814 protein-coding genes, 15 tRNA genes, 3 rRNA genes, 1 other RNA gene, 4 pseudogenes, 8 riboswitches and 3 other annotated features (1 of these 848 running past the window's edge) are annotated in these 922,746 nt (G+C 37.8%); of the genes and pseudogenes, 187 read left to right on the top strand and 650 right to left on the bottom strand.

Going from position 1 to position 922,746, the window contains the following annotated elements:
- Positions 1-76: 76 nt before the first annotated feature.
- From rpsO to MHI10_RS04580, 89 genes are all read right to left on the bottom strand, one after another.
- The gene (gene rpsO, locus MHI10_RS05020) at positions 77-346 is read right to left on the bottom strand and encodes a 30S ribosomal protein S15 (protein ID WP_340783531.1); all 270 of its coding nucleotides are present in this window, start codon (positions 344-346) and stop codon (positions 77-79) included.
- A 135-nt stretch (positions 347-481) separates the two neighbouring features.
- Positions 482-1,432: a riboflavin biosynthesis protein RibF gene (gene ribF / locus MHI10_RS05015; protein WP_340783527.1), complete on the bottom strand. Its 951-nt coding sequence runs from the start codon at positions 1,430-1,432 to the stop codon at positions 482-484.
- A gap of 10 nt (positions 1,433-1,442) precedes the next feature.
- Positions 1,443-2,354, bottom strand: coding sequence for a tRNA pseudouridine(55) synthase TruB (gene truB / locus MHI10_RS05010; protein WP_340783523.1), 912 nt, complete (start codon positions 2,352-2,354; stop codon positions 1,443-1,445).
- 100 nt (positions 2,355-2,454) lie between these two features.
- Complete coding sequence (gene rbfA, locus MHI10_RS05005; protein WP_340783521.1) at positions 2,455-2,799, bottom strand: 30S ribosome-binding factor RbfA; 345 nt, start codon at positions 2,797-2,799, stop codon at positions 2,455-2,457.
- Positions 2,800-2,850: 51 nt separating this feature from the next.
- The gene (locus MHI10_RS05000) at positions 2,851-3,129 is read right to left on the bottom strand and encodes a DUF503 domain-containing protein (protein WP_340783518.1); all 279 of its coding nucleotides are present in this window, start codon (positions 3,127-3,129) and stop codon (positions 2,851-2,853) included.
- Positions 3,129-5,423, bottom strand: a complete 2,295-nt coding sequence (infB, locus tag MHI10_RS04995; RefSeq protein WP_340783515.1) for a translation initiation factor IF-2 — start codon at positions 5,421-5,423, stop codon at positions 3,129-3,131. Before infB ends, MHI10_RS05000 begins: the two co-directional genes overlap by 1 nt.
- A gap of 14 nt (positions 5,424-5,437) precedes the next feature.
- A complete protein-coding gene (locus MHI10_RS04990) occupies positions 5,438-5,746 on the bottom strand; it encodes a YlxQ family RNA-binding protein (RefSeq protein WP_340783512.1) in 309 nt (102 codons plus the stop codon).
- A complete protein-coding gene (gene rnpM / locus MHI10_RS04985; RefSeq protein WP_340783510.1) occupies positions 5,743-6,021 on the bottom strand; it encodes an RNase P modulator RnpM in 279 nt (92 codons plus the stop codon). The genes MHI10_RS04990 and rnpM overlap by 4 nt, the downstream gene beginning before the upstream one ends.
- 39 nt (positions 6,022-6,060) lie before the next feature.
- The gene (gene nusA, locus MHI10_RS04980) at positions 6,061-7,188 is read right to left on the bottom strand and encodes a transcription termination factor NusA (RefSeq protein ID WP_340783508.1); all 1,128 of its coding nucleotides are present in this window, start codon (positions 7,186-7,188) and stop codon (positions 6,061-6,063) included.
- A 13-nt stretch (positions 7,189-7,201) separates the two neighbouring features.
- Positions 7,202-7,687 (bottom strand): ribosome maturation factor RimP, encoded by a 486-nt coding sequence (rimP, locus tag MHI10_RS04975; RefSeq protein WP_340783506.1) that lies wholly within the window; start codon positions 7,685-7,687, stop codon positions 7,202-7,204.
- Between the two features lie 251 nt (positions 7,688-7,938).
- Positions 7,939-12,264 carry a PolC-type DNA polymerase III gene (locus tag MHI10_RS04970; RefSeq protein ID WP_340783505.1) on the bottom strand — a complete coding sequence of 1,442 codons (4,326 nt, stop codon included), beginning with the start codon at positions 12,262-12,264 and terminating at the stop codon, positions 7,939-7,941.
- Positions 12,265-12,441: 177 nt separating this feature from the next.
- On the bottom strand, positions 12,442-14,148 hold the full coding sequence (locus tag MHI10_RS04965; protein ID WP_340783503.1) for a proline--tRNA ligase: 1,707 nt from the start codon (positions 14,146-14,148) through the stop codon (positions 12,442-12,444).
- A gap of 217 nt (positions 14,149-14,365) precedes the next feature.
- Entirely contained in the window at positions 14,366-15,622 is a 1,257-nt protein-coding gene (gene rseP / locus MHI10_RS04960) for an RIP metalloprotease RseP (protein WP_340783502.1), read from the bottom strand.
- A gap of 61 nt (positions 15,623-15,683) precedes the next feature.
- Entirely contained in the window at positions 15,684-16,829 is a 1,146-nt protein-coding gene (gene dxr / locus MHI10_RS04955; protein WP_340783500.1) for a 1-deoxy-D-xylulose-5-phosphate reductoisomerase, read from the bottom strand.
- 22 nt (positions 16,830-16,851) lie between these two features.
- A complete protein-coding gene (locus MHI10_RS04950; RefSeq protein ID WP_340783498.1) occupies positions 16,852-17,649 on the bottom strand; it encodes a phosphatidate cytidylyltransferase in 798 nt (265 codons plus the stop codon).
- Positions 17,646-18,440 carry an isoprenyl transferase gene (locus tag MHI10_RS04945; protein WP_340783496.1) on the bottom strand — a complete coding sequence of 265 codons (795 nt, stop codon included), beginning with the start codon at positions 18,438-18,440 and terminating at the stop codon, positions 17,646-17,648. Before MHI10_RS04945 ends, MHI10_RS04950 begins: the two co-directional genes overlap by 4 nt.
- Before the next feature lie 447 nt (positions 18,441-18,887).
- Positions 18,888-19,445, bottom strand: coding sequence for a ribosome recycling factor (gene frr / locus MHI10_RS04940; RefSeq protein WP_340783495.1), 558 nt, complete (start codon positions 19,443-19,445; stop codon positions 18,888-18,890).
- Positions 19,445-20,170 carry a UMP kinase gene (gene pyrH / locus MHI10_RS04935; protein WP_340783494.1) on the bottom strand — a complete coding sequence of 242 codons (726 nt, stop codon included), beginning with the start codon at positions 20,168-20,170 and terminating at the stop codon, positions 19,445-19,447. The genes frr and pyrH overlap by 1 nt, the downstream gene beginning before the upstream one ends.
- Before the next feature lie 166 nt (positions 20,171-20,336).
- Positions 20,337-21,221, bottom strand: coding sequence for a translation elongation factor Ts (tsf, locus tag MHI10_RS04930; RefSeq protein WP_340783491.1), 885 nt, complete (start codon positions 21,219-21,221; stop codon positions 20,337-20,339).
- Between the two features lie 157 nt (positions 21,222-21,378).
- The gene (gene rpsB, locus MHI10_RS04925; protein ID WP_340783490.1) at positions 21,379-22,095 is read right to left on the bottom strand and encodes a 30S ribosomal protein S2; all 717 of its coding nucleotides are present in this window, start codon (positions 22,093-22,095) and stop codon (positions 21,379-21,381) included.
- Between the two features lie 159 nt (positions 22,096-22,254).
- Positions 22,255-22,878, bottom strand: a complete 624-nt coding sequence (locus MHI10_RS04920) for a DUF6115 domain-containing protein (protein WP_340783487.1) — start codon at positions 22,876-22,878, stop codon at positions 22,255-22,257.
- Between the two features lie 8 nt (positions 22,879-22,886).
- Complete coding sequence (locus MHI10_RS04915) at positions 22,887-23,198, bottom strand: RNA polymerase subunit sigma (protein ID WP_340783486.1); 312 nt, start codon at positions 23,196-23,198, stop codon at positions 22,887-22,889.
- 11 nt (positions 23,199-23,209) lie between these two features.
- Entirely contained in the window at positions 23,210-23,962 is a 753-nt protein-coding gene (locus tag MHI10_RS04910; RefSeq protein ID WP_340789145.1) for a FliA/WhiG family RNA polymerase sigma factor, read from the bottom strand.
- Positions 23,963-24,124: 162 nt separating this feature from the next.
- Positions 24,125-24,499, bottom strand: a complete 375-nt coding sequence (locus MHI10_RS04905; RefSeq protein ID WP_340783485.1) for a multidrug transporter — start codon at positions 24,497-24,499, stop codon at positions 24,125-24,127.
- The gene (locus MHI10_RS04900) at positions 24,496-24,999 is read right to left on the bottom strand and encodes a chemotaxis protein CheD (protein ID WP_340783483.1); all 504 of its coding nucleotides are present in this window, start codon (positions 24,997-24,999) and stop codon (positions 24,496-24,498) included. Before MHI10_RS04900 ends, MHI10_RS04905 begins: the two co-directional genes overlap by 4 nt.
- On the bottom strand, positions 24,996-25,634 hold the full coding sequence (locus MHI10_RS04895; protein ID WP_340783482.1) for a chemotaxis protein CheC: 639 nt from the start codon (positions 25,632-25,634) through the stop codon (positions 24,996-24,998). The genes MHI10_RS04900 and MHI10_RS04895 overlap by 4 nt, the downstream gene beginning before the upstream one ends.
- Positions 25,635-25,849: 215 nt before the next feature.
- A complete protein-coding gene (locus MHI10_RS04890) occupies positions 25,850-26,296 on the bottom strand; it encodes a chemotaxis protein CheW (RefSeq protein WP_340783480.1) in 447 nt (148 codons plus the stop codon).
- A 21-nt stretch (positions 26,297-26,317) separates the two neighbouring features.
- The gene (locus MHI10_RS04885) at positions 26,318-28,408 is read right to left on the bottom strand and encodes a chemotaxis protein CheA (protein ID WP_340783478.1); all 2,091 of its coding nucleotides are present in this window, start codon (positions 28,406-28,408) and stop codon (positions 26,318-26,320) included.
- 18 nt (positions 28,409-28,426) lie between these two features.
- Positions 28,427-29,575 carry a protein-glutamate methylesterase/protein-glutamine glutaminase gene (locus tag MHI10_RS04880; protein ID WP_340783477.1) on the bottom strand — a complete coding sequence of 383 codons (1,149 nt, stop codon included), beginning with the start codon at positions 29,573-29,575 and terminating at the stop codon, positions 28,427-28,429.
- Positions 29,576-30,448 carry a MinD/ParA family protein gene (locus tag MHI10_RS04875; RefSeq protein WP_340783476.1) on the bottom strand — a complete coding sequence of 291 codons (873 nt, stop codon included), beginning with the start codon at positions 30,446-30,448 and terminating at the stop codon, positions 29,576-29,578.
- Entirely contained in the window at positions 30,449-31,633 is a 1,185-nt protein-coding gene (flhF, locus tag MHI10_RS04870; RefSeq protein ID WP_340783474.1) for a flagellar biosynthesis protein FlhF, read from the bottom strand. It lies immediately after the preceding gene.
- Entirely contained in the window at positions 31,630-33,663 is a 2,034-nt protein-coding gene (gene flhA, locus MHI10_RS04865; protein ID WP_340783473.1) for a flagellar biosynthesis protein FlhA, read from the bottom strand. The genes flhF and flhA overlap by 4 nt, the downstream gene beginning before the upstream one ends.
- A gap of 23 nt (positions 33,664-33,686) precedes the next feature.
- On the bottom strand, positions 33,687-34,775 hold the full coding sequence (gene flhB / locus MHI10_RS04860) for a flagellar biosynthesis protein FlhB (RefSeq protein ID WP_340783472.1): 1,089 nt from the start codon (positions 34,773-34,775) through the stop codon (positions 33,687-33,689).
- Position 34,776: 1 nt separating this feature from the next.
- Positions 34,777-35,553, bottom strand: a complete 777-nt coding sequence (gene fliR, locus MHI10_RS04855) for a flagellar biosynthetic protein FliR (RefSeq protein ID WP_340783470.1) — start codon at positions 35,551-35,553, stop codon at positions 34,777-34,779.
- A gap of 4 nt (positions 35,554-35,557) precedes the next feature.
- Positions 35,558-35,827 (bottom strand): flagellar biosynthesis protein FliQ, encoded by a 270-nt coding sequence (fliQ, locus tag MHI10_RS04850; RefSeq protein WP_099422793.1) that lies wholly within the window; start codon positions 35,825-35,827, stop codon positions 35,558-35,560.
- A 13-nt stretch (positions 35,828-35,840) separates the two neighbouring features.
- Entirely contained in the window at positions 35,841-36,506 is a 666-nt protein-coding gene (fliP, locus tag MHI10_RS04845; RefSeq protein ID WP_340783467.1) for a flagellar type III secretion system pore protein FliP, read from the bottom strand.
- Positions 36,503-37,168, bottom strand: coding sequence for a flagellar biosynthetic protein FliO (locus MHI10_RS04840; RefSeq protein ID WP_340783465.1), 666 nt, complete (start codon positions 37,166-37,168; stop codon positions 36,503-36,505). Before MHI10_RS04840 ends, fliP begins: the two co-directional genes overlap by 4 nt.
- A 4-nt stretch (positions 37,169-37,172) precedes the next feature.
- Complete coding sequence (locus tag MHI10_RS04835; protein ID WP_340783463.1) at positions 37,173-37,535, bottom strand: response regulator; 363 nt, start codon at positions 37,533-37,535, stop codon at positions 37,173-37,175.
- A 23-nt stretch (positions 37,536-37,558) separates the two neighbouring features.
- Positions 37,559-38,800, bottom strand: a complete 1,242-nt coding sequence (fliY, locus tag MHI10_RS04830; protein ID WP_340783461.1) for a flagellar motor switch phosphatase FliY — start codon at positions 38,798-38,800, stop codon at positions 37,559-37,561.
- Positions 38,793-39,788 carry a flagellar motor switch protein FliM gene (gene fliM, locus MHI10_RS04825; RefSeq protein ID WP_340783459.1) on the bottom strand — a complete coding sequence of 332 codons (996 nt, stop codon included), beginning with the start codon at positions 39,786-39,788 and terminating at the stop codon, positions 38,793-38,795. Before fliM ends, fliY begins: the two co-directional genes overlap by 8 nt.
- Before the next feature lie 53 nt (positions 39,789-39,841).
- Entirely contained in the window at positions 39,842-40,270 is a 429-nt protein-coding gene (gene fliL / locus MHI10_RS04820) for a flagellar basal body-associated protein FliL (protein ID WP_340783458.1), read from the bottom strand.
- Complete coding sequence (locus tag MHI10_RS04815) at positions 40,260-40,481, bottom strand: flagellar FlbD family protein (protein WP_340783457.1); 222 nt, start codon at positions 40,479-40,481, stop codon at positions 40,260-40,262. Before MHI10_RS04815 ends, fliL begins: the two co-directional genes overlap by 11 nt.
- 75 nt (positions 40,482-40,556) lie before the next feature.
- The gene (locus MHI10_RS04810; protein WP_340783455.1) at positions 40,557-41,528 is read right to left on the bottom strand and encodes a flagellar hook-basal body complex protein; all 972 of its coding nucleotides are present in this window, start codon (positions 41,526-41,528) and stop codon (positions 40,557-40,559) included.
- Positions 41,529-41,626: 98 nt separating this feature from the next.
- The gene (locus MHI10_RS04805) at positions 41,627-42,001 is read right to left on the bottom strand and encodes a TIGR02530 family flagellar biosynthesis protein (protein ID WP_340783453.1); all 375 of its coding nucleotides are present in this window, start codon (positions 41,999-42,001) and stop codon (positions 41,627-41,629) included.
- Between the two features lie 12 nt (positions 42,002-42,013).
- Positions 42,014-42,763, bottom strand: coding sequence for a flagellar hook assembly protein FlgD (flgD, locus tag MHI10_RS04800; protein WP_340783452.1), 750 nt, complete (start codon positions 42,761-42,763; stop codon positions 42,014-42,016).
- 1 nt (position 42,764) lies between these two features.
- The gene (locus MHI10_RS04795; RefSeq protein WP_340783450.1) at positions 42,765-44,006 is read right to left on the bottom strand and encodes a flagellar hook-length control protein FliK; all 1,242 of its coding nucleotides are present in this window, start codon (positions 44,004-44,006) and stop codon (positions 42,765-42,767) included.
- A 27-nt stretch (positions 44,007-44,033) separates the two neighbouring features.
- On the bottom strand, positions 44,034-44,696 hold the full coding sequence (locus tag MHI10_RS04790; protein ID WP_340783449.1) for a MotE family protein: 663 nt from the start codon (positions 44,694-44,696) through the stop codon (positions 44,034-44,036).
- A complete protein-coding gene (gene fliJ / locus MHI10_RS04785) occupies positions 44,653-45,102 on the bottom strand; it encodes a flagellar export protein FliJ (protein WP_340783447.1) in 450 nt (149 codons plus the stop codon). Before fliJ ends, MHI10_RS04790 begins: the two co-directional genes overlap by 44 nt.
- Positions 45,102-46,427, bottom strand: coding sequence for a flagellar protein export ATPase FliI (gene fliI / locus MHI10_RS04780; protein WP_340783444.1), 1,326 nt, complete (start codon positions 46,425-46,427; stop codon positions 45,102-45,104). Before fliI ends, fliJ begins: the two co-directional genes overlap by 1 nt.
- Positions 46,428-46,432: 5 nt before the next feature.
- Positions 46,433-47,224, bottom strand: a complete 792-nt coding sequence (gene fliH / locus MHI10_RS04775) for a flagellar assembly protein FliH (RefSeq protein WP_340783443.1) — start codon at positions 47,222-47,224, stop codon at positions 46,433-46,435.
- Positions 47,217-48,230 (bottom strand): flagellar motor switch protein FliG, encoded by a 1,014-nt coding sequence (gene fliG / locus MHI10_RS04770; RefSeq protein WP_340783442.1) that lies wholly within the window; start codon positions 48,228-48,230, stop codon positions 47,217-47,219. The genes fliH and fliG overlap by 8 nt, the downstream gene beginning before the upstream one ends.
- A gap of 14 nt (positions 48,231-48,244) precedes the next feature.
- Positions 48,245-49,840 carry a flagellar basal-body MS-ring/collar protein FliF gene (fliF, locus tag MHI10_RS04765; protein WP_340783441.1) on the bottom strand — a complete coding sequence of 532 codons (1,596 nt, stop codon included), beginning with the start codon at positions 49,838-49,840 and terminating at the stop codon, positions 48,245-48,247.
- A 58-nt stretch (positions 49,841-49,898) separates the two neighbouring features.
- On the bottom strand, positions 49,899-50,186 hold the full coding sequence (gene fliE / locus MHI10_RS04760) for a flagellar hook-basal body complex protein FliE (RefSeq protein WP_445683210.1): 288 nt from the start codon (positions 50,184-50,186) through the stop codon (positions 49,899-49,901).
- Positions 50,187-50,216: 30 nt separating this feature from the next.
- Positions 50,217-50,681, bottom strand: coding sequence for a flagellar basal body rod protein FlgC (gene flgC, locus MHI10_RS04755; RefSeq protein WP_340783435.1), 465 nt, complete (start codon positions 50,679-50,681; stop codon positions 50,217-50,219).
- 2 nt (positions 50,682-50,683) lie between these two features.
- The gene (gene flgB, locus MHI10_RS04750) at positions 50,684-51,076 is read right to left on the bottom strand and encodes a flagellar basal body rod protein FlgB (protein WP_340789144.1); all 393 of its coding nucleotides are present in this window, start codon (positions 51,074-51,076) and stop codon (positions 50,684-50,686) included.
- 533 nt (positions 51,077-51,609) lie between these two features.
- Positions 51,610-52,389 (bottom strand): GTP-sensing pleiotropic transcriptional regulator CodY, encoded by a 780-nt coding sequence (codY, locus tag MHI10_RS04745; RefSeq protein WP_340783432.1) that lies wholly within the window; start codon positions 52,387-52,389, stop codon positions 51,610-51,612.
- Positions 52,390-52,471: 82 nt separating this feature from the next.
- Positions 52,472-53,860 carry an ATP-dependent protease ATPase subunit HslU gene (hslU, locus tag MHI10_RS04740; protein WP_340783430.1) on the bottom strand — a complete coding sequence of 463 codons (1,389 nt, stop codon included), beginning with the start codon at positions 53,858-53,860 and terminating at the stop codon, positions 52,472-52,474.
- Entirely contained in the window at positions 53,860-54,402 is a 543-nt protein-coding gene (gene hslV / locus MHI10_RS04735) for an ATP-dependent protease subunit HslV (protein WP_340783428.1), read from the bottom strand. Before hslV ends, hslU begins: the two co-directional genes overlap by 1 nt.
- 17 nt (positions 54,403-54,419) lie before the next feature.
- Complete coding sequence (xerC, locus tag MHI10_RS04730) at positions 54,420-55,319, bottom strand: tyrosine recombinase XerC (RefSeq protein ID WP_340783425.1); 900 nt, start codon at positions 55,317-55,319, stop codon at positions 54,420-54,422.
- Positions 55,320-55,861: 542 nt separating this feature from the next.
- Complete coding sequence (gene topA, locus MHI10_RS04725; protein ID WP_340783423.1) at positions 55,862-57,946, bottom strand: type I DNA topoisomerase; 2,085 nt, start codon at positions 57,944-57,946, stop codon at positions 55,862-55,864.
- A 125-nt stretch (positions 57,947-58,071) separates the two neighbouring features.
- Positions 58,072-58,965 carry a DNA-processing protein DprA gene (dprA, locus tag MHI10_RS04720; protein WP_340783421.1) on the bottom strand — a complete coding sequence of 298 codons (894 nt, stop codon included), beginning with the start codon at positions 58,963-58,965 and terminating at the stop codon, positions 58,072-58,074.
- Positions 58,966-59,346: 381 nt separating this feature from the next.
- Complete coding sequence (gene sucD / locus MHI10_RS04715; RefSeq protein WP_340783420.1) at positions 59,347-60,249, bottom strand: succinate--CoA ligase subunit alpha; 903 nt, start codon at positions 60,247-60,249, stop codon at positions 59,347-59,349.
- Positions 60,246-61,427: an ADP-forming succinate--CoA ligase subunit beta gene (sucC, locus tag MHI10_RS04710; RefSeq protein WP_340783418.1), complete on the bottom strand. Its 1,182-nt coding sequence runs from the start codon at positions 61,425-61,427 to the stop codon at positions 60,246-60,248. The genes sucD and sucC overlap by 4 nt, the downstream gene beginning before the upstream one ends.
- A gap of 166 nt (positions 61,428-61,593) precedes the next feature.
- Complete coding sequence (locus MHI10_RS04705; RefSeq protein WP_340783416.1) at positions 61,594-61,893, bottom strand: EscU/YscU/HrcU family type III secretion system export apparatus switch protein; 300 nt, start codon at positions 61,891-61,893, stop codon at positions 61,594-61,596.
- Positions 61,890-63,800, bottom strand: coding sequence for a hypothetical protein (locus tag MHI10_RS04700; protein ID WP_340783414.1), 1,911 nt, complete (start codon positions 63,798-63,800; stop codon positions 61,890-61,892). Before MHI10_RS04700 ends, MHI10_RS04705 begins: the two co-directional genes overlap by 4 nt.
- A 5-nt stretch (positions 63,801-63,805) precedes the next feature.
- Positions 63,806-64,579 (bottom strand): ribonuclease HII, encoded by a 774-nt coding sequence (locus MHI10_RS04695; protein WP_340783413.1) that lies wholly within the window; start codon positions 64,577-64,579, stop codon positions 63,806-63,808.
- Positions 64,580-64,717: 138 nt separating this feature from the next.
- Complete coding sequence (gene ylqF / locus MHI10_RS04690) at positions 64,718-65,602, bottom strand: ribosome biogenesis GTPase YlqF (protein ID WP_340783412.1); 885 nt, start codon at positions 65,600-65,602, stop codon at positions 64,718-64,720.
- A 96-nt stretch (positions 65,603-65,698) separates the two neighbouring features.
- Positions 65,699-66,265, bottom strand: coding sequence for a signal peptidase I (lepB, locus tag MHI10_RS04685; protein ID WP_340783411.1), 567 nt, complete (start codon positions 66,263-66,265; stop codon positions 65,699-65,701).
- Between the two features lie 152 nt (positions 66,266-66,417).
- Positions 66,418-66,762 carry a 50S ribosomal protein L19 gene (rplS, locus tag MHI10_RS04680; RefSeq protein WP_340783409.1) on the bottom strand — a complete coding sequence of 115 codons (345 nt, stop codon included), beginning with the start codon at positions 66,760-66,762 and terminating at the stop codon, positions 66,418-66,420.
- Between the two features lie 134 nt (positions 66,763-66,896).
- Complete coding sequence (trmD, locus tag MHI10_RS04675) at positions 66,897-67,625, bottom strand: tRNA (guanosine(37)-N1)-methyltransferase TrmD (protein WP_340783407.1); 729 nt, start codon at positions 67,623-67,625, stop codon at positions 66,897-66,899.
- Positions 67,625-68,143: a ribosome maturation factor RimM gene (gene rimM, locus MHI10_RS04670; protein WP_340783406.1), complete on the bottom strand. Its 519-nt coding sequence runs from the start codon at positions 68,141-68,143 to the stop codon at positions 67,625-67,627. The genes trmD and rimM overlap by 1 nt, the downstream gene beginning before the upstream one ends.
- 71 nt (positions 68,144-68,214) lie before the next feature.
- On the bottom strand, positions 68,215-68,448 hold the full coding sequence (locus MHI10_RS04665; RefSeq protein ID WP_340783403.1) for a KH domain-containing protein: 234 nt from the start codon (positions 68,446-68,448) through the stop codon (positions 68,215-68,217).
- Positions 68,449-68,475: 27 nt separating this feature from the next.
- Positions 68,476-68,748 carry a 30S ribosomal protein S16 gene (rpsP, locus tag MHI10_RS04660; protein ID WP_340783401.1) on the bottom strand — a complete coding sequence of 91 codons (273 nt, stop codon included), beginning with the start codon at positions 68,746-68,748 and terminating at the stop codon, positions 68,476-68,478.
- A gap of 92 nt (positions 68,749-68,840) precedes the next feature.
- The gene (ffh, locus tag MHI10_RS04655; RefSeq protein WP_340783400.1) at positions 68,841-70,199 is read right to left on the bottom strand and encodes a signal recognition particle protein; all 1,359 of its coding nucleotides are present in this window, start codon (positions 70,197-70,199) and stop codon (positions 68,841-68,843) included.
- Positions 70,200-70,211: 12 nt separating this feature from the next.
- Complete coding sequence (locus MHI10_RS04650; protein ID WP_340789142.1) at positions 70,212-70,547, bottom strand: putative DNA-binding protein; 336 nt, start codon at positions 70,545-70,547, stop codon at positions 70,212-70,214.
- Between the two features lie 170 nt (positions 70,548-70,717).
- The gene (gene ftsY / locus MHI10_RS04645; protein WP_340783399.1) at positions 70,718-71,971 is read right to left on the bottom strand and encodes a signal recognition particle-docking protein FtsY; all 1,254 of its coding nucleotides are present in this window, start codon (positions 71,969-71,971) and stop codon (positions 70,718-70,720) included.
- On the bottom strand, positions 71,968-75,549 hold the full coding sequence (smc, locus tag MHI10_RS04640; RefSeq protein WP_340783398.1) for a chromosome segregation protein SMC: 3,582 nt from the start codon (positions 75,547-75,549) through the stop codon (positions 71,968-71,970). The genes ftsY and smc overlap by 4 nt, the downstream gene beginning before the upstream one ends.
- Before the next feature lies 1 nt (position 75,550).
- The gene (gene rnc, locus MHI10_RS04635) at positions 75,551-76,312 is read right to left on the bottom strand and encodes a ribonuclease III (protein WP_340783396.1); all 762 of its coding nucleotides are present in this window, start codon (positions 76,310-76,312) and stop codon (positions 75,551-75,553) included.
- Positions 76,313-76,558: 246 nt separating this feature from the next.
- A complete protein-coding gene (locus MHI10_RS04630) occupies positions 76,559-76,795 on the bottom strand; it encodes an acyl carrier protein (RefSeq protein WP_057987098.1) in 237 nt (78 codons plus the stop codon).
- Between the two features lie 42 nt (positions 76,796-76,837).
- Positions 76,838-77,584, bottom strand: a complete 747-nt coding sequence (gene fabG, locus MHI10_RS04625; RefSeq protein ID WP_340783392.1) for a 3-oxoacyl-[acyl-carrier-protein] reductase — start codon at positions 77,582-77,584, stop codon at positions 76,838-76,840.
- Positions 77,575-78,528, bottom strand: a complete 954-nt coding sequence (gene fabD, locus MHI10_RS04620; RefSeq protein WP_340783390.1) for an ACP S-malonyltransferase — start codon at positions 78,526-78,528, stop codon at positions 77,575-77,577. The genes fabG and fabD overlap by 10 nt, the downstream gene beginning before the upstream one ends.
- Before the next feature lie 26 nt (positions 78,529-78,554).
- Entirely contained in the window at positions 78,555-79,550 is a 996-nt protein-coding gene (gene plsX, locus MHI10_RS04615) for a phosphate acyltransferase PlsX (RefSeq protein WP_340789140.1), read from the bottom strand.
- Entirely contained in the window at positions 79,550-80,119 is a 570-nt protein-coding gene (fapR, locus tag MHI10_RS04610) for a transcription factor FapR (RefSeq protein ID WP_340783388.1), read from the bottom strand. The genes plsX and fapR overlap by 1 nt, the downstream gene beginning before the upstream one ends.
- A 118-nt stretch (positions 80,120-80,237) precedes the next feature.
- Positions 80,238-80,660 carry a VOC family protein gene (locus MHI10_RS04605; RefSeq protein WP_340783387.1) on the bottom strand — a complete coding sequence of 141 codons (423 nt, stop codon included), beginning with the start codon at positions 80,658-80,660 and terminating at the stop codon, positions 80,238-80,240.
- Positions 80,661-80,751: 91 nt separating this feature from the next.
- Complete coding sequence (gene recG, locus MHI10_RS04600) at positions 80,752-82,791, bottom strand: ATP-dependent DNA helicase RecG (protein WP_340783385.1); 2,040 nt, start codon at positions 82,789-82,791, stop codon at positions 80,752-80,754.
- A 140-nt stretch (positions 82,792-82,931) separates the two neighbouring features.
- A complete protein-coding gene (gene sdaAA / locus MHI10_RS04595; protein ID WP_340783382.1) occupies positions 82,932-83,852 on the bottom strand; it encodes an L-serine ammonia-lyase, iron-sulfur-dependent, subunit alpha in 921 nt (306 codons plus the stop codon).
- 13 nt (positions 83,853-83,865) lie between these two features.
- A complete protein-coding gene (gene sdaAB, locus MHI10_RS04590) occupies positions 83,866-84,528 on the bottom strand; it encodes an L-serine ammonia-lyase, iron-sulfur-dependent subunit beta (protein ID WP_340783380.1) in 663 nt (220 codons plus the stop codon).
- 185 nt (positions 84,529-84,713) lie between these two features.
- On the bottom strand, positions 84,714-86,360 hold the full coding sequence (locus MHI10_RS04585; protein ID WP_340783377.1) for a DAK2 domain-containing protein: 1,647 nt from the start codon (positions 86,358-86,360) through the stop codon (positions 84,714-84,716).
- Between the two features lie 18 nt (positions 86,361-86,378).
- The gene (locus MHI10_RS04580; RefSeq protein ID WP_057985890.1) at positions 86,379-86,741 is read right to left on the bottom strand and encodes an Asp23/Gls24 family envelope stress response protein; all 363 of its coding nucleotides are present in this window, start codon (positions 86,739-86,741) and stop codon (positions 86,379-86,381) included.
- Positions 86,742-87,602: 861 nt separating this feature from the next.
- On the opposite strand from MHI10_RS04580, the gene rpmB reads away from it, so the two are divergent.
- Positions 87,603-87,791 carry a 50S ribosomal protein L28 gene (rpmB, locus tag MHI10_RS04575; RefSeq protein ID WP_004227417.1) on the top strand — a complete coding sequence of 63 codons (189 nt, stop codon included), beginning with the start codon at positions 87,603-87,605 and terminating at the stop codon, positions 87,789-87,791.
- A gap of 212 nt (positions 87,792-88,003) precedes the next feature.
- Here rpmB and MHI10_RS04570 read toward each other — a convergent pair whose 3' ends face one another.
- The 14 genes and pseudogenes from MHI10_RS04570 to MHI10_RS04505 form a co-directional block, all read right to left on the bottom strand.
- Complete coding sequence (locus MHI10_RS04570; RefSeq protein ID WP_340783374.1) at positions 88,004-88,633, bottom strand: thiamine diphosphokinase; 630 nt, start codon at positions 88,631-88,633, stop codon at positions 88,004-88,006.
- A complete protein-coding gene (gene rpe / locus MHI10_RS04565) occupies positions 88,630-89,295 on the bottom strand; it encodes a ribulose-phosphate 3-epimerase (protein WP_340783372.1) in 666 nt (221 codons plus the stop codon). The genes MHI10_RS04570 and rpe overlap by 4 nt, the downstream gene beginning before the upstream one ends.
- A 3-nt stretch (positions 89,296-89,298) precedes the next feature.
- Entirely contained in the window at positions 89,299-90,180 is an 882-nt protein-coding gene (rsgA, locus tag MHI10_RS04560) for a ribosome small subunit-dependent GTPase A (protein ID WP_340783370.1), read from the bottom strand.
- A gap of 11 nt (positions 90,181-90,191) precedes the next feature.
- Entirely contained in the window at positions 90,192-92,165 is a 1,974-nt protein-coding gene (gene pknB / locus MHI10_RS04555; protein ID WP_340783367.1) for a Stk1 family PASTA domain-containing Ser/Thr kinase, read from the bottom strand.
- A gap of 2 nt (positions 92,166-92,167) precedes the next feature.
- Entirely contained in the window at positions 92,168-92,914 is a 747-nt protein-coding gene (locus tag MHI10_RS04550; RefSeq protein ID WP_340783365.1) for a Stp1/IreP family PP2C-type Ser/Thr phosphatase, read from the bottom strand.
- A 9-nt stretch (positions 92,915-92,923) separates the two neighbouring features.
- The gene (gene rlmN / locus MHI10_RS04545) at positions 92,924-94,072 is read right to left on the bottom strand and encodes a 23S rRNA (adenine(2503)-C(2))-methyltransferase RlmN (protein ID WP_340783364.1); all 1,149 of its coding nucleotides are present in this window, start codon (positions 94,070-94,072) and stop codon (positions 92,924-92,926) included.
- Between the two features lie 3 nt (positions 94,073-94,075).
- Positions 94,076-95,437, bottom strand: coding sequence for a 16S rRNA (cytosine(967)-C(5))-methyltransferase RsmB (gene rsmB, locus MHI10_RS04540; RefSeq protein WP_340783362.1), 1,362 nt, complete (start codon positions 95,435-95,437; stop codon positions 94,076-94,078).
- On the bottom strand, positions 95,434-96,375 hold the full coding sequence (gene fmt / locus MHI10_RS04535; RefSeq protein WP_340783360.1) for a methionyl-tRNA formyltransferase: 942 nt from the start codon (positions 96,373-96,375) through the stop codon (positions 95,434-95,436). The genes rsmB and fmt overlap by 4 nt, the downstream gene beginning before the upstream one ends.
- Before the next feature lie 3 nt (positions 96,376-96,378).
- Positions 96,379-96,870, bottom strand: coding sequence for a peptide deformylase (gene def / locus MHI10_RS04530; protein WP_340783359.1), 492 nt, complete (start codon positions 96,868-96,870; stop codon positions 96,379-96,381).
- Between the two features lie 59 nt (positions 96,871-96,929).
- On the bottom strand, positions 96,930-99,338 hold the full coding sequence (priA, locus tag MHI10_RS04525; RefSeq protein ID WP_340783358.1) for a primosomal protein N': 2,409 nt from the start codon (positions 99,336-99,338) through the stop codon (positions 96,930-96,932).
- A 26-nt stretch (positions 99,339-99,364) separates the two neighbouring features.
- A pseudogene (gene coaBC / locus MHI10_RS04520) lies at positions 99,365-99,904 on the bottom strand (bifunctional phosphopantothenoylcysteine decarboxylase/phosphopantothenate--cysteine ligase CoaBC); the annotation flags it as partial.
- Positions 99,905-100,052: 148 nt separating this feature from the next.
- Positions 100,053-100,277, bottom strand: coding sequence for a DNA-directed RNA polymerase subunit omega (gene rpoZ / locus MHI10_RS04515; RefSeq protein ID WP_057985867.1), 225 nt, complete (start codon positions 100,275-100,277; stop codon positions 100,053-100,055).
- Positions 100,278-100,280: 3 nt separating this feature from the next.
- The gene (gmk, locus tag MHI10_RS04510) at positions 100,281-100,898 is read right to left on the bottom strand and encodes a guanylate kinase (protein WP_340783355.1); all 618 of its coding nucleotides are present in this window, start codon (positions 100,896-100,898) and stop codon (positions 100,281-100,283) included.
- Positions 100,899-100,915: 17 nt separating this feature from the next.
- Complete coding sequence (locus MHI10_RS04505; RefSeq protein ID WP_340783354.1) at positions 100,916-101,791, bottom strand: YicC/YloC family endoribonuclease; 876 nt, start codon at positions 101,789-101,791, stop codon at positions 100,916-100,918.
- Positions 101,792-102,965: 1,174 nt separating this feature from the next.
- Between MHI10_RS04505 and MHI10_RS04500 the strand changes: the two genes are divergently transcribed.
- Positions 102,966-104,648, top strand: a complete 1,683-nt coding sequence (locus MHI10_RS04500; RefSeq protein WP_340783351.1) for an Rqc2 family fibronectin-binding protein — start codon at positions 102,966-102,968, stop codon at positions 104,646-104,648.
- 78 nt (positions 104,649-104,726) lie between these two features.
- Here MHI10_RS04500 and MHI10_RS04495 read toward each other — a convergent pair whose 3' ends face one another.
- The 55 genes from MHI10_RS04495 to MHI10_RS04225 all read right to left on the bottom strand — a co-directional run bounded on the left by MHI10_RS04495 (position 104,727) and on the right by MHI10_RS04225 (position 162,279).
- Positions 104,727-106,229: an acetyl-CoA hydrolase/transferase family protein gene (locus MHI10_RS04495; protein ID WP_340783349.1), complete on the bottom strand. Its 1,503-nt coding sequence runs from the start codon at positions 106,227-106,229 to the stop codon at positions 104,727-104,729.
- Positions 106,230-106,591: 362 nt separating this feature from the next.
- Entirely contained in the window at positions 106,592-108,421 is a 1,830-nt protein-coding gene (locus MHI10_RS04490) for an oligopeptide ABC transporter substrate-binding protein (RefSeq protein ID WP_340783347.1), read from the bottom strand.
- A gap of 15 nt (positions 108,422-108,436) precedes the next feature.
- Entirely contained in the window at positions 108,437-109,351 is a 915-nt protein-coding gene (locus MHI10_RS04485; protein ID WP_340783346.1) for an ABC transporter permease, read from the bottom strand.
- A gap of 35 nt (positions 109,352-109,386) precedes the next feature.
- Positions 109,387-110,349 carry an oligopeptide ABC transporter permease gene (gene opp4B / locus MHI10_RS04480; protein ID WP_340783344.1) on the bottom strand — a complete coding sequence of 321 codons (963 nt, stop codon included), beginning with the start codon at positions 110,347-110,349 and terminating at the stop codon, positions 109,387-109,389.
- Between the two features lies 1 nt (position 110,350).
- Positions 110,351-111,298, bottom strand: a complete 948-nt coding sequence (locus MHI10_RS04475; protein ID WP_340783342.1) for an ATP-binding cassette domain-containing protein — start codon at positions 111,296-111,298, stop codon at positions 110,351-110,353.
- On the bottom strand, positions 111,295-112,305 hold the full coding sequence (locus tag MHI10_RS04470) for an ABC transporter ATP-binding protein (RefSeq protein WP_340783340.1): 1,011 nt from the start codon (positions 112,303-112,305) through the stop codon (positions 111,295-111,297). The genes MHI10_RS04475 and MHI10_RS04470 overlap by 4 nt, the downstream gene beginning before the upstream one ends.
- Positions 112,306-112,785: 480 nt before the next feature.
- On the bottom strand, positions 112,786-113,415 hold the full coding sequence (gene pyrE / locus MHI10_RS04465) for an orotate phosphoribosyltransferase (RefSeq protein WP_340783338.1): 630 nt from the start codon (positions 113,413-113,415) through the stop codon (positions 112,786-112,788).
- Positions 113,416-114,123: an orotidine-5'-phosphate decarboxylase gene (gene pyrF, locus MHI10_RS04460; RefSeq protein WP_340789138.1), complete on the bottom strand. Its 708-nt coding sequence runs from the start codon at positions 114,121-114,123 to the stop codon at positions 113,416-113,418. It lies immediately after the preceding gene.
- Between the two features lie 2 nt (positions 114,124-114,125).
- Positions 114,126-115,037 (bottom strand): dihydroorotate dehydrogenase, encoded by a 912-nt coding sequence (locus MHI10_RS04455; protein ID WP_340783337.1) that lies wholly within the window; start codon positions 115,035-115,037, stop codon positions 114,126-114,128.
- Positions 115,034-115,807 carry a dihydroorotate dehydrogenase electron transfer subunit gene (locus MHI10_RS04450; protein WP_340783336.1) on the bottom strand — a complete coding sequence of 258 codons (774 nt, stop codon included), beginning with the start codon at positions 115,805-115,807 and terminating at the stop codon, positions 115,034-115,036. Before MHI10_RS04450 ends, MHI10_RS04455 begins: the two co-directional genes overlap by 4 nt.
- Position 115,808: 1 nt before the next feature.
- Positions 115,809-119,006, bottom strand: coding sequence for a carbamoyl-phosphate synthase large subunit (carB, locus tag MHI10_RS04445; RefSeq protein ID WP_340783335.1), 3,198 nt, complete (start codon positions 119,004-119,006; stop codon positions 115,809-115,811).
- Complete coding sequence (gene carA / locus MHI10_RS04440) at positions 118,999-120,099, bottom strand: glutamine-hydrolyzing carbamoyl-phosphate synthase small subunit (RefSeq protein WP_340783333.1); 1,101 nt, start codon at positions 120,097-120,099, stop codon at positions 118,999-119,001. The genes carB and carA overlap by 8 nt, the downstream gene beginning before the upstream one ends.
- Entirely contained in the window at positions 120,099-121,373 is a 1,275-nt protein-coding gene (locus MHI10_RS04435) for a dihydroorotase (protein ID WP_340783332.1), read from the bottom strand. The genes carA and MHI10_RS04435 overlap by 1 nt, the downstream gene beginning before the upstream one ends.
- 2 nt (positions 121,374-121,375) lie before the next feature.
- Complete coding sequence (locus MHI10_RS04430; protein ID WP_340783330.1) at positions 121,376-122,254, bottom strand: aspartate carbamoyltransferase catalytic subunit; 879 nt, start codon at positions 122,252-122,254, stop codon at positions 121,376-121,378.
- Positions 122,255-122,417: 163 nt separating this feature from the next.
- Entirely contained in the window at positions 122,418-123,713 is a 1,296-nt protein-coding gene (locus tag MHI10_RS04425; RefSeq protein WP_340783329.1) for a solute carrier family 23 protein, read from the bottom strand.
- 12 nt (positions 123,714-123,725) lie between these two features.
- On the bottom strand, positions 123,726-124,271 hold the full coding sequence (gene pyrR, locus MHI10_RS04420; RefSeq protein ID WP_340783328.1) for a bifunctional pyr operon transcriptional regulator/uracil phosphoribosyltransferase PyrR: 546 nt from the start codon (positions 124,269-124,271) through the stop codon (positions 123,726-123,728).
- Between the two features lie 507 nt (positions 124,272-124,778).
- Positions 124,779-125,711 carry an RluA family pseudouridine synthase gene (locus MHI10_RS04415; RefSeq protein ID WP_340783326.1) on the bottom strand — a complete coding sequence of 311 codons (933 nt, stop codon included), beginning with the start codon at positions 125,709-125,711 and terminating at the stop codon, positions 124,779-124,781.
- A complete protein-coding gene (lspA, locus tag MHI10_RS04410; RefSeq protein WP_340783324.1) occupies positions 125,708-126,187 on the bottom strand; it encodes a signal peptidase II in 480 nt (159 codons plus the stop codon). The genes MHI10_RS04415 and lspA overlap by 4 nt, the downstream gene beginning before the upstream one ends.
- Before the next feature lie 157 nt (positions 126,188-126,344).
- Entirely contained in the window at positions 126,345-126,962 is a 618-nt protein-coding gene (locus MHI10_RS21390; RefSeq protein WP_445683209.1) for a methyl-accepting chemotaxis protein, read from the bottom strand.
- A gap of 368 nt (positions 126,963-127,330) precedes the next feature.
- Positions 127,331-128,473, bottom strand: a complete 1,143-nt coding sequence (locus MHI10_RS04400) for an FIST signal transduction protein (protein ID WP_340783318.1) — start codon at positions 128,471-128,473, stop codon at positions 127,331-127,333.
- Between the two features lie 226 nt (positions 128,474-128,699).
- Positions 128,700-129,026 (bottom strand): AzlD domain-containing protein, encoded by a 327-nt coding sequence (locus MHI10_RS04395; RefSeq protein ID WP_340783316.1) that lies wholly within the window; start codon positions 129,024-129,026, stop codon positions 128,700-128,702.
- A complete protein-coding gene (locus MHI10_RS04390; RefSeq protein WP_340783315.1) occupies positions 129,023-129,745 on the bottom strand; it encodes an AzlC family ABC transporter permease in 723 nt (240 codons plus the stop codon). The genes MHI10_RS04395 and MHI10_RS04390 overlap by 4 nt, the downstream gene beginning before the upstream one ends.
- A 139-nt stretch (positions 129,746-129,884) precedes the next feature.
- The gene (ileS, locus tag MHI10_RS04385; protein ID WP_340783313.1) at positions 129,885-132,650 is read right to left on the bottom strand and encodes an isoleucine--tRNA ligase; all 2,766 of its coding nucleotides are present in this window, start codon (positions 132,648-132,650) and stop codon (positions 129,885-129,887) included.
- A gap of 73 nt (positions 132,651-132,723) precedes the next feature.
- Positions 132,724-132,949: a binding site (T-box leader), on the bottom strand.
- Between the two features lie 70 nt (positions 132,950-133,019).
- Complete coding sequence (locus tag MHI10_RS04380; RefSeq protein WP_340783311.1) at positions 133,020-133,565, bottom strand: DivIVA domain-containing protein; 546 nt, start codon at positions 133,563-133,565, stop codon at positions 133,020-133,022.
- Positions 133,566-133,773: 208 nt separating this feature from the next.
- On the bottom strand, positions 133,774-134,562 hold the full coding sequence (locus tag MHI10_RS04375; protein WP_340783309.1) for a YlmH family RNA-binding protein: 789 nt from the start codon (positions 134,560-134,562) through the stop codon (positions 133,774-133,776).
- Between the two features lie 72 nt (positions 134,563-134,634).
- The gene (locus MHI10_RS04370) at positions 134,635-134,892 is read right to left on the bottom strand and encodes a YggT family protein (protein ID WP_340783308.1); all 258 of its coding nucleotides are present in this window, start codon (positions 134,890-134,892) and stop codon (positions 134,635-134,637) included.
- 31 nt (positions 134,893-134,923) lie between these two features.
- The gene (locus tag MHI10_RS04365; protein WP_340783305.1) at positions 134,924-135,433 is read right to left on the bottom strand and encodes a cell division protein SepF; all 510 of its coding nucleotides are present in this window, start codon (positions 135,431-135,433) and stop codon (positions 134,924-134,926) included.
- A 12-nt stretch (positions 135,434-135,445) separates the two neighbouring features.
- Positions 135,446-136,114: a YggS family pyridoxal phosphate-dependent enzyme gene (locus MHI10_RS04360; RefSeq protein WP_340783302.1), complete on the bottom strand. Its 669-nt coding sequence runs from the start codon at positions 136,112-136,114 to the stop codon at positions 135,446-135,448.
- Positions 136,115-136,189: 75 nt separating this feature from the next.
- Complete coding sequence (locus MHI10_RS04355; RefSeq protein WP_340783301.1) at positions 136,190-136,429, bottom strand: PRC-barrel domain-containing protein; 240 nt, start codon at positions 136,427-136,429, stop codon at positions 136,190-136,192.
- 136 nt (positions 136,430-136,565) lie between these two features.
- Positions 136,566-137,336, bottom strand: a complete 771-nt coding sequence (gene sigG / locus MHI10_RS04350) for an RNA polymerase sporulation sigma factor SigG (protein WP_340783299.1) — start codon at positions 137,334-137,336, stop codon at positions 136,566-136,568.
- Between the two features lie 82 nt (positions 137,337-137,418).
- On the bottom strand, positions 137,419-138,126 hold the full coding sequence (gene sigE, locus MHI10_RS04345; RefSeq protein WP_340783298.1) for an RNA polymerase sporulation sigma factor SigE: 708 nt from the start codon (positions 138,124-138,126) through the stop codon (positions 137,419-137,421).
- 13 nt (positions 138,127-138,139) lie between these two features.
- Complete coding sequence (locus MHI10_RS04340; RefSeq protein ID WP_340783297.1) at positions 138,140-138,961, bottom strand: sigma-E processing peptidase SpoIIGA; 822 nt, start codon at positions 138,959-138,961, stop codon at positions 138,140-138,142.
- Between the two features lie 481 nt (positions 138,962-139,442).
- Positions 139,443-140,615 (bottom strand): cell division protein FtsZ, encoded by a 1,173-nt coding sequence (gene ftsZ / locus MHI10_RS04335; RefSeq protein WP_340783296.1) that lies wholly within the window; start codon positions 140,613-140,615, stop codon positions 139,443-139,445.
- 39 nt (positions 140,616-140,654) lie between these two features.
- Entirely contained in the window at positions 140,655-141,947 is a 1,293-nt protein-coding gene (gene ftsA / locus MHI10_RS04330) for a cell division protein FtsA (protein WP_340783294.1), read from the bottom strand.
- A gap of 102 nt (positions 141,948-142,049) precedes the next feature.
- A complete protein-coding gene (locus MHI10_RS04325; protein WP_340783293.1) occupies positions 142,050-142,415 on the bottom strand; it encodes a small basic family protein in 366 nt (121 codons plus the stop codon).
- 14 nt (positions 142,416-142,429) lie between these two features.
- Positions 142,430-143,137 (bottom strand): DUF881 domain-containing protein, encoded by a 708-nt coding sequence (locus MHI10_RS04320; RefSeq protein ID WP_340783292.1) that lies wholly within the window; start codon positions 143,135-143,137, stop codon positions 142,430-142,432.
- A 23-nt stretch (positions 143,138-143,160) separates the two neighbouring features.
- Positions 143,161-143,886 (bottom strand): DUF881 domain-containing protein, encoded by a 726-nt coding sequence (locus MHI10_RS04315; RefSeq protein ID WP_340789136.1) that lies wholly within the window; start codon positions 143,884-143,886, stop codon positions 143,161-143,163.
- Positions 143,864-144,691, bottom strand: coding sequence for a cell division protein FtsQ/DivIB (locus MHI10_RS04310; protein WP_340783290.1), 828 nt, complete (start codon positions 144,689-144,691; stop codon positions 143,864-143,866). The genes MHI10_RS04315 and MHI10_RS04310 overlap by 23 nt, the downstream gene beginning before the upstream one ends.
- A gap of 23 nt (positions 144,692-144,714) precedes the next feature.
- Positions 144,715-145,797, bottom strand: a complete 1,083-nt coding sequence (locus MHI10_RS04305; protein ID WP_340789133.1) for an FtsW/RodA/SpoVE family cell cycle protein — start codon at positions 145,795-145,797, stop codon at positions 144,715-144,717.
- Positions 145,798-145,804: 7 nt separating this feature from the next.
- The gene (murD, locus tag MHI10_RS04300) at positions 145,805-147,157 is read right to left on the bottom strand and encodes a UDP-N-acetylmuramoyl-L-alanine--D-glutamate ligase (RefSeq protein WP_340783288.1); all 1,353 of its coding nucleotides are present in this window, start codon (positions 147,155-147,157) and stop codon (positions 145,805-145,807) included.
- Positions 147,154-148,128 (bottom strand): phospho-N-acetylmuramoyl-pentapeptide-transferase, encoded by a 975-nt coding sequence (mraY, locus tag MHI10_RS04295; protein ID WP_340783287.1) that lies wholly within the window; start codon positions 148,126-148,128, stop codon positions 147,154-147,156. The genes murD and mraY overlap by 4 nt, the downstream gene beginning before the upstream one ends.
- A 393-nt stretch (positions 148,129-148,521) precedes the next feature.
- Entirely contained in the window at positions 148,522-150,438 is a 1,917-nt protein-coding gene (locus MHI10_RS04290) for a peptidoglycan D,D-transpeptidase FtsI family protein (protein ID WP_340783282.1), read from the bottom strand.
- Between the two features lie 85 nt (positions 150,439-150,523).
- Positions 150,524-152,704: a penicillin-binding protein gene (locus tag MHI10_RS04285; RefSeq protein ID WP_340783280.1), complete on the bottom strand. Its 2,181-nt coding sequence runs from the start codon at positions 152,702-152,704 to the stop codon at positions 150,524-150,526.
- A 38-nt stretch (positions 152,705-152,742) separates the two neighbouring features.
- Positions 152,743-153,114, bottom strand: coding sequence for a cell division protein FtsL (gene ftsL, locus MHI10_RS04280; protein WP_340783277.1), 372 nt, complete (start codon positions 153,112-153,114; stop codon positions 152,743-152,745).
- A 3-nt stretch (positions 153,115-153,117) separates the two neighbouring features.
- A complete protein-coding gene (rsmH, locus tag MHI10_RS04275; protein WP_340783275.1) occupies positions 153,118-154,068 on the bottom strand; it encodes a 16S rRNA (cytosine(1402)-N(4))-methyltransferase RsmH in 951 nt (316 codons plus the stop codon).
- 32 nt (positions 154,069-154,100) lie between these two features.
- A complete protein-coding gene (gene mraZ, locus MHI10_RS04270) occupies positions 154,101-154,532 on the bottom strand; it encodes a division/cell wall cluster transcriptional repressor MraZ (RefSeq protein WP_340783273.1) in 432 nt (143 codons plus the stop codon).
- Positions 154,533-154,803: 271 nt separating this feature from the next.
- Complete coding sequence (gene bshC / locus MHI10_RS04265) at positions 154,804-156,420, bottom strand: bacillithiol biosynthesis cysteine-adding enzyme BshC (RefSeq protein ID WP_340783272.1); 1,617 nt, start codon at positions 156,418-156,420, stop codon at positions 154,804-154,806.
- Positions 156,421-156,701: 281 nt separating this feature from the next.
- Positions 156,702-157,085 (bottom strand): DUF3397 domain-containing protein, encoded by a 384-nt coding sequence (locus MHI10_RS04260; RefSeq protein WP_340783271.1) that lies wholly within the window; start codon positions 157,083-157,085, stop codon positions 156,702-156,704.
- An 8-nt stretch (positions 157,086-157,093) separates the two neighbouring features.
- A complete protein-coding gene (locus MHI10_RS04255) occupies positions 157,094-157,990 on the bottom strand; it encodes a ketopantoate reductase family protein (protein WP_340783268.1) in 897 nt (298 codons plus the stop codon).
- A 70-nt stretch (positions 157,991-158,060) separates the two neighbouring features.
- Entirely contained in the window at positions 158,061-159,599 is a 1,539-nt protein-coding gene (locus MHI10_RS04250; protein ID WP_340783265.1) for an acyl-CoA carboxylase subunit beta, read from the bottom strand.
- Between the two features lie 19 nt (positions 159,600-159,618).
- Complete coding sequence (locus MHI10_RS04245) at positions 159,619-159,831, bottom strand: biotin/lipoyl-binding carrier protein (RefSeq protein ID WP_340783263.1); 213 nt, start codon at positions 159,829-159,831, stop codon at positions 159,619-159,621.
- A 232-nt stretch (positions 159,832-160,063) separates the two neighbouring features.
- Positions 160,064-160,447, bottom strand: a complete 384-nt coding sequence (locus MHI10_RS04240; protein WP_340783261.1) for a transcriptional regulator — start codon at positions 160,445-160,447, stop codon at positions 160,064-160,066.
- Between the two features lie 107 nt (positions 160,448-160,554).
- Positions 160,555-161,325 (bottom strand): enoyl-CoA hydratase/isomerase family protein, encoded by a 771-nt coding sequence (locus MHI10_RS04235; protein WP_340783259.1) that lies wholly within the window; start codon positions 161,323-161,325, stop codon positions 160,555-160,557.
- 222 nt (positions 161,326-161,547) lie between these two features.
- Positions 161,548-161,721: a 50S ribosomal protein L32 gene (rpmF, locus tag MHI10_RS04230; protein WP_057985760.1), complete on the bottom strand. Its 174-nt coding sequence runs from the start codon at positions 161,719-161,721 to the stop codon at positions 161,548-161,550.
- A gap of 24 nt (positions 161,722-161,745) precedes the next feature.
- Positions 161,746-162,279 carry a YceD family protein gene (locus MHI10_RS04225; protein ID WP_340783256.1) on the bottom strand — a complete coding sequence of 178 codons (534 nt, stop codon included), beginning with the start codon at positions 162,277-162,279 and terminating at the stop codon, positions 161,746-161,748.
- A 189-nt stretch (positions 162,280-162,468) separates the two neighbouring features.
- Here MHI10_RS04225 and MHI10_RS04220 point away from each other — a divergent pair, with 189 nt between their 5' ends.
- Positions 162,469-163,677, top strand: a complete 1,209-nt coding sequence (locus MHI10_RS04220; RefSeq protein ID WP_340783254.1) for a nucleotidyltransferase — start codon at positions 162,469-162,471, stop codon at positions 163,675-163,677.
- Here MHI10_RS04220 and MHI10_RS04215 read toward each other — a convergent pair.
- Positions 163,674-164,723 carry a SepM family pheromone-processing serine protease gene (locus tag MHI10_RS04215; protein ID WP_340783251.1) on the bottom strand — a complete coding sequence of 350 codons (1,050 nt, stop codon included), beginning with the start codon at positions 164,721-164,723 and terminating at the stop codon, positions 163,674-163,676. The genes MHI10_RS04220 and MHI10_RS04215 overlap by 4 nt on opposite strands.
- Positions 164,724-164,824: 101 nt before the next feature.
- Here MHI10_RS04215 and MHI10_RS04210 point away from each other — a divergent pair, with 101 nt between their 5' ends.
- Positions 164,825-165,709, top strand: a complete 885-nt coding sequence (locus MHI10_RS04210; RefSeq protein ID WP_340783249.1) for a hypothetical protein — start codon at positions 164,825-164,827, stop codon at positions 165,707-165,709.
- Between the two features lie 64 nt (positions 165,710-165,773).
- Here MHI10_RS04210 and coaD read toward each other — a convergent pair whose 3' ends face one another.
- From coaD to MHI10_RS04195, 3 genes are read right to left on the bottom strand one after another with little or no spacing between them, the layout of a single operon-like run.
- Positions 165,774-166,256: a pantetheine-phosphate adenylyltransferase gene (coaD, locus tag MHI10_RS04205; protein ID WP_340783248.1), complete on the bottom strand. Its 483-nt coding sequence runs from the start codon at positions 166,254-166,256 to the stop codon at positions 165,774-165,776.
- Between the two features lie 44 nt (positions 166,257-166,300).
- Complete coding sequence (gene rsmD / locus MHI10_RS04200) at positions 166,301-166,861, bottom strand: 16S rRNA (guanine(966)-N(2))-methyltransferase RsmD (RefSeq protein WP_340783247.1); 561 nt, start codon at positions 166,859-166,861, stop codon at positions 166,301-166,303.
- Positions 166,862-166,888: 27 nt separating this feature from the next.
- Positions 166,889-168,307, bottom strand: a complete 1,419-nt coding sequence (locus tag MHI10_RS04195) for an RNA polymerase II (protein WP_340783246.1) — start codon at positions 168,305-168,307, stop codon at positions 166,889-166,891.
- A 51-nt stretch (positions 168,308-168,358) separates the two neighbouring features.
- On the opposite strand from MHI10_RS04195, the gene MHI10_RS04190 reads away from it, so the two are divergent.
- Positions 168,359-168,748 carry a DUF7147 family protein gene (locus MHI10_RS04190; protein ID WP_340783245.1) on the top strand — a complete coding sequence of 130 codons (390 nt, stop codon included), beginning with the start codon at positions 168,359-168,361 and terminating at the stop codon, positions 168,746-168,748.
- A gap of 155 nt (positions 168,749-168,903) precedes the next feature.
- Here the strand turns inward: MHI10_RS04190 and MHI10_RS04185 are convergent, their stop codons facing one another.
- Positions 168,904-169,176, bottom strand: a complete 273-nt coding sequence (locus MHI10_RS04185) for a YlbG family protein (protein WP_099422663.1) — start codon at positions 169,174-169,176, stop codon at positions 168,904-168,906.
- A 243-nt stretch (positions 169,177-169,419) separates the two neighbouring features.
- Here MHI10_RS04185 and MHI10_RS04180 point away from each other — a divergent pair, with 243 nt between their 5' ends.
- On the top strand, positions 169,420-170,328 hold the full coding sequence (locus MHI10_RS04180; protein WP_340783239.1) for a glycerophosphodiester phosphodiesterase family protein: 909 nt from the start codon (positions 169,420-169,422) through the stop codon (positions 170,326-170,328).
- 207 nt (positions 170,329-170,535) lie between these two features.
- On the opposite strand, the gene MHI10_RS04175 is transcribed toward MHI10_RS04180, so the two are convergent.
- The 3 genes from MHI10_RS04175 to MHI10_RS04165 all read right to left on the bottom strand — a co-directional run bounded on the left by MHI10_RS04175 (position 170,536) and on the right by MHI10_RS04165 (position 173,747).
- A complete protein-coding gene (locus MHI10_RS04175; RefSeq protein ID WP_340783237.1) occupies positions 170,536-170,985 on the bottom strand; it encodes a YlbF family regulator in 450 nt (149 codons plus the stop codon).
- Positions 170,986-171,158: 173 nt separating this feature from the next.
- Positions 171,159-172,625, bottom strand: a complete 1,467-nt coding sequence (locus MHI10_RS04170) for a UDP-N-acetylmuramoyl-L-alanyl-D-glutamate--2,6-diaminopimelate ligase (protein ID WP_340783235.1) — start codon at positions 172,623-172,625, stop codon at positions 171,159-171,161.
- Between the two features lie 75 nt (positions 172,626-172,700).
- A complete protein-coding gene (locus tag MHI10_RS04165; RefSeq protein WP_340783232.1) occupies positions 172,701-173,747 on the bottom strand; it encodes a CAP domain-containing protein in 1,047 nt (348 codons plus the stop codon).
- A 150-nt stretch (positions 173,748-173,897) separates the two neighbouring features.
- Here MHI10_RS04165 and MHI10_RS04160 point away from each other — a divergent pair, with 150 nt between their 5' ends.
- Positions 173,898-174,254 (top strand): YugN family protein, encoded by a 357-nt coding sequence (locus tag MHI10_RS04160; protein ID WP_340783228.1) that lies wholly within the window; start codon positions 173,898-173,900, stop codon positions 174,252-174,254.
- 113 nt (positions 174,255-174,367) lie between these two features.
- Here the strand turns inward: MHI10_RS04160 and MHI10_RS04155 are convergent, their stop codons facing one another.
- From MHI10_RS04155 to coxB, 6 genes are all read right to left on the bottom strand, one after another.
- Positions 174,368-174,829, bottom strand: coding sequence for a DUF420 domain-containing protein (locus MHI10_RS04155; protein WP_340783226.1), 462 nt, complete (start codon positions 174,827-174,829; stop codon positions 174,368-174,370).
- Between the two features lie 47 nt (positions 174,830-174,876).
- Complete coding sequence (gene ctaG, locus MHI10_RS04150; protein ID WP_340783223.1) at positions 174,877-175,791, bottom strand: cytochrome c oxidase assembly factor CtaG; 915 nt, start codon at positions 175,789-175,791, stop codon at positions 174,877-174,879.
- 475 nt (positions 175,792-176,266) lie between these two features.
- Positions 176,267-176,611, bottom strand: a complete 345-nt coding sequence (locus MHI10_RS04145; RefSeq protein WP_340783221.1) for a cytochrome C oxidase subunit IV family protein — start codon at positions 176,609-176,611, stop codon at positions 176,267-176,269.
- A gap of 1 nt (position 176,612) precedes the next feature.
- The gene (locus MHI10_RS04140) at positions 176,613-177,239 is read right to left on the bottom strand and encodes a cytochrome (ubi)quinol oxidase subunit III (protein WP_340783220.1); all 627 of its coding nucleotides are present in this window, start codon (positions 177,237-177,239) and stop codon (positions 176,613-176,615) included.
- Positions 177,239-179,179, bottom strand: coding sequence for a cytochrome c oxidase subunit I (locus MHI10_RS04135; protein ID WP_340783219.1), 1,941 nt, complete (start codon positions 179,177-179,179; stop codon positions 177,239-177,241). The genes MHI10_RS04140 and MHI10_RS04135 overlap by 1 nt, the downstream gene beginning before the upstream one ends.
- A gap of 39 nt (positions 179,180-179,218) precedes the next feature.
- Positions 179,219-180,289, bottom strand: coding sequence for a cytochrome c oxidase subunit II (gene coxB / locus MHI10_RS04130; RefSeq protein WP_340783217.1), 1,071 nt, complete (start codon positions 180,287-180,289; stop codon positions 179,219-179,221).
- A gap of 990 nt (positions 180,290-181,279) precedes the next feature.
- On the opposite strand from coxB, the gene MHI10_RS04125 reads away from it, so the two are divergent.
- A complete protein-coding gene (locus tag MHI10_RS04125; RefSeq protein WP_340783216.1) occupies positions 181,280-182,191 on the top strand; it encodes a COX15/CtaA family protein in 912 nt (303 codons plus the stop codon).
- A gap of 54 nt (positions 182,192-182,245) precedes the next feature.
- Here MHI10_RS04125 and pyc read toward each other — a convergent pair whose 3' ends face one another.
- The 3 genes from pyc to MHI10_RS04110 are packed head-to-tail and all read right to left on the bottom strand — an operon-like array spanning position 182,246 to position 187,218.
- Positions 182,246-185,680, bottom strand: a complete 3,435-nt coding sequence (pyc, locus tag MHI10_RS04120) for a pyruvate carboxylase (protein ID WP_340783214.1) — start codon at positions 185,678-185,680, stop codon at positions 182,246-182,248.
- A 17-nt stretch (positions 185,681-185,697) separates the two neighbouring features.
- Positions 185,698-186,876 carry an FtsW/RodA/SpoVE family cell cycle protein gene (locus tag MHI10_RS04115; protein ID WP_340783212.1) on the bottom strand — a complete coding sequence of 393 codons (1,179 nt, stop codon included), beginning with the start codon at positions 186,874-186,876 and terminating at the stop codon, positions 185,698-185,700.
- Positions 186,877-186,936: 60 nt separating this feature from the next.
- Positions 186,937-187,218 (bottom strand): YlaN family protein, encoded by a 282-nt coding sequence (locus MHI10_RS04110; RefSeq protein ID WP_340783211.1) that lies wholly within the window; start codon positions 187,216-187,218, stop codon positions 186,937-186,939.
- A gap of 168 nt (positions 187,219-187,386) precedes the next feature.
- Between MHI10_RS04110 and MHI10_RS04105 the strand changes: the two genes are divergently transcribed.
- Positions 187,387-187,887: a peptidyl-prolyl cis-trans isomerase gene (locus MHI10_RS04105; RefSeq protein ID WP_340783209.1), complete on the top strand. Its 501-nt coding sequence runs from the start codon at positions 187,387-187,389 to the stop codon at positions 187,885-187,887.
- An 11-nt stretch (positions 187,888-187,898) separates the two neighbouring features.
- Complete coding sequence (locus tag MHI10_RS04100; protein WP_057985705.1) at positions 187,899-188,102, top strand: DUF2197 domain-containing protein; 204 nt, start codon at positions 187,899-187,901, stop codon at positions 188,100-188,102.
- A gap of 163 nt (positions 188,103-188,265) precedes the next feature.
- On the opposite strand, the gene MHI10_RS04095 is transcribed toward MHI10_RS04100, so the two are convergent.
- The 3 genes from MHI10_RS04095 to typA form a co-directional block, all read right to left on the bottom strand.
- Positions 188,266-188,898: a fucose permease gene (locus tag MHI10_RS04095; protein WP_340783208.1), complete on the bottom strand. Its 633-nt coding sequence runs from the start codon at positions 188,896-188,898 to the stop codon at positions 188,266-188,268.
- Positions 188,899-189,585: 687 nt separating this feature from the next.
- The gene (locus MHI10_RS04090) at positions 189,586-190,017 is read right to left on the bottom strand and encodes a YlaH-like family protein (RefSeq protein ID WP_340783206.1); all 432 of its coding nucleotides are present in this window, start codon (positions 190,015-190,017) and stop codon (positions 189,586-189,588) included.
- 24 nt (positions 190,018-190,041) lie between these two features.
- A complete protein-coding gene (gene typA / locus MHI10_RS04085; RefSeq protein ID WP_340783204.1) occupies positions 190,042-191,892 on the bottom strand; it encodes a translational GTPase TypA in 1,851 nt (616 codons plus the stop codon).
- Positions 191,893-192,024: 132 nt separating this feature from the next.
- On the opposite strand from typA, the gene MHI10_RS04080 reads away from it, so the two are divergent.
- On the top strand, positions 192,025-192,240 hold the full coding sequence (locus tag MHI10_RS04080) for a DUF5325 family protein (RefSeq protein ID WP_340783203.1): 216 nt from the start codon (positions 192,025-192,027) through the stop codon (positions 192,238-192,240).
- A gap of 31 nt (positions 192,241-192,271) precedes the next feature.
- Here the strand turns inward: MHI10_RS04080 and MHI10_RS04075 are convergent, their stop codons facing one another.
- Together MHI10_RS04075 and MHI10_RS04070 are read right to left on the bottom strand one after the other, a co-directional pair.
- Positions 192,272-193,063, bottom strand: a complete 792-nt coding sequence (locus tag MHI10_RS04075) for an inositol monophosphatase family protein (RefSeq protein WP_340783202.1) — start codon at positions 193,061-193,063, stop codon at positions 192,272-192,274.
- 150 nt (positions 193,064-193,213) lie between these two features.
- Positions 193,214-193,411 carry a hypothetical protein gene (locus MHI10_RS04070; protein ID WP_340783198.1) on the bottom strand — a complete coding sequence of 66 codons (198 nt, stop codon included), beginning with the start codon at positions 193,409-193,411 and terminating at the stop codon, positions 193,214-193,216.
- Between the two features lie 204 nt (positions 193,412-193,615).
- Between MHI10_RS04070 and MHI10_RS04065 the strand changes: the two genes are divergently transcribed.
- Positions 193,616-194,242: a YktB family protein gene (locus MHI10_RS04065; RefSeq protein WP_340783197.1), complete on the top strand. Its 627-nt coding sequence runs from the start codon at positions 193,616-193,618 to the stop codon at positions 194,240-194,242.
- Between the two features lie 281 nt (positions 194,243-194,523).
- Here MHI10_RS04065 and MHI10_RS04060 read toward each other — a convergent pair whose 3' ends face one another.
- Complete coding sequence (locus tag MHI10_RS04060; protein ID WP_340783195.1) at positions 194,524-194,796, bottom strand: UPF0223 family protein; 273 nt, start codon at positions 194,794-194,796, stop codon at positions 194,524-194,526.
- A gap of 323 nt (positions 194,797-195,119) precedes the next feature.
- Here MHI10_RS04060 and MHI10_RS04055 point away from each other — a divergent pair, with 323 nt between their 5' ends.
- Positions 195,120-196,589 carry an aminotransferase class I/II-fold pyridoxal phosphate-dependent enzyme gene (locus tag MHI10_RS04055; protein WP_340783193.1) on the top strand — a complete coding sequence of 490 codons (1,470 nt, stop codon included), beginning with the start codon at positions 195,120-195,122 and terminating at the stop codon, positions 196,587-196,589.
- A 46-nt stretch (positions 196,590-196,635) separates the two neighbouring features.
- On the opposite strand, the gene MHI10_RS04050 is transcribed toward MHI10_RS04055, so the two are convergent.
- The 7 genes from MHI10_RS04050 to pdhA all read right to left on the bottom strand — a co-directional run bounded on the left by MHI10_RS04050 (position 196,636) and on the right by pdhA (position 203,334).
- Positions 196,636-197,325 carry an LrgB family protein gene (locus MHI10_RS04050; protein WP_340783191.1) on the bottom strand — a complete coding sequence of 230 codons (690 nt, stop codon included), beginning with the start codon at positions 197,323-197,325 and terminating at the stop codon, positions 196,636-196,638.
- On the bottom strand, positions 197,288-197,698 hold the full coding sequence (locus MHI10_RS04045; RefSeq protein WP_340783190.1) for a CidA/LrgA family holin-like protein: 411 nt from the start codon (positions 197,696-197,698) through the stop codon (positions 197,288-197,290). The genes MHI10_RS04050 and MHI10_RS04045 overlap by 38 nt, the downstream gene beginning before the upstream one ends.
- A 193-nt stretch (positions 197,699-197,891) precedes the next feature.
- Complete coding sequence (locus tag MHI10_RS04040) at positions 197,892-198,326, bottom strand: DUF6526 family protein (RefSeq protein ID WP_340783188.1); 435 nt, start codon at positions 198,324-198,326, stop codon at positions 197,892-197,894.
- 155 nt (positions 198,327-198,481) lie between these two features.
- A complete protein-coding gene (gene lpdA, locus MHI10_RS04035; protein ID WP_340783187.1) occupies positions 198,482-199,894 on the bottom strand; it encodes a dihydrolipoyl dehydrogenase in 1,413 nt (470 codons plus the stop codon).
- Between the two features lie 5 nt (positions 199,895-199,899).
- Positions 199,900-201,219, bottom strand: a complete 1,320-nt coding sequence (locus MHI10_RS04030; protein WP_340783184.1) for a dihydrolipoamide acetyltransferase family protein — start codon at positions 201,217-201,219, stop codon at positions 199,900-199,902.
- A gap of 18 nt (positions 201,220-201,237) precedes the next feature.
- Positions 201,238-202,215, bottom strand: coding sequence for an alpha-ketoacid dehydrogenase subunit beta (locus MHI10_RS04025; protein WP_340783183.1), 978 nt, complete (start codon positions 202,213-202,215; stop codon positions 201,238-201,240).
- Positions 202,216-202,218: 3 nt separating this feature from the next.
- Positions 202,219-203,334 carry a pyruvate dehydrogenase (acetyl-transferring) E1 component subunit alpha gene (gene pdhA / locus MHI10_RS04020; protein WP_340783180.1) on the bottom strand — a complete coding sequence of 372 codons (1,116 nt, stop codon included), beginning with the start codon at positions 203,332-203,334 and terminating at the stop codon, positions 202,219-202,221.
- Positions 203,335-203,931: 597 nt separating this feature from the next.
- Here pdhA and def (MHI10_RS04015) point away from each other — a divergent pair.
- On the top strand, positions 203,932-204,489 hold the full coding sequence (gene def, locus MHI10_RS04015; RefSeq protein WP_340783178.1) for a peptide deformylase: 558 nt from the start codon (positions 203,932-203,934) through the stop codon (positions 204,487-204,489).
- Between the two features lie 76 nt (positions 204,490-204,565).
- Here def (MHI10_RS04015) and MHI10_RS04010 read toward each other — a convergent pair whose 3' ends face one another.
- A complete protein-coding gene (locus MHI10_RS04010) occupies positions 204,566-205,336 on the bottom strand; it encodes a Cof-type HAD-IIB family hydrolase (protein WP_340783175.1) in 771 nt (256 codons plus the stop codon).
- A 477-nt stretch (positions 205,337-205,813) separates the two neighbouring features.
- On the opposite strand from MHI10_RS04010, the gene MHI10_RS04005 reads away from it, so the two are divergent.
- Positions 205,814-206,023 (top strand): DNA-dependent RNA polymerase subunit epsilon, encoded by a 210-nt coding sequence (locus tag MHI10_RS04005; RefSeq protein ID WP_340783173.1) that lies wholly within the window; start codon positions 205,814-205,816, stop codon positions 206,021-206,023.
- Between the two features lie 5 nt (positions 206,024-206,028).
- Entirely contained in the window at positions 206,029-207,696 is a 1,668-nt protein-coding gene (gene rnjA, locus MHI10_RS04000; protein ID WP_340783171.1) for a ribonuclease J1, read from the top strand.
- A 111-nt stretch (positions 207,697-207,807) separates the two neighbouring features.
- Here the strand turns inward: rnjA and MHI10_RS03995 are convergent, their stop codons facing one another.
- Together MHI10_RS03995 and MHI10_RS03990 are read right to left on the bottom strand one after the other, a co-directional pair.
- Entirely contained in the window at positions 207,808-208,464 is a 657-nt protein-coding gene (locus MHI10_RS03995) for a potassium channel family protein (protein ID WP_340783168.1), read from the bottom strand.
- A 97-nt stretch (positions 208,465-208,561) separates the two neighbouring features.
- Positions 208,562-208,993, bottom strand: a complete 432-nt coding sequence (locus MHI10_RS03990; protein ID WP_340783167.1) for a TlpA family protein disulfide reductase — start codon at positions 208,991-208,993, stop codon at positions 208,562-208,564.
- 362 nt (positions 208,994-209,355) lie between these two features.
- Between MHI10_RS03990 and MHI10_RS03985 the strand changes: the two genes are divergently transcribed.
- The 7 genes from MHI10_RS03985 to MHI10_RS03955 all read left to right on the top strand — a co-directional run bounded on the left by MHI10_RS03985 (position 209,356) and on the right by MHI10_RS03955 (position 216,121).
- Positions 209,356-209,898 (top strand): helix-turn-helix domain-containing protein, encoded by a 543-nt coding sequence (locus tag MHI10_RS03985; RefSeq protein WP_340783165.1) that lies wholly within the window; start codon positions 209,356-209,358, stop codon positions 209,896-209,898.
- A gap of 17 nt (positions 209,899-209,915) precedes the next feature.
- Positions 209,916-211,016, top strand: a complete 1,101-nt coding sequence (locus MHI10_RS03980) for an ABC transporter ATP-binding protein (RefSeq protein ID WP_340783162.1) — start codon at positions 209,916-209,918, stop codon at positions 211,014-211,016.
- Positions 211,009-211,815, top strand: a complete 807-nt coding sequence (locus MHI10_RS03975) for an ABC transporter permease (RefSeq protein ID WP_340783160.1) — start codon at positions 211,009-211,011, stop codon at positions 211,813-211,815. The genes MHI10_RS03980 and MHI10_RS03975 overlap by 8 nt, the downstream gene beginning before the upstream one ends.
- Positions 211,815-212,615, top strand: coding sequence for an ABC transporter permease (locus tag MHI10_RS03970; RefSeq protein ID WP_340783158.1), 801 nt, complete (start codon positions 211,815-211,817; stop codon positions 212,613-212,615). The genes MHI10_RS03975 and MHI10_RS03970 overlap by 1 nt, the downstream gene beginning before the upstream one ends.
- A complete protein-coding gene (locus tag MHI10_RS03965) occupies positions 212,612-213,688 on the top strand; it encodes an ABC transporter substrate-binding protein (RefSeq protein ID WP_340783155.1) in 1,077 nt (358 codons plus the stop codon). Before MHI10_RS03970 ends, MHI10_RS03965 begins: the two co-directional genes overlap by 4 nt.
- A 216-nt stretch (positions 213,689-213,904) precedes the next feature.
- Positions 213,905-214,693 carry a M15 family metallopeptidase gene (locus tag MHI10_RS03960; protein ID WP_340783154.1) on the top strand — a complete coding sequence of 263 codons (789 nt, stop codon included), beginning with the start codon at positions 213,905-213,907 and terminating at the stop codon, positions 214,691-214,693.
- 243 nt (positions 214,694-214,936) lie between these two features.
- Positions 214,937-216,121: an MFS transporter gene (locus tag MHI10_RS03955; RefSeq protein WP_340783152.1), complete on the top strand. Its 1,185-nt coding sequence runs from the start codon at positions 214,937-214,939 to the stop codon at positions 216,119-216,121.
- A 50-nt stretch (positions 216,122-216,171) separates the two neighbouring features.
- Here the strand turns inward: MHI10_RS03955 and MHI10_RS03950 are convergent, their stop codons facing one another.
- From MHI10_RS03950 to fadH, 7 genes are all read right to left on the bottom strand, one after another.
- Complete coding sequence (locus tag MHI10_RS03950; RefSeq protein WP_340783150.1) at positions 216,172-216,990, bottom strand: ABC transporter permease; 819 nt, start codon at positions 216,988-216,990, stop codon at positions 216,172-216,174.
- On the bottom strand, positions 216,983-217,918 hold the full coding sequence (locus MHI10_RS03945) for an ABC transporter ATP-binding protein (protein ID WP_340783149.1): 936 nt from the start codon (positions 217,916-217,918) through the stop codon (positions 216,983-216,985). Before MHI10_RS03945 ends, MHI10_RS03950 begins: the two co-directional genes overlap by 8 nt.
- Positions 217,911-220,217, bottom strand: coding sequence for a hypothetical protein (locus MHI10_RS03940; protein WP_340783147.1), 2,307 nt, complete (start codon positions 220,215-220,217; stop codon positions 217,911-217,913). The genes MHI10_RS03945 and MHI10_RS03940 overlap by 8 nt, the downstream gene beginning before the upstream one ends.
- 155 nt (positions 220,218-220,372) lie before the next feature.
- Positions 220,373-221,272: a LysR family transcriptional regulator gene (locus tag MHI10_RS03935; protein WP_340783144.1), complete on the bottom strand. Its 900-nt coding sequence runs from the start codon at positions 221,270-221,272 to the stop codon at positions 220,373-220,375.
- A 156-nt stretch (positions 221,273-221,428) separates the two neighbouring features.
- Positions 221,429-221,872, bottom strand: a complete 444-nt coding sequence (gene cbpB, locus MHI10_RS03930; protein WP_340783141.1) for a cyclic-di-AMP-binding protein CbpB — start codon at positions 221,870-221,872, stop codon at positions 221,429-221,431.
- Positions 221,873-222,280: 408 nt separating this feature from the next.
- A complete protein-coding gene (locus tag MHI10_RS03925; protein WP_340783140.1) occupies positions 222,281-222,508 on the bottom strand; it encodes a short-chain dehydrogenase in 228 nt (75 codons plus the stop codon).
- 83 nt (positions 222,509-222,591) lie between these two features.
- The gene (fadH, locus tag MHI10_RS03920) at positions 222,592-223,359 is read right to left on the bottom strand and encodes a 2,4-dienoyl-CoA reductase (protein WP_340783138.1); all 768 of its coding nucleotides are present in this window, start codon (positions 223,357-223,359) and stop codon (positions 222,592-222,594) included.
- Between the two features lie 191 nt (positions 223,360-223,550).
- Between fadH and MHI10_RS03915 the strand changes: the two genes are divergently transcribed.
- Positions 223,551-223,730, top strand: a complete 180-nt coding sequence (locus MHI10_RS03915) for a hypothetical protein (protein WP_340783137.1) — start codon at positions 223,551-223,553, stop codon at positions 223,728-223,730.
- A gap of 63 nt (positions 223,731-223,793) precedes the next feature.
- On the opposite strand, the gene MHI10_RS03910 is transcribed toward MHI10_RS03915, so the two are convergent.
- From MHI10_RS03910 to MHI10_RS03890, 5 genes are all read right to left on the bottom strand, one after another.
- Positions 223,794-225,959 (bottom strand): RNA degradosome polyphosphate kinase, encoded by a 2,166-nt coding sequence (locus tag MHI10_RS03910; protein WP_340783136.1) that lies wholly within the window; start codon positions 225,957-225,959, stop codon positions 223,794-223,796.
- A gap of 1 nt (position 225,960) precedes the next feature.
- A complete protein-coding gene (locus tag MHI10_RS03905) occupies positions 225,961-227,502 on the bottom strand; it encodes a Ppx/GppA phosphatase family protein (RefSeq protein ID WP_340783134.1) in 1,542 nt (513 codons plus the stop codon).
- A 138-nt stretch (positions 227,503-227,640) separates the two neighbouring features.
- Positions 227,641-228,546, bottom strand: a complete 906-nt coding sequence (locus tag MHI10_RS03900; RefSeq protein ID WP_340783131.1) for a chemotaxis protein — start codon at positions 228,544-228,546, stop codon at positions 227,641-227,643.
- Positions 228,547-228,665: 119 nt separating this feature from the next.
- Positions 228,666-229,532, bottom strand: coding sequence for an NAD(P)-dependent oxidoreductase (locus tag MHI10_RS03895; protein ID WP_340783130.1), 867 nt, complete (start codon positions 229,530-229,532; stop codon positions 228,666-228,668).
- Positions 229,533-229,718: 186 nt separating this feature from the next.
- On the bottom strand, positions 229,719-230,477 hold the full coding sequence (locus MHI10_RS03890; protein WP_445683208.1) for a 3D domain-containing protein: 759 nt from the start codon (positions 230,475-230,477) through the stop codon (positions 229,719-229,721).
- Positions 230,478-230,834: 357 nt separating this feature from the next.
- Between MHI10_RS03890 and MHI10_RS03885 the strand changes: the two genes are divergently transcribed.
- Both MHI10_RS03885 and MHI10_RS03880 read left to right on the top strand, forming a co-directional pair.
- Entirely contained in the window at positions 230,835-231,398 is a 564-nt protein-coding gene (locus MHI10_RS03885; protein ID WP_340783126.1) for a sigma-70 family RNA polymerase sigma factor, read from the top strand.
- Positions 231,395-232,417 carry a DUF4179 domain-containing protein gene (locus tag MHI10_RS03880; RefSeq protein WP_340783124.1) on the top strand — a complete coding sequence of 341 codons (1,023 nt, stop codon included), beginning with the start codon at positions 231,395-231,397 and terminating at the stop codon, positions 232,415-232,417. Before MHI10_RS03885 ends, MHI10_RS03880 begins: the two co-directional genes overlap by 4 nt.
- A gap of 364 nt (positions 232,418-232,781) precedes the next feature.
- On the opposite strand, the gene MHI10_RS03875 is transcribed toward MHI10_RS03880, so the two are convergent.
- The 10 genes from MHI10_RS03875 to tenA all read right to left on the bottom strand — a co-directional run bounded on the left by MHI10_RS03875 (position 232,782) and on the right by tenA (position 242,270).
- On the bottom strand, positions 232,782-233,663 hold the full coding sequence (locus MHI10_RS03875) for a PhzF family phenazine biosynthesis protein (protein WP_340783122.1): 882 nt from the start codon (positions 233,661-233,663) through the stop codon (positions 232,782-232,784).
- A gap of 311 nt (positions 233,664-233,974) precedes the next feature.
- The gene (locus MHI10_RS03870) at positions 233,975-234,385 is read right to left on the bottom strand and encodes a hypothetical protein (RefSeq protein ID WP_340783120.1); all 411 of its coding nucleotides are present in this window, start codon (positions 234,383-234,385) and stop codon (positions 233,975-233,977) included.
- Between the two features lie 435 nt (positions 234,386-234,820).
- Positions 234,821-237,286, bottom strand: a complete 2,466-nt coding sequence (locus MHI10_RS03865) for an ABC transporter permease (protein WP_340783116.1) — start codon at positions 237,284-237,286, stop codon at positions 234,821-234,823.
- Positions 237,286-238,011, bottom strand: coding sequence for an ABC transporter ATP-binding protein (locus tag MHI10_RS03860; protein ID WP_445683207.1), 726 nt, complete (start codon positions 238,009-238,011; stop codon positions 237,286-237,288). Before MHI10_RS03860 ends, MHI10_RS03865 begins: the two co-directional genes overlap by 1 nt.
- 52 nt (positions 238,012-238,063) lie before the next feature.
- The gene (locus MHI10_RS03855; RefSeq protein ID WP_340783112.1) at positions 238,064-238,621 is read right to left on the bottom strand and encodes a sigma-70 family RNA polymerase sigma factor; all 558 of its coding nucleotides are present in this window, start codon (positions 238,619-238,621) and stop codon (positions 238,064-238,066) included.
- A 190-nt stretch (positions 238,622-238,811) separates the two neighbouring features.
- Positions 238,812-239,246 carry an aminoglycoside 6'-N-acetyltransferase gene (aac(6'), locus tag MHI10_RS03850; protein WP_340783110.1) on the bottom strand — a complete coding sequence of 145 codons (435 nt, stop codon included), beginning with the start codon at positions 239,244-239,246 and terminating at the stop codon, positions 238,812-238,814.
- A gap of 146 nt (positions 239,247-239,392) precedes the next feature.
- On the bottom strand, positions 239,393-240,037 hold the full coding sequence (gene thiE / locus MHI10_RS03845; protein ID WP_340783107.1) for a thiamine phosphate synthase: 645 nt from the start codon (positions 240,035-240,037) through the stop codon (positions 239,393-239,395).
- The gene (gene thiD, locus MHI10_RS03840) at positions 240,024-240,848 is read right to left on the bottom strand and encodes a bifunctional hydroxymethylpyrimidine kinase/phosphomethylpyrimidine kinase (protein WP_340783105.1); all 825 of its coding nucleotides are present in this window, start codon (positions 240,846-240,848) and stop codon (positions 240,024-240,026) included. Before thiD (MHI10_RS03840) ends, thiE begins: the two co-directional genes overlap by 14 nt.
- Entirely contained in the window at positions 240,845-241,600 is a 756-nt protein-coding gene (gene thiM, locus MHI10_RS03835) for a hydroxyethylthiazole kinase (RefSeq protein WP_340783103.1), read from the bottom strand. Before thiM ends, thiD (MHI10_RS03840) begins: the two co-directional genes overlap by 4 nt.
- Positions 241,587-242,270, bottom strand: coding sequence for a thiaminase II (gene tenA, locus MHI10_RS03830; RefSeq protein WP_340783100.1), 684 nt, complete (start codon positions 242,268-242,270; stop codon positions 241,587-241,589). The genes thiM and tenA overlap by 14 nt, the downstream gene beginning before the upstream one ends.
- Positions 242,271-242,333: 63 nt before the next feature.
- A riboswitch (TPP riboswitch) is annotated at positions 242,334-242,434 on the bottom strand.
- A gap of 202 nt (positions 242,435-242,636) precedes the next feature.
- Positions 242,637-242,737: riboswitch (TPP riboswitch) on the bottom strand.
- A gap of 210 nt (positions 242,738-242,947) precedes the next feature.
- Here tenA and MHI10_RS03825 point away from each other — a divergent pair.
- Entirely contained in the window at positions 242,948-244,072 is a 1,125-nt protein-coding gene (locus MHI10_RS03825; protein ID WP_340789130.1) for an endonuclease Q family protein, read from the top strand.
- A 31-nt stretch (positions 244,073-244,103) separates the two neighbouring features.
- On the opposite strand, the gene MHI10_RS03820 is transcribed toward MHI10_RS03825, so the two are convergent.
- The 3 genes from MHI10_RS03820 to MHI10_RS03810 form a co-directional block, all read right to left on the bottom strand.
- The gene (locus MHI10_RS03820; RefSeq protein WP_340783099.1) at positions 244,104-245,096 is read right to left on the bottom strand and encodes a VanW family protein; all 993 of its coding nucleotides are present in this window, start codon (positions 245,094-245,096) and stop codon (positions 244,104-244,106) included.
- A gap of 346 nt (positions 245,097-245,442) precedes the next feature.
- Positions 245,443-245,628, bottom strand: coding sequence for an aspartyl-phosphate phosphatase Spo0E family protein (locus tag MHI10_RS03815; protein ID WP_340783097.1), 186 nt, complete (start codon positions 245,626-245,628; stop codon positions 245,443-245,445).
- A 94-nt stretch (positions 245,629-245,722) separates the two neighbouring features.
- Positions 245,723-245,911, bottom strand: coding sequence for a hypothetical protein (locus MHI10_RS03810; protein ID WP_340783095.1), 189 nt, complete (start codon positions 245,909-245,911; stop codon positions 245,723-245,725).
- Positions 245,912-246,093: 182 nt separating this feature from the next.
- On the opposite strand from MHI10_RS03810, the gene MHI10_RS03805 reads away from it, so the two are divergent.
- The 3 genes from MHI10_RS03805 to MHI10_RS03795 all read left to right on the top strand — a co-directional run bounded on the left by MHI10_RS03805 (position 246,094) and on the right by MHI10_RS03795 (position 247,708).
- Positions 246,094-246,279: a YkvS family protein gene (locus tag MHI10_RS03805; protein WP_340783093.1), complete on the top strand. Its 186-nt coding sequence runs from the start codon at positions 246,094-246,096 to the stop codon at positions 246,277-246,279.
- 90 nt (positions 246,280-246,369) lie between these two features.
- On the top strand, positions 246,370-246,981 hold the full coding sequence (locus MHI10_RS03800) for a CPBP family intramembrane glutamic endopeptidase (protein WP_340783091.1): 612 nt from the start codon (positions 246,370-246,372) through the stop codon (positions 246,979-246,981).
- A gap of 55 nt (positions 246,982-247,036) precedes the next feature.
- Entirely contained in the window at positions 247,037-247,708 is a 672-nt protein-coding gene (locus MHI10_RS03795; protein ID WP_340783089.1) for a chemotaxis protein, read from the top strand.
- Positions 247,709-247,836: 128 nt separating this feature from the next.
- On the opposite strand, the gene MHI10_RS03790 is transcribed toward MHI10_RS03795, so the two are convergent.
- Together MHI10_RS03790 and MHI10_RS03785 are read right to left on the bottom strand one after the other, a co-directional pair.
- Positions 247,837-248,283, bottom strand: a complete 447-nt coding sequence (locus MHI10_RS03790) for a MarR family winged helix-turn-helix transcriptional regulator (RefSeq protein ID WP_340783087.1) — start codon at positions 248,281-248,283, stop codon at positions 247,837-247,839.
- Between the two features lie 89 nt (positions 248,284-248,372).
- The gene (locus MHI10_RS03785) at positions 248,373-249,827 is read right to left on the bottom strand and encodes an ATP-binding protein (protein ID WP_340783085.1); all 1,455 of its coding nucleotides are present in this window, start codon (positions 249,825-249,827) and stop codon (positions 248,373-248,375) included.
- Positions 249,828-249,993: 166 nt separating this feature from the next.
- Between MHI10_RS03785 and MHI10_RS03780 the strand changes: the two genes are divergently transcribed.
- On the top strand, positions 249,994-251,727 hold the full coding sequence (locus MHI10_RS03780; RefSeq protein WP_340783083.1) for a B12-binding domain-containing radical SAM protein: 1,734 nt from the start codon (positions 249,994-249,996) through the stop codon (positions 251,725-251,727).
- Between the two features lie 222 nt (positions 251,728-251,949).
- Here MHI10_RS03780 and MHI10_RS03775 read toward each other — a convergent pair whose 3' ends face one another.
- From MHI10_RS03775 to MHI10_RS03730, 10 genes and pseudogenes are all read right to left on the bottom strand, one after another.
- Complete coding sequence (locus MHI10_RS03775) at positions 251,950-253,299, bottom strand: TrkH family potassium uptake protein (RefSeq protein WP_340783081.1); 1,350 nt, start codon at positions 253,297-253,299, stop codon at positions 251,950-251,952.
- A gap of 174 nt (positions 253,300-253,473) precedes the next feature.
- The gene (locus MHI10_RS03770; RefSeq protein ID WP_340783080.1) at positions 253,474-254,232 is read right to left on the bottom strand and encodes a TerC family protein; all 759 of its coding nucleotides are present in this window, start codon (positions 254,230-254,232) and stop codon (positions 253,474-253,476) included.
- A 533-nt stretch (positions 254,233-254,765) separates the two neighbouring features.
- The gene (locus MHI10_RS03765) at positions 254,766-255,851 is read right to left on the bottom strand and encodes an SDR family oxidoreductase (RefSeq protein WP_340783078.1); all 1,086 of its coding nucleotides are present in this window, start codon (positions 255,849-255,851) and stop codon (positions 254,766-254,768) included.
- A 29-nt stretch (positions 255,852-255,880) separates the two neighbouring features.
- Entirely contained in the window at positions 255,881-258,922 is a 3,042-nt protein-coding gene (locus tag MHI10_RS03760; protein ID WP_340783075.1) for an efflux RND transporter permease subunit, read from the bottom strand.
- Between the two features lie 1,000 nt (positions 258,923-259,922).
- Positions 259,923-260,203 (bottom strand): annotated as a pseudogene (locus tag MHI10_RS03755) (hypothetical protein).
- A gap of 10 nt (positions 260,204-260,213) precedes the next feature.
- The gene (locus MHI10_RS03750) at positions 260,214-260,603 is read right to left on the bottom strand and encodes an SHOCT-like domain-containing protein (RefSeq protein ID WP_340783074.1); all 390 of its coding nucleotides are present in this window, start codon (positions 260,601-260,603) and stop codon (positions 260,214-260,216) included.
- A 211-nt stretch (positions 260,604-260,814) separates the two neighbouring features.
- Positions 260,815-261,174, bottom strand: a complete 360-nt coding sequence (locus MHI10_RS03745) for a DUF2089 domain-containing protein (RefSeq protein ID WP_340783073.1) — start codon at positions 261,172-261,174, stop codon at positions 260,815-260,817.
- 224 nt (positions 261,175-261,398) lie between these two features.
- Positions 261,399-262,970: a peptide chain release factor 3 gene (locus tag MHI10_RS03740; protein WP_340783071.1), complete on the bottom strand. Its 1,572-nt coding sequence runs from the start codon at positions 262,968-262,970 to the stop codon at positions 261,399-261,401.
- Positions 262,971-263,049: 79 nt separating this feature from the next.
- Entirely contained in the window at positions 263,050-263,598 is a 549-nt protein-coding gene (locus MHI10_RS03735; RefSeq protein WP_340783070.1) for a VanZ family protein, read from the bottom strand.
- 153 nt (positions 263,599-263,751) lie between these two features.
- Positions 263,752-265,221: a UDP-N-acetylmuramoyl-L-alanyl-D-glutamate--2,6-diaminopimelate ligase gene (locus tag MHI10_RS03730; RefSeq protein WP_340783069.1), complete on the bottom strand. Its 1,470-nt coding sequence runs from the start codon at positions 265,219-265,221 to the stop codon at positions 263,752-263,754.
- Positions 265,222-265,491: 270 nt separating this feature from the next.
- Here MHI10_RS03730 and MHI10_RS03725 point away from each other — a divergent pair, with 270 nt between their 5' ends.
- Positions 265,492-267,069 carry a two-component system sensor histidine kinase NtrB gene (locus MHI10_RS03725; RefSeq protein ID WP_340783067.1) on the top strand — a complete coding sequence of 526 codons (1,578 nt, stop codon included), beginning with the start codon at positions 265,492-265,494 and terminating at the stop codon, positions 267,067-267,069.
- A 58-nt stretch (positions 267,070-267,127) separates the two neighbouring features.
- On the opposite strand, the gene MHI10_RS03720 is transcribed toward MHI10_RS03725, so the two are convergent.
- The gene (locus MHI10_RS03720) at positions 267,128-268,516 is read right to left on the bottom strand and encodes an aldehyde dehydrogenase (RefSeq protein ID WP_340783064.1); all 1,389 of its coding nucleotides are present in this window, start codon (positions 268,514-268,516) and stop codon (positions 267,128-267,130) included.
- Positions 268,517-268,726: 210 nt separating this feature from the next.
- On the opposite strand from MHI10_RS03720, the gene MHI10_RS03715 reads away from it, so the two are divergent.
- Together MHI10_RS03715 and MHI10_RS03710 are read left to right on the top strand one after the other, a co-directional pair.
- The gene (locus MHI10_RS03715; protein WP_340783063.1) at positions 268,727-268,879 is read left to right on the top strand and encodes a hypothetical protein; all 153 of its coding nucleotides are present in this window, start codon (positions 268,727-268,729) and stop codon (positions 268,877-268,879) included.
- A 235-nt stretch (positions 268,880-269,114) separates the two neighbouring features.
- A complete protein-coding gene (locus MHI10_RS03710) occupies positions 269,115-269,621 on the top strand; it encodes a hypothetical protein (protein WP_340783061.1) in 507 nt (168 codons plus the stop codon).
- A gap of 154 nt (positions 269,622-269,775) precedes the next feature.
- Here the strand turns inward: MHI10_RS03710 and MHI10_RS03705 are convergent, their stop codons facing one another.
- The 13 genes from MHI10_RS03705 to MHI10_RS03645 form a co-directional block, all read right to left on the bottom strand.
- Positions 269,776-270,300 carry a YceI family protein gene (locus MHI10_RS03705; protein ID WP_340783059.1) on the bottom strand — a complete coding sequence of 175 codons (525 nt, stop codon included), beginning with the start codon at positions 270,298-270,300 and terminating at the stop codon, positions 269,776-269,778.
- A 218-nt stretch (positions 270,301-270,518) separates the two neighbouring features.
- Positions 270,519-271,349, bottom strand: coding sequence for an EfeM/EfeO family lipoprotein (locus MHI10_RS03700; protein ID WP_340783057.1), 831 nt, complete (start codon positions 271,347-271,349; stop codon positions 270,519-270,521).
- A gap of 21 nt (positions 271,350-271,370) precedes the next feature.
- Positions 271,371-272,045 carry a class B sortase gene (srtB, locus tag MHI10_RS03695; RefSeq protein ID WP_340783054.1) on the bottom strand — a complete coding sequence of 225 codons (675 nt, stop codon included), beginning with the start codon at positions 272,043-272,045 and terminating at the stop codon, positions 271,371-271,373.
- A gap of 1 nt (position 272,046) precedes the next feature.
- Positions 272,047-272,817 (bottom strand): ABC transporter ATP-binding protein, encoded by a 771-nt coding sequence (locus MHI10_RS03690; protein WP_340783051.1) that lies wholly within the window; start codon positions 272,815-272,817, stop codon positions 272,047-272,049.
- A gap of 8 nt (positions 272,818-272,825) precedes the next feature.
- Positions 272,826-273,779 (bottom strand): FecCD family ABC transporter permease, encoded by a 954-nt coding sequence (locus tag MHI10_RS03685; protein ID WP_340783050.1) that lies wholly within the window; start codon positions 273,777-273,779, stop codon positions 272,826-272,828.
- 72 nt (positions 273,780-273,851) lie between these two features.
- Positions 273,852-274,751 carry a heme ABC transporter substrate-binding protein IsdE gene (isdE, locus tag MHI10_RS03680; RefSeq protein ID WP_340783048.1) on the bottom strand — a complete coding sequence of 300 codons (900 nt, stop codon included), beginning with the start codon at positions 274,749-274,751 and terminating at the stop codon, positions 273,852-273,854.
- A 158-nt stretch (positions 274,752-274,909) separates the two neighbouring features.
- Entirely contained in the window at positions 274,910-276,742 is a 1,833-nt protein-coding gene (locus MHI10_RS03675; protein WP_340783046.1) for an S-layer homology domain-containing protein, read from the bottom strand.
- Positions 276,743-276,761: 19 nt separating this feature from the next.
- On the bottom strand, positions 276,762-277,562 hold the full coding sequence (locus tag MHI10_RS03670) for an NEAT domain-containing protein (RefSeq protein ID WP_340783045.1): 801 nt from the start codon (positions 277,560-277,562) through the stop codon (positions 276,762-276,764).
- Positions 277,563-278,052: 490 nt separating this feature from the next.
- Positions 278,053-278,244, bottom strand: coding sequence for a hypothetical protein (locus MHI10_RS03665; RefSeq protein WP_340783040.1), 192 nt, complete (start codon positions 278,242-278,244; stop codon positions 278,053-278,055).
- A gap of 288 nt (positions 278,245-278,532) precedes the next feature.
- Positions 278,533-279,876 (bottom strand): transposase, encoded by a 1,344-nt coding sequence (locus MHI10_RS03660; RefSeq protein ID WP_340783037.1) that lies wholly within the window; start codon positions 279,874-279,876, stop codon positions 278,533-278,535.
- Positions 279,877-280,260: 384 nt separating this feature from the next.
- Positions 280,261-280,740 carry an Rrf2 family transcriptional regulator gene (locus MHI10_RS03655; RefSeq protein ID WP_340783035.1) on the bottom strand — a complete coding sequence of 160 codons (480 nt, stop codon included), beginning with the start codon at positions 280,738-280,740 and terminating at the stop codon, positions 280,261-280,263.
- A 319-nt stretch (positions 280,741-281,059) separates the two neighbouring features.
- The gene (locus MHI10_RS03650; protein WP_340783032.1) at positions 281,060-281,707 is read right to left on the bottom strand and encodes a thermonuclease family protein; all 648 of its coding nucleotides are present in this window, start codon (positions 281,705-281,707) and stop codon (positions 281,060-281,062) included.
- A 21-nt stretch (positions 281,708-281,728) separates the two neighbouring features.
- Entirely contained in the window at positions 281,729-282,310 is a 582-nt protein-coding gene (locus tag MHI10_RS03645; protein ID WP_340783030.1) for a phosphatidylglycerophosphatase A family protein, read from the bottom strand.
- 376 nt (positions 282,311-282,686) lie between these two features.
- On the opposite strand from MHI10_RS03645, the gene MHI10_RS03640 reads away from it, so the two are divergent.
- The 3 genes from MHI10_RS03640 to MHI10_RS03630 all read left to right on the top strand — a co-directional run bounded on the left by MHI10_RS03640 (position 282,687) and on the right by MHI10_RS03630 (position 284,438).
- The gene (locus MHI10_RS03640) at positions 282,687-283,412 is read left to right on the top strand and encodes an alpha/beta hydrolase (RefSeq protein WP_340783028.1); all 726 of its coding nucleotides are present in this window, start codon (positions 282,687-282,689) and stop codon (positions 283,410-283,412) included.
- A 78-nt stretch (positions 283,413-283,490) separates the two neighbouring features.
- Positions 283,491-284,006 carry a 2'-5' RNA ligase family protein gene (locus MHI10_RS03635; protein WP_340783026.1) on the top strand — a complete coding sequence of 172 codons (516 nt, stop codon included), beginning with the start codon at positions 283,491-283,493 and terminating at the stop codon, positions 284,004-284,006.
- Positions 284,007-284,009: 3 nt separating this feature from the next.
- Positions 284,010-284,438: a GNAT family N-acetyltransferase gene (locus tag MHI10_RS03630; protein WP_340783025.1), complete on the top strand. Its 429-nt coding sequence runs from the start codon at positions 284,010-284,012 to the stop codon at positions 284,436-284,438.
- 58 nt (positions 284,439-284,496) lie between these two features.
- On the opposite strand, the gene MHI10_RS03625 is transcribed toward MHI10_RS03630, so the two are convergent.
- From MHI10_RS03625 to MHI10_RS03600, 6 genes are all read right to left on the bottom strand, one after another.
- Positions 284,497-284,745 (bottom strand): stage VI sporulation protein F, encoded by a 249-nt coding sequence (locus MHI10_RS03625; RefSeq protein WP_340783023.1) that lies wholly within the window; start codon positions 284,743-284,745, stop codon positions 284,497-284,499.
- 110 nt (positions 284,746-284,855) lie between these two features.
- Positions 284,856-285,005, bottom strand: a complete 150-nt coding sequence (locus tag MHI10_RS03620; RefSeq protein ID WP_445683206.1) for a YjcZ family sporulation protein — start codon at positions 285,003-285,005, stop codon at positions 284,856-284,858.
- Between the two features lie 57 nt (positions 285,006-285,062).
- A complete protein-coding gene (gene spoVAE / locus MHI10_RS03615) occupies positions 285,063-285,428 on the bottom strand; it encodes a stage V sporulation protein AE (RefSeq protein ID WP_340783019.1) in 366 nt (121 codons plus the stop codon).
- Between the two features lie 6 nt (positions 285,429-285,434).
- Positions 285,435-286,430 carry a stage V sporulation protein AD gene (locus tag MHI10_RS03610; protein ID WP_340783017.1) on the bottom strand — a complete coding sequence of 332 codons (996 nt, stop codon included), beginning with the start codon at positions 286,428-286,430 and terminating at the stop codon, positions 285,435-285,437.
- Complete coding sequence (spoVAC, locus tag MHI10_RS03605) at positions 286,424-286,879, bottom strand: stage V sporulation protein AC (RefSeq protein WP_340783015.1); 456 nt, start codon at positions 286,877-286,879, stop codon at positions 286,424-286,426. Before spoVAC ends, MHI10_RS03610 begins: the two co-directional genes overlap by 7 nt.
- 1 nt (position 286,880) lies before the next feature.
- Positions 286,881-287,282: a YhcN/YlaJ family sporulation lipoprotein gene (locus tag MHI10_RS03600; RefSeq protein WP_340783014.1), complete on the bottom strand. Its 402-nt coding sequence runs from the start codon at positions 287,280-287,282 to the stop codon at positions 286,881-286,883.
- A 148-nt stretch (positions 287,283-287,430) separates the two neighbouring features.
- Between MHI10_RS03600 and MHI10_RS03595 the strand changes: the two genes are divergently transcribed.
- Positions 287,431-287,949, top strand: a complete 519-nt coding sequence (locus MHI10_RS03595; RefSeq protein ID WP_340783011.1) for a CotY/CotZ family spore coat protein — start codon at positions 287,431-287,433, stop codon at positions 287,947-287,949.
- Between the two features lie 86 nt (positions 287,950-288,035).
- Here the strand turns inward: MHI10_RS03595 and MHI10_RS03590 are convergent, their stop codons facing one another.
- From MHI10_RS03590 to MHI10_RS03565, 6 genes are all read right to left on the bottom strand, one after another.
- The gene (locus tag MHI10_RS03590; protein ID WP_340783008.1) at positions 288,036-288,353 is read right to left on the bottom strand and encodes a 4-diphosphocytidyl-2C-methyl-D-erythritol kinase; all 318 of its coding nucleotides are present in this window, start codon (positions 288,351-288,353) and stop codon (positions 288,036-288,038) included.
- 50 nt (positions 288,354-288,403) lie between these two features.
- On the bottom strand, positions 288,404-289,780 hold the full coding sequence (mgtE, locus tag MHI10_RS03585) for a magnesium transporter (protein ID WP_340783007.1): 1,377 nt from the start codon (positions 289,778-289,780) through the stop codon (positions 288,404-288,406).
- Positions 289,781-290,298: 518 nt separating this feature from the next.
- A complete protein-coding gene (locus MHI10_RS03580; protein WP_340783005.1) occupies positions 290,299-291,186 on the bottom strand; it encodes an RluA family pseudouridine synthase in 888 nt (295 codons plus the stop codon).
- Between the two features lie 15 nt (positions 291,187-291,201).
- A complete protein-coding gene (locus MHI10_RS03575) occupies positions 291,202-291,996 on the bottom strand; it encodes an NAD kinase (RefSeq protein ID WP_340783003.1) in 795 nt (264 codons plus the stop codon).
- Complete coding sequence (locus MHI10_RS03570) at positions 291,993-292,673, bottom strand: GTP pyrophosphokinase (protein WP_340783001.1); 681 nt, start codon at positions 292,671-292,673, stop codon at positions 291,993-291,995. The genes MHI10_RS03575 and MHI10_RS03570 overlap by 4 nt, the downstream gene beginning before the upstream one ends.
- Before the next feature lie 86 nt (positions 292,674-292,759).
- The gene (locus MHI10_RS03565; RefSeq protein ID WP_340782999.1) at positions 292,760-293,152 is read right to left on the bottom strand and encodes a UPF0738 family protein; all 393 of its coding nucleotides are present in this window, start codon (positions 293,150-293,152) and stop codon (positions 292,760-292,762) included.
- A gap of 115 nt (positions 293,153-293,267) precedes the next feature.
- On the opposite strand from MHI10_RS03565, the gene MHI10_RS03560 reads away from it, so the two are divergent.
- From MHI10_RS03560 to MHI10_RS03545, 4 genes are all read left to right on the top strand, one after another.
- Positions 293,268-293,855, top strand: coding sequence for a CYTH domain-containing protein (locus MHI10_RS03560; protein WP_340782998.1), 588 nt, complete (start codon positions 293,268-293,270; stop codon positions 293,853-293,855).
- Between the two features lie 22 nt (positions 293,856-293,877).
- Positions 293,878-294,636, top strand: coding sequence for a lytic transglycosylase domain-containing protein (locus MHI10_RS03555; RefSeq protein WP_340782997.1), 759 nt, complete (start codon positions 293,878-293,880; stop codon positions 294,634-294,636).
- Between the two features lie 259 nt (positions 294,637-294,895).
- Positions 294,896-295,294: a globin domain-containing protein gene (locus tag MHI10_RS03550; protein ID WP_340782995.1), complete on the top strand. Its 399-nt coding sequence runs from the start codon at positions 294,896-294,898 to the stop codon at positions 295,292-295,294.
- The gene (locus MHI10_RS03545; protein ID WP_340782994.1) at positions 295,291-296,097 is read left to right on the top strand and encodes a DsbA family protein; all 807 of its coding nucleotides are present in this window, start codon (positions 295,291-295,293) and stop codon (positions 296,095-296,097) included. The genes MHI10_RS03550 and MHI10_RS03545 overlap by 4 nt, the downstream gene beginning before the upstream one ends.
- A 582-nt stretch (positions 296,098-296,679) precedes the next feature.
- On the opposite strand, the gene pepF is transcribed toward MHI10_RS03545, so the two are convergent.
- The 4 genes from pepF to spxA form a co-directional block, all read right to left on the bottom strand.
- Positions 296,680-298,488 (bottom strand): oligoendopeptidase F, encoded by a 1,809-nt coding sequence (pepF, locus tag MHI10_RS03540; RefSeq protein ID WP_340782993.1) that lies wholly within the window; start codon positions 298,486-298,488, stop codon positions 296,680-296,682.
- Positions 298,489-298,550: 62 nt separating this feature from the next.
- Positions 298,551-299,681, bottom strand: coding sequence for a competence protein CoiA (locus MHI10_RS03535; RefSeq protein ID WP_340782991.1), 1,131 nt, complete (start codon positions 299,679-299,681; stop codon positions 298,551-298,553).
- A gap of 222 nt (positions 299,682-299,903) precedes the next feature.
- A complete protein-coding gene (mecA, locus tag MHI10_RS03530; protein WP_340782990.1) occupies positions 299,904-300,548 on the bottom strand; it encodes an adaptor protein MecA in 645 nt (214 codons plus the stop codon).
- 413 nt (positions 300,549-300,961) lie between these two features.
- On the bottom strand, positions 300,962-301,360 hold the full coding sequence (gene spxA, locus MHI10_RS03525; protein WP_057984275.1) for a transcriptional regulator SpxA: 399 nt from the start codon (positions 301,358-301,360) through the stop codon (positions 300,962-300,964).
- Between the two features lie 480 nt (positions 301,361-301,840).
- Positions 301,841-302,057: a binding site (T-box leader), on the top strand.
- A gap of 58 nt (positions 302,058-302,115) precedes the next feature.
- On the opposite strand from spxA, the gene trpS reads away from it, so the two are divergent.
- The gene (trpS, locus tag MHI10_RS03520; RefSeq protein ID WP_340782984.1) at positions 302,116-303,105 is read left to right on the top strand and encodes a tryptophan--tRNA ligase; all 990 of its coding nucleotides are present in this window, start codon (positions 302,116-302,118) and stop codon (positions 303,103-303,105) included.
- 265 nt (positions 303,106-303,370) lie between these two features.
- On the opposite strand, the gene fabF is transcribed toward trpS, so the two are convergent.
- Both fabF and MHI10_RS03510 read right to left on the bottom strand, forming a co-directional pair.
- Entirely contained in the window at positions 303,371-304,615 is a 1,245-nt protein-coding gene (gene fabF, locus MHI10_RS03515; RefSeq protein ID WP_340782982.1) for a beta-ketoacyl-ACP synthase II, read from the bottom strand.
- Positions 304,616-304,665: 50 nt separating this feature from the next.
- A complete protein-coding gene (locus MHI10_RS03510) occupies positions 304,666-305,601 on the bottom strand; it encodes a beta-ketoacyl-ACP synthase III (RefSeq protein WP_340782979.1) in 936 nt (311 codons plus the stop codon).
- A gap of 303 nt (positions 305,602-305,904) precedes the next feature.
- On the opposite strand from MHI10_RS03510, the gene MHI10_RS03505 reads away from it, so the two are divergent.
- Complete coding sequence (locus MHI10_RS03505; RefSeq protein ID WP_340782977.1) at positions 305,905-306,102, top strand: YjzD family protein; 198 nt, start codon at positions 305,905-305,907, stop codon at positions 306,100-306,102.
- Between the two features lie 59 nt (positions 306,103-306,161).
- Here MHI10_RS03505 and MHI10_RS03500 read toward each other — a convergent pair whose 3' ends face one another.
- Positions 306,162-308,288, bottom strand: coding sequence for an ATP-dependent Clp protease ATP-binding subunit (locus tag MHI10_RS03500; protein WP_340782975.1), 2,127 nt, complete (start codon positions 308,286-308,288; stop codon positions 306,162-306,164).
- Between the two features lie 324 nt (positions 308,289-308,612).
- Here MHI10_RS03500 and MHI10_RS03495 point away from each other — a divergent pair, with 324 nt between their 5' ends.
- Complete coding sequence (locus MHI10_RS03495; RefSeq protein ID WP_445683205.1) at positions 308,613-309,293, top strand: Crp/Fnr family transcriptional regulator; 681 nt, start codon at positions 308,613-308,615, stop codon at positions 309,291-309,293.
- 85 nt (positions 309,294-309,378) lie between these two features.
- Here the strand turns inward: MHI10_RS03495 and MHI10_RS03490 are convergent, their stop codons facing one another.
- The gene (locus tag MHI10_RS03490) at positions 309,379-309,693 is read right to left on the bottom strand and encodes a metal-sulfur cluster assembly factor (protein ID WP_445683174.1); all 315 of its coding nucleotides are present in this window, start codon (positions 309,691-309,693) and stop codon (positions 309,379-309,381) included.
- A 246-nt stretch (positions 309,694-309,939) separates the two neighbouring features.
- A complete protein-coding gene (locus tag MHI10_RS03485) occupies positions 309,940-310,698 on the bottom strand; it encodes an alpha/beta fold hydrolase (RefSeq protein WP_340782970.1) in 759 nt (252 codons plus the stop codon).
- 126 nt (positions 310,699-310,824) lie between these two features.
- Between MHI10_RS03485 and MHI10_RS03480 the strand changes: the two genes are divergently transcribed.
- Positions 310,825-311,631: a Cof-type HAD-IIB family hydrolase gene (locus MHI10_RS03480; protein ID WP_340782967.1), complete on the top strand. Its 807-nt coding sequence runs from the start codon at positions 310,825-310,827 to the stop codon at positions 311,629-311,631.
- 54 nt (positions 311,632-311,685) lie between these two features.
- Here the strand turns inward: MHI10_RS03480 and MHI10_RS03475 are convergent, their stop codons facing one another.
- From MHI10_RS03475 to MHI10_RS03395, 17 genes are all read right to left on the bottom strand, one after another.
- Complete coding sequence (locus MHI10_RS03475; protein WP_340782966.1) at positions 311,686-313,155, bottom strand: alpha-amylase family glycosyl hydrolase; 1,470 nt, start codon at positions 313,153-313,155, stop codon at positions 311,686-311,688.
- 177 nt (positions 313,156-313,332) lie between these two features.
- Positions 313,333-313,692: a YisL family protein gene (locus MHI10_RS03470; RefSeq protein WP_340782964.1), complete on the bottom strand. Its 360-nt coding sequence runs from the start codon at positions 313,690-313,692 to the stop codon at positions 313,333-313,335.
- Positions 313,693-313,891: 199 nt separating this feature from the next.
- Complete coding sequence (locus MHI10_RS03465) at positions 313,892-314,794, bottom strand: fumarylacetoacetate hydrolase family protein (RefSeq protein ID WP_340782962.1); 903 nt, start codon at positions 314,792-314,794, stop codon at positions 313,892-313,894.
- Between the two features lie 56 nt (positions 314,795-314,850).
- Positions 314,851-316,026 carry a DUF418 domain-containing protein gene (locus tag MHI10_RS03460; protein WP_340782961.1) on the bottom strand — a complete coding sequence of 392 codons (1,176 nt, stop codon included), beginning with the start codon at positions 316,024-316,026 and terminating at the stop codon, positions 314,851-314,853.
- An 11-nt stretch (positions 316,027-316,037) separates the two neighbouring features.
- Entirely contained in the window at positions 316,038-319,757 is a 3,720-nt protein-coding gene (gene addA / locus MHI10_RS03455; RefSeq protein WP_340782960.1) for a helicase-exonuclease AddAB subunit AddA, read from the bottom strand.
- Positions 319,741-323,382, bottom strand: a complete 3,642-nt coding sequence (addB, locus tag MHI10_RS03450; RefSeq protein WP_340782957.1) for a helicase-exonuclease AddAB subunit AddB — start codon at positions 323,380-323,382, stop codon at positions 319,741-319,743. Before addB ends, addA begins: the two co-directional genes overlap by 17 nt.
- A 105-nt stretch (positions 323,383-323,487) precedes the next feature.
- Positions 323,488-324,123 carry a TVP38/TMEM64 family protein gene (locus tag MHI10_RS03445; RefSeq protein WP_340782954.1) on the bottom strand — a complete coding sequence of 212 codons (636 nt, stop codon included), beginning with the start codon at positions 324,121-324,123 and terminating at the stop codon, positions 323,488-323,490.
- A 176-nt stretch (positions 324,124-324,299) separates the two neighbouring features.
- Positions 324,300-325,469, bottom strand: a complete 1,170-nt coding sequence (locus tag MHI10_RS03440) for a PDZ domain-containing protein (RefSeq protein WP_340782952.1) — start codon at positions 325,467-325,469, stop codon at positions 324,300-324,302.
- Positions 325,470-325,578: 109 nt separating this feature from the next.
- The gene (locus MHI10_RS03435; protein ID WP_340782949.1) at positions 325,579-327,009 is read right to left on the bottom strand and encodes a S41 family peptidase; all 1,431 of its coding nucleotides are present in this window, start codon (positions 327,007-327,009) and stop codon (positions 325,579-325,581) included.
- A gap of 82 nt (positions 327,010-327,091) precedes the next feature.
- A complete protein-coding gene (locus tag MHI10_RS03430; protein WP_340782946.1) occupies positions 327,092-327,664 on the bottom strand; it encodes a peroxiredoxin family protein in 573 nt (190 codons plus the stop codon).
- Between the two features lie 114 nt (positions 327,665-327,778).
- The gene (locus MHI10_RS03425; RefSeq protein ID WP_340782944.1) at positions 327,779-329,065 is read right to left on the bottom strand and encodes a murein hydrolase activator EnvC family protein; all 1,287 of its coding nucleotides are present in this window, start codon (positions 329,063-329,065) and stop codon (positions 327,779-327,781) included.
- A 32-nt stretch (positions 329,066-329,097) separates the two neighbouring features.
- Complete coding sequence (gene ftsX, locus MHI10_RS03420) at positions 329,098-329,994, bottom strand: permease-like cell division protein FtsX (RefSeq protein ID WP_340782942.1); 897 nt, start codon at positions 329,992-329,994, stop codon at positions 329,098-329,100.
- Positions 329,984-330,670 carry a cell division ATP-binding protein FtsE gene (gene ftsE, locus MHI10_RS03415; protein WP_340782940.1) on the bottom strand — a complete coding sequence of 229 codons (687 nt, stop codon included), beginning with the start codon at positions 330,668-330,670 and terminating at the stop codon, positions 329,984-329,986. Before ftsE ends, ftsX begins: the two co-directional genes overlap by 11 nt.
- A 283-nt stretch (positions 330,671-330,953) precedes the next feature.
- Positions 330,954-332,168, bottom strand: a complete 1,215-nt coding sequence (locus MHI10_RS03410) for a DUF4097 family beta strand repeat-containing protein (RefSeq protein WP_340782939.1) — start codon at positions 332,166-332,168, stop codon at positions 330,954-330,956.
- Positions 332,169-332,289: 121 nt separating this feature from the next.
- Entirely contained in the window at positions 332,290-335,157 is a 2,868-nt protein-coding gene (gene uvrA, locus MHI10_RS03405) for an excinuclease ABC subunit UvrA (protein WP_340782937.1), read from the bottom strand.
- Between the two features lie 5 nt (positions 335,158-335,162).
- The gene (gene uvrB / locus MHI10_RS03400; protein ID WP_340782936.1) at positions 335,163-337,145 is read right to left on the bottom strand and encodes an excinuclease ABC subunit UvrB; all 1,983 of its coding nucleotides are present in this window, start codon (positions 337,143-337,145) and stop codon (positions 335,163-335,165) included.
- Positions 337,146-337,597: 452 nt separating this feature from the next.
- Positions 337,598-337,840, bottom strand: a complete 243-nt coding sequence (locus MHI10_RS03395; protein WP_340782935.1) for an IDEAL domain-containing protein — start codon at positions 337,838-337,840, stop codon at positions 337,598-337,600.
- Between the two features lie 388 nt (positions 337,841-338,228).
- Between MHI10_RS03395 and MHI10_RS03390 the strand changes: the two genes are divergently transcribed.
- Positions 338,229-338,720 carry a competence protein ComK gene (locus MHI10_RS03390; protein WP_340782934.1) on the top strand — a complete coding sequence of 164 codons (492 nt, stop codon included), beginning with the start codon at positions 338,229-338,231 and terminating at the stop codon, positions 338,718-338,720.
- A gap of 82 nt (positions 338,721-338,802) precedes the next feature.
- Here the strand turns inward: MHI10_RS03390 and prfB are convergent.
- The 9 genes from prfB to MHI10_RS03345 all read right to left on the bottom strand — a co-directional run bounded on the left by prfB (position 338,803) and on the right by MHI10_RS03345 (position 348,613).
- Positions 338,803-339,907 (bottom strand): peptide chain release factor 2 gene (prfB, locus tag MHI10_RS03385; protein ID WP_340789125.1). Its coding sequence is split into 2 segments (ribosomal slippage): positions 338,803-339,834 and positions 339,836-339,907, totalling 1,104 coding nucleotides; the frame shifts between segments, so codons are not numbered across the junction.
- Positions 339,908-340,023: 116 nt separating this feature from the next.
- The gene (gene secA, locus MHI10_RS03380; RefSeq protein WP_340782932.1) at positions 340,024-342,537 is read right to left on the bottom strand and encodes a preprotein translocase subunit SecA; all 2,514 of its coding nucleotides are present in this window, start codon (positions 342,535-342,537) and stop codon (positions 340,024-340,026) included.
- Between the two features lie 289 nt (positions 342,538-342,826).
- Positions 342,827-343,381 carry a ribosome hibernation-promoting factor, HPF/YfiA family gene (gene hpf / locus MHI10_RS03375; RefSeq protein ID WP_340782929.1) on the bottom strand — a complete coding sequence of 185 codons (555 nt, stop codon included), beginning with the start codon at positions 343,379-343,381 and terminating at the stop codon, positions 342,827-342,829.
- A gap of 104 nt (positions 343,382-343,485) precedes the next feature.
- Positions 343,486-343,863, bottom strand: a complete 378-nt coding sequence (locus MHI10_RS03370) for a PilZ domain-containing protein (RefSeq protein ID WP_340782927.1) — start codon at positions 343,861-343,863, stop codon at positions 343,486-343,488.
- A 342-nt stretch (positions 343,864-344,205) separates the two neighbouring features.
- Positions 344,206-344,487, bottom strand: coding sequence for a competence protein ComK (locus MHI10_RS03365; RefSeq protein ID WP_340782924.1), 282 nt, complete (start codon positions 344,485-344,487; stop codon positions 344,206-344,208).
- A gap of 1,366 nt (positions 344,488-345,853) precedes the next feature.
- Positions 345,854-346,261, bottom strand: a complete 408-nt coding sequence (gene fliS / locus MHI10_RS03360; protein ID WP_340782922.1) for a flagellar export chaperone FliS — start codon at positions 346,259-346,261, stop codon at positions 345,854-345,856.
- A 26-nt stretch (positions 346,262-346,287) separates the two neighbouring features.
- Positions 346,288-346,647 carry a flagellar protein FliT gene (locus tag MHI10_RS03355; protein WP_340782919.1) on the bottom strand — a complete coding sequence of 120 codons (360 nt, stop codon included), beginning with the start codon at positions 346,645-346,647 and terminating at the stop codon, positions 346,288-346,290.
- A gap of 17 nt (positions 346,648-346,664) precedes the next feature.
- Positions 346,665-348,197: a flagellar hook-associated protein 2 gene (locus MHI10_RS03350; RefSeq protein ID WP_340782917.1), complete on the bottom strand. Its 1,533-nt coding sequence runs from the start codon at positions 348,195-348,197 to the stop codon at positions 346,665-346,667.
- Positions 348,198-348,223: 26 nt separating this feature from the next.
- On the bottom strand, positions 348,224-348,613 hold the full coding sequence (locus tag MHI10_RS03345) for a flagellar protein FlaG (protein ID WP_340782914.1): 390 nt from the start codon (positions 348,611-348,613) through the stop codon (positions 348,224-348,226).
- A 188-nt stretch (positions 348,614-348,801) separates the two neighbouring features.
- Between MHI10_RS03345 and MHI10_RS03340 the strand changes: the two genes are divergently transcribed.
- Positions 348,802-360,747 (top strand): S-layer homology domain-containing protein, encoded by an 11,946-nt coding sequence (locus MHI10_RS03340; protein ID WP_340782912.1) that lies wholly within the window; start codon positions 348,802-348,804, stop codon positions 360,745-360,747.
- 55 nt (positions 360,748-360,802) lie between these two features.
- Here the strand turns inward: MHI10_RS03340 and MHI10_RS03335 are convergent, their stop codons facing one another.
- From MHI10_RS03335 to MHI10_RS03225, 23 genes are all read right to left on the bottom strand, one after another.
- Complete coding sequence (locus tag MHI10_RS03335) at positions 360,803-361,168, bottom strand: hypothetical protein (RefSeq protein ID WP_340782910.1); 366 nt, start codon at positions 361,166-361,168, stop codon at positions 360,803-360,805.
- Between the two features lie 68 nt (positions 361,169-361,236).
- Positions 361,237-362,289: a pseudaminic acid synthase gene (gene pseI, locus MHI10_RS03330; protein ID WP_340782909.1), complete on the bottom strand. Its 1,053-nt coding sequence runs from the start codon at positions 362,287-362,289 to the stop codon at positions 361,237-361,239.
- Positions 362,286-362,843, bottom strand: coding sequence for a UDP-4-amino-4,6-dideoxy-N-acetyl-beta-L-altrosamine N-acetyltransferase (gene pseH / locus MHI10_RS03325; protein WP_340782907.1), 558 nt, complete (start codon positions 362,841-362,843; stop codon positions 362,286-362,288). The genes pseI and pseH overlap by 4 nt, the downstream gene beginning before the upstream one ends.
- A gap of 113 nt (positions 362,844-362,956) precedes the next feature.
- The gene (gene pseG, locus MHI10_RS03320) at positions 362,957-363,970 is read right to left on the bottom strand and encodes a UDP-2,4-diacetamido-2,4,6-trideoxy-beta-L-altropyranose hydrolase (RefSeq protein WP_340782905.1); all 1,014 of its coding nucleotides are present in this window, start codon (positions 363,968-363,970) and stop codon (positions 362,957-362,959) included.
- A 9-nt stretch (positions 363,971-363,979) separates the two neighbouring features.
- Complete coding sequence (locus tag MHI10_RS03315; RefSeq protein ID WP_340782903.1) at positions 363,980-364,708, bottom strand: glycosyltransferase family protein; 729 nt, start codon at positions 364,706-364,708, stop codon at positions 363,980-363,982.
- The gene (gene pseC, locus MHI10_RS03310; protein ID WP_340782900.1) at positions 364,705-365,862 is read right to left on the bottom strand and encodes a UDP-4-amino-4,6-dideoxy-N-acetyl-beta-L-altrosamine transaminase; all 1,158 of its coding nucleotides are present in this window, start codon (positions 365,860-365,862) and stop codon (positions 364,705-364,707) included. Before pseC ends, MHI10_RS03315 begins: the two co-directional genes overlap by 4 nt.
- A gap of 37 nt (positions 365,863-365,899) precedes the next feature.
- Positions 365,900-366,865, bottom strand: a complete 966-nt coding sequence (gene pseB / locus MHI10_RS03305) for a UDP-N-acetylglucosamine 4,6-dehydratase (inverting) (RefSeq protein ID WP_340782898.1) — start codon at positions 366,863-366,865, stop codon at positions 365,900-365,902.
- Complete coding sequence (locus MHI10_RS03300; RefSeq protein ID WP_340782897.1) at positions 366,865-368,682, bottom strand: motility associated factor glycosyltransferase family protein; 1,818 nt, start codon at positions 368,680-368,682, stop codon at positions 366,865-366,867. Before MHI10_RS03300 ends, pseB begins: the two co-directional genes overlap by 1 nt.
- 550 nt (positions 368,683-369,232) lie before the next feature.
- Positions 369,233-370,474, bottom strand: coding sequence for a flagellin N-terminal helical domain-containing protein (locus MHI10_RS03295; protein WP_340782895.1), 1,242 nt, complete (start codon positions 370,472-370,474; stop codon positions 369,233-369,235).
- Positions 370,475-370,683: 209 nt separating this feature from the next.
- The gene (gene csrA, locus MHI10_RS03290) at positions 370,684-370,905 is read right to left on the bottom strand and encodes a carbon storage regulator CsrA (RefSeq protein WP_340782893.1); all 222 of its coding nucleotides are present in this window, start codon (positions 370,903-370,905) and stop codon (positions 370,684-370,686) included.
- Positions 370,905-371,348, bottom strand: coding sequence for a flagellar assembly protein FliW (gene fliW / locus MHI10_RS03285; protein WP_340782891.1), 444 nt, complete (start codon positions 371,346-371,348; stop codon positions 370,905-370,907). Before fliW ends, csrA begins: the two co-directional genes overlap by 1 nt.
- A gap of 14 nt (positions 371,349-371,362) precedes the next feature.
- Positions 371,363-371,929 (bottom strand): DUF6470 family protein, encoded by a 567-nt coding sequence (locus MHI10_RS03280; protein ID WP_340782889.1) that lies wholly within the window; start codon positions 371,927-371,929, stop codon positions 371,363-371,365.
- Between the two features lie 56 nt (positions 371,930-371,985).
- Positions 371,986-372,915: a flagellar hook-associated protein FlgL gene (flgL, locus tag MHI10_RS03275; RefSeq protein ID WP_340782887.1), complete on the bottom strand. Its 930-nt coding sequence runs from the start codon at positions 372,913-372,915 to the stop codon at positions 371,986-371,988.
- A 43-nt stretch (positions 372,916-372,958) separates the two neighbouring features.
- Positions 372,959-374,509, bottom strand: coding sequence for a flagellar hook-associated protein FlgK (flgK, locus tag MHI10_RS03270; RefSeq protein ID WP_340782885.1), 1,551 nt, complete (start codon positions 374,507-374,509; stop codon positions 372,959-372,961).
- 64 nt (positions 374,510-374,573) lie between these two features.
- Positions 374,574-375,086 carry a flagellar protein FlgN gene (locus tag MHI10_RS03265; RefSeq protein ID WP_340782883.1) on the bottom strand — a complete coding sequence of 171 codons (513 nt, stop codon included), beginning with the start codon at positions 375,084-375,086 and terminating at the stop codon, positions 374,574-374,576.
- 51 nt (positions 375,087-375,137) lie between these two features.
- A complete protein-coding gene (gene flgM, locus MHI10_RS03260; RefSeq protein WP_340782881.1) occupies positions 375,138-375,398 on the bottom strand; it encodes a flagellar biosynthesis anti-sigma factor FlgM in 261 nt (86 codons plus the stop codon).
- Positions 375,399-375,658: 260 nt separating this feature from the next.
- Positions 375,659-376,075 carry a TIGR03826 family flagellar region protein gene (locus tag MHI10_RS03255; protein ID WP_340782880.1) on the bottom strand — a complete coding sequence of 139 codons (417 nt, stop codon included), beginning with the start codon at positions 376,073-376,075 and terminating at the stop codon, positions 375,659-375,661.
- Between the two features lie 75 nt (positions 376,076-376,150).
- Complete coding sequence (locus tag MHI10_RS03250) at positions 376,151-376,756, bottom strand: ComF family protein (RefSeq protein ID WP_340782878.1); 606 nt, start codon at positions 376,754-376,756, stop codon at positions 376,151-376,153.
- A gap of 9 nt (positions 376,757-376,765) precedes the next feature.
- On the bottom strand, positions 376,766-378,157 hold the full coding sequence (locus MHI10_RS03245; protein WP_340782876.1) for a DEAD/DEAH box helicase: 1,392 nt from the start codon (positions 378,155-378,157) through the stop codon (positions 376,766-376,768).
- Between the two features lie 624 nt (positions 378,158-378,781).
- Positions 378,782-379,624 (bottom strand): DegV family protein, encoded by an 843-nt coding sequence (locus tag MHI10_RS03240; RefSeq protein ID WP_340782874.1) that lies wholly within the window; start codon positions 379,622-379,624, stop codon positions 378,782-378,784.
- Positions 379,625-379,779: 155 nt separating this feature from the next.
- The gene (locus MHI10_RS03235; RefSeq protein WP_340782872.1) at positions 379,780-380,295 is read right to left on the bottom strand and encodes a nuclear transport factor 2 family protein; all 516 of its coding nucleotides are present in this window, start codon (positions 380,293-380,295) and stop codon (positions 379,780-379,782) included.
- A 426-nt stretch (positions 380,296-380,721) separates the two neighbouring features.
- Positions 380,722-381,396: a response regulator transcription factor gene (locus MHI10_RS03230; RefSeq protein ID WP_340782870.1), complete on the bottom strand. Its 675-nt coding sequence runs from the start codon at positions 381,394-381,396 to the stop codon at positions 380,722-380,724.
- Positions 381,397-381,452: 56 nt separating this feature from the next.
- Positions 381,453-382,619, bottom strand: a complete 1,167-nt coding sequence (locus tag MHI10_RS03225; protein WP_340782869.1) for a sensor histidine kinase — start codon at positions 382,617-382,619, stop codon at positions 381,453-381,455.
- Between the two features lie 333 nt (positions 382,620-382,952).
- On the opposite strand from MHI10_RS03225, the gene MHI10_RS03220 reads away from it, so the two are divergent.
- Complete coding sequence (locus MHI10_RS03220; protein ID WP_340782868.1) at positions 382,953-383,591, top strand: YigZ family protein; 639 nt, start codon at positions 382,953-382,955, stop codon at positions 383,589-383,591.
- Positions 383,592-383,699: 108 nt separating this feature from the next.
- Positions 383,700-384,761: an LCP family protein gene (locus MHI10_RS03215; RefSeq protein ID WP_340782866.1), complete on the top strand. Its 1,062-nt coding sequence runs from the start codon at positions 383,700-383,702 to the stop codon at positions 384,759-384,761.
- A gap of 275 nt (positions 384,762-385,036) precedes the next feature.
- Here the strand turns inward: MHI10_RS03215 and MHI10_RS03210 are convergent, their stop codons facing one another.
- A complete protein-coding gene (locus MHI10_RS03210) occupies positions 385,037-386,092 on the bottom strand; it encodes a glycosyltransferase family 4 protein (protein ID WP_340782865.1) in 1,056 nt (351 codons plus the stop codon).
- 417 nt (positions 386,093-386,509) lie between these two features.
- Between MHI10_RS03210 and secA2 the strand changes: the two genes are divergently transcribed.
- Positions 386,510-388,870, top strand: coding sequence for an accessory Sec system translocase SecA2 (gene secA2, locus MHI10_RS03205; RefSeq protein WP_340782862.1), 2,361 nt, complete (start codon positions 386,510-386,512; stop codon positions 388,868-388,870).
- 3 nt (positions 388,871-388,873) lie between these two features.
- Complete coding sequence (locus tag MHI10_RS03200) at positions 388,874-389,779, top strand: accessory Sec system S-layer assembly protein (RefSeq protein ID WP_340782860.1); 906 nt, start codon at positions 388,874-388,876, stop codon at positions 389,777-389,779.
- Between the two features lie 274 nt (positions 389,780-390,053).
- Here MHI10_RS03200 and MHI10_RS03195 read toward each other — a convergent pair whose 3' ends face one another.
- Entirely contained in the window at positions 390,054-390,548 is a 495-nt protein-coding gene (locus tag MHI10_RS03195) for a C40 family peptidase (protein ID WP_340782859.1), read from the bottom strand.
- A 384-nt stretch (positions 390,549-390,932) separates the two neighbouring features.
- Positions 390,933-391,856, bottom strand: a complete 924-nt coding sequence (locus MHI10_RS03190; protein WP_340782858.1) for a C40 family peptidase — start codon at positions 391,854-391,856, stop codon at positions 390,933-390,935.
- Positions 391,857-392,343: 487 nt separating this feature from the next.
- Here MHI10_RS03190 and brnQ point away from each other — a divergent pair, with 487 nt between their 5' ends.
- Both brnQ and MHI10_RS03180 read left to right on the top strand, forming a co-directional pair.
- Positions 392,344-393,660 carry a branched-chain amino acid transport system II carrier protein gene (brnQ, locus tag MHI10_RS03185; protein WP_340782857.1) on the top strand — a complete coding sequence of 439 codons (1,317 nt, stop codon included), beginning with the start codon at positions 392,344-392,346 and terminating at the stop codon, positions 393,658-393,660.
- A 166-nt stretch (positions 393,661-393,826) separates the two neighbouring features.
- Positions 393,827-395,197 carry a S41 family peptidase gene (locus tag MHI10_RS03180; protein ID WP_340782855.1) on the top strand — a complete coding sequence of 457 codons (1,371 nt, stop codon included), beginning with the start codon at positions 393,827-393,829 and terminating at the stop codon, positions 395,195-395,197.
- A gap of 46 nt (positions 395,198-395,243) precedes the next feature.
- On the opposite strand, the gene MHI10_RS03175 is transcribed toward MHI10_RS03180, so the two are convergent.
- The gene (locus MHI10_RS03175; RefSeq protein ID WP_340782854.1) at positions 395,244-395,837 is read right to left on the bottom strand and encodes a TetR/AcrR family transcriptional regulator; all 594 of its coding nucleotides are present in this window, start codon (positions 395,835-395,837) and stop codon (positions 395,244-395,246) included.
- 344 nt (positions 395,838-396,181) lie between these two features.
- Here MHI10_RS03175 and MHI10_RS03170 point away from each other — a divergent pair, with 344 nt between their 5' ends.
- Entirely contained in the window at positions 396,182-398,224 is a 2,043-nt protein-coding gene (locus MHI10_RS03170; RefSeq protein WP_340782852.1) for an S-layer homology domain-containing protein, read from the top strand.
- A gap of 331 nt (positions 398,225-398,555) precedes the next feature.
- On the opposite strand, the gene MHI10_RS03165 is transcribed toward MHI10_RS03170, so the two are convergent.
- The 39 genes from MHI10_RS03165 to MHI10_RS02980 all read right to left on the bottom strand — a co-directional run bounded on the left by MHI10_RS03165 (position 398,556) and on the right by MHI10_RS02980 (position 451,068).
- Complete coding sequence (locus tag MHI10_RS03165; protein WP_340782850.1) at positions 398,556-399,470, bottom strand: C40 family peptidase; 915 nt, start codon at positions 399,468-399,470, stop codon at positions 398,556-398,558.
- 439 nt (positions 399,471-399,909) lie between these two features.
- Positions 399,910-403,944, bottom strand: a complete 4,035-nt coding sequence (locus MHI10_RS03160) for a hypothetical protein (RefSeq protein ID WP_340782848.1) — start codon at positions 403,942-403,944, stop codon at positions 399,910-399,912.
- A gap of 206 nt (positions 403,945-404,150) precedes the next feature.
- Positions 404,151-405,962, bottom strand: coding sequence for an N-acetylmuramoyl-L-alanine amidase (locus MHI10_RS03155; RefSeq protein ID WP_340782847.1), 1,812 nt, complete (start codon positions 405,960-405,962; stop codon positions 404,151-404,153).
- Positions 405,963-406,210: 248 nt separating this feature from the next.
- The gene (locus MHI10_RS03150) at positions 406,211-407,293 is read right to left on the bottom strand and encodes a CAP and S-layer homology domain-containing protein (RefSeq protein ID WP_340782845.1); all 1,083 of its coding nucleotides are present in this window, start codon (positions 407,291-407,293) and stop codon (positions 406,211-406,213) included.
- 444 nt (positions 407,294-407,737) lie between these two features.
- The gene (locus MHI10_RS03145; protein WP_340782844.1) at positions 407,738-410,233 is read right to left on the bottom strand and encodes an S-layer homology domain-containing protein; all 2,496 of its coding nucleotides are present in this window, start codon (positions 410,231-410,233) and stop codon (positions 407,738-407,740) included.
- Positions 410,234-410,522: 289 nt separating this feature from the next.
- On the bottom strand, positions 410,523-412,589 hold the full coding sequence (locus MHI10_RS03140) for a stalk domain-containing protein (protein ID WP_340782843.1): 2,067 nt from the start codon (positions 412,587-412,589) through the stop codon (positions 410,523-410,525).
- A 118-nt stretch (positions 412,590-412,707) separates the two neighbouring features.
- Entirely contained in the window at positions 412,708-413,823 is a 1,116-nt protein-coding gene (locus tag MHI10_RS03135; RefSeq protein WP_340782841.1) for a phosphodiester glycosidase family protein, read from the bottom strand.
- A 191-nt stretch (positions 413,824-414,014) separates the two neighbouring features.
- Positions 414,015-416,774, bottom strand: a complete 2,760-nt coding sequence (locus MHI10_RS03130; RefSeq protein ID WP_340782839.1) for an S-layer homology domain-containing protein — start codon at positions 416,772-416,774, stop codon at positions 414,015-414,017.
- 427 nt (positions 416,775-417,201) lie between these two features.
- Positions 417,202-419,040, bottom strand: coding sequence for an SH3 domain-containing protein (locus tag MHI10_RS03125; protein ID WP_340782835.1), 1,839 nt, complete (start codon positions 419,038-419,040; stop codon positions 417,202-417,204).
- A 483-nt stretch (positions 419,041-419,523) separates the two neighbouring features.
- A complete protein-coding gene (locus MHI10_RS03120; RefSeq protein ID WP_340782834.1) occupies positions 419,524-421,218 on the bottom strand; it encodes a phospho-sugar mutase in 1,695 nt (564 codons plus the stop codon).
- A gap of 124 nt (positions 421,219-421,342) precedes the next feature.
- Positions 421,343-421,906: a sugar transferase gene (locus tag MHI10_RS03115; protein WP_340782831.1), complete on the bottom strand. Its 564-nt coding sequence runs from the start codon at positions 421,904-421,906 to the stop codon at positions 421,343-421,345.
- The gene (locus MHI10_RS03110) at positions 421,903-422,769 is read right to left on the bottom strand and encodes an NAD-dependent epimerase/dehydratase family protein (protein ID WP_340782830.1); all 867 of its coding nucleotides are present in this window, start codon (positions 422,767-422,769) and stop codon (positions 421,903-421,905) included. Before MHI10_RS03110 ends, MHI10_RS03115 begins: the two co-directional genes overlap by 4 nt.
- A gap of 67 nt (positions 422,770-422,836) precedes the next feature.
- On the bottom strand, positions 422,837-423,853 hold the full coding sequence (gene galE, locus MHI10_RS03105) for a UDP-glucose 4-epimerase GalE (protein ID WP_340782829.1): 1,017 nt from the start codon (positions 423,851-423,853) through the stop codon (positions 422,837-422,839).
- Between the two features lie 8 nt (positions 423,854-423,861).
- Positions 423,862-424,974: a glycosyltransferase family 4 protein gene (locus MHI10_RS03100; protein WP_340782828.1), complete on the bottom strand. Its 1,113-nt coding sequence runs from the start codon at positions 424,972-424,974 to the stop codon at positions 423,862-423,864.
- Position 424,975: 1 nt separating this feature from the next.
- Complete coding sequence (locus MHI10_RS03095; protein ID WP_340782827.1) at positions 424,976-426,058, bottom strand: glycosyltransferase; 1,083 nt, start codon at positions 426,056-426,058, stop codon at positions 424,976-424,978.
- On the bottom strand, positions 426,055-426,885 hold the full coding sequence (locus MHI10_RS03090; RefSeq protein WP_340782826.1) for a LicD family protein: 831 nt from the start codon (positions 426,883-426,885) through the stop codon (positions 426,055-426,057). The genes MHI10_RS03095 and MHI10_RS03090 overlap by 4 nt, the downstream gene beginning before the upstream one ends.
- Positions 426,886-426,909: 24 nt before the next feature.
- Positions 426,910-427,965 carry a glycosyltransferase family 2 protein gene (locus MHI10_RS03085; RefSeq protein WP_340782825.1) on the bottom strand — a complete coding sequence of 352 codons (1,056 nt, stop codon included), beginning with the start codon at positions 427,963-427,965 and terminating at the stop codon, positions 426,910-426,912.
- A 56-nt stretch (positions 427,966-428,021) separates the two neighbouring features.
- Positions 428,022-428,813 carry a teichoic acids export ABC transporter ATP-binding subunit TagH gene (gene tagH, locus MHI10_RS03080; RefSeq protein WP_340782824.1) on the bottom strand — a complete coding sequence of 264 codons (792 nt, stop codon included), beginning with the start codon at positions 428,811-428,813 and terminating at the stop codon, positions 428,022-428,024.
- A 12-nt stretch (positions 428,814-428,825) separates the two neighbouring features.
- Positions 428,826-429,629 (bottom strand): ABC transporter permease, encoded by an 804-nt coding sequence (locus MHI10_RS03075; protein WP_340782823.1) that lies wholly within the window; start codon positions 429,627-429,629, stop codon positions 428,826-428,828.
- Between the two features lie 128 nt (positions 429,630-429,757).
- Complete coding sequence (locus MHI10_RS21385) at positions 429,758-430,162, bottom strand: GtrA family protein (RefSeq protein WP_445683173.1); 405 nt, start codon at positions 430,160-430,162, stop codon at positions 429,758-429,760.
- Entirely contained in the window at positions 430,137-431,117 is a 981-nt protein-coding gene (locus MHI10_RS03070) for a glycosyltransferase family 2 protein (protein WP_340782822.1), read from the bottom strand. The genes MHI10_RS21385 and MHI10_RS03070 overlap by 26 nt, the downstream gene beginning before the upstream one ends.
- A 12-nt stretch (positions 431,118-431,129) precedes the next feature.
- On the bottom strand, positions 431,130-432,650 hold the full coding sequence (locus MHI10_RS03065) for a glucosyltransferase domain-containing protein (RefSeq protein WP_340782820.1): 1,521 nt from the start codon (positions 432,648-432,650) through the stop codon (positions 431,130-431,132).
- A gap of 158 nt (positions 432,651-432,808) precedes the next feature.
- On the bottom strand, positions 432,809-433,984 hold the full coding sequence (locus MHI10_RS03060) for a CDP-glycerol glycerophosphotransferase family protein (protein ID WP_340782819.1): 1,176 nt from the start codon (positions 433,982-433,984) through the stop codon (positions 432,809-432,811).
- Entirely contained in the window at positions 433,981-436,506 is a 2,526-nt protein-coding gene (locus MHI10_RS03055; protein ID WP_340782817.1) for a glycosyltransferase family 2 protein, read from the bottom strand. The genes MHI10_RS03060 and MHI10_RS03055 overlap by 4 nt, the downstream gene beginning before the upstream one ends.
- Position 436,507: 1 nt before the next feature.
- Positions 436,508-437,533 (bottom strand): ribitol-5-phosphate dehydrogenase, encoded by a 1,026-nt coding sequence (locus tag MHI10_RS03050; protein WP_340782815.1) that lies wholly within the window; start codon positions 437,531-437,533, stop codon positions 436,508-436,510.
- Positions 437,530-438,243, bottom strand: a complete 714-nt coding sequence (locus MHI10_RS03045; protein ID WP_340782813.1) for an IspD/TarI family cytidylyltransferase — start codon at positions 438,241-438,243, stop codon at positions 437,530-437,532. Before MHI10_RS03045 ends, MHI10_RS03050 begins: the two co-directional genes overlap by 4 nt.
- Positions 438,240-440,060 carry a polysaccharide biosynthesis protein gene (locus tag MHI10_RS03040; RefSeq protein ID WP_340782812.1) on the bottom strand — a complete coding sequence of 607 codons (1,821 nt, stop codon included), beginning with the start codon at positions 440,058-440,060 and terminating at the stop codon, positions 438,240-438,242. The genes MHI10_RS03045 and MHI10_RS03040 overlap by 4 nt, the downstream gene beginning before the upstream one ends.
- A gap of 14 nt (positions 440,061-440,074) precedes the next feature.
- Complete coding sequence (locus MHI10_RS03035; RefSeq protein ID WP_340782810.1) at positions 440,075-441,631, bottom strand: O-antigen ligase family protein; 1,557 nt, start codon at positions 441,629-441,631, stop codon at positions 440,075-440,077.
- Positions 441,632-441,651: 20 nt separating this feature from the next.
- Positions 441,652-442,146, bottom strand: coding sequence for a tetratricopeptide repeat protein (locus tag MHI10_RS03030; RefSeq protein ID WP_340782808.1), 495 nt, complete (start codon positions 442,144-442,146; stop codon positions 441,652-441,654).
- Positions 442,147-442,560: 414 nt separating this feature from the next.
- Positions 442,561-442,725, bottom strand: a complete 165-nt coding sequence (locus tag MHI10_RS03025; RefSeq protein WP_340782805.1) for a hypothetical protein — start codon at positions 442,723-442,725, stop codon at positions 442,561-442,563.
- 443 nt (positions 442,726-443,168) lie between these two features.
- Entirely contained in the window at positions 443,169-443,714 is a 546-nt protein-coding gene (locus MHI10_RS03020; RefSeq protein WP_340782804.1) for a competence protein ComK, read from the bottom strand.
- 144 nt (positions 443,715-443,858) lie between these two features.
- Entirely contained in the window at positions 443,859-444,869 is a 1,011-nt protein-coding gene (locus tag MHI10_RS03015) for a DNA sulfur modification protein DndB (RefSeq protein ID WP_340782803.1), read from the bottom strand.
- The gene (locus MHI10_RS03010) at positions 444,866-445,951 is read right to left on the bottom strand and encodes a DNA sulfur modification protein DndB (protein WP_340782802.1); all 1,086 of its coding nucleotides are present in this window, start codon (positions 445,949-445,951) and stop codon (positions 444,866-444,868) included. The genes MHI10_RS03015 and MHI10_RS03010 overlap by 4 nt, the downstream gene beginning before the upstream one ends.
- A 415-nt stretch (positions 445,952-446,366) precedes the next feature.
- On the bottom strand, positions 446,367-446,876 hold the full coding sequence (locus MHI10_RS03005) for a QueT transporter family protein (protein ID WP_340782801.1): 510 nt from the start codon (positions 446,874-446,876) through the stop codon (positions 446,367-446,369).
- Positions 446,877-447,033: 157 nt separating this feature from the next.
- Positions 447,034-447,789 (bottom strand): 3-oxoacyl-ACP reductase, encoded by a 756-nt coding sequence (locus tag MHI10_RS03000; protein ID WP_340782800.1) that lies wholly within the window; start codon positions 447,787-447,789, stop codon positions 447,034-447,036.
- Between the two features lie 54 nt (positions 447,790-447,843).
- Entirely contained in the window at positions 447,844-448,065 is a 222-nt protein-coding gene (locus tag MHI10_RS02995; protein WP_340782799.1) for a DUF2829 domain-containing protein, read from the bottom strand.
- Positions 448,066-448,290: 225 nt separating this feature from the next.
- Positions 448,291-448,431 carry a hypothetical protein gene (locus MHI10_RS02990; protein WP_340782798.1) on the bottom strand — a complete coding sequence of 47 codons (141 nt, stop codon included), beginning with the start codon at positions 448,429-448,431 and terminating at the stop codon, positions 448,291-448,293.
- Positions 448,432-449,225: 794 nt separating this feature from the next.
- Positions 449,226-450,575 (bottom strand): MATE family efflux transporter, encoded by a 1,350-nt coding sequence (locus MHI10_RS02985; RefSeq protein ID WP_340782795.1) that lies wholly within the window; start codon positions 450,573-450,575, stop codon positions 449,226-449,228.
- A gap of 28 nt (positions 450,576-450,603) precedes the next feature.
- On the bottom strand, positions 450,604-451,068 hold the full coding sequence (locus tag MHI10_RS02980; protein ID WP_340782794.1) for a GNAT family N-acetyltransferase: 465 nt from the start codon (positions 451,066-451,068) through the stop codon (positions 450,604-450,606).
- Between the two features lie 119 nt (positions 451,069-451,187).
- Here MHI10_RS02980 and MHI10_RS02975 point away from each other — a divergent pair, with 119 nt between their 5' ends.
- Both MHI10_RS02975 and MHI10_RS02970 read left to right on the top strand, forming a co-directional pair.
- A complete protein-coding gene (locus MHI10_RS02975; RefSeq protein WP_340782793.1) occupies positions 451,188-452,015 on the top strand; it encodes a MerR family transcriptional regulator in 828 nt (275 codons plus the stop codon).
- A 69-nt stretch (positions 452,016-452,084) separates the two neighbouring features.
- A complete protein-coding gene (locus MHI10_RS02970; RefSeq protein WP_445683172.1) occupies positions 452,085-453,689 on the top strand; it encodes a multicopper oxidase family protein in 1,605 nt (534 codons plus the stop codon).
- Positions 453,690-453,780: 91 nt separating this feature from the next.
- Here the strand turns inward: MHI10_RS02970 and MHI10_RS02965 are convergent, their stop codons facing one another.
- On the bottom strand, positions 453,781-459,183 hold the full coding sequence (locus MHI10_RS02965) for a S8 family serine peptidase (protein WP_340782791.1): 5,403 nt from the start codon (positions 459,181-459,183) through the stop codon (positions 453,781-453,783).
- A 55-nt stretch (positions 459,184-459,238) separates the two neighbouring features.
- Positions 459,239-463,738 carry an endonuclease gene (locus MHI10_RS02960; protein ID WP_340782788.1) on the bottom strand — a complete coding sequence of 1,500 codons (4,500 nt, stop codon included), beginning with the start codon at positions 463,736-463,738 and terminating at the stop codon, positions 459,239-459,241.
- A 546-nt stretch (positions 463,739-464,284) separates the two neighbouring features.
- On the opposite strand from MHI10_RS02960, the gene MHI10_RS02955 reads away from it, so the two are divergent.
- Positions 464,285-464,632, top strand: a complete 348-nt coding sequence (locus MHI10_RS02955) for a hypothetical protein (RefSeq protein WP_340782786.1) — start codon at positions 464,285-464,287, stop codon at positions 464,630-464,632.
- Between the two features lie 167 nt (positions 464,633-464,799).
- Here MHI10_RS02955 and MHI10_RS02950 read toward each other — a convergent pair whose 3' ends face one another.
- The 4 genes and pseudogenes from MHI10_RS02950 to MHI10_RS02935 all read right to left on the bottom strand — a co-directional run bounded on the left by MHI10_RS02950 (position 464,800) and on the right by MHI10_RS02935 (position 467,366).
- Complete coding sequence (locus MHI10_RS02950) at positions 464,800-465,537, bottom strand: GGDEF domain-containing protein (RefSeq protein WP_340782784.1); 738 nt, start codon at positions 465,535-465,537, stop codon at positions 464,800-464,802.
- Between the two features lie 120 nt (positions 465,538-465,657).
- Entirely contained in the window at positions 465,658-466,770 is a 1,113-nt protein-coding gene (locus MHI10_RS02945; RefSeq protein ID WP_340782782.1) for a transposase, read from the bottom strand.
- Between the two features lie 11 nt (positions 466,771-466,781).
- Positions 466,782-467,177: pseudogene (gene tnpA, locus MHI10_RS02940) on the bottom strand (IS200/IS605 family transposase); the annotation flags it as partial.
- A gap of 36 nt (positions 467,178-467,213) precedes the next feature.
- Positions 467,214-467,366, bottom strand: coding sequence for an alpha/beta fold hydrolase (locus MHI10_RS02935; protein WP_340782781.1), 153 nt, complete (start codon positions 467,364-467,366; stop codon positions 467,214-467,216).
- A 388-nt stretch (positions 467,367-467,754) separates the two neighbouring features.
- Between MHI10_RS02935 and MHI10_RS02930 the strand changes: the two genes are divergently transcribed.
- Positions 467,755-469,122: a sodium/glutamate symporter gene (locus tag MHI10_RS02930; RefSeq protein WP_340782779.1), complete on the top strand. Its 1,368-nt coding sequence runs from the start codon at positions 467,755-467,757 to the stop codon at positions 469,120-469,122.
- A 91-nt stretch (positions 469,123-469,213) separates the two neighbouring features.
- Positions 469,214-469,933 carry a FadR/GntR family transcriptional regulator gene (locus MHI10_RS02925; protein WP_340782778.1) on the top strand — a complete coding sequence of 240 codons (720 nt, stop codon included), beginning with the start codon at positions 469,214-469,216 and terminating at the stop codon, positions 469,931-469,933.
- Positions 469,934-470,110: 177 nt separating this feature from the next.
- On the opposite strand, the gene MHI10_RS02920 is transcribed toward MHI10_RS02925, so the two are convergent.
- Positions 470,111-471,505 carry an alkaline phosphatase gene (locus tag MHI10_RS02920; protein ID WP_340782776.1) on the bottom strand — a complete coding sequence of 465 codons (1,395 nt, stop codon included), beginning with the start codon at positions 471,503-471,505 and terminating at the stop codon, positions 470,111-470,113.
- 249 nt (positions 471,506-471,754) lie between these two features.
- Positions 471,755-472,597 (bottom strand): stalk domain-containing protein, encoded by an 843-nt coding sequence (locus MHI10_RS02915; protein WP_340782774.1) that lies wholly within the window; start codon positions 472,595-472,597, stop codon positions 471,755-471,757.
- A 649-nt stretch (positions 472,598-473,246) separates the two neighbouring features.
- On the opposite strand from MHI10_RS02915, the gene MHI10_RS21380 reads away from it, so the two are divergent.
- Positions 473,247-473,384: a transposase gene (locus MHI10_RS21380; RefSeq protein WP_445683204.1), complete on the top strand. Its 138-nt coding sequence runs from the start codon at positions 473,247-473,249 to the stop codon at positions 473,382-473,384.
- A 261-nt stretch (positions 473,385-473,645) separates the two neighbouring features.
- Here the strand turns inward: MHI10_RS21380 and MHI10_RS02910 are convergent, their stop codons facing one another.
- Entirely contained in the window at positions 473,646-477,401 is a 3,756-nt protein-coding gene (locus tag MHI10_RS02910; RefSeq protein WP_340782773.1) for an S-layer homology domain-containing protein, read from the bottom strand.
- Positions 477,402-478,342: 941 nt separating this feature from the next.
- Between MHI10_RS02910 and MHI10_RS02905 the strand changes: the two genes are divergently transcribed.
- From MHI10_RS02905 to csaB, 3 genes are read left to right on the top strand one after another with little or no spacing between them, the layout of a single operon-like run.
- Positions 478,343-479,074: a WecB/TagA/CpsF family glycosyltransferase gene (locus MHI10_RS02905; protein ID WP_340782771.1), complete on the top strand. Its 732-nt coding sequence runs from the start codon at positions 478,343-478,345 to the stop codon at positions 479,072-479,074.
- A 5-nt stretch (positions 479,075-479,079) separates the two neighbouring features.
- Entirely contained in the window at positions 479,080-482,577 is a 3,498-nt protein-coding gene (locus tag MHI10_RS02900) for a DUF5693 family protein (RefSeq protein WP_340782769.1), read from the top strand.
- Entirely contained in the window at positions 482,577-483,653 is a 1,077-nt protein-coding gene (gene csaB, locus MHI10_RS02895) for a polysaccharide pyruvyl transferase CsaB (protein ID WP_340782766.1), read from the top strand. Before MHI10_RS02900 ends, csaB begins: the two co-directional genes overlap by 1 nt.
- 321 nt (positions 483,654-483,974) lie before the next feature.
- Here csaB and MHI10_RS02890 read toward each other — a convergent pair whose 3' ends face one another.
- The gene (locus tag MHI10_RS02890) at positions 483,975-484,454 is read right to left on the bottom strand and encodes an IDEAL domain-containing protein (protein WP_340782764.1); all 480 of its coding nucleotides are present in this window, start codon (positions 484,452-484,454) and stop codon (positions 483,975-483,977) included.
- A 365-nt stretch (positions 484,455-484,819) separates the two neighbouring features.
- On the opposite strand from MHI10_RS02890, the gene MHI10_RS02885 reads away from it, so the two are divergent.
- Positions 484,820-486,394: an SWIM zinc finger family protein gene (locus tag MHI10_RS02885; RefSeq protein WP_340782763.1), complete on the top strand. Its 1,575-nt coding sequence runs from the start codon at positions 484,820-484,822 to the stop codon at positions 486,392-486,394.
- A 123-nt stretch (positions 486,395-486,517) separates the two neighbouring features.
- The gene (locus tag MHI10_RS02880; protein WP_340782762.1) at positions 486,518-489,271 is read left to right on the top strand and encodes a DEAD/DEAH box helicase; all 2,754 of its coding nucleotides are present in this window, start codon (positions 486,518-486,520) and stop codon (positions 489,269-489,271) included.
- A 483-nt stretch (positions 489,272-489,754) separates the two neighbouring features.
- Here MHI10_RS02880 and MHI10_RS02875 read toward each other — a convergent pair whose 3' ends face one another.
- A complete protein-coding gene (locus tag MHI10_RS02875) occupies positions 489,755-490,189 on the bottom strand; it encodes a single-stranded DNA-binding protein (protein ID WP_340782761.1) in 435 nt (144 codons plus the stop codon).
- A 256-nt stretch (positions 490,190-490,445) separates the two neighbouring features.
- On the opposite strand from MHI10_RS02875, the gene MHI10_RS02870 reads away from it, so the two are divergent.
- Entirely contained in the window at positions 490,446-490,913 is a 468-nt protein-coding gene (locus MHI10_RS02870; protein WP_340782760.1) for a YwpF family protein, read from the top strand.
- 140 nt (positions 490,914-491,053) lie between these two features.
- Here MHI10_RS02870 and MHI10_RS02865 read toward each other — a convergent pair whose 3' ends face one another.
- The 36 genes from MHI10_RS02865 to rho all read right to left on the bottom strand — a co-directional run bounded on the left by MHI10_RS02865 (position 491,054) and on the right by rho (position 522,473).
- Entirely contained in the window at positions 491,054-491,419 is a 366-nt protein-coding gene (locus MHI10_RS02865; RefSeq protein WP_340782758.1) for a hypothetical protein, read from the bottom strand.
- A gap of 101 nt (positions 491,420-491,520) precedes the next feature.
- Positions 491,521-491,904 carry a hypothetical protein gene (locus MHI10_RS02860; protein ID WP_340782757.1) on the bottom strand — a complete coding sequence of 128 codons (384 nt, stop codon included), beginning with the start codon at positions 491,902-491,904 and terminating at the stop codon, positions 491,521-491,523.
- A 111-nt stretch (positions 491,905-492,015) separates the two neighbouring features.
- Positions 492,016-492,453: a 3-hydroxyacyl-ACP dehydratase FabZ gene (fabZ, locus tag MHI10_RS02855; RefSeq protein WP_340782754.1), complete on the bottom strand. Its 438-nt coding sequence runs from the start codon at positions 492,451-492,453 to the stop codon at positions 492,016-492,018.
- Positions 492,454-492,601: 148 nt separating this feature from the next.
- Positions 492,602-492,889, bottom strand: a complete 288-nt coding sequence (locus MHI10_RS02850; RefSeq protein ID WP_340782753.1) for a DNA-directed RNA polymerase subunit beta — start codon at positions 492,887-492,889, stop codon at positions 492,602-492,604.
- A 26-nt stretch (positions 492,890-492,915) separates the two neighbouring features.
- Complete coding sequence (locus tag MHI10_RS02845) at positions 492,916-493,755, bottom strand: flagellar hook-basal body protein (protein WP_340782752.1); 840 nt, start codon at positions 493,753-493,755, stop codon at positions 492,916-492,918.
- Between the two features lie 387 nt (positions 493,756-494,142).
- Entirely contained in the window at positions 494,143-494,982 is an 840-nt protein-coding gene (locus MHI10_RS02840; RefSeq protein WP_340782751.1) for a flagellar hook-basal body protein, read from the bottom strand.
- 81 nt (positions 494,983-495,063) lie between these two features.
- A complete protein-coding gene (locus MHI10_RS02835) occupies positions 495,064-496,059 on the bottom strand; it encodes a rod shape-determining protein (RefSeq protein ID WP_340782750.1) in 996 nt (331 codons plus the stop codon).
- Between the two features lie 185 nt (positions 496,060-496,244).
- Positions 496,245-496,511 carry a sporulation transcriptional regulator SpoIIID gene (locus MHI10_RS02830; protein ID WP_057986824.1) on the bottom strand — a complete coding sequence of 89 codons (267 nt, stop codon included), beginning with the start codon at positions 496,509-496,511 and terminating at the stop codon, positions 496,245-496,247.
- 414 nt (positions 496,512-496,925) lie between these two features.
- Positions 496,926-497,573, bottom strand: coding sequence for a M23 family metallopeptidase (locus tag MHI10_RS02825; RefSeq protein ID WP_340782748.1), 648 nt, complete (start codon positions 497,571-497,573; stop codon positions 496,926-496,928).
- A gap of 131 nt (positions 497,574-497,704) precedes the next feature.
- On the bottom strand, positions 497,705-498,619 hold the full coding sequence (gene spoIID, locus MHI10_RS02820) for a stage II sporulation protein D (protein ID WP_340782746.1): 915 nt from the start codon (positions 498,617-498,619) through the stop codon (positions 497,705-497,707).
- Between the two features lie 128 nt (positions 498,620-498,747).
- Positions 498,748-500,061, bottom strand: a complete 1,314-nt coding sequence (gene murA, locus MHI10_RS02815; RefSeq protein ID WP_340782745.1) for a UDP-N-acetylglucosamine 1-carboxyvinyltransferase — start codon at positions 500,059-500,061, stop codon at positions 498,748-498,750.
- Positions 500,062-500,580: 519 nt separating this feature from the next.
- Complete coding sequence (locus MHI10_RS02810; RefSeq protein ID WP_340782744.1) at positions 500,581-500,826, bottom strand: DUF1146 family protein; 246 nt, start codon at positions 500,824-500,826, stop codon at positions 500,581-500,583.
- Between the two features lie 288 nt (positions 500,827-501,114).
- A complete protein-coding gene (locus tag MHI10_RS02805; RefSeq protein WP_340782743.1) occupies positions 501,115-501,525 on the bottom strand; it encodes a F0F1 ATP synthase subunit epsilon in 411 nt (136 codons plus the stop codon).
- 24 nt (positions 501,526-501,549) lie between these two features.
- Positions 501,550-502,965 carry a F0F1 ATP synthase subunit beta gene (atpD, locus tag MHI10_RS02800; protein ID WP_340782742.1) on the bottom strand — a complete coding sequence of 472 codons (1,416 nt, stop codon included), beginning with the start codon at positions 502,963-502,965 and terminating at the stop codon, positions 501,550-501,552.
- A 52-nt stretch (positions 502,966-503,017) separates the two neighbouring features.
- The gene (atpG, locus tag MHI10_RS02795; protein ID WP_340782741.1) at positions 503,018-503,875 is read right to left on the bottom strand and encodes an ATP synthase F1 subunit gamma; all 858 of its coding nucleotides are present in this window, start codon (positions 503,873-503,875) and stop codon (positions 503,018-503,020) included.
- 106 nt (positions 503,876-503,981) lie between these two features.
- Positions 503,982-505,490: a F0F1 ATP synthase subunit alpha gene (gene atpA / locus MHI10_RS02790; protein WP_340782739.1), complete on the bottom strand. Its 1,509-nt coding sequence runs from the start codon at positions 505,488-505,490 to the stop codon at positions 503,982-503,984.
- 28 nt (positions 505,491-505,518) lie between these two features.
- Complete coding sequence (locus MHI10_RS02785) at positions 505,519-506,055, bottom strand: F0F1 ATP synthase subunit delta (RefSeq protein WP_340782738.1); 537 nt, start codon at positions 506,053-506,055, stop codon at positions 505,519-505,521.
- Positions 506,052-506,573 carry a F0F1 ATP synthase subunit B gene (gene atpF, locus MHI10_RS02780; RefSeq protein ID WP_340782737.1) on the bottom strand — a complete coding sequence of 174 codons (522 nt, stop codon included), beginning with the start codon at positions 506,571-506,573 and terminating at the stop codon, positions 506,052-506,054. Before atpF ends, MHI10_RS02785 begins: the two co-directional genes overlap by 4 nt.
- 169 nt (positions 506,574-506,742) lie before the next feature.
- Complete coding sequence (gene atpE, locus MHI10_RS02775) at positions 506,743-506,967, bottom strand: F0F1 ATP synthase subunit C (RefSeq protein WP_340782736.1); 225 nt, start codon at positions 506,965-506,967, stop codon at positions 506,743-506,745.
- A gap of 76 nt (positions 506,968-507,043) precedes the next feature.
- A complete protein-coding gene (gene atpB / locus MHI10_RS02770) occupies positions 507,044-507,772 on the bottom strand; it encodes a F0F1 ATP synthase subunit A (RefSeq protein WP_340782734.1) in 729 nt (242 codons plus the stop codon).
- A gap of 30 nt (positions 507,773-507,802) precedes the next feature.
- Positions 507,803-508,174 (bottom strand): ATP synthase subunit I, encoded by a 372-nt coding sequence (locus MHI10_RS02765; RefSeq protein WP_340782732.1) that lies wholly within the window; start codon positions 508,172-508,174, stop codon positions 507,803-507,805.
- 605 nt (positions 508,175-508,779) lie between these two features.
- Positions 508,780-509,892, bottom strand: coding sequence for a non-hydrolyzing UDP-N-acetylglucosamine 2-epimerase (gene wecB, locus MHI10_RS02760; RefSeq protein ID WP_340782729.1), 1,113 nt, complete (start codon positions 509,890-509,892; stop codon positions 508,780-508,782).
- 90 nt (positions 509,893-509,982) lie between these two features.
- Entirely contained in the window at positions 509,983-510,612 is a 630-nt protein-coding gene (upp, locus tag MHI10_RS02755) for a uracil phosphoribosyltransferase (RefSeq protein WP_340782727.1), read from the bottom strand.
- Between the two features lie 325 nt (positions 510,613-510,937).
- Positions 510,938-512,182 carry a serine hydroxymethyltransferase gene (gene glyA / locus MHI10_RS02750; protein ID WP_340782724.1) on the bottom strand — a complete coding sequence of 415 codons (1,245 nt, stop codon included), beginning with the start codon at positions 512,180-512,182 and terminating at the stop codon, positions 510,938-510,940.
- Between the two features lie 57 nt (positions 512,183-512,239).
- Positions 512,240-512,782 (bottom strand): TIGR01440 family protein, encoded by a 543-nt coding sequence (locus MHI10_RS02745; RefSeq protein WP_340782723.1) that lies wholly within the window; start codon positions 512,780-512,782, stop codon positions 512,240-512,242.
- A gap of 6 nt (positions 512,783-512,788) precedes the next feature.
- Positions 512,789-513,226 (bottom strand): ribose 5-phosphate isomerase B, encoded by a 438-nt coding sequence (gene rpiB / locus MHI10_RS02740; RefSeq protein ID WP_099422397.1) that lies wholly within the window; start codon positions 513,224-513,226, stop codon positions 512,789-512,791.
- A 338-nt stretch (positions 513,227-513,564) separates the two neighbouring features.
- The gene (locus tag MHI10_RS02735) at positions 513,565-514,857 is read right to left on the bottom strand and encodes a methyl-accepting chemotaxis protein (protein ID WP_340782719.1); all 1,293 of its coding nucleotides are present in this window, start codon (positions 514,855-514,857) and stop codon (positions 513,565-513,567) included.
- A complete protein-coding gene (locus MHI10_RS02730) occupies positions 514,854-515,306 on the bottom strand; it encodes a low molecular weight protein arginine phosphatase (protein WP_340782718.1) in 453 nt (150 codons plus the stop codon). Before MHI10_RS02730 ends, MHI10_RS02735 begins: the two co-directional genes overlap by 4 nt.
- Before the next feature lie 24 nt (positions 515,307-515,330).
- Complete coding sequence (locus tag MHI10_RS02725; RefSeq protein ID WP_340782716.1) at positions 515,331-515,828, bottom strand: manganese efflux pump; 498 nt, start codon at positions 515,826-515,828, stop codon at positions 515,331-515,333.
- 240 nt (positions 515,829-516,068) lie between these two features.
- Positions 516,069-517,112 carry an L-threonylcarbamoyladenylate synthase gene (locus MHI10_RS02720; RefSeq protein ID WP_340782715.1) on the bottom strand — a complete coding sequence of 348 codons (1,044 nt, stop codon included), beginning with the start codon at positions 517,110-517,112 and terminating at the stop codon, positions 516,069-516,071.
- Positions 517,113-517,210: 98 nt separating this feature from the next.
- Positions 517,211-517,762 (bottom strand): stage II sporulation protein R, encoded by a 552-nt coding sequence (locus MHI10_RS02715; RefSeq protein ID WP_340782713.1) that lies wholly within the window; start codon positions 517,760-517,762, stop codon positions 517,211-517,213.
- A 44-nt stretch (positions 517,763-517,806) separates the two neighbouring features.
- Positions 517,807-518,670, bottom strand: a complete 864-nt coding sequence (prmC, locus tag MHI10_RS02710) for a peptide chain release factor N(5)-glutamine methyltransferase (protein WP_340782711.1) — start codon at positions 518,668-518,670, stop codon at positions 517,807-517,809.
- On the bottom strand, positions 518,657-519,733 hold the full coding sequence (gene prfA / locus MHI10_RS02705) for a peptide chain release factor 1 (protein ID WP_340782709.1): 1,077 nt from the start codon (positions 519,731-519,733) through the stop codon (positions 518,657-518,659). The genes prmC and prfA overlap by 14 nt, the downstream gene beginning before the upstream one ends.
- A 146-nt stretch (positions 519,734-519,879) precedes the next feature.
- Positions 519,880-520,452 (bottom strand): thymidine kinase, encoded by a 573-nt coding sequence (locus tag MHI10_RS02700; protein ID WP_340782707.1) that lies wholly within the window; start codon positions 520,450-520,452, stop codon positions 519,880-519,882.
- Positions 520,453-520,577: 125 nt separating this feature from the next.
- A complete protein-coding gene (rpmE, locus tag MHI10_RS02695; RefSeq protein ID WP_340782706.1) occupies positions 520,578-520,778 on the bottom strand; it encodes a 50S ribosomal protein L31 in 201 nt (66 codons plus the stop codon).
- A 411-nt stretch (positions 520,779-521,189) separates the two neighbouring features.
- Complete coding sequence (rho, locus tag MHI10_RS02690; RefSeq protein WP_340782704.1) at positions 521,190-522,473, bottom strand: transcription termination factor Rho; 1,284 nt, start codon at positions 522,471-522,473, stop codon at positions 521,190-521,192.
- 63 nt (positions 522,474-522,536) lie between these two features.
- Here rho and MHI10_RS02685 point away from each other — a divergent pair, with 63 nt between their 5' ends.
- Positions 522,537-522,713 (top strand): hypothetical protein, encoded by a 177-nt coding sequence (locus MHI10_RS02685; RefSeq protein WP_340782702.1) that lies wholly within the window; start codon positions 522,537-522,539, stop codon positions 522,711-522,713.
- Here the strand turns inward: MHI10_RS02685 and glpX are convergent.
- The 5 genes from glpX to MHI10_RS02660 form a co-directional block, all read right to left on the bottom strand.
- The gene (gene glpX, locus MHI10_RS02680) at positions 522,706-523,671 is read right to left on the bottom strand and encodes a class II fructose-bisphosphatase (protein ID WP_340782701.1); all 966 of its coding nucleotides are present in this window, start codon (positions 523,669-523,671) and stop codon (positions 522,706-522,708) included. The genes MHI10_RS02685 and glpX overlap by 8 nt on opposite strands.
- 143 nt (positions 523,672-523,814) lie before the next feature.
- The gene (locus MHI10_RS02675) at positions 523,815-525,092 is read right to left on the bottom strand and encodes a UDP-N-acetylglucosamine 1-carboxyvinyltransferase (protein ID WP_340782700.1); all 1,278 of its coding nucleotides are present in this window, start codon (positions 525,090-525,092) and stop codon (positions 523,815-523,817) included.
- A gap of 265 nt (positions 525,093-525,357) precedes the next feature.
- Positions 525,358-526,008, bottom strand: a complete 651-nt coding sequence (gene fsa, locus MHI10_RS02670) for a fructose-6-phosphate aldolase (protein ID WP_340782699.1) — start codon at positions 526,006-526,008, stop codon at positions 525,358-525,360.
- A 112-nt stretch (positions 526,009-526,120) separates the two neighbouring features.
- Positions 526,121-526,975: a class II fructose-bisphosphate aldolase gene (locus MHI10_RS02665; RefSeq protein WP_340782698.1), complete on the bottom strand. Its 855-nt coding sequence runs from the start codon at positions 526,973-526,975 to the stop codon at positions 526,121-526,123.
- A 185-nt stretch (positions 526,976-527,160) separates the two neighbouring features.
- Complete coding sequence (locus MHI10_RS02660) at positions 527,161-527,526, bottom strand: response regulator (RefSeq protein ID WP_340782697.1); 366 nt, start codon at positions 527,524-527,526, stop codon at positions 527,161-527,163.
- A 157-nt stretch (positions 527,527-527,683) separates the two neighbouring features.
- Between MHI10_RS02660 and MHI10_RS02655 the strand changes: the two genes are divergently transcribed.
- Entirely contained in the window at positions 527,684-528,223 is a 540-nt protein-coding gene (locus MHI10_RS02655; RefSeq protein ID WP_340782696.1) for a DUF2529 family protein, read from the top strand.
- Between the two features lie 83 nt (positions 528,224-528,306).
- Here MHI10_RS02655 and MHI10_RS02650 read toward each other — a convergent pair whose 3' ends face one another.
- The 14 genes from MHI10_RS02650 to MHI10_RS02585 form a co-directional block, all read right to left on the bottom strand.
- Positions 528,307-529,911: a CTP synthase gene (locus MHI10_RS02650; RefSeq protein WP_340782695.1), complete on the bottom strand. Its 1,605-nt coding sequence runs from the start codon at positions 529,909-529,911 to the stop codon at positions 528,307-528,309.
- A gap of 481 nt (positions 529,912-530,392) precedes the next feature.
- Positions 530,393-530,953, bottom strand: coding sequence for a DNA-directed RNA polymerase subunit delta (rpoE, locus tag MHI10_RS02645; RefSeq protein WP_340789123.1), 561 nt, complete (start codon positions 530,951-530,953; stop codon positions 530,393-530,395).
- A gap of 82 nt (positions 530,954-531,035) precedes the next feature.
- Complete coding sequence (locus MHI10_RS02640) at positions 531,036-531,194, bottom strand: hypothetical protein (RefSeq protein ID WP_340782694.1); 159 nt, start codon at positions 531,192-531,194, stop codon at positions 531,036-531,038.
- Positions 531,195-531,380: 186 nt separating this feature from the next.
- Positions 531,381-534,623: a fused isobutyryl-CoA mutase/GTPase IcmF gene (icmF, locus tag MHI10_RS02635; RefSeq protein ID WP_340782693.1), complete on the bottom strand. Its 3,243-nt coding sequence runs from the start codon at positions 534,621-534,623 to the stop codon at positions 531,381-531,383.
- Positions 534,624-534,712: 89 nt separating this feature from the next.
- Positions 534,713-535,348: a TetR/AcrR family transcriptional regulator gene (locus tag MHI10_RS02630; protein WP_340782690.1), complete on the bottom strand. Its 636-nt coding sequence runs from the start codon at positions 535,346-535,348 to the stop codon at positions 534,713-534,715.
- A gap of 3 nt (positions 535,349-535,351) precedes the next feature.
- Positions 535,352-536,488 (bottom strand): acyl-CoA dehydrogenase, encoded by a 1,137-nt coding sequence (locus MHI10_RS02625; RefSeq protein WP_340782688.1) that lies wholly within the window; start codon positions 536,486-536,488, stop codon positions 535,352-535,354.
- 34 nt (positions 536,489-536,522) lie between these two features.
- Positions 536,523-537,659 (bottom strand): acyl-CoA dehydrogenase, encoded by a 1,137-nt coding sequence (locus tag MHI10_RS02620; protein WP_340782687.1) that lies wholly within the window; start codon positions 537,657-537,659, stop codon positions 536,523-536,525.
- Positions 537,660-537,671: 12 nt separating this feature from the next.
- The gene (locus tag MHI10_RS02615; protein ID WP_340782684.1) at positions 537,672-538,523 is read right to left on the bottom strand and encodes a 3-hydroxybutyryl-CoA dehydrogenase; all 852 of its coding nucleotides are present in this window, start codon (positions 538,521-538,523) and stop codon (positions 537,672-537,674) included.
- A 1-nt stretch (position 538,524) separates the two neighbouring features.
- Complete coding sequence (locus MHI10_RS02610; protein ID WP_340782683.1) at positions 538,525-539,727, bottom strand: acetyl-CoA C-acetyltransferase; 1,203 nt, start codon at positions 539,725-539,727, stop codon at positions 538,525-538,527.
- 382 nt (positions 539,728-540,109) lie between these two features.
- A complete protein-coding gene (locus tag MHI10_RS02605) occupies positions 540,110-542,368 on the bottom strand; it encodes a (Fe-S)-binding protein (protein ID WP_340782682.1) in 2,259 nt (752 codons plus the stop codon).
- 186 nt (positions 542,369-542,554) lie between these two features.
- Positions 542,555-543,115: a cob(I)yrinic acid a,c-diamide adenosyltransferase gene (locus MHI10_RS02600; RefSeq protein ID WP_340782679.1), complete on the bottom strand. Its 561-nt coding sequence runs from the start codon at positions 543,113-543,115 to the stop codon at positions 542,555-542,557.
- Between the two features lie 150 nt (positions 543,116-543,265).
- On the bottom strand, positions 543,266-544,729 hold the full coding sequence (locus MHI10_RS02595) for an adenosylcobinamide amidohydrolase (protein ID WP_340782678.1): 1,464 nt from the start codon (positions 544,727-544,729) through the stop codon (positions 543,266-543,268).
- Positions 544,729-545,727, bottom strand: coding sequence for a FecCD family ABC transporter permease (locus MHI10_RS02590; RefSeq protein ID WP_340782676.1), 999 nt, complete (start codon positions 545,725-545,727; stop codon positions 544,729-544,731). The genes MHI10_RS02595 and MHI10_RS02590 overlap by 1 nt, the downstream gene beginning before the upstream one ends.
- Entirely contained in the window at positions 545,720-546,682 is a 963-nt protein-coding gene (locus tag MHI10_RS02585) for an ABC transporter substrate-binding protein (RefSeq protein ID WP_340782674.1), read from the bottom strand. The genes MHI10_RS02590 and MHI10_RS02585 overlap by 8 nt, the downstream gene beginning before the upstream one ends.
- 147 nt (positions 546,683-546,829) lie before the next feature.
- Positions 546,830-547,031, bottom strand: a riboswitch (cobalamin riboswitch).
- Positions 547,032-547,375: 344 nt separating this feature from the next.
- Here MHI10_RS02585 and MHI10_RS02580 point away from each other — a divergent pair.
- A complete protein-coding gene (locus tag MHI10_RS02580; RefSeq protein ID WP_445683171.1) occupies positions 547,376-548,320 on the top strand; it encodes a polysaccharide deacetylase family protein in 945 nt (314 codons plus the stop codon).
- Positions 548,321-548,437: 117 nt separating this feature from the next.
- Here the strand turns inward: MHI10_RS02580 and MHI10_RS02575 are convergent, their stop codons facing one another.
- From MHI10_RS02575 to MHI10_RS02545, 7 genes are all read right to left on the bottom strand, one after another.
- The gene (locus MHI10_RS02575) at positions 548,438-549,193 is read right to left on the bottom strand and encodes an amino acid ABC transporter ATP-binding protein (RefSeq protein ID WP_340782671.1); all 756 of its coding nucleotides are present in this window, start codon (positions 549,191-549,193) and stop codon (positions 548,438-548,440) included.
- 12 nt (positions 549,194-549,205) lie between these two features.
- On the bottom strand, positions 549,206-549,916 hold the full coding sequence (locus MHI10_RS02570; RefSeq protein ID WP_340782668.1) for an amino acid ABC transporter permease: 711 nt from the start codon (positions 549,914-549,916) through the stop codon (positions 549,206-549,208).
- Between the two features lie 12 nt (positions 549,917-549,928).
- Positions 549,929-550,639: an amino acid ABC transporter permease gene (locus MHI10_RS02565; protein ID WP_340782665.1), complete on the bottom strand. Its 711-nt coding sequence runs from the start codon at positions 550,637-550,639 to the stop codon at positions 549,929-549,931.
- A 74-nt stretch (positions 550,640-550,713) separates the two neighbouring features.
- Positions 550,714-551,583 carry a transporter substrate-binding domain-containing protein gene (locus MHI10_RS02560; RefSeq protein WP_340782662.1) on the bottom strand — a complete coding sequence of 290 codons (870 nt, stop codon included), beginning with the start codon at positions 551,581-551,583 and terminating at the stop codon, positions 550,714-550,716.
- Positions 551,580-552,758, bottom strand: coding sequence for an acyl-CoA dehydrogenase family protein (locus MHI10_RS02555; protein WP_340782660.1), 1,179 nt, complete (start codon positions 552,756-552,758; stop codon positions 551,580-551,582). The genes MHI10_RS02560 and MHI10_RS02555 overlap by 4 nt, the downstream gene beginning before the upstream one ends.
- A gap of 193 nt (positions 552,759-552,951) precedes the next feature.
- The gene (gene argS, locus MHI10_RS02550) at positions 552,952-554,619 is read right to left on the bottom strand and encodes an arginine--tRNA ligase (RefSeq protein ID WP_340782657.1); all 1,668 of its coding nucleotides are present in this window, start codon (positions 554,617-554,619) and stop codon (positions 552,952-552,954) included.
- Between the two features lie 2 nt (positions 554,620-554,621).
- Entirely contained in the window at positions 554,622-555,059 is a 438-nt protein-coding gene (locus MHI10_RS02545; protein WP_340782656.1) for a DUF1934 domain-containing protein, read from the bottom strand.
- A 214-nt stretch (positions 555,060-555,273) separates the two neighbouring features.
- Between MHI10_RS02545 and MHI10_RS02540 the strand changes: the two genes are divergently transcribed.
- Positions 555,274-556,359 (top strand): GGDEF domain-containing protein, encoded by a 1,086-nt coding sequence (locus MHI10_RS02540; RefSeq protein ID WP_340782653.1) that lies wholly within the window; start codon positions 555,274-555,276, stop codon positions 556,357-556,359.
- 111 nt (positions 556,360-556,470) lie between these two features.
- On the opposite strand, the gene speB is transcribed toward MHI10_RS02540, so the two are convergent.
- Positions 556,471-557,343 (bottom strand): agmatinase, encoded by an 873-nt coding sequence (gene speB / locus MHI10_RS02535; protein ID WP_340782652.1) that lies wholly within the window; start codon positions 557,341-557,343, stop codon positions 556,471-556,473.
- A gap of 284 nt (positions 557,344-557,627) precedes the next feature.
- Here speB and MHI10_RS02530 point away from each other — a divergent pair, with 284 nt between their 5' ends.
- Positions 557,628-559,691, top strand: a complete 2,064-nt coding sequence (locus MHI10_RS02530) for a transglycosylase domain-containing protein (RefSeq protein ID WP_340782651.1) — start codon at positions 557,628-557,630, stop codon at positions 559,689-559,691.
- A gap of 370 nt (positions 559,692-560,061) precedes the next feature.
- On the opposite strand, the gene MHI10_RS02525 is transcribed toward MHI10_RS02530, so the two are convergent.
- Positions 560,062-560,574, bottom strand: coding sequence for a YwhD family protein (locus tag MHI10_RS02525; RefSeq protein ID WP_340782650.1), 513 nt, complete (start codon positions 560,572-560,574; stop codon positions 560,062-560,064).
- Between the two features lie 65 nt (positions 560,575-560,639).
- Between MHI10_RS02525 and MHI10_RS02520 the strand changes: the two genes are divergently transcribed.
- Positions 560,640-560,825, top strand: coding sequence for a 2-hydroxymuconate tautomerase (locus tag MHI10_RS02520; protein WP_340782648.1), 186 nt, complete (start codon positions 560,640-560,642; stop codon positions 560,823-560,825).
- Positions 560,826-561,433: 608 nt separating this feature from the next.
- Here MHI10_RS02520 and MHI10_RS02515 read toward each other — a convergent pair.
- Positions 561,434-562,684, bottom strand: coding sequence for an HD domain-containing protein (locus tag MHI10_RS02515; protein ID WP_340782646.1), 1,251 nt, complete (start codon positions 562,682-562,684; stop codon positions 561,434-561,436).
- 104 nt (positions 562,685-562,788) lie between these two features.
- Complete coding sequence (locus MHI10_RS02510; RefSeq protein ID WP_057986651.1) at positions 562,789-563,013, bottom strand: DUF1450 domain-containing protein; 225 nt, start codon at positions 563,011-563,013, stop codon at positions 562,789-562,791.
- Between the two features lie 349 nt (positions 563,014-563,362).
- Between MHI10_RS02510 and MHI10_RS02505 the strand changes: the two genes are divergently transcribed.
- A complete protein-coding gene (locus MHI10_RS02505; protein ID WP_340782643.1) occupies positions 563,363-564,007 on the top strand; it encodes an RsfA family transcriptional regulator in 645 nt (214 codons plus the stop codon).
- Positions 564,008-564,034: 27 nt separating this feature from the next.
- Here MHI10_RS02505 and MHI10_RS02500 read toward each other — a convergent pair whose 3' ends face one another.
- A complete protein-coding gene (locus MHI10_RS02500) occupies positions 564,035-564,859 on the bottom strand; it encodes a lipoate--protein ligase family protein (RefSeq protein WP_340782642.1) in 825 nt (274 codons plus the stop codon).
- Between the two features lie 161 nt (positions 564,860-565,020).
- Between MHI10_RS02500 and hemQ the strand changes: the two genes are divergently transcribed.
- Positions 565,021-565,758: a hydrogen peroxide-dependent heme synthase gene (gene hemQ, locus MHI10_RS02495; RefSeq protein ID WP_340782640.1), complete on the top strand. Its 738-nt coding sequence runs from the start codon at positions 565,021-565,023 to the stop codon at positions 565,756-565,758.
- Between the two features lie 50 nt (positions 565,759-565,808).
- On the opposite strand, the gene MHI10_RS02490 is transcribed toward hemQ, so the two are convergent.
- Positions 565,809-565,979: a hypothetical protein gene (locus tag MHI10_RS02490; RefSeq protein ID WP_340782639.1), complete on the bottom strand. Its 171-nt coding sequence runs from the start codon at positions 565,977-565,979 to the stop codon at positions 565,809-565,811.
- Positions 565,980-566,326: 347 nt separating this feature from the next.
- On the opposite strand from MHI10_RS02490, the gene gerQ reads away from it, so the two are divergent.
- On the top strand, positions 566,327-566,635 hold the full coding sequence (gene gerQ / locus MHI10_RS02485; protein ID WP_340789118.1) for a spore coat protein GerQ: 309 nt from the start codon (positions 566,327-566,329) through the stop codon (positions 566,633-566,635).
- A 65-nt stretch (positions 566,636-566,700) separates the two neighbouring features.
- Here the strand turns inward: gerQ and MHI10_RS02480 are convergent, their stop codons facing one another.
- From MHI10_RS02480 to MHI10_RS02455, 6 genes are all read right to left on the bottom strand, one after another.
- Positions 566,701-568,389: a methyl-accepting chemotaxis protein gene (locus MHI10_RS02480; RefSeq protein ID WP_340782637.1), complete on the bottom strand. Its 1,689-nt coding sequence runs from the start codon at positions 568,387-568,389 to the stop codon at positions 566,701-566,703.
- 33 nt (positions 568,390-568,422) lie between these two features.
- On the bottom strand, positions 568,423-569,613 hold the full coding sequence (locus MHI10_RS02475; protein ID WP_340782636.1) for an amidohydrolase: 1,191 nt from the start codon (positions 569,611-569,613) through the stop codon (positions 568,423-568,425).
- Between the two features lie 333 nt (positions 569,614-569,946).
- Positions 569,947-570,327, bottom strand: coding sequence for a DUF423 domain-containing protein (locus MHI10_RS02470; RefSeq protein ID WP_340782635.1), 381 nt, complete (start codon positions 570,325-570,327; stop codon positions 569,947-569,949).
- A 47-nt stretch (positions 570,328-570,374) separates the two neighbouring features.
- Positions 570,375-570,653: a YwdI family protein gene (locus MHI10_RS02465; RefSeq protein ID WP_340782634.1), complete on the bottom strand. Its 279-nt coding sequence runs from the start codon at positions 570,651-570,653 to the stop codon at positions 570,375-570,377.
- Positions 570,650-570,826, bottom strand: a complete 177-nt coding sequence (locus tag MHI10_RS02460; protein WP_057986640.1) for a hypothetical protein — start codon at positions 570,824-570,826, stop codon at positions 570,650-570,652. The genes MHI10_RS02465 and MHI10_RS02460 overlap by 4 nt, the downstream gene beginning before the upstream one ends.
- A gap of 39 nt (positions 570,827-570,865) precedes the next feature.
- Complete coding sequence (locus MHI10_RS02455) at positions 570,866-571,546, bottom strand: uracil-DNA glycosylase (RefSeq protein WP_340782632.1); 681 nt, start codon at positions 571,544-571,546, stop codon at positions 570,866-570,868.
- Between the two features lie 164 nt (positions 571,547-571,710).
- Between MHI10_RS02455 and thiD (MHI10_RS02450) the strand changes: the two genes are divergently transcribed.
- The 4 genes from thiD (MHI10_RS02450) to MHI10_RS02435 all read left to right on the top strand — a co-directional run bounded on the left by thiD (MHI10_RS02450) (position 571,711) and on the right by MHI10_RS02435 (position 575,467).
- Entirely contained in the window at positions 571,711-572,559 is an 849-nt protein-coding gene (gene thiD, locus MHI10_RS02450; RefSeq protein ID WP_340782631.1) for a bifunctional hydroxymethylpyrimidine kinase/phosphomethylpyrimidine kinase, read from the top strand.
- 248 nt (positions 572,560-572,807) lie between these two features.
- Entirely contained in the window at positions 572,808-573,158 is a 351-nt protein-coding gene (locus tag MHI10_RS02445; RefSeq protein ID WP_340782630.1) for a YojF family protein, read from the top strand.
- Between the two features lie 12 nt (positions 573,159-573,170).
- The gene (gene bshB2, locus MHI10_RS02440; protein WP_340782628.1) at positions 573,171-573,848 is read left to right on the top strand and encodes a bacillithiol biosynthesis deacetylase BshB2; all 678 of its coding nucleotides are present in this window, start codon (positions 573,171-573,173) and stop codon (positions 573,846-573,848) included.
- 266 nt (positions 573,849-574,114) lie between these two features.
- The gene (locus MHI10_RS02435; protein ID WP_445683170.1) at positions 574,115-575,467 is read left to right on the top strand and encodes a YjiH family protein; all 1,353 of its coding nucleotides are present in this window, start codon (positions 574,115-574,117) and stop codon (positions 575,465-575,467) included.
- A 58-nt stretch (positions 575,468-575,525) separates the two neighbouring features.
- Here MHI10_RS02435 and MHI10_RS02430 read toward each other — a convergent pair whose 3' ends face one another.
- A complete protein-coding gene (locus MHI10_RS02430) occupies positions 575,526-576,023 on the bottom strand; it encodes an SRPBCC family protein (protein WP_340782626.1) in 498 nt (165 codons plus the stop codon).
- Positions 576,024-576,245: 222 nt separating this feature from the next.
- On the opposite strand from MHI10_RS02430, the gene ilvA reads away from it, so the two are divergent.
- Positions 576,246-577,508 (top strand): threonine ammonia-lyase IlvA, encoded by a 1,263-nt coding sequence (ilvA, locus tag MHI10_RS02425; protein ID WP_340782623.1) that lies wholly within the window; start codon positions 576,246-576,248, stop codon positions 577,506-577,508.
- A gap of 50 nt (positions 577,509-577,558) precedes the next feature.
- Here the strand turns inward: ilvA and MHI10_RS02420 are convergent, their stop codons facing one another.
- The 3 genes from MHI10_RS02420 to MHI10_RS02410 form a co-directional block, all read right to left on the bottom strand.
- Positions 577,559-578,353 carry an ABC transporter ATP-binding protein gene (locus tag MHI10_RS02420; protein ID WP_340782621.1) on the bottom strand — a complete coding sequence of 265 codons (795 nt, stop codon included), beginning with the start codon at positions 578,351-578,353 and terminating at the stop codon, positions 577,559-577,561.
- On the bottom strand, positions 578,346-579,386 hold the full coding sequence (locus tag MHI10_RS02415) for an ABC transporter permease (RefSeq protein WP_340782619.1): 1,041 nt from the start codon (positions 579,384-579,386) through the stop codon (positions 578,346-578,348). The genes MHI10_RS02420 and MHI10_RS02415 overlap by 8 nt, the downstream gene beginning before the upstream one ends.
- Before the next feature lie 76 nt (positions 579,387-579,462).
- Positions 579,463-580,479, bottom strand: coding sequence for an ABC transporter substrate-binding protein (locus MHI10_RS02410; RefSeq protein WP_340782616.1), 1,017 nt, complete (start codon positions 580,477-580,479; stop codon positions 579,463-579,465).
- 266 nt (positions 580,480-580,745) lie between these two features.
- Positions 580,746-580,790: riboswitch (PreQ1 riboswitch) on the top strand.
- Between the two features lie 6 nt (positions 580,791-580,796).
- Here MHI10_RS02410 and MHI10_RS02405 point away from each other — a divergent pair.
- A complete protein-coding gene (locus MHI10_RS02405) occupies positions 580,797-581,282 on the top strand; it encodes a QueT transporter family protein (RefSeq protein ID WP_340782614.1) in 486 nt (161 codons plus the stop codon).
- Between the two features lie 53 nt (positions 581,283-581,335).
- On the opposite strand, the gene MHI10_RS02400 is transcribed toward MHI10_RS02405, so the two are convergent.
- Entirely contained in the window at positions 581,336-584,233 is a 2,898-nt protein-coding gene (locus tag MHI10_RS02400; protein ID WP_340782611.1) for a hypothetical protein, read from the bottom strand.
- Positions 584,234-584,473: 240 nt separating this feature from the next.
- Positions 584,474-584,682, top strand: a binding site (T-box leader).
- Between the two features lie 66 nt (positions 584,683-584,748).
- Here MHI10_RS02400 and MHI10_RS02395 point away from each other — a divergent pair.
- The 7 genes from MHI10_RS02395 (at position 584,749) to MHI10_RS02365 (ending at position 590,432) form a co-directional block, all read left to right on the top strand.
- Positions 584,749-585,747 (top strand): metal ABC transporter ATP-binding protein, encoded by a 999-nt coding sequence (locus MHI10_RS02395; RefSeq protein ID WP_340782608.1) that lies wholly within the window; start codon positions 584,749-584,751, stop codon positions 585,745-585,747.
- Positions 585,748-585,752: 5 nt separating this feature from the next.
- A complete protein-coding gene (trpD, locus tag MHI10_RS02390) occupies positions 585,753-586,790 on the top strand; it encodes an anthranilate phosphoribosyltransferase (RefSeq protein WP_340782606.1) in 1,038 nt (345 codons plus the stop codon).
- A complete protein-coding gene (gene trpC / locus MHI10_RS02385) occupies positions 586,787-587,578 on the top strand; it encodes an indole-3-glycerol phosphate synthase TrpC (RefSeq protein ID WP_340782604.1) in 792 nt (263 codons plus the stop codon). The genes trpD and trpC overlap by 4 nt, the downstream gene beginning before the upstream one ends.
- Positions 587,578-588,195: a phosphoribosylanthranilate isomerase gene (locus tag MHI10_RS02380; protein ID WP_340782602.1), complete on the top strand. Its 618-nt coding sequence runs from the start codon at positions 587,578-587,580 to the stop codon at positions 588,193-588,195. Before trpC ends, MHI10_RS02380 begins: the two co-directional genes overlap by 1 nt.
- Positions 588,192-589,376 (top strand): tryptophan synthase subunit beta, encoded by a 1,185-nt coding sequence (trpB, locus tag MHI10_RS02375; protein ID WP_340782600.1) that lies wholly within the window; start codon positions 588,192-588,194, stop codon positions 589,374-589,376. Before MHI10_RS02380 ends, trpB begins: the two co-directional genes overlap by 4 nt.
- Positions 589,376-590,155, top strand: a complete 780-nt coding sequence (gene trpA / locus MHI10_RS02370; protein WP_340782599.1) for a tryptophan synthase subunit alpha — start codon at positions 589,376-589,378, stop codon at positions 590,153-590,155. The genes trpB and trpA overlap by 1 nt, the downstream gene beginning before the upstream one ends.
- Before the next feature lie 61 nt (positions 590,156-590,216).
- A complete protein-coding gene (locus MHI10_RS02365) occupies positions 590,217-590,432 on the top strand; it encodes a sulfate permease (protein ID WP_340782597.1) in 216 nt (71 codons plus the stop codon).
- Between the two features lie 311 nt (positions 590,433-590,743).
- Here MHI10_RS02365 and MHI10_RS02360 read toward each other — a convergent pair whose 3' ends face one another.
- The 3 genes from MHI10_RS02360 to MHI10_RS02350 all read right to left on the bottom strand — a co-directional run bounded on the left by MHI10_RS02360 (position 590,744) and on the right by MHI10_RS02350 (position 597,633).
- Positions 590,744-591,694 (bottom strand): L-threonine 3-dehydrogenase, encoded by a 951-nt coding sequence (locus MHI10_RS02360; RefSeq protein ID WP_340782595.1) that lies wholly within the window; start codon positions 591,692-591,694, stop codon positions 590,744-590,746.
- Positions 591,695-592,235: 541 nt separating this feature from the next.
- Positions 592,236-593,027: a carbon-nitrogen family hydrolase gene (locus MHI10_RS02355; RefSeq protein ID WP_340782593.1), complete on the bottom strand. Its 792-nt coding sequence runs from the start codon at positions 593,025-593,027 to the stop codon at positions 592,236-592,238.
- A gap of 127 nt (positions 593,028-593,154) precedes the next feature.
- Positions 593,155-597,633: an InlB B-repeat-containing protein gene (locus tag MHI10_RS02350; RefSeq protein ID WP_340782592.1), complete on the bottom strand. Its 4,479-nt coding sequence runs from the start codon at positions 597,631-597,633 to the stop codon at positions 593,155-593,157.
- 598 nt (positions 597,634-598,231) lie between these two features.
- On the opposite strand from MHI10_RS02350, the gene MHI10_RS02345 reads away from it, so the two are divergent.
- Entirely contained in the window at positions 598,232-599,413 is a 1,182-nt protein-coding gene (locus tag MHI10_RS02345) for a pyridoxal phosphate-dependent aminotransferase (protein WP_340782591.1), read from the top strand.
- A 61-nt stretch (positions 599,414-599,474) separates the two neighbouring features.
- Here MHI10_RS02345 and MHI10_RS02340 read toward each other — a convergent pair whose 3' ends face one another.
- The 4 genes from MHI10_RS02340 to MHI10_RS02325 form a co-directional block, all read right to left on the bottom strand.
- Positions 599,475-600,665: a glycine C-acetyltransferase gene (locus MHI10_RS02340; protein ID WP_340782590.1), complete on the bottom strand. Its 1,191-nt coding sequence runs from the start codon at positions 600,663-600,665 to the stop codon at positions 599,475-599,477.
- A 57-nt stretch (positions 600,666-600,722) separates the two neighbouring features.
- On the bottom strand, positions 600,723-601,340 hold the full coding sequence (locus tag MHI10_RS02335; protein WP_340782589.1) for a YczE/YyaS/YitT family protein: 618 nt from the start codon (positions 601,338-601,340) through the stop codon (positions 600,723-600,725).
- An 88-nt stretch (positions 601,341-601,428) separates the two neighbouring features.
- Positions 601,429-601,920, bottom strand: a complete 492-nt coding sequence (ybaK, locus tag MHI10_RS02330) for a Cys-tRNA(Pro) deacylase (protein WP_340782588.1) — start codon at positions 601,918-601,920, stop codon at positions 601,429-601,431.
- Between the two features lie 149 nt (positions 601,921-602,069).
- On the bottom strand, positions 602,070-602,882 hold the full coding sequence (locus tag MHI10_RS02325) for a putative metalloprotease CJM1_0395 family protein (protein WP_340782586.1): 813 nt from the start codon (positions 602,880-602,882) through the stop codon (positions 602,070-602,072).
- Between the two features lie 287 nt (positions 602,883-603,169).
- Between MHI10_RS02325 and MHI10_RS02320 the strand changes: the two genes are divergently transcribed.
- Complete coding sequence (locus MHI10_RS02320) at positions 603,170-604,030, top strand: EAL domain-containing protein (RefSeq protein WP_340782585.1); 861 nt, start codon at positions 603,170-603,172, stop codon at positions 604,028-604,030.
- Between the two features lie 77 nt (positions 604,031-604,107).
- Here MHI10_RS02320 and MHI10_RS02315 read toward each other — a convergent pair whose 3' ends face one another.
- Entirely contained in the window at positions 604,108-604,704 is a 597-nt protein-coding gene (locus MHI10_RS02315; RefSeq protein ID WP_340782584.1) for a TetR/AcrR family transcriptional regulator, read from the bottom strand.
- A 201-nt stretch (positions 604,705-604,905) separates the two neighbouring features.
- Between MHI10_RS02315 and MHI10_RS02310 the strand changes: the two genes are divergently transcribed.
- The gene (locus MHI10_RS02310; RefSeq protein WP_340782583.1) at positions 604,906-606,015 is read left to right on the top strand and encodes an NAD(P)-dependent alcohol dehydrogenase; all 1,110 of its coding nucleotides are present in this window, start codon (positions 604,906-604,908) and stop codon (positions 606,013-606,015) included.
- A gap of 49 nt (positions 606,016-606,064) precedes the next feature.
- Here the strand turns inward: MHI10_RS02310 and MHI10_RS02305 are convergent, their stop codons facing one another.
- Complete coding sequence (locus tag MHI10_RS02305; protein ID WP_340782581.1) at positions 606,065-606,529, bottom strand: GNAT family N-acetyltransferase; 465 nt, start codon at positions 606,527-606,529, stop codon at positions 606,065-606,067.
- A 228-nt stretch (positions 606,530-606,757) separates the two neighbouring features.
- On the opposite strand from MHI10_RS02305, the gene MHI10_RS02300 reads away from it, so the two are divergent.
- Both MHI10_RS02300 and MHI10_RS02295 read left to right on the top strand, forming a co-directional pair.
- Positions 606,758-608,950: a DNA topoisomerase III gene (locus MHI10_RS02300; RefSeq protein WP_340782579.1), complete on the top strand. Its 2,193-nt coding sequence runs from the start codon at positions 606,758-606,760 to the stop codon at positions 608,948-608,950.
- A 438-nt stretch (positions 608,951-609,388) separates the two neighbouring features.
- Complete coding sequence (locus MHI10_RS02295) at positions 609,389-609,589, top strand: cold-shock protein (RefSeq protein ID WP_108711443.1); 201 nt, start codon at positions 609,389-609,391, stop codon at positions 609,587-609,589.
- Positions 609,590-609,812: 223 nt separating this feature from the next.
- Here the strand turns inward: MHI10_RS02295 and MHI10_RS02290 are convergent, their stop codons facing one another.
- From MHI10_RS02290 to MHI10_RS02260, 8 genes are all read right to left on the bottom strand, one after another.
- Positions 609,813-610,607, bottom strand: coding sequence for a helix-turn-helix domain-containing protein (locus MHI10_RS02290; protein ID WP_340782572.1), 795 nt, complete (start codon positions 610,605-610,607; stop codon positions 609,813-609,815).
- Between the two features lie 109 nt (positions 610,608-610,716).
- Positions 610,717-610,992 carry a YfzA family protein gene (locus MHI10_RS21375; protein WP_445683169.1) on the bottom strand — a complete coding sequence of 92 codons (276 nt, stop codon included), beginning with the start codon at positions 610,990-610,992 and terminating at the stop codon, positions 610,717-610,719.
- A gap of 128 nt (positions 610,993-611,120) precedes the next feature.
- Positions 611,121-611,612: a small multi-drug export protein gene (locus MHI10_RS02285; RefSeq protein ID WP_340782569.1), complete on the bottom strand. Its 492-nt coding sequence runs from the start codon at positions 611,610-611,612 to the stop codon at positions 611,121-611,123.
- A gap of 621 nt (positions 611,613-612,233) precedes the next feature.
- Positions 612,234-612,944 carry an ABC transporter permease gene (locus tag MHI10_RS02280; RefSeq protein WP_340782568.1) on the bottom strand — a complete coding sequence of 237 codons (711 nt, stop codon included), beginning with the start codon at positions 612,942-612,944 and terminating at the stop codon, positions 612,234-612,236.
- Positions 612,944-613,789, bottom strand: a complete 846-nt coding sequence (locus MHI10_RS02275) for an ABC transporter ATP-binding protein (RefSeq protein WP_340782567.1) — start codon at positions 613,787-613,789, stop codon at positions 612,944-612,946. The genes MHI10_RS02280 and MHI10_RS02275 overlap by 1 nt, the downstream gene beginning before the upstream one ends.
- A 147-nt stretch (positions 613,790-613,936) precedes the next feature.
- Positions 613,937-614,872 carry a LytTR family transcriptional regulator DNA-binding domain-containing protein gene (locus MHI10_RS02270; RefSeq protein WP_340782565.1) on the bottom strand — a complete coding sequence of 312 codons (936 nt, stop codon included), beginning with the start codon at positions 614,870-614,872 and terminating at the stop codon, positions 613,937-613,939.
- A gap of 301 nt (positions 614,873-615,173) precedes the next feature.
- The gene (locus tag MHI10_RS02265; RefSeq protein WP_340782563.1) at positions 615,174-616,340 is read right to left on the bottom strand and encodes an aminotransferase-like domain-containing protein; all 1,167 of its coding nucleotides are present in this window, start codon (positions 616,338-616,340) and stop codon (positions 615,174-615,176) included.
- Positions 616,341-616,468: 128 nt separating this feature from the next.
- Complete coding sequence (locus MHI10_RS02260) at positions 616,469-618,664, bottom strand: HelD family protein (protein WP_340782560.1); 2,196 nt, start codon at positions 618,662-618,664, stop codon at positions 616,469-616,471.
- A gap of 593 nt (positions 618,665-619,257) precedes the next feature.
- On the opposite strand from MHI10_RS02260, the gene MHI10_RS02255 reads away from it, so the two are divergent.
- Positions 619,258-620,301 (top strand): Cj0069 family protein, encoded by a 1,044-nt coding sequence (locus MHI10_RS02255; RefSeq protein ID WP_340782558.1) that lies wholly within the window; start codon positions 619,258-619,260, stop codon positions 620,299-620,301.
- Between the two features lie 81 nt (positions 620,302-620,382).
- On the opposite strand, the gene MHI10_RS02250 is transcribed toward MHI10_RS02255, so the two are convergent.
- Both MHI10_RS02250 and MHI10_RS02245 read right to left on the bottom strand, forming a co-directional pair.
- Entirely contained in the window at positions 620,383-620,937 is a 555-nt protein-coding gene (locus MHI10_RS02250) for an NADPH-dependent FMN reductase (RefSeq protein WP_340782555.1), read from the bottom strand.
- 192 nt (positions 620,938-621,129) lie between these two features.
- Positions 621,130-621,942: an NAD(P)H-binding protein gene (locus MHI10_RS02245; RefSeq protein WP_340782552.1), complete on the bottom strand. Its 813-nt coding sequence runs from the start codon at positions 621,940-621,942 to the stop codon at positions 621,130-621,132.
- Between the two features lie 121 nt (positions 621,943-622,063).
- Here MHI10_RS02245 and MHI10_RS02240 point away from each other — a divergent pair, with 121 nt between their 5' ends.
- The 5 genes from MHI10_RS02240 (at position 622,064) to MHI10_RS02220 (ending at position 626,557) form a co-directional block, all read left to right on the top strand.
- Positions 622,064-623,104 (top strand): CMP-N-acetylneuraminic acid synthetase, encoded by a 1,041-nt coding sequence (locus MHI10_RS02240; RefSeq protein ID WP_340782550.1) that lies wholly within the window; start codon positions 622,064-622,066, stop codon positions 623,102-623,104.
- 200 nt (positions 623,105-623,304) lie between these two features.
- Entirely contained in the window at positions 623,305-623,490 is a 186-nt protein-coding gene (locus MHI10_RS02235; RefSeq protein WP_340782549.1) for an SE1832 family protein, read from the top strand.
- Between the two features lie 115 nt (positions 623,491-623,605).
- Entirely contained in the window at positions 623,606-625,177 is a 1,572-nt protein-coding gene (locus MHI10_RS02230) for an ABC-F family ATP-binding cassette domain-containing protein (RefSeq protein ID WP_340782548.1), read from the top strand.
- 527 nt (positions 625,178-625,704) lie between these two features.
- Positions 625,705-626,106, top strand: a complete 402-nt coding sequence (spx, locus tag MHI10_RS02225) for a transcriptional regulator Spx (protein WP_340782547.1) — start codon at positions 625,705-625,707, stop codon at positions 626,104-626,106.
- Positions 626,107-626,131: 25 nt separating this feature from the next.
- Positions 626,132-626,557 (top strand): MarR family winged helix-turn-helix transcriptional regulator, encoded by a 426-nt coding sequence (locus MHI10_RS02220; RefSeq protein ID WP_340782544.1) that lies wholly within the window; start codon positions 626,132-626,134, stop codon positions 626,555-626,557.
- A 463-nt stretch (positions 626,558-627,020) separates the two neighbouring features.
- Here the strand turns inward: MHI10_RS02220 and MHI10_RS02215 are convergent, their stop codons facing one another.
- The 3 genes from MHI10_RS02215 to MHI10_RS02205 form a co-directional block, all read right to left on the bottom strand.
- On the bottom strand, positions 627,021-627,569 hold the full coding sequence (locus MHI10_RS02215) for an RNA polymerase sigma factor (protein WP_340782542.1): 549 nt from the start codon (positions 627,567-627,569) through the stop codon (positions 627,021-627,023).
- Between the two features lie 231 nt (positions 627,570-627,800).
- Complete coding sequence (locus MHI10_RS02210) at positions 627,801-629,327, bottom strand: aminotransferase class V-fold PLP-dependent enzyme (RefSeq protein WP_340782538.1); 1,527 nt, start codon at positions 629,325-629,327, stop codon at positions 627,801-627,803.
- The gene (locus MHI10_RS02205; protein ID WP_340782536.1) at positions 629,314-629,874 is read right to left on the bottom strand and encodes a glycerol-3-phosphate acyltransferase; all 561 of its coding nucleotides are present in this window, start codon (positions 629,872-629,874) and stop codon (positions 629,314-629,316) included. Before MHI10_RS02205 ends, MHI10_RS02210 begins: the two co-directional genes overlap by 14 nt.
- Positions 629,875-630,067: 193 nt before the next feature.
- On the opposite strand from MHI10_RS02205, the gene MHI10_RS02200 reads away from it, so the two are divergent.
- A complete protein-coding gene (locus MHI10_RS02200) occupies positions 630,068-631,450 on the top strand; it encodes a dipeptidase (RefSeq protein WP_340782535.1) in 1,383 nt (460 codons plus the stop codon).
- Between the two features lie 444 nt (positions 631,451-631,894).
- Here the strand turns inward: MHI10_RS02200 and cyoE are convergent, their stop codons facing one another.
- Positions 631,895-632,791, bottom strand: coding sequence for a heme o synthase (gene cyoE, locus MHI10_RS02195; RefSeq protein ID WP_340782533.1), 897 nt, complete (start codon positions 632,789-632,791; stop codon positions 631,895-631,897).
- Between the two features lie 284 nt (positions 632,792-633,075).
- Here cyoE and MHI10_RS02190 point away from each other — a divergent pair, with 284 nt between their 5' ends.
- Positions 633,076-633,693: a homing endonuclease associated repeat-containing protein gene (locus MHI10_RS02190; RefSeq protein ID WP_340782529.1), complete on the top strand. Its 618-nt coding sequence runs from the start codon at positions 633,076-633,078 to the stop codon at positions 633,691-633,693.
- A gap of 1,242 nt (positions 633,694-634,935) precedes the next feature.
- On the opposite strand, the gene MHI10_RS02185 is transcribed toward MHI10_RS02190, so the two are convergent.
- From MHI10_RS02185 to MHI10_RS02175, 3 genes are read right to left on the bottom strand one after another with little or no spacing between them, the layout of a single operon-like run.
- A complete protein-coding gene (locus MHI10_RS02185; RefSeq protein ID WP_340782527.1) occupies positions 634,936-635,709 on the bottom strand; it encodes a hypothetical protein in 774 nt (257 codons plus the stop codon).
- Positions 635,699-636,550: a hypothetical protein gene (locus tag MHI10_RS02180; RefSeq protein ID WP_340782524.1), complete on the bottom strand. Its 852-nt coding sequence runs from the start codon at positions 636,548-636,550 to the stop codon at positions 635,699-635,701. Before MHI10_RS02180 ends, MHI10_RS02185 begins: the two co-directional genes overlap by 11 nt.
- Position 636,551: 1 nt before the next feature.
- Positions 636,552-638,477: a hypothetical protein gene (locus tag MHI10_RS02175; RefSeq protein ID WP_340782521.1), complete on the bottom strand. Its 1,926-nt coding sequence runs from the start codon at positions 638,475-638,477 to the stop codon at positions 636,552-636,554.
- Positions 638,478-638,680: 203 nt separating this feature from the next.
- Here MHI10_RS02175 and MHI10_RS02170 point away from each other — a divergent pair, with 203 nt between their 5' ends.
- Both MHI10_RS02170 and MHI10_RS02165 read left to right on the top strand, forming a co-directional pair.
- Positions 638,681-639,073, top strand: coding sequence for a (deoxy)nucleoside triphosphate pyrophosphohydrolase (locus tag MHI10_RS02170; protein WP_340782519.1), 393 nt, complete (start codon positions 638,681-638,683; stop codon positions 639,071-639,073).
- 18 nt (positions 639,074-639,091) lie between these two features.
- A complete protein-coding gene (locus tag MHI10_RS02165; protein WP_340782516.1) occupies positions 639,092-641,950 on the top strand; it encodes a DEAD/DEAH box helicase in 2,859 nt (952 codons plus the stop codon).
- A gap of 49 nt (positions 641,951-641,999) precedes the next feature.
- Here the strand turns inward: MHI10_RS02165 and MHI10_RS02160 are convergent, their stop codons facing one another.
- Together MHI10_RS02160 and MHI10_RS02155 are read right to left on the bottom strand one after the other, a co-directional pair.
- Positions 642,000-642,377, bottom strand: coding sequence for a hypothetical protein (locus MHI10_RS02160; protein WP_340782513.1), 378 nt, complete (start codon positions 642,375-642,377; stop codon positions 642,000-642,002).
- Entirely contained in the window at positions 642,374-643,300 is a 927-nt protein-coding gene (locus tag MHI10_RS02155; protein ID WP_340782510.1) for an HNH endonuclease, read from the bottom strand. Before MHI10_RS02155 ends, MHI10_RS02160 begins: the two co-directional genes overlap by 4 nt.
- A 210-nt stretch (positions 643,301-643,510) precedes the next feature.
- On the opposite strand from MHI10_RS02155, the gene MHI10_RS02150 reads away from it, so the two are divergent.
- The 4 genes from MHI10_RS02150 to MHI10_RS02135 all read left to right on the top strand — a co-directional run bounded on the left by MHI10_RS02150 (position 643,511) and on the right by MHI10_RS02135 (position 648,068).
- A complete protein-coding gene (locus tag MHI10_RS02150) occupies positions 643,511-645,214 on the top strand; it encodes an ABC transporter ATP-binding protein (RefSeq protein ID WP_340782508.1) in 1,704 nt (567 codons plus the stop codon).
- A 136-nt stretch (positions 645,215-645,350) separates the two neighbouring features.
- Positions 645,351-646,175: a sulfite exporter TauE/SafE family protein gene (locus MHI10_RS02145; protein WP_340782507.1), complete on the top strand. Its 825-nt coding sequence runs from the start codon at positions 645,351-645,353 to the stop codon at positions 646,173-646,175.
- A gap of 88 nt (positions 646,176-646,263) precedes the next feature.
- Positions 646,264-646,470, top strand: a complete 207-nt coding sequence (locus tag MHI10_RS02140; protein ID WP_340782504.1) for a YwbE family protein — start codon at positions 646,264-646,266, stop codon at positions 646,468-646,470.
- A gap of 404 nt (positions 646,471-646,874) precedes the next feature.
- The gene (locus MHI10_RS02135) at positions 646,875-648,068 is read left to right on the top strand and encodes a multidrug effflux MFS transporter (protein ID WP_340782502.1); all 1,194 of its coding nucleotides are present in this window, start codon (positions 646,875-646,877) and stop codon (positions 648,066-648,068) included.
- 106 nt (positions 648,069-648,174) lie between these two features.
- On the opposite strand, the gene MHI10_RS02130 is transcribed toward MHI10_RS02135, so the two are convergent.
- The 3 genes from MHI10_RS02130 to MHI10_RS02120 all read right to left on the bottom strand — a co-directional run bounded on the left by MHI10_RS02130 (position 648,175) and on the right by MHI10_RS02120 (position 650,474).
- A complete protein-coding gene (locus tag MHI10_RS02130) occupies positions 648,175-648,807 on the bottom strand; it encodes a 3-oxoacid CoA-transferase subunit B (RefSeq protein WP_340782500.1) in 633 nt (210 codons plus the stop codon).
- Complete coding sequence (locus MHI10_RS02125) at positions 648,807-649,505, bottom strand: CoA transferase subunit A (protein WP_340782498.1); 699 nt, start codon at positions 649,503-649,505, stop codon at positions 648,807-648,809. The genes MHI10_RS02130 and MHI10_RS02125 overlap by 1 nt, the downstream gene beginning before the upstream one ends.
- A gap of 105 nt (positions 649,506-649,610) precedes the next feature.
- Positions 649,611-650,474 carry a LysR family transcriptional regulator gene (locus MHI10_RS02120; RefSeq protein ID WP_340782497.1) on the bottom strand — a complete coding sequence of 288 codons (864 nt, stop codon included), beginning with the start codon at positions 650,472-650,474 and terminating at the stop codon, positions 649,611-649,613.
- A gap of 271 nt (positions 650,475-650,745) precedes the next feature.
- On the opposite strand from MHI10_RS02120, the gene MHI10_RS02115 reads away from it, so the two are divergent.
- Positions 650,746-652,059, top strand: coding sequence for a short-chain fatty acid transporter (locus tag MHI10_RS02115; protein ID WP_340782495.1), 1,314 nt, complete (start codon positions 650,746-650,748; stop codon positions 652,057-652,059).
- A 94-nt stretch (positions 652,060-652,153) separates the two neighbouring features.
- Here the strand turns inward: MHI10_RS02115 and MHI10_RS02110 are convergent, their stop codons facing one another.
- The 4 genes from MHI10_RS02110 to MHI10_RS02095 form a co-directional block, all read right to left on the bottom strand.
- A complete protein-coding gene (locus MHI10_RS02110) occupies positions 652,154-652,777 on the bottom strand; it encodes a serine/threonine protein kinase (RefSeq protein WP_340782494.1) in 624 nt (207 codons plus the stop codon).
- A 230-nt stretch (positions 652,778-653,007) separates the two neighbouring features.
- A complete protein-coding gene (locus MHI10_RS02105) occupies positions 653,008-654,981 on the bottom strand; it encodes a methyl-accepting chemotaxis protein (RefSeq protein ID WP_340782492.1) in 1,974 nt (657 codons plus the stop codon).
- Between the two features lie 164 nt (positions 654,982-655,145).
- Complete coding sequence (locus tag MHI10_RS02100; RefSeq protein ID WP_340782490.1) at positions 655,146-655,709, bottom strand: nitroreductase family protein; 564 nt, start codon at positions 655,707-655,709, stop codon at positions 655,146-655,148.
- A gap of 63 nt (positions 655,710-655,772) precedes the next feature.
- The gene (locus tag MHI10_RS02095) at positions 655,773-656,279 is read right to left on the bottom strand and encodes an amidase domain-containing protein (protein WP_340789115.1); all 507 of its coding nucleotides are present in this window, start codon (positions 656,277-656,279) and stop codon (positions 655,773-655,775) included.
- 395 nt (positions 656,280-656,674) lie between these two features.
- On the opposite strand from MHI10_RS02095, the gene MHI10_RS02090 reads away from it, so the two are divergent.
- From MHI10_RS02090 to MHI10_RS02065, 6 genes are all read left to right on the top strand, one after another.
- Positions 656,675-657,697 (top strand): DUF2804 domain-containing protein, encoded by a 1,023-nt coding sequence (locus MHI10_RS02090; protein WP_340782489.1) that lies wholly within the window; start codon positions 656,675-656,677, stop codon positions 657,695-657,697.
- A 132-nt stretch (positions 657,698-657,829) separates the two neighbouring features.
- Positions 657,830-660,049, top strand: a complete 2,220-nt coding sequence (gene helD, locus MHI10_RS02085; protein ID WP_340782487.1) for an RNA polymerase recycling motor HelD — start codon at positions 657,830-657,832, stop codon at positions 660,047-660,049.
- Between the two features lie 214 nt (positions 660,050-660,263).
- Entirely contained in the window at positions 660,264-661,070 is an 807-nt protein-coding gene (locus MHI10_RS02080) for a VOC family protein (RefSeq protein ID WP_340782486.1), read from the top strand.
- A gap of 11 nt (positions 661,071-661,081) precedes the next feature.
- Positions 661,082-662,068 (top strand): aliphatic sulfonate ABC transporter substrate-binding protein, encoded by a 987-nt coding sequence (locus MHI10_RS02075; RefSeq protein ID WP_340782484.1) that lies wholly within the window; start codon positions 661,082-661,084, stop codon positions 662,066-662,068.
- Positions 662,069-662,131: 63 nt separating this feature from the next.
- Complete coding sequence (locus MHI10_RS02070) at positions 662,132-662,896, top strand: ABC transporter permease subunit (protein ID WP_340782483.1); 765 nt, start codon at positions 662,132-662,134, stop codon at positions 662,894-662,896.
- Between the two features lie 16 nt (positions 662,897-662,912).
- Positions 662,913-663,701 carry an ATP-binding cassette domain-containing protein gene (locus tag MHI10_RS02065; protein ID WP_340782482.1) on the top strand — a complete coding sequence of 263 codons (789 nt, stop codon included), beginning with the start codon at positions 662,913-662,915 and terminating at the stop codon, positions 663,699-663,701.
- A 397-nt stretch (positions 663,702-664,098) separates the two neighbouring features.
- On the opposite strand, the gene MHI10_RS02060 is transcribed toward MHI10_RS02065, so the two are convergent.
- Positions 664,099-664,968, bottom strand: coding sequence for a GNAT family N-acetyltransferase (locus MHI10_RS02060; RefSeq protein ID WP_340782480.1), 870 nt, complete (start codon positions 664,966-664,968; stop codon positions 664,099-664,101).
- 432 nt (positions 664,969-665,400) lie between these two features.
- Here MHI10_RS02060 and MHI10_RS02055 point away from each other — a divergent pair, with 432 nt between their 5' ends.
- Positions 665,401-667,407, top strand: a complete 2,007-nt coding sequence (locus MHI10_RS02055; protein WP_340782478.1) for an EAL domain-containing protein — start codon at positions 665,401-665,403, stop codon at positions 667,405-667,407.
- A gap of 42 nt (positions 667,408-667,449) precedes the next feature.
- Here the strand turns inward: MHI10_RS02055 and MHI10_RS02050 are convergent, their stop codons facing one another.
- Entirely contained in the window at positions 667,450-667,926 is a 477-nt protein-coding gene (locus MHI10_RS02050; RefSeq protein WP_340782477.1) for a threonine/serine exporter family protein, read from the bottom strand.
- A 72-nt stretch (positions 667,927-667,998) separates the two neighbouring features.
- On the bottom strand, positions 667,999-668,745 hold the full coding sequence (locus tag MHI10_RS02045) for a threonine/serine exporter family protein (protein WP_340782475.1): 747 nt from the start codon (positions 668,743-668,745) through the stop codon (positions 667,999-668,001).
- Between the two features lie 118 nt (positions 668,746-668,863).
- Between MHI10_RS02045 and MHI10_RS02040 the strand changes: the two genes are divergently transcribed.
- Positions 668,864-670,267, top strand: coding sequence for a polysaccharide deacetylase family protein (locus tag MHI10_RS02040; protein ID WP_340782472.1), 1,404 nt, complete (start codon positions 668,864-668,866; stop codon positions 670,265-670,267).
- Positions 670,268-670,348: 81 nt separating this feature from the next.
- On the opposite strand, the gene MHI10_RS02035 is transcribed toward MHI10_RS02040, so the two are convergent.
- From MHI10_RS02035 to MHI10_RS02025, 3 genes are all read right to left on the bottom strand, one after another.
- Positions 670,349-672,478: a beta-propeller domain-containing protein gene (locus MHI10_RS02035; protein WP_340782471.1), complete on the bottom strand. Its 2,130-nt coding sequence runs from the start codon at positions 672,476-672,478 to the stop codon at positions 670,349-670,351.
- A gap of 204 nt (positions 672,479-672,682) precedes the next feature.
- Positions 672,683-673,855: a saccharopine dehydrogenase family protein gene (locus MHI10_RS02030; RefSeq protein ID WP_340782469.1), complete on the bottom strand. Its 1,173-nt coding sequence runs from the start codon at positions 673,853-673,855 to the stop codon at positions 672,683-672,685.
- Positions 673,856-673,938: 83 nt separating this feature from the next.
- Positions 673,939-675,420, bottom strand: a complete 1,482-nt coding sequence (locus MHI10_RS02025) for an aldehyde dehydrogenase family protein (RefSeq protein WP_340782467.1) — start codon at positions 675,418-675,420, stop codon at positions 673,939-673,941.
- 276 nt (positions 675,421-675,696) lie between these two features.
- On the opposite strand from MHI10_RS02025, the gene MHI10_RS02020 reads away from it, so the two are divergent.
- On the top strand, positions 675,697-676,494 hold the full coding sequence (locus tag MHI10_RS02020) for a TIGR00266 family protein (RefSeq protein WP_340782466.1): 798 nt from the start codon (positions 675,697-675,699) through the stop codon (positions 676,492-676,494).
- 133 nt (positions 676,495-676,627) lie between these two features.
- Here the strand turns inward: MHI10_RS02020 and MHI10_RS02015 are convergent, their stop codons facing one another.
- The 9 genes from MHI10_RS02015 to MHI10_RS01975 all read right to left on the bottom strand — a co-directional run bounded on the left by MHI10_RS02015 (position 676,628) and on the right by MHI10_RS01975 (position 686,236).
- Positions 676,628-677,917: a globin-coupled sensor protein gene (locus tag MHI10_RS02015; protein ID WP_340782462.1), complete on the bottom strand. Its 1,290-nt coding sequence runs from the start codon at positions 677,915-677,917 to the stop codon at positions 676,628-676,630.
- Between the two features lie 138 nt (positions 677,918-678,055).
- Entirely contained in the window at positions 678,056-678,880 is an 825-nt protein-coding gene (locus MHI10_RS02010; RefSeq protein WP_340782460.1) for an undecaprenyl-diphosphate phosphatase, read from the bottom strand.
- Positions 678,881-678,905: 25 nt separating this feature from the next.
- Positions 678,906-679,979 carry a metallophosphoesterase gene (locus MHI10_RS02005; RefSeq protein ID WP_340782458.1) on the bottom strand — a complete coding sequence of 358 codons (1,074 nt, stop codon included), beginning with the start codon at positions 679,977-679,979 and terminating at the stop codon, positions 678,906-678,908.
- A gap of 169 nt (positions 679,980-680,148) precedes the next feature.
- Positions 680,149-682,347: a HAMP domain-containing sensor histidine kinase gene (locus MHI10_RS02000; protein ID WP_340782457.1), complete on the bottom strand. Its 2,199-nt coding sequence runs from the start codon at positions 682,345-682,347 to the stop codon at positions 680,149-680,151.
- Positions 682,348-682,359: 12 nt separating this feature from the next.
- On the bottom strand, positions 682,360-682,494 hold the full coding sequence (locus MHI10_RS01995; protein ID WP_340782455.1) for a hypothetical protein: 135 nt from the start codon (positions 682,492-682,494) through the stop codon (positions 682,360-682,362).
- On the bottom strand, positions 682,484-683,170 hold the full coding sequence (locus tag MHI10_RS01990) for a response regulator transcription factor (protein WP_340782454.1): 687 nt from the start codon (positions 683,168-683,170) through the stop codon (positions 682,484-682,486). The genes MHI10_RS01995 and MHI10_RS01990 overlap by 11 nt, the downstream gene beginning before the upstream one ends.
- Before the next feature lie 306 nt (positions 683,171-683,476).
- A complete protein-coding gene (locus tag MHI10_RS01985) occupies positions 683,477-684,415 on the bottom strand; it encodes a ring-cleaving dioxygenase (protein ID WP_340782451.1) in 939 nt (312 codons plus the stop codon).
- A gap of 196 nt (positions 684,416-684,611) precedes the next feature.
- Positions 684,612-685,154 (bottom strand): NADPH-dependent FMN reductase, encoded by a 543-nt coding sequence (locus tag MHI10_RS01980; RefSeq protein ID WP_340782450.1) that lies wholly within the window; start codon positions 685,152-685,154, stop codon positions 684,612-684,614.
- 215 nt (positions 685,155-685,369) lie between these two features.
- Entirely contained in the window at positions 685,370-686,236 is an 867-nt protein-coding gene (locus tag MHI10_RS01975; protein WP_340782447.1) for a DMT family transporter, read from the bottom strand.
- 131 nt (positions 686,237-686,367) lie between these two features.
- Between MHI10_RS01975 and MHI10_RS01970 the strand changes: the two genes are divergently transcribed.
- Positions 686,368-686,598, top strand: a complete 231-nt coding sequence (locus tag MHI10_RS01970; RefSeq protein WP_057988051.1) for a hypothetical protein — start codon at positions 686,368-686,370, stop codon at positions 686,596-686,598.
- Positions 686,599-686,700: 102 nt separating this feature from the next.
- Here MHI10_RS01970 and MHI10_RS01965 read toward each other — a convergent pair whose 3' ends face one another.
- The 3 genes from MHI10_RS01965 to MHI10_RS01955 form a co-directional block, all read right to left on the bottom strand.
- Positions 686,701-687,687 (bottom strand): homoserine dehydrogenase, encoded by a 987-nt coding sequence (locus MHI10_RS01965; protein WP_340782443.1) that lies wholly within the window; start codon positions 687,685-687,687, stop codon positions 686,701-686,703.
- Positions 687,688-687,996: 309 nt separating this feature from the next.
- Positions 687,997-688,395 (bottom strand): hypothetical protein, encoded by a 399-nt coding sequence (locus MHI10_RS01960; RefSeq protein WP_340782441.1) that lies wholly within the window; start codon positions 688,393-688,395, stop codon positions 687,997-687,999.
- Between the two features lie 381 nt (positions 688,396-688,776).
- Positions 688,777-690,081 carry an O-acetylhomoserine aminocarboxypropyltransferase/cysteine synthase family protein gene (locus tag MHI10_RS01955; RefSeq protein ID WP_340782439.1) on the bottom strand — a complete coding sequence of 435 codons (1,305 nt, stop codon included), beginning with the start codon at positions 690,079-690,081 and terminating at the stop codon, positions 688,777-688,779.
- Between the two features lie 122 nt (positions 690,082-690,203).
- Positions 690,204-690,319: riboswitch (SAM riboswitch) on the bottom strand.
- A 279-nt stretch (positions 690,320-690,598) separates the two neighbouring features.
- On the opposite strand from MHI10_RS01955, the gene nfsA reads away from it, so the two are divergent.
- Together nfsA and MHI10_RS01945 are read left to right on the top strand one after the other, a co-directional pair.
- Positions 690,599-691,333 carry an oxygen-insensitive NADPH nitroreductase gene (gene nfsA, locus MHI10_RS01950; RefSeq protein ID WP_340782438.1) on the top strand — a complete coding sequence of 245 codons (735 nt, stop codon included), beginning with the start codon at positions 690,599-690,601 and terminating at the stop codon, positions 691,331-691,333.
- Between the two features lie 212 nt (positions 691,334-691,545).
- The gene (locus tag MHI10_RS01945; RefSeq protein WP_340782436.1) at positions 691,546-691,959 is read left to right on the top strand and encodes a hypothetical protein; all 414 of its coding nucleotides are present in this window, start codon (positions 691,546-691,548) and stop codon (positions 691,957-691,959) included.
- 63 nt (positions 691,960-692,022) lie between these two features.
- Here MHI10_RS01945 and MHI10_RS01940 read toward each other — a convergent pair whose 3' ends face one another.
- The gene (locus MHI10_RS01940; RefSeq protein ID WP_340782435.1) at positions 692,023-693,699 is read right to left on the bottom strand and encodes a hypothetical protein; all 1,677 of its coding nucleotides are present in this window, start codon (positions 693,697-693,699) and stop codon (positions 692,023-692,025) included.
- An 89-nt stretch (positions 693,700-693,788) separates the two neighbouring features.
- Between MHI10_RS01940 and MHI10_RS01935 the strand changes: the two genes are divergently transcribed.
- The 4 genes from MHI10_RS01935 (at position 693,789) to MHI10_RS01920 (ending at position 697,901) form a co-directional block, all read left to right on the top strand.
- Positions 693,789-694,439, top strand: a complete 651-nt coding sequence (locus MHI10_RS01935) for a lysoplasmalogenase (RefSeq protein ID WP_340782433.1) — start codon at positions 693,789-693,791, stop codon at positions 694,437-694,439.
- A 42-nt stretch (positions 694,440-694,481) separates the two neighbouring features.
- Positions 694,482-695,708: a peptidase T gene (gene pepT / locus MHI10_RS01930; RefSeq protein WP_340789114.1), complete on the top strand. Its 1,227-nt coding sequence runs from the start codon at positions 694,482-694,484 to the stop codon at positions 695,706-695,708.
- Positions 695,709-695,791: 83 nt separating this feature from the next.
- Positions 695,792-696,760, top strand: a complete 969-nt coding sequence (locus MHI10_RS01925) for a DMT family transporter (protein WP_340782432.1) — start codon at positions 695,792-695,794, stop codon at positions 696,758-696,760.
- Between the two features lie 433 nt (positions 696,761-697,193).
- Positions 697,194-697,901, top strand: a complete 708-nt coding sequence (locus MHI10_RS01920; RefSeq protein WP_340782431.1) for a Fe-S oxidoreductase — start codon at positions 697,194-697,196, stop codon at positions 697,899-697,901.
- A gap of 44 nt (positions 697,902-697,945) precedes the next feature.
- Here the strand turns inward: MHI10_RS01920 and MHI10_RS01915 are convergent, their stop codons facing one another.
- From MHI10_RS01915 to MHI10_RS01890, 6 genes are all read right to left on the bottom strand, one after another.
- Positions 697,946-699,058 carry an amidohydrolase gene (locus MHI10_RS01915; RefSeq protein ID WP_340782429.1) on the bottom strand — a complete coding sequence of 371 codons (1,113 nt, stop codon included), beginning with the start codon at positions 699,056-699,058 and terminating at the stop codon, positions 697,946-697,948.
- A gap of 139 nt (positions 699,059-699,197) precedes the next feature.
- Positions 699,198-699,335 carry a hypothetical protein gene (locus MHI10_RS01910; protein ID WP_340782428.1) on the bottom strand — a complete coding sequence of 46 codons (138 nt, stop codon included), beginning with the start codon at positions 699,333-699,335 and terminating at the stop codon, positions 699,198-699,200.
- A 206-nt stretch (positions 699,336-699,541) separates the two neighbouring features.
- On the bottom strand, positions 699,542-701,554 hold the full coding sequence (locus MHI10_RS01905) for a TRAP transporter permease (RefSeq protein ID WP_340782427.1): 2,013 nt from the start codon (positions 701,552-701,554) through the stop codon (positions 699,542-699,544).
- Positions 701,538-702,056, bottom strand: a complete 519-nt coding sequence (locus tag MHI10_RS01900) for a DUF1850 domain-containing protein (protein WP_340782425.1) — start codon at positions 702,054-702,056, stop codon at positions 701,538-701,540. The genes MHI10_RS01905 and MHI10_RS01900 overlap by 17 nt, the downstream gene beginning before the upstream one ends.
- Before the next feature lie 62 nt (positions 702,057-702,118).
- The gene (locus tag MHI10_RS01895) at positions 702,119-703,159 is read right to left on the bottom strand and encodes a TAXI family TRAP transporter solute-binding subunit (RefSeq protein WP_340782424.1); all 1,041 of its coding nucleotides are present in this window, start codon (positions 703,157-703,159) and stop codon (positions 702,119-702,121) included.
- A gap of 308 nt (positions 703,160-703,467) precedes the next feature.
- Entirely contained in the window at positions 703,468-704,010 is a 543-nt protein-coding gene (locus tag MHI10_RS01890) for a superoxide dismutase family protein (protein ID WP_340782423.1), read from the bottom strand.
- Between the two features lie 131 nt (positions 704,011-704,141).
- On the opposite strand from MHI10_RS01890, the gene MHI10_RS01885 reads away from it, so the two are divergent.
- From MHI10_RS01885 to ssrS, 3 genes are all read left to right on the top strand, one after another.
- Positions 704,142-704,324, top strand: a complete 183-nt coding sequence (locus tag MHI10_RS01885; RefSeq protein ID WP_340782421.1) for a putative motility protein — start codon at positions 704,142-704,144, stop codon at positions 704,322-704,324.
- 206 nt (positions 704,325-704,530) lie between these two features.
- Entirely contained in the window at positions 704,531-705,175 is a 645-nt protein-coding gene (locus MHI10_RS01880; RefSeq protein ID WP_340782418.1) for a YfbR-like 5'-deoxynucleotidase, read from the top strand.
- Between the two features lie 271 nt (positions 705,176-705,446).
- Positions 705,447-705,636, top strand: a non-coding RNA gene (gene ssrS / locus MHI10_RS01875) — 6S RNA.
- Between the two features lie 303 nt (positions 705,637-705,939).
- On the opposite strand, the gene MHI10_RS01870 is transcribed toward ssrS, so the two are convergent.
- From MHI10_RS01870 to MHI10_RS01840, 7 genes are all read right to left on the bottom strand, one after another.
- Positions 705,940-706,851, bottom strand: a complete 912-nt coding sequence (locus MHI10_RS01870; protein ID WP_340782416.1) for an ABC transporter ATP-binding protein — start codon at positions 706,849-706,851, stop codon at positions 705,940-705,942.
- A gap of 12 nt (positions 706,852-706,863) precedes the next feature.
- Positions 706,864-708,075: an ABC transporter permease gene (locus tag MHI10_RS01865; RefSeq protein ID WP_340782415.1), complete on the bottom strand. Its 1,212-nt coding sequence runs from the start codon at positions 708,073-708,075 to the stop codon at positions 706,864-706,866.
- Positions 708,076-708,087: 12 nt separating this feature from the next.
- Positions 708,088-709,203 carry an ABC transporter gene (locus MHI10_RS01860; RefSeq protein WP_340782414.1) on the bottom strand — a complete coding sequence of 372 codons (1,116 nt, stop codon included), beginning with the start codon at positions 709,201-709,203 and terminating at the stop codon, positions 708,088-708,090.
- Positions 709,204-709,425: 222 nt separating this feature from the next.
- Positions 709,426-709,605, bottom strand: a complete 180-nt coding sequence (locus MHI10_RS01855; protein WP_340782413.1) for an amino acid transporter — start codon at positions 709,603-709,605, stop codon at positions 709,426-709,428.
- A gap of 434 nt (positions 709,606-710,039) precedes the next feature.
- Positions 710,040-710,717 (bottom strand): GNAT family N-acetyltransferase, encoded by a 678-nt coding sequence (locus MHI10_RS01850; RefSeq protein WP_340782412.1) that lies wholly within the window; start codon positions 710,715-710,717, stop codon positions 710,040-710,042.
- Positions 710,718-711,830: a mandelate racemase/muconate lactonizing enzyme family protein gene (locus MHI10_RS01845; protein ID WP_340782411.1), complete on the bottom strand. Its 1,113-nt coding sequence runs from the start codon at positions 711,828-711,830 to the stop codon at positions 710,718-710,720.
- A gap of 13 nt (positions 711,831-711,843) precedes the next feature.
- Positions 711,844-712,455 (bottom strand): flavin reductase family protein, encoded by a 612-nt coding sequence (locus MHI10_RS01840; RefSeq protein ID WP_340782409.1) that lies wholly within the window; start codon positions 712,453-712,455, stop codon positions 711,844-711,846.
- Positions 712,456-713,347: 892 nt separating this feature from the next.
- On the opposite strand from MHI10_RS01840, the gene MHI10_RS01835 reads away from it, so the two are divergent.
- From MHI10_RS01835 to MHI10_RS01820, 4 genes are all read left to right on the top strand, one after another.
- Positions 713,348-714,616, top strand: coding sequence for an L-lactate MFS transporter (locus MHI10_RS01835; protein ID WP_340782408.1), 1,269 nt, complete (start codon positions 713,348-713,350; stop codon positions 714,614-714,616).
- Positions 714,617-714,833: 217 nt separating this feature from the next.
- On the top strand, positions 714,834-715,268 hold the full coding sequence (locus MHI10_RS01830; RefSeq protein ID WP_340782407.1) for a hypothetical protein: 435 nt from the start codon (positions 714,834-714,836) through the stop codon (positions 715,266-715,268).
- A 143-nt stretch (positions 715,269-715,411) separates the two neighbouring features.
- A complete protein-coding gene (locus MHI10_RS01825; RefSeq protein ID WP_340782405.1) occupies positions 715,412-716,593 on the top strand; it encodes a YbfB/YjiJ family MFS transporter in 1,182 nt (393 codons plus the stop codon).
- A 108-nt stretch (positions 716,594-716,701) separates the two neighbouring features.
- The gene (locus MHI10_RS01820) at positions 716,702-717,541 is read left to right on the top strand and encodes a MerR family transcriptional regulator (protein WP_340782404.1); all 840 of its coding nucleotides are present in this window, start codon (positions 716,702-716,704) and stop codon (positions 717,539-717,541) included.
- A gap of 273 nt (positions 717,542-717,814) precedes the next feature.
- On the opposite strand, the gene MHI10_RS01815 is transcribed toward MHI10_RS01820, so the two are convergent.
- Complete coding sequence (locus MHI10_RS01815; RefSeq protein ID WP_340782403.1) at positions 717,815-719,158, bottom strand: RNA-guided endonuclease InsQ/TnpB family protein; 1,344 nt, start codon at positions 719,156-719,158, stop codon at positions 717,815-717,817.
- A gap of 284 nt (positions 719,159-719,442) precedes the next feature.
- Here MHI10_RS01815 and MHI10_RS01810 point away from each other — a divergent pair, with 284 nt between their 5' ends.
- The 4 genes from MHI10_RS01810 to menE all read left to right on the top strand — a co-directional run bounded on the left by MHI10_RS01810 (position 719,443) and on the right by menE (position 725,063).
- Positions 719,443-720,603 carry an MFS transporter gene (locus MHI10_RS01810; protein ID WP_340782402.1) on the top strand — a complete coding sequence of 387 codons (1,161 nt, stop codon included), beginning with the start codon at positions 719,443-719,445 and terminating at the stop codon, positions 720,601-720,603.
- A 60-nt stretch (positions 720,604-720,663) separates the two neighbouring features.
- Positions 720,664-721,860, top strand: a complete 1,197-nt coding sequence (locus tag MHI10_RS01805; protein ID WP_340782401.1) for an ornithine--oxo-acid transaminase — start codon at positions 720,664-720,666, stop codon at positions 721,858-721,860.
- A 148-nt stretch (positions 721,861-722,008) separates the two neighbouring features.
- Positions 722,009-723,574 (top strand): acyl-CoA dehydrogenase family protein, encoded by a 1,566-nt coding sequence (locus MHI10_RS01800; protein ID WP_340782400.1) that lies wholly within the window; start codon positions 722,009-722,011, stop codon positions 723,572-723,574.
- A 16-nt stretch (positions 723,575-723,590) separates the two neighbouring features.
- On the top strand, positions 723,591-725,063 hold the full coding sequence (gene menE / locus MHI10_RS01795; protein WP_340782399.1) for an o-succinylbenzoate--CoA ligase: 1,473 nt from the start codon (positions 723,591-723,593) through the stop codon (positions 725,061-725,063).
- 39 nt (positions 725,064-725,102) lie between these two features.
- On the opposite strand, the gene MHI10_RS01790 is transcribed toward menE, so the two are convergent.
- On the bottom strand, positions 725,103-725,657 hold the full coding sequence (locus MHI10_RS01790; RefSeq protein WP_340782398.1) for a TetR/AcrR family transcriptional regulator: 555 nt from the start codon (positions 725,655-725,657) through the stop codon (positions 725,103-725,105).
- Positions 725,658-725,836: 179 nt separating this feature from the next.
- Between MHI10_RS01790 and MHI10_RS01785 the strand changes: the two genes are divergently transcribed.
- From MHI10_RS01785 to MHI10_RS01770, 4 genes are all read left to right on the top strand, one after another.
- Complete coding sequence (locus tag MHI10_RS01785) at positions 725,837-726,394, top strand: DUF1273 domain-containing protein (RefSeq protein ID WP_340782395.1); 558 nt, start codon at positions 725,837-725,839, stop codon at positions 726,392-726,394.
- Between the two features lie 97 nt (positions 726,395-726,491).
- On the top strand, positions 726,492-726,803 hold the full coding sequence (locus MHI10_RS01780) for a hypothetical protein (RefSeq protein WP_340782394.1): 312 nt from the start codon (positions 726,492-726,494) through the stop codon (positions 726,801-726,803).
- A gap of 348 nt (positions 726,804-727,151) precedes the next feature.
- On the top strand, positions 727,152-728,543 hold the full coding sequence (gene fumC / locus MHI10_RS01775) for a class II fumarate hydratase (protein WP_340782391.1): 1,392 nt from the start codon (positions 727,152-727,154) through the stop codon (positions 728,541-728,543).
- A 133-nt stretch (positions 728,544-728,676) separates the two neighbouring features.
- Positions 728,677-728,901 carry a hypothetical protein gene (locus tag MHI10_RS01770; protein WP_340782389.1) on the top strand — a complete coding sequence of 75 codons (225 nt, stop codon included), beginning with the start codon at positions 728,677-728,679 and terminating at the stop codon, positions 728,899-728,901.
- 84 nt (positions 728,902-728,985) lie between these two features.
- On the opposite strand, the gene MHI10_RS01765 is transcribed toward MHI10_RS01770, so the two are convergent.
- The gene (locus tag MHI10_RS01765) at positions 728,986-729,627 is read right to left on the bottom strand and encodes a TetR/AcrR family transcriptional regulator (protein WP_340782388.1); all 642 of its coding nucleotides are present in this window, start codon (positions 729,625-729,627) and stop codon (positions 728,986-728,988) included.
- Between the two features lie 225 nt (positions 729,628-729,852).
- Here MHI10_RS01765 and MHI10_RS01760 point away from each other — a divergent pair, with 225 nt between their 5' ends.
- From MHI10_RS01760 to MHI10_RS01745, 4 genes are all read left to right on the top strand, one after another.
- The gene (locus MHI10_RS01760; protein ID WP_340782387.1) at positions 729,853-730,746 is read left to right on the top strand and encodes an NAD(P)-dependent oxidoreductase; all 894 of its coding nucleotides are present in this window, start codon (positions 729,853-729,855) and stop codon (positions 730,744-730,746) included.
- Between the two features lie 12 nt (positions 730,747-730,758).
- Positions 730,759-732,279 (top strand): CoA-acylating methylmalonate-semialdehyde dehydrogenase, encoded by a 1,521-nt coding sequence (locus MHI10_RS01755; protein ID WP_340782384.1) that lies wholly within the window; start codon positions 730,759-730,761, stop codon positions 732,277-732,279.
- Between the two features lie 72 nt (positions 732,280-732,351).
- Entirely contained in the window at positions 732,352-733,668 is a 1,317-nt protein-coding gene (locus tag MHI10_RS01750) for a GntP family permease (protein WP_340782382.1), read from the top strand.
- Between the two features lie 18 nt (positions 733,669-733,686).
- Positions 733,687-734,874, top strand: coding sequence for an iron-containing alcohol dehydrogenase (locus MHI10_RS01745; protein WP_340782381.1), 1,188 nt, complete (start codon positions 733,687-733,689; stop codon positions 734,872-734,874).
- 97 nt (positions 734,875-734,971) lie between these two features.
- On the opposite strand, the gene MHI10_RS01740 is transcribed toward MHI10_RS01745, so the two are convergent.
- From MHI10_RS01740 to MHI10_RS01715, 6 genes are all read right to left on the bottom strand, one after another.
- Positions 734,972-735,736, bottom strand: coding sequence for a 3-hydroxybutyrate dehydrogenase (locus tag MHI10_RS01740; protein ID WP_340782380.1), 765 nt, complete (start codon positions 735,734-735,736; stop codon positions 734,972-734,974).
- A gap of 16 nt (positions 735,737-735,752) precedes the next feature.
- A complete protein-coding gene (locus MHI10_RS01735; RefSeq protein ID WP_340782378.1) occupies positions 735,753-736,694 on the bottom strand; it encodes a 3-hydroxyacyl-CoA dehydrogenase family protein in 942 nt (313 codons plus the stop codon).
- Between the two features lie 318 nt (positions 736,695-737,012).
- Positions 737,013-738,323: a nucleobase:cation symporter-2 family protein gene (locus MHI10_RS01730; RefSeq protein WP_340782376.1), complete on the bottom strand. Its 1,311-nt coding sequence runs from the start codon at positions 738,321-738,323 to the stop codon at positions 737,013-737,015.
- Positions 738,324-738,484: 161 nt separating this feature from the next.
- Positions 738,485-739,057 carry a xanthine phosphoribosyltransferase gene (locus MHI10_RS01725; RefSeq protein WP_340782375.1) on the bottom strand — a complete coding sequence of 191 codons (573 nt, stop codon included), beginning with the start codon at positions 739,055-739,057 and terminating at the stop codon, positions 738,485-738,487.
- A gap of 163 nt (positions 739,058-739,220) precedes the next feature.
- A riboswitch (purine riboswitch) is annotated at positions 739,221-739,322 on the bottom strand.
- A gap of 140 nt (positions 739,323-739,462) precedes the next feature.
- Entirely contained in the window at positions 739,463-740,152 is a 690-nt protein-coding gene (locus MHI10_RS01720) for an RNA 2'-phosphotransferase (protein WP_340782374.1), read from the bottom strand.
- A 159-nt stretch (positions 740,153-740,311) separates the two neighbouring features.
- On the bottom strand, positions 740,312-741,772 hold the full coding sequence (locus tag MHI10_RS01715) for an amino acid permease (protein WP_340782373.1): 1,461 nt from the start codon (positions 741,770-741,772) through the stop codon (positions 740,312-740,314).
- 167 nt (positions 741,773-741,939) lie between these two features.
- Positions 741,940-742,119: riboswitch (Lysine riboswitch) on the bottom strand.
- 160 nt (positions 742,120-742,279) lie between these two features.
- Between MHI10_RS01715 and MHI10_RS01710 the strand changes: the two genes are divergently transcribed.
- Together MHI10_RS01710 and MHI10_RS01705 are read left to right on the top strand one after the other, a co-directional pair.
- Entirely contained in the window at positions 742,280-743,479 is a 1,200-nt protein-coding gene (locus MHI10_RS01710) for a CynX/NimT family MFS transporter (RefSeq protein ID WP_340782372.1), read from the top strand.
- A gap of 73 nt (positions 743,480-743,552) precedes the next feature.
- Positions 743,553-744,104: a restriction endonuclease gene (locus MHI10_RS01705; RefSeq protein ID WP_340782370.1), complete on the top strand. Its 552-nt coding sequence runs from the start codon at positions 743,553-743,555 to the stop codon at positions 744,102-744,104.
- A gap of 46 nt (positions 744,105-744,150) precedes the next feature.
- Here MHI10_RS01705 and MHI10_RS01700 read toward each other — a convergent pair whose 3' ends face one another.
- On the bottom strand, positions 744,151-745,194 hold the full coding sequence (locus MHI10_RS01700) for a nitric oxide synthase oxygenase (RefSeq protein ID WP_340782369.1): 1,044 nt from the start codon (positions 745,192-745,194) through the stop codon (positions 744,151-744,153).
- 214 nt (positions 745,195-745,408) lie between these two features.
- Here MHI10_RS01700 and MHI10_RS01695 point away from each other — a divergent pair, with 214 nt between their 5' ends.
- Positions 745,409-746,170 (top strand): glucose 1-dehydrogenase, encoded by a 762-nt coding sequence (locus MHI10_RS01695; protein WP_340782367.1) that lies wholly within the window; start codon positions 745,409-745,411, stop codon positions 746,168-746,170.
- 47 nt (positions 746,171-746,217) lie between these two features.
- Here the strand turns inward: MHI10_RS01695 and MHI10_RS01690 are convergent, their stop codons facing one another.
- A complete protein-coding gene (locus MHI10_RS01690) occupies positions 746,218-747,738 on the bottom strand; it encodes a DUF4179 domain-containing protein (protein WP_340782366.1) in 1,521 nt (506 codons plus the stop codon).
- Positions 747,716-748,276, bottom strand: coding sequence for an RNA polymerase sigma factor (locus tag MHI10_RS01685; RefSeq protein ID WP_340782365.1), 561 nt, complete (start codon positions 748,274-748,276; stop codon positions 747,716-747,718). The genes MHI10_RS01690 and MHI10_RS01685 overlap by 23 nt, the downstream gene beginning before the upstream one ends.
- 203 nt (positions 748,277-748,479) lie before the next feature.
- Between MHI10_RS01685 and MHI10_RS01680 the strand changes: the two genes are divergently transcribed.
- From MHI10_RS01680 to MHI10_RS01665, 4 genes are read left to right on the top strand one after another with little or no spacing between them, the layout of a single operon-like run.
- Positions 748,480-749,067, top strand: a complete 588-nt coding sequence (locus MHI10_RS01680) for an accessory gene regulator ArgB-like protein (protein ID WP_340782363.1) — start codon at positions 748,480-748,482, stop codon at positions 749,065-749,067.
- Positions 749,042-749,212, top strand: a complete 171-nt coding sequence (locus MHI10_RS01675; RefSeq protein ID WP_340782362.1) for a hypothetical protein — start codon at positions 749,042-749,044, stop codon at positions 749,210-749,212. Before MHI10_RS01680 ends, MHI10_RS01675 begins: the two co-directional genes overlap by 26 nt.
- Positions 749,213-749,230: 18 nt before the next feature.
- Positions 749,231-750,502, top strand: coding sequence for a sensor histidine kinase (locus tag MHI10_RS01670; protein ID WP_340782361.1), 1,272 nt, complete (start codon positions 749,231-749,233; stop codon positions 750,500-750,502).
- Between the two features lie 11 nt (positions 750,503-750,513).
- Positions 750,514-750,849 (top strand): DUF4288 domain-containing protein, encoded by a 336-nt coding sequence (locus MHI10_RS01665; protein WP_340782360.1) that lies wholly within the window; start codon positions 750,514-750,516, stop codon positions 750,847-750,849.
- A 251-nt stretch (positions 750,850-751,100) separates the two neighbouring features.
- Here MHI10_RS01665 and MHI10_RS01660 read toward each other — a convergent pair whose 3' ends face one another.
- Genes MHI10_RS01660 through MHI10_RS01645 form a run of 4 tightly spaced genes read right to left on the bottom strand, consistent with a single transcriptional unit; the run spans position 751,101 to position 756,467 of the window.
- The gene (locus MHI10_RS01660; protein ID WP_340782359.1) at positions 751,101-752,483 is read right to left on the bottom strand and encodes an aspartate ammonia-lyase; all 1,383 of its coding nucleotides are present in this window, start codon (positions 752,481-752,483) and stop codon (positions 751,101-751,103) included.
- A 41-nt stretch (positions 752,484-752,524) separates the two neighbouring features.
- Positions 752,525-753,637 carry a Zn-dependent alcohol dehydrogenase gene (locus MHI10_RS01655; protein WP_340782357.1) on the bottom strand — a complete coding sequence of 371 codons (1,113 nt, stop codon included), beginning with the start codon at positions 753,635-753,637 and terminating at the stop codon, positions 752,525-752,527.
- A gap of 32 nt (positions 753,638-753,669) precedes the next feature.
- Positions 753,670-755,178, bottom strand: coding sequence for an aldehyde dehydrogenase family protein (locus tag MHI10_RS01650; protein WP_340782355.1), 1,509 nt, complete (start codon positions 755,176-755,178; stop codon positions 753,670-753,672).
- Positions 755,178-756,467: a lyase family protein gene (locus tag MHI10_RS01645; RefSeq protein ID WP_340782352.1), complete on the bottom strand. Its 1,290-nt coding sequence runs from the start codon at positions 756,465-756,467 to the stop codon at positions 755,178-755,180. Before MHI10_RS01645 ends, MHI10_RS01650 begins: the two co-directional genes overlap by 1 nt.
- 204 nt (positions 756,468-756,671) lie before the next feature.
- Between MHI10_RS01645 and MHI10_RS01640 the strand changes: the two genes are divergently transcribed.
- Positions 756,672-757,469 (top strand): IclR family transcriptional regulator, encoded by a 798-nt coding sequence (locus MHI10_RS01640; protein WP_340782350.1) that lies wholly within the window; start codon positions 756,672-756,674, stop codon positions 757,467-757,469.
- 253 nt (positions 757,470-757,722) lie between these two features.
- Positions 757,723-759,159 (top strand): MFS transporter, encoded by a 1,437-nt coding sequence (locus tag MHI10_RS01635; protein ID WP_340789112.1) that lies wholly within the window; start codon positions 757,723-757,725, stop codon positions 759,157-759,159.
- Positions 759,160-759,330: 171 nt separating this feature from the next.
- Here the strand turns inward: MHI10_RS01635 and MHI10_RS01630 are convergent, their stop codons facing one another.
- The 4 genes from MHI10_RS01630 to MHI10_RS01615 all read right to left on the bottom strand — a co-directional run bounded on the left by MHI10_RS01630 (position 759,331) and on the right by MHI10_RS01615 (position 765,031).
- On the bottom strand, positions 759,331-760,536 hold the full coding sequence (locus MHI10_RS01630; RefSeq protein WP_340782349.1) for an RtcB family protein: 1,206 nt from the start codon (positions 760,534-760,536) through the stop codon (positions 759,331-759,333).
- A gap of 135 nt (positions 760,537-760,671) precedes the next feature.
- Positions 760,672-761,901, bottom strand: coding sequence for an imidazolonepropionase (gene hutI / locus MHI10_RS01625; RefSeq protein ID WP_340789111.1), 1,230 nt, complete (start codon positions 761,899-761,901; stop codon positions 760,672-760,674).
- Positions 761,902-761,946: 45 nt separating this feature from the next.
- Complete coding sequence (gene hutU, locus MHI10_RS01620; protein ID WP_340782348.1) at positions 761,947-763,608, bottom strand: urocanate hydratase; 1,662 nt, start codon at positions 763,606-763,608, stop codon at positions 761,947-761,949.
- 82 nt (positions 763,609-763,690) lie between these two features.
- Positions 763,691-765,031, bottom strand: coding sequence for a YjiH family protein (locus tag MHI10_RS01615; RefSeq protein WP_340782347.1), 1,341 nt, complete (start codon positions 765,029-765,031; stop codon positions 763,691-763,693).
- 156 nt (positions 765,032-765,187) lie between these two features.
- Here MHI10_RS01615 and MHI10_RS01610 point away from each other — a divergent pair, with 156 nt between their 5' ends.
- A complete protein-coding gene (locus MHI10_RS01610) occupies positions 765,188-766,639 on the top strand; it encodes a helix-turn-helix transcriptional regulator (protein WP_340782346.1) in 1,452 nt (483 codons plus the stop codon).
- Between the two features lie 669 nt (positions 766,640-767,308).
- Here MHI10_RS01610 and MHI10_RS01605 read toward each other — a convergent pair.
- Positions 767,309-769,153 (bottom strand): SLC13 family permease, encoded by a 1,845-nt coding sequence (locus MHI10_RS01605; RefSeq protein ID WP_340782345.1) that lies wholly within the window; start codon positions 769,151-769,153, stop codon positions 767,309-767,311.
- A gap of 402 nt (positions 769,154-769,555) precedes the next feature.
- Between MHI10_RS01605 and MHI10_RS01600 the strand changes: the two genes are divergently transcribed.
- Together MHI10_RS01600 and MHI10_RS01595 are read left to right on the top strand one after the other, a co-directional pair.
- Positions 769,556-771,046, top strand: a complete 1,491-nt coding sequence (locus MHI10_RS01600) for a catalase (protein ID WP_340782344.1) — start codon at positions 769,556-769,558, stop codon at positions 771,044-771,046.
- A gap of 189 nt (positions 771,047-771,235) precedes the next feature.
- Positions 771,236-771,865 carry a TetR/AcrR family transcriptional regulator gene (locus MHI10_RS01595; RefSeq protein ID WP_340782342.1) on the top strand — a complete coding sequence of 210 codons (630 nt, stop codon included), beginning with the start codon at positions 771,236-771,238 and terminating at the stop codon, positions 771,863-771,865.
- A 63-nt stretch (positions 771,866-771,928) separates the two neighbouring features.
- Here the strand turns inward: MHI10_RS01595 and MHI10_RS01590 are convergent, their stop codons facing one another.
- The 5 genes from MHI10_RS01590 to abc-f all read right to left on the bottom strand — a co-directional run bounded on the left by MHI10_RS01590 (position 771,929) and on the right by abc-f (position 780,781).
- Positions 771,929-772,384, bottom strand: a complete 456-nt coding sequence (locus tag MHI10_RS01590) for a CoxG family protein (RefSeq protein ID WP_340782341.1) — start codon at positions 772,382-772,384, stop codon at positions 771,929-771,931.
- 4 nt (positions 772,385-772,388) lie between these two features.
- Positions 772,389-774,029 carry an FAD-dependent oxidoreductase gene (locus MHI10_RS01585; RefSeq protein ID WP_340782340.1) on the bottom strand — a complete coding sequence of 547 codons (1,641 nt, stop codon included), beginning with the start codon at positions 774,027-774,029 and terminating at the stop codon, positions 772,389-772,391.
- Between the two features lie 182 nt (positions 774,030-774,211).
- A complete protein-coding gene (locus MHI10_RS01580) occupies positions 774,212-775,147 on the bottom strand; it encodes an AEC family transporter (protein WP_340782338.1) in 936 nt (311 codons plus the stop codon).
- Between the two features lie 127 nt (positions 775,148-775,274).
- The gene (locus MHI10_RS01575) at positions 775,275-778,973 is read right to left on the bottom strand and encodes an S-layer homology domain-containing protein (RefSeq protein WP_340782335.1); all 3,699 of its coding nucleotides are present in this window, start codon (positions 778,971-778,973) and stop codon (positions 775,275-775,277) included.
- A 167-nt stretch (positions 778,974-779,140) separates the two neighbouring features.
- Positions 779,141-780,781, bottom strand: coding sequence for a ribosomal protection-like ABC-F family protein (gene abc-f, locus MHI10_RS01570; RefSeq protein ID WP_340782332.1), 1,641 nt, complete (start codon positions 780,779-780,781; stop codon positions 779,141-779,143).
- A 365-nt stretch (positions 780,782-781,146) separates the two neighbouring features.
- On the opposite strand from abc-f, the gene MHI10_RS01565 reads away from it, so the two are divergent.
- Entirely contained in the window at positions 781,147-782,205 is a 1,059-nt protein-coding gene (locus MHI10_RS01565; protein ID WP_340782330.1) for an S-layer homology domain-containing protein, read from the top strand.
- Positions 782,206-782,474: 269 nt separating this feature from the next.
- Here the strand turns inward: MHI10_RS01565 and MHI10_RS01560 are convergent.
- The 19 genes from MHI10_RS01560 to MHI10_RS01470 all read right to left on the bottom strand — a co-directional run bounded on the left by MHI10_RS01560 (position 782,475) and on the right by MHI10_RS01470 (position 790,152).
- Positions 782,475-782,546, bottom strand: a tRNA-Glu gene (locus MHI10_RS01560).
- A 1-nt stretch (position 782,547) separates the two neighbouring features.
- A tRNA-Asn gene (locus MHI10_RS01555) sits at positions 782,548-782,622 on the bottom strand.
- Between the two features lie 6 nt (positions 782,623-782,628).
- A tRNA-Ile gene (locus tag MHI10_RS01550) sits at positions 782,629-782,705 on the bottom strand.
- A gap of 17 nt (positions 782,706-782,722) precedes the next feature.
- Positions 782,723-782,795 (bottom strand) — tRNA-Phe (locus MHI10_RS01545).
- 9 nt (positions 782,796-782,804) lie between these two features.
- A tRNA-Asp gene (locus tag MHI10_RS01540) sits at positions 782,805-782,880 on the bottom strand.
- A 3-nt stretch (positions 782,881-782,883) separates the two neighbouring features.
- Positions 782,884-782,958: transfer RNA gene (locus MHI10_RS01535), tRNA-Met, on the bottom strand.
- A gap of 44 nt (positions 782,959-783,002) precedes the next feature.
- Positions 783,003-783,095: transfer RNA gene (locus MHI10_RS01530), tRNA-Ser, on the bottom strand.
- 11 nt (positions 783,096-783,106) lie between these two features.
- Positions 783,107-783,182: transfer RNA gene (locus MHI10_RS01525), tRNA-Ala, on the bottom strand.
- 9 nt (positions 783,183-783,191) lie between these two features.
- Positions 783,192-783,268, bottom strand: a tRNA-Pro gene (locus tag MHI10_RS01520).
- 22 nt (positions 783,269-783,290) lie between these two features.
- Positions 783,291-783,367 (bottom strand) — tRNA-Arg (locus tag MHI10_RS01515).
- Between the two features lie 22 nt (positions 783,368-783,389).
- Positions 783,390-783,478 (bottom strand) — tRNA-Leu (locus MHI10_RS01510).
- A 6-nt stretch (positions 783,479-783,484) separates the two neighbouring features.
- Positions 783,485-783,559, bottom strand: a tRNA-Gly gene (locus MHI10_RS01505).
- Positions 783,560-783,601: 42 nt separating this feature from the next.
- Positions 783,602-783,677 (bottom strand) — tRNA-Lys (locus MHI10_RS01500).
- Between the two features lie 6 nt (positions 783,678-783,683).
- Positions 783,684-783,759 (bottom strand) — tRNA-Thr (locus MHI10_RS01495).
- Positions 783,760-783,768: 9 nt separating this feature from the next.
- Positions 783,769-783,844 (bottom strand) — tRNA-Val (locus tag MHI10_RS01490).
- A 7-nt stretch (positions 783,845-783,851) separates the two neighbouring features.
- Positions 783,852-783,967 (bottom strand): 5S ribosomal RNA (rrf, locus tag MHI10_RS01485).
- A 188-nt stretch (positions 783,968-784,155) separates the two neighbouring features.
- A 23S ribosomal RNA gene (locus MHI10_RS01480) occupies positions 784,156-787,082 on the bottom strand.
- Positions 787,083-787,505: 423 nt separating this feature from the next.
- A 16S ribosomal RNA gene (locus MHI10_RS01475) occupies positions 787,506-789,061 on the bottom strand.
- Together the 16S, 23S and 5S rRNA genes with 15 tRNA genes alongside form the textbook arrangement of a ribosomal RNA operon.
- A gap of 704 nt (positions 789,062-789,765) precedes the next feature.
- Entirely contained in the window at positions 789,766-790,152 is a 387-nt protein-coding gene (locus tag MHI10_RS01470) for a hypothetical protein (RefSeq protein ID WP_340782329.1), read from the bottom strand.
- A gap of 195 nt (positions 790,153-790,347) precedes the next feature.
- Between MHI10_RS01470 and MHI10_RS01465 the strand changes: the two genes are divergently transcribed.
- Entirely contained in the window at positions 790,348-791,835 is a 1,488-nt protein-coding gene (locus MHI10_RS01465) for a carboxypeptidase M32 (RefSeq protein ID WP_340782328.1), read from the top strand.
- 866 nt (positions 791,836-792,701) lie between these two features.
- Here MHI10_RS01465 and MHI10_RS01460 read toward each other — a convergent pair.
- On the bottom strand, positions 792,702-794,108 hold the full coding sequence (locus MHI10_RS01460) for a GGDEF domain-containing protein (RefSeq protein ID WP_340789107.1): 1,407 nt from the start codon (positions 794,106-794,108) through the stop codon (positions 792,702-792,704).
- Positions 794,109-794,397: 289 nt separating this feature from the next.
- Positions 794,398-794,826, bottom strand: a complete 429-nt coding sequence (psiE, locus tag MHI10_RS01455) for a phosphate-starvation-inducible protein PsiE (protein ID WP_340782327.1) — start codon at positions 794,824-794,826, stop codon at positions 794,398-794,400.
- Positions 794,827-795,070: 244 nt separating this feature from the next.
- On the opposite strand from psiE, the gene MHI10_RS01450 reads away from it, so the two are divergent.
- Both MHI10_RS01450 and MHI10_RS01445 read left to right on the top strand, forming a co-directional pair.
- Positions 795,071-797,059, top strand: a complete 1,989-nt coding sequence (locus MHI10_RS01450; RefSeq protein WP_340782326.1) for a methyl-accepting chemotaxis protein — start codon at positions 795,071-795,073, stop codon at positions 797,057-797,059.
- Between the two features lie 131 nt (positions 797,060-797,190).
- Positions 797,191-797,424, top strand: coding sequence for a hypothetical protein (locus MHI10_RS01445; protein WP_340782325.1), 234 nt, complete (start codon positions 797,191-797,193; stop codon positions 797,422-797,424).
- A gap of 151 nt (positions 797,425-797,575) precedes the next feature.
- On the opposite strand, the gene MHI10_RS01440 is transcribed toward MHI10_RS01445, so the two are convergent.
- The 3 genes from MHI10_RS01440 to MHI10_RS01430 form a co-directional block, all read right to left on the bottom strand.
- The gene (locus MHI10_RS01440; protein WP_340782324.1) at positions 797,576-798,190 is read right to left on the bottom strand and encodes an NUDIX hydrolase; all 615 of its coding nucleotides are present in this window, start codon (positions 798,188-798,190) and stop codon (positions 797,576-797,578) included.
- A gap of 71 nt (positions 798,191-798,261) precedes the next feature.
- A complete protein-coding gene (locus tag MHI10_RS01435) occupies positions 798,262-798,924 on the bottom strand; it encodes a DedA family protein (protein ID WP_340782320.1) in 663 nt (220 codons plus the stop codon).
- 328 nt (positions 798,925-799,252) lie between these two features.
- Entirely contained in the window at positions 799,253-799,933 is a 681-nt protein-coding gene (locus MHI10_RS01430; protein ID WP_340782318.1) for a DUF2642 domain-containing protein, read from the bottom strand.
- A gap of 732 nt (positions 799,934-800,665) precedes the next feature.
- Here MHI10_RS01430 and MHI10_RS01425 point away from each other — a divergent pair.
- A complete protein-coding gene (locus tag MHI10_RS01425) occupies positions 800,666-801,997 on the top strand; it encodes an arsenic transporter (protein ID WP_445683203.1) in 1,332 nt (443 codons plus the stop codon).
- A gap of 243 nt (positions 801,998-802,240) precedes the next feature.
- Here MHI10_RS01425 and MHI10_RS01420 read toward each other — a convergent pair whose 3' ends face one another.
- Both MHI10_RS01420 and MHI10_RS01415 read right to left on the bottom strand, forming a co-directional pair.
- On the bottom strand, positions 802,241-802,390 hold the full coding sequence (locus MHI10_RS01420) for a hypothetical protein (RefSeq protein WP_340782316.1): 150 nt from the start codon (positions 802,388-802,390) through the stop codon (positions 802,241-802,243).
- Between the two features lie 80 nt (positions 802,391-802,470).
- Positions 802,471-803,154, bottom strand: a complete 684-nt coding sequence (locus MHI10_RS01415; protein ID WP_340782315.1) for a hypothetical protein — start codon at positions 803,152-803,154, stop codon at positions 802,471-802,473.
- Between the two features lie 501 nt (positions 803,155-803,655).
- Here MHI10_RS01415 and MHI10_RS01410 point away from each other — a divergent pair.
- From MHI10_RS01410 to MHI10_RS01400, 3 genes are read left to right on the top strand one after another with little or no spacing between them, the layout of a single operon-like run.
- Entirely contained in the window at positions 803,656-804,636 is a 981-nt protein-coding gene (locus tag MHI10_RS01410; protein WP_340782313.1) for an ABC transporter substrate-binding protein, read from the top strand.
- Positions 804,637-805,392: an ABC transporter ATP-binding protein gene (locus tag MHI10_RS01405; protein ID WP_340782312.1), complete on the top strand. Its 756-nt coding sequence runs from the start codon at positions 804,637-804,639 to the stop codon at positions 805,390-805,392.
- The gene (locus MHI10_RS01400; RefSeq protein WP_340782311.1) at positions 805,370-806,170 is read left to right on the top strand and encodes an ABC transporter permease; all 801 of its coding nucleotides are present in this window, start codon (positions 805,370-805,372) and stop codon (positions 806,168-806,170) included. The genes MHI10_RS01405 and MHI10_RS01400 overlap by 23 nt, the downstream gene beginning before the upstream one ends.
- A 190-nt stretch (positions 806,171-806,360) precedes the next feature.
- Here the strand turns inward: MHI10_RS01400 and MHI10_RS01395 are convergent, their stop codons facing one another.
- The 6 genes from MHI10_RS01395 to nadB all read right to left on the bottom strand — a co-directional run bounded on the left by MHI10_RS01395 (position 806,361) and on the right by nadB (position 811,577).
- Positions 806,361-806,993, bottom strand: a complete 633-nt coding sequence (locus MHI10_RS01395) for a stage II sporulation protein M (protein ID WP_340782310.1) — start codon at positions 806,991-806,993, stop codon at positions 806,361-806,363.
- 46 nt (positions 806,994-807,039) lie between these two features.
- The gene (locus tag MHI10_RS01390) at positions 807,040-807,327 is read right to left on the bottom strand and encodes a hypothetical protein (RefSeq protein ID WP_340782309.1); all 288 of its coding nucleotides are present in this window, start codon (positions 807,325-807,327) and stop codon (positions 807,040-807,042) included.
- The gene (locus MHI10_RS01385; protein ID WP_340782308.1) at positions 807,327-807,626 is read right to left on the bottom strand and encodes a DUF2089 family protein; all 300 of its coding nucleotides are present in this window, start codon (positions 807,624-807,626) and stop codon (positions 807,327-807,329) included. The genes MHI10_RS01390 and MHI10_RS01385 overlap by 1 nt, the downstream gene beginning before the upstream one ends.
- A 457-nt stretch (positions 807,627-808,083) precedes the next feature.
- Positions 808,084-809,172 carry a quinolinate synthase NadA gene (gene nadA, locus MHI10_RS01380; protein WP_340789105.1) on the bottom strand — a complete coding sequence of 363 codons (1,089 nt, stop codon included), beginning with the start codon at positions 809,170-809,172 and terminating at the stop codon, positions 808,084-808,086.
- Positions 809,173-809,176: 4 nt separating this feature from the next.
- Positions 809,177-810,037 carry a carboxylating nicotinate-nucleotide diphosphorylase gene (nadC, locus tag MHI10_RS01375; protein WP_340782307.1) on the bottom strand — a complete coding sequence of 287 codons (861 nt, stop codon included), beginning with the start codon at positions 810,035-810,037 and terminating at the stop codon, positions 809,177-809,179.
- On the bottom strand, positions 809,994-811,577 hold the full coding sequence (nadB, locus tag MHI10_RS01370) for an L-aspartate oxidase (RefSeq protein ID WP_340782306.1): 1,584 nt from the start codon (positions 811,575-811,577) through the stop codon (positions 809,994-809,996). Before nadB ends, nadC begins: the two co-directional genes overlap by 44 nt.
- Positions 811,578-811,674: 97 nt before the next feature.
- Between nadB and MHI10_RS01365 the strand changes: the two genes are divergently transcribed.
- From MHI10_RS01365 to MHI10_RS01350, 4 genes are all read left to right on the top strand, one after another.
- Complete coding sequence (locus tag MHI10_RS01365; RefSeq protein ID WP_340782305.1) at positions 811,675-812,781, top strand: cysteine desulfurase family protein; 1,107 nt, start codon at positions 811,675-811,677, stop codon at positions 812,779-812,781.
- Between the two features lie 314 nt (positions 812,782-813,095).
- Positions 813,096-814,145 (top strand): 2,3-butanediol dehydrogenase, encoded by a 1,050-nt coding sequence (locus MHI10_RS01360; protein WP_340782304.1) that lies wholly within the window; start codon positions 813,096-813,098, stop codon positions 814,143-814,145.
- Between the two features lie 129 nt (positions 814,146-814,274).
- Positions 814,275-814,604, top strand: coding sequence for a PH domain-containing protein (locus MHI10_RS01355; RefSeq protein ID WP_340782303.1), 330 nt, complete (start codon positions 814,275-814,277; stop codon positions 814,602-814,604).
- 384 nt (positions 814,605-814,988) lie between these two features.
- Positions 814,989-815,117, top strand: a complete 129-nt coding sequence (locus MHI10_RS01350) for a PH domain-containing protein (RefSeq protein ID WP_340782300.1) — start codon at positions 814,989-814,991, stop codon at positions 815,115-815,117.
- Positions 815,118-815,166: 49 nt separating this feature from the next.
- Here MHI10_RS01350 and MHI10_RS01345 read toward each other — a convergent pair whose 3' ends face one another.
- Positions 815,167-815,736, bottom strand: a complete 570-nt coding sequence (locus MHI10_RS01345; RefSeq protein WP_340782299.1) for a hypothetical protein — start codon at positions 815,734-815,736, stop codon at positions 815,167-815,169.
- Between the two features lie 134 nt (positions 815,737-815,870).
- Here MHI10_RS01345 and MHI10_RS01340 point away from each other — a divergent pair, with 134 nt between their 5' ends.
- The 3 genes from MHI10_RS01340 (at position 815,871) to MHI10_RS01330 (ending at position 818,792) form a co-directional block, all read left to right on the top strand.
- Positions 815,871-817,043, top strand: a complete 1,173-nt coding sequence (locus MHI10_RS01340) for a M20 metallopeptidase family protein (RefSeq protein ID WP_340782296.1) — start codon at positions 815,871-815,873, stop codon at positions 817,041-817,043.
- A gap of 296 nt (positions 817,044-817,339) precedes the next feature.
- Positions 817,340-817,801, top strand: coding sequence for a RidA family protein (locus tag MHI10_RS01335; RefSeq protein WP_340782295.1), 462 nt, complete (start codon positions 817,340-817,342; stop codon positions 817,799-817,801).
- A gap of 13 nt (positions 817,802-817,814) precedes the next feature.
- Positions 817,815-818,792, top strand: coding sequence for a threonine ammonia-lyase (locus MHI10_RS01330; protein ID WP_340782294.1), 978 nt, complete (start codon positions 817,815-817,817; stop codon positions 818,790-818,792).
- Between the two features lie 71 nt (positions 818,793-818,863).
- Here MHI10_RS01330 and MHI10_RS01325 read toward each other — a convergent pair whose 3' ends face one another.
- Complete coding sequence (locus MHI10_RS01325; RefSeq protein WP_340782291.1) at positions 818,864-819,676, bottom strand: ComEC/Rec2 family competence protein; 813 nt, start codon at positions 819,674-819,676, stop codon at positions 818,864-818,866.
- Between the two features lie 150 nt (positions 819,677-819,826).
- Here MHI10_RS01325 and MHI10_RS01320 point away from each other — a divergent pair, with 150 nt between their 5' ends.
- Positions 819,827-820,465, top strand: coding sequence for a LysE family translocator (locus tag MHI10_RS01320; protein WP_340782289.1), 639 nt, complete (start codon positions 819,827-819,829; stop codon positions 820,463-820,465).
- Positions 820,466-820,586: 121 nt separating this feature from the next.
- Here the strand turns inward: MHI10_RS01320 and MHI10_RS01315 are convergent, their stop codons facing one another.
- The gene (locus MHI10_RS01315; RefSeq protein WP_340782288.1) at positions 820,587-821,306 is read right to left on the bottom strand and encodes a hypothetical protein; all 720 of its coding nucleotides are present in this window, start codon (positions 821,304-821,306) and stop codon (positions 820,587-820,589) included.
- A complete protein-coding gene (locus MHI10_RS01310) occupies positions 821,299-821,901 on the bottom strand; it encodes a hypothetical protein (protein ID WP_340782286.1) in 603 nt (200 codons plus the stop codon). Before MHI10_RS01310 ends, MHI10_RS01315 begins: the two co-directional genes overlap by 8 nt.
- Before the next feature lie 460 nt (positions 821,902-822,361).
- Between MHI10_RS01310 and MHI10_RS01305 the strand changes: the two genes are divergently transcribed.
- Together MHI10_RS01305 and MHI10_RS01300 are read left to right on the top strand one after the other, a co-directional pair.
- Positions 822,362-822,625 carry a Parvovirus coat protein VP1-like protein gene (locus tag MHI10_RS01305; RefSeq protein ID WP_340782284.1) on the top strand — a complete coding sequence of 88 codons (264 nt, stop codon included), beginning with the start codon at positions 822,362-822,364 and terminating at the stop codon, positions 822,623-822,625.
- 289 nt (positions 822,626-822,914) lie between these two features.
- Entirely contained in the window at positions 822,915-824,195 is a 1,281-nt protein-coding gene (locus MHI10_RS01300; protein WP_340782282.1) for a histidine--tRNA ligase, read from the top strand.
- Between the two features lie 90 nt (positions 824,196-824,285).
- Here MHI10_RS01300 and MHI10_RS01295 read toward each other — a convergent pair whose 3' ends face one another.
- The 30 genes from MHI10_RS01295 to MHI10_RS01150 all read right to left on the bottom strand — a co-directional run bounded on the left by MHI10_RS01295 (position 824,286) and on the right by MHI10_RS01150 (position 861,118).
- Positions 824,286-824,921 (bottom strand): AroM family protein, encoded by a 636-nt coding sequence (locus tag MHI10_RS01295; RefSeq protein ID WP_340782281.1) that lies wholly within the window; start codon positions 824,919-824,921, stop codon positions 824,286-824,288.
- A 2-nt stretch (positions 824,922-824,923) separates the two neighbouring features.
- Entirely contained in the window at positions 824,924-826,081 is a 1,158-nt protein-coding gene (locus MHI10_RS01290) for a M20/M25/M40 family metallo-hydrolase (RefSeq protein ID WP_340782280.1), read from the bottom strand.
- A gap of 59 nt (positions 826,082-826,140) precedes the next feature.
- Positions 826,141-826,911 carry an amino acid ABC transporter ATP-binding protein gene (locus MHI10_RS01285; protein ID WP_340782278.1) on the bottom strand — a complete coding sequence of 257 codons (771 nt, stop codon included), beginning with the start codon at positions 826,909-826,911 and terminating at the stop codon, positions 826,141-826,143.
- A gap of 14 nt (positions 826,912-826,925) precedes the next feature.
- The gene (locus tag MHI10_RS01280; protein WP_340782277.1) at positions 826,926-827,582 is read right to left on the bottom strand and encodes an amino acid ABC transporter permease; all 657 of its coding nucleotides are present in this window, start codon (positions 827,580-827,582) and stop codon (positions 826,926-826,928) included.
- Between the two features lie 15 nt (positions 827,583-827,597).
- Complete coding sequence (locus MHI10_RS01275; RefSeq protein ID WP_340782276.1) at positions 827,598-828,419, bottom strand: substrate-binding periplasmic protein; 822 nt, start codon at positions 828,417-828,419, stop codon at positions 827,598-827,600.
- Position 828,420: 1 nt separating this feature from the next.
- Positions 828,421-829,629: a Zn-dependent hydrolase gene (locus tag MHI10_RS01270; protein WP_340782274.1), complete on the bottom strand. Its 1,209-nt coding sequence runs from the start codon at positions 829,627-829,629 to the stop codon at positions 828,421-828,423.
- 19 nt (positions 829,630-829,648) lie between these two features.
- Positions 829,649-831,028, bottom strand: a complete 1,380-nt coding sequence (gene allB, locus MHI10_RS01265) for an allantoinase AllB (protein ID WP_340782272.1) — start codon at positions 831,026-831,028, stop codon at positions 829,649-829,651.
- Positions 831,029-831,039: 11 nt separating this feature from the next.
- Positions 831,040-831,771, bottom strand: coding sequence for an IclR family transcriptional regulator (locus MHI10_RS01260; RefSeq protein ID WP_340782271.1), 732 nt, complete (start codon positions 831,769-831,771; stop codon positions 831,040-831,042).
- A gap of 843 nt (positions 831,772-832,614) precedes the next feature.
- Positions 832,615-833,523 (bottom strand): DMT family transporter, encoded by a 909-nt coding sequence (locus MHI10_RS01255; RefSeq protein WP_340782269.1) that lies wholly within the window; start codon positions 833,521-833,523, stop codon positions 832,615-832,617.
- A gap of 54 nt (positions 833,524-833,577) precedes the next feature.
- Entirely contained in the window at positions 833,578-833,880 is a 303-nt protein-coding gene (locus MHI10_RS01250; protein WP_340782266.1) for a Zn-ribbon domain-containing OB-fold protein, read from the bottom strand.
- A 3-nt stretch (positions 833,881-833,883) separates the two neighbouring features.
- Entirely contained in the window at positions 833,884-835,017 is a 1,134-nt protein-coding gene (locus MHI10_RS01245) for a thiolase C-terminal domain-containing protein (protein WP_340782264.1), read from the bottom strand.
- Positions 835,014-836,495 carry a class I adenylate-forming enzyme family protein gene (locus tag MHI10_RS01240; RefSeq protein ID WP_340782263.1) on the bottom strand — a complete coding sequence of 494 codons (1,482 nt, stop codon included), beginning with the start codon at positions 836,493-836,495 and terminating at the stop codon, positions 835,014-835,016. Before MHI10_RS01240 ends, MHI10_RS01245 begins: the two co-directional genes overlap by 4 nt.
- Positions 836,496-836,498: 3 nt before the next feature.
- Positions 836,499-836,984, bottom strand: a complete 486-nt coding sequence (locus MHI10_RS01235) for a PPC domain-containing DNA-binding protein (protein WP_340782261.1) — start codon at positions 836,982-836,984, stop codon at positions 836,499-836,501.
- A complete protein-coding gene (locus tag MHI10_RS01230; RefSeq protein ID WP_340782259.1) occupies positions 836,977-837,726 on the bottom strand; it encodes an SDR family NAD(P)-dependent oxidoreductase in 750 nt (249 codons plus the stop codon). The genes MHI10_RS01235 and MHI10_RS01230 overlap by 8 nt, the downstream gene beginning before the upstream one ends.
- A 20-nt stretch (positions 837,727-837,746) precedes the next feature.
- Positions 837,747-839,072, bottom strand: a complete 1,326-nt coding sequence (locus MHI10_RS01225) for a TRAP transporter large permease (RefSeq protein WP_340782257.1) — start codon at positions 839,070-839,072, stop codon at positions 837,747-837,749.
- On the bottom strand, positions 839,069-839,590 hold the full coding sequence (locus MHI10_RS01220) for a TRAP transporter small permease (protein WP_340782254.1): 522 nt from the start codon (positions 839,588-839,590) through the stop codon (positions 839,069-839,071). The genes MHI10_RS01225 and MHI10_RS01220 overlap by 4 nt, the downstream gene beginning before the upstream one ends.
- A 15-nt stretch (positions 839,591-839,605) precedes the next feature.
- Positions 839,606-840,619, bottom strand: coding sequence for a DctP family TRAP transporter solute-binding subunit (locus MHI10_RS01215; RefSeq protein ID WP_340782252.1), 1,014 nt, complete (start codon positions 840,617-840,619; stop codon positions 839,606-839,608).
- A 156-nt stretch (positions 840,620-840,775) separates the two neighbouring features.
- Positions 840,776-841,870: a CdaR family transcriptional regulator gene (locus MHI10_RS01210; RefSeq protein WP_340782250.1), complete on the bottom strand. Its 1,095-nt coding sequence runs from the start codon at positions 841,868-841,870 to the stop codon at positions 840,776-840,778.
- Positions 841,871-842,395: 525 nt separating this feature from the next.
- Complete coding sequence (locus MHI10_RS01205) at positions 842,396-843,694, bottom strand: (Fe-S)-binding protein (RefSeq protein ID WP_340782248.1); 1,299 nt, start codon at positions 843,692-843,694, stop codon at positions 842,396-842,398.
- A complete protein-coding gene (locus MHI10_RS01200) occupies positions 843,687-845,096 on the bottom strand; it encodes an FAD-binding oxidoreductase (protein WP_340782243.1) in 1,410 nt (469 codons plus the stop codon). The genes MHI10_RS01205 and MHI10_RS01200 overlap by 8 nt, the downstream gene beginning before the upstream one ends.
- Before the next feature lie 921 nt (positions 845,097-846,017).
- On the bottom strand, positions 846,018-847,082 hold the full coding sequence (locus tag MHI10_RS01195) for an acyl-CoA dehydrogenase family protein (protein WP_340782241.1): 1,065 nt from the start codon (positions 847,080-847,082) through the stop codon (positions 846,018-846,020).
- Positions 847,083-847,101: 19 nt separating this feature from the next.
- A complete protein-coding gene (locus MHI10_RS01190) occupies positions 847,102-847,617 on the bottom strand; it encodes a DUF4242 domain-containing protein (protein WP_340782240.1) in 516 nt (171 codons plus the stop codon).
- Between the two features lie 20 nt (positions 847,618-847,637).
- A complete protein-coding gene (locus MHI10_RS01185) occupies positions 847,638-848,399 on the bottom strand; it encodes an ABC transporter permease (RefSeq protein WP_340782239.1) in 762 nt (253 codons plus the stop codon).
- A gap of 19 nt (positions 848,400-848,418) precedes the next feature.
- Complete coding sequence (locus MHI10_RS01180) at positions 848,419-849,348, bottom strand: ABC transporter substrate-binding protein (protein WP_340782238.1); 930 nt, start codon at positions 849,346-849,348, stop codon at positions 848,419-848,421.
- 10 nt (positions 849,349-849,358) lie between these two features.
- Positions 849,359-850,132: an ABC transporter ATP-binding protein gene (locus MHI10_RS01175; RefSeq protein WP_445683168.1), complete on the bottom strand. Its 774-nt coding sequence runs from the start codon at positions 850,130-850,132 to the stop codon at positions 849,359-849,361.
- Between the two features lie 871 nt (positions 850,133-851,003).
- On the bottom strand, positions 851,004-853,367 hold the full coding sequence (locus MHI10_RS01170) for a bifunctional 2',3'-cyclic-nucleotide 2'-phosphodiesterase/3'-nucleotidase (protein WP_340782237.1): 2,364 nt from the start codon (positions 853,365-853,367) through the stop codon (positions 851,004-851,006).
- 142 nt (positions 853,368-853,509) lie between these two features.
- Complete coding sequence (locus tag MHI10_RS01165) at positions 853,510-854,460, bottom strand: S-layer homology domain-containing protein (RefSeq protein WP_340782236.1); 951 nt, start codon at positions 854,458-854,460, stop codon at positions 853,510-853,512.
- Between the two features lie 229 nt (positions 854,461-854,689).
- The gene (locus tag MHI10_RS01160) at positions 854,690-855,142 is read right to left on the bottom strand and encodes an OsmC family protein (RefSeq protein ID WP_340782233.1); all 453 of its coding nucleotides are present in this window, start codon (positions 855,140-855,142) and stop codon (positions 854,690-854,692) included.
- A 937-nt stretch (positions 855,143-856,079) separates the two neighbouring features.
- Positions 856,080-856,265: a hypothetical protein gene (locus MHI10_RS01155; protein WP_340782232.1), complete on the bottom strand. Its 186-nt coding sequence runs from the start codon at positions 856,263-856,265 to the stop codon at positions 856,080-856,082.
- A 485-nt stretch (positions 856,266-856,750) separates the two neighbouring features.
- Positions 856,751-861,118 (bottom strand): S-layer homology domain-containing protein, encoded by a 4,368-nt coding sequence (locus MHI10_RS01150; protein ID WP_340782231.1) that lies wholly within the window; start codon positions 861,116-861,118, stop codon positions 856,751-856,753.
- Positions 861,119-861,677: 559 nt separating this feature from the next.
- Between MHI10_RS01150 and MHI10_RS01145 the strand changes: the two genes are divergently transcribed.
- Positions 861,678-862,865 carry a CAP-associated domain-containing protein gene (locus MHI10_RS01145; protein ID WP_340782227.1) on the top strand — a complete coding sequence of 396 codons (1,188 nt, stop codon included), beginning with the start codon at positions 861,678-861,680 and terminating at the stop codon, positions 862,863-862,865.
- 57 nt (positions 862,866-862,922) lie between these two features.
- Here MHI10_RS01145 and MHI10_RS01140 read toward each other — a convergent pair whose 3' ends face one another.
- Positions 862,923-863,612 (bottom strand): hypothetical protein, encoded by a 690-nt coding sequence (locus MHI10_RS01140; RefSeq protein WP_340782224.1) that lies wholly within the window; start codon positions 863,610-863,612, stop codon positions 862,923-862,925.
- 211 nt (positions 863,613-863,823) lie between these two features.
- Here MHI10_RS01140 and MHI10_RS01135 point away from each other — a divergent pair, with 211 nt between their 5' ends.
- Positions 863,824-865,008 (top strand): CaiB/BaiF CoA transferase family protein, encoded by a 1,185-nt coding sequence (locus MHI10_RS01135; protein ID WP_340782222.1) that lies wholly within the window; start codon positions 863,824-863,826, stop codon positions 865,006-865,008.
- Positions 865,009-865,255: 247 nt separating this feature from the next.
- Here MHI10_RS01135 and MHI10_RS01130 read toward each other — a convergent pair whose 3' ends face one another.
- From MHI10_RS01130 to MHI10_RS01120, 3 genes are all read right to left on the bottom strand, one after another.
- Complete coding sequence (locus tag MHI10_RS01130; RefSeq protein ID WP_340782220.1) at positions 865,256-866,716, bottom strand: Fe-S-cluster redox enzyme; 1,461 nt, start codon at positions 866,714-866,716, stop codon at positions 865,256-865,258.
- A gap of 209 nt (positions 866,717-866,925) precedes the next feature.
- Positions 866,926-867,441 (bottom strand): hypothetical protein, encoded by a 516-nt coding sequence (locus MHI10_RS01125; protein ID WP_340782217.1) that lies wholly within the window; start codon positions 867,439-867,441, stop codon positions 866,926-866,928.
- 60 nt (positions 867,442-867,501) lie between these two features.
- Positions 867,502-868,830, bottom strand: coding sequence for an acetamidase/formamidase family protein (locus tag MHI10_RS01120; RefSeq protein WP_340789097.1), 1,329 nt, complete (start codon positions 868,828-868,830; stop codon positions 867,502-867,504).
- A gap of 967 nt (positions 868,831-869,797) precedes the next feature.
- On the opposite strand from MHI10_RS01120, the gene MHI10_RS01115 reads away from it, so the two are divergent.
- The gene (locus MHI10_RS01115; protein ID WP_340782214.1) at positions 869,798-870,262 is read left to right on the top strand and encodes a YusW family protein; all 465 of its coding nucleotides are present in this window, start codon (positions 869,798-869,800) and stop codon (positions 870,260-870,262) included.
- Positions 870,263-870,320: 58 nt separating this feature from the next.
- On the opposite strand, the gene MHI10_RS01110 is transcribed toward MHI10_RS01115, so the two are convergent.
- A complete protein-coding gene (locus tag MHI10_RS01110) occupies positions 870,321-871,649 on the bottom strand; it encodes an FAD-dependent oxidoreductase (RefSeq protein ID WP_340782211.1) in 1,329 nt (442 codons plus the stop codon).
- Between the two features lie 225 nt (positions 871,650-871,874).
- Positions 871,875-873,030 (bottom strand): annotated as a pseudogene (gene tnpB, locus MHI10_RS01105) (IS200/IS605 family element RNA-guided endonuclease TnpB).
- A gap of 339 nt (positions 873,031-873,369) precedes the next feature.
- On the opposite strand from tnpB, the gene MHI10_RS01100 reads away from it, so the two are divergent.
- The 3 genes from MHI10_RS01100 (at position 873,370) to MHI10_RS01090 (ending at position 877,895) form a co-directional block, all read left to right on the top strand.
- A complete protein-coding gene (locus MHI10_RS01100) occupies positions 873,370-874,317 on the top strand; it encodes a Gfo/Idh/MocA family protein (protein ID WP_340782209.1) in 948 nt (315 codons plus the stop codon).
- An 89-nt stretch (positions 874,318-874,406) separates the two neighbouring features.
- Entirely contained in the window at positions 874,407-876,008 is a 1,602-nt protein-coding gene (locus MHI10_RS01095; protein ID WP_340782207.1) for a gamma-glutamyltransferase family protein, read from the top strand.
- 552 nt (positions 876,009-876,560) lie between these two features.
- A complete protein-coding gene (locus tag MHI10_RS01090; RefSeq protein WP_340782205.1) occupies positions 876,561-877,895 on the top strand; it encodes a CAP and S-layer homology domain-containing protein in 1,335 nt (444 codons plus the stop codon).
- A 50-nt stretch (positions 877,896-877,945) separates the two neighbouring features.
- On the opposite strand, the gene MHI10_RS01085 is transcribed toward MHI10_RS01090, so the two are convergent.
- Positions 877,946-878,245, bottom strand: a complete 300-nt coding sequence (locus MHI10_RS01085) for a DUF6509 family protein (RefSeq protein WP_340782203.1) — start codon at positions 878,243-878,245, stop codon at positions 877,946-877,948.
- Between the two features lie 23 nt (positions 878,246-878,268).
- Here MHI10_RS01085 and MHI10_RS01080 point away from each other — a divergent pair, with 23 nt between their 5' ends.
- Entirely contained in the window at positions 878,269-879,543 is a 1,275-nt protein-coding gene (locus tag MHI10_RS01080) for an alanyl-tRNA editing protein (RefSeq protein ID WP_340789095.1), read from the top strand.
- 51 nt (positions 879,544-879,594) lie between these two features.
- On the opposite strand, the gene MHI10_RS01075 is transcribed toward MHI10_RS01080, so the two are convergent.
- The 14 genes from MHI10_RS01075 to MHI10_RS01010 form a co-directional block, all read right to left on the bottom strand.
- Positions 879,595-881,592, bottom strand: coding sequence for a methyl-accepting chemotaxis protein (locus tag MHI10_RS01075; protein WP_340782200.1), 1,998 nt, complete (start codon positions 881,590-881,592; stop codon positions 879,595-879,597).
- Positions 881,593-881,950: 358 nt separating this feature from the next.
- A complete protein-coding gene (locus tag MHI10_RS01070) occupies positions 881,951-882,766 on the bottom strand; it encodes a metallophosphoesterase (protein WP_340782198.1) in 816 nt (271 codons plus the stop codon).
- 34 nt (positions 882,767-882,800) lie between these two features.
- A complete protein-coding gene (locus MHI10_RS01065; RefSeq protein WP_340782196.1) occupies positions 882,801-883,484 on the bottom strand; it encodes a hypothetical protein in 684 nt (227 codons plus the stop codon).
- Positions 883,481-884,200 (bottom strand): hypothetical protein, encoded by a 720-nt coding sequence (locus MHI10_RS01060; protein ID WP_340782195.1) that lies wholly within the window; start codon positions 884,198-884,200, stop codon positions 883,481-883,483. Before MHI10_RS01060 ends, MHI10_RS01065 begins: the two co-directional genes overlap by 4 nt.
- The gene (locus MHI10_RS01055) at positions 884,184-885,053 is read right to left on the bottom strand and encodes an ABC transporter ATP-binding protein (RefSeq protein WP_340782192.1); all 870 of its coding nucleotides are present in this window, start codon (positions 885,051-885,053) and stop codon (positions 884,184-884,186) included. Before MHI10_RS01055 ends, MHI10_RS01060 begins: the two co-directional genes overlap by 17 nt.
- Positions 885,054-885,056: 3 nt before the next feature.
- On the bottom strand, positions 885,057-885,428 hold the full coding sequence (locus MHI10_RS01050) for a GntR family transcriptional regulator (RefSeq protein ID WP_340782191.1): 372 nt from the start codon (positions 885,426-885,428) through the stop codon (positions 885,057-885,059).
- Positions 885,429-885,627: 199 nt separating this feature from the next.
- Entirely contained in the window at positions 885,628-886,383 is a 756-nt protein-coding gene (locus MHI10_RS01045; RefSeq protein ID WP_340782188.1) for an SDR family NAD(P)-dependent oxidoreductase, read from the bottom strand.
- A gap of 642 nt (positions 886,384-887,025) precedes the next feature.
- Positions 887,026-887,403 carry a Na+/H+ antiporter subunit G gene (locus MHI10_RS01040; protein WP_340782185.1) on the bottom strand — a complete coding sequence of 126 codons (378 nt, stop codon included), beginning with the start codon at positions 887,401-887,403 and terminating at the stop codon, positions 887,026-887,028.
- Positions 887,381-887,665, bottom strand: a complete 285-nt coding sequence (locus tag MHI10_RS01035; protein WP_340782184.1) for a Na(+)/H(+) antiporter subunit F1 — start codon at positions 887,663-887,665, stop codon at positions 887,381-887,383. The genes MHI10_RS01040 and MHI10_RS01035 overlap by 23 nt, the downstream gene beginning before the upstream one ends.
- Positions 887,662-888,144, bottom strand: coding sequence for a Na+/H+ antiporter subunit E (locus MHI10_RS01030; protein WP_340782183.1), 483 nt, complete (start codon positions 888,142-888,144; stop codon positions 887,662-887,664). The genes MHI10_RS01035 and MHI10_RS01030 overlap by 4 nt, the downstream gene beginning before the upstream one ends.
- A 14-nt stretch (positions 888,145-888,158) precedes the next feature.
- Positions 888,159-889,643 (bottom strand): Na+/H+ antiporter subunit D, encoded by a 1,485-nt coding sequence (locus tag MHI10_RS01025; protein ID WP_340782181.1) that lies wholly within the window; start codon positions 889,641-889,643, stop codon positions 888,159-888,161.
- On the bottom strand, positions 889,636-889,974 hold the full coding sequence (locus MHI10_RS01020; RefSeq protein ID WP_340782179.1) for a Na(+)/H(+) antiporter subunit C: 339 nt from the start codon (positions 889,972-889,974) through the stop codon (positions 889,636-889,638). The genes MHI10_RS01025 and MHI10_RS01020 overlap by 8 nt, the downstream gene beginning before the upstream one ends.
- Before the next feature lies 1 nt (position 889,975).
- Positions 889,976-890,398 carry a Na(+)/H(+) antiporter subunit B gene (locus MHI10_RS01015; protein ID WP_340782177.1) on the bottom strand — a complete coding sequence of 141 codons (423 nt, stop codon included), beginning with the start codon at positions 890,396-890,398 and terminating at the stop codon, positions 889,976-889,978.
- Entirely contained in the window at positions 890,385-892,775 is a 2,391-nt protein-coding gene (locus MHI10_RS01010) for a Na+/H+ antiporter subunit A (protein WP_340789093.1), read from the bottom strand. The genes MHI10_RS01015 and MHI10_RS01010 overlap by 14 nt, the downstream gene beginning before the upstream one ends.
- Before the next feature lie 541 nt (positions 892,776-893,316).
- Between MHI10_RS01010 and MHI10_RS01005 the strand changes: the two genes are divergently transcribed.
- From MHI10_RS01005 to MHI10_RS00985, 5 genes are all read left to right on the top strand, one after another.
- Positions 893,317-894,000 (top strand): universal stress protein, encoded by a 684-nt coding sequence (locus MHI10_RS01005; protein WP_340782175.1) that lies wholly within the window; start codon positions 893,317-893,319, stop codon positions 893,998-894,000.
- Positions 894,001-894,183: 183 nt separating this feature from the next.
- A complete protein-coding gene (locus MHI10_RS01000) occupies positions 894,184-894,885 on the top strand; it encodes a FadR/GntR family transcriptional regulator (protein WP_340782173.1) in 702 nt (233 codons plus the stop codon).
- 179 nt (positions 894,886-895,064) lie between these two features.
- The gene (locus tag MHI10_RS00995) at positions 895,065-895,781 is read left to right on the top strand and encodes a (Fe-S)-binding protein (RefSeq protein WP_340782172.1); all 717 of its coding nucleotides are present in this window, start codon (positions 895,065-895,067) and stop codon (positions 895,779-895,781) included.
- Between the two features lie 13 nt (positions 895,782-895,794).
- Complete coding sequence (locus MHI10_RS00990; protein WP_340782171.1) at positions 895,795-897,222, top strand: LutB/LldF family L-lactate oxidation iron-sulfur protein; 1,428 nt, start codon at positions 895,795-895,797, stop codon at positions 897,220-897,222.
- Complete coding sequence (locus tag MHI10_RS00985; protein WP_340782170.1) at positions 897,219-897,899, top strand: LutC/YkgG family protein; 681 nt, start codon at positions 897,219-897,221, stop codon at positions 897,897-897,899. Before MHI10_RS00990 ends, MHI10_RS00985 begins: the two co-directional genes overlap by 4 nt.
- A gap of 53 nt (positions 897,900-897,952) precedes the next feature.
- Here MHI10_RS00985 and MHI10_RS00980 read toward each other — a convergent pair whose 3' ends face one another.
- Complete coding sequence (locus MHI10_RS00980; protein ID WP_340782168.1) at positions 897,953-899,152, bottom strand: MFS transporter; 1,200 nt, start codon at positions 899,150-899,152, stop codon at positions 897,953-897,955.
- 118 nt (positions 899,153-899,270) lie between these two features.
- Between MHI10_RS00980 and MHI10_RS00975 the strand changes: the two genes are divergently transcribed.
- The gene (locus tag MHI10_RS00975) at positions 899,271-899,972 is read left to right on the top strand and encodes a DUF421 domain-containing protein (protein ID WP_340782167.1); all 702 of its coding nucleotides are present in this window, start codon (positions 899,271-899,273) and stop codon (positions 899,970-899,972) included.
- Here the strand turns inward: MHI10_RS00975 and MHI10_RS00970 are convergent.
- From MHI10_RS00970 to cobJ, 24 genes are all read right to left on the bottom strand, one after another.
- The gene (locus MHI10_RS00970; RefSeq protein ID WP_340782165.1) at positions 899,956-900,654 is read right to left on the bottom strand and encodes a CBS domain-containing protein; all 699 of its coding nucleotides are present in this window, start codon (positions 900,652-900,654) and stop codon (positions 899,956-899,958) included. The two genes, MHI10_RS00975 and MHI10_RS00970, sit on opposite strands and share 17 nt — an antisense overlap.
- Before the next feature lie 137 nt (positions 900,655-900,791).
- Positions 900,792-901,319: a histidine phosphatase family protein gene (locus tag MHI10_RS00965; RefSeq protein WP_340782162.1), complete on the bottom strand. Its 528-nt coding sequence runs from the start codon at positions 901,317-901,319 to the stop codon at positions 900,792-900,794.
- On the bottom strand, positions 901,303-902,370 hold the full coding sequence (locus MHI10_RS00960; RefSeq protein WP_340782159.1) for a pyridoxal phosphate-dependent aminotransferase: 1,068 nt from the start codon (positions 902,368-902,370) through the stop codon (positions 901,303-901,305). The genes MHI10_RS00965 and MHI10_RS00960 overlap by 17 nt, the downstream gene beginning before the upstream one ends.
- A complete protein-coding gene (gene cbiB, locus MHI10_RS00955; protein WP_445683167.1) occupies positions 902,345-903,304 on the bottom strand; it encodes an adenosylcobinamide-phosphate synthase CbiB in 960 nt (319 codons plus the stop codon). The genes MHI10_RS00960 and cbiB overlap by 26 nt, the downstream gene beginning before the upstream one ends.
- A gap of 303 nt (positions 903,305-903,607) precedes the next feature.
- Positions 903,608-904,798: a CbiX/SirB N-terminal domain-containing protein gene (locus MHI10_RS00950; protein ID WP_340782157.1), complete on the bottom strand. Its 1,191-nt coding sequence runs from the start codon at positions 904,796-904,798 to the stop codon at positions 903,608-903,610.
- Positions 904,795-905,487 carry a sulfite reductase gene (locus MHI10_RS00945; RefSeq protein ID WP_340782156.1) on the bottom strand — a complete coding sequence of 231 codons (693 nt, stop codon included), beginning with the start codon at positions 905,485-905,487 and terminating at the stop codon, positions 904,795-904,797. Before MHI10_RS00945 ends, MHI10_RS00950 begins: the two co-directional genes overlap by 4 nt.
- Positions 905,488-905,523: 36 nt before the next feature.
- On the bottom strand, positions 905,524-906,507 hold the full coding sequence (locus MHI10_RS00940; protein WP_340782155.1) for an ABC transporter substrate-binding protein: 984 nt from the start codon (positions 906,505-906,507) through the stop codon (positions 905,524-905,526).
- 27 nt (positions 906,508-906,534) lie between these two features.
- Positions 906,535-907,296 (bottom strand): ABC transporter ATP-binding protein, encoded by a 762-nt coding sequence (locus MHI10_RS00935; RefSeq protein WP_340782154.1) that lies wholly within the window; start codon positions 907,294-907,296, stop codon positions 906,535-906,537.
- Position 907,297: 1 nt separating this feature from the next.
- The gene (locus MHI10_RS00930; RefSeq protein ID WP_340782152.1) at positions 907,298-908,338 is read right to left on the bottom strand and encodes a FecCD family ABC transporter permease; all 1,041 of its coding nucleotides are present in this window, start codon (positions 908,336-908,338) and stop codon (positions 907,298-907,300) included.
- Positions 908,335-909,165, bottom strand: a complete 831-nt coding sequence (locus MHI10_RS00925; protein ID WP_340782149.1) for a class I SAM-dependent methyltransferase — start codon at positions 909,163-909,165, stop codon at positions 908,335-908,337. The genes MHI10_RS00930 and MHI10_RS00925 overlap by 4 nt, the downstream gene beginning before the upstream one ends.
- Before the next feature lie 298 nt (positions 909,166-909,463).
- A riboswitch (cobalamin riboswitch) is annotated at positions 909,464-909,640 on the bottom strand.
- A complete protein-coding gene (locus tag MHI10_RS00920; protein WP_340782146.1) occupies positions 909,616-911,097 on the bottom strand; it encodes a cobyric acid synthase in 1,482 nt (493 codons plus the stop codon). It overlaps the preceding riboswitch by 25 nt.
- The gene (locus MHI10_RS00915) at positions 911,097-911,636 is read right to left on the bottom strand and encodes a cob(I)yrinic acid a,c-diamide adenosyltransferase (RefSeq protein ID WP_340782143.1); all 540 of its coding nucleotides are present in this window, start codon (positions 911,634-911,636) and stop codon (positions 911,097-911,099) included. Before MHI10_RS00915 ends, MHI10_RS00920 begins: the two co-directional genes overlap by 1 nt.
- Positions 911,637-911,657: 21 nt before the next feature.
- Positions 911,658-912,212, bottom strand: coding sequence for a nitroreductase family protein (locus tag MHI10_RS00910; RefSeq protein WP_340782141.1), 555 nt, complete (start codon positions 912,210-912,212; stop codon positions 911,658-911,660).
- On the bottom strand, positions 912,206-912,967 hold the full coding sequence (gene cobA, locus MHI10_RS00905; protein ID WP_340782140.1) for a uroporphyrinogen-III C-methyltransferase: 762 nt from the start codon (positions 912,965-912,967) through the stop codon (positions 912,206-912,208). The genes MHI10_RS00910 and cobA overlap by 7 nt, the downstream gene beginning before the upstream one ends.
- Positions 912,964-913,593, bottom strand: coding sequence for a precorrin-2 dehydrogenase/sirohydrochlorin ferrochelatase family protein (locus MHI10_RS00900; protein ID WP_340782139.1), 630 nt, complete (start codon positions 913,591-913,593; stop codon positions 912,964-912,966). Before MHI10_RS00900 ends, cobA begins: the two co-directional genes overlap by 4 nt.
- Entirely contained in the window at positions 913,590-914,948 is a 1,359-nt protein-coding gene (locus MHI10_RS00895; protein ID WP_340782138.1) for a cobyrinate a,c-diamide synthase, read from the bottom strand. Before MHI10_RS00895 ends, MHI10_RS00900 begins: the two co-directional genes overlap by 4 nt.
- Complete coding sequence (locus tag MHI10_RS00890) at positions 914,945-916,084, bottom strand: cobalt-precorrin 5A hydrolase (RefSeq protein WP_340782136.1); 1,140 nt, start codon at positions 916,082-916,084, stop codon at positions 914,945-914,947. The genes MHI10_RS00895 and MHI10_RS00890 overlap by 4 nt, the downstream gene beginning before the upstream one ends.
- On the bottom strand, positions 916,077-916,859 hold the full coding sequence (gene cobM / locus MHI10_RS00885; RefSeq protein ID WP_340782133.1) for a precorrin-4 C(11)-methyltransferase: 783 nt from the start codon (positions 916,857-916,859) through the stop codon (positions 916,077-916,079). The genes MHI10_RS00890 and cobM overlap by 8 nt, the downstream gene beginning before the upstream one ends.
- Positions 916,859-917,563: a precorrin-2 C(20)-methyltransferase gene (gene cobI, locus MHI10_RS00880; protein WP_340782131.1), complete on the bottom strand. Its 705-nt coding sequence runs from the start codon at positions 917,561-917,563 to the stop codon at positions 916,859-916,861. Before cobI ends, cobM begins: the two co-directional genes overlap by 1 nt.
- Positions 917,560-918,756 carry a precorrin-6y C5,15-methyltransferase (decarboxylating) subunit CbiE gene (gene cbiE / locus MHI10_RS00875; RefSeq protein ID WP_340782128.1) on the bottom strand — a complete coding sequence of 399 codons (1,197 nt, stop codon included), beginning with the start codon at positions 918,754-918,756 and terminating at the stop codon, positions 917,560-917,562. Before cbiE ends, cobI begins: the two co-directional genes overlap by 4 nt.
- Positions 918,731-919,867 (bottom strand): cobalt-precorrin-5B (C(1))-methyltransferase, encoded by a 1,137-nt coding sequence (locus tag MHI10_RS00870; RefSeq protein WP_340789088.1) that lies wholly within the window; start codon positions 919,865-919,867, stop codon positions 918,731-918,733. The genes cbiE and MHI10_RS00870 overlap by 26 nt, the downstream gene beginning before the upstream one ends.
- Complete coding sequence (locus MHI10_RS00865; protein ID WP_340782126.1) at positions 919,842-920,516, bottom strand: precorrin-8X methylmutase; 675 nt, start codon at positions 920,514-920,516, stop codon at positions 919,842-919,844. The genes MHI10_RS00870 and MHI10_RS00865 overlap by 26 nt, the downstream gene beginning before the upstream one ends.
- 1 nt (position 920,517) lies before the next feature.
- A complete protein-coding gene (gene cobK / locus MHI10_RS00860; RefSeq protein WP_340782123.1) occupies positions 920,518-921,273 on the bottom strand; it encodes a precorrin-6A reductase in 756 nt (251 codons plus the stop codon).
- 10 nt (positions 921,274-921,283) lie between these two features.
- A protein-coding gene (gene cobJ, locus MHI10_RS00855; protein ID WP_340782121.1) for a precorrin-3B C(17)-methyltransferase crosses the window boundary here: on the bottom strand, positions 921,284-922,746 show its 3' portion. 256 nt of this gene lie beyond the right edge of the window; the window shows 1,463 of its 1,719 coding nt (coding positions 257-1,719); its start codon lies beyond the right edge, outside the window — the gene reads right to left on this strand; it ends in the stop codon at positions 921,284-921,286.

The following is a 922,746-nucleotide window of genomic DNA, read 5'->3' as shown; positions in this document are numbered from 1 at the left end:
ATGATTACGATTTTGCGTTTAAAATGTAGATAAACACAATAAAAAGCGGGAAAAATCCCGCTTTTTTATTGTCAGATTAACGACGTAATCCAAGTTTAGTGATTAATTCACGGTAACGTTGAACGTCTTTTTCACGTAAGAATTTTAATAAGTGACGACGACGACCTACCATTTTAAGAAGACCACGTTGAGAGTGGAAATCCTTTTTGTGAGTTGATAAGTGAGTGTTTAACGCGTTGATTTCTGCAGTTAATACAGCGATTTGTACTTCTGGAGAACCTGTGTCGCTTTCGTGAGTACGGTACTCAGCGATAATTTCGTTTTTACGTAATTGTGTAATTGCCATTTGAAATGACCTCCTAAATTTTATTGTATCCCCACTAGCACAGCAATCGCTGGAGTTGCGGATAGCCGAGCTAAGGTTCGTACGAGCAATTCGTACTTATGGATAATACCATATATAAGTTGTACAAATCAACTATTATGATAGTTGTTCAAAATATTGGATTGCTTGCCCTTTATCTAGTTCGATTTGTTCGATAAGAGCTTCGATTCCATTAAACTTGCGCTCACTGCGAATACGATTGTACCAGCCAACAACAACTTCTTCACCATAAATATTTTTATCAAAATTTAAAATATGCACTTCGATTGATAAACGCTTTTCATCTGGGTTATTAAATGTTGGCTTATATCCAACATTACAGACGCCATTATACCACTCGTTTTGTACTAATATTTTGACAGCATAAACACCTGTTGCCGGTATGTAGCAGCCTTCCATTGCTTGTACATTAGCTGTTGGGAAGCCCATTGTACGCCCTCTTTTATCACCATGTACAACAATTCCTGGAACTTCAAAAGCGCGACCTAATAAGGCACGAACTTGCTCCATGTCACCATCCTGCAAAGATTTGCGAATGCGCGTTGAACTGATTTTATCTTCAACATCCTCTTGCTTTTCGACCATCGTGACACCAAACTTGCCTTGACTCAGTTGCTCCATCATTTGCATATTCCCTTTGCCAAATGCACCAAAAGAAAAATCAAAGCCCGCCGTCACATGCTGAATATTCAAATCTATTATAAAATGTTGAACAAACTGTTCGGGCGTCAACTTAGCAAAATCCGATGTAAAGTTCACGACAAATACAGTATCTACCCCTAAAGTTGTTAATGTATCTAACTTTTGAGCTAGCGGTGTAATGTAGAACACTTTCTCATTGCGTCCACCAAGTACAATTGACGGATGTGGATCAAATGTCATAAGCGCCGATTTAATACCAAGTTGCTGTGCTTTCTCTTTTGCTTTTTGAATAACTGCCTGATGTCCTTTATGCACACCATCAAAAAAACCAACCGCTAAAGAATATGCTTCAGCATGCTGCTCTCCGTTCAATTGATGTGGATATTTTAAATGTATAACGTTCATACTGTGCCTCCTAATCTAGTTCGGGAAACATTTTATCCGGCTTCATTTGGTCTAATTTTGTCGGATGCGCGATATATACCGCAAATGCTCTTCCTGCTACCCCATATACAATCTTATCATGTTCCTTTAATAATGCATGGATTGGGAGCACTTGTCCATTAAAAATTTGCTTTTCGATATCCGCTGTTATTTCAATATAAGGATAATCGGAAAGTGCATATTCCACTGGTAATAAAAATTGTTGTGACTGCCCCGCTTCCATTAATTCAGCAACTTCAGCAAGCGTCAAACAATTTTCCTTTGTAAACGTACCCGATGCCGTGCGAACAAGTTCATGCATATGAGCAGGGAATCCTAATGCTTCACCGATTTGAACGGCAAGTGTACGAATATACGTCCCTTTTGAACATTTAATTCGAATGGAAAAATGAACTTCTTCGCCTTCAAATTTTTGTGCATCATCTAAAAGTTCAAGCTCGTAAATTGTAATTTTTCGTGTAGGTCGTTCCACTGTTTGACCTGCACGAGCATATTCGTATAATCTTTTACCATTTACTTTTACTGCGGAGAACATCGGTGGCGTCTGTTCAATTTCCCCCGTTAAAGATTCAAGTGCTTGTAAAATCTGTGCACGATTCCATGATTTAAACGTTTCATCTTGTGCTACCGTTTCACCTTCTGCATCCTCAGTTGTTGTTGTACGTCCGATTGAAATAACTGCTTCATATGTTTTCCCTGTATCTGTTAAATATTCTGCAATTCGGGTTGCTTGTCCAATACATATTGGTAAAACGCCTTCTACACCAGGGTCTAACGTACCCGTATGCCCTACTTTTTTTGTCTTTAAAATTTTTCGAAGTTTAAAAACGCAGTCATGACTCGTCATTCCGCGCTCTTTCCATAATGGAAGTATGCCATTCATCGCTGTGAACGTCCCCTTTATCTATTGATTAATGGTCTTACTGGATAAAAAACAAAAAACCTGCCTGCATAAAATATGCAGTGCAGGCTTTTGTTGCATTTTATTGTTTTTCGTGTAAACCACGAAGCAATGCATCGATTTTATTTCCATACTCGATTGCTGTATCGAACTCGAAAAGTAACTCTGGTGTACGGCGCAAACGAATGCGAGAGCCGATTTCTGAACGGATAAATCCAGATGCTTTTTCTAAAGCTTTCAGTGTTTCTGCACGCTCGCGTTCATTGCCTAAAGATGTGATATACACAGTTGCTTGCTGTAGGTCACCCGTAACAGCTACTTCTGTTACAGTCACAAATCCTACGCGCGGATCTTTAATTTTGCGTCCGATAATTTCACCAAGTTCTTTTTTCATTTGTTCACCAACACGGTTAGAACGTAGAGACATAAAAGTCACCTCATTTTACGACTAAGTTGCCATTATGTGAATGGACTTTTGTTATAAATATTCCCGATAAAATTCGAGTTGTTCCCATTGTGGGTTTGACTGTAAAAAAGAGAGGGCATGCATGAGCTCTCGTTCCGCAGCATCTTTTGAAGAAGCGACGGACACGAGTGCTAATCTTGTGCGTTGCCACACATTTTGATGGTCAATTTCAGCAACGGAAACATTAAATTTTTGTTTTGTTCGGGTCACCATTCTTTGGAGAACAGCGCGTTTTTCTTTCAATGAGTGGGCAGCAGGAATCATGAATTCAACTTCTGCATATACAATCATTATTTACGGATAATTTCTTCCATAATGAATGCTTCAATGATGTCGCCTTCTTTAACATCATTGTAGTTTTTAATTGTAATACCACACTCATAGCCTCTTGCTACCTCTTTTGCATCATCTTTGAAGCGTTTTAATGAATCTAAGTCGCCTTCAAAAATAACAACGTTTTCACGGATAACACGAACGCCTGCGTCACGAACGATTTTTCCTTCGATAACGTAAGAACCAGCGATTGTACCAACTTTCGATACTTTAATAACTTGACGAACTTCTGCTTGACCAACGATTTTCTCTTCGTATTCTGGGTCTAACATACCTTTCATCGCTTGTTCGATTTCTTCAATTACTTTATAAATAATACGGTGTTGACGAATATCAACGCCTTCTTCTTCTGCTGCACGCTTCGCATTTGTATCTGGACGTACGTTGAAACCAATTACGATTGCATTTGAAGCTGCCGCAAGAGAGATATCTGATTCAGTAATTGCACCTGCACCCGTGTGGATAATTTTAACGTTTACACCTTCAACTTCAATTTTCATTAATGATGAGGCCATTGCTTCCACAGTACCTTGTACGTCTGCTTTTACGATTAAGTTTAGCTCTTTCATTTCGCCTTGGCTCATTTGTTCGAATAAGTTATCAAGCGTTACACGTTGCTTTTCAGAACGTTGTGCTTGAATCGCTGTCATTGAACGAGACTCACCAACTTGACGAGCTGTTTTTTCATCTTGGAATACAACGAAACGGTCACCCGCTTGTGGTACTTCATTTAAGCCAGTAACTTCAATCGGCATAGATGGACCGGCTGCTTTAATACGGCGACCGATGTCATTTACCATTGCACGTACACGACCATATGCATGACCTACTACGATTGGGTCACCAACACGTAATGTACCATCTTGAACAAGTAATGTTGCTACCGCCCCACGACCTTTATCAAGTTGTGCTTCGATCACTGTACCAATTGCTGTACGAGTTGGATTCGCTTTTAATTCACCTACTTCAGAAACTAATAAAATCATTTCTAAAAGTTGGTCAATTCCTTCGCCTTTTAACGCTGAAATTGGTACGAAGATTGTATCTCCACCCCATGCTTCAGGCACTAAACCGTGCTCTGTTAACTCTTGTTGTACACGATCCGGATTAGCAGTTGGTTTATCCATTTTGTTGATTGCTACGATAATTGGAACTTCCGCTGCTTTCGCGTGGTTAATCGCTTCAACAGTTTGAGGCATAACACCGTCATCCGCTGCTACGACAATAATCGCGATATCCGTAATCGAAGCACCGCGCGCACGCATTGTTGTGAATGCTGCGTGTCCCGGAGTATCTAAGAATGAAATTTTCTTTCCGTTAATTTCAACTTGGTATGCACCGATATGTTGTGTAATACCACCTGCTTCACCCGCTGTTACTTTCGTTTTACGGATTGAGTCAAGTGTTGAAGTTTTACCATGGTCAACGTGCCCCATAATTGTAACAACTGGTGGACGCTCTTCTAAAGCATTTTCGTCCACTTCTACGATTGTTTCATCGAAGTACGTATCAAGGTCTGTTTTGTCGATACGGATTTCTTCTTCAACTTCTACACCATAGTCTGCACAAATTAATTCGATTGCATCCTTATCTAATTCTTGGTTAATTGTTGCCATTACACCAAGCATAAATAATTTTTTGATGATTTCTGATGGTTCACGGTGTAATTTTTTTGCTAATTCAGCTACTGATAAGCTTTCATAGAATGTAATTTTTTCTGGTAATTCTTTTTGTACCATTGGTTGTGGTGCTGGACGATTCGTACGACGTTTACCACCATTAATACCTGGTCTTCTACGTTGTTGGAAACCGCCTTTATTGTTACTGTTGTTATTTGGGTTGCCGCCTTTGCGGTTATTATTTGTATTTTGAGTCATATTTCTGTTTTGGTTACCTTTTGCATTCTTTTGTTTTTCGCCCTGTTGCGATTGTGGTTGCCCTGTGGCAGTGTTTGATTTCTTTGGTTGATCATTCGTTGCATTAGATTGTTGACGTACTTGATTTTCTTTTTTCGGTTGTCCTTGTTGCGCTTTTGGTGTTTCATTGGCAGCTTTGCCAGTTGGTTTCATTGAAGTATTCTTTGTTGGCTCTGCTACTTGCTTAAAGACAGAATCAAGTTTCGAAACAGTTTCAACATCAATGACCGCCATGTGATTTTTCACAGGTTGATCAATTTTTGTCAAATGGTCAATAATTTCCTTACTCGTCTTGTTTACCTTTTTCGCATATTCATGAACTCTTACTTTGCTCATCTGCTCACCCCCGATTAATTTTCGTTGAGTAGACTAGACATTTTTTTAGCAAATCCGCTATCAGTAATAGCAATCGCTACCCGCGCTTCCTTCCCGGTAGCATGTCCAAGATCATAACGATCCCCAAAAATATAATACTCAACGTTGTAAAACGTACATTTATCTTGAATTTTTTTACTAGTATTATTGGAAGCATCCGATGCAAGTAAAACTAACTTTGCTTTTCCACCGCGAATTTCCTTGACCACTAGTTCTTCTCCAGAAATTGTTTTTCGTGCACGTGCCGCTAAACCTAACAGCTGTAATAATGCGGGTTTATTCATATGATAGACTCCCTACGAATAAGGGTCAATAATTCTTCATATATCTCATCCGGCACTTTTGCATCAAGCTGGCGATCTAAAATATTCTTTTTACGTGCAATGTCAACAGCTGCTTCTGCTTTTGAAACATAGGCTCCACGCCCAGCTTTTTTCCCCGTCACATCAACGCTTACTTCGCCTTCCTTTGAACGGACGACACGAATCATTGATTTTTTCGGCAACATTTCACCTGTTGCAACGCATTTTCGTAATGGAACTTTTTTGTTTACAGCCATTTTACTCACCCTCCTTACAAAGCGCCTACGAATGATGGATTATTCTTCGTCATCACCATATAAGTCAAAAACAACTTCTTGTGAATCTTCTTGAGGAATAAATGTGCTCGTTTCTGAAGGATAAATCCCTAATTCACGTGCATCTGTTTCGCTCTTTATATCAATCTTCCACCCCGTTAACTTTGCAGCTAAACGAGCATTTTGACCACGTTTACCAATTGCAAGAGATAATTGATAATCTGGTACTACGACTGTTGTTGACTTTTCTTCTTCATTTACTTGAACGTCTAAAACTTTTGAAGGACTTAGCGCATTTGCTACAAATACGACCGGATCCTCAGACCATTCAACAATGTCAATTTTTTCGCCATTTAATGCATTGACAATCGTTTGTACACGTGCACCTTTTGCACCAACACATGAACCTACTGGATCCACTTCTTCGTTATGTGCATAAACTGAAATTTTAGAGCGGTCTCCAGCTTCACGTGCAATTGATTTCACTTCTACTGTACCATCATAAATTTCCGGTACTTCCATTTCAAATAGGCGACGTAATAAACCTGGATGAGTACGAGATACAATTACTTGTGGACCACGAGTTGTACGTTCTACCTTCGTAATATAAACACGAATACGTGATTGTGGCTTATAAACTTCACCTTGAATTTGCTCATTTACAGGTAATGCAGCCTCTACTTTACCGATGCTAACGTAAATATTACGTGCATCTTGACGTTCAATAACACCTGTAACAATATCATCTTCACGGTCTACATATTCTTCATAAATAAGACCGCGCTCTGCTTCACGAACGCGTTGTGTAACAACTTGTTTCGCAGTTTGTGCGGCAATACGACCAAAATTACGAGGTGTTACTTCTTCTTCTACAACGTCACCAATTTCATAAGCTGCATTAATATATTTCGCATCTTCTAATGCGATTTCTAAACGTTCATCTTCTACATCTTCTACCACGTCTTTGCGTGAATAAACAACCATTGAACCTGTATCAAGATTCAAGTCTACACGCACATTTTGCGCTTGGTTGAAGTTGCGTTTATAAGCTGTAACTAAAGCGGCTTCAATCGCCTCAATTAATACATCTCTTGAAATACCTTTTTGCTCCTCTAGGGCAGTTAGGGCATCTAGTAATTCACTACTCATTTTGTTTTCACTCCTAAATTTGCTTATCTGAAAAATCAATGGCAAGTCGGGCTTGCGCAATTTTTTCTTTGTCAATTTGTACTGTTAATTTACGTGTCTTAATACGGATTTCAATTTCTAAATATGTTTCAGTATATGCACGTAAATAACCAAGGAATTCTTTTAAATCCTTTATTGGTTCATAAGTCTTCACATAAATATATTTGCCAATTGCATTCTCGAAGTCCTCTTGCTTTTTTAACGGGCGTTCTGCACCTGGTGAAGAAACTTCTAAATAATAGTTTTGCTCGATTGGATCATTTTCATCCAGTTTTTCGCTTAAGCGTTCACTTACTTGAGCGCATTGTAAAATGTCAATGCCGCCTGTATGTGTGTCTACATAAACACGAAGGAACCAGTCGCGTCCTTCTTTTATGAACTCGACGTCAACTAATTCTAACTCAAGTTCTTCAACGATTGGTGTCACTAGCTCTTCAATGATCGACGTAATTTTGCTCATCGTATCCTCCTTACGCCACTGTTTAACAAGTTCAAAAAATCTAACATCTTTATAGATTGCGAAGATTTTTGTTCAAACAGGACGAATTTTCATTGAAAAATTTGTGTAAATAGTTGTCTAAACAACAGAAAAGAGCGGGAAATCCCACTCTTTTGCTGGCGAACTATCAACAAATTATTACGTTTAGCATAGCACAAAGCCATTTTGATTGCAAATTTTGCTACTTATCGAAACTTTCACTTGGTTTCCTATTAGAAAAGCGATAATTGGTTCGCATCTGGCATTCCTTCTAAACATCCGAGGTCATCCATATACTCAATCAATGTTTTCGAAACACGACCACGTTGTTGCAAGTCCTCTTTTGACAAGAACTCACCATTTTTACGTGCTTCGACAATCTGTTTCGCCACGTTTGTACCGAGTCCTGGAATCGAATCAAATGGTGGAATGAGTGAATTGCCTTCAATGATAAATTCACTTGCATGAGAACGATATAAATCAATCTTTTTAAAGTTCATTCCACGCTCACACATTTCTAAAGCAATTTCCATTACAGTTAGTAAACTTTTTTCTTTAGGTGCTGCATCCAAACCTTTCATGTTGATTTCATCGACTTTTTTGCGAATCATGACTGAACCTTGTGTCATAGCGATTAAATCAAAATCAGATGCTCGCACTGTAAAGTACGCCGCATAATATAAAATTGGGTGATGTACTTTAAACCAAGCAATACGGACCGCCATTAATACATAGGCAGCAGCGTGGGCTTTCGGGAACATGTATTTGATCTTTTTACATGAGTCGATATACCACTCTGGTACTTTCTTCGCGCGCATTTCGGCTTCCATATCATCGGATAACCCTTTCCCCTTACGCACCGATTCCATAATTTTAAAGGCAAACGATGGTTCAAGGTCTTGGTAAATTAAATACACCATAATATCATCACGGCAACCAATTACTTCGGATAAAACACAGGTACCATCTTTAATCAAATCAGCAGCATTCCCTAACCATACGTCCGTTCCGTGTGACAGCCCTGAGATTTGCACGAGCTCACTAAATGTAGATGGTTTCGTTTCTTCAAGCATTTGGCGAACGAACTTAGTCCCGAATTCTGGAATGCCTAGCGTCCCTGTTTTTGTGCCAATTTGCTTTTCCGTTACACCGAGCGATTTCGTTGAACTAAAAATTTCCATAACAATCGGATCATCGGTCGGGATTGTTTTTGGATCAATGCCCGATAAATCTTGTAGCATACGAATAACCGTTGGATCATCGTGCCCTAGAATATCAAGTTTCAAAATATTATCGTGAATCGAGTGGAAATCAAAATGTGTCGTTTTCCATTCAGCATCCTGTGCATCTGCAGGGAATTGGATTGGTGTAAAATCATAAATATCCATATAGTCTGGTACAACAATAATTCCCCCCGGGTGTTGTCCTGAATTTCGTTTTACCCCGGTACAGCCTTGTACAAGTCGATCCACTTCTGCATTACGATAAGTAATGCCATGATCGTTGCCATAACCTTTCACATAGCCATAAGCCGTTTTTTCAGCAACTGTTCCTATCGTACCGGCACGATATACATAATCTTCCCCGAACAGTACTTTCGTATAGTTATGGGCTTGTGGTTGGTACTCACCTGAGAAGTTCAAATCGATGTCGGGTACCTTATCTCCTTTGAATCCTAGGAATGTTTCGAACGGAATATCATGCCCGTCTTTTTTATATTGCTCACCACATTTTGGACATTCTTTATTCGGTAAGTCATAACCTGATGCGACAGTACCATCTGCAATAAATTCGGAATGCTTACAGTTCGGACATACATAATGTGGAGGCAATGGATTCACTTCGGTAATTTCCATAAAGGTTGCGACAAGTGAAGAACCTACCGAACCACGCGATCCAACTAAGTAGCCATCCGCTAATGATTTTTTCACGAGCTTTGCTGAAATTAAATAAATTACCCCAAAACCGTGACCTAAAATCGATTTTAATTCCTTATCAATACGCGCTTGCACAATTTCCGGTAAAGTCTCTCCGTATATTTCATGTGCCATTTCATACGTTAAGTTCGTTACTTCATCATCAGAACCTTCAATTTTCGGCGTATATAAGTCGTCTTTAATCGGTTTAACATCACCAATCATATCGGCAACAAGGTGTGTATTCGTCACAACGACCTCTTTTGCTAAATCGGGGCCTAAAAAATCAAATTCCTTCAACATATCATCGGTCGTACGGAAATGAACTTTCGGTAAAGGCTGGCGATTTAATGGATTCGCACCACCCATAGAGCCAATTAAAATTTGACGGAACTTGGCATCTGTTTCATGTAAATAATGTACATTACCTGTTGCAACGACCGGCAAATTCAATTTTTTACCGAGCTTGACAATACGACGAATAATGTCTTCTAACGCCCACTCATCATGCACGGTTCCACCATCAACTAGCTGCGAATAAACCGGTTTTGGCATCACTTCTAAATAATCATAAAACTGCGCAATTCGTTCCGCTTCTTCTGGGGTTTTATTCATCATCGTTTCGAATAACTCACCGTTCGAGCAACCCGAGCCGATAATTAAACCTTCACGATACTTTTGCAAGTCCGAACGACGTATCCGTGGTACGCGATAAAATGTTTGGGTATGTGAAATGGTAATAAGCTTAAACATATTTTTCAATCCTGCATCATCTACCGCTAAAACTGTACAGTGGCTTGGACGGGCTTGCTTATACCCTTCTTCCCCTCCGACATGATCATTTAATTCATTTAAATTTCGAATACCTAAATCTGCCGTTTGCTTCAGTAGATGAAGCAATAATTCCCCTGTCGCTTCCGTATCATAAATCGCACGGTGATGTTGCGTTAATTCGATATTATATTTTTTCGTTAACGTTTTTAAACTATGTGACTTTTGTGTAGGGTTGACTAAGCGGGATAACTCCACGGTATCAATACCCGGATGTCGTACATGTCCCAAGCCCGCTTTTTTATAAGCAACATAAAGGAAACCTAAGTCGAATGCTGCATTATGCGCTACAACGACTGAATCACCAATAAAATCATGGAATTCTGTAATAACTTCTTCAATTTCTGGCGCATTCACAAGCATATCATCCGTAATATGCGTCAATTCTATAATTTTTGCCGTTAATTTGCGATGTGGATTCGAAAAGCGCTCAAACGTATCGAGCACTTGGCCATTTTTGATTTTAACAGCAGCTAATTCAATAATGGTGTCATACACATTGGAAAAACCTGTCGTTTCCACGTCAAATACAACATAAGTAGTATCCTCTAGTGGTGAATCAATCGGGTCATAAGCAATTGGTTTTCCATCGTCTACTAAGTTCACCTCTACACCATAAATGACTTTAATGCCGTTTTTCTTTCCGGCAGAATAAGCTTCTGGGAAAGATTGAACGACGGCATGGTCTGTAATGGCAATGGCAGGGTGTCCCCATTTCGCGGCCTGTGCGACTAATTTATCGACAGGTGTCATTGCATCCATTTGGCTCATCGGCGTATGTAGATGCAATTCCACACGTTTCTCACCTTCTGGAGCATGATCTTTACGCGGTTCTTTTTTGATTTCATTAATATCTTTTACCATCATGACTAAATCACGTGCGAATGTATCCATTTGGATAGAGCCGCGTAGTCTTACCCACATTCCTTTACTAATCATGTTCATTTTCGCCACTTCTTCATCGCTATTTGAGAACATTTTGACCATCAAGGAATCTGTATAATCCGATACTTTTATTTCAAGAAGTGAGCGACCACTGCGCAATTCTTTTACATCTACTGCAAAAATAAATCCTTCAATAATAATCGAGCGTTCTTCTTCTAAAATTGTACGAATTTCCGTTGATTCTGCATTTTTGATTAGAGCACCTAATTGGAATGCGACATCGCTCGTTACTGCGCCTGGGTTGTCTGCCTTTTCCTTTTCTCGCATTGCAAAGTCTGCCATCGCCTGTTTCGATAAACGTTCTTCTTCTTCTTGTCGTTGCATATAAAACGCTTCTTGCTGTGCAATAAATTCTTCGGATTCCTCTACAAGCTTGAACTCTAGTGGGATATGTGGGAAACCAAATGCGCGGTATGAATCAGCAATTTTATCGGTATATTTCGCCTTCAATGCTAAAAATTCCACTTCTAGCATTGAAGTGACAACAAGCTTATGACCTGTCCACTTAGGTACTTGCTTCGATAAATTTTCACGTAATAAAGGTGACATATCCGCAATTTGTTCAATCGCAGGGTACCAATAATCTAAAATATGCTGCTCGTTAACAACGGGATTAAATGAGTCAATCGTTAATAAAACAGATGCAATATGAGAAAACTTTTCTGCCATCCTCATTCGTAATAATTGATATACTTCGAAAGGCAAAATATTGTTCACCTTTATTTTAAAGTGCCATAGACGTTTCTTTTTATGAACCGTTACTCGTTCCAGCTCACCTTTTTCAAAGAAGGACATATAGACGTCATCTGTTAGTTCAAGTTGTTGTAACAGAAGTAAGAACTTTTGTTTTGCCTCCTGTTGTGCCAATTCGTTCACCTTCCTAATTTAATTCATTTTATTTAATTTAAGTTTCTCCTAAAAAACAAAACTCACGCCAAAATAGCGCGAGTTGCTGTTTTTTATATAGTTACTAGTAAACATTATCCGAGATAATCAATCAAAATCCATCATTTAGTTTTGATTTGCTATCTTTTCACTAGTAAATTAGTTTTTACGGAAATATTCGTTTAAGCGGTCAAATACTTCTTCTTTTGCCCACTCAGCCGATTCACCAGTTGTACGGAATTTCACTTCTACAATACCTTCTGACGCTTTTTTACCAACAGTAATACGCACTGGTAAGCCAATTAAATCCGCATCTGCAAATTTAACACCTGCACGCTCTGCACGATCATCATAAAGAACATCATAGCGATATGATTTTAATAAACCGTATAATTCATCCGATAACTGAACTTGCGCTTCATCCTTTGTATTTACAGTTACTAAATGAACATCATATGGCGCCAATTGATTCGGCCATGTAAAGCCATTATCATCTTGGAATTGTTCAGCAACTGCTGCAAGTATACGAGAAACCCCGATACCATAGCAGCCCATAATGAATGGTTTTGCCTTGCCTTGCTCATCTAAAAACGTTGCATTCATTTTTTCTGAATACGTCGTACCAAGTTTAAAGATATGGCCTACTTCAATACCTTCAGCAAATTTAATGATACCTTGTCCATCTGGTGAAGGGTCTCCCTCTTGAATAAAGCGAATATCTTCATAAGAAGCAACGGCAAAGTCACGTTCCGGATTGACATTTAATAAGTGGAAGCCGTCTTCATTTGCCCCAGCAACACCGTTACAAATTGATTTAATCGCATTATCTGCAATTACTTTCACATTTAACGGTAATTTAACCGGACCAATTGAACCTGGTGCACAGCCTAGTAATTCTTTAATTGCCGCATCTTCTGCAAGCTCTACTGATGCTGCACCTAATGCATTTTTCAATTTAATATCATTGATTTCGTGATCGCCACGCGCTAATACAATAACTAGCTCTTCATCAATATTAAATACTAGTGTTTTGATCACATTTGAAGCGTCAACATTTAAGAATGAAGATACTTCTTCAATTGTCTTTTGATCTGGTGTTGCCACTTTTTCAATCGCACTTTTCGGCGTATCAGGCGTTGTGTATTCTACGACAACTTCCGCCATTTCGATATTTGCTGCGTAATCTGAAGTGTCTGAGTAAGCGATTGTATCTTCCCCAATTTCAGATAATACCATGAACTCATGTGTCCCTTTACCACCGATTGAACCTGCATCCGCGATTACTGCACGGAAGTTTAAGCCAAGGCGAGTAAAGATGTTCGAATAAGCACGGTACATATCATCATATGTTGCATCTAAAGATTCACGAGATGAATGGAATGAATACGCATCTTTCATAATAAATTCGCGTCCGCGTAATAATCCGAAGCGTGGACGTTTTTCATCGCGGAATTTTGTTTGAATTTGGTATAGTGTTAAAGGTAATTTTTTGTACGATTTAATTTCGTCACGCACTAATGTTGTAATCACTTCTTCATGTGTTGCACCTAATGCGAAATCACGATCATGACGGTCTTTTAAACGCATTAATTCTGGACCGTATGCTTCCCAGCGACCTGATTCTTGCCAAAGTTCAGCTGCTTGCATGGCAGGCATTAATAGTTCGACGGAATGAATCGCTTCCATCTCTTCGCGCACAATTTGTTCAATTTTTGTTAGTACGCGTTTCGCTAATGGTAAATACGAGTAAATACCTGATGCATTTTGACGAATAAAACCTGCGCGTAAAAGAAGACGGTGTGATTTCACATCTGCATCTGATGGGTTTTCACGTAATGTTGGAATAAACGTTAAACTTTGTTTCATAAAAGAGTGCCACCTTTATATTTCATAATTATTTAGTAATAGATCAAAACATCTTACCCAATCTATAATTGAATAAGATAACAAATTCAATTGTTGCTTAAGAAATTCTACCTTCTTATATACTAATAAAATTTAGCTTTGAACGCTAGTACTATTCGTACAAAACGCCCAAAGCTTCCATTTTTAAATTCATATTTATTTCATTTACCATTAACCATTAGAAGAAGAAATGTTGAATATCGTTCCATGTCACGACTACCATTAAAATCATTAATAGAACAATACCTACAAAGTGAATCATACCTTCTTTTTGACGATCCATCGGTTTCCCTCGAACCGCTTCAAATGCGAAGAACAATAAACGACCGCCATCTAAAGCAGGTAGTGGTAATAAGTTCATAATCCCTAAATTGACACTTAACATCGCAGCAAAGTAAAGGATATTATAAAAACCATATGTCACAACCGTTTCAGTCGTCTTATAAATGCCTACTGGTCCTGAAAGTGCTTCAATTGAAAACTGCCCCGTAACGAGCTTACCTACAAGTGAACCAATTAAAACGATCATATCATACGTTTGTTCAGCACCATAAGGAATCGCTTTTAGAGGGTTCGTTTCGATCGGACGCATAACACCAATTTGACCCACGATTTCACCCTCACCTTGTTCGACACCTTGTGGGACTACATTGGCTGTTGCCGTTGTACCACTGCGGTCCACTTCAAACTCTAGGCTTTTACCTGGGTTTTGTTGAATGATTGCCGACAGTTGCTCCCAGCTACTAATCGACTCACCATTAATTTTCGTAACACGGTCACCATCTTGAAGCCCTGCTGCACTCGCAGGACGATCATCCATAACTTCTGAAATAACAGGGTCTTTTGAAGGTATCCCTTGGAATAACCCCATGATGACAAAAATGAAGAATGCTAAAATAAAGTTGAATAATGGGCCTGCAAAAATGGCCATTGCACGCGCACCAACCGATTTAGAGTTAAATTGACGATCTAGCGGCGCAATAATAAGCTCTGTTCCATTTTCAACGATTGTCGCCGTGCGTGAGACGTTATAACGAACGAGCTTGTCCTCTTCATCATAGCCTTCAATCCATAGCTCTTTTTCTAAATCCGCACGTTCCACTTCTAAGAAAATGACATTTTGATATTGCATTTTTTGGTTTAATACGATTTTTTCAACGATATTCTCTTCGTTTGTCACGAGTGCTACACGATACCCTGGCTGTAACTCAACGGAATCTGTGTCCTCACCCGCCATTCGAACATAACCACCGATCGGTAAAAGGCGTAGCGTATAAACCGTTTCACCTTTCGTCATTCCGAAAATTTTCGGACCCATCCCAATGGCAAACTCGCGTACCATAATACCCGCGCGCTTTGCAAATATAAAGTGTCCTAGCTCATGGAAAAATACTAGTGAGCCAAAAATTGCGATAAAGGCAATAACTGTTTGCATAATCTCCCACCTTCGTTTGAGTAAACACGGAAAATATCCTCTAGTTTACCCTCATAGTTCCCTATTCTACCATGCTTGCAACAGATTTTCTCGTCTCACTATCTACATGTAAAATCGTTTGTAAATCTGGCACTAAAATATTATTATGCTTATTCATCACACGTTCAATGCATTCCTCAATTTGTAGAAACGTCATTTTTTCTTGTAAAAATAATGCGACAGCTGCTTCATTTGCTGCATTCATTGCCGTTAAAATTGTACCACCCATTCGTCCTGCATCATAAGCAAGCTTCAACGCACGGAAACGATCAAAATCAACCTCTTTAAAATGAAGTTGACCAATTTGCGCTAAGTTTAAACGTTGCCCATTTTGTAACGGAAGACGATCTGGATAACTCAGTGCATATTGAATCGGCACACGCATATCCGGCGTACCAAGTTGAGCGATCACACTTGTATCTTCAAATTCGACCATTGAATGAATAATACTCTCTCGGTGTAACAACACATCAATATTGTCATAAGGCATATTAAATAACACATGCGCTTCGATTACTTCCAGCCCTTTATTCATCATTGTCGCAGAATCGATTGTAATTTTTGCGCCCATTGACCAGTTCGGATGATTCAGTGCATCCCTTACCGTTACACCGTCTAACTGTTCGCGCGTTTTATCGCGGAATGAACCACCAGAAGCTGTTAAAATAAGACGTTCGATTCGTTTCGGATTTTCACCGTTCATCGATTGAAATAAAGCCGAATGTTCACTATCTACTGGTAAAATCGGCGCATTATACTTCTTCGCTTCCGCCATCACTAAATGGCCTGCCGTTACTAACGTTTCTTTATTCGCAATGGCAATTGTTTTCCCCATGCGAATGGCAGCAAGCGTTGACTCTAAACCGACACTGCCTAAAACAGCGTTCACTAATACCGTCGATTCAGGATGTGTCGCTACATCAACAAGACCTTTTTCACCATATGTAAAAGCAATCGTCGGATAATCCTTTTGCAATAAACGTGCAGCTTCCTCTGTTTGCATCGATACTAATTCAGGTTGAAGCTTTTCAATAATTTGACGTGATTTTTCAATATTTTGTCCAGCAGAAAATGCAACAAGTTTAAATTGGTCAGGATGTGCCAGTAAAATATCAAAAGTTTGCCATCCAATTGAACCTGTTGCACCTAATAAACTAATCTTTTTCACAGCAATACTTCCCCTCTTTTAATTACGCAAAAAAATGTAAAAAATGTAGTAAAGGTACGACAAATAATAAACTGTCAAAGCGATCTAAAATGCCCCCATGACCTGGTAAAATATTTCCTGAATCCTTTACACCGTAATGACGCTTGATGGCTGATTCAACTAAATCACCCATTTGACCGACAATCGAAGCAACAATAGTAACAATAATTAGTTGCAAATAGCTTGCAGTAAACGGATAAATCATTTGCATCGCGATGGCAAATAACACAGCGATGACAATCCCCCCAACAAATCCTTCTATCGTTTTGTTAGGCGAAATTTCTGGCCACAATTTATTTTTCCCTAGTTTACGTCCGACAAAATACGCGCCTGAATCGGTTGTCCAAACAACAAGCAACGCAAAAACGATAAATTCTAAACCAATCATTCGTGCTTCAATAAAGTAATGAAAGCCTAGTCCAACATAAAATATACCTAATAAAATAAAGCCAATTTCATCAAATGTCATTTTATTTTTAACAAGTACAGTATAAATTAATAATAGCGCTGCAATCCCGTAAACAATCATTAATTTCGAGTCATAGCCTAAGGTTTGCACGACCTCAGTTGACCATGTTTCTGGAATGACAAGTATTAACAATGCTAACAAGCCTAAAATTCCCGGAATTGAAACGATAGAAATATTTTTCATTTTTAAAATTTCATAAAATCCGACTATGGCTAGTGCACAAATTACAAGTGCAAACGGAGCGCCTCCATAAATAACAAATGGAATAAATAATGCTGCAGCTATTACTCCGGTAATAATGCGTTGTTTCAATTCGTTCCTTCTCCTTTCAGCCCTCCATAACGGCGGTTACGGTTTTGATACACCGTGATGGCTTCCTTTAAGCATGCCTCATCAAAGTCTGGCCAATGCGTATTGGTAAACCAAAATTCCGTATATGCGAGCTGCCATAACATAAAATTGCTAATTCTCACTTCACCACTCGTTCGAATGAGTAAATCAGGCTCTGGTAAGTGAGCCGTCATGAGATGTTGTGTAATATGTTGTTCATTGATTTCTTCAATTGCAAGCGTACCTGCTTCTACTTCTTTCATCAACTGTTGCATCGCCATCACAATTTCGGCACGACCGCCGTAATTCATTGCAAAGTTTAAAATAAGTCCCGTATTATTTTTCGTCGCATCCATTGCTTTTTGTAGTGCGGCTTGCGTATATTTCGGGAGTGTTTCCATAACACCGATCATCTCAATCCGGATATTACGTTCCATCAACTCCGGTAAAAAGGACGTTAAAAATTGCTCAGGTAATTTCATTAAAAATTCTACTTCTGATTTAGGGCGCTTCCAATTCTCGGTTGAAAATGCATACAGCGTTAATACTTTCACCCCTAAATCACAAGCACAACGCGTAATTTTACGAACGGTTTTCATTCCTTCATGGTGCCCTGCAACACGTGGCATTGAACGTTTTTTTGCCCAACGACCATTACCGTCCATGATGATCGCAATATGGGTAGGAATGTCTTCACCTTTAACTAAGCCCACACTTTCATTCATTGTTGGCGTAATTTTATTCATTTTTTTCATTAAAAGTTTTTTAAACATCATTAATTCCCCCAACTGCACATATCGGACTATTTTCTAGTTTATCATATCAAAAAAGTATTTTCATGTCCTCGTTTACTTCTTAAACCCACTCAACAAGGAAGCCTCTTATTCGCACTTCTCTTACTAATCTATTATGTATTTCATAACGAAATGACTCTTTGCTAAACTTTTTCCATTCTTGCCTTTATAGGTTAACCTATAAATTACCTATTTAACTTGTTACAGCAAGTTAAATTTCCCACCGGATGTCACAGAATTTTAGTGGCATTTTTCGAGCAAGCCCGAAAAAAATCTAGACGCATTTACGACGAGGCGTAATGGATTAAATATTATCCACTTAAAAAAACGTCCTTACTAGCAGGACGTTTTTATCCATTTAAAGTTCACTTACTCGTAAAAAAAATTTGGTCCAATAGAATGTTGGCCATTCGTTAATTCCACAAGTTAAACTGTTAAAATTTCTTTTTCTTTTTCTTTTACAAGCTCGTCTACTTTAACGATCGAGCTATCTGTTAGTTTTTGGATATCTTCACCGAAACCACGTAATTCATCTTCCGTAATTTCTCCATTTTTCTCTAACTTTTTAAGGTCATCATTAGCATCACGACGAACGTTACGAACCGCTACTTTTGCTTCTTCAGCTGTCTTTTTAACTAGTTTTACTAAGTCTTTACGACGCTCTTCCGTTAAAGCTGGTATTGCTAAACGAATTACATTCCCATCGTTTGTCGGTGTAATACCGATATCTGAACGCATAATTGCTTTTTCAATTTCACCTAAAATAGTTTTATCATAAGGTGAGATGACTAATAGACGAGCTTCTGGTACAGAAACACCGCCTAATTGGTTAATCGGTGTTGGTGCACCATAATAATCTACTTGAATACGGTCAAGTAGTGACGCATTGGCCACACCCGCACGAATTGATGCTAGTTCTCGAGAGAAAGCACCAATTGATTTCGTCATTTTATCTTGAGCTTGATCTAATACTTGCTTTGACATTACGCATCTCTCCTAACTACAGTTCCGATTTTTTCGCCCATTACGGCACGTTTAATATTTCCTTGTTCAGACAAATTGAAAACAACAAGCTTAATATCATTATCCATACATAATGTTGATGCTGTTGAATCCATCACTTGTAAACCTTGTTGAATAACGTCTAAATAAGTAAGTGTATCATACTTAACAGCAGTAGGGTCTAATTTTGGGTCAGCGGAGTAAACGCCGTCAACATTATTTTTCGCCATTAAAATTGCATCTGCATTAATTTCTGCTGCACGCAACGCTGCCGTTGTGTCTGTAGAGAAATAAGGATTCCCCGTACCCGCCGCAAAAATAACAACGCGAGACTTTTCTAAATGACGCACTGCTTTACGACGAATATAAGGTTCTGCAACTTGTGTCATAACAATTGACGACTGAACACGTGTTGGAACACCAAGATTTTCCAGAGAATCTTGCAATGCTAATGCATTCATCACTGTTCCTAACATCCCCATATAGTCTGCATTTGCACGCTCCATGCCCATTTCAGCACCGATTTTACCACGCCAAATGTTTCCACCGCCAACTACTAAGGCTACTTCTACACCCAAATCAATGACTTCTTTAATTTCGCCTGCAATTGATTTGATTACTTCTGGTGAGAATCCAAAGCCTAGATCTCCTGCTAATGCTTCACCACTTAGTTTAATTACTACTCGTTTGTATTGAGACACATCCATAGTAGACCTCCGTTACCCATTTATTTAAAAGGAAATAGTCTATACTTACTACTTATGTAAGCTATTTCACTTGCATTAATTATATCTGTTAAAAATAGGGAACACGCAAATGGTGCTCCCTACTCTTTTTACTTCATTTATCGTTAACTAATATAGATATTATAAATTAGTTACCTTTAACTTGGTTCATTACTTCTTCCGCGAAGTTATCTTCACGTTTTTCGATACCTTCACCTACGCCGTAACGAGTGAAGCTTGTCACTGTACCACCTAAAGATTTAACGAAGTCACGTACTTTTTGGTCAGAGTTTTTAACGAAAGCTTGGTCTAATAAACATACGTCTTCGAAATATTTGCTCAGACGACCTTCTACCATTTTCGCAACGATGTTTTCTGGTTTACCTTCGTTTAACGCTTGCTCAGTTAATACTTTGCGTTCACGTTCAACTTCGTCTGCAGAAACTTCATCACGAGATACGTAAGTTGGGTTAATTGCAGCAATGTGCATTGCAACGTCTTTTGCAGCAGCAGCGTCAGTAGAACCTTCAAGAACCACTAATACACCGATACGACCGCCCATGTGTAAGTAAGCACCAAATGCGTCTGCATCTGTTTTTGTTTTAATTTCAAAACGACGTAATGAAATTTTTTCACCGATTGTTGCAGTAGCTGTAGAAATTTGGTCAGCAATTTTCACGCCGTCTTTTTCTAATTCTAAAGCAGCTTCTACTGATTCTGGTTTAGCAGTTAATAATTGCTCAGATAATGAAGAAACTAATTCTTGGAACTGTTCGTTTTTCGCAACGAAGTCTGTTTCAGCGTTTACTTCAATAAGGATTGCTTCATTACCGTTTTCTAAAATATAAGTTGTACCTTCAGCAGCGATACGGTCTGCTTTTTTACCTGCAGCAGCTAAACCTTTTTCACGTAAGAAGTCGATTGCCGCTTCTAAGTTACCTTCAGTTTGAACTAATGCTTTTTTGCAGTCCATCATACCTGCGCCAGTTTTTTCACGTAATTCTTTTACTAATTGTGCAGAAATTGTTGCCATGTTGAGTTTCCTCCTAAAATTTATATTAATTTTTTGAAATCATTCGTACTCCACTATACTAGATAGTTGAGGTTTGAAGCAAACTTCCTCAAGTTAAAGTTGTCTCAAAAAAAGGCGATAAGGGTATCAGCCACTTATCACCTTTTTTGAAGGTGAATTACTCAGCAGATTCTACAGCTGGAGCTTCTTCTTCACCTTGTTTAGCTTCTAATAAAGCGTCAGCCATTTTAGCAGTTAATAATTTAACAGCACGGATAGCATCATCGTTTGCAGGGATTACGTAATCAATTTCATCTGGATCACAGTTAGTGTCTACGATACCAACTAGAGGGATGTTTAATTTGATTGCTTCTGCAACTGCGATACGCTCTTTACGAGGGTCTACGATGAACATTACGTCCGGAATAGCTTTCATATCGCGGATACCGCCTAAGAATTTTACTAAACGTTCGTGTTCTTTTTTAAGTTGGATTACTTCTTTTTTAGGAAGTACGTCAAAGATACCGTCTTCTTCCATTTTTTCGATATCTTTCATACGCTTAACACGTTTTTGAATTGTACCGAAGTTAGTTAAAGTACCACCTAACCAACGTTGGTTAATGTAATAGTTGCCTGAACGTTCAGCTTCATCTTTGATCGCTTCTTGTGCTTGTTTTTTCGTACCAACGAATAAAACTTTACCACCGTCTTGACCAACTTGACGCATGAAGTTGTAAGCTTCCTCTAATTTTTTAACTGTTTTTTGTAAATCGATAATGTAGATACCGTTACGCTCAACGAAGATATATTTCTTCATTTTTGGGTTCCAACGGCGAGTTTGGTGACCGAAATGTACACCAGCTTCAAGTAATTGTTTCATAGAAATTACTGACATGTGTGTTTCCTCCTAAAATGTTTGGTTTTTTCCCTCCGTATTTTTCATCTGCAACAAGCTACTAGAATATGTCTAGCACCACTTACTACATCAAAATACGTGTGTAATGTTTAACACCGTTTGTTAATATAACATAACGATCTGGCAAGTGCAACTACTTTACGCATGAAACTTGATCAGAAGCTCTATTTCTGTTTTGCCTCTTTGCATCGTTTTTGCTATATTTTCGACGCTCATTCCTGCTTTATGATAGGATATCACTTGCTCCTCGTAAGTTTGCTTTTTGGGAATTGTATCTTCTACTACTTCCTCTGCTATCGACAGTTGTTTATTTTGCTCTGATTCCGCTTGTGGCACTTCTTCGGGAGATTGAGCTTTTTGTTTACTGTAAGCATTCGTGACCATTGCTTTCGGAATATATTGACGCACTTCAAGTCCCGTTACTTCTTCTGTTGTAAGTGAAACTTGTCCATTTTGACTTATAGTTGTTGCTTGCTCAGGTTGGACTGTAATTGGTGCCTTTTTTTCAACAGAGGGCAAAGGTTTTGTCACCTGAGAAACAATTCCTTTTTCCTTCGTTTGTTGAAGCTCCTTAATAAGACGATCATTTTCTTCTTTCATTTCGACTAAATAAAGACCTATTGCATCATCCATTTCACGAATCAATTGGTTTTGGCGAATTTCCAAATCTTTAAACTTCGAAATTTTACTATTCAGAAGAATGATGATAAATATCGTTATTAACTGGATGATAAACAATGCGATTATTAATCCTGTAACCATTATTTCTCCTAACCGCTAAAATCGAACAGATTCCCTTTAAAAGGATGATGCACGTCCTGTTCTTGCTGTTGCTTTTTTTTCTTATTCTTTCCATTCGATGTTTGCCCATTATTTGAAGCATCATTTTCATCTTCCTCGTCAATGGCATCCATACCTTCTGATGTATTCACAGCTAATTGCTTCCGTTCAATTTCACGTTTTAACGCTTCATTTGCATCAAGCTGTTGATTGATCGTTCTTTGATGGTGTTGATCGGCCATTTTCCCAGCATCAAACGTTTTTGGAATGGCAATTTGTAACTCTACGCCTTTTAAACTCATAACAATACCTCCTAAGCATTCATCATTTCAGAAGTTAATAGTTTACGTAATTTAAATAACGCTTTCGAGTGAATTTGAGAAATACGCGATGTCGATAATTCTAGCATTTCACCAATTTCGGTTAAAGTCATTTCCTCTGTATAAAACAAACTAATGACAAGCTGCTCTTTTTCATTTAGTTTTTGAATATTATGAGCCAAATCTCCTAATAGTTCGGAATGAACAATTTGTTGTTCTGGCGTCTTTGTATGGTCATCTCGAATAACGAAAGATTTCCCTTCATTATCATCTTGATCTAATTGTTCGTTAATGGATAAAACATTTGAATAAAAATGTTCATGGAATGTTTGATACACTTCTTCAACAGGTATTTCCATATGTTCTGCTAGCTCTTCTGGTGTTGCATGGCGCATCAACTTTTGCTCTAAACTTTCGATTTGTCCTTCTAGCTTTTTAGCCTTTTCACGAGCCGATCGTGGAAGCCAATCCTCTTTACGCAACCCATCAATAATTGCACCACGAACGCGAAATGAGGCATATGTATCGAATTTCAAATCACGATTTATATCAAATTTGTTGAGCGCATCAAATAAGCCCATCATCCCTAAACTAGTCAAATCATCTCTTGAAACATTTTTTGGTAAACCTACCGCAATACGTTGTACATGATAGGACACGAGTGGCTTAAATTTTCTTATAAGTAGGTCCCCCGCATCGGGATCTCGGTCAGTTGTCCAACGAATCCATAGTGCTTGCTCTTCCATATGCCTTTGCTGAGTCACCTGAATCCACCCTCCTTGACATTTAAACTTAATTATCTTTTATTATATCAAAAAGTCGACAAATAAACATGTGACAGAAGGATGATACATGGCTATTTCATCATTTTTTCGCCAAAAAAAAAGCCGACTATGTCGACTTTTGATCTATTTTTGTATTGCTTCTTCTTGACCATGTAGCATTGTGCGTACAACATTGGCAATTTCTTCTGTATTATCTTCTTCAAACTCAACCGTTGTTCGTTTATTTTGAGGAACAAATTGTTGCTGCTCTGCATGTAACGGTTCTACATTTGAAGGTGAATCCACTTCTGAATACGCAATATGCTCCGGTGTATAAAACACATAGCCTATAAAAGCACGGATTAAAAACATTGCGATAAAACCAATCAAAGCAACTACTAATGATGCACCAATTGTCGGCAATGGAAAAGCAAATGGATCTTGCACTGCCCATATAAAATACACCGTGAATGAACATAATGCAGCCCAAAAATTATAAAATAACGAACCAAACATCATATATCACTTACACCTCGATTGACCGTACGAATATTCAACATACTCGTCTCTGGATTAAATTCAATTGTTCTTCCACTATTACCGCCTGTATCTTCTGCGATAATTGGAATTCTCAATTTTCGTAATTGCTCTTTGACTGCTTCTACATTTCTAGGTCCTATTCGCATCGAACTTTTATCTGAAGTAAACTGAAACATTTGGGCACCACCAGCAATCTTTGCCTTCAGTTTAAAACTTTGAGCCCCTTGAAGTTTTACTAAGTTCACCAAAGCACTAACACCTGTATCTGCAAATTTCGCTTCATTAATTGATTCCGTTCTACCTAAACTAGAATCAGGTAACATAACATGTACTAACCCAGCAATTTTTTTTGATTCATCATAAATAATAACGCCAACACAAGACCCTAAACCTGATGTACGAATTGTCTTTGGCGTTTTTACTACATCCATTTGAGCGATTCCGACTTTAACGACTTCATTTCCATGCGATAATATCATTCAATCGGTACTCCTAATGCTTTAAATATCGCTTCAAATGATTCTGGATTTGGTAATAAGAAGAAATTCCCTCTTACAGCCTCTTCATCTTTAATGTCTTCTTCAAAAATCGCTGTATTAATAACAATTACGGTGTCGCTCACTTGGGATAGTTCAATTAAACCAATACTAATAATTGCACCAAACATATCTACACTCAATCCAGGTACTGTTGGGTAAATTTTCAATCCAGTAAAATCAGACAACGCGGATAAATAGGAACCCGATAAAATATTCCCCATTTCCTGCATTGCAGATAAGCCTAATTCTGGAACAGATGGCGCATAAAAATCAAACGATTCATCGTGAATTAAACGACGAATAAAGCGATTTGCTTGTTCAATCGGAAGAATAAAAAACATGCTACCTTCCGCATCGCCTTCAATGCGTAAAAAAATACCAACTACTACATTTTCCGAGCCACCAGCTAATTCCATCATGTCATTAAAAGAAACCATTTCTACATTTGGAACACGCATATCAATTTTCTTTTGCAATAAGTCTGATAATGCCGTTGCAGCATGGGCTGCTCCAATATTTCCGATTTCTTTTAATACATCTAGGTGGATCGAATTGATTTTGTCACTAAAATTCATTTACAATCCCTACTTTGATAGATTCTAGGAGAGCTTTCCCCTCCTAGAAAATTATTCAACCAATCACAATTAGCGTTGTCACAGGACATGACAATTTTTTTAGCCTTTGTTCCCCGTCCTAAGCTAGAGTTCTTTCAACTCTGCCTCGACTGAATCCAGTGGAAATTTAGCCTTTATCAACCACTAAAAAAGTGGAGAAGTTTCGTTGAAGGAAATTAATCAAGCGGATTTAACACTTTCTCTAAGTGAAGTAAAATTAATAAACGATTTTCTAATTTCGCTACTCCTGCAATAAACTCTTCTTCCAACGAACCAACAACTTCTGGTTGCTGCTCAATCGATTCAGAATCAATGTCTAATACATCATTAGCAGAATCCACGACAAACCCCACTTCCATTGTTTCAAGCGTAATAATGATAATACGCGTTGTTTCTTCATTTTCCGGAATAGGCAGTTCGAAACGTTCACGTAAATCAATTACTGGCGTTACAACACCGCGCAAATTAATGACACCTTTTACAAAACGCGCTGTTTTCGGTACTCGTGTAATATGCATTAATTTTTCGATCCCTTTAACGTGTGAAACAGGTATGGCATACTCTTTATCTGCTAACTGAAACACTATAACCTTCAGATTCTTTTGCTCTACCGCATTCGTCATCTTCTACACCTCTTATCCTATTTACTTCATCAGTGCGTTACAATCTACAATTAACGCAACTTTACCATTACCTAAAATTGTGGCACCCGATATCGCAAAAATATTCGTTAAATAATCGCCAAGTGATTTGAGAACAATTTCTTGTTGTCCGATGAATGAATCAACAACTAACCCTGCAAGTTTATCGCCTTTACGCACAATAACAATCGAGTGGAACCCATCTTCTTTCATCTCTTTACGCGGCACTTCAAAAATTTCTTCAAGGAATACAAGCGGTACTACTTTGCCACGGAAATCAATTACTTTTTGATTATGAGCATTTAAAATATCTGAGTTGCGGATAATCGACGTCTCAATAATGGATGATAATGGAATTGCGTAAATCTCTTTTTCAATTTCAACTAACATCACTGAAATAATCGATAATGTTAATGGTAATTGAATAGAGAAAACTGAACCTACATTTTGAGTAGAATCAATTGAAATATTTCCACCTAATGATTCGATTGTTGTTTTCACAACATCTAAACCAACACCACGACCCGAAACATCTGAAATCACTTCTGCAGTAGAGAAACCAGAAGCTAAAATAAGTTCATTAATTTGCTTATCTGTCATCGTTAATGATTGTTCATGTGTAACAATCCCTCTCGAAAGTGCCTTCGCTAATACGCGATCACGGTTAATACCTGCCCCATCGTCTTCAATTTCGATAAACACATAGTTTCCACTATGGTAGGCACGCAATTGAACTGTACCTTCTTCAGGCTTTCCTTTTGCACGGCGCTCCTCTGGACTTTCAATCCCATGGTCGACCGAATTACGGATTAAGTGAACAAGTGGATCACCGATTTCATCAATTACTGTACGATCTAGTTCTGTTTCTGCACCGATGACATCTAATGTAATTTTCTTATTCAAATCACGTGATAATTGACGAACCATTTTCGGGAAGCGGTTAAATACTGTTTCTACCGGTACCATACGCATCGTTAAAACAATATTTTGTAAGTCGCCCATTGTACGACTCATACGCTCTACCGTTTCATTTAGCTCACCATGATTTACTTCTGATGCGATCGATAATAAACGCCCGCGATCGATTGCAAGTTCTTCAAATAGATTCATTAAAATATCTAATCGTTCAATATTTACACGAATGGTTTTACTTGAAGCGTGAACCGTTGTCTTGCTATTATTGTTTGTTGCTTGAGGTTTTTGAACAGGTTGGACTGCAGGCTCTGGTACAACAGTAGTAGATACGCTTGTTTCTTGTACTTGCACTTCTACTTGTTCTTCCGCATGCGTATGAGTAGTCGCTGATTGCGTAAATACACCTTGATGGATTTCATTTACTTCAACAGAATCGACTTCCGACACTTTCATTAACATCTTTTGTAAATCTTCAGCATTTTCTTTTGAAATATAAGCAACATAAAATTCATGATCGAATTGTTCTTCTTCTAATCGCTCTACTGTTGGAGATGATTTAATGACATCTCCGTTCTTCTCTAAAATTTCAAAAACCATAAACACACGCGCTGCTTTTAATAGACAGTCTTCGCGTAACGTAATTGAAATTTCGTAAGCTTTGAAATCTTGTTCTGACGATTGAAGTAACACCGTTTTTTCAAAATCATCGTATGTTAATTTTAAGTTAGCTGCGTCCACTTTTGTCTCAAGTTTTTGCGTTGCTTCTACAGGTGCGATTGCGACAGTTGTTGCGGCTGTCTCTCCTGATTCAATTAGCTTTAATTTTTCTACGGTTACTTGAACGTCACGTTTCCCGTCCCCACCATCCGCAATATCATAAACCATTTCTTCTAAGTGATCGACCGATTCAAATACAACATCGAAAATTTCCGGTGTTACTTTAATTTTTTCATTACGAATCGCATCTAGCACATTTTCCATTTTATGCGTTAAATCTGCTAAATCTTCAAACCCCATCGTTGCCGACATCCCTTTAAGCGTATGAGCAGAACGGAATATCTCCCCAACAATTGCTAAATCTTCAGGATTTTTTTCTAATTCTAATAAATGCTCGCCACATGCTTGTAAATGTTCTTTACTTTCTTCGATGAACATCTCTAAATATTGATTTACTTCCATTTAGAATGGCTCCCCTTTTTAAGACATATATTTCATAATCGTTTGTGCAATATCGTCAACATCTGCCACTTCATCAACAAGCTGCGTCTCCACGGCAGCTTTTGGCATTCCATATACAATACAAGTTTCCGCTGACTCAGCAATTGCCATTACATTCCCTGTTTTCTTTAAAGCAACCAAACCTTTTGCACCGTCATACCCCATTCCAGTCATCACTACTGCAATTTTGTCGAAGTCTGAGTATTGACTCACATCTTCAAACATAACATCGACGGATGGGCGATGTCCCGACCGAGGGGGCTCGGTTTGATCTGTAACAATTGCAAATGTGGCGCCTACTTTTCTTAGTTTCAAATGGTAGCCACCTGGTGCAATATAGGCTGTACCTTTTTGTAAAATATCCCCTTGTTCGGCCTCTTTCACATGAATTTGGCTCAATTGATCCAAACGTGTAGCAAGTGATTTTGTAAATCCTGCTGGCATATGTTGAACAACTAAAATCGGGGCATCTATATTCGCTGGTATTTTAGTAATGACCTCTTGCAGCGCTCTCGGGCCTCCTGTTGAAGTACCAATTAAAATGATTTTTTTAGCGTTATTGTTCCAGTCCACCTTTTTACTTGCCGTTACTATAGGTGGTATTGATTTCTTCATAACAGGTGCAGGTGAACTCACCAGCTTTTCAGTCTTAATTGGTTGGCCAACAGGTGGCGCAAACACATAGGGTCTCGAAATTGGTTTTTTTAATTTTGCAATTGGAATTTGAGCTGCCTGGGCCACTTTATACACCAATTCGTTTTGGATTTTATGTAGATCTAATGAAATCGTTCCACTTGGCTTCGTTATAAAATCAACAGCCCCGTATTCCATAGCAGTTAATGTGTTATCTGTTCCTCGTTGTGTTGTACTTGATAGCATGACAACAGGAACTGGACATACTTGCATAATTTCTTGTAACGCTTCGAGTCCGTTCATTTCTGGCATTTCAACATCCATTGTGACAACATCTGGCTTTAGTTGTTGAATTTTTTTGATCGCATCTTTTCCGTTTCGAGCAGTACCAACCACCTCTACTTTAGAATCATTGGCGAAAAAATCACTAATTAGCTTTCGCATAAATGCAGAATCGTCAACAACTAAAAGCTTACTTTTATTTGAGAAGTTCAATTACTCACGCCCTTTCGAAAAGATACTTTTTAGCTTGGATAAAAAATTAGTCGTTTTTATTGTAGAATGCACTTCTTCTGTTTGATGATGAAGAAATCGATTAACAATTTTTTGCATCGTTTTCGATATAGGTGCATCTGGGTACAATAACGTAAACGGTGTTTGCTGCCTTACCGCCTTTCGCACAACGCCATCTTCTGGTAAGGAGCCTAGTACAACAACCTCTTTTGATAAAAAACGTTCCATTACTGTTTTTAATCGATGAATTGTATCTTGTCCCTCTTCTATGTTGAATGCCCGATTACATAATAAGTAAAACGTCTTATGTTCATCTTTCATATGAATATATTTCATCATGGAATACGCGTCCATAATAGAAGTAGGTTCTGCCGTAGATATGACAATAATCTCATCTAAAGACGTGAGTAAATCTAACGACCAATTAGCTACACCCGCTCCCATATCAAACAACACATAATCGTATTCTTTCTGTAACAGTTCAAAACCTTCAATTAGACGTTCAAATGTCTTTTCTGACCATTCCATAATCGTTGCCATTCCTGAGCCACCAGAAATATATCGCAACCCGCCTGGTCCTTCAAACATGACATCTTGTATAGCTAAATTCCCATCTAAATAATCCTTTAAACTATACTTCACCGTTTTCCCTATTAAAATATGGATATTTCCCATTCCAATATCCATATCTAATATAACGACTTTTTTACCAGATTTAGCTAAAAGTGTAGCGAAATTCGTTGTAAAGTTACTCTTCCCTACGCCGCCTTTACCACTAACAACTGCAATAGATCTCCCTAGGGCTCCTTGGCTTTCAAGCATTTTCAATCGAAGTTTTTCAGCTTGATCTCTCATTTACATTCTCCCCTGAAAAAACAGTTCCAATAAACTATCTAAATTCGCTCGCTCTATGTCCTCTGGTACTTCTTGACCATTCGTATAGTAAGCAAGTCCCTTCTTATATTTAATCATTAAATTAAACATAGTGCCAATAGAATTTGTTTCATCAAGCTTTGTAAATATAAATTTTTCAATCGGTAAATTATCGAATTGATCAATAACGGCTTCTAAGTCTTTTTGCTTAGATGTTAAGGCTAGTACTAAAAAAGATTCTACATCTTCATCAAAATTGATCAATACTTTTAAATCGGCTACATATTTAACTTCTTTATAGTTTCGACCGGCTGTATCAATAAATATTAAATCGAGGTGATCCAATTTTTTTATCGCTTCGTTATAATCATTCGCATTGTAAACAATTTCTACTGGGGCTTGTAATAACCCAGCATATGTTTTTAACTGTTCAATTGCAGCGATTCGATACGTATCCGTTGTAATAAAACCTATTTTCTTTTTCTTTTCCAAAACAGCACGGGCTGCCATTTTAGCAATTGTCGTTGTTTTCCCCACGCCTGTTGGGCCTAAAACATTAATGTATTTTTTCTCATACGACAATCCGCCTATCGGTAAGGCTTCCATTCGTTGCTTTAAAAATTGTTGCGTCATCTTTTGCATTTCTAAATTTTGTAATTTAGAATCGCTCGTTTTAGAATGGACAAAAAGCTCATCACTAATTGCTGTGATAAGCTCTTCGCCAAGTTCCTGCTCTTTTAAAAAATCGACAAATGGTAAGAGTTCATCCGGATATTGAGATTTTGTCGACATGCGTTGCATAGATTGCATCATTAATTTTAAATCAGCAATTTCCTTCTTTAAGTCTTCAGGAAGTGTTGATTTTTCCTCTTGTGGAGCCTTTATTGACTCCACAAGAGGTATAATAGGTGTACTCGGAACACTTACTTGTTCTTGTATAGAGGAACTAGAAAATGGTTGAATGTTTTGGAATGATGGCAAAATTGGTTTCTTTTCAATTTGATCGACTCCTGCAACAACTTCAAAGCTTTTATGCTTCACCAATCCTAAAAATTTCTTCGTTACAACAACTTTCGAATTTAAAATAACCGCATCTTCCCCTAAATCAGCACGAATGAGCTTCATCGCTTCAGCAATAGAAGGCGCATTATATTTTTTCATTTTCATTCAACATTCACCACCCCTACACTTTGAATTTCCACTGCGGCATCTAATTCATTATAAGACAATATTGGCACTTGTGGGAAATAGCGCTCTGTTAATTGTCTTAAATACATTCGGACACCTGGTGAGCATAAAATAATCGGAGACTGCTCCATATAAGAGATACGCTCCACTTCTTTTGCAATACCCTCTAATACAAACTGTGAATCTTGAGGGTCCATCGCTAAGTAATTGCCATGATCCGTTTGCTGGATGCTATCTGCAATTAATTTTTCTACTTTCCCAGATACGGTAATAACCTTCAATGCAGGTTGTCCACCGACATACTGTGCAGTAATTTGTCTCGCTAATGCTTGTCTTACGTACTCTGTTAAAATATCTGTATCACTTGTCAGCTTTGCGTAATCTGCAAGCGTTTCAAATATAATCGGTAAATTTCGAACAGAAACATTTTCACGAAGTAACCTGCCCAATACTTTTTGAACTTCTCCAATCGATAAAGGATTTGGAATCAGTTCGTCTATTAAAATAGCATGTGTTTCTCGTAAATGATCGATAAGCTGTTTCGTTTCTTGGCGACCTAACAATTCGTGTGCATTTGCTCGAATAATTTCAGTTAAGTGTGTAGAAACAACGCTTGGTGGGTCTACTACTGTGTACCCATACATCTCCGCATCTTCTTTTACCTGTTCTGTAATCCATTTAGCAGGTAAACCGAATGATGGTTCAATTGTGTCAATTCCTTCGATTGAATCGTCGTCTCCTGGACTCATTGCTAAGTAATGATCAAGCAATAATTCACCACGTGCCATTTCATTACCTTTAATTTTTATGCGGTATTCATTTGGCTGTAACTGAATATTATCGCGAATACGAACAATAGGGATAACAATTCCTAGCTCTAAAGCAAGTTGACGTCGTATCATGACAACTCGGTCAAGTAAATCCCCACCTTGAGCTGCATCCACTAATGGAATCAGTCCGTATCCAAATTCAAATTCGATTGGGTCAACAGTTAATAAATTAATAACGTTTTCTGGACTTTTCATCGTATCGGATGCCACTTCTTCTTCAATTTCCATAATTTCTTCAGGCGTCTCATCCTTCTTATGATCCATTAAATACGCACCTAATATTAATGCAGCTCCAATTGGAATCGTAATCCATAGTGGAATCGGTGTGAAGAAACCGAGTAACAGAATCGTTCCACCCGCAACATATAGTAACTTTGATTGTGCAAATAATTGATTTGTAATATCGGAGCCTAGATTTCCGTTTGATGCCGCACGCGTTACGACGATACCCGTTGCTGTCGAAATTAAAAGTGCTGGAATTTGTGATACTAATCCATCACCGACTGTTAAAATCGAGTATCTTGTTGCTGCCTCACCAAATGCTAAATCCATTTGTACCATACCAATAATCATACCGAATAATAGGTTGATTGCAACCATAATAATCGATGCAATGGCATCCCCTTTTACAAACTTCGTCGCACCGTCCATCGCTCCGTAAAAGTCTGCTTCTCCAGACACTTTTTCCCGGCGCTCGCGTGCTTCTTTTTCCGAAATGACACCTGCGTTTAAATCCGCATCAATACTCATTTGCTTACCAGGCATCGCATCTAATGTAAAACGTGCAGCTACTTCAGCAACACGTTCAGAACCCTTTGTAATAACGATAAACTGAATAATAACAAGCAATAGGAATATTACTAAACCGACTAAAACATTCCCACCTGTTACGAAATTACCAAACGTCTCTACTACATCCCCCGCATCACCTTTTGCTAAAATTGCACGCGTCGTTGACACTGATAAAGCGAGTCGGAAAAGTGTCAGTAATAAAATGATTGTTGGGAAAATCGAGAAGTCTAATGCTTCTTTCATATTCATCGATGTTAAAAGCACTAATAATGCAAGTGTAATATTAATGATAATTAAAAAACTCAGTAACCAAGTTGGAAGAGGGATAATGAGCATGGCTACAATTAAAATAACTGCAGCTAAAACCCCTAGATCGCGTATTTGCATTGTTGTCCCCCTGCTTTCATTTGTTAAATTTTACGTTTAATTCGATAGACATAGGCAAGAATTTCAGCTATGGCTTTGAAAAATTCTTCCGGTACATTTTGACCAACTTCTACTTGATCGTACATCGCACGTGCAAGTGGTCTATTTTCAACCATTACTACATCATGTTCTTTTGCAATTAACTTAATTTTTTGAGCAACAAAATCTGTTCCTTTGGCGACAACTTTTGGCGCCTCCATTTGATCTTCATCATATTTTAAGGCAATTGCAAAGTGAGTCGGGTTCGTGATAACGACATCGGCTGTTGGCACTTCTTGCATCATTCGGCGCATAGCCATCTCTCTTTGACGTTGCTTTATTTTTGATTTAATCAGCGGGTCACCTTCTGAGTTTTTATATTCGTCCTTTAAATCTTGCTTAGACATTTTGAGTTGCTTTTCATATTCAAATTTCTCATATAAATAATCAATTAAAGCAATAAAAATAAGCATTAACGACGCAGCGATCCCCATGATGGCTGATAAATAAGCAACGGTTGACAATATTTGCGCAGGACTATGTAACGCAAGTGATAGTACATCTTCTAAATAAATAACGATAACAAACGTCGTCACTGTGCCTATAAATGTAACTTTTAATAACGATTTGACTAAGTTGACAATGGACCTAACTGAAATGATTTTTTTAATCCCTTTAATAGGGTCCATTTTTTTCAAATCAAATTTTAATGTTTCTGTCGTAAACAGTAAGCCAAACTGGAAATAGTTCGCTCCAATACCTGCAATCATTGCAACGACCATTATTGGTAAGGTCATAATCGCCATTTCCTTTAGTAATTCAACATACATTTTCATTACTGTTTCTGCACTCATTGTTTCGAGCAACATATTCCGTTCAAGTGCCTGTAATAAAACACCTTTCATGCCATTGTACATAAATGGGGCGTAAAATATTAAAAAAGCAAACATGACAAGCAATAGAACAGCTGCAGTAACATCCTGACTTTTTAATACTTGCCCTTTTTTCCTTGCATCTTGACGTTTTTTCGGAGTCGCTTTTTCTGTTTTTTCACCTGCGAAAAATTGAAGATCTAATGATACATGTAATTTCATACTATTCACCACCTAATATAACCATTAAGTCGCGTAAAGATAAAATCATCAATTCGATTAAATCCTTCATTACCCCGACTAATACACCCATCGTCACAATTAAAACAAGAAAACCAACAGCTATTTTAATAGGAAAACCAATAACGAAAATATTCATTTGAGGTACAGTTTTACCTGTAATCCCTAATGCTAATGTAACTAAGAATAGGGTTGCAACTATTGGAGCTGACATTTGAAATGCGATGGCAAATACTGCAGTAAACATTTTAATAATAAACATGACGGTCACTTCTTCCCCAAAGTTCGGGAATAACTGATTCATCGGCATAAATTGATAACTATAAAAAATTCCATCTAAAATTAAATGGTGACCATTGATTGCTAATAACAATAGCAATGCAATGAAATTAAGAAACTGTCCCATTAACGGTGATTGCGCTCCTGTTTGGGGGTCTATAATATTAGCCATCGCAAATCCCATTTGGAAATCAATAAACCCACCTGCAATTTGTACAGCAGACATGACCATAGAAGCAGCAAGACCGAGCATTAAACCAATGATCACTTCTTTTAAAACTAATAATAAATAGTCTCCATTTATTTCAAATGGTTCTATTTGAAATGTGTAATACATCATCCACGACAAGACCAGCGCCAAAGCAATACGAACTTGCGGCGGAATTGTTCGGTAAGAAAGCAAAGGGACTGATACGAAAAAGGCAGAAACACGCGCAAAAATTAATAATAAGATTGAAATATTCGGTAATAATTCCGTCATTTGCTCACCCAATATATCGAACTAAATTATTTAAAATACTATGAAAATAATCTGTCATTCTCGAAATCATAAATGGCCCAAATAATATAATTGAAACTAATACAGCAACAATTTTCGGCACAAACGCTAATGTTTGCTCTTGAATCGATGTTGTTGCTTGGAATATACTCACTGCTAAACCAGTAATTAGTGCAACTAGAAGCAATGGACCTGAAACAATTATCACTGTAAATATTGCGGTTTCTGCAATTGAAATGACCATTTCCTGTGTCATTATGTATCATCCCCTAAAAACTTTGAAGTAAAGATTTCATTACTAAATACCAACCGTCGACTAAAATGAATAATAAAATTTTAAATGGTAGTGAAATCATTACTGGAGGCAGCATCATCATACCCATCGACATAAGCGTACTTGCGACAACCATATCGATTACTAAGAATGGTATGAAAATCATAAAGCCCATTTGAAATGCAGTTTTAATTTCACTTAAAGCAAATGCAGGAACAAGCATTGTCAATGGAATATCTTCAATTGTTTCTGGATATTCTGCTTCATTGTATTCCATAAATAATTGTAAATCTTTTTGTCTTGTATGCTTCGCCATAAATTCTTTAAATGGTAGCGCTGCACGTTCATACGCTTCTTCAAGTCCAATTTCTTCATCAAAAAGCGGTTGTATCGCTTGGTCGTTTACTTGCTGAAACGTAGGAGCCATAATAAAAAACGTTAAAAACAGCGCTAAACCAACAATTACTTGGTTTGGAGGCATTTGATTGGTCGCCAGCGCTGTACGTGTAAATGACAATACGATGACGATCCGTGCAAACGAAGTCATTAATATTAAAATACTCGGTGCTAATGATAGTACCGTTAAAAGTACTAATAATGTAACAGATGTGGAAACATTACTTGGATCGCTTTCAGAAAAGACCGATAAAAAATCTGTCATTGCTTATCATTCTCCTGCTCTTTCCAACGTTCCAACTCTTCACTGCGTTCCTGTTTAATTTTATCAATACGTTCATTAAACATTTCATTAAATTTTGGACTTTCAGTTACATTTGTTGGTTGATTTTTTTTCGAAAACTTTTTAAATAATTCTACGATATATGGTGTAGCAGACCCATTCAACTGATTATCTCCATATTGAGCGAGCAACTGTTCAACATCTTCAGGTGCTGAAATTTCTTTAATTAAATGAATATCTTCACCAATACCTAACACATAAACTTTATTACTAATTTGCACTAATTGAACAGACTTTTGCGGTCCTACCGACAACCCTCCGATATTACGAATAACTGAGTTTTGTTGATAGCTTAAATTACGTTTGTTTAAAAACTTTAAAACAAATAATAACAACCCTAGTACGAATACTAATGCTATTAATATTTTTATGTATTCCCAGAACCCCATACTAACAGATGACGAGTCAGTAGCTTCTGTTTCGTCATCTGAAGTATTGTCTTCTTGGCAACTTTTAGGGTTTTCCATACAATCGTCCAAAAATTTAACCGATGCAAAAGTTCCATCCGAGCTTGGTATGATGCTTAAGGACATCACGATAATTCCAATGACTATCCAATATCGAAATGATAATTTTGCTAACATAAAATCAACCTAAAGCTTTTTGAATCGCTTCAATTACACGGTCTGCTTGGAAAGGCTTTACGATGAAATCCTTTGCTCCTGCTTGAATTGCATCAATAACCATTGCTTGTTGGCCCATGGCAGAACACATAATAACGATCGCACTTGGATCCGTGCCTTTAATCGCTTTTAACGCAGCAATACCATCCATTTCCGGCATTGTAATATCCATCGTTACTAAATCTGGGCGTAACTCATTATATTTTTCGATTGCTTGAACGCCATCCGCTGCTTCACCAACTACCTCGAAACCATTTTTCGTTAAAATATCCTTGATCATCATGCGCATGAACGCGGCATCGTCAACAATTAAAATCTTTTTAGACATACACTGATTCCTCCAATTAAAATCTATCGTAAATTATTCAAGCGATCTGCTTGGCTTAAAATATCTGTGATTCGAACACCAAAGTTCTCATCAATTACTACCACTTCACCTGTTGCAATTAAGCGACTATTCACTAGAATATCTACTGGCTCACCTGCAAGTTTATCCAACTCGATAATGGACCCACTTGATAATTCCAAAATTTCTTTTACAGAACGCTTTGTACGACCAAGTTCAACCGTCACTTGTAAAGGTATATCTAATAGCATGTTTAAATTACGTGCCTCAGATTGTGTAATATTCGCAGACTCAAAACTTGTGAACTGTGCTTGTTGTACATTTACTGGTGGCTGCTGTTGCTGTGTAGGCATGGCATACATCGGTTGTTGGTACATTGGTTGTTGCTGAGCTACCGGTTGTTCATAGTACGGCTGTTGTTGCATAGGTTGTGGCATTGGTGGTGCTGGTTGTTGAACAGGCTGTGGCATTGATGGTGCTGGCCCTGCAACTGGTGCAGGCTTATCCAAAACAGTTGTTGCAGCTGCCTCTGAATCGTCAACCTCTCCCATTAATGACTTTACTATCTTTTTACTAAAATTTAAAGGTAATAGTTGCATTAAGTTCGAATCGATTAATTCACCGATACGTAATCTGAATGAGATTTTAACTAATAGATCATCATCTGGAATATTATCTGTTCCTTCGTTTTGAGAGAAATTCATCAAATCAATTGAAGGGGGTGAAATATCCACCTTTTGATTAAATACTGTCGACATTGATGTCGCAGCAGAACCCATCATTTGGTTCATCGCTTCTTGCACAGCACTTAATTGTATTTCGCTAAGTTCTGGCTTTGGATTTAAACCATCGCCACCTAACATTAAGTCTGCGATAATCGCAGCGTCTGATTGTTTTATGACAAGTAAATTCATACCTGATAAGCCAATTGTATATTCAACTTGTACAGCAACATATGGATGCGGGAACTCCTCCTCCAAACGTTTGCGATTAATCATTGAAATACTAGGCGTTGTGATATCTACCTTTTGTCCTAATAATGCGGATAACGCAGTAGCAGAACTACCAAAGGAGATATTGCCCACCTCACCTAATGCATCTTGTTCCATTGGATCCAGGTGGTCATCTACATTGATTTCACCATCATTTTCATTTTCTTCATCGTTCTTATTGGCAGGAATATCCTCCAATGTCTCGCCCCTTAATAGAGCCTCAATTTCTTCTTGGGAGAGCATTTCATCACTCATCTTCGTCTCCTCCTTTCAAAGGGTCGATAATTTGGATAGCCATTTTTTTATTTAATTTACCTGGCTGAACCGTAAATTTCGGTAAATTCCCTACTTTTAACAAAAGAGGGTCTTTAATTTTTTGATCGAGTTCAATGACATCACCTATCGCCATTGTTAAGAAGTCTTCAATTGTAATATCCGAATTTCCTAACTCCGCAACGACTGGTAGCTTTGCTTGCTTCACTCGTGTTTCAAGCATTTTCGTTTGTTCAGGTGAAATTTCTTTCGTATTCGTTTGCATCCAATAACGCACAGATAAGTTCGGTACGATTGGCTCTAAAACAACATGCGGAATACAAATATTAATCATACCTGTTGTTTCACCGATAATCGTATTTAAAGAAATAACGACAACCGTTTCATTTGGAGAAATCATTTGTAGGAACTGTGGATTTACCTCAAGTTCAACAAGCATTGGATCTATTTCAGCAATATTTTCCCATGCTTCACGTAGATTATCAAATGAACGTTCAAATAAATTCGTCATGATTTTTGTTTCAATTTCAGTCAAGTTATCGACATTACTATGACTCGAACCCGCTCCACCCATTAATCGGTCTAACATTGAGTAGGCGATATTAGGGTTGATTTCCATTAAAATATTTCCATCTAATGGCGGCACTTCAAATACATTAATTAATGTCATATTCGGGATTGACCGAACAAATTCTTCAAACGGAATTTGGTCTACGGATGCAACAGTTATTTGAACATAACTTCTCAATTGTGCTGAAAAGAATGTCGTTAATAAACGTGCAAAATTTTCGTGTATTCGGGTCAAACTTCGGATTTGGTCTTTCGAAAATCGAAGAGCACGCTTAAAATCATACACTTTTACTTTGCGTGTTTCTTCTTCTTTTTTCATATCCGCTGCAGACATCTCACCGGTCGATATTGCAGATAACAACGCATCGATTTCGGATTGAGACATTATATCTCCTGCCATTTGCCCACCTCCATTTCATGATGTTTCAAAATGCCTTCTTTTCGCTTATCCTCTTACGGAATGATGTATGAGGTAAAGTATACTTGCGTTACTTCACCTTCTTGTAGCAGTTCATTAATTTGCGATTTAATCGTATTTTGGAATGCCACTTTTCCTTGCTTACCTTCTAAAGCTACTTTTTCCATTTCAGATAATTCTTGAATGACAATATCCTTCACTTGGAAATCACGTTTTAATAACTCTTCTGCAGACTTTTCACTCGTAGTTTGAATTTTTAACTCTAAACGAACGAAACTACCATCTGCTAAATTCGTCGTAAGTTCAGGTATATCTACTGATGCAACAAGGATGTCATCAATTGTTGGCTCACTTGATTCAGGGCCTTTATTCAGCTGTGTAACAAGTACAACAGCTATGACCCCAACGAGTGTAATTGTTACTAAAATGATTAGCATAATTGTTAACAATTTATTATTCTTCATCTTCTTCACCTCGTATATGCGGGTTTGATAATACTTGTATATGATGATAAAAGGTTTTCACCTTTTGACGTACCTGTTCTACATTTTCTAAAACAATATATTTACTTCCAGTCGTTAGCGTAATCGTTGTATCTGGAAAAGCTTCGACTGTTTCTATGTATAAAGCATTTAACGTAAATGCTTTGCCATTAAGGCGCGTAACTTCGATCATTGAAATGGGGCCGGACCTGATTAGAGAGCCGGCCCGACCCTCCCTTACAATGAATTTTTTTATAAAACTAAGAAATTATCGTTTTAAGTTTACAAGTTCTTGTAAAATTTCATCCGATGTTGTAATGATACGTGAGTTTGATTGGAAACCACGTTGTGCAACGATCATTTCAGTGAATTCTTCTGAAAGGTCAACGTTCGACATTTCTAGGAAACCAGCGTTTACAGAACCGATACCAGCTACTGTTGCAACTTGTGAATAAGGTTCACCAGAGTTTGATGTGACTTGGAAGTAGTTCCCCCCCTCTTTTTGTAAACCTGAAGCATTTGGAAACTTAGAAATGATTAATTGACCCGCATATTGTAAATCACCTTTGTAATCAACATATTCTACTGTACCATCTTTGCCAATTGTCATTGATTGTGCTGTTGTTGGGATTTTTATTGGTGAAAATTCTTCTGCGAAATCTAATCCATCTTCACCTGACATATTTCCTTCATGATCAACTAAACCATTATTCAATTTTTGGTCTTCTGCTTCACTACCATCAATTGTTTCTCCATCTTCTGAAATTGAAAGTTGCTCCGAAGCATGGCCAACTAAATATTTCCCATCACCGTTTACTAAATAACCATTGCGGTCCATGTAGAAATTACCTGCTCTAGTATATAAGATATTTGAGTAGCCAGGGTCTTGAATGATTCCCTCTTCATCAGGCAATCCATTTGCATCTCCAACCATGAAGAAGCCATCTCCTGAAATGGCTAAGTCCAATCCACGAGCTGTCGTTTGCATCGAACCTGGGTTATGAATTGTGTCAATTGCTGCTAATTGAGATCCTAAACCAACTTGAATTGCGTTCACACCACCGCGCGTTGCTGATGGACCTGATGCACCTGATTGTGTTTGTGAAATTAAATCTTTAAAAATTGTGCGTTCCTTTTTGAAACCGTACGTATTCACGTTGGCGATGTTATTACCAATAACGTCTAGCTTTGTTTGGAAGTTTTTAAGACCTGAAATACCTGCATACATTGAACGTAACATAATATGTCGTTCTCCCTTCGATTTTCAAATTCACATCGTTTTTAAGCTGTCTCTATCATTCAACAACTTGTAGACTTCCTTGCTTCTGAAGGTCCAGTCTATAATACAATCGTACCGTCGATATTTGTAAATAATTGTTGTCTTGCTTCTATGCGATCTAGCGCTGTAATAACCGTAGCATTTTTCGCACTAACGATTAATGCTGCTTGCTCCATTAAAACTAACGGTTGATTAACTCCCTTTTCACGCGCTTCAAACACTTTTTCTGTAATCTCTTGCCATTCACTATCTGAAATCGCAATATTACGTTCGTGTATTCGCTCGGACGCATGTTTGCTAATTTTCAATTCCTCTATTGAAGCTTGATTTAAATGATCAATAAACGATTGTTTTGTTGGATTCGTTTTTAAATTTGCAACATTCGATTGTAATGGTGGATGATACGGTATACGTTGAAGATTTATACGATTCATCTGGATCACCTCTTATACTGTTGGGTCATCCGTTTGAGTATCATCGGATGGTTTTTTATCCGTTGTATCATCTTTATCAGTCGTGTTATCTTCTTGCTCAACAAGTGTAAAGTCATCACGCTTCAATCTTGTACCATCATTTAAAATATATTCAACGATGCCATTTTTCACTGTAATCGCCTCAATAATGGCATCAATGAACTGGTCGTCTTTTTTATATTGAATATTTTCGCCGATCAGATTACTTGCTTCTACCATTGGATTCGACGGTGCTGTTACTTCATTACCACTACCTAAGATGGAAGAAATATTACCTGGTGAAATTTCCTTGCCATCAGCTAATATGAACACAACATCGCCATCAACGAATTTTAATTCTTTTATGACACCTGTACCTTCGTTGAAAATTGGCTTTTTATTTTCATCAAGCTTATCTGTTAATTCATGCCATTTCACTTCTTTCCCAATAAATGATGTATAGCTCATCATTTGGGTTTGTTGCTGCGACGCTAATAAACCTTCCATTGCCTTAGTCATGTTTTGCATTTGCTCTAAAGAAGAGAATTGCGCCATTTGAGCAATGAATTCTTTATCATCCATCGGGCTTGTTGGATCTTGGTTTTGTAATTGGGTAATTAAGATTTTTAAAAAGGCATCTTTCCCTAAATCACCATTTGCCGGTTTATCCGTCACTTTAAAGTTCGGATCATTCGCGGGTAAATAGTAGTCATTCTTAATCTCATTTGAAATACCATTTGTCATTTTACTGTACCTCCTCGCTCAATAAATCACTAAACGAAACTTTCTCTTCTTCGTTGTCATCCTCATTTTCTTCTGCCTCTTCCCGCTCTTGATCACGGAAGAAGTTATTGAAGAAGTTTTGATCACGTGCATTACGATCTGGATCCTGTAAAGATTGCGCTACATCAATTCGTTCCATTTGGACATTTTGTGCAACTAATCCAGCTTTCAATTGATTGATATTATTATCAATCAATTCTTTTCCTAACGCTGTCGAAGCTAATAATCGGGCCGTCAACATGCCATCTTTTTGAACTAATTCAATACGAATTTGTCCAAGATTTTCTGGAAATAGCTTTAATAATAATTTCATATTTCCTTGTTGACCTGATAGCTGACTACGATTCATTAAGTTTTGAATTTCTTTTATTAACGCTTCAGATTGAGCAGGTTTTTCAGCAGGTAATGTAATCGTTACAGTTTTCACTTGTGATACTTGTTGTTGTTGCAATCCAACTGGTGTGGATGTTTCTTGTTCAGTCTTTACAACAGTTTGCTGTGTTACTTGCTGAATAATTTGTTGGAATGTCGCTTTCGGTGCTTCTTGTTGATTCACATTTACCACTTGCTGGACTTGTGACAACATCGACTGCATTAAGTCTTTTAGTTGACTGAGCTGTTGTTCTTGCTGATAGGTCATATCTGTTTTATTTCCTAATAGCTGAGCCAATTTTAACAACTGGACGACTGGTTGTAACTCATTCAATTGTACATCTTTTTGCTGAGTCCCTTGGATTGCTGCCAACACTTCACTTAAAATTGCAGGTGCTTGTTCAAGTAACGACCAAACATCTGTAATCGTTTGCTGTTGAGCATCACCTAATAACTGCTCGACAATTTCAATCACTTGCTGTTCTGTCATTCCTAGCAACTCTGATAAATTATCTAACGTTAATAGTTCATCCATAGCGATAGGTGTTTCTGCTTCTCCAACAAAAACGAATAATCCCGCTTCATCCATTTCGATGCCTAATTTTTCAAATAGCTCTTCTAAACTATCCGTAGAAAGAATCGAGCCCATTTCTTCCGCCATAGATTCAGTTGGATTTTGTTCGACTTTTGCAGGTTGATTCGAGCTCGATAAAATCGATTGAAAGACACTTCCAAACTGCTCCTTGTTCGTAGCTAGTGCATCCGATTGCTTTGGACTTGGTGCACCCTGCACTTTAGTTGTTGCCATCGTTTGTAACATAGCGATATTCATTGATTTCACCTCCCCTCGAATGGTCCACTATTGCTGTGATAATAGTTCCGTATAACGGGCTGCATCTGCTGGACTCATTTTCGTAAAAATAGCAGATAACGTATCTGGTTTCATGCTAGACATAATACGTAACGATTCGGTATCACTCATTTGCACTAATATTGGTGCCGCAGTTTTAGCAGACATTTTTTCAAAAGTTGATAAAATTTCTTTGAATTCTTTTTGTGACTCTTCCTGATCACGCTGTAATTTTTCAATTTCGATTTGTAAACGTTCTTGCTCTACTAATAATTCATCTTTCTCCGTTACAGCTGCTTCTATTTGCGTTTGTAATTGAGTAATTTGAACTTCTTTTTCTTGAATTTCTGCTTGTAATGTAACGACTTTTTCTCCACTTAATGAGCTGTTTTCAATTTCTTCAGCTTCATCTTTATTCATAAATGGAATTTTTTCAGTCACATTTCCAGCTAATTTAAATACATTCGTACCCGTAACCGTTGTAACAATTAAAATAATTGCCACCGTAAACATTAACGGAATTAAAAATAAATACACAAACTTTTTAAAGAAGCCTGGTGGTTTTTTTTCTAAGTCCATTTGTTCATCTAGGTTATTTACATTTCCCGTATTCTTTTTTGCCACGAAATCACCTGATTTCCCTCTTGTAATATGCAATCGTTGAAAGTTCATCTAATTGAATCGCTTCAATGCGCTGTTGATCTTCTTTGTAATGCTCGTAATCATTTTCACGCATTTTTTCGTATTTACGTACTTCCAAGTTTTTTTCTAATAATTTTTGTTCATGCCAGTTCATTTTCGCACGTGCTTGTACTACTTTTTGTTGAACATCCGCAATTGTTTTTTCCATGCTGTCTATAAACTTTGAATAATGATTGATTTCATCTATAGAAGAGCCTACAGCTAATCGCTCTTGCTGATATGTCGTTAAATCTTCTTTTTTCTTTAATAAATCGTAAAGCTTCGTTGCGATTTCCTCAAACACTTGTACAGATTCCTTAAAGGCCATTTCGGATTCGTTTTTTTCTTGCTCTCTAACGACAAGTATTTTTTCAAAGCGGTATGTATATTTAGACATTATTTCGCACCGCCATTCGACAACGCTACCATTTCATTTACAGTTTGTTGTATGGAAACTTTATCTTTAAATCCTTGCTTTAAAAAGGCCGTAATTAAAGGCTCATATTGAATCGCTTCATCAATTTCACGTGAAGTTCCTCGTTTATATGCACCAATGTTAATTAAATCCTCTGACTTCGAATAATCGAAATACAATTCCCTTAATCGACTTGCTGCTTTTACATGCTCTGGTTCTGCTATATGGTTCATTAAACGACTGACACTTTTCAATACATTGATGGCTGGATATTGACCTTTATTTGCTAAATTACGGTCTAATACAATATGACCATCTAAAATCCCTCGAACTGCATCCGCAATCGGTTCGTTCATATCGTCCCCATCTACTAAAACGGTATAAAACGCCGTAATTGTCCCATGAATATTTGTCCCTGATCGCTCTAATAATGTTGGTAAAATCGCAAAGACGGAAGGTGTGTAACCTCGTGTTGCTGGTGGTTCTCCGACAGCTAAGCCGATTTCACGCTGCGCCATTGCAACTCGAGTAACGGAGTCCATCATGAGCATCACATTATGACCGCGGTCACGGAAATATTCAGCGATAGCCGTCGCAGTGAATGCTGCTTTTATGCGCATTAATGCCGGTTGGTCACTCGTAGCTGCTACAACAATAGAACGACTTAAACCTTCTGGACCTAAATCACGCTCAATAAATTCACGCACTTCACGACCACGTTCCCCTACTAATGCAATGACATTAATATCGGCTTTTGTATTGCGCGCAATCATTCCGAGCAATGTACTTTTACCGACACCAGAACCGGCGAATATTCCGACGCGCTGACCACTACCAACTGTTAGCATCCCGTCAATTGCTTTTACGCCCACTTCTAACTGCTCCTCGATTGGTGGACGATGAAGTGGATTGGGTGGTTCTTTTTCGGTTTGCACGGATGTTAGCCCTCTTGGTAATGCTTGTCCATCAAATGGATTGCCCATTGCATCTAGCACTTTGCCAATCAGCTCCGGCCCCACCTTTACTTCTAAAGGCTTACCAGTTCCCTCTACTAAACAACCAATTGAAATTTCTTTTAGTGAAGAGAATGGCATAAGGACAACGATTTCATCTTTAAAGCCGACAACTTCTGCTAAAATTGTTTGCTGGCCATTTTTAACCGTTTGAACATGGATTTTGCAAACATCACCAATCGCGCTTTCTGGACCTTGTGACTCAATCATTAAACCGACAACTCTCGTCACCCTACCAAACTTTTTAAATGTATTGAGATTTGGAATATGTTCAATTAATTGAGCCGTTTTCATCCGTATCATTCCTTACTGTCTAATAGTTCATTTAATTGTATACGTAGCTCTTGCAATTGCTCGTCTAATGATACAACGATGCGTCCATGATTCGTTTCGATATAGCTTTCATTATCGAGTAAATCTTCATTAACAAAAATCATAAATGGTACATTTACTGGGAACATTTCCGCTAATTCATCGTGATTTTTCGTAACAATTCCATGATATTTAGGTGCCACATACAACTTGATTTCTTTCATTTCTCTTGCTTCTTTCAATGCACGTTTAATAATCGAAATAAATAATTCTTCTTCCCGATCAAGCGCTACATTTAAAATACGCTCTGCCGAAGTTAATGCCAATTCTAAAATAACTGACTCTTGAGATTCTATATATTTTTGCGCGTTCTCTTCAGCTAGGGTCATCGTTGCATTGGCTGTTTGTAGCGATTGCTCCATATCAGCTTGTACTTTTTGATTCCCTTCTTCATAGCCTTGTGCAAAACCTTCATCATAAGCTTGTTGCTGAAGTACGAGCTTTTCTTCCTCCCAAGTTTGCTTTAATGCTTCAATTGAGGCAAGTTGTTCATTGCGAAATTGTTCGAATTGTTCTCGTTGCTCTACTATTTCTTGCTCAGCTCTTTGCATCATTTGCTGACGCTCTTGCTGTATATCTTCTAAAGTCAGTTGAGGCGCATGATCTGCCTCCTCAACCTCCTCTGTAAAATGAATAGGTTCAAAAAAGTTTTGTAATTTGATTTCTACAATTTGTTCTTCTGCCGGATGTGCATTTGTCGAACGGATAATTCTAGACAATTACATCATCTCCTCCACCGCGTGCGATAATGATTTCTCCCGCATCTTCTAAGCGACGAATAACAGCAACGATACGTGACTGTGCTTCCTCTACATCACGTAAACGTACAGGCCCCATAATTTCCATTTCTTCACGGAATGTATCAGCCATACGCTGTGACATATTGCGGAAAATAATATCCTTTACTTCGTCTGAAGATACCTTCATTGAAAGCAGTAAGTCCTCGTTTTCGCAATCGCGAATAACACGTTGGATAGAACGATTGTCGAGTGTAACGATGTCCTCGAATACAAACATACGCTTTTTGATTTCTTCTGCCAGCTCTGGATCTTGAATCTCCAGTGCATCGAGAATTGTTTTTTCCGTTTGACGGTCGACACCATTTAACACTTCTACAACTGCATCTACGCCACCAGTTTCCGTGTAATCTTGTGTAACTGTCGATGATAGCTTACGTTCCAGTACAGATTCAATCTCACTAATGACTTCTGGTGAAGTGGATTCCATAATCGCAATACGTTTTGCTATATCTGCCTGTACCTCTTGTGGTAATGAAGATAAAATCACACCCGCTTGCCCTGCCTCTAAATAAGAAAGTATAAGAGCAATTGTTTGCGGATGCTCGTTTTGAATAAAGTTAAAAATTTGCGCTGGATCTGCTTTACGTGCAAAATCAAACGGACGCACTTGCAAAGATGAAGTTAGACGATTTAAAATAGCCTGTGCTTGCTCAGCGCCTAATGCTTTTTCAAGTACCGTTTTTGCATATCCAATACCACCTTGCGTGATATAATCTTGCGCTAATGCAATTTGATGGAATTCCTCAATAATATCTTCTTTTACAGTGGATTCAACCTTTTTTACACCTGAAATTTCTAACGTTAGACGTTCAATTTCTTCTTCACTTAAATGTTTATATACAGAAGCCGAAACTTCTGGTCCTAGAGAAATTAACAGTAAAGCCGCTTTTTGCTTTCCTGATAAACCTTTATCTTTCTTGGACACAGCTGAACCTCCTATTAGTCTTCAGCAATCCAACTACGCAATAGCTTCGCAAAATCTTCTGGCTTATCTTTCGCCATTTTTTCTAATTGCTTGCGGCGTACAGTCGCTTCAGTTTCTTTTTCTTCAGAAATATCTTCTACATCTATTAACTCCTGCTGTCTTTCAATAATTCCTTGCTCTTCTTCTTGCTGCTTACGCTTACGAACACGTATTACGTAAACGACTAATAACACAATCGCAACTAATAAGATGCCTCCGATTACCCATACCCACCAAGGGATAACAGATTCCGGTGCTGTTGCATTAGTATCATTGCCATGGAATTGTTGAACAGATACGACAACTCGATTAGCAAGTTCTTCGTCTGTTAAGTCACCCGTAGCCTCTTGATCGATAGAAGTACGTACAATTGTGGATAAAATTTGTTCAATATCTGCACGAACATCCTCAGGTAGTGACGCTACATCAGCTGGATTTGGCGGTTCTACCATTACTTGAATACCTAAATCGCGAATTTTATATGGACTTTCTTGGATTTCACGATGGATACGGTTAACGTCATTATTAATCGTTTCCTCGACGCGCTCATAATCTCCATTTCCAGTTGTTCCTTCAACATAATCTATGAAATTATCTGTTGGATTTTCTGCTTCTGGAGAACCTTCCGCGCCTACACCACCTGAATACGTTTCTGTAATTCGTTGTGTACTAATTTCAATTCCCGACATATTTTCTTCATCAACAGGTTTAACTAAGTCTTCTTTGCGGTTTTCTTTTTTAAAGTCAATATCTGCTGAAACATTTACTACAACCTTGTCCGGTCCTATAAGCGTACCGAGCATTTGTTGTACTTGGCGTTGAAGATCACGTTCGATTGTTTTCTTCACTTCCATTTGCCCCGTCACACTATCCATACCACCGCCACCGTTTTCAGCAGCAGCTAAATCATAATACTCCGAGTATTGATTCATAATCGTAATATTATCTTTTGGTAAATTAGGGATACTCATTGACACTAAGTTGAACAACCCTTTAATTTGGTCATCTGAAAACTTATGTCCAGGAGCAGTTTTTAGCACGATTGCCGCTGTTGACTCTCCTTGTGCATCTTTTAAAAACACACCCGAGTCTGGTAACGTTATCATGACATTGGCATCTTTAACACCGTCAAATTTGCGTATTAGATTGGCTAAATCCGTTTCAATTGCTGCCTTTTTAATGACATCGAATTCATTATCCGTCATACCGAAGCCTGCATTTGTCGTAAAGAATGTATTATCAATTTCACCAGAATCGGGATACCCTTGTGTTGCAAGCGAAACTTTTAAATTATCCACTTGATCTTCTGGAACTAAAATTGTCGTTCCTCCATTTGCAACTTCATACGAAACACCCTGAGCAGTTAAAGCTTCTGTAATTCTTCCCACCTCAGCAGTAGGTAGTTCTGGGAATAATTGCGCCATCGTTGTACGTGTTGATAAATATGTAAGTATACCTGCTAACGCAATAACGGCTATAATCCCTCCAACAATTGCGCCCCTTTGATTTTTCGTTCGACTCTTCCAGAAACTAGTGGAGTCACTTTTAATTTTTGTAAATCGTTCATTCATTATGAATCCTCCGGTTATAGTGAATGCCCAACAATTTATGTTTCGTTAATCCAATCAATTAAACGCTCATTCGCATAATTTCTTGGTAAGCTTCTACTGCTTTGTTACGAATTTCAATTGTTGCACTTAATGTAACACTTGCTTTTTGGGAAGCAATCATTACTTCGTGTAGATCGACATCTCCACCACTAATTAATTTTTGTGTCATCGTATCAGATTGCACTTGCTGAGCGTTTACGTTAGATATTGCCTCTTTTAACGTATTGGCAAACGTTTTTTGTGCTTCTGCAGAGGTTACCTGTTTATTAATCGTGTTTAATTCATTCACAGTTTGCGTAGGAGACATAAAGGATACTGCATTAATCGCCATTAATTATCACCCTTTCCCTATTTCTAATGCTTTTGTTAACATACTTTTATTTGCATTGAATACTGTAATATTCGCTTCGTATGAACGTGTAGCTGAAATCAAGTCAACCATTTCTTTCAATAAATCAACATTTGACATTTGTACATAGCCATCTGCATTCGCATCTGGATGTGTCGGGTCAAAAACAAGTTTAAATGGCGTCTCATTGTCTTCTTTAATAGAAGTAACTTTGACACCATTGCCAGCGCCATTCTTTTCCGTTTTTCCCATGGCTACATTTAGGAAATTTGAAAACTGGCCTTGTTGTTCTTTTAATGTAATAGATTTTTTGCGGTAAGGCTCCCATTCTCCATTTACCTGTTTACCACGTGTTGTATCTACGTTAGCGATATTAGACGAAATGACATCCATACGTAATCGTTGCGCCGTTAATGCAGAGGCGGTAGTATTCATACTATGGAAAATAGACACGATTATTTCCCTCCTTTAATCACTGTATTTAATGTTCCAAACTTCCCGTTAACGCGTTCAATTAGCGCATTGTAGTAAATTGTATTTTCCGCTAACTTCGCTTGTTCAGCATCCATATTTACGGCATTACCATTTGGTCTTGATCGGAAATTATCATTTGAATAAACGCCACTTTTCCCACCTTCAATATGAAAATCATAATGTCGCACATCTGTACGATTTGCAGAAATTGTCGATTTTTTCACATCAGCAAACACCTCTTTAAAACTAACATCTTTGGTTTTGTAATTCGGTGTGTCAACATTCGCTATATTTTGCGCAATGGCTTTGTTTTTTAATGTCGCGTAGGAAAGTCCATTTTCCAAATTATTGATTGTCCCGCCAAAAAGATTCAATTTTTTCACCTCTACTATTCTCCCGTAATACTACAGTCATCTTTATATAATACAATTGTAATAATTATGAATCAAAGTGTCTATCGTCTTTCGACTCTTTTTAGTAGTCTTTAGGGACCATTTTTCGACAGTTTCAGTTTACGCTATTTTCCAAATGTTTGTATTCCTTCACAATTCGACATGCAAATGATTCATTAGAACCTATCTTTACCAGTATAACCTATAGATATAGTCTTAAAGAACTCATTTATTTCGCAGGATTCATTAACTAACCTTTAGACTTTTTATATAAATCCCCTCAAATTGGAAGGTTCAAACCCTACTTTACAACATTTTTTGACAAAATTACTTATGCATGTAACAAATTGTTCAAACTATTTATTTTTAAAACGTCTTTCATCTATTAAATTACATTCGTTTTAAGCACTCATATGAGTATTTACTTATAAGTCCAACACTTTTATATCCATTTATACAAAATAAAAAAGTGCAATGTTGTGTATTATACAAACATTTGCACTTTCATTAATCTATTATTTCATTTTAATTTCAGCTAAAGCTGTTAAGAACTTATCATTTAGTACTTTGATATACGTCCCCTTCATACCTAAAGAACGTGATTCAATTACGCCCGCTGATTCCAACTTGCGTAATGCATTAACGATTACCGAGCGCGTAATTCCAACACGGTCAGCAATTTTAGAAGCAACTAATAGCCCTTCATTTCCATCTAACTCTTCAAAAATATGCTCAATTGCTTCAAGTTCAGAATAAGATAATGAATTGATCGCCATTTGAACTACTGCTTTTGAACGTGCTTCTTCTTCAATCTCTTCTGATTTTTCACGTAAAATTTCCATACCTACTACAGTAGCACCGTATTCCGCTAAAATTAAATCGTCATCTTCAAATTGATCACGAATACGCGCTAATACTAATGTACCTAAACGCTCACCGCCACCAATGATTGGAACGATTGTTGTTAACCCTGTTGCAAATAATTCTTTATTTTCAATTGGGAATGCAGTATGTTCGTTTTCAATATCAAGGTTTGGAGATGTTTCAGTAATATTAAATAAATTTTGAGTATATTGTTCAGGGAATTGACGTTCTTCAATAAATTTTTTAATGCGATCATTTTCAATTTGTTGTTGAATTGAAATCCCTAGTAATTTCCCTTTACGACTTACGATAAATACATTACTTTCAATGATGTTACCTAATGTATCTGCCATTTCTTTAAAGTTTACTGGCTTTCCTGCAGACGCTTGGAGCATTGCATTGATTTTTCTTGTTTTTGCTAATAAATTCATTTCTTTTTCCTCCTACAGGACGTATTAATTCACTTAATATTCTAAAGGTTTTTATAATTTAATGATACTAATTCAACTTACATTATAAGATAAATTGTGACAAATCTTTGTTTTTCACGATATTTTCCAACTTTTGATTTACATAATTCGGCGTTATTTCAATATGTGCTGGAGCGATTTCTGACGCTTCATAGGATAGCTCTTCTAATAAACGCTCTAAAATCGTATGCAAACGGCGCGCACCAATATTATCGGTTTCTTGATTTACTTCTGTAGCAATTTCTGCAATTCTTTCAATAGCTGCCTCTGTGAAATCAATTGTAACGCCTTCTGTTTCAAGCAACGCTTTATATTGTAAAATCAATGATTGATCTGGTTCTTGCAAAATGCGCACGAAATCGGCTTTCGTTAATTTTTCTAACTCAACACGAATTGGGAAGCGCCCTTGCAATTCAGGTATTAAATCGCTCGGCTTCGACATATGGAATGCACCTGCTGCAATAAATAACATGTAGTCTGTTTTAACCGAACCATACTTTGTCGTTACCGAAGACCCTTCAACAATCGGTAAAATATCGCGTTGAACACCTTCTCGAGAAACTTCCGCTGACGAAGAGCCCTTACTTGCAATTTTATCTATCTCATCGATAAAAATAATACCCGCTTGCTCCGCTCTACGAATGGCTTCATTTGCCAATTCGTCCGAATCGATTAATTTATTCGCCTCTTCTTGCGTTAATATGCGGCGTGCATCTTTTACTTGTACTTTACGCTTTTTTGTTTTTTTCGGCATTAAGTTAGCAAGCATATCCTGCATACCACCAGCATTCATGTCCATACCTGGCATCGCATCAAACATAGAAGGGGTTGCTTCAGTCACTTCAATCGTTACCCATTGTTCTTCCAGTTTGCCATTTTTTAAATCTTGCGCAATTTGAACACGACGAGATCGCACTTCCATATCTTCCGCTTGGTTGGTATTTTCTTGTGGACTATCTTTTTGACCAAAAAACATTTCAAATGGATTTTGAACAACTTTATCCTTCAACTTGGATGGCGCTAACAATTTCACAAGCTGCTCATTCGCATTAGACTCTGCTTGTTCTTGAACAGCTTCGACCATCTCTTCCTTCACGAGTCGACGTGAAGCCTCTACTAAGTCACGGACCATCGATTCAACATCACGACCAACATAGCCTACTTCTGTAAACTTTGTCGCCTCAACCTTTATAAATGGTGCGTTTGTTAGTTTTGCCAGTCGGCGCGCAATTTCCGTTTTACCTACTCCCGTTGGACCAATCATTAAAATGTTTTTGGGATTAACTTCATTTTTCAAGTCTTCAGGCAATAACGAACGGCGGTAACGGTTTCGTAACGCAATGGCAACTGCACGCTTCGCTGTTTCTTGCCCGACAATATGTCGATTTAACTGTTCAGTAATTTGTTTTGGCGTTAAATTATTCGCTGTCATTACAATGCCTCCAAGATAATATTATGGTTCGTAAACACACAAATATCAGCTGCAGTTGTTAAGGCCGCCTCTGCAATTTCTTTCGCAGATAAATGATCGCCTGCATGTTTTTTTAATGCACGCCCTGCTGATAACGCATAATTCCCACCTGAACCGATTGCTAAAATACCATCATCCGGTTCAATTACTTCACCTGTACCAGAAACGAGTAACAATGTGGAGTGATCCATCACTAGTAGCATCGCTTCTAATTGGCGTAACATTTTATCTCCACGCCACTGTTTGGCAACTTCAACGGCAGCTCTTTGTAAATTCCCATTGTATTCATTTAATTTTGCTTCAAACATTTCAAAAAGTGTAAATGCGTCCGCAACCGAACCCGCAAATCCAGCCAGTACTTTGCCATTAAACAGACGTCTGACCTTTCTAGCAGTATGCTTCATTACGACCGCATTCCCTAGTGTTACTTGACCATCACCAGCCATTGCACATTCACCTTTATGATGAATCGCAAAGATTGTCGTAGCATGAATTTGACCCATTGCACATCCCCCTAAATTTAAGCTCTCGGATGACTATTCATATACGTCTTCCTTAGCGCTTCTTTTGTTACATGTGTATAAATTTGTGTGGATGATAAATTAGTATGCCCCAATAATTCCTGCACCGTCCGCATATCGGCCCCATTATTGAGCAAATGAGTCGCAAAAGTATGACGCAGCATATGTGGATATATTTTCGTATGCATACTTGTATTCTCAATCATCTCACTTAATATATAACGAACACCGCGCGCCGTAAGTTCACCGCCACGCATATTAACAAAAACTTTTTGGTGATTTTGATTTTTCATCAATTGAGGACGTACTTGTTCAATATAAGAAGTTAAGGCGTCTTGTGCATATTGTCCAAACGGAATAATACGTTCTTTTCGCCCTTTTCCCATTACACGAATAATCCCGTAATGAAAATCGATATCCCCAAGTTCAACGGAAACACATTCACTCACACGTATTCCAGTAGCGTATAGTAGCTCTAATATTGCCATATTACGCACTTGCTTTGGATCAGTACCTTTATTATTCTCAAAAAGTTGATTCAGCTCTTCTTCATAAAAAAAGCTCGGTAATCGCTCTTCCTTTTTCGGATGATAAAGAGAACGAAACGGAGCATCATCTATATTCTGTTCGCGATTTAAAAAGCGAAAAAAAGAACGAATGGATGAAATCTTCCTTGATATTGAAGTTCTTGCTTTTTGTTCATCATAAAGCTTTGTCACGTACAATCTTGCATGGATATAATCGATTTCCGCTATATTGGAAACCCCTTCAGCTTCTAAAAAACGAAAAAAATCAAGTAAATCATATTCATATTCACGCACGGTATGCAGTGAAAAGTTTTTTTCGAGTTGCACATATCGAATAAATTGTTCTAATGCTTCTTTCGATTGACAATCCATCTACTATACCTCCATGAATTTTTCATAAGTGGGTTTCGGAAAAAAGTGATTATTTAACCATCACAATAAACATACATACTGACACTATACCTATCAAGCAAATAATTCAAGTAATAAACTATGATTTATTCATCTTTTTTGTAATTTTATCAATAAATCAAATGTTCTTCTTAATTTTTCATAACTTCGCCAAATTTCATTAACGTTTTATTTTACTGTTGGAACAAAATTAAAAGCCCTTAAAGTATAACAGTCTTTAAGGGCTTTGCGCAATTAAATTTTCTGATAATTAATAAAATTTAGAATAATCGATAATAACAACTTTTCTTTTCCTACACTTACCACTTCCGTAAAGCATTTATGCATGTGTATAATTAGCACCAATTATTCCTACAAATTTATCAGCATGGCGTAGTAGTGTTCGCTTTACTGGATGCATTTCATAAAGCCCGCACTTCGCAAAGCTACTTCCAATTCAGTAAGTCTTGCACCAATACTCTTTATGAAAAGGTGGCATCCTAATTACCTCACCACTATCCATCCTATTGTGATGGTGTTTCCTCATAGTCACATTCACTGTTTGTACATTGAATTTGAACACCTTTTTTCAACTTTTTCTCTACCAACGATGCACTACATTTCGGACAAGGCCTACTAATTGGCTTATCCCATGAAACGAATTCGCATTCTGGATAGCGATTACAACCATAAAACACACGCTTTGTTTTTGATTTTCGTTCAACCACTTCGCCCTCTTTACAAGTTGGGCATTTGACATCAATCAATTTCACGATTGCTTTTGTATTGCGACAGTCTGGGAAGTTTGAACACGCCATAAATTTCCCGTAGCGACCTAATTTATAAACCATAGCCGCACCACATTTTTCACAATCTTCTCCAGCTGGCTCATCTTTAATTTCGATTTTTTCCATTGCCTCATCCGCATATTTTACGCGTGGCTCAAAATCTTTATAAAAGTCATCAATTACTTTTACCCATTTCGTGATGCCTTCTTCAATTCCATCTAAATTTTGCTCCATTTGTGCCGTAAATTCAATATTGATAATTTCCGGGAAAAACTCAAATGTCGCTTGATGAACGATTTCGCCTAACTCAGTTGGAACAAAACGCTTTGCATCAAGCTGTACATAGCCTCGTTTTTGAATGGTATCTAAAGTCGGTGCATATGTCGATGGACGACCGATGCCTAATTCTTCTAACGCTTTTACTAAACGCGCCTCTGAATAGCGTGGTGGTGGCTGTGTAAAGTGTTGTTTTGGTTCAATTTCAAGGGATTTCACTTGATCCCCTATCGCCATTTCCGGTAATAACTTCGTCGTTTCTTCCGCTTGATCATCCGTCCCCTCAATATAAAGCTTCATAAAACCAGGGAATTTCACTTGAGAACCATTTGCTCGGAAAAGGACATCGGCATTTTGTAAGTCTACCGTCACCGTATCAAGTACAGCCGGTGCCATTTGACTTGCGATAAAACGTTCCCAAATTAAACGATACAAACGCAATTGGTCACGGCTTAATATTGCCTTTAACTCTTCTGGTGTTCGCATAGCACTCGTCGGACGAATTGCCTCGTGGGCATCTTGCGCGTTAGTTTTCTTTTTCGGTTGCTTTATTTCTTGCGCAACAAATGCTTCGCCATATTTTCCATCAATATAAGAAATCGCCTCTGCTCTTGCTGTATCGGAAACACGCGTAGAATCTGTACGCATATACGTAATTAAACCTACAGCGCCTTCTTTTTTACTCATTTCAATTCCTTCATAAAGTTGCTGTGCAAGCATCATCGTTTTTTTCGCACGGAAATTCAATTTACGCGCGGCTTCTTGCTGTAAAGAAGAAGTTGTAAACGCAGGAGCTGCATTACGTCTTCGTTCTTTTTTCACAACATTCTTCACTTCAAAAGAATCGCCTTTAATATTTTTTAAGATTGCTTGTACTTGTGCTTCATTCGTTAATTTGATTTTCCCTTCGCCATCACCGTAGTAAAGTGCATCAAATTGCTTTTTACCTTTTTCAAATGAACCTTCAACCGTCCAGTATTCTTCAGGTATGAAATTTTTAATCTCATTTTCGCGATCAATAATTAAACGGAGCGATACGGACTGAACTCGTCCTGCAGAAAGCCCTTTTTTCACTTTTTTCCATAAAATAGGACTAATATTATAGCCTACAAGTCGGTCTAAAATTCGACGCGCTTGCTGTGCATCAACTAAATCCATATTAATCGGACGTGGATGCTTAAAGCTTTCTAAAATCGCATCCTTCGTAATTTCATTGAATACAACGCGGCAATCTGAATCAATATCAACTTTTAATGCATTCGCCAAGTGCCAAGCAATCGCTTCACCTTCGCGATCTGGATCGGCTGCGAGATAGATTTTTTTCACTTTTTTAGCTGCCGTTTTTAACTCTTGCAAAACAGGACCTTTTCCACGAATGGTAATATACTTTGGTTCATACTCATTTTCTGTATCAATCCCCATTTGACTTCGTGGTAAATCACGCACATGTCCTATCGATGCTTTCACCTTGTATTTTTTTCCTAAATATCGTTCAATTGTTTTTGCCTTTGCGGGTGATTCTACAATTACTAAATAATCTGCCATCTATTATTCCTCCTTAGAGAGGTTTTTATTTTATCAAATTCGCTTTTTTGCGATTTGTCAATATTTTTTCAAAGCGTTTCCTGTTGCAAAATGTATAACAGATTGGCGGATAATGCAACTTTTTTTCAACGAAAATTTGAAAACATTTGCAATTCATCTAGTATTTGATGCCCGCTCCATATTGGAATGGCCCCTTCTTTAATCAATTTATTCGTGCCTTTTGATTGTTCAGAAGTGATTAATCCTGGAACAGCAAAAACATCCTTTCCTTGCTCTAGTGCAAGCTCTGTCGTAATGAGCGTTCCACTTTTTAGAGCAGCCTCGGTCACGATTAATGCTTGACTCAATCCACTAATAATTCGATTTCGTGCAGGGAAATGCCATTTTTTTACGCCAACATAGGGCGGGTACTCTGTTAAAAGCAACTGTTCCTTCGCCATTTGCTCGCCTAACTTTTGATTTTCCCTCGGATAAAAATGAAAAAAACCATGCCCTAATACACCCATTGTTTTTCCACCATACCTTATTGTCGCCTCATGCGCGAATCGATCCGCACCTTTTGCTAGTCCACTTACTATGATAAATTGTTCATTTATAAGTGGGGGTAATATTAATTTTAACGCTTCTTCGCTATATTTAGACGCATTTCTTGAACCAATAACAGCAATTTTTTTAGTTTTTCGCAATAGGTTCAGGTCGCCCTTCACATAAAGAACGGCTGGCGGGTCATATATATTTTTTAACGACTCTGGATACAATTCACTCATATATGAAACCGCAGTAATTTGATGCGATAAGTAATATTCCTCTAACGCGATTTTAAGCATTTTTTTATAATGAATTAACAAACGACTGGCATTATCTTCTTTCATATTCAAGATTTTGGCCAGCATGTTACCTGAGCAAGCTGCAAGTTCGTTTAAATCCCCTATATATTGATGCAATCGTTGGAATTTATGCCATGTAAGAGGATACACATAATGTAATGCGAGTAATTGTTTTTGGAAAGAATTCGTCATTTAAACACTCCTTATTTTTTAATAGAAGAAAGTGAAATGACCGCTTAATTTTTTATTTTCGAGTTTGTAGCGAAGTGTAAGCATCGAGTTAGAAAACTTATTCTTTTTTTTGTAAAAAAAGATGTAGCGCATGGCGACGCTACATCCTTCATTATCAATTACGCCGAGGCTAACTCTTGTCCAGATTTTTTTCGAGCTTGCTCGAAAAATTCCTTTAAAAAATCTGTGACATCCGCCGTGGCTTAGGTCAACACGATGTTGATTACAAAGGCGTTGTCACACGACGTGACGGGTTTAGCCTTTGTTCCGCCACTTCAGCTGGTGTTTGAACCCTCACTGAATAGAATTGCCTATTTGGCATTCATCCCCCACTTAATCAAGTTAATGTGTCTTACAAGCTTCGTATAGACCTTTTTCTTTAATTACTTTAATTAATGTTTCTCCAATTACTGAAGGCGTTGGGGCAACTTCAATTCCAGCTGCATTCATTGCTTTAATCTTTTCTGCCGCTGTACCTTTACCACCTGAAATAATGGCACCAGCATGTCCCATACGCTTCCCTGGAGGTGCGGTTTGACCACCAATAAATCCTACGACAGGTTTTGTCATATTCGCTTGAATCCACTCAGCAGCTTCTTCCTCTGCCGTACCACCAATTTCACCAATCATCACAACCGCATACGTTTCTGGATCTTCATTGAATGCTTTTAAGCAATCGATAAAGTTTGTCCCATTTACAGGGTCTCCACCAATTCCGACAGCTGTCGTTTGACCAATTCCTTCTTGTGTTAACTGATGTACCGCTTCATACGTTAGTGTACCTGAACGTGAAACAACACCAACATGGCCTTTTGTATGAATATAACCTGGCATAATACCAATTTTACATTCATCAGCTGTAATAACGCCCGGGCAGTTCGGTCCGACTAAGCGTGTCTCTTTGCCTTCCATATAGCGCTTTACTTTTACCATGTCTAAAACCGGAATATGCTCCGTAATACAAATCGTCATATCAAGCTCAGCATCTACCGCTTCAATAATTGCATCCGCCGCGAAAGGAGCCGGTACATAAATAACCGATACGTTGGCACCTGTTGCATTTACCGCTTCTTGAACGGTATTGAATACAGGTACGCCTTCGATTTCTAAGCCGCCTTTACCTGGTGTAACGCCTGCCACGATTTTTGTACCGTATTCAAGCATTTGCTTTGTATGGAAAAGGGCTGTTTCCCCTGTAATCCCTTGTACAATAACTTTTGTCTCTTTGTTAATGAACACACTCATGCCTTAACCCCACCTTCAGCCTCTACTAGCTTCACAATTTTTTGAGCACCATCTGCCATTGAATCTGCCGCCACAATATTTAAACCTGATTCGTTTAATAGTTTTTTACCAAGATCAACATTCGTTCCTTCTAATCGAACGACTAAAGGTACAGCTAACCCTACTTCTTTTGCAGCAATAATAACACCTTCAGCAATAATGTCACATTTCATAATACCGCCAAAAATATTAACAAAAATCCCTTTAACATGCTGATCCGATAAAATGATTTTAAACGCTTCCGTTACTTTTTCTGCCGTCGCACCGCCCCCAACGTCTAAAAAGTTTGCAGGTGAGCCGCCATAATAACTAATCGTATCCATCGTCGCCATTGCGAGACCCGCACCGTTAACCATACAACCAATGTTACCATTTAATGAAATATAGCTTAAGTCATATTTTGACGCTTCAATTTCTTTTGGATCCTCTTCATCAAAATCGCGTAGTTCTACAATATCTTTTTGGCGATATAGCGCATTTGCATCGAAGTTGAATTTCGCATCTAGTGCTACTACTTGATCATCACCTGTTACAACAAGCGGATTAATTTCAACTGTTGATGCATCTTTATCTATAAATGCTTGATAAATACCTAACATTAATTTAACGGCTTTGTTCACCAAGTTGGTTGGAATATTCATATTAAATGCCATACGTCTTGCTTGGAATGGCATTAAACCCGTTACTGGATCAATCACTTCTTTGAAAATTTTCTCTGGATTTGATTCAGCTACTTCCTCAATATCCATACCGCCCTCTTCAGAACCCATCATCGTTACACAAGAAGTTGCTCGGTCAAGTACTAAACTTAAATAATACTCTTTACGAATGTCAGACCCTTCTTCTATGTAAAGGCGTTTGATTTCCTTACCTTCTGGACCCGTTTGATGTGTCACTAAAATTTTCCCTAATAATTCTTTTGCGTATGAACGCACTTCATCAAGGTTTTTAGCAATCTTTACGCCGCCAGCTTTCCCGCGACCACCTGCATGGATTTGCGCTTTTACTACTGTTACATTTGCCCCTAATTCTTTTGCTACTTTAACTGCTTCTTCCGGTGAAAAGGCTACGCTTCCTTTTGGAACAGCTACACCGTATTTTCTTAAAATTTCTTTCCCTTGATATTCATGGATATTCATGATACATCCTCCCATCGGACAATTGGAAATTATTCTACTAACACATTCATTTTAAACAATAATTCTGAAAATGTCTATGTTTGTCGCAAAAACCTTTTTAGTGCTGCTTTATTCCGAAACATTCTATCCGTTCTGATAAATGGAAAAATGGCAAGCTCAAAAAAGCCTACCATTTCTCATGATTTGTTTGTAATTTATGCTGCTCATCCAATCGATAAATAAAAGCAAACACTTCTGCAACCGCCTGATATAATTCTTCAGGGATAGATGTATTTAAATCCAGCTGTCCCAATAACTCTATAAGGTTAGGGTCTTCATAAATCGGTACATCATTCATAGCTGCCTGCTGTAAAATATTTTCGGCGATTTTCCCTTTTCCTTTTGCCACAACAGTTGGCCCATCACTTTTTGCTGGATTATAAGTTAATGCAATGGCTTCTTTTCGTATAAATTTTTTCTCGGTCATACGCGAATATCTACACCACCTTGCTGTTCTTCTGGCTGTACCTGTTTCTTTGTGGAAACTTTTTGAATCTTATCTTCAAAAGGCTTAATAAAGATACCAGATAATTGGTATTCCTTTTCAGTTAACCCTCTTTTTAATGTTTCCTTTAACGGTGCTGCTAATTGTTCTAAGCTCGGATGATCATTAAACACATTTATCGTCACAACACGGTTTTGCACTTGCATATCGATGACCGTTTGTTGGAGCGATTCCATATTTAAATAAAATAAAATACGCGCGAAATTGGCATCAATTTTGCCGTCATCCTTCATTCGCCCATTCCACTGCAACGTTGCGTCCATTCTTTTCCCGAAAAACTCGAGTGGCACTTGCATGACAATTTGATGTTGATGCCCATTTTCACCTGATAGAAGCTGCATACCATTCATTCGAGCTAAAACAGTATCGGCTGCATCACGCAGTGCAGGTGGTGTTTGTAAATCTTGGACGAGTGCCAGTAATTGTGGTTTTATTTGATTGGCAACTGCTTGAATATCCCCTGCCTTGCTCGATAAAGCCGCTTCATAACTCACGCCTAAACCTTTTAGCACCGTTTTAATCGCCTGCTCCATTGCCTTACTATCTGTCGCTGACTGGACTTGAGCTTCTGCCTGGACGAGTGTACTTTGAATAGCAGGTTGTGGATTATCCGCTGAAACTTTTACTAAATTCCGCAATAAAGCGTCATTCATAGATATGTTTGAATCGGGCTTTATTAGCGCTAGCAACTGGTCTTTAACAGTCACTCCTCGTTCATCTTGTGTGAACAGCCTTGAAGAGCTATTGTCCGTAAAAGCTTTTATGAACTGCTCTTGCAATTGTTTTGTAAATACTTCAACCGTTTGCTTTGACATCGGAATTTGCGAAAATCGTCCGATCAGTTGTTGGATTTGCTCTTTTTGTGATGAATTTAATAAACTTTCATTTGCAACCCAAGCTTTTAATTGTTCGATTACGGGTTTCATTTGCTCTGGTGATGTCCCCGCAAGCTGTTGAAGCATTTGTCCCGCTTGTTGTGGCAAGGCGTTTTGCGAAGACTGTAAAGGTTGTGTCCCCGTTGATTGCTGAATGGTTTGCCAATTTTGTAAAGTTGCATTTCGCGGCAATATTCCAGCTTCTTTCAATACCGCCAACGCTTGCAATTTAGAAGACATAGCAGCTGATGAATCCATTAAAGTTTGCATATTACGAGCAAGTAAAACACCACCCGTTTCTGCATCTAAAGGCTTTGCTAACTGCTGAATTTGTTGCAATAAATTCATTTTTAAAGCATCATTTCCACCTTGTTGTGTCACTAATAATTGTGCTAAATTTGCCAAATTTGCAGACATGCCATCTGTTTTAGCCCCTTGTGTCAATGCTTGAAATACTGTATTGGTAAAGGGCATTTTGAGTTCTACCATACGCTGTAATGCCTGTAATGCATCATTTTTTGATACACCGTCCGGCAAATTTTTCATCCAGTTTTCAGCAGCAACTAACTGCTCCTTCGAAATCGGTAGCTGAGCATTCATAAAATGAGATAGCACTTGTCGCATTTCGGACGTTTTCGGTAAATTCATTGTATCTAGCAGTTGGTTCATTTGTTGTGCGGGTGTCATTGTTTGTGACATGGGGCCAGATACTACCTTTAATTCTGTTTGAGGGTTTGTATTTGTCACTTGGAAAAAGTGAGCATCTCCAGCTTTTAATGGCATCTCAAGTTTTGCCATTATTTTTTGCCCTCCGACTTGAACTTCCGCCATTTGATCAGGGTACAGTTTTTTTATCGTACCGTGAAATACTTGATCTTGCCGAAACGTCAATGGCTGATTCGTTGTCGGTTGCTGTGCATTCACTTGTATCGGATTAAATGATGTAGATGTCATAAAGGTTACCCCCTTTTTACAATCATAGATTTTATAGGTTCAAATGTTTTTCTGTGATGGATTGTCGGACCATATTGCGCTAATGCTTCTAAATGCTGTTTCGTTCCGTAGCCGGCATGCTGCGCAAATCCGTACTGCGGAAATTGCTCATGTAAGTCATCCATGTAATGATCACGAGCCGTTTTCGCCAAAATGGATGCGGCTGCAATCGCCAAACTTTTAGCATCCCCTTTCACGATCGAGGCCTGCGCAATATTAATTGGTAATGTCATGGCATCCGCTAAAATGAAATCAGGCTGAATGGCAAGTCCTTCAATACTCTTTTTCATCGATTGTCGCGTTGCTTCATATATATTTAGGCGGTCAATTTCATCTGCACTTTGGAAATGAATCGAGTACGCTAATGCATGTTCTTTAATTCGTTTTGCAAAATTCTCTCGCAGTTCTTTTGATAGTTGCTTCGAATCATTTATGCCGAGCAGTTCTTCGCAATAATTAGGTAATATAACCGCTGCCGTTACAACAGGACCCGCTAACGGACCACGCCCAGCCTCATCTGTACCAGCGATATATGCCGTTGCATGGGGCAAATGGGATGCATCAAAATCTAGCTTTTCCTGATGCGCCGCTTGCAATTGACGCTGTTTTTCTTGTCGTTTACAAAATTGCTGCCATGCTTTTTGAACACCACTTCTTTCATCTTCTTGTATGGCATCCATCCATGGTTCATAGTGCTGCGCCATTTTTAATGCTTGTGAAATTTCTTTAATCGTTTTCATATTGTTCTCCTTGCCAATCTCTATTCATTGTATCGGTTCTTTTTCAAAAAAATCAATTCTGCCTCAATGGAATTGCCCCAAATTAAGTACTTCCTATAACAAGAAAAAGTCTACACATTATTTGCGTAGACTTCCATTTTATTGTTCAGTTTCTTGAAGTTGCTCTTTTTCAATTTGTTCATCAACAAAATCGAACGTTAATTTCCCTAAGTTTTGACTACGAATGTCTCGCACGATTAATAATGCAACTTGATCATAATCAATTTCGCCACCTTGGGCAAAAACACGTCTAAGCTTGCCAATATGATCAAATGTTACGACTAAATCCTCTTCAATCGCTTCAATTCCGTAACGTTCCTGCATACGGGTTGGATAACGTTTTGATAAAAAGCGCAAGCCATAAACAGCAAGGTCTTCCATATTCATAATCGAATCTTTAATAGCACCTGTTAATGCTAGTTTATAACCTACTTCTTGATCCTCGAATTTTGGCCATAAAATCCCTGGTGTATCAAGTAGCTCAATTTCTCTCCCTACTTTAATCCATTGTTGCGCTTTCGTCACGCCCGGTGTATTTCCTGTTTTCGCTAAGTTTTTCTTCGCTAAGCGATTGATAAGCGTTGACTTCCCTACGTTCGGAATGCCGACTATCATCGCGCGAATTGCACGGGGTTTCATTCCTCTCGCTCTCATACGCGCCCATTTTTCTTCTAATATTTCCTGAGCAGCCTTTGTCACGGCCTGTAACCCTTTACCTTCTAATGAGTTAATCGCAACCGCCTTATGCCCTCGTTCACTAAAATATTGAATCCAGCGACGTGTCTGGTGCTCATCCGCCATATCCTGCTTGTTTAAAATTAATAAACGTGGCTTTTGATGAATCACTTCATCAATCATCGGATTACGAGATGAAATGGGTAAGCGTGCGTCTACAAGCTCAAAAATAATATCGACTAATTTTAAGCTTTCAGACACTTGACGACGCGCTTTCGCCATATGTCCTGGGAACCATTGTATCGTCATGGTGTATAACCTCCAAAATATTTATTACTACTATTTCCGTTGCCTTATCCACGAAAAAATGAGGAGATTACTCACACCTCCTCAATCATTGCCTATTCATTTAACGACTGCAATTTCATTTAAAGGCCAAAAAATGATGCTTGTATTGCCGATAATTTCCTTCTGCTCAACAATACCAATATGACGGCTATCCTTACTGAAACGACGGTTATCACCCATTACGAATACATAACCTTCTGGAATTCCATTTTCAAGTGATGGATTAATATCTTTTAGTGAAAAATCGCCTGTTAAATTACCTTCACTAATTTCTGCCTTATACGCATCTAAATAGGGCTCATCAATCGGCTCACCGTTAATATATAACTGATCGTCTTTATATTCAACATAGTCACCAGGTAACCCGATTACACGCTTAATATAATCCTTTTGTTCAGGTGCATGAAACACAACGATATCAAAGCGCTCTGGCTCACCTATTTTATAGCTGAATTTATTCACAATCATTCGGTCGCCGTTTTCAAGGGTTGGCATCATCGAATCCCCATCCACTACAATTGGTGTAAATAAAAAATAGCGAATAAATGCTGCGATTGCAAATGCAATGAGTAGAGCTTTTGTCCATTCCCAAAGCTCATTTTTTTCTTTTCCCGTACTCTCCATGTAGCGTTCCCCCTTGACCTATCACATTTATTGTAATCGAAATATGTATTTCAAGCAAAAAAAAATACTTTTTATACTTAGCTTATTTTGCCGGACTTTTCAATGATGAAAGAAAAGGGACTTGTAAGTACAAGCCCCTTTCTAAACAGATCTTATCGAATTTCTTTAATACGAGCTGCTTTACCGCGTAGGTTACGTAGGTAATAAAGTTTAGCACGACGTACTTTACCTTTACGAACTACTTCTAATTTAGCGATTTTAGGTGTGTGTACTGGGAAAGCACGCTCAACACCAACGCCGTAAGAAATTTTACGTACTGTGAAAGTTTCGCTAACTCCGCCACCACGACGTTTAATAACTACACCTTCGAATAATTGAATACGCTCACGAGTACCCTCTACGATTTTAACGTGTACCTTAACTGTGTCACCAGGACGGAATGAAGGTAAGTCAGAACGTAGTTGATCTTTAGTGATTTCTGTAATAATGTTTGTCATTGTTTTTCTCTCCTTAGACCGATGCTCATGCACGCTATCATTTAGCCACAGCGGAACACCGTAATTCAGCACTCCACATAGAAGTACAGATTGAATATTATCATAAAAAATACAAGCTTGCAAGTAGTTTTGCTTTACATTTCAGACTTTATTTTCTCGATTATTTTCAATTGCTTCGGCGTTAATTCTAGTGCCTCTAGAAGATCCGGACGCCTTTCAAGTGTTCGCTTAAAAGACTGCTCCTCGCGCCATTCATCAATTTTTGCGTGATTTCCCGATAATAAGGTGTCCGGTACTTTCATCCCTCTAAAATCAGCAGGGCGCGTATAATGAGGGTGTTCAAGTAACCCCGTTGAAAAGGAATCTTGAATATGAGAGTCTGCCTGTCCAAGTACACCTGGAAGCAAACGAACGACCGCATCGATTACAGTCATCGCAGGGAGCTCGCCACCCGTTAAAACAAAATCCCCAATTGATATTTCATCCGTTACTAAATATTGACGAATGCGCTCATCATAGCCCTCATAATGCCCACATAAGAACACTAACTCTTCTTCCTGTGCCAACTCTTCCGCTTTTTTTTGCGTGAAGCGTTCACCTTGAGGACACATTAAAATAACACGCGGCTTACGACCTTCTGTAATTGCTTCTACGGCATTAAACATCGGCTCTGGTTTTAATACCATCCCAGCACCACCACCATATGGATAGTCATCTACTTGCTTATGCTTATTTTCACTGTATTCCCGAATATCTGAAACCGCTAGTTCTACAGCTTGCTTTTCTTGCGCCTTTTTTAAAATAGATGATCCAAAAACACCACTAAACATAGGTGGAAATAAACTAAGTACATGAATTTTCATTATAATAGTCCATCCATTACATGAATAATAATTTTTTTATTGTCAATATCAATTTCTTTTACAATGTCCTCAATATACGGAATATAATGTTTTTTGCCACCTGGTGCTTTAATTTCCCAAACATCATTGGCACCCGTCTCTAATATTTCCGTTATGATTCCAATTTTTTCGCCTTCTTCAGAAAACACTTCACAATCAACTATTTCAAAGTGGTAAAATTCATTTTCTTCTAGTTCATCGTCTGCTAATTGGTCCATCGTTACTTTTAGCATCCCTTCTTTAAAAGGTTCAACTAAATTGATGTTTTCCATTCCTTCAAACGTTACTAGTATAAAGTTTTTATGGCGACGACTTGAACCGATCGTGATCCAAGTTGGCTTGCTATCATCTTTTTTAAATGCTGCTAATTTCGTTCCAACAGCAAAACGTTCTTCTTCAAAATCCGTTGTTGATAAAATGCGTAATTCCCCGCGGATTCCATGGGTATTCACAATACGTCCCACATTAAACCATTCCATACTTATTCACCTCGTAAAATTAATCAGTTATATGAAAAAAAGAAGGGAAAGCAACTGCCCCCTCCTTTTTCTTAATCCAATATATCGACGTAAGTCTTTTTCTTATGGTGACTGCTTGCTGCTGAATACACAATCGTTCGAATTGCTTTCGCAACGCGTCCTTGCTTGCCTATGACTTTTCCTCGATCCTCTGGATGAACAAAAAGCTTATAAACAACTCGATTAGAGCTTTCATCCGTCTCAATACGGACTTCTTCTGGATAATCGACTAATGGTTTAACAATTGCTTCAATCAGCCGCTGCATAATGCCACCTCCGAATTATTTACTGAATTATTTGCTATATTTAGCGTTATGGAATTTTTCCATGATACCTTGTTCTGAGAACAGGTTACGTACAGTATCAGATGGTTTAGCACCGTCAGCTAACCATTTAAGAGCTTTAACTTCATCAATTTGTACTGTAGCTGGTTGAGTAAGTGGGTTGTAAGTACCAACTGTTTCGATTTGACGACCATCACGTGGTGAACGAGCGTCTGCTACTACGATACGATAGAAAGGAGATTTGTTAGCTCCCATACGTTTTAAGCGAATTTTAACTGCCATTTTTTAAGCACCTCCGAATAAGTTTCACACAAGATATTATATTAGCAATGTCTTGGTTGTTTGTAAAGTGTTTTTTCTTAACACCCTATTATTTATTTAAATAATGAGTCAAAGCCTGGCATTTTCATCTTTTTCTTTCCTTTTCCAGATGCCATTCCAGTCATTTGTTTCATCATTTTTTTCATTTCTTCAAATTGCTTTAATAAGCGATTTACTTCTTGTATCGACGTCCCTGAACCTTGTGCAATTCGTTTTTTACGGTTTGCATTCATAATTTCAGGCGTCGTTTTTTCAGCAGGTGTCATTGAATAAATAATCGCTTCAATACGACCCATTTGCTTTTCATCGACTTTGACATTGTCTAAGCCCTTCATTTTCCCTGCGCCTGGTAACATTTTCAAAATTTCATCTAGTGGGCCCATTTTCTTCACAGCTTGCAACTGCTCAACAAAATCATCAAATGTAAAAGATTGCGTCATGAACTTTTCTTCAAGTTCTTTTGCCTTCTCCATGTCTACATTTTCCTGTGCTTTTTCGATTAATGATAAAACGTCACCCATCCCTAAAATACGAGATGCCATACGTTCTGGGTGGAATGGCTCAAGTGCATCCATTTTTTCGCCCATACCAACAAATTTAATCGGTTTTTCTGTAACAGAGCGAATCGAAAGCGCCGCACCACCACGTGTGTCACCATCTAATTTTGTTAAAACGACACCTGTAATACCAACCGCTTCATTAAAGTTTTGCGCAACGTTCACTGCATCTTGACCCGTCATCGCATCCACAACTAAGAACACTTCATCCGGCTCTTTTAATGCACGAATATCCTTTAATTCTTGCATCAGTTCCTCGTCAATATGTAGACGACCTGCTGTATCGATTAATACGACATCATGATGTTCTTCCTTAGCATGTTCAATCGCTTGTCGAGCAATTTCTACAGGAGAAATATCTGTCCCAAGCGAGAATACTGGTAACGATAATTGCTTCCCTAATGTTTGTAATTGCTGAACCGCGGCTGGGCGATAGACATCGGCAGCGACTAAAAGTGGTTTTTTATTATATTTTTTTCTTAAAACACTTGCTAACTTCCCAGTAGTAGTTGTTTTACCAGCACCTTGTAAACCTACCATCATAATAACAGTTGGTGGACGGTTGCTAAATTTAATCGGGCTTTGTTCTCCACCCATCAAATTAGTCAATTCATCTTGTACAATTTTAATGACCTGTTGACCTGGTGTTAACGACTTCATAACATCTACACCAACAGCACGCTCACTAACTTTTTTCACGAATTCTTTGACTACTTTTAAGTTTACGTCCGCTTCGATTAAGGCAAATCGGACTTCACGCATCATTTCTTTAACGTCTTGTTCCGAAACTTTCCCTTTACCTTTAATCTTTTGGATCGTGCCTTGGAGTCGTTCTGCTAAACCTTCAAAAGCCACTTTGTTCGCCTCCTAATCCGATTCCTTCAATTGTTCAACTAATGCGAGTTGCTCTTCTACCGTAGCAGAACCATTCATTATCGCATCCGTCATTTGTTTTAATACTTGCTGACGTTGTTGGAATTTTTCAAATAATCTTAGTTTATCTTCATATTCTTCAAGCATCGCCTCAGTACGGCGGATATTATCATAAACAGCTTGCCTGGAAATGCTATAACTTTCAGCAATTTCACCTAGTGAGTGATCATCTAAATAATAAAGTTCCATGTAACTACGCTGTTTTTCTGTTAATAATGCTTGATAAAAGTCGAAGAGAAAGTTCATGCGTGTTGTTTTTTCAAGCAGCATCTTTATCTCTCCAATCATAATTAGTCCATCTTATCATAATCCCGAAAAGGTTTGCTGTCAAGGTAATTCACTTGTCTTTAAATAATAATTATAGGTAGATAAATTCCTTAAACAGTAAAAACTCACCATTTCAATTCTATGAAAATGGTGAGTTTTTGATTCGCGCTTATTTAGTCGTTTTCTATTTCATTTAGTTCTTTTTCTAATCCTTCTGCAAATAAACCATATACATAGCGCTCTGCATCAAATGGTTGTAAATCGTCCATTTTTTCACCAAGCCCAACAAATTTTACTGGAATGTGTAGCTTATTACGGATTGCTAACACGATACCACCTTTTGCTGTACCATCAAGCTTCGTTAATACAATACCTGTTACATTTGTCACTTCTTTAAATGTTTGAGCTTGCACTAATGCATTTTGACCAGTTGTGGCATCTAACGCTAATAAAACTTCATGTGGCGCGTCCGGAACTTCACGTGAAATCACACGGTGCACTTTTTCCAGCTCATTCATTAAGTTCACTTTATTCTGCAGACGCCCCGCTGTATCACAAATTAAAACGTCGGCGTTACGCGTTTTAGCCGCATGAATGGCATCATACATAACTGCCGCTGGATCAGAACCTTCTGATTGTGCAATTACTTCACAACCGACACGCTCTCCCCATACTTGCAATTGGTCAATCGCCCCAGCACGGAACGTATCACCTGCAGCAAGCATCACTGTTTTACCTTCTGATTTCAAACGATGCGCTAGCTTTCCGATTGTTGTTGTTTTACCAACACCGTTTACCCCGACAAATAAAATAACAGTCAATTCACCTTTAGGTTGCATTGTTAATTCAGTTAAATTTTCATCGCCAGATTCGTAAATTTCTACTAATTTTTCAGAAATTAGCGTTTGAATGCCATTTGTATCTTTAATATTTTTTCGTTGTACTTCAAAACGTAATTTATCCATTAATTCCATGACTGTTTCAAAGCCCACGTCCGCTTGTAATAAAACATCTTCTAACTCTTCAAAGAAATCTTCATCCACTTTACGGTAACGCGCAACTAAATCGTTTACTTTAGATGTAAATGAATGACGTGTTTTTTCAAGGCCTGCTTTAAACTTTTGTGTAATCGACCAAGCAGATGGTTGTTTTTCTTCTTGTTCCACAACTACTTCATTCACTACATTTTCATTTTGCGCTACTTCTACCACTTCAAGCTTTGAACTCTCTTCTTGTTGCTCAGAAAGTTCGGCTTGTACAACTGCTTCCACCTTTTGTTCTTCAACAGGTGTATCTAACTCTTCCTTTTCCGCCAATTGCAGCGGTGAACTATCGATATCTTTTGGCGTTTGATCTAATTGTTCTACGGATTCTTTTTCTTCACTACTACCAATTAATTTCTCTTTCAGTCGTTTAAAAAAACTCATGATTGAACACTCCCTTGACCTACGATATCCACTTCTTCTTCCAGTTTTACTGATACAAGCTTCGAGACACCTGATTCTTGCATCGTAATACCATACAGTACATCGGCGCCTTCCATCGTTCCTTTACGGTGGGTAATAACAATAAATTGCGTCTCTTCACTAAACTTCCGCAAGTAACTACTATAGCGCGCTACATTTGATTCATCTAAAGCGGCTTCTACCTCATCTAAAATACAGAATGGTACTGGGCGGGTATTTAAAATAGCAAATAATAGGGCAATTGCGGTTAACGCACGCTCCCCACCGGATAACAGACTTAAACTTTGTAAATTTTTCCCTGGTGGTTGGGCAATAATTTCGATACCTGTTTCCAGTAAGTTGTCTGGCTCAAGCAACACTAAATCTGCCGTACCTCCACCAAATAATTCGCGGAAGGAAATAGCAAATTGCTTTCGAATCAATTTAAACGTTTCATTAAATCGATCTGTCATTTCGTGATCCATTTCACTAATTGCTTGATGCAATGTTTCTTGCGCAGCTATTAAATCTTCACGCTGTTCGCTTAAGAAAACATAGCGCTCTTGTACACGTTCATATTCATCCATCGCGGATAAATTGACGGGTCCAAGCTCTTCAATCGATTGCTTCAATAGCTTAACTTTTCTACGAATTTGTTCTTCTTCCACAATTTCAATCGCTTCGTCTTGTGCAGAAATACGATCTAAATCGTATTGTTCTAATAATTGATCTTGCAAATTCGATATTTCAAATTCAATACGATTTCGTTTTAATTCTAACGATCGTAACGCATCCACAAAGCTTTTATGTACACGTTGTACTTCTTGCAATTGTGCTTCTGTTTCTGTTACTTGCAGATGAAGCGCTGTTCGAGATTCTCGCTTTTGTTGAATCGTTTCATTGAGCATATTCTTTTTATTCGTCCATTCGACGATCGTGCTTGCCAATTCTTCTGATGAAGGACCATTTAAGCCATCATCCGATTCAATCCACGTGATTTCCTGGGAAATTTTCTCGACCAATGTTTGTGCCTTCGATAAATCCAATTCAATACCCGCTATTGAAACTTGAACTTGCGTTAATTGTTCTTGTGCGACTGCGAGTGCTGAACGTTGCTGTGCCAACTGCTCTCTTAATACGTCTTTTTGTGTTTCACTTTGCGTTTTCGCATGAGTCAATTCATCTACGTTTTGTTGCACCGTTTGTAACTCTACCTTTAACTCAGCAAGGCGTTTTTGTGCACGTTCTTTTTGCTCATATAACGATTCTTTTCGTGATGATAGTGTCGATTGCTCTGATTGCGTAATTGAAAACGTAGATTGTAAACTTTTAACTATCATTTCTGATTCTAATAATTTCGCACGATGCATTTGCTCTTGTTCACGCATTGCATCACCTTGTAACTTCATCTCATCTAAATTATGTCGTAATAGCGCAATCTCTTCTTTTTTCTTGGCAACGGTTTGCTCTGCGATAGAAATCGTTGAATCCATCTCTGCTAATGTTTCTATTAATTTATCCAGCTCGGCTTTTCGTGAAAACAGTGAACTTTGTTGTTTTACTGCCCCACCCGTTAAAGATCCACCAGCATTTACAATATCGCCTTCAAGTGTCACGATACGGTATTTAAAGCCGCATAGACGGGCGATTTGACTCGCACCTTCTAAGTTTTTAGCAACGAGAACATTGCCCAGTAAATTTTCAACAATCGAACGGTTTTCTTCTTCAAAATTCACAAGTTCGTAAGCAAGCGAAATAAATGCGGGATGATCTTGTACCCCTACTAGCTGTTGTGGCATTAGTTTTCGAGAACGCATAACCGTTTTTGGTAAAAATGTTGCACGACCTGCACGTTTTTGCTTTAACCAACCTATCGCTTTTTGCGCATGTTGTTCCGTTTCTGTCACGATATGCTGTGAAGCCGCACCTAATGCCGTTTCAATCGCTTGTGAGTACGAAGCATTTACTTGAATCAGTTCAGCTACCGCACCCTCAATCCCTTGTAATTGTGCACGATCTCGCGCTAATAACACTTCCTTAACACCATGGAAAAAACCTGAGAAATCAGCTTCTAGCTCTGCTAACGTTTCTTTTCGTGCTTTTAACTGCTGATGATGCTGATACGCTTTATATAAAAGTTCTTGCTTTTCATCTAAGTCGGTAGATACCGTTTTAAATTGTATTTGTGCGATATCATAGCGACCGAGCTGTTCTTGTATCGTTACTTCTACTTGCGTTAGCGTTTTTAATGTTGCTTCTCTTAAAGTTAATGCTTTATCTAAATCTTTTTGCATTTCCGTTGAACGACCTGTCATACGTTCGACAGATTCTTGCTCATGTGTAAGCTGTTGTTCAATATTTTTCAATTCATTTTTTACAGTTGCTTCTTCATTTAACCGGTTAATATACGTATTTTTTGCTTCTTCGATTTCTTCTTCAATTTCTGAAGCTGTACGTGTTAACGCTTGTTCAAGTTGCTTTAAGGTAGAACGGATTTGCTGTACATCTTCCTTTTTTTCAGTAAACTGTTGGCGCTTTTCTTGCTCGTTTAGATCCAAATCGGCTACAGCTTGTTTTGCTTCCGTCCAATTCTCACGCAATTGTTGCATTTGCTTTTCAGCATTGGAGCGTTTTTCATTCACTAACGCTTTTCGCCCTTCCCAACGCTCTACTTCCGAGCTTGCCTCGACAAGCTCGGCATGCGATGTATCGAGAATGGCATCAATTGCTTTTAATTCTGTACGCGTTTTGTGTATTACTTCTTCTAATGTCACAATCGTTGTTGCATGCTTTTTTTCCGTCATAGACAATGTTTGATGTTCTTCAATGTAAGCCTTCAATGTCTTTTCGTGCACTAATAAATCATGGACCATGAGCGAAATATCAAAATCTTTTAATTCCGTCGTCATTCGAACATAGTCTTTCGCACTGGAAGCTTGGATTTTTAAAGGTTCCAGACGCACCTCAATTTCATGTAAAATATCGAGCACACGGTTTAAGTTTTCATCCGTTTCAACAAGCTTATGCTCTGCTTTTTTCTTGCGCAATTTATATTTTAAAACACCAGCAGCTTCTTCGAAAATACTTCGTCGATCGTCTGGACGGCTATTTAAAATTTCATCGACACGGCCTTGAGAAATAATTGAAAACGCTTCTTTCCCTAATCCCGAATCCATAAACAAATCCGTAATATCCTTTAGGCGACATTGCTGATTATTCAATAAATATTCGCTATCTCCTGAACGATACACGCGTCTCGTCACACTAATTTCTGTATATGGAACGGCAATTCGTTCATCTGCATTGTCTAAAACTAATGTTACTTCGGCAAAATTTAACGGTTTGCGCGATTCACTCCCTGCAAAAATGACATCTTCCATCTTTGCACCACGTAATGACTTAGCTGACTGCTCTCCTAATACCCAACGTATTGCATCCGTAACATTACTTTTCCCACTACCATTTGGTCCAACTACCGCTGTAACACCTGGTACAAAATCAATTCCTATTCTTTCTGCGAATGATTTGAAGCCGATTACTTCAAGTCGTTTAAGGAACATGTTATTCCCCCTCTTGCTTTGACTGCTTTAGCATTTGCATGGCACTTTGCGCGGCCTGCTGCTCAGCCTCTTTCTTGGACTTCCCTTTTCCAACGCCCAGCTCTTGGTCATTTAATAACACGCGCGATATGAATGTTCGATTATGTGCTGGACCTTTTTCATCCACAATTTCATAGTGTAGTAAACCATTATTCGTTTGTTGGATAATTTCTTGTAATTGACTTTTAAAATCCATCACATGCGAAAAAGCACCGATTTCTACTTTAGGGTAGATGATTCGCTCTAAAAATTCGACAACTACCGTTAAGCCTTGATCTAAATAAAGGGCACCAACGAATGATTCAAAAACATCGGCTAATAACGCTGGACGTTCACGACCTCCCGTTAACTCTTCCCCTTTACCTAAAAGGACAAAATGCCCGAAATTTAATTCATTGGCAAAAATGACTAATGACGGCTCACATACAATCGATGCGCGTAGCTTTGTCAATTCACCTTCACTCATATGCGGGAATTTTTCAAATAAATATTTCGACACAGATAACTCTAAAACCGCGTCTCCTAAAAACTCTAAACGTTCGTTGTCAGTAAATAATTTTCGGCGATGCTCATTCACATAAGATGAATGTGTAAAGGCTTGGTGTAATAAAGATGTGTTCTGGAAATGGATATTCAGTTCCTCTTGTAAAACTTGAAATTGATTTCTTACTTTTTCAGGGAGTACACCTGCTTTTAGACTATTCCCTTTTCTTCTTTGCATCATAGACTATTCTGCCTTCCTTCTAGTTTCTATCGTTTAGTTTACCTTGTTCCATAGCAATGTGCAAAGGTATTCAGTCAAAAAATTGACGATCTATTACGCTTCGGCATAATTGCGTCCACATTTTACATTTTACAACCTATTTGCATGTATTTGATATGTATTATCTTGGAATCTTGCCCTTTTTGACCACCAAAAAGAGGCATCTACCACAAAAGTAAATTTGCGATAGTATGCCTCTATATGGAATTAGCTAATTTTTTTCTCAATGTAAGAAATTGCATCACCAACTGTAGCAATTTTCTCTGCATCTTCATCAGAAATTTCCATATCGAACTCATCTTCAAGTTCCATTACAAGTTCAACAACATCTAATGAATCTGCACCTAAGTCATCACGGAATGATGCTTCAGCTTTTACTTCACTTTCATCAACGCCTAAGCGGTCAATGATTACTTTTGAAACACGTTCAATTACTGTAGACAAATCAGTCACCTCCCCTCAAAGATTGTGTAGGCAATACTATTTTTATACCATGACCATACCGCCATCAATATGTAACGTTTGTCCGGTAATATAGTTCGCATTATTTGAAGCAAAAAACGCCACTGCTTTTGCGATATCTTCAGGTTGTCCTAATTTTGCTAATGGGATTTGCTTGAGCATCGCATCTTTTAAATCCGCTGGCAGCTCATCTGTCATTTCTGTTGTAATAAAGCCTGGAGCAATCGCATTGACTAAAATATTGCGACTCGCTAATTCTTGTGCCGTTGTTTTTGTTAATCCAATAACACCTGCTTTTGCCGCTACATAGTTTGCCTGACCTGGATTACCTGCAACACCTACAATGGATGAAATATTAATAATGCGACCTGCACGTTGTTTCATCATTTGACGCGTTACTGCTTTCGTACATAAAAAGACACCTTTTAAATTGGTATTGATGACATCATCCCACTCGTCATCCTTCATACGCATTAATAAATTATCACGCGTAATGCCTGCGTTGTTAACTAATATATCAATGGAGCCAAATGTGTCCATTGCTGTTTTCATTAATTGTTGAACAGATTCTGTATCCGCAACATTCGCTTGAACGGCAATTGCTTGACCACCAAGTGCTTGAATTTCCTCTACAACTTGTTGAGCTCGTTGTTCACTACCACTATAGTTTACAACAATTTGAGCTCCTTGACCCGCTAGTTCTAGTGCAATTGCACGTCCAATACCGCGTGAGGCACCTGTTACAACCGCACATTTCCCCGTTAAACCCATTGTGTCCACTCCTTTGATGCTTCAACAACTTGCGCTAAGCTCTCTTCGTCATAGACACAATATGTTTGCACACTTCGATCGATTTTTTTCACTAAACCAGATAATACCTTACCTGGACCACATTCGATGAATACCGTCACGCCTTCTGCAATAAGCTTTTCAATATTCTTTTCCCATTGTACAGAATTCGTTACTTGATCAATCATTTCGCGCTTAACCTGTTCTACATTTGTTAAAATTTGTGATGTCACATTACTGACAACCGGAATTTGTGGTTCGTTTAATGAAAGCTCCCCTACAACCGTCGCCAACTTATCCGCTGCAAGTTGCATTAATGATGAATGGAATGGACCACTCACAACTAATGGTAGCGCTCGTTTGGCACCCGCTTCTTTCGCTTTCACACATGCCAAATCGACACCTTGTTTCGTCCCTGAAATCACAATTTGACCAGGACAGTTGAAGTTCGCTACTTGCACAACTTCTCCTGCATCAGACACTTCCTTGCAAACAGCTGCTAACGTTTCACCATCTAACGCTAAAATCGCAGCCATTGCGCCTTGTCCAGCAGGTACCGCCTCATCCATAAATACACCCCGTCTATGAACTGTCGTTACCGCGTCTTCAAACGTTAATACGTTCGAGACAACTAACGCACTATACTCCCCTAGTGAATGCCCCGCTGTAAAATCCGGTGTAATCCCTGCATCTTGTAATTGCCCCGCAATCATTACACCTGTTGTTAATAAAGCAGGCTGAGCATGATACGTTAATGTCAGTTTTTCTTGTGGACCATTTAACATATAGTCCGTTAATGCAAAACCTAACACTTCATCTGCACGCTCATAAAATCCCTTACTTTTTTCATTGTTAGCAACAAAGCTCGCTCCCATCCCTACTGTTTGCGAACCTTGCCCTGGAAAAATAAAAGCAATTTTTGTCATTATAAGTTCCCCTTTGTGAATAGCTCTTACTCTGTTTTCGGCATTTGTGCAATCGTTTCTGCTATCGTTTCACATACATTATGTTCTACCATAATTCGTGCTTGACGAATCGCACTATAAATTGCCTTTGGATTAGATGATCCGTGCGCTTTAATGACCGGTGACTTTAGGCCAAATAATGCTGCACCACCATACTCGGTATAATCCATTTTATCTTTTAATTGTTTTAAGTCATTTTTAACTAATACGGCCGCTAGTTTTGATTTTGTAGAAGACATAAACGAATCTTTCAACATTTTGAAAATCGTTCCTGCTGTCCCTTCAATACTTTTAAGCACCATATTTCCTGTAAAGCCATCCGTTACAACAACATCCGCTACCCCATTTAATAATTCACGTGCTTCTACATTGCCTTCAAAATTAAAATCGGCTTCGTTTAGCAGTGTATACGCGGATTTTGTTAAATCATTACCCTTTTTTTCCTCTGTACCAATATTTAATAACCCAATGCGTGGCGATTGCACTGCACGTACTTTTTTTACATAAATATCGCCCATAATTGCATATTGCAATAAATTTTCTGGCTTCGCTTCTGCATTCGCTCCTAAATCAAGCATTAAAAAGCCATCGCCGTTTATCGTTGGTAATGTTGTGGCAAGTGCTGGACGCGCAACCCCATCAATACGACCTACTTTAAATAATCCGCCTGCCATTAAAGCCCCTGTATTACCCGCAGATAAACATGCATCTGCACGACCTTCTGCCACCGCCTCTAGCATACGCGTCATCGACGAATCCTTTTTGCGACGTACCGCTCGTGCCGGGGCATCCTCCGCTTCAACAACTTCTGTGCAATGAATTACTTGTAAGCGTTCATGTTGCTTTATAAATGGCGCCATCTTTTGCTCATCACCGTACAGTTGGATTTCAACATTCGGGAAATCCGCAAGTGCTAAAAGGACACCTTCGACAATTGCTTGTGGGGCATTATCTCCACCCATACCATCTACTGCTAATTTCATCATTTCTCTTCACCTTTCGTGCGGTACATTTCAAATTCACCTTTGAATACAACTTCATTTTCAACGGTAGAAGTTACTTCAATAAATGTACGATTTTTTTCAGGATGCTTTCCCGTAACAATCGCCTTTGTGATAACACGATCTCCTGCGCGAACAGGTTTCACAAAAGCCACATTGGATTTTGCCGTTAATGCAAGCTCATCATCAATGACCGCAACTGCAAGCGAATTGGCCTGTGCAAATAAATGATGCCCGCGGGCGATTCCATTACGTTGAAAAACATGTTCTGAGCTTACATCAAAAATCGATAATGCACGATTATCTAACTCTATGTCAATTATTTCACCGATTACTTCATCGAGTGGTAGTGACTTTACTTCATCATATTTTTTGGCTGCTACATCTTTAATACGCTCGCGCAATTCTGGTATTGCCAGCTCCATACGGTCTAATCGAATGGTTTGAACACTTACACTAAATTCAGCCGCGAGTTGTTCATCTGTGACGAATGGATTATCGGTAATTTTTTCTGTCAATAACGACTGACGCTCTTTTTTGGAACGCTTCATACGCAATTATTACCTGCCTTCAATTTTCTATTTGATTAGTATTAGCACTTGGTACTAATACCAATATACATGGATAAAAAAAAGAACGCAACAGTTTTTTTGTTACGTTCCACCAAATCTATTCTAATTCATAGCTTAATTGCCACGCGATTCCGAACTTATCCGTTACTTGTCCATAGCATTTACTCCAAAATGTTTCTTGCAATGGCATCGTTACATTTCCTCCATCAGCAAATAATTCAAAAATCGTTCGTATTATTTGCTCATTGTCCGACGTATAGGCAAGTGTGATATTGTCACCTTTCGTTATTTGAGGAGAACCTGGGAATGTATCTGAAAACATCATTTTACTATTTTCTAATTCGATAAACGCATGCATCACTAAATGTTTTGCCTCTTCTGGTACAGGATGCTCTGGATTTGGCGGCATTTCACCAAACGTTGAAACAACGACATTCTTTGCATTGAATGCTTTTGCATACAATTGTACAGCTTCTTTTGTTTCACCATTAAACACTAAATAAGGAGTCATTTTCGACATATTTTTTGCACCTCTTCATTTATTATAAAGACCTTTAATTTATGAGTTGTTCACGTTTAATTTTACCGCAAAATCTCATTTTTAAACATCCTTAATCGATTCGTTCTCCTTCAAGAATACCTGAATCGGCTAATTTTGCTCTTAACACTTCATATTCTGGTTGCTGCCAAAAATCTTCATCATACAGCATCCGAGCCGCATCCTGTCTCGCCGTTTCAAGCGCACGATAATCATGAACGAGATCCGCCAATTTAAATTCGGGTAGGCCACTTTGTCTTTTTCCGAAAAAATCACCTGAACCACGTAATTCCAAGTCCTTTTCAGCTAGTCGGAAACCGTCGTTCGTCTCGGTCATGGACGTCATCCGCTCTTTTCCTTCATCGGTTTTTGGATCTGCTATTAACACACAATACGATTGATGCTCACCACGCCCTACACGCCCCCGAAGTTGATGCAGCTGTGCAAGTCCAAAACGTTCCGCATCATAAATCGTCATAAATGTCGCATTTGGCACGTTCACTCCAACTTCGACAACTGTTGTCGAAACGAGCACATGAATCGATCCGTCACTAAACGCCCGCATGACCGCATCTTTCTCATCCGAATGTAGTTTCCCATGCATTAAACCCACTTTAAAACGCGACCCAAAATAGGCTTGCAAATGTTCATATGCTTCTACTGCATTTTGTACATCCAGCTTGTCAGATTCCTCGATTAGCGGCGTAATGACATACGCTTGTCGTCCCGCTTCCAATTCCTGTGCCATGCGCATTAATACGCTATTCATTTGCTCTTTTTTCATCCAGTGCGTCTCTATTTCTTTTCGACCAGCTGGCAACTCATCAATAATCGAAACATCCATCTCTCCAAACGCTGTAATCGCAAGTGTTCGAGGGATTGGTGTTGCCGTCATAAATAACACATCTGGATTTTCACCCTTTTCACGTAAAACCCGCCGTTGCTCGACGCCAAAGCGGTGCTGCTCATCCGTAATAACAAAGCCTAATTTATGAAAAACAACATCTGGTTGAATTAATGCATGTGTACCGATCAAAATATCAATTTCTCCATTTGCCAATTGCGCTAATAATTCACGGCGCGCTTTTGCTTTTGTCGAGCCTGAAAGCAAAGCAATCTTTACACCGATTGGATCAAACCAAGTATGTAAGTTTTCGGCATGTTGCTCAGCTAAAATTTCAGTTGGTGCCATCAGTGCTCCTTGAAAGCCCGCTGTGACAGCTGCATACAATCCAAGCGCCGCAACAACCGTTTTCCCCGAACCTACATCCCCTTGCAATAGCCGATTCATGCGCTGTGGTTGCTTTAAATCTTTACAAATTTCATTAACGACACGCTTCTGTGCACCCGTTAGTTCATACGGCAATGTCTCAATAAACTCTTTTAACTTGGGCAAATCATAATGAATTACAATTCCTTTTTCGTTTTCCTTATTCACTTTTCGTAACGCTTGAATGCGCAACTGAAATTCTAGCAATTCCTCATACACAAAGCGACGGCGAGCTTGTTTGGAATGTTGTGCATCTGTCGGAAAGTGAATTCCTTCCAACGCCTCTTGAAGACCCACCAATTGGTAATCCTCTCGCAATTTTGACGGTAATGATTCAGGAAGTTCAGCTGCCGCAACATCCAGCGCTTGCCGCATATATTTACGGAAACGTTTTTGTTGAATATTCCCTTTTAAACTATACACTGGCTCAAAATCGACTTGCTCTGTTTTAGGTCCAAAAGATACCGAGGAGCCAACGATCACTTGACGCCCCCGATCCCATTTACCAGTAATCGTAACAACCATCCCTGGCGCTAATTTTTGACGCAAATAATTTTGATTGAAAAATACGACCTTCACTAAATGCCTACCTGCAAGGGCCGTAAATTGTAAACGCGACTTGTTTTTTCCTAAAAATAACGCGGTTGGGACACTTTCCACGCGCGCCTCAATCGTGACACGCTCATTATGAGGCGTCTCCACTAAATCTTTTAAACGAAAATCTTCATGTCGGTATGGAAACATCCATATTAAATCAGCTATCGTATGAATACCAAGATTCTCTAAATTTTCAGCCGTTTCCTTGCCGACTCCTTTTAATTTCGACACGGGTTCATGTATCAATTTCCGACACCTCCTTTACGCACCATCTATTGTAATAGCATAGCACAAAATAAGCGCACACGTTCGTATATTTTTCTCCCAATCAGAATTAATGGCAAAGAAAAAACACGTATTCAATCACACGTGTTTTTAACCTTCATTTAATTACTTGCCGTGCGTGATTTCAATAAACTCTTCAAGTCGCCACCATCAAAAATGGCATGCGTAATCGCTTTACCTGTAGGTGTTGCCGCAAGTCCACCACGAGCTGTTTCTTTTAAATTCGGACTCATCGACTGTCCGATACGATACATTGCACCGATCACTTCATCACATGGAATACGACTCGTCACACCTGCAAGTGCCATATCCGCCGCAACGAGCGAATTGGACGCACCCATTGCATTACGTTTTACACAAGGAACTTCAACAAGTCCCGCAACCGGATCACATACGAGACCGAGCATATTTTTTAATGTAATCGCAAAGCCTTCTGCACATTGCTGCGGTGTACCTCCAGCCATTTCAACAATTGCTGCTGCCGCCATTGCCGAAGCACTTCCTACTTCCGCCTGACAGCCACCTTCTGCACCCGAAATCGACGCATTATTTGCAACGACAAAGCCAAATGCACCCGACGTAAATAAATAACGGACCATTTGCTCGCGCGTTGGATTTAATTTGTTTTTCACTGCAAATAATGTACCCGGTACAACGCCCGCCGAACCAGCAGTTGGTGTCGCACAAATTGTCCCCATCGCTGCATTCACTTCATTCGTTGCGACCGCTTTACTTACAGCATCTAATAATAAATCGCCCGCTAATGATTTGCCACTTGCGATGTAATTTTGAATTAATACCGCATCGCCACCCGTTAATCCTGTCACAGATTGAACACCGCGTAAACCGCGCTCTACCGCTTCTTCCATCACAACTAAATTGCGATCCATTTGCGCAAATATCTCTTCTCGAGTACGTCCGCTTATTAACATTTCTTGCTCAATCATAAGTTCAGAAATGAGCTTCCCTTCTTTTTCTGCACGTTCTACTAAATCACGTACATTATGGAATAATACATCCACTTTCGCTCACCCCTTAGTTGTTAATTTTCGACACTTTCGTAATATGTGGAATATATGAAATTTGATCGATAATTCGTTTATCTATATTTTGATCTACTTCAATGACCATTAATGCCGTTAAACCACGTTCAATGCGCGATACTTCCATGTGCCCAATATTGACACTATGCATCGCTAAGCAGTTCGCAACGTTGGCGATGCAGCCTGCACGATCATCATGCACAACTAAAATGGCTGGCATCCCACCTGTTAAACGTAATTTAAAGCCATTTACTTCACTAATTTCAATTTTTCCCCCACCAATTGAAATACCTTCAACGCTCATTTCATTATCGTCATCACCCATAACAAGTCGGGCTGTATTTGGATGCTCTTTATTAGCTGTCTCAGGAATAAATTCAAATGTTAAATTGGCAGCCTTTGCCTCTTGGAAAGCTGTTTTAATTCTCTCATCATCTGTATCATAATCTAATAAACCGCCAATTAGGGCTACGTCTGTCCCATGGCCGCGATATGTTTCAGCAAAAGATCCATATAAATAAATCTTTACCCATTTCGGTTGACGTCCAAATAAATCCCTTGCGACACGCCCAATACGAGCAGCCCCTGCTGTATGTGAAGAAGAGGGGCCAATCATAACGGGACCAATAATATCAAAAACCGATGTAAATTTCATCGCTTAACCCCCTATATATCATGTAACACATTACTACTATTGTACCTATTTCCGCTACAATAAACAAACTTCCTGTTTACCTACCTAGCATTCAAATTAAAATTCGACTCGCATTTACTAGATGCGAGTCGAACATTTGAAAAAACGAAAGCAGTGCATAAAAAGCATGCACTGCCTCAATTTTATTATTCGACTGAAAGAATAAATGGATAAAGTGATTGTTTCCCTTCAACAATTTCCACTTCTGCATCTTCATAATTTTCTTCGATGAAGCTTTGCAATTGTTCAGCCTGCTCAGCCGTTGCATCTTCACCAAAAATAATTGTTACGATTTCAGAATCTTCGTCCATTAAATTATCAAGTACTTGTTTCGCAGCGTCCATCATTTCAGATGTTGATAAAATGATTTTTCCTTCTGCTAAAGCCATATAGTCATCTTTACGAATTTCGACACCGTCAATCGACGTATCGCGAACCGCAAATGTTACTTGACCTGTTTTTACATGCGCAAATCCTTCTGTCATGTAATTTTTATTATTTGCAACAGATTCCTCTGGGTTGAATGCTAAAATTGCTGCCATCCCTTGTGGAATTGTTTTTGTCGGAACAACCGCTGCTTCGATTTCTAAAAGCTCCGCCGCTTGCTCTGCTGCCATAATAATATTTTTATTGTTCGGTAAAATAAGTACGCGTTCTGCACCAATTTCTTGAACAGCCTTCACAATGTCTTCCGTAGAAGGGTTCATCGTTTGACCGCCTTCAATGACATATGATGCACCAATCGAACGTAATAAATTCGCTACACCTTCACCCATTGCAATTGTTACGATTGCATATGGAATCTTTTGCTGTTGTGCTTTAGCTGGTGTTTTTGGCGCTTCATTTACAATCGCTGAATGTTGTTCACGCATATTATCTACTTTGATTTTAATTAAGCTACCATATTTTTGCCCTGCTTCAAGAACCGCACCTGGTGTTTCAGAGTGAATATGTACTTTTGCCACTTCATCATCTGAAATAACGAGCAATGAATCACCCATTGGATTTAGCTCTTGGCGGAATTGTTCCTCATCGAAAGGCTGTTTGCCCTCTTCAAGACGGACCATAATTTCCGTACAGTAACCAAATTCAATCGCAGAAGTATCCATGAAATCCTGTACGCGGTGATGTTCTGCATTAATCAAATCATCTAATGACGATTCATTTTTTGCTGGTAATGGCTCACCTTTCATCGATGCAAGGAAACCTTCATAGACGAAAAGCAACCCTTGTCCACCACTATCAACTACGCCAACTTCTTTTAAAACAGGCAATAAATCTGGTGTGCGATCAAGTGATGCACGCGCTTCTTCAATAAACGCTTCCATAACAGCAATGAGGTTGTCCTCTGTTTCAGCAACTTCAACACCTTTAGCTGCTGCTTCACGCGCAACTGTCAAAATTGTACCTTCAACTGGTTTCATAACCGCTTTATATGCCGTATCGACACCTGCTTGGAATGCATTCGCTAAGCCTTTTGCATCGATTTCTTCATTTTTTTCAATCGCCTTACCGAAACCACGGAATAATTGAGATAAAATAACGCCTGAATTTCCGCGCGCACCCATAAGTAAGCCCTTTGATAATGCTTGTGCTGTTTTACCAATATGAGCACTTGCATGTAATTTTGTTTCATCCGCACCAGATGTCATCGACAAATTCATATTTGTCCCCGTATCCCCGTCTGGTACAGGGAATACATTTAGTGAATCTACATAACCTGCATTTTGGTAAAGGTGATGTGCACCCATTTGAACCATTTCTGCAAATTTAATTCCGTCTAAGGACTTCATCCGATTCATTTCCTCCTCTTACACATTCGCAACACGAACGCCTTGAACAAAAATATTTACTGATTTAACGCTCATACCTAATGTTTTATTTACTGTATATTTTACTTTCGATTGAACTTGATATGCGATTTCAGAAATTTTCGTACCATAGCTTACGACGATATACATATCAATATGTAAGTCTTCACCCTCTTGGCGAATTAGTACACCTTTTGCAAAGTTCTCTTTACGCAAAATATCTGTTAATCCGTCACGAATTTGGTGTTTAGACGCCATTCCTACAATACCATAACACTCGATTGCCGCTCCACCAGCAATTTGTGCAATCACATCATTTGAAATATCAATATGGCCGAATTCGTTATTCAATTCTACTGACATAATAATGCCCCCTTGGCTCTATTTGACTAATCTCTATTGTACTACACAAAAGCACATTATAAAAGAAAACGTTCACTCCCGTCTAGTTGAATGTTATCATTTTTTCAAAATTCGACATTGGTTCGATTAAAACTTACTTTGCTGATTGCCATTATTATCGTCCAATTTGAGCCATACTATTTCTATTAATTTGTACTATACTCATTTTTTTATCTTTCTCCGACAGAAGACTCCATCTGATTCGTGTTACGGATAAAGCCCAACGATTCAGGTGGAGATGAATGTCGGTTGGCGTTAGCCGAAACGTTTGTTCTGTGTTAAAATAATCCTATACGTTGTTCCTTGATAACTGGATAGAGAGGGTTGTGACAAGAAAAGCTTTGTCACGTAAAATATCCAAGCACCAGTGCAAAACACGTAAAACCGTTGCTTAGGCACGGTCTAGTGGGTGCGTCAACCATCCTTGTGTACTTGACTTGTCGGGGCTTGTACAGCTCTTCTTAGGGTGGTGCAAGTGGTACATTAAGTGCCGACCAAAAACAGTGATTTGACAATCGTCACTCAGAGCGTCACTCGTCTCTCAGACGGAAAGACCTGAACTGGCGTTTTCAAGCCCCTACTGAATTGCTTTACCTCAGTGGGGGTTCGTTGATGTCTACTTTGAAATAATGGCTGAATTCAACACACCTTTTTCCGTCAATTTCTAAACTTTCCAACCGCGAATGGGTGTAAAGGTTTTTTTCTTGAAAGGTTGTGTAAAATGTCTTGCACTCAATCGGGAGGTGTGTTAAATTATTATGGTATGTGAAATATCGAACTGAAAGGTAGCTTTCAGATTCAGCTGTAAGGAGGAATTTTACAATGCCAAAACAATGCGTAATTACTGGCCGTAAAGCTCGTACAGGCAACAACCGTTCACACGCTATGAACGCTAACAAACGTACTTGGGGTGCTAACCTTCAAAAAGTTCGCATTTTAGTAGACGGTAAGCCTAAACGTGTATGGGTTTCTGCCCGTGCTTTAAAATCAGGTAAAATCGAGCGCGTTTAATCGCGTTCTGAGCATCAGCATTTGCTGATGCTCTTTTTTTCATACAAAAAAGCTGATTTAAGCTCACAATAAAGATGAACTTAAACCAGCCTTATTTAAATGAAAAGTCCTAATTCTTCTTGTCTCTCCTAAATAATCTAACGCAACCTCGTGCCATACCACTAATCCATCTCGGTAATTGAAAAGTATAAACTCTCAGTTTAGCTCCCCCTTTAATCTTTGCTTGTTATCATTAAACATATGCCTTCGCTGAAAGATATATACCCGTCTTGTACGATTTCATTGCTTGTGAAACGGGATGTTCCTTGTTCAATCACTTCATTTGTCGTTTCATACTTAACTCCACGTAACGTCACTTCTTTTACGGTTTGCCCATATGCAAAAAAGGATAGGAAAGGATAAGCCGATTTATGTAAAGGATGCTTCCCAGGCAATAAGAAACGCATTTCATTTTGACGGTTTATAATTTTAAATATAATTGTAGGGAATTGTTTTTGAAGCGTATAAATGGAACGTAATGCAGCCTCATAATGATCTAATCGACCACCCGTCACACCCGTAAGCCAAATTTGAGTCGGTTCATATTGCAATGCTCGCTGCAAAGCTAAATCCGTATCGGTCTCATTTTTTTCAGCTTGAAACGTCTCAACATGGTCGACAACTTCTGAAATTCGCGCAAATTCATGTGCTGTCACCGAATCAAAATCACCGACAATAGTATGTGGAATCAAACCTTGCTCAATTAAATGCAAAGCCCCACGATCCACACCAATCCATTTATCAGGCGTTAAAGAAAAGGCGACCTCATTTATAGGGCCGCCTGCACAAATCGCTACAATCACTTAATAGCGTCCAATCCTGCTTGTTTAATTTCTTGTAAAGCTTGCGCGCGATCTTCTTTTCCATAAATAGCTGAACCCGCTACGAAAATAGTAGCACCCGCTTTCGCACATGGAATAATTGTTTCCGCGTTAATTCCACCATCGATTTCAATCTCGATATTTAAACCACGCTCTTTAATTATTTCTGATAAGGCTGCCACTTTTGGTACGACTGAATGGATGAATTTTTGTCCACCAAAACCAGGGTTCACCGTCATAAATAACACCATATCAATATCCTCTAAAACATGTTGGATACTTTCGATTGGCGTATGCGGATTTAATACAACACCCGGTTTCACACCAAATGAACGAATCAACTGAATTGTACGGTGTAAGTGACGGCACGCCTCTACATGGACTGTAATATAATCGGCTCCAGCTTTCGCAAATTGCTCAATGTATTGGTCCGGATTTTCGATCATTAAATGAACGTCCATTGGTAATGTTGATAAAGGACGAATCGCTTCAAGCGCAATTGCACCAAATGAAATATTCGGGACAAAATGACCGTCCATTACGTCGATATGAATTAGCTCAGCACCTGCTGCTTCAACTTCTTTAACTTCTTCACCTAATTTTGCAAAATCTGCTGCTAAAATGGATGGTGCAATTTTAATCATAGTTTAGTACCTCGGCTTTCGATCAATAATTTCTTGTAAAAACTGTTGATAATGTTCATAACGGTAAGTACGAATTTCTCCAGATTCAACCGCTTCTTTCACTGCACATTTTGGCTCTTTTATATGTAAACAACCTCGGAATTTGCAGTTTTCACTAATACGTTGGAATTCTGGTAAACACGCTGATAGTTCTTCCTTTTCAATTGTATCAAAATCAAACGAGCTAAAGCCAGGTGTGTCGGCAAGCAAACCTTCACCAATATCAATTAACTCGACATGTCGTGTCGTATGCTTTCCTCGCCCTAAGCTTTTCGAAATATGCGCTGTTTTAAGTTCTAATGAAGGAATTAACGTATTTAATAATGTCGACTTACCGACACCTGATTGGCCTGCTAATACCGATGTTTTTCCCTTTAAATAATGACCTAACGTCGAGAGTAATGCAGGATCATCTTTAAACGTCAAAATGACTTCATAGCCCATTGCCTCATAATCCGCGACATATTGCCCAAGCGCTTGTTTTTCCTCATTATTCAATAAATCTAATTTTGTCAGCACAATAATCGGCTGAACATGGAAAGATTCTAAAACAACTAAAAAGCGATCTAATAAAATCGTATTAAAGTCAGGTTCTTTTGCTGAAAATACTAAAAGTGCTTGGTCAATATTCGCAATAGGTGGACGTACTAATTCATTTTTACGCGCATGAATTTTATCGACAGATCCATCCGATTCTCCGTCATAAGAATACTCTACAAAGTCTCCTACTAACGGGGATTCTCCGCGATTACGGAAAATCCCACGCGCACGACATTGAATCAAATTTCCATCTTGCTCTATATAATAAAAACCACTTAAAGCTTTTCGAATTTGGCCACGCGCCATCTAATCCCCCCTTAATTATTTGGAATATCTTTATACTCAATCGTTTGATTTTCAATAACGACATTATCGCGTCTAATTTGATAAGCGCCCTTTTCCCCTTCGACAATCGTTAATTCGATCAGATAAGAGGTCGGATCTGTAATTGTGATTGTGTCAAACGGATCTGCCAATGAATGGGTTTTGTCTTGTATATAAATAACAACCGTTTGTTCAATCGCTTGTTCGATCCCTTCCTCAAATACTGGCGGCTCAAATGGGATCGGAATTTGCTTTTTAAATACTTTTTCCGCCTTCGCTTCTGGTCCTTTCGAAACGACGACGTTCACCGTGTCGCCAGCTTTAAGCTTCGTCCCTTCAGAAGGTGTTTGGCTAATCACTTCGCCAGCTAGATATGTCGCATGGAATTCCCTTTTCGTAACATTTATTATAAAGCCCGAGCTTTTTTCATATGCTTTACGATTTGCTTCATTGTAACCGCGTAAATCAGCAAGAGCTACTGGCTCTAGACCTTTACTCACAGTCAACACAACGTCTGTATCTTTTGCGATAATTTCTTCATTTGCTCGTGGGGATTGACCAATAATCGTCCCCTCTAATTCGCGTGAATATTCTTCTTCAATCCTTACACTTCCGAAAATATCCTGTTTATCAAGCAATTCTTTCACTTGTTCGCCTGGTTTACCATTATAATCTTCCATCCGCATTGTTTCTTCACCGATGCTAACAACTAAATTAATTTCTGTCCCTTTTACATGCATTGAATTTGCTGATGGCGCCATTTCTATAACAGAGCCAGATTCAATTTCCTCCGAATTACGCTCTTCCTGTTCGCCAATAACGAAACCTTCACGCTCAAGTGTTTGAATTGCCTCCGAAATCGGCATATTTCGAACATCTGGTACCTCGATTTTATTCGGCGTTAATACAAAGGCTAACACGATGCCAATAATAGCGAGTGCCGCAAAGATACCTACAAAAATCGGCCATTTTTTCTTCTTTTTTTGTTGCGGAAGAATAGGTTCTACTTTTTGTGGTTCTATTTTAACAGTTGGCTCATTCGTTGCTGGAATTGACGGTTGCACTGGTGTTGGATCTTTAATGATTGGAATTAACTTTGTTGCATCATTATCAAGCGGCGTCATAAATTTTGGCTCATCTTTACGTTTCATAGATAAGCATGTATCTAAATCCGCTTCCATTTCTTCTGTAGATGCATAACGATGACGCATATCTTTTGACGTTGCTTTTAATACGATATTTTCAATACTTTGCGGTATCGATGCGTCAAATTCACGAACAGAAGGCGTTTCTGATTGCAAATGCTTTAATGCAATCGACACGGCAGATTCACCGGAAAACGGTAATTCCCCTGTTAATAATTCATACAATACAATGCCAAGCGCATAAATATCCGATTTCATCGAAGCAATACCACCACGCGCTTGCTCTGGCGATAAATAATGCACCGTTCCAATGACAGAATTCGTTTGTGTATACGATGTTGCACCTAAAGAAGTAGCTATTCCGAAATCTGTAATTTTCACATTGCCTTCTTCATCCATTAAAATATTTTGTGGCTTAATATCACGGTGAATGATGCCGTTTTCATGCGCTTGAGACATTGCGGATGTTAATTGCTTCATAATGTGCACGCTACGAGCTGGAGATAATGGTGAAAACTCTTGTATGTATTGCTTTAATGTTTTCCCTTTAATGTACTCCATTACAATGTAGTGCATGTCGCCATCTTCACCAACATCATAAATACTTACAATATTCGGATGTGTAAGACTTGTTGCAGACAATGCCTCGCGCTGAAAACGTCGATGCAATTCTTCTTCATTTGAAAAATCGTAGCGTAAAATTTTAATGGCTACATCGCGATTTAAAATAATATCATGCGCTAAATAAACATTGGACATACCTCCGCCGCCGATTAGTTGCAATATTTTATAGCGACTACTTATGTGCTTACCTACAAGCATTCCTACACCTCCTCCTGTGTTGTAATTAATACGAGGGAAATATTATCTTCTCCACCACTATCATTCGCTAACTGTATAAGTTTTCGCCCTTTTTCAGGAAGCTTAACAGGTAGCGTAATGATGGCAGCCATTTCAAATGTAGATAATTTATTGCTTAAGCCATCTGAACAAATGAGTAAATACCCTTCATCCTGTAAGTCAAGTTCGTAAAAATCGGGTTCAATATGCGATTCTGTGCCAAGCGCTTTCAAAATAAAATTACGCTGTGGATGATGTTGTGCTTCTTCCTCACTAATTTCCCCATTTTCCACTAAAATATTTACGTAAGAATGATCTCGTGTAATTAATTTCACTTCGTCATTTGTAAATAAGTACGTACGACTATCTCCAACATGGCTAATGATGCAATGACTTTGATCAATCAGTACAGCAATGAGCGTCGTCCCCATCCCTTTACAGCCTTCATTTGATAAAGAATATTGATAAATTTTATAATTAATATGGGAAACGGCATCTCGAAGCCATTCCTGTTGAGATTCGAACGTTGCAAATTGTTGTGCATCAATATTCAAAAATAAATGTTGCATTTCATTTATAGCCATTTCACTCGCTACATCACCTGCGTTATGTCCACCCATGCCATCTGCTAAAATCGCAAGCTTATAATGATCGGGGCGTTCAAAAAACGCCGCCCGATCTTCATTTATCGTTCGCTTTAATCCAATATCACTTTTCACTGTAAAGTTCATAAAGTCCACCTACTTTGTTTCTTCTGATCGTTCCTGCGCACGTAATTGGCCACAAGCCGCTGCAATATCTGAGCCTTGCTCACGACGAATCGTTACGTTAATGCCTTTTTCTTTTAATGTTTTTTCAAATGCAAAGATTTTACTACGTGATGTACGAATATAATCGCGTTCAGGCACGTAGTTAATTGGAATTAAGTTCACATGACATTTTATATTTTTAATTAATGCGGCAAGCTCTAATGCTACTTCTTCTGTATCATTTTGCCCTGACATTAAACCATATTCAAACGTTACACGACGTCCCGTTTTCTCGATGTAATATTGAACAGCTTCCATTAATGCTTCTAGCTTGTATGCACGTGCAATCGGCATTAATTTTTGACGCGCTTCTTGGTTTGGTGCATGCAATGAAACAGCAAAGTTAATTTGCATACCTTCATCCGCAAATTGATAAATTTTCGGCACAATACCAGAAGTCGAAACCGTAATATGACGCGCTCCGATGTTTAATCCTTTGTCATCATTCATGATTTTTAGGAAACTCATCATCGCATCATAGTTGTCAAATGGTTCACCAATTCCCATAATAACGATGCTTGAAACGCGCTCATTTGTTTCGTCCAGTTTTTGTTGTACTTTTACAACTTGCTCCACGATTTCACCTGCCATTAAGTGACGTTTTAGACCACCTAATGTTGAGGCACAGAATGTACAGCCAATGCGGCAACCTACTTGTGTTGTCACACAAATGGAATTTCCGTACTCATGGCGCATTAATACCGTTTCAATTGAGTAACCGTCTTGTAATTGGAATAAAAACTTGATTGTACCGTCTTTTGATTCTTGTTTAATAATTGTTGATAATGTCGTTAAACCAAATTGTTGTTCTAATTTTTCACGTAAACCTTTTGATAAATTAGACATTTCTTCATATGTTTTTACACGTTTTTCATAAAGCCATTCAAAAATTTGACCCGCTCTGAATGCCTTTTCACCATTTTCTACTAACCAATCTTTTAATTCATCTAGTCGTAATGAGTAAATCGAAGGCTTTAATTGTGGCTTTTCTTTTTTCTCACGACGTGCTGGTGTTTCTGCTGTTTCTTCTACCAAATCCTGAATACGTTCTTCAAATTGTTTTAATTGTTCTTGCTCCATTATTTAATTGGACGCTCCTTTTTTTACGAATGCAGCGACGAAAAATCCATCACTACCAATATCTTGCGGGAATACTTGTAACATCCCGTCTTGTTGTTTCGCTTCTAATTGTGCTGGTAAATTTTCTAAACGTACCGCTTCCATTTCTGGGTGTGCAGCTAAAAAGGCATTTACCGTACCTTCATTTTCGCGACGGTCCACTGTACAAGTAGAATACACTAATCGACCATCCGTTTTTAATAATTGTACTGCATTTTCTAATATCGCAAGTTGAATTGATTGTAGACTTTCTAAATCTTCCTCACGCTTTGTATATTTAATATCCGGCTTACGACGCATTACACCCAGCCCTGAGCACGGTGCGTCTACAAGAATCGCATCATAGCTTTCCGCTGGAAGGATGCCCGCTGCTTTACGCCCATCGAGTGGTGCTGTTTGAACGATATCAAGCCCTAAGCGCGTTGTATTTTCATCGATTAAATCTAACTTTTTCGGATGTAAGTCCGTTGCTAAAATAAGTCCTTCATTTTGCATTTTTTCTGCTAAATGAGTCGTTTTCCCACCTGGTGCGGCACACATATCCAGCACTTTCATACCAGGCTGTGGATTTAATACCGTTGCAGGAATCATCGAGCTTTCATCTTGAATCGTAATTAATCCATTACGGAAAGCACCTGTGCGTGCTGCTTGACCACTTTCAAGATGGATACATTCTGGCATATATTCACTACGACGCGCTTTCACACCCTCACGTTCTAACGTTGTCAGCACTTGTTCTACTGTTGCCTTTGTCGTATTGACACGAACGGTTTGGAGCGGTGCAATATTGTTTTCCTGTAACATATCACGTGTTACATCAAAGCCGTAGCTCTCTACCCAACGATCGACAAGCCACTGCGGATGACTCGTTTCAATGGCAAGACGCTCATTGTCATTTGCAATTAAATCTGTTGAACGAACACCTTCACGTAAAATCGAACGTAAAATACCATTGACCATTGAGGCAATTCCTTGATGCCCGCGACGTTTTGCAATTTCAACCGCTTCATTTACTGCTGCATGTGCAGGGATACGTGTTAAGTAATGCATTTGATACAGCGACATACGCAGCAACCAACGCACCCATATATCTACTTTTCCACGAATAAATGGCTCTAAGTAATAATCTAACGTTAGCTTATGCTGCAAAGTTCCATAAGTTAGCTCTGTTAACAGCCCACGGTCCTTTGCATCAATTTTATATTTTTCAATTGTTTGGTGTAATAATAAGTTACTATACGCTTGGCTTTTATCGACTGTTAATAAAATCGTTAGTGCCGCGTCACGCACATTACCATCCCAAATTACTGGCTTTTTTTTACTCATTCAAAACGGTCCCCAATCTGTAATTTCGAGCCCGTACCACGTAAAAACTCTTCTGCTGTCATACGTTTTTTCCCAGCTGGCTGCACGTCATAAAGTGCTAATGTTTTACCATCACCTGTTGCCACTTCGAAATGATCCTTGGCAATGTTGACTACTTCACCCGGTGTAGCAGTTGTCTTCGTTTCTCCTAGCTTTGCCCACCATACTTTAAAGTTCGCACCTTCGAAAGTTGTATAGGCAACAGGCCACGGATGTAAACCCCGCACTTGATTATATAATGTGCGAGCTTCTTTATTCCAATCTAACAACTCTTGCTCACGGCTAATATTTCGTGCATAAGTTACATCGTCTTCATTTTGCACGATGCGCTCATTTGTACGTGCGATAATAGCAGGCAATGTTTCTTTTAATAGTTCACGACCGACAACACTTAATTTTTCGAACATGCCACCTGTATGATCTGTCTCTTCAATCGTAATTTCACGTTGAGAAATAATATCGCCAGCATCTAATTTTTCAGCCATATACATAATCGTAATACCTGTTTTTTCTTGACCGTCCATAATCGCTTGGTGGATTGGCGCACCACCACGATATTGCGGCAATAACGAAGCATGTACATTAATGCAACCTAGCTCCGGTGCATCGAGTAATTCTTTCGGTAATATTTGACCGAATGCCGCCGTGACAATTAAATCAGGCTTTAGTGCTAAAATATCTTGTAACTCTTGTGAACCGCGCAATTTTTCCGGCTGAATAACAGGAATCCCAAGTGCCAATGCTTCTTCCTTGACTGGAGGAGGTGTTAATACTTTTTTACGCCCAACTGGACGGTCTGGCTGTGTTACAACGGCAGCCACGTCATAACCTTCTTCATGTAGCATGCGCAAAATTGGCGCAGAAAAAGTTGGAGTTCCCATAAAGATGATTTTTGTCATCGCTTATTCCTCCTCTGCGTCCGCGTATAATTCCTCTAGCTCCTCAGCTGTTAATACACGCGTCATTTTCGAATCAAATAACACACCATCTAAATGGTCAATTTCATGCAATATACAACGTGCCTCAAAATCTTCCGCTTCGAGCTCATAAACTCGGCCTTCACGGTCAGATGCTTCGATTTTCACATACGTAGGGCGCTTTACCATACCAAATAAATCCGGGAAGCTTAAGCAGCCTTCTACATCTTCCTCTTCACCGCGCGTTTCAATGACGATTGGGTTGATCATTTCTAAAATATCTTCCCCAAGTTCAACAATCGCAACACGTAAACCAACATTAATTTGTGGCGCAGCAATTCCTACTCCATCATGTTCAACCATCGTGTCATATAAATCATCTAAAAGTTGGATTAAGTCTTCATTAATGACTTCAACTTCTTTTGTTTTTTGCGATAAAATTTTCGCCGGATTTTCCATTACTTCTTGAATAGCCATATTTGTATACCTCTTTCTATTTGAATCCCATCTGGATGCAGGCATTGCTTGAAATCCACTTAAATCATTGTCGGGTCTAAGTCAACCGTCAACACAATCCCTTTTTTAATCCAGTCAGAGCGATACATTTTAATTAATTGTAAAAGCACGGGAATTAAATTTGGTTCTCTTTTATATTTTATCAAACATTGGTAACGATATCTATTTTGGAGTCGACTAATACTCGCCGTTGTTGGACCAATGACAGACACTTCAAAAGATAAGCTAGAACGTAAATATTCAGCAGCACGTCCTGCATATTCCGCTGCCAACAACACATCCTCATGTGAAACTTGAATGAGCGCAATATAATAATACGGTGGATAACCTGCTGTATGTCGACTATACATTTCGCGTTCATAAAACGGTGTATACAGTTGTTCTTTCGATAATTCAATTGCATAATGCTCCGGTGTATACGTTTGAACGAATACTTCACCTGGTTTGTCATGACGACCAGCTCGTCCACTTACTTGCGTCATTAGTTGAAAGGTTTTTTCAGCCGCACGATAATCCGGTAAATGCAAGGACGTATCTGCACTTAGTACACCAACGAGCGTAATATTCGGGAAATCCAGCCCTTTGGCAATCATTTGCGTGCCTAATAAAATATCCGCTTCACCCGCACCAAAAGCATCGAGTATTTTTTCATGTGCGCCCTTTTGCTTTGTCGTATCGACATCCATTCGTAATACGCGAGCACCTGGAAAGAGCTTATAAATTTCTTCTTCCACTTTTTGTGTACCTGTTCCAAAATAACGAATATGCTCACTTTGACATTGCGGACATTCGCTCGGTACATACTCATCATGTCCACAATAATGGCATTTTAGCTTTTCATTCGAACGATGGTATGTAAGCGAAATATCACAGTTTGGGCATTGTACCGTCGTCCCACAATCACGACATAAAACAAACGAAGAATAACCACGGCGATTTAAAAATAGAACCGATTGTTCCTTCTTTTCTAATCGCGTTCGGATTGCCTCAGCTAATGGCTCCGAGAACATCGAACGATTCCCTCCTTTCAATTGCTCACGCATATCCACAATATGGACAGTCGGCAACGCTTGGTTTTTCGCACGGTTTTCTAACGTTAATAACGTATAAACCCCTTTTTTCGCTCGTGCAAAGGATTCTAATGCGGGTGTTGCACTACCTAAAATGACGGGACAATCGTAATATTGACTACGCCAAATAGCCACATCGCGTGCATGATAACGGGGTGAATCCTCTTGTTTATACGTAGATTCATGCTCTTCATCTAATATAATTAAGCCTAAGTTCGTAAACGGTGCAAAAATAGCCGAGCGCGCTCCGACAACGACTTTTACTTTCCCTTGCTGGATTTTTCGCCACTCATCATATTTTTCACCGACCGAAAGACCACTATGCATGACCGCAACTTGTTCACCGAAACGCGATCTAAAACGTTCAGTCATTTGCGGTGTTAAAGAAATTTCCGGGACGAGCACAATCGCCTCTTTTTCCTCGGCAATCGCCTGTTGAATCGCTTGAAGATATACTTCCGTTTTTCCACTACCTGTAATACCGTGTAGTAAAAACGTTTCTTGCCGCTTTTCTTCTAATGCTTTTTTTATTTGTGCTAAAGCAGTATCTTGTTCATTTGTTAAATGTAAAAAATCCGTTCGGGCAACTTCTTTTGTAAACGGGTCACGGTACACTTCTTGATGAATATAGACGGCCGCCCCTTTGTCAATCACACTCGTTAAAACGGCATTCGTTATATCAACTGCTTTACAAATTTCATCGGCGGTAAAAAGTTGGCCTTCATTTAACTTCATCCATTGCACAAGCTGCTTTTGCTTTGGGGCTCTCGCCGTTATCTGTGCTTCTATAGCTTCCAGTTGCGCAAGCGGAGCAATTTGGACTTTTCGCACTTGCTTAATTTTTCCCTGTTGCTTCACCACATTGTCGATTAGGACATCCCCATTACGGACCGCCTGTTTTAATGGTTTTAGTAACGCATCCTTTTCAATTACTTTAAGATTCACTCTCGCATTTTTCACAAAATACGGTTGAATGACTTCCGGCAACTGTTCAACTTCTGTCACTAATACAGCAAATTTTTCATACTTTGCTCGTAATGCACCGGGAAGCATCACTTGTAGAGCATCAATTTCATAACAGATCGTTTGATTTTTTAACCATTTTGCCATTTTCAACATTTCATCTGTTAACACAGACTCGATATCTAAAATTTCTGCAATGGACTTCATTTTATCTAGCGGTATGTCCGTTTCATCTTTTATGCCGACAACAAATCCTAGAACATTTCTCGGACCAAAAGGCACTTTCACACGACAGCCTTTTTCAATTAACTCTGACCACTCATCTGGAATGACATAATCAAACGGCCGATCGACTGGATAAGCGGATACATCCACAATGACTTCTGCAATAACCATTACGCATTCGCATCACTTTCAGCACTTTGCACAAAATGCTTTACTACCAGCGCCGTAATTTTTTCAGGCTCTTCTAAACGCCCTTTCCCAACATAGCCACATGCTAAAAAACCTTCTGATGGCTCAATAAATCGGATCCCATCTTCTGCTAATTGGGCAATATTTCGTAATACTGCTGGATGCTCATACATATGTACATTCATTGCCGGAGCTACCCACACTGGTGCTGTTGTGGCAAGTAATGTTGTCGTCACCATATCATCCGCCATGCCATGCGCCATTTTCGCAATGATGTTCGCTGTTGCTGGTGCCACAATGATTAAGTCCGCCCAATCCGCTAAATCAATATGGGCAATGACTGCTGAGTTTTTTTCGTCAAACGTATCATAAAACACATCATTTTTTGACATAACTTGAAAGCTTAAAGGTGTGACGAATTGTTGTGCCGAAGCGGTCATGATCACTTTCACATTCATGCCTGCTTGTGATAATTTGCTGACGAGCGCGACTGCTTTATAAACGGCAATTCCCCCTGAAACACACACTAACACATTGCTCTTTTTCATGTTCGAAACCTTCCTTTCAAATGACAAGCTCCCAAAGAAAGATTCTAAGGGAGCTACTTTACAAGTAATATCGAATTAAATCACAAAGAAAGGACAACCTTCTACCAACTAGCAGAAGATGATGTCCTTACTTACTGGAAAACAGTTTTTAGATTTCATCCTCATAAATCGTTGATGCATCTTGTTCCGCTTTTTTAAGCTTTCCTGCTGCTACTTCTTCTAAAGCTCTACCAACTGGCTTATAAGAAACGTATGAGCTTAATTGCTCGCCGCCCTCTTCTTGCATTTGACGAGCACGCTTTGAAGCTAAGCTTACCAAAGAATATTTTGAATCGATTTGCGTTTTTAACTTATCTACTGATGGGTATAACATAGTTTATTCTCCTCTCAACATTGACAAATATCGTTTTTCTACACGTTCACGGCGACAATGCTCTGCCACAATAATGGCATTAATCTTATCACATGCATTTTGAACTTGATCATTTTCTACGACATAATCGTATAAACTCATCATTTCAACTTCTTCACGAGCTGTTGCAATTCGACGAGCAATCACTTCTTCAGTTTCTGTTCCTCGTCCAACTAAGCGTTGCTCTAATTCAGAAATGCTTGGTGGTGCTAAAAAGATGAACAACGCATCTGGTGCTTTTTCTCGAATTTGTGCGGCACCTTGAACTTCTATTTCTAAAAATACGTCACGACCCGCTTCTAACGTTTCCTTTACATAGGCAAGCGGTGTACCGTAATAATTACTAACAAATTCAGCATGCTCAAGCAAGCCACCTTGTTCAATTAATTCTTCAAATTGTTCACGCGTTCTAAAGAAATAGTCTACACCATCTACTTCTCCTTCGCGAGGATTTCGCGTTGTCATCGAAATCGAATATTCATAGTTCGTATCAGGTTGTAAAAATAGCTCTTTACGAACCGTCCCTTTTCCAACACCTGATGGACCCGATAATACTATTAATAAGCCACGTTGTTTGTTCATGTGTAACTCCTTTTAAGCTATTCAATATTTTGAACTTGTTCTCGCATTTTTTCTAAAATCGTTTTTGCTTGCACAACGGCAATGGAGCAGTCTGCCGATTGATTTTTCGAACCGATTGTATTAATTTCACGATGCATCTCTTGCATAATGAAATCTAATTTACGACCAATTGCAACAGACTCATTTAGCGTTTCCGTCAGTTGACCAAAATGGCTTTCTAAACGATCTAACTCCTCTGTTATATCAATTCGTTCCGCAAATAATGCAACTTCAGTTAATAAACGTTCCTCAACCAACTGTCCATCATTTATTTCTTGTAGGCGAGCAATTAAACGTTCACGATACTTGGCAACCGCTTGTGGGGCTGCTTGTTTAATTTTAGCAACTTGCTGCTGCAATTCAACCTTATATTGTAGCATAATATTACGTAATTCATGCCCTTCACGCTCACGCATCATCATTAAACTGTTAATCGCTTGTGCTAATGCATCCTTTACTGCCTGAATAATTTCATCCTGCAAAAACTCTTCTTTCTCGATTTGCAGCACTTGATCCAAGTTTGAAATTTCCTGCATTGTCCATTTCTCTTCCATTATAACGGATTGCGAAAGCTCGCTTTTTACTTTCAAGTAAGCTTCTAGTAATGGCCAATTAATGCGGACAGCTTGTTCTGCATTATGTAGCTCTTTTAGAAAAATAATAACATCTATTTTCCCGCGCGAAACAGCATCGGATAACATTTTTTTCACAATTACTTCTGATTCCATCCATTCTTTTGGAAACTTCGTATTAATTTCTAAAAAACGATGATTCACAGCACGAATTTCAACCGTGAGTTGAAATCTATTCGTCGTTGTGACCCCCCTGCCGAATCCGGTCATACTACGCACCAAGGCTTGTCACATCCTTCTTTGCATATTGCAATAATTATATCATATGTTAAACCAATTCGTGTTAACGTTTTAATAGAAAATTGAACTATATAAGTACAACAAAAGAATCTATCCTTATGATGTAAGTTTTCTAATATAGTTGCTAATAAAGTATGTGCTAGTTTAGGCTGGCTAAGCACATGAGGCGCACAGACAATGTTAGCACAAATTTGTACGACTCATCTTTGTGCTTTGTGCAAAGCCAGCCTTTATAACGTTTTGCCTACTGAAACTTTCTGCATTTATTTCGCCACTACCGTGGGAGGGGGCGTTATACTCAATAGACTTTTATCCCATTAGAAAAAATCTATCCTATTTTTTTGTTATTGAGGAGCAAAAATCATACAGCCTTTGGAGAAAGCTGAATCTTTTAAGTGACAAAAATGTGCTATAAAAGTGGGGGAAACGGCATGTTTTGCAATCTCAACAGTATTATATGAACGAAATTTATTGTCGAGTTGGTATTTCAATAAAGATATTGAATAGCTGAAACTAACTTCATATTCAAAAGATGATTAGGATTTATATTAGGACAAACTTGAATAGAAGGAGTTGATTGGAATGAAGGGGAGGCGACTCCTACGGGAACAGCACGTGCGGAAAATCCACTTATTTCGAGATTCATCTCGAAATAAGTTAGTTGGAGCCGTGCCCGTGGAAAGCGTCCGGACCGGAATGGAAATCACCTCACCCCTTTTTCAGAAAGGATTTTTAATGATAAACTCGTTAATTAATTATATATACCATAACCTACATTTTTTTCAATACCCATCAAACTGACAGTTCTATCCATCACATTTTGATTTCTATCCAACACTTTATCAATTACGCCTCGGCGTAATTGTGTCCAGATTTTTTCGAGCTCGCTCGAAAAACTTCCCTTAAAAATCTGTGGCATCCGCCGGGGCTTAACTTGATTCAGCCGGGGTTTGAACCCCCACTGAATAGAATTGCCTTTTTGGCATTCATCCCCCACTTATAGAAGTAGGGGAATTCTGCTGAATTAAGTTAAATTCTATCCAACACTTTCGCCTTTCTATCCGTATAGCGTGGGGCTATAACTTACTTACGTAGAAAATAATGTTATGATAGATAGACTAGTAAGAAATACAATCTTTACGAAAGAGGTACGAATATGGCATTTGACGGTCTTTTTACACGTTCGATGAGCAAAGAATTAGCAATCCTTTCATCAGGACGAATTACAAAAATATATCAACCGAATGCGTTAGAAGTAGTTTTCCAAGTTCGCGCAGCAGGCAGTAACTATAAACTCTTATTTTCCATTCACCCTTCTTATTCACGCCTACACCTGACAGAGCAGGCCATCGAAAATCCCACGGAGCCACCTATGTTTTGTACATTATTACGGAAACATATTGAGGGTGGATTTATTTCGGCGGTAACACATGATGCATTTGAACGTGTCATTACGTTTGAAATTGACAGTAAAAATGAAATTGGTGACGCGGTTAAACGTGTTTTAATTATGGAAATTATGGGGCGCCACAGCAATCTAATTTTAGTAGATGCAGAAAACGATAAAATTATTGATAGCTTAAAGCATTTACCACCTTCCGTAAACAGCTATCGTACCGTGCTTCCAGGGCAAACTTATATTGCACCACCACAACAGGATAAAGTTTCTTTATCAAGTCTTACAGATGATGAACTGCGTAGCTTTTTTGCACAGGAAGTAACAGCAAATGAAATCGTCGCGCATTTCGCCGGTTTTTCACCGCTACATGCGAATGAGTTATTGCACCGGATGAAAACACAAGATCCTGTTACGGCTTGTCGCCAGTTAATGAATGAAATTGCCACGATTGCAAAACCAACGTATGTTGAGGAAAATGGCAAACTATACTTTTCCCCTACTGAACTTACGCATTTAAATGGCGCAGTGACACATTATGCTACGCTCGGCGAATTATTGGACCGCGTATTTTTCGCCCGCGCACAGCGAGACCGCGTCAAACAACAAGCAGGAGATTTAGAGCGCTGGTTACAAAATGAACTGAATAAATTAAAACTCAAACAAAAAAAGCTCCAAAAAGATTTTGAACGTGCCTCAAACTTAGAGCAATTCCAGCTTTTTGGTGAGTTGTTAATGGCGAACTTATACAATTTCCAAAAGGGTATTGAATTTGTTGATGTGGAAAACTATTACAGTGAAACCGCTGAAAAAGTGCGCATTCCACTTAGCCCACGCAAAACGCCGATCGAAAATGCGCAAAGCTATTATACAAAATATAATAAAGCGAAAACAGCCCTAATTATGATTGAAGAGCAGCAAGCAAAAACAACGGATGATATTACATATTTAGAAATGCTTGCGCAACAAGTACAACAAGCCTCGCCATCCGACATTGAAGAAATTCGCGAAGAGTTAGCCGAACAAGGTTTATTGCGTTTACGCCATGCGAAAAGAAAAAAGAAACCAACGAAACCAGACCCAGAAAAGTTTATTTCTTCGACAGGTACGCTGATTTCGGTTGGAAAAAATAATAAACAAAATGACCATTTAACATTTAAATTAGCGAAACGTCATGAAGTTTGGTTGCACACAAAGGATATCCCAGGTTCACACGTAGTTGTACATGCTGAATCTCCCGATGAAACAACTTTAAAGGAAGCCGCTATTTTAAGTGCCTACTTTAGTAAGGCACGCGAATCTTCTTCTGTACCTGTTGACTATACAGAAATCCGACATGTCAAAAAACCAAATGGCTCTAAGCCCGGATTCGTTATTTATTTCGAACAAAAAACATTGTATGTGACACCTGATGAAGCGATCGTTATGCAAATGAAAAAATAATAATCGAAAAAAACGTCATTTTGACCATTACGAGTCAAAATGACGTTTTTTAATTTTTTGCTAGTTAACTAAATTGCCTTACTTCTTCATCGTTTTCGTCTTTTTATAGTTTACATGCCATGCAAGTGCTTCTTCTAAATTATGCGGTGTATGCGCATTTCCTGTCACTTCGACTGCACGATTATAGTATTCTCGTAGCGCTTCTTTATAGTCAGGGTGCACACAATTTTCAATAATAGCTTCCACACGCTCTTTCGGTGCCATTCCGCGTAAGTCAGCAATCCCTTGTTCAGTAGCAATCACATCGACATCATGTTCCGTATGATCATGGTGCGCAACCATTGGAACAATCGATGAAATATCGCCGCCTTTCGCATATGATTTCGTTACAAAGATCGAAATTCGTGCATTACGTGTAAAGTCGCCTGAACCACCTAATCCGTTCATCATATGTGTGCCTTGTACATGCGTTGAATTGACATTGCCATAAATATCCGCTTCCAATGCCGTATTAATCGCAATAATTCCTAAACGACGAATTACTTCTGGATGATTTGAAATTTCTTGCGGACGCAATACTAAACGGTCCTTATACTTATCAATATTTCCATAAACGCGCGTACCACATTCTTCACTTAAAGTAATGGACGTACCCGATGCAATTTTAACTTTATTCGCATCTAATAAGTGGAATACAGCGTCTTGTAACACTTCTGAAAAAATTTCAAGCTCTTCAAATTCTGAGTTTAAAAAGCCGTTTAATACCGCATTCGCAACAGATCCAACGCCTGATTGTAATGGCAATAAATTTTTAGGTAAACGCCCTTTTTTAATTTCTGCTCTTAAGAAAGCTAGTAAATGTTGTGCGATTTGCTCAGTTTCTTCATCTGGTTCCACAATTAATGATGGCGCATCCTTAATTGTGGAATGGACAATCCCTTTAATTTTATTAATATCGACCGGAATTCCTTTCGTACCAATACGATCACTTGCTGTTAGCATCGGAATTGGGTCACGTTCCCCTTGGTCTTTAGGTATATAAATGTCATGAATGCCTTCTAAATTCGGTTGTTCTGGGTTTAATTCAATAATTACTTCTTTTGCCATTTGAACAAGAATCGGTGAGTTTCCAACAGAAGTTGTAGGAATAATCATGCCATCCTCTGTAATTGCTGTTGCTTCAATAATCGCAAAGTCAATTGGTCCAATAATGCCTTGTCGAATTAATTCTGCGTTATGTGATAAATGCATGTCTGTATATAAAACTTTTCCTGTATTAATGGCTTTTCGAATGGCTGGATCACCTTGATATGGTGCACGTTTACGAATAATACCTGCTTCCGCCATCATTTGGTCTACTTCAGGTCCTAATGAAGCACCTGTGTATACATCCACTTGGAATTTTTCTGTCTTTGCTTTTTCAACTAATGCAAGCGGAATCGTTTTTGCATCACCCGCACGAGTAAAACCACTCATCCCCAGTGACATCCCATCTTTAATCCAAGATGCTGCCGTTTCTGCTGATACAACTTTGTCCTCCAATGCATTGCAACGAATTCTAGCGTTTAATATTGTATCCATAATAAATGCCCTCCCCATTCTTCAGTAAAAGTTTTTTATACTTGCCATGTTTTCAAAACCATTTTAAAAACACAGGTCAAACCATGAATGATGAAATACTTTTTTACGATACTACTTTTGGACAAACTATCCCTTACGTTAGTAACATTCTAGATTAAGTAATAGAAATCCTTCTCAAAACAGAAATATTCCAACTTAACATATCTAATATGAGTTGTTATATAAATCCCACTAAGTATACGGTAGCTAATATCAGCTTAGGCATATATAGAAGTTCGAAGTTCCGAAGCTCTCTGAATAGTATCTCCATTCAAAACAAAAACCTCGAACTTTTTTTAGCGTTCGAGGTTTTTCATTTTAAATTATTTCACTGAATCTTCAGCTACTACTTCTACTTCATGCCATTTAATTTCATTCTCCCAGTCAATGTTATAATATTTTACACGTTTGTTAACTGGAATGATTTCTGTACGGAAATACATTGGCACTGTTGTTGCTTGTGCAAACATATAATCTTCCCACGCGCGGAATGCTTTTGCACGGTAAGCAGCGTCCATTGAATCTTTCGAGTCGATATCTTTAAGTAAAGCTGTTAAATCATCCGAAACGAAGCGGCTATAGTTGAATGCTGCTTCTTTTTCATAAATACCTGCTGGAGATGGGTTTGTACCTGTACCCCATGCAGCCATGAACATATCGATTTCAGGGTCATCTGCTTTTACTTTGTCGTAGAAACTTTGGAACTCGATTAAACGACCTGTCGATAACTGTACATCTAAACCAACATCTTGCCAGTTTTGACGGTAATACTCAACGATTGCTTCGTCTGTATCTGAACCCGCCATTGAAGCTAAGTTAATTGAGAATTTGTTGCCCTCTTTATCTTCACGAATACCATCGCCATCTGTATCTTTATATCCAGCTTCTTCTAATAATGCTTTCGCTTTTTCTGGATCATAGTTGAAGCCTTCTAAAGTGCTGTCATAGAATGATGCGAATGTCGGTGGAATTAATCCCGTTGCACGAGAACGTAAACCTTGGTAGAAACGATCCCCTACTTGCTCAATATCCATTGCATAGGCAATCGCTTCACGTAATTTCACGTCATTCATTTTCGCATTTTCATCTGTAATGCTAATCCCTTGAGCTGTATCATACTTCCCTAATTTAAAGCCAACATAAGAATAAGCTAATTCTGGACGAGCTAACACTGTTAAGTTCGTTAAATCTTTCACACCATCATACTGATTGGCAGGGTATGACATCGCAATGTCGTATTGACCTGTACGTAAACCTTCCCCAATCGATGCAGGTGGCACGATTTGCAATACTACTTTATCTAATTTTGGTTTCCCTCTCCAGTGGTGTTCATTTGCTACGAACTGAACAGATTCACCATCAACTAATTTATCTAATTTGAATGCACCTAAAGTAATTGGTGTTTTACGAACTGCATCTGACGTAATTAAATCAGCTACAGGAATATCTTTTAACTGATGTTTCGGCGCTGCATATTCCCATAAACCATCACCAATAGAGAAGATTGCTGGTGATACTTTCTTAAATGTAATTTCAATTGATTTGTCATCAATCTTTTTAATACCTGAAATCGTATCCGCTTCACCTGCATGGTATTCTTCAGCACCAATGATATTTTGGAAGTCCCCATCATAGCGAATACCCGTGTAATCTGGGTGACCAATAATTTCGTAAGGGTAAATTAAGTCATCTGCAGTTAAAGTCGTACCATCAGACCATTTCACATCATGTTTAATCGTTACAGTAGCTTTATTATTATCTGCGTCAACATCTAATTTCGCAATTCCTTTATCCGTAACCAAAAAGTCCTTACCTGTATCGAAAAGCGAATTCGTCATTAGTTTCATAATTTCAGAATCATAAGCATCTTGATATAATTCCCAACTGAAAACACCTTTGAATGGAGAGCTTGCTACTAAAGCATACTTTAATGTACCGCCCGCAAGTGCATCCCCTTCATTTGTTACATCCGATGGTAATGTTGGTTGCTCAGCAGTTGATCCACCTTCATCTTTTGCACCGTCTTCTGTCTTCGCTGGTTCATTATCTGCTGGTTTTTCTGAACCTGTTTCTGAATCTTTTCCGCTACATGCAGCAAGAACTAACATGATAGCGAAAACCGTTGAAAGAAGTAGCCAATACTTTTTCTTCATCTTTTTTCCTCCCCTTTATCCTAGTCGTTGTTTCGCGTCAGCTGCTCGGCGTAACGCTTGTCCAACGTAATTTATACCAAGCATCAATACTAAAATTAATATTGATGCGGGTAACCATACCCACCATTTACTCGATAAAACAATTGGATTCATCGCATAAGCAACTAATGTCCCTAAACTTGGTGTTGACGGTGGTAAACCGAATCCTAAAAACGATAAACCTGTTTCAATGCCGACGTTACCTGCAAAACTTAGCGTAACTTCCACAATTAACAGTGAACTTAAATTCGGTAATAATCCCTTAAACATGATCGCAAAATCACTCGTCCCCATCGTTTTGGAGGCACTAATATAATCCCGACGCGCTTCAGAAAGCGCTTTGGATCGCACCAACCTTGCCGTACTCATCCACTGGAATGCTGCGATAATATAGATTAACTCCCAAATTCCGTATGTCGGGACAATTGTTATGACTACAATGATGATCATTAACGTTGGTAAAGTGACGAAAAAATCGATAATGCGCATAAAGAAATTATCGATAAAACCTCCGTAATACCCCATAATAATTCCTAAAGTAATCCCTACAATGTTCGCGATTAACGTAATGCCAACCGCAATTGAAATTGAGTTTGTAGCACCAATAATAAGTTGCCCAAACATATCTCTTCCAGCCTCATCTGCCCCTAAAATATAGCCTCTCACTCCAGGTTCCGTAAAACGATCGATTAAGCTAATTTTCATAACTGCAGCTTTATCAATTTCAAAGAAATATAAATATAATATCCCTACCATTAATGCGAAAATCCCTACTATCGAGAACATTGCTAATTTATCTTTTTTAAACTCTCGTAAAACAACTTGAATACCTGTTGGTGGAGAGCTTTCAGATTTAAAGTTTTCTACTGCTTTTTTATTTTTTTTTGCCATCTTGAAATCATCTCTCCTTAGTCATTTTTTGGTGTTTAGTCTATGCGAATTCGCGGGTCGACAATACTTAAAATAATATCGGACAATAGACTACCTAATAATGCTAAGAAGCCAAATAACATAACGAGTGCTGTAATGACACTATAATCACGACTTAAAATGGACTCAACGAATAATTTACCCATCCCTGGATAAGCAAATACCGATTCAATGAAAATCGATCCGCCCAGTAAACCTGTAATCGTAAAGCCTAAAAATGCTGCGATTGGTAATAATGAATTACGGAAAATGTGACGTGAATACACTTTTTTCATCGGAATCCCTTTACTTCTCGCCGTTTTCACATAGTCCATCGTTTTTGCATCAATAATTTCTGAACGTAAATATTGAATAATCCCCGTTGTGCCTAATATTGCATAGGACATACCTGGCAATAGTAAGTGATAAAACTTATTCCAGTAATATTCCCACGTCCCAGGGTCCAAACCGACATCGACGGAGCCACTTGTCGGGAACCACATGAGTCGGTAACCGAATACGAATACGAAAATTAAATACAGGACGAATGCGGGTATCGCAAAGCTAATAAAACTGTACAAGACGATTGTTTTATCGACAAAGGTGTCATGATACCGTCCGGCGATGACCCCTAATGGAATCGCGATTAAGTACACTAAAATGACACTAAATAAAGCAAGTGCAAACGTATTCATTGCACGACCACCAATGAGACTCGCTACTGGTTTTTCATGTGTATAACTTCTTCCAAAATCCCCTTGTGCAGCATTTGTAATCCAGTTATAGTACTGGATGTACCAAGGGTCATAGAAACCTGCTTTAATTCGTAATTCTTCAATTCGGTTTGGATCGGTATCAGGTGTAATTAAACCTGTAAACGGATCTCCCGGCATTTGTTTTGCTAATATGAAAATAAGGAGACTTAAAATAAAAAGTTGCGGAATCATAATTAAAATACGTCGAATAACTGTTTTCCACATACTATAATCCCCCCTTTTCTGTTCCAGCCATCGCTACTTTATGCGAGTCTGAAATGGATTTTAACGGGTAAACTTTCCCATGTTCGTCATAATATTTATGTTGCTCTTGTTGATAAATTGCTTCGACCTTTTGACGCTCAGCTTTACGCTCCAAACGCGTTTCAGGCTCAATATTAGGAATTGCTGATAATAAGCGATTCGTATAAATATGTTGTGGGTTCGTATAAATATCTTCACGCTTCCCTGTTTCCACAAAGCGCCCCTTATACATGATTGAGATGTGATCACACATATGACGAACAACCCCCAAATCATGCGAGATAAATAAATAACTAATGCCATATTGTTCTTGAATTTCCTTCATAAAGTTAAGCACTTGGGCTTGTACAGATAAATCTAGTGCCGATACAGGCTCGTCCGCAATAATCATTTTCGGATTGCAGGCAACAGCGCGAGCAATTCCTAAACGTTGCTTTTGACCACCTGAAAATTCATGCGGATACTTTAGTAACACATCTTCTGACATCCCAACAATGGCAAGCAATTCATTAATACGTTTGCGCTCTTCCTGTGGTGATAATTTCATAAAGTTACGGATTGGTTCGGCTAAAATATCAAGCACGCGTTTTCGCGGATTCATACTTGAGTGCGAATCTTGGAAAATCATTTGAATGTCACGATTATAGGCAGAGTCACGATTACGTCGTTGATTCGTTACCTCTTGACCTTCGTAAATAATTTTGCCAGACGTAATTTTTTCTAATCCAATCATTGCTTTACCTGTTGTTGATTTTCCTGAACCAGATTCACCTACTAGACCGTAAGTTTTCCCACGTTCAAATTCCATCGTCACGCCATCTACGGCAAATACATGATCAACTACTGTATTGAAAAAACCGCCTCGGATAGGATAGTGAACTTTTAAGTCCTCAACTTGCATAAAACTCATCCGTTTACGCTCCCTTCCTTGTCTTCAAAATAGAAATGTTGCCAGCATGTACAACGAACAAGATGTCCCGGACCCACTTCATGAAGTTTTGGATTTTTTTCGTGTACCGATTCATCCAACCACGGAACACGGGAAGAAAAACGGCAACCTTCTCTAGGTAATTTCGTTAATGATGGCACCATACCTTGGATAATTTCTAGCTTTTCGTTTTCACTATGCGTTTGTGGAATCGAATTTAATAATGAACGCGTATACGGGTGCTTCGGATTTCTAAATAATTCGATAACAGGCGCTTCTTCAATAATTTCACCTGCATACATAACAGCGACTCGGTCTGCAATTTCCGCTACTACCCCTAAGTCATGGGTAATTAAAATAATGCCGGACTGAATTTCATCTTGAAGCGATTTTAATAAATCTAAAATTTGTGCTTGGATTGTTACGTCCAATGCTGTTGTTGGCTCATCTGCAACAATAATAGCTGGCTTTCCTGATAATGCAATCGCTATCATGACACGTTGACGCATACCACCAGATAATTGGTGAGGAAATTGATTTGCAACACGAGCCGCATTTGGAATACCCACTTGCTCTAAAAGTTCTAAAACACGCGCTTCACGTTGGCTTTTATTTAACTTTGTATGATAAATTAAGCCTTCTGCAATTTGCTCACCAATCCGCATTAATGGATTTAATGCGGATAAAGGATCTTGGAATATGAATCCAATATCATTTCCTCGTAGTTTGTTAAATTGAGCCTCTGTTAAATTCGCTAAGTTTTGATTGTTGTATAAAATTTCACCTTCAACTTTTGTATTACTTGAATTGTGCAATCCTACAATCGAAGTAGCTAACGTACTTTTACCGCAACCTGATTCACCGACAATTGCTAAAATCTCATTTTTGCGAAGCGTTAATGAAACATCATCTACAGCTGGGTAGAATGTATCTTTAATACGAAAACTCGTCCGTAAATTACGGATTGTTAATAAATCATTAGTAGACACGAACTAACCGCTCCTTTCTAAAATAAACATCCACTACGCTCTGCTATGCTAAAAATTCCTCATTATTTCTGCTCTATGCATCTAGTTATGTATATGCCAATTCACTGAATATTAATATAAATTATCCATAAATTATATTAGATGTCAATTACTAAACTTTCTCACTATTCTAACTTAACATTCAATTTCCGAAAATAGCAAATTAAATGTTAAATCTAAATATTCAGTTAATTTATCGCATTAAATGGGTGAAATACATCAAATTTATACAATATTTTAATCAATGATAGGTCTTAATAATTATGAGTTCCTTTTTAATAGAACAATAAATAAATCAAAGTTCAATTATACGAAAATTTCCAGATAGAGTAGAGTTATTATATAACCATAATAAAAACGTGTAAAGTATAATTTCTATACTTTCACACGTTTCTGAGTAGTTCCAACATTATTCAATCAATTACGCCGATGCGTGATTACTTATAAATTTCCTTCTTTTAAATCTTTATGCCAGTTTTTTAAGAAAGGAATTTGATCCTCTTGAATTGTGCCTGACTCATTTGCTGCTTCAATTAAGTAATCAAAGTTCGTTAACGACACATATTTTACGCCTGCATCCGCAAATGCTTGCTCTGCTTTTGGTAAATTATACGTGTACACACATACAACACCTAGAACTTCACAACCTGCTGCACGTAATGCTTCTACTGCTGTAATAGACGAACCACCTGTAGAAACGATATCTTCTACAACAACTACTTTATCGCCCGCTTTATATTTACCTTCAATTTGATTGCCTCTACCATGTTCTTTTGCTTTTGAACGCACATAAACCATTGGCAAGTCTAAAATATCAGATACCCATGCCGCATGCGGAATGCCCGCAGTCGCTGTTCCTGCAACAATACCGCAATCTGCGAAGTTCTCTTGAATAAGAGATGCTAAACCTTTTGCTAATTGCTTACGGGCAACTGGATCTGAAATCGTTAAACGAGTATCGCAGTAAATTGGTGATTTGATACCTGAAGCCCATGTAAATAAATCTGTTGGGTTTAACTCAACTGCTCCTACTTTTAACATTGCATGTGCGATTTCATTTTGTAATGACATTTATTTTACCTCCCATAATTGACAAACTTCTTGATAAGCTAACACTGGATTTGCCGCGCCTGTAATTGCGCGACCTACTACGATCAGTGATGAACCGTCTTGACGCGCACCGTCTGGAGTGGCAATACGTTTTTGATCATGCGCTTGTCCGCCAAGCATGCGAATACCTGGTGTTACACGTAAAAAGTCTTCCCCGCAAGCCTCTTGAATCGCGCGTGCTTCATGAACCGAACAAACGACACCATTTAATCCAGCTTGCTTCGTTACTTGTGCATAATGCAATACCGATTGTTGCAATGAAAGGATAATTTTCTGCTCTTCTTGCATTTGTTGCTCGGTTGTTGATGTTAATTGTGTTACGGCAATTAATGCGGCACGCTCGTTACCAGCTGCTGTTCCGGCTTCTAATCCTTCTAAAGCGCCTTCCATCATGGCACGGCCTCCCGCTGCATGGACATTTACTAAGTCCACACCGAGACGCGCTAAACCTTTCATTGCTGATTTCACCGTATTTGGAATATCATGTAGTTTTAAATCGAGGAAAATATTATGTCCTTGATCTTTTACTTTTTTAACGATGTCTGGACCTTCTTGCATGTAAAGTTCCATACCAATCTTTACAAACAATGGCTCATCAAAGTGATTTAAAAATTCAAAGACCTCTTTTTCACCTGGAAAATCCAAGGCAATAATCGGTTTATTATTCATGCTCATCGATGGCTCCTTCCGATAATTTCAGAAATATGTTCAACGCCTAGTGCGTCTAATTTTGCTGGTAGTTCGTCAATAATTGTTGGGCATACGAAATGATCGACAAAGTTTGCTGTTCCTACTGCTACTGCTGATGCACCAGCTGACATAAAGTCAATTACGTCTTGTGCGCATGTTATACCACCCATTCCGATAATTGGAATGTTCACCGCTTTATACACTTCATATACCATGCGAATCGCTACTGGTTTTACTGCTGGACCAGATAAACCACCTGTACCATTGGCGATAACTGGCTTACCCGTACGCTCATCTAAACGCATGCCCACAAGTGTATTAATCATTGTAATGCCGTCTGCTCCGCCTTCTTCCACAGCTTTTGCAATATCGACAATACTCGTTACATTTGGTGATAATTTTACATAAACCGGCACACTTGAAACAGCTTTCACCGCTTGTGTTAATTCTTTTGCTGTTTGTGGATCTGTACCAAATTGAATGCCCCCACATTTTACGTTTGGACAAGAAATATTTATTTCTAACGCTTTTACATTTGGTGCTTTTGAAATGCGTTCTGCCACTTCTACATAGTCCGCCACTTCTGTTCCAGCTACGTTGGCAATGATTGGCACATCAAAGCCTTCTAAAAACTTCAACTCTTCCCCCATCACTTTGTCAATCCCTGGGTTTTGTAGGCCAATCGCATTTAACATGCCGGCAGAAGTTTCAGCTACACGCGGTGTTGGATTCCCACGGCGTGGTTCTACTGTTGTCGCCTTGATCATAATCGCGCCAAGCTTTGATAAATCATAAAGCTGTGCATATTCGCGGCCAAATCCGAAACAACCAGAAGCTGGCATAATCGGGTTTTTTAAATCTAATCCTGGTAACTCGATATTTATACGGCTCATAATGCCACAACTCCTTTCGGGAATACAGGTCCGTCTGAGCACACTTTCACATAGTCTTTTTCGTGCTTGTCTGTCGTATCACAAACACATGCAAAACATGCCCCAATTCCGCACCCCATGCGCTCTTCAAATGATAAATAGCCTTCTTTTTCCGGGTAGTACTGCTCTAATGCTCGCAGCATTGGCATTGGACCACATGAATAAAATAAATCGAACTCCGGCTTTACATTATCAAATACCGTTGTGACAAAACCTTTTGTGCCTTTCGATCCGTCAACAGTTGCGTAATACGTATCACCAAATGCTGAAAACTGCTCTTCATAGAAGCAAACATCTTCTGTTTGGAAACCTAAAACGTGAATTGTTTTGACACCGCGCGCATTTAATTGCTTCGAAAGCTCATGCAATGGCGGAACACCGATTCCACCACCTACTAATAATGCTGTTTGACCCGGCTGTGCTGCTTCTACTGGGAAGCCGTTTCCGAGTGGACCTAATATATCCACAATTTGCCCTTCGCGATTTGTTGCAAGGAATTGTGTGCCTCGTCCTTCTGCACGGTAAATCATCGTAAATTCATTTTTTTCTTTGTCTACATTTGCAATACTGATTGGTCGGCGCAACAATGGCTCGAACGTATCGGACACCTTTACATGAACAAACTGGCCAGGAGTCATATCCTGAACCAGTTGCCCTTGCAGTGTCAATTCGAAAATGTTCGTAGCGATTTGTGCTTGTGCAACGACCGTCATTTTCTCTTGACGAATCATCTTATTTTGTTACCTCCGCTTTTGGCATTTCTTCTGCTGTAAATGTCATTGATTCGATTACGCGAACCATTGCTTCCGCTGTATCTAATGAAGTTAAGCATGGTACACCATTTTCTACTGATTCACGACGGATACGGAAACCATCACGCGCTGGTTGTTTACCTTTTGTTAAAGTGTTCACAACAAGCTGTGCTTCACCGTCTTGAATCATGTCGAGTAATGTCTTCCCTTTACCGCCAATTTTCTCTACGATATCTGTTTTTACGCCATTTTGTTCGAATAATTTTGCCGTACCTTCAGTTGCAACGATGCGGTAACCAACTGTTGAGAAACGTTTTGCTAAAACAACCGCTTCATCTTTATCTTTATCCGATACTGTGAATAATACAGTACCGTGTGTTTTAATTTCCATGCCTGCTGCAACTAAGCCTTTGTACAATGCTTTTTCTAATGTTGCATCTTTACCCATTACTTCACCAGTTGATTTCATTTCAGGACCTAATGTAATGTCTACACGACGTAATTTCGCGAATGAGAACACTGGTACTTTTACGAATACTCCTGGTTGCTCTGGTGCTAATCCTGTTGGGTAGCCTTGTTCAACAATTGATTGACCTAGGATCGCTTTTGTTGCGATGTTCGCCATTGGTAGGTTCGTAATTTTCGATAAGAATGGTACTGTACGTGATGAACGTGGGTTTACTTCGATTACGTAAATTTCGCCATCGCTCAGTACATATTGAATATTCATTAAACCGACAATTCCTAAACCAAGTGCTAAACGCGTTGTGTAATCTACTAATGTTTCTTTTTGTGCATCTGTTAATTTTTGCGGTGGATATACACTAATTGAGTCACCTGAGTGAACACCTGCGCGCTCAATATGCTCCATAATACCAGGAATTAATACGTTTTCACCGTCGCAAATTGCGTCTACTTCGATTTCTTGACCTGTTAAGTAACGGTCAACTAATACCGGATGATCTGGTGATGCTTCAACTGCGTGCTCCATGTAGTGCGCTAGTTCTTCTAAGTTGTACACGATTTCCATTGCGCGTCCACCAAGTACGTAAGAAGGACGAACAAGTACTGGGAAGCCTAATTTTTCACCGATTACTAATGCTTCTTCTTTTGAAATAGCCGTTTCCCCTTGTGGTTGTGGGATTTTCAGCTCTCGTAGTGCCGCTTCGAACTTGTTACGGTTTTCTGCACGGTCGATATCTTCTAATGTTGTACCTAAAATTTTCACGCCATTTGCTTCTAATTTATCCGCTAAGTTGATTGCTGTTTGTCCACCGAACTGTACAACAACCCCTTTTGGCTGCTCTAAGTCTACGATGTGCATAACATCTTCAATTGTTAATGGCTCAAAGTATAATTTATCTGAAATCGAGAAGTCTGTTGAAACCGTTTCTGGATTCGAGTTCACAACGATTGCTTCATAACCTGCTTCTTGAATTGCCCATACTGAGTGCACTGTTGCATAGTCAAACTCAACACCTTGTCCGATACGGATTGGACCTGAACCTAGAACGATTACCGATTCTTTTTCAGAACGAATCGATTCATTTTCTTCTTCGTACGTACCGTAGAAATATGGTGTGTTTGATTCAAATTCTGCTGCACATGTATCAACCATTTTGTACACTGGAATGATGCCTGTTTCTTTACGGAATGCATAAACTTCTGCTTCCGTTGTTCCCCAAAGTTCAGCAACCTTTTTATCTGCAAAGCCTAAACGTTTTGCTGTGCGTAATACGTCTTGATCGTTTTTGTTGGCAACAAGTGTCGCTTCCATTTTCACGATTTTTTCTAGCTTGTGTAAGAACCATAAATCAATTGCTGACCATTCGTGAAGTTGTTCGATTGTCACACCGCGACGTAATGCTTCCCCGATAAAGAATAAGCGCTCGTCTCCCGCTTTTTTAATACGTTTTTCAATCCACGCATCTGTTAGCTCTTCCCCGTTTTTCATTTCGATGTGGAAGTGGCTTGTTTCTAAAGAACGAACCGCTTTTAGTAGCGCTTCTTCAAATGTGCGACCAAGTGCCATTACTTCACCCGTTGCTTTCATTTGCGTTCCTAAGTTACGTTTTGCTGATTCGAATTTATCGAAAGGCCAGCGTGGAATTTTCGCTACGATATAGTCAAGTGCAGGTTCGAAACAAGCAAATGTTGAACCTGTCACTGGGTTTTTAATTTCATCTAATGTTAAACCTACTGCGATTTTTGCTGCTAATTTCGCAATTGGGTAACCAGTTGCTTTTGATGCAAGTGCTGACGAACGAGATACACGTGGGTTTACCTCGATTACATAGTACTGGAAGCTATGTGGATCTAGCGCTAACTGTACGTTACAGCCACCTTCAATTTTCAGTGCACGGATAATATCTAATGAAATATTACGTAACATTTGGTTTTCACGGTCAGATAATGTTTGTGTTGGTGCAACTACGATTGAATCCCCTGTATGAATTCCTACTGGGTCGAAGTTTTCCATGTTACATACAACGATTGCGTTATCCGCTGCGTCACGCATTACTTCATATTCAATTTCTTTCATACCTGCAATTGATTTTTCAAGTAAACATTGTGTAACTGGTGAATATTTTAAACCTGAAGTAACGATTTCTTCTAGCTCTTGATCGTTGTTACAAATACCGCCGCCTGTACCACCAAGTGTGAAAGCTGGACGTACAATTACTGGATAGCCAATGCGAGCTACAAAGTTTTTCGCTTCGTCTAAGTTATGAATAATGTCTGATTCTGGTACTGGTGCACCTAGTTCATACATTAAATTACGGAATAAGTCGCGGTCTTCTGCTTTATGAATCGCGTCTAATTTAGTCCCTAGAATTTCGATGTTCAGCTCGTCTAAAATGCCTGACTCATCTAATTCAATTGCCATGTTCAGACCTGTTTGTCCACCGAGTGTTGGTAGGATTGCATCTGGACGCTCTTTACGTAAAATGCGTGATACGAATTCTAATGTAATTGGCTCGATGTATACTTTATCTGCCATTTCTGTATCTGTCATAATTGTTGCTGGGTTTGAGTTGATTAAGATAACACGGTAGCCTTCTTCTTTTAATGAAAGACATGCTTGTGTTCCTGCATAGTCAAATTCTGCTGCTTGACCAATAACGATTGGACCTGATCCGATTACTAAAATTGTTTTTATATCTGTACGTTTAGGCATGTTGGTTCTCCTTCGCTGCTTCGATTTCCATCATTTCAATAAATTCATCAAATAAGTGATTTGAATCTTCTGGACCTGGTGATGCTTCTGGGTGATATTGCACTGTAAAGATTGGGAATTTTTTATGACGAACCCCTTCACATGTACCATCATTTAATGCAACATGTGTTAATTCTAAATCTGTTCCTTTTAATGAATCCATGTCAATTGCATAGCCATGGTTTTGAGATGTAATATCTGTACGACCTGTACGTAAATCTTTTACTGGGTGATTTCCCCCTCGGTGGCCGAATGGTAATTTAAAGCTGCTTGCACCTGCTGCTACTGCGAAAATTTGGTGACCTAAGCAAATACCGAACATTGGCACTTTTCCGATTAGGTTTTTCACTGTTTCGATACCTTCTTCTACGTCCATTGGGTTACCCGGACCGTTTGAAAGCATGATGCCATCTGGATGCATTGCTAAAATTTGCTCTGCTGTTGTGTTGTAAGGTACAACGATTACGTCACAGTCACGTTGATTTAATTCACGTAAAATACCGTGCTTCATACCGAAGTCAATTAATACTACGCGTTTCCCACGACCTGGTGATGGGTAAGCTGTTTTCGCTGATACTTCACGCACATGATGTGTAATGAATGCCGTATCTTGTAATTTTGCTACGACTTCTTCCACATTCACTCTCGCATCCGCTTCAGTTAAAATCGCACGAACCGCCCCTTTTGCACGGATAATGCGCGTTAATTTACGTGTATCAATGCCTTCAATACCAGGAATGTTTTGAGCAGTTAAGTACGCATCTAATGACATATCTGAACGCCAGTTTGATGGTTGTTCTGATAATTCACGTACTACGAAACCACGAATTGCTGGTGTAATCGACTCAAAATCATCACGGTTAATGCCGTAGTTTCCGATTAACGGATATGTTAACGTAATAATTTGTCCGTAAAATGAAGGATCTGATAATGTTTCTTGGTAGCCTGTCATCCCTGTTGTAAAGACTACTTCACCTTGTGATGCCTGGTCACTACCAAATGCCGTACCTGTAAATACTGTGCCATCTTCTAAAATTAATAAACGTGTTTTCATTATTTTGCCTCCTGGTATGCGATTTTACCTTCGCAAATTGTCATAACTGGCCAACCTTTTGCAACCCATCCATTAAATGGTGTGTTACGACCTTTTGATACAAAGCCTTCTGCATCAATTGTTTGCTCTTTATTTAAATCAATTAATACTAAGTCCGCTGAAGCACCGATTTCTAATGTGCCATATGGTAAATCGAAAATTTGTGCTGCCTTAACGCTCATCCAATCAACTAATTGCTTTAACGTCCATTTTCCTGTTTCTACAAAGTTTGTGTACAGTAATGGGAACGCTGTTTCAAAGCCAACGATGCCGAACGGTGCGCCTACCATGCCACAGCATTTTTCTTCTACTGTATGTGGTGCATGGTCTGTCGCGATACAATCAATCGTGCCATCTAATAATGCCGCATGTAATGAATCTTTGTCGTCTAACGCGCGTAACGGTGGGTTCATCTTCCAGTTTGCATCATCTGAAGGGATGTCCATTTCTTCAAGAAGTAAGTGGTGTGGACAAACTTCCGCAGTTACTTTAATGCCTGCTGCTTTTGCATCGCGTACAGCACGAACTGATTCTTTCGTTGACACGTGGCACACATGGTAACGAGCGCCTGCTGCTTCTGCTAATAAAACGTCGCGAGCGATTTGTACTGATTCACAAATTGATGGAATACCTGGTAATCCTAGTTCTTTATTGCGCGTTCCTTCATGCATAACCCCATCGTAAATTAATGAGTTATCTTCACAGTGTGCTACAACGACTACATCTAACTTAGCCGCTTGTTGCATTTGTTCATACATTGTTGAAGCTAATTGAATCCCGACACCATCATCTGAGAATGCAACCGCACCATGCTCTCTAAGCTCTTCCATATTCGTTCGCACTTCACCTGAAATGTCTTTCGTTAACGATCCGTATGGTAATACGCGAATTACTGCACTGTCTTTAATTAAGCCGTTAATTAATTGCATATTTTCTACTGAATCCGGTACTGGTTTCGTATTTGGCATGGCACAAATTGTTGTGAAACCACCTTTTGCTGCAGATGCTGTACCTGTTGCGATTGTTTCTTTATGCTCAAAACCTGGCTCACGTAAATGTGTATGCACATCGACAAATCCTGGTGAAACAAAATGACCTTGTCCATCAATTACATTTGCCCCTGCTGGAATTTCTCCATCGAAACCTACAATTTTCCCATCTTCAATTATAATAGAAGAAACTCGTAATTCGCCTTGCTCGTCTAATCGCTTTACATTTTGAATAACTGTTGTCATGTTTATTCTCTCCCCTTCAGAATTGTTTCGATAATCGCCATTCTTGTATATACACCGTTACGCACTTGTTGGAAAATGCGCGAACGTTCACACTCTACTAATTCATCGGCAATTTCAACATCGCGATTTACTGGTGCTGGATGCATAATGATCGCTGATGGCTTCATCATTTTTTCACGTGTTGGTGTTAAACCATACTGCTCATGGTAGCTTTCTTTTGAAAAGCTTTTACTCACTGAATGACGCTCATGTTGAATACGTAACAACATGATGACATCACTATCTTCAAGCACTTCATCCCAAGAATGATGGGCCTCAAAATCTCCCGCCCATTCTTCCGGACATAAGAAGCGTACATTGGCGCCTAATTTTGTTAACGCTGTTGCATTTGATTTAGCGACACGACTATGCGAAATATCCCCTACAATCGTAATATTTAATCCTTCAAATTTGCCAAACTCTTTTTTAATTGTGTATAAATCCAGTAAACATTGTGATGGATGTTGACCAGCACCATCGCCTGCGTTAATAACCGCAACATTGATTCCTTCGAGCAATTCGTTGTAATATTCATCTTCTTTTGCACGAATTACGACCGCATCAATGCCAATCATTTCTAATGTTTTAACTGTGTCATACATCGTTTCACCCTTTATGGCACTTGAAAAGCCTGCGTCGAATGGGATTACCGTACACCCTACTTTGCGCTCCGCCATTTCAAAGCTCGTTTTCGTACGTGTACTTGGTTCAAAAAATAAGTTTGCTACGTTGTATGAGCGGGCTATTTTTGACTCTTCGCCATTTTCGAATGCCTTTGCTCGATCTAAGATGTGTAAAATCTCTTCATTTGATAAATGTTCCATTGAAAGTAAGTTTTTCATAACGTGCCTCCGTTAATGATGAAATAAGTTTAAAAAAGCCCAACTGATGTCATCAGCTAGGCAAGGGAGGCATGACAAGCTAAAGCTAGGCAATATTTCTCCTATCTTACGCTTTTCAAATTCCCCTTGCTTGCCTCTCTGGACAATTCTTTAAAAGGTACTCTTATTCAGTTTCATAAATATCTTTATCTACTTTTTCACGACCTGGCAGAAGTAAGTTCAGCAGAACACCGATGATCGATGCTAATGCCATTCCTTCTATCGCAAAGCTTTCTGTGAAGCGCATTGCTGCTCCGCCAATTCCTACTACGAGGATAACCGACGCAATGACCATATTCCGGTTATTTCCGAAGTCTATATTGTTTTCTACGAGCATACGCAATCCGCTTGATGCGATAATCCCGAATAATAAGATTGAAATCCCGCCAAGTACTGCTGTTGGAATCGTTTCAATGATCGCCATTAGCTGACCAGAGAATGACACGACAATCGCAACGACTGCTGCACCTAATATGACATAAACTGAGTACACACGTGTAATTGCTAGAACCCCAATATTTTCACCGTATGTTGTTTTTGGTGGACCACCGATAAACGCTGATGCCAATGTCCCTAACCCATCCCCTAAAATGGAGCGGTGTAAACCTGGGTCTTTTACATAATTTCGGTTGACGACTTTCCCTAATACAAGTTGGTGTCCAATATGTTCTGAAATCGTTACGATAACGATTGGCACCATTCCTAAGAAGATTGCCCATGTAAAGTTAAGATCATAATGAACACCTGGAATTAAGAAGTCTGGCACAGCGAAAAACTTTGCTTCTTGAACAGCTGTGAAGTCTACAATTCCGATAATTACCGAGTATATGTAGCCGACGATAATGCCTAGTAAAATCGGCATCGCACTTAAAATGTTTTTAAAGTATACGTTGACGATGATTGCCGTTAATAATGTTACTAATGCTGCTGAGAAGTGTAACCCATTGTACTCACCGTTAACGTTCATCGCCATATCAACTGCGACACCTGATAAACCTAGGCCGATTACGATAATAACTGGCGCGACAACGATTGGCGGTAAAATATTCATTAACCACTCATAGCCTGTTTTCCAAATAATCAAAGCAACGAAGGCGTATACTAAACCGACGAGCATCGCACCCATCATCGCGTTTCCTGGGTTTATTGATACACCTGCCTCCGTTAAGCCTGCTACGATAATAATCGGTGAAATAAAGGCGAATGATGACCCTAAATACGCGGGTACTTTAAACTGTGTTACGAGCAAGAATATAATCGTCGCAATCCCACTTGTTAAAAGGGCGATCGATGGACTTAGCCCTACTAGTTTAGGTACTAAAATGGTTGAGCCAAACATGGCAAACATATGTTGAAAACTGAATGTAATAAGTTGTCCAACACTTGGTTTTTCATTAATATCTAATACTGCATTTGACATGCCCTCAACTCCTTAATCATCTTTATGAATCGTTACTAAATCTTTACCATCTACTTCTACTAAGTTGACAACAATGCGTTCGTGACCAGCTGTCGGAATGTTTTTCCCTACATAATCTGCGCGGATTGGCAACTCACGATGACCCCGGTCTACTAAAACCGCTAGCTGTATTTGTGAGGGTCTTCCTAAATCCATGATGGCATCCAGTGCTGCACGCACCGTTCTTCCTGTATATAAAACATCGTCTACTAGTACAAGTTTTTGATTATTTACTTGATAATCAATATCTACTTGCTGTACTTGTGCTTGTTCATTCACATGCTTCGTTGATAAATCGTCGCGATACAGTGTAATGTCTAACTCACCCGTTCGAATCGCTTTCCCCTCAATCTTGGCAATGCGTTCTGCTAATCGCTTCGCTAAATAGGCACCACGTGTTTTAATGCCAACTAATATCACTTCATCAATACCTTTATTGCGTTCAATAATTTCATGCGCAATTCGTGTAACGGCACGGTTTAATGAAGGTCCATCTAGTAATTCTGTAATTTGTTGCATCTCGTTTCTCCCTTCATATATACTTCCATGTTCACAGTTCACGCACTTTCAATCCAAAATAAAAACCCTCTAGAATTTTACCTAGAGGGTTGAAAAAGTCCATGTTAAAAAACGGCACACGAGTGTTTACAAAAAACTCGATAACGCTTTACATTATTCCTTTTCAGCCTCTCTGGACTGCCATTAAAGGTGAACACTATTTAAATGAGTTCGTGATTACTTACTTGCTCTCGTCAAGTTGTTTCATTCACTGTTGTCAGTATAGGCTTGTTTTATTGTACTGTCAACACATGTTTTAAAGGTCAGACAACAACCGGCAAATGTTGCAATAGCGTGAATTATCTGTGAATAAAAACAAAGCATTTCCTGTTCAAATATTTGAACAGGAAATGCCTTATTCTCTCAAATTGACCGTGAACATTATCGAAGTCCCTTAAAACTAGGCGCTATTTCGTAGTTATGTCCATTTCACAATTTATTATTTACTTTTTATACAGCTATCAAAAATCACTCAGTCTCAGCTTTTTTCGCTGTTGCTTGGGCACGTATTTCCGTTAGCAATTGTTCGAAGTCCGCTGGTAATGGCGTTTCAAATTCAATATATTCCTTCGTTACAGGCTGAACAAAACCAAGTACGCCCGCGTGTAATACTTGCCCACCGAAATCAAGTGTCTTTTTCGGACCATATTTCGGATCTCCTGCTAGAGGATAGCCAATATAATTCATATGCACACGAATTTGATGTGTACGTCCTGTTTCTAAACGGCACTCTACTAAAGTAAAATTACCGAAGCGCTCTAACACCGTGAAATGTGTTACAGCATGCTTGCCTTTATCAACAACCGCTTGTTTTTGACGATCTTTTGAATCGCGTCCAATCGGTGCATCGATTGTTCCTTTATCGTGCGGAATATGTCCGTGCACAAGTGCGGTATATTTACGTGTAACTGACTTATCAACTAATTGATTCACTAAACCTTCATGTGCTACATCATTTTTTGCAACCATTAGTAAACCCGATGTATCTTTGTCAATACGGTGTACAATACCAGGTCGTGCTACACCATTAATGCCTGATAAATCTGTGCAATGATGCATTAAACCATTTACTAAAGTACCGTTTGCATGACCTGGTGCTGGGTGAACAACCATTCCACGTGGCTTATTCACAACTAACACGTCATTGTCTTCATAAATGATTTCTAAATTTAAATCTTCTGCAATGATTTCTAATTCTTCTACTTTTGGCACGTCCACTTCAATAACGTCGCCTTCTTTTACTTTATATTTCGCTTTTACTTTGGCACCATTCACGGTAATACGATCCTGTTCTAACCAAGTTGACACCTGTGAACGTGACCATGCTTCTTCCATTTGTGAAAGTGCTTTATCTAAACGCTCTCCAGCAAATTGTTCGATTGTTAATGTGACTACTGTCATTTTTCCACCTTTTTCTTTTCTGCTTTTTCTTCTAAAATAATCGTAATAAAGAGCATGACTACTGCGATTGTTAATGCAGCATCTGCAATATTAAAAATCGGGAAGTCATAATTGATGATCGGAATGAACACATCGAAAAAGTCCACTACTTCTCCACGGAATAGTCGGTCGATAAAATTCCCTAATGCACCGCCTAATAATAGCATTAAACTAATTTGAAATAGCGGCTTGCCCTTTGCCTCGGTATGGTAAAAATACAAAATCGCAATGATGACGCCAATTGTCACAACTGTAAATAACCACATTTGCCCTTCCAACATGCCCCATGCAGCACCACGGTTACGATGTGATAATAGACCAAACCACGGATCCCATATACTAATTCGTTCGCCTAACTCCATATTTTTCACGACAAGCCATTTTGTCCATTGATCAATAATGACCGCAAATAATGCTAATCCGTAATATTTATACATAGCAAATCCTCCGTTTACGATATATCTTACCTATTTTAACATAACTCATCCGTTCAACCATAAAAAAATCCTCCTAGTAAAGAGGTTTGTTTGATTCGTCCATTACGCTTCTTCTATTTTTGTAAATCGTTCAAACCGGATGTTCTTTTACAGCTGTTTATAATCGGTCATTTTTTAATGCTGTGATTAAATGCTTCACTTGTATAATGAATGTAATCATATCATTTGCATTATACGATTTATTTTCAGAAAATCGATATAAATGTTCGATTTGTTCCATCGACAGTTTGGAAGATTCGACAATTTGCTCTAATAACATTTGGAATGACACAACTTGATTTAATGTCTGGCTCGTCGCTTGTTGAATGGCTAACATATTTTCTGAAAGTAGCGCTTCTGATTGCTCAATCCGTCCAAAATATTGTTTTGTTTCAGCAGTCAGTTGCTGTGTTTTTTGAATCGTTTGTTGTTCTTGTTGAATATTATCCACAACATTTTCCATATTTCGTACAATGTCATTTACTTTTCCATTAATTTGAATCAACGCATTTTTACTTTGCTCTGCTAGCTTTCTTACTTCAGCTGCCACCACTGCAAAACCTTTTCCATGCTCCCCCGCACGCGCTGCTTCAATCGATGCATTTAATGCTAATAAATTCGTTTGATCTGCAATGTCGCTAATTAATTTTGAAAAGTCCATAATTTCTTTCGTTTCTTGTTGTACCATACCTATCGATTGTCCAAACTGATCAAAAATCTCTCGAACATTGCCCATTTGTTCATACAGCGCGTTCATTTGATTGCTACCTTCAATAATAAGCTGACGATTACTTTCAACTTGCGTTTCAACCGTTGTTGTAATCTCATGGATTTCTTCCGTTTCTTGCACAATGGAATGCGCGCGTTCATTTGAAGTTTGTAACAACTGCTGATCATGCTGAATGGATTCCGAAATGACCGTTATCCGTTCCATAAACAGGCTATCACTTTCCGTATTTTTCGTATTCGCTACATTCAATAACTCTAACAGTTCTTCTACGCTCGCAATGACTTGAGTACGTTCTTCAAGTGTTAAAGCATTGACTTCCTGTTGAAGGTCTTCCGCTAATTTATTTTTCATAAATAGTTGCTTGAGCATATTGTTCACTCCATTCTTAATTTCCCAAAACCAATAAGGAGCAATGTTTGGTTTAATTGTGACTTATTTAATTGTTCGCCGTAACTTGAAAAACCGCTTAAATTTGGTAAGATACTTAACTGCGTATTTAACTTTGAAAACAGTTGTTCATTTTGAAATTGAAGTTTACGTAAAATGCAGTTACACCCTAATACACCATGCAACTCTGTAAAACGACTACTAAAATCAACAATCGTTTTTTCCATTTCAAGTACTGGATTTTTCGGCTCTAAAATATCAACAATCGCCCCTTCATACACTTGGCAATAAAACTCAACTTCTCCAGAAGGCTTTACTTCAAATGGAGAAGCAATTAAAAAATCATGATTAAATTTCCGTCCAAGTGGATGTAATGCAAAACACTTGCCTAGCTCGTTTTTTGGAACATCAATCATCTGTGCATAAACTTCTGCTGCTGGTCGATTGTTCATTTCATAAACAATTCGCTTTTCTGCATCTGCCTTTGTTATTTTCACCTGTTTCCCTGAGCTTTTAAATATATTTTCTTTATGAATATAAAAATCAATAACGGGCTTTAAAAAGATTACCGCGCCACCAGTTGATGTTATGTCTCCATTCACACTAACTTTCGTCGTCACAAATTTCGCATCATCACCTGCCGTACCTCCGAAAATTGGAAACCCATCGTAGTGAAAAATTGAATTCACGACAGACAGCATTTTTTCTTCCCCTGCTTTTAAGCCTACCGGGAAAACAAGACCGAGCCCTTCTTTTTCAATCGCCTTGGAGGCAACTTTTATACCGATTGATTGTGCCGCCTGCAGTAAATTTCCTCTATCGAAAATTGGATACTTCACGATGTCCTTCATTAAAACCGCTTGTGCTTTACCGAAACTTTTCGAAAAACTTTGCGCAGACAAACTGGATTCGCTATAACCTTGTGGCCCGATTTCACCTGTTGTTGTCACGCCGACAATTTGGGACTCTGGGTACTTTTGTTTAAATAATTCCGTTAGTTTTTCGAATGAATAAACGGTACTTGCAAAAAACAACACTAAGCCTGGTTCTTTATGTAAATTTCTCGCTATTTCCTCCACTGCTTTTTCCGGCTGACGCGATGTCGTTAAAGTTGAGTAAATAAAATCCATCGAATATCCTCTCCTATAAAACTTTATTCCCCACATTTTTCAAACCTAAAAAGTTTTCAAACCTAAAAAAATTATAACACACTTCCTATTTCAAATTAATTTCACTGAATTAACGGGCACACTCAGCATCCATCTCCCACTTATAAAAATGGGGGCATCTGCCAAAGCAAGTAAAAAAGGACTTCCACTTAGCTATAAAACTAAGCAAGTCCCCAAGTAAAATCATTTAACTAAAGAAAAAACGGAGCGCTGCCATCGCTATCACTCCTGCAATAACTGTTTTTGATAAGCTTTTCGTCACTAGCGCTACAAATAAAGTTGGAATAAGCGCGCATAAATGAAGCCAATTAATTGTCACTAGTTGCGTTTCCTTTACAAATATCCCTTCAACAATAAGTGCTGATAAAATACAAACAGGTATGTAAGCTAGCCATCGTAAAACCACATCGGGCATTTTGACATTTTTCACAAAAACAAACGGTAAAATTCGCGGCAACCAAGTGACAACTGCACAACCTAAAATAACAAGTACCATCCAAACTGTCGTCGTCATTTGTCAGTCACCACCCCAATCGTCGCTACCGCTAACGTCGAAAGCAGTACCGCTAAATGACCCGGCACAAAATACAATAAACCGTACATGCATACAACCATATACACAATTAACTTCAAATAATGCATAAGCTTCGTTTTTGGAATGCTTGCTAATGTTAAAATTAGTAAAGCTACGAACATCGCAACAAGGGCATAATCCAATCCCCATTGTTCTGGGTTTGGCAACCATTGACCAACAACTCCACCAACTGTACAAGCTGCAATCCACGTTGTATAAGCCATCACATTTAAACCATCCATCCACTTGCCGCCGAGACGACCTTCCTTGCCTGCTGCTACAACAGAAACCCCAAATGTTTCATCTGTTAATAATGTGCCAAAGCCGATATTTCGAAGTGTAGAATATTTCGTAAAATACGGCGCAATTGTTAATGACATTAATAGGTGACGTAAATTTACAATAAAAATGGTGACGATGATCGCCGTTACAGGTGCACCGGCTAAATATAAACCACAAAAAATAAATTGAGCCGACCCTGCATATACAAGTACCGACAATAAAAAGATTTCCAGTACAGAAATACCCGATGCAATGCCCACAACCCCAAATGCTATACCAATACTAATATAGCCTAACAATGTGGGAATACAGTCTTTTACACCTTGTAAAAAGGTATCCGGTGTATAAGAATTCGGCTGGATATGTTCATTTCCCATTCAAAATTCCCCCTGACGAATCGTCTTTCTTTTCAGATAACTGAAATTATGTAGAAAGAACGCCATTGCCGAATCGACAATAGCGTTCAAAGTTATGGTCAAACTTGCATCTCCCACTTAAAAATAAGGAGAAATCTAGTTATACGTAATAATTTTCAACTACATCTGCACAACGCTTACATAAAGTAGCGTGCGCATCTACTGCTCCAACTGTTTCAGAAATCGTCCAGCAACGTTCACATTTTTCACCGTCTGCTTTTTCAACGACAAGTGATGTTTTTTCTAAAGGTAGGCTGTTTGCAGGAGCATCTTCTTTGCTACCCGCCACGACAAACCCCGAAACGATTGACAGCTGTGCAAAATTAATTTTTGCATCATTTAATAGTTCAACTGTTTCGTTATCTGCATAAACAGAAATTTTCGCTTCTAATGATTTACCGATTGTTTTCGCATTACGTGCTTCTTCTAATGCTTTTAATACTTCGTTACGAACGGCAATTAATTTCGTCCATTTCGTGCGTAATTCAGTAAAGTTTGCTTTTTCATCCACTTCAGGGAAGTCTAGTAATTGAACTGATTGCACTTTACCTTCTACCTCTACATAACTCCATAACTCTTCCGTCGTGTGAGGAATAATTGGTGTTAATAATTTTAATAATGCCATTAACGTATCATACATAACCGTTTGCATTGCACGACGGTCTTTATTATCCGTACCCTCGATATACACAACGTCTTTTGCAATATCTAAGTAGAATGAAGAAAGCTCGATTGCAACAAAGTTATTCACTGTTGAAGAAACTGTCGAGAAGTCATAACGGTCATATGCGCCGCGAACCGCTTTTACAACATCTTGCAAACGCATATACATATATTGATCCATTTCACGTAAATCTTCGTATGCTACACGGTCTGTTGCAGCATTGAAGTCTGTTACGTTGCCGTGTAAGAAGCGTAGTGTATTACGTACTTTACGGTATGTTTCAGAAACTTGCTTTAACATATCCATTGAGATACGTACGTCCGCTGTATAATCGACTGATGCTACCCACATACGTAAAATATCCGCACCGTATTGATTCATTACTTTTAATGGATCGATTGTATTCCCAAGTGATTTCGACATTTTACGGCCTTCACCATCTAATACGAAACCGTGTGTTAATAAACCTTTGTACGGCGCATAACCATTAATCGCTACTGATGTGATTAATGATGAGTTGAACCAGCCACGGTGTTGGTCTGAACCTTCTAAGTACAGGTCAGCAGGATATTTCATACCACGCTCAACAAGTACACCTTGGTGTGATGAACCTGAATCGAACCATACGTCCATAATGTCATTTTCTTTCGTGAATTTACCGTTCGGGCTACCTGGATGTGTAAAGCCTTCTGGCAATAATTCATTTGCTTCTTTTTGGAACCAAATATTTGAACCGTGCTCACGGAATAATTTTGAAACATGCGCAATTGTTTCTGGTGTGATAATTGGCTCTTCGTTTTCCGCGTAGAAAATTGGAATCGGAACACCCCATGCACGTTGACGAGAAATTACCCAATCCCCGCGGTCACGGATCATGTTGTAAAGACGAGTTTCGCCCCATGCCGGTGTGAATTCAGTCTCTTTTACTGCACCTAATAATTCATCACGGAACATGTCCACCGATGCGAACCATTGTGGTGTTGCACGGTAAATAACTGGCTTTTTCGTACGCCAGTCATGTGGGTATGAGTGCTTAAATTTCGAAACGTTTAGCAATGCGCCTTCTTCTTTTAGCTTTTCAATGACAATCGGGTTTGCTTTTTCATAAAATAACCCTTCAAATCCTGGTGCTTCATCTGTATAGCAGCCACCATTATCTACTGGAGATAACACATCTAAGCCGTAACGATTTCCAATTTGGTAGTCGTCCTCACCGTGTCCAGGTGCTGTATGAACACATCCTGTACCTGCATCAGCTGTAACATGATCGCCTACCATTACTAATGAATCGCGCTTGTAAATTGGGTGTTCCGCAACAAGCATATCTAATTCTTGCCCTTTTACTTCTTGAACAATTTGCACATCTTCCCAACCAAAAGTAGTTGATAAAGTAGCAAGTAAGTCTTTAGCAACGATATATTTTGCACCATTTGCTTCTACAACAACATATGTGAATTCAGGATTTACTGAAATACCTAAATTCGCAGGAAGCGTCCAAGGAGTCGTCGTCCAAATCACAAATTTCGCATCTGCTGGCACGATATTTTTAGTATCTTTAATACCGAATGCTACATAAATTGAATACGATTCAACATCTTTATATTCAATTTCCGCTTCCGCTAAAGCCGATTCAGATGAAGGTGACCAATAAACTGGTTTTAAACCTTTGTAAATATAGCCCTTTTCTGCCATTTTACCGAATACTTCAATTTGACGTGCTTCAAATTCAGGTTTTAATGTAATATATGGGTTTTCGAAGTCACCGCGTACGCCTAAACGTTGGAATTGACCACTTTGGTTTGCAATTTGTTCATATGCATACTTTTCACAAAGCTCACGGAACTCAGCAACTGACATTTCTTTACGCTTAACACCTTTATTTGTTAAAGCTTGCTCGATTGGTAAACCATGTGTATCCCAACCAGGAATATAATCAACAAAATAACCTGTCATCGATTTTTGACGGTTAATCATATCTTTAATGACTTTATTTAATGCGTGACCTACGTGGATATCACCGTTTGCATATGGAGGGCCATCGTGTAATACGAAGTGCGGGCGACCTTCCGTGCGTTCTTTTACTAATTTGTTAATATCCATTTCATCCCACTGTGCTTGGATTTGTGGTTCTTTTGTCGGCAAGCCACCGCGCATCGGGAAATCTGTTTTTGGCATTAATAACGTGTCTTTATACTCTACCATTTCAAAAACCTCCTAAATAAATTAAATGTAAAATTTGAATCATCACCAATAAAAAAAGCCCCTCATCCCTCCGAAAAGGGACGAGGAGCATAACTCTCGTGGTACCACCCTAATTTTGCAATACTTGAATATTGCCTCATTAGACACTGTAACGTCGTGTAAAACGAAATAACCTACTAGAAATTTCGGCTATTTAGCTCGGGAGTGATTTTCCGTTTAACTTGTTTCGTTCGAGCTTTCACCATCCTCGAATCGCTTCCCCACAAATGTAAACATACTGTCTCCGTCTTTGCCTATAGTTGCAATTTGCATCTTACTAATTATTTTTTAGTATATGAAAAGGACTGTCAGAATGTCAAGTACAATTCATTAATACGTTAGTTTTCCTTCTTTTAGCACGTCATCTGAAGCATCTGGACGATTGTGATCTTGGATTTCTGTAAGATCTACATCATACTCCAGTAAATGATCCCAATCATCTGTATTTAATAAGTCGAGCTGCGCCTCAACAAGCATTTTAAAGCGATTGCGGAAAACTTTCGATTGTTTCTTTAATTCATCTATTTCAATTGTAACTTTACGCGCTTTTGTCATCGCATCATTCACAATACGATCTGCATTTTTTTCCGCTTCTCTTACAATTAACTTTGATTCTTTTTGAGAGTTACGACGGACTTCATCAGCAGCCTCTTGAGCTACGACGATTGATTTTTGCAATGTCTCTTCCAACGAACTAAAGTGGCTCATTTGCTCTGACATAGACTTCACTTGATCTTCTAATTCTTTCTTTTCACGTAAAAGAATCTCATAATCTTTAATAATTTGATCTAAAAATTCATTTACCTCGTCTTCTGCATAACCGCGGAATCCGCGAGTAAATTCTTTATTATGTATATCAAGAGGTGATAATGGCATATCGTTCGACTCTCCTTTGCACGAATGTAATCAATTGCGCCTTGGCGTAATTGCGTCTAGATTTTTTTCGAGCTTGCTCGAAAAGCTCCCCTTAAAATCTATGACATCCGCCGGGGGCTTTAACTTGATTCAGCTGAAGCAAGTTAATTCTCATTATAATGGTTTCTTCGTTGAATAACATCAAGTTTTCACAAATAATACTGGGAATTTATAGTTTTTGCTCTAAACGTCCTATTTGTAATCGTATTTTGTCTTTTTTTGTTCGTCCCTCTGTCATAATAATTTTCACTCTTCCAAAGCCCCGAGCAGAAATAATATCCCCTTCTTGTAATTCAAAAGAAGTTGTTTCTCTTACAGTCCAGTTCACTTTCACTTTACCCGAACCGATTAAATTTTGTGATTTTTGGCGTGATACATTGGCGACCGTTGCTAATACAACATCTAAACGCATTGAAGAAACGGTATGCGAACTTTCAATCCATTGCTCGTCATTTTGAAGTAAAGGTACAGTTGGCCCGATTTCCTCAATATGCACTTTCACTTTACCAATGCCCGTTAAACTTGCCCGAGCATAGTCCCCAATTTCTGTGGCCATCGCAAATTGCACCGTATTTTCAGCGAGACGAATATCGCCAAATTTACTCCGGTCTAATCCAATCGATAATAAAGCTCCTAGCACATCGGGATGTTTAATTTGAACAAATTTAGACGGATAATTGATTGTATAGCATGCAATTTGAAAATCTTCCTTCGCCGCTTGAAAATAAGAAGGTGCGATTAGCATTCGCTGTCTTTCGGCGTTGTCAAAAAGACCTTCCGTAAAAACGTGGATGTCTTCTGACTGCTGGATTATTGCCTCGACAATAAAGCGTTGCCTTGGATCAAGGAAATCCGTTAACTTCGGTGCATATCGGTCCTCCACTTCACGTTGCCAACCGATCACTTGCTCGATAAACGGCTGTTCATCTTTCCGAAAATGTTGTATTAAATGCTCCATAAAATCACCTTCCAATCGTAAATTATTTATATCAAAAAGAACCCCCCTACACTATTGCAGAGGGATTACATTTTAAAGTAAATATCCTAGTACGATAAATACACCGTTTTGGATAAACATAAGGGCAAATAATCCAACAATTGGAGAAATATCAATCATACCAATTGGTGGGATAAATTTACGGAAAAAGCCTAAATACGGTTCACACATTGTTTCAAGGAATTTCCCAACAGCTGACTCTTGCAATGCTGGTACCCAAGACATCAGTATGTAACCGATGAGCATAAATCGATACACGAGAAATGCTGTTTCTACAAGTGGATAAATCATAGTTTTTTATACCTCTCTACTTCAAAGATTGCTAATCAAACACTAAATTCGAAATTTCACCAGATACTTCTACATTTTCAGGTGTGCATAAGAAAATATCGGTTCCGATTCGTTGAATATCGCCACCTAAAGCATACACTGTCCCGCTTAAAAAATCGATTATTCGCTTCCCTTGATCACGGTCGATACGCTGTAAATTTACAACCGTTGCGCGTTTATTTTTTAATTGCTCAGCAATATCTTGCGCTTCTGCATAAACTCGCGGCTCTACTAATACGAGCTTCGAATTTTTGGAAGAGGTTGCAGCTTGCAAACTTACAACATTATTTGGTACTGCCACTTCATTATTCCGTATTTGCGGCTGGATTTTACGCTCTTTTTTCATGCGATTTTGGATAACCTGCTGTGGCATCTGTTCTTGCTTTGATGATGCAACAGGCTTAGGAGCAGGTTGTTGCTTTTGTGTCGCTTGACTTGGAGCTTGTTCATCTTCCATATCCTCTAAATAAAAGAATTTGTCGATAATATTTTTTATGCTCATCTTACTTCCTCCTTAGCCAACAAGAGCTGTTCCAATCCTCACAAACGTTGCACCTTCTTCAACTGCAATCTCATAGTCATTTGACATGCCCATCGACAGTTCTGTACACGGTACATTCGGTAAACGTAATTGTACAACTTCCTGTTGCAACTGTTTTAACTCACGGAAAACTTGGCGAATTACATGCTGATCTTCGGTAAAAGGCGCCATTGTCATTAATCCTACGACTTCAATTTTTGTAAACGATTGCATCTGCTTTATAAATTCTAAAGCTTGCTCTTTCGTTAATCCTTGCTTAGATTCCTCACCAGAAACATTCACTTGCACAAAACATTTCACAACATTTGTGGCACGCTTTTCAATTTCCTCAGCCAAGCTTAAGCGATCTAATGAATGCAAATAATCAATTTGTGCAATCACCTGTTTTACTTTACGCGTTTGTAATGAACCGATATAGTGCCACTCAACATCTGAATGAATCGCTTCTAGCTTTCGTGCCAGACCTTCTGGGCGATTTTCACCTAGATGCGTAAGCCCTGCTGCAATCGCTTCTTCTGTACGCGTTACATCCACTTCTTTTGTAACGGCAATAATTTTTACTTCTTGCATTTGATTTGTTCGAAGTTTTGCATTTTCTATTTGCTTTTGAATTAATTCTAATTTTTTCTCTATTTTCGTCACTTTTTTCCCAACTTTACAACAATAGTTTCTTTCATTGTAACAAGGGCTATCATAATTTTCAATGAATAGCGCGACCTATTCCTCGCTTGTTTTTACGAGAATAACATCTTTCCCGACTGTGAGTATATGACTAAATGAGACTTTCCTAGTACCCTCTTCCCCCTGAAATAGGTGATAAAACTTTTTGGGCGTAGCAATTATAAAGGCTAAAATGATTCCTTCCTTTTCACAAACTTCCGCATCTACAATATAGCCAATAAATTTCCCACTGGATGCCTCTATAATTTCCTTTTCCTGCACAGATGAAAAACGCATTATCCCATCCTTTCAATTCATTTAAATAATTAGAAAAACACAACTGGATCACATTAGACCGAGTTGTGTTTTTATCATGTGGATATACAATTCAAAATGGCATTGGTCACAAAGCCGTCAGCTACACTCGTATTGATTATCGATAATCACGCTTCATCATTTCAATCGCACTTTTCTCAATTCTGGAAATTTGTGCTTGTGAAATCCCTAGAGATTGTGCAATTTCTGTTTGCGTCTCCCCATAATAAAAGCGTTTTGTTACAATCATTTGTTGCCTTACATCTAATTTTTTTAAGCTTTCTTGTACGGAAATTGCCCCGACCCATTGATCTTCCGTCACTTGGTCTTTAATTTGATCAATCATATAAATGGCATCGCCACCATCTGAATAGATCGGCTCTTGCAAGGACATCGGATCTTGGATCGCATCTAACGCAAATAAAACGTCCTCCTTTTTCATCTCGATCGCCTTTGCAATTTGTTCAATCGTCGGCTCTACTAAAAATTCTGCAATAAAAGCTTCTTTTGCTTTCATTGCCTTATATGCAATGTCACGTAAAGATCTGGATACACGCAATGAATGATGGTCGCGTAAATGGCGGCGAATCTCACCAATAATCATTGGTACAGCATATGTTGAGAAGCGAACATTATGCTTCAAGTCAAAATTATCAATTGCTTTCAAAAGACCAATACAACCAACTTGGAACAGATCATCTGCCTGCTCACCTCGGTAAGCAAAACGTCCAACGATACTTAGCACTAAACGCAAGTTACAAGTGACTAATTCTTCACGAACATAGTCTTCTCCCGATTGTAAACGGATAAAAAGACTTTTCATTTCCTCATGTTTTAATACGGGTAATGTAGAAGTATCGACTCCGCATAATTCAACTTTAGTACGCATTCAATCTCACCTTCCGGACTTTTCTCTTTCGTCTAAGTTTGTCCGGAATAAAAAACTGTATGCACACCAATTTTAACCATACTTATGCAATCGGCTCATTTAAATGCTCGCGTAAATCTAAAATAATTTTTTTCTCTAATCGCGAAATATACGATTGTGAAATGCCTAAATGATCCGCGACTTCTTTTTGTGTCATTTCTTCTTTTCCATTTAATCCAAAACGACATTCCATAATGTATTTTTCTCGTGGTGTTAATTTATCAATTGCGCCAAACATATGCTGTCTTTCCAGCTTACGTTCGACATCCATAGTAATAATATGCTCTTCTGTTCCTAAAATATCCGATAACAACAACTCATTACCATCCGCGTCAGAATTTAATGGCTCATCTAGCGAAACTTCCCCTTTCATGCGGCTTGTTTTTCGCAAATGCATTAAAATTTCGTTTTCAATACAACGAGAAGCGTAAGTCGCCAATTTAATATTTTTATCTAAATTAAATGTCTCAATCGCCTTAATTAAGCCAATGGAACCGATACTTATCAAATCCTCTATCGGTGTAGCAGTATTATCAAATCTTCTTGCTATATAAACGACTAAACGTAAATTACGTTCAATTAGCATATCTCTAGCATGTAAATCCCCGCCCATAAACGCTTCAACAACAACAACTTCTTCTTCTCTTGTAAGTGGAATTGGCAATGAATCATGTCCTCCTATATAATATGTCCCTTTTTTTAAATACTTGTTAAATAAGTTTAATAATAAGTTTTTTATTTTTTGAAGCAATATTCATCCTCCTTTATCGATTTGTAAGAACAGATACATGTGCAATCATTTGGGCCTTTTGCGGGAAACGAGCATCATTTTTTGTGAAAATAACATATTGATTTTTATCTGTTTTTTCATTAATTTTAATTTCTGCTCGAAAAGCCGGTACTAAAACGGAGCTATTCTGAACAGTTGTTAGCGGAACAATACGGATATGTTTCCGAAGTTCTTTAGAAAACATTTCAAGAGCTAATGGTTCTTCTTCCGACCATTTTTCTAAGCTCGCTTCAAAAGTGGGCTCTAATTGCTCATGAACTGCTTTAAAAGAGATGAAATGTACAGGCGCTCTGCTCAATGGTTCAATACATTCATTTCCTGTATCGATATAAGCTAGTAAACGTAATGTTTGGTCAAATAGCTCAACCTCACAGTTTGTAACATATTGTTGCTGGACGACTTGTTGTAACTTGTTGAACCAACTTCTTTTCATCAAAAACAAACTACTACAAGCTATGCCTAAACAAAACAAAATATAAGCAAAAATGGAATGTTTCAATAAATAAGGTTGAACCGCACTTAGCAACCCCCCCGCCAGCAATGTTCCCATCATTAACCAGCTACCTTGAACGTAAAAACTGCTCCATCGAAATGAAAATGCAATTCCAATCAAAACAATAAAACTAAAAATTGTCATTACGATTGATTCATAAAAAACAACGGCTATAAGGGCACTACAAAAAGCACTACTTATTAATCGCCATGTCTTTATCGGATATCTCGTCACCGCTTGTGTAAACCTGAGTAAAATAATATTGAAGAAAAAGTTAAATAAGACGATGAGTTCCCCTATCATGTATTGTTGTTCCTCCTAGTACCAAGACTATCACTGTACTTCAATATAATTTGTCAAAACATAGAAGGGATTCACATAATTTTATAGACATAATGTCAGATAAATTAAATTATTTCGACATTTAAAATTCCGCCGCTTTTTTTATATAAGTTAAACAAAGGATTCTTTCTTTATAATGTAAGTTTCCTAATAAAGTATTTACTAGCGAGGAGCCAGTACCACCTTAGCGCAAAGAAAAGCTTTGATAATGTCGGAATTATGCTATAAATGTGGGGGAAAACGGCATATTTTGCAGTTGTAACCGTATTGTAGGAACGAATTTTATTGAGTAGCTGAAACTAATTTCATATTCAAAAAATGATTAGGATTTATAAATGATAAGTTCTGTAATTACACATAGTTATTTGAACATAAAAAAATAGAGGTTGCTCTAGCAGTCATATTTATAGACTACTAGAACAACCTCTACATATTGAACCTTTTATCGGTTACGACGATTACGTAAGAACGTCGGAATATCTAATGTTTCTTCTTGTTGATAGTTTTGTTGCGTTTGCTGACGCGGCATTTCCTGTTGAACATGCTCTTGCACACGCGGCTGTTGCATCTGTTGCTGCTGTGGTGCTGCTGGCTGTGTAGACGCCGCTTGTTGACGTACACCTAGTGCTGGACGTATTGGCGTTGGCATTGGAGAGCTAAAGTCATCTGAAAAGCCTGTTGCGATAACTGTTACGATAATTTCATCATTTAGATTATCATTGATCACCGAACCAAAGATCATATTAACCTCTTCATCAGAAGCCAATTGAACAATATCAGCCGCTTCTTGAACTTCAAATAAACTTAAGTTCGAGCCACCCGTAATATTCATGATTACACCTTTTGCTCCATCAATTGACGTTTCAAGAAGTGGTGATGAAATGGCCTTTTTTGCCGCTTCAACAGCACGATTATCACCTGCTGCGATACCAATCCCCATTAACGCTGAACCTTTATCAGACATAATCGTTTTGACATCTGCAAAGTCTAGGTTAATTAAACCAGGCGTAGCAATTAAATCTGAAATACCTTGAACACCTTGTCGTAAAACATTGTCAGCTTCTCGGAACGCTTCTAACATCGGTGTCGATTTATCAACGATTTGAAGTAGCTTATCGTTTGGAATGACGATTAACGTATCTACTGATTCTTTCATCGTTGAAATACCACCAACTGCCTGTGTTTGACGCTTTCGTCCTTCAAATGTGAATGGACGTGTAACAACACCAACTGTTAATGCGCCTAAATCACGCGCAATTGAAGCGATTACAGGTGCTGCACCAGTACCTGTACCACCACCCATACCAGCAGTTACGAATACCATATCGGCACCACGTAATACTTCTTCAAGTTGTTCACGACTTTCTTCCGCTGCCTTTTTTCCAACTTCAGGATTGGCACCTGCACCAAGACCGCGTGTTAACTTTCCACCAATTTGTAATTTATATTCAGCTTTTGATAAATTCAAAGCTTGTGCATCTGTATTGACAGCGATGAAGTCTACACCTTGGACTCCATGCTCGATCATACGATTTACGGCATTGTTACCACCGCCACCTACACCAATTACTTTAATGACAGCTAGTTGATCCATACCCGTTTCAAATTCTAACATAGTCTCTCCTCCTAATTTATGACAACCCTCATTTTCGTTCTAATCGAAAAATTTATTTAATAAGTTTTTAGCGCGATCAATAACTCCAACTTTATTGTCGCTTTCTACTCGCTCCGATACACTTGCTTGTTTTTTAGAAGGATTTGATTGAGCAGGATAAGGCGCATAAGAAGGTGCAGAACTGGTTGCACTTCTACCATAAAACTTGTCATCTGCATTCGCATAACGAATTAATCCGACAGATGTCGTGAATCCAGGTTCACGAACACCAATATAATTTGGTGTAAACACGCGCACACGTGTAAGCATTACTTGGCGGGCTAATTGAGCAATTCCTTCAATTTGAGCTACGCCTCCAGAAATTACTACGCCTCCAGGTAAATCTTGAATGCCCATTCGTGCTAATTCGTCTAAAACTAATTCAAAAAGTTCTTCTAAACGAACTCCGATAATTTCGGCAATATAACGTTGACTATATTGATCTGTTGTATCGGTACCAACTACTGGTACTTCAAATAATTGCTCGTCGGATGCATCATCATAAAAAGCATGTCCATATTGCTTTTTAATTTTTTCTGCTTGCTCTGTTGGCGTTTTTAAAACAATGGATAAATCCTTTGTAATATGTTCGCCTCCAACTGGTATTACTGCAGTATTTTTTAATAGTCCATCTTGGAATAAGGCAATCGTTGTAGAGCCCCCACCTAAATCAATATAAGCGGTTCCTTGATTTTTTTCATCTTCTGTTAACGTAAATGTACCTGCCGCCAATGGTTGTAAATAGATTTCACGAATTTGTAAACCTGCACGCTCAACACAACGAAGTACATTATGTACAAGTGTTTTCGAAGTTGTAATCATCGTTGCGTCCATTTCTAAACGAATTCCTATCATTCCACGTGGATCTTTTATCTCATCTAAATTATCAACGATAAATTGTTTTGGAATTAAATTGACTAATTCACGCTCTGGCGGAATCGACATTACCTGTGCGGAATCGATTACACGCTCTAAGTCGTCATCGGTAATTTCTCTATTTTCGCCATTTACAGCAACAACCCCTTTTACAGGTTGTAAAAATGTTTGATTAGCTGGTACACCAAGTACAACTTCATCAATTTTGATGCCTGTCATTCTTTCAGCTTGCTCGACAGCTTTGTTTATTGATTGCACGGTAGCATCAATATCAACAATTGCTCCTTTTCGGATACCTGTTGATTTTACATGACCTACACCAATTACGTGCAATTGATCATCACTCATCTCTCCAATAAGTACCTTAACGGATGAAGAACCAATATCGAGAGAAACATATATTTCTTGATGATTCAACTTGTTGCACCTCCTTCAATTACTCCTATTTTTTATTCTATTGCAAATTTACTTGATTGTCTAAGTAAAACAGTAATTTGTCATGAAAATTTAACGTTAATTTTAAGAGTTTTCACTTTTTTTCAATCGTCTATTGTCTAATCTTGTTAATAGTATACGACGGATGACTGCAATATTCTGAAATAAACGTACGCCAAATGCAAATATTGCGGCTAAATAGAGATCCACACCAATGTGTACGCCTAAAAATGCTAAACCTGCTGCTAATAAAATATTGAAGAAAAATCCAGAAATAAACACTTTATCATCATAAACTTGTTGTAATTGTGCACGAATCCCACCAAACATCGTATCTAATGCTGCTAATACCGCAATTGATAAGTAATTTTCATAAACAGATGGAATTTGAATATCTGTTAAAAAACCTAACACTACACCAAAAATTAATCCTAATAGTGGTAACCACATATTCGCAACCCCTTTTACCTCTCACTCAAATATTTACTTTGTTGTAATTCAACTGTGGAATTAATTCGTACATTTTGTTCGGCATCATGGACTGTAAGTATTAAATTATCGATAAAAAACTCATCTTGAAAGGATGACGCTAATAAATGATTGGTTAATTTTTGGGCTTGCTCATATGTTTGCATAATAATGTTTATTTCAAAATTTGTTTTTTTAATTGGTTCACTATTAATTGTTGTTTTCCCGTTAATATCACGAATCGCACTATTGTATGTCAGTCGTTTCTCATCAATTTCGATTGCCTGAGCATTATTTCGATATAAATCATTCGTCAATCGAATAAGTAAATCAGGAGAAATCGGCTTCAATTCATATCCAAATTGGATTAACTCTTGAGATGGTTCAATTGTAAGCGTAACTCCCGGACCACTAATCGGTAATAATCCGGCTTGCTTTTTCAGATCATTGACAGTCTCTTGCAAGAGCAGTTCTGGGTTATTAAATTCAGCGTCCTCGTACTTATTGACCGTGCTCGACAAGGAACTTATTGACGACAATAATTCCGAATGTCGTTTTTTCTCTTCTGATAATTCTTGACGGATTTCCCAAATATCTCGTGTATCTCGTTCGGTTGGATTTTGTACTGTATTGTATTGAACAGCTAGCATAAAACCAATGATGAACGATACAATTGTAATGTTTCGATACATTTTTTTCGTCATCACGTTATCCTCCGAATGCTGTACTAACCTTCTTCGTTTATAGATTGCATTTGAATTAATTCACTTTTTTCAAATGTCACAACAACGCGTTCATTTAGTAATTGATCAAAAACACCACCTGTTAGCTCTAATGCTGATAATAAAATATCTTGTTTACCAACAGCTTCAATGACAAAGGGTGCTGGATATTGCTTCCCATCAATTGTGATTACTGGCCCATTACAGCTAATATAAGAATTCATCTTTAAGCGTTGTCCATTGATGGCAATTGCCTCAGCACCAGCAATTTTTAACTCATTTAGCACTTTGAAAATATGACTTTCATGCACGATATAATCATTAGGGTTTGTGCTTGCAGGATTATAGTCTGCATCTTGCAAAGTAACTTTAATACCTTTTCCTTCGCCAGAGTCAATCCCTAACAATAAGCGCAGTTGTTGGGCTTCTTTTATATTTCGTTCATACTGTACTTCATTTGAAGAATACTTTTTTTCATAGCTACGTATTTTTTTTTCTAATTCGGCCAGTTCATCTGTTAATTCCTTATTTCGTTCCTGCTGCACAATTAATTCTTCCCGATACTGATTTTCCTGTTCATAATAAGTTGAGCTAGCGCTTAATGTTCGCTTGTCCTTCGATAAATTATAAGAAAAACCAATGATAAAACCTGTAATAATACAAACTATTAAAATAACCATGTATTTCCGAGTAAAAGGAGATGCTTTTTTAGTCCGTTGATTGTTGTTCATCATCTAGTTCATCCCCCTCTATATCCTCGCCTTCCTCTGGAATATTGATTGCGTATTCCTCCGAGAATGGGCGATAATAAGAGCCGACTTCAATATCAATTATTCCTTTTTCAAACGCATCCTCATTTTCAATTTGTGCAATTATGGATGGATAATAATTCAGCTTTTCAGCTAAAGTATTCACTTCCGCACGCACTTCATAACCATCATTCATAAACAAAGTAATCGCATACGGATCGGATTCCAATGGGCTTGCATTTATTTGAGAAATTAGTGACAACACTTCCGGTTTTAGTAGGGCGAGCTGCTTCAATATTTTCTTTCGTAACGATTCATCTTCAAACTTCAAAAAAATGGGCGCGTCAACTGGCACCATTTCACTTGATTCGTTAAAAATATCGCCATTTTCTAACATCGGATAAAAATTGCCTTCTCGGGAAATATAAGCAACTTTATGCCATTCCTCAATGGTAATTTGAACCGTATTGACAAACTTTCTCTGTACTTCAACTGATTTGATCCAATCATTTTTAGCAATTTCTTTTTCAATATCATCTATTTTAAATCCCCACATCGACTCATCTAAAACTAAGCCGGATTGATGTAAATAGTAAGCCTCATCCTTTAAATTAGACCCTTGAATATTAATTTCCTTCATATCACTGTATGGTGATTGAAAATAAAGAAGCAATAGGATGATGAATAAGAAAATGGTTGTTAAAAATGCAAATTTAAGATTCGTACGGCGTTTTCGTCTTTTCCGCATTGCAGGTACACGTTCTGTTATGTCTATTACTTTCTCCATCATCTCTACTCCTTTCTTTCACGTTATTCCTTTGAAAAATTTAAAATAAGCGCTACGGTTAGCCATACAACTAATAATGATGTGCCGCCATAGCTAATGAATGGCAATGTAACACCGGTAACAGGTAATAAATTGATGACTACACCGATGTTTAAACAAGCTTGTATCGCAATCGTTGTTGTTAGTCCACAGATGACATAAAAATGGAGCTGACTATTGCAAGATAAGGCTAGTTTATATCCGGATAGTAAAAAGCACGCAAAAATAAGCAGCAGTCCCATACCACCTAACAAACCTATTTCTTCTAAAATAATGGAAAAAATAAAGTCATTTTGTGGCTCAGGTAAATATAAATATTTTTGTCTACTTTCTAAAAATCCATGTCCAAACAAACCGGCTGGGCCAATTGCAAGCAATGATTGAACCGCTTGGAAACCGCTTCCTAAAGCATCTGCCCAAGGATTTAAAAAAGCTTCAATACGCTTTAGACGATAGGGTGCTGCAGCAATTAATGCTACTAAACCAACAATGCCCGTTAAAATTAAGATGAGATACAACTTTACTGGGTATTGTGCGATAAAAAGTAAAAGAAATGCCGCCACGACTAAAATAAACACTGCGCCAAAATCTGGTTGTAGCATAATTAACAAAGACGGAAGAATGATTACAAGAAAATGTTTCCATTGCACAACTCGCTGTCCTGCTTTTCCATTTGCCAAAAGAATACTTAAATATATTAAAGTCGTTAATTTGGCGAGCTCTGCTGGTTGAACCGTTAGTGAACCCACACCAATCCAACTTTGAGAGCCATTTCGCACAATCCCAATACCCGGTATTAATACTGCAATTAACAAGAAAATGGATACCCAATAAAAAAATACCCACGTTTTCGGTTTTTGCAGTACTTTCATGTTCATCACCATTAAGCAACTAATAACCGCTATAACGAAGTAAATACCTTGCTTTATATAAAATGGTGTTTGTCCAATATAATGAATGGAACTCCAGTACGTACCAGCGGAATAAATAAAAACAATCCCAATGATGGATAAAATGAAAGCACTACTAAAAAACCATTGTTTGAATTGATGTGACAGTGTAACTATCCTTTCTCTATGAAAGCTTCATAACACGATCGATAAATAAATCTCCTCGAATTTCAAAACTCGCATGTTGGTCCCAACTCGCACATGCTGGTGATAATAAAATAATATCCCCTTGCTCCGAAGATTTTGCAGCATATCCTACCGCATCTTCAACATCAATCGCTCGGACAATATTTGTAACCCCACATGACTTTGCAAACGCCATAAAGCGTAATGCCGTTTCACCAAATGCAACAACCGCTTTGACATGCTTCATTTCTTCTCGTAGCTCTTCAAAAGAATGTCCGCGGTCCAAACCTCCTGCAAGTAAGACAATCGGCTGTTCAAATGCCGATAACGCGCTTTTCGTTGCTAATACATTCGTTGCTTTAGAATCGTTATAAATTTTTCGACCATTCCATTCACGAACAAATTGCGTACGATGGCGAACACCGACAAAAGTCGAAAGAACAGTTTTAATTGCCTCAATCGGGCAGCCTTGTAAAAGTGCAGCCGCTACTGCGCATAAAATATTTTGTAAATTATGTTCTCCTGGTAAGACGATTTCATTGCAAGCAAGAATAGTCTCGCCATTCCAGTAAATGTTGTGTGCATCTGCACTAATGCCATGATCTCTTTTACCACTTGTTGAAAATGGAATGAGCATTGCATTGGACTTTTGCGCATATCTGCGAACGATTTCTTGGTCATCATTATAAATAAAGTAATCATCCGCTGTTTGATTGCGCGTCACACCGAATTTCGCCTCTGCATACTCTTCAAATGTGCCATGATAATCTAAATGAGCCTCATATAAATTTGTTAAAATCGCAATACGCGGTTTAAACGTACGTGTTCCCATGAGTTGAAACGATGAAAGTTCTGTCACAATGACTTGATCGTCTGTTGCAGCTGCAGCAACGCTACATGCGACCGTCCCAATATTTCCGGCAATTAGTGGTTGTAAATGACCAAGTTGAAGCATTTCAAATAGTAATGTTGTCGTTGTCGTTTTACCATTCGATCCCGTAATCCCAATAAACGGTGCCTCACTTACTAAATATGCGAGTTCCATTTCAGTTATAACCGCTATATCGCGTTGCATTGCATCTGCAACAATCGGATTTGAATAAGGAATACCTGGATTTTTTACAACGAGCTCAAAGCCTTCATCCAATAAATCTTCTGGATGGCGACCACAAATTACTGTAATCCCCTTTGATAATAAACCTTGTGCTTCTGGATTCGCATCAAATGGCTTTGCATCATTGACCGTTACAAAGGCACCGAGCTCATGTAACAATTCCGCAGCTGCCACACCACTTTTCGCTAATCCTAGCACTAACACTTTTTTCGATTGTAAACCTGTATATTCAATCATAATAACGCCTCCGCCAATACTGCTATTAATGCTACGACTAATCCTGTTGACCAAAACACAATGACTACTTTCCATTCAGACCATCCTGATAACTCAAAATGGTGATGAATTGGACTCATTTTGAAAATACGTTTTTTTCGAAGTTTAAAGCTCCCTACTTGCAAAATAACGGATAGTGTTTCAATAACGAAAACTAAACCAATTAAAAGCAATAATAACTCTTGCTTCACTAACACTGAAATCATGGCAAGTGCACCACCAAGTGCTAACGAACCCGTATCCCCCATAAATACTTTTGCAGGGTTTGCATTGAAAATTAAAAAGCCTAGTAATGCCCCAGTTACCGCAAAGGCAAATAATGCGATATCGGCTTGTTCATTAAATAATGCGATGACACCAAATGCAGCAAAAGCAATCGATGCGGTACCCGATACTAAACCATCAACCCCATCTGTTAAATTGATTGCATTCGAGAATCCTACTAACCAAAAAATTAAAAAGGCTACATAGAAAATACCTAAATCAATCGAAATATCTGTATAAGGCAATGCGATCGAAGTATCAAATGCACCTAATCGTAATAGTAAAAATGCGGCTACTGCAATCGCAATTTGCCCGATTAGTTTTTGAAGTGACGTTAATCCTAAATTTCGTTTGAAAATTACTTTTAGGCCATCGTCTAAAAATCCAATCACACCAAATCCAACTAAAACAAGTAATAGTACGACTGTCTGTGTTGTAAATAAATCAAATAGAGTGGCTACAACCGCTGTTGCAACAATAATGGCCAGTAAAAAAATGAGACCACCCATTGTAGGTGTACCCGCTTTTTTCATGTGAGATTGCGGGCCTTCCTCACGTATACTCTGACCAAACTTCAGCCTGCGTAGCAGTGGAATTCCTAGTGGGGCCAAAATGACCGTCAACAAGAATGAGGAAGCTAGAATAGTCAATGTTATTGGTAATGTCATAAAAAATCTCCTTTAAATCTTCTATCTGTATCAATTGCACCTCGGCGTAATTGTGTCCAGTGCGTGTTGGAACACCCACTGGACGAAGGGGAAATACCCTTCACTATAATAGTTGTTTTAGTATAACTTTAATAGGTCAAATTGGAGAATCAATTACGCCTTGGCGTAATTGCGTCCAGATTTTTTTCGAGTTCGGGGCCACAGGACGTGGGTCAGCCAGCCGTTGTCACACGATGTGACGTTTTTAGGCTAGCTTCCTTCTCCCCTTAAAATCTGTGACATCCGCTGGGGCTTAGGTCAATAGGATGTTGATCACAAAGGCGTTGTTACAGGACGTGACGGGTTTAGCCTTTGTTCCCCAAATTCAGCTGGGGTTTACCCAGCTGAATCAAGTTAATCATCCAAATATAAATGGAGTACATCATCTTCATGCATTAAGCTATCGGCGACTGGTAATTGCTCTACGATTTTACTTCCCGCACCGTGCCACTCGATTTTATATGGATACATATAGGAAATAATTTCTTTAGGTGATTGTCCGACAAAGTTTGTCACGCGCGTCGTCAGCTGATCGCCCCATCGATAGTCCTTTTCAAGCTGTTCTTGTTGCTTTTCAATATTTAATATCGGCGCTGCATCTTCAATAATTTGCCCAACAACTGGCGCTGCAATTACACTTCCAAATACTAGCGAACTTTTCGGATGATCGATTGCCACATAGACAAGAATTTCAGGATCATTCGCTGGCGCAAAGCCGATAAAGGATACGATATAATCTCCATCTTTATAGCGGCTATTTTCTACTTTTTGAGCGGTTCCCGTTTTGCCTCCGATTCTTAATCCATCGCGGTAAGCTTGTCGTCCAGAGCCATTTGCAACAACCGTCTCCAATGCATTTCGAACGATGCTTGATGTCTTTTCACTGACGACTTGATCCTTTACAATCGGTTCATTTTGAATTAAGGCTTCGTTCGTGCTTGGATCAACTACTTTTGAGATGACATAAGGTTGGTATAATGTTCCTCCGTTAATAACGGCTGCGACAGCTTGCATTTGTTGAATGGGTGTGACAGATATACCTTGCCCAAAAGATGTTGTTGCATGCTCTACTGGACCAAAGTTATCCTTCGTAAATAAAATACCTGAAGCTTCCCCAGCTATATTCGAACCTGTTTTTTTGCCAAATCCAAAACGATGGATATAGTCTAATAATTTTTCCGATCCTACTCGTTGACCTAGTTCAACAAAACCTGGGTTGCATGAATTTTGTACAACTTCTAAAAATGTTTGATCTTTGTGCCCACTTCTATTCCAACAGCGAAGTCTTGCCCCTTCTACCATTGTATAACCGGGATCATAAAATTGATCTTTCTCTAAATCGACAAGGCCTTCTTCAACAGCCGCGGCTAATGTAATAATTTTAAATGTCGAACCAGGCTCATAAGACATAAACACAGGTAAATTACGATTATAAATAGAAGAGTCCACTTCTGCAAAATTTGCTGGATCATACGTCGGATACGAAGCAAGTGCCAATATTTCACCTGTTTTCGGATTCATCGCAATAGCCAAAGCTTGATCGGCATCATTTTGTATCATCGCCTCGGACAATGCACGTTCGACATTTTTCTGTATTTCTAAATTTATCGTCAATTGCAGTGTTGCGCCGTCCTTGCCTTCTTTCCATTCATCATTTGCATTATCAAGCGCAATTCCTTTCGCATCTGTGAATAGTCGAACAGCAGCATCTGAACCAGTAAGTAACTTATCATACTCATATTCGATTCCAGCAAGTCCTTGATTATCAACACCTGTAAAACCGAGTAACCTGGCAAGTAAATTACCGTTTGGATAATGCCTTACATAGTCAACACCTGTGTATAAACCAGGAATTTGCTTTTGTTGGATCTCGACTGCTTGCTCGTACGTAATATTTTTACCCTCTGGCGCAAGTTTTACAATTGAAACTCTTTGCTCTAACCTTTTTAATATCGCTGCTCTGTCTTTATTCAGTACTTCGGCAATTGCATCGGCAACTTGTTCTTTTTCTTTGTTTTGTGAAGGCATAAAATATAAGGTCGGAGCAAGCTCATTTGAAACAATAATCTCTCCATTACGATCTACAATTTTTCCACGCTCTGAATTAAACGGTATTTCCCGATCCCAACTTTGCTTTGCGATTGTCGATAGTTCGTTATATTGAACTAGTTGGACATAGACCAACTTAACAAAAATCGCCACGCCGTATAGTACAAATGCGATGGCGATCCATGTTAATCGTTTTTTTGAATTTTTGGATACCCACTTCAATATTGACACCTCGCTTAACACAAAGTATGTATTGAAGTAACTTTCTATTCAGATTCTCACTAAAAGTAAGGGCTTCTAAAACAAGTTAATCTTGCGGTAAAATTTCTATTTCACCATCTTCTAATATTTCTTCTGGTGGTGGTGTCGAATATTGCTCTTGAGGCGTTTTTAATTTCACGACGATTGGTGAATTATCGATAACAATCGTCCCACGAGAAGCACTTTGACTTTCAACATAACCTTCTCCAACGATTTCGATTGGCAACTTCGATAATGTTTTATACACAAGCACATTTCGTAATGACCAATTTTCAAAGGATGGAAGTGTGATAACCCCATCCGTTTTCAAGAAAATAATACTATCTTTCGTCAACACCGTATTTGCTTTCGGGTATTGTTCAACAATTTGCCCGCCTTCTCCAATAATAATTGGTTTCAAGCCGTCTCCCTCTAATCCCGCTACTACTTGATCCGTATGCTTTCCTTCAAAGTCTGGTAAATTTTTAGTTTGAACTTCCGCAATATCGGACGGATTAATATTTAGGTATTTCAAACTGTTTAAAGCAACCGAGTTAAATACTTGTGAAACTGGCTCTGAGCCTTGTTCTCCTATAGCTAGCTTCGGTTTAGCTACTGCAATATACGCGATTAATTGTGGGTCGTCTGCAGGGACCATGCCTAAAAATGAATAAAGGAATTCATTTGGTCCCCAGTCATAACCAGGTCGACCATTTGCTTTTGGCATTTGGGCAGTACCTGTTTTTCCAGCAACCTCGTAGCCTTCAAGCTGGAAGCGTTTTGCATTTCCCGCTTCACCATATACAGTTGAAGCAAGCACCTCACGCACGGTTTTGGCCGTTTCTGATTTAATTGGCTGACCTTTTTCTTTTGGCTTTGACTGCAACACTATTTCACCTGTATTCGGATTGACAATTTTATCAATAACATACGGTTGCATCATTTTCCCATCATTTGCAATGGCTGTTAACCCTTGAATTAATTGAATCGGAGTAACGGTCGAACCTTGACCAAATGTCGTCGTATACTTTTCTAATGGATAACGTGAATTAATGACCCCACTTGCCTCACCAGGTAAATCAATACCTGTTTTTTGACCAAATCCGAAAGCATCCAAATACTTTTCATATGTTTCCCAGCCCATAATATCCAACTGGTTTGCCATCGCTGTATTAGATGAGCGTTGAAGACCTTGCAAATAAGTAATCGGCCCCCAACCTCTACCACCATTATGGTCATTAATCGTATTCGTGTACACTTTATACGTACCTGATTGATATGTTGCATTCGGATGCCAATTGCCTGAATCAACCGCGGCCGCAACTGTAAACGCTTTAAATGTAGAACCCGGCTCAATCGTATTTTCAACGACATCATTTAACCAGTTCGTCTCCAAACCAATTCGCGTATCAGGGTCAAATGTTGGGCGCTGCGACATCGCTAAAATTTCACCTGTTTTTGGATTAGCGACAACACCGATCATTGATTGCGGATTGTATTGCTCATTGACACGTGACATCGCATCATCTAAAAAGCTTTGAATCGTTTTATCCAATGTTAAATAAATATCATTGCCATCTTGTGCTTCTTGTACAACCTTGTCGCTGCTCGGTAATAGGTAGTTCCCCTTATCTTTTTGATACTGTAAGCTACCGTCTGTCCCCGTTAATTGTTCGTCATAATTCAGTTCTAAGCCCATTTTTCCGACCACTTCAGAATTGCCATCGATATCCGTTTCACGCAAAGCAAAACCAATTAAATGTGATGCAAATGCACCATTCGGATAATAGCGCTTCTTATCACTAAAAAACAAAATCCCAGGTAATTCAAGTTTTTCAATTTGAGTTTTCGTTTCATGACTAATCCCTCGACCAGCCGTTCCAAACTCGATTTGATATTTATTTTTCTCTTTTCCCTCAGTTAACCTTTTATAAATTTCATCTTCAGCTATTGGGATATATTCTGCTAATGCTTTTGCTGTTTTTGCTATATCAACAACATGCATTGGTTTTTTCGAGTTTTCTGTTTCTTTAATAACTGCGACAAGTCGATAACTTAACGTATCTTCAGCAATGACATTTTCGTTGCGGTCCAATATTCTTCCTCGGTCTGCTGACAACACGAAATTGCGTTGATATTGTAACAATGCTTCCGCTTCTAACTCATGTCCCTTTACAACACCCGTCGCTTGAATTGATGCAAAACGCCAAAATAATAATAAAAAGAGCCCTCCATAAATTAACAACATTAGAAAGGCTCCAAATTGGTAACGAAATTTTCTCTTTTTCATTCTCCCGGCACTACCTTCACATTTTTTTCATTTAATGTTAATCCGAGTTCTTTCGCTTTTTCCCAAATACGTTCATGAGTAGATAATTCACTCACACGTACTTTTAAATCTACGTTATCATTATTTATTTCAGTAATTTCTTTTTCAATTTTTTGAATTTCTATACTGACTGTTTGGATTTCCCCTTGTGTATGTAGTATAGATACTGCAAACGTTGCTACGACTACTGCAAAAATTACAAATAAAAACTTTTCCCGTTTCGAAAACCAATCTGGCTTACGTTTTTTCGGTTGGACTGGTTGTTGCCGCTGATGCTTTTCAGGTAGCTCTGGCTGCTGTATATATGGTTGTCTTGCTCGTAGTGCCATATTTTACCCACGTCCTTTATCGTTAATTTTTTCAGCAATACGTAATTTAGCTGAACGAGAACGATTATTTGCTTCTAACTCCTCTTCTGATGGTAAAATTGGTTTTCTTGTCACCAATTTAAGAATAGGCTTTAGATGATCCGGTATTACAGGAAAGCCTGGAGGTAAATCCGGCAATGACGAACCTTCTTTAAATAATGATTTCGTTAAGCGATCTTCTAAAGAATGGAACGTAATAACACTAATTCGACCACCAATTGCTAACACATCAATCGCATCAACTAAAGAATCCTCTGCCGCGCCCAATTCATCATTTACGGCAATTCGAATTGCTTGGAAAATGCGTTTTGCAGGATGTCCACCTTTTCGACGTGCTGGAGCTGGAATACCATCTTTAATTAGTTCAACTAATTGTCCAGTTGTCTCAATCGGTGCAATTGCACGGGCTTGTTCAATTTTTCGTGCTACTTGCTTTGAAAACTTTTCTTCACCGTAACGGAAGAAAATACGGACTAAATCTTCATACGCCCATTCATTTACAACATGGTATGCAGTTAGTTCTGCTGTTTGATCCATTCGCATATCGAGTGGTGCATCGTGGTGATAGCTAAATCCACGTTCCGGCGTATCTAGTTGTGGTGATGAAACTCCTAAATCATATAAAATGCCATCGACTTGATGAATGTTTAGGTTAAATAGTTCTTCTTTTAAATAACGGAAATTAGCATGTACAAATGTAACACGGTCTAAATAATCGGCTAATCGTACTTTCGCATTTTCAATTGCTGTTGTGTCTTGGTCAAAACAAATTAATCGACCTTGTGATGATAACTGTTTAACTAAGTATTCACTATGACCTGCACCGCCTAAAGTACAATCCACATAAATACCATCAGGATTGATGTTCAGTCCATCAACAGTTTCTTTCAATAATACAGTTGTGTGATCGAACATAACTTGAAGCTCCTCTTATGCTTTAATTTAAGTTAAAAATCAAAGCCAATTAAATTTTCTGCAATTTCATTAAAGGACTCAGCCGATTCGTCAAAGTATTTATTCCAAGCTTCTTTTGCCCAAATTTCTATTTTACTCGATACACCTAATATGACGCAGTCTTTTTCAAGATTCGCAAATTGTACGAGTGTGGATGGAATGTTAATTCGACCTTGCTTGTCTATATCAACCTCTGTTGCACCAGAAAAGAAGAATCGCGCAAATGCACGAGCATCTTTTTTAGTCATCGGTAAATCTTTTAATTTTTCTTCGAGTTTTCGCCATTCTTCCATAGGATATCCAAAAATACATTGATCAAGTCCTCGCGTTATGACAAAGGATTCTCCAAGAATATCTCGGAACTTTGCTGGAACGATCATTCGGCCTTTAGAATCAATAGAATGTTGGTATTCTCCCATGAACATGCTACTCACCCCACTTTACTAAATAATGTACCACATCCCCCCACTTTCCTCCACCATTTTTGGTACTAACAGCGCAGTATACCCAAAATTACGCAAATAGGCATATTCTCACACATACGTTCGGTGTAAAAAGGTGTAAAAAAAAAGAACTATCCCTGTTAAAAGATAGCTCCCTTACATTCATTATACCTTTTCATAACAACTTTGAACCTATGTTTAAATACGAATATATATAGTTTCCTCACCGCGAAGGACTTTTTGCTGAAGCGAGTTAAAATGAGATAATTTGATGTTGATCAGAAATCGTCATCGGTAATCGAAGCAAATCATCAATAAACGTTAAACCATACACATTCATATATTGGAACGGATTATACACACGTTCTTGATACCCTCCATTAGGGAAAAGTTCTACAAGCAATGTTTTGTATTGATGAATGATTGCATCATGCTTTTGCAATACTTGCTCTGAAATTTTCGTTTGTAAATAGTCAAATTGTCGGTCATGATACGCTTTATTTCTTTCAAGCAACTTTTCAAGCTGATAATTTCCATTTTGTAAGTACTTGGACAACTCTTCATATTGCGCCACAAGCTGGTCATTCATGCGCTCGATAAGTTGTTGTGATTCTAGGTCTTGGATACTCGCAATAAATTGTTGCAACTTCTCCTCCGCTTGCCCATCGAAAACTTGCGTTACAGTCAATTGTTGTTGCTCAAGTATTTGTTGTACTTGTCTTGTTACAAGCGTTAAATTCATACGAGGAGCAAAAATAGGCATTTGTAATTGCAATGTTGTAAAGGCGGGTTTCAACGTTGCCCAATACGCTAATTCACCAGCACCACCAACAAACGCTAAAACCGGGATTGCCATTTCCTGCATTAAAGGGCGTGTTACAACATTATTACTTAATATTTCTGGACAATCTTCAACCATGTGTAACAACTGTTCTTCTGTTAGCTTCACTTGTGCAAGTGTATTACTAAATTGCCCATTCTTTCTTTCTAGTAAAAAGCGTTCACCTTCTCTTACAAAAAAGAGATTCGCATTGTTTTCAGTTGCACCAATCGGCACTCCATAACCCGCTTGCCCTAATTTTCTTTCTTGTTCTACTACTTGCAATGCTATTTTCTCATTGTTTTCAATAAGTGCTTTAAAGTAACGTTGCTCATATTGTCGGAACGGTGCATATGTAGCATCTAATAAAAGCAGCCCATGATTTTTAAACAAATCATTCATTAACATAGTAAAGAAGTTAGTAAATGTAGCACTCGTTTTTGCATGTGCTAAAACAGTCGCTACTAATCGCTCCGTATATTCTGTTTCGCCAAAGTCGTGAAATACCGTTTTAACAAATTGCTCGATGGCGTCTGAATTTAACATTGTCGTGGATGCCATCGTTTTCAACTTGGAACGTTCGCTATATCCACGCTTTTTAACTTCAGCATCAACATTTGTATAGGTATGATTAATCTCCTCAATATCATGATCCTCTCCAGCAATCCAAAACATTGGAACAACTGGTTTATTTAACTTTTCACGTTGCTCTTTCGCTAACAAAATGACAGAAATCGCTTTATGAACGGAATAAAGCGGCCCTGTTAACAGTCCCGCCTGCTGACCACCTACGACTACAGGTGCACCTTGTTCAAGCTCAAGAAGATGTTCTTCCGCTTTTTCATGAATCCCGCAATTTTCCATAAAGCTTCGAATAATATCCGCAAGTTCTTTTGAACGATACGTACTATTTTGTAAATAATTTGCCCGATCAACAAAAGATTGTTCCTCGTATTTGTATTCAAAAAACGAATGGATATCCGCATTTTCAGACCAATAATCCGTTATTATTTTCGGATTCACTGGGGATTGGATTTGTTCCAGTTTCATTGTAATTCTCCTCTGCTTCCTTCTACTCGATTACATACTAATCAATTACACCTCGGCGCAATTGTATCCTTTTTTTCCGAACTTACTCATCGGGGATGTTAACTAAAGATCGTCGCGTCCATACAATAACAGCTAACTGATTTACATCACACAGGCCGCCCTTAAAAACCTGCGACACCCACCAAGGCTTTCACGCAAATTAATTAATTTCAATTTCGATTATCATTTTACACCATCATCTTTATTCTATACGTTCTAACCGTGTAGTGGAAAGAAAATGCTTATACAGCCATCAAATACATCGTAACTGAGTGCACTAAGCCAATGACCCACACGAAAAAGTAAACCATTCCTAATAATAAAAAATAAGCACGCCAAATCCTTTTCAATAGTTGCATCACTTGTATTTCTTTTTTCTTTTTCCAATCAATATATGTAAAAACAAGAGCCACTAATAGCGCCACCAAGTAAATCGGAATAAATAGCGACAGCTCCCACAGCGCTTGAATGGCAATCGGTACTGAAAAAAACAAAATAACAGTTGTGACATCCGCCGCCAAGCCGATAGCCATATGTTGTTCAATTCGGATTTTCCGACAACTTACAAATACAATAAGAAATGCAAGGAGTGGACATAAAATAATGACCGCTACTATGAATTGCAAAAAAAGTATCACATTTGTTCACCGCTCTCCTCCAATGCTTTCACAAGTAGATAAAATGTTTGTAATATTGGTAATTGCTTCTGCTCCTTTTGCGCCCTTTTAATAACAGCCCCGACAATCGTTTCAATTTCTGTTTTTCTACCCGCTAAAAGGTCCGCTCGCATAGATGATGTGTTTTTAGCCGTTCGTTTACAAAGTGCCACAACTTGCTCAAATCGAACACTCTCTGCGAATTGCGGAAAGGCCACTACCATTTCATTATATAAATTCTTCAATATTTGAAAAGCATCTATTTGTTGAATTAGTTGTCCGTTTGGCACTTGCAATACCGCTGTCAAAGGATTAATTAAACAATTTAACCACGCTTTTTCAAACAACATCATTTCTGCATCTTGTTCAAAAACAATCGGAAAACACTCTGATGCATAGGCTTCCATGGGCAAAAATAAACGCTTTTCTCCCTTTGCAACAGCAATTTTCATCGGGCCAATCCCTTTATGTGCAACATGGTGCCCATTCATTTTTTGCGCACCAAATTGAACCGAACAAAAAGCAATGTGACAAAACGCCAATCGGAGCGCCTCATCGTAGTGCGCTAAACCATTTTGTAAAAACAAAATAGGCGTGGATTGCTTTACCGTTTGTAACTGTTTATAAACATCCTGTAACTGACCATACTTCACCGCGATAATTATCATGTCCGCATCACCACTTAAAGTGGTTGTAGCATCTATCGGGAAAACCGATTCCATTCCATCATAATTCGTTCGGATTAAGTTATTTTCTCTTAATTGCATTGCCTGGTCCTCTGTCCTTGTAATCAAACAGACAGTTTCTTGCATTTCTGCAATAAAACTCGCTACTAACATCCCTACTGCCCCAGCACCAATAATTTCAATTTTCATAAATGATCCCTCAATTATTAATTATGAATTAAAAAGGCCTGCCTACACGACAGACCTTCAGCTAACAATATTATACTGGATAGACTGGATGTTTTCGATAAGGAAGCGCCATTTGTTTGGATTTATAGTAATTAAAACGTTGAATTAACGTTTCTCGAAGTTGATTCGGCGCAACAATTTCATCAATTACCATCTCTGATGCGAGTTTATACAAATCAATTTCTTCTTTATATTCTGCTATTTTCTGCTTTACAAATTGCATACGTTCTTTTGAATCTTCAATCGCTTCAATTTTATTGGAATAGACTGCATTTACCGCCGCTTCAGGTCCCATGACAGCAATTTGCGCCGTTGGAAGAGCAATGACAACATCCGGATCAAATGCCGGACCGCACATCGCATACAAGCCCGCTCCATACGCTTTTCGAACGATGACAGAAATTTTCGGAACTGTAGCCGAGCTCATAGCAGCTATCAATTTGGCGCCGTGTCGTATAATACCCGCGCGTTCAACCTTCGTCCCAATCATAAACCCAGGAACATCTGCTAAAAATAACAGCGGAATAGAAAACGCGTCACATAACGCAATAAATTTCGACGCTTTATCAGCAGAATCAACGAATAGCACGCCACCTTTTACTTTCGGTTGATTAGCAACAACACCGACAACTTGACCATTCATCCGTGCGAGCCCTGTAATTAATTCTGGCGCAAATAGCTTCTTTATTTCAAAAAAACTATTTTCATCAATCAATCGATCGATACATTCATACATATCAAACGGTGCATTTTGATTTTCTGGAATAATTTCCTCTAACACCTTCCCGCTTTTCGGTAACCTCATTTTATCTAACGGCGGATATTCCGAGAAGTTTGCCGGGAAATAACCCATATAGCGACGTGCTTCTTCAATTGCTTGCTCTTCATTGTCAGTAAGAACGTCCCCACAACCACTTACCGTACAATGCATACGAGCGCCACCCATTTCTTCCAACGTCACCTTTTCACCAATCACCTTCTCGGCCATGCGTGGGGATCCTAAATACATCGACGCATTGCCCTCTACCATAATGACAATATCGCAAAATGCAGGAATATAAGCACCACCTGCTGCTGAAGGTCCAAATAAAATACAGATTTGCGGAACGACACCACTCATGCGAACTTGATTGTGGAAAATACGCCCAGCCCCGCGTCTCCCCGGAAACATTTCAAGCTGGTCTGTAATACGCGCACCCGCTGAATCGACTAAATAAAAAATGGGTACTTGGAGTTTTTCAGCCTTTTCCTGAATACGAATGATTTTCTCGACGGTTCTAGCACCCCATGAGCCTGCTTTTATTGTCGAGTCATTCGCCATGACACAAACTGTCTGACCATCAATCTGTCCAATTGCTGTTACAACACCATCCGCCGGTAAATCGTCCGCCTCACAGTTTGCAAATCTACCATCTTCTTCATATTTACCATCATCAAATAAAAGTTTTAATCGGTCCCGAACAAATAATTTATTCGTTTCTTTTAATTTATCATGATATTTTGAGTGTCCACCCGCATAAATTGAATCGATTTTCTGCTGTAATTTTGCATTGTACGTTGGCTGTGTCACATAATTCTCCCCTTTGCATTTAGGCTAGTTCCACTAGTACATCATTTTCTTCAACAAAATCACCTTCAGCTACGCAAATTTTCGTTACCGTTCCTTCCCCTTCTGCCTCATGTGCAATTTCCATTTTCATTGATTCTAAAATGATCAATGTTTGCCCTTTCGTTACGCTGTCTCCTTCTTTAACACTTACCTCAAAAACTGTCCCCGCCATTTGCGCTTTTACTTCCGCCATTTTAAAATGCCCCCTTAGTAGAATGTTTCCCTTAAAACGACATCCCCCGCTTTGATAATACGAAATGATGTCCCTACTTATGTAGATAAGCAAGTTATACTTTGTTAGTTACAAAGAAAACATCACGCTTCTACCCCTATTGTAAGCTACCACTAAATTTAATTCCAAATATTTTCATCTATTTTCTCGAAAAATAATATTTTTTCTACTAAAAGTGGCATTCATGTATTTTTCACTTCTTATCTCCAACCAAATTGACCCCTTGCTGCACCCACTTTAATACTTTTTCATATTCAGATTGTAGCTCTGTATGTTTTATTTCAAGATCATTATAAGCTTCTGTCAATTCCTCAAAACTGGATAACGCTAGTTTTAAATGACTACGCATCAGTTGCTTCGGGCGCTTTCTCACACTGTTTAACACTTGCCCATACTGCAGTCTTAATGTTTTATTCCACCTGAACCCACAAGCTTGCTTCGTTCGATTTAATTCACGCGCGGCTTGCTCGAACGCCTCTAATTGCGTACGCCCATTTTGCACTGCTTGAATGACAATTTCCGCTAATTTCTCATCATCCATAGCTGTCCATTGATCTTTTCTTCTCTTTTGCTCCATCTTGAACCACCTCACATTTTTTACTACTATATGCAAGGTGGATTGAAATAGAATAAAAAACGAGAGAAAAACGACTCTTAATCGGTTAAAAATTAAGAGTCGTTCCATCATTTTTGTTTGGATTTATTTAAGAAGTTATTTACCGCTTCATGATGCGCTTCGGATTCCCATAATTTCGCGCACACTCGAATTTCCTCCATCACACGTTCATACATATTGCGCTCACGCCATTTACGAAGCTCAATCTCTTTATATGCTTGATGTACTGAAGGATGAATTTTCGCCATATGTTCAATGAAGTCAGCAAGTGCTTGCTCCTTTGTCCCCTCAATATAAACACGCATCGCCCAACCAATTTCATATAAAGTTTGCGCATCATACGGTTTAGCATCCACGAGCATTTTTAGCGCACGATCATGTCTTAACCCACGCTCAAATAAATACGTGCCCCCGCCCCATCCAGAAGTAATTGCTAACGATCCTTGGATAAAGCCTGCCTTCGCATGGGATGCCATCACCCGAAAGTCACATGCCGTTGCAATCTCACAGCCACCTCCAACTGCCGTACCGTTAATAAGCGCAATCGTCGGCACTGGTAAAGTAGCTAAATCATATAAAATATTTCCCATTTTACTCAACATGCCAAAAGCTTGCTCTTCCGTCTCAAGTGAGTGAAACTCCGATAAATCGCCACCCGAGCAAAACGACTTATCTCCAGCCCCCGTTATGACTAAAAAACGGACACTTTCATGTTCATTGATATATGTAATAACTTCTTTCAATCCATCCATAACAGCATAATTGATTGCGTTACGCTTTTCTTCACGATTGATCGTAAACGTTAAAATCCCATCATTATTATCGATTAAATAATCCATTTTTCCCATCCCCCAATATTATTTATCGTCAAAACTTGATTCTCATTCCCCCTACGTAAATTTCCAAGATATACAACAATTTCATTTTATCAAGAAAATCCACATATAATTATAGTAATGTAGAATTTTTATTTTGACAATGCATTAAGGAAAACAACGAGAAAAAAGACTAGATGAGAGCCATGGTCTCTCATCTAGCCTTTATATAGCGTAAATACTGAATTATTTCGCTACTACTTCTTTACCTTTGTATTGTCCGCAAGCTTTGCAAACGTGGTGAGATAATTTAGCTTCTCCACAGTTTGGGCAAGCTACCATACCAGGTAATGATAATTTGAAATGCGTACGACGCTTTCTTTTTGCAGTTTTAGAAGTTCTTCTAAATGGTACAGCCATTGATGGCACCTCCTTACAGATTATCTATTTATCTGTTTGATCAAAATACTTAGCTAAAGCAGCCAGTCTTGGATCCAATTTTGGTTCGTCAACTTTATTCGCTAACTCTACCTCTTCATCCGTTGAATAGGACCAGTTTTTACCACTTTGCACTTGTCCTTCGGTATTCTCTTTGAATACTTGCATCGGCACCTCAAGAAGAATTAATTCTTCAAGAACTGGCTTCATGTCAATAACGTCTCCATCGATAAAATGAATATCGCTAAAAACATCCCCGCGTTGTTCCTTATCGACCCAACTGAAAATCTCAACTGTTTCAATATTCACGGGATATTCAACATCTTCCCACGTGCGTGCACATGGAAGCGTCAATGTAGCGCTAATCGTTAGTTGACAAGTCATTTGCGATGCACCAAAAGTACATAGCCCTTTTACATGAACGGGTGAAACGTTACGAATATCTGAGTTTCGCATTTCCAGGTTATCCAATTGTACATTTGTATCAAGTGGCATCCCGTCTTTACGATACTTAGATAATTGATGAATTGACCATTTCATTCGTTAATCACCTCGAGACAACACTGTTGATTATATAGTGAACAAAAATAGATGTCAAGATATTTTCTTGTCACTCTTTCAATTCACGCTTATAATCAATAATGAATTGTATAAATTTGAAAAGAACAATCATCTTTAAGATAATTATTTATATTAATAACAACTTATTTTATCGTAAGGAGGATGTTTATGCAAGCTGTCGGCATTGTCGTAGAGTACAACCCTTTTCACAATGGACATTTACATCATGTACAAGAAGCAAAGCGTACAACGAATTCAGATGTAGCTGTCGCAGTAATGAGTGGGCAATTTCTTCAACGTGGAGAACCTGCACTCGTTGACAAGTGGCATCGCACAAAAATGGCATTGGCAAGTGGTGTTGATGTTGTCATTGAGCTCCCATATATTTTTAGTACAGCACAGGCAAATCAGTTTGCTACTGGCGCTGTCCAATTACTCCATGCGATGCAATGCACCACATTAGCATTTGGAAGTGAACAAGGTAGCATTGAGCCCTTTTTAAATAGCTATCATTTAATCGAAAACAATCGCCAACCATACAACCACACGATTAAAGAGCAGATTCAACTTGGTAAAAGCTATCCACAAGCGCTCTATTTCGCATATGAACAGCTTAAACAACAACACCCTAATTCATACATTGATTTAGCGCAACCGAACAATATTTTAGGCTTTCACTATGTAGAGGCAATCCAACAAATCAACAGCCCGATGCGACCTACAACAATCCAAAGAATTGCTGCTGGCTATCATGATTCCATCGATGTTCATCAAAAAATCGCCAGTGCCACTGGGATTCGGAAAGCATTATTTAGTGGGAATTCATTAGCGGATATTGCTCAATTTCTTCCGTCTGCTAGCTTTCAACAACTGGTGCAATGGCAGCAAACGCATCAACAATTTGCATCATGGGAAAACTTTTGGCCGCTCGTTAAATATGCCATTTTACGGCACACACCCGCACAATTACTCCAATATGCAGATGTTACGGAAGGTTTGCAAAATTCATTAATCAAACACGCTGCCAACAGTGCTACTTTTAGTGAATTTATGAATGCGCTCAAATCCAAACGTTACACTTGGGCACGTTTACAACGCATGATTACGCATATATATACTGGTATTACAAAAGAGCAACTACATGCGCATACGGAGCCCACTTGTTTGCGAATTTTAGGTATGACTGAAGATGGTCAACGCTATATTTCGAACATAAAGAAATCATTGGAGTTACCACTAATTAGCCGTGTTGCCGCTGTTGCTGACCCTGTTTTAGCACTGGATTTAAAGGCTACGCAAATGTATCAGTTAGGCATCGAACAATTTTCAACAGAAAAAATAGACGAAGATTATAAATCTCCGCCTATCCGCTTCTAATTGTTCGGTTCGAGCTTTTCTAAATACTGCAATGCATCATCAATCGTTTTTACTGGGACAATTTTCATTTTTGTCCCAATCTTTTCAGCTGTTTCCTTCGCTAGCTCATAATTTGAAACAATTTTTGGGTTACGCTCAAGCATCGCTTCTGTTATTTCATCGTCTGGCGCAAAGAAAATCGCCATGCCTTGTTTATCCGCTGTTACGACCTTTTTATCGATTCCACCAATCCGACCTACTTGCCCATCCTCGTGCATCTCACCTGTACCCGCAATTTTGTAACCTTTCGTTAAATCCGTATCGAGCAATTGGTTTAGTAACTCCAGTGTAAACATTAAACCCGCTGAAGGTCCCCCAATATCTTCTGTTTTAACCGTTACTTTAGGGTCCGTTGTAATTGCTTTACTTTCTGAATACGTAATGCCAATCCCGTAGCGACCCTCTGCTCCTGGAATTTCTTTAATTGTTAGTTTCTCGTCAATTAATTCATTCGCACGCTTCACTACAAGTTGAATTTCATCACCTTTTGTTTTTGGATTAACGATTTCAATAAATTCTTTCAAACTTTCTATCCGTTTGCCATCTGCTTCCACAATTTCATCACCCGGCTTTAGTATTCCATCTGCCGCACCGCCAGAAAGGATATTTAAAATATACAATCCCTTATACGTAATACGATAGTCTAATCCAGCTCGATTAAAAGCCACATACGTCGCGTTGAATTGTGAATCTGTCATGTATTTCAATTGGCGTAAATTATATTCTTCATCGTCCTCTTCTTCTTGGCGCACATCGGACATTTTGACAATATCATAAAAATCCCGTATTTGCGCTAACACATAAGTAATTGGCGTTGCACGTCCCATTGCAACGGTTGTCATATTAAACGTTCCGACATCATCTTCATCTCCGTTTTGAACGGAAATAAAATCTGCAATATTATACGTGCCACCAGGTCTTGTTACGTAATAATCCAGGCGATAAAATGATAGCACCCCAAAAATAATGATGAACAAACCTAATAAAATTTTCGATAACTTATTCATATAGCAACTCGCCCCCACCATCTTTGTACGACTATTCTATTTTGTATTCGCATATCATTAAGTGTAGCACTTGGACAATAGAATAACAAAAATTGAAGAGGATGAAAACCGCCATTTGGACAATCATTTTATGTGTTTCCTTGATCGTTTTATTATTGATGTTTCCTCAAGTTGCCCATGAAGGTGCCGATTTAGGCGTTTCTTTATTTATGGAGGCTTTATTTCCATATTTGTTACCCTACTTAATATTAACAAATTGGTTTATTCGATTAACTGCACAGCCTGTAACTACTGCTTCCTATTTCCTATTTTTTAAAACATATGTCATCAGTGCCGTTGGTGGTTTTCCAACTGGTGCAGCGACAATCGCCCATCTTTCAAAGCAAGGGCAACTTACACCAAAACAGGCTGCTTATTTACTTGGTATTTGTCATAGTCCAAGCCCACTTTTTGTTTTTGGTTTCGTTGCACATGACTTATTCCAATCCACCACAATCGCTTGGCAATATTTACTATTAGTCCATACCTTTTCTTTCATTTTATTAACGGTATCTTATTTTTACCTTCCAAAAGCAAATTTTACTGCACAGCCGTTCAAAAAGGATACTGAACCCTTTACAAATAGTATTAAAGATAGTGTGCCGACCGTTCTCATCGTAGCAGCAACAATCGTCTTTTTCACAACTGTATATAGCGTATTTTTACATAGCACGGATTCAATATTCCAAGCTTTACCTAAATATTTCCATTTAGCGGTTGCCGGCTTACTTGAAATGACGAATGGTTTGTATTTATTACACAATGTACTAATTGGAGACGCATTACTCCTTGCGACTGTTGTGCTATTAACAACACAAAGTTTAAGCATTCATTTGCAAGTTATCGTTATTGCTCGTTCAGCCAAAATTGCCATACGCCCTTATATTTGGATTCGATTATTGTATAGCTTAGTCATTCCAATACTGTTTTTCCTTATCTTCCTTTGAGCTTTGATTCGCTTTTATAAGAGAAAAAACGACAAGACCGATTAAAATAGTCTTGTCGTTTTAATTAATTAAATTTTTCTTTAAGTGCTTCTTCTACAATTGTTGGAACTAATTCACCAATATTCCCACCATATTTTGCGACTTCTTTTACGATGCTTGAGCTTAAAAATGAATATTGGTTTTTAGACATGATGAAAAATGTTTCGATATTTTCATCAAGCACTCGGTTCATTGACGTAATTTGCATTTCATATTCAAAGTCTGAAACAGCGCGCAGCCCACGTACAATTACTTTTGCCTTTTTTTCACGTGCGTAGTCAATGAGTAAACCTGATGAAGATTCGATACGAATGTTTGGTAAATCTATCGTTACCTCTTTCAGTAATTCGATGCGCTCATCAATGGAAAACAAGGATTGCTTTGCTGAATTATTTAAAACTGCCACATACACTGTATCAAATACATCCGCAGCTCGTCGGATAATATCTAAATGCCCTTTCGTTACTGGATCAAAACTCCCCGGTACTACTGCTATTTTGTCAGTCAATCGTTTCTCCCTCTTCCCCTGTGCCATTTTCAATTAGTGAGTGTTTAAACACTCACTGATTGACGATATATCGAGATAATCGTACTTCCATATGTTTCTTGACGCGTTAGCTTAAACGATCCAAAGCTTTCAGGTAATGTTAACTCTCTTGAATGCTCACAAAGAATAATCGCGTTAGCAGCTAATTTATCTCCTTGTACAAGTGCATCCACTAAGTCATAATATTCACTTTTATGATAGGGCGGATCGACAAATAAATAATCAATCTTCATATCTCTTTTCAGCAATGCTTTAACAGCTCGCATTGCATCTGCTCGAAATAACTCAGACACTTGCTCATAGCGGCATTTTTTAATATTTTCCTGCAACGTTTGGAAAGCGCGGCTATCTTTTTCAATAAATAGCGCACGGTCCGCACCACGACTTAACGTTTCAATCCCTAAGCCGCCACTCCCCGCAAATAAATCTACTGCAATCCCACCGTCAAAAAACGGTCCTATCATATTGAAAATAGATTCCTTTATTTTGTCAGTTGTTGGTCTTGTTGTATTTCCAGTAATTGCTTTTAGTGGCATCCCTTTTCGTTCTCCTGCGACTACACGCATGTATTCACCAAACCTTCTCTATCATCGTTATTCTTCTTCAGATGTTGTAATTGTAATGCGATTATTCGATTTTGTTAACTCAATTAAAAATAATCGTTGTAACCATGACTCTTCAATATAATATTGATCTGCTACGATTTTAATCGGCGTTGAAACGGTATTATAACGTCGTTGATTAAATACATAGAAGCCTGGCTCACTCGGGAAACGGAATGCGCGTGTTTCACTCGTTACATAATAGCCATTTTCTCCAATTTCAACTTGATAGCCAATCGCATTTAATAGCTCATTAGCAGAATATAACACTTCTCCATCTTTTAAAATAACATGAATATCCTTTTGTTCGTGCAAATTGACAAAGATTTCTCGTGAGTCAATATATAAAAACGGATAAAATGTTTTAGATTCCGCATTCATTGTAACGAAGTTTGTTGAAGATCCGAGTACCTCCGACAATTGTTCATCTAACACTTTTGCATTCATCTTTTCGCCTTCTAGCGCGATTAAACGTTCATTCCAATCCGCTAATTGTTGATCAGTCATTTGTCCCGTTATTGTTGAAGCAACTTCTTTAGTTTTTTCGCTTCCAAATACAGTGCCTGTCAAATACGAGGCAACAAGTTCTTTAATCCAATGGGGACTATCGCCAAATTGATAGCTCGTTTCTAACTGTGAAATAATGACCTTTTGTTGTACTTTAGCTACCGTAATATCTGGTAAAAAAAGCATACGATAACCTTCTAAACCATCCTTATTTGTCCCATTAATAACGGCTAAATGATCCTCATTTAAGAAATTTACTTGCTCAAGTTTGTCATAAAACGCAGCTTGTAGAGGCGTTTTGGAATAAATCGAAAGAATATCTGTTTGCTTTTGCAAATCAAATCCGCCATCTTGCCAGAATATGTCTTTAACAGGACCTGCTCCACTGAACATTACATAATTGACAAGGGTTAATTGTTGCTCACCAATTAATGGTAAACCAGTTACCCACTGCCCTTCAACATTGCGATCCGTTGTAATATGTACAGTCGAAAATAAAATATTACCATTATTTAATGTAGCAAAAATATTTTTCAATAATTTTCCTGATTGCAAACCATTTTCAAGCGGAATCACATACGAAATCGATTGCGCACGTGTTTCTCCTGCTTTAAATTTTGTCGAGTCTTCACTTAAACGTGCACAACTGTTTTCATTTTCTATAAAACAGTTTGGGTTTACAGCACTTTTTGGCCACTGGATCGCGATTTCTTCAGTCGGTAAATTTTTAAAATGCTGGCGAATGTCTAAGCTTTCCCCACGGTAAACAATTTCAATCTCTTGGGAGTAATGATACCCTTTGTCAACAGTGTCTAATTGTTCAGAATAAACTTGATACTGCACAAAAAGCATCGTCCCTATTATTACTGCTAAAAACGAAAAAAAACTTACGGCAATTTTCATGTGCCTGTCCTCCTGCATCATGATACTATTGTATGGAAAGGATGTGTCTTAATGATTCAACAATTTATTGAACTAGGTCAAGGCTATGGCGATGTTTTCGAGCTTTGCGAATTAATCCAAACGAATGAGCACCGTATCCATAACGCGTTCATCTTCACTGCTAATCATAATGGTAGCATGGTTGCTTCACTTGCAGTAGCGTTTAAGCCATCTGGTGAAAGCAAATTCATGCCGATTTATATTTGCCGCGAAGGTATTCCATACAATGAAGAAAAACCTTCGAAGCGTATCGAAATATTCCAGGAAGTTGTGCATGCAGCAAACAAACAAGAAAGTATTTTCGAAATAAAGCACTCTTCTATTTTTTCGGAAACAAATCAGTTTTATCAATACCTAATTGGAATTTTGCGGCTAAATCACTATTTACCACCAATGAATTAAATCAATTCCGCCTTAGCGGAATTGCGTCCAGATTTTTTTCGAGCTTGCTCGAAAACCTCATCTTAAAAATCTGTGACATCCGCTGGAAGCTTAATTTGATTTAGCTCAGGTAGAAATCCGCACCGAAAATAGTAGCAGATTACCGCTAAAGCAAGTTAAAGTCCGACTTTATAATCATATTCCTTAGCTTTATCAGGTTTTGAATTTTCAAATTCAGTCTTTAGGAGTGGTCGGTACGATTCTACAACGTCTTTTACAAATGGGAGACGTTGTATTTTATTTTTAAGTGATTCAATCTCATCTCGGTTACAATATATAACAACATATTTCAACTTTCTCGAAATAAAATTCACGTGACCATATTTTCGTAATGATTTGGCATGCTTCATTTGATGCACATACACAATCAACCCTTGTCTTTCATTCATGGAAAATCCCTCTTTTCTTATGTGCATTTCCGCTAAATTTCCACTTACATATCCAATAAAAGAATACCAAATGTACAATTTGTTAGCAACAGAGTTTAGACATCTCGGTATATTTTCCGCTATAATGGAAATAGTAGCGTGACAATATGTCTTATACGAAAGATTCACCATGTACGCTCTGTTTTTGTCACACTAATTTTTAGTTTAAAATTGAACAATGTATGGTTAAAGGGGGACGATATTATGGGTAAAAAAACGAACATTGCAATCGCCATTGCTGCAGCAAGTGCAGCTGCATGGGCTGGTTCAAAAGCGATTTCTAAACCACAAAAACGTGAATTAAAAGAGGCGCTACAATTTGAACGTCCAGTTGTCATTGCTCATCACGGCGGGGCAGGCTTAGCTCCTGAACACTCATTACTAGCATTTGATAAAGCGGCAACTTTTGGTGTGGATGGATTTAACATTAGCATCCGCCTTACAAAAGACGAGGAAATTATCGCCTTTCACGATGCCACAGTAGACCGAACAACGAATAGTTCTGGCTATGTAAAAGATATGACATTAACAGAGCTACAACAATTAAACAATGGCTATAATTTCGAAGACTTAGAAGGCAATCAACCTTATCGCGAAGAACATGTCGCAATTGTGACACTTCGAGAATTACTTGAGACGTATACAGACAAATTGTTTATCATTAATATTCAAGACAGTCCTGATACGTACGAGGGAAGCTTAATGCCTTCAAAATTATGGCGCTTAATTGAAGAGTTAGCTGTACAAAATCAAATTATCGTAACAAGTCCACATAGCGAACAAATTGACCGCTTTAATCTTTATGCCCGTAATAGCATTGCATTAAGTGCTGGTGAAGCAGATATTAAAAAAGCGATAACAGCCTTCACAAGTCAATTTGGACATCTCTACAATCCAAAAGTAGATTTATTCCAAGTACCGTTAAAATCAGGGGTTTTCAACTTTGATTCACAAAAATTTGTTAAATTTTTAGCGGATTTAAATGTCCCTGTTTTATATTCTGAAATTGACGATTTAGTGACAATGAACCGTGTTGTTCGACAAGGGGCCATCGGAGTCGTAACAAACCGACCAGATATCGCAAAAGTATTAATTCAAAAAGTAAATCAATAATTTTAGGAAGCTACCCCTTACGGAAGAACGTGAGAGGTAGCTTTTTTGATTTTTATGTGGTCAGCTTGAACATTCAACATTTTGCAGACCAGATATCCCTCATAAAAAAACACCACTTGCAAATAGTGCAAAATGGCGTTTTTTACTCTTCTAAAAATCTGTTACTTCCCTACATATTAACATCGGAAAACTTGTGCGTAAAACAAATTAAGCTGAACAAGAACAGCCGCCACCCGTACCGCAGCCCGTACCACAAGCTGAGCCCGCGCTCGCAAAAAACGGATTACTTACTGGAATCTTCACTGCTTCTGAAACAGAGTGTCCAATAATGAGACTAATTTCATCGAGTAAATCTTGGTAATCATTTTCCGCTAGCTTTAATGTTGCAACTTGCGCGTTTAAATCAAGCTGGCGTTTTTCTGTTCGTATTTGTTTCATAATTATATTGTAATCTGGATGGTACTTACCAAAACGCTGTACATCCTCATATTGATCTTTTATACGTTGAAAGGCCTTAATTCTTGCCGAAAGTTCGATATCCTCATAAACAGCTTGATACGCTTGGCGAAGTTTTTGAGCCTGCTCAGAGGAAAGAATCATCGCACTTAATTCATCAACCTCATCTAAAATGAAAACCCAATCAGAAGTCATGAGCATTGTATATTCCCCCAATCTATCACTTAATCATAACAGAAAAAGTAAGGAAATAAAGCGAAACAACTCTCTGAAATGGATTTTAGATTATCAACCCTTTTGGCAAAATACAGCCTCTATATGAGATTTCTTACATCAAAGTCATAGAAACTGTTGTTTAACTTATATATACATATTCACGTAACTTCCAGCTGCTTTAAAATTCGTTCCACACATTCTTTATCTGAGAAATGCATCGTTTGCTGTCCAATCTGTTGTGTTTGCTCGTGTCCTTTTCCTAAAATAACAACCGTATCCCCAAGACGCGCCATTTTGATGGCTTTTTCAATCGCCTGCTGCCGATCCAGTACGCTTTCAAATTGTTGTAACGATGAAAATCCTTTTCTAATTTGTTCGTTAATTTTCTGTGGGGATTCCCCTCTTGAATTATCCGTCGTTAAAATAATGTAATTAGCAAAAGCTGAGGCTACCATGCCCATTTTCGGCCGTTTTGCTTGATCCCGGTCACCGCCGCAACTAAATACAACAATTAACCGATTCTGTGTATGTTTCTTTAATGTTTGTAAAATTCCTTTCATTGCATCTGCTGTATGGGCGTAATCAATATAAATCGCCAGTCCAAGGGGATTTGGTATTTGTTCAAATCTTCCTTTTGGCAATGACAAAGATTGCGTAGCCTGACAGAGTTCATGGAATGGAAGCCCTAGTATAACAAGACTTGAAAGCGCTGCAAGCACATTATTTCTTTGATATTCACCGATAATCGGCAATGTCACAACATGTTTTTCGCCATCCGCTTGAACGCAACATACTGATACATTACTCGTTTCATATAAAAGTTGTAAATGTACATCGACTTTATTACCTGTTCCAAAATAATATTTTTTATTTTTCGCGATAATTCCAATGGAACGACAAACCGCATCATCATTATTAATAAGAATTTTCTTTGTAAGCTTTGTTAATAGCTGTTTAGACTTCTTATATTCATCAAAACTGCCATGATCCTCGATATGATCTTCCGTGACGTTTAAAAATACCCCTAAAGAAACATCACAATGATCTAACCGGTGCTTGGCTAAACCCATTGACGAAGCTTCTAATACTACATAATCAATTTTTTGTTCCAACGCCTTCGATAATAAAAATTGTAAATGTTTCGCCTGTAGCGTCGTTAACGATTCTAATTCTTGATAACATTTTTCCCCATCAATAAATACACCATTCGTTCCGATTACCATAACGCGCTGTTGTAATTTATTTAATAGTTGCCCGATAAAATGTGTTACGGTCGTTTTCCCATTCGTTCCTGTAACAGCAATAACGCTTAACGCTTCAGCAGGAAACCCATATAATTTGGCACTAGCAAAGGCTAAAAAACTTAAACAATTCGGTACCCATATGATAGGAATAGGAAGCTTCAATGAATCAAACTGCATTTCATCCTCAACCGCAACCGCTACTGCACCTTTCTCCATCGCCTCATCCAAAAATGTTAGTCCATGATAATGTTTTCCTTTTCGCGCGATAAATAAATCACCCGGTTTTATCTTTCTTGCATCATCTTCAACATGATTAATTTCTACACGAATCGAACCCTTCACTGTGCAAGGCCAATCTTTTACTAATTCTGCAAGTTGCACGCCCACACTCCTCCATTTACTATATGAAATGAAAGTAAAAACGACACAAAAACGTTCACCTCATGAGATGAACGTTTACTTTGCTTCTATATAGATTTGCGTAAAATAATTAACAAATGCCCCTGACCCAATTCGATTAAATCGGTCATTTAAAATTAAATCTCGATGTTCTTTCGAATTAATCCAGCCATGCACGACTTCAATCGCATCTACATAATTGGTTGCGCTATTTTCTCCAGCGTGCTGATAGATGATTTCATGCGCATCTAGACGATTTGTTAACGTATCGATTGTAGTATCTTGCGTCAACTTATTATTTAAAAATATTTGTTCACTGTGGTCTCCAGCAATTGTTACTAACTGCCCCATGTACTGTAATACTGGCAACTCATTTTTTTGGCGGAATGAATTAACAAGCTCTGTTAATTGCTTGCCGTTCGCTAAATTAATTTCGATTTGTTTGAAACTAGACGGTGTACTTGCTTCTAATAATTCTCCCGCAAATTGTAATTCATAAGGCTTATGCACCACTAACGTTTGACCATCCAAAAAACGAACACCTTCCAACTGCTGTTTTTCTTCATCTATGTATAATTGTGCAAAAACGTCTTCATATTTTACTAAAATTCGATTTTGCATATCCATTTCATTCATTGCAAACATATAGATATTTTCATCAATTTTCACTGATACTTCTTGTTCAATAATCGTCATACGATACACGTCATCTAAAGTTTGACCTATTTGATAAGGTGCTATATTAAAATTCACATCATTTGTATACACTTGCGTAACGATTTCTTGATCTACTCCAACCATTAATGTTTGACCTTTTCCATCATATACCCACCATTCATAGTCAAATGCAGAAACATCCACCCGATTTGGTTTTCCATACTGTTCTACTATTTCTTCGCTCGATTTTCCAATATACGTGGAAAGTCCGGTTGTTGGTCTTGGTAAATCATCTCCATTTAGATTACCAGGTACTACATTCGAGACTGGTTGTGTAATCTGATTGGGTCCTTCTAATAGTCCTGTCGTTGAATCGTCAAAATTTGAATAATAATAAACCATCCCTAAACATGTAGCAACAATTAATATACGAAATAACGCTTTCATAAGCCCCCTCCTCAGGTGCAACTTCCTCCTCATAATTATACCAATTGTAGACACTATGACACAATGTTGTCATTGCAAGAATTACCATTTTGCTCTATTATTAAATTTGAGCGTATACTTATGTACGATATACAAAAGGAGGATATCTAGATGTATTTTGAAAACACACAACTTGAAGAAGTTAAAGTTGATCAAGAAGTTTTATCTACAGTAATGGGTAAATTCGGTTTAGAATGCCACGGTGCATGGGATTATGACCGTATGACATTTGACCGTTGCTTCGATGTACGTGAAGGTCGTTTTTATTTACGCGTTTTCTGCAACGCCGTATCAGGTGATGTAGGAGCCCACAATGCCACTTTAAACATTAACAAACCAGCAATCGGTAAATACTACTACCCACACGGTGTAGAATATACTGACGAAGTATTCCCAGCACATCTTGTCAAAGAATGTGAAACAGTATTATCTAATGTTCGTAAAGAACTATCTGCATACGGAATTTAATTCACCTAAAAAGCTGGTATATTACCCAGCTTTTTTATGTGGAGATTTCCTCTAATCTACTTTTCCCTTACATAAAAGGCTCCCTATATTCAATATAGAGAGCCTTCTTTCATCTAAAAACCTAAAATTGCCTTAATTACCGATGTCGTTTCTCCACCTTCATAGAACACATATAAAAGTAAATAAACTAATACACCTGTAATGGCAACAAAGAACCAAATAATACTTGTAATTGGACCGATTTTACGATGTAATTTTAAGTTATTTTTAAACCCTGATAATAAACTTGTAAGACCGAATACAGCACCAACTGTCGCCAATGTAATATGGAAAATTAAAAAGGTTGTATAATACCCTTTTAATTCATCGGGTCCACCAAAAGCTGTATTGCCTATGAAAACGGTTCTTGAAGCATAAATAATAAAGAAGGTAAGTGCTGATGCACCTGCTGCCATCATTACTTTTTTATGTGCCTCGATTTTTCTTTGTGCAATTAATACCCACCCAATCGCTACTAATATAGCACTAACAACGATGAAGAATGTACTAATTGTCGGTAATAAAGGTACGCCCATTTCAAAATCCCCAATCTACATAAAGTGAAATTCCAACGAAAACGATTTTATTGATAACGCGTTCGATTTTGGAATTCCTTTAAAGCATTTTCCGTAATTTCCTTTTGACTCGTACGCTCTGTATCCCACCATTTGCGGAAAATACGGAACAATAGAACACCAAAAATAATTTCTTGAATAATCTTCATTAACACGCCACCCACTTGTTGGTCTGCTAATAAACTCATATTCGAGAATAGTTCGGGACCTGATAAAGAAAGGCCCGAAAGCGTGGATGCTGGCACACATAATTCCATCGCCTTTAACCACATCGCACTGTCACTGTATGTAAGATACACTGGACTCGATGCAAAAATGATTAGTGCGCAGGCCGGTGTAATTAAAACCGCATTGGAAGCAATATAGCCAAGCTTATGAATATTTTTCATTTGATGCTGACCTTCAATATTATTCAGTAAAGGCCAATACATAAATAATGCGGATATAAACAAAACTACCGTGAAGACACCATGAAACGTCTCATTCAATTTAATCGTATCAAAAACTGAAGGTAAATGATAAATCGAGAATAAACCTATGAAACCTAGGATACCCACTAATGGTCTTGTAAAGATTTTAAAAATTGTCCGGATAACAGGTGCTTCCACAACCACTTTCCAAACCCACCAAGGAATACCTTTAATAATAAATATCGGTACTAAAAGTAAAAGTATCGCCATTTGCGTCATATGCATCGCAAACATAATATGACCGAGTAAATCAATTGGTGAGCCCTTTATAATATACAGCACAATCATACCAAGAATGAAGTAAATTGCCTCACTCTTCTTTAATGGTTCACTTACTTTAAAATCTTTTCTCCAAGTAATCGTCACTAAAAAATAGACTACAGTTAAAAATACGATTAATCCTATTAAGTATGGGCTCCATAAAGCCTGGAAACCAAAAATACTAAGTGGCATATAGATCCTGCTCCTTTTAATTTAATTCAGCAAATGAATTTGTACCAAAAGCGAAGCGACAGGTACAGAAGTCACCCTACTTCTTAAGTGGGAGATGAATGCTAAAAGGCAATTTCATTCAGTGGGGATTCAAACCCGACTGAATCAAATTAAGCCCCGGCGATGTCACAGATTTTAAAGGGGAGCAGGAAGTCAGCCTAAGGACGTCACATCGTGTGACAACGGCTGACTGACCCACGTCCTGTGGCCCCAAGCTCGAAAAAAATCTGGACGCAATTACGCCGAGACGTAATTGATCATCAGTTACTTCATTATAGATTGCCTATTCTTTAACTTCAATGGAAGAACTATGACAATTACTTGACATCAAACATGTATTTTAGGTATTGCTTAAAGCATTGTGATATTTCGTATATTCAATTTATGTAAAAAAACCGTCCTCAGCTATATGCTAAGAACGGTTTTTTCTGAATGATTAGCCCCACCAAATGATTGTCGTAAACGCTACAAAGAACGTGAACGCAAGGAAGGCTCCACTCCAAATAAAGAACTCAATAACACCAACCATATGTGTAGAACGGTCTTCTAAGTGCATGAATGCATAAAGTTGCAATACTACTTGAATACCAGCTAACAATAAAATTATTGGTGCAATAAACGTTGCTGGAAAGCCTGCAACAACCGAAGCAAACGAGACAAATGTTAAGAAAATCATTATCGCAAAGTTTACTACTTGTTTACGCATATGCGCTTTTGCATGTGCTCGATCATATTCATATTGTGCTTGAGTACGTACTTCTATATGAGTTTCGTGTGACATATTATCCCAACACTCCCATCAGATATACTACCGTAAAGATGAATACCCATACAACGTCAATGAAGTGCCAGTATAATGATGCAGCAAAGAACTTCGGTGCGTTGTATAAGTTTAATCCACGTCCGCTGTTGCGGATGATTAAACCTGTAATCCAAATTAAACCAATAATAACGTGAATCCCGTGCATCCCAACGAGCGTAAAGAACGCAGAAGAGAATGCAGATTGAGTATAACCAAAACCAATTTTCACATAGTGTTGGAACTCATAAATTTCTAAACATAAGAATCCTAAACCTAAAAGAACTGTAATACCCATCCAAGTACGAACGCCGTTAAAATTATGATTCTTCATGTGATACATTGCATATACAGAAGTTAAAGATGATGTTAAAAGTAACATCGTCATAATGAATGCTAATGGCAGCTCATACAAGTCTTTAGCAGCAAATGTCATACCTGCTGGACCAGAGTCTTTTAGTGCGATATAAGTAGCAAACACACTTGCGAATAGAACAGTATCAGAAGCAAGGAAAATCCAAAGACCTACAATTTTGTTCTTTCCTTCTAATGTTGCTTGTTCAGGGTGTTTTGGCCAAGTTTGTGGAGTGAATTTTTGATTAAGATCCATTACTTGTTACCCCCTTTTTTACCTGTTGCACGGTAGTGAGCTAAGTCAGCTTCAATTGTTTCAATTTCTTTAACTGTAACATGGAAACCAAGGTCGTCTTTGAATGAACGAATAATCATACATGCAATCGTCAAACCTAAACCACCGATGATTAACGCTAATGAAACTGCTGGTGTCGTACCTGTTGCTGTACCCGCTTGCACTTGATCGCCCCACGGACTATATAATGCTCCGAATGCAGCAATCATCGTACCAATTGACATAATTAAAGGTAAAATAGATCCGTTTGGCATGTGAATTTCGCCTAGTGGCTCAGCATATACCATACCTTCTTTGTTACCTTCTTCTTTTTCAATCCAATATGGATCATATCCACGAATAAGTGGCGTTTGTTTAAAGTTATAGAATGGTAGTGGCGTTTCGATTGCCCACTCAAGTGAACGACCATCTCCCCAGTAGTCACGTTTGTTAACTGGTTTCGATTTAATCGATAATAATACGTCTACTACTAATAAAATTACTCCGATACCCATCATAATGGCACCGATCGTTGAAATGAAGTTGAATAAATCCCAACCTTGACCGCCCATATACGTGAATACACGACGTGGCATACCCATTAATCCTAGGAAGTGCTGTAAGAAGAACGTTAAATGGAAACCAATGAAGAATACCCAGAAAGTAAGTACTCCTAGTTTATGATTTAACGTACGGTTAAACATAATCGGCCAGTAGAAGTGAGCTGAACCGAATAAAGCAGTTACGATACCACCAACAATTACGTAGTGGAAGTGAGCTACGATGAAATATGAATCATGTAGTTGGTAGTCAAGTGGAGCAGTTGCCTGCATGACCCCTGTAACACCACCCGCAACGAATGACGGGATGAAACCAAGTGCATAAAGCATTGGTACTGTAACTTTAATAGACCCGCCCCAGATGGTTAAGATCCAGTTGAATACTTTCATACCTGTTGGAACGGCAATTGCCATTGTTGCAACAGCGAAGATTGCGTTCGCAGTAGCACCTAAACCAACTGTAAACATGTGGTGAGCCCATACCATGAACCCTAAGAAACCGATTAAAATCGTTGCGAATACCATTGAAGAATATCCGAATAAACGTTTACGAGCGAATACTGGGATAATTTCAGAGAATAACCCAAACGCTGGTAATACTAAAATATATACTTCTGGGTGACCGAAAATCCAGAATAAATGCTCCCAAATAATTGTGTTACCACCCATTGTATGATCGAAGAAGTTTGCTCCGAACATACGGTCAACTAACATTAAGAATAATCCACCAGTAAGTGGAGGGAATGCAAATAAAATTAACGAACTTGATACCATTGATGTCCAAGTAAATAATGGCATACGCATGAACGTCATACCAGGAGCACGCATCGTAATAATTGTTACGATGAAGTTAATACCAGAAATTAATGTACCTGCACCAGATATTTGTAGACCTAAAATATAGAAGTCAATACCATGTCCTGGTGAATATAAAGATAATGATGCATAAGATGTCCACCCTGCATCAGGTGCTCCACCTAGGAAGAACGAAAGGTGAAGGAAAACAGCACCAATAAAGAATAACCAAAAACCTAGCGAGTTTAAGAATGGGAATGCAACGTCACGCGCACCAATTTGGAGCGGTATAATTGCGTTCATAAATGCGAATAATAATGGTGTCGCTGCTAAGAATAGCATCGTTGTACCATGCATTGTTAATAGTTCGTTAAATAGGCCTGCAGAGATGAACGTACTTTCAGGGAACATTAACTGAATACGCATCAGTAACGCTTCAAAACCTGCAATAGCGAAGAACAATGTACCGGCAGCTAAATACATAATGGCGATTTTTTTATGATCGACCGTTGTTAAATAGTCCCATACATGTGCCCCAAAGCCCTTTTTCTGTGTAACAGAGCTCACAACATTAACCTCCTTCAAAGTTTCTATCTAATTATTTGATTATTTTTCAATTGTTAACGTCATTAAGTATTCAGAAATTGCTTTCGCTTCTTCTTCAGTAACGTTGTATTTACCAGTCATTGTATTACCTGGTTTGTAATATTCTGGATCCATAATCCAATCTGTAGTAGCTTCTACTGTGTGATCCATGAAGCCAGCTACACGGTTACGATCACCAAATGTTGTTAAGTTTGGACCCATACCAGGACCCGCAACAGCCGAAACTGCGTGACAGCCTAGACAAGAGTTTGCAAATGTTGCTTCCCCAACGTTAGCAGATTCTGCACTTGCCGTGTTACCTTCAGTAGCTTGCATTGATGCTACCCATGTATCAAACGCAGAACGTTCAAGTGCTTTTACTTTGAAATCCATTAATGCATGGGAAGGACCACATAACTCCGCACATTTACCGTAGAATACGCCTTCACCTTCATTTAAATCTTTTGATTCTTTACCAAATTCTAGATAAAATTTGTTAATCCCATCAACGTTCGTGTCCATTTTTCCACCAACAGCAGGAATCCAGAATGAGTGCTTTACATCAGTAGCGATTAAATTGAAGTATACTTTTTCACCAGTTGGCACTACTAATTCTTGTGCAGTAATAATACCTTGCTCTGGATATTCAAATTCCCACCAATATAATTTTGCCGTTACATTTACTGTAAGCGCTGTTTTGTTTCCGTTTTCATCTACTTCATCCATTGCAGCAACATCCGCAAATTTAAAAGTAGAGTTTAACAATGGAACCGTTATGATTAATAATAGGATAATCGGAATAACTGTCCAAATCACTTCTAGTGTGTGACTTCCTTCAACTTGCTTTGGCACGTGGTTGTCGCCAAGTCTAGAACGACGGAACTTAAAGAAAGCAACTAAATAGATAGCCGACACTACTATTACTACAGCGAACATGATTATAGATGTAAGTAATAGAAGATTTAATTGTTCTTTACCAACTGCACCTGCTGGGCGAAGTGTAGAAATATATTCTTCACCACATGCTGAAAGGAAAACTGTCATTACTGTTAATAGCGAGAATAAACGCCATTTTTTAAGCCCTTTCATCATAGCTTAATAAACCCCTCTTTCTTTGTTGTATTTTCATGTGTAACCAGGACTGTGGTTATGCTCTATGTGAATTCTTAAGTTAGAAAGAATTCCGAAATAGTGAGAAAAGAATTTTGAAATAGGTATAGTTCATAGCTAACGAATGACAAAATAGCCTCCGTTAATGATCATCCTACATTCTTAACGATTAGTAGCCGGTGGATATTGATAACACCATATTCCACGTGTCTACACTTAACTGCCCATCCATCGAAATGATACTTCCTGTATGTCAGGTGGCGTACCATATTACATAGATTAATTCCCTTTTTGTCCTCACATGTTGGCCGCGAACGATGCCATCAAAAACAAACTTTTGCTTACTTTTTAATCAGAGTCTATGTACTAAGGTTTTGGTTGCTTATCATCTACCTTTTTTAGGTTGACCTTAAACAAGTCATAACGTAAATTGTTAACGCTATGAAAATAAATGATTTACAATTCGTAATTTCATTTGGGTCATTATGAGTTAGAAAATTTGCAAAATTCTTTTGAATATTGTGATTAAGTTTGAATGAACAATCCCAACCTTATGAGTGCAAGAAGATTATTCAAAAAAATTCTAGCAGGTAGATTCCTATTTCAGCAGATTAAAAACAGAACCTTTCAATACATTACCTCTCCTTTCAAATTTGTAAGCATTTTCCGCTACCCTAACTATATCTAAATTTGTATCGGATTTCTAGACGTTTCGTGAAATTTCGACGAACAGAATTCGAAATGCAAGTAAAACGTTTAGAAATCTAAATCAACAACTATATAGTAATGCATTTTCTTACAATATTTGTGAAGGATAGGAGACAAATTTATGAACAATTTGTGAAAAAATGGTTGCCCATAATACAGAAATTATGAATGAAGTTGTCTTTTATCCATTTATTCGCTATTATCTAAAACTAGAGACGCTTTTTTTATGAGCGATGTTGAATATCAAAGTAGGTGACTTACTTTATGCAACACAAATATAGTAGATTTTTAAAATGGTTTGCTGTCGCGGCAACTATTGGTATGTTGCTCATCCTTTTAGGTGGTGCACTCGTTACAAAAACAGATAGTGGATTAGGTTGCGGACGAAACTGGCCTGATTGTAACGGTTCTTTAATACCAAAGGAAATAACGACAGAAGTTTTAATTGAATTCTCACACCGCGTTGTGACTGGTGCCGTTTCCATCTTCATTCTTGTATTAACTGTTTGGACTTGGCGCTCTTTAGGACATATTCGTGAAGTGAAGTTTTTAGGTTCCATGGCCATGTTCTTCCTTATTTTGCAGGCTTTAATCGGGGCTGCACAAGTTTTATGGGGACAAGGTGATTTTATTTTAGCGTTACACTTTGGCATTTCATTAATCTCATTTGCTGCAGTGTTATTGCTCACATTAATTGTATTTGAAGTAGATACAAAATTCGACGCAGATAAAATTTATATGAGCAAAAAGTTAAAATTACATACGATTAGTGTCACTTTATATTCATATGTCGTTGTTTATTCAGGTGCATTAGTACGCCATACGGACGCTAGCTTAGTTTGCCCTGACTGGCCATTGTGCCGAAATGATCAACCGCTCTCCATTCCATATAATTTATACGAATGGGTGCAGATGGGACATCGTTTTGCTGTATTGTTATTTGTTGTTTGGATTGCTTACATTACGATTTATGTTGTGAAAAATTACAAGCAACAACGTGTTATTTATTGGGGCTGGATACTTGCAGCCATCATTGTCGTTTTACAAGTGCTAGCAGGGATGCTTGTCGTACTGTTAAAATTACAATTATTCGTCGCATTAATGCACTCATTATTAATCACATTATTATTCGGACTGCTTTGTTATATGATTTTACTCGTATCTCGAAGCAAATAAAAAAATCTGACCCACATTCTCATTGGGTCAGATTTTTTAATTCTATAAAATATTTTATTCTAATTCTATTAATAGATCACCAGTTGAAATTGCATCACCTGCTAAGGCGTACACTTCTTTTACAACACCATCTTTTGGCGCTTGAACAGTTGTTTCCATCTTCATAGCTTCTGTAATTAATAAATGATCCCCTCGTTTTACCGTACTGCCCTTGTTGACAACAACTTTTAATACTGTCCCAGGCATTGTTGCCCCAATTTGATTCGGATTTGCTGGGTCTGCTTTTAAAGCAATGCTACCATCTACTTCTACCGTTAAATCTTGAATGACAAGCTCACGTGATTGGCCGTTCATTTCAAAATAAAGGACACGCGTACCATCATGTTGAGGCTCCCCAATTGAAACGAGTTTAATAATTAATGTTTTTCCTTTTTCAATCTCTACTTCAATTTCTTCACCTAATTTTAAACCATATAAGAACGTCGGCGTATCCAATACGGAAATATCGCCAAATAAATCGAATGCTTGGACAAATTGTTCAAACACTTTTGGATAAAGGGCATAAGCTAAAAGTTCTTGCTTCGAAGGTGTACGTTTTATTTTCCCTTCTAACTCCGCTGATAACGCTTCAAAATCGACTGGTGCTAGTAACTCTCCTGGTCGCACTGTAATCGCTTCACGCTCTTTTAACACCACTTGCTGAAGCTCTTTCGGGAACCCACCATGCGGCTGTCCTAAATAACCTTGGAAAAATTCGATAACAGACTCCGGGAAGTCTAGTGCCATGCCGCGTTCTAACACATTTTCTTCCGTTAAATCATTTTGCACCATGAATAATGCCATATCTCCAACTACTTTTGATGATGGCGTTACTTTTACGATGTCGCCAAACATTAAGTTTACTGTTGAATACATTGTTTTCACTGCGTCCCAGCGATCACCTAACCCGACCGCTTTCGCTTGTTGTTGTAAATTACTGTACTGACCACCTGGCATCTCATGTACATAAACTTCCGAGTGCGGTGCATTCATCCCACTTTCGAAGTCGACATAATATTTGCGAACATCTTCCCAGTAATAAGAAAGCTTCTCTAAACTTTCAATATCCGCACGTACAGCACGATCCGAACCTTTCATTGCATAGTACAATGAGTTCGCACTTGGTTGTGATGTTAAGCCAGCCATAGAGCCTAATGCCGTATCAATAATGTCTATACCCGCTTCAATTGCTTTTGCGTATACAAAAATTCCATTGCCGCTCGTATCATGTGTATGCAAGTGTATCGGTAAGTCGGTTGCTTCTTTTAACTCTGAAATTAAGCGGTAAGCTGCCTGTGGTTTCAATAACCCCGCCATATCTTTAATCGCTAAAATATGAGCACCAGCCGCCTCTAGTTCACGCGCCATATCCTTGTAATATTGCACCGTATATTTTGCACGTGAATCATCCAAAATATCTCCCGTGTAACAAATCGATGCTTCTGCTATTTTGCCACTATTGCGCACTTCATCAATTGCAACTTCCATCCCTTTAATCCAGTTTAACGAGTCGAAAATACGGAATACATCAATGCCTGACGAAGCCGACTCTTGTATAAATTCACGAATTAAATTATCCGGATAGTTTGTATAACCGACCGCATTTGCACCGCGCAATAACATTTGGAACAGCACATTCGGCATTTGCTCACGTAATTTTTCTAAACGATGCCATGGATTTTCCTTTAAGAAGCGATACGCGACATCAAATGTAGCCCCGCCCCACATTTCCAGTGAAAAGTAATTATGCATAAGTCGCGCTGTTTCATCTGCAATTTGGAACATATCTTGTGAACGAATGCGTGTTGCGAGTAAAGATTGATGTGCATCACGGAATGTTGTATCTGTTAATAAAACATCTTCCTGCTCTTTAATCCACTTTACTAAACCATCCGCACCACGCGAATCTAAAATTTGCTTTGTCCCATTTAACGTTGGAATAAGTATGTCTACTTTCGGCTTTTCAGGTTGCACGAAAATCGGCTTAGCTCGTTTTTCAACCCCAGGGAATCCGTTTAACGTGACATTCCCAATATAGTTTAATAGTTTTGTACCACGGTCTTTGCGCTCAGGGAATTCAAATAATTCCGGTGTTGTATCAATAAAGCTCGTATCAAATTCACCTGTAATAAACTTCTCATGAAGAACGACATTCCCTAAAAACGGAATATTTGTTTTGACACCACGAATACGGAATTCACGCAAGTTTCGGTCCATTTTGGCAGCAGCTTCCGTAAACGTCATACCCCATGTTGAAATTTTCACCAGTAATGAATCATAATACGGCGTTACAACTGCCCCTTGGAAACCATTCCCTGCGTCTAATCGGACACCAAAGCCCCCACTTGAACGATATACCATTAACTTACCCGTATCTGGCATAAAGTCATTCGCTGGATCTTCCGTCGTAACACGCGATTGAATCGCAAATCCAAAGAGCAGAATTTTATCTTGCGCCGGAATGCCGACTTCTGGAGAATGTAAATTTTGTCCTTGAGCTACTTTTATTTGTGCATGAACAATATCAATTCCTGTAATCATTTCAGTAATTGTGTGCTCTACTTGAATGCGCGGATTGACTTCGATGAAATAAAACGCATCATTTGCCACTAAAAACTCCACAGTTCCTGCATTAATGTAGTCAACATTTTTCATTAGTTTTACCGCTGCATCACAAATGCGATTGCGCAAATCTTCTGAAATCGAATTCGATGGAGCGATCTCTACGACCTTTTGATGTCGACGTTGAATCGAACAGTCACGCTCATATAAATGGACAATATTGCCGTGCTCATCACCAATAATTTGCACTTCGATATGCTTTGGCTTAATAATTGCTTTTTCAACATATACTTCATCCGAACCGAATGCCGCTTTCGCTTCTGATTTCGCACGCTCATAAGCGGATGCTAATTCCTCTGCATGCTGCACTAAACGCATCCCACGTCCACCGCCACCAAGTGCGGCTTTAATCATAATCGGATATCCGTGTGTTTCACCAAAAGCACCGACTTCTTCAAGACTATCTACTGGACCATCCGTCCCCGGAATCACTGGAATATCTGCTTGAATTGCTTGTTTTCGGGCCTTTACCTTATCTCCAAACATATCTAAATGAGCAGAAGTTGGTCCGATAAATTGGATCCCTTCTTCTTCACAGCGGCGAGCAAACTCTACATTTTCTGCTAAAAAGCCATACCCTGGATGAATTGCATCAACATTTGCATCTTGAGCAATTTTGATGATGTCCTCAATATCCAAATAAGCATCAATTGGTTTTTTACCTACCCCTACAATGTATGCCTCGTCTGCTTTATAACGATGATAAGAACCACTATCTTCACGCGAATAAATCGCTACCGTATTAATATGTAGTTCATTACATGCACGTAAAATCCGAATGGCAATTTCGCCACGGTTTGCTACTAGAATCTTTTGAATCGACTTCATTTCTCCCCATCCCCTCATTACTTTCTTTTTTCTATTTTGTGATACGTGGAGACATTAATTAATATCCCCATTGCTACGGATAGCAATAGTATAGAAGTACCGCCATAGCTAATAAAAGGTAGCGTTACCCCAGTTAACGGGATGATCCCCGATAAACCACCTAAATTAATAAAAGTTTGTAATCCAATCCAAGTAGATATGCCCGCAGCTAGCATACGCGCTAGCGGGTCTGTTGTGATCATCGCAATATAAAAACCGCGTATTACAATGAAGCCTAATCCTAAAATAACAATCGAAACACCTAATAAGCCTAATTCCTCTGCAATAACCGCCATAATAAAGTCAGTTTGTGGTTCTGGTAAGTATCCGAGCTTTTGAATTGATTGACCGAGACCTTTCCCCTCTAATCCCCCAGATCCAATCGCATAATAACCATTTACAACTTGATAACCAGAACCTTGTGCATAAGCAAACGGATCTAAATAAGAGGTAAAGCGCCCAATTCGGCTGGCAGTAGTAATCGACTCCCACTTAAGAAGTAAGAGCGCTGATACGACAACAGCTCCTAAACCGGAAATCATACCAAAAATTCTCAATAAGACTTTTCCTCGTAAACCGCTTGTCACAACGACAGACATTGCAATGACAAAGATAATAAAGAGCGCACCAACATCCGTCTCTAACCCAACACAGCCAAGTATAAATAACCACATACCTAACGGAAACGATATATCATCAAATTTCAAAAGTTGCGCGGAACCTTTATTGATACTTTTACGATAAAATGTTCCGGCAAAGAAAATAATAATGAACAATTTTGCAAATTCTGAAGGCTGAAAGTTCATGAGCCCGAAAATACTAATCCAACTTTGAGAACCTGTCGTTGTTTTACCATTTCCGGCAAATGTTACCCAAAACTCCAAAATTATCATTAATACCATAAGTGGCATTAATATCACTTTACTACTCAGTCGTTTATACGGCACAATGACCACAACTAAAAATAATAGAAAGGCCAGCAACAGATTCGTTCTTTGTCTTATGTAATAATAATCGGGACTGGCATCTAAATAAACAATCGATACCCAAATACTTGAACTATAAATCATGACTAATCCGAATAAGCTTAAAAACATATAAACAATAAACAACCCATAGTCAAAATTACGTAAATACTGTTTAAAATAATTTTTCATCTATCAAAACCTCTTTTTTGAAAAAAAAACCCAAACCGCTTGGAGCGTTTGAGTTTTCTTTTATTTGTCTGTATATGCTTCGTGCAATAAAGAAAGTTCTTTTTCAAGTGAATTTAAAATTCCCTTTCCTTGCTCACGTTCAATCAACCCGAGTTTTACGGCGAAATCAATCTCACGTGATAAGCCAAACATTTGTGTATCTAAAACTTCTTCATATAATGGACAAGATGGCATTGTTAAATTATCCATTTGTACGCGAATTAATTGAGCAATTTTATCTGCATCCGCAGTTAATAGCTCGAATGCTTTTTCCTGAAAGGAAGCTTGTGCTTTCGTATCCATGAGGACGCCCCCATCTATGATATTTCTTCGATTCTATCTTAGTAAAGTGTATCTTTTTACATTCAAAAATGCAAGTGTCTTTGTATGATTTACGAGTAATCAATTATATTTCTTTCTAGATTAAATAGCGTTATAATAGAAACGATATTAGGTAAGGGGGACGCGAGAATGGTCGAAACAATTATTCCAATTAAAGGTGCCGTAACGTACCAGCTAACATTGGATCCAACTGTCTGGATTTTTGATGATCGAAAACTTGATCTTACTACATATTTCATTACGGAAAAGGTAGAAGAAGACAATGAAAAATATTTAAGAGATATGGGTGCACACTGGTCACGCGAAATAATGGAAGGTGCGGTATTCCCACCGACATTGAAAACGGAGCGTAAATTTGACCGTAAAGGTATGTTAACAGGGACATTTGGGATGAACTTAAATCCATTCCTTATAAATGCACAAGTGAATGAAGGAGCTACTGAAGTTGTTTTGGAATGCTCTACAAATGAAGAATATTCTTTCTCAATCGAAGAAGCAAGCACACTCATTTTAAAATTCAGTCAAGATGGGCAACCATTATTAGGAGATGGACCTGTTCATATCCTATTTGCTGACGGTTCAAATATTGACCATCCGATCAAAAATGTGACAGCGATTCGTGTTCAATAGGAGGAAATTTCATGCGTGTAAAATGTGTTATTTGCGATACGATACATGATTTACAAGATGATTTACCGTTAGCTAAAAAACTGCGTAATCGCCCCATTCATACGTTTATGTGCAGTACGTGTTCTACACGCGTAACAGAAAACACCGGAAAACGATTAGAAACAGGGAAATTTCAATTTTTCCGTACTTCGTCAAAATTTGATGAAGAATTTTAACCGTGATATTTCTTTAAATTTAATAAAAAGAGTGCCGATTTGACTCAATCGGCACTTTTTTATGGTCTTTTACAAATTTTATATGCGTTGGACTATACAAACGGAAATATCCTACATGCGCGAATGAAATGCAAGTACAGGTTTAGTTGTTGAACCATTTTTATCAAAATTCAAATTTTTGCTGATCAAATGCGATATCCCCAAAACTTTTTGCTGTAATCGAGCTTAATTGGAAAAACTGTATAACTTCATATGAAACGCCTTCATAATCTCGTTCATCTTCTACTACAAATGTTTCTACTTGTACAGGCACATCCGCAACTTCAGCCTTTAAAGTTCGGGCAATTTCAGCAGCAGCGTTTTCAGTAAGAGACTTTGGTAAGATCATTCTCACTGTTATATTTTCAAGGTTCACTTCTTTATAAGTACTGTTTTCTGTTAAAGGTTGCATCTGTGCATCTGTCATTACAAGACCATCAATCTGTTGCTTTAATAGCTCATTAATTTGCACATTAATATTTTCTTCGTAATACTTTCCTGTAAATTTATCCTCTTGAACATCGAAATCATACACAATTTCCGAGCCATTTGATTGAACAGTCAACTCAAAATTACTACTAAATATACTCGCTGTTGATTTTGCCATAACAAAATCCTCTTGATACAGTTCACTTAACTTTTCTGTCGCCTGATCTTCTTTAGATGAAGCGATAAATGCCGGTACAAATACGATAATCGCTAAAATGGCTAGCACAATACTCGTACTCATAACGACTTGCTTTCTTGTAAATGTCATTGTAATCTTCTCCAATCTTTTATTCTATATAAAATTAACTAAAGAATCCCTCTTGCAAAAGTTACCCTAAAAAGAGGGGAGGTTGATTTCCATTTCGGTCCGGACGCTTTCCGCGGGAAGCTTTTCTCTGTAGCGAAAGGCGCAGCCGTCAGCTACACTCGCCTCCCCTTCATTCCAATCAACACTTTCTATTCAAGTTTATACTAATATAATCCCTAATTATTTCCTTCTAAATATAAAGTTTATTTCAGATGTTCGAATCATATATTACCTAGCTAATTCAACACTAAAATCTATCTTGTCATACATTCTTGCTTGCATAAAATGTTGTTTGAACTCACTTTTACAGCATGTTTTTAGTCCCTTAAAAGTATCAACCATGCATAATGATTGTATAATTACCTCTCCTCTATCTAAATAAGAATGGATTTTTTTCTAAGGGGTGAAAATCTAATTAGAATAACGCCGCCTTGCACAAAGCACAAAGATGAGTCGTACAGATTTGTGCTACAAAGCTGTGTGACTCATGTGCTTAGCCAGCCTAAACAAGCACACACTTTATTAGAAAGCTTACATTAAAAGGTTAGGATTTTTTTCTTAACTTATATACGTTACCAACTTATTATGTATTGCTTCAATGGAAAAAAGGTATAGAAAAACATATCGTTTCTCTACACCTCTATTATATTACATTTCTTTTGCTGTTTTGACAGATTTAGCTTGTTCTCGCTTTTCACGCCATAAACGTGATTTATAAACGATTAAAATTAAGGCTGCTACAATCAAACCTTCAATCATCGGTAAAAATAGAGCTAAGAAAGTTAATACGATACAACCTAAAAATAGGAATGTATAAATGACCACATTTCTACCGATTGAAAGCTTTTTGGCAAAACCTAATTTATAAACAATTGCTGACATAAGGAACACGATAATAAACGTTGCATACCCGGCTATATCATAGGCTACATTATAGCTTGGCAAATTTTCATATAAAAATCTTGTAATTCCAGACATACGTTCAAAAACGCGATCTTTTTCATCTAAATTTACAGTTGATGCAGATGCTAATACTAAATTTAATGCGCTACTTGTTACAGCCATCATATTCAACATCATTCATCCTTCCCCTATTTACGCCAATTATCCTTCTAATTCAGCGTTTTTCTTCTTTTTAGCAACGCGTTCACGTTCGTTTTTATCTAAAATTTGTTTACGTAAACGAATCGATTCTGGTGTTACTTCTAGGTACTCATCATCACCTAAATATTCTAATGCTTCTTCAAGCGTTAAAATACGAGGCTTTTTAATGACATTCGTTTGGTCTTTGTTCGCTGAGCGGATATTTGTTTTTTGTTTCATTTTAACAACGTTTACTGTAATATCGCCGTCACGGTTGTTTTCACCAACAATCATACCCTCGTATACTTCAGTACCTGGCTCGATAAATAATGTACCACGGTCCTCAATACCCATCATACCGTAAGTAGTTGACTTACCATTTTCCATAGATACTAACACACCTTGGTGACGTCCACCAACTTTACCAGTAACAACTGGTTGGTAAGAATCGAATGTATGGTTAATAATACCGAAACCTTTTGTAATAGACATGAATTCAGTTGAATAACCGATTAAACCACGTGCTGGTACGCTGAAAATTAAACGTACTTGTCCAGAACCATTGTTTACCATATCTAACATTTCACCTTTACGCGTACCGATTGATTCAATAATTGAACCTACAGCATCTTCAGGAACATCGATTTGAACGCGCTCAATTGGCTCACATTTTACGCCATCGATTTCGCGAATGATTACTTGTGGTTTAGACACTTGTAATTCATAACCTTCACGACGCATATTTTCGATTAAGATCGATAAGTGAAGCTCACCACGACCTGAAACTGTCCATGCATCCGGAGAATCTGTATCTTCTACACGTAAAGATACGTCCGTTTGTAATTGTGAACGTAAACGATCTTCAATTTTACGAGAAGTCACCCATTTACCCTCACGACCAGCGAATGGTGAGTTATTTACTAAGAACGTCATTTGTAAAGTTGGCTCATCAATACGTAGTGGTGTTAAAGCTTCTTGGTGTTCTGTTGGACAAACTGTTTCACCAACGTTGATGTCTTCCATACCAGAAACGGCAATTAAGTCACCAGCTTTAGCTGTTTGAACTTCTTCACGTTTAAGGCCGAAGAAACCAAAGATTTTTGAAACACGGAAGTTTTTCACTGAACCATCAAGCTTCATTAATGCAACTTGTTGTCCTACTGAAATCGTCCCACGGAATACGCGACCGACACCGATACGACCAACGAAATCATTATAATCAAGTAATGCTACTTGGAATTGTAATGGCTCGTCCGAATTGTCAACTGGCGCTGGAATTGTTTCAATAATTTTTTCAAATAAGCAGCTCATGTTCTCTTCTTGATCTGCAGGGTTATCGCTTAATGAAGCAGTACCGTTTACACCTGAAGCGTAAACTACTGGGAAATCTAATTGATCGTCTTCTGCACCAAGCTCGATGAATAATTCTAATACTTCGTCTACAACTTCTGCAGGACGAGCTGAATCTTTATCGACTTTGTTTACAACGACGATTGGTGTAATTTTTTGTTCTAAAGCTTTTTTTAGTACGAAACGAGTTTGAGGCATACAACCCTCATACGCATCGACAACTAGTACAACGCCATCTACCATTTTCAGGATACGTTCTACTTCACCGCCAAAGTCGGCGTGTCCAGGCGTATCAAGGATGTTGATACGTGTACCATTATAATTTACTGCTGTATTTTTCGCTAAAATCGTAATACCACGCTCGCGCTCAATATCACCTGAGTCCATTGCACGTTCTTCAACGCGCTCGTTCGAACGGAAAGTACCCGATTGTTTTAATAATTGGTCTACTAAAGTTGTTTTACCATGGTCAACGTGAGCAATAATCGCGATATTGCGAATGTCTTGACGTAAGTTTGTCATTGTTCCACTCCATATTCTTTTTTCTATTGTATAACTGTGATATTATAGCATAAGAAAGATCAATTGTCTTTTTGTAAGGAATAATATCATTTTTTGATCACATATATCGTTAAGATTGGAGGTTAATATCGAATGAATAAAGCAAAAGCAGTGATGTTCATCTATGCCCTTTCTGCTATACTTTCAATGGTTGCCATCGGCTTTTCCGTTTCACTTGTATTTATAACTGGAACTGAATACGATATGATCGGTATTATCGGAATTATCGTTGGTATTATTGCCATGTGTGCCATTTTCGGTTTAGGATTTGTAACGAAAAGTAAATTTAGAAATCAAGGCTTACTATAGAAAACTTCGGCGCAATTAGCGCCGAAGTTTTTTACTTTTCTTCTATATATTGATCCAAAATCAGTTGATGTATGCATGGATTGGCGATTAAAAATGTATCGGTCGTTAAATAATCAAAGTCATCCCCATTAAAGTTCGTCGCAATCGCACCAACTTCTTTTGCGATGATCGTTCCCCCACCAATATCCCAAGGTGCTAGTCGCATCGAAATATAAGCATCTAGCTTACCACTGACAACAAAAGCAATTTCCATCGCAGCCGAACCGTATGACCGTGTACCACGAACTGTGCGAACTAAATCAATAATTTTTTCATGATTAATTTTACTATTTGGTGTAACCCAATTGGCGTTAATTCCGATAACTGCTTCGTTAATGTTTAACGGTTGTAATTTGCGAAGTGGCGAGTCATTGTACCATGCCCCTTCCCCTGCAATTGCATAAAACAAATCTTCCCGCATGACATCATATATGTACCCTAAAACGCCAACCCCATCAACAAATATACCGATTGAAATCATAAAATGACGATGTTGCTTCACGAAATTCATCGTGCCATCTATTGGATCGATAATCCAAACGACACCTTCTAGGCTATTTACCTTTTCCCCCATTCCTTCCTCACCTAAAATTCGATGCGCTGAATTAAAGCTCTTAATTTGCTCAATAAAAAATAGTTCCGTCTCACGGTCAATATTCGTTACTAAATCATTCGCATTTGATTTTGTTTCAATTTCTATATCATACGTAAATGCAGCTCGTATTCTTTTCCCTGCTTCTAACAGTATTTTCTTAGCAAATTGATCTACATGTTTTACATCCATTATTTATCCACCTTCCAATCCATAAACCCAATTATTTTTACCGATTAAGCAATGATATGGTAACCGTTATAAATATCCTTATTATAGCAAAAAATCACTTGCTCAATGTAAAAAAAGCAAGTGATTTTTCATTTCAGATATTTTTTTTTGTTACGCATATGCATGTAATCCATTTAACTCCTCTTGAATCTCTACTAAACGCTTCTTAGATTTATCCATTTCATTTTTATCATCTTCATTCATTGCCACGTATAAAGAAGCTAGTTCATAATCCATTTCTAATAATAATACCTCTTCGTATTGCTTTTCAATATCCACTTTGCGTATAATTTTAATCATCTGTTTCATAAAATATCACTTCCTTAGTCTTTTTTTTACTTTTTTCATTTGGATTAGTTCATGGCTCCATTCGATAAAATCTCGACTTTCTTTTATCCTAAATTACGATTGAAGCTCGTCAACTTTCCTCACTATAAAAAAAAGTTTCCCTTAATAGATTTTTTCCCAAAAATGAATGAAAATAAACATCATTATTGAAAGGAGTTTTTAATTTTGACTAAAGTAAAATGGCATCCAAACGACTTCCAAGTTTTTGAAATTAACGGATTAGATGAACGAATGGAGGCTTTAACGACACAAATTAGACCTAAATTCCATACATTAGGTGAATTCTTTTCAGCCTATTTCAGTACACAAACGGGTGACGAATTTTTTGCACATGTAGCAAAGCATGCACGCCGCACAGTAAATCCTCCAAAAGATTCTTGGGTGGCATTTGCACCGTATAAACGCGGCTATAAAGCTTTACCCCACTTCCAAATTGGTTTATGGGGTACACATGTATTTATCGTGGTGGCAGTCATTTACGAAGCACCACACAAGCAAGAAATGGCAACTCGCCTCCTAGAACACATGGATATTTTCGATCAATTGCCCGATGATTTCATTATTTCAGGTGATCATATGGCACCTGACGCGATTCCCCTTATGACAGCCCGCGATGAAAAACTAAGACAACTTCTTGTTCGTCTCCATGATGTAAAAAAAGGCGAATTTTTAATCGGCCGTCATATCCTAGCAGAAGATGCAGTAGAAATGTCTGCTGAACAATTTATGCAATTGACGGAACAAACCTTCGATGAATTAATGCCCGTTTATAATGCCATCATAGGCAGATAAATTGCGCCTTGGCGTTATTTTCAAGCAGCGATTGGACGCCCATTAAAGAAGCTAAGCTCAAATCCATTCCTCAATATAATTGTAGGATAAGGGCCATAACATCTGCTGTTTGAAAATAAAGTGTCTATATTATTAATATGTACAATTAGCTAACAAACATTCCAGTCATTTGAATGTTTGTTATTTTTATTTTTTTATTCCTCATAAAAAAATAAAACGCACCATAAACTTTAAGGTTAACCTTAAAGTTTACGAAACGTTTTGTTTACGACTATTATGTTTTATTTCATTCGAACAATTTGCCCATCTTCTAATTCTTTTGCTAATTTCACGACGCGATATGGAATATATGTGCTTGCTTCTTCAAATTCACGGCAAATCGTTTTTTCCTCTGCTTGTGAAGGAACGATTTCCTTAAATCGTTTATAGCGTGCCATCATTACTTCGCGCTTTATTCCTTTTTCGTACACCTGTTCTACCGCTTCAAAAAAATGAACGACATCCACCATTTCTTGTGTTGACCAATCTGTTGATAGTGGGTATGAATATTCCATAATATTTTACCTGCCTTTTCTTTTACTGCTTTCATTTTATACGGATGTTCTTCTCTTCTGCAACCATCTGCCAAATCAACCGCTTTATAGTTGAAATTTCTTGCAGCACTACTGTAGAGCAATTATCCCATGTATCCCATACTCGTAATTTCAATAATTTGAAATATTTATATAGTCAGCAAGTTTAATAGGTGCTATAATTCACTTGTTTTTAATTTCTTACAGTGGATGTTTGAACACCCACCGAAAGAAGTTAGACATTCTGGACGCAATTATGCCTCGGCATAATTGATAAAATTCTATAGAGTGAGGTGGTACCTGCGTTGTCACAATTAGAGACTCCTTTGTTCGATGCACTACTAAAACATCGTAACAGACATCCTATTCAGTTCCATATCCCAGGTCATAAAAAAGGACAAGGAATGGACCCAGCCTATCGTGAATTCATAGGCGACAACGTTTTATCAATCGATTTAATTAATATTGCTCCACTAGATGATTTACATTCTCCAAAAGGTGTTATTATGGAAGCGCAAAAACTTGCTGCTGAAGCCTTTGGAGCTGATCATACATTTTTTTCCGTGCAAGGTACTAGTGGCGCCATCATGACGATGATTTTAACCGTCGTCGGTCCAGGCGATAAAATTATAGTACCGCGGAATGTACATAAATCCATTATGTCTGCAATTGTTTTTGCAGGAGCGATTCCGATCTTTATTCACCCTGAAGTAGATAGTGAGCTCGGTATTTCGCATGGAATTTCACCTGAATCAGTGGAACGTGCGCTGACAAAGTATCCAGATGCAAAAGCGGTACTTGTCATTAATCCAACTTATTTTGGCTTCGTCGCCGATTTAAAACGCATTATTGACATAGCCCATTCAAAAAATATTCCTGTTGTCGTCGATGAAGCACATGGTGTTCATATTAAGTTCCATGATGATTTGCCTTTATCCGCGATGCAGGCCGGTGCAGATATGGCTGCAACAAGCGTCCATAAGCTAGGTGGCTCGATGACAGGCAGCTCAGTACTTAATGTCAAAGAGGGGCTCGTATCCGCTAAGCGCGTTCAAGCGGTCTTCTCAATGCTCACAACGACATCTACTTCTTACCCATTACTTGCTTCACTTGATACAGCACGTCGTCAATTAGCTGTTCATGGACAAGAATTATTAGATGAGGCTATTCGTTTAGCAAAAAATGCCCGAAAACGTATTAACACAATCCCACATTTACACTGTGTAGGACGTGAGAGATTAGGCTCATCAGCAACATATGATATGGATCCTTTAAAGCTGTTAATTAGCGTGAAAGATTTAGGCATTACAGGTCATATAGCCGAAGAATGGCTACGTCACAATGCCAATTTAGAGGTGGAGTTATCCGACCTTTACAATATTTTATGCGTTGTAACATTAGGAGATTCTAAAAAAGAAATTAACCTATTAATTCATGCATTAAATCGTATGTCTCAAACTTTTGATTCAGAAGCAACCATTACGGAAGCTAATGTAAACATCCCTGAGATTCCAGCACTGGCTATGACGCCTCGTGATGCTTTTTACGCACCAACCGAAAGCATTCCACTTAAAGAAGCTGAAGGCTATATTTGTGCAGAATTCATTATGGTCTACCCTCCTGGAATCCCGATTTTTATTCCCGGGGAAATAATTACGCAAGATAATATTAATTTCATCTTGATGAATATCGAGGCTGGATTACCTGTACAAGGACCAGAAGATGATTCATTAAAAAATATACGTGTCATTAAAGAACGCAAAGCAATTTATTGATGCAAAAAGTGCAATTCTTTTTTAGAATTGCACTTTTCCACATTCATTATAAAAATAAAAAGACAACTAACGGGATGATAAACGCACCAAATACTGCGCTCAACCCCATTGCTAACGAACCGATTGATAAATCCTCTTCACCGTATTCCTTAAGCTTTGTTAAGCCTACTCCATGCGAGGCACTTCCCATCGCAACACCACGACTAATTGCAGAATTTATATTAAAAACTTTAAATACTGTCGAGCCTAAAAAAGCGCCTGTAAACCCAGCAATCATGACCAAAACAACGGTTAACGGCGGGATACCTGAAACAGATTCACTGACTTGCATGGCAACTGGTGTTGTTAATGATTTCGGTAAGGCCGTTAATATAAAGGATTCCTCCGCACCGCTTAATTTCAAAAGGGTAAACACACTTGCCACCCCTGCGCATAATGCAAATACAATACTTATTAAAATCGAATATTTATATTTAAAAATAATTTCACGCTGTGTATACAATGGAAATGCTAATGCCACTACTGCCGGACCAAGCATTTTTGAAATCCATTGTCCCCCTACCATATAAGTTTCATATGGAATATTAAACACAAGCAATACAATAATAACCGTGCATGTCGCAGTTAAAATCGGCAGCAATAACGGATGGCCCACTTTTAAATACAGCTTATTAAACGCGATAAATAGCAGCACCGTACTAACTATTATGGCTAACACTTGAAGTAGTTGAAGCATTTTTCTCCTCCTCCTGACCCATTTCACGCTTTTCTATGTATTGGCTTACTTTTCCCGTAACAATGATCGTAAATAGCGTGCTTAAAATAACAGCAAGCATTAAAATCGCACCTGCTTTTGTTAGCAATTCCGGATAATTAATGATGGCAACTGTTGAAGGTATAAAAAATAAAGTTAAAAATGCGAGCAAAAGATTTGCACCCTTTTGAACATGCTGTACCTTGATGAGTTTGAAGTAAAGCGATAACCATAATAAAAGTAACCCAATGATACTTCCAGGAATAATAATGCCCGTCACTTTAACTATTGCCACCCCTAGCAAATAGTACAATGTTAAAATACCGACTTGCGCAATCGTTCGAATAATATTCATGATTCTCTCCCCCTCATTAACCTCCATTTTACGTCCGCTCAAATATTCTGTCTATTGTTATTTTCAGACTTCAAACAACACGTTTCCAATTTCAATGTAAAAAAACACAAAAGCATCTACTCTACCTTTGTGTTCCATCTCTTATTTATAGAATTCGATAACATTACCATTTCCGTCGCATAGGATAAATCTTTTACACACGGTGATGATCTGCTCGCCACGTTTGAATGGCTTTTTTAATGTCCGCTGACGATAGATTTTCCACTACCGCACGCTCTACTAGATTGACAAACTCTTCATCCGATGCAAAACGTAATGCAATCAACTGCTGTGTCGTAACACGTTCGTCAATACGCTTGTTCGTGAGCATATAATAACGCAATTGCTCTTCCGTCCGAATTAAGCGATCCTGTAGCGTGAGTGCATAAATACGCGCTAACATACCTGGAATAATCGCAAGTAACACCGCGCCTAATAAAATAAGCAGCACAATAGAAAACGTCCCTTTCACAGCACTAGATATTATGTATATGACAGTAGACAAAAGCAATATTGCACTTAATGGCAACCAGATGAAATGCTGCAATGGCTGAAAACGTGTATGATTCTTTGCGGATTGTTGTTTCATTTCTCCACCCCCTATACCTATATGGGTATTATACTGAAACATGTGACGCAAAGCGATTATTCTGTTTAGAATACTTTTAATTGAATCTAAAAGTACCCGATAGGATAAACTTTTTCAAGTTCTATTCTACCGAGTACATTTTTTATTACTTTAAATTATTTTGTTACGATGTGAATTGGGTTGCCTAGTAATACTTCAGCAGCTTCCATCGTAATTTCACCTAATGTTGGGTGAGCATGGATTGTTAATGCGATATCTTCAGCCGTCATACCAGCTTCGATTGCAAGACCCATTTCAGCGATCATATCTGATGCACCAGCACCAACGATTTGAGCACCTACTAATAAACCATCCTCTTTACGTGCAACTAGCTTCACGAAGCCATCTGTTTCGTTTAACGCTAATGCACGACCGTTTGCTGCGAATGGGAATTTAGCAGCTTTTACTTCTAAACCTTCAGCTTTTGCTGATTCTTCAGAGTAACCTACTGTTGCCATTTCTGGACTAGTGAAGCATACTGCTGGAATTGCTAAGTAATCCACTACTGATGGTTCACCAGCGATTACTTCTGCAGCTACTTTACCTTCATAAGAAGCTTTATGAGCTAATTGTGGACCTGATACGATATCACCGATTGCAAAAATGTTTGATAAAGAAGTACGGCATTGTTTGTCTACTTCTAATAAACCACGCTCTGCATATTTGATACCGATTTCTTCTAAGCCCATTTCATCCGTATTTGGACGACGACCTACAGTTACTAATACGTAATCTGCTTCAACTTTCTTCTCTTCGCCAGCTACTTCATAAGTAACGATTACGCCATTTTCGTTTTCTTCAACACCTTTAGCAGATGCGTTTACTGCAATTTCAACGCCCTTCTTTTTAAGGCCTTTTTTAACGATTTGCGTCATTTGTTTTTCGAAACCAGCTAAGATGTCTTTGCCGCCTTCGATGATTGTTACTTGTGAACCTAGGTTTGCATAAGCAGAACCTAACTCCGTACCAATGTAACCGCCACCAATTACAACCAACTTACCAGGTACTTCTGGGAATGATAATGCACCCGTTGAGCTTACTACGCGCTCAGTGAATTTGAATGTTGGAATCTCGATTGGACGAGAACCTGTTGCTAAAATAGCATTTTTAAACGTATATGTTTGTGCATGCTCGCCATCGATTACACGTACAGTGTTGGCATCAACAAAATACGCTTCCCCTTTAACGATATCCACTTTATTACCTTTTAGTAAACCTTCAACGCCGCCTACTAATTTCTTAACAACGCCATCTTTAAATGCTTGCGCTTTAGACCAGTCAAGCTTAACGTTTGAAGTTACGACACCCATATCATCTGAATGTTGTGCATTTTCAAAGCGGTGACCTACTGAGATTAATGCTTTTGATGGAATACATCCAACGTTTAAGCAAACGCCCCCTAATTGGCCTCTCTCAACGATCGTTACTTTTTGTCCTGTTTGTGCTGCACGAATTGCTGCTACATATCCTCCTGGACCTGAACCTACTACAAGTGTATCTAATTCGATTGGGAAATCTCCTACTACCATTTTTTCTACGCCTCCATTAATAATAAGTCTGGCTCACTTAGCAAACGTTTTAAATGATTTAAAGCATTTTGCGCAGTTGCCCCATCGATCATGCGATGATCAAAGCTCAATGACAATGCTAACACATGTGCGGCTACAATTTCACCATTTTTTATTACCGGTTTCTCTGAAATACGTCCAATTCCTAAAATTGCGACTTCAGGATGGTTAATTACTGGCGTAAACCATTGCCCACCTGCTGAACCAATATTTGTAATTGAAATGGATGCACCTTTCATTTCTGCAGGTGCTAATTTACCTTCACGAGCTTTTACCGCAAGTTCATTAATTGCTGTTGATAGTCCAAAAACAGACTGACGATCTGCATGTTTAATAACTGGAACTAACAATCCTTTTTCAGTATCAGCAGCAATACCTATATTATAGTAATGTTTCTGAATAATTTCCTGTGTTGCATCATCTAATGAACGGTTGAATTCAGGATATTTGCGCAATGTCGAGATTAATGCCTTCACAACATACGGTAAAAACGTTAATTTAACACCTTGCTCTGCAGCAATATCTTTGAATTTTTTACGATGAGCCACTAAAGCCGTTACATCTACTTCATCCATTAACGTAACATGTGGCGCTGTTTGTTTTGAATGTACCATTGCTTTTGCAATCGCTCTGCGAATACCGCTCATTTTTTCACGTGTTTCAGGGAACTCACCTTCAAGCACTACTGGCGCGGCTTGCTTCGTTTCTTCTGCTTGTTCGTGAACTGCAACGTTTTCTTCAGAAGGTGCTACCTCTTCACCGCCACCTGCTAAGAAGTTTTCAATATCCTCTTTTAACACACGACCATTTTTTCCTGTACCGCTTACTAGCTGAATTTCTACACCTTTTTCACGTGCATATTTACGTACAGATGGCATTGCAATAATGCGCTGTGAAGAACTTGCGTCTGCTTTAACTACTTCTTTTGGTGTTTCTTCTTTTTTCACTTCTTGTCCAGCTTCAGCAGTCGCTTGCACTTGCGCTTCTGTTTTAGCTGATTCATTTGCATCGTGGTGTTCGTCACCTTTCAGCTTTAAGTCTTCATAGCCAGGTGCATCAAAGCGAATCAATGCATCACCTACTATGGCAACAGTACCTTCTGCTACAAAAATTTCTTCAACCGTTCCTTCAACAGGAGATGGGATTTCTACTACAGCTTTATCGTTCTGAACTTCTGCTAAAATATCGTCCTCTTTTACTTGGTCTCCCGGTTTAACGAACCACTTCACTACTTCTCCTTCATGTATACCTTCACCGATATCTGGTAAACGAAACGTAAACGCCATTTATCTCACCTTCAATTCTTAGAATGTTAGTACTTTCTTCGCCGTTTCCATTACATCTTTATACGTTGGTAACCATACACCTTCTGCTTGAGGGAATGGATAAATTGTATCTGGCGCTGCTACACGTAATACAGGCGCCTCTAAAGATAAAATCGCACGCTCTGTAATTTCCGAAACGACATTAGCCGCAATCCCTGCTTGTTTTTGTGCTTCTTGAACAACGATTGCACGTCCTGTTTTTTCTACAGAGGCAATAATTGTTTCGATATCTAATGGTTGGATCGTACGTAAATCAATTACTTCAACTGAGTAACCTTCTTTTTCAAGTTCTTCTGCCGCTTTTAAGCTTTCGTGAACCATTAAACCGTATGCAATAATTGATAAATCTTTACCTTCACGCTTAACATCGGCTTTACCAATTTCAATTGTATATGCTTCTTCCGGAACTTCTTCACGGAATGAACGATATAATTTTAAATGCTCTAAGAAAATTACTGGGTCATTATCACGAATAGAGGCAATTAATAAACCTTTCGCGTCATATGGAGTTGATGGAATAACAACTTTTAATCCAGGTTGTTGCGCCATTAATCCTTCTAATGAATCCGAGTGCATTTCAGGTGTGTGAACGCCACCACCAAATGGAGAACGAATCGTTACTGGTGCATTGTACGTACCACCTGAACGGTAACGCATACGCGCAAGCTGACCGCTAATTGAGTCCATCACTTCATATACAAATCCAAAGAATTGAATTTCAGGAACTGGTCGATAACCTGTTAAAGCTAAACCAATCGCTAAACCACCAATACCAGACTCTGCAAGTGGTGTATCAAAAACGCGCTCTACGCCAAATTCCTTTTGAAGACCTTCTGTTGCACGGAAAACCCCACCGTTTACACCAACATCTTCACCGAATACTAAAACATTTTCATCATTTTTCATTTCGCAGCGTAATGCGTCTGTAATTGCTTGAATCATCGTCAATTGTGCCATGGCTTATTTCGACTCCTTCTCTTTGAAAATTGCATATTGCTCTTTTAAGTTATATGGCATATCACTTGCGTACATGTTGTCCATTAACTCTGTCACCTTTTGCTTCGGTGCTTGGTCTGCTTGCTTAATCGCTTCTTTAATTTCTTCTTTTGCACGCTCAATAACTGCTTCTTCCTTTTGCTCATCCCATAAACCTTTTGCTTCTAGGAAGTTACGGAAGCGAATTAACGGATCTTTCGCTGCCCATTCATTGTCCGTATCCGAATTACGGTAACGTGTTGGATCATCTCCAGCCATCGTATGCGGACCATAACGGTAACACATTGTTTCGATTAGCGTTGGACCTTCTCCAGCAACTGCTCGATCACGTGCATCTTTTGTTGCTACATAAACCGCTAACGGGTCCATCCCATCAACTAATACAGACGGAATACCAGCGGCAATCCCTTTTTGCGCAATTGTTTTCGCAGCTGTTTGTAATTCACGAGGTGTAGAAATCGCGAATTGGTTATTTTGTACGATGAAGATTGCTGGTGATTTGAAGGCACCTGCAAAGTTAATTCCTTCATAGAAGTCCCCTTGTGAAGATCCACCGTCACCTGTATATGTGATTGCAACTGATTTTGAACCACGTTTTTGCAAGCCTAGTGCAACACCTGCAGTTTGAATATACTGTGCACCAATAATAATTTGCGGCGCTAAAATATTGACACCCTCAGGTACTTGGTTTCCAATGAAATGTCCGCGGCTAAATAAAAACGCTTTCGACAATGGAAGTCCGTGCCATATAAGTTGAGGTACATCACGGTAACCTGGTAAAATCCAGTCTTCTTTTTCTAAAGCAAAATGCGATGCTAATTGTGATGCTTCTTGACCTGCAGTAGGTGCGTAAAATCCTAAACGTCCTTGACGGTTCAACGAAATTGAGCGCTGATCCAAAATACGTGTATATACCATTCGAGTCATTAACTCTACTAATTCTTCATCTGATAAGTTAGGCATTGCCGCTTCATTTACAACTTCGCCTTTTTCATTTAATATTTGGAACATTTCGAACTTCGCTTCAATCTCTTGCAAAGTTCCAGTTGGGTTGAATTGATTCATCATTTTTTCATTCATGTAGTACATCCCCTTCAAACTGTATTAAGAAACTTTATAAATACATTAGTACAATACCTTATAAATTTGAGTATAAAGAATAAAATCCTATCGGTCAATCATTATTTACCTACAAATTAGACGTTTTCTTTTTAGAATTTCAAATTATAACAGTTCACCTATCTGTTATACATCCACCATCACTCTGTACTATAATAGTTTATTTTCCCAGGATTCATTCCCTTCTTTAGCTCTCACTGTACGGATAATTTACATCGCGTTCTTCCCTCTATTCCAACCAACTTATAATTTAATTCAGCAAAAGTCTCCTACTACTATCGAATTAAGTTATGCCCCAGTGGATGTCACAGATTTTTTAAAGGAATTTTTCGAGAAAGCTCGAGAAAAATCTGGACGCAATTACGACGAGGCGTCGTAATTGATTAATTCTACTTTCAATACCATGCCCATTTGTCCATTTCTTTACACTTTATTTTCAAGTATCATTCGATTAAATTTCCTGTGAATGTTATTTTATTGCCGGTATTTTTCCATACGAACGTTAAGACGATTGGTGTATACTATTAACTATAAGTAATAATCGAAAGGAAGTTTCACATGATTTTAATGGAAAATATTATCCGCGATGGTCATCCAACATTGCGTACACGAGCTGAAGATTTTACGTTTCCACTTTCTGCGGAAAATAAAAAACTAGCTGGAGATATGCTGCAATATTTAATTAATAGCCAAGATGAAGACATGGCAGAAAAATATGGTTTACGCGGTGGAATTGGCTTAGCGGCGAATCAAGTAAATTGTCTTAAGCGAATGTTTGCACTTCATTTAGAAGACGAACATGGAGAGCAATTAAGCTTCGTCGCATGCAACCCGAAGATTGTGAGCCATTCAGTCGAACAAACTTACCTTACAAATGGTGAGGGGTGCTTATCAGTAGATCGCGCTATCCCCGGTTACGTTCCGCGCTATTCTCGTATTACGGTAAAATTTATGACCGTTGATGGTGAAGAAAAGAAAATGCGTTTATCTGGATTGCCAGCAATTGCATTTCAACATGAACTCGATCATTTAAATGGTGTTCTGTTTTACGATCGCATTAATGCAAAAGATCCATTTGCAGAAATTGAAAATAGCACACCTTTTGGAAGAGATTAATTCTCCCAAAATTAAATGTCTTTATTATAGAAGACGCTCCTCGCGCTATTTAGCATGAGGGGCGTCTTTTTAGCTATTAAATAAGGTTTAATTGTTTCATCGCAAACGCTAAACCATCCTCATCTACATGCTTTGTAATAATCGAAGCAGCTGCTTTTGCTTTTTCATGGCTATTTCCCATCGCTACACCGATTCCAACACCACCTAGCATTTCAACATCATTCAAGCCATCACCAAACGCAACGGTATTTTCCATTGTAACGTTCAAATGTTCAATCAACTTTTGAATCCCTCTCGATTTTGAACCTTCTCTCGGCAATATATCACATGAAAATTGATGCCATCTAATAAATTGGACATTTGGAAATTGTTTTTCGTACAGTTCCTGCTCATGCTGTTCTGCAAATAATAATGTTTGATAAACTGGATTTTGTGAATAATAGTTTGCATCAATCTTTGGATATGGATAATGAAGCGTATTCAAACTTTCTTCAATAGATAAATATTTATCTTTTGAAGCAATCATTTCCTTTTCATTTAAAAAGACAAACGGATGGTTTTGAGTCTCTCCAAAAGCAATTATTTTTTTTAGCTCATCCTTTGCAATTTGGTCTGTATAAATAACTTCTCCTTTATGCACAACATATTGGCCATTAAACGTAATATATGTATCAATTTCAAGTTCCTCTAGTAAGTCTTGAATCATAAAAGGTGCACGCCCTGTTGCAATAGCAATTTCATGCCCATTTTCACGTGCTTTAAAAAGAGCTTCCTTCGCAGATTTTGGTAACTCTTTTCGTGAATTATATAACGTGCCGTCTACATCAAAAAATAGTATCTTTTTCATTGTTTTTCTTCCTCACTTTTTTAATAGTCTATTTACAAATGAAAGAATATTCTGTATAATGATTTTAAGGAGTGATGACCTATGTTAAAACGTCTCAAAAAGAAGTTCTTGAAACAGTTAAAAGGCGTCCTCGGTAAAAAATTAATTGCCTAAAAATTTATACGATTCATGGCGCACCTCATTTTGGAGTTGCGCCATTTTTTTACGTCTAAAATCCTTCGGGGTTTGAAGCCCCACTGAATAGATTTGCCAATTTGGCATTCATCCCCACGTATAGTAGTAGGGGACTTCTGTACCTATCGCTTTGCTTTCGGTATAAATGAATTTGCTGAATCAAGTTAAATATTTCTTCTCAAATGTAAAGGAAATTGATGGGCTTTTCTTTATTTTAAAGGACTCGCGTGATAAGATAAAGGAAATGCATTTTTTCTATTATAGAAGTGCAATAATTATGTTCGTAACTAAAGGAGAGTAACTATGATTTACAAAGTGTATTATCAAGAAAACATCAATGACATTCCAGTTCGCGAAAACACAAAAACTCTTTATTTAGAGGCTTCTTCTGAACGTGAAGTTCGTCACTACTTAAAAGACCGTAACTATAACATCGAGCTTGTTCAACTATTAGAAGGTAACTACCTTGAGTATGAACAAGCAAGCCCTAATTTCACTGTGGAGAACGCTTAATTCTCATGAAATTCGTTAAGAATGATCAAACAGCTGTTTTCGCGCTCGGCGGACTGGGCGAAATCGGCAAAAACACATACGGAGTTCAATTCCAAGACGAAATTATTTTAATTGATGCTGGTATTAAATTTCCGGAAGACGACTTACTAGGCATTGACTACGTTATCCCAGATTATACTTATTTAGTACGCAATGTTGACAAAATAAAAGGACTTTTCATTACTCATGGTCATGAGGATCATATTGGTGGTATTCCTTATTTATTACGTCAAGTAAATGTACCTGTATATGGCGGGAAGTTAGCGCTAGGTCTACTTCGCAATAAGTTAGATGAGCACGGCTTATTACGCACGACAAAGCTAATTGAATTTAAAGAAGACGACATGATCAAATTTAGAAAAACATCTGTTAGCTTTTTCCGTACAACACACAGTATTCCTGACGCATTTGGCGTTGTTGTAAAAACACCACCAGGTAATATTGTCCATACTGGAGATTTTAAATTTGACTTTACACCGGTTGGCGAACCAGCTAACTTAACAAGAATGGCTGAAATCGGTCGTGACGGTGTACTATGCTTACTTTCTGATAGTACAAATGCTGAAAAAACAGATTTCACAATGTCTGAGCGTACAGTTGGAAAAAGTATTGATGACATTTTCCGCAAAGTGGATGGACGTATTATTTTTGCTACATTTGCATCAAATATTCACCGCTTACAACAAGCTACGGATGCAGCCGTAAAGTACGGACGTAAAGTTGCTGTATTTGGCCGATCTATGGACAATGCCATTACAATCGGACGTGAACTTGGTTATATTACTGCACCGAAGGAAACATTCGTTGATGTGCAAAGCTTAAATCGCCTACCAGCAAATGAAGTGATGATATTATGTACCGGCTCTCAAGGAGAACCAATGGCTGCATTATCACGTATCGCAAATGGTACGCATCGTCAAATTCAAATCCAACCGGGTGATACAGTTATATTCTCATCTTCTCCTGTTCCAGGTAATACGATGAGCGTAAACAAAATTATCAACTTATTATTCCGCGCTGGTGCTGAAGTAATTCACGGTGCATTAAATAATATTCACACATCTGGTCATGGTTCTCAACAAGAACAAAAACTAATGCTTCGCTTAATGAAGCCAAAATTCTTCATGCCAATACACGGTGAATATCGTATGTTAAAAATCCATACAGAACTTGCTGAAGCATGTGAAGTTCCACTAGAAAATTCATTTGTTATGGATAATGGTGAAGTTTTAGCATTAAGTGCAAAAGAAGCACATGTTGCTGGTCGCATTCCTTCAGGTGATGTTTATATTGATGGCAATGGGATTGGGGACATTGGCAATATCGTATTACGCGACCGACGCATTCTTTCCGAAGAAGGTTTAGTCATCGTTGTCGTAAGCGTCGATATGGAAAGAAATAAATTGGTATCAGGTCCAGATATTATTTCACGCGGATTTGTGTATATGCGTGAATCAGGTACGATGATTAATGAAGCGCAAAAAATGTTAAACCAACATTTAAATAGCAGCATCCAAGATAAAGATACACAATGGAATGACCTTAAAAATGAAATTACAGACGTTTTAGGACCGTATTTATACGAAAAAACAAAGCGTCGTCCAATGATTTTACCAATCATTATGGAAGTATAATTAAAGGAGAAGGCGCGCATACATTTATGCACCTTCTCCTTTTTCGATTTGCAAAACAAAAAAGACATCAACACCGTCCCTCCTTAGAACAAGTTGATGTCTTTTATCATGTTAAATTACTTTCTGAACGAAGCGATCAATATCTACATCCGCCCCAATAACTAACAATATATCCCCTACCTCGATTCGATCCGTTGCAGCAGGTGAAACCATAATCTCATCACCACGTGTAATACCTACAATATTGACACCATACTTTGCACGAATATCTAATTCAATTAAAGAATGGCCTGCAATTTTTTCACTCGCCTTAATTTCCACAATCGAGTGCTCACCCGAAAGCTCTAAATAATCTAATACACTATTTGACATCATATTATTTGCGATACGAATGCCCATATCACGCTCTGGATGTACAACATAATCCGCGCCAATTTTTCGTAACACTTTTTCATGATAATCATTTTGTGCTTTTACCGTAATTTGCGGAACACCTAGTTCTTTTAAGATTAAAGTCGTCAATATACTCGCTTGAATATTTTCCCCAATCGCTACAATGACGTGTTCAAAATTCCAAATGCCTAAAGACTTAATGACCGACTCTTCCGTCGTATCCGCCACAACTGCCTGCGTCGCAATTTGCGCAAATTCATCTATCCGTTCACTATCCGTATCAATTGCCATTACATTTGCACCTTGTTTGACAAGTTCTCTTACAATACTTCCTCCGAATCGACCTAAGCCGATAACAACAAATTCTTTTTTCATTCTTTCTCCTCCGTGCAAAATCAGTTGCCCATATTTTATCGCATAAATTGCTTTTTCGCTAATAAAACTTCTGTAAAAATAATGAGCTTAAAAAGTTCTAAAGAATTCGACTAATTTTCAATTCTAATTGCTTTGTTGAAATGACACTTGCTGTAAAAAAGCGCAATAATCCATTTTGGTCAAATAAATAAAAGGCAGGCACCATTCGATTTTGAAATGTATCCGATATTTTCAAATGACTATCTACAAATATCGGGAATGGTATATGAAGTCTTTCCACCTTCTCTTTTACCAAATCAATTATTTTATCTTCTTTACTTCTTGGCATATGAACCGTTACAATATTGAGCTTGTTTCCAAATATTTTTTTAAGTTCACTCAGTTTCGCGAATGACTGTTCACACTGATTACAACTAATCGACCAAAAATAAACGAGGACTAGACTCCCTTTATTTTGCCGATTGAACTTGTGCCCATTTAATATTACCTCTTCACCTTCAAGTGGAGGCATTGGATTACGTAATTTCATAACTCCCTCCTTACAATAGAATATGTCTCAATTTTCCTTTCGTCACTTCAAACGACAATTCACTTAAAGCATTTCCAAAAATTCTTTCAATTCCCTTCCTGTTAACGCTCATTTTTAGTTGAATATCACAATCAATACGAAGCTAATTGTAAACGTTTTTTACCGAATAATCCTCGTTTGAGCATGGTTTTATAGTTTCCATTTCAAGGCGAAATTTTGTTTAGCTTTTCTTTAAAATCCCCCTTGAAAATCTTCTAACTTTATGTATAATTATAATTGTTTTCGTAAACTTAAAGTTTTGTTAAAGTAAACTTCTATACTCAAAGTTTAACATAAGTAAACTAGCAGAGGAGCTTGACCGTATGCAAATTGGAACGAAAATCAAGGCGCTCCGATTAACAAAAGGATTGACCCAAGAGGAACTTGGAGAGCGCACCGACTTAACAAAAGGCTATATATCACAATTAGAACGCGATTTAAACTCCCCATCAATTGAAACTTTATTCAATTTATTAGAAGTTCTCGGTTGTACGCCACGAGACTTTTTTGATGATGAGCAAGAAAATGAAAAAATTGTTTTTACAAAAGATGATCAAACAAGCTTTATAGACCACGACAAAAAATATGAAATCGAATGGCTAATTCCAACTTCCAATGAAAAAGAAATGGAGCCGGTCTTCATTACACTACAAAAGGATGCAGAATTTAAAACATTCGAACCATCTTTAGCAGAAACTTTTATATATGTTTTAAACGGTCGTATTCGCGTTGTCATTGGCAATGCTGAATATATTGCAAGTGAAGGAAATGCTGTCTACTATGAAGCCTCCTCCAATCATCAAATTTTTAATGCACATAATGGTATGACAAAGCTGCTATTAGTTGCAACTCAATCTTATTTATAATTTAGGAGGCACATGAAATGGATAACGCGATCATTCGCTTTGAAAATGTCACAAAATCATTCGACGATGGCACAGTCGTATTAAAAAATATTAACTTTGAATTAGAGCGAGGTAAATTCTATACATTGCTCGGTCCATCTGGCTGTGGTAAAACAACCATTTTACGTATTATTGCTGGCTTTACAGAGGCCTCAACTGGCGATGTTTATTTTAATGGGAAACGTATTAATGATGTCCCTGCAAATGAACGTCAAGTAAATACCGTATTCCAGGACTATGCACTATTTCCCCATTTAAACGTTTTCGAAAATGTGGCATTTGGTTTACGTATTAAAAAAGTAAAAGAAGCAGAAGTTCGTGAACGTGTGCAAGAGGCGTTAAAATTCGTCAACTTAGCTGGTTATGGCAACCGAGAAATTCCTGAAATGTCTGGTGGTCAACGTCAACGTGTAGCGATTGCCCGCGCGATTGTCAATGATCCTGAAGTGATTTTATTAGATGAACCATTATCAGCTTTAGATTTAAAGCTACGTACAGAAATGCAATATGAACTACGTGAACTGCAACAGCGTCTTGGCAAAACTTTCGTATTCGTTACACACGATCAAGAAGAGGCGCTTGCGATGAGTGATGAAATTTTCGTTTTATCACATGGAGAAATTAAACAATCGGGTACACCTGTAGATATTTATGATGAGCCGATTAACCGCTTTGTGGCTGATTTCATCGGAGAATCAAATATTGTAGTTGGTACGATGATTGAAGACTATAAAGTAAAGTTTGCAGGCAAGGTATTTGAATGTGTAGATGGCGGTATGAAACCAAACGAGAAAATTGATATTGTCATCCGACCAGAAGATTTAGAAATTACAAAACCTGAAAAAGGCAAACTAATCGTCACAGTTGACACACAATTATTCCGCGGAGTACATTATGAGCTTTCAACTTACGATAAAGATGGCAATGAATGGCTCGTACATTCTTTGAAAAAGGCAGAAGTTGGTGCAGAAATCGGTTTGGACTTTGATCCAGAAGCGATTCATGTCATGCGTTTAAATGAAACAGAGGAAGATTTCGACAAGCGTCTTGAAGCTTATGGGGATGAAGAACATGAATAGTAAAGCAGCTAAAACCCCTTTAATCCCCTATTTATTTTGGATACTTTTATTCGTTATCGCGCCAATTGCCTTAATTTTATATTACTCGCTACTTGATTTAAACGGCAATTTTACATTAGCCAACTATGTGAAATTCTTTACGCCTGTTTATTTAAAAATGACGCTTAGTAGCTTTTGGTATGCATTTTTAATTACAGTATTTACATTAATTTTTGCTTATCCAACCGCTTATTTATTAACAAAAACAAAACATAAAAAGCTTTGGTTAATGCTTATTATTATTCCTTCTTGGATTAACCTATTATTAAAAACGTACGCATTCATTGGTATTTTCGGTCTTTATGGTCCAATTAATGCATTGATTGAAGTATTCGGCTTTAATCCGAAACAAATTTTATTTACTGACTTTAGTTTCGTTTTCGTATCGGTTTATATTTTCATTCCGTTTATGATTATTCCGATTTTTAACTCATTAGATAAAATGAATCCATCATTAGTATTTGCGGCTCGTGATTTAGGTGCGTCTGCATGGACAACATTCCGTCGTGTCGTATTCCCACTGACAATTGATGGTGTAAAAGCAGGGATTCAAGTCACATTTATCCCTGCATTATCATTATTCATGATTACACGATTAATTGCGGGGAACCAAGTTATCACACTCGGTACAGCGATTGAGCAGCAATTCCTTGTTTCACAAAACTGGGGTATGGGTTCAACGATCGCCGTATTCTTAATCGTATTTATGGTATTAACGATGCTTGTTACGAAACAAAATTCTAAAGGAGGACGCGCATAATGAAAAAATTATCCGCTACTTCAAAAGCGTATTTAGTTTTTGTCTTTGCCGTGCTTTATGCGCCGATTCTTTATTTAATTTTCTACTCATTTAATAGCGGTGGCAATATGAATAACTTCGAATCATTTACACTTGAGCATTACCAAGCTGTATTTGAAGATTCGCGCCTTATCGTTATTTTAATCAATACCGTAATTGTTGCCTTGTTATCTGGTTTAATTGCAACGGTAATTGGAACACTTGGTGCGATTGGCATTGTTTCAATTAAAGATAAAAAAATGCGCAATACAATTCTTTCTTTAAACAATGTGTTAATCGTATCACCAGACGTTGTAATTGGTGCGAGTTTCTTAATTTTATTCACAATGATTGGTGTCAAGTTAGGATTCGCTTCGGTACTTGTATCGCATGTCGCTTTCAGTGTACCAATTGTAGTTTTAATGGTTTTACCGAAGCTACTCGAGATGAACACATCATTAATTGATGCGGCTCGTGATTTAGGCGCAACAAAAAGAGACATATTAACACGTGTCATTTTACCGTATATTTCACCTGGTATTTTCGCAGGTTTCTTTATGGCTTTAACGTATTCACTCGATGACTTTGCGGTTACATTTTTCGTTACCGGCAATGGATTTAGTACATTATCTGTAGAAATTTACTCGATGGCACGTGCGGGAATTTCGTTAACTGTCAATGCCATTTCAGGATTAGTATTTGCGATTACTGTACTCGTTGTCATCGGCTATTACTTTATTAATCAAAAGGCAAAATCAGCGACTTCGGAGGGACAACGATGAGAGATTTATTACAAGCAACGATTGCCATTATCATTGTCTGTGTTCTGTTATTTGTCGCTGCTGGCCAAATGCAATCAAAAGGCAGTACAGGTAGCAAGGATACATTAACCATTTTTAACTGGGGCGAATATATCGATACAGATTTAATCAAAAAGTTTGAAAAAGAGACGGGCATTAATGTCATTTATGAAACATTCGACTCCAATGAAGCGATGTTAACAAAAATTCAACAAGGTGGCTCTGCCTATGATGTTGCGGTTCCATCCGAATATACAGTGGAGTCTATGAAGGAAGATAATTTACTCATTCCGTTAGATCACACATTAATTCCAAATATGAAAAATGTGAATGAAGACTTTTTAAATTTATCGTTTGATCCGAATAATGAATTTTCGCTTCCTTATTTTTGGGGGACAGTTGGAATCGTTTATAATCCAAACTTAATCGAGGATCATTTAACATTTGAGTCATGGGATGATTTATGGGATGAATCATTAAAGCGAAAAGTCTTTTTAGTAGACGGTTCACGTGAAGTTATTGGTATGGGCTTAAATACAATCGGTGAATCATTAAATGTGAAAGACGATACAATTTTACGTCAGGCAACTAATAAATTAATTACACTATCACCAAATATTAAAGCGATCATTGGTGATGAAATTACACCATTAATGATTAATAACGAAGCATCTGTTGCGTTAACTTGGTCTGGGCAAGCAGCTGATATGTTGTCGGAAAATGAAGAACTTAACTATGCAGTTCCAGAAGAAGGTTCAAACTTATGGTTTGATAATATGGTCATCCCGAAAACATCTAAAAATGTAGAAGGTGCGCATAAATTTATTAACTTTATGTTAGATCCAGAAAACGCCGCTCAAAATGCTGATTATGTCGGCTATTCTACACCAAACGAAGCAGCGTGGGCTATTATGGACCCAGAAGTCATTACAGACGAACGCTTTTATCCAGACAATGAACTACGCGATAAGCTAGAAGTATACGAAAACCTTGGTCTTGAATGGCTTGGAAAATATAACGAATACTTCTTAGAATTTAAAATGAGCTTGAAATAATGTAAGCAGGAGCTGTCCTTTTTAGGGCAGCCCCTGCTTTTTTCTTAAGAAACATTCAGAAATTCTTAAGAAATTGCTTCACTTTCTATTAAGTTTTTAGCGTTATACTAAAAATAGAAATTTACATTTTAAGAATAAGAACGCCAAAATTTGACCAAACTTTTGTGGAATTCTTCAATTTGGCGAAAATAAGAATATGATAAAAGAGGCAATGAAATGAGAAAATGGATCGTACTTTTATTAATAATTGCTATTGGTTTATGGGGTTTTGATATGAGCCGTTCTACTACGGATGAACAACCTCAGCAAAATTTACACATCCTGCATGGTGATTTACGATTAATTAATAACCAATTCGCAGTGGATGAAACAACCATTCCAAATGATATAAAACTGGCAACAGAAGTCATTCAATATGCTGAAATTTCGGATGCTACTACAGAAATTTCTAAACGTCTTGCCCAACATTTAAATGTGATGTTAAAAGAAGCACATGAAGAAGGCATTACGAACTTTGCAATCAATAGTGGTTTCCGCGATTTCCACACCCAGCAAAATGTCTTTAAAGAATTTGGTGAAGACGTTGCGCTACCAGCTGGCTATAGCGAACATAATTCAGGACTCGCCGTCGATATTGGTTCAACGAGCGGTCCAATGGGCTTATCTGATGAAGGCACTTGGCTCGCTCAAAATGCTTGGCGTTACGGGTTTATTTTGCGCTATCCTGAAGGAAAAACAGCAATAACAGGTATTGCTTTTGAACCTTGGCATTTCCGCTATGTCGGATTGCCGCATAGCGAAATTATGTATAAAGAGCAATGGGTACTTGAGGAGTATATTTCCTATTTGCACACGAATGGATTTTATAAAACGAACAATGGCACTATGATTTCCTATTATCCATCTATTGAAGATGCCCAGGAAGCTTTGCAAAATTTAAGCGACTATGAGCTGTCTGGAGATAATCAACAAGGCATTATTATTACAAATAATGAATCTGAATAACATTAAGAAGCTGTCACTACAAGGTTCGCTATTATAATCTTGTGCGACAGCTATTTTGTCTTTTTATATAATGGAACTCCCTTCCCGCTACCGTTGCATTCCTAAACGTTCTTATCCCCTTTACCTTGTAATCGTGACAATCAAAGAATAGATGATTTTTGTCGCGATTACAGGTACAATATGAATACTAATCGAAATCAATTTCAGAAATCGAAATATTTTTGATAGAAGGGTAGGCTCTAGATGGAACAAAAATCAAATAAAATTGTTCTCTATTTATTAATGTTCAATATGTTTATTACGATGGGCGGGGTCGGCATTATCATTCCCGTCATGCCTGCCTACTTACACCTTTTTGGCGCAGGTGGTCAAGTACTTGGCTTTTTAGTTGCTGGATTTGCGCTGGCACAATTTTTACTTTCACCTGTGGCAGGCGATTTATCAGACCGTCACGGACGAAAAATCTTTATTATTTCAGGGCTCGTTGTATATGGTTTTTCGCAACTATTATTCGGTTTTGCATCCGAAGTGTGGGTATTATTTTTAGCGCGCTTTTTAAGTGGCGCGGGTGCCGCCTTTATCATGCCGCCAATTATGGCATTCGTGGCGGATATTACAACCTTTGAAGAACGTGGAAAAGGAATGGGCATGATTGGTGCTTCCATGTCACTTGGCTTTATGATTGGGCCCGGTGTCGGTGGTTTACTGGGGAATATCAACTTAACTTTCCCATTTTATATAGCTGGTACAGTGGCGTTTGCAGCTGCTATTTTATCTGCAATCTACTTACCAAACATTAAAAATACAGCCGCGAATAAGGCACCACGTGAAAATCTCGTCAAACAACTCACGCGTTCATTCAAAACGTCTTATTTTGTATTTTTACTCGTTGTCTTTACATTTAGCTTTGGTATCGCCAATTTCCAAACGACACTTTCTCTTTATTTAGATAAGGTGTTTAACTACACACCTACTGATATCGCGGTTATTTTAACGGTTGGCGGATTTGCCGGAGTTATTTTACAAATGTTTGTCATTAATATTTTGTTCAAACGTTTTGGAGAAATGAAAGTAATTTTAGTCAATTTATTAGTAGCTGCAATTACAATGTTACTCATTATTTTCGTGAGTGGTTTCTTCGTCATCCTACTCGTCGCTACGTTGTTCTCGATTGCAACAACATTTATTCGCCCAGCTGTTAATACTCTTATTTCGAAAATGGCAGGTGAGGAGCAAGGCTTTGCTGCCGGGATGAACAATGCGTATATGAGCTTAGGTAATATGTTTGGTCCAGCGCTTGCAGGAATTTTATTCGACTGGAATTCAGAAGCACCTTATTACTTAGGCTCTGTTATTTTAGTCGGTTGTTTCATACTCGCTTTTATGTGGACTTCAAAAAAAGTGCCACATTTAATGAAAGCATCATAAAAACAAATAAAGCTGTCCCCTTTGCAAATGCACAATGGGGACAGCTTTTCTTAATGAGACACTCTTAACTTTTTAATCGCAATGGCTAAACTCAATAATCCAATTACACTATAGCCAATTACATAAATCCATACTGGGTTCAGCTCAATTTTCGTCATTTCAGTAATGCCGAGTGCAATGTCTGGAGAAATGACACTAAGCGCTACCGCAAATGGATTTAAGCTAATCCATACATACGAAATGGCCATTAATCCACCTTCCACACCATTTACTAGACCGACTAAAAAGAATAGAAACGTAAAAAATGCGAAGAAAATAGCGACCCCGTAAGTAGAAATCATGGAAACGATCGTCTTTTTCGTAATGGTTGAAAACATAATTCCGACGCTCCCTAGTGCAAAAACTGTTAAAATAAAGAGCAGAAATATCGCCACTACCATGCTTGGAGAGACACCGCCAAACAGAAATACGATGCTGTATAACGGTAAGGTCGCCAGTAAAATAACGATTAAAAATGCTAATGACGCCATTAATTTACCAATAATAATTTGCGCGGAAGTTTGCGTCGTCGTCAATAATATATTTAATGTTTGCTTTTCTCTCTCCGTACTAATCGCACCCGCTGTTAGCGCTGGCGCAATAAATAAAATAAGTCCCATTTGCAACACGGTTAAACAGGCAAATAATAAAAAGCTTTGCGATGGCTGGAAAAATCCGCTTGCTGTATAACCCGTCATCAAGTAAAAAAAGGCAACAATGAATAATGTTAACGCGATTAAATAAAATGCAATACTGGAAAAGCTTTTGGCATTGCGAAAGCGTAATTTTAATTCCTTCAATAATACTGGATTAAATGGTTTTTCATTCATGCTTCGCTACCTCCTCGGTAATGACCATAAAGACATCTTCCAAGTTTTTATCTTCCACTTCAAATGCCGTCACTTGAATACCTGCTCCAATGGCCGCCTTTAATACGTTCGCCTGCATTGCATCGTCCCCATTCAATACAAAAGTTACGCTATTTTCAAAGTCGTTTTTTTCTACATGCGCCACTTGCTGCTGTAAGAAAAATTGCTGTGCAATGTTTACATCTCCTAGCACTTTTACCGTTATATACTTATCACCTTGTAGCTGCGCTTGAATTTCCAATATATTCCCACTTGCAATTAACTTCCCACTATCCAATACCCCTATTTCATCACAAATTTCCGCAAGCTCAGGCAAAATATGTGAGGAAATAAGAATCGTTTTTCCAAGCCCTTTTAAATCCTTTAAAATATCGCGCATTTCTACCCGTGCACGTGGATCTAATCCAGAAGCAGGCTCATCTAAAATTAAAATTTCTGGGTCGTGCATTAATGTTCGCGCTAAACATAAACGCTGCTTCATTCCCCTTGATAAGTCATCTACATATTGGTCGCGTTTATCCGTAAGTCGAACAAGCGCTAATAGCTCTGTAATTTTTTGTTGTCGTAAAGTTGCAGGCATTCCATAAGCCGCCCCGTAAAAATCTAAATATTCCTCCGCTTTTAGTTGATCATACACACCAAAAAAGTCTGGCATGTAACCAATTTGAGCACGTACTTCATGCGGATTTTGCACAACGCTTTTTCCATTTACTAAAATGTCTCCCGAAGTTGGGTGAATTAACGTTGCAAGAATTGAAAAAGCCGTTGATTTACCCGCGCCGTTTGCTCCAACAAAACCAAAAATTGTTCCATTTTTAATTATTAAGGACAGTTCATTCAGCGCTTTCAATTGCCCATAGTTTTTTGTCAGTTGCTGAAATTCAATCATTTTTTTGCTCTCCTTTCAGCGTGATTTCAGGCAAGTTTAACTGTTCCAAATTGCCACCTTCGCTCACTTCCCATTGAATGATTATTTCCCCATCATTTAAATAGGAATGGACATTTTTGGTTGAAAAGTTTGTATCTATCTTCTCGAACTGCTTCGTCTCCACATTATATATCGTTGCACGCATTATTGAATGTTCCGTTTTATAGTGCAAACTTGACCAATCCATCGCCATATTTTGAATAGGTAATGCGAGACGATAGGATACATCATACGTACCTGGTGCTAAATAAACTTCTTGCACGGATGAATTGAATGGTTCCTTTACTCCTCCGTAAAGTGTTTCGGAATAGGTCATATTAAATGCTTCATTTGTTAACGCAACTTCATCCGTAAGTGTTGTTCCAACATCATGAATTGGCTGAACAATTAATACGTTTGAAGTAATTTTTGCCTTTTGAGATAACCTTGCGCCAAGTGGTACATGATTGGCACGCGCAATAATAGCAGGTGCGGCCTCTGTTGAAAGTGTTGAATAGGCAAGGGTATTTAATCGGTCTTTCCACACTTTATCGATTGTTACGGGTGTTGGTGTTGTATAGTCCCTTATTGGCTGCGTTATCGGCAATAAAAACGTTGTCGGGATTTTTTCTTCAATCGTTTCCACTTGACCTTTCTTTAAATTTCCAATAGATATCAAATTCGCTCCTGTCCAAAGCTTCACATCGGTTACATCCGTTTGTAATTCATTCGTAATTGTCCCAGTCAATTTACCGTTATCATTTGTTAGATTTAACTTAAATTTCCCTACTTCAATCGGGCCTTTTCCTACAATTGTTTCAACGTCCCAATACGCGACATTTTTCATGATAAATTCATTTTCCTTCATAAAACTCCATTGCCCTTTTTGGAGATCCATTCGATTCGAATTTTGATTATTGTAAGCAGTAATCTCCAAACCGTCTGCTAATTCAAACGTATAATCGCCTCTTTTATTTGTTAGCAAAGATTGTGCGAAATACTGTTGGTCTATTTCATTTCCTACTTTAATAACCGCACTTTGCTGAATTTGTGGTTGGGTAAGGCGATCTCGCGCACCTACTAGGAAAAGCAAGATTGAAACCATAATGGAAATAGTAGGTATAATCCACCATGCATGTTCTCTTTTATCTTTCCGTTTGAGTAAAAAATAGATCACTGGGCTTATTATTAAAATATAAAGCGCAAACACACTAATAATAATCCACGTCGAAAATTGAAATGCTGGGAATAGCTCATTCACAGGGACAACCCGGTCCACCATCTCGTCATCAATGGACGCTTTGTATATTTCCTTATTTCGGAAGTCAATTAATTTAGCAAATAAGTTCGCATAGCCGTCCATTTCAATTAAAGTTGAATCGGTCCATGAGAACGCGGTTTGAATGAGCATACCGCTTCCAACCTTTTGTTTCGCCGCAATCAGTTGACCATCTATTTCTATCGCTTGCGCATTCGGCAACAATTCACTCGTCCGAATTGACATTGGATTTGTAAATTTACCCTCGCCTGTAAAATCCATTAATTGTACTGGACTAATTTCGGAGGTCCCCCCTGTTGCTTGCAACGCCGCATAAGAAGCGAGCGGTGAAAAGGCAACATCTTCTTTTATGACAAGCTGGCCTCCCTGCTTCATCCATTCAATTAAAATATCAAATTGATTTTGTTCTATCGTTTTTAGTGGATCTGCCAAAACAACTGTATTTAAAAAATCAATGGAACGAATATCGGGAACCAAATCTCCTGAAAACGATGGATAGTTTTGCACTTCCAACAATCTTCCTTTTTCAATTGTCCGCAGTTTTTGTAATGCTTGTGTTACTTGCGGATGGCTAAAAACACCAACAACATGTGTTTCATACTCAAATAAAGTTGGCTTTCTATTTTCAAATTGAAAATGCTCAACTTTTCTTCCATTTTCAACACCACCTTCATACAATTGAACATATCGCTGCCCATTATCTGAATATAGATTGTATGGATAACTTCCGATATAAAATTGTTTGATTCGTTTTTCATGTGGTGCAAGCTTTAATGGGATGACTTGCGCTGTTTGTAGCATATAATTCGTTGGATAAGTCGTGACAAGCTCCCCTTCAAATGGTGTTTCATCATTTTGAAGTGTCAACGTGACAGCAATCGGTCGATCAAATTTCCCTTGTCCTTGCAATCCATATTCTGCTGTAATCGAAACTTCGGCCGCTACATTTATAGCTGGAATCAACCAAAGCAATAGGACAATACAGGTCATCATTTTCTTCATATTAACCCACCCCTCTTTTCATTAATACGAAATTCACACCGCGAGGTTCCAGAATAATCAAACAATTAACATGAAACTTGTGCACTCTTTCTATTTAAAAGAAGTTACCCGTTTAACAATATTTATCAAACGGGTAACTTCGATTACATTTCCTACTAAGATTCACCATTAGAATAATCATATAAGCATCTCGCGTGGTCTTGTACAACATCTACAAAGGCCTCAACTTGACGCAATTCAAAGGATGATTCATAACCAATAAGCCATGTATCACGTGTAAGTCCATGATCCTTTTCTGAATTCGTTAATGGAATTTTATTGACCTTTTCTTCCCCATTCAGTGTAATCGAAGGCAAAATTGCATAACCTATCCCATTAACCGCCATTTGTTTACAAGTCTCGATTTGGTCGACGATAATTTGATGCTTCGGGTTAAAATTAAAATGTCGTTGCCACCATTGCTGAATTTCTTGATAATAATCGGAGTCACTTTTAAATTGAATAAACGGACGATCTGACGTTAATATATCCTCTATATCCGCTAATTCCTTATCCACTAAATACATCATATCTCGGAATAAATGAATTTTCTTGCCTTTCCAATCTGCTTGACCGCGGACAATCCCAACATGTGCCTCCCCTTCATAGAGCGCCTTTACAATTTCAGAACTCCACCCCGTCATTAATGAAATTTTGGCATCTGGATATTTCGTCACAAAATCTTTTAACACTTTTGGCAGCCAGTTTTGTCCGACAATCGATGCACAAGCAATTTTCAATGTACCGTGAACTTTTGAATTGAGCGCTTGAATCGTTTCAAATACTTCCTCTTGCTTTACAATAATTTCATTTGAATATTGGATGACTAGTTCTCCTGCTGGTGTCGGAGTTAATCCCTTTTGCGAGCGTATAAATAGCTGTGCCCCCCAGTCCTTCTCAATTGATTGCAAACGCTGCGATAAAGCTGGCTGTGTCAAAAATAAACGTTCTGCCGCTTTCCGCATATTTCTTTCCTCTGCTAAAATCTTGATAATTTCTGCCTCTGTTACAGTCATTGCGTTTCCTCCAATAAATCCACTTATCTCATGTTTCTCCACTTTTTCGAGTTAACAAACAACCTCGCTTATTTTGGACTTTCAATATTATACTTTTTATAAATTCCATTAAAAAATCGGCAAAATCCCCCATTGGACCTTGCCGACTCTTACTATCTATGCATTATGCTGATAAATGTATTTTTTTAATTGCTTCAAAATAATTCGTCGCGTCATAATCCCAACAAATGTGCCATCCTCATCCACAACACATAAGAAGGCATGGTTAATGACTAAATCAAGTGCCCGCTGAAATGTATCTGACAGCTTTAAATACACAACAGCTGGATCCATAACCTCTTCCACTCGAATATCCGATAATTTTTCATATTCAATTCGTTCTAAACCTAAAATGGCTTCTGTTATCATTTTTGTGCTTAATAAACCTTGTAATCGATACTTCATATCCAAAACAGGAATGGAAGAATAACCTGTTTTCGTTAGTACAAGTAAAGCATGTTCTGCACTATTTCCACTTTGTACATGTGCTACTTTTTCAGACGAAATAATAAATTCACTTATGGGCATATCTAATAAAGCTCTGTTGTTAACTGAAATCATGACCTCATACTCCTTTATCCCGCTTATAACGGGCAGTAAACACTAAGTAAGCTAAGGAATTATCGTTGACAAATTTCCCTAAAAAATACTATGACTTATAAAAAATCAAATCAATTATGCGCTTGGATTCAGCTTTGTACTTAGACCTGCACGATATAGGTCAGTTAGTTGTTGTTACATAGACGTAAAGAACTCAAGGAATTCCTTTTCGAATTCATGACGTTCGCTAAAAACAAGTTACACAGCGTCTATTTACTTACTTCTATCATAACATAATTGCCAATTTTTTGACCATGAATGGTGCCTAGTGTTTTAAAAAAATGAGTAAGGTACTAGTTCATACCATGCTCTTCAAAAGAAAAACGCAACAAAACGAAAAGGATCTCCCGTCTTGTTACGTATGTTTTATCAACCTTTTGCCCAATAATAAAAGATAATCGATCCTGTAAATAAACCAAAAATGATGTACGACAAAATTATTGGATTCAATAAAAAGGGATGCTCCATAATTGGCTCTGGAATATCCGAATCTCGTTCTTGCCCACTTTCCTCAATACCGTGGCCAACTCGTACAGTAAGCCAGTAGCCTACTACACAAAGAATGACACATACAAAAATTGTTGGGTATAACCACATACCTATTGAAACCGCCCCCTTTTGCAGTACAAATAGTATGTGGCATTTCCATTATTATTATTCCTTAGGGCTATTAGATTAAGTTAAAACGGAAATTGATTTAACCATGATCCGCCATCAAGCGTAATACATTCCCCATTTAAGTAACTTGCCTTGTCTGATAGCATAAACGCAGCCAAATCTGCAATTTCTTCTGGTGTTCCTAAACGGTGTAATGGAACAGAATTAATTGTGCGTTTCGCTTGTTCTTCAGACTCCCATAATTTATCCGCGCCACCTGTTCGTTCAATTGGTCCTGGAGCAATGGCATTAGCGCGAATGCCGTATTGTCCGCCCCACTCAACAGCAAGCGTTCTTGTAATGGACAGTACCCCTGCTTTAGCAGCTGCAGAATGGATAACTCCCGCTCCTGCGCCCCAAGCATACGTAGCCACCATATTTAACATGGATCCTTTAATGCCGTTTTCAATCCAGTAACGCCCCACTGCTGACGAACAATAAAAAGTACCATTTAATACAATATCAATAACTGCTTTCCATCCATTTGGTGATAACTTTTCTGCATGCACTAAAAAGTTCCCAGCTGCATTATTTACTAAACTATCTACTCGTCCAAACTTTTCAACTGCAAAATCAACCATTGCCTGCGCTTGGTCTGGATCGCGTACATCCATTTGGAATGTTTCAATCGTTGAACCATTTGCTAAAATTTCCTGTTTTGCATTGGCTAAACGTTCTTCATCGCGACCTGTAATAACAACATTCGCACCTTCTTTTACAAATTGTTTCGCCATACCAAGACCCATCCCACTTGATCCACCTGTAATAATAATCGTCTTATTTTGTAACATCATCAAAATCCCCCTTTATCAAAAATGAACAACCATTCATTACCCTATTTTACTACAAAAATCAAAAAATACCTATAAGTTTCTGAATATTTGTACTTCAAATCATCTTTTCATTTTTAAGGGGGTGTATACCGATAGCAAATCATTAGGAAGATCGGAAGGCAGATTCATTCAGAGGGAGGTGTACTCTTATGAAAATTATCAATTCAATCATAGGGTTTATTATTATTTTTATAGGCTGCTTTTTTATGACCATTACAATTGAACATGCATCACTCCAAACACTTATGTACAAATTTTTTGGCGCATTTATATTAATCGGTGGGCTTCATTATTTGAAAAAGGTTTCTAATTTTAGAAAACAAGAATAGCTTCATTAGAAAAAGCGTGTGCCTAAGATGCAAATTGGCAACACGCTTTTTAATGGGATTTTCTTATTCCTCTACAATTGTCCCTAAAGACTCGATTAAAAATATTTCTTGGCTGTTAATGCGCGTGTCACTATTGTGATCCTCTTTATAATGATACTTTCCATTAGAATCTTGAATACGCGCTTTTTGATTGTCCTCTAATTGCGCTTCCATAATGCCCATAATCCGTTTTTTTATGTCTGGGGAATAGATGGGGAATAAAATTTCCACACGTTTAATCATATTGCGCGTCATCATATCTGCTGACGATAAAAACACTTTATTTTCCCCATTATGATGGAACCAAAATATACGTGAGTGCTCTAGGAAACGCCCGACAATACTCGTCACTGTTATGTTTTCACTAATTCCCGCAATTCCTGGGCGAATGCAGCAAATCCCTCGAATAATTAATTCAATTTGCACCCCTTCTATTGATGCTTCATACAGCTTCATCATTAAATCCTTGTCTGTTAAAGAATTCATTTTCGCACGAATAAAGCCATTGCCATGCTGTTTATGCATAGTAATCTCTTCATCTATTAAATGAATGAATTCATCGCGAATATCAAAAGGCGCGACAACGATATGATGGAATTTTGGCTTTTCTGTATACCCGCTTAAATAATTGAAGAAATTCGTCGCATCAATACCAAATTCCTTATTTGAAGTAATAATCCCCATATCGGTATAAATTTTAGCCGTTGCATCATTGTAATTTCCCGTTCCTAGATGCACAAAGCGTTCAATTTTTCCATGACGATGGCGTACTACTAGTGTAATTTTAGAGTGGGTTTTCAAATTATTCATACCGTAAATGACTAAACAGCCCGCTTGCTCCAATTGTTTTGCCCAGTGCACATTATTTTCTTCATCAAAACGTGCTTTCAATTCGACTAATACCGTAACTTGCTTGCCATTTTCAGCAGCTTGCTTTAAAGCCTGAATAATCGGTGAATTCCCGCTAACACGATACAATGTTTGCTTAATCGCTAACACACTTGGATCTTTTGCTGCCTCCGCAATAAAATCGACAATCGGTACAAAAGATTCAAATGGATGGTGGAAAAAGATATCTTGAATTAATGTTTTTTCGAAAATATTTTCATCCGATTGTAAGTCTTGCGGTGGTTGTGGGATAAAACTTTCATATTCTAAATGTTCTCTACCAACTGAAATCGCTTTAACAAACCCAAACATCGCTGTTAAATCAAGTGGCCCATCAATTTTAAATACATCCGATTCCTCAATTTCAAATTCATCTAATAAATAGTCTAAAACGTCATCATTCATCTCACCATCACGTACTTCTAAGCGCGAACCAACGCCCCATTTACGCTTCTTCAACTCTTTTTCAATTTCAACGAGTAAATCTTGTGCCCCTTCCTCGTGAATCGTTAAATCTGCATTACGCGTTAATCGGAAAGCCTGTGTTGACTTCACTTTATACCCAAAAAATAAGTGATTAACATTGTTAGAAATCACATCTTCTAGCAAGACATACACCGTTTCATTATTCCCTGAAGGCACTTTAATAAAACGTTCTAGCACGGATGGTACTTGAACAATCGCCACTTTATCCATACCTTCATTGTCTATTCCATTGTTTTCTAGCATGACAAGTAAATTTAATGTGCGTCCTATTAGTGTTGGGAATGGCCGATAAGCATCTACTGCTACTGGCGTTAATACTGGGAAAATCGTTTCCTCAAATAATTCATTAATATAACTTTTTTGCTCGGGTGAAAGTAGTTTTAAATCTCTTACATGCACATTTTCCTGTGGCAGTAAATCATCAACTAAATGGCGATAAACTTCTGTTTGACGGCGTACTAAAGCTTGTGTTCGCTCCGCAATTTTCGTTAGCTGTTCTTTCGGCGTTAAGCCCGATTTATTTTCAGGTTTATGGAAGTTTGCGCGAATTTGATCTTGTAAACCCGCAACACGAACCATAAAAAATTCATCTAAATTCGAGCTGAAAATCGCTAAAAACTTCAAGCGCTCTAATAGCGGATTATTAATATCCTCGGCTTCCTCTAATACACGCTCATTAAATGCTAACCAACTTAGCTCGCGGTTATTATAATATTGAGGTTTAGCAATTTCTTCTAATAACTGCAATTTCGCTACTTCATCGTTTGATTGAAAATTTGGGTTCGAAACACGCTTTTCTTCTATATTAGCCATCATACTAAATCCGCCCTTCTTCATTGAAAACTAGTTGCACTGTTTTTTTAAATACGCGCTCAATATGCTTTTTTTGTTTTTCAGCTTGCGCGAATTCTGCAATCGCCCGTTCACTCGTTGAAATCACAAGCTGGATATGATCATCTACTTTTTCCATTGCCATATTTTTTACAACATTTCGTTTCGTCATATTTAATGCATACACAAACTTAAGTATCGCGCCAAAATCCCGCAATTTTTTTAAGTCATCCTTTGAAATCCACGTTTCAAAAGGCTCTGCAAAACGTTGGAAATAGTCGCGGTTTTTATAAGATGCTAATAATGCCAATTTCACGCGCTCTACATGTGATAAACCATTGATTGATTGATTTGAAATTAAATAGAACGTATGCTGACTGGAAGAATCTAGCTCAATATATTCACCAATAGCATACACACGCGCCGCCCTTCTCAATAACTGAAAATCATTTTCCTCATAGATCAGTAAATTCAATTGACAGCATTGCTCGTAAAATTGCGAGGCTAACTGAACGAGCGTCTCTACTTCCTTCTCAGAACGATTATAAGTTAACGCTAGCCGCCGTGCGTTGTCATCAAACACATTATACTTATCGTAAGCTTGTGGGTTCTCCTGTAAAACACGACTAATGATAAGCCCTTCCCGTAACCCTTTTTTACTAATTTGGATGACATCTGTATGTACAGCCGTCATTAGCGCAATAAAAACTTCTAATGCAAGAACAATGCTATCTGCTCGGTCCGAAGATAAACCATCTAATTGTTTCAATTCCTCAAAGGTAAGTTTTGTTAATTGATTTTGTAAGTCCACTAAGTTATTTAATTTCATTTCGTATTGGTGAACGCCAGATAGTGGATAGTCCATCTGTTGTTGATGGATTTGAGCGATATTTCGCGCACTCCCCCCAATTGCAATGACAGGCAATTTTATTTCTTTCATCCATTCTACAGACGAAAATTGATTGGTGACAAAGCTCCGTAATTGTTCCCTTTCATCTGTACTAATAATCGTACCACGCACGAACTTTTGCATAAGTGAGACCGTACCAAACGGAAAACTAATTGTTTTTTGCAACTTTTTATTTTTAAATACAGTAATTTCTGTGGAGCCCCCACCAATATCAATTGTAATAGCAGAAGGCGTATCCATTGAATTTGCCACTGCAACAAATCCATAATACGCTTCTTCTTCTTCGCTTAAAATATCGATGGACAAGCCTGTTTTTTCTTTCATTCGCGCAATGATTTCAGCGTTGTTGATCGCTTGTCTTACCGCAGCTGTTGCGGCAGCTTTGACATCGGTTACACGATAATCAGCTAATATGAGCTTAAATGAATTCAATATATCCGTTAAAAGAAGAATCCCTTCCTCAGACATTTCACCACTGGGCAAAATATACGTTCTTAAACGTGCGACTGTTTTTATATTGCCAAATTCACGTAAGCCCTCATTTTTATCGTATGAATATAACACTAAGCGAATGGTGTTGGAACCAATATCGATAATGGCCGTTTTTAAATTTTCCATTTTACGCTGTCACCTCTTGCTGAAATATAATTACATCAAATTACTTTTAACACAAAATCATACAGTTTTTTCAAAAAAAGCCGGAATTACTTTTTCAAGTATCCGGCTTAACTTTTCATTTTTTCATTTACAGCTAAATTATAAAATTAACTTATCCATTTTTAAAATTAACTCGGCAATTTCAGGTTTTGAAATTTGTTCTTCTGCTCCAACTTGATCACCTTTATGACGTAAATCATCTGTAATTAAGCTAGAGAAAATGATAACCGGTAATTTTTTCAAATCTGCATGTTCTTTAATCTTTTTCGTTAAATGGTGACCATCCATTTGCGGCATTTCAATATCAGTTACAACCATTTGTACATGGTTTTCAATGTTTTTGTCGGCTTTCACAAGCGTTTCTAAGTATTCATAAGCATCCCGTCCATTTTCGAAAAACTCGGTATTCACATAGCCTGCCTCATTCATCGTATCAAATAACAGTTTACGTAATAAAGGCGAATCTTCTGCAATTACGACTTTCTTCTCTGTACGTTCACGCTTACCAAGCTTTTTAACTGCATCCACACTAATGCTTGATTCTGGGTTTATATCGACCATAATACGTTCAAAGTCTAATAATAAAATCATTTCATCATTACGCTTAATAACGCCGATTACTTGAGATGTGCCACCTTGATACATATCAGACGGTTTTTCAATCTGATCCCATGAAATACGGTGAATTTGCGTGACATTATCTACATGGAATACAACGCGTTGTTTATTGAACTCTGCTACGATGTATTTTTGCTGTGGGCTGCGAACGTCCGTTGGAATGCCTAAAACCTTTAACATATCTACAACCGGCAATACCTCGCCGCGCAATTGAATAATGCCCTCCACATGAGGGTGTACATGCGGAATAAATGTAACGGGGATCGGCTGGATAATTTCCTTTACTTTAATTACATTAATACCAAATTTATTATTAGCAACTTCGAATTCAACAATTTCTAGTTCATTCGTGCCACTCTCTAGTAAGATTCCTTTTGAGTTCTCCAAAGTATGCCACTCCTTCCAATTTACCAAGTTTAATATACATCCATTGTATCACAGGGGATTAAAATCTCATATAAACGTTTTGTGACACAAATTGGGATAAATACTATCAAATAGTACAATTAACGATAGTTCTTAATTAATGCTTGTGTACCATTTTCCCCGTAGCCTTCTTCTAACAATTTGTCATACATTGATTTTGCTAAGCTTAAGCCCGGTAGTTGTAAATTCATACGTTCCGCCTCATCTAGTGCAATTTTCATATCTTTAATCATATGTTTAATATAGAAACCTGGGGCTAAATCTTCGTTAAGAATACGTGGAGCTAAATTGGATAATGACCATGACCCAGCTGCACCAGCAGTAATCGAGCGCAACACTTCTTCCATTTTTAAACCTGCACGCAAGCCATAAGCCATCGATTCACAAATGCCAATCATGCCAGATGCAATCGCAATTTGATTACACATTTTCGTATGCTGTCCCGCACCTGCATGCCCCTGGTAAATAATATTTTGACCAAACACTTCAAAAATTGGTTTTAGCTGTTCGAAAATTTCCTCATCGCCCCCAACCATTAACGATAAAGTACCATTTTTCGCCCCAACATCCCCACCTGATACAGGTGCATCGAGACTATGTATGCCTATTTCTTTTGCTTTTATATATAGTTTTTGTGCTAATGTTGGCTCTGATGTTGTCATATCCACAACAATCGCCCCTGATGCCACAGATGAAAAAATACCATTCTCCCCGTTATATACTTCTTCCACATCAGCTGGATAGCCTACCATTGTAAAAATAATTTGTTGTTCCTTACTCGCTTCTGCCGGTGTCGCAGCCCATTTCGCACCGAGTGAGATTAATACATCCGCCTTACTTCTAGTCCGTGTATAAATCGTTACGTCGTGACCTGCATTTAATAAATGTTTAACAATACTTGTACCCATAACGCCTGTTCCGATAAACCCAATTTTTTTTGAATCCATTTTAAAGCCCCCTCATTGTTTTATTTCATTTTAACAAAATAAGGGTAAACTTCAATGGAACATAATGAATTGTTACATAATTTAAAAAACTCCACAGCTATCTATCTGTCTGTCTACTTCAATTTTTGAATTATGCTGCTACCTACATTGTGCAGGTAACAGCGCAATTCATTTCAATGAAGCGAGTTAATTTAATACTTTTAACTTTACCGTTTTAACGCCCCATGCCATCGCATTATCATAAGATGGAATAAATACGTCAATTTTATTTCCTTTAATAGCTCCACCCGTATCTCCAGCAATCGCTTCCCCGTAACCTTCCACCCATACCTTTGTACCAAGGGGAATGACCCGTGGATCAACGGCGATTACTTTTCGATTTGGATTGGCGCGCAAATCAATACCGTAAGCGGTCGTCCCAGAACAGCCTGTACAATAAGCCGTATATGCCGTTGCGGTCACAACCATTTCTTTAGAGTCCACGTCAGGTTCGGGGGGCTCTACTTCCTCCTTTACTTCTACTGCAGGTGGTGGATTATTCACCGTTACGATGATTTCCTCCTGCTTTTCTGGCTCATTTTCCTCAACGGTTATTCCATTTGCATCCTCACCCTCTACATTCAATTGTTGTCCAGGGTAAATCAAATAGTCGTTTAACTGATTTTGACTTATGAGTGAATCAAGTGGAATATCATGCGCTAATGCAATGCGGTACAAATTATCTCCCTCAACGACGGTATAAACCTCTTCTACTAAATCATCGTTAAAGGTGACTGACGAATCTAAAGTATCCCTATTCCAACCGTATAAACCCATTTCTTTATCGATATATATATCGGCAATATTGTTATCATGTATTGGTGCAGGATATTCCATTGCTGCATATGTTACCGAATTCATCGAAATTGCAATAATTGCAAAGATAAAAAAAACTTTAAACTTCAACATAATGCTCCTCCTCTGTAATAATTTGGTGAATTTCGTCCAGTGTTGCCCGAAAGTTACAAAGAATAAACATAATTTAAAGAAAAAGAAGAAAATTGTACCAATATTGACTTACTAATTAAGCTTTTTCATTCAGAATTTACTGCTTGTGTCCGGGAAAATTCGCTTGGAGGCTGACCTGAATTTGTTCTATCCGGCACTTTGGAGGTTCTATCCATTACTTTTTGATTTTTATCCATCACTTTCAACTTTCTATCCGTTATACTAATCAATCCATCTACTTTTTGAGAATAATTTATACATTCACTCGTTGTATTAAGTGAAAAGGCTTTTTCAATAGAAAAGGGAGCGAAATAAATGAAAAGTACACCGGCAAATTTTATTTTGCGATTAAAAAAACAAAAGGAAGATGCACTTGAGTACATTATTGATGCATATATGCCACTCGTAAAAACGATCTCGATGAAAATATTACACAATCAAAAGCGCTCAGATATTGATGAATGCATTAATGATGTTTTTCTAGCCGTCTGGCAAAATGCAAATCAATTTCAAGGAGAACCTGAAGATTTCAAAAAGTGGCTTAGTATGATTACGAAATATAAAGCAATTGATCGCTATCGCCAAAGTGAAAAACAGCGAGTTAATGAGCAATCCGATGCGCCGCTTGAACAAACAGCGAGTGCTTTGCAAACCGAACAGAGACTTATACAAAAAGAGGCGAAAAACGAAATTTTATTTGCACTCAGTCAATTAGAAGAACTCGATCGCAATATCTTTATGATGAAATACTATTTAGAACTATCCAATAGCGAGATTGCACATTCACTCGGACTAACAAAAGCTGCCGTCGATAATCGGTTATACCGTGGAAAAAAAGTATTGGCGACCAATCCAAAATTAAAGGAGCGATTAATATGAGTATGAAAGAATGGATAGAGCTCGATGTGGATCAGCTTGAATTAGAAGAAGTAACGAACATGGAAAAAGCTCGTGTTAAACAGCATGTCCTAAAAAAACGGAAGAAAACACCACTTTGGCGCAAAATTTCCGTAGCGGCCATCCTACTTATTAGTGCGACAGCTGCAACAAGCTTTGCCTTCCCTTCTATAGCATCACAGCTACCATTTATGGACAATGTCATTCGCTATTTTGATGATGAATATAAGCAATTTACAAATTTTGAAACGTTCTCCAGTGAGGTTGGATTGGCGCAAACAAGTAGTGGTATGACCGTTATGATTGACAGTGCAGTATACGATGGGACAAATATTACCGTATCCTATGCGATTGAAACAGAACATGATTTTGGCGAGTTAATGCATGTTCGTGGACCTCATTGGTTTGATGTTGTTGGAGCTCGTGGCAGAGGTGGAAGTGATCGCATCTCAAAAATAAGTGATAATCGTTATGTAGGACTTGCTAGTTTCACACCTCGTTTTAAAAACGATGTTTATCCTGAAACTGTTGAAGTCACATGGAAACCTAAAGCTTTTTATAATACGGTTACAAATATGGAGGTCGAAGGTGATTGGTCATTTGCCTTTTCACTTGACCGTTTAGCAGGTAACGTACAGCTTGTGAATGAAACAGTTGCCAATTCAGAAGTGAGTTTTACCCTTCAATCCATTGAATACACAAATGTTTCAACAATACTTTCTTATAATCAAGAAGTTCAAGAAAGCTTACTAAAAAAGTGGAAAGAAGTAACACCTATTTTCAATATTACAGATAATCTTGGTAATCAATATATGGAGGGAACTGGAGGTGGCGGGAAAACATCCGATGGCTACCGAACATTTGAAGGATCTACCACTTTTGGCGCAATTCATGAAGATGCTACTGAGCTTATCATTCAACCTGTCGCAATTGCGAGCTTAATGTATGGTAAGGGGCATATTGAAATTGATTTAGAGCCGATTGTGATTGATTTACAGTGATTATCCCTCAAATCACGTTGTACGGCTCCAGAAAATATAATGTTAGCAACAGGAGCGCTGTAAATAGAGCGTTATAATACTGCATTTACAACGTTATAAATATGCATAATTTTATTCATTAAAGTCGAAAGTGCAACTGTGTTCCAAATACCCCTAAAATATTGCTATGATTAGCTTTTGAAGGAAATGTATATAGTCCTGTATAAACATTGTTTAGCAGAAAAGCCATGAAACGTTGATTTAACAACATTTCATGGCTTTTGGTGTCTCCCAAATTTTTGTTTTGGAACGTTATTTACGTTTATTTTGTATACGTTATAAATCCTTGTTGTACTAAAGTAACCGTTAGCTGAAGAAAAAATTATTATAAAAACCATTCTCCCTGGGCAATTTTTTCTACTTTACCTCCTACATAAATGTTGATTCTCCCGTTATCATCACTTGCCTTTAAAAACAATAAAGAAGGTCTGTTAATTTCATACCCCTGTTCTACTCGAACATCTATTTCTCCTCTTTGGAAATATCGATATTTAATTAAAAAAGATGCTAAACATCCATTAGAACTTCCAGTAGCTGCGTCTTCGGGAATACCATAATAATCTGCAAAGTCTCGAACATTTAAATCATTTTCAGAACTATACGCTTCAGGAGAAAAAACCATAATTCCTTTTGCATCAGTATGTTCAATTAATTCAAAGTATTTTTCTCTATCTATTCTTACATTTTTTACTGCTTCTAAAGATTTTAAAGGTACAATAATTACTGGAAGTCCAGTTGAAACTTCCTGGATAGGAAATCTATTATCAATGGAATCTTTATCTATATTTAAAACATCGGAAACCTTATTTGCATCTAAAACCTGTCCAAAAGTTGGTTCATTTTGTTTCATCCATATAATTTCTTCTTGATTATCGAACGAAACAGGAATCTGTCCAGCTTTATAATTTAAAATGAGTCTATCACAGGGGCTTTCTAATATTTCATTTTGAATGACATATGCAGTTCCTAAAGTCGGATGTCCAGCAAAAGGAATCTCTTCATTAGGAGTGAAAATTCGAACGTCATAGCCATTATCTTTTTTGATATTTGATAAGATAAAAGTAGACTCAGAAAAATTAATTTCCTTGGCTATTTGTTGCATTTCATTCTCTGGAATTTTTTCAGCATTTTTAAAAACTGCAAGTTGATTTCCTGTATATTTGCCTTGTGAAAAAACATCAACTATAGAGTATTTAATTTTCATCACTCATCCCTCCTTATATAATTTTACCACAAGTAACGGTGGTTAAATTAAAACGCCCCTAAGTGCCCTTGGTAACATTTCATTGAGATTCTATTTATATGTTATCCCCATTCAGAACCAGTGGAACGAACAGTCTTCTTTAAAATTATTTATCGCAGCATCTCAGAGTGTTATTTTCTATAAAAAACAACGACAAACACTGATTTAACAGTATTTTTCGCTGTTTTAAATATTACCAAGCTTGCATTTGAGAACGTTATTAGGTTTAGTTTTGTATACGTTATAAATCCTTATTGCACTAAACACCCGTTGGCTTAAAAAGAACTTTCAATAGTTACAACCAATTCATTCACAAGTTCTTCAGATACATTTCTTCCTTGTCCATGAAAGACTTTATCCTGATAAATTATAATTTCTGAACTCGGATAATGTTCTTTTAGGACTATGCTTAATCCAAACAAAGCTTCATCTGATGGTATATGTTCAAATTCTATGGGTCCATTAAGTTGTTGAAGAAGAAGAATTATTCTTTGGATATCATCAGTATCTGTAATTTTAGTAGGTAACTTATTATCAATTCCTACAACCTCTAGATATTCAATTTCAGACAGATTTAGAAAACCTTCATAAATAACCATTTTCCCCCTATTACCATTAATTATATATATAAATAAACCTATAGCAATGATTACTATTATGATAATAATTCGTTTTTTCTTAATCAATATTTGCCCCCTTTTTATTAAATTCTACTGCTGCGTTATTTAGATTTGTTTTGTATACGTTATGAGTAATAAAATTATGGATGTTTTATTTATCTGTTATATTTTTTAAATATAACACTTTCAAAAAGAATCATTAAACCACACATTAAAATTAAAAAATAAAAACCTTTTGAATCATGTTCCATAAAAACTAAATAAAATCCAATTGGTCCTAATAAAATGAATAGTATCCAAAAGATTAAAGTATTACCCAAAATCTTCTTCGATAAAAACTCATAAATCCCCCTCCTTCTCGTTAGATTTATTTTATAAATTATATCATAAATGTTTATTTATGGATTTTATTTTCAGGATAGTTCCCAAAGCGTCGTTGAATTTATATAAAACATAACAAAAAACAGGATGCTCCAATACAATCGAAACATCCTGCCTATATTACTCCACTAATTCATTTGCCAACGTTTTTCTACTAATCCAATAACCTTGTACACTAAAAATAACGATGACCGCAAATAAAAAGAATGCGCTCACGCCAAGCAATATTCTAAAATCAAAGAGAATTGGCGAGCCTTGATCAACGAGTGCTAATAATTTCGTAAATGCCAATCCAATAAGTGTACCTACAGCGAGCCCGTATAAAACGAATGACAACACTTGCGATAAAATAAGCTTCATGAGCCCATTGGGTGTAAGCCCGATTAAACGCTGGATTGCATAATCTGTGCGTTTGCCATAAACCGTATGGAGCAATGTTTGAATGACCCCTAAACAAGTGGCTACTACAAGCACAATTAATACACCCATAAGTAAGCTCCAACGTTGGTAATACACCTGTTCAATTTCCGCAGTATATGTGTCATAGTCTGAAAATGCCAACGCCGGCCATCGCTCATGTAGAAAGCTTAGTTCACTTAATGTTTGCTCGATATCCGAAGTTTGCACCATAATATCTCGGAGGTGAATAGACGGAGGTAATTGAACAATTTCAGATGACCAGTCAAAATACACATCACTATGCGTATTTTTCGGTTCAATAATCCCCACCACTTTTGAAGGTGCAATTTCTTCAACTTGCTGTAGGTCAAAATTATATACACCTAACGGAATTTCGTCGCCAATAGCTATTCCTTCTGATTTCGCAAAATCCGTTGTGACAATAATCCCCTCATCTACTGAACCTGCTATTTCAGGTATTTCTCCACGTTCGATTAACTGCTCCATGTCAACTGCTTGGGAAGTAATAGAGTTCCATCCACCATTCAAATACAATTCTGAAGATGCGTAACTGCTCCTTGCATAGGCATAGTCAACTGAAGGTAACGCTTCAATTTCCTTTACAATATCATTCGTAAACGTCGGATCCGATAAATCATTTTTGATTGCTACAGGGGCTTCGTATAAATAAGCAATATAATCCTTCTCATTCTCTTTTGTACTTTTAAACAACGTCGTGCCAAAAATAAGGATGACCATCAATCCAATAATGCTTAATACAATCGGCATATTTTTTCGAACTTGCGGCATTAATTGCTGACATGCTAAATACGCCTCTTTACCGAATAGCATTCTTACTGGCTGTAACCCAACTTTTAATAGCATACTGAATAAATACGGCATCAAATACAAAATAATTAACGTGATGAGTATGCTACCAATCAATATTTGTAGTGCACTTTCCCCAGAATTCCCTCCAACGAGCCCCGTTAAAATGCAAAGTAACGCGATAACTGCGACGCTTCCAATTACGAAAAGTTTTCCCTTTGTAAAGCGCAATTCCGTATCATGATTGTCCGTCATAATTTGCAATGGCAATAAACGCATGCTTTTTTGCACTTGTCTTTGTATAATTCCAAACAGGACAACAAAAAGAGCAGCTGCAATGACGAGCGCTAACCAAATCGGAAATTCCGTTCGTGCTGGGGGTAATTGCATTTTATCCACAAGAAATGGCAGCCATAATTTAATGACAGCTAAACTAAATAGAACCCCAAATGCTAAGCCAATCGATAAAATCGCCATGAGTTGCGCTTGTACAATTTGCCCCACTTGTTTTGTCGTCGCACCGAGCGCACGTAATACCGTGAGCTGTTCCTTTAATTTAAATAACACGAGCTGGAATGTCGACATTAATAATACCGACGTAATTAACAATACAAAAACCGATAACACAATCATGAAAATCGCTAAAGCTTGAAAATTCCTTTTAACGAAATCGTATTCATTGACGATATCAATGCGTAGCTCGCTATCTAAATTCGTTAAGAGCTCTGTAATATATTCAGGTGAAGCACTTTTATGCAGATCAATCAGTGCATATTTGCCGACATCCTGTTCCGTTGCCGACAACCACTTTTTTACTGTATTATTTGCAAAGATGGCCATTTCCACTTCCGAGCCACCAGGTAGCGGTGTTAATATTTCTTTCACGATATACGGCTCGAATTCAATGTCGATTGTGTCGCCTACTTCTTTCTTGAAAAGCTTGGCGATTTTTTGAGAAATGACGACTTCATTTGCCTGTATATTTTCTTCAAAATTATAACGACTTTTTACGAGTGCATCATCTTCCACTCCGACCGTATAAACAAACGGCAATTGTCCCTCCACATTCGTATGCGCTAACAGTATAGGTGATACACCTGTTACACCTTCCATCATTTCTATCGCAGCAACTTGGTCGGCAGTCACCCATTGTTCTTGATCGGGATTATAGCCAACGAACATTTCTGCATCGCCAAGTAACGCTTGCATTTCCTCTTCCATTTGCGCTTTACCATTCCAAATATACATCGACATCGTCATAATTAAGCACACCGAAACGGCAATAATACTTATACTTGTGACGATTTGCGTTGTCGCCGCGCGAAATAATTTAAAGGCAATTGCTTTTAAGTTAAACATTAATGTTCACCTCTTGATACAACCTTAAATTTAGCAAGAATCGCATCTAAATCAGCCTCTGTTTGTTCATTTTGATAGGAATCCACAATGGCACCGTCATGGAAAAACAGCACGCGATTCGCATACGTCGCAACATACGGATCATGTGTTACGAGTAAAATCGTTTGCCCAGCGCTTTGAATATCAACAAGCAAGCGCAAAATATCGTCCGTTGTATTCACATCGAGCGCACCAGTTGGCTCATCTGCAAGTAAAATTGGTGGCTTCGTAATAATGGCGCGTGCAATCGCTACCCGTTGCTTTTGCCCTCCTGATAGTTCATGTGGACGATGCTTGCGCCAATTGTAAATGCCCAATTGTTGCATCGTTTCCTCAACCCGCACTTTAATTTCCTTACTCGGAATATCATTTAATATAAGCGGTAGTGCAATATTGTCCTCGACATTTAAATCTTTTAATAAATGAAACGACTGAAAAATAAAACCGATATTTTCTTTGCGGAAATTGGATGCGCGCGGCTCTTTATAAATGGCATTCGCTTCTTCACCAAATAAAAAGAGTGTACCTTCAGTCGGTTCATCAATTGCGCTAATCATATTAAGGAGCGTACTTTTCCCTGAGCCGCTTGTTCCCATAATGGCAACCATTTCCCCTTGATAAATGGTGCAATGGACATTTCTCAACGCATTGACTTTATGTTCCTTTTGCTTAAACACTTTCGACATGCCTTCAATACGCAAAACTTCTGTTAACCTCGATTGTGGAACTGGAATTTTTTCAATGATTTCCTTCAACGGATTGAACCCATTCATCTATGTAAGCCCCCTTTAATAATTGTCGCAAACGCTGTAACCCCCTGCGAATATTTGTTTTCACCGTACCTTCAGGCAGTTCTAAAATTAATGAAATTTCTTTCACTGTATAATCTTGATAAAAACGAAGCAGCAAAGCAGTTTTATATTTTTCTTCTAATTGGGATAATGCTTGCCACAAATCAATTCCTTCCTCGACATTAGAAGATTGCTCAACCGCTGCATATGAGTCAAATTGTTGCGGCTCGGTTAATTGTGTATGCTTTGTTTTCTCTATGTATGTTTTACTGCAATTAATAACGATGCGGGTCATCCAAGTTGTGAAGTATTGCGGTTCCTTTAATTTTGGTAATGCTTCATATGCACGGATCACCGATTGTTGAAATATATCAACAGCATCATCTTCATTTTGGACATACACATACGCGATTCGGTAAAGTTGATTTTGCAAAGGTTCGATGAGTTCATAAAAGGATTGCTCGTCCCCTTGCTGTGCTTTTTCAACTAAACTTGTATGGATCATTACGATACGCGCCGCCCCCTTTCACCTATTAGACTCCGAGTTTTTGGATTTCGATTCAACTTTTTTCCAATTACTTTATATTATCACCATAATTTAGGGTGAATTTCCATTTCAAATCAGATTCATAAAAATAAAAACCCCTGTATAAAGGCTTAACACACTCCGTTTATACAGGGGAAGATATGAAATTTTAAAGTTGTTTAGTAAAACAAATAATGCGGTTCGCTTCTATAAATCCTAAACGAATATGCATCGCGAGACTTTCTTCATTGTGCAGTTCACAGTCACTCGCAAATTCACTACACCCTTGTCCTTTTGCCCATTGCTCACAAGCAACGATTAATTTTCTTGCTAGCCCTTGTTTGCGGAATGCATCTTTTACATAAACACCTTCTAAATAACCAACTGGGCTTGTACTTGTACCTTCCACGTAATCATTGCGGATTTGACATTGCGCAAAACCAATCGCTTTTCGTTCGTTATAGGCTAACATAATCATTGCATCTGACTGCATAATGATTGTTTTCATTTCTTCAGCCAATTCCGCCATATCATTATCTGGCCATAACGCAACCGCAAGTTCTGCAACGGTTGTAATATCTTCTAAAGTAGCTTTTTTTAACATTCTATTCCTCCTACCTACTAATACATTCGCTTAATTATATCGCTTACAATTTACTGTGACCTAATTAATACGCTAAAAAAATAAGAAGCGTTTTCATCATACATGACGAAAACGCTTCTTAAACTTATGCATTCAAAATATAACTATTAATTCAAATTTAAACTTATCGAATGATTCTTCAATGCTTTCACCGTCGCCATTATGTTGGTGCTTTGACAAATAACCGAAATCACAGCTACTCCATCAGCTCCTGCCGCGCGAACTTCGGGAGCATCCCCCGTCGTAATCCCACCAATTGCTACAATTGGATATGATGGATATGCCTCTCTTGCTTGCGTTAAAAACGTAACACCTGCCGCATTTTTCGCATCTAGCTTAGAAGTCGTTTCGAAAATCGGTCCTATGCCAACATAATCGGCACCACCCGTTACGGCAGCATCCATTTCTTCCATTGAATGAACAGATACACCGATACATTTCCCAGGGAATAATGTCCGAATTTGCGCTAAGTCCGTATCATCCTGCCCTATATGGACGCCATCCGCATTCATTTCCAGCGCCAATTCGACATGGTCATTAACGATAAATGGCACATTATATTGTCGACATAATTTTTGGCAGCTTTTGGCGAATTGTTCGAGCGCTAGTCCCGTTAATGCGCCTTCACCTTTTTCGCGTAGCTGAAACATTGTAATGCCTGCTTGTAATGCTTTCTCTAAAATAACAAGAGGGTCTCCAGTGCAATTGATTGTCCCCATAATAAAATACACATCTAATTCATGTCGTTTCAACAAGCTGTACCTCACTTTTCGCTGATACTTGCTTATAGGCAAAATGATTGGTCGGTCCGTTTCCATTACCTATATTTAATGAATTTTCAATGGCAGCCTGAATAAATCGTTTCGCCTCTATAATTGCATCCCGCACAGCATAGCCTTTCCCTAAAAAAGCAGTTACTGCCGCAGAAAACGTACAACCAGTACCATGTGTATGCCGTGTTTGAATTCGCTCACTGCTCAATGAAAAGGTTGAGTCATCTTGGAGAAATACCGTATCTACTGCATCCTCACCTTCTAAATGACCACCTTTCATCACTACGCATTGCACACCGAGCTGTAAAATTTCCTCGGCTGCCCCTTGTATATCCGCTGGCGTCGAAATCATCCTACCTGTAAGGACTTCTGCCTCTGGAATATTAGGTGTCAACACAGTTGCTAACGGAATTAGTTTCGTCTTAAGTGCTTCTACCGCTTCCTGCTGTAATAAACTCGCACCGCCCTTTGCAATCATCACTGGATCAACGACGAGCTGTACGTCCATTTGCTGTAAAACTTCTGCAACCGAATCAATAATATCTGCGGAAAATAACATCCCCGTTTTTAGCGCAGTTACAGATAAATCTGCAAATACAGCCTCCATTTGAGCTTGGATAAAATCAGGCGTCGCTGGAAAAATACTCGACACACCTAATGTGTTTTGAGCAGTTAAAGCCGTAATAACCGTCGTTCCGTATACACCGAGCTCTTGAAACGTTTTCAAATCCGCTTGTATACCTGCTCCGCCACTACTATCGGAACCTGCAATCGTCATCACAATATTCATAGTTGCTCCCTCAATGCGGATTTTTCAAGGCCATTTAAAACATTCACTTGTATCGAACCCATATACTGCGCTTCACTACTGGCCTCTGCCGCTATTTGTTTATATTGCTGTAAAACTTGCTGTAAATTTGTTATTTGATCCCCTTCAACACTTAATGCCGCACTACAAATAGCACTTAGTAAACAACCAGACCCTGTAATTTGCGTGATTCGTGCATCGCCGCCATTAATTTGCTCTACTACATGACCATCCGTCACAACATCCGTTTCTCCTGTGGCAATAACAGTTGTATTCCACTTTTTTGCTACTTGCATCGCAACTGCAACCGTATCCATGGTCCCTTCTCCACTGTCGACACCTTTTGACTCCCACTGAACCCCCGCGATTGCTGCCAGTTCACCTACATTACAGCGGATTGCATCAAAACGGATTTGCTCAAGCAATTGCTGAACAATCTTTTTTCGGAATACTGTAGCTCCACCCCCTACTGGATCAAGTACAATCGGAATATTTAACTCATTCGCCTTTTTCCCAGCAATCAACATCGCTTCAAACGTCCATGTATTGATAGTCCCGATATTAATTAACAGGGTATCTGCCATTGCGACCATTTCCGCCACTTCATCCTTATCATCTGCCATGACAGGTGAAGCGCCAATTGCCAACAAGCCATTCGCTGTAAAATTGGCGACCACATAATTCGTTATACAGTGAACGAGCGGTTTTTTCAGGTGAATTTTATGCATAGTCATATTGCGCGACCTCATTTTCCCAATTTTCTAACGTCCAAGGCATTTCCCAAAATTTCCATTCGTAATAACAGCTTTTCACAAAATGTGCTTTAAAAATAGCTATTTTTTCAGGCTGTTCTTTTACATAGCGGTCCATTAACGCTTTTTGGAAGTCAATTGTCGCTTTAAAATCATCCGCGCTATACATCGCAATCCAATCTTCATATAACTTCACACCTGGTTTGGCATCTTTATATTTCTCACCAATTTCCTGATATAACCAAGGACATGGAAACATCGCTGCAAACGCCTCTGCAACATCTCCATTATGTGCAGCATTATACATATGACTCACATAATTATACGCAGCAGGTGCAGGCTCAAATGCTTCTAACTCCTCTTCAGATACAGCTAGTTCAGCAAAGACTGTCCGGTGCAACTCCAGCTCTCCTTCGTGAATAAAGCGCGCCATATCTAAATAATATGCAATGTCATCACTCTGCTCCGCCTTTGAAGCCGCAATTGCTAGTACTTTTGTGTAATGCTTTAAATAATACGCGTCTTGCATCATATAATATTTGAATTTTTCAATTGGAAGCGTCCCATCCACAAGCCCTTTCACAAATGGATGCTCAAAACTCCCTTCCCAATATAAATCTGTTTCTTTTCTTACCTCATCACAAAATGTCATCATTCTTCCTCCTTGTGGTAGGCATAAGAACAAAAAAACGCTTCCATATGCGTATAGCAAAGAAGCGTCTTACTCATTGCTCCCTACGCCAGTATTAACTGAACAGGTTCTAAGGGTCAGGTTTTAACCTTCTCAACGCATAGAGCGTCCCCCCGCTAAAATCAATTACGCCTCGGCGTAATTGCGTCCAGATTTTTTCGAGTTCGCTCGAAAAACACCCTAAAAAAATCTGTGACATCCGCCGGGGGCTTAACTTGATTCAGTTGGGGTTTGAAACCCTTCTGAATCAAGTTAAATATTTACTTGGAAAAACAAAAAGCTCCCCATAAAGGAGAGCTCATGTACAAAAAAATGCGAAATAGACGAATCGCTATGTACTTTGCTCCCTACGCCAGTGTTAACTGAACAGGTTCCAAGAGTCAGGTTTTAACCTTCTCAACGCATAGAGCGTCCCCCCGCAAATATTTTAATTACTTTTATGCTATCATTGTTTCCATTGAATTGCCAATAGTATTTTTATTCCGTCTTTTAGGGAACAGAAGGATCACTAAAAAAACAGGGAATTATTCCATCGTATAACTCAAATTTAATAACACATCCTTAATTTAGAAAGGTGGAGAGAATAGAACGTGTTAAAAAACTTTTATGCAGATTTGCATATCCACATTGGGCGCACAATGAATGGACGCGCAGTAAAAATTACGGGTAGTAAAACATTAACTTTAGCGAATATTTTACAAACAGCTAGTTCGCAAAAGGGGCTTGAATTAATCGGGATTATTGACTGTCATTCACCAGGGGTACTGGAAGAAATGGAGCACTTAATGGCGGAAGGTTCACTTGTACCACTCGCTGAAGGGGGACTGCGATATGAAAATACAACACTCATTTTAGGTTCTGAAATTGAAATTTATGATATGAATTGCCACGGACCAATACATGTTCTCGCTTTTTTCCCGACAATTACGCTCATGAAGGACTTTTCTAATTGGATGCGTGAACATGTTACGAATATAAATTTGAGCTCGCAGCGTATTTATTGTGACGCGAAAACATTGCAACATAAAGTCGTTGAACTCGGCGGCTTGTTCATCCCAGCCCATGTATTTACACCTTTTAAAAGCTTATATGGAAAAGGTGTGCTGCGGAGCTTAACGGAAGTATTTGATCCGACGATGATTGATGCAATTGAACTTGGCCTTAGCTCCGATACCGAGATGGTAAGCAAAATACAGGAGCTTGAACAGTATACATTTGTTACCAACTCCGATGCTCACTCTCTAGGCAAAATGGCGCGGGAATATCAAACATTGCTTTTAGCGGATGCGAATTTTGTAGAGCTGAAAAAAGCACTACACAATATAGATGGTCGAACTGTAGGCGCAAATTATGGGTTACATCCGCTTCTTGGAAAGTATCACCAAACGGTATGCGCCAAGTGTGGTTGTCATGTGCAGGAAGAGACTGAGCAATGTCCTGAATGTGGCAGTAAACAAATTATTAAAGGTGTGGCGACGCGCATTCAGGAACTTTCTTCTGAAAATCATATAACAGAGCGAAAAAGGCCACCCTACATCCATCAAGTACCATTAGATTTCATTCCAGGTATTGGTCCAAAAGTGATGCAAAAATTACTTGCTGCATTTGGTACCGAGATGGATATTATACACCGCACAACCGTTCAGCAATTAGCGACCGTTGTCCCACAAAAAATTGCCGAAAGAATTGATTTAGCGAGAACGGGTCAACTACAATTCGCAGTCGGTGGTGGCGGCGTTTATGGGAAGGTTCAATTCGAATGACTGAATTGAACCTTTTCTTTTTTCACATGGATTAATTCTTTTTCAGCATCTCCACATAATCCTTTGATGTTCTTAATTCTATAGTGAGCGAGCCCTTTCTATAAATCGCTTTTACAATAAAAGGCACCCCACTTATATTTTGAAAACGATAATCTAGTGTGCCATAGGAGACCGTTGCATCTCTTTCTTTCGGTACATAGCCTACATCTAATGAATGATGATGTCTTTCTAACGTGGCAATATGCACTTGATCAACCGCGTTAAAAAGCGTGGACGATGTTTGGCAAATTCCTCCGCCAATCCCCATTACAAGCTTTTTATTAATAATTTCAGGCGCTGGTTGGTAGCCATTTTCTACATCTCTAGGTCCAACATTCAAATTAAAAGAAAAGAAATCACCACTACCGACAATGAGATTGTGAATCGCCTTTGCTGAAAGCTCGATATTTTTATTTCTCCCAGCATTAGAAGTTTTAAAATAAGTTGTATACGAGGCAATGACTACATCGTCCAGGCTTTCGATGTTGGCAGCACTATAATTGCTTTCCGTTATATACAAAGGCAATGTAACCGTCGCACTTTTATCAGATGTAGCTAATATTTTTTCCACTAATTCACTTTCTTTTAATATAACTAGAGGACTCCCCTTAATAATCTTGCCATCTTCCCCTAGTTTATCAAGCACCATTTTCTGATCATAGCCTACTACAGTTGCCGATCCTCTGGCTAATTCTTTTGCGATCTGTTCGATTTCTTTTACGTAGGCTGTGAAATCCTTTTCGTAACCGAGATCTGTCGGCACAATTGTTTTAATTACTGTAGTCGTATTTGGATCAATTAATTTAATTTCAACGGGCTGTGTAATCACTGTTTCGTTATTACCCTTTTCTTCTATGACAGCATTTTCATATTGGGCTACTTGCTGGACTTCCTCAACTTTCCGCTCCTCTTTCTCAGAAAAGTCTAAACAACTTGCTAACACAACAGAACTCAGAATAATCAGTGGTATAAAGTTTTTTTTCATTCAATTTACCTCTAGCCATCATATTTTAATAATGGATATTTTCAATCACTTTGGCATTGTATGCAAATGTAAATACGCATGTGCGTCTCTGTTTTTTACTTATGATTATTATGGACTTAATGAATGATTTTAATAAAAAAGTTATATAACTTCATTTTGTATGGGGATAAATAGAAATTTATTTAATGGTTCTCTTCATTTTGTAAAGTATAAGCAAAAAAAGAGAGTAGCCGCGTTTTACGCTTCTACTCTAAAGGGGGAAATGAGAATGTTGCTGTGTTCATTATTAATATTCCCTACTATTTATTTTATAAACATTTATTTTAATTATTTTGGTTATTTATTTTTAATTTGATTGTCTAAAATAATTAGGTGTATTTTCACGTTGTTGTTGCTCTTCAAATGCATTAATTAGACGGTCGACTTGTTTACTTAAATTAATTGTTTCTAAACTTTGCAGCCCATTTTCCATGCCAGACTTTATCATTAACTGCCGCTTAGCTTCGAGTGCTATTAATATTGCGTCGTCCAACTTCTTACCTCCAATCTGATTAATTACTCTATACAATTATACTTAATTTTCACTGCTCATTCAAAAAAATCATATTCCAATTTTCGACATTATTTTATGCTCTTGGCTCTTTCAAAAATGTATAAATCACGTCGCCACCTTGTTTAGCTTCCCCACGAAAATACTTAAACTGTTCGTCCTTTATAAGTTGTTCACGAAATTGTAAATAATTCTCCTTATTTATATGAATTCTTTCAACTTCTCCACTGCGGAGTTGATCCAACATCTTCTTTACATCTTCCATCCAAAATGACCTCACTTTATTTTGTTCATTTATTTGTACCCATCACACCAATATAACAAACAATATAATAAAAAATAAAATAAAATTCTTACTAAATTATGAAAATATTCAAAAAAGGCTTTACGAAAGTAACTTTTTATTGCAAACTGTTAATTATTAGTCGATGAAGGAGCTGACTGCTAATGAGAATTGCAGAAGTTGGAAATATTATCGAGTTTAAAGATGGCCTCAAAGGAATAGTCGAAAAAGTAAATGAAAACTCTGTAATAGTAGATATTACAATGATGGAGAACTTCCATGACTTAGAAATGGAAGGAAAAACAGTTGTAAATCATAAACGTTATAAGATTTTAAATGCTCAAGAATAAAAATAACGATAAAAATTGCCCTTTTTAACGTCGATAAGATGCTAAAAGGGCTTTTTTTTGATACGATAAGTTTAGGAGGTCGTGTTCATAATGAAAAATCATAAACAAACTATTTTACTCCTTCTGGCTTTGTTTTTTATTTACAGTATGATGTTCTACACGTTTCATGAAAAAGCAATTTTCTGGTATTTATATACCTTTACGCTACTCGTTGGAATTGCAATTTCTTTAGTTGCAAGTAAATTTGAAGATCGACTACCGACATGGCAATATTTATTATTCGGTATTGGATATGGCACAATCATTTATGGCTTAGTGAAATTAGGCGCTCTATTATTACCATTCATAAATGCTGGTTTCTCAAATGAAATCGCTAAATTTTTGAAGGTTTATGGTCCCGAAAATATTTTTCATTACCTTATGTTGATTTTTATTATTGCAACAGGAGAAGAAATGTTTTGGCGAGGCTATGTACAGCAACAGTTAAAACGCTTTACCTCTCCTATGTGGGCCGTATTCGTTTCAACGCTCCTATTCTCGTTATCATTAGCAATTAGCGGATTTATCCCTGGTGCAATGGCAGCAATGGTTGCAGGTTTAATACTAGGTGCTCTATATGAATGGAAAAAAAGTTTACCATTAATTATCGTTTCACATGTCGTTTTCGTTTTATTATTATTTTTAGTACTACCATTAACATGAACTTAGCGGCAATTTACTCAAATTGACCATACAAACTACTAAAGGTGGAATTACGATGAAAAAAGGTATGACGATTTTAGGTTCTGTACTTTTACTATCTATGCTATTAGCAGCGTGTAATACAGACACAAAGGACGTTCCCGAAACATCGGCAACGATTCCTGATGAACAACTAGATCAAACAAATCCTGATGAAACGAACACTGACGATCAATCAACAAGTACATCAAAAGATCAACAACCAGAAGATAAAACGACAACATCACTTATTACGTATACATCCAAAGGACAAATTGTGCAGCAAGAAGCGCAAACTTCTACAAGTGAGCAATCAAACTACAGTATTCAACATCCAGCGAATTTCACGCTAGTTGCTGAAGAACCTGGTAAAGATTCACTTTATCTTAAAGAGGATGATACGTTATCGATGGGTATTGAAGTTTTAGACAAAGCGGAAGTGTCTTTTGAAGATGTAAAAACAAATGCTATGGAAACAATGGCAGCAATCGCCCCAGAAGGAAAATATGATGAGCTTGATTTAACAACCTCATTACAAGATCAAAAGGGTTTACTACAATCAGTAGGCTATGAAACAGTGCTAGAAGCGGATAAGGTACAAATCATTGTCCTAGAACATGAAAATAAATTAATCAAGCTGACAATTTATGACACAGCTGAAGCCGATTTAATGGATGCATTTTTACAAATGGGCTTAACAATACATTAAATCAATTGCGCCAAGGCATAATCGATCTACTGTAAAAAAGTATATATTAGCATTCACCTAGTCACCCTTTTATGAGAGGTGTCTTTTGCTGAATACAAATAAAAGGGATGGTTTCACACCATCCCTTTTTAATAGGATAAATCTTTAATTGATAAGCCAAGCTTTTTTAGTAGCTCTATTGCTGTTTCCTTTTCTTCACTCGACAGGACACTTAATAGATCATGTAATTTTTGTTCATGCTCTGGAAATAATTCTCCCATAAAAGCATTACCCGCATCTGTTATTTCCGCGTATGTCACACGACGATCACTCGGGCACGAAATACGGGCTAAATAACCACGTTTCTCTAATTTATCCACAACATATGTGATAGAACCACTCGCTAATAAAATCTTATTACCAATTTGTTGAAGCGGCTGACGTCCTTTATGATAAAGTAACTCCAGTACTGCGAATTCTGTAGGATTTACACCTTGTTTTTGAATAAATTGATTTGTAGACTCAGTAATTGCTTTATGAGCTCTTGAAAGTACGATAAATAGTTTTAAGGATTGTTTAATTTCATCTGATGCCATAAATAATCTTCCTCGATTTCGAATATAGTATGCTTATTATAGCTATGAAAAGAAACCTTTGTCAAAACTCCATTTTGAAATAAACCAAGCTATGAAGTTTTCTCCATTGAATCATTAAAATGATTGATTAAGCTAATATTATCGATATAGGTATTATTGGAAAGATCAAAATCAACAATAAATATAGTCCCTTTCCCCTCTTCACTTTCAACAGTAACTTGTCCTTGGTGCTCATCCACAACTGATTGTACAAGTAAAAGCCCTAAGCCTGTCCCTTTTTCTTTTGTTGTATAAAACGGATCAAAAATATTTTCAAGCATCGTTTTATCCATTCCTCGCCCCTCATCGGAAACTGATAGTTGGATACAATCTTTTGACTTATATCCAAGATACACGCGAACATAACCACCGTCTTCTACAGACTCAAGTGCATTTTTAACGAGATTAATCATCATTTGCTTAAGACGATTTTCATTTCCGTACATAATTGGTTCTCCGATATCATCGTATTCACATTCAATAATTGTATTCGATAAAATTGCTTTTGGTTGCAAAATATCGATAACTTCATGCATAATATTTTTTAAATTTACATAGGCTAAATCGAGTTTTTTAGGTTTTGAGAAGTCCAATAAATCTTTTAATAAATCGTCCATCCGCTGCAATTCAGATTCGACAATATTAAAATATTCATGATTTTGTTCATCGGAATAGACTCGAATCATCTGCAAAAATCCTTGAATCGAAGTCATAGGGTTACGTATTTCATGTGCAATTGTTGCGACATTTTGCCCTACAATCGTCAATGTTTTTTGATGCTCAACCTTTTCTAGAAGTAATATTTTCTCACTTTGATCTGTAATGGTTGTAAATAAAACACCTAACACTTCATCCACTCTACTCTCAAAATGAAGGTACTTAATTCTTCCACTCTCATCATACTTCTTTACAATAATCTTAGCCGTCTCTTTTTTTAATAATTTATCATAATAATTGAAAATTAAGTGAGATTCATAACTGCAATCTTCAAATAAACAATCATGACTTCTATTTTCAATTTGTCGGAAATCTCGATTTAATAGCTCCAGAGCAGTATGATTGGCTACTGAAATTTTGCCATTTAAACTTGTTAATAATACCCCATTCGAAATACCATTAATCAACTGTTGTAACGGAACAAAATCATTAATTTCCGTACGTTCTTTTTTCGCTGTATGACACAATGTGACTCTACCAAAAATAAGTTGCTTATCTTTAATAAGATTACCAATCATTTTTACATTTATTTCACTTTTCTCTTGATTAATAATCGTAATCGAACAACTTGCCGTTGGTTCATGTTGCAGCTTTTCAATAAAATGAGTCCATTCCAAAATTGATTCATCTGTTAATTGTAAATGGCTTGATATAGTATTTGATATTTGAAGAGCTTCCGCAGCTTTCGTATTCATGAACTCTATTTTCCTAGAACAATTTAACGCAATAATTAATTCATCTGCTTGCTGAAATAATCCCTCTAATAAATGATTAATATGAGTTTCCACGTCTTCACTAACCCCCACCATTAACAAATTTCAATTTTCAGATTATTACATAAGGTACCTTAAATTATTCCATAAAAATCCACACAATTAAATGGGTAAAATATATCATATTGTTTGCCTTTTAATGGACTGCTACAATAGAATATATGAAGAGGAGATAATAATTATGAAAATAGTTTTAAGTACGTTAAACGCCAAATATATCCATACAAATTTAGCTATTCGCTGCCTCAAAGCTAGCGCCCAGCCTGAATTTGATAGTGTTTTGGCTGAATATACCATTAAAGACCCTGCCTTTAATATCGTTTCGGATTTATTTCAAATGAAACCAGATGTCGTTGGATTTAGCTGTTACATTTGGAATATAAGGGAAACAATCGAAGTTATCCAAATGCTCAAAACTGTACTACCCGATGTTAAAATTGTGCTCGGAGGTCCTGAAGTATCCTACGATGTACATGATTGGTTAAGAAATAATAAAGAAATTGACTTTATTATTATGGGTGAAGGCGAAATGTCTTTCAAAGAATTATTACACTATTTTAACGGTGAAATTTCTTTAGAAAAAGTACCCGGAATTTGTTATTTAGAAGACAATAAAGTAAAAATCCACGCACAGCCTGCTAAAATTGACTTACGTGAACTAGCATCCCCTTTCCGCTTTGAGGAAGATGTATCGCATTTAGGTAAAAGAATTCAATACATTGAAACAAGTCGCGGCTGTCCTTTTAGCTGTCAATTTTGCTTGTCTTCAATTGAAGTTGGTGTTCGCTACTTTAACCGTGAGAAAATTAAAGAAGATATCCGCTATTTAATGGACAATGGCGCACGAACAATTAAATTCGTTGACCGTACATTTAATATTAGCCGCAGCTACGCGATGGAAATGTTCCAATTTTTAATTGATGAGCATAAGCCAGGTGTTGTGTTCCAATTTGAAATTACAGCAGATATTATGCGTCCTGAAGTCATCCAATTTTTAAATGAAAATGCACCAAGAGGGCTTTTCCGTTTTGAAATTGGTGTTCAATCAACAAATGATTTAACGAATGATTTAGTAAAACGTCGTCAAAACTTTGAAAAACTGACACGTACTGTCACGATGGTTAAAGAAGGCGGAAAAATTGATCAGCATTTAGATTTAATTGCGGGCTTACCAGAGGAAGATTACGCTTCTTTCCGTAAAACATTTAATGATGTATTTGAAATGCGTCCTGAAGAGCTACAGCTTGGTTTCTTAAAGCTATTACGCGGGACTGGCTTACGTCTTGAAGCTAAAAAATTCGGTTATACGTATGTTGATATTGCGCCGTATGAAATATTCTCAAATAACGTGTTAACATTTGATGATATTGTCCGCATTAAACATGCTGAGGATGTTTTAGAGAAATATTGGAATGCCCATCGCATGGACAATACAATCGAATATTTAGTCGCGCATGTATTTGAAACACCTTTTGATTTCTTCCAAAACTTCGGAACATATTGGGAAACGAAAGGCTGGTCACGTATCGGGCATCAGTTAGAAGATTTATTTAACCGATTAATCGAATTTTTACAAACGCTTGATCATGTTGATTTAGACATCGTCATTAGCTTAATGAAATACGATTATTTACTTGCACAACAATTCCAACCGCGCAAGTCATGGTGGAATGACCGATTAACAGAAGAGGAAATGAAAACTGTTTACACACGTATTAAAGAAAATCCAGCTGTAGTAGGTACTAACTTTGCTGAGATGTTGGTGAGTGAGCGTGACTTATTCAAGCACTCGTTAATTTTGCCATTCCATGTTGATTTAGCTACGTACACATTAGGACAGCCAACGAAAAAAACAGGCTATTTGTTCACGTACTTCCGCAATGGACAAGCACCTTATTTTTATACATTTAATTAAATTCAGCTGAAAATCCCTGCTGAATTTAATTATGCCCCAGCGGATGTCACAGATTTTTTAGAGGAGGAAGGAAGTCAACCTAAGAACGTCACATCGTGTGACAACGGCTGACTGACCCACGTCCTGTGGGCCCTCGAAAAAAATCTGGACGCAATTATGCCAAGGCATAATTGATTTAATTAAAAGGCTTCAAAATCTTGATCGATTTTGAAGCTTTTTTATTTATCCAATAATGACACGTTCCTTTGGATAATGATAATTTTTTTTATTTGATTTCCCGCCGAGCGAATATAAGAACGAAATTAATCCTACACGCCCGATGAACATTAATACCATAATGATGACTTTACCAAACGTCGATAAATCCCCTGTAATTCCTAGAGACATCCCACAAGTCCCGAATGCGGACGTAATTTCGAAAATAATTTCAGTCATTGTTGCATGCTGCTCGGTAATAAGTAATGTCATCGTCGCAGTAAGCACCATAAGTAGCGCAAAAATTAATACCGCAAAGGACCGAGAAACATCTATTAAATGAATTTCTCTTTTAAAAATTTGAATCGTTGAATGTCCTCGTGAATAGGTAATTAAAAATAGAATGACAATCGCAAAAGTCGTCGTCCTTATTCCACCGCCTACCGAACTTGGAGAAGCTCCAATAAACATTAGGACACTCATAAACAAGTCTGTTGCCTCACTGAATGTCCGCACGTCATACGTCGTTAAGCCGGCTGAACGAGTCGACACGGAATGATACATCGCAGAAAAGAGCGCCTCATGCCAAACCATCCCTTTAAACGATTGAAATGATTCTAAAATTAGGATGACAACCGTTCCAACAGCAAATAATGCAGCATATGTGACGGTCGTAATTTTTGTAAATAAGCTAAAGCGAAAAGCAGGATTCTTTTTCAATAAAAACGTTTTAACTTCAATCAATACAGGGAACCCAATCGCCCCTAAAAAGATTAAAATCATCGTCACAAATTGTACGAAATAATCAAGGTGGAATGGTTGTAAGCTCATCCCAGTAATATCAAATCCTCCATTTGTCGTAGCGGAGATGGAAGCAAAAACCCCATTAATAATCGCTTCTTCCCATGTATCAAAATAATGTTTAAAATGCACTGATAATATAATCGCACCAATCACTTCAATGAGCAGTATGAGTTTCGCAATTTGTTTAATTAATCCAACTACCCCAGAAAGATTATATTGATTATGGTCAATCATAATTAATTGGCGCTCACGCATCCCAATTTTTTTCCCGACAAGCAACCAAACAAATGTACCAATCGACATAATACCGATTGCTCCAAATTGTAAAATAAGGAGAATCATTGCCAATCCGAGGTTACTATATGTTTCTGCAACCGTTACAGTCGTTAATCCTGTTACACTAACTGCGCTAACCGCTGTAAACAAACTATCCAAATAGGAAACGTCTACTCCTTCTAAATGCACTCCTGGGATACGCAATAGTAAAAATGAAATAAAAATAGCAATGGAGTAATATGTAAGCAATATTTGGAAAGGCGTAATCTTCCCTGAAACGAGCTTTTTTAAAGGCACTCAAATCGCCTCCTTTTCAATCGAAACTTTTTCTCCTAGTATAATAAATAGTTGGAGTAAAGAAAAGAACATACCTATTAAGTATTGGATTTATGTTAAAAAATATTCCTGTTTATACATTAAAAAAACGAAAATGCTGAATGAACAACATTTTCGCCCTTTATAAAAATTTAGTTATTTTGCTTTTTTATGTTTAACCATACTAACAACATATCCGCCAATTGCTAAGCCAAGCAATACAACCCAGAAAATGACTTTCCAAGTAGTAGAGTGTGGGAAGCTTGGATCAATAATTGCTAATTTTTCGTGACCTAATGCAAGTACTGCAAGTTTAACCCCTACCCATCCAACAATTAAAAATGCCGTTGTTTCGAGTGATGGGTAATCGTTTAATAATTTTACAAACATTTGTGCAGCGAAACGCATAATGACAAGTCCGATGAAACCACCTAGGAACATGACAGCAAACGGTCCAGCATTAATGCCACCAACAGTCATATCACCAATATGTGGTAATGTAATAGCAATTGCTACTGCCGCTAACATCGAGTCAATCGCAAATGCGATATCCGCAAGTTCTACTTTTAAAACTGTCATCCAGAAGCCAGAACCCTTTTTCTCTTTACCTTCTTCTTCAGGTTCCTCTTTCTTAAAGTGATTGTCATATAAATGCTTAATCGATATGAACAGTAAGTAAGCTGCCCCTAATGCTTGAATTTCCCAATACTTCGCCAAAAATGTAATTAAGAATAGAGCAATAAAGCGGAATAGGAACGCCCCAAATAATCCGTAAAATAGTGCCTTTTTTTGCTGTTCTTTTGGTAAGTGCTTCACCATGACAGCCATTACAACTGCATTATCTGCCGCAAGTAAGCCTTCTAAAAATATAAGTACAAGTAAGACCCATGCGTATTCTAATAAAATCGCTTCCATGAGATTTGTCCCCCTTTTATTTTCATTTTACCCTTTTTCATAGGGAATTAATTTGATTTAATTGAAAAAATTATCCATTTTAGGCAAAAACAAAAGACCTCTGCCTAATTAAATAGGCAAAGGTCTTGCTAAGCACATTTATGCTATCACACCCGATGGCTCCTAACCATGTATTGACGAATGTGAAATAAGGTCATTGTAATGATAGAAAACGCTTTAACTAGATTCAGCAGAAGTCCCCTACTTTTATAAGTGGGCGGATGAATGCCGAATTGGCAACTCTATTCAGTGGGATTCAAACCACAGCTGATTCAAGTTAAGCCCCAGCGGATGTCACAGATTTTTTAAAGGAGTTATTCGAGCGAGCTCGAATAAAATCTGGACGCAATTACGCAAAGGCGTAATTGATTTCGTCATTTCTCTATCCAATTCCTATATAGCTACTCCCCTTTGACAACAAGTCAACGGATATTCAATTCAATTATATTGTTAGTTTAACGATAAAGCCCAAAAAAATCAACCAAATTCTATCATTAGTCCATTTTTACATAATAACTTTGGAGATGTTTGTTTTCTTCATAAAATTTTATGAGTGTTGGTAACGTTTGCATCACATCACAACAAGCGATTTCAGACGAAGCAATTAATTGGTCAAAATCTTTCGTATCAAATTTTCCTTCATAATCTAAATAATCAACCGTTTGTGGTTTTACATGCATGAGCTTGCGAATATTCGATTGTTCCAACATTGCTTTGGCGATCCCTAAAGGTAATGGGCAAAATGGTTTTTTACCCGTCATTTCCTTCACAATTTCTTGATATATTTGTGCTGCGGTATATGGTTGACTTCCTGTAATATGAAGCGTCTCTCCTACTGCTTCTGGCAACAGACATAAGCGTACACTCGTCTTTGCAACATAATCAATGGAAACCATCTGAAGTAATGTATGTTTGCTCCCTAATTGAGGTATGACCAATTTACTTTTGAAATATTCTACTGCATTTAATAAAAAATAAATCCCATCAAACTTTTGCGTTACTCCCGTTTGAGAATGTCCATAAATAATACTTGGACGGATAATTGTAATGGGGAGCTCCAACTTTAAATCATCTACTAATAATTCAGCCTCAAATTTTGTTTCCTCATAATAATTATGAAACGCTGCTGGGCGAATGAGCTCCATCTCCAAAATCGTCCCTTTACGTTTGCCTGCAATATAAGACGAGCTAAAATACATGTAGCGTTCCAAATTTTCCAAACAGCAGGCAAACTCATTCACATTGGCCGTGCCATGAACATTAACCTTCCAACCAACTTCGCGCGTGACTGCTAAATCTGTATTCGCAGCTAAATGCCAAACAACGGTAATTTTCGGGATAATAATAGCCAATTCTTCATTTGCTAAACCTAAATTAGGTAGCGTAATATCCCCTTCAAAAAGGACGATTTTACAGCCTTCATACTGCCTCTCAATAAATGCGCCTTTCGTTTTTGCCTTTGCTAACTCAGATGATAAAACGACTGCATAAACTTGCTTTGTAATCCCCTCTTTAAAAAGTTGCTGAATTAATTCTGTTGCAACGAAGCCAGGAAAACCTGTAAAAAAGTGAATTCCCATTTCTTTTCCCCCTGTTTTGAACAAACAGTTCATGTCTCTTTTTCAATTAGGCTATATATAATAGGTACAATAATTAACGTTAAAATGGTCGAGCTTAGTAAACCTCCGATCACAACAATCGCCATCGGTTCGTTCATCTCCGTCCCTTCCCCAATTCCTAGAGCTAGTGGAATTAAACCAAGTATTGTCGTAAGTGCCGTCATCAAAATAGGGCGTATCCGATCCTGTGTCCCTTCAATTATTGCTTCCTCGAGTGCCATGCCTTGCTGACGTTTTTGATTAATATAATCGACTAAAACAATACCATTATTCACAACAATACCAACCAATATTAAAATGCCGATAATTGCCGTAACACCAAGTAAAGTATTCGTTATGAATAGCGCACCCGCTACTCCAATTACCATAAGCGGCACACTAAATATCATGACAAACGGAAGCTTAAAGGACTCGAACTGTGCTGCCATAACGATATACACAAGAATAACTGCTAATATAATCGCTAATATCATATCCTGCTTCGCGCTATCAAATAATTCACGGTCTCCACCATGGACAATTTTCGTCGCACTCGGTACTTCTACGCGAGCGATGGCATCATCCACTTTTTTCGAAATCCCGCTTAACGATTCGGATGATTGATACTTTACAAAAAAGGCTACTGCCGCTGCTTGATCAGAGCGTCTGATGGCCGTTTGCGCTTGCTTCTTTTGAATATTTGCTAACTGCTGCAATTCCACAAAGACCCCGGCATTTGTTCGAATCTTCATTTTTTTCAATGCCTCGACATTTTCATTAAAAGCACGACCAAATCCGGTATAAACCGCTAAAACTTCCCCATCATCAGCAATCATTTGCGTTGTGAACATTCCTCGTGTCATATTATTAACTGTTTGTGCAATTTGTGCTGGCAGAATACCGTATTGCTGTGCCGCATCTCGATTTATTTCGATTTGAATTTCTTCTTTTGTCGCATCTAAATCGGTCATGACTTCTGTGACCGTAGCAATTTTCTCGATTTCCTGTTGAATCGCGTGTACCGTTTCTGTTAACCGATTTTCATCCGTATCAGTCGCACGAAACGTTAATGTATGCGGCGTCGAACCAGATGAAGAAGCTAATGAATACGATACTTCCGCGCGTTCGCCAATTTGCTTTTCAACCTTTTCTTCCAGTTGTTCGACAAATTCAAAAATCGATTGGTCGCGCTCTGCTAATGGCACTAATTTAATTGAAATTTCACTCTCATTTACGCTCGTTGTCCCCCGTGAAATCGATTGCTGGTTCCCTCCAATTAAACTAACGAAAACATCGACTACCTTTTCTTCGCGCAGAAGTGTTTCAATTTCCGACACGATTGCTTCACTTGATTGCATCGACGCGCTTTTTGGCAATTTTACCGATACTGTGACGAAACCTTCATCTGTTGCAGGGATAAATTCCGTCCCTGTTTTGTATAATGAAAAGCCTGAAGCCCCTAATAAAATAACCGTTACCGACATCACAATGAGGCGATGTTGTAACGCCCATTGCAGTGTTTTGGCAAATTGTCGATAAAAGGCGGATTGCTTCCGTTTTTCTACTAAGTTCCCTGATTTCACTGTTAATAATCGACTCGCAAACATTGGAACAACCGTTAATGCAACGACTAACGATGCAAATAAACTAAATGAAATCGTTAGGGCAAATTCAGTGAAAATCTTACCAATGAGTCCACTAATAAAAATGACTGGAACGAATACAGCCACCGTTGTTAATGTGGAGGCAATAATTGCTAATGCAACCTCCTTTGTTCCTTTAGAAGCAGCGTCCTTTGGCGATTGCCCTAACTCGATATGACGTTCAATATTTTCGATGACGACAATCGCATTATCGACCAACATCCCAATACCGAGCGCTAATGCACCGAGCGTCATAATGTTCAATGAAAAATCAGCAAAATACATTAAAACAAATGTCACGATAACTGCATACGGGATGGCTACGCCTATAATGAGTGGGCTCCGAATACCGCGCAAAAAGAAAAATAAGACAAGCATCGCAAAAATCCCACCAAAAATGAGCGAGGTGCCAATATTATTAATTGCGAGGCGCACATAGTTGCCTTGGTCGAACAAAATTGTTGCTTCTACTCCTTCATATTGTGGTTGTTCTAATAATGTTGCTAATTCTTGTTGAAAAACCTTCGACACACTCGCCGTATTTGCCCCCGATTCCTGTAAAACAGACATCAAAACAGCTGGATGGTCATTTGCTCGTGTAATTGTATTCGTTTTTTGTTCTTTTCGCTCGACTATTGCAACATCACTTACTTTCAAGGCATCCCCTGTCAAAGGATTGACTGAAATAATTAAATCTGCAATTTGTTGTGGCGAAGTAAAGGAGCTTATGACACGTGTTGTCAGTAATTGGCCTTCATTCGTCGAAATTTCTGCTCCTGGCATCGAAATATTACTCGCTTGAATGATTTGGATTAAATCTGCTTGCGTTAAACGATTTGCTTCAAGTTTACTTGGATCTGCTTCTACTTGAATTTCCTCCACAAGCTTCCCAGATACGGAAACACTTGCAACCCCTTCTGTACGCTTCAATTCTTGTTCTAACAATTCCGCAATTTCTCTTACATCCACCTGTTCATTTTTAGCGGAAAGTGCAAGCTGTATAATTGGAAACTGAGCAGGATCAAACTTTAAAAAACTCGGTTTTCCCGCATCTTTCGGCAATGTTACCATATCGATGCGCTGTAAAATATCCGTTTGTGCCTTGTCCATATTGGTCGACCAATTGAACTCTAATATAATGAGATTGGAGCTTTCTAATGATGTAGACTGAACTTTTTTTATACCTGGTAACGTCGCTAAAACAGCTTCTAAAGGCTTTGTAACCTTTTCATTTACCTCGGTCGGACTTGCCCCAGGATAATTCGTTACAACGACGCCAATCGGTGGATTCAAGTCGGGTATTAATGTTACTGGAATTTTAAAAAACGATACCGCGCCAAGCAATATGACGAATATCATCGAAACAACTGTAAATACAGGTCTTTTTATCGAAAAGTCACTAATTTTCATGAATGAATAACTCCCTCTATTCTTGCTTATCTTCTCTATTATTCGAGTTTTGTTATATATTTCCCTTTTTTGTCGAACAATAACTCCTATTTATTTGTAGGATTGTGTCATATTAATGATTGTTGGCTTGGATTTTTAAATTATTCAGGAGTTTTAATTGAGGTAGAGCTTTTTATATGGATTCTGAAAAAGAGTGAGACGGCGAGGGGTGATAATTTGTAAATAAATATTTGTTAACGATAAACGCATTATTTTTATTATGTAAACTACAAGGAGGTGGCGTAAATAGATCAACTTCCCAAAATTATATATAAGCAACGACTTCCAGAGATATTTAAAACTATCGGTCAAGGGAATTATCTTATGTAATCACATGTCAATTTTCCATAGAGGACCATTTGGATAATGCCCTACAATAATTAGATACAACTGATTGGATTACTTAACTGTGTATTAAAATATAATAAAAAAGCTCTGTAAATTACATTAATCATAATTTATAGAACTTTTAACATTAGGAATTACTTTGAAATTAGGACAGACGTTGGGCAATTTCATTTGCGATTTTCATGCCATGGAAACGTCCATCTTCAATGTAGACACGATTTGTAATTCAGCCTGTTACAGCGCTGGTAAGAAAAACGTCCTTCACATTTGATTCAATATGTCTCTGGATCAAAGTAAGGCTCTGGTGAAGAGAGGTCGGTTTCAATTCCAATGCTTTGAAGCAGTTAATTATTAGGTTGATAGCCGATGAGAAAAAATACATAATCATTTTGAAGTGAAACGATTCCTTCAGAAGATTTTATGCGAATGGTTGATTCATTAATAGAAGCTATACTAGAATTAGGATAGAAATCAATATTCCCTTTTTTAGGAAGTTACGCGTATCTAATAACAAGGTTAGTTCGATACCTCCCTAAACTTTGCAGATAATAATAGCAAAAGTATGTGACAAGCTTAAATGTATTGCAAGATTAGAATTTTGTGTTAGTTGAAATTATAGTCTAATCTTAACCTCAGTACCGTCTTTCGCTTTAACATCTACTAACACGATTCCCTTATGATTTTTTAGTTCTTTGACGATAGGCTTCAGCATTTTTTTATCTAGTAGTGGAAAGGTAAAATCTATTTTTTTCTTTCGAAGTGCTCTTTTGTCCATTTATTTAATTTTTTCTGCAAAAACTTTGAAGTTGCAATTGAAATCGTAATGTTTAAAATTGCATATGGAACAGGAATGATAAATCGAATGCCTTTCGCTTTCACTTTTACACGTATCATAAGCAAATCACTATTCAATAATGACCGAAACGATATCCCCGTTTGCCGATTTAATATCAACAATTTGGCCATCTAATTCGTTTTCAATCGCTTCAATAATCAAGTTAATGTCTATATCTTTCACGTATTTTTCCGATTGAGGGATGCTAGCTGCGATACTGTGCCCAGCTAGTAGTACAACCTTGACAAGTTTTATAGGCACATTCACTTTGACGTTATCGTTTTCAGTTGATTCAACACGGATTTTTAAAGTTTTATCTAAATATTTTGTTGATTTTTCAACACCATTATTACTTGTTCCTACTTTCTCTTGTAACACTTGAATCAGTTCTGCTCCCTGATCTGCATCAATTTTACCTTCTTGAACCATTGTTAATACTCTTGCAATTTCCTCTTGCATGGTAAATTCCTCCCTATTTTTCTTATCAATTACGCCTCGGCGCAATTGCGTCCAGATTTTTTCGAGCGCGCTCGAAAAACTCCCCTTAAAAATCTGTGACATCCGCCGGGGGCTTAGGCCAACATGATGTTGGTCACAAAGGCGTTGTCACAGGGCGTGACGGGTTTAGCCTTTGTTCCCCAATTCAGCTGGGGGTTGAACCCCCACTGAATCAAGTTAAGAGTTTGATTGCTTCTTCTGGTGTGATTTCGCCATTTTCCAACATATTCACTACCTTTTTCTCGTCTACTTCATTTTTCTTCTTCTGTACATATCCAAGGTATGAAATGATGTCTGTTAGCTTGCCACGAACTGTTGGATATGAAATCCCCAATTCCTTTTCAACTTCTTTAATATTCCCTCGACAAGTTAAAAATACTTCTACAAAATGAAGTTGATCCTTCGATAAGGATGCTAACTTCGATAATTCAAATTCGTTTTCAATTGTAGTGTGACAATGAGAGCACTGTAACTTTGTAATTTTCAATGTTTTACTGCAAACGGGACAATCTGTGATTACTTGATAAGCCACAATGACACCCCTTTCTTTTAGTTAATTTGATTATAATAACTATTAATTAATAAGTAAATAACAAAATTAAGTTTTATAATAAAATAAATTAATAAATACAACTTTATAATTGATATTATTAATAAACCACCTTGATTATTCATTCATCTATTTCTGTGGAATACAAAAAAGTGGATTCGGAAAATAGTACGTTTTCCAAATCCACTTTTATTTTATAAATAATCTTATAAGAAGCTATATAACTGAATATTTTCGTTTTTATCTGAGAACCAACGCATTGCGAATTCGTTTTCAAATAAAAATACTTTATTGTCATAACGATCTCTTACAAGCATTGAACGTTGTGAATGCATCGAATCTTTCACATCTTCCTCGTTCTCAATCCAACGCGCAATTTTACTACCGATTGGTTCCATGATTACTTCAACATTATACTCATTGCTCATGCGATGTTGGAATACTTCAAACTGTAATTGACCTACAGCCCCAAGTAGAATATCTTCCGTGTGTAATGTTTTGAAATACTGAATCGCGCCTTCTTGTACAAGTTGTAAAACACCCTTTTGGAATTGTTTCCCTTTCATGACGTTTTTCGCAGACACGCGCATGAAAATTTCCGGTGTGAATTGTGGTAATTTTTCAAAGTTAAAGCCTTTTTTACCACCTACAACCGTATCGCCAATTTGATACGTACCTGTATCATAAAGACCGATAATATCACCCGCTACTGCCTCGTTAACGATTTCACGATCATCTGCTAAAAACTGCGTAGATTGCGTCACTTTAAATGATTTCCCTGTACGTGCAAGCGTCATGTTCATACCGCGCTCAAATTTACCCGATACGATACGCACAAACGCAATACGGTCACGGTGAGCAGGGTTCATGTTTGCTTGAATTTTGAAAATGAAACCAGAAAACTCATTATGGTCCACAGGGTCAATAAACTGCTCATCCTCTGTAATACGTGGTTGAGGCACTGGTGCAAATTTTAAATACGTATCAAGGAATGTTTGCACACCGAAATTTGTTAATGCCGAACCGAAAAATACAGGCGTTAGCTCGCCACGACGAATTCGATCTTCAGAATAGGCATTTCCTGCTTCATTTAATAATTCAATATCATCCATTGCTTGCGTATAGTAAGAAGTCACTTTCATCGGATGGTCGACAGCTAAATGACCTGATTCATCAAGCGGTAAAAAACGATCCGCCTCTTCTGTACGGAACTGTTCAATACGTTGATTGTAGCGATCGTAAATACCTAAGAACTCTTTTCCCATACCGATTGGCCAGTTCATTGGATACGCTGAAATACCAAGCACTTCTTCTAAATCCTCAATTAATTCAAGCGGCTCTTTCCCTTGTCGGTCTAACTTATTAATAAATGTAAAAATCGGAATCCCACGCATTTTACATACTTTAAATAGTTTTAACGTTTGTGCCTCGATACCCTTTGCTGCATCAACTACCATGACCGCTGAATCTACCGCCATTAATGTACGATACGTATCTTCAGAGAAATCTTGGTGCCCTGGTGTGTCCAAAATGTTGACACGGCAATCTGAATAATCAAATTGCATTACAGAAGATGTTACAGAAATCCCACGTTGTTTTTCAATTTCCATCCAGTCCGATGTCGCAAATTTACCTGATTTCTTTCCTTTTACAGTACCTGCATCGCGAATCGCACCGCCGAATAATAGTAATTTTTCAGTAATCGTCGTTTTACCAGCATCAGGGTGACTGATAATGGCAAATGTACGACGTGATAATATATCTTGTTCTAAAGTCATTTTTTTAATCTCCTTTTCCATACTTACCTATTCTAAAAGACAGGTACTAGTAGTGACAACCTTTTTTACTTCATGTACTTTAATTTTTACGCAATCGCTGCAAAATCTTATATAAAATAAATCCAATAATAATCGCAATGGCATTCAATAAAACATCATCCACATCAATACTACGGCCGATAAAATACTGTGTGCACTCGATAAACAAAGGAATGCCAAGCGCAACAACATGCATCCTCAGCCAACCTCTACACTTTTTAAAAAGCAATGGAATGAAGAAACCAAAAGGAATAAATAAAATAATATTCCCCGCCAAATTATAAAAAGCAATATTCGAAAGTGGACTATTTAACAGGTCATAATATAAGTGAATCGTTTGTAACGGCATAAAATTGCCGCGCATATACGGACTTGCTGTATCCAAAACAATCTGTCCATTCACAATATAAAAATCGGGAATGATTGTTTGTGAAAATATACTAACAGAGTAGAGGAAGAATAGCAGCATGACTAGTTCCCGTGGCCACATAATTTTTCTTTTTCTCATATAAAGGTAGCGCATACTCATATAAAATGGCAAACTCACAACGCAATAGATAAACATGCTCATTAAAAATGTTCGAATCACGGATAAAAACACCTCCTACAGTGTAACACGACCATTTGTAATATAAGTTGCATTGTAAATATTTCTGCTTTTACGGCAAGGTTCATTTCCTTACTTTATCCCCACTAAAAAACACCGTATATCCATTCCATACGGTGTCTTTATGCTAATTCGTTACACAAATTTCAATTTCCCTGCTTCTATCGCAATTTCTGCATCACTATGTGGGAATTTTGTATTTTCGATAATTTGATAATCCTCATGCCCTTTACCAGCGAAAATAATAATATCTCCAGCATTTGCAATACTGATCGCATGACGAACGGCTTCAGCACGGTCTCCAATACAAGCATAATTGTCATGAGCCATCCCTTTTGCAAGGTCACCTGTAATGCTATCAAATTCCTCATAACGCGGATCATCTGTCGTTAAAATAACATAATCCGCAACCGAGGCTTTTTCTGCCATGATTGGACGTTTTGTTTTATCACGCCCACCACCCGTTCCAACTAAGAAAATCAATTTATTTTCTGGTTTTTTATACGGTAATGCAGCGTTAATTGCTTTTTCAATCGCATCTGAAGTATGAGCATAATCTACAAAAATTTGAATCGGTAAATCCGTCATGACCTTTTCCATACGCCCTTTTACTGGCGGTAACATTTCGATTTGTTCAATAACTGCCTCTAGCGCAAAGCCGCGCGCATAAAACATCGCTGTCGCAGCTAATACATTATAAATATTAAATTCACCTAATAAATGCATATTTACATGGAAAGTACCCTCTGGTGTGATCATATCAAAGCTTGTCATTCCATTTTCATACGCGCAATTTGTCGCACGGAAAATCGCATCATTATGTAAACCATATGTCCAAATCGGATAAGGGGTTGTATCCGCATACTTTTTTGACCATGGATCATCCGCGTTCAATACAACATGTTTATTTTTTTCTAAATCTTGTCCGAGCTGAGAAAATAATAGCCCCTTCGCATTGCCATACTCCTCCATCGTACCATGGAAATCTAAATGATCATGCGTTAAATTTGTAAAAATAGCCACATCATAATCCACGCCTGCTAAACGACCTAATGCTAGCCCATGAGAAGATACTTCCATGACCATTGCACGACAGCCTTCCATTTTTGCACGGAAAATCATTTGTTGCGTATTGAGTGCATCACTTGTTGTATTTGCTGACTCATAAAGCACACCATTTAAATTAAATCCAATCGTGCCTGATAATGCTGATTTCTCGCCAAGCCCAATTAAAATATTATGAATAATGCCCGCAACGCTCGTTTTCCCATTCGTTCCTGTTATGCCAACCATCATTAAATCCTTTGATGGGTAATCAAAAAATCTCGTAGCTAGCAATCCCAAAGTGCGCGTTGTACTTTGAACGATGATTTGTGCCACATTTCCCTCTAGCTCTAACTCGCGCTCTGTTACGATCACAGTTGCGCCTGCATCCACTGCCTGCTGTGCATATTCATGACCATCTACTGTGTAGCCTTTTATACAAATAAATACACTGCTCGGTTGCACACTTCGGGAATCAATTGCAATGTCTTTTACAATGTTCGGTAATTGCCCAATCACCTTTTTTTGCATAAGTGTACTTAATAGCTCTTCTACATACATAATCCGTTCCTCCAACTATGGTGTTCTAGCTCACACAACAATTTTAATTCAAACTTCTATTCGCTCACAATTTATAAGGTTAGTTTCATCATACTGCTCATTTTTATAAATTTCCATTCTTTCGTTTGTACAAATTAGTAATTATTCGTTCCGTTTCAAACGAAATTTCCGTTTAGCTATTGACTATCTATTAGTATACCAAAATTCGTCATTTATCGACATAACTTTTTCGTGTATTATATAGGTAGTATTTCTTACTTTGGAGGTATCATGCAACAACTTGATATTTTACATAAACGCAATCAATTCATCTTTGTAATGCTACTTTTTACAGTAACATTTCATATTTTTACACCTTGGCTTGGCTTTTTTAATTTGTCTACAGCCAATTTAATCGTTTGTATTACGATCTCAATTACTCTTTCATTTCTTTATTTCTTAAAAGTGAATCCAAAAGTTTTTCAATATTGCTTAATTTTCGGCTGGCATTTTTTCGTATTATTTTTGACCTATCAAAGTGAAAATATCATTACATTGTACTCTTTTTTATATTTTTTAATTATATTGAGTATTTATCGATCTTTATGTCTTAATATTATTTTTTCACTAATTGTTGTTACCGAATCACTTATAGTCTTAAATTTTTCCCACTCAATTTTTAAAAATTCCAGTGGGATTGATGATTTTTTATTTATATTTTTTTTGATACTCGTCTGTTGTATAAGTTTACTACAAACTTTTTATGTAAAATATCTTTGGAATCGTGTCGAGCAGACAACGATAGACCGCGAATATAATTTGATATCCAAAGAAGCTTACTTAAATATGTTTTTTGAACATGCTGAGGATGCCATTGTCGTTTTTAATTTGGACGATACCATTATTACGGTAAATCCAGCATTTGAACGTTTATATGGTTGGACAAAGGAAGAAAGCATCGGTAAAACATTGCCACTTGTTCCCCCTGGAAATGCAGAGGCAGCTGCTGAGCGAACAAAACAACTTTTAATGGGGCAAAGTCTTCACCTGTTTGAAACGCAGGATATGAGGCGAGACGGCACCTCGATCGATGTTCAAATTTCGATATCGCCTATTTATGACCCTAATGGACAAATGATTGCGATGTCACTCATTTCCCGTGACATCTCGTATATTAAAGAAAACGAACGTCTCGTTTTACAATCTGAAAAGCTAAAATTAGTGGGTGAGATGGCTGCAGGTGTCGCCCATGAAATCCGCAACCCTATGACCGTCATTTCCGGTTTTGTTCAAATGATGAATGAGGGAGATTCTTCACCTTATCATGAATATACAAAATTGATGGAAAAAGAAATTGAACGCATTGATTTAATTTTATCCGAATTTCTCGTTCTTTCACGCCCGCAAGCGAATCAATTCGTTCCGATTCACCTAGGCCAAACGTTAGCTGAAGTTGCGCATCTTTTTCAATATGAATTTCAGCAAAGGAATATTACATTAAAAATAAATAATGATTATGACCATATTGTGATTCTTGGCAATGCAAACCAAATCAAACAAATCTTTATCAACCTTTTTAAAAACTCAATGGAAGCGATTAATGATTGTGGTGCTATTACGATTGAATTATGCAAAGACCTGGACGAAAATACGGTTTTTATCAGCATAAAAGATACTGGTTACGGCATTCCGCCACATGTTTTAGATCGAATTTTTGAGCCTTTCTATACGACAAAAACAAAGGGTACCGGCTTAGGCATGATGATTATTAATAAAATTATTGAAGATCATCGCGGGACCATTCAAATTACAAGTAAACAAAACGTTGGGACGGAAATTTTAATTAGCTTTCCAATCGATTTAAATTAGTCTTTTTCAATATTGAAGCCCCCATTTTAATTCAAATGGGGGCTTCATCGTCATTTTATTATTTCATAATCGTCCGAACAAGTTTTACCTTTTGCTTATATGGTGGGAATAGTAAACCATTCGCAAGCTTATTAGAACGTTGCATAATGGATTTAGCATGTGTGAAATTTTCAAAACTCGCTTTCCCGTGATAAGCATTACTTCCAGAAGGACCCACTCCTCCAAACGGTAAATGTGTATTTCCAACATGTGTAATCACATCATTAATACAGCCTCCTCCAAACGGAAGCTCCTGTAAAAAGTACTGAATTGCTTTTTCATTTTCAGAAAATAAATAGGCGCTTAATGGCTTCGGCAATTTCCGCACTTCATGAATCGCTTGCGGCAACTCTTTATACGTCATAATCGGCAGTAGTGGACCAAATAATTCATCTTCCATTGACGGACTGCCCCATGTAATATTTTCTAATAGCGTCGGTTCAATAAATAAATCTTCGCGGTCCGTCGTGCCACCAAATGTAATGGTATTTCGTTCGTTATCCAAAATACTTTGCAGGCGATCAAATTGGCGTAAGTTAATAATGCGCCCGTAATCCTCGCTTTTTTGAATATCCTCTCCGAAAAATTCGCGTATCACCTTTTTCATCAGCTTCACAAACTTTTTCGCAACGGATTCATGCACAAGTATATAGTCAGGTGCTACACATGTTTGTCCGGTATTATTAAATTTCCCCCAAGCAATTCGTTTAACAGCCACTTCTAAATTTGCGGTTTGGTCGATGATAACAGGGCTCTTCCCACCTAACTCTAGTGCATAAGGGGTTAAACGTTCTGCAGCGGCACGAGCAACTACTTTACCAACAGCCACACTGCCAGTAAAGAAAATATAATCAAACGGCGCATGGATAAGAGCAGTCACTTCATCCTTTTCCCCTTCAACAACGCGAACATAATTTTCATGGAATGTTTCTTCAATAATTGTTTTGACAATTGCCGCGGTATGCACGGCAGATTCAGAAGGCTTCACAATGGCTGTGTTCCCCCCTATAATCGCACCGATCAGCGGCTCCATTATTAATTGGAATGGATAATTAAATGGTCCGATAATTAATACAACGCCATATGGTTCGCGAACAATATAGCTCTTCCCTGGTTGAAATTGAATCGGTGTTTTTACTAATTCCGGTTTCATCCAATTATCAAGATTTTTCAAAAAGTAAGAAATGCTATCATAAACAATCCCAATTTCCGTTGCAAACGCTTCAAACTCACTTTTTCTTAAATCAGCTGCTAAAGCTTCTATTATTTGGCGTTCATATTTTTTAATGGATTCTTTTAATAATACTAATTGATGCTTACGGAATTCTACTTCCTTCGTCGTCCGTGTAAAATAAAATGCACGTTGATCCTCTATCATTTGTTCAACATCTTGCGCAGTAAATTTCATTTTTTTCCACCCTTTCTTTAAATTCTATGCATAAATTATATCGGTTCACACATATTAACTATAGTAATAACTACTACAACTCACAATGAATTTCCTGCAAGAAAGGAGCGATTCAAAATAACGCGCAGTCATTTGAAGAGTTGTTCACAAAATAAGAAGTTATTTTCTAATACACGCAGCGCATTATAATCGTACAAGGGGGCTATATTAATGATTGTAACTGAAACTTGGTGGGAAGAGATTTTTTCTGGACCTTTATCAATCGGGCTAAACGTTCAAAATGTAATAAAATTAGAGGACGAATCATTTTTATACTTTAACGAATACGCGGCAACCATTCATAATGAAGAACAAAATACTTAACTCAATCACTTATAAGGGTGGGATACTTCTGTACTTGTCGCTTTCGGTACAAATACAATTGCTAAAAAGAAGTTAAAGGACTGTCACATTTGGCAGTTCTTTTTTTGTTTTTTTGTGGCATAATGACGGAGGTCACAGATTTTTACTAGCACTTTAAAGAAAAAATCAGACTAAAGTTCGCTAAAGCGTAATTGCTTATCAAGACGCTTATGCTATAAAGGCGGTTCTTCTTATTATGAATAAATTTTTTAAAGTCATGCTTATTTTTTTAACGATTTTTATTAGTATTTTATTAGTTCAATTCATGGTGAATTATATTAATTCTGAGGAAACGAAGAAAATAGAAGAAACAACAGCTCAAATATCACCCGAAGAATTACAAACTCAAACGACTATTGCGATTACAGACATTATTTTAAATCAATTATTGGAAAACGTTATTTTGAATATTGACTTCACACACCACGACGGTCAACACGATGTTGATTTATTTTTACAAGGTCGCGAGTTTGTTTCCGAAGATACGTTATTGAAGGACAGCTACAATATTTTAAAAGAAATTAACAAAAATGAAACAATTCATGATTTTACATTAAAATGGTATATGCCCGTTAAAAATAAAAATACAGAAATTTTAACACTCTCTTTTTCTCAAGATACCATTTCCAAAATAAAAAATCTCTCATACAAACAATTAAAACAAGTAGCAACCCATTACGAAAAACATGAAGCATTATATTAACAAGAGCCACACTTCTAGCATAATTGTTAGAAATGCGGCTCTTGTCTATTAAATTCTTTCTATTTCCTGCCTGTTGCATAATTCAACTTTCAATTTAGACATTCTGATAATGGATGTACTTATGAGATCGACTACGCGCTTATTTCCCTCTAATTTACGCAGGATTTAATTCCAGTTCAACTGTAATTTTAATATCTTTTCCAACGAGCACACCACCTGTTTCTAATGCGGCATTCCAAGTTAAGCCAAAATCTTCACGGTTAATTTTCGTTTCTCCCTCAAAACCATAAACTTCAACGCCCCAAGGATTTGTCCCTTTGCCGTTATATTCTACGTCAAATGTAACAGGTTTGGTCACATCTTTAATCGTTAAATTCCCAGCGACCTGATAACCGTCACCAGATTTTTGGATTGTCGTGGATTTAAATGTGATTTTCGGATAAGTTTCAACATCAAAAAAGTCCGCTGATTTTAAATGGTTATCACGATCTTCACTTTTTGTTGTTATTGATGCTGTATCAATATAAAACGTAATGATGGCAGTCGTTAAATCCGATAAATCCTCCGCTTCTACATCCGCTGAAAAAGAATCAAAGTTCCCCTTCACTTTAGATACCATCATATGCTTTACTTGAAATCCAATATTCGTGTGTGACGCATCCACTGTCCATTTAGCCATTTCATATTTCCTCCTAAAGCTGAATTTTTAGATTGTAGGTTTTTCTAAGCAGTCTTCATTTATATGTATACCCACATTCCATTTATGCAAACTTTTAACACTAGATAAATTTCTAAAGAAAAAACCATCTTTTCACCCAATGGCAAAAAAAGATGGTTTTAATTTTTTTTTTTGGTGAGCATCAGTATGTTGCAAGTATAGATTTAAACATTGCTCTATTATTGGACTGTTTTATCCATGTCATTTAAGGCATTTTGCACATGTTGAATCGCTGCTGTCAGCTCTTCTTTTTGCTTCGCTGTGAAGAAACTATAATTGACGTAATCTTCTTTACCAACTTCGTAATATTCCAGAACTTCATTTAACTGCGCAATTGCTTCCGTTGCCGTTGTCACGGATTCAGTAGTTGCTCGTGCCGTAAAAATTTTCACAATCTCTTCAATTGCTTCTGTTTGAGCCTTCACCGCATATACTTCAGCATTTGCAAAGCTTGTTGCTGTTAAACGATTTTTTATCATATTTTCGAACATCGCACTAGCTGATGCCAGTACATTATTTTTACTTACATCAATAGTTGATAGTTGTTGTTCTAATGCTTGAACATCGCTTGCAAGCTGCGTAGCGACTTCTTCATAGCCTTTTGTAGTCTTCTCTTGGAATAAGCCAAATGCTAAACGTTGGAATCCTGTTGAATCGGCTTCTTTTCCTTTTGTGATTCGACCATTAATCGCTTGATCCAGTTCCTCAAAATCATTTGTAATCGGTAAAAGTCGCTCATAATACATCGTTACAAGTGGGTATAATTTTTGCGCTTCTTCTAATTTTCCTTCTTGAACAAGTGTTGCTAATAATTGCGTATCCGCTACAAAATCAGTCATTTGTGTGGCACTATACTTACGGAAAAGGTTTGCTTCTTCTGCTACTTTTACCTCTTCTACTGCTTCCTGTTGTTCCACTTGCTCTTTTTCTACTTGCTGATTTTTGTCTCCACAAGCCGCTAAAACAGCCACTGACATGAAAACAACCGCTAATTTTTTCGTATAGTTCATCGTATTTCACCTCATATAAGTTCAATTCATAATTTTCGCATGGACAACAAAGCGTTCTTTATCATTTACGGATGTCGTACATGTCGAAAAAGTAACAATTTTATCGCTTACCGACACATCGACCCGCATCGTAATTTCGGAACGTTGCTGGATTTCATTTAAAAAAGGTTCAAATGTTGCATCTGAAAATTGTGTTTCAATATAATAAAAATCGGTTGTCGTTTCATAGGCAGCAAATACTTGCAGTTTATATTTTTCAGATGCTGTTTCATAATAAAATATAGGATGCGCATCGGCGTATTGCTGATTTGCAAATTTAGAAAGCTCCCCAAACATTGTCCCGTTTCGCAGTACATGTCCATAAAAAATCGTATGCCGATCTGTCATTAGCTCATTGCGAAAATCAGCAAAAATACTGCCTCCACGACTTTTTTCATTCAAATAATTATGCGTTAAGTAAAAGTCATTATTATTTGTCTGCAAAACAGGGTTATCCAGTCGACTATTTGCTAATGATAGCCAGCCAATAATGTTTGGATTTTGTTTTTGAAGAGCTATAAGCGTACTTTCTTCTACCACTTTCTGGGCATCTTTTAAATCTTTTTCTACATTTTTATAAGATAGCGCATACTGAATTAACTGCATCGCACAGAAAAGCATGACCGCAACACTTAAGATTCTTAGCCATCGTCGCATACTAAATACTTAAAGGCATCATATAAAGCCCGAGTTGCTCATCTTCATGGAACACCGAGTTGACACCGTACACTTTTTTGATTACTTCCTTTGTAATGACAGCACGCGGCGCACCTTCTGCAATAATTTGACCCGCTTTCATTAAAATAATATGTTCACTATAACGAATGGCTTGATTAATATCGTGGAGCACCATGACAATTGTCAAACCATGCTGTTCATTTAATTGTTTCACAAGCTCTAATAATTCAAGCTGATAATAAATATCCAAATACGTTGTCGGTTCATCCAAACAAAGCATTTCGGACTTTTGCGCAAGTGCCATCGCAATCCATACACGCTGACGTTCCCCACCCGAAAGTGCCGCAAGATCGTTGTGACGTTTCCCTAGTAAATTCGTGCAAGCTAATGCCCACGTAACCGCTTCTTCATCTTCTGTCGACTTTTTCTTAAACAATGAGGAATGTGGCATTCTTCCATACATGACCAGCTTTTCGACAGTTAAATCACTTGGAATATCGTTTTGCTGATAAACAATCGCAAATTTTTTCGCAAAGTCTTTTGGTTTATATTCAATCAAATCACGATTTTCAAGGCGTGCTTGTCCTTCGAGCGGTCGATTATTGCGTGACATAACGCTTAATAATGTCGATTTTCCACAGCCATTCGGTCCAATTATCGTCGTAATTTGGCCTTTTGGAATAACGGTTGATACCCCATTTAAATGACGTGTTGTTCCGTCATGCGAAACAATTACTTCTTTCATTTCCATCTTAGCTGTCACTCTTTTCTAAGTAAAAATATTAAAAATGGTCCACCAATAATCGCCATAATTGTTGATGCAGGAATTTCCATCGGGGCAAATAATGTACGACCTAACGTATCCGCCAATAAAATAATAAACGCCCCTAATAACGCCGTAAATGGAATAAGCACTTTATGATCGTAGCCTACTAAACGACGCGCAATATGTGGCACTAAAATACCAACAAAGGCGATGACACCAGCTACTACAACTGATGAAGCGGCAAGTAAAACGGCTACAGCTGCGATAAGTAATCTTGCAACCGTTACATTAAACCCGATACTTTTCGCTGTTTTGTCCGATAATACTAACACGTTACACCAGCGATAGAACATAAAAGCAAGTACTAAGCCAATCGTACCGTAAGTCGCCATTAGTGAAACATCATCCCATGTTTTTAACGTTAAAGTGGATGTAATTGCTCCAGAAGTAGATGCACCAAAGCTAATCATCGCCTCTGTTAATCCTGAAAACATCGCGTTAATCGCAATTCCGACTAAAATTAATTTCAGTGGATTTAAACCTGATTTCCATGATAGGAAAAAGACTAAAAAACACGCAAACGCCCCGCCGATAAATGCAGCGATTGGCGAGAAGAAAAACATCGTTGGCACAAACGATACGATAAACAACTTCGTAAACGCAGCGCCGGCTGATATTCCGATAAAACCTGCATCTGCCAACGGGTTACGCATAATCGCTTGCAATAAAACGCCCGCTACCGATAGCGCGGCACCTGCAAATAATGCAATAATAATTCTTGGAAAGCGCAAATCTTTAATGGCCGCCATCTTGTCATTATTAGCATCAAATAAACTCGTTAAAAATTCGCCAAAGCCCATTTGGATACTACCTGTTGTAGCGGCATAAACAATCGTCAGCAACAATAATAGTAAAACTGCTACAAAACTACTAATTTTTTTCGTCACAGTAAACACCCTTTATCTCTAAATAACCGACCAACAAATTTTCTAAGTAATTTTGCTAATCGTTTTTACACATTATTTATAAAAAATCGTTACAAGTTCATTCAGTGCTTCTGATACATTTAATGCCGCAGTTGTGCCAAACAGTTCCTCTTCTAAATCATAAACTTCATCATTTTTTACTGCAGCAAAGTGCTTCCATACATCATTCGTTTTAAATTCATCATCAAACATTTCAATTACTTCATCCGGCATCCCATGCGCTAATCGCAAAATGATATCTGGATTGGATTCGTATAAATATTCTGTGTTTGATGGCAAGTATTCCGCATCTTGTCCAGCCATTACATTTTCGCCACCAGCTAAACGGACTAAATCACCTGCGTACGATTTTTCAGTTGCTACTAAATAACTTCCTGGTACACCTAATAAAATAAGTACTTTTGGCTTTTTCTTATCGCTAGAAATCTGCTCCACAGCATCCATTTCCCCTTGCAACTCAGAAATTAACGCTTCTGCTTCGGCTACTCGATTGTAACGCTCACCAATTTCGGTAATTTCAGAAAGCATCGTTTCAATGCTCGTTAAATCAACAAAATCCACTGGAATTTTTAGTTGTTTGAATTTATCTTTCAAATCATATTCCAACGTGGAAACAGATAATACTTCAGTCGGATTCAAAGATTTAATAATTTCTGCATCAGGGTCCATCGCATTTCCGATTGTCGGTAATCCTTCAAAACGTGCTGGTAAATCCTTTACCGTTTCTGGCACCGCGACCGCATCTAAATTGAGTTGGTCCATAATATCCGCCAAAACAACTGTGCCTGCGATAATACGATGCTCTTCTTCAATCGTAGTAGATTGCTCTGCCCCATTGTCAGATGCATTTAGATTTACTGCATCTTTTTCATCATTGCCACAGCTAGCTAATAAGGCTACTCCTAATGCTAGACTTGCAAACCATTTTTTCATTTCGTATTTCCTCCTCATTAAACTGAAGTAAACTTTCATCGAAAACGTGGATGGAAATTTACTTCAACTTAATACCATTTCCAGTCCGTCCTATATCCGTAATACTTCAAAAAGGCAGTAACCTCCACAATAAAGCGGAGGTACACTGCACATTGATTTTATTTTAAGCCGTCAATTACAGTTAATCCGTTATTTAAAACTTTTGCCATTTGACCACGTGTTAATTTAGTATCTGGATTAAATTTACCTTCATAACCCGTCATAATGCCTAATTTATTTAACTCAGCAATTGCTTTTACAGCTTCTGCATCTTTTACAGATACATCAGTAAAGTTTGCAGTAGCTCCTGTTGCTTTATATCCTTGGTTTTCTAATAAACGGTAGATCATTAACGCAGCTTGCTTACGTGTAATATCTTGTTTTGGTGCGAAAATTGTTTCTGAGTTGCCGTTAATGACACCAATTCCATGTAACGCTTTAATTGCACTTTGCGTTTCTGTATCGAATTTCGCGATATCCGTGAATTTCGTTGTTGCTGGTACTTCTAATGTTAACGCACGGTTGATCATTAATGCGAACTGAGAACGAGTTACGTTATTTTTGGGGTTGAATTTATCGGCTTCTTTAATAATTCCTTTTGAATATAATGAAATAATTGAACCGTAGCTTGCATCTTTCATAATATCTGTAAATGGATTTTTCTTGCCGCCAAATTGTAATTGCACTGGATATTTTTCATCGTATGCGAAGTCGCCAAAACGAACCGATAAATCAACTGTTGCATTATAAATTTGTGTAATGTCTTTCACTGAAACTGTATAAATTTTAACTGTATTTTCACCGACAACTTCTTCCGATTTTTTCGCAACTGTTGCACCTGTTACAGTGAAGTCATTTAAATGTTGACCTTCTGGGAAAGTGACATCCACATCATAGCCACCCGCAGTAGCTGTTACCGTTACTTGATCTGCTAAATATTTCTCTTGCATAATCGATAACTCATTTTTTCCGTCTGCATAAACGAATGCTGGTAATGTATTAGCTTCAGGTGTTGCTTCAGCTTTTGGTAGCTCTAATTTCGCTGTGTTAATTGCGAAACCGAAATCATACCATTTATCCATTTTGGCAGCTGGTACGACAACATGTACCGATGACTTGTGTAAATCACTAATTGAATCAATATCAAAGCTTAATACGCGCGTGCCTTCTGTTGCTGATCCAGAAACTGTTGTTGCTGCTTTCTCATTTACTTTTAATGCAGCAATCATTGGATTTGATTTTTCTACGATTTCAACTTGCACTGAATATTTACCATTTTTCACTACTAATTTAGCATTTGGTGAGAAATGGCTTGAAATCGCTTTATAATTACCGATGTTTGTTTCTGGCGCATAAGCATCAAACGTTACATCGTATGTACCATCTGCCACTGAGTCTAACTTTTTACCTGGTGCGAACGGCTTTCCAGCTTCCTCTTCAGGCTTTGTTGGTTTATTTGTTTCAGTTGTTTCTTCTTTAATAGAAGCTGGATTTGGTGTTAATGTTGCTTTCGCATCCATTTTCCCTACTGGTGTTGTTAAAGTAAATACCGCTTCAACTGGCTTGAAGTCTGTTGAAACAGGAATTAAAATCATTTTGCTGCCATAGTTGTAAACAGCTGTTTTACCATTTACTAATACTTCATCAACCATTGCTAATACTTGTTCTGTTAAGTTTAATTGAATATATTTTTGACCTTCACGCTCTACTAAATTACCTGTACCTGGAACATATTTTGCAAGCATGCCTGTTGCATCTTCTACTTTGAAATCAATCGTTTTTGTCACTTGCGTTGCAGTGTTTACTGCATCTACTGAACGAGATGTTGCATCTGTTCCATTTACTTTAACTGACCCATCTACATCTGCTGAAACTGCCATTGCAGGTACGATTGCCGATGTTGCAAGTAATGATGCGATAATTGTTTTAGTTGCTTTTGATTTTTTTGCCATTGTTAATTTCCTCCTAGAACTATTCGTTTGTTTTTGGATTTTGATTGCGTATAAAAACAATCATTGCCATAATGAACAACACGATTGCTAGTATCGGTAGCTCATCACTCGTCTCTGGATTTTCTACTACTTCTTGTTCTTCAGCTTGTTGCTCTTCTGGTACTAATGTTTGTTGCTCTTCAGTTGGCGTTTGTTGTGCCTCTTGTGAAACCGCTTTCTCAGTTGTCAAAGGCTGTTTCGTTTGTTCGCTTGTTGACGAAGCAGTAGAATTTTCAGTTGTTGCTGGTTTATTTGAAGAAGTATTACTTCCTGACGATGAATTCGTTGTTTCTTGCTTTTTAGGTGGTTCTGGCGCAACTGGCTTTGTCTTTGGTGCCGTTACTTCTGGCGCCTTTGCTTCCGGTAAAGCACTGCTGTTAATGACAAAATCCACACTATAAGAATGATGGTAATCAATATCTTCTATGTCGATTTTCATTGCAATTGTCACAACGTTGGGATTCGATATTGGAAATTGTACGACACGCTGATCCGCGCCTTCATTTGAACTAATGACAGTCGCCCCACCAGGAGGATTAAATTCCGTTACCCATGCACTTTTTTTAATCGTCAATTGCATCGTCATTTTTCCATCATTTACGATGAGCTTTGCAGGCTTTGCAAAATAATCATTTGCCATTGACGCTGAATTACTGCCTGGTTTGTTTACTTGATAACTAACATCGTATGTACCATCTGCAATCGCCGCATTTGAAACATTTGGTGAAATAAATGGGCTCATTAAGAGTAAGGTGAATAATAGTAAAAAGTATTTTTTCATGCAAATTTCCCTTCCATTTCTTATCAATTACGCCTCGGCGTAATTGCGTCCTGATTTTTTCGAGCTCGCTCGAAAAGCTCCCCTTAAAATCTGTGACATCCGCCGGGGGCTTTAACTTGATTCAGCCGGGGTTTGAACCCCCCTCTGAATTAAAGTCATAGTTGGCATTCATCCCCCACTTATAGAAATGGGAGACTTCTGCTGAATCATGTTATAATGATTATCTATTTAGTGGAAAACGATCATTCATTCCATTGTCTAGCATGCCATAAACTAATTTGTTACACAATTGACTTGCCTCTCTTTCACTAGGAATTATAGCTTAATTGAGAATAATTTTCACTAATTTGTAATATTTACTACATCATTCTAAAGAGTCTACTGCAGACGGCTGTTCTATCTGTCCATCCCATAAATATCACCAATTTCAAGTTTGTGTAATTCATAAAAAATAAAAAGGCTACAATAAAAAATCATATTTCATGACTTTTTATTGTAACCCTGTTATTAAATCAAATCCGTAATACGCTTGCTCTTCTTGTAATATTGTTGCAATTTCTTTCGCAGATCCTACTAAAGGAATTTTACGACTTTCTTGAATAATCATCCGGTCCATTTCTGTTAATGGATAATTATGCGCTTCTTTAGGAGTTAAAACTTGCCCAATCTTTCCTTGCGTCAACATACCCCCACTGAGATGAAGCTTTTCAGTGGGGGCTTGAGTTTATCACACAGGTCTTCCTTGCCCAATTTGACGTTCTGTGTGACAAGCATCCAAAAGACGCTCCCCAAATACTGTTTTTGGTTGGGCTTGGCGATGAATGATCGCTTGCCCACTTGCACCACCCTTCCGAAAAAGAGCAGTTCTTTCCTATTGCGAAAGATGCCACCACCCAGCATTGCTGGCGTGTGCTACAAGCCCCGACAAGTCGAGTACACAAGGATGGTTGACGCACCCACTAGACCGTGCTTATGCAGCGGTTTTACGTTTTTGAACTTCGAGTACGAACGGATTTTTAATTTTAAAATGCTCGTCCAGATTCACGATGTTTGATTTCCTCAAAATATTGAATGCTCCGTTGACGTCGGCATGAATACACTCTCCTGATAGCGCTTGGTATTGCCCACGATTCACTCGCTTCCCGCTAAATACATACTTTCTCTTGTCGTGAGGGGACCAGACAGGGAGTTCATCTTTATCCAGAAAGCTTGCCTTCGATGTGTAGCTTTCTTCCTGTTTGACAAAGCGGATGCCTTCCTTTAAGCACTTATTTTCGATGGCACTTATCAATTTGTTGAACGGAAACTGAACGAAGTGTTGGTTATTCTTTTTACCGATGTTGCTGTTTTGCTTCCACCCTTCGTTATACCCGACAATAATTGTATCAATGTTCAACGCTTTGATTTTCTTGAATAATAAGCCTACTGCTTGAGAGATGTAGCCGTTTATCTGGTTGTTTCGCTTCCTCCATAGTTTAGCCAATTGATTCGTGACAACCCGCTTTGAAATCCCATTTTTGATATTTCGTTGTTGGAGCTCACTAATCGCCTTGTTGAAGTATTGGTTAATGGATTTCAACTTCTTCCCATTAATTAGGAATGTATCGCCAACATTCGTTGCACAACTCATGAATCGATCTACACCTAAATCGCAACTTAATGCATTTGTTGTGGTCGTGGATTGCTTTTTCATTTGAGCTGCTTGCACTTCATACGTGTAATGCACCTCAAAGAACCAACCGTTTTGCTTCGGTACGATTTCAATGTAGGAGATTTTTCTTTGTAGTAAGTTTTTAGGCATCCGAATCTTAATCGAGCCAAAACGTTTTCGAAATGCAACATTCATCGGAATCGACCAATACCCATTTTTGTCTATTTTCGGAACTTGGTAGATTTCGATGATCCGTTTTTCCGTAGCCCCTGAATAATTCGGAAACTGCGGTCGGCCCGTAAACTTGCTGGGGTCTTTTTTCCATGCTTCGAGTGCTTTGAAGAAACTTTTGGTCTCGCTTAGTAATGTTCTGCGAATCGCCTGCACAGAGTTCGATTGAATACCCCAATAGTTAATGTCCTGCTTCATGGCAGCGTCTATTTCCTTCGTAGTTGCCATTCGATTCTCATTTAAGAAGCTTTGCTTGATTGTATATAACCCAACATTTCTCAATGCTTTCGAGCTGTGCGTCATCCGCTGGAGCAAACGAAACTCTTTCGCTGTTAATTGAGACCTTCCGATGTTTTGTTTCTGCGTAAGACGTTGAATATTATTAAGTTTCTTCTTTTTACGTAACACTTTAACGGCTTTCTTCCTTGACATATTGTTCACCTCCTTTTCTTTCATTCTATCAAATGGAATATACGTTCGTAAATGGAAGTAAGAAATTTAGGCTACCGCCTACCGACATTCATCTCCCACTTACTTATTGGGCTATGCCCTGCACATTCCTTGAAGTGGGAGTCTTCTGTCGGAAAATAATAAAGTGGTGAATCCCTCACAAACAATGAAGCAAACCCGAGTTCTTCCGCTTGTTTTGCCAGTACTATTTGTTGTGCCAAGTCCATTGTTTGAAATTTGCCCGATGACAACTCCGATGGAAATGAAAGACCAAGCGTCAATTTATTTTCTTTAAATGTTCGTACAAAACCATTATGCGATTACAATTTATCCATATTTATTTCACCTACTCGGAAACTTCTTTTCTTATAAAACCATTTTTTCCTTAACCCATTCTTGTAGTAATTTCACTTTTGATGGGTACTTTATATTTATTTCTTCATATAATGACGCCATTGTTTCGCGCTTTAACACAAATTGCCAAGAGGACTCGGCTTCTGCCATTAAATTCGTTAACAAGCAGCCACAATCTTCCTCTTCTAATTCAAACATACCATGCAAAATACCACTTGAGGAATACAGTGATTGTTGGCCTTCAATTGCAAGATAAATATCGTAAACTCGAATGTCTTCAGGTTTTCTCTTTAATTTAAATCCGCCTTTAACCCCTGGCACAGAAGTAATCAAGTCCGCACTTACTAACTTTCGGAGTAATTTTTGAAAATACGTTGGTGATGCATCTAATTGTTGGCTAATTGCTTCGCCCGGTATTACCGCCTTATCTGGTAACATATTAAGGATTAAAATGGCGTAAACAGATTGTTCAACTCCGGTTTTCATCTGCATAAAAATCACCTCCCACCATTAATACTTTCTTCCATCAAACATTCGCAACTAACGTAGATATTTATTATCCACGTTAGTTTAACTCATTTTCTTATTAAAGTAAATTTTATTATACCGCCCTAATCTAAGGTACATAATTTGTACACCTGACGAATGGCGATCCATATGAAATTCCAAATAACCAAACTTGTTTACGCACTAAATGATCAAAATAAGAAAAAAAAACACCTTTCATTGAAAAACAGGTATTGTAAACCCATTAATCAATATAAAGGTGTTTTGCTGGTACATACGTGAGATATCCTAGAAACTAAATCTATTATTTATTAACTTCTTCCGGGTGGAAGCCGTCTCTTTGTAAATAGTTAGGATATGCCCAAATATTTAGCTTTTTTGCTTCTGCCTGTTGTTGAATTTCACGTAGCTCATCTTCTAAAGAGTTATTTGGTTTATTCACATAGCGTACTGCTGCAAGTCCTTCATTTAATAAAACTTCATGCAAGCTAACGCCATCAACAAAAACATAGGCTAACAATCTATCATACTTATCTGTTTCTGGTCCCTTATCGAACAATAGCTGAACCGATTTGGCATCTTCTAGCAATTGCGTTGTTAATTGTTTTGCCGCCTCTGCATAAGGCATTGGATCGCCCTTATCGTAATTCATTTCAGGTGTATCAATCATCAATAAACGGACACGCTGCTTTTGCCCATCCATTTTAACACTCATTGTATCGCCATCATTCGCTGCAATAAACTCTACGTCAATTAGTTGCTTTCCTGTTTCGTTCATTGCGAGTTCAGGCGTAATACTATAATGTTTTTGTTCTTGTGATACTATATTATTTTGAGCGCCGTCATTTGTTGGCGGTTGTTCATCAGTTGGTTTAGCAAAAACTAAATATAACCCAACTGCTAAAATAATCGTCCCACTAGTAATGAGTGTTTTAATATCTTTTAACTTCATACGGTAAATCCTTTCGATCACTTAGATTTCATTTTTTGGTTTCGTTGTTGGACCTAATTCTACTGGAGGGATATCAGCAAATGTTTCGCCTTCCTCTTCTAAATCACGCATACGGTGAGCAATTCGTGATGCCGCGCAAGCCGCAATACTACCTACTAAATCATCTAAGAAAGTATTAACAGAATTGCCCGCTTTCGTATCTAACTTTTCAATAATGCCGATTTTTTGCTTATCTAAATGCCCAAAAGTCGTCACCGCGATACTACCATACGTAAATACCGAACCTAAAGCTAATGTTTCATCTACACCAAATAATCCTTCATCAGATTCAATGATTGCTTGTAATGGTGCAGAAAGCATATTTTTCTCCGCTAATTCATCCAACTCAATTCCAACTAACACCGCATGTTGAACTTCACGTTTATTTAATACGCGCTCTACCGATTGCACACAATGTTCTATTGTTAAACCTTCATTATATGGAGACTGCATAATATGAACAATTTCTGCAATATCTTCAATTGTTACATGACGACGCAATAACGCTTCATGAGTTGCTTTCGTTACCTCATCAGAATGAACTCGAACTCTTTTATTAGACATGTGTAATTCCTCACTTTTATTATATTTATCATAATTATTTAACTTGATTCAGTCGGGGTTCAAACCCCAGCTGAATCAGAGGAACTTAGGCTAAGAACGCCACATCGTGTGGCAACGCCTAAGTGACCAACATCGTGTTGGCCCAAGCCCCCGGCGGATGTCACAGATTTTAAGGGGAGCTTTTAAAGAGGAAGTCAGCCTAAAAACGTCACATCGTGTGACAACGGCTGACTGACCCACGACCTGTGGGCCCAAGCTCGAAAAAAATCTGGACGCAATTACGCCGAGGCGTAATTGATTGTCCATCCTCTATATTACACCTTTATTTTTCTTTGTGATACAATTTCGATACAATCACAGAACAGGAGTGACTATTTTGGAAAAAGGGACAGTAAAAGATATTACGTTTTATAGCCATTCTTTAAAAGAAGAATTGGATTTACTTATTTACATTCCAGCAAACTATTCTCCGCTATACGAATATAACATTTTAATCACATCAGATGGTAGAGATTACTTTCAATTAGGTGGAATTCCTCGATTAGCTGACGAATTAATTGACGATTACATAATTGAAAACGTTATCATTGTGGGTGTACCCTATAAAGATGCTGCCGATCGACGACGCAAATATATTCCATCGGGCGACCAATTCGAAGCATATATGCGGTTTTTAGCACATGAACTCGTTCCATATTTAGATGAAGAGTTCACGACGCATCAAATGGGCTCGGGGCGCACACTCATGGGAGACTCAATGGCTGCAACGATTTCATTATTAACAGCGTTACATTATCCTAATATTTTCGGGAAAGCCATTTTACAATCCCCTTATGTAGATGAACATGTGCTGCAAACAGTTCGTGACGCAAAAAGCCCAGATTTACTAGCTACTTATCATACCATTGGCTTGCGTGAAAATGAAGTCCGTTTTCCAAATAATCCGGTTGCAAAAGACTTCTTAACACCAAATCGCGCAATGCATGATCTCTTTGTAGAACGCGGTATCGAAACGTTTTATGAAGAAGTAGACGGTGACCATACTTGGAAAACTTGGAAGCCTGATCTAAAGCGCGCATTAACGAAAATTTTAGGTTCATGAACATTGTAAATGTTTATTGTAGAAATTTTCTGTTATAATGAAAGGATAATAGCGAAAAACTTCTAGGGGGTAATGAATTTGAAATATGGTATTATTGCATTTCCATCAAAAAAAATACAAGATTTAGCCAACACGTATCGTAAACGTTATGATCCACACTATTCTTTAGTTACACCGCACTTTACATTAAAAGATGCGTTTGATGCAGATGCGTCTCAAATTGATGAAATTTCTAAACACTTACAAGAAATTTCTACAAAGTTTGCGCCTTTACAAATTCATGCTTCACGAATTAGTTCATTTTATCCAACAACAAATACACTATATTTCCGTATCGAGCCTACTTCACAATTGGAAAGTTTGCACAAAACGATTCAAGAAAAGTTGAACATTGGTACATCTAAGCATGTCTTTTCACCACATATTACAATTGCCCAAAAATTAACGGCTTCAGAGCATGATGATATTTTTGGTCAATTACGCATGATTGGTGTTGATGAGCATGACGTTGTGGATCGCTTCCATTTGCTCTACCAACTTGAAGATGGCTCTTGGACAACATACGAAACATATAAATTGACTGGAGCTGAGTAACAAGTGTTTGAAGTAAAATTAGTTACAACTGTGGATGACCGAAATCGTGCTTTTTCGATTCGTAAAGAGGTTTTCGTGAACGAGCAAGGGGTTCCTCTTAGCCTAGAACTCGATGAGCATGATGAAACAGCTATTCATTTCATCGTCAATGAAGGTGATCAAACAATCGCTGCTGCCCGTCTTCGAGAAATCGAACCAAAAATCGGGAAGGTTGAGCGTGTTTGTGTACTTAGTCATTACCGAGGCAAGCGTCTTGGTGCATTAATTATGGACACAGTCGAGCAACATGCGAGTGCTCTTAATTTTAAAAACTTGAAATTAAATGCACAGTCTTATGCTGTACCCTTTTACGAAAAGCTAAACTATACCGTAACATCACCCGAATTTATGGATGCTGGTATCCCACATCGTGCCATGGAAAAGAATCTTTAAAAATACATTTTAAGAAAAGGATGTTTAATGTGCTTTTGCACGATTAAACATCCTTTTTTTAACGCATTAACTTTTCAATTTTACTGAAATCTAAAGAGTGTCCATCTTTTACAATCGATTGCACAATTTTTTCTTCCATTTCTTTTGTGATTGGTTTATTAGCAATTTGACTTACCTTTTTAACAATTTTCCGAACTTGCCTTTCATCGGTAAAATCCGCGTGCGTAAGGGCATTCGCTAAATTCATAATTTCATCAATGCTCAGTCCTGTTTTATTTTCTACTTTTTTAAAAAACGATTTATCCATCTAAGTCTCTCCTATCCATTACGCCTTATCTAGCTTCAGTCCAGAATTTTCCGAGTATACTCGGAAAATTCCGTGACATCCACTGGAGCTTTAATCCCCACTAAATTAAGTTAAATAAATACGCTACCAACAATAATAAGTAAGATGAATAATACTACGATTAAAACGAAAGTTCCGCTGTTATTGTTACAGTAGTTATATGCTGGTGACTCATAATTGCAACACTGTTGTTGCCAACCTCCATACCCGGACACAAAAATCCCTCCTTCCTATTTTGTAGTGTATGCACAACAAAATAATAAAAAGAGGGTTATCGTCTAGTCTACTTTTCCTTTTGACTTAAAAATAAAGGCCGCGATAAAACCAAAAATGATGGCTGCACTAATTCCTGAGCTTGTCACTTCAAACATGCCAGTTAATACGCCAATCCATCCATGCTTTTCTGCTTCTGCCATCGCTCCGTGTGTCAATGAATTTCCAAAAGATGTAATGGGTATTGTAGCACCAGCACCAGCAAGATCAATAAGTGGCTCGTACAATCCCAAACCGTCTAAAATGGCGCCACATACAACTAAGATTGATAATGTATGTCCGGGTGTTAACTTGGCAACATCCATTAGCAATTGACCAATCATACAAATAACTCCACCTACTATAAAAGCAAATAAAAATGTAATTTCCATGGTCGATCACCCCATTCCAATTTCTATCGCATGTGCCGTACAAGGTATTGTTTCGCCTTGTTGGAATGATAAAGGGGAAAGCAATGCACCCGTTGCGACAAGCAACGCTTTTTTATAGCGTCCACTTTTAAATTGTTCAAGTAAATAGCTAAAGTACACCGTTGCCGAACAGCCCGGCCCACTAGCACCCGCTTGGAATGCGGAATCTTCGCCATAATATTCCGCACCCGCATCACGAAATCTCGCCAAATCCTCCTTCGCAACCCCACTTTGAGCAAACATGGCCTTCAATATTTTCAAGCCAATTTTCCCTAAATCTCCTGTCATAATAACATCATAATCTTGAACTTTTTGACCGCGCTTTTTTAAATGGGCTTGGATTGTTTCAAATGCAGCTGGTGCCATTGCGCCTCCCATATGAAACGGATCGGTTGCACCAAAGTCAACTACCTTTCCAATCGTCGCAGCTTCGATAAAAGGATATTCATCATGATGCTTTCCTACAAGTGCAAATCCTGCTCCCGTTACTGTCCATTGAGCAGTTGCTGGTTTTTGGGATCCATAAGCAACAGGATAACGAAATTGCCGTTCTACCGCATTGTGCTGACTAGAAGCACCAGCAATCGCAAATTCACTAGCACCAAGCTCCGTCAGTAAAGCCGCGATAATGACCGACGAAACCGATGTCGCACACGCTGAAAATAAACCAATAAATGAAACAGCTAATTCCCTTGCCGCAAAATTCGTAGGTGTCATCTGATTAATCAAATCGCCACCTAAAAAATAATCGATATCCAAATTATTCAATTTAGATTTCTTTAAAATAACTTGACATGCTTCTGAAATAAGTAACATATGCCCTTGTTCATTCGTATTTTTATGTGACCGTTCATCTGTAAGAACTTTATCAAAATAAGAATGAAATACACTCTGCTTTTCCAAAGGACCCACAATTGCGGCGGCTGCTAATATCGACGGTCTCGACTCGAAAATAATTACCATGAGGCTACACCTACCGTTACTAAAATTAATTTAATAAGCGCAACGAAAAATGCGGATACTGTTCCAAATAAAATAACCGAACCTGCGAGCTTAAACATATTTCCGCCCACACCGAGCACAAGCCCTTCTGATTTATGTTCAATGGCCGCTGAAATTACAGCATTTCCAAATCCTGTTACAGGTACTGCACTTCCTGCCCCTGCAAACTGACCGAGCTTACGATATAATCCAAAGCCCGTTAAAATCATGGCGATAAATACCATTGTAGCAACGGTTGGATTGCCCACTGTTCGTTCTGTAAAATCGAAGAAAATCATGTAAAAGAAAGATATCCCTTGTCCAATCGTACAAATGATTCCACCTACACCAAACGCTTTTAATAAATTAAGTCCATAAGGGGTAGGTGGGGATAGTTGATCCTTTAGTGTGTTATATTGTTGCTCTTTCAAATTACGTTTCCTCCTTCGCTAACTTTTTCAGATGTTGTATTTTCTCATGAACGGCTTGTTGATCCTGATTTTCCATAATCTTAGAGGTTTCCCAAAATAATTTAAAATCCGTCGAAACGGTCACATTCAGATTCGTAAATTTTTCCTCTAGTTTTCGTTTCCAGCTTTCTTCTACTTTTTTGCGATGCCATTTTTCCAATGGCTTCACCTGCATCGCTACAACTAACTCATCATTTAAGAAAATAACATTCGCCTCGTCAATGGCTTTTGCTTCTTTCAATAAATGCTGAACTTCCTGCTTATTCTTTTCATCGTTTACAGATTGATATACGAAAACCTTTTCTCGCTCACCACAGCCAACTAACAATAAAACAAAACATACTACGACAAACCATTTTCGCAATGAGATCCCCCTTTTCAAATCTTTTATCAAAGTATTGCCTTTCCAATTTTTATTTATTCATTAACTACAGAACAATACAATCGCCCGAGCCATTTTTCACATTGGTCATATTGTAGAGAGAATTTAAGATTGAATGGAGGTGAAATTTATGGGATGTGGAAGAGGTAATGAATCTGGTGGTCAATCATCAAAACGCGGTTGTGTATGTGAAGTTGTGCGCTCTATTCTAGAAATTCAAAATGCAGCAACGCAAAATGAATGTTCAGGTTGTACAACGAGCTGTTTCTTAGAACCACTAGGAGGCATCGTTAGTCCAGCGCGTCATTCTGCTGATACGCGTGTATTTACACTATTGACAAAATCAGGATGTCCGTTCTTCTCAACATTTAGCTCGACTGAAATGGAATGCGACGACGTTTGTACATCAATTTATTTCCGCGTAGAGGATGTATTCGATAGTTGCTGTGCAACATTACGTGTACTTATTCCTTTAGACGATTGCAAGCACCCTGTACAATTATTACATGACCACGGTTGTGAAATTAACATGCGTAAAGTGTGTGAAGTAGTTCATTTTGCTCCATCAGATAGCTGTATTACGGTTGATCTTGATTGTTTCTGTGCAGTGCAATGTATCGCTGACGTAAATCTTGGAATTTGTAACTAATCACGAACCAAAGTCATTCACTTATGATTAAATATTTCACTTAAACGTGCAAAAATGGGAAGCCCCACCAAAGGCTTCCCATTTTTTTATGAAGAACTATAAATTGCTACTATATCATTGCCATCAATGATTCGTACGCTATCAAAGCATTGTAATTTTACATCACATTCATTCAACTGTTCGATTGAGGCAACAATTTTTTCACCTGACTTTAAAACAATCATTAAAGGTCGGGGGTCTTTCGAGGGTCTTGAAAAAAAATGAAGTTGCTTTGCAATTAATGCGTTTTGAATTTTTTTAGGGGGAGTAGATATTAGTTCGTAAATAGACGTACTTTCTTCAACTTCAATCGACTCGCGGTAAAAACTCGGCGTATCAATAAAGAGTAACGGATGAAATTCCACTTTACACATCCTTTTTTCTTACAATATGCAATAGATACCCAACCTGTTCGTTACATAATTTGACTAATAAACGTAGAAGCTAAACCTAAGTAAATTAAAATACTCGTTACATCATTTAATGTTGTAATAAAAGGCCCCGATGCAACAGCTGGATCGACCCCCATTTTATGCATTAATAATGGGATAAATGATCCTGCTAGCGTTGCCACAATAATCGAGCAACAAATAGCCGCGCCTACTAATAATCCGATCATTAAAGACTGTTTCCAAATAAAAATAACACCGACAACAAGTGCACCACTTACAATTCCCATAATGACCCCTGTGCCGAGCTCGCGTAAAACAAGCTTAAACTTACTTTTCCCACCAATATCTCCTGTTGCAATACCACGAACAGCTACAGCAAGTGCTTGTGTGCCACTATTTCCGGATGTTCCTGAAATGAGCGGAATAAATGTTGCAAGTAATGCCACTTTATCCAATGTCGCTTCAAAAATCCCCATTAAGCTGGACGTAAACATTCCTAAAAATAACAAAATAATAAGCCATGGCAATCGTTTTCTAGCTGCTTTTATTGGACCTGCATCGATATCATCCATATCCGAAATACCCGCTAATTTGGAGTAATCGTCCTCAGCTTCTTCATCGATAACATCAATAATATCGTCGACTGTAATAATTCCTTGTAATTCACGTTTATCATTAATAACGGGAATCGCTAAAAAGTTATAATCTTTCATAATAAGCGCGATGCCTTCTTGATCATCCGTCACTTTTACCGATACAACACGATCGCTCATAATGTTACGAATGAGTGTATCTTCATTGGCAATAATTAAATCACGTAACGACATAACACCCGTTAATTGATGGGCATTATTGACAACAAATATATAATAAATCGTTTCTGCAGTTGGTGCCTCTTTACGGAGAACAGCCATAGCCGAGCGCACAGTAGATGTTTCTAAAATCGAAACATACTCTGTTGTCATAATGGCACCCGCTGTATATTCTTCGTAACCTAATAATTCATTAATCTCTTCAGCCGTTTCGCTATCCATCATTTCTAAATAGCTTTCACGTTGTTCATTATCTAATTCATTTAAGACGTCAACGGCATCATCCGCATACATAAAGCTTAACATCGCAGCACCGTATGCTGTATCCATCTCATTTAAGAAACTTTCATATTCATCATCATCTAGCTCAATTGCTTCAAAAATGGTTGCCATTTCTTGAGGGGATAAAAAGCGATAGATGATCTGTCGTATGTCTGGTCCCACCTCTTCATAAAACTGGGCTTGATCATACGGGTGAAGTACTAAAAAATGTTCACGAAATACTTCAATATTTTCTTCTACTAATAGTATCCGTAATAATTCTCTATCATATTGGGCTTCCATATTTGTGGATTTTTCTTCTATCATGCTTGTTCCCCTCCTCTCGTTTTTTTGATGACGCATTATTCTAGTACGTAATGTAGACTCACGTCAAGTAACTTTTTGCCATTGGTGCATTAATCAATTACGCCTCGGCGTAATTGCGTCCAGATTTTTTCGAGCTCGCTCGAAAAACTCCCCTAAAAAATCTGTGACATCCGCCGGGGCTTGGGTCAACACGATGTTGGTCACAAAGGCGTTGTCACAGGACGTGACGGGTTTAGCCTTTGTTCCCCAATTCAGCTAGGTTTGAATCTCCACTTTTAGAAGTAGGAGACTTCTGTACCTATCGCTCTGCTTACGGTACAAATGAATTTGCAGAATCAAGTTAACATGTTATGCGAGCTTAAGTACATATGGGTAAAACAATTTCGATTTGCCCATATCATTTCTAATACATTGTAGGTTATTTAAGCTAGCTAAGCACATGAAACGCATATTCAGCTTTATTTTTTCCCACTATAAAACCACCATTCAACAAAATAAAAATGGTGGTTTGTGCATAATCAATTATTTAGAAGTGCAATGAAATCGATGGGTAATTGACTTTCAAATGTCATGACTTCACCTGTAAGCGGATGTGGAAATTGAACAAATACGCAATGAAGCGCTTGACGATCTAATGCTTGCTGACAGCCCCCATATAAGTCATCTCCTACTAATGGGTGACCAATATATGCCATATGAACACGTATTTGATGCGTTCTTCCTGTGTATAGCTTTAATCGCACATGTGAATTTTTATCACCATGCTTTAAAACCATTACATCAGTATGTGCAGCTTGTCCATCTGCGCTTACTTGTCGTTCAATAATGCTCGTATCTTTTCTTCCAATCGGCGCTTTGATCGACTGTTTTACTACTTCAACTTGTCCTTCAACAATCGCCTCATACTCACGCTGAAGTTGTTCGCTTTTTTGCTGCTCACTCAGTAAATGATGGATGTGACGATGTTTGGCAATAATCATTAAACCCGACGTATCGCGGTCCAAACGTGTAACAATATGAACCGTTGATGCTATGCCTTGCTGCCCGAAATAACCACGCACATAGTTCGCAACACTTCCACTCGGATGCTCCCTCGAAGGAATTGTGCTCATGTAAGCGGGTTTATTAATGACAAGTAATGCTTCATCCTCATAAACAATAGCAAGTTCACCATATTCCGCTAACAGCCCTTCACTCACTTCTTCTAGTGGGAAAATAATTGTCACAACATCTCCACAGTTCAAAGGATGCCGAACATTGCGCTCCTCACCATTTACATAAAGAGCTCCACCATCAAATTTAACAGCGGTTAATGTGCGCTTTGAAATACCAAAACCCGCTAATGCATCTCTTAGTAATTGACCGTCTTCTTGTACTGTAAATTGTAATTGATATCTTTTATCCATAAGGCTCCGTCCGTTCTATTCATTCGCAACAAATGAATCGTGCACGCGCTCCCAGAACGGGAATGGACGGAATCGCGCAAAACGAACACGTTCATTCGCCACATTAAACATAATTGACTTCACGTCCGTTTCAGTCATGCTAATATGGTCCACTGTCATATTAAATTGTTGGTCATTCACCGGCTTCAATGCGCAGTTATGGTGCGCTGGCAATACAAGTGAAGACCCTACCGTACGGAACACGCGGTTGTTAATCGACGCCATTTCTGTAATTTGGAAAGCTTGCAATGTTGGATGTATAATGGCTCCACCTAACGCTTTGTTATAAGCCGTACTTCCAGATGGAGTTGAAACACATAAGCCATCTCCTCGGAAGCGTTCAAAATGGTCCCCATTCAGTTCGACATCCATCACAAGCGTGACATCTGGTGATTTAATCGTTACTTCATTTAATGCTAAAAAAACGCTCGATTCTGAATGTTTACGGTGCACTTGTACTTCTAAAAGGGGATATTCAACAACATTAAACTCTTTTTTCGCAATCGACAGGACAAGCTTTTCAAGTTCTGAAGGCTTCCAATCAGCATAAAATCCTAAATGCCCTGTATGAATTCCGACAAATGCGGTTTTATCTAAACGGTTCGAATAGCGATGAAATGCGTGCAATAACGTTCCATCTCCACCGATTGACAGGACAATATCTGGGGCTTCTTCATCTAAGATTAAACCAAATTCTGTTAAATATGATTTTGCGAGCTCCATCAATTCATTTGATTGGTCATCTCGGCGTGATTGAACTGCAAATTTCACTCTTTGCCACGCTCCTTTTTATCCGTTGATGTATGAATAGCTAGATTTGGTACTTCTTTAAATTCGTTGAAATAGGCTTGTGCATCTTGAATTTCACTGCGTATAGATGACATTTCCTCATCTAAGCGGAAAGCAGCCTCGGCAGCACTTTGTAGCCGATTTTTAATTTCTTCAGGAAATACGCCTTTATATTTATAGTTTAATGAATGCTCTATCGATGCCCAAAAATTCATCGCTAGTGTACGAATTTGAATTTCTGCCACGACGACAATGCGACCTTGTATCGTTTCGACTGGATACTCGATAATCATATGATGCGAACGGTAACCACTTGGTTTGCTATTTGAAATATAATCTTTTTCCTCAATAACTTTCAGATCATCTCGTTGACGAATTAGCTCGGTTACTGTCGCAATATCATCAACAAACTGGCACATAATACGGATTCCTGCAATATCTTGTAGCTCATTTCCTAAATGTGCAGATGGTTCGAATGGTAGCGCTTTAGCACGTGATTTATCATAAATACTCGCTAAAGGTTTTACCCTTCCTGTGACAAACTCAATTGGCGAATTCGCGTTCGTAATACCAAATTGTGATCGCATCCCTTTTAATTTTATCTTCAGTTCGTCCACCGCTTGTTTGTATGGACTTAAAAAAATATCCCATTGTCCCATCTACAAAACCTCCTAACATGAAATAGTAGAGAATTCCCTATTACCTCATCAACCACGTTCATTTGTTTACTTATTTGTTCAGTTAATTATACTTCATTCAGGGCAAAAAATCGGGAAAATTGTTGTTCAACTGCTGCTACAAATAACTCCCCATAATTCCCATTTCCTTCAATATTAAATAATAACATGTTTAATTCTTCAACAAAATTCGTTAATTCGATTCGACCAGTATTCCAAGTTAAATATGGTGTTTGTTTCGTTAAAATCATTTGCAATAATTGCGGCCATAGCTCCTTAGAAAAGCTTATGTAACTATACGCATTGTTTTCTTCGACTATGTAAAGAAAAGACTCATTATCAGAATCCACAATTACTTGACCCGTTGCTTCTAATTGTATCTGTAGTTCCTTTTCATTTAAAATAAAGTGTAGTTCTTGATTGATTATTTCAAACCGTTCAATTGTATATAATTTACGCAATGAATACTACTCCTTTTTCAAAATATTCTCTTCTTATTTTACCATATAGAATAGTATGATGCGAAAAACGAACGAGTAAAAAAGAAAAACAAAATGATAAAAAGGATGATTATAAATGAGCCAACAAATCGAAATTGAATTTAAAAATTTACTAACAAAAGAACAATACGAACGACTGCTACTTGAGTTTTCCGTAGAAGCCACTCAAATCGAGCGACAAGTTAATCATTATTTCGACACACCAGAACAGCACTTAAAAAATTTACACAGCGGCTTGCGTATTCGAACGGTCAGTGAAAATATCGAATGTACATTAAAAGAAAAAACAGCGGAACATCAACATTTAGAGACAACGGAACAATTAAATACGAAACAAGCCGAACAAATGCTAGCTGGTCAATCACTTCCAGCCCCCTCTATTCGTGAACGTTTGCAAGATTTACAAGTGCCTTTGCAGGATTTGCAATGTTTTGGAACACTGACAACCGATCGTGTCGAATTACCTTATGAAGGGGGTCTCCTCGTCTTTGATCATTCTTTTTATTTGCACTGTGAAGATTATGAGGTAGAATATGAAACAAATGATGAAGCGTTTGGAAAAAATATTTTCTCGCAGTTTTTGCTAAAATATGACATAAAGCCTCAGCCCACGCCGAAGAAAATCGCGCGTTTTATGACGGCTTTACACCATCAGAAAGGTTAGGTGTTTTATGGATCTTACATCAATGAAAACGTTATTAGAGCTACAATCCATGCAAAATTTAACGACTCAAAATGATACGAATTCAAACGCTCTTTCTTCAGGCTCCTCCCTATTTTCCGAGCTCATTGAGGATTTATTAAGAAAGCAATCAACGAACACATCCAATCTTTTTAACGAATTAGGTACAATCAATTCTTCTCAAGATTTGTTATCGACGCTTCAATCGAATGGGACTACGACAGGGGGAGTTTCTACAAATCCCTATTTAGCCACATTTTTATTGAACAGTTCTGGAACATTTTCCAATAATCCAAATATCGGTAACAGCGATGTATTATCACCATTAGCGCCGTACACGACAGACTATACAGGACAGCAAGCCTATGCAGATGTGCTTGCAAATGCTGAAAAATATCGCGATGTCATTACTCAAGCTGCCGAAACGTATAATTTACCAGAAAAGTTAATTGCGGCTGTCATTAAACAAGAATCGAATTTCAATCCGAATGTCATGAGTTCTGCTGGCGCGTCTGGTTTAATGCAACTCATGCCAACGACTGCAAAATATTTGGGCGTAACAGATCGTCAAAACCCTACACAAAATATTATGGGCGGCGCAAAATATTTACGTCAAATGCTCGATCAATTTGACAATGACATTTCTACAGCACTTGCAGCCTATAATGCTGGACCTGGGAACGTTAAAAAGTACGGTGGAATCCCGCCATTTAAAGAAACACAAAATTATGTAACAAAGGTATTAGGCTATTTCAAAGCTTAAAAGAACGAACTTTAAATTTTATTAGGGCACTTTATTTGAGAAAACAGAAATACGTTGCTAGAATAATTGTATAGCCTAAATTTAATTTGCCGTAGCAAATTAAAGCCTCCGGCGGATGTCACAGATTTTTAGGGGAGCTTTTCGAGCAAGCTCGAAAAAAATCTGGACGCAATTACGCCAAGGCGTAATTGAATTTTCCTTTACATAAGGATGGTTTGTTCGATCAATGGTCGAAGTACGACATAAAGGGGTAAAACTAATGAATCGAAACTATACGATTCCTTACGAGGAACTCGGTGCTGAAAAGCTATCTGAACTATTAAACGCATTCTACTCTCGAGTGGCGAAGCACCCTTTACTTATTCCGATTTTTCCGGAAGATTTAACTGAAACAATTCGTAAACAAATACAATTTCAAACGCAGTATCTTGGAGGCCCTAATCTGTTTACAGAAGAACATGGTCACCCAATGATGCGCGCTAGACATATGCATTTTAAAATTACACCTGATCGTGCACAGGCATGGCTTGAATGTATGGCTGAGGCAATGGATGAAGTTGGCTTAGACGGTAAATTCCGCGAAGTCTATTTCAAACGCCTTGCATTAACTGCTCACCATATGGTCAACGCTCCGAATGATGAGGAGGGATTTGAGTGAATAATGTCCAACTGTTACAACAATCAATCGCACCTTCTACATGTAATAAGCCAATAGAGTTATATATTTTTATCGACCCACTTTGCCCAGAAGCCTTAGCAATGCAAGGTACATTACGCAAATTACAGGTCGAGTATGAACATTACTTTACATGTCGATATATTCTCAGTACGGAGCTTACATCATTAAATAGTATTAGTAACCGTATTAAAGGGTGTGTTTCAGGAGCAGAATTGGATATTACACATCCAGCATTACCATCTATCGCAATTAAAGCCGCTGAATTACAAGGTAAACGAGCAGGCTTTCGCTATTTAAACAAAGTACAAGAAATCGCTGCATTAAATACGCGTAATATTCATTCGCATGCAACATTACTTGAAGTTGCTCATGAAGTGAATCTAGACATGAATGAATTCACTACTGATTTCGGCTCAAAGGAAGCAGCTCGCTCTTTCCAATGCGATCTTCACTTAACAAATGAAATGGAAATTGACGAAGTTCCAAGTATCGTATTTTTCAATGAACGTATTGAGGATGAAGGTTTAAAAGTGAGTGGATCTTATACTTATGAAGTTTATGAGCATATTTTGCAGGAGTTGCTCGGAGAAGAGTTAATCCGTCAACCTATCCCACCACTCGAAAAATTGTTCGACCGTTTTAACACATTATCAACAGCTGAAGTTGCAGAAATTTATACAATTAGTGAAGCATCTGCAGAACGCGAATTAAAAAAGCGCATGCTTCAACAAAAAGTAGAGCGCCTTATGACAGACGATATTACAATGTGGCGTGCAAGATAAGGCAATATTTCCACCAAGTTTTTATTTAGAGTTACGCCTATTTCAGCTATACTTCTAGTTTGCGTTAAGATGTTAACCATGTGTTCCGCTCTTATATAATTATTTATTCTAACAGCTAACTCCTTTTAATAGGGGGGAGCTGTTTTTTTCATATGTTTTCATTTTTTCAAAACAAAAGAGACACCACTATCCTCGACGATAGGGTGTCTCTTTTTCACAAAGGGGATGGGAGAAATGTTCACGTTCAAACAAAGGGGTGTATGTTTGTTATGTGATTTATTTCACGTATATTACTTTATCATAGAATAATAACTGTTTCAATGCATCTTGCATTGTTTCACAAATTCGTCATATAGTAAGCGTTTTCACCTATTTGTATGACACATATGCTCTTTTCGACAAAGTTCCCCCTTCAAAATATCACAAAGAAACCTTGATACCACTACTTTTCTATATAAATATAATGTGTTGTACTATTTCATATCCTTTGTGAAATAGTAATTGAGCATTTTTGGTTTTTAAATAGAATTTCTCCTCACAAAGGAGAAAACACACTGAGATTTCAGTGTGTTTTCTTCCGATTTAATTATTCAACAATAACTTTTCTAGTTCTGTTAATTTCTCTTCAAATACTTTACATGCGAGTGCAATCGGTTCAGGTGATTCCATATCAACACCAGCAGCTTTTAATACTTCAATTGGGAAGTCTGAGCAACCTGCTTTTAAGAAGTTGTTAATATAACGGTCTACTGCTGGCTGCCCTTCTTCTAAGATTTGCTTGCTTAATGCTGTTGCAGCTGATTGCCCCGTTGCATATTGGTAAACATAATAGTTATAGTAGAAGTGCGGAATTCTCGCCCATTCTAAGCCAATTTCTTCATCCACTGTTATATCATCACCGAAATACTGTTTGTTTAAGTTGTAATAAATCTCCGTTAACTTTTCCGCTGTTAACGCCTCACCATTACGATCCATTTCATGAACCTTATGCTCGAACTCAGCGAACATTGTTTGGCGGAAAACGGTACCACGGAATCCATCTAACCATTGATTTAATAAGTAAATTTTTTGTTTGTCATCATCTAAAGTTTTCATTAAATAATCAAATAATAATTCTTCATTGCATGTTGAAGCTACTTCTGCAACGAAAATGGAATAGTCTGCGTATGGATACGGTTGATTCGCCCGTGAATAGAAACTATGCATACTGTGGCCAAACTCATGTGCTAACGTATACAAGTTGTTGACGTTGTTTTGCCAGTTCATTAACACATATGGATTCGTTCCAAATGTACCAGATGAATATGCACCACTGCGCTTCCCTTTGTTTTCTAACACGTCTACCCAGCGAGAATCTAAGCCTTTTTGAACGCTGGCTTGATACTCTTTACCTAGTGGCGCAAAGCTGTCTACCATCATCTTTTTCGCTTCATCATACGTTACTTCCATTTTCACTTCTTTTACAAGTGGTGTAAATAAATCGTACATATGCAGCTCATCCACACCTAATACTTTTTTGCGCAATGAAATGTAACGATGCACTACTGGTAAGAAGTCATGAATCGTCGAAATTAATTGATCGTATACTTTTTCCGGAATAAAGTTATTACTTAATGCAGCATGGCGTGCGGATTCGTAATTGCGAATTTTTGCATCCGCATTATGCGCTTTGACATTGCCAGACAACGTAGTGGCAAATGTATTTTTAAATTGACCATACACTTGATACATTGCCTTAAATGCCGCTTCTCGTACATCACGATTATCACTTTCTAACATCGTGATATAGTTGCCGTGCGTTAATTGAACATCTTCCCCGTCCTCATTTTTAATGATCGGGAATTCTAAATCAGCGTTATTTAATGCGCTAAATGTATTACCTGATGCAGAAGACACTTCGGATAGCTGTGCTAGTAATTCTTCTTTTTCAGCAGATAATACATGTGGGCGCCCTAAATTTAATTCTTTTAAGCTTTGTTTATACAGTTCCAGTGGCTCATAGCTCGCTACATAGCTATCCAATGTCGCTTCATCTAACGCTAAAATTTCCGGTGTAATAAATGACCATGTCGCACCCATTTTTGCTGCTGATGAACGAATACGACCGTCTAAATCTTGGTATTTACTGTTTGTTGTATCTTGATCGTGTTTCAAATGTGAATACACATATAATTTGTGCAGACGCTCCATTAATTGATTACTAAACTGCAACGTATTGTATAAACTTTCAGCGCTGTCAGCTACTTTTCCTTTAAAATTGGCGGCTTGCTCTGATAATTTTTCTACTTCTTTTAATTCCACTTCCCAAGCATCATCTGTCGCAAATATCGTAGATAAATCCCACGTTAAATGCTCAGGTACTTCGTCACGTGTTAATACTTTTTTAGACATTCGGTATTTCCCCCATCCTTATTATAGCGATATTCAAAATTATAAATCTATTTTAAGCAATTTTAAGCAGGTATTGCAAATAATTCCTCGTACAGGACGGAAAATAGTTGTTCCGATGGTACTTCACCATGAATCGTTTCAATTTCCAGCTTTCTTAATACCATTAAATATTGCGTTACCGCCCTTAGCAAATCATCGTTTTCTAACATTTTCGACCACTCTAAAAAGTATGGTATCGCTTTTAAATGAAAGGTTTGCGGTGTTAATTGATGCCGTTCCATAAAGTAAAAAAGTTGGAGTTGCCATTCTACACAAAAAATGTCGGATTGCTCATTGTTTGACAGTGGAATTCCAATAAAATTCGGCAGCTTCGATACGGTTAACTTTAGTTCATAAATCGCACGCAACAAAGTATCATTAACCCCTCTTCTACTGAGAAGAAGTCTGGCATGTAAATATTGAAATCGATAGGCCAAAAACCTTGTAAGCATTCCTTTAAATTGATTTTCAGTTATCTTTTTAGGAACAAAAAACGGGAATAGTTGCTTCATCAGAGGAATGGATTGAATATAGCCAAAGTATTGCTGACCATGAATCGGTAGTAAATTACTTATATAATAAAATGTACGACTATGTACATCATAGCTTAGTAAATATTTCTGATTTTTATACATTTGAATATATTGGGCATTCGTATGATTAATCGAAAGCTTCGTTAAGCCTCGAGATTTAAATTGTTCATTAGGAGTTTGAATAATCCACATGGGCATAATTTGAATGTCTTTATAACCTTCTGTACGCTTTTGGTATTTTTGTGGGGAAAGGCGACTACATTGAAATTCAATCGCATATTTTTGTGTTCCTTTTGTAATTAGTAAATCTGGTCGTTGTTGTATAGCGGGTAAGTACGGTTCTAGTACAGGTTGCAATTGCAGTTGTTGAAAGAGTTCCTGTAAATGTTGCTTCCCTAATAAGTGGGCATAGGATTCCCCTTCTGAAAATAACGCGTCACAGTCACTTTTCTTAACATGCGCAAAATGGGGGATTTTAATTTGTCCAATTTTTAAGATGAGCAACGCTTTACATTGCGGGCAATAAAATTGAGCCGTTTTCTTTAATGCTTGTAATTGTTCTTGAGGTGTCGATCTATTTAATTGAAACAGTTGTTGTTGTTCCGTTAATGCGACAAGCATAATGCACCACCCCCTTATGTATCATCGTAACGATTTTACCGTTGCATTTCAACTTACGAAATGTTACTGTTGGCAAACTTCCATTTTGAACGCTCGTTTTTATTGAAAAATAAATTTTGCGTATGTGTAGCAATATTCATTCTAGTATAAAAAACGCAAAAATACCGTTTTGAAATGAATCAAAACGGCATGTGCTTGCTTATTGACAATGGAAGCTTGATTTTAGAAATAACTCGCGATTGTTTCGAAACAATCTTCCGAAATAATCACTTCTCCATACTCTTCCAATCTATGAATTGTCATTTTAGATGATGATAAATATTCACTGCAGAGCGCAATCATATTTTTTGCTTCCTGCTGATCTAAATCGAGTAAATCCACAACTAAATAATAGTATCCTTCACATTGATATAGCGCGGATTTTACGCCGAATAATGATGCGCGTCTTGCAAGCGGTACTAATTCATCGATATCTTTAAAACGGAATCGTGCATTTTCAATTGGTTCCTCTTCTTTATTTTTACCAAGAGAATTAAAAAGCGCTTCTTCCATATCTGTTAATTGGTCTGTTATATCATGACTTTCTTCAAAAGGGCCTACCATTGATGAAGCATCGGAGTCATTATTGACAGATGCGCGTGTCACGACAACTTCCAAGCCAACTTCTGATGCATTTATGTGAATCCAAATCGGACCATCTAAATCAAAGTAATCTTCCGTATTCACCTCGCCAATAACATCCCAGAAAAGCTCTTCCCCTTTTGCACGATTATACCAAATCTCCTCACGACTATAGCCGCGATCCTCGATATCACTATACGTAATAAAAAGTTTTAACGTATTTTCGTTAATGCGTTCGATGTCCATTAGACTTCAACTCCTTTCACAGTCAATCATTGAACTACACAGTATATCAGTCAATTTCGCCTTCGCAAAAATTGCGTCCAGTAGATGTGTTCTACTAAACAGAACTAAACCAAATTTATTTCACTTAAAGTGCAATGTAAATCCATCGTGCTCTACAAAATCTGAGCTAAATACCCTATTTTACAGTAGTAGGATATCTATAACTCTATTGTATGATGGATTGCATGAAAATGAAAAGGAAAAACATTATTGTAGCGAAATTATTTGAATACTTGAAATTGTATTGTACCTTTACATCGAAATCAAGGCTAACACCTTTCAATTCCGTTATTTGATGAGTTGATAGACCATGGCGATAAAAAAAGATGTTACAGCAGCAAATTTGCATGAGTAACATCCATCATAAAATTTATTTAGTTAACCATTCGTTGCGCTTCTTGTAGTTGATAAGCACGAACTTTACGAGGTAGGAATCGACGAATTTCATCTTCGTTATAACCTACTTGTAATCGTTTTTTATCTAAAATAATCGGACGACGTAATAATCCTGGATATTCTTGAATAAGCTCATATAACCGCTGCAGAGGTAAATTTTCTACATCTACATTTAGTTTTTGGAAGATTTTTGATCTCGTCGAAATGATTTCATCTGTACCATCTTCTGTCATACTTAAAATTTCTTTGATTTCACTAATTGTAAGTGGTTCAGAAAAAATGTTGCGTTCTGTATACGAGATATCATGCTCTTCTAACCATGCTTTCGCTTTTCGACATGAAGTACAACTTGGTGAAGTAAATAATGTTACTAACATTGTCTCACTCCCTCTCCTCATTAAATCAATTTCCTTCGTTAAGCGGATAAAAACGCTTGAAATGAAGTAAATTAGAATGTGGACGATTTAATCGTTAATTTAGAATTAATTTAATTTAATACTATGCTTTTATTATACAGGAAAAGACATCATTTGAATATACTTTGTCAACAAATAAACGCTTGTTTCCGCAAAAAAAATATGCACATTTTTTCTCTTAAAAGACCATTTCCTATAATAATTATGTCTTCCCTTTAAAAACTACCCCAAAGACGGATTACCTAAACATATTTCGCCCCAATTTTTTTCTCAATTATGAACAACAATTGAGAAAAATAAACTGTAATCTAATCACCATTAAAAAAGCTATTAGTAATACTACTATGTCCATAATTCACGTTTTTTATTCAAAAAGATTGATGCCTCATAATAATATTTGCATTTTTTCTAATAAGTACGATATAATCACATTCAATATTATGAAAAACGATGACGAAGAGTAGTACATTTAATTCAGAATGTAAAGAGAGTCTGTGGACGGTGCAAACAGATCATTCATTAAATGGAATGGACTTTCGAGTTAGCTTTATGAACCTTTTTTCCAGTAGTAAAGCTCGGACCTTCACGTTACGAAGATGAGTGGCCATTTTTTGGCAAGCTGGGTGGTACCGCGGATTTTACATCATTCGTCCCTTCTATTTTATATAGAGGACGCATGATGTTTTTATTTTGTCCAAATTCGAGGAGGTTTTTTTTTGAAAACTATATTTTCAGGCGTACAGCCAACAGGAACGATTACATTAGGCAACTATATCGGCGCAATCAAACAATTCCCTGCACTACAAGATGAAGGCAATGCGATTTACTGTATCGTAGACCAACATGCAATTACCGTTCCACAAGACCGTTTAGAGCTACGTAAAAATATTCGCTCATTAGCTGCGATGTATATTGCTGTAGGGATTGACCCAGCTAAATCAACATTATTCATTCAATCTGAAGTACCTGCCCACGCTCAAGCAGGATGGATTTTACAATGTGTCGCATCCATCGGTGAATTAGAGCGCATGACACAATTTAAAGACAAATCAAACGGAAAAGAATCGGTATCTGCCGCACTGCTAACTTACCCACCGTTAATGGCTGCCGATATTCTTTTATATAATACGGATATCGTGCCTGTTGGAGATGACCAAAAGCAACATATCGAATTAACACGCGATTTAGCAGAGCGCTTCAATAAGCGTTACAATGATGTGTTAACAATTCCAGATATTCAATTACCAAAAGAAGGCGCCCGCATTAAATCATTGCAAGAACCTACGAAAAAAATGTCAAAATCGGACCCAAATACAAAGGCAACAATTCGTTTACTTGATACACCAAAAGAAATTGAAAAGAAAATTAAATCTGCGGTGACGGATTCTGAAGGTATTGTCAAATTCGATGTCGAAAACAAACCAGGCGTTGCTAATTTATTAACGATTGAATCTGCCTTATCAGGTATTTCCATTGCGCAACTAGAACAAAAATACGAAGGTAAAGGCTATGGTGATTTTAAAGCAGGTGTTGCTGAAGCAGTCATCACACATTTAACGCCTATTCAAGAACGTTATAATGAATTAATCGATTCACCAGAACTTGATGCGATTTTAGATGAAGGTGCTATTAAAGCCAATGCGATTGCTTCAAAAACGCTTAAGAAAATGGAGAACGCGATGGGGTTAGGGCGAAAACGACGATAAACATAATCCCTAACGTACCTACTGCTAAATAAATTTCCGCACTATTTAGTATGTACAACATGACAGCACGCCATGAATAACCGAGCGTACGGTAATTTAAATACAAAATGATATTACTAATGGACATAACACAAATTCCATAACAAAATAAAAATATGACAAAGCGTGCGATTGACACCATCCTTTGTACAACTATACGAAAAAACAACGTGCGCCATGACTGCGTACGTTGTTTTTCATTTAAATAGAGAATTCTTTTTAGAATTTATGCGCCTGTATATTTTTTAAACAATAAACAAGCATTATGACCGCCAAAGCCTAAAGAATTGCTTAATGCAAAGTCAATCGATGCTTTTCGTGCCTCATTTGGAACATAATCTAAATCACATTCCGGATCTGGGTCATGTAAATTCATCGTCGGTGGTAAAACGCCTTCTTTTAACGCCATTAACGTAAAGATTGCCTCCACGCCACCAGCCGCGCCTAATAAATGGCCCGTTACACTTTTAGTTGAGCTCATTGCCAATTGGTAGGCATGCTCACCAAATACCGTTTTCACAGCTTGTGTTTCGAATAGATCATTATATGGTGTACTAGTACCATGTGCATTAATATAACCAACTTGTTCTGGCGCAACGTTTGCATCATTTAACGCCATCGCCATTGCACGTGCAGCACCTTCACCATTTGGAGCTGGCGCCGTAATATGGTGGGCATCACCTGTCGAACCATAACCTACTACTTCACCGTAAATTTTCGCACCACGCGCTTTTGCATGCTCTAGCTCTTCCAAAATTAAAATTCCTGCACCTTCACCAATAACGAATCCATCACGATTTTTATCAAATGGACGAGAAGCTGTGTTCGCATCTGGATTTAATGATAATGCTGTGTTTGAACTAAAACCAGCAACGGCCATTGTCACGATCGGCGCTTCTGCCCCACCTGTAATCATCACATCCGCATCGCCTCGTTCAATGACTTTAAACGCATCACCAATCGAATTCGTTCCAGATGCACAAGCTGTTACAGAGCAAGAGTTAACACCTTTTGCACCAAGATAAATCGACACTTGCCCTGAAGCCATATCTGGAATCATCATTGGTACGAAAAACGGACTCACACGACGTACACCGCGCTCTTGGAATGTTAAAAATTGCTGTTCATGCGTTTCCATTCCACCAATTCCTGAACCAATCCAAACACCAACCCGTGGAGCCATTTCGTCAGTAATCGTTAAATCCGCATCTTTTGCTGCCATCATTGACGCTGCAAGTGCGTAATGCGTAAAGCGGTCCATTTTACGTGCTTCTTTTTTCTCAATATAATCTTCTATATTAAAGTCTGTTATTTCCGCTGCAACAGAAACCGTAAATTTACTCGTATCTACACGTGTTAATGGACCTACACCTGATTTACCTGCAACTACATTTTCCCATGCTTGTTCGGCACTATTTCCAACTGGTGTTACAGCGCCAATACCCGTCACAACTACTCGTCTTTTTTCCATCATTTGATTCTCCCTTTTGCTTGATGATTTGTTCTGCGTTTACTGCTTACTTATTTACCCCATTTCATTGCTAAGGCACCCCATGTGAGGCCTCCACCAAAACCGACAAGGACAACGATATCATCCTCTTTTATTTTCCCTGTTTCAAGATCATCCACAATCGAAATTCCGATTGATGCGGCAGAAGTATTGCCATACTTTTGAATTGTTTTAGACATTTTTTCTTCTGGTAAACCTAGACGTTCACGCGCGGCTTCCATAATACGGATATTCGCCTGATGCGGCACTAAATAATCAACATCTTCTTTTGTCAGCCCTGCTTTTTCAATCACACTTAAAGCAGATTCTCCCATTTGTCGGACCGCAAATTTAAATACTTCACGTCCATTCATAAAAATATTGTTTTCTTCATCGATTTTTAAATGCTTTCCACCTGTACCATCTGCGCCAAGTTCAAAAGCTAAAATTCCTCTACCTTCTGAAACTTTTCCGATTACCGCTGCACTCGCTCCATCACCAAATAATACGGCTGTATTACGGTCATCCCAATCGACAATTTTCGATAATTTCTCAACACCTACTACTAATACATAGTCGTAGCTGTTACTTTCGATAAACTGTTTGGCAATCGTCGTTGCATAAATAAAGCCTGAGCAAGCCGCTGAAATATCCATCGCTCCACCATTAGAAGCACCTAAACGTTCTTGAATCTGGCATGCAACACTTGGGAAATTTTGATCTTGCGTAACCGTCGCCACGATAATTAACCCAATTTGCTGCGCTGTAATTCCTGCATTTTCTATCGCTTTTACTGCTGCTTTATATGCTAAATCAGATGTTTCTTCATCTTCTGCAATGTATCGTTGTTCAATGCCCGTTCGCGTACGAATCCATTCATCTGATGTATCTAAAACCTTTTCAAGATCCATATTTGTCACTACTTTTTCAGGTAAGTACTTACCAATACCAATAATCCCTGCATTCATATTGTATCCCCCTTATTTTTCTATCCCATTTTCCCTTTATTTATAACACTAACGATTAGTATCTGGTACTAATTATAGACCATAACTTTTCTGAAAACAATAAAAAAATTCCTCTCCTATTTAACGCGTTGGGAATTAGCGCATATTGAATTTGAATTCTTAAAGAAACAATTCTTCTAACAAAGATTTGACAACTTACCGAATTGTTCGATTCTCTATTTTATTTTTGAGCACGCTTATGGTATGATATTGAGGATGTAATTCTATAATAAACATTTAAATAAGTTCAATGAGGTGAATTTGATGCAATATATCGTTACTTTCTTTTGGTCATTTTTATTAGTATCTATGCTAAATTATGTAGTAAGTTCTGTATTAGCTGTTGATTTTAACTTCCTAAACGGTGTTATTATTTCATTAGCATTCAGCGTTTTAGTATTTGTTATCGCAGCAATTATTCCAAACGAATCTACACCAGAATTCGAAGCAGAACAACACTAATTAAGAAAGACATCCAACCGTGCAAATAATGCCGAGTGGATGTCTTTTTTGTTTATTTATTATTTGCCTATTTGGATTGCTCCATTTTCGATCTGGATATGAAGCGTTTCTCCAGCTGTTACTTCCCCTTTTAATAACTCTCGCGCAACAATCGTTTCTAAATGACGCTGTACAAATCGTTTTAAAGGACGTGCACCAAATTGTGGGTCAATACCATTTTCGACAACCCAATCCACAACCGCCTCATCTACTTGCAATGTAATTTCTTGCTCAGCCACACGTGCTTGTAACTGGTGTACATATTTCCAAGCAATTGCATGGAAATGTTCATTCGACAATGCATGGAACATAATGATATCATCCATACGATTTAACAGCTCTGGTTTAAAATGCTGAAGTAATGCTGCATTCACTAACTGTTCGGAGTTCTCGCTGTTTTCCAGTAAATAATGCGAGCCGATATTCGACGTTAATATAACGACCGTGTTTGTAAAGTTGACATTGCGTCCTTGGCTATCGGTAATGCGCCCATCATCTAGCACTTGCAGTAAAATATTTGCCACATCCGGATGTGCTTTTTCAATTTCATCTAGTAGTACGACAGAATATGGATTACGTCTCACTGCTTCCGTAAGTTGACCACCTTCCTCATAGCCGATATACCCTGGAGGCGCGCCAACTAATCGAGATACCGAATGTTTCTCCATATATTCACTCATATCAATCCGAATGAAATGATCCTCTGAGTCAAATAATTGTGCTGCTAATGCTTTGGCCAATTCTGTTTTTCCGACACCGGTTGGACCTAAAAATAAGAAACTACCAATCGGCTTATTTGGATCTTTAATACCCGAACGCGCACGCCATACCGCTTCTGTCACCAATGTAACTGCATCTTCTTGACCTACGACACGTTCATGCAATGTATCTTTTAAACGCAGTAATTTTCCTCGTTCTCCTTCTACAAGCTTCGTTACTGGAATACCTGTCCATCGAGAAATAATTTTTGCGATTTCTTCTTCTGTCACTTCTTCGCGTAGCATACGGTTGCCCTCTGTCTCTTTTAGCTGCTGCTCGAGTTCGGCAACTTCCTTTTCGAGCGTTGGAATTTTACTGTATTGCAATTCACCTGCACGCGCTAAATTACTATTCGTATGCACTAAATCTTCCGCTTCTGCAATATATTTTTTTAATAAATCCTTTTTGTCGCGGACGTTTTGAAGTCCATTTTTTTCGATATCCCATTGTTCCTGCATACTTTTCATCGCTTGTTCTAATTCATCGATTTCTTCGCTTAATATTTCAAGTCGCTTTTTACTCGCTGCATCTTTTTCTTTTTTCAATGCTTGCTGTTCAATTTTTAATTGTGTTAAACGGCGCGTTGCTTGATCAAGCTCTTGTGGCATCGAATCAATTTCAATTCGAATCATTGCGCACGCTTCATCGACTAGATCAATTGCTTTATCTGGTAAAAAACGATCGGTAATATAACGATTCGCTAATTGTGCTGCCGCAATAATGGCACGGTCATGTATGCGAACACCGCGGTGATGTTCCTCAAAACGATCTTTAATACCGCGTAAAATGGATACCGTATCTTCAATAGAAGGTTCTCTCACCATCACTTGTTGAAAGCGTCGTTCAAGTGCTGGATCTTTTTCGATATACATGCGGTATTCATCTAATGTCGTCGCACCAATACAGTGAAGTTCCCCTCTTGCAAGCATCGGTTTCAGCATATTGCCCGCATCCATGGCGCCATCGGATTTTCCCGCACCTACAATCGTATGAATTTCGTCGATGAATAAAATAATGCTCCCCTCTGCATCCTTCACCTGTTTTAACACAGCTTTTAAACGCTCTTCAAATTGTCCACGGTAACTTGCACCCGCGATTAATGCACTCATATCTAACTCATAAACTTGTGCTTCTTTTAACCCTTCTGGCACATCTTTCCGAACAATTCGTTGTGCTAATCCTTCAACAATAGCCGTTTTACCGACACCCGGTTCTCCGATTAGTACGGGATTATTTTTTGTCTTTCTTGATAAAATGCGAATGACATTTCTGATTTCTTCATCTCGTCCAATTACCGGGTCCATTTTCCCATTTTTAACTTGTTCAATTAAATTTCGTCCATATTGTTCAAGTGGCGGACGATTATCTTGTGTTTGATTAAATTGCATAAATATTGCACCCCTTATCAATTATGCCTCGGCATAATTGCGTCCTGAATCGGCTTTGTGCTTGCACAAAGAATTCCCTTCCGATTCTGTGACATCTGCCAGAGGCTTAACTTATTTCAACGGTTGTTTGAACAATCGCTGAAATAAGTTTTTTTGACCTTCTTTGACTAATTTAATTGTAGGTCAAAAATAATTAAATTTCAAATAATTGCACCTATTACTTTATCCCCTAAGACCTAAAATGTGGTATGATAATCCTATATTTAATTAGTAATAATTTTACATTTCAGTTGGAAGGATGTGATTTTTGTAGATACTTTACAAATGATCCCACAAAAAATTGCAGCAATATTTCACTCAAAGGGGACATTGATTAAAGCAGACAAAGGGATGCATATTTTCCAAGAAGGTGAATTAGCTGATCATATTTTTTTAATTCATAATGGTTCTATACAAATTAGTAAGGAAACAGAAAGTGGCAAAGAATTGACGATTCGTATTTGTAGTTCGAACAGCCTAATTGGAGAAAGTTTATTGTTTTGCGGCGAACAACATCATTCAACAACTGCAAAGACACTTGAATGTTCCAAACTATTTTCTATTCACAACAATCAATTTGAAACAATTTTAAATGAACAACCGACACTGCTTATAGAATTTTTAAAATGGATTCAAACAGAAAATATAAAAAACCAAAGCCGTTTACGTGACTTAGTTCTCCATGGCAAAAAGGGGGCTCTTTATTCCACTTTAATTCGCTTAGCTAATACGTACGGTGAATATCGAAATAACAATGAGGTGCATATTAACCTTGCATTGACGAATACAGAGATTGCAAATTTATGTGCAACGAGTCGAGAAATGGTCAATCGCATGCTTACTGACCTACGAAAGACAAACAAGATTAAGATGGAAAAAAGCTATATTACCATTCTTGATTTAAATTATTTAAAACAAGAAATTGATTGTGAAAATTGTCCGCTTGCCATATGTCGAATTGATTAATTACAGTCGTGTAAAATTATTTACAAGAAACAAAAAATGCAGAAACGTTGCATTCACAACATTCCTGCATTTTATTTTCCACCTTTTAACGAATACCTAATGCCATTTTCGCATAGCGTGACATATTGTCCTTTGACCATGCTGGCTGCCATACGATATTTACCTCAGTTTCTTTCACTTCTGGTAATTCGCTTAATGCCGTTTGCACTTGGTCTACGATAACTGGAGCCATTGGACACCCCATTGAAGTTAGTGTCATCGTCACTGTCGCGGCACCTTCATCTGTTAAATCTACGTCATATACTAAACCTAAGTTGACAATATCAACGCCAAGCTCCGGGTCAATTACGTTTTCTAATGCGCTATACATGCTATCTTTCATATCTTGATCAATCGCCATTTTTCGTTTCTCCTCCCGCAATCTTAATCAATTTCGCCTTAGCGTAATTGCGTCCAGATTTTTTTGAGCTTGCTCGAAAAACTCCTATAAAAAATCTGTGACATCCGCTGGGGCATTGGACCAACACAATGTTGGTCACTTAGGCATTGCCGCACGACGCGGCGTTTTTAGCCTAAGTTCCTCGATTCAGCTGGGATTTGATCCCTGCTGAATCGAGTTAACTGTTATCATATCAGAACTTGTAGGTTATGCCAAATGTTGTGCCAGCCAGTTTGTCACGTTAAGAATGCCACTACGCGATACAGCATGTCCTGCATTTGGTTCTGCAATATAGCGAATTGGGTACTGCTCTTCTTTCTCCTTCAACTGATCATAAAAATCTCGACTCATTCGATATGGCACAACGGAATCCTTTTGACCATGCCAAAAAATAATCGGACTTTGCTTCACATGCTCCATACGTTGTTCTAAATTATAGTGCGAAAGCATTTTTAATGTCGCCTCTTGCTGCGCAGGTGTCATCGGAAATTCAATTCCTTTTGCCTTAAACTCTTCCACTTGATGCTCTGCAAGCTTTGTAAAACTTGTCGTGCCCATGCAAATACCCGCCGTCTTGATCCACGGATAAATCGCTAAGCAACCAGAAGTGACAATGCCCCCCATTGAAGTGCCTGCAATCCCAATATTTTCGCTGCCAAGCAAGTTCTTCAATTTTAATTCTTGATAGATGGTATTGACCTCTTCAACTGATTTCAAAACAATTTTCCAAAAGTTTAAATTCATTTCATTTTCCGATAAATGGTTCGTACGTTCCCCGTGCATAAGTGCATCTGGTAATATAACCCGTACCCCCTTTTCAACCAGCTGATACGCGTAATGAAGATTATGCTCTTTTGCACTTAAAAAGCCGTGTAAAAAAATTACAACAGGCGTCTCATTATCCATCGATTCATCATAAACATGTAATAGTGGGATTGCCTTCCACTTTTCATTTTTTACAATCACGTTATTCACCTCTAAACGATATACTTTCCCCTATTACTTTAGCAGAATATTGAAAACGTTACAAAACTTTGACGCGTGCTATTTTTTGAAGGTACAATAATAAGGATGTAAAGGAGGTTTTTCCGAATGAAAGAACATTTAATCGTATTAGATTTAGATGGTACATTATTAACCGATGAGCAAAAGATTTCAGCTCTTACAAAAGAAACATTAATGAAGGCGAAAGCTGCTGGCCACCATGTCATGATTGCGACAGGTCGCCCTTACCGAGCAAGTCAAATTTACTATGAGGAATTGGGGCTCATTACACCGATTGTCAATTTTAACGGTGCTTTCGTTCATCATCCACGTAATGCCCAGTGGAAATCGATTCATACCCCTGTCGATATTCGCGTCGTGCATGATGTCGTCGAATCGATCCATAAATATGAATATAATAATTTAATTGCAGAAGTCATTGATGATGTTTATATCCATCGTGAAGATGAAGCAATGTTAAATATCTTTAATATGGGGAGCCCTCATGTACGAATGGGTGATCTAAAAACAACTTTGTTAGAAGATCCGACAAGTTTGTTAATTCAAGCAAACGATGCTAATGTCCCAATCATTCGACAGCATTTACAAGATGTTCATGCCGAATTAATTGAGCATCGTCGTTGGGGAGCGCCTTACCCAATTATCGAAATCGTGCGTAAAGGATTAAGTAAAGCAGTTGGTATTGATCAAATTGCCAAAGAAATGGGTATTCCCCGTGAACGCATCATTGCTTTTGGCGATGAGGACAACGATTTAGAAATGATTGAGTACGCAGGCATTGGTGTCGCAATGAGTAACGGCATTGACCAACTAAAAAATATCGCCAATGAAATCACACTATCCAACAATGAAGATGGCGTCGCAAAACTATTGCAGGAACGTTTAAAATTATAAACATATGCAAAAAAAATCATCATTTCATTTAATCCGAAATGATGATTTTTTATTTTAATTGGCTTGTGCTTGTTCCGCACGACGTTTGCGCCCACGTTTTATAATGACAATCATAAATATTGTGTAAATAATTACAACTAAACTTAATGCCACGATATAAGATGTGTTAATCCCTCGCGCTTCGATTACATTATAAACTTCTACCATTTCGCGGTCTAAAATGATTGTATAATTATCATCCTTATTTGTGCGGATAATTTCACTATCAAACATTCCACGAAGCTCTTTTCCCTCACCAAGCTCAGAAACTGGAATATGAATGCGTTTCGTTTTACTTGAGTTATTAATAACAACAATCCATGTTTCTGTATCTGATTTACGTTCAAATACCATATAGCCATCTTCATTCATTAACCATTTGAACTCACCATTGCGCAGTGTTTCTGAACTGTTGCGTAATGTTTGCAGTTTTCCAATATAGTCAACAAGCTCAGAATCTGTTTTAAAATTGTAATATTGGTGTGCCTCTTGTCCAGCAGTACCATTCATCGCAAGTTCAGTACCATACTGTACAACTGGAACACCAGGTAATAATAATGCCGTTGAAACGGCAATTTTATTACGTGTTGGCGGATACATCTTTTCTTCCGTCGCATCTAACGTAAAACGGTCTGTCCATATATTATCGATCATTACTTGCGTAGGTACATCTTTTCCTGTAATAAATTCCTCAAGATGTGTATCTAAAACCGTTGTATTTAAATCAACATTTTTTAAAGCGCCACGATAAAGTTGCTCTGTATCTGCATAAAACTTCGCATCAAAATTAGCATCGCTTTCTGCATTTGAGATAACGTAAATTTCTTGTTTTACCGCTTTTAATTCGTCAATCAATGTATTTAAAAATGATGTATCTGCATTTTCAATATTCGTTATGCGCATACCATTGATATTATATGTATTCACAAATTGCACGGCTGCATCAATCAACGCTTTTTGAACTTCTGCATTGGCTAAATCCCACTGAATTTGTCCATTGTTCGAACTTGCCACAAAGTTTGGTCGGCTAGCCCATTCATGATTCGGACTTACATTTGAAAGCGGGAAGTCTACCATAATTTTCATATCGCGGTCATTATACTTTTTGACAACTTCCTTTAACTCATCTTCCGTACCAAAATGCTTTTCAAGAGTTGAATAACTTGTCACCATGGAGCCATCATATTTTTCAGTTGCGAAAACCGAACCGATCGAAACCGTTGTAAAGCCCATTCCAGAAATATAATCGAGTTTTTTTATAAGTCCATTAAAATCGCCCCCTGCAAACATTGCCGGGTCTTGTGCATTTACTAATTCGTCATCATTTGCGCCAATTCCATTAAAGAAACGGTCTACTAATAAATCATATATACTTTCATCAGCAATGGTATGATTTTTTTCTGCTTGTACAGTTGGTGTCAACATTAATGTAGTAGAAAGTAGAACACCTGCCGTTACAGCGCCGATCCATTTTTTAAATCCCACTTGTTATTCCCTCACTTTCACAACAATCCAACATAATTTTACCAAAAAATTGTGGATGGGTCGCTATGTTTCCAAAGTTATTTTAAGCAATTGCGACGAATCCGTGACAAAATTGTGGATTCCATATAAAAACCACTCCGAAACATGACGCTTCCAAAGTGGTTTCCTTTTTTCCTATTAGAATTTGCTACCGATTCCTGAGCTTAAACCTAAATACAATGTTACCGCTAAAGCAATTGCGAATAATCCCCAAAATACAGTAACTGATTTGCCTTTGTTTTTACGTACTAAAATCATTTCCATGAAACCAATTACCAAAATAGCGAAAAGAACTTTCATATCATAGTTCATTCCATATGCACTACGGTATTCTAGGAATAATGCGCCCCCAGAAATGATCATTAAAATGTACATTAAACGTAATCCCATATGTACACCTGTTAATTTTTTGCCTGCCAATGCCGCAATAAAGAACAGTACTAAAGCAATTACCCATGTTGTAATATGCAAATGTGTACCACTAACTAAAAAGCCCATGTATTTTCCACCTTTTCTATTTTCTTTCTTCAAGCAATATCCTACCATGTGAACGCGTGAAAATACAATGAATTGGTCTAACTTAGTTCCATCCTCATACATTCAAAAGGACAACACCCGCGCAATTATTGGGCGTAAGTGTTGTCCTTGCTAGTTGTGATTTTATGGATCTATCACAATCGTATTCTATTAAAAGTAATTACTCAAAGCGATTTGCTAATGTGCCGATGCCTTCGATTGAAATCTTCACCTCATCGCCAGCTTTTAAAAATGTTGGTGGATTCATCCCTTTGCCAACCCCAGCAGGCGTACCTGTTAAAATAACATCTCCTGGCTCTAATGTGACATGTTTCGATAAAATCGCAATAATATCCGACACCGTAAACATCATGTCTTTTGTCGAGCCATTTTGACGTACTTCTCCATTTACTTTCGTCACAATTGACAGGGCATGTGGGTCTGGAATTTCATCTTTTGTTACTAAATACGGACCCATTGGACAGCTGCCATCTAAGCTTTTCCCTAAGAAAAATTGCTTATGTTTTTGTTGAAGGTCACGCGCAGTAAGGTCATTGGCAATTGTATAGCCGAAAATATAATCAAAGGCCATCCCTTTTGGAACGTCCTTCCCGCGTTTTCCAATAACAATTGCTAGCTCACCTTCATAATCAAGAGAATCCGTTTTATCTGCATGAACTGGTAATGTTGATTCATCCGCTGCAATGGCAGTAGGTGACTTTGTAAATATCATAATATCTTCCGGTGCTTGTTCTGCACCCATTTCTTTTGCGTGATCATCATAGTTTTTACCAACACAAATAATATTTTTAGGTGTGCGCGGAATTGGAGAAAGCCACTCGATTTCTGAAAAAGCATATTTAAATTGCGCACCATTTTCAGCTTTTTGTGCAGCGTCTACTAATTTGCGTACTTGCTCTACAAAATCAAAACCTAATGCTATACCTTCAATAATAGTTTCAGGAAACGTAGGGAGTATATTTAACTGTTTTTGAATTTCAATGACATCCCATACTGCTTCTTCTTTTTTCACTTTCGGGCCGAACTTTACTTGTCCATTTAATTTAAAAGATAACAATTTCATAATGTGAGGAGCTCCTTCTGTTTTCTACATGATACAACAAAGCTGAATGAATTACCTTACTTTTCTGATAATATTTTCCCATAAGTTAATCTTTTAATCGCTGCTTCAAGTGGTCCTTGCTTAAATTTCGAAAACCATAGCTCTGCAAACAAAATTTGAACGATAAATAAAGCAATAGCAATGTAAATCCCCATTTGAACATCCACTTGCCCAAATAATCCAAAGCCCCAATGATAAAATAGCGTTGTGCAAATGATCGATTGCATAATATAAAGCGTCATGGACATTCTACCAGCTTTGGCAATCGGCGCTAATATTTTTACCGCAATCGGGAGCAGACACATTAATACGACGACTGCAATATAACCAATCGCCAAAATTGGTCCTCCTACGAATACTTGTAAATATTCATAACCATATGTTTGAGCAGATGCAATTGGGAGCGCCTTTAAATAAATTCCTATCCCTAAACCAACAATTGCTAATACGAACCAAGTGACGAGCTTTTCTCTCGCACGTTCAATCAACTTCCACTTCGCAAATGCCGCTCCAATGAGCATATAAGGTAAAATCGTGAACAATGCAGAAATCCACATAAATGGATTCATTTGAACAGCTAAATCATCTAAACGTTGCATAAAAGTATCTGTCCATGTGCCGACACCATAAGCCGTAATAGCATTTTGAATCGCGGTAATATCTACTGACAACACTTCCATCGATTGATTGAAAATACCAGTAAGCGCATATAAACCTAACATCGTACTATGGTATAATCCGTTCACAACAATCGCAATAAACAATAGCCATTTTGCAGGTAAACGTATTAAAGCGATTAAAAATATACCACAAAAAGCATACGTCGCTAGAATATCTCCCCACCAAATTAAGACCGCGTGAATCATACCTACACAAAATAAAATGACCATTCGTTTTGGTGCAAATTTATAAAAGTTTGTGCCCGATGCTTTCGCTTTTAAAAACTGCATTGCTAATCCATACCCGAATAACATAGAAAATAACGGGTAAAAACTACTTTGTACGTAAATATCTAAAAGTTGTTGTAAAATGATGTCTTGCGCGGAAGTAAACCAATCCTCTAAACTTGCAATATGAGGCATCGGTAAGTAAAATCCGAACATATTTACCAATAAAATTCCGAGCAAGCTAAAGCCACGTAAAACATCAAGCGTGGCAATTCGCTCCTGCGTACCAACTGGCCGAAAGTTCACAAAAAAGCCCCCTAATCAATTTTCACTTCTTTCCCAATACTATATAAATACAATAAACGCTCATTCACTTTAACCTGTTTAATGGATTCAATAGCTTGTTGATAATAGTTTAATTGAATGTGATACGCTTTTGTCATTTTTCGTTTAATTTTCTCCAAATCGTCTAATATGTCACTTTCAATCCGATCCGTTTTATAGTCAAGCAGCACCCAGTGACCAAATTCATCTTCAAATAGGCAGTCAATGACCCCTTGAATAATTTGCGCATCTCCCTCAGCATCCTTTAAGCTCCAAGTAAATGGGACCTCACGCAAAGTTTGTTTCGCATGCTTAAAGCGTTGGCCTACATCTGTATTGAAGAAAGCAAGTACTTTTTCCGCCTCGATTACATCCGCTTCAATTTGTTGTAATAACTCGCGTGAAACGAGTGATTGAATAAATTCCGCTGTTTCTGCTAGTGTTTGAAAACCTTCCTGAGGTATATGCTGCATGACCGCATGCACCGCTGTACCCATTTCTGTTGCGGATAGCTTGCGTTCCTTTTTCTTTAGCATAAAGCTCGGAACATTCGCTTTCACATAGTTTCCTGCGTTTGAATTATAAACTTGCTCTTCTTCCATTCTTTGAAGACTTTCTAAACGTTTCAACTCACTAACGGAAGTTTTGGATTTTTTCGTCACCGCATGTTCATATGGATACGTCGTTAAAAAGCGTTGCGTTAATAAATCCACAAGCGATTCATCCACTTGTACGATTTGCTCCGTCTCCACTGTTTCTTCCTCTGTCCCAGATGCTAAAAATGCATCATTTGAAATGATATTTACAAACCACTGCGTTGTAAGATTTGCTTCCTTTTGTTTTCCATATTGTGCAAGTAAAAAGTCCCCGTGTCTTGCAACAGCCGGTCCCACCCAACTTAAATAATGATTTGCTTTCGAACGCGTATAACTCGGCAATACTGTTTCCTCTAAATCTTGATAGAATGACCAATCTTCTTTTTGCTTTTCCCAATCTTTAATCGAACCAACTAAAATTAACTGCTCCTTTGCACGGGTCATTGCTACATAAAGAACACGCATTTCCTCAGCCTTCATTTTAGCCAGCTTCTTTTCCTTCACATATAGATGTGGCAATGAAGTGGACATAACATTTAAATCTGGATTAACCGACTTAATCGCCAGTCCAAAATCTTGATCAAAAATATAGCGGTTACCTAAATCTTTCGTGTTAAATCCACGACTCATCCCCGCTAAGAAAACGACAGGATATTCCAAGCCTTTTGATTTATGAATCGTTAATAGCGTAACCACATCATCGGCTTCACCAATTGATTTGGCAATCCCTAAATCGTCCCCGCGCGACTGCATTCGGTCGATAAATCGTAAAAAACGGAATAAGCCACGGAAGGATGTTTTTTCATAGCTTAACGCACGGTCATGAAGCGCGCGTAAATTGGCCTGGCGCTGTTTGCCATTCACCATAGCCCCGACCATTTCAAAGTAACTCGTATCTAAATACACTTGCCAAATTAAATCTGCAAGTGAGCCATGACGTGAAAAGTTACGCCATTTTTCATGGAGCGTTAAAAACTTTTGTAGCTTTTGCTCAGTAGCAATCGCCATTTCACCAGATGCCTTGACCATATATTGCTTCAACGCTTCATAAAACGGCACTTTCCCGTTCATTAAACGAATGGCCGCCAACTCATTTTCCGTTAAACCAATAAAAGGCGAACGTAACACAGATGCAAGCGGAATATCTTGATATGGATTGTCGATTACTTTGAGCGTATTCAACATGATCATCACTTCTAATGACTCAAAATATCCACCATCTGTTTCAGCATAAAGTGGGAGTCCCGCCATCTTAAACTCCTCTGCAAACGTTGCATACCAAGTACGCGAGCGCATGAGCACGACGATATCTCGGTAACTGATCGGACGCATTGATTTTGTTTTTGGGTTATATACTTGTGCCCCGCCTCGGACCATCTCTTGAATGCGCATAATAATATAGCGTGCCTCTTGCTGCGCCGCGCTAATACTTTCCTCTTCGTCACCGTCACCATCTGAATTTGCTACAGTTTGCAGTTTCGAATCGCCCTCTAATAAAACAAGCTCAACCGGCACTTGCTGCTCATCATAACTCGCACCAAACTTTAATTTTGCTTGTTCGTCATAAATTATTTCGCCAACTTCTTCGTCCATAATTTGCTCAAACACATAGTTCGTGCCGTCTAATACTTCAGAACGACTTCGGAAGTTCGCATTTAAATCGATTTTCATCCCATTATTGACCGGATTTTCATCAAACCGCTTATATTTTTCAAGGAATAATCGCGGTTCTGCTAATCGAAACGCGTATATAGATTGTTTTACATCGCCGACCATAAACAGGTTTCCATTTGCTTCGTCCCCACTTTTCACAAGCTGTAAAATCGTCTCTTGTAGCAAATTGACGTCCTGATACTCATCCACAAGCACTTCCTTAAAGCGTTCCTTGAAGTTCATTGCTACTTCAGAAGGTGTCGGTGGCGTTGTTTTGATTTCAGCATGCGATAAAATTTCTAACGCATAATGCTCCAAATCCGAGAAATCAAGTAGCCCACGCTCCTGTTTTGCTTGTTTGAATGCTTCACTAAATTCAACCGTTAATTTAACGAGTGTTTCCATAATCGGCTTCGTTTCGGCCATTTCTCTCACATACAGCTTCGGATGACGCGCAAAAAACGTTTCTGATAAAGTAGCGAGCATCTCTTTTGCCTGATCGCGATACCCTTTTGCGATGCTATAAAAACGCTGGTCCTCTTCCGTATCTTTTTTCGTAACAGCCTTTATTCGATCAAATTTAATAAGCGGCAATAATGTATACGCTTCTTCCCACGTACCACTTTCCATCGCTTCAAGTACTTGCTTCGCTGCTCTGTATTCATTGGCAAAAAGGGGTTCATTTTTTTGAAGTGCTGGCTGTACCGAAACAATTTGATACCCTTTTTCTAGACGTGCGACTACTTCTTTTAAGTTCGTAATAATCATTGGACGAATTTCCTGTGCAATTTGTAAATCATCTATCGGCATTTGCTCATCATTGTCATATTTCTCAGGTAATGCGCGTAACCATTCATACGGATCAGGCTGTACACGCGATACTTTATACATTTCCTGCAATAGCTTTTCAATCGCTTGGTCACTTCGATCCGTGGCAAAACTATCAACGAGCGCATAAAGCTCTTCCTTCGTAAACAAATGCGCCATATCCCCGCGATACGCCTTTTCGAGCACGTCCATTAACACATCATCTTGCATTAATGCCGCTTCTTCTGTACTTGCTAAACGAAAACCTGGGTCTAAATCAATCGTATACGCATACTCACGACAAATTGTTAAGCAAAAAGAGTGCAACGTCGAAATTTGCGCTTTATTTAATAAGCTAAGCTGACGTCGTAAAAACGCATTATTCGGATCTTGTGCAATTGACTTTTCAAGCGCTTCCGCCATCCGATTACGCATTTCAGCCGCCGAAGCATTTGTAAATGTCACGACCAATAATTCATCCACATCAATGCGACGATCTTCTGGTGCTAAAATCTTTTGAATAAGGCGTTCAATTAATACAGCCGTTTTCCCAGAGCCTGCTGCTGCCGATACTAAAATATCGTGACCTGATGCATAAATGGCTTTCCACTGTACATCTGTCCACTGAACATTTTCCGGTTTAGTTGGAATCATCATGCACACATACCACCTTTTCAATATTTTCAAATACTTCTTGCTCCGATTGTTTTTTCAATTCATTAAAACGATTGCCCGCCTCTGCTTGATCAAATTGACAAACGGACTTATAACTGCAAAACGTACATGCCGTATGATTGCTCAAACTATAAGGCTTAATTTCCGTATTTCCTCGGTAAATTTCATTGCCTGCATGTTGTAATTTATGGTGAACGAATTGCTGAAGGTTTTCCATATTTTTTGGCTCAATTACTTTTGATGAGCGTCCATTAAACTCCAAATTTTCATCCTTTTTAAATGCGGCGGGTACGATAATCGACGTTTTACTCGGCTCTAATGACGTATCCATTAATTGCGCAACTTCCACGTCTTTCAACATATAGCCACTCAATTTAAATTTTTCTTGACGCAACCCTTCAATTTTTTCAAGCTCCGTATAATCTTCTGTTTGAATGAGTGGATTATGCACATGCAAATAGAACATACCTGCTGCTTGTACAATAATATTTTCAAGCTCGGATAAATCACTTACGAACTTACTTTCCTTTGCTAAAATCGGAACATTCCGCAACGCGACATCTAAATACGTTAATAATTGCATCGAAATGCCGTTATACACTTCTGTAAAGTCTAATTTTCGTCCGCTCGATTTATAATCAATGACACGTAAATATAAATTTTCCGCATCTTTGTATGCATCAATTCGGTCAATTTGTCCACGCACATACATTTTACGATTATTTTCAAGTTCAATTTCTAGCGGCTGTAATGGATTCTCATCATCCTTTTCCGCGTTTTTCTCATCGCGTTTTCCAAAAGGTTTTTCATGAGCAATCGCTTTAAACTTCGATAGCTCACTTTGATTAATGAGCGCGAATAATGTGCGCGCGACAATTTTCACGAGCTTCGTTTTAATGTATTCAAAACGATGACTGCTTTTCAAAATGCTGTATGAAAAATAATTTACTAAATTCGTTACCGTTTCATCCGCTTGTTCATAACAGGCACGGTAATTATTCAATGGAATTGGTCGTTCATTATCAGACAAAATTTTGCGAATCGCTTCGTGGAATAAATCGCCCATTGCGAATGTTTCCAATTTAAATTCCGCACGTTCTTGCAACTTCAATCCATACGAAGCAAAATGAGAATACGGACAGCTGTAAAACTTTTCAATACGGGATACACTTGCTAAAAAATCTTCCCCGTATAATTTGGTTGCCATTTCTTCTGTCAATGGCTCGGCTTCATTTACGGTAGAAAGTGGTTTCGTAACAAACGCTAAAACTTCTTGCCATTTTGGCTGACGTTCATAAAACGCTTGTAATGCGCTCCACTCCGCTTGTAATGGCTTTTGCTCTTGCTGTGCTTTTTTCAATTGTGTCATTAAAAAACCGACTGCTGGCGATGGATGGCGTAAATAATTTAAAATTTGTTTCGGATTAATGTCCTCGAGCGGATCAATGACTACACGCTTATGTGGTAATGTTTTTTGCTTTTCTCCATCAGCTGTTTCCACCTCGAATAATTTATGCAAATGGTTTATATACAATGAAGATAGCTTGCCCTTACTTTCCTCATCCGCACTTGAAAAGGTAATAAATAAGTTATCCGTTGGCGATGAAATAGCTCGGTAAAATAAAAAACTTTCTTGCAGCAATCGACTTTTTATTCCCGGTGCTAGCTCAAAATCCGACTTTTCAAACGTTGCGCGCTCGTCATCTGATAGAAGACCCCCAGCATCCATACGCATTGGGTATACACCATCATTCACACCGATGATGAAAATCGCCTGCATATTATCGAAACGAGCAAATTCAAGCGTCGAAACGGTTACTTCATCTAAAGTTGGCGGCACACTTGAAAATTCAAGCGTTTCAAACCCTTCATCTAAAATTTGCGCGGCATCCTCGACAGTCATTTCTTTATTCCCAAACATTAAGTCAAACTGCTCTAAAATATGGACCCAACCATTCCATGCCTGCTCATGCTCAAAAGATTGGTGCAATTCATTTGCTTGTTCTTCTTTTTCTTGCATTTTGACAAGCTTTTTATACACATCAAGCTGATCCATAAACTCATAAAGCGCAACAATAATTTCACGCCCCATTTTCGCTTGCTTTAATTTTTGTTGCAATGCAAAGACAGGTTCCCGAATAATATCTCGCGCTTCTTTTAAACGGTTTTCAATTTCGCGTTCATCTTCTGTTTGGATGGAATTAATTTTTTCGAGTGATTTAAAGCGGCGATAATGCCAAACTTCTTCATTAAACCAACGATCATGAACAATTCCCTTCGCAATGACGAAGTTTTCCAACACATCTACTTTATCTCTCATTTCAGCAATTTTTGCATTTTGAGCGAAAAACAAATCCGTTTTGACACTACGGAAAATCGGTTCATATTTCCAATTCGTTGTAATAATTTCTAAAACAGAACGGCTAAATTCAATTAAAGGATGATACAGCATTGAACGCTTTTCATTTGAAAATAGCGGTATTTCATATTGTTTGAACGTTGTCGCAAGTATCGCATCATATACATCTGCTTGGCGATACATAATCCCAATATCCTTATACCGCTTGCCTTCTTCGACAACTAATCGTTTTATTTCCTGGGCAATTGCTTGCACTTCTGCACGAGGATTCGCCCCTTCAATAATTTGCACATGATTTTGTGCATGAATTGGTGTGAAAGTAGGCGCTTGGAAATTTTGTTCAATATGATGCAAGTCTGAATTTGTCGAACGATAATTCATTTCAAGATGAATCCGCTGTTCTTCTTCGATTTCAATATTTTGTTCAAATAGTACTTTTTTCAGTTCATGTTGCAGCTTTTCATAAGACATCGCGGCACGGTAAAATACAGCCCCCTCTAATTGATCAAGCTGAGCATCTTCAAATGGTAAAACAACCGTCACTCGCTGCGTATAAAGTAAAAGTTGCTTTAGTACCGCAAATTCTTGCCCTGTAAACGATACGAATCCATCTAAATACACATGTGTTTCACGTAAACTTTCCATCTTTGGCATCCGCTCGATTAATAGCGGGAAATAACCATCGCCATCCACATAATCCATACCAATTCGGTCATTTAATTGCTGTAAAATAATTTGTAAATCATGCATTTTATGAAGAAGAATTTTGCTTGCTCCATTTTCTTTTAATGAATCTATTAGAGGCTCAATCGTTTCTACATTAATATTGTATTGGCTAAACTCTTTTAAAATTTGCTCGACTTCTTTTGTAAAACCTCGTTTACCTGCTGCTTGGCGGAATAATAAAAATTCTTCCTTATGCTCTTCTAAAATACGGCGAATTAACATGCGGTAGCCTGTCCCATCAATTCGCTCTTTTGCAATGCCTCCTTCTTTTTGCAAAATAAACCAAGCTAATCGTTTGAACGTCATGACTTGGGCACGCATAATACCTTCAAGCCCATAATTATTCGTTAATTGATATTCCGTAGAGAAGGTCATTTGGTCAGGAACGATAATAAAAATTTGTGGACCAAGTGGATTTCCCTTCAAATCTTCTACAATTTCTTGATGGATGAATGCTGTTTTCCCTGTTCCCGCTCTTCCAGATATGACACGTAATGACACATTTCCCACCTCATCTTTCATCTATTTCTTCTATTATATAATAAGAATGCATGTTCGCGCACTACATACCCGTTGGACACTTTTTCTCCCCCCATATAAAAAAAGGGATGTGATTAACACTTGTCATCACATCCCTTGTAGCTTATCTTTTTTCGCTTTTTCAATTGTGCGTAAGTCACGTTCTACTCGTTTGTTTAAACTTCTTTCAAAGAGTTTACCGAGTCCCCAAATAACTAAAATAATGAGCCCTGAAACAACAATTTTCATCGGCGCACTTAAAATTGCTCGTAAATCACTCCCCAAATAGCTCATCAAAAAAATCATGACCGGCTTTGAAGCGATTAGCGTAAACAGGAAATATTTCTTTTTTAAATTCGAAAGGCCAGCGACACTGTTGACCAAGACAACCGGTGTAAACGGTAAACAAAGCAAAATAAATAATGGCGTAAATCCGCGTAAATCTACCCAATGAATGAGCTTTTTTATTTGTTGCTGTTCTTTAATAAAACGGAATATACGGTGTTTGCCAAATTTACGGATAAGCAGGAAAAAGGCATAGGAACCTGCTACGGTGCCGAGCCAGGATAAGAGGAACCCCCAAAATAATCCGTACGCACCCGCATTTGCTACTACTATAACGAACAACGGTAAAATCGGTACAAATGATTCGATAAACGTTAAAAATATCCCCATAAACGGGCCTAATGATTTATATTGTTCAATTACTGCCTCAACATTATCAATGGTAAGCCAATCAAGCATAGAATTCACCCCTACTAACAATAAGCATTTCCTTTTTTAATGAAATTTATTTCTTCAATAAATCTTTTCTTCCATAATACCATAATTCGACATTTGTAAGGGTTAGGTTTTGAAAAGTTCTATGCAAAAAAACACAACTCCCTATCACTCGAGTTGTGTTTTCATTTTTTAGTTTATTATTTCACTAGCAATACGCCAATTTTATGATGGTCATCGTTATGCACAGCATGCTGAGTTAATCGGAGCTCTTGATTATGATCGATTACCTCTAAACGGCAATGTGCTGCATTAATTTGCAATGCTTCGTACAATTCATCCTCTGAAAAGACTTCTTGACCATTCACACGTTGGATAACCTCACCTGCAATTAAGCCCATTTTTTCAGCAGGAGAATTCGGTAATACTGCCGCAATCATCGCTCCTTTTCCACTTCGCATGACAGCATAGGAATCACGATCTTCTTTGCGTCTATAATAAATAACAATAATCGTACGCGAAATCACCCCAAGCGCTAATGCAATTGCGCCTAAAATAGGGAAGAAGTAAGCAGTAAAACCAACTAATAATAACAGTTCCCCTATGAAAATAATGCTTCGTCCAAGTTCAGGATAGACATACTTGGGCATGACTTTCCGTACAAGCTGTTGGAAACCGATGACAAACGGAAACAGGACAAGTGAAAATTGCTCCTGCCCCAATGAAAATTGCGGCCAATATGGTAAAAACCCTGAAAATGCATCACCCGGAATAATAATAAACACCGGTAAAACCCAAATTTTCTTACTGTAATAGGCAATTCCGTTAAACCCTCGTTTTGTCGTTTCTACTATAGGTGAAGCAAATTTCGCCCCGTAACGACGGATTAATAAACCTTCTGCCATTAACAATACACCTGCTAAAATAGGTGCCGTAACCGCAAGCCCATCCGCAACATTATGTCCAGCAAATTCAAAGCCCATTATTTCAAAGGACCAATCTTGCCAATACATCGCAGCAACTACAACGAATGCTACCGCGATCACGATTATTGGAGATAATAAATGATAATTAAATAACAGTAAACCAATCATACTGATGAGCGTAATTAAAATTAAAAACTCTAATGGAACAGTTAGACCGATTACAATACTGGATAATGAAACAATTAACGATAATACAAAACCAGCGAAGAACATAGTCTTTAACTCAGACCATCCTCCTAAAATACGCGTTTTAAAGTATTTGCGTTCTCTTTTTACACGTTGATATCCTAAAAATATAGCTGAAATTACAGCAATATATAGTAATGGATTGATGAAAAACCTTCCAATACTTTTCAAAACTTCTATTAAAATAGTTGAATCCATTTTTCCACCTACCATCCAATCATTACTTCATTTATTGTACCAAATCCTACTGTTTATGCGTAGTGCTAATTGTAACGACATATCCGATGTAACATCTGAAACTATTTCTCTACATTTGAAGTTGGTGCATGACGAAACTGAGTGCCATTTGAAGCTGTGTATCATTAATTTGTGAAGCTTTATAGGCTTGTAATTGTTCTGTCACTTTCGCAAAGAACTGCTCATCCATATGGCGCCCATCCTGTAAATCAACGCGTTTTCTAAAATTCGAAACAGCCTGTGCCGTTTCCATATCAAAGAAGCCATCTTTGCGGACAATTGCGTAGCCTAACTCTGCTAATACGTTCTGTGTATAAGCTATTTCTTCACTAAAATCACCTGTTTCAAAACGACCTTTTAATAATTTTGTCCCAATTCCATAAAGCGGGTGCTGTTTCACTTCAATATCGGGCTCGATTCCTACATGGTGAATCCAGCGCTGTGTTGGTGTGAGCCATTTATTTGTAGAAAGCTTTAATTCACCACCATTTTTTAACTCCCAATTTTGTTGAACGGTTCCTTTACCAAAGCTCGTTACCCCAATAATCGTTGCGCGTTGCCAATCTTGTAATGCACCTGCAAATACTTCACTAGCAGAGGCACTTCCTTCATTTTGAATAACGGCAACAGGAATATTCTTCAATTTTTCGATATAAGGAGAAAATTCTTCCACATATTTTGTTTTCAATGGTTCTGTTTTCCCATCACTTTTTTGCATATAGGCGAATATTTTTTCCTGCCGTTCAAACGTGCTAATCATTTGAGCGACACTATGTAAATAGCCACCTGGGTTATCTCGAACATCGATAATTAATGCTTTCACATCTTGTTCAAATACTTTATTAAGCTCACGTTGCCATTCAGCGCCTGTTTCTTCACCAAATAATGTAACCGTTAAGTAGCCAATCGCCGTATCTTCTACTTTAATAACTTCCGATTGCACTGTATTATTTTTCAGTTTCGCTCTCTTCACACTAATTTTCACATGACGTTCTAAGTTTGGACGAAACACAACAAGCTCGACTACCTCCCCTTCCTTCCCTTGCATCAGTTGCATCACATCACTCAACGTTTTTCCCTCAAGACGCGTATCATTAATTTGAATGATTTCATCTAGGGGACGAATACCCGCCTTGTCCGCTGGGGATGTCTTTACTGGTGAAATAACGATAAATTTCCCTTCTGATTCACTCAGTTCAATCCCAATGCCAATGCGCTCACTAGCAAGTGTTTGCTTATGTAGAGCGGCTTCTTGTTGTGAATAATACGTGCTATACGGATCATCAATCGCTTTTGCCATCCCTCGAAGGGCCCCTTCAACTAACTTTTCTGAAGTAACATCATACACCGATTCTTTCGCAATCAAATCATGCAATTCATTCACAACAGCAAAATCCGTATCTTGTGTCTTTGCATTTGGCTCCTGATCTAGCAAAAAAAAGAGAATTGTAGGTATTAAAATAACGACACCTAGCAATAAAAAAATCCGACTTCTTCGCACAATTTTCCCTCCTGTTCATTTAAATTTATGAACGGAAAGCGAATTTCATACTTTCAAAGTCGAATATGTTTTCTCTATTTAGTTAATTTAAGCTTTTAACATTTTCTCTTAAGGAATCTACATCCAGTGGTCCGACAATTTGTTTTTGAACTTTGCCTTCTGTATCAATCATAAATGTCGTTGGAATTGTAATAATTTCATACTGTTTCGAGACACTCCAAACAGGCTCTAATAAAATTGGAAACGTAATTTTATAACTTTCTAGAAATTTTTTAACTCGCTCTACATTTTCTTTTTCATATGTTAAATTGACACCGATAATTTCAACATTATCCTTTTTGGCATATTTATCATAGTATTTTTGCATATGTGGCATTTCTGCTTCACAAGGTGGACACCACGTCGCCCAAAAATTAAGTACAACACGCTTTCCACGTAGATCTGAAAGGGTTACCTCCTCACCGTGTATATTCATCAATGTAAAATCAGGCGCTATTTGTCCCTTTTGAAGCCCTACTTCTTCTCCGAGCGTCACTTCATAACCCTTTGACTTTTCAGGGATTGCATTGCTTGCATCTATTTCTCTTTTAATATACGTTCCAGCCATGACGATGACCAATGCCAATACGATGACAATTCCAATATTTTTCTTCATTGTGGTACACCTCGCTACATATGATATAGTAGTACCATATCATATGTATCTATAAAGTATTCTAACAAAAAAGGCAAAACCCGAATTTTTTTCCGAGTTTTGTCTTTTTAGTCGTTATAATGAAATATAGCGCAATGGGTTCACTGCATTCGAACGTGCACCATTCCATTCACCGACATGAATTTCAAAATGTACGTGTGGACCGGTTGAATTCCCCGTATTACCCATTTTTGCGATTTGTTGTCCTTTTGTTACAATATCACCAACACTTGCTGTATAGCCACTTAAATGAGCATAAGTTGAGGTAAATACTTGTCCGTTTATACTATGCGTGACCATGACAAAATTTCCGTAGCCACCCATTCTACTTGCATAGGAAACAACACCATCTGCTGCGGCAACAACTGGTGTACCAATGGAGTTTGCAATATCCACTCCTAAGTGATTTTTACTGCCAATTGGACCGATATTTCGTCTACCAAAGCCTGATGTATAGCGTCCTGCCGCTGGTCTTGTCCAAGTTCCAGCCGCTACGGTCGGTAATTTCCCTGAACCAGAACTTACGGCATTCGCTTTTTCTCGATCTCTTTTCTTCTTTGCTTCTATTGCTTTTTGACGAGCAACCTCAGCTAAACGACGCTGTTCTGCAAGGACTTGTTTTTCTAACTCTTCACTAATTTCTACTTTATCATCATACTCTTCTTGTAATTCTGATTTCTGACTACGTAATCTTGCTTCTTCTTTTTCAAGCTCATCGACTAATCGATTTTTTTCTGTCTGCTGTTCTTTTAATGAAGCCATTAATCGATTCAGCTGTGCTTTATTTTCTTCAAGTTTTTTCTTTTTCGTTTCAAGTATGACCTTTTGTTCTTCTAACTTTTCCTGGTCTTCCTTTTGCTCACGCATAATTTGACGATCTGCATCCATTAATGTATTGACTGCCGAAAATCGGTCAATAAAATCGACAAAACTATTTGCGCCAAGTAATACATCCAGATAGCTTACTGTACCGCCTATTTGAATCGCACGTGCTCGGTCCCGTAATAGTTCGTCCCGCTTATCAATACGCTCTTGCAAATCAACAATTTCAGCTTCTAAATCGCTAATTTCTCCATTTGCAATTTCGATATCAATTTCTACTAACTCGATTTCTTTATGCGTTTGATTTATTTTTGCCCCAATTTGTTCTAATTGGCTAATGATTTTTTGTTGAGTATTTTGATTCGATTGAATTTCACCCGTTTTTTGTTGGAGTGATTTCGTTAATTCTTTTTTCTCTGCTTCTATTTGACTTCTTTCTTTCTTTAAGTCACTTAAAGAAGCAGCATAGGCTACAGGCATTTGAATCATCAACACAAATGCAATGAGTGCAGCGATAATTTTGTAGGAATGCTTGTTCAAAGTCTCTTTTCCTCCTAGACGCATAAATATAGTTATACTTTTAAAAATTTCCGTACAGACATGAAACTTCCCCATACACCGATTAAAATACCAATTAAAGCGATTAATCCATTTACTTGTAACATAAGAGGCCCTACTTCAAGGAGTTGGAAAAGTTCCCCTTTTAGTTTTGGCGAGACCAATTCATAAATTTTATAATAGGCAACCGTAACGGCAATGATTGGAATGATGGCGCCGATTAATCCTAACCACATACCTTCTAATACGAATGGAATACGTACAAAGGAATTCGTTGCGCCAACTAATTTCATAATTTCAATTTCCTCTTTACGTGCAATAATCGTAATTCGAATCGTATTCGAAATTAAAAACATCGCTGTAAATAATAAACCAACGATTAACACTAACCCGACATTACGAGCAATATCGATGAAGTTAAATAACTTTTCTATTTTACCTTCACCATATTTGACTGACTGTGTATGTTCTAAGCGTTCAATTTTTTTTGCGACTTCTGCTGTTTTTAATGGGTCTGCGGCTTTTACATAAAGCACATTATACAATGGGTTATTTTGTTCATATAAGCTTAACTCGTCTCCAAAATCTTTGACTAACTTATTTAATTCCGCATCTTTTGAAGAATATGTAACTTCCTCTACATCTGGTAATTTCTTAATCTCACCAATCAATTTTTGCTCTATCTTTTTCATTTCTGCTTCATCTGGAATTATTTCAATCATCACGCGAATTTCAACGTCATTTTCTAAATCTGAAGCTACTTTGTTCAGGTTTAGCATGATTGTTGTAAAGACACCGACTAATAATAATGTGACCGTTACCGCGCTGACCGAGGCAATAGTCATCCAACTATTTCGTCCTAATGATTTAATACTCTCTCTAAAATGACGCGCAAGTGTTCTAGCCTTCATAGCCGTAGTCACCTCCGTACTCATCACGGACAATCATACCGCCTTCAACAGCGATCACACGTTTACGAATCGTATTCACAATTTCACGGTTATGTGTAGCCATGACAATCGTCGTGCCTTGACGATTAATTTCTTCAAATATATTCATAATTTCCCATGATGTATCAGGATCTAAATTTCCAGTTGGCTCATCGGCAATCATCACTTTAGGACGATTCACAATAGAACGAGCAATCGAAACACGTTGCTGCTCGCCACCCGATAATTCACTTGGGAACATTCGCACTTTATGTTTTAAACCGACCAATTCTAATACTTCCATCACACGCTGACGAATAACTTTTGGTTGCTCTTCAATTACTTCCATCGCGAATGCAACATTTTCATAAACCGTAAGTCGCGGTAATAATTTAAAGTCTTGGAATACAACGCCTAACTGACGTCGTAAATGCGGGATGCGACTCGCCTTTAATGTACGTAAGTTAATACCGTTTACAATAACGTCGCCTGATGTCGGCTTTTCTTCGCGATACATCAGTTTTATGAATGTCGATTTTCCTGCACCACTCGGACCTACGACATAAACAAACTCACCTTTTTTAATTTCAATCGTTATTCCGTTCGTTGCAACAACACCATTTGGATATTTTTTCACAACATTTTTCATTTGAATCATTAACGAAACCACCTAAGTTCTATCACTAGAAATTTAATTTTAATTTTTCTCTATTATATCACTTTGCAACGCTAGAATTATTACAATTTCTTTTCATTCTAACTACTTAAACATGTATTTCGACACAATTAATGGAAATACCTTTATATAATAGCAGGAATTAAGACTTTGAGATAGCGATAGATTCATAGTTTTGCGTAAGATCAGTAATGGAGATTATCTTGCCGCATATAAAAAAGAATGCCATATTCACCTTAGTGAAATGACATTCTTCCTATATCAATTACTTCGTTGTATAGCGAACTAATACTGTGCCTGTGCGTGATTCACCAACGATTTTCAATAATTTTGCACCGGCCAATTCTTTATTAAAACGAATTGATTTTAGTAATAGCTGATCTGCTTCCTCATGCAACGTTACATCGCTTAATCCGACATCTGCTTTACCAAAATTCGAGAAAATTTGACCATCAATTGCAACTGTTTTTGGCACATAAATTTCGACCGTTCCCGCCATTGTACGAGCTTTCACTTTATGCGCATCGGCACTTGAAGTCGTTACAACAACATGTCCATTGAAAGATTCAGCCTCTACTTCATTTATTTCACCATCAATATAAATACGACCATTCGCAGTTTCTACCTCTAAATCTTCGCCCTTTATTTGACGTGCTTCAATTGAGCCATTGCTCGATTGCAATTCTGCATGATTAAACGCTGCATTTTCTAAACGAACAATGCCATTATATGTTTTTACTTTAATCAATTTCGCATCTAAACCTTCAATCGATACGCCACCGCTTAATAAACGTGCAATAAAGACATCATAATGCTTTTCTGGAATAGCAATACGAATTTTTACTTGTGTAAATTTATTTGCCGAGTGAATCATCAATTTTTGGTCTTGAAGGGTTGCTAAATCTTCAACAATCGCAGCAATTGTTTCCTCTTCCGTACCTTTTGCTGTCGTCTTTACATGTATATCTACTGTTAAAGTTGCATCCGTTGTTTTAATCACTTCTATTTTCCCATTGGCAACATCTAATTCAATTCCATTTACGTCACCTGCTGGGTAGGCATACGTTTTATTGAATTCTACTTTTTCTCCAAACGGCGTGTCGATATCTAAATCTTTTAACTTGGATAAAGTAGTGCCCATTAAACCAGCCATACGCGTACCAAAATGCGATAAGTCCTGCTTAAGCTCATGCATAAATTCATCCATTTTTTTATTGACATCTTTATCATTAAATGCTTTTCCAAAAATATCTTCAAAGCCTGTTGTTTTACGTTTTTCTTCAAATATTGGTTCATCTTCATATACTTTTTTAGAAGATGCGTCTTGCTGGGTATCTTTTTCTAACTGTACTGGTAAAACTTCTGTCGTTTGAGTGGATTCCTTTTGTGGCGATAATTTTTCGAGTAATCCAATCGCCTCTTCTGCCGTAATTACACCGCTTTCAACCAATTGTAAAATTCGTTTACGTTCATTTTGCATAAAAAAATTCCTCCCTCTACTTCGTATACCCATATATACGAGGAGGGAGGATAAAAGGTTTCATTATATGCACTAAAAAATTCACGCAGTACATTCATATGCCTAAAAAATACCGATTCTTTTACTTCTTTTGTGCCACAGCAATTTTCTCATCCATCCGTTCACGGTCGCGTTCTAAAATCGGCTTTAAATAATACCCTGTATAACTTTCTTTTACTTCTGCGACTTCCTCAGGTGTACCAGTAGTAAGGATTGTCCCCCCACCATCGCCACCTTCTGGACCTAAATCAATAAGATGATCCGCCGTTTTGATAACATCTAAATTATGTTCAATGACAAGTACGGTTTCCCCATTATCAACTAAACGTTGCAACACAACTAATAAGCGTGAAATATCATCCACATGAAGTCCTGTCGTCGGCTCATCTAAAATATAAAACGATTTTCCGTTCGAACGTTTATGCAGTTCAGACGCCAACTTTACTCGCTGCGCCTCCCCACCAGAAAGTGTCGTTGCCGGTTGTCCTAATTTGATATAGCCGAGCCCCACATCAACAATCGTTTGAAGCTTGCGTTGAATTTTTGGTAAATTGCTGAAAAATTCAAGCGCATTCTCTACGGTCATCTCTAAAATATCCGAAATATTTTTATCCTTATAACGGATTTCTAACGTTTCGCGATTGTAGCGCTTGCCATGACAAATTTCACAAGGTACATACACATCTGGTAAGAAATGCATTTCGATTTTAATAATGCCATCTCCACGACAAGCTTCACAACGGCCGCCCTTCACATTAAATGAAAATCGTCCCTTTTTATAGCCGCGTACTTTCGCTTCATTTGTCATCGCAAAAACATCGCGTACATCATCAAATACCCCGATATATGTCGCAGGATTTGAGCGAGGTGTGCGCCCAATTGGAGATTGATCGACTTCAATAACCTTTTCCAATTGTTCAATTCCCTCAATTGATTTATGCGCACCTGGCTTAACTTTTGAACGATTTAACTTCGATGCCAGTGACTTATATAAAATTTCATTCACAAGCGTTGATTTACCCGATCCTGAAACGCCTGTTACCGCAATAAATTGTCCTAATGGAATGTCTACAGAAACATTTTTCAAGTTATTTTCTGTCGCACCCTTTATTTTCAGCAGACGTCCATCCGATTTGCGTCGCTCTAAAGGTAGCGGAATGAACTTTTTCCCACTTAAATATTGACCCGTGATGGAATTTTTATTTTTCATCACTTGTTTCGGTGTCCCTTGCGCAATAATTTGTCCACCATGAACACCCGCACCTGGACCGATATCAATTAAATGATCCGCCGCGAGCATCGTATCTTCATCATGCTCGACGATAATTAATGTATTTCCTAAATCACGCATTTTTTCAAGCGTATGAATTAAGCGATCATTATCACGCTGATGCAGTCCGATTGACGGTTCATCCAGTACATAGAGTACACCTGATAAACGGGACCCGATTTGAGTGGCCAGTCGAATACGCTGTGCCTCACCGCCTGATAACGTACCAGCTGCTCGAGATAGTGTTAAATAATTCAATCCAACATCTAATAAAAATCTTAAACGCTCTACTACCTCTCGAATAATTAATTTCGCAATTTGCTTTTCTTTTTCTGTCAGCTCAACTGAATTGAAGAAGTCGTACATTTCTTGAATCGAGCGACGAGTAGCTTCAGATATATTTTGGTCTTTAATTTTTACCGCAAGCGATTCAGCCTTTAAGCGATGACCTTTACATGAATTACATGGCTGTTCTGTCATATATTTTTGCAATTGATCGCGTACATAATCCGATGAAGAATCTTTAAAGCGGCGCTCAATATTGTGAACGACCCCTTCAAATTCAATATCCTTTTTATAATGACTACCATAATCATTAATAAAATCGAAATGAATTTTTTCCTTGCCCGAGCCGTATAAAATTTTGTCCATCAAATCTTTTGGTATATCTTTCACTGGGATGTCCATTGCAATATTGTAGTGCTTGCAAACAGCTGCTAATAATTGCGGGTAATATTGTGATGATATCGACTCCCACGGTGCAATCGCATTTTCAAGCAATGTTTTATCCCAATCCGGAATGACGAGCTCTAAATCCACTTTCGTCTTGCTGCCTAACCCATCACATGTCGGACATGCACCAAATGGACTATTAAATGAAAACATGCGCGGCTCTAATTCACCGATTGAAAATCCGCAATATGGACAAGCATGATGCTCACTAAATAATAATTCCTCATGCTCCATCACATCGACTAATGCGCGCCCCTCTGCCAATCGTAGCGCTGCTTCCAAAGAATCACTTAAACGAGATTCAACGCCCTCTTTTACAACGACGCGGTCAATGACAACTTCAATCGTATGCTTTTTATTTTTATCCAGCTCAATATGATCATCTAAATCGCGTAGTTCCCCGTTCAACCGGATCCGAACATAGCCTTGCTTCTTCAAATCTTCTATCAACTTGACATGCGTTCCCTTTTTTCCTTCTACAACGGGGGCAAGTAGCTGCATTTTCGTGCGCTCTGGATACTCCATTAAACGATCAACCATTTGCTCAATTGTTTGTGACGTAATTTCGATTCCGTGTTTCGGACAAATCGGTTTACCAATACGGGCATAAAGCAGTCGTAAATAATCGTAAATTTCCGTTACTGTACCTACCGTCGAACGCGGATTACGGCTCGTCGTTTTTTGGTCGATCGAAATAGCAGGTGATAATCCTTCAATTGTATCAACATCTGGCTTATCCATTTGCCCTAAAAATTGACGCGCATAGGCAGATAGGGACTCTACATAACGTCGCTGCCCTTCTGCATAAATCGTATCAAATGCGAGTGAGGACTTACCTGAACCAGAAAGCCCCGTCACCACAACGATTTTGTCACGTGGAATGGTAACATCTATATTTTTTAAATTATGCGCTCTTGCTCCTTGTACAACAATTTCTGTATTTTTCACAGCCTTCACCCTTCTGCTTTCAATTCGAATATCATGTCTCGCAATTCTGCCGCGCGTTCGAAATCAAGTGCTTTCGCTGCTTCTTTCATTTCAAGTTGCAACGTTTCAACTAGTTTTTCAAGCTCTTTTTTCGTCAGTTTCTTGCCGCCCGTTACTTTCGTAATATATTGTTCTTCCTCTTCCGCAGCTTTCGTAGCCCGAATAATGTCAGGTATTTTCTTAATAATCGTTTTTGGAGTAATGCCATGCTTTTCATTGTAAGCGATTTGAATTTCTCGACGTCTTTTCGTTTCATCAATCGCCTTTTTCATCGATTCAGTCATATTATTTGCGTACATAATAACGTGCCCATTGGAATTACGCGCGGCACGACCAATTGTTTGAATAAGTGACCGTTCTGAACGTAAAAAGCCTTCCTTATCTGCATCCAATATAACGACGAGGGAAACTTCAGGTATATCTAAACCTTCTCGAAGTAAGTTAATTCCAACCAAAACATCATGTGTCCCTTTTCGTAGCTCGCGAATGATTTCAATACGCTCTAATGTTTTTATTTCGGAATGTAAATATTCAACCTTTAAGCCCATTTCCTTTAAGTAATTCGTCAAATCTTCAGACATTTTTTTCGTTAATGTTGTAATCAGTACTCGCTCATTTTTTCGAATGCGATCATGAACTTCATCAATTAAATCATCAATTTGCCCTTCAATTGGTCGCACTTCTAATGTCGGGTCAAGTAGCCCTGTTGGACGAATAATTTGTTCGACCATTTCAGGTGTATGCTCCAGCTCATACGGTCCAGGTGTTGCTGACACATAGATTGCTTGATGTATTTTCGATTGGAATTCATCTAATTTTAATGGTCGGTTATCAAGAGCAGATGGCAAACGAAAACCGTGGTCTACCAATACTTGCTTACGTGCTTGGTCACCATTATACATACCACGGACTTGCGGTAATGTAACATGACTTTCATCCACAACAAGTAAAAAATCCTTTGGAAAATAGTCAATCAATGTATACGGTGTTGCGCCTGCTTCACGTAATGTTAAATGGCGAGAATAGTTTTCGATGCCTGAACAAAAGCCCATTTCCCGCATCATTTCTAAATCATAATTTGTTCGTTGCTCTAAGCGCTGTGCCTCTAATAAACGGTCCTCTGCACGCAATTTTTCTAAGCGCACTTGTAATTCCTTTTCAATATTGTCAATTGCAACTTTCATTTTTTCTTCTCGTGTTACGAAGTGAGAAGCAGGAAAAATCGCAACATGTTCACGCTCAGCTAATATTTCACCTGTTAGCGCATCCACCTCTCGAATACGATCAATTTCATCCCCGAAAAATTCAATGCGCACACATTGTTCATCACGGGATGCCGGGAAAATCTCTACTACGTCCCCACGCACACGAAATGTTCCGCGCGTAAAGTTAATATCGTTGCGTTCATATTGAATATCAACAAGCTTGCGTAGTAGCTGATTACGTTCAATTTCCATACCTGTACGAATGGATACGACCATTTCACGGTATTCCTCTGGCGAACCGAGCCCGTAAATACATGAAACTGAGGCAATAATAATGACATCGTCTCGCTCAAATAGCGCCGATGTAGCCGAGTGCCTTAGCTTATCAATTTCTTCATTAATACTCGAATCTTTTTCGATATACGTATCCGTTTGTGGCACATACGCCTCTGGTTGGAAATAATCATAGTAACTAACAAAGTACTCCACCGCATTGTCCGGGAAAAACTCTTTAAATTCACTGTATAATTGACCAGCTAATGTTTTATTATGCGCCATAATAAGCGTTGGTTTTTTCACTTGTTGAATGACGTTTGAAATGGTAAAAGTTTTGCCTGTACCTGTTGCACCTAATAGCGTTTGCTCGTATTTTCCTTCTTGAATTCCTTGTACGAGCTGTGCAATTGCAGCAGGCTGATCGCCATTCGGTTGATAAGCGGACTGGATTGAAAATTGTTCTGTCATATAGGGTCGTCCTTTCTATCAATTACGCCTTGGCGTAATTGCGTCCAGATTTTCTCGAGCTTGCTCGAGAAACTCCTTTAAAAAATCTGTGACATCCGCCGGGGCATTAATTTGATTCAGCTGGGATTTGAATCCCTGCTGAATCAAATTAAATCTGTTATGTTCTATTTTAGCATAACCTTTTTTTAATTACGAGAATTTAACGAACGTATATTCGATTTTATTTAGCGCTTATTATTCAGTATGGGAATTTTAAGGGATATTTATCACATGGGGAGGATATTTTTAGCTATCCTATCCGGCAGATTGACTGTTCTATCCAACACATTTGGATTTCTATCCGATACTTTTTAAATTCTATCCACCACATTTAGCTTTCTATCCGTTTCCCTTCTAAGCCCCACTAATATTTCTCCACAAAAAAAATCACCTAAAATTAGGTGATTTTTTAGCTAAGCTATTGTTGATTGGAGTAACTTTTTTAGTTCCATTGTATAGTTCATAAATTTTTGTTCATTTTTTTGATCCAATGACGTATCGATGAGTGCTTTCAGTTGTTCAATTCGATGTATTCGTTGTAAACGTTTTAAAAACAAATCTAAATAAATTTCATTCAACAATTTTTCAGCTTGATTACTATTCGGCTGTTGGCCAACTGCTTTTAAAAAATCTGTGTATGAATAATATTTATCCATCGATATCACCTCAATCTCTTTTATTTATTATAAAATAAACGAGCACCTATTTGCAATATATTCTGAATAATTATCAACTAACATAATTTTCTGTAAATAATGTTGATTTTTGTATTTATTTGTATTATTTTTAACTTATAGCGAATTTTTTGTTTTAGTTCTTTTGATTAAGTCTCAAAATAATATAAAACACCGTTTAACAGTTGCTAGCTTACCTCATTCGTAAAATACAGACTTCACCTCTTAGTCATTTCACCCTTCAACAGTGTGCTATGTTAGAACTAACTTTCAATTCATCGCTATAACAAGATTGACTTGCTTTAGCTTTCCTTGTATTTTGTTGCACTCGATTTTGGACGAGCAAAATAAATAATAAAGGAGAAATGAAATGTTGAAAAATTTACCACAAGTTTCTAATTACATTGCCTCGAATTCTACTTATTTTTTAAAATCTATCTCGCATCGTGAAAAAACATACACTCTTGTTTCTGATAAGCACGGGAAGGTCATTTATCCAAATAAACCATTAAAAATTATTCGTAGTACATGCAGATTACACGGAAGTTCCTATCAAGCCAGTCAATACCAAGCAAAGCAATTTTTCGGTAAAAGTAAGCATAAATTACCGATTATGATAGCCTATGATTTCGGCGATCCATGTGTTTTATTTCCACTTTTCTCACCTAACTCACTGCAAAATATTTGGATTTCCTTTCAATCCATTATTAATATTGTCGAGCATAATGACGAAACGATTGTCACTTTTTTAGATGGCTCTGAAGAACGCTTGCCTTTACACTGCAAATCATTTAATCATCAATACGTCCGCGCCTCAATGTTTTATAAACATTTAATATTAAAACGCAACTCAACTTTATAATTAGTGCAAACCAGTCGAATTCCAATAAAAAAGCTGTCCCAACAGTCTTTTTCATGACGTGTGGGACAGCTTATATTCAAGATTAATAAGAAATTTTCGAACGTAAGTAGGCTGTAATAAATGGATCTAAATCGCCGTCCATTACAGAACCAATATTTCCTGTTTCGTGATTTGTACGGTGATCTTTTACCATTGAATACGGATGGAATACATATGAACGAATTTGTGAACCCCAGCCGATTTCCTTTTGCTCCCCACGAATCTCATCCAATTGTGCTTGTTGTTTTTCAATTTCTAATTGGTAAAGCTTTGATTTTAACATTTTCATTGCAGCATCGCGGTTTTTAATTTGTGAACGCTCGTTTTGACATTGCACGACAACCCCAGTTGGTGTGTGAGTAATACGAACAGCGGAGTCCGTCGTATTAATATGCTGACCACCCGCACCTGTTGCACGATACGTATCAATTTTTAAATCTTCCGAGCGCACATCAATTTCAATTTCATCATTAAATTCTGGCATGACATCACATGAAACGAACGATGTATGACGACGACCTGAAGAATCGAATGGTGAAATACGTACTAAACGGTGAACACCTTTTTCAGCCTTTAAATACCCGTAAGCATTATGACCTGTAATTTGCAGCGTCACAGATTTGATTCCAGCTTCATCACCAGGTAAATAGTCAATCGTCGTCACTTTAAAGCCGCGCTTCTCTGCCCAACGTGTATACATGCGTAACAGCAACGAACCCCAGTCCTGTGATTCCGTACCACCAGCACCTGGATGTAGCTCTAAAATCGCATTATTTTTATCGTACGGCTCTGATAATAACATTTGTAATTCAAAATCAGCCATTTTCGCTTTAAAATCAGACAATTCATTGCCAAGGTCTTCTTGTAGCTCTGCATCTGGCTCTTCACGTAAAAGCTCCAGCATCATTTCAAGATTTTCCTGCGTTGAAATTAAATCATTAAACTCGTTTACTACTGCTTTAATGCCGTTAAGTTCATTAATAACGACTTGAGCCCCTTGTTGGTCATTCCAAAAGTTTGGCTCCAGCATCATTTCATCTAACTCTTGAATACGTGCCTCTTTGTTTTCTAAGTCAAAGAGACCCCCTAAAGTCAGCTAATTTCCCCGCTGTATTTTCTAACGCATTTCGTACATCTGCTAATTCGATCATTGTAATCCTCCATTAATTTAAAGCATATTTGATTTTTTCGAAAACATAGCCGAGGCCATCGAAATTTCAATGACCCCGGCATGTTTGTGGGATTTCAATCCACACTCTCTATGTTAGTTCCCTACACCGTGACAAGATTTATATTTTTTGCCGCTTCCACATGGACATGGATCATTACGACCGATGTTTTCCGCTTTACGCGTAGGCATTTTTTTTGGCTTTGCAGCTGGTCCATCCTCTTTCGGATTCACCGCTTGCCCTTTTGCTACTTCTTCACGTTGTAAATTGCTGCGAATTTCGGCTTTCATTGCGTATTTCGCAACATCTTCACGCACAGAGGCAACCATATCTTCGAACATCGCAAAACCTTCTTGCTGATATTCACGCAATGGATCCGTTTGTCCATAAGCACGTAGGTGAATCCCTTGACGTAGCTGATCCATCGCATCAATATGGTCAATCCATTTCGTATCAATTGAACGCAATAAAATAACCTTTTCGAATTCACGCATGCGCTCTGGCGTCATGGCTTCTTCTTTTTCATTGTAATGAACAAGAACTTTTTCATAAATGAACAAAGTCATTTCTTCAGGTGATTTATTTTGTAAATCCGCTACTGTAATTAAACCTTCTTCTAAAAGGTTTGCCGAAATATAATCCTCCAATGCATCGAGTGTCCATGCATCTCTTTCACCTTGCGTGTGTACGGCTACTGCATTTTCTACTGCCTGTTGTATCATTGATTCCACGAGCTCACGCATATTTTCTGAGTCTAATACATCTTCACGTTCTTTATAAATCACTTCACGTTGCTGACGTAATACATCATCATATTGTAATAAACGTTTACGTGCATCAAAGTTATTTCCTTCTACACGTTTTTGCGCCGATTCTACAGCTTTTGAAACCATACGAGATTGAATTGGCTGTGAATCATCCATCCCAAGCTTCGTCATCATCGCCTTCATATTGTCCGAACCAAAGCGACGCATTAAATCATCTTCTAAAGAAAGGTAGAATTGCGTCACACCGGGGTTCCCTTGACGTCCAGAACGACCACGTAATTGATTGTCAATACGGCGTGATTCATGACGCTCTGTACCAATAACAGCCAAACCGCCAATTTCCATTACACCTTCACCTGGCTTAATGTCGGTACCACGACCTGCCATGTTTGTCGCAATCGTTACGGCACCTTTTTGACCAGCATTTAAAATAATATCTGCTTCATGCTCATGGTTTTTCGCATTTAATACACTATGAGGAATTTTAAATTTCGTTAAGAATTTCGAAATAATTTCAGACGTTTCAATCGCCACCGTACCAACTAAAACGGGTTGCCCCAGGCTATGACGTTCTGCAATATCTTCCGCTACCGCCTTAAATTTCCCTTCCATAGATGCATAAATCAAGTCTGGACGGTCATCACGCGCAATCGGTTTATTTGTCGGAATTGCCACTACTTGCATGTTGTAAATATTGCGGAATTCCTCTTCCTCTGTTTTCGCTGTACCCGTCATACCAGATAACTTTTCGTACATACGGAAATAGTTTTGGAACGTTACCGTAGCCATTGTCATCGATTCATTTTGAATATCTAAGCCTTCTTTTGCCTCAATTGCTTGGTGTAAGCCATCCGAATAGCGACGACCTTTCATCAAACGACCTGTAAAGCCGTCAACAATCACCACTTCACCCTCTTGCACAACGTAATCCACATCTAAATGCATAGACGCATGTGCCTTTAAGCTTTGGTTAATCGCATGGTTGAGACGAACATGCGCTAAATCAAATAAGTTATCGATACCGAATGCTCTTTCCGCCTTTTCAATCCCAGCTTCTGTTAACGTAACACCCTTTGTCGACTCTTCATAATTGTAATCTTCATCTTTTTTTAGCATGCGCGCAAAGGCATTTGATTGCACATAAAGTTGCGCTGTTTTTCCTGCTTGCCCCGAAATAATTAACGGCGTACGTGCTTCATCGATTAAAATCGAGTCCACCTCGTCAATTACGGCATAGTATAATGGGCGCTGTACACGATCTTCTTTATAAAGCACCATGTTATCACGTAAATAGTCAAAGCCTAATTCATTGTTCGTTGAATACGTAATATCCGCCGCATAAGCTTCTCGTTTTTCTTCTTTTGACATGCTATTTAAATTCAGTCCGATTGTTAAGCCTAACCAATTATACAATTCGCCCATTTCCTCGGCGTCACGGCTCGCTAAATATTCGTTGACTGTAACAACATGTACACCTTTACCTGTAATCGCATTTAAATAAACCGCCAGTGTGGAAGTTAATGTCTTCCCTTCACCGGTTTTCATTTCTGCAATATTCCCTTCATTTAATGCAACAGCCCCCATAATTTGTACGCGGAACGGATACATGCCCAGTACGCGACGGGATGCTTCTCGAATCGTTGCAAAAGCTTCAGGTAATAATTGATCAACTGTTTCACCGTTTTGGAAACGATTTTTGAACTCTTCTGTTTTCGCTTGTAATGCTTCATCAGAGAGCGTTTCCATCTGATTTGCGAATGCCTCTACCTTATCTGCTACTTTTTCAAGCTTCTTTACTTCTTTTTTATTGAAATCAAATAATTTATTTAATATGTTTGCCATTCTTATGGTCACTTCCCAATAAATATTCTCACTTTTCATTTTAGCATTATGTATAGAGTTGGTGCAAATAGACAGTAAATTAATTGGATAATTAGTGCCCATTTTCAAGTTGATGTCAGCTTTATTATGAATAATTCTTATATTAATGTGGATAAACCATAAATTCTTATCCAAATGACCGTAATTTATATCCACAACCAAATCAGAAGTACTTGTCCCCTATTGAGTGATAGACTACAAAAAAAACGGACTGCACGTATAGAGGCAGTCCGTTTTGAGATTGATTTAGTTAATTCGTTTCAATTAAGCCGTACTTGCCGTCTTTACGTTTATAAACGATGTTCGTACCATCTGATTCTGCATCTGTGTAAATGTAGAAATCATGGCCAAGCATGTTCATTTGTAAAACTGCTTCTTCTTGATCCATTGGCTTTAGATCGAATTGTTTTGTACGTACAATTACATAATCTTCGTCTGAATTTTCAAGGGATGTATCCGCCTGATTAACAGCTGCGAAATAGAGGCCTGTCCCCTCTCGATCACGGAATTTACGATTGACTTTCGTTTTATGTTTACGAATTTGACGTTCTAATTTGTCGACAATTAAATCAACTGCCGCATACATATCGTCATGACGCTCTTCAGCTCGAAGCGTCAAATTCTTCATAGGAATTGTAACTTCCACCTTTGTTTGTTTTGCATTATAAACCTTTAAATTGACATTAGCGTTCGCACTTACATCACCATTGAAATAGCGTTCAATCTTTTCGATTTTAGACTCAACGTGATCGCGAATCGCTGGAGTTACCTCAATGTTCTCACCACGAATGTTAAAGTTTAGCATGTGAACTCCTCCTTCTTAACGGCTATATTAACTTATTTCTACATCGGTTGAAAAATTCCTGCTACATTTTAAACATTATTTCATTTTTCGACAATTTGAGTGAACTATACCTTTGAAGCACGCTTAACTTCTTTTTTACGGCGCACCTTTAACTCACTCACAATTAACTCCTCTACAATAGGCTGATTTTCAAAAACTAATCCATAATGATAGTCTTTACCAAAACTTCTTTTCCAAACAATTTCACCTACCGCTTTAATTTTCACCTCATCTAAAACGAATTGAACTTCAATTTGTACCACCTTATTACTGTATTCACCAATTTCAGTTTTTGAAAACATTTTCATTCCATGTGGACTAATATCAAGAACATTACATGAACATTTCCCGCCTTCTGGTTTACCATTCAATAACAAAACAAAATCTGCAGCAACAGGGTCTCCAAAAGCAAATCGAAACCCCTCTGTTCTTTTGAAAATCATGGCACATCCTCCTGCATAAAAAGTAATAGCGCTCTCAATATATTATCCCAACGTATACCATAAAATGTCTATGAGCTTAATTGCTATTTTACAAAAGAAATAACAGCCAGAAATCAGATCATTTTAACTATGCTCTTCACATAAAATTATTAAAAAATAAGCTTCCTTCTCCTATTTCCTTCATATTTATTAGGAGGACTTTATTCGAACAAAAGGGTAGAAAAACATATGTTGCACCAAATCACATAAATTAATGCGCATTTCAATAATATGAATATTTTCTATTCATTATTAGGATACCCTACCTCAAAATCCCCTTATAATAGTAGAAATTGATGTTTTCTAAAAATTCCGTTTATCCATTTTGAACTTAAATTTTATGTTTGCTTTTTTACCATTTTGAATAATATCTTTTTCCCATAAATCTTCATAAATACGATTGACGTTTTGTTTCTGACTCATAATAAATTGTTCGTTTTCTTTAATGAGTGTAGTAGGTGGTTTTGCGATAATCGCGATTGCTCCCGTTTCCAAAGCGACTGTATACAACTTACCATTTTCTGTAACGAAAGGCATGATTGCGATTGTTTTAGATGTTATAATATATGATTTTTGAATCTCCACAGATTTACTCCCCTTTACTATTGAGAATTTTTAGTACCTTTGTACAAAAAGCTACCTCATACGAAAAAATACGAGGTAGCTTTAGCGGGTGATTTTAGACCTAACTGACTAGGTCATCTTGCAGTACGCTGCTTTTAAATACATTTTAGGTGAATGACCAAAAAATAATAGAAAAGTATTTTTGCACTTCAAAATAACGCATCTTTAGGTAATTAAGTGGGATAGACACGACACTGTATTATGAATAGATTTTGATGAAAACCAAATCTCAATTTTCCAATGCTATTTTGCCGTAATCGGAGGTACATGCTAACGGAATTTAAAACTAGTTTGACTGCTTCCTTTATCCTCGAACCAATATAACGTAATTAATAATTGAATATTATTCTTCATGCTCCGCTTTAAAAGATAGCTATGCCATAACTTCTGAATGATTCGATATATCTTTCATCATTTCTCCCTTTTCTTTATTTTTTTGGTTATCAAATGACAAGATTAGGAGTATACTAATAGTATGTCGGTATTCGACGACGACACCAACCTCAAGTGAATTTCTGGTCAAAGTCACTCACTTGGGGCTTTTTGTTTGTTTTCTTTCACATTTCACTCACCCCCTTCTCCGATTAGCCAGTTGATGATTCGTTCATATATTGCTATTTTTTCCTCCATGATAGATCACCATTTCATTGCCATTAGCATTCAAAAACTCATAAACCCTTGCTTTAAATCGATATTAATATAGTAAAAATACAAATTTCAAATTATCTATTCCTACGTTGCTGTAGGTGATTTATTTGCGGCTTTTTAAGAATTGATGAATAAAGAAGATTTCCTAACTATCTCTTTGTGTAATATTAAGAAATTCGAGCTGTGAACAATTGATGGCGATTGTCGTAGAGTGGTTTTTTACTGCTTTTTTCTGTGCTCATACTTAAAATAAAAGCAAATTGTGGCTTATCCTTTTGAATAGTACAATTTTTTTAAACGAGGTGTCCTTTTGACTACTTCGAAATACGATATCAACAAATTTCTTATAATATAAAAGTGCAATTTTCTAGCTAAATCGTGTGATAATCCACTTCTGAAACATCCGCTACTAAATATCCAACATCCCCATACATATTACCTTATATCATTTTTTATTTCTGTAACATTCATCACAATGTCAACTGTTATTTCCATTTAATTGTACCTACCCTAACTTCATTTGTCTATATATTTTAACAATTCAATAATCTTATTTCTGTATCTTTATTCTCGCAAATTGTAACTTCCAATACAATTCCAATTTATGGACAAATTTTTACAATTTGTATTTCCAATACTAAAAAGGACCCGACTTTTTTATAAGCGGGTCCTCTTGATTTTATATTTGCTCTACATTGGCATATTGCTGTTGACGTGTAATTTTAATAACTTCTTTCCATGTGTCACGGAGTTCTGCTACTAAACCTACAACCTCATCTAAAATAGCTAGATCATTTTTAATGTTAGCATCTGTTAGACGGCGTTGCATATAGTCATATAATGGTAACATCTCTTTAGAAATTTCAATATCCATATTCAATGTGGACATTAACTCACTTATAATTGCTTGAGCACGTTGAATATAATAATTACGTTGCTCAATATTTTTATCCTCTATCGACCTTTTTGCCTGACCGATAAATTTAATACATCCATTATACAACATTAAAGTAAGCTCACCTGGTGATGCTGTCGTTACACTGTTTTGTTTATATGCGTTAAAAGCATTATTAGTTTGTGCAGTCAAAAATTACACTCCCTCTGAAGCTAGTTTTAGTTCTTTTTATCATAGTAACGTCCATCCATTACTTGGATACTTGCATATGGATTCATATATTGCTGTTCGTTTTTCTTAGAATTTTGTAAGTCTTTTAAATCATGTTTAACTTCTTTCATAACAAAATTTAAGCGTTCACGAATCCCTTTATCAAGTTCGATTAACGTTGCATGCGCTTTTTCTTCAGGATTTGCAATAAATCCTTGTTTGCGAAGTTCCTCAATAATTATACCACGTTCATCGAGTTGCTCGTTAATTTGTTCGATATATTCTTCACGATCATCACCCTTTGGAATAACCGCCAAATGTTGATAAAGTTTTGCTGATATTTGGAGTAGTACTTTTACTTGTTCCATTATTTTAACCTCATTTATTATTGCTGTGGAGCAAAGATGCTCGATTGTTGGTTCGCTTTATTAATCGCCGCTTCCATCGCCCCAAATTGCTTCCAATAACGCTGTTCAATGTTTGATAACTTTGTTTTCCAAGCATTGATACGATCTTCAACACTTTCTAAATTTCGACCAATATTAAAACTTTGGTTCGTTGAATCTGCTCTACCTGCTCTTTTTTCAATATCTATTGTTGTTGCACTAATATTTTTTCGTAATTTTTGTACAATCCCTGTACCGTCAGTTGCGTTACTAAATGTACTAAATACAGCATCAGGATCTTCCTCGATTTTCGCACGAAGCTTGTCTTCATCAATAACTAATTTACCGTTATCAGAAATTTTATTCGATGTAGTAATTCCCATCTCATATAATGTGTCGATCAATGGGTTACTACTACTGCCTTTTTCATACATAGTTGTGCGCATTTTTGATAATGCACTTGTTACTAATGAATCGCTGCGAAGTATACCACTTTTCGCCTTTTCTTCCCAAGATTTAATTTCATCTTCTTTCATATCCTTCTTTTGCTCATCTGTTAAAGGAGGGAAGTCACGATGACGCTTTTCCTTCGTCATATCAGTGAATGATTCAACTAAACTATTGTATGTTTCTACAAATTCTTTGATTTTGTCCATCATATTGTCAGAATCCGTTTTTGTCGTTAACGTGATTGGCTGAGTCTCAGTATACGTATTGTTAAGTGTTACATTAAAGCCATCAATTTCAAATGTATTTGATTGGCGCTCAATTTCTGCGCCATTAATCGTTAATTTTGCATTTTGGCCATTTGATACTAATGCTTGTGTATCATTAAAACCTAATTTGCCGAAGAAGTCGCCGCCACTTTCTACAAATACACTTGCATTTACAGTCTCAGTATATGGCTGGTTTGTATCAAGGTCCATTTTTTCAATCTTATACAAATCACCCTTACCTGTTGCAGTAGTAGAGATAGCAATTTGTCCCGATTTTTCATCATAAAATGCATTTAAACCAGTATCTTTTTTCAGCTTTGAGACTACATTATTAATCGTATCTGTACTACTAAAAGTTAAAGAAACGTCCTTCGTTGTACCATCGTTTTGCAAAACTTTCAATTTAATCTCTTCATCACTGCCTGCTGCAACAATACCAAGTTCACCTAATGTTTTTGTTCCCGCTGTATCAGGTGTAATTGTTCCAACTGCGTTACCACTTTTAGCGATTTGCGACACGCTATCAATTGTTAATGTTTGTCCGTTAATTGCTGATGTTGGAATTGCACTAATCGCTGGATTTGAACTTGATACTGATTTTTTATATAAATCCTTTTGTAATGTCATGTTTTTGAATAAAAAATCATCAAATGCTTTTAATTTCTTATTTACATCGCGATATGCATCACGTTGCCATTCATATTTTTGTTTTTGTTGATACAGTTTGTTTAACGGAGCTTTTTCCGCCTGCATCAATTTTTCTACCATACTATCAATATCCATACCAGAGGCTAAACCGCCAATACGCATTACCATAATAAATTCCTCCCAAACTAAATGTATTAAACTTTTTCGTCTACAATAACACCCGCTAATTTTTGCATTTCATAAAATGAATTAAGTAAAGCTTCGGCCGGTATTTCTTTAATAACCTCTTCAGTTTCTGGGTCTATTAGCTTTACATAATATTTATCTAAACCCTCGTGCAATACAAACTTAGAAGAATAGTTATTAATGTGTAAAAATTCATTTAACGTTGAAACAGCTTCTTGCACTTTTTCTTTTTTGGGTGAATTCTCAACATTTTCAGCCCTTACTACTGCTACTTGCTGCGTTGTTTCCTTGTTTTGCACTTTTATTGCTTCAGTCGTTTTATTACCTATCGTTTCTTGTATAGGTGGTGATACTTGAGCTTTCATAGGGCTTTCAATCTGTTGTGAACTAATACGCATAACTCAAAACCTCCTCGACTCTGTAATTACTCAATTATTAATAGTATCGGTAATATTTTCTTAATCTCCATACCTTAAATAAACTTTTCGTCAATAAGTCCTTACTTTTTTCAAAACAAAAAAGGTACCAATGTAACATATTAACTTTTTATACCGATATATTGTTTGAATATACGAGGAGGATTTTTATGCAAAAAAAAACAAATCGCTTTTTAAAAAGTTCGGTATCTGTCGCTTTAATAGCAAGTAGTATTAGTGCAATAGCATCCCCTACTTCAGCTCAAAACTTTGAGGACTTAAACAAAAATAATCCCCATTATGAAGATATTATAAATTTACTAGAAAGAGGTATCATTAATGGTTATCCCGATGGTACTTATAAAGCTGACACTCCAGTAACACGAGGTCAAGCTGCCAAAATCATTGCCTCTACTCTAAATCTAGATACGAGCAAAATTAAAAACCCTAAATTTTCCGACGTCAATGAAACGGATGAGTTTTATAAATATATTGCTACTTTAGCCAATTCGAAAATCATTAATGGTTTTGAAGATGGCACTTTTAAACCGCAGCAAACAATTACACGTGGACAAATGGCAAAAATGATTGCACTTGCATTCGAATTATCGCCAAATAAAGAGAGTAAGCTCCCTTTCACCGATATACCAGTTAAGCATGAATTCTATCATTACATACTGGCACTATATGATGCACATATTACGACCGGTAAGACGAATATAACTTTTGATATGGTGAGCCCTGTTACACGCGGACAGATTGCTTCTTTTGTAGTACGTGCAGAAAATACTAAGAACACTACAACACAAACTGTTACAGGTACAATAGAAAAAATTTCAACAAATAAAATAACAGTCGCTGGAAAAGTATATTCTGTTTCAAATAGGTTTGCATTTTTAACTAATAAAACAAATAAAGATGCCTTACTAAATGCAAATATCACTCTTTCGGTAACTAAAAATGAAATCATGGCAATTGATACTCTAATAATTCAAAATAATGCTACTAGCTTTGATGGTCAAAATGCTTCGATTAATGCTTTAACTTTACCTGCATCCATAACAAAAGTCAGTAATATCGAAGCAGATGTAGTTACACACTTTACTGAAAATAATATTTTAACTGTTAATAATGTACAAGCTACCAACTTCCTTGTTAAGGATCATTCAAAAAATATAGCTTCATTAAGTCCTGTTTTAAATAAAACAAATAAAACGAATATTACTTTTAACGGTTCAATCATTGACACTTTGCATGTAGAAAAATCTGACGTTACTATTTCTAAAACAGCATCGACTATTTCGTCACTGTATGTGCAGCATGCAAAGAACTTAACGATAAATGGAGATTATAAAAATGTTTATGTATCTTCAGACGCAGTAATAACAGGTACAGCAAAAATAGAAGTATTATATATAAATGGTGATGGAACTAATTCTTTAGTTGTCTCAAACACTATAACAGTTTCGACGGTAAGTATTAACAATACAATTTACACGTGGGATGACGCAGTAAAAACTTTTAATATTCAATATGGTTCAACTCCCCCAAGTGAGAGTGAGGACGATAGAGATACCAATAACGGCTCTTCTCCTGGTGACGGCGACGGAGATAACAACAATGACTCTTCTCCTGATGATGGCGACGGAGATAACAACAATGGCTCTTCTCCTGGTAACGGCGACGGAAATAACAACAATGGCTCTTCTCCTGGTGACGGCGACGGAGATAACAACAATGGCTCTTCTCCTGGTGACGGCGACGGAGATAACAACAATGGCTCTTCTCCTGATGATGGCGACGGAGATAACAATAATGGCTCTTCTCCTGATGATGGCGACGGAGATAACAATAATGGCTCTTCTCCTGATGATGGCGGTGAAACAATCGTTGCAACGACAGTCAATATTCAAGATAACAAAATCATTATGGAAACACCTACTACCTCTGGGGATGTCGCAACGGTTGAATATGCAATAACTGACGATTATTTAGCGCAATTGCTAACAGAGCATGCCACTGCTATTTCACATTTAGAGTTTGAAGCAGTTGATTATACTGTTACAAAAATAAGTGCGTTAACAATCGAGGTAGCTGATTTTGATGGACAAGCACTTGCAGGTTTGACAACAGATATTGAAAAGCTAATGATTATTGGGGACGTAGAAGCAGTTAGAAATATCTCTAACGTGACAAAATTAAATATCTCATCTAATAGTACAAATATGGTTTTAATCGATGGGGTTGTTGCCTCTTCAATAGAACTAAACGGAAATATTAATACTGTATCTAATGTAACAGCAGCACAACTTAAAGTTAATACAACTACAGATTCATTAAATTTGACTAATACTACTGGTACCATCTATGCACAAGGTAGTTTTTCATCACTTTCAGGTGCTAGTGGCGATAAACTAACAATTGGTTCCTCGCACCATGATGTGTTAATAACGGATGTAACGAGCAGTGAAATTATTATAGAAGAAAATACTTCAGCATTTAGCCAATTATTAAATGGTCAACGAATTGCAGCACTTAATTTGCATTCAATGCTGGCAAATAATGATTTAGGTACTACGACAATGACAGTGACATTTGCTGATGGTGATTATTCAGGCCAAACTTTATCTGTTACTCGTAAAGATACAAAAGTTGATATGCAAGGTGCACCCTTCTCTAGCATTTCGATTAAAAATAATGGAGTAGATCTTGCTACCGCTACATCACTAATCAATCTTTACGTTTCCGATAATGTATCACATCTAACATTAAATGCTAATGTCAGTACATTAGATGTCACTTTAGCACACCCATTAACGATTATTAGTACAAGTGAAAAAACGATACAGACATTAAATGTTACAGCCCCTCTAACCGGGACAGATGGCTGGTTAGATTTCATTCATGTTACAGCTTCTACAATAAATTTAAACGGTGTATCAATTGCTAATAATCACGCCATTTTTAAAATGCAGGAGCAAAACCCAGGTAATATTGAATCATTCAGTTCATCTTTAGTTTCTGATCGATTTGGCTACTATAATATTACTGCTGATATACCTGCAAGTAACCAATTAATGTATGTAACACTTAATTCAACAGCAGATTTAAATAGCTATAAAAATGCAACTACAATACCATCAGATGCCGTACTATATTCAGCAGGTACCCCATTTATTTTATATAATGATGTGAAAACTATTGTTGCCTATAGCGTAAACGGATCTAAAATTGAAGGTTATTCTTTAATCGATACTAGCAATATCTTAAATCTGACTTTAAGCGATAGAGATCTCTCGAGTAATAAATTTACTTATAAAACACGTTATCGTAATACGACTACACCAAGTAGCGCCTTGAAATATTTCTTAGTTTTTAAAAATGGTGACCTAGCATATCAAAGCTTTAACATTAATAATAGTTGGACTATAGTGGACGGCCTTAACTCATATGTCTTTACTGTGCCTGGATTATCTTTAAGTGGTAGCCGACAAATTTACATTACAAATGAATTAGTTGCGAGCAGTACATCAGTTAAAGCTAATCCTTCAGACTACATTAAAGCTCTAAAAAGGGTTTCCCAATTATCTGTAGCGGATGGTCGCAACGATCCAGAAATGATCAAACCTTTATTAAAGCTTATTATTTCAACATCTAGTGTAACTTTCGATAGTTTCTTCCTATCAAAATATGTTGAGGCTTTAAATGCCAATCCAGACAGCTATACAACTGTCGAGAGTTTAGAGTCTTTAGTAAACCAGGTGAATAATGATAATGCCTATGACACTGAAGCAACAATGTCAGCATCTCAGCTATTTTTATCTGGGGAAATTACCAATTATTTCACATACTCGACGCAAAATATTATTTCGAACTCGGTAACAGATGATGGTAAACTAATATTTACAGCTCTTGCAACTGGTTCAACAACAGTCCGCGTTACAGATTCAAACGGAAACGCAACATTAGTATCTGTTACCGTTGATAATAATAAAAAGATTACAACCCAAACTGTACTAGCAAAAGAAGCAACTTCAGGTGAATTACTCGATGGGGCTGACTCCTTCCGTTTCTTTACAGCTAACGATAACAAATCATATATTATTCCATCAAAGTTAACACCAGCATTTGCACTTATTAAAACGGCTGACGCTGATACAAATCCGATTGGCAAAAAGGTAAACGGTATTACTGTATCCTTAAACGGAACTCATTATGATATTTCAGATGTATTTGCTATTACACCTATGGAAATCACATTCAATGATTTAGGGTTACCATCAGTATTTGACATCGTTTCACAAAATTTAGGTGCCTTAACAACGAATAATAGTGTCATATTATACCCTCGCGCAGCAGGTAGTGAGTTAATTTTATTAGGTAACGGACAATATGTAACAGCTGTAAATGTTAATGCAACAAATGAATCATTAACATATAAAATTGCAAAATCAACAAATACGCTATCAATTGCAACTGATTTAAATATTGATTCTTCGCATACGGTCACTAAACATCCAACAAATGGTGGCTTCCATTTAGTTGATAACGGAACAGGGTTACAAGTATTTGCAAATTCAGTTGCAACAGGCTCATACGTTATTGCAGATGCTTCAGAAAAGAAAGCCATCTTTAATGTTTCAGTTAGTAATAGTACAGGTGAGCTATTAGTAGCAGATTTAAAAGTGCTGAAGAACTCTTTAACTGATCCTACCGCTGGAGGAGATGTATCAAATAGTGGTGCAACAATTAGTAGTATTAGTGGAGAAAGTGTTCGCGCTAATGGATTATTCATTTATGCTGAAAAAACTGGTACTTCTATAATTACCTTATCAAACGGCAAACAATATGAAGTGGTTGTTTCTCAAGCAAATAATCAATATACATTAGCTAATTTTGAAGAAGTAACAAATTTCCAATTATCACCATCAGATGTCCATATGACAACTATTGAAACTGCCAAGTCTTCAAATACCGCCGATAAAATTCAGGTGATCAATGGTCTATTAGTTGCGAATCTCGCTACTGATGGCACATCTGAAATTACACTATCATCGAATACCGAGCCAGCTGAACGTACAGTAATTTATGTGACGAAAAGTGGTAGCTCTTATACCTTTGAAGTGGCCCGTACAGAAGTGGAAGCACAAGACTTAGGTTTAACAACTTCAATTAACGATGTTGTCGGAGCTATTTCTCCCTCAGCTCGAGCTGTAGTAGATAATGGCAAATTATATGTATATGGCTTCCAGGAAGGTAACCGTACTTTCCGCGTTAGCGATGGAACGAAGAGTTCTGTTATTAATGTGGCTGTCACACGTTCAAATAATCGCTACGAAATTAATGCTACACCAGTCACACACATTATTTCGGAAGCAGTTGGAACAAATGCGACGATTAACTCGGCGGCAGCACATTTACAAGGTCAAACAATTTATGCTACTGGTTTAGGTATGACAGATGGGCAAGCGACGATTGAAGTACCATTAGCAAGTAATGACGCTTACTATACGATCAATTTAACTCAAAATGCGATTACTGAACTATATAGTTTCGATACAGTTAGTACAACAACTTACAAAAAGACATTTAATAAAATCGCTCTTGGCCTAGATACACTAGTTTCTGCTACAAGTAGCGATCCAAATGTTAAAGCGACTTTGAATGGAGATCAAATTAGCATATCTGTTCCTGTAAATTCAGAAGCACGGATTCAAGTAAATGGTACTAGTGGTTCCTCTACTACAGCCACTACTTATATTTATGTAAACCGTGATGGAAGTACGTTTACAGCTGAAATAGAAGATGCAGATACTGTTTTAAACATAGCAGACTTCGGTTTATCAAATAGTTCTTCTACTAGTTGGACAACAGAAAATGTAATTCGAGCTAAAACAACCGGTACAAACGTTCAGTTCTTTACTTTAGCTACTGGTACTACAGCTTATGAAGTAACAGATATAGACGGTAAGAAATTATTGGTAAATATTACTTCAGCAGTAGATAACAGCTCACCTACACCTGATTTACGACAACTAACAGTAGAACCTGTTCAAAAGGTCAATACATTAGAAGGTACAATTATTGAAGGTGATGCAGTTCGCCTATCTGCAGACAAAAAGACCGTTTATGCAGTAAAAAATAACGCAAATGCAAAAGTTCGTTTATCGGATGGCACTATTATTGTATATGAAGTGACAAGCGCTAATGGGCAGTTTGTGATGGCTGATACAGAATTAACAGCTGCTACAACTATTACAGCCGCTGAACTCGGATTAACTGGGGCTATTTCTGCAACAGGTCATAATGCAGCGATTATTAGTAAAACAGAATACGCAGACACAGTTAGTATTTATGGTGTAACTGCCGGTACAACTTCATTATTCATTACAGATGAAAATGGTCAATCCGTTATTATCAATGTCGATGTTGCAAGTGATTTAAAAGTTACTCCTACGACACCAATTTTAACACCGACTACTGGCACACCTATATTAATTCGCCAAGAAGATGCGAGCAAAATCCGCATTGAAGGTACGAATATATATGCACTGAGCGAAGGAACTGTACAATTCCTAGATGGCAACAGCATACAGCAAGTTAGCGTGACGAAATCTAACGGACAATACAGCATTTCTACACCAGTAGAAATTAGTACGGCTGTTTATACAGCAGATGATTTAGGCTTTAATTCGACATCTGCAATAGCAATTGAAACAGGTTATGATGCGAACATTGCATATGTAGGCAATGTAAATGATAAAATTATTGCCTATAGTAAGCTGACAGGAAATGCAACGGGTTCTACGGAATTTACCGTAAGAGCAACAGATAGCAATCTTCGTACTGTTGTAAAACTTATCGATAAGGGCACTGCATTATTAGAGCACAAAATCGCCCGTCAAGGTGAGACATTTAACGGCGCGACAACTATTAACTTTCAAAATACAACAATTGCACGTTTCGATTATACGAATAAACAACTGTACTTCTTTGCTGAAGGCTTTACGTATGCAACAGTTGATGGTGATTTACAAAGTATAGAAGTAACACGTGATGCAGATAGTTATTTAACAGCAACCGTTACTCCTTTAACAATTGTAGGAACAGGCGCAGTTTCTACTATTACGAACGTAACGGACCCATCTATCGTTCGTATCGATGAGCAAACAAATACGATTTATGCTGTCGGGATTGGCGAAACAAAAGTTCGAGATGGACAAAATATTGTTGTAGTGAAGGTTACTGAGGCGGCAAATGGTAAGTTGCAAATTTCATCTACACCGATTACAAGTAAATCGATTACATCGTCTGATGCTGGTTTAGATCAGTTCACAAACGCAACAATTGTCGGTGGCAATACAAATGCGATTTCTCTTGTCCGTGAAGCAGATAGCTTAACAATCTATAGTAATGGCGCGAAATCTGCACAAACCGTAAGTGTACTCGTAACGAATGGAACAGATAAAGCAATAGTCAATGTAGAGCTAGACGAAAACGGTGCAGTCATTTTAGCCGAAGTAGCAAAAACAGAAATTGCGAATGTAGCTATAAGCACTGCGCCAGCCGAAACAGTACAAACGGTAAATGCTCGTGGTGTTTGGGATGGCGATAAGATTACCGTCTATACATTAGAGGACGGCAAGACTTCCCTAGACTTTACAAACGGTTTAGTGAATGTAACGACAACGACTGAGCTAACAAATAAGTTAGTGCCTAGTGCAAATATTTTAACTCATACAATTGGTTCAGAAATTGAAGTGATTACGAATCATTCGATGTTAAAAACTTTTGGGATTAATAACGAATCCTTCTCTCCAATTAGTGTAGGGACGGCATTAGTAAATACTGCAACAGATGTCTATATCGCCAATGTGACAAAGGCTAACGGTCATTACAGCTTATCTGTATCAGATGCGAAACCATTCGTATCGTTTGATTTAACAGGTAGTACTGTAGCAGATACCACTTTAAATGGTGTAGAAACCGTTGTAGATACAGTTGATAATGAATTAATTATTTATGCAACAGGAACATCTGGCGTGTCTGATATTACAATTACAAATGGCTCGGATGAAACTGTGTATCATACAACTGTAACAAATGGTAAACCAACTGAATTAGAGGCTGCAAAAATTGAATTAACGGGTGATTTCGCAGGGGCTTCTATACTTTCGGGGAATAGCATTCGCTTAAATACTAACGACGTCTTCTTGTTAGCTACAGGATCTACAACATTAAAAGCGACAAATGACCGTTTAATCAATGTTGATGTTGTACGTGGTAGTAATAAGTACTTTACTGCGGCACCAAGCTTTGTCCAAGCAAACTTAACCGAGGCACCTGGAACATTAACATCAACAAATCTTGCTTTAGACAATACTACTCTTTACGCTTTAAACGGTGTAACAGAAGAAACATTCTTAACAGCTAATTATCGTGTAACCGCTAAAACTACAGTAGAAAACAATAAATATGCCTTAGCAGTGGATGAGCGCAAAATGGTTGCCTTTAATTACGCAGATTACGGTTTGTCGGCAAATATTACTACAAAATCAAATACATTAAGTACGATTGCAGCTGCTGAAATACGCGATAATAAGTTAATTATTTACGCAGGCACAGGAGTTGGAACTACGACATTAACTGTTACGGATGATCAGAATAAAGAATTAGCCTTTACAGTAACACGTAGTGAAGATGGCGCATTTACGGTGACACCACAAGCTGCAATTGAAAGCTTGAAGTTTGCAGACATGGACCTTGATACTACTACACATGCAATTACAGCTAGTGACTTTGATCAAACAGTGATTGATGTAACTGCTACAGCTAGCGGTTTAAATATGACGGCGAAAAAAGCAGGAACAACATCATTAGCATTAACACAAAATGGCTCAATTGTAGGCTTTGTAAACATTAAAGTAGAAACGGTATCAGGCAATCTTGTTATTACGAGCACACCTGTCATGTTTACAGTAACTGCTACAAATCCATTGCACAGTACAGCAACAACGAATGCCCGTCCATCAGCAAATGGAAGTACGTATTACCCTACTGCTATTGGTAATACATTGTACGAGACGTCTGCTTCTACAGCAGCAATGATTCATGTTACAAAAAATGTGGATACTGGTTTGTATAGCGTTATACAAACGAACCATACATTGGCTACTATTTTAGCTACCGATTTAGGTTTAGCTGCTATTAGCTCAGCTTCTGCAACAAGTTCAATTGTCAATACGCTAGTAAGCGATGATAAATCGGTACTTTATATTTATGGATTGAACGACGGCATTACAGATATTACGGTATCTGATGGTACGCATTATGCTACAGTCGTCGCAAATAACGGTGCAAACTTAACAACAACAATTGCAAAAAAAGAAATGGCTGAACAGGTTAGTATAGGCTGGTCAGTTAGTCAATTTACTGAAGTGCGTGATCACGTTATTTACGCATTAGAATCTGGTAAGTCAGTTTTAGAAACAACAATTGGGACGGGTGCTAATGCATATAAAGCATTAATGAACGTCACAATTACGCGTAATCCAAACCGTACATTTGCAATCAATTATGAGATTGTCGATGCAGAATTTGCTGAGCCAGTAGAAGTGATTAATGGAACAAGCGTTAAAGCAGATGGTAAAAAAGTTTATGCACAACAAGCAGGTATTTCAACGATTAAAACTGGCGATAAAATACGTACAGTAGTTGTTTCCCTAGCAGCGGACGGCTTATATACAATTGAAGTAAGTGAGCCAATTCAGCAAACGACATATACAGCTAGCGAGCTAGGCGTTAATACGATTGATAGTTATACAATTAATGCACTAACTGGTGCAGGTGTAGTAACAGCACAAATTTTAAATAATGAACTAATCATTTACGCAAAAAATAGCGGTCAAGCCGAGATTACAATCAATGGCGACAAAACAATGATCCATATGCTCGTAACAGATAAAGATGGCGGCTTCGTCATGACGCCAACAATTGCAAAAACAACCGTTACTGGTGCAACATCACTATCCGTTGTAAACGGGGATGCTTCAGTATTCCGTTTTAATGCACCAGATGTTTACGCTTTAAAAGAAGGGAAAGTTGTTGCCAACATTGACGGCCAATTGTATAACTTAATCGCAACAAAAACGAATAACGTACTTCAAACTACTGCACAACGTATTGAATATGCAGCACCAAGCGCGGCAATTACAATTCCGCCAGCTAGTACAGTTCTTATAGCTAAAGGCAATACGTTAATTGCAATCGGAATTGGTACGGAAGATATTACAATCGATAATAAAACATACCGAATTACGGTGGCGGTAGACGGCACGATGCAAGTCGATTTAATCGAATCAACTGTTGTCGATGTTTCAGAAGCAATAACAACGATCACTGGTGTAGATTCTACATTAACAAACGCAACATTTACTGGTACAAACGTTTCATTTGAGCCACATACAGTTGGAACGGAAATCGTGACAGTTAAGAACAATAACGAATCAATCCAAATTACAATCGAAGCAACAAAAGATGCAAATAACACTTGGTCCGTTGCTTCACAAATTGTTAAACAATCATTTAATACTGCTAACTTTGGTTTCTATCCAACAAATGTTACGACTGCAAATGATAGTGTATTCACTTCACATCAAGGTGTCATAAAAGTAAGCAATGGAAACTTGACAATTTATCCTGGTATTAGTGGTACAGAACATGTCATCGTGAAAGGCAATGAAGACAAGCAAGCTCTTTATGTTTTACAAGTGAACAATAATTTAAGCTATTCATTTAAACCACTTACTCAAACGATAGAATTTGATGTATTTAAATTTGCACCAACTATATTGAGTAAATCAGGTAGTGCTACTGCTACAGTCGGCACAATAGGCTTAGATGTCGTATTTTACGAGACAACTGAGTCAATCTTTATTGTCCAAGGTGAAAAAGCGACTTATAAAACAGTACTTGTAAAAGCGAATTTAGACGGCAATAACTTTGTCCCAGCGAGTCCAATTTTACATGATGCACTCGTAGTAGATGGTGAAGTGTCGAACATTAATGGCAACTTACGCACCGTTTCACATAATGGAAAAACAATTATTTACGCAGATAAAAATAGTGCAACTACTGCCTCATACACAGTAAATGATGAAATATATAACGTTACTGTAAGAGCAGATTATGTATTAACTACTACCCTAGTTATGCAAGCGACAGCATATAACTCTGCAACACATATGCAGGGCGTCGATGTCGTTTCATTAAATACAGATAAATGGGTAGCAAAAGCTGAAGGTACAGGTATCTATCTTACTAATACAGGCGATTATGTTGAAATTTCCGTAGCATGGAATGGCTCTAGCTATGAAATCAATGCAGGAACGCCAATATTCAAATATGATTTAGCAACTTTAGGTGCAAAATCATTAATTTCAACACCATTAGCACCAACAAGCGGCATTTATGTCGATGGGACAATTGTTTACGGGGATACTACAGAACCTATTGTCATTGCTGGAGAAACAGTAGATGGAAAAGTTCTTTATAAAAAGGAGAAAGATACAAACTTCACTTTATTAGAATCGGATATCAAAACAGCACTGAATTGGACTGATTATGCGTCTCATAATTTAAATGAACAATCCGCAGTGGTCCGCATAGACGAAAAAACAAAACAGTTTATTCCAATTGGAGTTGGTTCAGAGGTAATTGATTTCACTTCTTCAAACGGTTTAACAAAAACAGTGCAATTTACAGTAAATGCAGATTATACAATGACAATAACTGCAGAGAATGATGTTGTAGATTACACGTATACCGCTCTGTATGAAGAATCAAAACTTAATTTTACATTCTCATTGAATTTAGATGGTTCAAAGATTGATTTAACAAGTGTCGCAGGAACTAATTCTGCCATTAGCAATGACACTAATATATCCATTTCAGTAGATGAAAATTCTGCACATGAAAGTCAATTTACAATGCAGCTTTCGGAATTAAATACTCCAACACAAGCATTTACAATTAAGATTTATCCAAATGCGACTGTAGAAATCATTCCAACAACTGCTGGATCGACTTTACAATTTAACGGGGTTCGTATCGAATAAAAAAAAACTCGCGGTTTTACATTTACTCCGCGAGTTTTTTGTTCATATTTAAATATCAACTAACTTTTTGTATGAATTTCCAATCAACAGCATGTTTAAACAAAGGTCTTAGTTCCATTTCAACTAGTGTCCCTAACTCGTCAAAGTTTTCAGCCTCTAAAGCGGCGTTGATTTTTTCAAAAAGAGGAATGACTTCACTAATCGGACTTTGAATTTGATATGAATGTATTTGCATCAATTTTTCTGCCTCGATTAACCAAGACAACCCCTCGCTTAAGGCCTGAATTCCTTGAATACCTGCTTCAATTTCATTCGTACTAAATGCATTAGTGATATAGGAGCATCCGCCCTCTATCTTCACAACATATTCATAATATGATTGCATTGTTTCTTGGATTATTTGATCTACGTTTTGAGTCATATATTTTGCTCCTTTATAGTTAGCCTAGTCTTAATATCGTCTAAGTTTAAAGTAAACTTAAGTAACCTTTATAAATCTTCAAACTTTAAAGGCATACCTACTGAAAAATCTCTTTGAGACTTTTTATTGAGGATATGGTTGAAAAATTTCGGCTCCAATCCATACCCTGGTCGAATAATTTTAATATTCTCTTTTGTAAATTTTTCACCTGCTTTAATATCTTTCGACACGTAAATTGAACGGCGAAACTTCAAAGATGCTTTTTCTTTCTCAGTCGGACCATAAGTCACTTTCCCCAATGCTAACCAAGCGCGTTCTGTTTCTTCTACAAGTGCCTTCATTTCTGCTGGCTCCATCGAAAAGGCAGAATCCACACCACCATCAGCACGATTTAGTGTGAAATGCTTTTCAATGACTGTTGCTCCTAATGCAACACTCGCTACGGCCACACCAATTCCCATAGTATGATCTGATAACCCAATTTGTACATCTTCAAATAACTGCTTCATATGTGGGATTGTTGAAATATTTGTATTCTCTGGCGTAGCAGGATATGTACTTGTACATTTTAATAGCACGAGATCTTTACATCCAGCCTCTTTTGCAGTTCGTACTAATTCATCTAATTCAGCTAATGTCGCCATTCCGGTTGATACAATCATCGGTTTACCTGTGGATGCTACTTTTTTTATAAGTGGTAAATCCGTATTTTCAAAAGAAGCAATTTTATATAGCGGTACATCTAATTCCTCTAAAAAATCAACAGCGGTTTCATCAAATGGGGTACTGAATGCAATCATCCCTAATTCTTTTGCACGGTCAAAAATTGGCTTATGCCATTCCCAAGGTGTATGTGCCTCATCATATAAATCATGAAGTTTTCTACCTTTCCATAGGTTTTCTTCATCTTTTATTATAAAGTCGGGTGTATCTACATTTAATGTTATTGTATCTGCCGTATATGTTTGAATTTTCAAAGCATGTGCTCCTGTTTTCGCGGCAGCTTCTACTATTTCTAATGCACGTTCTAATGATTGGTTATGATTTCCTGACATCTCTACAATGATGAACGGCTTTTCTTGAGAACCAATTTTATATTGCTCTACACTAATTGATTTCATTTAAATCTCTCCTCTAGCTCTACTTTTATTACTTTAGATTTTCTCTGCCACTCATCTTTAAACAAACTATAAACATATACATCTTCATAATGCTTATCTCGTTTAATGTGCTTCCTTAAAATACCATCCAAATTGAATCCTAGTTTTTCATGAAATCTTTGGCTTATTTCATTAGATTCAATTACTTGAGCACATATTTTTCTTAATTCCAAATCAACGAAAATGTAGTTAAGAGATGTATAACCTAACAGTAAACCTGTTCCTTTTGGTGCATGTTCATCCCCAATATAAAAACCCCATTCACAAACTCCAGATTCTTTGTTAATTATACTAACATTTAAAACACCATAATCTACACGATTACAAGAGAAAACTTTCGCTATTCTATCACTTTTGTTTGGCAATGAATTATACCATTCTAAATGTTCTTCCCAGATAATTTCTTCACTATTAAACATTTTTGAACGAATAAATAATTGATTTCTCCAATCAAAGATTCTTTTTACATCATCTAAAGTTATATTTCTTAATTTTTCTTGAAATAAATTAGCCATTATGCCACAACCCTTATTGTTTTCACTCTATCCTGTTTTATCAAGCATGAATTTTATTAATATAACTTTCAAAAACTATTTCAAAACTCTATATAAGGAGCTACTAATCTATTTTACATCGCAGTTAAATTTCTTATATTTTCTTCAAATTTCTCTTTATTAGCCATGACATTTTTTAAACAATCAGCTATATGCTCCTTTGTAACGGCATTATATACACCTAAAAAAATAATTGCATCTGTTATTGCCAAATCTTCAGCAGCTTTTACTTGGTTATCTGCTACTGCAATTACTATTGAGGGTAATTGTAAATAAATTCTCTCCCACGTTGTTGCTCCACCAGCACCTATCGCTAAATCGGCTTTAGCCATAAGTTCTGCCATATTATTTATTTGGCAATAATATGTTAATAGGCCGGAAGTTGAACACAATTTTTCGATTTTCACCTTATTTGGATTAGAGTTACCTACTACAACATCAACTTTCATTTTTTCTAGATGAATTATTGGTAAAATTGCTTTCAATACTTTTTCTGTTTCATTCGTTGGATCACTACCACCAAAGAAGACGAATATCCTTTCAATCTTACCTGTAAAATGCTTAATCATTTTACGAGCTTCTATAAATTCTTCGCGTAATAAAGCGTGTTTAGGTCCTAATAGCAATCGTGCACTATCTGGCACTAAACCGTTATACCTTAAATCTTTATCCAAGTAAAAATTTTGATCGAGTAGCTCATCACAATTATGCGAACGGTTCGCTAAATCATCAATAACCATTATTTCTTTAGTAAATGGCCGAACTACTTGCTCCCATTTAATATCTATTGAATAGTGATCAATAATTAGTCGTTCTACTTTGTATTTGCGTAAAATATCAATCGTTTCCTTAGCATCTGTTTCCCAATGCTCTACTACATACGTCCATAAAGATTCTTCGATAACAGGCAATTGATATACATAAAAGCCTTGTTGCCCTATTAGCTCTATGCAATCACCTTCTGCACGTCGACAAATAAAGGCTACTGTCTTCCCTTGTTTTTTTAGTCGGTTAGCTAAAGTTAAGCAACGCATTACATGACCTGTGCCGATTTCAACGGAAGCATCTACTCTAATAAATATATTCATGCAATCACCTTATAATTTCTTTTGTTCAATATGCGCATTAATATTAAACCACTCCAAATTTTCTTCCATTATATTTACAGTATCCTGTAAGGTAAATTGAGAATTTTTAGCATACAGAGCATCAATTATATTTTTAATTAGTTTAAAGTCTTCCTCCGTATCAACAGTCCAACGATATTTACTGTAATCCGTTTCATTTTTGATATGACCAATTTTAAATACATCTTGATTTGTATAAAAATAGGCAGTTACATGCTCTCGATCTCGTTCTAAAGATGCCTCTTTATACGCTTTTTCTAAAATTGCAAATGTGAAAATCTCAGTATCTAAACCTCTTGGATATGTACGTTCTACTGTATTAGAGACATAGTCGTAATGATCCGATTCTAAAAAATACTCTATCGTTTTATCTACTACTTGCACATCAATAATAGGGCAGTCTGAAGTTATTCTAACAATCGCATCTGCTTTAAACTTTACAGCAGTATCATAGTACCTTGCTAATACATCCATTTCAGAACCTCTATAATAAGACACACCTTGTTGCTCACAAAAGGCGACTACATTATCATCTTGTATTTCTGTTGTTGTAGCTATAACAATTTCATCGATGAACTTACTAGCTTTTAGTCTATCCAGTTGATATGAAAGTAAGGGACGTCCATTTATCTCTTTCAATATCTTACCTGGTAAACGCGTTGACCCCATTCTTGCTTGAATAATTGCTACAACTTTCATTTGCTCACCTTCTTAAGTTCACTTATTACTGTTATAACTACATCCTTTACATCTTCATTCGTCATTTTCGGGAACAATGGTAAAGTTATTATTGTTTCATACAATGCTTCAGCTTTTGGCATTGAACCCTCTTTATAGCCTAATTCTTTATAATATGACAATGTATGAACTGGTATATAATGTACATTAACACCAATATTTTGTGCCACTAATGCTTCAAATATTTCTTTACGGGTCGAATTAATCTTGTCTAAATTTAATTGAATCACATATAAATGCCAACTTGAATTCCCTTCAAAAAGTTGCTTGGGTGTTACTAAATATTCAGTGTCTTTAAATGCTTCATCATACATTTGTACAATTTCGCGACGTCGCTCTACAAAATTATCGAGCTTGTCCATCTGACTTAATCCCAACGCTGCCTGAATATCCGTCATTCGATAATTATAGCCTAAAAACTGCATATCATAGTACCAAGGTCCATCATTTTGAGTCATGCTTTCCATGTCTCTCGTAATACCGTGCGAACGGAATTGTACTAGCTTTTTATAATAGGACTCACTATTCGTTGTAATAACGCCCCCCTCACCTGTTGTAACATGTTTTACAGGATGAAAGCTAAACATCGTCATATCACTTAATGCACCAATCTTTTTTCCTTTATATTCAGCACCAAGCGCATGTGCCGCATCTTCAATCACAATTAATTTATGATTCTTTGCAATAGCATGGATTTCATCTAACTGTACCGGCTGTCCTGTAAAATGCACCGGAATGATTGCCTTTGTTTGTGGTGTAATTTTCTTTTCAATTTCTATAGGATCTATATTATATGTAACTTCATTAATATCCGCAAAAACAACTGTGCCACCTTCGTAACTTACACAGTTTGCGCTGGCTGCAAATGTAATTGGTGTTGTAATTACTTCATCACCCTCGCCAATTCCCGCAGCAAAACATGCACCGTGAAGTGCCGCTGTTCCATTTGAAAAGGCAACTGCATATTTAGCACCTACATAATTAGCCACCTTTTGTTCAAAGTTGGCAATCGTCGGACCTGTTGTTAAATAGTCGCTTTTTAATACATTTATAACCGCTTCTATGTCATCGTTTTCTAACCATTGTTTTCCGTATGGTAAATAGTCTTTACGCATAAAAACTCTCCTTTTACAGAAAAAATGCAGTCAAAGACTACATTTCTCCTACTAAATCTTTTAATTGTTCGATTGTTAACCATTCGGTATTGTTATCACTTGTATAAGCAAATCCATCTGGAAGTGAATTACCTTCAAAATTATTTTCTTGTGTCCACCATGAAAGCTCTGGAAGGATTGCGTAATATGAATCATATTCTACAGTATGTCTTGCATCATCTTCCATAATCATTGCTTCATGTAGCTTTTCTCCCGGACGAATTCCGATAATTTCAATTTTACATTCTGGTGCAATTGCTTTAGCCAAATCTGTTACCTTCATACTTGGTATCTTCGGTACGAAAATTTCGCCGCCTTGCATACGCTCTAGGTTATCAAGGACAAACTGAACACCATGCTCTAAAGTAATCCAAAAACGAGTCATACGTTCATCGGTTACTGGCACTGTACCTGTTTCTTTGATTTTCTTAAAGAATGGAACGACACTCCCCCGACTACCAACTACATTCCCATAACGCACTACAGAAAAACGTGTCTTCTTTTCACCTACATAAGCATTTGCTGCTACAAATAATTTGTCTGATGCTAATTTTGTCGCACCGTATAAATTTACCGGACTACATGCCTTATCTGTTGAAAGTGCTATAACCTTTTCTACACCACGATCAATCGCTGCTTCAATAATATTTTGTGCGCCATTAATATTTGTTTTTACCGCCTCAAACGGATTATATTCACATGCATCTACATGCTTCATTGCAGCAGCATGAATGACAATATCTACTCCATCAAACGCACGATATAAGCGATCTTTATCTCGCACATCTCCAATGAAAAATCGAATGCGTTCATCTTGGAACTCTTGTTTCATTTCATATTGCTTTAATTCATCACGGCTAAAGACAATTACTTTTTTTACACCTAGTATAAGAGCTTTACGGATAAATTTCTTTCCGAATGAACCTGTCCCACCTGTGACTAATACTGTTTTATTATTTAACATCATTTTTTCACCTTTAAATTCTCTAAATTTCCTATAGTTTTTTCGATATAATCTTCCATTTCAGATAAGCCTACAATTAGAGGTGCTAAAAATTTCAAATTCAAGTTTTTCATTCTTACTAAATGATCATATGAATATATTTGCTCCATATTATTTTCATCCCACATGCTCTTTATAAGTGTTGATTGAAAATTATGCATAAGTAATGGATGTATAATAATTTCATGCTTTAATTTATCAATTTCATTCAAATGCTCTATTAACTTATTTTTACTCTTATTAACGGCATTTTTTGAAATCTCCACGTTCTCTAGTATACTAAACATCTTCATGGCAATTTCCCTTACTGCTCTGAAGTAATCCTTTTCCTTCACTAATTTCCCTATTACATTATTTTTATCTAAATCATATTTCCCATAATCAATAATATTAAATTTAATATCCTTACAATATTCTGATATAACATTTTCTAACGGCATTTGAACTGTATAATTTATTTTCGCACCACCTTCAGTAGCATTAATTACAAATAAATTATCTTGATTAATTTGCTTTTCAAACCAATTTTTAAATGCTAACCACATATGAGTAGATTTTACGGATCCCCCAAAATACCCCTCAGTTGTATCATCTAAAAACGAATTCTTCTTTTTATCAATCTCTACACTATCGTATGAAGTACCGCTAGCATGAGTTTGATCGTTATCATTTCCATAAGCTAAATCTTGTCCTACTAATACTATTGGGGAACATTCCATATGTTGTGCCAATCCAAATGCCACATGTGCACAAGATAAGCCCATGAATATATATTGAGCTTCTGAAGCTTCAAGTAATTTTCCAAACCAGGTATACTCACTAACACCTTCACGTAATGGTAGCATAAACTTCCCTTTAAATTCTTTCAAAATACGACTATCTATTACTGGTGGAGCAACTAGCGTAACTTCTTTAGGTATTGTTTTATCCTTATAAAAGTATTCATACACTTTATCAATACGCTCTACAGTACATACGAAATCTGGTACAATCCCTTCCATTAATAATCTTTCGACAATTGTATCAACTGCAATTATTAACCCCTTCGACTTAACTTTTTTTAATAAATTTATATTTTTGTTTAAAGAAGGTCCAGCAGAAATAATGAATGCCGGCTTATCACGATTTCTCCCTTTAATATTAGCTGGGTCTATCGAATCAAACATATAAGGAAGGTTTTCTAAATTTTGCTTAAACCCTTGTAAATTATCAACAATATCATTTCCAAGTGAAATTACTGTCGTTCTAGTTGATTGACGTATTAGCTGTATACATTTTTTTGTTAGCTCCAAATCATATTTTCGATAGTATGCTGTTAAATAAAATGTAATATTTTTTACTAAACCAGTTATCTTTAAATTTAACAATAAACCTTGTAAATATTCGCTTATATTAGATAGTTCTGAACCCACAAAAAGATAAACATCATCCCTATCTAATATATCCATTTGCTTATTTGCTAAAGTGTGGCTGAAAAAGGTTGGATTGGGTTCAATAATAATAAGAACTGATCCCTTATTTTTTTTCCTACATAATTCCTTTATTTCTTTCAGGGAATATACACCAATAACAAATATTAATTCTTTTCTTAGTGCATTTGTTTCAAATTCTTTATCAAAATTATCCTCGACTATAAAAAGTTCTTCCTTTTGATTCGCAAAGTATTCGAGATTATTTTCTTTAAACATAAATTTAGGAAATATATCAGTATCCTGTAAAGGATTAATCCAATGAAACGAGTTTTTAGATATTATTTCAATATTTTTATTAACTAACATTCTTTTACCACCATAATTCTTATTTTTATTGGAAATTTTTTAACTTACAATCAAAAAGTTTTCTACTTTCTCTATGTATATATCGGATAGTATTTTTGTTCTTTAATTAGATTTTTTCAGTTCTCTATTCAATAATTCAGAACCTTTTATTTGTACTACACGCGAAACATTCGAGCCTTGTCCATATCCGTTAGTATTCTGAAGGTTCAGCCACTTCTGCTCACCTCAACACAAGCCGCTAATGTTTTTTATTCACTTATTACTTTCTCACGATTGCTTCTACTGTGAACTAGTCGATAAATTCTTTCATGTTCACCTGTTTATGCAGAATATCTACTTAACAATGATTTTGTTAAACACTTGAATTTTGATTTCGGCAGATTGTATCCTTTAGACAGATTCATTTTGTAGGTGCTAAACTTCTATTAACCATTGTTTTAAATATTAAAACATTTATGAGCCATAGACTCGCTACCCATGTATGAGTAATTTTTATGTAACGGAAAAAGAGAGAGGAAACAATTCCCCTCTCTTAAATAGAACTACTATATTAACCTAATAATTGAAGAACACCTTGTGGTTGTTGGTTAGCTTGAGCAAGCATAGATTGAGCAGCTTGCATTAAGATATTGTTCTTTGTGAACGACATCATCTCAGCAGCCATGTCTGTGTCACGGATACGTGATTCAGCAGCTGTTAAGTTTTCAGAAGTTGCACCAAGGTTATTGATTGTGTGCTCTAAACGGTTTTGAACAGCACCTAGGTTAGAACGTGTATCAGATACATTTTTAATTGCAGCATCGATATCAGTAATAGCTTTATCTGCACCTTTTTGTGTTAATAGACTAACACCTTTGATATCTACATTCGAATTACTGCTAAGTGCTTCATCAGCAGCAAAGACTAATGTTGTACCATCATAGTAACCAGCTTCAGATATAACTTTATTAGTTGTTGAGTGACGAACTGCTTCTTTAAATGTAGCAGTTCCACTAGAATAAGTCATTTCAGAATCAAGACCTAGCTTAGATGCTGTTTCACCAGTTACAGTTGATCCAGTTGAATAACCAGAACCAGCAGCACCATTTACAACGGTAATAGTTGCACCAGCAGTTAATTTGTCACCAGCTACAACTGCAGCTGCAGCTGTATTTCCAGCTACATAGTATCCAGCAGTCGCTGCAGTAGCATTATAAGTAGCGACATGTGTACCAGTAGATGTTTGGAATGTAATTTCGTTAATTACATCTGTATTATTACCGATAGTCCCTTCTTCTTCGCCTTGGATTTTAAGAGCTTTAGAGCTTACATCTCCAACGCTTAATTGAATGTTTTGGCTTTCGTTTGCACCAATGTGGAATACGCGATCTTGGAAGTCACCGTTTAATAATTTTTGCGTGTTGAACTCAGTGTCAGTAGAAATACGAGTGATTTCTTCTTTTAATTGAGTGATTTCTTTGTCAAGAGCTGCACGGTCTTCAGCAACGTTTGTATCGTTTGAAGATTGTACTGCTAATTCACGCATACGTTGTAAAATTGCGTGTGTTTCGTTTAATGCACCCTCAGCCGTTTGGATAAGAGAGATTGAGTCGTTAGCGTTTTTCGTAGCCATATCAAGACCACGGATTTGTCCACGCATTTTTTCAGAGATTGCTAAACCTGCAGCGTCATCGCCAGCACGGTTGATTTTGTAACCTGAAGATAACTTCTCAAGGTTTTTAGAAGCTTGAGTGTTGTTGAATGCTAGGTTACGGTGTGTGTTTAAAGCCGAAATGTTATGTTGAATTCTCATTTGGAATTCCTCCTTGAATGATTTTTGTCATCCCACATCCGTGTGGAATGCTGTTGGCTTTGGTCGTATTATGTACTTCCACTGCCCTACACTATATATATCGTTAGGGAGTTGGAAATGTTTAATAGTTTTTTAACTTTTTTCTTAAATTATTTTTTTCTCATTTTTTTATAGAAACTCCCTACTATATAAAAGCAGAGAGTACATAATCATTTCTTCTTTAATTGCTTCATAAAGTCTGGAATCGTTCCGCTAAGCGCTTCTTTATTCTGCGCCTGTATCGCATCGAAAATTTCTGAGCGGTGCACTTTGATTGATTTTGGTGCGACGATGCCGAGCTTTACTTGATCGCCATCAATCGAGAGAACTTTCACTTCGATTTCGTCGCCAATCATAATTGTTTCGCCTTTTTTTCTTGATAGGACGAGCATTACTTAGCACTTCCTTCCATTTCACCGATTGGGTAGCGCAATGGATAGTTGGCGCTATCTTGGAGAATGATTTGCTTTCCTAGCTTTGTTTTTGCATTAACAATTATTGGCGCTAATAAATTCATTGTGGATTCAGGGAAAGTTTCTTTTAATGTTACAATCGCATACGTAATGACATCATTCGCATTATGAATTTGCAATTCTTTTTTATCTTCTTCGCCAATATCAAAGGCGTAATCCTTATTAAACGCATATGGGAAAGCTACAACAAAACCCATTTCTGCTGCATCAATTGATTGTAAAAGAGCTAACGGTAAATCTGCATCCAGTCCAAGTAAAACGTATTTTTTGTACTCTGGAAATCCTGGTAACCCTTGTTCAAATGTTAAAATTTCCGATTCTTGAATTTCTACTTCACCTAAAAATTTCGTTTCAATATTCATGTTTAAGGCTCCTTTTATCCGACTACGTCAATTTGTACATCTGGTCTTTGTACCATTGTACCAGTTACTTTACCAGGTGTGTATTGATGGATTGGTTTGTTCACTTGAGCGTCAATTTTAGGTGCATTACGCTGAATATTTACATCCGTCGTTCCTGGTGTAATATTCACTTTTACCGAACCAATGGATGGGATAAATTTAATATTATACGGGCCTGGGCGTTGCGGACCGTGATTTTGTTTCGCGATTTGTGGAATCGTCGCCCCTTCTTGACCGCGCCCACCACCCTTCATAAGTTGGTAGCCTTCACTTACTCTGCGCGCGATTCCTTGTAATGCACCTTGTTTTCCTTTTTGGGCATATTCAGCAATGACTTCTCCCGTAGGTGTAATACCTAAATCGCGCCACATTTGATCCATATTAATATCGAGTTTCGCATTCGTTGTACGAATTTCAAGCGTTGCTGCCGGTTGTGAAATTTTTAAAGTTGCTTGCGGTTGTTTAATAATTTGCTGTGATTTGGATGTATTCCAATTCATTTGAATATCCGTTTTAGTAATTTGAATTTGTGGGATTCGCATCCTTTTCCCTCCCTTTATTAGCTAAAAGCGTTTGGAACAAGTCCAAACGCTTTTTATTATCTTATGAAATCTACTAATGTTGTTTGAATTATTTTAGCGCCCACCGATAATGATGCTTGGTGAAGAGACTCTTGTGTAATCATTTCTGTAATCGTTTTTGGATAGTCTGTATCTTCGTTTAAAGACTTTTGCTTTGTTACATTAACTTCCTGAAGTGATAAGCGGTTTTCCATCATCTCGACACGATTTTGACGCGCACCGACATCTGCACGTAACGTCAATGCTTCTTCATTAAGTGCATCCAAACCTGGTAGCCCGTTTTCAGTCGTTAAGCCTAGTGCACTACCAATCTCTTCACCCGTTGCACCATTTTGCAATAAATCGTCCAATTCAGTCATGAATTTATCCACTTTTTCAAAATACTCATTTCCTGGTGTATTAATCTGCATTTTAATACCATCAAATACGTTAACTTCAATACTCTTACCTGCGCCTGTTGTAACATCAGTATTCTGACCAGTTATAGGATCTATCTTTAAGGGGTCATCTGTATATAACGGACTATTCGTATGCGTTCCTGAGAAAATATAATTCTCGCCAATTTTCGAATTACCAAGATCTCGAATTTGTTCTTTTATTTGTGTAATTTCTGCATTAATCTTTTGACGGTCTTCTAACGTATTTGTATCATTCGCTGCTTGGACAACTAATTCTTTCACACGTTTCAACGCTTCTCCTACTTGACCAAGTGCTTCATCCGTAGAATCTAACCAACTATTCGCCTCATTAATATTGCGTTGGAATTGTGCATTTTTATCTAAATCTACGCGGTAGCCCATACCTTTTACTGCAACTACTGGATCATCAGATGGACGATTGACAACTTTCCCCGATTGTAATTGATCTTGATATTTTGACATTTTTCCGTAACTTGCATTTAAGTTACGAAGCATATTACTCGATAACATTGATTGTGTAACGCGCATTAGTATTCTCCTTTCAAAGTAAAACAGTTATTCTAAGTTGTGATTATAATCCTACTCGACCCATGCCATTAATAATTTTATCGAGTGTTTCGTCGATTACTGTAATCATACGAGCATTCGCATTGTACGCTTGCTGGAATGTAATCATATTCGTCATTTCTTCGTCAAGTGAAACTGAGTTATGTGAGGCACGGTTATTTTCAATTTGTAAAGCTAGTGTCCCTGAATTGAACTCTAGCTTTACCGCTTGCTCTCCTTTAACCCCTAAATCACCTACTAATGATTTGTAGAATGATTGGAATGTACCACCTTGTAAACCAGCCTGTACTGCCGATTGTAGCTTTGATAGTTCCAACATGTTTTTATTATTACCCTCTTCATCAGGTGCATCTGATGCCGCAATTTCCCTTGGATCTGTAATTGCAACATTAATGTCTTTTGCCGTTGTACCTGAGAAGAATGGTTTCCCAGGATTCCCATCTAAATCAAATGCATTTGCAGAGTTATGGATATCGTTAAATGCCTTTATAAACGTCGCGGCTAATAAGTCTAGTTGCTGAAGCATCTCCGGATATAAACCTTTTACTTCCACAGTTCCATTTGCATTTGTAGCTTGATAACCATAAGCATCAACTAAGGCAGCTAATTGCCCTTTACTCGGCTCTAAATCTTCATGTTTAACAGTTAATGTTGCTGGATTACCTACACCTGTAAACACAAATTCTTTGAATGGATTATAGCCATTTGCTGTATCAACATCACCGTCAATTGGTAAATTATTCGAATCATTGGCCTCTAATTGCCCATATTCTTTCCCTTTTACTAAATCAATTTTATTGCCGGCTTTATCGACATATGTAATCGTCATACTTCCCTCAGCAATGGCTAATGCATTACCACCTGAGCTTTCAAAAGATATCGATACTGGAAGAATTTCGTTCAGTTGATCAAGCAATACATCACGCGCATCATATAAATCATTTGGCATGTAGCCATTTGGTTCAACTTTTTGAATTTGTTCATTTAATGCTGCTACTTGTTTCAGAAGGTTATTAACTTTTTTTGTTGTTACGTCGATTTCATTTCCGATATTCCCTTGGATTAACTTTAATTGCGTATCCATATAGTTGAATGATTCCGCTAAGCCTTGTCCTTTAGAAAGCATTACTTGGCGGGCTGCTGTGTCTTTTGGATTATCGACAACGTCCTCCATTGATTTCCAAAACTCTGTGAATGCTTGGTTGAGACCAAATTCAGATGGTTCTGACATAATATCTTCCATTTGAGAAATTGATTTTGTTGTAGATTGCCAGTATCCTAATTTATTTACCTCTTGGCGGAATTGGCGGTCAGTAAACTCATCTCGCATACGTTGAACCGAGTGTGCTTGAACCCCCGTACCAATATGACCTGCTGTTCTCATCGTGTTTAAGCCGCTGCCAGGATACCCCGGTGTTGTTTCCATATTCACGCGTTGGCGAGTATAGCCGAGTGTGTTGGCATTTGAAATATTATGTCCAGTTGTATAAAGCGCGCTTTGTTGTGTATATAATCCACGCTTACTTGATTCAAGCCCCATAAATGTTGAGCGCATAAAGTTAGCCTCCCTTAAATAATTTCATTTTTAATCGTTTTCAAAACGATGATATTCGCCGGCGCTATGCCTTGAATTCTGTGAATGATTTTTTACTGATATCTGACTGTCCGCGCACATCTGCTCCAGAGTAATTAAACTGCTCTTGCTGGCGTGGGCGCATCGCATCTAGTGTAATATGGATCATCTGCAATGAGTTGAAAACCATTTTTTGATTTAAATCGTTTTGATTTTTAAGCGTTTCTAAAACTTTCATTAGACGTTCGCGAACACCTATTAACGCTTCTGTAGCATCAGCGGATTCAGTTGTGCTAGCTGCATCAATCACATCAGCTACAGTTGGAATGTCAGTGAGAGCAATTCCTTTTGCTCTAAGGTAATCCGTTACCATCGACTGACGCTGTTGCTCAAGTGTATTAATTGCCGCTACATGTGCTTGCTCATTTTTAATCATTTGATCGAACTTTTCCATATCGCCTTGCTTAATATGTTCTGTCTTCGCAATCGCTAATTCGAGTAAGCTTTTGTGCATTTTTTCAAGCTTTTCGAGCGTTGCGATGATGTTTGTAATAGACATTTGATAGTAGCTCTCCTTTTCTTGACTAATCACTACTGCTTATCGTTCCTATTAACGACGATAGTATTTCAACATATCTTCTGCTACTTGACGCGCATCCACTTTATAATTGCCTGATTGAATTTCTTCTTTTAATTTCTGCACGCGTTCTGCTCGTTCATTTGCATAGGTGGATGTTTCTTGCATTTCTTTTGCTTGTGATGAAATTTCAATTTGATCGGCAAATGATGGATTTGTTTTTGTATTATTTACCGGGCGTGTTTGATTTTTATAAGAATTGATTGCTTGAATTCCGATTGGGTTAATCTTCATTATTCATACCTCCCTAGATTATTCATCTCTGCTCTCTACTTAATATTTCGACTGCATCATTCAATTGTTTACGTTTCTATAACAAAAACATACTTTTTATTTCCAATATGCAGATTAATACTTAAAATTTGGTATTACAACGTTACTATCTCTTTAGTACTACATTATTTATTATGCATGGTTAAGCATCGATGCGTCTAGTTTTAAAGGCATGCTAAATAAAGGCAAAAATCGAAGCCAATAGTGACTTCGATTCGGGTTTACCTTTTCTTTTTATCTGCTAAATACGTGCCACGATCATGGTTTAAAATATCATCTCGGAATTCCTTCGCTGCTTCGAATGTTCGCAAATCTGATTTCAAATTACCTTGACAATTCTCGCAAAGTTTCCCACTTGTCGTCAAATGTCCGCAATTATCACAAGGATAGCCTAAATTCGGGAATACGGCTGGATGCAACTTACCTTTCCGCACCCATTTATAAAGTAATTCACGGTCAACACCTGTCGCTTCTTCAATACGATCAACATTCGCTGCACGATTTTCACGTTTGCGTAAAAAACGATATACAACTTGATACATATCCTCTTCCTTTAAAGCACACTTGTGACAAACTTCTCGTAAACCAGTGTAATTAAAAAATTCATCACACATTGGGCAATTTCTTAATTCCGCCATTTATATCGCCTCCATCAATTTTAAACTTATTATATACATTAGAAACTATTATTTACAGAAACTCTCTTCTATTTACTAACCATGGATTAGCGTAAACGCACGAACATCCTGTGCCCCTGCTTCCTCCAATGCTTTTTTTGCATGCACAAGTGTCGTCCCTGTAGTATAAATATCGTCAATTAATAGTATACTTTTATTCTTTATTTTTGAATGTTCTATGACTTTAAAAAGTTGTGGAGTTTGAAGTCGTTCTTGGCGAGACCTTAAAGACTGTTGTTCCGCGCTTATTTTGATTAAATGATGTTCAAAAGGAATATGAGCTGCTTTTAATAATTCATCCACATGGGCAAATGTTCGTTTCTTTAAACTTTCAACATGCATCGGAATCGGCACAATGATGGACTTTTCATTTTTCAAATGCTGTTGTAGCATTTGATTAAATACATGTGCAAGTAGGGTATCCTGTAAAAATTTATAGCGATGTAAAAAGTCCTTCATCGCTTCATTATAATGAAACAATGAAATCGCTCCTTCCTCTCTTTGTGTCTCAATCCGTTGAAACTTTTCTTCGCAGCGTTGGCAAATCGTTTTGGGCAATTCTCTTTTAAATAGCTCTTTCCAGCCAAATGTAAAATGTAATGGCCTATCACACAATAAACAATTCGTAATTTTTTGTTGCATCCGTGCCTCCTATTGCGGCTGTCGGTTGAAATCGAGCAGCCGTTTTTTCGCTAAATCCATTTCCGCTGTAATGCCATGATGAAAAAATACGATGTCACCATTCGGAAAGTCTTTATTCCTCCCGACACGACCACTAATTTGAATGAGGGCACTTGCAGTAAATATCGGACTTTCTGCACCAACAACGGCAACTTGTACATTTTTGATTGTAATGCCCCGCTCTAATATCGTCGTCGTTAGGAGACCTTTTCTTTGCTCATTACGCAGTTCTATTACTTTCTCTTTTCGATTGGGATCTTCCGCATGAACCGCGGCAATGGATGCATCGATTTGTTGAAATAACGTGCTAGCTTTTTCCATTAGATCAATTGTAGGAAAAAAAATGAGAAATGGTTCATTTTTCGCTATTCTTTGCTGAAGCCAGTTTTGTAGTTTCGCTGGAATTTTCCCTTTTTGAAAGGTTTTTTCATAATTCCATAATGATTGAAAGGTCGGGATTGGTAAGGGCTGTCCATGAAAACGACGTGCAATAAAGGAATAGCCCCATTGCTCCTTCGTTTTTTTCGTTAATAATGTGGTGGAAGGGGTGGCGGTCACATAAGCGGTCGGTGCTTCTTTCTTTTTCGCTTTAATGACGGCTTGTTGAAGCGCTTCATCCATCGTATACGGAAAGGCGTCTGCTTCATCTACAATCATTACATCAAAGACATTTTCAAAGCGATAAAGTTGATGTGTCGTCGCGAGAACTAATTGTGCAAATCCTTGCTGCTGTGGTGCATTGCCGTAATAAGCATGGATACAGGTGTTAGGGAAAACTTGTTGGAAACGAGGGAATAATTCTAGGACAACATCCGTCCGTGGGGTGGCGATGCAGACGCGCTTGCCTAATTGCAAAGCTTCATATACTGCGGGAAATAATATTTCTGTTTTTCCAGCACCACAAACTGCGTGAACTAAATGATTGTTTTTTTGTAGGATACTAGCTGTTAATTGTTGCGCGGCTCGTGCTTGATTGTTCGTTAATTGACCTTGCCAGTGAAAGGTATGGGAGTAGATTTGCTTTTGAGGTTGTTCATTTTTCCAAAGTAATAATTCATCACAGCTACACATACGCCCCATCGTAATACAATGTCGACAATAATGGCATATTTTCTTGCATTTTGCACAATGAAATGACACGAATTTCCGCTTATTTGTATTTAAGCAACGGCGGCATTGAAGGTTGGGTCTGTCTAATACAGCTGGGAGTATTTCAAAATAATGATGTTGGATATAGGTGTCGATTTTTTCTTGTGGGAAAGGTGTCTCATGACGCGACCAAATTCGACCTGTAAAAAAGTTGCGGATTTGCGGTTCGATGAGTAATCCTTTGTAACGGCGATGCGTTGGGGAGGTTTGCATGTTTTTATTCGTTTTTGGGGGCATATTGTAGATTTCCTTTCTAATAGGGATTTTATTGTTAGGGAGGGTTTGCATTTGGCAGAGATTGCTTGGCTAAGCAATCGCATTCTTGGGGCTATATTTCGGGAAGTTGGCTAGTTTTGCCACGTTTTTGGCTAGTAAATCTTAGTTTGGCTAGTTTCGATAGTAAATCGGCTAGTTTATATCTTAAGTGGCTAGTTTACGACCATTTCTGGCGAGTTTAGCTAATTTCCCGGCTAATTTCACGTAGTTTCTGGCTAGTTAGCGTTTTTGGTTGCCGTAACATTCATTAAGTGGCTAGTTTACGGTGATTTTTGGCTAGTTCTGCCGCTCTTTTGGCTAGAAAATCGCAGTTTGGCTAGTTACGATAGTAAATCGGCTAGTTTATATCTTAAGTTGCTAGTTTACGATGATTTCTGGCTAGTTCAGCTACTTTTCTGGCTAGTTTCACACAGTTTTTGGCTAGTTAGCGCTTTATTGCTACCGTAGCATTCTTTAGTTGGCTAGTAACCTCATTTTTCCGGCTATTCCCGAAGCAAGTTTGGATAACATTTCAAAAAATAGCTACTACATTTCAAATGCAGTAGCTATTCCTCACATTCACTATTTCTTCATCCAACCCATTGCAAGGGCGCCTTCACCTAAATGCGTCCCGATTACTGGTCCGAAATAGCTTAATGTGAAGTCTACTGAAGGATAGGTTTTTGCTAAAGTATCCATCCATTCACGCGCTTCTGTTTCACAATTTCCATGAATGACTGTCGCTTGTAATGAACCGTGTTTTTCAATCGCTAACACGAGCTGATCTTCTACTTTTCGCAACGCTTTTTTGCGTGTACGAATTTTTTCGAACGGAACAATCACTTTATTTTGGAAGTGAAGAATTGGCTTTACTTGAAGCAGGCCGCCAATTAATGCTGCCGCTGCCGAAAGTCTACCACCGCGCTGTAAATGCCCTAAGTCATCTACAACGAAGTAAGCATCCATTGATTTTTTCAATTCTTCAAGATGCGCCATAATCTCTTGCCCAGATGCACCTTGTTCCGCAAGTTGCACGGCCTCTTTAACAAACATACCTTGTACATAGCAGGCAATCTCTGAATCAAATGCATAAACATTGATGTTTTCTACCATATCACCAGCTTGTACTGCGCCTTGATATGTACCGCTAATCCCGCTTGATAAATGGATAGTTACGACATCCTCATGATCTTTTGCTAATGTTTCAAAAAGCTCTACAAATTTTCCAATCGGTGGCTGTGTCGTTTTTGGAAACTCTTTCGCACCGCGCACACGGTCATAAAATTCAGAAGCTGTAATATCAATTTCTTCATCATAAACTGTTCCTTCAATATTCACACCTAAAGGAATCATATGAACATTATAGCGCTGACGTTCTTCTTCAGTTAAATATGCTGTACTATCTGTAACAACCGCTGTTTTCATCTAATTCCCCACTCTCCTATGTCCCCTATCTTACCTTATGCCATACCAATTGTGAATGAAAATATCCTTGTAAGTGATACAATATTTTCAATTGTATTTTATATCATTATATGAAAAAAACATCCTGCATTAGTTATACAAGACGTTTCTTCTATTTATTCATTCCCAATATAATAAATACTTGAAACTTTCCATTGATTTTCTTTCACAAACACCGTTACTTGGCGTCCAACACCAGCGAGTTCTACACCTGTTCCAATTTCCTTAGTCTCTGTTTTTAAATTTGAGAAAACTTGCGCTTCATTTTCTTTATATTTAACAATCGTTACATCTTGTGCTTCGCGATTGACATCATACTGTTTAAACACTTTCTCTACGGCTTGAATATCTTCCTCATACTGAAAGCCTTCTGCATTTTTAGATATAATATTTTTATAACGTTCTAAATCTTTTTCATTAAAAGCCTTAATATATTCGTCAAAAGCTGCTATTATTTTTTCTTTTTCTTGTTGCGGAACACCCGTGGCTTCTTGTATTGAATTACCTAACATTTCAAAGCCAACTGTTCCTTCTTCAATTTCTTTTTCTACATCTTTTGGTGTCGCATCTTCATTATTACCACATGCAGTAAGTACAAATAATGCCATTACTGCTATAAGCCATTTTTTCATAAATGTATACCCCTCCCGGAAAACATTTTAGCACAAAGTTCCTAAAAATCCTATGTCATCTAGGGACTTATATGTAGTCCGATATATAAGACGAACTTCTTTTGAATGTGTTGCCTCATTAAGTTAGAAAATTAATATTATTATGTCCGTTTAACAATATACGTAACTTTTTGTACAAATTCATTTGAATGTGGCTAACCTATCCGTCACATTTGGATTTCTATCCATCACTTTTTGATTTCTATCCGTCACTTTCTCAATTCTATCCATATTTCTGCCATCCGAACAAAAAAACCAGTAAACAAACGGCAATCCGTTCATCTACTGGCTACTCAAGTTTTCGTGCCTTCTTATGTAAGTTGGCCGTGCTTAAAATCCTCCTGCATTAACGAGCAGTTAGACTTTCATCCATAAATTTTGTTTCCTTTAACGTACTTCCACCCAGCCGTTTTTGATTGCTGTTACTACGGCTTGTGTACGGTCATTTACGTTCATTTTTTGTAAAATGCTTGAAACATGGTTTTTAACCGTTTTTTCAGAGATGAATAATGTTTCACCAATTGTACGGTTGGATTGACCATCTGTTAATAATTGTAATACTTCACATTCACGCTTCGTTAATAAGTGGAATGGACGGCGAATTTCTGTTTGGTGGAAATTCCCTTTATTTTCATGCTCAGATAAACGACGGAATTCTGCCACTAAGTTCTTCGTTACTTTCGGATGTAAATAAGATCCTCCGTTTGAAACAACTTTAATCGCATCGACAATTTCATCTGCATCCATTTCTTTTAACATATAACCTAATGCACCTGATTTTAATGCGTGTGTTACATAGGATTCGTCATCATGAATGGAAAGAACCATCACTTTCGCGTCTGGGAATTCACTCACTAATTCCGCAGTCGCCTCTACCCCATTCTTTTTAGGCATATTAATATCCATTAATACAACATCTGGCATATTTTTAGCATATAGGCTTACCACATCTGTACCATCATCGCCTTCTGCTACTACTTCAAACGAATCCTCAAAGTCTAAAATCCGTTTTACTCCTTCACGGAATAATTGGTGATCATCTACAATTATAATTTTCGTCATTTTATTACCTCCTTGATTTCTATTATCAATTACACCTCAGCGTAATTGTGTCAGGATTAAGTTAAGATTTCTTCATCATTAGTTGGATAAGGAACTTTGAATATGACGATCGTTCCGTTACCAACTGAGCTATTAATCTTAATAGATCCTTTTAATAATTCAATTCGCTCTCTCATTCCAAGAATTCCAAACGAATCTTCTCTCACATCTTCCATATTAAAGCCACTACCATCGTCTTTGACAACAATATTAATATGGTTACGGAGCCACTCCATTTTTACTGTAATTACTCGAGGTTTTCCATGCTTTAAAGCATTATTAACACTCTCTTGGACTAACCGGAAAATGGATACCTCATAATTTGAAGAAATTCGCTGTTCATTGTTATACGATACAAATTGAATGTCGACCCCTGGATTGTATTCCATAACAGTAGATAAATATTTTTTCAATGTTGGAACGATCCCCAAATCATCTAGTGCCATTGGTCGTAAATCATAAATAATTCGTCTTACCTCATGCAGCGCATTGCGGACATTCTCTTTTAAATCACTTATTTCTTGAAGTGCGGCGTCTACTCCTTTTTCACGGTAAGTACGGTCGATTAAGTTCGAACGCATTAATACATTCGCCATCATTTGCGCTGGACCGTCATGAATTTCTCGAGATAAACGCTTTCGTTCTTCCTCTTGAGCAGCAATAATACGAATCCCAAAATCTTGCTTAATTTTTGCTTGCTCTAATGCTGCACTCACATCTTTTAAGTCTGTCGTTAAATAATTAATAACGATATTCACTTGATTGACAATGTGGTCCGCTCGCTCAATCGTATCATAAAGTGCTTTCATCCGTCTTTCTAAATCGTCACGTTTATTTCTTAATTGTCCTTCGCGTTCACGGCAAAGGGATAAATCTAATTGTAATTTAGTCGTATTTTCATAGGCCACTCGTACTTGTTCTTCTGTTTGTTCACTAAAAGTTTTACTTACAATGACAAGGCGTTGACGTGATAGTTGTAGTAATTTTTCTAAGCTATCACTTTCATCTATTAAAATATTAATTTCTTTTCGTACAATTTCGAGTTCATTTTGCATATCCTCGAAGCTTCTACGACTTTGTTCGCTTATAATAAATATATCATCTTTAGAATTCGTAATGGTTTCTAACATTCGATTAAAAATTACATCCAGCGAGGCTATATCAATTTTATCATTTGGAAACATTGCTTTTCCCACCCTCATACTATTGAATGTTGTTTGCCAATTCCACCTCAGCAAAATTGTGTCCAGATTTTTCGCATACGCTCTTTTGAGGATGTTAGCCTAGGTGCAGCCTTTCGTCTCATCTGGGTTTGAACTATACTGAATTTAGTACATTTTTACCATTCACTTCGCTACATGATAGAAGTGAGGATAAATTGCTAAAACGAGTTCACTCTATCTTTTTATTCATTTTATACTATAATACTTAACTATTATAGCATTAATAAAAAAAATTTTAATCAATTTCGTAACTACCATATAAATCGCTATATGTAAATTAAAGGAGATTATAGAATGAGAAATAACTATTTCACTGTCAAAGGTTATGGTGAGTCTGAAATAATCATCTCAAAGTCACGTTTTATCACTTATATTGATCGTGCCGAAACGGAGGAGGAAGCCCTTTTTTTTATCGACAAAATTAAGAAACTACATGCAAACGCTACTCATAATTGCTCCTGCTATATGATTGGGGAACATGACAATATACAAAAGGCCAATGATGATGGGGAACCTAGTGGAACAGCTGGCGTTCCTATGTTAGAAGTATTAAAAAAACAAGGTCTTAAAGATACGGTCGTTGTTGTTACCCGTTATTTTGGTGGAATTAAGCTCGGTGGCGGCGGCCTTATCCGTGCTTATGGGAAAGCAACAACGGAGGGGTTAATTGCGACACAAGTCGTCGAGAGAAAGCTGCATTATTTAATGAAAGTAACAATTGATTACAACTGGCTTGGCAAAGTCGAAAACGAAATCCGCGATTCTACCTATAGCCTACAGTCGATTGATTATGCCGAAAATGTTGAAATTTTTGTTTTCGTATTAAAAGAAGAGGAAGAGTTATTTATTGAATGGATGACAGAACTTACGAATGGTCAAGCCTTAACAACGCGCGGTGATGCACACTTTATCGAGTTTGTTCGAGGTGAATAGACATTTTTTAATTTACGAGCCCAGTATATGATAGTATAATATAGTAGATTGCAAATTTACAGATAATTCGTTAGCAATCTATTATCCCTACACTAGAGGAGAATCAGTATGAAAAAAAATAAAAAAGCAAAAGGTTCTTCTAAACTTTCGCTTATTATAAAAGTAACATTAATATTAGCATCATCTTTCCTAATTTGCGCAGCCACTTATGGGATGTACTTAACAAAAAAGGCCGAGCATGCTTTAACCATTTCTTATGAAGAAATTCCAGAACGTGAAATTCCAGAGCAACGTGAGGTAAAAGCAGAGCCTGCTCAAGATAATGTATCCATATTATTTTTAGGTGTGGACGACAGTGAAAAACGCGGACAAGGTGCAGACCACTCCCGTACAGACGCATTGTTACTTGCCACATTAAATAACAAAACAAAAACGGTGAAACTTTTAAGTATTCCCCGCGATTCATATGTATACATTCCACACGTTGGCTACCGAGATAAGATCAACCATGCCCATGCATACGGCGGTACGAAAGCAACAATTGAAACAGTTGAGGATTTATTCGATATTCCTGTCGATTATTATGTACGTATGAACTTCCATGCATTTATCGATGTTGTCGATGCATTAGGCGGGATTGAAGTAGATGTTCCATATAAACTGAATGAACTTGATGAAAACGATAAACGCACAGTTAATTTACAGCCCGGCTTACAAAATTTAAATGGTAGAGAAGCATTAGCATTAGCTCGTACACGAAAGTTAGACAGCGATATTGAGCGTGGTAAACGTCAGCAAGAGATCATTAAAGCAATCGCATCAAAAGCAGCATCGTTCACATCCATCACAAAATATGATGCCGTACTTGAGGCGGTAGGTAACAATATGAAAACAGACATGACCTTCGATGAAATGAAATCATTCATTAGCTACTTATCAAATGGTATGCCACGAATCGATGCATTAACATTAGAAGGCTATGATGATATGTCAACAGGCGTTTATTATTATAAACTCAAGGATGAACCATTAGAAGAAACGAAGAACATTTTACAAAGCCATCTTGGTCTGATCCCAGATTCCACTGAGCTTTCAAATAATAATTCGAATTCTTCATCAAATATTGAACACACACAAACTGAAAACAATTCAATTAACAACGTACAATAATAAATTGCAAAACACCCGAAAGAGTGAGTTAGTTTCGGGTGTTTTTTATTATGCCATTTTAATAGATATTTCTGCTGAACATCATAATATCGGTTCACTTTCACATCTTTTTTCTGGATTCAAGGCAGTCTTTCTACTGGTATTTCGGTTAATAGCCAATTCGCGTTTTAATAGCCGAAATTTAGGGGTTAATAGCCAAATTTGCCCCTGCCCTCCCCTAGCTCGCGAAAAAACCCAAAAAAACCGCCCACGTATAAAACGTGAGCGGTTTTTCGTTATTTATTAAAGATCCGCACTAAATTGAGTAACGGTTTATAGTTTTTACCTGCGAGCCCAATAATTTCTACCAATAACTCAATCGCTACGAGCAATACTGTAATAATGAGGATTGCGCCCCAAACACTCGCCATTGAGAAGATGATCGCGACTAAACCGAACATCGAAGCCATTGCATAAATTAATAATACCGTTTGGCGATGCGAGAATCCTAAATCTAATAAACGGTGGTGCAAATGCGATTTATCTGGATCCGACCATTTTTGTTTCATGCGGAATCGACGGACAATCGCAAAGAATGTATCTGAAATCGGTACACCTAGCATGATCACAGGGATAACAAAGGCAATAACCGTAACATTTTTAAATCCTAACAGGGCAATTACTGAAATCATAAATCCTAAAAACAGCGCACCTGTATCCCCCATGAATATTTTCGCTGGGTGGAAGTTGAAAAATAAGAAACCAATTGTTGCCGCAGCTAAAATAGATGCCATCGCAATAACAATTCCGTCCCCTAAAAGCATTGCAGTTGCTGCCATTGTTATTAACGCAATTGTTGAAACACCTGCTGCTAATCCGTCTAGACCATCAATTAAGTTAATGGCATTCGTAATCCCTACAATCCAAATGATTGTCAAAGGAATACCTAGCCATCCAAATGATAATACCCCACCAAATGGTAAATTAACTAACTCAATGTGAATTCCTCCAGCAAATACAACGATACAAGCAGCAACAATTTGCCCAAGTAGCTTTGCCTTTGCAGAGAGTTCACGCATATCATCTATAACACCCGTCAATACAATGATTGATGCGGCAATTAAAATCGCATATAAATATGGGCTTTGAAAATCCGTTACCACTTTTAATAAAATAATCCCAATCATAAATGCACCATAAATTGCCAATCCACCAAGGCGCGGCATTATGCGTGCATGTACTTTTCGATAGTTTGGCGCATCCACAGCACCGATTCGGATAGCTAAACGCTTCACAAGTGGAGTAAGTAAAATGGACGCTAAAAACGCCACGATTAGAGACACATAAATCATGTCTGTCCTCCTTAAAATAAGTAATCTTAAAAAGTCTACATTTGTATTCACCTTAAGTATAGCATGTACTTTACATAAAATATAGAATTAAAATCCGTTTGAGGTTTTGAGAAGTTTGGATGCAGCACTAAAATTTACTTATTTTAATCGGTTCATTTTAGTTATTCGTGCCACACGAACCCAATACATTCGCAATTTCATTTATATGTTTACAGCATAACCCTCATTAACAAATGGAATCTTTAATCCACTTTATAGATTTCTACACATGTTTTGGAAGGCAATCAAAGTTTCGACATGAATCTTCTGAGCTTTCTTGTAATTCCCTATCGTCTGGTGGTCTTTCTAGACAAAGTTTGATAAAATAATCTAGTGTCTACTAAATGAAAGTAGACCATTTTAAAGGAGCGTAAAATCATGTTCTCAATTTTCAAACGCAATCAAGAGCGAACGAGTGCTCGAGAGCTTAAGAAATACTACAAAACTGTAGAACAAATTAACAAACTAGAAGCGGTTTATAGTCCAATGTCGGATGAAGAGCTTCAAAATATGACATTTCAATTTAAAGAACGTATAGACAAAGGTGAAGAACTGGCAGCGATTATCCCTGATGCTTTTGCTGTTGTTCGTGAAGCCTCAAAACGCGTTTTAAACATGCGCCATTTCGATGTGCAATTAATCGGTGGCCTTGTCCTAGTTGAAGGGAATATCGCGGAGATGCCTACGGGTGAAGGGAAAACATTAGTGGCCTCCCTTCCATCTTACGTACGCGCATTAGAAGGTAAAGGCGTTCACGTCATTACGGTAAATGATTATTTAGCGAGACGTGACTTCGACCAAATTGGACAAATCCACCGCTTCCTAGGTCTTACTGTTGGATTAAACGTGCCAATGATGGAGCCTGATGCCAAAAAGGTTGCATACAACGCGGATATTACGTACGGTGTCGGAACAGAATTTGGTTTCGATTATTTACGTGATAACATGGCCTTTACCATTGCGGATAAAGTACAACGTCCGTATCACTTTGCCATCATTGATGAAGTGGACTCGGTATTAATTGACGAGGCGAAAACACCATTAATTATTGCTGGTAAAATGGGCGCAAATGAAGAGCTACACCGTATTGCAGCGATGCTTGCGAAACGTTTCAAAGTGGATGAAGACTATGATTTTGATGACGAAACAAAAGCTACTTCCCTAACAGATCAAGGGATTGAAAAGGTAGAAGCTGCATTTGGTATCGATAACTTATACGATTTGGATCACCAAACGCTTTATCATTATGTGATTCAAGCGGTTCGAGCACATGTTATGTTTGAGCTTGATGTAGATTACATCGTTCGTGAAGATAAAGTCGAGCTTGTCGATATGTTCACGGGTCGTATTATGGAAGGTCGTTCTCTTTCTGATGGTTTACACCAAGCGATTGAAGCGAAAGAAAACGTAACGATTACCGAAGAAAATAAAGCACAGGCACAAATTACGATTCAAAACTATTTCCGCATGTATCCGAAATTATCAGGGATGACAGGTACTGCGAAAACACAAGAAAAAGAAATTTTAGAAGTTTACGGGATGTCCGTTATTCAAATTCCGACAAACCGTACACGTAAACGTATTGACCAAACAGATTTAGTGTTCGAAACGACGGAACAAAAGTACGAACATGTTGTACAAGAAGTCATTCGTCGACACAAAACAGGACAACCTGTCTTAATCGGGACAACTTCTATTTTACAGTCTGAAAAAGTGGCTAGCTATTTGAAAAAACATAACTTGGATTTCCAACTTCTAAATGCGAAAACAGTTGAGCAAGAAGTGGAATTAATTTCACAAGCGGGACAAAGAAATCGTATTACAGTAGCGACAAACATGGCCGGACGCGGAACGGATATCGTTTTAGGTGATGGTGTTGAAGATTTAGGTGGTCTATATGTAATTGGTACAGAAAAGCACGAAAGCCGTCGTGTCGACAACCAATTGCGCGGTCGTTCAGGTCGTCAAGGTGACCATGGGGAAAGTCAATTCGTCCTATCTCTTGAGGATGATATGTTAAAGCGCTTTGCAAAAGAAGAAGTAGATAAATTCCGTAAAAAAATGATGACGAACACTGTTGGCCGCATTGAAAATAAAGAAGTTTTAGAGCTGGTTAACCGTACACAACGTATTGTAGAAGGTTCACACCTTGGTATGCGTGAATACAATTTAAAGCTAGATGACGTTATTAATGACCAACGTGGGATTGTTTATGACTTACGCGATACCATTTTAAAAAATGAAGACATTCTTTCACTATTAGTTCGTATGATGTATGAAACAATTGACTTTGCGATTCGTGATAATGCCCCTGAGGACAAAAATACTTCTGAATGGGATTTCGACAAGATGGAAAGAACGGTCAACTCCTTATTTTTAACGCCTGTTACAATTGACCGCGATGAAACAAAAGTTACGAAGCTATTAGATGCTGTTGATCCCTCTGTAAAAGAATTAAAGGTAGTGATCGAGAGCTTTGCAGATAATGAACAAATGATGGGAGTTATTCCTCAAGTGATGCTTAGTCTCATTAATAATATGTGGGTAAAACATTTAGAGCAAATGTCTCACCTAAAAGAAGGTATCGGCTTGCGTCACTATCAACAAGAAGATCCGATGCGCATTTACCAACGTGAAGGATTAGAACTATTCGGGAAAAACTATCAAGAACTTCGCCGCGGTATTGTAGAAGAACTTGTTACATTTATGAAAAACTTAAAGATGAACGTGGAGGAATAAAACATGGGTTTATTTGATTTATTTAGAAAAGGCGATAAAGTCGGTAAAGATAGTGCAATCGATTCGAAATCAATTGTACAAACAAATGGAAATGCTTCTAAAAACGATGCAGACCGTGATGTTGTAACAAAACTTTCTTATCATCCAGACTGGAATGTTCCTCAAGAACAGCAATATGTATTTAATTTCTTAGCAAATGATTTAGCACCATTAAAACCAAATCAATTATCATTATCAGCAATTAATATTGATCCAAACCCTGTAAATGGTTCATGGAACGTAAAAGCATTTTTCCGTTCTTCTTTATCAGAAGCAATTGAGCTTGGTGATATTGAACTTTTAATTTTAGATAAGAACGATAATCGTTTAGCTTCTCATTATTTCAACTTTAAAGAATTAGGTGTAATTCCAGCTGAAAGTGCGCGTCCTTGGATTTTCACTTTCCCAACATCAGCAATTACAGCGGAAGAAATGCCTGAAGAAGGATGGAAAATTTCATTCAACCTTTTATCATTACGTGGGCATCAGTTAGATCTGGATGAAACGTGGCAAAAACAGCTTCCGAAAGAAGAGCAAGATAAATTAGCTGATATCGTGAAAACTTTGCCGAAGCTTGGCAAAACAGAAGTAAACTTCACAGGCTTACAAGCGAAGTTAAACAACGATAAGAGTTTACATGCTTCTATTTTCATCCGTAACGGTCATGATAAAGCGATCAACTTAGAGCAATTACCTCTTGAAATTGTTGATGCTCGCGGTATCGTTGTTGCGAACGGTTCATTTAAGCTAGATCCAATCTTAATTGTTCAACCTAACACAACAAAGCCTTGGACATTCATTTTCCCAGCGGATTTAGTAAAAGTAAAAGGCATTGATCTATCACGTTGGACAGCACGTGTACCTCAATAGTCTATAAGGTTTATGAAAACCCTCCATTATTCATCTAGAATGGAGGGTTTTTTATGATTATCCTTCTGAATGACAATCCTATCTAACACTTTTTAGGTTTTATCCGTCACTTTTTGAGTTTTATCCAACACTTTTCGGATTTTATCCATGACTTTCGACATTTTATCCACCACATTTCAATTTCTATCCACCACATAAAAAAATCCCCCAGCCTATTTTATAATAGACTGAGAGATTGGACTGTCGCAATTGTGTATGATAGCTATGTATGTTATTAAGCCTCTGGTGTGAAGCTTGCAATGCGTTTTGCGCCGATGTATTTATTTCCCCAGTAAGCTCTATCATCAACATCTGATTTCATTACACCTTGGCTTGTTGAAGCATGGATGAATTCACCATCGCCGATATAAATACCTACATGTGAAACGCCTTTACCTGTCGTATTAAAGAATACTAAATCGCCTTCTTGTAAATCGCTTTTCTTAACGGCTGTACCTTGTCCATACATTCCCGAAGTCGTACGATCTAAAGATCCAATACCTACTTCTTTAAATACTTGGCGTACATAACCAGAGCAATCGAAACCATTTGACGAAGTGCCACCGTATGCATAACGTACACCTATATATTTTGACGAGACTGATTTTAACTCATCTACTGAGTATGCTGCCGATGCAGAAGCTTTGTTTTCATCAACTGGAATGAAGAAGAGGACAAATGCCGCAGCCAAAGTAAATATTGTAGTACGTATTAGTTTAAAATAATTCATCGTGTTCCCCCAACATATCAATTAATTTTCTGAAAACTCAACTGTTATTAGGTTAACACGTGATCTCACAACGCAACATTACATTTGTGTAACAATACAGTAACGCAACCATTTTCATGTAATAATTGTACATTTACTGCATATACCCTTTATTTACGCGTTTTAAACCTTTTTTTCTCCAAGTTATTTTTGTTATATTTGTAACATTACTACCATTCTTCGCGTTTTTTGTTACATTTGTAATATTACTCGTTATAAAAAGCCCTGAAGATTCTGTAACATAAGCCTATTTAGGTGCATGAGGTGTCCTCACAAATCTATCTGACTAAAAGAAGATACATAGATTCCCATCAAAATGAAAGATTCTACATATCCCCCAATATATTACTGTACGTTATTTAAGCGTTTGAAAGAAACAATCCGTTCAGCCCAGTATTTTGTTTTTACATTGGCGACAACGACCCCTTGGGAGCCCGCATGGATAAATTCATCATTACCAATATAAATACCCATGTGTGAAATGTTTGGGATAAATGTATTTTTAAAGAACACTAAATCTCCCGGCAAAGGTGTTTTTACTTTTGTTGTGTCCTGCTGAAAGTACATTAAGCTACTTTTGCGTGTTAGGTTTATTCCTGCTTGTTGATAAACATAGTTAACAAATCCACTACAATCAAAACCTGCCATTGTATTTCCACCATAAACATATGGAACCCCTAACGACTGATTCGCGACTATTAATACTTGATTGTACTTTTGTTGTGAAGCAGCATTGATCGGCGTAGTAATTTCCTGTTCATTTGCTAACTGCTTTGCAATCGCTTCATCTGCTGTTTCTTTAAATTCAATGACTGCCTCAACTTCATCTACAGTCGCTTCTTCTTTCGCATTTGCTTGCTGAATTTTCAACTTTTGTCCTACTTGAATCGCATCGGACTCTAATGCATTCCATTGTTTCATATCGGAAACTGTCGCATTATATTTCTTAGCAATATTCGTTAAATTATCGCCTTTTGCAACCGTATAAAATTGTGTTTTATTAGCTGTTGAGTTATTTTCTTTATCTATTGGTTTTCCCGTTACTTTATCGGGCATTGCAACGATTAATTTTTGCTCCAAAAAAATGCTGTCATCAGATAATTTATTCCATTGCTTTAACTGTTGGACCGTCGTTTTGTGAGTTGATGCGATTTTTGTTAAATTATCGCCTTTTTGCACGGTGTATGTAGCTGCATCAACATTGGAAGCGACCAAAAATACGGATGTAAATAATGCACCTGATAATAATGTTTTCCACTTTTTTTGCATAATGAGAGCTCCTAACTATTCTAATCAATTACGCCTCGGCGTAATTGCGTCCAGATTTTTTTCGAGCTCGCTCGAAAAACTCCCCTAAAAAATCTGTGACATCCGCCGGGGCTTGGGTCAACACGATGTTGATCACAAAGGCGTTGTCACAGGACGTGACGGGTTTAGCCTTTATCCCCCTATTCAGCCAGGGGTTGAACCCTGCTGAATCAAGTGAAATTTACTCTATATGCCCATTCTACTGAAAAATATGCTACAAATACAACATGCCATAAGGTCGATTCTATTATAAATTTCGATTTATTAATGAATATTCTATCATTTGTGAAGTGATTAATAGCGTTCATGTCGAAATCCCAACTTTTGTTATCGAAAAATAATAAAGTCCCTTTCATTTTTAGTATTTTTATGATAGAATAATCAATTGTGATAGGGTTTAAATTTTTTGAAAGTTTTGCATTTTCAAACTAAAAGGAGTTTTATCGAAATGAAGAGCAATACAAATTTTATCCGTGACAATATTGCGGTCGGATTTATGTTATTCGCTTTATTTTTAGGCGCGGGTAATATCATATTCCCACCACTATTAGGTCAAATGGCCGGAGAAAATATTTTTGTATCAATGGTTGGGTTTTTAATTACAGGGGTTGGATTACCTCTTTTAGGAATTATCTCCGTAGCAAAAAACGGTGGTGATTTGGAAGTTTTAGCTGGCCGTGTGAATCCATATTTCGGTATCGTATTCACTTCAATTGTTTATTTATCAATTGGTCCGTTCTTTGCAATCCCTCGGACAGGCGCCGTTTCTTATTCAATCGGAGTTGCGCCATTTCTATCGGAATCAGCACAAGGCAGTTGGATTCCATTATTCCTTACAACATTAGTTTTCTTCGGAATATCATTTTATTTAGCTTCTAATCCAACGAAGATTGTTGACCGTGTCGGGAAGTTTTTAACACCTGCCCTACTGTTTGTCATTATTTTACTTGCTGCGAAAGCCTTCTTAACACCACTAGGCGAAATTGGCGAGTCACAGGGCGCATACATTAACAACGCATTTGGCGAGTCCTTCATACAAGGGTACTTAACAATGGACGTGCTCGCATCACTCGTATTCGGGATTGTTATTGTACAAGCCCTTGCATCACGTGGGATTACGCAAAAGGCACAGCAAATTAAAATTACTATTTTTGCTGGTATCGTTGCTGCATTAGGCTTAGCATTCGTTTATGTTTCACTCGGTTACTTAGGTGTAACAAGTGTCGATTCCATTGGCTTCCACGATGATGGTGGTGCGATTATTTCATTAGCAGCCAATGCTCTCTATGGCGATTTCGGTAACATTATTTTATCTGCTACGATTATTTTAGCTTGCTTAACGACTTCTGTAGGTTTATTTTCAGCGAACGCTACATTTTTCCATAAGATTTTCCCGAAAATTTCTTATAAAGCGTACTTAGTTGTTTTTGCGGTATTTAGTTTTGCTGTATCCAATTTCGGATTAGCAAATTTAATCAATATTTCGTTACCAGTTTTAGTAGCGATTTATCCGATTGCAATAGTATTAATGATCTTTGCCTTGTTTGGTAACCTATTCAATCATGCACCGAGCGTTTATGGCGTCGCACTGATTTTCACAGGTGTTGTTGCGTTATACGATGGAATCAAACAAACAGGTGTAACAATTCTCGCCTACGAAAACTTCCTATCCATCTTCCCATTTTATGAACAAGGGATTGCTTGGGTAGTTCCTGCATTAGTCGGCGGTGTAATTGGCTACATTATCCACATCGCAAAACGCTAGGCATCACTAGAAAAACCTCCTTACAAAGGGTATTGAGTTTACACGACTCAATACCCTTTTTCTTTTTCAAAAAACAATTAAGAGGTTTGATTTGCGATTATTTGTGCAATGGTAGTAAAAGACATATTATAATAGATAGGATATTAGGAAATTTTGAGGTGAGATTATGTTAAAAAGACAACTTTCTGCATTATTATTTTTCATTTTATTTTTAACGATTCCTTTCACGACCCTAGCAAGCCCATTAGACGAAGCAAAGCAAACGGTTAAGGATCTATATGTTGGGGATATTCACGGCAATGTCGACAAGGCTACTTCTATTGAAGCACTGATTGGCATGCTTGATCCCTATTCAGCCTATTTCACAGAAGAAGAATTTGAAGAATACATTAACGCCGTTGATTTAACATCGGTAGGAATTGGTGTAGTCATCGAAAAAGTTAATGCAGGCATTTTGATTACGCAATTAATTGATGGTGGGAGCGCAAAAAAATCTGGGCTTGTTGTCGGGGATATTATTACTACGGTAGATGGAACTTCTACTGTTTCAATGACAATTGAGCAAGCGAGCTCTCTTATTAAAGGGAAAGAAAATACAAATGTGGCGGTAACAATTTTACGTGAAGACGGGACAATTATGAAAATGACACTCGTTCGTAATGCATTCTCGTTACCGAATGTTACAACAGAACTGCTTTATGGGAAGGTTGGCTATATTTCTTTAAGTTCTTTCTCAAACGATACGGCTTCCTTAATTTCAAAAGCAATTACTTCATTAAAAAAGCAAGGTGCACAGTCGTTTATTTTAGATTTACAAAATAACGGTGGTGGCTATGTTACAGCAGCCGAACAATTAATCGGGATGTTCCCTAATACGAAAAATGCTTATAAATTGCAAGAATCTACAGGTATTTCTAATGTACGCGCACTTCAACAAGCGGTGAAATTCCCTGCGAATACGAAAGTGCTAATCAACAAATTAAGTGCAAGTTCTTCTGAAATGACCGCCGCTGCGTTACTAGACCAAAAAGCAGCAACTTTATACGGTCAAAAAACATACGGCAAAGGCTCGATGCAAGCGTTTTATGAACTATCTGATGGTGGTATTTTAAAACTAACAATTGGTCATTTCCTCGGTCCAGCCAACACGATTATTAATAATGTTGGGGTAAAGCCAAATGTCGTAACAACAGGAAATCCATTATTCCGAGCACATTATGATGCAATAACTTCAAATCTCACTAATTACAAAGAACATACTGGTCAAAAAAGTGTGTCTGCTACAAAGCCTTTTACTGTGAATTTCACCAAGCCAGTCGCTGACAAAATTAATACTTCTTCAGTAGAATTAGTCGAGCTAGGTGGTCAGGTCATTCAAGCAACGATTACAATGCAGCAAAATAAGCTACTTGTCACACCGGTTCAGCCTTTAGATGACGAGAAAGATTATGCGTTAATAGTTCATCCAAAGGTTAAAAATAACAAAGGTAAAACATTACAACAAGGCATTTATTTGCCTATTCAAGTAACGAAATAAGAAAAAAACTGCCCCATTTCCTTAGATCAAGGTTAGGGCAGTTTTTTTATCTTACTAATTTACGTGCATCTGAAAAATAAATATGAGAAATCTCTTCCGCAAGTTGCTGTGGATTTGATTTATTTGTCAATAAATTGGTTAATGTTAAACGTTCCATTGACCCGACCAAACTCTCTGCTAATACATGCGAATCAACATGCTGTGCAACATCATAATCTTGGAAATTTGTTTCAATAACATTCACCAAGTTCATTACAAGTCGTTCCTTCAGCGCCACTGATTGCTCCGTGTCATAAAACCCTATTTTTGTTAAACTTGGGTTCTCAATGAAATAATCAAAAATTTGCTTTAAATGTTCTTGAATTTTATGATTTGTAGCGTTATTTGTTATCGTATGTACAGTATTATTTGAAAAAATTTGGTTCAGACCATTTTGGAATTTTTCGTTTAAATCATTAAATAACGACTCTTTACTTTGAAAGTACAAATAAAACGTCGGCTGCGTTAAATCCGCCGCCTTCACAATATCACTAATTTTTGTTTGGTGATATCCGTATGTAGAAAATAGATCAACTGCCTTCTCCAACAATAACTGTTTGCTTCTTTCTCCATTTGAGTTTACTTTGCGTCCTCTAGCCACACTTCTCCACCCTTTTCTCTCTATATTTAGATGTTTAGTACGTTATAATTACCAAATATTTCACATTTATTATATATTAATTATCTTTCAAAATAAAGCTATCTATCATAAATATAACATTTTCTTTTTAATTTAGTAGTCCATTTATAATATTTATAAGTATCATTTAACAATGTCACAATTATTCTACTTGTAATTTTCACAAAGTTTAAATCACCCATGCAAAGATTTGTCTCACTATAAAGATTACGTTTGTATGACATTCCATATAAGATTACGATTTCTCCTATTATTCAATCAAATAAATTGCTAAAATGTTAGTAGATTGAAAGGAGCGTGAATTTGTGTTTAAAAAAATAGTTGGACTCGCTATCGCCGCAACGCTATTCTTGTCCATTGCAACACAATCGAAATCGTACGCAAATGATATACAAGGCCATTTAATGGTCCACGAACTTACATATTGGGCAAATTTAGACGTTATTCGCCCAGATCCCAAGGGGAATTACAATCCAAACCGCGCCGTTACTCGTGGGGAATTCGCATCCTACATTACACGCGCACTGAATTTACCAGTATCAACTATGCATGTATTTAAAGATTTAAAGCCTGGTGAGGATCGCACACTTGAAATTCAAGCGGCTGCTGGAGCAAATATTTTAAGCGGTTATCCTGATGGCACTTTCCGTCCAAATGAAAAGATTACCCGTCAACATATGGCAGCACTTTTACAAAGAGCTTTAAATTACTCGGGAGTTCCGTTATCTGGGGCACCACTTACGTTTAAAGACAATAATAAAATAGGCGATCAATTCAAGCCTGCTGTAGCGACGAGTGTATATTACAATATTATTCGCGGCTCACAAACGTCTAAAGGTATTGTTTTCGATCCACAAGGGTCTTCAACAATCGCTCATGCATCTGCATTTTTATACCGTATGAACACAACGATTGAGCAGTACGGTGCAGGGGCAGATGAAGGAAACGACGATGAAAATGAAACAGAAGTACCGCCTACTTCACCAACTCCACCACCAACGAATCCAAGTAGTTATTATATTGGAAAATTATCAAATGGAGAAATTACAAAAAATCCGACTGTTTACTTCAATTATGAACAAGCAGAAGCGGCACTTAAAGGCGCTTCAGCACAACTGATTTTTAAAGGCGATAAAATCGTCCATATGCCAAGTGGTATTGCATCTGCGGCAGATACAGCGGCCAATACTGTCACGATTTATGCAGATAAAGAATTTAAAAAATCGTTAACATATGCAGTAGAAGGTTCGGAGCTAAAATACCATAGCAGCAATGGCAGCTACGCAATCGTTCAGCTCGCTGATACGAAAGGCTATGCAAAAATGGATGAAGTGACATTAACACCTACAGGCTTAATTAAAGGACAAAATTATTATTTCATAGCAGGTGGCTTTTTAACACATAAAACGTATAACCATATAAAGCAAACGTATTATGGGGAATATGTTGTTGGCGAAGCACCAGCCTTTATGAAACCTAACGTACATTATTATAGTCAGGACGGGGTTAACTTTTATAGCGATGTGTTGTTAACGAACAAGGTCGGCACGCATTACCCGTATTTCCAATTTACTACGCTGCGCCAACATTCGAACTATACAGCGGAAGAATTAGATACGATGATTATGACAATGCTTGAAGAACGCCAAACAACAACTGGACAAGCTCGCTATGCCAATGCAACAGTTGAATCTCGTTTAATCGGGATGGGTGCATTATTAAAGCAAGTAGAAGCTTCACATAACGTCAATGCGCTCTTCATTTTATCGGCAGCAATGCATGAGAGTGATTATGGAATTAGTGTTAACTCTATGGAGAAAAACAATATTTTCGGCATTAAAGTGTATGACTCGGATACGACATTAGGCACTGCTTACCCAAGCCGTGATGAAAGTGTTATGGCGTTTTTAAATCAATATGTTAATTTAAACTATGCACCACAATCAGGTAAGTTCGCGAAAGGCGTCGCTCCTGGTAACAAAACAGCGGGAATGAACGTCCATTACGCATCAGATCCGTTCTGGGGTAGTAAAATTGCCGGACATATGTACCGCATGGACAAGCGTTTCGGTCAAAAAGATTTCAACCAAGTTAAACGTGCATTCGTTACAAATAACGGCGATTTAGTCAATGCGCGTGCAGAAGCATCAGCAACTTCTACAAAACTATTTACGTTCCAACCTAAAAATATTGGCGAGACAGCCGTATTTGGCTATCCTGTTGCGATTGTAGAAGAAATGACAGGCGATGATGGCTATGCATGGTACAAGCTTTTATCGGATGAAGTCCCACCATCACAATATGTTTGGGTTCGCTCAGATTTAGTGAAAGTAATTCCGAATAACTAACTTTTAAATGAAAACGAAAAAGCACCTAAGTCGCGAATTCATGCGACTTTGGTGCTTTTTGTATTATTTAGGAGATGAAATCGGCTAGTAATTGTCTAGTTTTGGCTATTAAATCGTAGTTTGGCTATTTCCGGCAGTAAAACGGCTAGTAAGTCCCTTAAGTTGGCTAGTATGAGATGATATTTGGCTATTACAGCAACTAGTTTGGCTAGTTTCTCACATACTTCGGCTATTAACCGCAACACTCACTTTTTCATCCTTTCGATAAACGAAAAGGACAATCCCAGCTAGCGGTAATCGTCCTTTTCATTTTCATTTTACTATATATGAATTATTGAACGCGACTAATGAATGTTGCTAAGTCCGTTAGCTTTACATGATCGTTAATACCGAATGTGCCATCACCTTTACCTAATGTGATGCCGTTTGATGCTAAAATAGAAATATCATTTGAAGCATAGTGAGATTTAGAAACATCCGTAAATGTTACAAAGTTCCCATTTTGCTCCAAATTAAATGCTGCAACTAAAACCTTTGCTAATTGAGCACGTGTGAATGGTGAAGCTGGATTGAATTTTCCACTTTCATCGCCTGTAAATACGTTCATTTTATGTAATGCCGTTACTGCACCCGCATATTTTGAAGTCGATTTAACATCTGCAAATGGCGTGTTTGTGTCCGAAGTATCTAACCCTAACGCTTCTGCTAACTGAATTGCGACTTCACCACGAGATGCATATATTGAAAAATCAATCGCTGCATCTTTTACTTCCCCTACTGATGCAACCACTTTCCCATTGTCAAAACTCGCGACACGTTTTGCACCGACATAGCGTTTTGCCCAATAAGCTGAATTTAATTTCGCGACCGTTACACCTGTGCTTGTTCCAGCATGAATAAATTTATTATTGCCTAAATAAATTCCTACGTGCGAAACACCACCCGTTGTATTAAAGAACACTAAGTCCCCCGATTTTAAATTAGCTTTTGAAACGGCTGTTCCTTGTTTATACTGCTCAGAAGCTGTACGGTTTAAGTCATGTCCTAGTTTGTTAAAAACGATACGTGTATACCCTGAACAGTCTAAACCTTTTGCTGTAGTCCCTCCGTATACATAAGGTACCCCAATATATTGATGTGCTACTTTTGTTAATTCTGAAGTTGATGCTGCTTGTGCTGTATTTGTATCCGTCCCTGCAAAAATCATAAATGCTGCAAAGATCGGTAATAAAATTCTTTTTTTCACGAATCTATGAAACTCCCTTCGAAAACCAGGCTTTTTTTAACCCATGAATAGAGTATCATATATATTCACCTTATAATTTTTCACTTATGTAACAGTTGTACAAAAGTTACACCAAAAACAGAAGTGACGAATTTTATAACACAAACGAGAATATTCAATTCTCAAAGTATGGAATTCCCACTTCAAATCCCACCTCCGTAATATTAATGTAATATAGCGAACTACATTTTACCATTTAAAATGGTAATTATAGGTATCTTTGGAATGTATAGTTTCCCTTGGCAAGTTACTGTGGACAAAGTTAATCAAGGACCTGAGGATGAATCCATGCTCGTACAGATTTTATGGAAAAGTGCTTAGAAAAAATAGCCAGCGTTCCCCAAATTTTAATCGGAGGAGCACTGGCTACTATTTTTTTTACCTTGCACAAACTAATTTATTATAGCCCTAATTCAAATACATAGTTTTGCAATAAATTGTAATTGGCGATGAGTATTTTTTGCTCTTCTGTTAGCTTTTCATATGCTTTCAGTGCCGATTTCGTTTTAGATTCAAACGTACGTAAACTAGAATCGATATCCTCAATTTGCTTTATTACAGATTTGGCCACTTTAATATCTTTTTCGGCTTGCTTTAAAATATCATAGTTTTGCACTTGGCGTTTTGAACTAGATGGAAGTTCTTTGTATGCCTCCGCTGCCTTTTCTACATCCTCAATAAATGTGCTCGAGTTTCTTGATAAAGAAGCAATAATCATCGTCACTTTTTGGATATCCGTCACGTCTAATTGCGCTTCTTGTAATTTATAATAGTTTGTTACTTTTAACTTCTCATCACCTGATAGGCGGTCATACGCTAATTTCGCCGCTTCTAAGTTACCTAAATAATATTTATCACTTGGTTTTAATTTATCAATTAGCTGATACACATAAATAACATTCGATAAGTTCGAATATTTATCGATATTCGTTACGTAACTTTGTTGCTTAGAATCTAGCTTTTTCAGCGCTGCATTCACTTTATCAAACTGACGAGTTAAATCATTACGTGGGTTGCTTAAGCCTTCAATCGCATCAATCGCAGCTTCTACTGGCTTAATATATTTTTCCTGCGCTTTTAATTCATCATATAATGTTACTGCTTTTTTATTCGCAGAACTTAATGCTTTATATGCTTGGCTCGCCTCTTTTACCTTCGCAATAAATTCATTCGGTGAAGCAGAATTTAAAGCACGAATTAATGCATCAACCGTTGCGCCTCCTGTCACATTAAGCTCATGGTCTTGTAGCACAGATAAATTTGATATTTTTGCTTGTTGATCTGCTGGCAATGCATTAAATAGTGCGCGAGCCGCTTGCGTATCTGCTACAAACGTTTTACTCGATGATTTAATGCTATTAATCGCATTCATTACATTGTATAGTGCCTTTAGCTCGCCTGTTAATTTCTCGCTGTTTAGTAATAAGCCGCGCTCTGCCTGAGTCAGCTTTTCATAAGCCTTTTCTGCACTTTTATATTTTGAAATAAATGTACGTGCATTTGATGGATCAAGCACTAAAATACTCGCATCTAATGTTAAAACAGGCTTTACCGAACGTTCACGAGTCGTTAAATCTTTATAGTTTGTTACAAGTTTTTGCTGCGATTTATCTAACGCATCATAAGCATTGCGAGCTGCTGTTAATTTTGCGATATAATCTTCCGCTGTTGGAATCGCTTCTTTAATTAATGCCACCACTTGTTCCGCGCTCGTCATATTGTCTTCTGCAACCGTTAATTTTGAATAATTATGAACTAATGCTTGTTCAGCTGTTGTAAGAGCATCATATTCCGCACGAATTGCCGCTGTTTCAGTTTGATACGTTTTACTACCTACTTTTAACTTATCAATACGGTCAATTAAGTTCGCGATTTTTAGCACAGGCTGTAATTTTGCAGCATAATTATACACATTATCTTTTTGCTTCTGTGTCAGCTTTTGGTATGCCTTTTCAGCAGCAATAACTTTTTTAGTATAGGTTTTATCTGTATTAGTTGGTAACTTCTCAATTAATGTAAACACTTTTAATGACGCTTTATAGTCTTTTTCAAGAGCTGTTAATAAAGCGGCATTTGTTACACTACGTTTCGTTGTAGAATCCATCTTCTTATATTCAGCTGTTAGTACTGCAAGCTCATCCATAAACGCTTGGCCTGTTTTCGAGCTAAGTGCATCAATTTTCGTAATCATACTTTCAGCAGCACTAATAATTACTTGGAAGGCTGCCAATTTTGGACCATATTCTTTTAGTAAACGTTCTTTTGCCTTCGTTGGTACATCTACAACTGGTACACCTGATGTTAATGTTTGGAACGTTTGCTGTGCAGTCGTAACCTTTTCACGGAAATCTTTCGCCGATGAACTAATTTTATCAATGTCGAGCATTAATTGAGCAACTGGTAGATATTCTTTCAAAACACTAGAATTATTCACTACTTCTTTTAAATTTGCTGGCAATTTTTCATACGCTGTATTGGCTGCAATTACTTTCTTCGCAAAATCTCTCGCGCCAAAATCAAGTTTTCCAATTAAATCAACTACATTTAATGCGGATTTATATTGGTTTTCTAATGCCGTTAATTGCGCAATATTTTTCACTAATTTTTTACCATTCGATGAAAGCGCATTATAATCTTTTCTGATTTCTGCTAATTCTACTAAGTTGACAGCATCTTTCACAGCTAAAATTCGCGCATCAATATCCGAAGCGTCTTTATTTTCATTGACTAAATTATTTAATTTCGTTTCTAATGAGGCTTTCATCGTAACTAAATTCGTTACATCTGCCGCTTCTAAATTAGATGAAGTAGCTAATGAATCCCATGTTTCCAACTTTGTCTTTGCATCCGTTAAATCATTCGCATACGTCGGACTTGTACTATTCAATGCCATAATCGACGCGGCGATTTCCTTATAAGGTGTAAGTCCCGTCAAACGCGCACGATTCGTAACGAGCGGTTGATCCGCTTGAGGTATTTTCGAATAGTCTGCAATCGCTGTATTTGTTTTTGTAATAAAGTTTGTAACATCTCTATCTGCTGTTGCCACTGATGTAGTTGATACAGCTGTTGAAATGTCGTTAATTTGCTTAATCACCACAGCGGCTGAAGAATTAGATTTTTCCCATGTAGCGAGTAAATCTAAATCATCCTTTTTTACATATTTGCGATCTGTCTTTAAATCGTTATATGCCGCGCGTGCTGCTGATATTGCCGTATCCGCATTTACAATCGTAATATCGTTAATTTGTTTTTCGACTACTATCGCCTTTTCGACAGCCTTTTCCATCTCAATTAATTTACTTGCATTGGATACTAAATTTTTTAAATCATTGCCAAGTGCATTGTATGCCATTCCTACGTCAACTAACTTTTCTCGGCTTTGATCGGTATTAATCATCATTTTTGCTAAATTATCAATATCATCCATCACCGCTAGTACTACGATAAAATCATCTACCTCATCATAGTTCTCAACTAATTTCTTTTGGAAAGGATTGAGTGCTTCATAACTTTTTTGAATCGCTGTCATTTTTGAACGGAAAGTTGATGGTGTTGTAGGTGGTTTCGTAACCATTTCTTCTATTGATTTTTCAACCGCTACTGCTTTCAATAAATCTGTTTCTGCATTTTTGATTGTATTTTCGACGTTTACATTATTTTCAACGATTTGAATTTTTGTTAGTGCTTTTGTTTGTGTGTCGAGAGCAGTGAATGCTGTACGTGCTTTTGATACGTCTGTTTCAAAGTCTAATTTATTAACAGGGGTCGCTTCTTTTGCTTCTAAAAGAGGGGCGATAAATTCCTTAATAAATTCTTGTATAGGTTCAATAACTATTAATTTATTTGCTAAATTCGTTAAATTCGCCTCTGTCACTATTGCTTCCATAAAATCATCCGTGCCAGTGCTACTATAATACTTTAATGTAGATAAGAAATCTGTTGCATTTTTAGGTGAATTTTGCGCAGCATTGGATATGTCATCCTGGCTTTCTGTAAATTTCTCGTGTAAAGCGACACGATCATCTTCTGCTTTTTTCGTATCAGCAATTAAATTCGTGTTCATATTCGTTAATTTATCCATTGCTAGTTTCAAACTTGTCGCATTTTTTTTATGATTTTGATATTGCTCTAAATACTTTATTTTCGCATCAATTAACGCTAGTAAATTATCATTTTCGGCATTCAGTAGATCTTTATCAGCCTGGCTCAAAGTATCAAAATTTCTTCTTATAACAGCTACGGTCTCAGTAGATGCTTCTTCAGTAACTGTCTTAAAGCTATTCAATAAACTTTCTGCCGTTGACGCCGCCACTACGTTATATGGAATTGATTCCTCATTTGTATTCACTTTTTCTATTACATTCGCATGTGCGACCGCTCCAGGTACCAATAACATTCCTGTTAAAACCCCGATTTGTACATTTTTTTTCATCGTGTCATCCCTCTCTACTTATGTATCCGAACAATTTCTCTTATTTTAGCGAGTGTCATGAATTTGATTTTGCGAATACACAAAGTTGAATTCGGACACAATTAATCTACTACTTCTTACTACTAATATCGGCCTAGAGCACTATTATTCAAGTAAATTATTATTAAAAAAGTCACCCTCTCCAATGAATAGGGCGACTTTTAAAGTTAGTTTCTTCCGTAATATTCAACAATTCCATTATAAATAGATTGTGCGAATGATTCGATGTACTGATCACTTAGTAGCTTTGCACGATCTTCTGCATTACTTACAAATCCAAGCTCCAAAAGGACAGCTGGTATTTTTAGATTTTTAATAACAACAAAGTCCGCACGTTTCACACCACGATTAGACGTACCAACATTTTTAACGATTTCGTTATTAATATTCGTTGCTAACACGACATCTTCTTTTTCATTTTCATTTGATGTAACGCTATAATACGTCTCCGTTCCTTTGGCAGAAGCGTTTGTTGCGGAATTCGCATGAATACTTACAAACATTTCCCCATATTGATTCGTTGCAAATTTATGTCGTTCATCAAGTGTCGGGTATGTATCCCCAGTACGCGTCATCTTTACATTCGCGCCATCCGCTTCTAATTTTTGCTTCACTAATTGGCTTACTTTAAATACGATTGACTTTTCAACAGCTTGCCCACTCATTGTTCCAGGGTCTTTCCCACCATGTCCTGGGTCAATAATAATAACGCGGTCCTTTACTGGGTTTGCCATCGTATTTTTTAACCGTACAAATCGTTTATCCACATAACCAACCGTACCTTGATAATCGATTTCTACCCAATGACCTGCAAATGATAATACATTAACACTCGTTCCTCGATCAATTTTCCCGAGTGAAGTCGCGCTTGCTGCATCACTTTCACGGATATTTAAGCCATTTACCGTTGCAATGGCGATTGTTTCTGTATCCGTTGTCGGAATTTCGATTGGTTGTTCTGTTGGTTGTTCTGGCATTTCTTCAGTCGGTACTTCTGGTGTATCTGGTTGTACTTCAGATGGTTCTTTCGGTATTTCTTCAACTGGTTTTTCTGGCTTTATTTCAGTCGGCTTTTTCGGTTCTTCTTCAACCAATTCTTGCTCTGTTTTTGTATATTCTTTCGCTACAAATGCGAATTGACCGTTGTAAGCAACTTTCAACCAGTACCCTTGCTCTTCAAATACCGAAAGTTCCTTACCTGTATTCACCTTGCCTAATATGTTCGTTGCATTGACACTTGATGCACTTGATCGAACATTTAAATTATCAACTGATACAAAAACTTTGCTGATTGCATCTGATTCATTCGGAACTTTCCACTCTTGAATAGGGAGGTCTAATCGGTACTTTTCTGATGAAGCGCGTGCAACGAATGATGAAAATTGTGCACGTGTTACAGCATCCTTTGCACTATATTTCGTTGCATTGGCTGTCCCATTCGTTATTCCATTATAGTAAATCGCTGCAATATATTTATAATACGTATCACTTGCTGCGACATCATTAAATGGTAGCGGTAATTTTTCCGTTTGTTCGATATTTAATTGAAAAGCAGTTGCCAATACTTTGCTCATTTCATTGCGAGTAAGTGGTGTTTTCGGTGCGAATTTTCCAGGTGAGTATTCGCTAAAATAGCCTAGCTCAACTGCCCGCTCGACATAGCCTGATAATGCAGCACTTTTCTTTAAATCAATATCCGAAAAGGATGATTTTTTTACGACTAATGGCTTTTCACCCGTCGCCACAACGACCATCTTCGCAGCTTGTCCGCGCGTTACTGAATCTGATGGCTTGAAGACACGTTTACCATTTTCGATGGAGCCTTCTAAAACGCCTAATTCAATCAAATATTGAATTTCACCATAGGCCGGATGCGATGAGGATAGATCCGTGAAAGTAATAGACGCTTGTGCATTTTGAACATTAAACATTGAAAATATGAGAATGACTAATAGAAAACTGATTTTTTTAATAGACACCAATGAACCTCCTCGAGCGAATTTATCAATTACGCCTCGGCGTAATTGTGTCCAGATTTTTTTCAAGCTTGCTTGAAAAACTCCTCTAAAAAATCTGTGACATCCGCCGGGGCTTAACTTGATTCAGCTGGGTTTGAATCTCAACTGAATAGAATTGCCTATTTATCTTTTATCCCCATTTATTGAAGTAGGGGAAAACTGCTGAATAGAGTTACTATATATTTTATCAAATTATACCAATAAACGCCCTATTTTTTCGCAAATAAATTAACAATATACAAGTTTCCGTCATTTTTCTGCTTCACACCAATACCTGTTGTCGTATAGTGCGCATTTAATAAATTTTCACGATGTGTCGGTGATGCGAGCCAAGCATCAACCGTTTGCTTAGGCGTGCTAAAGTTTCTAGCTAAATTTTCAGCAAAACTCACATAATCATAATCAAATAGCATAGCCATATCCCACGGATCTCCGTAAAAAGGCGATGTATGGTCAAAATAGCCACGCTTTATCATGTCTTGCGCTTTAATAATGGCAAGCTGACTGAGCGCAGAGTCTTGCACAAGAGCATTTAACCCTTTGCTTACTCGAATTTCATTTATTAGTGCCACCACTTGATTTGACCAACTTTTATGGGTAGTCGTTGTCGAAATATAGTCCTTCGCCAAATAATCATAGATAAGATTATTGTTACTAAGCTGCTTTTTAAACTGAATGCCGCGCACCGTAAGCGTTGCAAGCTGAGCACGTGTTACATTCGTTCGAGGGCTAAATTCCTTTTTCGTAGTCCCCTTAATAATCCCCGTGTCTGCAAGCGACTCTACATAATCCTTCGCCCAATGATTGTTCGGCATATCTATAAAAGAAGCATTATTTTTCTGATCAATTTCTATTTGAAAGGCTAGGGACAATATTTTAGCAATTTGATCTCGCTGTACCGGCTCCCCCGGGTTGATTTTAGCATCGTTTTGTATAACACCTAATTCCACCATTTTTCGTATTTCTTTATAAAACGGATGCGCCGGATGGACATCTTTTGCTTTTAATTGAAAATTTGATTCCAATGAAATACCTGTCGCGCGGGCAATCATCGCAATCGCCTCTGCACGAGTAACCATCTCATTTGGTTTGATATGTCCATTCGTAGGCGCATCTAATGCACCTATTTCAAGGAGTTGCATGAAATCTTGCGCGGCCCAGTGCGACTTGCTTAAATCTTGATAATCATGCGTTGCTGGAACTTTTAGACTTTCGGCATGTGTTAGCTCGATTGATACGGATTGTCCAAGCATTGCTGTTAATACAGTTATAATTGCTACTTTTTTTATCATCATAACCCACCTATTTGTGAATAATCATCTTATACTAGCGAATTTTACCATAGAAATTATGTATTGGCTTTAAAACGCAAACTTAAGTAAGGAGATTACTATGGTAATTAAGATTAAGTGGAGTTTGAGTTTTGGCAAAGATGTGGATAGTGACGGCTAAGCAAAAAGTTGGCTAGTTACTGATAAAGTTTGGCTAGTTTTATCACGATTGACTAGTTTGCGCGGAGATATGGCTAGTTTCCCCTGAATTTGGGCTAGCAACGCTCGGTGGTTGGCTAGTTTCCTCTGGATTTGGGCTAGTTATGCCCAGGTTTTGGCTAGTTTTATCACGGCCGGCTTAGTTACGCTCAAAATTCAGCTAGTTAGCCCCGCATCAGCGATTCCCATAAAGAAAAGCGCACCTCTTCGATTTAAAACCGAAACAGTGCGCTTTTCATATAACTTCTATTTATCTAATACTTTCGATAAGAATGTTGCAAATTCTGCACGAGAAATATTTTGATTTGGACGGAAAGTATTATCTGGGTAGCCGCCCGTTAATTGATTGTAATAAACCGTTTGAATCGCTTCATATGCCCAATGTGAGCTTTTCACATCTTTGAACGGTAATGCTTTCGTACCCGTTAAGTTATACGCACGTTTTAAAATCGTCGCCATTTCCGCACGCGTTAACTTATCATCCGGGCTAAACTTACTTGCTTCGCGACCTGTAATAATGCCATTTTCAGACACAGCCGCAATAGCATCAGAGGCGAAGTGATTGCTCTTCACATCTGTAAAGCTATGGTTTTTCGTTTTTGAAATGCCTAATGCACGCGCAATAATTGTCGCTGCCTCTGCACGCGTAATTGTGCTATCTGGCTTAAATGTACCGTTTGGATAGCCTTTAACTAATTCTTTCGTGTTTAAAAGTTCAATTGTCGAACTTGCCCAATGTGTCGCTTTCACATCTGTATACATTAATTCTTTATAGTTTGCCGCGTAAACCGCTTGTAGTTTATCAAAGTAAACGACGCCACGATTATGATTTGATGCATTCGGTTCCGTTACATAAATGCGGTCAAATTGAATTGGGAATGAAAGGTCTTGCGGAATAGCTGCTGTCACATACTTCCAACCTGTCCAATTGAAACCGCCCTGCTCTGTAAAGTCAATCGTATGCTTTGCGCCATGACTATCAATCACATTCGCACGTAACCAATGATTGCCCGCATCGCCGTAAACCCAAACACCTAATTGCTTTGGTGCACCGGCAATTGCGATTGGTTTATTTGCTGCTGCATACACGGCTTTTGTGCCTGTGTCAGCTGTCGTAAAGTCATACGTTAATTTTAATGAAGATGAACCTTCTCGGAATGGCTCCGCTTTTGAAGCATTGCCAATTGTTGCCTTCGCTTTTGCCGCGCTCGCAGTCCACGCCGTTGCATTGTCAAATGAATCAAGTACATCAACTACTTCTGGCGCTTTTGTTACTTGCACAGCTACTTCAGAACGCACACCGTCATAAACCGCTACAATTTTACCAGTACCGACCTTTGTTGCTTTGAATGTATTGCCTACAATTTGCCCAATTCCACCTTCAACCGACCACTTTACATTTTCAGGTTGAATAGTCACTGGGTTTAAAAATTCATCATAGCCTAGTGCAGCATTTAAATTAGTTGTCGTTTCGATCGCCATTTGTTTGGCAACGCCACTAATTGTAATGGCTTTTAATTTGCCTGGTGGTGCCGAGTTAATGACTTGTAACGTTGCAGAAACTCGTCTTTCACTACCGCCTGATGGACGATTCACTAGTTTTGGTGCTTCTTCCCCTGGATTTCTCATCACCAGTGTCGTCGAGCCACCACCGTCTAAATTAATTGCTGAGTGCGCGCCCTTTGAAATTAAATACGATGCTAAATCCGGTAAATTTGCCCCGTTGCTATATCCTGCTTGACGGCCATCCACCGTTACTAAAAATACTTTTTTACCCGTTGCATCAATCGCTACTGCTGTACGATCGCTTCTTGTTTTCGAAAACCCTTCTGATTGTGGCATCGAAATATTCACTTTGCCATCTTTCACAAGTAATGGACCTGCCGCTAAAATAAACTTCGCATTCATCCATTTTTCATCAATTGCTAAATTCACTTGAATCGGTGTTCCTGGTTCAAGATTTTCAAACTGACTTGCTAGCTCTTTATTTTGAATCGAAATAACAAAGCCATCTGCTGGAACTGCTGAATTCCCTGTCTGTCCATATGGCGTAACGCTCTCTACTGTCCCCGAAATAACATCGCCAAAACTTAATGATTCGGTATTTTTCGATGCACCTGTTACAACTATTTCAAGTCCCCAGTTATTCGTGTTCGTTGACGCTTCACTAGCCGTATATAAAACTGTTGTATTCGCTGTTCTTTCATAGTTAATGCGATCAATTGTGTTTTTCGTACCGTTTACAGTGAACGAAACATCTGTCTTATAGTAATCTGCAATCGCTTTACCAGATTGCGAAACGCCAAAAGCTACGGGCTGTTGTGTTGGACTATTGGCTGTGTCACCTAAAATCCCATAATTGACGATGACATTATCATTTACTAATAAATTAAGTGGCGCCCCATTTCCCGCAAAATAGGCAGCATTTGTTGCGCCTACAACTCGGTGTCCTTCATAATTATTCGCTTTCGCAATGTTTGTCGTCGTTTTTAATGAGTTCATTGGATCCGGTAAACCGATTTCCAATGATGTATAGCTATTCAATAAATCAATATGTAAGTAATTGACTACTTCTTTTAAATCATTCGATTGATATCTTTCTTGGAAATATGTAACACCCGGTGAAATGACTTTTTGTTGTGAATCTACTTTCGTGTCAAATGCTGCTGACACGCTTGCCGTATGTATGGAAATTTGTAAAAATAACAAGGCCATTCCCATGTATAATAGTCTCTTAAACAATTTATTTTCCCCTCTATTTCTATAGTTTTCTCTTCAACGAATATATCATAATTTAGGAGGAAAATGGTTGATTTATTGAAATTGAAATAATAGTAACTGAAATTTAATAACTTTGTTTTGGATCGCCTTAAATATTGTGGCTATCCATCAAATTTGCTGTTCTATCCAACACTTCTGGCGTTCTATCCAACACTTTCTACTTTCTATCCGTCACTCCCTTAAAGCTGCACAAAAAAACATGCGATTTCGACAAAATGCCAAAATCACATGTTTTTCACTCAACTTATTCTTATCTTGTTTCCACATATACCGCTACTGGAAGGTTACTACCGCCAGCATGGATGATTTCTAACTCAATCTTGTCTGTTTTTTTCGAAGTTCGTAATACCGGAAGTTGAACATATTCCTCACCCGGCTTCAGTGTTGGGATTAAGTATGTTTTTCCATTCATTTTAACCGCGCCACTGTAAACACCACCACGACCTGCGATTTTCACTAATACATATTTCAATTTACCAGATGGATTTTCAACAGGAATATCTACCTTGTATGTCATTCCAAAATGACCAGGGTTACCAACTGTCCCATCCATCTTATCCAATGAATTTTCAGCAGTTAATAAATGATCTGTTTTACCATTTGAAATATTATAACCAACTTGCTCTGTATCCACTGTATACGTTGGTAACGTTACTTTTAACGATGAGCTTGGCCATACGCCACGTGGATGTGCTGCATATGGATTAATCGGTACAACAGGTGAATGAATCGATGTTAAGTCTGGATATTCTTCTAAGCTGATTACTGTACGCACAGTATAGTTACCTGCCCCGCCACTCACTTTTCGTACATCAAAATCATGTGTAAAACCAAGTAAATAACTGATACCTAGTTCATATGAATCGATTACCTTTGTTTCGCCTGGTGCAAGTGTAAATGTTTTTACTTTCGCATCCGCTAACGTGTTTGTTAATACAGCATCCGATAATGGTAATCCTACATCAAACGTACTCCAGCTGTTGCTCGTAACTTGCGACATCCCTTTTGAATTCGTTATTTCTAGCGTCGCATTATCCGATGTGTTTTGAATCGTAATGGCAATCGTAGCTCTTTCGCCAAGCTTGTTAATATGCCATCCATACACACGGTGTAATTTGCTATCTGTTAACCCTTGTACTTTATATTCCGATAATGTTTCATTCGCTCTCGAAATACGGTCTGGCGTTAATTCTTCTGGGTTATCACTTACAAGTAATTCACGATTGCCATCTAATTTAACATTCTCTACTAATTGGGGAACCTTTAAATAACCATATGATTTTTCTAAAAAGTCGCTCGTCAACATGTAGTCATACATTGAAATATACATTGTATTTGACTCAGCTACATAACGTAAAGAGCCACCATTTTTAAATGAATCGACAATAAATTTCACAGGCACATACATTTTGTCATTTTGTACAAATGGCTTTTCAGCACCTGTATATAAGTCATCGTTTATGAAAATATTGCTACTTCCATCCATAAATTTAAATTGCAGCCCTGAAACCGTCAATTCTAAACGATCTTTTGCCGTCCATTCTTCAAAACTATTTTGAAGATGATCGACAAAATAAGACGATGGAATATACATACGGCCGTCTTTATTAATAATCGGGTCGTCCATCATAATCTTTTTATTATTCATATATAATGTATATTGAATTTGTGGAACTTCTGGAATTTGGTTTTCCTCTTCATCTTCCGTGTCGTTTAATATTACTTCAACAACTTGACGCTCCTCATCCCAATAAACATAGCCATTTGAATTTTCACTTACAAATCGCATTGGAATGTATGTGCGATCTTTATAGACAGTTGGCGCGACAGAAACTTGCACCTTCTCACCATTCACTAATGCCGTTTTTGAATTAATTGTTAAATCAATCTTTTGGTTATTACGAATACTACTCGCGATTTTATTCTCTTGGTCCCAAAAAACCGTCGCTCCGATTGCTTCATAAAAATCTCTCATCGGTAAAAGAAGATGTCCTGATTCATTTAAGATAGGATCTCTAAAAAGAATCTCTTCTCCATTTATAATGATTGTTACATTATTTTTCTCGACTATTTTCTTTACAACACTGCCTTTTTCAACAGTTGTTGTTTCTACATTTGTGTTCTTAACGCTAGTTTCTTCAATATTTGCTTTTTCAACAACGTTTTCCTCAATGTTTGTTGTTTCAATGCTGCTCTCTTCAACATTTGTTGTTTCAATATTATTTTCTTCAACGATTGTATCTGCATAACTTGGTACATGATTTGTAACATTAAACGTCACAAAGGCTAAAAAAAGTACTGTAAACCATTTTTTCATTGTTCCGTTGCTCCTCACTCGATTAAAATTCTTTCCCATCATACCATAGTCAATTCGAGAGATGAAATGAATCCGCGTATTTTTGGATTTTTTTGGATTGATGAAAAGAATTAAATTTTTATTTTACCATTAACGCAACCGCAATATCACGACCAGGTGTTGTTAAATATTTTCCATTTGCATATAAACCACTCGAAGCGCCACCATCAAAATTCATCGCATCCACCGCACCTAATTGCTTCATAATAGAAGCGAGCTGCCCGACCGTTGCACCTGGAGTCGTCACAAATAGTATTTGTCGGTCTTTTGAAATTCCAATAGCACTTCTCGCACCTGGTGAACTTAAAACTTTATGATCTTTAAATCCTTCTGCTTGTGGATTTAACGTCACGACACCATTCGTTAACAGACGCGGACCAATTTGCAGGGCTTCTTGGATATTGCCTTGCTGGAATAATTCCATAAACTGCGCGCCCGGTAAAATCCCTACATCCCCGTCTTTCGTATAATAAAAGACGGAAAACTTCGGATCAAATACTTTGACGCGCTTCCCATTCATGACAAGTCCGTTATACACTGTGCGATAGCTACTGTTTGTATACGCATCAAAATAATTTCCGTTCATCGCGACTACCGCTTGATTCGCTTTGGCAATTGATGCTAACTTATCAACTGAGCCTAGCTTATTATTTGCTAGTTCCACATGAAGTGATGTGTTCGGTGCTAATAAATTAACAGAAACGACATTAACGAAAAAGTTTTTTCCGCCAGCATTGACGCTTTTTTTCGTAACCGACACTTTTGGGTTGTTTACAACTGCTTCCTTAAAAGCTGAAATTTTATATGTATTTTCTCCCACTTGATAGGACACTTGTCGATTCACTTGGTCCCATGTCATCGGAACGTCAAACAAAAACGCCACTTCTCTTACAGGTACATACACGGCATTGTGAACCATTTTCGGCTGTGTATCCATTTGCTTTAATACAACACCATTTTTCTTCATCGCTTTACTGCCCATTGCTAAAGTATAAACTTCATCGATTGTTACAACTTTTTTCTGATTATCCCATTTCACCGGTACAGAAAACGTTTCAGCAATCATGCGTAAAGGAACAAGTGTACGATTTGTCCCATCTTCAATCACGCCGTATGAACTCGCCTTTGCCTCATACCCTGCTACACCTAGACTCACAAGTACAGCTAGAAATGTAGCTATCATCTTTTTCAACATAGCTTACTTTCCTCCATTTATTTAACAGTTAATCTTTCTCATTATAATGTATATTTACAAGATCAACATATAAATTTTGGAAATTATCCCATACATAAAATGGGACTCCTAATTTATAAAAAAGGTTCCGCTTCGGATTTCTCCTAGACGGAACCTTTATTCATTCAATAAGTTTAAAAATTAAGTTTAAATTATTTACCTTTAGCTACTAAAATATCAATTGAAGTGAAGTTTAATTCATAGTTTAAATCATCTGTTATGTTAATTGTAGAAGCTGATTTAATTGTTAAACCTTCTGATAAATCAGTTGAAGAAATCTCTTTATCAAGAGTTAATACAATCTTAGTACGATCTGATCCTGCTACTTCTTCTTGGTCAGTTACTGCTATCGGTGATTTTTTACCACCAATAAATAGTGCAAAATCTCCTTTTTCGTCGTCAAAACCTTTAACTGACTCAGAGAATGTTAAAATAATATTTTGACTTCCATCTAATTCAGCTTTAAGAACTGTTGGACGAACATTTTCATTTAATTCAACTTTATCAATGAATTTATCCATTGTTACTGTAGAACCTAATGCTTTTACATTTTGTACAGTAACTTTATGCTCTCCAGTGAATGCAATTGAATCTTGTTTAAACTTCAATGTTACTACTTGTTTTTTAGTATCTTTATCAAATTTCGCTAAAGTAGCTGATTGTACTTCTGCGCCATCTACTGTGTAGTTTGCAATGTTTGTTGCTGATTCGCCATCTACTTCGCCAGTAAATGTTACAGTCACTGTCTTGTTATCTACTGATGCAACGGCTGGAGCACCTAATTTCGTTACGTTTGAACCATTGTCTTTACCGCGAGTAAACGTTGCTTTAGTATCCGCAACTTTAACATCCGCTAATAAGCTTTTTACTGTTTCAGATTTGATTTCTACTGTATATGCAGCGCCTTCTTCAGTTGCAAAGTCTTTAAGCGCGATACGTACTACTTTTTTATTTGATTTAGATGCATACTTAACATTTACAGTTTTCTCTACATCTTTTGAGATAAAGTTTTTATTATATGAACCAGAAACTTTTACTTTACCTTCAGTTACTTCTTTATCGAAAGTTAACTCTAGGTATTCAATACCATCAACTGTAACTGTGTTTACAGAAGTTGCTTTTGGTGCTGTAATATCTTCATTAAATGTAACATTTTTCGTTACAGCGTCGCCTTTTTGACCAGATAAATCTTTAATGTTGTCTACTGTTACTTTTTGAATGCCTTTTAATGCGTTTTCAGTAGTTACTTTATACTCATTGTCAGCAACTTTTTTAACATTTGTTACTGTAGATTTTGTTACTGTTACTGCAGGTTTAGCACCTAAATCTTTTGAGAATTTAACAGTGAACGTGTTAGCACCTGTTTGTGTAATTGTAGACACAGTCGGTAAAATACCATCAAGTGGTAATTTAGTAACTGTTACAGTTGCAGGGTTTGGTGATAATAAGTTACCCGCTACGTCTTTTAATCCGTTGAATGTAACAGTCATTGGTGTATTTACTTTGATATCTTTAGCTGCTAAGTCCACGATAACAGAAGTAGCACCGTCAGCAACTTCAACTGTAGCTATTTTTGCACCATCCGCATATTTTAAAGTTCCTGTATGCCCTTGAACTGGCTCAGAGAATTTAACTTTTACTTTGTTCGTAGCGATTTGTTCAGTGCCAACGATTGTTGGAGCTGTTGTATCTGCTTCAATTTTAACTGTTTGTTTGTGTTCTTTAAGCTTCTTACCGTCAGTTGATTTTAAACCTTTAACAGTGAAGTCATAACGTTTTTCTAATTCTTTTTCAGTTGTAATAACTAATGTTTTACCATCTTCGCTTAATTCACCTTTTAACTTACCTGGTTCATTACCATCTAAAGGTTTAATCGTAACTGTATCACCAGTTGCTAATTCACCTTTAATACCATCTTTAAATAATGAATCTTTATCTACTGCTTTAGAGAATTTGATTGCTACTTGAGTCGCGCTCATACCAGTAATCGATTCAACTGTTAATTCCTTCGCAGCTTCTTCAACTTTTGCAATTTTTGCCTCAGTTGCTTTTACAGCTTCTGTAGCTTTAGTAATTGTAGCTTGTGCTTTTGTAGCTGTTTCAGTAGTAATTGCTTCCTCTTTTACAGCAGTTTCTAATGCCGTTTGTGCTACAGTGATTGCTTTTTTAGCAGTTGCTACAGCTTTTTTAGTTTCTTCGATTGTTTCAATTTTAACTTCAGCATCTAAAGCTTTCGTTGCTTTTTCTAAATCAGTTAATGCGTTTGCTAATTCAGCTGCATAATCAACTTTTTCTGTAACGTCGATTGCACGTTTGAACATAACAGCAAATTCTTGGCGAGTGATTGAATCGCTTGGCGCTAATTTGCCGTCTTTACCGTTAATTACACCATTTGCTACTGCAGTTGATAAAACTTCTTCATACCATTTACCAGATACATTTTTAGCATCTGCGAATTTAGATAAATCAGCTTCACCTGTTAAACCGTAAGCTAATACGATCATTTTTGCAGCTTCTGCACGTGTTAAGTTTGCTTTCGGAGCAAATAAACCAGCGCCAATACCGTTTACGATACCTGCATTTGATACTGCTACGATTGGGCCATAGTACCAATCTTTTGCAAATACGTCTTTGAAATCTTCAGTACCATCTGTAGATAGGTTTAAAGCAGCTGTGAACATTTTTGCCGCTTCACCGCGTGTAATGTTACCACGTGGGTTGAATGAACCATCTGGGTTACCACCGATAACACCTTGTTCAGATAATAAGTCTACTGCTTCTGTAGCCCAAGGTGCGATTTTATCAGCATCTGTATAGCTAGCAGCTGATGCTACTGGTACGATTGCTGATGCTACTAATGCTGCTGTTGCTGCTGTTGCAAAAAATTTGCGACTTTTATTAATTTTTGACATGGGAAAATTTCCTCCTAATATGCTCGTTATCTGAATCGCTTAAACTAGCGATTACACATAGTTTTTTAAGTGAGCCATTACCTGATCTTTCTTCTTAATGTATTGTAAGAGAAATTGATGGGTTAATATTTGCTCTGAAATTACTTATCTATTAAAGAGAGTTTGATAATGCAATTCCAATTGATTATAGCACAGCCTACATTACATTTTTGTTAAAAAAATATTACAACGAATCCAATATTATGATATTTAAGATATATTTAATATAATTAGTGGTAATGTTGGAATTCTACTATTATATATTCCATTAAATTTATATTAGCTCTCATGCACTTACTAGCCGACTCCCTATGTTTACTAGCCAACCACTACATAAAAAATCCCCACTCTTCTAGTAAAGAGTAGGGATGTTTTTTCTATTCGGTTGTTATTCATGCTCACGCTTTTTACGATATATATAGAAACTTGCTGAAACAGCTCCAATGAGTAAAACCATTCCAGCCGCTAATAATCCCCATAAAATAGATGGTCCTTGTGGCTTGGCTAACTCTCGCTCTATGTCACGCTCTTTTTCCGCAGCTACTGCTATAACAGGTGACTCTTGTTCCAATATTGCTAATTGCTGCTCAGCTACAAACTTTTGCACTATATCCAATGTACTTTCATATGTTTTATACTGATCCACATTCAACCCATCAACATACTCCACCGTATCAACATACACCCATTTCACACCCGATTTAAATGGCAGGCGCTTCAAAAGAACATACCCTTCACTTAGTTTATCCCCAGCAATTAACATGTTTTCATTCGATTCAGAAACAGCAACATCAATCGGCATTTCATAATCCACGTATTGCAACGCCTCATAGCCTGTTTCTAACGATTCAATGCCGATAAGCTGACGATACGTGTACGTTTTTTGTTGTTCTTCCAACTCTTCAACCGGAAATTCATACGTTTGCTCATCTAAATAACGAAAATCAACAGATGCCAAATTATTGAATTCCTCCGTATCAATTTTCACACCGTAGAAATCATAAATGACCGCATCAATTGGTGCCCGCTCAAAGTAATGCATCCCTTCTTGCTTAAGCTCCACGTCACTTTGGGTAAAAAAGCTCCCATCATATCCAGGTAATCCATTTACAATACCCTTTTCCGCACTTTTCACATATGTCGCCGCATTGCGTTGGATTGCCTGATCATAAGGGATTTCTAATAGAAGGGACTGCGCTAATTTCACCTTTAATTCATCCAACCCTACGATTCCCTCAATTTGTTTTTTATCTGAAAATACTTTTAACGCTAAATTCAAAATTTCCTGTTTCGTACGCTCTACTTTATATGAAAAACCCTTCGCTAATGAGGCCGATTGATAATCATCACTATAAATAATTTTGGCACCCTTAGCTTTTTCATAATGGGCAAATAACTCATCAAATTCCTTTTCTAGTAAAGTAGTCGTTTTGCCGTCACGAGATAAAGAATACGAATCCTGATAAACCGTTTCGCCAAAGTCATTCGTTGTTTTGCCACCCGTATAATCTTTCGAGGCAACTTGCTCATGCGTTAGCGTTAGTTCTTCCACTTTTTTATTACCCGACTGCACAATATAATAGGAATTCAAATATGTATTTGTCGCAATTTGAAAAGAATCTTTCCCTCCGCTTACTTCATAATAATCTGCTTTTGCTTGGTCATTTAAGTCCGCTAACTTATATTTTTTCTCAGCGTTCTTTTGTGCATGATGAAATAAATAATAATCCGTCGAATTTTTTAAAATGGTTAGCCCATCCTTTAAATTCTTTTGATAAATAACCTTCTCACCACTATAAATCGTTGCGACATACTGACCTTTTGAAGGGTTCGCATCCGTCACAACATAAAGATCCTCTACCCCGTCCTGCGTAAAATCTGCTACGAGTGCATAAATAAGGTCTACCGTTTTATCCAACTTCTTATAATACGTCGAATAAATTGGCAACAAATCTTGAGAAAATGGTGTTAATGTTTCATTTTTCACCCAACCAAGCCGTCCATTATAGTCAATTTTCGTCCAGCCTGCCTCTTGACGAATGAACGCTACACGCGTCCCTTGCTTTAACGTCATGATTTTCATCCCATTCGCATCCGCACTCGCCGTCATAAGCGTCCCATCCTCTGGAACAATCGTGTAATACTTTATTTCTTCAGCCAATGTTTGCGGCACAAAACTAACGCTAAACACAAAAAGCGCCAATACGAGCATGACTAATTTCTTCATCTTATCCTTCAACTCATTTCTTCTATGTACATACTTATGATTTTAACAAAAATTTGCTAGTGCGTGTGAGGAGATTTTGGGGATAGTGCTGTGCTACTTGCAGCTTCAACAAAATTAGGAAAAAATAAAAAATGAAACCCACTTCTGTAAAAAGCAGTTTCGTTTATAAACGCGATTGAATTATATTGTAAAATCACTAGGAATATAGTTCCCCATTATAATTTCTTTAATTTAAAGATATTTATCTATACACTGTCGCCAACATCGAATACCATTATATAAAAACAAAAGCACTGCAGAAATTTTCATTCTACAATGCTTTTGGTAAAGTTACTAACTGCTTATTCCCATTTAGCGACTTTTTTAAATTGTGTTGCCTTATACTCAACTCAAATAAGACCACTCACTTTGGATTATAATCCATTTACAATATTCTCACAATATAGAAACATAATATCATAATATTCTATATTTATCTGTTCATCAAAACGCCATTTTCAGCTCATTAATTAACCGTTCGGCAGACCTTAGACTTGCTTGTTTTACCCCTACATAAAACTTACATTTCGGCTCTGTTCCAGAAGGACGAACGGTCACCCATGAGCCATCTTCTAAAATGAACTTCAAAACATTTTCCTTAGATAGCTGAATTAATTCTGTCGTACTATCATTCATCGTTGCAATTCCTGTTAAATAATCCTCTACACGCACTACAGCAATACCCGCAAATGCTTGCGGTGGATTCGTACGATAATCATTTAAAATCGCCTTCATCTGTTCCTGACCATCTTTACCCTCAAACATTTTTGAAATTAACGCTTCTTGATAGTAACCAAATTGCTCATATAACTCTTCTAATGCTTGCAGTAATGTTTTTTGCTGCGTCGCATAATACGCTGCCATTTCCGCTACTTTTAAAGCCACTTGCACCGCGTCTTTATCACGCGCAAAGGTTTCGATTAAATAGCCATAGCTTTCCTCATAGCCGAATACATATGTGTGAGATCCTGTAGCTTCAAATTCCGCGATTTTTTCTGCAATATATTTGAAACCAGTTAACGTATCAACTGTTTCAACACCGAAATCCGCAGCAATAGCTGTTCCTAGCTCTGAAGTTACAATCGTCTTTAACATCGCCCCGTTCGTTGGCAACGTGCCATTATCTTGCTTTGTTTTTAAAATATAATGGAGTAATAGCGCACCTAACTGATTGCCTGTTAACAGCTTATAGTGATCACCGTTACGAACCGCAACACCTAAACGATCAGCATCCGGATCTGTTGCCAATAATAAATCGGCCCCCACTTGCTTCCCGAGTTCAATTGCCATAAAAAACGCGGCTGCTTCCTCAGGATTTGGATAGGCAACCGTTGGGAATGCCCCATCTTGTACCGCTTGCTCTGTTACAAGATGCACCTCTTTAAAGCCAAATTGCTGCAATCCTTCTACAACCGGTACTAAACCCGCGCCATGTAACGGTGTATACACAAGCTTCATATTGTAATCAATCGCATCATTATTTTTCAATGTTAATAATTGCGCCATAAACTTCTCATCTAAATCTGTTAAAATCCACTGCAGTAAATTCGTTTGTTCTAGCTGTTCTATTTCTGCCACATCGATGCTAAAAATCTCTTCAATTTCATTCATATGCTGGATAATTGCATTGGCACCAGACGGAACTAGCTGTGCCCCGTCCTCACCATACACTTTAAAGCCATTATACTGTTTCGGATTATGACTCGCGGTAATGACAACACCCGCATATGCATGTAACTCACGCACCGTGAATGATAATTGCGGCGTAGGACGTGCTTCTTTATATACATAAGATTTAATACCTTTCGCACCAAGCACGCAAGCAGTTTCACAAGCAAATTCATAAGAGAAATGGCGTGTATCATAAGCAATAACAACTCCGCGCTGTTTCGCCTTTTCACCATTCGATGCAACATAACGAGCTAACCCCTCAGCAACACGACGAATCATAAAAATATTCATGCGGTTTGTCCCAGCACCTAGCACACCGCGCATGCCACCTGTGCCAAAAGATACGTACTGGTAAAATCGATCTTCAATTGCAGCCATATCTCCTACAATTGACTCCAACTCCTCCGCTAAATAACCTGGTAACGCCGCTTCCTGCCACTGATGAAATAATTCATTCCCAACCATCATTTTGCCATCTCCTCTACTTGCAATAACTCTAGTATTTTACGATTATATGAGAGATTTGGTGAAACTATTATGAACTATAGTAAAAAAAGAAAACCAACTCGGAAAATAAATCGAGTTGGTTTTGTTATTTCATCTTAACTCCTTCAGATTTTAATACACTGAAGAACGTCATCCAAATAATTTTCATATCAAAGCCAATACCGCTATTTTCTACATAATGCAAATCATACTGCACCTTTTCCTCATCAGAGATAAAATCACGTCCCATTACTTGAGCATACCCTGTTAATCCTGGTCTTACAGCGTGGACATTTACCTTATCGCGCATTGCAATCAATTCATACTGATTATAAAGTGCTGGTCTGGGTCCTACAACTGCCATATCACCTTTAAAAATATTAAAAAGTTGTGGCAGCTCATCTAGGCTTGTTTTACGTATAAACTTCCCGACTTTTGTTATGTAAACACTTGGATCTCCTAATGCTTCTGTTGAAACATTGGGTGTTTCCGTATACATAGAACGAAACTTATAAATCTCGAACAATTCACCATTCAAACCAACTCGCTGTTGTTTGAAAAGAACGGGACCTTTCGAGTCAACTTTTATCCAAATCGCAACGATTAACATAGGTATCGAAAAAATAATAATCGCTATAAATGAAAGGAGAAAATCTAATAATCGTTTCATTTGATTCCCCCCTTCCATTGTTGTTCTGTACTTTCAATCGCTTCATTAAAATTGAATTTTTGATACGAATTATTATTGTACTGCGAAATATTTTGCGCATATGTCAAATTCCCAAAAACTTTATTAATAATTGAGACGTTAGAAAGCCTTTTCTTTAATAAAGCCCCGCCCATCTTACTAAAAAAAATAGGGCTGTCATTTTGCTTAGATATTGCTAACACCAATTGCGATGTATTAATAAAAGTTCCGTCTTGAGGATGGAAAATACCGGCATCTTTATTCCTAATCAATTGATTCATAAATTCACATAAATGATCAATAAATAACATGCTACGTTCATTTTGAACATAAGGGAAAATCGGCGTTTTCTTCGCCACTTTTCGAAGTAATGCATAATTCCCCGGGCAATTCGGTCCATAAATCATCGGCGGTCGAACAATGGATACCGTAAAATGTGCATCTTGCATCGCTTGCAATGCTTGTTCCGCAGCTAATTTGGATTTCCCATAAAAAGTTGTCGGCTGCAACAAGCTCTGTTGATTAATTTCTCCCCGTTCTTGTCCATACACAGCCATCGTACTTAGAAAAATAAAATGCTTTACACCTTGGTCCTTCGCTTTTTTGGCAATTGCAATTGTTAAATCTGTATTCACCTTAAAATAATCCGATTCTTGATAATGGCTTTCTTTTTTATGAACTAACGCAGCTGTATGAATACATACATCATAATTTTTAAAATCAACATCATTTATTCCATGGCGCACACTAACCGCTGCTGTTTCCCTAATTAGCGGATTATTATTAAATGCCGTTACTAAACTTTTTGCTATATAACCATTTTTTCCGATTATAATTACCTTCATAAATTACTCCTCATTACTACATATTCCAACGGTCAAACATATCCATTTGTTAATAACCGAGAAATCCTCACTCTTCCAATCTACTAGGTAGAGCATTTTCATACCATTTCCAGGCATCATAACACATATCCTCTAAATCATACTGCGCATCCCAACCTAGCAGCATTTTCGCCTTAGACACATCTGCAATACTTGCAACAATATCTCCTTTTCGGCGTGAAACAATATCAAATGGCAGCTTTACATTATTTACATCTTCAAACGTACGAATCAAATCAAAAACAGAATAACCGATTCCCGAACCAAGGTTAAACGCCTCGCACCCTTCATGTTTCATCATATAATTTAACGCCTTTACATGTCCTTTCGCTAAATCCATCACATGAATGAAATCTCGGATACAACTACCATCTTTCGTGTCATAATCTCCACCAAACACTTGTAATACAGACGTTTCTCCACTTGCGACTTTTAAAATATAAGGCATTAAATTATTCGGCACGCCAAACGGCATTTCACCTAACAAACCACTTTTATGTGCACCAATTGGATTAAAGTAACGCATAAGTGTGATACTCCATCCAGTTTCCGCTAAGGCAATATCCTGTAATATCTCCTCAAGCATTAATTTTGTCCGACCATATGGATTCGGTGCATAAAGTGATAAATCTTCCTTTAATGGCGGGGTATGCAAGTCGCCATAAACCGTTGCTGAAGAACTAAAGACTAATTTTTTTACTTCAAACTCTTTCATAACTTCAAGTAAGTTGAGCGTGCTCATTAAATTGTTTCGATAGTACATGAGTGGATTACTTACAGATTCACCAACCGCCTTAAAACCTGCAAAATGAATGACTGAGGTGATCTCGTGTTCCTTAAAAACCATTCGCAATGTATCTAAATCTAGCAAATCTAATTTTATAAATGGAATTTTCTTTTGAACAATCGTTTCGATTCGATCTAATACATCAATAGTAGATTTTGATAAATTATCAATGATTAAACAATCTTCCCCTTGTTCGATTAATTCAACTACTGTATGGCTACCTATAAAGCCTAGGCCACCTGTAACTAGAATCGTCATGCCTTCACCTACCTCAGCAACTTCTTATAAATTGTTACATATTCCAGTAAAACCTTATCTAATACAAACGGTTCCACTAACTGTTTCGCCCGTTTCCCCATTTGCTCCCTTAACTGCTCGGATTGCGCTAGTTTAGTAAAGGCAGTCATAAGAGCTTGATCATCCTTATGATTCACAACAAAACCGTTTTCATTTGTACGAATTAAATCTCTTAGCCCCCTTGTATTCGTTACGACACAAGGTATATTTGCAGCCATCGCTTCCATAATACTTTTAGGTAGCCCCTCGCGATGAGAAAGCAATGTGACGATATCAGATATTTGAAGCAGTTTCAGAACATCGTGTCTATAGCCTAAAAAGTGAATACCTACTAGCTGCTCTTTTGCTACAAAATCCTGTAATTCATATTCAATTTCACCAGTACCAATTAATAATAGCTCTAAATTTGGATTTGCTTTTTTTAATTGTCTCCAATTTCGAAGTAAGAATTGGTGATTCTTATTGTGATTGAATTCCGCGATATATGAAATAGTAACCGCGTCGTCTGGTAACCCAAGCTGTGCCCTCATTTCAACCTTTTCTAATTGCGTTAAATCCTCCATAGCAAATTCTACGCCAACACCATGTACATACGAAACCTTATCCATCGGCAATAATTTTTGGGCATTTTTAAAATCTTCGTCATTTATCGTAATTAAATGATCCGTCCATTTTGCCGCTATTTTTTCTGCTGTATAATAGATAAGCCAATTTTGCTTTGGCGCTCCTCCAAAAAAGTGAAAACCGTGAGCTGTATAAACAATTTTCCCATGCTTTACATTTCGAAAAGCCGCTCTTGATAGTAAAGCCGCTATAGGTGTATGCACATGAACTAAATCAAAATATTCTTCTCGAAAAAGCCTTTTGAGCGCTCGGAAAGCTAAAATATTTTGTGAACTAAGCGGACTTCTTGAAAATGGAATATCTACACATTTTACATTCAGTTGTTGCAATTTCTCCCTATCTTCACTACCAGTACCTGCTACCCAAACTTCATATCCTTGTGATTGAAAATACTGTATATATGGGATATGGAATGAAGCCAAATGTCTGTATACAGAGGCGATAAAAATTATTTTCATGTTAATCCTTCTTTTTTTCTAAAATGTCTTTATATAACTGTATATAGGAAACTACCGTATTTGCAATATCGTATTTTTCAAGTTCTTGAGGAATTAGTTTTTTCATGAAGTCAACATTATTGATTTTTTGTGCGAGTTCTCGTTCGTCACCAGGAGCAAACACTTGTCCACATAAATCTTGAACAACATCCCTTAATCCTGAAACATCTGAACCAATAACATCTAGACCACTTGCTACCGCCTCAACAACAACAAGTCCAAAACCCTCCCACTTCGATGAAAGAACAAATAGATGTGCCGCTTTCATTAATTCAGGTATATCCTTCCTTTTCCCTAAAAACTCCACATTACTCACTTTTTCATATTTTGCAAAAGTTATTGCGTCGCCCAATAACTCTCCTTCTCCTACAAAAACAACTTTGTATGAAGTATCTAGCAATTTAGCAGCGCGGATTAAGGTATATGGATCTTTCTGATGACGAAAACTTGCTACCATTAGTATAATTTTTTCTCCGTTATAACTGGTTAACTCCTGATACCAATTTACCGGCTCCGCATCTTTAAATTTATTTAGATTTATCCCATTTTGAATAATATATGATTTTTTAGCTAAATTAGGTAAATAAGAGTCCATTTCATCCTTTGTACCTTGGCTAATACAAATAATCTTTTCATAATGTCGATACATCATTGTATCTATAGGTTTAAAAAACTTTATATTTCTACGGCGATTATTTGTGCTATGCTCGGTCGTTACTAATGGGATTTTACTGTTTCCTATTATTTTAGCAATTGGTGTGAACAACTGCGCTGCATAAAGATGACAATGTACCAAATCATATGTACCTGCTTTTAATAGCCTTTTTATAAATAAAATATTTTTCATATGGTAGACTGAAGGACTATTACTAGTAAAATACGCGTTACAATTATCTTTTATATCGTCTTCATAAACATTATCATAATTGGATAATACGGCTACGTCACTCTTCGCATTCTCATGCTGTGAATTATGTAGTAAATCTACTAATAGTTTTTCAGCCCCGCCTATGCCAAGTGTCGGGATAATGTGAAGGATTTTCAACTTATTTTCTCCAATTCCTCATAATTTTCTGAGAAGCTAACGACAACTGGATTATGCGTTTTCCGTTGATCGATTGGTGGCAAAGTCATATAAGATGGTCCATACACATGCGCTAAAAATAACTTAATGTTTTCCGGAACCCTGCATTCCATTTGTTCGAACTTCATCATCTGCCCTTTTCCAAAATAACTTTTGGGCATAGCTTCTTTTTCATAAATATAAGCCCCTACAACATTTCCACATTTAAACGTTTCCTTTGATGAAGCCATTTCCATAAAAAATGTATATAAACTTGGAAGGAGCTGTTTAGGAATTGTAAGCTTAAACATTCCTAAAATAATATTTTTAATTGCTGAGGGGCTTTTTAATCCCAATTTTGCCATTCTAATCGCATTACATAATTTCAACCCATTTTTTTGGATGCTTTGTAGTAACCGATTTTCTGGAATATTATCAATTGGAAAAACATCTATATAAAGTCCATGATGAATAGCTAGATGCGCCAAATCTTTATCAACATAGGCAGTATTATTTAACCTTATTTTAGCGAAAGGAAAAATAAAGTCTTGATTGTCACCGAAATTTTGCAAGAAGAACTTTGAACTTAATTCTTCCTTACAAACGTCTAAAAAGTATTGGTATTGGCTTCTATATATCGCGATATCAATATCATCATCCCATGGAATAAAGCCCTTATGGCGATATGCACCTAATGCAGATCCACCTACGAGAAAATACTTAATTTCATTTTTATCACAAATTCGCTTAATTTCTTTTAATATAAGTAAACAATGTTGCTGTACTTCTTGTACTTGCTTATTTTCCATTTTAATTCCCTCAACATTTATTTTTCATTTGCTCGTTTTAAATTTGCTTGAAATATAAGTTAGCTTATCTTTTAGTTCAAAAAGATGCCAAAATAGATAGATGCCTTTTACTCTTTTTTGTTTGATTAAAAATATAAGAAAAGATTGTCCCTTACTTAAATTCATAGTGTCATTAATAAATTTAGACAAGTAAATATCATTCACAATACTAGCTAATTGTACTAACTTTTCTTTTTTACTTGTCTTTTTATTACAGACAATTTGTCTCGTAGTATAAATCAATACATTTGCTGCATAAGTATTTTGTAGCTTTTTCAAATCAGACAAGTTATTGAAACGTGTTAGTATATCATTCATTTTATCATAAACAAGCCTTCTAGATTCCCAAAAATGCATGGAGTAATTACTACTTAAAGACATTTCATTTCTATGTTTATGATAAATATAGAAGTTCTCATTACTTACCCAAACAGTCTGTACATATTTTAAATACTCCAAATTAAAATGGAGGTCCTCCGCAAAATTAAGACTCTCGTCAAAATAAATACTATTTTCCGTAATGATTGATTTTAAAAACATCTTATTAACAGGGTAACTAATCAGGTTCTTTTGCAAATTTAAAAAGAATATATCCATAAATCTCTGCATTTTATATAACCCTTCACCTGTTACTTGTATTTCATTTATTTTATCTATTTTATAATTTCTCTCTTGATATCCTGTTATATAATAATCTGCCTCGTTATAATTTACTTCATCAAAGAAATTGAAAAATCGTGTTATATCAATCTCATCATCGACATCACAAAATGAAATGTATTTACCTTTTGCCATACGAATTCCATAATTCCTTGCGCTAGAAACCCCTTTATTTTCTTGATTTAGGACAATTACGTTTCTATGCTCCATAGCAAATGATTGGCCAATTTCACCCGTTAAATCTTTGGAACCATCATTTACAATTATTATTTCACAAAAATCTTTTGGAATTTCAATCAAACTTTGCAATAAATTATTTAAATATTTTTCTGCATTATAAGCCGGGATAATAATACTAAGCTGTATCATTAAACGAATCACTTCTTTTCATCTAAAATTGAAAAATAGTCCTAAGACGAGTCTTAGAACTATTTTCTTTATTTTATTAGTCTTTGCTCTAACAAATTTTTACGGTAAGATTCTTTTTCCTCTTCAGACATGGCTTTATATTCTTTAATAAACGCCTCATATAAATTTAATACCTCGTTTACTTCGCCATAAGCTTTAAGTACACCGCCCTCTATCCAAGCAATCTTCGTACAAAAATTACGTACTTGAGATAGATTATGACTTACAAAGAAAATTGTTTTTCCACGCTCTTTGAATTCTTCCATTTTACGCAATGATTTATTTGTAAAAGTTTGGTCCCCTACTGATAGTGCTTCATCTATAACAATAATGTCTGGATCAATCGTCACGCTAATCGCAAACCCAAGCTTAGATTTCATACCACTTGAATATTTCTTTACAGGTTGATAAATAAAATCACCTAACTCAGAAAACTTAATAATCTCAGGTGTAATCTCTTTAATTTTCTGTTTGGAATAACCCATTAACAAACATTTAAATTCAATATTTTCAAGTCCTGTTAATTCACCATTTAATCCCGCATTAATCGCAATCACACTTACGTCGCCATGACGGATAATATCACCCGTAGTAGGCTTTGTAATATTGCCGATTAAATTGCTCAACGTAGATTTACCCGACCCATTAACTCCTACTAGGCCTACAATATCACCTTCATAAACGGTCATTGAAATGTTATCTAACGCTTTAAATGTTGGTACATTTCTTTTTAACAACAGTAGCTCTAGTAATTGTTCTTTTTTCGATGCAAACATTTTATACTTTTTAGAAACATTTTTGATAATAACTGATTCCTTCATCCTTCATACCCCTTATACATAATCCGCGAAACGATCACGCATTTTAAAGTGAATTGACGAACCGATTATTAATAAAATCAGTACGAAAGCAACATTATATAACGTCAATTGCCAATGCGATATAATATACCAGTCATCGTATAGAAGCGATGCACGATAGCCATTTGCTAAATAGTAAAACGGATTTAGTTGAATAAGCTTTTGTACAAACTCTGGTAATCGATCCGGCAACCATAAAATTGGCGATACGAAAAATAGTACACGTAAACCAGCTTGTACTAATAAATGCACATCTCGAACAATTACCGCTAAAGTTGAAGCAAGTAATGCAACCGCATATGAAAAGACATACGTAAATACAATAAAATAAATAAGCTGTAAATAATAAATAGATGGTAAATAACCACTAATCCAAAAAATAATCAATATCATACTGAGCATAATCAAATGAATATACAATTTACTCATCACGACATATCCTGGAATTACCGTAAGTGGAAAGTTCATTTTTGATACTAAGCTATATTTTTGATACATAGAGCGTGTTCCTTCTAAAATAGCAGCATTTACAAAGAACCACATAACAATTCCGGCAAGCATCCAGTAAACAAATGATACGCCGTCTATCTCTGCATTCCCTCTAATCCCTAATCCAAATACAAACCAATACATAAATATTTGGATAAGCGGGTTTAAAAATTCCCAAAGAACACCTAACATATTGTTTTTATTATCACTTTTCAATTGGAAAATAGCCAACTTATTTAATAAATAAAAATTTGCTATTTGTTCTTTTAACAACATATATAAACTCATAGTATTCCTTCCTACTTTTAAGAGATATTTAAAGACCCTAACTTATCATAAACTAATATATTTGGATGTTCAAATAAGAGAATTAATAATCGAAATAAAGTTATTGTTAATACTGTGATTAAATAACTCTATTTAAACACAATGAACTTTTGTCCTAAAAAATTTATAAGAGTAAATAGAATCATTCCAATAATCATCGCTACATTATCGATTGTATTAATAGAATAACCAGTAAGTAAGTAACTAACAACGAACTTCGTGGGAACATATGCAATTAAATAGCAGATAATAATATTTACTGAAAATATCACTATAGATTTAACTGAGCCCTTCTTTTTAAATGTAAAGTATTTATTTAAAAAATAACTTAATATACTTGCCAGCGTATAATTGAGAATAGTAGATACCCAATATGATAGAGAAAATAAGTTATAGGCTATAAACATAATTGAGGTTCCTACAATAGTATTAATCACACCTACAATCAAAAATCTTAGAAATTCCTTATCAAATATTTGAAAAATATTCTTCATTTTCTTTTGAAACCTTATCCTTTTCGTGAGGCTTAGTATATGCTGCAACATTTGAAACTATATATGAGGGTCTCCCTTTTACTTCTTCATATATTTTTGATAAATAAAATCCAATTATCCCCAAGCTTATCATTAATGAACTACCTATCAATAACAATAATAGAATCACCGTAGTAAACCCTTCTAATGAATACCCTTTTATATAATTTATTAAAGATTGTATACCTAATACTAAAGATAAAATCAAATTTACTACACCAATAATAGTAATGATTTGCATTGGTGCTGTAGAAAAAGAAGTAATGTTATTAAAGGCATATTTTATTAATGACATCATTGACCATTTTGAGGTTCCAATCTCTCTTTCGCGAACTTCGTACTCAATCTCGATACTATTAAACCCCATCCAAAATGTAATTGCTCTAAAAAACATCTTTTTTTCAGGTAAATGTAAATATTCCTCTATTACTTGTCGATCCAATAATTTAAAATCTGAGGATCTATCAATTTTAAATCCCGTAATTTTTTTAAGTACTTGGTAAAATAATTTAGAGGATATTTTGTTAATAATATTCTCTTTTCCTCTAGAGATCTTTACCCCCTCAACAATTTGATATCCCTGTACCCATAGGTCATACATTTCCAATATTGTTTCAGGTGGATGTTGCATATCACAATCCATTACAACAGCGCAATCTCCCGAAGCATAATATAGGCCTGCTCTAATTGCGGCTTCTTTTCCAAAGTTTCTTGAGAAATTGACACCTTTCACATTTCTATGTTCTTTAGAAACTTCTAATATTTCTAACCAGGTATCATCTGTTGATCCATCATTAACAAAAATAATTTCAAAAGATATACTGTTGTTACTTAAAATATTATTTACTTGCTCGAAAGCTCTATTAACCATTCCTTCTTCATTATAAGCAGGCAATATTATTGATAGTTTTTTCATCTTTACGCCTCTTTAATTAAATTTTATTACTAAAACATCATCTATTACTTTCACTGATTCATTTGCTGGCCATGTTTCCATTTGCTTATATTCATTGCTCTCTCTTATTTGTACCGCCTGTTCTTTACTAACCTCATGTAAATAAACTCCTAAATAATATTCAAACATATTTCTAATTCTTGATTGAGAAGTTAGAATATGTTCTCCCATCGCTCCAGTCATCCATGGAATACTATTTGCTACTGTATCACTAGAAATTTTAGTCCACATTTTCAAGCCACCAACAACCATGATTTTTTTAGCATCCTTATAATTTTCTAAACCTTCAGACTTTACTGCTATTCTATTTAACATAGATTGAGATCGTTCATATTTTATTTCTGCATTTAAATAAGCAATATTATTAATAATCGCATTATTACCTATAGTAACTATTAAAATAATTATTGTAATCCAAGATAAACTTATTTTTTTTGTTCTCTCAAAATACTCACTATAAATAATTACTAGCGAAATATATACTGCTACTAAACTAAACTTCATTAAAGTATGATACTCAACAGAGGGTGAAATAAAGTACATAATAAAACTTGAAAACGGTATTAATAATATTAAGATAAATATCACTATCTTATTAATTAATTTTATTTTTGATGTAACCATTACTTTTATAAACATTATTGTACATAGTAAAAATATAATTACATTAAGGATTTCAAATAACTTAATATCATAATTAGTGATAAACCCTCTGAAATAAAATGTTCCATATTGGTATAAAGAATTATATAGGGCATTCTTTATAGTAGTTAAGCCGATATTTCCTGCCTCATCTAACCCCTGATAACTCACTATATTATTATATTTTTGATAAATTTTAAAAATCAATGCATAAATACCCAATGAAATAACAAACGTGAAAATTAACTTAGATAATGAGTTAGCAATTATCCTAATATCAGCGGTAGTTTCAGTTAATCTTTTTATAATGTATAAGATACTGAAAACTAAAAATACGGATAATGTTGCCTGATAAATGCCTATTGCAAATAGCATTAACATCCATGAATAAAGAAACCCTCTCTTGTATTTTATTGTTATATATATAGCCAATAAAGCTAATGCATAACCTAGCATATAAGCATCTGCTGTATATAAATAAGTAAATGTAGCTCCGATTGTTGGAAATGTTACAATTAATCCACTTATTAAAATAATAGATAACTTACTTTTAATATCAAATAAGGCTACTATTAAAGTTACTAATATTGAAAGATAAACCACTGATAAAATTCCAATAATCCATGGTAAATCAAAATATGAACTTAAACTTGCTGCTGGTCCTAAAGTGAACCTCCCTGAATATAAAATTGATTGGTTATGATAAAAGCTATGTAAGCTATCGTGATTAGGTATCCTATTTGTAAATATAAACAAATGCGTTAAAGTTCCAAATATTACTGTAATAATGAAAGCTAATTTGTATTCCCTACTTATCTTTAAATAAAGCTTTCGAAATATTTCATTAGGCATCTTGTATCCCCTTAATTTAACTATAATTATTGTTTTTTTAAAAAAATTTGCTTCTAATAAAGGTCATGTTCTTCTTTTTTAGTATAGTGTTTTTATTTTGGAATTTTACCAACGTAAAATATGATTAAGATGGTTAATATCTAATTAAAAGGTAAATTTCACTTCAAAATTGTTTCAACTTTTTTATAAAGTTCATTTGAGTAGCTTTCGGCTGTCTTGATATTTACCCTAGTATTTACTTGTTCCCTTAAATTTTTATTTACATCAATACCATCAACACAATTTTGAATAAACGATTTCATATCTCTAAGTTCATTTATCTTATCCCCTACTAAATACTCATCCACATTTGGATAAACAAACCCTAAAGAATAATCATCGATATCATCGATAGTTAATCCAATTGGTTTCCCCAATAATAAGTAATCAAAATAGATTGATGAATAATCTGTAATTAATGCATCTGTTTGACCAACAAAATCATATAACTTAACATCTTTTTCTTGCAGTTGATAGTCCTCTAGAATAATTATATTTGATGTTGCATCTATATTAATATATGACTTGTCCTGGGATGGATGTAACTTTAATACTAACAAAATATTTAACTGGATTAAGTATTCATTTAAACGAATTAACTCCTTTTCATTTCTCAATACAGGTATTCCCAAAGGCAATGTCTTTGCTGTATCAGTTCTTTCTTTATTTTTATGTTGCCTAAAAGTAGGCATCCATAAAATAACTTTCTTGTAATTTATGAACCCTAACCTATCCAAAGCATTATTTGGCTTCGTTAATAAATCATTTCTAGGGTATCCACAAATATAAATCTGTTCTTTATTTACCTTAAATAAACGTTTATATAATTCAACCAACTCCTTTGATGGACATAATATATAATTGTAACTCTTACCAAAATTATAAATACCACTTACATCTTTTAAAACAGTACCATGATGCAAGTGGATTGATTGAGTATTAGGATTTGTTTTATGAATCATTCGATTTTCACTGATAATTAACTTAGCCGAATGAATAATAATTTTTTTTCTCAATTCTTTTATTATATTTGAAGGTTTTAACGCAAGAAATTTAATATTTTTAATCGCGTATTTTTTATAATTCTCTGGATTTTCTACTAACCAATATATTTTATAATTTAAATTGACTTTATTCTTTAACAAAAATTCATAAAATTCAAATGTATTTCCTGATAAATCTGGATGACTCTCTAATACTATTCTTCTCTTCAAACGCATAAATTTTAATAGTTTTTTTGTTATATAATGCTGTATCTTTTTTAATAATGGAACTATTCTTTTTACCATTGTCATTTTATAACTCCATTCGTTTGATATACATTATTCTCGATTTCTATTAATAATCTTTCTAATTCAAAGAAATAATTCTCATCCCCATCGATAAGAGTATTAAATACATGGTTCCCCGTTTTAAAATCTGCAAAATCCAGATGGTATTTTAGAACACTCTTCTCCCTTTCCTCAAAAGTATCAGTTAACTGGGAGTAATCTGTAACTAACAAACTATATTCATTTATATTTTTAATTTCTTTAATAAACGAAATGGAGTAGTTAACTTTGTTAAATAAATCCTGGTATTTTTGGAATTTAGGATGAATATAAAAATCAATTTCGTAATCCCTGGCTATTTTATTTAGTATATCCGAGTTCAATAATGCGGACAGATTTTTAAAATACTGTGAAGTTGCAAACCTTTCTAAGCGCATTTCTTGTAAACTTTTTGCAGTTGATACCGCCAAATAACTTCTCCAAGTAAATGCAATTAAGATTTTTTCACTACCTTTTGAGGGCTCTACTTTAGTATTAGTTTCTACTATTATTTGATCCGGTAAGTAATTATACATAGATATTAGTATATTTTTATCTTTATTAGATTTCACTATTATTTGATTAACATTTGTTATTTCTTTAGAGTAAATATTAGGTAAGTAACCATTATGAGCCGCTAATTTTAGCCATATCAGATCGTATTTAAAATATTCCGCAAGGAGGTTATATGCTTTCATACTAAATGGTGAATAATTAAACATTTTCGTAGAAGTAGAGTAAATATTATTTGCTTTAATAAATAACATTTTATGTTGTAAAGATCCTCTCAAAACTAAGTTTTTCTGCTCTTTTTCAGTAAATTTTTCATAGATATTTACCCCGTCTGATTCACTGTATATATAATAGTGAAATCCTTTAGCTTCCTTTACACCTTCTTTAAACTTTATATAAGCCTCACTATATACAGATGGGCTATCTGAATATAAATTAATTTCTTTTTGGAAAATATTCCTTATTATCAATTTAAATAGAACTAAAGGTAAATACCCAACTTTTATAATACTTTTATTTAATTTAACTCTACTAATAAATTTTTTAATAAAACCTTTTATTCCTTTTAGCATATTAATGTTAATATTATTTTCAGATACCTCAATCAAGTAATTCTTATTCACAAGCTCATATCTTTTTAAAATTGCTGTTTTAATAATTGTATTTTCTTTAAAATAAAAAGTTGTCGGATATATATTTCCCCCATAATGAACATCAAAATAAATATCAACTTCTGTATCTCTAAGTGGGATTTTTGTATCAAATTGTAAAAATAAATTTGTAAACTCTGCTGATTTGTAATAGCTATAATTTGATTTATATAGTAACAACTCTTCTGAAATACCATTAATATTTATAATTAGTTTTAAATTCAATTGTAACTCTTTTAAAAATGGATTTTTAATAAAACCACTTATATGTAAACAACCATCTTTGATTAAAAACAATGAAAATACAAGTTGGAAATTTTTGATTTCACTTATTTTATATCCATCCATAATAATTGGAATATGCCCATCATTTACGTAATGTTTGATTTCTTGATCTTTTAAATTCAAAAAGTAAATTTTATGGTAATAATCAATATGGGGGTGCGACATAATTGTGTCAATTTCAATATAACTCAATATGTAATAAAATCTTTTATTCCATTCATTATACTCTTCTTGGGATAAATGCTTTGGAAATAGACCATTAGATTTAATTCTCCAATTTATTTCATACATTATTATACTCTGTGCATATTTTAAAGTTTTATTTGTGTTTTGGTCGTTAATTTTTATTAAACTTTCAAAGAAATTAATTATAGGCATAGCTGCGTTTGCAGGACTCCTAAATCGTTGGGCTGCCGAATAAGTATTGATTCTATAATAGTAAGCGCCTCTAGAACTTAGTATTACTTTCCTTTTAGGCGTAATCATTTTAGTGTTAAAGAAGCTATCTTCTGCAAAACTCATATTTTCATCAAAATAATTCTTAGTTTTTAAATTTTTAATTATTACATTCATTGTCGTTTGATTAATATGTGGATATGCATCAATATCATAAACACCAGTAAATTTATATGTGGACGTCCTTGGATGATTTACTATTTTTCCGTCTATTAATCGATAAAGAGGGTATGCCAAAAGGTCTGCTTCATCAAAATACTTTTCAAATGTTTCATAAACACTACTCAATGTATCATTCGCAATCAAATCATCAGCATCTAAAAATAATATATATTTTCCTTTAGCTAAATCTAATCCTCTATTTCTCGTATAAGATACGCCCCTGTTTTCATGTGAAAGATATTTTATAAAGGGGTACTGATTAGAAAAGTTTAAACAAATTTCTTCACTTTCATCTGAAGATCCATCATTTATTAACAAAATTTCATACTTAAACCCTTCAACTATTTCTTGATTGAGCACGGAATCGATTGTTTCTACCAATGTGTCCTGTGCATTATACACGGGCACTAAGACTGAAATATTGTATTCAAAATCCTGCATGCTAAATTTCCCACTCCATTACAGTTTTACCCCATGAACTAGACAAATCTTGTTCAAAGGTTTTAATCACGTCGTTTATTGTATTAACATTTAATATTTCTCCTACTAGAATACTTAAATAATCCACGATTTCTGGATGTTCTCTGTAGATTTCAACAGTTCTCTGGAAATCTACTACACCACTTCTACTGCTTCCTATCATTACTAATCCCTTTTCCAGTATCATACGTGTATTAATTTCAACGGGGTATTCACTAACACCTAAAATACTCATCGTTCCTTCTGGCTTAATATGATCAATCATTTGATCAATTGCCATACCACTACCACGACCTCCTACACATTCAAAGCCGTGGTCAATCTGCAAGTTCGCTGGAATCGAACGTATATTATACGTTTCATCTACAAATGAAAAGTGAGATATTTTATACTCTGTTTTTCCAAACAAAATAACTATACATTCTGGATAAAGTTTTTTCAGTAAGAGCGCTGTAATAAAGCCTAAATTTCCATCCCCCCACACGCCAAAGCTTTCACGACGTTTAATTGATTTTTGTTCAAACCTAGTAATCGCATGAGTAGCGATTGTTACAAGTTCAGTAAATGCAGCAACATGCATATTTATATCGTCTGGTAATACGACAATACGGCTTCGTTCTAGAAATATATAGTCTTGCATAAAGCCATCATATCCACTTGATGCAAACTGACTTGTTGTTAAATAGTTCTCTGCAATAAACTCATCTTGTTCTGTTGGATTATTTGGTACCATTACGACCTTAGTGCCTGGTTGAAGTATCCCTTTTGGATCATATGCAACCTCACCAACACCCTCATGAATTAGTGCCATTGGGAGCTTTTTCTTCATTGCTTCCTCACCACGTGTACCCGTATAGTAACGTTGGTCTGCCGCACATATTGATAAATGCGTTGGTCGGATAACAAGTTTTTCTGCATCAATTGACTCATCAATATAAGTTACTTCAAATTGTCTCGGTGAAACTAAGCGATAAATTTGATTAATCATTTATCTAAACTTCCTTTTATAATTGCATTTGCTACATTTAAATCAAAAGGTGTTGTTACTTTAATATTAAAGTTTTCTCCTAAAATATTTCTCACTTTACTTCCTTTTAAAATAAATATTTTACATGCATCAGTCAAAATATTTTTTTCTTCATTCGTTAATGATTCATAGTAACCCTTTAATTGAACCATATTAAATGTTTGAGGTGTTTGTCCTTGATACATGACATTTCGAACAGGGATATCACTTAAATACTCGCCATCATTCGAAACAACAATTGTATCAATCGCCGGAATTACAGTATCAACTGCTCCATCACTCAAGCCATATTGTATATTTTCTGCAATAATTCTGTGTGTTAAAAATGGTCGAACGGCATCATGCGTTACAAGTATATCTTCATCTGTTAAACCATTATTTTCTTCAATAAAATGAATAATATTCATAATTGATTCGTTTCGATCTTTACCACCTTCAGTGACTTTAATCCGTGGATCTTGTAAATGATACTTTTTTAACAAATCCTTCGTATGCTGAATCCATTCTTTCGGACTTGCAATGATAATAGCGTCAAAATCGCTATTTAATATAAACTTTTCAATCGTATGAATAATGATTGGTTTTTCATTTAACAATAAAAACTGCTTCGGCATCGGTACATTCCCCATTCTTGTCCCCTTACCGCCAGCTAAAATTCCTGCATAAATCATTCCCCATTAACTCCTTTAACGACAATTTTATTATTCGCCAACCCTATTAACTTTTCTTTAAATTGCTCATCATCTTGAATAGTAATAAGTTGTTCTATATATTGTTCAAAACCTTCAATCATAAAGCTATTCTTTACTAAGGTTATTTTCTCGTATACTTTTTCACCTGTTTCTGCTGCACCGTATATTTCCTCATGCATTTTTTCACCTGGTCGCAAACCTATAAATTCAATAGCAATTTCATTTTCTCGATAACCTGAAAGTTCGATTAAGTTTTTGGCTAAATCAACTATTTTAACGGGTTGTCCCATATCTAATGCAAAAATATCACCAGAATGACCGAGAGCACCTGCTTGAATGACTAATCGTGAAGCTTCAGGAATTGTCATAAAGTAACGTGTCACCTCTGGATGCGTTACTTTTATAGGGCCTCCATCTTCAATTTGCTTTTTAAATAATGGCACAACAGAACCTCGTGAACCAAGCACGTTTCCAAAACGTACCGCAACAAATTTTGTATTACTTATTTTTGCCAAGTTTTGAATACAAATTTCTGCTAATCTTTTTGTAGATCCCATAACATTCGGTGGATTTACAGCCTTATCAGTAGATACAAGAACAAAATGCTTTACGCCATATTTATGCGCTTGCTCTGCTACATTTTTTGTACCAAAAATATTATTATCAACCGCTTCTCTAAAATTCGATTCCATTAGCGGTACATGTTTATGCGCTGCCGCATGGTAAACAACATTCGGTTGGTACATGTCCATCACTTTGGCTATTTTTTGTTTATCCTTCACATCTGCAATAATTGGGATTAACTCAACTCGCAAATTTCCAATTGCTTGAAGTTCCATTAAAATATTATAAATAGAATTTTCACCATGACCGAGTAACAGGAGCTTTTCTGGTTGAAATCGGCAAATTTGTCGGCAAATTTCTGAACCAATTGAACCACCAGCGCCTGTAACTAAAATAACTTTCCCTGTAATTTTGCTAGATAATGATTTCATATCAAGGGATACCTCATCGCGACCTAACAAATCCTCGAAGCTTATTTCTTTCATATCATTTACAGAAATTCTCCCTGACATTACATCTTCAATTCTCGGCATCATGCGTACTTTTAATTTTGTTTTTAAACATAAATGATGTATTCCTTTTAACTCCATTTTGGAAAGGGATGGCAGTGCAATGATAATTTCTTCAATCCCATAATTTACAACAATTTTTGGGATATCCTTAATTTTACCTGCTACAAGTACATTCATTATCGTTAGATTTTGCATGTTTGGATCATCATCTACAAAAACAACGGGGTGTAGTGTTTGACGCTCGTTTTGTTGTATGTTCTTTGCTAGCATTGTACCTGCTTTTCCAGCTCCTACAATTAGTACACGCGTTAAATTATCTGTATTTTTAAATGATTCATCGTCTTTGATCAGTCGGATAATAAATCTAGATCCACCTATTAATATAATGTGCAACATCCAAGTGACAGTCATGATTCTTTCATATACATCATGTTTTAAAATATATTGGAGTAAGCACGCTACTAACACAGAAATTGTCACAGAATAAAAGATAATCAATAGCTCACGTACAGATGCTACACTCCACATCCGACTATATAATTTAAAAAAATAAGCAACAACGTGATGACTTATCAACAACGTTATTGCACTGATATATATTGTCGATTCTAATTTTAATACTAGAGAAGTTTGAAATAACCAAAAACTAAAGAAAATAGCGGAAATTACAATCATTGAATCTAATATAAAAAATGCAATATATCTCATTCTATAATTCATTCCGCTACCTTCTTTCAATCATTTGCTTGAGTTTTTCCTTCTTCTTTTTGTATACCAAATAATATACCGATTAATACAAAGATTACCGCAGTTATCCCTGGTAAAGAGTCATTAAAGAGTGCTTGCGTACTATAAGCTACAATGACCGCAACTAATGGACCTAAAATAAGGTTATTTTTTAAAACAATTTGCTTTAGTCCAACAAGAACTGAACCTACCAAAATAATTAAAAATGCTAGCGCTCCAAAAATCCCTGTTCCATAAAGAATCGTAACATAAACGTTATGGGCTTTATCGACAATTGTACTTTCTGAATTGTTGCCACCTCGTGCATCAATGTTAAAATGCGGGAAGTTATATATTAATGTATCTAAACCATAGCCTACAATTGGTCGTTCTTTAACTAAATCAGCTGATTTCTCCCAAATATAGAAACGTCCCGAACCAGGTGACCAACCTTGTTCTGGTAATATAGGGAGTTCAAGTATTTGATCTGAGGCGTATGCCTTTGATCCGAGTAAGTCATCGAAGCTTACGTTTGTCTTTTCTACTTTTTTATAAGGATTACCACCCAATATAAAACCAAATGATTCGTCCCATACTTGTTCGTTTTCAGTTGCAAGTATATGGAATACTGGCATCGTAATCACAACAAATAGTAATAATCCGACCGCCATATTTTTCTTAACTGGTGATTTAATTGCAATAACGATTAACACAATAAGTGAAACAGTAACCGTTAAGAAACCATTTGTTGAAATAGACATAAACATAACCGAGATTGACACTGCTGCTGTGATTGCAGAGACGACTGTATTTATCATTGATTTTTCAATGAATGCCCATGCTAAATACATAACTGTCATAATCGCAAACATCCCACTCATATAGTTCCACTGGTTTAACGTACCTACTAAAGTCGAACCTTCCGATATGCTAGCGCCTTCAGGTAATGCCATGGATACTAAACTTTGCATCCATTCATATTGAAGTAAATCCTTACCATAAAAGTTCATCGTAATAATGAATAAGTTAATAAATACAAATGGCATCAATGCATACATGATATATTTAACAACATTTTTCGGATATTCAATATTCATCGCAATAAACATAAGTGCTAAATAACATAGCCAGCTAATTGCACCGTCTGAACGGTTATATTGACCATTTAAAGCGACTGTAATATTTGGTGAAAATACTGTCGATATAATAATCGCAAATGCAAATAAACCAATTGCATAGTTCATCGGTGTTTTTCGAATTTTGCCATCCATGAAAAACACTTTTGCTAGTAACATCACACCTGTAATAACTGTAATAACAATTACAAATAATGCTTTATAATGTGTAAATAAATCACCTTTCGCTCCAGAAGAAAGTACATCTATATTAGAGATAAGTGGACTTACAACTTGCTCTATATTCGCAAGCACGATTAAAGGCATAACACCTATTAATAATAGCAATAGACGGAAAATCCATTTATCTATACCTGCACGGGATTGCGCGTTTTCCTTTTCATCGCTCATCTTCCCGGATTGATTCAGTTCTTGGTAAAATGAAGTCATTATTGTATATACCTTCCTTATTATATAGTTTCAATTTGTGCTAATAAATCAGCTACACTATTTTGATATTCCGGAAATGACTCTGGAGCCCATGCTGATTCTTGGCAATGTACTAATACGATCCTTGCATCCTCATTTCGCTCAGCTAATACTAATACTTCTCCAAACTGTAACATGAACATCGCATCTTCTACTTTATATGGGTTTATATCCAATGTTTTTTGAAATAAAATAGCAGCTTGCTCATATTCCTCTGTATTTGCAGCAATTAAACCACCTAAATAGTTCACAGCCTCTGATTTTGGTTGTGCTAATAAAAGTTCGTTCATAAACAGAGAAGCTTCTGTGTAATTACCTTCATTGTAAAGCTGCGCAACTTGCTGATAAAGGATATCTTCCGTAGTAAATTGCGTATCTTGCCCTTTCGCAAGTACTTTTGCCGATACAAGCCCAACGATTATAAACAATAAGGCTCCAAGCAATATGTATTTTCTAGTGGATTCTTTTAAATTCATGTAATATTCATCCCTTTAATATGACGTTAATAAATGACGTTTTCTATTATACACTATTTTGAGAGATTTTCGTCATGATTTGTCGAACGAATGTGAGGTTCGTATTATTTGAATATTGATAAACATAATCCATTAATGCTAGATTAATTATTTGTAACCTTTAGAAACGTTGATCTAATAACATTCCTGCCTCGCGTTATTTCTCAGGTAATCTTTTAGCAGACAATTACTACTAAGCGAGGTTTACTTTTTTATGGGTGGGTATAATTAATTTCGTGGAAGTGTTTTGTGGCGGGTTCGCATTATGAACCAAATGTGCAGTATTTTTTTGTAAATCAAAAAAAGCACCCTTGTTAAAGAGTGCCCAATATGAGATCAAACCTATTTAATTGAACACTCTTTAAGTATCAATTATCAGATCCCCTCCGTAGTCTTCAAAATATAATTCTCGATCGCCAAACGGTATTCTCCATTATCTATATCTTCAATAACATACACTTGTCCGGTCTTTGGGTTAATGCCTTCTACCATAATTCGCTCTGCGGCAATGCGCACGACTACTGGATTTACTTTTGTCATTATTAAATTCCTCCAATTTCGCTTTCTGCTTTTAATCGTTCAACATTATGTTCTGAAACTCTAATCTATTTTCGGTCATATGGATATTTCAAAATACGTGAAACTGTTTCAGTATGCTTATCCAATAATGGTGTATGTATCCTAATTTACTTCACCTTTTCAACTAATTTAGCAAGGAGCAGAAACTCTGCTTATCGCCTAACTCCCTTCTCATTCATTAACCTTCACTTAAAGTATAATATAATTGCAGCCATGTTGATTGACCAAAATCATCCACATTTTACTCACTGGTTAGATATTCAATTTCTTCTCTCACCCTAAAAATCGCCACAACAAAACGCACTCACTGAAGTAAGTGCGTTTCGACTATCCTTATCAAATCCACAAAGTTTTTTTATTTTAGCTCTACTTCTATTCTTTCAGCTTTTCGAGCGCCTGCCTTTTTACTTCTTCCGTTTCCGCGTAAAGTAAACATTGCCCTCTTCCTTCACAATTTCACACGGTGGATCTTGTGAGGTATTTGGATTGGATTTTAGATTTTTGCGAAAATCCATTAAAATTTTTAGGATGCTTGCTGCACCGAAACGCAAAATGACAGAGGCTCTCGTCATTTTCAGTCGAATGCGTATGCCGCCAGTAAGCACAATCACGATTTGCTTGTGTTCATCCTTCTCAATCCCTTTCAAATGGTGTAATGCGACAAATATTGTATCTGCCCGATTTTGAGTGGCAAGTGGTACCCAAATCATATCGCCAAAAATATAAGGTGCAGCATGAGAAGTTCCAATAATATCTTTCATAAGCCGCTTCGATATATTTAAATTTGTTCCATAGTAATGTTCATTGCATGCAATGCATTGCTTTAATGTCATATCCATATATAGGCTATTCCCATTTCCGATTACTTCTAGTACTTGCTTGCCATCAACTACCGTTTCAAAAATTGCAGCTGCTTGGTACGGTAAAATATACTTAGGTTTTCTCATCATACTCTTGCCTCCTTTTTGAATTTAAAACATACACAAATTTCAAAAATGGAGTATACTAATTTTAGTAAGGATACTCCTTAACTAGAAGCCTTTGTATACGAAACGTCTTCCCGGACTGTATACAGAGGTTTTTCTTTTGCCTTCTTATTTTTTCACATCCTTCTCACCTCCCTCACTGCATAGCCACCTAATTATAGCTATCAATGTTTTTTTGTTGTTATTTATAAAATAGAGCTGATTCGTTCCGCGATAATTCCCTTCAAATCGTTCCCACAATGGCTGACATGTTTCCCAGCTTATATGTTTAAGCGCTTTTATTCGCTCGCGGATATACATTTCTTTTTTCGCGCTTGGCACCTTGTCCTCCCCTTGCAACGCATAATACCCGAGTGCTCGTACAAATAAGAAGCTCGCTAAAATTGAAATATTGTAGTCCCCAATTTTTTCTGGTCCCTCCAATTTAAATAATTCATCTAGCCAAGCATTAAGTAATGGTAAACGTTTTTCAATTAGCACTTGATCTACATTCTGCGTGTGAATGCCCGATGCCGTTTCTTTTCCTACTAGAAAGAGTGACACAAGCGCACGTAGCTGACTGAGTGATAAGAAATTTTTATTTGCCGGTCGGTTAATGCTCACCTTTTCCTGTTCAATTCCCGCTAACCTTAGTGCCTCATGTTGCTGTAGTAGCTCGTTTGTTACGATGTTAATTGTATTGCGTGAATCATAGGCAATGCGTTTTGAAAGTGCCACTCTTTTACCTTTCGTATTGAGATCGAGATAGAGCTGTTCTTGCTCCTGTACGGTAAATTCTTTGAAAATTTGAAAAGCTAGCTGAACTTCTTGAATACAAATCATTAATTGAGCCGCCTTTTTTTGATCTTCAGCATTATCACTTAAGAACATCCGATCGACATTGGAAATTAATTCGACCAGTGCACGTAACCGACTGCTACCATCAATAATATGAAGAATATCATCATTTTCTGAGGCAACAATCGGTGGAATAAATACATCACCCGTCATAAATTGTTCCATAACATATTGACGGAATTTACGTGTATGGCGTGCTTCTGTCGAACGTAATACAAGCTTGTCCTGCTCCATTTTTTCGACAACTTCCTGCACACTTAACACCGCTAATCGTTGTGTCATTTTTTCACCGCCATTTCTTGATGGATTAATTCTACAAATTCATTCTTCAATCTTCTAACTGCATAGCTGCTTGAATGACCAGCTATACATTTTTTCTCTTGTGAATATAAGAATGCAAAAATAGGATGGGTATGCAACCAGCTAAACTTTTTTAGGTGAGATAGCAATTCAATTGCTTCAAGATGTGAAATACGATGTTCTTTCATGAGGTAGTTAACTGTGAGTGCTAGTGCAATTTGAATGCCCGTAAGACCTGCCACATATTTAAAACGATTATGCGCATGTTTCGGGAAAATCTCTAGCCATTTTAAAAAGAAAGTTTCTGCAATATGCTCAACTTCATACTGTGGGTATTGAAAATTTATTTCTCCTGATTTTAGCGTAAACGTACCGTTAAATAAAGCAACTAGGCAACGTTTCATCATAACAAGTGTTGTAATCGATGAAGAGCTTTTCAGCGCTCGTGCCGATTTTACTTCGATGTCCATTTTATCTTTTAAATTTTGTGCAACTTTTCGCGTTAAAATACTGTATGTATCGCGGTGATCATACTGCAAAAGCTGACCTGGATGCGCTTCTCTACGCTCTGTATTAAGATCAACAAACATTTGACGTTCCTGCTGCACATTTAGTTGTAAGTATATTTGCATCGCAATCGGGAAATTTTCAAGAAATTCAATTTGCCTCTTTAGTTCGATAACTTTTTCTTCATTACGAATGTATTCGGCAGCACTTAAAGAGCTTTTTAACATTATCAATGCCGATTCTAGTGCATACAAGCGATGTTGGCCATCACTAATGAATAGTTTACTCCCCGGCGTGAGGGAATAGCCCTGTCCATCTTGCTCAATTTCTCCGCGAGCACTAAATACAAACGGGCTAAAATAAAAGTCATGTCCCTGTTCCAAATTATTTAAAATAAATGCTCTTATTTCATGTCTTCTTTGAATATCTAACTCTCGCTGTACATTGGCATCGACATCAACTACAGCTAATAGGGTTTTAAGACTCATTTGTGTGAAAAATAGCTCATGTCCAAATTGTTTATATGGAATACCAGCAAAATAAAACTTATTATTCATAGGCTATATATCCCTTTCTTCTTCCAGTTATTTAGTATTAATTACTAATATAGAGTTTCTTGTCGTAAAACGCAATATTATTTTGGAAGATTCAGAGAATTGTTTTCTTAGCCGTTTTCATCTGTCACAATTTTCATCGTGTTTTGCTATTTTTTTTGAGATTATAGTAAATCATCAAGACATTGACAAAATAACTTTTTCATGATAAAAGCCGTCTATCAAATTTTGATAGACGGCTTGGAACTTGATGCAATAGATGCGCATATAATTTAATTCACTACAATTTATGAAAATATATTTTATGAGATTACACGGTATGTCCTATCCGTTGAGACTTTTATCTTCATCTAAAGAATAATTTAAATTAATTTTCCAAAACAAAACGCACTCATCTAAGTAAGTGCGTTCTCCTAATCTATTTCGAAAAATCTATTTTCTTATTTAATAAATAAATTGTCACACCACCAACAGTCATTGACAATAACTCTCCAACGCCAACTGTAAACCAAGTTGCCCAGAACGGGAAGCCGTAAAGAATTGTTAATTGTCCTGCGACTGTGAACATTGAAAACGTGAAGATCAATGCAGTCACAACCATTTTTAATTTAATATTTTCCATTCTTTTCGTTACTATACGACACAAAATTAATACAAGAAATGTTGCAATCCCGCCAACAGGCACATCAACTATCCACATAGGTGACATAAAGTTTGCGAGCACGACACCTAGTGTTACGGCTACGATATAGCGCTTGTTGTACAGCATTAAATAGTTGAACATTTCCGACAAACGTAGTTGTACCGCACCAAAGCTAATGACGGACAAGACAACAGTCACTGCGACATACAACGCGGCAACAAGCGAGATTTTTGTGAGCTCCCTTGTAGAAGTGCGTGATGAGTCTTTTAAAACAGATGTATTCAATTTTCATTCTCCTTTGTAAAATAGCAGATTCGCTATTTTAGTAATAACTACGACCAAAGGAAGAGAGCCGAACGCCCTATCTGAAGTGTCGTAGTGCAAGCGTGATTGATTTTGCTTACTTGCGTATTATAACAAATGAATCTATTCGAGAACAGGTCTATTTCGCAATCCAACCGCCATCTAGTGGTATAACCGCTCCGTGCATATAATCAGCGGCTTGACTCGCTAAGAATAGTGTTAAATTCGCTACCTCACTTGGCTGTGCCCAGCGTCCTGCAGGTGTTTCATTTGCCACCCATTTTGCCATTTCACCGTCTCCTTCAAAATCCGCTTGATTCATCGGTGTTTGAATCGCCCCCGGTGCAATTGCATTGACACGAATGCCTTCACGACAATAATCTGCATGTAATTGCTTCGTATAGCCAACAATCGCATGTTTGGACGCTGTATATGCCGCGCCCCCACCACCGGCAACAAGCCCTGCAATGGATGCCATATTAATGATGATGCCTGATTTTCTCTCCAATAGATGCGGTAAAATCGTGTTCGTCACAAAATACGTACCTTTTACATTCGTATCCATAATTTTATTCCATAGCTCTTCATCCGTATCGAGCGTTTTCGCAAAGCCGTCTAACACACCAGCCGTATTTAGCAAAATATCTACTCGTTTAAATGTGGTTAATGCTTTTTGAAACGCTTGCTCGACATCCTCTTTTTTACGCACGCTGCCAACATAATACGCAAAGTTTTTGGGATATTGTTGCTGTAGATGTAACAATCCTGCCTCTTCCACATCAAACGCAAATACATTCGCCCCATTTTCTAAAAATGCAATTGCCTGTGCTTGTCCAATACCCGAAGCTGCACCTGTTATAAAAACTGTTTTTCCTATGTATTCTTCAAATTTCATTGTTTATTTCCTCCATATGAAAAAGCCCACGATCTCATCGATGGGCTTTAGCTGTTATTCTACAATAATCCAATCTTCCGCCAACAAATCGCACACAGTTGGTGAAAACATTGTATATCCCTCACCGCGCACGTTAATTAAGAAATACGGGTTCAAATTTTCGCCGTCATGTTCACTTTGGCCAACAAGTTTCACATACAATTCAGCACCGCCCCAACCAGCGCGGATTACTTTCTCTCCCGCTTTTAAACGCGGTAACACTTCTTCAAATACCATCTAAATTCATCCTCGATTCTCAGTCTCTCTATACCGAGAAAGTATACTGGAGTTTTGATTGGTTTACAACAGTCGTATTGAATGTGCACCTGTTCAAAACCTATGAATTCATTAACTAAGTAGCCCTATTTTAACGTCATTTCTCTTCGAATTGCTTGTACTTGCTCCATTGTTTGATTCGTAACACGCGCAATCATCTCATCTGAAAATCCATTTTCGATTAAACTAACAACCATTTGTCTTATTACTTGTTCTCTTCCTTCTTTCCTTCCCTCTTTCTTTCCTTCCTTGTTCAATTCCTTCTTGCCGCTCTAGGTCTAAAATTCCCGCTAGTGTTGGTGGTAAATCTTCTTTGTATAATTCCAACTTACTTCCATCCTCCTTTCGAAATTCCATAAATATTTCTTGTTTTAGCTGCTCCGACATTTCTTTGGGTAGTTTCAATAAATAATCAACGAAATATAATAGCGCACTCATTTCTTGACGTTTGATATTTTTTAATGACCAAACCTCCCGCAACAAGGCCCGCTTGTAATCACTCCACATACTCATTTCCTTATTTGAACGATTCATATAAATAGAAGCTAGTAGCGCCTTACTAAACAATTTAGGCGATGATTTTAAATCTTCTTCATCAAAATCTGTGATAACGTATTTATTATTGGTTCAATAAAAAAAGACCCGAAAAGTTTCATTTGGGTCATTCACAAAGAGTACATTAGCATTTTGTTCTATCGTATATTTATTTAATAAACTGAATCGTATTTTAAAAAAAAGTCATCATTTTCCTTCTCATTATATTTTCCCATGTCGAAGTATGTCCTTTATAAGAGTAGGTGTAATAGAAACTTTGGAATTTATGAGATCAAGCACTCTTTTTTGCATATCAAGTGAAAGACTCAAGTTTTCCAAGTGCAAATTGTGTAAAACTCTTTTAAATTCCTTCGACTCCAGTTTTAATTCCTCCATAGCATTTCCAACCCCTTTCATTAATACATCTTACCTTTAATTATATAATTTTTATCCCATGTTCGCCACTTAGTATCTAGTTTACATGCATAAGAATCACTTTTGTGTATTTTTTATAGGTATATAAATTCCCAGGATTTTATGTTATCCGTCTTCCCTATATTTCAGAAACTTTTCCATCAAAACTTCATTCACGCACTCAACACTGGTTCAGCCGTTTCATTTTTTAAAACTTGCAACCTCTTTCTCGCAATGATTAACCCAATGGCAGTAATTCCTTCTGCGATTGGGAAAGCAAGCCAAATCGCATCACCACCGAAGTATGTTGGTAACAACCATAACAAAGGTAAAAATAATACGATACTTCTCGTTACTATTATAATGGAAGAAAGTTTAATCTTTTTAATCGCTTGATAGTATTCTGCGTAAACTAAATTAAAGCCTAAAAATAAATAACCGATGAAGAAGAGCATAATTCCTTTCGTCGTATATGCTAAAACGTCTGCTGGCATTTCACCGAATAGAGCCACGATATTTTCACTAAATTGCCATCCGATGAACCAAATGCCAATACCAAACACAATGCCCGTTATGACGCCGAGCTTTAAAAACTGCTGTAATCGTTTGTATAATTTCGCACCATAGTGGTAACTGACAATCGGTTGAAGTGCCGCGCCAATTCCTATAAATAACATAAGGAAAACCGCATGCATATAGTTAACGACTGCATATGCTGTCACCCCTACCGCTCCTACGAAATGCATAAACGTAATATTATATGCAATAATTGTCACCGCTGCTGATGCCTCTACAATGAAACTTGGTAAACCGATTTTCAATATTTCACTCACTGTTTTCATTTCAAGTTTTAGTGTCGTAAATTTCAAAATGCTTGATTTACGGAAGAAATGGGTTAATAACACGAGCACACCAATAACAGTCGCAAGCCCTGTACCATATGCCGCGCCTTTTACGCCCATATCCATCATGAAAATAAATACATAGTTAAAAACGATATTTAATACAGAAGTAACGCCGAGCCCGATCATTGCTAGCTTCGGATTGCCGTCATTTCGTATAAAGATACTTAAAATATTTTCGATTACGTAAATCACACCGAATAATAGGATAATTTGAAGATAATCCTTCGCGTATGGGAATATTTCGTCACTTGCACCGAATAGATAGGCAAGTTCTTTTTGCTTCCATAAGCAAAGTACAACTAAAATTCCTACAATAAAAGTCGCGAGGAAAAAAGATTGCGTGAAAATCGACTGTGCTTTTTTTTCATTATTTTGCCCGAGTGCAATGGAATACAAAGTAGCTCCACCCATGCCGATCCATAGAGAAATCGATAGTAAAATAGAGAAGATTGGGACGGCAATATTGACGCCTGCTAATGCTTCAGGACCTACGCCATTACTTACGAAGATTCCATCAACTAATATGTTAATTGCCATGAGAAGCATACCGATTATCGAAGGGATTAAATACGATATAAATAGTTTTTTCGTGGGGGTATTTCTTAATGTTTCATTCATTTTTTTCACCTAATATTTTGTACTTGAGTTATTGTATTTGTCCGTTTAAGTTTTTCACCATAATTTTTTCATTATTTTCATCCGACTCTCCATTAAAGTGAAAATCGAATTTTTCGTACAAGCGAATTGCTGCTTTATTGTCTTCATATACACTTAAATAAATATCATCACATGAAAATTCATTTGCTAATTTTCGAATCATCGCGTCGAGCATCGTTTTTCCATAACCAAAGCCTTGAAACTGAACATCGATTAAAAACCGGTCTAGCCATACACGACCTTTTTCCTCACTCTCTGGGAAATACCCATACATCGCAAATCCGATGAGGTCATTATCCGAATACAGGCCAACTGGTTTAAAATTCGCACATTCTTTCGCTTCATCCAAGCATTGCTGCGTTGTTTCAATAAAGCCTTGTTGCGCCTCTCCTACTCGTAAATTTAAAATTTCTTGTACATTTTCTTGTGTTACGTCATGAATGCTTATACCCATGACTATCAAATCCTCTCTTTTTTCCGCATGAACTACGCGGGAAACGTTCCATTATTTATTGTGGTATAGTTATATCTTAAAGTATACAGTTACCGTACAGTCAAGGAGGAGACTTCAAAATGAGTGAGAATTTACGAAAATACTTCACAACGGGAGAATTTGCAAAGCTTTGTCATGTAAAAAAACAAACACTCTTTCATTATGATGAGATTGGGCTGCTATCCCCAGAAGTAAAAACTGAAAAAGGCTATCGCTATTATTCGTATCATCAATTCGATGTTTTTAATGTCATTGAATTATTGAAGGAAGTGGATATGCCGTTAAAAGACATTAAATTATTTTTGCGAACGAAAACACCATCTGAATTAATTGAGCTTCTTAAAGGAAAATCCTTGGAAATTGAAAAAAAGATACAAACGTTGAACCAAATCCAAAAGATTATCGACACAAAAATCACCTTAACAGAATACGCATTAACGATTGATTTTTCTCAAATTCAGCTAGTGGAGCAAGAAAAAGAACATTTATTTTTAAGTGAATCGATTTTAGATTGCTCGGATAAGGAATTTTTAAGCTCGGTATCGACATTTATTGATTATTTGTATACAGAGGAATTAGATATAGGTCACCCGATTGGTGCAGTTGTAAGTAAAGAAAAAATATTGCAAGAGGACTACGATAATTATTCCTATTTATATACGAAAATCGTCGAACAAGCAGAAGGTGTTTCCCTTTACACAAAACGAAAAGGCCTTTATGTCGTTGCGTATCACAAAGGGAGTGATAAAAACATTCCAATTACGTATAAAAAAATAATGGATTTTATCGATGCACAGCCGATTACTCTTGGGAATTATGCATATGAAGAATATGTATTAGACGAAATTTCGGTAAGTGGAGAGGATAATTATGTCACGCAAATTATGGTTGAAGTGGAGAGAACTTAGCATCTTTGAGCCGTTAATATTATGAAAGCGCCCAGTTATCCGCCTAGATTCATACATATAACTAGGTATATGGATAAAAAGGAAGTGAGCTTTTTGCAAAATAAAGTTAATCCATCTGATCCAAATACGATTCCAAAATTCGTCGATCCACTACAAAAGCCTACTACTGCCCAAAGGAAGCCTAATAAAGACTGTAAAGATGGGGATTATTATGAATTACAAATGAAGGAAGCTAGGCATCGGTTTCATAAGCATTTCCCTCTGTCTAAAGTTTGGGGATATGATGGGCTTTGTCCGGGACCGACAATTGAGGCGAGCAAGGATAAAACAACGTATGTAAAATATAATAACCGGTTGCCTACAAAACATTTCCTCCCCGTAGATCGTACACTCCATAGCGTTTCAGATTCAGTAGAAGTAAGAACCGTCGTTCACTTGCACGGGGCAAATGTCAATTGGGAAAGTGATGGCAACCCCGAATCCTGGTATAGCAAAGATTACATCCATACAGGTCCAAAATTTAAAAGAAAAGTGCATGAATATACAAATCATCAGCCAGGTACGACAATGTGGTATCACGACCATACGATGGGCATAACGCGACTGAATGTCTATGCAGGGTTAGCGGGGTTTTACCTACTGCGTGATGGTTTGGAGGAGCGGTTAAAACTTCCTTCGGGCAAATATGAAATTCCGCTCATGATTCAAGACCGTTCTTTTAATGAAGATGGCTCCATTTTTTATCCAGATGCACCGCCATTTCCTGTGCCAGTGCATCCTTCTATCACACCTGGATTTACCGGCAATACCATTACGGTAAATGGGAAGGTATGGCCTTTTTTAAGTGTGGAGCCAAGAAAATACCGATTCCGAATTGTCAATGCATCGAATAGAAGGGGCTATGTTTTAAGTCTTTCAAATGATCAGCCGTTCATTCAAATCGGAACAGATGGCGGATTTTTAACTGAACCCTGTGAAATCAATTCGGTGGAACTACTACCAGCAGAAAGGTTTGATTTCATTATTGATTTTTCGAATTGGATTGGTGAGAAAATTACGTTACGAAATTTGGATACGGAATTTCCGGATGAACATACGAATGTCGTGATGCAATTTCAAGTGAACGCTCCTTTGATGGGGACAGATACGAGTGAAATACCAGAACGACTTGCTGAACCGATGGATTTACACGAGCACCACGCCCATATCCAGCGAAACTTACCATTAACTGTATCCACCGATTCTTACGGAAGACCGATGCTTATGCTAGATAATAAAATGTTCCATGACCCGGTAACGGAAAAGCCTGCTCTTGATAGTATTGAAGTATGGAATATTATTAACGGTACACCTTTCCCACACCCAGTACACATCCACTTAGTGCAATTTAAAATTCTCGAACGGCGACCATTTAATGTGGCTCTTTATGATAAGGATGGAAAGCTTGAATTTACAGGTCCCACTGAAGAACCACGAGACTATGAACGTGGTTGGAAGGATACCGCAAAAGTAGAACCTGGAACGGTGACAAAACTAATTATGCACTGGAAGGATCATGCAGGCTATTACATGTGGCATTGTCACTTCTTGGAGCATGAAGATCACGACATGATGCGACCGATACTTGTTATGAATGATACTCATCCTGTGCAGCAGCCACATGCTAATCAATAGTCAACTACCGATGCGGGTTCACATAATTGAGGTAATATAAAAAACACCGTGCAATACTATGCAGCTGCACAGTATTCACGGTGTTTTGAAATTAAATTTCTATCGGATAAGCATTAGATGTGAAAAATTCATCAATTATGAACGAATCATCCACTATGAGATTTTCATCCATTTTGAACGAGTCATCCATTGTAAGATTTTCATTCATTCTGAACGAGTCATCGATAATGAAAATGTCTTCTATCATTAGCACACCATCAGATTTCGCAAAGCTGCCAACAGTCACATCAATAATTAATTTTAATTTATCATATGTCACAGTAATTGTTGTTGTACCTTCAATTTTTTTCGGTCTTACTAAACCATTTGATACAGAAACTATTTTGTTGTCTGCAACTTTATATTTTGCAGCATTTGTTACATCTTTTTCTGTTACTGATCCATCTGGTGCTGTTGTTACTTCAGTAATATTTAGTTGGAATTGGTGATTTAAGCTTAAATTAATTTCTGTTTGGTTTGCTAAGATTGATACTTCAGGTTTTGTAACAATCACATCTACAGGTATTTTTTCCCCATTGTATATAACTGTGATTGTTGTTGCTCCTGCGGCTTTTGCTCTTACTAAACCGTTCGAAACGGAAACTACTTGCCCATCATCTACTCTATACTTTGCAGCAGTTGTTACGTCTCTTTCTGTAATTTGTCCATCTACCGAAGTTGTCACTTCTTTAACAGTAATTTGTGCCTCCTGTCCTGCTAGCAATTCCAGTTGTGTTTGGTCTACAGTAATGTCTACTTTAGGCTCTTTTACTATGACATTGACAACTTTTTCATTATTTCTGTACTTAACTGTGATCGTTGTTTCTCCTGCTGCTTTTGCTCGTATTACTCCCTCACTTACAGTTACTACTTGTTTATCCGCTACTTGATACTTTGCGTTTTGCGTTACATTTTTCTCTTTTGTTTTGCCATCTACTGTTTTTGTTATTTCTTTCACTTTCAGGCTCGCTTCCTTACCAGCTACCAATTCAACATGTGTTTGGTCTACATCCAATGTCACAGTTGGAACTGTCACATTTATATTTACCGTAAGTTCATTTCCACCATATTGCACTGTAATTGTTGTATTCCCTTCACCTTTAGCTCTTACTAAACCATCTTTTGATACAGAAGCGATATTTTTATTTGCCACGGTATAAGTTGCTAAGCTTGTAACGTTCGTTGCTTTTGCTTTACCATCTGCCCCGGTTACCACTTCTTTAATTGTAAGTTGTGATTCTTTCTGTGGCTCTAAATCAATTTGTATTTTGTTTGTTGTTAACTCCACATTTGGCTTCGTAACCGTTACATTAATCGTTAATTTGTTGTTGCCATATTTCACTGTAATAGTTGTCGTGCCAGCTTCATTCGCTGTTACAACACCAGCATTTACAGATGCGATATTGCCATCTGCTACTTCATACGTTGCAGCTTTTGTAACATTTGTTTCTTTTGTTTTTCCATTTGGTAATGTTGTCACTTCTTTAATCGTTAATTTCGATTCTTTTCCAGGCTCTAGCGTAATATCTGTTTTGTTTGTCGTTAATGTAACATCACGTTCAGTAACTGTCACATAAACTGTCACATAAACTGTCACATCGCTCTTACCATACTTAACGGTAACTTCCGTGCTACCTGGATTTTTAGCAATGATTAAACCGTCTTTTACAGAAGCAACTTTATTATCTGCTACTTTATACGTTGCAGCTGTCGTTACATTTCTTTCTTTCGTTGTGCCATCTGCTGCTGTTGTTACTTCTTTAATCACTAATTTTTCTTCCTTGCCTTGCTCTAAATTCACTTCTGTTTTGTTCGTAGTTAACGTAACAGATGATTCCGTAACCGTTACATTTACTAACAATTCGTTTTTACCATATTTAACAGTAATTGTTGTTGTTCCTGCATTTTTAGCTTTAATTAAGCCCTCTTTAATAGAAGCAACATTTTTATCTGCTACTGTATATTTAGCCGCTTTTGTTACGTCTTTTTGTTTCGTCGTGCCGTCTGTTGCTGTCGTTACTTCTTTAATCGTTAATTGTGCTTCTTTCCCTTTTTGTAAATCAAAGTCCGTTTTGTTTGCCTTTAGTGTTACGCCAGGTACGATAACTGCAGGATCTACTACTGTGGCTTTTACTTTTACTTCATTTTTACCATGAGTAATCGTAATTGTCGAAGAACCTTGACCTACTGCTGTAACCGTTCCATTTACAACCGTTACAACTGTTTCGTCAGCAACTGCATACGTTGCTTCGGCAGTTACATCTTTGTTCGTAGCTTCACCTTTTTCTGGTGTTGTCGTTTCTGTAACCGTTACTTGCCCCATTTCGCCAGTCGTTAATTTTAGCTCCGTTGGGTCAACTGACAGTGTTACAACTGCTTCTTGTTCTTCTTTTTCAAAAATGATTGCTTCTCCAACATTTCCTGCTGCATCTTTCACAACTACTTTCACCGCTTCTGTCTCATCTGTTACAGGGAATGTGAATGTACCATCTTGTGCTAATTTAAATGGTACCGCTGCCGCCTCTTTGCCATTAATCGTTGGAATATATGATGCTTGTAGCTTTTCATTTAAATCATAGTCTAAACCGTACCAATATAATTCTTCGTTGTAGTCAAGATATTTATCCACTACTTGTCCAGTCGCCACTTTTTCTGTAACTGTACCTGTAACTTCTGGTTTTGTTGTTTTGACAACAATCGGTCCTACATAGTCTCCAATAATCCCTGATGCTGCTTGTGCTGTAAAGTCAATTGTATACAGACCGTCTGGAATTGTTGTTGGCGCTGCGCCGCTCCATGGTCTATACTGACCTGCTACATTTAATGTATAAGATCCTTTTGCAAGGAAATTCGCACCATGTAAATAACCAATATAACCATCACCATATTCGCCGCCTTCAGGATTCATAATATCCCAAATCTCAATATAGTTTGTTGCAACATCGCCTGTTAGTATGAAGGAAAGTACTGCTGAATCTTTCACACCGTCATTATTGAAAGATAGGTCTGTTTCAGTAATTGCCATATTCGTAATCTCTGTTTGAGATCCACCACCAAAGTCTGCTGCAAATGGTAATGAAATTGCAGTATCTCCACCGTTAATATGGATATATCCTAAAATTTCTGCCCCCTGTGAAGCTGTAGCTTTTGAAGCGGTTAATGCAATATCTAACACTTGCTCCCCAGCTAATGTGAACGACGATTTATCAACCGTTACTTGTGCATCACCAAATGATTTCGTAACATCTACCGATACATTGTAATTCCCGCCGCTCCCTTTCATATCTTTCACAACAATTTGTTTCGTAACAGAAATATTCTCCTCTAGTGACTGAGGTCCAAATGTTACAGTACCCTTTAAATTTTCAACAATTGCACCGCTGCTATCTAGCACGGCTTGATCCACTGCATATGCAAGTACATTTGGGTGTGCAGCAGCATAAGCATTTACTCGACCTGCACCTTGCGCAAATACATCATATTTCGATTGATCAAGTACTTTTGCCGTATTTGAAAGTGCTACTTTTACATCAAATGCATTCCAACTCGGATTTGCTTGTTTAACAAGCGCAGCGATACCCGCGATATGTGGAGTAGCCATTGACGTACCCGTTTTACGGTCAAACGCCTCTTCATACGTTGCGTCAGGGAAATCTGCTTTGTACATTGGAATTGTAGACATAATATTTGTACCAGGTGCTGTTACATCTGGTTTAATATCAAAGTTCGGTGTAGATGGTCCACGTGAACTTGAATCATTTACTTCATCACCAACTGTTTGAGTAGAGCTAAAGTTACCAAAAGTAACTGTTCCTGTTCCTTCTTTTAGAGCTGCGCGAATTGCATCCCCATCTGTTTGAGACATATCATACGATGGTAAAAATGCAAATGAATCTCCTAAAAATGTTCCTGAAGCATTTGGTGCATTTGTTCCGCCCGCAAAGTTATGAATAATTGTTGCGATTGCACCGTTATCCTTTGCATGCTCAATTTTATCGACAAATGCAATATCACCACGAGAAATTAATGCCACTTTCCCGTTCACGTCAATACCTGTATAATCTTTTGCTTCTCCATATCCAGGAACGGCAACAATTTCAAACTCACCTTGAAGTTGTGTCGCTAAATCTTTTCCGAAAGTTGTCCCCATTATTTCCAATTGTTTCGTTAATTGATAACTGTCAACTGTAATATTTACTTGTCCATTATGCATCACTTCTGGGTTCGTCGTGTTCCCTACAGCAATTCCTAAACGAGCCGTAGATGGCGTCCCCATTGTGCCACGATTAGGCCCTTCATTTCCTGTTGCGATAACCGAAATTGTACCAGCCATCATCGCGTTATTAATGGCAAATGATCCACTATCAGTCTCAGTGTTCGCCCCTCCACCTAATGAAAGGTTAATAACATCCATGTCTTCAATGACAGCTGTGTCAATGGCCTTCACAATACCAGATGTAGCACCGCTTCCATATGCACCAAGTACACGATATGCATATAAATCTACTTTCGGTGCAATCCCTTTAATCCCATATTCATTCGCACCAATTGCAGCGATTGTTCCTGCTACATGCGAGCCGTGTGACGTATAGAAAGAACTTCCTCTGTCATTAAATTCAGGCATATTCGCAGGACGCTCTACAGGTGATGTTTCAGATGCATCATCGTCCGCGCGATTTCTTGTATAAGAAGACGAATTCGGAATAAAGTTTTTTCCGCCTTTATAAATTCCCGCAAAATCTGGATGATCGGCGTCAATTCCTGTATCTAGTACAGCAACTTTGATCCCTTGCCCTTCAATCCCTTCATTCCAAAGCTTTTCAATACCTAAAAATGAGTTACTTGTATTCATTAATGCATCGAGTTGTGCATCTTTTTTTAGTGGATTCGATGATGTCGTAGGTTTATTTTTTAATGGTTGTTCTGAAGCATAAACAATTGTGTCAGGCTCAACTAATGTAATGCCTTCAATTGTTAGAAGTTTATCTAGATCATCCGCTTTTACTACGGCAGAGAATCCATTTAGTACGGTGTCGTAAGAATAGCCTTCTTCAATATTAATGTTGTTTAAACGTAATTCTTTTAGTACGAAATTTTGCTGTGATTGGACTTTTGTACGCACTTGATTTTCCTGTGCAGTAGAGAAAGCTGTGCCATTTAAGTTGTGTATCCCTTTTTCAAGAGCTACTGGTTTTTCAGATAAGTGAATGATGACCGCCAAGTCTTGATTGCCAGATAAACCTTGCAATTCTTTGTGTAATTGCGGTCCCCCATCTAGCACATTTAATTGGTCGGCAATCGCTGCCTTTAATTGCATCGTGCTTTCGCTTTGTGTCGTTTGTTTAAATGGTTTTATTTCGTTTGCCGATGCCATTTGAATCGGACTAAACAACGAAAAGATCATAGCTAGAACTAAAATTGAACTAAATAGTCGATTTATACATTTGTTCTTCATTAAATACCTCCATACTACACTTTATTTTTAGTGCGTTGCTCATGTATGTGGTTGTCTATGATGCCATTTGTAAAACGTTCGAATCAGACGACGCATTCCAAATTAATTCCACCCATTCCGGATGGTCGATGAATGGATTACGATTGCCTTGCCATTTAAAAATTACTTCATTTCGATTTCTCTCAAATTCGTCAACTGGGTCCATTTCATGCCATTCTAATAGAATAGAAAGCTTGCCGTGATAGGGAGCCGAACCGTTATTTAGCTTTTCGTTCAATTCAAGATCAACACGGTCACCCGCTTCATATCGAGTAGCCATGTAAAATAGCATTCTTGCTACGTCACCTTTAACGCGGTTTGGTGGTTCCCAAGAATTTGAACTTTTCAAGCAACCGTCACAGCCTTTAACCGCTTTTCCACCGTTATCAAAATCAAGATTTCCACGGGCGCTGTTCACCTGTACATCTGTTGGGCGTAGATGATGGATATCCGTCCCTGGTCCTTTACTCGTACCGAAGTTGCCATGGGATTTTGCCCATACATGCTCACGATTCCAGTCTCCCACATTGCCGCCGTTCCGAGTTTTTGCACGGGATTCATTTGAGTAAAGCAAAATGACGTTATTAACATTATTCGGATCTTCATCTGTTTCTCGCAATGCTTCCCACACTTCTGAATAATTAAGTTGCCTATGATTAGAAATGATACTATGAAGGGAATTTTTTAATGCCTGTCCCTCTTTGCCATTTGCCTCTTTATAGTAGTCATCCGCTGGGTTTGGTGGTATTTCCTCATCTGACACCGTTACATTGAAACTAATTGATACAGACTTCGCTCCATCGCTTGCCGTAACCTTGATAATATGACTACCTTTTTCAAGCTTTAGCGTTAATACATCCGTCGATAGATTAATAGTCCCTTTCGAAGTAGAATAGACCAATTTATCACCGTTTGGATCTGTGAAATGGTCAGCGAGTGCGATTGACAGCGTCACACCTGGTTTCACTTGTTGATTCGTAATCTCTTTTGTCATGACAGGCGCTTCATTTTTCGTTGGATTATAAATTTGCTTTCCATTCGAATCATAAAATACGGTATTTTCCGCGCTAGCCCCTGCAACATATTCGATTTTTTGGATGTTTTCAGCACCTTTAATAGCCACTTTATTCGGTCCTTCAACCGTGATATGTCCCATCGTTGTGCCTTTTAAATCCACTTTTATGCCATCTTTTTTCGGTTGCAAAATAACACGATTCGTTTTAAATCCTTCACCTGTTAGTTCTGCATAATTCCCTTTTAGATAAATACCTTCTTTCAGCATTGTCGCTGCATCCATATACACTGAAACACTCGGCTCTGCAATGACTACTTGCTTTTTCTTCTCATTTATTAAGTTATACTCTTTTCCAATTGGCAGTGGCTCCCAAATAACTGGCGTACCAAACCCAACTTGTACTAATATCGGATCATGATCGCTTGCACGTCCCGCCATGTCAGTGAAATCCGCATTAATATGCAAAATGTCGATTTCTGTTTGCTCGACTAAATTATTGGATACTAAAATATGATCGAGCACTTGGGAATTCCCTTGGTATACATACGAATATCGATCAGAAGTTTCCACTTTATTAATCATATTCGTCATATGATCGCCTTCATGGATTTTTAAGCTTTCAGAGAATTGGAAGTCATTAAAATCACCTACAGATACAATATTTGCATCTGGATTTTCAGTTTTAACGTTTGCAATAAATTGCTGAACAATATAGGCAATCTTTTTCCGTTGTACTTCACTACCGTAAATTGGCGGTTGTGTCGATCCGAATAATGGTGTATCTCCTGATTTTGAATTCCAGTGATTCGCGATTACAATAACTGATTCTCCTTGGAACTCAAACTGTGCCACTAACGGTTTACGGCTGCTTTTAAATGCTTCATTGTTCGGCTCAATACGACCTGGATTATGCGTCAACTTGCCATTTTCATAACCGACCGCAGTTGTAGCATTGCCGTGAGAAGCCCCTTCCGTTAATGTTACACGTGCCGGATTATATAGGAAGCCTACTCGAATATTCGCGTTCGGTTGTCCGCCATCTTCGTTATTTACCGGATCAATATTAACGTACTCGTATTGGACGCCACCCGCATCTTTAATCGCTCGAATTAAACGCGTATAACTTTCATTCGCCTTTGAATCGCCGTTGTCAGGGCCGTTATTATCCTGCACTTCCGTCACGCCGATGATGTCAGGGTTTTGCATATCAATAGCGAAAGCTCGCGCCAATTTTCTCTCTTTATCTACCGTTGTCGTTTTCGTATTGTTCGAGAAATTCTCCAAGTTGTAAGAAGCGATTGTCAATTTATCTTCCGCTTTTACAATCGTTGTTTTTTCTGGCGAAGCGTTTCCTTTTTTATGTGCCGCCTTCATTTCATCTAACGAAACGTAAATTTTATAGTTTTGGAATGAATAGCCGACTACACCAGTAATCGGACCATTAAATGCGTCACCTGTTGCTACTTCGAAATCTCGCCCTGGACCATTCGGCTCTAAACGAAACTGAATACGGTTGGCATTTTCATTGTCCTCTTCTAATAAAAGACCACCGTGCAATGTGTTGGTCGCTGCACTTTCAAGAACCGTTACTAAATCACCATGCTCTTGTGGTGCAGTTGCTTTCACATTTCCAACTTGTACACGCATACCTTCTAAACTTTCCCAGAAATCAATCGCATCGACATCTGGATTAAAAACAGTTAAGTAATCACTATCAATATGCTGTTGTGGTAAATTGTTTTCATCAATAATGACTGGATTAGGTAGTGTCACATTACTTTTTAAAACTGTCACTTTCCCACCTTGATCATCACGCACATTAATTTGTGTTACTTTCATATCTGTTTGTTGTCGATCATCATATCCGTCAATGGCAAATTCACTTACTTTCCCTGTAACAGAAACAAGATCTCCAACTTGAATTGGCCAAGTGTTTCGTCCACTGTAAAGAACGATTCCTTCAGATGTTTTTGGATCATCATCGATAAATTCATCCGGCGTTTGAATGTGGTAATACGTAGAACCGCTTAATGTAAAGGAATACGTAACAATTCCTTCAATCCCTTCCACCACTTGATTGTTAAATGGTGAAGTATGACCCGTGCCTTGAATATCATGAATTTGAAGACTATCCGCAATCACATAAGTGTACGTACTCACTTCACTAAAACGTTGATCATCTGTTTTCACGACCGCTTTTAGCACCGTGTCTTCTGCAATTTCAATTGGCGTTGTATACACAACACCATTTGCAATCGGATCCGTTTCGTCTACCGTATAGAAAATTTGTGCGTTTGCTGTTCCTGTAGTTAAAGCAATCGTTGTTTTCCCAATAAAAGTTCCACTACTCGGATTTGCTAAAGCAGGTTGGACCAATGTCTGATCCGCAACAATATCCGCACTGGACCTTGGGATAACTTGATAATCATTGTCGAACTGCTGGACAATGCCTGTAATCGAATCATATGTCGTGCCAACAGCTAAATTGAATGAAGCATTTTCATCTCGAACAAGGAACTCATGTCCATCCGTTGCAACATAATTTGCCCAGCCACTGCCAGCTTGTACATCAGACAAAACCACATTGTGAATTGTTACAAGTTGTGATTCATTCGCTTCAGAAACTTCTGCACCTGTTATTACTTTTGGCGTAGGCTCCCCTCTATTTTCGACAGTGTCAACAATTGTCGCACTATCTAGTTGAAGCAATCCACGGTAATCTGCCAATGTACCCGTTAATATAACTACATCCCCGCTTTTCACATTTAAACTAGTTGGTCGAACTGCAATACCACCTGTTTCATCTTGAACTGAAATCGTATTTTTCAAGATAGCAGCAACAGTCCCTTTAATGGCAACCGTTTCACCAATAGGAAGTGCACGTGCTTCAGCAATTGATAGAACATTTGTTGGTTCTGGTTCCTCCGGTTCTCCTGGAGAAGACCCATCCATGTCGTGGAACCCTAAATAATCAAACGTATCTTTCGGATAACTCGTCCACTCTTCATCTCGATTAAAAGAATCATTCGAGATTGGATCGCCGGCTGTTACTGTTGGGTTTCGGACTAACGTTACATCCGTTCCCCAGTTACTTCTAGCGCCTACTTGTCCAAAAGAATCGATGACGTTATCCGATTTTTTTAAAACAATGGCATCATCACCATTAAAATTAATCACACTTCCATTTTCTAAATCCCCTTTACTGCTTAATTGTGTAACTGCATCTGGATGATAGATTACATAGGTTTCCCCATCGTTTAAATTTCCCGATAAAGCGAGTTGTGCGGAAGCATTCATCGAACCATTTGCATATAGTTCCAACGTATAAGCACTCAAGTCAATTGCTTCCCCTGTGCCGTTATATAGTTCGAGCGCTTTGTTAAAACCGCCCCCTTCTACATATTCGGATATAAAGAGATCGGAAGCATTTGAATTGCTCATAGCAGTTGTTGTTCGTGGAAAAGCAGGTGTTAGTAAACTTACAACTAAAATGCTAGACAAAATAGTACTCTTACAGGCTCTCCATTTTGTACAGCTCATTTAGGCTAATCTCCCTTCAATTTTAAGTTGGTGAAGCAGCTACTTATTCCCGTATAAAATCAGAACCTCAGCCTAATTTGGCAATGTATCATCACGCCTTTCTATTACGTCACATTGAATATATAGAGCAATTCATATGCCCTACACATAATGGTAGCATCGGCATTAGATGAACTCCATGAGACCTTTTGTGAGCTTTTGAGATATATTGGTAATACCCTAATGTATTTTTCGACAGTAACCCTCTGATACTAGTATCACTCATACAACTTCGACAAATTCCGCTGGACGAGGAAGAAGCCTAATCACCTATTTTACACAGGCTAGAGCGCAAAAAGAAAAGCCCCATGCAAATCTCACATAGGACTTCCCACATATAACCAAATTCAATGTATTTATATATTACGGAGATAGAGGAAGCACGAACAAATATGGGTGAAGATGACCCAAAGGCACAGCGTTTAATTGAAAAATGGCAAAAAGCTTACGCCTGAGGAAATGGCTTACGTGCGTAAAAATGCTCCGGGCATGGTCGATTATATTGACCGAGTTATGTATGAGCGCGAAGTAATTGAGCTCGGTATGAAAATCGCACCAACGAAAACCGATGTACAAATGGTCGCTTATCGTGCTTCGAAGCAAATCGAAAAGCATCAAAACCCTGAGGAACGCGAAATACGCGCAAAGCATTTAGCTGATGCCAAGCATGAATATGAGCAAACAGATGAATATAAGGAAAAACCTGTTCGGATTCACTATAAGAAAAATCCAAAGCAATACGTACAAACAGCAATAAACGCATATGAACAAGTGAAACCTGGAAAGAGAGAAACTACGATCGAGTATGAGCATTAATAAAAACAAACTGACTTTATAGCCAACTATCTAATTTTTTTAGATGGCTGGCTATTTTTACTACATATGTTTGAATACATTGTTTATGCATCCGATGCACGATATTTAGCTAAGAAAGCAAAAAGAAAGCCCTAAGCCACAAGTATGTTTTCTGGATTAAAAGATCATTATGCCCCATGATGCATAAAGTCATAATGCGTAGCCTGGTTACGCCCACCACGCTTAGATGCATATAACGCTTCATCAGCAGCTGCAATTAAAGACGTTGGTGTACGTTTTTCTTCACATGTTGCGACGCCTAAACTAATCGTTAAGCCACCAATGTCTTTCCAGTCCGCTTGTTCAATCGTTTTATTTAAAACTTGCGCGATATTTAGTGCTTCGATGGCATTCGCATTCGGCAAAATAATGATGAATTCTTCCCCACCATAACGTGCGAGGAAATCTTGTGGACGTATAGATTTTTTCAGTAGTTTTGCTAATTTTATAAGTACTTCATCGCCAACGATATGTCCGAATGTATCGTTTATTTTTTTGAAATAATCAATATCTAAAATGCACAGGGAAAAAATCTGACCATCATTATGTACATTACCCATATACGACTCGATTTTTTCTTGGAAATAGCGCCGATTCGCGATATTTGTTAAATGATCGATATTGGATACTTCCATTAATTTCGTATTAATTTTCATTAACTCTTGTTGTTTAAACTCGATTTCCTCATGCAATACTTTAATTTCCGCTAATGCCAGCTCTTGTTCCTTATAGGCTTCTTCTAATTGCGCTTTTTTTGTGCGCAGCTCTAATTCATAATTCATCCGTTTTTCCATCTTCACAAAAATACATTCCGTTACTTTTATACCATTTTGCTCACGACAAATAGCATTCAGTGAACTACCCACCACTTAACGCCCTTACAGGTTGTTTGAAGTGGGGGCTTCTCGACTTATCATTGCTTTTACTAGCCAACGAAAACAGACCGAGCTAACCCTCTTGTTCCAAGAGTTATATTTATACATCGTTTATTCGGTAACTAACAAGCGGATACCTTCATTTTTGATATTTCGAGCAGCATTATAGTCCCGATCAAGTATAGAACCACAGGAACAGTTATAGACGCGTTCCGACATCGGCATTTCTTTTAGATTGCCACAGTTCGAACACATTTTTGTAGAAGGAAACCACTTATCTATTTTGATTAATCGTTTTCCTTGTTCTTTAAGTTTATAGGCTAAAAATAACGTGAACATACCCCAGCCATTATCGTGGACACTTTTCCCGAATCGGAGGGCTTGCGACATTCCCTTCATATTCAAGTCCTCTATAATGACCGCATCAAATTGATCAGCTAAAGATTTGGATTGATGATGCAGGTAATTTTTACGTTGGTTCGCCACCTTTTCTTGCAATTTAGCGACTATGATTCGTTGCTTGTACCAACGGGAAGAACCCTTTGTACGCCTGGAAAAGATGCGTTGTTCTTTTGCTAATCGTTCTAACATTTGCCGATAGAAACGGGGATAATTGGCTTTCTTATCCTCGCTACTTACGTAGAGTTCAGCCATCGCAAAGTCTAATCCAATGACATCTTTTACTTCTTTCTGGACAATTTCTTTTTCATATTCAGTCAAAATAGAAACGTAAAAGGCCCCAGCTGGTGTCATAGAAATTGTGCATGATTTGATTGTATGGTCTAAGGGGATTTTTCGATGTTGTTTGATTTTGACAAGTTTTAGTTTCGGTAATTTAATATGACCATCTAGCAACAGTATATTTCCATTTACTACATTCGTTTGATAGGATTTTCTTGCCTTTTTACTTTTGAATTTCGGAAAGTCCGCTGTGCCATTGAAACAGTTCTTATAGGCAGTTTGCAAATTCAATTGGGCATTTGCTAGAGCTAAAGAATCTACTTCTTTAAGCCATTCAAATTCTATTTTGTATTTTGCAGGGGTTGGTAGTTTTTGCTTCCTCAATTCAGCTTTGTTGTCTTTGTACTTTTCATATATTTCTTTTCGTTCAGCTAACATCTTGTTATAGACAAACCGAACACAACCGAATGTTTTGCGAATAAGAAGGGCTTGTTCATCTGTTGGATACAAGCGGAATTTATAGGCTTTATTTTGTTTAGTCATATTAATTCACCTCACTTTTGACCTTGACTTTCGATATACTTCTTAATTATATCTAGTGGAGAACCACCTGTTGTGAGTAAGCAGAAGCTCCTTGACTAAAACATTTCTTTCCAAAGTTTCTGTTTTACTTTCGGAAATTCCTTTTTGATTAATCTGGAACTAGCGCTCTTATAAGCATTGATAAATTTCGTCATTTCGGTATTCGGATGCACCTTGAATAAGACATGGATATGGTTCTCATCATGATTCCATTCGACTAATGTTATATTGTAATTCTCTGAAATTCTTTCAAACATATCCTTTGCATACTCAGATACTTCATCATCAAATACATTTCGCCTATATTTCACAACCAAAATAAGATGTTTATGTAGTAAGAATACTAAATGTTTATTGTTGTCTGATTTCGTTTGTCTAACAACTTTTACCCGTAATACTACTGATCAAACCCAGGATAAAATAATACGGTAATCTTTTTCAAAAGTTGGCACAATATACTGCCACATTACTTGACTACAGCCAAAGCCATGTCCAAACATCATTACTTGAGTACCTTCTCCAATTATTTTAATATGATTTCGTTCCATTACGGACATTTAAATCCCCTCCATTTTCAATAGTTCTATTCGTTATATATCGTTACTAGATAAACATTTTATAGTAAGCTTTCTCTATTAATTTATCATATGAAAGATACCCATTTTACACAACCCTTTTCTATTTATGGCTTGGTAGGCTATGGCTGTAATCAAACATTTAATAATTTTTGCAGCAATTTCGAGTCAATAGCGCTAATGCCTCTAACTCAATTTCATTTTTCAAACCGTTTCGAACCGTTGCTGCTTTCTCTTGTTCTTTATCAATCTCAATCTCCTCTGAACTATCCGCATCTAATGCATAACAATACAGCCCTATACAATACACAAAAAAATGTTGTATACTTGTATTACAAATAACAATACTTATCTATATAGGGGGAATAAAATGAACGAATATTCAATTTGGTCATTAATGATTGATATTAGTATCGTATCTGGTTTGCTGTTAGTAGGAACTATTTTACGTGCGAAAATAAAATGGATTCAAGCGTTATTTTTACCGGCTAGTATTATCGCCGGCTTTATTGGACTAGCCTTTGGACCGAGTGGAGCAGATTTACTCCCGTTCTCGGATCAAATCGCTTCATATCCAGGACTATTAATTGCGATCATATTCGCCACGATTCCAATAGGTAGTTCGAAGGTTAAAATAGGTGAAATCATTGGCCGCATTAGAGATATGTGGTCCTATTCGATGTTACTCACATTATTAATGTGGGGTGGCGGTGCCCTGTTTGGTCTGTTATTCATTGGTCAAATCTTTACGGACTTGCCTAGTGGATTTGGCTTAATGTTAGGCGCAGGATTTTTAGGCGGACATGGTACAGCAGCCGCGCTTGGAGAAGCCTTCCGTCTACATGGATGGGAAGAAGCGATGGATTTAGGTATGACATCGGCTACTGTTGGAATATTAGTTGCCGTCTTAGGTGGAATACTTATTGTAAAAAGAGGAACCGAAAAAGGACAAACACAATTTATTTCGAGCTTTAGAGATCTACCTTCTGAATTGCGTTCAGGGTTAATTAAACCCGAAGATCGCACAAGTATAGGGAATGAGACCGTATCATCGAGCTCGATTGATCCGTTAGTTTTACATTTATCAATCGTTGCATTTGTTGTTGGTATCGCGTATTGGGTGACACAAGTATTGGGCTCACTTTTACCTGGGATTTCTGTACCTTTACTGAGTATCGCCTTTGTTGTCGCATTACTTTTCCAAATGTTAATACGAAAAGTAAAGGCCAACGCTTATGTTGATCAACAAACAATGACTCGAATTGGCGGAAGTGCTACTGACTATTTAGTTGTAATCGGGATTGCTTCTATCAATATCGTAGTCGTGATGGATTATGCGATACCTTTAATTATCCTATTTATTTTTGGAACAATTTGGGCTTATCTAATATTTAAGTTTATCGGACCAAACATATTTAAAGATTTTTGGTTTGAAAAATCCTTATTCGGCTGGGGTTGGAGTACAGGAACCGTAGCAATGGGACTTTCACTTCTTCGTATTGTCGATCCTGATTTAAAAAGTAAAACGTCAGATGATTATGCTTTATCCTACATAGGCATGGTTCCCGTAGAAATTATGATTATTACGTTTGCACCAATTCTCGTCTCCATGGGACTACCTTGGATTTTGCCAATTACACTTCTAGTTATGGGTGTGGCAATTATCGTAGCCTATAAGTATTTTGGGTTATGGGGCTTAGGCGCAAAAGAAAAGAACAACAATAATAAAATAAGCTAAATCTTGATAAAGCCCTTCATGACAACTACTTTTTCCGTGATATAATAGTAGAAATTGAAGGGCTTTTATAATACTAAAAGGAGCATCAGCAATGATCGTTCGAAAACGTATATCTGATCAAGTTATAGATGAAATAAAAAGTAAAATACAATCTGGTGAGTTCCCAATCGATTCAAAACTCCCGTCAGAAAATGAATTAGCCAAAATGTTTAATGTTAGCCGAGTCCCAATACGTGAAGCGTTAAGTGCGTTATCTTCTCATGGAATAATAGAATCCATCCACGGTGGTGGGAGTTGGGTTCGACCTAAGCCTTTTGAAAAACTCATTGATCAATCCTTAATCGAAGTTATCTCATTCAAACAAATCATTGAGTTGCTAGAAATGAGAACCATCCTTGAGACAAAAGCAGCCTTTTTAGCAGCACAACGGCATGATGACAACGACTTACAGAAGATGCAGCAAGCACAGGATTTACTTTGTCAGGAATTCGACCAAACAAATAATATGAATGATGAACCAGAATTTCTCTTTCATCAATCAATCGTTCATGCTACAAAAAATGAAGTGCTTATTTCGACATTAGAAAACTTATTTGATTTATACAATCGAGCGTTAAAAGCCTCGCTTCCTACCAGTTCAAAGATTGAAGGTAGCAATAAACAAATTTATGAAGAACACCAAATTATTCTAAAGGCGATCTTACTCCGGGACGCTGAAGGAGCCGAAGCAGCAATGTTGAAGCATTTATCTAACAACTTAACAACGCTTCAAGCTAGGTATGCCGAATTTAATGAAAAGTTGATTGAATAGCTTTATTCGTATTGAACTGCTTCTAGTAATAATTATAGAAGTGGTTCAATTTTTATTTAGAGCTTCAGCCATTCTATTAGTTGTTCCACCGTATTTTATTAAAAATACTGAAAGAAAAAGCCCATGCAAGATTGCTCTCACATAGGATTCCTTTATTTCTGAACATATTCAATATATTTAGTGTTTGTCCTCACTTGGACTCCCTAAGTTTAATAGTTCAAATAAAACTTTAGCGTGGTCCGTGTTGTCCTTTAACCCTGCAAAACGTTCTTTCGATGGACCGTATGCATAAACAGGTACGTCTTCACCCGTATGTCCACCTGTCGTCCAACCAGTGAATGAACGTTTGTCAAAAATAGCTTTAATTACCGTTTCGATATCTGAAGCTTTTTTTCCAGCCGCTTTGACAACATTAATTTCTTCAGCTGTTAATGGTAAAAGCGTTTGATCGATATACATTTTTAAGGTATTTTCTACATTCGCACCTTCTGCAATTTTTCCAGCCATAAATCCAGGAGTACGTTTAGCCGCTTTAATCGAATCTGTTGACCAATTATAGCTTCCGTCCGCACCAATCGCAAACCCACCTGTTGAGTGATCCGCTGTTGTGATGACTAATGTTTGTCCATCTGCTTTCGCGAAATCAATCGCCGCCTTAAATGCTTGTTCAAAGTCTTCCATTTCGCTCATCGTACCGACAACATCATTTGCATGACCTGCCCAATCAATTTGGCTTCCTTCCACCATTAGGAAGAAACCTTCATCATTTTTGCTTAGGCGATCAATCGCTGTCGTTGTCATATCTGCAAGTGATGGTACAGCATCTGTACGGTCAATCATTTTAGGTAATCCGCCATCCGCAAATAAACCAAGTACTTGATCATTGCCATCTTTTAATAATTCTTCTTTCGTTGTCACATAACTAAAACCATCTTGTTTGAAAGAATCCGTTAAATTAACATCCGTACGGACAAAATTCGATTTGCCCCCACCAAGTAATACGTCGATTGTATGTTCACCATTAATGCGTTCATTGTAATAGTCATCTGCAATAGCATCCATGTTTTTACGACTTTCATTGTGCGCACCAAATGCAGCAGGTGTTGCATGTGTAATTTCAGAAGTTGCAACAAGCCCTGTTGATTTCCCCGCTTCCTTAGCCGCTTCTAAAACGGTTTTGACACGCGATTTATCATTATCAACAGCAATCGCATTATTAAATGTTTTAATACCAGACGACATCGCGGTTGCTGCAGATGCCGAATCTGTAATGGACGCCTTTTCATCTTCTGGGTATGTCATTTGCTGACCAACCAAATATTTATCAAATTCTGTTTTTTCTACAAAAGGTGTTGCTCGGTCATCTTTAAAATAACGGTAAGCAGATGTATAAGAAGTCCCCATACCATCACCAATTAAGAAAATAACATTTTTCACTTCAGATTGATTATTCGCAGTTGTTTCTTGAGCCTGCACGATTGATTGAGCTCCTGGACCAATTAAACTTCCGACAAATACAGTTGAAAGAACTGCGAAAGGTAAAGCTTTTTTTAAAATCTTCTTTTTAAACATGAAACAACCTCCAAAAAATTTTTTCTTACAAGGATAACTATAATGCGAGATTGTTAGTGTGATATAAAAGCTATGTAAAATTGTGTTAAAAATAATTATGCATCCATTGTGATTGGAGGTTTATTTCTCCAATTCCTAAATTAAAAAGCAAAAAGAAAAGCCCCTTGCAAGATTTACTCTCGCAAAAGACTTCTTCAACTAACCATATTCAATACCCTTTGATAAATTATAGTGAGTTATCCATTAATTTTAATCGTGCTTCTCGAAATCTCTCACTTTACCATTTTTACCGTAAAAATCAACTAATGTATCGTCCTCATCAATATCAATCACTTCACCCGTGATTTCAGCATCTTCGTAAACTTCCCAAATATCATCAGCGATATTTTTTATGAATTTTTCAACTGTTGATTCTGAAAGGTTCGACCAATTTTTGTTATTAGTACTCTTACCTAAATTGACTTCGATTTCAACATCAATATCATTCTTATTTCCTTTAAGTGTAATCTCAAATGCTATACTCTTCCAACTTCCGTAATCTTTATTCAATTGCTTCTGTAAATCTTTTAGGGAAGTGGAAGTACTAGATTTTTTTTCTAATTCAGCAATTTTAGCATCTTTTGCTTTAATTGCATTTTCTAACTCCACAATTTTAGCATCTTTCGTTTTACCTGAGTTATCTAACTCAGTAATTTTACTATCTTTCGTTTTAATCGAGCTTTCCAACTCTTTGATTTTAGCGTCTTTTGTTTTAATAAATCTTTCTAAATTATAAATCTCATCCTTTGCTGCATTTGGATCGACTGTATCTGTAATAAAGATAGATTTAGTTGGTCCATCCCAAAGAACATTTTTGTTAAGTACACTTGATAAAGAACGTACAGGTAAATAAGTAGTCCCATCGATAATGATTGGGCCAACATTACCAGCCACTGGAACATTATTATTTAAAATTTTAACTTGTGGGTTAATCTCGACTTTTTTCGTTACTTCAGCTGCATCAGATACACCTGCTTGTGAAAATACTAAAAGACTAGCAACAACTGTTGAAGCAATACCTTTACTGACTTTTCCAAGTAATTTATTATCCAAGTTTTATCACTCCTACTCTATTTTATATATTACATTATACACTTAATATGGAAGTAATGGTACCCTTTTCGATATCAAGACTCTATAAATTTCAACATTATCAAGATCTTGAACATTCTCTATCCCCTAAATTGGTTTGTATATGAAAGAACATTTCGTATTATGGGAAAGAACTATTTATATTGCCTATATAACTACTTTTTTATCGCTTTTAAAGTAAGTAACAGGGATGATTCAAACCGCGGTCAGTGATTTCGCAGTGGCTATGGCAGGTGCGATCACGTCTATTTTCCTAAAGGCGACTCATGATTAGACCGATTTCATTTAATCCTATTTTTCACGGAAGCTTAGCAGCGTAGATTTCGTTATTTAGATAAAATCAAAAAGCATCACAAATCACGATTTATCGACTGTTGTTTAGCACGACAGTCAAAAGAATTAACAGAAGTAGAACGTGGTTTAGTGCGTGAGTGGCTATAGGAAGATTTCCATACAAAACATATCTATCAAGCTTTGAATCCTATGCGCTATGTGCTAAAAACAACAACAGAAACCCAAGCAAAAATCCGCTTAAAAGTTTGGTTGGAACGTTATCAATTTTATACAAGTAGTGTCGTTTCAAAGATTACCGATGAAAAATCTATGGTAGATACGACCATTTCCGCCTTCCTCAAACCGCATTATGAAAGGCACAAATAATAAAATTAAGCTTATCAAAAGACATGGATTTGGCAACCGAAATCATGACCACCTTTTCCTACGATTATGTTCGGAAACAGGTCATTGAATTTGCCATCTCCGGAATTTGTTGATGAGCCTATTTTTTGTACTACATATGTTTAAATGTATTGTTTATTTATCCAACCCACAATATAACAACAACTCTGAAAATAAATTAAGACCAAAAGTACAAAAAGAAAAGCCCCATGCAAGATTTCTCTCACATAGGACTTCCCTCATTCTAACCACATTCAATTTATTTTCATAAATTGTAGTGTATTGTTAGAGTTGTTTGTGCACTAGGTGCACGGTATAATATAAGACTAAATTATTTAGCAATTTTGAAGTTTGTGTCTTCAACAAGTACCCATTTAGTATCAACATATTTTAATACAAACTTAATAGTAGCTTGAGTAGCATCAGCTTTTAATACGTTTTCTACTTGTGCTTCAACTGTAATTGTATCATTATTAACTGGTGTACCAGTTACAGTAATTTTAACATTAGAAACTGTTGCATTAGGAGCTACAGCCACTGCAGTTGCTGCTCCATCTTCAGTTACAGTAGAGATTGCTGCTGCTAATGCTGGTGAGAATGTTAATTCAATATTAGCACTATCAGCTGAAGTTGTAACTGTTACAACTTTAACTTCATTTCCTTTGAATGTAGCAATTGCACGATCTAAATTATCTTTTTCAAATACTAAAGTTGCATTTGCAGTATGAGTTGCTTCAAAGTGTACTTTAGCTGCTTTAATAGCAGTTGTTAAAGTAGCTACAGAACCGACTGCATATTGACCTGGGTTACTTCCTTCTGTTGCAGCTTTTAATAAATCTTCAGCAGCAGTAATAGATTTACCTAATTCTTGACGAGCATCAGTTACTTTTTTATTATCAAATGCAGTCACAGCAGTTGTTAATGCAGTTGTAGCACCATTTAAGATTGCTTCATGGTTTGTACCAGTAGTAGTAACAGTACCATTTACAATAGTGTTACGTGCAGTTGTAGCAGTATCGATAGCAGTTTTTAAAGCTGCTTTTGCACCAGCTTCGTATTGACCAAGACCAGTACCTTCTGTTGCTGCATCATGTTTCGCTTGAGCTGCTTTGATAGCAGTTGTTAAATCCGTAACTGCTTTTGCAGTTTTCAATGGATTAGTAGTTGCAGTTTCATAAGCAACATTTAATGCTGCTGCACTATTAAATGTAGTTCCAGCCTTAACATTATTAAAGAATGTAGTTGCAATAGCATCTTTATCAGCTTTAATTAATGTAGGGAAGCCTTCAAGTTTCTCTAAAGCTACTAATACATCATTAACAGATAATGCTTTGTTAATAGCAATACGTGCAGATTCATAGTCAGTAGATGAACCAACAGCTCCAATTGAAATAATTGTCCAAGAGTTGTTATCTTTATCTTCTTCGTATTTCACTTTAACGTCTTTACCATCTTTTAATGCAGCTTGAACATCATCGATGAACGCAGCACGTTTCATTGATTTTTCATCTAAGTCGTAGAACTTATCTGATGTAGCGTAATCAACTGGTGTTTTACCAACAAAACGGATTGTTTTCTCAGTAGTGTTGATTGCTTCAACTAAACCGATATAACCGTGTGCTACGTCATCTTCACCAACAAATTTCACAGTTTTAGAAACTGTAGTTAATTTTGGACCTGTAGAAGAAGCTTTTACAGTTACGTTACCTTTAGTTTTACCTGTAACAGCTAGTACAGCAACACCGTTGTCACTCGTTACTTTGAATGTATCAGTGCTTCCAGCTTTTACTGTTTTACCTTCAACAATTACATCTGTTGTTTTTGCAGTAACAGAGAATGTAGTTACAAATTTATCTTTAGAATCTTCGTGGTATGGTTTACCATTTTGATCTACTGACATATAAGCAAATACTACAGACTCACCAGCTGATACAGAAGAAATTTCATTTTTATCAGTGTTATAAGTTTTTAAGCCAGCAGCTTTGATAGAAGGAGATTTGAAGTAAACTCTTTCAGCATCTGCTTGTTTCTCACCTTTATCTAATTTTTTATCTTCATCTTTATCGATGAATAGAGTTGCAGTTGCATAACCAGTTGACTCACCAACTAAAGTATATTCAACTTCACCATCTTTATTAGCTTCTAAAATGATAACTTTTTCATCAGATGTGTCATGTACTTTACCATTAGCATCGATTAAGAATACTTTTTCATCTTCATCTGTTTTATCTTCGTCGATAATTACAGATACTTCGAAACCTTTACCTACTAAGTCGTTGTCTTTATCTTTGATAGTTGCAACATAGCTGCGTCCACCAAGATTGAACAGGTCTTCAAAGTCTTTACCTAATTCATGACCATCTTTAAGTACAGAACCCCAGATAGCTTTATCATAAGCTGCTGCATTTTGGTTACCTTCAGCTTTGATAGAGATTGCTAATGTATTAGTATCTCCGAATGTAACAGTTTCGCCAACTGCTTGAAGAGCTGTACGGCTATAATCAGCATCATCATAATCAGTTACATCGAAATCTGCTTTTTTCTTAACTTCATCACCGAAAGTATAAACGATCGGAGTTACAGATGCATCTTCACCTGTTAGAGTGAATGAACCTTCGCCATCTTTATCTAATAAAATAGCTGCAATGCGGTAATCTTTTGAATCTGTGTAGTATGGGTAGAAGTTCTTTTCATTCGTTACTTCAGCATCTTCGCCCTTGTCATAAATTGCAATTTCAGTATCGTCATCTGTATCTTTGATTTTTACATCAACGATTTCATCAGATTTAACACCTTGGTTTTCTTTAAATGCTACGAATACAACTCCATTGTCTTCACCTTGGATTGAATAAGAGATGCTGTCGCCGTCATTTAATTTTAAATCTTTTTCGTCAGCTTTAACTGTTAATTGTAATTCAGAAGCCCAGTAAACTTTTGCAGAAGCTTTTACAGTTGCTTTATCTGAAGCGTATGCAACTACTTCGTCTGTTCCTTTGTAGTAACGAGTGTAAGAGTAAGAAGCTACACCTTTATCGTCAGTGTAAGCAACAACTTCGATCTTGTCGTTTTTGTCGTTAGTTTTAGAATCAGTAATGTTGAATGTTACAGGAATACCTGCTTTAGATTGACCATTAGCAACTGTTACTTCAGCAGATAAAGTTACATCTTTACCGAAAACGCCTTGGTGAGAACCAACAACAGTTTTGATAGCAGTTGGGATTACAGCAGAAACACCTTTGAATGAACCAACAGATTCGCCGTTAACTGTTACAGTGTAATCAACATCAGCAGTTTGAGCTGAAGTTGTTAATACTACAGTTTTAGAATCCGTTTGTTTGATTGCTTTGTTAGAAATTGTTAAACCTTCGATAGCGAAGTTTAATGCATTTAAGTCAGTAACTGTTTCTTCAAATGTTACTTCAACAGTTGTAGCGTTAATAGCTTTAACTGAACCAGCAACTTCTTCAGCAACTTCTAGAGCTTCAGTACGGTGGTACATTACAGCGAATTCTTGACGAGAGATAGAAGCGTTTGGCTTTAAGTTACCAGCATCACCTTTCATTACTTCGTTAGCAACTGCGATTTCTAAAGCTTCTTGAGCCCAAGATTTAACGCTAGCGCTATCTTTGAATTCAGAAAGATCAGCTGAACCTTCTAAACCGAAAGCATCAACAAGGATGATTGCAGCTTCAGAACGAGTTAAGTTACCTGATGGATTGAATTTGCCAGCGCCTTGACCTTGGAAAATTCCGTTCGATACTGCAGCATCAACTGCATCGTAGTACCAAGCGTTCGTTTTCACGTCAGCGAAGCTAGTTGAACCAGAACCTTCTAAGCCTAAAGCGTTAGTTAAGATTGTAGCAGCTTCTGCACGAGTTACGTTATTTTTAGGGTTAAAGTTACCTTTTTGGTCCCCTTTAATAACACCACGATCGTTTAAGTCTTGTACCGCTTCTTGAGCGAATGGTGCAACTGAATTAAAGTCGTTAATTTGAGCAGCTGATGCTACTGGTACGATTGCAGATGCTACTAATGCAGCAGTTGCAGACGTCGCGATAAACTTGCGACTTTTGTTTAATTTTGTCATTTAATTTTTTCCTCCTAAATTACCTTTTATTCCGCTTAATACTAGCTTCCCACAATATTAAAAATATCGTATTCGCTACCTACTAAACATAGCAAAAAAAGGTTTTTTTAAATGCTTCTAAACTAGCGACTAATGTTGCAGTTTAGTACACTTATTTACTTCTATAATATACCATCTATCATTTTGGAACACAAGGATATATTTGCGATATTTGAGATAATTTGAATCTTATTATCTTCCCCCTTTTAGCAAGGGATGAAACATCTTCCTCTATTCCTTGCATCCAATACCAAATGTTAGATGCGTAACAATCTTATCCTATGTTGAAATATATAGCAATATACATAACTAGTAACCAATTAATCCAGACGGACATCACCACTAGAAATTGCACACCGTTTCGCCTATATTTTAGTGGATTCATTGTAATCCTGGCCCTAATAAGAATGTACGCTAAAACGGATTGCTACCTACTTACATAAGTGTTATCGGCAAGTTTTGCGTTTTTTCGATACAAGCCTGCATTGTGAAATGTGTCGATATTGTGACAAATCAGAATGTCGTTATTTCGCACGGAATGTTGCATTCTCGCCATATTAATTCAATAACTACATTTAGGTTGTAATACATATCCCTTCCATTTAAATAGAAAACGCTTCCATGGGGGTGTTTCCATAATTTAACCATCCCTAAATCCAAATGAACTTTTTTTATATCCAAACGTCAAAGAGTTAACAGTAGTTCTCTTAATTCCAATTAAAAAATCGATACCATTCCCCGAAAGACTTCTGCTGAAGCAAATTCACTTTCTAGAATACTTTTGTGGTATGATAAATGGCAGTAAAACACAATGGACTTGCTTCATTTAAATAGTAGAACTCTGATTATGAGTTTGCCGAGGCGTAGTGGATATTAGAAATAGAAAGGTTGTCATAACAATTATGAAACATGTAAAGATTATGGGTGTTCCCTTCTTACATATAGATCAGCAAAACTTTATACAGCTGTTAGCGGGTCGCATTGAACAAAAGGAAAAAACATTTGTCATTACCGCAAACCCTGAAATTGTCATGCGTGCAAATGAAGAGCCTAAATTAAAAAGCTATATTAATGAAGCAACGCATATTTGTGCGGATGGCATCGGTGTCGTGAAAGCCGCGAAAATACTAGGTGAAGATCTACCAGGGCGTGTCACAGGATATGACACAATGATTGGGCTTTTAAACATCGGGCAAGAAAAACGCTATAAAATTTACTTATTAGGCGCGCAAAAAGAAACGCTCGAAAAAACAGTAGCTAATATTGAAAAACAATATCCGAATGTAGAAATTGTTGGGCATCATGATGGCTTCTTTGATTGGGACAATAATACGATTGCCGAGGATGCTGCCGCGCTCAGTCCAGACTTAATTTTTGTGGCACTTGGTGTACCGCGCCAAGAGCAATGGATTTCTGAAAACATGGGGAAATTCTCTCACGGGGTGTTCATGGGCATTGGCGGTTCCTTTGACGTCATTGCTGGAACGGTAAAACGCGCACCTGTCTTTTGGCAAAAACTAAATTTAGAATGGCTTTATCGTTTACTCAAACAACCGAGCCGTTGGAAACGCATGCTCGTACTTCCGCAATTTGCGCTAAAAGTATTTTCAATGAAGCGTAAAGGGAAGGTATAACCGCGATGAGTCAATCTACATTAGTGAAAAGTACCATCATCCTCACGATCGCGACGCTACTTTCAAAAATATTGGGCAGTATATTCCGCGTCCCTTTACAAAACATTGCCGGGGATGAGGTGCTTGGTATATTTACTGCCGTGTATCCTGTTTATATGGTGGCACTTTATTTATCTGTCGCGGGGATTCCACTTGCGATTTCCAAGCTCATTGCAGAAGCCAATGCGCGCAAAACACCGCAGCAAGTAAAGAAAATTTATATGACAGCGAGTATTTTAGCTATTTGTTTCGGATTGTTTAGCTTTACGATTATTTTTAGCTTCTCTCATTTACTTGCGGAAACACTCGGAGGATCATCTACTCGCTTTGCCTTAATTATTGTGGCGCTCACTTTATTAGTTGCCCCTTATATGGCTGTTTACCGTGGATTTTTCCAAGGCTATGGGGATATGCGCCCTACCGCGATTTCACAAGTAGTCGAGCAACTCGTTCGGGCCATACTTATTATTGTTGCGGCCTATGTCCTTGTGAAAATGGACTACTCAACTGAAATTATTGCCGGTGGTGTGATGATCGGCTCGGTATTCGGTGCGTTTATCTCACTCCTTTACTTACGCTTAAAATATCAGCGCTCGCCATTTAAGGTTGCTAGTAAAGAAAAATATGAGGCGCAGGATTTCTCAAAATGGAGTGGCACCATTTTAAAAATTTCGATTCCGATTGCTATTGGTTCGGTTACGATGGCGTTGTTTAATTTTGTTGATTCCTTTACGATCACTTACTCGTTACGACAAATTGGTGTAGAGGCACAGCAGGAAATCCATTATTTATTTGGACTTTATGGACGCGGTGCGACGTTAGTACAAATTACGACCGTTTTCGCTTCTTCTATCATTTTGCCGCTCGTTCCTTTTATTACGACAAAACTCGCGCAAAAAGATTTACTTGGTACGCGTACTGTTATCGAACAAACATATCGCATGACGCATTTAATTTCATGGCCTGCTGCGATAGGCTTACTTGCCGTCACATTGCCATTAAATTTAGCCCTTTATACAAATGTAGAAGGTAGCTCGATGCTTGCGATTATTAGTGCGAGTGCGGTATTTACTTCACTGACATTAGTAAGTACAGGTGTGTTGCAAGGGATGAATTTAGCACGGGTAGGCGCATTCATTATTGTAGGGGGCGTCCTGCTAAAAATCGTGTTAAATATTGTGTTTATTCAGCTTTACGGCTTAGATGGTGCTGCTTGGTCGACATTAGTTGTTTACCTTGTCGTATTTATCATCAATACTGTGTTCTTACTGCGTGCCATACGCTTTGCGGCTGTCAATTGGAACACTGTAAAGATTGTACTTTCTTCTATTATAATGGGTGCTGTTGTTGGACTACCTACGTTGTTCTTTGATGTGGCGAGCTGGGGACGTCTTTTAGCACTCGGCTATGTATTTATAGCAATGGCTATTGGCGGTGTCGTGTATTTCGGACTGCTATGGCTAACAGGAGCCATCCATCCAGATGATTTACGTAAAATTCCTGTAATCGGAAAAAAACTTCAATTACCAGAAAGAAAGAGGACCACGATGAAATTAAAACGCACTTGGCTATGGGCGATCATTGTCCTATTACTACTTGCCTCTTCCACGGGGTTAATCAATCGTTGGAAAGCAGAACAAAGTAATAAAACGTATGAAATTATTATTCCCTATGATGAAATTTTAACTACTTCTACTGAAAGCGACTTATCCGTAGATGAAATTCTTGCCACATTAAAAGAGGCGGGATTAACGACTGTCAGTTTGAGTCCGATCCATCTGAGAGATTTAGAAAATCAAAATATTATTTCGATTTTTAAAGAAAGCAATTTAGCGGCACAACTGCGCTTTACCCCTTACCGTGATGCGATTGATGTGACGGAGCCTGGGTATTATATTTCTGTCCCTGAAGATCCTTATTATGAGCAATTAATTACGGACAATATCGATTTAGAGAAAGTGATGATTGGCGATGAGCCATTCTACTTCCTAGCTCGTTCAAATGAAGATTACGATATTGATACACCGATTGGCTATGATGAGATCGCACTTGAAGCGATTCAAGCACAAGGTTTACTTCATGTATTCCGCGTGACAAACGCTCAAAGTGAAGTTGTGAACAACAAAATCGTTCAACAATTAGTAGATATGAAATCCGATAATACATCTAGACTACTTGGTTCTGGCGCTGAAGTAATCGGCTTTGGACAAGAATCACAAAGTGCGATGATCACTCAATTAAAAGAGGCCGATTATTCCTTCTATACAATTGAAGGTAATGCAATGATTGGTGAACAAACGCTTGCACGTAATACAAATTACGACTCGATTCGCCTACACAGTATCGATATTAACCGTGAAACGACATTAACGTTACAGAAGATGGTTGATCGTACAGTTCGCGCAGTCAAAGAGCGTAATATCAAATCGATTTTCTACCATATTAAAACGACAGAAAATCCAACAGAAAACTTAGAGCTTGCTGTTGATTATTTAACAGATGTTCAAAAACGTATGCACGCTTCATATCAGTTAGGTACACCTGCTGCATTTGATAAAATCGATGTTCCTTCTTGGGCAACTGCGATGATTTTACTAGCAGGCATTATTTTCACGTACATTATGTTTGGCTTGTTAAAATGCAATCCACTGCGAATTTTAGCAACATTAGTCATGCTATTACTGGCAGTTGCTTACTTCTTACTGGATCGCCTGCTATTCATTCAATCATTTGCTTTAATTATTGCGGTATTAACACCGATTTATGCGGTCGTTCATACAGCACAAGGCTCAAGTAGTTTCGTTAAAATTACTGTTCAATATATGAAAGCCGTGGCAATTAGTGCGGTTGGTATCGCGATTGTTGTTGGTTTATTAAATGGCAATGGCTTCGTTACAGGCTTTGAGCAATTCCGCGGGGTGAAACTCGTTTACATTATCCCAATTGCGGGTGTCAGCCTGTTCGTCTTCATGTTGATGTCCAATATTTTTGAAAACGGCTATAAAAATGCACTCTCTACTTCTGTGAAAATTGTCAATAAAGAAGTTCGTTACTGGCACTTACTGCTACTTGCTATTGTTGCTGTCGTTGGCTTATTCTACATTAGCCGTACAGGAAACGCAGGCTCAGTAAGCAATCTGGAATTAGTGATTCGTCAATGGTTAGAGGATGTATTATACATTCGCCCTAGAACGAAGGAGTTTTTAATTGGCTTCCCGCTGTTTATTGTCGCGCTTTATGCAATGAGTATTAATCGCAAATGGGGAAGCATCCTACTTATACCGGGTGTAATTGGTTTCCTATCGATCATGAATACATTTACGCATTTACACATTCCACTTGGCGTTTCGGTATTGCGTACAGTTTATAGTGTTATTTTCGGTTTAATTATTGGTTATGTATTTATCTTTATCTTTAAGCTACTACTTAAAGTGGCTAAAAAAGTAATGGCGAGGTGGTCTTAATGCATGTAGTGCTTTCTGGCTACTACGGCTTTGATAATGTTGGGGATGAGGCGATTTTATTTTCAATCGTCCATGCCCTTCGTAAGCGGCAGCCTGATGTTAAAATTACGGTGCTATCAAATAATCCAACAAGTACCGCGCAAACTTATAGTGTCAATGCGGTCAATCGTTGGAAACTAAAAGAAGTTTCACAAATGCTGAAGCAAGCTGATGGACTCATTAGTGGTGGCGGCAGTTTAATGCAAGATCAAACGGGGATGAAGTCAATCCCCTACTATTGCGGCATTATCCGCATTGCGAAGTTCCATAAAAAGCCGGTATTCGTTTATGCGCAAGGTATGGGGCCAATCAACCAAAAAATTAGTCAACTCCTTGTGAAAAATACGTTTAAAAAGGTTGAGCAAATTACCGTCCGCGACGAAGCGTCAAAACAACTTTTAGCGGACATTGGTGTGAATAATTCAGTGGCAATTGTGCCGGATCCTGTTATGGGGCTAGATGCGGAAGCGTTTCGCAGTGAATGGCTTTCTGGGCAAAATTTCAACAACGGCTATATTACGGTCAGTGTGCGTGATTGGCCATCTGCTGTTCCGTTCAAGCAAAAGATTGCTGACAGCTTAGATTTACTTGTACGTGACGGAAAAACGATTGTATTTATCCCGATGCATGGCGAGCATGATGAAAAATCATCAAAGGAGCTTGCCGCGCTTATGCAGGAGGCGGCAATTGTCGCACCCGGTGATCTATCAATCGAGGAGAAAATTGCGGTCATTGGACAATCTGATTTATTAATCGGGATGCGCTTGCACTCGTTAATCTTCTCAGCGATCCAAGCAACACCGTTTATCGCACTTTCCTATGATCCGAAAATCGATGCTTTTGCCGATATTGCGGGGCAACCGGTGATCGGTCATGTAGAAAAAGATGATTGGGACGGGGCGCAGCTATTCGAGCGTGCTGTTGAGATGTTAGCTGAGCGTACGACGATCGAACAAGCGTTACGTGTGCAAGTTCAAACACTTCAAGCAGAAGCGAATGCTACTGCAAAATTGGCTTTAGAGACGTTTTCGAAGTAAGTTAATTATTAGTTTTGGGTAGGTAATCCGTCGCTCCTAATTTGGGAGTGGCGGATTTTTTTGGAGGTCGCCAAACTTAGGGTGTCCGCCTACTCTTTTGCCGCTATCCATCAAATTCGCGATTCTATCCGTCACTTTTCGATTTCTATCCAACACATTTCAGATTCTATCCAACACTTTCAACTTTTTATCCACCTAGCTGTAAATTTCACCTTAATTCGAGGACAATCCACCAACTCCAGCGCAAAAACAAAAACAAAAAAACAGCCGAAACAGTTCGCTGTTTTCGGCTGCTTTTTTGATTGTAGAGTGATACATTATTCACGACACGAAGCCTTCTCCTAATTTTTGCTTCTCCATCATTAAATAATAAAATAAATCTTCATCTCGGACAGCGAGGGCATCATCAATAAGTCGCTCTAAATTTTCTTCTTCCAGCGCCCGTACGATGCTTTCGACCTCTTCGTTGAGTTCGGCTTTTACAGTCGTTGTCGTAGGCTGTACATTGACTGAGGCATTTTCTAAAATCGGCATTAAATGCTCATGAACGTTGGATACTAGCAGCAACTGATATAACGGTAGGCGTATAAAACGATTGCCGCGCTGGAATACAAACACATCCGATAAATTTTCGATTTGCATTGTATTTAAATCAATGACCATTTCCTTCCCCTCAATCGGAATGAAGTGGAATATCTCTTCGTCCTTTGTAATCGAAAAATACTGATATGCAAATACTAAACGCAATTTTGTACCTGCCACCTTCGTATAAAACGGCTTCATAAATTGAACATGAATCATAATATCCCTCCTAACGATTAGAAAGACATATCCCGGTTAGACTACTGGGAGTTGATGCCCTTACATTTGTTGCTTTCAAATACAAAAGCCCTTACTTTTTTTCACATAATTTTATGCATTTTTAATCATTTTCTTTACTTACTAATAGTTTCCCCATACATTTAACATTTCAAACTTCCAATTTCGGGTATTTCATTGGGTACCACACATCTTAAAGTAAGTTTATTTCTCAGCGTCTTCGTTTACGCTTTGTTTCGTTTCGTATTATAATGAAAGAAGTGATTTTTTTTGAATGGGTTTTTCAAGTATGCCCGAAAAAGTCTGGATGCAATTATGCCGAGGCTTAATTGATTAGGAGTGATGAAATGGGTTTATCCATTGCTGAAGTAGCCCGAGATCATCGGGATTATATAACAGAAACATTGCAGTTTTACGAACAACAATTGCATCCCTCGTCGAACGAGGATGATGAGCTTGTAAGGCGGGCAGTATTTTCTGTCCGCAATAAGGCGATTATTTTTGAGCGCTTTATTCCATTTAGTGAAACGCTATATAGTGTCGTTCAAGATGTGCGCCCTGCTGAGGTCACGATCGATTTTCGACGTCAGCTACTAACGTGTAGCTGCCCGCAAAAAAATATTTGTCGTCACCAACTCGGTGTTATTTTAGCCCTTTCACAATATTTCATTTCCGTACAAGACTGGACGGGACACTGGAGAGCTAAAAAAACAGTTCAACTCGAATCGTTAGCAAGTGTGCGCAGTCCAGAAAGCTGGCAGCGCATGGTCGATGAAGTGTTGTTCCACGTGATTGATAAGAAGCGACCAATTGAACCGATTTTAATTCCTTCTATTTTTGAAAATATACGACAGAAATTACGTCGTCATCGCCCATTTGAACGAGAATGGCAGCCCCTGTTTGATTTATTTATTGAGGTGGCTATGTTAAAGCGCTTATGGGAGCATTTAATCCATACGAATTCGCCGATGCAGTCTGATTATTTCCTTTACTATTTGGATAAAGTATTCGGACTTATTGACAGTGCAGTTTCAGATGTTCAGGCCGCTCGCCGATTATTTGCGACCGAGCCATTTTTTGATGCTATTCAACATCAGATTCGCGCTATTGTCCTTTTAGAAAGAGGTGCACCACATCGCCGTTTAGCTTTGTACTTAGGCATGTGGGAAAAATTATTTACAGAGAAAAAGGAAATCCAAAAGGAATTACTTTTACTAGAAAGCTTGCCGAGTGGGACATCTGACATTGATTTAATGGCATTAAGAAGCGCTTTTTACATTTTACAATCGGATGATGAGCAATTGCAGCAAACTATAAATACAATTCATCCAGCAAACCTTGAAACCTTCATTGCTATTGCCCATTTTGCGCTAAAGAAGGAGCGACAACAAGGAGCGGAGCTGATTTTAAAGGCTGCCCTTCCCTATTTAAAGGAGTATATTCACGAACGCTTAACACCGATGCGTCGTCAGCAATTTACAAAATTGCTTGATCTATTATATTCACAAATCCATTTACATGAGCGGGAAGAACTTACATTATTTTCTGCATACGGTAAATACGGCGTCCAAGCCTTTTCGAATTACTTGCTCGCGCGGCAACGCTATCAAGATTGGGTTGCCCTTCACCAGCTCTATCCGTCATCCATTTCATACTTGGATAGCTGCGGACTAAAGGATGTTGTTTCAAAAGCGCCTGGTGTGACTTTACCGCTTTATCATTATTATGCGATGAGTGAGGTTCAGCAAAAGTCGCGCATGAATTACAAACAAGCCGTACGAATTTGGCGGGCAATGAAATCCGCTTCAAAAAAGGCTGGCAAACTTGAGTTTTTTGAATCCTATATGCAGGAAATTCAACATCAACACAAACGTTTACGTGCGCTTCAAGAAGAAATTGATAAAAGTAATTTAATCGTTTAGGCCCTGCACGATGCAGGTCACAAAGGCGTTGCCACAGGACGTGGCGCTCTTAGCCTTTGCTCCTATTAGCCTTTGTTCCTAACTAGTATTTGGAGGTGAAATTGCGTTTTTACGCAGTATATTATGCACTTTTTATTCAATACGAAATCGCCCTTTTTAAAGGTATTCCGCTTTACAATCTCACAAGTACGCCCAGGCTATTATTCAGTTACCGCTTATAATGATGCTGGTCTAATTTTGCCGACTGCCAATTGGGTGCCAACACTCTTTTTCAATTATGAGGCTCACTTTTATGGTGTAGGAACTTCACTCCAAGAGCGTGATTTACTCCTCTCTGCTGCTGAGTTACTCGATATTTTTTCACCTCAGTATAAGCACCCCTTCATCGATGTGGAAGCTAACGATGAAGAAACGGTGACACTTTTTCACAACCTTCGTGATACGTTATCACTTTGGAATTCTACTTCCTTATGGGCACGTGCAGAAGTGACAGAAGACGGATTTACGTTTTCAAACGAGCTCATTCAAAATGCGGTAGAACAAAAACTTGCTGCGACTGGGATGACAAAGGCAGATGCAGTGTCACTCATTCCTTTCTTTCAAAATGGTGGCTGGCCGATTCAAAGCTCACGTTCGTTGGATGGTGTGAAAGTATCGCTCCGTTTAAGCGAGCCCGAGGAAAATGCAGAAAATTGGCTACTTGAAACGATTCTAACTGGGGCCGGGTCTGTAAAGCATTGGACACCAGCTGTACGGAAGCTTTCATCACCTATTTCAATGACACTTCCTAAAAAGTGGCTTCACCTTGCTACACAAATTGAAGAAATGCAGCAGCAAATAATCGAATTAATTCAATTAAATGCTCCGGATACACATTTTATTCATCAGGAGCTTTCAGATATAGCGGTGCGTGATTTTTTACGCAAAGATTTAGCAAAATTACAGGCGGTGGGATTTGATGTCATATTACCTGCCTGGTTGAAAGAACTTAAGCAATCGAAAATGCGTGTACGTGTTAACGCAAACAATCAATCGACTCGTTCTGTTGCTGGACTGGACGATATTTTAACATTCAAATGGCAATTTTCAATGAATGGTGAAAATATCTCAGCCGAGCAATTCCGTAAGCTTGTTGATGAAAAGCGAGAATTTGTACGCATTGGTACGGAATGGTTCCGCATGGATGCCGAGTGGCTAAATGAGATGCGCGCTTTAATGGAACAGGCTGATGAAGAAAACTGGACGGTGCGTGATTTATTATTCCGTGAGCTTCCAGAAACGCTTACTGCCCCACTTGAAGACGACGAACTAGATGATGCCGAGCGCGATGATCTGATGTTTGCCTTTGAAATGCAACAGTCGCTCCAACAATATATTGGGCAGCTTCAAAACAAAAAAGGTCTCCCTACTGTGCCCGTGCCGACGATGCTTCATGCCGAGTTACGTCCTTATCAAAAAGAGGGCTTTGAATGGCTTATTTTTATGCGTGAGCAGCGATTTGGCGCTTGCCTTGCCGATGATATGGGTCTTGGGAAAACGATTCAATTGATTACGTATTTACTGTATACGATTGAAACATTGCAAGAGGACAAGCCATCATTAATCATTTGCCCTACTTCCGTATTAGGAAATTGGCAAAAAGAAATTGCACGATTTGCTCCAGATGTGAAAGTTCATACCCACTACGGAAATCGACGTTTAAAAGGCGATGAATTCACAAGTTACTTAGCTGAGGAAAAACCGCAAATTATCCTTTCTACTTACGGTACGGCTACACAAGATGCGGAAAATTTACAAGTAATTGATTGGTCTACTGTTGTGTTAGATGAGGCGCAAAATATTAAAAATATGCAAACGATGCAATCTCGGGCAATTCGAAAACTTCAAGGTATACATCATATCGCCTTAACAGGAACACCTGTCGAAAATCGTCTATCCGAGCTTTGGGCTATTTTTGACTTTATTCATAAAGGCTATTTAGGTAGCTTTGGCAAATTTTCTGATCAATTTATTTTACCGATTGAACGTGATGAATCCGACTCACATAAGCGTGTGCTGCGCATGAAAATTCGTCCTTTCTTATTGCGTCGCACAAAGCGTGATCCTGAGCTGATGCTGAACTTACCTGAGAAGCAGGAAATGCAAGAGTTTTGCGCATTAACAAGTGAGCAAGCCGCATTATATGAGGGTTATATTCAAGATACGCTTGCACAGCTTGAACAAATGACTGGTTTTGAGAAAAAGGGACGCATCTTAAAAATGCTAGGTAAGTTAAAACAATTATGTAATCATCCTTCGCTGTATTTAAAGGAGCCTTTTGAGGATGCGAATGCAATGCTCGGCCGCTCTGTTAAGCTAAAACGCATTATAGAATTAACCGCAGAAATTGTGGATAACGGGGAACAATGCTTAATTTTCACCCAATATATTGGAATGGGGAATCTTCTACAGCACTGTTTAGCAGAGCTTTATGATTTGGATGTTCCCTTTTTAACAGGTAGTATGCCAAAGCAGCAGCGTGATCGTCTTGTCGAGGCGTTTCAAGCGGGTGAGTTCCCTATATTCATCTTGTCACTGAAGGCAGGTGGGACGGGGTTAAACTTGACTGCGGCTAACCATGTATTACATGCCGATCGTTGGTGGAATCCGGCGGTAGAAAATCAGGCGACGGACCGCGCTTATCGTATCGGCCAAACACGTTTTGTGCAGGTGCATAAATTTATTACAATTGGTACGATAGAAGAAAAAATTGATAAAATGATTGCATTAAAATCGGCGTTATCTGAGGAATTGATTCAGTCGAGCAAATGGTTAACTGAGCTCGATGATGGAGAATTAGTTGATTTAATGATGCTTGATACGGCAAGCTTAAAATAAGCCGCTGCAATTGAAATTTAACTTGATTCAGTATTCATCCCATACTTCTATAAGTAGGTAATGAATGCCAATTAGGCAATTCTATTCAGTAGGAGTTCAAACCCCGGCTGAATCAAGTTAAGCCCCGGCGGATGTCACAGATTTTTAAGGGAAGTTTTTCGAGCTCGCTCGAAAAAATCTGGACGCAATTACGCCAAGGCGTAATTAATCGAGGAGAAGAGTCTACTTATACGCCATGAAGTAGACTCTTTTTTTGCTTACTTCACTACTTGGTTCAATTGTGTAAGATAGTTTTTAATTTTCTACGTCATTTTTGAATGTCGGGAAAATAGGAGAATGAATTTCACTACTGCGCGGTCAACAGCAGATTTTAGCGTTCACCTCAAATCGAATTTTATTTAAAGAGAGAAAAAGCGACTTCGTTCCACTGGATATGGGCAATCTACTACATAGAAAGAATAAAGCTGTGTTTACCATGGAGATTTACAGCTGTTCAATAGGAAGACTCTCTTCATACTCAGGTAACATAAATTCAGCAGGTATCTCTGGTGCAACATCATGCTGAGAGGACTTCATTGGCATTGTGTCTGCTACATTCGGAGTTTTTAATACATAAAATCGGACATCCTCGACAACTACTTCCATTATATACACCTTTTGATTTTCCCGATTCGTATACGTTCGAGATTGAAGCCTGCCGTTCACGCCAATTAAGGAGCCTTTCCCGCAGTATTTAACAACACGTTCTGCCAGCCGTCCCCACGCAATACAGTTAACGAAGTCTGCCTCAATGATTCCTTCGCTGTTTTTGAAATTGCGATTTATCGCTAAAATAAAATTTGTGTACATACGGTTTTCCGATAGTTGCCGAAGTACGGGGTCTTTTGTTACTCTACCGACAAGTCCGACTTGATTCATCCGGTAACCTCCTTTCCTTTTGGATGTTTTTATCTTACTTGATACTTTCTCTTTTCAGCAAAATTCCAAAAGTGATAAATCCCACTATTTTCGTGATGAAAATTAATTTTTAGGCAGTTTACTAAACATCCTTTTTTGCATCATTTACGGATCAAATAGCGGTATGTAGCGATTAATGAAGACTGTTTGAAATTGTCAATTTCGCAATTTTTCTATGATATACTGTTACTAGGAATAATAAAGGGGGAGAACTCGCTTGAAAACCTTTAAAATGCTCTCTTTTGACTTGTTTTCTGAAGGTCAAATCAAAAAAATCCCTTTAATTGATGGAATTATTATTAATCAAGAAAATAGTCATCAAATGTGGATACTCGAACTATTTACATCTTCTGAATACCATGAATTTTTTAATGAGCTACGACGTGCTGATGCAATTCTAGAGGCACGCGCCATCATCTCACTACCAGATAATGAACCTGCTCCCTTTTCAGTTGTCGTACATTCGATTTCTGAAATTGGCGATCATATCTCTGTTCTATTAAAAGGACGCTTAAAGGCCCAACGGAAGAAATATGCCGAGTTACTACTATCACAGCTACTTGAAGGTGGTTTGCGCAATGACGAGCTACTTGAAGCGTTTGAGCGTGGTATGCGCGAACGTCCATCTCTGAAAGAACGTAATGAAAAATTAGAGCAACAAGATGGAAAAAGTAACTTTCTATAGTAGTCCCTTGGAATCATTGGAGTTGGACTTGCTGCAAAATTAAGTTAAATAAAAAACCAATTGGCTCGCGTAAATGTTACGCAGCCAATTGGTTTTTACTTTAATCCCGTAAAATTCAATTCTGATTTGATCTGTAATGCTTATTCAACTTTCTTATCTTTGCTACTTTCGACGATGCCATCTTCATTAACGGACGGAGCACCTGGTGCGATTGTACCATTATCAACGTTTGGATTTACGTTCGGATTAACGGTTCCGTTATCAATTGTGCCGTCATTAACTCGACCGGGTTCATTTGGTAAAGTCCCGTTGTTACGATTGTTGATATCTGGATCAATCGCATCCATCGTATCATCAACTGCGTCGCGCGTATCTCGCATCACGTCATTTACCCCGTTTTCGACATCCTGCATTGGTGTTTCCTCATTCAGTTTGTCTTTGTTCGTATTGCACCCCGCGAGTAGTGCTAATGACATTACGGAAACTAAAATCATTGGTTTCCACATAAAAAATCCCTCCTCTCATTTGAGCATTGCATGTTGATCACAATCGTGATCGTACATAGATTGCCCGGGAAAGGAAGGTTCTATCCAACATATAATTGATATTATTTTAATTTTTCTTTTAAAAGCTGTTCAACGTATGCTGCTTCCGCCTTGCAGTCAAATGTATAATTTGTCCCCAATTTTTCTTGAAGCTTTGCAATTTCATTTTTTTGCTTTTCTGTTGGCTTTTCATTTAAAATTTTCGCCAGAACTTCATCAATTTTTTTAGCTATTTCCGCATGAAATTCATTGCTTAATAATACTTCTTGTGGTATTTTATCAATCCAAGCTGCATTGTCTTTAAAATAACTTTGCCAACTGATCATAAAGTCTTCCATTGAAAATTTATCTTCTTCCCAACCAATGCTCGCTAAATATGATTCAAATGATGTCGAAATCGATCGAGTAATACTGATTTTTACACCTGAAGATAGTTGTTTATACATCTATTTTAAAACCTCCTACGTTTAATGCCAAAGTTCGCTCATTATTTTTCTAAAATAAAGAATATATTCAACCTATATTCTATAATCTTTACGTTAGAATTGCAAATGTGCTTATTTCGGCTGTTCTGGGCCAATCGCAAATAATATATCGCACTCACATACAAGTTCACCATCAACTGTTGCAACGCCATGCCCCTTGCCCATTTGACCACGTAGTTTAATAAATGTTACTTCTAACTTCAATTGATCACCTGGTACGACTTGACGCTTAAAACGGCAATTATCAATCCCTGTTAGGAATACAAGACGCCCTTTGTATGCCTCTGCTTGCAATAATGCAACACCACCAACTTGCGCTAATGCTTCTGTAATAAGCACACCCGGCATAACAGGATAGCCAGGGAAATGGCCTTGGAAGAATTCTTCATTCATTGATACATTTTTAATACCTACTGCGCGTTTACCTTCTTCTATTTCAAGAATTCGATCTACAAATAAAAATGGATAACGATGTGGTAAGATTGCTTGAATTTGCTCTGCGTTTAACATTTTAGTACCCCCATTTGTTTGACAATAGTATGGAAAACTTCAAAAAACACCTCTTGCATATTATTTATGCAAGAAGTTGTACTTTACACTATGTATAAGCTAAAACTTATTATTTTTTGGAGAAAAAAGCGCCTTTTTCAAAAGACGCTTAATTTTCCTTACCTTCCATAATGTCTAATAGATGCTGCCAAGTACTCCATTTTAGAGCACCGCCAGCTTCTCCATCCCCAATAAAACTATATCCAATTGTGAGTCCCAATACAGCTACACCCACAAATAATGCAGTTACAAGTATGATGCGTAGCCAAATTGGAATAAGACGTAGCTGTACCCAACGAATCGGTTGATCCGATTGCGGTTCTTCCGTTCTTCTACGCCTTCTCTTCTTAGGTGTAGCGTCTGGTTGCTCTGTTCGTCTTTCTAACTCATTTGTCATAAAATTTACTCCCTTAAAAATGACGATTAACGAATGCCCGTAATGAGTCCAAGCATCTGATCAGCAATTGTTACCGCGCGCGTATTGAACTGATAAGAGCGTTGTGCTTGAATTAAACTCGTCATCTCTTGTGATACATCAACATTGGACATTTCAAGCGCACCCTTTTGAATGCCGACTTGACGGTTTGCCCCTTGAAGATTTGTTAAGATGTTTTCTTCAGTATACCCTAATTCGTCCAAATTATTAGGTAAACCGATATATGTGCCACCTTGAATTTGCTCCATTACTTGTGGCTTTTGAAGCGCTGTAATCCCTAATTGGAATGTTTGTGCGGGACCATTTGCATAATTTACAACTAAACTACCATCCGCATCCATCGTAAATTGCTTCACATCATCTGGAAACGTAATCGGTTGTCCATTTGAATCGGCTACTGCATGTCCATCACTATTCACAAGTGATACGATGCCTGGCTCTGTTGGCGTCACGTAAAAACTACCGTTGCGCGTATACACCGTTTGTGCTGCACCCGTTTCATCTTGCATCAAAATATTAAAATATTGATTTTTCCCAGTGAGTGCAAAATCTAAATCACGCTCAGTCATTTGAATAGAACCTTGTGCTTGATTCGCTTGGATTTGACCAATTTGTGCACCGACGCCATAGCGAATACCTACTGGTGATTGGCGTAATGTTTTATCAAATTTGTCATTGTCGAATTGCTGATATAACATTTCTGAAAAGTTTGCTTGTTGTGCTTTATAGCCATGTGTATTACTGTTGGCGATATTTGAACTAATTGTATCAAGCTGATGCTGTATTTGTGACAATGTATTTGTCGCAGTAACCATTGTACGTAACATGCTTATGTCTCCTCTATACAATAAAATTTGCTGTGATATTTTATGGATTTACGCATAAAGTATAATTGCGTTTGGAATTGGCTAATATGTGGATGGCTCTCATATTAATATTAGACGAGGTCCCCTCACCAAAGTTTCACTAATTTAGCGATTGCTTAGGCAACTGCTAAAATAAAATCCGCTAATATAAATTTAAATCAATTATGCCTTGGCATAATTGCGTTTGGAATCGGCTTTGTGCTCGCACAAAGAACTCCCTTCCGATTCCATAACATCCGCCGGAGGCTTTAGGCCAACACGATGTTGGTTACTCAGGCGTTGCCGCAGGACGCGGCGTTCTTAGCCAGAGTTCCACTATATTAGCGGATATTTATCCGCTAATATAGATTAAACTCGTCCAATTTCATTAACGGCTTTGTCCATACTTTTATCGTAAGCTTGTAATACTTTTTGGTTGGCCTCGAATGCTCGGTATGATGTTAGAAGATCTGTCATCGCTTTCGCAGAATCGACATTGGATCCCTCTAAATATTGATGCTGCATAGCAAAGCTAACCCCTGCTTGTCCATAAGCAGATGGTAAATTTACATTATCGATTGTATTGTAAAGGCCGTTATCACGCTTGATTAATACGTCTGGATTGGCAGAAAATGAAACACCTAAAGTTCCCACTTGTACGCCATTTTCATCATAAATCGCACCATCAGGACTAATTTGAATTAAGTCATTTGCAAATTGAAGACGTTCTCCATTTTCACCTAATACAAAGAGCCCATTTGGATTTACTAAGTTTCCTTCTCCATCTAATGTAAAGTTACCATTACGCGTATAAGATTCTGTGCCATCCTCTCCTTCTAAACGGAAGAAAATAGCGCCTGAATTCCCTGATTCAGCATCTATTGGCAATGTTTTATTAATCAATGCCACATCTGTTGTAAGACCTGTTGAATAAACTTGTCCTTGCGTATGATTTGCTAATGTTTCTTGCAAATAAACACCCGCATTAACCGTACCAACTGGATCTAGACGTTTTAATGCAAAGCCTTTTTCTGTTGGAATTGTTGTAGAATTCACAGCGGACATAAGCATATCTGGAAACGAACGAATCGTTGACTGATCGGATTTGAAACCTGGTGTATTGGCATTTGCCATATTATTTGTTAAAATTTCTGTTTTACGTTGCTGTGCAATCATACCTGTTGCGACTGTATAAAATCCTTTAAACATTGAATTCACCTCTAAATATTATTTATTTGTATATTATCGGTAATAATTTAAGTAATGTTAGAACTTACACTTGTTTGTTATTTATTTAGAAGCTACTGCACGGTCAATATTGTCTAACATAATGCCTGTTCCAATTGCCACGCAGTCTATTGGATTTTCAGCGACAAATACAGGTACTTTTAATTCGTTCACTAATAGCTGGTCCATGCCATGTAACAATGCGCCACCGCCTGTAATAATAACACCTCGATCAATAATATCTGCGGATAACTCTGGTGGTGTTTTTTCTAAAACATTTTTTGCAGACTGTACAATCATGCTCACTGATTCACGTAATGCTTGTTCGATCTCTTCAGAGTGGATTTCAATCGTACGAGGTAACCCTGTGACCATATCACGCCCACGAATGTCCATTGAATCACTACGTCCACCTGGGGCAACCGTACCAATCGTCATTTTGATTGCTTCTGATGTGCGTTCACCAATTAATAACTTGTATTCTTTCTTTATGTATTGCAAGATGTCATTGTCAAATACGTCACCTGCGATTTTAATGGATTCGCTCGTCACGATATCACCCATTGATAAAACAGCGATATCTGTTGTACCACCACCAATATCTACTACCATGTTACCACTTGGTTGGAAAATATCCATACCGGCACCAATTGCCGCTACTTTTGGCTCTTCTTCTAAGTATACCTTTTTGCCGCCCGCTTTTTCAGCCGCCTCACGAATTGCCTTTTGCTCTACGCTTGTAATATTCGTTGGGCAACAAATTAATATGCGTGGTTTTGATAAAAAACCTTTTACGTCTAATTTATTTATAAAATGCTTTAACATCGATTCTGTAATATCAAAATCTGCAATAACACCATCTTTTAATGGGCGGATTGCACTAATATTCCCTGGTGTACGTCCCACCATCTGACGTGCTTCTTCCCCTACTGCAAGTACTTTACCTGATTTTTTATCAATCGCCACAACGGACGGCTCATTTAAAACAATCCCTTTACCCTTCACATGGATTATTACATTTGCCGTCCCTAAATCGATTCCAATATCTTTTGAAAACATGGCTTTTTTAGCTCCTTCCCACCGGTTCCAATCTCTACGTATCTATTATATCTTTATCTTGATTATTTTATCATAATGACTAGTTAATTACACCTTATTTCATGGGAAGGATTTCCCTTTATTGGGTTTTTTAACGGGAATCTTCTTAAAATTCGAAAAAGCATTTAGATTCTAATCGAGATTATCTAAATGCTTTTTTCATATTGTTTGCTTTCCCATTTTTTTCGTGTCGCTTCACCTCCGCGCAAATGACGTATTGATTTATTGTACGCCAATACTTGCTGTACTTGGTGTGCGAGTGGTTCATTTATTTGTTTGAGTCTTTCTGTTAAATCCTTGTGTACCGTACTTTTTGAAAACCCTGTCATTTTTGCAAGGGCACGTACAGTTTCCCCCGTCTCAATCAACAGCTCTCCCAGTCGAACGCAGCGATGCCGAATATGTTCGTGCACGTTCTCTCCCTCTCTATCGAATATGAAAAGAGCCAACTTCATATTTTGTTCAGACCTTATTTCTCGCTGTATTTACACCCTTCGACATTTCAACATAGGTTTTGAAATGTCTACTTCATAAAATATAGGGCTTTGGTGATAAGGTCTTCTCTTATAAAGTGAGCACTAGCAAATATGTTCATTTTCTACAACAAGTTGTAAAAGATGGTTATTGCTTCACCTTATGTTTTGTTGGCTCTCAATATTCGGATAAATTAGGAACAATTACGACTCGGTTAACTTTAGTCCAGATTTTTTTTCGAGGGTCCACAAGACGTGGGTCAGTAAGCCGTTGTCACACAATGTGACGGGTTTAGCCTTTGTTCCCCAATTCAGCGGGGTTTGAACCCCACTGAATCAAGTTAAATGGTAAACTTAAAACGATAAAAATTTACGTGGATCAACAAGCACACCTTGTTCAAGTACTTCAAAGTATAAATGGACACCAACAGTTGGATTCCAATCATTACCTTGCGACGTTGCAATTTGTTCACCTTGCGTTACTTTGTCGCCCGCTTTGACTAAAATATCTGCCACGGAGCTATAACGTGTTTGCTTCCCATCTGCGTGTTCCATAATAATTGTATTTCCAGTAAATTCGTCCATCTTCACTTCTACGACTTCTCCACTCATGGCCGCTACAACTTCAAATGGTTCACTATTAATCGCAATCGAAACACCTGTTGATGCTGTGAATACTTGATCGAATACAAGCAATGCTTTTTCACGTGATGCTGCATCTGCATTCACATCATAAAAATTCTGAAGTATGGCTACTTCATTCACCAATTCTTCTTTAAACGGATACTTCAATGTTTCTTCACGTGCAGCCGTTTCTACTAACCCAGGCTCTGGTAACATCGCTTCCTCAACTAATGCCGTTTCCTGTTGACTTTCATAAAGTTGGTTAAAGCCAAAAATTACTGCAACAATCATCAATGCCATTCCGCCATAGATAGCTGGCCAAAACCACGCCTGCTGCATAAGCGTCTTTTGAGAAGGCTTTTGTTTATCTTCTCTCATCATCATCACCTCTAGTGGAAGTGTAGACCAATTTTTGAGAATCTAAACATACTTATTCACTGTGATACTTCATTATTTTTTATCTCCCACGTAGACGTTTGGACCCCCCTTCTGAAAATGAGGAGAGAACGCTATTGTTTCCCTACTTCTTTGCAATAATTTGCTTCTTCAATTTGTGCTCCTGGGTAGTAATTATTCAAAATTCCTTCCACTGTTGTACCATCCTTCGCCATCGCATTAGCACCGTGCTGACTCATTCCTACCCCATGACCATATCCACGTGTTATAACTTCAAGCCCTTTTGTCGACCATTTCACAGAGAAGTCTGTAGATTTTAATTGAAGCAACTCTCGAAACTCTCTACCAGACCATCCAACTTTACCAATCGTCACTTGCTCAATGCGATTCGTATCATTTCTAGCAAGTTTCATGTTGCCATACGCATCAGCGCTTAGCTTTTGCTTGAGTTTTTCATTGAGCTGAGCAAAAGTAAAATTGACTGTTTCAATTAAAGGTTCTTCTATTGATGAAACCGATTGTAAATAAGGTATATCATGGCCGCTATAGTTTTTTGCCGATTCCGTTTGTTTACTAGAGGATGCATGAAACATAGCAGTAATTAATTCACCATCATACGTCAAAACTTGATTTCCCGTTGCTTCTATTGCTTGCTCAATCTTATTCTCGTACGTAGAAAATACGGATTGCCATTTTTCCTTCCGCTTTTCTACGGTTTCAAATACTTGATGGGCTGTTGTTGCTTGAATTTCCTTTTTACCATATTCTGTTTTCCTTAATGCATAAGTTCTTGCAGCAATAGCCTGTGCTTTTAATGCCTCCTCATGAAAACTTGCCGGCATCTCCCCTGCTAACACGCCAACTAAATATTCATTGAGCGCAATTTCTCCACCATTCACCTTCACATAAATTTCGCATTGTTTTTCTTGTGCTTCTGGTGTTTCTTGTGTTTGTGGTGTGCTTTTTAAACCTTTTACAAAATACAATGGAATGCAAAACAATAAAATAATGATTAGCAATTTTTTCATATGACAATGTATGTTCAATAGAGAAAAACATTCATTGGATTTTCCTTTTATGAGATTTAAGAGAACAACAAAAAAAGAAACTAGTATTGTTAAACACTAGTTTCTTCTAACGTATTCATTCGTATTCGTTATGCATTTACAATGTTTGATTCTGCTGCTAGCTCGTTGATTTGTTCATCGGTTTGCACACGCTCTATATTGGCACCTAATGCTGCTAATTTCTTATGGAAGTCAACATAGCCTCGGTCTAAGTGATGAAGCTTTGTAACGCGTGTAACACCCTCAGAAACTAAACCAGTTAGTATAAGTGCTGCTGCTGCGCGTAAATCAGTTGCCGATACTTCTGCACCTTGTAGGTTCTTCTCACCTTCAATGAAAACAGAACGCCCTTCGATTTTTGCTTCAGCATTCATGCGACGGAATTCTTCGACATGCATGAATCGATTTTCAAATACTGTTTCTGTAATGATACTTGTGCCTTTCGCTGTAAGCATTAATGCCATTAGCTGAGACTGCATATCTGTCGGGAAACCTGGATGCGGCATCGTTTTAATATCTACTGCTTTGATTGGGTCCTTGGCACGGACGCGCAATCCCTCGCCCTCTTCTATAATTTCGACACCCATTTCACGCATTTTTGCAATTAATGCCACCATATGCTCTGGTACAGCATTTTCTATGAATATATCACCGCGTGTAATTGCCGCGGCTACCATAAATGTACCTGCTTCAATACGGTCTGGGATAATTGCATGTTCGCAACCTTTTAATGCTTTAACCCCTTCAATACGGATTGTATCTGTACCGGCACCAATGACACGGCCACCCATACCATTAATAAAGTTTGCTAAATCTACAATTTCCGGTTCTTTTGCGGCGTTTTCAATAATCGTTATGCCTTCTGCAAGTGCTGCAGCTGTCATAATATTTTCTGTTGCACCAACGCTAGGGAAATCTAAGTAAATTTCAGCACCTTTTAATTTGTCCTCGACCTTTGCTTCTACATAACCGTGACCAAAAGAGATTTTAGCCCCCATTGCTTCAAAGCCTTTTAAATGCAGTTCAATCGGACGTGATCCAATTGCACAGCCACCTGGTAATGCTACTCGCGCAAAACCATTGCGTGCAAGTAAAGAACCCATTACTAAAATCGATGCGCGCATTTTACTGACAAATTCAAATTGCGCTTCACTTGAAAGTTCTGCGGAAGCATCTATAATCATTTCATTTTGTGCTACATTATATTCTACTGTTGCATTTACGCTTTTTAATACTTCACTGATTGTACTTACATCAGCTAAGTTCGGAACATCTGTAATTCTATTTTTATCTTTAGAAGCTAAAAGAGATGCAGCCAAGATAGGTAATACAGCGTTTTTCGCGCCTTCTACTCGCACTGTTCCCTTTAATGTTTGGCCCCCTGTAACAATAATTCTCTCCACAATTCGTCCCTCCGAATTCAATTCTTAAAAATTAATAATCTTGCAATATATATCAATTATGCCTCGGCTAACTTTAGTCCAGATTTTTTCGAGCTCGGGCCCACAGGACGTGGGTCAGTCAGCCGTCGTCACACGATGTGACGTCTTTAGGCTGACATCCTCACCCCTAAAAAATCTGTGACATCCGCCGGGGCTTAACTTAATTCAGCTGGGGTTAACCCCACTGAATTAAGTTGAAATTCATTTCACTTCTAATTTTACACACAAAGATTATGTTACAACTATTAACGCCTTTATTCAAGCGCCCAAATCACTATTTTAAGCTAAATTTAAGATATTTGCTATCTTTTATAGTACGCATCTTACGCAAATATGGTGAATGTGTCTAAATTCACCGGTTTGGATCTCCTAATTATGTCCCGCAGTTGAACATTCATTATTTCCTAGGAAATCTTTATACCTTGTAGCGAATGATAACTCATTATTCTTCCCTACAAGGTATAAATTGTTACATCCCTTTTAATTGAAAATATACGTAATTTTTTGGGACCAATTTGTAAAGTTAATGAAAAAATCTGCCACTGTCGATCCAATTGTAATACTCATGACAATATAAAATAGTTGGATTTGGAAGGTTTTCCCCTTTTTAAATAATTGTTCAATTCGAATACCTTGTAATGCATAAAAAGAAATACCTATGAATACAATATATGCTGCTACACTTACTAATGCCTGTTGACCCGCCTGCATATAAAGATTTTCCATGTATTTCACTTCCTCTTCTATGAAATAAATTTCCTCGATGACAAAATTACTTTTCTATTCACAAAAAAGCGGACAGATTGCTCTGCCCACTTTAAAATCAATTACGCCCTGGCGTAATTGCGTCCAGATTTTTTCGAGCGAGCTCGAAAAACTCCCCTTAAAATCTGTGACATCCGCCGGGGCTTAACTTGATTCAGCAGGGGGTTGAACCCCACCGAATAAAATTACTTTCCTTAGCATTCATCCCCCACTTATAGAAGTGGAGGATTTCCGCTGAAGCAAGTTAAATTAGATGTTACCCTGATGAACGTTGATACGATTCAACGCACGTTTTAATGATAAATCAGCACGTTTGAAATCAATGTTGTCGGTTTTTTGTTTTTGAACGCGTTCCTCAGCACGAGCTAAAGCTTCTTTAGCTCGAGCAATATCAATTGTTGAAGCCACTTCAGCTGAAGGTGCTAAAATTGAAATTTTGTCAGGACGTACTTCAATAAAACCACCGCTAACAGCAGCTAGTTCAGTAGAACCATCTGCCTTTTTCAACTTTACAGCGCCGATTGCTAAAGGAGCAACCGTTGGAATGTGTCCAGCAAGAACACCAATTTCGCCTGAAGTTGTTTTAGCGACTACCATTGATACTTCTGAATCGTATACTGGGCCGTCGGGAGTGACAATGTTGACTGTTACTGTCTTCATATTTTTTCCTCCTCGCCGTTTTTATTAAACTTCAACGCCCATATCTTTAGCTTTTTGTAATACGTCTTCAATGCCACCAACTAAACGGAATGCATCCTCTGGTAAATGGTCATACTTGCCTTCAAGGATTTCCTTGAATGAGCTTACAGTATTTTTAACTGGTACGTATGAACCTTTTTGACCTGTAAATTGCTCCGCTACGTGGAAGTTTTGAGATAAGAAGAACTGAATACGACGAGCACGGTCTACTGTTTGTCTATCTTCATCAGATAACTCATCCATACCTAAGATGGCGATGATATCTTGTAACTCACGGTAACGTTGGATTGTACGTTGAACTCTTGTCGCTACTTCGTAATGCTCTGGGCCTACGATTTCTGGTGATAAAGCACGAGAAGTCGAAGCTAATGGGTCAACCGCTGGGTAAATACCCATCTCAGATAATTTACGCTCAAGGTTTGTTGTTGCATCTAAGTGAGCGAAAGTTGTAGCCGGAGCCGGGTCAGTATAGTCATCGGCTGGTACATAGATCGCTTGGATAGAAGTTACAGAACCTTTTGTAGTAGATGTAATACGTTCTTGTAATTTACCCATTTCAGTAGCAAGTGTTGGTTGGTAACCTACCGCTGAAGGCATACGACCTAATAGCGCTGATACTTCAGAACCTGCTTGAGTGAAACGGAAAATATTGTCGATGAATAATAGTACGTCTGCACCATCTTCATCACGGAAGTATTCTGCCATTGTTAAACCAGTTAAAGCTACACGCATACGTGCGCCTGGTGGCTCGTTCATTTGACCGAATACCATCGCTGTTTGTTTAATAACGCCTGAATCCGTCATCTCGAAGAATAAGTCATTACCTTCACGAGTACGCTCACCTACACCTGCGAATACAGAAATACCTGAGTGTTCTTGTGCGATGTTATTAATTAATTCTTGGATTAATACTGTTTTACCTACGCCGGCACCACCGAATAGACCGATTTTACCACCTTTGATGTAAGGTGCTAATAAGTCTACTACTTTGATACCTGTTTCAAGGATTTCAACAGTAGTTGATAATTCATCAAATTTTGGCGCTTCGCGGTGAATTGAATCACGACGAACGTCAGCTGGAATTTCTTCACCTAAGTCAATTACTTCACCAAGTACGTTGAATACACGACCTAATGTTGCTTGACCTACTGGTACTGAAATTGGTTTTCCTGAGTCTGTTACTTCTGCTCCACGTTGTAAGCCATCAGTAGATGACATTGCAATTGTACGAACAGCGTCGTCGCCTAGGTGTAACGCAACTTCTAATGCAAGAGATGTTGCTGCTTCGCCTGGACGTTCGATTGTAACTGTTAATGAGTTATTAATTTCTGGTAATTGACCATTAGAGAACTTAACGTCTACTACTGGACCCATTACTTGAAGAACGTATCCTTTGTTCATTACTGTGTACCCTCCTATCGTATTCTTATACGACGTTGGTGCGGGGCTGATCCTATTCTAAGGCTGCAGCTCCACCAACGATTTCTGTAATTTCTTGTGTAATCGCCGCTTGACGTGCACGGTTATATTGCAATGATAGTTCAGAAATACGGTCATCTGCATTATCTGTTGCATTTTTCATAGCAGTCATACGCGCTGAATGTTCACTTGCTTTTCCGTCTAATATTGCCCCATAAATTAGGCTTTCCGCATATTGTGGAAGTAATACTTCTAGAATTGCTTCACCAGATGGCTCGAATTCATACGAAGCTGTACCTGCAGCTGGTGCAATATCAGTTAATGGAAGAACTTTTGTTGCAGTCACTTCGTTAGTAATTGCGCTGACAAAGTGATTGTAATACATATGAAGTTCATCATAAGTACCATCAATGAACATACCAACAGCATTACGGGCGATTTCTTTAATATCAGCAAAAGTTGGTTGGTCTGGTAGAGCAACCACCTCAGCGATAACGTTATGATCACGTTTTACAAAGTAATCACGAACAACACGACCAACTGCTAAAATAACGTATTCGTCTTTAGACTTATGACGTTGGTCAATTGTACTTTGAACTTCTCGAAGGATACTTGAGTTGTAAGCACCTGCAAGACCACGGTCCGACCCGATAACTAAGTAAGCTGTTTTCTTAACAGGACGAGAGATTAACATTGGATGTCCACTGTCTTTCGTACCTGATGCGATTGCGCCCACTACTTCTTGGATTTTTTCCATGTAAGGTACATATGACTTAGCGTTATGCTCTGCACGACGTAACTTTGAAGAAGAAACCATCTGCATCGCTTTCGTAATTTGTTTCGTTGACTTTGTCGAATTTATACGACCTTTGATTTCGCGTAAGTTTACCACTGGTATTTCACCACCTTATGTTTTTTAATCAAGTGCTACTGTTTATTCATTTAAGCAAGGACTACTAGTTCAATTAACTAGTAGTACGCCTGCTTTCTAATGAGTCTTACTCAGATTTTGCGAAAGTTTTTTTGAACTCAGTAAGAGCTGCTACGTACTCTGCGTCTGGAGCAAGTTCTTTTGTAGTACGAACATGATCTAAAACGTTAGTGTGGTTTGTTTCTAACCAGCTTAAGAAGTCACGCTCAAAACGAACGATGTCTTGTACTGGAATATCATCTAAGTGACCTTTAGTTAATGCATATAGAATCGCAACTTGTTTTTCAACTTTAAGTGGTTTGTTTAAGTCTTGTTTTAAAACCTCAACAGTACGTTTACCACGCTCTAATTTAGCTAAAGTAATTTTATCTAAGTCAGAACCGAATTGAGCGAATGACTCTAATTCACGGAACGCTGCTAAGTCAAGACGTAATGTACCAGCTACTTTTTTCATCGCTTTGATTTGAGCAGAACCACCTACACGTGATACTGATAAACCAGCGTTGATTGCTGGACGTACACCAGAGTTGAATAAGTCAGATTGTAAGAAAATTTGTCCATCAGTAATAGAGATAACGTTTGTTGGGATGTAAGCTGCGATATCGCCTGCTTGTGTTTCAACGAACGGTAACGCTGTGATAGAACCGTTTTTGTAAGTTTCATTTAACTTCGCTGCACGCTCTAATAAACGTGAGTGTAAGTAGAATACGTCACCTGGGTAAGCTTCACGACCTGGAGGACGACGTAATAGTAATGAAAGTTCACGGTAAGCTGATGCTTGTTTAGATAAGTCATCATACACGATTAAAACGTGTTTACCTTGTAACATGAACTCTTCAGCCATTGATACACCTGCGAAAGGAGCAAGGTATAATAATGGAGCTGGTTGAGAAGCAGATGCTGTAACTACGATTGTGTAGTCTAATGCACCGTTTTTACGGAAAGTTTCAACTACACCACGTACAGTTGATTCTTTTTGACCGATTGCAACATAGATACAAATCATATCTTCACCTTGTTGGTTTAAGATTGTATCGATTGCTACAGAAGTTTTACCTACTTGACGGTCACCGATGATTAACTCACGTTGACCACGGCCGATTGGAACTAAAGCGTCAATTGCTTTAATACCTGTTTGTAATGGTTCATGAACTGATTTACGAGCCATTACACCGAAAGCTGGACTTTCGATTGGACGAGAATTTGTTGTGTTGATTGGACCTAAACCGTCAACTGGTTGACCAAGTGGGTTTACAACACGACCAATTAGTTCTTCACCAACTGGTACTTGCATGATACGACCTGTACGACGAACTTCATCGCCTTCTTTGATGTCTGCGAATGGCCCTAGAATAATGATACCTACGTTACCTTCTTCTAAGTTTTGTGCCATACCCATAACACCGTTTGAGAACTCTAAAAGCTCTCCAGCCATGGCGTTGTCGAGGCCATGAGCACGAGCGATACCGTCACCAACTGTGATTACAGTACCAACTTCGCTTACTTTAAGCTCAGATTCGTAATTTTCGATCTGTTTTTTAATCAGACTGCTGATTTCTTCAGCTTTGATGCCCATGTATGTTCACCTCTCACATTTCATAAAATTAACCAACTAAAATACGTTTTAAACCCTCTAACTTAGATGTTACAGTGCTGTCGTAAATGTAGTTGCCGATTTGAACTCGTACACCACCGATTAGAGATGGGTCGATTTCGTTTGTAATGTTTAATTTCTCTTTGCCCACTAATTTGCCGAATGCTACAGAAATTTCTGTGCGCTCTGCATCTGTTAATGCACGTGTCGAGAATACTTTTGCGTCAGCTGCGCCTTGCGCGTCAGCCGCTAAAAATTGGAATGCTTCTGCTACATTTGTAGCTTCGTCAATACGTTTTTTATCGATTAAAATAGAAATCATATTGATTACAGCTGGTTGTGCACCAGATAAAAGTTCTGCAACAAGTTCTTTTTTGCGAGTAGCTGAGATTTTAGGTGCTTTTAGTAATAAAACGAACTCTTCGTCCGTTTCAATTACTTTTACAAGTTCCTTTAAATCTGAACTTACTTCTGCAACAGTGTTTTGCCCGGCAGATAATTCAAATAGAGCTTGAGCATAACGCTTCGCTACAGTCGATTGACTCATTTCGCTTCGCCTGCCTTCGCAATCGTTTCTTTAATTAATGCGCTGTTGTCCTCTTCTGAAATTTCTTTTCCAAGAACTTTAGACGCAGCAAGTACTGATAGTGAAACTACTTCTTCACGTACAGCAGCGATTGCTTTTTCTTTTTCTGCTTCGATATCACGTACAGCAGCTTCTTTTAAACGGTTTGCTTCAGCACGTGCAGTTGACACGATTTCTTCGCGTGTTGCTTCGCCTTGCTTTTTAGCACCTTCAATAATTGATTGTGCTTCCGTACGAGCTTCTTTAAGAAGGCTCTTTTGTTGTTCTAATAGTGCTTGCGTTTCTTTTTTAGCTTTCTCAGCTGCATCAATACCTGTTGCAACTAATTCTTCACGTTCTTGCATGATTCCCATTAAAGGACCCCAAGCGAACTTTTTAAGAAGCATCATTAAACCTAAGAAAATAACTAGTGTTGCTAAAACATCACCTAAGTTGATTTTGCTAGCACCTGCACCTAGTACAAGATAATCTAAAAACACGATTGTTTCACTCCCTTCAAGAGCTTTGAGTTCATAAATCTATATTGTCTACATCTTTAATTTCGAGTTGAAAATTGTAAAAAAGAAAATTCTTCATTTCATACAAAAGGAATGGCGAAGGGTTGTATCAAACGCTGCTTCGCCACTTGTAAATAATAATCTGTTAAGACTATTGGTTCATTACGATGAATGCTACTACTACTGCGATGATCGGTAATGCTTCTACTAATGCAACCCCGATGAACATTACAGTTTGAAGTGCGCCACGTGCTTCTGGTTGACGAGCGATACCTTCTACTGTTTTTGAAACGATTAAACCGTTACCAATACCTGCACCTAGTGCTGCTAAACCAATTGCGATTGCTGCTGCTAATAAACCTATTGAACCTGTCATTTTAAATATCCTCCTTGGATTATGTGTTTTTTTGTGGTTCAAATCGCCGCACTACTTTGAATGCGGAAATTTATAATTAATGGTCTGTACTCACTTTATGAGCCATGTATACCATCGTTAACATAGTGAAAATGAAAGCTTGGATAAACCCGATGAAGATCGAGAATCCTTGCCATGCCATCATCGGTACAACTGCACCAACGAAGCCAAATACTGTGCCTGAAGCGGCTAAACCTGCGATAAGACCGATTAAAATCTCACCCGCATAAATGTTACCGTAAAGACGTAGACCGAGTGTAAGCGTATTTGCGAACTCCTCGATAATTTTTAACGGGAACATGAATGACATTGGTTGGAAGAATGTTTTAGCATAACCACCTGTACCTTGCATTTTCACACCGTAGTACTGTGTTAAAACTAAAATCATTGCTGCTAATGTCATTGTAACTACTGGGTCAGCTGTTGGCGATTTCCACCATAAGTCTGTCCCATATGCGATACCACCTAATGGTAAACCAATTAAGTTCGAAACGGCAATGAACATAATCAGTGTAATACCTAGAATGTGGAAGCGACCACCTGTTTTCCAGTCCATGTTACTCTTAATAATGCCCTTCACGAAATCCATTATCCATTCCATGACGTTTTGCATACCCGTAGGTTTTAACGCAAGTTTACGTGTTGAGATAAACGCGATTAAAAATACAATAGTAGCAGATATTAAAAGCATCATTACTGTAGATAAATTGAACGTAAGTGTCATAAAGCCTAAATCCAAATGGGCCTCTGGAGCTGTATGATTCATTTCTGCATTCACCTCTCTTTCAAATGCACATTAATGGTTTTTTATATGATGTACGATTCTTTCTATTACTAAAAAGATGTACGGAATCATCAGACCAATGACCGTGCTTATTAAGTGGAAATATTGTGGCAACGATATTGCGATTGCGACTGCGGCAACACCTGATCCGAAGCGTAATGCCGTACCAATAGATGCTACTTTTGTCCCTTCACTAATGGAACGGTCAAATTTTTCCATACGTCGAACTAATATCCAAAAGTTATACGTACCAAAGAACGCACCCAAGGCTATACCGGCAAATATCAATTCATATGGTGAAAATCCCCAGCCTAAAGCACAAATAGCAAGCAAAAAAAATAACGCTTTCTTCTGCAAAGCAAAAACTTGATGCAAATCTAGCATTGGCAATTAATCTCCTGAAACTTTTTTCGAGTAATGAAAGTGTCCATCGACCATTAAGTGAGTTTAAAACGTAGTGAATGTACTACAAAAATTAGAGGCCTTTACAAGTACTAAATAATTTCAACTATTGATTGAACGATAGTTACGATTCATTTCATACTTCTAAATGACTCATAATTTCGGTGGACTTTAATCCAGACGCATAAAACGTTGTAAATCGACAAGCCGTAAAATCAACTGTCAATCTAGTAGAAACTTGATATAACAAGTGTTTCAGCGCCCTTAGACTTGATGAAACCCTTATCATTCTTACCCTTTGTAAGCATACAATAGGGGGTTTTTGATGTCAATTAGTAATGATGAAAAACTTAATACTGTTGATTACCTTGTCAAATTGTTGACAAATTTGTGGATGAATATACACAAATTCTCCCTTTCTTTTTTCATCCCCGTGAAAATTCGCTAGTTTATGCGTTTTTTTTGTTTCCATCGATCATTTCGATATAATTTAAAAAAATTAACACTTATAGCGAATTTTCTGGTTGACTTTTCAAAGTTAGTAGTAATTATTAAGTTTTCACTGTAATTTGTATATAAAAGTATATCTATTTCATTAATTTCAGTAATGCTTCTACGATTCTTTGTGAAGCAAATCCGTCGCCATATGGGTTTGAAGCATGGGCCATTTTTTCATATGCTTCTTTATCCGTTAATAATTCTTTCGCCATTGTGTAAATCACTTCTTCGTCTGTACCTGCTAACTTTAATGTTCCAGCTGCAATTCCTTCTGGGCGCTCGGTTGTATCACGTAGTACTAACACAGGTTTCCCTAATGATGGTGCCTCTTCTTGCACCCCACCTGAATCCGTTAAGATCATATAAGAACGCGCTGCGAAATTATGGAAATCAAACACTTCAAGCGGTTCGATTAAATGTACACGTGGGTTGTCGCCTAAAATTTCATTGGCAATTTCACGAACAGCTGGATTCATGTGCACAGGGTACACGACTTGAATATCATCATGCTCCGCTAATAGGCGCATAATCGCACGGAACATATTGCGCATCGGCTCCCCTAAATTTTCACGGCGGTGTGCTGTTAATAAAATCATGCGATCCGCACCGATTTGTTCTAATACGGGATGTGTATAACTTTCCCGAACCGTTGTTTTTAATGCATCAATCGCTGTGTTTCCTGTTACATAAATCGCTTCGGCTGGTTTATTTTCTTTTAGTAAATTGTCACGTGACTGCTCTGTCGGTGAAAAGTGGAAGTCCGCCATTACACCTGTCAGTTGACGGTTCATCTCTTCTGGATATGGCGAATATTTTTGCCCTGTGCGTAATCCCGCCTCAACATGACCGATTGCAATTTGATTGTAAAAGGCTGCTAAACTGCCTACAAATGTCGTCGCCGTGTCACCATGTACTAATACAATATCCGGTTTCGCTTCTTTCATAACCTTATCTAAACCGATTAAAGCATTTGTCGCTACATCAACTAAAGTTTGGCGGTCTTTCATAATATTTAAATCAAAATTAGGTGTAATTTCAAATGTTTCTAACACTTGGTCTAACATTTGGCGATGTTGCGCTGTTACCGTTACAATTGATTCGATTTTTTCAGGATGTTTTTGTAATTCCAATACAAGTGGTGCCATTTTAATCGCTTCTGGACGCGTACCAAAAATAGTCATTACTTTTATTTTTTTTGTCATAATGAATTCCTCCCTGTGATTAGCTTACATAGTTAAAACGCCCGCATAAATACGGACGTTCCCTAATTCAATTACGTCTCAACGTAATTATTATTTTGTTCCGAATAAACGGTCTCCAGCGTCACCTAAACCTGGAACGATATAACCGTGTTCGTCTAATTTTTCATCTAATGCAGCGATGTAAATATCTACATCATTATGTTGCTTTTGAATTTCTTCTACACCTTCAGGAGCTGCGATTAAGCACATGAATTTAATGCTTTTTGCACCGCGTTTTTTCAGTGAATTAATCGCTTCTACTGCTGATCCACCCGTTGCAAGCATTGGGTCTACAATAATAAAGTTACGCTCTTCCACATCTGCTGGTAATTTTGCATAGTACTCGATTGGTTTTAAAGTTACTGGATCACGATAAAGTCCGATATGACCTACTTTTGCAGCTGGAATTAATTTTAAAACACCATCTACCATGCCGATACCTGCGCGTAAAATCGGAACAATGGCCATCTTTTTGCCTGATAAAACTTTTGCTTTCGCAGTTGTTACCGGTGTGTCGATTTCGATTTCTTTTAATGGTAATTCACGTGTAATTTCGAATGCCATTAATGTTGCTACTTCGTCAACTAATTCACGGAATTCTTTTGTACCTGTATTTTTATCTCGAATATAAGTTAACTTATGTTGAATTAATGGGTGGTCAAATACGAATACTTTGCTCACTTTGCCATCTCCTAACTGTTTTTAATCTAAATTAGTATAACAGAAAATGACGCGAGCGAAAACTAACATAGCATTGTTTTTAAATTGTTCATTTATTGCGCGAATTCTATATTTAAAATATAGGGGAATTTCGGGTGTAGTGCTGAGAGGTCGGCAGTGGAATTGACTGTTATTGGATTGATTTTTGGCTATTAATCGTAGGAAATTGGCTATAAACGGCTTGATTTTGGCTATTATCACCGTTCTATTGGCTATTAACCAAATTTTCAGCATAAAAATCGCCCTCCTATCACAAATGGTAGGAGGGCGATTTGTTAAGTTTATCTTAAACGTATAATGGGTACTTTGCAGTTAATGCATCTACACGTTTGCGCGCTGCTGCTTTTACCGCTTCGTCTTCTGGGCTTTTTAGTACTAGTGCAATAATTTTACCTACTTCAACCGCATCTTCTTCTTTGAAGCCACGAGAAGTGATTGCTGCTGTACCTACACGAACACCTGAAGTTACGAATGGTTTTTCTGTATCGTAAGGAATTGTGTTTTTATTTGTTGTAATCGCTACTTCATCAAGGACATGCTCAGCTACTTTACCTGTTAAACCTAAAGATTTTACGTTTAATAATAGTAAGTGGTTATCTGTGCCACCTGATACGATTTCAACACCTTCATCCATTAAGCTTTGTGCTAATGCTTTTGCGTTTACTTTAATTTGTTTTGCATACTCTTTGAATTCAGGTTGTAATGCTTCACCAAATGCTACCGCTTTTGCAGCGATTACGTGCATTAATGGACCACCTTGAATACCTGGGAATACTGATTTATTTAATTCTTTTTCCCATTTCGCATCATTTGTTAAAATCATACCACCACGTGGACCACGTAATGTTTTATGCGTCGTTGTTGTTACGAAATCTGCATATGGGATTGGAGACATATGCTCACCAGTCGCTACTAATCCCGCGATGTGCGCCATATCTACCATGAAGTATGCGCCTACTTCATCCGCGATTTCACGGAATTTAGCGAAGTCAATTTCACGTGGGTATGCAGAAGCACCCGCAACGATTAATTTTGGTTTAGAAGCTAATGCTTTTTCACGAACATCGTTATAATCGATTGTTTGCGTATCTTCTGTAACACCATACTCTACGAAGTTGTAAAGGATACCAGAGAAGTTTACTGGTGAACCGTGTGTTAAGTGACCACCGTGTGAAAGGTTCATCCCTAAAACTGTGTCACCTGGTTGTAAAATTGTATGGTAAACAGCCATGTTCGCTTGAGCACCTGAGTGTGGTTGTACGTTTACATATGCTGCACCGAATAATTCTTTTGCACGATCGCGCGCGATATCTTCTACTACGTCAACATGCTCACAGCCACCATAATAGCGTTTGCCTGGGTAGCCTTCAGCATATTTATTTGTTAAATAAGAACCTTGTGCTTCCATTACTGCTTCTGATACGAAGTTTTCTGAAGCGATTAACTCGATGTTTGTATTTTGACGTTTTTTCTCTAACAGAATTGCGTCCAAAATTGCTTTGTCTTGTACTGCTAAGTTTTCGTATGCCATGTGTATAAATCCCCCTAAATTTTGTTCCGAATTATCGGTGTTTCCTATTTTAGTAAGTTAATATTGTGCACGTTCTCCGCCGATAAGCTTCGGACGTGTTGTAGCTAATGTAATAACTGCTTCACCCAACATTTTTTTAGATGTTCGGATAGGTACAGCTACTGCTTTTAAATGCATACCAATAAGTGTTTGCCCAATATCGATTCCTGCATGTGCCTTTACAACCTCCACAACAACTGGTTCCTGCATTTGTGTATATGCATACGCAGACATAGAACCTCCTGCTGTTCTTACAGGTACAACTGAGACAGGTTCTAGTTGGTAAAGTGTTGCGGCATCTGCCTCCATCGTAAGCGCGCGATTGATATGCTCACAGCCTTGAAAAACTAAATAAAGATCATGCTTTTGCGCAAAACGAGCAAATTCTTCATATAATACTTGCGCAACATCGAGTGCACCAGAAGTTCCAATTTTTTCTCCGATGATTTCAGAGGTAGAACAACCGATGACAAATAATTGCTTTTTAGTAAACTTCACTTGTTGCTCGAATTCATGTAAAACTTGTGCTAAATCCTTTTGCAAATGGTGTAAGTTTGTCATAGGCAATTACCCTTCAATTTCAGAAATTTTTTCGACACGACGAATATGACGTCCGCCTTCAAATTCTGTATTTAACCAAGTTTCCACGATTTCACGTGCAAGGCCTGGCCCAATTACTCGCTCACCCATCGCTAATACGTTGGAATCGTTGTGGCAACGAGTTGCTTTTGCTGAAAATACATCATGTACTAGAGCACAACGAATCCCTTTAAACTTATTCGCTGCAATGGAAATACCAATCCCTGTTCCACAAATTAGAATGCCGCGATCAAATTCTCCAGCTGCTACTTTTTCTGCAACAGGGCGTGCATAATCTGGATAATCTACTGAATCATTTGTTTTTGGTCCAAAATCTTCATAGCTAATCGACAATTCGTCTAATAGTGCCATAATTTCTTTACGTAAATTATTGCCACCATGATCGGAAGAAATCGCAATTTTCAAGTGGGTTCCCTCTTTTCATTTATATTCAACAACAGTGTACCATTTCTTCCATTAGAATAACATGTTTTTCATTAATAAATTTTCTGATTTCGCCACAAAACACGAATATTCTAGCTAACAATTGTATAATCGTTAGTTTTTTATGCTAATTTAACAATTAATAACCGATAATATTCGTGATTTACATATAACTTACATTTTTTGTAGGTATCGTTCAAATTGCGAATACTGACGAAAATTCGAACACTTCATCGCATAAGCCCAAATTTCCAACAAAAAAACAACAATGAATCCGAAATGATTTCTTCGATTCATTGTTGTTAACTTTGATAGCTGTATTAATTCACACGATCAAACTTTTGAATAACTTTATATAATTCACTCGACTGATGTTTTAGCTCGCTTGCTAACGTCTCAACTTGCTCAATCGCATAGGCTTGCTCCGTCGATGCAGAGTTTACCTCTTGAGCACTCGCAGATGTTTGCTCTGCAATTGCGGCAACTTCCTGTGATTGATGCGCTGTACGTCTAATATTTTGCATTTGTTGATCGATTAATTGGGAAATTGTCACGACGGCATCCGCCATTTCATAAATGCCTTTTGACATCCCTTCCACAGCAGCCGTTGTTTCGGATACGCGTGATGATTCATTCACAGCGAATGCTACTTGCTCATTCATTTGTTTCACTACGACTGTAACGTTTTGCTGCATTGTTTGAATTAATGTTGTAATCCCTTGTACCGCCTTAGCACTTTCATCCGCTAATCCACGAACTTCTTCTGCTACTACAGCAAAGCCTTTTCCGTGCTCCCCTGCTCTCGCCGCTTCAATCGACGCATTCAATGCAAGTAAGTTTGTCTGACCTGCAATATCCCCTACTAGACCAATAATTCGTTCAATTTGTTCTGCATTTTTCTCAAGCTCATGAATATTACCTAACGCATTTTTATTATCTGTCGCGATTTTTTGAATACTATTTACTGTGCTTTGTATTGCATCCGTTGTGTTCGACAAGTTAGAAATAATTCGCTTCGAATGATCCGCAGAATCCACTGCTCGATTGTTAATTTCCGTTGCCAACTCACGCACTTCTTCAAGTGCTTCTACCGTTTCTTGAATTGCAATTGCTGATGCCTCAGCACCGCTTGAAATATGGCTAATATTATGTGTAATATGTTCTGAGTTTCGAGCTACCGAAGTCGTTTGATCCGATAAATTAACGATCGTCGAATCCGTTTTTTTGAAATTGTCTTCAATACCTTCTACCATCTTACGCAAATTTGTCACCATTAATTGAAACGCTTCAGCTACATTACGAATCTCATCATTTGTTTTTGGCATTTCAACATCTTTTCCAATCTTGCCCTCTGCCACAGAATTAGCGCTCTTCTCTAATCGTTGTAATGGACGAACAAGAATAACACTAAATATTGCCGCTAAAGCACATGACCAAAAAATCCCTAATGAATATGTAATGATTTGAAATAGACTACTGTTTACCGATTTAAAGAACATCGGTTGAATAAATTCAATAAATACAAAACTTGTTGAATATGTAACCAACGCTAATATCCCTACAAATAGCACAAGTTTCCGACGCAAATTAAACATTTTTCTTTGTGAGTTCATTCGTTTTTTTCCCCCATTACTATTTTTTCTTCTAGCTCATCAATCGCTTGTTTTAATTCTTCAAATGTTTGTTTATATAGTGTTACATCTCCTCCGTATGGGTCAAAAACATCTCGGGCGCTATACGGAGTCGCGTATTCTTTTAACGTATAAGTTTTTTCATAGGCCCCCTCAAAATTTCGAATGAGCATTTCCTTATGTCCTATCGTCATCGTTAAAATTAAATCTGCCCACGCCACATCCTCGCCATTAATCTGATGTGCCGAATGTTGATGTGCCAGATTTTCTTGATCTAATATCACACTTGAGTTTTCTGACATTTGACTACCTTCAAGGGCATAAATACCAGCAGAACGTACTTCTACGTTTTTTAACTTTTTATGTTTTAATATCGCCTCTGCCATCGGACTGCGACAAGTGTTCCCTGTACAAATAAAGTAAATTTTCATTTTCACCGCTTCTTTCTCGTCTTCTTACCATTCCAAAAGCATAACACTCAATACAATTAATAGTAGTCCAGCAGCCATTTTAAAAATATAGCTCTTTAATATGCTCGACTTTTGTGCGAAATGGAGTGCAGCATAAGATAAGGTAAATGTAGCCACTCCCGCACTTATAATAAAAACATCTTTCTGTAAGTTTAGCATACCAAAAGATAAGCTAACTGAAAAGGTATCAAAACTAGCTAATATTGCTACAATATATAACGGTATTACTGGAACATCGTTGTTTTTTGCTGATAAAAGTAGTTGTAAGCCAACGAAGAATAATAATATAGAAGAAATTCGACCTGTCCAATCAAGAAAAATCCCTGAAAGTAATTCACCGAAATAGAATCCGATTAGTGGGAAAATTGCATGGAGAGCCCCTGTCCAAAGTGCTAATAAAAATTTTGAGCGTACATTTGTCGTCAATAAATAGAGAGCAACGACATCAAAAGACATGATCACCCCTGTAATAATTTCCTGCACTTCCCTCCTCCTCTAACAAAAGTTTGTTGTATTTTATGCAAGTCCCCATAACTACATGAATTTATTTGTAAGTCTCCATCTAAATAGCCATTCTACCCGCTACTTTTCGTAGTTTCATCCGTTTCATTCCATAATTATCGACCATTTCCAACGATTAATCATAGTTGGACTTATCCCCACACAAAAACACCCAGTATAAGCTAGATTCTCATCTAACTTTTACTGGGTGTTTCCAGGTCATTATTGTTTTTGTAATTGAAACCAATTTCCACCTGCTGCTTTTTCGAGTCGGTTCATAATCGCTGTTCCTACACCTTCTCGAGTAGTAGACGTCGCTAAAATGACTGTTGCATCCGTTTTATCGCATGCGCGTAATACATCATAAAGCGCGGCACTCATTTGCTCGATTTCATTAGCGTTTCCAAATGTAAAATAATATTCGACCGTTATCTTATTAAAATTTTCAGGTGCAAGGAGCGCTACACGGTGTCCTTGTAATTTCAGATGCGTTATTGCTTGCTGTACAGTTTCTTCATTTGGCTCAATTAAAAATACCGGTGCATCTGGTGCATAGTGTGTATATTTCATGCCTGGCGCTTTCGGTGTTGATTCGATTTGTTGCTGTTCAAAGTCAGGTTCTAAAACAGGTCCAATTACTTGTTCTAGCATTTCCTTTGTCACACCGCCTGGACGTAAAATTACTGGTGAATCTAACGTAACATCCAGTACAGTTGACTCCACACCAATTCCTGTTATACCACCATCTAAAATGCACGGAATGATCCCCGCTAAATCTTCATACACATGACTTGCCTTTGTAGGACTTGGCTTACCACTACGATTGGCACTAGGTGCAGCTAATGGTTTCTTTAATTGTTGAAGCAACTTTAATGCAACAGGATGATCCGGCATACGAATCCCTACTGTTTGCAATCCAGCTGTGACACTCGGTGCTAAAATATCCGGTTTCGCCTTCATTACAATTGTTAAAGGACCTGGCCAGAAATGCTCCATGCATATTTTCGCAACTTCTGGAATATCATAAGTATAGTATGTCAATTCCTCAATCGTCCCAATGTGAACAATTAAAGGATTATCAGATGGTCTTCCTTTTGCCGCGAATATTTTCTTCACTGCCTCTTCATCCGTTGCAACCGCACCTAAACCATAAACCGTTTCTGTCGGGAATGCGACAACTCCACTTTTATTTAATACATCCACAGCTTGTGCATAATTTTCGGAATTATCCACATTTTCATCCACATGCAATTGTTTCGTCTCCAATTGGCACCCCCCTTTATTACTAGAGTTTTCTGACTTTATCCACATTTGTTGATAACTTTCTGAATTTTGTGGATAATATCAAACTACTTGTACACACTTCAAAAGCTATTTTTCTTGAACCACTCGTAAATGAAAAATTTATGTTTCTCATTTTCCACTTCTTCTGGTGGGCTACAAACCGTTGGAAATGCTGAACAAAACCAGTTTTCTCCTCGACCACTTCCAATGACAAATGTGACCGAATTGTATACGTTCTGTGGGTAAAATGTATGAAATTGATATTTTGGTGGTATTAAGTTATCCCCAGTGTTCATAACTATTTTCAAATTCGGAAATTCTTTCTGGATGACTGCATAAATCTCCTCATAATTGTGGATATCTTGTGAGTTTACACTTCCAGCTTCCAATAACGCTTGAATATTTTCCACAACTAACTGCTTTTGCTGTTGATCTTGCACAGAAGAGCTGTTCGCAACAACACGGATTTTCAATTGTTCAGCCTGTTGTACTTGCGTCGCTTGGACATCATAAACGACCGTTGGAATTATCATAACCGCACCATATAGTACGAGTATACTAAAGCATAGTTTTAACATCGCAATGAATATATGTTTATTTGAATTTGTTTGAATCTCGTAATCATTTAACATTTTAATTCCCCCTTGCTAGCAAGTGTTAGCAAGAAAGATAGATTTTATTCACTCATTTCACAAAAAACCATTCGTTCTTTCCCATTGATATCTTTTACAACGGAAACTCGTGCCTGTGGAAAACTTGCCTTAAACATTTCCGCAACTGCACGCCCTTGCGAATAACCAATTTCAACACCAATAAGCGCGGTTTTGTTCATAAGTGGTGGTAATTGCTCAGCAAGTTTACGATATAAAATAAGTCCATCCTCTTCTGCAAATAAAGCGGAATGTGGTTCATGATCAACGACAACATCAGACATTTCCTCTATTTCACTAAAGGCAATATAAGGAGGATTAGAAAGCACTACATCCCATTTTTGATTTGCAATAGGCGTTGTTAAATCACCTAGTTTAAATGCTATATTCACTTGTAATTGCTCGGCGTTTTTTTGAGCAGTTTGAAGTGCCATTTCTGAAAGATCTGTTGCCGTTACAATCGCTTCTGGCCACTCACTTTTCATCGTAATCGCAATCGCACCACTGCCTGTCCCGATATCGGCTAGCTTCAATTCGGCATGTTTACCGAATAATTTTTCCATACGCGTTACAGCGCCGACAATCAATTCTTCCGTTTCAGGTCGGGGAATTAACACCGACTCATCCACAAAAAAGGTGCGCCCATAAAATTCTTCCTCACCTGTAATGTATTGAACTGGAATACCTTTTACATGCTGTTCAATAAATTGATCAAAATCATGCTGTTGTTCCTCAGTTAATCCATCATGCATTTTCATCATTAACCCGGAATAATTCGTTTGTAAAATATGCTGTAACAATAATCTTGCGGCATTTCCTTCGCGACCATTTTCCACTAAAAAAGAAGAAGCCCCATTTAGGGCCTCTAAAATAGTTTTATGCATTTTCATTTAAGTTTGCAAGACGTGTTGCTTGCTCATCTAAAATAAGTGCATCAATAATTTCATCGAGTTTACCTTCCACAATTTGATCTAACTTTTGAATCGTTAAACCAATACGGTGATCTGTTACACGGTTTTGTGGATAGTTGTAAGTACGAATACGTTCAGAACGGTCGCCTGTTCCTACTGCTGACTTACGCGTAGAATCAATTTCTGCTTGTGCTTCTTGATGATGTTTATCGGCAACACGTGCGATTAAAATTTTCATTGCCTTTTCGCGGTTTTTAATTTGAGAACGCTCATCTTGCATCGAAACAACAACACCTGTTGGTAAATGGGTCATACGCACAGCGGACATCGTTGTATTTACCGATTGACCACCTGCACCAGAAGAGGCGAATGTGTCAACACGAATATCTTTTTCGTGAATTTCTACATCTTCTACATGCATTTCTGGTAAACAAGCTACCGTTGCAGTAGATGTATGAATACGACCTTGTGATTCCGTTGCAGGAACACGTTGAACACGGTGTGCACCGTTTTCATATTTAAATCTTGAGTACGCGCCTTGCCCATTAATCATGAAAATCACTTCTTTATAACCACCAGCTGGGTTCGGTGTTGCTTCCATCACTTCCACTTTCCAACCGTGTGCTTCCGCATGACGCATATACATACGGAAAAGGTCGCCCGCAAAAATGTTCGCCTCATCTCCACCAGCTGCCCCGCGAACTTCCATAATTACGTTTTTCGAGTCATTAGGGTCTTTCGGAATTAATAAAATACGTAAGCTGTCTTCCAATGTTGGAATTTGCTTATTTAAATCATTAAATTCCTCTTTCATCATGTTAAACATTTCTGGATCTTTTTCCATATCCATCAATTCACGCGTATCGGCTAATTGCTCTTTTACTGATTTATATTCGCGATACACTTCGACCATTTCTTGAATATCCGATTGCTCTTTTGAGTACTCACGTAACTTTTTTGAATCACTTACGACTTCTGGATCGCTCAATAACTCATTTAATCTTTCATAACGGTCTTCAACCGCTTGTAAACGATCAAACATTTAGTTCACCTCTATTATTATTTTCCCTTAATATTCACGCGTTCAAAATCTACCTCTATCAGTATAAAGAAATTCACCCGCTGTTGCTACATTTATACTAATTTTTTTCGAGAACAGTACTATTTTTATCCTCTAAGATGTTTATTTTATAATGGCGGATTGCTATGGCATCTGCGACAAACAGGATAATAACTATCATTACCCCCAATTTGAATTTGATCGCCTGCACGCACCGGTTTTTTATTTTCATCGACACGTATATTCATTGTCGCTTTTTTATGACAGAACCAGCAAATTGTTTTCATTTCCTCAATTTTATCCGCATAAATAAGCATGTAACGACTGCCTTCAAATAATTCATTTTGGAAATCATTTTTCAAGCCGAATCCCATAACCGGAATATTCAATTCATCCACAATTTGCGTTAGCTGAAGAACATGTTCCTTTGATAAAAATTGGACTTCATCAACTAGTACACAATATAATTTTTCGTTATGATTTTTGACAATTTCATAAATATTTGTTTCTTTAAAAACGGCTGTTGCAGGGCGTCGTAGTCCGATCCGACTTGAGACAGTTCCTACTTCGTCCCGCGTATCGATACCGGATGTGAAAATTAGCACCGGTTTATTTTGTTCTTCATAGTTATGTGCTACTTTTAAAATTTCAATCGATTTTCCACTATTCATTGCACCATGTTTAAAAAATAATTGTGCCATTATTAATCCTCATTTCTAGTGCCAGTATTTAAATTGTTCTATCTTAATCGAACTAAATGATGAGATTTTTATATTTTTTATTTAAAAAACCTACTTCCAAATAAACTCGGAAGTAGGTTTTGATATTACTTGATACCGTATTTTTTGTTGAAACGATCAACACGTCCGTCAGCAGACGCGAATTTTTGACGTCCTGTGTAGAATGGGTGACATTCATCACAAAACTCGATGCTGATTTTTTCTTTAACTGAACCAGTCTCGAAAGTGTTACCGCAAGAACATACTACAGTTGCAGTTTTGTATTCTGGGTGGATACCTTGTTTCATATTCGTTACTCCTCTCGCCCTGAACCATCCGGAACAGAGTATTATTCGAACTGTGCCTTACATAACCCGAATATGTCGGTTACATATGCACACGTTTCATACTTAAGAAAGTATAGCAAGGATGCTTTATCATTGCAACTGTTTTGCTGATTTTTAATATAATCAATTACGCCGAGGCGTAATTGCGTCCAGATTTTTTCGAGCGCGCTCGAAAAACACCCTAAAAAAATCTGTGACATCCGCCGGGGCTTAGGCCAACACGATGTTGGTCACTCAGGCGTTGCCACACGACGTGGCGTTCTTAGCCTGAGTTCCTCTGATTCAGCTGGGATTTGAACCTCCACTAAATAGAATCGCATTTTTGACATCCATCCACCACATATAGATGTAGGAAATGAATGCTGAATTAAGTTATAGTAGCCCTTTACCGTTCGTTGCTTTTTTCATATCTGTATCGAGCTTTTCAAAAAACTCTTCATTTGTTTTCGTTGTACGTAATTTACGTAAAAACTTCTCTGAAAAGTCGGTAGAATCACTGAATGTTTTACGAATTGCCCATAGTTTATCAAGCTGATCTTTTGGAATAAGTAATTCTTCTTTACGCGTACCTGAACGGCGAATATCAAGCGCAGGGAAAATACGACGCTCCGCTAAATGACGGTCTAAGTGTAGCTCCAAGTTACCTGTTCCTTTAAATTCCTCATAAATGACTTCATCCATACGACTTCCCGTATCAACAAGGGCTGTTGCTAAAATTGTTAAGCTGCCGCCTTCTTCAATGTTACGAGCAGAACCGAAGAAACGTTTTGGACGGTGGAATGCAGCTGGGTCAATCCCCCCTGAAAGTGTACGACCACTTGGCGGAATGACCAAGTTATAAGCACGAGCAAGTCGCGTAATTGAATCCATTAAAATAATGACATCGCGCTTATGCTCTACTAAACGACGCGCGCGCTCTAACACCATTTCAGCCACTTTAACGTGGTTTTCAGGTACTTCATCAAATGTAGATGACACAACATCTGCATTTACTGAACGTTCGATATCCGTTACCTCTTCAGGACGTTCATCGATTAATAAGACGATTAATTCCGCTTGTGGATAATTCGTCGTAATCGAGTTAGCAATTTCTTTTAAAAGTGATGTTTTACCTGCTTTTGGAGGGGCAACAATTAAGCCACGTTGTCCAAAACCAACAGGCGCTACTAAATCCATAATACGTGTTGATAACTGGGTTGGTGATGTTTCAAGCTTAATATGGCGATCTGGATAAAGTGGTGTTAATGCTGGGAAATGCACACGTTCTTTTGCCACTTCAGGGTCTTCCCCGTTAACTGCATCTACTTGCAATAATCCGTAGTAACGCTCATTTTCTTTTGGCGGACGAACTTTCCCCGATACTTTGTCACCGTTTCGTAAACCGAATCGACGAATTTGGGATGCCGAAATATAAATATCTTCTTTTGATGGTGAGTAGTTAATTGGACGTAAAAAACCAAAGCCTTCTGTCGAAATAATTTCAAGAACGCCTTCCATGAAGAAAAATCCTTCTTGTTCAGAACGTGATTTTAAAATCGCAAAAATCAGTTCCTTTTTAGTTAATTTGCTGGCATTTGTTAACTTATATTGCTTTGCTAAAGAATAAAGCTCCTTTAATGTCATGCTTTCTAATTGCGCAATCGTTAATGATGTCATGTGTTGTCTCCAGTCTTTATTTTATTCATACTTTTATTGGATACGAGGTATTGGTGAATTCGATTGATTCGATTATGTAATCCGGATGTGTGGGAATTATCGAATGAAGGGTCAATTTTCAATGTAATGGATGGAAAAGATGCCCGGCAAATTATAGAGCCGGGCATTAATTATATAACGAGATTACCGAAATGGGAATGCATTTTCGGTTATACCTCTATTTATAAAGAAGTTATTTAAAATCGTAATTTGGTTTTTTATCGATGCTATGACGCCCTTCGATAAAACGAACTGTTCCTGTTTTTGCACGCATAACAACCGAATGAGTAAGTGCATAAGAACCTTTATATTGAACACCGCGTAATAATTCTGAATCTGTAACCGCTGTTGCCGCGAAAATTGCGTCATCACCTTTTACTAAATCATCCATCATTAATACTTTTTCCACGTCGATCCCCATTTTTTTGCATCGTGCCAATTGTTCTTCATCTTCTGGTACTAATTTCGCTTGGAAATCGCCACCTAAGCATTTTAATGCAACAGCTGAGATTACGCCTTCTGGAGCGCCCCCCATACCGAACATAATATCGATACCTGTTTCATCGAATGCTGTATTGATTGCCGCACCAACGTCACCATCTTGGATAAATTTAATACGTGCACCTGCTTCACGAATTTCATCCACAATATGCTGATGGCGTGGTCGGTCTAATAATACCGCAACTACGTCAGAAATATCTTTATTTTTTGCTTTAGCTACTTGTAATAAGTTATATGTTACAGAGGCATTAATATCTACTTTACCCGCTGCCTCTGGACCTACAGCGATTTTATCCATATACATATCTGGTGCATTTAATAGGTTGCCTCGATCCGCAATTGCAAGTACAGTCATTGCGCCATTTGTACCTTTAGCTACAATATTCGTCCCTTCTAGTGGATCAACTGCAATATCAACTTCTGGTCCGCCGTTACGAAGTCCTAGTTCTTCACCAATATAAAGCATCGGTGCCTCATCCATTTCTCCTTCACCAATTACAACTGTTGCATGCATTGGAATAGTATCGAACATAACGCGCATTGCTGTTGTTGCTGCATCATCCGCCTCATTTTTAAGTCCGCGACCCATCCATTTTGCTGATGCGATAGCTGCTGCTTCTGTTACTCGTACTACTTCCATTGATAAACTACGTTCCATTTCCTTTTTGCCTCCTGTGATCGGTTAACGCCGAAACTTACTGCATTGAAAGATGTTATTTTTAGTCTATATTAAGTTGATAAAAATTGATTAGTTATCTGTATTATTGTATCACATTATTCAATTTAAATATCAGTGCTATATTACACTTTTTTATTTGTATTGCCCACAATCGATTCTTTGCGAATATCTGCTCCAAGAAGGCATAGCTTTTCAATTAAACCACCGTAGCCTCGCTCAATATGGTAAATATCATGAATTTCTGTCTCACCTTTAGCGATTAATCCTGCTAATACAAGCGCGGCACCCGCTCGTAAATCTGTTGCTGTTACAGATGAACTTTGCAGAACAGAAGGACCTTGTATAATTGCTGTATTCCCCTCTACGCGTGCCTTTGCATTCATTCTTCGGAGCTCGTCAATATGCTTAAAACGTGCGGAATAAATCGTATCTGTCACGATTGATGTACCATCTGCTTGTGACATTAATACAGATAGAGGTTGCTGTATATCGGTTGGAATCCCCGGGTATACAAGCGTTTTTACATCGACTGCACGCAATGGGCCTTGTTTTGGAATATAAATACTTTCTTCATCTATTTCAATTACGACACCCATCTCACGCAACTTGGCAGTTACAGCCTCTAAATGAAGCGGAATGACATTATCAATTACTACGCCATCTCCAACTGCTGCAGCCATGATCATAAATGTAGAAGCCTCAATGCGGTCTGGAATAATTGTATGGTTTGTGCCACTTAATTCATCCACACCATCAATGCGAATAACACTTGTGCCGGCACCTTTAATTTTAGCGCCCATATTTGTTAAGAGTGTTGCTACATCAATAATTTCAGGCTCTTTTGCAGCATTTTCGATAACCGTTCTACCTTTTGCCCGAACAGCCGCTAGCATAATATTAATCGTTGCACCAACACTTGCTACGTCTAAATAAATTTTGGCACCGATTAGTTCATCCGCGCGTAAATAAATCGCACCGTGTTCATTCGTTACCTTTGCACCTAATGCCTCAAAACCTTTAATATGTTGATCAATCGGACGAGGCCCTAAAAAACAGCCTCCCGGTAGTCCAATTACCGCTTGTTTAAAGCGACCAAGCATCGCACCCATTAAATAATAGGAGGCTCTCATTTTTTTTACGTTGCCATTCGGTAATGGCATTGCCACCATCTTGGTTGGATCGATTGTCATTTGACCGTCTGCAAATGTTACCTCTCCCCCGATTTCCTCAAGCAACGCCTTTAATGCCCATGCATCCGAGATTTCAGGGATTCCTCCAATCGTTACGGAAGAACCCGCTAAAATCGATGCAGGAATTAGAGCGACTGCGCTATTCTTTGCACCACTAACTGTTACTTTTCCTTTAAGACGACGTTCGCCTCTAATTTTATACACATCCATTTTGTGTTCTCCCTTACGTTTGGACAAATTTTTAAATCATTTTAACTTGATTCAGTAGAAATCCCCTACTTCTATAATTCAGGGATAAATGCCAAAGGGCAATTCTATTCAATAGAGTTTCAAACCCCGCCTGAATCAAATTAAGCCCCGGCGGATGTCACAGATTTTTTTAAGGAGTTTTTCGAGCAAGCTCGAAAAAAATCTGGACACCATTACGCCAAGGCGTAATTGATCACTGGGTTACTTTCACATGAAGTTAATCTTATTATTTCCCTTCACGCGCTGCCCAATCCGCTAAAAATCCTTCAATTCCTTTGTCTGTTAATGGATGGTTAAACAATTGTTGTAACACTTTAAATGGCGTTGTTGCGATATGCGCTCCTGCTAATGCAGCTTGCGTAATATGTTGTGGATGGCGAATAGATGCCGCAATGATTTCAGTAGAGATTTCATGGATGGCAAACATTTCAGCAATTTCACGAATTAATTCAACGCCGTCTTGACCGATGTCATCTAAACGACCTAAAAATGGCGAAACATAAGTTGCACCAGCACGAGCTGCTAATAATGCTTGATTTGTAGAGAAAATTAATGTGACATTTGTTTTAATGCCTTTATCTGAGAAGTGCTTACAAGCTTTTAAGCCTTCGGGAGTCATTGGAAGCTTCACTGTAATATTTGGGTGAATCGCTGCTAGTTCTTCACCTTCACGAATCATTCCTTCTGCATCTAACGAAATCACTTCTCCTGAAACAGAACCATTTACTAATTCTGCGATTTCACGTAAACGGTCATGGAAATTAACACCTGATTCTTTTGCTACTAAAGATGGGTTTGTTGTTACACCCGAAAGGATCCCCCATGAGTATGCTTCTTTAATATCTTCAAAATTCGCTGTATCGATAAAAAATTTCATTATAAATATCCTCCAAACACATGTTGTATTTATTCGTCATAATAATCATTGTCAAAAGTCTTTAGAAAAACACATCTCGCCCATATTTGAACGAGATGTTACTTAATTTGTATTATGCTTTTTGTGAACTGCCAAACTCGCGCATTTTTCCGATAACCGTTGCTTTAATTGCTTCACGAGCTGGACCTAAGAATTTACGTGGGTCGTAAGTAGTTTTGTCGTTATCTAAAAACTCACGAATTGCTTTTGTCGCGGAAATTTGATTTTCTGTGTTTACGTTGATTTTAGCCGTTCCTAAAGAAATTGAACGTTGAATATCTTTTAACGGAATCCCTGTACCACCGTGTAATACTAATGGTAAATCAGTCATTTTCGAGATTTCTTCCATTTCAGCAAAGCCTAAGTTTGGCTCACCTTTGTATGGTCCGTGTACAGAACCTAATGCTGGTGCTAAGCAATCGATCGCTGTTGCTTCTACTAATGCTTTACACTCTTGTGGGTTTGCGTACATAATACCGCCGATAACACCATCTTCTTCGCCACCAACTGTACCAAGTTCAGCTTCTACTGAAATACCTTTTGCATGTGCGTAAGCTACAACTTCTTTTGTAATGGCTACGTTTTCTTCAAATGAATGGTGAGAAGCGTCAATCATCACTGATGTAAAACCAGCATCAATCGCTTCCTTACATTTATCAAAGCTTGAACCATGATCTAAATGAATGGCTACTGGAACTGTAGTTTTATAGCTTTCCATTAGGCCTTCTACAATTTTTACAACAGTAATAAAGCCACCCATATATTTTGCGGCACCTTCAGATACACCTAAAATTACAGGCGACTTTTCTTCTTCTGCTGCTTGTAAAATTGCTTGTGTCCACTCTAAGTTATTAATGTTGAATTGACCAACAGCATAACCTTCTGCTTTTGCTGTAATTAACATTTCTTTCATTGAAACTAATGCCATTATAAAAATCCTCCTCGAAGATACATTAATAGGGTGTCCTAAAAAAAAAACATTCCTTAAATAAGATGGTCTTTTTTCTAATACCAATCGCTTTCTTATTGGTTTATAAACATTCAAATTTATCATAACAAAAACAGACAGTGTTCGCTACTGCCTGCAAACGGATCCACCTATATTTTTTCTTGTTAATCGGCTAAAATTTTTTTTATTTCATCACGGACTTCAAATATATTGAACGGCTTTGTAAAATATCGAATTGCGCCTAAATCCATCGCCTTGTCGATAATCTCCTGTTCCCCATAAGCTGTCATCATAACTACGGGCAAATTTATTTTTAATGTTTTTAATCGAGTTAAAATTTCGATTCCATCCATTCCTGGGATTTTCATATCTAACAGCACACAATCGATTGCCTTAGTTTGAACAATATTTAATGCATCAATTCCATTGGCTGCAAGATGTGTGATAAAACCTTCTTTTTTAAATACTTCATTTAACAATAGGCGGATTCCTTGTTGATCATCAACAATTAAAATTTCTTTTAGTTTCATTTCATTCTCCTTAAGAAATTATTGTGAACTCACTTAATTTGACTACATATGTATAACTTATTAATTCGAGTCATTTTGTATATTTCCTGCTCATTCTAGAAAATTCCTATTTTGCTTTTTAGTATTCTCGCTTTTATAATAAGCATGAGGTGGAATTATGTCGAAAATTTTAACAACCCAATTGTCAGGACTTCTTCAGCGTATTCAACAATCTGAAGAGGGCGCGATTGAAGAAACTGCTAGACTGCTTGCACAGGCCGCGATTGGACAAGGTACAGTCTATTTTGCATGCTTTGGCGAAATGGAAGGTGTGGCCTTGAATGCACTTCATGGCGCTGCACCATTTGTCAATTTTGCAACATATTCAAATGAGGTAACGCTTTTATCTGCTGACCGTGTCATTATTTTTACCCGTAGTGGCAATGATGAAGATGCAGTTTTACTTGCCCGTCAATTAAATGAGGCCTTTATTCCTTTTGCAGCGGTTGCAAGTGAGGTAGCTAGCGTAACAAACGAATTAAGCGAGTTAGCCTACACATATATTTGCTTGAAAATGCGCGGTGGAATTTTGCCACATCCAACAAATCTTGGCGAACGCATCGTTATGCCCCATTTAATCGCTGCCCTTTTCGTTTATGAAGCAATCAAAATGGAATTTGACGAAATGATTTCGGATGACGATGATTTTGATGAATAATCGTTAATCTAAATTTTTATGTAAAAAATGAAAGCTGGCAAATTGACGAGGAGTCAACTTGCCAGCTTTTGTCTTAATAAAGATTACTTACGGTTATTAAACGCAGCACCAACAAATTCACGAATTAATGGCTGTGGACGTTGTGGACGAGAAATTAGCTCTGGATGGAATTGACCAGCTACGAAGAATTTCTTCTCTGGTAATTCAACGATTTCCGCTAATTTATTGTCAGGAGATACACCTGAGAATACCATACCTGCCGCTTCCATCGCTTCACGGAACTCATTATTGAACTCATAACGGTGACGGTGACGCTCGTACACTAACTCTTCACCATTGTATGCTTTACGTGCTACTGTACCGTCTTTTAATTTACATGGATATAAACCTAAACGTAATGTGCCACCTAAATCTGTATCTTCAGATTGATCTGGTAAGAAGTCGATAATTGGGTATTTTGTATCTTTATCTAATTCTGTTGAATGTGCACCTGCTAAGCCCATCACATTACGTGCAAACTCAACTGTTGCAAGTTGCATACCTAAGCAAATCCCGAAGAATGGCACATCTTGCTCACGTGCATAACGAATTGCTTCGATTTTCCCTTCAACACCGCGATCACCGAAACCACCAGGTACGATAATCCCATCTGCTTGACTTAGTAATTCCGCAGCGTTTTCAGAAGTAATATCTTCTGCATTTACCCAGTCAATTTCGATATCTGAATTGTATACATAGCCTGCATGTTTTAATGCTTCTACGACTGAAATATAAGCATCTTGTAGCTCAACATATTTACCAACTAACGCAATACGTGTTTTGCTTTCTAAGTTTTTCACTTGGTGTACAAGCGCTTTCCAATCTTCCATATCTGCTTTTGGTGCATTGATGCCAAAGTGGTCTAATACAATTTGGTCAAAGCCTTGTGCAAGTAAGTTTAATGGTACTTCATATAGGTGTTCTACATCACGAGATTCGATAATATCCGATGCACGAACGTCACAGAATAACGCAATTTTATCCTTCATATCTTGTGGTACAGGCTGTTCTGTACGTAAAACGATAATATTTGGCTGGATACCTAATGAACGTAGCTCTTTTACAGAATGCTGTGTTGGCTTTGTTTTCATTTCACCAGCAGCTGCGATGTATGGCATTAACGTACAGTGAATATACATGACGTTATTATGCCCTAAATCACGACGCATTTGACGGATTGCTTCTAAGAAAGCAAGTGATTCGAAGTCACCAACTGTACCACCGATTTCTGTAATTACGACATCTGCAGAAGTTTCACGACCTGCACGTTGTACACGGTCTTTAATTTCATTTGTTACATGGGGAATAACTTGTACTGTACCGCCGTTGTAGTCACCACGACGCTCTTTATTTAATACAGCTTGGTATACCTTACCTGAAGTTACTGTTGAATGTTTTCCTAAGTTGATGTCGATGAAACGCTCATAGTGACCTAAGTCTAAGTCAGCCTCTGCACCATCATCTGTTACGAAAACTTCACCGTGTTGATACGGGCTCATCGTACCTGGATCAATATTTAAATACGGATCGAATTTTTGAATCGTTACTTCTAACCCACGATTTTTTAAAATACGACCTAGAGATGCTGCTACAATTCCTTTACCTAGTGAAGAAACTACCCCACCAGTTACGAAAATATATTTTGTCATTATAATTTCCTCCTCATTGCTACATTTAGAAAAGATACATTTTCTTTTGACTTATCGAAAAAGCTCGGTGTGTAAAAGGAACCAAAGCTTACTTGCGTGCAACTATTCTTTTCTATAGATGATACTATCGATTACACCTTGGCGTAATTTCTGTTGAAACAAGTAAAAAAATAAAAAACGCTCCTCCTGCAATTATTGTGCAGGGGGAGCGTATAGTTTATACGGTCAATCTCCTTTTAAAAGGAGCCCAAGTAAAAGATTATACGGAACTGAAAAAGAAGTCAAGAACTTTCAACTCAAATCAGAGTTTTTATCAATTACGCCTCGGCGTAATTGCGTCCAGATTTTTTTCGAGGGCCCACAGGACGTGGGTCAGTTAGCCGTTGTCACACGATGTGACGGGTTTAGGCTGACTTCCTTCTTCCCTAAAAAAATCTGTGACATCCGCCTGGGGCTTAAAATAATTCAGCCTTTTGCTGAATTATTTTAAATCCTCTTCCTCTTCTTCTTCCTCTTCTTCCTCTTCTTCACCTTCGATAATGAAGCTTTCGTCTTCTTCGATTAACTCTTCATCGAGATCCGTGTCAATATCTTCTTCCACGAATTCGATTTCTTCTTCCTCTTCTTCCTCTTCTTCCTCTTCAATGAATTCGTCAAAATCTTCATCGAATACTACATCTTCTTCGTCAAGGTCCACTAAATCTTCCTCATCTTCGTCAGTAGCTTTTGATTTTTTCTTACGTGCTTTAATTGTAGGCGCTGTTTCTTCTTCAACCGTTTCAACTTTATACCACTCACGTAAGCCCCAACCATTTTCATTGTTCAAAAGGAAGCGACCTTCTACGTTTAGGTCTGTATAAAATTGTACTAAGCGCGCTTTTAAATCAGCATTTGAAATGCCATTTAAAGCTTGGATTTCCTTTAATAAATCATTTAATGGCATCGCCTGTTTTTTATCTTCTAAAATTGCGTATGCTAAGTCGATTAACGACTCTTCTGCAATTTGTTCTTTTGTCATATCACGAAAGTTCAAATCGTGCACGTCCTTTCTTTTTACACATGTCATAACTCATATCATAAGCATAATACCCATTATATACAAACATCCTATCACTATGCTAGTTTCATTTCTTGTTTTTTAATTTCATTGCTTTTTTATAGGCTACATAAAACAAAACTAATGACAAAAGAAGGAGCGGTATAGCAGCTAATTGCTTATTGTATAAAAAGAAAGTACCGATTAAACAAGCTAAAACTAAAATATAATAAATATATTGCCCCACTACATCGCGCCTCCTTTACTAGACAATTTTAGAATTTTCAACTGATTAATTATAATATTTTTTTGTCTAAGGATAGTATAACGAAATTTGGAGTCATTCGTCGCGATTTCGTTCGTGATTTTTTATTTTTTTTGAAAGTTGCACTTACATTTGAAATTATTTCAGGATTATTAGACACTTTGCCTATTACATATTTCTACGATATTGACCACCCACTTCGTAAAGCGCGTTTGTAATTTGGCCAAGACTTGCTACTTTCACCGTTTCCATTAGCTCTTCAAAAATATTGCCGCCTGCTTTGGCAACTTCCTTTAATTGCTCTATCGCAGCTTTACTTTCACCTACATGCATTTGTTTAAAGCTCTCTAAATTGGCAATTTGCAGTTCTTTCTCTTCTTTGGATGCACGTGCAATTTCCATATTGTCGATATCAGTATCTGATGGTGGGTTTGGATTCAAGTACGTGTTGACTCCGATAATCGGCAGTTCACCTGAATGTTTTAAATGTTCATAGTACATCGATTCTTCTTGGATTTTTCCGCGTTGATATTGCGTTTCCATCGCACCGAGTACACCACCGCGATCATTCATACGATCAAATTCTTCTAGCACCGCACTTTCAACAAGCTCCGTTAATTCCTCAATAATGAATGCACCTTGTAATGGATTTTCATTTTTCGATAAGCCATGCTCTTTCGTAATAATCATTTGAATCGCCATCGCACGACGAACCGATTCTTCTGTTGGTGTCGTAATTGCTTCATCATAAGCATTTGTATGAAGCGAGTTACAGTTATCTTGCAATGCCATTAACGCCTGAAGTGTCGTACGAATATCATTGAAATCAATTTCCTGCGCATGCAAGCTACGGCCTGATGTTTGAACATGATATTTCAGCTTTTGTGAACGCTCATTCGCCGCATACTTTTCGCGCATAACAACTGCCCAAATACGACGTGCCACACGACCGATAACTGTATATTCTGGGTCCAATCCATTTGAGAAGAAGAAACTTAAATTTGGCGCAAAATCATCTATATGCATGCCGCGACTTAAATAGTACTCCACATACGTAAAGCCGTTAGCCAGTGTAAAGGCAAGCTGTGAAATCGGATTAGCACCCGCTTCTGCAATATGGTAGCCCGAAATTGATACTGAATAATAATTACGCACTTTTTGGTCAATGAAATATTGCTGAATGTCCCCCATCATACGCAGGGCAAATTCCGTACTAAAGATACACGTATTTTGACCTTGATCTTCCTTCAAAATATCTGCTTGCACCGTCCCTCGAACGACTTGCAATGTTGTTTCTCGTGTCGCTGTAAATTCCTCCACAGTCAATGTACGCCCAAGCACTTGCTCGCGGAATTTCACTTGCTGGTCAATTGCTGTGTTCATAAACATCGCTAAAATAATCGGTGCTGGACCATTAATTGTCATCGAAACAGAGGTAGATGGTGCGCATAAATCAAAGCCTGCATACAATTTTTTCATGTCTTCTAACGTACAAATACTGACCCCCGACTCTCCAACTTTCCCATAAATATCCGGGCGCACATGTGGGTCCTCTCCGTATAAAGTTACTGAGTCAAATGCTGTTGAAAGGCGCTTTGCATCATCATCCTTCGATAAATAATGGAAACGTTTATTCGTGCGTTCTGGTGTACCTTCCCCAGCAAACTGACGCTTCGGATCTTCGCCTTCACGTTTGAACGGGAATACGCCTGCTGTGTAAGGGAATTCACCTGGTACATTTTCTGCATATACCCAGCGTAAAATTTCGCCGTAATCTTTAAATTTCGGTAAAGCGACTCGTGGAATTTTCAACCCGGATAACGATTGTGTTTTTAAAATCGTTCGAATTTCTTTATCACGAATTTTCGTAATAAGCTCGTCACCTGCATAATCTTCTTTTAGCTTTGCCCAATTATTTAAAATGCGCTTCGATTCTGCCGACAATTCATTATTTACTGATTCGATTAATGTTTGGAGGGAAGCGATTAATGCCGTTTCGCTTTCAGGTAATTGCGCTTTTGTCCCTTCCAGCTGATACAATTTCGTCGCAAATGCCGCTTGCTGTTCAGATGTTTTATGATATGTCCGAACTGCTTCTGTAATTTCACGCAAATAATGACGACGATCATTTGGAATAATAACATTTTGCTTTTGTGTTTTAATGAATTGTTCATAGGAAGTTTCCCAATTCAACCCAAATTTCTCATTAATTTTTTGAATTAATGCAGCAAATAATGAGTTCGTCCCTTTATCATTAAACTGTGATGCAATCGTTCCATATACCGGCATTTCATCTAATGATGCATCCCATAATTCATGTGAGCGCTGGAACTGCTTTTGCACTTGGCGCATCGCATCCTCTGAGCCTTTTCGTTCGAATTTATTAATCGCAATTAGATCTGCATAGTCAATCATGTCGATTTTTTCAAGCTGTGTTGGCGCTCCGAATTCACTCGTCATAACATACATGGAAAGGTCCGTATAATTGGTGATTTCGGCATCCCCTTGCCCAATACCACTCGTTTCAACGAGAATTAAATCAAAGCCTGCTGTCTTCACAACATCCAGTACATCGCCAATCGATGCCGATAATTCCGTGCGAGAGCCACGTGTTGCCAAACTGCGCATATAAACGCGTTTATTAAATATTGCATTCATGCGGATACGGTCTCCAAGTAGCGCGCCACCCGTTTTTTGCTTCGTCGGGTCTACCGATAAAATGGCTAACTTTTTGTCCGGGAACTCCTGTAAAAAGCGTCGAATTAGTTCATCCGTTAATGATGATTTCCCCGCGCCGCCCGTTCCTGTAATCCCAAGTATCGGTGTATTACAACTTTTAGTTCGTGCAAGTTCAAGCATCGTTTCAATCTCTGAACTGCCCCCATTTTCAGCAGCAGTTATTAAATTAGCTAACACTTCTGGACGGTCCGTCGATACTTGTTCAAGTTGCTCAGCATAATTCCCGTGTAACGTCGAAAAATCAGAGCCTTCCATCTTTTTATTAATCATGCCTTGAAGTCCTAATTGTCGCCCATCCTCTGGTGAAAAAATACCTGCAATTCCGTATTCATGCAGTTCTTTAATTTCTTTAGGTAAAATAACACCCCCACCACCACCGAAAATTTTAATATGAGGCGCGCCTTTTTCACGCAATAAATCATACATATATTTAAAGTATTCCATATGACCGCCTTGATAAGATGAAATGGCGATCCCCTGCGCATCTTCATGAATTGCTGCATTAACAACTTCTTCCACGGAACGGTTATGCCCTAAATGAATCACTTCTGCACCGCTCGATTGTAGAATTCGTCGCATAATATTAATCGAGGCATCATGACCGTCAAATAAACTAGATGCCGTAACGAATCTCACATGATTTTTTGGACGATATACAACTGCTTTTGTCATTATAAAAACCCCTTTGTTTTTGTGAAATAATGAATAAAAAACGCCACGTAAAGCAATCAATCCTAAAATCGCTCTACATGGCATCCCCCTTACTTTTCCCCTTGCATAATCCCTTGTAAAAACAGCGCTGTTTGCAATTCAATATAACGGTCGATTGTATAGTGTTTTTTTAAAGCCCATCTTCGGAATGCCCAGCTTTGTCCTTGAACTACGACATGATTAGCTGCTAAATAAATCGCCTCATCGGGAAGGGATATGGCATTAGACTTTTTGCAATTCCGTAAAATCCCTTCAAAAATTGCCACCATTTCGACTTCCTTATCGAGTACATAATGCATGGCCTGTTTTGGCAATGATTTCGTTTCTTGATACATGATTGTAAATTCATCTAGCATGCTATCAATTAACAAGTAATACTGTCGAATTGCCTCTTTCAAATCGTCCATCGTTCCTGCAGTGCCCGAAAACTGTGATAAACGATTCATCACTTCGTCAAATATATTGTCACACACTAAAAACAGCACATCTTCTTTTGTACGAATGTATTCATATAAAGTACCGATGCTAAATCCTGCTGCTTTTGCCAGTTCACGAGTTGTCGCGCGATGAAACCCTTTCTCTTTAAACAACTTTACTCCCGCATGGATGATTTGTTGTCTGCGTTCAATCACTTTATTTTCATCCTTGATTGATGTGCCAACACGCAATTTATCTACATTTGTCATACACTATTTCGTCAGCATGCGCGAAATTACGAGGCGTTGAATTTCCTGTGTACCTTCATAAATTTGCGTAATTTTTGCATCACGCATATAGCGCTCTACTGGGTAATCTTTCGTATAGCCGTAGCCACCAAAAACTTGTACCGCTTCTGTCGTCGCTTTCATTGCTGTGTCTCCAGCTAATAACTTTGCCATTGCAGACGCTTTTCCATATGGTAGGTCATTTGATTCCAACCAGGCTGCTTGATATGTTAGTAAACGAGACGCTTCGATTTCTGTTGCCATATCAGCTAATTTGAAGGATACTCCTTGATTTGCTGCAATTGGTTTACCAAATTGCACACGTTCTTTCGCATAATCAACGGCTGCATCAAGTGCTCCTTGTGCAATACCAACTGCCTGTGCGGCAATGCCGTTACGACCGCCATCTAATGTTTTCATCGCAATGACAAAGCCTTGACCTTCCTCACCGAGCATATTTTCTTTTGGTACACGGCAATTTTCAAAAATTATTTCCGTTGTTGGTGATGAACGGATGCCTAATTTACGCTCTTTTTTACCTACTGAGAAGCCCGGGAAATCTGCTTCAACAATAAATGCTGTTGTACCATTTCTAGCCTCTGGATCTGTCACTGCAAATACAACATAAATATCTGCTACGCCACCATTTGTTATGAAGATTTTCGAGCCGTTTAACACATAATCATCGCCATCTTTTACCGCATATGTTTTCATGCCACCCGCATCAGATCCTGAACCTGCCTCTGTTAAACCGTAAGCACCGATCTTTTTACCTTCAGCCATTGGGCGCAAGTATTTTTGCTTTTGCTCCTCGTTACCAAACTTGTAAATTGGCCAACCTGCAAGTGATGTATGAGCGGATAACGTTACACCTGTAGATGCACAAACGCGTGACAACTCTTCTACTGCAATACAATAAGCTAAATAGTCAAAACCTGCACCGCCGTACTCTTCTGGCCATGGAATACCTGTTAAGCCTAACTCCGCCATTTTATCGAAAATACCACGGTCAAATTCTTCATGCTCATCACGATGTTCTGCAGATGGTGCTACTTCATTCACTGCGAAATCACGAATCATCTCACGTAATTGTTCATGTTCTTCTGATAATTGAAAGTTCATTTTATATTTCCCCTTTGTTATATAGTCTTTTATTTCATCCCATTACATGTTTGCTAATAACAATCTTTTGAATTTCACTTGTGCCTTCGTAAATTTGCGTAATTTTAGCGTCGCGGAAATAGCGCTCTACTGGGTAATCCTCGGTGTAACCGTAGCCCCCGAATATTTGTACCGCTTCAATTGCTGTATCCACCGCTGTTTGTGAAGCAAATAGTTTCGCCATTGACGCTTCTTTTCCACACGGTAAGTTTTGCGAGCGTAAATGTGCCGCGCGATAGACGAGTAATCTTGCTGCTTCCACGGCTGTTGCCATATCCGCTAATTTAAAGCCTACCCCTTGCTGCTGTGCAATCGGTTTACCAAATTGCACACGTTCCTTCGCGTATGCAGTTGCTGCTTCCAATGCCGCTTCAGCTATCCCCAAACTTTGCGCGGCAATGCCAATCCGTCCTACATCTAAATTAGCAAGCGCAATTTTATAGCCTTCTCCCTCTTCCCCTAAAAGCTGAGTAGCCGAAATGCGCATATTTTCAAATGTTAACTGAACCGTTCGCGAGCCATGTAAGCCCATTTTTCGTTCATCTTTCCCAACAATGAACCCTGCTGTATCTTTTTCTACAATAAATGCTGAAATACCGCGCGAGCCCACTTCTGGATTTGTTGAAGCAAAAACAATATACACATTCGCCTCATCGCCATTTGTAATAAATACTTTCGAGCCGTTTATAATATAATCATCACCATCACGAACCGCGCGTGTTTTTAATGCCCCTGCATCACTTCCCGCATTCGTCTCCGTTAAGCAAAATGCTCCTAAATATTCACCGCTTGCAAGCTTTGGTATATAGTGCTTTTTTTGCTGTTCATTGCCAAAATATAAAATTGGATTTGTCCCGACTGATGTATGCACAGATAAAATAACACCCATTACCGCACTTACTTTCGATAGCTCATTAATCGCAATAATATACGAGGTAAAATCCATTGCCGCGCCGCCATATTGCTCAGGTACGGTAATCCCCATTAGACCAAGCTCCCCCATTTTTCGAACGACTTCCCTTGGGAATTCTCCCGCTTCCATTCGTTCAACAAAAGGTTCGATTTCCGTTTTTGCAAAATCACGAACCATGTTGCGCATCATAAGTTGTTCATCTGTAAATTGTAGATTCATGATATTATCCTCCTATTCGTATACGTAAAAGCCGCGCCCCGATTTTTTGCCGAGCCAACCTGCTGCCACGTATTTTCGAAGGAGTGGGCATGGACGATATTTACTATCACCAAGTCCTTCATGTAAAATTTCCATAATGGATAAGCACGTATCTAGTCCGATAAAGTCTGCCAATGTTAATGGTCCCATCGGATGATTCATTCCCATTTTCATGACATCATCAATCGCTTCTTTCGTTGCAACACCTTCATATAATGCATAAATCGCCTCATTAATCATCGGCAATAAAATACGATTCGCAACGAAGCCTGGGAAGTCATTTACTTCAACGCCTGTTTTACCTATTTGCTTTGTCATCGTCGCAACTGCTTCATACACTTCATCCGCCGTTGCTAAGCCACGAATAATTTCAACAAGCTGCATAACAGGTACAGGGTTCATGAAATGCATACCGATTACTTTTTCAGGACGATTCGTTACAGCCGCGATTTCAGTAATCGGAAGGCTCGATGTATTCGTCGCTAAAATGGCATGGGCTGGTGCAATGCGATCTAGCTGTTGGAAAATGGACTTTTTCACTTCCATATTCTCAACCGCTGCTTCGATAATAATATCCGCCTTGCCTGCATCCTCAATAGCTAAAGACATCGTAATTCGTGAAAGAATTTCCTCTTTTTCCTGCGCTGTTTTACGTCCTTTTTCCACATCACGTGTTAAGTTTTTTGTGATTGATGCGATACCGCGCTCAAAAAACTCTTGCTTCATATCGTTTAAAATGACTTGATAGCCTGCTTGTGCACAAACTTGCGCAATACCAGACCCCATTTGTCCTGCACCGATAACCATAACCGTTTGAATGTTCATCCTATTTCTCCCCCTCGCCTTGTACTTCGATTAAGATCGCATCTCCTTGACCACCACCCGAGCAAATTGCTGCGATACCGAGCCCGCCACCACGACGCTTTAATTCATAAGCAAGCGTCAATATAATGCGTGCACCACTTGCGCCAATTGGATGACCAAGTGCTACTGCACCGCCATTGACATTGACTTTATCTACATCCAGCGTCGCCAGCTCATTGCTTACAAGTGCTACTGCGGCGAACGCTTCGTTAATTTCGAATAAATCGATTTCTTTGAGTGACTTCCCTGCTTTTTCAAGTAATGCATTAATGACAAGTCCCGGTGTTTGCGGGAATTGTTCAGGTGCAACGCCTACTTCTGCATGTGCGATAATTGTCGCTAACGGTTGACGTTTTTCTTTTTGCGCACGCTCTTCATTCATTAACACGAGCGCGCAAGCCCCATCATTAACACCTGGTGCATTTCCCGCGGTAATCGTCCCATCTTGACTGAATGCTGACTTTAAATTCGAAAGCGCTTCCACAGAAGTCCCTTTACGCGGCGCTTCATCTTGTTCGATGCGGATTGGCTCACCTTTACGTTGCATGATTTCAACTGTGGCAATCTCCTGTGCAAATTTTCCGTCCTCTATTGCAGCAAGTGCGCGTTCATGACTGCGAACAGCCCATGCATCTTGCTCTTCCCGACTAATTTCAAATTGCTGTGCCGTTTCATTTCCGTAAATGCCCATATGTACTTGCTGTGGATTAAATGAGCATGTTAAGCCATCATGCAATAGCCCATCTACTAAAGTTGCGTCTCCCATGCGCAAGCCAAAGCGACCTTTTGGCATATAGTACGGTGCATTGGACATCGATTCCATACCACCTGCTACAATGATTTCCTCATCTCCTGAACGAATCAATTGATCAGCAAGTGTCACACTACGCATACCAGATGCACATACTTTATTAATTGTTTCTGTTTTGACATGCCACGGGATTCCTGCTTTTGCTGCTGCTTGACGAGAAGGTATTTGCCCTTGACCCGCTTGTAAAACATTCCCCATAATGACTTCTTGTACATCATCTACCGCAACATTCGCCTTTTCTAAAGCTTCTGTAATCGCAATGCCACCTAGATCACTTGCAGATAAAGTGCTCAGCACCCCACCAAATTTTCCAAAAGCTGTTCTTGCTCCATCTAAAATCACTGTTTTTGACAATCCATACACCCCTTTGTTTGATTGACTGGAAAACATACTATTTAACTTAATTCAGCAGAAGTCCCCTACTTCTATAAGTGGGGGATGAATGCCAAAAAGGCAATTCTATTCAGTGGGGGTTCAAACCCCGGCTGAATCAAGTTAAGCCCCGGCGGATGTCACAGATTTTTAAGGGAAGTTTTTCGAGCGAGCTCGAAAAAATCTGGACGCAATTACGCCAAGGCGTAATTGATTTTTGCCTTTTTCATAGTTGACTGAACGCTCGCTCAATATGATTGTGTAAAAAATGGGAGTAAGTTTACTCCCATTTACATTTTACAAAATCTAAAATTATTAATCAACCAAATTTTTAGAATTAAAAGTTTTATTAATATATCATCCTTTAAACGTCTTTCTCTTCTGATATTGTCGATAATCCTTCCACTACCGATTCCACACCACTTACAGCTACTGCTTCTTTCATCTCGACTACTTCTGCAACTGGAGTCGTTTCTTCAAGTGCTTCCACAAGCTCTTCTTCCTCTGTAGAAGCTACTTTCGTTCCAAATACAGCACGCTCTAGTAATTCTGCGATGTCGTACGTGCCTACTTTGTCTTCTACTTCGATTGCTTTCGTGCCATCTGATAGCATTGTTAAGCAGTACGGACAGCCAGATGAAATGACCGATGCCTCAGTTGCAACGGCTTGTTCTGTACGCGCCACATTAATGCGGTTTCCAACATGCTCTTCCATCCACATTAAACCACCACCGGCACCACAGCACATGCCTTCTTCACGATTACGTGCCATTTCTACAAGCTTCACGCCTGGAATACCTTTTAAAATTTCACGTGGCGGATCGTACACATCATTGTAGCGACCTAAGTAGCAAGAATCATGGAATACAATCGTTTCATCCACGCGGTAATCCATCGTCAAACGACCATCCTGGATTAAATCGTATAGCAATTCTGTATGGTGTAATACTTCACCTTTCCACCCGAAATCTTGGTACTCATTTTTGAAAATATTATATGCATGCGGGTCGATTGTAACGATTTTTTTCACATCATTTTTTTCGAACTCATCAATATTTGCCGTTGCAAGCTCTTGGAATAAAAACTCATTTCCTAAGCGGCGCGGTGTATCTCCAGAGTTCTTTTCTTTGTTGCCTAAAATCGCGAACTTCACGCCTGCTTCATTCATCAACTTCGCAAAAGCTAAGGCGATTTTTTGTGAGCGGTTATCAAATGCCCCCATCGAACCTACCCAGAATAAATAGTCCATTTCTTCGCCTGATTTTTTCAACTCTTTTACTGTTGGAACTGAAATCGATGGATCAAGGTCACGCCAGTTTTCTTTTTCTTTACGGTTTAAGCCCCATGGATTTCCTTGACGCTCGATATTCGTCATCGCGCGTTGTGCATCTGGGTTAACCTTTCCTTCTGTCATCGTTAAATAACGACGTAGATCAATAATTTTATCCACATGCTCATTCATAACCGGACATTGATCTTCACAGTTACGGCATGTTGTACAAGCCCAAATTTCTTCTTCTGTAATAACATCACCGATTAAAGATGGGCTATAAATGTTATCAATTACTGCCCCTTCTGCACCAGCCGCCATTGCAAGCTGATTTCCTTGTGTGTTTTTAAAGAATGAAAATGGTACCCACGGCTTTTGCTTCGTTTCAACCGCACCCGTAAATGTTAAGTGATCGCGCAATTTTACGATTAAATCCATTGGTGATAACATTTTCCCTGTACCCGTTGCAGGACACATATTCGTACAACGCCCACATTCCACACACGCATATAAATCTAGCATTTGTTTTTGTGTGAAATCATGAATTTTCCCAACACCTAGTGGCGGCATACTTTCTTCATCTTCTGCCTCTTCTAATGCTGCAAAGTCAATCGGGCGCAGTGTTCCCATACGCTCTTGACGATTGGCAAATACGTTGATAATCGACGTAATTAAATGGAAATGCTTTGATTGCGGAATATACACTAAGAATGTTAATAAGAATAGTAAGTGCGCCCACCACATCACATAAAAAATTCCGATAGCTGCTGTTTGTGGTAACCATTGGAATAACCAAGCGATGCCCGATGCAACTGGCTCGGCACCTGTTAAACCTTCTCCATGCCAAATTAAGCCCATTCCGTTTGCTACTAAAGTTGACAGCATTAACCCACCGATAAAAATAAGAACAAGTCCATTTTTAAAGCCGCGTTTTAAGCGGACAAGCTTTTCCACATAGCGGCGGTAAAATGCAGTAAATACAGCTACTAAAATAACAAGTGCCACGATTTCTTGGAAGAATGTAAACACAGGATACAGTCCAGCAAGCGGCAAATGTGTACCTGGTATTAAACCTTTCAAAATTAAATCAATCGCACCAAGTTGTACGAGTAAAAATCCGTAGAAGAAGAAAACATGCGTTAAGCCCATTTTCTTATCCTTCAATAATTTTGACTGTCCAAATACTTTTTCGACAATATCGCCAATGCGGGCCGATAATTTTTGATCGAACTCTTCTTTTCTACCTAATTGAATAAAGTCATAGCGCGTTTTTAATAAATAAACGAATAAACCAAGTGCATAAAGTAACACCGCACCAAACGCTATCCAATTGACAATTAATAATGCATTCATGACGCTCCCCCTTTAAACTAAAATTCCAAACCCCTTTGTTTGAAGTTTTTTCAATTAAACTATATTTTCATTTTAGTTATGAATGAGCATTCAGTCAACACTATTTCAAATTAATTCTGAAAATTTAATATAGTTATAATAAAAGCTAGCTTAACGATTTTCTAATCGTTAGCTAGCTTTTTACGGTTATTTGAATACATTAGCACTGCGAATATACTCGACATCTGGGATAGATAATCGACTGTTTGCTATGCGCGCTGCCGCAAATAAATAATCTGATAATCGATTTAAATACTTTTGAACAACTGGTGATACGTCTTCTATTTCCTTCATGAGTGTCACCGTTTCACGCTCTGCACGGCGCGCTACTGTACGTGCAATATGAAGGGTTGCAGCTGCTGGTGAACCACCTGGTAAAATAAATCGTTGTAATGGTGGAGCTTCTTCTGATAAAGCGTCAATGCGTTGCTCTAAAATAGTAATTGGCTCTTCTTTTAGCTTATAGTGGCGTTCTTTCATAACATTCGCTAAGTCACCACCACCATCAAATAGCTCATGCTGGATTGACGTTAAGTCCGCAATAATATCTGCAAATTTACCTTTTTCCAGTTCAAAAATGGCCTTCCCAATGAAAGAATTCAGCTCATCAATCGTGCCATATGCTTGTACGCGTAAATGGTCTTTGTCGACACGACCTCCGATAATGCTTGTTTTCCCTTTATCGCCTTGCTTCGTATATAATTTCATTCTACTCACCCTTTCATGATTGAATCTTCACTTTATAGCCATTTTTCAATCGTTAATCGCCAGAATTTATCCGTTATTAGCCAAACTGATACGGTTAATCGCCAAATAAACTCATTTAATAGCCAATGCCAACACCGCTTTAGCGTAAAACTATTTCCGCGCTTGCTTGTATTTAACGATTGCCGCCATCGTAGTTTCAAAAACGCCTCGCCCAATTAGCTTTCCAATTTCGGTAATTGGTCCTGCATAAGGCATTTTCTCGCCCTGCTGTGTCGCGGCAATTAATAAGCTATCTGTTGCTGTACCCGTAGCAATCGTTTTCGTTTGTTGATCAACCACTTGCTGTTCTGCAAATGCTTTTGTCTTCGCCTCTGTTGCGGTAATCATCGCTTGGATAAATGCTTCATCGGACAGCTTGCCATTCACAAAAACCCACGTATTCACCGTACCGATATGAAATGAATCATCACGCAAATACGCTTTCGTTACATCAATACCATTACCAACACCTGCTGTAACCATGACGACGATTTCACAACTTCCTGATGAAAAAGCTTGAATTTCTGCACAGTTCATAGCCACCGCGGTCAACATAACAACTGTATTCGTAGGAGCAAACTGATGCTGCTGTAAAAAGGCAACCGTTTCATCATTTACTTTATTTATATCATAGTAAGGAGAAATAGCGCGATTTAAAAAGCTTTCATACCAACCGATTCCCGCATTATGCACCGCGGAAGAAACAACTTTTAACGGAGCTTGTGCAGTGTATTCAATATAGTCCTCCGTTATGCGAAAATCGTCTACCACTACCTTTGCAAAATTACGTTGCATTTCCTTCGCTGGTAGCATCGTAATTTGTGGTTTCGGTAATTCAGGATGCGGATATGTAGCAATTCGCGCTTGGTAAACGTCCTCTATTTGCCCTTGTAAAACGACTTCATGCGGTAATCCAAACGCACGCATTTCGCCGTCTTCTAATAGTAATAATTCATCGCAATAAAGTGAAGCTAGGTTAATATCATGGAATATGGACACGACTGTTAATCCATTTTGTTCCACTTGTTGGCGAATCATATCTAAAATTTGTTTTTGATGTGCGATATCTAAATGGTTCGTCGGTTCGTCTAATAACAGTAGCTCCGAATTTTGCGCCAATGCTTGTGCAATAAATACACGTTGCTGCTCACCGCCCGATAACAGCTCTAAATAATGCTCTTTATAACGTGCCACACCTGTTTGTTCCATCGCCGTCTGTACTGCCTGTTCATCTTTTTTTGACCATGAAGAGAAAAAGCCACTTTGATGTGGGTAACGCCCTAAAGAAATCGCATCATAGACAGTATTTGAAAAACTGCTCGCATGTAGTTGAGGGAGTACCGCCATTTTTTTTGCTAACTGTTTCACAGAATAACTTTCAATTGCTTGCCCATCTATGATGATTTGCCCGTCTTGCGGTTTAAGTACACCACTAATAATTTTTAATAGTGTCGATTTGCCGCTACCATTCGGTCCAAGTATTCCAAGAATTTTTCCCTTACCTACTTGAAATGACATGTTTTTGACAATTGGGTTTGCATGATAGCCACCTGAAATATTTTGAACCTTTAGCATCATGCTCCCCCCTTTCTACGCTGTTTAAAGAAAATATAAGCAAATACTGGTGCACCGATAAACGCTGTAATTACACCGATTGGTAGCTCAACTGGCGCAATAATTGTCCGCGATACTAAATCACAAATGACGAGTAAGCTTGCCCCGTTCAATAAGGAAATTGGGAGTAAATGTCGATGATCTGCCCCGATAATACTGCGGACCATATGCGGAATTACAAGACCAACAAAGCCAATTGTACCAGACGCTGCAACAGATGCACCTGTTAGCATCGAACCACCCGCTAAAATCATAAATTTACTACGTTTCACATTAACTCCTAAATATTGCGCACGTTCTTCACCATAAATCATCGCATTTAATTCGCGGCGTTGTAACCAAATAATAACGGTTCCGATAATCGCGAATGGCAAAATCATTTTCACATACGGCCAACCGCGCATTGAAACACTGCCTAAAAGCCAACCGATAATTTCTCGCAACTCTTCTCCTGTTAAGGCGACCATTAACGAAATGCAAGAACCTAAAAAGGAACTAAAAATAACACCTGTTAAAATAAGTGTTTCCATTTTCAGTGTACGGTCTACGATTCGCGCAAAGCTTAATACTGCAATCATCGTTAGTAGCGCACCAATCATACTAAATACAGGTAATGTAAAGGTTCCCAATAATGGAATCGAGATACCTAGGAAAATCGTCATCACAGCACCAACCGAGGCACCTGAAGAAATTCCTAATGTATACGGATCTGCCAGTGGATTTTTAAGCAACCCTTGAAAAGCTGCACCTGCAATCGCTAAAGAAGCTCCGATAATTGCTGCTAAAATGACACGGGGCATTCTGATTTTCCATAAAATACTGTGGGCAACGGGATCAGTCGCCTTGTCCCATAATGTTGCAATCGGAATATTAACCGAGCCAATTGACACACCGAGCCATACGCTTAATAGCAGCAAAACGATTGATACTAAATAAGCGAATGTATATTTTTTATTCACCGAAAACCTCTGGATACATTGTTTGTGCAATTGATTGAATACCTTCTACAATACGAGGTCCTTGACGACTTGTTGTATCCGCATCAATTAAATGAACATTTCCAGATTTCACTGCATCCATTTCTGCATAAGCTGGATTTGATAAAATTGCCTCAATATCGTCTTCGTATGTTACTAAAATCACTTCTGGATTGTCACTTACAAATTGCTCTGCGCTATATTGTAGCCAACCTGGTTGTGTCACACTATTTTTAACACCTACCGTATGAAGCATTTCATTAATAAATGTTCCTGTGCCAACCGCGTATAAATCGGGGTTCGTACCTACAACAATAAATGCCGATTTCCCATCTAAACCAACTGCCTTAGTTGTCATTTCTTCAATATCTTTTTGCATAGTAGCAACCATCTCATCTGCTTGTGCTACCTTGCCTGTTAGTTGCCCAATTTGCTTCATCGTTTCATATGTTTCTTCAAAATTCACCGTATTTTTTACGACAAAAACAGCAATGCCCATTGCTTCTAACTGTTCCATGCCCTTTTCAAAATTGTACATGCCTGATTCATGCGCAAATACGATGTCTGGTTTAAGTGATGCGATTAGCTCTAAATTAAATTCCATGCCGCCTACTTTTTCCTTTGTCGTTGCTTGTTCTGGGAAAGTATCGTTATCTGAAACGCCGACAATTTCTTCATTTAACCCTAAGCCAAATAAAATTTCAGTATTTGAAGGGGCAAGAGAAATAATACGTTCGGGTTGTTTTTCTAATGCTATCTCTCTTCCTAGTGAATCCGTTACCGTTACAGGGAATTGTGCAGCTGCACTATCCTTACCTTTTGCTGTTTTGTTTTGTTCTGTATCATTTGTTGTAGGCTTAGAATCCCCTGTGCCACAACCTACTAGTACGAGCATCGCCATTAAAAAGAGCATTGCTAAACTTTGTATTTTCTTCATTTTATTTTCCTCCTAAATTTTACGTAGCCTATCTAGAACCGTTTTTTCAACCAAAAGAAAGAAGCCTCCAACTTGGGAGACTTCCATTGATGTATGCAAATAATTTCGAATCGATAATTATAAGCCACTCCCGATCCTCGCAGGTTTACTGTTGGCAATGTAGAGGCAGGTCTCCTGGCTCATGCATGAATACTTGTTGATACCTTCCCAAATTTCTTCAGTGGCTTTTTTCAACAAACTCGCATTTACAGTGGCGGGACCGCATCGGACTGAAACCGATTTCCCTTTTAATCCTTATTCATTAATTTGAAAAACTAATTTTTTAAGAACCTTCACATTTCTTATTTAATTGATAGGTTATTCTATTATAGCGGAAGAATGAATGTTTGTATGTAGATAAGAGGGAGTTTTCAGAAACTTCATCACTATTCATTAAATATATAAGTTGAACCTATTTATATAAAATTAATATAAACTTTTTATTTGCCTGACCCGTCAAATAGGTAGAACGTATTTGCGACATGTTGAAAATTAGAAAAAGTGAATATTTTATTATTACAAAACATCGAGAGGTCCACTATCGCTTTGCACTTCAAATAGCAAACACATTCAAATGTCTACTAGTTTCATATAATATACGGAAAAACGAACGTACATAAACACTCAAATTTACAGCAGGAGGATTTAACAATCATGAGAGCACCACAAAATGAGTATGACAAAAGAAGAAAAAAAAGAAGATCACGAATTGTAATGACGATACTGGTTATGCTAATCCCTATTTTTTTTGCTGGTTTTATTGTAGGAAAATCGTATGCTATTAATGAAAAAAGTAGTAAGCAAGATATGACCGAAAAAGTAGAGCCTTCGATTAACCAAGGTAAAGAACAAACTAATCTAAAGGAAGAATCTTTAGAACACTCAAATTCTGAAGTTAACAACAACACCCAACAAGATTCTACAGAGGAGGTAGAAGCCCCAATCAGCCAAGATAAGGAACAAGCAAGTACAGAAGAAATATCTTTAGATAAAGTGGTCTACCTAACATTTGATGATGGTCCTAGCATATTAACAGGCCAATTTCTAGATGTCTTATACGAGCAAAATGTGAAAGTAACCTTTTTCATGCAAGGAAGTAACCTGAAAAAGAAGCATCTCCAGGAAAGTGTAAAACGGGCAACAACAGAAGGACATTATATCGGTGCCCATAGCATGACGCATGAATCCAAAACATTATACAAGGATAATCAGTTTGTACCCGAGATGAACGAAGCGTTAGCACTAATTCATGAGATTACTGGTACAAACCCCCGTTTAGTTCGCCCTCCTTATGGTTCCGCACCAGGGTTGAAAAGTGAACAGATTCGCAATCAAATCGTAGACGCAAACATTAAAGTTTGGGATTGGACAATTGATTCCAATGACTGGTCGTTAAAAGATAATCCATCCCAAATTATAGAGAATATTAAAAGTGGCACAAAAGCTGATAGAGAAGTTGTGCTAATGCACGAAAAACCACAAACTTTGGCGGCACTTCCAGAGATTATTGCATTTTACAGAGAACAGGGGTATAAGTTTGCCGTATACGAAGAAGCTAATCATTTCGCCCTTAACTTTCAGAAGGATGCACGTCTGTAATCTCCTTAATATGGCCTCTACATGGATACACCTGATTATTCAAATATTAGGTTGATCAATAAAGAGGCCGATATGTTATGAATGACATCGCAAGTAAAAATTCACCCATTCCGACCTTTATATATGATACGTATAATCATCCGGCAACACGCGCTGAAGAAAACGTTTTGTCCTCTCTTCTTTTGGTTGGACAAAAATTTCATGTGGCGTGCCTTCCTCTACAATATTTCCCCCATCCATAAAGATAACCCGGTTTGCTACATCGCGTGCGAATGACATTTCATGCGTTACAACAAGCATTGTCGTCCCTTCCTTGGCTATCTCCCTCATAACGGTTAACACCTCTCCAACAAGCTCTGGATCTAATGCTGACGTAGGTTCATCAAATAAAATAATATCTGGATTCAAAGCGACCGCGCGCGCAATTCCAACCCGCTGCTGTTGCCCACCCGAAAGCTGACTTGGATAAGCATCGTATTTTTCAGATAAACCGACCCGGTCCAGTGCTTCACGCGAAGTTTTTAATGCTTCTTCCTTTTTCATACCACGCCCGATATGGAGCCCTTCTGCCACATTTTCAAGTGCGGTTTTATTCGCAAATAAATTATAGTTTTGAAAAACAAAAGCCGTTTTTTTGCGAATCGCTAAAATGTCCTTTTTCGATGCATTATGCAAATCCACTTGAATCGTATCAAAGCTTGCTGTGCCTTCATCTGCACGTTCTAAAAAGTTAATGCAACGGAGAAGTGTCGTTTTGCCAGAGCCACTCGGACCTAAAATAACGACGACATCCCCTTTATCAATCGTTAAATCCACACCTTTTAAAATCTCATTCTTGCCGAATGTTTTATGGATATTTTTAATTTCTAACACACCGCGCCCCCCTTAAATAAAAGCCGACTTATACCGACTTAATCTCTTTTCATACCATTTAAATAAATACTCCACAGCGATACAAATGAGTAAATACACAATGAAAATATCAAGATATGCTTCTAAATAGTTGTAGCCGAAATTGGCTTCAACTTTTGCTTTTAACGTAATTTCTTGCAGAGAAATGGCATATCCTAGTGATGTTGCTTTTATTAAATTAATCGTTGCTGTACATAAATTTGGCATCGCTGCAACTAAAGCTTGCGGGATAATAATACGTCTATATGCTTGTGTTGTCGTCAATCCAACTGAATGTGCCGCCTCAATTTGCCCTTTCGATACGGTTTGTAATGCCGAGCGAAAAACTTCGATTAATACAGCCGTCGTGTTAAATGAAAATATAATAAACGCATACCAAAGTGGGTTAATTTCATAGATTGGGTAATCAATCTGATATTTCTCAAACAGCCCATTTAGCAGTAGTGGAATCGTTGCATACAGGACAAAAATTTGAATAATAATGGGTGTACCACGGACGAATGAAATATATAATTTCGCAAATGAATTGAGTACTGGTATTTCATAAATGCGGGACAATGCGAGTAAAAATCCAAAAGGAACTGCAACTATTAATGAAATAATGGTGACAAGAAGCGCCACTGGAACACCGCTTAATGCTATAAAAAATGTATTAATTAAAAATTGCCAATCAATGAATCCCATAAAGCGTCCCTCCTATGTCGCCCGAATCGGTTGCTTCCCTTTTCGAAATACTTTTTCAAGCAATCCAAATACCTTTTCAATCGCCATCGCCAGTAACCAATAAATAACCGCAAGTGCGATGAAAATTTCTAATGTATGTGTCCCGTAATTGTTTGCAATAATTAAATTCGCCTTCCCTACAATGTCGATAAAACCAATCGTATAGGCGAGTGCTCCCTCTTGTAAAACCGAGATAAAGCCATTTCCGAAATTCGGTAAGGCAATGACCAAAGCTTGTGGTAAAATAATGCGTCGGTACGCTTGAATTGGTGTTAGGCCAACACTTACAGCTGCCTCAAATTGTCCTCGGTCAATGGCTAAATATGCCGACCGGATAACTTCAGACATCATTGCCGCAAACTGTAAGCTAAATGTCATGACGACAAAAACACCTGATGAAACATTTTGCAAATTGACTTCGAAAAGATTTTCAGCAAATGCAGGCACACCATAATAAACTAAAAACAGCAATACAATAGAAGGTGTACAGCGCATAATCGTTGTATAACCTTCCGCTAAAACTTGCAGCCATTTCTTTTGACTTAATTTTGCTGCTGCTAATCCAAACCCCATGATTGAGCCACAAATGACTGAAAGCACGGCGATATAAATCGTAATCCATAAATAAGGGAGCAATGCGGGGAGTGCTGACCAAATATAGGACACATCAAAGTATTTTTCCAACTGCTAGCCACCTCCTAATCAACTTTTGAGTAAAAAGAGCAGCTAAGCAGAATATCTTTAGCAGCTCCATTCAGTTATCGCTCTACAGTATCTAATACTTCAAACAAATCTTTCCCGTAAAATTCGACACTTAATTTCCGTAACGCATCGGTTTCTTTTATTTCAGCAATTGCTTGATCATAAGCATCTGCAAATTGCTGTTGCTTTTTATTAAATAACGGCCATGTTTTAATCACGGCAAATTCGTTATAAACAACATCATCTTTCAAGTTATAATACGGACCACCTTCCGTTAAAACTTGCCCGTTGAAAGCACCCTCAATAATAACGCCACCATCAACGCGCCCTTCATTTACCCATTGCACGACATCTACGGAAAACTCTTCACCAGCTTTCAAGTTTACTGGATTATTTGGATTTTTCTCATTGTATTCAGCGATTACTGTGTACTGTGCATTATTTGCAGCAATCGGCGCTAATTTAAAACCGGCTGATGCAAAATCACTTAAATTTTTAATCTGTTCATTTTCTTTTTTCAAAACGATCCCGGCACTACTTAACCCTAAAAATTGTTGCGGGAAAATATACTTTTGCGTGCGTTCTTCCGTCCAAAAGGCATTTTTGACACCAACATCGTATTTCCCTTGCTCCACACCGATTAATAAGTCATCACTCGTTGTGCCAACATATTGAAATTCATAGTCTTCTAGCGCTTCATCCACGAGTTTCATCACTTCTACATCGTAGCCTGTTGCATTGCCTTTTTCGTCAATATAGGACATCGGTTTACTCGCCTGATCGTAAGCTACTTTAACTACCGTTACACCGTCTTTATTTTCTCCTGCAGAAGCTGAACTTGAATCTGGATTATTCCCACAAGCAGCTAAAATAGCTACTGCCGCAAAACTAATAATTGCAAAATTCACTAATTTTTTCACGTTCATAAAATTACCTCTTTCTTTATTTGATAGTCCTTTATTGCTGTTTCTGCCAACTTTTTAATCGTTATATCATCCATTGGCGGATTATGGAGCCCCGCACGTACATCTCGGTAATACCTTTGTAATGGATTCGTGCGTTGTAAACTTTTCGCACCGACTAAGCGCATCGCTTTATCTACCACTTGAATCGCCGTATTGGTCACTACATGTTTGGCGATATTCACTTCATTCGTAATTTTCGATTTCGTCTGCGGGTTGCTGTACAATTGCGCAACCCCGTACAGTGTAAATCGGGCGTTTGCCAATTCTAAATCCATCTCTCCGATTAAGTTTTGTACATTAGGCAATTCAGCAATCGTTCCTTGAATACTGTTTGGTGAATGTTGCGTTGCAAAGTTTACCGCATAATCACGAGCTGCTTGCGCAATGCCTAAATAAGTGGCAGGAATTAATAATAACCAACCGTTTAATTTAAAACCGGTAGAATAACTCGGAATTTCAACCAAAGAAGAAAGCTCCACGCGTACATTATCGAGTACAAGGTCATCACTCCCCGTACCTCGCATCGAAAGTACATCCCAAGTGTTATCCACCGATACGCCCGTTGCTGTTTTTGGTACGAGGAAAAAGCCTACATGATCGCTTTCTTCCACCCAAGCCGATACTAAAAAATAATCTAAGTCCGGTGCACCACTCGTATAATTTTTGCGCCCGTTAATAATATAAATTTCACCGTCTTTTTTTGCCGTTGTTGCTGGTCTGCCACCGCGCACTGGACTGCCCATCGCAAACTCACTTACTGCACGGTTAATCGTCGCGCCTCGGTTAACTTCCTGTGCAAATGCTTCCAACTTTGATTGCTCCCAATAACGATTTTCAAAAAGCTCACCTATATTTTGAACCGTCCAAGATGCAGCTAAACCTGTGCTACCGCAATAACTTGATAATGTTTCATGAATTAATACCGCATCATAAACCGTAAAACCTTCCCCGCCAAATTCCACCGGTAAAGTAGTTTTCGTATAACCTATTTCGCGTAGCTTTTTAAAATTTTCAAAAGGGAAAACAGATTCTTCATCTACTCGCTGCGCTGTTTGCTTAAACTCCTCTTCAAGAGTCGCAAGTTTCTCCAACCAGTACTGTTGTTTTTCGGTCTGAACAAATAATTGTTTACTCAAATGAAACGCCACCTTTTTTCTCAATTTTAACTGTTGCACTCTATCATACTTTCAGAATATTCAGCAGTCAATAATTAATTCCTAGTTTTTTTATAGGAATAGTAAATTAGTTATTTTGGCATCCCTCTTACACGCAAAAAAAACAGCCACTTTCTAATAAAAGAAAGTGACTGGTCATTATGGATAATTGAAATTACATCTTCTCCGGCGCGCTTACACCGATTAATTTTAATGCATTTGCTAATGTTGTTTTTACTGCTGTAATTAATGCTAAACGCGCTTCTGTTAACTCTTTGTTATCCGCATTTAACACTTTTTCAGCATTGTAGAAGCTGTGGAATGCTGCTGCTAATTCTTGAATATAGTTGGCGATACGGTGCGGTGTACGGTGCTTCGCTGCATCTGCCACCACTTGTGGGAACGCGCCAACTTTTTTCAGAACGTCTTCTTCTTTTTCAGCTGTTAGTAATGCAACGTTTTCTAAAGAAGCTGCAAAACCTTGCTCCTCAGCTGAACGTAAAATTGAAGATATACGAGCGTGTGCGTATTGTGCATAATACACTGGGTTTTCATTCGATTGTGAAACGGCTAAGTCTAAATCGAAGTCCATATGTGAATCGCCCGCTGTTTTAACGAAGAAATAACGTACAGCATCTAGCCCTACTTCTTCTACAAGCTCACGCATCGTTACTGCATTACCAGTACGTTTTGACATTTTAAATTTCTCGCCATTTTTGTATAGCTGAACCATTTGAATCACTTCTACTTCTAACGTTTCACGGTCATAGCCAAGTGCCTCGATTGCCGCTTTCATACGTGGAATGTAGCCGTGGTGATCCGCTCCCCAAATGTTAATTAATTTTTGAAAACCACGCACAATTTTATCTTCATGGTACGCAATATCCGGTGTTAAATATGTGAATGAGCCGTCATTTTTAATTAATACGCGGTCTTTATCATCACCAAAAGTTGTCGAACGGAACCAAGTCGCGCCCTCTTCTTCAAATACGTGACCATTCGCTTTTAATTTATCTAATGCTACTTCGATTTTGCCGTTTTTATATAACGATGTTTCTGAATACCACACATCGAAATCAACACGGAAATCTTTTAAGTCTTTTTTCAGCTTGTCTAACTCTAACTTTAAGCCGTGCTCACGGAAAAATTCAAAACGCTCTTCATCCGTTTTATCTAAAATCGTTGCACCAAATTCTTTTGATAAGCTTCCTGCAATGTCAATAATATCTTGACCGTGGTAGCCATCTTCAGGCATTTCCGCTGTCATACCTAACGCTTGCTTATAGCGCGCTTCTAAAGAGTACGCTAAATTGTTAATTTGATTACCCGCGTCATTAATATAGTATTCACGTGACACATCATAGCCAGCAAAATCAAGCACATTGCATAAAGAATCCCCTACAGATGCACCGCGCGCATGACCTAAATGTAAGTCACCAGTTGGGTTGGCAGAAACGAATTCAACCTGTACTTTTTGTGCGCCACCCGCATTTGAGCGACCATACACTTCACCTTGTTCAAATGCCGCTTTTACTACACTTGCAAGGAAATCTTTACGTACTGTAATATTTAAGAAACCAGGACCTGCGATGTCGATTTTTTCGATATCTGTCCCTGCTGTTTCAACGTTTTCTATAATCGCCTCTGCAATTGCGCGAGGTGGCTTTTTTGCTAACTTTGTTAATTGCATCGCGATATTCGTTGCGAAATCACCATTTGCTTTATCTTTTGGTGTTTCTAAATGGATGTTTAATTGTGTACCTGCTTCCACTAACCCTGCTTTTTCTACTGCTGCTGCAAGTGCCGCTTTAATGGACTGCTGTAATTGTTCTACTGCGTTCATCTTTATACCTCCGAATAATGTATTTCTAATGTATAGTGGCCGACTGAACTTCCGCCAATTATAAGATCATATTGCGTCAAAAAACGCCCTGAAGCTTGCTGATCTTTATTTACTTCTAATGATAGCTGATGTGTATTCGTTGTGATTGGAAGTGAACCCATTGGACTTTCATAATGGCCATCTTCGCGTCGATTTGGATTCAATGGTAAGCGCATATTAACGCCACCTTTTCGCAAAATAACCGATTGATTTTCCGTTAATTTCACCGTCGTTTGAATTTCCAAGTCTTCCTGTACTTCCTTATACCGTAAGTACGAACTTCCACCTTTTTCAATGTGATTGCCTTCAAGCCACATTTCATATTTTTCAAGCTCGCCATCGGTTGGAATGATGGAGGAAACAATTTTTATTTTAACTGTTTTCCCTGTCTCTTTCACCATAGCAGTCGCTCCCTTACTTCGATTTCTATAACCTTTTTATTATAGGATAAATGAACGCCTATAAGCAAGACTCAACTCACCCATTACACTTGGGCATATTTACGCCCATCCCAGTGGTAGAGCTGTTTACAAAAAATATTCGTCATTTTCCCCATTTCAGTCATATTTCATTATAATAAACGTGATAATTAATTTGAACAAAAGGGAGTTTCTTATGCTACTAACTATTTTATACAATTTTTGTATATTATCTACAATTTCTATTTTAATTTACTGGCCTTTTCTTAATCATCAAGAAAAGCCCATTATTAATCGCTATCAACCGTATATTATCGGCTTTAATTTCGGTGTCGCGGGTCTTCTATTAACAATTTTATCTTCTCAAGTTGCATTCGGCATTATGATTAACTCAAGAATTATCCCATTGCTTTTAAGCGGCTTACTTGGAGGCCCTATTGCGCTTGCTATCAGTGGTTTAATTATGGGCATTGCTCGTTTCTTTTTAGTAGAGTTTACACCTCTCATGCTATTTATTAACGGAAACTTTATCCTCGTCGTACTATTGCTATTTTTCTTTGGTAGAAAATATCGCTATAATGATAAAAATATATTCTACTATTTTTGGATTAGCATAATTGAAATGAGCAGTGTCATTTTATCCCTCGTTTTTTATCATGGTGCAGGTTTTCCTTTAGTATTGTTTTATACAACCTTTACGATTATTTCCTTTTACTCCATTTACTTTATTATCAATCGGATTAAAGAAACAAATCAGAAAATTAATGAGACGAAATATTTATCAAAAATTGATTACTTAACACAGTTGCCGAATAATACGTCCATTGAAAAGTACATTGTTCATGCGCTCGTTAAAGAAACGAATTTTACAATTTTGCTGTTACATATTAATGATTTTAAAACCATTCTTTCTACTAACGGCTATCAATCTGGTGATGTGGTCATTAAGCAGCTCGCACAAATCCTTCAAGATTACGCCAATAACAACGATGCTTTTGTTGGGAAATTAAGCGGTGAGGAATTTATTATCATTTTAAAAAATGTTGCGCCCGCCATCGCCGTAACGGAGGCGCATGTGATTAATAAAGAGATTACCCAGCAGCCTTTTGAATCACCACAACATGGAACCGTCCATATAACCACTTCAATTGGTTTAGCATCATTTCCAGATAACGGTGCCGATTACTATAGCCTTATTAAAAATCTTAACGCTGCCCAACTACATGCGAAAAGTAATTTTAAAACGTCCTATTTTCATGCAAATAATTTAATGAAGAAATAGAAAAAAAACAGCTCGTCCCATTTTTTTGAGGGATAAGCTGTTTTCTTACTCTAAATGATGATTTTCTATAAACTATAGTTTCGGATTGCTAGGACGAACAATTCCCCTCGCCTATTTCACCCAACCAAGAATCATTTCACGCAATAATTTAGCCGCAGTATTTACCGTAATTTCCGAATGGTCATAAATTGGTGCGACTTCAACTAAATCACAACCCACCACATTTACTTCTGAGCGGGCAATTTCGTGAATAGCTGCGAGCAATTCCTTTGGTGTAATACCCCCAGCATCGACTGTTCCCGTACCTGGTGCATGCGCTGGATCAAGGACATCGATATCAATCGTTACATAAACATTGCGTCCTTTTAATGTAGGTAATACTTCTTTTAATGGCTCGAAAACTTCAAAAAGTGAAATGTGCATGCCATTTTCCTTTGCCCACTGAAGTTCTTCCTTCAATCCAGAGCGAATGCCAAATGAATATACATTTTCTGGGCCGATTGTATCCGCAATTTTGCGAATTGGCGTTGCGTGTGAATAAGGTTCTCCTTCATAATCCGTGCGTAAATCTGTATGTGCATCAAAATGAATAACCGCTAAATCCGGATGCTTTTCATACACCGCTTCCATTACAGGTAATGAAACGAGATGCTCCCCACCCATACCAACAGGAATTTTGCCATCTGCGAGTACTTGGCGCACAAAACTTTTGATTTCAGCGAGCGATTTTTCCGGATTTCCAAAAGGTAACGGAATATCTCCCGCATCAAAGAATGGTACATCTCCTAACTCACGATCTAAATAAAAACTATACTCTTCTAGTCCAACAGATACTTCTCGGATTCGAGCTGGACCAAAGCGCTGCCCCGGACGATAGCTCACTGTCCAGTCCATCGGCATCCCATAAAGTACCGCCTTGCTTTCCTCATAATTTTGATGACTTTTAATAAACATATTTCCTGCGTAAGTTTCATCAAATCGCATCCACAATCACCTACATCTTCCCATTAATTTCTCACTCTATTTTCTTACGTTTCTTAATTTTACCATACACAATATTTCCTGCTCATGCATATGTATCCTCGAAATTGTCCATACTAAAATCACGAAACGAAACTTTTATTCGCTATTTTCGTATAATTAAAGGCAACCGACATTTATCGACACCAATCGGAGGACTACGACAAAAAGTATAGCCATTTTAACGAAAAGTGCAAGATAATTTTTTTAATTTGCAGATAATTACCCAGGAAATGAGGTGGACTGAGTTGAAAAGACAACAATACTTCAAGCATAAAAAACGTAGAAAATTTAGTAAAAAGCTAGGTTTATTTATGATTGGTCTTTTTTGTGCCGTCGCGGTCAGCCTTCTTTCATTACGAATATACGCGCAAGTCGCTGGAGCACCTCCACTTACCGTGCCGAAAGCATCCATTTTTTTAGATAGCCAAAACAATCCGATTGGCGATCGCTTCACAGAAGAACGTCGCTATTGGACAGAGCTAAAAGATATTTCTCCTTATTTAAGAGACGCAACAATAGCCGTGGAAGATAAGGACTTTTATGAGCATGGTGGATTTGATTATTCACGTATCGCTGGCGCTGTTCTTGCTGACATTAAAGCGGGCTCTAAAGTGCAAGGGGCTAGTACACTTACTCAGCAATACGCGCGAAATTTATATTTGACGCATGAAAAGAGTTGGACACGGAAAATTAATGAAGCGCTCTATGCATACCGTATTGAACTGTTTTATTCGAAAGATGAAATTTTAGAAGGCTATTTAAATACCGTTTATTACGGTCATGGCATGTACGGGGCTGAGGCAGCAAGTCGCTATTTTTACGGAAAATCGGCAAAGGATTTAACTTTAGCGGAAGCGACGATGCTTGCAGGTGTGCCGAAAGGGCCGAGCTACTATTCCCCTTTAAACAATTTAGAGAAGGCAACAAATCGACAGCAAGTCATTTTGCGTTTAATGAATGAGCAAGGAATTATTACTGAGGATGAAAAAACACGTGCGACAAAAGAGCCTCTTGTTTTAAAAAGTGATGAATGGATTGCTACAAAATCTATTGCCCCTTACTTTTTAGATGTTGTTTGGGCTGAGGCAAGTGATATTTTAGAATCAAAAAATTTAGCAATTAGCGGTGGCGGATGGACCATTCAAACGACGCTTAACCAAGCCCATCAACGCGCTGCAGAAAATGCCGTGAAAAAGAATATGCCCGATAGCGATTTGCAAGTCGGATTAGTCAGTATGGATACTCAAACAGGATTTGTGACAGCCCTTGTTGGTGGACGAGATTATAGCGCAAGTTCATACAACCGTGTCACGCTCGGCAAACGTCAACCTGGCTCGGCAATTAAACCAATCCTTTACGCATCTGCTTTAGAGAAAGGCTTTAATCCGATGTCATTTTTAGATGTAAGCGAAACAACCTTTACTTATGACAGTGGTCGTGCAAACTACACTCCGCAAAACGTAAACAAGAAATATGCAGATCATGAGCTATCAATGGCACAAGCCCTCGCCATTTCTGACAATGTTTATGCGGTCAAAACTTTAGAAACGATCGGTTATAAACCTTTCCGAGACATGCAAAAACGACTTGGCTTAGATTTTTCAAATGATGACAATCCTGCAATTGCGTTAGGCACGACAGAAAATTCACTGTATGACTTAACAAATGCCTATAATATCATTGCTGCTGGCGGTGAAAAACGAAATGCCACAACAATCCTTTCGATTACTGATGCAAAAGGAAATGTCGTTTATAAGTATGAAAAACCTGAAAAAGAGCAAGTGCTTAACGAAAAGGATGCGTTTGTCTTAACCCAAATGATGACTGGCATATTTGATCCTGTATACAGTGATTATTCTCCTGCAACTGGTCTTTCGTTACGACCACGCATGACACATACGTATGCTGCCAAGTCTGGGACAACGAATAGTGATCAGTGGATGCTAGGCTTTACACCAAGCTTAACGGCTGGCGTTTGGAACGGCTATGACCAAGGGAAAACATTGTCAGTTAAAGATGATATGGCTGCATCCAAGCAAGTATGGATTGATTTTATGGAGACAGCACTGGACGGAAAAGCTAAGGAATCATTCACCATTCCGAATGGGGTTCAACCCGTTTCAGTTGATATTAACAGTGGCTACTTATCAACAAGCGCATGTCCAGATCAACGTGTCGTTTATATGAAAACGGAAGATGTACCGACTAAAAAATGTTCGACTTTTGATTTCTTTGAAAAAGACTCATGGAGTAATGTGTGGGACATGTTCCCAGGTGAAGCATTCCGTTCATTTTGGGGTAGTTTTTGATGGATAGGAACTATTCGACGGATAATCTTCTAAAACTAAAAAAGCTCTTTCGTCTCCGGTTCTAGTCCGTAAGACGAAAGAGCTTTTCTATTGATGGCTAATGAAGGGATGAGAATCATGGAGCATTCAGCTTGGGAAAGTTTAAATGCCTTATTTTCCTCATCGCCATCCATTGTCCATGTGTCCTAGCCTACTTACTACTCGCAAGCTTTAAATTCAGTTTACTTTCTTTTGGATAGAGTTTCAACCTCGTAATCACCATGTTTAGGAAATGTCACATATTGTTCACTTATTTGAGACATTCTACATAACAAACTATTGATGGAACTCGATTTTGTAGATGGGTTTTCACCAATTAATGACGATTCCCTTACGCAAGATCCTCACGTAATTTTTGCTCGCTTCGATTCCACATGTCTTCATTATGGGATTGTAAAAATTCCGCAAGAATTCCTTTTGAGCGCGCATCCATATGATCCACAATAATATGGCGTTTCATTGATTTATCCATTTTATTTACATGATCTGCTAAAATTTTGTAACCGCGTCGTTTTTCGCGATTTACAACCATTTCACAAGCTGCTACGCCCGCAAAATAGGCACCGTCTTCTTTATGATCGATCGTTACCCACACAAGCCAATAATCCTTACCGCCAGCTGAGTCCTCACGATTCATCGTAAATTTAATTCCACGCTCTACATCACTTTTTGCATGCATGGCGCCAATTTCGACCATCGCTGTTCCTTCTGCCACATCAATAATAACCGGTGAAACATTTTCAAGTGATAGCGAACCAATGCCGAAGCCTTTATGCCCGTCCGTTGGGTCATTTTTTATAATTGTAAATCCCATTTTTTGTTTTGGTTTTTCTTCATTTTTCATTGCAAATACCTCCTATTGCGCTATTATAAATACTATACACTATAATACTAAATGGAGGCGACAATATGCCAATCGTAACAATTAAGATGCTTGAAGGACGCACGGATGAACAAAAACGTGCCCTTGTCGAAGAAGTCACACAAGCCGTTTCAAAAACAGTAAATGCACCTGCTGAAAACGTATCGATTATTATTGAAGAAATGTCAAAAAGTCATTATGCTACTGCCGGTGTTCTTTATAGTGATAAATAAGCTTAAACTTATATCAAATAATATCTAAATATTCGGTAGAAAAGAGAGTCTTGTTGATTCTCTTTTTTTGTGGAATCCTTTTTGGCTACTTTTTCAATTACTTCTTTTCCTGTTGATCAATCTAGTAAATTAAATTATGTAGCAAATCGTTCCAGATAGAGTTTGTTCGCATGAAAACCCGGTTAATTAATTAACCAGGTTATTTTAACTATTTATGTTGAACTTATGAAACCAGCATCCCATTAAAATGAAAATCTGGCTAAGAATACGTCTCCTCCCACGGCAGCGACGCACTCGATTGAGTAAGATCTTTTAGAACGAAAAGCTTTATACAAGGCTGGCCTTGCACAAAGCACAAAGATGAGTCGTACAGATTTGTGCAACAAAGCTGTGCGCCTCATGTGCTTAGCCAGCCTAAACTAGCAAATACTTTATTAGAAGTTTCATTAAAATATTTACATCATAAGGATAGAACCTTTTGTTTAACTTATATATTTATTAATTTTTCAAAAGTATTTTTAGAAAGGAATCCTACTATTTTCGGTTGGTAAATATCTAATTCAAGATACTAGGACTATCACTTATTTGGAAGAACAAACAACCTTTCCTTACAAAAAATCGATTTCTTTTGGGTAATACACCTTATAATCCGTCTTAATATTTTCGGCAATTGTCGATACGATATGCGATTGCTCAGCTAGCTCGCGAATTTCGCCACTTGGCATTTTTAAATAAATCGGGCGTTTCGTCGTTACAACGCCTGGACGATAAAAATCATAAGGTAAATCAGACGTCGAATCGGCTTTCACATAATAATCTGGATCAAAGCCAGCCGATTTCACCTGTTCAATCAACCATGCATATCGCTCCGGCTCTTCTTCAGGATTCAAATCGATATGAACAAATAAATCACGATTTACAAAACGGCGGCATAAATCACGTAAAATGGTATCTTCTTCGTCCATCCAAAATTGGAAATAGGCTAGCATGATGCTTTCATCTAGCGCTAAATATTGTTCTAATGTGACATTGCCTTTAAAGAAGGAATGAAAATGCGTCGGCTCCTGCTTAAATGCATAGCCTTGTTGGCATAGCTGCTTGGCCCGCATTAAAATATTATTCAAAATTGCCTCCGCGCTACGTGATACTGGATGGAAGTAAATCTGTAAATACATTTGATAGCGCGACATAATATAGTCTTCTACTGCATGCATGCCGCTCGATTTAATAATGACACCATAATCACGTGGGCGCATAACACGCAATATACGCTCCATATCAAAATGGCCGTAGCTTACCCCTGTGTAATAGGCATCGCGCTGCAAATAATCCATGCGGTCGGCGTCAATTTGACTAGAAATTAAGCTGACAACAAGCTCATTTGGATACGTTTTTTCAATGACTTGTGCTACTTTTTCAGGGAAATCCACTGATACTCGATTCAGTACCTTATTAACCTCTGTATCCCCTAAAAGAATTTGGCGTGTAAAATCTTCATGATCTGTTTCAAATACGTTTTCAAAGGCATGTGAAAACGGACCATGCCCTAAATCATGTAGTAATGCCGCGCATAAAACTAACAAGCGCTCTTCCTCATCCCATTCAGGGCGACCTTTAAATACATCATCCACAATCCGACGAACAATTTCGTACACGCCGAGTGAATGATTAAAACGGCTATGTTCAGCCCCGTGAAATACGAGATATGCGGTACCAAGCTGCTTAATGCGGCGCAAGCGTTGGAATTCCCGCGTCCCGACTAAATCCCATATGACTTGATCGCGCACATGGACATAACTATGTACGGGATCTTTGAAAACCTTTTCTTCCTGCAATTTCTTTTGTGCATAAGTATCCATCTCAAACGACCTCCTCATTATTTTCCTACTATTATATATGACACGCTTTCAGAACAAAACAAAAACTACCAGGATGTATGAACTCCCCCTAGTAGTTTACGTCATTACTTTTTCAGTTTGTCTAGCACCTTTACCATTAACTCCTCTTCAGTTAATGCGGCAACTGGTCGATTGTTTACAAATGTAAATGTTTTTTTGCGGCCTGGACCACAATATGAATGACAGCCAATTTCAATCGTTGCTTCTGAATCAATTTCTTGTAGTTTAGGAATTAACGTCTTTAAATTAACGGCCTGACATTCATCGCAAACGTGGAATAAGTTTGCCATAGTGTCAACACCCTTTCTTATGATATTCATTCATCATATTTTTTCTTATCTTATTATTGTAACGTAAATGATGAGTTTCATTCAAGCAAAATCCTATCATTTCCTCCTAAGGTCTGATACGACAATCAATTACGCTTAAGCGTAATTGCGTCCAGATTTTTTTCGAGCACGCTCGAAAATCTCCCCCTAAAAAATCTGTGACATCCGCTGGGGCTTAACTAGATTCAGCTGATCTTTGCTGAATCTAGTTAAAATACTGTTTTTCCAATTTAATTGAATAAATCCCCCCTCATCTGGACATGATAGATTATGAACAACAAATCTATCAACATGGCAGGAGGTCATTTACATGACAAAAACTAGACAAGATGCTTGGATGCAAGATAATGACGAATTATTAGCGGAGGCTGTTTTACGTCACGTCAAAGAAGGTAGTACACAATTAAATGCTTTTGAAGAAGCCGGAGATGCATTAAATCGTACGGCAGCAGCTTGTGGATTTCGCTGGAATGCGGTTGTGCGTCGCATTTATGAAGAGGAATTATCACAAGCAAAAAAAGAGCGTAAAGAAAAAATGCGCGTATTAAATGCTGCAACGAAACGACGTATTAATCCACTCTATTTACTACCAACTTCAGAGGAAGAGCCGAAATCTATTCCTCTTTCAGCATTATCACTAGATATCGTAATTGCTTATTTAGTAAGGTTGCAACATTCTCAAACATCTGAGCAGGAAGTGTTGAAATGGCGCAAGTTGGCTGGTGTTTTAACAGAACAAAAGCAGGAACTTCAACATGAGCTTGCAGTGCTTCAAACGGAAAACAAAGCAATCAAAGATGACTACGAACAATTTGTTTCGATTATGAACCGCGCACGTCGTCTCGTAACATTAGAAACAGAAGATGCGCGTGTTGCCCCAACATTTAAGATGGAAAAGAACGGGAACTTAGTGAGTCATTTACCGACGAATGAATCGGGCGAAGTACATATGTAGTACTTCCCCCTTACTTACTGAACTTTTTTAGCGCAACAACGATTCATTACGCTTTAAAATACGCGCTAAATAATATTCATATAGTTCCATCTCATCTGGCTGAATCGGTGTTTCATATAGTTGTCCATCCCATGCCGTTACTAGTTGACGTAGGCGTTCATTCACCTGCTGGACTGTCAGTGGCTGGCCGATTAACTGCTGTAAGGAAGCCATGACATGAGGCGTAATAACGGGATATTGGAATTTTGTTTGCTCCCCTTGTAAACTCGCTTCGTAAAATTGTTTAATGCGTTCAGCACGTTCACTACCGTCTCCCTCAACGCATAAATAAATTTGGATGGCGATTCCGTTTTTCATACGGCGCTGCGAAATTCCCGCAAACTTTTGTCCACCTATACTTAAATCATAGGATCCTGGGCAATATGAGCCTACAATTTCATAGGCTTTGATTTTATGTGCCACTTCGGGAAATAATGCACGAATTAAATCTACCATTAATTCAAATGCATCATTAATGCTAAGTGGCTTTTCTTCCCCTAGAACAATCGAAATATTGAGCACACCACTATCTAGTACAACGGCTAGTCCACCGGAATTTCGAACAATCGGCTCGTACCCATTTTGGATAAGCACATCCATTCCTTCCTCAATATGCGGTAAACGGTGATCCTGAATGCCTAATACAACCGCGTCATGGTGCACCCATGTACGAATGGTTGCATCGCTTTTTTGCTGTCCAATCAGATGACAAAGCGTATCATCCATTGCAAAGGATTCTAGTGGTGAACGTTTATTTGCGCTGATCGATTGGTCGATAAAGCGCCATTTTGTTTGCTGTAAAATTTTTTTCATTTATTTAACTCCTCAATTTTTTCATACACTCAGCATACCGCAAATGAAAGTCATGTCAAATTGATGAAATTCACTCATTTCTCGGTTTCAGATGATTCTTTTTATAGCATTTGTGCTACACTAATTGTGAATCATTTTCAATTATAAGGAGTGTAAAAAACATGAATGAAGCAGCAATTACATTAGATGGTTGGTACGCTTTACATGAATTCCGTTCGATTGATTGGGCGTCATGGAAATTAGTTTCACAAGAAGAACGTGAAGTCGCTACAAAAGAATTTATCCAATACTTAGAACAATTAAATACAGCAACAGGCTCTAATGCTTTTTATGCCATTATTGGTCAAAAGGCTGATTTTATGCTAATGACATTACGTGAAACACCTGAAGAATTGCATGAAGTGGAGACAAATTTTGCGAAGTTGGCGATTGCTGATTTTACGATTCCTACGTATTCTTACGTTTCAATCGTAGAGCTTTCTAATTACTTAGCTGGACAATCTACAGAAGACCCATATCAAAATCCACATGTGCGTGCGCGTTTGTATCCAGAACTACCAAAAGCAAAACATGTGTGTTTCTATCCAATGGACAAGCGTCGTGAAGGCAATGACAACTGGTATATGTTACCGATGGAAGAACGCCGTCAGTTAATGCATTCGCACGGCTTAATCGGTCGTAGCTATGCCGGAAAAATCAAGCAAATCATTACAGGATCAGTTGGTTTAGATGATCATGAGTGGGGCGTTACATTATTCTCTGATGATATGCTACAATTCAAAAAAATCGTCTATGAAATGCGTTTTGATGAAGTATCTGCACGTTACGGTGAATTCGGTGAGTTTTTAGTCGGGAACTTATTAGATAACGAAAAGCTAGAGAAATTATTAGCGATTTAATAGTGTCCATATCATTAAAAAAGGTGAGTTGCGATAGGCACTCACCTTTTTCATGTATTCTCATCTTGTACTTTTAATATAAGGATTATGGTATTAATAAATAATCCAATGAAAAGAATAATAATAAATAAAAACCAATGCACAGGCTGTTTGTAAAAAATCGCTACACCAAACGCTAAAATCGCACTCAATACAATACCTAGCCAAATTTCTAACTTCATCATCTTCACCCCTCGAGCCTTACTTCAACACGAGGCAACATTCTTTTATCAATTGTTTACTATCTTTACCCCATTCCCCAAAAAATTATTACATTTTTTCATCTATTTATTAATAGTATATACAAATAGCCTATTTTTATGCTGGGCTTCCGAAGCATCATTTTAGGCTTGTTGCATATACTGTACGAAAAGGAGGGTAAGTCATCGTCGTGAAATCAGACGACAGATTGATTACTAGTCACCTTGAGACACTTTGCTTTTATTTTTAGTTATGACGAATAGCCAGTCGACAAATTTAATTTTCTTTTGGAAAGGATGCGAGCTTGACTTATTATTGGACAAATCCAATGCAACAAATGAATCCGTCTGTCCCGATGCAACCAAGTTTCCCAGGAACTAGTTTGCCACGTGAGGAATCTTACATTGAGAATATTTTACGATTAAACCGAGGGAAACCTGGGGTATTTCATTTTTCATTTAATAATACTGGTGCGGGAACAAATACTAAGTCGGTGAGAGGCGTTGTGGAGGCAGCGGGTCGAGATCACGTAATTTTACGCGATTTAAAATCGGATCATCGTTATTTATTCCCGATGATTTACTTTGATTATGCTGAGTTTGATGAAGAGCTAGCTTATTTCCCGCAAACTGTTTAGGGCTTATGGGATGCGAATAGTCGGAAAAACGCCACTTCCTGTAAAAGCGAAGTGGCGTTTTTCGTTTAGCGTACTTTAAACTGTTGGATTTCATTTTGTAATTGGTGTGCACTTTCGCTTAACGTTACTGCGACGCCATTTACTTGTTGCATCGTTGCAGCTTGTTCTTCTGTTGCAGCTACAATCATTTCTAAGTTGCTACTTGCATTACCCGATCCATCCGCAATTTCTGCGACAGAAGCGGTTACTTCCTCCGCACTTGCAGATAATTGCTCTGAAGTTGCCGAAATTTCTTGAATCTGTGTCGTCATTTGAGTTACCGCCTGCTCAATCGATATGAATGATTGACCCGCTTCACTAATAATTTGGACACCATCCTTCACTGACTTTAACGACTCTGAAACTGCCCGTTCTACATTTTCTGTATCCGATTGAATTTCCAACGTTAAATTGACGATTGAATTTGCTGAGTTTTTCGATTCCTCGGCAAGCTTTCGAACTTCATCTGCGACTACCGCAAATCCTTTTCCATGCTCACCCGCGCGTGCCGCTTCAATCGCCGCATTCAATGCCAATAAATTCGTTTGATCGGTAATGTCTGTGATCACTTTAGATATCGAATTAATTTCTTCTGTTTGCTGTGCTAATTTTTGAACTAATGCATTCACAGAATTTGTTGTTTCATTAATCGTTTCCATTTGCTTTTTCGCTTCTTCAATAATCGTACCGCCTTGATCAGCTGTATTCGAAGCTTCAATTGACCTTGAATGTAACACTTGTGTTGCCTCTGCAATCCGCTGAACGCCCACAGCTGTTTCTTCCATTGCATGGGCACTTTCTTGCGATGCTTGTGCCGAAGCTTGTGCCGTTTCGTAAGTTTGGTTAATGCGTAATGTGACGTCCTCAGAAGTCGCCGCCATTTCTTCCGTACTCGCTGATAGTTCTTGTGCAGACATCGTTAATTGTCCAGTATTCAGTTGCACATTTTTAATAAGTGACGCTAAATTATTTTTCATTAAATTAAATGATTGACCTAGTTGCCCAATCTCATCTTTTGATTTCGTTTGAATATCTGCGTTCGCTAAGTCCCCTGAAGCAATAATATTTGCCTCTGTCACCATTAATTTTAGCGGGGCAACAACTTTAATACGGATATAAATAACTGCAGCAATACTAATTAAAATACTAACAAATAAAAAGAACCAAGCTGTTATTTTAGAGTTATTGATATAGAGTTGTGTTTCTTTATTTATATCTACAAGTTTTTCCTCTTGATACGCTATAATTTTATCCGAAACAGCTAAAATCCCTTCGTGCGCTGCTGTTAATGATGTATTTACATATTCATTAGCTAGCCGCGTATCTCCCTTTTTAATCGCTTCTAGCAAGCTGATTGTGCTAGTATTGAATTGTTTGTTGAACGTTTCCATTTCCTTTAAATAATCAACCATCGTCTGACTTATCACCATTTTTTTTAAGCCTAAAATTTCTTCACTTAAAGTATTCATATAAAAGTCTAATTTTTCTTCACTTTCTTTTGAATAATCTAATACGACCGCGCGTGCATATAAACTTTGCATTGCTAAGCTAAAACGAATTTGTTCAGCCGCTTGAATTTGCTCGACGCGATTATTCAACGCCTCATCCGTACTCTCTTCAACTTGATCTATATTTAAAAAAGTAAAGAAGATTGTTAATATTAACACTGTAACGATTGAGTAAATCGCAATATTTAATTTTGCTCCAACACCCATCTGATCTATCCCTTCCTTCTATCACCCGTTGTTTTACAATGATGTTTCATTATTATCAGCTAAATAAGCTACTGTTGCTTCACCTAAAATTTGCGCTGCTATAAGCATAGCACGTTCATCAAAGTTAAATCGTCCGTGATGATGTGGATATGCCTGTTCCCAGCAAGGATCCTTGGCCCCTGTAAAGAAAAATGTACCTGGGACATGCTGCATATAATAACCAAAATCCTCACCAATCATAAATGGCGGACATGTTTGGACATTTTTCACCACATCTATTTGCTCCGCTACTTGTGCTACAAATTTCGTATCTTTTGCATGATTGATTACTGGCGGATACCCATCAAAATACTCGTATGCATAGGTCGCATGCATCCCTGTACATGTCGCTTGTAATAAATGTTCGATTTCTTCTTTCATTTGCTGGCGCACGTTTTCATCAAATGTGCGGACAGTCCCTTTTAGCTTTACTGTATCTGCTATCACATTAAAAGGATTAATTGCCTCAAAATGTCCTACTGTTACAACCGCTGAATGCAATGGAGCAATTCGGCGCGACACAAGTGTTTGCAGCTGTGTAACAAAATGAGATCCGATAACAATCGCATCGACCGAATGTTGCGGCTCTGCACCGTGGCCACCTTTTCCTTGAATCGTAATTTCAAATCGATCTGCCGCTGCCATAATCGCCCCTTCTCGAACTAGAACATCTCCAAGTGGTGTTGGTGCCCATAAATGCGTGCCATAAATAACATCGACACCTTCTAAGCAACCATCTTCAATCATTGCTTTTGCCCCACCTGGTGCGAGTTCTTCTGCATGTTGATGAATGAAAACGATATTCCCCTCTAATTCTTCCTGCATTTCGGTTAATACTTTTGCAAGTACTAATAATGTTGCTGTATGTCCATCATGACCGCAAGCATGCATAATCCCATCGTTTTTTGATTTATATGGTATATCATTTAGTTCTTGAATAGCCAAACCATCAAAATCTGCACGTAATGCAACAGTCTTTCCTGGTTTTGCCCCTCTTAATGTAGCAACAACACCTCGTCCCCCCACCTGTTCGCGCACTTCTAGACCAAGTTCACGATGAAAGTTGGCGATATAAAGCGGTATATGTACCTCTTCATGCGATAATTCTGGATATTCATGTAAATAGCGTCGAATAATCACCATTTCTTCAAATCTTTCTTGCAACCTTGTTTCTAAATGCTCCATAACCTTCCCACCTTAACTATTCTTTTTTCTACTATACATTATCTCTGGATAATTATGAAAACAAAGTTAATATATTACGACATTAACGACTTATTATTTCCTATATCTCCTTTTACTGTTCATAGTTATACATTTAATTCCATCATTATACATGTCTAGTCAGATAATTAAAGTTTTATTTGAAGTGTGGTGGGGTGGCATATCATTTTTTTAGACACGTTACTATGGTTATTCGCTATCTTATATTCGTTAATAGTCAATCTCGTCTCCTCATCCATAAAAAATGCCCTTTTTATTAAGACAAAAGGGCATTTTTCCATATTCAATAAAGCGTTACTTTGCGTGCTTTAATGTGGCACTGATTATCATCGCCCAACCGATTAAAAATAACACGCCGCCGATTGGTGTAATGGCTCCTAAAACTTTAATTCCTGTAAGAGCTAATACCATTAAACTTCCTGTGAAGAAAATGACACCAGCATTGAAGCAAATTACTGCAATTTTTAATTGTTTTACTTCGCCAAAAATGGCCTTTGACATTAAAATTCCTGCTAAAACAATCGCTACCGCATGCAGCATTTGATATTGAATCGCTGTGTTCCAAATATCCGTGCCATATGCATCTAATTTGTCCTCCAACGCATGTGCAGCAAATGCCCCGAGTGCCACCGCTAAAAATCCTTGAATAGCACCGGAAATAATTGAACCTTTCATTTTAAAAACTCCTTTGTATTTGATTGTTCATTTCAACTATTTATCTACTAAAAATCAAAAAGCGATTCACCATTTGCATCTTCTTCCTCTATTTTTTGAGATGAAGTGACGAGTGGCTGTGAAATCATCATAGAAGTTGTTTGAATATTATGTACGCTTGGCGTGGCTACAGATGGCTTTGCAACAGATTTCCCATCCTCTAAAACAACTTCACATAGCGCACGAATCGCTGATAAATGCTCACGTATTTGCTGCTCATCACGCGTCTGCTTCGCTTGAATGGCATGCTTTTCAATTTGCTGGACAATTGTTTCATAAGAAATCATCTCTGTCCCTCCTGTTTTTTAGGTACAAACTTTAAACAATCCATACCTGAAGATTGCTTTACAAGAACGGATGGTAGCTGCTTTGTTTTAAAGCCGTATGCCGAGCAACCACGCGGATTATTTTGATCCCATGTGACATGGAAATATTGACATTTAAAGCAATCAACTTTCATCAGCTGCTCCCCCCTCTTTCTATTATACTTTATCATGGATTAATCTGAGATACACCATTGTATCGGCTGTTTCCCCATGGCGATTAATGCCTCATTCGTTTTTGAATACGGCTTGCTCCCAAAAAAGCCACGATATGCACTAAGCGGACTTGGATGTGGTGCTTCTAGAATAATATGATTTTTATGAAAACGTTTAATTAATATACGCTTATTTTGTGCAGGTTTCCCCCATAATAAGAAAACAGCAGGCTCATCACGGTCGGCAATGCTTTCAATGATTGCATCCGTAAATTGCTCCCAACCTTGTCCTTTGTGAGCGTGTGCTTCTTTTTCACGCACGGTAAGCACCGTATTTAATAGAAGAACGCCCTGCTTTGCCCATGCAGTTAAATCCCCATTTTGCGGAATAGGACAGCCAATGTCATCTTGTAATTCTTTGAACATATTTTTCAAACTTGGCGGCAGCTTTTGTCCATTCTTCACTGAAAAACTTAAGCCGTGCGCTTGATTCACACCGTGATACGGATCTTGCCCTAAAATAACGACTTTCACATCTGGAAAATCGGTTAATTGTAACGCGTTCAAAACATCTGTCTTTTTTGGAAAAATCGTTTCTTCATTATATTGTTGTTGTAAAAATTGCTGAAGCTGTTGATAATAAGGTTGTTTTAAATGTGGGGCTAAAATGTCACGCCATGTATTTGTTAATGTATCGATCACTGCTTTTCACCTCTGTCAAAACAGTAATCAAAACTGACGCAAAATTCAAGTGCCATCTTATCTGACCTTATCATTTTTTCGTATTCTGGCTATTTCAAGAAGTCACAAGCGAGCTATAATTAATACAACTATATTTAGTTTTTATTATTAAGGAGATGTTTTTCATGTCATTGAAAAAAACGTTAACAATTGCAGGTTCAGATACATCAGCTGGCGCAGGTATGCAAGCTGACTTAAAGGCTTTCCAAGAGCACGGCACATATGGCATGGTTGCCCTTACTGTTGTCGTAACGATGGACCCGATAACATGGAGCCACAGCGTAACACCGCTTCCAACTGAATTATTACAAAAACAAATTGATACAGCCCTTTCAACTGGTGTAGACGCCATTAAAACAGGGATGCTTTCTACAGAAGAAATTATTAAAACGGCTTCAGATGCTATCCAAAAATCTGAAACAGACAAAGTTGTCATTGACCCAGTTATGATTTGTAAGGGCGATGATGAAGTATTAAATCCCGGTAACACTACTGCGATGATTAACTATTTATTACCTTACGCAACAGTTGTGACACCTAACCTTTTTGAAGCGGGGCAATTAGCTGGAACTGGCACACCAAAAACAATTGAGGAAATGCAAGTTGCTGCTGCTAAAATCCATGCATTAGGTGCTAAAAATGTTGTCATTAAAGGCGGCAAAGCTTTAGTCCATGACAAAGCCGTCGATTTATTCTTTGATGGGAATGAATTCAAGCTACTTGAAACAGAGAAAGTCGCTTCTACTTATAATCACGGGGCAGGCTGTACGTTTGCAGCAAGTGTATGTGCGAACTTAGCAAACGGCTTCACTGTGGAAGAATCGATTATCGAAGCAAAAGAATTTGTTTCAGCTGCCATTAAACACGGCTGGGCTTTAAACGATCACGTCGGTCCTGTAATGCACGGTGCAAAACCACGTTTCGGCGCACCACAAGTAACAGTAACAACAATTCCGAATGTAACAATTGCCTAATTGATTTTTACAATCTAAATGAGCGTCACACAAGGTGTAATTTTTTGCCTTGTGTGACTTTTTTCGTTTGTCGTTTGAAATGAGTTAGCGAAATTGTATATTAAAATAGTGATTGTCTATTAATCAAAATTCAATACGAGAAACGTGGAAATAAATGTACCTCCCCCATACTGCCAATGCCTACTATTTTCTTTTATCGACTCATTTCACTATACTAAAGAAATAGTACGATTTAGGGGGATTAACAGATGAAAGAAGTAAATACGCAAGAACTGCAACAATTACTGAATTCTTTTGCGAATAAAGATGTTTTTATTCATTTAGAAACGACAAACGGCTCTTACGCGGCCCACTATGATGAAAAATTCTTTAATGCAGGGGCATTTATCCGTAATGTGAAATTACGTTATGAGTTAGGGAAAGTTGTCGATGATGCACCACACCGTGTTGGTTTAAAATTAGAGCATGGTTGGGTTTATGCACAAGGCATTACGCATTTTAAATTGGATACAGAAGGTCGCCTATTAATGGCTGGCTTAGATTATACAGGGAAGCTGGCAGTCGCACTTGAAATTAGCGAAACGCCATTTGCTTATTAAGGGGGAATTGCAATGACTTTACAAGAGGAACGCCACGTTTTAATTGTTTACCCTCACCCAGATGATGAGGCATTTTCGTTAGCAGGTACAGCGCGCATGTATCGCAATATGGATGTACCCGTTACATATGCTTGTTTAACATTAGGTGAAATGGGTCGTAATTTAGGAAATCCACCGTTTGCGACGCGTGAATCTTTACCTGATATTCGTCGCGGGGAGCTCGTTGCTGCATGTGCTGCAATGGGCATTGAAGATTTACGCATGATGGGCTTACGCGATAAAACGGTTGAATTTGAAGATGATGAAAAAATGGTGAAGCTCGTAACAAATTTAATCGAGGAATTAAACCCATCAATCATTTACACATTTTACCCAGGCTTTGCGGTCCATCCAGACCATGAAGCAACAGCGCGTGCAGTTATTGAAGCAGTACGTCGCATGCCTAAAGAGGACCGTCCTCGCATTTTGGCGGCCGCTTTTGCCAATGATACAATCGAAAAACTTGGTGAAGCGCCAATTGTTATCGATATTCGCAGTGTGAAAGACGATAAAATCAAAGCATTACAAGCACATGCTTCACAAACTGCTTGGATGATGACCGAAACGGAAAAACGTATCGATGACGGTGAAGTGTTAAGCGATAGCTGGTTAAACGTCGAGAAGTTTTATCCGTTTACATTTGAAGATTAATTGTATATTTATTATTGCAGGCGAGGGATGATTCCTTCGCCTTTTTAATACAATAAAATGTTTTTTTATACAGTTATAGTTTTGCTATTACAAGGCAAACTCTATATAGTAAAACGTTTAACAAATACACATCCTATCTATTATTCATATTTTAGTCACTCTAATAAATCTGAAAAGTTAGTCTTTAATAAAAACAGTAGACATCTGTATATATTCAGTTTATATTGTATAAATATACAAACTAACATAAAAAGAGGTTAACATATATGATAAAAAAATTTCCTTTCTACACATGGTTCCTGTTCGTTGCCCTGTCAGCATTAGGCGTATTTTTATTCATTACACCGATTAATACCGCAGATGGCATGAAAGTTCCGATTGCGATACTTGCTAATATGCTTGCAGGTAAAGTTGAGCCATTTATCCATTGGTTTGCACTCGTTACCTTTATTATTGCAGCAGCAGGCTCAGTCATCATGCAATTCATTCCACAAAAAGGATCACGTACATTAATGGATTCTTTATTCCGTGTCAATTGGTTCTGGACAATTATGCGGGTTCTTGCTGTTATTTTTACGACGATGTACTTATTCCAGGTCGGTCCTGCAAGCTTTATAAGTGAAGATACTGCGGGTATATTAATTGACCCTGCTTCTGGTCTTATCACATTTATGTTCGTGCTATTTTTATTTGCTGGACTATTACTTCCATTATTAACTGACTTTGGTCTACTTGAATTTTTCGGTTCAATGATGGTAAAAATTATGCGTCCCCTTTTCAAAATTCCTGGGCGTGCTGCAGTTGACTGTTTAGCTTCATGGGTTGGCGATGGAACGATTGGTGTTCTATTAACGAGCAAACAATATGAAGAAAAGAATTATACCGGTCGTGAAGCAGCTACTATTGCTACAACGTTTTCTGTTGTTTCAATTACGTTTTGTCTAGTTGTTATTGAAACGATTGGCATTGCGGATTACTTTTTAGAATTTTATGCTTCGGTCATTTTCGCTGGTCTTATTTTAGCGTTCATCATGCCACGTATTTATCCGTTAAAGCAAAAAGCGGATACATTAATCGACGGTTCAGAAGCTCCTGCAAATCGTGAAGAGGTAAAAGAAGGCTTTAACGTATTTTCTTTTGGCTTACACAATGCGTTAACGAAAGCTGAATCAAATAGAAACTTAGGGAAAATTGCCGCAAGTGGTTTTAAAAACGTGTTAGAAATGTGGTTTGCCGTGACGCCAATCATTATGGCTTTTGGTACAATTGCATTAGTGCTTGCTGAATTTACAAGTGTGTTCCGTATTTTAGGAATGCCGTTCGAGCCGATTTTAACATTATTACAAATTCCAGAAGCGAGTGAAGCCGCTCAAACGATGATTGTCGGATTTGCCGATATGCTGTTACCTTCTGTTTTAGGTGCTGGCATTGAATCCGAATTAACGCGTTTCTTCATTGCAACTGTTTCAGTAACACAGTTAATTTACTTATCTGAAGTAGGTGGATTAATTTTAGGGACAAAATTACCATTAAAAATATGGGATTTATTCGTGATTTTCTTAATCCGTACAATTATTTCAATTCCAATTATTGCTGCGATTGCGCATATTCTATTTTAAGCGAAAAGCCATTTTGATTTTCACGTCAAAATGGCTTTTTTGTATGCACATAAAAAAATTATTGCGGGTAATTAATTTTCCCTGTTTCCACTAGTTGCTTTAAACCTAAAAACATATAGTGCCATCCCTGTTCAGAACTAGCGACGTATTCCTTTTCTGCCTTTTCAATGTCCGCTTGGCTCCAGCCCTCTTCATGTGGCACAGTAATTTCTTGTGTAAATGTCATTTCAGATCCATTTTCTTCATTTTCAAACTGAACAATAATTATGTCCTCTGCCTCACCAAATTGCGGCATTCTAAATGTTTTGCGAATTAAATTTGGTCGATCTATCGTCAAATACGTACCAATTGCTCGGTAATCTGTACCTCCGCGGTGATCTACAATTTCCCATGTACCGCCCTCTATCGGCTCATTTGTAGCTACTTTATTTGTATGCTCCATTGTAAAAAGCCATTTTTTCATCATTTGCGCGTCCAGCCATGCATTGATAACCTTCTCTGCTGGGACTTCAAATGTTCTTTTCATTGTTAATATTGTTTTTGACGTATTTTGCATTGTCCATTTCCTCCTTATGCTCGTTCTTTCTTCAAGATACACAATTTTCATTTCATTAAGCAACTTTTACATCCATCTCATTTTATAAACATTCTATACTAGAGTAAAACGTTTTCATTGCATTTATTTTAAGAAATTTCGTAATTAACTGAATCTTAAAACATTAAAGGTGTTATTTATGTTAGAATGATTAAATCGATATATGACGGAGGTTACATGGGAATGGAAGTTACACAACCGAAAACAATTGCAGTGGAACATATTTTAATCGCGCACCATTTTTTAAAGGATGTAGTCGTACATACACCGCTTCAACGTAACGATTATTTGTCCGAGAAATACGGCGCTAATATTTACTTTAAACGAGAGGACCTACAGCATGTACGTTCTTTCAAATTGCGCGGAGCTTATTATAAAATAAAAAAAATTGAAGAACAGGCACGTGCTACAGGGGTTGTTTGTGCGAGCGCGGGAAACCATGCACAAGGTGTTGCATATGCTTGTGCAAAACTTGAAATTCATGCAACGATTTTCATGCCGAAAACGACACCAAAGCAAAAAATCGATCAAGTGCGTATGTTTGGTCGCAATTTTGTAGAAATTCAGCTTTCTGGTGATACTTTTGATGATTCTGCCGCGAGTGCTCTTGCCTATTGCGAGGCAGAAGAACGTATTTTTATTCATCCATTTGATGATTTAGATGTCATCGCTGGTCAAGGTACAGTGGCCGTTGAAATTATGAATGATATTGAAGAACCAATAGATTATGTTTTTGGGAGCATTGGTGGTGGTGGGTTAATGTCTGGCGTATCTACTTATATTAAAAATCTATCACCACATAGTAAAGTCATCGGTGTGGAGCCTGCTGGTGCCGCTAGTATGAAAGCTGCTTTCGAGCAAAACAGCCCGACTGCACTAGGTTGGATTGATAAGTTTGTAGATGGTGCTGCAGTAAAGTTAGCTGGCAATGAAACGTATCAAGTTTGTAAAACACATTTAGATGATATTATCGAGATTCCTGAAGGTAAAGTATGTACGACGATTCTCGATTTATACAATAAACACGCCATAGTTGCAGAGCCTGCTGGGGCACTTTCTGTTGCGGCACTTGACTTTTATGCAGATGAAATTCGTGGGAAATCGGTTGTCATCATTATTTCAGGTGGAAACAATGACATTGGCAGGATGCAGGAAATTAAGGAACGTTCTTTAATTTACGAAGGGTTATTGCATTACTTCATCGTCAGCTTCCCACAACGTTCAGGTGCTTTGCGACAGTTTTTAACGTCCGTACTTGGACCGAATGATGATATTACAACGTTTGAATATACGAAGAAAAACAATAAAGAAAGCGGTCCTGCACTTGTCGGCATTGAAATCGGACATCCCGATGATCGCGCTGGTTTATTAGAACGCATGATAGCAAATGGCTTTGAATACAAAGAAGTAAATAAGGATAGTACGTTATTTGCGTTATTGGTGTAACGAAACGAACAAGCCCGCATTCCTCATTTTGAAGGAATACGGGCTTGTTTTTATCCTAATAACGCACGGTCTGAATTCATTTTTTCGCCACGAATGTGTTCAAATTCAGTCATTAAATCAGGAATAGTTAAAGCTGACTTGCGATCTGCACCAACTTCCAAAATAATTTGACCTTTATCCATCATAATGAGGCGATTACCTAGATCTAGTGCCTGTTGCATATTGTGCGTTACCATAAGCGTCGTTAAGTTACTTTCCTCAACAAGCTCCTTTGTTAACTTTGTAATGAGCTCCGCACGCGATGGATCTAGTGCGGCCGTATGTTCATCTAATAATAAAATAGCCGGCTTTGTAAATGTCGCCATTAATAAACTCAATGCTTGGCGTTCTCCACCTGAAAGTAATCCGACTTTTGCCGTTAAACGGTTTTCCAAATTGAGGTGAAGCTTTTCTAATGATTGCTTGAAGAATTCTCGGCGCTTTTTATCAACACCACCACGTAATCCGCGTTTTGCATTTCGTGAATAGGCGATGGCCAAGTTTTCTTCAATCGTCATAGAAGGTGCTGTCCCCGCCATTGGGTCTTGGAAAACGCGTCCAATATGCACCGCGCGCTTATGTTCAGGTAGACGTGTTAAATCATTACCATCAATGACAATCGCACCAAAATCAGGTGTCAACGCCCCCGAAATCATGTTCATCATCGTCGACTTCCCTGCACCGTTACTACCGATAATTGTAACAAAGTCCCCTGCTGCTAAATGTAGATTAATGTTGTCTAATGCATTTTTTTCATCTGGTGTACCTTCATTAAATATTTTGTTAATGCCATCTAATTTAAGCAAGTCCGCTACCCCCTTGCTCTACTTTTAGCGATGCGTTTTGAGCTGCTACTCGCTCCGCTAAACGCTTTGCCTTACGCTTTTTCTCTTTTTGCCTATTTAAAACTTGTGGAATAATTAAAGCTAAAATGACGATAATTGCGGTAATTAACTTCATATCTCCCGTATCTAACCAGCCAACTCGCAAGGCAAGGGCATAAATTAAACGGTAAATAATCGCACCTGCAATAACAGCAAATGTTGTGCGTACGATTGATTTCGTACCAAAGATTGCTTCACCGATAATTACTGAGGCTAACCCGACAACAATCATCCCGATACCAAGTCCGATATCCGCAAACTTCGTATACTGGGCTATTAGCGCACCTGATAATGCCACCATCCCGTTTGATAAACCAAGACCTAAAATGATTAAAGAATCGGTATTGGCAGAAAAGCTTCGAATCATTCGCTTATTGTCCCCTGTCGCTCGAATCGCAAGCCCAATTTCTGTTTTTAAGAATCGGTCCATTATGAGTTTAATGATTAATGTTACGACTAGCATGAAAAGTAAAATACCCCATGTCGATGGAAGTGATTCCCCCCCCATTGCAGTTACTGCACTAGAAAGCACACTATCAATCCCCAGTTTTGACCAGAAGTCATTAAACATCGAGAATACTGTATCCGTATTTAATAATGGAATATTGGGGCGCGTTACACCTGTATCAGATGTGATCCCCATAATTCGAAGGTTGATTGAATACAAAGCAATCATCATCAAAATCCCGGAAAGTAGTGGATTGATTTTTCCCTTCGTATGTAATAAACCCGTCATACATCCTGCAAGAAATCCAGCTACCATCGCTACAATTGTCGCTAAAATCGGGTTGTAGCCAAGCACAATCATCATCGCTGCTGTACCTGCTCCCGTAACAAAGCTACCGTCAACTGTTAAATCTGGAAAGTCTAACACTCGGAATGTTAAATACACTCCGAGCGCCATAATTGCATAGATGATTCCTTGCTCAACTGAACCAAACAAAGCTGTAAACATCTTGAACCATCCCCTAACTGTTTTTTTAATGGAAATAAGGATTCGCGCTAAGTGGTATGCTTAGCGCGAATCTGTGTTATTGTACTTCCGCTTCCCACTCTGGCTTAATTTCTAAACCTAGTGTTTCAGCAGTATCTTTGTTAATTAATAGTTTTAAATTGGCTGGGTATGCCGCTGGGATTTCAGCCGGTGTTTTACCTTCTAATAAAATTTGTGCCGCCATTTGACCTGCTTCATAACCGATATCGAAGTATTCGAAACCATATGCAGCTAAACCACCACGTGCTACTGAATCAAGCTCCCCTACGATTAGTGGCAACTTATTTGCATTTGCTACACCGATTACTGATTCTAAAGCAGATACAACCGTGTTATCCGTAATAATGTAAAAGGCTTCCACTTTCCCAAGTAAAGATTCCGTGGCTTGTTGTACTTCTGCCGGAGTTGATGCAGCAGCTTCAATAATTGTTAAACCTTCTTTTGCTGCTAATTCTTTTACTGTCGTAATTTGTGCTACTGAGTTTTGCTCACCCGCGTTGTAAACCATACCGACATTTTTTACACCTAGTTCTTTTAAGAATGCAATTGTCTTTGGCATTGTTTCTGGGTGTAAATCAATAGTTCCTGTCACATTTCCTCCTGGAGCTTCCATTGAGTCGATTAATTCTGCACCGACAGCGTCAGTTACAGATGTGAAAAGAACAGGAATTTCAGTCGTTACACTTTTCACTGCTTGCGCTGATGGTGTTGAGTTCGCAAAAATTAAATCTACATTTTCACTTACTAGTTGTTGTGCAATTGTTAAATTGGCTGTGTTATCATTGTTTGCTGATTTATCGAGATATTCTGCTTTAATACCAGCATCTTCAATTGCCTTTTTAAATCCATCATTTGCTGCATCTAATGATGGGTGCTCAACAATTTGAGTGATCCCAATTTTAAATGTTGTCTCATCCTCAGTTTTAGCTGCATTTGCTGAATCAATATTTCCTGTATCTTTAGCAGTTGAATCCTGTTCTTCCCCACCACATGCTGCCAATAATAAAAGAAGCCCAAAAACTAAAAATGATAGCTTCGTTAACTTTTTAGTCATAAACGATGATCCCCCTATTTTTCTCTCTATTTTTTGTGTCGCACTTCATTTGAATAAAGTGTGAATTAAAAATATATTACCGCTACGAATTCATATAGTCAATAACATTTCGAATGTTCTGATTATATATTTTAAGATTTTTCCGTCAATTTGCCGCTTTAAACCGCTAAACTACTGTATTTGTCTAATTTGTGACAATTTTTAAAGTTGTCCCTGAAATTTGACGAAAGGCTTGTCATTATATTAAAATATTACCTTATGCGAAAAGCATCGTGGTTCGTAACCATCCCACGTAAAAAAACTAGGAGGAGTAGAATATGAAAGTTAAATTTTTAGCTATGAGTGCCATTATTGCTGCGCTCTATATTGCAGTAACAATGCTTGTTGCTCCAATAAGTTTCGGTCAAGTACAGTTTCGTATCGCCGAAATCTTTAACCATTTAATCGCCTTTAATCCACGCTATATGGTTGGTGTCGTATTAGGCGTATTTATTTCCAACTTCATGATGTCTTCAGTTGGACCGATGGATTTAATTTTTGGTGTTGGACACACGATCCTTACCTTAGGTATTTTTATTGGTATCTGTAAGTTCGTTAAAAATATTTGGGCTCGCCTTATTATCAATACGTTGTTATTTACGTTTACAATGTTCATTATCGCGGCACAATTAAATCTTGTGTTGAGCTTACCATTTTGGGAAACTTGGGCGTTTGTCGCGTTCGGTGAATTCGTCGTCCTTGCTGTCGGCGCACCAATTATGCACGCATTGAATAAACGTTTAAACTTTAAGAAGTTAATTTAATGAAAAATAGCCAACTACCCAGAAAAACTCTGATAGTTGGCTATTTTTATATTTTAGTTATCACCTTTATACATATCTTTATAAAGAAGCTCTAATTTTTTCGATAATTTACCAAAGGCTGTTTTCCAAGCTTTACGAGCGGTATCGCCATTTGCTTCTGGGATAGCCTCATATAAGGCATGTACTTCAGCAACCTTTTTTAAATCTGCTTCGGCCTGTGTTAGCCTCGAATAGTTATTTACAACTTTCTTTTCAGCGGCACTCAACTTGTCGTAATCAACTCGAATAGTTAATACATCCACTTGTAAATTCGACTTGTAAACACCTTTTATAAGAAGTGTATCGATCGATTCCACTACCGCAAACCCTGCTTCATTTGCCCCTTGTTCAGCTTTTTTTGATGCAATGATCGCGTCACGAACAGTATCATTCACTAAGCCTACTTGCTTTGCAGAAAGCTTAGCGAACGCTTTACGCACCGTTGCTGGATTACTACTAAATGATTTATCGTATTGCTTCATAAACGACTCTACTTTTTTCACATCTGCTTCTGCTGTTTTTAAAATCGCAGCATTTGTAATACGCTTTTTATCGCTAGCACTCAGATTTTTATATTGAAGAGAAAGCGTCTTTATATATTCTACAGTCACTGTATCTACATATAAACCTTTTGATAGGATTCCTCCTATTGCATTATTGAACGCACCAATATCCGCTGCACTGCCATCTACAAGGCGGTTATCTAGTAGTTGTTGATATTGTTCATTCGCTAAATGCTGCTGATTGGCAGGTAATTTTGCAAAAGCCTTTTCTACCGTTTCAATCTTTTTCGCTTGTTTCGCAACGTTCATTTCTTCGCCAGCAGTTTGTACTTTTTTATGGAATGACGCTACAGCTTTCACATCTTTACTAGCAGCCGTTAATAAATAATAGTTCGTTACATGTTTACGTGCAGCTGATGAAAGATTTTTATATGCTGCTGTCGCTGTATTCACTGCTTGTTCTAACGTCGTAAATGAATAATTTGTTACGTTAGCTAATTTTGCAAGATCCGCTTTTAGTGCTTCTGCTGCCGCTTTATCTGCCGGCTCTTTTCCCTTATCATCAATCGTTACATTCGGTGGATTATTTAATAACAGATCTTCATTATAAACGAGAGATTGCTGCAAACTTGTTAGCTTGTTATAAGCCTTTAAAGCACTGTTATAACTCGATTTTAGTTTACTTTCTTTTACACCACTCACTTGTGACAGCCCATCATACTCTTTTATTTGCTTGTTCACTTTGTCGGCTGTCTTAAAGTCTTTTTGCAATTGCACAATTTCTGTATAGCTAATAATTTTAGCTGCGGATGTCTTCGTTAAACTTTTATATTGCGAGATGATACGGTTCACATCGGCCACATAATCATGCCATGTTTGTTCAGTCAGGTTGATCGGGTAAATATCATCTCCAATATAACTTTTGATTGCATCATTTAAATCTTCAATTTGAAATTCTTCTGCATTTTCCGCTGCTAATAATTGCATAATATTTTCAGCTGGTACTAACTGTCGCTGTTTGTAAGTTAGCTTTTCATATGCAGTACGAATGGATTTCGCAGTTGTTACTTGTTTTTCCGGTGCAATAATGCCTGATAGTTTATCAAAAAGCTTAACAAACTGGGCAATTTTTTTAATATCTTGTTTTGCGTCATCTAAAATATTTAAATTTTGTACTGTTGTTTGGTAGCTTTTAGATATTGATGCTATATCAGTTTCAATCGCATCTATGGCCTTCTGTAAATCTTCTACATTTGCATTTGTAGGGGCATATTGAACCAGATTCCCATTATAGTTAATTAGTTCAGCAATCGCTTGACTTACATTTCTTACTTTTTCAATTTCATCAAGATCCGTCGGTGCTTCCATGATTTTCAAAATACTATCATACAAAGTATCACCTACATCTAGACTACGCTGTAATAAATCAAGCTTGTCATAGTCTGCCTCAATGCCTTGTATATATTTTGGTCTATCTCCTGCGTCAATTTCGCCTAATTTATTCATTTTATCATTTAATGCACTAAACATTTTTATATCTGCAAGTGCGCGCTCTACTATCGCATAGTTTTTCACATTCGCTTTGGCAGGAGGTGCTAACGCTTTATATTGATCATTGATTTCCTCGACTTCCGCTTTAAATTTATCTAGGCTTTCCGTTATGTTGTACTTACCATCACTAATTCGTAATTTTTCAATCGCTGTAATCAATGCTTCTGACGGCGCATTCGATATCGTTACGAAATCTGAAATACTTGATTCAACGACGAACGTTCCTACCTTTGCAGTAACCCTAACCTTAATAAATTCCATACCTTTTTCCAATGCACCTACTGGAATCGAGTAATTTTCACTAGTCGCACCATTGATAATTGTAAATGCGTCACCGTCGTTAGAAAACCATTCGTAGCTATATGTAATTTGATTATTTTTCAAGCTAGCCCCATTGTTGTCCGTAACTACTGCACCACCAACTTTTATCGTCTCACCTGGTGCTACAATTTTCGATTCCGAATAACCCGTAAGTTTCGGTTCAGTAATTTCTAAGGCTAGCTTATTAATGGTACTTACGCTACTTTTATATACCGTACCTTCTGTCGATGTCGCTTCCACCATAACCTTTTTGCCCGCTGCTTCTGCTGGTACTGTAAATGAAATCGCTGTCGCACCAGGAATCGGCTTTCTCGTTGGCGAATCTGTACTATTCTCAGCGATTTCAGTCTCAACATAGTACCACTGATACCCTTTAATAATTGTATTTCCTAAGCTCCCGATAGATGCTTTCAATGTTTCATTTACAGTATTTTTCCCTTCAATCGTAATGGCCGATACTTCTTCTGCCCCTACTACATTTGGCACTGTAACGATTACTGGGATTGTTGCTGCCGCTATAAGTAATTTTTTATTCAATATATATAGCCCTCCTTTAAAATTCTCGAGTATTATATCGGTAACTTTTTACTTTACTTTATTTCTGTAAATGGCAGATTTCCAACTTTGACCAACTAATCGGCAAGTTTTAAATTGATTGACTTTTCTCTCTACTGTTGTATACAATATCTTTAATCTAATTTGTTCGTGTATATGGTAGCAGGTTGCGGGAGCGTGACCACCATTCTAGCAAAGTTTAGATGAGATTAGCTGAGTTGAGTCAAATTGATGAATAAGAAGAGTAGCATTTTGCTTTTGTTTAGAGAGCGCATGGTTGGTGAAAATGCGTCAAAATAAAAATGTGAATGGGCCTTATGAAAGCTACTAGCGTTAGTTAGTGGACGGTTCCCCTGCCGTTATCAGGAATGAGTGGAAGCAGTAAGTTTGGCTTCAATCGAGGTGGCAACGCGGTATTTATCGCCCTCAACGAAAGGATTTTTTTCCTTTTGTTGAGGGCGTTTTTTTTATTCCAATATTAAAAGGAGCTGGTCAATATGGCATTAAAGCAAAAAATTCGCACATCGATGAAAAAGGTCAATGGCGATTTATTAACCCCGATTTCAATTTTTTTACGACTGCGAGGTAAGCGAAAATTTCTACTTGAAAGTTCAGCGAAATATGAAGGCAATGGGCGCTATTCCTTTATCGGAGCCAATCCACGAAAAACATATAGCGGAAATGATGCGCATTTACAGGATCTCTCGCATTTAACAAATAAGCAATACCACTATGAAGGTGAAATCATTTCATTGCTGAAGCAAGTGATGCCGCGTGTTACGAGCAATACGGAATATCCATTAACAGGTGGGGGCATCGGTTATATTCACGCCCTTCCAGCAGCATTACATGAGGCAGTGCCTGTGCTCCAGTTTCATGTGTATGACACGCTCATTATTTTTGACCATTTGACAGATGAAATTGCGGTTTTCCATACAAATATTGAGGCAGAACAAGTGGAACCCAATATTGATCAACTAATCGATGAGTTGTTCACCGCATCCACTTTAGATGACACCGATTATACGCTGCATTCCTTACAGCAGGAATCGCCGCAACTTACTACGGCCGGGTTTTCTGGGGATGCATTTGCCTTGTACCGAAATTTACGTGTTCAGGAAGCAGCCGCTTATATGTATTACATGGAATTTGATGAATGTACGATCGTTGGAACATCGTCAAGAAGCTTTTTACAAATTCGCGATGGCGCGCTTTCCACAACGAACGAGGAAGCAAATCTCGACACATTATGCCAAACGGATTCCATAGAAAAGCAAAATACCGCGCAGCATGGGGTACTGTCCCCTGCTTTTCACGCCATTGATGCAGTAAAACAGCTGATGCCAGAAGATGGGCTCATTGGCTATATCGGATTTAATGGTCAGGTCGATTTCACAACACCTGCAAAAACGTTGACGATTATTGGCGACAAAGCATATATCCAAACAACAACTGATGCATCCGACTTCACGCTGGGCGCACTTATGAAAGGATGAGAAACATGTCATTACAACCGTTTATTACGAAGCTTGAACGTTCGGAACATCTTATTTTTGAAGAAATGGTGCAAGCAGCACACTTTATTTTTAATGAACAAACAGCGAAACAAGATATTGCCGATTTTCTAATTGCAATGAGCAACAAAGGCGAAACAGCTCATGAAGTTGCAGGACTCGCATCCGTTATGCAATCCCATGCTGTCAAAATGGATGCGCCTGAAGGAATTTATATGGATAACTGCGGAACGGGTGGCGATGGTTTGCATAGCTTCAATATTAGTACAACAGCAGCCTTTGTTCTTGCTGGTGGTGGCATTTTAGTCGCGAAGCACGGCAACCGGAAAGTATCGAGTTCATCAGGTAGCTCCGATGTTTTAGAGGCCCTTGGCATTGAACTCATTCCCGATACAACGCAAACAACCGTTTTACTAAAGCAATACGGCATCGCCTTTTTACATGCACCAAATATGCATCCTAAATTGAAACGGATCGGGGAAGTTCGACAAGCAATCGGCAAGCCAACGATTTTTAACTTAGTCGGACCGTTAACGAATCCAGTGCCATTAAAAACGCAATTGGTTGGTATTAATCGTCCTAATTTCACAACCGATTATGCAGAGGTACTTCATATGCTTGGTCGCGAGCGGGCTGTTGTCGTGTCAGGTGCGCAAGGCATGGATGAAGCTTCGTTAGACGGTGAAAATACATTCGTTTTACTCGATCACGGGGATATTATTCCGTTTAAATTACGAGCTGAAGATGTCGGATTAACTGCGCGGCCACTATCTGCAATCCGTGGGGGCAATCCACAGGAAAATGCACTCATTATGCGCGAGTTATTAGCTGGCAAACAAAGCCCCTATTTCGACACGGTTATTTTAAATGCAGGCATCGGATTCTTTGCTTACGGATTGGCTGACACGATGAAAGAAGGAATTGAAATGGCGAAAGATAGCATTTTTTCAGGACGCGCATTACAAAAACTAGAAAACGTCATTGCTTATAGTGAGCAAGTCGTAAAAGAAGGAGCATCAAAATGACTATTTTAAATCAAATTATCGAACATAAAAAATCAGAACTTCCTGTATTACTTGCAAATGAACCAAGCTTCCAAACGGTTCAAAAACAGCGCCCTTCTTTATACGAAACATTGCAGCACACGAAAACATTACAAATTATCGCTGAAATGAAACGCGCCTCCCCTTCTAAAGGAGATATCGCGACACATATAGATCCCGTTACGCAAGCATTGCAATACGAAGAAGCTGGCGCGGCATGTATTTCCGTATTAACCGAGCAGGCATTTTTTAAAGGCTCATTCGAGGATTTAAACGCTGTTGCCAATGCGGTGAATGTGCCTGTTTTATGTAAAGATTTTATGATCGATACGGTTCAAATCGATTATGCAAAAGCGGCGGGAGCATCCGTTATTTTACTCATTGTGGCGGCACTAAATGATGAGCAATTACGTTCGTTACACACTTATGCTACTGATCATAATTTAGAGGTACTTGTAGAGGTTCATAATGTGGAAGAATTGCAACGCGCACTTCAAATCGGGGCGAAAATTGTCGGTGTAAATAACCGTGACTTAAATACTTTTGAGGTCAATTTATCACATACAAAGGAAATTGCCGAGCAGCTTCCTCACCAAGGTATTGCTTTCATTAGTGAAAGTGGCATTTGGGATGTGGAAGATGCACAATTCGTGGCGAATGCTGGGGCAAAAGGCATCTTAGTTGGGGAATCTTTAATGCGCAGCGGCGATGTCAAAAATTCACTACAATCGCTACAAATCGACATAATGACAAAGGTTGGGGAAATTTGATGACAAAAGTAAAAATTTGCGGATTAAAAACAAGCGAGCATGTGGAGGCTGCTGTACAGGCTGGTGCTGATTTCATCGGATTCATGTTCGCGCCTAGTAAACGACGTATCACGTTAGAGGAAGCAATGGACTTTGCAACACGCATTCCGAAAGAGGTAAAAAAAGTGGGCGTGTTTGTGAATGAGACACCTGAAACGATTGTACAAATCGCGCAACAAGTGGGACTTGATTATATTCAATATCATGGAGATGAAAAGCAGGAAATGATTGCACAAATTGGACTGCCAGCAATCAAGGCATTTTCGATTCGTTCAAAAGAGGATGCAATACGGGCAGCGAAATATAATGTAGATTTCTATTTATTTGATGCGCCAGGTACGAATTACCGTGGAGGAAGCGGAAACTCATTTGACTGGACGTTACTCGATGACGTAAACATTCCACTCGAAAAGGTAATTTTAGCAGGTGGCTTAAATGCTGAAAATGTCGGGTTGGCGATTGCACTTGTCGAACCTTTTGCAGTAGATGTTTCAAGCGGGGTTGAAGTGGATGGGCAAAAAGATGTTGATGCCATTACGACATTTATTGAAAAAGCGAAAGGGGATTTGATTTTATGACAACAACAAAAGGACGCTTCGGACAATTCGGAGGGCAATTTGTTCCCGAAACATTGATGACACCTTTACAGGAATTAGAGAACGCGTATGAGGTAGCAAAACAAGACCCTGAATTTCAGCAGGAACTTGCCTATTATTTAAAGCAATATGTCGGACGCGAAACACCACTTTATTTTGCTGAGCGCTTAACGAATAAAATGGGTGGCGCGAAAATTTATTTAAAGCGTGAGGATCTCAATCATACAGGTGCCCATAAAATTAATAATGCGATCGGGCAAGCTCTTCTCGCAAAACGCATGGGGAAAAAGAAAATTGTTGCAGAAACAGGCGCTGGTCAACATGGCGTTGCAACAGCTACTGCATGCGCCCTACTCGATATGGAATGCATCGTTTATATGGGTGCTGAAGATGTTCGTCGCCAGCAGCTTAATGTTTTCCGCATGGAGTTGCTTGGCACAAAAGTAATTGCGGTGGAAAAAGGTTCGGCTACTTTGAAAGATGCGGTGAATGAAGCATTGCGTCACTGGGTTACACATATTGAGGATACGCATTATATTTTAGGTTCGGCACTGGGACCACACCCCTTCCCTACAATCGTTCGAGATTTCCAACGCATTATTGGAGATGAAACACGCGTGCAAATTTTGGAGCAAGAAAACCGTTTGCCAGACACAGTCATTGCATGTATCGGTGGTGGCAGTAATGCGATTGGCATGTTCTATCCATTTATTGAAGATGCGGATGTCGCTCTTTACGGAATTGAGGCAGCTGGTTCGGGCGTCGATACGAATGAACATGCGGCAGCAATTCATGTTGGTAAAACAGGCGTACTTCATGGCTCGTTTATGTATTTATTACAAGATGAAAATGGCTTTATTCAAGAGGCACATTCCATTTCAGCTGGGCTCGATTATCCTGGAGTTGGTCCAGAACATTGCCATTTACATGAAAGTGGGCGTGCCAAGTATCCTTCTGTCACAGATGAACAAGCGCTTCAAGGTGTGAAACTGCTTTGTGAAACGGAAGGAATTTTACCTGCATTGGAAAGTGCGCATGCGATTTATTATGCAGCTGAATTTGCGAAAGCGCGACCAGCAGATGAAATCATTGTCGTTTGCTTATCAGGTCGAGGGGATAAAGATGTGCACACATTAATGGAAAAGTTAGGGGGCGTTGAGTAATGAACTTGCAACATATAATAGAAGAAACTCTTATAAAAGGCGATAAAGCGTTTGTTCCATATATAATGGCGGGCGATGGCGGGCTTGAAACGTTAAAACCTACTATTTTGAAATTACAGCAAATTGGCGTTACTGCAATTGAAGTTGGCATCCCCTTCTCCGATCCTGTTGCAGACGGTCCAACGATTGAGGAAGCAGGACAACGCGCCCTCTCTCACGGGGTAACTTTGCGTAAAGTGTTGGCGGAACTAACTGGGTTCGTCGAGGATATTTCGGTACCACTCGTTGCGATGACGTACTTAAATCCGATTTTAGCTTACGGGGTTGAAGAGTTTGCACATGATGCTTCGGCTGCAGGAATTCGTGGATTGATCGTTCCAGATATGCCTTTTGAGGAAAGTGCACTTTTACATCCTGCATTAAAAACGCATGGCATTGCATTCGTTCAGCTCGTTTCATTAACAAGTCCACTCGAACGTGTGAAAAAATTAGCGGCGGCGAGTGAAGGTTTTATTTATGCCATTACAGTAAACGGAACAACAGGGGTTCGAGCGGAATTTGCGGAAAATTTGCGTGCCCATTTTACGGAATTGAAGCAACATAGCACAGTTCCTGTATTGGCTGGGTTTGGCATTTCTACTCCAGAGCATGTGAAGGAGTTTAGTGCTTTTGCAGATGGCGTTATTGTTGGCAGTCAAATTGTTAGCGCATTGGAAAAGCAAGACTGGGCGACGATTGACGCTCTTGTGAACGCGTCAAAAAAAGCAGGCATTGTTTAATGTATCTCCTTTTCCCATCATATGGTAAAGTGAAGGGATACTAATTGTTGGGGGTTTATGTATGAAAATGAAGGATTTTTTTGCTGGACTCTTTTTCCTTTTGATCGCAGGGTATTTTACGTATGCCCTTGTACAAGATATGCCCAAACTTTTCATTGAAAGTACGACGATGTGGCAATACTTTATCGCCTTTTTCCGAGTGGCGTTAATCATTTTCGTTTTCAACTTAGGGCTAACGTTAATTAAGAAGTTTTTTGTTAGTCGAAAAGCTGCTTAATTAGTGAAACCACCGCTTTTTTTATAAAGTGGTGGTTTTTTATATGGTTTTTATTAATAATGTGACAGGCTAACGGTCAGGGCGCAGGATTGGCTATTAATCGATTATAATTGGCTATTATGTATGTATTATTGGCGATTAAATAGTAGAAAGTGGCTAATAATAATGATAAATTGGCGATAATCGAAGGGATTTTGGCTATTAAAGTTCGCAAATTGGCTATTCTCTAAAACTATAGTGTACAACACAAATTTCCGCAAATATTAAAATAACGCCGCTTCTTCAGGGGAAGGCGGCGTTTTTTTAAATTATTAAATCCGTTGTGTATTTAAGCGCAATTGTAATTTTTCAAGCATATCAATCGTCATTTTTTCTAAATTATACTGCGCCTTAAAGCCCCACTCTTCCATCGCGGCCGTTGAATCAATCGCATTTGGCCAGCTGTCCGCAATAGCTTGGCGAACCGGGTCCACTTCATAGCTCATGTCGAATGTTGGCATATGCTTTTTAATTTCTGCAGCAATTTGTGCAGGTTCAAAACTCATCGCCGAAATATTAAACGCATTGCGATGGATCAGCTTTGATGGATCTGCTTCCATTAAATCAACAATCGCTTGCAGTGCATCTGGCATATACATCATATCCATATATGTACCTTCCGCAATATAAGATGTGTAACGACCGTCCATAATCGCTTTATAATAAATGTCGACCGCGTAATCTGTCGTTCCCCCTCCTGGAGGCGTTGCGTATGAAATTAAACCAGGGAAACGGACACCGCGCGTATCTAAACCAAAACGTGTGTAATAATAATCACAAAGTAATTCCCCCGCTACTTTGTTTACCCCATACATTGTTGTTGGGCGCTGCAAAGTATCTTGTGGTGTATTGTCTTTCGGTGTTGATGGACCAAATGCACCGATTGAGCTCGGGGTGAAAAATTGCATATTTAATTCACGCGCTACTTCTAACGCGTTCATTAAGCCACCCATATTTAAATTCCACGCGAATACTGGATTTTTTTCAGCTGTTGCAGATAACAGAGCGGCCATGTGTATCATTGTGTCCGCACCAAAATCATTGGCCAACTCGTGCATTCGCTTGCCATCCGTTACGTCTAACACTTCAAATGGACCTTGATCGCTATCTATTTTACGAATATCTGTTGCCAGTATATTATCAACGCCATACGTATCGCGTAATTTCTCTACTAATTCAGAACCAATTTGACCTAAAGCACCGGTCACAATAATTTTTTTCACGATGGTACCTCCTCTGTTATAAAACAATTGTCCTCTGTAAAAATACACACAAATACGTGTAAAGCTTATTATGAACAACTTTCATTGAGGGTTATTATACGGTGTTCTTTTATAAAATACAATATTAAATTATTTTTCTTTTCTGGCAATACATTTGTACGTGTGAAAGAGCCGTTCTAAAAGAATGACTAAAAACAGTGTAAGTCATTGTATTTTATGTAGCATTCCCTAAAAGCGTAAGGCTAATCAATTACGCTGAGGCGTAATTGCGTCCAGATTTTTTTCGAGCTCGCTCGAAAAATTCCCCTAAAAAATCTGTGACATCCGCCAGGGCATTAACTTGATTCAGCAGCAAGCTTCTGCTGAATCAAGTTAACCCAAAACAAAAAGCACACCAATTTTTCGATGCGCTTCGTTTTTCTATTAAAATTGGTGGTGATTCGCATGCGGAATTTATTCTATCCGTCACATTTCGGTTTCTATCCAACACTTTTCGATTTTTATCCGTCACTTTCAAAATTCTATCCACCAAATGCACGTTTTATTTAACAACAGCCTCGTATAAACTCGGGCGGCGATCTTCATATACTGGGATGCGCTCTCTCACTTCATCTACAGTTGAAAAATCAACATCAATAATTGCTAATTCCTCATCCTCTGCACCAGTCCATAATACTTCCCCCCATGGACCGATAATCATTGATTGCCCGTTGAAGTTTTCCACTTTGCGTGCAATACGATTCACCGCTACAACGAAGCACTGATTTTCAATGGCACGTGCTTGCAGTAATGTTTTCCAGTGATCGATGCGCGGCGTTGGCCATTGTGCTGGTACGAACAATACCTTTGCCCCATTTAATGCATGTGCGCGTAGCCATTCAGGGAAACGAATATCATAACAAATGACGCCACCCGCTTCAATTTCTCCTAATGCAAAACGGTTCATTGTATCGCCAGACTCTAAGTATAAATGCTCGTCCATTAAACGGAATAAGTGCACTTTACTATATTCACCCACTAATTCTCCATCGCGATTGTATGTATACATTGTATTGTAAAACTTGCCATCATCACGCTTTACTGACACCGAGCCCCCTACAATATGTACTGACAACTCTTTTGCTAATGCACTTAAAAAAGCTTGCGTACGTTCTCCATTTACATCTGCTAAATCCTCAAGCTTTTCTAACGCATAACCCGTGTTCCACATTTCTGGAAGAACTACGATTTCCGCGCCGCCTGTTACAGCTTCACGAATCAATTTCTCCGCACGTTCGTAATTTTCATTCACTTTCCCAAAACCTACATTTAATTGAATACAACCGATTTTCATGAATGACACGCCCTTTTCCATTTTGCTTTATTTTAACATGTTTCTTAGGCATTGTATGAAATTACATTATGAAAAAAGAGCTTGAAGGAGTGATTTTCCCCTCAAGCCCTTTGGAATTTAAAGTTTACTATTCTTGAAGCTGCATTATACGGTATAAAAATGTCACAAACTGCGCGCGTGTCACCGGGTCATTCGGACCATATTTCCCGTTATCTCCAAGCGCAATCCCTTCACGCTCGAGTACGGCAATATAGCCTGTACTCCAATGTTTGCTCGCTACATCGCTAAAGGATGCGGTGCCCTCTGGTGTTAATCCAAGCACACCGACTAACACTTTAGCTAGCTCAGCGCGTGTCATTTCTCCTTTCGGTAAGAACGCACCATTCGTACCGTCAATAATTCCTGCCTGCTGCAACGTGAGTATTGCTTCATAATAAGGATGTGCGGGTGAAACGTCAGAGAAATCCTTTGCTTCTCGCACGTTTTCAAATGGAAACGCTCTCGTTAATAATGCTGCGACATGCATCCGACTAATCGGCGCATTCGGACGGAAAGTACCATCTTCAAAGCCTTGAATAATCCCAAGTGTCGCCAGTTCTTCAATCATTTCCTTCGCCCAATGCTGATTGATATCATCAAATGTCACAGTTGGCGGTGGTATCTGTGGCTCTTGCAGTATTTCCATTTCTGGTTCTGGTACAACTGCTGACAATGCCGTCCATTTCGCATAAAGTGAAATATTTCCTCTAACTAGCGTTTCCTCTGCCCATCGTTTCGTCAATGCCTCATCTTCATACCACCCATCGAAGCGGAAACCCTCTCTTGTTGGTACAGGCAAATCACCTACTTTCGAATTATAAGTTATTTCGATCGGCTCGAGCATTGTACCACCATTTGAATGCAATGTAATTTTCACCTTTGATGGTGGTGAATAGTCGTTATCGTTATTATTCGATGATGCAGGCGGTGATGTTGTGCCGCCACCTGTAGTTGGTCGATTCGCTGTCCACTGTGCGTATAGTGTGATATTTGCTGTGCCCATTGGGAATGTTTCTCCTGCTGTATAAGCAGTACCTTTGCCATTTGCTTGTGTGTTCCAGCCTGCAAATGTGTGACCTTGTTTCACTAAGTTACCGCTATTTCCTTGTACCATTACTGTGGCATTTTCTTCGTAAGATACGCTACTTGGGACATTACCACCTGTTGCACTGTTTTTGTCGTACGTTACTGTATACGTTGGCTTCGCATTCGCTGTCCACTTCGCATACAGCGCGATATTTCCCTTCACCAAATCTGTCGCAAAATTCCATGCATTTGTTAAGGCGCTATCCTTGTACCAACCTGCAAATTTATGATCTGCCCTTGTTGGCGCTGGTGTTGGTTCTTGAACGGGATTATTATCAGTCACGGTTTGTGCGGCAATTGCACTTCCTCCATTGGATTCAAAAGTTACTGTATGACTAGTAACTTTCCCTTGAGATTCATATGCACCTAAATCAATCTTCGTTCCTTGAATACGTGGATTTCCATCGAGATCTTTCTTAATACTTGCTAATTCTGGATACGAGGAATCCCCTTTATCAATCGCCGGTGAGCCTGCTTTTAAACGATAATTTTTATTGTCTGGGTCAATGAAAATATCTTCTATTAGATGATCCTTTCCATCAGGCTTACCTGTACTATCATACAACTGCCCTTTTTTATCATCGCCAATTAGGCTATTTTCAATTGTTGGCGTCCCATTATAGGCATGTCCATTATTTCCGATAATGATGCTATTGTAGATTTTAGGTGTACTTGAATCATTATAGATAGTAGCTTTATTAGTACCATTCGTTATGTTTCCACTCATCGTGACATTTGTGAGGGTCGGACTGCTACTGCTGTAATTTTCCATCCCCCCTCCATAATTAGCAGTGTTTCCGATGAATTCAACATTCGTTACACTTGGACTGCTACTAAAATTGGACATGCCGCCTCCATAATTTGCTGTATTTCCGATGAATTCAACATTCGTTACGCTCAGACTGCTACTATCCTTATTGAACATGCCGCCCCCATAACTAGTTGCTGTATTTCCGATGAATTTCACATTCGTTAGGCTCGGACTGCTACTATTATCATTGGACATGCCGCCTCCACTATTAGTTGCAGTATTTTTGCTGAATTCCACATTTGTTACCGTCGGGCTGCTATCCCAATTGGACATGCCACCCCCATGAAAAGCTGTATTTCCGATGAATTTCACATTCGTTAGGCTCGGACTGTTACTATTACCATTAGACATGCCGCCTCCAGCACCATGTCCGATAGCATTATTCGCATTGCCCTCGATAATTGTCACCCCATCCAAAATGGCTGTGGCATTTAAATTCAAGCCTCGTGGATGATAAAATACATGGTAGGCATTGTCTGTTTTATCGCCAACTGTCCCAATATCACCGCTTAAAATTGTTTCATTTGTCTTGAAATCTCGTTCAGCAAGTGTGCTTTCCGTTCCTGCAAAACCACCGTAAATCCCCACGCCATTTTTCATTTGAAAAGAAGCTGTGCGAGGATTACTTGAATTAGCAGCAAGCTCAGTTGGTTTATACGTTCCTTTGGCAATCCAAATGTCTTGTCCGGCTACGGCTGTTGATAGGGCTGTTTGTAAGTCTTTGTAGGCAGTTGCCCAGCTTGCGCCGTCTGCTGTCGTACCCGTCGATGCAACGTTGACATAAATAATGGGACTGACTTGTATGGCATCCCACTTCGCATACAGCGTCGTATTCGCCGTTACCACATCTGTCGCAAAATCCCATGCATTTGTTAAGGCGCTATCGTGATACCAACCTGCAAATGTATGACCTACCTTTATTGGCGCTGGGGTTGGTTCTTGAACAGGCACACTATCAGACACAGTTTGTGAGGCGACTTTACTTCCTCCATTGGATTCAAAAGTTACTGTATAGCTAGCAACTTGGGATTCATATGCGCCTAAATCAATACTCGCTCCATAAATACGTTGATTTCCATCGAGATCTTTCGTAATACTTGCTAATTCTGGATAGGCAGAAATCCCTTTATCAATCGCTGGTGAACCTGCTTTTAGACGATAATTTTTATTGTCTGGGTCAATGAAAATATCTTCTATTAGATGATCCTTTCCGTCAGACTTACCTGTATCATCATACAACTGTCCTTTTTGTTCATCGCCAATTAGGCTATTTTCAATAGTTGGTGTCCCATTATAGGCGGGGCCGTTATTTTCGACAATGATGCTATTTCGGATTTCAAGTAAACTTGTACTATCAAAATTATAGATAGCAGCTTTGTTAGTACCCTTCGTTGTATTTCCACTCATCGTGATATTTGTAAGGGTCGAACTACTATTCTTATCATTGTACATGCCACTTCCATCCCTAGAAGCTTCATTTCCGATGAATTCCACACTCGTTACAGTCGGTTCGCTACCATTAGAATTATTCATACCACCTCCATTAGTAGCTTTATTTCCATTAAATCTCACATTCATTACGGTCGGACCGCTCTTACTAATATTGAGCATGCCACCTCCAGATGTAGCAGTATTTTTTCTGAATTCTACATTTGTTACGCTCGGGCTGCTATCTCTATTGTACATACCACCTCCAGCTCCATGAGTAGCAGTATTTTCGCTGAATTTCACATCCGTTACGCTCGGACTGCTTTTATAATTGTTCATGCCACCTCCATTAATATAAGCAGTATTTCCCCTGAATTCTACATTCGTTACGCTCGGACTACTACCAGCATTGTACATGCCGCCTCCAGCATTATATGGGTCTTTTCCATCCGCATTGCCACCTGTAATCGTCACCCCATCCAATATGGCTGTGGCATCTAAATTTAATCCATCATGAAAAAATACATGGTAGGCATTGTCTGCTTTATCGCCAACTGTACCAATATCACCGCTTAAAATCGTTTCATTTCTCTTGAAATCTCGGTCATCAAGTTTGCTTTCCGTTCCTGCAAAACCACCGTAAATCCCCACGCCGTTTTTCATTTTAAAGGAAATAGTACGATCTGTTCCTGTTGTCGGTTTATACGTACCTGCTGCAATCCAAATTTCTTGTCCTGCTACGGCTGAAGATAGGGCTGTCTGTAAGTCTTTGTAGGCGGTTGCCCAGCTTGTGCCGTCTTCTGTAGTACCAGTCGTTGCTCCATTGACATAAATAACGGAACCGGTTGACTGTGTCGCAAGAAATGCTGCTGTTGTAATTTGAATACGGCGTTTTTCGATGACGACTTGTCCACCTGAATCCGTTATCCTAAACCAAATGTCGTGGTCGCCCGCATCCTCCAACAGCAGTGGTACAGTTGGATTACAGGGTTCCCATGTTGTGCCAATATCTTGTGAAAGTTCTATGCTGGCACTATCTGGAGAGGTTGTCACCACTTGAATCGTGACAGGGCTTGTTGCGACGTTCCCTTCTTCATAAGGCTGTCCGTTCTCTTCTGTCATTGTAATGGTCAATGTGGTACTGTTAGTTTGTGCGAATGCTGGCAAACTCCCGAAAATGGTTTGCGAAAGCAGTAAATAGATTGCTAAGATTGTTAACTTTTGATGAAATGATTTTCGCATGATTATCCCCTCTTTCTTAAAAATGATAAAATGGTTCTTTCTAGTGTTGTACATTCTTTTAAATTTGTAATAATAGCTCCTTTGTAGAGATTTGTATTCATCACGTTTAAATGTAAATGGCAAAGGTTAAAACTGGGTTAAAAAAATAGTAATTTTTAGCTCTTTACCAAAACATGAACTTGACTTTATAAAATAAGCTACTGTAGTAATACGTTTTTCCTTTTAAATTATTGTTTCTAAAACTTTCTGTATTTTGCGCCACCTACCATGGGGGATGACGGATTTTTGTGTGGAATTTCCTATAATTTTGCTGTAACTAGCCATATATCCTCGTAAACTAGCCACTAACCAGTTAAAACTAGCCAACTTTCAAACGAGATTAGTCAAAATACATTGAAAACTAGCGAAACCACGTTTTACTCGCCAAACTTCATCATTTACTAGCCGATTTCCCTGCCCTTTAAGGTAAATCCGATATATTTCGGTATTGATCTAGATTTTTAATATTATTTATCGATTACTTATTTTAATCTTCACTTTACTTAACCCACCAAAAGTCATACGATTATCTCAATATTATGAAAAAGGGTGATTGTATATGGAATTTTCGACAAAACTACAACAACTTCCTCCTCAATTTTTCGCCGCATTAGTTAATAAAGTGAACGACGCATTAGCAGAGGGGCGCGATGTTATTAATTTAGGACAAGGCAACCCGGACCAACCGACACCTGATCATATCGTTGAAGCGTTACAACTTGCTGTCACAAATCCAGGGACGCATAAATATTCACCATTCCGCGGAATTGCAGAGCTTCGTCAAGCAGCTGCGGATTTTTACAAGCGAGAATATGATGTCGATATTGATCCGAATACAGAAGTGGCTATCTTAGGTGGCACTAAAATTGGGCTCGTTGAATTGCCACTTGCCCTTTTAAATGCGGGTGATTATATGCTGTTACCTGACCCAGGCTATCCTGACTATTTATCTGGTGTCGCGCTTGCAGATGTAAAATTTGATACGATGCCATTGACTGCTGATAATCAATTTTTACCCGATTACGAAGCTCTAAGTTCAGATGTATGTGAGCGTGCAAAACTGATGTACATCAACTATCCGAACAATCCAACAGGTGGTACAGCAACAACGGACTTTTTTGAACAAACCGTGGAATTTGCAAAGGAACATAATATTGCCGTTGCCCATGATTTTGCATACGGTGCCATTGGTTTTGATGGTGAACGTCCACCAAGCTTCCTACAAGCAAAAGGTGCAAAAGACATTGGAATCGAGCTTTACACTTTGTCGAAATCTTATAATATGGCAGGATGGCGCATTGGCTTCGCTGTTGGAAATGCAAAAATGATTGAAGCAATTAACATTATTCAAGATCATTTATTTTGCAGCCAATTCCCTGCAATTCAGCACGCCGCAGCTGCCGCATTAAATGATGAGCAAACATGCGTTGATCAGTTGCGTTTGATGTATGAAGCACGCCGCAATGTTTTGGTAGAAGAAGCACATAAAATCGGGTGGAACATTACCGCGCCAAAAGGTTCGTTCTTCGCATGGCTCCCTGTACCTACCGGCTATACGAGTGAAGAATTTGCGGATTTACTGCTCGATAAAGCTGATATTTCGGTCGCAGCAGGCAATGGGTTTGGGCAATACGGAGAAGGTTATATTCGCGTTGGGTTATTAGTAGAAGAAGATCGTTTGCGTGAAGCGATGGGGCGTGTTGCAAAATTGGGGATATTTTCGCCAAGTGTAACTCGTTAGTAACTTATATAGAAGAAAAAAAGCTAGAAACGCATTTTCCCGTTTCTAGCTTTTCTTATCGTTATTGAATAACGCCTAACTCACGACCTACTTTTTCATAAATCGCCAGTGCATCATCTAACATTTTTTTCGTGTGGGCAGCAGTTGGCATGTTACGCACGCGACCTGTGCCTTTTGCAACGGTTGGGAAGACGATTGATTTTGCATAAACACCCTCTTCTGTTAAACGTTTCGAGAATGTTTGCGTTAAGTTTTCATCCCCAATAATACACGGTGTAATCGGTGTTTCAGATGCACCAATATTGAAGCCTAATTTAGCTAAACCTTCTTTTAAATAATGACCATTTTCCCACAGCTGATCATGAAGTTCAGTTGATTCCATAATTATTTCCACTGCGCGTGTAATCGCTGCTACATCGCCCGGTGGTAATGCTGTTGAGAATAAAAATGGACGAGAACGAACTTTTAACCAGTCGATTAAATTTTTCTTACCCGCTACATAGCCTCCAACAACACCGATTGCTTTTGACAGCGTGCCAATTTGGAAATCTATTTCGTTTTGCAGTCCAAAATGCTTCACTGTTCCGGCACCTTTACCCGTTACCCCTGAACCATGTGCATCATCTACATACGTAATTAAATCAAACTCTTTTGCGATTTCTACAATTTCAGGCAGTTTCGCAATATCACCATCCATTGAAAAAACGCCATCTGTAATGACCATTACTTTATTGTAAAGACCGGATTCCTGTGCCGCCTTTGCTTTTGCACGTAAATCATCCATATCTGCATGGGCAAACGGAATAATTTTCGCTTTTGATAAACGGCAGCCGTCGATAATCGAAGCGTGATTTAATTCATCCGATAAAATCGCATCATTTTTATCCATCACTGCAGAAATTGCCGCCATATTGCAATTAAAGCCTGATTGATAACTTATCGCTGCTTCTGTGCCTTTGAATTTCGCTAATGTTTCCTCAAGCTTTACATGTAAATCAAGTGTCCCGTTAATTGTACGAACAGCACCTGCACCGACACCATATGTATCGATTGTATTTTTAGCAATTTGCTTTAGCTCATCATTCGTTGCTAAACCTAAATAGTTATTTGATGATAAATTGATTAATTGCTGACCGCGCACTTGAATAATGGGGCCATTTGCACCTTCAACAGGATCGATTTCATTGTATAAACCTTGCGCGCGTAATGCGTCTAAATTTTCATCTAAAAATGTCGTTAATACGTTTGACATGTTGGATCATCCTTTCCGTTTCAACATTAGTTTCATTTTAGCATAGTCTGAATTTTTTCATATTAATGACTCTCCGATAATTTGTTCAAGCTTTTGTTTAAAATAACTTAACGCAGGCTGAATAACATAACCTGTTCCTAACGCTAAAATAACCGTTCCAAAACCTACTGGTCCACCGAGTAACCAACCACCAATTGCGGCAATGACTTCCATAACTGTACGTCCTGTTTTGACCGAATAGCCTCTGCTCGCAATAATCATCATGATCGTATCGCGTGGACCGGCCCCCAAGCTCGCCGCAATATACATTCCACAGCCAAGGCTCATTACAAAAAAGCCAGCAATAAAATACAACAGTTCAAACACAAACACATTTGTCGATGGCAATAACCAGTTAAATAAATCAATAAATGAACCGATTAAAAGCATATTTAAAATCGTCGCTAATTTTGGGAACTGCTTTAAATAGATGGAAGTGGCACAAATGATAAATAGTCCTGTCAAAATCGACCATGAACCAATCGTTAAGCCAAATTGTTTAAATAAACCAATATGTAAGACATCCCATGGAGCTGTTCCTACTGCCTTTCCTTTGATGGTCATTGTAATACCGAGCGACATGGTCATCAACCCAACAAAGAAGCATCCCCATTGCCATTTTAATTTCTTTGACACATAAATCCTTCTCTCTCTAGTTATGAACTTTTTACCTTTATACAATATTTGACGCGAGGACGCAATGGGAACCGCCCTAATTTACCTATTATTCACTCATAATAACCGGGGCAAACTTGGCATTCGTTACACTCGCTAAATCGGTTGGCGCGAGCTTTAATTGCATGCCGATTTTCCCTGCACTGACGATAAAATAATCGAGTGCCTTTGCTGTTTCGTCGATATATGTTGGGAACAGCTTTTTCATCCCAACAGGTGAACAGCCGCCACGTACATAACCTGTTAAACCGAGCAACTCTTTTACTGCCAGCATTTCTATTCGCTTCTCCCCGACCGCCTTTGCTGCAGCTTTTAAGTTCAATTCAGCTGCTACCGGAATGACAAATACGAAATATTGCCCTTTTCCAGCCGTTGCAATTAATGTTTTGTACACACGTTCAACCGGCTGACCAATTTTATTAGCGGCGGTCAAACCATCAACAGCCTCGCCATTTTCCGACGTATATTCAAATACTTCATGCACAATTTTTTGCTGTTCAATCAAACGAATTGCATTTGTTTTCACATGTTTCTTTGCCATCCTATACACCCTTTGCCTTTTCATTTTTAACTAGTATAACAAAAACAATTAGAATTTTTAGTAAAATCAATTCCAATGGGGCTTATTTTGACTCAGCTGAATCAAAATAAAAAGCCCACCCGACACTTCAATGGGCAAGCTTTACTGTATTACGCTGATTGTGAAAAAGTAGGCTCAATGAAAGGATTATAGCCCATTTTCACCATATTAATATGTGATGAATATTTTTCTACTGCTTTATTATATGTGCGTTGATATAAAAGGTTTTCTAACTCTTTTCCGAAAACCGTTCCTTCCTGTGGATCACGTGCAAAATCACTTATGAAACGTTCTGGAACTTCATATGCAAAATCCTCTTCTGCAAATGGAGCTAACTCTTCTTCCTCAAGCGTTTTGCCGTTTTCCCCCGCACGCACTAGCTGGATTTGCGCGGAAGCACTTGCTGCAACACGTAAATCTTGTGCGGACGGCTCTGCAGCTGCTAAGGCTGCTTGACGCACTTTTTCAAGCAAAGAAATTGTACTATCCGATTCGCTGGCACTTGGCATTTGAATCAAAACTTCGCCACCTGTAATGTAGCGCTGATCATCTGGACCCTTTGTGTGCGTATAGCTAATACCACCAGTCACACCAGCGCCAGCTGCTTTATGTGCATTTTCGTGGGCAATAACTTCTCTTTCCGTTTGCTTTAAATGATTGATTTCTTTATTTACTTCAGGTGGTAATTTTTCTTTAAGAACTGATTGCGGAGTATCTTTGCGTGCAGCTGCATCTGCCTTATGCAAGTCTTTCTCTGTCTTCCCTGACAATAAGTTTTCAAGCGCTTGAAGCATTGGATTTTTACTTGCATCTGTATATTTAGCATGCTTTTTATAAGCATCTCCAACGGTTTTACGCTGGACTGTGCGTTTTCTTTCCTCTAAATCTGGATTGAAACCATGCAATAAGCTCGAAATTTTCATCGTATTCACCTACCCTGTTACCCTTTATTTTTTCGTTCAAATTTACTATAACTATATACTTTTATATCGGTATGTACAGTAAAAAATTCACCTTTTATACACATTTAAACCTAATTTACTATCAAAAATAATTCTTAAAACCTACAAACTTAACTTGCAATTGTTAATTTCCTTGTATTTATTCATATTTTCCATATTGTTAAACAATTCTTTACATAAATCTCACATAACAATTACAATGACCATTTATAATTGAACTAACTTAAATAAAGAGCGGGTGTAATCAATTGAAACTTTCAGCAACTATTGAAGCAAATACGGTAAATTCACCAAGTTATTATATGAAATCACTACTGTTAAAAAATAAAACTATTTTACATATAGCACGCTTATTTTCTTTAAATAATATTATGGCCAAGCAAAAAATGACGACTCTTTTCCAACCGATTTTGGATGTGCAAAGTAATGGAACTTTTGCCTTTGAAGCACTTAATCGCCCATTTCATACAAACCTATTTAAAAGTCCTGATGTTTTTTACGAATTTGTCGGCAAAACGAAACGTGTTTTTTTATTTGAATGCCTTTGTCGAAATTTATCATTATTGCGCTATCATGAACGTCTTCACCAAACATTTCCGAATGAACAATTCACGCTGTTTCTCAACATCCACCCGAACATTTTACTCGACAAAAATTATCATAGTGGTGAAACGTTGGCGCTTTTAAAATCTTTAAATATCGAACCGGAGCAAGTCGTATTTGAACTTACGGAGCGCAGTGCGGTGACGGATTTTGAAGAGTTTTCACGGGTGCTTTCGCATTATCGTTCACAAGGCTTTCGCATCGCTGTTGATGATGTTGGCTCTGGTTATAACAGTTTAAAAACGCTCATTTACTTGAAGCCCGAATTTATTAAGCTCGATCGCTCACTCATTCAAAATATTAATGAGCATCCTACACAGCAGCAGCTTTTGATGGTCATTTTAAACTATGCGATTCAGTCAGGAACAAAAGTCATAGCGGAAGGAATTGAAACGAAGGAAGAATACGAATTTATTCAATCGGCAGGTGTACATTATGCACAAGGTTATGCACTTGGACGTCCTGCAGAAAAACTTGCACATGCAAAAAGTCCACTTATACATTAAATCGTCACTAGTGGACTTTTCCAGACACTCTACTGACAAAATATTTGCTACATCTTTGCATAAATTTCGCCTATTTTTTATTCATCACTTAATTGAGACAAAAACGGAGAATGATAGTGTAACAAATTAATAATCCGCTTTGCCATTTCTGTTGGTTCTGCATCATAATTACTTCGAATCCATTCTAAAATAAATCCATATATCCCATATGAGCGATAATGAATAAAGTATTGTGCGTTAATTTCAGTAGCTTGATTCCCCAAATAATATATATGATTTTGAAATATATCTTGTAGCTCTGCTAGTAAGGCTTGATTAATATTTGGGAGCGTATTTTCAAGTACAAGTAAATCATAAAAGCTTTGATTCTCTTGAATATAATGAAATACGTCCGTACCTGAAGCATCCATTTTACGTAAATCTAGTATCGGATTATCTCGAACTGGTTTACAAAATTCATGTACAAATTCTTTCATTTCGAGAGAGATAATTTCGGCAGCAAGCTCATCCTTACCATCATAATGCACATAAAAAGTCGTTCGGTTATAGTTTGCCGTTTCTACGATATCCTTTACACGTACATTTGTATATCCATTTTTTACTACAAGTGTTTTCAATGTTTGCCTTAGTTGAACCTTAGTCCGTTCAATTCGACGATCTTCCTTCTTTTCCATCAACTTCACTCCCAAATAGACATTTTTACAATAACGTTGAATACCAATACATCATACAATTAGTTGGTGGAAACCTATACAAAATTGACTTTTTAATGATTGAAGACGAATTTTCTGTTAATTATAATTAAATTATCCTTAAACGGGTATTACTATTATGATGACGGAATTTTTCCATTTCAATTTTTAGGAGGTATTCACATGAAAATTCAAGCAATGGTAACAACAGGTGTCATGGATTTCGAGCAACAAACTTTGGTTTTAGATGAACCTAAGTCTGATGAAGTACTTGTGAAAATCGTTGCAACAGGTGTTTGTCATACAGATGCAACAATTTTAGACAAATCGATACCTGTTCCTTACCCAGTAGTACTTGGTCACGAAGGTTCTGGTATTGTAGAAAAAGTTGGGGGAAATGTAACGACCGTTCAACCAGGAGACCATGTTGTACTTGGCTTCACTTACTGCGGTCACTGCGATAACTGCTTAGATGGTAACGCTGGTGGCTGTGAAAGCCTGCTTCCTCTAAACTTCGGTGGTAAAAATAAACATGGTGAAACGCCACTTCACACAGAAAATGATCAAGATGTATCTCAATTCTTCGGACAATCTTCATTCGCTACTTATGCAACAGTTGATGAAGGTAATGTCATTAAAGTGGATAAAGAAATCGACCTACGCTATCTTGGTCCTTTGGGCTGCGGTATCCTAACTGGTAGTGGAACTGTATTAAATTCACTAACACCGGAACCAGGTTCAAGCTTTGTTGTATTCGGTACTGGTGCGGTAGGCTTATCAGGTATGATGGCAGCAAAAATCGCTGGATGTTACCCAATCATTGCTGTAGACATTCATGACAGTCGTCTTGAATTAGCAAAAGAGCTAGGTGCAACACACACAATTAACAGTAAACAAGAAGATGTAATAACACGTATTATTGAAATCACTGGTAAAGGTGCTCACTATGCATTAGAAACTACTGGTGTTCCAGAAGTAATATTAGCCGGCATTCGCTCTTTACGTGTAAAAGGTGAAATCGCTGCTGTAGCTGTTGGTACACGTGATTTAGCATTAAACGTGTTCACAGACATCGTTGGTCCTGCAAAAACTTTAAAAGGTGTTATTGAAGGAGACGCAGTACCACAATTAATCATTCCAAAATTAGTTCAATTCTTTAAAAATGGTCAATTCCCGGTAGATAAACTGGTGAAATTTTATGAATTCAATCAAATTGAACAAGCATTTGCAGATTCTAAAAATGGTTCAACGATTAAACCTATTTTAATTTTAGACAAAACGTATAAAGCTTAAAAGAATATTTTAAAATGACTGGTGAATATTTCATTTACCAGTCATTTTTTTATATTACTTTTCGCATGGAAACAGTTTGTATTTTTTGTCCCAAAATATTTGGAATCGTTTCCTCTGCTACTATTTCAAATCCAAGTTGACGGTACAATTGAATATTCCCTTCCTCACTGCTTCGAACTTTGCAAGTGACTTGACGCTTCCCTTCCATTTTGGCTTGCGTTTCAATAAAGCGAACAAACTGCTCGGCATATCCGTGTCCTTGCATAGATGGAATAACTGAAAGACGGGAAAAATAGAGCCCATCGTCTTGAGAGTCAATTTTCACAATAGCGATTAGTTGCTCATCTATTTTCCCACCCCATACGCGAATCCCCTTTTGCAATTCCTTTTCAATCGTTTGTGGCGTTTCAACTAACGCACTCGATGGAATTGGATCTTCCTTATAATGTTCAAAAGCTAAATGCATTACTTGGCAAATATTCTCTGCATTTTCACACTGCTCAATGATTATCAAAATCCCCCTTTTGTGTATAATTAATTATTTAACTTTATAATAATACGGATAATTCCAAACAACAAGATTTCATCCGTAGTATTAGTGCACTTATATTTAAGAAATAAACATCCCTTTCACACCAAATTATGACTAATACCGTTACTAAGTACGGGAGCACGAAGCCGTTCTACGCTAGTACTTGTGGTATATTAGACAGTAAATAAAGAAATAAAGGAGTTCGAATATATGGCAAAAAGTGTCGTTATTGCGGAAAAACCGTCAGTAGCACGTGATATAGCAAATGTATTGAAATGTACGAAAAAAGGAAATGGTTACTTAGAAGGCGACAAATATATTGTGACATGGGCGCTCGGGCATTTAGTGACGTTAGCCGATCCCGAAACGTATGATGTGAAATATAAAACATGGAATTTAGAAGACCTACCAATGTTACCTGAACGTATGAAATTGGTTGTAATGAAGCAAACAGGTAAACAATATAATGCCGTGAAAGCTCAGTTAACACGTAATGATGTTAATGAAATTATTGTGGCAACTGACGCTGGTCGCGAAGGTGAACTCGTAGCACGTTGGATTATTGAAAAAGCTAATGTGAAAAAACCGATTAAACGTTTATGGATTTCATCTGTAACAGACAAAGCAATTAAAGACGGTTTCGCGAACTTGAAGCCCGGTAAAAATTATGAAAATCTATATGCCGCAGCAGTTGCGCGCTCAGAAGCAGACTGGTATATCGGCTTAAACGCAACACGCGCATTAACGACTCGTCACAATGCACAACTAAACTGTGGACGTGTACAAACTCCAACCGTTGCGATTATTGCAACTCGTGAAGATGAAATTAAACATTTCAAAGCACAAACGTATTACGGCATTGAAGCACAAACAACGGATCAATTAAAGCTTACTTGGCAAGACGCAAAAGGCAATTCACGTAGTTTCGATAAAGAAAAAATCGATGCGATCGTCAAAAAATTAGGCAATGACAACGCAACCGTTATCGACATTGAAAAGAAACCAAAGAAAACGTTCGCACCTGGCCTATATGATTTAACTGAATTACAGCGTGATGCCAATAAAATCTTTGGTTACTCTGCAAAAGAGACTTTAAATTATATGCAAAAACTGTATGAGCAACACAAAGTACTAACTTACCCTCGTACAGATTCGCGTTTCATTTCATCTGACATTGTCGGCACACTTTCAGAACGCTTAAAAGCATGTGCAGTTGGTGAATATCGTCCATTAGCGAATAAAATTTTAAACAAACCAATTAAAACGTCTAAATCATTCGTTGATGATAGTAAAGTAAGTGATCACCATGCCATCATTCCGACTGAAGGCTATGTCAATTTCTCTGCAATGACGGACAAAGAACGTAAAATTTATGATTTAGTTGTGAAGCGTTTCTTAGCGGTGCTATTCCCTGCTTTTGAATATGAGCAGTTAACATTACGTGCCAAAATTGGTGAAGAACAATTTGTCGCGAAAGGCAAAACGATTTTAGCAAGTGGTTGGAAAGAAGTGTATGCAAACCGCTTTGAGGATGACGATTCAACCGATGATGTGAAGGAGCAATTATTACCTCGCATTGATAAAGGCGATACGTTAAACGTCAAAATAATTACGCAAACTTCAGGTCAAACGAAGCCACCTGCACGCTTTAATGAAGCAACATTACTTTCAGCGATGGAAAATCCAACGAAATATATGGAAACACAAAATAAGCAACTAGCGGATACATTAAAATCAACGGGTGGACTTGGCACGGTTGCAACGCGCGCTGATATTATTGATAAACTGTTCAATTCTTTCTTAATTGAAAAACGTGGGAAAGATATTCATATTACATCAAAAGGTCGCCAGCTACTCGATCTTGTACCAGATGAATTAAAATCACCGACAACAACAGCCGAATGGGAAATGAAACTAGAGCAAATTGCATCTGGAAAACTGAAAAAAGAAGCCTTCATTAACGAAATGAAACAACATACAAAAACAATTGTTGCTGAAATTAAAGCTAGCGACAAAAAATATAAACACGATAACATTTCCACAAAGTCTTGTCCTGATTGCGGCAAGCCAATGCTCGAAGTGAACGGAAAAAAAGGTAAAATGCTCGTGTGCCAAGACCGTGAATGTGGTCACCGTAAAAATGTGGCACGCGTTACAAATGCTCGCTGCCCACAATGTAAGAAAAAGCTAGAGCTACATGGTGAAGGTGATGGTCAAATTTTCGTATGTAAATGCGGTCACCGCGAAAAATTATCTGCATTCGAAGCTCGCCGCAAAAAAGAAGGCGGCGGTAAAGTAGATAAACGCGCTGTTCAGAATTATATGAAGCAACAAAATAAAGAGGAAGAACCGATCAATAATGCCTTTGCAGATTTATTAAAAGGATTTAAAGTAGATAAGTAAACTGGAAGAACCAAGGGGAATTCATCCCTTGGTTCTTCTTAAAAACAGAATATCCCATTTAATTTTTGAAGTAAATATTCACAAATTCGAGTATGAACTGACCGATATTTCAGTAAAAATACCCTATTAACTGTTTTTTCTGTCATTCCGATACAAACGTAATTATTATATTGTTCGCAACAAACCTTATCGTTACTGTGTTTCGAATAAATTAGCCCAATATTATATGAAAAAACAAAAAGTTCCACGTTTTCCCCGTAAATTATACTAGACAGTTGGATAATGTTGTTATACAATAAGGGTAATTAAATTGCTTAGCATGTAGACAATGAATTCACATATTAAAAAAGTGAACGTGTTCGCTCGCTTTTTTAATATGTGAATTTTTTTAATACACTAACAGTTTGATTAATTTAATTTTTTTGGAGGTTTTCTCTCATGCAACAAGGTACAGTAAAATGGTTTAACTCAGAAAAAGGTTTCGGTTTCATCGAAGTTGAAGGCGGAAACGACGTATTCGTACACTTCTCAGCTATCCAAGGCGAAGGATTCAAATCTTTAGACGAAGGTCAAAAAGTTGAATTCGAAGTTGAAGACGGCAACCGTGGTCCTCAAGCTACTAACGTAACAAAACTTTAATTTTCACTAATTAATAGTTAACATAGTTAGTTGCAAAAAAGGCACTCCCTCGTGGAGTGCCTTTTTTTGTTTTTTCTTCAAATACAATCCAAAATCATCCGCTCAGCGGAAATGCCATTTGAGCGGATTTTTACTTCGATTACAAATCCCATATTCATTCCGTTTCGTATGCTCTATTTGTACTGCTTAATAATAAAATAAAAAGTTATTTCTTTAAGCTTTGTTATGAAAGCTCTTCAAACTTTTTCCTTACCTTTTTTCGAAATTTAAAACCAAATCGATTAATATAAAGCTCATTTTTAGCAAGTAGTTTATAGGCATCTAAAATATTGGTTATATGGGTAAGAATATATGTACCCACTGCAATAAAACCAATACAAATCGGATAATATGGTATTAAAAAGCTATCGGAAATATACCCTTTCCTTTCTAATGCAATCGGTAATAATCCCATCACAAATAATCCGAAACCCAGCATCATAAATAATGTGTATTTTTTCTTCAAACGTCCATATCTATTACGAAGCTCTTGAAGATACTTTTCATCGAATAATAAAGGTTCCTGTTTAAGGATTTTATAATTTTCTTCTTCAAAAAACGATGTTGACGCAATGAATCCGATTCCTATAGTTGCCAAAATAAGCGTTGGGATTAAATAAATTGATGGTTCCTGGTTAAATGTAAAATAAGGGATAAAGGCTAAAGCAACAAAAAACAAACCGAATGCGAGGTACTTAGCTAACTTACGGGAATAATTCAAAAAGCCCTCTGCCATTTCTTTATTAACATAATATCCTAATTCTTTGTCATTTTTGGGTTCCACTGAATCCTTTAACAAATAGTCCATCGAAACCCCGAAGATACTTCCAATTAAAAGAATCTTTTCAGTTTCGGGAAACCCTTGACCGTTTTCCCATTTGCTAACAGCTTGCCTCGTCGTGTTTACTTTTTCAGCTAACGCCTCTTGAGAGAGCCCTTTTTCTTTTCTCAATTTAAAAAGCTTTTCACCAAATGTCATTTATTTAGATCCCCTCTCATTTTTCATTAATATAAAATTCCTTAGTATTGCGATTAGTTCTTCTAAAAAACAGTTAATATCTCCCCATGTATTAGTACAGTAAAATCCACTATCTACCAATAATAACCCGAAACATTACATCGTATAAAGCAGTTATTAATATATGGAATATTGAAAATACTACAACTACATTAAATAAAGGATTCTTATAAAAATTTAACCACTCTGTAAAAACACCTGTTTGAACTATCCAATTTCCAAAACTCCCTAAATTCCTAAAACTAAAATTAGTAAATAAAGATGTACCATCAAAAATTATAAAGACGATGTTAAGTATTAAGAAATATCCAATATGGATTATCCACTTTTTTATTAATCGATTCATCCTGTTAATCCTCTTTCATTAAGTGTATTCCAAAAGTATACAATTACGACGAGCGATAAATAGATAAAATACTAGCTATAAAATCACTTCGCTATAAAATTTAAATGGCGAACAAAACCGAAATATTATTATAAAATATTATAATGCAAGTAAATACCTAGTACTCCACCAAGAATTCCCCAAAAAACTATACTTATCGTATGCCAAATAATAACACTTCTTTTGCTTGCTCCTGCAGCTAATGAAGTGAAGGCAGCGATATGGGCAGAAACGACTAACGGAGCGATTAATGCAATTCCAGGAACACCATACTTATCGTACCTTTCTCTCGCTTTCGTTGCACGATTTTGAATAAATCCTTCTTTTTTAGATTTACCCTTGTGGATTTTCGTTAATAAAGCATTAAAAGGTAAAATAACAAGCAAAATTGAAAACCAGTTCCCTATCATGCTAATTAATACTGCAAAAATAATTGGAATTCCAATTAGCGAACCGACTACAGCGCCACCTGGAGATTCTACAAATGGAATAAATGATATAATGAAAACTCCAAAATATTGTAAGAATGAACTTAACTCAGATAATTGTCCAACAAATTCCTGTACAATTTGACGAAACATACAAAACTCCTCCTTATCAAAATAATTTCAGCTCATACATAGAAAAGGTAATAATTTTTATTTTCCACTCGCCCTAATTTGTGAAATGCCAAATATAATGAAAAATATGATGACCCCTATAAAAACAAGCAGATTGATTTTTGGTTCGCTAATTCTTGGAACGAAGTCTTGAAAAAGTTTCAAAAAGACTAATAATCCTACCATAAAAAAAATCTTGGTTATTGGTAATCGTTTCATTATTGCTCTCCTCACTGTTTAGTTTCAAAATTCCCCCTAAGTATGGGTTTCCTTTAAATTTGCCCCCTCCTCTCTTATGACTAACTAAATTTTAGATAAACGCTGCTCATTGTTCTACCATGCAGAGGTTGCACTTTGTCAACTTACCGTTGCAGTCTTGTTAAACGCTGTATTTTGCGTAAAATTTATCTTTATAATTTATTTCTTAAACTAGAGATTGTCGTTCTTTAAATACTCAGCAAGCTTTTCACGCATCATTCATTAGAAAGTGTATAGACGTTATTATTAATTCAACATTGTTTTTCAATATAAATAATCGCATAGCAGGCGCTATGCGATTATCGTATTTTTTGGATTGTTCAATTTTAAAGTTTGAGTAGCTAATTATTCATCTTTCGTACGTTTTTTAAAGAGCACAACTGAAATAAGTATCGCAACTACCGACCAAATAGACATGATCATAATCGGTGTTAGCAAACTCATCATAGAAGCTTGCTTAGACATTTCTTCTGCCAAGAATAAGAGCTGACTACTCGGTAGCCATTGGACGATTTGATACGCAATATGTGATTCCCCTAGCCCTAATGCAACTGGAGCAAAAGAGAAAATAAGCATGACCGGTAAAATTGCAAGTGACGCTTCCATAACCGTTTTTGTAAATAATCCACAAATTATCCCTAATGCAATATAAAGAACGGTAGATACTGCCAATCCTACTACAAGTACTGGTATGTTTTCTGGTATATAGCCTACTAAATACATTGATAATGCTAAAATAATTGCAGTTACTACAGATACGAGTACACTTTTTCCAAGTAAAATATCAGCGACAGAGGCTGGAGACATCATTAAGCTACGCAACGTATTGCGCTCTTTTTCTTCCGCAATTAAACAAGCTTGAATATAAGCTGTTACCATTGAAAATGTCATGTTAATAGGTAAATAATATGTCTGTATTGAATTAACTCCCATATTTCCATAAAAGAGAGCAAAAAATATAGGAACAAAGATTACGGAAGAAACGGCATAATTCCGTGAAAACTCCTTATAGTCCTTCATGAAAATGGCTTGGATTCTTTTAATTGAAATATTCATTATAAGTCACTCCCTGTTAATTGTACGAAAATGTCGCCTAGTGATGGTTCGTTCGTGTTAATTCGCTCTACTTGCTGCGTACTCATCCAGTTGAATAGTCTTTGCGCGTCTTCCTGGCCTTTAAGTAATACATGCTTCTCTCCATCCGTTAATTCGACCGTGAAAGAATGGTCACTGTATTTCTTTTTCAACATCGCTGGATCCCCGATTTCTCGAATTTCACCTTTATGCAAGAAAGCGACTCGATCACATAACGTTTCTGCTTCCGCCATATCATGCGTTGTTAAGAAAATTGTCGTACCTAGTTCGTTCAGCTTTCGCAACCCTTTATAAATATGCTGTGTATTGACTGGGTCTAATGCAGATGTTGGCTCATCTAAAAATAATAATTTTGGCTTATGCATGATCGTACGCGCTAAAATTACACGCTGCATCATCCCTTTAGACAAGTTATTCACTTTTTTCTTGCGCTCATTTTGTAAATTAACAAATTGCAATGCTTCATCTATTGCGCTTTTTGGTAGATCATATAAGTTACAGTATAGTAATAAATTTTCTTCTATAGATAAGCGTCCGTATAATCCACTGTTATCTGTAAGGATGCCAATCTTCTGTTTGTTTTTCGTTTGATTCATGTCCCCCGCATTTTGTTGAAATACGGAAGCTTTCCCAGATGAATGGGTTAGCTGTGCTGTTAAAATTTTAATCGTTGTTGTTTTCCCCGAACCACTTGGACCAAGAAAGCCGAATATTTCTCCTTTCTCTACAGAAAAAGAAACATCCTTTAACGCTTCTTCCTTCCCAAACTTCATTTGTAAATTTTGCACATCAATAATTTTCGACATGTGCACGCCCTCCTTCAATTCAGTTGTTACCTTAAATTTAAAGGAGTTTTATAGAAGGCGCAGTATATTTGGGGTGAATGGTTGTGTTTTTGTGTTGGTTGGCGTTATTTCCTGATGAATGGTACCGATTATTCCCCAGGAAATAGATTAAATTCCGACAATCTCCTTTAACTCTGCTAGCTTATTTCTTGAAAGTGGCACTTCTGCTTTCGTAAAGCTTTGCAAAGATAAGCTATAACTGTTACGTGTCCACGAAATAATCTCTCTTACCTTTTGTAAATTGACGATATAGGAGCGATGACATCTAAAAAAACCAAATGGCTTTAAGCGATTTTCTAAATCATTTAATGTTAATGTGCAAGGAAAAGCCTCTCCTCCCACATAAACAAAGACATCCCCTTCTATACTTTCTATATAATCAATTTCAGGTGGATTAAAGAGGATGATCTTCTCATCTTTCTTCGTTGGAATTTTTTCAATTTTTAACTGAACAGTATCTACTGGAGTCTGTTCATCTTTTTCTTCCTCCATATGTATAGGTTGCAAGCCTTGTTCATTCAACCTAAAAATTTCGCCACTCGAAATAATTAGGTCTTCTAAATTATTCGATAATAAAATAATTTGTTTTTCTTGTTTTTGTAGTAATGACAGTAAGTGCAAAATAATTTTACGTTCCGCTTGTTGCAAATTTTGAAAAGGTTCAACAAAGGCGATACATTGTTTTTGCTGTAAAAAAGGTTGAATATAGCTTAATAACCGCTTTTCATTTGAAGTTAACTCGCTTACTTTGTTTTTTAATTGCTGCTGAAGCCCGAATTCCTTCCAAAGTTGCTCTGCCGTCATATTTGAACCATATAGCATCGTGTAGTAACGAAATGTTTCTTCCACCGTTAGTCGATTATAGTGCCCATCTTCATGCGTATGTACATAAATGTTCTTTTCTTTTAAAAATTGTTGCTTTAAATAATTCAACTTTGTCACATCGCTATAAATAGCCGTTATTTTATTTTCAATTGTTAAATGCACCGCTGGAATTAATAGTTCCCCAGCTTCTGTGTAAGGTTTGAGTGAAATATCTATCAATTAGGTCTCTCCTTTTTCATGGGAATTCTGATAAAAATAGTATACTATAAAAAATTAACTTGCTTCACCAAATGTATTTGTACCGAAAGCGAAGCGGCAGGTACAGAATTCTTCTACTTCCCGGGGTAGGGGTTAAAACCCTTGCTGAATCAAGTTAAGCCCCAGCGGATGTCACAGATTTTTAAAGGAAGTTTTTCAAGCAAGCTCGAAAAACTCTGGACGCAATTACACCGAGGCGTAATTGATCAAATAAAAAAGCAAGTTCAAATCCTAAAGTTGGAAATAAACTCACTCTTTTATCTTATAAAATCTTCCCTAATCGTTTAATGCCTTCTTCAATCACTTCCGGTGTTGCATTTGTATAATTTAAACGCATTGTGTTGACACCTGTTTTATTTGTGTAAAATGGATCGCCTGGCACAAATGCTACTTTTTGATCCATCGCTTCTTGGAATTTATCAAGAGCGGATGCACCATTTTCCATCGTTACCCATATAAACATCCCACCCTCTGGCTTTGTGTACGTTACATGTGGCGGGAAATACTTTTCCATAGCAGCAAGCATGGCGTCTGATTGTTTTTTATATAGTGCCTTAATCTTTTCTACATGCTCTTCATATGCATTATTCGCTAAATAATCATGTAAAATGTATTGTGCAAAAATATTCGTATGCAGATCAGATGCCTGTTTCGCTGTTTCGATATGGCCTAACAGCTCCTGATTTTTCGTTAAAATATAACCTAAACGCATACCCGGTGTCACAGTTTTTGAAAATGAACCAAGCAAGACGCTATTTTCCATTTTCCCCGCCGCAATATATGGCAGATGCTCCCCTGTAAAACGCAATTCGCCGTATGGATCATCCTCGATAAAAATAACATCCTCATTCTTTACCGCGTCACATACTTCTTCACGACGTTCTTTTGTATACGTTAAACCAGTTGGATTTTGGAAATTTGGCACAGTATAAACCATTTTCACATTGGGCTTTTTTATTGCTTCCTTTAGTTCCGCAACATTCATGCCCTCTTGTTCTAACGGCACCGGGTGGAATGTTGGTTCACGCAATGTGAATGCTTGAATCGCACCTAAATAACCTGGCTCCTCAATGATAACGCCATCGCCCTTATTTAATAATACTTTCGAAATCAGCTCTAATGCCTGCTGAGAACCTGTCGTAATGAAAACATCTTCTGGTTTAAAATCTAGTCCTGGCTGCTTTTGATTATATTTATTCGCAATATACTGGCGCAATGGTAAATAGCCTTGCGTCGTCGAATATTGAAATAATTTCGCACCATTTTCATCAATCGCATGTGCAACAGATGTTTTTATTTGCTCGATTGGAAATGAAATTGGATTTGGTAAGCCACCTGCAAATGAAATGACATCTTTCGCATCGGTCACCTTTAAAATATTTCGAATGAATGATGATGGCGTGTTTAAAATACTATCAGAATATTGCATACGTTTAACGCTTCCTCTTTTTTGTAATTTTCAAAATTTTATCACTTTCTTGAATTCGTTACAAGTACGTTTTGAAAGTAAAGTAAACTCGGGCAATAATGAGTAAATTAATCAACAATCCTGTCTAGCTAAATCGTTTGCACTTCTTTGCAGTAATGATGCGGCGCAATTTGTGCGAGCGCTTTTGGTAATTGTCCGCGCGTTAAAAGGAATAGTTTTCTCGTTGCACGTGAAGCGATCGTATAGAGAAGAAAAGCGTCCATCTCCTCCGCGTATACATTTGCATCGGCATCTGCTAACACTACTGTTGTAAACTCAAAGCCTTTCGCCATATAGCCTGGCATAATAAGAATTCCCTTCATATACACTTTTTGCTTTTCAGTCACAAGCTGTAATTCAGACACAAGTGGCTTCAATTCTTCATATAACTGTTCGCAAGCCATTTTATTTTTGCATAAAATGACAAAGCTATCTTCTTCCTTATGGTGCCCCACAATCAATTGTTGAATTGTATTTGGAGATTGCTGTGTTTCAATAATTTGTGGCTTATCTCCTGATACACCAAGTGAAAGCGTCGTTGTATTTTGTAATATCGCGCTCATAAAATCAGTAATTTCATTTGTAGAACGGTATGATTTATTAAGCTCTACTACTTTAAAGTGCCTTGAAATCGGCCCATCTAATGAATCTTTCATTTGCGGATGCACAATTTGATTGCGATCCCCAAGTAAAGTGTAATGCGCTTTCGGATGCATGACCTTGAGTGTAAGCAACTGTAAATAAGAGTAATCTTGTATTTCATCAATAACGATATGCTTAATGATGTTATTCGCATAAAGACCTTTCACAATCGATTGTAAATACATCATCGGTGCTAAATCTTCATAATAAAGCACGCGGTTTTTCAAGTTTTGTGCTGTGCGTGCCTGGATTGCCTGTGTGAATAATTGATCATTTTTATACGTGATGGATTGCAAATACATTTTATGAATATTCACAAAGCCAAGCTGCTCAATTGTTTGTTCGAGTCTGCCGAAACGTTTATTTAATTCATTATGTGCCTGCTGTTCCAGTTCTTTATCCGACCCGATATATGCGTTCACCGCACGTAATTCCTTCATGCGCAGTTTCAGTTCCTTATGCTTTCGTTCATTTAGCTTCGCGTGTAGCACTGTACGAATTTTTTTCAAACGGAAATCTAAATCAAGTTCGCCAAATTTCTCATAAAAAAGTTGTGATAACTTACGGGCTGAAATAAATACTTCCTCACCCATCTTCAAATTATAAAACGGGATTCCCGCCTTTTTAACACTTTCAATATAGTTAAGCAGCTGCTTCGTATAAAGATGTGAGCCTTTAAAAGCGTAATGCTCGCGTGCCTCTGCATCCGCTTTTTGCAAGCGTTCAATATTCTCATAATTCGTTTCGCATTTATATTGCGTCAATTTTAAATCGCGAAGTAAACGGAAATAGGTCGTATGCTGTACATTTTCCTCACCTAATTCTGGCAGTACATTCGAAATATAATCATTGAATAAATCCGACGGCGAAATAAGTAAAATACTACGCGCGTTCATCGTTTGGCGATATTCATAAAGTAAAAATGCGATTCGTTGCATGGCTACCGATGTTTTTCCACTACCTGGAGGACCAAGCACAATTAAATTATCTTTATTAGATGAACGAATGACGGCATTTTGATCGCTTTGAATCGTTGCCACAATCGATTTCATTTTTTCCTTTGCGGTATCCGAAAGCAAACCTTGTAACACTTCATCTCCAATATAAATATCCGCGTCGAATAATTGAATTAATTGGTCGTATGTTACTTTATATTGGCGTCTTCCTTCTATTGTAACGTCAATATATTCGCCATCCGGTATTTGATAACGAGAAGGTCCTACTTTATTTTCGTAAAATAGACTAGAAATCGGTGCGCGCCAATCAAAAATGAGCATATCATCCGATACTGGCTCACGAAATGTGGAAAGCCCGATATACAAATGTTCCTGCTCGCCCAGTTCATTTTTTATAGAAATTCGTCCAAAGTAAGGACTTTTATATAAGATTTTAGATTTTGCTAATTGCTCATTCACATTTAAATATTCTCGTTCACGTAGCTGCATCGTTTGCAACATTTGTGAAAATTGAATCGCATTCTCCCCAGAAACATCATTAAATTCAGATGAAGCAAATGTACGCTCTTCGACAATTTCACCTTTTTGTTTTTTCAGTTGAACTGTTAATGCCGCGATATGCATTTTAAGGAGTTCACTAATTGTTGATAAATGTGTCTGCTCCTGCTGCCAAATATTTTGTTCCATTTTTTGGCCCCCTTAACTTTTGAAACTGCTTATTTTATTTACACAAAATCTAATGCTACCTCAAATTGCTTTGCGATTCAATCAACAGATGATCTTTACCTTGTGCATTAAAATCATTTTTTTTATGTTTTTTATGTGATTTTCACATCCCTATATGATTCCCAAATTTCCATTGTGATGCGAACCTCATGTAGTATAGACACATTTTCTTCATATTTCTTTATTTTTGGTGAAACACAATTTTTTATTTTAAATTGATTCATTCGTACCGATTTTAAAAAGCAATTTATTATTTTCAATTAGCTCAGCGAAATGAATAATTGAAACTTTCTTTCATGTAAATGGTTGATTTTTATAGTTTTTTTCATCGCTTCCATCTCTCAGTTTTTTTAATCGATCCAAAAAAACTATTCCCTCTATATAAAACAAGTTATTTTCTTGTTAATCCCTATAAATTCACTCTTCTTTAACGAGCTATATTTTGCTATATGTAAGTATTTCTGTAACAATTTCGCTACATTCCCTTCATACGAACTCTATCTTCGCACGGTATTATGAAGATGAAATTCATAATACCAAAGGAGCATTTTCATATGAAAAAGGTGATAATTTTTGAAGTACAAGGTGGAAGTGATAAAGGTTCTAATGGTTATCGTAACGATACGATGCCAATGGTGGAGGCGCTCAAACAGCGAGAACAAGATGCAGAAGTGATATTTTTTGAATTAGAAAACCGCGATGCCATTTTTAACTATGTAAAAGAGCATGCAGTTGCTTATGTGTCACGTATTAATCCTGGGAACTTGAAGCATGAAACCGCGTATTTCGAAATGCTTCGTGAATTATGTAATGAAGGTGTAATTGGTATGCCTCATCCAGATGCGATGATTAGCTACGGCGCAAAGGACGCGTTAGTCAAACTGCGTCATACCGCTCTTGTGCCTGAAGATACATTTGCCTACTACACAACAGAAAGTTTTAAAGCAAACTTCCCCAAAGCACTTGCTACTGGTGAACGTGTATTAAAACAAAATCGCGGCTCGACAGGTGAAGGGATTTGGCGTGTGCAATTAGTCGATGCGCTTGCAGAAAGTGCTAGTGAGGTGCCTTTAACAGCTCAAATAAAATGTACCGAAGCAAAGGATAATCATGTTGAATTTTATACGCTTGAGCATTTTATGGCGTTTTGTGAGCAATACATCGTCGGTGAAAATGGAATGCTTATCGATATGAAATTCCTGCCACGAATTAAAGAAGGAGAAATTCGTTTATTTATGCTACGCGACAAGCCAATTAATGTCGTACATAAAAAACCAGCAGAGGGTGCAGATGCTTTTAGCGCTACTTTATTTTCTGGTGCACAATATCGTTACGATCATCCTGAACAATGGACGACACTTGTAAATCGTTTTTTAGGTCAACTAAATGAAATAAAGACACTACTTGGCGGGCATGATTTGCCATTAATTTGGACAGCCGATTTTATTTTAGATATAGATGAAAATGGGGATGACACATATATTTTAGGTGAAATGAATTGTTCATGTGTCGGCTTTACTTCCGAACTTGAACTTGCACATGATGTTGCAGAAGATATTTTAGCTTGTCTTCGCGAAAAAATGCCTCATATTAGCTAAACAAACATGCTTTTTCACATTCAAAAATCCTGCCCTCCTTTATTAAAGGGGATGCAGGATTTTTTTCATTTATGAAATTGCCTATTGCATATCAACTGGTTGCTTCGCTAAAGTTTTGCTTACTTCGCAATAGTGAACGAATACACGCGCAAGTTCACGTAAACGGTTGTGCACATCTTCATCGATAATTTTATTGTCCCCGTCAAAATGATCGGCATGTGTGTACACGTAGTTTGGTGTTACTAAACAGCGGAAATAATCAAGTATCGGGCGCAATTGATTTTCTAATACTAAATGATGTTGATATGTACCACCATTTCCAATAATCGCGGCAGGCTTATAGCGCAACGCTTTTGGCGGAATCATATCGAAAGCATTTTTTAAAACACCCGGGATTGATGCTTGGAAAATAGGAGAAGCAAAAATATAACCTTCTGCATCCTCAAATTTTTGAATCATCCCTTTCATATCCTCATTAAGTGGACTACCATCTAAAATTTGGTGCTTTAAATTAGCAAAGTATAATATCTCCAGTTCTAACTCTGGATTAATTTCTTTAATATATTGTTGAACCTGCTCTAAAAGAACGCCGGTTTTGCGACCAAAAATGGTTCCATCGACAAGTAAGATTTTCATGTAAGTTCCTCCATCTAACTAATATCTATACCGTATTATATCAGATGGATCGAACCGATTAATAGGTTACCGCTTAAGAAACCTAAATTTCAGTCTTTTGTCGGACTATTTTACAATAGTATTTCAATCGTCAGTTTTTTGGGATGATATTTGGGATTTATCCGTCTGTGCTACATTTTAAAACCTAATCGATTATTCCCCACGCCCTCGTTCTACTTCTTTTATTTTACTGCGATCAATTATGACTTCTTTATCAACAGGTGGAAGCTCCTCGTCTTTATATTTATCCCAATTAAACAACTTTTCAGCCGAAGCCTCATCCCCCATTTTCACTTCAACTGGCATTTGCATAGCAGTTAATTGGTCGGATGTATAAATCGTTACGCTTTGCTTCTCACCATTCAATGCAATATTCAACATCGCAAGTGCAATTTGATTGGCGGGGATGGACCTGAATTTCGCCATCGGTCCGACTAATAACGGGTTCATTATTTTCATCACTTTCGCTCCAATTGATTCACCTAAACGAAATTCTTGGCGGTCTCCTATTATTAACGATGGACGGACAATGGATAGCTGCGGGAAATTCATTGCGATTAATTCCTTCTCTAATTTTCCTTTGACGCGGCTATAATTGGCCATTGCCTTATCGTTTGCACCCATTGCCGAAATGACAATAAAGTGCGCAACTCCATAATTTTTAGCGAGTGCAGCAATGGATAGAGGGTATTCAAAATCTACCTTTTCAAATTCGGATTGGGACCCTGCTTTTTTGATTGTTGTTCCTAAACAACAAAATATTTCGTGGGCAAATTCCATATCTTGATCGGCAATTTGATCAAATTCGCGAATTTTCACATTGAGCTTTGGGTGTGTAAAATTAAGTTTTCTTCTCGAAATTACATTCACCGCAATATATTTTTCACTCTCACACAATAACTTTACAAGCGAGGAGCCAACTAATCCTGTTGCACCTACCACTAAGGCTGAACGCATTCCTGTCATTCATTTCATCCTCCCATTACTACCCGAAAAATTGAATTTATCGTTTTATCTATTTCTATTTATACATACTTTCGGTAATTTCACCATATTTTATAGGGAATGTGGAAAGGATGGGATTGTGTTGCAAAAAAAGAAGATTGTATTTATTGTGGAGCAATGTGATATAAAGGGCACATATCCGTTTGAGCGCGCAGCTACTTTAGCTCAGTTATTACAGGAGCAAGGCGAAACGGTTTATTTATTTATTCGTACGGACAATACACGTTTAATAGATAAGCTAACAAAGACGGATTTGAATGTACTCCTCTTTGAAAAGCCGCAAGAACTAAAAAGTCACTTACGAAATTTAGAACCACATCTGGTCGTTCATGATGGAAAAGATACAAATGCCGAACAAATTGAGCTCATTCGTCCATTTTGTACAACCTTTGTTCATTTTGATGATTTTGGTCATGGCGCACAGCTAATTGATTGTAATATTATTGCGCTCTTTGAGGAGTCCCATGAACAACCTCTTGCGAATGAATTGGTGGGAAGCTACGCATTTGCTGTAACGAAAGAGCTGGAAATGGTCGCAAGTCATATTATCGATACTGGGGATATTTCTATCAAGCAAGATTTACCGCATATTGTCGTCGCTTTTGAAGATGGCGATGCGAATAATTTAACGTACCGCACCTTACGTCACTTAACGCAATTGCATATTCCGTTAAAAATCTCAGTGGCGATTGATGAAGACTATGCGCATAATGTAGAGGATTTGCAAATGATGGCATTAAGCAGACGCAATACTGAAATCGTTCGCCGTCCAGATGCCCTTCTCCACCTTATGTCAGATGCAAATTTAATCATTTGTAGCGCAAACTATACGCCATATAAAGTGGCCGCAGCTGGTATTCCTTGCATTACTACTGCTCAGCATGAAAATGAGCTAAATTATGCATTTTCTCGTGAGGCAAACGGATTTATTCATATAGGTCTTGGTCGAAAAATGAAGCAATCAATCATCCAAAATGCGGTGATGGAGCTGTTACTGCATGAGCATCGTCGTGAACGAGCTGTCAAAAAGCAACGCGCGCTCGATATTTTAACAAACAATGAAATTTTACAAACACTACTGCTAGACTTAGCTTATTCACGTCATAATATTGCCCATATTTAGCCGATTAAAATGATGCAACATTTATCCTAAATATTACTCCACTCAAAATAATTTAAGCATTTCCTGGACGACAAAAAAATCAATCGTATGATACAATATATTCAGATTAACTTACCTCAGTGGGGGGACATCCCCCCACTGAGGTAAGTTAAAGCACTAGCGGATGTCACAGATTTTTGATTCGAAAAGGAGTAATTATTATGCCAACGAAAAGCCAATTACAGCAAGAAATCGCTGAATTAAAGATGGACTATATTAACCTTCAAGGCGATATGGAAAAATTAGAATCAGTAGGTCATGCGGAATCAGTACAAAAGGCGCTCAATCGTCTTGAAAATATGGAAGTACAGCTTGCAGAACTAAATAAACAGCTCGCAGCATTGTAAGTAGCTTGCGAGTTTTTTTAATTCCATTTAGTAGATATACTTTCTGAATATAAACTGCTAAAAAAACATCTCATATTTACTAAATAAAATTTCAAAATCAATCGGAGGATTATATATGGCAATATTAACAGTGGAAAATTTAGGACACTCATTCGGTGACCGTACGTTATTTAAAGATGTTTCTTTCCGTCTTGTTGAAGGCGATCACATCGGACTTGTCGGTGCAAATGGTGTTGGTAAATCGACACTTATGAGCATTATTACAGGTCAAGCAATCCATGATACAGGAAAAGTCGAATGGCTACCCGGCACACATTACGGCTATTTAGATCAGCATACACTTTTAACAGCTGGTCGCTCGATGCGTGATACATTGCGTGATGCGTTTTTACCACTATATAAAAAAGAAGAAGAATTAAATGAAATTACGATGCAAATGGCCGATCCAGATGCAGATTTAGAAAAGTTATTAGAAGATATGGCGGAAATTCAAGATGCATTAGACGCTGGTGACTTTTACACGCTTGATATGAAAATCGATGAAATTGCACGTGGTTTAGGTTTAGATGCAATCGGTTTGGAGCGCGATGTGGCAGCTCTTTCTGGTGGTCAGCGTACAAAAGTTTTACTTGCAAAACTGTTACTTGAAAAACCAAGAGTATTATTACTCGATGAGCCGACCAACTATTTAGATGAAGAGCACATCACATGGCTAAAAATGTATTTGAAAAACTATCCGTATGCATTTTTATTAATTTCACATGACACAGAATTTATGAATGATGTGGTAGATGTCATTTTACATTTAGAATTCACGAAAATGACGCGCTATACTGCGACTTACGAGAAATTCACTGAACTTGCGGAAATTAACAAGCGCCAACATATTGATGCGTATGAAAAGCAACAAGATTTCATTAAACAGCAGCAAGATTTCATCGCAAAAAATAAAGCCCGCTATTCAACGAGTGGCCGTGCAAAATCACGTGCTAAGCAGCTGGATCGTTTGGAGCGTATTGATCGTCCAGAATCTACGGTAAAGCCTGAATTCCAGTTTAAAGAGGCACGTACACCAGGGCGTTACATTGTGGAAGCTGAAAACTTAGTCATTGGTTATGACAAGGAAAAACCACTCCTTCCACCGCTAACATTCCAAATTGAGCGCGGCGAGAAAATTGCCCTTGTTGGTATGAATGGTGTTGGTAAATCAACACTATTAAAAACAATGCTTGGTAAAGTACAACCACTGGGTGGAAAAGTGATTTTAGGAGATTATTTATCCCCTTCTTACTTTGAACAAGAAGTAAAAGCAGATAAAATTACGCCGATTGATGATGTGTGGAATGCGTTTCCTTCGATGGAGCAAGCGCAAGTACGTGCAGCATTAGCAAAAGCCGGATTGAAAACGGACCACATTACACGTCCATTAAATTCCCTTTCTGGTGGCGAACAAGCAAAAGTACGTTTATGTAAGCTTTTGATGGACCCAGCAAACTGGTTACTATTTGACGAGCCTACGAACCACTTAGATATCGATGCAAAAGAAGAACTAAAGCGTGCAATGAAAGAGTTCAAAGGCACAATTGTACTCGTATCACATGAGCCTGAATTTTATGAAGGTCTTGTGACAAAAGTTTGGAATGTACAAGACTGGTTCACAACAGGCGATACAAAAGAATTACAATAAAGAACAAAGCGCTAGCGCGGCTTTGGTGCATGTCCCGGGTATAATGCTGCGCCCGGGGCTTTTTTCGTCCACTGTTCATCTCCGTTTTAAATTGGTTTACTCCTCACGACTACGGTAGACCAAAACTTTTTACTTTCCTACTTAGCAAACAAATATGCTAGTGTTTTTGGATACGACCCAGGTGAAATGGTTCGCCTGGGTCTTTATCTTTGTCGATTTTGTTTCCTAACCGCTTAAATTTAGCAAATTTACAAATCTGTAATATAAAATTCCGAAACTTTTTCCTACATTAAACGTATAAATTTATAGGACGATGGGTAAATATTAGTAAGGTATAACTCTCACAAAAATATCGCGAGTTACTCTCCCCTTTTATGTGGAACTTCTAATAAGATATATCACCTTATCCACTAGGAAATTTATACAAATAAGTATTGCATTCAAATTATCTTAGCAGTAAGATATATATACAAGTATCTTACCACTAAGCTATTACCAAATGAATATGGGAAAGCGAGGAAATTATTATGACAGTAACAATTTATACACAATCAAGTTGCTCTTCTTCACGAAAGGCATTGAAATGGTTAAATGAAAATAACATCTCCTATTCAGAAAAACGTACAACATCTCAACCTCTCACTTTAGCAGAGTTTAAACATATTTTAAGTATGACTGAAGACGGTACCGATGAAATTATCGCAACAAACTCAAATGACTTTAAAAATCTTGCAATTGATATCGATCAGTTATCCATTCAAGAACTATATAATTTAATTCAGCAGCATCCTCGTATGTTGCGCAGTCCTATTTTACTTGATGAAAAGCGCATTCAAATCGGCTATAACGAAATGGATATTCGCCGCTTCATCCCACGTAAGGTTCGCGCATTTGAGTTAAATGCCTTGCAAGAGCTGGCTGTAGATTAGTGGTACTATGTGGAGTTGACAATGAATGAGTGAGTTTAAACGCGAGCAATTAGCTATACTTTTTGAGACAATGACTTCTCTGGAGCGCAAAATTGCGAATGAATGGAATAATCATAATGAGCTAGGATTTTCGAAATCTCATATTTTAATTTTAGACTTTTTAGCAACAGAGGGACCGAAACGCCCTTCTGCCATTGCGGAAAAGTTGAAAGTGACAACAGGTGGCGTGACTGTTTTAACGACAAAACTACTCAATGCAGGCTTTATCGAAAAAACACAAAACGAAACAGATCGCCGCGCTTCGCAAATTCATATTACTGAATCAGGCTTGGAAATATTAGCGCGTTCTCGTCAACATGTTGAAACACTATTTGAGCACATTTTCGGCATGTTAACTACAGATGAAATTAAAACACTCCACTCAATTTTTGATAAGTGCATGAAAATATAATCATTGGGGTCAAGCCTATCTTATGTGTTTGCCCGACAAAAAGTCAGTGACAAATGGTCAGTGACTTTTTTGTTAGACTTAAATTTTGAAAGTAACACCTAAATCTGTTCTTGCAATATATATAGTCATTTTGGTATGAAAGTGGATTGGGGTATTTTGGTGTGGTGGCGATATTGACCAGTAAAACATGGTTTGGCTATTAACTGCATCACTTTGGCTTATAATGGATGTTTTTCGGCTATTAACGCTAGAAAAGTGGCTAATATTAACGGATTTATGGCTAATAAAGCGAATAAGTTGGCTAATAAATGAAATTCATATAAGAAACAGATGATGGCCAACATCCCTATTAGAAAAATCACTTCTATAGTAGGCTATTTTATATAAACAAGCGTATGCTTTGGTGGAGAGTCTTAATTTTCACGAAAAAAAACACCACTCTCTAAAGAATGGCGTTGAACAGTTATGCTGGTAATAATGTATCTGCAAGGTCGACATCTGATAGTAAAATTTCTTTTAATCGCGCTTTTGCACGGAATAGGCGTGATTTTACTGTGCCAATTGATACTTTCATTAAATCTGAAATTTCGGCAAGCGAAAACTGATCTACATAGAAATACCACAGTGTTTTTTGATAAATTCCATCAAGTTGCCCCATTTTTTCTTGGACAATTTTTGTGATTTCCGTCTTTTCTATTTTTTCTTCAGTTGAAATCTCATTATTGGGAACCAAATCTAAAATCGGTACGTCTAATTGTTCAGGTTGATTCATCATATATTTGCTACGTCGAACATTTTTGCGATAGCGGTCGCGGAATGTGTTCATCGTAATCGTTGTAAGCCATGCCTTAACATGGTCAACACCTGCTACTGATGCTTCGTAGCGAATAACCTTTACCCAAACTTCTTGCATTAAATCTTCTGCCTCACCTTGGTTACGTGTTAATTTTAAGCATAGGTGATAAATATAGCGGTTGTATTCATCGTAAATGTTTGTTAATAATTCATTCATTTTAAGTTCCTCCAATAGATTGTAATTTATATGAGTTAATTAATGTTTATATTCATGAAGCGCTGTACTTCTTAACCCTATTTTGCCAAATTTATGGCTTACACTCTATCGGATTGGCTTTCAATTTCCTTACAATACTGTAAGTTTGGATGTAATCATTTGCACTATTTGAGTGGAGGTCACCCTAATTGAGACGAGAGCTCATTGACCAACACCTTGAACTCCCCTACCCTACAACGTTTCCCTTACATAATAAAACAATTCATTCATCTTCCTAAAATCCTTTTCAAAATTCGGTTGAATTGTGCTAATTTGCGCGAGTTTACGCTGCTTTAAATAATCGCTCGCACCATGCAATAAATAGCCATTCAGCTCGCATATTGCAGTGATTTCCGCCATTTTTTCATGCTGCATAGTCGCAATCATCGGGTAAGTCTCCCCTACTAATACATTCGCAAATTGAGAAGTCCTTACACTTTCCATGCGCTTTTGTAATAAATCAAATCGGTGTGGGTAAGCAGTGAGCGCTTCATTGACAGCCATGACGAAATTATGCGGCAAGGTATACGGAATTTCCTTCTCAATATAATAAGGTAAATTTAAATACATCGGTGCATTGCTATCTTTCGGCGCTTCCTTACAAAAAACAAAGGATAGTCCTGCAACTGTGCCCAGTGCTTTTCCACTAACAGCTGTTGCATAGTGAAGCCCCTCCATCGAAAACGGCATGGCCCCGAATGAGCTAATGCAATCTGCACAAAGCTTGACTTTATTACGATGACACAGCTCGATTAAGTGCTCGAGCGGATTTAATGTGCTGTTTGATGTTTCCCCATGCACAAAAAGCACATAATGATACGTTTGCTGTTGTAGTTTTTGTTCAATTTGATCCAGTTGGAATGGTTGTCCCCATCCAAAATCCATACTTTCTACTTGTAAGCCCCACTGCTTTGCTTGATTTGCCAAGCGATTGCCAAACTCTCCATTTACTAAAATAAGCCCCTGTTGCTCGTTAAATTCACTCTTCAGCTGACCAAGCATCGCCTCATTTGCTAATGTGCCTGTCCCTACTAACGGAATGACAACGTTTGTTTGTGCCAAATTTAGCAATTGCGTTTTCATTTGTGTAAGGTCTTGCTGAAACTTTTCTGAACGATGCGATAATGTGGAATGTTCCAGTCGCTTCTCAAGTGCCACGGGTCCTGGATAAAAGATATTATTTTGCTCACGTAATCGCTCACGAAACCCCCTACTCGCCTCCCGTGTTAATACCATTGGCAAATACAATGCCTCCTCTGTACCAACAGGTGGTGCGAATTGACGGAAGCCCATTTGTGTATACAACTTTTCCTCACGCACAGTACCTGAAATAACACATGCGCTATATCCTTTATCATAGGAATAACGGTAAATCGCGGTTGCCAACTTTGTAAAAACGCGTCCATTACGATGTGCTTTTTTCACTGCGAGCAAGCGAAGTTCGCATAAATACTGGCACAAATCTACATCTAAATGCTGATCAACGTTTCCTATCTTTTGATCCAATGAAAACGGGCGAACATCTCGAAACGCGACCATCCCAACGAGTTCTGTATTTTTATAAACAATGAGATACACATTTTCTTCATGAAATTTATCGACTAACCGACGCGTTGGATTTGGTTTATGTTGCGGAATCTCCTCGACGAACGTTTCATAATTTAATGCAGCAATCGCGTCAAATTCTGCTTCTGTTGTTGCAATTTTACTCCAATACATCCGGCTTCATCCTCTCTAGTATATTTTTGCGTTGCATCCATATGACAAGAAGAAGTGCCACACTCATGACCCATCCTGCTTCAAAATAACTACTAACCAAAATTCCATATAGGATAAAACCATTCAACATACTTAATGTTGCACTTTTTGTAATAGGTATACTAATTAGAAATCCCAATATAAATCCAATAAAGTGAACGGGTGAAAAGATCACCATTGCCCCAATGATTGTTGCAACCCCTTTTCCCCCTTTTCCTTTATTCCAAAACGGATACAGATGACCGAGCACAACCGCAATAACTGCAAGAGCAATCGCCAATTCAGGTAGTTCCAACATTCGTCCAATGAGCACAACGAATAAGCCTTTTAATCCATCACTAATTGCAACAATCACAAAGGCTGATTTTCCAAGCGTTCTTCCCGCATTGCGCGCCCCTAAATTGCCACTGTTTTCATTTTGTAAGTTGACCCCTTTTAGCTTTGCAACAATTGCGGCAGTAAGTACGGAGCCAAGGAAGTAACTTGCGATGACATATAAATAAACCATATATGCGCCCCCTTTACATTAATTGTATACATAAATGGATATGGATTTCCAACTTTTTCAGTAATGACCGTGCGATTACTTGAAACATTAAGTCAACATTGAAATTCATTCAATAATTATTACGCAACTGCATTGCGAAACAATTTCTTATGCTATACTATTTCCAATACCGAAATAAAAGGAGGCCCTTTTAATGAGCCATTTGGAAAAATTAGATGCATACTTTACAGAAAATCGTGACAAACATTTAGCTGAGTTGAATGAATTTTTACGTATTCCAAGTATTTCTGCCTTATCGGAACATAAAGAAGACATGCGCACGGCTGCCAATTGGTTAGCAGATGCACTGAAAAAACTAAATATTGAAAACGTTGCTGTTGAAGAAACAGCGGGGCATCCAGTTGTTTACGGCGAGTGGCTACATGCAAAAGATAAGCCAACTGTTCTCTTTTACGGACATTATGATGTACAGCCTGTTGATCCATTAAATTTATGGGATTCTCCCCCATTCGAGCCAGAAATCCGTGACAATAAATTATTTGCGCGCGGCTCTTCAGATGATAAAGGACAAGTTTTCATGCATTTAAAAATGATTGAAGCGTTATTCGCAACAGAGGGCACATTGCCAGTGAATGTGAAATTCATTTATGAAGGCGAAGAAGAAATCGGTAGTCCTTCTCTACCAAAATATACAGAAGACAATAAAGAAAAATTAGCAGCAGACTTAATTGTAATTTCAGATACAGGGCTTTATGCAAAAGGTAAGCCTGCCGTTTGCTACGGTTTACGTGGTTTAACAGGCGTGCAAATTGATATTCGCGGGGCTAAAGGTGACTTACACTCAGGTCTTTACGGTGGCGGCGTGCAAAATGCCATTCATGCACTGACTGAAATTTTAGCATCCTTCCGTGATGAGCATGGTACGATTCAAGTAGAAGGCTTCTATGATAAGGTACTTCCCCTATCAGAAGAAGAACGCCAAGCTTACCGTGACTTAAACTTTGATGAAGCCGCATTAAAAGAAGAAGTTGGCGTGCAGGAGTTATTCGGCGAGGCTGGTTATTCTTACTTAGAGCAAACATGGGCACGTCCAACATTAGAAATTAACGGCGTATTCGGTGGCTTCTCAGGTGAAGGGATTAAAACGGTTTTACCAGCAGAAGCCGGTGCGAAAATCACTTGTCGTCTTGTGCCAAATCAAGATCCAGAAGAAATTGTGGCACTTTTAAGAGCACATATTGAAAAGCATAAGCCAGTTGGTGTGGACGTTGTCATTTCTGAATTCGACAAAGGAAAACCATACTTAACACCTTTTGACCACCCACTTATTCAAGCAGCCGGTCGCTCATACGAGAAGGTTTATAATGTTCCGACTGCTTATACACGCGGTGGCGGCTCGATTCCAATCGTTGCAGCGTTTGATGAAATTTTAAACTTACCTGTTGTATTAATGGGCTTCGGTCTTTCGAGTGAAAACTTCCATGCACCAAACGAGCACTTCCATTTAGAAAACTTCGACCAAGGCTTACGCGTACTTGGCGATTACATGTTTGAAGTCGCTTCGGCGAAATTATAAAACACAGCTCGGAATTGTGAAATGCAATTCCGAGTTTTTTTGCACAAAAAAACTCCAATGCCACTGATGCATTGGAGTTTAGTTACCTTTTTTTGCAATTAAATATATAAACATTAGGGGAGGTTATATAAGTTGTCGAACATAGCATTTAAGGTTCATTGAGCTTAACTTATCATTATTAATGAAAGAGTAAGTTTGTCATAAAGCTGTTTCTTTAAGACTTATTTATCATAACATCACTTTCTTTCAAAAAAAATATCCAGCCCCTGCTTTTCACATTTTCATCACAATTTCCGTTCACAATTTCGTAAACTGTTATACAACAATTGGTTGGTCACCCATAATTATGGATACAGGCGCTGCTAATTATAAAGTTTTTATAAGAAGTGATGATTTCATAAAAAAAGCATTTTGACCTAATATCAAAATGCTTCGTAATATAATTTATAGCGCGTTTAAAATCATTCCAACTGTTGCATAAATAATGACCGTACCAAAAATCGCCATCATATGGAACAGTGAGTAGGCAAACATTTTATTGGCCCATTTTTTCTGTTCTTTTTGCTTCGAGGCCGTAATACTCATCCACAGCCAAATCGCACTTAATATAAAGGACGCAATTGTCAGACCTAAGCTTAAAGGTAAAAATAAAAAGCTCGATAAAATGAGTAAAACTAAGTAAATATTCGATTGAATATACGTGCGTTTTTCCCCCTTTGCTACCGGGAGCATTGGGATATTCGCAGCTGCATAATCCTCTTTTTTGCGAATCGCAATCGCATAAAAGTGCGGCATTTGCCAAATAACCATAATTAAAAATAATGCCCAAGCTGCTGGATGCCAAATGTTTGGCGCCACTGCAGCCCACCCAATTAATGGCGGCATTGCCCCCGAAATACTTCCTACTTCCGTATTCCAAATCGTTGTTCTCTTCGTCCACATTGTGTATGGAACGACATAGAAGAATACTCCTAAAAGTCCTAAAAATCCTGCCAATGGTGATGCTAACATCAATAAAACTGTACCAATTACAAGCAATGCAATCGCTGCAATTAATACTGTTTTTACAGATAATTCTCCCGTAACGGTTGGACGAGATTGTGTGCGCGGCATTACTTGGTCAATATCTCGGTCATAAATATTATTAAACGCACCTGCAGCCGCAATTACTGCCGCTGAACCAAGTGTCGCAAAAATAATGGTTGGTATTTGTTCAACAAAATTCAATTCATATGTGTAAAGTGCAAGCATGAGTGCCGCGATCATCGGGATTAAATTTGACTTAATAATGCCCGTTTTCACAGCCTGCGCCCACAACTGTTGTTTCGATTGCGTTTGCATTTTTTTCTATCCTACTTCCTCATTTAGTCACTTTATCTAGTATACCTTATAGTCATCACAAACGGCTAACATCCGACCTTATTTTCTTTTATTAGACACATGTTTTTTAGGAATTGATTTTAGGGGGGCATAATGTTGGAAAATTAGGATTGGTTTTTCGGGGTTCCATTAAATAATAGAACAAGTAGTATATATATAGATCTAACAACAAGATATAGAACATAAGTTCAATCTTTTTCTTTTTAGGGGATCGTTCTCTAAATTACCTATTAGGAGGAAGGTTTATGAATACAAAGCATTGTCGTTGTTGTGATACAGTGAAAGCCCAAAATGATTTTAACAAAAATAAAATAGCTCATGATGGCTTACAAAAATATTGTCGGGAATGCACACGGAAGTTCAGTAGACAAAATAAAGAGCGGAAAGCAGCTCTAGACGGTCGCACAATGAAACCATATCAGGAACAAAAATTTGCTCAAATTAGTGAAGAAGATTTATTAGATTACTTACGGAAATTTACAGCAGAAAATGACCGCCTCCCTACTACGGAAGACCTTGAAAATAATCCTGACTATCCCTGTGCTTATACGTATTACCGCCGCTTTATTTACAAAAGTACTAAAGATAAAAAAGTTGAAAACTGGAATGCCATTTTGAACCTTGCCGGAATTGAAATTGTTGATTATTTTTCATTATGGCATGCATGGGAATATCTCGTCGAGCGGTCCGTACAAGTATTCGAAACAGATTATATATTCCAATATTTGGGAATATCCGATGATTTCCGTCCGGATATTGTCATCCCATCAAAGAAATTAATTATTGATGCAGCGACTTCAAATTATGCAGATAATCGAAAAATGAAACAATTCAACAATGCCCGCAAGTCGATTATGCAGTAGAATATTGGTGTTTATACAAAACTACTACGAATGGGCTTAATCAAGAAAATTTAAAATACGTTTTTGCAGATGAAATTATCAAGAGGCTACAAACTTACGGAGAAACGGAATTAATACAAAAAATCGAACAAATCCATCAAAAATATCTAGACTATCAACAAGAAATACTATTTCACAAAAAGGAATACTATAAAAAGAAACTCATTGAATTTGCTGAGAAATTTAATCGCAAACCGATGACTCGGGACTTTATTAACAATAATATCCTTCTGCAACAAGTATTTGTACCACTTTCGGTTCGTTCAAAGCGGCTTTAGAGTATGCTGGAATCGATACGTATTAGGGGAGAATTTGAATGGGAAGTAAAATTATTATTTGATCAAAGTTGGATGATTATTTCAATGTCCTCGTTACAGATAAAGCTCGTAATATAACTCTAGAAATGACCGTTACCTTTTGGGAAGTTGAAAAAGTCGTATTAAATTCTTGGGATTTTGTTTATTCCATGATTGTTGACAAAGATGATTGGAAAGATGGTCAATTTTTCTTTAAAGAATTCACTGAGAAGTAATGATTAGAATAATAAATAGCCAACTACCTGGAGCTTCTTGGATAGTTGGCATTTCTTTGAAAAGGCAGATAATGCAACTTGTTTTTGCTGTTTTTTCATGCTTATTTAGCTCAAAATCTCGTCTTTTTCAATTAAAAGCAGGATAAATTAAGCTACTTTTTGCTCGTTTGATTAGGATTCAATATAACGGATGAAGGGAAAAAGACCTATACTTTTTGATTGAAATATACTAAAAAAGCGCGGAGTTCTTTCAAAAATGGAACAAAATTATCCCGTTTCCCTTCCGAATAATTATTTGCACAAGCTCAATTTCACTTGAGATATTTCCAGATCCCCTCTACCCCAAACCTCAATTATCCTTTGTCTATCAATCAAATTTCATCCCTAAATAAAAATCGATCTCTTATTTTCACACTGATAATTTTAATTAACAAAAAATAAAATCTGGATTTACTCCACTTGTCGAATTCAACACACAACTTATTTTTTAATAAGCGCCAAACAAGGACTTTAGCATCAATTTGTCACATATTTATATTTAAGTTGTATATAAATTTGGATGAACAGGGATTTTGCGGTTGAAGAAAGTTACTTCTGCATTTTTAACCTTGAAAAATATATGTGAATTTTCTCGGACTGAAATTATTTTGTGAGAATGAATTTTTGTATGGTTAGTTAATCGAAACTAATTCCCTTCCAATACTCGATATATCATAATAATAACTAAGTGCCTTCAATACTTCTTTTTTTAAATCTTCTTTCTCCATCATTGGTGCCATTACAATCGGATAATTTTTATTTAATTCGTAAATTACTTGGCGCCCATATCGTGTATCTTTTCCTAAGTCCGGACGGTTTTTAATATTCGCTTTCATTATTTTTGAAATGTTGAGCTCATCAATGATCATTAATATTTTTACAACAAACTCTGCATTTCTAAAAATCGGATACTTAATAATATAGTTATAAACATCTAAATTATCTAGAACAAGCTGATACAAGTGACTCTTCTCTATTTCATTTTCACCAATATCTTCAATATACTCAGCAGCAAGAACACATTTATAAATATAATTTTCCCAATCGAAATTTTTTATTACGATTTTTTTAAACTCCGAAAAACCTTCTTTTACAGCTGGATATTTCTCTAAAATATAATCACGTTTTTTCGTCACTAATAAAGAATGCCAAAATCGCTCATCTAAATGTAACTCACGGTCTGTTAGTATGTAGTACTTTGCGATAATTTGAAATGCTTCCAAAAAGGCTTTATTTCGCCCTTCTCCAGATTCCTTCCCCATGTAGAACGGAAAGTTTGGGATATCTGTAATAGTTACATATTCCTCTGAAAAATAATCTTCATTCCCTATTATTTTATCTTCTAAAAAATCTTCATAAAACTGTACGTTATTTTTATAGCCTTTTGCTAATAATCTAATCTCCATTTTGATCAAGCTCCCTTACCGCCATTGAATATTTCTCAATCATTTTTTCAGAGATTAGTGAAATGACTTCATCGATATTTTCATTAGAAATTTCCGTAATCATCTTTTTCACCATTAAATTATATAGCTTATAATCTAAGCCCGTTTCCGGAACGTCGCAATGCGTTAAGTCCACAGCTCCTTCATCCCTTCCGCATTCACTTACAAAGTTTTGAAGTGCCTTTTGCAAGCCAATATATAAATAAGGTGTATTAAAGTTACGGCTATTGCGCATACCATTGAACTGAAATTCAGCTTTCTTATAGTGAAGTATAATTGTTTCCGTTCCAAGCTCAACTTTTATATCTGACGTTAAATTTTCATTCAATTTTTTTTCAAATAATACAAGTGGTTGTTGGATGCTTCCTTCAAAAATAACGACATTCGAAAAACCTAGTAATTTATTTTTTGATAGCATAATTTCATTTTTAAATGGTTCATAAAAGGATGTTAAATCGTCATTGTTAGTAAAACCGATCTCTTCATTTGTTTGAATTTGAAGTTGTATGGAAGTCCGCTTGTTCAATGAAATTCTCGATTTTTCTATATCTATATAGGATTGATTCGGCGTTAATTTCACAAAACGTGTATCTTTTGATTGAATAATAAAAATGACAGTCGCTTGGTTTTTCTGAATCAAATTATTAATAAAAGTTGAACCCACTTCGTAATCTAGTAAAAAGCGGTACGCATTCGTATTCTCTTCTAATCTCACATCCAATGAAAAATACGGATTCATATATGCGGTCGTTGTATTTGTTAAAATTGGATACGGGAAATTAGCATCTTTTTTGTAAATCATGTTACACCTCTACGTAATAAATGAATTTCAATGCATCATTGTAATTTTCATGCACATTCATCTTTAATTTGACTATTCCTTTTTGAACCGCAACATCAATTATTTTGTTATCCTTAATTTTGCATAGAGTTCCTTTTAATTCATCTTTAATTTGAATGTAATTGTTAGATAAACTAAAGCTATCTGTAAATTCTTCCCCCATGCCATCAATAATGCGCATTGCAATATTACATTGTTTAACCCTTTTCATCTCATCAGTTGTAGAGAACATAAATTGAAGGTACTCCGTATTTTGAACAATTATACGTTCCACAATATTTGAGTTTACACGAAATGTTTCTTTTGCATCATCGGCTTCATCTGGTGCTGCTTTATTACCATCTTGGGTCTTTTTCGGTACACGCTTCACATCACTTTTAGGCTTCTCTCTCACATCCCCTTTATTCTCGCCTTCTCCTCTCACTTCTTTATGTGTGTTCGTCGTAGTTTTTAAGATTGATTTACCGTTTTTTATTTTGACCGAACCCATCGCTTTTTCTAAATCCGATTTAAACTGTGATTCCATTAAATAAATTAAATCTTTAGTATCAATTTCTTCATCTGTCGGATTATTTTTGCGCATTTCTTCATCAATAACTTTCGCTACTTCTTTTGATAAATTATTTATAAAACGCGTTGCTTTCGCTTTTATTTTTGCATCTTTAATATGCTCTGAAGAAATTTCAGTGTGCGATTCATTTTCTAATGACTTCAAATACTTATCTTCTTTAAATCCGCCAATAAGTACGGCATTAAAAGGTTTCGAGGCATTCGCTTTTACTTTAAAATCTTCAATTTTCATACCAATTGTACGGACAATACCAACACGACCTTTTGGAATCGCTTCGTCATATGTAAAATACAACTTAAACTCAAATTCTTCATCACTATTGTTTACTACAATTGTCCTCGGTTGCTTTTGTAAATACGTTTTATAATAAAGCGGTGTAAATACCTTTTTCATATCCATCATATTTTGCTCATAGTATTTGGGATTTTCTAAAAAGGTATGGATTGTTTCTTTCGTTAAATAATACTCATTTACATACACTTCTAAATTTCCTTGTAAAATTGATACGAAAAAGTTATCGCAAATTGTTTTGATAATTTCGTCCTCATTGTTAAATTCTTTTCTCAAAAAAGGAATAATAATCTTTAAACCCCGCTCATTTTTTTGAAAAATCTCATGATATTTATTTTCGTATGGATAAAACTTCGATTGCCCTTCATTGTCCTCTACTTTTGCAAAATAACCTGTCGAGCGATAACACTGCTCTTCATGTTCGTGTTCGATCAACTGAACCGTACCGCCTAAATGCTGATTATTGTCCTGATCACAGTTTGCAAAGTACATTAAATGAAGGTCTGATGCAGCATTGGAAGCGATTTTACCGATCCCGTGTGAACCACCACGCGTCGTTTCAAAAGCCTCGTCCTTTTCCTCAAAATGGACACCTTTGTTATATGCATATATTCCCCAAGTGTCTTCTTTCGAGTTGCTTTGACCATTTTTTGCTCCTGTAAGCCCACTTGTGTTTAAATCTTCAAATGAAACATAAGACGCTTCCTCTTGATCCATACTTTTCAACATATGTTCAATTGTTTCTACTGTATAGCTATTTCTTCCCTTTAAACTACGGATGTGGACCTTAACATCTTCAATTCCTGGAATGTTAGTTTGTTGCGTTTTACCAAGTTCAATTTTTACGATAACCGGTAAGTTACTGTCTTTTAATCTTCCATCCAATGAATTTTGGATATTTTCCTTTGTCAGTCCTTTAATACCTAGTCCATAAAAACGTTCTAAAACTTTATTAAAATTAGACTCCTCAATATTCGGAATCGGAGAGAAATTCCACAACTTCTCATTATTTTCTGTTACCGACATATTATTCACCTCTACCACTTATATGTAAAATTACCCATAAACTCAATAAGAAACCATTACTTTTTACTTTCTATTTACAACTATACATTTAAAATGAGGTATGATCAAATTAAGGTAATAAATTGAATTTAATAAATTCCGCACCTTATTCTTCCCGCATTCTATATAATGTGAGGTAATACATAGGATTGGATGGATTCAATATGAAAAAACAGATACATGTTGTTGGAGCTATTATAGAGAACGAACAAAATGAAATTTATTGCGCACTTCGGAGCTCACAAATGTCACTACCAAACTATTGGGAATTCCCCGGTGGAAAACTTGAAAAAGGTGAAGCTCCTCAGCAAGCATTACGTAGAGAAATATTAGAGGAGTTTGCTTGCGAAATTTCAGTCGGAGAAAAAGTGGAAGATACTACATATGACTACGGGACGTTTATCGTTCGTCTTGAAACATATATGGCTCAAATTACAAAAGGAATCCCCACAATATTAGAACATGCCGATGCAAAATGGGTACCTCGTAATGCATTGCATACGCTAAATTTTGCACCCGCAGATATACCTGCTGTTGAAAAACTAACACAATCGTAATATTGAGGAGGAGATTTAATGGAGCAATTAATTCAAAAACTTGAGAACTCATTATATAAAGGTTTCATCGATCAAAATAAAGCCGTTTCTTCTCAATTTAAGCCTAAATTATTATCAAATAAGGCGCATGAAAATGTGCTTTCATCTTTATTACAAGAAATGAAAACTTGCAAAACCTTCACTTTCTCAGTCGCTTTCATCACAGAAGGTGGGCTCGCAACAATTAAAACAATGCTTTATGATCTTGAGAGAAAAGGTGTTTCAGGGCGCATTTTAACTTCTACATTTTTAAGCTTTAATCAACCTAAGATGTTTAAAGAGTTATTGAAATTAAAAAATGTAGAAGTACGAGTAACAGATGTAAAAGGTTTTCATTCAAAAGGTTATATCTTTGAACATGAACAGCACTATTCTCTTATCGTAGGAAGTTCCAACTTAACAGATAGTGCATTAAAGGCAAATTTTGAATGGAATGTTTATTTAACTTCTCTTGAAAATGGAGAGGTCATTCATCATTTTAAAAATCAATTTGATCAAACTTGGCAAGAATCTACTCCCTTATCAGAGGAATGGGTTCTTCAATATAATGCATTATATGAAAAACCTGAATTTGCAATCAAAGTAGCTTCTCCACCTTTATATGTAACAAATCCATTAAGAGAAAGCTTAGAAATTCAACCGAATAAAATGCAAACCGCTGCGCTCGAACAGTTAAAATTACTTCGTCAAAGTGGCGCTAATCGGGGACTTATTATTTCCGCAACTGGTACAGGAAAAACATACTTATCTGCATTTGATGTTCGAAATGCTATGCCTAAAAGAATGTTATTCATTGTTCACCGTGAACAGATTTTAAAGAAAGCTATGCAAGATTTCCGTAAAATTTTGCTAGGTGATCCAGATGATTACGGCACTTTATCTGGGAATGTTAAAAATACGGAAGCACGTTATTTATTTGCAACCGTTCAAACAATGTCACGGGATCCATATTTACAGCAATTTGCAAAAGATCATTTTGATTATATTTTAGTTGACGAAGTCCATCGTGCAGGAGCGGGCTCATATTTGAAAATAATTGATTATTTTGAACCAAAGTTTCTACTAGGAATGACTGCTACTCCTGAACGAACAGACCAATTCAATATTTATGAGCTATTTGATTACAATGTTGCTTATGAAATTCGTCTGCAGGCTGCATTAGAGGAAGATATGCTCTGCCCATTTCATTACTTTGGTGTAACAGATTATGAGCTTGATGGTGAATTAATTGACGAAACAGCGGATTTGCAAAAGCTGATTCATAAAGAGCGGATTGACCATATTATCGAAAAAATCTCTTACTATGGATTTTCAGGAGATCGAGTTCGGGGTTTAATGTTTTGTAGTACTAAAGATGAAACACAGTTACTTTCAAATTTATTGAATATGCGCGGATATAAAACGCTTGCACTCACTGGAGACAATACACAAGACGAACGCGAAGAAGCAATTGCTCAGTTAGAAAATGGTGAATTGGAATATATTTTAACAGTGGATATTTTTAATGAAGGTATTGATATTCCATTTCTTAATCAAATTGTAATGTTACGTCAAACTCAATCAAGTATTATTTTTATTCAGCAGCTTGGTCGTGGATTACGTAAACATGAAGTGAAGGAATATGTGACGATTATTGATTTTATCGGCAACTATAAAAACAACTTTTTAATCCCTATTGCACTTTCTGGTGATAGATCAATGAATAAGGACAATGTTCGCCGTCGCACCGTTAATACCGATTATATACAAGGCATTTCTACAATTAATTTTGAGGAAATCGCGAAGAAGCAAATTTTCGATGCCATTTCTAATGCAAACCTATCTACATTAAGAATTTTGCGCGAAAGCTTTATTGAGTTAAAAAATCGTATTGGACGTTTGCCCTATTTATTTGATTTCCTAAAACAGCAATCTTTGGATCCAGAAGTAATTATCAACTATGCTGATAGCTACTATTCTTTTTTAGTAAAAATAAAAGAAAATCCATTTACATTCACTAGTTATGAAACAAAAGTATTAACGATGCTTTCCAAAGAATTTTTAAATGGGAAACGTGTACATGAAATTATACTAATGCAACTTTTATTACAAAATACTCGAATAACAAAAGATCTATGGATAGAAACTTTAAATAAATTCGGCACATATACTGATAAAGATACACTTTCTTCGGTTGAAAGAATTTTTACATTAGCCTTTCATGGTCAAAATGAAACAAAGAAATTTGGTGAACAACCTTTAATTATATTTAATGATCAAACTATTCAATGGAATGATGAGATCACGATAAGTTTACAAAATTTAGATTTCAAAGATTTCATAGAGGATATTATTAAATGCGGATTAATGAAGCATGAAACATATGACTCAAAAACGCCTTTAACAAAGTATAAAAAGTATTCACGACGTGATGTATGTCGCTTGTTAAATTGGGACAAAGATGGTTCTTCCACTATCTATGGCTACCGAACGCGTCATAATACTACACCTATTTTTGTTACGTATCATAAAAAAGATGATGTAGAATCAAGTACAGCCTATGGGGATGAATTTTTAGCACCTGATTTATTTAGATGGTTTTCTAGAAATCGTTTGAATATCGAATCTAAAGAAGTTCAAGTAATTTTAAATCACCATGAAAAACCAAATGCTATTCATTTATTTATAAAAAAGGATGATGGTGAAGGTACTGATTTTTATTATTTAGGAGAAACAACGGTTGTAAAAGACTCCGCTAAAAATGAAACAATGCCTGATGGGAAGTCTGTCGTAACTATGAATATGGTGCTTGAAGAACCGGTCCAATACGATATTTATCACTATTTAGTAGAAGAATAAAAAACAAGCTATTGCTACGGGTACAACCATAGCAATAGCTCCTTTTCTTTTAGATATCTTTTATTAATTCCTTAATATAATCCAAATCTTTTAAATGATCTTTACCTCGTGTATAAATACATTCAAATGAAAGTAACCATTCAATGAAATCTGCTAGTGCTTGCTCCGTTCTAGGAAGTTTACTAATTACACTTTCAATGTAAATCCCAAACTTTTCCCACACTTCTTGAGACCAAGGTTCATACCCAAATGAAAAACAATTAATCCCATTTATCTCATCTTTCGGAACATTCCACTCATCTATTTCAATTTCCAATCCAAATGTTTCATCGATATTTCCATTATCGCCATCCCCTAAACACCATAATACTTTTATAGTTATATCTGAAGTAATTTCATAGTCACTCTCTACCTTTACAACACTCAATTTATCACCTTCCCTGTTCTTCCCTTAAATACTTCCCGCTTATGCCATTTAAAATACTTCTTATTCTCTTCCACCCGATTAACACGCATCTTTTCATGAATCCCATATTTTATGTAATCGATCTTTTCGATTTCAGATGAAATATGAATTTTCCCTGTCCCATCAAAGGCAATATAACCTTGGTCATATAAAACATCATGATTGCTACATAATAAAATACCATTATACGGATCGAGGCGCTCTTCATCTGTTGCGTCTTTCCATGGTTTTGCGTGACTTGCCCGTAACAATGCTGGCAATGTAATACCGCATAAAGCACATTGATTATTCCATAATGGAGTTAAGTGCTTTTTGAACTTTTGTTGCCCTTTTCGGATTTTCACCTTTGCTTCTGCTTCTGTTTCAATTAACACCGGTGCTAGTGTATTACGTTCTTTTTGTGCAATCATCCCAATTGCAAACTCAAGCTGTTCTTCATTTTCCTCATAAATATTCGCATCACTAATAAGCTCAAGTAGCTTAATTGCTAACATTTCATTACATGGATATAAGTAGCCTTGGTTACCATCACCATTTGATTGGAATGGTGAATATTTAATTGGCAATAGTGGCTGAATAACATCAAAATGCTCTTTAATATTAATAGAAAATGCTAGTTCCTCATAATTAGCTGAGAACATGTTTCCTATATTTCCTGATTCATTTATTGGACTCGCGCCTTCATAACAATTTTCTTGTGCGATACTTACTGCTACAATTTCTCCCTTTACACAATGGAAAATTGCATCGCCTTTTTTTACTTCTCTCATGCGTTCCCAAGAATGTGGTGTTTTCCCGCTGTTATCGAAAATCGAACACCAAATTACTTGGTTACTTTTTGCCTCATCATATGTTTGGCCTTGCATAACAATATAAAAATTCATACGGATACCCTTCAATCTATCGTTTTATATAGTTTATCATTTCTCTTATTATTCGAATAAGATTTGGATTCTTTCCGTCACCTTTAATTATTTCGCCCCTCGAAAAACTTTCAAAAAGTGCTATAATCCAATTAATAACGATTTCCACTTAATAACACTATATTTATCCCGCTTTCTAGTTTTGCGTGATACATAAAGAAAGGACGACCTATGCTTACAAGATTTTTCTCATACTACAAACCGCATAAGCGCTTGTTTATTATCGACTTTTCGAGTGCGATTGTTGTGGCAATTTTAGACCTTTTATTCCCAATGGCGGTGCAATGGTTTATCGATGATTTGCTACCTACGAACGATTGGGACGCGATTGTGAAGATTAGTATTTTACTGCTCATTACGTACATTATTAGTACCGGCTTGAACTTTGTCGTCAACTATTTAGGGCATAAGCTTGGGACGAATATTGAGACGGATATGCGCCAGCAGTTGTTCAATCATGTGCAGCGTCAGCCTTTTACGTTTTTTGACAATATGAAAACAGGGCATTTAATGAGTCGCATTACGAACGATTTATTTGATATTGGGGAGTTTGCGCATCACGGGCCTGAAGATTTATTCATTGCAGTGATGACCTTTATCGGGGCATTTACGATTATGTTCAATATTAATCCGACACTGGCACTCATTTTACTCATCATGGTGCCGTTCCTTATTATTGTGATGTATATGAGCAATAAGCGCATGAAAAAGGGTTGGACCACTATGTATAGTGAGATTGCTAACGTGAATGGACGCGTGGAGGATAGTTTTTCTGGGATTCGCGTTGTGAAATCATTTACGAATGAGGAATTTGAGAAAGAGCGCTTTAAATCGCAAAATGGCTTGTTCCGTAAGGCGAAACTTTATGCGTATAAAGTGATGGCGAGCACCCATTCAAGCATTTATATTGTGACGCGTTTAATGACGCTGACGGTGCTTGTTGTCGGCGCTTGGCTTTCCTATCAAGGCCTGTTATCTTACGGGGAATTTGTTAGTTTCGTGCTGTATACGAATGTATTAATTAAACCAATTGATAAAATTAGTGCCCTCCTTGAAATGTATCCAAAAGGGATGGCGGGCTTTAAACGTTATTGTGATTTACTTGATCAGGAACCGTCGATTGTGGACAGTCCAAATGCACTTGAGGTAAATCAATTAAATGGCGATATTGAATTTAAAAACGTGAGCTTCAACTATGCCGATAGCAAGCAAGTACTGAAGGATATGTCATTTAAAGTGCATGCTGGTAAAACGGTCGCATTTGTTGGTCCATCTGGTTCAGGAAAAACGACGATTAGTGCGTTAATCCCCCGCTTTTATGATGTGACAGATGGTGAAATTATGATTGATGGCAATGATATTCGTGACCTTACGCAACATTCACTTCGTAAGCAAATCGGTACGGTACAGCAGGATGTCTTCTTATTTACGGGTACAATTCGTGAAAATATCGGATACGGTAATCTCGAAGCAAGTTTTGAGGAAATTTTACAAGCTGCGGAAAAGGCGAATTTACTTGAATTTATCGAGCAGTTGCCGGATGGATTTGAAACGGAAATTGGTGAACGTGGACTTAAATTATCAGGCGGGCAAAAACAGCGTCTTGCCATTGCACGAATGTTCTTGAAGAATCCGCCGATTTTAATATTGGATGAAGCGACGTCTGCCCTTGATACGGCAACGGAGCGCATTATTCAGCAGTCACTCAGCGATTTGGCAAAGGACCGTACAACCGTAATTATCGCGCATCGTTTAGCAACGATTCGTGATGCGGATTATATTTTCGTCGTAACGCCAAATGGGATTGAAGAGCAAGGCACTTATGAAGATTTGCTGAAAAAAGAAGGCATCTTTGCTAAGTTGCATCATGCTTAACTTTTAAATGAAGGAAAGCTCGTTCCATTAATGACAATTATTCATTGCAATGGAATGAGCTTTCTTAATATAAAACTGCAACCGTTACAGCTAGTCCATGAATATTACTCTAAAATAACGAAAACGAGGAAATGATATGCGCATTTTTCTTAGACTCGCACTAATTTTGATTATCGGAATTTTATTATTAACACAAATCAACTCCTCTTCTAGTACAGAGTTTCTCCTTATTTTAATAACTGTTGGCATTGTTGCTTCATTTGTTGGAACTTTAGCTGGTGGTGGTGGATTAATTACATTACCTGCAATGATGCTTCTCGGCATTCCGATTCAATATAGTATTGCGACAAACAAATTTTCATCTGGCATTGCTTCATTATCAAGTTTATTCGTTTTATTGAAGGCTGGACAATTGAAATGGGCAGTGATCAAAAAATACATCGTGTTTTCAATCATTGGCGGCGGTATCGGGGCATTTGTGACGTCTTCCATACCTGAAAATTGGCTCAATACGATTGCGTTATTTTTACTGTTATTCGCTTTAGCCCTTTCATTAAAAGGTAATAGTTGGCAGAGTGCTGCTTCAAATCAAGCTGAAAATAGTAAAGATCCCGCGCGTATTTCTATCGTTTCATTTTTTATCGGAATTTATGATGGTGGGTTTGGTCCTGGCTCCTCTTCATTTAGTATTTTATATTTCTTAAAATCTGGCTTTACATATGTCAAAGCAACACAGATGAGTCGCGTGTTGAACTTTGGTAGTTGTTTAGGCGCTTTTATCGTGTTTTATCAAACAGGCTTCCTACAATGGGATTATGCGATTGCTCTAGCTACCGGATCGATTATTGGTACACAACTTGCTTTACTCATCGTAGCAAAAATACCTTTACGATTTGCAAAAGGATTACTAACAATTATTCTACTATTATTAATCGGTCAAGTTGCTTTGGAAATCATCTAATTAAATATTGCTATGAATTGCATGACATACAATAAATTCAGCTACCATGCTATACTACTAAAACAATCACGAAAAGGAGCGATTCTCAATGAACGGGAAAAATCGAAGCGATGTGTATGCAGGCTTGCAAGTCGACATCGTACTAAAACAAGATCAACGTACAGGTAAAAAAACGCGTGGTGTTGTGAAGGATTTACTAACAAATAGCAGTTCACATCCGCATGGAATTAAGGTGCGCTTAACCGATGGACAAGTTGGGCGTGTGTGTCAAACGTATCCGAATGGTGTTCAATAGCATGCCTTTATTCTCCACTAAAGAAATTGTTAACCATTCACTAAACTAAACTAAAAAGAGGATGCTATGTTCAATATTTGAGCATATATCCTCTTTCTTATACATATTGTTGTTTCTGATTTTGCATACCGTCATTTATCTTTTCTAGGATAAGCAGTATCGCCAATAACTGTTTCTATTTCCACACTGTATTGATTAGACATCGTTATTTGCAATAAAGTTCAATCGTTTATAGAATAGTTGCACCATTTTATCCCATTGGATGATATAATTTTTTATGTATTTTCAATTAAAAGGAAGTGAATTCATGAGGGATTTAGAAAAAAATTAAACTCGTGAAGCCACCATTTCCCAAGCTACGATGTTTTTCTTTCAAACCTATAATTATCTAGGAGAGGATTATTTTGAAGAAAAACATCGGAAACAAAACACCTAGCCTATTTTTACTAATTATATTAGTAGGCTTTCCACAAATTAGTGAAACTATTTTTAGCCCATCATTACCTTCTATCGCAGACGCGTTTGAAACTTCTATGAGGGATGCACAGCTTACGATGAGTGTGTACTTTATCGCTTTTGCCTTGGGAGTATTTTTCTTTGGGCGTTTATCCGATAAAATTGGTCGTCGTAAGGCAATGCTTTATGGGCTATTATTATATTTTGTTGGTAACGTACTTTGTTTAATAGCAAATGAAATCGTGGTTTTATTAGTCGCACGCTTTATTCAAGCATTTGGCGCAAGTGTTGGCTCTATCGTGACACAAACGATTTTACGCGAAAGTTTCTCTGGTGCCCAGCGTCATAAATTGTTTGCACAAATTTCAGCTGCCCTTGCCTTCACACCTGCACTTGGCCCATTAATCGGTGGCTTTACCGATTATTATTTTGGCTTTAAAATCGTATTTTTGGTGTTAGTTGCTATGAGCATTATTGTATTTTGCTATGCGTTTTTACATCTGCCTGAAACCGCGCCTACTACAATCGAAATGAAGCCTCTATTGCCAATAGTGAAGCGCATGGTTACAAATGCACGTTTATGGTGCTACGGCATATTAATTGGCGGTATTAACGGCATATTATTTAGCTATTATACCGAAGCACCATTTATTTTTACACAATATTTCACACTAACAAGTGCGATGTATGGTTTTTTAGGCATTGTCGTTGCGCTCGCTTCTATCGCAGGTGCGATGCTTTCTAAACACCTCGTTAGCCATACAAAACCCGAAAAGATTATCGTTCGCGGGTTAGCCATTATGCTCCTCGGGACATTGTTCGCTACATCGGTACATTTTTTACCGATTTCATTACAAATGCCAACTATGATTGTTAGTGTTTTCATTATTTTATTTGGTACAGGTACTGCTTTACCGAACTGTTTAAGCTTAGCACTCAGTAATTTTCAAGATGTCATCGGTTCTGCGGGTGCGATATTTAGCTTAGGTTATTATTTACTCGTCAGCGCTACAATTTATGGTATGAGCATTTTCCATAATGGAACAGTCCTTGCCATGCCACTATATTTTTTAGCACTAGGGATTGTTATGCTACTAATAAGCTTATCCTTACTTAATAAAAAGGATAATCATTTATTATAAAACTAAATTTTAATTTGCTATGTAAAAATCCATTTTGAAGAAAGTTCAAAATGGATTTTTTTATTTAGCGTAAAGTTTAGTTTTTATTAGTGTAATTTCATACGCCTTATAACGCTATTTCAAACTGCGCCTCAGTCTTCGCTTGAACTTCCTCGAGCGTCACACCTTCTTGTAATTCCACTAATTGCATGCGACCATCTTTAAAATCAAACACGGCTAAATCTGTAATGAGGCGATGGACTACCCCTTTTCCTGTCAACGGCAATGTGCAAGCTGGTTTTACTTTAGATTCGCCGTATTTATTCGTGTGCTCCATAATAACGATCACTTTTTTCGCACCGACGACTAAATCCATGGCACCGCCCATACCTTTAACAACTTTCCCTGGAATCATCCAATTCGCAAGGTCACCTGTTTCCGATACTTCCATGCCACCTAAAATGGCCACATCAATATGACCACCGCGAATCATAGCGAAACTTTCTGCGCTATCAAAATAAGATGCCCCTGCCCGCGCCGTTACCGTTTCTTTTCCAGCATTAATAAGATCTGCATCTACTTCATCTTCCGTCGGGTATGGACCAATGCCAAGCATACCGTTTTCAGATTGTAGCATGACATCGTACTGTACAGGTATGACGTTGGCTATTAACGTCGGCATCCCAATTCCTAAATTGACATACATCCCGTCCTCAATTTCCATTACAGCGCGGCGTATAATTGTTAAACGAGTATCCATTACGATTCCTCCCTTAAGATGCGGCGTTCGATGCGTTTTTCATAAACCTGACTGTGAACGATACGTTGTACATACACACCCGGTAAATGAATTTCATCTGGATTAAGCTCGCCCACCTCGACCAGTTCTTCCACTTCCACAATCGTTACTTTCCCCGCTGTCGCAACAAGCGGATTAAAGTTGCGCGACGTTTTACGGAATACAAGATTGCCTGAGCGATCTGCCTTCCATGCTTTTACAAGTGCAAAATCACCTGTAATCGCACGCTCTAAAATATAGGTCTTGCCATCGAATTCCTTGTCTTCTTTTCCTTCTGCAATCGCTGTTCCTACCCCAGTTGCGGTATAGAAGCCTGGGATACCCGCACCACCAGCACGGATTCGTTCAGCAAGTGTTCCTTGTGGTGTTAACTCAACTTCAAGCTCACCATCTAAAAACTGCTGTTCAAATAATTTATTTTCCCCTACATATGAAGCAACCATCTTTTTAATTTGTCTATTCGGAAGTAAAACCCCTAAGCCAAAATCATCCACGCCACAGTTATTACTTACTACCGTTAATTGATTAACCCCTTTGTCATGTACAGCAGCAATTAAGTTTTCTGGAATACCACAAAGTCCGAAGCCTCCCACTAAAATCGTTGCGCCATTTTCAATATCATGAATCGCTTCTTGAACAGATGCTACTACTTTCCCCATCTTCACGCGCCTCCCCTTTGATCCATTTCCTTTATTGTACAAACGGATAATTTATAAGAGAAATTCATATATAGCATAATAATCATGCCATTATGGAATAAATCATTATGTAAAACTTAAAAATTCCTTGGCGGCAACAGATAAATAGGCATCCCTTTTCGTAATAATTCCCAGACGCCACAGCAATTGCTCCTGTAATTCAACCATTTGAATATCGCTATGTTTCTGTTTTTCATAAATCGAACGCGGAAGTAACGTAATACCTAAGCGGGAAGCCACGAGCTCAACAATTAAATCCCATTGTGAACTTTTATAGGCAACTGTCGGAATAAATCCAGCCTTCGTACATGCATGAATGACTAAATCATGAAGTGAATATTCTTCTGAAAAAGTAATAAATTGCTCATCTTTTAAATCTTCTAATGAAACTACCTTGTATTTGGCAAGTCGGTGTTCTTTATGTACAAATAAAACAAATTCATCTTCTATAAATGGTTGGATATCAAATAATGACTCGTTCGCAGGAAGCACGACAAAGCCGATGTTCACTTCTCCATTGTCAACCAATTCCCAAATTAACTTTGCACCGCGCTCTGTTAAATCTAGTTTTACATGTGGATAGCTTTCATGAAATTTCCGAGCAAGTATAGGGAAAAATAATGTACTCACTAAAGGTGGAATACCAATCGAAATACTCCCTGTATGCATTTGTTTTAAATCATTTATTAACACCGGCATTTCATCTAGTGCGAGCACAGCCTTTTTCGCTTGATCAAATACAATTCTCCCTGCATCCGTCAATCGTACGTAGCGGGTCGAGCGCTCAAGTAATTTTATATTGATCTCTTCTTCTAATCTTTTAATACTTTTACTAAGGGACGGTTGCGACACAAATGACTGATTCGCAGCCTTTGTATAACTACCGGATTGTACGACAGCAATAAAATTTCGTAAATCTCGTAATTCCATGCATACACCTTCTATTCCTTTTTGTTATAGGACTCCTTCATTTATTCTCTACAGTTATAAATAAACCCTTTTTTATTCCGTATATTATACTTCGCAAATGTGCTGGTAGGATTGGGTTCATGTGAATTTTTCAGTTCAAAATTTAGACACATTCACGTTCTACACAAAACACCATTGACATTTAATTCTCGAAAACGCTAAATTTTTCTATTCTAATTCGACATTCTTTCTAGTAGATTAAGAGTATATAGAAACAAAGGGGGCAACTTTTATGAAAGCAATTACACGTTTTACAAATGCGTTGATGGAAAGATTTCTTCCAGATCCGTATATATTTGTAGCCATTTTAACATTCCTTGTGCTGCTTCTCGGTGTGACTTTTACGGATTCCTCACCTTTAGATATGACCGTCCATTGGGGAAATGGATTTTGGGGTTTATTAGCCTTTACAATGCAGATGGTCGTTGTTCTAGCGGCAGGACATGTTTTAGCTAATAGCCCATTATTTAAAAAAGGGTTAACGAAATTAGCTTCTTTTATCAAAACACCAAGCATGGCGATTATTGTCGTAACATTCGTTTCATTAATTGCTTGCTGGATTAACTGGGGCTTCGGTTTAGTAATTGGAGCAATCTTTGCAAAAGAAATTGCACGTCAAGTGAAAAAAGTAGACTACCGTTTATTAATTGCGAGTGCTTACTCAGGATTTGTTGTGTGGCATGGGGGGTTAGCAGGGTCGGTACCATTATCGATTGCAACAGAAAATCATCCATTCCAAGACATCATGGGGATAGTTCCTACTACTCAAACGATTTTCTCGACGTATAACTTATTTATCGTCATCGTTATTGTGTTAACATTACCGTTCTTCAACCGTCTATTAATGCCAAAGGATGAGGACATTGTGGAAGTTGATCCAGCTTTATTAGTCGAGGAAAAGGAAAGTTTCCCACTTGCTGAAAAAACATTCGCATCTATTACAGAGCGCAGTTATATTATTACAGGCTTTATTGGACTGTTGGGACTAACTTTTTTAGGTCATCATTTTATGACGAAGGGCTTTGTATTAGATTTAAACATTGTTAATACGATTTTCGTCATTTTGGGGATCATTTTACATGGGACACCACAACGTTTCTTAGCAGCAGCTCAGGACGCGATTAAAACTACTTCAGGCATCGTATTCCAATTTCCATTCTATGCAGGTATTATGGGGATGATGACAGCTTCAGGATTGGCAGCAGTTATGTCTGGTTGGTTCGTTTCTATTTCAAATGAGCATACATTCTATTTATTTACGTTTTATGCGGCCGGTCTTGTCAACTTCTTCGTGCCATCAGGTGGCGGTCAATGGTCTGTACAAGCACCGATTATGTTAGACGCGGCGACAGCTTTAAATGCTGACTATGCAAAAACAGCGATGGCAATTGCATGGGGTGATGCGTGGACGAACATGATTCAACCGTTTTGGGCACTACCTGCACTAGCAATCGCGGGCTTACGTGCAAAAGATATTATGGGCTTCTGTGTACTTGTTTTAGTATTCACAGGCATCATTATTAGTATCGGCTTCTTGTTCTTTTAACCTTTAAGTAATGAATTAAACGCAAAAAATGACATTTTGACTTCTAGTTAAAATGTCATTTTTGCTTTTTTACAACCATTCTAATCTCCTTTTTTTACGAAGCGCGTACGTCCTTATGTGGTGCTTGATAAATACCTAACTCGCCTGTCTTCGGATCACGAATATAACGCTGATCATCCTGTAGTGGAATCTCATCAGAGTCTACCTCTTTTGCCATTCCAAATTCACCTGCAACCGCCATATCAGGCATGCGAAGAGTTCGTTGCGATTTGAAGGCTACCGGGCGAATTTCTTTTAATCCCCAAATAATTAAGTTTGATGGATTTTTTTGATTCGTAATCCATTTTGTTAATGTATGCCCCGTCCACTCACTTTCGTAAAACGGATCGGTTCCTGACACAAGCACCATCCCGCCCTTTTTAATCACTCCCATGTACTCTCTTTTTTCTACAGGTGATAACAACAATCGGTGAAGTATTTTTTCAATTGCTGTTTCTTTTGTAAACAATGCTTTTAAATGATTGCGAATGCCGTGAGTTGTGACAATTTGAATTTGTGCATCTCGTGCTAATGCATGAAATTCATTCACTTCATTCGTTAAAATATAAATTTTATTTTGTCTTACTAAACCAGGCATACGTAATTTCTGGAGTTTTTCGAGCATTTCGTGTTTGGAATAAGCAACATCAACCGAGCGTTTCACTTCATTTTCAGACAACACATGCATCCCTCCAATGTTTTCAATACTTTTCTTTTTCCCAAAATCGCAGGAATGAAACTTTTTTAAAAGTAATAAATGAATAATTCAATAGATGAAATGCGGAAGTAAATAAAGACAATCTTCATAAAATAAGGTGCTTATCGTTTCGCAAATAATAGACAAACCCCCCTCAGCATAGAAAACTGAGGGGGGAATTGATTTTAAAAGACTATTTCACATGCACTATCCTAAATTTTATAATCCTTCACAACGCAATTTAGTTGATCGGATAAATCGGATAATTGTTCCGTTGCTGTAGCTACTTCACCCATTGTTGCACTTGTTTGGATAATGGTCGCTGTCGTTTCTTCAACACTTGCTGCTGTTTCTTCTGTAAGCGCGGTAATTTCCTGCATAGAATCATTAATTTCATGGCCTTCATGGCTCATTTCTTGAAGGTTTTGAATCATCATTGCAATAAACTCGGCCATTTGTGATACAGCATCTTGGATTTCATTAAACGTATTTGCTGTTATTTCGAGCTGCTCCGAACCAGTAACCACTTGACCGTATCCGCGCTCCAATATCGTACTTACTTCTTTTGAATCATGCTGAATCGTCGATACAATCGATGTAATCTCCGTTACCGAATGAGCCACTTGCTCCGCTAACTTCCGAACTTCCTCCGCTACAACCGCAAAACCTTTGCCATGTTCACCTGCACGTGCTGCCTCAATCGATGCATTTAATGCGAGTAAATTCGTTTGATTCGCTACTTCTTCAATGATGGAGACGAAGGATGAAATTTGTCCTGCATGCTGATCAAGCATTACCATCTTTTCTACAGATTCCTTCATTACTTGATGAATTTCCCCCATTTGCTCATTTGAAGTATTCATCAATTTTGCACCGTTTTCTGATAATACGAGTACATTTTCTGATGTTGCATTTAAATGATTGCCCTGTGCTGTAGATTCCTCTAATTTGCGAGAAAACTCGACCATAATTCTTGAAATATCCGCGACTTCAGATGTTTGTTTTTCAACACCTTGCGATAAATATTCCATCGTTTCCGCAATGGCCTCTGAACCTTTTGAAACTTCCTCGGTTGATTGTGCGAGCATCGTACTTTTCGTCGTTACAGTGGTAGAAGCTTGTGCTATTTCTGCAATCGTTTTGTGTAAATGCTCCTGCATCTTTTTCATATCCGTCATTAGTTTTCCTATTTCATCGCGTCGGTTATGATCCGCAATTCGACTCGCTAAATCACCACTACTCAATGCATGCATCATCTGTGTTGTTTTAATAATCGGAACTGTTAACGTGCGACTATAAAATAACGCCACGACTATCGCTGCAAAAATCGTTATGAGTAAAGCAATAGCACTCGTAATGCCCATATGCCTGATCGTAGTTTGTGTTGTTGTAATATCTTGTGCTAACACCAGCGCACTAACGACCTTTGTGCCCGTTGGATCTTGAATTGGAAGATAGCTTTCAATTTGACGCTTTTTTGAATCAGTAAATTGTGTTTGTTCCCCTGCCATCACTTTCGCAATATGGTCATTCGTAATTTGCTCCCCAACACGCTCCGTATGTGTAGAACGAACAACTTCACCTGATTCATCAACTAAATCTATTTCAGTTTTTGGGAATAATGCTTGGAAATCTGTTAAAAATTCATTTCCAAGGCCTAATTGTAATGTCCCTATTACTTGATTATTTTGTTTAATTGGTACAAAGGCACGAACAGATAGCCCACTTGCCCCATATTCAAATCCACTAATTTCCTGTCCCTTTAATGCTTGTTGAATCGCCAATATATCGGCTTTACTGTCACCATATTTTGAAACATTGTGACCACGTAAATGAACATTTCCTTGTGCATCACCAATTTCAAAAATCGACATTTGATGTTCTTTTTGCAAACTTTCAAATAACGCATTTCCTTCTATTTCTAAAGAGCCTCGGTTCGTTTCCGTTAATAATTGCTGCACACGCGTATCCTCGGCATACATCTCTGCTATGTATTTCAAATCGGTTGACACCTTATTAAGATGCTCCGCTACTGCATGTTCAATTTGATCTTGGGCTTCATTTTGGATATTTTGATAGTTATTAGAAGCGGTCAAATAATTGTAGGTTCCTGTAACGAATACCGGAATAATTCCTACTAACAATAAAATTACAATAAGTCGTGTTTTTAAACTTTTATATCGCATAGTTACTCCTTCAATACTTTTGCTGTTTGCCATGAACTACTTTTTGGTACAATTTATGTTTGCATAATAAAGACTAACACCCTCTGAACAAAGATAAAAACGAATGTGCTCCGCTGTCAGCTGACAACGAAACAACATTCGCATTTATTATATTTCAAAAGCTTTTACGCGCCAAAATCGCTAACGAATTCTGTTACCGCTTTTCGCTCTTTCGCTTTTGGTGCTTCATCAAAATGACCAAATTGAAGCATCGCAATAACACGCTCATTCGGCCCTGCATTTAATGCTTCACGGAATTTTGGATTATCTAAAAATCCTGGTGTTTTCCAACAAGTGCCGATACCTTTTTCCAAAGCTAGTAGCTGTGCGTTTTGTAAGAAGCAAGATGCCGCAGCATAATCTTCTAAACGTTCTTTTTGACGCATATCTTCTTTCACTAACATAAATGCATAAGCACCTGCTAATGTAAATTTCTGCATTTGTGCAGAAAGTGCCTCTTCTGAAAGCTCCTGCCATTTTGGAACGGCTAAATCTCGTAATATTTCTAATACGTGTGGTAACTGTTCCCCAGCGCCCATTACGACACGCCATGGTTCACGACTTCCGTGATTTGGTGCCCACTTTGCATCATCTAAAATTTCTAAAACCGCTTCTTTTTCAACAAGTGTCCCGTTAAACTTTTTAATTGAGCGACGTTGTAAAATTGCATCTTTTACTGATAATGTCATTTCAAATCCTCCTTCGTTCATTAGTTCCACCATAACATAATTAGTTTTCTTTTAATATATGAATCACCATTTGAAAACATCATCTATTTTATAAAAATAATAGGTCATTTGCGGTGTGTAGGCTGTCGATGTTTCATACGTATAAAGTCGATCTGCACTGTTTGAAGTATGTGCATTTACATAGGGAACACCGTCGATTATACTCGTCACAATCGTGCTATGATCAATGCGACCATTCCCTTGAAAGTCGTAAAAAATGATATCACCAAGTTGTAAATCAGACGCCGAACCTGTTTGTTTTGCGGTCAATCCTTGCTTGGACGTTTCCAAGTACCAGCGAAGTGAATGCGATACTGACCAACTAAAACTCCAACGTTCATTTAATCCGATCATCCACCAACCGACTTCACGATTCGGCGGCGCCCCCCTCATTGGGGCATTGCCTGCCAACAAACACTGCGAAATATAATTCGTACAATCATCCTGAAAAACAGGAAATTGCGGATTATAATCATTCCACCAACGTTGTGCATAAGCAACTGCCGCTAATCGGTTATAATAAATGACGATAGTATTTTCTCCTTTTCTATTTTCTTTTATAGCATCATATGTCGAATCATTTTGGATTATGTTATTGTGCCTGTCCCTATAAGTTCGACACAAATATCCAATTTTTATTCCCTGCCTTATCACTCAAATTTAGAAAAGATAACCCGCTACACGTTTTGGCATGTTAGACATTAAGACCAACAATTTGTCTATTAAACATCATTTCGGTATTTCGTTATAAGTTACAGAGTGAATTTACACTATTTTCTAAAATGTCTGCTACAATATTTCTAACTAGGTATTAACTTACTTCAGTGGATGTCACAGACTTTTAAGTGATATTTTTCGTGCACGCCTGGAAAGTCTAGATGCAGATTACACTGAAGCTTAATCGATTAATTTTGGAGGGAATGACGATGAAGCAACATGCAGAAAAAGAAATTTTGCAACCAACGACACTTTGTGATAATAAAGGAAATTTAAATCCCGCAGCAATCGGATTTGCACGCAAGCCGATTATCGATTGTAATTTAACAGGTCATTTCATGCGGAAGAAAAAATGGAATTATTGGTGCGTATATGGTGAAGATATTTTATTTTCTGCAACAATTAGCCATTTAGATTATGCAGCGGTTTGCTTCATCTATTTCCTTGAATATGAAACACAACGTTATTTTGAAAAAACAATTACCATTCCACTTGGAGCAAGAGTTAAAATGCCGACACAAGTACTCGAATCCGTTCAATTCGCAAATAATGACCTGTCGATTAATATTACATACTTCAATGGCGATACGCATTTAACTGTTATTTCATCAAACTTTGACGGAGAGCATTTACATGCCGAGCTAACGATTCAACATCCAAAAAATGATGATTCTCTAAATGTAGTTATCCCGTGGAACCGCCAAACATTCCAATTTACTGCAAAACATCATACTTTACCGACATCAGGCATTGTTAAAATTGGAGAAAAGCGTTTTATATTTCATCCTGAAGAAAGCTTTGCTGTATTAGATTACGGGCGCGGTGTTTGGCCAAGGCAAGCTACTTGGAATTGGGGCATGGCTTCACAACGTGTTCGTAAACGACGAATCGGTTTAAATTTTGGCGGTCAATGGACGGATGGCACAGGGATGACAGAAAATGCTGTATTCGTTGACGGGGTTATGACGAAAATTCATGAGGATGTTATTTTTGACTATGATCGCACTAACTTTATGAAGCCTTGGCGTGTCACATCAAAATTTAGCAACACCGTACAGCTTACATTTACCCCCTTCTTTGAACGCGTAGCCCTAACAAACGCCAAACTTGTCCGCTCTGAAGTACACCAAATGATTGGCTATTATGATGGACGAGTTACACTGGCAAATGGGGAAATACTTCACATCCAGCAAATGCTTGGTTGTATTGAAGAACATGCTGCGAAGTGGTAAAAAATAGAACTATCAATAACTTACTTAATACAGCGGTTACAACTCGTTATCGGCGAATTGTAACCGCTATTAATTTCTCATAGCACCACTTCCCAATAAAAATAGAAAATATATAGGACAGGAGGAACGACAATGGAGCATCCCGAATTTATTAAAGAACAACAACGCCTTGCTGATACAGTGCACTATATGGATCATATTTTGCATAGTTCAAAACAAAATCTTCAAGCTGCGCAGGACAATATTCGCTCAGCCATGGCCAACTTAGAATACATCGATTCCAGTGATAGCTTTTTAAATATCTTGACGAACACGCGCTTTTTTGAAATGGCACGCAATCAAAAGGAGGGGCTTGAGGCTGTTCGTCAAAAGCCTTATTTTGCACGCATTCATTTTCAACGTGATGGCGAAGAAGAGGAATTTCTTTATATCGGAAAAACGTCTTTGTTCCATAGTGAAACACATGAACCAATTATCGTCGATTGGCGATCCCCTGTCGCAAACGTTTACTACGATGGACGGCTCGGCGATTTAACATACGACGTGCGCGACGAAGAACTTAGTGGCCATTTATTTTCGAAACGACAATACAAAATTGAAAATAGTCAGTTACTCGACTTCCGCGATGTGGATTTAACGACAAATGATGAACTATTGCAAGAGGCACTCGAAGGAAAAGCGGATGTACGTCTAACGGAAATCGTTTCAACGATCCAAAAAGAACAAAATGATATTATACGCGCTCATTTACGTCAGCCAATTCTCGTCCAAGGGGCTGCCGGTTCAGGAAAAACGACGATTGCGCTTCATCGAATTTCGTATTTCCTTTATACGATGGGCGAACATTTCAAGCCTGAACAACTTATGATTTTAGCGCCAAACCAGCTGTTCATCGACTATATTGGGGATGTTTTACCAGAGCTCGGCGTCGATAAAATTTGCCAAACAACCTATGCCCAGTACGTACAAAACGCGACGGGCATTAAATTAAAGCTACAAAACCCAAATGATCAGCTCGAAAAGATTATTGCAAGCCAATCTGAAAACCTGGATACTTTTATTATTTCAAAAGAAAAAGGCAGCAAGTTTTACCAAAATATAATGGACCGTTATTTGCAGCGCTATGAACAGCAGCTTGCCGATTTGTTCGACGATGTATTTATCGAAAAATATCGAATTATGCAAGGTAGCTATTTAAAGAAATTATTTTTAATCGAATTTCAGTATATACCAATTGAAAAGCGCCTTGAACGCATAAAAAAAGTCGTTCAAACCGAAGTAAAGAGAAAAGCAACGGCCGTTCTTACAACACTAAACGGGCGCTATGAAGAGGCAATCGGACGCGCACTTAACGGCATTCGTGATGATGAAAAGCGGCGCCGCATCGTAACAAAATTTATCGACGAGCGGGATGAACGCATTCCAAAAATTAAACAGGAAGCGAAAACGACCGCCTCTCTTTATATGAAAAAGTTCCAAAAGGCAAAGATTAAGCCAATGTATCGCGATGTCATTACGAACCGAACCTTATTAAATGAATTGGCACCTGAATGGACATTGGAAGAGGTTGAACAATTTGTACAAGCCCACCAGAAAGAGCAATGGGTCGTGGAGGATTTAGCGGCACTTCTTTATTTACACGCCAAAACAAAAGGCATTGACGACAAGTGGAAAATGCGTGTCGTCTTTATCGATGAAGTGCAAGATTATAGCTTATTCCAGCTAGCTGCACTGAAAGTTGGACTCGAAACCGATATGTTCACAATGGTTGGCGACCTCGCACAAGGGATTCATAGCTACCGTGCATTAACCGAGTGGGCGCCAGTACTTGAGTTATTCCCACGCGCGACGTATGCAACGCTACAAAAAAGTTATCGAACAACGATTGAAATTATGGAGCTCGCCAATCAAATTTTGGCGCAAATGGATGAGGACCTGCCTCTTGTGGAACCTGTTGTTCGTCACGGTAAGGAACCTGAATTCCTCCTGCATGAAACATTTAATGCACAAGTCATCCAAGACATATACGACCGCATTCGCGCAAATGGTCACCGCTCCATTGCACTTATTTGTAAAACAACTAGGGAAACCGAAGCCCTCGTCAAGCAATTGCAAAATGCACAGCTTCCCGCGCAATTACTCGACGATCACTCTGGTATTGATCAAGAAAAGTTACTCGTCTTACCGAGCCATTTAGCAAAAGGCTTAGAGTTTGATGCGGTGATTGTTCTCGCTTTCGAGACACCGTATTTCGACCATGCCATCGACCGCAAACTGCTCTATGTCGCTTTAACACGTGCTATGCATGAGCTCTATTTAATCGGCCCTTCGCGGGAAACGTTTTTATTGTAAAATAAAAAATTACTAATATCGGGTATTTTGTCTTTATAGGCAAAATACCCTTTTTATATTTCTAAAAAGACTTCCGTTCCATCACCCAAAATATCCCCTACTATACTCCTGTTATTTTAAATATTCCGAATTTTTATTGACTTTAAAACCACACTTCTTTATTATTCAATTCATACTATGTTTATAGGAATTGTTATTTGAGGAGGAATATTATATGTCACTACAATTTGATCATTTTGTCCATTTAACAGCTGACCCGAAAAAAGCAATTGAAACATTTCAAGCGATCGGATTACACGCAGTCGAAGGTGGTAAGCACGAAAATCTCGGAACTTACAATGCATTAAGCTATTTTGGTTTGAGCTATGTAGAATTAATCGGAATTTTTGATGAAGCTTTAGTAAAAACAGCCGCGAATATTAAATACAGCTTGCGTGATACATTTATCGAAAACCAACTACAACAAGGTCCCCAGCGCATCGCTTTACGCTCTAATAATTTGACTGCATTAGCAGAACATTTCCGCTCACTCGGCTTAGAAGTGAACGGACCATCAGATTTTAGCCGAACACGCCCAGATGGAACACTTGTCACATGGAAACTTTTATTTGCCGGAAAACCAAGTGATTCTATAACATTACCTTTCTTTATACAATGGGATGAAAACGATAACGACCGTCATGAAGACCTACAACAACGTGGTGTAATTGCACCTCATGAAATTGGAGATATTTCAGTAGATGGTGCAGCATTTGCCGTTCAAAATTTAGAACAAATTACTTCCCTTTGGCAGGAAATTTTACAACTCGATAAAGGCTTAATTTACGAAGATAAAGAATGGAATGCTAAAGCACAGCGCCTTTCATTACAAGGTGGCGACATCATTTTTTACGAACCACTTGGTGAAGGTACTGTGCAAGAAATAATTAATTCTAAAGGTGAAGGTTTATTCGCTCTTCAATTCAAAGGTAGTGACCCAAAAATAACTACTATCTCAAACGCAATATATCGATTTATTTAGGAGGAACTTTAATGAAAAAGTGGATAATTACATTTGGACTTTTCTTTATTTTGACAACTCTTGCTGCATGTTCTAACGATAGTAAAGAGCCTTCCGATGCCAAAGCAGCAAATAAAAAAGAAGAGTTACAAACAATTAATATCGGTTATCAAAAAGGAAATACGCTTCACATTTTGAAAGAAACAGGGATTTTAGATGAAGCTGCGAAAGAAAAAGGTTTAACGATTAAATGGGAGTTATTCACACATGGTACTACGCTAATGGAAGGAATTTATGCAGGGGCAATCGACTTTGGTCACGCTGCTGATGGTCCTGGAATTTTTGCACAAGCATCGAATAAATCATTTTATTACGTCGGCGCAGATGCACCAAATCCTGAAGGTGTCGGGATTGTCGCCCTAAAAAAATCAGGCATCACCAATTTAGAAGACTTAAAAAACAAAAAAGTTGGAGTTATTAAAGGCGGGAATCACCACTACTCAACTGTTCTCGCATTAGAATCAGTCGGTCTATCAGTAGATGATGTAGAGTGGATATATCCAAAAGACGCTGCACAAGGCCGCGCTTTATTCGAAACAGGGCAAATTGACGCATTAGCTTCTTATGATCCGTTCTTCGCATCCGCAGAAATCGAAACAGACTCGAATACATTGGTAAATGGTGACATCGATAACTATCCGAACCGCACATTTTACTTTGCAACGACGAATTTTGCCGACAAGCACCCTGATATAGTCCAATTTATTTTAGAAAAAATCAATGAATCTGATGAATGGGCAAATGATAACAACGAAAAACTTATCGATATTATGTCTAAAGCACTTGGCATTAACGAGGAGGTCATTCGTAAGCAAATTAATCGCCGTACGTTCGGCGCCTCTGAAATTACGAAAGATATTATCAGTGCCCAACAAAAACAAGCAGAGAAGTATTTTGAGATTGGTTTAATTCCAGTTGAAGTAAATGTGCAAGGTAAAGTTTGGGTAAATAAAAATTAAATTCTTTAAGCAGATGGGCATCCCCTTTTCCCATCTGTTTCCGCATAAATAGGAGGCTTATCAATGAAAAAAACGACTTTTGATTTTCGACCTTGGGTAATCCCTGTGGTGCTATTAATCATTTGGGAAGTTATTGTGCGATTTGAAATTGTTTCCCCATCGCTCTTCCCTTCTCCGATTACAATTGTAGAAACCGCTTGGAACTTACTTGTAGACGGTGATTTAACTACACATATCGGCATTAGTCTCGGGCGTGCATTAACAGGTATGTTAATCGGCGGTGCGATTGGCTTTGCACTTGGCGTTTTAAACGGTTTATCGAAAAATTTCTATATTTATTTAGACACGACGATTCAAATGATCCGCAACATTCCTCATCTCGCTTTAATTCCTTTAGTCATTGTTTGGATAGGAATTGGCGAGGATGCCAAAATCTTTTTAGTCGTACTAGGCGTGTTATTTCCCGTTTACGTGAACACATTCCATGGTATACGGAATGTCGATCCGAACTTAGTAGAAATGGGCAGAATGTATAACTTAAAGGGTTGGCAACTATTTAGGCATGTCCTTTTACCAGGCGCACTTCCTTCTATTTTCGTTGGGTTGCGTTATGCACTTGGGGTTATGTGGCTTACATTAATTATCGCTGAAACAATTCCAACTCAAGCTGGACTTGGCTATTTAGCTACAAACGCACGTGAATTTATGCAAACCGATATCATTATTTTAAGCATTATTATTTATGCGCTCCTCGGGAAATTAGCCGATATCATCGCGCAATTTGGAGAAAATCGTGCATTGAAATGGAATGCTAGTTATAACAAATAAGAGAGGATATGAGACGATGAAACATGAACCGATTCAAATTGATATCCACAATCTTCAAAAATCATTTGGAAATAAGGAAATTCTTCATAACATTTCGACTACATTTAAAAAAGGAGAGTTTATTGCTGTTATTGGGAAAAGTGGTAGCGGGAAAAGTACGCTATTACGTTTAGTAGCTAGCCTTGAGGAAATTACACACGGTGAATTGCTGTTTGATGGCGTTCCCGCTACGCAATCCGATGCGAACGTTAAAATGATGTATCAAGATTCTCGTCTCCTTCCTTGGAAAAAAGTAATTGATAACGTCGGACTTGGTTTAGCAGGTAATTGGTCTGCTTTAGCAGAAGATGCATTAGATAAGGTTGGTTTACTTCATTTAAAAGATGAGTGGCCTTCAACATTATCTGGTGGTCAAAAACAGCGAGTTGCACTTGCTCGAGCCTTAATTCATGAGCCTTCTCTTTTAATGCTCGACGAACCATTAAGTGCGCTCGACGCATTAACTCGCATCGAAATGCAAAATTTAATAGAATCCATTTGGCAAAAAAATCACTTTACAGCGTTGCTTGTAACACATGATGTAAGTGAAGCTGTACGCTTAGCAGATCGTATTATTTTAATAGAAGATGGCTCCATTGCGTTCGATGAGCCCATTGCAGTACCTCGCCCTCGCAAATTAACAAACCCTTTTTTAATCGAGCTTGAGGATAAAATATTAAACCGATTAATGAAGGGTAGAGAGATCGACTTAACAAGTGAGAAACAACCTTCTATTAATCCATTGAACCTTTTAGTTAATCCATGAACGCGAGTGAAACTCTATTACATCAATTACGCCTCGGCGTAATTGCGTCCAGATTTTTTCGAGCTCATTAGGGAAGTTAGCCTAAGTGCGTCGCGTCCATGCGACAACGGCTAACTGACCTGCATCACGCAGGCCTCCTTAAAAATCTGTGACATCCGCCGGGGCTTGGTCCAACACGATGTTGGTCACTCAGGCGTTGCCACAGGACGTGGCGTTCTTAGCCTGGGTTCCTCTGATTCAGCAAGGTTTGAACCCTCACTGAATAGATTTGCGTTTTTTGGCATTCATCTACCACTTATGGACGTGGTCGAATTTTGCTGAATCAAGTTAAAAGTAAAAGATGGCATGGGTTCGAGTCCATACCATCTTTTTATTTGTACTTTTTAGGTGTAAGAAATTACACTAATATGAAATAATCCATCTGAATGGATTTCATAAAGCCTGCTTTTTCGTACACACGTAGCGCACCCGCATTTTCAATCTCGACATCGAGCAGCACCATTTTTTCCCCGTTTCGAATCGCGTAATCCTTTACCCACTGTAATATTTGCGTACCGATTCCACGACCTTGCATAGTTGGTGCAACCGCAAATGCAGTAATCCACTGCACTTCACCTTCTTTACGCGTTGTAATTGTGCCTATCACTTCCTCGTCATATTCGACGGTCCACATGATTAGGCCCTCGGTTGTTGTATTATAATCGATTAACTCAAGTGATTCTTCACGCATATCACCAAATGTCGCCATTAAAATTGTCACAATTGCCTCTGTTTCTTTTTGCATAAACGGACGTACTGTCAAACTTGAATTTTCCTGTAAAATTTCTGCCTTTGCTTCTAGCGTCGCTTCTGAAAAGCTATACAAGTAGTTATTTTTTTGTAAAAACTCACGTCCAAAATTCGCGCCTTCCACCATTAATGCAAGCTCACCTTCACTACCGCGCGTTTCCATCCCTTCATGCAGGACATTTAAAATCGCATTGCCAATACCGAGTTGGCGATACATCGGCGCAACGACCATCGACCATTCATAGGTGTTTAATCCCATCAAATCAAGCGCAGTCCCCGCCCCAACTAATTCATTTTTATCATCATCGTATACAAGTACATAAAAGCCTTTCATTTCATAACTTTTCGCGACAGGTAAATTCATCACCTGCTGATATATTTGTCCATCAATACGGGAACTTGTTTTACATAATACTTGGATTTCTTCATACGTTTCATCATCTAAAGGAAACGATACTGTAATTGCCGATAAATTCATTCTTTCTACTCCACTTCTCTATACATCAGATGTCCTTATTCTAGTAGAGCTACTACGGATTCGCAACTACTGATGTTTGCCTTTACTAAAAAAAACGGAACATTGATATTTAGCTTTTAACTTAATTGGGTATATATCCTCTAAATAACCCCTTCAATGGAACTTTAAATTTCTTAGATCTTCACCAAAATTTTAAGTCTATATATCTATATATTAGTTAAAACACATTTCACCATTTGATTTCACATATAAATTGAACTATAATTACCTTTTGAAATGTTTAGTATTTTCCTCATTGTTCAGAAATCGAAACAGACTATAATTACTACTTCCGATATCACTTGGATTTATGTACCACATACAAAGATGACTTATGACTGCATTTCGATTTATTATTTTAGTATTAATTTACGGAATAAGGAGACCAAACATATGACAAAAGAACAAATTTCTATAGCATGTAATGAACTATTGCAGATTAGCCCTTTCCCATCCTTTCTAGTATCACTAGACGGACTATTTCTAAAAGGTCATTTTGGTGATTTATCATATGCCACAACAGATTTAGAAGAATTAAAACAACAACCAATTGCCAGTACAATACTTCCAATGTTTAACAAAAGTCTATTAAACACGATTTTAGATAGCACGCAGCCTATGTGTTTTCAAAATGTTGAATTAACTATAAAAAACAATAAACCTATCCATGTAACGCTATATACAAAACTCACGAACTACCAACAAGAGCAAGTTATTCATATGCTTTGTATCCCGACCGACTCCATTCGTTTAATGAATGATGAGCAACAGCATTTAGTCGACTTAAAAAATGGTATTCACAATTCATTCATGACCGTAACGCTTGATAATGAAGGCTTTATTGTGCATACAAACCAGCATTTTTTAACAACAAGCCACTGGACTCCAAAGCGCGTACTTGGAAAAAACTTTTGGCAACTCTTCCCCTCAGACGATGAAAGCTTGAAAGAAGTGCAACAAATTTGGAAAGTCCTTCAAAACGGCAACATTTGGCAAGGTGACATCCAAAAGATAACAAAGGATGAGCAGCCGTATTGGGTTCACTTAACAGCAATTCCGATGAGCAGCCAAAATTCAGTCGACAATCGCTTTTTCTTTATCGAGCGCGATATTACAAATGAAAAGTTGATGCAAAATCGATTGGAGAAAATTGCTTACATCGATCCTGAAACAGGGATGATTAACGTACATCGACTTGAACAAATTATTACGCAAATGATTGAAGAAGAGCGCCATTTTTCATTCGTCTATTTAAGCATTGATAAATTTTATACAATTAAAGATTTACATGGTGATTTTGCTGGGGGCTCGCTTATTTTAGAGTTTACGAAACGCATGAAAATGTATTTCCAAGACAGCACAATGGCGCGCATTAACGAAAATGACTTCGTTGTCATTACTCCATTGCCAGAATGGTTTACACATGGTTTTTTAAGTTATTTGCAGCAACACCCTATTTACAATGACAGTGTAGCCATTCCCGTTTCTATTAGTGGTGGTATTACACGATTCCCAGAAGATCAATCGACATTTGCTCAACTTATGAAAGCCTCTCTTGCAACAATTACAAATGTTCGTGCAGCAGGCGGAGATAATATTTTGTCATTATCAAATGCAACACACAAAGCATTAAACCGAAAATCCATTGTTGAGAAACGTTTATTACTTGCCCTGGATCAAAGAAATTTACAAGTACTTTATCAACCGCAACTTGATTTAAAGACAAATAAGATTACTTCAGTTGAAGCGCTTGTCCGTTGGGATGATGAGGAAATCGGTGTTGTTTCTCCTGACGAATTAATTCCTATTGCAGAAGAAACAGGCCTAATTAATAACATCGGTTCATTCATGCTCGAAAAAGCGTGTGAACAAGCAGTCGCATGGAAAAACGCCGGACTTCCAATCACAGTAAGTATTAACTCCTCTGTCCGTGAATTCCGCGATAAAAACATGGCCAAATCGATTTTAGAAACACTTGAACGTACAGGATGTCCAGCGAATTTATTACAAATTGAAATTACCGAGAAGTTTGCACTTGAAGCTGAAGCTGAGATGGGTATCATTAAACAAATGCGCATATTAGAAAATGAAGGCATTGTCTTTTCTTTAGACGATTTTGGAACAGGCTACGCATCGTTCCGCTATATGCAACTATTACCGATTTCAATTTTAAAAATTGACCAAACCTTTACAAACACACTATTAAAGTCCGATAAATCACGACAACTTGTTCATGGTATGGTCCAACTTGGTAAATCAATGAATTTAACAATCATTGCAGAAGGTGTAGAAACCGAAGAACAGCAAGATCTGCTAAAAAGTTATGGCTGTGACGCGGTTCAAGGGTATTATATTAGTAAGCCTGTGTCGAATAATGAAATTTTCAACATCTTAAAATAAAAAAGAGCTCGGCAAGTAAGGTTACCCCGTACTTGTCGAGCTTTATTTTTTCACTTTCATAAACGATTGAATAGATGTTTTCCCTTTACTCATCATGCCTAGTAAAATTTGCACAATAACTTCGGCAAATACAAGTCCCATCGCAATCGCCCCTGAAATCATAAATGCACGGATCCCATTTTGTAACCCCATAATATAATCAAGCTCCATGAAGTTACGCATCGCATTATACGCAATGCCACCTGGTACTAATGGAATAATACCTGAAACACTAAAAATAATCATCGGCATGCGAAATTTACGTGCAAAAAAGTGGGCAACGAGCGAAACGACAAATGCCCCAATAAAGGAGGACCGAACATCATCTAAGCCCCACTCTGTCACGAAATAATAAATAGTCCAACCAACCGCCCCAACAAATCCACAGGCAGGAATTACCTTCGTTGGCGCATTGAAAATGACGCCGAAGCAAGCAGTCGCAATAAAACTAACCAAAGCCTGTAAAATAATCGTTTCCATATTCAAATGGCCTCCTAAATCAATTATCCTTTGATATTATTGCACTGGCATACACTGCCCCACTTGTAGAGGTTAAAAGGATAGTACAAGTGCAATACCTGAACCAATCGCAAATGCCGTTAAAAAAGCTTCTGCGCCCTTTGCCATCCCTGCAATAAAATGCCCGGCCATTAAATCTCGCACAGCGTTGGTAATGAGTAATCCTGGCACTAATGGCATTACCGACCCTATAATAATTTTATCCACTTCTGTACCAAAACCATAATGGACAGAAAGCGAGGCGACCACACCGACACTAACCGCTGCTAAAAATTCCGAGAAAAATTTAACACGCGTCATTTTGTGAATAATCGTAACAATATATAAACCGACCCCTCCTGCGACAAAAGCTGTCGGGATATCGGTGAGCATTCCTTTATATAAGAACAAGAAGCAACTACTCGCAATGCTAGCAGCTAAAACTTGTAGTAAAATTGGTAAAAAATAATTCGTTTTTTCTATCCGCTTTAACTCGTCATAAGCTCGCTCTAGTGTTATCATTTGAGATGTAAGCTTTCGAGATACATTATTCACAAGGACAATCCGATGTAAATCTGTAACTCTTGTTGAAATCGATGTAATTCGTGTAGGTTGCGTTCTCCCTAGTGAAAAAATAATACCAGTTGGCGTTACATAACTTTGTGCATCCATCATATTTTGTGAACGAGCCATTCTTTGCATCGTATCTGCAACACGATACGTTTCCGCTCCACTTTCTATCATGATGCGACCTGCTAATAACAAACAATCCATCGCCATTTCATTCTGTTCAAAATTCATTGCGTCGGGAACCTCCTTCAACTTCTTAGCTCATATTACTCGAAGCGTAGTAAAAAAGACATCTTTTTTTACTTTCAACTTTTCATGGATGTTTTTCAGAGAAAGGGGCGCACACATCATGAAAAACAAACCTAGAAAAAAACGTGGACCTTGGATTGATCTCCTACTTATCGGTGCTATTTTCGCATTGGGAGGAGCCATTGTTTTTTTAACGAATTTAAATGGAAAATCCTTATTTCAAAAGGATGAAAATGCAGCTTCCAATAATATTACTTCTGACATTTCCGAGGAAGAATCCTCATTTCCTGGTGTAAAAATTATTACTGACATCTCCAATGATAAAAAAATGCCTTTTGCGATTCAATACCCTTTGACTAAATTCGAGGCATTAAACGAGGCAATTACTACTTATATCGATGATTCTAAAGATTATTACATAAGCATGATGCGACTTCAAAAAGATGTAGAAGAACATATGGGCGAGCTCAATATTCGTCTAGATACTTATCAATATGAACACTATTATTCCTTTGTTTTAACAAATAAAGTAACTTTAAACAATCTCGAGCACCATTCAAAAGTAAAAACATTTTTAATCGACAGTGAAAATGGGCAGGTTATTAATATTGCTACATTACTAAATGAAGATTTAAAAAGCCTAGAAACATTTGCATCACATATTCAATCAGAAATTTTAAAAGACCCGAAACTTGAAGGGGTAATTTCACAAGATAAACTAATGCTTGCAACGAAACCGGAATGGGCATCTTTCAACCGCTTTGCATTAAAAGATGACTCACTTGTTATTTATTTTGATGAAGGCGAAATAGCAGATCCTTCTGCAGGATTACTCACTTTCGAAATGCCACTATCCTTCATTAATCCGTTACTTGCTTCCGACTTTCAAATTGCAATGGAATCAGAAGAAACAATTATACCAAAGTTTGATTTGGACCCTTCCAAAAAACATGTTGCACTGACGTTTGATGATGGTCCACATCCAAAAGTAACAAAACAAATTTTAACTTTACTTGAAAAGTATGATGCCAAGGCGACGTTTTTCATGCTCGGTAGCCGCGTTCAGTACTATCCTAGCTTAGTAGGTGAAATACGTGATGCTGGTCATGAAATTGGTAACCACTCTTGGAGTCACCCTGTGTTAACAAAGCTTTCTGCAGCCGAAGTGACAAAAGAGTTCGAATCGACAGAGCAAGCGATTTTCAATGCGATTGGTCAGTACTCTACCGTTTTCCGTCCGCCATATGGTGCTACGAACGATTCGATTAAAGCATTGCTGCCAATAACTTCTGTGAATTGGACGATTGATACACTCGACTGGAAGCACCGTAACGCAAACAGCCTGTTACCAAACATTCAAAATTCACTGCACAATAATTCGATTATTTTAATGCATGATATTCATCAATCAACAGCAGATGGATTAGAAGCGGTCCTTGTCTACTTAAAAAATGAAGGCTATGAATTCCTGACTGTTTCAGAAATATTGAATTACCATAAATGAGTTATTTACATTAGTCTATCAAAAAAATCCGCTCTTGATGCATATCATCAAAAGCGGATTTTTTTATTTTAGAATAGCTAATTAAAAACCAATCATTTGCTGTTTTTTAAATGTGCTCATTTGATAGCTTGTAATTTTTGTACGAGATACCGTATACAAATTATCACCTGTATATAAAATTCGTTGAACGACATTGTATGAATCCTCGTACTGCTCGCCTGGTCTTGCTGGCTCCGTTAAATCGCCTGCAAGTTCAATTCCTGCTGTCGTTACTTTATAAATTTGTGCGCCCGTACCTTTATATGTCAAGCGGTCTTCATCCTCACCTGGCTCATAAATTGTAATCGGGAAACCGTAATAATTGTTGCGTGCATCTCTAAATAGCGCCTTGTGATCATTTTGCACTTCCGAGTACGTACCACGCCCACCTATAATGACTGCGTCTTGCTCAATTGGATTGGCTAAATCCGTTACATTGAATAAGCTTAATTTCATCCCTTTCGTTAAAACGATTGGCTCCTTAGAACCAGATTCCATCTTCACCTCTGTATCGTAACCAATACCTAGTAAATGATTTTCCCCGATTGGATGTAAGTAATTACTAAATCCAGGTATTTTCAGCTCACCTAATACTTTTGGTGCTTGAGGATTTTTCGTATCAATAACGAAGAGTGGATCTGTTTCTTTAAACGTCACGATATAGGCCTTTTCCCCCATAAAACGCGCTGAATAAATGCGTTCTCCTTGTGCCAAATCATTCACCGAACCGACTTGCTTTAACGCATTATCTAAAATGAACAGATGATTTTTAGAGTTTGCTTCTGAGCCCCATGCGTTGCCCTCTGTCGTCGCAATGCGGATATAACCGTTATGTTCATCCATTGAAAACTGATTTAATACAGACCCCTTTACCTTTCCTTGCGCCGCCATACGTATCGATGTTTTATCTACAGCAATTTTATAAATCGTCGTTTCATTCACTTCAGCCGGCATCGAAACTTCTGATGTCGCCTCTACCTCACTACGCATCATCAGCATATGACTGTAATTCATAGATGCCATATAAATCGCATTTTGTGACATGTATAACTGTCCACTATTGCCTAAGTAGCTTTCAGTGTTCAATTTAGCAGAAGCAATATTACTCACATCGATTGCCGAAACGATTAAATAATTCGGTGTGTTGCTTTCTGGCAAAATGCGAATTTTTCCAAATGGTAACGCTTGATCCACACCGCTTGTATCATACGTATATGGAAGTAAATCCATATCTTCTACTTCACGCAACATCCAATAATTCGGTGTTTGATTTGAAACGACATATAAATAGTTCCCCGCTTTTCGTAAATTCGTTAAATATCCATCTTGCCCAATTTCACGAATAAGTTTTGGATTGTTCGCATCTTTCACATCGTAAAATGCTACTTTTGCAACAGACTTCCCATCATAATACGGTTCTTTACTCGTTTCAATATACGTTGAATAGGCTACAATGAGCGTATTTTCATGCAGCATTAAATGGGATGGATATGCATCCTTACTAACAACCAGCTTTTTTACAACTTTCATATTTTTTGCATCCGTAATCATAATTCGATTATCAACTATGGAATAAATATACTGCCCATCCGTAATCGCGATGTCGCCTTCTTCGATACCTTCTACCTGATTATTTGTCGTTGAGTAACCCGCTCCACCTCCACTTGCACTATCCATTGCAACATCCGATAGCATTTTACTTTCTTCTTTGCTTTCCGCTTCCATAATAACAGGTGATTTATCAGCCATTAAAAATGTTGTGAAATAAGCTTTTAAATCTTGTTGTGATGTAATTTTGGTAATTTTATTCACTACTTGTAAATCAAATTGATTATCCTTTTGCAGTGCTTTTCCGCTTTTAAATGCTGCTTTTTTTACATGAATCGTATAATTCCCTACTGCTAATCCTTCTATTGACAATACTTTAGCAGCTGCATCTAATTGAAGTGTCGCCTTCACTGCTTTTCCTTGTTGATCAACAATCGAAATGTTGCCATCTGTTACACTTTCCACAGTAAGTGCTTGATTAAATGAAATAAAATACGGTTCCCCCGCTTGCACAATCGTAGACGCATGCGCTTCTATTTTTTTATCAAATAGTATGTAGCTAAACACCACAAGCGAAACGAGTGTTGCAATCATCCCTAAACAATATCTTTTGCTTTTACTCATTGAAATCTCCTCCTTCATTCACCTTTTACCCCATTAGACTTCCTATTTTGCAATTCGTTTCACTTTTATCTGAATAATCTTTATTTTTATCGTAAAAACAAAAAACTTCTAAACAATTTCTCAATTAGTTGTTTAGAAGTTTTCGTTAAAATAATATTTCTTTCAATTTAATCTTCTGTAAAACTGAAGTTCATCGAATTCCCCCTACCATTTTACAATCATTGTTGAACGGTGCGATGTTTCTTTAATTATGACACCCCGTTTTGCCATTTCTGCAATAAATTCACGACCCGGCACGACCGTTTCTGGTGTAAATACACCCCGATCTGTAATAAGTCCTTTACCAATCATTTGCGCTACTACTGAAATCGTATTAGCCGTTGAACGTGCCATTGCCGTTACATTTCTCTCTAAATCTTTACGTACAACCATTTCATACTCATACGTAATTTGTTCTTCTGATTTTTCCCCTGAAATAATGACTCGTAACAATACCGCATCCGCTTCTTTTCCTAATTCTAATTCTTTCTTCAATACTTCTCGCGTTACTTCACGAACACTGACTTCATTGCCTCCAACAGTAACCGTATTCGTTTTATCAAGGAAGCCTAAATCAGCAAATAACTTAAATTTCTCTGCATGCCCTTTATAGCGGATTGTTTTGTATTCAAGCGTTTTTACATTAGGGAATGTATAATGCAATGTCGAAATTCCACCCGATGTATAGAATGCCTCGAGTACGCCAAATTCATCAAAATAAATTGGCTCGATGCCCGTTAAAGACTCCACTTCTGATAACGTCCCTTTTGAAATAACCTTTGATGGCTCGGTATAATGGTCAAATACCCCATCTAACGAAAACACCTGCGTATAGTTTAGCGGTGGCTTCGGCTCTGTCGGTATCCCCCCAACAAATAATTTAATAGAATCCACTGAATCTAATTTTGAAGCCCCATACCCTGTCAAAATATTAATCATGCCCGGTGCAACACCCAAATCTGGAATAACTGTAACGCCTTTTTTCACCGCATCCTCATTAAGTGCTAAGATTTTTTCCGTCACACCACCAATATGACCACCTAAATCTACAGAATGTACCTCCACATCAATTGCCGCACGGACCACACGTTCATTAAATGTATAAAACAGAGCATTAATCACAACTTGCCCCTTTGAAATAACTTTGCGTAAGTCGTCATCACAATCAGCATCCAACTGAACAACTTCCACTTTATTTGTATTTAATGTCGCGACAAATTCATTTGCCGGATCTACCGAAACATCTGCTAAAAATACTTTTTCAACTTGCTCACTCGCTACCAAATCACGCGCAATTTCTTTTCCCATTAAACCTGCACCTAATACAACTACTTTCATGTAAACATCTCCCTTGTTTGTATTTAAGTAATTCTATTATATGAACACGATCCCTCCGAAAGAAGATAAATGGGGGCCGCGGATCATTCGTTATTGTCGATTTGAGCTCTTTGTAATTTCCCACTGTAGTCAACATAAATACTTTTCCATTCCGTATATACATCAAGCGCTGCCTGACCTGAATCGCGGTGTCCGTTCCCTGTTCCCTTCGTACCACCAAATGGTAAATGAATTTCTGCACCCGTTGTTCCTGCATTAACGTAAACAATTCCTGTGTCTAAAAGTTGCTGTGCCTTAAACACTTTATTAATATCTTGTGAGAAAATAGAACTTGATAGACCAAATTTCACACTATTATTCACTTCGATTGCTTCGTCTAAGCTAGCTACCTCAACGATGCTAATAACAGGTCCGAAAATCTCCTCTTGCGCTAAAATGCTATCCGGTTGCACATTTGTAAAAATCGTTGGTTCAAAATAAAACCCATTTTCATAAGCCTCAGTATTTAAAATTTGTCCTCCTATTAGTAAACTTGCCCCTTGTTCCTTACCAATTTGAACATAATGATTAATTTTTTCGAGTGCCGCCTTGTTGATAACTGGACCGATTTTAACGGATGGATCTAAACCGTCTCCAATCGTCAGTTTTTTCGTCTCTTGTATAAGCTTTTCTTCAAGTTGTTCCTTCACATCACGATGCACAATAACACGGCTACACGCTGTACAACGCTGGCCTGCCGTTCCAAAAGCACTCCATAAAATTCCTTCTACTGCGAGTTCGATATCTGCATCATCCATAACAATGACGGCGTTTTTCCCGCCCATTTCAAGCGATACCTTTTTTAAATGCTTGCCCCCGAGTTCCGCTACTTTACTTCCTGTTGCAGTTGAGCCCGTAAATGATATTACCCGAATATCTGGATGCTCAATCATCGCCGTTCCAACAGTAGGTCCAGAACCAAATACAACATTCACAACACCTTTTGGTAAATCAACTTCTTCAAAAATTTTCGCCAGTTCGTAGGCCATCATTGGCGTTTCATTTGATGGCTTCCATACGACCGTATTCCCTGCAATAAGTGCCGGGAAAGTTTTCCACGTCGCGATTGCAATCGGGAAATTCCACGGCGTGATGAGTCCTGCAACACCAATCGGAGAACGCACACTCATTGCGAATTTATCCGGCAATTCAGATGGGACCGTTTCCCCAAACAAACGTCTTCCTTCTGCTGCCATATAAAGAGCCATATCAATGCCCTCTTGAACCTCGCCCCTTGCTTCTTCTATTACTTTTCCCATCTCACGTGTCAATGTTTGTGCAAGATGTTCCTTTTTTTCTTTTAATTTAAACGCAATGTCATATAAATATTGTGCACGCTTTGGCGCTGGTATTTGTGCCCATGCTTTTTGTGCTACTTTTGCTTCTCGTACAGCTAAATCGACTTCAACCTTCGTAGATAATGGTAGTGTTGCAAGCTCTTCACCATTTGCTGGATTAATTACAGGTATTCTTTGCAAAGTTGCTTCTTCTACCCAATTCCCACCGATAAAATTTAAAAGCTTCATTTTCTCCCACTCCATTCAAAGTCATTCATTTTCACTCTAATTATTCGACATTTTAGCCTTTAAACCCTTTTTTACTCAATTAATATTTATCCCCTCATTTACTAGCTGTCCAGACACCGACTGAATGAAGATGAAACCCACCGATAAACGCTAAAATAATTTCGCAAATTTGAAACTTCTTTTCAAATGGATACGTACATATAATCAAGAATGTTTTAAATTCAGTTAGCAATAATGAATTACTGTACAATTAGAAAACCGAGGAGGAATTTAACAATGAAAAATCACGAAATCGATTTCAAACTATATGGTGACGATATGCAATTTGTAGAGGTTGAACTCGATCCACACGAAACAGTCGTTGCTGAGGCAGGAAGTTTAATGATGATGGAAGACAATATTCAAATGGAAACTGTTTTCGGTGACGGTTCAAATAATCAAGGCTCAGGCATTATGGGCAAGTTAATGGGCGCAGGAAAACGATTGATTACAGGCGAAAGCTTATTCATGACTACCTTTACCAACTCAGGCATGGGCAAACGTAAAGTATATTTTGCAGCACCCTATCCAGGTAAAATTATTCCAATGGATTTAAGTCAAATGGGCGGCAAAATCATTTGTCAAAAAGATGCGTTTTTAGCAGCTGCAAAAGGCGTATCAGTTGGCGTAGAATTTCAACGTAAACTAGGTGCAGGTTTCTTCGGTGGAGAAGGTTTCATCATGCAAAAGCTTGAAGGAGACGGCATGGCATTCGTTCATGCAGGCGGTACAATTTATGAACGTCGATTACAGCCAGGAGAAACATTGAAAATCGATACAGGATGTTTAGTCGCGATGACACAAGATGTTAACTATGATATTCAAATGGTTAGCGGTGTAAAAACAGCATTATTTGGCGGGGAAGGCTTATTCTTTGCGACACTTTCTGGTCCAGGTACTGTTTGGGTACAATCCTTACCATTCAGCCGCTTAGCAAGTCGTGTCTTTGCAGCAGCACCAGTCACTCAAGGTGGTGGCGGAAGAAACTCTGATGAGGGCGGTATTGGCGGATTATTTAATTTGTTAAACAAATAAAAATGAAGGTCGATTTTCTAGTAATATAGAATATCGGCCTTCTTATTTACATGTATTGAGGTACAATCAATTACGCTTCTGCACCCTTGTGACAACAGTTAATCCTTCAGCATCGTGTAGATCCCATTCCCTACTAAAACGAGTGAATGATTTCCTCTAGCATACCTGCTGCAGATTCAAGGGATTTTGTGGAGTTGTCCATTTCTTCAACAACACCTTTTATATCATGTACCTGTTCTCCAACATTTTGAAAATCCCCGATCGTTTTATCTACTGCATGCGTAATTTCCTCAAACGTTGCGATGGAATGCTCATTTTGTTCAAGACTTGTTTGAACGAGCTGTTGAACTTGATGAATCGATTCGACAACGTTTGTCGTGACAGTTCCAGAAACCGCAATGAGTCCCGCAATTTGCTCCACCGAAGTTTTCGTCTGATCTGCTAACTTGCGCACCTCATTTGCCACAACTGCAAATCCTTTTCCATGCTCTCCTGCACGTGCAGCCTCAATTGCCGAGTTCAACGCGAGTAAATTCGTTTGACCCGCAATTCTTTTTACCATTTCAATCACGGCAAAGATTTGGGTTGATGAAAAATCTAACTCCTCCACCATTGCCGTCATTTCCACCGTCTTTTCATTAATTGTACTCGTTTGCTGACTCAGTAGTACCATTTGATGATATCCGTCTTGTGATGCATACTTCGTTTTGGTCGCCCTTTCAATACTTTGATGCACAAAATCATCCACCGCTTTCGTATTATCAATTAAATCTAAAACAATATTACTTGTATTGCCTGATTGCTGTTCTAAATCCTTTGAAATACCCCCTGCAAGCGTTTTTACCTCTAGCTTAATTTGTTGTTGTTTTTCCTCAAGTAAGCTTGCTGAAACTTTTTCATACTCCTCTAAAACAAGCTGTTGCTCAAAATTACAAAACTTCCCGATAGCCTCCACCATTTTAGCAGTATCTTCTGATGAGAAATTGGCATTAAAAATAATTTTCTGTAGTGCACTTTCTAATTTTTGAAATGCTGCCAAGTACCACTTTGTCGTCAATCCAATTCGCACATGCATTAGCGCCACTCGACGACGCTTTTCTAAAAACGGGTTGTCAATACACCCTTCAAACATTTCCAACACATGGCGACGCAAAGTATGACGCAATCGTTCCGTTGAACTATGTTGATTAATAATCGTAAGAAAATGTGGAATACGCTCAATCGCACTATAAAACGCTTCCACAACCTCTCGAATATAAACTTCAACATAAGGCTTCGCAATATGAATTAATTTTAAATCCTCTACTGATAAATTGATTACTTCGAGCTGCAATAAACAATCTGGATCATTTATGAATATCCCTACGTTACTAAAATCTCTAGTCACTTCCTGTTTACGATATTTTTTCTTCAAAGAAAACATACGCTATCACCTCAAAACATCCCCGTTATTTCCCATATTACTTTTAATATAGGAGAACTGATTCGATATGACAGTGAACTTTCTCACACTAATAACGAAAAAACGCCAAATTCCAAAGAATTTGGCGTTTTTTAGCGTTTATACTGCTAAAATGAAAATTAATACAGCTGCAAGTACAAGTCTGTAAATCGCAAATGGTGTTAATTTTACTTTTGCGATAAGCTTTAAGAAGAACTTAATCGAAATTAATGCAAATACAAAGGCACTAATAAATCCGACTGCATAAAATCCTAAATGGTCGAGATTAATTTCATCCCAGTGTTTCAATAATGACAAGCCACTTGCACCTGCCATAATCGGAACTGCCATAATAAATGTAAAGTCTGCAGCTGTTTTATGGTCTAATCCAAACAGTACCCCACCCGAAATCGTTGAACCTGAGCGTGAAAATCCTGGCCATAACGATAAACATTGAACAAGTCCAATTTTAAATGCTTTCGCATAAGAAATTTGATCTAATGACGTAATTGACGGTCTTTTTGGTCCAAATTTATCCGCAATAATCATGAAAATCGCCCCAATGATTAAGCCGACTATGACCGTTTTGATTGTAAATAAATTTTCATCAATATAATCCTCGAATAATACACCAAACACGCCCGCTGGAATAATCCCAATAATGACATGCGCTAAATTAAAATGCGATGATTTTTGTCCTTCTATTTTATAAAGCCCAATTATATTGAGCAGGCGCTTCCACATCACAACGACAACTGCCAAAATCGAACCGAGCTGAATAACAATTTTAAACGTATTCGCTGAGCTCGAGCCTAAAAAATCCTTCGTTTGTAGCCACATATCATCGACAATAATCATATGTCCCGTAGAGGATACTGGCGCAAACTCCGTCATCCCTTCAACAAATCCGAGGATGAGTGCCTTTAGTAATTCAATCCATTCCATATTCTTTTTTGCTCCTTCTTACTTCTTAATTTTGTGTAAACTTCAGATCAACCACCCATAATTCAGAGCGACTTCCGATTCGTGTCGGTGGTCCCCAAAATCCATAACCGCTTGAAACAAGTGCGTGCATTTTTTTCTTCTCTAAATGACCATAATCCAGTTCAAATATTCGCTTTGTAATGAGATGATTCGGCCACATTTGCCCTTTATGCGTATGCCCCGAAACGTGAAAATCAACACCGAGCTTTGCTGGCTCATCTAAATCATTCGGCGTATGATTCATAACAACCCATGTCAACTGTTCATTTTTCGGCTTTAATGCCTCTAGCGCTAATCGTTTTTTTTCCGTAATATCTTCACGTCCTGTTAAATAAAAACGATTATTTATCAAAATGGTTTCATCCATTAAAATTTGCACATGCGCATCTTTCATTGCCGCTTTAAATTGAGGGATTTCTTTGCCGTAATATTCATGATTTCCAAGGATTCCATAAACACCATATGTCGATTCAAGCTGTTTCATCACATCGCCCATACCGTTCTTAAAAAAACGACGCGGAGAATCATCTACAATATCACCCGCAAGTAGGACAACATCGGGCTTTTGCGCATTCGATAAATCAACAAATTTTTGTAAATGCCCTTTATGTGAAAGTACCCCTAAATGGAAGTCTGATGCCATGACAACTCGCATATCTTCCCCCGGCTTATCGACTTCAATCGTCAAATACCGCACGACCGGTGAATACGCATTGTATGTACCTAGTATAAATAAAATAATTAATGTTACAACCGCGCCCGTACCAACCATCTTCGTGGAAAGTGGTGTCCATTTAACAAGTATGTTAGCAAGGATACATAACACAATACCGTATTGCAATACAAACATCCAATAGCTACCAATTACACTGAATGGCGATAAACTAGCATGGAATCTTCCTATTATAAAGCCAAACGCAACTAAATATAAAATGAACCAAAAAACTACTGGCCAACGATATAGATGAAACGCTTGTAGCAACGCCTTTAAATTCCAACCAATATAAAACGTAATCAAGCTATAAATAGTGATGGCGAGTCCTGCATAAAAAAATTTCACCTGTGAGGCACTCCTTTCAAACTGTTACTACTATTAAAATGTAATTTTACTATATTTGCACTTCATTATGTTCATTTTATTGTATATCTATTACACTACGTAAAAAAAAAGCTATCACATGACGTCTTTCATGCGATAACTTTTTAAAGTTAATAGTATGTCTATTGAATTATTTATCCGCTCTTACCAACACAGTCACCTTAAACAGGTCACCATCTACAGCAACATCTAATTGACCACCATGTAAATCAACGATCGACTGTGCAATTGCAAGACCGAGACCAGAGCCTTCTGTATTACGCGATGTATCGGCACGTTTGAAACGCTCCACTAACTCTGTGGCATCTTCATTTAACTCATATTTCGCCACATTTTTTACTGTTAGTTCCGCTTCACCATTCACTGTTTTTAAGTTAACATATACGCGTGTTTCCTCAAGTGAATATTTGCGCGCATTAATAATTAAATTATCAATGACACGCCACCACTTTTGGCCATCAACATATGCAAAGATTGGTTGCTCAGAGATGTTAACACGTAAATCAATATTGGCAGCAGCAAAATCTTCTTCATGCTCACCTACAGCTTGTTGTAACAGCTGCACTAAATCAACGCGCTGCTTCGAAATTTCGATGTTGCCACTCGCCATTTTCGATACTTCAAATAAATCTTCAATCAATGTTTTCAAACGCGATGATTTCGCATCTAAAATCGAAATGTATTTCGCACGTTCTTCTTCGGTAATATCCGGATTTTTTAATAAATCGGTATACGTAATAATCGATGTTAATGGCGTCCGCAAATCATGACTCACATTCGTAATCAGTTCCGTTTTTAAACGCTCGCTTTTTGCTTGTTCTGTTACACTGCTGCGAACGCCTTCACGCAAGCCATTTAAATGAGCTGCATGCTGAGCAAGTGGGGACTTCCCTCTCACCTTTAAATCATTCGTCAAACGCCCTTCCGCCATATCTTTTGTATGGCTCATAATACGGTTTAAGTAACCCATATGGCGCATAAAAATAAACAGCGCTGGCATTAAAAACATGACAAACAAGAACATATAAAAGAGCAATACACCAAAGGAATGACTCATAAATACTACCGCTAAACCAAACCCTCCAAGGTATACAACAACTAGCAATATAAGTGACTGAATACCAATTGTACGATTACTAAACATGCCTATTGCCGCATTAATGAGTTTGGAAAGGAAAGTCTTCTCCCAAACTTGGTCGATTGCCGTAATATTCTCCATTCGGTCCCAAAGCCACATAAATAAGTAAACCGTTACGATAAATCCAATGTAGCCAAGTACAAAATAGATAATAAAATCAAACCTATAAACGCTATATATTCTCTCACTATAATAAGCAATGGAATGAATCGAACGAATAAAATCACTTATAAAAATACTTGTCAAACCACCAATACCACCAATAATAACAACTGCAATATCAAGAGGTAAGCTTTCAAAATAGTTATATGCTTTTGACTGAACGATAAACTGTTTCCTCGTAGGCTCCAGGTGTGTCATTAATAACACAAAACTTACAAAACCTAAAATGATTAAAACGTAATAACTATATTTCGTTATATTAAATGCTTCAATACTATTCCCAAAATCCGTTTTCGATAAAAGTGATTTAGGAATTGTTATTTCTCCGTAAAAATGAGAATTGTCCTTATTTATTTCAAACGAGCTGTTCTTTAATCCGATGTCATCATTATCATATAGATTAATATAGTACGTCGATGTCGGTATATACCGGTTTGTACGATCAATATTGAACTCATATGCAGCAGCTGCTCCTACATCCCCTTTACTAAATATCTCGCCTGTTTCTTTATTTGTAATATTATATGCGTAATAATTATAACTTCTTAAAAACTCCTGTTTATTTTGCTCATAGTTTGCTAATACACCATCTAACGCTTTCTTTTTTAGCTTTAAGATTTTCGCTTTGACATGTTCATCATCTTCAAAGTTTTTGCGAATATCAGCAATTTTAGCATCTCGCTCTTTTTCAATTTCCGTTGTCACTTCAGCATCCTGAGCACCATCTACATTCATCTTATATTGATCTTTAATATTTTGAATTTGTTCTGATAAAGTTCCATAATACGTACGATAATAATCAATTTCTTCATCCGTAACCGTTAAGACTTCATTTTTATCTTCTTCAGTTATCGTATTCAGCACATACTTCGCTAGCCCCTCCATAAAATCGTACGTTTCACCGTCAAACGAATTCGTTTCATAATACGTTTTTCCAAAATAACGACTACCTTGCGTAAAAATCATAATAACGGCTGTTGCTACAATAAACATAAGAAAAAGCTGGAGGTGCATTTTTGATTTTTTCATTTCTTTCCCCTCCTATAAGAAATATGTGAACTGCTTCATCGTTGGTATAAAGCGTTCTGTTATATATTCATAAAAATAACTTCCTAAAAAATAAATACCAATTCCCGCGCCAAATACACCGAACAATGTGAAAAGTTTATTTTTCAATTTTATAACCTAATCCCCACACGACTTTTAAAAAGCGCGGATTTTTCGGGTCGACTTCAATTTTTTCACGGATTTTTCGAATGTGTACCGCGACAATATTTTCAGCATTGTATGCTTGTTCATTCCAAACAAGTTCATAAATTTCACTAATTGAAAAAACGCGTCCTGCATTCTTTAGTAAGAGCTCTGTAATTTTATACTCAGTCGGCGTAAGCTTCACAGGCTCCCCTTCAACACGAACTTCTCTTGCCGCAACATCAAGTTCCAACCCAATCACTTGCTCAGATGGTTCATCATACTCGCCCAAATCTACATAGCGTCGTAACTGCGATTTCACACGCGCCATCAGCTCTAACGGGTGAAATGGTTTCGTAATATAGTCATCTGCCCCTACTGATAGTCCGTGGATTTTATCACTTTGCTCAGCCTTCGCACTTAACATAATGATTGGAATATTACGTACAGCACGAATTTTGAACGTCGCTGTAATTCCATCCATGTTTGGCATCATAATGTCTAAAATAATTAAATGGACCTCGTTTTCTTCTAGCAACTTAATCGCTTCAAGCCCATCTGCTGCCTTCAACACATGATAGCCTTCGTTTTTCAAATAAATTTCGATTCCGTCCCGAATATCCTGATCATCATCCGTTACAAGCACAGTTAGCTTTTTCATATGCTCACCTCACAACTTTTTCTTATACCTTTATGTTAAATCGTAAATCTTAACTTCCGCTCATGCAAATTATGAAGAATTTCTTAAGATTTTTGATTATTTTACTGTATTTCTTAAGATTATTTATTCGCTTGACCTTGATTATAAGATTTTCTAAATAGGTTGCAAATTACATTAGATTAAATAAAATAGCCCTCCACAATTTCGTGGAAGGCTATTTTTTATAAAACATAAGATTTCGTCACATTATTCTCTAATACCACACGGAAAATAAATGCTCCAATCTCATTCTTAATACTAGTTATATTAATCAAGTGGACGAACTTCAATTGGAATTAATGAATCTTCTAAACGTTCACGGTGTTGTTCATATTGTGCAGGTAGTTTTAAATTTCCCCCCATTGTTTCAGCAGTTTCATCATGTGCAAAACCTGGAGGATCCGTTGCAATTTCAAATAATATTTCTCCTGATTCGCGGAAATAAATAGCATTGAAGTAATTGCGATCTTTTACTTCTGTCACATGTTGCCCTTTAGTCATCGCATGTTTTTGCCATTCAATATGATCTTCGTTGTCATTGGCACGCCAAGCAATATGGTGAACCGTCCCAACGCCCATTGATCCTCGGACACCTGTTACCATTTTCAAATCAATGATATTTCCAATGTCAGCAGTTGCTTTAAATCGTGTAAAGTCACCTTCATGACCAATCACTTCTAGACCCATTACATCAACCAAAGTTGTTGCTGTTTCTTCTGGGCGACTTGAATAAAGTATCGCGCCACCAAAACCTTTGATCGCAACATCTTTTGTCACGCCACCAAATGTCCAAGTATTTTCTTCGCCACTTTCACGTTCAACGATTTCTAGATGTAATCCATGTGGATCATCAAATTGCATATAGTTTTCACCAAAACGTGTTGTTTCTGTATATTCGATATTGAATTTTGTTAAACGACTTTTCCAGAAACTCATTGCACCAACTGGCACAACATATGTTGTAACCCCTACTTGTCCATCTCCAATTCTCCCTTTATATGCATTTGCCCAAGGGAAGAATGTAATGATTGTCCCAGGTTTACCGCCATTATCTCCAAAATATAAGTGATATGTTCCTGGATCATCAAAGTTTACTGTTTGTTTTACAAGCCGCAACCCTAAAACACCTGCATAAAAATCAATGTTTTCTTGTGGATGCCCTACAATCGCGGTAATATGATGGATTCCTGTTGTATGTTTTATCATGTTTATTTCCCCTTTTCATTAATAGTATTTTCTTAACGAACGACATTATTCAATTTTTATCACTATGCTTTTATAACTTTTTTATAACGACTGAGGACACCCTTCAATTAAGCTTGATAACAATTTGCTCAATCTTTATATTTTAAAGAAACATGTGCATGTTCCCATACACATGTTGTATATTGAAAACTCGAAATTATCGGATCGTTTTTAATGCAGTAGTCCATGGAACCACTTGGTCTAACATTTCATTTACTGAGTCTTGTTGGTGTACAGCTGGTTTGAAGTCTGTTCCATTTTCAAAATCAGTGAATAGTGATAATGCTGGGTGTACACGCACATCAGCCACTAATAATTCCCCTAAAATTCCGCGTAAATGTTCTGTTGCTCGAGCGCCACCTACTGATCCATAAGATACAATACCAGCAGCTTTGTTATTCCATTCTTCACGTAAGTAATCTAATGCGTTTTTAAGTGCTCCTGTAATGGAGTGGTTGTATTCTTGTACGATGAATACGAAACCGTCTTGAGCGCCTACTGCTTGTGACCATGCCGCAGCACCTGAAGCATCTCCACCTGTTTCACCTAATAAAGGTAATTTGTAATCTGCAATATCGATGATTGTATAATTTGCATCCCCACGTGCATCCGCGATTTCTTTTACCCAAGCACCTACTTGAGGGCTTACACGTCCTTCACGAGTTGATCCTAAAATAATACCGACGTTTAACTTTGTCATTGTTTTTTCCTCCCCTTTTTCAATTAAATATATTTTTATTTGGGCTCTCACTTTATCTCAAATAAAGATATCTCTAATTCGAGATAATAATATCACTTTAACTTTTATCCGTCAATAACATTACCCTAAAATTAGTGGATTTTTTCACCTTTGAATATTTTTTAATCAAACTTTGTTGTTGATTCTTCATTTACCAAAAGAAAAAGCTACTTCTTTTATGAAGCAACTTTCCGTGCACCTATTGTTAATACGATAATTCCACTAAGTAGCAGGCCTACACCAATCCATGAAGTCGCACTCAAATACTCGCCGACTAAAAACACACCAAGCATCGCAGCTGTTAAAGGTTCAGCCAAGCTAAGTGTCACAGCAGCGGAGGAACTAATTTTTTGCAAACCACCTAAAAATAGAAGATATGCCAAGCTTGTTGCAGCGATTGCCATAAACAACATCGCCCATAAGTTATTCCCTTCATAAATCCAGCTTAATCCGTCACGTGCTGCAAACGGCAATAAAAATAAGGCGCAAATCGTAAACGTCATCGCTACAGCAGGTAATGTTTCCTCTTTCTTCATTAACTGCTTACTTATATTTGTATACAGTGCAAACATGAAACCTGCACATAAAGCGAGTACTATGCCAAACGGATCGATTACTGCCTCCCCGCGATTCACGAATAATAGGACACAGCCCGTAATTGCAAGCCCCGTCGCCATTCCCCACACTCGAGTCGGATGCACTTTCCAAAAGAACCATTCAATCAAGCCCGCAAACACCGGCGCACTCCCGATTGTAATCACGGTTCCAACCGCTACGCCTGTATAACGTACAGACGTAAAAAATAAGCTTTGGAATAAGGCAATAGTCAGCGCCGCTAAAATCGTCCATTTCCACGACCACGTGCGAAAATTGATTTTTCGCATCGCCAAAACGATTACTAATAATAGCCCGCCACCAATTGCCGAGCGAACACCTGCTACGCCGAATGATGAAATTCCTTCAGTTAAAAAAGTTTGCGTCGTTCCAACCGTTCCCCAAAGCATCGCCGCAAGCAATACAAAAACATACGGTAATAAATTCACTACGAACATCCTCCAATTAATTCCATCAAAATTATCTCTATGCTATCATACTTGTCCCATCATATCGAGATGAAGTTTCCTTGAAAAATGATTATAATAAAGGTAACACTAACTAGAAGGAGGTCACCTATATGTATAAATCTGTTGAACAAACAGCACGCGATATCGGAATGCCCGAACATCAAATTTTAAAGTACATTTATGCGGGTCGTATTAAAGCCGTTCCAGACGGTGACGATTATTTAATTAACAGTGCGCAATTTGATACGTACCATCTTCACCTCGAACGAATTAAAGAGGAAATTGAAATTTGGAAAAACACACCGATTCCTGAGGATATCGATGTAAAAGATGAGGATTAATTTTAAATACGTTTAAATAAAAAGGAATTCCGCCCGCTCTTATTCAGCAGGCGAAATTCCCTTTTTAATTCTTCATAATCACGATATTTTTATATAATCAGATTAAATCGTTACCGTAAACCCCGCGCGCTTCCCAATAATTTCTGCATAATCCTCTACCATTACGCTTGCTGTTGGATACATTCCTGCGCCAGGTCCTGTAATCGATAACGTCCCAATATAATTCGTTTCCATTGCCACCGCATTGAACACGTCATCTACCGGATAAAGCGGATGCTCTTTATCAACTAACAATGGTGATACTTTCGCATGAATCTCACCATTTGCACGCTTTTCTACCTCTGCTACATGACGATAGCGTAGCCCTTTTTCTGTTGCTTCTGCTACTTGCGCTGCTGTAATTTTTTCGATACCAATTACTTCTACGTCCGACCAATTCGGTTGTTCATCAAATGCTAGGCTCGATAAAATCATCAGCTTTTTAAATGCATCTTGACCAGAAACATCATTAAATGGATCTGCCTCTGCATAGCCTAAACTTTGTGCTTCTTTCAATGCATCATCAAAGCTCCAGCCTTCTGCACGCATTTTCGTTAAAATATAGTTCGTCGTTCCGTTCAAAATTCCTTGTACACGACTCACATCATTTACTAGTAAAATATTTTTCATCGTTTTAATAATCGGAACACCGCCTGCAACTGATGCCTCATACCCGACGAATACACCGTTTGCCTTTGCAAGTGCCTCTAATTCTGCACCTCGCTTAGCAAACATCACCTTATTCGCTGTAATGACATGACATTTATGTGCCACTGCCTGCTTCAAATAGCTAAATGCTGGCTCTTCATTAACAATCGCTTCAAATACGACTTGTAAGCCCTTTTCAGCAAGTACTTCATCGATGCTTTCTGTCATTAAATGATGCGTTCCTGGCACGCGTTCACGACTTGCATCCGTTACTAAAATTTTTGTCACTTCTAACTCCACGCCCAACTTCTCGCGGAGCTCCTGCCTCTTTTCATTTAAAATATGATAAATCCCTTGACCTACTGTGCCAAATCCTAAGATCGCTGCCTTAATTGTTGCCATTACAATTCATCCTCCAAATTCCTTATAAAACATATCTATACGCACATTTCATGATAAAAATCACAAATATTCTCACCCAACGCAATATAGACGAACTATTCCAATAATTTATATATAAAAATTCTATCTTATATATTACATGAAAACAAGATAAATCTCTCCTACAAGGACATTTGTTTTCTGTAAATGGTCAAATTTCATTCAAATCTACTTTTGAATGAGCAAATTTTGTACTTAAAAAGACGAAAAACGTATCCTGACCTGAAGCCAAAATACGTTTTTTAAAATTTTGGTAATTCCCCCATCAAATTATACCGCAATTTTTACACGATCAAAATTATGTAAATGATAAACGTTTAATATCTTTTTCATTAATAACTGCTCTTTTACTGTGAAATTGGGAATCGCAATTGGACGCTGTACAAGTTGGAACTCACCATATTTTAAAAACCATTCCTTTGCTGGTTCCAAAAGATGCGCTGTACCATGTTCCTCGTACTCCTCTGCCACTTCCTTCACAACAAAGCCTACTTCTGATAAATGATGGATTGTTTCTGAGAAAGCACAGTGTCCAAACACCTTTTGCCACATCATTTCTACATCCGCCAAAATTCCTTGAATCGTCATTGCATTTACAAATTTCTTTAGATCATTTAGTTCGTAAATTATATATGCGGCCACATTTTGTGCACTGTATACATTTCCCATTTTAAAAAACTCCTTTTCATTTATTAAGATTACGTACTTGCGCAAGGGGGTTCACTATTTGCAAGTACGCTATTACCAAGTAGTTTAAACGATGCTGCAACATAATTTACATTACTTGGTTTATAATCCTTATTCTATTACTCGGTTTTAACTTTGTCAATAATACTTATAGAGTTACTTGGTTTTAATTTCAGCAACTTGCCCCTAACGAAATGATGAAAGGCGGACAAGTTTCTTCTACTATAATCAATTACGCCTCGGCGTAATTGTGTCCAGATTTTTTCGAGCTTGCTTTGCTCGAAAAAATTCCTTTTAAAAATCTGTGACATCCGCCAGAGGCTAACTTGATTCATCAGGGGTTTAACCCCCTGATGAATCAAGTTAAGCTTGAGTTTCTACTTCTAAAGTAGACGCAACTTTTGCTAAAGCTTGTTCTAAATCTGCAATAATATCTTCCGCTGCTTCTAAACCGATCGATAAGCGAATGAGCTCCTCGGATACACCAGCCACTTTTAATTCTTCCGCTGATAATTGTTGGTGTGTTGTCGATGCTGGGTGGATAATTAATGAACGTGCGTCCCCTACGTTTGCTACGTGTGAGAATAATTCCACGTTATCAATGACTTGACGACCTGCTTCACGTCCACCTTTAATGCCAAATGTTAAAATCGAGCCAAACCCATTTTTCAAATACTTCTTCGCTAATTCATGTGAAGGGAAATCTTCAAAGCCGTTATAGTTTACATAGTCCACGAATGGGTGGTTACGTAAATATTCCGCTACTTTTAATGCATTTTCATTATGGCGTACGATACGCAAATGAAGCGTTTCTAGCCCTTGTAAAAAGTTAAATGCTGCGTCTGCTGATAATGTTGGACCGAAATCACGTAACAGTTGAACACGTAGCTTTGTGGCAAATGCAGCCCCTGCTGTATCAATTCCGTAACGAAGTCCGTGATATGACGTATCTGGCTCTGTAAATCCTGGATGACGTCCTTGTGTCCAATCAAATTTCCCTGCATCCACGACAATACCACCAATTGTCGTACCGTGACCGCCAATCCATTTCGTAGCCGAGTGAATGACAACATCCGCGCCAAATTCAATTGGGTTCCCACCATATGGCGAAGCAAATGTGCTATCGATTAATAATGGTAATCCGTTTTCATGTGCAATTGTCGCAACTGCTTCAATATCTAACACATTTAAGCTTGGGTTCCCGATAATTTCTGCAAATACAGCCTTTGTTTTATCTGTAATTGCACTGCGGAAGTTTTCTGGGTCTGTTTCATCCACAAATTTCACCGTAATACCGTAGCGTGGTAATGTTGTGGCAAATAAATTATACGTACCACCGTAAAGCGATCCTGCTGCAACAATCTCGTCTCCAGCGCCTGCTAAGTTTAAAATTGAAAAGGCAATTGCTGCTGCACCAGATGAAAGTGCTACTGCCGCTGATCCCCCTTCCAATAACGCAACACGTTCTTCAAAAGCACCTACAGTAGGGTTCATAATACGCGAATAAATATTGCCCGCTTCTTCTAATGCAAATAATCGCTGCGCATGAGCAGTGTCTTTAAATGCATAAGCCGTTGAACGATAAATTGGTACAGCAATCGCACCCGTTACAGGATCTGGCTTTTGTCCACCGTGTAATAATAATGTTTCTGGTCGTAAATTTGTCATGAATAATAACCTCCAAAATAGTTTTCGATGGTAAAGTCGGTGTTATAGAGGAGGAGTTTTTTTGAATGAAAAAAAACCCTCTTCAGCTAAGAAGAGGGTTTGCAAATGAGCAAGTTTGCCTCCTCTTATCTTTCAAAATGCACATTGCATTTTGTAGGAAGTAGCACCTTAGTCAGTTCGTCACTCACTGGTTGCCGGGCATCACAGGGCCTATTCCCTCCGCCGCTCTTGATAAGAGTATGTGATTCATGTTCCATCGTTGTTTCACAGTATAAAACAGATCCTACCATTCCGTCAACAGTTAATTTAAAATTTTCTGATTTTCATATATTTTAAGATACCTCTCGAAACAAGTTAGTTGGAGTCGTGCCCGCGAAAAGCGGCCGGATCGGATTGGAAATCTACTCCACCTTTTTCGGAAAGATTTTAAAAGTTGGATTCTTTAGTTAAATATATATAAAATAAACTTAAAGGAACGTTCCTTAACTTTTATTTTTACATAGGGGGAGAATTTCACATGCAAACAAGAGAACTTTTACGTAGTCACACATCGGTTCGAAAATATTCAGGTGAACAAATTTCAAAAGAGACAATTGTTGATTTAATCGAAACTGCACAAATGGCGGCTAGCTCACATTTCGTACAAGCGTATAGTGTTATTTGGGTCACGGATGAGGAGAAAAAGGCAAAACTAGGTGAGTTATCCAAAAATGATTTCCAGTTCAAAACAGCGGGAGCTTCCTTCTTATTTTGCGTGGATTTCAAGCGTCTACAAGTTGCCGGTCAAAAACACGGTGTTGATATTGTAACGGATTCAGCAGAAAACTTACTTGTTGGTGTAGCGGACGTTTCATTATTCGCACAAAACTTTGTCATTGCAGCTGAAGCGATGGGCTACGGTATTTGCTATATTGGTGGAGCGCGTAACAATCCTGCTGAAATTAGCGAGCTATTTAATTTACCAGATCATGTATTCCCGTTATTTGCGATGACGATTGGTACGCCGACAAAGCGCAATGAAACAAAACCTCGTCTACCAGTAGCAGCGGTATTACACGAAAATAGCTATGATGTAGATCAATACGAAACATTATTAGCTGACTATGATGCCATGATGGAATCTTACTATGCAAGTCGTTCTTCCAATCAAAAGATGGCGACTTGGACGAAGCAAATGGCGGATTATTTAGTTGATCAAAAACGCCCATTCATGAAAGATTTCCTTGCAACAAAAGGCTTTACGTGGAAATAATCGCATCACCCCACACCATTTTAACACTCTGTTAACATGGTGTTTTTTTAAGCTTAGTAGCATGCCTTTTTAACTAATAGAATCAGTACTTTGCATTCACTCTTTTATTATGATTAGATATTTTAGCAATTCATATTACTCATTACGACTGAGGTTTTTTATGCTATTTTTTGCTATTATAAAGTGACTCATGTTATTAGGAGGTAGAGGAAATGTCGACTCCATTCATTGCGAAATCATTAGAGCGTCAACATTTGAAATCTGCTCGGAAGTATTCACTAATCATTTCTGATATTAATGTTGCATTAACTAAAATCCATCATCAAATTACAGATCAAATAGAACACTCAAAATATGAAGCTGTCACTGCATTTGCCAACCAATACATTGCCCATACATCCATTTGGCAACTTAAATTTGTGAGCAACTTTGAAAATCCTGAAGTGGTACTCATGCAAATTTTCCATTTAGACTATATTTTCAAAAATGAGCCTACTGATCATTTTTCAACCGAGCGAGAACTGTTAAACTTGCAATGGCAAAAGTTCGCGGATGTCATGCTATATACAGAACAACAACTTCAACTGCGTGAACAAAAAATGCTTCACTATATTCAAAATTACTAATATATATAAGAAAAGGCAGAGACGCTGTATCAACATCTCTGCCCTTTCCCTTTTTATATTCTTTTACAAACCTTCGATAATAATGTTTTTTACAGGTTGGAACTGTTCGCCAGTTTTTGCATACGTCATAACGATGCGGTCACCCTCTTGTAAATAAATCGCAAGTGGTACGATTTCTGAACTTACGATAAAGTTTTCACCCGAATTCATTAAGAATGAAACGAGTGTAAAATTACCGACACGCTCTTTATACACACGAACAACCTCACCTGTTACGGTAGCTTCTTCCGCTTTAGATGTGCCATCCACTATACTACTGCCACTATTTAAAGCCGTTTTATATAGTCTTAATGCCTCTTTTGGTGTGGAAGCAAAGGCTTTAACTTCAGGGTTCGCTGCGGAAACGATGAAATAATTTTGTAGGAAACCATTTGCATCAAGTACACCGGTTAACCAGCTCGCCTCGCCATAGAAGTTATAAAGAATTGGCATTTCGCCTTCCCATTTCTTCTCGATAAATTCCTTTTCAATAATTTGCAGTGCCCCTTGCGAATCCATGTATGATTCTTCTAAATTGCCCGTATAATATGTTGCCGCGCCTGTACGAGCATGCGTCAACGAATAACCAAGCATGGAATCAATACCCTCTTTTGGACTTGTGAAATCGGTGAAATAATACATTTCGCCATCTTCCATGAAAATCGGGCTAACATTTGCTTCCGTTCCTTCATCACTCGGTAGCTTAACATCTTTCTTTCCGACAACACTATTCCAATATCCGTGTACATAGTTCCCGTAATAACTATTTTGCAAGCTCACTGTTTCCGGAGACACCGCCCCATCGATATAGTCTGGTACATCCGCTAACGCAAGCTTTTCCGTCTGTCCCGTTTTTGCATCAACTAGTACGATTCCTTTTACATCAAAACCATTACGTGCAGAAATAAATTCACCGTAGGAGCGAATATAAAACGGCTTCCCATCCTCATCAATTTCTAATTGTGGCTGACCATAAAAAATGAGTGTTGGGTATTGTAAACGAATATGACGCTCTAAATTTTGATTTAAAAATGCAGATGGAACATAGCTCATTTCCGATTGAATAAATTTCGGATTATCACTTGAATCTGTCGCGCTCATTGTGAAATAACCCGGCGTTGTTTTTCCATTAAACCATTTGAAAAAACCTGAAAACTCGACTGGTGCAATATACACATACTCGCCATTTACTTTTTGAATTTGCAAACGACCAATTTCGTAATAGCTCGTATTTGGCACCTGTCCGAAAGCTTTTTTCATTTTATTTTTCACAAACTTTGGCGGTACACTTGCCGGCTTTTTCGTTTCATCAAATGCCTCGATTTCTACCTTCTCTTCCATTTGTGAGGACTTAAATTTTTGCTCAGCATTTAATAATGGTGCACTTATCAAATAAGCGACCCCTAAAATCCCGACTAGGACAATCGCTGATTTTAATTTTTGCTCTAGCCCTCCCGATAAAATCGCTCCGGCTAACGCGGCTACAGGTAGCACATATAAAAAAGCTGTCCAATTCAAATCAATTTTAGATACATAAACCGTTGTAAATACTAAAATAAAACTAATAACAAAAACGACTATAAATATAACAAATAGATTCTTTGACGATAATTTCCCACTTTTCACTTTCCGAGAAATTGGTATGATTAATAGTGTCATAATAAACGAACCAATTAAAGCAATTAATAAAAGTTGTCCCATGGTGACCCATCCTTTCTTTGTATTATTTACGAATAACTAGCTTGAAAGATTCATAATTACAATAAAAAAATGTTTTAGGAGGAATATTTATGGCGCGAAAAGTACTTATTTCATTATTTTTGATATTCGGCATTTATTATGTGTTTTTCATCAACTCCATTGATCCATCGGTAGTAATGCTCTTTAAATTAATTCCAATGCTGCTCCTTATTACGCTCGCATTTATGACAAAGCTCCCGACCAAACTCCCTTATCATTGGCTTATTTCGATTGGGCTTATCTTTTGTGCGATTGGTGATTATACGCTGCAATGGTTCATCGTTGGACTCTGTTTCTTTTTAATTGGGCATATTTTTTATATTTTTGCATTTCGCACAACCAATAATGCAAAGCCACCACTTTTCGTACAAATTTTACTTGGGGCATACGGTCTGTTTATGGTGGTGTGGATTGCAGGTTCCGTATTCAAAGGTGGAGAAACTATTTTAGCAATCGCCGTTGTTGCTTATATGATGGTCATTTTTTTAATGGGATTAACTTCATTCCGAACGGGAAGTCCATTTGCGATAACGGGCGCTTTATTATTCATTGCATCAGATTCCGTTTTAGCCATTAATAAATTTATGTTTGATGTTGCCTACTCACACCAACTTATTATGTTTACGTATTACGGGGCGCAATTTTTCTTCATGCTTAGCATTGTTCAATACTTCAATATTCGAAATAAAGTGGTACAATAAGTTCAATCAATCGATTATACTAAGGAGGCTTTTTTCATGAGCATGAAAGAACAAGTTATCGAGCGTTTAGTTCGCTACGTAAAAATTGATACACAATCGGATTTCAACTCAACAACGACACCGTCTACACAAAAGCAATTTGACTTATTGTACATTTTAAAAGATGAGCTTGCAGAAATCGGCTTAACAGACATTACATTAGATGAAAATGGCTACCTTTTTGCTACACTTGAATCCAATACAGATAAAGACGTACCAACAATCGGCTTTTTAGCACATGTTGATACAACAACGGATTACACAGGGACAAATGTAAATCCACAGCGCATTAATGACTATGATGGTAAAGCGATCACATTAAAAAACGGTTTAGTCATGACTCCCGAATACTTCCCGAATTTAAAAAACTATGTTGGTCAAACATTAATTACAACAGATGGCACAACTTTACTCGGTGCGGACGATAAAGCGGGTATCGCAGAAATTATGACAGCTATGGCCTACTTAGTGAAAAGTCCTGACATTAAGCATGGTAAAATTCGCGTGGCATTCACACCAGATGAAGAAATTGGACGCGGCCCACATAAATTTGACGTGGAAAAATTCGGTGCGGACTATGCGTATACGATGGATGGCGGTCCACTTGGAGAATTACAATTCGAAAGCTTCAATGCTGCAGGTGTAAAAGTTACGACTCGCGGTACGAATATCCACCCTGGTTCGGCAAAGGACAAAATGGTTAATTCAATTGCCCTTGCAATTGCCTTTCAAAATGAAATGCCAAAGGATGCCGTTCCAGAAAAAACAGATGGCTACGAAGGCTTCATTCATTTAATGCAATTTAATGGGGGGATTGAGGAAACGACTCTGTCTTATATTATCCGTGACCATGACCGCGCAAAATTTGAAGAGAAAAAAGCATACATGGCTGAAATCGGCAAAAACATGCAAGCCACGTATGGTGAAGAGGCTATTACTGTTGCGATGGAAGATCAATACTACAATATGGGTGAAAAAATCGAACCTGTTATGGAAATTGTCGACATCGTCAAAGAAGCATTTGCGAAGTTCGATATTACACCGATTGTTGAACCGATCCGTGGCGGTACTGATGGTTCTCAGCTTTCTTTCATGGGCTTACCAACTCCGAACATCTTTGCTGGTGGCGAAAATATGCACGGTAAATATGAATTCGTATCCGGTGAAACGATGGAAAAAGCAACAGAAGTCATTATTGAAATCGTTCAACTATTCGAAGCACGCAACTAAAAAATTTCCATGGAGTGATTCTTTTCACTCCATTTTTTTGTATAATTAATATCTGAATATTCTTTAAATACAGGAGGTGCGTTATGAAAGAAATATTAATCGGCATTATTGCAGCTCTATTTTTTGCTGTTACATTTGTTTTAAATCATTCGATGGAGCTAGAAGGTGGAAGCTGGTTATGGAGTTCTTCCTTACGCTATTTCTTTATGCTTCCTTTTTTAATCGCTATTGTCGCAATACGTGGGAAAAATGGCTTTCGCATCCTATCTAATGAGATGAAAGAAAAACCAGGTGCTTGGATTATTTGGAGCTTTGTTGGCTTTGTATTGTTCTATGCCCCACTTACATTTGCAGCAGCTTTTGGTCCAGGATGGCTCGTTTCGGGGACATGGCAATTCACGATTGTTGCGGGAGTTTTATTAGCGCCATTATTTGTGACATTCATTGCCGGAAAGCCTATTCGTTCTAAAATCCCAGTCATTTCATTAGGAATTTCCTGCATTATTTTAATCGGAATTTTGCTTATTCAAATTCCACAAGCTAAAATCGTTTCTACAGAAAGCTTGTTGCTCGGTATTTTACCTGTGATTGTCGCAGCTTTCGCATATCCTTTAGGCAATCGAAAAATGATGGCGATCTGCGATGGACGGATTGATACATTTCAACGTGTGCTCGGCATGACAATCGCTTCGTTACCTGCTTGGATTATCCTTGCGATTTATGCGCTATTCACGGTGGGATTACCTTCAGGAAGCCAAGTACTCCAATCCTTACTAGTTGCCGTATCCTCTGGTGTTATCGCGACCATTTTATTTTTCATCGCAACAGACCGCGTACGACATGACCAAGGGAAACTTGCAGCAGTAGAAGCAACGCAATCTACAGAAGTGTTATTCGCAATGGCTGGCGAAATGATTTTATTAAGCATCCCATTACCCGCGCCTCTCGCGTTAATCGGACTTGGTGTTATTATCGGCGGTATGCTGCTACATAGCTACCACACAATGCTTGTAGGTAAAAAACAATTGCAATTAGAGAAAAATATGACGTAATTGAATCAAGTAAAATTTCAATCCGTGGAAACCTTTTCTTCCACGGATTGTTTGTATGCTCGAATTACGGACATTCAGGTAAAAAAAATACCCGTATCCGCAATTGAACACAGGTATAAAAAGGCCTTCCATACCGGAAGAAAAACTAGAAAAAAATAAAGGATGGAAAAACTCTGTCTGACAATACTCGCCAAACCACGTTCTAAATGAGGGGTTCAGAACGCTATCTTGAACTAGCAAACTTTTTGGAGAAAAGAGGCTAAGTTCAATCTTATTTGTACTGAATTACAAATAAGCGTACATGAAAATGATAATCATTATCGTTAAACTTGTCAATATTTTTCAAATAAGTGTGTGAAAATGTTATAGTAAAGGTATCCACTAGTGAGCCGTTCACTAGTACCAAATAATTATTAAAGAAAAGGTGAGATCTATGCCTGCACTTTCCTACGATCAAGTACGTCAACTTAATTCATATAGTATTTATACAGAAGAGCCTACACGTCCACTTTTCACTTTGGCAAACCTACATAAAGACTTTTATTTAACCGACTTTAGAAACTTAATGATGGGCGTAACAAATGCCGCAACAGAAGCTGCTGCCATTTCTCATTTCGGGCGTCGCTATGGCATGTTCGTCGCTATGCAATTTTATATGCTAACGACCTATGATGAAATATGGGACGGGAAACCTGAGGATCTGCGCTTTGCTATTGTCAATGAATTCGGAATCCATACATTAGGTATGTATATTAATCCAATTGATTTTCGTTATGTAGAGGATGATGAGCGCGAAAAAGTGATGACTGATATTCTATATAAAGCATCTGTCATCATTCAGCAACTCCGCAAAACAACATCCATTTCCCCACTTGTTTTATGGGAAAATATTTTCGGTTATATGCTTTGGCACTTCCATACACTGCTTGAAAATCCAGCACTTTCGGATCGCGCATTCGAGGACTTGGAAATGCTGGAAGATAAAAATATATGGCGCTATTTCTCAGATAAGTCGCTGTTTCTCAAATACACAGGAGGTAAAAACCCTTCTCAGCTTATCAACGCACCCGTTCGGAAAAGCTGCTGTTTCTCTAAGGATGTCCCGGGCTTATTAGCTTGTGGCTTTTGCCCATTAAAATAAAGAAGAAAACGTCCTCGCTCTATTTAAGCAAGGACGTTTTTCATTTAACTATTCGCAGCGTTTTTTAATGTTGTTGTTAACACTTTGGTACCATCAAGTAAGCCCGCTTGATCAAATGTCATATGTGGATGATGGAGTCCTGGTGCTAAGTTTGCGCCAACACCGATCATTGTCGCCTTCAATTGTGGTTGCTTAATCGTATAAAAGTGAAAATCATCACTACCTGGTGTTTCAACAGCTGGCGCTAAATGCTCCATACCTAAAGCCTCAACAATGGAGGTTTCCGCTACTTTAGCCGCTTCTTTAGAAACTTCAGCACCTGGTGTCACATCAAGCCAATCCCACTTTACATCAATCTCAAACATTTGTGCAATTTGCTTTAAGCCCTTTGCCACATATGCTTGAATTTGCTCAAGCACCTCATTTTTTTGAGCCCGTACATCGATTGAAAAACTTGCATTCCCTGGGATAATATTAATACTACCGCCATCTGCAACGATTTTTGTCATTTTTGCTGAATATACTTCAAATGGATCAATATATAAGTTTTTTAACATTTGCTGTATCGCTACCGCAACATCAATGGCATTATTCCCTTGATGTGGGCGTGCACCATGCGCATCGATTCCTGTAATTGTACCGCTCAAAAATGCCGCCGCCCCATGATAAATTGCTGGAGAAACTTTTCCAAGTGGTAACTCCTCGATTGGACGTAAATGAACACCGAATAAATGCGTGACATCCTTTAGAACACCACGATCAACCATTGCCAGTGCACCACCACCCGATTCCTCAGCTGGCTGAAAAATAAAACGAATGCGCTTTGTTAATTTTTTATCCTTTAACTCTAAAAGAGCTCCAAGTACCATCGAAATATTTGCATCATGTCCGCAAGAATGGTTCGCCTTCATGACGCCATCCACTTCCTGCCATAAAGCATCAATATCCGCACGAACTGCAATAACTTCTTCCCCTTCACCAATCTCGGCGATTAATCCTGTTACGTCTTCAAAACGTGTATACTGAATGTGCAAATCATCTAAAATAGTTGCTAATTTTTCTGTTGTCTTATGTTCCTGCCAACTCACTTCTGGATGAGCGTGGAAATAATGGAACCATTCAAATATCATTTCCTCCGTCTTTCTAACACCAATCATGAAAAGCACCTCTAATATAATGTAATACTCCTATTATACAGCACGATTATAAAATTATTAATAATAGGCGCCTAAACCGTTTGAATTTCCATAAAAAAAGAACTATCCATCGCACTTCGCAAATAGATAGTTCTAGCCATTATAAACTTGAAAAAAAGCCTGCTGGATACTGTTCATATTGCTCAACTGCCTGTGTTTCGGTATGCTCTACAACTTCTACGTCTTGTTCTTCATCCAATAAATAAGTAGCTAACAATGACTTTAAATGGTTCATCATTTCAATCACTCCTAGTTTTCTGAATTTTTAGTATTTTAATTATTACACACGTTTCTACGCATTCGCAACTAAAAAATAATACTCATGCATAATAAGTATATAACCTATCTCAAAAAGAGATTAATCATTTCAATGATATTGAATGGAAATAAAAAAGCCGTTCTCGGTATAACCCGAAAATCGACTTTTTTGACTCAACATACATTTTAAGAAACGGCTACTTTTGATCCGTTTTCTTTATTCTTTGAGAAGATTTGTAATGCCCACATTGCGATGAATACAACTAGACCAATCATATCTGATAATGATTCCGGATAAACCATCGCTAATCCGGCCGCAATGACAACCAATCGTTCCACTATCATTAACTTTCGGTACCAGAATCCAATAACCCCAGCACCGATTGCAATCATACCCATAATTGCAGTAAATACTACCCAAATAATTTCTAACATCGTTACGTCAATCATTAGCAACGCTGGCGAGAATACAATCATATACGGAATAATAAATGCCGCAATTGCTAACTTAGCAGAGTTGACACCTGTTTTGATTGGATCTCCACCTGATATTCCAGAAGCTGCAAAGGCGGCGAGTGCAACAGGCGGTGTAATATCTGCAATAATCCCAAAATAGAATACGAAGAAGTGTGCAGATAATAACACGACGATTGGCACAGCACTTTGCGGTACATCCGGTGCTAATAAAGCAACAATCGCAGGTGCTGCAATCGTTGATGTAATAACATAGTTCGCTGTTGTCGGTGCACCCATTCCTAAAATAAGTGACGCAATCATTACGAAGAATAATGTTAATAAAATGCTGCCTCCAGCTAATTTAACTAAGCTATTTGCAAGTGATAATCCAAGACCTGTTTTTACAACTACCCCAACAATAATCCCGGCACATGCAGTCGCTGCAACTACGCCTAATGCTGTTTTTGCACCATCTACTAATGCATCTAAAATGTCTGCAAAGCCTAAACGCGTATCCTTATTAAACATACCTACTAGAATTGAAGCTAAAATTCCGTATAAAGCGGCATGCATTACAGGTACACCAGCTAACATTAATACAATAATTAATATGATCGGAATTAATAAATAAATTTTCATCAATACTGCTTTACGATTCGGTAATTCCTCATCTGATAATCCACGTAAGCCTAAACGTTTTGCTTCAAAATGCGTCATAATCCAAATACCCGTAAAGTAAAGTAGCGCAGGAATTGCTGCAGCTTTTGCAATATCCCAGTACGTAATACCACGGCCAATAAACTCTACCATTAAGAAGGCTGCGGCACCCATAATTGGTGGCATTAATTGACCACCAGTTGATGCTGCGGCTTCAACTGCACCAGCAAACTCCTTTTTATAACCAAGCTTTTTCATCATCGGAATCGTATAAGATCCTGAAGTTACAACGTTTGCAACCGAACTCCCTGAAATCGTTCCTTGTAATGCTGAAGAGAAGATGGCTACTTTAGCAGGACCACCGATTAATTTACCCGCTAATGCAACGGCTAAATCATTAAAATATTGTCCTACCCCTGTCTTTACTAAGAAAGCACCGAATAATAAGAACACAAAAATAAATGTAGCGGATACACTAATTGGCGTCCCTAAAATACCATCCGTTGAATAGAACATTAAGTTAACAATATTGTCTACACTTTGACCACGGTGTGCCATGAATTCAGGCATATATGGACCAAAATAAGCATATAGCAGGAATAAGCTTGCAATGATCGTAATCGGTAACCCTACCGCACGCCTTGCTGCTTCTAAAACTAAGATTGTCGCAATAAGCCCGATGTAAAAGTCCATTGTTTCCATTCTTCCTAAACTTTGTACAAGACGGTCATAGTTAATTACCCAATATGAACCAACTACGATTGATAAAAGGGCTAAAATATAATCGTAAAACGGAATCGTGTCCTTTTTCGTTTTACGAACTGCTGGAAATAGTAAAAAGATAAAGGTTAAACCGAAACCTAAATGGATTGTTCGTTGAATTTGCGCTGGAAATACACCGAAAACAGCCGTGTAAACTTGGAATAGAGAGAATAGTAATAACCCTACATAAATAATCTTTTTCATTATTCCATTAACATTACGTGTATTCGATTCAATATCATATTTTTCTAATAACGCTTGCTGGTCTTCAGCGGATAATTGTTCAAATTGGTTATCTTCAATTTGTTCATTCTTTTTTGTCATTCAATTTCACACCTTTCATTTTTTCATAGAATGATAGTTTCCTTACTTCAACAAAATAGGATTTCCCTTTTTTCAGATTATCTTTCAAATCATATTCTTCATCACCATAGCGGAGTATTAGCTTATGTTGAACCGAACCAATATGAAGCGTAAAATTAGGCAACTTCGCATGATCATAACGCAATGTATACACACCATCTTCATATGTAAGCGTTTGCCCTTTTTCAGCATAACCCGGCATGCCGATTGCAACATCTGAATATTCCATCGATACTAGTTGCAATTCATTAGATGTTAAAGCCCGATAACTTTCGATGACATCCGATAGGTGAATCGAATGGGTAAACACTATTTGAAAATCGTTTGCTGAATCCAGTAATACGTAGTTTACATTAGGTTGCTCATTCCTTGTTTCCGTAAAAACTAGCGCCCTTTGAAACGGAATGAAACTCGCAGCCACACAAAATATAAAAAAAACACTTACAACAAACCATTTTTTCATAAACACTCACCATCAAAAAAGGACTCTGAAGCATTTATCGCAACAGAGCCCCTTGCTTTGTGTTACTTGTTCACTTCATCAAAATACTTTTGAGCACCTGGGTGAACTTCAATACCGATTCCATCTAAGCCTGTTTCAGCTTTAATGAATTCACCTTTTGCATGACCAATTTTACCTGTATTATCATAGATTGCTTTTGTCATCGCATAAACTAAATCCTCTGACAGATCCTTGCTAACTGCTAGCATTGCACCTACTGATACAGCTGGAACTTCTGTTTCTAAACCATACGTACCTGCAGGAATTGCATCCACTGCATAGTATGGATATTTAGCAATAAGTTCAGCTGCTTTGTCTGATTCAACTGGCACAATGTGAACGCCCTTTGTTGCATTAAGTGCTTCTACCGCACCTGTTGGGTAACCTGCAGTGATGAACGCTGCATCAATTTGACCTGATTGGATTCCGTCTGTTGATTCACCGAAATCTAAATTTTGTGCTTTAATATCGTCCATTGTTAAACCGTGAATTTCTAATAATTGCTCAGCGTTTGCGTAAGTTCCTGAACCAGGAGCACCTACTGAAACTTTTTTACCTTTTAAATCTGCAAACGTTTTAATACCTGAATCAGTTAATGTTACAAGCTGAACTGTTTCTGGATATAATGCCCCTAATGCTGAAACATTATCAATTGTTTGACCTTCAAACATTAATGTTCCGTTTGTTCCATAATAAGCGATATCTGTTTGAACGAAAGCTACGTCACCTTCGCCATTTTGTAATGCTGTCATATTTGCCGCAGAAGCTTGAGAAACTTCAGCAGTTGTTTTAACGCCTGTATCAGACGTGATTAAATCCGCAAATGTACCACCTAATGGGTAGTATGTACCTTGTGTACCACCCGTTAAAATACTTAAATATTTTTGACCTTCAAAATCTAATTCGCCTGTTGAACCTGCATCTGTATCAGCAGTTGAATCAGCAGGTTTCTCTGTATCTTTGTCTGTATTTTTACCTGAATCTTCATCACTACTACAAGCTGCTAACACTAATAGTAAAATACTTACCATTGTTAGAAATAATAGTTTATTCTTTTTAAACATGTTAAATCCCCCTTTTTTTACAACTCTAGTCTATTTTACATACATAATTATTTAAAAGTCAAACAATTTTAAAGATATCGTTTATATTAACAATTTAAAATATCCTTGAAAACGCACTAATAAACTAGTAAAAATCAATATTAACTAACCGTAAAACTAAGGAAATAGTATGTTGTGGATAAAGGTGGGGATTCAATGCATAAGAAATGAATAAATTAATATTTCAGACACTCTGTGCGACCTAAATAAACAATCCTTACTTCCAATGTATAAAAACAAAAAACTGCATCCAAAACACGGACACAGTTTTACTGAATAACACCACAAGCAATTCGCGCACCTGAATTTCCTGATGGATCTGTTTTATAATCATCTTCCTTTTCATGAATAACAACTGAGCTACCATCCGCATCAAATAAAGAATTCGCTTCTCCCTTTTTCAATGTAAATTGTGGCGCAATGAAATTTAATTGGACTTCACCATTTTCATCGACAATTAAATTTGGTAAATCACCTACATGTGGACCAAGTGGATTTTCCACACCATGCTTTTTGTTTGTCGGATTATAATGAGCGCCTGCTGACTCAAAAGTAGGTGCCTCACATTTTCCAACTTCATGAATATGAATACCATGTTCACCCGGCGGCAAACTATTTAATATAGCCGATAGTTCCACACCTTTATCCGTCTCTTGGAAAATTACCTCACCGATAAATTCTTCCTTTGTATTGTACATAAGCGCTTTGGCAGTTAATGTTTCTGGCGCACTTACTGGAACGCTTTTTGATTGAAATAAATTACACCCACCTAACAACAAAAATAGTGGCACGATTATAAGTAATTGTCTCATACTTCACCTCCTCGCTATTAGCGTCACCAGGAAAAGGTGATTTTATTCCATTATTCGTAATAAACATCATAAAGATAAAACTCTAATCCCCCCTCATTTTGACGATATAATAATGAAAGGAGAGGATACTTTTGGATATTAATTCTATGATGTCTGCTCAACTTGCTTCACTTCAACAAACACTGCAAATGAGCATCCTAGACAAGTCAATGAACAATGGCGCTGCTGGCGTAATCGAAATGATGGAAGAACTACCACAGCAAACAGCCGCAGCTCACCCTTACAAAGGGCAAGTCATCGACATTCAAGCATAATTAACAATGTAAAGGCGCTCATTCATCTGGGCGTCTTTTTTAAACACTTAATAAAATTTTTCGCATAAAATAGGATGTCTAATTACTTTATACAGATTTTTTATAGCAAATTGTAAAGCGCATATTAAGTATTTCTTAAGATGCTTTAAAATGCTTTTTTTCGGGTAATATAAGTATTACAATCTAAGTGATTTTAATGAAGAGGAGTGATTTTTATAGGAATTCATGCATTTTTTACAAGCTTAAATGATTTAGAACGCATCATTCGTTGCCCAGGGCGCTTTAAGTATGAAGAACACAATGTCGCAGCTCATTCTTGGAAAGTTTCGCAATATGCCATGTTTTTTGCCACACTTGAAGAACGTGCAGGTAATTCCATTGATTGGAAATCTTTATATGAAAAAACAATCAATCACGATTTCGCCGAAGTTTTTATCGGGGATATTAAAACACCAGTCAAACATGCGAGCCTCGAGTTAAAGCAAATGCTCGCACATGTAGAAGAAAAAATGATGGAAAAGTTTATATCCGAAGAAATTCCACCCGATTTACAAGATGTTTTTTTTGCCCGTATGAAAGAAGGTAAAGATGCAACAATTGAAGGTCGCCTACTCGAATTTGCCGATAAGCTCGATCAATTTTATGAATCCTTTGCCGAACTAAAGCACGGAAATACTGACCGTGAATTTGTCAATATGTACCAAACCGCTCTTACTAAACTGCTTCAAATACCACTTCATGTGAGCGTACTTTATTTCAAAAACGAAATATTAGCAGACGTCATCGCGGAAAAAACGACAATTGACATAGCTCAGCTTACAAATCAAATTTTACAAAATCATAAAGATTAACACCAGAAGGCTTCCCAATTAGACGAGGAAGGCTTTTTTTGTTTTCGTTCAGTTAAAATTCCTTATCTATATGTGGTGAAATGAAATGAAGTGATTGAAGAAAAGGTTACGCACTGATTTATTTTGAAGGAAAATATTCCATCCCCTTTTAGCCGCAGTAAATTCTAACAATATCCGACATCAATTAACATAATTTCTGCCCGCAAATTAGTTGACTTTTTTCTTAAAACAAGCTTTGTTGCACATCTAAATAAGTTAAGATATTATAACAATAAGGCTACGTTGTACGTACGAATATTAAGTTTTAACCTTTATGCTTATACAGGGAGTTTTACATCGAAGTACGAATGGCGCGCCCAGGTTTTTAACTTGGGATAGACAGGAATACTTTTGCGAACACCCACTTTGAGGAGTGGTGGTTTAAAACTTTCTATAATAAACTACGGCAATGTGGCTCTAATACATAAAGCGCATACCAGCAATGGTTTATGGGCACCCTTTCCTTTACTGGTGAGGGTGTTTTTTTGTGGAGAAATTTAGAGTTGGGATAAAATTGAGGTTAAATTTAACATTTTAGTAAAACGTCGTAATGAAAATAAATGATAATCCCTGCTACCAAACTAACAAACCATGCATTATTTATAATTTTATCGATTTTCCCCAAATAAATCCCTCCACACTAATCATAATGCGAAGGGAAAGAATTGTCTTTAATATATTTTGGACGTATTTCAATAATCCAATCCAGCTCGATATAAAGATTTTCAAACAACCTCATGATAATACATCGCATACAAATCATTTAATGTCACGTTGCCAAATATAAACTCTGGTAAATTACTTTCTACAAGAAAAGCGGTTATGTCGCTTAGCGTATCTTGACCTTGTGCGCCAAGTGAAACGAGCGTCATCCCATTCACTAATGTTTGTGCTGATAATGCTGGGTACTTTTGAAGAAGTGCTTGCTTTACATGCTCCGGCATATTTTTTACACGCAACGTCGTTAATGCTGAGTCACTAAACGTTGCAACAATTTCATCAGCATCTACAAGTTTGCCTTCTTTAAATAAGAAGATACGATCTGCATACTTCTCTAAATTATCGAGTAAATGCGAGGCAATAATGATCATTTTCCCCTCTTCTTTTTTCTTCATGAGTATACGGGAAATAACTTCCACATTATTCGGATCAAGACCGTTCATTACCTCATCCATCAACATTATTTCCGTATTCGAAACAATTTGCATAGCAAAACAAAGACGTTGGCGCATACCGAGTGAGTAAGTACCCGTTTTTTTATTCACATAATGTCCCATATTAAGCGCTTCAATCGTTTCATCAATCAACTTCTTATCCGATTTCCACATTGTCGCAAACATTTTTAAATGATCGCGCCCACTCAAATGATTGTATAAATCACTTTGGTCTGGCATCATCGAAACGAATTGATGAATTTTCACTTCTTTTGATTTACTAGAATAGTTTAGCCCATCTTTAAACGTCAAGCTGCCACGGTTCGCCTTTAAATAATTCATCAAGACGTTCATTAAAGTCGATTTTCCAGTGCCATTTGGTGCGACAAGCCCAATCATCTCACCTTGCTGAAAAGTGATACTAATATCATTTAGTACCTTTTTACCGGCAAATTCCACCGTTATATTTTGAAGTTCAATCAACTGTAATCCCCCCTATTTGACCATTTTAAAACGTTTATTTAATGCAATCGCCATCATCAAAATCAATAAAACAACAGTGGAAATAAAGAGCAACAGTAAACCGAAATCCACCGTTAATTGATCTGTCATATAGTAATAATTACGGATTTTCGAAACAATTTGCCCCACCTGTATATAGGAAGTCGGATAGTTTTCCACAGACCAGAAAAAACCTACTCCGCGGTTAAAGTAAAAATTCTCGCCAAATATAATAAGCAACCCAATCGCCAAATTCACCAGTTCATTGCGGAACACCACACTGCTTAATAAGACAACCGCAATCATGACAATAAACCACATCATGATTAGTAGGAAGCATTGCGTGAAAAACATACCGAGGCTCATCACATCTAGTAGCCCTTCTTGCATCCAATTCATGTTCGCCGTATAGTACGGTACCGGTATTGCAAAATGACCAAAACCACTTTGCAACCCAATAATTATAATTCCTACTAAAATAGGGATGAATAATGCCACTCCCCCTAATAAGGCAACAAAACCTTTCACAAAGAGTTTTTTCCAGTCTGCAATAGGAAAACCACGTAAAATTGTTGGATTACGTCGATCCTTCGTCACAATGTCAATGGCTAGCAAGAGCGCACATGCGATTAAAATAAGTGGGAGCGGACCTTTTAATAACCTTTCCAACGTTTGCAATGCTGTCCTTTGCTCAAACAAGGCAATCGATAAGTTATAATCTGCTTTCGCAAAAAATTCGTAGCGTTTGGCATTTTCGAAATAGGCATAAAACGCATCGTCCTCAGCATATTGGCTACCATATGTGTAGTAACGAGGATTGTAAAAGAACGAATCATTTTGATAGGTAAAGCTATTTGTAATGTCATACCACCCACTCGTCGCTTCAGCATAAGTACTCAAATCCTTACGCTCCAACGCATCGAGCCGCTTTTGATCATACGGATTAACATAATTAAAAATTTCTATCGCCATAAATACAGAAGGATGCGAGCCCGTTAAATCTTTCATCGCCATATCCTGAAGAAATGTCGCTCTCGTTAAATAGCGTGCTTCAATTTCATCCTCATCTACCTTTTCGATTGGATCATAGGCAGGTGCAACTTTAAATGAATAAAAAATAACGGCGAATAACAGTAAACAGTAAATTGCTAGATTTTTTTTATTTGTAAAAAACTGTACCCATTCAAACTTAAAATACCGCCACATTTGCAGTCCCTCCTATGCCCTTGTAATTTTTCCAGTTGAAAAGAATGTCTTAATAACAAACAGCATGATGCCTATACTAATGCTAATTACGAGCACCCCTACATTCATCGTAATATCAACGGGAACAGCAAGCTCAAGTGGAACACCACTCAGCACTTCATTAAAATTCATATAGTGGAATGGATTATACGGCATATATTGAATCAGTGGCGGAAACATTGTCGGTAGGAAAAATAAGATGACATGAACAAATAAAGTTAAATACATATTTTTTAGTAATACATTTAATATAATTGAAAATAACATGATGAAAATTGAAATAAGTAGCATATAAAAAATCCCTATCCCTATGTATTGAAGGGTCGTATAAAGTGTGGGTTCCCCATTATAAATAGCAACTGGATAGCGCACATCCCCTTGTCCATTTCGTAATAATGGCAGCGCACAAATAAATATGACAGCGATAAATGATAATACATACAAAAAGGCCGTAATACATTTCGTGAATATATACTGATCAAAACGAATCGGAAAGCCTTTTATTAAACTTGAATGGTCAAAGTCATCCAATAAAATCGAGCTCGTATAAAAGCTGACAAATACATACCACCAAGCCCCTATCATACTAAAGAAGTATAATAAAAACGGAAAGTAGTGTAGTGGCTCTTGCATGCTTTCACTGCCACTTTCCACTAAAAAGGTATAATACAATTGGTCCATCGCATTTTTTATACGCGATGGATATAATTCCGCTACTTTCTCATACTCTTCTAAATCAAATGCTTTTTCACGCAAATTAGCAATTCGTAAAGATGTTTCAAAATAGAGCGGTGGTTGTTCGAATTTTAATGTAGCAATTTGCAAGGCAACCGCACTTTTTTGTTGATTTAAATTTTTATACAAATCGCTGCCGTCACCTTTTTCAGAAGCATCAACCACTTGGAATTTGGAGAGCGCTGCCTGAGCAGAATAAAAATCTGCCCTTTTTTCAACAACACCATCCCCAATTGCTTGTGACTTCATGTAAAACATACAGCCAAAAACGATACACATAACAATTAGTATGGAGAACAAATTTTTTCGGTTCGTTAGCTCAATCATGAGTCCGATTTTAAATGCGCGAATCATTTCCTTCCCCCTCGATTTCTAGCTTCATTCATTAATCAACTTATTCTTAAATAGTTTATATGTAAGAATATTCCCACTTTTAATTATACATTAATTCCCTTCTGATAAAAATTACAAAAAAACACCTCTTAAAAAGGTACAAAAATATGCACACATTTTTCGAGATGCTTTTGATTAGGTAGAATAGTAGATTTCATTCAATTTTAAGATTGTTTATGTCCGTTAACTTATGAGCCAGCCAAATAGAAAGAGTACAATAAAGATTGCAGCACAACCAATCAGGAAGTATCCAATGAGGCGAATCATCTTCGGCATTTTCTTCAAATCCGCATTACTAGGAATTCCGCCAACATGCTTTTGATAATGCTCGCCTACATCGTTAAATGGCTTTTTTTCATTCATAATTAAAGACCCCCCCACACTACTTTCTACTCAATACGATTCAGTTTTTGAATTGGTTTCAAATGAGAATATTACTTCTGTGTTTTTTCAAATTAAATTTTAAAAATCCGAAAGCGCAGCCAATACAGCATTACTCGCATTTAAAGCGCTTTCGATGTTTCCCTCTTCCATTTCACTCAGCATAAAACACTTTTAAAAACATTCAGAATATTGTATTATTAGAAAAAGGAGATGATACGAATGACAAACTACACTTATTTAGACTGTGATGAAAATGATGTATCTTACTTGTATGAGGATGATCAGGACTTCTTTGATTTAGACAGTTTCGGTGACAACGATATTTAATAGGGAGCTTACAAATTTCATGGAATCTAAAAAACAATAAAGGATGTGGCAAACGTTTAAAATTACGCGCCTCATCCTTTTTGCTGTTACTTCACATATTTTACGAACCACTCAGACTCATTTTGACGCATTGAAATACCGATATAGCCTTCCTTTAGTAACTTTTGCTGACCTTCTGTATCCGCCATTGAAAGTTCCGTCTCACTTGCGAAATTTCTTATTTCCTCATTTAAAAATTTCGCAAATACATAGCGTAACTTCCCACCGTATTTATACTTTAAAGCCGCAACATGCATTCCTTGCGAAAATTTATCCTTTAAGCTCGCGATATTAAATGGCATGACCGTCGCACAAATGACGCTAAATTCATTCGTATCCACTTGCTGCATAATAATATCCGCCATCGTTCGCTGCAAGCCGTATCCACGAAATTGTGGATGCACATTTGAAATTTCTTGATAAAGCACTTGTTGCAACTGCGCATATGTCGTCAAACCTACATCCAGTCCCAAGTGCTCCTCATCCATCCCTGGCTTTAGCAACGCACGGAAGGCCATTAGTGAACCTTCCGCAAATACACCAATCATTAAGCCGTTCCCTTGTAAAATATTGCGTAGCTCGCCCTCGTCTAGCGGCTGTAAAATCGCTTTATCCGGCAATGCCTCCACAACTTCTTGCTGCAATACTTCCAACTGCGGAATATGCGCTTCTGTTAACAATTGCACTTCATATGGTACTTCACCTAAAAAACCTGTGGCAATCATTTACTGCACCACATCTTTTTCACGCGTTAATTCAGCTAAAATCGTTTCATCTACTTCAATGCCTAAGCCCGGTTTTTCGTTTAACTGAATAAACGGTACATCATATTGAAGATTACCGATATCTTTTGAGAACTTAAGTGGTCCTGTTAGCTCCACACTCGTAAACGCTTTATTTGAAAAGGCTACATGGAACCCTGCTGCTGAACCAACAGAAGATTCAACCATAGAACCGATTTGACATTCAATGCCTGCCATTTCAGCCATATGAGCAAGCTTCATCGCTGGATAAATGCCCCCACATTTCATCAATTTAATATTCACTTTATCCGCTGCACGCTTCGCAATAATTTCACGCATATCACGGAAACCACGTAAACCTTCATCGATCATCATTGGGATTGATGTTTTTGATTTAATTTCTACCATGCCATCAATATCATCCGCGCGCACAGGTTGCTCTAGCCAATCAATATTTAGACGCTCTAATTCACGAACCGCTTGCATCGTTGTCGAACTGTTGACCCAACCTTGGTTGACATCAACACGAATCGCAATATCCTTGCCAATACGTTCACGAACTGCTTGAATACGTGCAACGTCACTTGTCACATCACGTCCAACTTTCATTTTGAATGACTCATAGCCCATTTCTACACGCTCTGCTGCTTCATTGGCCATTTTTTCAGGTGTGCCAATGCTTAACACATGCGTAATTGGGAATTTTTCATGATAACGACCACCTGTTAATTGGTAAGCAGGTACATTTAACTTTTTGCCGACAAGATCAAAGCACGCAATATCAATCGCCGCTTTTGCTGCTGGTGCACTATAAATAAGTGCGTCCATTTTCGTATGAAGCGCCTCAAAATTCATTGGATTTTCACCAATCATTGCGGGTGCTAATGTATGCTTTAATACTGCATAAGTCCCTTCCAATGTTTCACCTGTTACATGCTCATCTGGAACTGCTTCTCCCCAGCCAATTAGTCCACATTGCGTCGTCATTTTTACAATGATCGATGGCATATTTGGATACGTACCATAGCTAACGATAAATGGCTCGATTAATGGTAATTCAATATTAAAAATTTCGATTGTTTTTATTTGTAACATAATTTATTCTCCTTTAAAGTGGACGCTCTATTGTAAACTGCTTCCCTATTTTAGCATAATCATTCCCTGCCAAACGACTAATGGCAGCTAGTCCAATTGGATCAATCCGTCCATCTTCATAAATACTTTCTTCTATATGATAATGGGTTACTTTACCAATGATTAAATCACAGCCTTTACTTTCTCCATCACCACCAAGTTCTAAGGCCGTTTCAAGCTCACATTCAATTCGAACTTTTGCTTCTTTAATACCAGGCACTCGAATTGTAGTACTATCAACCAACGTCAACCCAACTTTTTCGACTTCACTTTCCTCAGGTGCTAAATTCGCTGCGGTCCCATTTACTTTTTCTACATTGTTAGTATCTACAATATGTACAACAAATTGCTGATTTCCTTTTATATTACGGGCTGTATCTTTCATCTTCCCCTGTTTCCTTTGAATGCTTACTGAAATCATAGGAGGATTCGATGAAACAATATTAAAAAAGCTGAACGGTGCTGCATTCACAACACCATCCTCTGACATTGACGTAATCAATGCAATCGGACGTGGAATGATTGAACCAATTAAAAATTTATAATTATCTCGCTCTGTTAATTCATTCGGATCAATAGCTCTCATTGTTATTTTACCTCTTTCTATTTGATCAATTACACCTCGGTGTAATTGCGTATTTGCTATTCATTCCACACTTAAAGTAGGAAACTTTGGCTGAAACAAGTTAATTCGACTTTATAGAACTCTCCCCAATGCGTCAAATCGTTTGAAAAAAAGCGCCTTAAATACAGCGTATATTTATACAAACCTACACATTGCACTTTTCAAGCTGCTTTTATGAACGTAAATTTACTTTTCATAAATAAAAATATCAGTTTCCTTCATTCGAATAAATTGAACTATTCTCTGCGAAATCAATTTTTCCATCTCGAAACAACGAAAATATCATTTCATGAAAACTGTTATAAACAGTTTGTATTTTATGAAAGAAACGACTCAAAGGCAGTTATCAATTTTCTGACTTCTCACCTAATACACTGATATATCAATGCATAATACTATTTACAACTAATTTATTCTGTATCAGTCACTGTTATATTATCGTAGGAAAGGTAATAACTCCAACATTCCACATTAACCATTATTAGAAAAACAACAGATAACTTAGCTATTTTTATTATTCAAGCAGAATTTTTATTCACCTTCGATTTATTTTCAAATTTCACCTTTTTTTATTCCATAATTATTCCCCTTTCTTGCAAAATATCTGAAAACGTTGATTTATCAACGTTACGAGTAAGTAACCTAGCAATAAAATTTATTCGCCAAGTACAATTTTTTTACGCAAAAAGAGATATTTACGTTTTTTCGACATAACTTTTTTAAAAATTTTACTTGCCTAACATAATAATTTGATGTTAAATTATTGTCATGGACGTTCATAGATTAGACATATTTACTTGAGAGAGAAAATTATTGCACTATCGCATTTTTCTTTTGAATTAGGGGGAATATCATGAAAAAGAATCGCTGGCTTATTGCTTTATCTGCAATCGCCATTCACCTTTCAATTGGTGGCGCTTATGCATACAGTGTGTATAAAAATCCAATTGCAACGGAATTAGGTTGGGAAGCATCGCAAATAACAATTGCGTTTACAATAATGATGGGATTAGCCGGTTTCGCCGCAGCATTATTCGGTGGAGTCGTAGAAAAATTAGGTCCACGAAAGGCTGCTATGGTTGCTGCTGTCCTTTTCGGATTAGGTCAAGGTGGAGCAGGACTAGCTATCTCAATGGACTCGGTTGTTTTATATTGGCTCACATACGGGCTACTGAGTGGATTAGGGATGGGGATTGGTTATATCGCACCAGTCTCGACACTGGTGAAATGGTTCCCTAATAAACGTGGCTTAGCAACAGGTATGGCTGTACTAGGTTTCGGATCAGGTGCATTAATCACTGCACCTGTAGCAGTAAGTTTAATGGAAGCTGTTGGTATTTCGAATACTTACTTCATTTTAGGGATTAGTTACTTTACGTTAATGATTTTAGGCGCACTTTATATTGCACCACCAAAACCAGGGGATGTAGAAGAATTCGTCGCAACAGGAAATACAAAATCACAAGAAATTGCTCAAATGTCTGCTCGTGAAGCAGTTCGCACAAAACATTTCTGGATGCTTTGGGCTATGCACTTAATTAATGTTACTTCAGGTCTAATGATGATTTCAGTTGCTTCTCCAATGGCACAAGAAATCGTTGGGTTGTCTGTAGCATCTGCTGCAACAATGGTAGGTCTTATGGGATTATTTAACGGTGGTGGTCGCCTAATTTGGGCTGCTGCATCGGATTATATTGGACGTTCTAACGTATTCGTTATTTTCTTTGCGATCCAATTAATCGCATTCTTAACATTACCATTCACGACAAACGTTATCATTTTCCAATTATTTATTTTCTTAGTTGTTAGTTGTTACGGCGGTGGTTTCTCGAACTTACCGGCATTCGCGAGTGACTTATTTGGTACGAAGCAACTTGGTGTCATTCATGGTTATTTATTAACGACATGGTCACTTGGTGGTATTTTCGGACCAATCATCGTATCGGCTATTAAAGAAGCAACAAACAGCTATATACCGGTGTTCTATGTATTTAGTTTCTTAATTGCCATCTCGTTTGGTATTTCATTATTAATACGCTCTGATGTTAATAAGTTGAAAAAACAAAAAGCAAAAGAACGTGAAGAAACAATGGCGGATAAGAAAACACCAGTTCATTCATAAGGGGTATTTATCATAAAGGAAAGAGCAAGTCATGCATATGCATGACTTGCTTTTTTTATTTTCCTTTTTATCTGCACGATGCTGGTTAGCGCACAGTTGTGACGAAATTAGACAAACATGCGGTGTTAATATAAGCCAATTCCAGCCATCAGTATGCCGAGGTATATTTGCTTTATGTTAGAATGAAAGTAATTCTAATGATTTGTGAGGTATTTAAATGCTTTATACAATTACATTATATATACATATTTTAAGCGCCATTGTTTCAATGGGTCCTTTATTCGCCATTTTCCCTTTACTTAAACGAATGAACGATGCCACTGCGGATCAAGTTAGCGGTTATATTCAATCGATACAAGGCATTTTACGAGCAATTGCAAATGGTGGACATGTCGTTGTTCCCTCAGGTCTGTTACTTATTTGGTTGAGCGGCTGGTCATGGAAAGCGTCATGGGTCATTCTTACATTTGTCGTTATGTTTGCTTCTTTATTTTTTATGGCACGCGCCTTTAAACCAGCTATGACCTATGCCAAATCAGATGGCTTTGTGAAAGAAACGTTTATTTCGATGATCAAAAGTGCCACTTGGAAATATATCGCTTTAATGAGTATTTTACTGTGGTTGATGATTGTTAAGCCTAATTTTTGGTAATTAATTTCCGAATACTTTCCCATTAAAGTTCAATCGAAGCTGGTTGAACTTTATTTTTATTTTTCAAACAACCCTTTTAATCTGAAATTTCGAAATGTTACAATAGAAATTAATGGGAAGATGAATTTTAAGGGGGTATGTTCATGAACCGGCAACATGCAGGGGTTATTTTTGGGGGAATTTTATTTATGGTCATTGCAATGGGCATTAGCCGCTTTGCTTTTACACCGATCTTGCCATTTATGCGAGTGGATGAAGGGCTTAGCTTTTCACAAGGGGGCTGGCTCGCTTCTAGTAACTATGTCGGTTATTTTGTTGGTGCATTAGGCGCTGGCTTTATTTTGCGGAATAAAAAGCAATTTGTAATTGCCAATGTCATCGTCAATATCATTTCTATTTTATTAATGGGCTGGATAGATTCCTATGGTATTTGGATTGTTTTACGCTTTATTGCAGGCGCAACAGGCGGCTTTATTTTCGTACTGACTTCGAGTATTGTCATGGATTATTTAGCAGCAAATTTATTAACGCGTTGGAGTGGCTATGTATTTAGTGGAATTGGTCTTGGCATTGCCATTTCCGGATTATTTGTCCCTTTCATAGAAGCTTCATTTGCTTGGCAAGGTACGTGGATCGGACTCGGCATCTTATCCCTCTTGTTTTTACTCACAACCATTTTATTATGGCGCAATATCCACGTACAAAATGGGGAAAGACTTACAAAATCGGATGATACAAATATTTGGCGTGGTTTTATGCCGTGGATTATCGTCGCTTATGGGTTGGAAGGGCTTGGCTATATTATTACCGGCACATTTTTAGTTGATATTATTTATAATATTGAACCGTTACGAGCGTATGCTGGCTATAGCTGGGTCATCGTTGGACTAGCTGCCATTCCATCTGCTCCATTATGGATGCATCTCATGTCGCGCTTTTCTACGATATCTATGATGGTTATTGCCTATGCTCTACAAGTGCTTGGTATTTTATTACCGGTGCTTTCACAATCGGTTTGGAGTGTCCTGTTATCCGCCTTTTTATACGGCTTCACATTTGTTGGGCTCGTTACGATGACAACGGGCTACGGGCGACAGCTCTTTCCAAAACAGAGCGCCTACGTTGTGTCTATGCTCACAACTTTTTATGCGCTCGGACAAATTATCGGTCCCCTTCTTGCTGGTCGCTTAGAAACGTATTTTAATTCGTACAAAGCACCGCTTATTTTCGCAGGAAGCATTGTCGCATTTGCGCTTGTCATCTTACTCGTTGGATATTCAAGCAGTCAACGTAGCAGCGTAAAAAATACAGAAATCCTATCCTAATGCTAGAATAGAAAGACATAACAACGGTTCAGGACGAGCCGAGTTATGTCTTTTCTTTATTGATTATCCATTATGGTACAAAAACGAAAAACATATAAGGAGTAAACTATGGAACAACATTATTCTATTGGCGAAATTGCAAAAATAACGAATATTTCCGTTCAAACATTGCGTTACTACGACCAAATTGGGTTATTTAAGCCTTCCTATGTCGATAGAAAGACCAATTATCGCTACTATAAAGACTCGCAATTATATTATTTAGATATTATAAAATCACTAAAGTATCTTGGGACTTCTTTGGACAAAATTAAAGAGGCTCAGCAATTTACCCCTGCGCAATTATTAACTTTTTTGGAACAACAGGAATCTGTTATTGAAGAACAAATTAATCGCCTTGTCGAAATTCAACAGAGCCTTTTTAAATCAAAAAAACAAATGCAGGAACAAATCGCCATTACTGTTTTTAATGAAGTATATGAAAAAGAGGAAGATGCTTTTCGTATTTTAACAATTGCACCTGAACGGCTAAATGCTAGTTATATCCCTAATTCGTATTACAGTTCTTTGCTTAAAACGCTAGAAATTGAAAATACGACCATTAGCAGTCGTTATGGCTGTATGTATAAGTACGCAGCTTACGAGAAAATTGAAGATATCATGTATGACCATCTTTTCACACCGTTGTTAACCGACCGTTATATTACAAATTTAACCCCAGAAATGGATGTCCAAACAACACCTAAAGGACGCTATATTTGCATTGCCTTTAAATTTACTGCACCCACTTATTTAGAGCAATATCAAAAATTACGTCATTATATAGAAGAAAATAAATTATCTGTCATTCCAATTGTGTATGAAATTTTCATGCCGACGAATTATGCACCAAATGAAACGGATGAATTTATTGTGGAATTAAAAGTTAAAGTCAACATACCCCACTGAGATGAAGCTTTTAAGTGGGGGCTTGAGTTTATCACACAGGTCTTCCTTGCCCAATTTGACGTTCTGTGTAACAAGCATCCAGAAGACGCTCCCCAAATACTGTTTTTGGTTGGGCTTGGCGATGAATGATCGCTACCCACTTGCACCACCCTTCCGAAGATGAGCAGTCCTTTCCTATTGCGAAAGAAGCCACCACTCAGCGTTGCTGGCGTGTGCTACAAGCCCCGACAAGTCGAGTACACAAGGATGGTTGACGCACCCACTAGACCGTGCTTAAGCAGCGGTTTTACGTTTTTGAACTTCGAGTACGAACGGATTTTTAATTTCGAGATGCTCGTCCAGGTCCACACTCTTTGATTTCCTCAATATATTGAATGCTCCGTTGATGTCGGCATGGATACATTCTCCTGATAGCGCTTGGTATTGCCCACGGTTAACCCGTTTTCCGCTAAATACATATTGTTGCTTATCCTTGGAAGACCAGACAGGCAGTTCATCTTTATCTAGAAAGCTTGCCTTCGATGTGTAGCTTTCTTCCTGTTTGACAAAGCGAATGCCTTCTTTTAAGCACTTATTTTCGATGGCACTTATCAATTTGTTGAAAGGAATCTGAACAAAGTGTTGGTTATTCTTTTTGCCGATGTTGCTGTTTTGCTTCCAGCCTTCGTTATGCCCGACAATAATTGTATCAATGTTCAACTCTTTGATTTTCTTGAATAATAAGCCAACAGCTTGGGAAATGTACCCGTTTATCTGGTTGTTTCGCTTCCTCCATAATTTAGCCAATTGATTCGTGACAACCCGCTTTGAAATCCCATTTTTGATATTTCGTTGTTGGAGCTCACTCATCGCCTTGTTAAAGTATTGGTTAATGGATTTCAACTTCTTCCCATTAATTAGGAATGTATCGCCAGCATTCGTTGCACAACTCATGAATCGATCTACACCTAAATCGCAACTTAACGCATTTTTCGTTGTCGTAGGTTGCTGTTTCATTTGAGTTGCTTGCACTTCATACGTGTAATGCACCTCAAAGAACCGACCATTTTGCTTCGGTACGATTTCAATGTAAGAGATTTTCCTGTGCAATAAGTTTTTAGGCATTCGAATCTTAATCGAGCCAAAACGCTTTCGAAACTCAACATTCATCGGAATCAACCAATACCCATCTTTGTCTATTTTCGGAACTTGGTAGATTTCAATGATCCGTTTTTCCATTGACCTTGAATAATTCGGAAACTGTGGCCGACCCGTAAACTTGCTCGGTTCTTTTTTCCACGTTTCGAGCGCTTTGAAAAAGCTTTTGGTTTCGCTTCGTAATGTTCTGCGAATCGCCTGCACAGAGTTTGATTGAACGCCCCAATAGTTGATGTCCTGCTTCATCGCAACATCTATTTCCTTCGTAGTTGCCATTCGATTTTCATTTAAGAAGCTTTGCTTGATTGTATATAACCCAACATTTCTCAATGCTTTAGAGCTGTGCGTCATTCGTTTGAGCAAACGAAACTCTTTCGCTGTCAATTGAGACCTTCCGATGTTTTGTTTTTTCGTGAAACGTTGAATGTTGTCGAGTTTCTTCTTTTTGCGTAACACTTTAACGGCTTTCTTCCTTACCATGTTGTTCACCTCCCTTTCTTTCATTCTACCAAAAGAAACGTATGTTCGCAAATATAAGTAGGCAGTTTAGGCTACTGCCAACCGCCATTCATCTCCCACTTACTTATTGGGCTATGCCCTGCACATTCCTTGAAGTGGGAGTCTTCTGTCGGAAAATAATAAAAAAGCCATATCTATCTCCTCTTTTACAAAAAAGAAAGTAGTATTCATTGACTCTATAGTTACTATAGGGTTTATTTTAGAAAGATACGGAAAAAATTTGTACTACATTAAGGAGAATTATTATGAAAGAACAAAGAGTCACCCTAGGACTACTTTTAACGAATTTGTTCATTGCATTTATAGGTATTGGTTTGATTATTCCAGTACTTCCTACATTAATGAACGAGCTACAACTTAGCGGACAGGTAATTGGCTATTTAACAGCAGCATTTGCGGTTACACAGCTCATTTTCTCTCCTCTAGCTGGGCGAGCTGCCGATAAATACGGACGAAAAATTATGATTGTCCTCGGATTATTTATTTTCGGTGCTTCGGAATTTTTATTCGGTCTTGGTAAAACAATTGAAGTTTTATTTATTTCACGAATTTTAGGTGGGATTAGTGCTGCCTTTATTATGCCTGCTGTAACGGCATTTATCGCGGATATTACGACGATGGAAACACGTCCAAAAGCACTTGGCTATATGTCTGCTGCGATTAGTACGGGCTTTATTATCGGACCAGGTATTGGTGGTTTCTTAGCCGATATTGGAACACGCGTGCCATTCTTCTTTGCTGGTGGGCTTGGTACATTTGCTGGTATTCTTTCACTTATTTTATTACGTGAACCTGAGCGTAATGTCGAAAATATTGAAAATGCGCCTGTCCAACAATCTGGTTTCAAGCGTGTTTTTGCACCGATGTATTTTATCGCCTTTATCTTAATTTTCGTGGCATCATTTGGTCTTGCTGCATTCGAGTCGTTCTTTAGTTTATTTGTGGACCATAAATTCGGCTTCACGCCAATGGATATCGCGATCATCATTACAGGTGGTGCGATTTTCGGAGCCGCTGCACAAATTTTGCTATTCGACCGGCTTACGCGAAAATGGGGCGAAATCAAATTAATTCGATATAGCTTAATTTTATCGGCTATTTTAGTCTTTTTAATGACGTTCGTTCACTCGTATTTTGCGATATTACTAACAACATTTATCGTTTTTGTTGGCTTTGACTTATTTAGACCTGCTGTTACAAGTTATTTATCAAAAATTGCAGGCAATGAACAAGGTTTTGTTGGTGGTATGAATTCCATGTTTACGAGTTTAGCAAATATTTTTGGCCCAATTTTAGGCGGCCGGCTATTCGATATTGATATTAACTACCCATATTACTTTGCAGCTGTTGTATTGGCATTTGGTATTCTGTTAACATTAATATGGAAGAAGCCGTCGTCAATTTAATCGAAAATGTGCTTTTTCTTTTGTAAATGAATTTCCTATTAACCTATAAGGGGGATTATCATGACAACAAGATCGAAGCAATTCATTGATCAAACTGAGAAATTTGGAGCTCATAATTATCATCCATTACCGATTGTTATTGAAAAGGCAGAAGGTGTGTGGGTGACCGATCCAGAAGGAAATCGCTACATGGATATGCTCTCTGCGTATTCTGCACTGAATCAAGGTCATCGCCACCCTAAAATTATTCAAGCACTGAAAGATCAAGCAGATTGTGTAACGCTCACTTCACGTGCATTTCACAGCGCAACACTAGGTGTATGGTATGAAAAATTATGTGCACTGACACAGAAAAACATGGTACTACCAATGAATACCGGAGCTGAGGCAGTTGAAACCGCCATTAAAACAGCTCGTCGTTGGGGCTATGATGTAAAAGGGATTCCAGCGGAGCAAGCTCAAATTATTGGTTGTAACGGGAACTTCCACGGACGCACAATGGCTGCCGTTTCATTATCGTCAGAACCAGAATACAAACGTGGATTCGGTCCAATGCTACCAGGTTTTGTACTCATTCCTTACGGGGATATTGATGCATTAAAAGCAGCAATCACTCCAAATACTGCCGCGTTTATTGTCGAACCAATACAAGGCGAGGCAGGGATTATTGTTCCACCAGCAGGCTTCATTGAAGCAGCCTATGCACTGTGTAAGGAGCATAATGTGTTATTTATTGCGGATGAAATTCAGACTGGACTCGCACGTACTGGAAAAATGTTTGCCTATGAATGGGAAAATATTATTCCCGATATTTTAATTTTAGGTAAAGCACTTGGTGGCGGCGTTTATCCAATTTCAGCAGTTGTCGCAAATGATGATATTCTTGGCGTATTTAACCCAGGCTCGCACGGTTCTACATTTGGTGGAAATCCCCTTGCCTGCGCTGTTTCAATCGCTGCACTTGAAGTTTTAGAAGAAGAGCAGCTTGCACAACGCTCGCTCGAATTAGGAAACTATTTTAAAGAGCAACTGCAAACGATTCAAAATCCAATTATTAAAGAAATTCGCGGGCGCGGACTTTTCATTGGGATTGAACTGCATGAGGCAGCAAGACCTTATTGCGAAAAGCTTGCCGAGCGAAAGCTATTATGCAAAGAAACGCATAACACAGTCATTCGTTTTGCCCCACCACTCATTATTTCAAAAGAAGATTTAGACTGGGCCATTTCACAAATTAAAGAAGTGTTTTCGAATTAAGTCTCTTTCAATAACAACCCCCAAGTTTGAAAAATCAAGCTTGGGGGTTTCTTTGTTGAGATGGTTAAATATTCAGATAAATATTCGTGAACACTGTTTACTTTTGATGATCTTTGTTATAGAATTTCATTATAAAGGGGTGGATTTTATGCTTGAAGTAGAGAATAAAGAAGATTATTCATTTTTAGACTTTTTAAATAAGCGTGATCAATTAAACGATTTAGACAATCCATTTTTGCAAGCCGTGCTCCACGATATTACCGGTGAACATTGGTCAGATTTATCCGACAAGCTACAACCTTTTAGCACTAAGTTATCTTCAGAATGGCGTAGAGTAGCTGCTGAAATTTCTCGACCAGTAAATCATCCGACCCTCATCCATTATGACGCTTATAATCGACGAATCGATCGAGTTGTAAGACCATTAGAAGCGGTGCAATTATCCGATGCCATCTTTTCAGAGGGGCTATTTTCAGAAAATAATATTGCTTATGAAGGAATTATAAAGCGATATTTATTACATGGGAACGGTGAAGTAGGCATTACATGTCCATTAGCCTGCACTGATGGATTAATTGCTTTAATCGAAAACTTCTATGAAGAGGTGTGTGATGAAGTAAAGGCAATCCATCAACATGTTAAAGAAGGATTGAATGGAAACTTTGCAATTGGTGCTCAATATATGTCTGAAATTCAAGGGGGTTCTAACATTCCCGCCAATGTCTTAAAGGCTGTTCCTAATGGAAATCACTATAAATTATATGGCAATAAGTTCTTTTGCTCAGCTGTCCATGCCGATTATTCCGTTGTTACAGCAAGGGTTGATGGAACAACTAACGTAGCTGTATTCATCGTTCCTTCTTGGTTACCTGGAAATAAGGAAAAAGAAATTCGAAATCATTTTCAAATTAACCGTTTGAAATGGAAATTAGGAACGTCAGAACTACCGTCTGGAGAAATTGATTATAACGGTTCAGTTGCCTACAAAATTGGTCCTGAGGATAAAGGGGTGTCCTTAGCTGTGAGCCTTGTATTGACACGCTCACGACTAGATATTGGATTTGCCAGCGGTGCATTTTTAATGCGTGCAGCAAGAGAAGCTAAAACTTACGCTAATTTCCGTCACGTGTTTGACCGTAAAATTGATGAGTTTCCAATGGCGGCGGCTCAATTAGCAGATCTTGAAGATGCCGCGAAAAGAATGGTTGCAACTGCCTTTTCAATTTACTCGAAGTTTACGGAAGTTGATACAATATCACCTTTGGAGGCATTCGCACTTCGCGAATTAATTTTGCTGCAAAAAGTTTATGCCTCGAAAGAAGCTGTGGAAAAATTGCGCTTAGCCATTTCTATTTTCGGTGGACATGGTGCTATTGAAGACTTTTCTTCTATTCCGCGCTTATTTAGGGATAGTATGGTCAACGAACTTTGGGAAGGTCCGCGCAATGTATTACTCGCTCAAATATACCGTGATTTAGCCAAATGTAAATGGCCAATTTCAGATGTGTTATCATCCATGTTCCCTCACTTATCTCATGAGGAAATTGAACAATATTCTTTACGTTTAAATACGATTATGCAAACGAATTTAGTTGCTTTACCAACACTTGAAAACATGCAAGCAGCACGTAATTGGGAATTGATTTGGGGTGAATTATTCCTATCTTATCAAGAAGCTGTCACTGAAAAATATCAAGATTTACCGATTTTATAACAAGGGGGAAGTGGGTATGAATATTGGTCAAGTTTTAACAAGTCGTTCCGTATTAATGGGTGAAAAAATTGGGTTTATACACAATGAAGAACAAATCTCTTTTAAAGAAATGAATGAAAGATCGAATAGTTTTGCACAGTATTTAACTAATAACGGCATCGGTGCGGGTGATAAAGTTGCGCTTCTTTGTAAAAACAATGAATATGTCGTAGCATCTTTCTTCGGAGCAGCAAAGATTGGCGCGGTTACAGTCGTATTAAATTACCGATTACAAGTAAATGAACTTCAATACATTGTAGAGCATAGTGATGCAAAATTATTAATTTATGACGAAGTGTTCGAGGAAGTTGCTAAACAGCTCCCCGTCCAAGCACTTGGAACGACTATGTTAAAAGAAATCTATACGAGCCAGGCATCTGAACCCACTCTACAAACAGCTAATAATGATGCCATTTTAATGATGTACACATCCGGTACAACAGGGTTACCAAAAGGCGTGTTAATTTCCCATTCCAATTTACAAGCCGCTTCAATTGGATTATCCCATACAATCGATTGGTGGGAGCAAGACCGCTTCTTAATGGTTGCACCGTTCTTCCATATCGGTGGATTTGCTCCACTCGTAACAAATGTGCATACAGGTGGAACAATGATTTTAATGGAAGATTTCCACCCTGTAGAAGCTTGGAAATCCATTGAACACCATCAAATAACAACAATGATGACTGTCCCTGCAATGCTTGATTTTTTATTAAAAACATACTCAATCGTGAATCCAGATATTTCATCATTACGAAATATTACATGTGGTGCTTCCGCTGTACCTGCCCCTCTCATTTTAGGTTTTAGAAAATTGGGTGTTCCCATTCAGCAAGTATATGGCATTACTGAATTTATTGGCGCCGTTACTTTTTGGAAAGAAACACAGCATCCTGAGAAATATGATTCCATGGGGAAACCCGTTATGCAAGCGACATTAAAAATTGTGGATTTGCTTACAAAAGAACCTGTATCAGTTGGAACAATTGGCGAAATCGTCATTAGTGGACCACAAGTATTTGTAGGGTATTATAAAAATGATGAAGCATACAGTAGTACCGTTCAAAATGGAGAGTTTTATACGGGAGATGTTGGCTATCTTGATGATCAAGGCTTCTTATATATTGTAGACCGACTAAAAGATATGATTATTAGTGGTGGCGAAAATATTTATTCAGCTGAGCTAGAACTTGTACTCGCCCAGCACCCTGCCATTGAAGAAGTAGCTGTTGTAGGTGTACCAAATGAACAATGGGGAGAAGTTCCTCGAGCATATATTGTCATTGCTGCTGAGCAAACGATTACACCTGAAGAAGTGACTGCTTTTTGCAAAGAAAAACTAGCTTCATATAAAGCTGTAAAGGAAGTTATATTCGTCGACCAACTTCCTCGCAATGGTGTAGGGAAAATTTTAAAAACACAGTTAAAGGATTTATTCATATCTAATTAAAATAAATCTAAGGGATTCACCTATGTGAAATCCCTTTTTTTATCGCTTCAAAGAGCGCTCTTTTAAATTTATAATATAATAGTTTGCAAGCTTTTGAATATGAATTAAAGCTTCATCTTTGTTTCGATTTGGTAAGTTTCGATATGTAATTAATAATCCATTTAACGTTGAAAATAGTAATTGTGATTCCATTTTTGCATTTGTTAAAGGAATTTTCTCTTCAAGTAATGTTAGAACTTTATCAATTTCTTTTATAATGGGAAAATGTGAACCCGGTCGCTCTGAATCAATCATAAAATGGGTCATCAACTGAAAAAGGGTTTCTGTCGTAATCATAAAATGAATATATGTTTCTACTAGTTTCTCAAGTGTCTTACAATCTTTTAATTCTTCTAAAAGTTCATGACTTGCTAGCTTCATGACTTCGAAATACAATTCTTCCTGGTCAGCATAATATTTATAAATTAATGCCGGCGATATTTCTGCTACTTTTGCAATTTGTCGAATCGAAACGGATGTAAATGCCTTTTTTCCAAACAGATTCATCGCGACTTGTAATATTTTCTCCTTCGTTAACTCCCCTTTTGTTTTCATATGCGTCACCCCTACCTAAGTAATCTTTTTAATGATAATTTTAACTAACTTATTCATCTCCCTCTATTATAAGGTTATAGTAATATTAATAGTAATTTAAGTAGGAGCTTTAAAAATAATGGCGGGGTTCCTCATCCCATTCTCTATATAACGGCATAATTGAAAGGATTGATTAAAAAGTGAAATCATTATTTGTTACAGGTTATCGACCACATGAACTTGGTATTTTTAACGACAAACATCCAGGCATTGCCATCATAAAAATGGCACTTGAAAACCAGCTCCGTATTTTAATCGATGATGGCTTAGAATGGGTCATTATTAGTGGTCAACAAGGCGTTGAAACATGGACGGCCCAAATTGTTATGACACTCAAGGAGGAGTTCCCACATTTAAAATACTCCATCATTACCCCTTTCCTAGATCAAGAAAAAAATTGGAATGAGCATAAACAAGCAACCTATATGCATATAATGAATGAGGCAGATTTTGTAACAAGCGTAACAAAAAGACCTTATGAAGCACCATGGCAATTTATCGAAAAGGATAAATTCATTATTGATAATACGGATGGTGCATTACTCGTATATGACGAGGAAAATGAAGGTTCCCCTAAGTATGTTTTAAAATTAATCGAAAAATATCAAGAGCAACACGCGGAATATAGACGCTTGATCATAAATGCTTATGACCTTCAAATGGTAGCAGAAGAAATGCAGCGAGGTGATGATTGGTAATATTTCCGTAATTTATCAAATTTTCTGATTACTCGCTTTCATTTTTTGCTATAATAACTTTATACACATAAATACTTAGTTATTGAGGAGGAAAAAGATGAACCAAATTTCAATGATAACAGAAGGTACACCCATCAACATCCAACACCACACTTATAAACGCGAATGCCGCTATACAAGAGGTATCCATATTCCACTTGCTGATATTGAAATAATTTTAAACGGTCTGAATGAAGACACATTAGCCTATTTTGAGTTTCATAATATTGCAAAGGAAATTAAAACAGGTACATTCTTAAATGGCTATGCGGGGCTTGCAAATATTATTTCAGATTACTATAAACGCGAAAAGAACAGTGAGATTTTAGGATTAACAAATGGGCGCGACTTTTACGTAAAAATTATTTAATCATCCGAAAAGGTGGACCATTAATTGAATACGATACAAAACAACATCTTATTTTAACCGGCTGTGTACGATTAAAATAAGATGTTGTTTATTTTCCATTGATTAATCACCGCTATCCTCATTATGCTATTTGAATATTCTATTTTCATTGACATTCCAATTGATAAGGATTATCATTATCAATGTAAGTTAAACATCTTTTCGACACCGTTCCCCCCAGTTCAGGTTCGAAATACACTTTTTATTTATATATAAATTTGGCAAACATCCTACGTGATTTGCCATTTTTTCATTTAAAAACGGGTAATACTATACTGAGCTTAAATTCATTAAAAGGGAGTGTTTATATTGGAATATCGTATTGAAAAGGACACGTTAGGTAAAGTACATGTACCAGCAGATAAAATTTGGGGTGCGCAAACGCAACGTAGCAAAGAAAATTTCCAAATTGGAATAGAAAAAATGCCGATTGAAGTAATTCGTGCTATGGCCATTTTAAAAAAATCAGCGGCATTAGCCAATCAAAAATTAGGCAAGCTTTCCAACGTTAAAGCAGATGCAATCGTCGAAGCGGCAAATGAAATTATCGCCGGTAAATGGGATGACCACTTCCCTCTTGTCGTTTGGCAAACAGGTAGCGGAACACAAACAAACATGAATGTGAATGAAGCGATTGCCTATTTAGCGAATGAAAAATTAGTAGCACAAGGTTCTAATGAGCAAGTTCACCCAAATGATGACGTAAATAAATCACAAAGTTCCAACGATACATTCCCAACTGCCCTTCACATTGCGGCTGTTGATATCGTAGAAAACTATTTAATGCCGCGCTTGCACCTTTTACAAGCAACATTAAAAGAAAAATCAATCGAATTTAAAGATATCATTAAAATCGGACGTACCCATTTACAAGATGCGACACCACTAACGCTTGGTCAAGAAATTAGCGGCTGGCATCATATGCTTAAAAAGTGTGAAAAAATCATTATGGTCAACACACAATTTATGAAAGAGCTCGCAATTGGTGGAACTGCTGTCGGTACAGGAATCAATGCTCATCCTGAATTTGGTGATCGTACAGCTGCTGAAATTAGCGCGCTAACAGGGAAAAACTTTACTTCAGCTGAAAATAAATTCCACGCGCTCACAAGTCACGACGAAATTGTTGCGGCACATGGCGCGTTAAAAGCTTTAGCTGCTGACTTAATGAAAATTGCCAATGACGTGCGCTGGCTTGCAAGTGGACCTCGTTCTGGTATTGGCGAAATTACGATTCCAGAAAATGAACCCGGTTCCTCTATCATGCCAGGAAAAGTAAATCCAACGCAAAGTGAAGCACTAACAATGGTCGTCACACAAGTTATCGGCAATGATGCGACAATTGCATTTGCTGCCTCCCAAGGGAACTTTGAATTGAATGTGTTCAAGCCTGTCATTATCTATAATTTCCTGCAATCTGCACGCCTGTTAGCGGATGCGATGAAATCCTTCAACGATCATTGTGCAATTGGAATCGAGCCAAATATGGAAGTACTCGAAGACAACTTAAAAAATTCATTAATGCTTGTTACAGCTTTAAACCCATATATCGGCTATGAAAATGCAGCGAAAATTGCAAAAGCAGCTCATAAAGAAGGATTAACGTTAAAAGAAGCCGCTATCCAATCAGGTTTACTATCAGAAGAAGAATTTGACCGCTATGTTGACCCGAAAACAATGCTTTACCCGAATGCAGAATAAAAATTAATTGTTTCTACATTGCACCTTGTATTATGCAGTATGGTATTTAATATTTACCAGAAAAGCCTCATTTTCCATCCGTATACTTCCTTTTTAGAAGTACACAATATGGCAACAGGAGGTTTTATATCGGATGAAAAGAATTCAATTTATAGAAGACGGTTTTGAAATTGTAGTCGATATTCCTATGATATATTCGAAGTTTCAATTTTACGTAATTGAAGGTGAAGCGTATTATAAAGATTTCGAATTGTACCGAATTTTAGTCATTGCCAGTTCTGAACAAAAGGTTGTAGAGCTAGCGACAAAAGAACTTTTAACGAATCATCCGTTTGAGCAGGTTGTTTTAAATTATTAGAGAAAAACTTCCTCCTTACTTATCTACAAAAAAGGCTATCCTTAAGTCATTCTCAAGACTTTAAGGATAGCCTTTAACAATTGATTAATACTCGTTCCATCCGCTTTCTTCTACTGAGCTTACAATGAGTCCCCCAAGCATACAACTTGTAAAACCAACCATCTCCTCTACTAAATCAAAACTTTCATCGTGAATTAACCAATCATATACGTTCGCACGCATACAACGTTCCACATATTTTGTCGCAACCTCAAATGTCACATCCGGCTTAAATTCATGTTGATTAATTCCTTCTGTTACGAATTGATGTAACATTTGAAAAATTTTACGTTTAGGATTGATTAAAAAGTGATCTTTCTCCACTTCTTTTGTCATAGCCGCTGTATAAACTGTCCGTAAAATATCTTTTCCGACTTGATTTTGTAAATAAATCATCTGTTCTCTAAAAACAAATAGTATTTTTCCAACTGCATCTAAGTGATTAGGAATATTTTTCTCTATTTCTATATAATAGTTATCCATTTCCTCAAACTTTTCCAAGATAATTGCATATTTAGATTGGAAATGCGTATAAAACGTCCCCTTAGATACACCACACGCCTTCGTTATCTGCTCTACAGATACATGTTCGAAGCCATGCTTAGTGAATAGGTTCAAAGCGGTTATATAAAGATTTTGCTTTGTTAATAAAGCTTTTTTTTGCCGTTCTGTTAGTTGCTGATTCATTTCAAATCCCTCCAAACATTATTTAAATATCACAATAAACAAGAAATACAATTTATATAGAAAAATAGTGCATTGACTTAGTAAAATTCAGCATATATTATTTAACTAACCAAAGTCACTGACTACGGTCAGTGGTTTTTTAACATCTTTTCATCCACTTTAATTGAATTTTGCTGCTTATTCAACAATTAATTGTAAGGGGTTTCATGAAAGGGAGGAATGTACATGACACAAACAATTGGGTTTATCGGATTAGGTAATATGGGTTTACCTATGGCAACTAATCTTATCAATGCAGGTTATACAGTACTCGGCTTTGACACGAATGAAGCGAGCAATGAAAAGTTTGTAGCAATTGGGGGAACGGCTATTGCCGATGTTGCACAACTCATTGCGAAAAGTACGGTCATTTTAACGAGTTTACCAACACCGCAAGTCGTTTCAGCTGTCTATCGCGGGCCACAAGGAATTATCCAAACTGCTAATAAGGGAACAATTATAGTCGATTTCAGTACGGTCAATCCACAACTGAATGACGAATTATATGTGGAAGCACAACAAGCTGAACTGCATTACTTAGGTGCTCCTGTCAGTGGTGGTGTCATAGGGGCAATTAAAGCCACATTAACAATCATGGTCGGTGGCGATTCAGAAATTCATCAACAAATAACTACCATTTTTAATACGCTTGGTAAAAATATTTATCATCTCGGTACTTCACCAAGTATCGGTACACGAATTAAATTACTTAATAATTTAATGATTGGTTTCTATACGGAAGCCGTTGCCGAAACAATTGTCCTCGGTGAACAAATGGGCATTGAAGCAGATGTTTTATTTGAAGTGTTAAGCAATAGTTACGGTCAGAGCCGTATATTCGAACGTAACTACTTAGAGTACATGAAAAATAACGACTACAATCCAGGATTTACAACAAATTTACTCTTAAAAGACTTAAAGTTAGCAAAAGAAATGGCTCAACAAGTCGGGGTACCACTGCCTATTGGCGATAAGCTCGTAGATTTATATAGCACGATCTCAGACGAAGGTTTCGGTGATAACGATATGGCCGCTTCGTATCTAAGTCTTAAAAATAAAACAAAAATCGAACAACTATAAGGAGGCAACAAAATGACAACAACTCAAGCAGTGAAAGTATTAACACACTTTATTGGTGGCGAAATGGTAGAAGGAACAAGCAATCGTTTCGGTGATGTTTACAATCCAAGTACAGGTGAAGTAATTGCAAAAGTACCTTTAGCTACGGCAGAAGAAACACACCAAGCAATTGAGACAGCGCAAAAGGCCTTTCCAGAATGGCGTGATTTATCTGTAGGAAAGCGTGCAGATATCATCTTAAAATTCCGTAATTTGCTCACTGAAAACCAAGACCAACTTACCCAAATTATTTGTACGGAAAGTGGCAAAACAGTAGATGATGCAAAAGGAGAAATTACACGTGCTTTAGAATCTGTGGATCTAGCAATTGGCGCACCGCATCTAGTAAAAGGTGAGTATTCTGTCAATGTTGGTGGGCAAATCAATGCTTACTCTGCAAAGTATCCATTAGGTGTTGTGGCAGCTATTTCGCCATTCAACTTCCCTATCATGGTCCCTTTAGCACAAACAAGCATGGCCGTTGCTGTAGGAAATGCGGTTATTTTAAAAGCATCTGAAAAAGTACCAATGACTGCCCTTTTCATCAGTGAGTTATGGAAAAAAGCCGGTTTACCCGATGGTATTTGGACAGTTATAAATGGTGATAAAGATGCTGTAAATGAACTTTTGGAAAACCCAAAAGTCCAAGCAATCTCATTCGTAGGCTCTACACCTGTCGCACAATACATTTACGAAACGGGTTCAAAATATGGCAAACGTGTTAATGCATTTGGTGGCGGTAAAAATAACATGGTCGTAATGCCTGATGCAAACTTAACACAAGTGGCGGATGCATTTATTGGGGCTGCTTACGGGGCTGCTTCACAACGCTGTATGGCTATTTCAACAATCATACCTGTTGGAGAAGAAACGGCAGATCAATTAGTAGCTATCCTAAAAGAAAAAATTAATGCGCTAAAAGTTGGTTCTTATACAGAAGCCGATACAGATTTTGGTCCAGTAATTTCTCAACAATCAAAAGAAGCCGTATTAAATGCGATTGCACGTGGGGTCGAAGAAGGCGTTGAAGTCGTTTGTGACGGGCGTGACCTCGATATCGTCATACAATCTAAAGGATTCTTCGTTGGTCCAACACTTTTAGATAAAGTAAAACCGGGGATGGATATTTATGAACAAGAAGTCTTTGGTCCAGCACGTAATGTGGTACGTGTTAGTTCATTAGAAGAAGCAATCGAATTAATTAATCAACATGAATTAGCAAATGGTGTGACTATCTATACAAACGATGGAGCTGCCGCGCGTAAATTTACAACAGAAATCGATGTTGGGATGGTTGGGGTAAATGTACCGATTCCAATTCCTGTTGGTTACTATAATTTTGCCGGTTTCAAAGGCTCACGTTTTGGTGAAGGGCATATGTTTGGCCCTGACCAAGCACGTTTCTTCACAAAAACAAAAACAGTATCAGAACGTTGGCCAACTGAAACAACGGTGTCTACTTCTACATTTGCTTTTCCTAGCAATAATGAATAATTGATTTTTATTCTATTAAGCTACATATCCCTCAAAACGGTGTATGTAGCTTTTTAAGGGAGATGGGATAATATGCTAGGTTATATCGGACTATTTGGGAGTTTAGCGTTATTAATTTACTTAACAATGAAGGGTGTAAACTTATTAATTTCTGCGCCATTAACAGCGTTACTCGCAGGTTTAACAAATGGATTAGCCTTCTTCCCACAAACAGCCCTGGAAGAACAAGCCAACTTTTTAACAAGCTATATGAATGGATTTACAGGATTTGTTGGTTCTTGGTATTTAATGTTCATGGCAGGTGCGATTTTCGGTAAAGTTATGGAAGATACGGGTGCTGCAGATAGTGTGTCCAAATGGATTGTTGAAAAAATCGGAGTGAAATATGCTGTATTTGCAGTCGTTATGGCTGCCGCTGTTTTAACATACGGAGGGGTGTCCGTATTTATCGTAGCGTTCTCAGTTTACCCAATGGCTATTAGTTTGTTCAAACAAGCAAATTTCCCGCGCCGCTTTATTCCAGCAGCACTTGGGTTAGGTTCTGTTACATTTACAATGACTTCAGCAGGTTCACCAGAAATTCAAAACTGGATTCCAATCTCCTACTTAGACACTACGCCATATGCAGGTTGGCAAGTAAGTATTGTCGTTGCTATATTCATGGCAACACTCGGCTGTCTATGGTTGAACTGGATGGTTAAACGTGCAGTAAGTAAAGGCGAAGGGTTTATTACGCGTACTACTGACCCTGTTGCCGATGAAACGAAAGCTTTACCAAATCCACTTTTAAGTGTGATTCCGTTATTCGTTGTTTTAGTCATTTCATATTTCTTCCATGATTCTTTAGGTACTTCAGCATTAATCGTCGCATTAACAGGCGGATGTCTTGCTGGTTATGCACTTAATTTTAAATTCGCAACTGCAGTTGGTGCTACATTGGCAGCCGGTGCAATGGGTGCAGTTGTTGCCATTGCCAATACTGCAGCAGTGGTAGGTTTTGGTGGTGTCGTAAAAGCTACCCCTTCATTCCTTGCCACTGTAGATGTTATTACGAATATTCCAGGTAGCCCTTTAATCGGTGGTGCCGTTGCGATTGCCGTAATCGCTGGCTTAACAGGTTCTGCTTCTGGTGGGCAAACCATTGCCATGCCATTACTAGCACCTCATTACATTGATATGGGTGTAGATACAGAAGCGCTTCACCGTACAATCGCCATTGCCTCGGGTTCACTTGATTCATTACCTCATGGCGGGTATGTAGTAACAACAATTAGTTCTGTTTGTGGAGAAAAACATAAAGATGCCTACTTACCATTTGGGGCCTTGACCGTCATCATACCAATCATCGGAACTATCCTTGCCATTGTACTATTCTCTCTAGGAATGTAAGAAAGGGACGTGAACATTATGATTCAAACAAAATCAGTTTATACATTTCACTCACTACCTACGATGAAATACGGGGTTGGTGCACTTGAAGAAGTTGGTCATCTCGCACAGGGATTCGGGTCAACAGTACTTGTCATAAGTGATCCTATCATGGAAAGTTTAGGTGTTGTAGATAATTGCTTAAACTATCTCCATGCACAAGGATTACAAACGCATGTGTATACAGGCGTTGTATCTGAACCTGTAGATACGTACGTTGATGAAGGTTTAAAACTACTACAGGATACGCAGTGTGATGTCATCGTTTCAATTGGCGGAGGTAGCTGTATCGATACAGCAAAAGCCATTGCCGTTGTTGCAACAAACGGGGGCTACGTTGGCGATTACATGAAGATGCAAAAGATTGTCGCTATACGCCCTGTACCACATATTGCAATTCCAACAACTGCTGGAACTGGCTCTGAAGCAACAGATGCTACAGTCATCACTGATACCAAAAATGATATTAAGATGATGATTAAACAACCTGCCTTTATGCCAAGTGCTGCGATTGTAGATCCATTATTATGCTTAACTTCACCAAAATCGATTACAGCAGCAACAGGCATTGATGCATTAAGCCATGCGATTGAAGGTTATTTATCCCGTTTAGCACATCCATATTCTGATTTACTAGCATTATCCGCAATGGAACTAATCATCAATAATTTACTACCTTCATATGAAGATGGCACAAATTTAACCGCGCGTGAGGCCATGTCTTTAGGTTCGATGCAAGCAGGCGCTGCATTTTCTAATGCCTCTGTAGCATTAGTGCACGGGATGTCACGCCCGATTGGTGCGTTATTCCATGTACCACATGGCATTTCAAATGCCATGCTCCTACCAGCTGTCTTAGAATACTCAAAAGATGCTTGTATTCCACGTCTTGCAAAAATCGGTACCTTCTTTGCCGGGCAAACAACCGTATCTTATACAGAAGAACAGTTAGCTGATTTGGTGATTGACTCTATAAAGGATCTTTGTAAACAAATGAATATCGGTAACTTACGCCAATACGGGATTGAGGAAGATGCTTTCTTCCAAGCAATCGATAAAATGGCGACTGATGCGATTGCAAGTGGGAGTCCCGCAAACAATCCAAAAGTGCCAAGTTTCGATGATTTAAAGGCATTGTATAAAATTGTTTATGATTACGAATTTTAATTCACAAAAGCTATCCCAATAATAAAAATGCCTTTCGGGTATAATTCGAAAGGCATTTTTTGATGTTTGCTACTAATGGTAGCAATTTCGTACATTGTTATTGCGCTGTATACCCACCATCGAGCACAACAGCCTGTCCTGTAAGCCCTTTTGCTACATCACTCGCTAAATACAATGCAAGGGACGTGATTTCCTCTATTGCTAATAAACGTTTCTGTGGTACTAAGGGATATAGCACTTCTTCCAGTACACGCTCTACAGGAATTTCTCGTGTTAAAGCTAAATCCTCAAATTGCCCACGTACTAACTCGGTATCCACATAACCCGGACAAATTGCATTGACAGTAATCCCCTCTGCCGCTGTCTCTAGTGCCGCTACTTTTGTCAATCCAATGACCCCATGCTTGGCTGAATTATAAGCGGACTTTCCAGCAAAACCAATAATACCATTTATCGATGCGATATTTAAAATACGGCCAAACTTTTGCTTTTTCATATGAGGTAACGCATATTTTGTTGTCATAAATGGTGCCACTAACATAATATTGATCATTTGTTGGAATTTTTGGGTCGGGAAATCTTCAATCATTGCGACATGTTGAAGCCCCGCATTATTAATTAAAATATCCAACTGCCCATACGTATCGATCGTATATTGAATGGCCCGCTCAATATGCGCTTCATTCGTCACATCACAGACGACATACGATGCTTCACCTTGAATTTGCGCTTGTGCAACTACTAATTGTTGTTCATCGATATCTGAAATCACAACCTTAGCACCCGCCTCTGCAAATGCTTTAGCAATATCTAATCCAATTCCTCTAGCTGCCCCTGTAATGAATAATACCTTACCTTCCATCCCCAATTCCCCCGTTTCATCTTAGCTTCTTTTCTAAATCTTGCTTTAAGTGGTTAATTAACGTTTGTTCACGCTCTTTATTCACTGTTGTCGACAATGCATCTGTCCACTCATAGTACCCTTGCCCCGTTTTGTAACCTAAATGATTTTGTGCTGTCAATTTTGCAACAGTTGGTCCAACTTGCTTGGTAGCACTTAAATCTTCAAATAAATAGCCCGTAATATCTTGTACGACATCAAGCCCCGTCATATCTGCCGAAAGTAAAGGGCCTGTAACGGACAATCGGCGGCCGATACTATATACGACCGCTGCATCAATATCTTCTTTTGAAGCGACACCAAGCTCATATAAATATTGCGCTTCACGGAACAATGCAAATTGTAGACGATTACCGACAAAACCTGCAATTTCCTTTTCAATTTTGATTGGTTTCTTATGGAATTGTTGCATTAAGGCCATCGTACGTTCTACCGTTGCCTCATCCGTCTGATCACCTTTTACAATTTCAACAAGTGGTACAAGGTGTGCAGGATTCCAAAAGTGTGTAATGACTAAACGATTCGGATATTGCATCTTTTCAGCAAGTAATGACGGCATTATCCCTGATGTGTTACTGGCAATGATCGCTGTTTCAGATATAATTTCTTCTAATTGTGTGAAGGTTTGTTGCTTTAGCGCTAAATTTTCAGGTATCGCCTCAATAATGAATGTTTTATCTTGCACGACTTCTTGTAAACTTGTTGAAAATTTAATATTCGCTTGGATAAGCCCAGCAGTTTGTTGTGTAATAGCTTCCTGCTCAAGTAATATCGTCAATTTACTTTGTAAGCCAGTTTGCGCATTTTCTATGTCCTGTTCATTCAAACCAAACACAATCACTTCATAATTCGCCCATGCAGCACTTAAAGCAATCGAATGCCCCATTGTCCCACAACCTAATATCGCTACCTTCTCCAATTGCTTGCTCCCTCCCCATATCGAAATCTCCTATTTTTTCTACTCCAATCAATTAAATTCTATCTTCTGTTAAAGTTTAAGTAAAGGAATAATAAGGAAGTCACTCACTTTAAATTCGAATAAGTAATTGGGCGTGATAATCTATCTTCTCTGTCCTTGTTCATACACAAATCACACTACATGTTTCAGTACAACAACCGCACAAAAAATGCCACCTCCTCATATCTAATTTAATAGATATGAGGAGGTGACAACATTCTTTTCATCAAAATATACGAGGTATTTAGATGAACATTATTTAATTATTTCCTTAAAAAGTTATTCTACATGCATCGGATCTTTACGTTTCGGTCCAATCATATTAAATAAAATGTTAAGTAAAATCGCTGTAATCGAACCCGCTACAATGCCGTTTGATGTAATAACTGTTAACACTTCTGCTAACCAAGCCGGTAAACCTGCTGCAATATTTGCAAAAACGCCCGGTACGCTTGCAACACCAACACCTAAGCTAACCGCTATTGCTGCTACCATCGCATTTTCCATCGATTTTGCAATTTCAGGTGCTAACATACGAACACCTTGCGTAATAACCATACCAAACATCGCTAACATCGCTGCTCCAAGCACTGGCGTAGGAATGATTGTTGTAATTGCCGCTAATTTCGGTAAGAAACCAAGTGCTACAAGCATCCCACCTGTAATGTAAATTACTTTGCGGTCACGTACACCTGACATTTGCGTTAAACCAACGTTTTGAGAAAATGTTGTATAAGGGAATGCGTTGAAAATACCACCGATAATCGAGGCTAATCCTTCTGCACGATACCCTTTTGCTAAATCTTTTGAAGTTAATGTTTTTTTACAAATATCACTTAAAGCATAATATACACCTGTCGATTCTACTAACGAAACCATCGCAACTAATGTCATCGTTACAATGGCAGATGTATTGAACGTCGGTGTCGCTAAGTAAAATGGTTGCATAATGTGTAACCAAGAAGCTTCTACTACTGGTGTAAAATCAACTTTGTTCATGATTATCCCGAGTACTGTACCTACTACCATTCCTATTAAAATAGAAATCGCTCGAACAAACCCAACAGTAAAGCGGTACACGACTAAAATAACGATCAATGTGATGAAAGCAAGTGCTACATTTGAGCCAGATGCAAAATCAGGAGCCCCTTGACCGCCACCCATATTGTTAATCGCAACTGGAATTAAGCTAATCCCGATAATCGTTACGACAGAACCTGTTACAACTGGCGGGAAAAATGGAATTAATCTACCAAATAATCCACCAATAAGGACGATAATTAAGCCTGATGCAATAATCGCACCATAAACATCACCTAAACCACCCGTACTGCCAATCGCAATAATCGGACTTACCGCAGTAAATGTACAACCTAATACAACTGGTAAACCAATTCCGATAAAGCGACCTTTCCATACTTGTAGCAATGTTGCTACACCGCACATGAAAATATCGATTGCGACTAAATATGTCATTTGAGCAGGAGTAAAGTTAAGTGCTCCACCGATAATTAGCGGGACTAAAATCGCACCTGCATACATCGCAAGTAAGTGTTGAATACCAAGCATTGCCGCTTTTGTATTATTCATAAAGAAGTTTCCCCCAATTTAAGTGTACTCTTGATGAGATCAATTACGCCAAGGCGTAATTGCGTCCAGTTTTTTTTCGAGCAGGCTCAAAAAATTCCTCTAAAAATCTGTGACATCCGCCGGAGGCTTTCACTTGCTTTAGCAAGTGAAGATCAATTCATTTAGTCGAAAAACTCTACCTTACCATTTGCTAATGATTTAATATTCGCTAATGATTCGATACGTAATCCTTGCTCACGTAAAATCTTGCCACCATCTTGGAATCCTTTTTCAATAACAATTCCTGCACCAACAATTGTTGCTCCAGCTTGGTTCGCTATGTCTACTAAACCTTTTAACGCCTCGCCATTTGCTAAGAAATCGTCAATAATGATGACATTATCATCTGCTGATAAAAACTTTTGTGAAACCGAAATCTCATTCGTTTCGTTCTTAGTAAATGAATGTACTTTCGATGTATATAAATTATCTGTAAGCGTTAGTGATTTGCGTTTACGAGCAAATACAACTGGTGCGCCTAATGTTAATCCTAAAAATGTCGCTGGTGCGATACCAGAAGACTCAATCGTTAATACTTTTGTAATGACTTGATCCGCATAACGATTTGCAAACTCTTCCCCTACTTCCTTCATTAAAAGTGGGTCGATTTGGTGATTTAAAAATGAATCTACTTTTAAGACAACATCCGATAGTACTTGTCCTTCTTGTTCAATCTTTTCTTTTAAGCGTTGCATAATAATAAAGTCCTCCTTTTATTTTCAAAACATTTTCCAATTACAAAAAAACTCAGTAAACCTGTCCACTTGTTTAGAGTGGAGCAAGTCTTCTGAGTAAAGTTCAAAAGAAATAACAGATGAATCGCACAATGATTCTAAGTGAATAATTGGACAATTCATTCGTTAATCATGCTTCACCCATAGTCGATTTATTTATGGTAAATCGGTAGAAACTCGCAAGCCTTATCCCCGCTATTATATGAGTAAAGTTATTTAATTTGATTTAAGTAAGTCATGTGAATGTTCCAATTATAATCATCTCATTTTGGAAAAGCAATAAATCTAAAATAAAAGAATTATTCTTATTATTCGGAAATTTGGTGTTTTCCATACAAATAGATAGTTCAATGTTCGGATTTCGCTTTAATTTTCTAGAAATTCGCGGATTTTGTTTTTAAAATCTCCAAACTTTAAACCGTCTTTTCCGAAATAAGACATGCTACGTGTTGCGAAAATATACACCTTTTTGCCGTTTTGATCAAGCATTTCTGCAAATGGTCCTTCTACTTCTAATTGCTGCACTTTTGTTATTGTAGAATTATAAATTACTAAACGTTCGGCATACATCTCTTTAAATTGATTCAATGCAGCTGTCCCTTGAAGAATAATAATTTCTGGTTGAAACTCATTGAATACTTCGTCAAAAATAACTTGCCCGCGTGCAAAGGCTTGTGGATTTTCTTTTTTTACTTTCTTTAATTCATCGGCAGTTTCCACTTGGAATGCATTCAAAGAAGTATAAACAGTCGTTTCATTGAATTCCTTTTGTAGCCATTTCGCAAAATGTAAAGATCCTTTAAATTCACGCGGCGCATCATGTATGTCACGATCATATAAGTCTTCCAGTAAGTCTTGATTTAGTAATGCATCTGCAAATGATTTCTCATCACCTTGCTCCACCATAAAAAATGGTATCGCATTTGATCCGACTAAAAAAACACGTGATTTATAAGGATTTCCATCCATTATAAATGGGCGGTATCGGACTTCATTTTTTTCTACATCCATTAGCCAATTGTAAATCTTTTTATAAAACCCTTTTGAAACTGTCACCTTTCATCACTTCCTTCAATTTCCTTTATCATTAATAGCGAGTGATATCGCTATGTTTCGTTCCTTCATTATATTCTAATCATACCATCTCAATATAACTTTTGGCACAAACAGAATAAAAAAAGCAAAACCTCAAATAAATGAGATTTTGCTTCTGATTTAGTACTTATTTGTTAAATCGCAATCCATTAATGGCACGACTTTCGTTTTATGTTTCCATTTATAACCTACCCACAGTGCTACGAATAAAGGGATGCCAATATATGATACTAAAACGCCATACCAGTCAATTGTGCCCCCCATGAACGCCATGTAGTTTTGTCCTAAAATAACAAGCGTACATAGTGCAAATGCGAATAATGGACCAAATGGGAAGAATTTAGATACATATGGTAAATCACTTAGTGAACGCCCTTGCGCAACATACGCTCGGCGGAATCGGTAATGACTTATCGCAATTCCTAGCCATGCAATAAATCCGGATAGCCCTGATGCGTTTAATAACCAAATATAAACGACACCATCACCGAAGAATGAAGCTAAAAATGATACACAACCTACAGCCATTGTTGCGATTAACGCGTATACTGGGATGCCGCGCGTATTCACTTTCGCAAAAAACTTTGGTGCTTTGCCATCGACTGCTAATTGGAATAACATACGGCTTGCTGCATATAAACCTGAGTTTCCGGCAGATAGCATCGCTGTTAAAATAATTGCATTCATCACAGAAGCCGCGAATGCAAAGCCTAAGTTTTCAAATACTAATGTAAACGGACTTGTTGCAATATCTTCTGATAGTAAACGTGAATCTGTGTACGGAATTAACAAACCAATTGCACCAATTGCAAAAATATAAAACAGTAAAATACGCCAGAATACCGAACGCACTGCCTTTGGAATATTTTTTCCTGGGTCGTCTGTTTCACCAGCAGTTACTCCGAGCATCTCCGTCCCTTGGAACGAGAAACCTGCTGCTAAGAAAATACCGAACATTGCTAGGAATCCGCCATTAAACGGTGCATCTCCAACAAAGAAGTTTTTGAAGCCTACTGGATCATTGCCACCTAAAATCCCAAAAATCATAAGGAAGCTGACAATAATGAATACAATCACTGTTACAACTTTAATCATCGCAAACCAATATTCACTTTCACCGTACGCTTTAACCGAAAGTAAGTTAAACGATAAAACAACAACAATAAATAAAATTGTCCATGTAAACGACGAACTATTTGGGAACCAATATTTCATAATTAACGATACCGCTGCAATTTCAGCTGCAATCGTAATGGCCCAGTTGTACCAGTAGTTCCAGCCTAGTGCAAAGCCTAGTGCTGGGTCGACAAATTTCGTTGCGTACGTACTGAACGAACCGGATGTAGGCATATACGCCGCCATTTCCCCTAAGCTCGTCATTAAGAAGTACACCATCACACCGATTAACGCGTAAGCAAGCAATGCCCCACCTGGACCTGCTTGTGCGATTGCTCCACCCGATGCTAGGAAAAGTCCTGTTCCAATTGTTCCACCTAAAGAAATCATCGTAATGTGGCGACTTTTCAGGCTTCTTTTTAATTGATTTTTATTACCAAGTTGATCGATTTTTATTTCACTCATGGAAAATTCTCCTTTTTATTTCATTTGCATCGTGTTAAATCTCATCATACTTATAGTTTGGACAACCTTTTAATCAATTACGCCTCGGCGTAATTGCGTCCAAAGTTAAATGAAGATAAAAAACCGCCACAAGTTTTTGTGACGGTTTTATTTAACACCAGACAAACTTGAAAGATAGCTCAACACACGCTTACACATGTGACAGTTCTGTTCCTTTCGGAGACAGCCCCAGCGTCATTTTTTGAGAATTGAAATGACACTTCGGCAATCATTCCTTTCATATAGTTTCACCGATTTTCTCAATCTCCGCTATACTATTCTTAATGCTTGCGACCTCTACCTCACTTTGACATGAGGTAATGTAATATTTAATTTCAATAATGGTTCAAATTCTAGCATACCAATTTTTTGATAGCAACCGATTTGAATTATTCTATTTTTTAGGATAATTCGAACAATTATTAACATCTGATATAATAGTTCTTATTTAAAAAAGGGGCGTGGAAAATGGATTCCAAACTAGTTACATACACAAGCAAAAACTTATCATCCAATAAATCCATTTGGCTATTTACATTGGCGATTATTTTATTTGCGACAACACTTCGAACACCTTTAACGGTTGTTGGACCGATCATATCTTTTATACGAGATGGACTTGGTATTTCTAACGTCCTAGCTGGCTTTTTAACGACAATTCCTTTGCTTGCTTTTGCGGTTATATCGCCGTTTGCAGCACGTATCGCTAGAAAATTAGGCATGGAATGGACACTGTTTTATTCGGTTATCATTTTATGTGCAGGTATTTTGCTCCGTTCAGTTGGTTCGACTGCATTACTGATTTTAGGGACAATTTTGATTGGGGTTGCGATCGCTTTCGGAAACGTACTCATCCCTAGTTATTTCAAGCTAAAATTCCCACTTCATATTGGATTATTAACGGGAATTTATTCTGTTTCGATGAACATTTCTGCCGGACTTGCAGCAGGAATTAGCTACCCAATCGCATCGAATTATGGCTGGCAATTGGCACTAGGTTTTTCACTTATTTTAGGCATATTAACTTTAGTATTTTGGTTGCCTTTATTGAAGGATAAAAAAGTAGAGATGAACTTTGCAAGCTCTAACGCACCGAAAAAGAAAATGTGGAAATCCCCTCTTGCATGGGCAATTGCCGCAACGATGGGCTTACAATCATTCATTTTCTATAGCTCAAGCGCTTGGCTACCGGATATCTTTATAAGTCAAGGGATGGCTGCACAAGATGCTGGTTGGATGGGCTCTATTATGCAACTTGCGCAAATTCCACTCACATTTATCATTCCGATTATTGCCGGAAAACTTTCATCACAACGTCCAATCGTGCTTTTCTTTACGTTGTGTTATGTCATCGGGTTTACGGGTGTATTTATGGAATGGACAAGCTTAGCTGTTTTATGGATGGTGTTTTTAGGTTTTGCAGGCGGTTCTTCATTTGGACTTGTCCTTATGTTTTTCACATTACGTACAGAAACTGCCTTCGAAGCGGCAGACTTATCGGGCTTTGCACAGTCTGTCGGCTATTTGGTTGCAGCAATTGGACCTGTTTTATTCGGCTTTGTTCATGATGCGACGAATAGTTGGACAATCCCGATTTTGTTATTTTTAATCACATCCGCATTGTTATTTATCGTTGCCTTTATAAGTGCGAAAAAACAATTCGTCTAATGCAAACGTATGTACCCATTTGTGATATACTTTAGTTACGAAGAACATTGTAACTTAAAGGAGTACATAGAAATTGAGGAAACGAAATCGACGAAGAAAGAAAAAAATGCCTAATTTCACATTGGTCATGATCGTCCTAGCAGGTGCAGCCGGCTGGTATTTTAACGAAACATTACAAGGTGTCGGCATGGGGATTGTTCTTTACTTTGTATTATTAATCGCGTTTAAAATTTGGTGGAAATCTCGCAAAACAGCAAAACTACGTAAATCCGGTATTCGTGAAGTTGATGTGATGAGCGGGCAGGACTTCGAACGCTTTTTAGGTGAGCTATTTAAACGCCGCGGCTTTAAAGTGCGCTACACAGCAACAAGTGGTGATTACGGTGCTGACCTTATTTTAAAGGATGGCGAAGATGTTATTGCTGTACAGGCAAAGCGCTATTCTAGTTCTGTAGGTGTAAAAGCGGTTCAAGAAATTATCGGCGCGGTCAAAATGTATGATGCGACTGAAGCTTGGGTCGTGACGAATAGTCATTTTACAAAGCAGGCAAAAAAACTGGCTGATATTAATGATGTTTATTTAATTGATCGTGATGAATTGATTGATATTATTTTGAATAAATAACGACGTATTTCACCCTCATTCCATGCCAAATGAATGAGGGTGATTTTTATTTATAAGGTAGCGGCTGATAAAAATAATTCGGCTTCTTCGTTTTATTCAAAATCGGTTGATGATAAATAGACGTCGTTGCAGGTGACAGTGGTGGAATGAGCCACGTCCAGTTCCCCGTTATTTCACGCTGTTCTTTTTGCTCCTGCTTTTGAAACAATTCAAACTGTTGTGCCGCGGTATGATGATCAACAATACTGACACCTGCTTTTTTATAGGAATGCAACACTGCGATATTTAATTCGACAAGTGCACGGTCCTTCCAAAGTGATGCATTCAAAGTCGTTTCAATCCCCATTTGCTGTGCGACTTTGGGCAAGTAATGATAGCGCGCTTCATCCGCTAAATTACGAGCGCCAATTTCCGTCCCCATATACCAGCCATTAAACGGCGCTGCTTGAAAGTCAATTCCACCAATATTAAAGCGCATACTTGAAATAATCGGAACAGCATACCACTTCATTTGCAAGCTTGAAAAATCATAATTTGGATGCTCAATTTGAACTTCGACAACGTAAGCTTTCGGAATTTCAATAAACTTCGGTGGTCGATCATCTACTTGAATGACGAGTGGTAGCACATCATAATTCGTTCGTGCGCCGCGCCAACCGAGTGCTTCACATGTTTTTGTAAAAGCGAGTGAATCCGAATCACCGATTACTCCTTCTGCCGTTTCATAGCCCGCATAGCGAATAAGCTGATGATTCCAAATATGTACACGCTTATGCGCAAAGATTGAAATGACTGGACGAATTTTCCCGTCATTCGTTGCAAACGCAATATGCTCGAGCAGCGCTTTAAAAATAGCTTTCTCATCCAATAAATGCCGCTGATCCAGCACCGTTAAACTATTCCAAAATAATCGGCCAATGCATTTATTACTATTGCGCCAAGCAACACGCGCACCGAATGTTAACTCCTCTGTTGTAAAGCTGAATTGTGCGTCTTCCGCTTCAATAAGGCGAAGTTCTAGCCACTTTTCTGTTTGCTGTGTTTCTTTTTTATATAAAGCTAAAAATGATTTTAGTTCTTGTATGTTCATGTTACATCCCCCCTGCTCCTTTCATTTTGAAGCGTTCTCGAAACAAATACAATGAAAGCCCTTGCACAACAAAGATGTATTTTGGATATATGACTAAAATTGTTCATATTCATAGTTAAGATTATTCATTAGTTCACTTGTAAACTAATATTGAAGTGTTAAAATTGATTATATATTCAAATTATTACGTTTTTTTAATTTAGGAGGGTTTCCTTTGGGAAGATTAGATAATAAAGTAGCATTAATTACAGGCGGTGCAAACGGGATCGGCAAACAAATTGCCACTCGTTATACAGAAGAAGGAGCAAAAGTTGTACTTGCAGACTTCAATGAGGAAGCTTTAAAAGCAACAGTTGCAGAGTTTAAAGCGAACGGCTTCGAAGCGCATGGTGTGAAAGTAAATGTAGCAGTAGAAGAAGATGTACAAAAAATGGTTGATGAAACGGTTGCAACTTTCGGTCGTATCGACATTTTAGTCAACTGTGCAGGTGTTTTAGATATGATGCAGGCAGCACATAATGTGGATGATGCAGTTTGGAACCGTGTAATGGATATTAACGTCGGTGGTGTTATGCGTGGCTCTCGCAAAGTATTACCAATCTTTATGGAGCAAAAATCAGGTGTTATCATCAACCTTTCTTCAATGGCTGGCGTTACGGGCGGGCGTGGTGGCTTAACGTATACTGCGGCAAAACATGCAGTAACCGGTATGACGAAAAATATCGCCTCTCATTATGGAGAGTACGGTATTCGCGCCAATGCGATTGCACCAGCACAAGTAAATACAGGCTTAACACAATCAATGGATGGTTATGATATGTTCGGTTTAAAACAAGCAACACGCGGTGTACAATTAATGAATCGTGCTGCTGAACCAATCGAAATTGCAAATATCGCATTATTTTTAGCAAGTGAAGAAGCATCGTATATTAACGGTGTTGTCTTGGCGGCTGACGCGGGTTGGAGTGCTTATTAATTTAGGTTAAAAAACATAGCTCTCGTCTTTTGAGAGCTATGTCCTTTTCATTCATAAAGTGGAATACGCCAAGATTCTTCCAACGGATTAAACTTCACAACTTTCGTCAAGTGAAGCGTAAATTCCTCGTCTAAAGAATCCAATCCATACACAAGCAAACGGTCTCCATTATTATAAACCGTATACAACTCACCTTTAGAATCCTCTAAAACCCAGCTATCCAATTCCTCTTTTATTTTCTCTCTGTCATAATCAATCGAAATTTCCATATAACGCTCTCGCTGTAAAAATGGCCATTCCATTTTCAAACCTGTATTCGTCATTTGCTGCATAGACTTTATCGTTATCGGCTCACCGTTAAATACAAGCAATGGTTTGTCTTTCTTCCTATTTTTTAAATCATCAGGACGGAACTTTACAGATTCCTCAACTATTTCATGATTTAAAAAACCTGCAACAACAATCGATGGTTTTTCTGCTTTTATCGGGGTAAACATTTCCTTATGGCTAAATTGTTGCTGATCATCTGAAGTGGAACCAAGCCCTGAAATCGCTCCTTGACCGCTATCAAAATAAAAACTATATGGGAAATTCGTTGCAAGTAGCGTCCCATTTTCATCTTCAATTGTATAAGCCACATCTACTTTTGGTTGTCCATGTTCTTTTGCCGATAATTTCGTTTCTTTTAAAGGCTCTGTAAAGGCGGTTGTATAGCTTATTTCCATTGCTGATGGCGAAAATCGTGCTTCTTCAAATGTGATGCTTACATTTTGCTGTGTAAACGTCGCGTTTTGTAAATCCAGTACTGTCATAGAAGCTAGTGCCTTTTCGATTGGAATCGGAATGTCCATATCCCAATTTCCTTCTTTGCCATAAATGTCTCGAATTTGCCATTTTAATAGTACGTCCTCTGTAACATTCGGTGTTCTCAATTCAAAAAAGCCGATATCCCCTTCTTTGTAGTGCCATGAACCATAATCTTCTTGTGCCAATTCTTCATTCGCTTTATTCATAAATTTCATGTTGTTTTTTTCATTCCAATTTTCAATATGAGGATTTTTCACCTTGCCATTTTTATCGATGATTTGGTACGTGAAGGCGATTCGTGTTGTATCTGCCATCACCTCGTCAATCCGAACAGTTAGCCCATTGTCCGTCACTTCATAATTCACTTCCTCAACAAAACCAAGCGTTTCTGCCTCATGAAAGCCTGAATCTACTTGTTCTGTTGAAAAGAAACTCGTAATTAATTGCGCAAAACTCGGACTGACTGCTGTTAAAATACCAACGGACAAAACAGCTGCCGCCGCAACACCTGAGCTGACTTTCCAAAAGGCACGCTTTTTCTTATACGGCTTCACCTGCGCTAATATTTGCGCTTCAAAATCATCTGGTAATGTTGGTGCTTGAAGCGTTTCTTTTAGAAATTGTTCTTCGCCTTCAAATAACGCAACAATTTGCTGACAGCTCACACATTGTTTTAAGTGTTCTTCAATGTTTTGCTGTTCCTCTTCATTTAATAATCGATCCACATATTGTGATAGCTTATCCACGCACGGACAATTCATAATACTCGCCTCCCTCTTTTACTTGCTGCCGCATTTTTTTCTTTGAACGATGTAATTTATTGCGCACATCTGATACCGAAATATCCAACAACTCACTAATTTCTTCATAGCTACACTCATTGTTATAGCGTAATAACAAAATCATTCGCTCTTGTTCGGGTAATTGGCTCAACAATCGCTCTAATTGCCGCTCCCTTTCCCTCTTCAAATACACCACTTCAGGATGATTTTTTTCAACGAGTTGCTCATCTTCAATTGGTTCATTTTTATATTGGTACTGCTTTTTTCGCAACTCATCAACACAATGATTAATGGCTACGCGGTACAGCCAGCTTTTAAATGAGCCCGTTGCCTTATAGTTTGGTAGCTGCTCATAAATTTTAATAAATGCTTCTTGTACAAGGTCTTGAGCAAGCTGCGCATCATATGTCATGCGTAAAATCGTGGCATAAAGTGAATTTTTATATGTTTGAATAATTGTCGCAAAAGCATTTTTGTCCCCTGCTAATACTTTTTTTATAACTGCTTGATCGTCCATCATCTTCCCCCCTTCACTAACTATAACGGGTTGAGGAGCGAAATCATTTCACTATTTATAATAGGGTTTCACCAATATATATGGTGTCTATCTAAAATAAAATGAACGCTAACGGACACGTTATGATATAATTGTACTAGTTAAAGTATTTTTTTGGATATATAATTGTTCACAAACTACTATTACAGATGGAGGAATGTAGGATGAATAGACTAGAAACCACCCTTTTTAATTTTTTAAATCAAGAACATTATTCAGTTCTTGAACGGGAGAAATTAAAATTTGGCGTTCAAATTGTTCTATCTGAATTTTACAAGTTACTATTCATCTATATAATAGCCTTTTTATTAAATTGTATTGTTCCAACTTTAATTATTCATATTACATTCTTTCTTTTACGACAAGTATGCTTAGGCTACCACTTCAATCGTCTATATACTTGTCTTATTTGGAGTGCGATTACATTTCCTGGAGCAGCTTATTATTTAGCTCATTTAAATATAAAATTCCCAGTAATCTATTTATATATAGGCACTAGTATCCTTGTGGCAGTTATCTTTATACTTGCACCAAAAGGAACAGTAAACCAACCGATCATTAATCAAAAACACCGAAGTTATTTACGTAAAAAAATAACGATTCGATTACTACTCATAATTGTGGTGTTTTACTTTAGTTCATTAGAAATAAAAGCCTTCATTGCTTATGGTATATTTATAGAAGTAATCATGTTAATTGTACAAACATTAAAGGAGAGATTTGAAAATGAAAAAAGAGAAGAAATTAAGTAACTTTACATTTTTTGTATCAAGAATGGCGGCAGTTGTAGTGGCAGTAGGTGGCTCTGCAACAGTTACAGGATGTACAACAATATTCCATGAAAAAAAGGTTCCAAATGTATTGCTAGAAAATCATCCATTTGCATCAAAAGAATAACTTAAGGCGGAGCATCACATGAAGCTTTTATTTCTAATTATTGAGTTTGTTTTAATATTTTGGGCAATAACCTTTATAGCACAACTAAAAATTAACCATAAGCATATTTTAGTTTATGCTTTAGCGGTTATTTGCCCGGTTCTTATTTTCCTTTGGATTGGTCAGTGGCAAGGGATTATTTTTATCATTATAAGTTTCTTCCTTTACTTTTATTGGTTAACGAAAAGGTATGTTACGCTTATCCATCTATGTTTCGTTGTGATTATTGGTGTAATAACAGATAATGTTTCACAATATGCAATGAATGTCTTTCCTTATAATTTCCTACCAAGCATTCTCGAACAATATTTTATATTTATTATTTTATTTATAATAAGTACTGTCGCTTATCGTTTATTAACAAGACGGACTTACATAGTGTTAGGCAAAAATAAGAGTCCCTATTTACTGATTATCTTTATAGCATTTGTGACGATGAGCACTTTCTATATTAATCTTTACTTATCCGAATATTTTTCACAAGATAGTCTATTAAAATTTAACATCGTCTCACAGTTCCTTTATTTCACAATTATGTTGTTCGTTCTTTACTTTACAACTAAAAATATTAAAAAAGAAAATAACATCCAAAAGATCAAGTTCGAAACTGAACAATTTACAGACTATATGCATTCAATGGAGCTAATTAACCATGAAATGCAAAAGTTTCGTCATGACCATGCAAACATTTTATTTACGATGCAGGGATACATAGAGCTAGATGATTTTGAAGGATTAAAGAAATATTTCAAGAAGCATATTTTCACAGCTGAAGAAGATACATTAAAAAGAAATGAGCAGCTCGCGAACATATCCAAGTTACACATTACAGGAATTAAAGGGTTAATTTTAACGAAGACGTTGCAAGCTGAAAAAGAAGGGATATTAGTTGACCTTGAAATAGCTGATGAAATTGATGACATCAATATGAATATTATTGATTTTGCTCGAATTTTAGGCATCTTTTTTGATAACGCGATTGAAGCGATTGCTCATACTGATTCTCAAAAGGAAATTGGCCTCGCGTTTTTTAAAAGTACTCCGGATTCCTTAATGATTATTATTGAAAATACGGTGGTCGATGAACCGGTCAATATCGAGCAAATATTTACAGAGAACTTTTCTACAAAGGGGCAAAATCGTGGAAAAGGGTTAAGCACTGTTAAAAGTATCCTGAATAATTATCCGAATGTCACGTTAAATACAAATGTGGAAGATGGATTATTCACTCAAACTATTATCATTGAATAGGGGTGATATTTATGTATGGTGTTTATTCTGTCAAGTTGTTATTTGAATCTTTCGTTTCTCCTAATTTAAGCTCGGAAAAGATATTTGAAGAAAGAATTATTTTAGTACGTGCGGAAAATTTAGATGAAATCAATGAATTAATATATAAAAAATTCCCTGCAGACACATATTTAAATGGAGAAGGGGGCTCAACTACAGTTCAACTTGCTAAAATTCTAGATATTTTTGAGCTAGTCGACGATTTGGAAGAGTCCCTTGATTTTAAAGAAGTTTATAGTCGGCACCTTCTATTTGAGCAAGATATTGATGCAACAACAGCAATTGAATTGTATAAGTTAGATAAGTAATAGTATGAAGGAAATAAGCTGTTTGCGTAAATCAATGATAATTTGAATCCCATAATAAAGTGGCTTATATAGGAGATGGAGGGTTTTTCCTACAGTACAAGAAAAACAAATCGTCCTCTCTGCAAATGATATTATGACAACATCACTTTACAAAAATGGACGACTTTTTGTTCTTATTTTTGAAATTAAAACAAGGTTACTTCCAAAAGTCAGTTCAATGACTTTTGGTAGTAACCTTATTAATTTAGTTATTACTCACGATTTGTTAAATTGATTGGATTAAGCGATTTTTCAGCTTCCTCCGCACTTAATAAACCTCTTTCAACTACAATATGTTTGATTGTCTGCTTTCTTTTTTGGGCTTCAGCTACCACTTCATTGGCAATTTCGTAACCAAATAAGTTTGATATAACAACCGATAGTGCAAACGAGCTTTCTGCACGATGTTGGTTAATTTCCTTTTTCACTAAAATACCAGACACACATTTTTCTTGAAAGATTGGGATACTAGCAGTTAATAATGAAAATTGATCAAAGAGGTTCTTCATAATAATTGCTTCCCAAATATTTAACTCAAGCTCACCTCGGTCAGCAGCAATTGAAATCGTCTGATCCATACCGTAAATATCAAAACAAACTTGCATCATCATTTCAGGTATGCATGGATTAATTTTTCCAGGCATAATCGATGATCCAGGTTGAACGGAAGGTATTTCAATTTCACCTAGCCCAGCTAGTGGACCCGAGGCAAGTAATCTAATATCACTCGCCATTTTTGAGAGCCCTGTGCATAAGCCTTTTAAACAGCCTGAAATTCGAACGTACCCGTCTGTATGCTGTAGACCGTCAAAATAATTGTCGACTTTAGCTACATTTAAACCCGATACTTCTGAAAGATGAAGATACATTACATCTACATAGCCAACTGGCGAACCCAATCCTGTTCCTACAGCCGTCGCGCCAATGACAAGTTGTAAACAATCTTCTTGCAACCTATTTAATTCATTTATTTGTCTACTAATAAACGAGCGGTATGCGCTAAACTGCTGACCAAATGTAATTGGTAGCGCATCTTGCAAACATGTTCTTGAAACTTTAACTACCAGCTGAAATTCTTCTTCTTTTTGATGAAGCGTTTCCTTAAACTGTGTTAAACAGCTAATTAAATCTCCAATATGGTAAAATAAGGACATTCCCATCGCACTAGGCAATACATCGTTAGTAGATTGAGACATGTTTACATGTATATTTGGGTGAACATGCGTATATCCTTTCTTCCCAGTAAGAAGTTCATTGGCGCGATTCGCAATGACTTCATTCATATTCATATTCGTGGATAAACCACCGCCACCTTGATAAATATCAACTGGAAATTGACTTTTAAACTTGCCATCTATTATTTCATCTACTGCCATAACAATAGCATCTTTAACTGAAGCTGTGAGTCCTCCGAGTTCAAAGTTGGATAGCGCCGCCGCTTTTTTTATATAAGCTAATGACGTAATTAAATAAGGATAGCTTTCAATTGACCTGCCTGAAATCGGGAAGTTTTCGATTGATCTCATCGTTTGAATGCCATAGTACACATTCGAACTAATCTCCATCTCTCCTAAAAAGTCCTTTTCTACCCTCATTGTTGTCACCATTCCTTTATCTAGTTACTAGATATATAGATTTATTCGAATTCTATAACTGCACGACCAACATTTACACAACAAGCATCGTGGAATGAATCAAATGCTTTATTAATATCTTCTAATTTAATTCGTTCTAAAATCAGTTCATCTAGCTTAAATTTCCCATCTAAATATAGCTGAGCAATCATTGGGAAGTCACGGAAAGGTTGTGTATCACCGTAGAAACTTCCTTTTAATACTTTCCCTACTCGGTGGAATCCACCTGCAGGTAAGCTTAATTTTTGTTCTGGATTGAACGCACCGACAACAACAATTGTGCCACCTTTACGTGTGATTTCCCACGCGCTTTCCGTACAAATTGTATGCCCTGAGCAATCAATTGCATAATGTACACCTACGCTATTTGTAATCTCTTTAATAATTTCTTTTAAATCTTCTGTTCTAGAGTTAATCGTATGTGTTGCACCAAACTCTTTAGCAATTTCTAAATTTGCATCCTTAACATCAATGGCAATAATTTTCCCTGCACCTGCAATAGCCGCTCCTTGAATTGCATTGACACCCACGCCACCTATACCAAAAATCGCTACCGTTGAACCGGGCTTTACACCAGCTGCATTTACAGCAGCACCGTATCCTGTTGCAACTCCACAACCAATTAATGATGCTTGTGCTAATGGCATCTCATCAGGTATTTTCACACAAGACATTTCTGGCACAACAGCATATTCAGCAAACGTCGATAATAATGAGTTGTGATATACTTTTTCTCCCTCTAAACTTAAGCGTGTTGTATCGTCTAATAATGTACCTGTAAACATTGGACCGAAAGCTGATTCGCATAAATGAACTTTGCCTGTAACACAAAACTCACACGTACCACAATATGGAACCCAGCTTAACGCTACTTTATCGCCCACTTTTACATTCGTTACACTTGACCCTACCTTTTCAACAATACCGGCCCCCTCATGACCTAAAATTGTTGGCGTTGGTGTCGTTTTATCTTCTACAGCATTTAAATCACTATGGCAAACACCCGTAGCCGCTATTTTCACTAGTACTTCATTATGCTTCGGTTCAGCTAATTCTACTTCTAAAATAGATAATGGTTTATTGATTTCTGTCATAACAGCAGCTTGCATTTTCATAATTAATTCCCCTTATTGTTGTAATCTTTTAATTAGTAAGCAAACCAAATTGCTCGTTGTTTTGTAAAGGCAGATAATGAATGAACGGCATACTCTCTCCCCCAACCACTTTGCTTTACGCCTCCAAATGGACTTGCAAAGTCATAGCATCCGTAACGATTCACGAATATCATGCCTGCATCTAATTGATTTGCTACACGATGTGCACGAGATGTATCTCCTGTCCATAAGCCCGCTGCCAATCCGTAAATAGTATCATTGGCCATTTCGATAACTTCTTCTTCTGTTTCAAATGGAATTACACAAAGTACAGGGCCAAAAATTTCTTCCTGTGCAATTTTCATTGTATTTTTGACATCAGCAAAAATAGTCGGTTTTACAAAGTAACCGTCTGCATTCGTACCTGTTACATCACGCTCACCACCTGCAACAATACGAGCTCCTTGTTCCTTACCGCTTTCGATATATGCTAAAATCGATTCCATATGCTCTTTTGATGCCTGTGCACCTTGATCACTCGTTGGATCAAAAGGATCGCCACATTTATAATTCTTTGCCATCTCCGCTAATTTCCCTACAACCGTATCGTAAATCGAATTTTGAACGAATAATCGCGTTGGAGATGAGCATTTTTCCGCTTTATGTGTGAATAAACCAATAAATGAACGATCAATCGCTGCATCTAAATCTTTGACATCATCAAAAATAATATTTGGTGATTTTCCACCTAGTTCTAATGTTACAGGCTTTAAATTACTATCCGCCGAGTCATGCACAAGCTGTTTACCGATTTTTGTACTACCTGTAAATGAAAGTTTATCAATGCCCATATGTTTACTAATATAAGCCCCAACTTCCCCATTACCTAACACTAAATTTATTACGCCTTTCGGTAATACATTCGCCTCATCAATAATTTCGAATAAACGAACAACCGAGAAAGAAGTTTTATCGGCTGGCTTCAAAACTACTGTGTTCCCCGTTGCTAATGCAGGTGCCATTTTTAGTACCGCCATTTGAATTGGGAAATTAAACGGCACAATTTGACCACAAACACCAATTGGATCACGTGTTGTCACACTTAAGAAATTACCATCAACGGGATTATTTTCACCATAATACTTATCTGTCCAGCCCGAGTAATATTCAAATAAATCGTGCGCTTCTTGCACATCATCATTAAATGCTTCTGAATAAAGCTTACCGTTATCCAGTGCCTCTAACGTTGCAAGTTCTGCATGATGCTCTGTAATTAAAGCTGCAATTTTACGAAGGATACGCCCTCGCTCTTTATTGCTCACATTTTTCCAAGCTTCGTTTTTTAAACCTTCTTTCGCTGCTACTACAGCTTTGTCAACATCCTCTTTTGTAGCACAGAAAAAATCACCTAATACTTTCCCATTTGCTGGGTTAATCGATTCAATGGTTTTACTTCCGTCCATCCATTCTCCATTGATATAACTTTTTTTCGTTTCTTTTAGCCACTCTTCTGCCCATTGTAATTTTGGTTGTTCAATTCCTTCAAAGTTTTTCTGTGTCATTACTTTTCCTCCTCATTAATTCCTTGCTCATTCAGCAATCGTATCGTTTCACTGTAGCCAAACTTTTCTTTCAAATCACAAATTTGAGGGATTCGCGAGTTTGCAAGTGTGTCACATCTTGCTTCATTCGCAATGATTCCTTCAAAACATTGTTTTCTAAAATTATGAATACATTTGGTCAGCATATAGATTCCATCTAATAGATGAATCCCCGCAAAGTTTTCAAATACATTTAAATCTAAATCACCATGCTCAAATGTCGCTTGAATAACTCTCTCAATACCGATAATTTCTGCACAGCATTGGATGACAGTTTCAGGAATAACAGGGTTAACTTTTCCTGGATAAAATGATGACCCCGCCTGAATTGCTGGCAACAAAATTTCAGCAAAACCTGCTTCAGGACCGGAAGAAAGCAAACGTAAATCTTTAGCGATTTTTAACAAAGCGCTTGCAAATAAGCTAAGCTGCTTTGAAACATCTACTAAATCATCAATATTTTGCGCTGCATCAAATAAATTTTCCCTTCTGCTAACCGGAAGTTCCGTCACTTCTTTTAGCTTCTGAATAATAATTTTTTTGTACAGCGTACTTGCTCCCTCACCTTTTCCGATAACAGTACCACCTAAATTTATTGTTAATAACTCTTCCACTGCATCAGTTAATTTTTTATGCCTTCTTTTTATCACAGATTCAAAACCGCTAAATTTTTCACCTAATTGCATACGAGAAGCATCTTGTAAGCAAGTTCGTGAAATCGTTGCAATCGGCATAAATTCGTTCGTTTTCCGATTCATCGTAGCAATCAAATCAGCCGTTTCAGCAGCCAATTTCTCATACGCTTCATTAATAGCTAAACGAATAGCCGTATGACATACATCTGATGTAGATTGCGATGCATTCACGTGATCTATAGGATGAACAATAGAATAAATACCTTTTGCCTCATTGCATAAATTCGCAATGACTTCATTGATGTTCATATTAATGCCAATCCCACCGCCACCATGATAAACATCAACAACAAACTGCTCCAAATGTTGCCCTTGCAATAACGTATCGCAAGCATCTACTATTTTCTCTTTAACTATTCTTGAAATTACATTATCTTCAAAGTTTGCTAACGCTGTTGCTTTCTTTACATATACTAAACTCCTTATATACTCCTTATATTCGCTTAGTATATTCTTTGAGAAAGTTAAATTCTCTTTTGTACGAATAGTTTGTATTCCATATAGAACATCATCATCAATCTGTACTGTTCCGAAATCGTCCTTCTCAATTCGCATAAAAATTCGCTTCCTTTTTGTAAACAGACAACAGCCTCTACACCGTCGAAAGTTCACATTATGAACGTAATATTCATATTAAGAACATTAATAAAAGTATATTATTGCATTTTTTAAAAGTCAATATATTTCGATTGTTTAAAACAATTCAAATTCTAAACTTCGTAGGTAGATGTTTCAAAATGAAATATGTATAATGAAACCATGAATAAAAATAATTTATCGTTAAATAAAAATGTTAAAGATAGCTCTACTGTTCAGGCAGTCGATCGAGCTCTCATGCTATTAAAACTTATAGGTGAAAGTAAATCCCCAGTTCTTTTAAAAGATTTAGTAACAATTAGCGGATTAAACCGAACAACTGTATGGCGCTTAATAGGTAGTTTAGAAAATCAAAGCTTAATCGAAAAAGACCCTCTAACAAATGGCTATCGACTCGGTTTTTTATTTTATCGATTGGCAAAGCAAAATGACCCAAATACGCCATTAATTCAACGGGCAAGGAAGACTTTAGAAAAATTAAGGGATATGATTGATGAAACAGTTATTTTAAGCGTCCCAAAAATCGATGGAATCTATGCTATCGATCAACTAGACCCATCGCATAGCGTACGACTGGCTGACTATACAAATACTGCTACACCAATTCAATATTACTATTGCACTTCGAACGGAAAATTATTGTTAAGTGAATTTACAGAAGTTGAGCTAGAACACTACTTGAATAAGGAGTTAACGGAAGAAGTTACACTTACTAATAAAATGAAGGTACAGCTAATTGAAGAGTTAAATTGGACTCGTCAAAATAAAGTAGGTATATCACTCGAGGAATATCAGGAAAATGAAAATGCAATGTCCGTACCATTATTTGATAAAAACCAAAATCTAGTAGCATTTATTACAATCGGAGGACCTAGCTTTAGGTTACCTAAAGAAGAGTTAATGAAACTAAAAGATTTTTTACTCCAAGCTGCCAGTGAAATTGAACAAGACTTAATTTAATTTTTTATCTTTAACATTTTTTTAGAAAAAAACTGGTCTACTATCCTTTTCAAAATAAAATACGGTCAAATTTAAAATGCCGAAACGTTGATAATTAAACGTTTCGGCATTTTTCCATTTTTAACATAGATTGACCAATCCTAGTTTTGAGCCACCACCCTTTTATCTCTCACTATCCCTCAATTTAGATAGCGCTTTCAAAAAACTAATTGACAATCTTGTGAACCTTTATTATATTTTAAATATTCGCATTATGAAGTTTCTGTTCACAATAAGAACAAAATTAATATCTTCCCTCTACACTCAATTAGATATTATTAACCGCAAAAGGATGGAGGATGATCGTTCAATGGGTTCTACAACTATTAACCAAACAAATAAAATCAAGCTTGATGATGTTCCACTAAATAAATTCCATATTAAAATTGCCGGTCTTACTTTCGGTGCCCATTTCACAGATGGTTATATTTTAGGTATTGTTGGATTCGCACTTACTCTTTTGACACCTCAAATGGGATTGTCTACATTTTGGGTAGGCTTAATTGGTAGCTCAGCGTTATTTGGTCTTTTCTTAGGTAGCCTTGTTTTAGGTTGGGTTTCTGACCGAGTTGGTAGACAAAAAATATTTGTCCTTAGCTTTATTTTGATTACGGTTGCATCAGTTTTACAGTTTTTCGCTGAAACGCCAGCAGAATTAGTATTTTATCGTATTTTAATAGGTATTGGGTTAGGTGGGGACTATAGTGTTGGGCACGCATTACTAGCAGAAGTTTCCCCACGTAAGCACCGTGGTCCTTTATTAGGATCATTTAGTATGATTTGGACATTTGGATACGTAGCTGCAAATATTATTGGGATTTATGCTACTAGTCTTTCTCCAGACGCTTGGAAATGGATGCTTGCTTCATCAGCAATTCCAGCGGTAATCATTTTATTCGCACGAATCGGTTCACCTGAGTCGCCTAGATGGCTGGCTAGTAAAGGACGACATGAAGAAGCTCTACAAGTCATTCAAAAACATTTTGGTCCAAATGTAATTTTAGAAGATCCGATTGAACAAGAGCAAACGCAAGAATCTAAAGGCTTTATGGCACTTTTCCATAAAGATATGATTAAACGTACGTTATTTAACTGTATTTTCTGGGTATGCTTAGTTATGCCTTATTTCGCAATTTACACATTCCTACCAATTATTTTAGATGAATTTGGTTTGCAGCAAGGCTTTGGCGTTGATTTATTATTAAATGGTTTATTAATTATCGGCGCTGTACTAGGTATTTGGTTCACAATTAAATTCACACGACGTGGATTCCTAATTTCTTCATTTGTTGTACTAATTATTTCACTTGGATTATTAAGTATTTTACCTAGTAATTCAACAGTATTAATGATTATTGCATTCTCTGTTTTCACATTAATATTATCCGCTGTAAGTAACTTAGTAGGCGTATTTCCAGCCGAAAGTTTCCCTACGGATATTCGTTCTTCTGGTATAGGTCTTGCAACTTCTATTAGTAGACTTGGTTCAGCTGCAAGTACTTTCATACTTCCTATGAGTATGGCAAACTTAGGTGTTCAAAACACAATGCTATGCTTAACTGGTATTTTAATTGTTGGTTTAATCGTTTCCGTAGCATGGGCACCAGAAACGAAGACTTTATCGTTAACAGAAGCGGGAGATACCCACTAATATTAAAAGAAGATTATAAAGTTGCAGAATGAGTAAAATGAACTCATTCTGCTTTTTATTTTACAACAAGATATATCGCAAGCTTATAAATAACTTCGAAACAGGCTTCGGTGTTGTACCTTTGCACAAATAAAAAACACACAGGCATCTCCCCACTGCCTGTGTACATGTCTATCTCACCCACTTATCACTCGCCTTAAAATTATAGACCGGTGTAACATGCTTTTGGATGTCTACTGTTTCGCCAATCTGATCCACAATTTCCTGCATCGGCTTGTATGCCATTGGTGCTTCATCTAGTGTTTCCTCTGATACCGAAGTCGTCCAAATACCGCTCATCGTTTCGGTGAAATCATCCATTGATAAATTTTTCATCGCGGCTGTGCGTGAATAAATTCGACCTGCTCCGTGTGGTGCGGATTCATTCCACTCTGCATTACCTTTCCCTACACAAATTAATGAGCCATCACGCATATTCATCGGAATGACTAACTGCTCACCCTTTGCCGCGCGGACAGCCCCTTTACGTAAAATCATCGAATCGGTATCAATATAGTTATGCACCGAATCAAACTGTGAACGGTATTCCCATTTCATATGTGCTGCAATGATTTGTGCAATGACTTTACGATTATCACGCGCAAATTGCTGGGCTAGTTTCATATCAGCAATATAATCCGTAAACAAATCACCTTCTAAGTAAGCTAAATCTTTCGGCACAACTGGGTTTTCTAACTTAAATGCTTGGATCATCGCTTGAATTTCCTGATGACGCCCTTGTTCTTTTAACTGATCCATCTTTTCCGTTAAATCTACACGCTGCAATGACTCAAATGCACGCTTTTGATGCCAGCTTGCCACCTTTGCCCCTACATAACGTGAGCCAGTATGGATGAGTAAATAGTGCATACCCGTATCGTCTTGTGCGAGTTCGATAAAATGATTCCCCCCACCTAGCGTACCAAGCGAACGATTCGTATAATCATCTTGCAAGCCGCGCGCAATAAATGCTTCATTTGTATATATTTCCGTTACATTCGTATTATCCACATTGTCATGAATCGCATTACCACTCGGAACAAAGCGTCGAATTGTTTCATCTAATTGATTAAAATCAATCTTACCCTTCCCAATTTCTGAAACGAGTACACCACAACCAACATCCACACCAACTAAATTCGGGACAACACGATCATTCAATGCAATCGTCGTACCAATAACACAGCCTTTTCCAGCATGGTAATCCGGCATAATACGCACCTTGGCTCCCTGCATAAAGGACTGATTGACCAACTCCTTAATTTGCACAATGGCAGCTTCTTGTGGGTTATTCGTATAAATGACAGCATCCGTATACTGACCTTTTACTTCAATCATTGAATTCACATCCTTCTCTTTATTTTTCTTATATCAATTATGGCATTACCTGAAAAAATTGTACAAACAATCCCTGAATTCTCCATAAATAAAAAGCGCAACCTCATTGAAGAGATTACGCTTCTAAATTACTTCTTACACCAAACTTCCACCTTGCACAACGACTTTCCCGGCTTTAATCACGGTATCCGTATGATTCATGCCATAGAAATATTGTAATTGCTTATAGTTCGGTACATTTAAAATAAGTACGTCCGCTTTTTTCCCATTTTCTAGCGTGCCGATTTCCTCACCGCGATTAATCGCATACGCAGAGTTGACCGTTGTCGCACAAAGCACTTCTTCCATCGTCATGCCCATATTCATGCATGCTAAATTTTGTACGAATGGCAAGCTAATTGTAGGAGATGAGCCCGGATTAAAATCTGTCGAAATGGCAACGGGTACACCACTGTCCACCATTAAGCGACCTCTTGCATAAGGTGCGCGTAAGAAAAAGGCTGTTCCCGGTAATAGCACGGCAATCGTTCCGGCTTTTGCCATCGCCTCAATGCCTTCATCTGAAGCAACGAGTAAATGCTCCGCTGAAATAGCACCTACTTCGGCAGCTAATTCCGCGCCTTCATATGGTTCAATTTCATCCGCGTGAATTTTTGGTGTTAACCCGTAAGCTTTACCCGCTTCTAAAACACGGCGTGATTGCTCTGGCGTAAAGACACCTTTCTCACAAAACACATCATTAAATTCTGCCAAACCAAGTTCAGCCACTTTTGGAAGCATGTCATTGATGACTAGCTCAACAAATGCCTCCTCGTTCCCTTTATACCCAGCTGGCACTGCATGAGCACCCATAAATGTCGAAACAATATCTACTGCATGTGTTTCTTGCAATTTCTTCGCTACTTCTAATTGTCTTTTTTCTGTTTCCCAATCAAGACCGTAGCCCGATTTCGCCTCGACCGTTGTAATGCCATAGCGTAAAAAGTCATTTAAATGATTGTACGTTTTGTCATATAGTTCATCAAAGCTTGCTTCACGTGTTTTTGTTGTCGTGTAATGAATGCCACCACCTGCATTCATTATTTCCATATACGTTTTTCCAGAAAGACGCATATTCAACTCATGCTCACGCGTTCCACCATGCACTAAATGTGTATGGCAATCTACAAATCCAGGCATAACAATTTTCCCGGCTGCATCAATCACTTCCGCACTTTGTACTAAGTGCGGAAATGCTGCTTCAAGCTCTTCAAGCCGTGCAACCATCATGATTTGCTCGCCATCTAAAAGCACACAAACATCTTTTTGCAATCCAAGTTCACTCATCTGTTCTTGGCGACGAGGACCTTTTACATCCGACTGCATCGTAATAACTTCATTTGCATTTTTAATTAAAATTGCCACAGTTTATCACCCTTTTAACATTGGCATATTAACGCCTTTTTCTTTTGCTGTACGAATTGCGATTTCATAGCCTGCATCCGCGTGACGTACAACGCCCATTCCTGGATCTGCTACTAATACGCGATTAATTTTATCTGCTGCTAATTGTGTGCCGTCTGCTACTAACACTTGGCCTGCGTGCTGAGAATAACCCATTCCTACACCGCCACCATGATGTAAGCTTACCCAGCTTGCGCCACCTGCTGTATTGACTAAAGCGTTTAATAACGGCCAATCTGATACTGCATCTGAACCGTCCATCATCGCTTCTGTTTCACGGTTTGGTGATGCTACTGAACCTGAATCTAAATGGTCACGACCGAAAACAATTGGTGCCTTTAATTCGCCATTTGCAACCATTTCATTTACTTTTAATGCGAAACGATGACGATCGCCATAACCTAACCAGCAAATACGTGCCGGTAAACCTTGCCATTTCACCATTTTTTGCGCCATATCAATCCAATTTACTAAACCTTCATCATGCGCAAACATTTCTTGTGCAAGTTTATCTGTTTTGTAAATATCCTCAGGGTCTCCCGATAATGCTGCCCAGCGGAATGGTCCTTTTCCTTCACAGAACAACGGACGAATATAAGCTGGGACGAAACCTGGGAAATCAAAGGCATTTTCTACGCCCATTTCTTTTGCGTAAGCACGGATGTTATTGCCGTAATCGAATGTTTCAGCGCCTGCTTCTTGGAATTCAAGCATTGTGCGAACATGTTCTGCCATCGTTTCTTTTGCAAGACGCTCATATGTTTTCACATCTGATTTGCGCAGTTTTAACGCTTCTTCCAACGTCATGCCATTTGGAACATAACCATTAACAGGATCATGCGCAGAAGTTTGGTCCGTTACGAAATCCGGAATGATGCCACGGTTTAATAATTCGCGGTTTACATCTGCACAGTTTCCTACTACTCCAATTGAAGCCGGTTCATTCGCAGCAGTTAGCTTATTCACAAGTGCAATCGCCTCATCCACTGTTTCAACAAGATAGTCACAATAACCTTCTTTAATTTTACGTTCGATGCGTGTACGATCTACTTCTACAACTAAAATAACCGCGCCCGCCATTTTTCCAGCTAGTGGTTGTGCACCACTCATACCGCCCATACCACCTGTTAAAATGAACTTCCCACGTAAATCAGGTGTACCAAACTTCTTTTTCCCTGCTTCAACAAAGCTTAAATACGTCCCTTGTAAAATTCCTTGTGCCCCGATATAAATCCAAGAGCCTGCCGTCATTTGACCGTACATCATTAAGTTACGCTCTTCTAATTCATAGAAATGATCCCAATTCGCCCATGCAGGTACTAAATTTGAGTTCGCAATTAGTACACGTGGTGCATTTTCATGCGTTTTAAATACCGCAACTGGCTTACCTGATTGCACAAGCATTGTTTCGTCATTTTCTAATACTTTTAATGTATCAATCATTTTATCGAAGCTTTCCCAATCACGTGCCGCCTTACCAATACCGCCATAAACAACTAACTCATCTGGATTTTCTGCAACTTCCGGATCTAAGTTGTTCATCAACATGCGCATCGCTGCTTCTTGTGTCCACCCTTTGCATGTTAATTCATTACCTCTTGGTGCACGAATGTTTGTTTTAAATACCATAATAAATCTCTCCTTTAAAGTTACTAGTTTATTACGCCTATTTGGTAGTTTTCCTTAGACGTATTACGTGATGTTGTTTTAATTAAAATAAGAAAAACGCGATTGGTGTTACGATGATAAGTGTTAAGACAACTCGCTGGAACCAAATGATGATCATTTGGCGAATCGTTAACGGAATATCTGTTGATAAAATGACCGGTATTACCGCAGAGAAGAATAAAATAGCTGAAATCGAAATAACTGCAATAATAAATTTCGTCACCATATCCGCACCCACTACAATTACTGCTGGTAAAAACATTTCAGCAATTGACACGGACATTGCTTTCGCTGCTAACATTGGCTCTGGAACTTGCAATAAATAAGTAAATGGCGCAAAAATATACGCTAACCAATCAAATAATGGCGTATACGTAGCAAGGACCAAACCTAGTAATCCAATTGATAGAATAGAAGGAATGACACCCATTGCCATAATAAAGCCATCTTTTAAATGAATATATAAGTTCTTCCCTAATGATGGAGTAGCGCCTGCTGCTTCCACCGCTTCTGTCCAAGCCGTTTTCAGACGATCCTTTTTCACCACTTTTTCTGGCTGTGGTGTCGCATCTTCATAATAGTCATCTTTAATTTTGTTTAACGGATAAATACGTGCTGTAATAGCCGTTACGATAAACGTCACAACGAGCGTTACCCAGAAAAATGTATTCCAATGCTCCATTAAATCTAATGTTTTCGCGACAACGACCATAAATGTTGCCGATACCGTGGAGAAGCCTGTTGCAATAATGGCCGCTTCACGCGCTGTATATTTTCCTTCCTTATACACACGGTTCGTTAAAATTAAGCCCACTGAATAACTTCCTACAAATGAAGCAACCGCATCTACTGCCGAGCGACCCGGTGTTCTAAAAACAGGCTTCATAATTGGTTGCATGAGTACCCCTATAAACTCAAGCAATCCATAACAAACAAGTAGGGCTAAAAAGACAGATCCAATCGGAATAACTAAACCAACTGGCTTAATTAATTTCTCTAATAAAAATGGACCGATATCTGGATTAAATAGCCAAGCCGGGCCGAAACCAAAAATAAGCATGACACCCGCCACAAGTCCACCGATTTTAAAAATAGATAGCACCATCGTTACAGTTGAAGTTTTCCATTTCTTCGTGATAAATGGATAGAACGCGCCAAGCACAAGTAAAATTAAGACATAGCCGTTCACTAATGCTGGTGTGTAAGTAGAAACCGCATTCACAACGTGGTCGACTAAAATCGTTTTCTTACCATTCCATTCAAATGATACAAAGAAACTAAAAATCCCAATGAAACTGCAAATAATCATTTTCACAAATAAAGATAATTCGGATTTCCCAACTTTCCCGACCTCTTGATTTTGTTCCTGTTGATAATTTGTCATTATTTCACCCCTTTGTCTTACTATAGATTTCTTTCAATTCAGAATAAATGGAATAAATTACGCCATTATAGTAAAATTCTATAGTAATGACGTATTTATTAATTATTAATAGTAATTTTATTTAAAACAGAAGTTTTATAAGGTGGGATGTAGTTGATGCGCATTTTATTACTCGAACGTGACCAAATGGAAATACAAGGGATTGAGTGGTATTTAAAAAATTACTTTTCAAGTGGAATGAAATTTTCGGGGATTACAAATGCCACGGATTTAGAGCAGATGCTTCATTCGTTTGAGCCAACCGTTCTTATGCTCGACGTGTCACTTGTTACAGCACATATTGAAAAACTATTAAAAAATCGATCGATTCACATTATTTGTTTTACCGCACAGCCTATTTTCCAACATGCAATGAAAGCAATTTCACTGCAAGCAAAGCAGTTATTTGTGAAACCTATTCCTTTAGAGCAGCTAAAATCAGCCTTGGTGACGTTACCAAAATTAGAGGGGACCATCTCATTTGCCAATCCAATACAGACGGATGCTCGAATGTATGTTGATTTATTTTTAAATTCACCCCAAATTATTCATTCAGCACAATCAAAATTCATTTTAATTGAACCATCCAATTTCAATTCGAATTTACAACTTTATCATTGGCTTGTGCAATCACCGATTTTTTCGCAGCTCACAGCATTTCCATTGCAAAAGCGGATTTTATGTTTAATTTCGGGCCAAGAACAGGCGCAATTCATTAAAAATTTGCGCTTAGTTATACAGGAATGGTATATGATGACCGAGGAATTTTTAAATATTGCTATTTATGATGGAATGGATGCAACATTGCGAGATATGTATGCAGAGGCAAAACAAGTGCTGACACAACGCTTTTACAAAGGCTATGAACATATTTTTCTAACATCAGAATCCATTTCCTTATCGCATTTGGATCCGTTACTCACACCTGAGGAACAGCAACTTTGGATAACTTCATTAGAGGATGGAAATTTATCTGCGGTGAAACAGTTTCTATATAAATTAACTGCACCGAACTGCTATTATCCACAAGAGGAAGTACGCATTCATCTAACGAGCGTGCTTGCACAAATTCGCCGTTTCATGCTAAAGCACCATTTACAGCAGCAAGTAAAAATCGAGCAGCACTATCGCCAATTATTTTCGTTAATTTTAGATGAGCCGATTCTTTATACAATTGTACAGGAGATGATCTTTTTCACGCAGTCTGTTTTAACGTTCGCCAAATCCGCACGCATGCAACAGCTAACAGATTATAGTGAATTGGCTATTGAACAAATTGAAAAACTATATTTAAATAGCGATTTATCTCTCATATTAGTTGCAGAACAATTGCGGATTACACCGAATTATTTAAGTCAACTTTTCTCAAAAAAGCAAGGTGTAACATTTAAGCGATACTTGCAACAATACCGCATACAAAAAGCTGAAAAGATGCTCCTTGAAACAGATTACCCCATTTCTGAAATTGCAGAAATGAATGGTTTTGTTGATAGTAATTATTTCATTAAAGTATTCCGAGATCATACAGCCTTAACACCGTTTAAATACAGAAAAATGTATAGATCGTGATTGGCTGGTTTTGTGGTGGCTAGTATCATGAAGGTCGAGCTAGTGGATCGGGAATTTCGGCTAGACACTAGAAAAGTTAGCCTATTCAAATGTAATTTGGCTGTTATGCGGTAACTTTTGGCTATTAAATCGCGATTTGGCTATTAACGAGGGTAAATTGGCTATTAACTGCTCAAAAGTGGCTATTATACGATGAGTTTTGGCTATTAACCCAACTCTTTTGGCTATTTTCGCATGTATTTTGGCTATTAACTCTGCGACGCCCCTAACGCTTACCAAAAACGTCTATTATACGTTGAATTTTAGCTATTATCGCCGCAGATTTAGCTAGTTTCTGCTTCGAGGTGGAGCTAGCTAACATAAATAAACAAACCAAAACAACACTCCATAAAAAAAGACATGATACGCTCCTAAAAACGCGCATCATGTCTTTCATATTTTCATTTCAATCAATTACGCCTCGGCGTAATTGCGTCCAGATTTTTTCGAGCGAGCTCGAAAAACTTCCCTTAAAAATCTGTGACATCCGCCGGGGCTTAGGCCAACACGATGTTGGTCACTTAGGCGTTGCCGCACGACGCGGCGTTCTTAGCCTAAGATCTTTTATTTCAGCCGGGGTTTGAACCCCAGCTGAATAGAATTGCACTTTTTGGCATTTGCTGAATCAAGTTAAAATGGGAATAACAATGGCACCGCAATCATCATGACAATAAACATCACAACTTGTAGCGGGACACCAATTTTCACAAAGTCCATAAATTTATAACCACCTGCAGTTAATACAAGCGAGTTGGTTGGTGAAGCAATCGGTGTCGCAAAAGCCATACTTGCTGCTGTTGCAACTGCAATCATAAAGGTGTACGGATTGACGTCCATTGCAAGTGCTGCTGTAATCGCAATCGGTGAAAATAGGACAGCTGTTGCCGTATTACTGACAAACTGACCAAATACAACGGTTAATAAGTAAACGCCCATCAACACACCATACGGACCATAATCACCGAGCACCGAAATAATGCCGTCTGCTAGTATCGTCATCCCACCTGTTTTTTCAAGTGCTGTCGCCATCGGAAGCATCGCCGCAACAAGTACAATACTTTCAAAATTCATCTTGCTATACGCATCATCCATATTGCGTAAACAGCCAGTAATAATCATTAACACCGCACCGATTAATACCGCGATTACAGCATCAAACACTTCGAATACCATAAGCGCAATCATAAATGCCATAATGATTCCTGCAAGCGGTGCTTTCCCATTTGCTGCTGCCACACCTGCATGTTCGCGCGGCTGACCTACAACGACAACGTCCTGCGTTTCGCGCGACAGCAGTTCAATTTCGTCCCATTTCCCCTGAACTAAAATCGCATCTCCAAAACGCAATTTTTGTGCCGCCATACTTTTTAAAATATAATCCCCTTTTCGGTTAATACCAAGAATATTTAAATTATATTTCTCACGGAAACCAATTTTACTAACTGTCTCACCAATTAAGCGTGATTGTGGTGTTAATAATACTTCCGCAACGCCTATTGTTTTTGAAACAAGTTCTTCCGCATCATCTTCAAACGGCTGCACTTGCACGCCATATTCCGTAGCAAAACGTTCAATATCCTCTGCCATTCCTTGCATATATAATTCATCGCCGCTGTGAATAACACTTGTTGGTCCGGCAATTTCTTGGTACGTCATCGGCAAAAAATTCATGCCATCTGCCGCGCCACGTTTAATTTTCATAATATAAATTTGATAATTTGCAGGCAATTTTAAATCCGCCAATTTTTCATTCACAATTAGCGAATCTTCTGCTACAACAACGCGGAATAGCTTATCTTGTAAATTATATTCTTGCACAATTTTTTTCGGCGCTAGCTTATAACCTGCACTCGACTGTGTACGTTTTTTATCATTCGGCAACAATATATTGCGCACCAATACTAAATACGTAATAACCGTAATCGTCGCAATGATACCAATTGGGGTAATCGTAAAGAACCCTAACTTTTCAAACCCATGATCCACTAATGTTTGCGAGGCAATTAAGTTCGTCGGCGATGCGATCAGCGTCATTAAGCCCGACATACTCGCGATATAAGATAATGGCAGTAAAAACTTTGATGGGCTCACTTTAATACTGATTGCAATGGATACAACAATCGGCAACATAAGCGCAACGGTTCCAGTATTACTCATAAACGCTCCAACTGTTGCAACAATGATTAGCAATAAAATAAATAAGCGCAACTCGTTATCTCCGGACCATTTCAGTAGTAAGTTTCCTGCCATTCCAGCAAGGCCCGTTCTTAAAATCCCTGCACCTACGACAAATAATGCCGCAATCATAATGACGACTGAATTTGAAAAACCTGCTAAAGCTTCTGCGGGTGTTAAAATTTCAAGCACGACAAATGCTAGTAATGCCATAACCGCAACTAAATCTCCACGTAAACGATTCGTCATAAACAAAACAATCGTTACTGCTAAAATTACAAAAGTTAAAGTTAATTCCATAGTAAATCCCTTTCTTTCTATATTCATGTAACATTATAAGTGAACGGTTGATGGAAAAGGGAATAACTTACCGCCGTTTTCAATTAGAATTCACTTTTTCAATAGCATGACAACAAAAGGACATATTCATCACTTCCCATTTAGAATCCTTCAAGTTTTATCTCCAATACGAAAAAAGTGTTTTATTACATATTAGAGCATATTTAATCATTTAATACACATTATCATAAGAAAAGAACTAATCAGCTAGAACAAAGTAATAATTCCCCCTCTTTTTTGGTATAAATCCATTACTATATAAATTACTTAAAAAGAATTATTATAATCTAGTAGAAATTAAGTAGAGAATTTGTTATAGTTATTTATGAAGAGATTCTTAATTTCACTTTGGAGGTATAAAACATGACAAATGAACGTTTAACAACAATTACTGGTGCACCAGTCGTAAGCAATGACAATTCTCAAACAGCTGGTCGTCGTGGCCCACTCCTATTACAAGATGTATTTTTAATCGAAAAATTAGCAAACTTTAACCGTGAAGTTATTCCTGAACGTCGTATGCACGCAAAAGGTTCTGGTGCATTTGGTACGTTTACAGTAACGCATGATATTACAAAATATACAAAAGCTGCAATTTTCTCTGAAGTTGGCAAAAAAACAGATATGTTCGCACGTTTCTCAACAGTAGCAGGTGAGCGTGGAGCTGCGGATGCAGAACGCGATATTCGTGGTTTCGCATTAAAATTCTATACAGAAGAAGGAAACTGGGACATGGTAGGAAACAATACGCCTGTATTCTTCTTCCGTGATCCACTGCACTTCCCAGATTTAAACCACGTTGTAAAGCGTGATCCAAAAACGAATATGCACAATCCGAACTCAAACTGGGACTTCTGGTCATCACTTCCTGAAGCATTACACCAAGTTACCATTGTAATGTCTGACCGTGGTATTCCAAAAGGTTACCGACATATGCACGGTTTCGGCTCTCACACATACTCAATGATTAACGATGCTGGCGAACGCGTTTATGTAAAATTCCACTTCCGTACGCAGCAAGGTATTGAGAACTTGTCGGGTGCTGAAGCGAATGAACTAATTGGGAATGACCGCGAATCTTCACAACGCGACCTATTCGATTCAATCGAAAAAGGCGATTTCCCGAAATGGAAAATGTACATTCAAGTAATGACTGAAGAACAAGCACGCGGACGTAAGGACAACCCGTTCGATTTAACAAAAGTTTGGTATAAATCAGAATTCCCATTAATTCCAGTTGGTGAATTCGAATTAAATCGCAACTCGGAAAACTACTTTGCCGATGTTGAACAAGCTGCATTTGCGCCATCAAACGTCGTACCTGGTATTAGCTTCTCACCAGACCGTATGTTACAAGCACGTTTATTCGCTTATCAAGATGCAACTCGTTACCGTTTAGGTGTAAACCACCACCAAATTCCAGTAAACACACCAAAATGCCCATTCATGGTTTATCACCGCGATGGCGCTGGGCGTGCAGATGGCAACCGTGGTAGCGCGATTTCTTACCATCCAAACAGCTATGGTGCATTACAAGGTCAATCACAATATCAAGATCCTGCACTCGCTTTAGATGGTCCAGCGGATATTTATGATTTCGCAGAAGACGACAACAACTACTTCGAGCAACCAGGTAAGCTATTTAACTTAATGGATGACGAGCAAAAACAAACATTATTTAACAACACGGCTGCTGACATGGCGCCAGTTGAAGAGTTCATTAAACGCCGTCACATTTTACACTGCTACTTAGCGGACCCAGCATATGGTGAAGGTGTAGCAAAAGCAATGGGTCTTTCATTAGAAGGTATGGATCTTTCAAACCCATATTCAAAAGAAGTAAATACGAAATAACAACTACTATTTATTTTGAAGCTGTAAAAAATCCTATCAATTAGGGTTTCTTTACAGCTTCTTTCATTTTCCCCAAAGGAAATTCCAATTTTAATAGAATTTAGGTATATTAGAATAACACGGGCGACTTGAGATCAATTCTATTCCGCTCTATTCAATAATGAATAAAACAGCTTTGAGGTGAAATTATTGCAATACAAACAAGTAAAAAGACAACAAATGCTTGCTGCTGCGAATAAATTATTTTCGGAATATGGCTTCGAGAAAACAACAATGCAAAAAATTGCAGATGAATCTAGGGTCGGGGTTGCCACTGTATTCCGTTACTTTCCGAAAAAAGAGCTTTTAATTATTGAGGTCGTCAAAGAGGTCATTGAAGAAATGGTTCCGCGATTTGAAACAATCGCAGCATTATCACTTTCAGGTTATGAAAAAATGGATGCCATATTAGATGCATATATCGACTATCTTTTTTCCGCCAATCGCGAAGCCGTCACGTTATTAGAAAGCTTCGAACATTTTATTGCTTATAATCCTATGGAAAAGCCTTTGATCGAGGAAATTTATAATACGTATACAAAAATCGGATACATAGTGAATCAATCCATTCAAGAGGGAGTACAAGATGGTTCTATTTCACTGGATTCTGCTGGTCAAATGAATGCGATTACGATTATGAATCTATTTGGAACTGCAATTAAAAAACACGCTTTTAACTCGCTTTTATCCGATGTTACCGTCTCTACTCCGACAAAAGAACAGCTATCCCAATTAAAGTCGATTATCATGTTCTATTTCAAAACGGGTACACACAACTAATTGATTGCACTAGCAAAACACCATTTTGACTGAGTACATCAAAATGGTGTTTTCGTGTTCAAATTATACCGGCACGTTATTATCTTCGCGTAATTTTGTCACGATGGCCTCAGTTAATTCTGTTGCGGTTTGTGGCACGAATTTCACTAAAATTTGATTGACCATCGGACCCATCATACCACCAGCTGTAATATCTAAGTTTCCTGTCATCAGCGTTTCATTATCACTAATTTTCTCAGCTTTGAAATAACCGCCACCTTTAAAATTATCCGACAATCCTGCTAAGTCAAAAATAACTTCTGAAGGCTCATTCCATTCTTTAATATCAATTTTTAACTTTACCGTTTTCTTCATGAAACCTAAGTCACCTTTAAAAGCCCATGTTGATTCACGGTCGTTAATAATTTCATGTTCAATATAGCCTGGTACTAATGGTGCCCAGTTATTCATATCTTGTACGAATTCCCAAATCGTTTCAATATTCAGTGGTACGCTTAACGTATGTGTTCCTTGTGGCATATTTTTAGACCTCACTTTTAATTAAATTTGTTTTTGCTGCATGTTCTCCTGCTAAGAAACCGAATACCATCGCAGGTCCAATTGTTCCCCCTGCACTTGGATATATTGGACCAAGTGGGTTGGCAGATGCATTGCCTGCTGCATATAAACCTTGAATTGGTTGCCCCGCAAAATTGAGTACTCGTCCATTTTCATCAATTTTCGGTCCGCCATTTGTACCTAGTGCACCTAAATAGATTGGTAATGCATAGAATGGTCCCTTTTCAATTTTCCCAAGGTTTGCCTCAGGGTTTCCACCGCCACCTGTTAAGTTTTCAAATTGAATCGTACCGCGGTGGAAATCTGGATCTTCCTGCTGATCACAATACGTGTTCCACTTTGCAACTTCATCCACTAAGTTTTCCGCATTCACGCCTACTTTTGCAGCTAACTCTTGTAATGTCGGTGCTTGGTCTACCCAATCCGGAGCAGGATCGCCCGGTGTCATTGTAATAATAAGTTCACGATCCTTCAACTGCTGATCAAATATTAGCCATACCGGCGCTTCATTCGGGAATTCAATATTCACCGGATCAAAGTTAAAGAATGTACGTGGCATATCATTATAAGTTGTTCCTTCATGTGTAAAACGACGACCATGCTTGTTAACAACAATTGAGTTCGGACCATTACGTCCGCCACCTAATTGCGCCATCACATTGTCCTCATACTCGAATGTTGGGTCAACCATTGCTGGATACCACCAAGCTTCACTCATATTATCAAGTGCCGCGCCAGCTTTCATCGCCATCATTAACGCATCACCTTCATTTCCTGGAGGTGAAACAGGGTGTGTAATATCCATTTTTAAAAATGCTTTCGTTAATTGTTTATTCCACTCAAAGCCACCTGAAGCTAAAATGATACCATTATTAGCTTTGAAGTATTTCTTCTCACCTTCTAAAGTTTCGGCAATTAAGCCAATTACTTCCCCATTTTCCCCCATTACAAGTTCTTTACCTGCAGTATTTAATATCGTTTCAACTCCGCGATCTAAACACGCTTTAAATAAAGAAGCAACTAGTGAGCGCCCCATCGTTACAATATTATTTTGCATACGCTCCGCAACTACTGTGAAATCAATGCCACCAATCGCACCGCCTTCTTCCAATGTTAGTGGTGGGAAAATTGGATTTTGGCGTAAATGCATGCCCCACTCACCAATCAAATTTAAGTTAAACGGTACTGGATCGAGTGAACGTGTCCCATCTTTTAATGCTTCATCTAAATTTCGGTAATATTCTGGATATTTTTTTGGCGTTTTAAAACGAACTTGCGCCTCTTCATCTAAAAACTTGAATATTTCATGACCTTTATCTACAAATCGCTCAATCATGCTTTCTTCTGCACGACCAAGAGTTAATCGTTTTATAAATGCAATTACTTGCTCACGGTTATCCGAGAAGCCTTGATCTTTCATATAGTGATTTAATGGAACCCATGGTACACCGCCAGAGTAAGCTGTTGTACCACCAATTTGATGCGTTTTCTCAAGTACTAATACAGATGCACCATTATCTGCTGCTGCAACTGCTGCCGATAATGCCGCGCCCCCTGTCCCTAGAACGATCACATCTACTTCTTTTTCCCATTGAATGTTTTGCATCGCACTCTCTCCCCTTTACGAAATGATAGTAACGCTATCATAAATAATTATGTTGCATTAAAGAGTTAATTTCAACATAAATTATTATAATTTATACATAAATGGTAATTAGATGATGTAGATGATTAAATTTACTCGAAACCTCATAAAAATATATAAAAAAACTAAGAGACAAAAGCCCCTTAGTTGACTGCAAATAAAAAATTCGACATGTAAATAACGACCGTCACTGTGAGGCAGCTAATAATCGTTGAAAATAATACTGTTTGTGCCGCAGTATCTGAATCAATATCATATTCCAATGCAAGGCTAGCACTATTGCGTGACGTTGGAAATGCACTCGCAATAAATAATGATTGTGCAACGACACCGTCTAATCCAAGCGTGTAAATAATAAGCAATGCAATAGCCGGCCCTACAATTAAGCGTGTAAAGCAACTTACAAAAATCATTTTATTAAACATTGAACGCATTTCAATTTGAGAAAGCTGCGCACCTAGTGTAATTAATGCAACCGCCACAAATCCATTTGCAATATGCGCAAGAGGAATGCTAAATGTTTCGGGTATCGGTACATTAAAGTAATTAAGCACTCCGCCTAAAATAAGCGCATGTACAATCGGCATCTTCAAAAAATCAAGGACAATCGCGATACCTGACTTCGTAGAGGAAATTAAATTGTACAGCCCATATGTATATGTCACCATATTTTGAAATATCACCATAATAACTTGAATCGATACACCAATTGGGTTTGTCGCAAAAATCATTTGTGCGACTGGGATGCCGTAATTTCCTGAGTTGATGAGCACGACACTATTTTTAAACACAGCCGCTTCTTTACGTTCAAGTTTTAATAGTTTTGCTAACAATTGACTTAATAGCATTTGACACCCCATAAAAAGTACAATAAAGAGCGTAATTTGCCCGATAACGCTCACTTCAATCGACGTTTCATAAATATTAATAAAGACAGCTGCCGGCATAAAGCAATACGTAATTAAATGTGATAATGCCTTTAAATTAAAGTTGAACTTCTTCTGTAAAATGGCGCCAATGAAAAGCAGTATTAATATAGGCGAAACGATTTTGAAAAAAATCATAGATAAATATTCCACAATGCAGCCCTCCCTCAAAATTACATCCATATTCTTCTATTTACTAATTATAGCGCAGTTTTTTATGATCCGCCAAATTCAAATACAAAAGCACAGCGCTCCATACGCTGTGCTTTTATCGTCAATTTTATAAATAGTCGATTGTATTTAATGCGTTGTAAAGCATTTCAGCAAACTCGGCTCTCGTTAACTTTTGGTCTGGATTAAATTTATTTGAAGCTGTGCCGTCTACAACACCAAACAACTCTAAAATGGCGATGCTTTGACGTGCTTCATACGTTAAATGGGAAACGTCCCTAAAGTTTGTCTTTAATTCATTATAAGCTAATGATAAATCTTGATTTAAATAGCGGTACATATTGGCAATAATAATCGCTGCTTCCTGACGACTTACTGCACTATGCGGACTAAATTGTTGCGCCGTCACACCGCTCATAACACCTGCTTCTAATAAACCTTGTACGTATCTTGAAGGTACCGTCGACTTTAAATCTGTATATTTTGTCGCTTTCGTACTTGAAACATCAAGCGCTTTTGCAAGTAATGTTGCAACGTCTGCACGTGACACATTTTTATTTGGAATAACGGCTTTACCCGATGTCGAATACGTAATACCGCGCTTCGCTAATTCACGAATACCTGCCGCACTCGTGCTCGCTGACGCTAAATCCGAATACTTTGTTGTACTTGTGCTCGCTGTAAAAGTGCCGCCTACTTTTGTGCGAATAACAAAAGTAGAGCCTTCCACTTTATAGCTTGCTGGTGTTGTCCCGCTATTATCGGCACGCTGCACAGCCATTGATGAATTCCCGCCTAATGTACGCATTGGAATTCGAATCTCGACGAATTCTGAAAATACTTTTGTCGCTTTCCCTTCTGTAAAGCTAATGACTAATTTATCATTGTCTACACTCATGGACACGCCAACCGTTGCAGATGTCCCTTTAATATCCGCTGTCGGAATTAATATTTCGATTCCTTCCGCTGTCAACATCATCGTTTTATCTACCACATTTTTAACTTGTGAAGCCTCAATCTTTGTCGTATATCGACCATTATAATAAGCCATTTCCTCATATGGTGACCACGCTGCATCTGGCTTAAAATACGCAAAGGAATCCGAATCATCTGGAATATATAACGGGTCATACTCTGATTCCTCTAGTTCAATGCCCCCTGGTTTAATCTCATCAATGTAATCTGGGTAATACGTAAAAATTAATCCTAAATAATCTTCATCTTTCCACATCGTTTCAAGGCGACGTAACTTTTCGTACATTTTAACATGTTTTTTTGCCTCTTTGGATAATGATTTGTAATACTCACGCGCCTTCGCAATTTTTGATTTTGATGAATTCCTATCAAGGTTCGCCATATATTCATCAAATGCCGCTGCCTCCAACTTTGCTTCTTTGACAACAGTATTTTGATATAAAATATACGCTTCCGCATCAATTAATTTTTGCAAATTCGCGACATAAGTTTTCGCCAAATCACTAAGCGTATTATATGCCAGTCGAACATCTTTAATTTGAGCTTCTGTATAATTATTTGTAATGCGATTAATGCGGTCAATAACGACTTGCGCCTCTTTTTTCGCTTGGTCCGCTTGTTCTTTCATGCTGTTTTCATAAAAGACAAGCAAGTCGTACATTTTTTTGGACACTAATTTTTTTGCGTTTTCGTTTAATGCTTCGTATGCCACGCGTACTTCCGCAATGGCTGTTGGCGTCGATTCGTCATTCAGTGCATTGATCTTTTCTTCTACTAGACGGGCTGCTTCTTGGTCTGCTAATTCCGCTTCTTTGCCATCAAGCTCCTTTAACAGCCGCTCAATTTTGCCGTAGTCCTTTACTAACTCTTTTGAGGTTGGCGGAAGATTGTCGTATGCTTCTTGAGCTTTTTGGAAGTCTTCTTTTTTTGATTTTAGGCTAAGTTCCTCTATTAATTTGTTGACGTGGTCAATGGCGGCTTTCTCTGTACCTACCTTATCCCATAATTTTAGCAATTCATCTTTATTTGTTACTTGTGATGTTGCAACACCAAGCGCGATATATTGTTCATGTACTAGTTTTACTTCGGCGTATGTTGAATTATCTGATAATTTTTTGATTGCTTCGGTTACTTTTTGGACACGTTCCGCTAAATCTGTAGCTTCAATTCGCTTTTCTTGAGTAATTAAATTCGCATCATTAACAAATTTCTTATGAATTGAATTAAGTTGATTCAATTCATTTCTTACATTTGAAACATCTACCTTAGAAGATCCGTTATCTAAATCTAAACTATTAATTTTACTTTGAATTCTTTCAATATCTATAACTGCTTTATTATATTCTTTTAATATCTCTTCGATTCCAGCGGGGATTAAAGCTTGCTTATCTTTACCTAGATTAATGAATGCAGTATCTGCTGATGTAACTGCACTTTTTAATTCATTAAAATTTGTGTAACCATTATAATTTAAGCCTTTAATTGCTTGAATAACCTTATCTACTTCTTGTCTATTAAAATCCTTAAATTCATTTAAATCTATCTGTTTTTTCAAACCATTTATTGGTTTATATTCTAACTTGTCAGCTATTATTGAAATTGATTCAATTGGTTCTTCTATTATTAACTGCAATTTTTCATTAGTAATATCGTATTGATATAAATGTTTGCTTTTTGCATCATTGATGAAATATAAATACTCGTTTGTCGTAATTCTAGTACTGTCCGCAGATGTTGAATTATAATAAAGTATCTTTCCAAATCCGGATGTTGCCCCCGAAATGTTTGGAGGTGTTTTTACAGATATTCCTCCCGAATTGTCTAATTCCAGTTTTAAAATCTCACTATTACTAGCTTTATTTGCATAATACATTACATTGTCCGCTTGTGCAGGGTTTTCGATCTTTTCAAAAGCCGTATAAGCCTCACCCCACCCTAAGCTTGGAACTTCTCCATACGTAATTTCGCGCTTATCAATTATTGTTTTATTAGCTGCTAAGAAATAACGGTATTTAATATCTTTACTATCTTTCTTTGAATCGTCATTAGCCGCTATATCTAAGTGATACCATTCAGTCCCCACTTTTACTAAATTCCATGAATGTTTCTTCCCATTAGACATACCCGATACGTAACGAACCTCTATCTTAGCCTCTTTTAAAAGCTTATATGTCCAAAGTGCATATGCATGGGGAGAGCCGCCTTTTTCCAACGTAAGGCTATGATCAGTTGAAACATGAGATCTTTTAATTATATAATCATGAATCGCCTTTACTTTTTTTATATCCGTATTGGCACTCGTTAAAATTGATTTATCAGTATTTCCTGTCAAATCATTTACTAATCGATTAAATTCAGCTGAACTCGTTTCATCTGCAAAATATTTAAAAGAAAACTCTAATTTCACAGAAGTTACACTTTCACCTGTTTTTATTTCTGTAGCCTTTACATGAACATTATTAAACATTCCATACAGCATCGTATTATCAATTGAAGCAGTATCAATTGTTGTTGTACCGTTTATATTTTTTTTCAAACCTTCAAAGATTTCTCTCGTATCTTTTTCAGCTGTTGCAATATCTGAGGCTGTATAAGTAACTGTAAATCCTTCTGTGAATTTCTCCATTTCAGCTAAAATACCGTTTTTCAACTGATCTTTCGTTGTAGCAGTAATTATCTTCTCACTTGTATTCTCCGTTGCATTCATAGTTCCAACAAAGCTATTTTTAATTTCAAACGTGGATGTTACGTCCGCCGCTTGCACTTCCCCAGCAACAATTACCGTCGCAGGAATTGCGAGCATTGCAGCAAGTATCTTTTTAGATTGATTCATCTTATTAACAGCCCCTCTTCAATTTCTTTATGTATTAATCGTCATTACTCTTTATATCGACATTTATCACTAAATTTAGAATAACATATTGGATAGAATTTGGAATTTCCTTTTAAAAAGTTCACCAACTAAAAAAGGAAGGCGGAAATCTCCACCCTCTCATAAAATCATTTTTTCTTAAGCACATTAATTTGCTTTGTCAGCTCTAAAAATTGCGCATCCAACTCCGAATAGCTTGGATCTTTTGTCGTCATGAAACTCAACTTCCCTAACACTTCCTGACGTGCCGTTTCTAGCTGCAATAGCTGCTCTTCCTTTGTATCCTTTTGCGTATTCGATTGACCAACCGCCTTCTTTTGAATCACACCATCTTGAATAACTAAATGCATATCCGCCAATTTATCAACAAAATATTGGTCATGCGAAACAAAAATCAAAGTCCCTTTATACTCCGCAAGTGTCTTCTCCAACTGCTCACGTGACGGTAAATCTAAATGGTTTGTCGGCTCATCTAAAATTAACACATCCCGATTCTCTAAAATATACTGCATGAGCTTACATTTCACGCGCTCCCCCATGCTCATATTGGCAATCGGTTCCTCCCACTGCTCCATTTGAAAGCCAAGATGCCGCATTAAATTTTGCACAAGTCCACGGTCTGCAAAATTATCACGATGAAAAAGCATGGCAGGCGTTTGATGCTCTGGCAAATCAAATACTTCCTGCGTTAAATAACCGATGCTCGTCGTTGGAGAAAACGACAGCTCACCATCATAATTCTCTCGCCCCAAAATCATATTTAATAAAGTTGTTTTCCCACTTCCATTTCCGCCTACTAATGCCACACGTTCGCCATGTAAAATCGTGAAATTAACCCGTTCAAAAAGACGCCGCTCTCCAAAATACTTCGACACATTTTTCGCCTGTAAAAATCGTTTACCTACCTTACTATTCGCCTGCAATGTAAAATTAACTGATTGCTCATTCGCCACTTGCTCAACTTTATTTTTCTCAATTTCCTTTTCAATCATTTTTCGCTTCGATTTCACTTGGGCATCCATACGCTTTGCTTTGACCCGGTAATACTCTTTCGGAAATTCCTGCTTAGTCGAATCACGATGCGCCTTGTGCGACCAGGAGGTGAGCGCGTCCATTTGTTTTTCCAGCTTATCAACTTTCTTTTGCTGCTTCTCATAGGCACGTTGCTGTGTAAGGCGGCGCTGTTCACGAACATCTATATAATGCGAGTAATTGCCTTGTTGTTCGATAAATTGCTGCTGTTCCAATGACCATATTTTTGTCGTCACCTCATCCAAGAAATACCGGTCGTGCGAAACAACAATGATCGTCCCCGAATACGCTTTAATTTGATCGATTAAACTTTGCATACTTTCCACATCTAAATGGTTGGTCGGCTCATCTAATAATAAAATTTGCGGCTTTTGTGCAAATCCCTTCGCTAACCGACGTTTCAATCGCTCTCCACCACTCAATTGCTCATATGAAATATCTGGCACTTGCCACTTTGCGAGTAATACAGATTCCACCTCACTTATTACGTCCGATTGAAAATGCTGTTCTTCTTGTTGCACTAAATAAACAGAAGTATCCCGTTGCAACCATTTCTGCTGACCATTCGTAAAAGGTTGCACCCCTGCAATTACATTTAATAAAGTAGATTTCCCGCTCCCATTCCGCCCAATAATACCAATGACCTCACCTTGTTTAATCATCGCATTTACATTTTCAAAAAGGATTCGATCGGCTAACTCAATCATCCCATGCTGCAATTTCAATAATTCTCTCATATATGTTACCCCCGCAATTTGGGAAGAAAAAAAATCCCCCAAAAGTTTTCATTTGGAAGGATTAGCTGCTGTTCAAATTTGTATAAAAAGACACCAAAAAAGCACATAGCAAAATGGGTTTTATACAAAGTTATTGGAATTTGGGCATACTAATCCTATTTTTTGTTTGAAAGAAATTTTCAATTACTCAAAATAAGATTAGTTAATCATCGTCCACCCGTCACTCCTTCAATCATTTATTTAACTCACTATACCAAATTGAGGCGATATTGTCATGAACTTAGCCATTTATTGCGGGAATAATTGGAACATGTTAGAGTAAAATAAAACCAATTTGCACCAATCACTTTAAAGGAGGATCTGTAATGAAGCGCCAGCATTATTTATTTTTTACTTTACTACTAATCATTATGAGTTTTTCATTTAATACGAAGAGTTCTGCTGCAAAAACATTATTTAAAGATGTACCCACACATCACTATGCATATGATGCGATTAAATGGGCCTATGATTTTGACATTATTGGTGGATACCCAGACGGAACATTTCGCCCAAATCAACCAGTCACTGAGCAGCAATTTGCCAAAATTTTAGTTACCTATTTTGATTTAGAACCAGTTTCAGAAGAACTTAATAAATTCACAAAAAGGGAAATCGCTTCAGATCACTATTACAATACACTCGCTGCCTATCAAACCCCACTAAATGGATATTTTGATAACGATATTCGAGGGCGTGCGGTTAGCCGTGGTGTCGTAGCCCAAGCAATTACTCATGTAGCAGATGGCAATGCTACGTTAAAACAATCCATTCAATTTCTGCTCGATCACAGTATTTCTAGTGGACAAAATCCAAAATACGAGTATACTAATCTAGCAAAATACTTCGGTGCTTCAAACAATTTAACACGTGCACAAGTTGTTGCATTTTTCCATAATTTACAAAACAAAAACTACTTTTATATTTCTGAAGATGCAGAAAGTAGCTATGAAAATTTAGACAACCTCCCACTAAACGTAAGAGCCAATGCTGCACGCAAAACAGTGGATGCTTCCTTGCGAATCGGTAAAGATTGGTCAACCGTATCAAAAGAAAACTCTTGGGATGGCAACTACTTCTATTATTATAAATACGGACGTGGAGAAGCCGATTCAAGCCTTCGTGATTTGACGATTTCCTTTACCTCTAAAAAGGATTTTTATGTAGAATATGAAACGTATGATGGCTATGCCACAGGATTTGTGCAAGGTTACGCAACCGTGATCTCCAATAAAAAAGCGATGCTATCTGAAACTATCGCTGGTGAACGCTGTGTCATTGAGTTTCAAAAGCTAAACAATAATACGATTAAAACGATTGAACACGATTGCGACGGCTCCCGTCAACGCGAAACCAACTTCAATGGCATATTAAAATTAAAATAAAATTGTAATCAGTGAGGACTACATTTAAAAGCCCTCACTGATTTTTTTATACATCAAGTACACTAATATCTATTTTCCTCATCTCCATACATACCAATATCTAAAATTGTATTTATCTTCGCAGCAAATTTACTAAATTCAAGATCAATCACTATTGGCGGAGCATTTTCGTCATTTCGAACATTTACGTTTAATCACAACAAAAAAAGCTATATATAAACTCATAATTTGAGTTTATATATAGCTTTTCCACATAAATATGTTTTATATGACCCGTACGGGATTCGAACCCGTGTTACCGCCGTGAAAGGGCGGTGTCTTAACCGCTTGACCAACGGGCCATGGCTCCGAAGGTAGGACTCGAACCTACGACCAACCGGTTAACAGCCGGTTGCTCTACCACTGAGCTACTTCGGAAAAATATGGTGGGCCTAAATGGACTCGAACCATCGACCTCACGCTTATCAGGCGTGCGCTCTAACCAGCTGAGCTATAGGCCCCAATTTTTTAAAAAAGATGGGTCAGGACGGAATCGAACCGCCGACACTTAGAGCTTCAATCTAATGCTCTACCAACTGAGCTACTGACCCATAAAAAAATGGCGGTCCCGACCGGGATCGAACCGGCGATCTCCTGCGTGACAGGCAGGCATGTTAACCGCTACACCACGGGACCATTTGGTTGCGGGGACAGGACTTGAACCTGTGACCTTCGGGTTATGAGCCCGACGAGCTACCACTGCTCCACCCCGCGACAATATTACTTTATTCTGTTAAAAATTATTACTTTTAAAAAAATGGAGGAGGTAGAGGGATTCGAACCCCCGCGCGGTGTTACCCGCCTGTCGGTTTTCAAGACCGATCCCTTCAGCCGAACTTGGGTATACCTCCGAAGTAAAATATGGTGGAGCCTAGCGGGATCGAACCGCTGACCTCCTGCGTGCAAGGCAGGCGCTCTCCCAGCTGAGCTAAGGCCCCATATAATAATGGTCGGAATGACAGGATTCGAACCTACGACCCCTTGGTCCCAAACCAAGTGCTCTACCAAGCTGAGCTACATTCCGAACATGTCAATTAAATTTATAATGGCGCGCCCGGCAGGAGTCGAACCCACAACCTTCTGATCCGTAGTCAGACGCTCTATCCAATTGAGCTACGGGCGCATAATTATTTTTTTAAAGAAAATGGTGCCGAGGGCCGGAATCGAACCGGCACGATGATCACTCACCGCAGGATTTTAAGTCCTGTGCGTCTGCCAGTTCCGCCACCCCGGCATATGTTGGAGCGGAAGACGAGGTTCGAACTCGCGACCCCCACCTTGGCAAGGTGGTGTTCTACCACTGAACTACTTCCGCATATGCTTAAGAATTTTTATTCTGACAATGTATTAAATTAACTGGTGAGCCATGCAGGATTCGAACCTACGACCCTCTGATTAAAAGTCAGATGCTCTACCAACTGAGCTAATGGCTCTCTAAATGGTGCCGGCGAAAGGAGTCGAACCCTCGACCTACTGATTACAAGTCAGTTGCTCTACCAACTGAGCTACACCGGCGTTTAGAAATGGTGGAGGATGACGGGCTCGAACCGCCGACCCTCTGCTTGTAAGGCAGATGCTCTCCCAGCTGAGCTAATCCTCCATTATTTGCGAAGCGATGTCCTACTCTCACAGGGGGAAGCCCCCAACTACCATCGGCGCTAAAGAGCTTAACTTCCGTGTTCGGTATGGGAACGGGTGTGACCTCTTTGCCATCATCACTTCACTTATTCGGCTTCCAATACACGGCGCTATCCTGCGTCAACCGCCTTCGCTCAATCAGTCACGTACTTAAGTAAGCTCCTTCATTCGCTCAGTTGTTTCCTTGACTAGCTTGTGTCTTGAAACCCTAAGGTTAGAAAGATTATTCTTTCAAAACTGGATAAACGTTTCATTGAAATTGTGCAATAAATTGTGGTTAAGTCCTCGACCGATTAGTATTCGTCAGCTCCATATGTCGCCACACTTCCACCTCGAACCTATCTACCTGATCGTCTTTCAGGGGTCTTACTTACTTGCGTAATGGGAAATCTCATCTTGAGGGGGGCTTCATGCTTAGATGCTTTCAGCACTTATCCCGTCCACACATAGCTACCCAGCGATGCTCTTGGCAGAACAACTGGTACACCAGCGGTGTGTCCATCCCGGTCCTCTCGTACTAAGGACAGCTCCTCTCAAATTTCCTACGCCCACGACGGATAGGGACCGAACTGTCTCACGACGTTCTGAACCCAGCTCGCGTACCGCTTTAATGGGCGAACAGCCCAACCCTTGGGACCGACTACAGCCCCAGGATGCGATGAGCCGACATCGAGGTGCCAAACCTCCCCGTCGATGTGGACTCTTGGGGGAGATAAGCCTGTTATCCCCGGGGTAGCTTTTATCCGTTGAGCGATGGCCCTTCCATGCGGAACCACCGGATCACTAAGCCCGTCTTTCGACCCTGCTCGACTTGTAGGTCTCGCAGTCAAGCTCCCTTATGCCTTTACACTCTACGAATGATTTCCAACCATTCTGAGGGAACCTTTGGGCGCCTCCGTTACTCTTTAGGAGGCGACCGCCCCAGTCAAACTGTCCGCCTGACACTGTCTCCTACCCCGCTAAGGGGCATGGGTTAGAAGTTCAATACAACCAGGGTAGTATCCCACTGACGCCTCCTTCGAAGCTGGCGCTCCGAGATCTCTGGCTCCTACCTATCCTGTACAAGTTGTACCAAAATTCAATATCAGGCTACAGTAAAGCTCCACGGGGTCTTTCCGTCCTGTCGCGGGTAACCTGCATCTTCACAGGTACTATAATTTCACCGAGTCTCTCGTTGAGACAGTGCCCAGATCGTTACGCCTTTCGTGCGGGTCGGAACTTACCCGACAAGGAATTTCGCTACCTTAGGACCGTTATAGTTACGGCCGCCGTTTACTGGGGCTTCAATTCGTAGCTTCGCTTGCGCTAACCACTCCTCTTAACCTTCCAGCACCGGGCAGGCGTCAGCCCCTATACTTCACCTTACGGTTTTGCAGAGACCTGTGTTTTTGCTAAACAGTCGCCTGGGCCTATTCACTGCGGCTCTCATGCGCTTGCACGCTCAAGAGCACCCCTTCTCCCGAAGTTACGGGGTCATTTTGCCGAGTTCCTTAACGAGAGTTCTCTCGCACACCTTAGGATTCTCTCCTCGACTACCTGTGTCGGTTTGCGGTACGGGCACCTCTCACCTCGATAGAGGCTTTTCTTGGCAGTGTGAAATCAGGAACTTCGTCCATACGGACTCGTCATCACAGCTCAACGTATTAGTGTGCGGATTTGCCTACACACACGCCTTACTGCTTGAACAGAGACAACCAACGCTCTGCTTACCCTATCCTACTGCGTCCCCCCATTTCTCAAACGGTGAGGAGGTGGTACAGGAATATCAACCTGTTGTCCATCGCCTACGCCTATCGGCCTCGGCTTAGGTCCCGACTAACCCTGAGCGGACGAGCCTTCCTCAGGAAACCTTAGTCATACGGTGGACGGGATTCTCACCCGTCTTTCGCTACTCATACCGGCATTCTCACTTCTAAGCGCTCCACCAGTCCTTCCGGTCTGACTTCAACGCCCTTAGAACGCTCTCCTACCACGCATCCATACGGATGCATCCACAGCTTCGGTGAATCGTTTAGCCCCGATAAATTTTCGGCGCAGCGTCACTCGACCAGTGAGCTATTACGCACTCTTTAAATGATGGCTGCTTCTGAGCCAACATCCTGGTTGTCTAAGCAACGCCACATCCTTTTCCACTTAACGATTACTTTGGGACCTTAGCTGGTGGTCTGGGCTGTTTCCCTCTTGACTACGGATCTTATCACTCGCAGTCTGACTCCCGTGTATAAATATCTGGCATTCGGAGTTTGTCTGAATTCGGTAAAGCGAGATGCCCCCCTAGTCCAAACAGTGCTCTACCTCCAGTATTCTCAATCACGAGGCTAGCCCTAAAGCTATTTCGGAGAGAACCAGCTATCTCCAGGTTCGATTGGAATTTCTCCGCTACCCACACCTCATCCCCGCACTTTTCAACGTACGTGGGTTCGGGCCTCCAGTAAGTGTTACCTCACCTTCACCCTGGACATGGGTAGATCACCTGGTTTCGGGTCTACGACCACGTACTAATTCGCCCTATTCAGACTCGCTTTCGCTGCGGCTCCGTCTCATCAACTTAACCTCGCACGTAATCGTAACTCGCCGGTTCATTCTACAAAAGGCACGCTATCACCCATTAACGGGCTCTAACTACTTGTAGGCACACGGTTTCAGGATCTATTTCACTCCCCTTCCGGGGTGCTTTTCACCTTTCCCTCACGGTACTGGTTCACTATCGGTCACTAGGTAGTATTTAGCCTTGGGAGATGGTCCTCCCAGATTCCGACGGAATTTCACGTGTTCCGCCGTACTCAGGATACATTCAAGAGGGAATGAGGTTTCACTTACAGGGCTTTTACCTTCTATGGCGGGCCTTTCCAAGCCGCTTCAACTATCTCATTCTTTTGTAACTCCGTATAGAATGTCCTACAACCCCAAAGAGCAAGCTCTTTGGTTTGGGCTCTTCCCGTTTCGCTCGCCGCTACTCAGGGAATCGAATTTTCTTTCTGTTCCTGCAGGTACTTAGATGTTTCAGTTCTCTGCGTCTGTCCTCAACACGCTATGTATTCACGTGAAGATACTATGCGATTAAACATAGTGGGTTCCCCCATTCGGAAATCTCTGGATCAAAGCTTACTTACAGCTCCCCAAAGCATATCGGTGTTAGTGCCGTCCTTCATCGACTCCTAGTGCCAAGGCATCCACCGTGCGCCCTTATTAACTTAACCTACAGCTTCCAATACACGGCGTATTTCGTCGTCAGCTACTTTCGTTCTGTCAGTCACGTACATAGGTACGCTCCTTCCTTCACTCCATTGCTTCCTAGAACTACTTGTGTCTTGAAACCTTTAATTAGTTACTACTTATCCTATAAAAGATAAGATTTAAGAACTTGCACGATCAATTTCTTGATCATTTGTTTGTTTATTGCTTTCAATGTCGTTTTATCCAGTTTTCAAAGAACAAAGCAGCTGACTTCAATCACATCGTGAATGACTTCGCTGTTTTTGCTACATGAAGCTTTGCGACGTAAGCGCTAGCGTCAGGAGCAAGTATATATGAAGTGTTTCATCAAAAAGATGAACCTTCAAAACTGAACAGCAAACGTTAATGTTTCATTCCCGAAGGAATGATTCCGAAAATATCCTTAGAAAGGAGGTGATCCAGCCGCACCTTCCGATACGGCTACCTTGTTACGACTTCACCCCAATCATCTATCCCACCTTCGGCGGCTGGCTCCATAAAGGTTACCCCACCGACTTCGGGTGTTACAAACTCTCGTGGTGTGACGGGCGGTGTGTACAAGGCCCGGGAACGTATTCACCGCGGCATGCTGATCCGCGATTACTAGCGATTCCGGCTTCATGTAGGCGAGTTGCAGCCTACAATCCGAACTGAGAACGGTTTTATCGGATTAGCTCCCCCTCGCGGGTTGGCAACCGTTTGTACCGTCCATTGTAGCACGTGTGTAGCCCAGGTCATAAGGGGCATGATGATTTGACGTCATCCCCACCTTCCTCCGGTTTGTCACCGGCAGTCTCCTTAGAGTGCCCAACTAAATGATGGCAACTAAGAATAAGGGTTGCGCTCGTTGCGGGACTTAACCCAACATCTCACGACACGAGCTGACGACAACCATGCACCACCTGTCACCGTTGTCCCCGAAGGGAAAACTGTATCTCTACAGTGGTCAATGGGATGTCAAGACCTGGTAAGGTTCTTCGCGTTGCTTCGAATTAAACCACATGCTCCACCGCTTGTGCGGGCCCCCGTCAATTCCTTTGAGTTTCAGTCTTGCGACCGTACTCCCCAGGCGGAGTGCTTAATGCGTTAGCTGCAGCACTGAGGGGCGGAAACCCCCCAACACTTAGCACTCATCGTTTACGGCGTGGACTACCAGGGTATCTAATCCTGTTTGCTCCCCACGCTTTCGCGCCTCAGTGTCAGTTACAGACCAGATAGTCGCCTTCGCCACTGGTGTTCCTCCAAATCTCTACGCATTTCACCGCTACACTTGGAATTCCACTATCCTCTTCTGCACTCAAGTTTCCCAGTTTCCAATGACCCTCCACGGTTGAGCCGTGGGCTTTCACATCAGACTTAAGAAACCACCTGCGCGCGCTTTACGCCCAATAATTCCGGACAACGCTTGCCACCTACGTATTACCGCGGCTGCTGGCACGTAGTTAGCCGTGGCTTTCTAACAAGGTACCGTCAAGGTAGCGCCAGTTACTACGCTACTTGTTCTTCCCTTGCAACAGAGTTTTACGAACCGAAATCCTTCTTCACTCACGCGGCGTTGCTCCATCAGACTTTCGTCCATTGTGGAAGATTCCCTACTGCTGCCTCCCGTAGGAGTCTGGGCCGTGTCTCAGTCCCAGTGTGGCCGATCACCCTCTCAGGTCGGCTACGCATCGTTGCCTTGGTGAGCCGTTACCTCACCAACTAGCTAATGCGCCGCGGGCCCATCCTGTAGTGACAGCGAGATGCCGTCTTTTAACATTCGAACATGAGTTCAAAAGTGTTATTCGGTATTAGCCCCGGTTTCCCGGAGTTATCCCAATCTACAGGGTAGGTTACCCACGTGTTACTCACCCGTCCGCCGCTAACTTTCAAAGGTGCAAGCACCAATGAAAGTCCGCTCGACTTGCATGTATTAGGCACGCCGCCAGCGTTCGTCCTGAGCCAGGATCAAACTCTCCATAAAAGTTAGTTTGAAAGCTCATTTGCTTTGCTAGCGTATCAACATAAAGTTGATATCTATAATTTGTTTAAGTTCATCACTTAAACGTTTAAATCATTAACGTTTGCTTGTTCAGTTTTCAAGGTTCATGTTGTCGTTGTTATCAGCTTGTCACTGACGACTCTTAGAATATTACACCCATTTGAAACATTCGTCAACACTTTTTTAAAAGTTTTTTCAAAAGTTTTTTATGAAGTACTTTTCTTCCTATTAATATGAATTATTATTTTTTAACTTTCCACCACTAAATTTCTCTTTAAATAAAAAACTCTTCCCCCTTCTGATGTTTTATAAACAAAATTCTCTTACGTTTTTTAGCATAACGTTTAAAAGATACAATAAATGTTTCCCCAACTATAATTAGCGAAACATTTCAATTTGAACAGTAATCCTATTGATTGAAGTCGATTTTTTCTAAATAGAAAGCTTTAATAAATAAACAATATTTCTAACTAGTATGTGTGTAGGTAAGATTAATAATCATTTATTTTAAGGTAATTTAAGTAAAATGGCCCAAGCCAAAGAAGTTATGAGAACCCAGATATAAATAAGTTCTATATGAAAGCGATTCAAGAAACTTTAAAATAACCTCCCCTCTACATTCCACTAAAACAAAATAAAATGACAAGCCAATTAAAAAAATCGGCTTGTCATTTATCAATTTGCGTTTATTTCATATTATGAGTTGGTTCGACGTTTTGAAATATATTAACTAAGAAAATTAAAATTGCTAAAGCAAAGCCGATTCCTCCACTCGATACACAAAACTCCATCATCCATCTCGGGAAATCTGTATGAATCAACATCATTCCTACTAATAAAAACGGTAAAGAAATATTTTGTAACCAAAAATGAATAACTCCTAGACGACTATTCCCTACTTTTGGATAAACCGCATAGATGACACCAATTAGTCCCGTAGACAACCAGCCAACTACATTAATGTGCCCATGTGTCGCTCCCCATTGAAGCTGAATTGTATAATGCATAAATAGTCCAAAAAGAATCCCCATTACTAAATAAACGACTGATATCTTTATCCAGTTCGCTCCCATAATAATCCTCCATTCAATTTGATCTAGTTTGTATTACCGCATCCTGTTCCAACCCGCAAAATTCACCTACTAGAAATAGTGCATTGTTTTTCTATCGTCCCTCCATATTTAACTATTAATGTATATTTGCCTCCCCCCTCCTAGTAACAACCTATTCATTTCTTTTATAATTACAGATGAAAGGAGTGTTTACACATGAAACAAACATTTATTGACTATGTGAAGAAAATGCAAAATTACTCTGAGGCTTTGTCTGTTATTTATTGGGATATGCGCACCGGAGCTCCGCGTAAAGGTTTACCACAGCGCGCAGAAGTAATCGGTACATTATCAGCTGATTTATTTGCTTTACAAACGAGTGACGAATTAGGCACTATATTGCAACAGCTTGAACCAGAAAAGCTAGATTTCGTGACGCGCCGTTTGTATGAGGATGTCAAAGAATCTTATGATGAATCAAAGAAAATCCCTGCCGATGAATTCAAAGCCTACACTATTTTAAAAGCAAAATCAGAAGCTGCTTGGGAAGAAGCTAAGGCGAAATCGGATTATCAAATTTTCCTTCCTTACTTAAAAGAAGTAATTGATTACCAAAAGAAATTCGTGCAATATTGGGGTATTAAAAATGGTTCCGCTTACAACACTTTACTTGATAAATATGAGCCAGAAATGACAACAGACGTATTAGATACGCTTTTTGGTGAACTAAAGGCAACAATTGTACCGTTAGTTAAAGCGATTCAAGCATCACCAAATAAGCCAGACACAACAATTTTGTTTCAGCATTTCCCGAAAGCTGGGCAACGTGAGGCTTCTCTGGAATTTTTAAAACAACTTGGCTATGATTTTGAAGCTGGACGCTTAGATGAAACCGTTCATCCATTTATGATTGGCTTAAATAGCGGCGACATTCGCGTTACGACAAAGTATGATGAAACAGACTTCCGCTCTGCACTTTTCGGCACAATTCATGAATGTGGGCATGCGCTTTATGAGCAAAATATTGACCCACAGCTAAACGGACTCCCATTATCAAAAGGAGCTTCCATGGGTATTCATGAGTCACAATCATTATTTTACGAAAACTTTATTGGGCGCAACGAGAATTTTTGGACTCATAACTTTAATATCTTACAAAAATATTCACCTACACAATTTGCCAATGTGGACGTAGAAGATTTCTTAAAGGCAATCAATTACTCAGAGCCTTCATTCATTCGAATTGAAGCAGATGAATTAACTTACCCGCTCCACATTATGATTCGCTATGAAATCGAACGTGAAATTTTCAACGGCGATCTAGCGGCTGAAGATTTACCGAACGTTTGGAACGATAAATACGAACAATATTTAGGCATCCGTCCAGAAAATGATGCGCAAGGGATTTTACAAGACACGCACTGGAGTGGCGGTAGCTTTGGTTACTTCCCGAGCTATGCACTTGGCTTCATGTACGCTGCGCAATGGAAACATGCTATGATGCAAGATATTCCAAATTTCGACGATTTATGCCTAAGCGGTAATTTAACGCCTATTCACGAATGGTTAACGACCAAAGTTCACCAATTTGGCGCATTGAAAAAGCCTTATGAATTAATTCAAGAAGGCACTGGGCAAGCATTATCTGCAAAATATTTAACAGATTATTTACAGCAAAAGTATAAGAAACTTTACCAACTTTAATTTATTTAGCTATATAAGTTCAACATAAGTTTCTATCTTTTCATAGTAAGAATTCTCATAAAGTATGCGCTAGGTTGGGCTGGCCGAGCACATGAGTCGCACAGACAATGTTTGCACAAATCTGTACGACTCATCTGTGTGCGCATGTAGCAGGTCAGCCCCTAAAAAGTTTTCCGTTCTATAAAAGCCCCCTCAATTAAGTGCGTCGCTGCCGTGGGAGGCGACGTATCCTTATTCAGACTTTCAGTCTAAATGGATGATAGTTTCATAAGTTGAGCCTATATACTAAATAATAAATTAGACTTTCATTAAAAAGACCTGTTTTTTGCAAAAAAAGACCTTCTACTTATTAGAGAAAGTAAAAGGTAAAGTGGAAAATTTTAAGGTAAAAGGAGAAAAGAATAACATAAACCCAAAATGGAATAAAACCCATTTTGTGAAATGGTTCATTAATAATTATAATGAATAAAGGTTAAAACTGGGTTAAAAAGAGATGTCTCCACAATTTTTTCCATGAAATTAGTTCATTTATAAACAAAAAGGTGTTTGATATTCAGCCAAACACCTTTTTTCTATTCCGCGAATGTTTTTTTCGACTAAAACAATTTTTGTAAAAGCTGATAACCAATGCCTTTAAATACTACATCCAGTGCCGTTGCAACTACAATCACTGCGCCCACTGCCATATATATACTCTTTTTGTTTTTCATTTTAAATCCTCCGACGTTTCAGTATTCCTTTTAATCATAAGCTATTTTTCCACAAAGGCTACCTTTATTTGCTTCTATTATTTTCGCTTTGATACGAAACAACTCATCACATAGGAAAAAAAACTTATACATTGCTCGGACAGTATAAATAGTGGACTAGCTATTTTGCTTTGAAAGTTTTAAAACTTGTATTTGATTTCGGCCATTTTCCTTCGCTCTATACAAAGCTTTATCTGCCACTTTGAATAGTTCTTTCAGAGTTGCTGGTTCCTCATTCGTATAACTTATCCCTAGGCTTACTTGTAAACTTAACTTTTCGTTTGTTTCTCGAATAATAAATTCCTTTTTCGGAATACTTTCATGAAGCGAAGAAATCAAATCATGAACCTCATCTATATGATATGGGAATAATAATATAAATTCATCGCCACCATAACGGATCATATCCATGTCTCTTTCTGGCAATTTCTTTTCAACATGAGATGCAATAAATTTGAGTGCCTGATCCCCTATTAAATGACCATATTTATCGTTAATTGATTTAAATCGATCAATATCAAAAATGACAAATGTAAAGTTCATATGCAATCGTTTTTTTACTATTTTTTCTTCATAATAAGCTCGACTTTTTACATTCGTTAAACGGTCCGTATGCAATCGTTCCTCTAAATTGGTCGTTGTCATTTGCTCAATAATCTTTGTTCGTCGTAAACTTTCTTCAATGTTGACATAGTTTTGGAGCGTTGTAATCATTATTTTCTGATAATAAATAACATCATTCATCTTATCTTTTAAATTCAATATTTGTATCCAAAGCTCTAGCTCCGATAAAAAATAATATTTATTTTCCATCATATTAAATGCTTTATCGAAATAATGATATGCCATCTTAAAGGTGCCCTGCTGCGCCTCTACCAATGCTTTGCAAAACCAATAATGACTCTCAAGCGATGGGACTTTTATATGAAAACTTTGCTTTTCAATTGCTTTAAGATTAGCTTCTGCCTTTGTAAAGTCCCCCATGCGATAATACAGTTTTAATGAATTCACAAAATATGCAAATGGCGTAACTGGATCCTGAAATTTCGAATAGTCGATTAAACTTTCAAGTTCATTTGCAAGGAACATCCCCTTTTCAAAGTCACCCTTTTCATAATACACATGCAACAAATTATTCCCTGTGTTAAAAATTTGCGTGAACAATTGCTTTTCCTTCGATTCCTCATATAGTTGCTCTAAATCTTCTAACGGCGTCCCAATTCCAGCTGTGTAATGAAATACCGCGCGCGTAGATCGATACGAAAACTCCTCTACATCTGTTGCATAGCGTGAAATATAAGGTGCCACATTTTCCAAAACCGGAAATAGCTCATCATATCGAATGGAATTTGTTAAAATCCGAAGTAAGTTTACATTGGCAGCCGTATATGTTGAATAATCTTGATGTTGAAAAGCGCTTGTAATCACAATTTGTAGCCATTCTTCCGCCTGTTTAAAGTCGCCAGCTACAAGGAATTGTTGGGCACGATCGTAATAATTTTGTTGTTGTTCTAACGTTAGCATTTTCTCCAAAGTAATTCCCCCTCTAATTCACCATCAAACTACTAAACGCATATTTTCGAAAAACACACTACCTATATTTTATCATCTTTTCTATAAATACCCTTATCGAGGTTAAAAAAATTTGTATAGTCGTACTTTAAATTTTATTTATGTTTCTTTCCCCTTCATTCAAGATTCTATCATTTATAACGATCATTCTATTTTCCAAGCTCTTCAGCAGATACTCATTAATATCTATCCAACACAAAAGAGCCCGCCTCATTTTTCAAGCAGGCACTTTTGCGAAATTTTATTTCTTTTGCGGCCGTTCGCGAGGTGTAATGTTAATAATGTAATAGCCAATAATTAGTACTAAAATAACAAGCGCAAATAACAATGTATCCATCGCGTTATCATGCTCGACAATAACGAGCCGGATCATCGCGGTAATGCCAATATACATGAAATATCGTAACGGAAAATGATAATCCTCTTTGAAGTATTTAACAATCATCGTAATAAACTCAAAATACATAAAGAATACGAGAATATTTGCTAAAAAGTATTTATAATCCCGCTTTTCAGTAGAAAAAATCATTTGAAAAAAGTCAATAATCCCCTCAAGCAGCATGATACTTAAAAAAAACGCTAAAATCGTCAAGCTAATGTTTAAAATGATTTGGAAGAATTGTGGCACTACCTTCTTCATATTGTGTATCTTTTTTAGCTTCTCCTCCATGCACATTCCTCCATTTCTTTTAACAGAATATGCATCTTTTCCGCGCAAAAAAACAGCGAATTGTTGAATTACATAAATTGTAACAATGGAAACGTTTACGTCCTTAATTTGTTTAAATTAAACTCAAGATTAAGTATATTTGTATATTTCACGTTCCCTATTCCGCCCTTCTACGCATTGATATATAATGAAACAAGATACATAAAAGGTATATTTAGGAATTACATTTAGGGGGAATCCAGAAATGAATAAGAAAAGAACTTCGAAAGCCTCAATTAAATACAAATTAGGCTTTGCGTTCTTAATCGCTTTACTAATACCTACTTTATTAATCGCATTAACGTCCTTTTTCTCTGCAAAGAGTGAAATCGAAACACAGATTCATACGAGTGAATTACAAAGTGTTGCTACTGTGGATGCATTTATTGAAAAGCATGTCTCTCCAATTGTTAGCGATGTCGACTATTTTGCAGGCAACTTTAAGCAAAGCAATTGGGAAACAGAAGATTGGAGCGTCCTTCTTCAAAAGCTAGAACAATATTTCGAAACGAGTCAGGGAATTGTTTCGTCTTTCGTTGGGACAAAAAATGGTGATATGATTCAACATCCAGACCTTGGATTAATGAATAATTCGGAGTTCGATCCTCGTACACGTGCATGGTATCAACAGGCAGAAGCAAGTCCTGGACAAGTGATTATTTCAAATCCTCACCAATCGGCTTCAACTGGTGACTGGGTTGTGACGGTGTCAAAACAACTTGCGGATGGTAGCGGTGTTTTCGCTGCAAACCTAGGCATGGATGCTTTATTTGAAATGATTAATAACATTCAAGTTGGGACAACTGGCTACACCTTTTTAATGACTACGGATAAAACAATTATTGCCCACCCAACATATGAAGGTGGGACAGATGTTTCTACTGAAAGTTGGGCGGACCAAGTTCTAACAAAGGAAAAAGGTTCATTTGAGTATGTTTTCGAAGGTGCTCAAAAGCAAATGTATGTTCAAACAAACGCGCTAACAAACTGGAAAATTGGCGGTACAATGTATACTAGCGAAGTGAACGAAGCAACGAATACGATTTTATATACGACATTGCTTGTTGTCATCTGCTCGTTAATTGTATTAGGCCTATTTTTAATCGTCATTATTCGTTCAATTACCAAGCCATTAAAAGAAATATCGAATGCAGCAGTTGAGATGAGTTCTGGTGATTTACGTACAAACTTATCCATAAAAAAGAATGATGAAATTGGCGCGTTAAGTCACGCATTCCTTAAGATGAGTGAAATGCTATCATCAATTATTAAGCATATCCATCATAAATCTTCTGTCATTTCTTCTTCTTCTGAGGAACTTGTAGCAACATTAGCGGAAAATCGAAAAGCATCTGAGTTAATTACCCTTGCCATGAATGATGTACAAGATGGCTTTGAACAACAATCAACAAAATTATCAAAAAGCTTTAACTCACTGAAAAAGGTGTCTGATAATATTCATTCCATTTCAGACAATACTGTACAAGTGACAGCAAGTGCTCAAAATGCAGTAAGGGTTGCAGAAGTTGGACATGATATCGTCATTTCGACGCAGCAACAAATGTCGAATATTGAAGGCACATTCCATAAGCTTTCTGAAGATATTGGCACAGTAAATACGTATGCAAATGAAATTCATGAAATCGTTAATGTAATTACTACGATTGCAGATCAAACTAATTTATTAGCACTGAATGCATCGATTGAAGCAGCTCGTGCTGGTGAACATGGTAAAGGCTTTGCAGTTGTTGCAGAAGAAGTTCGCAAGCTAGCTGAACAAACAAATAACTCATCCATTCAAGTGAAAGGCATTATTACAGCTATTCAACGTGAGTCGTCAAACTCGGTTGAATCTATGAATACAAGTTTGGGAGAAGTGAATAAAGGTTTAGAAATGTTCGCTCAAACAGAAACGAACTTCCTAGAAGTCAAAACATTCATCCGTAAATTAACGGAACAGCTACAAGAAATTCAAGATCGAGCGCTTCAAATTGCGGAAGATAGTGATTTTGCCGTTGGAGATATTGAAATGGTTGAGGAAATTGCAGCGAATTCGAAAAAACTTCTTGAATCCGTATCCATGTCAACAGAATCACAGCTATGTTCAATGGAGGAAATCTCGGCTACTGCCGAAGCGTTAGAAAGTATTGTCGACGAATTACTATCTGAGGTTCGTGTTTTTAAAGTGAAGTAATTTAAAAAGGCGACCCTACTATTACAAGTAGGTGTCGCTCCTTTTAGGGAAACCTTAGATTTCTTAATTTTCAGTCTCATAATTTACATCTATTATTTTTGACACTATAATAGAAGCAAAGAGGTGATAGCATGAAAACTTATTTAGTGATCATTACTACTGCGGATGATCAGCGTCTTCACTTTCATACAAATAATGACACACTTATTCTTTCTATGCACCACGCCAACACAAAATCACTGGACATCCAAACGGTTCAAACATTTACTTCAGAGGAGCTCTTCATCATTGAGGCTTATTTAGATGGGGCAAAATCCTGTGAAATAAAAAATAATATTACGCAGAAATCCTTCAAACTTCCTTAACTTTTATGGCGCATACGAATACTCTTCTTTTTACTTCATACTACATAACCGCTTTTTCATCAGAGAGAAGTTCGATAAAATAGAAAAATCCACGTAAATACAACGAAGACTAAATTGAACCTCTAACCGCAGTATTATTACGTGGATTTTTTCACTTTATCTTATCTACAAAATGCTTTAATAATCTAGCTGTTAAGCCCCATATTGTGTAATTTCCATATTCAAAAAACCATTCTTCCATATAGCTCGTCCGCCACTTGTAATTTTCTCCATTAGCGATTTTCTCATACGGGAAATCCTCTGGGGGTTTTGGTTCAACTGGGACATAATGAATATAAGGCTCGTGCTCAAGTAACCATTTCATTGGTACCATAAAAATCTCATCTACCTCATCTTTGTTATACGTATGAAGCTGTGATTCTTCAATAATACCGATAAATGGATAGACGACAAATGATGGAGATAGCACAAATGGACTGAGCTTTCCTAAAACCTCGATTGTTTTTGGATCAACACCTAGTTCTTCGGATGTCTCTCGTAAGGCTGCTGCAAGTGGTGACGCGTCTGTTGCATCAATTTTCCCACCTGGAAAGCTAATATCTCCCGGCTGCTTTCTCATCGTAAAGGCGCGTACTTCAAACAACACATGCCATTCATCACGAACCATTACTAATGGAATTAATACTGCCGAACGGAAAGCTGATTCCTCACCTAAAAATAACGGTTGTGGCCCATTTAACTGCCCTTTCAACTTATCTAAAAACATAAAATTCTCCACCTTATTTCTTTCTGCTCCTATCGTATCATGAATAGACGATTGATTAAAAATACAAATGATTATAATACTTTTTTATCTTTTATAATCGTCCGTCTCTTCATAATAAGTTTAAAAATATAAAAGAATATCGGAATACTAAATGGAATACACATGACGATCATTAAAGCATACACTAAGTTTTCTTCCATCCATTCTAGCTGTCCTAGTGATATTCCCGCTCCAAACCAAAGCACGAGCCAGAAGAATCCACCGATACTATTGGCTGTTAAAAAGCTTCGGAAAGAATAATTTGTATACGCACAAACAAATGGTACAGTTGTGCGCATTAGTGGGATAAACCTTGAAAACATAATAACCGTCCCCCCACGTCGTTGAACCAACTGCTCCGTTTTTAAAATGGTATCCATCGAAATAAAACGATTCACCATTTTCACACCAAACTTTTTTCGAAATAATATCCCTAGGAAGAAATTATGCGCATCCCCTGCTATTGTTGCTACGAGAAGTGCCCCAAATAAAATCCACCCATTCAATTCACCGAGCGCCACCAACATCGCCGCTGCAAAAACAACGGCATCCCCTGGTAAAAAGGTAAAAATGATAAAAGCGGTTTTACTAAATATAATAAGGAACAAAATAATATAAATAAACGTGCCATACTGCTGCAACATGGATTCTAAGAACAATTCAATACTTTGAATCGCCTGAGCTAAACCTACCAATTCTCTCTCTCATCCCCTTAGTCTTATTTTTTAATTCAATGGCATTTCCAACCAAGTACATGCGAGATGAATAAAAAGAAAATCCCATAATCAAACTTGTTGACTACGGGAATAAACATCGTCTTTATTATGTTACTATTATCATATCAAAAAATGACTCAATAATACATTTTTTATTGTTATATCCGTGTACCAGATCAATTACATCTCGACGTAATTGCGTTCAAGTTTTTTCAAGCTCGCTCGAAAAACTCCCCTAAAGAATCAAGTTAAAAAGACCACACACACTTACAAAAGTTTGTGTAGTCCATAATTGAATAAATAAGTATTACGGTAAATGAATTGTTTTTATATGCTGAATATTATAATGGATAATATTCTCCCTTGCTGTCTGAAGCGCAATAAGTGTCCCCTTAATCTCACATATGAGGCCTGTAAAATTGTGCTTTTCACCAATATTTAATACAGTCAATTTATTTTTTAGCGTTCCAATTTGTGCTTCAAAAGTGCTTAGGAAAGTTTCGTTACAGGCATTGATTGCAAAATCATCATTTGATAATGTATATGGTTTTTGGTTTTGATTATAAGGCACGATTATCTTTAAATGCTGAATGGGAATAAACATCTTTTTGTAAATGGGTGATTGAAATACAATATAATCCTGTAGAATATTAGAAATATAACCATGCAATGGCTGATTATTTAACACATGAATTTCTAAATAAATCCCTACTGCTTTCGCAAGAACTTTTAAAAGCGTCATTTCTTCTTTTGTACCGTTGAAGATTTTATCCTGTGCAAAAGATGCAGGTATTTTGAGACTATCTTCATTGGAATAATCAGTTTTTATTTCATGAATATGACAAACTGGAATGTAAAGAAATTCCTTCCCATCAAATAAAACAACCATCTCGCTACTATTATCAATAATTTTTCCTTTGAGGACCCTTTTCCCCGTAATTTCCATTTCCACAATTTCTTTATCAAAATCTTGAAGTAGATTTTTCAAAGTCTTCCCTCCTTTTATTTAAATATTATTGTTTTTTACGTAGAAACGTCCAAATGCGTGTTGCTATTGTACTTAAAGGCATTAATAATACCCTATTATCACTTCCGATCACATTTGCTCAATATGCAACCTTGTAGTAAGTAAGGGATCGAAACCATGTCTATACTCGACATAGAACTGATCATAATTGTAGGAAGGTTTTTAAAAATATATGATGGTCATGTAAACAGTAGACCCCTTATCATGGACCTGTTGCATTTCATAAAGCTAACAGTTAATAGGTTTCATTTATTCTAAACACGCTTCATAGCATGGGTATATTGTAAAACTACAATCTACTCTACGTACGATTAAACGAAATAATTATAAACGCACACCTTCTATTAAATAACGGAGCATGAGTCACTCATGGCAACGATATTTAATAGGAGGCTTTTTTATGACCAGATCAAAGCGACAGTTTTCATGGAGGATTAGCTCTTGAACTATTAGGAAAATAGAAGCCTCGAAGGATAGGTTTAAATAGGTTACTAATTGGTTCAATAATATTTTATTAAAGTAGGTACTAAGCCAAGCGAGGATTCACCTATGTACATATAAATAAGTGGAAGGAGAATTTCAATAGGTTCGCTAGGAGAGGTGGTATAGGCAGTTTTTATATGAAAGTAAAATCTAAATCTATATAGATAGCATTTGGAAATACGTCGGGAAGGAGGAAAAACTATGCAACCAATGGCTTGGCTAACCATTTTAGCATTTCTCTTTACACTAATCTTTATACTTTGGAGACCTAGAGGCATTAATGAAGCAATACCCGCCACAATCGGTGCAATTGTTGTCATCATAAGTGGGAGTGTTACACTGAGCGAGCTCGGAATTATTGCTGAAACGATAAGTGGAGCAGCAATAACCATTATGGCGACGATCGTTATGGCCATCGTCTTAGAAAGTTTCGGATTCTTTAACTGGGTAGCAGAAAGGCTGGCTGAAAAAGCACGCGGCTCCGGTATTCGATTGTTTTGGTATGTGAATCTTTTATGTTTTCTTATGACACTTTTTTTCAATAACGATGGCAGTATTTTAATAACCACGCCTATTTTAGTTATGCTGTTAAACAATATGAATTTAAAGAATCACCAAAAGATCCCCTACTTACTATCTGGCGCATTAATTGCAACTGCTTCTAGTGCACCAATTGGCGTAAGTAACATTGTAAATTTAATCGCCTTAAAAATTGTGAATATGAGTTTGTATTCCCATGCAGCAATGATGTTTGTTCCAGCAACACTCGGATTATTACTTTTAGTCGGACTCTTATTCCTAAAGTTTCAAAAAGATTTACCGAAAGTCATCCCTACTAATGTAAATGGTATATCACTCTCGTCTTATCACCCACTCATGCAAAATGCCCTTTACCACTCGGAAGCAGATCGTTCAAAGTTTATGCGCAACATCTTATTTTTCGTCTTTGCTGTACGTATTAGCCTCTTTTTCGCTTCATACGTTAACATTCCCGTTTCTCTTATGGCTGTATTAGGCTCCTTAGTACTTTTAGGTTGGCGATGGGCTTATTTAAAAATATCACCAGGAGATATGTTGAAAAAAACACCTTGGTACATTATCATCTTTGCGTTTAGTATGTACGTTATTATATATGGATTGAATAATATTGGTTTAACAGACTGGTTGATTGGATTTATGCGTCCTTTAGTTTCAGGGAACTTACTTCATACAAGCGTAATGATGGGAATACTTCTTTCCGTACTCTCTAATATATTCAATAATCACCCGGCGCTAATGGTCGGAACACTTACGCTTATGAATATGGATTTAGATCCAATTTCTTTGAAGGTTGCTTATTTGGCAAATGTAATTGGAAGTGATATGGGTGCATTACTTATTCCGATGGGGACGCTCGCTACACTCATGTGGATGCATATTGTCAGAAAAGGGAATGTGAAAATTACTTGGTGGCAATATATAAAAGTTACGCTTATCGTTATACCGCCGACCGTATTGTTTACATTAGTACTGTTATATTACTGGGTTACTTGGCTATTTTGAATATCCTTGTGTAAATACGATGTAAAGCCATCTATCCTGATTTTCTTTCAGTGTAGATGGCTTTTTTGAACAGATGCAAATAGTTATGTAAAAGCTATTGCTAATTTGTTCATCGGCATAAAAAAGCACTTCCTTCATTTGATATGTCTATCGTATCGGAAGTGCCAAGAAAGTTATATACGTTATAGGATTAAGGGCTTAAAGAATAATTGTTATTATAATTACAGCTAGCATAATTATATGCTAGCCAATATTTATATCCGCCGCATTATGGTCGATAACGGTTGATTGGGTAGACTTGATTTTTATGTCCTCTCCCTGCTCATTAGGTGTTGCAACAAATATTTTGTAAATTAATCCACCGACGACAGAAAAGTAAAGGAGCATGATCACATTCCTTCCTCCTTTCTTTAGCTTGGCTTAGTACAATAATGTAACTTACTCTAACTAACTTGCCTATAAATTATATAAGCTCAGCGTCTTCTGCGAGGGCGTAAATTTCCTCCAGTATTTTTTGCTGCAACATTATTTTCCGGTGCGCTACTTTCAGCCGCATTCGTTGCTGTAGTATCATTTTCCGTCTCATTAGTTGCTGCTGCATTATCACTTGCTACAGCATTATTCGCCGCATTATTGCTTGCTTCGTTGTTATTTGTATTGTCACTATTCCCTCCGCTTTCTTTTCCTTTTTCATCTTTTCCTTTTTCCTTACCTTTATCTTTATCGTCTTTTTTACTAGTTGTTCCTAAACTAATATTGCGAACATGGAACATAGCAAGACGAATTACTTCATCTTTTGCAAAAATCGTAATATAGTCGTCTGTTACTTCGTTCATAATTCCTTCAATCATCTCAGGTCCGCCACGATTCACTTTCACCCATTGGTAACGTAAACTATCGACAATTGTTTTAAAATCCGATGCGAGCGCATAAGAATCCGCCGCTGGATCTTCAACGTTAAACTCCATCCCATCTCTTGAATTTATCGTAACACTCTTAACATGTTGCATTTTATAATAAATGATGCCGTCTTTTTCCGTTAGCATTACGAAATGATCGTCTTCAGCAGCCATTAGCTTCCCAATCCGGGATTCAGGTCCTCCCCGATCCACCCTTACAACTTTATTCATTAATGAAAGAAGCAGATTTTTATTCATTATTTTAACCTCCTATTTTTATTACCTTGCTTGCTATCTATATGTGTATTTAAATATTCAACGTATGGAAATTGCCTATTTATCTAAAAATTCACTAACCGCCTTCTACTATTTCAACCATAAAAAAAGCACACCTAGTCAGATGTGCGACGCTTAATATATTTTTATTCTATGAAAGTTTCTGTGATTAATAGTAAGGCTCATTTTTTATAGTAGGATATTCGTTCCCTTTGCAATTAAGGAATCATCGCATCAGCAATTTCAAGAAGCTCTTTTAAAGAAATCTTTTCACTATTAATTAGCGTATTTTTAATGGAAACTAATAAATTTTCCAGTGCATCATGTAAACTTCTCAAAATGCTAAAACAGTAGTGGAGAATTTTATTGTAACGGAAATGTATTCAATTGGCTTTACAAAATGTGAGCCACCCCACATAGGCACGCATCATTTCTATACGGCATATGATAGGGCATATTACGAAGAGAGAGAAGGATGGCTGAATGAAATGGATTCGTTACCTCTGCCTATTTGGTGTCATAATGTTAGTCGTTGGCTGTGGCGATAAAGAAATGCAGGATGTGAAGATTGGTGAAGTGACAAGATCCATTTTCTACGCACCACTCTATGCTGCGATTGAAGAAGGCTTTTTTGAAGAGGAAGGTTTAAACATCAAATTATCCACGATTCCTGGTGGCGATAAAACGATGACTGCGCTTCTATCCGATGGGATTGATATCGCATTAATTGGTGCTGAAACATCCATTTATGTGGCGGGTCAAAATCCAAATGATGTCGTTGTCAACTTTGCACAATTAACACAAACTGACGGTACATTTTTAGTTGCGCGGGAAGAGATTGAAAACTTTAATTGGGATATGTTAAAAGGTAGTACGTTTTTAGGGCAACGTGTAGGTGGTATGCCGCAAATGGCTGGGGAATTTGTATTGAAAGGTCATAATATTGATCCGCATAATGATTTAACACTTATTCAAAATATTGATTTTGCTAATATTGCGAATGCCTTTGCATCCGGTACAGGTGATTACGTACAATTATTCGAACCAACTGCGAGTATTTTCGAGCAACAAGGCACAGGTAAAATCGTTGCGTCATTTGGTGAAGAACTAGGTCGCATTCCGTACACTGGGTTTATGGCAAAAGAAAGTAAGTTTGATAAAGATAAAGAAATGATCGAAAGTTTTACAAAAGCATTGTATAAAGCGCAAAAATGGGTGTATGAGCAGCCTGCTGCAGATGTTGCGAAATCAATCGCACCTTACTTTGAAGATACGGACCTTGCGCTTATTGAAAAAGTAGTAACACGCTATCGTGATCAACAGTCTTTCGCAACAGATCCAATCATTGAAGAAGATGAATTCCAAAATCTTTTAAATGTCATGTCGGAGGCTGGTGTGCTTGAATACGATGCAACATATGAAGAACTTGTGAATCGAACTTTTGCTGATAAGGTCGTGAAATAAATGGCCTTTATTGATGTTCGTAATATTCAGCACCACTTTTTTAATGATCACTCCTATACAACCGCACTAAAAGACGTTTCATTTTCGATCAATGAAGGCGAATTTATATCTTTTATTGGACCAAGTGGATGCGGAAAATCAACGCTTCTTTCTATCATCGCGGGATTAATCGAACCGACCTCTGGAGTCATTACACATGAAGCCCCTTCAATTGAAATTGGCTACATGCTCCAGCAAGATTTTTTGTTCCCATGGAAAACGATTGAGGAAAATATTTCGCTTGGTTTGACGATTTTAAATAAGGGTGAAGGGCAAATTGTTGAGGACCTATTAAAGAAATTCCGCTTATCTCATACCGCAAAACTCTACCCCCAGCAGCTATCTGGGGGGATGCGTCAACGAATTGCACTCGCAAGAACACTCGCTGTGGAGCCAACATTGCTCCTGCTAGATGAACCCTTTTCCGCGCTTGATTTCCACTCAAAGCTCGATCTTGAAAATTTCGTTTCAGAAACATTAAAGCAATTTTCTAAAACCGCCATTTTGGTCACACATGATATCGGTGAGGCTATTGCAATGAGCGATAAAGTCTATTTGTTCAGCAATCGTCCTGGTACCATTCTCAAGTCCTTTACGATTCCAGACGAAATACGAAATTTAGTACCATTCGATGCACGAAACGCCCCTGAATACCAACCTATATTCCAAACCATTTGGAAGGAGCTCGAAGCCAATGGATACGGAAACGTTACATGAAAAATACAAACGAAAGCGACGGCTTGAATCACGAAAAATTTTGCTGTTTCAATTACTTTTACTCATCCTAATCTTTCTATTTTGGCAAATCACCACACACTACCGAATTCTCGACCCACTCATTTTTAGTAGTCCTCTTGCCGTTGCGAAATTGCTTGTCACAAAAGTGATGGACGCTACACTCTTCCCTCACGTATGGTTCACGCTAATGGAAACCGTTATCGGATTTTTGTTAGGCACACTTTTAGGAACATTACTCGCCATTTTCTTATGGTCCTCTATAACTGTCGCAAAAGTAATGGATCCGTACCTCGTTGTTTTAAATGCGATGCCAAAAGTTGCGCTTGGACCAATGATTCTCGTTATTTTTGGTCCGAACGTTTTGTCAGTCATTGTGATGGCAATCTCAATCTCTGTCATTGTTTCAACCATTGTCATTTTTTCTTCATTTCAACAAGTGAATGAAAATTATTTAAAAGTCATGCAGCTATTCAATGCGAGTAAGGCGCAAACATTTAAGCATGTTGTTCTTCCCGCCTCCATCCCAACAATTATTTCCACGTTAAAAGTGAATGTTGGCTTAAGCTGGGTTGGGGTCATTGTCGGTGAGTTTTTAGTTTCATCAAAGGGACTTGGCTATTTAATCATTTCCGGCTTCCAAATTTTCAACTTCAATCTCGTGTTTTTATCGCTCATCATGATTGTCATTTTAGCAACGATTATGTATAAGTGCGTGGAAATGATTGAGCGGGTTTTGTTGAAGAAGTTTAATTTTTAAAGGCAAAAGCTTAGAGGTGTGATTCCTCTAAGCTTTTTTAGGTGGCTATCCGTCACATTTTGATTTTTATCCAACACATTTCACATTCTATCCATCAAATTTCGAGTTCTATCCAACACTTTGGACTTTCTATCCGCCTAATACGTAAATCAAGTTAATTTAAAACCGCTAATCCCCTATGAAAACTTTATTATTCAAATAAGTCGAGTATAATGTCAGCTATGTAAGTTTCCAAAAATGCGGCTACGAGGATTATTGGTAAAACAAAAACTGCGTAAACAATTATTGTCCTTACAAATTTATTAATAAAAGAATTTCCGTCATTGTCTTTCTTAAAATTATTTCTAACTTTCACTCTAATAACTTGATTTAATTCAAAGAGAACTGCAGCAAATATGCAATATGCAAAAATCTCGAAAACAGCATGTGGAATCGAAGCAATTATGAGTTCAAAACCTTTTTCATCAATCAATAAAGCAATTCCCCAAAAAACTCCGAGCAAAGAAGTAGTTGAAATAATATTTAGCAAATATATAAATTGAATAGGTATTAAGGCGAGGATCAACATTTGCAATGGAACTGCAAAACCGTTATTAATTACATAAGACCATACTCTATCAATACCTGTGGATTCTTTTATCTGGATTGATAAACTCTCCTCCATCCCCAGTACTACTTCTTTTATATCCGGATTAATAATATAGGTTATAATTGTTGCAATCATTGTTATAGCGGCAGAAAATACGATAAATTTAATAGCTCTTTTAAAGACCACTTGATTGAATATTTCCGTCTTGGTGTACATCATAATTTCGAATCCCACTCCCCCTCATTTGCTTTAATACAATGTGAAGAACTTTAATACTTTTCTATCTCATATCATGAATCTCCATTTTTTCTAATTCCTTTTTTTGTTTCTCAACAAGATACTTTCGTCCACCAACCCATTCTGCAATAAGAAAAAGTAACCCCAATATTAGAATTAAAGAATAGCTAATAGCACTATCAATATGATTTGTTATTAACATCCATGTTAGAGACACAATATAAGCTACTGGTAAGAATAATCCCCAATACTTATTATTTCTAGTAGATAAGAAGAATTGAACAGCTAAAATACCTGCAATAATGAAAACTCTATAAAAACTAAAGTCCATTACTCCTCATTCCTTTCTTGTTTATATTTTTCAATAATTAATTTTGCATCTTCTACGCTAATTCGGTCATCAATCGACAGACTCTTTATAAATTTAATGAATTCTTGATTTTCCACAGTATCATTTATTTTTATCTTATCAATTAGTCGATCGAGTTTAAGTCTAACCGTTGGGTATGATACCTCATATACTTTAGCAATTTCTTTTAAAGAACCTGAATGAATCACTAAGTTTTTAATAAACTCTAAGTCCTCATTTTCTAAAGCTAAAATCCAGTTTGGAATATTTTTAATATCCATAGCATCATTCCCCCTTCACTTCTATAAAGATAACTTTAACATAAATATAAACAAAATTAAAGTTTAGTTAAATATTATTTACCTTTTTACCTTTATTAAAACAAAAAAATCCAATTTCCCTACTGTTGATTAATATTATGTAGGTGCCCAGTCAAAATTAGTAATGGCTATTTATAACTTTTTTATCTCCAACCTTGAAATGAATATTAATCTCGATGTCGTATTATCTTGGCTAACTACTATGTACATCTTCAAAATTAGCGCAAAAAAGCTTAGAGAACACATTAATGTCCCCTAAGCTTTTTTGTAAAATAACTATAAATATGCAGTTCCCGATGAAAATTTTTAGGTGGCTTTCCGTCACATTTTGATTTTTATCCAACACATTTCACATTCTATCCATCAAATTTCGCGTTCTATCCAACACTTTGGACTTTCTATCCGCCAAACGCGGAAATTAAGAACTATGTTGCAACATCCGATTTAACGATAAAATGGCTTCTTGCGTTGTTCGCTCATCCACTTGAATAACGTTCCCTTTTTCCCCATGCTCAATTGTTTCAAGCGCCCATAATAAATGAGGTAAATCAATTCGATTCATCGTTAAACAAGGACACATATTTTCATTCAATGAAATAATATGCTTGTCGGGATGACTCGCAATTAAACGCTTCACTAAATTCATTTCCGTACCGATTGCCCAGCTTGATCCTGCGGGTGCATTTTCAATGACATCACAAATATATTTTGTCGAGCCGAAGTCATCAGATAACGCCACAACCTCACGTGAACATTCCGGATGCACAAGTATATTCATATCCGCATATTTTTTTCGCACTTCACGAATATTGTAAATGGTAAAACCTTCATGAACAGAGCAGTGACCTTTCCACAAAATCACTTTAATTTGTTCGATGTCATCCCCTTCAAATTCCAACTCACCTTTAATTGGATTCCAAATCGCCATTTGCTCAAGCGGCACCCCTAAATCAAACGCCGTATTGCGTCCTAAATGTTGATCTGGTAAGAAGAAGAGTCGTTCCTTTTGCATAAATGCCCACTCAACAAGTGTTTTGGCATTCGAACTTGTCACACAAGCCCCGCCATTTCGTCCTGTAAATGCTTTAATGGCCGCAGTTGAATTGACATATGTTAACGGAATAATCGTATCGCCAAATAACTTTTGTAGTTCCACCCATGCCTCTTCCGTTTGATAAATATTTGCCATATCCGCCATCGAACAGCCCGCGCGCATATCTGGTAAATAAACAACCTGCCCATCTTCCGTTAACATATCCGCCGTTTCCGCCATAAAATGAACGCCACAAAAGACGATATGTTTGGCCTTTTTATTCGCTGCTGCTACTTGCGCAAGCTGTAAAGAATCCCCTACTGTATCCGCAAATTGAATGACTTCATCCCGTTGGTAATGGTGACCTGGAATAAATAAATCTTCACCTAATCTCTCTTTAATCGCATATATACGATTTTCCATTTCTGCATTCGTTAATGTTTTATATTGTTCAGGTAGCATGGAACTATCCATAAATTTAGCGAGCACCAATTGTCACCGCCCCTTTCTGTTCCACTAATGCACTAATATCTAACGCAGTGACCGAGTGTGTCAGTGCACCTAATGAAATCCATTCTACACCGGATTGTGCATAGCTTCGTAAATTGTCGAGCGTAATCCCTCCACTCGCTTCTGTTGCAATATGCGCAGGTACAAGTGGTAACCAGCTTTTAATTTCTTCCGGTGTACGATTATCAAACATAATAATATCCGCACCTGCCGAAATAGCTTCGAGTAATTGCTCTTTCGTTTCAATTTCTACTTCGATTTTCACAGTATGCCCAATTTTCCCACGCGCTGTTTGAACCGCCTCAGTAATCCCGCCAGCAAATGAAATATGATTATCTTTCAGCATAATTGCATCATATAAACCACTACGATGATTGTAAGCGCCACCTGCACGTACTGCATATTTATCCAACATGCGTAAACCTGGAATCGTTTTTCGCGTGTCACAAATATGAGCATCCGTGCCTTTCGTCAGTTGCACAGCTGCATACGCTTGTGTCGCAATGCCACTCATCCGTTGAATGCAATTTAAAATGACGCGCTCTCCTGTTAGAAGGCTACGTAAAGCTCCTTCAATACGCGCAATTTGCTCCCCTTTTTGAACTTTTTCCCCATCTTCTTTGAAAACCGTTACCCGTAAGTTCGAATCTAATAAAGGGTAGCCGATTTCAATAATTTGCTTGCCGCAAAAAATACCATCTTGTTTGGCGTAAAATGTAAAAGCCCCTTGCTCTGTCGCATTAAAAATGGACTCACTTGAAAGGTCGCCATCCCCAATATCCTCATTAAAAAACTGCTTTAACATTTCTTTTAATTTGATTGTATTCATATAATGTCTCCCTCACATTCACATTGCCTCGTTGAAAGACAATCCATTTTTTTGTCCATTCTGACTGTTGCTGCTTATATTCTAGGCGGATATGTGCCCCACGTGATTCCGTTCGCAGAAGAGCCGCTTGCACAATTAAAGTTGCGGTCACATGCATAAAATACAGCTCAATTTGTTCTTGGCTCGCATTGGATAGGTCCATCCGCTGCCAAGCTGTTGGCAATTGGTCTAATAACACTTCTAACTCCCCAGTGGATCGTAAAATTCCTGCCGATTCTAACATCGCTTTTTGCAATGTTTCCTTTTGTAAAAGCGGTGGGAATTCCGCAGCTACCGGTCGAGCAGCTAACATAAAATTATGCTGTTGTATCGCGTTTTGTACTAAATGTTCCGCCATCAAGCTTCCAAATGTAATCCCTTCTAACAAGGAATTACTTGCTAAGCGGTTCGCACCATGTACACCAGTACACGCCACTTCACCAATCGCAAATAACCGCGGAATGGATGTTTCACCTTTTGCCGTTGCAACAATGCCCCCCATTAAAAAGTGACTACCCGGTGCCACAGGAATTTTCCCTGTTGATAAATCTATTTGCTCCTTTTGACAAAGCTTTGTAATCGTCGGAAACTTTTTATCGAAAGATTCAATCATTGAAATATCGATGAATACTTCTTTACCTGCTGCACGTATTTTATACATTTCATATGCGGTAATATGGCGCGGAGCTAAGTCACCTAACGGATGTTTTCCTTCCATAATCGGCTTGTTATGACGATCCACAAACCTGGCCCCTGCACCCCGAACTGCTTCTGAAACGAGACCACGTGCCCCATTTACATACAGTAGGCTTGGATGAAATTGAACAAACTCCATATCCGTTACTTCTGCTCCAGCTAAGTAAGCTAAAGCAATGCCATCTCCGTAACTGTTCAGTTGATTGGATGTACAGCTGTATAAAGCACCTGCACCTCCTGTCGCCAAAATAATATAGGAGGCATAATACGTTTTATCCCCTTCTGCTGTTTTGACACGTACCCCACAACATTCCCTATTACTATTCAGCAACAGTTCATATGCAAATTCATACGTATTCATTGTGAATTGAGGATTTTCTTGAGAACCTTCTATATAGTGCTTAACCATTCTCTCGCCTGTTGCATCGCCACCTGCATGCACAATTCGATGCCTGCTATGTGCCCCTTCTAAACCGAGCGCTAAGTTTCCTTCTTCTGTATAATCAGCAGGAAATCCATTGTTCAATAATTGCTTTACATAATTCGTACCTTGTTCAACTAAAGTTTGAACATTTTCTTCATGATGATGATACTCACCAGCTGCTAATGTATCTGCTATATGTAATGCTAGATGATCATCGGCAGTCATAACCGCTGCAATCCCACCTTGTGCTTTATAAGAACTACTCATTGTAAAATCAGCTTTCGTTAATAAATGAACTTTAAAATGATGCCCCAGTTTTCGAGCGGCTTGCAATGCTGCAATGCCCCCTCCGACTATGACGATGTCTGTTTGAATGTTCATACGATACCTCTTCTTTACAGTTGTCTTGTCACATATCTTTGCATAAAATAGTGAAATAAACAAGTGTTTCATACTTTAAGAGAAATGAGGATTATAAATGACCTATTTAGATTATGCAGCGTCAACACCGATGACGAAGCAAGCTATAGCTGCTTATGCAGAAGTAGCAACAAAAATTTACGGGAATCCTTCCAGTTTGCATGATACGGGAGGACAAGCGGCGAGCGCGGTCGCTTGGGCAAGAGGTGTCATCGCCCGTAAGCTTGGCGTACATCCAGATGGGCTGATTTTTACAGGTAGCGGGACAGAAGCGAATATTTTAGCCATTTTATCTTTAGCTCGTAGTGAAAAAAGAGGCCGGCATATTATTACTTCCATGGCGGAGCATACTTCTGTCCATGCGGCGATGAATACGTTAGAAAGTGAAGGTTTTGAAGTAACGCGTTTACCTTTAACAGCTGGTGGGGTGATCGATGTGGATATGTTGAAGGAAGTGATTCGCTCTGATACAACATTAATTTCGATTCAGCATGTTAACTCTGAAATTGGAACAATCCAACCGGTTGCGAAAATTGCTCAACTCGCAAAAGAACATGGCATTTTATATCATGTCGACTGCGTTCAATCATTTTGTAAACTTGATGTCGCTTTTGATACTCGCCTTGCCGATGCCATTTCCGTTTCCGCGCATAAAGTAGGCGGTCCTAAAGGTTGTGGCGCGGTTTATTTCAACCCATTTGTGCGTGTTCAGCCTGTTTTTCCGGGGGTGACACATGAGCGTGGCCTGCGCGGCGGGACATTAGATACACCCGCGTTAGTCGCTTTTGCTGTCGCAGTTGAAAACTATACATATGACATGGACAAGCAATGGCAATTACGTAAAAACCTCCTGCACATGTTACCAGAAGAAACATTCCAAATAATTGAAGGCCCAGCAGAAAGTCAGTTACCGAATATTGTCGGCATTTGTAAAACAGGTATGGAAGGGCAATGGGTTATGCTTAAGCTGAATGAACAAAATTTCCACATTTCAACTGGCAGCGCTTGTGATATTAATAGCGCTTCAGGAACGAAAGCGATTTTAGCAATGGGCAAAACAATCACTGAAGCGCGTCAATTTTTTAGGATATCCTTTGGGGCTGATACTCAGGTGGATGATGTAGTGATGTGTGGAGAGGCGTTGCAAATGCGTATTTTTAAATGAATGCTCGTATATCAAACAAAATCCAAAGCAGCAGGCCAATTTCCTTAATAAAATTATTAAGAATAACCAAAAAACAGGCGTGTATTAATACAATTGTAAAGTAAAATTATAAAAAAACTTTTTGGGCTTTTAATGTAATTTAACTGTTGCTATCATGCGATTTTCTGATACTAAGTTGTATTATAACAGGATGGGAAGAAAGCAAATAACTTGTTTTTCAAAAAACAGAATATTACCATAAATAATATAAGGTAAGGAATGAACCTTATTATTTTAAACTAATAACACAATTGATGTAGATGGAGGAATCGTAAATGAAAGCAGCAGTATGGCACGGTGTCAAAGATATTCGTATTGAAGAAACTGAATTAAAAGTTCTTAAAAATAATGAAGTAACAGTTCGTGTAGCATGGGCAGGTATTTGCGGATCTGATTTACATGAATATCAAGAGGGACCAGTTTTCTTACCTGTAGACGCTCCAGACAAATTAACTGGTGAAATAGCACCATTAACTATGGGACATGAATTCGCAGGTGTAATTGAAGCAGTAGGTAAAGAGGTAACAAAATATAAAGTAGGAGATCGTGTAGTAGTAAACCCAACAATCACTCATGGCATCAAACATGAAGATGCCGATATTTATGATGGTTTTAGTTTTATCGGTTTACACGGTGATGGCGGTTTTGCCACATTCGCTAATGCCCCAGAAGCAAATATTTATAAATTACCTGAAACATTATCTCTTCAAGATGGTGCTTTAGTTGAACCTACTGCAGTAGCAGTTCAAGCAGTAAAAGAAGCAGATATGAAATTTGGCGACACAGTAGCAGTATTTGGTGCAGGCCCAATTGGATTATTGACAGTTATTGCAGCTAAAGCAGCTGGCGCTAGTAAAATCTTTGTTTTCGATTTATCTGATTATCGTTTGGGTATAGCAAAAGAATTAGGTGCAACACATGTCTTTAATTCAGGACAAGTTAATCCTTCAGAAGCAGTTCGTAATGAATTACCGGATGGTGTAGATGTAACATTTGAAGTTGCTGGCGTAGCTCCAACATTTAAATCTTCAATCGATGTAACAAAAGCACGCGGTATAGTTGTTATTGTATCCATCTTCGCTCGCCCAATTGAGTGGAATCCAATGATGCTTACTAATACAGGTGTTAAAGTGACTTCAACCATTGCCTATTCGCCAACAACATTCCAACAAACAGTTGATTTGATGGGTACAGGCCAGTTAAAACCACAAGGTATTATAACTTCTCAAATTAAATTAGACGATATTGTTGAAAGTGGTTTTGAAGCATTAACAAATGATAAAACTCAAGCTAAAATTTTAGTAGAATTAAGCGGAGAAATGTAATAAGCTAACCAATAATAATAATAATATTATATCCAGTATTCATAAGGAATGGCCATATACAGCCATTCCTTTTTCCATACAACACTATACATATAATATACGATTGAAATATATAAAGCGGGGTTTCCTATGGTATTTAAATCAAAAGTCGATATTTGGATGGGGGCAATTTTCATTTTCGTTCCTGCCGTAATGATTTATGGAGTTATTACAGAGCCTGATATCGTTATTATTGTTGTTACAGTTGCGTTAATTGCATTATTAGGTACGTTATTTTTGGGGACAAAATATGTCATCCAGGACAATGAGCTAGTTGTCCATGGTGGCATTTCAAAAACAAAGATTGATATTGCACAAATCCGTAGCTTGCGCCCATCAAAAAATCCTTTATCTTTCTCCGACAGAAGACTCCATCTGATTCGTGTTGCGGACAAAGCCCAACGATTCAGGTGGAGATGAATGTCGGTTTGCGTTAGCCGAAACGTTTGTTCTGTGTTAAAATAATACGATACGTTGTTCCTTGATAACTGGATAGAGGGGGGTTGTGACAAGAAAAGCTTTGTCACGTAAAATATCCAAGCACCAGTGAAAAACACGTAAAACCGTTGCTTAGGCACGGTCTAGTGGGTGCGTCAACCATCCTTGTGTACTCGACTTGTCGGGGCTTGTACAGCTCTTCTTAGGGTAGTGCAAGTGGTACATGAAGTGCCGACCAAAAACAGTGATTTGAAAATCGTCACTCAGAGCGTCACTCGTCTCTTAGACGGAAAGACCTGAACTGGCGTTTTCAAGCCCCCACTGAAATGCTTTACCTCAGTGGGGGTTCGTTGACCTGCGCCTGCTATGTCTATAGACCGAATTGAAATTACATTTGATCCGGATATGCAAGTAACACTCGTTTCACCAAAAGATAAAGAATTATTCGTTAAAAAATTATTAGAAATTAACCCTACAATTAAACTTCTTCCATAAAAAAATCCGCGTACAAACTACTCTGTCTGTGCGCAGGATTTCCTATTTTCTATCTCCACTTCAATTGATATTTATGCAAGTACATAGCATTATAACGCACCGTAAATCCTTCTTTTAACAATTCCATAGGTGGCTGACGAAGAGATAATCTAAAATCTGAATTGGGTCCACTACCCGTTGATCCTATTTGTAAAGTAACGTTATTAAGGGTTGTCGCTTCATATTCATTATGTCTAGAAGTAAACATTATTGAACCATCCGAATGAAAAATACCGTTATACAAAAATTCTCCTTCTAGCACTGATAAATCATAATCCGTCGTAAAACTAAAAGATAACTCTTCCTCATCCAAATATACCCTCTCTAAAATAATCTTTGTATGATGCTGGTCATATACTACTTCATTCATTATTTTTTCAATCTCCATCTCAACCTCATACATTTCTGGCTCGATAAACATTTCAACTGGAATTGTATTTTCTGACACCTGTACATTATAACCACGAGTATGTGACACATTTTTTAAAATAGCTGACGATGAAAAAATAAAATAATATAACAATCCTAGTAACGTAGCGCATGCTAGCACAATTAGAACACCCTTTTTACGCCCGCTCATTTTCCCACCTCATTCATTAATGAATATCTTTACCATTTATTATAACATTCTATCTCAATATTCTGATAAAATAGCATAGTAAGAAGGAAATGCGGTTGTTTCCTAAGTCCAACTATTACTAAGGGGTGTATGTATTGAGTATTGCAGAAAAACTACAAGCGAATTTTAATGAAATGGTCGACATTCGAAGACATTTACACATGTATCCAGAGCTTTCTTTTAAAGAAGTGAATACACCTAAGTTAATCGCAGAAAAGCTTACATCCTTTGGCATTGAAGTAAAAGAAAATGTCGGTGGTAACGGGGTTGTTGGTTTCTTAAAGGGCGCATTTGATGGTCCGACGATTGCATTGCGCGCCGATTTTGATGCATTGCCAATTCAGGATGAAAAGGAAGTTGCTTATAAATCTAAAGTTGATGGTGTGAGTCACGCATGTGGTCATGATATTCATACGGCGTCACTTCTTGGTCTGGCTAAAGCACTTGCCGATGCACGTGATTTATTGCACGGAAATGTTGTGTTCATCCACCAGTTTGCTGAAGAGGTTGTTCCAGGTGGTGCAAAGGCTATGGTAGAGGCAGGTTGCTTAGATGGGGTAGATTACGTATACGGTTCACATGTTTCTTCATGGAGTGAACTTGGTACTGTACTTTTTTGTGAAGGCTACGCAATGGCTGCGGCTGATTTCTTTGAGTTAACAATTCAAGGAAAAGGCGGTCACGGTGCATCTCCGCATGAAACGATTGATCCGATTGTTGCAGCAGCACAATTTGTTTTCGGGGTACAACCCATTGTAAGCCGCAACACCGATCCGATTGAATCCGCAGTTATTACAGTTGGAAAAATTGAAAGTGGTACGGTCGGCAATGTCATTCCAGACAAAGCCTATTTAACAGGAACCGTGCGTACATTTAACCCACAAGTACGTGATATGGTAGAGCAAAAATTAAATAACTTATGCAAGGCTATTGAAATTCAGTATGATGCCAAGCTTGATTTCAAATATACGCGCGGCTATGATGCTGTTTACAATCATCCAAATGAAACAGCCGCATTACGTGAAGCCGTTTCAACTCATTTGCCTGAGCTTCAAATCGTTGATGTACCACCACGTATGGGTGCTGAAGATTTCACCTACTACTTACAAGAAAAACCAGGGACATTTTTCTTTGTCGGTGGTGGCAACCCGTCCATTAATGCCGTTTATCCACATCATCATCCAAAATTTGATGTGGATGAAAAGTCAATGTTGCATATTGGCGATGTCTTTTTACAAGCATTGCAATTACATGGTGTGATTAAATAAAGTTCCTCTCAACACATCCTTAAATGGATGTGTTGTTTTATATGATTCATATATTATGTGCTGTTGTACTTAATAAATTGGCTAATAAAATGTGGTTTGGCTAATAACTGATATTTTTTGGCTATTAATGCTGGGCAATTAGCTAATATCAATGTATTAGTGGCTAATAAAGCTAATAATTTGGCTAATAAATGAATTTCCTATTAAGAATCAGATGATAGTTAGCTATATTGACTATCCTCCATACTTTCTTGAAATAGGAAAAGGCAATACGATATCGAGAGGAGTTTTTTTACTTGAGCACCATTGAACAGCGCCTACAACAATTAGGCTTACAATTACCTGAAGCAACACCCCCACTTTACCATTATGTACCGATAACAATTCATCAAAATGTCGCGTACATTAGCGGACAAGTACCGCGTATTAACGGACAGATTCCGTTTCCCGGTAAAGTTGGTCAAGATGTCACAATCGAGCAGGCAGGTGAGCTCGCTGAATACTGTGTATTAAAAGGTCTGAGCTGTTTGAAAGCACAAATTGGTTCACTTGATCAGGTCGAACAAATCCTTAAAATAACAGGCTACGTTCAAGCAGCACCTGATTTTTACGAGCCGGCAAAAGTGCTTGATGCAGCTTCTGCACTTCTCGAAAAAATCTTTGGTGAAAAAGGGCGCCATGCACGCACTACTGTAGGGGTCGCAACATTACCTAGCAACACACCAGTGGAAATTGATTTTATAATCGCAATTAAATAAGGGAGTTGAAACGATGATTACATTAAAAGATATTCAAGATGCCAAACAGCGTATACAAAGCGTCGTCTATGAAACGCCAATTCTTCAATCCGAACAACTTTCAAATTTATGTGGCAATCAGTTATTTTTTAAGGCGGAGCACCTGCAAAAAACCGGCTCATTTAAAATACGAGGGGCAAGTAACATGGTCATTCATGCAGTGGAAAACGGCGCGCAGCATGTTACAACAGCATCATCTGGCAATCACGGGCAAGCGGTTAGCTACGTTGCAAATAAATACGGCGTTCCTTCAACGATTGTAGTGCCTGAGAACGCAAGCCAGTGCAAAATTAATGCCATCCTCGGTTACAATGGGCAAGTTGAAAAGTGTGGAACAACATCTGGGGAACGTCTACCGAGGGCACAGCAAATTGCCGATGAACAAAACGGCATTTATATTCCTCCTTACGACGATCCACTTATTATGGCTGGACAAGGCACGGTTGGGCTTGAAATTTTACAGCAGCTTCATGACATTGATGCCATCATTGTACCAATTGGAGGTGGCGGCTTAATTTCAGGTATTTTAACTGCGGTAAAAGAAACAAATCCCGCCATTCAAATCATTGGGGTCGAACCTGAGCTAGCGAATGATACATATTTATCCTTACAAAACAAAAAGATTACTGCGATTCCTGCAACAAATACGATTGCAGATGGCTTACGAACGAACCAACCTGGAGATTTAACGTTTCCAGTGCTAACAAAGTATTTAGATGATTTAGTGCTCGTAAGTGAAGACGAAATTCGCATGGCCCTTAGTCTTGTGCTCGAACGTACAAAGCAACTAATCGAACCTTCAAGTGCTACGACTGTCGCAGCAGCGCTTTATAATAAGCTCAATATGCAAGGGAAAAATATCGTCACACTTATTTCTGGCGGCAATGTGGATCTTGAAAATGTGCAGGGACTGATTGTGGATACAGCAAAAGCAAACACTGTGAACATGTAGTTAAATTATTCCACTCTATAAAGCCGCTAACGTAAAAATTAGCGGCTTTATCCTATTGAGTATTACCAACTTTACTCCGTCACTTCTATTTTCTCCCCATCCGAAATAAATTCAACGTCCCCTTTTCGTGTCGTCCAAATTTGTGCACCGACCGCTTCTAATGCTGCGACGGTTTCTGAATGTTCGGGGTTTTTATCGGAGCTCGTAATTAATGCGTACGTAGGTCGTACCGCTTCCACGAGGGCTGTTGTTTGCCTATTAAAACGCCCGTGATGAGGAACTTTCAAGAAAGTATGCGGCATTGAAATGCTCGAATCTGTTAATAGCTCTGCAATCCGAGGCGCTTCAATATCGCCAGTAAATAAAAAGCTCGTTTCTCCATAACTTAAACTCACGACTAAAGACTGATCATTATCCCCTTTCAAATTCGTTTGCTTCGGTGGATAAATTTTACCCATTGCCTTTCCTACTGAAAGGTCCTGCACATCTGTTATCGTTTCAACTGTTAACTGCTTTTCATCTATCGCTTCTAAAAATTTACGCGTTTGTTTACTGTTACTCTCATAGTTTGGAACATAAATATGTTCAATTTGTAGCGCCCTTACAATAGAATCCGCGCCCCCTACATGATCCTTATCAAAATGTGTAATTATGAGCGCATCAAGCTTTTGAATGTTTTTCGATTGTAAGTAGGCAACAATTTTCTCACCGTCATCTTCTTCCCCCGCATCAATCAAAATATGTTGCCCTTGATGAGAAACTAATAAACTATCTGCCTTGCCTACTTTAAATGCATGTACGTTAAAATTTCCTTCTTGTGAAGTTATTTGTCCACTACACCCCGCTATGAACAATAGTAAGAAGAGGATATAAACTTTTTTCATCCATCCGCACTCCTTTCTAAATTATTGCATCAGCTAGGGTAATTTCTAGTTCTACCTAATCTGAATATTTAAGTTATTTATGAAAAACTCGTTTACAACCCCTTTCAGTATGCTATAGTACAATTCATACTGAAAAACAGAGGTGAAACAATGATTGAAAATCTTTGGATGTTTGTAATGATTGCTACATTAATCGTTGTCATTCCAGGCGTAGACTTTTTGCTCGTTTCAAAAAATACATTAAACTTCGGAAAAAATGCAGGTCACTTTACATCGATAGGCATCATTTTAGCGCTATTCATATGGACTTTTCTCGCAGTACTTGGTCTTGCAACGGTTGTGGCAAGTTCCATTGTTTTATTTACAATTATTAAATATTTGGGGGCACTCTATTTAATTTGGTTAGGTATTCAAGCGTTGTTGGCGAAAAAATCCTCAATGGGTGAGTTATTAAAAGACGGCCAACATGTACAAATTCCTGAAAAAACATATCGCCATTGTTTTACACAAGGGATTGTGACTGATTTACTAAATCCGAAAACATTATTGATGTATGTGACATTAATGCCGCAATTTATTAATACAGATGCCGCCGTTACCCCACAGTTGCTCACGCTTGCGGCCATATTAATCGCGATTTCGATCATTTGGCTTGTGTTAGTCGTTTACATACTAAACATTATTCGCGCGTGGTTTTTACGCCCATCTGTACAGTCCGTATTTAATAAAATTACGGGCATTGTATTAATTTCATTGGGGGTTAAGCTTGCGTTCGAACGCCAAGTATAACGTGAACGCCGTACTAGATTTCCATTTTAGTACGGCTTCGTTTATAAATAGCTTTTATTTTTTCGCAAGATCTTTGGGTTACTAGCCAAACCTTCCAACTTCCTCTCCCCCTATTAACACCCTACTCTAATTGCGACTCACCTACATACCAAAGATCATCAATTTTCACCTCAGCGTAGTCCGTCCAATAGCTATTACTTCCTGAACCTCTAAGGTGGGACTCTTCACCATCCTTAAAGAAATTTAACCCTAAATAATACGATTCATATGAATTAAACATATCAAAAAAGCTGGTTGGATTGTTTCTCGGGACTTCAAGTGCCTGTATGACCGATGAAAAGTCTTCCGAAATTTTAAACACACCGTAATTTTCGCCGACGCCTATTTTCTCTACTAATTGCGTTTTCGGCTCATAGTAGCTATCCTCTCCTGTAACACTATAATAGCGATCCTTCATTAAATATAATTTCATATAGTCAACTTCATCTTTTGGATAATGCCACACGACATATTTTGTCTCTGGGGCATTTTTATCAAGTTGCCACATTTTTGCAAGGCCATTATAGCCAAAATATACTACACGCCACTTCGCTTTTGCCCATCGATAATAGCTCATTCCTAATTGACCATTTTTTCTTATAAACGGTACGAAATAATGCTCGTCATCTAATTTAATAATCGCTTCAATTTTCTCTACCTTGATGCGATCATTCAACGCATTTATCTCATCCATTATTTGCTGCTCATTTAAAAATGATACTGGCTTTGTGAAATATAAATAATAGATGACACTCATCGCAACTACTACTAAACCAATTACAATAAGCCATTTTTTATTCATTTGCGCTCACCTCGCCAATGATTGATTGCTCGGATTTGAAATATATTTGATTATGTCCCGTCGTTATTAATACCCCTTTACCATCTTGTTCAATGTAAATAAGCGGTGTATAACCACTGCCCCACTTCGCATGAGCGTCTGTTACTAAATAAGGAAAACGCTCAATACGTACTTCATCCTGCCCGCCGTATGCTTCCCTATACCATTCATCACTAAAAAAATGATGCTCCTTAAAATTCTCTAACTTTTGGCTTGCATCCCGTTCAAACTGTATATTCCCCTTAGCTGATGGGTGCGTAGGAATAATTTTCGCTTCGGATAAATCGCTTATATATGTATGAATATTTTCTTTTGGATAAATGGCTTGATGAATAAATATTCCACCCACTGTAAATATAAAGAAAAGATAATTTGCAAAAAATCCAAGCCAGGCATACTTCCGATATTTCTCCCAGCTATTTCGCCGCCCTAATAGCCAATAGAGCAGCCATAATCCTAATGGCAATATAGCAATTTTCATCGCATGACCAAGCACAGTAAACGTAAATGAAAATGAAAACAGTCCCACTAAAATTGCTATAATTACCTTCCACAAAACAGGTTTCTCCAGTTGCTTGCGGTAAATTTTAAAAGCCAAAAAGCCGATGATTAACCAGGCACATGTTATCAATATGATTGCTACAATATCCACTTTCTTCCTCACCTCCATAAACTAATTCGACAAATTCCAATGAATACCTGTTTTTCGATAGATTCCCCATCCCCCCTCCGTAACTAGCCAAGTTTTTCAGTAAACTAGCCATTAAACCGTTTAAATTAGCCACTTTTAAAGCGTTACTCGCCAAGAAACAACGAAAAATAGCCGAATTTGTGCAGTTACTAGCCAAATCACGTTTTACTAGATGATTTTCTCTCCTTAAGATATTTTAAGTTCAATCAAAGCATCCATAAAATTTGCTTGCCTCTTTCACACTTCTCTAGTTTTTAACCCCATTACCTAAAGTAAAAGTTACATATTTTAGAGTATAAATACATTTTAGAAAGGGGGAAAAATGGTGGGCAAAAGTAAAAAAGCTGGTTTTTGTTATCCTGGTTATAGATACTGTGGACCAGGCTGTTCTGGTCCAGGTAAACCAACGAACGCAGTCGATGCCTGTTGTAAATTACATGACGAATGCTATTCAAAATACGGCAGAACAAAGCAGTGCGATGAATTATTCCAAAAATGTTTGTTACCAGAAATGAACTCTCACAGCCGAATGGGAAGGAACGCTAAATTGTTCTCTAATGTCTTTAAAATTAAGAATACTTTTTGGTAAATAAATGACACTTTTCGTTTCTGTACGCCCAATAGCATTTAAACCCTTTACATTTTAAGGATATTGCTGTATAGTACCCTTAACTTTAAGGGAGGTCATACTATGCTAAAACGAGCAAGAAAAACCTTTACTACAACACATCATCATATGTAATAGTCTTGCTATCTTTATTATTTTTTTAATATTGAATAGGAAGACTATTTTTCATGAAATCGTATAAATAAAGCCGATCTAGGAGCTTTATGACTATACGATTTTTTTGTTTTCCAAAAATAAGGAGGTTATCATAATGAAAAAGATGGATTATCAAAATGTACGTGGAACGCAAGATTATTTGCCAGAGCAGGAAGTTGTTCGTCGTAAAATTCGCAAGACGCTAGAAGATACTTTCATTTCGTATGGTTGCAAACCTTTAGAAACGCCAATTATAAACTATACCGAGCTAATGGCTTCCAAATATGCCGGTGGGGCAGAGATTTTGCAGGAAATGTATACACTGACTGACCGCGGAGATAGAGATTTAGCATTACGTTATGATTTAACTATACCTTTTGCCAAAGTCATCGCAATGAATCCGACTATTTCACTGCCATTTAAACGGTATGAAATCGGTAAAGTTTTTCGCGACGGTCCGATAAAGGCAGGACGTTTCCGTGAATTTACGCAATGTGATGTCGATATTGTTGGTGTCGAATCACAAGCAGCAGAAGCTGAACTCATGATGATGGCAGTTGATGCGTTTAAGAAATTGAATGTAACAATTACGCTTAAATACAATAACCGCAAATTGTTGTACGGGATGTTGACGTTATTTAACGTGCCCTCTGAAAAAATGAATCGCGTTATTTTAATCTTAGATAAAATGGAGAAAATTGATCGGACAATGTTAGTGAAGGAATTGGCGGAGCTTGAGCTTTCTAAAAAGACTTTGCAGGATATTGAACAATTTTTAGATGCACAGCCAACACTCGAGTACTTTGAACCTTATACTTCTACTAATGAATTTGTACAACAAGGCGTGCAGGAATTAACAGAGCTCGCTTCCTATTTAGCAGCTCTAAGTATTGAACAACAATGCATTTTCAATCCATTTTTAGCAAGAGGGCTTGAAATTTATACAGGAACTATTTATGAAATCTTTTTAGCCGACGGAAGCATAAAATCAAGCATCGGTAGTGGTGGGCGCTATGATAATGCAATAGGTGGTCTACTTGGCACTAATCAATCTTACGCAACAGTGGGAATCTCATTTGGGCTAGATGTTATTTATACAGCTTTGGAGCTAACAGGGGAAATCGCGAAAAACTCATCGGATATCGATATTTATATTATTCCAGTTGATATGAAAAAACAGGCGCTTATTTTAGCGGCAAAGTTGCGCAATGATGGCTATACAGTTGAGGTTGAGCTAAGTGGTAAAAAGGTGCGAAAAGCAATGGAACGAGCCAACCGCGAAAATATCCAAAAGACGATTGTACTTGGGGAAAATGAATTATCAGCTAACTACTATAAAATTAAAGATATGGATAGCGGAGAAGAACAGGTTTTTAATTTTTCATTTGAACAATGATAGGATGCTAGTTGTTTTATTTGATAAGCGATTATAGCAAACGGCGCTACGATAGTGCCCTTTGCTATTTTCACGGAACTATCCAACTCATTATTTAAATTCTAATAATGCTTGTTTAAGTGGATTCCATATGGAGATATTTGATAATTGCTGTAATTCTAAATGTAATTCAGAATCATAGCTAATACAATCTAAAATAACTTGTTTTGCATTATAACTCTCAATATAGCTTTGAATTTCTTGTGCTGTTGTTTCTAAAGGATTAAATGAAAGAACTATTGCTTTTAATCCTGTTAAATCCCATTTCCGTTGAGCAAAAGGGATTTGATTTTTGATAGGAACACAAACAAGCACGGGTGATTGTTTAGTAATTTTCACTTCTTTTTCAATTATTTCTGTTGGTAACACTATAGGTATGTTTGCTGAAAAAACAGGAAATGCTGCGGAACAAAGTAAAATCGCAACGTTATAACCTTTTAGGTATAGTTCATTTGCAGCTTTTTCAATATAGGGAATTAATATATCTCTTTCAATTTCATACGATCCAAAATTAGTACGAACAAACAAAGGTGCATCGCCTTTAGTAATACTAATATCTTCAACTTTTTGTTTTTCTAGATTATCTAAGGCACCGACAATTTCAAATTTTTCATAACCATTTTTCATAATGGTCTGCTCTAGATCTCTTCTAGGGGTAGTACCTAAAGTTATAAACCCAACCTTCATTTTCACCAATCCTTTAAAAGTTTTTTCATGAATTCATATGAGTCTACTAAATCATCAAGGTCAGTCCATTCCTCAGGTGTATGACTAATTCCACCACGACTCCGCACAAATATCATTAATGTTGGAACTACTTCATTTATTACAGCACTATCGTGCAATGCTCCACTAACTAGAATTGGTAATGTGTCTGCAGGGTTGACTTTACGTAAAATTCCTTGATCTAAATACTGTGGAGTTTGAACAAGTTTATCTTTAACTACAATTTTAATAGATTGTTTTGCCGCAATGTTTCTAGCTTCAGTAACTAAGGTTGAAACTACTTCTGTAAGTTCGTTTAGCTTAATATGACGAATATCCAGTTGGGCTTTTAGTTTTTTAGGGATGACATTCGTTACATTAGGAAACATTTCAATTCGACCGATTGTTACCTTTGTCTCTTTGCCAAAAGGAAGAACTAATTGTTGTATTTTACTTGCCCATTCACAAAAACAGATTAAAGGATCTTGACGTACCGACATAGGGACAGTACCTGCATGTCCACTTATGCCTTCAAATATAATTTCTAGAGCGATTGAGCCTGCAATGGCAGATACCAATCCAAATGGTTTTTTTGCTAATTCTAGTACAGGCCCTTGCTCAATATGAATTTCTATAAAGGCATCTATGGATTTTTGAAAGGGCTTCCATTTATTACTATAGTCCTTTTTGAAATCTCTACTACCCTCTAAACCAATACCTGTTACTACGCCCTCTTCATCATAAAATGCACATATAATTATAGGGTGTTTTATTTTCTTGTTTTGTATTGCTAATTGTTCAACGAAAATTAACGGTAATAACACACCAATTGTTCCATCAAAATGACCACCATTCAAAACAGTATCAAGATGCGAACCTAGCATAATTGCTGGTAGGTTGTCATTTTCTCCTGGATAATAACCATATATAGATTGGTTATACTCACTTACTTCCATTCCTATTTCTTCCATTCTACTTTTTAGCCATTGTCTAGAATGTACTTCAGACTTTGAACCGGCAATGCGATTACTTCCACCTTCATCAGTTAATCCAATTTGCGCCAATTGATGAATAGATTGTGCTATACGATAGTGAATGGGACTACTACCGCTAGTTTCTATTAACTTTGAATAGATATCCATAAATCTTCTCCTATTAAGTAGTTAAGGTAGATTAAAAATTTATATTAACATTTCTGTATTTATACATGAACGGTCATACTATTTAAAAACTTAGTAACACGAGGATTCGAAGCCTGACCAAATATATAATCTGGTGTTCCCTGCTCAACAATCGATCCATTTTCCATAAAAATTACTCGGTCTGAAACTTTTCGAGCAAAGTCCATTTCATGCGTTACAATAATCATAGTCATACCTGATTGTGCTAAGTCGTTCATAATTTGTAGAACTTCATTAACCATTTCAGGATCTAAAGCAGAGGTTGCTTCATCAAATAACATTACTTGCGGCTCCATCGCCAACGCCCTAGCGATAGCAATCCGTTGTTGTTGTCCCCCGGATAAATTACTTGGATGTGCATTGATTTTATCGATTAATCCCACTTTATTTAATAGTTCTTCGGCTTTAGCAATCGCCTTTGATTTGTCCCACTTTTTAACTTGAATAGGCCCTTCAGTTATGTTCTCCAATACTGAACGATGTTTCCATAGGTTGAAGTGTTGGAAAACCATTCCAACATGTTCTCTTACCTTACTAACTTTTCTTTTTGATCCATATGTTAGATGATTTGCTCTATTTAATTTAAAGCTTACTTGTTTATTATTAATTAAGATTTTCCCATCTGACGGAACTTCAAGTAAATTAATACATCTCAAAAGGGTACTTTTTCCAGATCCACTTGGTCCAATTAATGTAACAACTTCCCCTTTATTAACAGTTAAACAAATATCAGATAAAGCCTTTTTTTCACCATAATATTTATTTAAACTTTCAATTTTAATTACTTCCATAACTTTTACCGCCCTTATAAATTATTATTCGAAACATTCAGTTTTTTCTCTGTGTACGATTGTAGTAACATTAGTGCGCTAGTCATAATGAGATATAATATAGCTGCTATACCTAATGTCTCATATGGAAGATACGTACTACTATATTGCATTTGTGCATTTAACATCAAATCTGGCACAGTAATAACAGAAATTTGTGCAGATTCTTTTAAAAGAACTACAGCATTGTTAATGTATGGCGGTATAATAAAACGAATCATCAATGGTATTTTAATACGAAACATAATTTGAATAGGTGTCATACCAATAGCTTCTGCTGCCTCAATTTGTCCTTTAGGAATAGCCATCATACCAGATCGAATAATTTCTGCTTTATATGCTGCTGCATTTAATGACATTGCAAATAATGCTGCTGCAAAAGCCGTTAAAGTTATATTAAATGGTGTTGCATAATACGCTAAAAATAAAATGATTAATAATGGTAAACCTCGAAATAGCCAAATATAGATTGAAGAAAGGGCTTTTAAAATTGGATTATGTGACAGTTTAAACAGACAAAGTATAAATCCCAGTATTGTACCAATTACAATAGCAAGAATTGACACTTTTAAAGTTACCCAGGCCCCTTCAATTAAGAAAGGGAGAGCATTAGAAATAACCTCTAAATTCATATATATTCCCCTTCCTTAATCAAACGTCATCCCGAAGTATTTCATAGCTAATTTATCATAAGTACCGTCTTCTTTTTTCTTTTTAATAATCTCATTAATAGCTTCTATTAAATCCTCATTTCCCGGTTTTGCTGCAACTGCAATATCTTTTTTGTCAAAAGTATCTCCAACAATTTTAAGTTGATTGCCGTTAACAGAGTTATTAATATACTCTGCCGCTGCCGGTAAACCTATAGCTATCAAATCTACTCGTCCTGCTGTTAAATCCATAAAACTTTCTGCTGCACCCGGATATGTTTTCACTTCTTTATATGTGCCAATGTTTTTTACAACCTCTTCAAAAGCAGAACCTGCATTAACACCAACAATACGTCCTCCAAGGTCCTCAATACCACCAATATCTTTATTATCTTTTTGAACAACAGCTACCGCTCCATCTACTGCATAATGCTCTGTGAAAACAATAGATTTTAATCGTTCTTCTGTTACGTTTACTCCAGATAATAAAATATCGAATTTATTTGCAACTAAGCCAGGGATAAGACCAGCAAATTGACCTGTAGTAAACTCAGCTTTAACCCCTAATTCTTCTGCGATAATATTACCCCATTCAATATCATAACCAATTAGTTTATTTGAAGAATCCATATAAGAAAAAGGACGATAGTTCCCAGTCGTACCAATAACGATCTTTCCTTTTTCTTTAACGGACTCTAACGCGCTTGTTGGTTCCTTTTCTTTAGAACCCTCTGCTTTTGCACTCTTATCAACATTGTTACCACAAGCAGCTAATAATAATAAAACACCAAAAAGTAATACCCCTATTAATTTCTTCATATTAAATTCCCCCCCTTGTTAATTGTAGAACAGTTTCTAAAAACACTTGGGCTCCAATTTCAACGTCTTCCCAACTAGAGAATTCATCTGGATGATGACTAATGCCATCTTTACTTGGAATAAATAATAACGCTGCTGGAACAATAGTTGCCATAGACTTACAATCATGGTTTGCTCCACTCATCATGTGTCTATATGGTATTTGATTTTCAATACATATTTTTTCAATTTGTTCTTGGATTTGTGCATTCAAATAATTTGGGTGTTTTTCAACTGTTTCCTTAAATGAAACATTAAATTTACTATTACTAGCAAACAGTTGTAATGCCTTTTGGAACGCTTTCATTTTTTCCCAATCCATAGCACGAATTTCAATTGTTAATTTTACAAAATCGGGAACTACACTCGCTAAGTTGGGTTGTAGTTCTAATTCGCCTATCGTTACAACCATTTGTGAATCAAAGTCTGCCACTGTTTTTTCAGCAAATAAGATAAACTTTGCAGCATCTATAAGAGCATCTTTCCTTTGATTCATAGGTGTTGTACCTGCATGCCTAGCTTCCCCTTTAAAAATTGATTCAATTCTCAAAATCCCAGCGATACCAGTTGCGATTCCAATCTTTTGTTGATTTTCTTCTAACACCGCACCTTGTTCAATATGCAACTCTATGAACTGTTTATATAAATGTCTATTTTGTAAAGAGGACAAACAATCTTCTTTTGTTAACCCTACAAGACTAAGTTTATCTTCTACTTCAGGAGTGATATTTAGTTGCCCAACTAATGCCCGACTTCCAAATGTACCGCCAAGAGGGTTGGCCTCTTCCGCTCGAAAAGCAATAAGTTCTACAGGAGACTCTAGCTGAATATTTTTCTCTTGGATTACTCTTAATATTTCGATGCCTGTAACAACCCCTAATGCCCCATCAAACAAACCACCATGAATAACTGTGTCTAGGTGTGAACCAATAGCAATCGATGGTTCATTTATTGATCCAATTCTTCCAAAAATATTTCCTACAGCATCCTGTTTAACTGTAACATTTAAATCTTCAAGCTTTTTACGAAGCCATTCGAGTGCTCCATCTTCTTCTTTTGAAAAGGCTATACGATTATATCCGATTGAATCTGAATTAAATAATTGGGCCATTTCTTCTAAATCTGCTTGAATTCGTTCTATACAAATACCATGTGATGAGACGTTATTCATAATCCACCCCCTAAGTTTCTTAAACTATTAAGCTACTTTCTTTGTAGGCTTTGCCAGGGACAAACTTACCAAAGCCTGGTCCCACCTTAATATCTGCACCATCAAATACCATCACACCTCGAACAATTGTTTTTGCAATCGAACAATCTACTTTAACTCCATCAAATGGTGTTAATTTTGAATTAGAATGAAGGTTTTTTTCTTCAATTATATATGGTTTCGAAGGATCAATAATTGTAAAGTCTGCATCATATCCAACTTCAATTCGTCCTTTATTCGGAATACCGTAAATGTCTGCAACATTTTGTGACATTATTTTTGCAAATTGTTCTACTGCCATACCATTTTCTTTAACTGCAGCCTCATACATCAGTGGAACCATAATATCTAATCCAGGCATGCCTGATGCTGCTAAGAAAATATTATCTACTCCACGTTCTTTTTGTTCAGCTTTCCATGGAGCATGGTCTGTTGTAATAAAATCAATTTCCTCATCCATTAATTGTTTCCATAAGCCTTGAACATCTTCTTCATATCGTAATGGAGGATTATTTTTAGCTTTTGGACCGAATTTTTCTAAATCATTAACAGATAATAATAAGTATGGATAACACGTTTCCGCAGTTACTTTGACACCCTGTTTTTTAAATTGTTGAATTAAAGATATTGTACGAGGATGACTTACATGTACAATGTGTAATTTAGCGTCTGCCCAATAACTTAGCTCCATTAATTTTAAAACTGCTGTTGTTTCGGTAACTGGTGGTCTTGATTCCATATGTGCTTTCGGATAAACTTTTCCTTCTTCTTGTAATTCGTCTATTAAATCTACAATCATCTCATCATTTTCTGCATGAAAAGCTGCTACAAGATCGTATTCTTTCAACTTGTTCATAGCTTTTAGAATATCTACATCAGAAATTCTAGGGAAACGGTAACTATCCGTTTCAAAAGTAGACATTTTAAATGCACATGCACCTGCTTTTGCTAAATCATCTATTGCTTCTGCTCCATTTTCTTTAGCAATCGTTCCCCATAGACAAGTATCAACAATAACCTCTTTCTCTACTAAATCTACTTTCTTTGAAAATGCTGCTATGTTATTAACTGGATTGGGTAAGTCGTAAGGCATATCAATAATTGTTGTAACTCCGCCTGCTGCTGCGGCTGAAGTTGTAGCTATTAAACCTTCTTCAGGATTACTAAATGCATGTACATGTCCATCAATAACTCCAGGTAAAATAATTTGACCAATTGCATCAATAATTTGATTTCCTATTAAACTTCCTTGAGATCTTTCAATGGCCTCAATTTTGCCATTTAAAACACCAATTTCCCCATCAATTACTTCATTCGGTAAAACTATTTTTCCTTTAATAACAACATCAAAATTAATCATTATTCTTCCCCCTATAAAAATTCTTGGATTTTATCTCTTGATTCAAATAACGTTTCAACGATATAGCTTTCATCAACAGCAATTAAACGTTCTTTAGGACCCGCAATACTTAAACCTGCTACTAGCTTTTTATCTATATCTTTTATCGCAACACCGTATGCATATACACCAATATCTACCTCAGAATCTGAAACAGCATACCCTTTTTCTAAAACCTCTTTCTTTAAAGCAAATAATTTTTCAACATCTGTAAAAGTATAGTCAGAGTATTTTTCCAACATATCTTTCTTTTCAAGTTCAAAAATTATATTGTCATCTAGATGTGCCAATAAAATTCTTGATGAAGCACCTGCATGAAGGGGTAATATTTTCCCCTGCGTTGATGACACTTTAATGGGTTGATCCGGTGTAACAACCTCTAAACAAATAACATTCAAATTTGAAACGATTGTTAAAATAACTGTTTCATTTAATTGCTTACAAAGCTCTTGCATAATAGGAAAGGCCACTGAAGAAAGATTAATATCAGATTTAACTATTTTCGCCATTTCCAAAAATCGATATCCTAATCGATAAGTTCCCTTGTTAGTTTCAGTTATTAAAGATCTATCTTTTAAAACTTTTAAATGACGGTACACTGAACTCTGTGGCTGTTCTAATTTATTTGCCATTTCTTGTACAGTTAATTCTCGAGTTTTAAAATCAAATAAATCTAAAATATCAAGGGTTTTTTCAACACTCATGCTTCTTTCATCCCCAATCCATTATCAAATAGTGATAATTGATTTTCATTTCTTAATTTTGTTTTATTATATATTTGATAATATTGTAAAGTCAATAAATTTTGTGAATTTTCTCAATATAAAAATTAATTAGGTATCAATCTAACTTTTCTTCAATCCACTAAATATTTGATAATATTAAACAAATGATTTATAATTTAACAAATTTTAGTATATTATCGATCACCTGTCATTAGCTTGATCCATTTAAATTGAGATATAAGTCTCGATGGAGGATTTTAGCTGAAAATGAATAAAAAGTGAAAGGTAGAAACATTGATTTAACAACGTTTCTACCTTTTAAATTTCATGTAATTTTACTTCTGAATTGGCGTATAAGACAGTCCCCTAAGTCGTTTTAAAACATACTTTATGCTATTTTTTATAAAATCGTGGGTTAAGAGGAGTCACTATTACATTTTATTTAATGAAGGATACTTTAGCTTAGGTATTCGGCATGGCGTGATAATAAACCGTTGAAGCGTTTATCTTCAGCTGGCCAGTTCGTCGAGCGCTTGTGTCGATGATTTGCCAGCAATCACGGGATGCCTTTTCTTATGACAGAACTTTTTCTAACGCAAAAAAGCCCCCATGCTGGAATTTTTAGCACGGGGGCATCTAGTAGTGAATAACGCACTCTTTCTTAAATACTTTGAACTTTGCTTCAGTCTCAGTGCATATGATTGGACTTACAAATGATAATCCAGTTTCTAAGGACTCTTATCCACTCAAGTTGGTCATTGAACACTTCAATCTAACGTTCTGAAGACATTACCGAACAACTATAGGTCCCTGCCCTCAAACTCAAGCAACTTCCCTACGCCATTTTAATAATCGTTCAACATTACCCGTCCCTACAATAACACCTACTATGATGAAAACGCTACCGATAAATTGCTGTATCGTAATAATTTCACCAAGTAATAACGCTGAAAATATAAGTGCGAATACTGTATTAAAGTTTGCAAATATCGCAGATTCAGCTGCACCAATTTGTTTAATACAAAGATTGTAAAGTGTATGCCCTACCCCTGTGGCTAAAATGGCAGATAGTAAAAATAAAGTTAGTACAATTGGTGATAGCCCTGTCAACACTGTAAAATTACTTGGGCTGATTATTAACGCAGCCAATAAAAGGACTGAAGAGCCAATTAACAACATCCATGCCGTCACTAACATCGGCTGCATGATGCGAGTTGCACGACGTATCGCGATAAAACTAAAGGCTTGCAAGAAAAAGGACAGTATCATAAATACATCCCCAAGTGCCCAATTGATCAAATCTGAAAAATCACGTACTACCGCTATAAGCACACCAATGCCGCCTAGCATAAAGCCAAGACCTTTCGCGCGGGTCATTACAGTATCTTTAAATAGTACTGCCACAAACGCTGTAAATAAAGGACTCATTCCACTTATAATCGCGGTTTTCATCGCTGTTGTCTGTTCGATCCCATATGCAAAAAAACCGTGATGGCAGATGACACCAAAAAAACAGGCAAGTATAATATATTTCCATGGCATATTCGGAACAGTTAACGGTTGCTTCATCAACTTCAAGATAAGAAACACCGTTAGTGCCGCCAAAAATACACGTAATCCCTGCAATGTCAGTGGGTCCCCGCTTGTAATTATGAGCTTCATCCAAGATACATTCATGCCCCAAAGTAGCATGACGAATATTAGGATGCTGTATATCTTTTTATTGCTCACGAAATCCCTTCTTTCGCAAAAAAGTGCTGCCTATAGAAGACAACACCTTACCCATTAGCTGGTTTTCTTATAAACATAAGCTCCATCTACAAACTCATCTAATTCAACTTCATCACCAATCTCGACTTCCCCTGCAATTCGTACTGTTAGCTTTACATTTGAGTTGTGTAATTCAATAAGTGCTACTGTATACGGCGCTAAGTGTGCATATTCAGCTGGTGGTACATGGATGACTGTATAGCTATACACATTTCCTTTATCCGGAACTTCACGTTCATTCGTAATTTCTTGCCCGCACTCTCGGCAATATATCTTTTTTGTGACCGATTCGATATCGCAACATTCATATACTTTCATCTGCTACACCCTTTCTAAAATATGTACAACAGAATAAGCTCCTGTGCCACCAAGATTTTGCGCCAATGCGAGTCGTGGTTGTTTCGCCATTTGATTTGGCGCGGTTCCACGTAGTTGATGCACGAGTTGAACAATTTGTGCAATACCGGTTGCGCCAATTGGATGCCCACGGGATAATAATCCTCCGCTCGTATTGACTGGTTTTTCGCCTGTTACCTTCGTCTTGCCCTCTGCTATAGCTCGCCATCCTTCACGCTTTGGATAAAAGCCCAGTTCTTCAATCGCCAGCATTTCAGTCATCGAAAAACAATCATGAATTTCTACAACATCGATATCTTCAGGACCAACACCTGCTTTTGCATATGCTTGCTCCCCTGATATACGAATCGCTGGAATGGATAATAAATCAATTGCATCTTGCATCATTGTTGGTCCCGAAGCTTGTGAAGAAGCGAGTACTTTAATATCTGTCGGCTTGCTTGTTAGCACAACAGCTGCTGCACCATCAGTCGTAGGCGAGCAATCAAATAATCCAAGCGGTGATGTGATATGACGTGCCTGTAAAATCTCTTCTAATGTCGTTGGTTTTTGGAACTGGGCAAGTGGATTGTTTAAAGCATTCTCGCGATTTTTCAATGCAATCATCGCTAAATGTTCCTTACTCGCTCCTGTTTCATAGAAATAACGATTTGCAAGGACGCCAAAAAATCCTGGGAATGTAAGACCTGCATGTTTTTCACTCGTATCCCGGTCCATTGCCGAGTTAATCACTTGCGTCACATCGGCTGTCGATGCATGCTTCATTTTTTCTGCGCCTACAACAAGGACATTTTCATATTCTCCACTTAAAATACCAAGTACACCTTGACGCAGCGCAATGCCACCTGAAGCACAAGCTCCTTCTAACTTTGCCGTTGGAATATAGCCTAATCCTAAATCATTGGCCACAATTGCACCTAAAATTTCTTGATTAGCCAAGCTTCCACCCATAAAGTTACCTACATAAACGGCATCAATTTTCATGCCAGGCGCTTTTTGTAAAGCTTCATGCGCTGCCTGTAGCATTAAATCTTTTAATGTGCTATTTTCCGCCTTGCCAAACTTCGTCATCCCAACGCTTTGGATATATACAGTCATCGTATTACCCCCATATGTTGCTTCACAAGCTCACGTTTTAGTATTTTCCCATATGAACTTTTCGGTAACTCTGATACAATATGGATTTCTTTCGGCTTTTTAAAGCTTGCTAAATGATCTTTGCATAATTGTATAAGTTCTTCCGCAGTCACTTCACCACGTCCATTCGGCACAACATACGCAACAATTGACTCTCCCCATTTTTCGTCGGGGATGCCGATAACACATGTTTCTTTTACAGCTTCGTGCTTGTTGAGTACTTCTTCAACTTCTCGCGGGTAAATATTAACTCCACCTGAAATAATGACCTCTTTTTTTCGGTCTACAATATATAAAAAGCCTTGCTCATCCACATGACCTAAATCGCCTGTATATAACCAACCGTCTTGTAGCGTCTCTTTTGTCGCTGCTTCGTTATTCCAATAGCCTTTCATAACTAGTGGACCTTTTGCTGTAATTTCTCCAACTTCTCCAACTGGTAATACATTCCCCTCATCATCGACTATTTGCACGTCAACAAAGGGACCTATACGCCCGCAAGAATCTAATTTCTTTGGCAAATCATTACGGGGCATAATTGAAATACACATTGGGCATTCCACTTGTCCATACGTCTCAACAAATTTTGTTCCTACTTTATCGAGCGCTTCCTGCAGTTTCGTAACAGCAATCGGTGAACCTGCCATATTAATAGATTTAATTGTTTCTAAATAAGAGGCATCAAATTTCTCATGTTGCACCATTAAATTCACCATCGTCGGCACAAGGAAAATAACTGAGACACAATCCTTTTTTAAATAATGAATAAACGTTTCTGGATCAAACTTGTCATAAACAACTTGAGTTAAGCCGTAAATCCAAGCCACATGAGATAAAAAATTTGCACCATGTGTAAGCGGTGCAACATGACCAATCGTATCACTAAAGTCTACTTCACAAGCTGTTGCTAGTGAAACTGCACCACAAACCATATTGCGATGTGATAGCATGACCCCTTTTGGATTTCCAGTCGTGCCTGATGTATACATGATCGCCATTAAATCGTCTTCTTCAACTTCCGTAATATGTGACTGTCCTCGGTATTTATCAATAATAGCTTCGTATTGCTCTCCTACCAAAAGCAGTGGTGCAGTTGTGTCCACCTTGTCAAAAATCGGTTGCTCACCAATCAACAATCGTAAGCCCGAGTCCCTGATTTGATACTCAAGTTCACGAGGATGTAGACGATAATTGAGTGGCACTTTAATAATGCCTGCTAACGAAATCGCCACATCCAACTCGATATGCTCTGAACGATTCGACATTAAAATACCAATACGGTCGCCCTTCCTTAAACCAGTGGCATGAAAATAAGCCGTCAATGCGTGCGCACGTTCCAATAACTGTGTATATGTGATTTCGATATCATTATATTTCACCGCAATTTTTTGTGGGTAAGCTTTCGCTGATTTAGTTGCTAATTGACCGATTGTACTCAATTGTTACGCCTCCCTTTTTTTAAATTGGAAAAATGACAGATTTAATTCTCCGTCCAAACTGCGCTTTACGTCTACATCATGAACGACATGAATTAAGTATTCTACTGTAACAGCAGTCGGATTTCCGCCTTCAATAAAATGTCCTGCACTAAATTGATGATCACAATCAATAAAAGCTCCATGCAGATGAATATCTAATTCATTCGTTTCCTCGCTTATTCCGATAAACCCAGTAGCTGTCACCAGTTCTACACCTGAACTTGTTTTCATAATCGGTGAATATTTCATATTTCCCTTGTCGTCTGCTCTTTCAGCTTGCATATAGGTTACATAATTCAATGAACCCATACATTGAAATTGGCCTGCTGTAACATCAAAATGTGCACAAATTTCTTTTATACCTTCCATTACATCTGTCCCACGTTTTAAACGGCCTAAAATACGATCTGTCTTCTTGTCGTATACAGCTTGCCAACGATTGTTAACCAATAGCATTGCCTCCATCTACTTTTAACACTTGTGCCGTCGTATAGCTCGACTTACGTGATGCAAAGTATGAAACAGCTTCTGCAATATCGTGTGGGACACCAATACGTTTTACAGCTTGACTATCTAAGCTATATGGAACGCCAGCAGTAATTGCCGTTTCGACTGCTCCTGGTGCAACTGAATTACATGTAATACCAAATGGACCTAGTTCTTTTGCGACCCATTTTGTTAAAGCAATAACGCCGCCTTTTGAAGCAGAATAAGCAGGACCTGAACGACCCGATCCATCTTCTTGTCCTGAAACAACTCCACCATTAATACCTGATATAGAACTAATATTAATGATACGTCCATATTCAGCTTCTTTCATATGTGGATATACGCATGCTTGAGTAAATAAAAACGTTGCCTTTAAGTTGGTATCAATATCTCGTGACCAGTCATCCGCTGTCATCGTCTCAATATCTTTTCGGCTACAAGTACCTGCGTTGTTCACTAAAATATGTACCTCACCGAATTTCTCAACTGTACGTTTGACCGTTGCTTTCACAAACTCTTCCTCACGTATATCACCTAGACATTCTAAATAACTTCCGTCTTCTAAAAGTTCAATTGTCTTTTCACATGCATTTAAATCTACTAAAACAACATGTACACCTTGCTTTGATAAATTTACAGCGACCGCCTGTCCAATTCCACTTGCAGCACCAGTTACAATCGCTACATCACCTTTACATCCCATATATATACCTCCCACTTTAGCTATTTTACATTGAGTAAATCAGGTAAGAATGTCGTTATTACAGGAACATATGTTACGAGTAGTAACACAATAATCGATGCAATTACGAACGGTACAACCCCTCTAGATATTTCGATAATATTCGTTTTTGATAAACTTGCTGCTACATATAAATTTAACCCTACTGGAGGTGTGAATAAGCCGATTGCTAAGTTGATTGTCATAAATATCCCAAATACAGTCGGATCTACTCCCAAACTCAGCATGATTGGTAATAAAATTGGTACAAAAATGTAAAATGCTGAAATCGCATCAATAAATGCCCCTGCGACTAATAAGATGAGATTTACAAGTAATAAAATGAGAATCTTATTATCGGTAATACCTAACACTGCATTCGATACATTTGTAGCAATTTGTTCCGTCGTCACGATATAAGCAAATACGGACGCCGCACTTACAATAATCATAACTACAGCTGTTTGTAATGCTGATTCAATAAAAATCTTATACATCATTTTTATGTAGCCCCTACGATGAATAAACAGACCTACAACTAATCCATAAACAACGGCCATAACTGCTGATTCCGTTGGTGTAAAGAAGCCCCCATAAATACCACCTAAAATAATTACCGGCATCATCAATCCCGGTATCGCCTTAACAAATGCATCCCAACGTTCCTTACCCGTAGCTTTTGTAGTTTGTCGTTCTGCTTCTTCATTGAAAATGCCACGTTTAATATCCCGCTTACGTACATACATTCCTGCAATAAATAAAGCAATCCCTACTAAAATACCTGGTATAATACCTGCCATAAATAGACGATTAATCGTAATTGGGATTTGATCACCTGCAACAACGGCGAAAATAATAAGGGCGATGGATGGTGGTATAATTATCCCAATCGCCCCTGCACTTGCAACTAAACCTCCAGCTGTTTCTTTACGGTAACCATTTTTCATCATCGCCGGAATTAAAATTCCACCAATAGCCGCTACAGTCGCTGGTCCTGAACCAGAGATCGCTGCAAAGAAAACGGCTACGATAACCGTTACAAGGACGATACCGCCTTTACGATGCCCGACCAATGTCTGTGCAAAATCAATGAGGCGTTGTGAAATTCCAATATGGTCCATAATAACGCCTGCCAAAATGAAGAAAGGTATCGCTAATAATGTGAACTTTGCCACACTCGTATACATAATATCTGTCACAGCTTCAAATCCTGCAAAGCCATTTGCGATAAACATAACGATAATAGAAGAAACTGCGAGTGATGCGGCAATATTTACACGTAAGAAAACAAGTAAAATAAAGGAGCCAAAAAGTAATGTTGCTGTCATAGTACTTCTTCTCCCCTCACTTCTACTAACTCTTCACGTTTTGATTGTCGTTGTTCTTCTCTTACTACTTTAAGTTCAATAAATAATGCTTGTACTGTACGAATAAGACATAGGAATGCCCCTATTGGTAATGCTAATGACCATATCCACTGTGGCAAATTCAAAGCCGGTGTCGTCTGACCAATTTGCTTTTGGAACATGACCATATCAATCCCAAAATACAATAGAACCGAAAATAATAGGAAGCTCACAGCAGATGAAACAACAACTACTACATACTTCATTGCACTGCTACCTTTATCGTATACTAATGTAAAACCTAGGTGCGCAAAACGACGCACACCTAGTGAAGTCCCTACAAACGTTAATAATACAAGTAAATTAATTGTTACTTCCTCTGTAAAAGATAACGATAGTTGCATAAAATTACGTGAAAGAATATTAATAAACGTTATCGCTGTAATGACTACAAACGATACAAATAGTATAATTTCTTCAAAGTAGTCTAATATCTTCATTAATATTCCCCCCTGTTATTGTTGAAACGCTTTAAGTAAATCTGCTCCCCAAACATCTGTATACTTATCATAAATTGGTTGTACAGTTTCTTGGAATGCTGCAATTTCTTCAGCAGTTGGTGTGTATACTTCCATCCCACTTGCTTTTAAATCTTCAATTTGTTTCGCTTCTTTTTCACGAGAGATTTTAACTTGATATTTAGTTGCTTCTTTACCTAGTCGGTCAAATATCTCTTTATCTTCGTCACTTAAAGAATCATAAAGTTTCTTATTCATACCAAGTACAATCGGGTCATATGAATAGTTCCAAAGCGTCATATATTTTTGTACTTCTTGTAATTTAGATGATGAAATAACATCAATCGGATTTTCTTGGCCATCAATCGTACCTTGTTGTAAAGATGTAAATACTTCTGAGAATGTCATTGTTGTAGGGTCAGTCCCTAATTCACGGAATAAATCCGTATACATTGTGATACCAGGAATACGAATTTTTAAACCCTCTAAATCTTCTGGTTTTTGAATTGGTCGCTTACTATTAGTGATTTGTCTGAAACCACTCTCACCAAATCCAAGTGCATGTACGCCTTTTTCAGCTAAGACCTTCGTTAAACCTTCGCCACCTTCACCAGCTAGCGCTTTTTCTACTTGTTCATTTGTCTGGAATAAAAAAGGTGCGCTAATAACGCCAAAACGTGGATCCAAAACTGAATAAATAATTGTCGAGTTAAATGTTAAGTCGATTGAACCTTTCGCTAACCCTTCAACAGCCTTACTTGAGTCTCCCCCAGAAAGTTGTTCATTTGTATAAACTTGAATTTTAATGCGACCATCTGTTTCTTCTTCAACATCCGTAGCAAACTTTGAAGCTGCTTCATACCATGTTGAAGAATCCGAAACCGTCACCGACATCTTTAAGTTTTGTGATTTACTTTCTCCTGGTTCAGCACTGTCTCCACATGCTGCCAGTACCACTGAAATTGCCAATAGCATCGTTAATAATATTTTCCCTTTAAAAAACTTCCCCATAATATCCCCCCTATATTTAAACCTTAGTAAAAAATTGTCACTTCTTAATTATTATATAATTTAGAAAATTATAAAAATATGTTCACTAGAGCTAAATAATATGAAAATATTAGTTACGTTTTGTTTTTAAGAACTAAAAAAGCCCATTTCTGAGCTTTAACAAAATTTCCTATAGATTTGAATTGCTAATATTAATTCTACCTGATGCATTCGTTCATTAAGATCTAGCTGTAGTATTTTCTCTATCTTTTTCAAACGATATTTCAGTGTATTTTTATGGATATGTAATGTCTCAGCTATGTCATGTAATGAATCATGTGACACAAGCCAAGCCTCTAAATTTTGTAATAACTCTTCTTCATTTAAAATCTTTCCAAGGGTGCGATGCATATATTCTTTAGCTGTCTCCTTAGTTAAGCTATTTAATAGCAACTCTAATTTTAAGTCTTCTTGGAAGATGATTTGGGTAGCCTTCACGGTAGTATTAAGCGCCATTAATGCCTGTTCATATGACATATCTAACATTGTAAATGGGTGGCTGTTACCGACGCTAATTAAAACTTCAGTTTTGTAGATTTTTTCTATTTTCCTTAAAAAGACCTGCAATGATTGGGTTAAGTGTTCTCGTGTTACTTTCGGTACGAGCACAACTAGTTTATCAAAGCTCCATTGGACAATTTTCAATTGCGTATGGATAAACTGAATATGATGCAACTCCTTAATTTCCTTTAACTCAAAACGTCTACCAACTTGTAATATAATAATACGGTCATATAATGGCATATCTAAGTTTAGCATTTCCGCACGTTGCATAATAAGCGCTTCGTTTAGATTGCCATTTAACAAATCAATCATGAACAATTCGAAAAGGCGATGATCACGTGCTTGCTCTTGATGACGTAAAAAATCTACAACGAACAATTGCGTTATTTTTTGTACTAATTTGCCGTATTTCTCTATTTCCTCTGGTTGACCTGTCACACCAATAACGCCAATTGATGAGCCTTCAATAACTAATGGCATAACCATCCCCTCTCGTACACCCTTTAAACTAGACGCCATTTGCTTTGTCATATGTGTGACTTCTTTTCTTTTCATCGCTATAAGTGAACCTTCATGGAATTGGTTAAGTCGTTTGCTATCTGTCGAGGCAATTATAAAACCATTATGATCAATGACTACAACGTTTTGTTCAATTAGTTCTGATAATTCATTTACGATTTTAAATCCGATTACTTGTAAGTCAAACATCTTATACCTCCTAAAAAAAGACGTATCATACGCTATAAGTAACGATAGATACGTTTATTTTCAATCTATATAATTAAATTAAAGAATCTATCATTAATAATCCTTCTTAATAAAGGGACAGTTGATTTCCATTCCGGGTCGGACGCTTTCCCTGCATTCCAATCAACTCTTTCTATTCAAGTTTTTACCACTACAACTTCTAATCATTTTTTCAAATATGAAGTTCGTTTTCGCTACTCAATATCTTTTTTGAAATATGAACTCGACAATAAAATTTATTGAGATTGACGCCGCCTCCCACGGCAAGCGGCGCAAAAATGCAGAAGGTTTTAGAAAGGAAAAACTTTAAATAGGCTGGCCTTGCTACATGCGCACACAGATGAGTCGTATAGATTTGTGCAAACATTGTCTGTGCGCCTCATGTGCTTAGCCAACCTAAACTAGCAGGTACTTTATATAGAACACTTATATCATTAGGCTAGTTTCTTTGGTTAAACTTATATAGATAAATAGATATTTCCTAGGTTATTCATTCTCTTTGATTATTGAATATACTAAGTCAACAATATGCATAGCTTGCATATTTTGTTGTAAATTTTCAAGATGGATGCCTGCTTGCATTTGTAGTAAACAACCCGGATTGGCTGTAACAATAATAGCTGGATTGATTTCTTTCACATGGTACATTTTCGTCTTCAAAATCTCACCAGCAAGCTCGGGCTGTAGTAAATTGTAAATACCTGCTGAACCACAGCACATATCGGCCTTTGGTAGTTCTTTATAAACAATACCAGGCAAATTATTTAAAATGGCACGTGGCTCTGTAATGACCCCATTTACATTGCGTAAATGGCACGAATCTTGATACGTTACAACTGCTTTTACCTCTCTTTTTGGCAATGCTTGCAACCAATCTAGTAATCCCCCCTTTATGAGCACACTAGAAATATCGATTGTTTTTTGAGAGAATCGCTGTCCCTTTTCCGTTGATAAATGTTTCTCATATTCTTTAAGAAATGCACCACAACCACCTGCATTGTTTACGATATAATCAAAGTCATCGGAATCAAATACCTCAATGTTCTGCTCGATATTTTTTAATCCACGCGCTAGTTCACCACTATGTCCATGTAGAGCACCACAACATTTTTGCCCATCAGGAATAGTAACTTCTATGCCAAGCATTTCTAGCAAGGCGATTGTTTTTCCATTTGTTTCTTTATAAAGTGTATCCATTAAACAGCCAGTAAAAAATGCTACTTTTAATGGTGATGTATGCACTTTTCGCAATGTTGCAACTGGCTTTTCTACAGGTGGTAATGCTGCTTCCATTGACTTCATATGCTTTGGAAATAGGTTTAAAAATCCAATTTTACGCACTGCCTTTTGCAAGCCCGATTTTTGATACACTTTAACTAAACTAACTGCTTTCCCCATTTTCTTTTGTTCAACAAATAAATGATCAAAAGCGATTTTGCGTGCTGTTTTTTCAACGATCCCAGGCGTTTTTAAAGATTGTATCGCTTCACGTGTTTGCTCAATTAATGTGCCGTATTGTACACCTGCAGGGCATGCGGGTTCACATGCACGACAGCCTAGACATAAGTCGAATGATCGCTCTATCGATGAATCCCATTCAATAAATCCATCACGTACTGCACGCATTAAGGCAATACGTCCACGAGGGGATTGTGTTTCATCTTGTCCCATATGTAAATAAGTCGGACAACTTGGCAAGCAAAAGCCACAACGCATGCAATCGAGTAATAAATCATCGGATACATGGTGTTCAAAAGACTGCTGCATCAACCCAGTTTTAGACATGGAGCATCACCCTTTTCTTCGTCTCCTTGGCGAATATTTTACCGGGATTTATAATATTATTTGGGTCAAATACGGCTTTAATGCCCTTCATAAGCTGAATCCCTGACTCGCCAACTTTCCATTCCAAATATGGCGCTTTCATCTCACCAATTCCATGTTCACCTGTAATCGTGCCACCGAGATCAAGTGCAGCTTCGAAAATTTCAGCAAATGCTTGTTCAACACGTTCCATTTCTTCATGATCCCGTACATCCGTTAAACAAGTCGGATGCAAATTCCCATCACCTGCATGACCAAATGTTGCGATATTCACATTGTTGCGCTCAGCAATTTTATTAATGCGACGTACCATTTCAGCAAGCGCTGAACGTGGAACTGTCGCGTCTTCTAATATTGTCGTTGGACGTAACTTCGATAGAGCCGATAATGCAACGCGTCTTGCCGTTTTAATTTTTTCAGCTTCTATTTCATCCTTTGCTAACTGTGTAATGAATGCGCCATTTTCTTTGGCAATCCGTGTCATTTCATTAATATCTTTCATAACAATTGTTTCGTCGCCATCTTGTTCAAATACGAGCATCGCCTCCACATCTGTTGGCAAGCCGATTTTCATAAATTGTTCTACCGCGACAATTGTTTTTTGATCTAAAAACTCGAGTGTCACGGGTATTATTTTGCTCGCTATAATTTGTGAAACGGTTCTAGCTGCGTCCTCTAATGAATGGAAATACGCAACACTCGTCATTTTTTTTGTTGGCAACGGAATCAACTTCAACGTTATTTCTGTAATAATGCCTAGCGTTCCTTCTGCACCTACAAGTAAAGATGTTAAATCATAGCCTGCTACATCTTTTGCGAGCTTCCCACCTGTTTTTAATAGCTGACCGTTCGCTAAAACGACTTGCAAGCCTTTTACATAATCCTTTGTCACACCATACTTCAAGCCACGTAAACCTCCAGAATTTTCACTCACGTTTCCACCAATCGTAGAGATTTTCATGGAGCTTGGATCAGGTGGATAAAATAATCCATGCGACTCAACAAATTTACAAAGGTCTTCTGAAATCATTCCTGGTTGCACTGTAATCGTTAAGTTCTCTTGATCAAATTCGATTACTCGATTCATACGATTAAATAACAACACAGCCCCTCCCGCATATGGTACTGTACCCGCTGCTAAATTTGTCCCTGAGCCACGAGGGATAATTGGGATATTAAATGTATTACAAACATGGAGTATTTCGATAATTTGTTGGGCACTTTCTGGCGATAGTACAACCTCTGGCATACGCTGAAAATTCGCAGTCGCATCATATGAGTATGCAAGTAGTTGTGCTGTAGAATTTTTCACATGTTCTTTCCCTAAAATATTTTGAAATTGCTGTAGCGCTCGTTCATTCACATCATTCACCCCGTCTTTTTATATCTACCTCCTATTTTATTGTTCTGAATATTCTAATTATATAGCCTAAGAGATTAAATATGTAAGGAATATGTATTATTTTTTGTACTATTAGAACAAAAATCTTTATGAAATCGAACTAATACACGTTTATTTTTGTCTTTAGGAGCATTCCAAATTAGAATTCACCCAAAAATACAATTACTACATATATAAGTTAAACATAAGATCCTATCCTTATTATTTAAGTGTTCCAATAAAATTTCTAATAAAGTATTTGCTAGTTTAGGCTGGCTAAGCACATGAGGCGCACAGACAATGTTTGCACAAATCTATACGACTCATCTGTGTGCGCATGTAGCAAGGCCAGCCTTGTATAAAGTTTTTCGTTCTAAAAGATCTTACTCAATCGAGTGCGTCGCTGCCGTGGGAGGCGACGTATCTCAGTCAGATTTTCATTCTAATGGGATGTTAGTTTCATAAGTTCAACATATATAGCTATGTTTTTTGTGGCATGACTTCTAGCATCTACTCCAACCTGTATATGTTTTGTATAGGTCAATAGTCTATAGTAGAAAGTACTAGATTTCTCAACGACTTAAAATAGATGTTAACTACTAAAGATGGAGGGGCAAAAAATGCAAACAACAAAGAATCAAACTCCAACAACAAATACGGATGCTTATCTTAGTGGAATGATAATGAGCTTATTTTATGGGTAGACATGATAATAGCCTTCAATCATAGAAATTCAGTGGAAGTGATACCAAAAATCAGTCATCACAATATACGTCATCAGCCAGTGAAACATATTTCAGTAATACCACAAGCATGACTGTAGCTAGTCGCGCTTGATCCAAGTTATTTTCTCCAACTTCAAATGAAAAGCTCCTCACAGCCGTAGCCATGAAGAGCCTTTCATCAATGTAAAATTCCCGGTATTTCCTTAAATTCCGCCTTTAACTTTTCCAAATGGCGTACAGTTGGTGTTAAATTGGCAAAGAAATATGCTTCCCGTAATTTGCGTGAGGCAACACTTCCTGCCACATAACCCGCTGCCCCATTATGCATCATATTCGCTTGAACTGCCGCTAATGTAGTTTGCACAGTTTGTAAACGGATATTAACAACTTCTTCTAAATTCAAATGCCGCGCCGCTTGCTCAAGTTCTGCATTTAGGCGATCATACTGCGCAAATAACTCCCTTGCCTGCACTTGTAAATAACCATTACAACCGTTCTGCTTAGCCTTCACTTTTTCAATACCTTCACCTGCCGCCGCAATAACGCCAAGACCAAGTGGAATTTGATAATAAATAAACGAAGGACGAATTTCATCACAAAAAGCGCGCGCATCCTCTGCAATCACTTGATTCGTGGGAATAAATACTTGATTGAATTTACACGTATACGTCGCACTGCCATTCACACCGATAAAACCTACTTTTTCTTTCAGCTCTAATCCAGGTGTATCGGTTGAAACGAGCACCATAACATCTCGTTCTCCTAATGCCGCAATGGCACCGAAATAATGACGATTTCCTAAATTCGAAACAGCCGGTAAAACCCCGTTAATAATATAGCCCTCTGCTGTTTGTTGTGCTGTTAAAAACAATTCTTCAAGTCCTGAATAATGCTTCATTGGATTTGATAAACCAGTGGCACCAAGCAGTTCACCTTGCTCCAACTTTGGTAAAATCGTTGCCTGCAAATGCTCATTTTTACTCGTGCGTAAGTATGTTAATGCAGCTAAATGGCACCAAATACAAAACGCTGTTGTCATGCAAACTTTAGCCGTTTCACGCACAACGGCTACACCATCTTGTAAAATCGTCGCCTGCTCTTTCCCAGCAGAATTGAAAAAACCTGCTTCACTTAGCGCGATTATATAACCTTCTGCATAATACGCCTGCTCATCTACTTTTTTGACGACGGGCTTTAATATTTCCCCAATAATCTGTTGTAGTTGATTTGTATTGATAGCCATAGTCGCCGCACCCTCCCTATTAATCCGCTAATTCAGTTAATGAAGTAATCGGTGTTGATACAGCTTCACGTGCACGCTTTACCGCTGCTTCGTCTGGTGCATCATAGAAACATAAGCATTTCGTCATATCTTCACATACATACGTGCGTGAGAATTTTACATCGGGTACTTCTTCATATTTCACAGAGTTTTTCTTTTTGCGCTCTAAATATTTTTCCATTGTGATTTCTGCTGGAATTTCCCACTCTACTAAATAGTTTACTTGCTCACCGCCAGCCTTTACTTCTGCTAATTCTTTCCCAATTAAACGTACTTCTTTCACTAAATCGATGCTTATATTTTGTAAAACAATTGCCTTTATTGCTGTTGCTCCATCTGCCGCTTCAATGATGAAATAGCCTCGTGAAAAGTCTTTCGCTACTTGCACTTCAACGACTACAACACCTTCTGTTGCGTGAATTTCCTCCACCAATGCTGAAAATGCCTCTTTTGATGAAACCTCGTTAATTGTTGATTCGACTAAAAATAAACTCATTTGTATTTCCTCCTTATTTTTTATTGGGTGCCGCCCCAAATACGATTCACCCATGTTTCGAAATAATGAATCCCTTTATCTAAAATTAAACCAAGCACTCCAATGATTACGATGCATGCCATGACAAGATCTAAGCTGAGGGAATTGCGGGCATCGACAATTAAAAAACCAAGTCCTGACTGTGCTCCTACCATTTCACCGGCTACTAAGAAAATCCAAGCTGATCCGAGTGCCATATGTAAACCATTAGCAATCATCGGAAACGAAGCCGGCAATACAATTTTCCATAACGTCTCTACTTGGCTCATTTCAAAATTTGCCGCAATGCGCAAATACGTTTGATCAACCTTTTTCACCGCTGAAACTGTTGATAATAACACTGGGAAAAATGCCGCGATGAAAATAATCACAATTGCCGGCATATTGCCAATCCCAAACCATAAGACGATAAATGGTGACCAAGCAATCGGTGATACCGGTCTTAATACTTGAACGACCGGGTCTAGTACTTGCCACACAACAGGTAAGCGACCTAAAACTAACCCGAGCAGCACCGCTACGAAAACTGCTGTTACATAACCTGTAAAGAAACGAAATAAACTAATTTGTATATGTGTAAATATGGAACCATCTACTATGATGGACACTAAAGCTGCTCCCACTTTTAATGGCGGAGGGAAAAGTGCCGCCTGATGTCCACCAATAACGGCTACCATTTGCCATACCGCAATGAGCAATACAAAGCCCATCACAATGAGTGGAAATTTTTTCGTTTTGGTCATAATTCCCCTCCGTCCCATGCTACTTTACAAAGCTAGCATCGATAAATTCCTCATATGTTGGTGGATTTTCTGATAACCCCATTGTCGTTAATGCATCACGTAAAATCGTATAGCTCTCTTCTTCTATTTTTAAGTGATCGTATGATATCCATTCAAGTGACAAATCTAAAACCTCTTTATCTACTGTTAAATAATTGCCGACTACTTCATGTGTATGATCATCTTTTTGCTGCGCTAACTCACCACCAGCTACGTAATCATCCATAAAACTTTGTACAAGCTCTTTGTTTTTTTCGATAAATTGACCGCGTAGTACTAAACCGCAATCAATGGAATCTTGCCAAATTTCATCGGATTGATAAAGCACCGTCCCATTTTCAAGGGCAACGGACATCGCACCAAATGGCTCCGCTACAACATAGCCAGCAATTCTTCCTTCCGCAAGCGCGGCAGGCATCTCAGCAGGTGGCAACTCAATAACATCCACCTCATCATAATTAATGCTGTGTTTTTGCAGCATTTCATACAATAAAATATTATGTGTAGAGAAGCGGCTTGGAATGGCAAATGACTTGCCTTTTAAATCTTCTACTGAGGATATATCCTTGCCACCAATGAGCACATTACCATCGCGATGTCCTAGAGCAACTGCTTTTAAATCAATGCCCTTTTCTTTTACATTCATTGCTAACTGAATAAGTACGGAAGCCCCGTCAATAGCACCTGTATTGAGCGCATCCATTAACTCTGGCCAAGAACCAAATTTCACGAGTTCCAACTGATAATCGTTATATTCAGTAGCGGCTTGCATGTAAAGCGGTACGGCATGTGTAATTGGTAAATAGCCGATTTTGATTGTTGGCTTTGCGCCATCTACGGATTTTTCACCGCCACAAGCAGCTAATAGAAGTACAACTGTTAGCAATACTAGTGCATAAGACTTCTTCATCCCTTGCCCCCTAAATATTAAACTCGATTGCTGCTTTTTCCTGAGTGAACTGGAACTCATTGAAAATTAATTCTCGGTAATGCTGAAAATCTGAGTCTGAACGGTCACGTGGTTTCGCCATTTTCAAAGAAATTTCTTTATGAATCTCACCCGGATTCGGTTTCATAATAAAGATACGATCAGATAAATAAAGGGCCTCATCTATATCATGTGTCACTAAAATAATGGTCATTTTTTCGCGTTGCTGAATTTGCATCAGTTCATCTTGCAAATAATAACGTGTAAATGTATCTAGCGCGCCAAATGGTTCATCCATTAAAATGACTTCTGGCTGAATCGCAAGTGCCCTCGCAATGGCGACCCGTTGCTGCATTCCACCAGACAATTCGCTCGGCAAAGACGCGGCACGATCTGCGAGGCCCACCATTTCTAAATAATGTGCAACCCTGCTCTTCACCTCTTGTTTAGAAAGCCCTGCACCCTCTAATCCTAATTCCACATTTTTGCGAACAGACCGCCATGGTAACAGGCCGTAGTTTTGCATGAGCATGACACAGCGCTTACTTGGCTTCGTAATCGGTTGCCCGTCAAGCAGCACTCGCCCTTCATTCATTCGTTCAAAGCCACCGATACAATTCAGTAACGTACTTTTTCCGCAGCCACTTTTCCCAAGAATCGAGATGACCTCGCGTTTTGCAATATTAAAAGACACATTATTTAAAACAAGCGGGCCGTGCTCACCGTATGTTTTTGATACATGGTCAATAGATACGAGCGATGTCACCAAAATTAATCACCTCTTTTAAAACCAATTATTCAACTAGGTTTTGTATTATATGAGTTATATTAATCTATCCGTTCCAAATAAACAACCTTATTTACCAAAATAATTTATTTTTTCTGATAATAAAAATCACGTTAGACTGATTTATTGCAGCAAGTGATTTTCATAAAAAAGGGCAAAAATCCTTATACATCAAGGATTTTTGCCTTTGGATTGATTTCCATTTTAATTCAAACTGATTTTATCTATTCACTAATATCAGCTTACAATTTCACTTTTTTCAAAAAATAGAACTATATCATTTTCTTCATGTGCCCCGTCTATTTCCTCGTTTATATAATAGGCATCCAATTTTCCAAGTTCCATATCGTATGTCTTGATGATTGTTAACTCTTCTGATTGCGCTGTGACAATTGGAAAAATTCCCTTTCAAACGCTTCACCATTTGATATGACATTAAATTATAAGCATTACCATAAATTTATAAAACTACACAACTTAACCACTTTTATTAAATGGAATAGTCATATGGCAATATCAGGGGGTCTTGGTCCACGGATAAGTAAAGTGAAATTGCCTTTTGCGCATGATGGATCTTTAATTGTTTGTGATCTGGTGCTGGTTACTAACTTGATTCAGCCTGGGTTTGAACCCCCCAGTAGAATTGTACTTTTTGGCATTCATCCCCCACTTATAAAAGCGGAGGAATTCTGTACCTGTCACTTCGCTTTCGGTACAAATACATTTGCTGAATCAAGTTAAAGAAATAAGGCACTTTCCATTCGCTAATGAATAGAAAGTGCCTTATTTTTGTCTAAAAAACTAAATTGTCATAAATAACATTGGTTTTTCAGTGCCTTTGCTTTTGTTCTTATTTAATTGATTTTAGTGAATATTTTCCAAAGCCGCTCGTGCCTTCACCCAAATATTTAATAGCTGTATTTTCTCCTAAAACATCCACTGCTTTTTTTGAACTTTCGAAAACAACTTCCACTGATTCTAGAATCGGTGAGAATTTCCAGTTGCCATCAGCTGACGGGTCAATTGTTTTTTCAGCTAAAATATAATCAATAATGACTTGACGGTTTTCATCTGTATAATTTTCAATAGCCGTTGCATTACGCACACCTGGTAAAGTTCCACTTGCACGGTAATTGTTTGTCGCTACAACAAATTCTTGCTTTAAATCAATTGGCTTACCATCATATTGTAAGTTTACAATACGAGATGCTCCTTCGTTTAAAACATTACCTGATGCGTCATATTTCGCTGGTTGTGTTACATCAATTTCATACGTAACGCCATCAATTACATCATAGTTGTATGAACGGAAATCGTTGTTAATTAATTGCTGCTCGCCTGCTTTGTTTACATCAATATGATGGAATTGGCCTGCTGACATTTCTAACCACTCTTTTACATCTGCACCCGTAAGTTTTAACATCGATACTGTATTATCGTATAAATACAAGTCAGCTACATTTTTAATTGCTAACTCACCTTTTGGAATAAATGTATAATATTCTGGATCGCTTCGAGTTCCTGCTTTAAATGGTGCACCTGCAGATAATACAGGTAAGCCTTCATATGAAGTACCTTTTACTTTAGCTTTTACATAATCCATTTGTGCATTCGTAACAATTTGAATTGACGGATCATCTTGTACTTGTGAAAAGTAACTATGAATTACTGCTTCAGTCGTCCCAACAGCTTGACGCACATAGTCAATTGTTCCAGCATGTGCATCCTTTACGCTATTCACGACAGCTTCATTCACTTTTGAACTATCTTTATCAATTTCACGCACCGCACCTGTACCCTCTGTTACGTCCCATGAATCGCCTTTTTTCTCTAGTTGTAAATCAATTACACCTAAATGGCTACCAAATTTACCTGCCATAACAACCGGTACATCGTTCATAGTACCTTTTTCTAACACCACATTCGGTAAAGAAGTATCTACTTTGTTCGGGAATACGTCATGTGCATGTCCCGTAACAATCGCATCAACATCTGGAATTGTTGAAAGTAGGTACGTTATATCTTCCTCACCAACTTCATGCTTAGCATCACCTAAGCCAGAATGCGATAAGACAACAACGACATCCGCGCCAGCTTCTTTTATTTGTGGCACTACTGCTTTTACAGCCTCAACAGAATCATCTACTGTGACTTTTCCTTCAAGTAAAGTTTTATCCCATTTTAAAATTTGTGGTGGGACAATACCTGTTACACCAACTTTAATCGTCGTTGACTGGCCGTTTGAATCCACCATTTCCTTCTCAATAATCGCATAAGGCTTGTACATTAATTCTTTCGTAGTTGCATTACGCACATTGGCATTGAGATACGGGAAAGGTGCATCGTCCGTTACTTCATCTAAGTATTCCAAACCATAGTTAAACTCATGGTTACCGAATGTAGCAGCATCATAATCTAATGCAATCATCGCAGCGATTGATGGATGAATTTCGCCATCTTTTAACTTTTGAACAGATTGTATATAAGAACCAAGTGGTGTTCCTTGAATCGAATCTCCATTATCGAATAATAGCGTATTCGGATTTTCTTTACGTGCTTCATCAATTAGTACTGCTGTTTTAGCAAGACCTAAATTGTTCGCCTCTGCATCTTTATAGTAATCATAATTCACAATATTAGTATGAATATCTGTCGTTCCCAAAATTCGTAATGCTACAGTCGTATTTGCCTCTACTGGACTATAATCCTTTAAAAAGTTTGCTAAAATTTGTTGTGCTTGCGCTTTTGTCATAAAGTTATTCGGGCGAACCGTACCATCCTCATAGCCAGAAAGTAAACCAAGACCTACTGCTTTAGCCACTTCTTCCCGATTGCTCTCTGCGATTTTGTCGCCATCTTTAAATTGATCTACTAAACTTGATGGATATGTTTCACTACTTTGAATCCCGCGTGCTGCAATAATAGAGGCATGTGTACGCGTTAATTTATCATTCGGGGCAAACTGTGTTGCTGTTTTCCCCTTGATTAGTTTTAATTCAACTGCCTTCTCAATATACGGCTTTAATGAATCCGGTACATCTTGGAACTTTACTGTTTCTCCACTACCAAGTGGCACGTCAAGCGCATCAATCACGACTTTCACAAATTCACCTCGCGTGATTTCTTCGTTCCCTGATGCATTTGCTGATTCCGCTATAACTCCACCTGCTAAAAGTGAAAATGTCAGTGCTGAAGCCGATAATTTTTTCCACATAAATAAACTCCCCCTATATTAGTAAATATGTCAATACAACAATACCATATATTCCTAAAAACGTTCACTTAACCCTACTCAGAGTTTTTTCTAGCCAATCGAGTAGAAGGCTAATTGTTCGTGTACACGGTACAGGTTACTTCTAGTACTTACGACTTGTTTTTAATGCCGGTACTAAAAGTTCCACCATTTCAGATCTAGTTAATTTATCCTTAGGGCGGAATTTCCCATCCTCTTCAATAATTCTTTGCTCTACTAAAAATTGCACCGAATCCCTAGCATAATCACTCACTTCATAAATATCTTTAACTCTTAATTTATTATAAAAGTTAATGTCACCTCCAATATTAGCTAAAGCTCGCGTAATAACTGAGGCCGCTTGTTCACGAGTTATTTCATCTTCTCCTCCAAAGTTACCAGTAGAGTATCCAGTAATGATTGCTCGATCCGTTAAGAATTGCACTTCTTGGTGGTACCATTTTCCGCGAAGATCCTCCATAGTATAATAATCAACAGGTTCAAAACTTCCAATCTCTAGGGCGCGCGCAATTATAGCAGAGAATTCCCCCCGTGTAATCGTTTTATCTGGAGAGTATTTATCTGCAGCAGTTCCCCCAACTAATGCATAGTTATACGCTTCAGTTAGTTCATCGTAATATCCGCTCGTTTTGGCTACATCTACAAAAGGTACTTCGATTTTAGTAGTAATCATAATATTATCTAAATACTCTGAAGTAATAACGATAGACTCTTGATTATTGTAGTGCATAACTGTCGCTGGTTTTCCATTCACTGTACGGATAGCACGCGCCTTTGAAAAATCAACACTATGTCCATTCTGCACATCACCGACTCTTACCTTGTCTGCATCTAAACCAAAGTCCGCGAAAATCCCTTCTTTATTAATTTCTATACTCTCAATCTGTCGTTCCTTAGGATTGTTTACGCTAAGTTCTAGATTTGTGAAATCCTTCATCGTTACGCTCGCTGTCACATCAATTCCATTTGCATATACTATATCTCCAGGTACTACTGCCACCGTTGCTAATACCGCTACTGGAACTGCTGCTTGTAGAAATTTCTTGTTAATCATTTTCTTTCCCCCCTACGTATTTATTGTTTTTAAAAATCCCTCAAACTTTCTTTTTTAACCAAAAAAAGCCTTATGCAAAATTCCTTCCACATAAGACTTCCCCTCACTCAACATATTTACATAAATTGTATCATATTGTCAGAATTGCTTATACATATTCTTCAATCGGGATAAGTAAGAATACTTGGTTTCCGGTGTTTGGCTCATATTTTTCCACAAATTGAAACCTTTATTTAACTGAATTCTCCACAACTACTTTTGATGATACAAGATTAACCGTATTGGCAATTGTATCACCTACAGGGCAGTGTGCTTCAATATATTCTTTGTATGCCTCAATTTTTTCTTCTGAAGCTGTTGTTTCGATATGGAATGTATATCTGATGGATTCAAATCCAGGTCGTACATCCGATTTACCAAGGAATCCATCTGTATCAATATCGCCTTCTACTTCAACCCAAAAATCTTGCAAATCGATTTCAAACTTTTTCGCATATATTCTAGCTACGATGGATTGGCAAGCTCCTAAAGCAGATAGAAGAAGCTCAACTGGATTCATCCCTTTATCTGTACCACCTAAATTTGCAGGTTCATCAATAATGATTTTATGACCTCTAGCTTCTGCTTCAACTAATACATTTTCTTTTAAAGTAGTTTTTGCCTTTACTGTTAATGTAGACATTAAAAATCTCTCCCTTTTCTTATCCGATTTCTCTAATTAACAAACATCAATACCTAGTAATTATATATGTTTTATAAAATTCATAATAACACAATTCTATGAAAATTCAATTATTTATTTTAATCTTTAATAACTAATGAAAATCCGATTTACCAAAAAACATATATTCGATAGTCATACAAATTTGTCGTAGGAGTTGAGACAATTATAAGAAAGGGAGATTTGCATAAGTACAAACGGTATTTTTGGGGGCTACATTAAAAGAAACAGCACTTTCAATTATTGAGAAGCAAGCTAAATGAATTATTAACTCACCGCCTGAAGTAAGAATAACTACTGTTGAAGAAACACCTTAAATGACCAATCAATTACACCTTGGCGTAATTGCGTCCAGATTTTTTCGAGCTCACTCACTAGGGATGTTAGCCTAAGTTCGTCGCGTCCATGCGACAACGGCTAACTAACCTGTATCACGCAGGCCTCTTTAAAAATCTGTGATATCCGCCGGGGCTTGGGTCAACACGATGTCGATCACAAAGACGTTGTCACAGGACGTGACGGGCTTAGCCTTTGTTCCCCAATTCAGCCGGGGTTTGAACCCCCACCGCAAATAGAATTGCCTTTTTGGCATTCATCCCGCACTTATAGAAGTAGCAGACTTCTGTAACTACCACTTTTCTTTAGGTACGAATACATTTGCTGAATTAAGTTAAAAGCCCCTCAAACTTTCCTTTCTCTTCAAACCAAAAGAAGCCCTATGCAAAATTCTCTCACATTGGACTTCCCCTCATTCAATATTTTTATAAATTGTATTGTAGGAATTTCCCATACATAAAACAGCAAGTTATTTATTGAACGATATTTCTTAATGCTGCTATCCCTTCGAAAGTTAAACCCGTAACATCCATCATCCCTTCATTGTTCTTTTCTTTAGCAATTATATTTGGGAATACTTTTTTAGCACTTCCTCCTCGCCAACCTCACCAATCAAAAATTCGGTAGTAATACTTAAACATTTGTTATGGGAAATCCTCTGCATCATCGGTTTGAACTTCCCCGTATGCACCAGCACCCACCGCTCTTCCCCGTTTTTCAATTGCTCTTTAGCAATTTGATCGGCCATTTTGCTCCCTTTTCTTTCCTCAATAATCTCTTTGAAGAGCTCCTGTTGCAAAAACGATGGGTTTCTAAAAATCGACTTCTGCATGAAATTCTGGTAAAAAGAACAACAAAAAATCTTCAAACAGCTCCGCAATTACCTTCTTCCACAAATCGTCATGGGTCAATTGTGACTTCGAGTAATTAGCTGGCTTTTCTAATATTTGCGATGCTATCAATCAATAGCTCCCTTTCGTTTTTTATGAGCTTAGCCAATTTTATAAAAAAATGAATGTACGACCTAAATTAGAAAAACATTTAACACCGCTGAAATTGAGTTCCAAAATGGCATTTTCATGGTGATAACTATGCGAAAAAACTTTTTACTATTTTTCTACCCTACCAAAAAGCCCCATGCAAGATTTTATCTCACATAGGACTTCTTCCTTTATAAACTTGTATATTGCATCTTTATAAGTTGTAGTGAATTGTGGGTACACCCGGTACAGGTTATTGAAACGGTATATTAAAGTCATTGCTGATCTGACGATATTTCAGCCCACTACTCTCATCATTTGCCCATACAATGTTCCCGTATTTATCAATTGTAAAGATAAAGAAGTTATTTCCTTTTGTAAATACTGGTGTATACGCCCCAACTGCAGGTGGGGCCGTTAAGTTAAGTGTAGCTTGTTTATCGGCTACGCTATTAGCTGAAAGCTGTCCTGATCCATATGCAAAAATATCATTGTTCGGTGTATCCGGATTATTTACCAAGTCCATCACAAGTTGTGGGTCAACTGATGTTTTTGAACTATTTGTAACTGCATAGTAATATGTTTGATTTAATGATAAATCGATATCAAGATACATCATTGCACGCATTGTTGTTGAAGCAGGTACTGCAGGTGTACCAGCATTTATGCCTGTAAGAACGGCATCTTCAATCTTACTCTTAACATCGCCTGGCCACTCATACTTCCCAATCTTATCTAAAACAAATCCATTTTGATCTATATAGTCATATGCAATTAACTTATCTGGCTGTCCTGGATTTTCTTGTGGTGCTTTCATCGTCACAGTAAATGTTTGATTCGCAACAGTTGTACTATTTGGCTTAATAACTAATGTCGATTTGTCAGTAGTTTTTGTACCAACTGTATAACTTACAAAACTATAGTTACCCGTAATTAAATTTCCATCTTCATCGGCAATATCTAATATAGTCGACCAATTTGTAGCATCTACAATAGAGTGATTAGTATCTTTTTCACGCATAATTGCTTCATTATAAGTAATCGTAAATGTCGGATTTGTTGCATCTAAGTTTCTATAAACAATTTGATCATTATCAATAAACGGCTTCGTCCCATCCGTATAGAATGTTGCTTTCATCATTCCGCCAATTGGTTCATTAATATCCGTAGAGGTCGAATTGCTACGTTGTCTTACTGTAAAGTTACCATACGTATCCTCTGCTGCAATGTAAATACCGTATTCTTCATGTGCATCTAACTCAGAAATATCAAAATCAATTTCGCCAAATTTATCTGAGCTTGCTTCTTTTAATGTACCATTAATGCTCATAAAGCTTGCTTTACGCTCTGCATCTGATAAGTCCGAACCCAACGTACCATCAATGTCTTTCAGCGTGCCATCTGTATTAAAGTAGTCTGCATTAAGCACTCGATTACCTGCTGCATCTAAAATATACTTTTTCACAGGAATAGCATAGAATTTCGCTTTCTCATCGACATTTAATTTTACTTTTACTGCTGTATCATTATCTTTAATCGATTCTACTCTAATATTTGATACTAACGGTGGCTTTGAATCGCTAATTAATGACTTGCTCTCAATTATCGACAATTGGCCTGAACGGTCTTTTAATACCATATAAATCGAATAACTTGTAAATGGATCAAGATTTTTAGGCTTTTCTACATCGAATTTGAATGTGCCAAGCTCAGCTGGTTTATCTCCTTCTTTATATAAATAATCTTCATTACCAACTGGTCCGAATTTACCTGTCACGATTGATGGATCCAACGAGAACTCATCAACGAAATCGCGGCTTTTAATATCTTTACCTGTGAAATCATAATTGTCTGGTAAAATCATGTAGTAGTACGTTCCTGCTTTTTTCGTCGTTACTTCTACTTCATATTTAGTTGGCCCAGTAATTACATTATCAATCTTAATTTCTGGTATATCTGTATCTTCATGACGATATTCTGCATAGTTACGTGGTACTTGTTGTACTGGCACTGTATCAATATTTTCAAACGGATTTTCTGCTAAGTCCGTTACACCTGGTAAAATTGTTGCACGAATCGTATCACCTTTTACTAAAGCTGTAAGCGAAGGAATCGTTAAGCGAATTTTCGTTCCGTTTTCTGCATATTCCACTTTAGATGGCTTTATTTCTTTTTGTCCAGTTACGTTAACAATACCTGTACCTGATAAAATATAATTATTTACATCTTCAGCTGATTTTTTATCTAGCTTTTCACTTACCGTTAGTTCGAAAATACCGTTCTCTCTATCGACAAGTTTCAAACCTGTATCATTTACATAAGGATGATCTGTATCCGGTCCTTCTGTCTTAATCTCAATATCCGACACCGTACGCATCTTATTACCCGATGAATCGACCATCACCGCGAATATTTCGTAAGTTGTATTCGGCTGAATATCATTTAAGTTTGGCTTTGCGCCGTAGTTATGCTCCGTTATAACAATGTCGCCAGGCTCTGTTGCTTTTCCTGTGCCGGTATGTCTGCTAATAATGTCATCCACCGTTGGAGCAGCATCTGATGTTTTTGGTCGAATATAGTAATAGTACGTACCTGCCTCAGTTGGTGTGATGACAAACTGAACACGTTTCCCGCCATACATTGGGTCGCCTTTTTTTAATTTTAATGTAGGTGGCTGTCCATCAATCGTTGTGAAGTCCGCAGATTCTTTATTCGAAACGTTATCTGCACCATCAATAACAACGACATAAATTGTGTAGTCCGTTAGTGTTTCTAAGTCATTCACCGTAAAATTAACAGGTGTATCTTGCTTAATCGGGCCATTACCGCTAAATTTACTGCCACCTGTTTTAATTTCATTAATTGAAGGTGGCTTCTCGTCCGTTTTCTTTACAATATAATAGTACGTACCATCTTCATCCGCTGTTAATGAAACGTTCGCAAGTGTTCCTCCTGCTGTTACCGATAATTTTAAAATACTTGGTGCCGTTACATCTGGTACAACCAAATCTTCTTCTGGATCACGCTCTACTGGGTTACCATCCTCATCTTCAATCCAGCCAATATTCTCATCATCATTTTCGTAGTCATCAAAAATATCATTTACCGATTTATTAGGTGGTATAATGGCTTCCCCGATGTAAACATGTTCACCAATATCAATAAAACCACTACCTGTTGTTACATATAAATAGTCATAGTAACTATCTGTATGGAAAAAAACGTTTTTCAGTGTATTTTTATATACATACTGAACATCATTCACACCAAATACCGTTACACTGACATCCGTGTCGATGTACATTGCATTGGCATCTGCATACAGTTCGTATTGTGCGACATCCCGCTGAACAGTTATACGGTCAATCGTATCCTCTGCCGATACAAACGAACGATTTTGAGTAATATATAAATTGCGTACCGTTGAATTTGAAAAGTCTACATATTTCTCAATCTTTGGCATACGTGTTTTATAAGACTGCTTCTTCGGTCGTTTTGATGGTTTTGGCTTTTCCGTTAGCTTTTCGTCTTCATCCGGATTTAAAAAGCCTTCCTCCTCTGGTTCTGTCGGCTTGCCCCAATCAATAAAACCAAAGCCATTTATGCTCGCAATTCGTGCATTTTGCAATGGATTGGTCATATATTTCGCTAATGATTTGCGCGGTGTTTCTGCTACTTCTACGCGCCCTGTTAAATCGATATTTTTTAAGCGCAAGTAACTTCCGTTAATGATCAGTTCTCCACCAAAAGTTGAATAATCTCCATCAAGTGCTAATAAGCTTGTTGATGTCCCGCTTGCATTAAGTGTCAGTTTAGAAACGGCTGTTAGCGTCGTGTTCGTAAAAGAACCTTCGATATGTGCACCACTTAAAATACGCTTGTTGGAAGCATTAAAAACTCCGCGCAAAGATGGAGCAATTGTATACGGTACACCGTTTACATAAACTTTATCCCCTGTAATATCCCCTATCGCGTAGACCGGAGTTCCTTTATCGGCTCTCTCTGCACGCCAAATAAATGTCGCCATTTGACCGCGTGTTACTGTGCTAGATGGCTCAAATGCTACCGGTGTTATTCCTTTTGTAATATTTAAATCAACAAGTGTTTGAATAAAATAGGCATTGGCATTTGTTGCTGGTACATCTTGAAATGTATTTGTCAGCTTCGTAGACACACCGAACCGATAGCCAAGCGATATAGCTTTTGCCATTTGACTACGTGTAATATATTCGTTCGGTTTAAAGCTGTTATCTGGGTAACCGCCAATGATGCCTGCTTCTGCTAAAGCCGCGATATACTTATAGTTTGGGTGTGACGCTTGTACATCCTTAAACTTTGGATTTTTAACTTTTTTCGTATTTATATTAATCGACAATGCAATCATTTTTGCTGCATCTGCACGTGTAATCGCTTCATTTGGTCGGAAGTTTCCTTTTGAATCACCTGTCGCGATATTTCGTTTATATAAATCCATGACTGGCTCATAATAATCTGCATTTGGATTTAAATCACCGAATCCATAGGCATGTGTTGGTTGTGGCATTGCTACAATGACACCGCTCGCTGCTAGTACTGCTGCAACCGATGCTTTTGATAGCTTATGCGTTTTTTTCGAATTCATTTAGAGATTACCTCCCCTTTTTTAAATTATGAAATTATGTAACTCGATAACTTTACCCTTCTTATATCGGTCAAATTTTACTTTTCCTTTATAGAAAATTTGATTTGTTCTTTTGGAATCCCGTTTATCCTATTTCCATATATGCCATTAAATTCAACAATATATAGGTTATCCCGCGCTTTCACTGATCACTATGACCTTTTACTAAATCTCTATTTACAATAAAACAAAAAACAATGCTAAATACCCACAACTAAACGTCCTAATTGTGAAGGGGATTTTTGTAAAAAGTAGACACAAAGACACCGTGTAAATATACTCCTTTATACGCAAAATTTCTCCTTTATTCTCTTTATACATAAACGTAATTTAAACCCATTATTTAACAAGACTTACACATTACCTTATATTGGATATTACATAGAACAAAACGTATAAAGTCAATATTTCTAATGAGTCATGCAAGTAATATGCTCAATCACCATCCGTGAAATTCCCTATAAATCTATTATAAAATACTTGAGGTTAATATACTTTTAATTGAAGGGAAAGGTTACAATTGAAAAGAACAAGTTCAATGATGGGGATCATCATTCCAATATTATTTAGTGCTACATTAATCATCGCGAGTGCAAAAGAATCAGATGAATGGGATTCTTTTTCAGATGTTGCGGTCAATAAAAAATGGACAATTACATTTAATAAATCTATTGCAGCAGATTCTGTTAAGCACAATGTTTATATACAAGATCAAAAGGCAAATAAAATTGCGATTCAATCCACTGTTTCTGATAATAAATTAACCATTACACCAACTTCAAACTTACAGTACGACACAAACTATAAGGTAGTTGTCACAAACAATTTAAATACAACCGCTGGAAAATCAATGAACCAAGGTGTCATTATTCCATTTAAAACGGTCGCAAATAATGATGCGTCTCCTGCTAGTACTGCAGTCAAATCATTCCCTACTGAATACGACTTCACTTGGGACATGCCCACTTCGAACTATAAACAATTTAACTTAGTAGGTACAAAAAATGGACAATCCGTTGCTGGCTATGAAACAACTGAAGGACAATCTGCATTTGATATTCAAGTAGGTAGCTCACGTGATACTGTGATAGCCAAATACGGAGAGCCACTAAAGCAAATTAAAAAAAACTTAACAAACTACACACAAACTTATATTGATAAATATGACAACGAAACAAGTGGCACGTACTTAATAGACAACCATTACGTGACATTTTTTTATGATGCACATAAACAAAATAAAGTGCGTTCGATTACATGGGTGGACGCCCGTTCCGAAATGTCGAAACCTGGATTTTTTGCAACTCCTTCAGACGAATTACGTGAAGGCTTTGAACACTTAATGGTAGAGCTTATCAATCAAGCACGCGTCGCAGAAGGTTTACAGCCACTGACTTACACGCCTGGATTTAATGGTGTCGCGCGTAAGCATAGTGCAAGCATGGCCAATAATAACTTCTTCGGTCACGTAGATTTAGCTGGCGGACGTGGTGGCGATCGTATGAAAAATGGCGGTGTCTCTTATTCTTGGTGGGGCGAAAATTTAGCATACGGTCAATATAGCGCCATTTATGCACATGAGGCATTAATGAATTCCCTCGGGCACCGTGAAAATATTTTACGCAAAGAATTCACGCATATTTTCGTAGGAGTCGAATTTAATAATAAAAACCAGCCCTACTTCACGATGAATTTCTATTCGATTTAACAACCTATACCTACAAAATTGACCGAACGCAATTTTGTAGGCTTTTTTATTCCCTTGTTATTCCTTAAAATATTCACCGATATCCTCATCCAATGTCGCTGTTTCCCACGGATACCAATAGTACGTTTCGCCGTCATATTGTAGCCCATAGCGATGTGCGATTGGTGCGTCACTGTAAAAAACCATTTCAAAAGAAGTTGGATCTTGATCAATCGTTTTTGGCTCAAAGTTTTGGTTTTCTTCACTCTCATTTAGAAAAGCGAGAAACGACTGAATTTCAGTTTGGTCATTCAGCGTGGTTAAAAGTTTGTAATCACCTTGTTCATTCATTTTATGCAATTCAACTTTGTGGACTTCTTCTTGAGGCATTGTAGCAAAACGATAGCTATTCATGCTCCCATCTTCAAAATAAATTTGATAGCCATTTATTTTATAATCCGCCTGAATGGCATACACATCCTCTAGCCCTTTAATCGCATAGATTTCCGTACCCTTTTCATGAAAGGCAGCATCACCATTTTTTGATTTATATGAAGTAGTTGTGATATTTTCATCAAGCTTAAATTGCACAACGGATGTGACATCACCTAAAAAGTCGTCTGAAGCAAGCTCTGTTTCGTAAATTCCATAGTATTGTGTATCATTCAATTTTATAAAATCCACCCAATCAATAATTGTTTGTGTATTTGTAAGTGCACATCCTACTAACACGAAAGGAATACATAGCATAAACAGTCGCCTTTTCAATCCATCCAGCCCCCCTTTTTTTATTAGTCGTCTGTATATATAGAGAAGTTACAAAATTAAAACAATCGGACATTAATTTTCTGACTATTTTTGCAATATTGTTACATAGATATATAATTTCATAAAAACAACTGTTATAATACTGGTTACCACAAAGAAAACCTGTTTTATTACATCTTTCTGTTATTAACCACTAAAAGGGGATGGGAAAATGACAATTTTAAACGGATTAAAAGTTCTTGATTTTTGTTCGCTTTTTTCAGGACCATTTGCAACAATGATGTTTGCTGACTTAGGAGCAGATGTCATTCATATTGAATCAGAACGCCGCGTTGATTTAATGCGGATTATGCCACCATATGATGAGGAGCAGGAATCTTATATTCATCAACACTTAAATCGTTCGAAGCGTTCTCTTTCGCTCAATTTAAAAACACCCGAGGCAATTGCTATTGTAAAAAAATTAATTAATGATTACGACATTGTCATTGAAGGATTCCGTCCAGGTGTGATGAAACGGCTTGGCATTGATTATGAAACGTTGCGAGCCATCAATCCGCGCATTATTTACTGTTCCATTACTGGCTATGGACAAACAGGACCGTTCGCCAATCGTCCAGGTCATGACAATAACTATTTATCGGTTGCGGGAGTGCTCGATCATTCACGTTTGAAAGATAAAAAACCAATTGCTATGGGGATTCAAATTGCCGATATGGCGGGTGGAGCTATGCATGCAGCAGTAGGGGTGCTGGCTGCCGCATTACACCGCGAGAAAACAGGTGAAGGGAAATTTATCGATGTTTCGATGACGGATGCGATGTTTGCGATGAATGCCGTTTACGGAGCTCAATATTTTGGCAGCGGACGTCGACCACAGCCAGAAGAAGAAATTTTAAACGGTGGAACGTTTTATGATTATTACCGCACAAAAGATGGGCGCTATTTTTCAGTCGGAAGCTTGGAGCCACAATTCCGCAAGCTCCTTTGTGAAGCACTCGGGATCCCTGAGCTAATCGATAGTAAATTTAAAGATTCGGCATATACGCAAAAACGCTTTAAAGATGCCGTTTCTGATGCTTTTTGTACGAAAACATTCGATCAGTGGCTAGATATTTTTAACGAGGATTTTCAAGGCTGTGTAGAACCAGTTTTAGCATTCGATGAAGCTTGTGAGCACCCACAAATTCAGGCGCGAGATATGCTCGTGGATGTACCGAAACTAGATGGTACAGTGCAACGCCAAATTGGAACCGTTTTAAAATTTGATGGGATTGAACCAAATTATCAATTTGTCGGAACAAAAATCGGGGCACATACGGAAGAGATTTTAGAACAGTATGGGTACTCCGCTCAACAAATCGAGCAACTTGAAAATAACGGGGTGCTAAAATAAAAAAAGGTGTGTCCAAACAAATATTGTTTTGGCACACCTTCTTTATGTTTTGATTCATCCTACTGAGACGAAAGCAGTATAAACGCCTACTCCTGCCACTAATGATAAGACGATCCCTACACAACTAAACAAAATGTTTTTTAACATTCTCATCACCCCTTCTATCTAAAATTTTAATAGATAGAAGGGGGCATTCGCTGTAAGAAATGTCACATCCAAACTCGTATTTCTTTGACAAGACCCCACATTACATTTTCACGGTCATTCGTTGCTCAATAAACTGTCGTAACTTATTTAAGTGCTGAGGTATGACTAAATACTTTTTATACACGCTTAATAGTTTTTCTAATAAAATATCCTGTTCTTCATGAAATAATATTTTCAGTATATTACATACGTGCATGGAGGTCATTTCTGCAATTTGTATGTAAGGTCCTTTTCGTTCTAAATATTGTTCTTGCCATGTTTTTAACGATTCCCTTATGAGCTGCGTTGATCCATCTACTAGAATCGCAATATCTTGCTGAACATTGGCTTCAATTTTATGTAGTTCCTGCGTTTCATTTGGTGATTGAAGTATTTCAAAAAGCACTGTGCATGTAGCTAATTCGTGATTTCGAAGTAGCTCAATCGCAAATTCAAACTGGTTTTCCTTTACTAAGGTATCAATGAGCACAAAAAATACATGCTCTAAATAGTTCTCTTTATAATTTTTCACTATCGCATGTGGTTGCGGGCTCATACTGTTTAGCACATCCTGATATTCCACGACCAACTCAATTGCATGATTATTTAATCGTTCTCCTTCAATTAAATAAAGCCCGTATGTAACAATCGCTTCATGCTCCTTTTTAAAAATAGCCTCTTGAAAAAGCATGTAGGATAAAAGCGTTTTTTCCTTTTCATTCAGCGCTAAACTCCCACTTGACCAATTCGCTTGCAAAGTATCAATACATTTTCTCAACTTTAAAAAATGGCGTCTTCCACTTGTAAAATGGGTTCTCGCATTTAACAGGTGAAGCTGTTTTAACGCAAGGGAACGAGGATTTACATTATCAATTTGCTGAACTAATTTATGAATAATTGATGCTGTTCGATTCACGGTTACATGATGTTGAAGCTGTTGTTTTAAAATTCCCATCAATTCTAGAGGGCGCTCTATTTTTAGTAAAGGCACTTGCAAAAACAATGAATAAATCTTCTTTGCCGAAACATACTCCCAAAATAGAGCTTGCTGCGAATAAATAGGTTGCACAAGAAATTGATCATTCACTTTGTACACATAAATAACATCGAGCCCATTTTTTAATTTTGACGCCTCAATCGGTTTTGAAAAGAGCTGTTCGACAAATTGTTCAAAGCGTATTTCTCCGTGAATTTGTAAAAAGTTAAATAATTGCTGGCTATTTTTTGGGTTATCAAAAAATTGTTGCACCCGCTCATGTACCACTTCAACATTGAAATGTGCTTCCTGAAAAGTAGCATCAAAAAACAACGTTGCTTTTCCCCAATAATTTTTGATCAATTGAAAACAAAATTGCTCTGCTTGTTCTGGATCAACCAAAAATTGCGCACTCGGCAATGTGATGCCCCAACTACTTTGATCTATTTGGTCAGATGAGAATTGCTCTAGACATGTTCGTTCTAAGCTTTCCCCTGTTTGTCCGTTGGTTACTTGAAGTAGCTGCTCATCAAATGATAGCAACAAACAAATCCCTCCTCTTTGCTTTTCCTAATACCTCTATATTAGAAATACACCCATAAAGAACAAACTAATTTGGATGACTAAATTAGTTTGTTCTCGTTCCGCAAAAAAGCACACCTTCCTTCTATCGGCGTTGTAAATCTTGCCTGCCATTTGCAACAGTGGCATTCATACATAAGCCTTTATAGAATTCGATATGCTTTTGCACATATTTAATTATCTCTCAATTGAGTCACGATGATTTTCGTTGGGTTTGCTTGGACCGGCTTCCCGTGCGTTGCCTTTTCGTAAAATACGAATAATAGCTTCCCCGCTAACCTTTCTGAACTAACTTGCTTCCCTGTTAAATCCACAATTTGCGTCTTGCTCCCTACATGAACTTTTAACTTGAGCTGCTCGCTAAATAATCGGTCATCAAATATCCCAACAGCCACTTCACCCTTTTTCCCATACTGTTCAAAAATAAGTAATAGCGGTACGACATGTGGTGGCTGAATCATCGGCAACGGGGTAAGTGAATCAACATAAACCGTAATTTTCCCCTTAACTGGAATCGCTGATACGCCCAAACGTTGCCCATCCTTTGTCATGAGTGGCGTTTCTGGTGTTACTTGAAAAACAATCGACTTTTTATCATCCCGTTCACTTATCGTTTCAATAATCCCAAGCCCTGATTGCACGCTAATTGAGATGACTGATGCCTCAATTTTTTTGACTAGTGGTTTCATAATATCATCTCCTACAGTTCTTTTTTTTCTTATTCCCGAAAAGTAGGCTAGAAAAACCTTCTAGCAATCATATTGTCGCTTGACCGGTTTGAAAATACGGGCTTTTTTAAGATGTGCCTTCGGAATATGCATAGTCGCTGTTACGACACCTGGATTGCGACCAATTTCAATGGACCCAGTAATTGTTGCACGATTTTTTATTTCATTTATAGAGAGATTAAATAACTTTGCCGCTCGCTCCAATGCGTTATCTGTTGCATGATTTAAATTAGCACCCGTCCCAACAATTGATAATGGGTAGCAATCTTCTATTTGCTTCACACCATATTCTTCTGCTAAATCACGCGCAATACGTTTTTCTTCCTTCGTAAACGGTTTTGCTGTGTAAGGTAAATCCTCTTCGTTTGGTAGTAAAATCGGTCCTTCTAATGCTACCTTCTTCAGAACATTCACTTGAAGTTGGACGATGCCCGAAACATCGGTTGTGTGCCCTGCAATCTCTCCATCACCTTGCATCGCATGCATATCTCCCACATATACACCACCACCAGCAACCTTTACAGGACAAATGAGGACCGCGCCTTCACGTACTCGGCTAATATCCAAATGACCATCCGTACGGTGAATGTTTAACTCATCCTCGGTCATCGTAAATTCATGTGGTGCCCCGATTAAAAACGTACCAAAATCACCAGCATTATGGGAATCTGGCATCGCTTTTGATGGTGTAGTCCCTAGTTGACCTACGAACGGACGCATTCTCGCCATCATTCCAATTAAATCACTTGGACCAAATCCTGCAATTGGATGTTGTATCGACTTTTCAGGCGTACGCATAAATTTTTTAGCATCTAATGCAATGCGGCGAGCAGCCTCTTTACCTACCGTTAAACCAATTTCACTACCTGGATGGAATGCCATTGTGTAACCATTCGTTAGTTTAAAAGGTGTTGTATCTGTATCGCATGTAGCGCAACGAACAGACTCTTGCCCAATTCCTTGCATCACTGTTTTTGGATGCAATTTTCCACAGCCTGGACACTTCACTTTCACAAATGGATCCCCAATAAAACGATCTGCCTGTGCTTCATCAGTTCCTGACGATGTAGCAAGTGACGTCACTTGGATTGATTTAATTTGAATAACTAGCGCATCCCCGACTTCCGCACCTTCTACATAAACAGGCTTTGTCACTTCATGCCCACCACGAATAGCTGGCGTAATCATCGGTCCCCAGCAGCCTGGCGCTGTGTTAGCGATAATCGTACCCCCATCCTTTAATGGACCCAACATTGCAGCATACGGATTTAAAACACCATCTGTAAATTCATTAACAAATAACGTTTCTACGGCTTCGACAGTATACTCCTGCACGTCTTTTTGTTCCATTGTTGACGAATCTGTTTGTTGCTCGATTGTTGAAAATTGCTCATTTGACATATGAAACCCTCTTTTCTGAATCAAGTATGATGTGATAAGGCGATAGAAAATTGCAAAAATTTAAAGTGAGATCAGCTACATCTCCGCGTCATTCATCCAGCATTTTTTACTGAATGAAAATAGCCATCATTCGCTAAATTTAGAAGTAAATATACCTTTTCTTATGTGTATTCCCTAAAAAACCTCGTACTTTCTCCTTCTTTGGGAAAACTTTCTTAATTCTATTATACAATTTTTAAGTTCAGAATATTAGATTGATTTATGACAAATGAAGATTATTTCTACTTATAATTATAAGGAATACTATGAAAGAGGGACTTTTTTAAGAGCAATTAGAAATTTCAAGCGTTAATGAGTGAGCAAATTAACGAAATCAACAGTAAAAAAGGACACTATAAATTACTCATTCTATCAAACCCGGTATTATTGTATGCAGCATTTTAAATAGGAATACCGTTGAAACAAAATTTGTAGAAGTTTTAGGTTGGCGGGGATACTTGAGTTGTATCGCTTTGTTACAGATGTCATCTATTTGTTATCATTCTTTCATATGATGACAAACGAATAAATCCAATTCGTAAAGAAAAGCCTTTCGCAGCAAGGTTTCTCGATAATTTAATCATATTACAAATAATTTACGTTTATATTAAAGCTCCCATTATTGTATTTTTTTGCGTTATAGTACTTTTAAGTTCAAATAAATATTTTTATTTTACCCTTTGATTCCACCTAGTAAAACTGTCTCATTTACTAGTAAGCGTAAACCGAAAATATTTACTTTTATTTGAACCATTTGACTAACGCCTTTTTCATAGATACGCAAAGCCCCGGACATTTTATGTACCGGGGTTTTGTATTGAATTTTAAAAATGGGGTATATCAATACTATATTGAAAAAAAGGAGTAGGATAAACAAATGAAAAGAAATTTACTATTTGCACTGCCATTGAGCCTTTTATTACTTGGGGCGTGTAATAATGACAAAGAGACAAAAGTAACAACTACGGAGCCAGTAAATACGAATACACAGACTGAAGCAAACACGAATACTATCGCTAACGAAGGTGCATTTAACTTTAACAGCTTTTCATTAGATGTCGATTACGGGATTAATGATAGCTTTGAGGTCGATTATGAATTGGAAAGAGATGGAGTAGAAGCTTCGATTGAAGATCGCAATAATAAAGTAATAAAAGGGAATGATGCCTATACAAAGCTAGAGCCCATTTTCAAATCCTTTCAATTCACATCTACCTCAACTGATCAAGAAATCATTTCAGAAGTATTGAAAGCTTTTGACTTAGATGAAAATTATCAAGAAATTGAAGTTGAAATTCATTTTTCTGATGGGGTGAAAAAGGAATTTAAAAGCAAGAAGTAATACTTGGTTTAACTTGATTCAGTGAGGGTTCGAACCCCCGCTGAATCATTTACATATTTTATTTCTTCCCGTATCTCTTTGGTGCCTGCTGTATCGCATCCCATACTCCGTTAAATGGCGGCGCATACGCTAAATCTAAATCCAATAAATCTTCAAATGTCATGGCATTAAATAAAGCTGTAGCAAATACATCGATGCGTTTATCTACTCCGCTTTCACCAATAGCTTGCATACCAAGCAATTGGCGACTTTGCTGCTCGACTAACATGCGGATTTTCATTGGGCTTACGGGTGGATAATAGCTCGCCACATCATTCGCCTCGTAACGGTACACTTCTACCACATGATTAAGATCATCCGCCGCTTCATTCGTTAAGCCTGTCATACCGATTTGTAAATCAAAAAACTTTAAGATGGATGTGCCTACAATGCCTTTAAAGGTTTGCTCAATTCCCGCTATATTTAAGCCTGCTATACGCCCTTGCTTATTAGCAGTCGTACCAAGTGGTAAATAATCATCCTTTTGTTTAACTCGGTGATAATGGGACGCACAATCCCCTGCTGCATAAACATTCGGGATGGATGTTTCCATCTTTTCATTAACAATTAACGCACCATTTGGTAATTTTGCAAAGCCATTCGCAAATTGTGTATTCGGCTTAACACCTGTTGCAACGATGACTAAATCTGTTTCATGGCTCCCTTTATTTGTACGAACTCCTCGTATGTTTTGCTGTCCTTCAAAGCCTATAACTTCCTCTTCTAACAACACGTCAATCCCATTTTTAATTGCTTCCTCTAGCACAAGCTCTGCTAACTCCGGGTCAAGATTCGCCATCAGTTGAGTACCACGTTGAATCATACGAACTTTTAAGCCGCGAGCACGAATCGTTTCCGCCACTTCTAACCCAATATACCCCGCCCCAATAACTGTAACATGCTTGGTATTCGCTAAATCTTTCATAAGCACATCCATCTCAGGAATCGTTTTCACATAATGAATCCCTTGTAAATGTTGGTTTTCCCATGCTGGCATCGTTGGTGAAGCACCAGTCGCAATTAACAATCGGTCGTAGGAAAATTCAAATGCTTCGTTGCTATTTACATCTGTCGCATACACAATTTGAGCCTGCGTATCAATCGCTGTGACCTCGTGGAATATGCGTGCATCCATACCATACTTTTCACGATACGTTTCCACATCTCGAGCGATTAATTCATCTGTATGCGATACTTTCCCATTAATCACATACGGCAAGCCACATTGACCATACGAATAAATCGCACTGCGCTCTAGCACAAGAATTTCCGCTTCCTTATCATTTCTGTAAATTTCCATCGCTGCACTCATACCTGCCGCATCTCCGCCAATAATTACTACTTTCATCTTCCACAACTCCTTATCCGCATGTTTCATATATGAATATGCCTATAAGCTTATACTGCCCGTTTCCGCTAAATAAATTATTTTCATTTTCTTGTATACTTTTTTCATTTTCGTTTGTTCTATACATAGATCGACTTACAATTAAGTAAACCTTGAACTACTCCCACCTACGCTATCGCTTAGAGGAGGGAGATTCTTGGCTGAAATCTCTATTAGATGGAGAATTCACCGAGCTAGCCCCGTAGTCCCTACGGTTTGAAGCCTTAATGCTTCTTGGAGAATATTGATGCTTGCGTTGAGATCTCGGTCATGTTCTGTAAGACATTTTGGACACGTCCATGTTCGGATAGCGAGATTCTTTACGTCTTTATGTTGATAGCCACAATGTGAACAAAGCTGGCTGGAGGCAAATGTTTTACCTACTCGAATCACCTGTTTGCCGTGCCATTGTGCTTTGTACTCGAGCATATGCGCGAATTCTGACCAGCTCACTAATGGCTTTGGCAAGTTGGGGATTTTTTTGCATCTTACTGACACGCAAATCTTCAATTCCGATGATGTCGTGGTTTTTGACAACTTCAGTGGATATTTTGTGTAAGTAATCATGCCGTACATTGCGGATTTTCTCATGAATTTTTGCTACTTTTATGCGCTGTTTTTGATAGTTTTTCGCTTCATCTAATGGACAGTTTCGTTTGATTGCCCCCTCTTTTTTACAGGCTAAAATGCGTTGTTCTTCTACTAATTTTGCCTCTAGCTTACGGAAAAACTGCGGGTTGGCGTAGGTTGTACCATCAGATAATTTCGCGAATTCTTTGAGACCAACATCAATGCCGACATTTTTCATTGTTTTTGGGTAGGCTTGGACGTCCGTTTCAGCTAAAAGTGCGATGAAATACTTACCTGTGGGGCTTCTTCTAATGGTTACGCTCATGATTTTCCCTGTAATTTCTTTGGATTTTGCGAATTTCACATGACCTAGTTTCGGGAGTTGGATGCGGCCTTTGATTATTTTTATATTATCATTCGTCATTTTTGTCGTATAGCTTTGTGTGGGGTTTTTCTTCGATTTAAAACGCGGTGCTTCGTTTTGTTGTTTGAAAAAACGGTCATAGCTATCCGCTAAATGTCGTACTGTTGTTTGAAGGGCAATGCTATCTACTTCTTTTAACCAGCTCGTTTCCTCTTGTTTTTTTAATGTTGGCAGCATCGCGGAGCATTTTCCATACGACAAGCCTTTACCCGTTTCTATGTATGTAGCTTGCCACTCCGCTAGACAATAGTTGAAAATATAGCGACAACAGCCAATCGTTTTATTGATTAATGTCGTCTGCTCTTTTGTCGGATAGAGACGGAATTTATACGCTTTATAAGTCAACAATCGGTTCACCTCCATTTCTTTCATTCTACCAAATGGAATGTATGTTCGCAATCGGATTTAGGCTACCGCCTACCGACATTCATCTCCCACTTACTCATTGGGCTACACCCTACACATTCCTTGAAGTGGGAGTCTCCTGTCGGATAATGATAAATATTAATCTTTAGAGATCCCTAGGTACATTTTAGCGCCTAGGGATTTTCTACGTAGTTTCTCCACTAAAAACAAGCTTGCGAGCACACTTGATTCCGCAATTTTAAAATTCCCCCTGTCCAAACACCCAAAATATGCTAAACTAAATATCAGAAAACTCAAACTTTTAAAGGAGCCTATATACATATGACCAAAACTTCGATTGCAATCATCGGAACAGGGGTTGTCGGTGAACGCATCATCAATCAAGCACTCGACAATCCAAACTTAGAAATCACAGCGATTTACGATGAAAATAAAAGGCGCCTTGAAGAACTTGCAGCAAAATATAACGTTCCGACTGTAGCTAATTTACAAGAACTACTTCAGCTCAAACCTGACTGGGTATATATCGGTACACCACCTGTCAGTCACGCATCGCTCGCACAGGAAATTGCGAAACATGGCTTACATATTTTATCGGAAAAACCGTTAGCACACGATGCAACAGATGGAAAGTTGATGGTTCAAGTAGCGCAGCACGCGAATGTAAAAACAGCGATGCACTTCCCACTCATGTACAGTCCAGCTGTTCATCAGTTAAAGCAGGAGATAAAAGAAGAGGCAATGGGCGCTATTACACGCATTGAACTACATACGTATTTCCCAGAGTGGCCGCGTAAATGGCAACAAAATCCATGGATTGCTTCGCGTGAGCAAGGTGGCTTTATTCGCGAAATCTTCCCGCATTATTTCCAGTTAACACATCATTTATTTGGTGATTTGTCGATTATTGCACACGAAACGACGTACCCAGAAGATGTTACGTTATGCGAAACAGGGGTTACCGCGCTTGCGAAAACAACGAGTGGTATTCCAGTAGTCATTAATGGATTATCAACAATTGGTCAAGAGGAGCGGATTGAGTTCAAAATTTTTGGTACAAAAAAAGTCGTCACACTTCGCAACTGGTCACAAGTATTCATAAGTGCGCCGTATGAGGCAGAGCAAGAAGTGATTCCGACTGTTACCCCCAAAACATTACTTCAAGCATGTCATGAAGCGCTTCATACTGAAGATGTCTTCCTTGTCACGTTTGAAGAAGGGCTCAAAGTACAGCGTTGGATTGATACATTGTTTTTAGAAAGATCATAATACGCTTCAATTAATTAATAGGTACCCGTTTTTTACGGTTCCATATAAAAATACACTATTTTCAAATGTAACAAAGGGGGAAATTTGAAATGAATTTTTTACATCATCCGTTTGCAAGTAAGCGAAATACAGTTATGTCCACTCGCGGAATGGTCGCAACGTCTCAGCCACTTGCAGCACAAGCTGGCTTAGACATTTTAAAAAAAGGGGGAAATGCAGTTGATGCTGCGATCGCAACGGCTGCAACATTAACCGTTGTTGAACCAACATCTAACGGAATTGGGAGCGATGCCTTTGCACTTGTTTGGATGAAGGATGAGTTATATGGCTTAAATGCATCAGGCCCTTCTCCAAAATCAATTTCTAAAGAAGCTTTAACTGAAAGAGGATTAGACAAAGTGCCAATGCATGGTGTAATTCCTGTCACAGTTCCAGGTGCCCCTTCTGCTTGGGTAGCCCTTTCAGAACGTTTCGGGAAATTACCTTTAACAGAAGTACTTGCACCCGCTATTTCTTACGCTGAGGAAGGCTATCCTATTTCGCCTACGCTCGGTCACAATTGGAAAAATGCCTATAAACAATACAAAGAAAAACTAACAACAGAGGAATTCACAAGCTGGTTTGAGACTTTTTCGATTGATGGACGTCTACCTGAAATCGGCGAAGTTTGGAAATCCCCTGCGCATGCGGGGACATTAAGATTAATCGCAGAAACAAAAGGGGCAGCGTTTTATAAAGGTGAGTTAGCAGACAAAATTGATGCCTTCATGAAAAAATATAACGGATTCCTTTCTAAAGAGGATTTAATGAGCTACGAACCAGAGTGGGTGGATCCAATCTCGGTTCATTATAAAGGGTATGATGTATGGGAAATCCCGCCAAACGGACAAGGAATTGTAGCACAAATGGCACTGAATATTTATCAGCATGGAGAGGCAAATTGGCAAGATGCAAATAGTATTCACCAACAAATTGAAGCGATGAAGCTTGCCTATACAGACGGAAAAGCATTCGTTACAGAACGTACCCATATGCCTGTGGATACAGAAACACTGTTATCAAAGGAATATGGCGAAAAACGCTTTGCTGAAATAACAGATACGGCACTTGATCCAATCCCGTTTGATATTCCAAAAGGTGGTACTATTTATTTAGCCGCAGCGGATGAAGAAGGAAATATGGTGTCTTATATTCAAAGTAACTACATGGGCTTTGGCTCAGGTATTGTCATTCCGAATACAGGAATTTCGTTGCAAAACCGCGGCTATGATTTTTCACTTGATGAAAATCACCCGAATTTCTTAAAGCCTGGGAAACGTACGTACCATACGATTATTCCAGGTTTCTTAACGAAAGATAATCAAGCAGTTGGTCCATTTGGGGTAATGGGTGGCTATATGCAACCACAAGGACAATTCCAAGTGATCACACATACAATTGATGCCCATTTAAATCCACAAGCTGCACTCGACATGCCGCGTTGGCAATGGATGGGTGAAAAACGTATTGAAGTGGAGCCTCATTTCCCAAATTATTTAGTTCAAGAGCTCGCACAAAAAGGGCATGATATCCACATTACGCATGACAGTGGTCTATTCGGACGCGGGCAAGTTATTTGGCGTGACCAAAAAACAGGCGTCCTCTACGGCGGAACAGAATCACGCACAGACGGTCAAATTGCTGCGTGGTAAAAGAAAGAGAGCTAACTTCAAATAAAAGACGTGACCGAATTGGGTGTCTGTTTATTTTTTAACTTAATTCAGCAGAAGTCCCCTACTTCTATAAGTGGGGGATGAATGCCAAAAAGGTAATTTTATTCAGTGGGGGTTCAAACCCCGGCTGAATCAAGTTAAGCTCCGGCGGATGTCACAGATTTTAAAGGGAAGTTTTTCGAGCGAGCTCGAAAAAATCTGGACGCAATTACGCCGAGGCGTAATTGATTGCTTAGCTATAGACTTTGCTCTACTATAAACCATCATGATGAACAATTCATGGTGGTTTTTTGATTTATCAAACCATATGCGCTATTTTCCCTTTCTTTTTATCAAACACAATAAATAACACAGTAAAATAGACCTACAAATGAAAGCCATTATTATAAATTCCCTTTTCGCGCATCCAACATTTCTATTACCATCAACTCCCCTTCTTGAATATTATGAATCATTTATTATAAAAATTGAAAAACCATCAAAAAACACCAAATCCAATGGTATACTACTGGTAAAAAAGGGTGACTTTAATTGAAAAAAATTACAATATCACTAATAGTCATTTTCACCTATAACGGTTTCACACTACTAACTGAAGCGGCAAGTTACTCTGATGTAAGTACTAAGCACCCATCATATAATGCAATCCAGTGGGCTGATAAATATGGTATCGCCTCTGGTAACAATGGACAATTCAACCCTGCAAGTTCCGTCACTGAAGCACAATTTGCAAAAATGTACGTCGAATTTTTCCAGTTCCCTTCTGTGCCAAATGAACGCACGGACAGTCACGTTTGGTCGGACATTTATTATGATCGATTAAACTACTATAATGCACCTGTAAAAGGGGCGGATAATTATTCCGTTCGAGAGAAGTCCATTAATCGCGGGACACTTGCTCAACTAATCGCATTTGCACATGGGAAACCATCTGATTTGAATAGCGCTGTTACATATTTAATGGCTGAAGGTATCTCATCAGGACAAAATATGAATGAATCGGATCCTGCAAAAATATTCGGAGCTTCTAACTCATTAACTCGTTCTCAAGCTGTAACATTTTTATACCGTATGTCTCAAAATAATCAAGGCACACTCGCAGCAAGCGTTTTATCAGGTACTAGTAATGTAGCCCCAACAAAACCAACAACACCGCTAGAAAGTTTAGACGCGTCAAAACTTTACGATGTGGGTGGAAATTTAAGCTACTATATTACAAACTCTAACTACAAAGAATTTGAACTTGCTGTGTTATCAGGAAAAGATAAAATCGGCGGTTATATAACGAAAAAGGGCGCTATACTTGAAGGCTTCGAAGTTGGAAAGGCCTATAAAGGCGAGGCAAAAGTAAAGAAAAATGGCAAGCTGATTTATATTTTAGTAGACAAGCTAAATGGCAATAAAATTGATGCAATTTACTGGGAAAATGCTGATGAGGTATCTGCGAAAAAATTTAAAATGATGAAAAGGGATACTTCCGCAAGCAAATATTCAAGCTTGGAATTCTTATTTATCGAGATAACAAATGTAACGCGTGCGAATAATGAGATTCATGCGTTAAAATACGACCCAAAAGTTGCAAAATTGGCGAAAAACCACAGTACGGATATGAATACAAACAATTATTTCGATCACTATAGCCAAAGTGGTGTATCTCCGTTCGACCGTATGGAAAATGCAGGTTTATATTTCACTACAGCTGGCGAAAATTTAAGCTACAACTACCCAACAATTTTCGAAGCGCATAATGGATTACTAAATTCACAAGGACACCGCGATAATATTAATAATAAATATTTCTCATATGCAGGTGTCGGAATTACCGGTAGCTACTACACTATTAAGTTTATTACATATCCAAAATAAGCATTACAAAAATTGAAAAGGACCGAGCTGAAAATGCCTCGGTCCTTTTTTTATGCTAATCCTAATTCTGATTTTAACTCTTCGTTACAAAAATCCAAAATCATTTGTTGTTCTTCTTCTTCTAATTCAAACTCTAAGTAAGCATTATCCTTTTTATCAATAATAAAATAGCTGATAACGCGCACATTTTCATCCAGTACGCCGATAATGGCACGGATTTCAAGGCCTGCTTCTGAATAAAGCTCGTCCTCTTCATCAACTTCCACATCTAATAAAAGCTCAAAGCGCTTGCCTTCTATAATATTCGTTGGGTCTAAAATCGTTTCAATCGAAAATTGTGTAATATTCATAATCATGCTCCCTTCAAAAGCCTATCTATTTAATCATAAACAAAAAATCGGATGCGTCAAATGAAATCAAAGTGACAGCGCTCGTTACATATGCCAAACTAGAACTTAAGGAGCTGATACATTTGAAAAACCTATACTATTATCAAGATTCAATGCTCTCTGAATTTAGGGCAAATATTGTGCGCACAGGTTCAGAAGAAAACCGTAATTACGTAGTACTCGATAATACAGCCTTCTACCCAACAGGTGGTGGACAGCCACATGACACGGGCTGGATTAATGATATTGAAATAATAGATGTCGAAAAAGTGGGTGAGGAAATTCGTCATTATACATTAGCGGATGTTACTTCATTAAAGGGAGAAGTTCACGGCAAGCTCAATTGGACCCGCCGCTTTGACCATATGCAGCAGCATGCAGGGCAACATATATTAACAGCTGCTTTTGTGGAGCTTTTTGATTTTGCGACTGTGAGTTTTCATTTAGGCACAGAGTTAGCCACAATTGACTTGAATACAGCGGATGTCACTGCGGAGCAATTAGCAGCTGTAGAAAGCCGCGCCAATGAAATTATTTTAGAAAACCGTCCGATCGAAACAAAATGGGTGGATAAAGAAGGGTTAGCTGAATACAATTTAAGAAAAGAAGTAACAGTGGATGAAGATATTCGTTTAGTTATTATTCCAGAATATGATTACAACGGTTGTGGCGGTACACATCCGACTTCTACGGGACAAGTTGGATTAATAAAAATCCTCGCTACCGAAAAAATGAAGCAGCAAATTCGCATTCATTTTGTATGTGGGCAACGTGTTTTACAACAATTAGCGATGCGCAAACAAGTGTTAAGCGAAGTTGCGCGACAATTAAGTGTTCCCGAGGAAAATGCAGCCGATGCTTTACGAAATTTCGCACAAACAGCTAAGGCGAACGATAAAGCCCTTGGAGAAGCGCAAGATGCACTGCTCGTTTTTGAAGCACGTGAGCTAGCAAAAGATACAATTGCCGCAAGTGTATTTTCAAACCGCTCCATTCAACAACTACAAAAGTTAGCACGTTTTATTACACAGGAAAATCCTGATGCTATCGCCCTTTTAGTAGCCGAAAACGAGGAAAAGTTACAATTCGTTGCTTCTCGTGGTGCGAATATTACGCACTCTATGAAAGATATTTCTTCAGCTATCCTTCCTTTAATTAACGGAAAAGGTGGCGGCAATGATGCCCTCATACAAGGTGGTGGTGAAAAGGTTCTTACCGCCGGGCAGTTGTTAGATGAAATGAAAAAGATATACGTCTAATTATTCACAAATAAGCAAAGGGCAGTGGTTTATGCACCACTGCCCCATACGTTATAATTTAAACTGGCGAATCGCTACTTGTAATTCTTGTGCCATCGTCGAAAGTTCCTGGGCTTGTTTAGCCATTTCATCCACTGTATTCAGCTGACCTGTTGCAGATTGTGTTACATCACGGACAAACCCTACTGCCGATGCAACAGATGCCGACATTTCTTCCATCGATGCTGAAACTTCTTCCGTATTCGCACTCATTTGTTGTGCAGAACCGCTTAATTCTTCTATTTCGGTTGCGATTTGCGTAACGACTGCGACAATTTCACCAAAACGTTGCTCCAATTGGTGAATGGATTGGATACCGAGCGTCACTTTTTCTTCACCCGATTCCGCAGCGGTAACCACATTCTCTGTATAGCGTTGGACTTTTTCGATTAAAATATTAATTTGAGATGCAGAATTGGCAGTTTGTTCGGATAGCTTTCGAACTTCTCCCGCAACGACCGCAAACCCTTTCCCAGCCTCACCTGCTCGTGCTGCTTCAATGGATGCATTTAGCGCTAGTAAATTGGTTTGATCTGAAATATCCGTAATCATTTTTGATATTAAACCAATTTCTAACGATTCTTGCTTTAATTTATGGATAATTTCTAGCTCGATTTCCGTCCCTTCTTGAATGGCTTTCATTTGCGTTATGGAATGATGCACCGCCTGATAGCCATCACGAACTTTATCTTCAATAATATTTGTATGTTCTGCTACTGTGCTCGCCACTTCTGCCACTTGCTGAATCCCTATCGCCATTTGTCCCATCGCCGTTGCACTTTCCTCTGCGACTTGCGCTTGACTATTCGAACTGCGCTGTACTTCTTCAATTGATTGTACAATTTGTTTAGCATTCGTTGTCACTTGATTCACATCACCCATCAGCTCACAAGATGACTCGCTCACATTCATGGAACTCGTATGAACTTTCGTAATCATTGTCCGCATACTTTCCACGACTTTTGTTAACGAACGCGATAAAACTCCTAGCTCATCTTGGCGTTTTTGATGCCTTTCGTATGGTTGATGCGTAAAATCACCCTGTGCAATAAATTCACTTACTTTTACCACTTCACGAATTGGTCGACTAATTTGGCTTGAAACAACTACTGCAAATATGAAGCCAATGAATAGTACACTGAACGTAGAAATTGTTAAAATAATTTTCATTTGATTTAAACTAACAAACATTTCATGCTCAGCAGCCAAAATACCCATCGACCAGTTATTTTCCAAATTATAATAGCCTAAAAAGCGTTTTTTCTTGTCAGTTTGAGCAAATTCAAAAAATCCCTTTTCATGGCTAATCATTCTCTCAATTGCTAAAGCTTCCCCTGTCATTTCTCCAGTTTCTTTCGCCTCAGCTAAAAAGTTCTTTTGTTCTTTTACATAATCAGCATTAGGATGCGCTTGAATGATGCCTTCTTTGTTCACTAAAAAGGCGTAACCCGTATCACCAACGACGATATCCTCTAAAACGGAAGATAAAAAGTAACCATCCATTCGCGCTAGTAATAACGCTTCTTCACCTGTTGTTGTCGCAATGGGTGTTGCGATCATAATAACGGGTTCATTTGTTACACGGCTAATAATAGTATCCGACATTACAGTTTTCCCTTGAAAAGCTTCCGTAATATACGGACGATCCGCTAAATCCGCTGTACTGCCGTCTAAATAATGCGCTACCCCATTCGCATCAACAATACCAAAACCGATATAGTCCTCACTTTCAGAAAGGCGCTTATTTAAGTACATAGATTGCTCATCAAAATTCATATTTTGAATAACGGCTTGTTCTGCAATACTTTCAACTTCTGTATTCGTACGTTTAAAAAATTCTTCTATGTAATTTGAAACATCCCCCGCCCTTGATTGCAGGTTATCTTGAATTTGAATTTCTAATGCATTGTAACTATTGTAATAACTTGATACGCCCAAAATTGCACATGTTACCGTTAATAATATAATAATTGATAATGTTAGCTTTGCACCTAGACTTTTTACTTTCATTAGTCACCCTCCCATTACATTTTCAACCATTTACCATGTCCTTGTATCCGCTTTCACAAACACTCTAAAGTACCTCATTAATTTCCATCATATAGAAATGATTCCATTAAGTAAATACGAATTAAAAATATATTACTCTTCATCTTAATAGGCGATTGGATTCCTCATATTATTATTGAATAGTTTCCAAAAATTCGAGTTAACTTCTTATTTATATTCTGATAAAGTACGCGTTTGTTAAATCGTGGGAACTCATGGCGCACATGGCTTTTCCCGCATCAATCTGCACGCCTTATTTATACAATTTAATGGAATTTTATCCACTAAAAAAAACGCCACAAATGTGACGTTTTTTAGATTATTTCCGCTGAAATTCCACCGTAATAATTTGCGGGAGGTTAAAAATCCGATATGGAAAAACGCTATTTCCTAATCCTCGACTAATAACCATTGTTGTATCATTCTCTTCAAAAATACCAGCTGTATATTTTGGGAGTAATCCTTGCGATGGTGCAACGAGCCCACCTATAAACGGCAGTCTTATTTGTCCACCATGTGCATGCCCCGTAAATACATAATCCATTTCTTTTTCAACATACGTTTCAAATTGTTCTGGTCGATGTGATAGCAGCATCGTGAAAAGCCCGTCATCTACGCCTTTCATCGCCTGATCAATCATCTCTCCAACAGGACGTCCCATTAACGGATCTTCTATACCGGCAATGGCGATGCGTTCCCCGTCACGCTCTAACACCACTGCATCATTCGGTAAAACGTGCACCCCTAAATCCGTCAGCGCCAAATAAATTTCGTCCATTAAATTTAGCGCTACCTCGTGATTTCCGAGCACGTAATAAACATCCGCAATTTCAACAAACTGTTCCACTGCTTGCAAGCTATTTTGCAAATTATAGCGTCGACTATCAACTAAATCACCTGTAATAAAAATCGCATCAGGCTTCGTTTTCCGTACCTTTTCCACTAAGCGCGATTGATTTTTGCCGAATGTCGCATCATGCAAATCCGTTATTTGTGTTACCCGATACCCATGAAAGCTTTCCGGAATTTTTTCTGATTCATGCACTAGCTTCGTCGTCATCATCCAATTGTTATTCACATACAAAAACACATAAACTGCTGCTACAAACAGAACTAATTTTAATAACTTTTTCACTTTCCGTCGCTCAATTCGTTATGGATTGGGTGAGCTAATCCACCCGCCCACTGTTATCAATGATATTGAAGTGCTTCGGAACATTCAAGTGTAAAATCCGATTTCCGATAAAATCGTCTAAATCTTCACCAGGCATAAACCCCATATTTTTAGGATCCAACATTTCTACTTTTGCTCGAACCGAATAAATTTCTATTCTTTTTTCCACTTCTGAAATATAGAAATGATTATCCCTAAATTCAATTACAGGCGGTTGCATTTCTTTTGAAATATCCATACGATTAAAAATTAGCGGTGACTCATAATAAGTCGCTACAATCTCTTTAGATTTCGAATCATTCCATGTTACCGCAACACGCGTATTATAAACGTTTTCGCCCAGTGTAATTTCAATATCCTCTGCTGTTCCCTCATAGCTATTGGCAAAAACGAAATAATCAGCTGGAATTTGATCGAATTTATCAGCCCAATATAGTTCATCTACCTTTTTCTCTTCAGCTAACGCAATTTGTAGTTGTTGCTCAGAAAGGGGGTTCATTGTTTTATTTGGCATAATTAAAATTCCTATAAACGAAATGATACCAAACATGAAATAAATGAGGATTACCCAAGATGTTCGCTTCGGTGTCCAAATTCTAACTCTTGATGCCAGCTTTACAACACCAATAATTAATACACCCATCACTAAAATCGGTAGAAACACCCATAATATATTCATCTTCGCATCACCTCTCTACGTTGTCTAATGCCAATCGCTAGTACCCAAAATAGTACAATCATAAAGATTAATCCCCCTTCAACCCCCACATTGTCAGGGATAAAGAAAAACTTAATCAATGCCGAATCTGATATATTCCTCAATTGTGTATAAAATATAAAGGAGATAATTAACAACAGCGTAATAACTTTCGAGAAATCATATAACGTTCTCGCAAAGAAACTTGCTGATCCGGCCAACAAAACGAATAGGAAAAATAGAAATAATGAAGACAGTTCAAAAAGTGACCCCACATTAACCTTCACTTGATTAAATATTAATAATCGTGAAAAAGCCGTAATATAAAATGCACTTAATGCGGACAAAACGGTAAATGCGCTAAGCACAACTAAAAATAATAAAGTTGATACGGTTTCTGTAAAATTCGTCGTTACTACCGCATAGTTATCATTGCGAATAGATTGAGTAGCGAGTAACCAACCGAGCATGATTGCTGAAATAACACTAATAATTAATAAGAGGTCTAAACTAAAATATCGCTCATCGTATTCAAAAAAACCGCGACCACTACCTCTGCTTCCAGTACTTCCGACTAACACCGCAAAAATCATTTGCACAATTACAATCGTACTGAATGTCGCACTAAATACTCGACATTTCCACAGGAGCTGTTGACATATATTTTGCGTAATACTGACATTATTTAAAGATGTCATCAATTGTCCCCTCCTTACTGCTCGTCAAATATTTACACACTTCACTCGCACTTAATGATTGGCTCTTCACACTAGCTGGTATTTCAAGTCTGTTATTTTCAATGATCGCCTCAAATAATGGCGATTGCTCACGCTTATAAAACACATGTGCCTTTTCTAAAAGCGGCTCGATCTCTTCTTTTTGCCCAACGATACGAAGTGCCATTTGCTGCACTTCTTCTAGTGGTGCATACAGCTCTACTACTCCATCATGAAACAATAAAATCTCTTCAATTAAATGCTCCATCTCCTGTAAATAATGACTCGATATAATGATTAACCGTGGGAATGCGATATAATCCTTCAAAATTGCCCGGTACATATCCGCACGAACGGCTTCATCCATGCCATTCATCGGCTCATCCAAAAGTGTGATCGCACAGCGTGTTGCCAAGCCGTAAATTAAATTGAATACTGCCATTTGCCCCTTGGATAATTGCATATGTTCGTTTTTTTCCGAAATCCCGACATAGCGCAGTAAATCAAATGCGAGTTCCGTTGCAAAATTCGGGTAAAAACGTTTCGCATGTAATAAAATCTCCTTCAATGTAAATATTGATGGAAACGACATCGAATCCTCGATTAAAATAACATTCGCTGCAACATGTAATGCATTAAACGGTCTTTTCCCAAGCACTTGCACATGCCCGCCTGTTTCCTTTAAATGCCCTGCTAATAATTTGAGAAGCGTCGATTTTCCCACACCATTGCGTCCGATTAAACCGATAATTTTCGGCTCATCAATTTGAAAACTGACATTTGTTAATACATTGTTCTTTCCGTAACGCTTTTCTAATTTTTCACATTGAATCACAGCTCAACCCTCCTTTTGAATTTGCCTAATTAGCGTAATTAACTCTTCATCTGATACAGCTAATCTTTTCGCTTCCTGTACAATGTCCTGCGCCATTTTCGTTAAATTATGATTGCGACGTGTTGCTAATATTCGTTCTTTCGCATCTGCTACAACGAACATGCCAAGCCCCCTTTTTTTAAATAAAATTTCGTTTTCAACTAAAATCGTTAGCCCTTTTCCGGCTGTTGCGGGATTGATATTAAAGATTTCAGCAAGTTGATATTGCGAATACACTTTGCCTTCAGGTAATAAGCGCTCTGCTAATATTTCATTTTCAAGCCATTCTGCTATTTGTATATAAATTGGCGTCGTGCTTTGTGCGTTGAAATCCAATAAAAATTCTCCTTTCCTTAAGGTTCATCCAGTGCATTAGTGTTGTAATGCACTATACTTTAAAAGGTATGTTCTGTCAAATACTCCCTCACAACAAGTGATTGCATGATAGGAAATGGTTTTTAGAGCATATATCGCTCGATTTATACAAAGAAAAAAGGAAGCCCGTTAATGAAAAGGACTTCCTTTATAAAAATTATTAGCGTAATTTAATTGATCCGCCGTCTACCATGATTGTTTGTCCAGTGATGTAAGCAGAATCTTCGCTTGCTAAGAATACAGCAACGCGACCGATATCATCTTCAACTTCACCTAATCTTCTTAGAGGAATTTTTGAAAGCATTCCTTGGTAGTATTCTGGATTATCTTCTGCCCATTGAATCATACCTGGTGATTTAGCGATTGGTGAAATGATGTTTACATTAATACCAAATGGACCAAATTCGTTAGCTGCTACACGTGTAATTCCGCGAATCGCTTCTTTTGCAACTGCGTAAGAACCTTGGTTTACATCTCCGTTAATACCAGCGCCTGATGCGAAGTTGATGATGTTACCTTTTGATTCTTTTAAGTAAGGTAGTGCAGCTTGCATTAAGTAGAACGTTGGGTAGAATCCAGTATTAAATGAGAAATCAAAATCAGCTTGTGTTGTATCTTCAATTGAGTTCATTCTTGATGCGTGTGCATTGTTTACTAAAATGTCTAGTTTGCCATAGCGCTCAACAACTTGTGTCACGATATTTCCAAGCTTGTCATGTTCCATAAGGTTTGCTTGAATGAACATTGATTCTGGTTGGTATTCTTGTAATGTTTTGATCGCTACATTTCCTGCTTCAGCATTTAAGTCAACAATTACTACTTTTGCTCCTTCTTTTACAAAAGCAGTTGCCATACCCATACCAATACCGCCTGCGCCACCTGTAATAATTGCTACTTTTCCATCAAGTTTTTTCATTATAAATTCTCCTCTATAAAAAACATATTTTTTGTGTACCCAATAATGACATTAGGTTTTATAAATTTTTCCTATAAAGCCTGTAATCCCATTTTCAATGGCATTACATTAGTATAATTAAGCAACTTTTTTTGGATGTCAGTTACTTTATGTAACCATAATAACCTATTCATTATAATGCGTCAATTATGTGAACTTAATTTTCAATATAATATATGGGACAAGGGTCGTTTACATCTAAATCAATATAAATTCCCATTATTATTTCTCCTAAATACTAGAGATATTTTCCTTATAATTAGTCATTTTTAATCAAATTTCCTTTTAATTTGGCAAACATGTATTTCGGCAAAAATACATGGAATTATTACAAAAAATTATCCACAATCACTACTTATCCACAAAGTTATCCACTATTCTCTTAGTTGTACACATTTTTATCTGAAATTTTCAACAATTGACAAAAAAGTTATCCACAAATCCTCATTTTCTTAGAAATAACCCATTTTTATTGTGGATTAGATTTATGAAAGTAGAAATTTGCCCCCAATCAAATTTCACTTCAAAAAGGCAAAAATGTCGAATGCACAACATTTCTGCCTTTTTTGAAAGATTATATAGGATAGACTTGCAACATACTTCTTATTTCATTTCATTTTCTGACTCATCATTTCCAAACAACACAGGCTTTAGCGCATCGTCACCAGATCCTTTTGCTAATGGAACACGTGAACGATAAGCAGCCCGGCAAACTAAATGCCCCGCAACAGGTGCTGTAATGAAGACGAAAATAATTCCTAATATTAAGCGAATACTTACATAGCCATCATGTATCCAAAAATAAATAAATGCGCCTAATAGACAACTTAATACAGATAGTGTCGCGCTTTTTGTAGCTGCATGGGAACGTGTGTAAACATCCGGAAGGCGAATCATGCCAAATGCGCTTATAACACTAACAACCGCGCCAAACAAAATAAGCAACGCTGCTACTAACTCAATCAGCTGATTTACGCTCAACGATTACACCTCTTTCAATGTATTTCGAAAACGCAATCGTCCCGATAAATGCTAAAATCCCTAAAATCAAAATCGCTTCTAAAAAAGCTTTCGTTTTTAAAACAATGGAGACAATGGCAATTGCAGAAATTAAATTGACACCAATTGTATCAAGAGCTATCGCACGATCTGGAAGCGATGGTCCTTTAATCACACGGTATAACGACAGCGCGATTGCTATCATAAATAAGAACAGTGACATGTTTAAAATCGTATTTATCATTGTGACACCTCCAAAATAGCTTGCTCAAATTTGCCGATTGATTTGAGAACTGTTTCCTTAGATTCTTCAATATCCATCGCATGAATATAGAAAACACTTCCATCCTCAGATACTTCCATTACTACCGAACCCGGCGTCAATGTGAGCAACAGCGCTAAAACCGTAATTTCCCAGTCTCCACGTAGGCGTGTTTCATACGTGAAAATCCCAGGTGTAATATTAAGCTGCGGTTGTAATATTTGCTTTAAAACAGATAAACTTGAAAGAACCAACTCTTGAATAAATAACAGGATGAGCTTGAGCACTTTTAACACACGGCCTAAATAAAATTGCATACCGAAAAAGCGATGCATTGCATATAAAATAAGTATGCCTATAAAAAAGCCTGACATAAATGTAGTAAAACTTGCATTAGGGTCATCCTTTAGTAAAAACCATAATGCTGCGATAAATAAATTTAATATAAATTGTCCAAACATATACTCATCCTCCTTTACTCATGGGTATTTAAAATTGCCTCCACATAAACAGAAGGATTTACTAATGTATATGCTGCGTCGTTTACATAAACGGCTATTCCTTCTGCACCAACACCCAAGCCGACAATGCACAGTGCAAATAAGACAAATGAAACCATCGCACCTCGAGGGATTGGCTTTTTCTCCTCTTCACTAATTGATGTTTCTCCAAAAAATGAAGCTAAGAAAATGCGAAGAAGCGAATATAAAACGATAACACTCGAGCCAAATCCTAATGCAAGCAATACATAAGAACCCGTTTCAACAGCGCCTTGTCCGATCAATACTTTCCCAATAAAGCCACTCAATGGTGGAATCCCGACAAGCGCACACATCACAATAAAATATAGCCAACCAAAAAGCGGATAGTTACGAATCAACCCACTCATATTTTTCACGACAATTTCTCCCGTTAAAAGCACCATCGTACCTATAATTAAAAAGAGTAATGCCTTCGCAAGCATATCGTGAATTAAATAATAAACAGCCCCCGCCATCGCTTGTTCCGTTCCAATTGCGAGCGCTAGTAAAATAAAGCCGACGCCAATGACAACATTATATGTAGCAATTGTTCGCACATCCTGACCAGCGAGAGCCCCCATACAGCCTGCAATGATCGTCAATCCAGCCATTACACCAATTAACGTATGCGTCACTTCTGGATTGAGCGGGAACATTAATGTAAATGTGCGGAATAACGCATAAATCCCTACCTTTGTTAATAATGCCGCAAACAATGCTTGCACAGCTGTAGGTGGCACACTATAAGAACCTGGTAGCCAGAAGAACAGAAGCAACCCTGCTTTTAAAGCAAATACAATGAGAAAAACAAGTGAGACAAGCGTCAAGATTGGCTCTTGTCCTACTTCCGCTACACGCTGGGAAATGTGTGCCATATTCAATGTTTTTATTGTGCCGTATAAATACGCAAGCGCGAGTAAAAACATCCATGAAGCGACAATATTGATTAACACATATTTTAGTGCTTCACGCAGCTGGAATTTCTCACCGCCAAGCGCTATTAATGCAAAGGAAGCAAGCAACATCACTTCAAAGCAGACAAATAAGTTAAAAATATCCCCTGTTAAAAACGAACCATTTACACCTGCAACTAGCAATAGAACAAAAGGATAAAAAAACATCCGTTCATGGCGAGGGCCGATTGTTGAAAAGGCGTAAATTAAACAAATAGCCGTCACAATGCTTGCCGTTAGTACTAATAAAACAGCAAATGAATCCGCAACAAATAAAATGCCAAACGGTGGTGCCCAACCGCTAAAATCAAGTCGTAAAATACCCTCTGTTTGGATTAATTGCAGCAAGGCAACCGATACAGCTGTAACGAATATCATTGTTACGAGGCTGACAATACGCTGTAACTTAATCGAATCACGTAAAAAAACTAAAAATATCGCCGTAATTATCGGCACAATCATTGGTAAAACAATGATATTATTCATCTGATTTACCTCCTAGCTGCGAAAGGTCATCCGTGCCGTTTGTTAAATACATTCGGTAAGCAAGGACAAGTAAAAACGCTGTAACGGCAAAGCTAATAACAATTGCCGTTAAAATAAGCGCTTGTGGCAAAGCATCTGTAAAAGCTCCATCCGCTTGCCCAATAATCGGCACATTACCCTTTTTCAAACCGCCTACTGTTAAAAGTAACAAATGGACAGCATGTGACAAAATTGCCGTGCCCATAATGACACGAAAAACACTTCGAGAGAGGATTAAATACGTAGCAATCGCCACAAGTATGCCTACAAGTATTATCATTAAAGATTCCATACTATTCATCCTCACTTATACTTAAAATAATCGTCACAAGTGTACCGATGACTGTTAATGCAACGCCTGCCTCAAACAATGTTACTGTAGACAAATGCTTTTCCCCCAAAATTGGGATATTAAAATAGCCATCTGTTTGTGTTAAAAATGGCGCATTAAAAAATAACGAACCTATTGCTGTACCCGTTGCGAGTAAAACACCGAGCGCTGCAACCTTTTTAAAGTCGAACGGCATGCCTTTATGTACCGTTTCAATGTCATACGTTAAGTAGAGTAAAACAATGCCTGAGCCTAGTACAAGCCCGCCAATGAACCCTCCTCCTGGCGCGTTATGCCCCGCAAAAAATAAGTACATCCCTAACGTAAAAACAATAAAGACAACCATTCGAACAACGGTTTTTAAAATAACATCATTTACTTTCAACGTCTGCATCCCCCTTTTTCGCTTTAAGCTTAATGAGTGTGTAGACGCCAAGCCCTGCGATAAATAATACGACCACTTCTAGCATCGTATCAAACGCACGGAAATCACCTAAAATCGTATTGACGATGTTTTTCCCACCTGCTAAATTATAGGCGTCCTCAAAATACGCCGAAATGGGTTCGAATTTATCATAATTCATCACTGCTAAACCAATGAGTGTTACGGTTGCACCTACTGCAATCGACATCATCGCTTTTGTTATTTTGATTGTATTGGACACCTTTTCAGGCTGAATTTTTGGTAAAAATTTAAACGCTAGTAAAAATAGCGCTGTCGTAATCGACTCTACAACAAGCTGTGTTAATGCCAAATCTGGCGCTCGAAACACAACAAAGAAAAACGCAACAGAATAGCCAAGTACACCATTTAGCAAAACAACTGTAATCCGTTGCTTGGCAAATAAAATTGCACCAGCTGCAAATACCATTACAAATGCCAATATTAGCTCATACGATTCAATTGCTGAATCTTTTGAAGGATCCCAATTTAGCACATCGGCATACACTGCGTATCCCGCTAAAATGGCAATAAAAAATACATAAATATAGATGAAATAATATGATAGATGCCCGTTCATATAACGGTTGGTAATACGGCTTGAATAACTTTCCCCAGAGCCAATAATTCGTTCATATATCGCATTAAATGTATATTTTTGTGGGAATATTTGATACATCGGACGCCACTTTTTAAGCGAAAGATAAAGTAACGTTCCGAGTGCAATGACACCAAATGTCATCCATAGTTCTGTATTAATAGAACCGTGCCACGCTGCGATATGCGGTGTAAGCTCTTCACTCGAAGGAAACATCGGATAAATACTCGCCATCGCAGGCTGTAAAATATAATGCCCTAATACGTTTGGGAAAATAAAAATTCCAACAATAAATGAAATTAAAATATAAGGAGAAATTAACATCCCAAACGGTGCCTCATGTGGTGGCTTTTCCAAACGATCTGGCTGAATTTTGCCAAAGAATGTACGCATCACAATAATCGCACAATATATGAATGTAAAAATACTTGCAATCCATGCAACAACCGGGAAAATCAAACCGAAATTATTAAGTGAGAAAATATTTAACTGCATAATATTCACAGTAGCAGCGAAAAACATTTCCTTACTTAAGAAACCATTAAATGGTGGTAAACCTGCCATTGAAAAACTGCCAATAACAGCAATTGTAAATGTAAACGGCATGAGCGCCATTAATCCACCCAACCGGCGAATATCCCGCGTCCCTACTTCATGATCGACGATACCGACCATCATAAATAGCGCACCTTTAAACGTAGAATGATTAATTAAATGGAATAGTGCAGCAAATGTTGCCTGTGTGTAAATGACCGAACTTGTAGAATAACCTAAGTGCAATGCGGCCGAACCAAGTCCAAATAAACTCATGATCAAACCGAGCTGACTAATCGTTGAATACGCAAGCAAAGCCTTTAAATCATATTGCCTTACTGCATTAAATGAGCCCCAGAATAATGTCAAAATCCCGACGCCACTCACTGTCCAAAACCATATTTCATGCCCACCAAAAATCGGTGTTGTTCGCGCCACTAAATAAATTCCTGCCTTTACCATCGTAGCGGAATGTAAATAAGCAGAAACAGGCGTTGGTGCCTCCATTGCATCAGGCAACCAAATATGGAATGGGAATTGCGCTGATTTTGTAAATGCACCAAGCAATACTAGAAGCATCGCAGGAACGAATAATGCACTCGCTTGTACGACTTCTAAATTGGCAATAATTTCACGAATACTAAAGGTACCCGAAGCAACATATAACATTAAAAAGCCTGCAAGCATTGCAACGCCGCCACTTACAGTAATAATCATCGCTTTACGTGCACCTGCCCGTGAAGCTTTCCGATGATGCCAAAATGCAATGAGTAAAAACGAAGAAACACTTGTTAATTCCCAAAATACATAAAGTACCATTAAGTTATCTGAAAGGACGACGCCAAGCATAGCGCCCATGAAAAGTAATAGATAGCAATAGAAATGATGTAGTGATTCTTTTGTTGATAAATAAAAAATAGAATATAATATAACCAAACTACCTACACCAGTAATGAGTAAGCTGAATATCATACTCAGACCATCTAAGTAAGTCGTTATATTAATACCAAATGTGGGGATCCACTCATATGTTTTCACAAACGTTTCACCATTTGCAACTCGAGGGATATATGAAGCTAAAAGTGTAAATAAAACAGCAGGTACTACCAAAACAAACCATCCGAGATGAACATTCTTGAATCGCCTATATATAAACGGAATTAGTGCTGCAGCGATAAATGGGAGCATAATTGAAAATGCAACAATCAAAAGCAATGACCTCCTAACAATTAATTTCAATGTATCAAATGTGTAGTAAGCGTTAATAATGGACTCTTACTTGACTATCCACATAACTCACTTCATAATAATGTGTCATATAGAGAGTATATCTTTCTAACATCAAAATGAATGAATTAAGAAATATACCCTTAAAACAATTTTTATTACGGAAAATTTACTAAACAAAAATAAACATTACAGTTTTAAGTATACAATAACAGTGAGCTCCTTGCACTGTAATAACGTTAGTTTTATCTCATTTATACTTAATTTCTCCATTTTGAATTTGATTCAGCAAAGTCCATCGCTTCCATATGTGAGAGCCAATGCCAAACAGGCAATTCTATTCAGTGAGGGTTCAAAAGCCAACTGAATCAAATTGCCCCCGGCGGATGTCACAGATTTTTAGGGGAAGCTTTTCGAGCGAGCTCGAAAAAATCTGGACGCAATTACGCCAAGGCGTAATTGATTTATTATTATAGGATAAGAAAAAGAGGTGCGGGCTAAAATGAAACATATTAGAGGCCGGATGGATGAAAGTATTTTAGTTTGTGTATATTATGGACAAAATGGAGAACGTTTAATACGCAGAGGACATAAACTAGCCACTTTACTAGATTGTCCGCTTTATGTTTTAACGGTCGATCCGCAACCACTGGATGACTTCGATGCAGAAAGATCAAGCTACATCGAACAGTGGGGGCAATTAGCGAAAGATTTAGAAATAGAGGAATTCATCATTAAGGATAATGAGCGTCGACCAATTCAAAAGGTGATCTCTGAAGTAGCGAGAAACTGCGATATTACACAAATTATCGTCGGACAAAGCGCACAAAGTCGCTGGGAGGAAATTACGAAAGGCTCCTTCTTAAACGTGTTATTAAAAGAAGTGCCATTTGTTGATTTTCATATCGTTTCAGTGAAGCGCCCTTCTGAGGATGAATTAATCGATATATACGAAAAAGGTGTGCGTACTTACTTAGTAGAAGATTCAGAAAGCTTTAAAGTTGCTTTCACTTGTCCTAAAATTATTTCTATTGAAGGTATTTTCTTTAAAGAGATTGGCACCGACTTCGATAACGGGATATTTAAATTTACGTATGACCAAACAATGCATGAAGTGAATATTACAGAAGGAATCGTCACAAACCCTGAGCGTATCCCACATGCCTGTCGCCCAGTGAACGGCTAGACAATCTTACTATAAATTGTAGCAAAATTAATTTTAATAATCGATTCTCCACTTTAAGACTTTGAGCTTAAAGTGGTTTTTTACATCCATAAACACAATTGGCAAATTTCCATGGCACAATTATGGTAGAATTATTGAAATTTACGTATTTTTCACTTCTTCATCTGGAAAGGAATGTTAATCATGCACTATAAAAAAATAAAACCACAAAAGTTATACGAGCAAGTTGCTAATATAATCGAACAAAAAATTATAAGCAAAGAATTTTTACCTGGAGATAAATTAGATTCTGTGGAACAGCTTGCAAAAAATTTTGAAGTGGGACGTTCCGCTATTCGTGAAGCATTAACTTCCCTTCAAGCACGAGGTATCATTGAAATTCGACAAGGAGAGGGGACGTATGTGCGCAAAATTACTGCTGAAGATATTACATTAAACATTCCACATTATGCCACATTTTCTGAACAAGATTTAAAGCAAATATTTGAAGTACGCAAAATTTTAGAGCTCGGTGTCATCGAAAATGCAGCCACTCGTCGAACAGAAACGCAGCTCCAACGAATGCAGCAAGCAATTGAGCACATGCATCAAGCGTTACTTGATACAGAAGCTAGTAGTGTTGCTGATATGCAATTTCATGCAACAATTGCAGATTCAGCAAATAACCCTTTGCTTGTATCCATGTTACAAAATGTATCAATACCGATCGCAACACAAATTAAACATACACGTGAGTTACTTGTACAATCCAATACAAATGCGTTAATGCAATTACACGATGAACATGTTGAGATTTATGAGGCCGTAAAAATCGGTGATCCCATTTCTGCAAGGAACGCGATGGAGCGCCATTTACGTACTGTAGAAAACTTACTTTTTAAGTAAAAAGTGCATCCGCGCCCGTTTAACACTGACCTCAAACAGGTGATGCGGATGCCTAAATGATTGAAATTATCTCCTCAGATCAAATAAACACTCGGTAATTCTTTATTTCCAAACTCATCAGATGACCAGTTGACTATTTTTTCTGAACATTGTAAATTTAAATTATAGGGGGGATTAGATTGAATGTTTCTTTGTTTGCAACTTGTATTGTGGATATGTTTCAAAGTAATGTTGGAAAAAGTACGGTTGAGCTTTTGGAGAGGCTCGGCTGTACAGTAAGCTTTCCAAAAGGGCAAACATGCTGTGGTCAGCCAGCCTATAATAGCGGCTATGTGAACGCCTCTAAAGATACAATGAAAAATACGATTCGTGTTTTTGAAAATGCTGAAGTAATCGTCTGCCCATCTGGTTCTTGCGCATACATGTTAAAAGAATATGTGCATATTTTTGAAGATGAGCCCATTTGGCAAGAACGTGCTAGGCGTATTGCCGATAAAACATACGAACTTACGCAATTTATTGTTGAAGTACTCGGAATTGAAGATGTCGGGGCAAAATTAAGTGGCACTGCCACGTACCATCCATCTTGCCATATGACACGCCTTCTTAAAGTACAGCAAGCACCTATGACATTACTTAAAAACGTCGATGGGTTAAAAATGATTGAACTCCCACTAAAAGAAAACTGTTGTGGATTTGGCGGGACCTTTTCTGTCAAAATGGGGCCAATTTCTGAACAAATGGTTGATGAAAAGGTTGCCTCTGTGCAGCAAACAAAAGCGCACTATTTAATCGGAGCAGATGGTGGTTGCTTACTAAATATCGGTGGTCGTATTGAACGACAAAACCTCGAAGTGAAAACAATGCATATTGCAGAAGTATTAAATAGTAGATGAGGGAGGCAATCATATGGCAATGAAAATTAGTAAAGACAAATTCAAAGAACGGCTTTCAGTGAATTTAAATAATGATTTTATGCGTGGTGCCGTCTCTTCTGCTCAAGATCGCCTTCAAACGAGACGTAGTGCTGTAATTGAAGCATTAGATTGGGAAGAATGGCGCAATCACGGGGAAGAAATTCGCCAGCATGTACTCGAACATTTAGACTACTATTTATATGAACTAAGTGAAAATGTTGCAGCTCGTGGCGGTCATGTGTTTTTTGCCAAAACAGCGGAAGAAGCAACGGACTATATTACGAACATCGCAAAGCAAAAACAAGCTAAAAAAATCGTCAAATCGAAATCAATGGTAACAGAAGAAATTAACTTAAATGCGCATTTAGAAGAGCTTGGCTGCGAAGTCATTGAAACGGATTTAGGGGAATATATTTTACAGCTTGACGACCATGATCCCCCATCCCATATCGTAGCCCCTGCTCTCCATAAAAATAAAGAACAAATTCGAGATATTTTTGAAGAAAAGATTGGCTACACTGCTTCTTCTCAACCAGAAGAATTAGCACAGCATGCACGTCAAATATTACGCCAAGATTATTTAACCGCAGATATCGGCATTACAGGTTGTAATTTTGCTGTTGCTGAAACAGGCTCGGTTTGTTTAGTTACAAACGAAGGGAATGCAGATCTTGTAGCGGCTCTCCCGAAAACACTTATTTCAGTGATGGGCATGGAGCGATTAGTACCTACATTTGAAGAAATGGAAGTATTAGTTAGCATGCTTACACGCAGTGCGGTTGGCCAAAAGCTGACGAGCTATATTACCGTGCTAACGGGTATTCAAGAAGAGCTTGATGTTGATGGACCAGAAGAATTTCATTTAGTTATTGTTGATAACGGACGCTCATCCATTTTAGGTGGCGAGTTCCAATCTATTTTGCAATGCATTCGTTGTGCCGCGTGTGTAAATGCATGTCCAGTATACCGTCATGTAGGTGGTCATACTTACGGCTCCATTTACTCCGGTCCAATTGGTGCCGTGCTCTCTCCGTTACTTGGTGGCTATGATGATTATAAGGAATTACCTTATGCATCAACACTTTGTGGTGCTTGTACTGATGTTTGTCCAGTTAAAATTCCGCTACATCAGCTACTGCATAAGCACCGTGAAGTAATTGTTGAACGTGAAGGACGTGCACCTATAAGCGAAAGTTTATTAATGCAGGCATTTGGTATGGGTACCTCTTCGCAATCGATTTATCGTTTTGGCTCAAAGCTTGCGTCTACTGCGATGAAGCCTTTTACATCCAATGATAAAATTTCTAGTGGTCCTGGTTTACTCAAAAATTGGACAGATATTCGCGATTTACCCTCTCCGAAAAAGGAGCGTTTTCGTGATTGGTTTGACACGCATAGTAAAGGGGGCGAACATAAATGATTCAAAACCGTGAAGCCTTTTTGCAAACGATTGCAACACAGTTAGGCCATTCTAAGCCTTCTCTCATGAAGCCTGAACGTAATTGGAAGCACCTACCTCAGCATGAAGTACTGAAGGAGGCCTCTGCAGATGAACTTGTTGAAATATTAGTAGAGCATTGCGCTAATATTCATACGACCGTTAAAATTTGTTCACAATCGACCTTGAAGCAGACACTTGAAGAAACCTTTGCTACATATAATAACGGACAAATTATTTATAGTGATGATGCCCGTTTTGAGCAGCTTCAAATCGAATCTTTTATTGCTGCACAGCAAAGCTTCAAATGGGACCCTACTCAAGGTGACACGAACATCGAAATTGCGGAGCGTGCGAATATCGGTCTCGTTATTAGCGATATCACATTAGCCGAATCCGCAACGATTATGCTACAATCTTCTGCAAAGCGCGGCCGGACCTTATCATTTTTACCCGAAAACTCGATTGCCATTATACCGAAAAGTAGCATCGTACCACGCATGACACAAGCCGCCGAGTTTTTACGCAAACAAAGCACTGTCGCTTCTTGCGTTAGCTTTATTACGGGTCCGAGCAATTCAGCAGATATTGAAATGAATTTAGTCGTTGGCGTGCATGGACCGGTGCGTATGACGTATATTATCGTGGAAGACTTCTAAATTGATTATGAAAAATACCGAGTATCAAGGTTTCCCTTGATGCTCGGTATTTTTTAATGCGCCACTTTATCTTTTGGCAATAAAAACGCTACAAGTAACAGCAGCGGTAATATGGAAATGGCAATCATCGTAGGACGAATGCCGAACAGGTCCATAAAGCTCCCTATCGCGACAGAGCCAATTGCCCCCATACCAAAAGCTACACCAACTGTCAGACCCGCCATTGTCCCAATTTTAGATGGCACAAGCTCCTGTGCATAGACAACCGTTACCGTGAAGCTAATCATAATAAGTGCCCCTATCGCGATTAAAAACACTGCGACAAATGCAATCGGTAAAAATGGTAATGCGATACACAGTGGAATCGGTCCTATAACTGAAATTAAAATCGCATTTTTTCGACCGATGCGATCCGATAATGGTCCGCCGAAAAATGTACCGACTACACCAAAAGCCATGAATAAGAATATTAATAATTGCCCAAATTCTACTTTAATCCCGTATTGTTCAATTAAATAAAACACATAGAAACTTGTTATATTCGTAACATAAAATGAACGTGCAAAAATAATAACGAGCAATAAACTTAGCGCAATGCCAACTTGCTTTTTCGTTAACTTTGGCAAAGAAGATACAAGCACTTTCTTCACTTTTGATAGCTTTTCTGCTTCAAGTTGACGTTTATACCATGCTGCAATTTTTGTTAACATAAATATGCCAATTGCAGTAAATATTAGAACAAGCGATACACCATTCATTCCAAACGGCAAAATGATAAATGCACTTAATAACGGTGCTAATGCTTGCCCAGTATTGCCACCTACTTGATAAATGGACTGTGCAAGACCGCGTTTATTCCCCGCTGCCATGAATGATACGCGAGAACCTTCTGGATGGAAAATCGCTGAACCAATGCCTAAAAAAATAACAGACATTAAAATCATCCAATATTCATTAACAACAATTAAAAGCGACAAGCCAATAAATGAGCTGATCATTCCTAAAGGCAACGCATAAGGGAACGGCTTTTTATCCGTCATAAAACCGACTGCTGGTTGCAATAGACTTGCAAATATATTTAGCACAAAGGTAATCATCCCTAGCTGTGTAAACGTTAGCCCTAAATCTCTCTCTAGTAGCGGGAACATCGCTGGAATCACTGCTTGCATTGTATCGTTAATTAAATGACAGACACCTATCGCTACCATGACAGGATAAATGGGATTGGACTCTTTTACCATTGTGGTAGACATTTCTTTCACGTCCTTTCTATTTATCAATTGCATCCCTATTTCGAATTACAGGGAATGGAGATAAATTGGTATAGTTTCATATCGATCCGACCATCATATCGTTTAAAGGAGTGATGAAATGGAGCTTAATTTATTCGAGATGCTCATACGTACAACTTTTGCATTTTTTGCCATTTTACTACTTGCACGCATCATTGGCAAAAAACAAATCAGCCAGCTAACCTTTTTCCATTACGCAACAGGGATTACATTTGGCTCGATTGCTGCTGAAATATCCGCACAAGCCGAAACACCCTTTTTAGATGGTATAGTTTCGTTAATATGGTGGACTGTATTAACTATCTTTGTTACGTTCGTAACATTTAAATCAAAAAAAGCCCGTGTTTTATTTGATGATCGGCCGATGATTATTATACAGAGCGGTGTTATTTTAAATGATAACTTGGAAAAAGCGCGCTTGCATATGGATGAAGTAACGATGCTTTTACGCGAACAAAGCATTTTTTCACTTGATGAAGTACATCATGCTATTTTCGAAACAAACGGGGAATTAACTGTGTTGAAAAAACCCCTAATGCGTGAGGCAACAAAAGAAGATGTAAAAATAGCCCTTTCAGCACCCCAATATATGCCAACCGAACTTATTTCTGATGGCAAAATTATTGTAAAAAACTTAAACGAGCTTAATTTAACGGAAGAATGGTTGCTAAGAAAGTTATCAAAGAAGAATATCCATTCCGTTAAAGATGTTTATTACGCACAAGTTTTAGAAAATGGCTCCCTATACATTAGTATTAAAAATGCTAGTCCACCTTCATAATATCAATCGGTGTCACAATTCCTAATAACCTTTGATGGGGCTTTCCATGTTCTGTAATAAGCAAAGCCTCAAAGCGGCGACCACGCTCAACCCCCTGCTTAAAGATTTCCTCCGCCTCATAAATGGTCATAAAGCGACTAATAAATTTATAGTTCCGATTATTATTTTCATATTTCAAAATATCCTCTAGCGTCGGTGTGTGCTGTGGTAAACGTGCCCCAGCCATCGACGTTGCTAGCCAATTCGTTACCCCAACTGTCGTGATCAACCCTTTAAATGAGTGATTTTCATAAACAGGAAATTGCGTATATTTTTGTTTTCGAATAGCCTTCAAAATATGCTGCAGTGAATGGGTCGTTTGAAATGTGAACACACGCTTTCTAAATAATTGGCCAACAAGCTTCGGTTTTGTTAACACTTCATCAATATGTTCGATTTTCTCAACAACTTCTATATGTGGTTCAGCAATCACATATTCCATCGACGTTCGATTATGGACAATCGCATTACGCAAATCTGCATAAGAACGCAATTCATCCTCGTATTTTCGCACAAGAGGACTTTTCTTTTTAGCTAAGTCTACTAAACGATAAAATGCCATAAAATCCTTTGCTCCAGCAATCTCTCTCATCGAATGATCAATGCGATTGAATGCCGTTAAAAATCGATCAGAATTTTTCACGACCTTCCCCTCACTTTCTACAACAACTTTTAACTAAGTTTAATTATATATCAATTTCCGAATATTTAAATAGATTAACGAGACATCGTTCAACTAAAAAAGACATATTTCACGCGTAAAATGGCGAGATATGTCTTTTATAGCGTAATCGTTTCGCAAGCAGCACCTGTTAATAAATTTCCCCATAAACTTTCGTAACCTTGGTTTTTAAGCGCTGAGATGAAACATGCAAGCGCTACTCCATGCGAAATGACCGCAATCTTTTTATATGGTATGAGATCTAAATTTTCGTGAAACGCGAGCATTCGAGACGCCACTTGTTGAAATGATTCTTGTGTAGTATTTTGAAACAAATGTGGTGAATCCATATAACATTTATATTGCCCATCATTTTGCAGGCTGCTTATTAGACAGCCTTGCCAATGACCAAGATGAATTTCACGTAAGTTTTCACTTTTATGAATGATACTATTTGGAAACATATACTTAGCTGTTTCATACGCTCGATTTAAATCACTGCAAAATACAATTTCTGGTTCCCACTGAACTTGTTTTGCCTGTTGAATGCCTCGTTCTGTTAGTTCTGAATCCAGCCATCCTTGCAATCGTCCTTCTTTATTCCATATTGTTTCAGCATGGCGGTAATACTTAATGATTTTCGACATAATTAATTATCTCTTCCTGACACTTCGCCCAGATTTCTTCGTTTTTAACGGCAATTCGGAACCACTGTCCATCTAACCCTACGTAATTTTTTGTATGACGTAACACAATGCCACGACGCAGTAAATGCGAAAAAAATGCCGCCGAATTTAGCCCATTTGGTAATTTAAATAATAGGAAATTAGCCGAACTATTCGAAACTGTACACCCTAATTCCTCCAATACAACGCTCATTTCCACTCTCAAATGCTCACTTTTCTCCCTAGATTCCTTTATAAATTGCTGTTCCTGTAAACAAATCGAGCCAAGTTCAATTGCAATATTGCTGACATTCCAATGTGGTAAGAAACACCGTAACTTTTCTGCTTGTTTCCCAATCACATAACCTAGTCGAACTCCCGCAAGCCCAAACATTTTTGTCATAGATCGCAACACAAATAAATTCGTATATGTATTCGTTAACGCAACAACACTTTCCGCCTCGTCAGTCCAATCGATAAAAGCTTCATCTACAACAAAGTCACAATGCGGATACTTTTGTATTAATCCCTCTATCCACTCCCTTTTTAATAAAACACCTGTTGGATTATTTGGATTGCATATGTAAATAGCTGAAACGCGCAATAATAGTTCATTTAATGCCTGTTCATCAAAATAATAATGGACAATATCCTCTGCAACGATTGAATGAATTGTGCAATTCTGTTGCTGCAATGTTCTTTTATACTCTGAAAAAGATGGTTCTAATAATCCAATATCTTTTCCTCTAAAAAATTGCGCTAATACCATTAATCCTTCTGCCGCACCGTTCGTTACAACAACATGTGATTTCGAAACTTTGTGGAAATCTGCTATATCCGTATAAAAAGGTTCGGCTTGTTCATCTGGATAAGTTGCTAATTTAGACAGTAAACTAGGCCAATGCTCTTTAATTTTCTCAGGAAACCCATCTACATTAACATTTTCACTTACATCAATTACTTCTTGCGGCATTGTAATACCCATTGCCTTATACAATGCCGATGCATTAGCCCCATGTGAAGGCAATGACATATAAAATTCCCCCTATTAATAAAGTCCACCATGTACAAACATACATTTGTTTAATCGCTCGTTTAATATGCTGTTTTCGCATCGTAAAATACGGTTTTCCCATATAGGCTCGAAATGATTCTATTCCACTATATTGATTGTACCCACCTAAGCGTATACCTAATTGCCAAGCGGTTGCCGCTTCCAAATAGCCGCTGTTCGGACTCGGATGCTTCTTTGCATCTTTCAACCAATTTTTTAATCGGAATATGAATGATTTATTAATATACTTTTTCGTACTAATAAGTAAAATGAAGCCCGTCATACGACTCGGAATAAGATTTGCGAGATCATCTAATTTTGCGGCGGTATATCCAAATTGTCCATAGCGGTCATTTTTATAGCCTATCATTGAATCTAGCGTGTTGATTGCTTTGTAACACCATGCGCCAGTAGCGCCAAAACAGAGTGCATATAAGAGAGGTGCGGTTACGCCATCACTCGTATTTTCCGATACCGTTTCAATAACTCCCCGTACAATTTCTGGTTCATCTAAATGTGTAGTATCTCGTCCCACAATCCACCCTAGCTTTTCTCGTGCTTGATCGATATTATGATTGTTCAGTGCATCGTAGACAATCATCGCTGCTTCCTTTAATGATTTTTGAGCGAGCGCTAAACTAATTAACGAGATCTCCACAACTACCCATAGGAGAAAATGAATTTTAAAGGCGAGATAAACGATAACAAAGGTTGTAAAAGTTGTCGCACCTACTGTTATTAAAACTGTCATAAAACCTTTTAAGCGTAAATAACTCCCTTTGTTCAATGCCTTCTCTAAAAAGGAAATAAAGCGTCCTATATAAATTACAGGATGTGTAATTTTCTTTGGCTCCCCTAAAATCAAATCCATTAGTACCGCTATTATACAAATGAAGTATAAAATAATGGACACGCCCCTTCGTAAATTATAAATACCGAAGCAACTTTTAAAATTCGCTTCGGTACTATTTAATCAATTACGCCTCGGCGTAATTGCGTCCAGATTTTTTTCGAGCTTGGGGCCACAGGATGTGGGTCAGTCAGCCGTTGTCACACGATGTGACGCCCTTAGGCTGACTTCCTTTCCCTTAAAAAAAATCTGTGACATCCGCCGGGGCTAACTTAATTCAGCCGGGGTTTTAACCCCACTGAATAGAATTTCCCATTTAACATTTATCACCAAATTGTTGAAGTAGGGAATAAATGCTGAATTAAGTTAATGACTGTGTTCATAGCCATTTTCTTCAACATATTTCCGGAAGTTTTCTAAGTCTTGCATACCAGTGGATGTGCCATCGATTGTCTGTTGTAATCGTTCTAATAGGACATTTTGTAACTTCGGATGATAACCAAAGTAATTCGCAATCGTAATGTCAATGTTCGGGTATTCTTTAGAAAATTCCGTTGCCATATGTGCCATGCGTTTCATTAAAATACCTGTGAATAAGAAATACGGTAACATAATTATTTTTTTGGCTCCGCGCTCCATGCACGTCTCAATACCTTGTTCAACAGTTGGTGTTGTTACGCCCATAAATGCCGTTTCGAAAATTGGTACATCAATTTGCCCGGCTAACTTATGTGAAATTTTATAAAAGTCCTCTTTCGCCTCAAGATCGCTACTACCACGTGCAATTAATAAGATAGCTGTATCTTTATGTTTAGCAGCTGTGTCAAAGCCAACTTCTTCTAGGCGTGATTTTAAAATCTCAAAAATTTCGTTATGAATGCCTATTGTTTGTCCATATGTAAAACGCACTTCTGGGAATTGTACCCTTGCTTCCTCAATTTCGGCTGGAATATGAAGTTTTGAATGCCCAGCATGTAATAAAATAATTGGGATGACATGAATTTCATCCGCCCCCGCCTCCATACATGCTTGAATCCCATCATCAATATTTGGAGAGGCGAATTCTAAAAAGCAAGATTGAACGATATATTGTGGATCAATTTTTGGCTCCATCCGGCTAACAAACTGACGAACTTCTTCATTGCCCTCTTCTAAACGACTACCGTGCCCCACAAATAAAACGGCCTTATGTTTTTTCCCTTTACGTTTTCGGTACTTATCAAGACCTTTAATACGCGACTCACCGCGCAAACGCTCCCCTTCTTGCAATGAATAAATAATATTTTCTTCGGATACATTTTCATGTACGATTGCACGAGCGGTTTTTTCCTCCTGAACGGAATACCATGTACCTTTCGGATAATCAATGACGACACATTTATCCTTACAGCGCCCATTACAACGCGTGCGGGAAGTATGAATCACATCATCAAGTTTATTCACTCTAATTTCATCGCGTATTTGCTGCGTCACTTCTTCTGCACCAGCACCCATACAAGTCGCCCCATTACAAATTAAAACGTGACGTTGCATCGGTGTTAAATTCCAAGTTGTCATGACCAATCCCCCTTTAATTGTTGTTGAATACTCACTTTTTCCTTCTTAATAAATAGGAAAAATTTCTCTATATCGGATGTATTGTAATGAACTAATAACTTTTTTACACATGCAATGATGTACTGCTCTGGTATATTTTTGGCTAATAGTTCCCCAGAGCTTGCACGTCTCCCCATTGGAATCGCTCCGCCGTAAATATCAAATTTCCCCTTATGGTAAATGAGCGCTAAATCATCCTGAACAGCATTGTAACAAGCTAGAGTGCATGCATTAAAGCCAATTCTTACTCTCTTTTTAAGTGGCATTTGTTCAATTTCTCGTAATAGCTCTTTTGCGATTGGCAAGGCATCTAATTCGTCTCCATCACAAAAATCACAACATTTCATGATGGCACTTGGAGTAGGTGGCACTACATAGAGCTCTACATCAGTTAACATTTGGATCACTTCATCAAGCATTTCTTCATGAACCGATACGATAAAGCTATGGCCAGCTGAATATTTCACAGCACCTTCATCCGCTAGTTTTGCTAATACATTCAATTGAGTGCTCGTTAAATGTTTGTTAATGATACCGGGTCTAACCGTTAACACGATAAAGCTATCTGCTGCCTTTAACTTTGCAAATGTTTTAGTAGGCATTGGGAGTTGCATTGCTTTCTCAAAGTTTTGCCGTACGTATTGCTCCATGTTTATACCACCTTTGCTTTTACTAATTTTTAATCGTTAAAATGAATCTGGATATAATCCTTTTGCTAAAATTTCTAACGCTTCTGCTACACGTACGCCTTCTGAAGCTGCTGATAATGGGAGCACAACAAAATGCTCCTTTTGAACAGCTGGTGTTTGGCTAAGTGCAGGATCCGCTTTTAAGAAAGCAATTTTTTGCTCAGCAGTTGTTGAACCGTAATCAATGACAACAATTGCTTCTGGTGCATGTTCAACAGCGTCTTCTTTCGATACAGTTGCCCAGTTTTTTTCGATATCACCAAATACATTTTTACCACCAGCCATTGTTACTAATGTATTCATAAAGTTTTGTGTTGCCGTGAACACTTCCGTATCCCCACTATCGAAAACAAGCACTTCGATTGGTTTTTCATTTGCAGGTAATTTTTCAGTAATCGCTTCAATTTCCTTATTCATTTTTTCAATTAAAGCTTCACCACGTTCTTCTACACGGAAAATCGTAGCAATGTTACGAATATCGGTATAAATATCTTCTAATGTTGGACCCACTTTGATCGATGAAGATTGTAAATAACTATTAATGCCAAGCTCCTTTAATTCTTCACGAGACATGACATTTTTAGGGTTAAATGCACTTGCCCATCCGCCATAAATAAAATCAGCTTCATTTGCAATAATTTGTTCCTTTGATGGATAGCGTTCAGCTAGTACAGGTACTTCTGCATACGCCTCCTGTAATGGCTCATAAATTTCATCATCCAAATAAGATGTACCAATCATTGAATCTTCCAAACCTAACGCAAGCATAATTTCCGTTACGTGCTGATTAATTGTAATCGCGCGTTTTGGTACTTCTGTATACTCTAATGTCATACCTTCATTTTCAATTGTTACAACTTCAGCCGATGCTTCAGCATTTAATGGTTCCTTTTTTATTTCTGGCTCTGTTTTGTTACATGCAGTTAAAAGTAGTGATACTGTTAAGAAGATAGAAGCCCAAAAAGTTTTTTGTTTTTTCATGATTTCCCCTCATACTTTCTCAAAGTATTATTTAGTATAAAAAAATAAGTGGAGCTTGTTTGTAAATGGATTCGTTGAAATACCTACACGGACGCGGAAAACATCCATCATTGTTTGTTCTGTAAACACTTGTTTTGGTGTGCCCTGCTCATACAGCGTCCCATCTTTCATCACAATCACTTCATCACAATAAGCTGCCGCTAAATTCAAATCATGCAAAGCTGTAATAATCGTGACGGGTAGGTCCTTCACTAAATCCATTAAATGCAGTTGATGCTCAATATCTAAATGATTTGTCGGTTCATCTAATACTAAAATTTTTGCCTTTTGCGCTAATGCGCGAGCTAACATGACACGCTTCTTTTCACCACCAGATAAATGGACGAATGTTCGATCCGCTAAATGGCCAACATTTGAAAGTGCCATACACTCCTCGACAATTTTAAAGTCTTCCACATTGTCTGAGCTTAGCCATTTTTTATATGGTATACGCCCCATCATAACGAGGTCCTTCACCGTAAAATCAAAGAGCACCGGAGATTCTTGACTGACAACGGCCATTTGCTGCGCTAGTTTTTTAGGGGAGATATCCCAAATTTCCTTTTCATGTAGCGTCACACTACCCGATGTTTGCTTTAAATGACGATAAATCATTTTTAGCATCGTCGTTTTACCACTACCATTTGGTCCAATGATGCCGATGAATTTCCCTTCCTCAATTGTGATGGACAAATTACGCAAAATTGCTTTTTCTGCTATAGAATATTCTAGGTCTTGAAGTTGTATCATTTTATTCCCCTTCTCCAAATGCATATCGCTGACGACGTAGCATCCAAATAAAGAATGGGCTACCACATAACGCTGTAATAATTCCAATTGGCATTTCTTCTGGTGCAATCGCAATACGTGCGCCCATATCCGCCCAAACGATAAAAATCGCGCCAAGTAATGCACTTAAAGGTAGGACAACTTTGTAATTTGAGCCGACTAACATTCTTACGATATGAGGAACGATTAATCCGACAAAACCGATACTTCCACTAACCGCTACAACAACACCCGTTAATAACGAAACAATAATAATAATAAAAATTCGAAAACGCTCAATATTAATTCCTAATGTTGCAGCTGTTTCCGTGCCGAGCAATAATGCATTTAATTGGCGATAGCTTAATGTTAGTAATGTAAAAACGATGACGAATACAACAGCAGGAATTCCAATGTTATTCCATTTTGCTCCGCCTAAACTGCCTAACATCCAATGCATGACCGCTTGAATGCCCCCTTGCTCCTTAGACATCATCAGCATAAAGTTCGTTAGCGCGCTTAGTACCATAGAAATCGCAACACCTGAAAGAAGTAAGCGAATCATGGATGTTCGTCCGCCAATACGAGCAAGTAAAAAAACGATACTTACAGCTGCGATTGCTCCTAAAAAAGCTGCAAATGATAGCGCATAGACACCGAGAAAGCTAAATGCACCGAGTAAAATAACCGATGTTGCACCAACAGAAGCACCCGATGAAACACCTAAAATATACGGATCTGCAATCGAGTTTTTCACTAATGCTTGAATGGCTGCACCACAAATTGCAAGTGATGCACCTACAATCATCGCGAGTAGGACACGCGGCACACGCAGTTCCATAATAATGATTTGCTGAGCGTTCGATGCGTTTGTAGTTGGTACTATACCAAGTTTATACATGAGTACCTCTATAATAAGTGAGGGGGTAATGCCTACAGAACCAACCATAATCGCGCCGATTCCTGAGCAAAGTAAAATAACGAATAACATAACTAACCAAACGTAAAATTTCCTGTTCTTCATCGCTTCACAGGCTCCCAACTAATAATCGCCGCGTAAAATTTATGACGATAGATAATTTCTCCGTTTTCTTCCGTTATAAAACCTGCAAGTGCTGCTTTTACATCATCGATCTGAAACGTGTCATTTAAAATCTTCTTACTTTGCGCGGTATATAATGCTTCATATGAGGCATAGCGATATGTACGTTCTAGTGGAAGCATTTCACAATCTGCATAAATCCCAAGCTGATAAAGCATATTGACGATTCCAATATAATCACGCCTTGGATATTTAATTTGATAACCGAATTGTTGATCGAGTACAACATAATGAGGCTGAATAGGCCCTGTTGTTAAGCCGATAATGACGCGCTTTTTTGCCAAGCGATTCATCTTCAACAATGCCTCATTCATTTCATAGATCCGGTAATAACAATTGACGCCAATGACAACATCATGCTTTTCTACTTCAGCATCTTCCCATTTTGCATGGACGTACTGCACCCCTTCGTCTTCTACAAAATATTGTTGTAAATATTGAAGAACACTTTCTGAACCATCTACTAATGTTAGCTTTTCAGCATCTTCTCGTAATGGAAAGGTGTAATTTCCCCATCCCGGACCGATTTCTAAACACGTCGCATTTTCCGGTATATGTTTCCGCATTTTTTCATAAATCGGCTTCGTATGGGCATCCGTTTGGCGATAGGATTTTTTTTGCATCGATTGAGACCAAAATGCTTCTTCTAATGCATCATCAATCATTCGTTCAGGCATTTCACCGTGCCAATTATGCATGCCTTCTTTCCATAGCTTCTCAAAATCGATATGTAAAGGTGACCCTTTCATTTCAAGCATCTCCTTTCTTATAAAATACAAAAAAACGTATAAATCAAATTGTTTATACGATCAAATACGCCTCGGCGTATTTGCGTCCAGATTTTTTTTCGAGCTTGCTCGAAAAACTCCTCTAAAAAATCTGTGACATCCGCCGGGGGCTTTAACTTGATTCAGCCTGGAATTGAACTCCCACTGAATTAAAGTCATTCTTGGCATTCATCCCCCACTAATAGAAGTGGAGAACTTCTGCTGAAGCAAGTTAATATGCCATTATGTATTGCATAGTGGCTCTTATACTCCCGTAAGAACAATATTCCGTTTATCAGCAGGTATCCTGACTTCGCATCCTAAAGTTCATAGCCCTTCCCGCAAATATTTTGCAGTGGTATCGCTACAACTCTCCGCTTCACAGTGGCGGGTACCGTGGTGACTTTCCATCACTCTTCCCTTTACGTATTTCTACACTGATAAATGTATTAAATTGTATACTTTCTTCATATCTAAATGCTGGCGCACATGTTCATCCAAAAGTTCATACGCCTGTTCACGACGATCCTCATCTGATACAACATCCCCAGCAACTAATTCCAGATTTTTTTCATTGCGTATAAGGTTGAAATAGTCGCGTGTAAAATGACGATTTTGGAAGATACCATGCACATATGTACCGATAATTTGTTCCGTATAAACACCATCTTGTCGACCATCATCAAAAGTAATAAACGGTGTCATTTTCTTCGTTGCCACACTGCGACCTAAATGGATTTCATAACCCTTCACATCGTGACCTGTTACAGTTTGGCCATGTACTTGTACGGTTTGTTTTTCTGTTACAAAATGCGTCTCAATTGGTAATAGCCCGAGTGATAAGTACGTGCCACCACTTCCTTCAATCGCAGACTCATCGCGAATGACTTCTCCAAGCATTTGGTAGCCTCCACAAATACCTACGACTTTTCCACCTTTTTGTGCATGCTTCAAAATGCCTTGTGCTAAGCCATTTTCTTGTAGCCACAAAAAATCTTCTACCGTATTTTTAGTGCCTGGCAAAATAATGACATCTGGCTGCTTTAAATCTTTTAATGAAGACACAAACCGAGGTCCCACTCCTGGTTCCTCAAATAATGGGTCAACATCTGTAAAGTTTGAAATACAAGGTAAGCGAATAATCGCAACATCAATTGCAAATTCTTGTTGCTGTGGTTTTTTTAATCGTAAGCTCGATAGTGCCATCGAATCCTCCGCTTCAATTTGTACATCCACATATGGAATAACACCTAAAACAGGAATTCCCGTATAGTTTTCAAGCCATTCCACACCACTATCCAATAATTCCTTCATCCCTCGGAATTTATTAATAATGACACCTTTTACCCGAGCGCGTTCTTCATCATCCAAAAGTGCTAACGTACCAACGATTGAGGCAAACACACCACCACGTTCAATATCCGCAACTAAAATGACACTTGCATCGGTTTCGTGTGCCATACGCATATTCGCAATATCACGTGCTTTCAAATTGATCTCCGCTGGACTGCCCGCACCTTCCAATACTAAAATTTCAAACTGTTCGCTTAGACGCCCAAGTGATTTCCGTATTTCTGGCATAACATCCTCTACAAATGTTTCTCGGTATGTCAAAGCATCCATATTCGCTAAATGTTTTCCATGTAAAATCACTTCAGATATCATTTCCCCTTTTGGTTTTAGGAGGATTGGATTCATATCTGTTGTCGCGTCAATTTTAGCGGCTTCTGCTTGTACACCTTGGGCACGACCAATTTCACCACCACTTTTTGTAATGTATGAATTCAATGCCATATTTTGTGATTTGAACGGTGCTACGCGAAATCCATCATTCGCAAAAATCCGGCAAAGTGCTGTGCAAATGACACTTTTTCCAACATCTGAGGACGTCCCTTGAATCATAATTGCTTTCATTAAAATTCAAGACCTTTCATTGCTTTAACATCTTGCTCCTCGTAATAATGCTTTGTCGCATCGATTGTCGAAACTAAATCTGCCATGGCAATAAGTGATGGATGAGCCGAACGTCCTGTCACAACTAAATGCATCGTTTTCGGACGATTTTGAATGGCTTCTAATACCTCTTCAAGTGGTAAAACATCGTCAACTGGAAAGCGTGTAATCGCCAATGCATTATTCAGTTCGTCAAGCACTAATAAATCAATCGAATCATCTCGTAACACTTCTTTGACTTGTGCCCATGCCAATTTTAAAGCCCCTCGGTGCTCTTCAGGTGTTTTTGTCCATGTAAACCCAATCCCAAGTTGAACCGTTTCTACCCCTAATTTGCGTAAAGCAATTTGTTCACCATACGTACGCTCAGGAGATTTAATAAATTGAAAATATTTCACCTTCATGCCTCGTCCAATTGCACGTAACGTGACACCAAGTGAAGCTGTTGTTTTTCCTTTGCCATCCCCTGTATAAACAAGTAACATCCCTTGTCTCGCCATCGTCAATCCCCCCTTATCCTTTTATAACCAAGTTGTTTTTTCAGCAAATGCTGTACGCTTTTTCTCTGTCGCCGGAGATTCAGCTGGATAACCAATACATAACGTACCTACTAACTGTTCTTGCCCACTTGCACCAATATAAGCATGAAGCGCTGTATCATGTACTAAACCAACGCCTCGTGTACGCCAAACCATGCCTAGCCCTAATTGTTCCGCCATGAGCCACATCGACATAATTGCACTACTTACCGCAAAGACATTATCTTTCGTTGCCCCTTCATCCCCTTCTACAATGGCTGAAGTCACCGCTATAATTAATGGCGTTTTTGTAATGGCTTCCATCGAACTTTCAACTAAATTAGGCTTTGTTGGAAAACGCTTTTCTAGAAAATTTAGTGCGACTTGCTCATAACCTTGTTTACTAGCGCCTTGCATCACATAAAAATGCCATGGCTCACGCATGCGATCATTCGGTGCATATGTAGCGGCTTCTAATAATTGTTCAATTTTTTCTCTTTCTACTTCACGTGCTTCAAATTGACGAATTGCACGACGCTTTTTTAGTGCATTTAACATGTTTGATGCTCCTTTTCAATGAACCACTTTATATCCTCACGTACGTTGACAACATCCCCAACTAAAATCATCGCTGGATTTTGAATGACTTCCTGCTCAATTTGTTTGGCAATGGTTTCTAATGTGCCGATAATTGTGCGTTGTTTATCTGTAGTGCCCCATTCAATCACTGCAACTGGTGTTTCGCTTCGTTTTCCATGTTCGATTAAACGTGCTGTAATATGCTCAATATTGCCAACGCTCATATAGAAAGCGACCGTATCAATATGGCTAAGCGCGCCCCAATTTAAAAAATCATTGCCTTTTTCTGCACGTCCGTGGCCAGTCACAATAGCAAAACTTGTCGCATGATCACGATGGGTTACAGGAATTCCTGCATAAGCCGGCGCTGCAATGCCTGCTGTAATACCTGGTACAATTTCATAGTCAATATTAGCCTCGCGTAAAACGGCTGCTTCCTCTGCACCACGTCCAAATACAAATGGATCTCCACCTTTTAGACGTAAAACGGTATGCCCTGCCAATGCTTTTTCAACTAATACACGATGAATTTCATCTTGAATTAAGCCGTGCTTTCCTGGTTCTTTGCCGCAATAAATGAATTCTACGTTTTTTTTTGCATGTTCCAGTAATACAGGATTTACTAAACGATCATATAAAATGACATCGGCTTGCTGTATACATTCAAGCCCTCGTATTGTTAATAATTTGGGGTCTCCTGGTCCAGCTCCAACAATAAATACTTTTGCGCTCATTGTAAATCTCCTAATCGTTGTTGTAGCCACTCCTCACACTTATGTAGGCGCCCTTCCTTTACCCATTCTAATAACTGTGGCTCTAATAATTGTGTTAGTAATTGTGCCTTTTCTTCCCCATTAAATGTGGCTAAAATGCGCTGACGAGCTTGCCCTAAAAATGCAACGTACTGCTCGTAATAATCACCATATTGATCCGCCAATTGTGCTTTCACTTGGCGCGTTAAACGTGGACTTGCACCAGAAGTTGATACCGTCATGATAAAATCCCCACGTCGGACTACAGCTGGATTAATAAAATCGACACGCCCTTTTGCATCGGCACGGCTAAGTAATTGCCAATGTTGTGTCGCTTCCTCAACTGCATCGTTCACTTCTTGACTATTTGTCACGGCAAAAACTAATGCCGCATCATCTAAGTCAGCTGGCTCAAACTCTTTTTGCTTCCATGTAATTTCTTTGCGTTCTGCATACGCTAAAAGTTCTTCCGTCATCGTAGGACTCACGACAATGATGTTCGCTTTTGCAGGAAGCAATGCATCAACCTTTTGACGAGCAACACGCCCACCACCAACGACGACAACTGTTTTATATTCAATATTTAATAACAAAGGGAAATAACTCATCGATTTACCTCCAAACATTTATCTAACCAATTTTGTACAAGCTTTGGGTTGGATGCAAAATGAAAATGTGTATAGCCTGCTACTAAATTCCCGCTTAAATAGCCTTCTTGCTGTGCTCGAAAACGTCCTTTACTAAAATATGCAGGTGTTTTATGCTCACCTTCATATGTCGAATAATGGAACTCATGCCCTTTTGCTTGCTCATCTTCATAAATTAAGAAGTTGCCTTTAACACCTGTAATTTCACGGTAACCTAATGCAGCTAACTTCTCTTGCATTTTTACGTGACCTTCAATGACACCGAGCATGGCATACGTTTCACCCGCACGATTTGTAATGCTTTCCGTTAAATACATGTAGCCCCCACATTCCGCTAAAGTCGGCAGTCCTTGCTCAATTGCAGCACGAATTGATTCTTTTGAAGTTGTGTTTTCACTTAGCTTTTCAGCAAACTCTTCTGGGAAGCCACCGCCAATATATACACCTTGTGCTTGTGCCGGAACTGGCTCATTATTTAATGGTGAAAAGAAGTGTAGCTCAGCGCCATACGCTCGTAAAAGCGCTAAATTTTCCTCGTAATAAAAGTTAAAGGCCGCATCTTTTGCTACGGCAATATGTACCCGCTGTCGATTCGGCTGCTGTTCAAAAATAGTTGTTTCAACCGTAATGACTGGAGCTTTCGTTATATTAAGCAAAACATCGAGATCAACTGTTGCTTCAATCGCAGTCGCTAACTCATCGAAATAATCATCTAAATCCCCACGTTCAATGGCGGGGACAAGCCCTAAATGACGACTTGGCATCACCTTAACTGCGCCCTTTAGTAAATAGCCAATCACCGGTATATGACACTCTGCTTCAATTGCGGTTTTGACAATATCATAATGATTTTTGCTGCCAAGCTGATTGACGATGACGCCGACAATTTGGGCGTTTTCATCGAGCATTTGAAACCCTTTTACAATGGCAGCCACACTACGCGCCATACTCGCTGCGTTTACAATTAAAATAACCGGGCTGTTCGTCAACTCGCTAATATGCGCCGCTGAACCTTCGTTGGATAATGGTGATTTCCCATCATAAAAACCCATAACCCCTTCAATAATACTTACATCCGTATCATGACTAGCACGGGCCACAATATCACGAACAACATCATGCGCCATCATAAAGCCATCAATATTTCGAGAAGGTCTTTTCGTTACCGCTGTATGAAAAGTCGGGTCAATATAATCCGGTCCGCATTTAAATCCTTGCACGGATAGCCCTCTTTTCATGAGTGCACGCATAATACCAATTGTGAATGTTGTTTTACCAACACCACTGCCTGTACCCGCTAAAACAAATCGATTCATTGCATTTCCTCCTCATCAAAAGAAATTCGTGCAACTGAAATTGTTGCATTCACACCCTTCTTTTTCTCTAGCAACCAATCGTTCGTCTTCGCATAGCGCAGAGCTGCTGGTTCACATACACCGTAAGCACCTGTATACTTATGCACTTTTTCAGAAGGGTTTTTTAATGGCATCTCATTTAACTGTTCTGGCGTATACGTAATAAACGCCCAATTATTTTTAGCTGCTACTTGTAAAAAGCCCTCTTCATCCTTTTTAAGGTCGATTGTCGCAATCGCTTTCACGCTTTTTTTACTCAACTTTAGCTCGACTAACGTTTCGTCGATAAGGGCCTCTATTTCTTCTGCTGATGTTCCTCTATTACAGCCCATTCCTAATACAAGTGACTTAGGTCGATAAATAACACCATTTTGTAAAAGCACTTCTTCATGCGGTTCAATAATGCGATCCGTAATAAGTAATGTCGCATGCGGATTTACTGCGAGCGCTTCTTCGGTTGAAGGATATAACTTTAACGTTTCGGGCATTGGTGTGTCGTGCATCCACCAGTTTCTTTCGCCTGTTTCCTGCACGATGGCTACATGCTCCTCATTAACAACGGAAGCACTTACTGGCGTGAGCTTATCTTCTGCATCCCATATCCAACCAAATTTTGCGCCAAATAAATCGACAGGAATCGTTTTTTGAACATCTGAAGCCGTTGTAATAACAGGCTGCGCACCAATTGCCTCAGCAAATTCATGTGTTAATGCATTTGCACCGCCAATATGTCCAGAAAGTACGCTCACAACATACTGTCCTTTATCATCAACTGTTAGCACGGCTGGATCTTGCTTTTTGTCTACTAATAGCGGTGCAATCATTCGTACGACCGCACCGAGTGAAATAATACAAATAACCGCTTTATATTGTTGAAAAAGTGCCGGTAATAATAAACGAACCGTCCCATCAAACATTTGAATATGACGTGTCGATTCGTCTCCGCGCTCAAATTTTTTCATATAATAAAGGTCAACATAAGGGAATTTTTCCGCATAGTTACGCGCATTCTCCACACCATGTTTTGTAATGGATACAAGGGCATATGGCTTGCGTTTATCCACTTCTGGAATGACACCTTCTTGTAAACTAATCATCTGCCTTCACACCTTTACGGAAACCATGTGTAAATGTTTTATCGTATAATTTCGAACGATAGTCTTTTTCATGAATGTTCGGGTCAAGTGCCCAACCAGCTAAAATCATCGCATGTTTGCGAATGCCGTTTGTACGCATCGCTTCATCTAGTTGTGATAATGTTGTACGAACGATTTTTTGATCCGGCCAAGAAGCACGTTGTATCACCGCAATTGGTGTATCATCCGCCCAACCCGCAGCTTGTAACTCTTTCATAATTTTTTTCGTTAACGTTGCACTTAAAAACATGGCAATCGTACTGTGATGACTTGCAAGTGCCTGAAGTTTTTCACGGTCCGGTACAGGCGTTCTTCCTTCTGCACGTGTTAAAATTAACGTTTGTGTTAAATCCGGTACCGTTAACTCCGCGCCAACCGCTGCTGCTGCTGCAAATACGGAACTGACACCTGGCACCACTTCATAGCCAATGTCATGCTGTTTTAACAATGCCACTTGTTCCATCGTTGCACCGTACATCGCTGGATCTCCCGTATGTAAACGAACGACTTCTTTCCCGGCATTTACGCGTTCCACAATGCAGTTCACCATTTCTTCTAAATGCATGCCCGCTGTACGAATAATTTCAGCATCTGGATGTGCCTCAGCTACTAACTTTTCACTTACTAATGAATCCGTATACATCACGACATCTGCTGTTTGTAACAGTTTCAATCCTTTTACCGTAATCAAATCTGGGTCACCAGGACCTGCACCAATAATCCATATTTTTTTCATTATTTTCGCACCACCATACAAGATAAATAATTAAGCTCTGCACCACGTAACTCTTCGACATCCCAAATAATTTCTTCATCAGAAGTTACTTTTGTCACGACATGTGTGCCATATAATAAATTCATATCCTCTAATAAATCGAGCATGTCCTCTAAAACTTTTGCCACTTTAATAAACACGACGGCATCATGCGTTTCAAGTACACGACGCATTTCATCCATATCTTCCGTTGCTGGAATCATCGCCACACGGTCGTCACCATCTGCAAGTGGGATACCTAGACGATTTGCCGAGCCGTTAAATGATGAGATGCCCGCTATCGTTTCCATTTCAACAGCTGGATACGTTTCTTTCATCAATTTCATTAAATGAATAAATGTACTGAACAACATCGGGTCGCCTTCTGTCACAAACGCAACATCTTGCCCCTGTTCTAAATATGTATAAATCGCCTCTACTGACTTTGCCCACTCCGTTTTTAATGTTTCCTCATCTTTTGTCATGGGAAAAACAAGACCAAGCATATTCTTTTCTGCTGGATTAATGTATTCTTCTACAATGCGATGTGCATATGATTTACTACCTTTTAGTTTTTTCGGGTAAGCAATAACAGGACACTCCTGTAATTTTCGGAAAGCCTTTACTGTAATTAATTCTGGATCTCCAGGGCCAACGCCTACTCCATATAAAATACCTAATGTCATTTGTCCGTTCCTTTCTGTGCCGTCACAATAAATATTGGATTTAATGGTTCAAAACGCGTTAAATTCAAAATCGGCTTACTTCTTGAAATTTGAGCTTGTAAAATTGTTACTGTGCAACCTAAGCTTTTCAAATACTTCATCGCATCCGCTAAATTTTCAATCGTGGCGATGTTCATTACTAATCGACCACCTGGTAATAAACGTGTAATACAAGTTTCTAATAAATGCTCCATATTACCGCCGTTACCGCCGATAAAAATCGCATTCGGATTTGGAAATTCATCTAAGCGTTCTGGTGCTTTTCCAAGAATTGCGGTGAAATCAGTTCGATGTTTCGCTTGATTCAATAAGCAGTTTTCTAAGTCACCTTCATTTTTTTCAATGGCAAATACCGCGCCTTCACGGGCAATTTTTGCGGCCTCTATTGCAACTGAACCTGTACATGTACCGATATCCCACATAACGCTATCCTCTTGCAGCTGTAGCTCTTGCAAACAAAGTACGCGAATTTCCTTCTTCGTAATTAAGCCTTTTTCTGGCTTACGTTGATGAAACGCTTCATCAGCAATACCAATTGCACAGCGCTTAACCAACCCGCATTGTTTTAAAATCACAACATTTAAAGGGGAAAAACTAGCCTGTTCCATCTCATCTAATGTCATAAAACGGCAGCGCTCATTTTCACCTTCTAAATTTTCAGCGACAAACGCTTCGTATTCTGTCATACCATAATGTTTCAAATACGTAGCAATCGCTTGTGGCGTATTATTGTCATCTGTCAAAATCGCAATCTTTTTCCGTCCATCAATTTTTTGAGCAAAGCCTTTTATCGAACGTCCATGTAAACTAACGATATAGGCATCTTGCCAGCTGTCCTGCATTTTTGAGAAGGCTAGTTGTACAGAGCTTGTATACGGGTAAATTTCTAATGGTAGTTTTTTTGCTAACACACCACCTAGTCCAAAAAATAATGGATCTCCCGACACTAAAATTACAACATTACGTGTTTCTTGCTGTAATTCATCGACAAGCTTAGACAAACCACCTTTAATGACTTTCTTTTCTTTATTGAAATTTGGGAAAAACGCTAAATGGCGCTCTCCTCCAACTAACACATCACATTCATTAATCCAGTCAATGTATTGTGGTAATAAACCATTTACGCCGTTATCCCCTATACCAATCATCTTCATGCAATTCTTCAATATTCTCAGCCTTTCCTAAACAGTCTCCATTCATGGCATACAAGCTTGTGGACACACTAATTTGTGTATTCATATGCGCTAATGCATAGTAGCAACAGTTTTTACAGAGCGCTTCAAAATAAGCTTCATTCCCTTGTAAAATCTCACCTACTTGAGAGGCTGTATTTGCTGTCAAAATCTCACTTAATACCGGCTCTTCCACACCACTTCTTTGTGCAATAGTTGCTAGAAACTCGAAGCTAATCGGTGCACTTTTCGAATGGACCATCATAACGCCTTGCGCAACTTTCGAAAATTTCCCCATCATGCCAACGAGCGATACTTTGGCGAATTTTTTACGTGCAATATGCTTCAATGTAAACCCAACGAAATCACCCATCTCAATGAAGGCTTCCTCTGGTAAATTAGGATATTGTTTCATCGCGTATTTTTCACTACGTCCGCCCGTCGTGATGACAACATGGTCGCACCCTGCTTCCTTCGCAACACTTAGCGCCTGAACAATACTCGCCATATACGCTGAGCTGGAAAACGGAACGACCGTACCACGTGTACCTAATATTGAAATGCCACCGAGTATACCTAAGCGTCCATTCAATGTTTTTTTGGCAATTTCTTCGCCGTCTGGTACGGAAATAATTACTTCTACACCTTGTTCTAGCGCATAATTATCTATTCCTTCTTGAACGACACTTGTAATCATTTTACGTGGTACAGGATTGATCGCCGCCAGCCCAACTGGTACTGGTAAACCCGCTTTTGTTACACGCCCTACACCTACACCACCGTCTAAATGGATGCCTGGGACGTCTATTAAACGCACCGTGCTTTGGATACGCGCTTTATGTGTCGCATCTGGATCATCCCCGGCATCTTTAATCGTTTCACACATGATGGCATCGCCTTGGATTTCACTCGTTTCCACCTTAAATGTCGCAAATTGCCCCACTGGTAAATAAATCGTGACCTCATCAGGAACTTGACCAGTCACAACTGCTTGTAAGGCTGCTTTAGTCATTGCTGTAGCACACGCACCTGTTGTGTAACCATGACGCATTTGTGACGGGTCTTTTTTATTTCGTTTGCTTTGCTCGCTCATCAGCCATAATCGAGATCGCATTCAATGCTGCTACAGTCACTGTACTGCCACCTTTACGTCCTTCATTTGTAATGAATGGAATACCTTCTAATATTGCTAACTCGGCTTTTGATTCTGCTGCCGATACAAACCCTACTGGCATGCCGATAATTAAATCTGGTTTTGCTAACCCTTCTTTAATTAAACGAATTAACTCTAAAAGTGCAGTTGGGGCGTTACCAATCGCATAAATGCCGCCTTCTTGTAATTTCGTTGCTTTTTGCATGGAAATAATCGCGCGCGTCGTCCCAATTGCTTTCGCTTCTTTTGAAACATCTTCATCCGCGATATAACAGTGTAAATCTCCACCATGCTTTTGGAATCGTTTGCGCCCAGATCCACTTTCAATCATCTGTACATCAGCAACTACATGACGACCAGCTAAAATCGATTGAATACCTGCCTCAATCGCATCTTCTGTAAAAATCATACTGCGCCCTAATTCAAAGTCTGCTGATGCGTGAATAACACGTCTTACTACTAACCACTGCTCGTCTGTAAAGTTGTGCTCGCCCATCTCTTCTTTAATCATTGCAAAGCTGTAATCGTAAATTTTGTCTGGGTCTACCGTTAAAGGTACGAAATCCATATTAAAGTTCATATTTGCCATTTTAAATTCCTCCTAGTTTTTCAATGATCTCTTCAAATGTAGAACATTGATTAATGTAAGTGATTTTAGGTCGTTTAATTAAAATTACAGGAATGTTTAATTCCAATGCAGCATCCACTTTTTCATCAACAGCACCGACTTTTCCACTTTCTTTTGTAATAACGAGTGTTGTGTCATATTGACGGTACAATGCTGTATTTAACTCTTTTGAAAATGGACCTTGAATCGCGATAATGTCACGCTGCTTCAAGCCTAACAAATCGCATTTCTCCATGTTTTCTTTGTTCGGTAACATGCGACAAACTAGACGGATGGAGTCAATGAGCAAGTGCTTCGTGAATGTCGCAAGTGTTTTGCTACCTGTTGTCAACATCACAGTTCCTTTATGCTCACGCGCAATAAGTGCCGCTTCTTCATATGTTTCCACTTCAGTTATTAGTGGATGCATATACTGTTGCTGCGGACGTTCGTAACGAATATAAGGCACCTTGCATTGCTCTGCTGCGGCCATCGCTGTTTTTGAAGCTTCCTCTGCATAAGGGTGGCTTGCATCAATAACCGTTGTCACACCCTTTTCATCAATGATCGCCGTCATCTGTTCGATTGAAAGGCGCCCTACTTGATAGGCAATGCCCGCTTCCTTCAAGCTATTTGCTGCTGAATCTGTCACGACGGTTGCTAATAATAAATGCCCCTTGTTTTGTAGCTCAATGGCCAATTCACGTGCATCGCTCGTCCCTGCTAAAAATAAAATCATGTCACCCCTCCTAATCGCCACATGGTGCTTCTTCTACTTTGATTTTGCAGCTCATATCTTGGTACGTGAAATGGGCAACTTTCTTTACGCGCTTAAAGTATTTAAAGAAGCGCTCATTTGGATGTGCATGTTCTTTATATTCCTCAACGATCTTCGTTAATAATGGAATCAGTTCATCTGGCTCTAATCCTTCTGCGACTGGTTGTGCAGCGTGTGCCGTTCGACCAACTGGCTTGGCGCCAATAAAAAGATCGAATTTCTTTTTACGATAGACAATGCCAATATCATCGAAAATTGGGCGATAGCAAGCCATTCCACAGCCATTAAAACCAACATGCAATTCCTTTGGTAGCTTCAAACCGCCAAGCGTATCCATAATTTCCTCCGCATATGGAATCGAATCTGCCTTCTCTCCATAGCAAAAATCACATGCCTTTATGTTTAAGACATCTCCCATAGGCAGCACGTACAACCCTGTTTCACGTAATAATCCAACGACTTTTTCCGGTGCTTCAGTAGGAATCTTTACATGGAAACGATGATCTGGTGTATATTCAAGAGTTCCCTCTTCTCCTACTACTTCAGCAAGTACCTTCATTTGCTGTGGTGTAATGATTTTATTTGCAACACCTGGTGAAACGGCAAATTCAAAAATCGATTCGATTGCTTGCTGTACTAAAAAGTCCGTCTTCACAGGTTCGTTTGATATACAAGCTAATGCCATTCTTGCCATCTCAAGTGCTGACTTTTTCTCCGGAAGTTGTTGAAATTCTGCTGGCACTACCGGCGCTGGTTCTACAGTAGTTACACTCACTTCTTTCAAAGGCTCTATTTTAAGGTTTGGCCCTGCTTTAATTGCCTCAATCTTTTCATAGCCCGATTTTGCTTCTCCTGTTTCTTGATCAAGCGCCCATGGTTCTGCTTCTTTTTTCAAGCGTTGATGCGGTTTCCAAACTTGTTTTTCATCACCGAGCGTATACTTTCTTTGATAGCCACGTGGTGTAATAATTTTATTATCGTAAAAGAATGTGGAGGAGTTCCCAACTACAACAGTCGTTAACATACCAATATCATGGTCTAACATTTCCGCTAAATTTGTTAATACGATATTTTGGCTTTCTCGATAAGCACTCTTCACTAATCCTACTGGTGTATCAGGTGAACGATACTTCAGCAAAATACGCTGTGCTTCTACAATTTGACGTGTTCTCCGTCCTGATTTTGGATTGTAGAATGCGATGACAAAATCCGCCATTGCTGCAGCTTCAATACGCTTTTCAATGACTGTCCAAGGCGTTAAGTGGTCACTCAAACTGATCGTACAAGAGTCATGCATTACCGGTGCACCAAGTAAGCTCGCACATGAATTAATCGCTGAAATTCCTGGCACAACTTCTACTTCAATACCTGTTGCCTCAGTCCAACCTTTTTCAATTAAAACCTCATACACTAAACCAGCCATGCCGTATACGC

It is taken from the genome of Solibacillus sp. FSL K6-1523, from assembly GCF_038005225.1.
Classification (GTDB): domain Bacteria; phylum Bacillota; class Bacilli; order Bacillales_A; family Planococcaceae; genus Solibacillus.
Note: the sequence above shows the minus strand (reverse complement) of the source record. Positions and strands in the feature narration are given on the sequence as shown.

Coding starts and splice junctions, on each gene's coding strand:
- rpsO (WP_340783531.1), bottom strand. CDS start 346: ATGGCAATTACACAATTACGTAAAAACGAAATTATCGCTGAGTACCGT.
- ribF (WP_340783527.1), bottom strand. CDS start 1,432: ATGAACGTTATACATTTAAAATATCCACATCAATTGAACGGAGAGCAG.
- truB (WP_340783523.1), bottom strand. CDS start 2,354: ATGAATGGCATACTTCCATTATGGAAAGAGCGCGGAATGACGAGTCAT.
- rbfA (WP_340783521.1), bottom strand. CDS start 2,799: ATGTCTCTACGTTCTAACCGTGTTGGTGAACAAATGAAAAAAGAACTT.
- MHI10_RS05000 (WP_340783518.1), bottom strand. CDS start 3,129: ATGATTGTATATGCAGAAGTTGAATTCATGATTCCTGCTGCCCACTCA.
- infB (WP_340783515.1), bottom strand. CDS start 5,423: ATGAGCAAAGTAAGAGTTCATGAATATGCGAAAAAGGTAAACAAGACG.
- MHI10_RS04990 (WP_340783512.1), bottom strand. CDS start 5,746: ATGAATAAACCCGCATTATTACAGCTGTTAGGTTTAGCGGCACGTGCA.
- rnpM (WP_340783510.1), bottom strand. CDS start 6,021: ATGGCTGTAAACAAAAAAGTTCCATTACGAAAATGCGTTGCAACAGGT.
- nusA (WP_340783508.1), bottom strand. CDS start 7,188: ATGAGTAGTGAATTACTAGATGCCCTAACTGCCCTAGAGGAGCAAAAA.
- rimP (WP_340783506.1), bottom strand. CDS start 7,687: ATGAGCAAAATTACGTCGATCATTGAAGAGCTAGTGACACCAATCGTT.
- MHI10_RS04965 (WP_340783503.1), bottom strand. CDS start 14,148: ATGAAACAAAGTTTAACGTTTATTCCAACATTACGTGAAAACCCATCA.
- rseP (WP_340783502.1), bottom strand. CDS start 15,622: ATGCAAACAGTTATTGCCTTTATCGCAATTTTTGGCTCACTAGTATTT.
- MHI10_RS04945 (WP_340783496.1), bottom strand. CDS start 18,440: ATGTTTAAAAAACTTTTAATGAAAAAAATGAATAAAATTACGCCAACA.
- frr (WP_340783495.1), bottom strand. CDS start 19,445: ATGTCAAAGCAAGTATTAGATCAAGCTCAAGATAAAATGACGAAATCA.
- pyrH (WP_340783494.1), bottom strand. CDS start 20,170: ATGGATGTGTCTCAATACAAACGAGTAGTAATTAAACTAAGTGGTGAA.
- tsf (WP_340783491.1), bottom strand. CDS start 21,221: ATGGCAACAATTTCTGCACAATTAGTAAAAGAATTACGTGAAAAAACT.
- rpsB (WP_340783490.1), bottom strand. CDS start 22,095: ATGTCAGTAATTTCTATGAAACAATTACTTGAAGCTGGTGTACATTTC.
- MHI10_RS04920 (WP_340783487.1), bottom strand. CDS start 22,878: ATGGTTACAGGATTAATAATCGCATTGTTTATCATCCAGTTAATAACG.
- MHI10_RS04915 (WP_340783486.1), bottom strand. CDS start 23,198: ATGAGTTTAAAAGGCGTAGAGTTACAAATTGCCATTCCAAAAACGTTT.
- MHI10_RS04910 (WP_340789145.1), bottom strand. CDS start 23,962: ATGGAAGAGCAAGCACTATGGATTCGTTGGACAACTGACCGAGATCCC.
- MHI10_RS04905 (WP_340783485.1), bottom strand. CDS start 24,499: ATGATGTTTGGTTCGTTATTTTATAATTTTTGGGCTGCATTATGTTCA.
- MHI10_RS04900 (WP_340783483.1), bottom strand. CDS start 24,999: ATGATATTATCGCATGGAAATGAAGTCGTTAAAGTCGGAATCGCTCAA.
- MHI10_RS04895 (WP_340783482.1), bottom strand. CDS start 25,634: ATGAATTTTAGTGACAAAATCAATTCGATCCACCTAGATGTATTAAAA.
- MHI10_RS04890 (WP_340783480.1), bottom strand. CDS start 26,296: ATGACGAATGCGGTAGAGCAAAAGAATCTGAAGGTTATAGTGTTTCAG.
- MHI10_RS04885 (WP_340783478.1), bottom strand. CDS start 28,408: ATGGAAGTAAATCAATATTTAGAGATGTTCATCGAAGAAAGTAAAGAA.
- MHI10_RS04875 (WP_340783476.1), bottom strand. CDS start 30,448: ATGAGAGATCAAGCTGAAAAACTTCGATTGAAAATGCTTGAAAGCCAA.
- flhF (WP_340783474.1), bottom strand. CDS start 31,633: ATGAAAATGAAAAAATATAATGCGCCTTCTATTGCTGAAGCGATGAAG.
- flhA (WP_340783473.1), bottom strand. CDS start 33,663: ATGCAAATACGCGATCTAGGGGTTTTAGCTGCAGTTATTTTAATTGTA.
- flhB (WP_340783472.1), bottom strand. CDS start 34,775: ATGAAATTACATGTATCATTAGATCTTCAATTTTTCGCAGGTGAAAAA.
- fliR (WP_340783470.1), bottom strand. CDS start 35,553: ATGACGGAATTATTACCGAATATTTCAATCTTATTATTAATTTTTGCG.
- fliQ (WP_099422793.1), bottom strand. CDS start 35,827: ATGACACAGGAAATGGTCATTTCAATTGCAGAAACCGCAATATTTACA.
- fliP (WP_340783467.1), bottom strand. CDS start 36,506: ATGACAGATTTTTTATCGGTCTTTTCTGAAAGCGATCCAAGTAATGTT.
- MHI10_RS04840 (WP_340783465.1), bottom strand. CDS start 37,168: ATGTTAGCAAAATTATCATTTCGATATTGGATAGTCATTGGAATTATC.
- MHI10_RS04835 (WP_340783463.1), bottom strand. CDS start 37,535: ATGTCTAAAAAGATTTTAATTGTTGACGATGCCGCGTTCATGCGCATG.
- fliY (WP_340783461.1), bottom strand. CDS start 38,800: ATGAGTGATGAAATGCTCTCCCAAGAAGAAATTGAGGCTCTATTAAGG.
- fliM (WP_340783459.1), bottom strand. CDS start 39,788: ATGGCAGGAGATATAATGTCTCAATCCGAAATCGATGCGTTGTTATCT.
- fliL (WP_340783458.1), bottom strand. CDS start 40,270: ATGAAGAATAATAAATTGTTAACAATTATGCTAATCATTTTAGTAACA.
- MHI10_RS04815 (WP_340783457.1), bottom strand. CDS start 40,481: ATGATCGAAGTTACGCGCCTTAATGGCAAAGCATTTACGTTAAATGCT.
- MHI10_RS04810 (WP_340783455.1), bottom strand. CDS start 41,528: ATGTTACGTTCAATGTATGCAGGTATTTCAGGTCTTAAAAACTTCCAA.
- MHI10_RS04805 (WP_340783453.1), bottom strand. CDS start 42,001: ATGAATCGTATAAATCTTCAACGTATACCGTATCATCCACCATTACAA.
- flgD (WP_340783452.1), bottom strand. CDS start 42,763: ATGACAAATGGTATTTCAAATGAGATTAAGAATGACTACTATTTACCC.
- MHI10_RS04795 (WP_340783450.1), bottom strand. CDS start 44,006: ATGAATATCGCTATGTTACAAACGATGGCAACAACTAAAGTGCAGGGT.
- MHI10_RS04790 (WP_340783449.1), bottom strand. CDS start 44,696: ATGAACTTTCAACGATTGCATATTACAAGAGGGAAATCAGGTGATTTC.
- fliJ (WP_340783447.1), bottom strand. CDS start 45,102: ATGTCTAAATATACATACCGCTTTGAAAAAATACTTGTCGTTAGAGAG.
- fliI (WP_340783444.1), bottom strand. CDS start 46,427: ATGAAAACGGCTCAATTAATTGAACATATTCCAAATCTCAATACATTT.
- fliF (WP_340783441.1), bottom strand. CDS start 49,840: ATGAATGAACGATTTACAAAAATTAAAAGTGACTCCACTAGTTTCTGG.
- fliE (WP_445683210.1), bottom strand. CDS start 50,186: ATGTCTCCTACGCAAACTGTGAATGAATTAAACACGATTAATAAACAG.
- codY (WP_340783432.1), bottom strand. CDS start 52,389: ATGAATTTATTAGCAAAAACAAGAAAAATCAATGCAATGCTCCAAGCG.
- hslU (WP_340783430.1), bottom strand. CDS start 53,860: ATGACAGCGAATAATTTAACGCCAAAACAAATTACTGAACAGTTAAAT.
- hslV (WP_340783428.1), bottom strand. CDS start 54,402: ATGGGTCAAATTCATGCTACGACAATCTTTGCGATTCATCATAAAGGT.
- xerC (WP_340783425.1), bottom strand. CDS start 55,319: ATGGATTGTCAATCGAAAGAAGCATTAGAACAATTTATTCGATATGTG.
- topA (WP_340783423.1), bottom strand. CDS start 57,946: ATGGCAGATTATTTAGTAATTGTAGAATCACCCGCAAAGGCAAAAACA.
- dprA (WP_340783421.1), bottom strand. CDS start 58,965: ATGACGAATTCTTTCCAAAAACAATTACTCGCATTACATTATGTGTAT.
- sucD (WP_340783420.1), bottom strand. CDS start 60,249: ATGAGTGTGTTCATTAACAAAGAGACAAAAGTTATTGTACAAGGGATT.
- sucC (WP_340783418.1), bottom strand. CDS start 61,427: ATGAATATCCATGAATATCAAGGGAAAGAAATTTTAAGAAAATACGGT.
- MHI10_RS04705 (WP_340783416.1), bottom strand. CDS start 61,893: ATGACCGAGAAAAAATTTATACGAAAAGAAGCCATTGCATTAACTTAT.
- MHI10_RS04700 (WP_340783414.1), bottom strand. CDS start 63,800: ATGACATCTACATCATTTAATCCGATACAAGTGAATGCACAGCAACCG.
- MHI10_RS04695 (WP_340783413.1), bottom strand. CDS start 64,579: ATGAAAACGATTAAAGAAATTTCACAAGCATTAAAAATGGCGCAGCAC.
- ylqF (WP_340783412.1), bottom strand. CDS start 65,602: ATGACGATACAATGGTTCCCAGGACATATGGCGAAAGCGCGTCGTCAA.
- lepB (WP_340783411.1), bottom strand. CDS start 66,265: ATGGAGAGTACGGGAAAAGAAAAAAATGAGCTTTGGGAATGGACAAAA.
- rplS (WP_340783409.1), bottom strand. CDS start 66,762: ATGACAAACATTATTACAGAAATCACTAAAGATCAACTACGTTCTGAC.
- trmD (WP_340783407.1), bottom strand. CDS start 67,625: ATGAAAATTCATGTACTTAGTTTATTTCCACCTATGTTTAGTGGTGTT.
- rimM (WP_340783406.1), bottom strand. CDS start 68,143: ATGGAATGGTTTAATGTGGGACGTATTGTGAATACCCATGGAATCCGC.
- MHI10_RS04665 (WP_340783403.1), bottom strand. CDS start 68,448: ATGCAGCGGCTGATTGAAGCAATTGTTAAACCATTAGTCGATTATCCA.
- rpsP (WP_340783401.1), bottom strand. CDS start 68,748: ATGGCAGTTAAAATTCGCTTAAAACGTATGGGAGCTAACAAATCTCCT.
- MHI10_RS04650 (WP_340789142.1), bottom strand. CDS start 70,547: ATGCTGCTTGAAAAAACAACACGCATGAACTTTCTCTTCGACTTTTAT.
- ftsY (WP_340783399.1), bottom strand. CDS start 71,971: ATGAGTTTTTTTAAACGACTGAAAGAGAAATTAATTGGTAGTAGTGAA.
- smc (WP_340783398.1), bottom strand. CDS start 75,549: ATGTTCCTTAAACGACTTGAAGTAATCGGCTTCAAATCATTCGCAGAA.
- rnc (WP_340783396.1), bottom strand. CDS start 76,312: ATGATGCAAAGAAGAAAAGGGAATAGTCTAAAAGCAGGTGTACTCCCT.
- fabG (WP_340783392.1), bottom strand. CDS start 77,584: ATGGGTTTAACGGGGAAATGTGCGGTTGTAACAGGTGCCTCACGCGGT.
- fabD (WP_340783390.1), bottom strand. CDS start 78,528: ATGACAAAAATTGCTTTTATTTTTCCAGGGCAAGGTTCGCAAACAGTA.
- plsX (WP_340789140.1), bottom strand. CDS start 79,550: ATGAAATTAGCAGTAGATGGTATGGGTGGAGATAATGCCCCACAAGCA.
- fapR (WP_340783388.1), bottom strand. CDS start 80,119: ATGAAGCGTTCCAAAAAAGAGCGTCAGTCGTTATTGACAGAAAAAATT.
- MHI10_RS04605 (WP_340783387.1), bottom strand. CDS start 80,660: ATGTCGAAAATGACTCCTTATTTAGTGTTTAATGGTGAAACAAAAGAA.
- sdaAB (WP_340783380.1), bottom strand. CDS start 84,528: ATGAAATTTACATCGGTTTTTGATATTATTGGTCCCGTTATGATTGGC.
- MHI10_RS04585 (WP_340783377.1), bottom strand. CDS start 86,360: ATGAAGTCCTTAGACGGAATTAAATTTGCAGAAATGGTTCAAATGGGT.
- MHI10_RS04580 (WP_057985890.1), bottom strand. CDS start 86,741: ATGTCAGTAGAATTGAATAACGAATTCGGCCATATTGATATTTCAAAT.
- rpmB (WP_004227417.1), top strand. CDS start 87,603: ATGCCAAAACAATGCGTAATTACTGGCCGTAAAGCTCGTACAGGCAAC.
- rpe (WP_340783372.1), bottom strand. CDS start 89,295: ATGATTAAAATTGCACCATCCATTTTAGCAGCAGATTTTGCAAAATTA.
- rsgA (WP_340783370.1), bottom strand. CDS start 90,180: ATGGCGCGTGGCCAAATTCGAAAAGCTTTAAGTGGTTTTTATTATATA.
- pknB (WP_340783367.1), bottom strand. CDS start 92,165: ATGCTTGTAGGTAAGCACATAAGTAGTCGCTATAAAATATTGCAACTA.
- MHI10_RS04550 (WP_340783365.1), bottom strand. CDS start 92,914: ATGAACTTTACAGTGAAAAGTGATATTGGATTAAAGCGAACGATAAAT.
- rlmN (WP_340783364.1), bottom strand. CDS start 94,072: ATGGAGCAAGAACAATTAAAACAATTTGAAGAACGTATTCAGGATTTG.
- rsmB (WP_340783362.1), bottom strand. CDS start 95,437: ATGAGTAAAAAAAAGCCAGTAATTTGGGATGGTAATGTGCGTGACGCG.
- fmt (WP_340783360.1), bottom strand. CDS start 96,375: ATGACAAAAATCATCTTTATGGGAACTCCAACTTTTTCTGCGCCAATT.
- def (WP_340783359.1), bottom strand. CDS start 96,870: ATGGCTATTCAAGAAGTAATGGAAAATCCGGCGAAAATTTTATCGCAA.
- priA (WP_340783358.1), bottom strand. CDS start 99,338: ATGGTTATTGCAGAAGTCATTGTGGATGTATCCGCTTATCCAGTCGAT.
- rpoZ (WP_057985867.1), bottom strand. CDS start 100,277: ATGTTATACCCATCAGTAGATAAGTTAAAAACGCAAATCGATTCAAAA.
- gmk (WP_340783355.1), bottom strand. CDS start 100,898: ATGAACAAACAACGTGGCTTATTAATAGTATTATCGGGTCCATCAGGT.
- MHI10_RS04500 (WP_340783351.1), top strand. CDS start 102,966: ATGGCATTTGACGGTCTTTTTACACGTTCGATGAGCAAAGAATTAGCA.
- MHI10_RS04495 (WP_340783349.1), bottom strand. CDS start 106,229: ATGGATACAATATTAAACGCTAGAATTCGTTGCAATGCATTGGAGGAC.
- MHI10_RS04490 (WP_340783347.1), bottom strand. CDS start 108,421: ATGAAGAAAAAGTATTGGCTACTTCTTTCAACGGTTTTCGCTATCATG.
- MHI10_RS04485 (WP_340783346.1), bottom strand. CDS start 109,351: ATGGCAAAAAAAAATAAAAAAGCAGTAGAAAACTTTAAATCTGAAAGC.
- opp4B (WP_340783344.1), bottom strand. CDS start 110,349: ATGTGGAAAACAGTTATTCGACGTATTTTAATTATGATTCCGCAACTT.
- MHI10_RS04475 (WP_340783342.1), bottom strand. CDS start 111,298: ATGAGTTTTATGCAAGTTGAGGACTTAAAAGTTCACTATCCTATCCGA.
- pyrE (WP_340783338.1), bottom strand. CDS start 113,415: ATGTCATTACAAAATGAAATCGCACATGCAATGTTAAAAGTAGGAGCA.
- pyrF (WP_340789138.1), bottom strand. CDS start 114,123: ATGAATAATAAACCGATTATTGCCTTGGATTTTCCAGGTGAAAAAGAG.
- MHI10_RS04455 (WP_340783337.1), bottom strand. CDS start 115,037: ATGAGCCGTATAAATATCGAGTTACCAGGATTAGATTTAAAAAACCCG.
- MHI10_RS04450 (WP_340783336.1), bottom strand. CDS start 115,807: ATGATTCGTCAAGAGAAAATGACGGTCGTTGCACAAGCACAAATCGCT.
- carB (WP_340783335.1), bottom strand. CDS start 119,006: ATGCCTAAACGTACAGATATAAAAACAATTTTAGTAATCGGATCAGGT.
- carA (WP_340783333.1), bottom strand. CDS start 120,099: ATGAAAACACGTTTATTAATTTTAGAAGATGGCACAGTATTTACAGGT.
- MHI10_RS04435 (WP_340783332.1), bottom strand. CDS start 121,373: ATGACAACAGTTATTCAAAATGTAAAGCGATTAGACGAGCAAGGCGAA.
- MHI10_RS04430 (WP_340783330.1), bottom strand. CDS start 122,254: ATGAAAAACTTACTTTCAATGGAACATTTATCAAATGAAGAGATTTTA.
- MHI10_RS04425 (WP_340783329.1), bottom strand. CDS start 123,713: ATGTCAAATGCAGTATTAGATATTAATGAAAAACCAAGTGTTGGACAA.
- pyrR (WP_340783328.1), bottom strand. CDS start 124,271: ATGCAACAAATTACAGAATTACTAGATGGACCTTCATTAAACCGTGCC.
- MHI10_RS04415 (WP_340783326.1), bottom strand. CDS start 125,711: ATGACAGTAGTCACATTAACAATCGAACAATTTGCTGGAGAGCGTTTA.
- lspA (WP_340783324.1), bottom strand. CDS start 126,187: ATGTATAAATATTACGGATTAGCATTATTTGCGGTCATTATTGATCAA.
- MHI10_RS21390 (WP_445683209.1), bottom strand. CDS start 126,962: ATGGGCAATGTTCGAGAGATTTTTGATCAGTTTGGACAATCGATAGGT.
- MHI10_RS04400 (WP_340783318.1), bottom strand. CDS start 128,473: ATGGATTTTATTTACTCAACTTTAACGACATCGCGTCAGCCGGAAAAA.
- MHI10_RS04395 (WP_340783316.1), bottom strand. CDS start 129,026: ATGACGACGACAGTTTGGATGGTACTTGTTATTTTAGGTTGTGCAGTT.
- MHI10_RS04390 (WP_340783315.1), bottom strand. CDS start 129,745: ATGGGAAATGAACATATCCAGCCGAATTCTTATACACCGGATACCTTT.
- ileS (WP_340783313.1), bottom strand. CDS start 132,650: ATGGTAGAGTATAAAGACACGTTATTAATGCCAAAAACAGATTTCCCG.
- MHI10_RS04380 (WP_340783311.1), bottom strand. CDS start 133,565: ATGCCATTATCACCTCTTGATATACATAATAAAGAATTTACTCGCGGA.
- MHI10_RS04375 (WP_340783309.1), bottom strand. CDS start 134,562: ATGGAGCATTTAATACAACATTTTCGGAAAGATGAACAGCCGTTTATC.
- MHI10_RS04370 (WP_340783308.1), bottom strand. CDS start 134,892: ATGATTTATCCACTTGTAGAAACAGCATTTCTCGTGTATCGATTTATG.
- MHI10_RS04365 (WP_340783305.1), bottom strand. CDS start 135,433: ATGAGCATAAAAAATATTATCGACAAATTCTTTTATTTAGAGGATATG.
- MHI10_RS04355 (WP_340783301.1), bottom strand. CDS start 136,429: ATGCGTTTTTCATCTGTGCAGGAAAAGGAAATTATAGAGGCATCCAGT.
- sigG (WP_340783299.1), bottom strand. CDS start 137,336: ATGCGTACTAAAGTTGAATTATGCGGAGTCGATACTTCTACATTACCC.
- MHI10_RS04340 (WP_340783297.1), bottom strand. CDS start 138,961: ATGATAGGGGAACTCATCGTCTTATTTAACTTTTTCTTCAATATTATT.
- ftsZ (WP_340783296.1), bottom strand. CDS start 140,615: ATGTTAGAATTTGAAACGGGTATGGATCAACTAGCTGTCATTAAAGTA.
- MHI10_RS04325 (WP_340783293.1), bottom strand. CDS start 142,415: ATGTGGTTACCACTATTAGGATTAATTTTTGGTGTAGTGTTAGGTTTT.
- MHI10_RS04320 (WP_340783292.1), bottom strand. CDS start 143,137: ATGACGAAAAAAATGTATCGAAACATTACAATTGTATCGTTCATCATT.
- MHI10_RS04315 (WP_340789136.1), bottom strand. CDS start 143,886: ATGAACAACAATCAACGGACTAAAAAAGCATCTCCTTTTACTCGGAAA.
- MHI10_RS04310 (WP_340783290.1), bottom strand. CDS start 144,691: ATGGAGAAAGTAATAGACATAACAGAACGTGTACCTGCAATGCGGAAA.
- murD (WP_340783288.1), bottom strand. CDS start 147,157: ATGATTGAATATACAGGTTTACAATCGAAAAAAGTGTTAGTGCTAGGA.
- mraY (WP_340783287.1), bottom strand. CDS start 148,128: ATGACATTACCAATAACATTGACTATTCTAGCTTCCTCATTCTTGTTG.
- MHI10_RS04285 (WP_340783280.1), bottom strand. CDS start 152,704: ATGTTGTTAATTTATGGAGGGCTCTTTTTATTATTATTTTGGCGTTTT.
- ftsL (WP_340783277.1), bottom strand. CDS start 153,114: ATGGCACTACGAGCAAGACAACCATATATACAGCAGCCAGAGCTACCT.
- rsmH (WP_340783275.1), bottom strand. CDS start 154,068: ATGTTCGATCACACAACTGTATTATTGAAAGAAACTGTTGATGGACTG.
- mraZ (WP_340783273.1), bottom strand. CDS start 154,532: ATGTTCATGGGAGAATACCAACATTCTATTGATTCTAAAGGCCGAATG.
- bshC (WP_340783272.1), bottom strand. CDS start 156,420: ATGAAACTGGAACAAATCCAATCCCCAGTGAATCCGAAAATAATAACG.
- MHI10_RS04255 (WP_340783268.1), bottom strand. CDS start 157,990: ATGAAAATTGAAATTATTGGTGCTGGGGCAGTAGGGATGTTAGTAGCG.
- MHI10_RS04245 (WP_340783263.1), bottom strand. CDS start 159,831: ATGGCGGAAGTAAAAGCGCAAATGGCGGGGACAGTTTTTGAGGTAAGT.
- MHI10_RS04240 (WP_340783261.1), bottom strand. CDS start 160,447: ATGGAGCAAAAGAGAAGAAAAGATCAATGGACAGCTATGGATGATGAG.
- MHI10_RS04235 (WP_340783259.1), bottom strand. CDS start 161,325: ATGGATTATTTAATCGATAATAATGATGGGATTTTAACGTTTACGATC.
- rpmF (WP_057985760.1), bottom strand. CDS start 161,721: ATGGCTGTACCATTTAGAAGAACTTCTAAAACTGCAAAAAGAAAGCGT.
- MHI10_RS04225 (WP_340783256.1), bottom strand. CDS start 162,279: ATGAAATGGTCAATTCATCAATTATCTAAGTATCGTAAAGACGGGATG.
- MHI10_RS04220 (WP_340783254.1), top strand. CDS start 162,469: ATGCAAGCTGTCGGCATTGTCGTAGAGTACAACCCTTTTCACAATGGA.
- MHI10_RS04215 (WP_340783251.1), bottom strand. CDS start 164,723: ATGAATAAGTTATCGAAAATTTTATTAGGTTTGTTCATCATTATTTTT.
- MHI10_RS04210 (WP_340783249.1), top strand. CDS start 164,825: ATGAAAACCGCCATTTGGACAATCATTTTATGTGTTTCCTTGATCGTT.
- rsmD (WP_340783247.1), bottom strand. CDS start 166,861: ATGCGTGTAGTCGCAGGAGAACGAAAAGGGATGCCACTAAAAGCAATT.
- MHI10_RS04195 (WP_340783246.1), bottom strand. CDS start 168,307: ATGAAAATTGCCGTAAGTTTTTTTTCGTTTTTAGCAGTAATAATAGGG.
- MHI10_RS04190 (WP_340783245.1), top strand. CDS start 168,359: ATGATTCAACAATTTATTGAACTAGGTCAAGGCTATGGCGATGTTTTC.
- MHI10_RS04185 (WP_099422663.1), bottom strand. CDS start 169,176: ATGAATGAAAGACAAGGGTTGATTGTGTATGTGCATCAAATGAAGCAT.
- MHI10_RS04180 (WP_340783239.1), top strand. CDS start 169,420: ATGGGTAAAAAAACGAACATTGCAATCGCCATTGCTGCAGCAAGTGCA.
- MHI10_RS04175 (WP_340783237.1), bottom strand. CDS start 170,985: ATGCTCATGACTTCTGATTGGGTTTTCATTTTAGATGAGGTTGATGAA.
- MHI10_RS04165 (WP_340783232.1), bottom strand. CDS start 173,747: ATGAAAGCGTTATTTCGTATATTAATTGTTGCTACATGTTTAGGGATG.
- MHI10_RS04160 (WP_340783228.1), top strand. CDS start 173,898: ATGTATTTTGAAAACACACAACTTGAAGAAGTTAAAGTTGATCAAGAA.
- MHI10_RS04155 (WP_340783226.1), bottom strand. CDS start 174,829: ATGGGCGTACCTTTATTACCGACAATTAGTACATTCTTCATCGTTGTT.
- ctaG (WP_340783223.1), bottom strand. CDS start 175,791: ATGCCACTTAGTATTTTTGGTTTCCAGGCTTTATGGAGCCCATACTTA.
- MHI10_RS04145 (WP_340783221.1), bottom strand. CDS start 176,611: ATGTCACACGAAACTCATATAGAAGTACGTACTCAAGCACAATATGAA.
- MHI10_RS04140 (WP_340783220.1), bottom strand. CDS start 177,239: ATGGATCTTAATCAAAAATTCACTCCACAAACTTGGCCAAAACACCCT.
- coxB (WP_340783217.1), bottom strand. CDS start 180,289: ATGATGAAAGGGCTTAAAAAATGGCGTTTATTCTCGCTATTAACAGTA.
- MHI10_RS04125 (WP_340783216.1), top strand. CDS start 181,280: ATGCAACACAAATATAGTAGATTTTTAAAATGGTTTGCTGTCGCGGCA.
- pyc (WP_340783214.1), bottom strand. CDS start 185,680: ATGAAGTCGATTCAAAAGATTCTAGTAGCAAACCGTGGCGAAATTGCC.
- MHI10_RS04115 (WP_340783212.1), bottom strand. CDS start 186,876: ATGAAAAATTATTTTAAACAGTATTTACGTAATTTTGACTATGGGTTG.
- MHI10_RS04110 (WP_340783211.1), bottom strand. CDS start 187,218: ATGGATACGAAAGCACAAGCTTCCTTTCAGGAAAAAGCATTCGAGCTA.
- MHI10_RS04105 (WP_340783209.1), top strand. CDS start 187,387: ATGGTCGAAACAATTATTCCAATTAAAGGTGCCGTAACGTACCAGCTA.
- MHI10_RS04100 (WP_057985705.1), top strand. CDS start 187,899: ATGCGTGTAAAATGTGTTATTTGCGATACGATACATGATTTACAAGAT.
- MHI10_RS04095 (WP_340783208.1), bottom strand. CDS start 188,898: ATGACATTTACAAGAAAGCAAGTCGTTATGAGTACGAGTATTGTGCTA.
- MHI10_RS04090 (WP_340783206.1), bottom strand. CDS start 190,017: ATGATGTTGAATATGATGGCTGTAACAAGTAGCGCATTAAATTTAGTA.
- typA (WP_340783204.1), bottom strand. CDS start 191,892: ATGACAAACTTACGTCAAGACATTCGCAATATCGCGATTATTGCTCAC.
- MHI10_RS04080 (WP_340783203.1), top strand. CDS start 192,025: ATGAATAAAGCAAAAGCAGTGATGTTCATCTATGCCCTTTCTGCTATA.
- MHI10_RS04075 (WP_340783202.1), bottom strand. CDS start 193,063: ATGGATGTAAAACATGTAGATCAATTTGCTAAGAAAATACTGTTAGAA.
- MHI10_RS04070 (WP_340783198.1), bottom strand. CDS start 193,411: ATGAAACAGATGATTAAAATTATACGCAAAGTGGATATTGAAAAGCAA.
- MHI10_RS04060 (WP_340783195.1), bottom strand. CDS start 194,796: ATGGAATATTCATACCCACTATCAACAGATTGGTCAACACAAGAAATG.
- MHI10_RS04050 (WP_340783191.1), bottom strand. CDS start 197,325: ATGCTTCAACTACTTCAAGTGTTAGCCATAATAGTTAGTACGGTGCTG.
- MHI10_RS04045 (WP_340783190.1), bottom strand. CDS start 197,698: ATGAATATTATTCGAACGATTGCGCAAGTCGGTATTTTAACATTGTAC.
- MHI10_RS04040 (WP_340783188.1), bottom strand. CDS start 198,326: ATGAAACAACAATCCGCAAAGAATCATACACGTTTTCAGCCATTGCAG.
- lpdA (WP_340783187.1), bottom strand. CDS start 199,894: ATGGTAGTAGGAGATTTCCCAATCGAATTAGATACACTTGTAGTAGGT.
- MHI10_RS04030 (WP_340783184.1), bottom strand. CDS start 201,219: ATGGCGTTTACGTTTCGTTTACCAGATATCGGTGAAGGTATACATGAA.
- MHI10_RS04025 (WP_340783183.1), bottom strand. CDS start 202,215: ATGGCACAATTGACGATGATTCAAGCAATTACAGACGCATTACGCTGC.
- pdhA (WP_340783180.1), bottom strand. CDS start 203,334: ATGAATGAAAAAATGATGAATCAATTCAACCCAACTGGAACTTTGCAA.
- def (WP_340783178.1), top strand. CDS start 203,932: ATGATTTTAATGGAAAATATTATCCGCGATGGTCATCCAACATTGCGT.
- MHI10_RS04010 (WP_340783175.1), bottom strand. CDS start 205,336: ATGAAAAAGATACTATTTTTTGATGTAGACGGCACGTTATATAATTCA.
- MHI10_RS04005 (WP_340783173.1), top strand. CDS start 205,814: ATGATTTACAAAGTGTATTATCAAGAAAACATCAATGACATTCCAGTT.
- rnjA (WP_340783171.1), top strand. CDS start 206,029: ATGAAATTCGTTAAGAATGATCAAACAGCTGTTTTCGCGCTCGGCGGA.
- MHI10_RS03995 (WP_340783168.1), bottom strand. CDS start 208,464: ATGAAAAAAGAATTTGTTGTTATCGGCTTAGGTCGATTCGGAGGAAGT.
- MHI10_RS03990 (WP_340783167.1), bottom strand. CDS start 208,993: ATGAAATTACGTAATCCAATGCCTCCACTTGAAGGTGAAGAGGTAATA.
- MHI10_RS03985 (WP_340783165.1), top strand. CDS start 209,356: ATGCAAATTGGAACGAAAATCAAGGCGCTCCGATTAACAAAAGGATTG.
- MHI10_RS03980 (WP_340783162.1), top strand. CDS start 209,916: ATGGATAACGCGATCATTCGCTTTGAAAATGTCACAAAATCATTCGAC.
- MHI10_RS03975 (WP_340783160.1), top strand. CDS start 211,009: ATGAATAGTAAAGCAGCTAAAACCCCTTTAATCCCCTATTTATTTTGG.
- MHI10_RS03970 (WP_340783158.1), top strand. CDS start 211,815: ATGAAAAAATTATCCGCTACTTCAAAAGCGTATTTAGTTTTTGTCTTT.
- MHI10_RS03965 (WP_340783155.1), top strand. CDS start 212,612: ATGAGAGATTTATTACAAGCAACGATTGCCATTATCATTGTCTGTGTT.
- MHI10_RS03960 (WP_340783154.1), top strand. CDS start 213,905: ATGAGAAAATGGATCGTACTTTTATTAATAATTGCTATTGGTTTATGG.
- MHI10_RS03955 (WP_340783152.1), top strand. CDS start 214,937: ATGGAACAAAAATCAAATAAAATTGTTCTCTATTTATTAATGTTCAAT.
- MHI10_RS03950 (WP_340783150.1), bottom strand. CDS start 216,990: ATGAATGAAAAACCATTTAATCCAGTATTATTGAAGGAATTAAAATTA.
- MHI10_RS03945 (WP_340783149.1), bottom strand. CDS start 217,918: ATGATTGAATTTCAGCAACTGACAAAAAACTATGGGCAATTGAAAGCG.
- MHI10_RS03940 (WP_340783147.1), bottom strand. CDS start 220,217: ATGAAGAAAATGATGACCTGTATTGTCCTATTGCTTTGGTTGATTCCA.
- MHI10_RS03935 (WP_340783144.1), bottom strand. CDS start 221,272: ATGACTGTAACAGAGGCAGAAATTATCAAGATTTTAGCAGAGGAAAGA.
- cbpB (WP_340783141.1), bottom strand. CDS start 221,872: ATGATTTCAGTTAACAACAGAGCTTTATTAGATATGCCCATAAGTGAA.
- MHI10_RS03925 (WP_340783140.1), bottom strand. CDS start 222,508: ATGTGGTTATACCCAACAATTTTTGTATGTGTCATTCTTTGTGTAGTA.
- fadH (WP_340783138.1), bottom strand. CDS start 223,359: ATGTTACAAAATAAGACGATTATTATTACAGGTGGATCAAGTGGGATG.
- MHI10_RS03915 (WP_340783137.1), top strand. CDS start 223,551: ATGAAAATTATCAATTCAATCATAGGGTTTATTATTATTTTTATAGGC.
- MHI10_RS03910 (WP_340783136.1), bottom strand. CDS start 225,959: ATGATGGCTAATATAGAAGAAAAGCGTGTTTCGAACCCAAATTTTCAA.
- MHI10_RS03905 (WP_340783134.1), bottom strand. CDS start 227,502: ATGGAAAATTTAAAAACGGCCATTATCGATATTGGTTCCAACACCATT.
- MHI10_RS03895 (WP_340783130.1), bottom strand. CDS start 229,532: ATGGATTCAAAAAAAATTGGGTTTATCGGAACAGGCGTTATGGGTACA.
- MHI10_RS03885 (WP_340783126.1), top strand. CDS start 230,835: ATGAAAAGTACACCGGCAAATTTTATTTTGCGATTAAAAAAACAAAAG.
- MHI10_RS03880 (WP_340783124.1), top strand. CDS start 231,395: ATGAGTATGAAAGAATGGATAGAGCTCGATGTGGATCAGCTTGAATTA.
- MHI10_RS03865 (WP_340783116.1), bottom strand. CDS start 237,286: ATGTTTAACTTAAAAGCAATTGCCTTTAAATTATTTCGCGCGGCGACA.
- MHI10_RS03860 (WP_445683207.1), bottom strand. CDS start 238,011: ATGTCGAAAGTGTTTAAGCAAAAGGAACATAAAGTCAATGCGTTGAGA.
- MHI10_RS03855 (WP_340783112.1), bottom strand. CDS start 238,621: ATGATCCATACAAGTTTAGTTGAAAAAGCACAGCAAGGGGACGAGCAA.
- thiD (WP_340783105.1), bottom strand. CDS start 240,848: ATGAATATTGTGATGACGATTGCAGGTTCCGATAGTAGTGGCGGAGCA.
- thiM (WP_340783103.1), bottom strand. CDS start 241,600: ATGACTATGCATAAAATTCACCTGAAAAAACCGCTCGTTCACTGTATA.
- tenA (WP_340783100.1), bottom strand. CDS start 242,270: ATGACATTTTGTGATGAGGTAAGAAAAGAAACAGATTTATATTGGGAA.
- MHI10_RS03825 (WP_340789130.1), top strand. CDS start 242,948: ATGAATGGACGCGCAGTAAAAATTACGGGTAGTAAAACATTAACTTTA.
- MHI10_RS03820 (WP_340783099.1), bottom strand. CDS start 245,096: ATGAAAAAAAACTTTATACCACTGATTATTCTGAGTTCTGTTGTGTTA.
- MHI10_RS03810 (WP_340783095.1), bottom strand. CDS start 245,911: ATGGAAGATGTAAAGAAGATGTTGGATCAACTCCGCAGTGGAGAAGTT.
- MHI10_RS03805 (WP_340783093.1), top strand. CDS start 246,094: ATGAGAATTGCAGAAGTTGGAAATATTATCGAGTTTAAAGATGGCCTC.
- MHI10_RS03800 (WP_340783091.1), top strand. CDS start 246,370: ATGAAAAATCATAAACAAACTATTTTACTCCTTCTGGCTTTGTTTTTT.
- MHI10_RS03795 (WP_340783089.1), top strand. CDS start 247,037: ATGAAAAAAGGTATGACGATTTTAGGTTCTGTACTTTTACTATCTATG.
- MHI10_RS03790 (WP_340783087.1), bottom strand. CDS start 248,283: ATGGCATCAGATGAAATTAAACAATCCTTAAAACTATTTATCGTACTT.
- MHI10_RS03780 (WP_340783083.1), top strand. CDS start 249,994: ATGAAAATAGTTTTAAGTACGTTAAACGCCAAATATATCCATACAAAT.
- MHI10_RS03770 (WP_340783080.1), bottom strand. CDS start 254,232: ATGGAAGCGATTTTATTAGAATACGCATGGGTCTTACTTGTACTTATA.
- MHI10_RS03765 (WP_340783078.1), bottom strand. CDS start 255,851: ATGGGAATTCACTTTTTTACAGGTTTTCCTGGCTTCGTTGCAACAGAA.
- MHI10_RS03760 (WP_340783075.1), bottom strand. CDS start 258,922: ATGAAAATTAGTGACTTTTCGATAAAAAGACCTGTATTTACAGTTGTT.
- MHI10_RS03750 (WP_340783074.1), bottom strand. CDS start 260,603: ATGCAAGAGGAAATTGCAAGAGTATTAACAATGGTTCAAGAAGGTAAA.
- MHI10_RS03740 (WP_340783071.1), bottom strand. CDS start 262,970: ATGACTTTAGAACAAGATATATTATCACGTCGTACATTTGCCATTATC.
- MHI10_RS03730 (WP_340783069.1), bottom strand. CDS start 265,221: ATGTATGTAGAAGAGCTATTAAGTACACTTATGCAAAAAAAGGTGATT.
- MHI10_RS03725 (WP_340783067.1), top strand. CDS start 265,492: ATGCAACAACTTGATATTTTACATAAACGCAATCAATTCATCTTTGTA.
- MHI10_RS03720 (WP_340783064.1), bottom strand. CDS start 268,516: ATGAAATTTACTGCGCAAGATGTTGAACAAATGATAGAGGATCAACGT.
- MHI10_RS03715 (WP_340783063.1), top strand. CDS start 268,727: ATGATTGTAACTGAAACTTGGTGGGAAGAGATTTTTTCTGGACCTTTA.
- MHI10_RS03710 (WP_340783061.1), top strand. CDS start 269,115: ATGAATAAATTTTTTAAAGTCATGCTTATTTTTTTAACGATTTTTATT.
- MHI10_RS03705 (WP_340783059.1), bottom strand. CDS start 270,300: ATGGCTAAATGGACAGTGGATGCGTCACACACGAATATTGGATTTCAA.
- MHI10_RS03700 (WP_340783057.1), bottom strand. CDS start 271,349: ATGAACTATACGAAAAAATTAGCGGTTGTTTTCATGTCAGTGGCTGTT.
- srtB (WP_340783054.1), bottom strand. CDS start 272,045: ATGCGACGATGGCTAAGAATCTTAAGTGTTGCGGTCATGCTTTTCTGT.
- MHI10_RS03690 (WP_340783051.1), bottom strand. CDS start 272,817: ATGGAAATGAAAGAAGTAATTGTTTCGCATGACGGAACAACACGTCAT.
- isdE (WP_340783048.1), bottom strand. CDS start 274,751: ATGAAAAAATGGTTTGCAAGTCTAGCATTAGGAGTAGCCTTATTAGCT.
- MHI10_RS03675 (WP_340783046.1), bottom strand. CDS start 276,742: ATGGCAAAAAAATCAAAAGCAACTAAAACAATTATCGCATCATTACTT.
- MHI10_RS03670 (WP_340783045.1), bottom strand. CDS start 277,562: ATGAAAAAATACTTTTTACTATTATTCACCTTACTCTTAATGAGCCCA.
- MHI10_RS03660 (WP_340783037.1), bottom strand. CDS start 279,876: ATGTCAAGGAAGAAAGCCGTTAAAGTGTTACGTAAAAAGAAGAAACTT.
- MHI10_RS03655 (WP_340783035.1), bottom strand. CDS start 280,740: ATGCAGATGAAAACCGGAGTTGAACAATCTGTTTACGCCATTTTAATC.
- MHI10_RS03650 (WP_340783032.1), bottom strand. CDS start 281,707: ATGAAGTTAAAAGATATTAAAACACTCATTACTAGTGGGACGATTATT.
- MHI10_RS03645 (WP_340783030.1), bottom strand. CDS start 282,310: ATGTCTAATAAAAGAGTTCGAGTTCATTCTGATGAGGTAACGAAAGCA.
- MHI10_RS03625 (WP_340783023.1), bottom strand. CDS start 284,745: ATGGATAAATCGTTTTTTAAAAAAGTAGAAAATAAAACAGGACTGAGC.
- spoVAE (WP_340783019.1), bottom strand. CDS start 285,428: ATGGAAATTACATTTTTATTTGCTTTTATAGTAGGTGGAGTTATTTGT.
- MHI10_RS03610 (WP_340783017.1), bottom strand. CDS start 286,430: ATGGTAATTATTTTCGAGTCGAGACCGTCGATATTAGCAGCCGCCGCA.
- MHI10_RS03595 (WP_340783011.1), top strand. CDS start 287,431: ATGGGATGTGGAAGAGGTAATGAATCTGGTGGTCAATCATCAAAACGC.
- mgtE (WP_340783007.1), bottom strand. CDS start 289,780: ATGATAGAAGAAAAATCCACAAATATGGAAGCCCAATATGATAGAGAA.
- MHI10_RS03580 (WP_340783005.1), bottom strand. CDS start 291,186: ATGGATAAAAGATATCAATTACAATTTACAGTACAAGAAGACGGTCAA.
- MHI10_RS03570 (WP_340783001.1), bottom strand. CDS start 292,673: ATGGGACAATGGGATATTTTTTTAAGTCCATACAAACAAGCGGTGGAC.
- MHI10_RS03560 (WP_340782998.1), top strand. CDS start 293,268: ATGAGCCAACAAATCGAAATTGAATTTAAAAATTTACTAACAAAAGAA.
- MHI10_RS03555 (WP_340782997.1), top strand. CDS start 293,878: ATGAAAACGTTATTAGAGCTACAATCCATGCAAAATTTAACGACTCAA.
- MHI10_RS03550 (WP_340782995.1), top strand. CDS start 294,896: ATGAATCGAAACTATACGATTCCTTACGAGGAACTCGGTGCTGAAAAG.
- pepF (WP_340782993.1), bottom strand. CDS start 298,488: ATGTCTAAAAAAGTATTAACACGTGACGAAGTACCTGAGCATTTAACG.
- MHI10_RS03535 (WP_340782991.1), bottom strand. CDS start 299,681: ATGCTTGTCGCATTAACGGAACAACAACAACTGTTTCAATTAAATAGA.
- mecA (WP_340782990.1), bottom strand. CDS start 300,548: ATGGACATCGAACGCATTAACGAAAATACGTTAAAACTTTTTATTACG.
- spxA (WP_057984275.1), bottom strand. CDS start 301,360: ATGTTAGTAACATTATTTACTTCACCAAGTTGTACTTCATGTCGAAAA.
- fabF (WP_340782982.1), bottom strand. CDS start 304,615: ATGGAAAAAAGACGAGTAGTTGTGACGGGTATTGGCGCTGTAACACCA.
- MHI10_RS03510 (WP_340782979.1), bottom strand. CDS start 305,601: ATGAATGCAGGGATTATTGGTATTGGTAAGTACTTACCTGAAAAAGTA.
- MHI10_RS03505 (WP_340782977.1), top strand. CDS start 305,905: ATGCAATATATCGTTACTTTCTTTTGGTCATTTTTATTAGTATCTATG.
- MHI10_RS03500 (WP_340782975.1), bottom strand. CDS start 308,288: ATGCAATTTAATCAAACACAAGATAATCGTCCGCCACTTGAACAATAT.
- MHI10_RS03495 (WP_445683205.1), top strand. CDS start 308,613: ATGATCCCACAAAAAATTGCAGCAATATTTCACTCAAAGGGGACATTG.
- MHI10_RS03490 (WP_445683174.1), bottom strand. CDS start 309,693: ATGGCGATTGATCAAGATATGAAAGATAGCATGTATAGCGCATTAGAA.
- MHI10_RS03480 (WP_340782967.1), top strand. CDS start 310,825: ATGAAAGAACATTTAATCGTATTAGATTTAGATGGTACATTATTAACC.
- MHI10_RS03470 (WP_340782964.1), bottom strand. CDS start 313,692: ATGGGCTTTTTAGTTAGTGGTACACATTTGCATATTACAACATGGGTA.
- MHI10_RS03465 (WP_340782962.1), bottom strand. CDS start 314,794: ATGAAATTGTTATCTTTTAAATTAAATGGACAAGTAAAGTTCGGCCCG.
- addA (WP_340782960.1), bottom strand. CDS start 319,757: ATGATGATTCCAACTAAACCGGAAAATGTTCAGTGGACAGATGTACAG.
- addB (WP_340782957.1), bottom strand. CDS start 323,382: ATGAAAGATGAGGTGGGAAATGTGTCATTACGTGTCATATCTGGAAGA.
- MHI10_RS03445 (WP_340782954.1), bottom strand. CDS start 324,123: ATGCTTGATTGGCTTACCATTGATAATGTTGAGGCAGTAATTGAACAA.
- MHI10_RS03440 (WP_340782952.1), bottom strand. CDS start 325,469: ATGGATTCAACTATTTTAATAGAAGTTTTGAAAAGTATTGGAAGGTTT.
- MHI10_RS03430 (WP_340782946.1), bottom strand. CDS start 327,664: ATGAAGAAAAATATTGGAATTGTCATCGTATTGGCATTGGTCATCGTC.
- ftsX (WP_340782942.1), bottom strand. CDS start 329,994: ATGAAGGCTAGAACACTTGCGCGTCATTTTAGAGAGAGTATTAAATCA.
- ftsE (WP_340782940.1), bottom strand. CDS start 330,670: ATGATTCAAATGAAAAATGTTGTGAAAAAATATCCAAATGGTGTTGTT.
- MHI10_RS03410 (WP_340782939.1), bottom strand. CDS start 332,168: ATGCAAAATGAACGTAAACGAATTTTACAATTGGTTGAAAGCGGTGTA.
- uvrB (WP_340782936.1), bottom strand. CDS start 337,145: ATGACAGAACAATTTTCAATCCAGTCCGCTTATCAACCGAATGGCGAT.
- MHI10_RS03395 (WP_340782935.1), bottom strand. CDS start 337,840: ATGGATAAATATTATTCATACACAGATTTTTTAAAAGCAGTTGGCCAA.
- MHI10_RS03390 (WP_340782934.1), top strand. CDS start 338,229: ATGTTGAAAAATTTACCACAAGTTTCTAATTACATTGCCTCGAATTCT.
- secA (WP_340782932.1), bottom strand. CDS start 342,537: ATGGCAAACATATTAAATAAATTATTTGATTTCAATAAAAAAGAAGTA.
- hpf (WP_340782929.1), bottom strand. CDS start 343,381: ATGCTAAACTTTAACATTCGTGGTGAGAACATTGAGGTAACTCCAGCG.
- MHI10_RS03370 (WP_340782927.1), bottom strand. CDS start 343,863: ATGATTTTCAAAAGAACAGAGGGGTTTCGATTTGCTTTTGGAGACCCT.
- MHI10_RS03355 (WP_340782919.1), bottom strand. CDS start 346,647: ATGGAACAAGTAAAAGTACTACTCCAAATATCAGCAAAACTTTATCAA.
- MHI10_RS03350 (WP_340782917.1), bottom strand. CDS start 348,197: ATGGTAATGCGTATTGGCGGTTTAGCCTCTGGTATGGATATTGATAGT.
- MHI10_RS03345 (WP_340782914.1), bottom strand. CDS start 348,613: ATGCGTATTAGTTCACAACAGATTGAAAGCCCTATGAAAGCTCAAGTA.
- MHI10_RS03340 (WP_340782912.1), top strand. CDS start 348,802: ATGCAAAAAAAAACAAATCGCTTTTTAAAAAGTTCGGTATCTGTCGCT.
- MHI10_RS03335 (WP_340782910.1), bottom strand. CDS start 361,168: ATGACTCAAAACGTAGATCAAATAATCCAAGAAACAATGCAATCATAT.
- pseI (WP_340782909.1), bottom strand. CDS start 362,289: ATGAAATCAATTAGTGTAGAGCAATATAAAATTGGTTCTCAAGAAAAG.
- pseH (WP_340782907.1), bottom strand. CDS start 362,843: ATGGCTAATTTATTTCAAGAAAAATTAAGAAATATAACTTTAGATGAT.
- pseG (WP_340782905.1), bottom strand. CDS start 363,970: ATGAATATATTTATTAGAGTAGATGCTTCCGTTGAAATCGGCACAGGT.
- MHI10_RS03315 (WP_340782903.1), bottom strand. CDS start 364,708: ATGAAAGTTGTAGCAATTATTCAAGCAAGAATGGGGTCAACGCGTTTA.
- pseC (WP_340782900.1), bottom strand. CDS start 365,862: ATGCGTAAAGACTATTTACCATACGGAAAACAATGGTTAGAAAACGAT.
- pseB (WP_340782898.1), bottom strand. CDS start 366,865: ATGTTAAATAATAAAACAGTATTAGTCACAGGTGGGACAGGTTCATTC.
- MHI10_RS03300 (WP_340782897.1), bottom strand. CDS start 368,682: ATGTTAGTTAATAAAAATATTGAAATAATATCTAAAAACTCGTTTCAT.
- MHI10_RS03295 (WP_340782895.1), bottom strand. CDS start 370,474: ATGAGAATTCAACATAACATTTCGGCTTTAAACACACACCGTAACCTA.
- csrA (WP_340782893.1), bottom strand. CDS start 370,905: ATGCTCGTCCTATCAAGAAAAAAAGGCGAAACAATTATGATTGGCGAC.
- fliW (WP_340782891.1), bottom strand. CDS start 371,348: ATGAATATTGAAACGAAATTTTTAGGTGAAGTAGAAATTCAAGAATCG.
- MHI10_RS03280 (WP_340782889.1), bottom strand. CDS start 371,929: ATGCGAATCCCACAAATTCAAATTACTAAAACGGATATTCAAATGAAT.
- flgL (WP_340782887.1), bottom strand. CDS start 372,915: ATGCGCGTTACACAATCAATGTTATCGAGTAATATGCTTCGTAACTTA.
- flgK (WP_340782885.1), bottom strand. CDS start 374,509: ATGCGCTCAACATTTATGGGGCTTGAATCAAGTAAGCGTGGATTATAT.
- MHI10_RS03265 (WP_340782883.1), bottom strand. CDS start 375,086: ATGTCTATTACAAACATCATCGCAACGCTCGAAAAGCTTGAAAAAATG.
- flgM (WP_340782881.1), bottom strand. CDS start 375,398: ATGAAGATTAACCCAATCGGAATTCAAGCAATCAATTCTTATAAAAAT.
- MHI10_RS03255 (WP_340782880.1), bottom strand. CDS start 376,075: ATGGCGGAATTAAGAAATTGCCCAATGTGTGATGAATTTTTTAATTAC.
- MHI10_RS03250 (WP_340782878.1), bottom strand. CDS start 376,756: ATGCAACAAAAAATTACGAATTGTTTATTGTGTGATAGGCCATTACAT.
- MHI10_RS03245 (WP_340782876.1), bottom strand. CDS start 378,157: ATGCAAACCTCCCCAACGCATCGCCGTTACAAAGGATTACTCATCGAA.
- MHI10_RS03240 (WP_340782874.1), bottom strand. CDS start 379,624: ATGAAAACAGCGGTTGTTACAGATAGTACAGCATATTTAACTGAAGAA.
- MHI10_RS03235 (WP_340782872.1), bottom strand. CDS start 380,295: ATGAAAAAATGGCTTATAGCAGTAATGGCATTATTTGTACTTACTGCA.
- MHI10_RS03230 (WP_340782870.1), bottom strand. CDS start 381,396: ATGACGAAAATTATAATTGTAGATGATCACCAATTATTCCGTGAAGGA.
- MHI10_RS03225 (WP_340782869.1), bottom strand. CDS start 382,619: ATGTTTCCAAATGATAAAATTGATATAGCCTCGCTGGATGTAATTTTT.
- MHI10_RS03220 (WP_340782868.1), top strand. CDS start 382,953: ATGAGAAATAACTATTTCACTGTCAAAGGTTATGGTGAGTCTGAAATA.
- MHI10_RS03215 (WP_340782866.1), top strand. CDS start 383,700: ATGAAAAAAAATAAAAAAGCAAAAGGTTCTTCTAAACTTTCGCTTATT.
- MHI10_RS03210 (WP_340782865.1), bottom strand. CDS start 386,092: ATGATTTATGTGTCTCTAATCGTGGCGTTTTTAGCGTCCATTTTACTT.
- secA2 (WP_340782862.1), top strand. CDS start 386,510: ATGTTCTCAATTTTCAAACGCAATCAAGAGCGAACGAGTGCTCGAGAG.
- MHI10_RS03200 (WP_340782860.1), top strand. CDS start 388,874: ATGGGTTTATTTGATTTATTTAGAAAAGGCGATAAAGTCGGTAAAGAT.
- MHI10_RS03195 (WP_340782859.1), bottom strand. CDS start 390,548: ATGAATTATTTTAAACTAATACGTACTACAATATTTACTTTGGCTGCG.
- MHI10_RS03190 (WP_340782858.1), bottom strand. CDS start 391,856: ATGCAAAAAAAGTGGAAAACATTATTATCAGGTGCATTATTTACATCC.
- brnQ (WP_340782857.1), top strand. CDS start 392,344: ATGAAGAGCAATACAAATTTTATCCGTGACAATATTGCGGTCGGATTT.
- MHI10_RS03180 (WP_340782855.1), top strand. CDS start 393,827: ATGTTAAAAAGACAACTTTCTGCATTATTATTTTTCATTTTATTTTTA.
- MHI10_RS03160 (WP_340782848.1), bottom strand. CDS start 403,944: ATGAAAAAAAATGTACAAATCGGGGTTTTAACAGGAATGTTATTGGTA.
- MHI10_RS03150 (WP_340782845.1), bottom strand. CDS start 407,293: ATGATAAAAAAAGTAGCAATTATAACTGTATTAACAGCAATGCTTGGA.
- MHI10_RS03140 (WP_340782843.1), bottom strand. CDS start 412,589: ATGAAAAAATGGTTTACAGTACTTTTTTTAGCCTTTGTGACGTTTAAT.
- MHI10_RS03135 (WP_340782841.1), bottom strand. CDS start 413,823: ATGTTGAAAAAGATGATAGCTACATTTCTAGCTGTACTTGTGAGTCTA.
- MHI10_RS03130 (WP_340782839.1), bottom strand. CDS start 416,774: ATGTCAAAAATTAATAAAAGTCGCAAATTTTTTGCAACAGCAGCAACA.
- MHI10_RS03125 (WP_340782835.1), bottom strand. CDS start 419,040: ATGAAGAAATTAGTCATGCTCGTATTGGCGCTTTTTGTGTTTAGCGTT.
- MHI10_RS03120 (WP_340782834.1), bottom strand. CDS start 421,218: ATGATGGTTGGGAATGAATTATTTCATCAGTGGCAGGAAGCGGCGTTA.
- MHI10_RS03115 (WP_340782831.1), bottom strand. CDS start 421,906: ATGAAACGATTATTAGATTTTCTCCTTTCATTTATAGCGATTATTATT.
- MHI10_RS03110 (WP_340782830.1), bottom strand. CDS start 422,769: ATGAAGGTAATTATAATCGGAAAAAATGGTTATATAGCAAAAAGTTTA.
- galE (WP_340782829.1), bottom strand. CDS start 423,853: ATGACGATTCTAGTTACAGGTGGCCTAGGCTTTATAGGTAGCCATACA.
- MHI10_RS03100 (WP_340782828.1), bottom strand. CDS start 424,974: ATGAAAATAATTTTTATCGCCTCTGTATACAGACATTTGGCTTCATTC.
- MHI10_RS03090 (WP_340782826.1), bottom strand. CDS start 426,885: ATGGAAAATAAGCAAGTACAAGAAGTACAGCAACATTGTTTACTTATA.
- tagH (WP_340782824.1), bottom strand. CDS start 428,813: ATGAAGGAATCAGTTATTATCAAAAATGTTTCTAAAAAGTATAAAATG.
- MHI10_RS03075 (WP_340782823.1), bottom strand. CDS start 429,629: ATGAGTTTATATATGTTGTTAAAAGAACAAATAGCAAATTTTTATTTA.
- MHI10_RS21385 (WP_445683173.1), bottom strand. CDS start 430,162: ATGAAGAATATTTTTCAAATATTTGATAAGGAATTTCTAAGATTTTTG.
- MHI10_RS03070 (WP_340782822.1), bottom strand. CDS start 431,117: ATGAAAAAACTATCAATAATATTGCCTGCTTATAATGAAGAAGGAATG.
- MHI10_RS03065 (WP_340782820.1), bottom strand. CDS start 432,650: ATGCCTAATGAAATATTTCGAAAGCTTTATTTAAAGATAAGTAGGGAA.
- MHI10_RS03060 (WP_340782819.1), bottom strand. CDS start 433,984: ATGACAATGGTAAAAAGAATAGTTCCATTATTAAAAAAGATACAGCAT.
- MHI10_RS03055 (WP_340782817.1), bottom strand. CDS start 436,506: ATGCAGGATTTTGAATACAATATTTCAGTCTTAGTGCCCGTGTATAAT.
- MHI10_RS03050 (WP_340782815.1), bottom strand. CDS start 437,533: ATGATTAATCAAATTTATCGCTTAGTTTCACCGAGACAATTTGAAGTA.
- MHI10_RS03045 (WP_340782813.1), bottom strand. CDS start 438,243: ATGATTTATGCAGGAATTTTAGCTGGCGGTAAGGGGACAAGAATGGGG.
- MHI10_RS03040 (WP_340782812.1), bottom strand. CDS start 440,060: ATGAATTATAGAATGAGATATATTGCATTTTTTATATTAGATTCAATG.
- MHI10_RS03035 (WP_340782810.1), bottom strand. CDS start 441,631: ATGACTTCATTTTACCAAGAACTGAATCAATCCGGGAAGATGAGCGAT.
- MHI10_RS03030 (WP_340782808.1), bottom strand. CDS start 442,146: ATGAATTTAAAAGAATCCACTAGAAAATACATATTGCTTGGAGCCTTA.
- MHI10_RS03025 (WP_340782805.1), bottom strand. CDS start 442,725: ATGACAAAAGTAAATCCAGTAGTCGTGCGCATTGCCGCAGAGCGAATT.
- MHI10_RS03020 (WP_340782804.1), bottom strand. CDS start 443,714: ATGATGAGAAAACCTAAGTATATTTTACCGTACCAAGCAGCTGCAATT.
- MHI10_RS03015 (WP_340782803.1), bottom strand. CDS start 444,869: ATGACACAACGATTAGCGGTGTTAAGTGTGCAGGAAGTTGTCGAAAAA.
- MHI10_RS03010 (WP_340782802.1), bottom strand. CDS start 445,951: ATGAATAATAAGTTTTATTTTGCTGGTATTCCATATAAACAATTTGGA.
- MHI10_RS03000 (WP_340782800.1), bottom strand. CDS start 447,789: ATGAAATTTGAAGAATACATAGGAAAAACAGTTTTTATAACAGGTGCA.
- MHI10_RS02995 (WP_340782799.1), bottom strand. CDS start 448,065: ATGGTATTTGAAGAAGTGTTACCGCGTTTAAAAGCGGGAGAGAAAGTA.
- MHI10_RS02985 (WP_340782795.1), bottom strand. CDS start 450,575: ATGAATGAAACATTAAGAAATACCCCCACGAAAAAACTATTTATATCG.
- MHI10_RS02980 (WP_340782794.1), bottom strand. CDS start 451,068: ATGGGTATAAGCATTCATGACGTAACACAAGAAAATGTACAAGAAATT.
- MHI10_RS02975 (WP_340782793.1), top strand. CDS start 451,188: ATGAGTGAGAATTTACGAAAATACTTCACAACGGGAGAATTTGCAAAG.
- MHI10_RS02970 (WP_445683172.1), top strand. CDS start 452,085: ATGGATAAAAAGGAAGTGAGCTTTTTGCAAAATAAAGTTAATCCATCT.
- MHI10_RS02965 (WP_340782791.1), bottom strand. CDS start 459,183: ATGAAGAACAAATGTATAAATCGACTATTTAGTTCAATTTTAGTTCTA.
- MHI10_RS02945 (WP_340782782.1), bottom strand. CDS start 466,770: ATGACTAAACAAAATAAAGCCTATAAATTCCGCTTGTATCCAACAGAT.
- MHI10_RS02935 (WP_340782781.1), bottom strand. CDS start 467,366: ATGTCCGTAATGGAACGAAATCATATTAAAATAATTGGAGAAGGTACT.
- MHI10_RS02930 (WP_340782779.1), top strand. CDS start 467,755: ATGAACGAATATTCAATTTGGTCATTAATGATTGATATTAGTATCGTA.
- MHI10_RS02925 (WP_340782778.1), top strand. CDS start 469,214: ATGATCGTTCGAAAACGTATATCTGATCAAGTTATAGATGAAATAAAA.
- MHI10_RS02920 (WP_340782776.1), bottom strand. CDS start 471,505: ATGTTTAAAAAGAAGATTTTAAAAAAAGCTTTACCTTTCGCAGTTCTT.
- MHI10_RS02910 (WP_340782773.1), bottom strand. CDS start 477,401: ATGACAAAATTAAACAAAAGTCGCAAGTTTATCGCGACGTCTGCAACT.
- MHI10_RS02905 (WP_340782771.1), top strand. CDS start 478,343: ATGAAACATGTAAAGATTATGGGTGTTCCCTTCTTACATATAGATCAG.
- MHI10_RS02900 (WP_340782769.1), top strand. CDS start 479,080: ATGAGTCAATCTACATTAGTGAAAAGTACCATCATCCTCACGATCGCG.
- csaB (WP_340782766.1), top strand. CDS start 482,577: ATGCATGTAGTGCTTTCTGGCTACTACGGCTTTGATAATGTTGGGGAT.
- MHI10_RS02890 (WP_340782764.1), bottom strand. CDS start 484,454: ATGATTCATGTTCAATTTATGAAGCCGTTTTATACGAAGGTGGCAGGT.
- MHI10_RS02885 (WP_340782763.1), top strand. CDS start 484,820: ATGGGTTTATCCATTGCTGAAGTAGCCCGAGATCATCGGGATTATATA.
- MHI10_RS02880 (WP_340782762.1), top strand. CDS start 486,518: ATGCACTTTTTATTCAATACGAAATCGCCCTTTTTAAAGGTATTCCGC.
- MHI10_RS02875 (WP_340782761.1), bottom strand. CDS start 490,189: ATGAATCAAGTCGGACTTGTCGGTAGAGTAACAAAAGACCCCGTACTT.
- MHI10_RS02865 (WP_340782758.1), bottom strand. CDS start 491,419: ATGTGGAAACCAATGATTTTAGTTTCCGTAATGTCATTAGCACTACTC.
- MHI10_RS02860 (WP_340782757.1), bottom strand. CDS start 491,904: ATGTATAAACAACTATCTTCAGGTGTAAAAATCAGTATTACTCGATCG.
- fabZ (WP_340782754.1), bottom strand. CDS start 492,453: ATGTTAAACGCAGAGCAAATTCAAGCAATCTTACCACATCGTTATCCA.
- MHI10_RS02850 (WP_340782753.1), bottom strand. CDS start 492,889: ATGACAAATGAGTTAGAAAGACGAACAGAGCAACCAGACGCTACACCT.
- MHI10_RS02845 (WP_340782752.1), bottom strand. CDS start 493,755: ATGTTACGTACAATGGTTACTGCGACAAATACATTGTCACAAATACAG.
- MHI10_RS02840 (WP_340782751.1), bottom strand. CDS start 494,982: ATGTTTAAAGGATTTTATACAGTCGCAACAGGTATGATTGCACAGCAA.
- MHI10_RS02835 (WP_340782750.1), bottom strand. CDS start 496,059: ATGTTTTCAAAAGATATTGGAATCGATTTAGGGACGGCAAATGTAATA.
- MHI10_RS02825 (WP_340782748.1), bottom strand. CDS start 497,573: ATGAGAGAAGATAAACAAAAGCCTTCTCAAAAGACGCTTATGCAGCAG.
- spoIID (WP_340782746.1), bottom strand. CDS start 498,619: ATGAAAAAATTGCTAATCATTATTTTATTGTTTTGCATTCCATTGTAT.
- MHI10_RS02810 (WP_340782744.1), bottom strand. CDS start 500,826: ATGGAAAATCTTTATATGCAGGCGGGTCAACAGGCATTAGTAAGTGTA.
- MHI10_RS02805 (WP_340782743.1), bottom strand. CDS start 501,525: ATGAAGACAGTAACAGTCAACATTGTCACTCCCGACGGCCCAGTATAC.
- atpD (WP_340782742.1), bottom strand. CDS start 502,965: ATGAACAAAGGATACGTTCTTCAAGTAATGGGTCCAGTAGTAGACGTT.
- atpA (WP_340782739.1), bottom strand. CDS start 505,490: ATGGGCATCAAAGCTGAAGAAATCAGCAGTCTGATTAAAAAACAGATC.
- MHI10_RS02785 (WP_340782738.1), bottom strand. CDS start 506,055: ATGAGTCAATCGACTGTAGCGAAGCGTTATGCTCAAGCTCTATTTGAA.
- atpE (WP_340782736.1), bottom strand. CDS start 506,967: ATGACAGGTTCAATAGGTTTATTAGCAGCAGCAATCGCAATTGGTTTA.
- atpB (WP_340782734.1), bottom strand. CDS start 507,772: ATGAATCATACAGCTCCAGAGGCCCATTTGGATTTAGGCTTTATGACA.
- MHI10_RS02765 (WP_340782732.1), bottom strand. CDS start 508,174: ATGCTAGATTTGCATCAAGTTTTTGCTTTGCAGAAGAAAGCGTTATTT.
- wecB (WP_340782729.1), bottom strand. CDS start 509,892: ATGACAAAAAAAATAAAAGTAATGACTATTTTTGGTACGCGTCCAGAA.
- glyA (WP_340782724.1), bottom strand. CDS start 512,182: ATGGCATACGAAAACTTAGCAGTACAAGACAAAGCAATTTTGGACGCA.
- MHI10_RS02745 (WP_340782723.1), bottom strand. CDS start 512,782: ATGACAAACTTACACCATTTGCAAAAGGATTTAGCACAAGTTTTACAT.
- MHI10_RS02735 (WP_340782719.1), bottom strand. CDS start 514,857: ATGAACTCACAAAGAAAAATGTTTAATTTGCGTCGGAAACTTGTGCTA.
- MHI10_RS02730 (WP_340782718.1), bottom strand. CDS start 515,306: ATGAAAATTTACTTTATTTGTACAGGGAACACTTGTCGCAGTCCGATG.
- MHI10_RS02715 (WP_340782713.1), bottom strand. CDS start 517,762: ATGTTAAATGATTACGAGATTCAAACAAATTCAAATAAACATATATTC.
- prmC (WP_340782711.1), bottom strand. CDS start 518,670: ATGAAAATGCATAAAACTATTTTAGAGGCCCTAAATGGGGCTTCTTCT.
- prfA (WP_340782709.1), bottom strand. CDS start 519,733: ATGTTTGATCGTTTACAAGCGGTTGAAGACCGTTATGAAAGATTAAAT.
- MHI10_RS02700 (WP_340782707.1), bottom strand. CDS start 520,452: ATGGCACAATTATTTTTTAAACATGGTGCAATGAATAGTGGAAAATCG.
- rpmE (WP_340782706.1), bottom strand. CDS start 520,778: ATGAAACAAGGTATCCACCCAGAATACAAAACTGCAACTGTAGTATGT.
- rho (WP_340782704.1), bottom strand. CDS start 522,473: ATGACATCATTAACGATTGCGCAATTAGAAAGCATGACATTAAAGGAG.
- glpX (WP_340782701.1), bottom strand. CDS start 523,671: ATGGAACGTAGTTTATCAATGGAAGTAGTACGAGTAACAGAAGCAGCA.
- MHI10_RS02675 (WP_340782700.1), bottom strand. CDS start 525,092: ATGGATGTGTATAAAATTAGAGGCGAACGTCGTCTTAAAGGAAAAGTA.
- fsa (WP_340782699.1), bottom strand. CDS start 526,008: ATGAAATTTTTTATCGATACAGCGAATTTTGAAGATATTAAAGAAGCA.
- MHI10_RS02665 (WP_340782698.1), bottom strand. CDS start 526,975: ATGGCATTAGTTTCAATGAAAGAAATGTTAATTACAGCAAAAGCAGAA.
- MHI10_RS02660 (WP_340782697.1), bottom strand. CDS start 527,526: ATGAAACTAAAAGAAATTTTAATTGTTGATGATCAACAAGGAATCCGC.
- MHI10_RS02655 (WP_340782696.1), top strand. CDS start 527,684: ATGTCGAAAATTTTAACAACCCAATTGTCAGGACTTCTTCAGCGTATT.
- MHI10_RS02650 (WP_340782695.1), bottom strand. CDS start 529,911: ATGACAAAATATATTTTCGTAACTGGTGGGGTAGTTTCTTCACTAGGT.
- icmF (WP_340782693.1), bottom strand. CDS start 534,623: ATGACAAAAGCAGTTGTATATCGTCCAAAAAATCATGTGAGATTCGTT.
- MHI10_RS02630 (WP_340782690.1), bottom strand. CDS start 535,348: ATGACAAATGTAGATAAATTGCGTGTTGGCACATCAATCAAGGATGAA.
- MHI10_RS02625 (WP_340782688.1), bottom strand. CDS start 536,488: ATGAACTTTCAATTATCAGAAGAACATGAACAATTACGTGAGATGATT.
- MHI10_RS02620 (WP_340782687.1), bottom strand. CDS start 537,659: ATGAATCTACAATTTACAGATGAACAACTTATGATGCGCAACATGGTT.
- MHI10_RS02615 (WP_340782684.1), bottom strand. CDS start 538,523: ATGAACATTCAAACGGTTATGGTTATCGGTGCAGGACAAATGGGGTCT.
- MHI10_RS02605 (WP_340782682.1), bottom strand. CDS start 542,368: ATGAATGCATTATTAATTGTCAATTGGATAGCGTTTGGTGCGGTGTTA.
- MHI10_RS02600 (WP_340782679.1), bottom strand. CDS start 543,115: ATGAAATTATATACGAAGCAAGGCGATAAAGGGAAAACAAGCATTATC.
- MHI10_RS02595 (WP_340782678.1), bottom strand. CDS start 544,729: ATGCTAAAGGTTCAAAATATTTCAGGTGGCTATCATGCAAACCCAATT.
- MHI10_RS02585 (WP_340782674.1), bottom strand. CDS start 546,682: ATGAAGAAAATACAAAGTTTAGCAATGCTCTTTTTAATGGCGATGCTC.
- MHI10_RS02580 (WP_445683171.1), top strand. CDS start 547,376: ATGAGAGCACCACAAAATGAGTATGACAAAAGAAGAAAAAAAAGAAGA.
- MHI10_RS02570 (WP_340782668.1), bottom strand. CDS start 549,916: ATGGGATTCATTGATTGGCAATTTTTAATTAATACATTTTTTATAGCA.
- MHI10_RS02560 (WP_340782662.1), bottom strand. CDS start 551,583: ATGAACGTGAAAAAATTAGTGAATTTTGCAATTATTAGTTTTGCGGCA.
- argS (WP_340782657.1), bottom strand. CDS start 554,619: ATGAACGCAGTAGAACAATTACAGCAGTCCATTAAAGCGGCACTTGCA.
- MHI10_RS02545 (WP_340782656.1), bottom strand. CDS start 555,059: ATGGTGAAAGAGACAGGGAAAACAGTTAAAATAAAAATTGTTTCCTCC.
- MHI10_RS02540 (WP_340782653.1), top strand. CDS start 555,274: ATGCTACTAACTATTTTATACAATTTTTGTATATTATCTACAATTTCT.
- speB (WP_340782652.1), bottom strand. CDS start 557,343: ATGCGATTTGATGAAACTTACGCAGGAAATATGTTTATTAAAAGTCAT.
- MHI10_RS02525 (WP_340782650.1), bottom strand. CDS start 560,574: ATGAAAAATGAAGAAAAACCAAAACAAAAAATGGGATTTACAATTATA.
- MHI10_RS02520 (WP_340782648.1), top strand. CDS start 560,640: ATGCCAATCGTAACAATTAAGATGCTTGAAGGACGCACGGATGAACAA.
- MHI10_RS02515 (WP_340782646.1), bottom strand. CDS start 562,684: ATGGATACTTATGCACAAAAGAAATTGCAGGAAGAAAAGGTTTTCAAA.
- MHI10_RS02510 (WP_057986651.1), bottom strand. CDS start 563,013: ATGGCAAACTTATTCCACGTTTGCGATGAATGTCAGGCCGTTAATTTA.
- MHI10_RS02505 (WP_340782643.1), top strand. CDS start 563,363: ATGACAAAAACTAGACAAGATGCTTGGATGCAAGATAATGACGAATTA.
- MHI10_RS02500 (WP_340782642.1), bottom strand. CDS start 564,859: ATGAAAAAAATTTTACAGCAAACAAAATGGCGCTTTATCGACCAATCG.
- hemQ (WP_340782640.1), top strand. CDS start 565,021: ATGAATGAAGCAGCAATTACATTAGATGGTTGGTACGCTTTACATGAA.
- MHI10_RS02490 (WP_340782639.1), bottom strand. CDS start 565,979: ATGAAGTTAGAAATTTGGCTAGGTATTGTATTGAGTGCGATTTTAGCG.
- gerQ (WP_340789118.1), top strand. CDS start 566,327: ATGCAACAAATGAATCCGTCTGTCCCGATGCAACCAAGTTTCCCAGGA.
- MHI10_RS02480 (WP_340782637.1), bottom strand. CDS start 568,389: ATGGGTGTTGGAGCAAAATTAAATATTGCGATTTACTCAATCGTTACA.
- MHI10_RS02475 (WP_340782636.1), bottom strand. CDS start 569,613: ATGGAGCATTTAGAAACAAGGTTGCAAGAAAGATTTGAAGAAATGGTG.
- MHI10_RS02470 (WP_340782635.1), bottom strand. CDS start 570,327: ATGAAAGGTTCAATTATTTCCGGTGCTATTCAAGGATTTTTAGCGGTG.
- MHI10_RS02465 (WP_340782634.1), bottom strand. CDS start 570,653: ATGATTTCTTATGAAACAATTGTCCAGCAAATTGAAAAGCATGCCATT.
- MHI10_RS02460 (WP_057986640.1), bottom strand. CDS start 570,826: ATGAAAGTTGATTGCTTTAAATGTCAATATTTCCATGTCACATGGGAT.
- thiD (WP_340782631.1), top strand. CDS start 571,711: ATGTCATTGAAAAAAACGTTAACAATTGCAGGTTCAGATACATCAGCT.
- MHI10_RS02445 (WP_340782630.1), top strand. CDS start 572,808: ATGAAAGAAGTAAATACGCAAGAACTGCAACAATTACTGAATTCTTTT.
- bshB2 (WP_340782628.1), top strand. CDS start 573,171: ATGACTTTACAAGAGGAACGCCACGTTTTAATTGTTTACCCTCACCCA.
- MHI10_RS02435 (WP_445683170.1), top strand. CDS start 574,115: ATGATAAAAAAATTTCCTTTCTACACATGGTTCCTGTTCGTTGCCCTG.
- MHI10_RS02430 (WP_340782626.1), bottom strand. CDS start 576,023: ATGCAAAATACGTCAAAAACAATATTAACAATGAAAAGAACATTTGAA.
- ilvA (WP_340782623.1), top strand. CDS start 576,246: ATGGAAGTTACACAACCGAAAACAATTGCAGTGGAACATATTTTAATC.
- MHI10_RS02415 (WP_340782619.1), bottom strand. CDS start 579,386: ATGTTTACAGCTTTGTTTGGTTCAGTTGAGCAAGGAATCATCTATGCA.
- MHI10_RS02410 (WP_340782616.1), bottom strand. CDS start 580,479: ATGACTAAAAAGTTAACGAAGCTATCATTTTTAGTTTTTGGGCTTCTT.
- MHI10_RS02405 (WP_340782614.1), top strand. CDS start 580,797: ATGAAAGTTAAATTTTTAGCTATGAGTGCCATTATTGCTGCGCTCTAT.
- MHI10_RS02395 (WP_340782608.1), top strand. CDS start 584,749: ATGGCATTAAAGCAAAAAATTCGCACATCGATGAAAAAGGTCAATGGC.
- trpD (WP_340782606.1), top strand. CDS start 585,753: ATGTCATTACAACCGTTTATTACGAAGCTTGAACGTTCGGAACATCTT.
- trpC (WP_340782604.1), top strand. CDS start 586,787: ATGACTATTTTAAATCAAATTATCGAACATAAAAAATCAGAACTTCCT.
- MHI10_RS02380 (WP_340782602.1), top strand. CDS start 587,578: ATGACAAAAGTAAAAATTTGCGGATTAAAAACAAGCGAGCATGTGGAG.
- trpB (WP_340782600.1), top strand. CDS start 588,192: ATGACAACAACAAAAGGACGCTTCGGACAATTCGGAGGGCAATTTGTT.
- trpA (WP_340782599.1), top strand. CDS start 589,376: ATGAACTTGCAACATATAATAGAAGAAACTCTTATAAAAGGCGATAAA.
- MHI10_RS02365 (WP_340782597.1), top strand. CDS start 590,217: ATGAAAATGAAGGATTTTTTTGCTGGACTCTTTTTCCTTTTGATCGCA.
- MHI10_RS02355 (WP_340782593.1), bottom strand. CDS start 593,027: ATGAAAATCGGTTGTATTCAATTAAATGTAGGTTTTGGGAAAGTGAAT.
- MHI10_RS02350 (WP_340782592.1), bottom strand. CDS start 597,633: ATGCGAAAATCATTTCATCAAAAGTTAACAATCTTAGCAATCTATTTA.
- MHI10_RS02345 (WP_340782591.1), top strand. CDS start 598,232: ATGGAATTTTCGACAAAACTACAACAACTTCCTCCTCAATTTTTCGCC.
- MHI10_RS02340 (WP_340782590.1), bottom strand. CDS start 600,665: ATGTCAAACGTATTAACGACATTTTTAGATGAAAATTTAGACGCATTA.
- ybaK (WP_340782588.1), bottom strand. CDS start 601,920: ATGGCAAAGAAACATGTGAAAACAAATGCAATTCGTTTGATTGAACAG.
- MHI10_RS02325 (WP_340782586.1), bottom strand. CDS start 602,882: ATGAAAATTTCGAGCTTATTGCATGGTTTCAATCCAGATTTAGAGGAA.
- MHI10_RS02315 (WP_340782584.1), bottom strand. CDS start 604,704: ATGGAAAAGAAGGAAGATCGTCGAATTGAACGGACTAAGGTTCAACTA.
- MHI10_RS02310 (WP_340782583.1), top strand. CDS start 604,906: ATGAAAATTCAAGCAATGGTAACAACAGGTGTCATGGATTTCGAGCAA.
- MHI10_RS02300 (WP_340782579.1), top strand. CDS start 606,758: ATGGCAAAAAGTGTCGTTATTGCGGAAAAACCGTCAGTAGCACGTGAT.
- MHI10_RS02295 (WP_108711443.1), top strand. CDS start 609,389: ATGCAACAAGGTACAGTAAAATGGTTTAACTCAGAAAAAGGTTTCGGT.
- MHI10_RS02290 (WP_340782572.1), bottom strand. CDS start 610,607: ATGACATTTGGTGAAAAGCTTTTTAAATTGAGAAAAGAAAAAGGGCTC.
- MHI10_RS21375 (WP_445683169.1), bottom strand. CDS start 610,992: ATGAATCGATTAATAAAAAAGTGGATAATCCATATTGGATATTTCTTA.
- MHI10_RS02285 (WP_340782569.1), bottom strand. CDS start 611,612: ATGTTTCGTCAAATTGTACAGGAATTTGTTGGACAATTATCTGAGTTA.
- MHI10_RS02280 (WP_340782568.1), bottom strand. CDS start 612,944: ATGAATATTTCAATTAAAAGAATCCAAGCCATTTTCATGAAGGACTAT.
- MHI10_RS02275 (WP_340782567.1), bottom strand. CDS start 613,789: ATGTCGAAAATTATTGATGTGCAAAATTTACAAATGAAGTTTGGGAAG.
- MHI10_RS02265 (WP_340782563.1), bottom strand. CDS start 616,340: ATGCAATATTCTGATAGTATTTTAAACACGCCATCATCATTCATTCGA.
- MHI10_RS02260 (WP_340782560.1), bottom strand. CDS start 618,664: ATGGAACAAAATATTTGGCAGCAGGAGCAGACACATTTATCAACAATT.
- MHI10_RS02255 (WP_340782558.1), top strand. CDS start 619,258: ATGAAAAAGGTGATAATTTTTGAAGTACAAGGTGGAAGTGATAAAGGT.
- MHI10_RS02250 (WP_340782555.1), bottom strand. CDS start 620,937: ATGAAAATCTTACTTGTCGATGGAACCATTTTTGGTCGCAAAACCGGC.
- MHI10_RS02245 (WP_340782552.1), bottom strand. CDS start 621,942: ATGACAGGAATGCGTTCAGCCTTAGTGGTAGGTGCAACAGGATTAGTT.
- MHI10_RS02235 (WP_340782549.1), top strand. CDS start 623,305: ATGCCAACGAAAAGCCAATTACAGCAAGAAATCGCTGAATTAAAGATG.
- MHI10_RS02230 (WP_340782548.1), top strand. CDS start 623,606: ATGGCAATATTAACAGTGGAAAATTTAGGACACTCATTCGGTGACCGT.
- spx (WP_340782547.1), top strand. CDS start 625,705: ATGACAGTAACAATTTATACACAATCAAGTTGCTCTTCTTCACGAAAG.
- MHI10_RS02220 (WP_340782544.1), top strand. CDS start 626,132: ATGAGTGAGTTTAAACGCGAGCAATTAGCTATACTTTTTGAGACAATG.
- MHI10_RS02215 (WP_340782542.1), bottom strand. CDS start 627,569: ATGAATGAATTATTAACAAACATTTACGATGAATACAACCGCTATATT.
- MHI10_RS02210 (WP_340782538.1), bottom strand. CDS start 629,327: ATGTATTGGAGTAAAATTGCAACAACAGAAGCAGAATTTGACGCGATT.
- MHI10_RS02205 (WP_340782536.1), bottom strand. CDS start 629,874: ATGGTTTATTTATATGTCATCGCAAGTTACTTCCTTGGCTCCGTACTT.
- MHI10_RS02200 (WP_340782535.1), top strand. CDS start 630,068: ATGAGCCATTTGGAAAAATTAGATGCATACTTTACAGAAAATCGTGAC.
- cyoE (WP_340782533.1), bottom strand. CDS start 632,791: ATGCAAACGCAATCGAAACAACAGTTGTGGGCGCAGGCTGTGAAAACG.
- MHI10_RS02190 (WP_340782529.1), top strand. CDS start 633,076: ATGAATACAAAGCATTGTCGTTGTTGTGATACAGTGAAAGCCCAAAAT.
- MHI10_RS02185 (WP_340782527.1), bottom strand. CDS start 635,709: ATGGAGATTAGATTATTAGCAAAAGGCTATAAAAATAACGTACAGTTT.
- MHI10_RS02180 (WP_340782524.1), bottom strand. CDS start 636,550: ATGATTTACAAAAAAGATGCTAATTTCCCGTATCCAATTTTAACAAAT.
- MHI10_RS02175 (WP_340782521.1), bottom strand. CDS start 638,477: ATGTCGGTAACAGAAAATAATGAGAAGTTGTGGAATTTCTCTCCGATT.
- MHI10_RS02170 (WP_340782519.1), top strand. CDS start 638,681: ATGAAAAAACAGATACATGTTGTTGGAGCTATTATAGAGAACGAACAA.
- MHI10_RS02165 (WP_340782516.1), top strand. CDS start 639,092: ATGGAGCAATTAATTCAAAAACTTGAGAACTCATTATATAAAGGTTTC.
- MHI10_RS02155 (WP_340782510.1), bottom strand. CDS start 643,300: ATGAATTTTTATATTGTTATGCAAGGCCAAACATATGATGAGGCAAAA.
- MHI10_RS02150 (WP_340782508.1), top strand. CDS start 643,511: ATGCTTACAAGATTTTTCTCATACTACAAACCGCATAAGCGCTTGTTT.
- MHI10_RS02145 (WP_340782507.1), top strand. CDS start 645,351: ATGCGCATTTTTCTTAGACTCGCACTAATTTTGATTATCGGAATTTTA.
- MHI10_RS02140 (WP_340782504.1), top strand. CDS start 646,264: ATGAACGGGAAAAATCGAAGCGATGTGTATGCAGGCTTGCAAGTCGAC.
- MHI10_RS02130 (WP_340782500.1), bottom strand. CDS start 648,807: ATGGATACTCGTTTAACAATTATACGCCGCGCTGTAATGGAAATTGAG.
- MHI10_RS02125 (WP_340782498.1), bottom strand. CDS start 649,505: ATGGGGAAAGTAGTAGCATCTGTTCAAGAAGCGATTCATGATATTGAA.
- MHI10_RS02120 (WP_340782497.1), bottom strand. CDS start 650,474: ATGGAATTACGAGATTTACGAAATTTTATTGCTGTCGTACAATCCGGT.
- MHI10_RS02115 (WP_340782495.1), top strand. CDS start 650,746: ATGAAAGCAATTACACGTTTTACAAATGCGTTGATGGAAAGATTTCTT.
- MHI10_RS02105 (WP_340782492.1), bottom strand. CDS start 654,981: ATGCGATATAAAAGTTTAAAAACACGACTTATTGTAATTTTATTGTTA.
- MHI10_RS02100 (WP_340782490.1), bottom strand. CDS start 655,709: ATGACATTATCAGTAAAAGATGCAATTTTACAACGTCGCTCAATTAAA.
- MHI10_RS02090 (WP_340782489.1), top strand. CDS start 656,675: ATGAAGCAACATGCAGAAAAAGAAATTTTGCAACCAACGACACTTTGT.
- helD (WP_340782487.1), top strand. CDS start 657,830: ATGGAGCATCCCGAATTTATTAAAGAACAACAACGCCTTGCTGATACA.
- MHI10_RS02080 (WP_340782486.1), top strand. CDS start 660,264: ATGTCACTACAATTTGATCATTTTGTCCATTTAACAGCTGACCCGAAA.
- MHI10_RS02075 (WP_340782484.1), top strand. CDS start 661,082: ATGAAAAAGTGGATAATTACATTTGGACTTTTCTTTATTTTGACAACT.
- MHI10_RS02070 (WP_340782483.1), top strand. CDS start 662,132: ATGAAAAAAACGACTTTTGATTTTCGACCTTGGGTAATCCCTGTGGTG.
- MHI10_RS02065 (WP_340782482.1), top strand. CDS start 662,913: ATGAAACATGAACCGATTCAAATTGATATCCACAATCTTCAAAAATCA.
- MHI10_RS02060 (WP_340782480.1), bottom strand. CDS start 664,968: ATGAATTTATCGGCAATTACAGTATCGTTTCCTTTAGATGATGAAACG.
- MHI10_RS02055 (WP_340782478.1), top strand. CDS start 665,401: ATGACAAAAGAACAAATTTCTATAGCATGTAATGAACTATTGCAGATT.
- MHI10_RS02050 (WP_340782477.1), bottom strand. CDS start 667,926: ATGGAAACGATTATTTTACAGGCTTTGGTTAGTTTTATTGCGACTGCT.
- MHI10_RS02045 (WP_340782475.1), bottom strand. CDS start 668,745: ATGAATTTTGAACAGAATGAAATGGCGATGGATTGTTTGTTATTAGCA.
- MHI10_RS02040 (WP_340782472.1), top strand. CDS start 668,864: ATGAAAAACAAACCTAGAAAAAAACGTGGACCTTGGATTGATCTCCTA.
- MHI10_RS02035 (WP_340782471.1), bottom strand. CDS start 672,478: ATGAGTAAAAGCAAAAGATATTGTTTAGGGATGATTGCAACACTCGTT.
- MHI10_RS02030 (WP_340782469.1), bottom strand. CDS start 673,855: ATGAAAGTAGTTGTATTAGGTGCAGGTTTAATGGGAAAAGAAATTGCG.
- MHI10_RS02025 (WP_340782467.1), bottom strand. CDS start 675,420: ATGAAGCTTTTAAATTTTATCGGTGGGAATTGGGTAGAAGAAGCAACT.
- MHI10_RS02020 (WP_340782466.1), top strand. CDS start 675,697: ATGAAAAATCACGAAATCGATTTCAAACTATATGGTGACGATATGCAA.
- MHI10_RS02015 (WP_340782462.1), bottom strand. CDS start 677,917: ATGTTTTCTTTGAAGAAAAAATATCGTAAACAGGAAGTGACTAGAGAT.
- MHI10_RS02010 (WP_340782460.1), bottom strand. CDS start 678,880: ATGGAATGGATTGAATTACTAAAGGCACTCATCCTCGGATTTGTTGAA.
- MHI10_RS02000 (WP_340782457.1), bottom strand. CDS start 682,347: ATGAAAAAATCAAAAATGCACCTCCAGCTTTTTCTTATGTTTATTGTA.
- MHI10_RS01990 (WP_340782454.1), bottom strand. CDS start 683,170: ATGAAAAAGCTAACTGTGCTTGTAACGGATGATGATCAGGATATTCGG.
- MHI10_RS01985 (WP_340782451.1), bottom strand. CDS start 684,415: ATGATAAAACATACAACAGGAATCCATCATATTACCGCGATTGTAGGG.
- MHI10_RS01980 (WP_340782450.1), bottom strand. CDS start 685,154: ATGACAAAGTTAAACGTCGGTATTATTTTAGGATCAACTCGTGAAGGA.
- MHI10_RS01970 (WP_057988051.1), top strand. CDS start 686,368: ATGTATAAATCTGTTGAACAAACAGCACGCGATATCGGAATGCCCGAA.
- MHI10_RS01965 (WP_340782443.1), bottom strand. CDS start 687,687: ATGGCAACAATTAAGGCAGCGATCTTAGGATTTGGCACAGTAGGTCAA.
- MHI10_RS01960 (WP_340782441.1), bottom strand. CDS start 688,395: ATGGGAAATGTATACAGTGCACAAAATGTGGCCGCATATATAATTTAC.
- MHI10_RS01955 (WP_340782439.1), bottom strand. CDS start 690,081: ATGACAAATTTACGACCAGAAACATTATTATTACACGGTGGACAAAAG.
- nfsA (WP_340782438.1), top strand. CDS start 690,599: ATGCAAACAAGAGAACTTTTACGTAGTCACACATCGGTTCGAAAATAT.
- MHI10_RS01945 (WP_340782436.1), top strand. CDS start 691,546: ATGTCGACTCCATTCATTGCGAAATCATTAGAGCGTCAACATTTGAAA.
- MHI10_RS01940 (WP_340782435.1), bottom strand. CDS start 693,699: ATGGGACAACTTTTATTAATTGCTTTAATTGGTTCGTTTATTATGACA.
- MHI10_RS01935 (WP_340782433.1), top strand. CDS start 693,789: ATGGCGCGAAAAGTACTTATTTCATTATTTTTGATATTCGGCATTTAT.
- pepT (WP_340789114.1), top strand. CDS start 694,482: ATGAAAGAACAAGTTATCGAGCGTTTAGTTCGCTACGTAAAAATTGAT.
- MHI10_RS01925 (WP_340782432.1), top strand. CDS start 695,792: ATGAAAGAAATATTAATCGGCATTATTGCAGCTCTATTTTTTGCTGTT.
- MHI10_RS01920 (WP_340782431.1), top strand. CDS start 697,194: ATGCCTGCACTTTCCTACGATCAAGTACGTCAACTTAATTCATATAGT.
- MHI10_RS01915 (WP_340782429.1), bottom strand. CDS start 699,058: ATGATTGGTGTTAGAAAGACGGAGGAAATGATATTTGAATGGTTCCAT.
- MHI10_RS01910 (WP_340782428.1), bottom strand. CDS start 699,335: ATGATGAACCATTTAAAGTCATTGTTAGCTACTTATTTATTGGATGAA.
- MHI10_RS01905 (WP_340782427.1), bottom strand. CDS start 701,554: ATGACAAAAAAGAATGAACAAATTGAAGATAACCAATTTGAACAATTA.
- MHI10_RS01900 (WP_340782425.1), bottom strand. CDS start 702,056: ATGAAAAAATGGTTTGTTGTAAGTGTTTTTTTTATATTTTGTGTGGCT.
- MHI10_RS01895 (WP_340782424.1), bottom strand. CDS start 703,159: ATGTTTAAAAAGAATAAACTATTATTTCTAACAATGGTAAGTATTTTA.
- MHI10_RS01890 (WP_340782423.1), bottom strand. CDS start 704,010: ATGAGACAATTACTTATAATCGTGCCACTATTTTTGTTGTTAGGTGGG.
- MHI10_RS01865 (WP_340782415.1), bottom strand. CDS start 708,075: ATGTGGCGGTATTTTAAGTTTGAATGGGTACAGTTTTTTACAAATAAA.
- MHI10_RS01860 (WP_340782414.1), bottom strand. CDS start 709,203: ATGATTCGCGCATTTAAAATCGGACTCATGATTGAGCTAACGAACCGA.
- MHI10_RS01855 (WP_340782413.1), bottom strand. CDS start 709,605: ATGAATGAAAAAAAGCCATTTAACGATGTAGGCGAGCATTATCAAAAG.
- MHI10_RS01850 (WP_340782412.1), bottom strand. CDS start 710,717: ATGATTGCCACAGGTTTTTTAGGTGAAGTACCATATGAAGTGCAATTG.
- MHI10_RS01845 (WP_340782411.1), bottom strand. CDS start 711,830: ATGTTACAAATAAAAACAATCGAAATTTTTAATATTGAATTACCATTA.
- MHI10_RS01840 (WP_340782409.1), bottom strand. CDS start 712,455: ATGAGAGCTATTGATCCGAATGAATTAACAGAGCGAGATAATTATAAA.
- MHI10_RS01835 (WP_340782408.1), top strand. CDS start 713,348: ATGAAAAAGAATCGCTGGCTTATTGCTTTATCTGCAATCGCCATTCAC.
- MHI10_RS01830 (WP_340782407.1), top strand. CDS start 714,834: ATGCTTTATACAATTACATTATATATACATATTTTAAGCGCCATTGTT.
- MHI10_RS01825 (WP_340782405.1), top strand. CDS start 715,412: ATGAACCGGCAACATGCAGGGGTTATTTTTGGGGGAATTTTATTTATG.
- MHI10_RS01820 (WP_340782404.1), top strand. CDS start 716,702: ATGGAACAACATTATTCTATTGGCGAAATTGCAAAAATAACGAATATT.
- MHI10_RS01815 (WP_340782403.1), bottom strand. CDS start 719,158: ATGGTAAGGAAGAAAGCCGTTAAAGTGTTACGCAAAAAGAAGAAACTC.
- MHI10_RS01810 (WP_340782402.1), top strand. CDS start 719,443: ATGAAAGAACAAAGAGTCACCCTAGGACTACTTTTAACGAATTTGTTC.
- MHI10_RS01805 (WP_340782401.1), top strand. CDS start 720,664: ATGACAACAAGATCGAAGCAATTCATTGATCAAACTGAGAAATTTGGA.
- MHI10_RS01800 (WP_340782400.1), top strand. CDS start 722,009: ATGCTTGAAGTAGAGAATAAAGAAGATTATTCATTTTTAGACTTTTTA.
- menE (WP_340782399.1), top strand. CDS start 723,591: ATGAATATTGGTCAAGTTTTAACAAGTCGTTCCGTATTAATGGGTGAA.
- MHI10_RS01790 (WP_340782398.1), bottom strand. CDS start 725,657: ATGAAAACAAAAGGGGAGTTAACGAAGGAGAAAATATTACAAGTCGCG.
- MHI10_RS01780 (WP_340782394.1), top strand. CDS start 726,492: ATGAACCAAATTTCAATGATAACAGAAGGTACACCCATCAACATCCAA.
- MHI10_RS01770 (WP_340782389.1), top strand. CDS start 728,677: ATGAAAAGAATTCAATTTATAGAAGACGGTTTTGAAATTGTAGTCGAT.
- MHI10_RS01765 (WP_340782388.1), bottom strand. CDS start 729,627: ATGAATCAGCAACTAACAGAACGGCAAAAAAAAGCTTTATTAACAAAG.
- MHI10_RS01760 (WP_340782387.1), top strand. CDS start 729,853: ATGACACAAACAATTGGGTTTATCGGATTAGGTAATATGGGTTTACCT.
- MHI10_RS01755 (WP_340782384.1), top strand. CDS start 730,759: ATGACAACAACTCAAGCAGTGAAAGTATTAACACACTTTATTGGTGGC.
- MHI10_RS01750 (WP_340782382.1), top strand. CDS start 732,352: ATGCTAGGTTATATCGGACTATTTGGGAGTTTAGCGTTATTAATTTAC.
- MHI10_RS01745 (WP_340782381.1), top strand. CDS start 733,687: ATGATTCAAACAAAATCAGTTTATACATTTCACTCACTACCTACGATG.
- MHI10_RS01740 (WP_340782380.1), bottom strand. CDS start 735,736: ATGGAAGGTAAGGTATTATTCATTACAGGGGCAGCTAGAGGAATTGGA.
- MHI10_RS01730 (WP_340782376.1), bottom strand. CDS start 738,323: ATGAATAATACAAAAGCGGCAATGCTTGGTATTCAACACTTACTTGCG.
- MHI10_RS01725 (WP_340782375.1), bottom strand. CDS start 739,057: ATGCAACGCTTAAAAGAAAAGATTGAACAAGAAGGACAAGTACTATCG.
- MHI10_RS01715 (WP_340782373.1), bottom strand. CDS start 741,772: ATGAGTGAAATAAAAATCGATCAACTTGGTAATAAAAATCAATTAAAA.
- MHI10_RS01710 (WP_340782372.1), top strand. CDS start 742,280: ATGGATTCCAAACTAGTTACATACACAAGCAAAAACTTATCATCCAAT.
- MHI10_RS01700 (WP_340782369.1), bottom strand. CDS start 745,194: ATGAACATACAAGAACTAAAATCATTTTTAGCTTTATATAAAAAAGAA.
- MHI10_RS01690 (WP_340782366.1), bottom strand. CDS start 747,738: ATGAATTGTCCGTGCGTGGATAAGCTATCACAATATGTGGATCGATTA.
- MHI10_RS01685 (WP_340782365.1), bottom strand. CDS start 748,276: ATGGACGATCAAGCAGTTATAAAAAAAGTATTAGCAGGGGACAAAAAT.
- MHI10_RS01680 (WP_340782363.1), top strand. CDS start 748,480: ATGAATAGACTAGAAACCACCCTTTTTAATTTTTTAAATCAAGAACAT.
- MHI10_RS01675 (WP_340782362.1), top strand. CDS start 749,042: ATGAAAAAAGAGAAGAAATTAAGTAACTTTACATTTTTTGTATCAAGA.
- MHI10_RS01670 (WP_340782361.1), top strand. CDS start 749,231: ATGAAGCTTTTATTTCTAATTATTGAGTTTGTTTTAATATTTTGGGCA.
- MHI10_RS01665 (WP_340782360.1), top strand. CDS start 750,514: ATGTATGGTGTTTATTCTGTCAAGTTGTTATTTGAATCTTTCGTTTCT.
- MHI10_RS01660 (WP_340782359.1), bottom strand. CDS start 752,483: ATGAGGGTAGAAAAGGACTTTTTAGGAGAGATGGAGATTAGTTCGAAT.
- MHI10_RS01655 (WP_340782357.1), bottom strand. CDS start 753,637: ATGAAAATGCAAGCTGCTGTTATGACAGAAATCAATAAACCATTATCT.
- MHI10_RS01650 (WP_340782355.1), bottom strand. CDS start 755,178: ATGACACAGAAAAACTTTGAAGGAATTGAACAACCAAAATTACAATGG.
- MHI10_RS01645 (WP_340782352.1), bottom strand. CDS start 756,467: ATGCGAATTGAGAAGGACGATTTCGGAACAGTACAGATTGATGATGAT.
- MHI10_RS01640 (WP_340782350.1), top strand. CDS start 756,672: ATGAATAAAAATAATTTATCGTTAAATAAAAATGTTAAAGATAGCTCT.
- MHI10_RS01635 (WP_340789112.1), top strand. CDS start 757,723: ATGAAGTTTCTGTTCACAATAAGAACAAAATTAATATCTTCCCTCTAC.
- MHI10_RS01630 (WP_340782349.1), bottom strand. CDS start 760,536: ATGATTGAAGTAAAAGGTCAGTATACGGATGCTGTCATTTATACGAAT.
- hutI (WP_340789111.1), bottom strand. CDS start 761,901: ATGCAGTCGGATGTAAAAGGTCCTCGTCGCCAAGAACAGATGAGTGAA.
- hutU (WP_340782348.1), bottom strand. CDS start 763,608: ATGGTATTTAAAACAAACATTCGTGCACCAAGAGGTAATGAATTAACA.
- MHI10_RS01615 (WP_340782347.1), bottom strand. CDS start 765,031: ATGACAAATTATCAACAGGAACAAAATCAAGAGGTCGGGAAAGTTGGG.
- MHI10_RS01610 (WP_340782346.1), top strand. CDS start 765,188: ATGCGCATTTTATTACTCGAACGTGACCAAATGGAAATACAAGGGATT.
- MHI10_RS01605 (WP_340782345.1), bottom strand. CDS start 769,153: ATGGAATTAACTTTAACTTTTGTAATTTTAGCAGTAACGATTGTTTTG.
- MHI10_RS01600 (WP_340782344.1), top strand. CDS start 769,556: ATGACAAATGAACGTTTAACAACAATTACTGGTGCACCAGTCGTAAGC.
- MHI10_RS01590 (WP_340782341.1), bottom strand. CDS start 772,384: ATGCCACAAGGAACACATACGTTAAGCGTACCACTGAATATTGAAACG.
- MHI10_RS01585 (WP_340782340.1), bottom strand. CDS start 774,029: ATGCAAAACATTCAATGGGAAAAAGAAGTAGATGTGATCGTTCTAGGG.
- MHI10_RS01575 (WP_340782335.1), bottom strand. CDS start 778,973: ATGAATCAATCTAAAAAGATACTTGCTGCAATGCTCGCAATTCCTGCG.
- abc-f (WP_340782332.1), bottom strand. CDS start 780,781: ATGAGAGAATTATTGAAATTGCAGCATGGGATGATTGAGTTAGCCGAT.
- MHI10_RS01565 (WP_340782330.1), top strand. CDS start 781,147: ATGAAGCGCCAGCATTATTTATTTTTTACTTTACTACTAATCATTATG.
- MHI10_RS01470 (WP_340782329.1), bottom strand. CDS start 790,152: ATGGGAGCGAACTGGATAAAGATATCAGTCGTTTATTTAGTAATGGGG.
- MHI10_RS01465 (WP_340782328.1), top strand. CDS start 790,348: ATGAAACAAACATTTATTGACTATGTGAAGAAAATGCAAAATTACTCT.
- MHI10_RS01460 (WP_340789107.1), bottom strand. CDS start 794,108: ATGCTAACGTTAGAACAACAACAAAATTATTACGATCGTGCCCAACAA.
- psiE (WP_340782327.1), bottom strand. CDS start 794,826: ATGGAGGAGAAGCTAAAAAAGATACACAATATGAAGAAGGTAGTGCCA.
- MHI10_RS01450 (WP_340782326.1), top strand. CDS start 795,071: ATGAATAAGAAAAGAACTTCGAAAGCCTCAATTAAATACAAATTAGGC.
- MHI10_RS01445 (WP_340782325.1), top strand. CDS start 797,191: ATGAAAACTTATTTAGTGATCATTACTACTGCGGATGATCAGCGTCTT.
- MHI10_RS01440 (WP_340782324.1), bottom strand. CDS start 798,190: ATGTTTTTAGATAAGTTGAAAGGGCAGTTAAATGGGCCACAACCGTTA.
- MHI10_RS01425 (WP_445683203.1), top strand. CDS start 800,666: ATGGCTTGGCTAACCATTTTAGCATTTCTCTTTACACTAATCTTTATA.
- MHI10_RS01415 (WP_340782315.1), bottom strand. CDS start 803,154: ATGAATAAAAATCTGCTTCTTTCATTAATGAATAAAGTTGTAAGGGTG.
- MHI10_RS01410 (WP_340782313.1), top strand. CDS start 803,656: ATGAAATGGATTCGTTACCTCTGCCTATTTGGTGTCATAATGTTAGTC.
- MHI10_RS01405 (WP_340782312.1), top strand. CDS start 804,637: ATGGCCTTTATTGATGTTCGTAATATTCAGCACCACTTTTTTAATGAT.
- MHI10_RS01400 (WP_340782311.1), top strand. CDS start 805,370: ATGGATACGGAAACGTTACATGAAAAATACAAACGAAAGCGACGGCTT.
- MHI10_RS01390 (WP_340782309.1), bottom strand. CDS start 807,327: ATGGACTTTAGTTTTTATAGAGTTTTCATTATTGCAGGTATTTTAGCT.
- MHI10_RS01385 (WP_340782308.1), bottom strand. CDS start 807,626: ATGGATATTAAAAATATTCCAAACTGGATTTTAGCTTTAGAAAATGAG.
- nadA (WP_340789105.1), bottom strand. CDS start 809,172: ATGGATAGTTCCATGCTACCTGAACAATATAAAACATTAACGAATGCA.
- nadC (WP_340782307.1), bottom strand. CDS start 810,037: ATGAATACAATCAAATTAAAAGAAATGTTAAAGCAGTTTTTTAATGAG.
- nadB (WP_340782306.1), bottom strand. CDS start 811,577: ATGAACATTCAAACAGACATCGTCATAGTCGGAGGGGGCATTGCAGCA.
- MHI10_RS01365 (WP_340782305.1), top strand. CDS start 811,675: ATGACCTATTTAGATTATGCAGCGTCAACACCGATGACGAAGCAAGCT.
- MHI10_RS01360 (WP_340782304.1), top strand. CDS start 813,096: ATGAAAGCAGCAGTATGGCACGGTGTCAAAGATATTCGTATTGAAGAA.
- MHI10_RS01355 (WP_340782303.1), top strand. CDS start 814,275: ATGGTATTTAAATCAAAAGTCGATATTTGGATGGGGGCAATTTTCATT.
- MHI10_RS01350 (WP_340782300.1), top strand. CDS start 814,989: ATGTCTATAGACCGAATTGAAATTACATTTGATCCGGATATGCAAGTA.
- MHI10_RS01345 (WP_340782299.1), bottom strand. CDS start 815,736: ATGAGCGGGCGTAAAAAGGGTGTTCTAATTGTGCTAGCATGCGCTACG.
- MHI10_RS01330 (WP_340782294.1), top strand. CDS start 817,815: ATGATTACATTAAAAGATATTCAAGATGCCAAACAGCGTATACAAAGC.
- MHI10_RS01325 (WP_340782291.1), bottom strand. CDS start 819,676: ATGAAAAAAGTTTATATCCTCTTCTTACTATTGTTCATAGCGGGGTGT.
- MHI10_RS01320 (WP_340782289.1), top strand. CDS start 819,827: ATGATTGAAAATCTTTGGATGTTTGTAATGATTGCTACATTAATCGTT.
- MHI10_RS01315 (WP_340782288.1), bottom strand. CDS start 821,306: ATGAATAAAAAATGGCTTATTGTAATTGGTTTAGTAGTAGTTGCGATG.
- MHI10_RS01300 (WP_340782282.1), top strand. CDS start 822,915: ATGAAAAAGATGGATTATCAAAATGTACGTGGAACGCAAGATTATTTG.
- MHI10_RS01295 (WP_340782281.1), bottom strand. CDS start 824,921: ATGAAGGTTGGGTTTATAACTTTAGGTACTACCCCTAGAAGAGATCTA.
- MHI10_RS01290 (WP_340782280.1), bottom strand. CDS start 826,081: ATGGATATCTATTCAAAGTTAATAGAAACTAGCGGTAGTAGTCCCATT.
- MHI10_RS01285 (WP_340782278.1), bottom strand. CDS start 826,911: ATGGAAGTAATTAAAATTGAAAGTTTAAATAAATATTATGGTGAAAAA.
- MHI10_RS01280 (WP_340782277.1), bottom strand. CDS start 827,582: ATGAATTTAGAGGTTATTTCTAATGCTCTCCCTTTCTTAATTGAAGGG.
- MHI10_RS01275 (WP_340782276.1), bottom strand. CDS start 828,419: ATGAAGAAATTAATAGGGGTATTACTTTTTGGTGTTTTATTATTATTA.
- MHI10_RS01270 (WP_340782274.1), bottom strand. CDS start 829,629: ATGAATAACGTCTCATCACATGGTATTTGTATAGAACGAATTCAAGCA.
- allB (WP_340782272.1), bottom strand. CDS start 831,028: ATGATTAATTTTGATGTTGTTATTAAAGGAAAAATAGTTTTACCGAAT.
- MHI10_RS01260 (WP_340782271.1), bottom strand. CDS start 831,771: ATGAGTGTTGAAAAAACCCTTGATATTTTAGATTTATTTGATTTTAAA.
- MHI10_RS01250 (WP_340782266.1), bottom strand. CDS start 833,880: ATGAAAGTATATGAATGTTGCGATATCGAATCGGTCACAAAAAAGATA.
- MHI10_RS01245 (WP_340782264.1), bottom strand. CDS start 835,017: ATGACTGTATATATCCAAAGCGTTGGGATGACGAAGTTTGGCAAGGCG.
- MHI10_RS01230 (WP_340782259.1), bottom strand. CDS start 837,726: ATGGGATGTAAAGGTGATGTAGCGATTGTAACTGGTGCTGCAAGTGGA.
- MHI10_RS01225 (WP_340782257.1), bottom strand. CDS start 839,072: ATGACAGCAACATTACTTTTTGGCTCCTTTATTTTACTTGTTTTCTTA.
- MHI10_RS01220 (WP_340782254.1), bottom strand. CDS start 839,590: ATGAAGATATTAGACTACTTTGAAGAAATTATACTATTTGTATCGTTT.
- MHI10_RS01215 (WP_340782252.1), bottom strand. CDS start 840,619: ATGGGGAAGTTTTTTAAAGGGAAAATATTATTAACGATGCTATTGGCA.
- MHI10_RS01210 (WP_340782250.1), bottom strand. CDS start 841,870: ATGTTTGACTTACAAGTAATCGGATTTAAAATCGTAAATGAATTATCA.
- MHI10_RS01205 (WP_340782248.1), bottom strand. CDS start 843,694: ATGTCTAAAACTGGGTTGATGCAGCAGTCTTTTGAACACCATGTATCC.
- MHI10_RS01195 (WP_340782241.1), bottom strand. CDS start 847,082: ATGGCTATCAATACAAATCAACTACAACAGATTATTGGGGAAATATTA.
- MHI10_RS01190 (WP_340782240.1), bottom strand. CDS start 847,617: ATGAGTTTATTTTTAGTCGAATCAACAATTAACGAGGTTTCATCAAAA.
- MHI10_RS01185 (WP_340782239.1), bottom strand. CDS start 848,399: ATGACCAAAACGAAAAAATTTCCACTCATTGTGATGGGCTTTGTATTG.
- MHI10_RS01180 (WP_340782238.1), bottom strand. CDS start 849,348: ATGAAGAAGTCTTATGCACTAGTATTGCTAACAGTTGTACTTCTATTA.
- MHI10_RS01170 (WP_340782237.1), bottom strand. CDS start 853,367: ATGTGGAAAAAATTATCGGCTTCAGCACTGACATTTTCACTTTTAGCA.
- MHI10_RS01165 (WP_340782236.1), bottom strand. CDS start 854,460: ATGATTAACAAGAAATTTCTACAAGCAGCAGTTCCAGTAGCGGTATTA.
- MHI10_RS01160 (WP_340782233.1), bottom strand. CDS start 855,142: ATGTCTACATTAACAGTAAAGGCAAAAACTACTTTAAAAGAAAATGTA.
- MHI10_RS01155 (WP_340782232.1), bottom strand. CDS start 856,265: ATGGCCGATCAAATTGCTAAAGAGCAATTGAAAAACGGGGAAGAGCGG.
- MHI10_RS01150 (WP_340782231.1), bottom strand. CDS start 861,118: ATGAATTCGAAAAAAACGCATAAGCTATCAAAAGCATCGGTTGCAGCA.
- MHI10_RS01135 (WP_340782222.1), top strand. CDS start 863,824: ATGACAATTTTAAACGGATTAAAAGTTCTTGATTTTTGTTCGCTTTTT.
- MHI10_RS01125 (WP_340782217.1), bottom strand. CDS start 867,441: ATGAAACCACTAGTCAAAAAAATTGAGGCATCAGTCATCTCAATTAGC.
- MHI10_RS01120 (WP_340789097.1), bottom strand. CDS start 868,830: ATGGAACAAAAAGACGTGCAGGAGTATACTGTCGAAGCCGTAGAAACG.
- MHI10_RS01115 (WP_340782214.1), top strand. CDS start 869,798: ATGAAAAGAAATTTACTATTTGCACTGCCATTGAGCCTTTTATTACTT.
- MHI10_RS01110 (WP_340782211.1), bottom strand. CDS start 871,649: ATGAAAGTAGTAATTATTGGCGGAGATGCGGCAGGTATGAGTGCAGCG.
- MHI10_RS01100 (WP_340782209.1), top strand. CDS start 873,370: ATGACCAAAACTTCGATTGCAATCATCGGAACAGGGGTTGTCGGTGAA.
- MHI10_RS01095 (WP_340782207.1), top strand. CDS start 874,407: ATGAATTTTTTACATCATCCGTTTGCAAGTAAGCGAAATACAGTTATG.
- MHI10_RS01085 (WP_340782203.1), bottom strand. CDS start 878,245: ATGAATATTACACAATTTTCGATTGAAACGATTTTAGACCCAACGAAT.
- MHI10_RS01075 (WP_340782200.1), bottom strand. CDS start 881,592: ATGAAAGTAAAAAGTCTAGGTGCAAAGCTAACATTATCAATTATTATA.
- MHI10_RS01065 (WP_340782196.1), bottom strand. CDS start 883,484: ATGAATATATTATGGGTGTTTCTACCGATTTTAGTGATGGGTGTATTA.
- MHI10_RS01060 (WP_340782195.1), bottom strand. CDS start 884,200: ATGACATCTTTAAATAATGTCAGTATTACGCAAAATATATGTCAACAG.
- MHI10_RS01045 (WP_340782188.1), bottom strand. CDS start 886,383: ATGAAAAAACTTGATGGAAAAGTAGCAATTATTACAGGTGGCGCAGGC.
- MHI10_RS01035 (WP_340782184.1), bottom strand. CDS start 887,665: ATGATAAATACGATTTTAAACATGTCACTGTTCTTATTTATGATAGCA.
- MHI10_RS01030 (WP_340782183.1), bottom strand. CDS start 888,144: ATGTTTGGACAATTTATATTAAATTTATTTATCGCAGCATTATGGTTT.
- MHI10_RS01025 (WP_340782181.1), bottom strand. CDS start 889,643: ATGAATAATATCATTGTTTTACCAATGATTGTGCCGATAATTACGGCG.
- MHI10_RS01020 (WP_340782179.1), bottom strand. CDS start 889,974: ATGGAATCTTTAATGATAATACTTGTAGGCATACTTGTGGCGATTGCT.
- MHI10_RS01010 (WP_340789093.1), bottom strand. CDS start 892,775: ATGCTCCCATTTATCGCTGCAGCACTAATTCCGTTTATATATAGGCGA.
- MHI10_RS01005 (WP_340782175.1), top strand. CDS start 893,317: ATGAAACATATTAGAGGCCGGATGGATGAAAGTATTTTAGTTTGTGTA.
- MHI10_RS01000 (WP_340782173.1), top strand. CDS start 894,184: ATGCACTATAAAAAAATAAAACCACAAAAGTTATACGAGCAAGTTGCT.
- MHI10_RS00990 (WP_340782171.1), top strand. CDS start 895,795: ATGGCAATGAAAATTAGTAAAGACAAATTCAAAGAACGGCTTTCAGTG.
- MHI10_RS00985 (WP_340782170.1), top strand. CDS start 897,219: ATGATTCAAAACCGTGAAGCCTTTTTGCAAACGATTGCAACACAGTTA.
- MHI10_RS00980 (WP_340782168.1), bottom strand. CDS start 899,152: ATGTCTACCACAATGGTAAAAGAGTCCAATCCCATTTATCCTGTCATG.
- MHI10_RS00975 (WP_340782167.1), top strand. CDS start 899,271: ATGGAGCTTAATTTATTCGAGATGCTCATACGTACAACTTTTGCATTT.
- MHI10_RS00965 (WP_340782162.1), bottom strand. CDS start 901,319: ATGTCGAAAATCATTAAGTATTACCGCCATGCTGAAACAATATGGAAT.
- MHI10_RS00960 (WP_340782159.1), bottom strand. CDS start 902,370: ATGTCATTGCCTTCACATGGGGCTAATGCATCGGCATTGTATAAGGCA.
- MHI10_RS00950 (WP_340782157.1), bottom strand. CDS start 904,798: ATGACAACTTGGAATTTAACACCGATGCAACGTCACGTTTTAATTTGT.
- MHI10_RS00945 (WP_340782156.1), bottom strand. CDS start 905,487: ATGGAGCAATACGTACGGCAAAACTTTGAGAAAGCAATGCAACTCCCA.
- MHI10_RS00940 (WP_340782155.1), bottom strand. CDS start 906,507: ATGAAAAAACAAAAAACTTTTTGGGCTTCTATCTTCTTAACAGTATCA.
- MHI10_RS00935 (WP_340782154.1), bottom strand. CDS start 907,296: ATGATACAACTTCAAGACCTAGAATATTCTATAGCAGAAAAAGCAATT.
- MHI10_RS00930 (WP_340782152.1), bottom strand. CDS start 908,338: ATGAAGAACAGGAAATTTTACGTTTGGTTAGTTATGTTATTCGTTATT.
- MHI10_RS00925 (WP_340782149.1), bottom strand. CDS start 909,165: ATGAAAGGGTCACCTTTACATATCGATTTTGAGAAGCTATGGAAAGAA.
- MHI10_RS00920 (WP_340782146.1), bottom strand. CDS start 911,097: ATGAAAGCAATTATGATTCAAGGGACGTCCTCAGATGTTGGAAAAAGT.
- MHI10_RS00915 (WP_340782143.1), bottom strand. CDS start 911,636: ATGGCGAGACAAGGGATGTTACTTGTTTATACAGGGGATGGCAAAGGA.
- MHI10_RS00910 (WP_340782141.1), bottom strand. CDS start 912,212: ATGTTAAATGCACTAAAAAAGCGTCGTGCAATTCGTCAATTTGAAGCA.
- cobA (WP_340782140.1), bottom strand. CDS start 912,967: ATGAGCGCAAAAGTATTTATTGTTGGAGCTGGACCAGGAGACCCCAAA.
- MHI10_RS00900 (WP_340782139.1), bottom strand. CDS start 913,593: ATGAGTTATTTCCCTTTGTTATTAAATATTGAATATAAAACAGTTGTC.
- MHI10_RS00895 (WP_340782138.1), bottom strand. CDS start 914,948: ATGAATCGATTTGTTTTAGCGGGTACAGGCAGTGGTGTTGGTAAAACA.
- MHI10_RS00890 (WP_340782136.1), bottom strand. CDS start 916,084: ATGATTAGTTTACAAGAAGGTGTCATTCCAGAAGTGGATAAACGCAAG.
- cobM (WP_340782133.1), bottom strand. CDS start 916,859: ATGAAAAAAATATGGATTATTGGTGCAGGTCCTGGTGACCCAGATTTG.
- cobI (WP_340782131.1), bottom strand. CDS start 917,563: ATGACATTAGGTATTTTATATGGAGTAGGCGTTGGCCCTGGAGATCCA.
- cbiE (WP_340782128.1), bottom strand. CDS start 918,756: ATGAAGATGATTGGTATAGGGGATAACGGCGTAAATGGTTTATTACCA.
- MHI10_RS00870 (WP_340789088.1), bottom strand. CDS start 919,867: ATGAGCGAGCAAAGCAAACGAAATAAAAAAGACCCGTCACAAATGCGT.
- MHI10_RS00865 (WP_340782126.1), bottom strand. CDS start 920,516: ATGGCAAATATGAACTTTAATATGGATTTCGTACCTTTAACGGTAGAC.
- cobK (WP_340782123.1), bottom strand. CDS start 921,273: ATGATTTTATTTTTAGCAGGGACGAGCGATGCACGTGAATTGGCCATT.